Origin of the sequence: Nocardioides sp. dk884 (genome assembly GCF_009557055.1) — a bacterium.
Taxonomy (GTDB): domain Bacteria; phylum Actinomycetota; class Actinomycetes; order Propionibacteriales; family Nocardioidaceae; genus Nocardioides.
On sequence record NZ_CP045649.1, the window covers coordinates 1702684 to 2608884 of the forward strand.

864 protein-coding genes, 6 tRNA genes, 3 rRNA genes, 7 pseudogenes, 7 riboswitches and 2 other annotated features (2 of these 889 cut by a window edge) are annotated in these 906201 nt (G+C 72.1%); of the genes and pseudogenes, 397 read left to right on the plus strand and 483 right to left on the minus strand.

Annotated features, from left to right (window positions below):
- The 8 genes from GFH29_RS08230 to GFH29_RS08265 form a co-directional block, all read left to right on the plus strand.
- Positions 1–349, plus strand: partial view of a TadE/TadG family type IV pilus assembly protein gene (locus tag GFH29_RS08230; protein ID WP_228387838.1) — the 3' portion only. 11 nt of this gene lie to the left of the window's left edge; the window shows 349 of its 360 coding nt (coding positions 12–360); its start codon lies beyond the left edge, outside the window; it ends in the stop codon at positions 347–349.
- Positions 346–1725 (plus strand): CpaF family protein, encoded by a 1380-nt coding sequence (locus tag GFH29_RS08235; protein ID WP_228387839.1) that lies wholly within the window; start codon positions 346–348, stop codon positions 1723–1725. Before GFH29_RS08230 ends, GFH29_RS08235 begins: the two co-directional genes overlap by 4 nt.
- Complete coding sequence (locus GFH29_RS08240) at positions 1716–2636, plus strand: type II secretion system F family protein (RefSeq protein ID WP_153322885.1); 921 nt, start codon at positions 1716–1718, stop codon at positions 2634–2636. Before GFH29_RS08235 ends, GFH29_RS08240 begins: the two co-directional genes overlap by 10 nt.
- A complete protein-coding gene (locus GFH29_RS08245) occupies positions 2633–3544 on the plus strand; it encodes a type II secretion system F family protein (protein WP_153322886.1) in 912 nt (303 codons plus the stop codon). The genes GFH29_RS08240 and GFH29_RS08245 overlap by 4 nt, the downstream gene beginning before the upstream one ends.
- Positions 3541–4722, plus strand: coding sequence for a sensor histidine kinase (locus GFH29_RS08250; protein WP_153322887.1), 1182 nt, complete (start codon positions 3541–3543; stop codon positions 4720–4722). Before GFH29_RS08245 ends, GFH29_RS08250 begins: the two co-directional genes overlap by 4 nt.
- Positions 4715–5404 carry a response regulator gene (locus GFH29_RS08255; protein ID WP_153322888.1) on the plus strand — a complete coding sequence of 230 codons (690 nt, stop codon included), beginning with the start codon at positions 4715–4717 and terminating at the stop codon, positions 5402–5404. Before GFH29_RS08250 ends, GFH29_RS08255 begins: the two co-directional genes overlap by 8 nt.
- Before the next feature lie 213 nt (positions 5405–5617).
- Positions 5618–5833 carry a hypothetical protein gene (locus GFH29_RS08260; RefSeq protein WP_153322889.1) on the plus strand — a complete coding sequence of 72 codons (216 nt, stop codon included), beginning with the start codon at positions 5618–5620 and terminating at the stop codon, positions 5831–5833.
- An 89-nt stretch (positions 5834–5922) separates the two neighbouring features.
- Positions 5923–6618, plus strand: coding sequence for a pilus assembly protein TadG-related protein (locus tag GFH29_RS08265; RefSeq protein ID WP_194288996.1), 696 nt, complete (start codon positions 5923–5925; stop codon positions 6616–6618).
- Positions 6619–6627: 9 nt separating this feature from the next.
- Here GFH29_RS08265 and GFH29_RS08270 read toward each other — a convergent pair whose 3' ends face one another.
- From GFH29_RS08270 to GFH29_RS20635, 4 genes are all read right to left on the minus strand, one after another.
- Positions 6628–7179, minus strand: coding sequence for a hypothetical protein (locus GFH29_RS08270; RefSeq protein ID WP_153322891.1), 552 nt, complete (start codon positions 7177–7179; stop codon positions 6628–6630).
- Positions 7176–7811 carry a hypothetical protein gene (locus tag GFH29_RS08275; RefSeq protein WP_153322892.1) on the minus strand — a complete coding sequence of 212 codons (636 nt, stop codon included), beginning with the start codon at positions 7809–7811 and terminating at the stop codon, positions 7176–7178. Before GFH29_RS08275 ends, GFH29_RS08270 begins: the two co-directional genes overlap by 4 nt.
- A complete protein-coding gene (locus tag GFH29_RS08280; protein ID WP_153322893.1) occupies positions 7808–9175 on the minus strand; it encodes a hypothetical protein in 1368 nt (455 codons plus the stop codon). The genes GFH29_RS08275 and GFH29_RS08280 overlap by 4 nt, the downstream gene beginning before the upstream one ends.
- A gap of 154 nt (positions 9176–9329) precedes the next feature.
- Positions 9330–9755, minus strand: coding sequence for a hypothetical protein (locus tag GFH29_RS20635; RefSeq protein WP_194288995.1), 426 nt, complete (start codon positions 9753–9755; stop codon positions 9330–9332).
- 63 nt (positions 9756–9818) lie between these two features.
- Between GFH29_RS20635 and GFH29_RS20640 the strand changes: the two genes are divergently transcribed.
- Together GFH29_RS20640 and GFH29_RS08290 are read left to right on the plus strand one after the other, a co-directional pair.
- Positions 9819–10193: a DUF192 domain-containing protein gene (locus tag GFH29_RS20640; protein ID WP_228387840.1), complete on the plus strand. Its 375-nt coding sequence runs from the start codon at positions 9819–9821 to the stop codon at positions 10191–10193.
- Positions 10190–10843, plus strand: coding sequence for a prepilin peptidase (locus GFH29_RS08290; protein WP_153322895.1), 654 nt, complete (start codon positions 10190–10192; stop codon positions 10841–10843). The genes GFH29_RS20640 and GFH29_RS08290 overlap by 4 nt, the downstream gene beginning before the upstream one ends.
- A 4-nt stretch (positions 10844–10847) precedes the next feature.
- Here GFH29_RS08290 and GFH29_RS08295 read toward each other — a convergent pair whose 3' ends face one another.
- The 5 genes from GFH29_RS08295 to GFH29_RS08315 all read right to left on the minus strand — a co-directional run bounded on the left by GFH29_RS08295 (position 10848) and on the right by GFH29_RS08315 (position 14571).
- On the minus strand, positions 10848–11126 hold the full coding sequence (locus GFH29_RS08295) for a hypothetical protein (protein WP_153322896.1): 279 nt from the start codon (positions 11124–11126) through the stop codon (positions 10848–10850).
- 58 nt (positions 11127–11184) lie between these two features.
- Positions 11185–12258 (minus strand): SGNH/GDSL hydrolase family protein, encoded by a 1074-nt coding sequence (locus GFH29_RS08300; RefSeq protein WP_153322897.1) that lies wholly within the window; start codon positions 12256–12258, stop codon positions 11185–11187.
- Between the two features lies 1 nt (position 12259).
- Positions 12260–12907 (minus strand): hypothetical protein, encoded by a 648-nt coding sequence (locus GFH29_RS08305; RefSeq protein ID WP_153322898.1) that lies wholly within the window; start codon positions 12905–12907, stop codon positions 12260–12262.
- A gap of 87 nt (positions 12908–12994) precedes the next feature.
- Entirely contained in the window at positions 12995–13969 is a 975-nt protein-coding gene (locus GFH29_RS08310; protein WP_228387841.1) for a serine/threonine-protein kinase, read from the minus strand.
- 92 nt (positions 13970–14061) lie between these two features.
- Positions 14062–14571, minus strand: coding sequence for a DNA-binding protein (locus GFH29_RS08315; protein ID WP_153322899.1), 510 nt, complete (start codon positions 14569–14571; stop codon positions 14062–14064).
- A gap of 118 nt (positions 14572–14689) precedes the next feature.
- Between GFH29_RS08315 and GFH29_RS08320 the strand changes: the two genes are divergently transcribed.
- Positions 14690–16597: a vWA domain-containing protein gene (locus GFH29_RS08320; protein ID WP_153322900.1), complete on the plus strand. Its 1908-nt coding sequence runs from the start codon at positions 14690–14692 to the stop codon at positions 16595–16597.
- Between the two features lie 63 nt (positions 16598–16660).
- Entirely contained in the window at positions 16661–18355 is a 1695-nt protein-coding gene (locus GFH29_RS08325) for a phytoene desaturase family protein (RefSeq protein ID WP_153322901.1), read from the plus strand.
- Between the two features lie 9 nt (positions 18356–18364).
- On the opposite strand, the gene GFH29_RS08330 is transcribed toward GFH29_RS08325, so the two are convergent.
- From GFH29_RS08330 to GFH29_RS08340, 3 genes are all read right to left on the minus strand, one after another.
- Positions 18365–18847, minus strand: a complete 483-nt coding sequence (locus GFH29_RS08330; RefSeq protein ID WP_153322902.1) for a hypothetical protein — start codon at positions 18845–18847, stop codon at positions 18365–18367.
- Positions 18848–18972: 125 nt separating this feature from the next.
- Positions 18973–20283, minus strand: coding sequence for an HNH endonuclease signature motif containing protein (locus tag GFH29_RS08335; protein ID WP_153322903.1), 1311 nt, complete (start codon positions 20281–20283; stop codon positions 18973–18975).
- Between the two features lie 124 nt (positions 20284–20407).
- On the minus strand, positions 20408–21070 hold the full coding sequence (locus GFH29_RS08340) for a thymidine kinase (protein ID WP_153322904.1): 663 nt from the start codon (positions 21068–21070) through the stop codon (positions 20408–20410).
- Between the two features lie 43 nt (positions 21071–21113).
- Here GFH29_RS08340 and GFH29_RS08345 point away from each other — a divergent pair, with 43 nt between their 5' ends.
- Complete coding sequence (locus GFH29_RS08345) at positions 21114–21932, plus strand: sulfurtransferase (RefSeq protein WP_153322905.1); 819 nt, start codon at positions 21114–21116, stop codon at positions 21930–21932.
- A 29-nt stretch (positions 21933–21961) separates the two neighbouring features.
- On the opposite strand, the gene sepH is transcribed toward GFH29_RS08345, so the two are convergent.
- A complete protein-coding gene (gene sepH, locus GFH29_RS08350) occupies positions 21962–22978 on the minus strand; it encodes a septation protein SepH (protein ID WP_153322906.1) in 1017 nt (338 codons plus the stop codon).
- Positions 22979–23069: 91 nt separating this feature from the next.
- Here sepH and GFH29_RS08355 point away from each other — a divergent pair, with 91 nt between their 5' ends.
- The 4 genes from GFH29_RS08355 to GFH29_RS08370 all read left to right on the plus strand — a co-directional run bounded on the left by GFH29_RS08355 (position 23070) and on the right by GFH29_RS08370 (position 26097).
- The gene (locus tag GFH29_RS08355; RefSeq protein WP_323368684.1) at positions 23070–23714 is read left to right on the plus strand and encodes a trimeric intracellular cation channel family protein; all 645 of its coding nucleotides are present in this window, start codon (positions 23070–23072) and stop codon (positions 23712–23714) included.
- 72 nt (positions 23715–23786) lie between these two features.
- Positions 23787–24167, plus strand: a complete 381-nt coding sequence (locus GFH29_RS08360) for a TfoX/Sxy family protein (protein WP_153322907.1) — start codon at positions 23787–23789, stop codon at positions 24165–24167.
- A 92-nt stretch (positions 24168–24259) separates the two neighbouring features.
- Positions 24260–25246 carry an ATP-binding cassette domain-containing protein gene (locus tag GFH29_RS08365; protein ID WP_153322908.1) on the plus strand — a complete coding sequence of 329 codons (987 nt, stop codon included), beginning with the start codon at positions 24260–24262 and terminating at the stop codon, positions 25244–25246.
- A complete protein-coding gene (locus GFH29_RS08370; protein WP_153322909.1) occupies positions 25243–26097 on the plus strand; it encodes an ABC transporter permease in 855 nt (284 codons plus the stop codon). Before GFH29_RS08365 ends, GFH29_RS08370 begins: the two co-directional genes overlap by 4 nt.
- A gap of 34 nt (positions 26098–26131) precedes the next feature.
- On the opposite strand, the gene GFH29_RS08375 is transcribed toward GFH29_RS08370, so the two are convergent.
- Positions 26132–27436 (minus strand): D-arabinono-1,4-lactone oxidase, encoded by a 1305-nt coding sequence (locus tag GFH29_RS08375; RefSeq protein ID WP_228387842.1) that lies wholly within the window; start codon positions 27434–27436, stop codon positions 26132–26134.
- Between the two features lie 11 nt (positions 27437–27447).
- Positions 27448–28671 (minus strand): MFS transporter, encoded by a 1224-nt coding sequence (locus GFH29_RS08380; protein WP_153322911.1) that lies wholly within the window; start codon positions 28669–28671, stop codon positions 27448–27450.
- A gap of 67 nt (positions 28672–28738) precedes the next feature.
- On the opposite strand from GFH29_RS08380, the gene GFH29_RS08385 reads away from it, so the two are divergent.
- The 3 genes from GFH29_RS08385 (at position 28739) to GFH29_RS08395 (ending at position 31205) form a co-directional block, all read left to right on the plus strand.
- Positions 28739–29854: a ferrochelatase gene (locus tag GFH29_RS08385; protein ID WP_153322912.1), complete on the plus strand. Its 1116-nt coding sequence runs from the start codon at positions 28739–28741 to the stop codon at positions 29852–29854.
- Positions 29847–30677 (plus strand): inositol monophosphatase family protein, encoded by an 831-nt coding sequence (locus GFH29_RS08390; RefSeq protein WP_153322913.1) that lies wholly within the window; start codon positions 29847–29849, stop codon positions 30675–30677. The genes GFH29_RS08385 and GFH29_RS08390 overlap by 8 nt, the downstream gene beginning before the upstream one ends.
- A gap of 237 nt (positions 30678–30914) precedes the next feature.
- Positions 30915–31205, plus strand: coding sequence for a DUF4193 domain-containing protein (locus GFH29_RS08395; protein WP_153322914.1), 291 nt, complete (start codon positions 30915–30917; stop codon positions 31203–31205).
- A gap of 90 nt (positions 31206–31295) precedes the next feature.
- Here GFH29_RS08395 and GFH29_RS08400 read toward each other — a convergent pair whose 3' ends face one another.
- Positions 31296–31586, minus strand: coding sequence for a DUF4235 domain-containing protein (locus GFH29_RS08400; protein ID WP_153322915.1), 291 nt, complete (start codon positions 31584–31586; stop codon positions 31296–31298).
- Between the two features lie 28 nt (positions 31587–31614).
- On the minus strand, positions 31615–32064 hold the full coding sequence (locus GFH29_RS08405) for a DUF3093 domain-containing protein (RefSeq protein ID WP_153322916.1): 450 nt from the start codon (positions 32062–32064) through the stop codon (positions 31615–31617).
- Between the two features lie 115 nt (positions 32065–32179).
- On the opposite strand from GFH29_RS08405, the gene dut reads away from it, so the two are divergent.
- From dut to GFH29_RS08425, 4 genes are all read left to right on the plus strand, one after another.
- Positions 32180–32659 carry a dUTP diphosphatase gene (dut, locus tag GFH29_RS08410; RefSeq protein WP_153325702.1) on the plus strand — a complete coding sequence of 160 codons (480 nt, stop codon included), beginning with the start codon at positions 32180–32182 and terminating at the stop codon, positions 32657–32659.
- Positions 32660–32752: 93 nt separating this feature from the next.
- Positions 32753–33424, plus strand: a complete 672-nt coding sequence (locus GFH29_RS08415; RefSeq protein WP_194288994.1) for a DUF3710 domain-containing protein — start codon at positions 32753–32755, stop codon at positions 33422–33424.
- A 12-nt stretch (positions 33425–33436) separates the two neighbouring features.
- Entirely contained in the window at positions 33437–33790 is a 354-nt protein-coding gene (locus tag GFH29_RS08420) for an OB-fold nucleic acid binding domain-containing protein (protein WP_153322918.1), read from the plus strand.
- The gene (locus GFH29_RS08425; protein ID WP_228387843.1) at positions 33787–34542 is read left to right on the plus strand and encodes a DUF3159 domain-containing protein; all 756 of its coding nucleotides are present in this window, start codon (positions 33787–33789) and stop codon (positions 34540–34542) included. The genes GFH29_RS08420 and GFH29_RS08425 overlap by 4 nt, the downstream gene beginning before the upstream one ends.
- A gap of 17 nt (positions 34543–34559) precedes the next feature.
- Here the strand turns inward: GFH29_RS08425 and GFH29_RS08430 are convergent, their stop codons facing one another.
- Both GFH29_RS08430 and GFH29_RS08435 read right to left on the minus strand, forming a co-directional pair.
- A complete protein-coding gene (locus GFH29_RS08430) occupies positions 34560–35231 on the minus strand; it encodes a potassium channel family protein (RefSeq protein ID WP_153322919.1) in 672 nt (223 codons plus the stop codon).
- A 3-nt stretch (positions 35232–35234) separates the two neighbouring features.
- Entirely contained in the window at positions 35235–35897 is a 663-nt protein-coding gene (locus GFH29_RS08435) for a potassium channel family protein (protein ID WP_153322920.1), read from the minus strand.
- Between the two features lie 54 nt (positions 35898–35951).
- Between GFH29_RS08435 and GFH29_RS08440 the strand changes: the two genes are divergently transcribed.
- Entirely contained in the window at positions 35952–37994 is a 2043-nt protein-coding gene (locus GFH29_RS08440) for an APC family permease (protein WP_153322921.1), read from the plus strand.
- Positions 37991–39151 (plus strand): class I SAM-dependent RNA methyltransferase, encoded by a 1161-nt coding sequence (locus GFH29_RS08445; protein WP_153322922.1) that lies wholly within the window; start codon positions 37991–37993, stop codon positions 39149–39151. The genes GFH29_RS08440 and GFH29_RS08445 overlap by 4 nt, the downstream gene beginning before the upstream one ends.
- 49 nt (positions 39152–39200) lie before the next feature.
- Here the strand turns inward: GFH29_RS08445 and GFH29_RS08450 are convergent, their stop codons facing one another.
- Complete coding sequence (locus GFH29_RS08450) at positions 39201–40472, minus strand: hypothetical protein (RefSeq protein WP_153322923.1); 1272 nt, start codon at positions 40470–40472, stop codon at positions 39201–39203.
- Positions 40469–41665 (minus strand): hypothetical protein, encoded by a 1197-nt coding sequence (locus GFH29_RS08455; RefSeq protein ID WP_153322924.1) that lies wholly within the window; start codon positions 41663–41665, stop codon positions 40469–40471. The genes GFH29_RS08450 and GFH29_RS08455 overlap by 4 nt, the downstream gene beginning before the upstream one ends.
- Before the next feature lie 321 nt (positions 41666–41986).
- On the opposite strand from GFH29_RS08455, the pseudogene GFH29_RS08460 reads away from it, so the two are divergent.
- A pseudogene (locus GFH29_RS08460) lies at positions 41987–42357 on the plus strand (transposase); the annotation flags it as partial.
- Between the two features lie 40 nt (positions 42358–42397).
- Here GFH29_RS08460 and GFH29_RS08465 read toward each other — a convergent pair.
- Entirely contained in the window at positions 42398–43444 is a 1047-nt protein-coding gene (locus tag GFH29_RS08465; protein WP_153322925.1) for an MsnO8 family LLM class oxidoreductase, read from the minus strand.
- Positions 43445–43567: 123 nt separating this feature from the next.
- Here GFH29_RS08465 and GFH29_RS08470 point away from each other — a divergent pair, with 123 nt between their 5' ends.
- The 7 genes from GFH29_RS08470 to GFH29_RS08500 all read left to right on the plus strand — a co-directional run bounded on the left by GFH29_RS08470 (position 43568) and on the right by GFH29_RS08500 (position 50519).
- Entirely contained in the window at positions 43568–44038 is a 471-nt protein-coding gene (locus tag GFH29_RS08470; RefSeq protein ID WP_153322926.1) for a MarR family winged helix-turn-helix transcriptional regulator, read from the plus strand.
- Between the two features lie 255 nt (positions 44039–44293).
- The gene (locus tag GFH29_RS08475) at positions 44294–47095 is read left to right on the plus strand and encodes an aconitate hydratase (protein WP_323368685.1); all 2802 of its coding nucleotides are present in this window, start codon (positions 44294–44296) and stop codon (positions 47093–47095) included.
- 161 nt (positions 47096–47256) lie between these two features.
- Positions 47257–48618 (plus strand): hypothetical protein, encoded by a 1362-nt coding sequence (locus tag GFH29_RS08480; RefSeq protein WP_153322928.1) that lies wholly within the window; start codon positions 47257–47259, stop codon positions 48616–48618.
- Entirely contained in the window at positions 48605–49111 is a 507-nt protein-coding gene (locus GFH29_RS08485; protein WP_153322929.1) for a SigE family RNA polymerase sigma factor, read from the plus strand. Before GFH29_RS08480 ends, GFH29_RS08485 begins: the two co-directional genes overlap by 14 nt.
- The gene (locus tag GFH29_RS08490) at positions 49108–49407 is read left to right on the plus strand and encodes a thiamine-binding protein (protein WP_153322930.1); all 300 of its coding nucleotides are present in this window, start codon (positions 49108–49110) and stop codon (positions 49405–49407) included. Before GFH29_RS08485 ends, GFH29_RS08490 begins: the two co-directional genes overlap by 4 nt.
- 113 nt (positions 49408–49520) lie before the next feature.
- A complete protein-coding gene (locus GFH29_RS08495; protein WP_194288993.1) occupies positions 49521–50081 on the plus strand; it encodes a DUF3105 domain-containing protein in 561 nt (186 codons plus the stop codon).
- Positions 50082–50114: 33 nt separating this feature from the next.
- Positions 50115–50519 (plus strand): secondary thiamine-phosphate synthase enzyme YjbQ, encoded by a 405-nt coding sequence (locus GFH29_RS08500; protein ID WP_153322932.1) that lies wholly within the window; start codon positions 50115–50117, stop codon positions 50517–50519.
- Here GFH29_RS08500 and GFH29_RS08505 read toward each other — a convergent pair.
- Positions 50500–51534 (minus strand): glycosyl hydrolase family 18 protein, encoded by a 1035-nt coding sequence (locus tag GFH29_RS08505; protein WP_194288992.1) that lies wholly within the window; start codon positions 51532–51534, stop codon positions 50500–50502. The two genes, GFH29_RS08500 and GFH29_RS08505, sit on opposite strands and share 20 nt — an antisense overlap.
- Positions 51535–51686: 152 nt before the next feature.
- Between GFH29_RS08505 and GFH29_RS08510 the strand changes: the two genes are divergently transcribed.
- Positions 51687–52025, plus strand: a complete 339-nt coding sequence (locus GFH29_RS08510) for a GNAT family N-acetyltransferase (protein ID WP_153322934.1) — start codon at positions 51687–51689, stop codon at positions 52023–52025.
- Between the two features lies 1 nt (position 52026).
- Complete coding sequence (locus tag GFH29_RS08515) at positions 52027–52884, plus strand: LLM class flavin-dependent oxidoreductase (RefSeq protein WP_153322935.1); 858 nt, start codon at positions 52027–52029, stop codon at positions 52882–52884.
- Between the two features lie 20 nt (positions 52885–52904).
- Here the strand turns inward: GFH29_RS08515 and GFH29_RS08520 are convergent, their stop codons facing one another.
- The 4 genes from GFH29_RS08520 to GFH29_RS08535 all read right to left on the minus strand — a co-directional run bounded on the left by GFH29_RS08520 (position 52905) and on the right by GFH29_RS08535 (position 56410).
- Positions 52905–53744, minus strand: coding sequence for an alpha/beta fold hydrolase (locus tag GFH29_RS08520; protein WP_153322936.1), 840 nt, complete (start codon positions 53742–53744; stop codon positions 52905–52907).
- 102 nt (positions 53745–53846) lie between these two features.
- Positions 53847–54779, minus strand: coding sequence for a protein kinase domain-containing protein (locus GFH29_RS08525; protein WP_153322937.1), 933 nt, complete (start codon positions 54777–54779; stop codon positions 53847–53849).
- The gene (locus GFH29_RS08530; RefSeq protein WP_153322938.1) at positions 54776–55495 is read right to left on the minus strand and encodes an ABC transporter permease; all 720 of its coding nucleotides are present in this window, start codon (positions 55493–55495) and stop codon (positions 54776–54778) included. The genes GFH29_RS08525 and GFH29_RS08530 overlap by 4 nt, the downstream gene beginning before the upstream one ends.
- 36 nt (positions 55496–55531) lie before the next feature.
- On the minus strand, positions 55532–56410 hold the full coding sequence (locus GFH29_RS08535; RefSeq protein WP_153322939.1) for an ABC transporter ATP-binding protein: 879 nt from the start codon (positions 56408–56410) through the stop codon (positions 55532–55534).
- A gap of 258 nt (positions 56411–56668) precedes the next feature.
- Here GFH29_RS08535 and GFH29_RS08540 point away from each other — a divergent pair, with 258 nt between their 5' ends.
- The gene (locus tag GFH29_RS08540; RefSeq protein ID WP_153322940.1) at positions 56669–59404 is read left to right on the plus strand and encodes an ATP-binding protein; all 2736 of its coding nucleotides are present in this window, start codon (positions 56669–56671) and stop codon (positions 59402–59404) included.
- Between the two features lie 28 nt (positions 59405–59432).
- Here GFH29_RS08540 and GFH29_RS08545 read toward each other — a convergent pair whose 3' ends face one another.
- From GFH29_RS08545 to GFH29_RS08555, 3 genes are read right to left on the minus strand one after another with little or no spacing between them, the layout of a single operon-like run.
- Positions 59433–60248, minus strand: coding sequence for an ABC transporter ATP-binding protein (locus GFH29_RS08545; RefSeq protein WP_153322941.1), 816 nt, complete (start codon positions 60246–60248; stop codon positions 59433–59435).
- Entirely contained in the window at positions 60248–61075 is an 828-nt protein-coding gene (locus GFH29_RS08550) for an ABC transporter permease (RefSeq protein ID WP_194289586.1), read from the minus strand. Before GFH29_RS08550 ends, GFH29_RS08545 begins: the two co-directional genes overlap by 1 nt.
- Complete coding sequence (locus tag GFH29_RS08555) at positions 61072–62013, minus strand: ABC transporter substrate-binding protein (RefSeq protein WP_194289587.1); 942 nt, start codon at positions 62011–62013, stop codon at positions 61072–61074. The genes GFH29_RS08550 and GFH29_RS08555 overlap by 4 nt, the downstream gene beginning before the upstream one ends.
- 162 nt (positions 62014–62175) lie before the next feature.
- On the opposite strand from GFH29_RS08555, the gene GFH29_RS08560 reads away from it, so the two are divergent.
- Positions 62176–62646, plus strand: coding sequence for an SRPBCC family protein (locus GFH29_RS08560; protein WP_153322943.1), 471 nt, complete (start codon positions 62176–62178; stop codon positions 62644–62646).
- A 78-nt stretch (positions 62647–62724) separates the two neighbouring features.
- Here GFH29_RS08560 and GFH29_RS08565 read toward each other — a convergent pair whose 3' ends face one another.
- The gene (locus GFH29_RS08565) at positions 62725–63123 is read right to left on the minus strand and encodes a VOC family protein (protein WP_153322944.1); all 399 of its coding nucleotides are present in this window, start codon (positions 63121–63123) and stop codon (positions 62725–62727) included.
- A 105-nt stretch (positions 63124–63228) separates the two neighbouring features.
- A complete protein-coding gene (locus GFH29_RS08570; protein ID WP_153322945.1) occupies positions 63229–64473 on the minus strand; it encodes an HNH endonuclease signature motif containing protein in 1245 nt (414 codons plus the stop codon).
- A 115-nt stretch (positions 64474–64588) separates the two neighbouring features.
- On the opposite strand from GFH29_RS08570, the gene GFH29_RS08575 reads away from it, so the two are divergent.
- The 8 genes from GFH29_RS08575 to GFH29_RS08610 all read left to right on the plus strand — a co-directional run bounded on the left by GFH29_RS08575 (position 64589) and on the right by GFH29_RS08610 (position 73250).
- A complete protein-coding gene (locus tag GFH29_RS08575) occupies positions 64589–65017 on the plus strand; it encodes an NUDIX domain-containing protein (RefSeq protein ID WP_153322946.1) in 429 nt (142 codons plus the stop codon).
- Positions 65018–65080: 63 nt separating this feature from the next.
- On the plus strand, positions 65081–67018 hold the full coding sequence (gene dxs / locus GFH29_RS08580) for a 1-deoxy-D-xylulose-5-phosphate synthase (protein ID WP_153322947.1): 1938 nt from the start codon (positions 65081–65083) through the stop codon (positions 67016–67018).
- Positions 66999–68252 (plus strand): hypothetical protein, encoded by a 1254-nt coding sequence (locus GFH29_RS08585; RefSeq protein WP_153322948.1) that lies wholly within the window; start codon positions 66999–67001, stop codon positions 68250–68252. Before dxs ends, GFH29_RS08585 begins: the two co-directional genes overlap by 20 nt.
- 56 nt (positions 68253–68308) lie before the next feature.
- Positions 68309–69817 carry an amino acid permease gene (locus GFH29_RS08590; protein ID WP_153322949.1) on the plus strand — a complete coding sequence of 503 codons (1509 nt, stop codon included), beginning with the start codon at positions 68309–68311 and terminating at the stop codon, positions 69815–69817.
- Between the two features lie 95 nt (positions 69818–69912).
- Positions 69913–70863, plus strand: a complete 951-nt coding sequence (locus GFH29_RS08595; protein ID WP_228387844.1) for a homocysteine S-methyltransferase family protein — start codon at positions 69913–69915, stop codon at positions 70861–70863.
- Positions 70864–70975: 112 nt separating this feature from the next.
- Positions 70976–71539 carry an elongation factor P gene (gene efp / locus GFH29_RS08600; protein ID WP_153322950.1) on the plus strand — a complete coding sequence of 188 codons (564 nt, stop codon included), beginning with the start codon at positions 70976–70978 and terminating at the stop codon, positions 71537–71539.
- Positions 71539–71943 carry a transcription antitermination factor NusB gene (nusB, locus tag GFH29_RS08605; RefSeq protein ID WP_153322951.1) on the plus strand — a complete coding sequence of 135 codons (405 nt, stop codon included), beginning with the start codon at positions 71539–71541 and terminating at the stop codon, positions 71941–71943. Before efp ends, nusB begins: the two co-directional genes overlap by 1 nt.
- 122 nt (positions 71944–72065) lie before the next feature.
- Positions 72066–73250 (plus strand): hypothetical protein, encoded by a 1185-nt coding sequence (locus GFH29_RS08610; RefSeq protein ID WP_153322952.1) that lies wholly within the window; start codon positions 72066–72068, stop codon positions 73248–73250.
- A 320-nt stretch (positions 73251–73570) separates the two neighbouring features.
- Here GFH29_RS08610 and GFH29_RS08615 read toward each other — a convergent pair whose 3' ends face one another.
- On the minus strand, positions 73571–74881 hold the full coding sequence (locus tag GFH29_RS08615) for an HNH endonuclease signature motif containing protein (RefSeq protein WP_153322953.1): 1311 nt from the start codon (positions 74879–74881) through the stop codon (positions 73571–73573).
- 106 nt (positions 74882–74987) lie between these two features.
- Complete coding sequence (locus GFH29_RS08620) at positions 74988–76712, minus strand: AMP-binding protein (protein WP_153322954.1); 1725 nt, start codon at positions 76710–76712, stop codon at positions 74988–74990.
- A 64-nt stretch (positions 76713–76776) separates the two neighbouring features.
- On the opposite strand from GFH29_RS08620, the gene GFH29_RS08625 reads away from it, so the two are divergent.
- The 23 genes from GFH29_RS08625 (at position 76777) to GFH29_RS08735 (ending at position 101322) form a co-directional block, all read left to right on the plus strand.
- Complete coding sequence (locus GFH29_RS08625) at positions 76777–77637, plus strand: DUF1206 domain-containing protein (protein WP_153322955.1); 861 nt, start codon at positions 76777–76779, stop codon at positions 77635–77637.
- Between the two features lie 31 nt (positions 77638–77668).
- Complete coding sequence (locus tag GFH29_RS08630; protein ID WP_153322956.1) at positions 77669–79045, plus strand: dihydrolipoyl dehydrogenase family protein; 1377 nt, start codon at positions 77669–77671, stop codon at positions 79043–79045.
- 54 nt (positions 79046–79099) lie between these two features.
- On the plus strand, positions 79100–80116 hold the full coding sequence (locus GFH29_RS08635; RefSeq protein ID WP_153322957.1) for an NADPH:quinone reductase: 1017 nt from the start codon (positions 79100–79102) through the stop codon (positions 80114–80116).
- A 186-nt stretch (positions 80117–80302) separates the two neighbouring features.
- Positions 80303–80914, plus strand: a complete 612-nt coding sequence (gene pyrR, locus GFH29_RS08640; RefSeq protein ID WP_153322958.1) for a bifunctional pyr operon transcriptional regulator/uracil phosphoribosyltransferase PyrR — start codon at positions 80303–80305, stop codon at positions 80912–80914.
- Positions 80911–81846 (plus strand): aspartate carbamoyltransferase catalytic subunit, encoded by a 936-nt coding sequence (locus GFH29_RS08645; protein WP_153322959.1) that lies wholly within the window; start codon positions 80911–80913, stop codon positions 81844–81846. Before pyrR ends, GFH29_RS08645 begins: the two co-directional genes overlap by 4 nt.
- Positions 81843–83144 carry a dihydroorotase gene (locus GFH29_RS08650; protein WP_153322960.1) on the plus strand — a complete coding sequence of 434 codons (1302 nt, stop codon included), beginning with the start codon at positions 81843–81845 and terminating at the stop codon, positions 83142–83144. The genes GFH29_RS08645 and GFH29_RS08650 overlap by 4 nt, the downstream gene beginning before the upstream one ends.
- The gene (gene carA / locus GFH29_RS08655) at positions 83141–84262 is read left to right on the plus strand and encodes a glutamine-hydrolyzing carbamoyl-phosphate synthase small subunit (RefSeq protein WP_153322961.1); all 1122 of its coding nucleotides are present in this window, start codon (positions 83141–83143) and stop codon (positions 84260–84262) included. The genes GFH29_RS08650 and carA overlap by 4 nt, the downstream gene beginning before the upstream one ends.
- Positions 84263–84267: 5 nt before the next feature.
- Entirely contained in the window at positions 84268–87597 is a 3330-nt protein-coding gene (carB, locus tag GFH29_RS08660) for a carbamoyl-phosphate synthase large subunit (RefSeq protein WP_153322962.1), read from the plus strand.
- Between the two features lie 7 nt (positions 87598–87604).
- Entirely contained in the window at positions 87605–88684 is a 1080-nt protein-coding gene (locus GFH29_RS08665; RefSeq protein ID WP_228387845.1) for a quinone-dependent dihydroorotate dehydrogenase, read from the plus strand.
- Positions 88685–88691: 7 nt separating this feature from the next.
- Positions 88692–89510 carry a dihydroorotate dehydrogenase electron transfer subunit gene (locus GFH29_RS08670; protein ID WP_153322963.1) on the plus strand — a complete coding sequence of 273 codons (819 nt, stop codon included), beginning with the start codon at positions 88692–88694 and terminating at the stop codon, positions 89508–89510.
- Positions 89507–90472 carry a nitronate monooxygenase gene (locus tag GFH29_RS08675; protein WP_153322964.1) on the plus strand — a complete coding sequence of 322 codons (966 nt, stop codon included), beginning with the start codon at positions 89507–89509 and terminating at the stop codon, positions 90470–90472. The genes GFH29_RS08670 and GFH29_RS08675 overlap by 4 nt, the downstream gene beginning before the upstream one ends.
- Positions 90469–91317: an orotidine-5'-phosphate decarboxylase gene (pyrF, locus tag GFH29_RS08680; protein ID WP_153322965.1), complete on the plus strand. Its 849-nt coding sequence runs from the start codon at positions 90469–90471 to the stop codon at positions 91315–91317. Before GFH29_RS08675 ends, pyrF begins: the two co-directional genes overlap by 4 nt.
- Positions 91317–91787 (plus strand): hypothetical protein, encoded by a 471-nt coding sequence (locus GFH29_RS08685; RefSeq protein ID WP_153322966.1) that lies wholly within the window; start codon positions 91317–91319, stop codon positions 91785–91787. Before pyrF ends, GFH29_RS08685 begins: the two co-directional genes overlap by 1 nt.
- 145 nt (positions 91788–91932) lie before the next feature.
- Positions 91933–92256 carry an integration host factor, actinobacterial type gene (gene mihF, locus GFH29_RS08690; RefSeq protein ID WP_153322967.1) on the plus strand — a complete coding sequence of 108 codons (324 nt, stop codon included), beginning with the start codon at positions 91933–91935 and terminating at the stop codon, positions 92254–92256.
- Positions 92253–92834 (plus strand): guanylate kinase, encoded by a 582-nt coding sequence (gene gmk, locus GFH29_RS08695; RefSeq protein WP_153322968.1) that lies wholly within the window; start codon positions 92253–92255, stop codon positions 92832–92834. The genes mihF and gmk overlap by 4 nt, the downstream gene beginning before the upstream one ends.
- 11 nt (positions 92835–92845) lie before the next feature.
- Positions 92846–93175, plus strand: coding sequence for a DNA-directed RNA polymerase subunit omega (rpoZ, locus tag GFH29_RS08700; RefSeq protein ID WP_153322969.1), 330 nt, complete (start codon positions 92846–92848; stop codon positions 93173–93175).
- A gap of 52 nt (positions 93176–93227) precedes the next feature.
- Positions 93228–94481, plus strand: coding sequence for a bifunctional phosphopantothenoylcysteine decarboxylase/phosphopantothenate--cysteine ligase CoaBC (gene coaBC / locus GFH29_RS08705; RefSeq protein WP_228387887.1), 1254 nt, complete (start codon positions 93228–93230; stop codon positions 94479–94481).
- A 147-nt stretch (positions 94482–94628) separates the two neighbouring features.
- Positions 94629–95825, plus strand: coding sequence for a methionine adenosyltransferase (gene metK, locus GFH29_RS08710; protein ID WP_153322971.1), 1197 nt, complete (start codon positions 94629–94631; stop codon positions 95823–95825).
- Positions 95826–95893: 68 nt separating this feature from the next.
- The gene (locus tag GFH29_RS08715; protein WP_153322972.1) at positions 95894–97942 is read left to right on the plus strand and encodes a primosomal protein N'; all 2049 of its coding nucleotides are present in this window, start codon (positions 95894–95896) and stop codon (positions 97940–97942) included.
- 67 nt (positions 97943–98009) lie between these two features.
- The gene (gene def, locus GFH29_RS08720) at positions 98010–98555 is read left to right on the plus strand and encodes a peptide deformylase (RefSeq protein WP_153322973.1); all 546 of its coding nucleotides are present in this window, start codon (positions 98010–98012) and stop codon (positions 98553–98555) included.
- 8 nt (positions 98556–98563) lie between these two features.
- Positions 98564–99505, plus strand: a complete 942-nt coding sequence (gene fmt / locus GFH29_RS08725) for a methionyl-tRNA formyltransferase (RefSeq protein WP_153322974.1) — start codon at positions 98564–98566, stop codon at positions 99503–99505.
- A complete protein-coding gene (locus GFH29_RS08730) occupies positions 99495–99914 on the plus strand; it encodes an MmcQ/YjbR family DNA-binding protein (protein ID WP_153322975.1) in 420 nt (139 codons plus the stop codon). Before fmt ends, GFH29_RS08730 begins: the two co-directional genes overlap by 11 nt.
- Entirely contained in the window at positions 99907–101322 is a 1416-nt protein-coding gene (locus tag GFH29_RS08735) for an RsmB/NOP family class I SAM-dependent RNA methyltransferase (protein ID WP_153322976.1), read from the plus strand. Before GFH29_RS08730 ends, GFH29_RS08735 begins: the two co-directional genes overlap by 8 nt.
- Before the next feature lie 23 nt (positions 101323–101345).
- Here the strand turns inward: GFH29_RS08735 and GFH29_RS08740 are convergent, their stop codons facing one another.
- Entirely contained in the window at positions 101346–102071 is a 726-nt protein-coding gene (locus GFH29_RS08740) for an AAA family ATPase (protein ID WP_228387846.1), read from the minus strand.
- Between the two features lie 40 nt (positions 102072–102111).
- Between GFH29_RS08740 and ligD the strand changes: the two genes are divergently transcribed.
- The 11 genes from ligD to ribH all read left to right on the plus strand — a co-directional run bounded on the left by ligD (position 102112) and on the right by ribH (position 111999).
- Entirely contained in the window at positions 102112–103071 is a 960-nt protein-coding gene (gene ligD, locus GFH29_RS08745) for a non-homologous end-joining DNA ligase (RefSeq protein ID WP_153322977.1), read from the plus strand.
- Between the two features lie 76 nt (positions 103072–103147).
- Entirely contained in the window at positions 103148–104767 is a 1620-nt protein-coding gene (locus GFH29_RS08750) for a RecQ family ATP-dependent DNA helicase (RefSeq protein WP_153322978.1), read from the plus strand.
- 116 nt (positions 104768–104883) lie between these two features.
- The gene (locus GFH29_RS08755) at positions 104884–105330 is read left to right on the plus strand and encodes a hypothetical protein (protein ID WP_153322979.1); all 447 of its coding nucleotides are present in this window, start codon (positions 104884–104886) and stop codon (positions 105328–105330) included.
- Positions 105327–106052, plus strand: a complete 726-nt coding sequence (locus GFH29_RS08760; RefSeq protein ID WP_153322980.1) for an HNH endonuclease signature motif containing protein — start codon at positions 105327–105329, stop codon at positions 106050–106052. The genes GFH29_RS08755 and GFH29_RS08760 overlap by 4 nt, the downstream gene beginning before the upstream one ends.
- Positions 106053–106254: 202 nt before the next feature.
- Complete coding sequence (locus tag GFH29_RS08765; protein WP_153322981.1) at positions 106255–106704, plus strand: hypothetical protein; 450 nt, start codon at positions 106255–106257, stop codon at positions 106702–106704.
- A gap of 135 nt (positions 106705–106839) precedes the next feature.
- The gene (rpe, locus tag GFH29_RS08770; protein WP_153322982.1) at positions 106840–107505 is read left to right on the plus strand and encodes a ribulose-phosphate 3-epimerase; all 666 of its coding nucleotides are present in this window, start codon (positions 106840–106842) and stop codon (positions 107503–107505) included.
- A gap of 108 nt (positions 107506–107613) precedes the next feature.
- Positions 107614–107744, plus strand: a riboswitch (FMN riboswitch).
- Between the two features lie 83 nt (positions 107745–107827).
- A complete protein-coding gene (ribD, locus tag GFH29_RS08775) occupies positions 107828–108880 on the plus strand; it encodes a bifunctional diaminohydroxyphosphoribosylaminopyrimidine deaminase/5-amino-6-(5-phosphoribosylamino)uracil reductase RibD (protein ID WP_228387847.1) in 1053 nt (350 codons plus the stop codon).
- The gene (locus tag GFH29_RS08780) at positions 108880–109485 is read left to right on the plus strand and encodes a riboflavin synthase (RefSeq protein WP_153322983.1); all 606 of its coding nucleotides are present in this window, start codon (positions 108880–108882) and stop codon (positions 109483–109485) included. The genes ribD and GFH29_RS08780 overlap by 1 nt, the downstream gene beginning before the upstream one ends.
- The gene (pnuC, locus tag GFH29_RS08785; RefSeq protein WP_153322984.1) at positions 109485–110174 is read left to right on the plus strand and encodes a nicotinamide riboside transporter PnuC; all 690 of its coding nucleotides are present in this window, start codon (positions 109485–109487) and stop codon (positions 110172–110174) included. Before GFH29_RS08780 ends, pnuC begins: the two co-directional genes overlap by 1 nt.
- Complete coding sequence (locus tag GFH29_RS08790; RefSeq protein ID WP_323368686.1) at positions 110174–111514, plus strand: bifunctional 3,4-dihydroxy-2-butanone-4-phosphate synthase/GTP cyclohydrolase II; 1341 nt, start codon at positions 110174–110176, stop codon at positions 111512–111514. The genes pnuC and GFH29_RS08790 overlap by 1 nt, the downstream gene beginning before the upstream one ends.
- Complete coding sequence (gene ribH, locus GFH29_RS08795) at positions 111511–111999, plus strand: 6,7-dimethyl-8-ribityllumazine synthase (RefSeq protein WP_153322985.1); 489 nt, start codon at positions 111511–111513, stop codon at positions 111997–111999. The genes GFH29_RS08790 and ribH overlap by 4 nt, the downstream gene beginning before the upstream one ends.
- Here the strand turns inward: ribH and GFH29_RS08800 are convergent.
- From GFH29_RS08800 to GFH29_RS08815, 4 genes are all read right to left on the minus strand, one after another.
- Complete coding sequence (locus GFH29_RS08800) at positions 111987–112394, minus strand: response regulator (protein WP_153322986.1); 408 nt, start codon at positions 112392–112394, stop codon at positions 111987–111989. The genes ribH and GFH29_RS08800 overlap by 13 nt on opposite strands.
- 82 nt (positions 112395–112476) lie before the next feature.
- Complete coding sequence (locus GFH29_RS08805; protein ID WP_153322987.1) at positions 112477–113061, minus strand: hypothetical protein; 585 nt, start codon at positions 113059–113061, stop codon at positions 112477–112479.
- On the minus strand, positions 113051–113590 hold the full coding sequence (locus tag GFH29_RS08810) for a pyruvoyl-dependent arginine decarboxylase (protein WP_228387848.1): 540 nt from the start codon (positions 113588–113590) through the stop codon (positions 113051–113053). The genes GFH29_RS08805 and GFH29_RS08810 overlap by 11 nt, the downstream gene beginning before the upstream one ends.
- Positions 113587–116100: a sensor histidine kinase gene (locus GFH29_RS08815; RefSeq protein WP_153322988.1), complete on the minus strand. Its 2514-nt coding sequence runs from the start codon at positions 116098–116100 to the stop codon at positions 113587–113589. The genes GFH29_RS08810 and GFH29_RS08815 overlap by 4 nt, the downstream gene beginning before the upstream one ends.
- Before the next feature lie 121 nt (positions 116101–116221).
- On the opposite strand from GFH29_RS08815, the gene GFH29_RS08820 reads away from it, so the two are divergent.
- From GFH29_RS08820 to GFH29_RS08830, 3 genes are read left to right on the plus strand one after another with little or no spacing between them, the layout of a single operon-like run.
- Complete coding sequence (locus GFH29_RS08820; protein ID WP_153322989.1) at positions 116222–116485, plus strand: phosphoribosyl-ATP diphosphatase; 264 nt, start codon at positions 116222–116224, stop codon at positions 116483–116485.
- Between the two features lie 37 nt (positions 116486–116522).
- Positions 116523–117365: an ATP phosphoribosyltransferase gene (gene hisG / locus GFH29_RS08825; protein WP_153325710.1), complete on the plus strand. Its 843-nt coding sequence runs from the start codon at positions 116523–116525 to the stop codon at positions 117363–117365.
- A complete protein-coding gene (locus GFH29_RS08830; protein WP_153322990.1) occupies positions 117349–117825 on the plus strand; it encodes a PH domain-containing protein in 477 nt (158 codons plus the stop codon). The genes hisG and GFH29_RS08830 overlap by 17 nt, the downstream gene beginning before the upstream one ends.
- A 34-nt stretch (positions 117826–117859) precedes the next feature.
- Here the strand turns inward: GFH29_RS08830 and GFH29_RS08835 are convergent, their stop codons facing one another.
- Genes GFH29_RS08835 through GFH29_RS08850 form a run of 4 tightly spaced genes read right to left on the minus strand, consistent with a single transcriptional unit; the run spans position 117860 to position 121145 of the window.
- Positions 117860–118783 (minus strand): aldose 1-epimerase family protein, encoded by a 924-nt coding sequence (locus tag GFH29_RS08835; protein ID WP_153322991.1) that lies wholly within the window; start codon positions 118781–118783, stop codon positions 117860–117862.
- A 34-nt stretch (positions 118784–118817) separates the two neighbouring features.
- Entirely contained in the window at positions 118818–119444 is a 627-nt protein-coding gene (locus GFH29_RS08840) for a 4-amino-4-deoxy-L-arabinose transferase (protein ID WP_228387849.1), read from the minus strand.
- Positions 119422–120693: an amino acid deaminase/aldolase gene (locus tag GFH29_RS08845; RefSeq protein WP_153322992.1), complete on the minus strand. Its 1272-nt coding sequence runs from the start codon at positions 120691–120693 to the stop codon at positions 119422–119424. Before GFH29_RS08845 ends, GFH29_RS08840 begins: the two co-directional genes overlap by 23 nt.
- Positions 120693–121145 carry a cellulose synthase gene (locus tag GFH29_RS08850; RefSeq protein ID WP_153322993.1) on the minus strand — a complete coding sequence of 151 codons (453 nt, stop codon included), beginning with the start codon at positions 121143–121145 and terminating at the stop codon, positions 120693–120695. The genes GFH29_RS08845 and GFH29_RS08850 overlap by 1 nt, the downstream gene beginning before the upstream one ends.
- Before the next feature lie 69 nt (positions 121146–121214).
- Between GFH29_RS08850 and GFH29_RS08855 the strand changes: the two genes are divergently transcribed.
- From GFH29_RS08855 to pheT, 8 genes are all read left to right on the plus strand, one after another.
- On the plus strand, positions 121215–121787 hold the full coding sequence (locus tag GFH29_RS08855) for an SseB family protein (RefSeq protein WP_153322994.1): 573 nt from the start codon (positions 121215–121217) through the stop codon (positions 121785–121787).
- 320 nt (positions 121788–122107) lie between these two features.
- Complete coding sequence (gene infC / locus GFH29_RS08860; RefSeq protein WP_153322995.1) at positions 122108–122842, plus strand: translation initiation factor IF-3; 735 nt, start codon at positions 122108–122110, stop codon at positions 122840–122842.
- Between the two features lie 82 nt (positions 122843–122924).
- Positions 122925–123119, plus strand: coding sequence for a 50S ribosomal protein L35 (gene rpmI, locus GFH29_RS08865; protein ID WP_028471567.1), 195 nt, complete (start codon positions 122925–122927; stop codon positions 123117–123119).
- Positions 123120–123192: 73 nt separating this feature from the next.
- Positions 123193–123585, plus strand: coding sequence for a 50S ribosomal protein L20 (gene rplT, locus GFH29_RS08870; protein WP_153322996.1), 393 nt, complete (start codon positions 123193–123195; stop codon positions 123583–123585).
- 8 nt (positions 123586–123593) lie between these two features.
- The gene (locus GFH29_RS08875) at positions 123594–124379 is read left to right on the plus strand and encodes a TrmH family RNA methyltransferase (protein ID WP_416224790.1); all 786 of its coding nucleotides are present in this window, start codon (positions 123594–123596) and stop codon (positions 124377–124379) included.
- Between the two features lie 42 nt (positions 124380–124421).
- Positions 124422–125471 carry an ATP-binding protein gene (locus GFH29_RS08880; protein ID WP_153322997.1) on the plus strand — a complete coding sequence of 350 codons (1050 nt, stop codon included), beginning with the start codon at positions 124422–124424 and terminating at the stop codon, positions 125469–125471.
- A 98-nt stretch (positions 125472–125569) separates the two neighbouring features.
- The gene (gene pheS, locus GFH29_RS08885) at positions 125570–126676 is read left to right on the plus strand and encodes a phenylalanine--tRNA ligase subunit alpha (RefSeq protein WP_153322998.1); all 1107 of its coding nucleotides are present in this window, start codon (positions 125570–125572) and stop codon (positions 126674–126676) included.
- On the plus strand, positions 126676–129171 hold the full coding sequence (gene pheT / locus GFH29_RS08890; protein WP_153322999.1) for a phenylalanine--tRNA ligase subunit beta: 2496 nt from the start codon (positions 126676–126678) through the stop codon (positions 129169–129171). The genes pheS and pheT overlap by 1 nt, the downstream gene beginning before the upstream one ends.
- 176 nt (positions 129172–129347) lie before the next feature.
- Here pheT and GFH29_RS08895 read toward each other — a convergent pair whose 3' ends face one another.
- Positions 129348–129575 carry a hypothetical protein gene (locus GFH29_RS08895; RefSeq protein ID WP_153323000.1) on the minus strand — a complete coding sequence of 76 codons (228 nt, stop codon included), beginning with the start codon at positions 129573–129575 and terminating at the stop codon, positions 129348–129350.
- Positions 129576–129765: 190 nt separating this feature from the next.
- Positions 129766–131070, minus strand: a complete 1305-nt coding sequence (locus GFH29_RS08900) for an HNH endonuclease signature motif containing protein (protein WP_153323001.1) — start codon at positions 131068–131070, stop codon at positions 129766–129768.
- Positions 131071–131141: 71 nt separating this feature from the next.
- Between GFH29_RS08900 and GFH29_RS08905 the strand changes: the two genes are divergently transcribed.
- Positions 131142–132035, plus strand: a complete 894-nt coding sequence (locus tag GFH29_RS08905; protein WP_228387850.1) for a PIG-L deacetylase family protein — start codon at positions 131142–131144, stop codon at positions 132033–132035.
- Positions 132036–132099: 64 nt separating this feature from the next.
- On the opposite strand, the gene GFH29_RS08910 is transcribed toward GFH29_RS08905, so the two are convergent.
- Complete coding sequence (locus GFH29_RS08910; protein WP_153323002.1) at positions 132100–132915, minus strand: maleylpyruvate isomerase family mycothiol-dependent enzyme; 816 nt, start codon at positions 132913–132915, stop codon at positions 132100–132102.
- Between the two features lie 89 nt (positions 132916–133004).
- Between GFH29_RS08910 and argC the strand changes: the two genes are divergently transcribed.
- From argC to GFH29_RS08985, 15 genes are all read left to right on the plus strand, one after another.
- Entirely contained in the window at positions 133005–134042 is a 1038-nt protein-coding gene (argC, locus tag GFH29_RS08915) for an N-acetyl-gamma-glutamyl-phosphate reductase (protein ID WP_153323003.1), read from the plus strand.
- Positions 134039–134584, plus strand: coding sequence for an ACT domain-containing protein (locus tag GFH29_RS08920; RefSeq protein ID WP_153337488.1), 546 nt, complete (start codon positions 134039–134041; stop codon positions 134582–134584). The genes argC and GFH29_RS08920 overlap by 4 nt, the downstream gene beginning before the upstream one ends.
- Positions 134581–135732, plus strand: a complete 1152-nt coding sequence (gene argJ / locus GFH29_RS08925) for a bifunctional glutamate N-acetyltransferase/amino-acid acetyltransferase ArgJ (RefSeq protein ID WP_153323005.1) — start codon at positions 134581–134583, stop codon at positions 135730–135732. The genes GFH29_RS08920 and argJ overlap by 4 nt, the downstream gene beginning before the upstream one ends.
- Positions 135729–136673 (plus strand): acetylglutamate kinase, encoded by a 945-nt coding sequence (gene argB, locus GFH29_RS08930; protein ID WP_153323006.1) that lies wholly within the window; start codon positions 135729–135731, stop codon positions 136671–136673. Before argJ ends, argB begins: the two co-directional genes overlap by 4 nt.
- Entirely contained in the window at positions 136673–137857 is a 1185-nt protein-coding gene (locus GFH29_RS08935) for an acetylornithine transaminase (RefSeq protein WP_153323007.1), read from the plus strand. The genes argB and GFH29_RS08935 overlap by 1 nt, the downstream gene beginning before the upstream one ends.
- Positions 137854–138786: an ornithine carbamoyltransferase gene (gene argF, locus GFH29_RS08940; RefSeq protein ID WP_153323008.1), complete on the plus strand. Its 933-nt coding sequence runs from the start codon at positions 137854–137856 to the stop codon at positions 138784–138786. Before GFH29_RS08935 ends, argF begins: the two co-directional genes overlap by 4 nt.
- Positions 138783–139328, plus strand: a complete 546-nt coding sequence (locus GFH29_RS08945; RefSeq protein WP_153323009.1) for an arginine repressor — start codon at positions 138783–138785, stop codon at positions 139326–139328. Before argF ends, GFH29_RS08945 begins: the two co-directional genes overlap by 4 nt.
- A 91-nt stretch (positions 139329–139419) precedes the next feature.
- Positions 139420–140850, plus strand: coding sequence for an argininosuccinate synthase (gene argG, locus GFH29_RS08950; protein WP_153323010.1), 1431 nt, complete (start codon positions 139420–139422; stop codon positions 140848–140850).
- A complete protein-coding gene (locus GFH29_RS08955; RefSeq protein WP_153323011.1) occupies positions 140850–141314 on the plus strand; it encodes an NUDIX hydrolase in 465 nt (154 codons plus the stop codon). The genes argG and GFH29_RS08955 overlap by 1 nt, the downstream gene beginning before the upstream one ends.
- Positions 141311–142738: an argininosuccinate lyase gene (argH, locus tag GFH29_RS08960; protein ID WP_153323012.1), complete on the plus strand. Its 1428-nt coding sequence runs from the start codon at positions 141311–141313 to the stop codon at positions 142736–142738. Before GFH29_RS08955 ends, argH begins: the two co-directional genes overlap by 4 nt.
- 14 nt (positions 142739–142752) lie before the next feature.
- Complete coding sequence (locus GFH29_RS08965; protein ID WP_153323013.1) at positions 142753–143355, plus strand: DNA-3-methyladenine glycosylase; 603 nt, start codon at positions 142753–142755, stop codon at positions 143353–143355.
- A 458-nt stretch (positions 143356–143813) separates the two neighbouring features.
- Positions 143814–145331, plus strand: a 16S ribosomal RNA gene (locus tag GFH29_RS08970).
- Positions 145332–145714: 383 nt separating this feature from the next.
- Positions 145715–148834 (plus strand): 23S ribosomal RNA (locus GFH29_RS08975).
- A gap of 156 nt (positions 148835–148990) precedes the next feature.
- Positions 148991–149107: ribosomal RNA gene (gene rrf / locus GFH29_RS08980) — 5S ribosomal RNA — on the plus strand.
- Together the 16S, 23S and 5S rRNA genes form the textbook arrangement of a ribosomal RNA operon.
- A 180-nt stretch (positions 149108–149287) precedes the next feature.
- Positions 149288–149662 carry a single-stranded DNA-binding protein gene (locus tag GFH29_RS08985; RefSeq protein WP_153323014.1) on the plus strand — a complete coding sequence of 125 codons (375 nt, stop codon included), beginning with the start codon at positions 149288–149290 and terminating at the stop codon, positions 149660–149662.
- Here the strand turns inward: GFH29_RS08985 and GFH29_RS08990 are convergent.
- Positions 149625–150761: a DUF1015 family protein gene (locus GFH29_RS08990; RefSeq protein ID WP_153323015.1), complete on the minus strand. Its 1137-nt coding sequence runs from the start codon at positions 150759–150761 to the stop codon at positions 149625–149627. The two genes, GFH29_RS08985 and GFH29_RS08990, sit on opposite strands and share 38 nt — an antisense overlap.
- Positions 150762–150812: 51 nt before the next feature.
- Here GFH29_RS08990 and GFH29_RS08995 point away from each other — a divergent pair, with 51 nt between their 5' ends.
- The 25 genes from GFH29_RS08995 to GFH29_RS09115 all read left to right on the plus strand — a co-directional run bounded on the left by GFH29_RS08995 (position 150813) and on the right by GFH29_RS09115 (position 175184).
- Positions 150813–151832, plus strand: coding sequence for an HAD-IIA family hydrolase (locus tag GFH29_RS08995; protein ID WP_153323016.1), 1020 nt, complete (start codon positions 150813–150815; stop codon positions 151830–151832).
- 9 nt (positions 151833–151841) lie between these two features.
- On the plus strand, positions 151842–152051 hold the full coding sequence (locus GFH29_RS09000) for a hypothetical protein (RefSeq protein ID WP_153323017.1): 210 nt from the start codon (positions 151842–151844) through the stop codon (positions 152049–152051).
- Between the two features lie 11 nt (positions 152052–152062).
- Complete coding sequence (locus GFH29_RS09005; RefSeq protein ID WP_153323018.1) at positions 152063–152938, plus strand: TlyA family RNA methyltransferase; 876 nt, start codon at positions 152063–152065, stop codon at positions 152936–152938.
- Positions 152935–153870 (plus strand): NAD kinase, encoded by a 936-nt coding sequence (locus tag GFH29_RS09010; protein ID WP_153323019.1) that lies wholly within the window; start codon positions 152935–152937, stop codon positions 153868–153870. Before GFH29_RS09005 ends, GFH29_RS09010 begins: the two co-directional genes overlap by 4 nt.
- Positions 153863–155617 carry a DNA repair protein RecN gene (gene recN / locus GFH29_RS09015; protein WP_153323020.1) on the plus strand — a complete coding sequence of 585 codons (1755 nt, stop codon included), beginning with the start codon at positions 153863–153865 and terminating at the stop codon, positions 155615–155617. The genes GFH29_RS09010 and recN overlap by 8 nt, the downstream gene beginning before the upstream one ends.
- A gap of 96 nt (positions 155618–155713) precedes the next feature.
- Positions 155714–156892, plus strand: a complete 1179-nt coding sequence (gene steA / locus GFH29_RS09020; protein ID WP_153323021.1) for a putative cytokinetic ring protein SteA — start codon at positions 155714–155716, stop codon at positions 156890–156892.
- Positions 156889–157761: a copper transporter gene (locus GFH29_RS09025; RefSeq protein WP_153337237.1), complete on the plus strand. Its 873-nt coding sequence runs from the start codon at positions 156889–156891 to the stop codon at positions 157759–157761. The genes steA and GFH29_RS09025 overlap by 4 nt, the downstream gene beginning before the upstream one ends.
- An 11-nt stretch (positions 157762–157772) precedes the next feature.
- The gene (locus tag GFH29_RS09030; RefSeq protein WP_153323023.1) at positions 157773–159458 is read left to right on the plus strand and encodes a CTP synthase; all 1686 of its coding nucleotides are present in this window, start codon (positions 157773–157775) and stop codon (positions 159456–159458) included.
- Positions 159459–159509: 51 nt separating this feature from the next.
- Positions 159510–160145 (plus strand): NUDIX domain-containing protein, encoded by a 636-nt coding sequence (locus GFH29_RS09035; RefSeq protein ID WP_153323024.1) that lies wholly within the window; start codon positions 159510–159512, stop codon positions 160143–160145.
- Entirely contained in the window at positions 160142–161266 is a 1125-nt protein-coding gene (ald, locus tag GFH29_RS09040; RefSeq protein ID WP_153323025.1) for an alanine dehydrogenase, read from the plus strand. Before GFH29_RS09035 ends, ald begins: the two co-directional genes overlap by 4 nt.
- Positions 161259–162218 (plus strand): site-specific tyrosine recombinase XerD, encoded by a 960-nt coding sequence (locus GFH29_RS09045; RefSeq protein WP_153323026.1) that lies wholly within the window; start codon positions 161259–161261, stop codon positions 162216–162218. The genes ald and GFH29_RS09045 overlap by 8 nt, the downstream gene beginning before the upstream one ends.
- Positions 162218–164863 carry a DEAD/DEAH box helicase gene (locus GFH29_RS09050; RefSeq protein WP_153323027.1) on the plus strand — a complete coding sequence of 882 codons (2646 nt, stop codon included), beginning with the start codon at positions 162218–162220 and terminating at the stop codon, positions 164861–164863. The genes GFH29_RS09045 and GFH29_RS09050 overlap by 1 nt, the downstream gene beginning before the upstream one ends.
- A 42-nt stretch (positions 164864–164905) precedes the next feature.
- A complete protein-coding gene (locus GFH29_RS09055) occupies positions 164906–165199 on the plus strand; it encodes a GNAT family N-acetyltransferase (protein WP_153323028.1) in 294 nt (97 codons plus the stop codon).
- Positions 165200–165651: 452 nt separating this feature from the next.
- Complete coding sequence (locus GFH29_RS09060; RefSeq protein WP_194288944.1) at positions 165652–166467, plus strand: ParA family protein; 816 nt, start codon at positions 165652–165654, stop codon at positions 166465–166467.
- A gap of 82 nt (positions 166468–166549) precedes the next feature.
- On the plus strand, positions 166550–166846 hold the full coding sequence (locus tag GFH29_RS20645; RefSeq protein ID WP_323368687.1) for a hypothetical protein: 297 nt from the start codon (positions 166550–166552) through the stop codon (positions 166844–166846).
- Positions 166843–167703: a segregation and condensation protein A gene (locus GFH29_RS09070; RefSeq protein ID WP_153323030.1), complete on the plus strand. Its 861-nt coding sequence runs from the start codon at positions 166843–166845 to the stop codon at positions 167701–167703. The genes GFH29_RS20645 and GFH29_RS09070 overlap by 4 nt, the downstream gene beginning before the upstream one ends.
- Positions 167700–168404: an SMC-Scp complex subunit ScpB gene (gene scpB / locus GFH29_RS09075; RefSeq protein WP_153323031.1), complete on the plus strand. Its 705-nt coding sequence runs from the start codon at positions 167700–167702 to the stop codon at positions 168402–168404. The genes GFH29_RS09070 and scpB overlap by 4 nt, the downstream gene beginning before the upstream one ends.
- Positions 168401–169162, plus strand: coding sequence for a pseudouridine synthase (locus GFH29_RS09080; protein WP_153323032.1), 762 nt, complete (start codon positions 168401–168403; stop codon positions 169160–169162). Before scpB ends, GFH29_RS09080 begins: the two co-directional genes overlap by 4 nt.
- Before the next feature lie 51 nt (positions 169163–169213).
- A complete protein-coding gene (locus tag GFH29_RS09085; protein ID WP_153323033.1) occupies positions 169214–170008 on the plus strand; it encodes a helix-turn-helix domain-containing protein in 795 nt (264 codons plus the stop codon).
- Between the two features lie 4 nt (positions 170009–170012).
- The gene (locus tag GFH29_RS09090) at positions 170013–170405 is read left to right on the plus strand and encodes a glyoxalase (RefSeq protein ID WP_153323034.1); all 393 of its coding nucleotides are present in this window, start codon (positions 170013–170015) and stop codon (positions 170403–170405) included.
- Positions 170406–170544: 139 nt separating this feature from the next.
- On the plus strand, positions 170545–171639 hold the full coding sequence (locus tag GFH29_RS09095; RefSeq protein WP_228387853.1) for a prephenate dehydrogenase: 1095 nt from the start codon (positions 170545–170547) through the stop codon (positions 171637–171639).
- Positions 171640–171650: 11 nt separating this feature from the next.
- Entirely contained in the window at positions 171651–172337 is a 687-nt protein-coding gene (gene cmk, locus GFH29_RS09100; RefSeq protein ID WP_228387854.1) for a (d)CMP kinase, read from the plus strand.
- Positions 172334–173119 (plus strand): lysophospholipid acyltransferase family protein, encoded by a 786-nt coding sequence (locus GFH29_RS09105; RefSeq protein WP_153323035.1) that lies wholly within the window; start codon positions 172334–172336, stop codon positions 173117–173119. The genes cmk and GFH29_RS09105 overlap by 4 nt, the downstream gene beginning before the upstream one ends.
- Positions 173116–174495: a ribosome biogenesis GTPase Der gene (gene der / locus GFH29_RS09110; RefSeq protein ID WP_153323036.1), complete on the plus strand. Its 1380-nt coding sequence runs from the start codon at positions 173116–173118 to the stop codon at positions 174493–174495. Before GFH29_RS09105 ends, der begins: the two co-directional genes overlap by 4 nt.
- A gap of 128 nt (positions 174496–174623) precedes the next feature.
- Positions 174624–175184 (plus strand): DinB family protein, encoded by a 561-nt coding sequence (locus tag GFH29_RS09115; RefSeq protein ID WP_228387855.1) that lies wholly within the window; start codon positions 174624–174626, stop codon positions 175182–175184.
- Positions 175185–175215: 31 nt separating this feature from the next.
- On the opposite strand, the gene GFH29_RS09120 is transcribed toward GFH29_RS09115, so the two are convergent.
- Positions 175216–175653 (minus strand): Hsp20/alpha crystallin family protein, encoded by a 438-nt coding sequence (locus GFH29_RS09120; protein ID WP_153323037.1) that lies wholly within the window; start codon positions 175651–175653, stop codon positions 175216–175218.
- Between the two features lie 83 nt (positions 175654–175736).
- Here GFH29_RS09120 and GFH29_RS09125 point away from each other — a divergent pair, with 83 nt between their 5' ends.
- A complete protein-coding gene (locus GFH29_RS09125) occupies positions 175737–176042 on the plus strand; it encodes a MerR family transcriptional regulator (protein ID WP_153323038.1) in 306 nt (101 codons plus the stop codon).
- A gap of 105 nt (positions 176043–176147) precedes the next feature.
- Positions 176148–177296: an alcohol dehydrogenase catalytic domain-containing protein gene (locus GFH29_RS09130; protein ID WP_153337234.1), complete on the plus strand. Its 1149-nt coding sequence runs from the start codon at positions 176148–176150 to the stop codon at positions 177294–177296.
- A 71-nt stretch (positions 177297–177367) separates the two neighbouring features.
- Here the strand turns inward: GFH29_RS09130 and GFH29_RS09135 are convergent, their stop codons facing one another.
- Complete coding sequence (locus tag GFH29_RS09135; RefSeq protein ID WP_153323040.1) at positions 177368–178039, minus strand: HAD family hydrolase; 672 nt, start codon at positions 178037–178039, stop codon at positions 177368–177370.
- 102 nt (positions 178040–178141) lie between these two features.
- On the opposite strand from GFH29_RS09135, the gene GFH29_RS09140 reads away from it, so the two are divergent.
- From GFH29_RS09140 to GFH29_RS09185, 10 genes are all read left to right on the plus strand, one after another.
- A complete protein-coding gene (locus GFH29_RS09140) occupies positions 178142–179104 on the plus strand; it encodes a TIGR03557 family F420-dependent LLM class oxidoreductase (RefSeq protein WP_153323041.1) in 963 nt (320 codons plus the stop codon).
- Complete coding sequence (locus tag GFH29_RS09145; RefSeq protein ID WP_153323042.1) at positions 179104–179553, plus strand: SRPBCC family protein; 450 nt, start codon at positions 179104–179106, stop codon at positions 179551–179553. Before GFH29_RS09140 ends, GFH29_RS09145 begins: the two co-directional genes overlap by 1 nt.
- Positions 179546–180595, plus strand: coding sequence for a phytoene desaturase family protein (locus GFH29_RS09150; RefSeq protein ID WP_228387856.1), 1050 nt, complete (start codon positions 179546–179548; stop codon positions 180593–180595). Before GFH29_RS09145 ends, GFH29_RS09150 begins: the two co-directional genes overlap by 8 nt.
- 592 nt (positions 180596–181187) lie before the next feature.
- On the plus strand, positions 181188–182246 hold the full coding sequence (locus GFH29_RS09155) for an NAD-dependent epimerase/dehydratase family protein (RefSeq protein ID WP_153323043.1): 1059 nt from the start codon (positions 181188–181190) through the stop codon (positions 182244–182246).
- 54 nt (positions 182247–182300) lie between these two features.
- Positions 182301–183095: an SDR family NAD(P)-dependent oxidoreductase gene (locus tag GFH29_RS09160; protein ID WP_153323044.1), complete on the plus strand. Its 795-nt coding sequence runs from the start codon at positions 182301–182303 to the stop codon at positions 183093–183095.
- Positions 183096–183229: 134 nt separating this feature from the next.
- Positions 183230–184285, plus strand: coding sequence for a glycosyltransferase (locus GFH29_RS09165; RefSeq protein ID WP_153323045.1), 1056 nt, complete (start codon positions 183230–183232; stop codon positions 184283–184285).
- Between the two features lie 4 nt (positions 184286–184289).
- Positions 184290–185354, plus strand: coding sequence for a glycosyltransferase (locus GFH29_RS09170; RefSeq protein WP_153323046.1), 1065 nt, complete (start codon positions 184290–184292; stop codon positions 185352–185354).
- 16 nt (positions 185355–185370) lie between these two features.
- Positions 185371–186087, plus strand: coding sequence for a hypothetical protein (locus GFH29_RS09175; protein ID WP_153323047.1), 717 nt, complete (start codon positions 185371–185373; stop codon positions 186085–186087).
- Positions 186081–186377 (plus strand): glycosyltransferase, encoded by a 297-nt coding sequence (locus GFH29_RS09180; protein WP_194289588.1) that lies wholly within the window; start codon positions 186081–186083, stop codon positions 186375–186377. The genes GFH29_RS09175 and GFH29_RS09180 overlap by 7 nt, the downstream gene beginning before the upstream one ends.
- Positions 186374–187195: a glycosyltransferase family 2 protein gene (locus GFH29_RS09185; protein ID WP_153323049.1), complete on the plus strand. Its 822-nt coding sequence runs from the start codon at positions 186374–186376 to the stop codon at positions 187193–187195. Before GFH29_RS09180 ends, GFH29_RS09185 begins: the two co-directional genes overlap by 4 nt.
- Positions 187196–187548: 353 nt before the next feature.
- On the opposite strand, the gene GFH29_RS09190 is transcribed toward GFH29_RS09185, so the two are convergent.
- Both GFH29_RS09190 and GFH29_RS09195 read right to left on the minus strand, forming a co-directional pair.
- The gene (locus GFH29_RS09190) at positions 187549–188064 is read right to left on the minus strand and encodes a DUF2243 domain-containing protein (RefSeq protein ID WP_153323050.1); all 516 of its coding nucleotides are present in this window, start codon (positions 188062–188064) and stop codon (positions 187549–187551) included.
- Between the two features lie 47 nt (positions 188065–188111).
- Positions 188112–188873 (minus strand): hypothetical protein, encoded by a 762-nt coding sequence (locus GFH29_RS09195; RefSeq protein ID WP_153323051.1) that lies wholly within the window; start codon positions 188871–188873, stop codon positions 188112–188114.
- Between the two features lie 102 nt (positions 188874–188975).
- Here GFH29_RS09195 and GFH29_RS09200 point away from each other — a divergent pair, with 102 nt between their 5' ends.
- On the plus strand, positions 188976–189995 hold the full coding sequence (locus GFH29_RS09200; protein WP_194288937.1) for a zinc-dependent alcohol dehydrogenase family protein: 1020 nt from the start codon (positions 188976–188978) through the stop codon (positions 189993–189995).
- Between the two features lie 12 nt (positions 189996–190007).
- Here GFH29_RS09200 and GFH29_RS09205 read toward each other — a convergent pair whose 3' ends face one another.
- Positions 190008–190676, minus strand: a complete 669-nt coding sequence (locus GFH29_RS09205; RefSeq protein ID WP_153323052.1) for a hypothetical protein — start codon at positions 190674–190676, stop codon at positions 190008–190010.
- Positions 190677–191093: 417 nt separating this feature from the next.
- On the opposite strand from GFH29_RS09205, the gene GFH29_RS09210 reads away from it, so the two are divergent.
- The 4 genes from GFH29_RS09210 to GFH29_RS09225 all read left to right on the plus strand — a co-directional run bounded on the left by GFH29_RS09210 (position 191094) and on the right by GFH29_RS09225 (position 194178).
- Positions 191094–192299, plus strand: coding sequence for an MFS transporter (locus tag GFH29_RS09210; protein WP_153323053.1), 1206 nt, complete (start codon positions 191094–191096; stop codon positions 192297–192299).
- 61 nt (positions 192300–192360) lie between these two features.
- Positions 192361–192978, plus strand: coding sequence for a class I SAM-dependent methyltransferase (locus GFH29_RS09215; protein WP_153323054.1), 618 nt, complete (start codon positions 192361–192363; stop codon positions 192976–192978).
- Between the two features lie 114 nt (positions 192979–193092).
- Positions 193093–193521 (plus strand): DUF309 domain-containing protein, encoded by a 429-nt coding sequence (locus GFH29_RS09220; RefSeq protein WP_153323055.1) that lies wholly within the window; start codon positions 193093–193095, stop codon positions 193519–193521.
- Between the two features lie 42 nt (positions 193522–193563).
- Positions 193564–194178 carry a histidine phosphatase family protein gene (locus GFH29_RS09225; protein WP_153323056.1) on the plus strand — a complete coding sequence of 205 codons (615 nt, stop codon included), beginning with the start codon at positions 193564–193566 and terminating at the stop codon, positions 194176–194178.
- 1 nt (position 194179) lies between these two features.
- Here GFH29_RS09225 and GFH29_RS09230 read toward each other — a convergent pair whose 3' ends face one another.
- Positions 194180–195439, minus strand: a complete 1260-nt coding sequence (locus GFH29_RS09230) for an HNH endonuclease signature motif containing protein (RefSeq protein WP_194288936.1) — start codon at positions 195437–195439, stop codon at positions 194180–194182.
- A 246-nt stretch (positions 195440–195685) separates the two neighbouring features.
- On the opposite strand from GFH29_RS09230, the gene GFH29_RS09235 reads away from it, so the two are divergent.
- From GFH29_RS09235 to GFH29_RS09245, 3 genes are all read left to right on the plus strand, one after another.
- Positions 195686–196363 carry a DUF2510 domain-containing protein gene (locus GFH29_RS09235; RefSeq protein ID WP_153323058.1) on the plus strand — a complete coding sequence of 226 codons (678 nt, stop codon included), beginning with the start codon at positions 195686–195688 and terminating at the stop codon, positions 196361–196363.
- A 136-nt stretch (positions 196364–196499) separates the two neighbouring features.
- On the plus strand, positions 196500–197213 hold the full coding sequence (locus GFH29_RS09240; protein ID WP_153323059.1) for a class I SAM-dependent methyltransferase: 714 nt from the start codon (positions 196500–196502) through the stop codon (positions 197211–197213).
- Positions 197214–197386: 173 nt separating this feature from the next.
- The gene (locus GFH29_RS09245; RefSeq protein WP_153323060.1) at positions 197387–198040 is read left to right on the plus strand and encodes a hypothetical protein; all 654 of its coding nucleotides are present in this window, start codon (positions 197387–197389) and stop codon (positions 198038–198040) included.
- Between the two features lie 12 nt (positions 198041–198052).
- On the opposite strand, the gene GFH29_RS09250 is transcribed toward GFH29_RS09245, so the two are convergent.
- The 3 genes from GFH29_RS09250 to GFH29_RS09260 all read right to left on the minus strand — a co-directional run bounded on the left by GFH29_RS09250 (position 198053) and on the right by GFH29_RS09260 (position 200466).
- Entirely contained in the window at positions 198053–198571 is a 519-nt protein-coding gene (locus GFH29_RS09250) for a TetR/AcrR family transcriptional regulator (protein WP_153323061.1), read from the minus strand.
- Positions 198568–198768, minus strand: coding sequence for a DUF5708 family protein (locus GFH29_RS09255; RefSeq protein WP_153323062.1), 201 nt, complete (start codon positions 198766–198768; stop codon positions 198568–198570). The genes GFH29_RS09250 and GFH29_RS09255 overlap by 4 nt, the downstream gene beginning before the upstream one ends.
- A gap of 255 nt (positions 198769–199023) precedes the next feature.
- On the minus strand, positions 199024–200466 hold the full coding sequence (locus GFH29_RS09260) for an MFS transporter (protein ID WP_153323063.1): 1443 nt from the start codon (positions 200464–200466) through the stop codon (positions 199024–199026).
- Between the two features lie 263 nt (positions 200467–200729).
- Between GFH29_RS09260 and GFH29_RS09265 the strand changes: the two genes are divergently transcribed.
- From GFH29_RS09265 to GFH29_RS09285, 5 genes are all read left to right on the plus strand, one after another.
- On the plus strand, positions 200730–201518 hold the full coding sequence (locus GFH29_RS09265) for a transporter substrate-binding domain-containing protein (RefSeq protein WP_153323064.1): 789 nt from the start codon (positions 200730–200732) through the stop codon (positions 201516–201518).
- Positions 201519–201565: 47 nt separating this feature from the next.
- Positions 201566–202357: an amino acid ABC transporter permease gene (locus tag GFH29_RS09270; protein ID WP_153323065.1), complete on the plus strand. Its 792-nt coding sequence runs from the start codon at positions 201566–201568 to the stop codon at positions 202355–202357.
- A complete protein-coding gene (locus GFH29_RS09275; RefSeq protein WP_153323066.1) occupies positions 202357–203118 on the plus strand; it encodes an amino acid ABC transporter ATP-binding protein in 762 nt (253 codons plus the stop codon). The genes GFH29_RS09270 and GFH29_RS09275 overlap by 1 nt, the downstream gene beginning before the upstream one ends.
- A gap of 200 nt (positions 203119–203318) precedes the next feature.
- Complete coding sequence (locus GFH29_RS09280; RefSeq protein WP_153323067.1) at positions 203319–203735, plus strand: hypothetical protein; 417 nt, start codon at positions 203319–203321, stop codon at positions 203733–203735.
- Positions 203736–203787: 52 nt separating this feature from the next.
- The gene (locus tag GFH29_RS09285) at positions 203788–205056 is read left to right on the plus strand and encodes an HNH endonuclease signature motif containing protein (protein WP_153323068.1); all 1269 of its coding nucleotides are present in this window, start codon (positions 203788–203790) and stop codon (positions 205054–205056) included.
- Between the two features lie 60 nt (positions 205057–205116).
- Here GFH29_RS09285 and GFH29_RS09290 read toward each other — a convergent pair whose 3' ends face one another.
- The 3 genes from GFH29_RS09290 to GFH29_RS09300 are packed head-to-tail and all read right to left on the minus strand — an operon-like array spanning position 205117 to position 206203.
- Complete coding sequence (locus GFH29_RS09290) at positions 205117–205554, minus strand: hypothetical protein (protein WP_153323069.1); 438 nt, start codon at positions 205552–205554, stop codon at positions 205117–205119.
- Positions 205551–205706, minus strand: coding sequence for a hypothetical protein (locus GFH29_RS09295; RefSeq protein ID WP_153323070.1), 156 nt, complete (start codon positions 205704–205706; stop codon positions 205551–205553). Before GFH29_RS09295 ends, GFH29_RS09290 begins: the two co-directional genes overlap by 4 nt.
- Positions 205703–206203, minus strand: a complete 501-nt coding sequence (locus tag GFH29_RS09300; RefSeq protein ID WP_153323071.1) for a SigE family RNA polymerase sigma factor — start codon at positions 206201–206203, stop codon at positions 205703–205705. Before GFH29_RS09300 ends, GFH29_RS09295 begins: the two co-directional genes overlap by 4 nt.
- Before the next feature lie 273 nt (positions 206204–206476).
- On the opposite strand from GFH29_RS09300, the gene GFH29_RS09305 reads away from it, so the two are divergent.
- Together GFH29_RS09305 and GFH29_RS09310 are read left to right on the plus strand one after the other, a co-directional pair.
- The gene (locus GFH29_RS09305) at positions 206477–207091 is read left to right on the plus strand and encodes a dihydrofolate reductase family protein (RefSeq protein ID WP_153323072.1); all 615 of its coding nucleotides are present in this window, start codon (positions 206477–206479) and stop codon (positions 207089–207091) included.
- A 132-nt stretch (positions 207092–207223) separates the two neighbouring features.
- The gene (locus GFH29_RS09310; protein ID WP_153323073.1) at positions 207224–207562 is read left to right on the plus strand and encodes an STAS domain-containing protein; all 339 of its coding nucleotides are present in this window, start codon (positions 207224–207226) and stop codon (positions 207560–207562) included.
- A gap of 86 nt (positions 207563–207648) precedes the next feature.
- On the opposite strand, the gene GFH29_RS09315 is transcribed toward GFH29_RS09310, so the two are convergent.
- The 5 genes from GFH29_RS09315 to GFH29_RS09330 form a co-directional block, all read right to left on the minus strand.
- Positions 207649–208476, minus strand: coding sequence for a hypothetical protein (locus tag GFH29_RS09315; RefSeq protein WP_153323074.1), 828 nt, complete (start codon positions 208474–208476; stop codon positions 207649–207651).
- A gap of 49 nt (positions 208477–208525) precedes the next feature.
- Positions 208526–209524 (minus strand): GNAT family N-acetyltransferase, encoded by a 999-nt coding sequence (locus GFH29_RS09320; protein ID WP_194288935.1) that lies wholly within the window; start codon positions 209522–209524, stop codon positions 208526–208528.
- Between the two features lie 66 nt (positions 209525–209590).
- Complete coding sequence (locus GFH29_RS09325; RefSeq protein WP_153323076.1) at positions 209591–209857, minus strand: hypothetical protein; 267 nt, start codon at positions 209855–209857, stop codon at positions 209591–209593.
- Positions 209850–209972 carry a hypothetical protein gene (locus GFH29_RS20810; protein ID WP_267128537.1) on the minus strand — a complete coding sequence of 41 codons (123 nt, stop codon included), beginning with the start codon at positions 209970–209972 and terminating at the stop codon, positions 209850–209852. The genes GFH29_RS09325 and GFH29_RS20810 overlap by 8 nt, the downstream gene beginning before the upstream one ends.
- Positions 209973–210105: 133 nt before the next feature.
- Positions 210106–210179 (minus strand) — tRNA-Pro (locus GFH29_RS09330).
- Between the two features lie 177 nt (positions 210180–210356).
- Here GFH29_RS09330 and GFH29_RS09335 point away from each other — a divergent pair.
- Genes GFH29_RS09335 through GFH29_RS09360 form a run of 6 tightly spaced genes read left to right on the plus strand, consistent with a single transcriptional unit; the run spans position 210357 to position 217990 of the window.
- The gene (locus tag GFH29_RS09335) at positions 210357–210446 is read left to right on the plus strand and encodes a potassium-transporting ATPase subunit F (protein ID WP_153323077.1); all 90 of its coding nucleotides are present in this window, start codon (positions 210357–210359) and stop codon (positions 210444–210446) included.
- Positions 210446–212104 carry a potassium-transporting ATPase subunit KdpA gene (gene kdpA / locus GFH29_RS09340; RefSeq protein WP_153323078.1) on the plus strand — a complete coding sequence of 553 codons (1659 nt, stop codon included), beginning with the start codon at positions 210446–210448 and terminating at the stop codon, positions 212102–212104. Before GFH29_RS09335 ends, kdpA begins: the two co-directional genes overlap by 1 nt.
- Positions 212101–214194 carry a potassium-transporting ATPase subunit KdpB gene (gene kdpB / locus GFH29_RS09345; protein WP_153323079.1) on the plus strand — a complete coding sequence of 698 codons (2094 nt, stop codon included), beginning with the start codon at positions 212101–212103 and terminating at the stop codon, positions 214192–214194. Before kdpA ends, kdpB begins: the two co-directional genes overlap by 4 nt.
- A gap of 4 nt (positions 214195–214198) precedes the next feature.
- Complete coding sequence (gene kdpC / locus GFH29_RS09350) at positions 214199–214813, plus strand: potassium-transporting ATPase subunit KdpC (RefSeq protein WP_153323080.1); 615 nt, start codon at positions 214199–214201, stop codon at positions 214811–214813.
- Positions 214814–214817: 4 nt separating this feature from the next.
- Positions 214818–217313 (plus strand): ATP-binding protein, encoded by a 2496-nt coding sequence (locus GFH29_RS09355; RefSeq protein ID WP_153323081.1) that lies wholly within the window; start codon positions 214818–214820, stop codon positions 217311–217313.
- Positions 217310–217990, plus strand: a complete 681-nt coding sequence (locus tag GFH29_RS09360; protein ID WP_153323082.1) for a response regulator — start codon at positions 217310–217312, stop codon at positions 217988–217990. Before GFH29_RS09355 ends, GFH29_RS09360 begins: the two co-directional genes overlap by 4 nt.
- 34 nt (positions 217991–218024) lie before the next feature.
- Here the strand turns inward: GFH29_RS09360 and GFH29_RS09365 are convergent, their stop codons facing one another.
- Positions 218025–218288 carry a hypothetical protein gene (locus tag GFH29_RS09365; RefSeq protein ID WP_153323083.1) on the minus strand — a complete coding sequence of 88 codons (264 nt, stop codon included), beginning with the start codon at positions 218286–218288 and terminating at the stop codon, positions 218025–218027.
- 408 nt (positions 218289–218696) lie between these two features.
- Between GFH29_RS09365 and GFH29_RS09370 the strand changes: the two genes are divergently transcribed.
- From GFH29_RS09370 to GFH29_RS09395, 6 genes are read left to right on the plus strand one after another with little or no spacing between them, the layout of a single operon-like run.
- On the plus strand, positions 218697–219473 hold the full coding sequence (locus GFH29_RS09370) for an SDR family oxidoreductase (protein ID WP_153323084.1): 777 nt from the start codon (positions 218697–218699) through the stop codon (positions 219471–219473).
- Positions 219470–220663: an isochorismate synthase gene (locus GFH29_RS09375; RefSeq protein ID WP_153323085.1), complete on the plus strand. Its 1194-nt coding sequence runs from the start codon at positions 219470–219472 to the stop codon at positions 220661–220663. The genes GFH29_RS09370 and GFH29_RS09375 overlap by 4 nt, the downstream gene beginning before the upstream one ends.
- A complete protein-coding gene (locus GFH29_RS09380; RefSeq protein WP_153323086.1) occupies positions 220660–222375 on the plus strand; it encodes a (2,3-dihydroxybenzoyl)adenylate synthase in 1716 nt (571 codons plus the stop codon). The genes GFH29_RS09375 and GFH29_RS09380 overlap by 4 nt, the downstream gene beginning before the upstream one ends.
- Complete coding sequence (locus GFH29_RS09385; RefSeq protein ID WP_153323087.1) at positions 222372–223307, plus strand: isochorismatase family protein; 936 nt, start codon at positions 222372–222374, stop codon at positions 223305–223307. Before GFH29_RS09380 ends, GFH29_RS09385 begins: the two co-directional genes overlap by 4 nt.
- Positions 223304–227302: a non-ribosomal peptide synthetase gene (locus GFH29_RS09390; protein ID WP_153323088.1), complete on the plus strand. Its 3999-nt coding sequence runs from the start codon at positions 223304–223306 to the stop codon at positions 227300–227302. The genes GFH29_RS09385 and GFH29_RS09390 overlap by 4 nt, the downstream gene beginning before the upstream one ends.
- Complete coding sequence (locus GFH29_RS09395; protein ID WP_153323089.1) at positions 227295–227960, plus strand: 4'-phosphopantetheinyl transferase family protein; 666 nt, start codon at positions 227295–227297, stop codon at positions 227958–227960. The genes GFH29_RS09390 and GFH29_RS09395 overlap by 8 nt, the downstream gene beginning before the upstream one ends.
- Here GFH29_RS09395 and GFH29_RS09400 read toward each other — a convergent pair.
- Both GFH29_RS09400 and GFH29_RS09405 read right to left on the minus strand, forming a co-directional pair.
- Positions 227947–229302, minus strand: a complete 1356-nt coding sequence (locus GFH29_RS09400) for a hypothetical protein (RefSeq protein ID WP_153323090.1) — start codon at positions 229300–229302, stop codon at positions 227947–227949. The genes GFH29_RS09395 and GFH29_RS09400 overlap by 14 nt on opposite strands.
- A 111-nt stretch (positions 229303–229413) precedes the next feature.
- A complete protein-coding gene (locus GFH29_RS09405) occupies positions 229414–231402 on the minus strand; it encodes a YncE family protein (protein ID WP_153323091.1) in 1989 nt (662 codons plus the stop codon).
- A 175-nt stretch (positions 231403–231577) separates the two neighbouring features.
- Between GFH29_RS09405 and GFH29_RS09410 the strand changes: the two genes are divergently transcribed.
- From GFH29_RS09410 to GFH29_RS09445, 8 genes are all read left to right on the plus strand, one after another.
- The gene (locus tag GFH29_RS09410) at positions 231578–232249 is read left to right on the plus strand and encodes a FadR/GntR family transcriptional regulator (protein ID WP_194288934.1); all 672 of its coding nucleotides are present in this window, start codon (positions 231578–231580) and stop codon (positions 232247–232249) included.
- Positions 232250–232319: 70 nt separating this feature from the next.
- On the plus strand, positions 232320–233333 hold the full coding sequence (locus GFH29_RS09415) for an iron-siderophore ABC transporter substrate-binding protein (RefSeq protein ID WP_153323093.1): 1014 nt from the start codon (positions 232320–232322) through the stop codon (positions 233331–233333).
- Complete coding sequence (locus tag GFH29_RS09420; protein ID WP_153323094.1) at positions 233330–235369, plus strand: hypothetical protein; 2040 nt, start codon at positions 233330–233332, stop codon at positions 235367–235369. Before GFH29_RS09415 ends, GFH29_RS09420 begins: the two co-directional genes overlap by 4 nt.
- Entirely contained in the window at positions 235366–236211 is an 846-nt protein-coding gene (locus GFH29_RS09425) for a hypothetical protein (protein ID WP_153323095.1), read from the plus strand. The genes GFH29_RS09420 and GFH29_RS09425 overlap by 4 nt, the downstream gene beginning before the upstream one ends.
- Positions 236204–237220 (plus strand): FecCD family ABC transporter permease, encoded by a 1017-nt coding sequence (locus GFH29_RS09430; protein ID WP_153323096.1) that lies wholly within the window; start codon positions 236204–236206, stop codon positions 237218–237220. The genes GFH29_RS09425 and GFH29_RS09430 overlap by 8 nt, the downstream gene beginning before the upstream one ends.
- Positions 237217–238251, plus strand: a complete 1035-nt coding sequence (locus GFH29_RS09435) for a FecCD family ABC transporter permease (protein ID WP_153323097.1) — start codon at positions 237217–237219, stop codon at positions 238249–238251. Before GFH29_RS09430 ends, GFH29_RS09435 begins: the two co-directional genes overlap by 4 nt.
- Positions 238248–239033 carry an ABC transporter ATP-binding protein gene (locus GFH29_RS09440; RefSeq protein WP_153323098.1) on the plus strand — a complete coding sequence of 262 codons (786 nt, stop codon included), beginning with the start codon at positions 238248–238250 and terminating at the stop codon, positions 239031–239033. The genes GFH29_RS09435 and GFH29_RS09440 overlap by 4 nt, the downstream gene beginning before the upstream one ends.
- Positions 239030–240265 carry an enterochelin esterase domain-containing protein gene (locus GFH29_RS09445; protein WP_153323099.1) on the plus strand — a complete coding sequence of 412 codons (1236 nt, stop codon included), beginning with the start codon at positions 239030–239032 and terminating at the stop codon, positions 240263–240265. The genes GFH29_RS09440 and GFH29_RS09445 overlap by 4 nt, the downstream gene beginning before the upstream one ends.
- A 74-nt stretch (positions 240266–240339) precedes the next feature.
- Here GFH29_RS09445 and GFH29_RS09450 read toward each other — a convergent pair whose 3' ends face one another.
- The 5 genes from GFH29_RS09450 to GFH29_RS09470 form a co-directional block, all read right to left on the minus strand.
- Positions 240340–242700 (minus strand): ATP-binding cassette domain-containing protein, encoded by a 2361-nt coding sequence (locus GFH29_RS09450; RefSeq protein WP_153323100.1) that lies wholly within the window; start codon positions 242698–242700, stop codon positions 240340–240342.
- A gap of 76 nt (positions 242701–242776) precedes the next feature.
- Entirely contained in the window at positions 242777–243604 is an 828-nt protein-coding gene (locus GFH29_RS09455) for an ABC transporter ATP-binding protein (protein WP_153323101.1), read from the minus strand.
- Positions 243601–244635 carry a FecCD family ABC transporter permease gene (locus GFH29_RS09460; RefSeq protein WP_153323102.1) on the minus strand — a complete coding sequence of 345 codons (1035 nt, stop codon included), beginning with the start codon at positions 244633–244635 and terminating at the stop codon, positions 243601–243603. The genes GFH29_RS09455 and GFH29_RS09460 overlap by 4 nt, the downstream gene beginning before the upstream one ends.
- Positions 244636–244655: 20 nt before the next feature.
- The gene (locus tag GFH29_RS09465; RefSeq protein WP_153323103.1) at positions 244656–245732 is read right to left on the minus strand and encodes a FecCD family ABC transporter permease; all 1077 of its coding nucleotides are present in this window, start codon (positions 245730–245732) and stop codon (positions 244656–244658) included.
- Positions 245729–246763 carry an iron-siderophore ABC transporter substrate-binding protein gene (locus GFH29_RS09470; RefSeq protein ID WP_228387857.1) on the minus strand — a complete coding sequence of 345 codons (1035 nt, stop codon included), beginning with the start codon at positions 246761–246763 and terminating at the stop codon, positions 245729–245731. Before GFH29_RS09470 ends, GFH29_RS09465 begins: the two co-directional genes overlap by 4 nt.
- 169 nt (positions 246764–246932) lie before the next feature.
- On the opposite strand from GFH29_RS09470, the gene GFH29_RS09475 reads away from it, so the two are divergent.
- The 3 genes from GFH29_RS09475 to GFH29_RS09485 are packed head-to-tail and all read left to right on the plus strand — an operon-like array spanning position 246933 to position 251313.
- Positions 246933–247733, plus strand: coding sequence for a siderophore-interacting protein (locus GFH29_RS09475; protein ID WP_153323105.1), 801 nt, complete (start codon positions 246933–246935; stop codon positions 247731–247733).
- Complete coding sequence (locus GFH29_RS09480; protein WP_153323106.1) at positions 247730–249580, plus strand: ABC transporter ATP-binding protein; 1851 nt, start codon at positions 247730–247732, stop codon at positions 249578–249580. Before GFH29_RS09475 ends, GFH29_RS09480 begins: the two co-directional genes overlap by 4 nt.
- Positions 249577–251313: an ABC transporter ATP-binding protein gene (locus GFH29_RS09485; RefSeq protein WP_153323107.1), complete on the plus strand. Its 1737-nt coding sequence runs from the start codon at positions 249577–249579 to the stop codon at positions 251311–251313. The genes GFH29_RS09480 and GFH29_RS09485 overlap by 4 nt, the downstream gene beginning before the upstream one ends.
- A 10-nt stretch (positions 251314–251323) precedes the next feature.
- On the opposite strand, the gene GFH29_RS09490 is transcribed toward GFH29_RS09485, so the two are convergent.
- From GFH29_RS09490 to GFH29_RS09505, 4 genes are all read right to left on the minus strand, one after another.
- Positions 251324–251992: a hypothetical protein gene (locus GFH29_RS09490; RefSeq protein ID WP_153323108.1), complete on the minus strand. Its 669-nt coding sequence runs from the start codon at positions 251990–251992 to the stop codon at positions 251324–251326.
- A 95-nt stretch (positions 251993–252087) separates the two neighbouring features.
- On the minus strand, positions 252088–254061 hold the full coding sequence (locus tag GFH29_RS09495; RefSeq protein WP_153323109.1) for a cytochrome c oxidase assembly protein: 1974 nt from the start codon (positions 254059–254061) through the stop codon (positions 252088–252090).
- Positions 254058–254651 (minus strand): copper resistance CopC family protein, encoded by a 594-nt coding sequence (locus tag GFH29_RS09500; protein ID WP_228387858.1) that lies wholly within the window; start codon positions 254649–254651, stop codon positions 254058–254060. Before GFH29_RS09500 ends, GFH29_RS09495 begins: the two co-directional genes overlap by 4 nt.
- 211 nt (positions 254652–254862) lie before the next feature.
- On the minus strand, positions 254863–255516 hold the full coding sequence (locus tag GFH29_RS09505; RefSeq protein ID WP_153323111.1) for a response regulator transcription factor: 654 nt from the start codon (positions 255514–255516) through the stop codon (positions 254863–254865).
- Between the two features lie 222 nt (positions 255517–255738).
- On the opposite strand from GFH29_RS09505, the gene GFH29_RS09510 reads away from it, so the two are divergent.
- From GFH29_RS09510 to GFH29_RS09540, 7 genes are all read left to right on the plus strand, one after another.
- The gene (locus tag GFH29_RS09510) at positions 255739–257262 is read left to right on the plus strand and encodes a DUF3375 domain-containing protein (protein ID WP_153323112.1); all 1524 of its coding nucleotides are present in this window, start codon (positions 255739–255741) and stop codon (positions 257260–257262) included.
- A complete protein-coding gene (locus GFH29_RS09515) occupies positions 257259–257990 on the plus strand; it encodes a DUF4194 domain-containing protein (protein WP_153323114.1) in 732 nt (243 codons plus the stop codon). Before GFH29_RS09510 ends, GFH29_RS09515 begins: the two co-directional genes overlap by 4 nt.
- Entirely contained in the window at positions 257987–261538 is a 3552-nt protein-coding gene (locus tag GFH29_RS09520; protein WP_153323116.1) for an ATP-binding protein, read from the plus strand. Before GFH29_RS09515 ends, GFH29_RS09520 begins: the two co-directional genes overlap by 4 nt.
- A 156-nt stretch (positions 261539–261694) precedes the next feature.
- Positions 261695–262462 (plus strand): hypothetical protein, encoded by a 768-nt coding sequence (locus GFH29_RS09525; RefSeq protein ID WP_153323117.1) that lies wholly within the window; start codon positions 261695–261697, stop codon positions 262460–262462.
- A 55-nt stretch (positions 262463–262517) separates the two neighbouring features.
- On the plus strand, positions 262518–262751 hold the full coding sequence (locus tag GFH29_RS09530) for a DUF3099 domain-containing protein (RefSeq protein ID WP_153323119.1): 234 nt from the start codon (positions 262518–262520) through the stop codon (positions 262749–262751).
- Positions 262752–262808: 57 nt separating this feature from the next.
- Positions 262809–265196, plus strand: a complete 2388-nt coding sequence (locus tag GFH29_RS09535) for a transglycosylase domain-containing protein (RefSeq protein WP_153323121.1) — start codon at positions 262809–262811, stop codon at positions 265194–265196.
- A complete protein-coding gene (locus GFH29_RS09540; protein ID WP_153323122.1) occupies positions 265193–266683 on the plus strand; it encodes a hypothetical protein in 1491 nt (496 codons plus the stop codon). The genes GFH29_RS09535 and GFH29_RS09540 overlap by 4 nt, the downstream gene beginning before the upstream one ends.
- Before the next feature lie 25 nt (positions 266684–266708).
- Here GFH29_RS09540 and GFH29_RS09545 read toward each other — a convergent pair whose 3' ends face one another.
- The 4 genes from GFH29_RS09545 to GFH29_RS09560 form a co-directional block, all read right to left on the minus strand.
- Complete coding sequence (locus GFH29_RS09545; RefSeq protein ID WP_153323124.1) at positions 266709–269228, minus strand: glycoside hydrolase family 65 protein; 2520 nt, start codon at positions 269226–269228, stop codon at positions 266709–266711.
- On the minus strand, positions 269225–269995 hold the full coding sequence (locus GFH29_RS09550; protein WP_153323126.1) for an HAD family hydrolase: 771 nt from the start codon (positions 269993–269995) through the stop codon (positions 269225–269227). The genes GFH29_RS09545 and GFH29_RS09550 overlap by 4 nt, the downstream gene beginning before the upstream one ends.
- A gap of 104 nt (positions 269996–270099) precedes the next feature.
- Positions 270100–271407 carry an HNH endonuclease signature motif containing protein gene (locus tag GFH29_RS09555; protein WP_153323128.1) on the minus strand — a complete coding sequence of 436 codons (1308 nt, stop codon included), beginning with the start codon at positions 271405–271407 and terminating at the stop codon, positions 270100–270102.
- Positions 271408–271688: 281 nt separating this feature from the next.
- Positions 271689–271835: a hypothetical protein gene (locus tag GFH29_RS09560; protein WP_153323129.1), complete on the minus strand. Its 147-nt coding sequence runs from the start codon at positions 271833–271835 to the stop codon at positions 271689–271691.
- A 117-nt stretch (positions 271836–271952) separates the two neighbouring features.
- Here GFH29_RS09560 and GFH29_RS09565 point away from each other — a divergent pair, with 117 nt between their 5' ends.
- From GFH29_RS09565 to gcvP, 13 genes are all read left to right on the plus strand, one after another.
- On the plus strand, positions 271953–272405 hold the full coding sequence (locus tag GFH29_RS09565; protein ID WP_153323131.1) for a hypothetical protein: 453 nt from the start codon (positions 271953–271955) through the stop codon (positions 272403–272405).
- Positions 272406–272562: 157 nt separating this feature from the next.
- Complete coding sequence (locus GFH29_RS09570; protein ID WP_153323133.1) at positions 272563–273966, plus strand: hemolysin family protein; 1404 nt, start codon at positions 272563–272565, stop codon at positions 273964–273966.
- Entirely contained in the window at positions 273963–275012 is a 1050-nt protein-coding gene (locus tag GFH29_RS09575) for a hemolysin family protein (protein ID WP_153323135.1), read from the plus strand. Before GFH29_RS09570 ends, GFH29_RS09575 begins: the two co-directional genes overlap by 4 nt.
- A gap of 161 nt (positions 275013–275173) precedes the next feature.
- Entirely contained in the window at positions 275174–275719 is a 546-nt protein-coding gene (locus GFH29_RS09580) for a CDP-alcohol phosphatidyltransferase family protein (RefSeq protein WP_153337298.1), read from the plus strand.
- Positions 275712–276599 carry a DUF881 domain-containing protein gene (locus tag GFH29_RS09585; protein WP_153323138.1) on the plus strand — a complete coding sequence of 296 codons (888 nt, stop codon included), beginning with the start codon at positions 275712–275714 and terminating at the stop codon, positions 276597–276599. The genes GFH29_RS09580 and GFH29_RS09585 overlap by 8 nt, the downstream gene beginning before the upstream one ends.
- Complete coding sequence (locus GFH29_RS09590; protein ID WP_153323140.1) at positions 276596–276928, plus strand: small basic family protein; 333 nt, start codon at positions 276596–276598, stop codon at positions 276926–276928. Before GFH29_RS09585 ends, GFH29_RS09590 begins: the two co-directional genes overlap by 4 nt.
- Entirely contained in the window at positions 276921–277721 is an 801-nt protein-coding gene (locus GFH29_RS09595) for a DUF881 domain-containing protein (RefSeq protein WP_153323142.1), read from the plus strand. Before GFH29_RS09590 ends, GFH29_RS09595 begins: the two co-directional genes overlap by 8 nt.
- Before the next feature lie 59 nt (positions 277722–277780).
- A complete protein-coding gene (gene gcvH / locus GFH29_RS09600; protein ID WP_153323144.1) occupies positions 277781–278167 on the plus strand; it encodes a glycine cleavage system protein GcvH in 387 nt (128 codons plus the stop codon).
- 130 nt (positions 278168–278297) lie between these two features.
- On the plus strand, positions 278298–278816 hold the full coding sequence (locus GFH29_RS09605; RefSeq protein WP_153323145.1) for an FHA domain-containing protein: 519 nt from the start codon (positions 278298–278300) through the stop codon (positions 278814–278816).
- Between the two features lie 52 nt (positions 278817–278868).
- On the plus strand, positions 278869–279567 hold the full coding sequence (locus tag GFH29_RS09610) for a MerR family transcriptional regulator (protein ID WP_153323147.1): 699 nt from the start codon (positions 278869–278871) through the stop codon (positions 279565–279567).
- Between the two features lie 77 nt (positions 279568–279644).
- The gene (locus GFH29_RS09615) at positions 279645–280118 is read left to right on the plus strand and encodes a bifunctional nuclease family protein (RefSeq protein WP_153323149.1); all 474 of its coding nucleotides are present in this window, start codon (positions 279645–279647) and stop codon (positions 280116–280118) included.
- A gap of 208 nt (positions 280119–280326) precedes the next feature.
- Complete coding sequence (locus tag GFH29_RS09620) at positions 280327–280893, plus strand: MerR family transcriptional regulator (protein WP_153323151.1); 567 nt, start codon at positions 280327–280329, stop codon at positions 280891–280893.
- Between the two features lie 112 nt (positions 280894–281005).
- Positions 281006–281115: riboswitch (glycine riboswitch) on the plus strand.
- 196 nt (positions 281116–281311) lie between these two features.
- A complete protein-coding gene (gene gcvP, locus GFH29_RS09625) occupies positions 281312–284083 on the plus strand; it encodes an aminomethyl-transferring glycine dehydrogenase (RefSeq protein WP_416224766.1) in 2772 nt (923 codons plus the stop codon).
- Positions 284084–284185: 102 nt separating this feature from the next.
- Here gcvP and GFH29_RS09630 read toward each other — a convergent pair whose 3' ends face one another.
- The 4 genes from GFH29_RS09630 to GFH29_RS09645 all read right to left on the minus strand — a co-directional run bounded on the left by GFH29_RS09630 (position 284186) and on the right by GFH29_RS09645 (position 289039).
- Positions 284186–284932, minus strand: coding sequence for an Ig-like domain-containing protein (locus GFH29_RS09630; RefSeq protein ID WP_153323154.1), 747 nt, complete (start codon positions 284930–284932; stop codon positions 284186–284188).
- A 178-nt stretch (positions 284933–285110) separates the two neighbouring features.
- Positions 285111–285818, minus strand: coding sequence for an Ig-like domain-containing protein (locus GFH29_RS09635; protein WP_153323156.1), 708 nt, complete (start codon positions 285816–285818; stop codon positions 285111–285113).
- A 291-nt stretch (positions 285819–286109) separates the two neighbouring features.
- Entirely contained in the window at positions 286110–287504 is a 1395-nt protein-coding gene (locus GFH29_RS09640; protein WP_153323158.1) for a metallopeptidase TldD-related protein, read from the minus strand.
- Positions 287501–289039: a TldD/PmbA family protein gene (locus tag GFH29_RS09645; RefSeq protein ID WP_153323160.1), complete on the minus strand. Its 1539-nt coding sequence runs from the start codon at positions 289037–289039 to the stop codon at positions 287501–287503. The genes GFH29_RS09640 and GFH29_RS09645 overlap by 4 nt, the downstream gene beginning before the upstream one ends.
- Before the next feature lie 103 nt (positions 289040–289142).
- Here GFH29_RS09645 and GFH29_RS09650 point away from each other — a divergent pair, with 103 nt between their 5' ends.
- Complete coding sequence (locus GFH29_RS09650) at positions 289143–289565, plus strand: VOC family protein (RefSeq protein ID WP_153323162.1); 423 nt, start codon at positions 289143–289145, stop codon at positions 289563–289565.
- Here GFH29_RS09650 and GFH29_RS09655 read toward each other — a convergent pair.
- Both GFH29_RS09655 and GFH29_RS09660 read right to left on the minus strand, forming a co-directional pair.
- Complete coding sequence (locus GFH29_RS09655; RefSeq protein ID WP_153323164.1) at positions 289540–292551, minus strand: AAA family ATPase; 3012 nt, start codon at positions 292549–292551, stop codon at positions 289540–289542. The genes GFH29_RS09650 and GFH29_RS09655 overlap by 26 nt on opposite strands.
- Positions 292551–293708, minus strand: coding sequence for an exonuclease SbcCD subunit D (locus GFH29_RS09660; RefSeq protein WP_153323166.1), 1158 nt, complete (start codon positions 293706–293708; stop codon positions 292551–292553). Before GFH29_RS09660 ends, GFH29_RS09655 begins: the two co-directional genes overlap by 1 nt.
- 189 nt (positions 293709–293897) lie before the next feature.
- Between GFH29_RS09660 and GFH29_RS09665 the strand changes: the two genes are divergently transcribed.
- From GFH29_RS09665 to GFH29_RS09680, 4 genes are all read left to right on the plus strand, one after another.
- A complete protein-coding gene (locus GFH29_RS09665; RefSeq protein ID WP_153323168.1) occupies positions 293898–295028 on the plus strand; it encodes an ABC transporter permease in 1131 nt (376 codons plus the stop codon).
- On the plus strand, positions 295025–295708 hold the full coding sequence (locus tag GFH29_RS09670) for an ABC transporter ATP-binding protein (protein WP_153323170.1): 684 nt from the start codon (positions 295025–295027) through the stop codon (positions 295706–295708). Before GFH29_RS09665 ends, GFH29_RS09670 begins: the two co-directional genes overlap by 4 nt.
- Positions 295709–295732: 24 nt before the next feature.
- Positions 295733–296338: a TetR/AcrR family transcriptional regulator gene (locus GFH29_RS09675; RefSeq protein WP_153323172.1), complete on the plus strand. Its 606-nt coding sequence runs from the start codon at positions 295733–295735 to the stop codon at positions 296336–296338.
- Between the two features lie 61 nt (positions 296339–296399).
- Positions 296400–296804, plus strand: coding sequence for a hypothetical protein (locus GFH29_RS09680; RefSeq protein ID WP_153323174.1), 405 nt, complete (start codon positions 296400–296402; stop codon positions 296802–296804).
- Positions 296805–296811: 7 nt separating this feature from the next.
- Here GFH29_RS09680 and GFH29_RS09685 read toward each other — a convergent pair whose 3' ends face one another.
- The gene (locus GFH29_RS09685) at positions 296812–297645 is read right to left on the minus strand and encodes a formate dehydrogenase accessory sulfurtransferase FdhD (protein WP_153323176.1); all 834 of its coding nucleotides are present in this window, start codon (positions 297643–297645) and stop codon (positions 296812–296814) included.
- A complete protein-coding gene (gene pepN / locus GFH29_RS09690) occupies positions 297642–300122 on the minus strand; it encodes an aminopeptidase N (RefSeq protein ID WP_153323178.1) in 2481 nt (826 codons plus the stop codon). The genes GFH29_RS09685 and pepN overlap by 4 nt, the downstream gene beginning before the upstream one ends.
- A 123-nt stretch (positions 300123–300245) precedes the next feature.
- On the opposite strand from pepN, the gene GFH29_RS09695 reads away from it, so the two are divergent.
- The 3 genes from GFH29_RS09695 (at position 300246) to GFH29_RS09705 (ending at position 304543) form a co-directional block, all read left to right on the plus strand.
- A complete protein-coding gene (locus GFH29_RS09695) occupies positions 300246–302081 on the plus strand; it encodes a hypothetical protein (protein ID WP_153323180.1) in 1836 nt (611 codons plus the stop codon).
- Positions 302082–302143: 62 nt separating this feature from the next.
- Positions 302144–303889 (plus strand): aminotransferase class V-fold PLP-dependent enzyme, encoded by a 1746-nt coding sequence (locus tag GFH29_RS09700; protein WP_153323182.1) that lies wholly within the window; start codon positions 302144–302146, stop codon positions 303887–303889.
- Between the two features lie 189 nt (positions 303890–304078).
- The gene (locus GFH29_RS09705; RefSeq protein ID WP_153323183.1) at positions 304079–304543 is read left to right on the plus strand and encodes a hypothetical protein; all 465 of its coding nucleotides are present in this window, start codon (positions 304079–304081) and stop codon (positions 304541–304543) included.
- A 356-nt stretch (positions 304544–304899) separates the two neighbouring features.
- Here the strand turns inward: GFH29_RS09705 and GFH29_RS09710 are convergent, their stop codons facing one another.
- The 4 genes from GFH29_RS09710 to GFH29_RS09730 form a co-directional block, all read right to left on the minus strand.
- Positions 304900–306168 (minus strand): HNH endonuclease signature motif containing protein, encoded by a 1269-nt coding sequence (locus tag GFH29_RS09710; protein WP_153323185.1) that lies wholly within the window; start codon positions 306166–306168, stop codon positions 304900–304902.
- Positions 306169–306793: 625 nt separating this feature from the next.
- The gene (locus GFH29_RS09720) at positions 306794–307447 is read right to left on the minus strand and encodes an HAD family hydrolase (RefSeq protein WP_194288933.1); all 654 of its coding nucleotides are present in this window, start codon (positions 307445–307447) and stop codon (positions 306794–306796) included.
- A gap of 51 nt (positions 307448–307498) precedes the next feature.
- Positions 307499–308497, minus strand: a complete 999-nt coding sequence (locus tag GFH29_RS09725; RefSeq protein ID WP_153323191.1) for an NADP-dependent oxidoreductase — start codon at positions 308495–308497, stop codon at positions 307499–307501.
- Positions 308498–308629: 132 nt separating this feature from the next.
- Positions 308630–308914 carry a Fe-S cluster assembly protein HesB gene (locus tag GFH29_RS09730; RefSeq protein ID WP_153323192.1) on the minus strand — a complete coding sequence of 95 codons (285 nt, stop codon included), beginning with the start codon at positions 308912–308914 and terminating at the stop codon, positions 308630–308632.
- 121 nt (positions 308915–309035) lie between these two features.
- Between GFH29_RS09730 and GFH29_RS09735 the strand changes: the two genes are divergently transcribed.
- On the plus strand, positions 309036–309518 hold the full coding sequence (locus GFH29_RS09735; RefSeq protein WP_153323194.1) for an OsmC family protein: 483 nt from the start codon (positions 309036–309038) through the stop codon (positions 309516–309518).
- 1 nt (position 309519) lies between these two features.
- Here GFH29_RS09735 and GFH29_RS09740 read toward each other — a convergent pair whose 3' ends face one another.
- The 3 genes from GFH29_RS09740 to GFH29_RS09750 are packed head-to-tail and all read right to left on the minus strand — an operon-like array spanning position 309520 to position 312156.
- Complete coding sequence (locus GFH29_RS09740; RefSeq protein ID WP_153323195.1) at positions 309520–310221, minus strand: peptidylprolyl isomerase; 702 nt, start codon at positions 310219–310221, stop codon at positions 309520–309522.
- Positions 310222–310243: 22 nt separating this feature from the next.
- A complete protein-coding gene (locus GFH29_RS09745; RefSeq protein ID WP_228387890.1) occupies positions 310244–311314 on the minus strand; it encodes an alanine racemase in 1071 nt (356 codons plus the stop codon).
- 5 nt (positions 311315–311319) lie between these two features.
- Complete coding sequence (locus GFH29_RS09750) at positions 311320–312156, minus strand: aldo/keto reductase (protein WP_153323197.1); 837 nt, start codon at positions 312154–312156, stop codon at positions 311320–311322.
- A 72-nt stretch (positions 312157–312228) separates the two neighbouring features.
- On the opposite strand from GFH29_RS09750, the gene GFH29_RS09755 reads away from it, so the two are divergent.
- Complete coding sequence (locus GFH29_RS09755; RefSeq protein ID WP_153323199.1) at positions 312229–313041, plus strand: pentapeptide repeat-containing protein; 813 nt, start codon at positions 312229–312231, stop codon at positions 313039–313041.
- A gap of 2 nt (positions 313042–313043) precedes the next feature.
- Here the strand turns inward: GFH29_RS09755 and GFH29_RS09760 are convergent, their stop codons facing one another.
- Both GFH29_RS09760 and GFH29_RS09765 read right to left on the minus strand, forming a co-directional pair.
- Entirely contained in the window at positions 313044–313505 is a 462-nt protein-coding gene (locus GFH29_RS09760; protein ID WP_153323201.1) for a hypothetical protein, read from the minus strand.
- A gap of 1 nt (position 313506) precedes the next feature.
- Entirely contained in the window at positions 313507–313728 is a 222-nt protein-coding gene (locus GFH29_RS09765) for a hypothetical protein (RefSeq protein WP_153323203.1), read from the minus strand.
- A 41-nt stretch (positions 313729–313769) separates the two neighbouring features.
- Here GFH29_RS09765 and GFH29_RS09770 point away from each other — a divergent pair, with 41 nt between their 5' ends.
- Together GFH29_RS09770 and GFH29_RS09775 are read left to right on the plus strand one after the other, a co-directional pair.
- The gene (locus GFH29_RS09770; protein WP_153323205.1) at positions 313770–314636 is read left to right on the plus strand and encodes an LLM class F420-dependent oxidoreductase; all 867 of its coding nucleotides are present in this window, start codon (positions 313770–313772) and stop codon (positions 314634–314636) included.
- A gap of 148 nt (positions 314637–314784) precedes the next feature.
- Positions 314785–315351, plus strand: coding sequence for a sortase domain-bontaining protein (locus GFH29_RS09775; RefSeq protein WP_228387859.1), 567 nt, complete (start codon positions 314785–314787; stop codon positions 315349–315351).
- A 72-nt stretch (positions 315352–315423) separates the two neighbouring features.
- On the opposite strand, the gene GFH29_RS09780 is transcribed toward GFH29_RS09775, so the two are convergent.
- A complete protein-coding gene (locus GFH29_RS09780) occupies positions 315424–316467 on the minus strand; it encodes a S66 family peptidase (RefSeq protein ID WP_153323206.1) in 1044 nt (347 codons plus the stop codon).
- A 178-nt stretch (positions 316468–316645) separates the two neighbouring features.
- Here GFH29_RS09780 and GFH29_RS09785 point away from each other — a divergent pair, with 178 nt between their 5' ends.
- The gene (locus GFH29_RS09785) at positions 316646–317539 is read left to right on the plus strand and encodes an aminoglycoside phosphotransferase family protein (RefSeq protein ID WP_228387860.1); all 894 of its coding nucleotides are present in this window, start codon (positions 316646–316648) and stop codon (positions 317537–317539) included.
- Between the two features lie 77 nt (positions 317540–317616).
- Here the strand turns inward: GFH29_RS09785 and GFH29_RS09790 are convergent, their stop codons facing one another.
- The gene (locus GFH29_RS09790; protein WP_153323208.1) at positions 317617–318489 is read right to left on the minus strand and encodes a metallophosphoesterase family protein; all 873 of its coding nucleotides are present in this window, start codon (positions 318487–318489) and stop codon (positions 317617–317619) included.
- Positions 318490–318639: 150 nt separating this feature from the next.
- Between GFH29_RS09790 and GFH29_RS09795 the strand changes: the two genes are divergently transcribed.
- The 3 genes from GFH29_RS09795 (at position 318640) to GFH29_RS09805 (ending at position 320923) form a co-directional block, all read left to right on the plus strand.
- Positions 318640–319620, plus strand: a complete 981-nt coding sequence (locus GFH29_RS09795) for an SPFH domain-containing protein (RefSeq protein WP_228387861.1) — start codon at positions 318640–318642, stop codon at positions 319618–319620.
- 22 nt (positions 319621–319642) lie between these two features.
- Positions 319643–319843 (plus strand): Arc family DNA-binding protein, encoded by a 201-nt coding sequence (locus GFH29_RS09800; protein ID WP_153323212.1) that lies wholly within the window; start codon positions 319643–319645, stop codon positions 319841–319843.
- Positions 319844–320056: 213 nt separating this feature from the next.
- Complete coding sequence (locus GFH29_RS09805; RefSeq protein WP_153323213.1) at positions 320057–320923, plus strand: hypothetical protein; 867 nt, start codon at positions 320057–320059, stop codon at positions 320921–320923.
- Positions 320924–321070: 147 nt separating this feature from the next.
- On the opposite strand, the gene GFH29_RS09810 is transcribed toward GFH29_RS09805, so the two are convergent.
- Positions 321071–321883 carry an alpha/beta fold hydrolase gene (locus tag GFH29_RS09810; protein WP_153323215.1) on the minus strand — a complete coding sequence of 271 codons (813 nt, stop codon included), beginning with the start codon at positions 321881–321883 and terminating at the stop codon, positions 321071–321073.
- A gap of 9 nt (positions 321884–321892) precedes the next feature.
- Positions 321893–322744 (minus strand): class I SAM-dependent methyltransferase, encoded by an 852-nt coding sequence (locus GFH29_RS09815; protein WP_153323217.1) that lies wholly within the window; start codon positions 322742–322744, stop codon positions 321893–321895.
- Positions 322745–322828: 84 nt separating this feature from the next.
- Here GFH29_RS09815 and GFH29_RS09820 point away from each other — a divergent pair, with 84 nt between their 5' ends.
- The 3 genes from GFH29_RS09820 to GFH29_RS09830 all read left to right on the plus strand — a co-directional run bounded on the left by GFH29_RS09820 (position 322829) and on the right by GFH29_RS09830 (position 324501).
- Positions 322829–323575, plus strand: coding sequence for an arylmalonate decarboxylase (locus GFH29_RS09820; RefSeq protein WP_153323218.1), 747 nt, complete (start codon positions 322829–322831; stop codon positions 323573–323575).
- Between the two features lie 63 nt (positions 323576–323638).
- Positions 323639–323959, plus strand: coding sequence for a Dabb family protein (locus GFH29_RS09825; protein ID WP_153337229.1), 321 nt, complete (start codon positions 323639–323641; stop codon positions 323957–323959).
- Between the two features lie 116 nt (positions 323960–324075).
- Entirely contained in the window at positions 324076–324501 is a 426-nt protein-coding gene (locus GFH29_RS09830; RefSeq protein ID WP_153323222.1) for a hypothetical protein, read from the plus strand.
- Between the two features lie 233 nt (positions 324502–324734).
- On the opposite strand, the gene GFH29_RS09835 is transcribed toward GFH29_RS09830, so the two are convergent.
- Positions 324735–325751, minus strand: coding sequence for a zinc-dependent alcohol dehydrogenase family protein (locus tag GFH29_RS09835; protein WP_153323224.1), 1017 nt, complete (start codon positions 325749–325751; stop codon positions 324735–324737).
- A 91-nt stretch (positions 325752–325842) separates the two neighbouring features.
- Here GFH29_RS09835 and GFH29_RS09840 point away from each other — a divergent pair, with 91 nt between their 5' ends.
- The 4 genes from GFH29_RS09840 (at position 325843) to GFH29_RS09855 (ending at position 330284) form a co-directional block, all read left to right on the plus strand.
- Complete coding sequence (locus GFH29_RS09840) at positions 325843–327369, plus strand: helix-turn-helix domain-containing protein (RefSeq protein ID WP_153323225.1); 1527 nt, start codon at positions 325843–325845, stop codon at positions 327367–327369.
- A gap of 148 nt (positions 327370–327517) precedes the next feature.
- Positions 327518–328342 (plus strand): glycerophosphodiester phosphodiesterase, encoded by an 825-nt coding sequence (locus tag GFH29_RS09845; RefSeq protein ID WP_228387862.1) that lies wholly within the window; start codon positions 327518–327520, stop codon positions 328340–328342.
- Complete coding sequence (locus tag GFH29_RS09850; protein ID WP_153323228.1) at positions 328339–329739, plus strand: MFS transporter; 1401 nt, start codon at positions 328339–328341, stop codon at positions 329737–329739. Before GFH29_RS09845 ends, GFH29_RS09850 begins: the two co-directional genes overlap by 4 nt.
- A gap of 158 nt (positions 329740–329897) precedes the next feature.
- A complete protein-coding gene (locus GFH29_RS09855; protein ID WP_153323230.1) occupies positions 329898–330284 on the plus strand; it encodes an RNA polymerase-binding protein RbpA in 387 nt (128 codons plus the stop codon).
- A gap of 20 nt (positions 330285–330304) precedes the next feature.
- Here the strand turns inward: GFH29_RS09855 and GFH29_RS09860 are convergent, their stop codons facing one another.
- From GFH29_RS09860 to GFH29_RS09890, 7 genes are all read right to left on the minus strand, one after another.
- Positions 330305–330775 (minus strand): FxsA family protein, encoded by a 471-nt coding sequence (locus GFH29_RS09860; protein WP_153323232.1) that lies wholly within the window; start codon positions 330773–330775, stop codon positions 330305–330307.
- 22 nt (positions 330776–330797) lie between these two features.
- Positions 330798–331517: a polyprenol monophosphomannose synthase gene (locus GFH29_RS09865; RefSeq protein ID WP_153325721.1), complete on the minus strand. Its 720-nt coding sequence runs from the start codon at positions 331515–331517 to the stop codon at positions 330798–330800.
- 59 nt (positions 331518–331576) lie between these two features.
- The gene (gene lnt, locus GFH29_RS09870) at positions 331577–333127 is read right to left on the minus strand and encodes an apolipoprotein N-acyltransferase (RefSeq protein ID WP_228387863.1); all 1551 of its coding nucleotides are present in this window, start codon (positions 333125–333127) and stop codon (positions 331577–331579) included.
- A gap of 390 nt (positions 333128–333517) precedes the next feature.
- Complete coding sequence (locus GFH29_RS09875; RefSeq protein ID WP_416224765.1) at positions 333518–333883, minus strand: hotdog domain-containing protein; 366 nt, start codon at positions 333881–333883, stop codon at positions 333518–333520.
- A gap of 47 nt (positions 333884–333930) precedes the next feature.
- Entirely contained in the window at positions 333931–334671 is a 741-nt protein-coding gene (locus GFH29_RS09880) for an OAM dimerization domain-containing protein (RefSeq protein WP_153323235.1), read from the minus strand.
- A complete protein-coding gene (locus GFH29_RS09885) occupies positions 334668–336227 on the minus strand; it encodes a lysine 5,6-aminomutase subunit alpha (protein WP_153323237.1) in 1560 nt (519 codons plus the stop codon). The genes GFH29_RS09880 and GFH29_RS09885 overlap by 4 nt, the downstream gene beginning before the upstream one ends.
- On the minus strand, positions 336224–337282 hold the full coding sequence (locus GFH29_RS09890) for an L-erythro-3,5-diaminohexanoate dehydrogenase (RefSeq protein ID WP_153323239.1): 1059 nt from the start codon (positions 337280–337282) through the stop codon (positions 336224–336226). Before GFH29_RS09890 ends, GFH29_RS09885 begins: the two co-directional genes overlap by 4 nt.
- A gap of 150 nt (positions 337283–337432) precedes the next feature.
- Between GFH29_RS09890 and GFH29_RS09895 the strand changes: the two genes are divergently transcribed.
- Positions 337433–338824 (plus strand): KamA family radical SAM protein, encoded by a 1392-nt coding sequence (locus GFH29_RS09895; protein WP_153323241.1) that lies wholly within the window; start codon positions 337433–337435, stop codon positions 338822–338824.
- Positions 338825–338941: 117 nt separating this feature from the next.
- Here GFH29_RS09895 and GFH29_RS09900 read toward each other — a convergent pair whose 3' ends face one another.
- Complete coding sequence (locus GFH29_RS09900) at positions 338942–339397, minus strand: Lrp/AsnC family transcriptional regulator (RefSeq protein WP_153323243.1); 456 nt, start codon at positions 339395–339397, stop codon at positions 338942–338944.
- Positions 339398–339466: 69 nt separating this feature from the next.
- Here GFH29_RS09900 and GFH29_RS09905 point away from each other — a divergent pair, with 69 nt between their 5' ends.
- Complete coding sequence (locus GFH29_RS09905) at positions 339467–340372, plus strand: 5'-3' exonuclease (protein WP_153325723.1); 906 nt, start codon at positions 339467–339469, stop codon at positions 340370–340372.
- Positions 340373–340478: 106 nt separating this feature from the next.
- Here GFH29_RS09905 and GFH29_RS09910 read toward each other — a convergent pair whose 3' ends face one another.
- Complete coding sequence (locus GFH29_RS09910; RefSeq protein ID WP_153323245.1) at positions 340479–340862, minus strand: VOC family protein; 384 nt, start codon at positions 340860–340862, stop codon at positions 340479–340481.
- Positions 340863–341110: 248 nt separating this feature from the next.
- On the opposite strand from GFH29_RS09910, the gene GFH29_RS09915 reads away from it, so the two are divergent.
- Entirely contained in the window at positions 341111–341770 is a 660-nt protein-coding gene (locus GFH29_RS09915) for an NAD(P)H-binding protein (RefSeq protein ID WP_153323247.1), read from the plus strand.
- Positions 341771–341850: 80 nt separating this feature from the next.
- Here the strand turns inward: GFH29_RS09915 and GFH29_RS09920 are convergent, their stop codons facing one another.
- The 18 genes from GFH29_RS09920 to GFH29_RS20465 form a co-directional block, all read right to left on the minus strand.
- Positions 341851–344655: a DEAD/DEAH box helicase gene (locus GFH29_RS09920; RefSeq protein ID WP_153323248.1), complete on the minus strand. Its 2805-nt coding sequence runs from the start codon at positions 344653–344655 to the stop codon at positions 341851–341853.
- A 20-nt stretch (positions 344656–344675) separates the two neighbouring features.
- Positions 344676–345554 carry a diacylglycerol kinase gene (locus tag GFH29_RS09925; RefSeq protein WP_153323249.1) on the minus strand — a complete coding sequence of 293 codons (879 nt, stop codon included), beginning with the start codon at positions 345552–345554 and terminating at the stop codon, positions 344676–344678.
- 32 nt (positions 345555–345586) lie between these two features.
- Complete coding sequence (locus tag GFH29_RS09930; RefSeq protein ID WP_153323250.1) at positions 345587–346024, minus strand: hypothetical protein; 438 nt, start codon at positions 346022–346024, stop codon at positions 345587–345589.
- A 31-nt stretch (positions 346025–346055) separates the two neighbouring features.
- Entirely contained in the window at positions 346056–346901 is an 846-nt protein-coding gene (gene tatC, locus GFH29_RS09935; protein ID WP_228387865.1) for a twin-arginine translocase subunit TatC, read from the minus strand.
- 4 nt (positions 346902–346905) lie between these two features.
- Positions 346906–347184, minus strand: coding sequence for a twin-arginine translocase TatA/TatE family subunit (tatA, locus tag GFH29_RS09940; RefSeq protein ID WP_153337228.1), 279 nt, complete (start codon positions 347182–347184; stop codon positions 346906–346908).
- Positions 347185–347230: 46 nt separating this feature from the next.
- The gene (locus GFH29_RS09945; protein WP_153323251.1) at positions 347231–348217 is read right to left on the minus strand and encodes a helix-turn-helix transcriptional regulator; all 987 of its coding nucleotides are present in this window, start codon (positions 348215–348217) and stop codon (positions 347231–347233) included.
- Complete coding sequence (locus GFH29_RS09950; RefSeq protein WP_153323252.1) at positions 348214–349221, minus strand: helix-turn-helix transcriptional regulator; 1008 nt, start codon at positions 349219–349221, stop codon at positions 348214–348216. The genes GFH29_RS09945 and GFH29_RS09950 overlap by 4 nt, the downstream gene beginning before the upstream one ends.
- Before the next feature lie 57 nt (positions 349222–349278).
- Positions 349279–350235: an FKBP-type peptidyl-prolyl cis-trans isomerase gene (locus GFH29_RS09955; RefSeq protein WP_153323253.1), complete on the minus strand. Its 957-nt coding sequence runs from the start codon at positions 350233–350235 to the stop codon at positions 349279–349281.
- Positions 350236–350372: 137 nt separating this feature from the next.
- Positions 350373–351734 carry a Pup--protein ligase gene (gene pafA, locus GFH29_RS09960; RefSeq protein ID WP_153323255.1) on the minus strand — a complete coding sequence of 454 codons (1362 nt, stop codon included), beginning with the start codon at positions 351732–351734 and terminating at the stop codon, positions 350373–350375.
- 101 nt (positions 351735–351835) lie between these two features.
- Positions 351836–352834, minus strand: a complete 999-nt coding sequence (locus tag GFH29_RS09965; RefSeq protein WP_153323257.1) for a hypothetical protein — start codon at positions 352832–352834, stop codon at positions 351836–351838.
- A gap of 152 nt (positions 352835–352986) precedes the next feature.
- Complete coding sequence (gene prcA / locus GFH29_RS09970) at positions 352987–353781, minus strand: proteasome subunit alpha (RefSeq protein WP_153323258.1); 795 nt, start codon at positions 353779–353781, stop codon at positions 352987–352989.
- Entirely contained in the window at positions 353778–354623 is an 846-nt protein-coding gene (gene prcB / locus GFH29_RS09975) for a proteasome subunit beta (protein ID WP_153323260.1), read from the minus strand. The genes prcA and prcB overlap by 4 nt, the downstream gene beginning before the upstream one ends.
- Before the next feature lie 4 nt (positions 354624–354627).
- Positions 354628–354825, minus strand: a complete 198-nt coding sequence (locus tag GFH29_RS09980; RefSeq protein ID WP_153323262.1) for a ubiquitin-like protein Pup — start codon at positions 354823–354825, stop codon at positions 354628–354630.
- A 170-nt stretch (positions 354826–354995) separates the two neighbouring features.
- Positions 354996–356507, minus strand: a complete 1512-nt coding sequence (dop, locus tag GFH29_RS09985; protein WP_153323264.1) for a depupylase/deamidase Dop — start codon at positions 356505–356507, stop codon at positions 354996–354998.
- 205 nt (positions 356508–356712) lie between these two features.
- Complete coding sequence (locus GFH29_RS09990) at positions 356713–358095, minus strand: glutamate decarboxylase (RefSeq protein ID WP_153323266.1); 1383 nt, start codon at positions 358093–358095, stop codon at positions 356713–356715.
- Positions 358096–358410: 315 nt separating this feature from the next.
- Positions 358411–360153, minus strand: coding sequence for a proteasome ATPase (arc, locus tag GFH29_RS09995; RefSeq protein ID WP_153325726.1), 1743 nt, complete (start codon positions 360151–360153; stop codon positions 358411–358413).
- 224 nt (positions 360154–360377) lie between these two features.
- A complete protein-coding gene (locus GFH29_RS10000; protein ID WP_153325727.1) occupies positions 360378–361277 on the minus strand; it encodes a tRNA (adenine-N1)-methyltransferase in 900 nt (299 codons plus the stop codon).
- Positions 361278–361426: 149 nt separating this feature from the next.
- On the minus strand, positions 361427–362593 hold the full coding sequence (locus GFH29_RS20465; RefSeq protein WP_194289589.1) for a site-2 protease family protein: 1167 nt from the start codon (positions 362591–362593) through the stop codon (positions 361427–361429).
- Positions 362594–362675: 82 nt separating this feature from the next.
- Here GFH29_RS20465 and GFH29_RS10005 point away from each other — a divergent pair, with 82 nt between their 5' ends.
- The gene (locus tag GFH29_RS10005) at positions 362676–363569 is read left to right on the plus strand and encodes a PD-(D/E)XK nuclease family protein (RefSeq protein WP_194289599.1); all 894 of its coding nucleotides are present in this window, start codon (positions 362676–362678) and stop codon (positions 363567–363569) included.
- On the opposite strand, the gene GFH29_RS10010 is transcribed toward GFH29_RS10005, so the two are convergent.
- Together GFH29_RS10010 and metH are read right to left on the minus strand one after the other, a co-directional pair.
- Positions 363551–364261 (minus strand): HAD family phosphatase, encoded by a 711-nt coding sequence (locus GFH29_RS10010; protein ID WP_323368691.1) that lies wholly within the window; start codon positions 364259–364261, stop codon positions 363551–363553. The genes GFH29_RS10005 and GFH29_RS10010 overlap by 19 nt on opposite strands.
- Before the next feature lie 188 nt (positions 364262–364449).
- A complete protein-coding gene (gene metH / locus GFH29_RS10015; protein WP_228387866.1) occupies positions 364450–368190 on the minus strand; it encodes a methionine synthase in 3741 nt (1246 codons plus the stop codon).
- Between the two features lie 142 nt (positions 368191–368332).
- Here metH and GFH29_RS10020 point away from each other — a divergent pair, with 142 nt between their 5' ends.
- Positions 368333–369184, plus strand: a complete 852-nt coding sequence (locus GFH29_RS10020) for a PAC2 family protein (RefSeq protein ID WP_153323272.1) — start codon at positions 368333–368335, stop codon at positions 369182–369184.
- 120 nt (positions 369185–369304) lie between these two features.
- On the opposite strand, the gene mshC is transcribed toward GFH29_RS10020, so the two are convergent.
- Genes mshC through GFH29_RS10040 form a run of 4 tightly spaced genes read right to left on the minus strand, consistent with a single transcriptional unit; the run spans position 369305 to position 372664 of the window.
- Positions 369305–370543 carry a cysteine--1-D-myo-inosityl 2-amino-2-deoxy-alpha-D-glucopyranoside ligase gene (gene mshC / locus GFH29_RS10025; protein ID WP_153323274.1) on the minus strand — a complete coding sequence of 413 codons (1239 nt, stop codon included), beginning with the start codon at positions 370541–370543 and terminating at the stop codon, positions 369305–369307.
- A gap of 23 nt (positions 370544–370566) precedes the next feature.
- A complete protein-coding gene (locus tag GFH29_RS10030) occupies positions 370567–371334 on the minus strand; it encodes an SCO1664 family protein (protein WP_153323276.1) in 768 nt (255 codons plus the stop codon).
- Between the two features lie 16 nt (positions 371335–371350).
- A complete protein-coding gene (locus GFH29_RS10035; protein ID WP_153323278.1) occupies positions 371351–371926 on the minus strand; it encodes a DUF3090 domain-containing protein in 576 nt (191 codons plus the stop codon).
- 9 nt (positions 371927–371935) lie between these two features.
- The gene (locus tag GFH29_RS10040; RefSeq protein WP_153323280.1) at positions 371936–372664 is read right to left on the minus strand and encodes a histidine phosphatase family protein; all 729 of its coding nucleotides are present in this window, start codon (positions 372662–372664) and stop codon (positions 371936–371938) included.
- A gap of 53 nt (positions 372665–372717) precedes the next feature.
- On the opposite strand from GFH29_RS10040, the gene corA reads away from it, so the two are divergent.
- Positions 372718–373701 carry a magnesium/cobalt transporter CorA gene (gene corA, locus GFH29_RS10045; RefSeq protein ID WP_153323282.1) on the plus strand — a complete coding sequence of 328 codons (984 nt, stop codon included), beginning with the start codon at positions 372718–372720 and terminating at the stop codon, positions 373699–373701.
- Between the two features lie 21 nt (positions 373702–373722).
- On the opposite strand, the gene GFH29_RS10050 is transcribed toward corA, so the two are convergent.
- A complete protein-coding gene (locus tag GFH29_RS10050; RefSeq protein ID WP_153323284.1) occupies positions 373723–374547 on the minus strand; it encodes an undecaprenyl-diphosphate phosphatase in 825 nt (274 codons plus the stop codon).
- 74 nt (positions 374548–374621) lie between these two features.
- Between GFH29_RS10050 and GFH29_RS10055 the strand changes: the two genes are divergently transcribed.
- Together GFH29_RS10055 and GFH29_RS10060 are read left to right on the plus strand one after the other, a co-directional pair.
- Positions 374622–375569, plus strand: a complete 948-nt coding sequence (locus GFH29_RS10055) for an aldo/keto reductase (RefSeq protein ID WP_153323285.1) — start codon at positions 374622–374624, stop codon at positions 375567–375569.
- Positions 375570–375573: 4 nt separating this feature from the next.
- Complete coding sequence (locus tag GFH29_RS10060; RefSeq protein WP_153337227.1) at positions 375574–375792, plus strand: DUF5703 family protein; 219 nt, start codon at positions 375574–375576, stop codon at positions 375790–375792.
- An 82-nt stretch (positions 375793–375874) separates the two neighbouring features.
- Here GFH29_RS10060 and GFH29_RS10065 read toward each other — a convergent pair whose 3' ends face one another.
- A complete protein-coding gene (locus GFH29_RS10065; RefSeq protein WP_153323288.1) occupies positions 375875–377209 on the minus strand; it encodes a M20/M25/M40 family metallo-hydrolase in 1335 nt (444 codons plus the stop codon).
- A gap of 80 nt (positions 377210–377289) precedes the next feature.
- Between GFH29_RS10065 and GFH29_RS10070 the strand changes: the two genes are divergently transcribed.
- From GFH29_RS10070 to GFH29_RS10085, 4 genes are all read left to right on the plus strand, one after another.
- A tRNA-Leu gene (locus GFH29_RS10070) sits at positions 377290–377378 on the plus strand.
- A 112-nt stretch (positions 377379–377490) separates the two neighbouring features.
- Positions 377491–378012 carry a hypothetical protein gene (locus GFH29_RS10075; protein WP_153323290.1) on the plus strand — a complete coding sequence of 174 codons (522 nt, stop codon included), beginning with the start codon at positions 377491–377493 and terminating at the stop codon, positions 378010–378012.
- A gap of 182 nt (positions 378013–378194) precedes the next feature.
- The gene (locus GFH29_RS10080) at positions 378195–378653 is read left to right on the plus strand and encodes a TA system antitoxin ParD family protein (protein WP_153323291.1); all 459 of its coding nucleotides are present in this window, start codon (positions 378195–378197) and stop codon (positions 378651–378653) included.
- Positions 378650–379222, plus strand: a complete 573-nt coding sequence (locus tag GFH29_RS10085) for an AAA family ATPase (protein ID WP_153323293.1) — start codon at positions 378650–378652, stop codon at positions 379220–379222. Before GFH29_RS10080 ends, GFH29_RS10085 begins: the two co-directional genes overlap by 4 nt.
- 47 nt (positions 379223–379269) lie before the next feature.
- Here GFH29_RS10085 and GFH29_RS10090 read toward each other — a convergent pair whose 3' ends face one another.
- Both GFH29_RS10090 and GFH29_RS10095 read right to left on the minus strand, forming a co-directional pair.
- Entirely contained in the window at positions 379270–380355 is a 1086-nt protein-coding gene (locus GFH29_RS10090) for a GmrSD restriction endonuclease domain-containing protein (protein ID WP_228387867.1), read from the minus strand.
- A gap of 118 nt (positions 380356–380473) precedes the next feature.
- Positions 380474–380923, minus strand: a complete 450-nt coding sequence (locus GFH29_RS10095; RefSeq protein WP_153323295.1) for a GAF domain-containing protein — start codon at positions 380921–380923, stop codon at positions 380474–380476.
- Positions 380924–381031: 108 nt separating this feature from the next.
- Between GFH29_RS10095 and GFH29_RS10100 the strand changes: the two genes are divergently transcribed.
- The 3 genes from GFH29_RS10100 to GFH29_RS10110 all read left to right on the plus strand — a co-directional run bounded on the left by GFH29_RS10100 (position 381032) and on the right by GFH29_RS10110 (position 384099).
- Positions 381032–381580 (plus strand): type 1 glutamine amidotransferase domain-containing protein, encoded by a 549-nt coding sequence (locus GFH29_RS10100; protein WP_153323297.1) that lies wholly within the window; start codon positions 381032–381034, stop codon positions 381578–381580.
- 45 nt (positions 381581–381625) lie between these two features.
- The gene (locus GFH29_RS10105) at positions 381626–382204 is read left to right on the plus strand and encodes a LysR family substrate-binding domain-containing protein (protein WP_153323299.1); all 579 of its coding nucleotides are present in this window, start codon (positions 381626–381628) and stop codon (positions 382202–382204) included.
- 158 nt (positions 382205–382362) lie between these two features.
- A complete protein-coding gene (locus tag GFH29_RS10110) occupies positions 382363–384099 on the plus strand; it encodes a BCCT family transporter (protein ID WP_228387868.1) in 1737 nt (578 codons plus the stop codon).
- On the opposite strand, the gene GFH29_RS10115 is transcribed toward GFH29_RS10110, so the two are convergent.
- The gene (locus tag GFH29_RS10115) at positions 384065–385501 is read right to left on the minus strand and encodes a GuaB1 family IMP dehydrogenase-related protein (RefSeq protein WP_153323301.1); all 1437 of its coding nucleotides are present in this window, start codon (positions 385499–385501) and stop codon (positions 384065–384067) included. The genes GFH29_RS10110 and GFH29_RS10115 overlap by 35 nt on opposite strands.
- Before the next feature lie 65 nt (positions 385502–385566).
- Here GFH29_RS10115 and galK point away from each other — a divergent pair, with 65 nt between their 5' ends.
- Positions 385567–386769 carry a galactokinase gene (galK, locus tag GFH29_RS10120; RefSeq protein ID WP_153323302.1) on the plus strand — a complete coding sequence of 401 codons (1203 nt, stop codon included), beginning with the start codon at positions 385567–385569 and terminating at the stop codon, positions 386767–386769.
- A 119-nt stretch (positions 386770–386888) separates the two neighbouring features.
- Positions 386889–388040 (plus strand): hypothetical protein, encoded by a 1152-nt coding sequence (locus GFH29_RS10125; protein ID WP_153323304.1) that lies wholly within the window; start codon positions 386889–386891, stop codon positions 388038–388040.
- 15 nt (positions 388041–388055) lie between these two features.
- Here the strand turns inward: GFH29_RS10125 and GFH29_RS10130 are convergent, their stop codons facing one another.
- From GFH29_RS10130 to GFH29_RS10155, 6 genes are all read right to left on the minus strand, one after another.
- Complete coding sequence (locus GFH29_RS10130) at positions 388056–389273, minus strand: acyl-CoA dehydrogenase family protein (protein ID WP_153323306.1); 1218 nt, start codon at positions 389271–389273, stop codon at positions 388056–388058.
- Positions 389273–390637: an acyl-CoA dehydrogenase family protein gene (locus GFH29_RS10135; protein WP_153323308.1), complete on the minus strand. Its 1365-nt coding sequence runs from the start codon at positions 390635–390637 to the stop codon at positions 389273–389275. Before GFH29_RS10135 ends, GFH29_RS10130 begins: the two co-directional genes overlap by 1 nt.
- A gap of 81 nt (positions 390638–390718) precedes the next feature.
- Positions 390719–391912 (minus strand): fumarylacetoacetase, encoded by a 1194-nt coding sequence (gene fahA / locus GFH29_RS10140; RefSeq protein WP_153323310.1) that lies wholly within the window; start codon positions 391910–391912, stop codon positions 390719–390721.
- Positions 391909–392811: a hypothetical protein gene (locus GFH29_RS10145; RefSeq protein WP_153323312.1), complete on the minus strand. Its 903-nt coding sequence runs from the start codon at positions 392809–392811 to the stop codon at positions 391909–391911. The genes fahA and GFH29_RS10145 overlap by 4 nt, the downstream gene beginning before the upstream one ends.
- Positions 392808–394019: a homogentisate 1,2-dioxygenase gene (locus tag GFH29_RS10150; protein WP_153323314.1), complete on the minus strand. Its 1212-nt coding sequence runs from the start codon at positions 394017–394019 to the stop codon at positions 392808–392810. Before GFH29_RS10150 ends, GFH29_RS10145 begins: the two co-directional genes overlap by 4 nt.
- 55 nt (positions 394020–394074) lie before the next feature.
- Positions 394075–394329 (minus strand): helix-turn-helix domain-containing protein, encoded by a 255-nt coding sequence (locus tag GFH29_RS10155; RefSeq protein ID WP_153323315.1) that lies wholly within the window; start codon positions 394327–394329, stop codon positions 394075–394077.
- Positions 394330–394392: 63 nt separating this feature from the next.
- Between GFH29_RS10155 and def (GFH29_RS10160) the strand changes: the two genes are divergently transcribed.
- Positions 394393–394989, plus strand: coding sequence for a peptide deformylase (def, locus tag GFH29_RS10160; protein WP_153323317.1), 597 nt, complete (start codon positions 394393–394395; stop codon positions 394987–394989).
- An 11-nt stretch (positions 394990–395000) separates the two neighbouring features.
- Here the strand turns inward: def (GFH29_RS10160) and GFH29_RS10165 are convergent, their stop codons facing one another.
- From GFH29_RS10165 to cobA, 3 genes are read right to left on the minus strand one after another with little or no spacing between them, the layout of a single operon-like run.
- On the minus strand, positions 395001–395624 hold the full coding sequence (locus tag GFH29_RS10165) for a hypothetical protein (RefSeq protein WP_153323319.1): 624 nt from the start codon (positions 395622–395624) through the stop codon (positions 395001–395003).
- A 33-nt stretch (positions 395625–395657) separates the two neighbouring features.
- A complete protein-coding gene (locus GFH29_RS10170; protein WP_153323321.1) occupies positions 395658–396461 on the minus strand; it encodes a TrmH family RNA methyltransferase in 804 nt (267 codons plus the stop codon).
- Positions 396461–397690: a uroporphyrinogen-III C-methyltransferase gene (cobA, locus tag GFH29_RS10175; RefSeq protein WP_153323323.1), complete on the minus strand. Its 1230-nt coding sequence runs from the start codon at positions 397688–397690 to the stop codon at positions 396461–396463. The genes GFH29_RS10170 and cobA overlap by 1 nt, the downstream gene beginning before the upstream one ends.
- A gap of 121 nt (positions 397691–397811) precedes the next feature.
- Here cobA and GFH29_RS10180 point away from each other — a divergent pair, with 121 nt between their 5' ends.
- A complete protein-coding gene (locus tag GFH29_RS10180) occupies positions 397812–398339 on the plus strand; it encodes a YbhB/YbcL family Raf kinase inhibitor-like protein (protein ID WP_153323325.1) in 528 nt (175 codons plus the stop codon).
- A gap of 172 nt (positions 398340–398511) precedes the next feature.
- Here the strand turns inward: GFH29_RS10180 and GFH29_RS10185 are convergent, their stop codons facing one another.
- The 5 genes from GFH29_RS10185 to GFH29_RS10205 are packed head-to-tail and all read right to left on the minus strand — an operon-like array spanning position 398512 to position 404510.
- Positions 398512–399129, minus strand: coding sequence for a CE1759 family FMN reductase (locus GFH29_RS10185; protein ID WP_153323327.1), 618 nt, complete (start codon positions 399127–399129; stop codon positions 398512–398514).
- On the minus strand, positions 399126–400277 hold the full coding sequence (locus tag GFH29_RS10190; RefSeq protein ID WP_153323328.1) for an LLM class flavin-dependent oxidoreductase: 1152 nt from the start codon (positions 400275–400277) through the stop codon (positions 399126–399128). Before GFH29_RS10190 ends, GFH29_RS10185 begins: the two co-directional genes overlap by 4 nt.
- Before the next feature lie 30 nt (positions 400278–400307).
- Positions 400308–401666, minus strand: coding sequence for a condensation domain-containing protein (locus GFH29_RS10195; protein ID WP_153323330.1), 1359 nt, complete (start codon positions 401664–401666; stop codon positions 400308–400310).
- Complete coding sequence (locus GFH29_RS10200; protein WP_153323332.1) at positions 401647–403119, minus strand: condensation domain-containing protein; 1473 nt, start codon at positions 403117–403119, stop codon at positions 401647–401649. Before GFH29_RS10200 ends, GFH29_RS10195 begins: the two co-directional genes overlap by 20 nt.
- Entirely contained in the window at positions 403116–404510 is a 1395-nt protein-coding gene (locus GFH29_RS10205; RefSeq protein WP_194288931.1) for a condensation domain-containing protein, read from the minus strand. Before GFH29_RS10205 ends, GFH29_RS10200 begins: the two co-directional genes overlap by 4 nt.
- 187 nt (positions 404511–404697) lie before the next feature.
- Here GFH29_RS10205 and GFH29_RS10210 point away from each other — a divergent pair, with 187 nt between their 5' ends.
- On the plus strand, positions 404698–406056 hold the full coding sequence (locus tag GFH29_RS10210) for a hypothetical protein (RefSeq protein ID WP_153323336.1): 1359 nt from the start codon (positions 404698–404700) through the stop codon (positions 406054–406056).
- A 14-nt stretch (positions 406057–406070) separates the two neighbouring features.
- On the opposite strand, the gene GFH29_RS10215 is transcribed toward GFH29_RS10210, so the two are convergent.
- A complete protein-coding gene (locus GFH29_RS10215; RefSeq protein WP_153323337.1) occupies positions 406071–407354 on the minus strand; it encodes a glycosyltransferase in 1284 nt (427 codons plus the stop codon).
- Between the two features lie 22 nt (positions 407355–407376).
- Between GFH29_RS10215 and GFH29_RS10220 the strand changes: the two genes are divergently transcribed.
- Genes GFH29_RS10220 through GFH29_RS10230 form a run of 3 tightly spaced genes read left to right on the plus strand, consistent with a single transcriptional unit; the run spans position 407377 to position 410512 of the window.
- Positions 407377–408318 (plus strand): ATP-binding cassette domain-containing protein, encoded by a 942-nt coding sequence (locus GFH29_RS10220; RefSeq protein ID WP_153323339.1) that lies wholly within the window; start codon positions 407377–407379, stop codon positions 408316–408318.
- Positions 408315–409109: an ABC transporter permease gene (locus GFH29_RS10225; protein ID WP_153323341.1), complete on the plus strand. Its 795-nt coding sequence runs from the start codon at positions 408315–408317 to the stop codon at positions 409107–409109. The genes GFH29_RS10220 and GFH29_RS10225 overlap by 4 nt, the downstream gene beginning before the upstream one ends.
- A gap of 32 nt (positions 409110–409141) precedes the next feature.
- On the plus strand, positions 409142–410512 hold the full coding sequence (locus tag GFH29_RS10230) for a hypothetical protein (RefSeq protein WP_153323343.1): 1371 nt from the start codon (positions 409142–409144) through the stop codon (positions 410510–410512).
- Between the two features lie 108 nt (positions 410513–410620).
- On the opposite strand, the gene katG is transcribed toward GFH29_RS10230, so the two are convergent.
- The 3 genes from katG to GFH29_RS10245 all read right to left on the minus strand — a co-directional run bounded on the left by katG (position 410621) and on the right by GFH29_RS10245 (position 414469).
- Positions 410621–412798 (minus strand): catalase/peroxidase HPI, encoded by a 2178-nt coding sequence (gene katG, locus GFH29_RS10235; RefSeq protein WP_194288929.1) that lies wholly within the window; start codon positions 412796–412798, stop codon positions 410621–410623.
- 65 nt (positions 412799–412863) lie between these two features.
- Complete coding sequence (locus GFH29_RS10240; RefSeq protein WP_153323347.1) at positions 412864–413289, minus strand: Fur family transcriptional regulator; 426 nt, start codon at positions 413287–413289, stop codon at positions 412864–412866.
- Between the two features lie 7 nt (positions 413290–413296).
- Positions 413297–414469, minus strand: a complete 1173-nt coding sequence (locus tag GFH29_RS10245) for a PP2C family protein-serine/threonine phosphatase (RefSeq protein WP_153323349.1) — start codon at positions 414467–414469, stop codon at positions 413297–413299.
- Between the two features lie 77 nt (positions 414470–414546).
- On the opposite strand from GFH29_RS10245, the gene GFH29_RS10250 reads away from it, so the two are divergent.
- From GFH29_RS10250 to GFH29_RS10260, 3 genes are read left to right on the plus strand one after another with little or no spacing between them, the layout of a single operon-like run.
- A complete protein-coding gene (locus tag GFH29_RS10250; protein WP_153323351.1) occupies positions 414547–415407 on the plus strand; it encodes a glycerophosphodiester phosphodiesterase in 861 nt (286 codons plus the stop codon).
- A complete protein-coding gene (locus GFH29_RS10255; RefSeq protein WP_153323353.1) occupies positions 415404–416408 on the plus strand; it encodes an alpha/beta hydrolase in 1005 nt (334 codons plus the stop codon). Before GFH29_RS10250 ends, GFH29_RS10255 begins: the two co-directional genes overlap by 4 nt.
- A 16-nt stretch (positions 416409–416424) precedes the next feature.
- Positions 416425–416787 (plus strand): hypothetical protein, encoded by a 363-nt coding sequence (locus tag GFH29_RS10260; RefSeq protein ID WP_153323355.1) that lies wholly within the window; start codon positions 416425–416427, stop codon positions 416785–416787.
- A gap of 29 nt (positions 416788–416816) precedes the next feature.
- Here GFH29_RS10260 and GFH29_RS10265 read toward each other — a convergent pair whose 3' ends face one another.
- From GFH29_RS10265 to GFH29_RS10280, 4 genes are read right to left on the minus strand one after another with little or no spacing between them, the layout of a single operon-like run.
- Positions 416817–417575 (minus strand): sulfite exporter TauE/SafE family protein, encoded by a 759-nt coding sequence (locus GFH29_RS10265; protein ID WP_153323357.1) that lies wholly within the window; start codon positions 417573–417575, stop codon positions 416817–416819.
- Positions 417576–417579: 4 nt separating this feature from the next.
- Positions 417580–418710: an SPFH domain-containing protein gene (locus GFH29_RS10270; protein ID WP_153323359.1), complete on the minus strand. Its 1131-nt coding sequence runs from the start codon at positions 418708–418710 to the stop codon at positions 417580–417582.
- A 55-nt stretch (positions 418711–418765) separates the two neighbouring features.
- Positions 418766–419224 carry an NfeD family protein gene (locus GFH29_RS10275; RefSeq protein WP_153323361.1) on the minus strand — a complete coding sequence of 153 codons (459 nt, stop codon included), beginning with the start codon at positions 419222–419224 and terminating at the stop codon, positions 418766–418768.
- A 9-nt stretch (positions 419225–419233) separates the two neighbouring features.
- Positions 419234–420028 carry an ABC transporter ATP-binding protein gene (locus GFH29_RS10280; protein ID WP_153323363.1) on the minus strand — a complete coding sequence of 265 codons (795 nt, stop codon included), beginning with the start codon at positions 420026–420028 and terminating at the stop codon, positions 419234–419236.
- A gap of 51 nt (positions 420029–420079) precedes the next feature.
- On the opposite strand from GFH29_RS10280, the gene GFH29_RS10285 reads away from it, so the two are divergent.
- Positions 420080–420826: a hypothetical protein gene (locus GFH29_RS10285; RefSeq protein WP_153323365.1), complete on the plus strand. Its 747-nt coding sequence runs from the start codon at positions 420080–420082 to the stop codon at positions 420824–420826.
- Between the two features lie 45 nt (positions 420827–420871).
- Entirely contained in the window at positions 420872–422095 is a 1224-nt protein-coding gene (gene serB, locus GFH29_RS10290; RefSeq protein WP_153323367.1) for a phosphoserine phosphatase SerB, read from the plus strand.
- 13 nt (positions 422096–422108) lie between these two features.
- Here the strand turns inward: serB and GFH29_RS10295 are convergent, their stop codons facing one another.
- The 3 genes from GFH29_RS10295 to fabG are packed head-to-tail and all read right to left on the minus strand — an operon-like array spanning position 422109 to position 424238.
- Positions 422109–422627: a SixA phosphatase family protein gene (locus GFH29_RS10295; RefSeq protein ID WP_228387869.1), complete on the minus strand. Its 519-nt coding sequence runs from the start codon at positions 422625–422627 to the stop codon at positions 422109–422111.
- 36 nt (positions 422628–422663) lie between these two features.
- Positions 422664–423434 carry an enoyl-ACP reductase FabI gene (fabI, locus tag GFH29_RS10300; RefSeq protein ID WP_153323369.1) on the minus strand — a complete coding sequence of 257 codons (771 nt, stop codon included), beginning with the start codon at positions 423432–423434 and terminating at the stop codon, positions 422664–422666.
- A gap of 54 nt (positions 423435–423488) precedes the next feature.
- Entirely contained in the window at positions 423489–424238 is a 750-nt protein-coding gene (fabG, locus tag GFH29_RS10305) for a 3-oxoacyl-ACP reductase FabG (protein ID WP_153323370.1), read from the minus strand.
- 289 nt (positions 424239–424527) lie between these two features.
- On the opposite strand from fabG, the pseudogene GFH29_RS20905 reads away from it, so the two are divergent.
- Positions 424528–424845 (plus strand): annotated as a pseudogene (locus GFH29_RS20905) (DUF6281 family protein); the annotation flags it as partial.
- Positions 424846–424914: 69 nt separating this feature from the next.
- Here GFH29_RS20905 and GFH29_RS10310 read toward each other — a convergent pair.
- Positions 424915–425127, minus strand: a complete 213-nt coding sequence (locus GFH29_RS10310) for a dodecin (protein WP_153323372.1) — start codon at positions 425125–425127, stop codon at positions 424915–424917.
- Between the two features lie 76 nt (positions 425128–425203).
- Between GFH29_RS10310 and GFH29_RS10315 the strand changes: the two genes are divergently transcribed.
- Positions 425204–425566, plus strand: coding sequence for a DUF3099 domain-containing protein (locus tag GFH29_RS10315; RefSeq protein WP_153323374.1), 363 nt, complete (start codon positions 425204–425206; stop codon positions 425564–425566).
- Positions 425566–425763 carry an acetone carboxylase gene (locus tag GFH29_RS10320; protein WP_153323376.1) on the plus strand — a complete coding sequence of 66 codons (198 nt, stop codon included), beginning with the start codon at positions 425566–425568 and terminating at the stop codon, positions 425761–425763. The genes GFH29_RS10315 and GFH29_RS10320 overlap by 1 nt, the downstream gene beginning before the upstream one ends.
- On the opposite strand, the gene moaA is transcribed toward GFH29_RS10320, so the two are convergent.
- Positions 425760–426752 (minus strand): GTP 3',8-cyclase MoaA, encoded by a 993-nt coding sequence (moaA, locus tag GFH29_RS10325; protein ID WP_153325733.1) that lies wholly within the window; start codon positions 426750–426752, stop codon positions 425760–425762. The two genes, GFH29_RS10320 and moaA, sit on opposite strands and share 4 nt — an antisense overlap.
- Before the next feature lie 47 nt (positions 426753–426799).
- On the opposite strand from moaA, the gene GFH29_RS10330 reads away from it, so the two are divergent.
- Entirely contained in the window at positions 426800–427684 is an 885-nt protein-coding gene (locus GFH29_RS10330) for an SURF1 family protein (RefSeq protein WP_153337225.1), read from the plus strand.
- 19 nt (positions 427685–427703) lie between these two features.
- Here GFH29_RS10330 and GFH29_RS10335 read toward each other — a convergent pair whose 3' ends face one another.
- The 3 genes from GFH29_RS10335 to GFH29_RS10345 form a co-directional block, all read right to left on the minus strand.
- Complete coding sequence (locus GFH29_RS10335; protein WP_153325734.1) at positions 427704–429578, minus strand: ABC transporter ATP-binding protein; 1875 nt, start codon at positions 429576–429578, stop codon at positions 427704–427706.
- 65 nt (positions 429579–429643) lie between these two features.
- On the minus strand, positions 429644–430447 hold the full coding sequence (locus tag GFH29_RS10340) for an enoyl-CoA hydratase/isomerase family protein (protein WP_153323380.1): 804 nt from the start codon (positions 430445–430447) through the stop codon (positions 429644–429646).
- 51 nt (positions 430448–430498) lie between these two features.
- Complete coding sequence (locus tag GFH29_RS10345) at positions 430499–432097, minus strand: ABC-F family ATP-binding cassette domain-containing protein (protein WP_153323382.1); 1599 nt, start codon at positions 432095–432097, stop codon at positions 430499–430501.
- Between the two features lie 124 nt (positions 432098–432221).
- On the opposite strand from GFH29_RS10345, the gene GFH29_RS10350 reads away from it, so the two are divergent.
- Positions 432222–432647: a response regulator gene (locus GFH29_RS10350; RefSeq protein ID WP_153323383.1), complete on the plus strand. Its 426-nt coding sequence runs from the start codon at positions 432222–432224 to the stop codon at positions 432645–432647.
- A 62-nt stretch (positions 432648–432709) separates the two neighbouring features.
- Here GFH29_RS10350 and GFH29_RS10355 read toward each other — a convergent pair whose 3' ends face one another.
- The 13 genes from GFH29_RS10355 to GFH29_RS10415 form a co-directional block, all read right to left on the minus strand.
- The gene (locus GFH29_RS10355) at positions 432710–433630 is read right to left on the minus strand and encodes a phosphotransferase (RefSeq protein WP_153323385.1); all 921 of its coding nucleotides are present in this window, start codon (positions 433628–433630) and stop codon (positions 432710–432712) included.
- A gap of 62 nt (positions 433631–433692) precedes the next feature.
- Positions 433693–434328, minus strand: a complete 636-nt coding sequence (locus GFH29_RS10360) for an acVLRF1 family peptidyl-tRNA hydrolase (protein ID WP_153323387.1) — start codon at positions 434326–434328, stop codon at positions 433693–433695.
- Positions 434325–434678 (minus strand): ASCH domain-containing protein, encoded by a 354-nt coding sequence (locus tag GFH29_RS10365; protein WP_153323389.1) that lies wholly within the window; start codon positions 434676–434678, stop codon positions 434325–434327. Before GFH29_RS10365 ends, GFH29_RS10360 begins: the two co-directional genes overlap by 4 nt.
- 11 nt (positions 434679–434689) lie before the next feature.
- A complete protein-coding gene (locus GFH29_RS10370; RefSeq protein ID WP_153323391.1) occupies positions 434690–435103 on the minus strand; it encodes a metal-sulfur cluster assembly factor in 414 nt (137 codons plus the stop codon).
- Positions 435096–435566: a Fe-S cluster assembly sulfur transfer protein SufU gene (gene sufU / locus GFH29_RS10375; RefSeq protein WP_153323393.1), complete on the minus strand. Its 471-nt coding sequence runs from the start codon at positions 435564–435566 to the stop codon at positions 435096–435098. The genes GFH29_RS10370 and sufU overlap by 8 nt, the downstream gene beginning before the upstream one ends.
- Before the next feature lie 7 nt (positions 435567–435573).
- On the minus strand, positions 435574–436839 hold the full coding sequence (locus GFH29_RS10380; protein ID WP_153323395.1) for a cysteine desulfurase: 1266 nt from the start codon (positions 436837–436839) through the stop codon (positions 435574–435576).
- Positions 436840–436841: 2 nt separating this feature from the next.
- Positions 436842–437600 (minus strand): Fe-S cluster assembly ATPase SufC, encoded by a 759-nt coding sequence (gene sufC, locus GFH29_RS10385; protein WP_153323397.1) that lies wholly within the window; start codon positions 437598–437600, stop codon positions 436842–436844.
- A 50-nt stretch (positions 437601–437650) separates the two neighbouring features.
- Positions 437651–437986: a non-heme iron oxygenase ferredoxin subunit gene (locus GFH29_RS10390; RefSeq protein ID WP_153323399.1), complete on the minus strand. Its 336-nt coding sequence runs from the start codon at positions 437984–437986 to the stop codon at positions 437651–437653.
- Between the two features lie 2 nt (positions 437987–437988).
- Positions 437989–439170 (minus strand): Fe-S cluster assembly protein SufD, encoded by a 1182-nt coding sequence (gene sufD / locus GFH29_RS10395; RefSeq protein ID WP_416224764.1) that lies wholly within the window; start codon positions 439168–439170, stop codon positions 437989–437991.
- Between the two features lie 55 nt (positions 439171–439225).
- Entirely contained in the window at positions 439226–440644 is a 1419-nt protein-coding gene (gene sufB / locus GFH29_RS10400) for a Fe-S cluster assembly protein SufB (RefSeq protein ID WP_153323403.1), read from the minus strand.
- Positions 440641–441345, minus strand: a complete 705-nt coding sequence (locus GFH29_RS10405) for a helix-turn-helix domain-containing protein (RefSeq protein WP_153337271.1) — start codon at positions 441343–441345, stop codon at positions 440641–440643. Before GFH29_RS10405 ends, sufB begins: the two co-directional genes overlap by 4 nt.
- A gap of 65 nt (positions 441346–441410) precedes the next feature.
- The gene (locus tag GFH29_RS10410; RefSeq protein ID WP_228387421.1) at positions 441411–441803 is read right to left on the minus strand and encodes a hypothetical protein; all 393 of its coding nucleotides are present in this window, start codon (positions 441801–441803) and stop codon (positions 441411–441413) included.
- On the minus strand, positions 441796–442152 hold the full coding sequence (locus GFH29_RS10415; protein ID WP_153323409.1) for a hypothetical protein: 357 nt from the start codon (positions 442150–442152) through the stop codon (positions 441796–441798). The genes GFH29_RS10410 and GFH29_RS10415 overlap by 8 nt, the downstream gene beginning before the upstream one ends.
- 73 nt (positions 442153–442225) lie before the next feature.
- On the opposite strand from GFH29_RS10415, the gene GFH29_RS10420 reads away from it, so the two are divergent.
- The 3 genes from GFH29_RS10420 to GFH29_RS10430 are packed head-to-tail and all read left to right on the plus strand — an operon-like array spanning position 442226 to position 444925.
- Positions 442226–443161, plus strand: a complete 936-nt coding sequence (locus tag GFH29_RS10420; RefSeq protein ID WP_153323411.1) for an ABC transporter ATP-binding protein — start codon at positions 442226–442228, stop codon at positions 443159–443161.
- A complete protein-coding gene (locus tag GFH29_RS10425) occupies positions 443158–443952 on the plus strand; it encodes an ABC transporter permease (protein ID WP_323368660.1) in 795 nt (264 codons plus the stop codon). Before GFH29_RS10420 ends, GFH29_RS10425 begins: the two co-directional genes overlap by 4 nt.
- Positions 443953–443959: 7 nt before the next feature.
- A complete protein-coding gene (locus GFH29_RS10430) occupies positions 443960–444925 on the plus strand; it encodes a COX15/CtaA family protein (protein WP_228387422.1) in 966 nt (321 codons plus the stop codon).
- A 157-nt stretch (positions 444926–445082) separates the two neighbouring features.
- Here GFH29_RS10430 and GFH29_RS10435 read toward each other — a convergent pair whose 3' ends face one another.
- On the minus strand, positions 445083–445646 hold the full coding sequence (locus GFH29_RS10435; protein WP_153323413.1) for a hypothetical protein: 564 nt from the start codon (positions 445644–445646) through the stop codon (positions 445083–445085).
- Between the two features lie 58 nt (positions 445647–445704).
- Complete coding sequence (locus GFH29_RS10440; RefSeq protein ID WP_153323415.1) at positions 445705–446661, minus strand: heme o synthase; 957 nt, start codon at positions 446659–446661, stop codon at positions 445705–445707.
- 99 nt (positions 446662–446760) lie between these two features.
- Here GFH29_RS10440 and tkt point away from each other — a divergent pair, with 99 nt between their 5' ends.
- The 7 genes from tkt (at position 446761) to GFH29_RS10475 (ending at position 455966) form a co-directional block, all read left to right on the plus strand.
- Positions 446761–448866 (plus strand): transketolase, encoded by a 2106-nt coding sequence (gene tkt, locus GFH29_RS10445; protein ID WP_153323417.1) that lies wholly within the window; start codon positions 446761–446763, stop codon positions 448864–448866.
- A 48-nt stretch (positions 448867–448914) separates the two neighbouring features.
- Entirely contained in the window at positions 448915–450021 is a 1107-nt protein-coding gene (gene tal / locus GFH29_RS10450; RefSeq protein ID WP_153323419.1) for a transaldolase, read from the plus strand.
- Entirely contained in the window at positions 450018–451658 is a 1641-nt protein-coding gene (locus GFH29_RS10455) for a glucose-6-phosphate isomerase (protein WP_228387423.1), read from the plus strand. Before tal ends, GFH29_RS10455 begins: the two co-directional genes overlap by 4 nt.
- Positions 451659–451671: 13 nt before the next feature.
- Entirely contained in the window at positions 451672–453195 is a 1524-nt protein-coding gene (gene zwf / locus GFH29_RS10460; protein ID WP_153323421.1) for a glucose-6-phosphate dehydrogenase, read from the plus strand.
- Between the two features lie 13 nt (positions 453196–453208).
- A complete protein-coding gene (locus tag GFH29_RS10465; RefSeq protein WP_153323423.1) occupies positions 453209–454123 on the plus strand; it encodes a glucose-6-phosphate dehydrogenase assembly protein OpcA in 915 nt (304 codons plus the stop codon).
- Complete coding sequence (gene pgl / locus GFH29_RS10470; RefSeq protein ID WP_153323425.1) at positions 454120–454854, plus strand: 6-phosphogluconolactonase; 735 nt, start codon at positions 454120–454122, stop codon at positions 454852–454854. The genes GFH29_RS10465 and pgl overlap by 4 nt, the downstream gene beginning before the upstream one ends.
- A gap of 143 nt (positions 454855–454997) precedes the next feature.
- Positions 454998–455966, plus strand: coding sequence for a hypothetical protein (locus GFH29_RS10475; protein WP_153323426.1), 969 nt, complete (start codon positions 454998–455000; stop codon positions 455964–455966).
- A gap of 146 nt (positions 455967–456112) precedes the next feature.
- Here the strand turns inward: GFH29_RS10475 and GFH29_RS10480 are convergent, their stop codons facing one another.
- The 11 genes from GFH29_RS10480 to uvrA form a co-directional block, all read right to left on the minus strand.
- A complete protein-coding gene (locus GFH29_RS10480; RefSeq protein WP_153323428.1) occupies positions 456113–456472 on the minus strand; it encodes an RNA polymerase-binding protein RbpA in 360 nt (119 codons plus the stop codon).
- 54 nt (positions 456473–456526) lie between these two features.
- Positions 456527–456760, minus strand: coding sequence for a preprotein translocase subunit SecG (gene secG / locus GFH29_RS10485; RefSeq protein WP_153323430.1), 234 nt, complete (start codon positions 456758–456760; stop codon positions 456527–456529).
- A 30-nt stretch (positions 456761–456790) separates the two neighbouring features.
- Positions 456791–457591 (minus strand): triose-phosphate isomerase, encoded by an 801-nt coding sequence (tpiA, locus tag GFH29_RS10490; RefSeq protein WP_153323431.1) that lies wholly within the window; start codon positions 457589–457591, stop codon positions 456791–456793.
- 5 nt (positions 457592–457596) lie between these two features.
- Positions 457597–458811, minus strand: a complete 1215-nt coding sequence (locus tag GFH29_RS10495; RefSeq protein ID WP_153323433.1) for a phosphoglycerate kinase — start codon at positions 458809–458811, stop codon at positions 457597–457599.
- Positions 458812–458814: 3 nt separating this feature from the next.
- Positions 458815–459810, minus strand: coding sequence for a type I glyceraldehyde-3-phosphate dehydrogenase (gap, locus tag GFH29_RS10500; protein ID WP_153323434.1), 996 nt, complete (start codon positions 459808–459810; stop codon positions 458815–458817).
- A gap of 123 nt (positions 459811–459933) precedes the next feature.
- Positions 459934–460920, minus strand: coding sequence for a DNA-binding protein WhiA (gene whiA / locus GFH29_RS10505; protein ID WP_153323436.1), 987 nt, complete (start codon positions 460918–460920; stop codon positions 459934–459936).
- A 137-nt stretch (positions 460921–461057) separates the two neighbouring features.
- Entirely contained in the window at positions 461058–462026 is a 969-nt protein-coding gene (locus GFH29_RS10510; RefSeq protein WP_153323438.1) for a gluconeogenesis factor YvcK family protein, read from the minus strand.
- A complete protein-coding gene (gene rapZ / locus GFH29_RS10515; RefSeq protein ID WP_416224763.1) occupies positions 462027–462914 on the minus strand; it encodes an RNase adapter RapZ in 888 nt (295 codons plus the stop codon).
- Positions 462915–462943: 29 nt separating this feature from the next.
- Entirely contained in the window at positions 462944–464977 is a 2034-nt protein-coding gene (gene uvrC / locus GFH29_RS10520) for an excinuclease ABC subunit UvrC (RefSeq protein ID WP_153323439.1), read from the minus strand.
- Between the two features lie 46 nt (positions 464978–465023).
- Complete coding sequence (locus GFH29_RS10525; RefSeq protein ID WP_153323442.1) at positions 465024–465446, minus strand: Rieske (2Fe-2S) protein; 423 nt, start codon at positions 465444–465446, stop codon at positions 465024–465026.
- Positions 465447–465490: 44 nt separating this feature from the next.
- Positions 465491–468460: an excinuclease ABC subunit UvrA gene (gene uvrA / locus GFH29_RS10530; RefSeq protein ID WP_153323444.1), complete on the minus strand. Its 2970-nt coding sequence runs from the start codon at positions 468458–468460 to the stop codon at positions 465491–465493.
- A 201-nt stretch (positions 468461–468661) separates the two neighbouring features.
- Between uvrA and GFH29_RS10535 the strand changes: the two genes are divergently transcribed.
- From GFH29_RS10535 to GFH29_RS10545, 3 genes are all read left to right on the plus strand, one after another.
- Positions 468662–469396 carry a maleylpyruvate isomerase family mycothiol-dependent enzyme gene (locus GFH29_RS10535; RefSeq protein WP_194288928.1) on the plus strand — a complete coding sequence of 245 codons (735 nt, stop codon included), beginning with the start codon at positions 468662–468664 and terminating at the stop codon, positions 469394–469396.
- Complete coding sequence (locus GFH29_RS10540) at positions 469390–470070, plus strand: MBL fold metallo-hydrolase (protein ID WP_153337224.1); 681 nt, start codon at positions 469390–469392, stop codon at positions 470068–470070. Before GFH29_RS10535 ends, GFH29_RS10540 begins: the two co-directional genes overlap by 7 nt.
- 218 nt (positions 470071–470288) lie before the next feature.
- Entirely contained in the window at positions 470289–470552 is a 264-nt protein-coding gene (locus GFH29_RS10545) for a hypothetical protein (RefSeq protein WP_153323449.1), read from the plus strand.
- Positions 470553–470658: 106 nt separating this feature from the next.
- On the opposite strand, the gene GFH29_RS10550 is transcribed toward GFH29_RS10545, so the two are convergent.
- The 4 genes from GFH29_RS10550 to GFH29_RS10565 form a co-directional block, all read right to left on the minus strand.
- Positions 470659–470940: an HU family DNA-binding protein gene (locus tag GFH29_RS10550; RefSeq protein WP_153323451.1), complete on the minus strand. Its 282-nt coding sequence runs from the start codon at positions 470938–470940 to the stop codon at positions 470659–470661.
- Between the two features lie 247 nt (positions 470941–471187).
- Positions 471188–472273 (minus strand): ferredoxin--NADP reductase, encoded by a 1086-nt coding sequence (locus tag GFH29_RS10555; RefSeq protein ID WP_153323452.1) that lies wholly within the window; start codon positions 472271–472273, stop codon positions 471188–471190.
- Between the two features lie 75 nt (positions 472274–472348).
- A complete protein-coding gene (locus tag GFH29_RS10560) occupies positions 472349–472651 on the minus strand; it encodes a hypothetical protein (protein ID WP_153323454.1) in 303 nt (100 codons plus the stop codon).
- Between the two features lie 5 nt (positions 472652–472656).
- Positions 472657–473790, minus strand: a complete 1134-nt coding sequence (locus GFH29_RS10565) for a Rieske 2Fe-2S domain-containing protein (RefSeq protein ID WP_153323456.1) — start codon at positions 473788–473790, stop codon at positions 472657–472659.
- Positions 473791–473912: 122 nt separating this feature from the next.
- On the opposite strand from GFH29_RS10565, the gene GFH29_RS10570 reads away from it, so the two are divergent.
- The 3 genes from GFH29_RS10570 (at position 473913) to fadD1 (ending at position 477975) form a co-directional block, all read left to right on the plus strand.
- Entirely contained in the window at positions 473913–475100 is a 1188-nt protein-coding gene (locus tag GFH29_RS10570; RefSeq protein ID WP_153323458.1) for an acyl-CoA dehydrogenase family protein, read from the plus strand.
- 38 nt (positions 475101–475138) lie between these two features.
- On the plus strand, positions 475139–476251 hold the full coding sequence (locus GFH29_RS10575) for an acyl-CoA dehydrogenase family protein (RefSeq protein WP_153323459.1): 1113 nt from the start codon (positions 475139–475141) through the stop codon (positions 476249–476251).
- A gap of 125 nt (positions 476252–476376) precedes the next feature.
- Positions 476377–477975, plus strand: a complete 1599-nt coding sequence (gene fadD1, locus GFH29_RS10580) for a fatty-acid--CoA ligase FadD1 (RefSeq protein WP_153323461.1) — start codon at positions 476377–476379, stop codon at positions 477973–477975.
- A 15-nt stretch (positions 477976–477990) separates the two neighbouring features.
- Here fadD1 and GFH29_RS10585 read toward each other — a convergent pair whose 3' ends face one another.
- Positions 477991–479088 carry an NAD(P)H-dependent flavin oxidoreductase gene (locus tag GFH29_RS10585; protein ID WP_153323463.1) on the minus strand — a complete coding sequence of 366 codons (1098 nt, stop codon included), beginning with the start codon at positions 479086–479088 and terminating at the stop codon, positions 477991–477993.
- Positions 479088–480755, minus strand: coding sequence for an acyl-CoA synthetase (locus GFH29_RS10590; protein WP_153323465.1), 1668 nt, complete (start codon positions 480753–480755; stop codon positions 479088–479090). Before GFH29_RS10590 ends, GFH29_RS10585 begins: the two co-directional genes overlap by 1 nt.
- Positions 480756–480800: 45 nt before the next feature.
- On the opposite strand from GFH29_RS10590, the gene GFH29_RS10595 reads away from it, so the two are divergent.
- Complete coding sequence (locus GFH29_RS10595; protein ID WP_153323467.1) at positions 480801–481616, plus strand: crotonase/enoyl-CoA hydratase family protein; 816 nt, start codon at positions 480801–480803, stop codon at positions 481614–481616.
- A 196-nt stretch (positions 481617–481812) separates the two neighbouring features.
- Here GFH29_RS10595 and GFH29_RS10600 read toward each other — a convergent pair whose 3' ends face one another.
- Entirely contained in the window at positions 481813–483051 is a 1239-nt protein-coding gene (locus GFH29_RS10600) for a hypothetical protein (RefSeq protein ID WP_153323469.1), read from the minus strand.
- 15 nt (positions 483052–483066) lie between these two features.
- Complete coding sequence (locus GFH29_RS10605) at positions 483067–483612, minus strand: TetR family transcriptional regulator (protein ID WP_153323470.1); 546 nt, start codon at positions 483610–483612, stop codon at positions 483067–483069.
- A gap of 197 nt (positions 483613–483809) precedes the next feature.
- On the opposite strand from GFH29_RS10605, the gene GFH29_RS10610 reads away from it, so the two are divergent.
- Positions 483810–484694, plus strand: coding sequence for an aldo/keto reductase (locus GFH29_RS10610; protein ID WP_153323472.1), 885 nt, complete (start codon positions 483810–483812; stop codon positions 484692–484694).
- 13 nt (positions 484695–484707) lie between these two features.
- Here GFH29_RS10610 and fadD8 read toward each other — a convergent pair whose 3' ends face one another.
- Positions 484708–486300 carry a fatty-acid--CoA ligase FadD8 gene (gene fadD8, locus GFH29_RS10615; RefSeq protein ID WP_153323474.1) on the minus strand — a complete coding sequence of 531 codons (1593 nt, stop codon included), beginning with the start codon at positions 486298–486300 and terminating at the stop codon, positions 484708–484710.
- Between the two features lie 55 nt (positions 486301–486355).
- Complete coding sequence (locus tag GFH29_RS10620) at positions 486356–487399, minus strand: LLM class F420-dependent oxidoreductase (RefSeq protein WP_153323476.1); 1044 nt, start codon at positions 487397–487399, stop codon at positions 486356–486358.
- Positions 487400–487458: 59 nt separating this feature from the next.
- Here GFH29_RS10620 and GFH29_RS10625 point away from each other — a divergent pair, with 59 nt between their 5' ends.
- From GFH29_RS10625 to map, 4 genes are all read left to right on the plus strand, one after another.
- Positions 487459–488418 carry a Zn-ribbon domain-containing OB-fold protein gene (locus GFH29_RS10625; protein ID WP_153323478.1) on the plus strand — a complete coding sequence of 320 codons (960 nt, stop codon included), beginning with the start codon at positions 487459–487461 and terminating at the stop codon, positions 488416–488418.
- A gap of 15 nt (positions 488419–488433) precedes the next feature.
- Complete coding sequence (locus GFH29_RS10630) at positions 488434–489486, plus strand: thiolase domain-containing protein (protein ID WP_153323480.1); 1053 nt, start codon at positions 488434–488436, stop codon at positions 489484–489486.
- Between the two features lies 1 nt (position 489487).
- On the plus strand, positions 489488–490651 hold the full coding sequence (locus GFH29_RS10635; RefSeq protein ID WP_153323481.1) for a thiolase domain-containing protein: 1164 nt from the start codon (positions 489488–489490) through the stop codon (positions 490649–490651).
- 77 nt (positions 490652–490728) lie between these two features.
- Positions 490729–491496 carry a type I methionyl aminopeptidase gene (map, locus tag GFH29_RS10640; RefSeq protein ID WP_153323483.1) on the plus strand — a complete coding sequence of 256 codons (768 nt, stop codon included), beginning with the start codon at positions 490729–490731 and terminating at the stop codon, positions 491494–491496.
- Positions 491497–491583: 87 nt separating this feature from the next.
- Here map and GFH29_RS10645 read toward each other — a convergent pair whose 3' ends face one another.
- Both GFH29_RS10645 and GFH29_RS10650 read right to left on the minus strand, forming a co-directional pair.
- A complete protein-coding gene (locus GFH29_RS10645) occupies positions 491584–492819 on the minus strand; it encodes a cytochrome P450 (protein WP_153323485.1) in 1236 nt (411 codons plus the stop codon).
- 51 nt (positions 492820–492870) lie between these two features.
- On the minus strand, positions 492871–494106 hold the full coding sequence (locus GFH29_RS10650; RefSeq protein ID WP_153323487.1) for a cytochrome P450: 1236 nt from the start codon (positions 494104–494106) through the stop codon (positions 492871–492873).
- A 144-nt stretch (positions 494107–494250) separates the two neighbouring features.
- Between GFH29_RS10650 and GFH29_RS10655 the strand changes: the two genes are divergently transcribed.
- Entirely contained in the window at positions 494251–495414 is a 1164-nt protein-coding gene (locus tag GFH29_RS10655; RefSeq protein WP_153323489.1) for a steroid 3-ketoacyl-CoA thiolase, read from the plus strand.
- Positions 495415–495467: 53 nt separating this feature from the next.
- Complete coding sequence (locus GFH29_RS10660) at positions 495468–495821, plus strand: hypothetical protein (RefSeq protein ID WP_153323491.1); 354 nt, start codon at positions 495468–495470, stop codon at positions 495819–495821.
- 12 nt (positions 495822–495833) lie between these two features.
- Here the strand turns inward: GFH29_RS10660 and GFH29_RS10665 are convergent, their stop codons facing one another.
- The 5 genes from GFH29_RS10665 to GFH29_RS10685 form a co-directional block, all read right to left on the minus strand.
- Positions 495834–496481, minus strand: coding sequence for a flavin reductase family protein (locus tag GFH29_RS10665; protein WP_228387425.1), 648 nt, complete (start codon positions 496479–496481; stop codon positions 495834–495836).
- A 44-nt stretch (positions 496482–496525) separates the two neighbouring features.
- Positions 496526–497422 carry an iron-dependent extradiol dioxygenase HsaC gene (hsaC, locus tag GFH29_RS10670; protein ID WP_153323495.1) on the minus strand — a complete coding sequence of 299 codons (897 nt, stop codon included), beginning with the start codon at positions 497420–497422 and terminating at the stop codon, positions 496526–496528.
- Positions 497423–497453: 31 nt separating this feature from the next.
- A complete protein-coding gene (gene hsaD, locus GFH29_RS10675) occupies positions 497454–498374 on the minus strand; it encodes a 4,5:9,10-diseco-3-hydroxy-5,9,17-trioxoandrosta-1(10),2-diene-4-oate hydrolase (protein ID WP_153323496.1) in 921 nt (306 codons plus the stop codon).
- Position 498375: 1 nt separating this feature from the next.
- Entirely contained in the window at positions 498376–499542 is a 1167-nt protein-coding gene (gene hsaA / locus GFH29_RS10680) for a 3-hydroxy-9,10-secoandrosta-1,3,5(10)-triene-9,17-dione monooxygenase oxygenase subunit (RefSeq protein ID WP_153323499.1), read from the minus strand.
- 71 nt (positions 499543–499613) lie between these two features.
- Complete coding sequence (locus GFH29_RS10685) at positions 499614–499991, minus strand: VOC family protein (protein WP_153323501.1); 378 nt, start codon at positions 499989–499991, stop codon at positions 499614–499616.
- A 60-nt stretch (positions 499992–500051) separates the two neighbouring features.
- On the opposite strand from GFH29_RS10685, the gene kstD reads away from it, so the two are divergent.
- The 3 genes from kstD (at position 500052) to GFH29_RS10700 (ending at position 504213) form a co-directional block, all read left to right on the plus strand.
- Entirely contained in the window at positions 500052–501755 is a 1704-nt protein-coding gene (gene kstD, locus GFH29_RS10690; RefSeq protein WP_153323502.1) for a 3-oxosteroid 1-dehydrogenase, read from the plus strand.
- 158 nt (positions 501756–501913) lie between these two features.
- On the plus strand, positions 501914–502933 hold the full coding sequence (locus GFH29_RS10695) for an LLM class flavin-dependent oxidoreductase (protein WP_153323504.1): 1020 nt from the start codon (positions 501914–501916) through the stop codon (positions 502931–502933).
- Positions 502934–502959: 26 nt separating this feature from the next.
- The gene (locus GFH29_RS10700; RefSeq protein ID WP_153323506.1) at positions 502960–504213 is read left to right on the plus strand and encodes an alpha/beta hydrolase; all 1254 of its coding nucleotides are present in this window, start codon (positions 502960–502962) and stop codon (positions 504211–504213) included.
- Positions 504214–504356: 143 nt separating this feature from the next.
- On the opposite strand, the gene GFH29_RS10705 is transcribed toward GFH29_RS10700, so the two are convergent.
- A complete protein-coding gene (locus GFH29_RS10705) occupies positions 504357–506435 on the minus strand; it encodes an acyl-CoA dehydrogenase (RefSeq protein ID WP_153323508.1) in 2079 nt (692 codons plus the stop codon).
- Positions 506436–506517: 82 nt separating this feature from the next.
- Between GFH29_RS10705 and GFH29_RS10710 the strand changes: the two genes are divergently transcribed.
- On the plus strand, positions 506518–507171 hold the full coding sequence (locus tag GFH29_RS10710; RefSeq protein WP_153325739.1) for a class I SAM-dependent methyltransferase: 654 nt from the start codon (positions 506518–506520) through the stop codon (positions 507169–507171).
- Here the strand turns inward: GFH29_RS10710 and GFH29_RS10715 are convergent.
- Genes GFH29_RS10715 through GFH29_RS10725 form a run of 3 tightly spaced genes read right to left on the minus strand, consistent with a single transcriptional unit; the run spans position 507139 to position 510236 of the window.
- Positions 507139–508266, minus strand: coding sequence for a prenyltransferase (locus tag GFH29_RS10715; protein WP_153323510.1), 1128 nt, complete (start codon positions 508264–508266; stop codon positions 507139–507141). The genes GFH29_RS10710 and GFH29_RS10715 overlap by 33 nt on opposite strands.
- Positions 508259–508984: a class I SAM-dependent methyltransferase gene (locus GFH29_RS10720; protein ID WP_153323512.1), complete on the minus strand. Its 726-nt coding sequence runs from the start codon at positions 508982–508984 to the stop codon at positions 508259–508261. Before GFH29_RS10720 ends, GFH29_RS10715 begins: the two co-directional genes overlap by 8 nt.
- On the minus strand, positions 508971–510236 hold the full coding sequence (locus GFH29_RS10725) for a glycosyltransferase family 4 protein (protein ID WP_153323514.1): 1266 nt from the start codon (positions 510234–510236) through the stop codon (positions 508971–508973). The genes GFH29_RS10720 and GFH29_RS10725 overlap by 14 nt, the downstream gene beginning before the upstream one ends.
- Positions 510237–510433: 197 nt before the next feature.
- On the opposite strand from GFH29_RS10725, the gene GFH29_RS10730 reads away from it, so the two are divergent.
- A complete protein-coding gene (locus GFH29_RS10730; protein WP_153323516.1) occupies positions 510434–511039 on the plus strand; it encodes a TetR family transcriptional regulator in 606 nt (201 codons plus the stop codon).
- Positions 511040–511064: 25 nt separating this feature from the next.
- Here GFH29_RS10730 and GFH29_RS10735 read toward each other — a convergent pair whose 3' ends face one another.
- The 5 genes from GFH29_RS10735 to GFH29_RS10755 are packed head-to-tail and all read right to left on the minus strand — an operon-like array spanning position 511065 to position 514450.
- Complete coding sequence (locus tag GFH29_RS10735) at positions 511065–511568, minus strand: pyridoxamine 5'-phosphate oxidase family protein (RefSeq protein WP_153323518.1); 504 nt, start codon at positions 511566–511568, stop codon at positions 511065–511067.
- A 37-nt stretch (positions 511569–511605) separates the two neighbouring features.
- Positions 511606–512364 (minus strand): glucose 1-dehydrogenase, encoded by a 759-nt coding sequence (locus tag GFH29_RS10740; RefSeq protein WP_153323520.1) that lies wholly within the window; start codon positions 512362–512364, stop codon positions 511606–511608.
- The gene (locus GFH29_RS10745; protein ID WP_228387426.1) at positions 512361–513275 is read right to left on the minus strand and encodes a 3-oxoacyl-ACP reductase; all 915 of its coding nucleotides are present in this window, start codon (positions 513273–513275) and stop codon (positions 512361–512363) included. Before GFH29_RS10745 ends, GFH29_RS10740 begins: the two co-directional genes overlap by 4 nt.
- Positions 513276–513279: 4 nt before the next feature.
- Complete coding sequence (locus GFH29_RS10750) at positions 513280–513471, minus strand: ferredoxin (RefSeq protein ID WP_153323522.1); 192 nt, start codon at positions 513469–513471, stop codon at positions 513280–513282.
- Positions 513472–513481: 10 nt separating this feature from the next.
- Entirely contained in the window at positions 513482–514450 is a 969-nt protein-coding gene (locus tag GFH29_RS10755; RefSeq protein WP_194289549.1) for an NAD(P)/FAD-dependent oxidoreductase, read from the minus strand.
- Between the two features lie 140 nt (positions 514451–514590).
- Here GFH29_RS10755 and GFH29_RS10760 point away from each other — a divergent pair, with 140 nt between their 5' ends.
- Positions 514591–515268 carry an ion channel gene (locus tag GFH29_RS10760; protein ID WP_153323524.1) on the plus strand — a complete coding sequence of 226 codons (678 nt, stop codon included), beginning with the start codon at positions 514591–514593 and terminating at the stop codon, positions 515266–515268.
- A 1-nt stretch (position 515269) separates the two neighbouring features.
- On the opposite strand, the gene GFH29_RS10765 is transcribed toward GFH29_RS10760, so the two are convergent.
- Positions 515270–515659, minus strand: coding sequence for an MmcQ/YjbR family DNA-binding protein (locus GFH29_RS10765; protein ID WP_153323526.1), 390 nt, complete (start codon positions 515657–515659; stop codon positions 515270–515272).
- An 18-nt stretch (positions 515660–515677) separates the two neighbouring features.
- A complete protein-coding gene (locus GFH29_RS10770) occupies positions 515678–516967 on the minus strand; it encodes an MFS transporter (protein ID WP_228387427.1) in 1290 nt (429 codons plus the stop codon).
- A 141-nt stretch (positions 516968–517108) separates the two neighbouring features.
- Between GFH29_RS10770 and GFH29_RS10775 the strand changes: the two genes are divergently transcribed.
- Positions 517109–517675: a DUF1707 SHOCT-like domain-containing protein gene (locus tag GFH29_RS10775; protein ID WP_194288927.1), complete on the plus strand. Its 567-nt coding sequence runs from the start codon at positions 517109–517111 to the stop codon at positions 517673–517675.
- Positions 517676–517711: 36 nt separating this feature from the next.
- Here GFH29_RS10775 and uvrB read toward each other — a convergent pair whose 3' ends face one another.
- Positions 517712–519835: an excinuclease ABC subunit UvrB gene (gene uvrB / locus GFH29_RS10780; RefSeq protein WP_153323530.1), complete on the minus strand. Its 2124-nt coding sequence runs from the start codon at positions 519833–519835 to the stop codon at positions 517712–517714.
- A gap of 73 nt (positions 519836–519908) precedes the next feature.
- On the opposite strand from uvrB, the gene GFH29_RS10785 reads away from it, so the two are divergent.
- Positions 519909–521168: a phospholipase D-like domain-containing protein gene (locus GFH29_RS10785; protein WP_228387428.1), complete on the plus strand. Its 1260-nt coding sequence runs from the start codon at positions 519909–519911 to the stop codon at positions 521166–521168.
- Between the two features lie 10 nt (positions 521169–521178).
- Here GFH29_RS10785 and GFH29_RS10790 read toward each other — a convergent pair whose 3' ends face one another.
- Together GFH29_RS10790 and GFH29_RS10795 are read right to left on the minus strand one after the other, a co-directional pair.
- A complete protein-coding gene (locus GFH29_RS10790; protein ID WP_153323532.1) occupies positions 521179–523329 on the minus strand; it encodes a hypothetical protein in 2151 nt (716 codons plus the stop codon).
- Between the two features lie 56 nt (positions 523330–523385).
- Positions 523386–524324, minus strand: a complete 939-nt coding sequence (locus tag GFH29_RS10795) for a DNA-3-methyladenine glycosylase family protein (RefSeq protein ID WP_228387429.1) — start codon at positions 524322–524324, stop codon at positions 523386–523388.
- Positions 524325–524504: 180 nt separating this feature from the next.
- Here GFH29_RS10795 and GFH29_RS10800 point away from each other — a divergent pair, with 180 nt between their 5' ends.
- A complete protein-coding gene (locus tag GFH29_RS10800; protein WP_153323534.1) occupies positions 524505–525290 on the plus strand; it encodes an enoyl-CoA hydratase/isomerase family protein in 786 nt (261 codons plus the stop codon).
- A 45-nt stretch (positions 525291–525335) separates the two neighbouring features.
- On the opposite strand, the gene GFH29_RS10805 is transcribed toward GFH29_RS10800, so the two are convergent.
- The 32 genes from GFH29_RS10805 to GFH29_RS10960 all read right to left on the minus strand — a co-directional run bounded on the left by GFH29_RS10805 (position 525336) and on the right by GFH29_RS10960 (position 563443).
- The gene (locus GFH29_RS10805; protein ID WP_153323536.1) at positions 525336–526346 is read right to left on the minus strand and encodes a hemolysin family protein; all 1011 of its coding nucleotides are present in this window, start codon (positions 526344–526346) and stop codon (positions 525336–525338) included.
- Positions 526346–527737, minus strand: a complete 1392-nt coding sequence (locus GFH29_RS10810; RefSeq protein WP_153323538.1) for a hemolysin family protein — start codon at positions 527735–527737, stop codon at positions 526346–526348. Before GFH29_RS10810 ends, GFH29_RS10805 begins: the two co-directional genes overlap by 1 nt.
- 164 nt (positions 527738–527901) lie before the next feature.
- On the minus strand, positions 527902–528498 hold the full coding sequence (locus GFH29_RS10815; protein WP_153323540.1) for a DUF664 domain-containing protein: 597 nt from the start codon (positions 528496–528498) through the stop codon (positions 527902–527904).
- Between the two features lie 73 nt (positions 528499–528571).
- Complete coding sequence (locus GFH29_RS10820) at positions 528572–529210, minus strand: DinB family protein (RefSeq protein WP_228387430.1); 639 nt, start codon at positions 529208–529210, stop codon at positions 528572–528574.
- 172 nt (positions 529211–529382) lie between these two features.
- A complete protein-coding gene (locus GFH29_RS10825; protein ID WP_228387431.1) occupies positions 529383–529781 on the minus strand; it encodes a carboxymuconolactone decarboxylase family protein in 399 nt (132 codons plus the stop codon).
- Complete coding sequence (locus GFH29_RS10830; RefSeq protein WP_228387432.1) at positions 529778–530644, minus strand: NAD(P)-dependent oxidoreductase; 867 nt, start codon at positions 530642–530644, stop codon at positions 529778–529780. Before GFH29_RS10830 ends, GFH29_RS10825 begins: the two co-directional genes overlap by 4 nt.
- On the minus strand, positions 530637–531383 hold the full coding sequence (locus GFH29_RS10835; RefSeq protein WP_153323542.1) for an SDR family oxidoreductase: 747 nt from the start codon (positions 531381–531383) through the stop codon (positions 530637–530639). Before GFH29_RS10835 ends, GFH29_RS10830 begins: the two co-directional genes overlap by 8 nt.
- Positions 531384–531423: 40 nt before the next feature.
- Complete coding sequence (locus GFH29_RS10840; protein WP_153323544.1) at positions 531424–532887, minus strand: aldehyde dehydrogenase; 1464 nt, start codon at positions 532885–532887, stop codon at positions 531424–531426.
- Positions 532884–533540, minus strand: a complete 657-nt coding sequence (locus GFH29_RS10845) for a nuclear transport factor 2 family protein (protein ID WP_194288926.1) — start codon at positions 533538–533540, stop codon at positions 532884–532886. The genes GFH29_RS10840 and GFH29_RS10845 overlap by 4 nt, the downstream gene beginning before the upstream one ends.
- A complete protein-coding gene (locus GFH29_RS10850; protein WP_228387433.1) occupies positions 533533–533748 on the minus strand; it encodes a ferredoxin in 216 nt (71 codons plus the stop codon). Before GFH29_RS10850 ends, GFH29_RS10845 begins: the two co-directional genes overlap by 8 nt.
- Positions 533745–535094, minus strand: a complete 1350-nt coding sequence (locus GFH29_RS10855; protein ID WP_153323546.1) for a cytochrome P450 — start codon at positions 535092–535094, stop codon at positions 533745–533747. The genes GFH29_RS10850 and GFH29_RS10855 overlap by 4 nt, the downstream gene beginning before the upstream one ends.
- Positions 535091–535885 carry an SDR family oxidoreductase gene (locus tag GFH29_RS10860; protein ID WP_153323548.1) on the minus strand — a complete coding sequence of 265 codons (795 nt, stop codon included), beginning with the start codon at positions 535883–535885 and terminating at the stop codon, positions 535091–535093. Before GFH29_RS10860 ends, GFH29_RS10855 begins: the two co-directional genes overlap by 4 nt.
- Complete coding sequence (locus GFH29_RS10865; protein ID WP_153323550.1) at positions 535882–537135, minus strand: cytochrome P450; 1254 nt, start codon at positions 537133–537135, stop codon at positions 535882–535884. Before GFH29_RS10865 ends, GFH29_RS10860 begins: the two co-directional genes overlap by 4 nt.
- On the minus strand, positions 537132–537731 hold the full coding sequence (locus tag GFH29_RS10870; protein ID WP_153323552.1) for a TetR/AcrR family transcriptional regulator: 600 nt from the start codon (positions 537729–537731) through the stop codon (positions 537132–537134). The genes GFH29_RS10865 and GFH29_RS10870 overlap by 4 nt, the downstream gene beginning before the upstream one ends.
- Before the next feature lie 87 nt (positions 537732–537818).
- Positions 537819–538412 carry a copper resistance CopC family protein gene (locus GFH29_RS10875; protein WP_153325748.1) on the minus strand — a complete coding sequence of 198 codons (594 nt, stop codon included), beginning with the start codon at positions 538410–538412 and terminating at the stop codon, positions 537819–537821.
- Entirely contained in the window at positions 538412–539794 is a 1383-nt protein-coding gene (locus tag GFH29_RS10880; RefSeq protein ID WP_153323554.1) for an alkaline phosphatase family protein, read from the minus strand. Before GFH29_RS10880 ends, GFH29_RS10875 begins: the two co-directional genes overlap by 1 nt.
- Positions 539795–539813: 19 nt before the next feature.
- Positions 539814–541010, minus strand: coding sequence for a metabolite traffic protein EboE (gene eboE, locus GFH29_RS10885; RefSeq protein ID WP_153323556.1), 1197 nt, complete (start codon positions 541008–541010; stop codon positions 539814–539816).
- Complete coding sequence (locus tag GFH29_RS10890; protein ID WP_153323558.1) at positions 541010–541891, minus strand: TatD family hydrolase; 882 nt, start codon at positions 541889–541891, stop codon at positions 541010–541012. The genes eboE and GFH29_RS10890 overlap by 1 nt, the downstream gene beginning before the upstream one ends.
- Position 541892: 1 nt before the next feature.
- A complete protein-coding gene (locus GFH29_RS10895) occupies positions 541893–542531 on the minus strand; it encodes an EboA domain-containing protein (protein WP_153323560.1) in 639 nt (212 codons plus the stop codon).
- Complete coding sequence (locus tag GFH29_RS10900) at positions 542528–543397, minus strand: sugar phosphate isomerase/epimerase family protein (RefSeq protein ID WP_153323561.1); 870 nt, start codon at positions 543395–543397, stop codon at positions 542528–542530. The genes GFH29_RS10895 and GFH29_RS10900 overlap by 4 nt, the downstream gene beginning before the upstream one ends.
- Positions 543394–544278: an SCO3242 family prenyltransferase gene (locus GFH29_RS10905; RefSeq protein ID WP_228387434.1), complete on the minus strand. Its 885-nt coding sequence runs from the start codon at positions 544276–544278 to the stop codon at positions 543394–543396. The genes GFH29_RS10900 and GFH29_RS10905 overlap by 4 nt, the downstream gene beginning before the upstream one ends.
- Entirely contained in the window at positions 544275–545423 is a 1149-nt protein-coding gene (locus GFH29_RS10910; protein WP_153323563.1) for an inositol-3-phosphate synthase, read from the minus strand. Before GFH29_RS10910 ends, GFH29_RS10905 begins: the two co-directional genes overlap by 4 nt.
- Before the next feature lie 40 nt (positions 545424–545463).
- Positions 545464–546855, minus strand: coding sequence for a xylulokinase (gene xylB / locus GFH29_RS10915; RefSeq protein WP_153323565.1), 1392 nt, complete (start codon positions 546853–546855; stop codon positions 545464–545466).
- Positions 546856–546867: 12 nt separating this feature from the next.
- Positions 546868–547872, minus strand: coding sequence for a sugar phosphate isomerase/epimerase family protein (locus GFH29_RS10920; protein WP_153323567.1), 1005 nt, complete (start codon positions 547870–547872; stop codon positions 546868–546870).
- Between the two features lie 289 nt (positions 547873–548161).
- Positions 548162–554440, minus strand: coding sequence for a ThuA domain-containing protein (locus GFH29_RS10925; RefSeq protein ID WP_153323569.1), 6279 nt, complete (start codon positions 554438–554440; stop codon positions 548162–548164).
- Positions 554441–554559: 119 nt separating this feature from the next.
- Complete coding sequence (gene xylA / locus GFH29_RS10930; protein WP_153323571.1) at positions 554560–555723, minus strand: xylose isomerase; 1164 nt, start codon at positions 555721–555723, stop codon at positions 554560–554562.
- Complete coding sequence (locus GFH29_RS10935) at positions 555720–556919, minus strand: Gfo/Idh/MocA family protein (RefSeq protein WP_153323573.1); 1200 nt, start codon at positions 556917–556919, stop codon at positions 555720–555722. Before GFH29_RS10935 ends, xylA begins: the two co-directional genes overlap by 4 nt.
- Before the next feature lie 44 nt (positions 556920–556963).
- Entirely contained in the window at positions 556964–558034 is a 1071-nt protein-coding gene (locus tag GFH29_RS10940) for a substrate-binding domain-containing protein (RefSeq protein WP_153323575.1), read from the minus strand.
- A gap of 81 nt (positions 558035–558115) precedes the next feature.
- Positions 558116–559225, minus strand: coding sequence for an ABC transporter permease (locus GFH29_RS10945; RefSeq protein ID WP_153323577.1), 1110 nt, complete (start codon positions 559223–559225; stop codon positions 558116–558118).
- A complete protein-coding gene (locus GFH29_RS10950; RefSeq protein WP_153323579.1) occupies positions 559222–560799 on the minus strand; it encodes a sugar ABC transporter ATP-binding protein in 1578 nt (525 codons plus the stop codon). Before GFH29_RS10950 ends, GFH29_RS10945 begins: the two co-directional genes overlap by 4 nt.
- A complete protein-coding gene (locus GFH29_RS10955; protein ID WP_153323581.1) occupies positions 560796–562064 on the minus strand; it encodes an ROK family transcriptional regulator in 1269 nt (422 codons plus the stop codon). The genes GFH29_RS10950 and GFH29_RS10955 overlap by 4 nt, the downstream gene beginning before the upstream one ends.
- A gap of 227 nt (positions 562065–562291) precedes the next feature.
- Entirely contained in the window at positions 562292–563443 is a 1152-nt protein-coding gene (locus GFH29_RS10960; RefSeq protein ID WP_153323582.1) for an ROK family transcriptional regulator, read from the minus strand.
- A 180-nt stretch (positions 563444–563623) separates the two neighbouring features.
- Between GFH29_RS10960 and GFH29_RS10965 the strand changes: the two genes are divergently transcribed.
- Positions 563624–565126 (plus strand): ATP-dependent DNA ligase, encoded by a 1503-nt coding sequence (locus tag GFH29_RS10965; RefSeq protein ID WP_153323584.1) that lies wholly within the window; start codon positions 563624–563626, stop codon positions 565124–565126.
- A 68-nt stretch (positions 565127–565194) separates the two neighbouring features.
- Here the strand turns inward: GFH29_RS10965 and GFH29_RS10970 are convergent, their stop codons facing one another.
- From GFH29_RS10970 to GFH29_RS10990, 5 genes are all read right to left on the minus strand, one after another.
- Positions 565195–566010, minus strand: coding sequence for an ABC transporter permease subunit (locus GFH29_RS10970; protein WP_153323585.1), 816 nt, complete (start codon positions 566008–566010; stop codon positions 565195–565197).
- Positions 566007–566906, minus strand: a complete 900-nt coding sequence (locus GFH29_RS10975; protein ID WP_153323587.1) for an ABC transporter ATP-binding protein — start codon at positions 566904–566906, stop codon at positions 566007–566009. Before GFH29_RS10975 ends, GFH29_RS10970 begins: the two co-directional genes overlap by 4 nt.
- A gap of 226 nt (positions 566907–567132) precedes the next feature.
- The gene (locus GFH29_RS10980; RefSeq protein ID WP_153323589.1) at positions 567133–567789 is read right to left on the minus strand and encodes a response regulator; all 657 of its coding nucleotides are present in this window, start codon (positions 567787–567789) and stop codon (positions 567133–567135) included.
- Entirely contained in the window at positions 567786–568931 is a 1146-nt protein-coding gene (locus GFH29_RS10985; protein ID WP_153323591.1) for a sensor histidine kinase, read from the minus strand. Before GFH29_RS10985 ends, GFH29_RS10980 begins: the two co-directional genes overlap by 4 nt.
- 87 nt (positions 568932–569018) lie before the next feature.
- Entirely contained in the window at positions 569019–569372 is a 354-nt protein-coding gene (locus GFH29_RS10990) for an ArsR/SmtB family transcription factor (protein ID WP_153337219.1), read from the minus strand.
- A gap of 94 nt (positions 569373–569466) precedes the next feature.
- Between GFH29_RS10990 and arsM the strand changes: the two genes are divergently transcribed.
- The 3 genes from arsM to GFH29_RS11005 are packed head-to-tail and all read left to right on the plus strand — an operon-like array spanning position 569467 to position 571822.
- A complete protein-coding gene (gene arsM / locus GFH29_RS10995) occupies positions 569467–570300 on the plus strand; it encodes an arsenite methyltransferase (protein ID WP_153323593.1) in 834 nt (277 codons plus the stop codon).
- Positions 570297–571385: an ACR3 family arsenite efflux transporter gene (gene arsB / locus GFH29_RS11000; protein WP_153323595.1), complete on the plus strand. Its 1089-nt coding sequence runs from the start codon at positions 570297–570299 to the stop codon at positions 571383–571385. Before arsM ends, arsB begins: the two co-directional genes overlap by 4 nt.
- The gene (locus tag GFH29_RS11005) at positions 571382–571822 is read left to right on the plus strand and encodes a low molecular weight phosphatase family protein (RefSeq protein ID WP_153323597.1); all 441 of its coding nucleotides are present in this window, start codon (positions 571382–571384) and stop codon (positions 571820–571822) included. Before arsB ends, GFH29_RS11005 begins: the two co-directional genes overlap by 4 nt.
- A gap of 16 nt (positions 571823–571838) precedes the next feature.
- Here the strand turns inward: GFH29_RS11005 and GFH29_RS11010 are convergent, their stop codons facing one another.
- The 5 genes from GFH29_RS11010 to GFH29_RS11030 form a co-directional block, all read right to left on the minus strand.
- Positions 571839–572402: a dihydrofolate reductase family protein gene (locus tag GFH29_RS11010; RefSeq protein WP_153323599.1), complete on the minus strand. Its 564-nt coding sequence runs from the start codon at positions 572400–572402 to the stop codon at positions 571839–571841.
- 75 nt (positions 572403–572477) lie between these two features.
- Positions 572478–572810, minus strand: coding sequence for a hypothetical protein (locus GFH29_RS11015; RefSeq protein WP_153323601.1), 333 nt, complete (start codon positions 572808–572810; stop codon positions 572478–572480).
- A gap of 130 nt (positions 572811–572940) precedes the next feature.
- A complete protein-coding gene (locus GFH29_RS11020) occupies positions 572941–573495 on the minus strand; it encodes a DUF6226 family protein (RefSeq protein ID WP_153323602.1) in 555 nt (184 codons plus the stop codon).
- Between the two features lie 50 nt (positions 573496–573545).
- Positions 573546–573827, minus strand: coding sequence for a hypothetical protein (locus GFH29_RS11025; protein ID WP_228387435.1), 282 nt, complete (start codon positions 573825–573827; stop codon positions 573546–573548).
- Positions 573828–573905: 78 nt separating this feature from the next.
- The gene (locus GFH29_RS11030; RefSeq protein WP_153323604.1) at positions 573906–575174 is read right to left on the minus strand and encodes an HNH endonuclease signature motif containing protein; all 1269 of its coding nucleotides are present in this window, start codon (positions 575172–575174) and stop codon (positions 573906–573908) included.
- Positions 575175–575478: 304 nt separating this feature from the next.
- On the opposite strand from GFH29_RS11030, the pseudogene GFH29_RS11035 reads away from it, so the two are divergent.
- Positions 575479–576114 (plus strand): annotated as a pseudogene (locus tag GFH29_RS11035) (MBL fold metallo-hydrolase); the annotation flags it as partial.
- Positions 576115–576155: 41 nt separating this feature from the next.
- Here the strand turns inward: GFH29_RS11035 and GFH29_RS11040 are convergent.
- Complete coding sequence (locus tag GFH29_RS11040; RefSeq protein ID WP_153323608.1) at positions 576156–577793, minus strand: ABC-F family ATP-binding cassette domain-containing protein; 1638 nt, start codon at positions 577791–577793, stop codon at positions 576156–576158.
- Between the two features lie 253 nt (positions 577794–578046).
- Between GFH29_RS11040 and GFH29_RS11045 the strand changes: the two genes are divergently transcribed.
- A complete protein-coding gene (locus GFH29_RS11045; RefSeq protein WP_153323610.1) occupies positions 578047–578736 on the plus strand; it encodes a TetR/AcrR family transcriptional regulator in 690 nt (229 codons plus the stop codon).
- Positions 578737–578763: 27 nt separating this feature from the next.
- On the opposite strand, the gene GFH29_RS11050 is transcribed toward GFH29_RS11045, so the two are convergent.
- Entirely contained in the window at positions 578764–580062 is a 1299-nt protein-coding gene (locus tag GFH29_RS11050) for an acetyl-CoA C-acetyltransferase (RefSeq protein WP_153323611.1), read from the minus strand.
- A gap of 100 nt (positions 580063–580162) precedes the next feature.
- Here GFH29_RS11050 and GFH29_RS11055 point away from each other — a divergent pair, with 100 nt between their 5' ends.
- Genes GFH29_RS11055 through GFH29_RS11065 form a run of 3 tightly spaced genes read left to right on the plus strand, consistent with a single transcriptional unit; the run spans position 580163 to position 582665 of the window.
- Positions 580163–581512 (plus strand): 3-oxoacyl-ACP reductase, encoded by a 1350-nt coding sequence (locus tag GFH29_RS11055; protein ID WP_153323613.1) that lies wholly within the window; start codon positions 580163–580165, stop codon positions 581510–581512.
- Between the two features lie 2 nt (positions 581513–581514).
- The gene (locus GFH29_RS11060; protein WP_153323615.1) at positions 581515–582414 is read left to right on the plus strand and encodes a MaoC/PaaZ C-terminal domain-containing protein; all 900 of its coding nucleotides are present in this window, start codon (positions 581515–581517) and stop codon (positions 582412–582414) included.
- Between the two features lie 29 nt (positions 582415–582443).
- Positions 582444–582665: a hypothetical protein gene (locus GFH29_RS11065; RefSeq protein ID WP_153323618.1), complete on the plus strand. Its 222-nt coding sequence runs from the start codon at positions 582444–582446 to the stop codon at positions 582663–582665.
- Between the two features lie 126 nt (positions 582666–582791).
- Here the strand turns inward: GFH29_RS11065 and GFH29_RS11070 are convergent, their stop codons facing one another.
- From GFH29_RS11070 to GFH29_RS11080, 3 genes are read right to left on the minus strand one after another with little or no spacing between them, the layout of a single operon-like run.
- Complete coding sequence (locus GFH29_RS11070) at positions 582792–583664, minus strand: acyl-CoA thioesterase (RefSeq protein WP_153323620.1); 873 nt, start codon at positions 583662–583664, stop codon at positions 582792–582794.
- Positions 583661–584515: an acyl-CoA thioesterase gene (locus GFH29_RS11075; RefSeq protein WP_153323622.1), complete on the minus strand. Its 855-nt coding sequence runs from the start codon at positions 584513–584515 to the stop codon at positions 583661–583663. The genes GFH29_RS11070 and GFH29_RS11075 overlap by 4 nt, the downstream gene beginning before the upstream one ends.
- Positions 584515–585459: a proteasome assembly chaperone family protein gene (locus GFH29_RS11080; protein WP_228387436.1), complete on the minus strand. Its 945-nt coding sequence runs from the start codon at positions 585457–585459 to the stop codon at positions 584515–584517. Before GFH29_RS11080 ends, GFH29_RS11075 begins: the two co-directional genes overlap by 1 nt.
- A gap of 148 nt (positions 585460–585607) precedes the next feature.
- Here GFH29_RS11080 and GFH29_RS11085 point away from each other — a divergent pair, with 148 nt between their 5' ends.
- Positions 585608–586807: a thiolase family protein gene (locus GFH29_RS11085; protein WP_153323624.1), complete on the plus strand. Its 1200-nt coding sequence runs from the start codon at positions 585608–585610 to the stop codon at positions 586805–586807.
- A 90-nt stretch (positions 586808–586897) separates the two neighbouring features.
- The gene (locus GFH29_RS11090; protein ID WP_228387437.1) at positions 586898–588895 is read left to right on the plus strand and encodes a 3-hydroxyacyl-CoA dehydrogenase NAD-binding domain-containing protein; all 1998 of its coding nucleotides are present in this window, start codon (positions 586898–586900) and stop codon (positions 588893–588895) included.
- A gap of 442 nt (positions 588896–589337) precedes the next feature.
- On the opposite strand, the gene GFH29_RS11095 is transcribed toward GFH29_RS11090, so the two are convergent.
- Entirely contained in the window at positions 589338–590654 is a 1317-nt protein-coding gene (locus GFH29_RS11095; RefSeq protein ID WP_153323628.1) for an HNH endonuclease signature motif containing protein, read from the minus strand.
- 205 nt (positions 590655–590859) lie between these two features.
- Between GFH29_RS11095 and GFH29_RS11100 the strand changes: the two genes are divergently transcribed.
- A complete protein-coding gene (locus GFH29_RS11100) occupies positions 590860–591339 on the plus strand; it encodes a hypothetical protein (protein WP_153323630.1) in 480 nt (159 codons plus the stop codon).
- A gap of 91 nt (positions 591340–591430) precedes the next feature.
- The gene (locus GFH29_RS11105) at positions 591431–591850 is read left to right on the plus strand and encodes a hypothetical protein (protein ID WP_153323632.1); all 420 of its coding nucleotides are present in this window, start codon (positions 591431–591433) and stop codon (positions 591848–591850) included.
- Between the two features lie 68 nt (positions 591851–591918).
- On the opposite strand, the gene GFH29_RS11110 is transcribed toward GFH29_RS11105, so the two are convergent.
- The 20 genes from GFH29_RS11110 to GFH29_RS11205 form a co-directional block, all read right to left on the minus strand.
- Positions 591919–592353: a type II 3-dehydroquinate dehydratase gene (locus tag GFH29_RS11110; RefSeq protein ID WP_153325752.1), complete on the minus strand. Its 435-nt coding sequence runs from the start codon at positions 592351–592353 to the stop codon at positions 591919–591921.
- A gap of 5 nt (positions 592354–592358) precedes the next feature.
- The gene (gene aroB, locus GFH29_RS11115; protein ID WP_153323633.1) at positions 592359–593477 is read right to left on the minus strand and encodes a 3-dehydroquinate synthase; all 1119 of its coding nucleotides are present in this window, start codon (positions 593475–593477) and stop codon (positions 592359–592361) included.
- Entirely contained in the window at positions 593474–593974 is a 501-nt protein-coding gene (locus GFH29_RS11120; RefSeq protein WP_228387438.1) for a shikimate kinase, read from the minus strand. Before GFH29_RS11120 ends, aroB begins: the two co-directional genes overlap by 4 nt.
- Positions 593971–595149, minus strand: coding sequence for a chorismate synthase (gene aroC / locus GFH29_RS11125; RefSeq protein WP_153323635.1), 1179 nt, complete (start codon positions 595147–595149; stop codon positions 593971–593973). Before aroC ends, GFH29_RS11120 begins: the two co-directional genes overlap by 4 nt.
- Positions 595150–595189: 40 nt before the next feature.
- The gene (locus GFH29_RS11130) at positions 595190–595903 is read right to left on the minus strand and encodes a prepilin peptidase (protein WP_153323637.1); all 714 of its coding nucleotides are present in this window, start codon (positions 595901–595903) and stop codon (positions 595190–595192) included.
- A 5-nt stretch (positions 595904–595908) separates the two neighbouring features.
- Positions 595909–596739, minus strand: a complete 831-nt coding sequence (locus GFH29_RS11135; RefSeq protein WP_153323639.1) for a shikimate dehydrogenase — start codon at positions 596737–596739, stop codon at positions 595909–595911.
- Positions 596739–597899 (minus strand): endolytic transglycosylase MltG, encoded by a 1161-nt coding sequence (gene mltG / locus GFH29_RS11140; RefSeq protein ID WP_228387439.1) that lies wholly within the window; start codon positions 597897–597899, stop codon positions 596739–596741. Before mltG ends, GFH29_RS11135 begins: the two co-directional genes overlap by 1 nt.
- A 50-nt stretch (positions 597900–597949) precedes the next feature.
- Positions 597950–598420 (minus strand): Holliday junction resolvase RuvX, encoded by a 471-nt coding sequence (gene ruvX, locus GFH29_RS11145; RefSeq protein WP_153323643.1) that lies wholly within the window; start codon positions 598418–598420, stop codon positions 597950–597952.
- Positions 598421–598423: 3 nt separating this feature from the next.
- A complete protein-coding gene (gene alaS, locus GFH29_RS11150) occupies positions 598424–601102 on the minus strand; it encodes an alanine--tRNA ligase (protein WP_153323645.1) in 2679 nt (892 codons plus the stop codon).
- Entirely contained in the window at positions 601102–601425 is a 324-nt protein-coding gene (locus tag GFH29_RS11155) for a DUF6167 family protein (protein WP_153323647.1), read from the minus strand. Before GFH29_RS11155 ends, alaS begins: the two co-directional genes overlap by 1 nt.
- Positions 601422–601973: a hypothetical protein gene (locus tag GFH29_RS11160; protein WP_153323649.1), complete on the minus strand. Its 552-nt coding sequence runs from the start codon at positions 601971–601973 to the stop codon at positions 601422–601424. The genes GFH29_RS11155 and GFH29_RS11160 overlap by 4 nt, the downstream gene beginning before the upstream one ends.
- Positions 601974–602008: 35 nt before the next feature.
- Positions 602009–603400 (minus strand): replication-associated recombination protein A, encoded by a 1392-nt coding sequence (locus tag GFH29_RS11165; protein ID WP_153323651.1) that lies wholly within the window; start codon positions 603398–603400, stop codon positions 602009–602011.
- A gap of 59 nt (positions 603401–603459) precedes the next feature.
- Positions 603460–604566, minus strand: coding sequence for an ABC transporter ATP-binding protein (locus GFH29_RS11170; RefSeq protein WP_416224762.1), 1107 nt, complete (start codon positions 604564–604566; stop codon positions 603460–603462).
- Between the two features lie 152 nt (positions 604567–604718).
- Positions 604719–605777 carry an ABC transporter ATP-binding protein gene (locus GFH29_RS11175; RefSeq protein WP_153323655.1) on the minus strand — a complete coding sequence of 353 codons (1059 nt, stop codon included), beginning with the start codon at positions 605775–605777 and terminating at the stop codon, positions 604719–604721.
- 44 nt (positions 605778–605821) lie between these two features.
- Positions 605822–606829, minus strand: a complete 1008-nt coding sequence (locus GFH29_RS11180; protein ID WP_153323656.1) for an ABC transporter permease — start codon at positions 606827–606829, stop codon at positions 605822–605824.
- Positions 606830–607054: 225 nt separating this feature from the next.
- Positions 607055–608827: an ABC transporter substrate-binding protein gene (locus GFH29_RS11185; protein WP_153323658.1), complete on the minus strand. Its 1773-nt coding sequence runs from the start codon at positions 608825–608827 to the stop codon at positions 607055–607057.
- 66 nt (positions 608828–608893) lie between these two features.
- Positions 608894–609922 (minus strand): ABC transporter permease, encoded by a 1029-nt coding sequence (locus GFH29_RS11190; RefSeq protein WP_153337215.1) that lies wholly within the window; start codon positions 609920–609922, stop codon positions 608894–608896.
- A gap of 145 nt (positions 609923–610067) precedes the next feature.
- Positions 610068–611861: an aspartate--tRNA ligase gene (aspS, locus tag GFH29_RS11195; protein WP_153323660.1), complete on the minus strand. Its 1794-nt coding sequence runs from the start codon at positions 611859–611861 to the stop codon at positions 610068–610070.
- The gene (gene hisS / locus GFH29_RS11200) at positions 611858–613138 is read right to left on the minus strand and encodes a histidine--tRNA ligase (protein ID WP_153323662.1); all 1281 of its coding nucleotides are present in this window, start codon (positions 613136–613138) and stop codon (positions 611858–611860) included. The genes aspS and hisS overlap by 4 nt, the downstream gene beginning before the upstream one ends.
- A gap of 4 nt (positions 613139–613142) precedes the next feature.
- On the minus strand, positions 613143–613856 hold the full coding sequence (locus tag GFH29_RS11205) for an MBL fold metallo-hydrolase (RefSeq protein WP_153323664.1): 714 nt from the start codon (positions 613854–613856) through the stop codon (positions 613143–613145).
- 130 nt (positions 613857–613986) lie between these two features.
- Here GFH29_RS11205 and GFH29_RS11210 point away from each other — a divergent pair, with 130 nt between their 5' ends.
- On the plus strand, positions 613987–615216 hold the full coding sequence (locus tag GFH29_RS11210; RefSeq protein ID WP_153323666.1) for a DUF349 domain-containing protein: 1230 nt from the start codon (positions 613987–613989) through the stop codon (positions 615214–615216).
- 186 nt (positions 615217–615402) lie between these two features.
- On the opposite strand, the gene GFH29_RS11215 is transcribed toward GFH29_RS11210, so the two are convergent.
- From GFH29_RS11215 to GFH29_RS11290, 16 genes are all read right to left on the minus strand, one after another.
- Positions 615403–617634 (minus strand): RelA/SpoT family protein, encoded by a 2232-nt coding sequence (locus tag GFH29_RS11215; RefSeq protein WP_153325755.1) that lies wholly within the window; start codon positions 617632–617634, stop codon positions 615403–615405.
- Between the two features lie 96 nt (positions 617635–617730).
- Positions 617731–618270: an adenine phosphoribosyltransferase gene (locus GFH29_RS11220; protein WP_153325756.1), complete on the minus strand. Its 540-nt coding sequence runs from the start codon at positions 618268–618270 to the stop codon at positions 617731–617733.
- Between the two features lie 20 nt (positions 618271–618290).
- Entirely contained in the window at positions 618291–619526 is a 1236-nt protein-coding gene (gene secF, locus GFH29_RS11225) for a protein translocase subunit SecF (protein WP_153323668.1), read from the minus strand.
- On the minus strand, positions 619526–621292 hold the full coding sequence (gene secD / locus GFH29_RS11230; protein WP_153323670.1) for a protein translocase subunit SecD: 1767 nt from the start codon (positions 621290–621292) through the stop codon (positions 619526–619528). Before secD ends, secF begins: the two co-directional genes overlap by 1 nt.
- Position 621293: 1 nt before the next feature.
- The gene (yajC, locus tag GFH29_RS11235; RefSeq protein WP_228392073.1) at positions 621294–621587 is read right to left on the minus strand and encodes a preprotein translocase subunit YajC; all 294 of its coding nucleotides are present in this window, start codon (positions 621585–621587) and stop codon (positions 621294–621296) included.
- 139 nt (positions 621588–621726) lie between these two features.
- Entirely contained in the window at positions 621727–622797 is a 1071-nt protein-coding gene (gene ruvB / locus GFH29_RS11240) for a Holliday junction branch migration DNA helicase RuvB (protein WP_153323674.1), read from the minus strand.
- Positions 622798–622801: 4 nt separating this feature from the next.
- Positions 622802–623410, minus strand: coding sequence for a Holliday junction branch migration protein RuvA (ruvA, locus tag GFH29_RS11245; RefSeq protein WP_153323676.1), 609 nt, complete (start codon positions 623408–623410; stop codon positions 622802–622804).
- On the minus strand, positions 623407–623967 hold the full coding sequence (ruvC, locus tag GFH29_RS11250; RefSeq protein WP_153323678.1) for a crossover junction endodeoxyribonuclease RuvC: 561 nt from the start codon (positions 623965–623967) through the stop codon (positions 623407–623409). The genes ruvA and ruvC overlap by 4 nt, the downstream gene beginning before the upstream one ends.
- A 102-nt stretch (positions 623968–624069) precedes the next feature.
- Positions 624070–624834, minus strand: a complete 765-nt coding sequence (locus GFH29_RS11255; protein ID WP_153323680.1) for a YebC/PmpR family DNA-binding transcriptional regulator — start codon at positions 624832–624834, stop codon at positions 624070–624072.
- Between the two features lie 108 nt (positions 624835–624942).
- Positions 624943–626088, minus strand: coding sequence for a metallophosphoesterase (locus tag GFH29_RS11260; protein ID WP_153323682.1), 1146 nt, complete (start codon positions 626086–626088; stop codon positions 624943–624945).
- 164 nt (positions 626089–626252) lie between these two features.
- Complete coding sequence (gene pgsA / locus GFH29_RS11265) at positions 626253–626873, minus strand: phosphatidylinositol phosphate synthase (protein ID WP_153323684.1); 621 nt, start codon at positions 626871–626873, stop codon at positions 626253–626255.
- Between the two features lie 12 nt (positions 626874–626885).
- Positions 626886–627674: an inositol monophosphatase family protein gene (locus GFH29_RS11270; RefSeq protein WP_153323686.1), complete on the minus strand. Its 789-nt coding sequence runs from the start codon at positions 627672–627674 to the stop codon at positions 626886–626888.
- The gene (locus GFH29_RS11275) at positions 627671–628219 is read right to left on the minus strand and encodes an HIT family protein (protein WP_153323687.1); all 549 of its coding nucleotides are present in this window, start codon (positions 628217–628219) and stop codon (positions 627671–627673) included. Before GFH29_RS11275 ends, GFH29_RS11270 begins: the two co-directional genes overlap by 4 nt.
- 58 nt (positions 628220–628277) lie before the next feature.
- Entirely contained in the window at positions 628278–629234 is a 957-nt protein-coding gene (locus tag GFH29_RS11280) for a hypothetical protein (protein WP_153323689.1), read from the minus strand.
- 431 nt (positions 629235–629665) lie between these two features.
- Positions 629666–631651, minus strand: coding sequence for a threonine--tRNA ligase (gene thrS, locus GFH29_RS11285; RefSeq protein WP_153323691.1), 1986 nt, complete (start codon positions 631649–631651; stop codon positions 629666–629668).
- Between the two features lie 269 nt (positions 631652–631920).
- Positions 631921–632340 (minus strand): hypothetical protein, encoded by a 420-nt coding sequence (locus GFH29_RS11290; RefSeq protein WP_153323693.1) that lies wholly within the window; start codon positions 632338–632340, stop codon positions 631921–631923.
- Positions 632341–632420: 80 nt separating this feature from the next.
- Here GFH29_RS11290 and GFH29_RS11295 point away from each other — a divergent pair, with 80 nt between their 5' ends.
- A complete protein-coding gene (locus GFH29_RS11295) occupies positions 632421–632960 on the plus strand; it encodes a hypothetical protein (protein WP_153323694.1) in 540 nt (179 codons plus the stop codon).
- A gap of 112 nt (positions 632961–633072) precedes the next feature.
- Positions 633073–634386 carry an HNH endonuclease signature motif containing protein gene (locus GFH29_RS11300; protein WP_153323696.1) on the plus strand — a complete coding sequence of 438 codons (1314 nt, stop codon included), beginning with the start codon at positions 633073–633075 and terminating at the stop codon, positions 634384–634386.
- 177 nt (positions 634387–634563) lie between these two features.
- Here GFH29_RS11300 and GFH29_RS11305 read toward each other — a convergent pair whose 3' ends face one another.
- The 7 genes from GFH29_RS11305 to GFH29_RS11335 all read right to left on the minus strand — a co-directional run bounded on the left by GFH29_RS11305 (position 634564) and on the right by GFH29_RS11335 (position 640701).
- Positions 634564–635061 carry an FBP domain-containing protein gene (locus tag GFH29_RS11305; RefSeq protein WP_153323698.1) on the minus strand — a complete coding sequence of 166 codons (498 nt, stop codon included), beginning with the start codon at positions 635059–635061 and terminating at the stop codon, positions 634564–634566.
- A 30-nt stretch (positions 635062–635091) separates the two neighbouring features.
- The gene (locus GFH29_RS11310; RefSeq protein WP_153323700.1) at positions 635092–637122 is read right to left on the minus strand and encodes an acyltransferase family protein; all 2031 of its coding nucleotides are present in this window, start codon (positions 637120–637122) and stop codon (positions 635092–635094) included.
- A 176-nt stretch (positions 637123–637298) separates the two neighbouring features.
- Positions 637299–637799 (minus strand): hemerythrin domain-containing protein, encoded by a 501-nt coding sequence (locus tag GFH29_RS11315; protein WP_153323701.1) that lies wholly within the window; start codon positions 637797–637799, stop codon positions 637299–637301.
- Positions 637789–638475, minus strand: a complete 687-nt coding sequence (locus GFH29_RS11320) for a hypothetical protein (RefSeq protein WP_153323703.1) — start codon at positions 638473–638475, stop codon at positions 637789–637791. The genes GFH29_RS11315 and GFH29_RS11320 overlap by 11 nt, the downstream gene beginning before the upstream one ends.
- A gap of 87 nt (positions 638476–638562) precedes the next feature.
- Entirely contained in the window at positions 638563–639207 is a 645-nt protein-coding gene (locus GFH29_RS11325) for a response regulator transcription factor (protein ID WP_153323705.1), read from the minus strand.
- Positions 639204–640106: a DUF6544 family protein gene (locus GFH29_RS11330; protein ID WP_153323707.1), complete on the minus strand. Its 903-nt coding sequence runs from the start codon at positions 640104–640106 to the stop codon at positions 639204–639206. The genes GFH29_RS11325 and GFH29_RS11330 overlap by 4 nt, the downstream gene beginning before the upstream one ends.
- On the minus strand, positions 640087–640701 hold the full coding sequence (locus GFH29_RS11335) for a hypothetical protein (protein WP_153323709.1): 615 nt from the start codon (positions 640699–640701) through the stop codon (positions 640087–640089). Before GFH29_RS11335 ends, GFH29_RS11330 begins: the two co-directional genes overlap by 20 nt.
- A gap of 167 nt (positions 640702–640868) precedes the next feature.
- Between GFH29_RS11335 and GFH29_RS11340 the strand changes: the two genes are divergently transcribed.
- Complete coding sequence (locus tag GFH29_RS11340; protein ID WP_153323711.1) at positions 640869–641606, plus strand: DUF4389 domain-containing protein; 738 nt, start codon at positions 640869–640871, stop codon at positions 641604–641606.
- A gap of 106 nt (positions 641607–641712) precedes the next feature.
- Positions 641713–641922, plus strand: coding sequence for a PspC domain-containing protein (locus GFH29_RS11345; protein WP_153323713.1), 210 nt, complete (start codon positions 641713–641715; stop codon positions 641920–641922).
- A 25-nt stretch (positions 641923–641947) separates the two neighbouring features.
- On the opposite strand, the gene GFH29_RS11350 is transcribed toward GFH29_RS11345, so the two are convergent.
- Complete coding sequence (locus tag GFH29_RS11350; protein WP_153323715.1) at positions 641948–642820, minus strand: universal stress protein; 873 nt, start codon at positions 642818–642820, stop codon at positions 641948–641950.
- A 188-nt stretch (positions 642821–643008) separates the two neighbouring features.
- Here GFH29_RS11350 and GFH29_RS11355 point away from each other — a divergent pair, with 188 nt between their 5' ends.
- The 4 genes from GFH29_RS11355 to GFH29_RS11370 all read left to right on the plus strand — a co-directional run bounded on the left by GFH29_RS11355 (position 643009) and on the right by GFH29_RS11370 (position 645365).
- Complete coding sequence (locus GFH29_RS11355; RefSeq protein WP_194288925.1) at positions 643009–643923, plus strand: universal stress protein; 915 nt, start codon at positions 643009–643011, stop codon at positions 643921–643923.
- A gap of 25 nt (positions 643924–643948) precedes the next feature.
- The gene (locus GFH29_RS11360; RefSeq protein WP_153323719.1) at positions 643949–644464 is read left to right on the plus strand and encodes a flavodoxin domain-containing protein; all 516 of its coding nucleotides are present in this window, start codon (positions 643949–643951) and stop codon (positions 644462–644464) included.
- A gap of 68 nt (positions 644465–644532) precedes the next feature.
- On the plus strand, positions 644533–645000 hold the full coding sequence (locus tag GFH29_RS11365) for a hypothetical protein (protein WP_153323721.1): 468 nt from the start codon (positions 644533–644535) through the stop codon (positions 644998–645000).
- A 2-nt stretch (positions 645001–645002) separates the two neighbouring features.
- Positions 645003–645365 carry a PadR family transcriptional regulator gene (locus GFH29_RS11370; protein ID WP_153323723.1) on the plus strand — a complete coding sequence of 121 codons (363 nt, stop codon included), beginning with the start codon at positions 645003–645005 and terminating at the stop codon, positions 645363–645365.
- Here the strand turns inward: GFH29_RS11370 and GFH29_RS11375 are convergent, their stop codons facing one another.
- From GFH29_RS11375 to GFH29_RS11400, 7 genes are all read right to left on the minus strand, one after another.
- Complete coding sequence (locus tag GFH29_RS11375; RefSeq protein WP_194288924.1) at positions 645366–647489, minus strand: acyltransferase family protein; 2124 nt, start codon at positions 647487–647489, stop codon at positions 645366–645368. It lies immediately after the preceding gene.
- Positions 647490–647601: 112 nt separating this feature from the next.
- The gene (locus tag GFH29_RS20470; RefSeq protein WP_194288923.1) at positions 647602–647772 is read right to left on the minus strand and encodes a hypothetical protein; all 171 of its coding nucleotides are present in this window, start codon (positions 647770–647772) and stop codon (positions 647602–647604) included.
- A 105-nt stretch (positions 647773–647877) separates the two neighbouring features.
- Positions 647878–648714, minus strand: a complete 837-nt coding sequence (locus GFH29_RS11380) for an NAD(P)H-binding protein (RefSeq protein ID WP_153323726.1) — start codon at positions 648712–648714, stop codon at positions 647878–647880.
- Positions 648711–649571, minus strand: coding sequence for a formate/nitrite transporter family protein (locus GFH29_RS11385; protein WP_153323728.1), 861 nt, complete (start codon positions 649569–649571; stop codon positions 648711–648713). Before GFH29_RS11385 ends, GFH29_RS11380 begins: the two co-directional genes overlap by 4 nt.
- Before the next feature lie 439 nt (positions 649572–650010).
- Positions 650011–650463, minus strand: a complete 453-nt coding sequence (locus GFH29_RS11390; RefSeq protein WP_153323730.1) for a hypothetical protein — start codon at positions 650461–650463, stop codon at positions 650011–650013.
- A gap of 459 nt (positions 650464–650922) precedes the next feature.
- Positions 650923–651240 (minus strand): type II toxin-antitoxin system RelE/ParE family toxin, encoded by a 318-nt coding sequence (locus tag GFH29_RS11395; protein ID WP_194288922.1) that lies wholly within the window; start codon positions 651238–651240, stop codon positions 650923–650925.
- On the minus strand, positions 651237–651461 hold the full coding sequence (locus GFH29_RS11400; protein ID WP_153323733.1) for an addiction module protein: 225 nt from the start codon (positions 651459–651461) through the stop codon (positions 651237–651239). Before GFH29_RS11400 ends, GFH29_RS11395 begins: the two co-directional genes overlap by 4 nt.
- Before the next feature lie 390 nt (positions 651462–651851).
- Between GFH29_RS11400 and GFH29_RS11405 the strand changes: the two genes are divergently transcribed.
- Together GFH29_RS11405 and GFH29_RS11410 are read left to right on the plus strand one after the other, a co-directional pair.
- Positions 651852–653003: a tyrosine-type recombinase/integrase gene (locus GFH29_RS11405; RefSeq protein WP_228387440.1), complete on the plus strand. Its 1152-nt coding sequence runs from the start codon at positions 651852–651854 to the stop codon at positions 653001–653003.
- 373 nt (positions 653004–653376) lie between these two features.
- Positions 653377–654954, plus strand: a complete 1578-nt coding sequence (locus GFH29_RS11410; RefSeq protein ID WP_153323736.1) for a hypothetical protein — start codon at positions 653377–653379, stop codon at positions 654952–654954.
- Here GFH29_RS11410 and GFH29_RS11415 read toward each other — a convergent pair.
- Positions 654934–656198, minus strand: a protein-coding gene (locus GFH29_RS11415) for an IS3 family transposase (protein ID WP_153323738.1) whose coding sequence is annotated in 2 segments (ribosomal slippage) — positions 654934–655907 and positions 655907–656198 — 1266 coding nt in all. Because the reading frame shifts where the segments join, the coding sequence is not laid out codon by codon here. The two genes, GFH29_RS11410 and GFH29_RS11415, sit on opposite strands and share 21 nt — an antisense overlap.
- Positions 655777–655920, minus strand: a sequence feature (AL1L pseudoknot). (Overlaps the previous gene by 144 nt.)
- 453 nt (positions 656199–656651) lie before the next feature.
- On the opposite strand from GFH29_RS11415, the gene GFH29_RS11420 reads away from it, so the two are divergent.
- Together GFH29_RS11420 and GFH29_RS11425 are read left to right on the plus strand one after the other, a co-directional pair.
- Positions 656652–657173 carry a hypothetical protein gene (locus GFH29_RS11420; protein ID WP_153323740.1) on the plus strand — a complete coding sequence of 174 codons (522 nt, stop codon included), beginning with the start codon at positions 656652–656654 and terminating at the stop codon, positions 657171–657173.
- A gap of 147 nt (positions 657174–657320) precedes the next feature.
- Complete coding sequence (locus GFH29_RS11425) at positions 657321–659198, plus strand: hypothetical protein (RefSeq protein ID WP_228387441.1); 1878 nt, start codon at positions 657321–657323, stop codon at positions 659196–659198.
- Positions 659199–659249: 51 nt separating this feature from the next.
- Here GFH29_RS11425 and GFH29_RS20910 read toward each other — a convergent pair whose 3' ends face one another.
- Positions 659250–659639, minus strand: coding sequence for a tyrosine-type recombinase/integrase (locus tag GFH29_RS20910; RefSeq protein WP_416224789.1), 390 nt, complete (start codon positions 659637–659639; stop codon positions 659250–659252).
- Positions 659640–659737: 98 nt separating this feature from the next.
- Here GFH29_RS20910 and GFH29_RS11435 point away from each other — a divergent pair, with 98 nt between their 5' ends.
- Positions 659738–660469, plus strand: a complete 732-nt coding sequence (locus tag GFH29_RS11435) for an AbiV family abortive infection protein (RefSeq protein ID WP_153323744.1) — start codon at positions 659738–659740, stop codon at positions 660467–660469.
- Positions 660470–660550: 81 nt separating this feature from the next.
- On the opposite strand, the gene GFH29_RS11440 is transcribed toward GFH29_RS11435, so the two are convergent.
- Positions 660551–660814, minus strand: coding sequence for a hypothetical protein (locus GFH29_RS11440; protein WP_153323745.1), 264 nt, complete (start codon positions 660812–660814; stop codon positions 660551–660553).
- Positions 660815–662098: 1284 nt separating this feature from the next.
- Between GFH29_RS11440 and GFH29_RS11445 the strand changes: the two genes are divergently transcribed.
- The 4 genes from GFH29_RS11445 to GFH29_RS11460 all read left to right on the plus strand — a co-directional run bounded on the left by GFH29_RS11445 (position 662099) and on the right by GFH29_RS11460 (position 666392).
- Entirely contained in the window at positions 662099–663916 is a 1818-nt protein-coding gene (locus GFH29_RS11445) for an ATP-dependent nuclease (RefSeq protein ID WP_153323748.1), read from the plus strand.
- 274 nt (positions 663917–664190) lie between these two features.
- Positions 664191–665390 (plus strand): IS110 family transposase, encoded by a 1200-nt coding sequence (locus GFH29_RS11450; RefSeq protein WP_228387442.1) that lies wholly within the window; start codon positions 664191–664193, stop codon positions 665388–665390.
- Between the two features lie 109 nt (positions 665391–665499).
- Positions 665500–666090 carry a nucleotidyltransferase domain-containing protein gene (locus tag GFH29_RS11455; RefSeq protein WP_153323750.1) on the plus strand — a complete coding sequence of 197 codons (591 nt, stop codon included), beginning with the start codon at positions 665500–665502 and terminating at the stop codon, positions 666088–666090.
- Entirely contained in the window at positions 666090–666392 is a 303-nt protein-coding gene (locus GFH29_RS11460) for a hypothetical protein (protein WP_194289051.1), read from the plus strand. Before GFH29_RS11455 ends, GFH29_RS11460 begins: the two co-directional genes overlap by 1 nt.
- A 226-nt stretch (positions 666393–666618) precedes the next feature.
- Here GFH29_RS11460 and GFH29_RS11465 read toward each other — a convergent pair whose 3' ends face one another.
- The 7 genes from GFH29_RS11465 to GFH29_RS11495 all read right to left on the minus strand — a co-directional run bounded on the left by GFH29_RS11465 (position 666619) and on the right by GFH29_RS11495 (position 677375).
- Positions 666619–666816, minus strand: coding sequence for a helix-turn-helix transcriptional regulator (locus tag GFH29_RS11465; protein ID WP_228387443.1), 198 nt, complete (start codon positions 666814–666816; stop codon positions 666619–666621).
- Positions 666809–667063: a hypothetical protein gene (locus GFH29_RS11470; RefSeq protein ID WP_153323752.1), complete on the minus strand. Its 255-nt coding sequence runs from the start codon at positions 667061–667063 to the stop codon at positions 666809–666811. Before GFH29_RS11470 ends, GFH29_RS11465 begins: the two co-directional genes overlap by 8 nt.
- Positions 667064–667287: 224 nt before the next feature.
- Positions 667288–670029 (minus strand): MobF family relaxase, encoded by a 2742-nt coding sequence (gene mobF, locus GFH29_RS11475; protein WP_228387444.1) that lies wholly within the window; start codon positions 670027–670029, stop codon positions 667288–667290.
- 268 nt (positions 670030–670297) lie between these two features.
- Positions 670298–671335: a hypothetical protein gene (locus GFH29_RS11480; protein ID WP_127480875.1), complete on the minus strand. Its 1038-nt coding sequence runs from the start codon at positions 671333–671335 to the stop codon at positions 670298–670300.
- Between the two features lies 1 nt (position 671336).
- Positions 671337–676157, minus strand: coding sequence for a DEAD/DEAH box helicase (locus tag GFH29_RS11485; RefSeq protein WP_127480874.1), 4821 nt, complete (start codon positions 676155–676157; stop codon positions 671337–671339).
- A 350-nt stretch (positions 676158–676507) separates the two neighbouring features.
- Positions 676508–676579, minus strand: a tRNA-Val gene (locus GFH29_RS11490).
- A gap of 43 nt (positions 676580–676622) precedes the next feature.
- Positions 676623–677375 carry an aminotransferase class IV gene (locus GFH29_RS11495; protein ID WP_194289052.1) on the minus strand — a complete coding sequence of 251 codons (753 nt, stop codon included), beginning with the start codon at positions 677373–677375 and terminating at the stop codon, positions 676623–676625.
- A gap of 143 nt (positions 677376–677518) precedes the next feature.
- Here GFH29_RS11495 and GFH29_RS11500 point away from each other — a divergent pair.
- The 5 genes from GFH29_RS11500 to GFH29_RS11520 all read left to right on the plus strand — a co-directional run bounded on the left by GFH29_RS11500 (position 677519) and on the right by GFH29_RS11520 (position 678539).
- Positions 677519–677591 (plus strand) — tRNA-Gly (locus GFH29_RS11500).
- A 44-nt stretch (positions 677592–677635) separates the two neighbouring features.
- A tRNA-Cys gene (locus GFH29_RS11505) sits at positions 677636–677706 on the plus strand.
- A 24-nt stretch (positions 677707–677730) separates the two neighbouring features.
- Positions 677731–677802, plus strand: a tRNA-Val gene (locus GFH29_RS11510).
- Positions 677803–678000: 198 nt separating this feature from the next.
- Positions 678001–678225, plus strand: coding sequence for an addiction module protein (locus tag GFH29_RS11515; protein ID WP_153323756.1), 225 nt, complete (start codon positions 678001–678003; stop codon positions 678223–678225).
- Complete coding sequence (locus tag GFH29_RS11520; RefSeq protein ID WP_194289053.1) at positions 678222–678539, plus strand: type II toxin-antitoxin system RelE/ParE family toxin; 318 nt, start codon at positions 678222–678224, stop codon at positions 678537–678539. Before GFH29_RS11515 ends, GFH29_RS11520 begins: the two co-directional genes overlap by 4 nt.
- A 212-nt stretch (positions 678540–678751) precedes the next feature.
- Here GFH29_RS11520 and GFH29_RS11525 read toward each other — a convergent pair whose 3' ends face one another.
- From GFH29_RS11525 to GFH29_RS11550, 6 genes are all read right to left on the minus strand, one after another.
- A complete protein-coding gene (locus tag GFH29_RS11525) occupies positions 678752–678946 on the minus strand; it encodes a helix-turn-helix domain-containing protein (RefSeq protein WP_153323760.1) in 195 nt (64 codons plus the stop codon).
- Positions 678939–679175 carry a hypothetical protein gene (locus GFH29_RS11530; protein ID WP_153323761.1) on the minus strand — a complete coding sequence of 79 codons (237 nt, stop codon included), beginning with the start codon at positions 679173–679175 and terminating at the stop codon, positions 678939–678941. The genes GFH29_RS11525 and GFH29_RS11530 overlap by 8 nt, the downstream gene beginning before the upstream one ends.
- A gap of 97 nt (positions 679176–679272) precedes the next feature.
- Entirely contained in the window at positions 679273–681915 is a 2643-nt protein-coding gene (gene mobF / locus GFH29_RS11535; protein ID WP_416224781.1) for a MobF family relaxase, read from the minus strand.
- Between the two features lie 1144 nt (positions 681916–683059).
- Entirely contained in the window at positions 683060–683563 is a 504-nt protein-coding gene (locus GFH29_RS11540; RefSeq protein ID WP_228387445.1) for an RNA polymerase sigma factor, read from the minus strand.
- Positions 683560–683808: a hypothetical protein gene (locus GFH29_RS11545; RefSeq protein ID WP_153323767.1), complete on the minus strand. Its 249-nt coding sequence runs from the start codon at positions 683806–683808 to the stop codon at positions 683560–683562. The genes GFH29_RS11540 and GFH29_RS11545 overlap by 4 nt, the downstream gene beginning before the upstream one ends.
- A gap of 25 nt (positions 683809–683833) precedes the next feature.
- A complete protein-coding gene (locus GFH29_RS11550; protein ID WP_153323769.1) occupies positions 683834–684190 on the minus strand; it encodes a hypothetical protein in 357 nt (118 codons plus the stop codon).
- Positions 684191–684441: 251 nt separating this feature from the next.
- On the opposite strand from GFH29_RS11550, the pseudogene istA reads away from it, so the two are divergent.
- A pseudogene (gene istA, locus GFH29_RS11555) lies at positions 684442–686151 on the plus strand (IS21 family transposase).
- The gene (istB, locus tag GFH29_RS11560) at positions 686151–686972 is read left to right on the plus strand and encodes an IS21-like element helper ATPase IstB (RefSeq protein ID WP_153323771.1); all 822 of its coding nucleotides are present in this window, start codon (positions 686151–686153) and stop codon (positions 686970–686972) included. The pseudogene istA and the gene istB overlap by 1 nt, the downstream one beginning before the upstream one ends.
- Before the next feature lie 92 nt (positions 686973–687064).
- Here the strand turns inward: istB and GFH29_RS11565 are convergent, their stop codons facing one another.
- The 5 genes from GFH29_RS11565 to GFH29_RS11585 all read right to left on the minus strand — a co-directional run bounded on the left by GFH29_RS11565 (position 687065) and on the right by GFH29_RS11585 (position 691364).
- Entirely contained in the window at positions 687065–687940 is an 876-nt protein-coding gene (locus tag GFH29_RS11565) for a hypothetical protein (RefSeq protein ID WP_153323773.1), read from the minus strand.
- Entirely contained in the window at positions 687937–688398 is a 462-nt protein-coding gene (locus GFH29_RS11570; protein ID WP_153323775.1) for a hypothetical protein, read from the minus strand. The genes GFH29_RS11565 and GFH29_RS11570 overlap by 4 nt, the downstream gene beginning before the upstream one ends.
- Before the next feature lie 134 nt (positions 688399–688532).
- Positions 688533–688787, minus strand: a complete 255-nt coding sequence (locus GFH29_RS11575; RefSeq protein WP_153323777.1) for a hypothetical protein — start codon at positions 688785–688787, stop codon at positions 688533–688535.
- Between the two features lie 220 nt (positions 688788–689007).
- The gene (locus GFH29_RS11580; RefSeq protein ID WP_166139845.1) at positions 689008–689568 is read right to left on the minus strand and encodes an RNA polymerase sigma factor; all 561 of its coding nucleotides are present in this window, start codon (positions 689566–689568) and stop codon (positions 689008–689010) included.
- Between the two features lie 470 nt (positions 689569–690038).
- Positions 690039–691364, minus strand: coding sequence for a tyrosine-type recombinase/integrase (locus GFH29_RS11585; protein ID WP_153323781.1), 1326 nt, complete (start codon positions 691362–691364; stop codon positions 690039–690041).
- Between the two features lie 429 nt (positions 691365–691793).
- Between GFH29_RS11585 and GFH29_RS11590 the strand changes: the two genes are divergently transcribed.
- Both GFH29_RS11590 and GFH29_RS11595 read left to right on the plus strand, forming a co-directional pair.
- A complete protein-coding gene (locus GFH29_RS11590) occupies positions 691794–692708 on the plus strand; it encodes a hypothetical protein (RefSeq protein WP_153323783.1) in 915 nt (304 codons plus the stop codon).
- 113 nt (positions 692709–692821) lie between these two features.
- Entirely contained in the window at positions 692822–693898 is a 1077-nt protein-coding gene (locus tag GFH29_RS11595; protein ID WP_153323785.1) for a hypothetical protein, read from the plus strand.
- A 127-nt stretch (positions 693899–694025) separates the two neighbouring features.
- On the opposite strand, the gene GFH29_RS11600 is transcribed toward GFH29_RS11595, so the two are convergent.
- Positions 694026–694661 carry a hypothetical protein gene (locus GFH29_RS11600; protein ID WP_153323787.1) on the minus strand — a complete coding sequence of 212 codons (636 nt, stop codon included), beginning with the start codon at positions 694659–694661 and terminating at the stop codon, positions 694026–694028.
- A gap of 268 nt (positions 694662–694929) precedes the next feature.
- Between GFH29_RS11600 and GFH29_RS11605 the strand changes: the two genes are divergently transcribed.
- The gene (locus tag GFH29_RS11605) at positions 694930–695577 is read left to right on the plus strand and encodes a hypothetical protein (RefSeq protein ID WP_153323789.1); all 648 of its coding nucleotides are present in this window, start codon (positions 694930–694932) and stop codon (positions 695575–695577) included.
- Positions 695578–695636: 59 nt separating this feature from the next.
- Here GFH29_RS11605 and GFH29_RS11610 read toward each other — a convergent pair whose 3' ends face one another.
- On the minus strand, positions 695637–695957 hold the full coding sequence (locus GFH29_RS11610) for a hypothetical protein (protein ID WP_153323790.1): 321 nt from the start codon (positions 695955–695957) through the stop codon (positions 695637–695639).
- 98 nt (positions 695958–696055) lie between these two features.
- Here GFH29_RS11610 and GFH29_RS11615 point away from each other — a divergent pair, with 98 nt between their 5' ends.
- Entirely contained in the window at positions 696056–696619 is a 564-nt protein-coding gene (locus GFH29_RS11615) for a hypothetical protein (RefSeq protein WP_153323792.1), read from the plus strand.
- A gap of 92 nt (positions 696620–696711) precedes the next feature.
- Here the strand turns inward: GFH29_RS11615 and GFH29_RS11620 are convergent, their stop codons facing one another.
- Genes GFH29_RS11620 through GFH29_RS11670 form a run of 11 tightly spaced genes read right to left on the minus strand, consistent with a single transcriptional unit; the run spans position 696712 to position 707522 of the window.
- A complete protein-coding gene (locus GFH29_RS11620) occupies positions 696712–697620 on the minus strand; it encodes a hypothetical protein (RefSeq protein WP_153323794.1) in 909 nt (302 codons plus the stop codon).
- Positions 697617–698567, minus strand: coding sequence for a vWA domain-containing protein (locus tag GFH29_RS11625; protein ID WP_153323796.1), 951 nt, complete (start codon positions 698565–698567; stop codon positions 697617–697619). The genes GFH29_RS11620 and GFH29_RS11625 overlap by 4 nt, the downstream gene beginning before the upstream one ends.
- Positions 698564–699523 (minus strand): VWA domain-containing protein, encoded by a 960-nt coding sequence (locus tag GFH29_RS11630; protein WP_153323798.1) that lies wholly within the window; start codon positions 699521–699523, stop codon positions 698564–698566. Before GFH29_RS11630 ends, GFH29_RS11625 begins: the two co-directional genes overlap by 4 nt.
- The gene (locus tag GFH29_RS11635) at positions 699514–699984 is read right to left on the minus strand and encodes a hypothetical protein (protein ID WP_153323800.1); all 471 of its coding nucleotides are present in this window, start codon (positions 699982–699984) and stop codon (positions 699514–699516) included. Before GFH29_RS11635 ends, GFH29_RS11630 begins: the two co-directional genes overlap by 10 nt.
- Positions 699974–700867: a DUF58 domain-containing protein gene (locus tag GFH29_RS11640; protein WP_153323802.1), complete on the minus strand. Its 894-nt coding sequence runs from the start codon at positions 700865–700867 to the stop codon at positions 699974–699976. The genes GFH29_RS11635 and GFH29_RS11640 overlap by 11 nt, the downstream gene beginning before the upstream one ends.
- A gap of 3 nt (positions 700868–700870) precedes the next feature.
- Positions 700871–701890 (minus strand): AAA family ATPase, encoded by a 1020-nt coding sequence (locus tag GFH29_RS11645; RefSeq protein WP_153323804.1) that lies wholly within the window; start codon positions 701888–701890, stop codon positions 700871–700873.
- Positions 701887–702816: a hypothetical protein gene (locus tag GFH29_RS11650; protein ID WP_153323805.1), complete on the minus strand. Its 930-nt coding sequence runs from the start codon at positions 702814–702816 to the stop codon at positions 701887–701889. Before GFH29_RS11650 ends, GFH29_RS11645 begins: the two co-directional genes overlap by 4 nt.
- Positions 702813–704207 (minus strand): hypothetical protein, encoded by a 1395-nt coding sequence (locus GFH29_RS11655; RefSeq protein ID WP_153323807.1) that lies wholly within the window; start codon positions 704205–704207, stop codon positions 702813–702815. Before GFH29_RS11655 ends, GFH29_RS11650 begins: the two co-directional genes overlap by 4 nt.
- Positions 704204–705133 carry a hypothetical protein gene (locus GFH29_RS11660; RefSeq protein ID WP_153323809.1) on the minus strand — a complete coding sequence of 310 codons (930 nt, stop codon included), beginning with the start codon at positions 705131–705133 and terminating at the stop codon, positions 704204–704206. The genes GFH29_RS11655 and GFH29_RS11660 overlap by 4 nt, the downstream gene beginning before the upstream one ends.
- Positions 705130–706137, minus strand: a complete 1008-nt coding sequence (locus GFH29_RS11665) for a hypothetical protein (RefSeq protein ID WP_153323811.1) — start codon at positions 706135–706137, stop codon at positions 705130–705132. The genes GFH29_RS11660 and GFH29_RS11665 overlap by 4 nt, the downstream gene beginning before the upstream one ends.
- The gene (locus GFH29_RS11670) at positions 706134–707522 is read right to left on the minus strand and encodes a hypothetical protein (RefSeq protein ID WP_153323813.1); all 1389 of its coding nucleotides are present in this window, start codon (positions 707520–707522) and stop codon (positions 706134–706136) included. Before GFH29_RS11670 ends, GFH29_RS11665 begins: the two co-directional genes overlap by 4 nt.
- 89 nt (positions 707523–707611) lie before the next feature.
- A riboswitch (cobalamin riboswitch) is annotated at positions 707612–707680 on the minus strand.
- A gap of 135 nt (positions 707681–707815) precedes the next feature.
- A riboswitch (cobalamin riboswitch) is annotated at positions 707816–707945 on the plus strand.
- Between the two features lie 71 nt (positions 707946–708016).
- On the opposite strand from GFH29_RS11670, the gene GFH29_RS11675 reads away from it, so the two are divergent.
- The gene (locus GFH29_RS11675; protein ID WP_153323815.1) at positions 708017–709072 is read left to right on the plus strand and encodes a hypothetical protein; all 1056 of its coding nucleotides are present in this window, start codon (positions 708017–708019) and stop codon (positions 709070–709072) included.
- A 24-nt stretch (positions 709073–709096) separates the two neighbouring features.
- The gene (locus GFH29_RS11680; RefSeq protein ID WP_323368692.1) at positions 709097–709306 is read left to right on the plus strand and encodes an HNH endonuclease signature motif containing protein; all 210 of its coding nucleotides are present in this window, start codon (positions 709097–709099) and stop codon (positions 709304–709306) included.
- 16 nt (positions 709307–709322) lie between these two features.
- Here the strand turns inward: GFH29_RS11680 and GFH29_RS11685 are convergent, their stop codons facing one another.
- The 10 genes from GFH29_RS11685 to GFH29_RS11730 all read right to left on the minus strand — a co-directional run bounded on the left by GFH29_RS11685 (position 709323) and on the right by GFH29_RS11730 (position 716862).
- Positions 709323–709703 (minus strand): hypothetical protein, encoded by a 381-nt coding sequence (locus tag GFH29_RS11685; protein ID WP_153323817.1) that lies wholly within the window; start codon positions 709701–709703, stop codon positions 709323–709325.
- 100 nt (positions 709704–709803) lie between these two features.
- Positions 709804–710301 carry a DUF1269 domain-containing protein gene (locus GFH29_RS11690; protein WP_153323818.1) on the minus strand — a complete coding sequence of 166 codons (498 nt, stop codon included), beginning with the start codon at positions 710299–710301 and terminating at the stop codon, positions 709804–709806.
- A gap of 117 nt (positions 710302–710418) precedes the next feature.
- Positions 710419–712203, minus strand: a complete 1785-nt coding sequence (locus tag GFH29_RS11695; protein WP_153323820.1) for a thiamine pyrophosphate-requiring protein — start codon at positions 712201–712203, stop codon at positions 710419–710421.
- A gap of 43 nt (positions 712204–712246) precedes the next feature.
- Entirely contained in the window at positions 712247–712765 is a 519-nt protein-coding gene (locus GFH29_RS11700) for a DUF1360 domain-containing protein (protein WP_153323822.1), read from the minus strand.
- Complete coding sequence (locus GFH29_RS20650) at positions 712762–713124, minus strand: hypothetical protein (RefSeq protein WP_228387446.1); 363 nt, start codon at positions 713122–713124, stop codon at positions 712762–712764. The genes GFH29_RS11700 and GFH29_RS20650 overlap by 4 nt, the downstream gene beginning before the upstream one ends.
- Positions 713125–713146: 22 nt before the next feature.
- Positions 713147–714550, minus strand: a complete 1404-nt coding sequence (locus GFH29_RS11710) for a zinc-dependent alcohol dehydrogenase (protein ID WP_228387447.1) — start codon at positions 714548–714550, stop codon at positions 713147–713149.
- Between the two features lie 97 nt (positions 714551–714647).
- Entirely contained in the window at positions 714648–714809 is a 162-nt protein-coding gene (locus GFH29_RS11715; protein ID WP_153323824.1) for a hypothetical protein, read from the minus strand.
- A gap of 12 nt (positions 714810–714821) precedes the next feature.
- Positions 714822–715472 carry a putative manganese transporter gene (locus tag GFH29_RS11720; RefSeq protein WP_194289551.1) on the minus strand — a complete coding sequence of 217 codons (651 nt, stop codon included), beginning with the start codon at positions 715470–715472 and terminating at the stop codon, positions 714822–714824.
- Positions 715427–715909 carry a putative manganese transporter gene (locus tag GFH29_RS11725; RefSeq protein ID WP_153323829.1) on the minus strand — a complete coding sequence of 161 codons (483 nt, stop codon included), beginning with the start codon at positions 715907–715909 and terminating at the stop codon, positions 715427–715429. Before GFH29_RS11725 ends, GFH29_RS11720 begins: the two co-directional genes overlap by 46 nt.
- A gap of 32 nt (positions 715910–715941) precedes the next feature.
- Positions 715942–716862, minus strand: coding sequence for a manganese catalase family protein (locus GFH29_RS11730; RefSeq protein WP_153323830.1), 921 nt, complete (start codon positions 716860–716862; stop codon positions 715942–715944).
- Positions 716863–717137: 275 nt separating this feature from the next.
- On the opposite strand from GFH29_RS11730, the gene GFH29_RS11735 reads away from it, so the two are divergent.
- A complete protein-coding gene (locus tag GFH29_RS11735; RefSeq protein ID WP_153323832.1) occupies positions 717138–717875 on the plus strand; it encodes an AfsR/SARP family transcriptional regulator in 738 nt (245 codons plus the stop codon).
- 55 nt (positions 717876–717930) lie between these two features.
- Here the strand turns inward: GFH29_RS11735 and ctaD are convergent, their stop codons facing one another.
- Positions 717931–719838 carry a cytochrome c oxidase subunit I gene (gene ctaD / locus GFH29_RS11740; RefSeq protein ID WP_153323834.1) on the minus strand — a complete coding sequence of 636 codons (1908 nt, stop codon included), beginning with the start codon at positions 719836–719838 and terminating at the stop codon, positions 717931–717933.
- Positions 719839–720122: 284 nt separating this feature from the next.
- Here ctaD and GFH29_RS11745 point away from each other — a divergent pair, with 284 nt between their 5' ends.
- From GFH29_RS11745 to GFH29_RS11760, 4 genes are read left to right on the plus strand one after another with little or no spacing between them, the layout of a single operon-like run.
- The gene (locus GFH29_RS11745; RefSeq protein WP_228387448.1) at positions 720123–720959 is read left to right on the plus strand and encodes a UbiA family prenyltransferase; all 837 of its coding nucleotides are present in this window, start codon (positions 720123–720125) and stop codon (positions 720957–720959) included.
- On the plus strand, positions 720947–722023 hold the full coding sequence (locus tag GFH29_RS11750; protein WP_153323836.1) for a type III polyketide synthase: 1077 nt from the start codon (positions 720947–720949) through the stop codon (positions 722021–722023). The genes GFH29_RS11745 and GFH29_RS11750 overlap by 13 nt, the downstream gene beginning before the upstream one ends.
- Positions 722020–722544, plus strand: a complete 525-nt coding sequence (locus tag GFH29_RS11755) for an isoprenylcysteine carboxyl methyltransferase family protein (protein ID WP_153323838.1) — start codon at positions 722020–722022, stop codon at positions 722542–722544. The genes GFH29_RS11750 and GFH29_RS11755 overlap by 4 nt, the downstream gene beginning before the upstream one ends.
- A complete protein-coding gene (locus GFH29_RS11760) occupies positions 722541–723569 on the plus strand; it encodes an NAD(P)/FAD-dependent oxidoreductase (RefSeq protein WP_153323840.1) in 1029 nt (342 codons plus the stop codon). The genes GFH29_RS11755 and GFH29_RS11760 overlap by 4 nt, the downstream gene beginning before the upstream one ends.
- A 12-nt stretch (positions 723570–723581) precedes the next feature.
- Here GFH29_RS11760 and GFH29_RS11765 read toward each other — a convergent pair whose 3' ends face one another.
- Entirely contained in the window at positions 723582–724403 is an 822-nt protein-coding gene (locus tag GFH29_RS11765; protein WP_153323842.1) for an MBL fold metallo-hydrolase, read from the minus strand.
- Between the two features lie 270 nt (positions 724404–724673).
- On the opposite strand from GFH29_RS11765, the gene GFH29_RS11770 reads away from it, so the two are divergent.
- Entirely contained in the window at positions 724674–724844 is a 171-nt protein-coding gene (locus GFH29_RS11770; RefSeq protein ID WP_153323844.1) for a hypothetical protein, read from the plus strand.
- Between the two features lie 20 nt (positions 724845–724864).
- Here the strand turns inward: GFH29_RS11770 and GFH29_RS11775 are convergent, their stop codons facing one another.
- From GFH29_RS11775 to GFH29_RS11785, 3 genes are read right to left on the minus strand one after another with little or no spacing between them, the layout of a single operon-like run.
- Positions 724865–725749, minus strand: coding sequence for an NAD(P)H-hydrate dehydratase (locus tag GFH29_RS11775; RefSeq protein ID WP_153323846.1), 885 nt, complete (start codon positions 725747–725749; stop codon positions 724865–724867).
- Complete coding sequence (locus GFH29_RS11780; RefSeq protein ID WP_153323848.1) at positions 725746–726474, minus strand: histidine phosphatase family protein; 729 nt, start codon at positions 726472–726474, stop codon at positions 725746–725748. The genes GFH29_RS11775 and GFH29_RS11780 overlap by 4 nt, the downstream gene beginning before the upstream one ends.
- Before the next feature lie 31 nt (positions 726475–726505).
- A complete protein-coding gene (locus GFH29_RS11785; RefSeq protein WP_228387449.1) occupies positions 726506–727015 on the minus strand; it encodes a DUF4383 domain-containing protein in 510 nt (169 codons plus the stop codon).
- Positions 727016–727370: 355 nt separating this feature from the next.
- Here GFH29_RS11785 and GFH29_RS11790 point away from each other — a divergent pair, with 355 nt between their 5' ends.
- Complete coding sequence (locus tag GFH29_RS11790) at positions 727371–727661, plus strand: DUF4193 family protein (RefSeq protein ID WP_153323850.1); 291 nt, start codon at positions 727371–727373, stop codon at positions 727659–727661.
- Positions 727662–727881: 220 nt separating this feature from the next.
- The gene (locus GFH29_RS11795; RefSeq protein WP_153323852.1) at positions 727882–728637 is read left to right on the plus strand and encodes a PIG-L deacetylase family protein; all 756 of its coding nucleotides are present in this window, start codon (positions 727882–727884) and stop codon (positions 728635–728637) included.
- A gap of 16 nt (positions 728638–728653) precedes the next feature.
- On the opposite strand, the gene GFH29_RS11800 is transcribed toward GFH29_RS11795, so the two are convergent.
- The 3 genes from GFH29_RS11800 to GFH29_RS11810 all read right to left on the minus strand — a co-directional run bounded on the left by GFH29_RS11800 (position 728654) and on the right by GFH29_RS11810 (position 731095).
- Positions 728654–728878, minus strand: coding sequence for a hypothetical protein (locus GFH29_RS11800; RefSeq protein WP_153323853.1), 225 nt, complete (start codon positions 728876–728878; stop codon positions 728654–728656).
- Positions 728879–728950: 72 nt separating this feature from the next.
- The gene (locus tag GFH29_RS11805; protein WP_228387450.1) at positions 728951–730048 is read right to left on the minus strand and encodes a potassium channel family protein; all 1098 of its coding nucleotides are present in this window, start codon (positions 730046–730048) and stop codon (positions 728951–728953) included.
- Between the two features lie 9 nt (positions 730049–730057).
- The gene (locus GFH29_RS11810; protein WP_153323855.1) at positions 730058–731095 is read right to left on the minus strand and encodes a YihY/virulence factor BrkB family protein; all 1038 of its coding nucleotides are present in this window, start codon (positions 731093–731095) and stop codon (positions 730058–730060) included.
- A gap of 18 nt (positions 731096–731113) precedes the next feature.
- Between GFH29_RS11810 and GFH29_RS11815 the strand changes: the two genes are divergently transcribed.
- From GFH29_RS11815 to GFH29_RS11825, 3 genes are all read left to right on the plus strand, one after another.
- Entirely contained in the window at positions 731114–732781 is a 1668-nt protein-coding gene (locus tag GFH29_RS11815) for an acyl-CoA dehydrogenase family protein (RefSeq protein ID WP_153323857.1), read from the plus strand.
- A 78-nt stretch (positions 732782–732859) separates the two neighbouring features.
- A complete protein-coding gene (locus GFH29_RS11820; protein WP_153323859.1) occupies positions 732860–734476 on the plus strand; it encodes an SLC13 family permease in 1617 nt (538 codons plus the stop codon).
- Position 734477: 1 nt separating this feature from the next.
- Complete coding sequence (locus tag GFH29_RS11825) at positions 734478–735533, plus strand: tartrate dehydrogenase (protein ID WP_153323861.1); 1056 nt, start codon at positions 734478–734480, stop codon at positions 735531–735533.
- A 4-nt stretch (positions 735534–735537) separates the two neighbouring features.
- Here the strand turns inward: GFH29_RS11825 and GFH29_RS11830 are convergent, their stop codons facing one another.
- On the minus strand, positions 735538–736980 hold the full coding sequence (locus GFH29_RS11830) for a glycine hydroxymethyltransferase (RefSeq protein ID WP_153323863.1): 1443 nt from the start codon (positions 736978–736980) through the stop codon (positions 735538–735540).
- 449 nt (positions 736981–737429) lie between these two features.
- On the opposite strand from GFH29_RS11830, the gene GFH29_RS11835 reads away from it, so the two are divergent.
- From GFH29_RS11835 to GFH29_RS11850, 4 genes are all read left to right on the plus strand, one after another.
- Positions 737430–739139, plus strand: coding sequence for a nitrite/sulfite reductase (locus tag GFH29_RS11835; protein ID WP_153323865.1), 1710 nt, complete (start codon positions 737430–737432; stop codon positions 739137–739139).
- Positions 739136–739354 (plus strand): hypothetical protein, encoded by a 219-nt coding sequence (locus GFH29_RS11840; protein WP_153323867.1) that lies wholly within the window; start codon positions 739136–739138, stop codon positions 739352–739354. Before GFH29_RS11835 ends, GFH29_RS11840 begins: the two co-directional genes overlap by 4 nt.
- The gene (locus tag GFH29_RS11845) at positions 739351–740097 is read left to right on the plus strand and encodes a phosphoadenylyl-sulfate reductase (RefSeq protein WP_153323869.1); all 747 of its coding nucleotides are present in this window, start codon (positions 739351–739353) and stop codon (positions 740095–740097) included. The genes GFH29_RS11840 and GFH29_RS11845 overlap by 4 nt, the downstream gene beginning before the upstream one ends.
- Positions 740098–740191: 94 nt before the next feature.
- Positions 740192–740935 (plus strand): sirohydrochlorin chelatase, encoded by a 744-nt coding sequence (locus GFH29_RS11850; RefSeq protein WP_153323871.1) that lies wholly within the window; start codon positions 740192–740194, stop codon positions 740933–740935.
- A gap of 73 nt (positions 740936–741008) precedes the next feature.
- Here the strand turns inward: GFH29_RS11850 and GFH29_RS11855 are convergent, their stop codons facing one another.
- Together GFH29_RS11855 and GFH29_RS11860 are read right to left on the minus strand one after the other, a co-directional pair.
- Positions 741009–741392, minus strand: a complete 384-nt coding sequence (locus tag GFH29_RS11855; RefSeq protein ID WP_153323873.1) for a DUF3037 domain-containing protein — start codon at positions 741390–741392, stop codon at positions 741009–741011.
- The gene (locus GFH29_RS11860) at positions 741389–742150 is read right to left on the minus strand and encodes a HipA family kinase (protein WP_153323875.1); all 762 of its coding nucleotides are present in this window, start codon (positions 742148–742150) and stop codon (positions 741389–741391) included. Before GFH29_RS11860 ends, GFH29_RS11855 begins: the two co-directional genes overlap by 4 nt.
- Before the next feature lie 170 nt (positions 742151–742320).
- On the opposite strand from GFH29_RS11860, the gene GFH29_RS11865 reads away from it, so the two are divergent.
- The gene (locus tag GFH29_RS11865) at positions 742321–742998 is read left to right on the plus strand and encodes a hypothetical protein (protein WP_153323877.1); all 678 of its coding nucleotides are present in this window, start codon (positions 742321–742323) and stop codon (positions 742996–742998) included.
- Between the two features lie 32 nt (positions 742999–743030).
- On the opposite strand, the gene GFH29_RS11870 is transcribed toward GFH29_RS11865, so the two are convergent.
- From GFH29_RS11870 to GFH29_RS11905, 8 genes are all read right to left on the minus strand, one after another.
- The gene (locus GFH29_RS11870; RefSeq protein WP_153323879.1) at positions 743031–743876 is read right to left on the minus strand and encodes a PPK2 family polyphosphate kinase; all 846 of its coding nucleotides are present in this window, start codon (positions 743874–743876) and stop codon (positions 743031–743033) included.
- Positions 743877–743942: 66 nt separating this feature from the next.
- Complete coding sequence (locus GFH29_RS11875) at positions 743943–744440, minus strand: phosphoribosyltransferase (RefSeq protein WP_153323881.1); 498 nt, start codon at positions 744438–744440, stop codon at positions 743943–743945.
- A 48-nt stretch (positions 744441–744488) separates the two neighbouring features.
- The gene (locus GFH29_RS11880) at positions 744489–745226 is read right to left on the minus strand and encodes a regulatory protein RecX (protein WP_153323883.1); all 738 of its coding nucleotides are present in this window, start codon (positions 745224–745226) and stop codon (positions 744489–744491) included.
- A gap of 11 nt (positions 745227–745237) precedes the next feature.
- A complete protein-coding gene (gene recA / locus GFH29_RS11885) occupies positions 745238–746299 on the minus strand; it encodes a recombinase RecA (protein WP_416224783.1) in 1062 nt (353 codons plus the stop codon).
- Between the two features lie 189 nt (positions 746300–746488).
- A complete protein-coding gene (locus GFH29_RS11890; RefSeq protein WP_153323887.1) occupies positions 746489–746683 on the minus strand; it encodes a DUF3046 domain-containing protein in 195 nt (64 codons plus the stop codon).
- Positions 746684–746737: 54 nt separating this feature from the next.
- Complete coding sequence (locus tag GFH29_RS11895) at positions 746738–747544, minus strand: ABC transporter permease (protein WP_228387451.1); 807 nt, start codon at positions 747542–747544, stop codon at positions 746738–746740.
- Positions 747541–748338, minus strand: coding sequence for an ABC transporter permease (locus tag GFH29_RS11900; RefSeq protein WP_153323889.1), 798 nt, complete (start codon positions 748336–748338; stop codon positions 747541–747543). The genes GFH29_RS11895 and GFH29_RS11900 overlap by 4 nt, the downstream gene beginning before the upstream one ends.
- The gene (locus tag GFH29_RS11905) at positions 748338–749264 is read right to left on the minus strand and encodes an ABC transporter ATP-binding protein (RefSeq protein WP_153325763.1); all 927 of its coding nucleotides are present in this window, start codon (positions 749262–749264) and stop codon (positions 748338–748340) included. The genes GFH29_RS11900 and GFH29_RS11905 overlap by 1 nt, the downstream gene beginning before the upstream one ends.
- 109 nt (positions 749265–749373) lie before the next feature.
- Between GFH29_RS11905 and GFH29_RS11910 the strand changes: the two genes are divergently transcribed.
- The 3 genes from GFH29_RS11910 to GFH29_RS11920 are packed head-to-tail and all read left to right on the plus strand — an operon-like array spanning position 749374 to position 755709.
- Positions 749374–750210 (plus strand): EamA family transporter, encoded by an 837-nt coding sequence (locus tag GFH29_RS11910; RefSeq protein WP_194289054.1) that lies wholly within the window; start codon positions 749374–749376, stop codon positions 750208–750210.
- Positions 750211–750251: 41 nt separating this feature from the next.
- On the plus strand, positions 750252–754898 hold the full coding sequence (locus GFH29_RS11915) for an ATP-dependent helicase (RefSeq protein WP_153323891.1): 4647 nt from the start codon (positions 750252–750254) through the stop codon (positions 754896–754898).
- Position 754899: 1 nt separating this feature from the next.
- Positions 754900–755709, plus strand: coding sequence for a DNA-formamidopyrimidine glycosylase family protein (locus tag GFH29_RS11920; RefSeq protein ID WP_153323892.1), 810 nt, complete (start codon positions 754900–754902; stop codon positions 755707–755709).
- A 19-nt stretch (positions 755710–755728) separates the two neighbouring features.
- Here GFH29_RS11920 and GFH29_RS11925 read toward each other — a convergent pair whose 3' ends face one another.
- The 8 genes from GFH29_RS11925 to GFH29_RS11960 form a co-directional block, all read right to left on the minus strand.
- Entirely contained in the window at positions 755729–756043 is a 315-nt protein-coding gene (locus GFH29_RS11925) for a helix-turn-helix domain-containing protein (protein WP_153323894.1), read from the minus strand.
- 35 nt (positions 756044–756078) lie between these two features.
- Positions 756079–756579: a CinA family protein gene (locus GFH29_RS11930; protein WP_153323896.1), complete on the minus strand. Its 501-nt coding sequence runs from the start codon at positions 756577–756579 to the stop codon at positions 756079–756081.
- A 92-nt stretch (positions 756580–756671) separates the two neighbouring features.
- The gene (locus GFH29_RS11935) at positions 756672–759536 is read right to left on the minus strand and encodes an ExeM/NucH family extracellular endonuclease (RefSeq protein WP_153323898.1); all 2865 of its coding nucleotides are present in this window, start codon (positions 759534–759536) and stop codon (positions 756672–756674) included.
- An 86-nt stretch (positions 759537–759622) separates the two neighbouring features.
- Complete coding sequence (locus GFH29_RS11940; protein ID WP_228387453.1) at positions 759623–761926, minus strand: bifunctional metallophosphatase/5'-nucleotidase; 2304 nt, start codon at positions 761924–761926, stop codon at positions 759623–759625.
- Between the two features lie 273 nt (positions 761927–762199).
- Positions 762200–762817 (minus strand): CDP-diacylglycerol--glycerol-3-phosphate 3-phosphatidyltransferase, encoded by a 618-nt coding sequence (gene pgsA, locus GFH29_RS11945; RefSeq protein ID WP_153323902.1) that lies wholly within the window; start codon positions 762815–762817, stop codon positions 762200–762202.
- Positions 762814–764250 carry a 30S ribosomal protein S12 methylthiotransferase RimO gene (gene rimO / locus GFH29_RS11950; RefSeq protein WP_228387896.1) on the minus strand — a complete coding sequence of 479 codons (1437 nt, stop codon included), beginning with the start codon at positions 764248–764250 and terminating at the stop codon, positions 762814–762816. The genes pgsA (GFH29_RS11945) and rimO overlap by 4 nt, the downstream gene beginning before the upstream one ends.
- 176 nt (positions 764251–764426) lie before the next feature.
- Positions 764427–766304: a helix-turn-helix domain-containing protein gene (locus GFH29_RS11955; protein ID WP_153323906.1), complete on the minus strand. Its 1878-nt coding sequence runs from the start codon at positions 766302–766304 to the stop codon at positions 764427–764429.
- Positions 766301–769018, minus strand: a complete 2718-nt coding sequence (locus GFH29_RS11960; protein WP_194289055.1) for a DNA translocase FtsK — start codon at positions 769016–769018, stop codon at positions 766301–766303. Before GFH29_RS11960 ends, GFH29_RS11955 begins: the two co-directional genes overlap by 4 nt.
- A 259-nt stretch (positions 769019–769277) precedes the next feature.
- Here GFH29_RS11960 and GFH29_RS20870 point away from each other — a divergent pair, with 259 nt between their 5' ends.
- The gene (locus GFH29_RS20870; protein ID WP_194289056.1) at positions 769278–772436 is read left to right on the plus strand and encodes a M4 family metallopeptidase; all 3159 of its coding nucleotides are present in this window, start codon (positions 769278–769280) and stop codon (positions 772434–772436) included.
- Positions 772437–772498: 62 nt separating this feature from the next.
- On the opposite strand, the gene GFH29_RS11970 is transcribed toward GFH29_RS20870, so the two are convergent.
- From GFH29_RS11970 to gcvT, 8 genes are read right to left on the minus strand one after another with little or no spacing between them, the layout of a single operon-like run.
- Positions 772499–774184, minus strand: a complete 1686-nt coding sequence (locus GFH29_RS11970; RefSeq protein WP_153323912.1) for a ribonuclease J — start codon at positions 774182–774184, stop codon at positions 772499–772501.
- Positions 774185–774196: 12 nt separating this feature from the next.
- Complete coding sequence (gene dapA, locus GFH29_RS11975; protein WP_153323914.1) at positions 774197–775090, minus strand: 4-hydroxy-tetrahydrodipicolinate synthase; 894 nt, start codon at positions 775088–775090, stop codon at positions 774197–774199.
- A 43-nt stretch (positions 775091–775133) separates the two neighbouring features.
- Complete coding sequence (locus GFH29_RS11980) at positions 775134–776072, minus strand: LLM class F420-dependent oxidoreductase (RefSeq protein ID WP_153323916.1); 939 nt, start codon at positions 776070–776072, stop codon at positions 775134–775136.
- A gap of 25 nt (positions 776073–776097) precedes the next feature.
- Positions 776098–776562, minus strand: coding sequence for a dihydrofolate reductase (locus GFH29_RS11985; RefSeq protein ID WP_267128517.1), 465 nt, complete (start codon positions 776560–776562; stop codon positions 776098–776100).
- A gap of 13 nt (positions 776563–776575) precedes the next feature.
- Complete coding sequence (locus GFH29_RS11990) at positions 776576–777385, minus strand: thymidylate synthase (protein WP_153323920.1); 810 nt, start codon at positions 777383–777385, stop codon at positions 776576–776578.
- Between the two features lie 9 nt (positions 777386–777394).
- A complete protein-coding gene (locus tag GFH29_RS11995; protein ID WP_153323922.1) occupies positions 777395–778237 on the minus strand; it encodes a PhzF family phenazine biosynthesis protein in 843 nt (280 codons plus the stop codon).
- 29 nt (positions 778238–778266) lie between these two features.
- Entirely contained in the window at positions 778267–778524 is a 258-nt protein-coding gene (locus tag GFH29_RS12000) for a hypothetical protein (protein WP_153323924.1), read from the minus strand.
- Between the two features lie 2 nt (positions 778525–778526).
- Complete coding sequence (gcvT, locus tag GFH29_RS12005; RefSeq protein ID WP_153323926.1) at positions 778527–779651, minus strand: glycine cleavage system aminomethyltransferase GcvT; 1125 nt, start codon at positions 779649–779651, stop codon at positions 778527–778529.
- Between the two features lie 42 nt (positions 779652–779693).
- Between gcvT and GFH29_RS12010 the strand changes: the two genes are divergently transcribed.
- Complete coding sequence (locus tag GFH29_RS12010; RefSeq protein ID WP_153323928.1) at positions 779694–781211, plus strand: leucyl aminopeptidase; 1518 nt, start codon at positions 779694–779696, stop codon at positions 781209–781211.
- 228 nt (positions 781212–781439) lie between these two features.
- Here the strand turns inward: GFH29_RS12010 and GFH29_RS12015 are convergent, their stop codons facing one another.
- Both GFH29_RS12015 and GFH29_RS12020 read right to left on the minus strand, forming a co-directional pair.
- Positions 781440–782750, minus strand: a complete 1311-nt coding sequence (locus GFH29_RS12015) for an HNH endonuclease signature motif containing protein (protein ID WP_153323930.1) — start codon at positions 782748–782750, stop codon at positions 781440–781442.
- A 90-nt stretch (positions 782751–782840) separates the two neighbouring features.
- Entirely contained in the window at positions 782841–783206 is a 366-nt protein-coding gene (locus GFH29_RS12020) for a hypothetical protein (protein ID WP_228387454.1), read from the minus strand.
- Positions 783207–783332: 126 nt separating this feature from the next.
- Between GFH29_RS12020 and lpdA the strand changes: the two genes are divergently transcribed.
- The 4 genes from lpdA (at position 783333) to GFH29_RS12040 (ending at position 788402) form a co-directional block, all read left to right on the plus strand.
- Positions 783333–784712, plus strand: a complete 1380-nt coding sequence (gene lpdA, locus GFH29_RS12025) for a dihydrolipoyl dehydrogenase (protein WP_228387455.1) — start codon at positions 783333–783335, stop codon at positions 784710–784712.
- A gap of 41 nt (positions 784713–784753) precedes the next feature.
- Positions 784754–786511 carry a 2-oxoglutarate dehydrogenase, E2 component, dihydrolipoamide succinyltransferase gene (sucB, locus tag GFH29_RS12030; protein ID WP_153323934.1) on the plus strand — a complete coding sequence of 586 codons (1758 nt, stop codon included), beginning with the start codon at positions 784754–784756 and terminating at the stop codon, positions 786509–786511.
- A gap of 123 nt (positions 786512–786634) precedes the next feature.
- Positions 786635–787540 carry a TIGR01777 family oxidoreductase gene (locus tag GFH29_RS12035; RefSeq protein ID WP_153323936.1) on the plus strand — a complete coding sequence of 302 codons (906 nt, stop codon included), beginning with the start codon at positions 786635–786637 and terminating at the stop codon, positions 787538–787540.
- Positions 787500–788402, plus strand: a complete 903-nt coding sequence (locus GFH29_RS12040) for an alpha/beta fold hydrolase (RefSeq protein WP_228387898.1) — start codon at positions 787500–787502, stop codon at positions 788400–788402. The genes GFH29_RS12035 and GFH29_RS12040 overlap by 41 nt, the downstream gene beginning before the upstream one ends.
- On the opposite strand, the gene GFH29_RS12045 is transcribed toward GFH29_RS12040, so the two are convergent.
- The gene (locus GFH29_RS12045) at positions 788365–788928 is read right to left on the minus strand and encodes a hypothetical protein (RefSeq protein ID WP_153323939.1); all 564 of its coding nucleotides are present in this window, start codon (positions 788926–788928) and stop codon (positions 788365–788367) included. The genes GFH29_RS12040 and GFH29_RS12045 overlap by 38 nt on opposite strands.
- A gap of 96 nt (positions 788929–789024) precedes the next feature.
- Between GFH29_RS12045 and lipB the strand changes: the two genes are divergently transcribed.
- The 5 genes from lipB to GFH29_RS12070 all read left to right on the plus strand — a co-directional run bounded on the left by lipB (position 789025) and on the right by GFH29_RS12070 (position 793648).
- Positions 789025–789759 (plus strand): lipoyl(octanoyl) transferase LipB, encoded by a 735-nt coding sequence (lipB, locus tag GFH29_RS12050; RefSeq protein WP_153323941.1) that lies wholly within the window; start codon positions 789025–789027, stop codon positions 789757–789759.
- Between the two features lie 102 nt (positions 789760–789861).
- Positions 789862–790830: an ABC transporter ATP-binding protein gene (locus GFH29_RS12055; protein WP_153323943.1), complete on the plus strand. Its 969-nt coding sequence runs from the start codon at positions 789862–789864 to the stop codon at positions 790828–790830.
- A complete protein-coding gene (locus tag GFH29_RS12060; RefSeq protein WP_153323945.1) occupies positions 790827–791816 on the plus strand; it encodes a hypothetical protein in 990 nt (329 codons plus the stop codon). Before GFH29_RS12055 ends, GFH29_RS12060 begins: the two co-directional genes overlap by 4 nt.
- A 62-nt stretch (positions 791817–791878) precedes the next feature.
- Entirely contained in the window at positions 791879–792820 is a 942-nt protein-coding gene (gene lipA, locus GFH29_RS12065) for a lipoyl synthase (protein WP_153323947.1), read from the plus strand.
- Between the two features lie 66 nt (positions 792821–792886).
- Positions 792887–793648, plus strand: coding sequence for a DUF4191 domain-containing protein (locus GFH29_RS12070; protein ID WP_153323949.1), 762 nt, complete (start codon positions 792887–792889; stop codon positions 793646–793648).
- A gap of 91 nt (positions 793649–793739) precedes the next feature.
- On the opposite strand, the gene GFH29_RS12075 is transcribed toward GFH29_RS12070, so the two are convergent.
- Positions 793740–794609 carry a hypothetical protein gene (locus GFH29_RS12075; RefSeq protein ID WP_153323951.1) on the minus strand — a complete coding sequence of 290 codons (870 nt, stop codon included), beginning with the start codon at positions 794607–794609 and terminating at the stop codon, positions 793740–793742.
- 64 nt (positions 794610–794673) lie between these two features.
- Positions 794674–795081 carry an RDD family protein gene (locus tag GFH29_RS12080; RefSeq protein WP_228387456.1) on the minus strand — a complete coding sequence of 136 codons (408 nt, stop codon included), beginning with the start codon at positions 795079–795081 and terminating at the stop codon, positions 794674–794676.
- A 210-nt stretch (positions 795082–795291) separates the two neighbouring features.
- On the opposite strand from GFH29_RS12080, the gene glnA reads away from it, so the two are divergent.
- From glnA to GFH29_RS12100, 4 genes are all read left to right on the plus strand, one after another.
- Positions 795292–796710: a type I glutamate--ammonia ligase gene (gene glnA / locus GFH29_RS12085; RefSeq protein ID WP_153323952.1), complete on the plus strand. Its 1419-nt coding sequence runs from the start codon at positions 795292–795294 to the stop codon at positions 796708–796710.
- 380 nt (positions 796711–797090) lie between these two features.
- On the plus strand, positions 797091–797366 hold the full coding sequence (locus GFH29_RS12090; protein ID WP_153323954.1) for a helix-turn-helix transcriptional regulator: 276 nt from the start codon (positions 797091–797093) through the stop codon (positions 797364–797366).
- A 156-nt stretch (positions 797367–797522) separates the two neighbouring features.
- The gene (locus GFH29_RS12095) at positions 797523–798686 is read left to right on the plus strand and encodes a site-specific integrase (protein ID WP_228387457.1); all 1164 of its coding nucleotides are present in this window, start codon (positions 797523–797525) and stop codon (positions 798684–798686) included.
- 254 nt (positions 798687–798940) lie between these two features.
- Entirely contained in the window at positions 798941–799252 is a 312-nt protein-coding gene (locus GFH29_RS12100; RefSeq protein WP_153323956.1) for a hypothetical protein, read from the plus strand.
- Between the two features lie 679 nt (positions 799253–799931).
- On the opposite strand, the gene GFH29_RS12105 is transcribed toward GFH29_RS12100, so the two are convergent.
- The 11 genes from GFH29_RS12105 to GFH29_RS20815 all read right to left on the minus strand — a co-directional run bounded on the left by GFH29_RS12105 (position 799932) and on the right by GFH29_RS20815 (position 810730).
- Positions 799932–800723, minus strand: a complete 792-nt coding sequence (locus GFH29_RS12105; protein WP_153323958.1) for a hypothetical protein — start codon at positions 800721–800723, stop codon at positions 799932–799934.
- Positions 800724–800824: 101 nt separating this feature from the next.
- Positions 800825–801775 carry a VWA domain-containing protein gene (locus tag GFH29_RS12110; protein ID WP_153323959.1) on the minus strand — a complete coding sequence of 317 codons (951 nt, stop codon included), beginning with the start codon at positions 801773–801775 and terminating at the stop codon, positions 800825–800827.
- The gene (locus GFH29_RS12115; RefSeq protein WP_153323961.1) at positions 801772–802737 is read right to left on the minus strand and encodes a vWA domain-containing protein; all 966 of its coding nucleotides are present in this window, start codon (positions 802735–802737) and stop codon (positions 801772–801774) included. Before GFH29_RS12115 ends, GFH29_RS12110 begins: the two co-directional genes overlap by 4 nt.
- On the minus strand, positions 802728–803198 hold the full coding sequence (locus GFH29_RS12120) for a hypothetical protein (RefSeq protein WP_153323963.1): 471 nt from the start codon (positions 803196–803198) through the stop codon (positions 802728–802730). The genes GFH29_RS12115 and GFH29_RS12120 overlap by 10 nt, the downstream gene beginning before the upstream one ends.
- Positions 803188–804081, minus strand: coding sequence for a DUF58 domain-containing protein (locus GFH29_RS12125; RefSeq protein ID WP_153323965.1), 894 nt, complete (start codon positions 804079–804081; stop codon positions 803188–803190). The genes GFH29_RS12120 and GFH29_RS12125 overlap by 11 nt, the downstream gene beginning before the upstream one ends.
- A gap of 3 nt (positions 804082–804084) precedes the next feature.
- Positions 804085–805071 carry an AAA family ATPase gene (locus tag GFH29_RS12130; RefSeq protein ID WP_153323966.1) on the minus strand — a complete coding sequence of 329 codons (987 nt, stop codon included), beginning with the start codon at positions 805069–805071 and terminating at the stop codon, positions 804085–804087.
- The gene (locus GFH29_RS12135) at positions 805068–805958 is read right to left on the minus strand and encodes a hypothetical protein (protein ID WP_153323968.1); all 891 of its coding nucleotides are present in this window, start codon (positions 805956–805958) and stop codon (positions 805068–805070) included. Before GFH29_RS12135 ends, GFH29_RS12130 begins: the two co-directional genes overlap by 4 nt.
- Positions 805955–807400, minus strand: coding sequence for a hypothetical protein (locus GFH29_RS12140; protein ID WP_153323970.1), 1446 nt, complete (start codon positions 807398–807400; stop codon positions 805955–805957). The genes GFH29_RS12135 and GFH29_RS12140 overlap by 4 nt, the downstream gene beginning before the upstream one ends.
- Positions 807397–808347: a hypothetical protein gene (locus GFH29_RS12145; RefSeq protein ID WP_153323972.1), complete on the minus strand. Its 951-nt coding sequence runs from the start codon at positions 808345–808347 to the stop codon at positions 807397–807399. The genes GFH29_RS12140 and GFH29_RS12145 overlap by 4 nt, the downstream gene beginning before the upstream one ends.
- Positions 808344–809396: a hypothetical protein gene (locus tag GFH29_RS12150; RefSeq protein WP_153323974.1), complete on the minus strand. Its 1053-nt coding sequence runs from the start codon at positions 809394–809396 to the stop codon at positions 808344–808346. Before GFH29_RS12150 ends, GFH29_RS12145 begins: the two co-directional genes overlap by 4 nt.
- A complete protein-coding gene (locus GFH29_RS20815) occupies positions 809390–810730 on the minus strand; it encodes a hypothetical protein (protein WP_153323975.1) in 1341 nt (446 codons plus the stop codon). Before GFH29_RS20815 ends, GFH29_RS12150 begins: the two co-directional genes overlap by 7 nt.
- A 171-nt stretch (positions 810731–810901) precedes the next feature.
- A riboswitch (cobalamin riboswitch) is annotated at positions 810902–810970 on the minus strand.
- Between the two features lie 119 nt (positions 810971–811089).
- Positions 811090–811230, plus strand: a riboswitch (cobalamin riboswitch).
- A gap of 70 nt (positions 811231–811300) precedes the next feature.
- Between GFH29_RS20815 and GFH29_RS12160 the strand changes: the two genes are divergently transcribed.
- Positions 811301–812371: a hypothetical protein gene (locus GFH29_RS12160; protein WP_153323977.1), complete on the plus strand. Its 1071-nt coding sequence runs from the start codon at positions 811301–811303 to the stop codon at positions 812369–812371.
- Positions 812372–812458: 87 nt separating this feature from the next.
- Here GFH29_RS12160 and GFH29_RS12165 read toward each other — a convergent pair whose 3' ends face one another.
- From GFH29_RS12165 to GFH29_RS12180, 5 genes are all read right to left on the minus strand, one after another.
- Positions 812459–814048: an Ig-like domain repeat protein gene (locus GFH29_RS12165; RefSeq protein ID WP_153323979.1), complete on the minus strand. Its 1590-nt coding sequence runs from the start codon at positions 814046–814048 to the stop codon at positions 812459–812461.
- 310 nt (positions 814049–814358) lie between these two features.
- Positions 814359–814484, minus strand: coding sequence for a hypothetical protein (locus tag GFH29_RS20820; RefSeq protein WP_267128518.1), 126 nt, complete (start codon positions 814482–814484; stop codon positions 814359–814361).
- Positions 814485–814526: 42 nt separating this feature from the next.
- Complete coding sequence (locus GFH29_RS12170) at positions 814527–816215, minus strand: ribonucleotide reductase N-terminal alpha domain-containing protein (protein WP_153323981.1); 1689 nt, start codon at positions 816213–816215, stop codon at positions 814527–814529.
- Positions 816215–817213 (minus strand): ribonucleotide-diphosphate reductase subunit beta, encoded by a 999-nt coding sequence (locus GFH29_RS12175; protein ID WP_153323983.1) that lies wholly within the window; start codon positions 817211–817213, stop codon positions 816215–816217. Before GFH29_RS12175 ends, GFH29_RS12170 begins: the two co-directional genes overlap by 1 nt.
- A gap of 168 nt (positions 817214–817381) precedes the next feature.
- A riboswitch (cobalamin riboswitch) is annotated at positions 817382–817614 on the minus strand.
- Between the two features lie 239 nt (positions 817615–817853).
- The gene (locus GFH29_RS12180) at positions 817854–818228 is read right to left on the minus strand and encodes a hypothetical protein (RefSeq protein ID WP_153323985.1); all 375 of its coding nucleotides are present in this window, start codon (positions 818226–818228) and stop codon (positions 817854–817856) included.
- A gap of 402 nt (positions 818229–818630) precedes the next feature.
- Between GFH29_RS12180 and GFH29_RS12185 the strand changes: the two genes are divergently transcribed.
- Complete coding sequence (locus GFH29_RS12185; protein WP_153323987.1) at positions 818631–818789, plus strand: hypothetical protein; 159 nt, start codon at positions 818631–818633, stop codon at positions 818787–818789.
- On the opposite strand, the gene GFH29_RS12190 is transcribed toward GFH29_RS12185, so the two are convergent.
- Together GFH29_RS12190 and GFH29_RS12195 are read right to left on the minus strand one after the other, a co-directional pair.
- On the minus strand, positions 818786–818974 hold the full coding sequence (locus GFH29_RS12190) for a hypothetical protein (RefSeq protein WP_153323989.1): 189 nt from the start codon (positions 818972–818974) through the stop codon (positions 818786–818788). The genes GFH29_RS12185 and GFH29_RS12190 overlap by 4 nt on opposite strands.
- A gap of 235 nt (positions 818975–819209) precedes the next feature.
- Complete coding sequence (locus GFH29_RS12195) at positions 819210–819557, minus strand: hypothetical protein (protein WP_153323991.1); 348 nt, start codon at positions 819555–819557, stop codon at positions 819210–819212.
- Between the two features lie 303 nt (positions 819558–819860).
- On the opposite strand from GFH29_RS12195, the gene mobF (GFH29_RS12200) reads away from it, so the two are divergent.
- The 3 genes from mobF (GFH29_RS12200) to GFH29_RS12210 all read left to right on the plus strand — a co-directional run bounded on the left by mobF (GFH29_RS12200) (position 819861) and on the right by GFH29_RS12210 (position 826660).
- On the plus strand, positions 819861–825782 hold the full coding sequence (mobF, locus tag GFH29_RS12200) for a MobF family relaxase (protein WP_153323993.1): 5922 nt from the start codon (positions 819861–819863) through the stop codon (positions 825780–825782).
- Positions 825783–826112: 330 nt separating this feature from the next.
- Positions 826113–826346: a hypothetical protein gene (locus GFH29_RS12205; RefSeq protein WP_153323995.1), complete on the plus strand. Its 234-nt coding sequence runs from the start codon at positions 826113–826115 to the stop codon at positions 826344–826346.
- Between the two features lie 110 nt (positions 826347–826456).
- Positions 826457–826660, plus strand: coding sequence for a hypothetical protein (locus GFH29_RS12210; RefSeq protein ID WP_153323997.1), 204 nt, complete (start codon positions 826457–826459; stop codon positions 826658–826660).
- Between the two features lie 31 nt (positions 826661–826691).
- Here GFH29_RS12210 and GFH29_RS12215 read toward each other — a convergent pair whose 3' ends face one another.
- Positions 826692–828023 (minus strand): DNA cytosine methyltransferase, encoded by a 1332-nt coding sequence (locus GFH29_RS12215; protein WP_194289057.1) that lies wholly within the window; start codon positions 828021–828023, stop codon positions 826692–826694.
- 95 nt (positions 828024–828118) lie between these two features.
- Between GFH29_RS12215 and GFH29_RS12220 the strand changes: the two genes are divergently transcribed.
- The 3 genes from GFH29_RS12220 to GFH29_RS20915 all read left to right on the plus strand — a co-directional run bounded on the left by GFH29_RS12220 (position 828119) and on the right by GFH29_RS20915 (position 831720).
- Entirely contained in the window at positions 828119–829597 is a 1479-nt protein-coding gene (locus GFH29_RS12220) for an ATP-binding protein (protein WP_194289058.1), read from the plus strand.
- A gap of 1 nt (position 829598) precedes the next feature.
- Positions 829599–830582, plus strand: coding sequence for an O-methyltransferase (locus tag GFH29_RS12225; protein ID WP_153324003.1), 984 nt, complete (start codon positions 829599–829601; stop codon positions 830580–830582).
- Between the two features lie 844 nt (positions 830583–831426).
- Positions 831427–831720, plus strand: a complete 294-nt coding sequence (locus GFH29_RS20915; RefSeq protein ID WP_416224785.1) for an HNH endonuclease — start codon at positions 831427–831429, stop codon at positions 831718–831720.
- A 63-nt stretch (positions 831721–831783) separates the two neighbouring features.
- Here GFH29_RS20915 and GFH29_RS12235 read toward each other — a convergent pair whose 3' ends face one another.
- From GFH29_RS12235 to GFH29_RS12365, 27 genes are all read right to left on the minus strand, one after another.
- Positions 831784–832482 carry a hypothetical protein gene (locus GFH29_RS12235; protein WP_228387459.1) on the minus strand — a complete coding sequence of 233 codons (699 nt, stop codon included), beginning with the start codon at positions 832480–832482 and terminating at the stop codon, positions 831784–831786.
- A complete protein-coding gene (locus tag GFH29_RS12240; RefSeq protein ID WP_153324007.1) occupies positions 832479–833957 on the minus strand; it encodes a type IV secretory system conjugative DNA transfer family protein in 1479 nt (492 codons plus the stop codon). Before GFH29_RS12240 ends, GFH29_RS12235 begins: the two co-directional genes overlap by 4 nt.
- On the minus strand, positions 833954–834592 hold the full coding sequence (locus GFH29_RS12245) for a hypothetical protein (RefSeq protein ID WP_194289552.1): 639 nt from the start codon (positions 834590–834592) through the stop codon (positions 833954–833956). Before GFH29_RS12245 ends, GFH29_RS12240 begins: the two co-directional genes overlap by 4 nt.
- A 27-nt stretch (positions 834593–834619) precedes the next feature.
- A complete protein-coding gene (locus GFH29_RS12250; RefSeq protein WP_153324010.1) occupies positions 834620–837115 on the minus strand; it encodes a M23 family metallopeptidase in 2496 nt (831 codons plus the stop codon).
- Positions 837116–837136: 21 nt separating this feature from the next.
- Complete coding sequence (locus tag GFH29_RS12255) at positions 837137–838633, minus strand: ATP-binding protein (RefSeq protein ID WP_228387460.1); 1497 nt, start codon at positions 838631–838633, stop codon at positions 837137–837139.
- A 47-nt stretch (positions 838634–838680) separates the two neighbouring features.
- A complete protein-coding gene (locus GFH29_RS12260) occupies positions 838681–840186 on the minus strand; it encodes an SCO6880 family protein (protein WP_153324014.1) in 1506 nt (501 codons plus the stop codon).
- A 64-nt stretch (positions 840187–840250) separates the two neighbouring features.
- Complete coding sequence (locus GFH29_RS12265; protein WP_153324015.1) at positions 840251–842242, minus strand: type IV secretion system protein; 1992 nt, start codon at positions 842240–842242, stop codon at positions 840251–840253.
- Entirely contained in the window at positions 842239–843033 is a 795-nt protein-coding gene (locus tag GFH29_RS12270; RefSeq protein WP_153324018.1) for a hypothetical protein, read from the minus strand. Before GFH29_RS12270 ends, GFH29_RS12265 begins: the two co-directional genes overlap by 4 nt.
- A 13-nt stretch (positions 843034–843046) precedes the next feature.
- On the minus strand, positions 843047–843931 hold the full coding sequence (locus GFH29_RS12275; RefSeq protein ID WP_153324020.1) for a hypothetical protein: 885 nt from the start codon (positions 843929–843931) through the stop codon (positions 843047–843049).
- The gene (locus GFH29_RS12280) at positions 843931–844224 is read right to left on the minus strand and encodes a hypothetical protein (protein ID WP_153324022.1); all 294 of its coding nucleotides are present in this window, start codon (positions 844222–844224) and stop codon (positions 843931–843933) included. The genes GFH29_RS12275 and GFH29_RS12280 overlap by 1 nt, the downstream gene beginning before the upstream one ends.
- A gap of 39 nt (positions 844225–844263) precedes the next feature.
- Complete coding sequence (locus GFH29_RS12285; protein WP_153324024.1) at positions 844264–845124, minus strand: hypothetical protein; 861 nt, start codon at positions 845122–845124, stop codon at positions 844264–844266.
- Positions 845121–845351 carry a hypothetical protein gene (locus tag GFH29_RS12290; protein WP_153324026.1) on the minus strand — a complete coding sequence of 77 codons (231 nt, stop codon included), beginning with the start codon at positions 845349–845351 and terminating at the stop codon, positions 845121–845123. The genes GFH29_RS12285 and GFH29_RS12290 overlap by 4 nt, the downstream gene beginning before the upstream one ends.
- A 49-nt stretch (positions 845352–845400) precedes the next feature.
- Complete coding sequence (locus GFH29_RS12295; RefSeq protein WP_153324027.1) at positions 845401–846354, minus strand: hypothetical protein; 954 nt, start codon at positions 846352–846354, stop codon at positions 845401–845403.
- A 789-nt stretch (positions 846355–847143) separates the two neighbouring features.
- A complete protein-coding gene (locus GFH29_RS12300; protein ID WP_153324029.1) occupies positions 847144–848046 on the minus strand; it encodes a hypothetical protein in 903 nt (300 codons plus the stop codon).
- A complete protein-coding gene (locus GFH29_RS12305) occupies positions 848040–848603 on the minus strand; it encodes a hypothetical protein (protein ID WP_153324031.1) in 564 nt (187 codons plus the stop codon). The genes GFH29_RS12300 and GFH29_RS12305 overlap by 7 nt, the downstream gene beginning before the upstream one ends.
- Before the next feature lie 41 nt (positions 848604–848644).
- Positions 848645–848842, minus strand: a complete 198-nt coding sequence (locus tag GFH29_RS12310; RefSeq protein WP_153324033.1) for a hypothetical protein — start codon at positions 848840–848842, stop codon at positions 848645–848647.
- A gap of 19 nt (positions 848843–848861) precedes the next feature.
- Entirely contained in the window at positions 848862–852104 is a 3243-nt protein-coding gene (locus tag GFH29_RS12315; protein WP_153324035.1) for a LysM peptidoglycan-binding domain-containing protein, read from the minus strand.
- Positions 852101–852538 (minus strand): TadE/TadG family type IV pilus assembly protein, encoded by a 438-nt coding sequence (locus GFH29_RS12320; protein ID WP_153324037.1) that lies wholly within the window; start codon positions 852536–852538, stop codon positions 852101–852103. The genes GFH29_RS12315 and GFH29_RS12320 overlap by 4 nt, the downstream gene beginning before the upstream one ends.
- The gene (locus GFH29_RS12325; protein WP_153324039.1) at positions 852535–852984 is read right to left on the minus strand and encodes a TadE/TadG family type IV pilus assembly protein; all 450 of its coding nucleotides are present in this window, start codon (positions 852982–852984) and stop codon (positions 852535–852537) included. The genes GFH29_RS12320 and GFH29_RS12325 overlap by 4 nt, the downstream gene beginning before the upstream one ends.
- Complete coding sequence (locus tag GFH29_RS12330) at positions 852981–853331, minus strand: TadE family protein (RefSeq protein ID WP_267128519.1); 351 nt, start codon at positions 853329–853331, stop codon at positions 852981–852983. The genes GFH29_RS12325 and GFH29_RS12330 overlap by 4 nt, the downstream gene beginning before the upstream one ends.
- Before the next feature lie 53 nt (positions 853332–853384).
- Entirely contained in the window at positions 853385–853591 is a 207-nt protein-coding gene (locus GFH29_RS12335) for a hypothetical protein (protein ID WP_153324043.1), read from the minus strand.
- Positions 853592–853645: 54 nt separating this feature from the next.
- Positions 853646–854560, minus strand: coding sequence for a type II secretion system F family protein (locus GFH29_RS12340; protein WP_153324045.1), 915 nt, complete (start codon positions 854558–854560; stop codon positions 853646–853648).
- Entirely contained in the window at positions 854557–855474 is a 918-nt protein-coding gene (locus GFH29_RS12345; protein ID WP_153324047.1) for a type II secretion system F family protein, read from the minus strand. Before GFH29_RS12345 ends, GFH29_RS12340 begins: the two co-directional genes overlap by 4 nt.
- Positions 855471–857171, minus strand: a complete 1701-nt coding sequence (locus tag GFH29_RS12350; RefSeq protein ID WP_153324049.1) for a CpaF family protein — start codon at positions 857169–857171, stop codon at positions 855471–855473. Before GFH29_RS12350 ends, GFH29_RS12345 begins: the two co-directional genes overlap by 4 nt.
- Positions 857168–858010 (minus strand): hypothetical protein, encoded by an 843-nt coding sequence (locus GFH29_RS12355; protein ID WP_153324051.1) that lies wholly within the window; start codon positions 858008–858010, stop codon positions 857168–857170. The genes GFH29_RS12350 and GFH29_RS12355 overlap by 4 nt, the downstream gene beginning before the upstream one ends.
- A 3-nt stretch (positions 858011–858013) precedes the next feature.
- Positions 858014–858694 (minus strand): SAF domain-containing protein, encoded by a 681-nt coding sequence (locus GFH29_RS12360; RefSeq protein WP_228387462.1) that lies wholly within the window; start codon positions 858692–858694, stop codon positions 858014–858016.
- 3445 nt (positions 858695–862139) lie between these two features.
- On the minus strand, positions 862140–862508 hold the full coding sequence (locus GFH29_RS12365; protein WP_153324053.1) for a hypothetical protein: 369 nt from the start codon (positions 862506–862508) through the stop codon (positions 862140–862142).
- A gap of 290 nt (positions 862509–862798) precedes the next feature.
- Here GFH29_RS12365 and GFH29_RS12370 point away from each other — a divergent pair, with 290 nt between their 5' ends.
- A complete protein-coding gene (locus GFH29_RS12370; RefSeq protein ID WP_153324055.1) occupies positions 862799–863320 on the plus strand; it encodes a hypothetical protein in 522 nt (173 codons plus the stop codon).
- 624 nt (positions 863321–863944) lie between these two features.
- Positions 863945–864424, plus strand: coding sequence for a hypothetical protein (locus GFH29_RS12375; protein ID WP_153324057.1), 480 nt, complete (start codon positions 863945–863947; stop codon positions 864422–864424).
- A 785-nt stretch (positions 864425–865209) separates the two neighbouring features.
- Here GFH29_RS12375 and GFH29_RS12380 read toward each other — a convergent pair.
- The 6 genes and pseudogenes from GFH29_RS12380 to GFH29_RS12410 form a co-directional block, all read right to left on the minus strand.
- Positions 865210–865524: pseudogene (locus tag GFH29_RS12380) on the minus strand (integrase core domain-containing protein); the annotation flags it as partial.
- Positions 865525–865568: 44 nt separating this feature from the next.
- Positions 865569–866833, minus strand: a protein-coding gene (locus GFH29_RS12385) for an IS3 family transposase (RefSeq protein WP_153323738.1) whose coding sequence is annotated in 2 segments (ribosomal slippage) — positions 865569–866542 and positions 866542–866833 — 1266 coding nt in all. Because the reading frame shifts where the segments join, the coding sequence is not laid out codon by codon here.
- Positions 866412–866555 (minus strand) — a sequence feature (AL1L pseudoknot). It overlaps the preceding gene by 144 nt.
- Before the next feature lie 33 nt (positions 866834–866866).
- Positions 866867–868302 (minus strand): annotated as a pseudogene (locus GFH29_RS12390) (IS30 family transposase).
- Between the two features lie 44 nt (positions 868303–868346).
- Positions 868347–869325, minus strand: a pseudogene (locus tag GFH29_RS20680) (IS3 family transposase); the annotation flags it as partial.
- A gap of 216 nt (positions 869326–869541) precedes the next feature.
- On the minus strand, positions 869542–870087 hold the full coding sequence (locus GFH29_RS12405; RefSeq protein WP_153324063.1) for a hypothetical protein: 546 nt from the start codon (positions 870085–870087) through the stop codon (positions 869542–869544).
- 107 nt (positions 870088–870194) lie between these two features.
- The gene (locus tag GFH29_RS12410; protein WP_153324064.1) at positions 870195–870827 is read right to left on the minus strand and encodes a hypothetical protein; all 633 of its coding nucleotides are present in this window, start codon (positions 870825–870827) and stop codon (positions 870195–870197) included.
- Positions 870828–871336: 509 nt separating this feature from the next.
- Here GFH29_RS12410 and GFH29_RS12415 point away from each other — a divergent pair.
- Positions 871337–871519, plus strand: a complete 183-nt coding sequence (locus tag GFH29_RS12415) for a hypothetical protein (protein ID WP_153324066.1) — start codon at positions 871337–871339, stop codon at positions 871517–871519.
- A gap of 242 nt (positions 871520–871761) precedes the next feature.
- On the opposite strand, the gene GFH29_RS12420 is transcribed toward GFH29_RS12415, so the two are convergent.
- Complete coding sequence (locus GFH29_RS12420; RefSeq protein ID WP_153324068.1) at positions 871762–872640, minus strand: hypothetical protein; 879 nt, start codon at positions 872638–872640, stop codon at positions 871762–871764.
- A gap of 449 nt (positions 872641–873089) precedes the next feature.
- Between GFH29_RS12420 and GFH29_RS12425 the strand changes: the two genes are divergently transcribed.
- The 3 genes from GFH29_RS12425 to GFH29_RS12435 all read left to right on the plus strand — a co-directional run bounded on the left by GFH29_RS12425 (position 873090) and on the right by GFH29_RS12435 (position 875981).
- Entirely contained in the window at positions 873090–874289 is a 1200-nt protein-coding gene (locus GFH29_RS12425) for an IS110 family transposase (protein ID WP_228387463.1), read from the plus strand.
- A 450-nt stretch (positions 874290–874739) separates the two neighbouring features.
- On the plus strand, positions 874740–875330 hold the full coding sequence (locus tag GFH29_RS20920) for a phosphotransferase (protein WP_153324070.1): 591 nt from the start codon (positions 874740–874742) through the stop codon (positions 875328–875330).
- A 243-nt stretch (positions 875331–875573) separates the two neighbouring features.
- On the plus strand, positions 875574–875981 hold the full coding sequence (locus tag GFH29_RS12435) for a hypothetical protein (RefSeq protein ID WP_153324072.1): 408 nt from the start codon (positions 875574–875576) through the stop codon (positions 875979–875981).
- A gap of 164 nt (positions 875982–876145) precedes the next feature.
- Here GFH29_RS12435 and GFH29_RS12440 read toward each other — a convergent pair whose 3' ends face one another.
- Positions 876146–877081 carry a hypothetical protein gene (locus tag GFH29_RS12440; RefSeq protein WP_153324074.1) on the minus strand — a complete coding sequence of 312 codons (936 nt, stop codon included), beginning with the start codon at positions 877079–877081 and terminating at the stop codon, positions 876146–876148.
- Between the two features lie 217 nt (positions 877082–877298).
- On the opposite strand from GFH29_RS12440, the gene GFH29_RS12445 reads away from it, so the two are divergent.
- Complete coding sequence (locus GFH29_RS12445; protein WP_153324076.1) at positions 877299–877664, plus strand: hypothetical protein; 366 nt, start codon at positions 877299–877301, stop codon at positions 877662–877664.
- The gene (locus GFH29_RS12450) at positions 877654–879231 is read left to right on the plus strand and encodes a hypothetical protein (RefSeq protein ID WP_153324078.1); all 1578 of its coding nucleotides are present in this window, start codon (positions 877654–877656) and stop codon (positions 879229–879231) included. Before GFH29_RS12445 ends, GFH29_RS12450 begins: the two co-directional genes overlap by 11 nt.
- 815 nt (positions 879232–880046) lie before the next feature.
- Here the strand turns inward: GFH29_RS12450 and GFH29_RS12455 are convergent.
- Positions 880047–880379 carry a hypothetical protein gene (locus tag GFH29_RS12455; protein ID WP_153324080.1) on the minus strand — a complete coding sequence of 111 codons (333 nt, stop codon included), beginning with the start codon at positions 880377–880379 and terminating at the stop codon, positions 880047–880049.
- A 142-nt stretch (positions 880380–880521) separates the two neighbouring features.
- On the minus strand, positions 880522–881127 hold the full coding sequence (locus tag GFH29_RS12460) for a DUF6518 family protein (protein ID WP_153324082.1): 606 nt from the start codon (positions 881125–881127) through the stop codon (positions 880522–880524).
- A 173-nt stretch (positions 881128–881300) separates the two neighbouring features.
- Between GFH29_RS12460 and GFH29_RS12465 the strand changes: the two genes are divergently transcribed.
- Positions 881301–882056, plus strand: coding sequence for a YqjF family protein (locus tag GFH29_RS12465; RefSeq protein WP_153324084.1), 756 nt, complete (start codon positions 881301–881303; stop codon positions 882054–882056).
- 43 nt (positions 882057–882099) lie between these two features.
- Here the strand turns inward: GFH29_RS12465 and GFH29_RS12470 are convergent, their stop codons facing one another.
- From GFH29_RS12470 to GFH29_RS12480, 3 genes are all read right to left on the minus strand, one after another.
- On the minus strand, positions 882100–882933 hold the full coding sequence (locus tag GFH29_RS12470) for an alpha/beta fold hydrolase (protein ID WP_153324086.1): 834 nt from the start codon (positions 882931–882933) through the stop codon (positions 882100–882102).
- The gene (locus tag GFH29_RS12475) at positions 882933–883403 is read right to left on the minus strand and encodes a MarR family winged helix-turn-helix transcriptional regulator (RefSeq protein WP_153324088.1); all 471 of its coding nucleotides are present in this window, start codon (positions 883401–883403) and stop codon (positions 882933–882935) included. The genes GFH29_RS12470 and GFH29_RS12475 overlap by 1 nt, the downstream gene beginning before the upstream one ends.
- 345 nt (positions 883404–883748) lie before the next feature.
- Positions 883749–884750: a helix-turn-helix transcriptional regulator gene (locus tag GFH29_RS12480; RefSeq protein WP_153324090.1), complete on the minus strand. Its 1002-nt coding sequence runs from the start codon at positions 884748–884750 to the stop codon at positions 883749–883751.
- An 89-nt stretch (positions 884751–884839) separates the two neighbouring features.
- On the opposite strand from GFH29_RS12480, the gene GFH29_RS12485 reads away from it, so the two are divergent.
- Entirely contained in the window at positions 884840–885580 is a 741-nt protein-coding gene (locus tag GFH29_RS12485; RefSeq protein WP_153324092.1) for an alpha/beta fold hydrolase, read from the plus strand.
- Positions 885581–885619: 39 nt separating this feature from the next.
- Positions 885620–886225: a GNAT family N-acetyltransferase gene (locus GFH29_RS12490; protein WP_153324094.1), complete on the plus strand. Its 606-nt coding sequence runs from the start codon at positions 885620–885622 to the stop codon at positions 886223–886225.
- Here the strand turns inward: GFH29_RS12490 and GFH29_RS12495 are convergent.
- Together GFH29_RS12495 and GFH29_RS12500 are read right to left on the minus strand one after the other, a co-directional pair.
- Positions 886222–886599: a hypothetical protein gene (locus GFH29_RS12495; RefSeq protein WP_153324096.1), complete on the minus strand. Its 378-nt coding sequence runs from the start codon at positions 886597–886599 to the stop codon at positions 886222–886224. The genes GFH29_RS12490 and GFH29_RS12495 overlap by 4 nt on opposite strands.
- Positions 886600–886641: 42 nt before the next feature.
- A complete protein-coding gene (locus tag GFH29_RS12500; protein ID WP_194289102.1) occupies positions 886642–887163 on the minus strand; it encodes a 2'-5' RNA ligase family protein in 522 nt (173 codons plus the stop codon).
- 74 nt (positions 887164–887237) lie between these two features.
- Between GFH29_RS12500 and GFH29_RS12505 the strand changes: the two genes are divergently transcribed.
- Together GFH29_RS12505 and GFH29_RS12510 are read left to right on the plus strand one after the other, a co-directional pair.
- Positions 887238–887492: a DUF898 family protein gene (locus GFH29_RS12505; protein WP_323368661.1), complete on the plus strand. Its 255-nt coding sequence runs from the start codon at positions 887238–887240 to the stop codon at positions 887490–887492.
- A 52-nt stretch (positions 887493–887544) separates the two neighbouring features.
- Positions 887545–888813 carry an HNH endonuclease signature motif containing protein gene (locus GFH29_RS12510; protein ID WP_153324100.1) on the plus strand — a complete coding sequence of 423 codons (1269 nt, stop codon included), beginning with the start codon at positions 887545–887547 and terminating at the stop codon, positions 888811–888813.
- Between the two features lie 243 nt (positions 888814–889056).
- On the opposite strand, the gene GFH29_RS12515 is transcribed toward GFH29_RS12510, so the two are convergent.
- Positions 889057–889449 (minus strand): DUF726 domain-containing protein, encoded by a 393-nt coding sequence (locus GFH29_RS12515; RefSeq protein WP_153324102.1) that lies wholly within the window; start codon positions 889447–889449, stop codon positions 889057–889059.
- 255 nt (positions 889450–889704) lie between these two features.
- Here GFH29_RS12515 and GFH29_RS12520 point away from each other — a divergent pair, with 255 nt between their 5' ends.
- Both GFH29_RS12520 and GFH29_RS12525 read left to right on the plus strand, forming a co-directional pair.
- Entirely contained in the window at positions 889705–890748 is a 1044-nt protein-coding gene (locus GFH29_RS12520; RefSeq protein ID WP_153324104.1) for an NAD(P)-dependent alcohol dehydrogenase, read from the plus strand.
- Positions 890749–891186: 438 nt separating this feature from the next.
- On the plus strand, positions 891187–891558 hold the full coding sequence (locus tag GFH29_RS12525; RefSeq protein ID WP_228387464.1) for a response regulator transcription factor: 372 nt from the start codon (positions 891187–891189) through the stop codon (positions 891556–891558).
- A gap of 16 nt (positions 891559–891574) precedes the next feature.
- Here the strand turns inward: GFH29_RS12525 and GFH29_RS12530 are convergent, their stop codons facing one another.
- Both GFH29_RS12530 and GFH29_RS12535 read right to left on the minus strand, forming a co-directional pair.
- Entirely contained in the window at positions 891575–892045 is a 471-nt protein-coding gene (locus tag GFH29_RS12530; protein ID WP_153324107.1) for a tRNA (cytidine(34)-2'-O)-methyltransferase, read from the minus strand.
- Between the two features lie 58 nt (positions 892046–892103).
- The gene (locus GFH29_RS12535) at positions 892104–894182 is read right to left on the minus strand and encodes an HAD-IIIC family phosphatase (RefSeq protein ID WP_153324109.1); all 2079 of its coding nucleotides are present in this window, start codon (positions 894180–894182) and stop codon (positions 892104–892106) included.
- A 110-nt stretch (positions 894183–894292) separates the two neighbouring features.
- Here GFH29_RS12535 and GFH29_RS12540 point away from each other — a divergent pair, with 110 nt between their 5' ends.
- Positions 894293–895117 carry a class II glutamine amidotransferase gene (locus tag GFH29_RS12540; protein ID WP_153324111.1) on the plus strand — a complete coding sequence of 275 codons (825 nt, stop codon included), beginning with the start codon at positions 894293–894295 and terminating at the stop codon, positions 895115–895117.
- Positions 895118–895126: 9 nt separating this feature from the next.
- Here the strand turns inward: GFH29_RS12540 and GFH29_RS12545 are convergent, their stop codons facing one another.
- Positions 895127–895483, minus strand: coding sequence for a hypothetical protein (locus tag GFH29_RS12545; RefSeq protein ID WP_153324113.1), 357 nt, complete (start codon positions 895481–895483; stop codon positions 895127–895129).
- A 292-nt stretch (positions 895484–895775) separates the two neighbouring features.
- Between GFH29_RS12545 and GFH29_RS12550 the strand changes: the two genes are divergently transcribed.
- Positions 895776–895979 (plus strand): cold-shock protein, encoded by a 204-nt coding sequence (locus tag GFH29_RS12550; protein WP_153324115.1) that lies wholly within the window; start codon positions 895776–895778, stop codon positions 895977–895979.
- A gap of 64 nt (positions 895980–896043) precedes the next feature.
- Here GFH29_RS12550 and gap (GFH29_RS12555) read toward each other — a convergent pair whose 3' ends face one another.
- Positions 896044–897057: a type I glyceraldehyde-3-phosphate dehydrogenase gene (gap, locus tag GFH29_RS12555; protein ID WP_153324117.1), complete on the minus strand. Its 1014-nt coding sequence runs from the start codon at positions 897055–897057 to the stop codon at positions 896044–896046.
- Positions 897058–897268: 211 nt separating this feature from the next.
- Between gap (GFH29_RS12555) and GFH29_RS12560 the strand changes: the two genes are divergently transcribed.
- Together GFH29_RS12560 and GFH29_RS12565 are read left to right on the plus strand one after the other, a co-directional pair.
- The gene (locus GFH29_RS12560; RefSeq protein ID WP_194289104.1) at positions 897269–897883 is read left to right on the plus strand and encodes a DedA family protein; all 615 of its coding nucleotides are present in this window, start codon (positions 897269–897271) and stop codon (positions 897881–897883) included.
- Between the two features lie 72 nt (positions 897884–897955).
- Positions 897956–898789: a hypothetical protein gene (locus tag GFH29_RS12565; RefSeq protein WP_153324121.1), complete on the plus strand. Its 834-nt coding sequence runs from the start codon at positions 897956–897958 to the stop codon at positions 898787–898789.
- Positions 898790–898805: 16 nt separating this feature from the next.
- Here GFH29_RS12565 and GFH29_RS12570 read toward each other — a convergent pair whose 3' ends face one another.
- The 4 genes from GFH29_RS12570 to GFH29_RS12585 form a co-directional block, all read right to left on the minus strand.
- The gene (locus GFH29_RS12570; protein ID WP_194289105.1) at positions 898806–900305 is read right to left on the minus strand and encodes a class I adenylate-forming enzyme family protein; all 1500 of its coding nucleotides are present in this window, start codon (positions 900303–900305) and stop codon (positions 898806–898808) included.
- Positions 900306–900368: 63 nt separating this feature from the next.
- On the minus strand, positions 900369–901094 hold the full coding sequence (locus GFH29_RS12575) for an SDR family NAD(P)-dependent oxidoreductase (protein WP_153324125.1): 726 nt from the start codon (positions 901092–901094) through the stop codon (positions 900369–900371).
- Positions 901091–902689: a flavin-containing monooxygenase gene (locus GFH29_RS12580; protein ID WP_153324127.1), complete on the minus strand. Its 1599-nt coding sequence runs from the start codon at positions 902687–902689 to the stop codon at positions 901091–901093. Before GFH29_RS12580 ends, GFH29_RS12575 begins: the two co-directional genes overlap by 4 nt.
- On the minus strand, positions 902670–903680 hold the full coding sequence (locus GFH29_RS12585; RefSeq protein WP_228387465.1) for an alpha/beta hydrolase: 1011 nt from the start codon (positions 903678–903680) through the stop codon (positions 902670–902672). The genes GFH29_RS12580 and GFH29_RS12585 overlap by 20 nt, the downstream gene beginning before the upstream one ends.
- A gap of 126 nt (positions 903681–903806) precedes the next feature.
- Here GFH29_RS12585 and GFH29_RS12590 point away from each other — a divergent pair, with 126 nt between their 5' ends.
- Positions 903807–904451 (plus strand): helix-turn-helix transcriptional regulator, encoded by a 645-nt coding sequence (locus tag GFH29_RS12590; RefSeq protein ID WP_153324128.1) that lies wholly within the window; start codon positions 903807–903809, stop codon positions 904449–904451.
- Between the two features lie 58 nt (positions 904452–904509).
- On the opposite strand, the gene GFH29_RS20685 is transcribed toward GFH29_RS12590, so the two are convergent.
- The 3 genes in view from GFH29_RS20685 to GFH29_RS12600 are tightly spaced (each overlapping or abutting the next) and all read right to left on the minus strand, a layout consistent with a single transcriptional unit that may run on beyond the window.
- Complete coding sequence (locus GFH29_RS20685) at positions 904510–905178, minus strand: zinc-binding dehydrogenase (protein ID WP_323368693.1); 669 nt, start codon at positions 905176–905178, stop codon at positions 904510–904512.
- Complete coding sequence (locus GFH29_RS20690; RefSeq protein WP_228387466.1) at positions 905097–905663, minus strand: alcohol dehydrogenase catalytic domain-containing protein; 567 nt, start codon at positions 905661–905663, stop codon at positions 905097–905099. Before GFH29_RS20690 ends, GFH29_RS20685 begins: the two co-directional genes overlap by 82 nt.
- Positions 905660–906201, minus strand: the final stretch of a protein-coding gene (locus tag GFH29_RS12600) for an aldehyde dehydrogenase family protein (protein ID WP_153324130.1). 874 nt of this gene lie beyond the right edge of the window; 542 of the gene's 1416 nt are visible here — the last part of the coding sequence; its start codon lies beyond the right edge, outside the window — the gene reads right to left on this strand; the stop codon is at positions 905660–905662. The genes GFH29_RS20690 and GFH29_RS12600 overlap by 4 nt, the downstream gene beginning before the upstream one ends.

Below are 906201 nucleotides of genomic sequence, written 5' to 3' on the forward strand. Positions count from 1 at the left end.
GCGCCTGCGCCGCCCGGGGCGGCGAGCGGCCCGCGAGCGTGGCAGCGTCTCCCTCGAGGTCGTGGGGCTGGTGCCGCTGCTCGTGCTGGTCGCCCTGCTGGTCCTCCAGCTCGGGGTGGCCGGCTGGTCCGCGTCGCAGACCCAGGAGGCCGCCCGGGCGGCGGCCCGGGCCCAGAGCCTCGGCCAGGACCCGGTGGCCGCTGCCGAGGGCGCCCTGCCGGGCAGCCTCGACGTCGACTCGATCGAGACCTCGGGCGACTCGGTGACGGTGCGGGTCAAGGTCCCGCGGGTCTCCCCGCTCCCGGTCTTCACCGTGACGCGGGATGTCTCGATGGCGGTGGACAGGTGAGCGGCTACCGCGGCTTCGCCGGGGTCGACCTCACGGGTGGGAACGACACAGGAGCGGGGGAGACCTCCGACGAGCTGCTGGTCCGCCGGCTCAAGAAGCTGCTCCTCGACGAGGTCGACCTCCACGAGCTGGGCCGGCTGGAGGAGTCGCAGCGGCGCACCCGTCTGGAGCGGGTCCTCAACCACCTGGTCTCGACCGAGGGCATCATCCTCAGCACCCGCGAGCGCACCAGCCTGGTACGCCGCGTCGTGGACGAGGCGGTCGGCCTCGGCGTGCTCGAGCCGATCCTGGCCGACCCCGCGGTCAGCGAGATCATGATCAACGGCCACGACACGGTCTACGTCGAGCGCTTCGGCGTGCTGGAGCGGATCCCCTCGGGGTTCACCAGCAACGAGCAGCTGCTGCAGACCATCGACCGGATCGTCTCGACGGTCAACCGCCGAGTCGACGAGTCCAGCCCGATGGTCGACGCGCGCCTGCCTCCCGACGCCCGGCTGCCGCGCGGCGCCCGCGTCAACGTCGTCCTGCCGCCGCTCGCGCTGCGCGGCCCGACGGTCACGATCCGGCTCTTCCCCCGTCGCTACGGGATGGAGGAGCTGATGCAGCGCGGCGCGATCGACGCGGCCACCGTCGAGCTGCTCGGCGCCGCCGTCCGGGCCCGGCTCAACATCGTGGTCTCCGGCGGCACCGCCTCGGGCAAGACGACGATGCTCAACGCGCTCTCGGCGTTCATCCCCGAGCAGGAGCGGATCGTCACCATCGAGGACGCCGCCGAGCTGTCGCTCGTCCAGGAGCACGTCGTGCAGATGGAGACCCGCCCGCCCAACGTGGAGGGCCGCGGCGCCGTCACGATCCGCGACCTGGTCCGCAACGCGCTGCGCATGCGGCCCGACCGCATCGTCGTCGGCGAGTGCCGCGGCGGCGAGGCGCTCGACATGCTCCAGGCGATGAACACCGGTCACGAGGGCTCCCTGACCACCGTGCACGCCAACACCACCGACGACGCCCTCGCACGCATGGAGACCATGGCGTCGATGTCGGAGGTGGAGGTCCCCTTCCACGCGCTGCGCGAGCAGGTCAACTCCTCCATCGACCTGGTCCTGCAGCTGGTCCGCACCCCCGACGGCACCCGCCGCGTCGTGGAGCTCAGCTATCTCTCCTCACGACGGCGCGAGGACTTCTCGCTGAACCGTCTGGTGCATTGGGACCCGCGGGCGACCGGTCCGTCCGGCACCCCGGGCTCCTTCGTCCGGCACCCGGTGCACCCGGCGCTGGCCGACCGCCTCGAGGACCGCGGCGAGAAGCTGCCCGACGGTTTCGAGCGCGCCTTCGAGGGCCAGCGCCTCGACGAGGGCGGGGGCGTGTCGTGGTCCTGATCGTCCTGCTGTGCTCGGTGGGGGCGTCGGTCTGCGCACTGGTCGGAATCGTGCATCTCACCTCGGTCGCCACCGAGCGCCGGCGGATCGCCGCCGCCGTGACCGGCGACGACCGCATCGACGACGCGCCGCTCATCGAGCGTGCGAACCGGCGCTTCCGCCGCACCCGGCTCGGCCAGCTCGTCGAGCGCGAGCTCGTGCTCGCCGGCATCGACCAGCGCCCGCTGGTCGTCGTCCTGGTCGCGGTCGCGGTCGGCGTCTCGACCGCCTACATCCTGTGGACCGCGCTCGCGCCGGTCTTCGGCATCCTGGGCCTCAGCGCCGGGGCGTTCGCGCTGCGCGCCTTCATCCGCCGGGCCAAGGCCCGTCGCCTCGAGGCGTTCATCGTCCAGATGCCCGAGCTGGCGCGGGTGCTCGCCAACGCCACCAGCGCCGGGCTCTCGATCACCAGCGCGCTCGCGATCGCCGGCGACGAGCTCGGCGCGCCCGCCGGCCCCGAGCTGCGCAGCGTCGCGAACTCGATCCGCTTCGGCACCGACCTGGTGAGCGCGCTCGACGCGATGGGGAAGCGACTGCCCTCCCGTGAGGTCGCCGTGCTCCTCTCGACGCTCGTCGTCTGCGCGCGCAGCGGTGGCTCGCTGGTCACCTCGCTGCGCGACATCGCCAACACCCTCGAGGCCCGCAAGGAGACCCGACGCGAGATCCGCACCACCCTCGCCCAGGCGCTGGCCACGGGTTATCTCGTGATCGTGCTCGGCGTCGGGATGCTCTTCTTCATCAACCTGATCCAGCCCGGCTCGGTGGAGAAGATGACCGGCCACATCGTCGGTCAGATCGCCCTGGTCGTCTCGGGGTCGCTCTTCGCGCTCGGCTTCTTCCTGATCCGCCGGATGACGAGGTTCGACATATGAGCCCCACGGTCCTGCTCCCCGGGCTGGCCCTGGCGACCGCCATGATGCTCGCCCTGCGCGGCTACCGGCTGCTGCGCGCCGACCCCACCGACGGGCTCGGTCTCGAGGAGCTCATGGTCCTGCGCCCCGAGCAGCGCCGGTCCGCGAAGGGCGAGGGACCGCTCGGCCGGCTGGCCACCCGGCTCGCGCCCTCGGTACGCCGCCGCCTGCCGGCCCCGGTCATGAAGTGGTTGCAGACCCAGGTCGACCTCGCCGGCCGTCCCGACGGGCTGAACGTCGACGGCGTCATCCGCCTGGTGCTGACCTGGGCGCTGATGCTCTCGCCCGTCTTCCTGATCAGCCTGACCTCGGGCAACCTCCTCGGGCTGATGCTCTCGCTCATCGCGCCGGTGATGATGCCGCTCGCCCGCCTCTCGCGGCTGCGCCGGTTGCGCACGGAGGCGCTGGACCGCGACCTCCCGGACTTCCTCGACGTCCTCGCGGTCACCGTGACGGCCGGGGTCGGGTTCCGGCCCGCGCTGATGCGGGTCTCGGAGCGCTTCGGCGGACCGCTGGCGGCCGAGATGCAGCTGGCGCTGAGCCAGGTGCAGCACGGCGCCTCCCTGCGCGGTGCCTTCGAGCAGCTGCAGGAACGCAGCGACTCCGAGGCGCTGGGGCAGTTCGTCACGGCGTTCATCCAGTCCGACGAGCTCGGCGCCCCGCTGGTCGAGGCGCTGAACCAGATCGCGGTCGACCAGCGCCGCGAGCACGCCCAGCGCCAGCGCCGCAAGGCCGCCCAGATCGCTCCCCGCGTCACGCTCGTGACCACGGTGGTGATGGTCCCGGCGGCGCTCATCCTGCTCCTGGTGGGCCTCATCCTCGGCGCGGACGTCAACTTCGGCGAGGTGTTCGGGGGGTTCTCCGGATGACCTTCGAGTCGATCGCCGCCGTCGAGGTCCGCGCCCTGGTGCGGCTCTCGTTCCTGCTGCGGATGATGACCCTGCTGGCCAGCCTGGCTGGTTATGTGGACCGGACCCTGACGCCGGTCGCCGTGGGCGGGATCTTCTTCCTGACCCTCACCAGCATGGCCGGGATCGCGATCGCGACCGTGCCCGCGCTGCTCCAGCGCCACCCGTCGCTCGTCATGCTCGACGCACTGGTGATGACCGGCCTGATGGTCGCGCTGGGGACTGACAACCCGTTGGTGCTGGTCGCCCTGAGCAGCTGCCTGGTGATCGGCCTCGTGCTGCCGACGCCCGCGGCGGCGTTGTCCACGGTGACGATGGTGAGCGGCTATCTGGTGGCGAGCCTCAGCGACAAGGGGGTCGCCCCGACCTTCCTGGCCGACTACGGATTCCCGCTCACGTTCGTGTTCGTGGTCGTGCTCGGCCAGGCGTTCCGGGTCCTCGCCGAGCGCAAGCGGCAGTCGGAGCGGGCGTTCGCCGAGCTGATCTCCAGCACGGTGACCGCCGAGGAGCGCGCGAGGCTGGCGCGCGAGCTGCACGACTCGACCGCCAAGACGCTGCAGGGGCTGTCCCTCTCCGCCCAGTCGCTCCCGCACTGGATCACCCACGATGCGGGGCGCGCCTGCGCGGAGGCGGAGGCGATCTCGACCTCGGCCTCCGAGGCCATCCTCCAGCTGCGCAGCCTGCTGTCCACCCTGCGTCAAGACGTGCTGGACCAGTCGTTCCACGAGTCCCTCGCCACCCTGGCGCGCGACTGCACCCAGGACGCGCCGCAGGTGCGCCTGCGCCTCGATCTCGAGCCTGTCGAGCTGACCGCGCCGTCGGTGCGCTACGAGCTGCTGGCCGCGACGCGGGAGGCGTTGCGCAACGCGGTCACGCACTCCGGATCCGATCGCGTGACGGTGCGGCTGCGCGCTGCCGACGACGAGGAGGTGCTCCTCGAGGTCGTCGACAGCGGGTGCGGATTCGCGATGGAGATCCTGGCCGAGCGCGAGCGGCACGGACACTTCGGCGTACGCGGCTACGCCGAGCGTCTCGAGCTGATCGGCGGGCGCGCGGAGGTCACCAGCGCCCCCGGCTCGGGCACCACGGTGCGGTTCATCGCACCCCGGATGGGCCTGCGGGAGGGCACACATGTCTGATGACCTGACGATCGTTCTACCGGCGACGCTGTCCGGCCCGACGCGGACGCTGATCGTCGACGACAACCCCGTCGTCCGCACCGGGCTTCGCAGCCTCCTGGAGAGCTCCCAGGACATCGACGTGGTGGGGGAGGCCGGGGACGGCATCCTCGCCGAGTCGATGGTGCGGAGCCTCAAGCCCGACGTGGTCCTCCTCGACGTGCGGATGCCCCGCCGCGACGGCGTCCAGACGGCCCGTGCGATCGCGGGCGAGACCACGGTGATCATGCTGACCTTCACCGACGAGCCTGCCCACATCCGGGCCGCCCTCGCCGCCGGGGCCAGCGGCTACCTCGTGCACGGCTCGTTCGACGCCTCGACGCTGGTGCACACCGTGCGTCAGGCCGCGCTGGGGGCCGGGGCGTTCTCGAGGCAGGCGCTGGACGCGATCCGCGACACCCAGGCCCCGCAGGACTCCGAGGAGGAGCGGCGCCGGCGTCAGCGCCGGTTCGAGCTCAGCGACCGGCAGGGCGAGCTGATGGAGCTGATCGCCCGCGGCATGACCAACGCCGAGATCGCGCGCGAGCTCTACCTCGCCGAGAAGACGGTGAAGAACCACGTCAACGCGATCTTCGCCAAGCTCGTGGTGACCAACCGCAGCGAGGCGATCGCGGTCTGGCTCGGCACCCGCGCCTGGGGGTGAGCGACCCGGGGCCGGTCATGGGCCCGGGAATGGGCCTCGGAATGGGCCTTGGAATGGGCCTGGACCTGGGTCCGGGGACCCCCGGTGCGGGGCGGCTGAGCACCTAGGTTTCCAGATGTCGGGAACAGCACCAGCCCGACGACCACCATCAGGCTTGCGGCCCGCTCAGGGGGGCGGGCCGCCGTTCCACTCAACAGGAAGAGGTCGATCAGGATGAACAAGGTTCTCGAGGCTGTGCTGATGTTCCAGGCCCACATGCTCACCGCTCGCAAGGACGACGAGCGCGGACAGGGCACCCTGGAGTACGTCGGCATGATCATCGTCGCCGCGGCGATCGTCGTGGCGGTCCTCCAGGCGTCCGAGGCGATCGACCTCGGCACGTTCTTCACCGAGGCGGTCAACTCCGTCACCGGTGGCGGCGGCTCCTGACCCACCATCGCTCCTCCACGCGGGCCCCGGATGATTCCGGGGCCCGCGTGGGCGTGTGTAGACCAATGAAATTGGGAAGGTCTCGACCCATGCTGCTCGCTCGCTCGCACCGCCCCCGTCGCGACGAGGCCGGCCAGATCACCACCGGCCTGGTCATCGTGGTGATCGTCGCCCTGGTCGCGGTGGCGATCTCGGGTGTCGCGCTGCTCTCGCGCGGTGTGGACGAGAAGTCCCAGGCGCAGAGTGCGGCCGATGCCGCGGCGCTCGCGGGTGCTGGCGCCCTGCGCGAGCTCCTGCCCCAGCTGCTGGCCATGATGACCTCGCGCGACGACCTCGGCGGCACGGCGGGGTGCGGCTTCGGCCAGGACCGGGCCAGCACCTACGCCCAGAAGAACGACGCGACGCTGACCGACTACTGCTTCGACCTCGCCCGCGGCGAGGTGCGGGCCTCGGTCCAGATGAACGAGGCCGTCAGCGACGAGGTGGACGCTGCCGTGGCGGACGCCGTGGCGAGCACGGGACTCGACCTCTCCGGGTGCTCCTGGAACGACGAGGACCCGCCCGAGCCGACCCCGACCCCGACCCCCACGCCGACCGCCGGGCCCACGGGCGGTCCCTCCGACGGCCCGACCGAGGACCCTGGCCCCCCGCCCCCGCCGCCGGACATCGGCACGACGTTCTCGTGCGGGCCGCTGACGGCACGCTTCGTCATCGACGGGGAGACCGGCCGGCTGTCCTTCGTCGACTTCGAGCTCGACGGGCTCGAGCCCCGGCTGATCGACTAGCGCCCGCGCTCAGCGCGCGGGGCGACGACGGAGCAGCACCAGCCCGCCGATCCCGACCGCGAGAAACGCCGGGGTCGCCAGCGCCGCCGTGATCCGGACCATCGTGGCGGCGCTGCCGAACGTCGAGGGCTGCGAGAGCGCCACCGGCGCCACCGCCTGGGCGTCGCTGCAGGCCAGCACCGAGCCGCGTGGGTAGGACCCGACGCTGAACAGCGCGTCGAGGCGCCGGTCCTCGACCGTGACCGCCGGGGTCGAGAGGACCCTGAGCTCCGACATCCGCGCCGTGCTCTGCTCCGCGCCGTCGCGCGTCAGCAGCCGGCAGCCCAGCTCGGAGGGCGCGACGCCGGTGTCGCCGGACGCGCCGTAGACGACGACCTGGGAGCCGAACAGCCCCGGGTCGGGCAGCGCGATCTCGCGCGGGTCATCGGCGATGCTGACCTCCGCGGAGCCCGGGGGCGCGGAGTCGACGGTGATCGCGACGAACGCCGTCACCACGGCGCCGAGCAGGCAGGCGATCGCGCCCAGGCGCAGGAACAGGACCTGGGTGGGTCCCAGCCTCATGCGGCCGACGAGGCGTCCACCGCGAAGGTGCGCAGGATCTTGCTGACCTCGGAGGTCTCGAACTCCGCCGACGGCGCGAGCGCGACGACGTTGAGGATGAGGCCGTCGTCGACCTGCTGGAGGAGCTGCCAGTAGGTGACCTCGACCCGGTCGCCGCCACTGGGGCGCGACTCCTTCCAGGTGACGAGGTACGCCGGCTCGAGGTCGTCGTCGGTGGACGGCACGGTGGAGCGCTCCACCTCGGCCTCGGGGCCCGCCGCGGCCTTGGAGGTCTCCAGGGCGAAGGACTGCTCGGAGGCCGGCGTCTTCGGGTCGACGTCGCGGATGACCGCGACCCGCTGGGGGAGCGACTCCACCTTCGAGGGCTTCTCCAGCACCAGCATCGGCTCGCCGTTGGAGCTTTTGGTGCGCTGCTGCTGGAACTCGCCGGGCACCCCGATGGAGAACCCGGCGCCCTCGACGGTGGAGTAGTCCGCGGGCAGGTCGATCATCGTGACGGCCATCGTGGGGCTCTCCGTGGGTTCGTAGACGGATCGGTCACCGTTACCGGACTCCTGGCTGTCCCCGCAGGCGGCGAGGCCCAGGGTCAGCACCCCGCCCAGCACCGATGCGGTCAGGCGCCGTCGTGTCATGCGCTGCAAGCCTCCCAGTTCGCCCATTGCGTGCCGTCCCAGTATTGCGCTCCGGTCGTGGTCATCGAGTCGGTCTTGACCTCGGCCGAGACCCCCAGCTCGATGCCGAGCTTGCCGCTGCCGTCGATGCCGAAGACGGTGTTGCTGTCGGTGTCGTAGTCCTGCTGGGTGACGGTCCCGTTGTCCATCGCGGCCTGGACGAACCCGATGTTCCCGACGGCGGTCAGGGCCGGGTTGGTCCAGGCACCCAGGCTGGAGACGCCTTGGGCCAACAGGAACTGCTGGGCGGCGGCCTGGTTGGCGGGGTTGTCGGTGTCCAGGCTGGCCTGGTAGATGCGCAGCCCGCTCTCCTGGTTGGCCAGGTCGGCGTCCAGGCTGCCGCCGAACAGTGCCGAGGCGACGCCCGAGGAGGAGCCGCCGGCCGTGGCGGTGGCCGAGACCTGGACCATGTTGCCCTCGGAGTCGAAGGTGACAGCGGTGACCAGCTCGGCGGAGCCCTCGAGCTCGGCGCCCTTGAACTTCGGGCCCGTGGTGTCCACACCCAGCGACTGCAGGCCGGCCTCGCCCGAGACCTCGGAACGCAGGTAGACGGTGGTGGTGCCGTCGCGGTTCTTCCGGGTCCCGAGGACCGTCGAGGCGCTCACGCCGGCTGCGGCGTGGTCGGTGAGCCCGGTGGCCTCTGCGCTGGCGTTCAGCGAGATCCCGCCCTCGGCGTAGATCTCGTCGGGGACGGGCAGGTCCTTGCCGATCCCGGCCAGGTTGGTGAGCCCGTCGGTGAGCCAGCGGAACGGCCCGCCCTCGCCGACCACGGCGTCCTTGACCTGGTCCTGCGTGAGCGCGTCCATCAGGTCGCCCATCTCGTCCTCGCTGGCGTGGTAGACGGCGCCGGCCCGGATGTCGACCGAGGCACCGGCGCCGGCGCTGGCGTTGCCGCCGACCGTCGTGTCGTTGACAGTGACCGTCAGCCCGCCGCCGACACCGACCGAGGCCCCTGCGCTGTTGCTGTCGGTCACGCTCACGCGGTACTCGCCGTTGCTGAGCTTCTGGATCTCGATGCGGCGCCCGTCCGCGGCCGTGACCACGAGGACGGAGATCTCCTGGTTGCGCTCGACGCCGTCCTGGGTGAGCACGCACGGCTCGGTCGGCTCCCGGGACTCCGGGGCAGACGACGGCGGCGCGCAGCCGCCCTGGCCGAAGGTCACGACCTGGCACACCCAGTAGGAGTAGGTCTCGGCGAGCCGCGTGCCCTGCGGCAGGGCCGCCAGCATCACCGCCAGGATCAGGGTCGCCGCGATGATCGCGACGCCGGTGGTCTCCAGCGTGGCCGCGCCGCGCTCGTGTCGCCGTTCGTCTGCGCCACCCATGGTCCTGCTCCTCCTGCTGTGGCGCCTCGGGGGCGCCGGTGTCCACGAGACCTCTGAGACAACCCGCTCGGCGGGTGCGGCGCGTAGGTCCCGGGACCTGTCGGCGGGCCCATCGCCCGGACCGGTCGTCATCGTCGTCCCCCGGATCCGGGGCTCAGCCGAGCTGGTACGGCGCCGGTGCGGCGGCGCTCGTGCGGACGTCGGCGGTGCGGGCGGCGATCACGACCAGCGCGACCCACACCACCAGGTCGATGGCGTACGACGCGGGGCCCGGGTCGACCAGCAGCTGGCCCAGCAGGGCCCGCCCGGCCCAGGCGGCGGGGGAGACGAGGTAGGCGACGAGCCCGGCGAGGGCTGCCCTCCCCAGCACGCCGGGAGCGTCGTACGCTCCGCGCATGACGAGCCGGGTGAGCAGGACCAGGATGACGGCGGTGAGCAGGGTCCGCAGCACCACCGTCGCGGTCGGGCTGCCGGCCGAGAGGGTGAGAAGGACAGCGGCGATCCCCGCCACCAGGGCCCCGAGGGCGAGTGCGACGGCGAGTCGCGCGATCCGGGCGAGGTCCATCGGTGGTCCCAGCATTCCTTCCGGTCGTCGTGTCCTGCGCGCGGAGCGTGCCACCGCGCCGACCTGCGTAAACCTCCGGTGACCCGCGCAGCACGCGTCTTCGGACCCGGGGACCGGGCGCTCCTGCTCGACGGCACCCCGGTGGCCCCCCTCGCGGTCGCGGAGACTGCCCGCGCCCGGCGCCGGGGGCTGCTCGGGACCGATCGGGTGGTGGGGGCGCTCTGGATCACCCGGTGCCCGTCGGTCCACATGGTCGGCATGCGCTACCCGATCGACGTGGCGGTGGTCGACCGCGAGGGCCGGGTGCTCCACGTGGCGACCCTGCGCCGCCTCACCGGGATGACCCGGTTCCGGCTCCGGGCCAGCGCGACCATCGAGGCCGCGGCCGGCTCGATGACCGCCTGGGGCGTGCGGCGCGGCTCGGTCCTGACGATCGGTGAGACAGCACCGTGACGATCGTGGTCGCGGCGGCGTGCGCGTTGCTCGCCGGGCTGGTGCTGCAGACCCGTCTCGCGCGGGCGGGCTACCGCTACGACGACGAGCGCCACCTGCCCCGGCGCGAGTGTCGCTGGGTGGCGCCGGTGCTGGCGGTGGCGGTCGGTCTGCTGGCCTGGCGGGCCGAGGGCGAGGTCGTCGTGCTCCTCGCGTACGCCGCCGTCCTCGCCTGGATGGTCGGCCTGGCGGTCATCGACCTCGACGTACGACGGCTGCCGGACCGCTGGACCCTGCCGAGCTATCCGGCCGTGGCGGTGCTCCTGGCCGGCTGCACCTGGGCGAGCGAGACGGGCTGGTCGGCGTGGGTGACCGCGCTGGTGTGCGGCGTCGTGAACGGCGCGGTGCACCTGCTCCTGGCCGTGCTGAACCCGGCCGGGCTGGGGCTGGGCGACGTGAAGCTGGCGGTCACGCTCGGCATGGTGACCGGCTGGTTCGGCTGGCCCGCGGCGTTCGCGGCGTTCCTCGGCGCGTTCTGCCTGGGGCTCGTGGTCGGGCTCGTCGCCGTGGTCCGCACCGGCGCCGGTCGCAAGGCGACCTTCCCGTTCGGTCCCGCGATGCTTGGCGCCGCTGCGCTGGTCGTGCTGGCGGCGGTCCCATCGGTCGCCTGAGGTTTCAGCCGGAGAGATCGAGCACGAGCGCGGTGGCACCCAGCACCAGCGCGAGGACGGCCGCCACGGTGGCGGCGCGGCGGTGCCGGGCGCCGAGCAGGGCGCCGACCGCGAGCACCGCGCCGAGCGCTGCCGGATAGCCCACCCGCTCGCCCCGGGCGGCGTCGTCGAGGGCCCGCGGGGTGCCCTCGACGTGCAGCCCGAGGACCAGCGCGTGCATGAGCAGCAGCAGGCAGCCGAGCAGGCTGACCAGGGCTGTCGCGCGGACCAGGCCGGGGCTCACCGCACCACTCTCCTCGCTCGGGGAGCGCACAGCCTAGGCCGTGGGTCGGCGGGGTCGGTCACGGGTAGCGCGGGTCCTCGAGCTGCTGCTGGACCAGGTCGGCGATCGCGGCGTGGCCGGCGGCGTTGGGGTGGAAGCTGCTCGGGTCGGCGATCGCGAACCCGGGTCCGCCCACGTCGAGGTCGTTGATCCACGGGTCGTCGCTGCCGATGCCGTGGCCCTCGAAGGCCTGGGTCGGGTCGACGAACTCGACGCCGGCCTCCTGAGCGGCCGCGGCGAGCATCGCGTTGAGGTCGGCGGCCACCTCGTTCATCCAGACCTGGTCCTCGGCGAAGAGCAGGTTGCCGTAGTTGTCGGAGGGGTCGGTCACGAACAGCGGCGGATAGCCGACGATGATCACCCGGGCGTTCGGGGCCTGCTCCTTGATCTCGCGGTAACGGTCGACCAGCTCGTCGTGGAGCCGGTCCAGCTCGTCCTCGATGCGCTTATCGTGCTTGGCCTGGCAGGTGTTCGACCCGACGCCACGCTGGCCGTTGATGATGCAGTCCTTCACGACGTCGGCGAAGCCGAGGTCGTTGCCGCCCATGGTCATGGTCACCAGGGAGGTCTCGTCGCTCAGCGCGTCGTACTGCGGGTCCTCACCGGTGTTGCCGTGGTTGGGGGTGTCGAGGTGGTCGGCCACGGCGCCCGAGCAGGCGACGAAGGACGATCCGCCGGCGAACTCGTTGGCGCCGGTGATCACCTGGGAGTAGGCGTGCGCGGAGCGGTGGCAGCGGTTGCGGTCCTCCTCGTGGTCGTTGTAGGGCCACAGGTCGACACGGTCGTCGTAGTCGGTGCCCTCCTCGTAGTCCCAGGCGCCCTCGCCGGAGGAGTAGCTGTCGCCGAGCGCGACGTACTCACCGCTGGTGGCCTGGTCCAGGGGCGTCTCGCCGTAGCCCGGGACGGTGCAGCCGTCGCGCTCGACGACGCTGCACACCGCCTCGGTGAAGGCGTCACGGGCGCTGCCGCCGGCGGGGGAGACCAGCAGGCCCAGCACCAGGAAGCTGGCGAGGATCGTGGCGCCGACGTACTCGAGGGTGCCGGCGCCCCGCTCGCCGGGACGGGTACGGCGCGCGCGGTGGGCGGTCGCCATCTCAGTCGACCTGCGGCAGGGCGGCCACCGCGCGGGCGAGCACGGCGGGGTCCGGGGTGTCGCGCAGCGCGTAGGACATCAAGGTGATGGCGGAGTCACCGGTTCGGGTCACCAGCACGTCGGCGGTGATGGGGAGGTCGCCCTGGCTGGTCTGGCGCCAGGCGGCGCTGTCGGCCGGGGCACCCTTGACCGTGAGGGGCTCGACGGAGAACCGCGCCGCCGGGCTGTCGGGCCGGGTGCCGCGAGCGGTGTAGCCGGTGCAGTCGGTGAGAGCGGTGCGCAGGTCGGTGAGCACATCGGCGATCACGTCGGTGCGGTAGACGCGCACGTGCTGTTCCAGGAACGGCCCGAACGGGCCCTCGGAGAAGCGCAGGCTGCTGGCGCGGGCTGGCGTCTCCGGCTCCAGATCGACGCCGCAGACGCTCAACCGGTAGTCGAGGCCCTGGGAGTTGCTGTCTCCCCAGCCGGCCGGGAGCGCCTCGGAGGTGATCAGGAAGTCGGTGCTGCGGGTGGCGGGGTCCTCCGCGGTGGTGTCCGCGGAGGAGCCGGCACCGCAGGAGGACAGCAGCCCGGCGAGGCAGAGGGTGGCGGCGACCCGGCGGAGGAGTCGCGGCGCGGGACGGAGGAGGTGAACGGGGGGCCTGGTCACGGCGACGACGCTAGGGCGGCGTCGCCGCAAGCCTCTGGGCCCTCGGTCCCAGCCGAGGGGCCCGGCGGGCGGTCGCCGAGCCGGTCCTCAGGTCAGGAGCAGCACGGCGGAGAGCACCAGGAGCGCCAGGCCGGTGACGGTCAGCACGCCCACCGCGAGGACGGGCCGCGCCGGTGCTGCCGGTGCTGCCCGGTCGTCGGTCGTCAGCTCGAGCACCGTGGTGGGCGCCGCGGCCGGTTCTGTGCCCCGGTGCCCGGGTCCGGAGAACTGGTCCAGGACCTCCACCTCGCCGGGGTCCCAGGCGGCGGGCAGGCCCGCACGCACCGAGCGCAGGTCCTCCAGCAGCGCCGCAGCGCTCGGGGGCCGGCGATCCGGGTCGGGGTCGGCGGCGGAGGCGAGCAGAGTGCCGAGCGCCGTCGCGGGCAGCTCGGCGGGCGCGAACGGCGGCGGGTGCCCGACCAGCATCTCCAGGCCGACCATCGCCACCGAGTAGAGGTCCTGGCGGGGGTCGGGGTCCGCGCCGGCGAGCTGTTCGGGCGCCATGTAGCCGGGAGTGCCGAGGGTGGTGGAGGACAGCGTCATCCGGGGCTGGTCGACCGGCACGGCGATGCCGAAGTCGGTCAGCCGCACGTGCGGGGGCCGGGAGCCGGTGGGCTCCAGGAGCAGGTTGGCCGGCTTGACGTCGCGATGGACCACGCGCGCCGCATGCACCGCCTCCAGCGCCGAGAGCGTCTGGTCGAGGATCGCGACGACCCAGGCCTGCGGCAGCGGACCCCAGTCGCCGATCAGCGTCGCGACCGAGCCGCCCCGCACCAACGGCATCGTGAAGAGGACCGAGTCGTCCTCGCCCGACCAGCTCAGCGGGGTGACCACGTGCGGGTGGTGGATGCGCGTCGACTGCTCGCGCATGAAGCGCAGCAGTGAACCGGCGTCGCTGTGCTTGAGCACCTTGGCCGCCTTGACCTGTCCGTCCTGCTGGTCGCGGACGACCCACACCGACCCCATCGCCCCGTCGGCGATCGGGTCGAGCAGCTCGTAGCGGCGAGCGAAGATCGGGTTCACCGCGCGGCCCGGGTGCGCGGCAGTGGACGCGCGGGCGGCAGCATGGCGGTCATCGTACGCAGGCCCCTCCCGGGGATCGAGCACCTGAGGACTCACATGAGGTGGCTGATCGAGGCCAGGTGCTGCGCGGACTCCGCCTCGGTCCCGGTGCCGTGGACGCGGACGAGCTCGGCCAGGCCGGGCGCGACGTCGACCAGCAGGTCCGCCGCGCGGGCGAGCTCCTGGCCGGAGGCGACCGCGTGGAGCGCCTTCCGCAGGACCACCGAGGACTCCGGAGCGTGGACGAACTGCCCGGTCGACAAGGTGCCGCGGTGCGTACGGATCTCCTCGAGGCGGCGCTGGACAGCGTCTCCGGACAGGCCAGGGGCTTCCTCGACCAGACCCAGCAGGCTCTGCAGGCGGGCGACGGCCAGCGGGTTGCCGATCTTCACGCGATGACCGCTCACGAGCTGGGAGAGCATCGGGGGACTGAGGCCGAGGATCTCCGCGACGCGTGCCTGGTTGAGGCCCAGGCCGGCGGTCACGCGGCGCACCAGCGTGCCGATCGACTCGCCGTACAGGCGGCGCTGCTCGGCGATCTTCTCCGACTTCTCCGGTCCCATGGCTGCCCCCTCCGTGTCGACCCTAGTCCCGGGGTGTTCGCGACAGCAACGTTGACGTTTGCTTTTGCAAACCGCAGGGTAGGTGTCGCCACATCGAGATGAGGGAAGGGCGAGTCGTATGAAGCTCCGTCGTCACCTGGCCGGCCTGGCCGCGATCCTGGTCGCCACGAGTGCCGGGGCGGTCGTCGCGACCGCACCCGCACCCAGCCACGCCGCACCTGCTGCCTCGTCCGCCGCTGAGCCGGACGGCTACGGCCGGATGATGCTGCTCCTCGACGCGTCGGGCTCCATGTCCGAGCCGGCCGGCGGGGGACAGACCAAGATCGCGGCGGCCCGCAAGGCGCTGACGACAGTGGTCGAGGGTCTCCCCGACGAGGCCCAGGTCGGGTTGCGCGTCTTCGGTGCGACGGTGTTCTCGCGCACCGACAAGGGGTCGTGCACCGACAGCCAGGTCGTGGTCGAGCCCGGCACCGACAACCGTGACGCGCTCCGCGCCGCGATCGGCGACTACGAGCCGTACGGCGAGACGCCGATCCCGCACGCCCTCGAGGAGGCGGCCAAGGACCTCGGCGACGAGGGCACCCGCTCGATCGTCCTGGTCTCCGACGGGGAGTCGACCTGCGACCCCGACCCGTGCACGGTGGCCGCGGAGCTGCAGAAGAACGGCATCGACCTGCAGATCGACGTGGTCGGCCTCTCGGTCTCGGGCGCGGCGCGCTCGCAGCTGCAGTGCATCGCGGAGAAGGGCAACGGCACCTACTACGACGCCGACAGCGCCGCCGACATCGAGAGCCGCCTGACCCGGGTGGCCAGCCGGGCGCTGCGGCCCTTCACCCTCAGCGGCGCCCCGATCGTGGGCGGCGCCGAGAGCTCGCCCACCCCGGTCGAGGTCGGCGAGTACGTCGACACCCTCGGTGCGGCGGGGGAGTCCACGAGCTACGTGTTCACCCGCGAGACGGCTGGGACCACGCTGCGCGTCGCCGCGCTGTCGCAGGGTGAGACGGGGTTCATGGACGGACTGATCGCCGAGGTCACCGGACCCGCCGGGCGCTGCGACTACGCCAGCGCCAACCGGACCGCCCTCGACCTGCGCGAGGTGATGGGCGTCCAGGTCACCGCCGGGGCCGGCCTCGGCTCGTCGGGCGTCGAGGGCTGTGAGGAGCCCGGTGACTACGTCGTCACCATCACCCGGGCGCGCGGCGCGAGCGAGGAAGTGCCGTTCGGCCTGGTCGTGACCGAGGAGCCCCCGGTCGAGGAGGTCGGGTTCAGCGACCCCGAGCTCGCCAGCCTCTCGGCCACCGCGCCCCAGGTCGGCGGACAGCCACAGCGGGTCGAGGGCGCGTCGTCGTTCGACGGCGCACCCGAGGTCGGCACCGGCAGCTGGTCGAGCACCGTCGTGCCCGGAGAGGTGCTGATCTACAAGGTGCCGCTCGAGTTCGGCCAGGCGGCGCAGGTGAGCGTGAACTTCCCCGAGGCGACCGGGCAGCTCTCCGAGCAGTTCGGTCGGTTCGCGCCGAGCGCCAACCTGACGCTGTTCAACCCGCTGGGCGCCCAGCTCGGCTACGTCGACGGCTCCACGTGGCTCGGCTCCCCCGACGGCGTCTCCCTGCAGGCGGCCGTCCCCGCCGTCAGCCGCGCGCCCTCCGAGGTCCGCAGCGCGAAGTTCAACGGCGGCGCCGACGTCACCGTCGCGGGTGACTACTACGTCAGCCTGAGCGTGCAGAAGAGGGACTACACGGTCGAGATCCCGTTCACCTTGGACGTGGAGGTCATCGGGGAGCCGGCCGACGGGCCGACGTACGCCGGCGGGGCGACGTGGAACGTGGTCGACGGCGCCACCGCGGCCACGGAGGACCCCTCCGCCGGCACCTCGGAGACCGAGTCGGCCGAGGCCGACGGCGACGGCGAGGCGGCCGCGGAGAGCGAGGGCGACACCGTGAGCATCGTCGCGGTGGCCGCGGGGGTGCTGGGCCTGGCGGCCCTGGTCGCCGCGCTGCTGCTGTGGCGCAGGCGCTCGGCGGGCTGAGAGCCGCTGCGCCACGCAGTTGACTGGAGTCTCACCCCGATCCCTCGTCGAAAGCGATCCACCATGGCGCAGACCACCTCCGAGCCGACGACGAGCCCCGGCGCGGGCGAGACCTGGGACGCGGTGGTCGTGGGCGCCGGCCCCGGCGGCCTCACCTGCGCGGCGTACCTCGCGGCCAACGGCAAGAAGGTGCTGGTGCTCGAGGCCAACCAGGTGGTCGGCGGCAGCACCCAGGTCTTCCGCCGCGCCGGCAACAAGTTCGAGTTCGACGTCGGCACCCACTACGTCGGCGAGTGCGGCCCGGGCGGGCGGATGCAGACCGCGCTGTCCGGGCTGGCCCTGACCGAGCGGATCCTGTGGCTGCGCCAGCGCCCGGAGGGCCACTGCCAGATCATGGTCCCCGGCACGACGTTCCAGACACCCACGGGCTGGGACACCTACCTCGAGCGGCTGATCGCGGCCTTCCCCGAGGAGGAGGCGGGCCTGCGGCGGTGCGTGGGGATCATGCGCACCATCGCCACCCGGGAGCGGCCGCGCCGGCGTCCGTTCGCGCTGTTGCGGTGGGGCGTGCGGCCGATCACGACGCTGATGGCCGCCTGCGGGCTCAGCGCCGACGCCCAGGCGGTGATCCTCGCCGAGAACGGCGACTACACCTGGCCCCCGCACCGCACTCCCACGGCCATGCACGCGGGCTTCCTGCACCACTACCTCCAAGCCGGCGCCTACTACCCGCGCGGTGGCGGGCAGGTGATCGGCGCCCACCTCACCGACGTCGTCTCGACCCACGGCGGCCGGGTCCGCACCAAGGCCCGGGTCGAGCAGATCCTCATCGAGGACGGGCGCGCGGTCGGCGTACGCCTCCGCGGGGGCGAGGAGATCCGCGCCGGGGCCGTCGTGTCCGCGGCCGACTTCAAGCGGACCTGGAAGGAGCTGGTGGGGGAGGAGCACCTGACCCGGCGGCTGCGGCGTCGGCTGGCGAACCTGGAGATGACCCTGCCGATGTTCGCGGTGTACGTCGCGCTCGACGTCGACCTGCGTGAGCGCGACACCCCGCCGCTGGCCTGGGTGTGGCCGACCAACGACGTCGACGGCTACTACCGCGAGGTCGCCGCGGGGCGTTGTCCCGAGCAGATGCCGGTGGGCATCAGCTGCCCCACGGCCAAGGACCCGGAGGGGACGCACTCGGCGCCGCCGGGCTACTCGACGCTGGAGCTGGTGAGCTGGGCGCCGAAGGAGCACACGTTCTGGCACGTCGACGCGGGCGCCGTGGACGGTGCCGGGTACGGCCGCGACGAGCGCTACCTCCAGGTCAAGGAGGAGCTCACCCAGCGGGTGCTCGACACCGCGGAGCTGATGATCCCGGACCTGCGCGAGCGGATGGTGTTCTGCGAGGCGTCCACCCCGATCACCCAGGAGCGGTTCACCCTCACCACCGACGGCTCCTGCTACGGCATCGCACCGCTGCTGAGGAACCTCGGCCCGTTCCGCCCGCGCGTCACCACCCACATCCCCGGGCTGTTTCTGGCGGGGGGCAGCACGGAGCACATGTTCGGCATCAACGCCACGATCCACGGCGGGATGGGCACGGCCGGCGCCGTGCTGGGGCGCGACCTGTTCCAGGAGGTGCGCGACGGTGCCGTGTTCGTCGACGAGGACCGGCTGACGCCGGTCACCGACGACTTCGACCCGCTGCTCGCCTCGAAGCCTGGCTCGGCGATCCGCCGACCGGCGCGTCGCCGGCCGCGGACCACCGCCTGAGCGCCGCGCTCAGCGCTTGCCGGGCGTGGCCCGGCGTACCGCCTTCTTCGAGGACTTCACACCCGACTTCACCCCGGACTTCGCGGCGCCCAGGAGACCCTGGGTCAGCAACGTCAGTCCGCCACCGACCAGCCACGCGTCCTTCGCCAGCGCGACGCCCTCCTGGCTCGGGCGGATGCCGTCGGCCAGGGTCATCGACGGGGTCCGGAAGTACATGCCCAGCAGGCTCGAGCCGAACCCGGTCAGCGCAGCCCCGGCGACGGTCGAGGGCACCATGGGGACGAGCAGCGCCGTGCCCACGGCGATCTCGCTGTAGGCGAGCACCTTGGCGAACTTCTGGGGCTCCATGTCCTTGAAGAGCGCCGGGTAGGTCGACGCCGCGGCGCCGTGCAGGTACTGGGCCGTGCCCTCGTCGGCTCCGAGCTTGCTGATGCCGGAGTTGAGGATGTAGGCGCCGGTGGCAAGACGCAGCGGGAGATGGGTCGGGTGCATGGCGGCTCCTCGGTCGGGACGGCAAGGTTTCCTCGACCATAGTCGCCGGACCGGTCGGCGCCAGGGGGCCAGCGCGGGTTCATGACCGCGCCGGTGGGGTGCTGGCGGGGTCCGGGGCGGTCGACCTACTCGTCGGGCGGGTGCGCGGTGACGAGGCGCGTGGTGCCCTGGTCCTTGATCAGGTGCAGGCCGTGGGGCGATCGCCAGAGGTACGTCGCGGCATCGGTCTTGTCGTAGGTCCACCCGGTGTGGGTCTTCGCGCGATGGTGTCGTCGACAGAGCGGGGCAAGGTTGCAGCTGCACGTCGGGCCGCCGGTCGGTCTCGCGCCGTGGGCGACGACTTGGTCGGTGTCGCAGCGTCGGGCGGGGCGTTCGCACCACGGGAAGGCGCACACCGGCGAGGCCAGCTTGGTCTGCTCGGCCAACCGGTCGGAGATCGCGTAGGCGTCGGTGTGGTGGTGAGTCTCGAGGTCGATGACCGGCTTGATCACGACTTGGGCGTCGCCGCTGCACCAGTCGCGGACCTGGTCGGTGGAGACGATGGACCGGGTCTCCTCGACGTGTGCGATGCCGGACTCGTCGCGACTGATCGCGGCGTCGGACAGGTGCACGTGGATGACGACCTGCCGGGGCTTGACCACCGAAGCAGCGCCATCACCCGCCTCCGCCCGGAGGTCGAAAGCGAGCTGGCGTCGGGCGAGCTCGCCGGCGGCCATCGAGCGGCGCACGTCGAGCGACTCGGCGGAGCCGAGTGCAGCGAGTTCGTCGGCGCCGTGGCGGATCGCGGTGTCGAGGTCGATCGCGTCGGCGAGGTCGAGGACCCCTTCGACGTGGACGGTGCCGTCGTGGCTGGCTTCGCGGGTGTGGACGTCGAAGCGTCGGCCGTCGGCGGCGGCGGGGCGTTCCTTCTCCGCACCTTCGGGGTCGAAGGCGACGCGGGCCTGGTCGACGAGGCGCTCGATCCCGGCCCAGCTGATGTTCCCGACGAAGGCGGCGAGCTGGCGGTCCACGAAGTCGGCGCCGTCCAGCGGCAGGGTGGTGGTCAGCTGCGCCAACCGCCGGGCCTTCCAGAGTGGGACCTTGTCGGCGCGGACCAGCTTCCAGGTCCGCTTCAGCCGGTGCGCGAGCTCGAGCGCGTCACCGACCAGCGCCCGGGAGGAGTCGGTGGACATGCCGAGGGCGGCACCGAACTCCATCGGCGCGAACTCCGCCACCAGCGGCGCCCCTTCACCGGCCAGCGGCACCGCGAGCTCGCCGAAGACCAGCCCGGCCGTCGGCGCCGCCTCGGCGACCGACTCTTCGGGGTGCATCGACGCCCACACCAGAGCGGCCTCCAGGACGTCGATCTCCGCCCGCTGGGCGGCAGCCCGGCGGCGCTGTGCGAAGGCCAGCACGGCGGCTGGGGTGTCGCACTCGGGGAGTTCGGGGGAGGCCATGCCTCATCTTACTCGAACGCACGTTCGACGAGAAGGGCTTGGGCGGAACCAGAAGGTAAAACTTCTGGGCGGCGGCGCCGCCGTCGGGAGCGGGCCTCGACGGGCCCGACCAACGCTGGGGCGCTCAGCCGAACGGCAGCGGCTCGGGGGCGAGGCTGACGGCCTTGGCGCGGGCGGCGGTGAGGTGGCGGCGGTGGTGCTGGCGGCAGAGCACCTCGTAGGCGACGTTCGCGTCGCCGGCGGGGCCGCGGTCCTGCTCATCGACGTCCCCGACGACGATGATCTCGCCCTCGGTGACCATCACGCCGTTCTCGGTGCGGGCGTTGTGGGTGGCGCGCTTGCCGCACCAGCACAGTGCCTCGACCTGGAGCACGTTCATCCGGTCCGCGAGCTCCACGAGGCGCTGGCTGCCCTCGAAGAGCGCGGTACGGAAGTCGGTGAGGATGCCGAAGGCGAACACGTCGATCTGGAGCTCGTCGACGAGCTTGGCGAGCTGGTCGATCTGGGCGCGGGTGTAGAACTGCGCCTCGTCGCACACGAGGTAGTCGATGCGCGCACCCTGGGTGAGCGAGTCGACGACGTAGCGCCAGAAGTCGAAGTCGGCCTCGACCTCGATCGCGTCGTGGGTCAGGCCGAGGCGGCTGGAGACCTGCGCCTGACCGGTGCGGTCATGGGTCGTGAAGATCCGCCCGGACCGACCACGCGCGGCGTGGTTGTGGTTGGTCTGGAGCGCGAGAGTGCTCTTGCCGGAGTCCATCGTCCCGGTGAAGAACTGCAGTTCGGCCACGCCCGGGATCCTTTCACGACACCGTCCCGGGCAGGATGGCGGCATGACCGGACCCCTGATCTCGCCGCGCGAGCTGCGTGACCTGCTCGCCGGCGACGACGCCGTGACCGTGCTCGACGTGCGCTACCGCCTCGGCGGCCCGCCGGGCGCGCAGGAGTACGCCGCGGGCCACGTGCCCGGCGCGTCGTACGTCGACCTCGACACCGAGCTCGCGGGCCCGCCCGGCGCGGGAGGTCGCCACCCGTTGCCGGCGCGCGCGGACTTCGAGGCTGCCATGCGGCGCCCGGGCGTCCGCGCCGACCGTCCCGTTGTCGTGTACGACGACTGGTCCGGGCACGCCGCGGCACGCTGCTGGTGGCTGCTGCGCCACCACGGCCACGACGACGTCCGGGTGCTCGACGGCGGCTGGTCGGCCTGGCTGGCCGAGGACGGTGCGGTCGCCGTCGACGTGGTGGACCCCGAGCCCGGGGACTTCTCCGCTCAGCCGGGACGGATGCCCGTGGTGGAGGCGGAGCAGGTCCTCGACGTGCCGGTCCTCATCGACGCGCGGGCGCCCGAGCGCTACCGCGGCGAGGTGGAGCCGGTCGACGCGGTGGCCGGCCACGTGCCGGGCGCGGTCAACGTGCCGACCACCACCAACCTGCGCGCCGACGGCCGGTTCCGCTCCGCCGCGGAGATCCGCGCGCTGTACGCCGCCGCAGGGGTGAGCGGCGAGGAGGAGGTGGCCGTCTACTGCGGCTCGGGGGTGACCGCAGCCCACGACGTGCTGGCCCTGGAGCTCGCCGGGATCCGGGCGGCGCTCTACCCGGGCAGCTGGAGCGGCTGGATCACCGACCCGAGCCGGCCCGTCGAGCGCGGCTGAGCCGCCGGGGGTGTGCCCCGGCGCCCGGCTCAGTCCTGCTTGCCGCCGCCGAACATGATCTCGTCCCAGCTCGGCACCGAGGCGCGGCCGCCCCGCTTGCGCGCCGTACGCCGCGGGGGCGGCTCGGGGGCCAGCTCGAGCTCGAGCTCCGGCTCCTCGTCGGGTGCCGGCTCTGGCTCGGGCTGCGCGTCCGCGGTCGTCTGCGCCGCAGCGGCCGGGGCCTCGGGCTCGGGGTCCGCGTCGAGCGCGGCGGCGTCCGCGGCCGCTTCCGCCTGCGGCTCCTCGTCGTCCGGGCGGGCGTCGAGGAAGGCCTCCATGGGGCGCTCGGCGGCCGGCTCGGGCTCGCTGACCAGCTCGATGGCGTCCTCGCCCAGCGGCAGCCCAGGGGGAGCCTCGTCGGGGCGCAGCGACGTCAGCCGGCGCTGGCGGGCGTCCTCGAGGTCGTTGCGGGCCGCGGCGGGAGCCTCGACGACGTCGCCGACCAGCCAGTGCGCGTCGTCGTCCTCGGGGACGACGTAGTTGCCGGGCATGTCGAAGGTGAAGTGCCCGGTGCCGCTGCGGCGGGCGGTCGCGTAGGCCGCGGTGAGCACCCACCGGCCGTCGTCGCGGCGCCAGGAGTCCCACTCCACGGAGTCGGCGTCCACGCTGATCCCGCGCAGGTGGCTCTCGACGGCGTTGCCGAGGGTGCGCGCGGTGCCGCTGCCCTCGCTGTTGCGGCGGCGTACCGAGGAGCGCTGGGCGCGCTGCGCGACATGCTCGCGCTCGGCGAGCACGGGTCCGGCGAAGGGCATGATCCGATCCACCGAGGTGTTGGCGGCCTCCGCCACCGACTCCGGGGTCTCCCCAGCGCGGATCCGGGCCTGGATGTCGCGGGGACGGAGGGCGCTGTCCATGTGTGTCTCCAACTGGCCGATGCGTGCGGTCTCGCCGCGCAGGGCGGCCCGGAGACGGGAGTCGATCTCGAGGGTGTGCTCGTCCCCCGTGTCGCTGACCAGCAGCAGCCGCTTGCCGTCCTCGCTCACCGCTGCGAGCGTGAGGTGCGCCATCGCCTGCCCTGCTCCTGCCACGTCGTCGTGCCGTCTCCGGTCTGGTCGAGCCTACGCCAGAGGAGTCGCCCGACGTCGGTAACCTCCAGGTGTGCCGACTGTGCAGGCTACTGAACCCATCGTCACCCTCGTGGTGCTCGACCTCGTCGGCATCTTCGTCTTCGCGGTGACGGGCGCGATAGTGGCGGTGCGCAAGCACCTCGACCTGTTCGGGTGCCTCATCCTGGCCGTGACCACCGGCCTCGGCGGCGGCTTCATGCGCGACGTGCTGATCGGTGCCTCCCCGCCCGCGGCGCTCACTGACTGGCGCTACCTCACGGTGCCGATGGCGGCCGGGCTGCTCACGTTCTTCTTCCATCCGGCGGTCGGGCGGATGGAGAACGCGATCAACGTCTTCGACGCCTTCGGGCTCTCCGTCTTCTGCGTCTCCGGCGCCCTGAAGGCGCTGGAGTACGGCCTCGGCCCGCTGCCCGCCGCCCTGATGGGGATGGTCACCTGCATCGGCGGGGGGATGCTGCGCGACCTGCTGGCCGGGCGGGTCCCAGTGGTCTTCCGAGCCGAGCTCTATGCGACACCTGCGCTGGCGGGTGCCTTCATCGCGGTGCTCGGCGTGCGCACCGACCTGCCCGGTGTGGCGGTCGCGATCACCGGGGCGCTGGTGTGCCTGGTGTGGCGCCTGCTGGCGATCTGGCGCCACTGGCACGCGCCGATGCCGCGCGGCAACGCCGCCGTCTGACCCGGCGCGCCCGGGTCGGACCGGGGCTAGCCTGACGACTGCGAACGGACGGCGATCGGGCGGAGGCCCACGATGGCGTACGACGAGGAGCTGGCCGGGCGGATCCGGGACGCGGTCGGTGCTGCCGCAGGCCCGAGCGGCTACCGCGAGATCCGCATGTTCGGCGGCCTGTGCTGGACGGTGAACACCCACATGGCCGTCGGCACCGGCGAGGACGACCTGATGGTCCACGTCGGCACCGACGGCGTCGAGGACGCCCTCGCGCTCGGCGCGCGCCGGGCGAGGATGGGGGAGCGCACGATGGGCGGCGTGGTCCTGGTCGCCTCGGCGGACCTCCCCGATCCGGCCAGCCTCGACGCCTGGGTCGCCCCGGCGGTGGCGCGCGCCCGCGCGCGGCCCCCGAAGACCCCGAGGACCCCGAAGAAGTCGGCCGGACGGAGAAGGTCCGGGTAGGGCGATGAGTTCCCGGCCCGGGCCGGGTCTTTCTGCGGCATGAGCAAAAACTGCGATGCGCACTGTCGGCACGGAGTGCCAGCATGACGAGCATGTCCACCTCACGCCCCGATCTGGCGATCGAGACCCACGACCTCGTGCGTGTCTTCGGCACCAACCGCGCCGTCGACGGTGTCGACCTCGCGATCCCCACCGGCGGCGTCTACGGCGTGCTCGGGCCCAACGGCGCGGGCAAGACCACCACGATCCGGATGCTGGCCACGCTCCTCGACCCGTCCGGTGGCACCGCGCTCGTGCTCGGCCACGACGTGGTCCGCGAGGCCGGCAAGGTCCGCGCCCGGGTGGCGCTGACCGGCCAGTTCGCCTCCCTCGACGAAGACCTCACCGGTCACGAGAACCTCACCCTGCTCGCGCGGATGTACGGCTTCGGCCGGGCGGCCGCCCGTCGCCGGGCCGACGAGCTGCTGGAGGCCTTCGACCTCGTCGACGCCGCGAAGCGGCAGGTCAAGGCCTACTCCGGCGGCATGCACCGTCGCCTCGACGTGGCCGGCTCGCTCGTGGTGCGCCCGGACCTGATGTTCCTCGACGAGCCGACCACGGGTCTGGACCCACGCAGCCGCAACCAGGTCTGGGGGATCGTGCGCGCGCTCGTGGGCGCCGGCACGACCGTCCTGCTGACCACCCAGTACCTCGAGGAGGCCGACCAGCTCGCCGACCGGATCGCGGTCATCGACCACGGCCGGGTGATCGCGGAGGGGACCAGCGGCGAGCTCAAGGCCTCGGTCGGCTCCGGGGCCCTGCACGTGCGGGTGGCCGACGTCGCCGAGCGTGAGGAGGTGGCCCGGCTGCTGGCGGAGTCCCTCGACGCGGTGCCGGTCCTGGAGTCCGACCCCTCGGCGATCAGCATGCGCGTGGCCACCCCCGAGCGGGTCGCGGCGGCGCTGCAGCGCGTGGGCGAGCACGGGCTCAGCATCACCGAGTACGCCCTGGGCCAGCCCAGCCTCGACGAGGTGTTCCTCGCGCTCACCGGACGCCCCGCCGAGGAGAGCGCCCCGACGGATGAGGAGGTCCCGGCATGACCACGCAGCGAGAGACCGGCGTCGGCACGCTCGCCGAGCGCACCCCCGACGAGCAGATCGCCGCAGCGCTCGGCTCCGGCGAGCGCCCCGCCCTGCCCGGGCCGGTGAGCTCCTCGCTGAGCTTCGCGTGGCGCGCGCTGCTGAAGATCAAGCACGTCCCCGAGCAGCTCTTCGACGTCACGATGTTCCCGATCATGTTCACGCTGATGTTCACGTTCGTGTTCGGCGGCGCGATCGCGGGCTCCCCGCAGGACTACCTGCAATACGCGCTCCCGGGGATCCTGACCCAGACGGTCGTCTTCATCACGATGTACACCGCGCTGACCATCAACACCGACATCGAGAAGGGGGTCTTCGACCGGTTCCGCTCGCTGCCGGTGTGGCGGCCCTCGATGCTGGTCGGCGCGCTGCTCGGCGACACGCTGCGCTATGCGATGGCCTCGTTCATGGTGCTGGTGGTCGGGGTCCTGATCGGCTACCGCGCCCCCGGCGGCCTGATCGGGGTGCTGCTCGCGGTGCTGCTGCTCCTGGCCTTCTGCTTCGCGCTGAGCTGGCTGTGGCTGATCGTCGGGTTCAAGGTCCGCACCCCCAACGCCGTGATGGGCGTCTCGATGATGGTGCTGTTCCCGCTGACGTTCATCAGCTCGGTGTTCGCCCCGCCGGAGACGATGCCGGGCTGGCTGCGCGCCTTCGTCGACGTCAACCCGGTGACGCTGCTCAACGAGGCGGCTCGCGGGCTGATGAACGACAACCCCGACGCCGGCGACATCCTGATCGTGCTGGTGATGTCGGTGGCGATCACGGCGGTCTTCGCCCCGCTGGCGCTGCGGCTCTACAACCGCCGCTCCTGAGCGCCCCCGGGCCTCGCTCGGGGGCGGCGTCGCCTCAGTCGCCCAGCACCCGGCGCAGGTAGGGGTTGGCGAAGACCCGGTCGGGGTCGAGGCGGTCCCGCATCGCGAGGAACTCCGCGAAACGCGGGTACGCCGGGGCCAGGTCCGCAGCCGTCCGGGTGTGCACCTTGCCCCAGTGCGGGCGCCCGTCGTGGGCGCGCATGACCTGCTCCATCAGGGCGAAGTACTCGCGGTGCTCGGCGTCACGGTGCACGTGGAAGGCCAGGTAGAGCGAGTCGCGCCCCGACGCGGTCGACAACGCGATGTCGTCGGCGGGGGCGGTGCGCACCTCCACGGGGAAGCCCACCCGGAGCCGGGAGGCGTCCAGCACCGCGCGGGCCTCGCGCAGCGCGGCCAGGCCCGCCGCGCGGGGCACGGCGTACTCCATCTCGCGGAAGACGACGCGGCGCTCGGTGGTGAAGACGCGGTGCGGCACGTCGCTGTAGGTGCGCGCCCCCAGGGCCCGGGAGCTGACCCGGTTGATCAGTGGAACCGCGGCCGGCACCGCGTTGCCCACGGCGCACAGCGCGCCGAAGAGGCGGTTGGACAGCAGGTCGTCGTCCAGGGCGACGCGCCAGCGGGGGAGCGGCTCGGCCTCGCCGAGGTCGACGTCGAGGCGGTCGTTGCGCTTGAGCAGCACCCGGTCGGTGTGCGGGAACCAGTACATGTCCACGTGGTGGCTCGCGTCGCACATCTGGTCGAAGCCGTCGAGGGCGGCGTCCCACGACATCGGCTGCTCGTGGGCCTCCAGCACGAACAGCGGCTCGACGCGGAAGGTCAGCGTGGTGAGGATCCCGAGCGCGCCGAGCCCGACGCGGGCGACGGCGAACACGTCGGCGTTCTCCTCCGCGCTGGCGTGCAGCACCTCCCCGGTCCCGGTCACGAGCTCCAGGCCGGCCAGCTGGGCGGCCAGCCCGGCGGCGTACCCGCCGCTGCCGTGGGTGCCGGTGGAGGTGGCGCCGGCGAGGGTCTGCTGGTCGATGTCGCCCATGTTGTGCAGGCTCAGCCCGAGCCGCTCCAGCTCGGCGTTGAGCACGGACAGCGGGGTGCCGGCGTGGGCGGTCACGGTCATCGCCTCGCGGTCCACCGCGACGATCCCGCGCCGGGCGCTCGGAGTCAGCATGGTGTGCTCCGGGGCCGAGATGGCGGTGAAGCTGTGCCCGGTGCCGACCATCTTCAGCGTGGTCCGCTCCGCGCGGGCGCGCTCGACCTCCGCGACGATCGCGGCGGTGTCCGCCAGCTCGACCACCCGCTGCGGGCGCGCCGTCTCCAGGCCCGACCAGTTCGTCCACTCCGTCACGGGGCAGGACACTAGTGGGCGGGCTGGGTCTCCGGAGCCGCTTCGCCGGGGGCCGCGACCTCGCGCGGGAGCAGCTGGGCGGCGGCGAGCGCCACCAGGCCCGCGGCCACGGTCACCAGGTAGGCGCTGGAGGAGCCGTGGTGGTCGACCACGATGCCGCTCAGGGTGGCGCCGGGAGCGACGCCCGCGGTGATGCCGGTCTGCACGATCGCCATGCCCTCGGTGAGTCGCGAGGAGGGCACCACCCGCTCGGTCAGCGACAGGGAGGCGATCATCGTCGGCGCGATGGCCACACCGCCGACCAGCAGCAGCGCGCCCATCGCCAGCACCGAGTCGACGAAGTAGAGCGGGGTCATCGCCAGCGCCATGCCGGCGGTGCCCCAGCGCAGCCGGACCTCCGGGCCGCGGCGCCACACGATCGCGCCGACCACGACGCCGGAGGCGAGGCTGCCCAGCGCCCACAGCGCCAGCAGGGCGCCGGACCAGGCCTTCAGACCGCGCTCGTCGGCGAAGGCGACGGTGGTCACCTCCGCGGCGCCGAACAGCACCCCGAGCGCGGTGGCGACGACGGTGAGCGGCACCAGGGTGCGCCACGGCAGCGGCGGGCGGGGGCCGGTGGTGCGGTCCCGCGGATGGGCCGGGGGCTCGGTGCCGCGCTGGGCGGCGAAGGCCAGGCTGCCGCCCACGCCCGCCACCACGGCGACGGCCAGGCCGGCGACCGGGTGGACGGCGGTCGCGAGCATCGTGACCAGGATCGGGCCGAGGACGAACACGACCTCGTCGAGGACGGCCTCGAGCGCGAACGCGGTCTGCAGGCGCTCGGGGGAGGCCAGCACGTGCGCCCAGCGGGCGCGCACGCACGAGCCGATCTGAGGCAGCGAGGCGCCGGCCAGCACCGCGGCGGCGTACGTCGCCCCGATCGGCCAGTCGGCCTGGACCGACTCGACGAGGAGCACCATGGCGACGCCGAACACGACGGCGGCGACCGAGAGGACGGTGCGCTGCCCGAGCCGGTCGAGCAGCCTGCCCTGGAGGATCGCGAGCACCGCGTTGGCGATCATGTACGCCGCCGAGACCGCGCCGGCGAGGCCGTAGGACCCGGAAGCGGACTCCACGAGGAGCACGATGCCGAGACCGGCCATCGAGATCGGGAGGCGTGCGACGAGGCCGGTGAGGCTGAAGGCGAGCCCGCCCGGTTCGGCGAGCACCCGTCGGTAGGACGTGAGCACTGACATGGTGGGAAAACGGTAGGTCCGACCGGGCGCGGCCGGTGAATTGGTGGCGCGTCCTTACGATGGCCTCATGTCCGCCGAGACCCCCGACGTCGCCTCCACCGTCGCGCCGTACGACGCGCTCCTCCTGGTCTCCTTCGGTGGCCCCGAGGGGCCCGAGGACGTGGTGCCCTTCCTCGAGAACGTCACCCGGGGACGCGGGATCCCGCGCGAGCGGCTGGCCGAGGTCGGCCAGCACTACTCCCTGTTCGGCGGCAAGTCGCCGATCAACGACCAGAACCGCGCGTTCCTCGCGGCGCTGCGCGCGGACCTGGCGGGTGCGGGCATCGACCTGCCGGTCTACTGGGGCAACCGCAACTGGGACCCCTACCTCACCGACACCCTCGCCCAGATGGCCGCGGACGGCGTCACCCGGGCCGCGTGCTTCGTGACCAGCGCGTACTCGTCGTGGTCGAGCTGCCGGCAGTACCGCGAGAACCTCTGGGACGCCGCGGAGGTCCTGCCCGGCGGGGTCGAGGCCGCGCCGCGCCTGGACAAGCTGCGCCACTACTTCAACCACCCGGGCTTCGTGGAGCCGGTCGTCGACGGCGTCCTCGCCGCGCTCGCGGACCTGCCCGAGGAGGTCCGCAACGGCGCGCACCTGGCCTTCGTCACCCACTCGATCCCCGACACGATGGCCGCGACCAGCGGACCGCAGGGCGGTGCCTACGTCGAGCAGCACCTCGACGTCGCCGCCACGGTGGTCGCCCGCCTGGCCGAGGAGACCGGGCGCGACCACCCCCACGCGCTGGTCTACTGTTCGCGCTCCGGCGCCCCGCACGTGCCGTGGCTGGAGCCCGACATCAACGACCACCTCGAGGCGCTGCACGCGGACGGCGTGCGGGCCGTGGTGATGGTCCCGGTCGGCTTCGTCTCCGACCACATGGAGGTCATCTACGACCTCGACACCGAGGCGATGGCGACCGCCGAGCGGCTCGGCCTCCCGGCGCGGCGCTCGGCCACCGCCGGCAACGACCCGCGCTTCGTCGCCGCCGTGCGCGACCTGCTGCTCGAGCGGGCCGCGGTCGAGCGCGGCGAGGACGTCGCGCGCGCCGCCACCGGCCGCCTCGGCCCGCTGTGGGACGCCTGTCCCGGCACCTGCTGCCCGAACGCCCGCGGCGAGCGCCCCGCCCTCTGCGGTGCCTGAGCGGGTGGCCGCCGACCTCGCCGGTCTCGCCCTCGAGGTCGCCCGCGCCGCCGCGGCGCTGGTGCGCGAACGACGTACCGAGGGCGTGAGCGTCGCCGCGACCAAGTCCAGCGAGGTCGACGTCGTCACCGAGACCGACCGGGCCAGCGAGGAGCTGATCCGCGCGCTGCTGCGCGAGCGGCGCCCCGACGACGCGATCCTGGGCGAGGAGGGGGAGGACGAGGCCGGCACCAGTGGGGTGCGCTGGATCGTCGACCCGATCGACGGCACCGTGAACTTCCTCTACGGCCTCCCGCAGTACGCCGTGTCGATCGCCGCCGAGGTCGAGGGCCGGGTCGCGGCCGGCGTGGTGCTCAACGTCGCCACCGGCACCGAGTACGTCGGGCACCTGACGGCCACGGACGGCGCCGGCTCCGGGGGAGTGGCCACCCGTGACGGCGTACCGCTGACGGTGCGGGGTCCGGCGCCGCTGGCCGAGCGCCTGCTCGCCACCGGCTTCTCCTACTCCGCGGAGCTGCGGCGCCTCCAGGCCGAGGCGCTGGTGCGGTTGCTGCCGCGGGTGCGCGACATCCGCCGGCTCGGCTCTTGCGCGCTCGACCTGTGCCACGTCGCCGAGGGCACGGTGGACGGGTACGTCGAGGAGGGCGTGCACCTGTGGGACCACGCCGCGGGCGCCCTCATCGCGCGGGCGGCCGGGGCCCGCACCGAGATCCTGCGCGGGGTGGGCGGTCACGAGCTGCTGCTCTGCGCTCCGGCGCACGGCTTCGCCGAGCTCCGCGAGGCGGTCCTGGAGGCCGGGTACGCCGCTGCCCAGACCGGTTGAGCGCGGGGGAATACCTTCGCCCCTCGCCCTGTTGTGGCGGCGGCTCTCGCAACACGCCCGCCCGGTAGCCGCCCGGCACCCGTCATGGTGCACAATCTGGCGCCGACGAGCCGTCGGCGCCCGATGTCCGGGCTTTGGACGCACGAGGCTGCGAGAGCCTCCGGGAGATCCCGGAGGCCGTGGAACACCCACGAGGCCCGTGAAGCCCGAGGAACCCAGGAAGGGAGTGAGCGGCGGATGGCAACCGACTACGACGCACCGCGCAAGACCGAGGAAGAGCAGTCCGAGAGCAGCATCGAGGAGCTCAAGGCGCGGCGCAACGACAAGTTCTCCGGCAAGGTGGACGAGGACGAGACGGAGGCGGCGGAGGCCTTCGAGCTCCCCGGCGCCGACCTGTCCCACGAGCAGCTCGCGGTCGAGGTGAAGCCGAAGCAGGAGGACGAGTTCACCTGCATGAGCTGCTTCTTGGTGCACCACCGCTCGCTGCTGGCGGACCCGGCGACGATGACCTGCCGCGACTGCGCCTGACCCGCACCGCCCGCCGCCCGCTCGGGCGGCACCGCAGAAGACAACAGGCCGCGGCCCCCGAGGGGACCGCGGCCTGGTTTCGTGTCGTGCTTACTTGCCGTCCTTGCGCAGGTCGGGCGGCAGGTGGCCGGTGGACTTGGCGTAGTAGTTCGCCGCCTTGCGCTGGGCGAGCATCCGGGCCAGCCCCACGGCGACACCGCTGACGACGGCCCAGCCGACGGCCTCCCAGATCTCGACGTCGGGGTCGGCGGGGTTCTCCGGCGGCTTCTTGCCGGTCGTGACCTTCCAGGTCGCGTCCGCGGCCTTCTTGGCCATCGCGGCCGCGCCGAGCGCAGCGACGAGAGAGAACACGGACCAGATCTTGGAGCCTCCAGATGCCATGGCCAGACTTTACCCAGCCGCGCGATCCTCAGCCAGCCTCGGCCAACGCGGTCAGCGCCTGCGCGAGCTGCTCGGGGTGGCGGGTGTTGAGCAGCCAGTACGGCGCCGGGTCGCGGGGGTCGGTGATCGCGACGCGCACCGAGCGCTTCAGGTAGGGGCGCAGCAGCAGGAACGCGCGGACGTCGGCGTCCCGGCCGGCCGTGTGGCGGGTCTGCTCGGCGTCGAGCGCGGTGGCGGTGCCCAGGTGGTGCGCGGAGATGCGGGCGCGGCCGGCGCGCAGCTCGCCGTTCGCGATGGTGATCCGCGCCGAGCCGTAGGCCAGGAAGCCGGCAGCGAGGACGAGCGCGACGACGGCGGTGATCAGCCACGCCAGCGCCCCGGGGAGCGCGACGACGACCGCCAGCCAGACGCTCGCCGTGAACATGAAGCCCTGGGCCCACCAGCGCAGCGGCACGCCGAGGCGCTCGGAGTAGGCCACGGTGGAGGGTGAGACATCAGCGGAAGGGTGCGGCACGCCTCCAGTTTTCCATCCCGCTCGATACAGTCCGCGGGTGGCTCCTACTCCGACCCCCTCCGCCGCGCCGACGCACGACCTGGCCGCCGGGCAGCCGAGCGATCCGAGCGGCGACCTCGAGGTCCTGCTGCGGCGCCTGGACACCGACCTCCCGCCGCCGGCGTACGCCCACCCCGGCGACGCCGGGGCCGACCTGCTGACCACCGTCGACCTGCGCCTGGAGCCGGGCGAGCGGGCGCTGGTGCCGACCGGCGTCGCCCTCGCGCTGCCGGAGGGGTACGTCGCGCTGGTGCACCCGCGCTCGGGTCTCGCGGCGCGCCACGGGCTGTCCATCGTCAACACGCCGGGGACGATCGACACCGGCTATCGCGGCGAGGTCAAGGTGCTGCTGATCAACCACGACCCGCGCGAGGCGATCGAGCTGCGCCGCGGCGACCGGGTCGCGCAGCTGATCATCCAGCGTTTCGAGCGGGCCCGGTTCGTCGAGGTCGACGAACTCCCCACCTCCGTCCGTGGTGAGGGCGGTTACGGTTCTACCGGAGGGTTCGCACGCGCCTGAGGCGCCCGCGGCTCCGGCTGACTGCTCGCGCAGCGGCGCCACACCTGCAGGTTCGAGCATCCACGCAGTTCTTCGTCACGAGAGGCACCACCAGTGAAGTTCCGCCGCAAGTCCACTCCGGATTCCGCCGGTACGTCGGCCGAGGGGGCCGCGACCCCTGAGACGGGGACCGACACGGGGGACACGGGCGCGGGCACCGCGCCGGCCGTCGGGCCGTTCGACGCCGACGAGCTGCCGGAGGGCGGGGAGCACCACGTCGACCTGGGCTCGTTGCTGGTGCCGCCGCTGCCGGGTCGCGACCTGCGCCTGCAGGTCAACGAGAAGAGCGGTGAGGTCCAGGCCGTGCTGCTCGCGGGCCCGGACGGCGCCCTGGAGATCCGCGCCTTCGCCGCCCCCCGCAACGGCGACCTGTGGGGCGAGGTGCGCCCCCAGATCGCCGCCGACATGACGCGGCGTGGCGGCAGCGCCACCGAGCGCGAGGGCCACTTCGGACCCGAGCTGGTCTGCCAGATGCCGGTGCGCGGCACCGACGGCGCCACCGGCACCCAGGCCTCGCGGATCGTGGGGATCAACGGCCCGCGCTGGCTGCTGCGCGCGACCTTCATGGGTCGCCCCGCCACCGCGACCGAGATCCCGCAGGACTGGATCGACACGATCACCGCGATCGCGGTGCGCCGGGGCAGCAGCCCGATGCCGGTCGGCGAGCCGCTGCCGGTGGTCATGCCCGAGTCGGCGCGGCGGGTCGACCCGCCGGCCGACTCCTGACCGGACTCGCACGTGAGCCGGCTGCGCCGCACCCTGAGCCGTTGGGCCGACACCAGCGACCAGGAGGCCCGCGACCTGCGTGAGACCCACACGGGTCGAGGGCTCGACACGATCGCCGAGGCACCCAACCGCGAGCCCGTCCGCCTGCGCGGCACCCTGCGCACCGTGACGCTGCGCCCGCGCGGCGGCGTACCGGCGCTGGAGGCCGAGCTCGTGGACGGCACCGGCTCGATCACCGTCGTGTGGCTCGGCCGGCGCCGGATCGCCGGCATCAAGCCGGGCACCACGATCCAGGTGCAGGCCCGCATCGGCGACCAGGAGGGCACCCGCATCATGTACAACCCGCGTTACGAGCTGCTGCCGTGACCGACTCCCCGCAGGACCACGACCGGTCGGAGGCGCCCTCGCGCGCGGTGCCCACCGTCGCCACCGTCGAGGCCCTCGTGCGCTCCCAGATGGCGACCGCGCTGGGTGGACGACGCGGGATGATCGAGGCCGGCATCCCCGGCATGCTGTTCACGATCCTGTGGCTGAGCACCAAGCAGCTCCAGCTCGCCCTGGTCGTCAGCCTGGTCGCGGTCGGCGCCGCCATCGTCGTGCGCCTGGCGCAGCGCGGCACGCTGCAGTACGCCCTCAACGCGCTGTTCGCGATCGGCATCGGGTGGCTCTTCGTGCAGATCGCGGCGAGCTCCGGCGGCTCGGAGTCCGACCAGGCGCTGGCGTTCTTCCTGCCCGGGATCCTGGTGAGCCTGGGCTACACGATCGTGATGGCCGGCTCCTGCCTCGCCGGCTGGCCCTTCATCGGATTCATGCTCGGCAGCGTCACCGGCGACCCGACCGCCTGGCACGACGACAAGCAGATCGTGCGGCTGTGCAACCGGCTCACCTGGGTGTTCCTGGCCCCGGGCGCGATCGGGGTGCTGCTCCAGGGCCCGGTGTGGCTGCTCGGCTGGGCCGACGTGATCGACGTCGACCTCGCGGTGCTGCTCGTCGGCACCCTGCGGCTGGGCCTGGGCTGGCCGCTGCGGATCGCCTCGTGGAGCGCGATGGTCTGGCTGCTGGCTCGCGACGCCACGCCGATCAACACCGACGCCGAGGCGCCCGCCCAGGAGGCCTGACGCGGGGTCGCTGGGCCTCAGCCGCCGTGGTGGCGGGGGGCGAGCAGCCGCTCGAGCTCGTCCTCACGCTCGTCGGGCACCACGAACAGCAGCTCGTCGCCGGACTCGATCGGCTGCTCCGCGTCCGGGGCGTAGACCTGCCCGTCGCGCAGGATCGTCACCAGCGCGCAGTTCTCCGGCAGCGGGATCAGCCCGGCCGGCTTGCCGACGTACGGCGAGTCCGCGGGCAGCGTCATCTCCACCAGGTTGGCGTTGCCCTGGCGGAACGTGAACAGCCGCACCAGGTCGCCGACGGTCACGGCCTCCTCGACCAGCGCCGACATGATGCGCGGGGTCGAGACGTTGACGTCGACGCCCCAGGCCTCGGTGAAGAGCCACTCGTTGTTGGGGTGGTTGACCCGCCCGACGGTGCGGGGGACCCCGAACTCGGTCTTGGCCAGCAGCGAGGTGACCAGGTTGGCCTTGTCGTCGCCGGTGGCGGCGATGACCACGTCGCAGCGGTCCAGGCGCGCCTCCTCCAGGGAGGAGAGCTCGCAGCAGTCGGCCAGCAGCCACTCGGCGTCCGGCACCCGCTCGGGCTTGATCGACTCGGCCTTCTTGTCGATGAGCAGGACCTGGTGTCCGTTGTGGATCAGCTCGCGGGCGATCGAACGCCCGACGGCGCCGGCTCCGGCGATGGCGACACGCATGGCTCAGCTCTCCTCGGGTCCGCGGTCGATGACCTTGAAGGCGTGCGGGGCGCCGTCCTCGCGCATCACGAGGTGGATCAGGTCGCCCTCCTGGATCACCGTCTCGCGGTTGGGGAGCATCCCCTCGCCGAGCCGGTCGATCCAGGCGATCCGGCTGCGGGTCTGGGTCTGGAAGTCGATGGTGCGCTGCCCGACCCACTTCTCGGGGACCGGGACCTGGTCGAGACGGATGGTGCCGGAGGGGTCGCGGAAGTTGGGCTCGGCGCCCGCGGGCAGCAGCCGGCGCAGCACCTGGTCGGCCGTCCACTTCACCGTGGCGACCGTGGTGATGCCGAGGCGCTGGTAGACCTCCGCGCGCCCGGGGTCGTAGATGCGGGCGACGACCTGCTGGATGCCGAACGTCTCGCGGGCGACGCGGGCCGCGATGATGTTGGAGTTGTCGCCGCTGGAGACCGCCGCGAAGGCGTCGGCGCGCCGGATGCCGGCCCGCTCCAGGACCTGCTGGTCGAAGCCGTAGCCGGTGACCTTGTCGCCGTTGAAGCCCGGGCCCAGCCGGCGGAAGGCGTCGGGTTCGCTGTCGATGACCGACACCGTGTGGTTGCGGTCCTCGAGGCTGCGCGCGAGCGTCGAACCGACGCGGCCGCAGCCCATGATCACGACATGCACAGCAGAACCGTAGCGCCCCTCGGATCGTGTGGCCCGGTGCCGTAGCCTCCGCTCGTGGGTGTCGGCGATGTCTCCAAGCGGATCCTCCTCGGCCGCAAGCTCCGCAGCTCGCAGATCGAGGGCACGTTGCTGCCCAAGAGGGTGGCGCTGCCGGTGTTCGCGAGCGACGCCCTGTCGTCGGTGGCCTACGCCCCCGACGAGGTGTTCATCATGCTGTCGCTGGCCGGCGCCTCGGCGTACGCGTGGTCGTGGAAGGTCGCGATCGCGGTCGCGCTCGTGATGGCCGCGGTCGTCGCGTCGTACCGCCAGACCGTGCACGCCTACCCCAGCGGCGGCGGCGACTACGAGGTCGCCAAGGTCAACCTGGGCCCCGCGGCCGGGGCTACGGTGGGCAGCGCGCTGCTGGTGGACTACGTCCTCACCGTCGCGGTGTCGATCTCGGCGGGGGCGCAGTACGCCGCCTCGGCGGTCCCGTTGCTCAGCGGGCACGAGGCGAGCTTCGCGGTCGCGCTGATCGTGGTGCTGATGGCGATCAACCTGCGCGGGGTGCGCGAGTCGGGGACGTTCTTCGCCGTACCCACCTATGTCTTCATGGTCGCGATCCTCGGCATGTGCCTGCTCGGGATGGTGCAGTGGGCCTCCGGCGACCTCTCGCCGGTGGAGAGCGCGGACCTCAGCATCACCCCCGAGCCGGGCTGGGAGGAGCCGCTCACCACCGTCGGCCTGGTGCTGCTGCTGGCGCGCGCCTTCTCCTCGGGCTGCGCGGCGCTGACCGGCGTCGAGGCGATCTCCAACGGCGTGCCGGCGTTCCGCCGCCCGAAGAGCCGCAACGCCGCGACCACGCTGGCGCTGCTGGCGCTGATCGCGATCACGATGATGGTCAGCGTCATCGTGCTGGCCCGGCAGATGGGCCTGCGCTTCGTGGACCCCCACGACCTCGACCGGCTCACGCGCGACGGCGAGCCGCTGCCGGCGGGCTACGACCAGCACGCGGTGATCGCGCAGATCGCCGAGGCGGTCTTCCGTGACTTCCCGCCCGGCTTCTATCTCGTGGTCGTGGTCACCGGCCTGATCCTGGTGCTGGCGGCCAACACCGCGTTCAACGGCTTCCCGGTGCTGGGCTCGATCCTGGCCCAGGACGGCTACGCGCCCCGGGCGCTGGGCTCGCGCGGCGACCGGCTGGCCTACAGCAACGGCATCGTGTTCCTCGCGGTGATGGCGATGGCGCTGGTCTGGGTCTTCGACGCCCAGACCACCCGACTGATCCAGCTCTACATCGTCGGCGTCTTCGTCTCCTTCAACCTCAGCCAGCTCGGCATGATCCGGCACTGGACCCGCCACCTGGCCACCGAGACCGACCCCGCCGCTCGCGCGAAGATGGTGCGCTCGCGGGTGATCAACACCATCGGTCTCGCCTTCACCGCCGTGGTCCTGGTGATCGTGGTGATCACCAAGTTCCTCGAGGGCGCCTGGCTCACGATCTTGGCGATGGGGATCTTCTTCGTGCTGATGCGCCGCATCCACGGCCACTACGAGAACGTCGCCGAGGAGCTGGCCGCCGACGAGGAGGACAAGGTGCTTCCCACCCGGGTGCACGCGATCGTCCTGGTCTCCAAGCTGCACAAGCCCACGTTGCGTGCGCTGGCCTATGCCAAGGCGGCGCGCCCCAACGTGCTGGAGGCCGTCTACGTCGGCACCGACGACCTCGCCACCAACCGGTTGCTGGAGGAGTGGGATGATCGACGCATCGACGTGCCGTTGAAGGTCCTGCACTCGCCGTACCGCGAGCTGGTCCGGCCGATCGTCGAGTACACCACTGCCATTCGTCGCGCGAGCCCGCGCGGCGTGGTCGCGGTGTACATCCCCGAGTACGTCGTCGGCCGCTGGTGGGAGCAGCTGCTGCACAACCAGACGGCGCTACGTCTCAAGACCCGACTCCTCTTCAGCCCCGGTGTGATGGTGACCTCTGTGCCCTACCAACTGCGTTCCTCCGAGATCGCGCGCGAGCGCGAGCTGCGCGGCGAGCTGCGCCCGCGCGCCGGCGACCTGCGCCGCGGCCGCGCCGTACGCTCCCGTGACCGGCAGGTGCCGCGATGAGCCGCGCCGTACGTGAGCGCCGCCCGCGCGGGCGCTCCCGCGTGGGGGAGCGGCACACCGTCGAGGTCGGCCCGGTCGCCCACGGCGGGCACTGCGTGGCCCGGGTGCCCGTGGAGCCCGGTGGGGCCGAGACCCGCGTGGTCTTCGTGCGCCACGCGATCCCCGGTGAGCGGGTCGTCCTGCAGGTCACCGAGGGCACCGACGGCGACCGGTTCTGGCGCGCCGACGCGATCGAGGTGCTCGAGCCCTCCCCGGACCGCGTCACGCCCCCGTGCCCGTACGCCGGCCCGGGCCGCTGCGGCGGCTGCGACTTCCAGCACGTGGCCCTGGAGCGCCAGCGTGCGCTCAAGGCCGACGTCGTACGCGAGCAGCTGAGCCGCCTGGCCGGGCTGGAGCGCGAGGTCGTGGTCGAGGCGGTGGCCGGCGACGTCCCCGAGAACCTCGCCGGGCTGCGCTGGCGCACCCGGGTGCAGTACGTCGACCTGCCGGGGCGGCGCCGCGGCATGCGCCAGCACCGCTCGCGCGCCACGGTCGCGATCGAGGACTGCCTGATCGCTCATCCGGATGCGCGTGAGCCGGCCCCCGGCGACCTGACCGAGACCGTCGGGACCCACGAGTTCACCGTCGCCGGCGACGGCTTCTGGCAGGTGCACCCCGGCGCGCCGGGCACCCTGGTCGAGGCGGTCCTGGAGGCTCTCGATCCCCGGCCCGGCGAGTCGGTGCTCGACCTGTACGCCGGGGTCGGGCTGTTCGCCCGGTTCCTTGCCGACCGGGTCGGTCCCGAGGGCACGGTCGCCGCGGTCGAGGGCGACCGCACGGCCGCCGAGCACGCCGTGGCCAACCTCGCCGACGTCCCGGGCGCGGAGGTGTCCTGCGGCAGCGTCGCCGACGTGCTGGGGGAGTCCTTCACCGCACCCGTGGACCTGGTCGTGCTGGACCCGCCACGCGAGGGCGCACGCCGCGCCGTGGTCGAGCAGATCGTCGCGCGCACCCCGCGCGCGGTGGCCTACGTCGCCTGCGACCCCGCCGCCCTCGCCCGCGACATCGGGATCTTCGCCGAGCACGGCTACCAGCTGGCCAGCCTGCGCGCGTTCGACCTGTTCCCGATGACGCACCACGTGGAGTGCGTCGCGCTGTTGGAACCGGTCGAGTCCTAGGACCCCGGCCGAGCCACCCACCTATGAGGTTCGGCCCTAGTTTCGCTGATCATTCTGCGCCCTCACCGGGACCGGGATCGGCGATCAGTTCTGCGAGGGCGACTGCCTCTGGCAGGGTCCAGGTCGCGGCTTCCTCCTCGAGGAGGTTCGCCCAGTCGGGGGCGGCGGCCCCGGCGCGAGCGGCGGCGTCGGAGCGTACTTTCAGCGCCAACATGCCGACCCGCATCAGCACGGGCACGTTGAGGTGGCGAGCGGCGACGACCGCCTCGCCGGCGATCGCGGACGCAGCGGTCTTCGACAGGCTGACGGCTCCTGCGGCGGCGTGGGCACCGAACAGCATCTCGGTGCGCTTGTGGGCGCTGGCCGAGCTGAGTCGGGGGCTGCCGGTCTCGCGGTAGGCGGCGATATGGGTGTGCGTTCGGATGATGACCTCGGTGGCGAACATGCCGAGTCCTGGTGTCAGGAGGCCTGAGCAGAGGTTGAGACCGCTGCCGCGGTAGTCGCCGGCGTACGCCTCTTGAGCGAATGTGCGCAGCTCTCGGTCGGGCATGTCGCGCAAGAGCGTCCAGCCCGGCAGCGGCAAGCTCATAGGCGTGACGAAGTCGGCCACCCAGTGCTTGAGCAGTTGTGCAACAGCGAGGGGCAAGTCGACCTGCGCGTAGGGGGTTCCGAACGGGGTCGTCGTCGACTCCCGGACGAACCGCTCGCCGTATTCCCAGTAGGTGCCCTCGAAGGTGCCTGTGCGAACTTGCTTGAGGGCGTTGAAGAACCGGCCGACGTCGTGACCGGGCGAGAGGCCGCGGTGGCCGGGACCGCCGAACTTGGAACCCATGTAATCGACGGGCATGCCCTTGGCGTCGTGTTCCCAGCGCGTGATGAGGTCGGTCTTCTTCAACCAGGCCAGGCCCTCGAGCACCGTGGCGTCGAGCTGGGTGTCGTAGAGGTTGGCGAGCGCGCCGAGGAACCCGGCGACCCCCACCGCTGCCAGGTCACTGCGCTCCCACGGCAGCCTTTGGGCGGAGCGCCACTCGTCGAGCTGATGGAGTGCGGCCGGGTCGAGGATGTCGGTCACCTCCGCCTCGCCCCATTCCTCGTCCTCGCGGCGCCGGCGGTTGTGCTCGGTGAGCACGTCATAGCTAAGTCCGGATGGTGCCTGCGAGATCCGGGTGGCCGCAGCGCGGTCGAGCGGCGTCCCATCGAGGGCCGCTGCTGCCAGGGCCTCGATGTCGTCGAGATCGCGGGTCAGGGCGTCGAGGTTCTCGATGTAGGTGTCGTCGACTGGGGACGGTCGGCTGCCGCGGTCGTCCTCGGGTGCGGTCATGCCGCGTCCTCTTCCAGGTCGTCGGCCAGGACGGTGACACCTTCGGCGAGGGTCTCGGTTGCCTTTTTCTCGTCCTTGAGCTCGTCCAGCTCGGCGTGCAGCTCCTGCAGGTCCTCGTCCTCGGGGCCAGCGACGCGCTCCTTGAGGCGGTCGGCGACGGCGCGGAGTCGGGCGACCCGGTCATCGGCCTCGAGCCGCTGGGCGCGCTCGGCGTCGACCTCGGCCTGCTTGGTCTCGAGCTGGGCGTGCAGTGTCTCGATGCGATCGGCGAGGGAGGCGATGGTCTGACCCAAGTTGGCGACGCGCTCGCGCAGGCTGACGATGACAGCCTTAGCGGCCTCTTCGTTGCCGTCGACGTCGCGGAGGACGAGCTGCGTCACGACGTGGAGCTTGATGGCGTCGGCTGCAACCTGGGCGACCGTGAAGCCCGTGGCGCGACCTCCGAGGGCCGCTGCGCCGGCACCGGCTGCACCAGTGACGCTGGTGATGAGCGCTGCGCCGCCGGCCATGCCAAGGCCGCCTGCGGCGATGGAGCCGCCACCTAGGGCGGCCATGCCGGCCGTCGTGGCGACGGCGCCCGAGTAGCCGAGGACGACGGTTCCGTAGGCGCCCGCGATCGCGGGCGCCGCGAGGCCGCCGGTCAGCACACCGAGGCCGAGACCGGCACCGGCAAGGAGGGCGTACTTGGTCCACGATCCCGCCGTGGACAGCTTCTTGATCGCTTCCTTGTAGGCGGTTTCGACGGCGACGAGGTCTTCGGGATGCAACTGGTCCAACGCCCGGTGCGCTTCCGCGAGGCACTCGGTTCGGGTCGTCTTGTCCCACTTGCCCTCGGTCCACGGCTCGAAGCCGTACAGGTCGATGAGGAGCAGCAGGGCGCGCGATCGCTTCGCGACGATGGGGGAAAGCTCGGGCGCTGCGTCCTCGAGCGCCTCCGGGTTGGGGCCCTCACCGTCGCCGGCGAGCGCGGTCACGGCGGAGGCGACGGCGGGGGACCAGGTGGCGCCCGTGCGCTGGAGCATGGACTCGACGGCCGCGGTCCGGAACGAGTCGCGGACCTCGCGCTTGGCCGGCAGGTACTTGCCCTTGGACGCGGCGATGTCGCGCTGCATCATCCGGTACTGCCACGCGGTGAGGATGAAGTCCTCGTCGGGCGTGAGCTCGAGCTTGGTCTGTACTTGCGCGGCGTCCATATCGCAGACGCTAACCGGAAGCCCCGACACTGTTCGGCGGAACGGTGAGCTGCTCAGTGCCTGCACGGAAGGGTGAACCGCTCCGTGCCTGATCTGGTGAAGGACTCTTCACGAGCCCTACTACCGCTGGCTCGCGAGCCCGGTCACCGACGCCGAGTTGACCGCGGCTTACCGCGCCAACGCATTGTTCGACGCCCACCGCGACGACCCCGAGTTCGGCTACCGGTTCCTGGCCGACGAAGCCCGCACCGCAGGTGAGTCGATGGCCGAGCGGACCGCGTGGCGGATCTGCTCCGAGCTCGGCTGGTGGTCAGCGTTCGGCTCGTCGAGGATGCCCTCAACGCCGCTGCTGCGACCCGCGGCACCCTGGCGGGCGCGATTTTTCACAGCGACCACGGGTCGGTCTACTGCTCGAAGGCATACGCCAAGCTCTGCGCCGACCTCGGCGTGACCCCATCGATGGGCGCCGTGGGCTCCTCGGCCGACAATGCGCTCGCGGAGTCGTTCAACGCCACGATGAGGCGCGAGGTCCTCCAAGACGCCGCCTGCTGGACCGACGAGCCGACCTGCCGCAGGGAGGTCTTCCGATGGCTCGTCCGCTACAACACCGCCGCCGCCACAGCTGGTGCGGCTACCTGTCCCCGTCCACCTACGAGGCCCGCCGGGCCGCTACGCTGCCGACCGCCGCGTAATCACCCACCGTGTCCAAGATCCGGGGGTAGGGCCCGAACGTCATCGGCGTGAGTCCATCACGGCAGCGTCCGCGGGCTTCAGGCCGACGATCTGCGCGAGCAGTTCGTGGGAGCGCATGCGGTCGGCGGGATCGGCGATGAGGTTCTGGATCGTCAGCTCGTCGGCGCCGCTCTCCTCGAGCATCTGCTCCAGCGTCGCACGCACCTCGTCCGGGCCGCCGGCGACGAACCGCGGCCACTGACCGTCGGTGATGCTGGTCGGCTCGGCCTGCTGGGCCGGGGTGAGCTCACTGGCGGCCTCATCGGCCGACGGGACCGTGGCCCCGCCGCCCATCCGGCCTAACCGGGCGTAGAAACCCTTCGCCGAGCCCACTAGGCGCTCACCGTCGCTCTCGGTCTCGCCTACGGAGACGTTCACCGCGAGGATCGCGCGCGGCGACTCGAGGCCGAAGCCCTGAGGGCGGAACGACTCGCGGTAATGGCGCAGGGAAGGAGCAGCCCCAGGCGGGTTGATGAATCCGGCGAGCGTGTAACCGATGCCGAGCCCAGCCGCCAGGTTGGATCCGTTCGGGCTCGATCCCAACAACCAGGTCTGTGGGACGTGGGGGACCGTCGGCATGAGGGGGTTCCCGGCGAACGCGTGGTCCTCGGGAAACGTCCCATACAGCCACGTCAGCGTCTCCAGTACTTGCTGATGATGGTTCGGTTGGAGCCGGCTGTGCCGGTCCTGCTGAAGCGCCAGGTCGATCACCGGGCCGGCTGTCGCGCGTCCCATGCCGAGGTCCACGCGACCCGGAGCCATCGCCTCGAGCTGCTGGAAGAGCTCAGCCACCTTGAACGGGCTGTAGTGGTTCATCAGGACCGCCCCCGAACCCAATCTGATGCGCGACGTCTGCGCAGCCGCTGCGGCGATCAGCAGTTCGGGGTGATGTGAGGCGCCGGAGCGACTCAGGTGGTGCTCGGCGAACCAGACCCGGTGGAATCCGAGCTGCTCCGCATGACGAGTGACCGCCAGCGAGTCGGCCAAGGCGTCGCTCTCGGAGGTGCCGGGTGCGACGGTCCCGAGGTCGACGATGGACAGCTTCATGGGGCAGTTCTCCTCGCAGTTGGTCGGCCACACAACCGCTCGGGGGTGGACCTCCTCGACCGTAACAGGTAGTTGGTTTGACCCAACTTGTTTCTCTCCCCCGCGGTCACTAGGGTCGCGGGCATGGTGGACGACGCGACGCTGGAGGGGCTGGAGCGTTCGCTGGCGGCTCTGATGCGTCTCTTGGCCGATCGCGGCACCGTCGGCGACGTCGCCCGTCGATCCGGGTACGACCTTCCGCCTGCGTCCTGGTCGTTGCTGGAGCATCTTGACGCTCGCGGAGCGCTGCGCGTCTCCGACATCGCGGCGTGCCACGGAGTCGATATCTCGTCGGTGACGCCCCGCCTCAAGCGTCTTGAGGCAGCCGGGCTGGTGGCCCGAGGTCGGGTGCCGACAGATGCCCGTGCCTTCCTGATCAGCATCACGGAGGAGGGGGTCCATGCGCTCGAGAGCGTGCACGCGGCGCGACGCGCCATCCTCGAGCAGGCCGTTGTCGGTATCGACGGCTCGCACCTCTCCATCACCGCCGACGTTCTCTCTGTGCTGACTCAACGCCTGGCGTCCGAGCCCGTCACGATCGGGCAGCGACCCTGAGGCCCAGGCGCGCTGGTGTAGTCACCTCCAGGCTCGCGCTCCGAGGTGAGTCCTGAGACTGCGGGCGGCTGTGCCCCCATTGCCCGCGCCCAGCGCGTTCGGGTTTCCCCTCGACGTCGTGTATCTTGATGTCAAGACATTCTGCTGGACGCCCGGGCAGGGACGGTCGGGTCGAGTAAGGCAAACCTTGCTTTTCGGCCAGTCCCGCTGCGCGGCAAGATGGCAACGCTTTATTTCGCAACGTTCGACGAGGAGATGTTGGCTGTGGCCAGTCAGGACAGCTTCGGTGCCAAGAGCACCTTGGACGTGGACGGGAAGTCCTACGAGATCTTCCGTCTCGACGCGGTGAAGGGTGACGGCCTCGACGTCGACTCCCTCCCGTTCAGCCTCAAGGTGCTGCTCGAGAACCTGCTGCGTACCGAGGACGGCGCGGACATCACCGCCGACGACATCCGGGCGCTCGCCGGCTGGGACGAGAGCGCCCAGCCCGACAAGGAGATCCAGTTCACGCCCGCGCGCGTGATCATGCAGGACTTCACCGGCGTCCCCTGCGTCGTCGACCTCGCCACCATGCGTGAGGCGATGGCCGACCTGGGCGGCGACCCGACCAAGATCAACCCGCTCGCGCCGGCCGAGATGGTCATCGACCACTCCGTCATCGCCGACGTCTTCGGCACCCCCGAGGCGTTCGAGCGCAACGTCGAGATCGAGTACGAGCGCAACCGCGAGCGCTACCAGTTCCTGCGCTGGGGCCAGGGCGCCTTCGACGACTTCAAGGTCGTCCCCCCGGGCACCGGCATCGTGCACCAGGTCAACATCGAGCACCTCGCCCGCGTGGTCATGGTCCGCGACGGCATCGCCTACCCCGACACCTGCGTCGGCACCGACTCCCACACCACGATGGTCAACGGCATCGGCGTGGTCGGCTGGGGCGTCGGCGGCATCGAGGCCGAGGCGGCCATGCTCGGCCAGCCGGTCTCCATGCTGATCCCGCGCGTCGTGGGCTTCAAGCTCTCCGGCGACCTGCCGGAGGGCTCGACCGCCACCGACCTGGTGCTCACGATCACCGAGATGCTGCGCAAGCACGGCGTCGTCGGCAAGTTCGTCGAGTTCTACGGCCCCGGCGTCTCCGCGCTGCCGCTGGCCAACCGCGCCACCATCGGCAACATGAGCCCGGAGTTCGGCTCCACGATCGCGGTCTTCCCGATCGATGAGGAGACCGTCAACTACCTGCGCCTCACCGGCCGCTCCGAGGAGCAGCTCGCGCTCGTCGAGTCCTACGCCAAGGCCCAGGGCCTGTGGCACGACCCGGCCGCCGAGCCCCGCTACTCCGAGAAGCTCGAGCTCGACCTGAGCACCGTCGTCCCCTCGATCGCCGGCCCGAAGCGTCCCCAGGACCGCATCCAGGTCACCGACGCCAAGCAGTCGTTCCGTGCCTCGCTGCGTGACTACGTCGAGGGCGAGGAGGAGAACGGCTACGACGAGTCCGTCGCCGAGACCTTCCCGGCCTCCGACCCGGCGACCAGCAACGGTCACGGCGAGTCCGCCCCGCCGAGCGACCACCTCTCGGCCGCGCCGAAGGACCGTGGTCGCCGCAGCGACCCCGTCGAGGTGACCCTCGAGGACGGCACGACGTTCACGCTCGACCACGGCGCGGTGACGATCGCCTCGATCACCTCCTGCACCAACACCTCGAACCCCTCGGTGATGATCGGTGCCGCCCTGCTGGCCAAGAAGGCCGTGGAGAAGGGCCTCGTGCGCAAGCCGTGGGTCAAGACCACGCTCGCCCCCGGCTCGAAGGTCGTCAGCGACTACTACGAGAAGGCCGGCCTCACGCCGTACCTCGACAAGCTCGGGTTCAACCTCGTCGGCTACGGCTGCGTGACCTGCATCGGCAACTCGGGCCCGCTGATCCCCGAGGTCTCCGCCGCGGTCAACGAGAAGGACCTCGCGGTCGTCTCGGTGCTCTCGGGCAACCGCAACTTCGAGGGCCGGATCAACCCGGACATCAAGATGAACTACCTGGCCTCCCCGCCGCTGGTCGTCGCCTACGCGCTGGCCGGCTCGATGGACGTCGACCTGTTCACCGACTCGCTCGGCAAGGACACCGAGGGCAACGACGTCTTCCTCAAGGACATCTGGCCCTCGCCGGCCGAGGTCGAGGAGACCATCCGGGGCGCGATCGACTCGGACATGTTCGACGCCTCCTACGCCGACGTCTTCGCCGGCGACGAGCGCTGGCGCTCGCTGCCCACCCCGGAGGGCAAGACCTTCGAGTGGGACCCGCAGTCGACCTACGTCCGCAAGCCCCCGTACTTCGACGGCATGCCCGACGAGCCGGCCCCGGTCACCGACATCACCGGTGCCCGCGTGCTGCTCAAGCTCGGCGACTCGGTCACCACCGACCACATCTCCCCGGCCGGTGCGATCAAGAAGGACTCCCCGGCGGGCCGCTACCTGGCCGAGAACGGTGTCGAGCAGCGTGACTTCAACTCCTACGGCTCGCGCCGTGGCAACCACGAGGTCATGATCCGCGGCACCTTCGCCAACATCCGCCTGCGCAACCAGCTGGCGCCGGGCACCGAGGGTGGCGTCACGCGTGACTTCACCGCCGGTGGCGAGGTCACCTCGGTCTACGAGGCCTCGGAGAACTACATCGCCGCGGGCATCCCGCTGGTCGTCCTCGCGGGCAAGGAGTACGGCTCCGGCTCCTCGCGCGACTGGGCCGCCAAGGGCACCTCGCTGCTGGGCGTCAAGGCCGTCATCGCCGAGTCCTACGAGCGCATCCACCGCTCGAACCTGATCGGCATGGGCGTCATCCCGCTGCAGTTCCCCGAGGGCCAGAGCGCCGAGTCGCTGGGTCTCACCGGCGAGGAGGAGTTCTCCTTCACCGGCATCGCCGAGCTCAACGAGGGCCGCACGCCCAAGACCGTCAAGGTCAAGGCCGGCGACGTCGAGTTCGACGCGGTCGTCCGCATCGACACCCCCGGTGAGGCGAACTACTACCGCAACGGCGGCATCATGCAGTACGTCCTGCGCAACCTGCGCAAGGCCTGACCTGCCGGCTCCCCGGAGCCCCCGCACCACCGACGACGGCCCGTCTCCCGCGAGGGAGGCGGGCCGTCTCGCATTTCCCCGCGAATCTCTCGGCACCCGGACCCCTCCTTCCGGGGCCCTCGCGGCGTGGGTGAGGGTGTGAGCGTCTCGAGGAGGACCCGATGAGCACGACCGAGCGGCAGCGCGACCAAGGGGGCGAGCAGTGGGGCGAGCGGTTGCGCGACCTGGCCGAGGAGGCCCCGGGCGCTTTGCCCGAGCCCGCGCTGTGGGACCGCGGTCGCCGCTATGCGCGGCTGCGCCGACGAGGTACGGCGGTCGTCGCGGCGCTGGGTGTGCTCGCGGTCGTGGCGGTGGGCGCGGTGAGCTGGCAGCGTGCGGCGCCGCCCGCCGAGCTCGCGCCAGCCTCCGCGCCCGCGGCGATGCCCGACGAGCTGTTCGTGCCGAGTCCCTGGCTGCCGGGCACCGAGGAGGCGGGGCCGTTGGGGCAGCTGGCCGCGATCATCCCGGCGGACCGGGGCGGCTGGACCGGCGCCGAGATGGAGATCGCCGGGGTCTCGGCGACCACGCGGGAGTACCGGTTCCTGGACCTGCCGGACCTCTACGCCCCGCCCGGTGCGGTGCTGTCCCCGGACGGGCGGCACGTGGCCTACTGGGCCACGGGTGAGCCGAGCGGCACCCCGAACGACAGTGACGCGCCGGTCACGGCGGTCGGGCTCTACGACGCCGCCTCGGGGGAGGTCGAGCGGTACGACATCGAGACCGAGCACGGGCTGGCCGTCGAGGATCTGGTGTGGACCGACCCGTCGACCCTGCTGGTGTCCTACGGGCAGTGGCAGGGCGGCGAGGACGACACGGACATGGACGTCTCGATGAGCCGGACGGCACCGTGGGAGGTGCTGCGTGTCGGGGACGAGCTGAGGGAGCTCGGCTCGCCGCTCGACCACGGTCACGTGTGGGGCGGCGGGGACGGGGTCGTGGTGATGAGCGGGTCGGGACGGAACGCTGGCCGCTGGTTGCTCGATCCCACCCGGCCCCGCCAACCGCAGCGGCTGCGGACCGACCGGGGTTCGTTCGTCCCTCCCCGCGTCAGCCCCGACCGCACCCGCATCGCCGGGGTCCCGGGCCACCGGGCCCCGAACCGGCTGGCGGTTGCGGACCTGAGCGGCGACACACGCGCCGAGTACGTGACGGTCCCCGGTGACAAGCGCACCTTCGAAGTACTGGACTGGAGCGACGACGATCACGTCGTGGTCCTCCGCCACGGGCGCGACGATGTCGGGGAGTTCCACGTGACCGTGATGGAGACCGACGTCGAGACCGGTGAGCAGCGCGAGCTGGTGGACGTGCCAGCTGCCCTCACGAACCAGCCACGCTTCGCCCTCGACCTGCTCGGCGGCCCGATCGTCGAGGCGGTGGAGCCGCCGGACCCGATGGATCCCCGAGCGGTGGTCGGCCTCAGCGGCGGTGCCGTGGCCGCGGCCGGTGCCGGCATCTTCCTGTGGCGGCGACGTGTCCAGCCCTGACCGCGCGGGGTTCGAGGAGTTCGTGGCGGCGCGGCGCGCGGCGCTGCTGCGCACGGCGTACCTGCTGACCGGCGCCCACGAGGACGCCGAGGACCTGGTGCAGGTGGTGCTGGTCAAGGTGGTGCCGCACTGGCACCGGATCAGCGAGCGTCCCGAGCCCTACGTGCGTCGGGCGCTGGCGCGCGAGAGCGTGTCGCGCTGGCGGCGCCGCCGGTGGCGCGAGGTCGGCGCCGCCGAGCCGCCCGAGGTCGCCGCCCCCGCGCACGACCTGGCCGAGCGGGAGATGCTGCGCCGGGCGCTGCTCTCGCTGGCCCCGCGGCAGCGCGCGGTCGTGGTGCTGCGCTACTACGAGGACCTCACCGAGCGCCAGACCGCCGAGACGCTGGGCATCTCCGTGGGCACCGTGAAGTCCCAGGCACGCGACGGCCTGGCGCGGCTGCGCACGCTGGTGCCGGACCACCGCGAGGAGCACGTCGATACGCTGCGCCCATGATCGTCGCGTTCAGCATCAGCCCGTCCGTCGCCGATGAGACCGGAGGGGTCTCCGAGGCGGTCGCCGCCGCGGTGCGGGTGGTCCGCGAGTCCGGGCTGCCGAACGAGACCAACGCGATGTTCACCAACATCGAGGGTGAGTGGGACGAGGTGATGGCCGTCGTCAAGCGCGCCGTCGACGTGGTCGCCGAGGTCTCCCCGCGGGTGGGTCTCGTGCTCAAGGCCGACATCCGCCCCGGCTACGACGGCCAGCTCACCGCCAAGGTCGAGCGCGTCGAGCGCGCGCTCGAGGACTGATGACGCACCAGCCGCCGTACCCGCCGCTCCCCACGCACCAGCCGCAGCCGCCGGGCGGGCCCGCCCCGGCCCCGTCCCCGGCTACGGGCCCGGCGCGGTCGCGGCGTCCGGAGGTGCTGGCGCTCCTCGTGGCGCTCGCGGTGGCGGTCGCCCTCGTGCTCGCCGCGGTGCTCGTCCCGCTCGTACTGGGGGAGGAGGACGAGCCGCCCTCGCTGGCGGCCGTGCTGGTCGTCGAGGAGCTGTCGACGGAGCACCGCACCGAGGACGTCGACTACGACCACGCCCCGACCCTCGGCGGGCCGCACGACCCCGCCTGGCTGGACTGCGGCGTCTACGACGTGCCGGTGCGCGAGGAGAACGTCGCCCACGACCTCGAGCACGGCACTGTGTGGATCACCCACGACCCCGACCTCGCCGCGGCGGACCTCGAGCGACTCGCCGACCGGTTGCCCGCCAACGGCATCATGTCGCCCTACCCCGGCCTGGACGCGCCGGCGGTGGTCACGGTCTGGGGCCGCCAGCTGCGCCTCGAGGGCGCCGACGACCCGCGGCTCGCGCTCTTCATCGCCCGCTACGGGGCCGGCGAGACCGCCCCGGAGCCTTTCGCCTCGTGCGCCGGCGGGCTCTCGGACCCCGACCCGGGACCGTACGGCGGCGCCGGCTCGCAGGTCTGAGGGGCTGTCGCCGACGGCCCCTAGCATCGGGGCATGGACTCGCAGACGACGACGTACCGCACCGGCGACCGCGAGCGCGTGCTCGACCTGACCGAGGACTGCGCGTCGTTCGTGGCGGGTCGCGGCGACGGGCTGCTGCACGTGTTCGTGCCGCACGCGACCGCGGGGATCGCGATCCTCGAGACCGGCGCCGGCAGCGACGACGACCTGCTCGCCGCGCTGCGCGACCTGCTGCCCGCCGACGACCGGTGGCGGCACCGCCACGGCAGCCCCGGGCACGGGCGCTCCCACGTGATGCCGGCGCTGGTCCCGCCGTACGCCACGGTGCCGGTGCTCGACGGGCGCCTGGCGCTCGGCACCTGGCAGAGCGTGTGCCTGGTCGATCTCAACGTCGACAACCCCGAGCGCGAGGTGCGGCTCAGCTTCCTGGCCGGATGAGGGGCCGGGTGAGCCGGTCGGCGGAGCCGAGGCGCCACACCGCGAGCCCGTGCAGGTCGTGCTCCTCGGCGAGGCGGACGCGCGCGGCGTAGGAGCGGCGGTCCGACCACCACAGCCGGGTGCCGTCGGAGAGCCGGGCGCTCCACTCGCCGACCGCGGGACGCCAGCGCGCGACCGCGCCGTCGCGGCGTACCAGCCGTCGGGCACCGGCGACCGTGATGCTGCGGCCGGTGCCGGCGCGCGGCCAGGTGTAGCCGTAGCCCGCGACCCCGAGGTCGAGCCGATCGGCCGGTACGACGCGGAGCGCGGCGCGCAGCGCGGCTCGCTGCCAGCCCAGGGCGCCGATCGGGCCCGGGCCTGACCAGGTCGGGCCGTGCTGGTCGTAGGCCATCAGCTGCACCAGGTCCACGACCTCGCCGAGCTCGCGCAGCCGGTAGCCGGCCTGGCGGTAGGCCCGCAGCGAGGTGCGCGCGGAGACGTCGACGGACACGGTGCGCTCGGCGGGCATCCGGCGTTGCAGCTGCGCGGCCAGGCGCACCAGCCCCGGGGCGTCCGCGCGGCGCAGCCGCTCGAGGTCGAGGTTGACCCCGTCCCAGCTCTGGGTGCGCACCGCGCGGGCCAGCTGCCCGGCGACCCGGCGGATCCGGCGCGGGGAGGACAGCAACCGGTGCGCGGCGCGGGCGTCGAAGTCCTGGATGTGATTGTTCCAGCCGCTGAGCAGCAGCTCGGCGCGCAGGCCGGAGCGGTGCGCGGCGGCCAGCAGTCGCCGCGGCCGGGCCCCCGGCGTACTGACCCGGCGACCGGAGGGGTGCAACAGGCTCGCGACCACGGTGACCGTGGTGAGCCCGTCGGCGTTGCGCTCGATCACCCGCGGGGGCGTGCTCTCCAGGGCGTACCCGGTGACCGCAGGTTCGGCGGCGCCCGGGGCGCTCTCCGCGTGCGCCGGCACGGTCGCCGCTCCGAGCGCCAGGGTGAGCAGCGGGGTGAGCAGCAGGGCGGCGAGGCGGGCGGTCACGGCGCCAGCGTGGCACGCGGGACCGACCCGGGCGATCAGGGATCTTCACCGATGCGAACGCACGCCCAACAGCGGGAGGCTCAAGGTGCTCGCCCTGGCTGAGCCGGGCGACGCGCTGATCCACAGGCACCCACCACCGAAAGGCCGACACCATGTCCACCGACGTCACCGTGACCAACAGTCCTGCGCACCAGCGCTACGAGGCCCTCGTCGAGGGGGAGACGCTCGCCGGGTTCCTCGCCTACCAGGAGACGAACGAGCTGGTGGTGCTGACCCACACCGAGGTCGAGCCGTTGTTCGAGGGTCGGGGGATCGGCGGCGCGCTGGCCCGCGCCGCGCTCGACGACATCCGCGAGCGCGGGCTCAAGGCGCTGGTGGTCTGCCCCTTCGTCCTCGGGTGGCTGCGCCGCCACCCGGAGTACCGCGACCTGCTCTTCAACGCCCCGCGCCGAGGCGACGCCCCGGCGGCCCCCGAGCACGAGCACAGCTGACATGCCCGACTACGGACACCCCGTGCGCTTCGGATCCTTCATCACGCCGACCGCCGCCTCGCCCCGGCGCGGGGTCGAGCTCGCCGTCCTCAGCGAGGAGCTCGGCTACGACCTCGCCACCTTCCAGGACCATCCCTACCAGCCGTCGTTCCTCGACACCTGGACGCTGATGTCGTACGCCGCCGCGCGGACCGAGCGGATCCAGCTCTCCGGCAACGTGGTCAACCTGCCGCTGCGCCCGCCGGCGGTGCTGGCGAAGTCGGTGGCCAGCCTCGACCTGCTCTCCGGTGGTCGCGTCGCGCTCGGCCTGGGCGCCGGCGGGTTCTGGGACGCGATCGAGGCGTACGGCGGGACCCGGCTGACCCCCGGCGAGGCGGTGGACGCCCTGGCGGAGGCGATCGCGATCATCCGCGGGATCTGGGACACCTCCGAGCGATCGGTCCTCGCCGTCGACGGCGCGCACCACCGGGTCCGCGGGGCCAAGCGAGGCCCCGCGCCGGCGCACGACGTACCGATCTGGCTCGGCGCCCTCAAGCCGCGGATGCTGCGCCTGATCGGCCGCGCCGCCGACGGCTGGCTGCCCTCGATGCCGTACCTGAGAGCCGGGGACCTCGAGCGCGGCATGCGGGTGATCGACGAGGCGGCCCGCGCCGCCGGCCGGGACCCCGCGGAGGTGGTGCGGCTGCTCAACATCAGTCCCGACACCGGCGCCGAGGAGCTGGTGCGCCTCGCCGCCGCGGACGGCGTGAGCACCTTCATCGTGATGGGCGACGACGAGGGCGGGCTGCGCCGCTTCGCCACGCTCGCCGAGGAGGTGCGCGACCGGGTGGCCGAGGCACGCGACTGCGCCGCGGCCTGACCCGTCCCCCCGTGGTCGGCTCACTCGAGGAAGGCGCGCAGCGCGCTGTTGACCTCCTCGGCGTGGGTCCAGAGCAGGCCGTGCGGGGCGTCCTCGACCTCCACGTAGTCGGCCTCGGGGAGGGCCTTGTGGAAGCGGCGGGCGGTGGCGTCGATGGGCAGGATGTTGTCGGCGGTGCCGTGCAGGATGAGGCTCGGCTTCCCGCTGGCGCGGACCGCCTCGACGTCGGCGCGGAAGTCCTCGATCCACGACGAGACGACGGCGTACGCCGCCACCGGAGCACTCGAGACGGCGACGTGCCAGCTGGCGTCGACGGCCTCCTGGCTGATCCGGGTGCCGAGGTTCGCCTCGAGGTTGTAGAAGTTCGAGAAGAACTGCGTGAACCACGCGTACCGATCGCCTCTGGCTGCGGCCTCGATCCCGTCGAAGACGTCCTGCGGCACACCGTCGGGGTTGTCCTCGCGGGCGACGAGGAACGGCTCCAGCGAGGCGAGGAAGGCGAGCTTCGCGACCCGCTCGTGGCCGTGTCGCGACACGTAGCGGGCGAGCTCGCCGGTGCCCATCGAGAAGCCGACCAGGACGACGTCACGCAGGTCGAGGGTCTCGAGCAGGGTGTGCAGATCGTCGGCGAAGGTGTCGTAGTCATAGCCGGAGCCGACCTTGGCGGACTGCCCGAAGCCACGACGGTCGTAGGTGACGACGCGGTACCCGGCGGCGAGCAGCTCCCGGGTCTGACGCTCCCAGCTGTGACCGTCCAGCGGATAGCCGTGGATGAGGACGACGGGCTGCCCCGCGCCCTGATCCTCGTAGTAGAGCTCGATCGGGGTGCTGTTCTCGTTGCCGACGGTGATGTGTCCCATGAGCTTGTTCCTCTCCTGTGGTGGGTGCGGACGCTCGTCCTCACCGGGTGGGGCTCCGTTGCCCCGCGCCGTCCGCCCATGCCGGGCCGGACGGCGACGTCTCTAGGCACAGCGTTCCCATGGACCGCTGTCGGCCAGCTGCGTGACTGCCCCGCGTCGACGCGTCGCCGACCGGAGCGCGTCGCTGAACGCGCGGGCGTGCTGGAACCGATCGGACGGGTCCTTGGCGAGGGCCTTCGCGAGCACGCGATCGAGCGCAGCGGGGAGGTCGGGGCGGTAGGTGCTCGCGCGTGCCGGTTCCTCGTGGACGTGCTGGTAGGCGACGGAGACCGGGTCGTCGCCGACGAAGGGCGGCCGCCCGGTCACCAGCTCGAAGAGCAGGCAGCCCGCGGAGTAGAGGTCGCTGCGCGCGTCCGCGGTCTCACCGCGCGCCTGTTCCGGCGAGAGATAGACAGGGGTCCCCAGGGACGGCCGGAACTGGGTGATGGTCGCGGTCGGATCGCGACCGTCCCTGGCGATCCCGAAGTCCACGACCTTGACCGAGCCCTCGGGGGTGATCATGACGTTGGCCGGCTTGATGTCGCGGTGGACGACGCCCGCTCGGTGGCTGGCGTCCAGCGCCGCGAGGAGACCCAGCTGGTGCCGGATCGAGACCGCGAGGGTGGGCCGACCCTCGCGCAGCAGCTCCTTCAGCGACCGGCCGCCGATGTGCTCCATCACGATGAACGGGACGCGGATCCCGTCCGTCGAGCCGTCGTCGATCCGGTGGTGCCCGGTGTCGTAGACCGACACGATCGCGGGATGGCTGAGGCCGGCCAGGGTCAGCGCCTCGCGGCGGAGCCGCTGATGGAGCTGAGCGTCCCGGGCCAGGTCCTTGCGCAGCATCTTGATCGCGACGGTGCGACCCGAGCGGAGGTCGTGGCCGCGACGTACCTCGGCCATGCCGCCTCGACCGATGACCTCGCCCACCTCGTAGCGCCCGTGCAGGATCCGCGGTGTGGGGCCCAGGAGTACGTCGCGCGACGGGAGGCTCATCGGCTCGGCTCCCAGCGGAACAGCCGCCGGGCCAGCGCCGTCGTCGCGACGACCCACCCGAGCGTGGGCGCGAGCAGTCGCAGGGAGTCGCCGAGCGGCTCGCTGCCGCTCCAGGCCTGGGCGATCAGCTCGGTGGCCGACCCCCCGGGCAGCGCTCGCTTGAGGACGGTGAGGTCCTCGGTGCCGGTGAGTCCCACCCAGCTCGCCACCGCGATCACCAGCAGGCTCACGGGCAGCGTGGTCACCTGGGCGTGCTCGGGGGAGTTGGTGAGCCCCGCGGTGGCCAGGGCCAGGCCGACCATCATGGCGGTGATCGCGAGGACCGCGACCGCGAGGATCGGCAGGCGCGCCGGACGGCTCGCGACCGCGCCGAGCACGGCCAGCATCGCCACCACCTGGAGCACGGCGATGGCGACCACCGGCGCGACCAGCCCGCTGAGGATGTCGCGGTCGGTCGCGGCGGTGGAGCGCAGCCGCTTGAGGAAGAGGTTCTGCCGGCGCGAGGCGAGGGTCGTCACGGCCGTGGTGTAGAGCCCGAAGGCCATCACCGTGAACACCACGATCGCCGCGATGTAGCCGGTCCCGGCACTCTCGGAGAAGTCGTCGTGCCGATAGAGGAACAGTGCGCCGACGGCGACCGGGATGATGAGGCCGGTGACCAGGACGAGGCGGTTGCGGAAGATCTGGGCGAGCTCGCTGCGTGCTATGACCAGCATGAGCGCGCCTCCTTTCGAGGTGACGGGTGGTCGGGATCAGGCTCGGCTGAGGGCACGGAAGACGTCGTCGAGGCGGGTGGGGCCGGCTTCCAGGCCGCGCAGCTCGACACCGCTGTCGTGGGCCCAGCCGAGCAGCCGGTGCAGGTCGGTCTGGAGGTTGAACGTCTCGACGTGGAAGGCACCGTTGAGCGCGCCCACGATCGGGGGCTCGGGCGCGCCGGGCGGCAGGGCGAAGGTGATCACCGAGGGCAGGGTCTGGGTCAGCTCGAGCACCGTGCCCTCGCGCCGCAGCGTTCCCTCGTGCATCAGCCCGATCCGGTCGGCGCGCTCCTGTGCCTCCTCCAGGTAGTGGGTGGTCAGCACGATCGTGGCCCCGTCCTCGCGGAGCCGGTCCACCGCGGACCACAGCGCGTCGCGGGACTGCACGTCCAGCCCTGTGGTGGGCTCGTCGAGGATGACCAGCTCGGGCCCGCCGTACACGACGGTGGCGAAGTCCAGGCGCCGCCTCTCCCCACCGGACAGGTGCGAGACCCGGGTGCCCGCCTTGTGGGTCAGGCCGGCGATGGCGAGCACCCGGTCGACGTCGTCGCGTCGTCCGCTCAGCGCCCCGATCAGGCCCAGGGACTCGCGCACCGTCAGGTCGGGGGAGAAGCCGCTCTCCTGCAGCATGATGCCCATCCGCGGCCGTACGACGCGCCGGTCCTGCGGGCTCGCGCCGAAGATCCGTACGGTGCCGGAGGCGGCCGGGCGGTGGCCCTCGACGACCTCCAGGGTGGAGGTCTTGCCGGCACCGTTCGTGCCGAGCAGCGCGTAGAGCTCGCCGCGCTCCACCCGGAACGACAGGTCGTGGACGGCGCGGAAATCGCCGTAGGTGACGGTCAGGTGATCGACGTCGATGACAGGACTGGCGGACATGGAGGTTCCCCTTGCGTCGGGAGCCCGGAGCGGGCGATGTCCTCAGACTGCGGTGGCGGCGGCGGGGTCGCATCGGTGAGAGCCCCGTAGGTGCCCGGCGGCCCTCACCGTGCTGCGTCTAGGTGGTCGCCCCGGCTGGACCCTGGTCACGGGCTGGACCGGGGCTGGCGGTTGTCGCTCGGATCGGGGAAAGTGACCTCCCCGGCCATCCGCCCGGTGCGGTCCGAAGGGGTGGGGGCCGGCGGAGGGGGGGCCGAGATGACCGACCTGGTGGGCCGGCGAGCGGAGAGCGCTGCCGTCGAGGACCTGCTCGCCCGGGCGCGCGAGGGGCGCAGCGGCGCCCTGGTCGTGCGCGGTGAGGCCGGCATCGGCAAGACCGCGGTGCTGGCGCACGCCCGGGACACCGGGGATCGGTGGGGGTTCCGGGTCGAGTCCCTGACCGGGGTGCAGTCGGAGGCGCAGTTCGCCTTCGCTGGCCTGCACCAGCTGTGCGGACTGCTGCTGGACCGCGTGGAGGTGCTGCCCGAGCCGCAGCAGGCGGCCCTGGAGGTCGCATTCGGTCTCCGGGGCGGCCCCGCGCCGGACCGGTTCCTGGTCGGGCTGGCCGTCCTCAACCTGCTGGCCGAGGTCGCCGAGGAGCGGGGTCTCCTGTGTCTGCTCGACGACGCGCAGTGGCTGGACCCGGCGTCCGCGCAGGTGCTGGCCTTCGTGTCCCGGCGGGTGGCAGCCGAACGGCTGGCGCTGGTGTTCGCCGTACGCGACTGCGAGGAGGGAGACCTCCTCCCGTTCTCCGGGATCCCCGACCTGCGCTTGGCTCCGCTCGGTGAGACCGACGCGCGGGCGCTGCTGACCGCCGCCGTGCGGACACCACTCGACGATGCCGTCCGGGACCGGATCGTGGCAGAGGCGCGCGGCAACCCGCTGGCGCTCCTGGAGCTGCCTCGCAGTGCGCAACCGGCGAGGCTCGCCGGCGGGTTCGAGCTGCCCGACGCGCTCGACGTCCCGCACCGCATCGAGGCGAGCTTCCAGCGACGTTCCAGCAGCCTCCCGGCGGAGACGCAGCTGTTCCTCCTGGTCGCAGCGGCCGAGCCGACCGGCGAGATGGCCCTGCTGAGCCGAGCGACGGAGTCGCTGGGCATCGCGAGCGACGCCCACGCTCCCGCCGAGGCGGCAGGCCTGCTGGAGCTCGGCACGCAGGTGCGGTTCCGGCACCCCCTGGTGCGCTCGGCGGTGTACCGGGCAGCCCACGCGGCCGACCGTCGCCGCGCCCACGGCGCGCTGGCCGGGGCGACCGATCCAGCGGTCGACCCCGATCGCCGGGCCTGGCACCGTGCGCAGGCGGTGCTCGGGGTCGACGAGGCGGCCGCTGCCGACCTGGAGCGCTCGGCCGCGCGAGCCCGGGCCCGTGGCGGACTGGCCGCTGCTGCGGCCTTCCTGCAGCGGGCGGTCGAGCTGACCTCCGACCCCGCCGACCGGGTCCGGAGGGCGTTGGAAGCCGCGCAGGCCAAGCACGAGGCGGGTGCCTCCGACGTCGCCCTGGACCTGCTGGCCGCCGCGGCGACCGGTCCGGTGGACGACCTTCAGGCAGCCCGGCTGGCGCTGTTGCGTGCCCAGATCGCCTTCCACACCACGCGCGGGGGCGACGTGCCGGGGATGCTGCTGGACGCCGCCGAGACCCTCGCCCCGCTGGACCCGGCGCTGTCCCGAGAGACCTACCTGCACGCGCTCGACGCGGCGATCCACGCCGGCCGCCTCGCCCGCGGACGAGGGCTGGCGGAGGCGGCCGCGGCCGCCCAGCAGGCTCCGCCGTCCACGGGGCCGCCGCAGCCCGCCGACCTGCTGCTGGACGGACTGGTCGCGAGATTCACCGACGGCTTCGAGGCCAGCGTCCCCACCCTGCAACGAGCCCTCGCGGCGCTGACCGACCGCGACTCGTGCGCCGACGACGCCCGCTGGTTCTGGCTGGCCTGCCACGTCGCGGCGATGCTGTGGGACGACGAGGCCCTCTACTCGACGGCCTGCCGCGCGGTCCGCCTCGCCCGCGAGGCCGGCGCCCTGGCCACCCTCCCCGCCGCGCTCAACGGGGTGACCTACGTGCTGGTGCTGCGCGGGGAGGTCGCCCGGGCCGGAGAGCTGGCCGCCGAGGAGGCGGCGATCACGGAGGCGACGGGCGCCCCGCCGCTGCTCAACGCCCGCCTGATGCTGGCCGCCTGGGGCGGTCGGGAGCGGGAGACCGTGGAGCTCTACGCGACCATGGTCGAGGAGGCGACGGAGCGCGGCGAGAGCACCATGATCGACCTCGCCCAGGCGATGCTTGCAGCGCTCCACAACGGCCGGGGCAACTACCCGGACGCCCTCGCCGCGGCGATGCCGCCGTGTGAGCACGACGTGGCGTTCAGCAGCCTGGCCCTCCCCGAGCTCGTCGAGGCCGCGTCGCGTGCCGGACAGCCGGAGCGGGCCGCCGCCGCAGCCGACCTGCTCGATCGGCGGGCGCGTGCCAGCGCGACGCCGTACGGGTTGGGGCTGGCGGCATACGCCCGCGCCCTGGTCAGCTCCGGGCCCGCTGCCGAAAAGCACTATCGCGAGGCGATCGAGCGGCTCCGGGGCTGCCGGATCGCCGCCTACCTCGCCCGGGCCCACCTCGTCTACGGCGAGTGGCTGCGCCGCGAGCGCCGACGCCACGAGGCCCGCGAGCAGCTCCGCACCGCCCACGAGATGCTGAAGGCGATGGGCGCGGACGCGTTCGCCGAGCGTGCCGCCCGCGAGCTGCGTGCCACCGGCGAGCACCCGCGCAGCCGGACCGCGCAGCCGACCGACGCGCTCACCGCTCAGGAGCTCCACATCGCGCGGTTCGTGGCCACCGGGGCGACCTCCCGGGAGATCGGCGCGCAGCTGTTTCTCAGCCCGCGCACGATCGAGGCCCATCTGCGCAACATCTTCCGCAAGCTCGGCATCACCTCCCGCCGCCAGCTCAAGGAGCTGCCGCTTCCCTGACCGGGGCCGGGCACCGCGTGCCACGGGGTCAGTGGACGCCCGCGTGCACCCGCTCGGCGATCCGCTTCTCCAGGGCGTTGAAGTCGGGGGCGTTCACGTCCCGCTCGGCCGGGAGATCGATCCGGACGACCTCCGCCACGTGCCCCGGTACGCCGTGGGAGGCGCCGCCGGCCATGATCACGACCCGGTCGGCAAGGTAGACCGCCTCCTCGATCGAGTGGGTCACGAAGACCACCGTCGTGCCGGTGTCGAGGTGGATGCGCCGCAGCTCGTGCTGCATCTGGGTGCGGGTGAGCGCGTCGAGCGCACCGAACGGCTCGTCCATCAGCAGCACCGCCGGGTCGGTGGCCAGCACACGTGCGATCGCGACCCGCTGCTGCATGCCGCCGGACAGCTCGCCGGGGAACCGGTTCGCGAACCGGGTCAGCCCGACCACCTCGATGAACTGCGCGGCCCGCTCCTTGCACACACCGCGCGGCAGCCGCTGCTGGCGCAGGCCGTAGCGGACGTTCTCGGCGACGGTGAGCCACGGGAAGAGCCCGTAGTCCTGGAAGACCACGCCGCGGTCGGGTCCGGGCCGGGTGACAGGGGTACCGCCGACCTCCACCCGGCCCCGGGTCTGGGACTCGAAGCCGGCGAGGATCCGCAGCAGCGTGCTCTTGCCGCACCCGCTCGCACCCACCACGGCGACGAACTCGCCCGCCCCGATCTCGAGCGAGACGCCGGCGACGGCGTCGACGCCGCCGGCGCCCGAGCCGCCGTACCGCTTGCCGACGTCGTCGATCAGCACGCGGCCGACGTCGGCGGAGCGGGTCAGGTGGGCGAGGTGGCTGGTCGTCGTCATCAGGACCTCACAAGGGGACGGCGACCGAAGAGGCCGCGGAAGCCGTACAGAAGGATGCGGTCGGAGAGGAAGCCGGCCATGCCGATCACGATCATCCCGACCACGACGCGGTCGGTGCGGACCTGCTCGCGGGCCAGCGTGATCATCGAGCCCAGGCCCCACTCGATGCCGTTGCTCTCGCCGAGCACGAGGATCACCCAGGCCAGGCCGAGGCCGAGGCGGAGCCCGGCGACGATGCCGGGCGTGGCGGCCGGGACGATGACCTTGAGCAGGACGCCGACGCGGCTGGTGCCGAGCATCTGGGCGGCCTCGACGAGCCGGTCGGGGACCTGCTGCACCGCGCCCAGCGTGTTGAGCAGGATCGGGAAGAACGCCGAGAGCGCGATCAGGAAGATCGTGGCCTGGCTGCCGAAGCCGATGATCAGCAGGATCAGCGGCACCCACGCGGTGGCCGGGATCGGGCGGAACAGGTTGATCGCCGGGTCGAGCGCGGCCAGCACCAGCCGGTAGCGGCCCATCAGCACCCCGAGCGGGATGGCGATGGCGGCCGCGACCGAGAACCCGGCCAGCACCCGCCCGGTGCTCGCCCAGAGGTGCTGCCAAAGCGTCGCGCTGAACGCGTCGTCGTGGACGCCGCCGAAGGCGAAGTCCCACATCAACGTGGCCACGTCGGCCGGTGGCGGCAGGAAGCCCATCTTGATGTCGAAGACGAGCACCCAGCCGCCGCGGACCCCGAGGTCCCACAAGGCGACGATCAGCGCCAGGACGCCCAGGCCGAGGAGTCCCCGCCCGGCCTTCGCCAGCCGCGCGGCGTTGACCTCGCTCACGAGCCAGCGCCCGACTCGGCGGGCTCCTCGCGCGAGGCGAAGGAGGAGTCGATGAGGTCCTCGACGGCCGGGGCGGCGTCGATCATGCCGAGCCGCGCCATCTGGGTGGCCAGGCTGGCGATCTGGGTCTCGTAGGTGGGGGAGAGATCGGCGCGCATCCAGAAGTTGTCGAGCGCGGTGGCGAAGACGTCCTCGTCGCCGCCGTACTGCTCGACCATCTCGGGCAGCCACTCGTCCTGGTGCTCGGCCATGTACGTCGTGGTCGCCGCGTGCGCGTCGACGACCTGCTGGACCAGCTCCGCGTCCTCCGCGATCGTCTCGCCGGTGGCGATGAGGGCGATGTTGAGGCGCCCGATCTCGGTGGAGTACGGGTCGGCGATCGGGGTGCCGCCGGCGCCGATGGCGAGGGAGACCCCGATCTCGGGGGCGGCGAACGCGTCGATCTGGCCGGTCTGGAAGGCGTTGAAGAACTCCGGCGGAGCCAGCGAGACGAGCGAGAGGTCGTCGACGTCCACGCGCTCGCGCTCCAGGACCAGTCGCAGCGCGACGAGCTGGGCGCTGGACTCCAGGTAGCCGACCTTCTTGCCGACCAGGTCCTGCACCGAGTCGATGCCGGAGCCGCCGATGATGCTGCCGCCGTCCGCAGCGGCGGCGAGGATCTTGACGTCGCGCCCCGCGGCGGCGCCGGCGATCGTCGTGGTGATGCTGCCGACAGCAAAGTCGATGGACCCGCTGGCCAGGGCGTCGTTGAGGGCCGGCGCGGTGTCGAGCGCCACGACCTCGATGTCGAGGTCGTCCTCGGTGTGGTCCTCGTAGAGGTACGGCGCGTAGAAGTGCGGCTGGCCGCGCAAGGTGCCGACCTTGATGGTCGTCGAGTCCTCGCCGTCCGGCTCCGCGCTGGTGCCGGTGGAGGTGCAGGCGGCGAGGGACAGGGACACAGAGATGGCTGCGACGAGTGCCGCATGCCGACGTGGTGAGCGCATGCCTCATCGTGCGCAGCGATTGTTGCGGGACCGTGTGGCAGTCGTTGCCGGCAGGAACGCATCTGCAGCACGTGTGTTTCAGACGCCGACAGCCCCGCGCTCGCGTAGGTTGCGCCTGTGCCGCTGCGACAGCTGGATGCCTCGACCGAGCTGACCCTCCGCTGGCGGGTCGACGTCGCGCCGGACCGGCTCTGGGACTGCCTCACCGACCCGGGACTGCTGGCCCAGTGGCTCGGCCGGCTGGTCGCCGGCGGCGTCGCGGCCGACTCCGACTTCGTGGTCGACCACGGCGACGGCTACTGCTGCCGCTCCCGCGTGCTCGTGCACGACGAGCCGCACCGGCTCGCCTTCACCTGGCACTTCCCCGACGAGCCGCCCTCCGAGGTCGCGCTCGAGCTGCGCGGTGCCGGCGAGGCCGCCACCGACCTGCGGCTCACCCACCGCGGCCTGGGCGACCTCACGGCGTCGTACCGCGACGGCTGGTGCGTGCACCTGACCTACCTGGAGGCTGCCGCGCTCGGTACGCCGCTGCCGGCCTCGATGTTCTGGCAGCTGCACGCCACCGTCGCGGCGTTGCACGGGGGCTGACTGCGGGCGCGCCTGTGGCGGGAGGACCGCGTTACCAGATCCGGGCGACGAGGGTGAGACCTGCGTTCCCCCTCCTCGTCAGCTCGAGGCGGCCAGCTCGGCGGCGGAGCGCAGGATGCAGAACTCGTTGCCCTCCGGGTCGCTCAGCACCACCCACCCGGAGCCGGGACCGTGCTTCCCACGCAGGTCCGCGACGACGGCGGCGCCGTGGGCGAGCAGCGTCTCGAGCTCCTGGTCGCGGGTGCCCGCACGCGGCCGCAGGTCGAGATGCAGCCGGTTCTTGCCCGCCTTCGGGTCGGGCACCTCGATGAAGAGCAGTTGGTGGCCGGTCGCCGGGTCGAGGATCATGCATTCCTCGTCCCCCTCCTGGTTCGGGTCGTCCTCGATGTCGACGTAGCCGAGCACCGGCTTCCACCACTCGGAGAGGGCATAGGCGTTCGCACAGTCAATGGTCGTGTGGGAGATGAAGGCGGTCATGGCGTCAGCGTCACCAGGCGACGCGCCGAGCCCAAATCGTCGGGGGCCCAGGCATGGGTGTGGCCCGCCGCCGGCTGGGTGCTGGCGGGGTCGGGGGCGGTCGATCTACTCGTCGGGTGGGTGTGCGGTGACGAGGCGGGTGGTGCCGTGGTCCTTGATGAGGTGGAGCCCGTGCGGTGATCGCCAGAGGTACGTCGCCGCATCTGTCTTGTCGTAGGTCCAGGCCGTGTGGGTCTTGGCGCGGTGATGTCGTCGGCAGTGCGGGGCGAGGTTGCAGCTGCACGTGGGCCCGCCGTCACCGTGGGCGGTGACGTGGTCGAGGTCGCAGCAGCGGGCGCGGCGTTCGCACCAGGGGAACGCGCACACCGGTTGGGTGAGACGGGTCTGCTCGGTGAGCCGGTCGGGGACGGCGTAGGCGTCGGTGTGGTGGTGGGCCTCGAGGTCGATCACCGGCTTGACCGTCACCTGGGCGTCGGGGTTGGCGCACCAGTCGCGGACCTGGTCGGTCGACACGATGGACCGGGTCTCCTCCACGGGTGCGATCCCGGCCTCGTCACGGCTGATCGCGGCGTGCGACAGGTGCACGTGGATGACCACCTGGCGGGGCTTGACCACCGAGGCGGCACCGTCACCGGCTTCGGCGCGCAGGTCGAAGGCGAGCTGGCGTCGCGCGAGCTCGCCGGCCGCCATCGAACGGCGTACGTCCAACGACTCGGTCGACCCGAGGGCGGAGAGCTCCTCTGCGCCGTGGCGGATCGCGGTGTCCAGACCGAGGGCGTCGGCGAGGTCGAGGACGCCTTCGACGTGGACGGTCCCGTCGGGGGTCGCCTGGTCGGTGTGAACGTCGAAGCGGCGCGCGTCGGCGGCCTCGCGGCGCTGCTTCTCCGCGCCCTCTGGGTCGAAGGTGACGCGGGCCTGGTCGACGAGCCGCTCGATCCCGGCCCAGCTGATCTTCCCGACGAAGGCCGCGAGGTGGCGGTCCACGAACTCGGCCCCGTCGAGGGGGAGTGTGGTGGTCAGCTGCGCGAGCCGCCGCGCCTTCCAGAGCGGGACCTTGCCGGCGCGGACCAGCCTCCAGGTGCGCTTGAGCCGGTGGGCCAGCTCGAGCGCGTCGCTGACCAGCGCCCGGGCGGAGTCGGTGGACATGCCGATCGCGGCGCCGAACTCCATCGGTGCGAACTCCGCCACCAGTGGCGCGTCGGCGACGAACTCTTCGGGGTGCATCGACGCCCACACGAGAGCGGCTTCCAGGACGTCGATCTCCGCCCGCTGGGCAGCGGCCCGGCGGCGCTGTGCGAACGTCAGCACGGCGGCTGGGGTGTCGCACTCGGGGAGCTCGGAGTCGGCCATGCCTCATTCTACTCGAACGCACGTTCGAGAACAAGAGGTTCTCCACCGCTGCTTTCCGGTTCCTCGGCCGTGGTTTCGACGAGCTCGACCGACGACCCCCACTACATTCGGCGCCATGCGCCGATTCGCCTGTGTCCTCCTGGTCGACCCCGCGGGTCGGCTGCTGATGCAGGAGCGTGACGAGCACGCGCTGATCGATCCCGAGCGGTGGGGGTTGCCCGGAGGGCACGTCGACGCGGGGGAGGAGGTCGAGGCGGCGGCGTACCGCGAGCTGGCGGAGGAGACCGGCATCGTCCTGGCACCCCCGGCGCTACGCGCCTGGCGCACGTTCGAGGTCTACCACCGCGCCTACGACTCCGTGGACGCCGTGCACGTCTACACCGGGGCGACACACCTGGGTGACGCCGACATCGTCCTCGGCGAGGGCCGCCAGATCGTCTTCGTGGAGCCGGCCCGGGCCCGCGCGCTGCCGCTCACCGCGTCGTCGAGCCGGATCGTGCCGGCGTTCCTGGACTCCGTGGAGTACGTCGCGCTGCGTGCGTGAGCCCCGCAACGGCCACGGCCAGCGATCACGGCTCGCTCGTGGGGACCATCTATTGTGACGGGCATGGGTCTCCTCGAGTCGATCACGGGTCCGCGCGATCTGCGCGGCCTCTCCGACGACCAGCTCTCGGCACTCGCCACGGAGGTCCGCGACCTCATGGTGCAGACGACCTCGCGCAGCGGCGGCCACCTCGGGCCGAACCTCGGCGTCGTCGAGCTGACCCTCGCGATCCACCGGGTCTTCGACTCCCCGCACGACCGCGTGGTCCTCGACACCGGCCACCAGTCCTACGTGCACAAGCTGCTCACCGGCCGCGCCGGTGACTTCGCGAGCCTGCGCACCGAGGGCGGGATGTCGGGCTACCCGAGCCAGGCGGAGTCCGAGCACGACCTGGTCGAGAACTCCCACGCCTCCACCGCCCTCAGCTACGCCGACGGCATCGCCAAGGCTTACGCGATCCGTGGCGAGGACCGCCACGTCGTCGCGGTCATCGGCGACGGCGCGCTCACCGGCGGCATGGCCTGGGAGGCGCTCAACAACATCGCGATCGCGCGCGACTCGCGCCTGGTGATCGTCGTCAACGACAACGGCCGCTCCTACACCCCGACCATCGGCGGGCTGGCCAACGCGCTGACCACGCTGCGCACGAACCCGCGCTACGAGCAGGTGCTCGACGCGGTCAAGAAGCGCCTCAACGCCGTGCCGGGCGTCGGGCCCGCGACGTACGACGCGCTGCACGCGATGAAGAAGGGCCTCAAGGACGCGATCGCGCCGCAGGGCCTCTTCGAGGACCTCGGGCTCAAGTACGTCGGCCCCGTCGACGGCCATGACCGCGCCGCGATGGAGCAGGCGCTGACCCAGGCCAAGCGCTTCGGCGGCCCGGTCATCGTGCACGCGATCACCCGCAAGGGCTTCGGCTACGACGCCGCCGAGCGCCACGAGGCCGACCAGTTCCACAGCCCCCAGCCCTTCGACATCGAGACCGGCGAGGAGCGTGCCCGCGGCCGCATCTGGACCGACGTCTTCGCCGACGAGATGGTCCACCTCGGCCAGCGCCGCAAGGACGTCGTCGCGATCACTGCGGCGATGATGCACCCGGTGGGGCTCGACAAGTTCCAGGCCCGCTTCCCCGAGCGCACCTTCGACGTCGGCATCGCCGAGCAGCACGCCGCGACCTCCGCCGCCGGCCTCGCGATGGGCGGGCTGCACCCGGTGGTCGCGGTCTACGCGACCTTCCTCAATCGCGCCTTCGACCAGGTGCTGATGGACGTCGCGCTGCACCGCTGCGGCGTCACCTTCGTGCTCGACCGTGCCGGTGTGACCGGCGACGACGGCGCGAGCCACAACGGCATGTGGGACATGTCGTTCCTCCAGCTCGTCCCCGGTCTGCGTCTGGCCGCGCCGCGCGACGCCCAGCGCCTGCGCGAGCTGCTCGACGAGGCCGTGCAGGTCGACGACGCGCCCACCGTCGTGCGCTTCCCCAAGGGCCCGCCGCCGGCGGACATCGAGGCGGTCGGCAAGGCCGGCGGCTGCGACGTGCTCGTCCGCTCCGGCACCAAGGACGTGCTGATCATCGCCGCCGGGGCGATGGCCGAGACCGCCGTCGACGTGGCCGAGCGCCTCATCGCCCAGGGCATCGGTGTCACGGTCGTGGACCCGCGCTGGGTCAAGCCGGTCGACCCCGCGATCATCGACCTCGCCCGCGAGCACCGCCTCGTGGTGAGCATCGAGGACAACGGCCGCGTCGGCGGAGTCGGCGCCACGATCCTGCAGACCCTCAACGACGCCGGCGTCAGCACGCCGTTCCGACTCCACGGCATCCCCCAGGAGTTCCTCGCCCACGCCAAGCGGGCGGCGATCCTCGAGCGGATCGGGCTCACCGCCCAGGCGATCGCCCGTGGCATCGTCGAGGACATGTCGACGCACACGGGTGCGTCCGGCGACCCCATGACCTCCGGGGTCGCGGATCGTTCACCGGTTGATGCCGACCGCCCCAGCTGAGCGACGCCGCACTCTCGCTCGACTCCTGCTGCTGGTCCTCCTGACCGGAGGGCTTCTGTCGGCGTGCTCGCTGGGCGGCGACGACGAGCCGCCCGCCCCCGGCGCGGTCCCGGAGGACGTGGTCGACGGGCTCTCCCGGGTCCTGGAGCGGCGGGCGGGCGCCGTACGACGTGGTGACCGGGCGGCGTTCCTGCGCCAGCTCGCGCCACGCCCGGAGCTGCGCGAGCAGCAGCTGACCCACTTCGAGAACCTGCGCCAGCTCCCGCTCGCTGACTATCGCTACACCTTCGACCGCGCCGACCTGGTGCGCGAGGACGACGCCTACTGGCTCACCGTCTCGCTGCACCTCCAGCTCGACGGGTACGACGCGGTGCCGGTCGTCACCCGTAACCGGTTCCGCTTCAGCCCGGCGCGGCGGGCGGGCGCCTTCCGGCTCGACTCGCTCTCCGACCCCGCGTGGGAGAAGCGGGCGGGGGTGCGCCCCGAGCCCTGGGACACCGGGCCGGTCGTGGTGCGCACGGGCCACGGGGTGCTGGGCATCTTCGACGCCGACAGCGTCGCGGCCGCGCCGGCGCTGATCGACTCGGTCGAGGACGGCATCGCCGACGTCTCCGCGAGCGTGCCCTACGGCTGGTCGCGCAGCGTCGTGGTCTACGCGCTCTCCGATGATGAGTTCCTGCGCGCGCTGCCGCCCCCCGCGGGCGGCGCGCTGAGCGACCTCGACGGCCTCGCGTTCCCGGTCGCCGCGGCGCCCGACGACCCGACGCTCGCCGGGACCCGCTTCGTGCTGCACCCGCGCATGCTCGACGCCGCCGGCGCGGAGCGGGACCGGCTGGTGCGTCACGAGATCACGCACGTCGCGGTGGGCGAGCGCGACGACCGCGCCCCGGTGTGGCTCAGCGAGGGGATCGCCGAGTACGTCTCGGTGCAGCCGATGGCCCCCGAGGAGCGCCGGCTGGTGACCTCCGCGGTCGGTGCCGCGGCCACGGGGTTCCGCGGCCTGCCGCGCGATGAGGACTTCAACGGGCCCGGCTCCTCGGTCAACTACGCGGTGTCGTGGTGGGCCGTGGAGTCGCTGGTGCGCCGGTTCGGTCCCGACGCGCCGTTCGCGCTGCTGGACGCCGCTGCGGCGGGCGACGCGGGCACCCCCCGGCTGCTGTCGCAGATGTTCGGGACCCGCCCGCGCGAGCTGGCCGCGGACGCGGCGAGGCTGATCCTCACGACGTACTCCTGAACGATCCTTCGGGGCCGGGTGTGGTGGCCGGCGCCCAAGCGCGGTATCAAAGACGGGTGAGCCTCTTCCGGACGAAGTCGATCGAGCAGTCGATCCAGGACACTGACGACCCCGACACCAAGCTGCGAAAAGACCTCGGCGCGCTCGATCTCGTCGTCTTCGGCGTCGGCGTGGTCGTCGGCGCAGGCATCTTCGTGCTGACCGGGCAGGTGGCCGCGACCAACTCGGGCCCGGCGCTCGCGCTGTCGTTCCTCATCGCCGCGGTCGCCTGCGGCCTGGCTGCGCTGTGCTACGCCGAGTTCGCCTCCACGGTCCCGGTGGCCGGCAGCGCCTACACGTTCAGCTATGCGACGTTCGGGGAGTTCATCGCCTGGATCATCGGCTGGGACCTGGCGCTGGAGTTCACCATCGGCGCCTCCGCGCTGTCGGTGAGCTTCTCGGGCTACCTCCAAGAGATCCTGGACGGCACACCGTTCGAGGTGCCGACCGAGCTGGGGTCGGCGGCCGACGGCTGGGTCGACGTGCCGGCGATCGTCGTCGCGCTGCTGGTGATGGGGCTGCTGATGCGCGGCACCAAGCTGTCCAGCCGCTTCAACCAGATCGTGGTGGCGATCAAGCTCGCCGTCGTCGCGACGGTCATCGTCGTCGGGATCTCGCTGGTCGACGTCGACAACTGGATCCCGTTCATCCCGCCGTCGGAGCCGACGCCGGGGACCGAGGGAGACTTCCTCAAGCTGCCGCTGATCACCAGCCTGCTCGGCATCGAGCCGGCGGTGTTCGGCATCGGCGGCGTGATCGCCGGCGCCTCGATCGTGTTCTTCGCCTTCATCGGCTTCGACGTGGTCGCGACCACGGCCGAGGAGGCGCGCAACCCCAAGCGCGACGTCCCGATCGGCATCCTTGGCTCGCTGGCGATCGTCGCGGTGCTGTACGCCGCGGTCGCGCTGGTCGTCACCGGTGTGCAGGACTACCGCGAGATCGATCCCAACGACACCGCGCCACTGGCCACGGCCTTCGACGCCGCCGGGGTCTCCTGGATGGGCGACCTGATCTCGGTGGGCGCCTGCATCGGCCTGGTCGTGGTCGCGATGATCCTGATGCTCGGCCAGAGCCGGATCGCCTTCGCCATGGCCCGCGACGGGCTGCTGCCGCGCAAGCTGGCCCAGGTGCACCCCAAGTACGGCACCCCGCACCGCATCACCCTGATCACCGGTCTCGCGGTCGCCGCCATCGCCGGGTTCGTCGACCTGCAGACCCTCGCCTCGCTGGTCAACATCGGCACCCTGTTCGCCTTCATCCTGGTCAGCATCGGCGTGGTGATCCTGCGTCGCACCCGCCCGGACCTGCCGCGCGCCTTCCGTACGCCGGTCGCGCCCCTGGTCGCCGCGGTGGCCACCCTGATGTGCCTCTACCTGATGCTCAACCTGCACGGTGAGACCTGGGTGCGCTTCCTGGTCTGGATGGCCCTCGGCGTGGTCATGTACTTCGTCTACGGCCGGCGCCACAGCCGGCTCGGCGAGCGCGAGGCCGCTGCCCGGGACGAGGCGGCCGCGGCGAAGGACTGAGCCGGGGCCGCAAACCGGTGGAGACCGGGCGCGGAGCGTGCTAGGCAGGAACGTCACCCAGGACTCGGGTCCGCGACGTTCTCCGGAGGTCCGCGATGTCCATCCCCAGCATGCCCGGCTCCACCGGCCCGGCGGGCCCCGCGCCCGGCGGCCTGCCGGCCGAGCGCTACGTCAGCGACGGCGGCCTGGAGACCGACCTGATCTTCCACCACGGGGTGGACCTGCCGGAGTTCGCCAGCTTCCCGCTGGTCGACACCAGTGACGGCCGCACCCTGCTGCGCGACTACTTCGCCGGCTACGCAGGCGTCGCGCGTCGGGCCGGCGTCGGGCTGACCCTGGAGACCCCCACCTGGCGGGCCAACCCCGACTGGGGAGCTCGGGTGGGGTACGACGCCGCGGGCCTGGACCGCGCCAACCGCGCCTGCGTGGCGCTGCTGCAGCAGGTGCGAGCCGAGCAGGCGGACCTGCCCGACGTGCGGATCATCGGGGTGGTCGGCCCCCGCGGTGACGGCTACGTCGCGGGCGAGGTGCCGGACCCCGGAGATGCCGCGGCGTACCACCGACCGCAGGTCGCGGCGCTGGCCGAGGCGGGCGCCGACGTCGTCGCGTCGTTCACGTTCACCACGGTCGAGGAGTCGCTCGGGGTCGTGCGCGCGGCCCGGGAGGTCGGCGTACCGGTGCTGGTCGGCTTCACCGTCGAGACCGACGGGCGCCTCCCCGACGGCACGCCGCTCGGCGAGGCGGTGGGCCGCACCGACGGCGAGGCCGCGCCGGACGGCTACCTGCTCAACTGCGCCCACCCGACCCATGTCGCGCCGGCGCTGGACGCAGGCGGCGACTGGCTCGCGCGGGTGGTCCAGCTCAACCCCAACGCCTCCACCCAGACCCACGCCGAGCTGGACGCGGCCGAGGAGCTGGACGCGGGCGACGTCGACCTGCTGGTCCGCAGCTGCGCGGAGCTGGTCCCGGCGCTGCCCGCGCTGCGGGTGCTCGGCGGGTGCTGCGGCACCGACACCCGCCACGTGGCCGCGCTGTGGGGCCTGTGAGGGGCCGCTGGCTCACACCCCCGCCCCGGTGCCCCGTAGAATGACGGGCTGTTGCCCGGCCACTGGCCGAGAGACATCCCGATCCGGCGAGACGAAGGCTGACAACGCGCGCATGGCTACGACCAACGACCTGAAGAACGGCATGGTTCTCAACATCGACGGGCAGCTCTGGGCCGTCGTGGAGTTCCAGCACGTCAAGCCCGGCAAGGGCCCGGCGTTCGTCCGCACCAAGCTCAAGAACGTGGAGTCCGGCAAGACCGTCGACAAGACGTTCAACGCGGGCACCAAGGTCGAGACCGCCAACGTCGACAAGCGGACCATGCAGTACCTCTACAACGACGGCACGTCGTACGTCTTCATGGACATCCAGAGCTACGACCAGCTCGAGATCGCCCCCGAGGTCGTCGGCAAGGCCAGCGACTTCCTCCTGGAGAACCAGGAGGCGATCGTCGCCACCAACGACGGCCGCGTGCTGTACGTCGAGCTCCCGGCCTCGGTCGAGCTCGAGGTCACCTACACCGAGCCCGGCATGCAGGGCGACCGCTCCACCGGCGGCACCAAGCCCGCGACGGTCGAGACCGGCGCGACCGTGCAGGTCCCGCTGTTCATCACCACCGGCGAGAAGATCAAGGTCGACACGCGCGACTCCTCCTACCTCGGGCGTGTCACCAGCTGATGGCTGCTCGGTCCAAGGCCCGCAAGCGGGCGCTCGACATCCTCTACGCCTCCGACATGCGAGGCGAGTCGCCCAACGACGCGCTCGACCGCGCGATCGCGGACGGCGAGGCGCCCACCAACCCCTACACCGTGACCCTGGTGCGGGGCGTGATCGAGCACCAGGAGCGCATCGACGCCCTCCTCTCGGAGTACTCCGAGGGCTGGACGCTCGCGCGGATGCCGGCCGTCGACCGCAACGTGCTGCGCCTGGGCCTCTTCGAGCTGCTCTACGCCGACGACGTCCCCGACGCCGTCGCGGTCTCCGAGGCGATGGCGCTGGTGCGCGATCTCTCCACCGATGAGTCGCCGCAGTTCGTCAACGGTGTGCTCGGCAACCTGATGCGCAAGAAGTCCGAGCTCTGAGACCTCGCCCTTCCTCACGACGCCCTCGGCTCCTCGGAGCCGGGGGCGTCGTCGCGTCAGGGGTCCAGACCATCGCGGAGCGGGTGCCGGCGGACACCGCGGCGACTGCCAGCATGTCGGCCGTGAGCGACGTCGAGGTTCCTGCCGCGGCTGACGCTGACGCGGCGCCGTCGTCTGCTCGCTCCCGCCGGTTGCTGGACCTGCTGGTCGCATGCCTGTGCCTGGCGGCCGTCGGGCTGGCGCTCACGGCAGGGGCGGTCGCCCTCGCGGCGTCCGACACCTCGGTCGAGGGGACGGTCGAGGGCGGTGGCTGGGGCGGTGGCGGTTGCTATCCCACGGTGTCCTATGCGGTCGACGGTCGCGACTACGTGCTGCACGCCGAGAAGGACACCCGCTGGTGCGCTCTGCACTGGCTGGGGCCGGCCCAGGTGTACTACGAGCCCGGCGACCCGGGACAGGCGCGCCTGAGCCACTACGGCGACCTGCCCGGTGACCTGCTCGCGGCGTCGCTGGGTGTGGTGGTCGTCGCGGCCTTCCTCAGCACCCTGCGACGACCTCGACCCGAGCCTCTCCCGACCGGGTCGACCGGGCCCGGCCGCGGCGGCGCGCTCCGCGGGCGGCACGGCCGGGTCCCGCGCGTCCTGGTCGCGCTGCTGATCGTCGGCTGGCTGGTCGCCGCGGCGGCGGTCGTGGTGACCGGGGAGCGGCGCGCGAGCCTCGAGGACCTCCAGGACGCGATCGACAGTGGCGAGGTGACCCAGGTCGGGGAACGCGGCGCGCTCCTCGCCGGGCAACGGGGTACCTCCGTGGTCCACCTGGCGTGGCGCGAGGGCGGCCTGCGCTACTTCGCCACCGTGACGCAGTACCGCGGCCCGGCGGCGGAACGACGCGCACCGCGCCACGCTGCCGACGCTCCCGACGTCGTGATCGGTGATCTGGATGCGCAGCTGGGGCAGGGCGGCACCGACCTGCAGATCCGACCCGACCTGCGGACCACGGCCCCGAGCTTCGTGACCTACGTCCCCTGGGGCTGGCACGTCTTCGGGTGGCCCCTGTACCTCTCGCTGGCGTTGTTGGTGATGACCGTGCGCGTGCTGATCGTCGCCGAGCGCCCGCGGTGGGCCAGTCGATGGGCGTGGTTCTGGCTCATCGTGGCCGCGCCCGTCCCCTTCGCCCTGGCCTACCTCGCGGGCGGTGGGCCCGCTGCTCGGGCTCGCCCGACAGGCCGAACCTCGCCGTGGCTCGGAGGAACGCTCGCGTTCCTCATCGCGGCAGCATTGACGGCGATGCAGCAGCCGGTGAGCTAGCGCGGGGCGTCCGGCGGGCCGGGCTGGGATCAGGGGCTGGTCGGCACGTGCCGACGTACGGGGCCGGACAGCAGCGGCAGCGCCTGCCCGAGGAAGGCACCCGCCAGCACAGCCGCGTGCAGGTGGCGAAGGCCGCGACCTGAGGGACCAGGGGAGCTCCTCGCAGCGAGACGAGCAGTCGGACCCGGCTGGCGTCAGCGACCGCCCTCACCGGTCGGGCCGCACCGTGGAGCCGGCCGAGATGTCGGTGCTCCGCACCGACGCCACACATGCCGGTGCCCCGCCGGCTGGATGCGCGGGCGGGGTCCGGGGCGGTGGATCTACTCGTCCGGTGGATGCGTGGTGACGAGGCGGGTCGTGCCGTGGTCCTTCATCAGGTGAAGACCGTGGGGCGACCGCCAGAGGTACGTCGCGGCGTCGGTCTTGTCGTAGGTCCAGGCCGTATGGGTCTTGGCCCGGTGATGTCGCCGGCAGAGCGGGGCGAGGTTGCAGCTGCAGGTCGGGCCGCCGCTTGGTCCGGTGCGGTGGGCGGTGACGTGGTCGGTGTCGCAGCGCCTCGCGGGACGTTCGCACCACGGGAACGCGCACACCGGCTGGGTGAGACGGGTCTGCTCGACGAGCCGGTCGGGGACGGCGTAGGCGTCGGTGTGGTGGTGGGCCTCGAGGTCGATGACCGGCTTGATGACGACCTGCGCGTCACCGCTGCACCAGTCACGGACCTGCTCGGTGAAGACGATCGAGCGCGTCTCCTCGACGTGCGCGATCCCGGCCTCGTCACGGCTGATCGCGGCATCGGAGAGGTGCACGTGGATGACCACCTGGCGCGGCTTCACCACTGACGCGGAGTCCCCGCCGGCCTCAGCGCGGAGGTCGAAGGCGAGCTGGCGTCGGGCGAGCTCGCCGGCGGCCATGGAGCGGCGTACGTTGAGGGACTCCGTCGAGCCGAGGGTCGCGAGTTCCTCGGCGCCCTGGCGGATCGCGGTGTCGAGGTCGAGTGCGTCGGCGAGGTCGAGGACACCCTCGACGTGGGCGATGCCGTCGTGGATGGTCTTGTCGGTGTGGACGTCGAAGCGACGCCCGTCAGCGGCCTCCCGGCGCTGCTTCTCCGCGCCCTCGGGGTCGAAGGCGACCCGGGCCTGGTCCACGAGCCGCTCGATCCCGGCCCAGCTGATCTTCCCGACGAAGGCGGCGAGCTGGCGGTCCACGAACTCGGCCCCGTCCAGCGGCAGCGTGGTCGTCAGCTGCGCGAGTCGGCGGGCCTTCCAGAGCGGCACCGTGCCGGCCCGGACCAGCTTCCAGGTGCGCTTGAGCCGGTGCGCCAGCTCGAGCGCGTCGCTGACCAGCGCCCGGGCGGAGTCGGTGGACATGCCGATCGCGGCACCGAACTCCATCGGCGCGAACTCCGCCACCAGCGGCGCACCCTCACCGGCGAGCGGGGCGGCGAGCTCCCCGAACACCAGCCCGCTCGTCGGCGCCGCCTCGGCGACCGACTCTTCGGGGTGCATCGACGCCCACACCAGAGCGGCCTCCAGGACGTCGATCTCCGCCCGCTGGGCAGCGGCCCGGCGGCGCTGTGCGAAGGCCAGCACGGCGGCTGGGGTGTCGCAGTCGGGGAGCTCGGGGTCGGCCATGCCTCATCTTACTCGAACGCGCGTTCGAGTAATAGGGGTTGGACGAGACTGGAAGGTAAAGACTTCCGACGCTGCGCTGGGCGCCCCGCGGTTCAGCGCCGCGAGGTCACGACTGGCGCTCGCCGAGGAGCTTGTCGCGGACCAGGCGGCGCATGACCTTGCCGATCTGGGAGCGCGGGAGCTCCTCGAGGACGTGCACGGAGTGGGGGAGCGCATAGCGGGGGAGACGCTCCTCGGCGTAGGCGCGCAGCTCCTCGATCGTGGGGGCGGTGGCGCCGGGCTCGAGCACCAGGGCGACCGCCACCCGCTCCTCCTCGCCGTCGCCGTGGGGCAGGCCGACGGTGGCGACGTCCAGGACGCCGCGCATCCCGCGCAGGTGCTCCTCGACCTGGGAGGGGTAGACCTTGAAGCCGCCGACGATGATCATCTCCTTGACCCGGTCCACCAGGCTCACCCAGCCGTCCGCGTCGACCCGGACGACGTCGCCGGTGCGCAGCCAGCCGTCGTCCATCAGCTGGCCGGCGGTCTCCTCGGGGCGGTTCCAGTAGCCGTCGAAGACCTGCGGGCCGCGCACGAGCAGCTCCCCGCGGCGGCTGCCGTCCTCCTCGACCTCGGCCTCGCGCAGCGGGTCGTCCTGGTCGACCACGCGCATCTCGGTGTTGGGGAACGGTACGCCGAGGGTGCCGGGGCGCCGCGCGTGCGAGACCGGGTTGCCCAGCGCGATCGGGGCGCACTCGGTCATGCCGTAGCCCTCGATCAGCAGGCCGCCGGTGGCCGCCTCCCAGCGGTCCACGGTGCGCTGGGGAATCGGCATCGCGCCGGCGAAGCCGAGCCGGAACGAGCGCAGGCCGTCGGCGGGCGGGCGCTTCGCGGACTCGAGCGCGTCGACGATCCGGTCGAACATCGGCGCGACGCCGGCGATGAAGGTGCCGGGCCTGCGGGTCTGCGCCTCGATGACGGCCTCGGGGTCGAAGTTCGGGAACGCCACGAGCGTCGCGCCGAGGTAGCCGGGCAGGGTGAGGCAGAAGGTCAGGCCGAAGGCGTGGAAGAACGGCAGCACGCCGTACACGGTCTCGGTGCCCTCACCGAACCGCGCCCAGGTCTGGCCGTGCACGATGTTGGCGACCAGGTTGCGATGGGTCAGCCGCGCGGCCTTGGGGGTGCCGGTGGTGCCGCCGGTGTACTGCAGCAGGGCGAGGGAGTCGCCGCGGGGGCGGTCGGTGCCGGTGTGCTCGGCGGCGCGCGTCATCAGGTCGTGCCAGTCCGGGACGCCGGCGGGCACCGGGCCGCCGAGGGCCCGCGCCTTCGCGCGCGCGGCGCGCACCGGCAGGCGCAGCAGGAACCGCGACAGCGCGGGCAGGTCGCGCGCGACGTCGACGCTCACCACCGTGCGCAACGGGGTGTCGGCGCGCGCGGTGGCGACATTGACCAGTGCGTGGCGGAAGACCAGCGCGACGCCGGCGCCGCTGTCGGCGAGCAGCCCCTGCAGCTCGGCCGCGGTGTAGGTCGGGTTGAGCTCCACGACCACCGCACCCAGGCGCAGCGCGGCATGGAAGGCGATGACGTGGGCGGTGCAGTTGGGCAGCACCAGCGCGACCCGCTCCCCGGGGCCGACCCCGAAGCCGGCCAGCACCGTCATCGCCCGGCGGATGGCGGCATCCAGCTCGGCGTACGTCGTGGTCGCCCCGAGGAAGTCGACGGCGATCCGGTCCGGCCAGCGCTGCGCGGCGCGCTCGAGGGCGGCGGTCACCGGGTCGTCGGGGATGTCCAGCACTGCCGGCACCCCTGCGGGGTAGTGGGTCAGCCAGGGTCGCGAATCGTGGATGTCCATCAGGGATAGTGTGCCTCTCCCCACGGACCCGGTGCATCACCAACGGATCGGGTAATGCCCGATCATGACGCGGATCACTGACAAGGCGGAGCGGCTCGGCGAGCAGGCTCACAGCAGCGACTGGCTCGACCACGCGGTGCGTGCGGGGCTGGTGGCCTACGGCGTCGTGCACCTGATGATCGGCTGGATGGCCCTCCAGCTGGCGTTCGGCGACCGCGAGGGCAAGACGTCCAGCACCGGCGCGCTGCAGGAGCTGGCCCAGCAGCCCTTCGGCAGCGTCCTGGTCTGGCTCGTCGCGATCGGCCTGGCTCTCCTGGTCGTCTGGCGCCTGCTCGAGGCTTTCGCCGGGCACGACGACGGCGACGACGACCGCTGGAAGAAGCAGGCGTCCTCGGTCGCCAAGGCCGTCATCTACGCCGCGCTGGCGATCACCGCCGTGCGCGTCGCCACCAGTGACGGCGGCTCCGGCGGCGGCCAGGGCGGCGGCCAGGGCGGCGGCAAAGGCTCCGGCAGCAGCACCACCTCCCTCACCGCCGAGGTGATGTCGTGGCCCGGCGGCCAGTTCCTGATCGGCGCGATCGGCCTCGGCATCATCGGCTACGGCGTGCACCACCTGTGGCGTGCCTGGACCGACGGCTACCGCGAGGAGCTCGACGCCGAGGGCCAGAGCGGCGAGACCGGCACGGCGTACCTCTGGTTCGGCAAGATCGGGTACGCCGCCAAGGGCCTGGCGGTCGGTCTGGTCGGCGCGCTGACCGTCTACGCAGCCGCGACCCACGACGCCTCGCGCACCGGCGGGCTCGACCAGGCGCTGCAGGAGGTGCTGGAGCAGCCGTTCGGGCCGTTCCTGCTCGGCGTGATCGGCGTCGGGATCGGCTGCTACGGCCTGTTCGCCTTCGCCCGCGCCCGGCACCTGTCCCGGTGACCTGAGCCCTCACCTCTGGCACCCTGGGCCGATGAGCGAGGAACACGTCGACGTCGTCGTCATCGGGCTCGGTCCCGGTGGGGAGTACACCGCGCAGAAGCTCGCGGAGGCCGGCCTCACGGTCGTCGGCGTCGAGCGGGACCTGGTCGGGGGCGAGTGTCCCTTTCACGGGTGCATCCCGTCGAAGATGATGATCCGCGCCGCCGACGCCCTCGCCGAGGCCCGGCGCGCCACGACGCTGGCCGGCGCGGTCGAGGTCACGCCCGACTGGAGCCTGGTGGCCGACCGGCTGGACCGCCAGGCCACCAACCACTGGGACGACTCCGCCCACGTCGAGCGCCTCGAGGCCGCCGGGGTGCGCGTGCTGCGCGGCCAGGGCCGCCTCGAGGGCCCCGGTCGCGTCGTCGTGGAGCACGACGGAGACACCCGCACGTACGTCGCGGCGCGCGGCGTCGTGCTCAACACCGGCACCGAGCCCGCCGTGCCCCCGGTCGAGGGGCTCGCGGACACGCCGTACTGGACCAACCGCGAGGTCATGCACCTCACCGAGCTGCCGCGTCGCCTCGCGGTCCTCGGAGGCGGGCCGATCGGCGCCGAGCTGGCCCAGGCGCTCGCGCGCTTCGGCGTCGAGGTCACGATCCTCGAGATGGGCCCGCGGATCCTAGGCCCGGCCGAGCCGGAGGCCAGCGCGGTGATCACCGAGGTCTTCGAGCGCGAGGGCATCACGGTGCGCACCGGGGTCGAGGTCACCCGGGTCAGCCATGCCGACGACGCGTTCCGCATCGAGACCGACGCCGGCACCCTCGAGGCCGACCGGCTGCTGGTTGCCGCCGGTCGCCGGCTGCAGCTGCACGGGCTCGGGCTGGAGAGCGTCGGCCTGGACCCCGACGTCCGCGCGGTCGCCACCGACGACCGACAGCGCGCCGGGGAGCGGCTCTGGGCGGTCGGCGACATCACCGGCAAGGGCCAGTTCACCCACGTCTCGATGTATCAGGGCGAGGTCGTCGTCGACGACGTGCTGGGACGCGACGGACGCCGCGCGGACTACCGGGCGCTGTCGTGGGTGACGTTCACCGACCCCGAGGTCGCCGCGGTCGGGATGACCGAGCAGCAGGCGCGCGACGCCGGCATCCCGGTGCGGGTGGGGCGCGCCGACATCCCCGAGTCCAGCCGCGGATGGATCCACCAGGCCGGCAACGACGGGATCGTCAAGGTCGTCGCCGACGCCGACCGCGGGATCCTGGTGGGCGCCACCGTGGTCTCCCCGGCGGGCGGCGAGGTCATCGGGCTGCTGGCCACCGCGATCCACGCCGAGGTGCCGGTCGCCACCCTGCGCGGCATGCACTTCGCCTATCCGACCTTCCACCGCACGATCGAGTCGGCGCTCGAGGACCTGGGCTCGCTGTGAGCGCGGACGTGGACCGCGCCGCTCCGGCTGGGGCGGATCGGTAGCGTCAGGCACATGCGTGCTGTGGTCTACCGGAAGCCGGGTCCCTCGTCAGTCCTCACCCTCGTGGAGCGCGAGCTCCCCGAGCCCGGCCCGGGGGAGGTCCGGATCCGCCTGGTGCGCGCCGGGGTCAACCCCACCGACTGGAAGTTCCGCACCACCACCCTCAACGGCCACGACGAGGTGACGCCGGGCCAGGACGGCGCCGGCGTCGTCGACGCGGTCGGACCCGACGTCGAGGGCTTCGGCGTCGGCGACCGGGTCTGGACGATCCTGGCCCAGCACGGCTGCGCCTACGGCACCGCGGCGGAGCACACCGTCCAGCCGGTCGAGCACGTCGTGCACCTGCCCGGCGACGCCTCCTACGACCTCGGCGCCAGCCTCGGCGTGCCCGCGGTCACGGCGCACCGGGCGCTGACCTGCGCCTGGAACGGTCCGCGCCGCCTGGGTCCGGGCGCCCTCGCCGGGCGCACGGTCCTCATCGCCGGGGGAGCGGGCGCGGTCGGCAACGCCGCCATCCAGCTGGCCAGCTGGTCGGGCGCGACCGTGATCACCACGGTCAGCAGCGAGGAGAAGGCCGCGCTGGCGCTCGCCGCCGGCGCCGACCACGCGATCGACTACACCGCCGGCGACACGGCCGCCCGGATCCTCGCGATCGCACCCGGCGGCGTCGACCAGGTCGTGGAGGTCGCGCCGGCGGTCAACATCGACCTCGACATCGAGGTGCTGAAGGTGCACGGCACCCTCGCGATCTACGCCAACAACGGCGGCGAGGACATGACCGTGCCGCTGCGTGCGGCGTTCTCGAAGAACCTGCGCTTCCAGTTCGCCATCCTCTACACCCTCGACCGGGGCCTGCTCGCCGCCGCCGCGGAGGACGTGTACGGCGCGGTGGAGGTCGGCGCGCTGCGGGTCGGCGCCGAGGCCGGTCTGCCGGTGCACCACTTCGCGCTGGCGGACACCGCCGCCGCCCACGACGCCGTGCAGGGCGGCCTCGTCGGCAAGGCGCTCCTCGACATCGCGGTGGACTGAACCGACCGGGCCGTCCCGGTGCCGGCGCCGCAGCGGCCGGGCGCCGGACGTGACGAGCACGACGTCCGAAAGGCGGACCGACAGGCGGCACGGTCACCGGGCGGCTGCGGAGACCGGTAAGGTGAGCGCCGTTCGACATCCTTTAACGAGCCGTCCCGTGAGGCGGAGAAGGAGGTCAGCACACTGATGTGTGCCCAGCCTGCGCCTGTCCCTGATTCATCCGACGGATCCACCGGCCGCGTGGTCCTCGACGCCCGTGACATCTCCCGGGCGCTGACCCGGATCAGCCACGAGATCCTCGAGCGCAACAAGGGCGCCGAGGGCCTGGTGCTGCTCGGGATCCCCACCCGCGGCGTCGGCCTCGCCCGCCGAATCGCCGAGCGCATCGCGGAGACCGAGGGCGTGGAGGTGCCGGTCGGCAGCCTCGACATCACCCTCTACCGCGATGACCTGCGCCGCCACCCGGCCCGCGGCCCGCAGCACACCGAGGTGCCGCCCGGCGGCATCGACGGCAGCACGGTCGTGCTGGTCGACGACGTGCTCTACTCCGGGCGCACCGTGCGTGCCGCGCTCGACGCGCTCGCCGATCTCGGCCGCCCCGACGCCGTACGCCTCGCCGTGCTCGTCGACCGCGGCCACCGCGAGCTCCCCGTGCGCGCCGACCACGTCGGCAAGAACCTCCCCAGCGCCCGCACCGAGCGGGTGATGGTGCGCCTGACCGAGACCGACGGCCACGACGAGGTGCGCATCGCGGACCGACCCGCGGAGGCCACCGCGCCGAAGGGGGAGGGCGCGTGAAGAAGCACCTGCTGAGCGTCGACGACCTGAGCGTCGACGACGTCAACACCCTGTTCACGACCGCCGCGGAGATGCACGACGTGCAGCGCCGCGAGGTCAAGAAGCTGCCCGCCCTGCGCGGGCGCACCGTGATCAACCTGTTCTTCGAGGACTCCACCCGCACCCGGTCGAGCTTCGAGCTCGCCGGCAAGTGGCTGTCCGCGGACACCATCAACCTCACCGGCAAGGGCTCCTCGGCGTCCAAGGGCGAGAGTCTGCGCGACACCGTGCTCACCATCGCCTCGATGGGCGTCGACGCCCTGGTGATCCGCCACTCCGCCTCCGGTGCCTGCCACCAGGTGGCCGAGTGGGTGGACTGCACGGTGGTCAACGCCGGCGACGGTACCCACGAGCACCCCACCCAGGCGCTGCTCGACGCCTACACGCTCGTACGCCGTCTCGGCACGCTCGAGGACAAGCACGTCGTGCTCGTCGGCGACCTGACCCACAGCCGGGTGTTCCGCAGCAACGTGGGCCTGCTGGGCCGCCTCGGGGCCCGGGTCACCGTGGTCGCGCCGCCCACGCTGATGCCGAGCGGTGTCGAGCAGTGGTCGGCTTCGGCCGGCTTCGACACCTCCTACGACCTCGACGAGGTCCTGCCCAAGGCCGACGCCGTGATGATGCTGCGCGTGCAGCGCGAGCGGATGAGCGGCGGGTTCTTCCCCACCGCGCGGGAGTACACCGTGGGCTACGGCCTCACCCGTGACCGGCTCGCGGTGCTGGGCGGGGACGTGCCGATCTGCCACCCCGGCCCGATGAACCGCGGCCTGGAGATCGCCGCCGACGCGGCCGACGCCGCGCAGTCGCTGATCTTGGAGCAGGTCTCCTCCGGCGTCGCGGTGCGCATGTCCGTCCTCTACCACCTGCTCGCCGGCGAAGGAGCAACCGCATGACCGACCCGATCCTGATCCAGGGTGGATCGCTGCTCGGGGGCGGTGTCGCCGACGTGCTCGTCGCGGACGGCGTCGTCGCCGCGGTGTCCACCACCCCCGGCGCGCTCGAGACCACGGGCGTCCGCGTCATCGACGCCGACGGCCTGGTGCTGCTGCCCGGCCTGGTGGACCTGCACACCCACCTGCGCGAGCCGGGCCGCGAGGACGCCGAGACCGTCCGCACCGGCTCCCACGCCGCCGCGCTCGGCGGCTACACCGCGGTGCTCGCGATGGCGAACACCAACCCGGTCACCGACACCGCGGAGGCCGCCGAGCGCGTCCACGAGCTCGGCCGCCAGGTCGGCGTCGTCGACGTGCAGCCGGTCGGCGCGGTCACCAAGGGCCTGGAGGGCGAGGAGCTCGCCGAGCTCGGCCTGATGGCCCGCTCGCGCGCCGGGGTCCGCGTCTTCTCCGACGACGGCCGCTGCGTCCAGGACGCCCGGGTGATGCGTCGCGCGCTGGAGTACGTCAAGGCCTTCGGCGGGGTGATCAGCCAGCACTCCCAGGACTCCTCGCTGGCCGGCCCCGGGGCCTGCTGCCACGAGGGCGAGGTCTCGGGCCGCCTCGGCCTGACCGGCTGGCCCGGGGTCGCCGAGGAGGTCATCGTCGCGCGCGACGTGATGCTCGCGCGCCACACCGGCAGCCGGGTGCACGTCGCCCACGCCTCGACCGCCGGCACCGTGGAGGTGCTGCGCTGGGCGCGCAGCCAGGGGATCGCCGTGACCGCCGAGGTCACCCCGCACCACCTGCTGCTCACCACCGAGGAGCTGCTCGGCTACGACCCGACGTACAAGGTCAACCCGCCGCTGCGCCCCGCCGAGGACGTCGAGGCGCTGCGCGACGCGCTCGCCGACGGCACCATCGACGCGGTCGCCACCGACCACGCCCCGCACGCCCGCCACGACAAGCAGCACGCCTTCGGCGACGCGGCGTTCGGGATGCTCGGCCTCGAGACCGCGCTCGGCGTGGTCGCGACCGTGATGGTCGAGTCCGGTCGCCTGGACTGGGCCGGCGTGGCCCGCGTCATGTCGCACAACCCCGCCCGGATCGCCGGGCTCGGCGGCCACGGCCGCCCGATCGAGGTCGGCGAGCCCGCCAACCTGACGCTGGTCGACCCGGCCGCCTCGATCACCGTGGACCGCGACGCCTCGGCGTCGCTGTCCCGCAACAACCCCTGGCACGGCCGCACCCTCTCCGCGGCCGTGCACACCACTCTGCTGCGCGGTGTCCCCACCGTGCTGGAAGGAAAGCTGGCATGAGCGAGGCACTGCTCGTCCTGGAGGACGGGCGCACCTTCCGCGGCGAGGCGTTCGGCGCCGAGGGCGAGACCTTCGGCGAGGCGGTCTTCAACACCGGCATGACCGGCTACCAGGAGACCCTCACCGACCCCTCCTACCACCGCCAGGTCGTCGTGATGACCGCCCCGCACGTCGGCAACACCGGCGTCAACGACGAGGACCCCGAGAGCCAGCGGATCTGGGTCGCCGGGTACGTCGTGCGCGACCCCGCCCGCGTCTCGTCGAACTGGCGCGCCCAGCGCACCCTCGACGACGAGCTGCGCGAGCAGGGCGTCGTCGGCATCTCCGGCGTCGACACCCGCGCGCTGACCCGCCACCTGCGTGAGCGCGGCGCGATGCGCGTCGGCATCTCCACCACCGAGACCGACCCCGAGGCGCTGCTCTCGCGGGTCCGCGGCTCCGCGGAGATGAGCGGGCTCGAGCTCGCCGACGAGGTCACCACCGCCGAGGCGTACGTCGTCCCGGCCCAGGGGGAGAAGCGGTTCACCGTGGTCGCCCTCGACCTCGGCATCAAGACCATGACGCCCACCCGGATGGCCGAGCGCGGCATCGAGGTGCACGTGCTGCCCGCGACCGCCTCGCTCGAGGACGTCCTCGCGGTCTCACCCGACGGGCTCTTCTACTCCAACGGACCCGGCGACCCGGCGGCCACGACCCAGCAGGTCGAGGTGCTCCAGGGCGCCCTCGAGCGCGGGCTGCCGTACTTCGGCATCTGCTTCGGCAACCAGCTCTTCGGCCGCGCGCTCGGCTTCGGCACCTACAAGCTCAAGTACGGCCACCGCGGCATCAACCAGCCGGTGATGGACCGCACCACCGGCAAGGTCGAGGTGACCGCGCACAACCACGGCTTCGCCGTCGACGCACCCCTGGACCGCGCGACCGAGACGCCGTACGGCGCCGCCAGCGTCAGCCACGTCTGCCTCAACGACGACGTGGTCGAGGGGCTCGAGCTGCGCTCCCCGGCGGGCGACCTGCTCGGCTTCTCGGTGCAGTACCACCCCGAGGCCGCGGCCGGCCCCCACGACGCCGCGTACCTCTTCGATCGTTTCGTCCAGCTCCTGACCGACCGGAAGGCCTGAACCCCGTGCCGAAGCGCGAAGACATCACGTCGATCATGGTGATCGGCTCGGGGCCGATCATCATCGGCCAGGCCGCCGAGTTCGACTACTCCGGCACCCAGGCGTGCCGGGTGCTGAAGGAGGAGGGCCTGCGGGTCATCCTCGTGAACTCCAACCCGGCCACGATCATGACCGACCCGGAGTTCGCCGACGCGACCTACGTCGAGCCGATCACCCCGGAGTTCGTCGAGAAGGTCATCGCCAAGGAGCGCCCCGACGCGCTGCTCGCGACCCTCGGCGGCCAGACGGCGCTCAACGCCGCCATGGCCCTGGCCGCGAACGGCGTGCTGGAGAAGTACGGCGTGGAGCTCATCGGCGCCAGCATCGAGGCGATCGACCGCGGCGAGAACCGCCAGGTGTTCAAGAAGATCGTCGAGGAGCTGGGCGGCGAGTCCGCCAAGTCGGTCATCTGCCACACCATGGAGGACTGCCTGGCCGCGGCCGGCGAGCTCGGCTACCCGATGGTGGTGCGGCCCTCGTTCACCATGGGCGGCACCGGCTCGGGCATGGCCTACGACGAGACCGACCTGCGCCGCATCGCCGGCGCCGGCCTGGCCGCCAGCCCCACCACCGAGGTGCTCCTCGAGGAGTCGATCCTCGGCTGGAAGGAGTACGAGCTGGAGGTGATGCGCGACAAGGCCGACAACGTCGTGATCATCTGCTCGATCGAGAACCTCGACCCGATGGGCACCCACACCGGCGACTCGATCACCGTCGCGCCGGCGATGACGCTCACCGACCGCGAGTACCAGAAGATGCGCGACCTGGCGATCGGCATCATCCGCGCCGTCGGCGTCGACACCGGCGGCTGCAACATCCAGTACGCCGTGAACCCGGTCGACGGTCGCCTGATCGTCATCGAGATGAACCCGCGGGTGTCGCGCTCCAGCGCGCTGGCCTCCAAGGCGACCGGCTTCCCGATCGCCAAGATCGCGGCGAAGGTGGCCATCGGCTACACCCTCGATGAGATCCCCAACGACATCACCACCCGCCCCGGCGGCCAGAGCACGCCGGCGAGCTTCGAGCCGGCGCTGGACTACGTCGTGGTCAAGGTCCCGCGCTTCGCCTTCGAGAAGTTCCCCGGTGCCGACCGCACGCTGACCACGCACATGAAGTCGGTCGGCGAGGCGATGGCGTTCGGCCGCAACTTCACCGAGGCGCTGCAGAAGGCGCTGCGCTCCCTGGAGAGCAAGGACGCGGTCTTCGACTGGCGCAAGGAGTACGTCGACCTCGACAAGGCCGCGCTGCTCGAGGAGATCAAGACCCCGACCGACGGCCGGCTCAAGCGGGTCATGGACGCGCTGCGCGCCGGCGCGACGGCGGAGGAGATCTTCGAGGCCACCGCGATCGACCCGTGGTTCGTCGACCAGCTCGTGCTGATCAACGAGATCGCGGTCGAGGTCACCGAGGCCCCCGAGCTCACCCCCGCGGTGCTGCGCAAGGCCAAGCGGCACGGCTTCTCCGATGAGCAGATCGGCCGGATCCGCGGCATGTCCGCCGACGTGGTGCGCGGGGTGCGCCACGCGCTGGGCATCCGCCCGGTCTACAAGACCGTCGACACCTGCGCGGCGGAGTTCGCCGCGCAGACGCCGTACCACTACTCCTCCTACGACGAGGAGACCGAGGTCGCGCCGCGCGAGCGGCCCGCGGTGATCATCCTGGGCTCCGGCCCGAACCGGATCGGGCAGGGCATCGAGTTCGACTACTCCTGCGTGCACGCCTCCCTCGCGCTCGCCGAGGCCGGCTACGAGACCGTGATGGTCAACTGCAACCCCGAGACGGTCTCCACCGACTACGACACCTCCGACCGGCTCTACTTCGAGCCGCTCACCCTCGAGGACGTCCTGGAGATCGTGCACGCCGAGCAGCAGGCCGGTCCGGTCGCGGGCGTCCTGGTGCAGCTGGGCGGGCAGACCCCGCTCGGCCTGGCCGCCGGGCTCAAGGCCAACGACGTCCCGATCGTCGGCACCTCGCCCGAGGCGATCCACCTCGCCGAGGACCGCGGCTCCTTCGGCCGGGTGCTCGCCCAGGCCGGGCTCACCGCGCCCAAGCACGGCACGGCCACCTCCTTCCCCGAGGCGCAGAAGATCGCCGCCGAGATCGGCTACCCGGTGCTGGTGCGCCCGTCGTACGTCCTGGGCGGGCGCGGCATGGAGATCGTGTACGGCGAGGACGCGCTGCGCGCCTACCTCGACAAGTACGTCGCGGCGGGCCTGATCTCCGTGGAGGCGCCGGTCCTGGTGGACCGGTTCCTCGACGACGCGGTCGAGATCGACGTGGACGCGCTCTTCGACGGCGAGGAGCTCTTCCTCGGCGGCGTGATGGAGCACATCGAGGAGGCCGGCATCCACTCCGGTGACTCCTCCTGCGCGCTGCCGCCGATCACCCTGGGCGCCCGCGAGATCGCCGACATCCGTCGGGCCACCGAGGGCATCGCCCGCGGGGTCGGGGTGCGCGGCCTGATCAACATCCAGTTCGCGCTGAGCGCCGACATCCTCTACGTCCTGGAGGCCAACCCGCGCGCCAGCCGCACGGTGCCGTTCGTCTCCAAGGCCACCGCGACGCCGCTGGCCAAGGCCGCGGCGCGGGTGATGCTCGGGGAGTCGATCGCCGACCTGCGCGCCGCCGGCGTGCTGCCCGCGCACGGCGACGGCGGCGACCTGCCCGCCGACCAGCCGATCGCGGTCAAGGAGGCGGTGATGCCCTTCAACCGGTTCAAGACCCCTGACGGGCAGAACGTCGACACGGTGCTCGGCCCGGAGATGAAGTCGACCGGCGAGGTGATGGGCTTCGACGCCGACTTCGGCACCGCGTTCGCCAAGAGCCAGGCGGCGGCGTACGGCCCGCTGCCCACGGCCGGCAAGGTGTTCGTCTCGATGGCGAACCGCGACAAGCGGCACATGATCTTCCCGATCAAGGTGCTCGCCGACCTCGGCTTCGAGATCCTGGCCACCCAGGGCACCGCGGAGGTGCTGCGCCGCAACGGCGTCACCGCCGGCATCGTGCGCAAGCACTTCGAGGGCGCGGGCGAGCACGGCGAGCCCACGTCGGTGCAGCTGATCGACAGCGGCGAGGTGCAGCTGATCATCAACACCCCCGACGGCTCCGACGGCACCGGCCACGCCCGCTACGACGGCTATGAGATCCGCACCGCGGCGGTCCGCGCCAACATCCCGTGCATCACCACGGTGCAGGGGCTCGGCGCGGCGGTGCAGGGCATCGAGGCCTCGCGTCGCGGCGACATCGGCGTGCGCAGCCTGCAGGACTGGGCATCGATCGTGCGACGGGCGAGGTGACCCGGGCGTGATCTACCGCAGCCTCTTCGACCACGTCCTGGTCCGCACGGACCCCGAGCAGGCCCACCACGTCGCGTTCCGTGCGCTGCGGGCGGGCGGGCCGGTCCTGGCCGGCCTCGCCCGGCTGGACCGCGCCGCCGGCCGGGCGCCCGGGCGCCCGGTGGAGGTCATGGGGCTGCGGTTCCCGCACGTGCTGGGGCTCGCGGCGGGGTTCGACAAGAACGCCGTGGGCATCGACGCGCTCGGCGCGCTGGGCTACGGCCACGTCGAGATCGGCACGGTCACGGGGGAGGCCCAGCCGGGCAACCCCCGCCCGCGGCTGTTCCGGCTGCCCGAGGACGGCGCGATCATCAACCGGATGGGCTTCAACAACGACGGCGCCGAGGCGGTCGCGGTGCGGCTCGCCGAGCGGCGCCGTCGCCGGACCCTGCGCGGCGGCGGTCCCGGCCCGGTGCTGGGCATCAACATCGGCAAGACCAAGGTCGTGCCCGAGGACGACGAGGCGGCGGTGCTCGCGGACTACCGCAAGAGCGCGGGCCTGCTCGCGCCGTACGCCGACTACCTGGTGGTCAACGTCAGCTCGCCGAACACCCCGGGCCTGCGCAACCTGCAGGCCGTGGAGCGGCTCGCGCCGCTGCTGGCGGCGGTGCGCGAGACCGCCGACGCCGCGGTCCCCGCGCGCCGGGTGCCGCTGCTGGTCAAGATCGCCCCCGACCTCGCCGACGAGGACGTGCGCGAGGTGGCCGACCTGGCCACCGCCACCGGGCTGGACGGCATCATCGCCACCAACACGACGATCTCGCGCGAGGGGCTGCGCTCCGCGCCCGAGAAGGTCGCGGCGATCGGCGCCGGCGGGCTCTCCGGTCGCCCCCTCACCGAGCGGTCCCTGGAGGTCCTGCGGCTGCTGCGGGCGCAGGTCGGTGACGACCTGGCCCTGGTCTCGGTCGGCGGCATCACCACCGTCGAGGACGCCCGCGCGCGCCTCGACGCCGGAGCCGACCTGCTGCAGGCCTACTCCGCGTTCATCTACGAGGGGCCGCTGTGGGCGCGCCGGATCGTCGCGGGCCTCGAGGGCCGTCAGGCATGATGCCGAGGTGAGTCCCGTGCACGCGACCGGCGAGCTGCTGGCCAGCCGCAAGGTCGGCGCGTACCACCACCTCAGCGTCGTCGCCCGCGGCGTCGCCGAGCAGTTCCGCCCCGGCACCTTCGTCGCGGCGAGCGTCGGCACCCCCGGGACCTCCGCGACCCTCGCGCCCCGGCCGCTGTGGATCCACCGGGTCCGCCCCGTCGGCGGCTACGGGCTCGCGCTCCAGCTGGTGCTCGAGGTCCGCGGGCCCGGCACCCGCTGGCTCGCCGAGCAGCCGGTCGGCGCCCGACTGGAGCTCACCGGGCCGCTCGGGCGCCCGTTCGCGCTGCCCAAGGAGCCCGTGGCGTGCGTGCTGGTGGGGGAGGGCTACTCCGCCGCCCCGCTGTTCCCGCTCGCCGAGCGGCTGCGCGAGCGCGGCTGCGCGGTGACCCTGCTCCTGGGCGCCCCCGACGAGGCGCACCTGCTCTCCGCCCTGGAGGCCCGGCGCTCCGCGCGCGCCGTCACCGTGGTGACCCGGGACGGCTCGGTCGGCCAGCGCGGCGAGATCGCGGGTGCGGTCGCGGAGGTGCTGCGCCGTGCCGAGGCCGCCGTCGTGTACGCCGCCGGGCCCGCGCCGATGCTGCACGCCGTGGCCGCCGCGGCCGAGACCCACGGCGCCTGGAGCCAGTGCGCGGTCGAGCGGCCGCTGGCCTGCGCGACCGGGCTGTGCCACGGCTGCCCGGTGCCGGTCGTCGGCGAGGACGGCGTGGCCCGCACCGTGCGCGCCTGCGTGGACGGCCCGGTCTTCCGGGGGGACCGGGTGCGCTGGGCCGAGGTGGTCCGATGAGCGGCCCGCGCAGCGCCCCGCAGATCCCCGGGCTGGCACTGCGCAACCCGGTCCTCACCGCCGCCGGGTGCGGCGGCACCGGCCGCGAGCTCGCGGCGTACACGCCCCTGGACGCGCTCGGCGCGTTCACCACCCGCACGATCACCCTCAACCCGCGCCCCGGCGGGCCCGTGCCGCGCGTGGTGGAGACGCCGTCCGGGCTGGTGCACTCCACCGGCTGCCCCAACCCCGGCCTCGAGGGCTTCTTGGCCACCGAGCTGCCGCCGCTGGTGCAGGCCGGCGCCCGCGTCGTGGTCTCGGTGGCCGCCGCCTCGGTGCAGGAGTACGCCGACCTGGTGGGCCGCCTCAGCCGCGCGCCGGGAATCGCCGCGGTCGAGGTCAACCTCTCCGCACCCGACGCCGCCGCGCACGGGCTGTTCGACGTGCGCGAGCCGTTCCACATCACCAGCGTGCTCACCGCCGTGCTGCGCGAGCTGCCGCCCGGCGTCCCGGTGCTGGCCAAGCTGCGGCCCGACGTGCTCCGCGTGGTGGAGGCGGCCCGCACCGCGGCCGAGTCCGGCGCCGTCGCCGTCGTCGTGGGCGGGCCGCAGCCCGCCGCGCTCCCGGACGGCCGCGCCGCCGGGCTCAGCGGCCCGGCCATCCGCCCGCTCGCGCTGCGCTGCGTCACCGAGGTGCGCGCGGCGCTGCCGTCGCTGCCCGTCATCGGCGCCGGCGGCATCGCCACGGCCGCCGACGCCCGGGAGTTCCTGCGCGCCGGGGCGACCGCTGTCCAGCTCGGCACGGCCCTGCTGCACGACCCGACCACCGCCGGCCGGCTGGTCGCCGCGCTCGCCTCCGACGGGCCGGACGGCGAGGACGGCGAGGAGAGCAGCGCCGAAGGCGCCGGCTCGGCCCCGGCGCCGCCCGCGCGACCGGCCCGCCCGGTCCAGATCAACACCGACCCCACCCAGGAGCACCGATGACCAGCACCGCCGTCCCGTTCGGCACCCGCCTGCACGCGGCCGTCGCCGAGCGCGGTCCGCTCTGCGTGGGGATCGACCCGCACGCCGCCCTGCTGCAGGCGTGGGGGCTCGGCGACGACGTCGCCGGCCTGGAGCGGTTCGCGCTGAGCACCGTCGAGGCGGTGGCGCCGCACGCCTCGGTCATCAAGCCCCAGTCGGCGTTCTACGAGCGCTTCGGCAGCCGCGGCGTCGCGGTGCTGGAGCGGGTGGTCGCCGAGTCGCGGGCCGCCGGCGCGCTGGTGCTGCTCGACGTCAAGCGCGGCGACATCGGCTCCACCTCCCAGGCCTACGCCGACGCCTACCTCGACCCGTCCTCACCGCTGGCCGTCGACGCGATCACCGCCAGCCCGTTCCTCGGGTTCGGCTCGCTGGACCCGATGGTGCACACCGCGCAGCGCCACGGCGCCGGCGTCTTCGTGCTCGCGCTGACCTCCAACCCGGAGGGCGCCGAGGTGCAGCACGCGGTGGCCGCCGACGGGCGCACGGTCGCCGGCACGGTGCTCGACTCGCTGCGCACGCTCAACGCCGCCGAGGTCGCGGCGGGCGCCCCGGCCGGCAGCTTCGGCGCGGTGGTCGGCGCCACGATCGGGGAGAGCGCCGAGGACCTCGACATCGCCGGCCCGCTGCTCGCCCCCGGGTACGGCGCCCAGGGCGGCACCCGCGAGGACCTGCGCCGCATCTTCGGCGCGGCCGCCCGCCACGTGCTGCCGAGCTCCTCGCGCGACGTCCTGCGGCTGGGCCCGGACGCCGCCGCGATGCGCGACGCGGTGCTGCGCGCGAACGACGAGCTCGCGGTCCTGCGCTGATGCGGGCGAGCGCCCGGGCCCGCCGGCGGGGCGCCGCGCTGGCCGGTGCGTGCGCGCTGACGCTCTCGGTCGCGCTCGCGGGCTGGGGGCAGGACGAGACCGAGTCCTACTGCGCGGAGGTCTCCGCGCGCCAGGACGAGCTCGCCGGGCACCTCGACGAGGGCGGCCCGGACGCGCTGCTGCGGGCGCTGCCGGTCCTCGAGGACCTCGGCGAGGAGGCCCCCGGCGACCTCGCCGACGAGTGGCACCAGGTGCTCGGGCGGCTGCGCGCGCTGGACTCCGCGCTGCGCGAGGCGGGCGTGGACCCCGCGTCGTACGACCGCGAGGAGCCGCCGGGCGACCTGAGCGGTGCGCAGCGCAGCGCGATCGACGGCGCCGCGGGCGAGCTGGTCTCCGAGCGCACCGCCGAGGCGATGGCGGGACTGGAGCAGCAGGCGCGCGACGTGTGCAAGACACCGCTGGTGCCGTAGCCGCGTGTGACCGGCGGCGCACCCGCGGGCCCACCGGCCCCGGCCGATTGCCGCCGCCTCCCGCTTCTGACTACATTGAGCAGCACCACGCCAGTGGGCGCCGCGGGTGACTGCGCGGCCCCGACACCGATGAAGAAGGACGCCCGTGGCTCTGCCCCCGCTCACCCCCGAACAGCGCCAGGCAGCACTCGAGAAGGCGGCCGCGTCCCGCCGCGAGCGGGCCGAGGTGAAGAACCGCCTGAAGAACTCCGGCGCCTCCATCATCGAGGTGATCCGCGAGGGACAGGTCAACGAGGTCGTCGGCAAGATGAAGGTCGTCGACCTGCTCCAGTCGATGCCCGGCCTGGGCAAGGTGCGGGCCCGCCAGACCATGGAGCGCCTGGGCATCGCCGAGAGCCGCCGCGTGCGCGGCCTCGGCGCCAAGCAGGTCGCGGCCCTCGAGGCCGAGTTCGCCTCGCGCGACGCGTGAGCACCCCCGAGCGCCGCTCCCGACTCGTCGTCCTGGCCGGCCCGACGGCCGTCGGCAAGGGCACGGTGGCCGCCGCTGTCCGCGAGGCGCACCCCGAGGTCTGGATCTCGGTCTCCGCGACCACCCGCCCGCCGCGTCCCGGCGAGGAGAACGGCGTCCACTACTGGTTCGTCTCCGACGCCGAGTTCGACCGGATGATCGCCGAGGAGGACCTGCTGGAGTGGGCGGTGGTGCACAAGGCCGCCCGCTACGGCACGCCGCGCCAGCCGGTCGAGCTCGCCCTGGCCAGCGGCCAGCCCGCGATGCTGGAGATCGACCTGCAGGGCGCGCGCCAGGTCCGCCGCACGATGCCCGACGCGTTGTTCGTCTTCTTGAGCCCCCCGTCGTGGGATGAGCTGGTGCGCCGACTCGTCGGTCGCGGCACCGAGACGGCCGAGCAGCGCGAGCGCCGACTGGAGACCGCACGTGTCGAGCTGGCGGCCGAGTCGGAGTTCGATATCACCATCGTCAACCATGAAGTTCACGAGGCAGCCGAGCAGTTGGTAGCCTTGCTGAAGCAACCACCGACAGATCTGTGAGGCGTTTTAGCGTGCCTGGACCCATCATCGACGCTCAGGGTGTCACCAACCCTCCGATCGACGACCTGCTCACCAAGACCGACAGCAAGTACAAGCTGGTGCTCTACAGCGCCAAGCGCGCACGTCAGATCAACGCCTACTACTCCCAGCTCGGCGAGGGCCTGCTGGAGTACGTCGGTCCGCTCGTGGACACCCACGTGCAGGAGAAGCCCCTCTCGATCGCGCTGCGCGAGATCAGCGAGGACCTGCTGACCTGCGAGGACATCGACCCGGCCGAGCTGGCTGCCGAGGCTGCGGCGCAGGCTGCCGCCGCGGACGCCGGCTTCAACGCCGAGGCGTGACCCACCCCGTGCTTCGCCGGTGAGCATCACCAGCGACCCCGGCTCCGAGGCCGTGTCCCCTGAGGGGGCACGGCCTGTTGCGCGTCCGCAGGTCGTCCTCGGGGTCTCCGGCGGCATCGCGGCGTACAAGGCCTGCGAGCTGCTGCGCCGCTTCACCGAGTCCGGCCACGACGTCACCGTCGTGCCGACCGAGTCCGCGCTGCGGTTCGTCGGCGCGCCCACCTGGGCCGCGCTCTCCGGCCGGCCGGTGGCCACCGAGGTCTGGGACGGCGTGCACGAGGTCCCGCACGTGCGCATCGGGCAGGCGGCCGACCTGGTCGTGATCGCCCCGGCGACCGCCGACCTGATGGCCAAGGCCGCCCACGGGCAGGCCGACGACCTGCTCACCAACACGCTGCTGACCGCGCGTTGCCCGGTGGTCTTCGCCCCCGCGATGCACACCGAGATGTGGGAGCACCCGGCCACCCGCGACAACGTCGCCACCCTGCGCCGCCGCGGCGCGATCGTGATCGAGCCCGCCGAGGGCCGCCTGACCGGCAAGGACACCGGCAAGGGGCGGCTGCCCGAGCCGGGCGAGATCTTCGAGCTCGCCCGCGACGTGCTGACCCGCGCCCGCAGCGGCGCCGCCGGCCCCGGTGACGACCTCGCCGGGCGCCAGGTCGTGGTCTCGGCCGGCGGCACCCGGGAGTACCTCGACCCCGTCCGCTTCCTGGGCAACCGCTCCTCGGGCCTGCAGGGCGTGGCCCTGGCCCGCGCCGCGGCGGCTCGTGGCGCCGAGGTGACGCTGGTGGCCGCCAACGTCGCGCTGCCCGACCCTGCCGGCATGAAGGTGGTGCGGGTCGAGACGACCGCCCAGCTGCGCGACGCCGTGGTCGGTGCCGCCGCCGGCGCCGACGCGGTCGTGATGGCCGCGGCACCCGCCGACTTCCGGCCCGCGAGCGTCAGCGAGGCCAAGATCAAGAAGGCCGCCGACGGCAGCGCCGCGCCGTTGGAGCTGGTGCAGAACCCCGACATCCTCCACGAGATCAGCACCCAGCGGGTGCGGGCCGACAGCGTCGTGGTCGGCTTCGCGGCCGAGACCGGCGACGCCACCGGCTCGGTGCTCGACCTCGCCCGGGCCAAGCTGGCCCGCAAGGGCTGCGACCTGCTCGTCGTCAACGACGTCAGCGGGGGAGCGGTGTTCGGTCAGCCCGACAACGAGGCAGTGATCCTCGCCGCCGACGGCGCCGCCGTCGAGGTGCCGCGCGGCTCGAAGGCCGCGCTCGCGCACGCGATCTGGGACCAGGTCGCCGCGCGGCTTACCTAAGTCGGCGTATGCCTGCGGACGCGCGAGCGTCCCGCATGGCGGACGTGCGGCTACGCTGAAGCAGCAATTCACGATTCTGAAAGTCGTTCCGGGGGCACCGGACGACGCACCATGACCGACCAGGACCGAATGGGAGCGAGCACGACTGTGGCTGGACGACTCTTCACCTCTGAGTCGGTGACCGAGGGTCACCCCGACAAGATCGCCGACCAGATCAGCGACTCCGTCCTCGACGCGATGCTCGCGCAGGACCCCACGAGCCGCGTGGCCGTGGAGACCCTGCTGACCACCGGCCTGGTCGTCGTCGCCGGCGAGGTCACCACCTCCGGCTACGTCGACATCAAGGAGAAGGTGCGCGAGCGCATCCTCGAGATCGGCTACGACTCCTCCGAGAAGGGCTTCGACGGCCACTCCTGCGGCGTCGTGGTCGCGATCGGCGGGCAGTCCGGCGACATCGCCCAGGGCGTCGACGAGGGCCACGAGAGCCGGGTCGACTCCTCCGAGGACGAGCTCGACCGCCAGGGTGCGGGCGACCAGGGGCTGATGTTCGGCTACGCCTGTGACGACACCCCCGAGCTGATGCCGCTGCCGATCAAGATCGCGCAGACGCTCTCCGAGCGGCTCTCCCAGGTCCGCAAGGACGGCACGCTGGACTACCTGCGTCCCGACGGCAAGACCCAGGTCACCATCGAGTACGACGAGGCCAACCGCCCGGTCCGCATCGACACCGTGGTGCTCTCGACCCAGCACGCCGAGGAGATCGACCTCGAGTCGACCCTCCAGCCCGACATCAAGAAGCACGTCATCGACCCGGTGCTGGCGACCTTCGACATCGACTCCGAGGGCTACCGCCTCCTGGTCAACCCGACCGGGCGCTTCGTGGTCGGCGGCCCCATGGGCGACGCCGGGCTGACCGGTCGCAAGATCATCGTCGACACCTACGGCGGCATGGCCCGCCACGGCGGCGGCGCGTTCTCCGGCAAGGACCCCTCGAAGGTGGACCGCTCCGCGGCGTACGCCATGCGCTGGGTGGCCAAGAACGTCGTCGCGGCCGGTCTGGCGACCCGCTGCGAGGCCCAGGTCGCCTACGCGATCGGCAAGGCCAAGCCGGTCGGCGTGTTCATCGAGACCTTCGGCACCGGCACGGTCTCCGATGAGCAGATCCAGCAGGCCGTGCTCGAGGTCTTCGACCTGCGCCCGGCCGCGATCATCCGCGACCTCGACCTGCTGCGCCCGATCTATGCCAAGACCGCTGCCTACGGCCACTTCGGCCGTGAGCTCCCCGAGTTCACCTGGGAGCGCACCGATCGCGCCGAGGCCCTCAAGGCCGCGCTGCGCGCCTGATCTGACCGGTCCCGCCCCCACCCCACCGCCACCCGGGGTGGGGGGTGGGCGCTGGTAGACATCTGTCCATGACCGCGCCGCTGGAGCACCCCGAGCTGCCGGGCATGGTGCGGGCCACTGTCAAGGAGTCCCAGGCCAAGGCCCGTGCGACGCGTGCGCGCAAGGCCGCGGAGGCCGAGATCACCGAGACCGAGCCGGTCGCCCGGGTGCTGGTCGACGTACCGCTGGCCCACCTGGACCGGCCCTTCGACTACGCCGTCCCGGTGGCGATGGCCGAGGCGGCGCAGCCCGGGGTGCGGGTCAAGGTCCGCTTCGCCGGCCAGGACGTCGACGGCTACGTCGTGGCCCGGGCCGCGAGCTCGGGGCACACCGGGCGCCTGGCCCCGTTGCGCCGGGTGGTGAGCGCCGAGCCGGTCCTCTCCCCGGCGGTGGCCGCGCTGTGCGGCGACGTCGCCGAGCGCTACGCCGGCACCCGCTCCGACGTGCTGCGGCTCGCGGTCCCGCCCCGCCACGCCACCGCGGAGAAGGCGCCGACCCCACCGGAGCCCGCGCTGGACGCGGTGGAGCAGGCGGTGCGCCGCGCGGTGCTCGTGCTGTCCCCGGGCGCGGCCCACGTCGAGCCCTTCCTGCGCGCGCTGCGCGAGGGCGCGGCGCCCCGCGTCGTCTGGGGCCCGGCGCCGGGGGAGGACTGGGCCCACGTGGTGGCGCTCGCCGCCGCGGTGACCCGCCTCGGCGGGCGAGGCAGCGTCGTGTGCGTGCCCGACGGTCGCGACGTCGACCGCCTCGACGCCGCGCTGCGCGACCTGCTCGGCGAGGGCCATCACGTCGTCCTGCGCGCCGATGCCGGGCCGGCGGCCCGCTACCGCGACTTCCTCGCGGTCGCCCGCGGCGAGCGGCGCATCGTGGTCGGCACCCGCTCCGCGGCCTTCGCCCCGGTGCACGACCTCGGCCTGGTGGTGATCTGGGACGACGGTGACGACCTGCACGCCGAGCCGCGCGCGCCGTACCCCCACACCCGCGAGACGCTCCTGCTGCGCGCCGAGCGCGAGGACACCGCCGCGCTGGTCGGCGGCTTCGCGCGCACCGTGGAGGCCTCCTACCTCGTGCGCACCGGTTGGGCCGAGGACCTGCTGCCACCGCGGACGCTGGTGCGCGAGCGGGTGCGGGTCGCGGTCGCCGGCGCCACCGACTTCGACCTGATCCGCGACCCGATGGCCCGCTCCGCGCGGATGCCGCGCCAGGTGCACGACGCCGTACGCATCGGGCTCGCGGAGGGGCCGGTGCTGGTGCAGACCCCGCGCTCGGGCTACGTCCCCTCGCTGGCCTGCGAGCGCTGCCGCACCCCGGCCCGCTGCGGGGCCTGCGCGGGCCCGCTGGCGCTGCGCGGGGCGACCCTGCCGCCGGCCTGCCGCTGGTGCGGCGTCGAGGCGCCACAGTGGGCGTGTCCCACCTGCGGCCACCACGGGCTGCGCGCGCCGGTGGTCGGCCAGGAGCGCACCGCCGAGGAGCTCGGGCGCGCGTTCCCCGGCGCCCGGGTGCTCACCTCCGCCGGCGACCGGGTGCTCGCCGAGGTCGACGAGCGGCCCGGCATCGTGGTCGCGACCCCGGGCGCGGAGCCGGTGGCCGCCGGCGGCTATGCGGTGGTGGTGCTGCTCGACGCGTGGCTGATGCTCGGGCGCACCGACCTGCGCACCGACGAGGAGGCGCTGCGCCGCTGGTCCAACGCGGTCGCGCTGGTGCGCCCCGGCGGCCGCGCGCTGATCGTGGGCGATCCCGGCCACCCCTCGGTCCAGGCGCTCGTGCGCTGGGACCACGCCGGCTTCGCCGAGCGCGAGACCACCGAGCGCCTGGAGGCGCACCTGCCCCCGGCCTCGCGGATGGCCACGATCACCGGCGAGCCCGGCCCGGTCGACGACGCCGTGACGCTGCTCGACCTGCCCCCGGCCACCGACGTGCTCGGCCCGGTGCCGGCGGGTGAGGAGGAGTGCCGGGTGGTGCTCCGCGCGCCCCGCGTGCACGGCGCGGCGCTGTCCCGCGCGCTCGGGGAACTGCAGCGGGTCCGCTCGGCGCGCAAGCTCGACGCCGTACGTATCCAGGTGGACCCGCCGACGCTCTGAGCCGCGGTCCTAGACTGTCCCGCGACCCTTCCACCACCCCGCACCAGCACGAGGAGCACATCCGCCTGTGGCGATCCAGCCCATCCGACTCTTCGGCGACCCGGTCCTGCGCCGTCCCGCGATCGAGGTCGTCGACTTCGACCGCGAGCTGCGCACGCTCGTGCAAGACCTCACCGACACCATGCGCAACGCGCCGGGTGCCGGCCTGGCCGCACCCCAGATCGGGGTCGGCCTGCGGGTCTTCACCTGGTGGGTCGACGGCGAGGTCGGCCACCTGGTCAACCCCGACCTGTCGCTGTCGGAGGAGACCCAGGACGGCCCCGAGGGCTGCCTGTCGCTGCCGGACCTGACCTACGACTGCCGGCGGGCCCGCTCGGTGGTGGCGCGTGGCTTCGACATGCACGGCGAGCCGGTGGTCATCGAGGGATCGGACCTGCTGGCGCGGGCGATCCAGCACGAGACCGACCACCTCGACGGGGTCCTGTTCATCGACCGCCTCGATCCCGAGGCACGCAAGGCCGCCATGCGCGAGATCCGCGAGGCGGAGTGGTTCGGCCTCGGCACGCCCACCGTCAAGGTCAGTCCACACCCCACCCACGGATTCGGAGTCTGAGAGCCCACATGCGCATCGTCTTCGCGGGGACCCCCGAGGTCGCCGTCCCCGCCCTGAACGCCCTGGCCGAGTCGCGCCACGAGCTCGTCGGCGTCGTCACCCGGCCCGACGCCCCGGCCGGTCGCGGCCGCAAGCTCCTCGCCAGCCCGGTCGCCCAGCGCGCCGAGGAGCTCGGCGTACCCGTGCTCAAGCCCGAGCACCCCCGCGACCCCGAGTTCCAAGAGCAGCTCAAGGCGCTCGAGCCGGACTGCTGCCCGGTGGTCGCGTACGGTGCGCTGCTGCCGCAGTCCGCGCTCGACATCCCCGAGCACGGCTGGGTCAACCTGCACTTCTCCTGCCTGCCCGCCTGGCGCGGTGCCGCGCCGGTACAGCACTCGATCTGGGCCGGCGACGAGGTCACCGGCGCGACCACGTTCCGCATCGTCAAGGCGCTCGACGCGGGCCCGACGTTCGGCGTGATGACCGAGCGGATCCGCCCCACCGACACCGCCGGCGACCTGCTCGGCCGGCTCGCCGAGGGCGGCGCCGGGCTGCTGGTCGCCACCCTCGACGGCATCGAGGACGGCTCGCTGGTCGCCCGCGAGCAGCCCGAGGACGGCGTCAGCTTCGCCCCGAAGATCCTGGTCGAGGACGCCCGCATCGACTGGACCCAGCCGGCCGCGCTGATCGACCGGCAGGTGCGCGCCTGCACCCCGGGCCCCGGCGCCTGGTCGACCTTCGAGGGCGAGCGGTTCAAGATCGGCCCGGTGAGCATCGAGGCTGTCGAGGGCGAGGGCGACGCCCTGGCGCCGGGCACCCTGGAGGTGCGCAAGAACGCCGTCCTGGTCGGCACCGGCACCGTCCCGGTGCGCCTGGGCGAGGTCAAGGCGTTCGGCAAGAAGCAGATGCAGGCCGCGGACTGGGCGCGCGGCACGCGGGTGCAGACCGGTGCCGTCCTCGGTGCCGAGTGACGACCGGCCGGCGCGTCCGGCGGACGTCGACGAGATCTGCCTGGGCCTGCCGCAGGTGGAGCTCGGCACGTCCTGGGGCGACGTGCCGACGTATCTCGTCGGCGGACGCGGCTTCGTGCTCTTCCGCAAGCCACACTCCTCGGCGCTGGACCCGGCGACCGGTGAGCCCTACGACGATCTGCTGGTGGTCGTGACTCCCGGCCCCGGCGAGAAGGCCGCGCTCGTCGACGACCCGCGGCTGCCGTTCTTCACCGTCGACCACCTCGCTCGCACCAACGCTGTGCTCGTGCAGCAGTCGCGTCTGGGGGAGGTCACGCGCGGTGAGCTGGCCGAGGTGATCACCGACGCGTGGGCCGCGCGGGCACCGAAGCGGCTCGTGCGCGAGCACCTGGGGGCCGACGATGGCTGAGCCGCGCCGCCGCGGACGCGGCCAGCGACCGGGCCAGGGGCAGGGCCAGCGGCCCGCGGGCAAGGCCAAGATCCCGACCGACCCGGCACGCACCGCCGCGCTGGCGGTGCTCCAGGCGGTGCGCGTCGACAACGCCTACGCCAACCTGGCGCTGCTGGCCGCCCTGCGCGAGCACGGCCTGAGCGGTCGCGACGCCGCGTTCGCCACCGAGCTGGTCTCCGGCACCCTGCGGATGCGCGGCACGTACGACGCGGTGCTGGGCGCCTGCGTGGACCGCTCGCTGGGCAAGGTCGAGGCCAAGGTGCTCGACGCGCTGCGCCTGGGCGCCCACCAGCTGCTCTCGATGCGGGTGCCCCCGCACGCCGCGATCAGCACCACCGTCGACCTGGCCCGCGCGCGGGTCGGGGCGGGTGCCGCGGCGTTCACCAATGCGGTGCTGCGCCGGGTCTCCGAGCACGACCTGGACACCTGGATCGAACGGGTCGCCCCGGACCCGGCCAAGGACCCCTCCGGTCACGCCGCGGTGGCCCACTCGCACCCGCGCTGGGTGGTCGACGAGCTGCGCAAGGCCGTCGGCGCCGACCAGCTCGACGCCCTGCTCGCGGCGGACAACCAGGCCCCGCGGGTGACGCTGGTGGCCCGCCCCGGGCGGGCCACGCCCGCGGAGCTGCCCGGCGAGCCCACGGCGTACTCGCCCTACGGGGTGGTGCTCGACGGCGGCGACCCCGGCGCGGTGAGCGCGGTCGCCGAGGGTCGGGCAGGGGTGCAGGACGAGGGCTCGCAGCTGGTCGCGGTCGCGCTGGCCGCCGCGCCGCTCGAGGGCTCCGACCGCACCTGGCTCGACCTGTGCGCCGGACCCGGCGGCAAGGCCTCGCTGCTCGCCGCGATCGCCGCCGAGCGCGGCGCCGGCCTGGTCGCCTCCGAGCGCCAGCCGCACCGCGCCCGCCTGGTCGCCCGGGCGCTGCAGGGCTCCGACGGGGTGCTCGGGGTGGTCGCCGCCGACGGCGTGCGCCCGCCGTACCGGCCGGGGTCCTTCGACCGGGTGCTGGTCGACGCGCCGTGCACCGGCCTGGGTGCCCTGCGGCGCCGTCCCGAGGCCCGCTGGCGGCGCAAGCCCGACGACCTGCTCGAGCTGGTGCTGCTCCAGCGGGCGCTGGTGGGTGCCGCGCTCGAGCTGGTCCGTCCCGGGGGCGTGGTGCTCTACGCGACCTGCTCGCCGGTGCTCGCCGAGACCGAGGGTGTCGTGCGCTCGGTGCTGACCGGACGGGACGACGTGACGCTGGAGGATGCCGCGCCGCTGCTGCCGCAGGTCCCGGACGCCGCCGGGCCGATGCCCGGGACGCTGCAGCTGTGGCCGCACCGCCACGGCACCGACGCGATGTTCCTGGCGCTGCTGCGGCGCGGCTGACCCGGTCGCTGGGCCGGTCGGGGTCAGTCGTCCAGCACGTGGCGCAGGTAGCGCTGCGGGGTGTCGAGGTAGGCGCGCCAGTGCTGGACCAGCTCGAGGTCCTCCCAGCGGACCTGCTGGTAGCCCCACTCGCCGACCTCGAGGACCGTCGCGCCGGGCAGGGCGGCGAGCACCGGCGAGTGGGTCGCGCACAGCACCTGCCCGCCCTCCTGGGCCACGCGGTGCAGGGTGTCGATCAGGCCCAGGGTCGAGGAGAAGGACAGCGCGGCCTCCGGCTCGTCGAGGCAGTAGAACCCGGGGGAGTCGAAGCGGGTGCGCAGCACCTCGAGGAAGGACTCGCCGTGGCTCATCTCGTGCAGGGCGGCCTCGCCGCTGGCGGCGTTGTCCTCGAGATAGGAGTAGAGGCCGTGCATGGTCTCGGCGCGCAGGAAGTAGCCCCAGCGTCCCGCGCCGATCCCGCGCTGCAGCCGCAGGTGGTGGCCGAGCGGTGACTCGCTGGGCCGGGTGCGGTGCCGGGCGCCGGTGGAGCCGCCCTCCGGGTTGAGGCCGTACGCCGCGGCGACCGCCTCGACCAGCGTCGACTTGCCGGACCCGTTCTCCCCGACCAGGAAGGTGACCCCGCGGGGCAGGTCGAGGCCCTCGCGGGCCAGCTGGGCCACCGCGGGGATCGTCATCGGCCAGCGCTCCTCGTCGAGGCCCGCGCCGGGCACGACGTCGATGCGTACGACGGGCGGCTGGTCGAAGTCCACGTCGTACACCGTAGGGGCGAGTGCCCGCTAGGTTGGCGGCATGCCAGCGTCGAAGCCGCCCGCGGTCGAGATCGAGGTCGAGGACCGCGTCGTACGGGTCAGCAACCCCGACCGGGTGTACTTCCCCGAGAGCGGCGCGACCAAGCTGGACCTGGTCGAGTACTACCTCGCGGTCGGGCCGGGCATCGTCAACGCGCTGTGGGAGCGCCCGTGCATGCTGCACCGCTTCCCGAAGGGGCTGGCGGGGGAGAAGGTCCACCAGAAGCGGCTGCCCGCCGGCGCGCCGCCGTGGGTGGAGACCGTGCAGCTGCACTTCCCGCGCTGGAACCGCACCGCCGACGAGCTGTGCGTCACCGAGCTGGCCAGCGTGATCTGGGCGGTGCAGATGTCGACGGTGGAGTTCCACCCGTGGAACAGCCGGCGCGAGGACACCGAGAAGCCCGACGAGTGGCGCATCGACCTCGACCCCGGGCCGGCCTGCGACTTCGCGACGGTACGCCGGGTGGCCGGTGTGGTGCACGAGGTCCTCGGCGAGCTCGGGGCGGTCGGCTACCCCAAGACCAGCGGCAGCAAGGGCATGCACGTCTATGTGCGGATCCCGCCCGAGCGCGGCTTCGGCGACGTCCGGCGCGCGGCCCGGGCGTTCGCCCGCGAGGTGGAGCGCCGCGCGCCCGAGGACGTCACCACCGCCTGGTGGACCAAGGACCGCGACCCCGCCCAGCTCTTCGTCGACTACAACCAGAACACGCGCGACCACACCATCGCCGCGGCGTACTCGGTGCGGGGCCTGCCCGACGCCCGGGTCTCCACCCCGCTGCGCTGGGACGAGGTCCCTGACGTCGACCCCCGTGACCTCACGATCTTCACGGTGCCGCAGCGCTTCGCCGAGCTCGGCGACCTGCACGCCGACATCGACGACCACGTCTTCGACCCCGCGCCGCTGCTGGAGTGGGCCGATCGCGACGAGCGCGACGGGGTGGACCCCGACCCCGAGGCCTGAGCACGCCGGCCCCGCCGTGCCGGGGATCACCCGGGGCGTCCGCGTTCGGCCCGCGAGCGCCGGGTAACGAGCCCCGGTGACCGCCTCCCCTCGCGATCGGGTCGACGAGACCGCCCGCACCGCCTTCGGGCACCACACGCTGCTGCCCGGCCAGGCCGAGGCGGCGGTTGCGCTGGTCGAGGAGCGCGACGTGCTGCTCATCGCGCCGACCGGGGCGGGCAAGTCGCTGGTCTACCAGCTCGCGGGCGCGCTGTCGGGAGGCTGGACGCTCGTGGTCTCTCCGCTGCTCGCGCTCCAGCAGGACCAGGTCGAGGCGCTGCTCGCCGCGCCCGGCGGGTTCCGCGCGGCCCGCCTGAGCTCGGCGGAGGGCGCCGCGCGGCGCGAGGAGGTCCTCGCCGACGTCACGCAGGGCGCCGTCGACTTCCTGTTCTGCTCCCCGGAGCAGCTTGCGAACGACGAGGTGCGCGCCCGCCTGGCCGCCTCCGGCCCGGCCCTGGTCGCGGTCGACGAGGCGCACTGCGTTTCCGCGTGGGGCCACGACTTCCGCCCCGACTACTTCCGCCTCGGTGAGCTGCTCGCCGATCTCGGACCCGGTGCGGCGCCCCGCCTGGTCGCGATGACCGCCACCGCCGCGCCGCCGGTGCGCGAGGACATCGCCGCACGCCTCGGCATGCGGGACCCGCGCACGATCGTGACCGGCTTCGCCCGCGACAACCTGGCCCTCGACGTCGTCCGCACCGAGAGCGCCGCCGACCAGCGGGCCAGCGTGCTGGAGCTGGCCACCCGGACCCCCGGGTCGGGCATCGTCTACTGCCGCACCCGTCCCGCCGCGCAGGAGTACGCCGACGCGCTCGTCGCCGCGGGGCGGCGGGCGGCGGTCTACCATGCGGGCCTCTCCCACCGGCGTCGCGCGCAGACCCACGAGGCGTTCATGGCCGACGAGGTCGACGTCGTGGTGGCCACCTCGGCGTTCGGGATGGGCATCGACAAGCCCGACATCCGGTTCGTGGTGCACGCCCAGGTCCCGGAGTCCCCGGACACCTACTACCAGGAGGTCGGCCGCGCCGGCCGCGACGGCGAGCCGGCCACGGTCACCCTGGTCTACCGGCCCGAGGACCTCGCGCTCGGCCGGTTCTTCTCCGGCGGGGTGCCGAAGCGCCGCGACGTCGAGGCGGTCCTGGTAGCGGTGGCCGCGGTGGGGGACGACCCCCGGGCGGTGCAGGAGTACACCGGTCTCGGACGACGCCGGGCCGGGCGGATCCTCAACCTGCTCGCGCTGGTCGCCGAGACCGGGGGCGCCGAGACCGGGGGTTCTGGTGACCGGCGCGCGAGGGTCGAGGCCGCGATCGAGCTGGCCGAGTCGCACCGCCGGTTGGAACGCTCCCGGGTGGACATGATGCGCGCCTACGCCGAGACCGATCGCTGCCGCGCGGAGTTCCTCGTCGGCTACTTCGGCGAACGGCTGGGGGAGCGTTGCGGGCGCTGCGACAGCTGCCGTGCGGGCACCGCACCGGAGCCGACCGACGAGGCCGGCGCGGCGTACCGGGTGCAGGACGAGGTGGTGCACGCGGACTTCGGCCGCGGCACCGTCACCGACCTCGAGGAGGACCGGCTCACCGTGCTCTTCGAGGCGGTCGGCTACCGCACGCTGTCGCTCGCCGTGCTCGAGGAGCACCGGCTGCTCACCCCCGCCTGAGGGTGTCCGGACCGGCTGCCAGTGGCGGTCGAGACGCGGCGGCCCCGTCGGTCGAGCTTGTCGAGACGATGCGGAAAAGCTCTTGTCGTCGAACGTGCGTTCGAGTAGAATGAGGCATGGCCGACTTCGAACTCCCGGACCGGGACACCCCAGCAGCCGTGCTGGCGTTCGCTCAAGCCCGCCGGGCCGCAGCCCAGCGGGCGGAGATCGACGTCCTGGAGGCCGCCCTGCTGTGGGCGGCGATGCACCCGGAGGAGTCGGTGTCCGACGCGGCGCCGACCACCGGGCTGGTGTTCGGGGAGCTCGCGGTGCCGCTGGCGGGTGAGGGCGCCCCGCTGGTCGCGGAGTTCGCGCCGATGGAGTTCGGTGCCGCGCTGGGCATGTCGACCGACGCCTCCCGTTCGCTGGTGGGTGACGCCCTGGAGCTGGCGCACCGGCTCAAGCGGACCTGGAAGCTCGTCCGCGCCGGCAAGGTCCCGCTGTGGAAGGCCCGCCGGCTCGCGCAGCTGACCCCCGCCCTGCCGCTGACGGGCGTCGCTTCGACGTCCACACCCGCGAGGTGACCCACGACGGCACCGTCCATGTGGAGGGGGTCCTCGACCTCGCCGACGCCCTTGACCTCGACACCGCGGTTCGCCAGGGCGCCGAGGAGCTCGCGACTCTCGGGTCGACGGAGTCCCTCGACGTGCGCCGCTCGATGGCGGCCGGTGAGCTCGCCCGACGGCAGCTCGCGTTCGACCTCCGCACCGAAGCCGGCAGCGCTGAGGGCGCCGCTTCGGTGGTGAAGCCGCGGCAGGTGGTCATCCACGTCCACCTCTCCGACGCCGCGATCAGCCGCGGCGAGGCCGGCCTCGCGCACGTCGAGGAGACCCGGTCGATCGTGTCGACCGACCAGGTCCGCGACTGGTGCAGTGGTGATGCCCAGGTGGTCATCAAGCCGGTGATCGACCTCGAGGCCCACCACCACGCCGACGCCTACGCGATCCCCGATCGGCTCGCCGAGCAGACCAAGCTCGCCGCGCCGGTCTGTGCCTTCCCGTGGTGTGAGCGCCCGGCTCGGCGTTGCGACACCGACCACGTCACCGCCCATGGGGACGGTGGCCCGACGTGCGGTTGCAACCTGGCGCCGTTGTGCCGGCGACATCACCGCGCCAAGACCCACACGGGTTGGACCTATGACAAGACCGACGCCGCGACGTACCTCTGGCGATCGCCCCACGGGCTCCACCTCGTGAAGGACCGGGGCACCACCCGGCTCGTCACCGCGCACCCGCCCGACGAGTAGATCGACCGCCCCGGACCCCGCCGGCACCACGTCGGTGGGGCCATACAGCTGCCTGGGTCTCGCCGGGCGCGACCAGCGGAGCACCCGACCCAGCGAGGCGTCGCGGGCTCTCGAGCACGCTCGTGCGGACCGCACTCCTCGCGGCAGATCCGGACGTCTGATAACACATGCACCCGTCCTCATCGGCGGCCATACTCACGACATGCACACCAAGGGGCGAGTCCCTGTCCTCCTCATGGCGATTGCTTCGGGCATGCTCGCCCTCACTGGCTGCCAGCAGACCGAACCAGCCGCCGCCTCCGGACCGAAGCCCGCTGCATCGTCGGCGGCCACACCGTCCGAGTCGACCGGTGCCGACGCAGTCGCCGCCAACCTCCTGCACGTCTGCGATCACGTGCAAGACGCCTTCCGCTCAGGCGGCCTCGACGATGCCGCGCAGAACCGCGCACTCGCTTCAGAGCTGCAGGGAATGATCGACGTTTCCGAAGCGGACGCAGCCCAGATGCTCCGCCCGATGGCCGAAGCCGCCGCGGCCATCGGCGCTGACGGCCGGTCCCCCGCGGAGCCGAGCCTGCAGAGAGCGCAAAGCCGCGCCTATGACGCGTTGCGCAGCACGTGCATCAGCGCGGGCTCGCAAGCCTGGAACTGGTAGAAGGGTCCTGAGTGGCTACCCACGCACATCGGCAGATCCGGTAACCGACGTCGCCCATAGGGACACCCAGTGAGACCCGCGCCGGGGCGAGCCCGCGCCCGGGGAGGCCGGGTCCGGTCACTAGACTTCGGCCCCGTGGGCCACATCCAGATCACGCCGAGCATCCTCAACGCCGACTTCGCACAGCTCGGGGCGGAGGTGGGACGGATCGGCAGCGCCGACTGGGTGCACGTCGACGTGATGGACAACCACTTCGTCCCCAACCTGACCTTCGGGCCCACGATGGTCGAGGCGCTCGCGCGCAGCACCGACATCCCGCTCGACGCGCACCTGATGATCGAGGACCCCGATCGCAACGCCGTCACCTACGTGGAGGCCGGCTGCTCCTCGGTGACCTTCCACGTCGAGGCCGCCAAGGCGCCGGTGCGCCTGGCCCGGGAGATCCGCAAGGCCGGGGGCCGCGCCAGCATGGCGCTCAAGCCCGCCACGCCGATCGAGCCCTACGAGGACCTGCTGCCCGAGGTGGACATGCTGCTGATCATGACCGTCGAGCCCGGCTTCGGCGGTCAGAAGTTCCTCGACCTGTGCCTGCCCAAGATCCGCCGGGCCCGCGCGCTGATGGACAAGCACGGCGTGGAGACCTGGCTGCAGGTCGACGGCGGGGTGTCCTTGGAGACCATCGAGCGCTGCGCCGAGGCCGGGGCCGACGTGTTCGTGGCCGGCTCGGCCGTCTACTCCGCCTCCGACCCCGACCGGATGGTCGCCGACCTGCGCGCCGCCGCGGAGGCGGTCCGCGCCTGATCGCCTCCCGCCCGGGCGCCCGGGCGGGCACGCGAAATTCCGCGTGTCGGAACCGACGTAGCGCCTCGGCGGGGCTGTGGCAGACTTCTGCCCAGACGAGTTCACAACTCGCGTGCTCTGGGGTCGGTGCAATTCCGAGCCGGCGGTGAAAGTCCGCGACCCGGTCACATCCAGTGACCGGCTGACCAGGTGTAACTCCTGGACCGACGGTTAAAGTCCGGATGGGAAGACGCACGCAGGTGACCCCGCTCGCCCCCTCGTGGGCGGGCCCGGGGCACCCTGTCCGGCCCCGGAGTCCGCGACCGGACGACAGGGCCCACCGATGACGTTCTCCGCCGCCGAGCGCGACGCGATGCTGCGCGCCCTCGTGCTGGCCGCCACGCCGGGGGTCCCGCTGGGGCCCAACCCGCGCGTCGGCTGCGTCCTGCTCGCCGAGGACGGCTCGGTCGTGGCCGAGGGCCATCACCGCGGCGCCGGCACGGCGCACGCCGAGGCGGACGCGCTCACCCGCGCCGGTGCTGCGGCCCGCGGCACCACCGCGGTCGTCACCCTGGAGCCGTGCAACCACACCGGACGCACCGGGCCGTGCGCCCAGGCGCTGCTGGCGGCCGGCGTACGCCGCGTGGTCTTCGCCCAGCGCGACCCCAACGCCGTCGCGGCGGGTGGCGCGGACACGCTGCGAGCGGGCGGCGTCGAGGTCGAGGGCGGCCTGCTGGCCGACCGGGCCGCCGAGCTGAACCGGGTCTGGAGCTTCGCGATGGAGCACGCCCGCCCGTTCGTGACCTGGAAGTTCGCCACGACCCTCGACGGGCGCAGCGCCGCCGCCGACGGCACCAGTCGCTGGGTCAGCTCGCTCGCCGCGCGGCGCGACACCCACCGGCTGCGGGCGCTGTGCGACACGATGCTCGTCGGCACCGGCACCGTCGAGGTCGATGACCCGCTGCTGACGGTGCGCGACGACGACGGGGTCGCGCTGCCGCACCAGCCGCTGCGGGCGGTGATGGGCGAGCGCGAGCTCGACCCGGGGCGGCGGGTGTTCAACGACGACGCCGAGACCGTCCACCTGCGCACCCGCGACCCGCACGCCGCCCTCGCCGAGCTCGCGGCGCGCGATCGCCAGCACGTCTTCCTCGAGGGCGGGCCCACCCTCGCCGCCGCGTTCCTGCGCGCGGGCCTGGTCGACGAGATCGTCGTCTACGTCGCCCCGCTGCTCCTCGGGGCCGGGACCAGTGCGGTCGCCGACCTGGGCATCACCACCATCTCCGCCGCCCTGCGGCCCACCGTCACCGACGTGACGGTGCTGCCCGCCGAGGGCGGCGACCCGCCGAACGTGCGCCTCACCTTGAGCTGCGCGCCCACCGAATTGGAGTCCTGATGTTCACCGGAATCGTCGAAGAGCTCGGCACCGTCGAGGCGGTGGAGGACCTGGGCGACGCGATCAGGCTCACGATCCGCGCCACCACCGTGCTGGAGGACACCGGCCTCGGTGACTCGATCGCGGTCAACGGCTGCTGCCTCACCGTCGCCGAGCGCACCGCGGACACCTGGGTCGCCGACGTCATGCAGGAGACCCTCGACAAGACCTCGCTGCAGGGGGTCGGGCCCGGCGACCGGGTCAACCTCGAGCGCGCGGTCACCGTCGAGAAGCGCCTCGGCGGGCACATCGTCCAGGGCCACGTCGACGGGGTGGGCACGATCCTCGCCCGCACCCCCAGCGAGCACTGGGAGCTGGTCGAGGTCTCGGTGCCGGCCGGGCTCACCCGCTACGTCGTGGAGAAGGGGTCGATCACCATCGACGGCGTCAGCCTCACGGTCGTCGACGTCGGTGAGGACCGGCTGACGGTCAGCCTGATCCCCGAGACGCTGGCGCGCACGGTGCTCGGCGCCAAGCCGGTCGGCGCCCCGGTCAACCTCGAGGCCGACGTCATCGCCAAGCACGTCGAGAAGCTCCTCGCCGCCCACCTGCCCGAGGAGTCCTGATGCTCGACTGGCTGCTCACCGGCGAGATCGCCGTCGGCGGTGGCTACCTCTCCGTCCCGGAGGTGGTCGGCAACGTCTTCGGCCTGGCCAGCGCGCTGCTCGGCATGCGCCGGCTGGTCTGGGCCTGGCCGGTCGGCCTGCTCGGCAACATCTTGTTGTTCACGGTCTTCGTGAGCGGCTCGCTCAGCAACGCCGTCGCCGAGCCGCTGTGGGGCCAGGCCGGTCGCCAGGTCGTGTTCGCCGCCATGTCGCTCTACGGCTGGTGGTGCTGGCGCCGCACCCGCGGGGTGGACCCCGCCGGCGTCGCTGTCGTACCCCGCTGGGCTCGCCGCGCCGAGCGCCTCCAGCTGCTCCTCGTCGCCGTCGTCGGGTACGCCGTCGCGTTCCTCGTGCTGCGCGAGCTCGGGTCGTGGGGCCCGGCCACCGAGGCCTGGATCCTCACCGGGTCGCTGCTCGCGACCTGGGGGATGGCCCGCGGGTGGGTGGAGTTCTGGCTGATCTGGGTGGCCGTCGACGTCGTCGGGGTCACCTCGCTGATCCGGGCCGGCTACTACCCGACCGCCGCCATGTACCTGTTCTACGGCGCCTTCTGCGTCGCCGGCTTCTTCAGCTGGTGGCGCATCGAGCGCAGCTCTCGTCCCGTCCCGGTCGCGCCCCTCGCCGACCGCGCCCCCGAAGGAGTCATCTGATGAGCATGCCGTCCGACCGCCCGCAGCATGGCGGTGTCCGACTCGACCCGGTCGAGCGGGCCGTCGCCGACATCGCCGCCGGCAAGGCAGTGGTGGTCGTCGACGACGAGGGCCGCGAGAACGAGGGCGACATCATCTTCGCGGCCAGCAAGGCCACTCCGGAGCTGATGGCGTTCACGATCCGCCACTCCAGCGGCGTGATCTGCGTGCCGATGCCGGGGGAGATGCTGGACCGTCTCGAGATCCCGCTGATGACGCCGCACAACAAGGACAAGCTGCGCACGGCGTACACGATCTCGGTGGACGCCCGCGACGGGGTCAGCACCGGCATCTCCGCGGCCGACCGTGCGCACACCGCGCGGGTGCTGGCCGACTCCGCCACCGAGCCGTGGGAGCTCACCCGCCCCGGCCACGTGTTCCCGCTGCGCTACCGCGAGGGCGGCGTGCTGGTGCGCCGCGGCCACACCGAGGCCGCGGTCGACCTGGCGGTGCTCGCCGGGCTGACCCCCGCCGGGGTGCTGGTCGAGGTCGTCAACGACGACGGCACCATGAAGCGCGCCCCCGAGCTGCGTGCGTTCGCCGACGAGCACGGGCTGGCGATGATCTCCATCGACGACCTGGTGAAGTACCGCCGCCGCCACGAGAACCACGTCGAGCGGGTCGCCGAGACCCGGCTGCCCACCCGCCACGGCGACTTCACGGCGTACGGCTACCGGATCACCGTGGACGGCTCCGAGCACGTCGCGCTGGTGCACGGCGACGTCTCCGGGGACGAGTCGGTGCTGACCCGAGTGCACTCGGAGTGCCTCACCGGCGACGTCTTCGGCAGCCGCCGCTGCGACTGCGGCCCGCAGCTCGACGAGGCGATGGAGCGCGTCGTCGCGGAGGGCCGCGGGATCATCATCTACCTGCGCGGGCACGAGGGTCGGGGGATCGGGCTGGTCGGCAAGCTGCAGGCCTACCAGCTCCAGGACGGTGGCCGCGACACGGTGGATGCCAACCTCGATCTCGGCCTGCCCGCCGACGCGCGGCACTACGGCACCGCGACGCAGGTGCTCAAGGACCTCGGGGTCTCCTCGGTGCGCCTGCTGACCAACAACCCCGGCAAGGTCGGCGATCTGGAGGACTACGGGATCGCGGTGGCCGAGCGGGTACCGCTCACCCCGCACCCCAACGACCACAACCTGGCCTACCTGCTGGCCAAGCGCGACCGGATGGGCCACGTCCTGCCCGACCTGGCACGGCATGATGTGGCAGGCCGCCCCGAGGTCGCTGACGTCCCGGGGGCACCCGTCCTGACCCACGAAGAACCGTCCGACCTGAACGGAGGACCGCGATGAGCGGCGCCGGAGCACCCACCCAGCACCCCGTCGACTGCCACGACCTGCGGGTCGCGGTCGTCGCCGCCACCTGGCACGAGCAGGTCATGGACGGCCTGCTGGCCGGCGCGGAGCGGGCGTTCGCCGACTACAAGGTGGAGGCCCCGGTGGTGGTCCGGGTCCCCGGCACCTTCGAGCTGCCGGTCGTGGCCTCCGCGCTCGCGGCGCAGGGCCACGACGCGGTGATCGCCCTCGGCGTCGTCATCCGCGGCGGCACGCCGCACTTCGACTACGTCTGCAGCGCGGCCACCGACGGGCTGACCCGGGTCGCGCTGGACCACACGGTCGCGATCGGCTTCGGGGTGCTCACCTGCGACGACGACCTCCAGGCGCTCGACCGCGCCGGCCTGCCCGGTTCGCGGGAGGACAAGGGCTACGAGGCCACCGCCGCGGCGCTGCTCACCGCCCAGACCATCAAGCGGGTCAAGCGGGGCTACGACGCCTGAGCGCTCCAGCCCAGGAGCGCCGCGACGTCGCCGGCGAGGGTCATCGGGTCGAAGGGCTTGGAGATCACGCCGGCGACGTCCATGCCGTCCCACACCTGGCGGTCGCCGGTCTGCACCTTCGCGGTCAGCAGCACGACCGGCAGGTCGCGCGCCCCGGGAAGCTCGCGCAGGTACCGGAACGTCGTGGGGCCGTCCATCTCCGGCATCATCACGTCCAGCAGCACCGCGTCGATCGGGTGCTCCTCGAGGATGCTGAGCGCCTCGCGGCCGCCGGCGGCGATGCGCACCTGCCAGCCGCCGACCACCTCCAGTGCGATCCGGGTGATCTCCCGGATCGAGTCGTCGTCGTCGACGACGAGCACGCAGGGGACCCCCTGCGGCGCACCACGCGTCATGTCGGGCGTGTCCTCCTCATGGCGCCGGAGCGTCCGGCCCCGCCAGTCTAGCCAGCGCGCCGGGCCACGAGTTCCCCGCGTGTCACTGCAGGAGGTTCTGCCCTGCGCTCCCGCCTCCCGCGCAGACCGCGGCGAAGTAGGTCTGGCGATCGATCGGGTGGACGTCGAGCTCGGTGCGGCTGGCGAGCATCTGCGAGATCGCCGGGCCGAGGCCGAGGACCTCGTCGTTGTAGTGGCACATGTCCCACGCGCAGACGGCCCGCTCGGAGATGATCAGCTCGGTCATCACCGAGATCATCGAGGCGAAGACGTGCTGCTGGCGGCGCGCGTGGCGCACCAGCGTGAAGCCCAGGTAGTAGACCGCGTTGCGCTCGGTCTGCTCGGGGTAGTGGTGGGCGAAGTACGCCGGGCTGATCCACGGCACCGTCGCGAGGTCACGGGTGAGGGTGGTCATCCCGATCACCTCGTCGTCGGCGTCGAGGGCCAGGTACTTCATCACCCGCGGGTCGTGCATCTCCTCGAGGAACTCCTCCTCGTGCAGGACCTGGCGGGCCGCGGCGCGGGTCTCCAGCTCACCGAAGGTCTCGCGGTAGAGCTGGTAGTAGCGCGCCGAGGTCTCCTCGTCGACGTCGGTGGCGATGCTCACCCGCAGGGAATCAGCGGACATCGGTGCTCCAGGGGATCGTGGTGTACGCCGCCACGGTCAGGGCGGCGGTGGGACGGTCGACGAACCTCGCCGAGGTGGTGAGGGACTGCACGGGCCCGTAGCCGCCGCCGCGGTTGACGACCATGTCGCCGAGGGTCGCGTGGATCAGGTGCTCCAGCTCGGCCTCGGTGGTCGCGACGTGCTCGACGAACAGCCCGGCGCCGGTCGCCTCGTCGACGACCCAGCCGATCCCCGCCCAGGCCTCCTGGCCCGGCGCCTCGGCGTACGCCGCCGCGAGCACGCAGAACAGGCGGTCGCCGTGGCCACCACCGATCGGCTCGGCCTCGACGTCCTCGACCATGCGGATCTGGCTGCCGGGCGGGATGACGGAGGACAAGACGATCAGGTTGCGGTCGGCGATGCCGGTGCCGAGCAGGGCGTGGTCGAACGCCGCGAGGCGGGTGCGGCCGATGCCGACCGCCCTGCGCAGCGTGATGTCCACCCCGCCGGTGCTGTCGAGGTAGGCCGCCGGTTGTGGGGACGTGCTCAAGGGGACTCTCCGTTCGTGTGTCGGGTAGCGGCCGCGAGGGCCTGGATGGTTCCGAGAAGCTCAGGGACCGACGGCGTGGTGCCGGTGCGTCGGTAGGCGACGAGGGGACCGACGCGGTCGACGTGGGCACCGGGGGCGTCGTCGAGGGCGACCAGACCGGCCGCGCCGGGGTGGGTGCCGCCGGCGCGCGAGACCGCGGCCCCCACGGCCTGGGTCAGCTGGGAGGGGTCGGAGTCGTCGACGGGGTCGAGCAGCACCGTCAGCGACGCGGGGCGGCCCGCTGCGGCGCCGTCGACGACCGCGGCCTGCACGCAGTTCTCGAGGCCGGCGCGCAGCTCGGCCACGGTGGCCGGGTCGCCGCCGAGGAGGGAGATCGTGGTCGCGGTCTGCGGCGCGGAGCGGGTCACGTGCGGGGTGGGCAGGGTGAAGGACACCGTGGTGCCGGCGCCCACCGTGCTCTCGGCCCAGATGCGCCCGCCGTGACGCTCGATGATGCCGCGGCTGATGGTGAGCCCGAGGCCGGTGCCGCCCTTCTCCCGGGCGTCGCTCGAGTCGACCTGCTGGAAGCGCTCGAAGATCGCCTCGAGGCGGTCCTGAGGGATCCCGCGTCCGGTGTCGACCACCCGGAAGGTGACCTCGTCGGCGGCCGGCTCCGCGCACAGCGTGACCCGGCCGCCGGGCTCGGAGAACTTCACGGCGTTGCCGATCAGGTTGGTCAGCGCCTGCGCGACCCGGTCGCGATCGGCGACCACCCGGCCGGCGGCCGCCCCGACCTCGATGGTCACGTCGACGTCCTGGGCCATCGCGGCCAGCTCGACCGCCGACGCCCGGAGCAGGTCGACCGCGTCGTGGGTGGACAGGTCGAGGGGCACGTTCTCGGACTCGATGCGCTCGAGGTCGAGGATGTCGTTGATCAGCCGGGTCAGGCGCTCGGTGCTCTCCAGCGCGACGTCGGCCATCGACTGCGCGGCGGGCGCCAGCGGCCCGAGGGCGCCGGCCGCGAGCAGTCCCAGGGAGCCGCGGATCGAGGTCAGCGGCGTCCGCAGCTCGTGACTGACGACCGAGACGAACTCGTTCTTCATCCGGTCGATCTCGCGGCGCTGGGTCATGTCGCGGAAGACGACCACCGCGCCGCGGACCACCTCGTCGCCCTCGCGGTCGTCGTCGCGGTCCACCAGCGGGCTGGCGGTGATCTCGACGGGGAAGGTGTGGCCGTCGGCGCGCACGTAGGTGTCGCTCTCGGCGACGGCCACCTTGCGCTCGCGGATCGCCTCGGCGATGTAGCAGCCGTGCCAGGGGTACGCCGTGCCATCGGAGCCCGGGGCGTGGAAGAGCTGGTGGGCGTCGCGGCCGAGCAGATCGTCGGGGCGGTAGCCCAGGGCGCGGGCGCCGGAGGGGTTGAGGAAGGTGAGCGCGCCGTGCTCGTCGACGCCGTAGATCCCGTCGCCGACCGAGGAGACCAGCACCTGGTTCTGCCGGGCCATCCGGCGCAGGTCGGCGGTCTGCTCACGCACCCGGCGCTCGAGGCCGCGGCGCAGGCGGGTGTTGTCTGCGGTGAGCAGCACCTGGCGGGCGCCGACGGCGAGGAGCAGTCCGCACCACAGCGCCCCCTGGGTCTTGCCGAAGCCGTGCTCGGCGGGCAGCGCGACCTGGACGACACCGGCCAGCAGCAGTACGGCGTACACGATCATGACGTCACGGGCGTCGGAGGTCTCCCGGTGCCCGGCGGGGCGTGCGGCGCTCTCGTGGCGCGGGTACCAGGCCGCGAGCCCGATCAGCAGGTAGCCGGCGATCCAGCCGAGGTCGAGCAGGCTGCCGAACTCGAAGGACTGCTCCACCGTGAGCACCGCGTAGGCCAGGTCCGACATCGTGTACATCACGAACCCGGCAGCGACCAGGCCGAACTGGCGCCGGTCGGCCGGGCTGCAGCGCAAGAACAGCAACAGCGCGACGGTGGCCAGCAGCAGGTCGAGGGCCGGGATGGCCAGCGTCGTCCAGCCGATCGAGGTGGGCTGGTCGGTGGCGAGGATGCGCTCGTAGACGGTGGTCGACGCCACCACCAGCACGCCGCCGGTGATCACGATCCCGTCCAGCGCGAGGAGCGACTTGTCGATGCCTCGGCGCCGCGGCGTCGGGAAGTTCAGCAGGGCAGTGGTCGACAGCACCAACGCCGTCGCGATCGTCACGTCACTGACCGTGTGCGCGGACACGAACGAGGTCGAGCCCACGAACGCGCTCCACACGTTGCCGAACGCCGCGGTCAGCCCGGCCGCCGCGATCAGCACCCAGGAGCGCTGGCGCCGGCCGCTGGTGGCGCGGATGCGGGGGATGAAGCCGACCGTGCCGAGCAGGGCCGAGGCGATCAGCCCGGTCGAGCTCGCGCTGCTGCGCACCGGCTCCGGCATCGCCGGGAGAAGCAGGATCCCGAAGGTGAGCGCGAGCAGCGCCGCGATGGCGACGGCGGCGGCGAAACGGCGCTGTTCATCGGCGAGCGCCGCCCCGTTGCTCATGGGCGTGAAGGTATCAGTCGATTCCTCCGCGCCTGTGATTCGCGCCATCGCGGCCGGCAGTGTGTCCAGTCCGGCATCCCGCTGGTGCTCGTGTCGGGGACACCGCCTAGTCTGGTTGCCCGTGAAGACGTTCGACGAGCTCTGGTCCGAGCTGTCCGAGAAGGCCCGGACCCGCCCCGCAGGTTCCGGCACCGTGGCCCAGCTCGATGCCGGGGTCCATGCGATCGGCAAGAAGCTGGTCGAGGAGGCGGCCGAGTCCTGGATGGCCGCCGAGCACGAGGGCAAGGAGCGGGCGGCCGAGGAGATCAGCCAGCTGCTCTACCACGCCCAGGTGCTCATGCTGGCCAGCGGCCTCGAGCTCGACGACGTCTACACCCACCTGTAGAGGACAACCCGTGTCACAGCCCGTCTCGTCCCCACCCCTGCTCCGCGTCGCGGTGCCCAACAAGGGCTCGCTCTCGCAGTCCGCGCAGGAGATCCTGCGCGAGGCCGGCTACCGCCAGCGCGTCGACTCCAAGCAGCTCGCTCTCACCGACGTCGAGAACGGCGTCGAGTTCTTCTACCTGCGTCCGCGCGACATCGCGCTCTACGTCGGCAAGGGCACCCTCGACGTCGGCATCACCGGCCGTGACCTGCTCCAGGACTCCGGCGCCGAGGCCGACGAGGTGCTCCCGCTCGGGTTCGGGCGCAGCCGGTTCCGCTTCGCCGGCCCGCAGGGCGCCTTCGGCTCCGTGGCCGACCTCGAGGGCAAGCGCATCGCCACGTCGTACGACGGGGTGGTGCGGGCGTTCCTCGACGAGCGCGGCATCAAGGCCGACGTGGTGCGCCTCGACGGCGCCGTCGAGACCAGCATCCAGCTCGGCGTCGCCGACGCGATCGCCGACGTCGTGGAGACCGGCAGCACGCTGCGCCAGGCCGGGCTCGAGGTCTTCGGCGACACGATCTTGGAGTCCGAGGCAGTGGTCATCACCCGCGGGGCGGACGTCCCGGCGGGCTATGAGACCTTCAAGCGCCGCATCGACGGTGTCCTGGTCGCGCGCAGCTACGTGATGATGGACTACGACATCGACCGCGAGCGGGTCCAGGCCGCGGTGGCGCTCACCCCCGGCATCGAGAGCCCGACGGTCTCCCCGCTGCACCGCGAGGGCTGGGTGGCGGTCCGGGCGATGGTGCCCCGTGCCGGCTCGCAGCGGCTCATGGACCAGCTCTGGGAGCTCGGCGCCCGCGGGATCCTGCTGACGGAGATCAATGCCTGCCGCCTCTGAGGCCCCGGGCCTCCCCGAGCTCCCGCGGACCTGGCGCCCGTTGGGCCCCCGCCTCGCGGGCATCCTGTTCGGCTCCGCGCTGGCCATCGTCTGCGTGGTCACCTGGTTCACCTTCGACGCGGAGACCCGCGCGAAGTTCACGGTCTTCCAGATCTCCACGATCCTGTTCCTGGCCGCCCTGGCGGCCGCGGCGATGAACGCGCTGGTCCGGTCCCGGGTCGTCGGCACGCGCGAGGGGCTGGTCGTGATCAACGGCTACAAGCGCCGCGAGCTGGAGTGGGCCGAGGTGGTCGCGGTGCGACTGCCCGCCGGCGCACCGTGGGCCACCCTCGACCTCAGCGACGGCAGCACCGTGTCGGCGATGGGCATCCAGGGCTCCGACGGCGCCCGCGCGCACCAGGCCGTGCGCGAGCTGCGCGCCCTGGCCGATCACTACGCCGGGCCCGCCGGCCGGTCCTGACCGGTTGGTCCTGATCGGCTCGAACTGATCGGGCTCAGTCCAGCGCGCGGATGCCCCAGGCGACGCTGAGCTCGTCGGTGGCGCTGCCCGCCGGACCGAGCTCGACGAGGTCCACGCCGCTGTTGAAGGCGTCCGCGGGCGCCGTCATCGGCTCGACCGCGACCGAGCGCCGAGCGGTCGCGGGGACGTCGTCGGCGGTGTAGAGCTGCAGCCAGGGATGGCCGGCGTCGACCCACAGTGCGACCCCCAGCCCGCTGGCGGGGTCGCGCAGCACGGTGGTCGCGATCCCCTCCGCGTCGCGCTGGAGGTCGGTGAAGGCGTGGTTGAGCGCCAGGTCGCGCAGCGGCCGGGTCACCCGGAAGTCGAACTCGGTGCCCTCCACGGCCACGGTGCCCGCGGGCAGCAGCCGCTCGTCGACGAGCGCGCGCGTGGCCGCCGGGAGAGTCAGCTCGAGGCGATCCACGGCCCCGTTGCCGACCCTGAGGTACGGGTGCGCCCCGCTGGCGTACGGCGCGGGGTCGGGGGAGTGGTTGGTCGCGGTCTGGGTGACCGTGAGCCCGTCGGCGGAGAGGTCGTAGACGATGCGCAGGTCGACGGTCCAGGGGTACCCGCTCTGGGCCATCAGCCGGTGGGTCAGCGCGACCGAGCGCGAGGTGTGCTCCTCGAGGGTCCAGGCGACCCAGCGGGCCAGGCCGTGGGAGGCGTTGTGCCGGCTCGGCTCGGTGAGCGCCAGCTGGTGCTCGCGGCCGCCGAAGCGGTAGCGCCCGTCGCGGATCCGGTTCGGCCAGGGCATCAGCACCTGCCCGCGCCCGCCGCTGGCCATCTCGTGCTCGCCGAAGCCGTCGACGAGGTCGCGCCCGCCGTGGGTGAGCGTGCGCAGCGCCGCGCCGCCCTCGGTCACCACGGCCTGGTAGCCGCCGGCCGAGATCTCGAACTGGTCACCGCTGGGAGGAAGCACCTCCCCACCCTAGGTCCCGGGGGCGCCGCTGCGCTCAGATGCCCGTACGCCGGGAGCCGTCGAGCACCAGGTCGGCGCGGGCGCGGGTCTGCTCGGCGGCGAAGAGGCGCTCCTCGACCGGCACCCAGCGCCGCCGGTGCGGCTCGGAGGCCGCGCCGTCGCGCGCCAGCCACCGCTCACGGCGCAGCGCGGCGGGTGCGTCGACCCAGACCAGCACGCTGCGCAGGTGGTCCAGCCGCCGGGTGCCGGACCCGACGCCCTCGATGACCAGCAGCGGGCCGGGCGCGAGGTCGACCGGCTCCCCGAAGCGCCCGGCGTGCCAGTCGTAGCGGCGGTAGGAGGCGTGCTCGCCGCGGGCCAGCGGGGCGAGGAGCGCGGCCAGCGTCGCGGGCAGGCCGGGCAGCCCGTCCCAGCCGTCGAGCAGGTCGTCGGTGTGCACCAGCGTCGCCTCCGGCGCCCGGGCGAGCAGCGCGGCGCCGAGCGTGCTCTTGCCCGAGCCCGCCGGGCCGTCGAGGCACACCAGGCGCCCGGTGCCGAGCCGGGCCGGCCGGGATCGCGCCAGCCGGAGCACCTCGCGGGCCTGCGCGTCGCGGTCGCAGCGGTCGTCGCGGAGCGCCGGTTGCCCGCGGCGTACCGGCTCAGAAGGCGAGGCCGTGCCCACGGTAGGTCGTGGCCTGCTCGACGATCCGGTCGCCGTGCAGCAGGTGGGCGGTGGTGGTGTGCTCGAACAGCTCGCCGGACTTGGCGTGGCGGAACCACACCAGGTCGCCGATCGCGAGGTGGTCGGCGCCGGGACCGGCCAGCGGCGTCTGCACCTCGCCGGCGCCCTCGAGGGGGAGCAGGTGCAGGCCGGCCGGGGCCCAGGGCAACGGCAGGCGGTCGGCGCCCGCCGGGCCCGACGCGACCAGCCCACCGCCGTGCACGGTGACCATCCCGCGGCCCGGCCGCCGGGTGACCGGGAGGCCGTAGAACGCCGCGGGGCGCGGGGAGAACGAGCGGTAGTGGTCGAAGAGGGTCGGCACCATCAGACCGGAGCCGGCACTGACCTCGGTGACGACGGGGTCCTGGGCGGAGTCCTCGATCGAGCCGGAGCCGCCGGCGTTCCACAGCTCGAGGCCGCCGAGCTCCGCCAGCGCATCGGCGATCGCCCGGCGCCGGGCGGTGATCTGCGAGGACGAGGCGGACTTCAGCCCGCGCACCACCAACGAGCGGGCGCGCCGGGTGGGCACGGCGTCGGGGAGCCCGGCCACCTGGCCCTCATAGGTCATCACGCCGACGAGGCGGAAGCCGTCGCGCGCCTGCACGGCGCGGGCCAGGTCGAGGACCTGGTCGGGGCTGTGCAGCGGCGAGCGCTTCGGCCCCACATGGGCGGGGCCGAGCCGCAGGCCCGCGTCGACGTCGATCGCGACCCGCACCGGCACGGCGTGGGAGCTGCGGACCGAGTCGATGACGGCGAGATGCTCGAAGGAGTCGACCATCACCGTGATCCGGTCGGCGGCGCGGGGAGAGGCGACCAGGCGGGCGAAGGCGTCGCGGTCGACGCTGGGGTAGGCGACCAGGAGGTCGTCGCTGACCCCGTGCTCCTCCAGCCAGAGCGCCTCGGCGAGGGTGAAGGCGAGCACGCCGTGGAACCCCGGTCGGGCCAGCACCCGCTCCAGCAGCGCCGGGACGCGCACGGACTTCGAGGCCACCCGGATCGGCACGCCCGCCGCGCGACGCACCAGGTCGTCGGCGTTGGCGTCGAACGCATCGAGGTCGACGACGACCAGCGGGGTGGCGAGCGGGGCGTCGTACGCCGCGACGGCGCGGTCCAGACGGCTCCAGAGCCGGTTGCGGGCGACCGGGCGGTACGCCGACCCCTCCTCGGGGCCGGTCCCGTCGTCGTCGGAGGCGGCGACGCCGTAGGACATCAGGAGATCCCGCGCTTGCGCAGCATCGCCTCGATCTCGTCGAGCTCCTTGTCGCCGGTGCCGCCGGGAGCGGCCTTCGTGCCCTTCTTCGCGCCCTTCGTCGTGCCGGGCAGCGCCTCGGAACGCCGGCTCGCGCGGGTCGCCGGGCGGGCGTCGGTGCGGGCGTCGAGGAGCCCGGCCACCACGATCAACGCGACGCCGACCCCGGCCAGGACGACGCCGGCCCACACGGTCGGGCTGAACGCCAGGCGCACCGCCCAGTCCGAGACCGCATCGACGATGCGCGTGAACATCCGCAGCGTGTCGGTGAGATAGGCGGCCAGCGGAAGCAGCGTGATGCCGGCGCCGCGCAGGCCGGCGGCCAGCCCGCGGCGTCGGAACGCGAACCAGGTCCAGATGCCGGCGAGCAGCGTCAGTGTGAGCGTGAGTGCTGTCCAGGTGACGTCGTCCACACCACCAGCCTCCCACACGGGGTGATGCCCGGCGGGCCGCTGCTGGACCGGGTGCGCGAGACTGGGCACATGTCCGACCACGGCACCCACGGGGGTCACGCGCCCCACGGCCCGCGCCAGCTGCTCGGCCCGGCGTTCCCCGACGACACCGGCGCACAGGACCCGCGGCTCGCCGCCGCGCTGTCGGCGTACGCCGCGGGCACCGGCGAGCGGGTCGCGGTCCTGGCGGCGCTCGTGGGCACCCGGCTGCTGGTGCCGGTGGTCGCGGTGCTGGGCGAGGTCGAGGTCGGCGAGGACGGTCTCGCGCGCGAGAAGAGCAGCGACATGGCCGCGGTGCTGATGACCACCCCGGACGGTCGGCGCGGACTGCTCGCGTTCACCGGTACCGAGCCGCTGCGCACCTGGAACCCCGAGGCCCGCCCGGTGCCGGTCACCGCCCAGGCCGCAGCGCAGTCGGCGATCCAGGAGGAGGCCTCCGCGCTGGTCATCGACCTCGCCGGACCGGTCCGCCTGGTGGTGGAGGGCAACGACCTGCGCGCGGTGGCCCACGGATGGCGTCCCGCGGTCGTCGACGGGGAGCCGGTCTGGCTGGCGCCCGCGCCCGAGACCGACGCCGGTTCCGACTCGCCCCAGCCGGACTAGCCAGTCGGACTAGCGAGCCGGATTGGCCCTCGCGGGGAATCCTCGGCTAAGGTCTGGTGTTGACCGATCAGTTCCTCGTGCCCGCACGGTGGAACCGATCCGACAAGCGGAGTCGGCTCGTTCGTCTCCCACCCGCATCGACCGCCCTCTCCGGAGGACAAGCACCACAGGTCGTCGGGTCCGGTCCTGAGATGTGGCCCCACGCGTGACGTGTCGGTCCCGTCCCGGTGGTACGAACCCCTCCTGGGGGACGTGTCGAGACTGGCTTCCGCTTGTGACAGCGGAAGCCTTTTGTCGTTGTGGCCCTCCATGCCAGATGGGTGGCCAGCAGGCGGCGAGGACGTCCGGCCACAGCCCCATCAGGAGGACACATCAGCACCGAGCTTCGTATCAACGACCGGATCCGGGTTTCCGAGGTCCGCCTCGTTGGACCCAATGGCGAGACCGTCGGCATCGTCCCGACGGCTGACGCGCTGCGCCTCGCGCAGGAGGCCGACCTCGACCTGGTCGAGGTCGCTCCCACTGCGCGCCCCCCGGTCTGCAAGCTCATGGACTACGGGAAGTTCAAGTACGAGAACGCCCAGAAGGCTCGTGAGGCGCGCCGCAACCAGACGAACGTGATCATCAAGGAGATGAAGCTTCGTCCCAAGATCGATGCGCACGACTACGAGACGAAGAAGGGCCACGTGGTCCGCTTCCTCAAGGCCGGCGACAAGGTCAAGATCACGATCATGTTCCGTGGTCGCGAGCAGCACCGCCCCGAGCTGGGCTTCCGCCTGCTCCAGCGTCTGGCGGAGGACGTCGCCGACCTCGGCTTCGTCGAGTCCTCGCCGAAGCAGGACGGGCGCAACATGATCATGGTCCTGGGCCCGCACAAGAAGAAGGCCGACGCCAAGGTCGACATGCTGGCGGCCAAGGAGGCCAAGGCCTCCGAGCGTGCCGACGTCGAGGCCGCCGAGCGTGCCGAGCGCGACGCCGCCCACCTGGCCGGCCCGGTGGCGCAGAAGAAGGAGCGTGGCCGCTCCGAGAACCTCGATCCTGAGATCGAGGCCTGACCCGCAGATCGCACCCAGGCCCGGTCGAGCCCATCGGGACCTCGACCGGGGCGGTCCTGCAGCAACGAGAGAGAGACAACTGATGCCGAAGAACAAGAGCCACTCCGGTGCCGGCAAGCGCTTCCGCGTGACCGGCTCGGGCAAGATCCTTCGCGAGAAGGCCGGCAAGCGCCACAACCTCGAGAAGAAGGCCTCCAAGGTCACGCGTCGCCTCACCGGCACCGTCGAGGTTGCCAAGGCCGACGTGCCCCGCGCGAAGAAGCTGCTCGGTCGCTGACCCGACCGCATCACCCCTGGTCGACGTACCGACCTGAGCACCCCGAGACACTTGAGCACCAAGGAGTAAGACAGTGGCACGCGTCAAGCGGGCGGTAAACGCCCAGAAGAAGCGCCGTACGACCCTCGAGCGCGCCAGCGGCTACCGCGGCCAGCGCTCGCGCCTGTACCGCAAGGCCAAGGAGCAGGTCACCCACTCGCTGGTCTACAGCTACAACGACCGGCGCAAGAACAAGGGCAACTTCCGTCGCCTGTGGATCCAGCGCATCAACGCGGCCGCTCGCGCGCAGGGCATGACCTACAACCGCTTCATCCAGGGCCTCGGCCTGGCCGGTGTCGAGGTCGACCGCAAGGTCCTCGCCGACCTCGCCGTCAACGACATCGCGGCGTTCAACGCGCTCGTCGAGGTCGCCAAGGCGGCCCTGCCCGAGGACGTCAACGCCCCCAAGGCGGAGGCCTCGGCCTGAACACCCCGCTGAGCGCGGGCAACGCCCGCGTCAAGCTCGCACGCAAGCTCAGCCGCCGCTCGGAGCGATCCGAGCGGCGGCTGTTCCTTGCCGACGGCCCGAAGGCCGTCGAGGGCGCGCTCGGCGTCACCGGCTGCGTCACCGAGGTCTTCGCGACCCTCGCCGCCACGGAGCAGCACGCCGATCTGCTGGCCCTGGCCGAGACGGCCGGCGTCGCCTGGACGCTGGTGGAGGACCGCGCGCTCGCCTCGCTGAGCGACTCGGTGAGCCCGGCCGGTGTGGTGGCGGTCTGCCACCACCTGGACCGCCCGCTCGCCCACCTGCTGGACCGCCGGCCCGCCCTCGTGTCGATCTGCGCCGACGTGCGCGACCCCGGCAACGCGGGCAACGTCGTGCGCACCACCGACGCGGCGGGCGGTGACGCCGTCGTCCTGGCCGGCAGCTCGGTCGACCCGTACAACGCCAAGGCGGTGCGGGCGAGCGTCGGCAGCCTGTTCCACCTGCCGCTGGCCATCGAGCCCGACCCCGCCGCCGCGGTGCGTGCCGCGCAGGGTGCGGGCCTGGTCGTGCTCGCCGCCGACGGGGCGGGCGAGATCGACCTCTTCGACGCCGACGAGCTCCTGGCCGGGCCCACCGCGTGGCTCTTCGGCAACGAGGCCTGGGGCCTGCCCGCCGAGCTCGCCGACCTCGCCGACCACCGGGTGCGGATCCCCCTGCTCGGCGGCGCCGAGAGTCTCAACCTCGCGACCGCCGCCGCGGTCTGCCTCTACGCCTCGGCGCGCGCCCGGCGCTGACGCACGGCGCCGCGGCGCGGCGCCGTGCGTAGGGTGGCGGGCGTGAGCGCTCCCCTCTCGGCCCAGCAGCTGGCCGACCAGCTGCCGGACGCCGTGCTGGTCGCCGACGCCGACGGGGTGCTGACCCTCGTCTCCGCCCCCGCGGCGCGGATGCTCGGGACCGACCCGGCCAGTGCCTGCGGCCGCCCGCTGGTCGACGTACTGGCTCTGCGCGACCGCGACGGCCAGCGCTGGTACGACGTGAACCGGCCCTACGACGGGCTCGCGACCCGCACCGGGGTGCCCGAGCAGTCCTGGCTGCTGCCGGACGGCACCGAGGTGCTGGTGACCGCCCGGATCCACCGGCGGGCGCTCGACGAGCCGGTGTCCGGGGTCGTGGTGGGCATGCGGTCGGGGCGCGGGCGCGCCCGGCTGGACCGCGGGCGCTCGGACCTGGTGGCGACCGTCGCCCACGAGCTGCGATCCCCGCTGACCGGCGTCAAGGGGTTCGTGCAGGCGCTGCTGAACCGCTGGGACAAGCTGAACGATGAGCAGAAGAAGCTGATGCTGACCACCGTCAGCGCCGACGCGGACCGGCTGAGCCGGCTGATCGCGGAGCTGCTCGACGTCGCCCGCATCGACACCGGTCGCCTGCAGCTGCACCGCCGCCCGGCCGACGCCGGGCTGCTCGCGCGGCGCGTGGTCGACTCGGTCACGGCCGGCACCTCCCGCTCGGTCGATCTCGCGGTCGCCGCCGACCTGCCGCAGATCGGCGCCGACCCCGACAAGTTCGTGCAGGTGCTCACCAACCTGGTCGAGAACGCCGTCCACCACGGCGCCGGGCAGGTGCGCGTCGCCCTGGCCACCCAGCCCGGGGACGCCGGCGGGGTGCTGATCACCGTGCAGGACGAGGGCGAGGGGATCCCCGCCGAGCTGCGCAGCCGGGCGTTCACGAAGTTCTGGCGCAACGGCGCCAGCGGGGGCTCGGGGCTCGGGCTCTACATCGTGCACGGCCTGGTGCGCGCCCACGGCGGCACCGTGAGGATCGAGGACGCCGAGGGCGGGGGAGCGCGGATCGTCGTCGCCTGGCCGGGCCCCGTGGACCCGGGCTGAGCGAACAGGAGGTGAACCGGTTCGCGTGCGCGCCGCCGGGGTTCCTAGACTTGCTCAGGTTGCACGCGCCGCGTGCGCGCCGAGCTGGAAAGGCAGTCATGTCGGGACCGAACACCGATTACGACCCCGTCGAGGTCACCCCGCTGAAGCCGGAGGAGGTCGAGGCCTCCCGGGACGCGGCGCTCGCCGCCATCGAGGCGGCCGGCGACCTCGAGCAGCTCAAGCAGGTGCGCATCGACCACACCGGCGACCGCTCGCCGCTGGCGCTGGCCAACCGCGAGATCGGCGCGCTGCCGCCGCAGGCCCGCAAGGAGGCCGGTCAGCGCATCGGCCAGGCCCGCGGCGCCGTCAACAAGGCGCTCGCGGCGCGCCAGGTCGTGCTGGAGGCCGAGCACGAGGCGCGGATGCTGGTCGAGGAGACCGTCGACGTCACGCTGCCCACCGACCGCCAGCCGGCCGGCGCCCGGCACCCGCTGACGACCGGCGCCGAGCTGATCGCCGACATCTTCGTCGCGATGGGCTGGGAGGTCGCCGAGGGCCCGGTCATCGAGGCCGAGTGGCTCAACTTCGACGCCTTGAACCTGGGCCCGGACCACCCGGCGCGCACCATGCAGGACACCTTCTGGACCGAGCCGGCCGACAACGGCATCGTGCTGCGCACCCAGACCTCGCCGGTCCAGGCGCGCACCATGCTCACCCGCAAGCCGCCGATCTACGTCGTGTGCCCGGGCCGGGTCTTCCGCACCGACGAGTACGACGCCACGCACAGCCCGATGTTCCACCAGGTCGAGGGGCTCGCCATCGACGAGGGCATCACCATGGCCCACCTGCGCGGCACCCTCGACCACTTCGCCGCGGCGATGTTCGGCGAGGGCATCCGCACCCGCTTCCGCCCGTCGTACTTCCCCTTCACCGAGCCGTCGGCCGAGGTCGACCTCGTCTGCTTCGTGTGCCGCGGCACCGGTGAGCTGGACGGCGCCACCTGCCGCACCTGTCGCGGCGAGGCGTGGATCGAGTGGGGCGGCTGCGGCGTGGTCAACCCTCGGGTGCTCCAGGCCTGCGGCGTCGACCCGGAGCGCTACACCGGCTTCGCCTTCGGCATGGGCATCGACCGCACCCTGATGGTGCGACACGGCATCGCGGACCTGCGCGCGCTCTTCGAGGGCGACGTCCGCTTCACCTCGGCTTTCGGTACGGAGATCTGATGAAGGCGGCAGCGTCCTGGATCAAGGAGTACGTCGAGCTTCCGGCCGACGTCACCACTGAGCGGCTCACCGAGCGCCTCACCGACCTCGGGCTCAAGCTCGAGGCCATCGAGTGCGCCGCTGACCAGATCACCGGCCCGCTGGTGGTCGGACGGGTGCTCACCCAGGAGAAGGAGCCCCAGAAGAACGGCAAGGTCATCAACTGGTGCACCGTCGACGTCGGCGACGCCAACGGCACCGGCGAGCCCCAGGGGATCGTCTGCGGCGCCCACAACTTCGGCCCCGGTGACCTGGTCGTGACGGTGCTCCCCGGTGCGGTCCTGCCGGGCGGTTTCGCGATCTCGGCGCGCAAGACCTACGGCCACCTGTCGGCCGGGATGATCTGCTCGGCCTCCGAGCTGGGCCTCGGTGAGGACCCGTTCGGCTCCGGGGGCGACGGGATCATCGTGCTGCCCGAGGGCCTGGCCGAGCCGGGCACCAGCGCGTTCGGCCTGCTGGGGCTCGACGAGGAGATCATCGAGTTCGAGATCAACCCCGACCGCGCCTACGCGCTGTCGCTGCGCGGCATCGCCCGCGAGGCCGCGCTCGCCTTCGACGCGCCGTACCGCGACCCCGCGCTGCGCGACCTGCCCTCGAAGGCACCGGCGGGCTACCCCGTCGAGGTCGACGACCCCGAGGGCTGCCCGGTCTTCGTGGCCCGCACGGTCACCGGCTTCGACCCGACCGCGCCCACCCCGGGCTGGATGGCGCAGCGCCTGGTGCAGTCCGGCATGCGCCCGATCTCGCTGGCCGTCGACGTCACCAACTACGTGATGCTCGAGCTCGGCCGGCCGATCCACGGCTACGACCTCGACAAGCTCCAGGGCACGGTGCGGGTGCGCCGGGCCGAGGAGGGCGAGAAGCTGCGCACCCTCGACGGCACCGACCGGGTGCTGAGCAGCGAGGACCTCGTGGTCACCGACGACTCCGGGATCATCGGCCTCGGCGGCGTCATGGGCGGCGAGACCACCGAGATGTCCGCGACCACCACGCGGGTGCTCATCGAGTCGGCGCACTGGGACGCGCGCTCCATGTTCCGCACCGGCAAGCGCCACAAGATCTCCTCCGAGGCCGGCAAGCGCAACGAGCGCGGCGTGGACCCGACGATCTGCGAGGCCGCCGCCGACCGGGTCGTCGAGCTGCTCACGACGTACGGCGGGGCGACGGCGGAGCCGGGCGTCACCGTCGTCGGCTCCGCGCCCGCGCGTGCCGCGATCACGATGTCCTACGACCTGCCCGCGAAGGTCATGGGCGCCGACGTGCCCGCCGACGTGACGCTGGCCCACCTCGAGGCGGTGGGCTGCGACCTGGTCAAGGAGGACACGGTCGTGCTGGCCACCCCGGCGCCGTGGCGACCCGACCTCAACGACCCGTTCGACCTGGTCGAGGAGGTCGCGCGGATCGTGGGCTACAACGAGGTGCCCTCGGTGCTGCCGACCCCGCCCGCCGGTCGCGGCCTGACCCGCGCCCAGCGGCTGCGCCGCCGGGTCGGACGCACGCTCGCGGGTGCCGGCTGCGTCGAGGTCGTGAGCTTCCCGTTCATCGGCGAGGCGACGTTCGACGCGCTCGGTCTCGACGCCGAGGATCCGCTGCGACGCGCGGTGCGCCTGGCCAACCCGATGTCGGCCGAGGAGCCCTGCTTCACCACCACGCTGCTCCCGGGCCTGATCAAGGCGGCGGCACGCAACCTGGGACGCGGCGCGTCCGGGGTCGCGCTGTTCGAGACCGGTCCGGTGGCCTTCCCCTCCGAGCAGGGCGCCGCGCCGATCTACGGGGTCGCGGAGCGGCCGAGCGACGCCGAGCTCGAGACGCTGTTCGCGGCGCTGCCGCACCAGCCGAACCACGTCGGTGCGGTGCTCGCCGGCGAGCGCGAGCGCTCCGGCTGGTGGGGCGCCGGTCGCGGCGCCGCCTGGGCCGACGCGGTGGAGCTGGTGCGCCGCCTGGCCGCCGAGCTCGCGGTCGAGGTCGAGCTCGCCAACACCGAGCGGGCGCCGTGGCACCCCGGCCGGTGCGCCCAGGTCAGCGTCGCCGGTGCGGTGATCGGACACGCCGGTGAGCTGCACCCCAAGGTCTGCCAGGCCTTCGGGCTGCCGGCCCGCTCGGCCGCCGTCGAGATCGACCTCGACGCGCTGATCGCCTCCGTCCCCGCCACCGTGCGCGGCCCGGAGCTCTCGAGCTTCCCGGTCGCCAAGGAGGACGTCGCCCTCGTCGTCGACGCCGACGTCCCCGCCGCGCAGGTGGAGAGCGTGCTGCGCGAGGGGGCGGGCGAGCTGCTGGAGTCGATCCGGCTCTTCGACGTCTACACCGGCGAGCAGGTCGGCGAGGGTCGCAAATCCCTCGCCTTCGCGCTCCGCTTCCGCGCCACGGACCGCACGCTCACCGAGGAGGACACCTCCGCCGCCCGCGACGCCGCGGTCGCCGCGGCCACCGAGCGCCTCGGGGCGGTCCAGCGCTGAGCACGCAGTAGCTCTCTTTCCGTCGCGCCTGTCGGGGCCCACGTTCGTGGGTCCCGGCGGGCGCGACTGCCGTTTCTCGAGCGCATGGCAGGACGCGGACCGGCATGGCCTGGCCGGCGAGCGCGTCTACTCCCTGCGGGTGTCGCCGTCCACTTCAACCGCGCGAACGGTGTGGCCTACCGGCACTTGACCCAGAGGGGCACGGGCCACGCAGCACCGTCGGGCCCCGGGATCCACAGGAAGCCGACCGCGACGTCGGATTTCTTGCCGGGTGTCTGGAGGCACGGCGGATCGCCTTCCCCTCCTGCGCTGTCGGTCTCCCACCACATGTTGTCGGCGCAGAGCGTGAGCTGGGTGCCGTCCTCACCGTCGAACATCACGAGATCGTTCTCGCTGTCGCGCATGGCGATGCCTTCGTTCAACGTAGGTCACGCGCTGACAGGACGCCGTTGGCACGCGCAGGCTCAACGGCATGACAGTGCGGCTGAGGCGCACGCCCCAACATGCTGGCCGCTCGCTTTCACACCTCCCCGCGAAGGGGCCCCGCCAGTGGGTGCTGGCGTGGATCTCGCTTCGACGGACTCGACCGATGCCTCAGTCGTCGGGTGGGTGGGCGGAGACGAGGCGGGTGGTCCCGCCTTCCTTCACGAGATGGAGCCCGTGGGGCGATCGCCAGAAGCACGTCGCGGCGTCGGTCTTGTCGTAGGTCCACCCAGTGTGGGTCTTGGCCCGATGATGTCGGCGACACAGTGGCGCCAGGTTGCACGAACAGGTCGAGCCGCCAGCGCCGTGGGCGACGACGTGGTCGGTGTCGCAACGGCGGGCGGGACGTTCGCACCACGGGAACGCACAGACCGGTTGGGTGAGACGGGTCTGGTCGACGAGCCGGTCGGGGACGGCGTAGGCGTCGGTGTGGTGGTGGGCCTCGAGGTCGATGACCGGCTTGATGGTCACGTGGGCATCGGGGCTGCTGCACCAGTCGCGGACCTGCTCGGTGGAGACGATGGACCGGGTTTCCTCGACCTGCGCGATCCCGGCCTCGGCGTGGCTGATCGCTGCCTGGGACAGGTGGACGTGGATGACGACCTGGCGAGGCTTCACCACAGACGCGGCGTCCTCACCGGCCTCGGCTCGGAGGTCGAAGGCGAGCTGCCGCCGGGCGAGCTCACCGGCCGCCATCGAGCGGCGCACGTCCAATGACTCGGTGGATCCGAGGGCGGCGAGCACGTCGGCGCCCTGGCGGATCGCGGTGTCGAGGTCGAGGGCGTCGGCCAGGTCGAGCACCCCCTCGACGTGCACGGTGCCGTCGTGGGTCGCCTCGCGGGTGTGCACGTCGAAGCGACGCCCGTCAGCGGCCTCCCTGCGCTGCTTCTCCGCGCCCTCGGGGTCGAAGGCGACGCGGGCCTGGTCGACGAGCCGCTCGATCCCGGCCCAGCTGATCTTCCCCACGAAGCCGGCGAGGTGGCGATCGACGAAGTCGGCGCCCTCCAGCGGCAGCGTCATGGTCAGCTGCGCGAGCCGCCGTGCCTTCCAGAGCGGGACCTTGCCGGCGCGGACCAGCTTCCAGGTGCGCTTCAACCGGTGCGCCAGCTCCAGCGCGTCACCGACGAGCGCTCGGGCGGAGTCGGTCGACAGACCCAGGGCGGCGCCGAACTCCATCGGCGCGAACTCCGCCACCAGCGGCGCACCCTCACCGGCGAGCGGCACGGCGAGCTCACCGAAGACCAGCCCGGTCTTCGCCGGCGCGTCGGCGACCGACTCTTCCGGGTGCATCGCCGCCCACACCAGCGCGGCCTCCAGGACGTCGATCTCTGCCCGCTGGGCGGCAGCCCGGCGGGCTTCAGCGAACGCCAGCACGGCGGCTGGGGTGTCGCAGTCGGGGAGTTCGTGGTCAGCCATGCTTCATTCTCATCGAACACGAGTTCGATCGGAAGGGGTCGGCGAGCCCTGTGAAGTAAAGAGTTCGGGGGATGTACGTCCTCGACGCCCCGACCGGTGATCCGCGACGTCGCGATGCGTCGGGCGGGTTGACCAGCAATCACGAACGCGACGCGACCCCGTGCTCGTCGCGCGGCCATGTGGGCGGACGTGAGCCCATACTGGGGCCGATCCGGGGTCCTGTCAGGAAGGTCGTTCTCGTGAGATTGTCGAGCCTGATGGCCGTGTTTGCGCATCCCGATGACGAGTCGCTGGTGGCGGGCGGCATCCTCGCTCAACATGCTGCAGCGGGCGCACGGACCGCGGTCGTCACTGCCACGTGGGCTCCGAGCACGCAGCGAGCAGCGGAGTTGGCTGATGCGCTGCGGGTCCTGGGTGCAGGTGAGCTGAGGCTGCTCGGGTACGCCGACGCGAAGGTCCCGGAGTCGGCTCCGGGCCGGCCGCGCTGGTGCGACGCACCGCTCGACGAAGTGGTGCGCCGGCTCGTGAGGCAGATCCGTGAGTTCCGTCCGGAAGCCGTGGTGACCTTCGATGCGCTGGGCGGTCTGACTGGTCATCTCGATCACGTGCACACCCATCGGGTGACCGTGCTGGCCGCCGAGGCGGCCGGCACGGACGTGTACCCCGAGGCAGGGCGTCCGTGGGCGCCGGGCATCGTGTACCTGGCGACTCATCCGCGTTCGTCGGTGAAGGCCATCGAGGAGATCCTCGGTACTCGAGGAGCCGTGCACGCCACGCCCGACGAGCAGGTCACGGACCGGGTGGACGTCTCGCCGTGGTTGGAACAGAAGGTGGCCGCGATCCTGGCCCACCGCTCTGAAGTCGACCGGGGCGCCCTTCCCGGGCTTGTCGCCAGCCTGTCGCTGAAGGCCCGCGAGGAGCTCCTCTCGACCGAGTGGTTCATTCGTCGCCCTCTGGCGCACTGATCCACGCGCCCCCGCTGCAGAGCCGGGGCACGCAGCCCGGCCAGCCACCCCAGACCCGAGGACCTCAGTCCAGCGGCTGGTCGATCACCGCGCGCAGCGAGCGATAGGCGGCCGGGTCGCCGACGACCGTGACGACGGAGTCGTCGAGGCGGCGCCACAGCCAGGCGTCGAGGTCGGCGGCGGTGCCGGCGACGACGGCCGACGGCGCGGTGCCGGGGTCGGCGACGACCTGCACGTGCGGGCCGTCATAGCTGCGCCCGGACTCGGGCTCGGTGCCGAAGAACATGCCGGGCCGGGTCCAGATCGACCGGTCGAGGTCGGTGAGGTCGACGCGCACGTGGTGCGCCCCGGGCTCGATGCGTCCCCAGTCGGGGGCGTCGCCGCCGTACATCACGTCGAGCGCCTCGAGGACCCCGTCGGCGGCGAGGTCGGGGTCCAGCGGCGTCACTGCGCCCGCTGCCTGCTCGGCGTCGAGGCGGTGGATCAGCGCCTCGTGGGCCTGGCGGCGATAGGACGTGCCGACGGTCTGCGTCGGTGCCCAGTGCCACGCCGCCTCCGCGGGGTCCGCCTGGGCGAGCGCGTCGAGCAAGGCAGCGGAGTGATCCGCGAACGCCGCCAGCATCGCGTCGTACGTCGCGGGCCGGGGGAGGTCGGGCAGGTCCTCGGCCGGCGGGGCGGGCCGCGAGGTGACGATCCCGGCCCAGAAGCGCTGCACGTTGGTGAGGTGCCAGAGCAGGTCGGCGGCGTCCCAGTCGGGGCACGCCGGCACCCGCGTGGCGGGGTCGCACGTGGCGAGGACCTCACCGAAGCGCGCCGACTCGCGGCGGATGGCGGCCAGGTACGTCGGGTACCCGATGCATGGCGTGGACGGCGTCGGCATGTCTCGACGGTAGGACGTCACGCCTACAGTCCGCACCGGGTTTGACCCCGGTTACACATGAACATGCAAGGGGATGTATGGTCATGCACATGACGCACACCGTCGCCGTTGCCGGAGCCAGCGGGTACGCCGGGGGAGAGATCCTACGACTCCTCCTCGCGCACCCGCAGGTCGAGATCGGAGCCCTCACGGCCGGCTCCAACGCCGGGGAGCTGCTGGGATCGCTCCAGCCGCACCTCGTGCCGCTGGCCGACCGGGTGCTCCAGCCGACCGAGGTCGACGTGCTCGCCGGGCACGACGTGGTCTTCCTCGGACTGCCCCACGGGCAGTCCGGTGCGATCGCCGCCGCGCTGGCCGAGCGCAGCCCCGCCACCGTCGTCATCGACTGCGGCGCCGACTTCCGCCTCCGCGACGCGGGGGAGTGGGAGCGCTTCTACGGCGGCGAGCACGCCGGCACCTGGCCCTACGGCCTCCCGGAGCTCCCGGGCCAGCGCGAGCAGCTGGCCGCGGCGACCCGGATCGCGGTGCCCGGCTGCTACCCCACGATCTCCACGCTGACCCTCGCGCCCGCCGTGGCCGCCGGGCTGGTCGTCCCCGACGTCGTGGTCGTCGCGGCGTCCGGCACGAGCGGCGCGGGCAAGGCCGCCAAGACCCACCTCCTCGGCAGCGAGGTGATGGGCAACGCCAGCGCGTACGGCGTGGGCGGCACCCACCGCCACACACCCGAGATCACCCAGAACCTCTCCCAGCTCACCGACGCCTCCGTGCGCGTCAGCTTCACCCCGATGCTGGTCCCGATGTCGCGCGGCATCCTGGCCACCTGCTCGGCGCCGCTGGCCGCAGGTGTCAGCGCCGTCGACGTACGCGAGGCCTACGACAAGGCGTACGCCGGCGAGGCGTTCGTGCACCTGCTGCCCGAGGGCCAGTGGCCCCAGACCCAGTCCGTGCTGGGCTCGAACGCGGTCCACCTCCAGGTGGCCGTCGACGAGACCGCCGGCCGGGTGGTCGCGGTCGGCGCGATCGACAACCTCGCGAAGGGCACCGGCGGCGCCGCCGTCCAGTGCATGAACCTCGCGCTCGGCCTCGACGAGGGCCTGGGCCTGACCAGTGTGGGAGTAGCCCCGTGAGTCCTGAAGACGCAGTCCAGCCCAACGACGCAGTCCAGCCCGAGAACCCCGTGACCGAGCAGCCGGAGAGCGGCGCGCAGGCCTCGCGGACCTTCTCCCTGGAGCAGTTCCCCGAGAAGCTCGCCGTCGTGCGGCTGCCTCCCGGCGCGGAGATCCCGGAGTGGACCGAGTCCTCCTCGATCCTCTCCATCACCGCGACCGCGCGCGAGACCTCGCTGGTGTGCGCCGGGCGCAACGTCCCGACCAAGACGGTCGCGGTGCGCGGGCTGACCGCGTTCGCCGTGCAGGGCACCCTCGACCCGACCCTCGTCGGCGTCCTGGTCGAGCTGCTGACCCCGCTGGCCGAGGCGGAGATCCCGGTCTTCACGCTCTCGACCTACGAGACCGACTGGATCCTGATCCCTGCGACGGAGGCGGAGCGCGCCGCCGAGGCGTGGCGACGACGAGGGCACACCGTCGTCCTCGCCGTCCCCGTCAAGCCGAGCCGGACGAGCAAGCCCAAGCAGGCCTCGCCGTCCAGGAAGCAGAAGAAGAACAAGTGAGCATCACCAGTCCCCGGGGCTTCCGGGCCGCCGGCGTGAGCGCCGGCCTCAAGACCAGCGGCGGCAAGGACCTGGCCCTCGTGGTCAACGACGGTCCCCGCCACGACTCCGCGACCGTGTTCACCACCAACCGCTGCCTGGCCAACCCGGTGCTGTGGAGCCAGGAGGTCGTCAAGGACGGCGTCGTCCAGGCGGTCGTCCTCAACTCCGGCGGCGCCAACTGCTACACCGGGCCCGAGGGCTTCCAGACGACTCACGCGGTCGCCGAGCAGGTGGCCGAGCGCCTCGGCATCGGCGCGATCGACGTCGTGGTCTGCTCGACCGGCCTGATCGGCCTGGCCAACCCTCGCCAGTCGCTGCTCGACGGCGTCGACGCGGCGTACGACGCGCTCTCGACCGAGGGCGGCGCGGACGCCGCCGAGGCGATCATGACCACCGACTCGGTGAGCAAGCAGGTCCTCGTCGAGGGCGCGGGCTGGTCGATCGGCGGCATGGCCAAGGGCGCGGGCATGCTCGCTCCGGCGCTCGCCACGATGCTCGTCGTGATCACCACCGACGCCGTGGTCCCCGCGGCCGACCTGGACACCGCGCTGCGCGCGGCGACCCGGGTCAGCTTCGACCGCCTCGACTCCGACGGCTGCATGTCGACCAACGACACGGTGACCGTGATGGCCAGCGGCGCCAGCGGCATCACCCCGCCGCTGGAGGACTTCACCGCCGCGCTGACCCAGGCCTGCACCGACCTGGCGATGCAGCTGCTCAAGGACGCCGAGGGCGCCGACCACGAGATCGCGATCACCACGATCAACGCCGCCACCGAGGACGAGGCCGTCGAGGTCGGGCGCAGCGTGGCGCGCAGCAACCTGTTCAAGGCCGCGGTGTTCGGCAACGACCCCAACTGGGGCCGGGTGCTCGCCAGCGTCGGCACCACCAGCGCCGCCTTCGACCCCGCCGACCTCGACGTCGCGATGAACGGCGTGTGGGTGTGCCGCAACTCCACCCCGCACACCGACCCCAGCGAGGTCGACCTCACCGGGCGCGACGTCACGGTGACCATCGACTTGAAGTCCGGCTCCGAGCGGGCGACGGTCTGGACCAACGACCTGACCCACGCCTACGTCCACGAGAACAGCGCGTACTCCTCATGACCAATGACTCCAGCGCCACGATGACGTCCTTCGACACCAGCAAGCCCGACCAGGCCAAGGCCCGCACGCTCGCCGGCGCCCTGCCCTGGCTGAAGCGCTACCACGGCAAGATCGTGGTGGTGAAGTACGGCGGCAACGCCATGACCGACGACCGGCTCAAGCGCGCGTTCGCCGAGGACATCGCGTTCCTGCGCTTCGCCGGGTTCAAGCCCGTCGTCGTCCACGGCGGCGGCCCGCAGATCTCGGCGATGCTCGACAAGCTCGACATCGAGTCGGAGTTCCGCGGCGGGCTGCGGGTGACCACCCCCGAGGCCATGGACGTCGTCCGGATGGTGCTCGTCGGCCAGGTCCAGCGCGAGCTGGTCGGGCTGATCAACGAGCACGGCCCGCTCGCCGTCGGCTGCTCCGGTGAGGACGCCGGCCTGTTCACCGCCGTACCGGCCAGCACGGTCGTCGACGGCGAGGAGGTCGACCTCGGCCTGGTCGGCGAGGTCACCAAGGTCCGCCCCGAGAGCGTGCTCGACCTGATCGAGGCCGGCCGGATCCCGGTGGTCTCCAGCGTCGCGCCCGACGACCACGGCACCGTCTACAACGTCAACGCCGACACCGCGGCGGCCGCGCTCGCGGTCGCGCTCAAGGCCGAGAAGCTGCTCGTGCTCACCGACGTCGAGGGCCTCTACCTCGACTGGCCGAACCCGACCGACGTGATCGGCGAGATCAGCCCGGAGGCCCTGGAGGAGATCATGCCCTCGCTCGCGAGCGGCATGGTGCCCAAGATGGGCGCCTGCCTGCTCGCCGTGAAGAACGGCGTCCCCCGCGCCACCGTCGTCGACGGCCGCGAGGAGCACGCGGTGATCCTGGAGATCTTCACCAGCGAGGGTGTCGGCACCCAGGTGCTGCCCGGCGTGGAGACCAAGACCCGGAAGGTGAGGGACTCCTGATGTCGGAGACCCAGAAGTGGACCGAGCGGTACGCCGGAGCCCTGATGAACACCTTCGGCCCGCCGAAGCTGGTCCTCGAGCGCGGCGAGGGCTGCCGGGTGTGGGACGTCGACGGCAACGCCTACGTCGACTTCCTCGGCGGCATCGCCGTGAACACCCTCGGCCACGCCCACCCGGCGCTGGTCACCGCGGTGACCAGCCAGCTGGAGACCCTCGGCCACGTGTCGAACTTCTTCGCCACCGTGCCGCAGATCGAGCTGGCCGAGCGGCTGCTCGAGCTCGCCGCGCCGGGCGTCGAGGGCCGGGTGTTCTTCTGCAGCTCCGGCGCCGAGGCCAACGAGGCCGCGTTCAAGCTCAGCCGGCTCACCGGACGCACCCACGTCGTGGCGATGGAGGGCGCCTTCCACGGCCGCACCATGGGCAGCCTGGCGCTGACCTCCAAGGCCGCCTACCGCGAGCCGTTCGAGCCGCTGCCCGGCGACGTCACCTGGGTGCCGTACGGCGACGCCGAGGCGCTCGCCGCCGCGGTCACCGAGCGCACCGCCGCCGTGGTCATCGAGCCGGTGCAGGGCGAGGCCGGCGTCAACGTCGCCTCCACGGAGTTCCTCACCACCGCGCGGGAGATCACCGCCCGGCACGGCGCGCTGCTGTGGTTCGACGAGGTGCAGTCCGGCATGGGCCGCACCGGCACCTGGCTGGCCTCGCACGCCTCCGGGGTCACCCCTGACGTCGTCACTCTGGCCAAGGGCCTGGGCGGCGGCCTGCCGATCGGCGCCTGCCTGGCCTTCGGCGACGCCGCCGGCCTGTTCGCGCCCGGCAACCACGGCACCACCTTCGGCGGCAACCCGCTGGTCACCGCCGCCGCGCTGGCGGTGATCGACACGATCGAGGCCGAGGGCCTGCTGGCCCGCGCCGTCGAGATGGGCGACCGGCTGCGCGCCGGCGTCGCCGCCGACCCCCGGGTCACCGACGTCCGCGGTGTCGGCGTCCTGGTCGGCGTCACCGTCAGCGGTGTCGACGCGCCGGCGGCCGTCGCGGCCGCCCAGGCGGCCGGCTGGATCATCAACGCCACCGGCCCGGACCGGATCCGCTTCGCCCCGCCGCTGGTGGTGGGCGCCGAGGAGATCGACGCGTTCGTCGCCGCGTGGCCCGGCATCCTCGACGCCGCGGGGGTGGCCTCATGAGGCACTTCCTGCGCGACGACGACCTGAGCCCCGCCGAGCAGGCGGAGGTCCTCGAGGCGGCCGCGGCGATGAAGCGCGCGCCGTACGACGCCAAGCCGCTGGCGGGTCCGCAGAGCGTGGCGATGATCTTCGACAAGCCGACGCTGCGCACCCAGGCGTCCTTCGGCGCCGGCATCGCCGAGCTCGGCGGCAACCCGATGCTCATCGACGGCGCCCTGGCGGGCATCGGCGTGCGCGAGTCGGTCGAGGACGTCGCCCGCATCCTGGGCCGCCAGGTCTCGGCGATCGTGTGGCGCACCTATGCCCAGTCCAACCTGGAGACGATGGCCGCGCACGCCGGCGTACCGGTGGTCAACGCGCTCACCGACGAGTTCCACCCCTGCCAGCTGCTGGCCGACCTGATGACGGTGCGCGAGCACAAGCCGGAGCTGGCCGGGCTCACCGCGACGTTCTTCGGCGACGGCGCCAGCAACATGGGCAACTCCTGGCTGCTCGCGGGCGTCACCGCCGGCATGCATGTGCGCATCTGTGCCCCGGAGGGCTACACGCCCTCGGAGGAGATGTTCGCGCGGGCCCGCGAGATCGGTGAGCAGACCGGCGGCACCGCCACCTGGGAGCCCGAGCCCCGCACGGCTGCCCAGGGCACCGACGTCGTCGTCACCGACACCTGGGTCTCGATGGGCAAGGAGGGCGAGTCTGACGCGCGCACCGCGGTGTTCGTGCCCTACTCCGTCACCCAGGAGCTCTTCGAGCTCGCCGAGCCCGACGCGATCGCGATGCACTGCCTGCCGGCCTACCGCGGCAAGGAGATCGACGCCGAGGTGCTCGACGGCATCCAGAGCGTCGTGTGGGACGAGGCGGAGAACCGCCGCCACGCGCAGAAGGCGGTGCTCGACTTCGTGCTGCGCCACGCCCGGGAGCGGGCGTGAGCGAGGGCCCCGGCTCGGTCCAGCGACCGGCCACCAAGACCGCGCGGCACCAGCTGATCATCGAGCTGGTGGGCAGCCACGAGGTCCGCTCGCAGTCCGAGCTGGCCGACCTGCTGGCCCGTCACGGCGTGCACGTCACCCAGGCCACGCTCTCGCGGGACCTGGTCGAGCTCGACGCGGTCAAGGTGCGCGCCTCCTCCGGCACGCTGGTGTACGCCGTACCCGGCGAGGGCGGCGACCGCCGGCCCCGCCCGCCGCGGGAGACCGCGGCCGGCAGCCAGCGCCTGGCCCGCCTGTGCGGCGAGCTCCTGGTGAGCGCGGAGTCCAGCGACAACCTGGTGGTGCTGCGCACCCCGCCGGGCGCCGCGCAGTTCCTCGCCTCCGCCTTCGACAAGGCCGAGACCGCCGACGTCCTGGGCACGATCGCCGGTGACGACACCGTGCTGGTCATCGGCCGCGAGCCGCACGGCGGCGCGGCCCTGGCCCGTCGGTTCCTCGCGATGGCCGAGGCCCACGCCGAGGACCGCGACCCCGACGCCTGAGTCCTCCGGCACCCCGGCGATCCTGGCCCGACGCAGTCGGCCCGCCACCCACAGCATCAGCACCACCCACCCGAACAGGAAGAGAACCTCTGTGAGCAAGGTCCTGACGTCCCTCCCCGCCGGCGAGCGGGTCGGCATCGCGTTCTCCGGCGGCCTGGACACCTCGGTGGCCGTCGCCTGGATGCGCGACAAGGGCGCGATCCCGTGCACCTACACCGCGGACCTGGGCCAGCCCGACGAGCCGGACATCGCGGGTGTCCCGGTGCGCGCCAAGCAGTACGGCGCCGAGATCGCCCGGTCCGTGGACTGCCGCCCGGCGCTGGTCGAGGAGGGCCTGGCCGCGCTGGCGTGCGGCGCCTTCCACATCCGTTCGGGTGCCCGCACCTACTTCAACACCACGCCGCTGGGCCGCGCGGTCACCGGCACGATGCTGGTGCGCGCCATGCACGAGGACGGCGTGGACATCTGGGGCGACGGCTCGACGTTCAAGGGCAACGACATCGAGCGGTTCTACCGCTACGGCCTGCTGGCCAACCCCTCGCTGCGCATCTACAAGCCCTGGCTGGACGCCGACTTCGTCCACGAGCTCGGCGGGCGCGCGGAGATGAGCCAGTGGCTGGTCGAGCACGACCTGCCCTACCGCGACAGCCAGGAGAAGGCCTACTCCACCGACGCCAACATCTGGGGCGCCACCCACGAGGCCAAGATCCTCGAGCACCTCGACACCTCCCTGGAGGTCGTCGAGCCGATCATGGGCGTGAAGTTCTGGGACCCCAGCGTCGAGATCGAGACCGAGGACGTCACGATCGGCTTCGAGCAGGGCCGCCCGGTGTCGATCAACGGGCGCCGCTACGACGACGCGGTGGCGCTGGTCCTGGAGGCCAACGCGATCGGCGGGCGCCACGGGCTCGGCATGTCCGACCAGATCGAGAACCGGATCATCGAGGCCAAGTCGCGCGGCATCTACGAGGCGCCCGGCATGGCGCTGCTGTGGACGGCGTACGAGCGCCTGCTCAACGCGATCCACAACGAGGACACCGTCGCCAACTACCACCAGAGCGGCCGCCGCCTGGGCCGGCTGCTCTACGAGGGCCGCTGGCTGGACCCGCAGTCGCTGATGCTGCGTGAGGCCACGATGCGCTGGGTCGCCTCCGTGGTCTCCGGCGAGGTCACCCTGCGCCTGCGCCGCGGCGAGGACTACACGATCGTGCGCACCGACGGCGACTCGTTCTCCTACCACCCCGAGAAGCTGTCGATGGAGCGCACCGAGAACGCCGCGTTCGGCCCGCTGGACCGCATCGGCCAGCTGACGATGCGCAACCTCGACATCGCCGACTCCCGCTCCAAGCTCGAGATGTACGCCGCGCAGCCGCTGGACCAGGGCCAGGTGCTCGTCGAGCACGGCACCCTGTTCGGCGAGCTGCCCCCGGGCGGCGCTGAGACGATCACGGAGAACCCCGAGGTCGCGGGCGACGAGGAGATCGCGCTCGAGGCCGCCGCCATGGAGTTCGGCACGGACTGATGCCGGTCCTGCGCACGGCCGCCCGGGTGCTGCCCGTCAGCCCCGACGGCGAGGTCCTGCTCCTGCAGGCCCGCGACCCCGCCCGCCCCGACGACCTGCACTGGGTCTCGATCGGCGGCGCGGCGGACCCGGGGGAGAGCCTCGTCGAGGCGGCCGTGCGCGAGCTGCGCGAGGAGACCGGCCTGGTGGTGCCCGCCGAGGCGCTCTCCGCTCCGCTGCACCGGGTGGCGCACCCGTTCTCCTGGAACGGCACCGACTTCCTGAGCGACAACACCTTCTTCGCCCTGCCGCTGGACCGCGACGTCGAGGTCAGCCTGGCCGGGCTGGAGCCCGCCGAGGTCGGTAACGTCCTCGGCGCGGCCTGGTGGCGACCCGAGGCGCTGGCCGCGGACGGCACCGCGGCCTCGGCCGACCTTCCCGACATCATGAACACCGCGATCGCCGTGGTGAGAGGAGAGACGTGAGCACCACCAACGAGGGCAAGCTCTGGGGTGGCCGGTTCGCCGGCGGTCCCTCTCCCGAGCTGGACGCGCTGTCGCGCTCCACCCACTTCGACTGGCGCCTCACGCCGTACGACCTGGCCGGCTCCCGCGCCCACGCCAACGCGCTGCACCGCGCCGGCCTGCTCACCGACGCCGACCACGCCGAGCTGCTGCGCGGCCTCGACGTGCTGGGGGAGCGCTACGCCGCGGGCGAGCTGCACCCGGGACCCGGGGACGAGGACGTGCACGGCGCGCTGGAGCGGCTGCTGCTCGACGAGGTCGGCCCCGACGTCGGCGGCCGGCTGCGGGCCGGGCGCAGCCGCAACGACCAGATCGCGACCCTGTTCAAGGTCTTCCTGCGCGAGCACGCCGCGGTCGTGGCCGGGCAGGTGCTCGACCTGGTCGACGTGCTCGCCACCCAGGCGGGCGAGCACCTCGGCGAGACGCCGACCGTGATGCCCGGCCGCACCCACCTGCAGCACGCCCAGCCGGTGCTGCTGGCCCACCACCTGATGGCCCACGCCTGGCCGCTGCTGCGCGACGTGGCCCGCCTCGCCGACTGGGACTCCCGCGTCGCCGCGGACTCGCCGTACGGCTCCGGCGCGCTCGCGGGCCAGAGCCTCGGGCTCGACCCGACGCAGGTCGCCGCCGAGCTCGGCTTCTCCGGGTCCAGCGCCAACTCCCTGGACGGCACCGCATCGCGCGACTTCGTCGCCGAGTTCGCCTTCGTCGCCGCGCAGATCGGCGTGGACATCAGCCGGCTGGCCGAGGAGGTCATCCTCTGGTCGACCCGGGAGTTCGGCTTCGTGACGCTGCACGACTCCTGGTCGACCGGGTCGAGCATCATGCCGCAGAAGAAGAACCCCGACATCGCCGAGCTCGCGCGCGGCAAGGCGGGGCGGCTGATCGGCAACCTCTCCGGCCTGCTCGCGACGTTGAAGGCCCTGCCGCTCGCCTACAACCGCGACCTGCAGGAGGACAAGGAGCCGGTCTTCGACTCCGTCGACACCCTCGAGGTGCTCCTCCCCGCGTTCACGGGGATGGTCGCGACCTTGGTCTTCGACCGCGACCGGCTCGCCGAGCTGGCGCCGCAGGGGTTCTCCCTGGCCACCGACATCGCGGAGTGGCTGGTGCGCGAGAACGTCCCGTTCCGCATCGCCCACGAGGTCGCCGGCGCCTGCGTGCGTCGCTGCGAGGAGCTGGGCTGCGAGCTGCACGAGCTCACCGACGAGCAGTTCGCGGAGATCTCCCCGCACCTGACGCCGGGGGTGCGTGAGGTGCTCACCGTCGAGGGGTCGGTCGCCTCGCGCTCGGGTCGCGGTGGCACCGCACCGGTGCGGGTGCGTGAGCAGCTCGACGAGCTCCGCGCCGCCGTCGCCGCGCACCGCGAGCGGCTCGTCTCCTGAGCCGACCCGCACCGATGACCAGCCGCGCCGACCTGCTCGCCGCCCTTCAGGGGCCGGTGGAGCAGGTCGCGCCGCGTCTGCTCGGTGCCGAGCTGCGCCACGGACCCGTGGCGATCCGGCTCACCGAGGTCGAGGCGTACGCCGGCCCGGCGGACCCCGGGTCCCACGCCTTCCGCGGGCCCACGAAGCGCAACGCGACGATGTTCGGCCCGCCCGGTCGCCTGTACTGCTACTTCACCTACGGCATGCACGTGTGCTGCAACGTGGTCACCGGTCCCGAGGGGGACCCGAGCGCGGTGCTGCTGCGTGCCGGCGAGGTGGTGGACGGCATCGAGGTGGTGCGGGAGCGTCGCCCGCGCAGCAGCGACCGCGACCTGGTCCGCGGCCCCGCACGCCTGTGCCAGGCGCTCGGCATCTCGCTGGAGCACGACGGCACCGACCTGGTCGACGGGCCGATACGGCTCGTCCTCCCGGCGCCCGGCGACGGCGAGGCCCGGGAGGACGACGTGATGAGCGGGCCGCGGGTCGGCCTGCGCGGCGCCCCGGAGCGGCCCTGGCGGTTCTGGCTCGCGGGGGAGCGCAGCGTCTCTGCCTACCGCCCGGCGAAGCCGCGCTGACCGCGCCGTACGGCGCCGGACGAGGTCACAGCCCCCCGGTTTGGCACCTCCGCAGCCCGGGTGTAATGTTTCTTCTCGCCGCAGCACGCGGCTCCGAGAACCGGGCCTCTGGCCGCGGCGAAGACGGAGCAGCAGTCTCGGCAGCAGGATCATCAGCTCGGCCAGGCCGAGTTGACCGGCTCGCCAAGATCCGGTAAGTTTCTGCAGGTTGCCCCGACAGAGAAGCCGCAAGGCCGATCACCGGGTGTGTCTGATCCTTGAGAACTCAACAGTGTGTCATATAGTCGACGAATTAGTTTGTTATGCCCCGTCGACACTCATCCATGGCTTCGGTCTTGGTGGTGTTGATGGTTTCTTTGACAATGATTCTGGTTAGACAATTTTTGTCAGCTAGTTTCTCCTGTCAGGGGCATCTCTTTTTCCATGACTGCTCGTGAGGGTGGTTGTGGGTGTTGTTTTCAACGGAGAGTTTGATCCTGGCTCAGGACGAACGCTGGCGGCGTGCTTAACACATGCAAGTCGAGCGGTAAGGCCCTTTCGGGGGTACACGAGCGGCGAACGGGTGAGTAACACGTGAGTAATCTGCCCTGCGCTTCGGGATAACCATCGGAAACGGTGGCTAATACCGGATATGACAACCTACCGCATGGTGGGTTGTGGAAAGTTTTTTCGGCGCAGGATGTGCTCGCGGCCTATCAGCTTGTTGGTGAGGTAATGGCTCACCAAGGCTTCGACGGGTAGCCGGCCTGAGAGGGTGACCGGCCACACTGGGACTGAGACACGGCCCAGACTCCTACGGGAGGCAGCAGTGGGGAATATTGGACAATGGGCGGAAGCCTGATCCAGCAACGCCGCGTGAGGGATGACTGCCTTCGGGTTGTAAACCTCTTTCAGTACCGACGAAGCGCAAGTGACGGTAGGTACAGAAGAAGCACCGGCCAACTACGTGCCAGCAGCCGCGGTAATACGTAGGGTGCGAGCGTTGTCCGGAATTATTGGGCGTAAAGGGCTCGTAGGCGGTTTGTCACGTCGGGAGTGAAAACTCAGGGCTTAACTCTGAGCTGGCTTCCGATACGGGCAGACTAGAGGTATGCAGGGGAGAACGGAATTCCTGGTGTAGCGGTGAAATGCGCAGATATCAGGAGGAACACCGGTGGCGAAGGCGGTTCTCTGGGCATTACCTGACGCTGAGGAGCGAAAGTGTGGGGAGCGAACAGGATTAGATACCCTGGTAGTCCACACCGTAAACGTTGGGCGCTAGGTGTGGGGCCTATTCCATGGGTTCCGTGCCGCAGCTAACGCATTAAGCGCCCGCCTGGGGAGTACGGCCGCAAGGCTAAAACTCAAAGGAATTGACGGGGGCCCGCACAAGCGGCGGAGCATGCGGATTAATTCGATGCAACGCGAAGAACCTTACCTGGGTTTGACATATGCCGGAAAGCTCTAGAGATAGAGCCCCTTTTAGTCGGTATACAGGTGGTGCATGGCTGTCGTCAGCTCGTGTCGTGAGATGTTGGGTTAAGTCCCGCAACGAGCGCAACCCTCGTCCTATGTTGCCAGCACGTTATGGTGGGGACTCATAGGAGACTGCCGGGGTCAACTCGGAGGAAGGTGGGGATGACGTCAAGTCATCATGCCCCTTATGTCCAGGGCTTCACGCATGCTACAATGGCCGGTACAAAGGGCTGCGATCCCGTGAGGGGGAGCGAATCCCAAAAAGCCGGTCTCAGTTCGGATTGGGGTCTGCAACTCGACCCCATGAAGTCGGAGTCGCTAGTAATCGCAGATCAGCAACGCTGCGGTGAATACGTTCCCGGGCCTTGTACACACCGCCCGTCACGTCACGAAAGTCGGCAACACCCGAAGCCGGTGGCCTAACCCCTTGTGGGAGGGAGCCGTCGAAGGTGGGGCTGGCGATTGGGACGAAGTCGTAACAAGGTAGCCGTACCGGAAGGTGCGGCTGGATCACCTCCTTTCTAAGGAGCACACGCCCCGACAACCGGCGCCTGTTCGGTTGCGCATGGTGGTGTTCACTAGTGGAATCGTCGATGAAGGCTGTGCCTCGTGCCTGTCTTTCGCTTTAGTACTGCCTCATGCTTTTGGGTGTGGGGTGTGGAACGTGGTGGGGATGGGTGTGGGGGATGGTCGTGTGACACACTGTTGAGCTTTGAGGGATCAGCCCGAGTTTTGGGTTGTGAGCTCGATGCCTCCTTCGGTTGCTGCCCTGTAGTTGGGGTGGTGGTGGTTGGTGGGTTGGTTGTTTGTGAACTGGATAGTGGACGCGAGCATCTTGTGTGACACACGTTGTGTGTTGCGCATATTGCAATTAAGTCTTTGTAGTTTTTGTTGAGTGTTTGTGAGACAAGCTATGAAGGGCACATGGTGGATGCCTTGGCATCAAGAGCCGATGAAGGACGTAGGAGCCTGCGATAAGCCCCGGGGAGTTGGCAACCAAGCTGTGATCCGGGGGTGTCCGAATGGGGAAACCCAGCTGGAGTCATGTCCAGTTACCTGCACCTGAATATATAGGGTGTGTGGAGGGAACGCCGGGAAGTGAAACATCTCAGTACCGGTAGGAAGAGAAAACAATAGTGATTCCGAGAGTAGTGGCGAGCGAAATCGGATCAGGCTAAACCTCATGCGTGTGATACCCGGCAGGGGTTGCGTATGGGGGGTTGTGGGACCATTCAGGGTCGTCTGCCGGCGATCCAGACAGTAAGAAACCACAGTTGAAGTCGAATTCCATTGGAAAGTGGAGCCGTAGAGGGTGATAGCCCCGTAGGTGTAAGGCTGTGGCTGTCGAGTGGGATCCCAAGTAACACGGAACCCCTGAAATTCCGTGTGAATCTGGCAGGACCACCTGTTAAGCCTAAATACTCCTTGATGACCGATAGCGGACAAGTACCGTGAGGGAAAGGTGAAAAGTACCCCTGGCGGGGAGTGAAATAGTACCTGAAACCATGTGCCTACAATCCGTCGGAGCGAGGTCTTGTGCCTTGTGACGGCGTGCCTTTTGAAGAATGAGCCTGCGAGTTTGCGGTGTGTTGCGAGGTTAACCCGTGTGGGGAAGCCGTAGCGAAAGCGAGTCCGAATAGGGCGTTTCAGTAGCGCGCTCAAGACCCGAAGCGAAGTGATCTATCCATGGGCAGGTTGAAGCGCGGGTAAGACCGCGTGGAGGACCGAACCCACTTAGGTTGAAAACTGAGGGGATGACCTGTGGATAGGGGTGAAAGGCCAATCAAACTTCGTGATAGCTGGTTCTCCCCGAAATGCATTTAGGTGCAGCGTCGCGTGTTTCTTGCCGGAGGTAGAGCACTGGATAGCTAATGGGCCCTACAAGGTTACTGACGTTAGCCAAACTCCGAATGCCGGTAAGTGAGAGCGCGGCAGTGAGACTGCGGGGGATAAGCTCCGTAGTCGAGAGGGAAACAGCCCAGACCATCAGCTAAGGCCCCTAAGCGGTGACTAAGTGGAAAAGGATGTGGAGTCGCAGTGACAACCAGGAGGTTGGCTTGGAAGCAGCCACCCTTGAAAGAGTGCGTAATAGCTCACTGGTCAAGTGATTCCGCGCCGACAATGTAGCGGGGCTCAAGTCATCCGCCGAAGCTATGGCATTCGCACCCACCTTGTGTGGAGAGCCCGAAAGGGTGTGTGGATGGGTAGGGGAGCGTCGTGTCGCGGGTGAAGCCGCAGAGTGATCTAGTGGTGGATGCGACACGAGTGAGAATGCAGGCATGAGTAGCGAATCAGGAGTGAGAAACTCCTGCGCCGAATGATCAAGGGTTCCAGGGTCAAGCTAATCTGCCCTGGGTAAGTCGGGACCTAAGGCGAGGCCGACAGGCGTAGTCGATGGACAACGGGTTGATATTCCCGTACCGGCAAAGTAGCGCCCATGACGAACCTGGTGATGCTAACCATCTGAAACCGCAGTTATCGACTCCTTCGGGAGAAGAGGCTGCGGCGTAGCGTGGGACCCGAACTGGTAGTAGTCAAGCGATGGGGTGACGCAGGAAGGTAGTCGAACCGTACCGATGGTTGTGTACGGCCAAGCATGTAGGGAGCCGCCTAGGCAAATCCGGGTGGCTGACTTTGATGTCGATCCTGAGGTGTGATGGGGACCCAATTGGGGAAGTCGGTGATCCTATGCTGTCGAGAAAAACCTCTAGCGAGCTATGCGCCGCCCGTACCCCAAACCGACTCAGGTGATCAGGTAGAGAATACCAAGGCGATCGAGCGAACCACGGTTAAGGAACTCGGCAAAATGCCCCCGTAACTTCGGGAGAAGGGGGGCCCGGATCGTGTACCCACTTGCTGGGGAAGCGTGAAGGGCCGCAGAGACCAGGCCCAAGCGACTGTTTACTAAAAACACAGGTCCGTGCTAAGTCGTAAGACGATGTATACGGACTGACTCCTGCCCGGTGCTGGAAGGTTAAGGGGACCGGTTAGAACGCAAGTTCGAAGCTGAGAACTTAAGCCCCAGTAAACGGCGGTGGTAACTATAACCATCCTAAGGTAGCGAAATTCCTTGTCGGGTAAGTTCCGACCTGCACGAATGGAGTAACGACTTGGGCGCTGTCTCAACCGTGGACTCGGCGAAATTGCACTACGAGTAAAGATGCTCGTTACGCGCGGCAGGACGGAAAGACCCCGGGACCTTTACTATAGTTTGGTATTGGTGTTTGGTTCGGCTTGTGTAGGATAGGTGGGAGACTGTGAAGTGGCCACGCCAGTGGTTGTGGAGTCATCGTTGAAATACCACTCTGGTCGTACTAGATGTCTAACCTAGGTCCGTAATCCGGATCAGGGACAGTGCCTGATGGGTAGTTTAACTGGGGTGGTTGCCTCCTAAAATGTAACGGAGGCGCTCAAAGGTTCCCTCAGCCTGGTTGGCAATCAGGTGTTGAGTGTAAGTGCACAAGGGAGCTTGACTGTGAGACAGACATGTCGAGCAGGGACGAAAGTCGGAACTAGTGATCCGGCGTCGGCATGTGGAAGCGGCGTCGCTCAACGGATAAAAGGTACCCCGGGGATAACAGGCTGATCTTCCCCAAGAGTCCATATCGACGGGATGGTTTGGCACCTCGATGTCGGCTCGTCGCATCCTGGGGCTGGAGCAGGTCCCAAGGGTTGGGCTGTTCGCCCATTAAAGCGGCACGCGAGCTGGGTTTAGAACGTCGTGAGACAGTTCGGTCCCTATCCGCCGCGCGCGCAGGAAACTTGAGAAAGGCTGTCCCTAGTACGAGAGGACCGGGATGGACGAACCTCTGGTGTGCCAGTTGTCCCGCCAGGGGCACGGCTGGTTGGCTACGTTCGGAAGTGATAACCGCTGAATGCATCTAAGCGGGAAGCACGTTTCAAGATGAGGTTTCCCACCCGGTTAACGGGGTAAGGCCCCCAGCAGAACACTGGGTTGATAGGCCGGAGGTGTACAGCAGCAATGCCTAGCCGACCGGTACTAATAGGCCGAGGGCTTGTCTTACACTCACTTTACTGAAACTATCAAGACAACCGCGCAATTGATCGCGTCCACGATCCAACACAACACCACATGCACAACATGTGAATAGTGGCTTGGCTCCCCAGATACACACCCCAACTTTTTGCGGCGGGTGTTGATGGGTGGAGTCGATAGAGTTACGGCGGCCATAGCGAAAGGGAAACACCCGGTCCCATCCCGAACCCGGAAGTTAAGCCTTTCAGCGCCGATGGTACTGCAACCGAGAGGTTGTGGGAGAGTAGGACGCCGCCGGACAATAATTCACAGAACGGGTCGCACCCCACGGGGTGCGACCCGTTCTGCTATTTGCGCGCCCGCACACAGGCCAGTTGCCGTGCACAGGGCGTGCTGGTGCGCAGGTCGTACCCAGGGCGCGGGCGGCGCGCCGAGGTTGTCGGTGCGCGGTCGCAGGGTGGGTCGCGGAGGTGAGGTCCGATGGACTCAGAGACGACGAGGGCCCGCGCGGACGGGGACGTCGAGGAGGGGCGCAACGAGGTGCGGCTGGTCGGCCGGGTCTCGCAGGCACCCGAGGAGCGCGAGCTGCCGAGCGGGGACAGCGTGCTGCTGTTTCGTCTGGTGGTGGCCCGCACCGGCGACCTGCGCGGGTCGCGCCAGCGCGTCGACGTGCTCGACTGCGCGGTGTGGGGCGGGCGGGTGCGCGCGGCAGCGCGGGCCTGGTGCGCCGGTGACGTGGTGGAGCTGAGCGGTGCGGTGCGTCGCCGGTTCTTCCGGGCTGGTGCCGGCCCGGCGTCGCGCTATGAGATCGAGGTGCTCAGCGGGCGACGGGTCCGTCGCGCAGCGCGCGGATGAGCAGCCCCGGTGTCGGCTTCGGCTGGAACGACGTCGCCTTCTCGGGCAGCAGCCGGCCGGTGGTCGCGATCCGGGTGACCAGGTCGAGGTCGACCGCGGGCATCAGCACCGCCACGGTCCGGCCCGGGCGCGCCTCGGTGAGGGCGGACTCGACCGTGTGCCGGTACTCCGCAGGCGGGGGACTGCCCAGGCGGGCCGGCAGCAGGTCCTGGTGCAGGATCTCCACGGCCGCACGGTCGGCGGTGGAGGCCACGGCCAGGATCGCCCACTGGCGCCCGTCGGTGGCCACGACGGATGTCGGGCCGAGCGCGGTCAGTGCCTCGCGGCGGGTGACGTAGGTGAAGCCGATGCCGGCGGTGCGGGCCGCGCTGGTCAGCGACTCCAGGCTGGTGCCGGGAAGCACCCGGTGGATCGGCCCGAGGAACAGGGGTGTGTCGTCCTGGTCGACCAGCATCGCCAGGCCGGTGTCGCGGTCACCTCCACGGGTCCTGTCCTGCAGCGCCAGGTAGGCGGCGTAGCGGTGGTGGCCGTCGGCGATCAGCACCCGGGTGGTGGCGAGCGCCTCTGCGATGAGGTCCAGGTGCGCGGGGTCGCGCACCGCCCAGAGCCGGTGGTGCTGGTCGTGGTGGTCGGCGAAGGTCGCCAGCGGGTCGGACTCGCGCACGGTGGCCAGCAGTTCGCGCAGCCGGGCGGACCCGCGGTGCACGAGCAGGATGGGGGCCGGGTCGACCTCCATGTGCTCCATGCGCTCGGCGAGCTGCTCGACCTGGTCGCAGTGGACGCCCTCGTGCGGCAGCACCGCCTGCTCGCCGGGGTCCTCGGCGCGACGCGAGACGTCCAGAGCACCGACGAGACCGCGGACGGTGATGCCGGCGGTGGTGTACTCGTGCAGGTAGAGCCCGGGGGTCGCGTCGTGCGTCAGGCGCCCCTGCGCGGCCCAGCGGCTCAGCAGCTCCTCGACCCGGGCGCCCGGGCGGGCCAGGGCGCGTTCCACAGTGCCGCGGGGCCCGCGGGCCGGGGGCAGCATGAGGGCGCGGAAGGGCAGCAGGCGCAGTGGGCGGGCGACGTGCGGTGGCACGACCACGGCGCGGGAGCTCATCGGAGCATCGTAGGGTGCTGCGGCAACCAGCTCGCGGCAGGAAGGCAGGAGATGCTCGAGTCATCGCACGAGCCGCTCGACCAGCGCTACGACCTGGTCATGCTCGACCTCGACGGCGTGGTCTACATCGGTGGCGCCGCGGTGCCCGGAGCAGCGACGCACCTGGCGCACACCCGGGCGAGCGGACCCCGGCTGGCGTTCATCACCAACAACGCCTCTCGCACCCCCGAGACGGTCGCGGCGCAGCTCCGCTCGCTCGGTGTGGAGGCGCTCGCGGACGACGTGGTGACCTCCGCCCAGGCGGCCTCTCGCCTGCTGCTGGAGCGCTTCGGCGCCGGGGCACGGGTCGTGCTGCTCGGCGCGGAGGGACTGCGCGCCGCGCTGGAGAGCGACGGCCTGGTGCCGGTTGGCGTGGAGGACGACGCGGTCGCGCTGGCCACGGGCTACGGCCCCGACGTGCTGTGGCGCGACGTGATGCGCGCGGCGGTCCGGGTGCGCGACGGGCTGCCCTGGGTCGCCAGCAACACCGACATGAGCATCCCCACGGCGTACGGCGTGGCGCCGGGCCACGGGGTGCTGGTCGAGACCATCCGGCGCTTCGCCGACGTCGGGCCGCTCGTCGCGGGCAAGCCCGAGCGGCCGCTGCTCGATGAGACCGTGCGCCGCGTCGGCGGCGCTCGTCCCCTGATGGTGGGCGACCGTCTCGACACCGACATCGAGGGCGCCCGGCGCCTCGGCATCGACAGCCTGCTGGTGCTCACCGGCGTCACCGGGCTGGCCGAGCTGGTCAGCGCGCCGGTGCCGATGCGCCCGACCTTCATCGGCACCGACCTGGGGGCGCTCGGGACGCCGCACGAGGCGCCGCAGTCGGTGGACGGGCGCGCGGTGCTCGGCGGCTGGACCGCCGGCGTCGAGGACGGCCGTCTGGTGGTGCATGGCGAGGGCGATGCCGAGGCCTGGTGGCGGGTGGTGGCGACCGTGGCCTGGGCCCACCTGGACGCCACCGGCGTGGTGATCGACACGGCCGGCCTGACCGCGCCCGCTCCGGGTCCTGCCGGTCCGCAGCGGTAGCCTCGGGGCATGACTGAGACCGGCGCCGAGCAGCCCGAAGGACCGGCGCAGACCGGGGTCGCCAGCGTCGACGAGGTCCTCGCGAGCGTCGAGGCCCTGGCCGGACGCCCGCTCGAGGAGCACGTCGCCGTGTTCGAGCACGCCCACGAGCGGCTGCGCAGCGCCCTCGACGTCCAGCCCCCGCAGCCGGGCGCCCCGCGCCCCGGCGCGGACGCCTGAGGGGGACGCAGGTGCCTCCGCGTCGTCTCCGTCTCGACGCCGAGCTGGTCCGTCGTGGCCTGGCCCGGTCCCGTGAGCACGCCAGCGAGCTGATCGCCGCCGGGCGGGTCAAGGTGCAGGGCGCTGTGGCGTCCAAGCCGGCGACCGGGGTGACCACCGACGTCGCCCTCGTGGTGGCCGATGATCCGGACCGCCCCGACTACGTCTCGCGCGGCGGGCACAAGCTGGCCGGCGCGCTGGCCGCCTTCGAGCCGCTCGGCCTGCGGGTGGAGGGGCGTCGCTGCCTCGACGCCGGGGCGTCCACCGGCGGCTTCACCGACGTGCTGCTGCGCCACGGCGCCGCCCAGGTGGTGGCCGTCGACGTCGGCTACGGCCAGCTCGCCTGGCGCATCCAGCAAGACGACAGGGTCGTGGTCCACGACCGCACCAACGTCCGCGAGCTCAGCGTCGAGCTGATCGGTGGCAGCGTCGACCTGGTCGTCGGCGACCTGTCCTTCATCTCCCTCGAGATCGTCCTGGACGCGCTGCTCGGCGTGACCGCCGAGGACGGCGACCTCGCCCTGATGGTCAAGCCCCAGTTCGAGGTCGGCAAGGACCGGGTCGGCAAGGGCGGCGTCGTGCGCGACCTGGGCCTGCGCCACGAGGCGGTGCTCGGCGTCGCCGAGGCGGCCGGTCGCCGCGGCTGGGGCGCCCGCGCGGTCGTGACCAGCCCGCTGCCGGGTCCCTCGGGCAACGTGGAGTTCTTCCTCTGGCTGCGCCGGGGCCCGGCCACCATCGGCAGCGAGGAGATCCGCGCGGAGGTCGAGCGCGGCCCGGGCGAGGACGTCCCCAGCACCCCGAGCCGTGGCGCGACGTCGTCGGTGCCTGGTGAGAGGGTGGAGCCATGACCCGCCGCGTCCTGCTGCTCACGCATACCGGTCGCGACGAGGCCCGCGATGTCGCCCGTGCCTGTGCCAAGGCGCTCACCGGTCACGGCATCGTCGTGCGGCTGCCGGCGGCGGAGGCGCACGACCTCGATCTCGACCCCGAGGCCTTCGACCCGCCGCTGGAGCTCACCACCGCCGAGCAGAGCGCCGGCGACGACTGCGAGCTCGCGCTGGTCATCGGCGGTGACGGCACGATCCTGCGCGCCGTCGAGATCACCCACGACAGCGGCACCCCGGTGCTCGGGGTCAACCTCGGCCACGTCGGCTTCCTGGCCGAGGCCGAGCACGACGACGTGGAGTCCACGATCGAGGCGATCGTCCAGCGCCGCTACAGCGCCGAGGACCGCCTGGCACTCGACGTCCGGGTCTACCAGGACGGGGAGCTGGTGACCTCCACCTTCGCGCTCAACGAGGCGAGCGTGGAGAAGGCGGCCCGTGAGCGGATGATCGAGGTCGTGGTGGAGGTCGACGGTCGGCCGCTCTCTCGCTGGGGCTGCGACGGCGTCGTCTGCGCGACGCCGACCGGCTCCACGGCGTACAACTTCAGCGCCGGCGGGCCCGTGGTGTGGCCCGGCGTCGAGGCCCTGCTGATGGTGCCGATCAGCGCCCACGCGCTGTTCGCGCGTCCGATGGTGGTGGCACCCACGTCGGTGCTGGCCGTCGAGCTGATCGCGCGCACCGACGGGCGCGGCGTGCTGTGGTGCGACGGGCGCCGCGCGGTCGACCTGCCGCCCGGGGCCCGGATCGAGGTACGCCGCGGGGACACCCCGGTGCGCCTGGTGCGCCTGCACGAGGCGCCGTTCACCGATCGGCTGGTGGCCAAGTTCGGCCTCTCGGTCGAGGGCTGGCGCGGATCCGCGGAACGACGTCGACGACAGGTGCCCGATGCTTGAGGAGATCCGGATCCAGTCGCTGGGAGTCATCGACTTCTCCACCCTCGAGCTGGGCCCCGGCCTGACCGTGATCACCGGTGAGACCGGAGCGGGCAAGACCATGATCGTCACCGCCCTGGGGCTGCTGCTCGGCGGTCGCGCCGACAGCGGCGCCGTGCGCACAGGCGCCCGGTCCGCGCGGGTCGAGGGCGTCGTGGCCACCTGTGCGCTGCCGCACTTCGCGGCCGCGGTCGAGGAGGCCGGCGGCGAGGTCGAGGACGGCCGGGTCGTGCTCGCCCGCAACGTGTCCGCCGAGGGCCGCTCGCGCGCCTACGTCGGCGGGGCCGGGGTGCCGGTGGCGACCCTGGGCCGGCTCACCGAGCCGCTGGTGGCGGTGCACGGGCAGTCCGACCAGCACCGGCTGCTGCAGCCGCGCGCCCAGCGCGATGCTCTCGACCGCTTCGGCGGCGCGGACACCGCCGGGCTGGTCGCGGCCTACGCCGACCTGTTCACCCGCCTCGCCGCGACCGAGCGCGAGCTCGCCGACGTCGTCGCGCACGCCCGCGACCGTGCCCGCGAGGCCGACCTGCTGCGCTTCGGCCTCGACGAGGTCGAGCAGGTCTCGCCGGAGCCGGGGGAGGACGACGCACTGGCGGCCGAGGAGACCCGCCTCGGGTTCGCCGACACCCTGCGCCTGGCCGCCGAGCAGGCCCGCGAGGCGCTCTCCAGCGAGGACGGCTCCCCGGACGCCCTCGCCACCGTGACCGCCGCCCGCACCGCGCTGGAGGGCGTGCGTGAGCACGACACCGAGGCGGGCGAGCTCGCCGACCGGCTCGCGGAGATCTCCTACCTGCTCTCCGACGCCGCTGCCGACGTGGCGTCCTACGCCTCGCGCATCGACACCGACCCCGCCCGCCTCGCGGCGGTGTCCGAGCGCCGGGCCGCGCTGACCGCCCTGACCCGCAAGTACGGCGAGAGCATCGATGAGGTGCTCGCCTGGGCCGAGACCTCCGCGCGGCGGCTGCTCGAGCTCGACGGCACCGACGAGCGGATCGAGCAGCTGCGCGCCGCGCAGGAGCAGCTGCGCGTCGAGCTGGCGGCTGCCGCCGCCGCGCTGTCCGAGGCCCGCCAGGCCTCGGCGGCCCAGCTCGCCGAGGCCGTCACCGGCGAGCTACGGCTGCTCGCCATGCCGCACGCCCGGGTGAGCATCGAGGTGCGCCAGCACGAGGTCGACGCGCCGGCCGCCCCCGCACCGGGCGGTCCGCTGCGCGTCGGCAAGCGCTGGCTGCGCTACGCGCCGTCCGGCATCGACGAGGTGGAGTTCCTGCTCGCCGCCAACGTCGGCTCCGAGCCGCGCCCGCTCGGCAAGGGCGCGTCCGGTGGTGAGCTCTCGCGGGTGATGCTCGCCCTCGAGGTCGCCCTCGCCGGCACCAGCCCGGTGCCGACCTTCGTCTTCGACGAGGTCGACGCCGGCGTCGGCGGCACCTCCGCGGTCGAGATCGGACGCCGCCTCGCGCGGCTGGCCCAGAGCGCCCAGGTCCTCGTGGTCACCCACCTCCCGCAGGTGGCGGCGTACGCCGACCGCCACGTGGTGGTGCAGAAGTCCCAGGACGGGTCGGTGACCAGCTCCGGGCTCACCGTGCTGGACCACGAGCAACGGGTCAGCGAGCTGTCCCGGATGCTGGCCGGCATGACGGAGTCCGACACCGCGCTCGCCCACGCCCGCGAGCTGCTCGAGGTCGCCGCACCCGTCCGCGCCCTCGGCTGAGCCCGGGGGCGGGCGGCGTGAGGACGACCACATCGACGCGCCCACGCCGCGCACGTCCGGAGGACGGCCCTCCCGGTTTGTGACACTGGCAGAGCCATGAAGTCCCTTGCTCGCACCCGGTCCGCAACCGCCCCTCCCGGTGTCGTCGGAACCGCCCGCGTCGCCCGTCGCGCGGGCGCTCTGCTGCCGCGTCTTCGCCCCGGCGACATCGCGGTCATCGATCACCTCGACCTCGACCGCGACACCGCTCGCGCTCTCCTCGACGCCCGTGTCGGCGCCGTCCTCAACGCCGCCCCGATGCTGTCGGGGCGCTACCCCAGCCAGGGCGCCGCGCTGCTCGCCGAGGCGGGGGTGCTGCTCGTCGAGGACGCCGGACCCGGTGTGCTCGCCGACGTGCGCGACGGCGGCGTCGTCCGTCTCCACGAGGGCGCCGTGCACCTCGGCGACGACGCGGACGCGCCGGCGCTCGCCACCGGGCAGGTGGTCGATGCCGAGACCCTGCGCGCCCGCATGGAGCAGGCACGCGGCGGTCTGAGCGCCCAGCTGGACAGCTTCACCCGCAACGCCGCGGAGTTCCTGCGCCAGGAGGAGGACCTCCTGCTCCACGGCCGCGGCCTGCCGCGGCCGGCGACCCGGATGTCCGGGCGCTCGGTGGTCGTCGTGGTGCCGGGCCACGACCACCTCGCCGAGCTGCGCGCCGCCCGCGTCTGGCTGCGCGAGCAGGCGCCGGTCGTCATCGCCGTCGGGCGCGCCGGGGACGACCTGGGCGAGCGCCGCCAGCGTGTCGACGTCCTGGTCGTCGACGCCTCCGACGAGGCCGCGATGCCGTCCGCGCAGACCCTCAAGGCCGCCCGCGAGGTGGTGCTGCGCGTCGAGCGTGGCCGCCCGGCCCCGGTCGACCCGCTGATGCGGATGGGGATCAGCCCCTCCGTCGTGACCACGGGGGCCACCGCCGAGGACGTCGCGCTGCTGCTGGCCGACGCCGCGGACGCCGCGCTCGTCGTCGGGGTGGGCATGAACGCCACACTGACCGACTTCCTCGACCGGCAGCGCTCCGGCCTGCCCAGCACCTTCCTGACCCGCCTCAAGCTCGGCCCGCGCCTGGTCGACGCCGCCGCGGTGCCGCGGCTGTACTCCGGCCGCGTCCGCCCCCACCACCTGCTGCTGGTCATGCTCGCCGGCCTCGTCGCCCTCGCGGCGGCGGTCGGCGTCACGCCGGTCGGCCAGGAGTGGTTCGACCAGCTCTCCGAACTCTTCGAAGGATTCCTCGGTTGATCTCCTACCGCCAGCACGTCGTCTCGCTCGTCGCCGTATTCCTCGCCCTGGCCGTGGGGGTGGTGCTGGGCGGGGGCCCGCTCAGCGAGCTCGGCCGCGACGACTCCGCCACCGCCGCCGACGGCCTCGGGCCGGGTGAGGAGCGCACCCTCACCTTCGCCGAGGACTTCGCCGCCACCGCCGCCCCGCAGCTGTACGACGGGGGCCTGCGCGGGCGCTCGGTCGCCCTGCTGACCGCCCCCGGCGTGGACGAGGAGGCGGTCAGCGGGCTGACCGCCCAGATCGAGGCGGCGGGCAGCAGCCTGGCCGGTCGTTACGACCTCGGCACCGAGCTGGTCTCCGGCTCCTCCAAGACGCTCGTGGACACCCTCGGCACCCAGCTGGTCGAGCAGGTCGACAGCGGCCTGGTCGACGCCGAGGCCACGACGTACGTGCGTATCGGCCAGTTCCTGGGCCGCGCGGTGGCGACCACCGGCGCCCCGCAGCGCCCGAGCACCGACGCGGAGACGGTCCGTCAGAGCCTGGTCGCCGGCGAGCTGCTCACCGCGACCGACGAGGACGCCCGCCTGGCCCCGCTCGTGCTGCTGGTCCTCGGTGACGACGCCGAGCCCACCGTGCTGGCCGGCCTGGTGTCCGGTCTGGCCACGACCGCGACCGGCGTCGTGGTCGCCGGCGACAGCGGCGCGGCCACCAGCGGGGACCTCGCCGACCTGCGCGAGGACCCGGCTGCCACGCAGGTCACCACCGTCGACGGCATCGAGACGGTGCTCGGTCAGGTGACGGCGGTGCTGGCCCTCGTGCGTGAGATCGACGGCACAGGCGGGTCTTTCGGTGCGGCGGGTGAGGCGGGACCGGTCCCTCTGGGATAGCATGGAATCCCGTGAAGCCCGGGACCCAGACCAAGCACATCTTCGTCACTGGAGGCGTCGCCTCCTCGCTCGGCAAGGGACTCACGGCCTCGAGCCTGGGCCGCTTGCTGCGCTCGCGCGGACTGCGCGTGACCATGCAGAAGCTCGACCCCTATCTCAACGTGGACCCGGGGACGATGAACCCCTTCCAGCACGGTGAGGTCTTCGTCACCAACGACGGAGCCGAGACCGACCTGGACATCGGCCACTACGAGCGATTCCTCGACACCGACCTCAACCAGATCGCCAACGTCACGACCGGCCAGGTCTACTCGAGCGTGATCGCCAAGGAGCGCCGTGGCGACTACCTCGGCGACACCGTGCAGGTGATCCCGCACATCACCAACGAGATCAAGGACCGCATCCGCGCCATGGCCGGCGAGGGCGGCGACAGCGTCGACGTGGTGATCACCGAGGTCGGCGGCACGGTCGGCGACATCGAGTCGCTGCCGTTCCTCGAGGCGGCGCGCCAGGTGCGCCACGACGTCGGGCGCGACAACTGCTTCTTCATCCACGTCTCGCTGGTGCCCTACATCGGGCCCTCGCGCGAGCTCAAGACCAAGCCCACCCAGCACTCGGTCGCCGCGCTGCGCCAGGTCGGCATCCAGCCCGACGCGATCGTGTGCCGCGCCGACCGCGAGCTGCCCGAGGGCATCAAGGCCAAGATCGCGCTGATGTGCGACGTCGACACCGAGGCCGTCATCACCTGCGCGGACGCGCCCTCGATCTACGACATCCCCAAGGTGCTGCACCGCGAGGGCCTCGACGCCTACGTCGTACGCCGCCTGGACCTGCCGTTCCGCGACGTCGACTGGAGCCTGTGGGACGACCTGCTGCGCCGGGTGCACCACCCGAAGGAGGAGGTCACGGTCGCGCTGGTCGGCAAGTACATCGACCTGCCCGACGCCTACCTCTCGGTGGTCGAGGCGCTGCGCGCCGGCGGCTTCGCCAACGAGGCCAAGGTGAACATCCGCTGGATCGCCTCCGACGACTGCGCCACCCACGACGGCGCCGCGCGCCACCTGCACGACGTCGACGCGATCTGCGTGCCCGGCGGCTTCGGCATCCGCGGTCTCGAGGGCAAGCTCGGCGCCCTCACCTACGCGCGCACCAACAAGATCCCGACGCTCGGGCTGTGCCTGGGCCTGCAGTCGATGGTCATCGAGTACGCCCGCACCGAGCTCGGCCTGAGCCAGGCCGGCTCCACCGAGTTCGACCCGCAGACCCCCGAGCCGGTCATCGCCACGATGGCCGAGCAGGTCGACATCGTCGAGGGTGGCGGCGACCTCGGCGGCACGATGCGCCTGGGCCTCTACCCGGCGGTGCTCAAGGAGGGCTCGGTCGTGCGCGCGACGTACGGCGCGGCGCGCATCGAGGAACGGCACCGCCACCGCTACGAGGTCAACAACGCCTACCGCGAGCGCCTCGAGAAGGCCGGGCTGGTGTTCTCCGGCACCAGCCCCGACAACACCCTGGTGGAGTTCGTCGAGCTGCCGCGCGAGGTGCACCCGTACTACGTCTCCACCCAGGCGCACCCCGAGCTGCGCTCGCGCCCGACCCGCCCGCACCCGCTCTTCGCCGGCCTGGTGAAGGCGGCGCTGGCGCGCAAGGACGAGCTGCGCTTCCCGATCGAGGAGTCCGTCACCACGGAGGCCTGACACGGCACCGCGACGCATCGCGGCATGGGGGCCGGCTTGTACCGTGCCCCCATGACCGCGATCCCCACCCCGATCTCCGACGTCGACGAGCAGTGGCCGGTCGTGCGCAGCGCCGACCTGCACCGCGACGACTGGATCATGGCGCTGCGCGCCGACTGGGTGGACCGTCCCGACAGCCCCGACGAGGAGCCGTTCCGGCGCGTCGTGCTGGAGCACCCGGGCGCGGTGATCGTGCTCGCGGTCGACCAGGACGACGCGGGCGACCGGGTGCTGTGCCTGTGGCAGTACCGCCACGCGGTGGGGCGCCGCTTCCTCGAGCTGCCCGCCGGTCTGTGCGACGTCGAGGGCGAGGACCCGCTGGTCGGCGCCCAGCGCGAGCTGCGCGAGGAGACCGGCTACGAGGCCGAGGAGTGGGAGCACCTCACCTCGGCGTACACCTCACCCGGGATCCTCTCCGAGGTCGTGCACATCTATCTGGCCCGCGGGCTGCGCGAGGTGGGCCGCGGGGACTTCGTGCCGCACCACGAGGAGGCGGACATGCAGGTGCTGTGGGTGCCTGCCGAGGAGCTCATCGACGGTGTCCTGGCCGGTCGCGTCACCGACGCACCGGTGATCATGGCCACCCTGATCGCCCGCGGGCGCGGGCTGCTGGGTGGCGTGTCGAGCGAGAGGAGCGTGGCACGGTGAAGATCGGCGTCCCCACCGAGGTCAAGGTGCACGAGTACCGCGTCGCCATCACGCCGGTCGGCGTGCACGAGCTGGTGGCCGCCGGCCACGAGGTCTGGATCCAGTCCGGCGCCGGCGCCGGCTCGCTGATCCCCGACCAGGAGTACGCCGCCGCCGGGGCCCGGCTGTGCGCGGACCCCGACGAGCTGTGGGGCAGCGTCGACCTGGTGCTCAAGGTCAAGGAGCCGATCGCCGAGGAGTACCACCGGCTGCGCCCCGGGCTGGTGCTGTTCACCTACCTCCACCTCGCCGCCGACCAGCGGCTCACCGAGGAGCTGGTGGCCCGGGAGGTCACCGCGATCGCCTACGAGACCGTGCAGCTGGCCTCCGGTGCGCTGCCGCTGCTCTACCCGATGTCGGAGGTCGCCGGCTGTCTGGCGCCGCAGGTGGGCGCACACGCGCTGCTGCGCGCCGAGGGCGGCCGCGGCGTGCTGCTCGGCGGGGTCGGCGGGGTCGCCAATGCCAAGGTCGTGGTGATCGGGGGCGGGGTGGCCGGCCAGAACGCCGCCAACATCGCCCTCGGCATGGGCGCGGACGTGACGATCCTCGACAACGACCTGGACAAGCTGCGGATGTCGTTCTGGCGCTACCAGAACCGGGTGCACGGCCTGGCCTCCTCGCGCCTGGCCATCGAGCAGCAGGTCACCGAGGCCGACCTGGTGATCGGTGCGGTGCTGATCCCCGGCGCTCGCGCGCCCAAGCTGGTCAGCAACGAGCTGGTGGCCGCGATGAAGCCCGGCTCGGTGCTGGTCGACATCGCGGTGGACCAGGGCGGCTGCTTCGAGGACACCCGGCCCACCACCCACGCGGACCCGACGTACACCGTGCACGGCTCGACGTTCTACTGCGTGGCCAACATGCCCGGTGCGGTGCCGAACACCTCGACGTACGCGCTCACCAACGCCACGCTGCCCTACGTCGTCGCGCTGGCCGCCAAGGGCTGGCACCGCGCGTGCACCGAGGACGGCGCCCTGGCGCGCGGCCTGAGCACCCACGCGGGGCGGCTGACCAACGCCGCCGTCGGTGAGGCGACCGGGATCGACGCGATCGCGGTGACCGAGGCGCTCGCTGCCGGTGGCTGAGGTCTCCCGGGCGGTCCGCACCTATCTCGACCACCTCTCCGTCGAGCGCGGGCTCGCCGCCAACACGTTGCAGTCCTACCGGCGCGACCTGCGCCGCTACAGCGCCCACCTGGCCGCGGTCGGCATCACCGACCTCGACGAGGTCAGCGAGGCCACGGTCGCGGAGTTCCTGGCCCGGCTGCGCGAGGGCGACGAGGAGCACCCGCCGCTGAGCGCGACGTCCGCGGCCCGCACGGTGGTCGCGGTGCGCGGCTTCCACCGCTTCGCGGTCGCCGACGGGCTGGCCCAGGCCGACCCGGCCGCCGCGGTGAAGCCGCCGACGCCGGCCAAGCGGCTGCCCAAGGCGCTGCCGCTCTCCGACGTCGAGGCGATCCTCGAGGCCGCGGGCGCTCCCGGCACCGTGCTGGCGCTGCGCGACCGGGCCCTGCTCGAGGTGCTCTACGGCACCGGCGCCCGCATCTCCGAGGCGGTCGGGCTCGACGTCGACGACCTGGACTGGGGCCCAGGTGGCCTGGATGGTGGCCCGGCGGCGTCGGGGGAGGGGACGGTGCTGCTGCGCGGCAAGGGCGGCAAGGAGCGCCTGGTCCCCGTGGGCTCCTACGCCCGCGAGGCGGTTGCGGCCTACCTGGTGCGCGGGCGCCCCGCGCTGCTCGCCGAGGGCCGGGGGACCCCCGCGCTCTTCCTCAACGCGCGCGGCGGCCGGCTCTCGCGTCAGTCCGCCTGGGCGGTGCTCACCAAGGCCGCCGACCGGGCCGGCGTGACACGTGACGTCAGCCCGCACACGCTGCGCCACTCCTTCGCCACACACCTGCTCGACGGCGGCGCCGACGTACGCGTCGTGCAGGAACTCCTGGGGCACGCGTCGGTGACCACGACCCAGGTCTACACACTGGTCACCGTGGACAACCTGCGCGAGGTCTTCGCGACCGCACATCCGAGAGCACGGGACTGATGACTGAGACGAAGACCGACGGTGCCGCCTGGGTCCCCCGGGTCGACGACCCGGACCGGGTCTATGAGGCGATCACCGGCTGGGCCGCAGGCCAGGGCCTCGCGCTCTACCCGCACCAGGACGAGGCGGTCATCGAGCTGCTGGGCGGCAACAACGTGGTGCTGGCGACCCCCACCGGCTCCGGCAAGTCGCTGGTGGCGATCGGCGCGCACGCCGCCGCGCTGGCCGGGGACCGGGTCAGCTTCTACACCGCGCCCATCAAGGCGCTGGTGAGCGAGAAGTTCTTCGCCCTGTGCGAGGTGTTCGGCGCCGAGAACGTCGGCATGCTCACCGGCGACGCCTCGGTGAACGCCGACGCCCCGATCATCTGCTGCACCGCGGAGGTGCTGGCCAACCTCGCGCTGCGCGAGGGCGCGAGCGCCGACGTCGGGCTCGTGGTGATGGATGAGTTCCACTTCTACACCGAGCCCGACCGCGGCTGGGCCTGGCAGGTGCCGCTGCTGGAGCTGCCGCACGCCCAGTTCCTGCTCATGTCGGCGACGTTGGGCGACGTCAGCGAGCTGGCGCGCGACCTGACCACGCGCAACGGGCGCGAGACCGCGGTGATCGACGACGCCGAGCGTCCGGTGCCGCTGACCTTCAGCTATGCCCTCACCCCGCTCTCCGAGACCCTCGAGGAGCTGGTCACCACCGGTCAGTCCCCGGTCTACGTCGTGCACTTCACCCAGGCCGCCGCCGTCGAGCACGCCACTTCGCTGCTCTCGCCGTCCTCGGGCATCGGCCAGCCCAGCAAGGAGGTGCGCGAGGAGATCGCCGAGCGGATCGGCGCGTTCCGCTTCGGCGCCGGCTTCGGCAAGACGCTGTCCAAGCTGCTGCGCCGCGGCATCGGGGTGCACCACGCGGGGATGCTGCCGCGCTATCGACGCCTGGTCGAGCAGCTGGCGCAGAGCGGCGTCCTGCGGGTGATCTGCGGCACCGACACCCTGGGCGTGGGCATCAACGTCCCGATCCGCACGGTGCTGTTCACCGGGCTCGCCAAGTTCGACGGCAACCGGCAGCGGATCCTGCGCAGCCGCGAGTTCCTGCAGATCGCCGGGCGCGCGGGTCGGGCCGGCTACGACACCGCCGGGTACGTCGTGGTCCAGGCGCCCGAGCACGTCATCGAGAACGAGCGCGCCAAGGCCAAGTCGGCCGCCAAGAACGCCGCGAACCCGAAGAAGAAGTCCAAGGCGCAGCTCAAGAAGGCACCCGAGGGTGCCGTGGTGTGGAGCGAGCAGACCTTCGACAAGCTCGTCTCCGGCCAGCCCGAGCAGCTGGTCTCGCGGATGAAGGTCGACAACTCGATGCTGATCAACGTCCTCGCCCGCGACGAGGACGCGTTCGCGGTGATGCGGCGGCTGCTGACCGACAACCACGAGGACGAGCGCCAGCAGCGGCGCCTGGCCCGGCGGGCGCTGCGTCTGGCCCGCTCGCTGCTGCACTCCGGGGTGATCACCCGCCTCGACGAGCTCGACGAGCACGGGCGCCGCTACGTGCTGACCGTCGACCTGCCCGCCGACTTCGCGCTCAACCAGCCGCTGGCGCACTTCGCGCTCGCGGCGCTCGACGTGCTCGACCCCGACTCCCCGGACCATGCCCTCGACGTGGTCTCCGTCATCGAGAGCGTGCTCGACGCGCCGCGCCAGATCCTGTTCGCCCAGCAGCACGCCGCCCGCGGCGAGGCGATCGCGGAGATGAAGGCCGACGGGCTGGAGTACGACGAGCGGATGGCGCTGCTGGAGGAGATCACCTGGCCCCAGCCGCTGGCCGAGCTCCTCGGCGCGACGTATGAGATCTATCGCCAGCGCCACCCGTGGCTGCCCGAGGACGCGCTCGGGCCGAAGTCGGTGGTGCGGGAGATGTATGAGCAGGGGATGAGCTTCACCGACTTCGTGCGCCGCTACCAGCTGGCCCGCTCGGAGGGCCTGGTGCTGCGCTACCTCACCGACGCCTACCGCACCCTGCGCCAGACCGTGCCGGAGGCGCACCGCACCCCCGAGCTGGAGGACCTCCAGGAGTGGCTGGGGGAGACGGTGCGGCAGACCGACTCCTCGCTGCTCGACGAGTGGGAGGCGCTCACCGACCCCGCCGCCGTGGCGCTGCGCGCTGCCGAACTCGCGCACGCGGGGCCGCCGACCTCGGCGCGGCCGATCTCGCGGCAGGAGCGTGCCTTCGCGGTCATGGTGCGCAACGCCATGTGGCGACGCGTCGAGCTGGTCGCCCGCGACGACCTCGGCGGCCTGATGGCCCTCGAGCGCGCCGCCGCGGACCGCACCGAGCCGCCGCGCGAGGTGGTGATGACCCGCTCGCGCTGGGACGAGGCGATCGAGGCCTACTACGCCGAGCACGACCGGGTGGAGACGGCGGGCGACGCCCGCGGCCCGCAGCACCTGGTGGTCGAGCACGCGACCGGGGTCCCGCTGGGCGTCGATCCCGACGAGCACGACGAGGCCCGGCCCGGTGGGTCGCGGCTGTGGCGGGTGCGCCAGACGATCGCCGACCCCGAGGGCCACCACGACTGGCTCATCGAGGCCGTGGCGGACCTGGACGCCTCCGACGAGGCCGGCGAGCTGGTGCTGGCCACGGAGGCGATGCGGCGGCTGTGAGGGGCCCATCGGGCGGAACCGGGTGCCACGTAGGGTCGGGGCATGAGTGAGATCGACGTCGCTGAGGTCCCCGAGAACAGCCGCTACGAGGCCCGGATCGGCGGTGAGCTGGCCGGCTTCGCCGACTACGTGCTGCGCGAGGGCCGCATCGTGTTCACCCACACCGAGGTCGACGACGCCTTCGAGGGCCAGGGCGTGGGCTCCGCGCTCGCCCGCGGCGCGCTCGACGACGTACGCCGCTCGGGGGAGCGCGAGGTGGTGCCGATGTGCTCGTTCATCAAGGGCTGGATCGACAAGCACCCCGACTACGTGGACCTGGTCGCGGACCCGGTCTGAGCGCGCCGTACCGCCGCCATTGGCGCCGACTCGCGCAACCATTGGCGCCGACTCGGGGGGAATTCCTCCACAGGTCTGTGCACAGGGGCGGGGTGGCCTGTGCATGCCCCGCGGGGGCTCTGCACAGATGTCCGCACGGGCGCGCCCGTGTTGATGACATCGCTTGTTCGGTGTCGTCGGGCGGACCTAGGCTCCCCCGCAAGTCGGTCACACGTCGTCGTGTCGACATAATGGGACGGGAGCAGCAGATGAGCGATGGCGGTTTCCGTTCCGGGACAGGCGCCCCGGACATGCCCCCGCTGGTGCGCACCCCGCGCCCCACCCCGCCGCCACCACCGACCCCTTCCGGAGATGACCACGTGTCCGACCCCCTGCCGTTCGAGCAGCCCCTCGTGCCCGAGCGTCCCGCCGCCCCGACATCCGAGGTCGTGCTGGGCCCGACCGGGCGCCCGATGCCGGTGATCCCCGAGCCGAAGCCGCTCACCGAGCACGGCAACGCCCGGGTGATCGCGATGTGCAACCAGAAGGGCGGCGTCGGCAAGACGACCACCACGATCAACCTCGGCGCCGCGCTGGCCGAGTACGGCCGCAAGGTCCTGCTCGTCGACTTCGACCCGCAGGGCTCGCTCTCGGTCGGTCTGGGCCTGAACCCGCACGAGATCGAGCTCACCGTCTACAACCTGCTGATGGAGCGCGACGTCGATGTCGACGACGTCATCGTGCCCACCAACGTGCCGGGCATGGACCTGCTGCCCTCCAACATCGACCTGTCCGCCGCCGAGGTGCAGTTGGTCCACGAGGTCGCCCGCGAGCAGACCCTGCAGCGGGTGCTGCGCCCGGTCATCAAGGACTACGACGTCGTCCTGATCGACTGCCAGCCCTCGCTCGGCCTGCTGACCGTCAACGCGCTCACCGCCGCCGACGGCGTGATCGTGCCGCTGGAGTGCGAGTACTTCGCGCTGCGCGGCGTGGCGCTGCTGAAGACGACCATCGACAAGGTCCAGGAGCGGCTCAACCCGCGCCTGGAGGTCGACGGCGTGCTGGGCACCATGTTCGACGGGCGCACCCTGCACGGCCGCGAGGTCATGGACCGTCTCGTGCAGGCCTGGGGCGACAAGGTGTTCCACACCGTCATCCGACGCACCGTGAAGTTCTCCGACTCCACCGTCGCCGGGGAGCCGATCACGTCCTACGCCTCGAGCTCGCCGGGCGCGGAGGCCTACCGTCAGCTCGCCCGGGAGGTGCTCGCACGGTGTCTCGACGGGTGAGCATGCCGTCGGCCGACGACCTGTTCCGGCCGACGGTCCCGCAGCCCGAGGCGCCGCGCCCCGGTCCGCGACGGTGCGCGCGGTGCCCGACCAGCCGGCGGCCGCCGAGGTGGAGCCCGAGGCGGCGGCCGAGCCCGCGGCGGCGCCGAAGACGCCGCGCAAGCCCAGCGGCCGGGTGCGACACGACGAGAAGATGACCGTCTACGTCACCTCCGAGGAGCTGCTGGAGATCGAGCACGCCCGCCTCTCCCTGCGCCGCAACCACGGCCTGGCCGTGGACCGCGGGCGACTGGTGCGTGAGGCGGTGTCGCTGGTGCTGGCCGACCTCGAGGCCAACGGCGAGGACAGCATCCTCGTGCGCCGGCTGACGGAGGGATGACCACGTCCGCCGACGCCTCCGAGGCGACCGGCGCCGCGGCGGCGACCGGGTTCGAGGTGCGGCTGGACAACTTCGAGGGCCCCTTCGACCTGCTGCTCAGCCTGATCGCCAAGCACAAGCTCGACGTCACCGAGGTCGCGCTGTCGCGGGTGACCGACGAGTTCATCGCCCACGTCAAGGCTGGGGGCCCGGTGTGGGACCTGGAGCAGACGACGTCGTTCCTGCTGGTCGCCTCCACCCTGCTCGACCTCAAGGCCGCGCGCCTGCTGCCCCAGGGCGACGTCGAGGACGAGGAGGACCTGGCGCTGCTCGAGGCACGGGACCTGCTCTTCGCGCGGCTGTTGCAGTACAAGGCGTTCAAGAGCGTCGCCGCGGTGCTGGCCGAGCGGCTCTCGGGGGAGGCCAGGCGCCACCCGCGTGCGGTCGGGCTGGAGGAGCGCTACGCCGGGCTGCTGCCGGAGGTGCTCATCGGCATCGGCCTGGAGCAGTTCGCCGCGCTCGCGGCGCGCGCCCTGGCGCCCAAGCCGGTCCCGCAGGTGCGCCTGGACCACATCCACGCGCCCCAGGTGAGCGTGCGCGAGCAGGCCGCGATCGTGGTCGAGCGGTTGCGCCGCCACGGGGCGATGACGTTCCGGGCGCTGTGCGGGGACTCCCCGGACCGGCTCACGACCGTGGCCCGGTTCCTGGCGCTGCTCGAGCTCTTCCGGGAGAGCGCGGTCGGCTTCGAGCAGCTGACGCCGCTCGGCGAGCTCACGGTGCGATGGACGGGCGACGAGGAGACCGACGTCGATGAGCTGATCAACGACGAGTTCGACGGCGCCCCGCCCGGGGCGCCGCCCGAGGGGGAGCAGCCATGACCCAGCACACCGACGACGTCCCCGCCGCCGAGGCCTCCGAGGCCCCCGAGGTGCCCGCGGCCGCGCTGCGTCCTTCGCTCGAGGCGGTGCTGATGGTCGCCGACCAGCCGCTGGACGCCCCGACCCTGGCGACGGCCGTGGGCCACCCGGTCGAGGACGTCGTGGCCGCGCTGCAGCTGCTCGCCGAGGAGTACGCCGAGCAGGGGCGCGGCTTCGAGCTGCGCCACGTGGCCGGTGGCTGGCGCTACTACACCCGCCCCGAGCACGCAGCGGTCGTGGAGCGCTTCGTGCTGGAGGGCCAGCAGGCCCGGCTGACCCAGGCGGCGCTGGAGACCCTCGCCGTGGTCGCCTATCAGCAGCCGGTCTCGCGGGCCCGGGTCTCCGCGATCCGCGGGGTCAGCGTCGACGGCGTGATGCGCACCCTGATCACCCGCGGTCTGGTCGAGGAGGCCGGCCAGGACCGGGAGACCGGTGCGAACCTCTACTGCACCACGGGATACTTCCTGGAGCGGATCGGCGTCACCGCGCTGGAGGACCTCCCCGAGATCGCGCCGTACCTGCCCGACATGGACGACATGGAGGAGGAGCTGGCCGCGATGGCCGCGCCCTTCGCCGCCCCCGAGCCTGCCGCCCCCGCGCCTGCCGCCCCCGAACCCGCCCCCGCACCTGACAGCACCCACCCGAAGGACGAGACGACGTGAGCCCCCAGATCGAGACCGACGACGACGGCCTGATCCGCCTGCAGAAGCTGCTGGCGCAGTCCGACGTGGCCTCCCGGCGCAAGTGCGAGCAGCTGATGCTCGACGGCCTGGTAGTGGTCGACGGCGAGGTGGTCACCCGCTTGGGCACCAAGGTGGACCCGCGCACCGCCGTCATCCACGTCGACGGCAAGCGGCTGCCGCCGATCTCGGAGAAGGTCTACCTGGTGCTGAACAAGCCCCGCGGCGTGGTCTCCACGATGTCGGACCCCGAGGGCCGGCGCACGATCGCCGACCTCGTCGCCGACCGCCCCGAGCGGCTGTTCCACGTCGGGCGCCTCGACACCGACACCTCCGGGCTGCTGCTGCTCACCAACGACGGCGACTTCGCCAACCGGATGGCGCACCCCTCCTACGAGGTCGACAAGACCTACGTCGCGGAGGTGGAGGGCACGATCAGCAGGGCCACGGTCAAGCGCCTGCTCGACGGCGTCGCGCTGGAGGACGGCCCGGTCACGGTGAAGCGGGCCCGCCTGGTCGGCGGCAACCAGAAGGCGTCCGGCGCCTCGATCATCGAGCTGGTGATCCACGAGGGCCGCAACCGGATCGTGCGCCGGCTCCTCGACGAGGTCGGCCACCCGGTGCGCCGCCTCACGCGCACCGCCTTCGGCCCGGTGCTGCTGATGGGGATGAAGCCCGGCGACATCCGCGAGCTGAGCCGCGAGGAGCTCGGGCTGCTGCTCGACAGCGCCAGCCTCTGAGGCTGGTCTCGGGCGCTGACGGGGCCGCGCCCGGCGTCGTACCGTGGGGCGATGGGCAGGCCGGTCCATCCCGCGCTCACGCCGTACGTCGCCTCGCTGACGGCCTACGACGTCGACCTGGGCGCGCCGGGCGTGCACCGGGGGCTGCCCGGCACCACCCTCACGCTCGTGCTGCCCGTGGGCGAGCCGCTCGACGTGGGCTGGGCGGGGAGCACCGCGAGCCGGGCGCGGCGCTGGTCGACGGTGTCGGGGCTGCACGCGCAGCCGGCGCAGATCCACCACGACGGGCACCAGGCGGGGGTGCAGCTGGCGCTGACCACCGCCGGCGCCCGGGCGCTGCTCGGGGTCCCCGCGGCCGCGCTGGCCGGCACCCTGGCCGAGCTCGAGGACGTCGTCCCCGAGCTGCGGCACCTGCCCGAGCGGCTCGCGGCGGCCCGGCCCGCGGAGCGCGCCGCCGTGGTGGAGGGGGCGCTGCTGGCCCGCCTGTACCGCCCGGTGGACCCGCCGCGCCCGGAGGTCGGCCGTGCCCTCGCGGCGCTCACCCGTGGCCTGCGCGTCGAGGAGGCCGCCGCCGAGGTCGGCTACTCCCGGCGGCACCTGGCCACCCTGGTGCGCGCCGAGTGCGGTCTCACGCCGCGCGACGTACGGCGCCTGGCCCGCTTCGAGCGGGCCCGCGCCGGGCTCGGTCGGGCGCCGCTCGCCGAGGTCGCGCACCGCTGCGGGTACGCCGACCAGGCCCACCTGACCCGGGAGTGGGTCGCGCTGGCCGGGTGCCCGCCCACGACCTGGCTGCGCGAGGAGTTCCCGTTCCTCCAAGACCAGGGGGCCGGCGACGGCACAGGCTGAGGTCATGACCCACGCATCCGACATCCGTCTGTGGCACTCCATGAGCTTCGCCCACGCCGACGCAGCGATCGCCTGGCTCGGCGCGATCGGCTTCGTCGAGCACGCGACCTACCGCGACGAGGCCGACCCGAGCCTCGTCATGCACGCCGAGTGGCTGTGGCCCGAGGGCGGCGGCATCATGTTCGGCAGCTTGCGCCCCGGCGCCGCCGTCGACAACGTGGGCGGCTCCGCCGCCTACCTCATCACCGCCGACCCCGACGCCGTCTTCGACAAGGCCGTCGCCGCCGGCGCGAGCGTGCTGCGCGCGATGGTCGAGCAGGACTACGGCGGCCGCGGCGGCAGCGTGATCGACCCGGAGGGCAACCACTGGTCCTTCGGCGACTACCAGCCCGGCTGATCCCACGGGTGGATCCCACCGGCTGATCCCACCGGCTGATCCGATCGGGGCCGCGTGTCCGGCCAGCGCACCCCGCCGAGCGGTGGGGGAGAGCGCCAGTAGCCTTGCCCGGTCAGGAGAGGCGAAGGCAGGGAGCGACGTGGGGCACGCAGGCACGGACGCGCAGGACGCGCCCATCGGTCCGGTGGAGATCGTGGGCGCCGGGCTGCTCGGCACCTCGGTCGGGCTGGCCTGTCGCCGCTCCGGCGTCGAGGTCCTACTCACCGACATCTCCTCCGAGCACGTGCGCACCGCCTCGGGTCTCGGCGCCGGTCGCCCGCGACGCGACGAGGACCGGCCCGCCCTGGTCGTCGTCGCGGTCCCCCCGGACCACCTCGGTACGGCGATCCGCGAGGCGCTGGACCGCACCGCCGGCACCGACGCGGTGGTCACCGACGTCGGCTCGGTCAAGAGCGGCCCGCTGGCCGCGGTGGCCGACCACCCCGACGTGGCCCGCTACGTCGGCAGCCACCCGATGGCCGGCAGCGAGCGCTCCGGGCCGCTCGCGGGCAGCGCGTCGCTGTTCGACGGCCGGCCCTGGGCGATCACGCCCCACCTGGACTCCGCCGTCGAGGCCGTCGAGCTCGTCGAGGTCCTGGTGCGCCTGTGCGGCGCGACCCCGGTGTGGCTCACCCCCGAGGAGCACGACCGGGCGGTCGCGCGCACCTCCCACGTGCCGCACCTGGTGGCCGCGACGGTCGCCTCCCGGCTGGCCACCGCCCCGGAGAACCACCTCGCGCTGTCCGGGCAGGGCGTCCGCGACGTCACCCGGGTGGCAGGGGGAGACCCCGCGCTGTACGGCCAGATCGTCACCGGCAACGCCGAGGCGGTGCTCGCGCTGCTCGGCGAGGTGCGCGAGCAGCTGGACCGGGTCATCGCCGCGGTCGGCGCGGGCGACCGCGACGCGCTGGAGTCGCTGCTGGCCGAGGGCGTCGCCGGCACGCGCGCCATCCCGGGCAAGCACGGCGGGCCCCCGCGCCCGATGGGCTCGGTGTGGGTCTCGGTCCCCGACGTCGCCGGCGAGCTCGCCCGGCTGCTCGCCGACGCGGTCGCCAGCGAGGTCAACATCGAGGACATCCGCATCGACCACGACCCGGCCCGACCGGTCGGACTGGTGGAGCTGCTGGTCGAGGAGCCGCGTGTCGAGCATCTCCTCGGCTCCCTGGAGTCTCGCGGCTGGGTCACTCACCGGTAGGCTCACCCCCCGTGAGCAACGGGATCGTCAACGGAATCGTCGTGGCCGTGGACGGCCCCTCCGGCTCGGGCAAGTCCAGCACCTCCCGGGGGGTCGCCGCCCGGCTGGGTCTGCGCTACCTCGACACCGGCGCGATGTTCCGCGCGATGACCTGGGCGATGCTGCGCGACGGCGTCGACATCCACGACCCGCTCGCGGTGTCCGCGCACGCGCTGGAGCCCCGCATCGAGTCCGGCACGGACCCGCTCGCCCCCACGATCCTCGTCGACGGCACCGACGTCGCCGCCGCGATCCGCACCGAGGAGGTCACGCGCGCCGTCAGCCCGGTGAGCGCGGTGCCCGACGTGCGCGCCCGCCTGCTGGAGCTCCAGCGCGCCGCGATCGCGGAGGCCACGAGCACCGGCCCCGGCATCGTCGTCGAGGGCCGCGACATCGGCTCCGTCGTCGCGCCCGACGCCCCGGTGAAGGTCTACCTGACCGCCGACCCCGCCGCCCGCGCCGCGCGCCGCGCCGCCGAGGAGGGCGGCTCCGACCTCGCCGCCACCGAGCAGCTGCTGCTGAGCCGCGACAAGATCGACTCCTCGCGGGCCACGGCCCCGCTGGTGCGCGCCGACGGCGCGGTCCACATCGACACCACGCCGTACACGCTCGACGAGGTGGTCGACCAGGTCGTCGCGCTGGTGAGAGCGGTCGAGTGAGCGGCCCCCGCCAGGCGCGACCGTGCACGGCGCACGGGGCTCCGCCACGCAGTACCGGGGTCCGCCACCCGTTCCGCGGCGCACTGCACGGACCGCTGCGTCCGATCGCACGGTTCCTGATCCGGCGCCGCTACGACGTGCACGTGCACGGCGGCGAGCTGATCCCGCGCACCGGTCCGGTGATCTTCGCGGCCAACCACATCGGCATCGCCGACGGCCCGTTCCTGGCGATCCTCACGCCGCGGCGCCCGGTGCACGCGCTGACCAAGATCGAGATGTTCCACGGACCGCTGGGCGCCTTCCTGCGCTTCGCCGGGCAGATCCCGCTGGACCGCTTCCACAGCGACCCGCGTGCGGTGAAGACCTGCCTGCGGGTGCTGCGCGACGGCCATCCGGTCGGCATCTTCCCCGAGGGGCAGCGCAACGCCGGCGACCTGTCGCGCTTCCACCGCGGCGCGGGCTACCTCGCGCTGGTCTCCGGCGCCCCCGTCGTTCCGGTGATCATGCTGGGCACCCGCCCGCCTGGCGGGCACCGCTCGTCGCTGCCGCCGAAGGGCGGTCGCGTCGACCTGGTGTTCGGCCCGCCCTACCACTGTGATCCTGTCCCGTGGCCCCGAACCCGGGAACAGGTGGAGCGCACGTCGTTGTTGCTCCGTGAGCACATGCTGGTCCACCTGGACCATGCCCTGGCCCTGACCGGGCAGTCGCTGCCCGGCCCGTTGCCGGGCGATGAGAAGGACCCCGACCCCGACACGGGGGTCACCGACCGAGGAGCACCATGACCGAGGGCTACGACCTGCCCGAGCACGACACCGACCCGACGACCGACGGGGGCGCGTCCGGACCGGTGCCCGTCCTTGCCGTCGTGGGACGTCCGAACGTCGGCAAGTCGACGCTCGTCAACCGCATCATCGGCCGCCGCGAGGCGGTCGTGGAGGACATCCCCGGCGTCACCCGCGACCGGGTCTCCTACGACGCCAACTGGAACGGCCGCGCCTTCACCGTCGTCGACACCGGTGGCTGGGACCCCGACGCGCAGGGCCTCGCCCTGTCGATCTCGGCGCAGGCCGAGGTGGCGGTCAGCCTGGCCGACGCGGTGCTGTTCGTCGTCGATGCGACCGTCGGCATCACCGACTCCGACGAGGCGGTCGTCAAGATCCTGCGCAAGTCCGGCAAGCCGGTCGTGCTGGCGGCCAACAAGGTCGACGACCAGCGCACCGAGGCCGAGGCCTACGGGCTGTGGAACCTCGGGCTCGGCGAGCCGTACCCCGTCTCCGCGCTGCACGGCCGCGGCTCCGGCGACATGCTGGACGCCGTGCTCGCCGCGCTTCCCGAGCCGCCCCCGCAGCCCGAGGCGGAGGTCGGTGGGCCGCGCCGGATCGCGATCGTCGGCAAGCCGAACGTCGGCAAGTCCTCGCTGCTCAACAAGCTGGCGGGGGAGAACCGCGTCGTCGTGGACAACGCCGCCGGCACCACCGTCGACCCGGTCGACGAGCTGATCGACCTCGGGGGCACGACCTGGCGCTTCATCGACACCGCCGGCATCCGCAAGCGCGTGAAGTCCGCGTCGGGTCATGAGTACTACGCCTCGCTGCGCACCACGACCGCGATCGACCGCGCCGAGGTGGCCGTGCTGGTCGTCGACGGCGGGCAGTCGATCTCCGAGCAGGACATCCGGATCATCCAGACCATCCGCGACGCCGGCCGCGCCCTCGTGATCGCCTTCAACAAGTGGGACCTGGTCGACGAGGAGCGCCGCTACTACCTCGAGCGCGAGATCGAACGCGAGCTCGTGCAGGTGCAGTGGGCGCCGCGGATCAACATCACCGCGCGTACCGGCTGGCACGTCGACCGGCTGGTGCCGGCGCTGGAGAAGGCGCTCGCCGGCTGGGAGACCCGGGTGGGCACCGGCGCGCTCAACACCTTCCTGGGGCGTCTGGTCGCCGAGCACCCGCACCCGGTGCGCAGCGGCAAGCAGCCCAAGATCATGTTCGGCACCCAGCCGACCACGGCGCCGCCGACGTTCGTGCTGTTCACCTCCGGCAAGCTCGACGCCTCCTACGAGCGCTTCATCGAGCGTCGCCTGCGTGAGGAGTTCGGGTTCGCCGGTACGCCGATCGTGATCCAGCAGCGGGTGCGGGAGAAGCGCAAGCGCTGATCCGACGCGTCGTCGGGCGGGCGGGTCGAGGGCCGATGTGGCCTCGACCCGCCCGCCCGCTGCATTTCTGGCAACGGGGAGTCGACTGAGGTCAGAAGCTGACCGCTTCGGCTCCTAGCGTGGTCGACATGACACACGACACAGTGAACCCCGATCAGACCACCCCCCAGATGAGCGCCGAGCGCCGCGACCTGCTGGACCTGCTGGGCAAGCACCGCGGCTTCCTGCGCTACGCCGTGGCCGGCGTGAGCGACGCGCAGGCCGCGACCCGGCCGACCGCGAGCGAGCTGTGCCTCGGCGGCGTGCTCAAGCACGTCACGGCCACCGAGCGGAGCTGGGCCGACTTCGTCGTCAACGGTGCGGGGGACGCCGTCGACTGGGAGTCGGTCGACTGGGCCGACCCGCCGCCGGAGATCCTCGCCCACCAGGCGGAGTTCCAGATGACCGGTGAGGACACCGTCGCCGGCCTGCTCGCGGCGTACGACGAGGTCGCCGCGGCCACCGATGAGCTGGTGGCCAGCGTCGACCTCGACCGCGCGCAGCCGCTGCCGCAGGCACCGTGGTTCGAGGCGGGCGCGTCGTGGACGGCGCGGCGCGCCTTCTTGCACGTCGTGGCGGAGACCGCCCAGCACGCCGGGCACGCCGACATCATCCGCGAGACGATCGACGGTCAGAAGACGATGGGCTGAGGGCTGGGCCGGTGCGGGCGGCCACCGAGGCTCAGGCGTTGATCGCGGCGCGGCCCTCGCCGTCGTCCTCGGCCCCGCCGGCGATCTGGATCTTGCGCGGCTTGGCCTTCTCCGCGACCGGGACCACCAGGCGCAGCATGCCGTCGGCATAGGTCGCCTCGATCCGCTGCAGGTCGAGGTTGTCGCCGAGCACCAGCTGACGGCTGAACACGCCGGTGGGGCGCTCGGAGGCGAGCATCTCGGCGTCGCCGGCACGCGTGGTGCGCTCGGCGCGGATCGTGAGCACGTTGCGCTCGACGTCGAGGTCGATGCTCTCGCGCGAGACGCCGGGCAGGTCGAACTCGATGACGAACCGGTCGCCCTCGCGCCAGGCGTCCATCGGCATGACCGCAGGGCGGTTCGTGGTGCCGAGGACCTGCTGGGCGAAGCGGTCGAGGTCACGGAACGGGTCGGTCGTGCGAAGCAACATCACATGCCCTCCTGACGGGTGCGGTCCGCGACCCCGTGGCCGCGGATCTTTAACGGCTGTTGCAGATTTCTTATACTCACAACATGACGACGACGCAAGCGGGAGATCGCCGCCGCGGGGTGTTCGCGATCTCGGTAGCCGCGGACATGGTGTCCATGCGGATCCAGAACCTGCGCGTCTACGAGCGCCGGGGCCTGGTGGCGCCCGACCGCACCCCGGGTGGCTCGCGCCTCTACAGCCCCGACGACATCGAGCGGCTGCACCGCATCCGCGAGCTCCTCGGCGAGGGGCTGAACCTGGCCGGCGTGGCGCGGGTGCTGGCCCTCGAGGAGCGGGTGCGGGTGCTCGAGGAGCGGGTGCGCCAGCGCGACGCCGCGCACCGGGACTGAGCGCGGGCATCCGCACGGGCTGCTCGGGTACCGGCCGGGAACCCCAACCAGCCCCGACACCGGAGGTACGCAGTGCGAGCAGTCACGTGGCAAGGCCGGCAGGACATGCGCGTCGAGGAGGTCCCCGACCCCACGATCCAGGAGCCGACCGACGCGATCGTGCGCATCACGAGCACCGCGCTATGCGGATCCGACCTGCACCTCTACGACCCGCTGACGCCGTTCATGACCCCCGGCGACATCGTCGGGCACGAGCCGATGGGCGTCGTCGTGGAGGTCGGTCCGGGCGTCCGCGAGCTCAAGGCCGGCGACCGGGTGGTCGTGCCGTTCAACGTCAGCTGCGGCTCGTGCTGGATGTGCTCGCACCAGCTGCACAGCCAGTGCGAGACCACCCAGAACCGTGACCAGGGCACCGGCGCGAGCCTGTTCGGCTACAGCAAGCTCTACGGCCAGGTGCCCGGCGGACAGGCGGAGTACCTGCGGGTCCCGTTCGCCGACTTCTTGCCGGTGAAGGTGCCCGAGGGCCCCGACGACGAGCGGTTCCTCTACCTCTCCGACGTGCTGCCCACCGCCTGGCAGGGCGTGGAGTACGCCGCGGTGCCCGACGGCGGCACGCTGTTGGTGCTCGGCGCCGGGCCGATCGGTGACATGGCCGCCCGGATCGCGCTCGACCGCGGCCACCGGGTCGTGGTCGCCGACCGGATCCCCGAGCGGCTGCACCGCGTCGCGGCACGAGGCGCCGAGGCGGTCGACATCTCCAAGGTCGACGACGTGCCGGGCCTGATCCGCGAGCTCACCGACGGGCGCGGCGCCGACTCGGTCATCGACGCGGTCGGCATGGAGGCGCACGGCTCGCCGATCGCGGAGACCGCGCAGAAGGCGCTCGGCCTGCTGCCCAAGAAGGTCCAGGGTGCCGTGATGACCAAGGCAGGCATCGACCGCCTCAGCGCGCTCTACCTCGCGATCGAGAGCGTGCGGCGCGGCGGCACCATCTCGATCTCCGGGGTCTACGGCGGCGCCGCGGACCCGATGCCCCTGATGCAGATGTTCGACAAGCAGATCCAGCTGCGGATGGGCCAGGCCAACGTGCGCGCCTGGACCGACGACATCCTCGAGGTCCTGGGCCAGGACGAGGACAGGCTCGGTGTCGAGACGTTCGCCACCCACCGGCTGCCGCTGGCCCAGGCGCCGGAGGCCTACGCGAAGTTCCGTGACAAGGCCGACGGCATGGTGAAGGTCGTCTTCAAGCCCTGATCCCGCGTGGGTCGAGCCTGTCGAGATCGGTCTCGACAGGCTCGACCCACGATGGGCCTCGACGAACGGGGTCAGCGCGGTCGGCCCAGGTGCGCGTGCCAGTCGAGGTCCAGCAGGTCGCCGGGACCCTCGGCGACGACGACCGCCCCCGCCGCGAGCAGCTCCTCGCGGCCGAAGCCGCCGGTGAGCACCCCGAGGCAGGGGAGTCCCGCGCGGGCCGCGGCCTCCACGTCGTACGGCGTGTCGCCGACGAACACCGCCCGCTCGACGCCACCGAGGCGGGCGAGGGTCTCACCGATCAGGTCCGGCTCGGGCTTGGAGGCCTCGACGTCCTCGGAGCTCGTGAGCACCTCGATGTCCGCGCCGATCCCGACCAGCTCGACGGCCTCCCGGGAGAACTGCGGGTCCCCGGACGAGGCCAGGGCGACACGGTGGCCGCGCTCGCGCAGGCCGCGGACCAGCTCGGCGGCGCCGGGCAGCGGGCGGACCTCGTCGCGCAGCGCGGCGTACTCCTGCTTCCAGGCCTCGCGCAGCGTGTCGCCCGAGCGCTTCTCGACCTCCTCGCCGGCGACGTGGGCGACGAGCTTGTCCCCGCCCATGCCGATCGTGCGGTGGATGCGCCAGAGCGGCGGGGCGGTCTCGTGGCGCGCGAAGGCGCGGTGCCACGCGAGGGCGTGGTGGTAGGTCGAGTCGACGAGGGTCCCGTCGATGTCCAGCAGCACGGCGGTGGTGGAGTCGCTCATCGCGGGCCGGTACCCCGTCGCGGCGCCGCATGCCCCGGGTCTGGTCGGGTTACCGCGCGGGCACGACCACGAGCGGGCACGACCACCAACCGAGGAGAGCGGATGCGCATCGGGTTCTTCCTGTCCACCGAGGAGTACACCCCCGCTGAGCTCGTCGCCCAGGCCCGCGCGGCCGAGGAGGCCGGCTTCGCGGCGCTGTGGATCAGCGACCACTTCCACCCGTGGAACAACGAGCAGGGCAACAGCCCGCACGTGTGGAGCGTGATCGGCGCGGTCAGCCAGGTGTGCGACCTCCACGTGACCACCGCCGTCACCTGCCCGACGGTGCGCCTGCACCCCGCGATCGTCGCCCAGGCGGCCGGCACCTGCGCGGAGCTGCTCGAGGGCCGCTTCACCCTCGGTGTCGGCACCGGCGAGGCGCTCAACGAGAACATCCTCGGCGGCGCGTGGCCCAGCGCCGACGTACGCCTGGAGATGCTCGAGGAGGCGGTGGAGGTGATCCGGCGGCTGTGGACCGGCGAGGTGGTCAACCACCGCGGCCGGCACTACACCGTCGAGCACGCGCGGATCTACAACGTGCCCGAGACCCCGCCCGAGATCTTCGTGTCGGCCTTCGGGCCCAAGGCGGTCGAGGTCGCGGCACGCATCGGCGACGGCTACGTCGGCACCTCACCGGACGCCGAGCTGGTCGGGGCGTTCAAGAAGGCCTCCGGGGGCCGGCCGGCGCAGGGCGGGGCGAAGGTGGCCTTCGCCCCGACGAAGGAGGAGGGCTGGGAGCACGCCCACCGGCTGTGGCCGAACGCGGGCCTGCCGGGGGAGATGGCGCAGATCCTGCCCACGCCGGAGCACTTCGAGCAGGCGACCCAGCTGGTCACGATGGAGTCCACCCGCGAGTCGGCGGTCGCCGGCAACGACCCGGCCGACCACCTCGGGCTGGTGCGCCAGTACGCCGACGCGGGCTACGACGAGCTCTACGTGGCCAACATGGGGCCCCACACCCTGGACATGATCGAGTTCTACGGGAAGCACGTCCTGCCCATCGTGCACGAGGAAGGGACCGGCTGATGTCGACCAACGAGACAGTGATCAAGGCGAGCCCCGAGCGGGTCTGGGAGGTGCTCGCCGACGGCTGGACCTACCCGCTGTGGGTGGTCGGCGCCTCCCGGATGCGCGCGGTGGAGGAGAGCTGGCCCGAGGTGGGCGCTCGGCTGCACCACTCGGTGGGCACCTGGCCGGTGCTCATCGACGACTACACCGAGGTCACCGCTGCCGACCCGGGGGTCTCCCTGACGCTGCGAGCCCGGGCCCAGCCCAGCGGCATCGCCTCGGTGCGGTTGAGCCTGGAGCCGCACGGCTCCGACACCCGTGTGGTGATGGAGGAGGACGTGGTCTCCGGCCCGGGGGCGTTGATGCCGAAGCCGGCGCGCGATGCCGCGCTGTCGTGGCGCAACAGCGAGAGCCTGCGGCGCCTCGCCTACGTCGCCGAGCGCCCGGTCGCGACCGACAGTGACTGACTGGGACGCGGTCGTCGTCGGCTCCGGCCCCAACGGCCTGGTGGCGGCGAACCTGCTCACCGACGCGGGCTGGTCGGTGCTCGTGCTCGAGGCCCAGGACACCCCCGGGGGCGCCGTGCGCAGCGACCGCGACGTGCACCCCGACTTCGTGCACGACACGATGAGCTCGTTCTACCCGCTCGCGGCCGCCTCCCCGGTGGTGCGCGGGCTCGGGCTGGAGGCCCACGGGCTGGCCTGGAGCCACGCGCCGGCGGTGCTGGGGCACTTCGACCCCGCGTCGCAGCGCTGGGCGACGCTGCACCGCGACCGGGAGCTGACCGCCGCCGGCCTGGAGGACCTGCACCCCGGCGACGGGGAGGCGTGGCTGGAGCTGTGCCGCACCTGGGACGTCGTGGGGGACTCCCTCGTCGGCGCGTTGCTCTCGCCGTTCCCGCCGGTGCGCAACGGGATCTCCGCCGCGCTCGCCGTACGCCGTGCCGGGGGCCTCGACCTGGTCCGCACGCTGCTGACGCCTGCCTCGTCGCTGGCCCGCGAGCGGTTCGGGAGCGAGGCGGCGCGCCTGCTCATCGCCGGCAACGCCAGCCACGCCGACATCCCGCTGGACGCGCCCGGCTCCGGGCTGATGGCCGTCCTGCTGGCGATGCTCGGCCAGACCGTGGGCTGGCCGGTGCCGCAGGGCGGGGCCGGTCGCCTCGCCGAGGCGCTCGTACGCCGCCTTCAGTCCCGGGGCGGGACGCTGCGCTGCTCCGCGGAGGTGGTCGGGGTCGAGGTCGACCGCGGCCGGCACGAGGCGTGCGGCTCGCGGACGGCGAGCGGATCCGGGCCCGGGCCGTGCTCGCCGACGTGGCGGCGCCGCGGCTCTACGGCGGCCTGGTGCGCCCCGAGGACCTGCCGGCCCGCACGCTGCGCCGGATGCAGGACTTCCAGCTGGACCCCTCGACGATCAAGGTCGACTGGGCCCTCTCCGGGCCGGTGCCGTGGGCGGTCGCCCCGCCGCAGGCCCCGGGCACGGTGCACGTCGCCGACTCCGTGGCGGAGCTGACCGAGACCTACGCACAGATCGACGCCGGCGCGGTGCCGGACAAGCCGTTCCTGCTGCTCGGGCAGATGACCACCACCGACCCGCACCGATCGCCGCCGGGCACCGAGTCGGTGTGGGCCTACACCCACATGCCCCAAGACGTGCGACGGGACGCCGGCGAGGACGGGATCACCGGCCGCTGGGACCACGACGACCTCGAACGCCTGGCCGACCGGATGCAGGCACGCGTGGAGCGCCTCGCGCCCGGCTTCGGCGACCGGGTCACCGCCCGGCGCATCCTCGGCCCGCGCGAGCTCGAGGCGCGCAACGCCAACCTGATCGGCGGCGCCCTGGGCGGCGGCACCGCCCAGCTACACCAGCAGCTGGTCTTCCGCCCGGTCCCGGGCCTGGGTCGCGCGGAGACCCCGGTGCGGGGGCTGTTCCTCGCCTCCGCCTCGGCGCACCCCGGCGGCGGCGTGCACGGCGCGGCCGGCAGCAACGCCGCTCGCGCGGCCCTGCTCGCCCGGCGGCTGCGCCGGGTGTAGCCGAGGCGTCACATGCCCGCGGGGCCGGCGGGTACCGAGCCGGCCCCGGCCCTGATCGAGGAGGATCCATGCGCGTGGTCGTCACCGGTGCGTCCGGCAACGTCGGTACGGCGCTCGCGCGGCGGCTGCGCGCGGGCGGTCACGAGGTCGTCGGCATCGCCCGCCGCCCGCCAGCCCCGGGTGCCGACGACGGCCCGCAGGAGTGGGTGCGCGCCGACCTGTCGCGCGAGTGCCACGACGAGCTGGTCGCCGCCTTCCGCGGCGCGGACGCCGTCGTGCACCTGGTCTGGGGCTTCCAGCCCACCCACCGCATCGACTACCTCGAGGAGGTCGGGGTCGGCGGGACCCGGCGGGTGCTCGACGCGGTCGCCGCCGCCGGGGTGGGACAGCTGCTGCACCAGTCCTCGATCGGGGCGTACTCGCCGCGCCTGGACGACCGGCCGGTCACCGAGGACTGGCCCACGGGTGGGATCCAGGCCTCGCCGTACAGCCGGCACAAGGCCGCCGCCGAGCGGCTGCTCGACGACTTCGAGGCCGGGCACGGTGTGGTGCTCACCCGCACCAGGCCCGGGATCATCGGCCAGCGCAGCGCCAGCAGCGCTCAGCTGCGCTACTTCCTGCCCACGGTGGTGCCCGCGCGGGTGCTGCGCCACGTGCCGGTGCTGCCGCTGGACCGGCGGGTGACCCTGCAGGTGGTCCACGCCGACGACGTCGCCGACGCCATGGCCCTGATGCTCGAGGCCCGGGCGCCGGGGGCGTTCAACCTGGTCACCGAGCCGGTGCTCACCCATGCCGACATCGCCGCCGTGCTCGGGGCCCGCCCGGTGCACGTGCCGTTCTCGGTGCTGCGTGCGGCCGCGGACCTCTCCTGGCGCGCCCACCTCCAGCCGTTGGACCCCGGATGGGTCGACCTGGCCCTCGGCGTCCCGGTCCTCGATGCCACGCGTGCCCGCACCGAGCTCGGGTGGCGACCGCGCCGTGTCGCGCACGACGTGCTGGCCGAGGCGGTCGCGGGCATGGCGGACGCGGCTCATGGCGACGCCGAGGTGCTGCGCGAGCGCACCATCGCCGACGGGCTGCGCCGGGCCGTGCGCCAGGGCACGGTGAGCCGGCGCCGGATGCCCTGAGGCCTCCCCGGGCCCGGGGGGGCATGAGCGCCGCCGCGGTGGAGACCGGGCGGCATGGACTCCCACACCGACGCCCCGCTCGCCCTGGTCACCGGTGCCTCGACCGGCATCGGACGGGCCCTGGCCCGCCAGTTCGTCGATCACGGCTTCGACGTCGTGGTGGTCGCGGAGGAGGACCGCATCCACGACGTCGCCCGCGAGCTCGAGTCGTCGGGGCGCCGGGTGGTGCCGGTGCTCGCCGACCTGCGCACCTCCGGCGGCGTCAACAGCACCTGGGCGGCGGTGGACGCCGTCGGTGCCCGGTTGGAGGCGGTCGCGCTCAACGCCGGGGTCGGCGTGAGCGGCCGCTTCGACCAGATCCCGTTGCAGGACGACCTCGGCCTGATCGACCTCAACGTCCGCTCGACCGTGCACCTGGCCAAGCTCGCGACCCGCGTGATGGTCCCCGCGGGGCGCGGCCGGGTCCTCATCACCTCCTCGATCGCCGCCGTCGCGCCCGGGCCGTTCCAGGCGACGTACGCCGCCTCGAAGGCGTTCGTGCACTCCTTCGCCGAGGGGCTGCGCCGGGACCTGCGCGACACCGGGGTGACGGTGACCTCGATGATGCCCGGCCCGACCGACACCGAGTTCTTCGCGCGCGCCGACATGGAGGACACCAGGCTGGGTCAGATGAAGGACAAGGACGACCCGGAGACCGTCGCGAAGGAGGGCTTCGAGGCGATGATGGCTGGGCGCTCGAGCGTGGTGCCGGGGTCGTTCAAGAACCGGCTCCAGGCCGAGATCGGCACCCATCTGCCCGATGCGCTCGCCACGCCCCTCCTGGCCCGGCTGACGAAGCCGCGCGACTGAGCGGAGGCGGCGGGAGCGAGGTCACCCATTTGGGGGTCGTGCCGCGGGATGCGCTCGGGTACTTCGAGCCAGTGACCACCAGCAGCGCCCCCGGGACGCACCGAAGCGCGACCCCCACGGACCGACAGGTCCGCGTGGCCTCGGTGCCCTCCGGGCACGTCTACGTCCGCCATCTCGCCGCCGAGCACGGCCCCACGCCGTACCGCCTTCCCGACCCGGACCCCGCCCGGCCGGACCGGCCGGCGGGCGCGACCTGGTGGCCGCCGGTGATGCTCGACCCGGAGTGGGCCGCACGCGCCGACTTCGACCTGTTCCACCTGCACTTCGGCTTCGACGCCTGCGAGCCGGCCCGGCTGCGCGAGCTCCTCGAGGTGCTGCGCGCCCGGCGGGCCCCCTTCGTCTACACCGTCCACGACCTGCGCAACCCCCACCACCTCGACCGCGCCGCGCACGACGCGCACCTGGACGTGCTGGTCCCGGGTGCCGACGCGCTGATCACCCTGACCCCCGGCGCCGCGGAGGAGATCGCACGACGCTGGGGCCGCGAGGCGCTGGTCGTGCCGCACCCGCACGTGGTCGACCTGCCCACGATGGCGCGGCTGCAGCGCGAGCGCGCGGCGCGCCCGGGCGCGCCGTTCCGGGTCGGGGTGCACGTGAAGAGCCTGCGGGCCAGCATGGACCCGCTGGCGATCCTGCCGACCCTGGTCCAGACCGTGGCCGCGCTGCCCGACGCCGTACTGCAGGTCAACGCGCACCGCGACGTCCTCGACGACGATGGCGCACGCCGTGACGCGGCCCTGGCGACGTACCTGCGCCAGGAGGCCGCCCGCGGTCGCGTCGAGCTGCACGTGCACGACTACCTCTCCGACGACGACCTGTGGGCCTACCTCGCCTCGCTCGACGTCTCGGTGCTGCCCTACCGCTTCGGCACCCACTCCGGCTGGCTGGAGGCCTGCCGCGACCTCGGGACCACGGTCGTGGCGCCGACCTGCGGCTACTTCGCCGACCAGGGGCCGGTGCTCAGCTACGGCCACGACGAGCACGGCGCCGACACCGCCTCGTTGGCGGCCGCGATCCGCGAGGCCCACCAGAGCCGTCCTCAGCTGGGCGCCAGCGTGGAGTCGCGCCGCGCTCAGCGCGCCGAGGTCGCCCGGGCCCACGACACCCTCTACCGCACGTTGCTGGGGTGAGTGCATGCGCGTGTGCCTGATCGCCTCGAGCCGCTACCCGGTGCGGGAGCCGTTCGCCGGCGGCCTGGAGGCCCTGACCCACCAGCTCGCCCGGCAGCTCGCCGCCCGGGGGCACGAGGTGTCGCTCTTCGCGGCCTCCGGCAGCGACCCCGACCTCCCGGTCACCCTCATCGACGCCGGCCGCTTCGAGGCGAGCCCCGCCGCCCAGCGCGACGTCAACGCCCCGTCGGCGAGCTGGATGGCCGAGCACCACGCCTACCTGACGCTGATGCTGGATCTCGCCCGGGACGGCGCCGGCCGCTTCGACCTGGTCCACAACCACAGCCTCCACCACCTGCCGGTGGCGATGGCGCCGATGCTCGAGGTGCCCCTTCTCACCACGCTGCACACCCCGCCGGTGCCGTGGTTGGAGTCGGCGATCGCGACCGCCCCGGGTGCGTCGGCGTTCACCGCCGTCAGCCGGCGCACCGCGCAGGCGTGGTCGCACGTGGTGGCCAGCGACACCGTGCTCAACGGCGTGGACGTGAACACCTGGCGGCTCGGTCCGGGCGGTGGGCCGGCGGTCTGGTCGGGCCGGCTGGTGCGCGAGAAGGCGCCGCACGTCGCGATCGACGCGGCGCGCGCCGCCGGGCTGCCGATCGTCCTGGTGGGTCCGGCCCCGGACCCGGACTACTTCGCGGAGTGCGTCGCGCCGCGGCTCGGACCCGACGCCGTGTACGCCGGGCACCTCGACCACCGCGCGATCGCCGGGCTGCTGGGCCGCGCCGCGGTCGCGGTGGTGACCCCGGAGTGGGACGAGCCCTACGGGCTGGTCGCCGCCGAGGCGATGGCGTGCGGGACCCCGGTCGCGGCCTACGCCCGGGGCGCGCTGCCCGAGCTGGTCGATGCGAGCGCCGGTGCGCTCGCCCGGCCCGGCGATCCTGCCGACCTCGCGGCCGCGATCGACATCGCGCGCCGGTGCGACCGCCGCGCGGTGCGCCGCCACGCCGTCGAGCGGCTCTCGGCGGAGCGGATGGTGAGCGAGTACGAGCAGCGCTACGCCCGGCTGGTCGGGGTCGAGGCCGCGTGAGCGCTCGGGTGATGACGTGATCGGCTACTACGTGCACCACCAGGGTCGTGGGCACCTGCACCGCGCGCTCGCGGTGCAGCAGGCGCTCGACGAACCGGTCACGGTGCTCTCCTCGCTGGCCCCGCCCACCGGTCACCCGGGGGACTGGGTCCACCTGGACCGCGACGACCTCGGGATCGAGCCGCGCGAGCCCACGGCCGGGGGACGGCTGCACTGGGTGCCGGTCGGCGACGACGGGCTGGCCGCGCGGATGCAGCAGCTGTCGGCGTGGCTGGCCACCGCCCGCCCGCGCCTGCTGGTGAGCGACGTGTCGGTCGAGGTCGCGCTGCTCGCCCGGCTCCACGGCGTACCGGTGGTGGGGGTGGTGCTGCCCGGGCGCCGCGACGACGCCGCGCACCTGCTCGGCTTCGACGTCGCTGACCGACTGGTCGCGATGTGGCCGCCCACGGCGACGCCGGCGATGCTGCCCGGCCTGCCGGCGCGCGTCGTACGACGGGTGGAGCGGTGGGTGCGCTGTCGCGGCAGCCGGTGTGCGAGCCGGCCGGTGCCGGCGGGCGTCGGCCGGGGCCGCCGCGGGTGGTGGTGCTCGGCGGCGCCGGTGGCTCGGCGATCTCCGCGGAGGCGCTCGCGGCCGCGATGCGTTCCGCGCCCGGGTGGGAGTGGCAGGTCTGCGGACCGCCCGGCCCGTGGGTCGCGGACCCGCACGCGCTGGTATGCGACGCCGACGTGGTGATCACCCACGCCGGGCAGAACGCCGTCGCCGAGGTCGCCGCGGCCCGGCGACCGGCGGTGCTGGTGCCGCAGGACCGCCCGCACGAGGAGCAGCGGGTCTCCGCGGCCGCCATCGGGGCGGGCGGCTGGCCGGTGCTGGTCGAGGAGACGTTTCCGAGCGACGGCTGGGCCGCGCGCCTCGAACGGGCGGCCGCGCTCGACGGGCGGCGGTGGGCGAGCTGGTGTGACGGTGCCGCGGCGCAGCGGTTCGCCGCGGTGCTGGCCGGCGATCCGGTGGGGGCGCCGGCATGAGCGGCGTGGCGGTGGTGACAGTCGTGCACGGGCGCCACGAGCACCTGCGCGCACAGCAGGCCACGCTGGCGCGCGGGGAGGTGGTGCCGGACCTCTACGTCGTGGTGGCCATGGGTGACCCCGCGATCGAGGGGGTGCTGGCGGGCGGCGGCGTACGCCCGCAGTGCGTGCCGCTGGCCGCCGACCCCCGACGGCTGCCGCTCGCCGCCGCCCGCAACACGGGGTTCGAGACCGCGCGCGCCGCGGGGTGCGACGTGGTGATCGGCCTGGACGTGGACTGCCTGGCCGGGCCGGGGCTGGTCGGGGGCTACGCGCGCGTCGTGCGGGAGGACCCCGAGCGGGTCTGGTCGGGCCCGGTGACCTACCTGCCGCCGGCGGGCCCCGGTGGCTACCCGCTGGACCGGCTGGGTGAGCTCGACGCCCCGCACCCGGCGCGCCCGGCGCCGGCGCCCGGCGAGGTCGCGACCGGGGGAGACCCCGACCTGTTCTGGTCGCTGTCCTTTGCGATGTCGGCCCAGTCCTGGGAGCGCACCGGCGGCTTCGACGAGGCCTACGTCGGCTACGGCGCCGAGGACACCGACTTCGGGCGACGGGTGGTGCGCGCCGGCCTCGACCTGGCCTGGGTCGGCGCCGCGCGGGCCTACCACCAGCACCACCCGGTCAGCAGCCCGCCGGTGGAGCACCTCGACGACATCCTGCGCAACGGTCGCCTCTATCGCACCCGTTGGGGCAGCTGGCCGATGCGCGGCTGGCTGGAGGAGTTCGAGCGCCGCGGCCTGGTCGCCCGCCGCGGCGAGGACTACGTGCGCCTCGCCTGACCCCCCACCCATCCCGCGAGTCGGCGCCAATGGCGCGGTGAGTCGGCGCCAATGGTCCCGCGAGTCGGCGCCAATGGCGTGGCGAGTCGGCGCTTGTGGCGCGGCGAGGTGGGTGGGTACCGGCTGGACGTGTATGAGGACGAGAAGCCATGTGAGGTCTGCGGGTCAGCGGTGCGGCTGCGGGCGCGGAAGGACGTCGGGGCGGCGGAGGCCGCGAGCGACGGACCGGTGGGACCGCCGGACGGGGTGGTCGGCGCGGGGGACGACCCGGTGGACCAGCGGGTGTGTCAGAACCCCGACTGCCCGACCAACACCGGGCGCGGTGGCCCCCGCCCCTGACCCGGACGCCCGGCTCAGCGCGCCACCGTCTCCGCCTCGGTACGACGGGCGGTGGCGGCGCCACGGCGCTGGAGCAGCTGACCGACCACGACGAGCGCGGCGCCGAAGGCCAGGAAGCCGAGGTCCCACGACAGCGGCCCGCCCAGGTCGTCGCGCACGTGGTGCACCCCCAGGATCTGGTGGTCGACGAGGCCCTCGACCAGGTTGAACAGCCCCCAGCCGCTCAGCAGACCGCCGGCGTGGAAGGTCCACGACGGCGCGAGCCGGCCCTGCCGCCACAGTGCGATCGTCACGATCGAAGCCGCGACGACCACGAACCAGGCGAAGAGGTGGAAGAACCCGTCGGCCATCGTGTTGACCTCCAGCCCGGCGAGGGTCTTGGGGTCCTCGGAGGTGGCGCTGGCCATGTGGTGCCACTGCAGGATCTGGTGCAGGACGATGCCGTCGATGAACCCGCCCAGCCCGATGCCGAACATCAGGCCCGGGGCGGGCGAGGGGCGCTCAAGGGGTCGCACGCTCATGTCGCTCATGGCCTACCGGTGCCCGCGGCCCCCGCCGGCCACGCGTGTCGCACGCCTCAGCGGGTGACGATCCGCTTCCAGGGCCCGCGCGGGACGTCACGGGCATCCACGAAGCGCCAGTCCACCCGGTCGCGCTTGCCGTTGAGCGAGCGGAACCGCAGGCAGCCGTTGAGGGCGGGGGAGACGTCCATGCCGGCGTTGTTGTAGCGCTTCGAGGCGGGCCGGGCGTCGCGGTGGCCGAAGACGTAGCGGGCGTCGTGGTACTTGCCGGGGCCGGCGTCCTGGATCTGGCCGTAGCAGGTGCGCCCGCGCGAGCGGATCTGCACCCAGCGGTTCTTCATCAGGCTCACGTCGCGGTCCCCGACCAGGCCGGCGTAGCGGGGCCGGCTCGCCCACGGGATGACCTCGCCGCGCCGGCGGAAGCCGATCTTGTCGTTGAGGTCGTCGTAGGGCAGGTCGAGGTAGAAGGGGTTCTGCTTCGGCGTCATGTGCCGCGGGAACCAGCCGTCGCGCTTGAAGCGCCGCTCGGTGCGGCAGACCCCGCGCCGGATCTGCCCGTCGCAGCCGCCGTAGTTGGCGTACCAGTTGTCGTCATAGGTGGAGATCATCTGGCTGCCGTCGGGGGCGTCGGGGTCGAAGATCTCGCCCACCCAGAACGTGGTCGCCACGATCCGCGTGTGCCAGGGGTACGTCGTGTCCGAGGCGCGGCTGTCCGAGACCGGCGCCGCCCCGGCCGGAGCCGCGGCCACGACCAGCGAGGCGACGAGCCCGGCGACGAGGACCGCGAGCAGTCGGAGGGACGCGGGTGATCGGGGCATGCGGACCTCCGGGGGACGGGTGCGAGGCAGGTCACGCTAGCGCCAACCAGTGCGGGGGTTCACTGGGGTCGTGGGCGGGCCACCGAGACGAGGGAGCAGGCCATGCGCGGAGTGGTGATGTACGCGCCCGGCGACGTACGCGTGGAGGAGCGCGAGGACCCGCGGATCCAGGAGCCGACCGACGCGGTCATCCGGGTCGAGGCGAGCTGCATCTGCGGCAGCGACCTGTGGCCCTACCGCGGTGCCGAGCCGGTCGAGCACCAGGTGATGGGGCACGAGTACGTCGGGGTGGTGGAGGAGATCGGCGCCGACGTGCGCAGCGTCGAGGCGGGCGACTTCGTCGTCGGCTCGTTCTGGGCCTCCGACAACACCTGCGAGATCTGCCGGTCCGGCTACCAGGCCTACTGCGTGCACCGCGTCCTGATGGGGACGATCGGCACCCAGGCGGAGCGGGCCCGGATCCCGCTCGCCGACGGCACCCTGGTCGCCACGCCCGGACCGCCGGACGAGGCGATGCTGCCGTCGCTGCTGGCGGCCTCCGACGTGCTCGGCACCGGCTGGTTCGCCGCGAGCGCCGCGGAGGCGGGGCCGGGCCGGACCGTGGCGGTCGTCGGGGACGGCGCGGTCGGCCTGCTCGCGGTGCTGGCGGCGAGGCAGCTCGGCGCCGAACGGGTGATCGCGTGCAGCCGCCAGGCGGACCGGCAGGCGCTCGCCCGCGAGTTCGGCGCCACCGACATCGTCGAGGAGCGCGGTCGTGACGGGGCGGCGCGCGTCAGCGAGCTCACCGGCGGGCTCGGTGCGCACTCGGTCGTCGAGGCGGTCGGCACCCAGGAGTCGATGCTCCAGGCGATCCACTCCACCCGGCCCGGCGGGCACCTGGGCTTCGTCGGCGTCTCGCACGGCGTGGCGCTGCCGGGCGAGGACCTGTTCATGGCCGGCATCCACCTCCACGGAGGCCCGGCCCCGGTCCGGCGGTTCCTGCCCGACCTCATCCGCCGGATCTGGGAGCGCGAGATCGATCCGGGCCGGGTCTTCGACCGCACCCTGCCGCTGGCGCGCGCCGCCGAGGGCTACCAGGCGATGGACGACCGGACGGCGATCAAGGTGCTGCTCACGCCCTGAGCCGCCGCGCGATCATCCGTTCAGCGTCCCCGCGACGCTGCCCAGCGCGAGCGCGAGGATGAACGCCCAGCCACCGCCCGTGCGCGGCCGCATCGGCGGCGCCACCGGTGTGCGCGACAGCACCCCCGACATCACCAGGAAGGCGATCGAGCCGATCGGCCCGGTCAGCAGGATCAGCCAGAACCATCCCCACGGCGTCACCCGCCGAGGCTCCGGCCCCAGCGCGAGGAGCAGCAGGGTGGCGAGCGTGGCGGTGAGGTAGCCCAGGGCGACCGGTGCCGGCGCCGTCCAGCCCAGGAGCTCGGCGCTGACGCCGAAGCCGCCGCCGTCGCGGCGCAGCGTGGTGATCTCGAGATCGGGGTCGCGGGCGCGCAGGGCATCCGGCACGGGCCTGCGGAGGACCGCCGTGGTGGCGTCGGACCGATGGCCGGTCTGTCGCCCGCGGACCTCCACGACCGAGGTCGTGCGGCGCAGCAGCCCGTCGCGCCAGCGGATCTCGACGGTGGCATGCCCGCTCGCCCGGGCCGGGAGTCCGGGCGAGACCTGGACCTCCGTGGCGTCGCCGGACCGGACCGCGGAGACGAGGTCGGAGTACGACGACGTGCGGTGGCCCTGGAGCACGGTCCCTGCCAGGACCGCCACCCAGCAGGCGAGCACGACCACGCCGACCAGCTGGGTCACCCGCAGCAGTCGCGCATCGAGGCGCCTGACCACGGGTGGCGGGGCAGGCTGCGTGGTGACGGGCGGGCGTGGTGCTGGGGTGTCCAGGGCGGGTCCTCTCGGGGCTCACGGGGGAGCGTCCCGCGGAGCCTAGTGGCGCACCGCTCCCCGTGACCCGGGAACGGTCTGCCTCGGCCGCTCCCGGGTGCACCCCTTCCGGGGCCCTCTCCCCGGGCCCCTTCCCTGGACTCCTGTGTGGCGCCGTGCCTCGGCGCGCCGGCCCGACAGTGTCGACGAGGGGATGGTCCCTCCATGGTCCGCCCGCGGAGCCCGGCACGGCAAGGGGTGCGGACGTGCCACTGGTGGTGCACGAGGGGACGTAGCGCCGGGCGAGCGACGCCACGGGAGGGCGGCGGGATGTAGTGAGAAGGTGGCGGGGTGAGCGCGCCGGCACAGGCCCCCGATGGACTGGGCTCCGCGCGCACCGGCCTGCTCGTCCTCGCCGTCGCAGTCTTCGCCGCCGTGACCACCGAGCTGCTGCCGGTCGGACTGCTTCCCCAGATCAGCACGGCGTTCGGGGTGAGCGACGCGGCCGCCGGGCTGCTGGTGAGTGCGTACGCCGGCATGGTCGCGGTGCTGTCGGTCCCGCTCGCGCTCGCGACCCGGCGGCTGCCGCGCAAGCCGGTCCTGCTCGCGACCATCGGTGGCTACCTGGTGAGCAACGCGATCGCGGCGGCGGCGCCCAGCTTCGCCGTTCTCGCCGCCGGCCGGGTCCTGGGCGGCGTCACCCACGCCCTGTTCTTCTCGGTCTGTATCGGCTATGCGGCCCGGCTCGTGCCGGCGACCCGGACCGGCCGGGCGTTGGCGCTGGCGTCCGCTGGGATCTCCGGGGGTCTGGTGCTGGGGGTGCCCCTCTCCACGGCGCTCGGCGACGCCTTCGGCTGGCGGCTTGCTTTCGGCGTCCTCGCCGCGGTGGTCGCGCTCGTCCTGGTGATGGCCGCGGTGGTGCTGCCGCCCGTCGACGGACCGCGAGGCGATGACGCGCCGTACCCCGGGCGGCGGCGTGACCTCGCGACGGTGGTCGTAGCCAACGGCGTGAGCTACCTGGGCACCTACGTCCTCTACACCTACATCAGCGTCCTGCTGCGCGACTCCGGAGCGCCCGGGGGCTGGGTCGGCCCGACCCTGCTGCTCTTCGGCGTGTGCGGGCTGGTCGGTCTGCGCCTCGCCGCGACCCAGCTCGACCACCGCCCGCACGGCAGCGCCGTCGTGATCCCCGCGCTGATGGCCGCCGGCACCGCCGCCGTGGCGTTGGCCTTTCCCCGGCTGGCCCTCGTGGTCGTCGCCGGCGCGGTGTGGCTGGCCGCCTTCGGACCCGCCGCGTCGCTCTACCAGACCGCGTCGGTCCGCTCGTCGGCGAGCGCGCCGGAGACCGCCGGTGCGTGGATCAACGCCAGCAGCAACGCGGGTATCGGCGGCGGCGCCGCGCTCGGTGGCGCCGTGATGGCGGTCTCGGGGCTCACCTGGGTCGCCTGGACCGCGGCGGCGGTCGTCGCCGTCTCCGCGGTCCTCGCCCTGGTGGCCCGCTCGGCCTTCCGGCCCGGGGAGCCGGTCCCCGGCGGGTCGCCGCACTCGTCGACGTGAGGCGCACGGTCGACAGCCGCGCGGTCGGGGTGGAGGGTGGAGGCCCAGGAAGGAGCCGGACATGGGCTGGTATCGCGAACAGGTCGTCCCCCGCCTCATCAACGTGGCCTGTGCGTCGGGACCGATGAACCACGAGCTCCGCGCGCGGGTGTGCTCCGGCCTGGCCGGGGAGGTGGTCGAGATCGGCTTCGGCTCGGGCCTCAACGTGCCGCACTATCCGACCACCGTGTCGCGGGTCGCGGCGGTCGAACCCTCGGACGTGGCCTGGCGGCTGGCAGCGGACCGGCGGGCGGCCGGGTCGGTCCCGGTCGAGCGCGCCGGGCTGGACGGCCAGTCGCTGCCGTTCGATGACGACACGTTCGACTGCGCGCTTTCCACCTGGACGATGTGCACGATCCCCGACCTCGACGCGGCGCTGGCGCAGCTGCGCCGGGTGCTGCGCCCGGGCGGGACCCTGCACTTCCTCGAGCACGGGCTCGCCCCTGACGAGTCGGTCGCACGGTGGCAGCACCGCTTGGACCCGCTGCAGCAGCGAGTGGCCGGCGGGTGCCACCTGGACCGCCGGATCGTGGAGGCGATCGAGCGCGCCGGCTTCACACCCGGGCACGTCGAGGAGTTCTACGAGAAGGGCGCACCGAAGGTGTTCGCGGCCGCCCGACTGGGCGTTGCCGCTGCCTGAGCAGCGCCCTGCTCCCGGGGGCCGTGCCCGCGGGCACGGGCTACCGTGCGCCGTGGACGGCGACGGAAGGGAAGCGATGCACCAGGAGCTCATGGCCCACGAGGCGGGGTCAACGTGACCGGCGACCGTGACCGCAACGCCGCGGGCCGAGCCGAGCAGGCCCGGCCGCGTGACGAGCTCGGCCGACCGCTGGCGTACGGCGCGGTGGGCGTGGAGCCGATCTCCGAGGAGCCCCGCCCGCCGGCGGAGACCCTCGCCTATGCGCGCCAGCTGCTGGACGAGGGCCGCCCCTTCGCCGCCCACGAGGCTCTCGAGGTGCGGTGGAAGTCCTGCCCGGCCGAGGAGCGAGAGCTGTGGCAGGGCCTGGCCCAGCTCTGCGTGGGCCTCACCCACCACGCGCGTGGCAACGCCGTGGGCGCTTCCCGGCTGGTGGAGCGTGCCGCGGGCCGGCTGACGGCGTACGAGCAGGGCGGTGGTCCGACGTACGGGCTCGACCTCGCCGCGCTCATAGGGTGTGCCCGGGGACGGGTCGAGAACGGGTGACGTTCCGCCGCCTTCCGTCGGCCCGGAAGGGGGCCTGATCGCATGCCGGTGCGACACCTCTACCTCGCGCGGCACGCCGAGCCGGGCGACCAGGGCAGGCTGACCGAGCGCGGTGTCCAGCAGGCGCAGTTGCTGGGGCGTCGCCTGTCGGCCGTGCCCCTCGGCTCGGTCCAACACGGCCCACTGCCCCGGGCGAGGGAAACCGCGCAGGTCGTGGCAGCACAGCTCGGCACTCAGGTTCCGGTCGTCGAGCTCGGCGCTGCCGGGGACTACGTGCCCCACGTGCCGTCCCCGGACGAGGTCGACCCTGAGCACCGCGCTGGTGTCATGGCGTTCTTGGCCGGCGTTTCGGCTGAAGAAGCGGCGCAGGGCGCGGCGCTCGCCGCGGAGGCTGTCCGGCTCCTCACCGGACCAGGCCACGACGACGGCGAGAGCCACCATCTCGTCATGACTCACGCCTTCACCATCGGCTGGCTCGTGCGCCATGCGTGCGCGGCCCCGCCGTGGCGGTGGGTGGGCCTCGACAGCGGCCACGCCGCTCTGACCGTGCTCCGCTACTTCACGGACCGGCCGCCCGCCGTGGCGGTGTTCAACGACATGTCGCACCTTCCCCCGGAGCTGCGGTGGACCGGCTTTCCCGACCACATGAGGCTCTGACTCACGTCCGCCGGGCGAACCTGATGTCGCCGTTGGGCATGCGTTGGTGCAGGTAGCGGTCGTCGTGGATGAGGTGATGGTGGTGGGAGCAGAGGAGGAGCCCGTCCGCGAGGTCGGTCTTCCCTCCGGCCGACCACGGCTTCACGTGGTGGGCCTCGCACCAGGTGGCGGGGATCGTGCAGCCGTCGGCGCGGCACTCGCGGTCGCGGATCGCGAGGGCCTTGCGTTGTCCGGGGCTGAACAGCCGGGTGGTGCGGCCGAGGTCGAGGGGCACCGAGCGGGTGCCGAGGACCGCAGGCACCAAGGAGGCCGAGCAGGCGAGTCGTCTGGCCTCACCGGCGGTGATCCGCGAACCGTCGGCCAGGGCCGCGGACCCGAGCCCCTCCAGGAGGGACTTCAAGTCGATGGTGATGACCAGGGTGGTCGCGTCGCCGCCGTGCAGCGGGAGCCGTGTCGGGTCGAGGGATTCGAGCAGGGAGCAGAACGCCTCCCCGAGTCGCCGTTCGTAGGGCACCCGTCGCCCGTCCGCCTCCGCGACCACGACCTCGCCGGTCGCCTTGCGGGGGTTGGTGAACGCCTCCAGCGCGGTGGTGAGGCGCAGCGCGGTGGCTTCGGGGACGCGGGCCTTGATCAGCGCGGTCCCGTCGCCCAGGCGTTGGGTCTTCAGCCAGGTACGCCGCCGGGCGTGGCGCTCGGCCTCGCGCAGCCGGCGTTCCTCGAGCTGCTCGGCCCACGCGGGTGCGACGACCTCGAGGATCCGCTCACCCAGTCGCTGCAACGCGCGGGGACCGAAGTCCGCGGCCTGCTCGACCAAGTGCACCTCTGCCCGGCCCAGCACCTCGGACCACTCGGTGGCGGTGGCGTCGACCAGGGTGCCGGCGCCGGCGAGGTCGTCGAGGGCGGCGGCGATCACGTGGCCCTGGTCGAGGCTGAGGTGTCCGGCCAGCAGCGCCTCGCCGAGGTGGTGGAAGTGCTGCTCGCAGGCGATCCCGAGCCGCTGCGCGCGCCGCGTCGTCCCGGACGATTCGTGGGTGCGGTGGGTCAGCCAGGAGGCGACGTCGCGGTGCCCGTCGGCGTCGGCGACGTCCTCGGCACACGCGATCACCCGCGCCCGCAGCGCCTGCGCGCGAGAGCAGACCTGCGCCATCATCAACAACGCCTGACGCTTCTCCGCCAGTGACAAGAACACCGGGTCCCGCGCCGCGAGCTTGTCGAGGAACTCGCTCACGCAGCCCACATCGGCGAGGTAGGGATGAGCCATTTCGGCCATCGGAGCCTCCCGAGATGGAGTGACGGGAACGGTGCCGCCAATGCCCTAATCGTACACCTGTTCGACGACATTCCGGGACGGCTGAGGGGCATCTGTGGAGTAGGCAACCGCCGCTCATGCAGGAAACGGAGCCGGGCCCGGGCCCGCCGCATAAAGACCCCGCTGACCAGGTGCCACAGGTCACGAAACCCTCGATCACCGGACATGTGTCTCAGCAGCCACCTAGCCTGACAGGCGATGAATGAGCAGCCCTCGAACCGCAGCCACGACCACGATCAGACGGGGGCACACGACATTCCGGCGCCCCCGCTTGCACCACCGACAAAGGTATGTCCCAAGTGCAGCGTCCAAACGCACACGAGTGGCGACTTCTGCCCGCACTGCGGCGCCAGGTACGTCAGGCGACGCCGCCCCGAGCTCGGCCGGAAGGCAATCATCGGCATCGTCGCCGCCGCGGTCGTCCTCCTCGGAATCGGAGGCGGCATCGTGTGGAAGGTGCAGCACGACCGAGAACAGGAACGCAACGCTGAGGCCGCCGCCCTTGAAGCCGAGCGCGAGACTGCAGCGCGCGAGAGGGAGGAGAAGGCCGAGGCGGAGCGCGAAGCAGCCGAGGAGGCCGCGGCGCTCGAAACGGCCGAGCGGGCCGTTCGGACCAGCATCATCAAGCAGATGCAGCAGTCGATCACGAAGGACGCCAAGGAGAAGGTCTCCGAGGGCGTTCTCGAGGGCCCGATCTACTACACCAACTGCGACCCTCTTGGCGGCGGCAGCGTCGACGACCTGACGGCATTGACAACCACCTTTGAGTGCCTCGCCGTGAACGAGAAGCTCGACGGCGGCCAGGTGCGCGGATGGGTGTTCAGCTCGACGGTGAACTGGGACGAGGGCAGCTGGAGCTGGCACCTGGGCCGCTAACGTGCGCAGGCGTCGCGGGTGCCGCAGGCGGTGGACGACCTCGGCGGTCGGGTCACCGAGCACTACCTGACGCCTTTGCTGGTGCTCGACCGCGTGGCGGCGCGGCGTACACCTGGGATGCGAGTAGACACCTCCCATGGCTGATCCGGTGGACACGTCCCGCGTCGCTGACTACGACGACTTCGGCGCCGAGTACTCGGCTCGCAACGCGAACAGCCTCTTCAACGCCTACTACGAGCGCCCGGAGATGCTCCGTCTCGCCGGTGACGTCGCGGGCCTGCGGGTGCTCGACGCCGGGTGCGGGTCGGGGCCGCTGACGGAGGCGCTGCGGGACAAGGGCGCGGTGGTGTCCGGCTTCGACCTGAGCCCCGTCATGGTCGACCTGGCCCGCGAGCGGCTGGGCGAGGACGCGGACGTGCGGGTCGCCGACCTGGGCGCGCCGCTGCCCTATCCGGACGACGCCTTCGACCTCGTCGTCTCCTCGCTGGCGCTGCACTACGTCGAGGACTGGGACGCGGCACTCGCCGAGGTACGCCGGGTGCTCAGGCCAGGCGGTCGGCTCACCGTCTCGATCATCCATCCCACGGTCTATGTGGTCGGCTATCCGGACGCCGACTACTTCGCGCTCACCCAGTACTCCGAGGACTACGACTACGGCGACCGGACCGTGTGGATGACCTACTGGCACCGGCCCCTGCAGGACGTCCTCAACGCCTTCATCGGCGCCGGCTTCACCATCAAGGCGGTCACCGAGCCGCCGCCCGCGGCCGACACCCCACCTGAGCTGGTGGCCGACCTGGACGGTCGCTCATTCATCTGCTTCCTGTTCGTCGACCTCGAGGCGGCCTGAGGGCACATTCGAGCGTCGCCGCTGACACCCGAATCTGCCGCGATCCGCGCTCGTCGGGTCGTTGAGCAATTGACGCGCATTCAGATGTTCAAGGTGCGAGGCTCACCCACGTGACCAGAGCAAGTAGGCGGGATGAGGGGCGGCGTCGATCAGAGCGACCCGACCAAGGCGACTTGTCCATCGTGGAGCGGCAGTTAGAAGCCGTGCGCCGGGCTTCCGCAGTGGTCGACGTCCCCGGTACCCCCCTGAGCCTGCGCCTCGACCGCGCGGAAGTCGTCGCCGACCGGGTGCGGCTGCGGTGGTCATTCGTCGACCCTGAGGTGCTACCAGGCGATCGTGAGTCTCATAACCGCCGGATCCGCGGCGAGCTCGAGGTTCCGCTGAGCCAAGCCCATGACGAGACCGCTTCAGGGTGGTGGGCGGACGTTCAGCTCGCGGCGGCGCGTCGCTACAAGCAGCAGATCGACGCCGATTGGAGTCCCGGCGAGCCTTACGTCCGCCGGATATGGTCCGTCGACGAGGCCTGGCAAGCACTGCTAGACCACCTCGGAAGACACGCCGACGTCCACGACGACAAGGGCGGAATCCGTGTGGTGAGGGGAACCGAGCAGACCACTTACCGAATCGACCCCGCCGACTGGGCCGCGTACCTCACCGGCCCAGAAGCCGCTGAGTCGACGGGCGACGGCGATATCGTGCCCGTCGGCACCCCGCTGTCCGAGGGGATTCCCGTGTGGGTGGCCGACGAACTCCTCGAGGTCACCGGCTCATGGGAGCCCGCTGTCGTCGAACTGGTGAACGGCGAGCTGGTCGGCCGCGATGACTGATCGGCGACGTGACTAGCCGTCGGCCTCGAGTCGGGCGACGAACGGCACCACCGTGCGCTCGACAAGGGACCGACGCTCCGAGTGCGGCAGCATCAGGCACTGGAGGGTGACGCCGTCGATCAGCGCGAAGAGCTGGGCGGCCGCGTGGTCCGACAGGCCCTGGTCGGTGAACCACTGCCGCAGCTCCTCGTCGAGCCGAGCCGAGGTCGCCGCCAGATCCGCGTCGACTGCCGCGATGGCCGCGTAGGCGAGCCAGACGCGGGCCCGGCGCTCGCGTGGACCGTCCAGCGGCAGCCACTGCTCCACGACACCCATCAGCGTGGTGGGGTTCGCGGCCGCGATGTCGGCGAGGAGCTGTTCGCCTGCGTGGTCGAAGGCGGCACGCACCAGCTCGCTCTTCGTGCGGTAGTAGTACTGCACCTGCGCCGGAGACACGTCCGCGGCCGCGGCAACGCTGCGGACGCTGAGCGCGCCGACGCCCTGCTCGGCGAGCACCGCCAGCACGCCGTCGAGCACGCGGGAGGCGCTCATCGGTCCTGTGGCCGCCGCGACCGGAGGATCGACCACCCGGTCACGACGAGCTCGATCAGGCCGAGCACCGCGATCACGAGACCGGCCTGACGCAGGCCGATCACCGGGGTCTCGACGTCGTGGAACGCGAAGAACATCACCAGACCGCCGAGGGTCATGACCGCGCCGATGCACAGGTCCCGTGAATGTCTGCTCATGCCGCGCTCCTTGTCCTATACGAATGTATAGGACGAACGTACGACATCGGCCGTTCGCGCACAAGCGCCCGGTCGACCCGCACGGGGCCGCGCGTCAGGGTGCAGCCATCGAAGGCCACCTCGAGGTGATCCGGTATCGGCGGCATGAGGGGCATCCTGCATCGGCCACTGGCAGGCCACCGCCGTTCCTCCAATGCAACAGCTCCGCACCGGATCCGATCCGGTGCGGAGCTGAGCGGTACGACGAAGCGGACCTCAGTGCGCGGCGACCACCGCATCGGTCGGCGGCGTGAGCGCGGCCTTGGGGCCACGGATCAGCGCGAACGAGGTGACGGCACCCAGCACCATCACCCAGGCCGCGGCGAACAGGACGTCGCCGTACGCGCCGGCGAGCGCGGGCATCCGCGCCGTGCCCGAGGCCAGGGCGTCGGTCACCGAGGAGGTGTAGAGCGCGGTGAACACCGCGACCGCGATGGACCCGCCGACGTGCATCGAGGCGTTGGCGAGCGCGGAGGCGACACCGGCGTCGTGCGGGTCGACGCCGGCCAGGGCGAGGTTCTGCAGCGGCACGAAGATCAGCGAGAAGCCGAGGCCCATCACGACCATGCCGGGGAGCACCTCGGACCAGTAGCTGCCTTCGGCGGTGATGCCGCTGAGGAAGAACAGCCCGGCCGCCACGAGGAGCGGGCCGACGGTGAGCACCACCCGCGGGCCGAAGGTGGTGAAGAGCTTCGTCGAGATCGGCGCGGTCGCCATGATGACGACCGTCATCGCGACGTTGCCGAAGCCGGCAGCGACGGGGCTCAAGCCCAGCACGATCTGGAAGTGGAAGGTCAGGTAGAGCATCGCGCCGACCATGACCACGCCGACGAAGGCCTGCAGGAGGAACGCGCCGCCGCGCACCCGGTCGCGGACCACGCGCAGGGGCAGCAGCGGGTGGGAGGTGCGGCCCTGCCACCACACGAAGACGGCCAGCAGCACGCCGCCGACGGCCAGGAAGCCGATCGTGTCGCTCTCGCCCCAGCCGTGCTCGGCGCGCGCGAAGCCGTAGATCAGCGCGCCGAGGCCCAGCGCGACGGTGACGGTGCCGAGCACGTCGTAGCGGGTGTCGCCCTCGGCCTTGCTCTCGACGAGCAGCAGCTTGCCGCCGATCAGGCCGGCGACGACGAAGAAGATGTTCACCAGCAGGCACCAGCGCCAGTCGGCGTACTGGGTCAGCACCCCGCCGAGCAGGAAGCCGAACGCCGCGCCGGTGCCGGCGATGATGCCGAACACCGCGAAGGCAACGTTGCGGTCGCGACCGCTGGGGAACAGGACGGCGACCATCGCCAGGGCGGCGGGTGCGAGCAGCGCCGCGAACACGCCCTGCAGGCCGCGGGCGGCGATGAGCTCACCGCCCGACTGCGCCAGGCCGCCCCACACCGAGGCCGCGCCGAACCCGACCATGCCGACCATGAAGGTGCGCTTGCGGCCCCAGTAGTCAGCGATTCGCCCGCCGAGCAGCAGCAGCGCGGAGAACGTGACGGCGTACGCCGTGACGACCCACTGGCGTTGGCCGTCGTCGATGCCGAGGTCGGCCTGGGCGGCGGGCAGCGCGATCGCGACGATCGTGCCGTCGAGGACGACCATCAGCTGGGTCAGGCCGAGTACGACGAGGGCCCACCAGCGGGTGCTGGGGGAGGGTGGGGATGAGGACATGCAGGAAGCTCCAGAGGATCCAAGGGGGCTCTGGAGGTTTCCAGCCTCGGACCGCCGGCGCGGAAAGCGCACGTTCGCCTCACCCGGTCCGTCCCGGGTCAGAAGCCTGAACTCTACGCAGCGCGCGCCCCCGGGCCCGTGCCAGCGCGAGGGTGACCTGTGCAACAGACTCCCGGGTTTAGGGAAGGGAACAGGGCCATCGCGTCTCGAAAACCGGGCTTCAGCGGGGTCTAATCAGGTCGCGATCTGTATACGGTGCTGACATGAGCACCCGAAAGATCGCCATCGCCTTGGGCGCGGCCGCCGTCGTCCTCGGCGCCGCAGGCTGCGCCAAGGACGACACCACCACCACGACCGAGTCCGGCGCCAAGCTCGTCTCCGACGGCACGCTGACGATCTGCACCCACCTGCCCTACAAGCCCTTCGAGTTCCAGGAGGGGGGCAAGGTCGTCGGCTTCGACCCCGACGTGCTCCAGATCGCCGCCGAAGCGGAGGGCTGGGACACCGAGATCGTCGACATCGGCTGGGAGACCATCGTCTCCGGCGAGGCGCTCAACACCGGCAAGTGCGACGTCGCCGCGGGGGCCATGACGATCACGCCCGAGCGGGAGGCGGTCATGGACTTCACCGACCCCTACTTCGAGGCCACCCAGGCGTTGATCACCCAGACCGACTCCGGCATCTCCTCCCTCGACGACCTGGCCGGCAAGACCATCGCGGTGCAGGACGGCACGACCGGCGCGGACTACATGCGCGACAACGCACCGGACGACGCGGAGATCATCTCCTTCGAGGACTCCCAGCTGATGCAGCAGGCGGTCAAGACCGGCAAGGCCGATGCGGGAGTCAACGACAACGGCCTGCTCAACTACTTCGCCAGCCAGAACCCGGACGTCGAGGTGGTCGACGAGTTCACCACCGACGAGGCCTACGGCTTCTCGGTGAAGAAGGACGACAACGACGAGCTGCTCACGATCATCAACGACGCGATCGCCAGCGACGACTACGACAAGGTCTACGAGAAGTGGTTCGGCAAGGCGCCGACCCAGTGAGCGCGCCACAGCGTCTCCCCGTTTCGCTCGCCGTGAGGGACTGAACCGTGGCGAGTCCCCGACAGCGCGCCGCGAGGTGGCGCGCCGTCCAGTACGCCGTACTCGTGCTCATCCTCGTCGCGATCGGCTTCCTCGCCGACTGGGGTGAGCTGCGTCGCGCGTTCTTCGACTGGGAACTGGTGAAGGAGCAGTTCCCCGACGTCATCACGATCGCGCTGAAGAACACGATCATCTACACCGCCTGCGGCTTCGCGTTCGGTCTCGTGCTCGGCCTGATCCTGGCGCTGATGCGGCTGTCCAGCATCGGGCCGTACCGCTGGATCTCCACCGGGATCATCGAGCTGTTCCGCGGGCTCCCGGCGCTGGTCGTCTTCATCTCGCTCAGCACCGGCTTCAGCCTGGCGTTCCCCGATCGGGAGATCCCGTTCGGCAACCTCGGGATCGTGACCCTGGCGCTCGGCCTGGTTGGCGGCGCCTACATGGCCGAGACCATCCGGGCCGGCATCCAGGCGGTGCCCCGCGGGCAGATGGAGGCGGCGCGGTCGCTGGGCATGTCCCACTCGCGCGCGATGGTCAGCGTGGTGATCCCGCAGGCGTTCCGGATCATTCTGCCGCCGCTGACCAACGAGCTGATCCTGCTCACCAAGGACTCCTCGCTGATCTACCTCCTCGGGCTCGCGCTGAGCGGCTACGAGCTCACCAAGTTCGGCCGTGAGGCGATGAACGCCAACGCCAACATGACCCCGATCATCGTGGTCGGCCTGTGCTACCTGCTGATCACGGTGCCGCTGTCGATCGTCGTACGTCGCATGGAGAGCCGTGCGGAGAGGGCCCGCTGATGAGCATCGGACACAACGGCGCCGGGCGCAGCGACGCTGCGATCGACGTGCAGGACCTGCACAAGTACTTCGGCGACAACCAGGTGCTGAAGGGCATCGACTTCCACGTCGGCAACGGTCAGGTGGTGTGCGTCATCGGTCCCTCGGGGTCGGGCAAGTCGACGCTGCTGCGCTGCGTGAACCTGCTGGAGGTCCCCACCAAGGGCAAGATCCTGATCGAGGGGGAGGAGATCACCGACCCCGACGCCGACGTGGACAAGCTCCGCTCGCGCATCGGGATGGTCTTCCAGCAGTTCAACCTGTTCCCGCACATGACGGTGCTGCGCAACCTCACCATCGCCCAGCAGAAGGTCGCGCACCGTCACAAGGACGAGGCGGTCGAGATCGCCCGGGCCAACCTCGCGAAGGTCGGGCTGGCCGAGAAGGAGTCGGCGTACCCCGCGCACCTCTCGGGCGGGCAGATGCAGCGCGTGGCGATCGCGCGGGCGCTGTCGATGCAGCCGGACATGATGCTCTTCGACGAGCCCACCTCCGCGCTCGACCCCGAGCTGGTCGGCGACGTCCTGGCGGTCATGAAGGACCTCGCGGCCGAGGGCATGACGATGATGGTCGTCACCCACGAGATGGGCTTCGCCCGTGAGGTCGGCGACAAGCTGGTCTTCATGGACGACGGTGTGATCCTCGAGGAGGGCGACCCCGCCGAGGTGCTGGCCGCCCCGCAGCACGAGCGGACCCGGTCGTTCCTGTCGAAGGTGCTGTGAGGCAGCGCGCAGGAGGGCGTCGGTCTCGGCCTGGCCGTCGCCCTCCTCGCCACGCTCGCCACGCTCGCCGGTGACGGGCGCGAGGCGGGCCCGGGTGGCCTCGCTCATCGCGTCAGTCCCGTCTGCGCCGTGGTTGCCGGCCGGCAGCATGGCGGAGGTGTGGGCTGGTCGGGCGTGCGCCGTTCCGGACCCGCATCATCGTGCGGCTGCTGCTGGTGCGGCATACGGCCGGCGGCGCGGAGTTCTTCTGCGTGCCGACCTCTCGGGGTCTCGACCTGCCGAGCCTGGCCCTTGCACGGGGCACCACGTCGCTGACAGCCGCCGAGGGGCTCGCCTTGCTCGCGACCACGACGCACGGTAGGGCCGACATCGAGCACCTCTGCGTCGGCTACGTCCGCAATGTGGTGCCGCATCCCGATCCGTCCTACCCGCACCCCACACCGTGGGCCCATGTGCCGGTGTTCGAGCCCGCGGGGACGGTCGAGCCCACCTGCGACGGCACGTGGGTGAGCCTGGACACCGCTCGTTCCGAGCTGTCGGTGCGTCACTGGTGGCCGATCGTCGAGCACCGTCTCGATCCGTCGGCGTCGACCGGCGGTTGTCCACAGGTGTTCTGACCTGGGAGAACGTCGGCCCGGGACTGTCGGTGGTCGGTGGTTGAGTAGGTCCATGGAAGCACCTCGCCCGCCCCGATCCGGCCACCCGGTGGCCGTGGCGGTGGCGTGCGTGCACGAGGCCCTCGACGCGGTTGCGGATGCGCCGGTGTGGTCGTTGAGCGAGGCCGAGGCGGGGGCGACGCTGCTGGATCTGAGCGCTGAGATCGATCGGTTGCAGGAGCTGCGGTTGCGGGTCGCGGCGCACGCTCACAGCGTCGAGGTGGGCGATGCGGTCGGTGCGACCAGCACTGCGAACTGGTGGGCGCACCAGTCGCGCCTGACCCGCCCGGAGACCCATCGGTTGATGCGGCTGGCCCGGGCCCTGGACACCGGGCAGCACGACGGCGTGCGGGGCGCTTTGGCTGCGGGGCGGATCCACCTGGACCAGGCGCAGGTGATCGTCGACGCGGTCGATGACCTGCCTGCCGATCTGGTTGACGAGGAGATCCGCGCCCGGGCGGAGGAGTTCCTCCTCGAGCAGGCAGGTGAGCACGATGCGATCACCCTGCGCCGCCTCTCCAAGCGACTCATCGAGGTCGCCGCCCCCGAGCAGGCCGACGCCGCCGAGGCCGCACGGCTGGAGCGTGAGGAGGCCGCTGCGCGTGCCGCTGCCCGGCTGACGATGTCGGATGATGGGCACGGCAAGACCCACGGCCGGTTCACGATCCCCACCCACCACGCCGCGATGTTGCGCGCCGCGTTGTTGGCGATCGCCGCACCGAAGCACCAGCACGCCGTGAACGGCGCCGGCGCTGTGGCAGGTGAGCGGCGGCCGGGTCCTGAGCGGATGGGGCAGGCCTTCTGTGAGTTCTTGGAGCGTTACCCCGCAGACCGTCTCCCCGACGCCGGCGGCGTGGCCGCCACCGTCGTGATCACGATGACCCTCGACTCGCTCCTCGGCGGGCTGCGCGCGGCCCACCTCCACACCGGCGAGACCATCTCCGCCACCGAGGCCCGACGGCTGGCGTGTGAGGCCGGGATCGTGCCGGCCGTCCTCGACGGCCAGGGCCGGCCCCTCGATGTCGGCCGCAAGCGCAGGTTCCACACGAAGGCCCACCGCGTCGCCCTCGCGCTGCGCGACGGCGGCTGCACTGCCGAGGGGTGCGACTGGCCGCCCGGCCTGTGCCACGCCCACCACGACGTTCCGTGGTCGCGCGGCGGTGCGACCAGCGTGGCCAGCGGCCGGCTCCTCTGTCCCCGCCACCACGCCAGAGCCCACGACCCCGCGTACGAGACCAGGACCCTCTCCGGCGGCAAGCTCACCTTCCACCGACGCTGCTAGGCCGACCGGCCGCGTCTGGCACCTCCTGCGGTGGTCTTCTGCCGTCTTGCTGTCCGGGGACTAGGGCTTGTCCGGCCTGATCCGGGCATAGGTCGCGCTGAGCTCCCACTCGACGTCCTCGCGTGCGCGGATCCGGATGCTCTCCTGCCCGGGCTCCAGCCTGATCAGGACGTCGGTGGTCGCGGAGGTCCCCGCCGAGCAGGAGATCGCGCCGATCCCGGCGTACCGCACGGTGCCCGCCGTCAGGCAGGTCACCGAGACGATCACGGCGGACGCCTCCGGCGGCCGCGGCCCCAGCTGCACGGTGCGGGAGCCGCGGTCGCCGACTCCTGTCCCGCTGCCGAGGGCGACGACCCGAGGGTCGTCCGGCGACGCGACCGGGCCCCTGGTGGACGGTGGGTCGCGGGTGACGCCGGTGTTCGGGTCGATGGCGACCAGGTCGTCGGCCTGCGTGCCTCCTCCGCCCAGGGGCAGCGCCAGGGCGGCGACCAGGCTCACGAGGCCGCGGCGCCGATGACCGCCGCCGCGGCGCGGCGTCGACGCCGGCGGGCGCGCGCCACCCGGCGCAGGGACACCAGGTCGAGGCGCAGCGGTGGCTCGGTGGCGTCGAGCTCTCGTCGCAGACGGGTCTGCAGGTCTACGTCGGTCATCGTTCCTCCTCGGAGGTGAGCACGAGCTCGGGCATCAGCCGTCGCAGGGTGGTGAAGGCTCTGCTGGTGTGCGTCTTGACGGTGCTCTCGGAGACGCCGAGGATCGCCGCCACCTCGGCGACCGGCAGGTCCTCGAGGAACCGCAGCGCCACCACCGCCCGTTGCGCGGGCGAGAGGTCGTGGAGGGCAGCGACCACGGTGGGGGACAGATCGGGGCTCTCGGACTGCACGGTGTCCGGGACGACCTCGGTGGGCGCTTCGCGCCCGTGGCGACGGAGGTGGGAGATGCTGGCGTTGACCACCGCCCGCCGCGCGTAGGCGTCGACGGTGTCCCTCCGGATCCGCGGCCACGCGAGGAACAGCTTGACCAGCACGGCCTGGACCACGTCCTCGGCGGCGTGCCAGTCGCGGACCACGACGTACGACGTGCGCCGCAGCTGCGCGGCACGCGCGATGACGAACTGGTCGAACTCCGCGTCCAGCTGGTGTCGGTCCATGCTCGTTCCTCTCGGGCGTCTCACCTCCTCTACGCGCGGGAGGGGGCCGGAGGTCTACACAGCGGTGTCGGCTGCTGCGGGGGTGCCCGAGGCTATCCCGGTGGCTCACGGACGCGGACGTGATCGGTGGCGAAGGGCGCCAGGTCGTGTTCGTCGAGCGGAGCGCGATCCCCACGCTCGCCCTGACGGTGACGCGGTGCCGCCGGTGCGGTGAGCCTCGGCCGATGAGGTCCGGGCCGATGAGTTCCGGACGCGGATCCTGCCTGTCCTCCTATGACGCGGATCATCGCCGACATCTCGGTCTCCCTCGACGGCTTCGTCACCGGGCCCGATCCCGGCCCGGCCAACGGGTTGGGCGACGGCGGGGAGGGGCTGCACACCTGGGCGTTCTCCGAGGACCCGGAGGACGGTCGGATCCTGCGCGAGGCGGCGGCCCGGTCCGGCGCCGTGGTGATGGGGCGCCGGCTCTTCGACGTGGTCGACGGGCCGTGGGGCTGGGACGACGAGACCGGGTACGGCGCGGGGGAGGCTGCACGGCCCGGGTTCTTCGTGCTCACCGGCTCGGCGCCCGCCGCGGTGAGGCTCACCGACCTCGACTGGACCTTCGTGACCACCGGACTCGCCGATGCGGTCGCTGCGGCTCGCCAGCACGCCGAGGCGGAGTCGGCGCGCGCCGGCACGGACCTCGATGTCGTGGTGATGGGCGGCGGTGCCACGGTCGCCTCCGCGGTCGACGCCGGCCTTGTCGACGAGCTGACCCTGCACCTGGCGCCCGTGATGCTCGGCTCCGGCACCCCGCTCTTTACTGCCGGGGCGCCGCGCACGCTGGTGCAGCGCCGCGTCGTACCGACGTCGACGGCGACGCACCTGACGTACGACGTGCGCTGAGCTGCGGGAGGTGGTGTCGGGAGGTGGGGGCGGCCCCACTACACCCCATGAGGGGAGCCGGGATGCGGCGCAGTTTGGATACATTCAAGTTTCATCTACCCCCACCGGCTGCCCCCAGCCACCCGGAGAGCCATGCACTTCCATCAGTTCACCGCCGTTCAGCACGGAGACGCCGTGACCCTCGGCGGGGTCATCGACGAGCTCTCCCTCCACGAGCTGCGCACGGTCTTGGAGCACAAGGTCGGCAAGGGCGCCCTGGTCGTCGACCTCTCCCACGTCGAGTACCTCGCCAGCATCGGGGTCAACGAGCTCGTCGCCGCGCTCCGTCGCGCACCGAGCGACAGCCCGGTCACCCTGCGAGCGGTCCGCGGATCGATCGCGCAGGTCGTGATGGAGATGAACGGGCTCCCGCACGCGACCGAGCTCACGCTGCCCGTCGAGGAGCGCTCCCGCGAGGTCGAGGCGCACTAGCCCGCTCCGGCACAGCGGCCGGCTCTCGACCGAACCACCTATACCGGGACGAGTGCTCGCGGCCCGGGAGTGAGCGGGTGGGCGATCTACGAGGCGGATGGCGCAGCTCGGCCACCCGTGATCTCGACCACCACCTCATCCGGGCTCTGCCCGGACCGGATCACGAGGCAGAGCGGGTGTCCCGCGATGCTCTTGCGCCACCCGCAGAACACCGGATCCTCGGCGACGGCCCATTCGTGCCTCTCGGCCAGCGCCTCGAGCTCGGCGATCTTGGCCGCCGTGGTCGACCCGTCGGTGATGGTCCAGGACCTCGAGACCTGCGCGGGCGAGCGCATGCCGAAGGGGGTGGTGTTGTCCTGGCTCCAGTCGAAGCGGAGCGCCAGCCCCGGCAGCCGCTCCGCGGCCAGGGGATCGGAGCGCATGGCGGCGTACTCAGGCGTGGACCGCGAGGCGAGGACCACGTGGCCGACTGCGGCTCCGACGACGGTCAAGGCCATCACGGTGACGAGCACCCCCGTGAGCACGGCATAGCGCGGGGTACGCCGTTCGGCGTGGCGCCCGGCGCGGGCGTGCCACACGATCGAGACCGCCAGGGGCACCACGAGCGGTGCGGCGGGGGTGTCGAAGTGGGCAGTGAGGAGGGGGGCTGCACACACTCCGGCGAGCACGAGCGCCGCCGTCCAGGGCAGGTAGCGGCGGTCGTAGCGTCCAGCCAGGAGCGCAGTGGCCAATCCGCCCAGTGCCCCGATCGCCCACGGTCGCAGCCACTCCGCGGCCGCCACCTCGCTGTGGTCGGTGCCGAGGGCGAGGACCAGGAAGACGAACACGGCTCCGTACCCGACCACCACGAGCGCCAGCGCCGCGTTGAGCGCGCCCCACAGCCGGCGCGCATATTCTCTCGCGTCTGTCGGCATGGCGGGGACGCTACGGTCCCGGACGGCTCGAGGACATGAGTACGGGCACTCAAGCCCCGGAGGGATCCCGGCGGACCTTCTGCACCAGCACCTCGGACTCGACGGGGGAGAACCCGAGCTCGTCGTTGATCGCGCGCATCCAGACGTTCGCGTCGTCGCTGCTGGTCCGCACGCGTACCGCCCCGGCGTGGTCTCGTACGGCGAGGAGCGAGGCGACCTTGACCGCCCGGCCGAGGCCCGCGCCGCGGTGGGCGGTGAGGACGAGGGTCCCCTCGACGTGCGCCGGGCGCGCCGGGTCCGGCCCGACGACCACGCACGTCCAGGCCGCGACCACACCGTCCGCGGTGACGGCGATCGACTCGACCGGGGTGCGGCCCTGCTGGTGCCACAGGGCCAGCTCGCGCTCGTAGTCCTCGACCGAGACCGGGGTGGGCTCCCAGCCGAGCTCGCCGTGGGGCGCCTCGGCGTCGACCAGGCCCTTGATCACGCCGACCTGGGCGCGCAGGTCGGCCGGGACGCCGTCGAGATGGGTGGAGACGGTGGTCCCGGCGGCCACCTCGGCGGGCGCCAGCTCCGCGGTGGCCAGGTCGAGCTCGACCACCGTCTCCGTGGTGGCGCGCGCATAGCCGAGGGGACCGGCGAACCTCCCGACGAGCGCGTCGATCTCCGTGGCCGTCGGCAGGTAGGCGCTGGCGACGTACCGCTCCGCCCCCGCGGGGCCGGCCTGCTCCGCGGCCCGGGCGAGCCGCGCGCCGATGCCGCGGCGCTGGTGCGTGGGCAGCACGCAGACGTCGAGCCAGGAGGTGTCCGGGGTGTCGTCGGCGGTCGAGGAGCTGGCGAACCCGATCAGGTCATCGCCCTCGAACGCGCCGACGAGCTGGTGGGACCAGCCGTTGTCGGCCTGCCACGCCGCCACTCTGGCGGGCTCGTCGAGCGGCACCCAGCCCGGCCGGGCGTGCGCGGTCGCCGCGCACTCGACGCGGTAGATATCGGCCACGGCCGATCGGTCGTCCACGGAGAGGGCCCGCAGGTCCAGCGGCACGATCATCGAACACCCCATGTCTCGAGCGGAGGCCCTCGAGGCAGGTCCCCGAGCGACGGGCCCGATCCTGCCTCACGCGGTGATCTGGATCTCCACGGCGTACGCGTCATGGTCGGAGAGCCGGTCTCCGTCGTGGAACGCCGGGTGGCGTTGGACGTCGGCGACGGCCCACGCGGCGGGGACCGCGAGGTGATCGATGCTCAGGAGGTCGTCGATCTGGTGCGGCTGCGTGGCGCTCGTCTTCTCGGCGCTGGTGGTGCCCGTCCACGGCGCCCGGCTGCCGCACGCGTGCCAGGGCAGGACCGAGGAGCAGACCCGTAGCCCCTCCACCTCAGCCAAGCCGCACGCGTTCGGACACCTCGGTGAGCAGCAGGACGTCGCAGTCCATGGCCTCGAGAAGGGCGAGGTGGCGGGCGTCCCACCGGCCGGCGAGGTTCCAGGTGCCGATGCGCATGGACGCAGTGTGGCGGCTCGGGGGCCGAGGCCAGCGGCTTCGTGCAGATCGCTCCGAGCGGCGTGCGCCACCGCCCCGCAGAACCACGAAGGCCGGTCCTCCGCGTCTCCGCGGTGGACCGGCCTCTCGTGTGTCGGGCTGACAGGATTTGAACCTGCGACCCCCTGACCCCCAGTCAGGTGCGCTACCAAGCTGCGCTACAGCCCGAACATCCATGACCCGGCGAGGCCGCGTCACGAACCGGGTGAACCTTACCCCACCCCGCGCCGTACGCCGGAATCGGGCCGGGGCGGTGATGGGCGGCCGTGCCAAGAGTGCGTCAACGCGCGTCAAGACCGCGTCAAGATCGGCGTTCGGCGCCTCGCGGAGGTCTTGGCTGAGCGCATGAGTCTTGAGAACGGCCTCCTGATAATCGCGGTCGTCGCTGTGGCGGCGTACCTGCTCGCGGCCCTGATCCGCCCGGAGCGCTTCTGATGTCCGACACCGTCGCAGGAGCACTGCAGCTCGCGTCCCTGGTCGCGTTGCTGGCACTGGTCTATGTGCCGCTGGGTGACTACATGGCGCGCGTCTACACCGGCTCGACCCACCTGCGGGTGGAGCGAGCCCTCTACCGCCTCAGCGGGGTCGATCCCCGCGCCGAGCAGAGCCCGAAGGCCTACGCGCTGAGCGTCGTCGCCTTCTCCCTGGTCGGCGTCGTCGTGCTGATGGCGATCCTGATGGGCCAGGCCCACCTGCCGATGAGCCGCGAGCTCGACGGCATGGGCTGGGCGATGGCGTTCAACACCGCGGCGTCGTTCGTGGCCAACACCAACTGGCAGTCGTACGGCGGGGAGTCGACGCTCGGCTTCGCGGCCCAGATGGGCGGCCTCGCGGTGCAGAACTTCCTCTCCGCAGCCGTCGGCATGGCGGTCGCGGTGGCGCTGATCCGCGGCTTCGTGCGGGTGCGGACCGCGACGCTCGGCAACTTCTGGGTCGACCTGACCCGGGGCACCGTGCGGATCCTGCTCCCGCTGGCGTTCCTCGGCGCCGTGCTGCTGATGCTCGGCGGCGTGGTGCAGAGCTTCTCCGACACCTCGATGAACACCCTCGCCGGCCACGGCCAGGTCCTCACCGGCGGACCGGTGGCCAGCCAGGAGGCGATCAAGGAGCTCGGCACCAACGGCGGCGGGTTCTTCAACGCCAACTCCGCGCACCCCTTCGAGAACCCCACCGGCGTCACCAACCTGCTCGAGATCTTCTTGATGCTCCTCATCCCGATCGCGCTGACCCGCACCCTCGGCACGATGCTGGGCAACCGGCGTCAGGGCCTCGCCGTCCTCGGGGCGATGGGCGTGCTGATGGCGGTCTCGCTGGCCGTGATGACCGCCGGCGAGGCGGGCGCCCGCTCCCAGGCCGCGCAGGCCGCCGGCGCCGCGATGGAGGGCAAGGAGACCCGCTTCGGTGAGTGGGCCAGCGCCCTGTTCGGCATGGTCTCCACCGGCACCTCGACCGGCGCGGTCAACGCCGCCCACGACTCCTTCACGCCGGTCGGCGGCGGGGGAGCGCTGGTCAACATGATGCTCGGCGAGATCAGCCCCGGCGGCGTCGGCACCGGCATCTACGGGATCCTGGTGATGGCCATCGTGGCCGTCTTCATCGCCGGGCTCATGGTGGGGCGCACCCCCGAGCTGTTGGGCAAGAAGATCAGCGCGCGGCAGATGACCTACGTCGCCCTCTACACCCTCACCACCCCGGTGCTGGTGCTGGTCGGCACCGGAGTGGCGATCTCCCGCGACGACACCCCCGACGCGATGGGCAACGCCGGCGGGCACGGCTTCAGCGAGGTGCTCTACGCCTACACCTCGGCGGCCAACAACAACGGCAGTGCCTTCGGCGGCCTCACGGTGACCTCGGACTTCTTCCAGATCACCCTCGGCCTGGCCATGCTCCTGGGCCGGCTGGTGCCGATCGTGTTCGTGCTGCTCCTCGCCGGCTCCCTGGCCGAGCAGGGCAAGGTGCCCGCCACCGCCGGGACGCTGCCCACCCACCGTCCCCTGTTCGTCACCCTCCTGGTCGGCGTGATCGTGATCCTCACCGGCCTGACCTACTTCCCCGCCCTGTCCCTGGGGCCGATCGCAGAGGCACTCGCATGAGCACCACCACCACCGCTCCCACCGACAGCAGCACCACCAGCAGCACCGGCACCGTGGTGTCCCAGGCCCGCGCCGGCCTCAGCCTGCGGACCCTGGCCGCCCAGGGCGTCGAGCAGCTGCCTGAGGCGCTGCGCAAGCTCGACCCTCGTCACCTGTGGCACTCGCCGGTGATGTTCCTGGTCTGGCTCGGCTCGGTCGCGACCACTGTCGCCGCCGTCCTCGACCCCAGCGTGTTCACGGTCTCCATCGCCGTCTGGCTCTGGCTCACGGTCGTGTTCGCCAACCTCGCCGAGGCGGTGGCCGAGGGCCGCGGCAAGGCCCAGGCCGCGTCGCTGCGCGCCGCCCGCAGCGACACCGTCGCCCGCCGGCTGGCCGGCGACGGGACCGAGACCCGGGTGCCCGGCACCCAGCTCGAGGTCGGCGACCTGGTCGTCGTCGAGGCCGGTGAGGTGGTCCCCGGAGACGGCGACATCGTCGAGGGGATCGCCTCGGTCGACGAGTCCGCGATCACCGGCGAGTCCGCCCCGGTCATCCGCGAGGCGGGCGGCGACCGCAGCGCGGTCACCGGCGGCACCCGGGTCCTCTCCGACCGGATCGTCGTCCGCATCACCGCGGCCGCCGGGCAGACGTTCCTGGACAAGATGATCGCGCTGGTCGAGGGCACCTCGCGGCGTCGTACGCCCAACGAGATCGCGCTGTCGATCCTGCTGCTCAGCCTCACCCTCGTCTTCCTCGCCTCGGTCGCCACCCTCGCCCCGATGGCGTCGTACGCCGGGGCGCCGCAGGACCTGGTCGTGCTGATCGCGCTGCTGGTCTGCCTGATCCCCACCACCATCGGCGCGCTGCTCTCCGCGATCGGCATCGCCGGCATGGACCGGCTGGTGCGGGTCAACGTGCTGGCGATGTCGGGGCGTGCCGTGGAGGCCGCCGGTGACGTGAGCACGCTGCTGCTCGACAAGACCGGCACCATCACCTACGGCAACCGGCGCGCGGTGCGGTTCGTGCCCGCCGCCGGGGTCGACCCCGAGCAGCTGCGCGACGCGGCCCGCAACGCCAGCCTCGCGGACCAGACCCCGGAGGGACGCTCGATCGTCGAGCTCGCGCTGGCCGAGGGCGCCGACGACGGGGACCTGCCCAGCGGCGCGACGTTCGTGGAGTTCACCGCCCAGACCCGGATGTCCGGCGTCGACCTCGCCGACGGCAGCTGCCTGCGCAAGGGCGCCGCCTCGGCGGTGGCCGCCTGGATCGGGCAGAACCCGCCGGCGGAGGTGTGCGACGTGATCGAGGAGATCGCGCGCCGCGGCGGGACCCCGCTGGTGATCGCCTGCCGCGACGAGAGCAGCGGCGCCCGGGTGCTGGGTGTCGTGGAGCTGAAGGACGTGGTCAAGGAGGGCATGGCCGAGCGGTTCGCGGAGCTCCGCTCGATGGGCATCCGCACGGTGATGATCACCGGTGACAACGCGCTCACCGCCCAGGCGATCGCGGCCGAGGCGGGGGTCGACGACTTCCTGGCCGAGGCCACGCCCGAGGACAAGATGGACTACATCCGCAAGGAGCAGGCCGGCGGCCGGCTGGTCGCGATGACCGGTGACGGCACGAACGACGCGCCCGCGCTCGCTGCCGCCGATGTCGGGGTGGCGATGAACAGCGGCACGGCCGCCGCCAAGGAGGCCGGCAACATGGTCGACCTCGACTCCGACCCCACCAAGCTCATCGACATCGTGGAGATCGGCAAGCAGCTGCTGATCACCCGTGGGGCGCTGACGACGTTCTCGATCGCCAACGACGTGGCGAAGTACTTCGCGATCATCCCCGCGATGTTCGTCGCCGCCTACCCCTCGCTGGACGCGCTGAACGTGATGGGGCTGGCCACGCCGCAGTCGGCGATCCTCTCCGCGGTCATCTTCAATGCCCTGGTCATCGTCGGGCTGATCCCGCTCGCGCTGCGCGGCGTGCGGTTCCGCGCGGCCTCGGCCACCTCCGTCCTGCGCCGCAACATGCTCGTGTTCGGCCTCGGCGGCGTCGTGGTGCCGTTCGTCGGCATCAAGCTCATCGACCTTCTCGTCTCGACCATCCCCGGAATCGGCTGATCACATGTTCACTGACCTCTCTCGCCAGGCCCTGACCGGGCTGCGCGCACTCCTCGTCCTCACCGTGGTCCTCGGTGTCGCCTATCCGCTCGTCGTGTGGGGGGCTGGGCAGGCCCTCGGCGACCGGGCCCAGGGCCAGCCGGTCCGCCTCGACGGCGAGGTCGTCGGCTCGCGGCTGCTGGGCCAGCAGTTCGAGGGCGAGGAGTGGTTCCACTCCCGTCCCTCGGCCAACGACCACGACTCGCTCGCCTCGGCGCCCAGCAACCTCGGCCCCTCCAGCCCGGACCTGCTGGAGCTGATCGCGCAGCGGCGTACCGAGGTGGCCGCCGTCGAGGGCGTCGACGCCGCGGACGTGCCCGCGGACGCCCTGGCCGCGTCCGGCTCCGGGCTGGACCCGCACATCTCCCCGGCGTACGCCGCCCTGCAGGTGCCGCGGGTCGCGCGCGCCCGCGGGCTGGGCGAGGAGCAGGTCCGCGACCTGATCGCGGATGCCACCGACGGACGCGGGCTCGGGTTCCTCGGCGAGCCCGGCGTCAACGTGCTCGAGCTCAACGTCGCGCTCGAGCAGGCCGCTCCTCGGAGCGCCGCGCCCGGCGCGGCCGGCGGGCGTGGACACTGAGCGCATGGAACGCGGCACGCTGAGGGTCTACCTGGGAGCCGCGCCCGGCGTCGGCAAGACCTTCGCGATGCTCCAGGAGGGACACCGCCGCGCGGCGCGGGGCACGGACGTGGTCGTGGGGTACGTCGAGACCCACGGCCGCGCCCGGACCGCCGAGGCCCTCACCGGGCTGGAGGTGGTGCCCCGGCGCCGGGTGGCCTACAAGGCCACGGTGCAGGAGGAGCTCGACCTCGAGGCGGTGCTCGCGCGCAAGCCCGAGGTGGTGCTGGTCGACGAGCTGGCGCACACCAACGTCCCGGGCAGCGGCTGCGAGAAGCGCTGGCAGGACATCGAGCGGCTGCTCGACGCCGGCATCGAGGTGATCACCACCGTCAACATCCAGCACCTGGAGTCGCTCAACGACGTCACCGAGGCGATCACCGGGGTGCGTCAGCGCGAGACGGTGCCCGACGAGGTGGTGCGGGCGGCCGACCAGATCGAGCTGGTCGACATGAGCCCGCAGGCGCTGCGGCGCCGGATGGCGCACGGCAACGTCTATGCCCCGGACCGTGTCGACGCCGCGCTCTCGCAGTACTTCCGCGAGGGCAATCTCACCGCGCTGCGCGAGCTCGCGCTGCTCTGGCTGGCCGACCGGGTCGAGGAGGGCCTGGAGCGCTACCGCCACGAGCACCGCATCGAGTCCACCTGGCCCACCCGCGAGCGGGTCGTGGTGCCGGTCAGCGCCGGGCCGGAGTCGACCACGCTGATGCGCCGCGCGGCCCGGATCGCCTCGCGCGGGTCGGGCGGGGAGTGGCTGGCGCTCTACGTCACCCGCCCGGACGGGCTGACCGCGGTCTCCCCGGACCAGCTGACCGCGCTGCGCGCCAAGGCCGAGGAGCTCGGCGGGACCCTGCACACGGTGGTCGGCGACGACCCGGCCGAGGCGATCCTCGACGTCGCACGCGCCGAGAATGCCACCCAGCTGATCATCGGCGCCAGCCGCCGGGGTCGGGTCGGCACGCTGCTGCGCCCCGGCGTCGGCGAGCGGGTGATCGCCGCGGCGGGCGACATCGACATCCACATCGTCACCCACGACTACGCCCGCTCCGGCACCCGGTGGCGCCCGCCGGAGAGCCTCAGTCGCCGCCGGCGGCTGCTGGGCTTCGCCTTCGCGATCCTCGCGCCGGTGCTGGTCAGCCTGCTGCTGGTCGGCGTCGCCGACATGCAGGGCCTGCCGACCGAGGCGATGACGCTGATGGTGGTGGTCGTCGCGACCGCGCTCATCGGCGGCCTGGTGCCGGCCGTGGTCGCCGCGCTGTCCAGCGGGCTGCTGCTCAACGTGCTGTTCACCCCGCCGGTGCACACGATCACGATCGCGGAGCCGGCGAACGCCGCGGCCATCGCGATCTTCATGCTCGTCGGCATCGCGGTGGCGACGGTCGTGGACACCGCGGCCCGGCGTACGGCGCAGGCGACGCGGGCCCGGGCCGAGGCCGACGCGCTGGTGGTGCTCTCCCACAGCCTGCTGCACGCCGGGGACGACCTGGGCGGGCTGCTGGCCTCGGCGTGCGAGCTGTTCAACGCCCGCGGCGCCGCGATCCTGCGCCGCGACGACCTCGACGTCGAGCAGGTGGTCGCCGCCCACGGCAGCGCACCGGTGTCCGCGGAGGCCGCCGACGTCGCGACCGCGATCGACGAGCGGACCACGCTGGTGCTCGACGGTGCGCGGCTGCCGGCCTCGGACCGCGGGCTGCTCAACGCCTACGCGGCGTACGCGAAGGTGATGGAGGAGCGCCGCGCCGCCACCGCGGCCGACGTGGAGCGGCTGCGGCTCGCGGAGACCGACCGCACCCGCACGGCGTTGCTGGCGGCGGTCTCGCACGACCTGCGCTCGCCGCTGGCCGCGGTCAAGGTCGCGGTGTCCAGCCTGCGCGCACCCGACATCAGGTGGTCGGCCCAGGACGAGGCGGACCTGCTGGAGACCATCGAGGAGTCCACCGACCGGCTCGCCGCGCTGGTCGCGAACCTGCTCGACATGAGCCGGATCAACACCGGCTCGGTGCAGGTCGCGCTCACCGAGGTGCCGCTGGCGAGCACGGTGCACCGCGCGATCGCCGCGCTGGAGGGCGGCGGGCGCATCGAGGTGGACCTCGACCCGGACCTCGTGGTGCTGGCCGACGCGGGGCTGCTGGACCGGGTGGTGGCGAACCTGTGCGACAACGCGGTGAAGTACACCCCGCTCGAGGCGCGCATCCGCATCGACGCCGCGTGCGCGAACGGCGGGGTCGTGCTGCGGGTCGCCGACAGCGGGCCCGGCGTACGCGACCGCGACCAGCGCCGGCTGTTCGCGCCGTTCCAGCGCCTCGGCGACGTGCCGCAGGGCGACGGCGTGGGTCTCGGCCTGGCCGTGGCGCGCGGCTTCACCGAGGCGATGGGTGGCACGATCAGCACCGAGGAGACACCGGGCGGGGGACTCACCTTCGTCGTCGAGCTCCAGAAGCCTGGCAAGGAAACCCGATGACCTTCGTCCTCGTCGTCGACGACGACCCCGCCATCTGCCGCACGCTCGCTATCAACCTGCGGGCCCGTGACTACGACGTGGAGACCGCCGGCGACGGCCGCTCGGCGCTGCAGGTGGTCGACGAGCGGATGCCCGACGTGGTGCTGCTCGACCTCGGCCTGCCCGACCTGGACGGGATCGCGGTGCTGACCCGGCTGCGGGCGTTCACCTCGGTGCCGGTGATCGTGGTGTCGGCGCGCACCGGGTCCGACGACAAGGTCGAGGCGCTCGACCTGGGCGCCGACGACTTCATCACCAAGCCGTTCTCGATCGAGGAGCTGCTCGCCCGGGTACGTGCGGCCACCCGCCGGGCAGGCGCGGTCGAGCCGGCGCCGTGCGTGCGGGTCGGCGACCTCGAGCTGGACCTCGGCGACTCGCGGGCGCGTCGCGGTGTCGAGGAGGTGCACCTGACCCCGATCGAGTGGCGGATCGTGGAGCACCTGGTGCGCCGTCGCGGCCGGCTGGTGCGTCAGACCGAGCTGCTGCAGTCGGTGTGGGGCCCGAGCTATGAGCGCCAGACCAACTACCTGCGGGTCCACATGGCCAGCATCCGGCGCAAGCTCGAGGCCGACCCGTCGCGACCGGTCCTGTTCGTCACCGAGCCGGGGATGGGCTACCGGTTCGCGCCGCAGGGGTGAGGGAGCGCCCGGGTGCCCGGGGGCACGACAGCGCTCACGGCGCGGCGTCGGGCAGCAGCTTCGGCAGGTGGAAGACGCTCGGCGCCGTGCAGCCGGGGCAGGTCCACTCCAGGACCCAGGAGCGGGCGTCCTCGGTGACCCGCAGCGGGTACGGCGTACGGTCCCGGCCGTGGCGCAGGGTCTCCGCCGCGGCGTCGACGCGTACCGCGGTCCGGCAGGCGCCGCAGCTGAGCAGCGCGGTCAGCAGCCCGACGGTGCCGGCGCTCGCGCGGATCCGCTCGGGCTCGGGCGGTGGCACAGGACTGGATCGCGCACGTCGCAGCCATCCCGAGAGGGTCATGCGAAGGCCTTTCGCGGGGTCGTGTGGCCGTCACCGGGGTGACGTCGGACGGACCGGAGCCGGGGAACGACCGCGGAGGGGGCGCCCCTCGGACCAGACCGGGTGCACCTTGGCGCATCTCGGCGGCGGTGGGGTGTTGTTTCGCCGGTTGATGGGACTGCAAACGACCGGGCCGGAACCGTCGTCGTTTGGTCCCCAACGACAACAGATCCGGGCTCTCGGCTGTCGTCTGTGACCGATCCGTGGGGGTTCCGGCGGCGGGTGCTCTCGCTCGCGCAACCATTCGCGCCGACTCGCGCAACCATTCGCGCCGACTCGGCGGGACCTGGGATGCCCTTTAGGTAAGGCTGGCCTTAGTATCATCCTATGAATCGGGAAGCAGGAGGCCCGGGCACGTTCGTGACCGGTGCAGGTTCGGGAATCGGGGCGGCCACGGCGCTCGCGATCGCGACGGGCGGGGGGCGCGTGGCGCTGCTCGACCGGGACGCGGCGGGGCTCGCGGAGGTCGCGGAGACCATCACGGCGCGCACCGGTGCGGAGCCGCTGCGCTTCGCCGTGGACGTGCGGGACGCGGACGGCGTCGAGGCCTCGGTCGCCGAGGCCGCCGCGCACTTCGCGGGACTGCGGGCGATGGCCTGCGCGGCCGGGATCCTGCGCCCGGGCGGCCTCGACGACGTGACCGCCGAGGACTGGGAGGCCCACCTCGGCGTCAACACCACCGGGGTCCTGCACTGCCTGCGCGCGGCCTCGCGCCACCTCGCCGACGACGGTGCGATCGTCGTGGTCAGCTCCAACGCCGCTCGCGTGCCGCGCACCGGCATGCTCGCCTACGCCGCGTCCAAGGCGGCCACCTCGGCCCTGGCCCGCTGCGCCGGGCTCGAGCTCGCCGCGCGCGGGATCCGCTGCAACGTCGTCGAGCCCGGCTCGACCGCGACCGCCATGCAGCGCGACCTGTGGCCCGACCCCGAGGCCGGCCGTCGCGCGGCGGTGCAGGGCGACCCCGCGGCGTACCGCGTGGGCATCCCGCTGGGGCGCATCGCCGAGCCCGAGGACGTCGCCGCCGTGGTCGCGTTCCTGCTCTCCGACGCCGCCCACCACGTCACCCTCCAGCAGCTCTACGTCGACGGGGGCGCCTCGCTGTGACCACCACCCACGAGCCGCTCCGGCTGCCCGCCGAGGCCACCGAGTCCGCCCGGCTGGCGGCCCCCGCCCCCGGCTCCCTCGTGTTCAGCACCAGCGCCCGCACCCTGCTCGGCCGCCCCGGCGAGCGCTGGACCACCGCATGCTCCGGCTCGCCCGGGTGGGCCGACACCGTCGTCGGTGCGCTCGCGCCGGGGGAGCGCGCGGTCGGCGTCATCGGCTTCGACCCCGCCTCGCCCGGCGTCATGCACCGCCTGCTCGACGCACGCGAGGTCCCCACCACGATCCCTCCGGAGACGTCCGCCCCGACCGCGACGAGCGACCGCGCGCAGACGCTCGTCGAGGTCCCCGTCCCGCGCCTGTACGCCGACCAGGTGCGCGCCGCCCTGCGCGCGATCGCCGACGGCGCGGTCGACAAGGTGGTGCTCGGCCGCTTCCTCGACGTGCACAGCGACCCGCCGCTGGCCGTGGACGAGGTGGTGGACCGGCTGCTGCGCACCCGCCCCGGCCGCTACGTGTTCTCGGTGCCGGTTCCCGCTCCTGGGCCCGCCCCCGGGGACGGCCAGCGCGACGCCACGGTGCTGGGCGCCAGCCCGGAGCTGCTGGTGCGCCGCGAGGGCACGCTGGTGGAGGCGATGCCGCTCGCCGGCTCGGTGCCCCGCAGCCCCGACCCGGCCGAGGACGAGCGCCGCCGCGCCGCCCTCGCCTCCTCGGCGAAGGACCTGCACGAGCACGCGTTCGTCGTCCGCGACCTCGTCGCCCGGCTCGCGAGCGCCTGCGACGAGGTCGAGCACGACGTGACTCCCCAGGTGGTCGGCACCGATTCCCTGTGGCACCTCGGCACCCGGGTCACCGCCCGGGTGCGCACCGGCGCGACCGGCGGCCCGAGCGCCCTGCACCTCGCCCAGCTGCTCCACCCCACCCCGGCGGTCGGCGGCAGCCCCCGCGAGGCGGCGCTCGCGCTGATCGAGCGCCTGGAGACCGGCGAGCGCGGCTACCTCGCCGGCGCGGCGGGCTGGGTGGACGGCAACGGCGACGGCGAGTTCGCGCTGGTGCTGCGCTCCGGGGTCCTCGACGGCCCCCGGCTGCGGCTGTTCGCGGGCGCCGGCATCGTCGCCGGCTCCGACCCGGACGCCGAGGTCCGCGAAACCGCCGCCAAGCTGCGCACGATGCTCGAGGCGGTCGGCCTGTGAGCGCCCGCTCGCCGCTGGCGCAGTCACCGACCTGGCCCGAGGAGGCCCGCGCGGTCTACCGCGCCGCCGGACTGTGGACCACCGAGACGTTCGCCGACTTCGTCGCCGACCGCACCACCCGCTACGCCGACCGGCTCGCGGTCGTCGGCCGCGACGTCCACGGCGCCGATCACCGGTGGAGCTACGCCCGGCTGGGCCGCGAGGCCGACCACGCCGCGGCACGCTTCGCCGCGCTCGGCGTCGCCCAGGGCGACCGGGTGGTGGTCGCGCTGCCCAACGTCGTGGAATACGTCGCGGTGGTGCTCGGGCTGTTCCGCCTCGGCGCGCTCCCGGTGTTCGCGCTGCCCTCGCACCGCGAGCTGGAGCTCTCCCAGTTCTGCGCGCTCGCCGACGCCAGCGCCCTGGTGCTGAGCGGCAACGCCGCCGACGTGGACCACCGCGACCTGCACGCCGCCGTGGCCGCGCGGGTCGCGCAGCGCGGCGTCGTACCTCCGCTGCTGGTCGCGGTCCGCGACTGGGACGCCGCCGTGTCCGACGATGATGCCCCGCCGGCCGGCTACCCGGCCCCACGGCTGGACGCCGAGCAGGTGGCGTTCCTCCAGCTCTCCGGCGGCACGACCGGGGTCTCCAAGCTGATCCCGCGCACCCACGCCGACTACCTCTACTCCGTGCGCGCCTCGGCGGAGATCTGCGCGCTCGACGCGACCACCCGGATGCTGGTGGTGCTGCCGGCCGCCCACAACTTCGCGATGAGCTCCCCGGGCATCCTGGGCGTGCTGCACGCGGGTGGCACCGTCGTGCTCGCCGGCGACCCCAGTCCGCGCACCGCGTTCGGGCTGGTGGCGCGCGAGCGGGTCACGCTGGTGTCGCTGGTGCCGCCGCTGGCCCAGGCGTGGATCTCCGCGGCCCGGCGCCGCACGCCCGACCTGTCCTCCCTGCGGCTGGTGCAGGTCGGCGGCGCCAAGCTCGCGCCCGGCGTCGCCGCCGAGATCGAGCCGGTGCTCGGCGCGCGCCTGCAGCAGGTCTTCGGGATGGCCGAGGGCCTGGTCAACTACACCCGCCCCGAGGACCCCGAGGAGCTGGTGCTCACCACCCAGGGCCGCCCGATCAGCGCGTACGACGAGATCCGGGTCGTGGACGCCGACGGCGTGGACGTGCCGGACGGCGAGGAGGGCCAGCTGCTGACCCGGGGGCCGTACACGATCCGCGGCTACTACCGCGCCGACGGGCCCAACCGCGACTCCTTCACCGACGACGGCTTCTACCGCACCGGCGACCTGGTCCGGCGCCTGCCCAGCGGCCACCTCGTGGTCACCGGCCGGGAGAAGGACCAGATCAACCGCGGCGGCGAGAAGATCGCCAGCGACGAGATCGAGGACCTGCTGCTCACCCACCCGGGCGTCCTCGACGCGGTCGCGGTCGGGGTGCCCGACCCCTACCTCGGCGAGCGGATCGCGGTCGTCGTCGTCCCCGAGCCGGACCACCCGCTCCCGGAGCCGGTGGCCGCGCACCTGGGCGCGTACCTGCGCGACGCCGGCCTCGCGACCTACAAGCTCCCCGACCAGGTCGTGGTCCTCGACGCCTTCCCGACCACGCCGGTCGGCAAGAACAGCCGCCGCGACCTGCGGCACCTGCTCGCCGCACGCCTCACCGACGTCGTTCCCCCCGCCACCCCGGCCGCCGCCGGGACCTCCCCCCTGGAGCCAGCATGAGCCTGCCCACCCTCATCGAGTACGCCGCGCCGCTCGCGGACCTGCCCACCAGTCGCGCGCCCTGGCAGCTGGAGAGCGCCCGCGCCGCCGTGCTCGTCCACGACATGCAGCGCTACTTCCTGCGGCCGTACGCCCCGACCTGCCCGGCGCTGGTGGGCGCCGTGGAGTCCACCGCCCGCATCCTCGCCGCCGCACGCGCCGCCGGCGTCCCGGTGTTCTACACCGCCCAGACCGGCAGCCAGACCGGCAGCCAGACCGGCAGCCAGACCCCGGTCCGCGGGCTGCAGGGCGACCTGTGGGGCCCCGGGATGAGCGCCGTGCCCGAGCACACCGAGATCATCGAGCCGCTGACGCCCGCGCCGGGGGAGACGGTGCTGGTCAAGCACCGCTACAGCGCCTTCGCCCACTCCGACCTCGCCGAGCGGCTGGCCGCGGCCGGGCGCGACCAGCTGGTGATCACCGGGGTCTACGCCCACATCGGGATCACCGCGACCGCGATGGACGGGTTCATGCGGGAGGTGCACCCGTTCGTGGTGGCCGACGCGGTCGCCGACTTCGGCGCCGAGCAGCACCGCCTCGCCCTCGCCCAGGTCGCCAGCTGCGCGGGCGTGGTGACCACGACCGACCAGGTCGTCGGCGCCCTCGCCGCGCCGTTCCGTGCCGACGACCTGCCCGCCGGCGCGCCGGCCGACTGGGCGGGCTGCGTGCGCGCCGCGCTGGCCGCGGTGCTCGACGCCGGGTTCGCGGACGCCGCGTTCGCCGACCCCGAGGCCGACCTGTTCACCCTGGGCCTGAACTCGCTGCGCGCCTTCGACGTGCTCGACCGGCTCGCCGACGACGGGGTGGACATCGACTTCGCCGAGCTCACCCGCGAGCCCACGCTGGCGTTCGTGCTGCGCCAGGGCACCGTGCGCGCCGAGCTCGTGTCGTGACCCAGGGGCCGGACCCGCGCCCCTGGCTGCCGCTCACGGCCGCCCAGCGTGGGCTCTACTTCGCCCACGAGCTCGACCCGGCGAACCCCTGCTACACGACCGCCGAGGTGGTCGAGGTCGCCGGCGAGCTCGACCCGGACCTGCTCGAGGAGGCGCTGCGCGGGGCCTACGCGGAGTTCGAACAGCTGCGCACCCGCTACCGCACCACGCCCGAGGGCCCGCAGCAGCAGGTCGTCGACCGCACCGGTCGGGTCAACCTCGTCGTCGACCTGCGCGCCGAGGCCGACCCCGAGGCTGCTGCCGCCGCGTGGATGCGCGCCGACCTCGCGCGCCCGATGGACCTGGCCGGTGGTGACGTCGTCCGCAGCGCCGTCCTGCGGCTCGGGCCGGCCCGCTCGTGGTGGTACCACGCCGCGCACCACGTCGTGCTCGACGGCTTCGGCGTCGTGCAGCTGCTGCGCCGGGTCGCCGAGCGCTACACCGCCCTCGCGGACGGGGTGCCGCTCGCCGCGCTCGAGGAGGTGCCGCTGGCCGCGCTCGTCGCTGGTGACCCCGAGGACGACGCGGGTGCGGCGGCGTTCTGGGACCAGCGCCTGGGCGACATGGACGGCGTCGTCGCCCTCGCCGGGCGCACCGCCGCCCCGGCGCCGGCCGCGCTCAAGGCCTCGCTCGTCCTCGACGCGGAGCAGCAGACCGCGCTGGCGCGCGGCGCCCGGCGCCTCGGCACCACCTGGGCCGACCTGGTGCTCGCCGGCGTCGGCGGCTACCTGGCCCGCCTCACCGGTGCCGCCCGCACCCGGATCGGGCTGCCGCTGATGAACCGCGCGCGCCCCGGGCACGGCTCGCTGCCCAGCGCCCGCACCGTGTGCACCGCGATGAACGTGCTGCCGGCCACGGTCCCCGCCGACGGCACGGTCGCCGAGGCGCTGGCCGCGGTGGCCACCGAGCAGGAGGAGGTGCGCCTGCACCCGTTCGTGCGCCAGGAGGAGCTGACCCGCCGCCTCGCCCGCGGGCCCGGCGCCGCGGGCGCCCAGCTCTTCGGGGCCCAGGTCAACCTGATCCCCTTCGACCTCGAGCTGCGCCTGGGCGGGGCCGCCGGCACCGTCCGCAACCTCACCGCCGGGCCGGTCGAGGACATGACGGTGTGCCTGCGCGGCAACCCCGGCCGGGGCCGCGTCGTCCGCCTCGAGATCGACGCCAACCCGCACCTGTACGACGCCGAGGACATGCGCCTGCACCTCGCGCGGCTCGCGCACTGGCTGACCCGGTTCGCGGCCGCGGCCCCCGACGACCGGGTCGCCGACCTGGCGCTGCTGACCGAGGCCGAGCGGGCCCAGGTCGTGCACGGGTTCAACGACACCGACGTGCCGCTCGAGCACCGCACCCTGGCCCGGCGCTTCCGCGACCAGGCCGCCCGGACCCCGGACGACCCCGCCCTGCTGTGCGCCGGGCGCACCACGTCGTACGCCGAGCTGGCGGAGCGCGCCGACCGGCTGGCCCGCGCCCTGCACGCGCGGGGCGTGCGCGCCGGCGACGTCGTCGGGGTGCTGCTGCCGCGCGGCGAGGAGCTGTTCACCGCCCTGTACGCCGTGCAGCGCCTCGGTGCGGTGCACCTGCCGCTGGGCACCGACCAGCCGCCGGCGCGCCTGGCCGGCATGCTCGCCGACGCCGGCTGCCGGCTGGTCCTCAGCGACGCCGCGCACCGCGGCGCGCTCGACCGGCCGGTCCGCGAGGGCGGGCCGGAGGCGCCGGTGGTCGTCGACGTCGGCGAGGCCGGCCCGGTCGCCGAGGTGCTGCCCGCGGTGCCCGACGACCCCGACGCGCCGGCGTACCTGCTGTTCACCTCCGGCTCCACCGGGCGCCCCAAGGGCGTGCTCGTGGGCCAGCGCGCGATCGACAACCGGCTGCGCTGGATGCAGCACCGGCTGCCGCTCGCTCTCGGCGAACGGGTGCTGCACAAGACGCCCGTCACCTTCGACGTCTCGGTGTGGGAGCTGTTCTGGCCGCTGCAGGTCGGCGCCTGCGTGGTCGTCGCCGAGCCCGATGCCCACCGCGACCCCCGCCGCATCGCCGACCTCCTCGTCGAGCACGACGTGCGGGTCGTGCACTTCGTGCCCTCGATGCTGCGCGCGTTCCTCGCCGACCGCGCCAGCCGCGAGCGGGCCCACGACGCGGCGGTGCGCCACGTGGTGTGCAGCGGGGAGGCGCTCACCGCGGAGCTGGTCGACGGCTGCCACGAGGTCCTCGGCGTCGCGCCGGTCAACCTCTACGGCCCCACCGAGGCGGCCGTCGACGTGACCTGCTTCCAGACCGTCCCCGGCACGCCGGGACCGGTGCCGATCGGGCGCCCGATCTGGAACACCGCCACCTACGTGCTGGGTGCCGACGGCGAGCCGCGGCCCGTCGGCGTGCCCGGGGAGCTGTTCCTCGGCGGCGTCCAGCTCGCCGAGGGCTACGTCGGGCGTCCCGACCTGACCACCGAGCGCTTCCTCGGCGACCCGTTCCGTCCCGGCGGGCGGATGTACCGCACCGGCGACCTGGCCCGCTGGCGCCCCGACGGCACCCTGGAGTACCTCGGGCGCACCGACGACCAGGTCAAGGTGCGCGGCCAGCGCGTCGAGCTCGGCGAGGTCGAGGCCGCCCTCGACGGGGTCGACGGGGTGACGGCGGTGGCCGCGGGCACGGCGGGCGGCGGCGACGGGGGAGTGACCTCGCTCGTGCTCTGGTTCGTCCCCGCGGACGGCGTGCCCGCGGACCTGGCCGAGCAGCGGCTGCGGGCCGCCGCCCAGGACCGGCTGCCCGAGGCGATCCGCCCGGGCCTGCACCTGGCGGTGCCGGCGATGCCGCTGGGCAGCAGCGGCAAGACCGACCGGCGCCGGCTCGCCGAGCTCGCACCACCGGTGCCCGGGCGCAGCGCCGACGCGCCCCGCGACCTGGCCGAGCAGCGCCTGTGCGCGCTGTTCGCCGAGGTGCTCGGGCTCGTCACCGACGATCCGGCCGCCGACGATCTGGCCACCGTCGGTCCCGACGACGACTTCTTCGCCCTCGGCGGGGACTCGCTGCGGGTGCTGCGCCTGCTGGGCGCCGTCGAGGACGCCTTCGCGACCACCCTCGAGCTGCGCACCGTCTTCGCCGCGCCCACGCCCGCCGGGCTCGCCGCGGCGCTGGCACGCGACGCGGCGGTGCCGGGCGGCTTCGAGGAGGTGCTGAGCCTGCGAGCGGACCGAGGCACCCGCCCGCCGCTGTTCCTGCTGCCCCCGGCGGGCGGCCTGGGCTGGTGCTACACCGGGCTGCTGCGCGCGCTCCCCGTCGACCAGGGCGTCCACGTCGTCCAGGCGCCCGGCCTCGAGAGCGGGCGCCCGGAGCCGGTCGCGGACCTCGAGGCCCTGGCCCGCCGCCAGCTCGCGGCGATCCGCCGCGTCGTCGGCGACGGGCCCTTCCACCTCGCCGGCTGGTCGCTCGGCGGGATGGCGGCCCACGAGGTCGCCGCACTGGCCCGGGACGAGGGCCAACAGGTCGCCAGCGTGCTGCTGCTCGACGCCTACCCGGCCGATCAGTGGCGCCAGCTCGGCGAGCCGACGGAGGAGGAGGCGCTCGTCGGCGTGCTCCGCCTCGGCGGTGTCGAGGGGCTGCGTCCCGCCGGCGTACCCGTCGACCGGGCGCTGGTGGCCGAGCTGCTGCGCCGCGGCGGCAGCGCGCTCGCCGAGCTGCCCGCGCCGGTGCTCGACGGCTGCCTGGCCTCCGTGGTCGAGGCGGCCCGGCTGGTGCGCACGTCCCGGCACCGGGTGCTGCCCGGCGACCTGACACTGGTCGTCGCCACCGCGCCCCGCCCCGAGCAGCACCTCGACCCCGCCGGCTGGGCGGCGTACGTCGAGGGGCGGGTGCAGGTGGTGCCGGTCGACTCGACCCACGGCGACCTGGTGCGGGCCCCCGCCGTCGACGAGGTCGGGCGGGTGCTGGCCGGGCTCCTCGAGGCCGAGCCGGTCGGTGTCTGAGGGGGTCGTCCGCTTCGCCCGGGTCACCGACGTCGACGTCGCCGGCCCGGGCGGGACGGAGCTCCTGGGCCCGGCGGAGCTGGCGCGCCTGGCGCGGCTGCGCCACCCGGAGGACCGGGCCGCCTACCGCGCCGCCCACGTGCTGGTGCGCCGGTGCGCCGCGGCGCTGCTGGACGTCGACGTCGCGGACCTGGTGCTGCACCAGGAGTGCCCCGGGTGCGGCGGCACCGGCCACGGCCGACCGGTGCTCGCCGGGCTGCCCGGGGTCGGCCTCGCGCTGAGCCACTCCCGTGCCCACGTGGCCGCCGCCGCGGCGCACGGGCGCTGTGGCGTCGACGTCGAGGACCTGCCCGGCGAGCGGGTCCCCGACCGGGTGCTCGCCCCCGCCGAGCGGGACTGGCTCGACCGCGGGGCCGGCGCTGAGGATCCGGGCGCCGGCCTGCGGCTGTGGGTACGCAAGGAGGCCCTGGTCAAGGCCGGGGCCGCCGAGCTCGCCGACGCGGTCACCCTCGACCTGATGGACACCGCCGTGGATGCAGCGGACGCCGGGGGCCGGTTGCGCGAGCACGCGCACGGACTCGCGCTGGGGGAGTGGCGCACCGCGGACGCCGTCGGGGCCTGGGCGGTGCCGCCCGGCACCCGGGTCAGCCGCGGGTGACCCGCACCCCGGCCGAGCGGGCCGTGGCGGTGACGTAGCCGGTGCGCGACGCCGTCACCCGCACCCGCAGCATGTGCCCGCGGTCGGCCGCGACCACGCGGTGGGTGAGACGGGTGGCGCCCCTGATCGGCCGGCCGTCGCGCAGCCACTGCACCCGGGTGGTGGCGGCCGGGCTCCAGGACCCGCGCGTGGCCCGCAGGGTCCGCCCGACGCGGGCCACACCGCGCACCTGCGGGCGCGCGCTGCGCACCAGGGTGCCGCGGACGACCGTGACCTCGCTCGAGGTGAGCGTGGTGGGCGCGTGGCCCGCGGCCTCGCCGGTGACCGCGACGCTCAGCCGGGCCCCGACGTCGCGCGGCACCGGGCGGTACGCCGCCGCGGTGGCGCCCGCGATCGGCGTACCGCCGCGCAGCCACTGGTGGCTCAGCTGCTGCGCGACGGGGGCGAACGAGGCGCTCGCGCGCAGCTCGCCGCCCGGGCTGGGCCGGCCGGTGACGCGGGGCGCGTCCCCGGTCAGGGTCGGTGCCGGGGCGACCTCGACGCTGGTGAGCGCGAGGTTGCGGGTCAGGTCGCGCGCGTGGCCGGTGAGCTCACGGCCGCTGTAGACCCGCACCTCGAGGCGGCCCGCCGCGGCCGGCACGCTGCCGCGGGCGCCGAGGCGGCCGCCGTCGGGCAGCGACGCGGTGAGGGTGAAGGCGCCGTTCGCGTCGGCCTGCCCGGTGGCCCAGAACTTGGGGTCGGCGTGCGGTGCGTGCGGGGCCGGACGGGTCAGCACCTCGCCCCCGGACCACAGCAGCACCGCGACCTGCGAGCCGCCCGTCCCGGCACGGTCGCGGAACCCGGTGCCGCTGATCCGCAGCTCCTCGCCCTCGACGACGGCGGTGGCGTCGTGCTCGGCGCGCACCGTGAACGTCGCGCGCACGCTGGTCACCGGGTCGTTGTCGAGCAGGTGCAGCGTGTGCGGGCCGGCGGTCGTCGCGACGCCGTTCGCGGGCTGGAAGCGCGGCACCACGACCGGCTCGGCGCGGAAGGTCCCATCGTCGTGGACCTGCACCCGCGACCGGGTGCGGTACGGCGCGTCCTCGCCGTCGTCGGCGCCGATCTGGCCGTAGGAATCGGCGTCCATCTTGATCGCCAGGCGCTGCCCGGGCGCGAAGCAGGTGCCGCTGAGGTGGAGGGTCTCACCGGGGACCAGCGGGCCGGTCTCGTCCACGGAGAACGACGGGGTGCAGGCCGCGGTGGCGCTCGCAGCGCCCGCGGGGCCGAGCGCGGCCAGCGTCAGCGCGGCGGCGAGGGCGAAGGGGGTGGCGCGGCGCAGCGCGCGGGCGGGCGGGACGGTCATGGCGGGTCCTCGGAGGCTGGAGGGGTGGGACGGGGGCGGGACGGAGCGGGACGGGGCGGCCCCCGCCGCGCGGGTGCGCGGCGGGGGCCGGTCCTGCGGGGTGCTGGTGGACTACTTCGTGCGGTTCTTCCTCGCGACCTGGGCGACCTTCACGGCCTTCGAGGTGGCGGTGGCGTTCGCGTAGCCCGGACGGGAGGCGACCACGCGGACGGTGAGCTTCTTCCCCGCGTCGGCCTTCGCGACCCGGTAGGTCGCCTGGGTCGCGCCCTTGATCACCTTGCCGTTGCGCCGCCACTGCAGCTTCGTGCTCGCCGGGGCACTCCAGGTGCCGGTGGTGGCCTTCAGCTTCTTGCCGACCTTCGCCTTGCCGGTGATCCGCGGCGCGGCCGTGGCGCGGAGCTTGCCGGCCTTGACCTCGACCTCCACCGCGGTGCTGCGCGCGGTGTCGCCGGGCTTCAGCGAGCCGCTGAGCAGGCGCAGGGTCCAGGTGCCGGGGGTCGCGGCGGGCACGGAGCCCCGGGCACCCGTCGTACCGCCGTCGGGCAGCGGGATCCTCGCGGTGAAGCGGCCCTTCGCGTCGGCCTCCACGACCGCCCACACGGTGTCGTTGCTGTGCGGTCCCTCGCCGGCGGCGTGCGCGATCGCGCCGTCGTTGATCTTGACCGCGATCGTGGAGCCGGCGGTGCCGGCCTGGTCGAGCCAGCCCTGGCCCTCCAGGGTCAGCGTGCCGCCGATGGCGGCCGCGGAGGCGACGGTGGCGTCGACGGGGGTGATCTTGGCGATCGAGTCGACGCTCGTCTCGGCGGTGGTGCGCTCGCCGGTGACCGGGTCGACGGCGTAGTCGATGGTCTGCGTGGTGGCGCCGGCCTTGTCGACCATGTACGCCGAGCCGCCGGCGACGATCAGGTGGTTGGCCGACTTGGGCGTGCCGGGCAGGGAGATGGTCTCGATGACCGCCTGGGCACGGGCGTCCACGACCGCGACCTCGCCGGTGGTGAAGTCGGCGACGTAGACCAGGCCGCGGTCGGTGTCGACGTCGACGCCGAGGGCCCGGGAGCCGGTGACGATCCGGGCCTTGTGGGCGCCGGTGTCGAGGTCGAAGATGTCCAGGCTGCCCTCGGCCTGGGCGAACTGGCCCTGGTTGGCCGAGTAGACCTCGCGGGCCTCGACGTCGATCGCGATGCTCGAGGGCTGCAGCAGGCCCACGCCCTCGGTGGCCGCGAGCGGGTTGGGGATGTCGACGCGCTCGACGGCGTAGTCGTCCGGGTCGGCGGCGTAGTCCAGCACGTAGTACTGGTCGGTGCGGAAGTCGTTGGCGTAGACGGTGCCGGTGGCCTCGTCGATGTCCAGGCCCATCGGCACGGCGTACGCCGACTCGTTGTCGCCGGTGGTCGGGTAGCTCGCGCGGGCGGGGATCGCGATGTCGCGCAGCCGCTCGAAGCTCACCGTGTCGTAGACGGTGATCGAGGAGTCCGTGGCGCCGCCGCGGTTGGCCGCGGTGACGTAGGCGCGGTGGTTGACCTCGTCGATGATCACCTCGCGGGGGTGGGAGATCTCGACCTGGGCGCGCTGGGCGGGGTCGGCCTTGGCGGCGTCGAAGTCGTAGGAGGTCCACACCAGGTCGAGGGACTCGCGGTCGTAGACGGTGACCTGGTTGTCGCGGGTGTTGGTGACCCAGACGTTGTCGTGCGCGTCGTCGACGTAGACGCCGTGGGTGGACAGCTGCTTGTAGGTGGGGGTCGCCTCGGTGCCGTGCTCGAGCACCGGCAGCTCGGCGCGGTCCTTGATCGCCAGCGTGTCGGGGTCGACCTTGGCCAGCGTCGCGTTGAGGACCGGCGGGCGACCCTGGGCCGAGGTCACGAACAGCTCGCCGGTGTCGTCGGAGGCGGCGACCTGGTACTGGCCGGCGAGCAGCGGACGCTGCGTGGTCGCGAACGAGAACGAGCGCGGCGCGGGGGCGCTGGCGTCGGTGGCGGCGTCGGTGGCGCCGGCGGGGGCCGTCGCCCCCAGGACGAGGCCGCTACCGACCAGGCCGAGCACGGCGGTGCCGGCGAGGGTGTGGCGCAGTCGGCGCACGCGCCGGGCGGGGAGAGCAGTCATGCGGGGTTCCTTCGATCAGGGGGAGCCGCGGATCGACTCCGAGTTAGGCAAGGCGACCCTAACTTAGATCGGATGAATGGTGCGGCAGGGGTCTCGGTGCCGAACAATGGGCCGTGCCAGAACGGCGAGCAGGACGCGAGCGGTGTCGACAGACGCCGGACCAGGGGGGTCAGTGATGCGCGGAATCGGAACCGACCGGGCGCGAGACACGGTGCGAGCGCTGCAGGACCGCATCGTCTCGGGCCGGTGGCCGGTGAACAGCAAGATCCCGAACGAGGCGGAGCTCGCTGAGGAGCTGGGGGTCGGGCGCTCGACGATCCGCGAGGCCGTGCGTGCGCTCGCGCACCTCGGGATGCTCGAGCCGGCCCCCGGGCGAGGCACGTTCGTGCGCTCGCGCAACCCCGTGCACCAGGTGCTCTCCGACTTCGCCTCCGAGCACTCCTGGGCCGACATCCTCCAGGTGCGACGCGCCCTGGAGACCCTCGCCGCGGAGCTCGTCGCCCGCGACGGCAGCGCGGAGGACCTCGAGCGGCTGCGGGCGGTGCACGAGGCGGACCTGGCCGGTGCGGGCGCCGAGGTCACCGAGCGCGGGCGCACGCCGGGGGAGTTCCACTCGCTGCTGGTCGAGGCGAGCGGCAACCGGCTGCTCGCGGAGCTCTACTCCGGGCTGGTCGCCGCGCTGCGCGAAGGCCGCCGCCGCGGTGACGTCGTGAGCGGCCAGGGGGCCGAGGGGCGCCACGACGACCACGCGGCGCTCTTGGCCACGATCGCGGCGCGCAACCCGGAGGCGGCCGCGGCGCTCGCCGCCCGGCATGCCGCCACCGACCTGGTGCTTGCTCGGGAGTAGCGAGACCCCGACGTCACAAACATCTGATGAGGGTTAGGGTTGCCTCACCTATCTTCGTCAGGAGTTCTCGATGTCCCCCTCCTCTCGCCTCTCGGGCCTCGCGCGCCGCGTGCTGGCCCCGGTCCTGGTCGTGCTGCTCGTCTGGGCGCTGGCTGCCTGCGGTGGCGCCGACGCGACCTCGACGCCGGCGGGGGAGACCCGCACGGTCACCGACGCCGAGGGCACCTCGATGGAGGTCCCGGCGGACCCGTCGCGGGTGGTCGCGCTCTCGGAGCCGACGCTGGACGGCCTGCTGGCCCTCGGGGTGGAGCCGGTCGGCACGGTCGCGGGCCGCGGCCAGTCGACGGTGCCGGGCTACCTGGCCGACCTGGCGGACGACGTCGCGCTGCTCGGCGGCGTGGCCCAGCCGTCGTACGAGGCGATCGGGAAGGCCGACCCGGACCTGATCCTCGTCGACGGCACCAGCATCAACAACAACGCCGAGGCGATCGAGATCCTGCGCCGCATCGCCCCGACCTACGTCACCGGCTTCGCGGGCGGTGACTGGCGCGCCAACTTCGGCCACGTCGCCGCCGCCGTCGGGCGGGAGGCCGAGGCCGAGGAGGTGCTGGCCGAGTACGACGCGGAGGTCGAGGCCGCCCGCGAGCGCCTCGCCGGGTACGCCGACGACACGTTCTCGGTGGTGCGCTGGCAGGGCGGCTCGGCCGCGCTCATCCTCCAGGAGCTGCCCGCCGGCATGGCGCTGAGCGACCTCGGGCTGTCGCGGCCGGCCGGCCAGGACCGGCGCGGCCGCGGCCACAGCGAGCCGGTCTCGCTGGAGAACCTCGCCGACATCGACGCCGACTACCTCTTCTTCGGCACTCTCGGCGGGTCCTCGGTGGGCAACGCCGACGCCGGCGGCCGCACCGACACCGAGGGCGCCCGGCAGGCGCTCGCCGAGGCGGAGAAGGTGCCCGGCTTCCGCCAGCTCGACGCCTATCAGCAGGGCCACGTGATCCTCGTCGACGGCTCGCTGTGGACCTCCACCGGCGGCCCGCTGCTCATGCGTCGCCTGGTCGCCTCGGTGCTGGAGAGCCTCGGATGACGCCCCGGATCAGCACGGCGTCACGGACCCGGCGCCTCGCCGTGTGGACCGCGACCGTGGCGCTGGTCGCGGTCAGCGGCCTCGCCGGCGCGGGCCTCGCGGCTGCCGCGGGACCCGACGGGCAGACCGGGACCGAGACCGCCACCGTCACGACCACCGACCCGAGCGGTCGCAGCGTCACGCTGACCCACCCCAGGAGCCTCGAGCCCGGGGCCGACCTGGTGATCTCCGGGACCGGGTGGCAGCTGGGCGACGCCAGCGCCGGCTCGCTGGTCAACGTGCTGCTCGACGCCCGCTTCTCCGGCGATCCCACGACCGTCCACACCCGGCGTACCGTCCTCAACCCGGTCACCGGCAAGGCCACCGGCGACACCCGCAGCCAGGCCCTGGTGCGCGCCGGGGCGGACGGCAGCTGGACCGCGCGGATCCCCTACCCGACCGCGGCCAACGCCCGGCTCGCGGGCGGCGGCTGGGCCGACTGGGCGCCCGGCTCCGAGCACGAGGTGCGGGTGCTGACCGGCTCGCTGCTCGCCGGCGACGTCACCCGCAGCGTGGCGGGCACCTTCACGATCGGCACCGTCGCGGGCGGGGACGGCTCCGACGACACCGACGACACTGACACCGACGACGACACGGGCGGGGGCACCGACGGCGGTACTGACGTCGGGACCGGACCCGACGACACGACGACCTGCCGACCGACCTCCGCGCGGCCCACGGTCCGCATCGAGACGCCGGTCGTGTCCCTCGGCGGTGAGCTGGAGGTCAGCGGCGCGGGCTGGTGCCACCCCGAGGGCGGCGGGTCGCGGATCGGGGTGAAGATCGACGAGGGCGCCCTCGCCCGCACCGACGACACCGTGCACGCCAACCGCACCATCTGGGCGATCGTGCAGGCCGACGCCCGCACCGGCACCTTCCGGACCCGGCTGCGCCTGCCCGACGGCACCGCCGCCACCTCGACCCCGGCGCTGACGACGGGCGCGCACACGCTGCGGCTGCTCTCGGGCACCCTGCGCAGCGGCGACACCCTGCGCAGCGTGCTCAGCGAGCCCTTCAGCATCGGGCGCTACCGCCCCGCCGGGACGCCCGCGCCGCTGGAGGCGGGCGCCGAGCTGCGCCCGGCCACCCGCGGGGCCGTCGCTGTCCGCGTCCGCGACGGCGAGCTGCGCCTGCGGGTGCCCCGTGCCCGGGCGCGCGAGTGGGTCTTCGTCACGGCGTACGCCGCCGACGGCTCGCCGCGCTACCCCTGGGCGCGGTGGTTCCGCCTCGACGACGCGCGGCGGGTGGCGCTCCCGGGCGCCGGCCGGCTGCCGGCCGGGCGGCTGAGGCTCAGCGTGCAGAGCGGCGACCAGGACCGGCTCGGCCGGCTGCTCGGCTGGGCCCCGCTCACCGGGCCGTCGGACCCGCCGACCTCGGCGCCGGGTCCCGGCGCGGTGTCCGGCCCGGTGTCCGGCGCGGCAGCGCCCACGGGCACCGGCGGGAATCCCGGCGTCGACCCGCTCTCCCCGGTCCCGGCCGGGCCGCGGGCGACCCCGGCCGCACCGGCGCGCGATGCCGCCGGCCTGCGCGAGCTGCCCCGTGGCGGCGTGCGCGCCGAGGTCGACCGCTCGGCGCTGCGGGTGCTGGTCCCCGGCGCCCGGCCCGGCGAGGCCGTCCACGTGCGCGTCTACCCGGTCGGTGCTGATCCGGTGCGGGTGCTGAGCGGCGGCTGGGTGGTCCTCGACGCGGACTCCGCGCTGCGGGTGCGGGTGCGCGGGCTGGCCGGGACCGAGGTCCTGGTGGCGGTGCAGGCCGCCGACGGCAGCCTGCTCGGCTGGGCACCGGCCACTCCTGACGGCGCGGGCGGCGCGGCGTACGTCGAGCAGACGATCCCGGCCGCGATCCTCGACGAGGACGCCGCGAGCCCGATCGCGGCCGAGGTCACCGACGAGGACCGCTCCTGGTTCACCGCCGTGGACGCCGGCCTGCTCGCGCTCGGCGCGCTCGCGCTGGCCGGCGCGGTCCTCCGCACGCGCCGGCGGACGGTGGCGGCATGAGGCGCCTGCTGGCGGCGGGGCTGCTGGCCGCCCTCCTCGGCGGCGCGGGCGCCGTGACCCCGAGCGGGGTCGCCGTCGCGATCCCGGGCGGTGGCGCGGGCGCCGACACCCCCGGCACGTCCGCCTCGGTCTCCCCGCGCCAGGTCGGCGCCGGTGGCGTGCTGTCGTTCCGGGTGAGCGGCTTCCCGGGCGGGGAGACCCTCTACGTCAAGATCGACGACGGCCAGAGCTGCAGCGCCGCGTCGGTGCACGGCGCCTGCGTGGTCCATCAGCAGGCGATCCCGGCCTCCGGCAGCGTCTCGGGCTCCTTCACCGTGCCGCGTGACCTCGCCCCCGGCGAGCACTGGCTGCGCTTCCTCGCCAGCGAGGAGGTCACCGACGCCACGGGCGGGTACGCCGGCACGAAGGGCTACACCAGCCGCGGCGCCTCGGACTTCACCGTCGTCGCGACCACCTCCGGCGCGCCGACCTCCGCGCCCGGCGGGACCGGTACGCCGGCAGACGTCGCCGGCGACGCGGTTGTCCCGCACGCCCCCGCGTCGAGTGCCGGCACCGACGGCACCACGCAGGGGGACGCGCCCGTCGCCGCCGGCGACACGCTGGTCATCCGGCTGCCGCGCGGCGCCACCGGCCCGGGCAGCGGTGCTGCGCGGCCCGGGGCTGCGGGTCCCGCCGACGTGGCTCCCGACGACGTGGCGCCCGCGGCCGACCCGGCCCCGGCGGCGGCCCCCACGGCGGACGACGACCCGCTCCTGCCCGTCACCGGGCTGCTCGGCCTCGCGGTGCTGCTCGGCGCGGCCGGCGTACTGCTGCTGCGCGGGCGCCGGAGGTCCGGTGCCTGACACGCGCGCGCCGCGGCGTTCCCGGCGCGCCTCGGCGGTGCTGCTCGGCGCGGTGGTGCTGGTGGCCGCGGTCGCGGTGAGCCTGTCGGTGGGGTCCAACCGGATCGACCTGGCCACCGTGTGGCGGCTGCTGCTCGCGCCGGACGGCTCGACGGAGTCGCTGGTGCTGCACGACCTGCGGGTGCCGCGCACCGTGCTGGCCGCGGTGGTCGGCGCGGTGCTCGCGCTGGCCGGCGCGGTCATGCAGTCGCTGACCCGCAACCCGCTGGCCGACCCCGGGATCCTCGGCATCAACGCCGGCGCCACCCTGGTGGTGGTGCTCGGCGTGGCGCTGCTCGGGACCAGCGGCGTCCACGTCTACCTCTGGTACGCCTGCGCCGGAGCGGGCGTCGCGGCGGTGCTGGTCTTCGTGCTCGGCGGCACCGGGGCCGCCGCCCGGACCCCGGTGCGCCTGGCCCTGGCCGGCGTCGCGGTCTCCGCCGCGCTGACCGCGATCACCCAGACGGTGATCCTGGCCGACCAGGAGGCGTTCAACGAGTTCCGCTTCTGGGTCGCCGGGTCCCTGGAGGGTCGCACCTGGGAGGTGCTGGGCGCCGTCGCGCCGCTGCTCCTCGCCGGCGCCGCCCTGGCGGTGCTGGTCGCGCCGTCGCTCGACGTGCTGGCCCTGGGCGAGGAGTCCGGCCGGGCCCTCGGCGTCGCCGTGGTCCGCACCCGGGTGCTGTCCCTGGTCGCGGTCACGCTGTTGTGCGGAGCGGCCACCGCCGCGGTCGGCCCGGTCGGGTTCGTCGGGCTCGCCGTACCGCTCGTGGCGCGCCGGGTGGTCGGGCACGACCAGCGCTGGGTCACCGCGCTGTGCCTGGTCCTCGGCCCCGCCTGGGTGCTGCTGGCCGACAGCGCCGCCCGCGTGGTGCTGGCGCCCTCCGAGGTGCCGGTGGGCGCGGTCGCCGCCCTGATCGGCGCGCCGGTGTTCATCGCGGTGTGCTGTCGGCGAACGGTGCCGACGCTGTGAGCGCGCTGCTGCTGCGCCGCGGGTCGGTGTCCGTGCGGCTGCGCCGCCGCACCCTGGTGACGACCGTCCTGAGCGCGCTCGCGCTTCTGGTGCTCGCGGTCCTCGGCCTCGGCCTGGGGGAGTACGCCGTGGCGCCGGGCCAGGTGCTGGCCGCCCTGGTCGGTCGCGGGGAGGACCCGCTGGCGGCGTACTTCGTCACCGAGGTGCGCGCTCCGCGGGTGCTGACCGCGCTCGTCGTGGGTGCGGCGCTGGGCGTGGCGGGGGCGATCTTCCAGAACGTCACCGGCAACCCGCTGGGCAGCCCCGACATCATCGGCTTCACCACCGGCGCTGCCACCGGGGCGCTGGTGCAGATCATCGTGGTCGGCGCCGACACCCGCGGGGTCGCGCTCGGCGCGCTCCTCGGCGGGCTGGCCACCGCCGGGCTGGTGCACCTGCTCACCCGCCGCCACGGGCTCAACGGCCAGCGCCTGGTGCTCGTCGGCCTCGGCGTGGGCGCCACCCTGGCCGCGCTCAACACGCTGCTGGTCGTGCGGGCCTCGCTGGTCGCCGCCCAGACCGCCGCGCAGTGGCTGGCCGGCTCGCTCAACGCGGTGCTGTGGCCGCGGGCCACGCTCACCCTGGTCGCGGTCGCGGTGCTGCTCGCGCTCACCGTGCCGCTGGCCCGCCCGCTGTCGATGCTGGTGCTCGGCGACGACGTCTGCCGGGCCGCCGGGATTCCGGTGCAACGGGTGCGCGGCGCCGCCGTGCTGGTCGCGGTCTGCCTGGTCTCGGTCGCCACCGCGGCCACCGGCCCGATCGCCTTCGTGGCGCTCGCCGCGCCCCAGATCGCCCGCCGGCTGGCCGGCAGCGCCGTCCCCGGGCTCCTCGGACCCGCGCTGACCGGCGCGGTGATGGTGCTCGGCAGCGACCTCGCCGCCCAGCGGCTGCTGGCGCCCACCGAGCTCGCGGTCGGCGTCGTGACCGGCGCCGTCGGCGGGCTGTACCTGATCGTCCTGCTCACCACGGAATGGCGGAAGGGCCACCGATGACACGACTGCTCACCCGCGACCTCACCACGGGGTACGCGGGGCGGGAGATCCTGCACGGGGTCGACCTGGAGATCCCCGACGGGCTGATGACGGTGATCGTCGGTCCCAACGCGTGCGGCAAGTCCACGCTGCTGCGCAGCCTGGCCCGGATGCTCGCGCCCACCGGCGGGGAGGTGCTGCTCGACGGCACCGCGATCGACCGGCTGCCGCCCAAGGAGGTCGCCCGGCGCCTGGGCCTGCTGCCGCAGTCGGCGACCGCGCCCAGCGGCATGAGCGTCGCAGACCTGGTGGCCCGCGGCCGCTACCCGCACCAGGGGCTGTGGCGGCAGTGGTCGAGCGAGGACGAGCGGGCGGTCGAGGACGCGATGCGCGCCGCCGACGTGAGCGACCTGCGTGACCGCGCGGTCGACGAGCTCTCGGGCGGCCAGCGCCAGCGGGTCTGGCTCGCGCTGGCTCTCGCCCAGGAGACGCCCCTGCTGCTGCTCGACGAGCCCACGACGTACCTCGACATCGCCCACCAGGTCGAGGTGCTCGAGCTCGCGCGGCGGCTTCGCCGCGAGGGCCGCACCGTGGTCGCGGTGCTGCACGAGCTGCACCTCGCCTTCCGCTACGCCGAGCACCTGGTGGTGATGCGCGACGGCGCGGTGGTGGCCACCGGCGACCCGCGCGAGGTGGTCACCGCCGCGCTGGTCGAGGAGGTCTACGACCTGCCCTGCCGGATCATCACCGACCCGGTCAGCGGCACCCCGATCGTGATCCCGCTCGCGGGAGCGGCGCGATGAGGCGCCAGCCGCCCAAGGTGCCGCGTCCGGAGCCGGTGGCCCGCGCGGAGAGCCCGACCCTGGCCGCGCTCGCCGCCGACGCCGACCCCACCGCGGTGCGCGCCTTCTGGGCCGGGCCGGCCGCGCGCCTGCCGCTGGTCGAGGACGTGCCGGGCGGCAGCGGGGAGGAGGTGCTGGTGAGCTTCTGCTGGCGCGACGCGGACGCCGAGCAGGTGCTCCTGTTCGCCAACCGGCTCACCGACGAGACCCGCCTCGCGGACTCGCTGCTGGCCCGGATCCCCGGCACTGACGTGTGGCACGTGACCTACCGGCTGCGCGCCGACTGGCGCGCGTCGTACTGCTTCCTGCCGCAGCTGCCCGGGCAACGACCGGCCTGGCTCGGCGAGGACGACCAGGTCGCGATCCGCGCCGCGCTCGACCGCGGCCTCGCCGACCCGCGCAACCCCGATGTGTGCCGCAACCGGCTGGGCGCCGCGCAGTCGGTGGCCTCGTTGCCGGCGGCCCCGCCCCAGCCCTGGCTGGTACGCCGCGGCGACGTGGCGCCCGGCCCGCTCGAGGAGACCCGGCTCCCGGACGGCCGCCGGGCCTGGCTGCACGACCCGGCGAGCACCGACGCCGACGAGGCGCTGCCCGCGCTGGTGGTGCTCGACGGCGAGGTGTGGACCGGCAGCCAGGACCTGCCCGCGAGCCTGGACAACCTGCACGCCGAGGGCTGGGTGCACGGCTGGCGCACTGTGTTCGTGGAGTCCGGCGGGCGCGAGCAGCGCTGGGCGGAGCTGGCCGCGGACGGCAATGGCGTCGAGCTCGTCGTCGAGACAGTGCTGCCCTGGCTGCGGTCGCGGCGCGCGGTGCTGCCCGGCCCGCGGCACGTCACGGTGGCCGGGCAGAGCCTGGGCGGCCTGACCGCGCTGCGCGCGGGCCTGCTGGCCCCCGAGGCGGTCGGCAACGTGGTGAGCCACTCAGCGTCGCTGTGGCAGGACGACCTGCTCGATGCCGTCGCGCGGCACCGGCCGGTGGCGGACCCGCTGCGCGTCCACCTCGCCCACGGGGCGCAGGAGTGGGTGCTCGGCCCGCACCACCGCACCCTCGCCGAGGCGATGGCGGCGCGGGGGATCACCCTGGACGTCGCTGTCCACAACGGCGGCCACGACTACGCCTGGTGGCGCGGCGGGATCGCCGACGGGCTGCTCGCGGTGCGGGGGATCGGCACCGCACACCGCCGGCCGGCGTGAGGTCTCGACTCGAGCAGCGGGAGCTCTCCACTCGACGGGGAAAAGTCTCGACTCGACCGGCAGAAAGTCTCGACTCAACCCGCGACGTAGGCGGCGAGGTGCTCCCCGGTGAGGGTGGTGGGGTCGGCGACGAGGGCGGCGGGGGTGCCCTCGAAGACGATCCGGCCGCCGTCGTGACCGGCGCCGGGGCCGAGGTCGATGAGCCAGTCGGCGTGCGCCATCACCGCTTGGTGGTGCTCGATGACGATCACCGAGCGGCCGGAGTCGACGAGGCGGTCGAGCAGCCCGAGCAGCTGCTCCACGTCGGCGAGGTGGAGGCCGGTCGTCGGCTCGTCGAGCACGTAGACCTCGCCCTCCTCGCCCATCCGGATCGCCAGCTTGAGGCGCTGCCGCTCACCGCCGGAGAGCGTGGTGAGCGGCTGGCCCAGGGTGAGGTAGCCGAGCCCGACCCCGGCGAGGCGCTCGAGGATGCGGTGCGCGGCGGGGATCCGGGCCTCGCCCGCGGCGAAGAACTCCTCCGCCTCGGTGACCGACATCGCCAGCACCTCGCTGATGTCGCGCCCGGCCAGCCGGTGCTCGAGCACCTCGGCGGAGAAGCGCCGGCCCTCGCACTCCTCGCAGGTGGTCGCGACCCCGGCCATCGTGGCCAGGTCGGTGTAGATCACCCCCGCGCCGTTGCAGGTGGGGCAGGCGCCGGCGGAGTTGGCGCTGAACAGCGCGGGCTTGACGCCGTTGGCCTTGGCGAAGGCCTTGCGGACCGGCTCGAGCAGGCCGGTGTAGGTGGCGGGGTTGCTGCGTCGCGAGCCCTTGATCGCGCCCTGGTCGATCACCACGACGCCGTCGCGTCCGGCGATCGAGCCGTGCACCAGCGAGCTCTTGCCCGACCCCGCCACCCCGGTCACGGCGACCAGCACGCCGAGCGGGATGTCCACGTCGACGTCGCGCAGGTTGTGGGTGTCGGCGCCGCGGACCCGCAGCGTGCCGGTCGGCGTGCGGACCTCGGCCTTGAGCGAGGCCCGGTCGTCGAGGTGGCGCCCGGTGAGCGTGCCGCTGGAGCGCAGCCCGGCCACCGAGCCCTCGAAGACGACCTCGCCGCCCGCCGTGCCGGCCAGCGGGCCGAGGTCGACCACGTGGTCGGCGATCGCGATGGTCTCCGGCTTGTGCTCGACGACGAGCACGGTGTTGCCCTTGTCGCGCAGCTGCAGGAGCAGCTCGTTCATGCGCTGGATGTCGTGGGGGTGCAGCCCGATCGTCGGCTCGTCGAAGACGTAGGTGACGTCGGTGAGCGAGGAGCCGAGGTGGCGCACCATCTTGGTGCGCTGCGCCTCGCCGCCGGACAGGGTGCCGGAGGGCCGGTCCAGGGAGAGGTAGCCCAGCCCGATGCCGGTGAAGGACTCCAGGGTCGCCGACAGCGAGCCCAGCAACGGCGCGACCGACGGGGCGTCGAGCCCGGCCACCCACGCGGCGAGGTCGCTGATCTGCATCGCGCAGGCGTCGGCGATGCTCGTGCCGTCGATCGTGGAGGAGCGGGCGGCGTCGTTGAGCCGGGTCCCGTCGCAGTCGGGACAGGCGGTGAAGGTGACCGCGCGCTCCACGAAGGCCCGCACGTGGGGCTGCATGGCATCGACGTCCTTGGTCAGGAACGACCTGCGGATCTGCGGGATCAGCCCGGCGTAGGTGAGGTTGATGCCGTCGACCTTGATCTTGGTCGGCTCCTTGTGGAGCAGGTCGTCGAGCTCGCGGGCGGTGAAGTCGCGCACCGGCTTGTCGGGGTCGAAGTAGCCGCAGCCGCGGAAGATCCGGCCCTGCCACCCCGACATGCTGTAGCCGGGCACGGTGACCGCGCCCTCGTTGAGCGACAGCGTCTCGTCGTAGAGCGCGGTCAGGTCGAAATCGGTGACCGCGCCGCGGCCCTCGCAGCGCGCGCACATGCCGCCGAGGCGGTGGAAGCTCGCCTTCTCGGTCGTGGTGCGCCCGCCGCGCTCGACGGTGAGCGCACCGCTGCCGCGCGAGGAGGGGACGTTGAAGGAGAAGGCGGTGGGCGGGCCCAGGTGGGGGTGGCCGAGCCGGCTGAACAGGATGCGCAGCATCGCGTGGGCATCGGTCACCGTGCCGACGGTGGAGCGCGGGTTGGAGCCCATCGCCTCCTGGTCGACGATGATCGCCGTGGTCAGCCCCTCCAGCACGTCGACGTCGGGGCGCGCCAGCGTCGGCATGAACCCCTGCACGAACGCGCTGTAGGTCTCGTTGATCAGCCGCTGGGACTCCGCGGCGATGGTGCCGAAGACCAGCGAGCTCTTGCCCGACCCGGAGACCCCGGTGAAGACGGTCAGGCGCCGCTTGGGGATCTCCACGGCGACGTCGCGCAGGTTGTTGACCCGTGCGCCGTGCACGCGGATCAGGTCGTGGCGGTCCGCCGCCCGGGTCGCGCCCATCGGCTCTCCCTCGCTCGGAGTGAGTGCAGAGTCAACCAGCCGGCGCCGACAGCGGCGAGGCGCTCTGGACCGCGGCTCAGTCCCGCGACGTGGTCGCGGCGTCGGCCAGCACGTGGTGGCGCCCGATCGGCAGCATCAGGGGACGCCCCGAGACCGGGTCGGTCACCACGCTGCTCTCCAGCCCGAACACCGCACGGACGGTGTCCTCGGTGAGCACCTCTTGCGGCGTCCCGCACGCGTGCAGCCGGCCGCCGGCCAGCGCGACCAGCTGGTCGGCGTACCGCGCGGCGAGGTTGAGGTCGTGCAGCACCATCACGATCGTGGTGCCGCGCTCGCGGTTGAGGTCGGTGAGCAGGTCCAGGACCTCGATCTGGTGGCTGACGTCGAGGTACGTCGTGGGCTCGTCGAGCAGCAGCACGTCGGTCTCCTGGGCCAGCGCCATCGCGATCCAGACCCGCTGGCGCTGGCCGCCGGAGAGCTCGTCGACCGGCCGCTCGGCCAGCTCGACGGTCTGGGTCGCCTCCAGTGCTGCGGCGACCGCGGCGTCGTCCTCACGGGTCCAGCGGGTCAAGAACCCGTGGTGCGGGTTGCGACCGCGCCCGACCAGGTCGCTGACGGTGATCCCCTCGGGGGCGGTCGGCGCCTGGGGGAGCAGCCCGAGGGTGCGGGCCAGCTCCTTGGCCGGCATCCGGTGCACCTGCTTGCCGTCGAGCAGCACCCGCCCCGCGCGCGGGGCGAGCAGCCGCGACATCGAGCGCAGCAGGGTGGACTTGCCGCACGCGTTGGCGCCCACGATCGCGGTCACCCGGCCGGTCGCGACCGTGAGGTCGAGCGACTCGATCACGGTGCGCTCGCGGTAGCCGAGGGCCAGCTCTTCGACGGTGAGGGTGTGGCGGTCGGTCACAGCGAGCCTCCGGCGCGGTGGGTGCGGACGATGAGGTAGACGAGGTACGGCGCCCCGAGCACGCCGGTCACGACCCCGACGGGGTAGCGGTGCTCGAAGAGGTACTGGCCGCAGAAGTCGGCGAGCAGCACCAGGAGCGCGCCGACCAGCGCCGACGGCACGAGCAGCGAGGCGCCCGGGCCGACGAGGCGCGCGGCGATCGGGCCGGCGAGGAAGGCCACGAACGCGATCGGCCCGGTGGCGGCGGTGGCGAAGGCGACCAGCCCGACGGCGGTGAGGATCACCACGATGCGGGTGGCCTCGACCCGGACACCGAGCGCCGAGGCGGCGTCGTCGCCGAGGCGCAGCATGTCCAGGTCGCCGGCGCGCGAGAGCAGCACCGGGCCGAGCACGACCAGCGCGAGCAGGGTCGGCACGACGTCGCCCCACGAGGCGCCGTTGAGGCTGCCGGTGAGCCAGCGGGTGGCCTCCTGCAGGTCCCACTCCGCGGCCTGGCTGAGCACGTAGGAGGTGACGCTCTCCAGCATCGCGGCGATGCCGATGCCGATGAGGATGAGCCGGGTGCCGACCACGCCGTCACGGAAGGAGAGCAGGTAGATCAGCAGCGCGACACCGAGCCCGACCGCGATCGCGAACGCCGAGACCGCGGCGCCGCTCAGCGACAGCATCACGATCGCGACCGCCGCCGCCGCGCTCGCGCCGGCGCTGATGCCGATGATGTCGGGGCTGGCCAGCGGGTTGCGCAGCATGGTCTGGAAGGCCACGCCCGCGAGGCCGAAGCACAGCCCGCTCAGCAGGGCCAGGACCGTGCGCGGCAGCCGGAGGCGCCCCACGGTGAACGAGGCGCCCGGCACGTCCTGCCCGGCGATCACGGCGAGCACGTCGCCGGGGCCGTAGAAGGTGCGCCCGACCATCAGGTTGACCGCGATCATCACGAGGACCAGCACCGCGAGCACGAGCGTCACCGTGCGACGCCGCGCCGCGCGGTGGCGGCGGGCGTGGGTCACGCGCCCGAGGGTCGTGGCGCTCACCGGGCTGCTCACCGGGCCGCTCACAGGGCACGCACCTTCTGGCGGCGTACGACGTGGATGAAGACCGGCGCCCCGACGAGCGCGGTGATGATGCCGACGTCGACCTCGCTGGGGCGCGCGACGATGCGACCGACCACGTCGGCGGCGGTCAGCAGCGCGGCGCCCACCACGGCGGAGAACGGCAGCAGCCAGCGGTGGTCGACCCCGACGAGCAGTCGGCACAGGTGCGGCACGACCAGCCCGACGAAGCCGATCGGGCCGGCCACGGCGGTGGCGGCGCCGCACAGCAGCACCGCACCGAACGCGGCGGCGCCGCGGGTCAGCGCGACCCGCTCGCCCAGCCCGGCGGCGACGTCGTCGCCCAGGGCGAGGGAGTTGAGGCCGCGGGAGGTCGCCACGCAGACCAGCAGGCCGACGAGCAGGAACGGCGCGACCAGGCGGATCGTGTCGTACGACGCGCCGCCGACGCCGCCGATCTGCCAGGACCGCACGCCACCGGCGATGTCGTTGCGGGGCAGCACCACCGCGGTGATGACCGAGGCGAAGGCGGCGGAGGTGGCGGTGCCGGCCAGCGCGAGCTTGAGCGGCGTCGCCCCGCCGCGACCCAGCGACCCGACGGCGTAGACGAACACCGCGGAGGCGGCCGCGCCGACGATGCCGACCCAGATGTAGGTCGAGGGCGCAGTCAGCCCGAACCAGGCGATGCCGGTGATCACCGCCAGCGAGGCGCCCATGTTGACGCCGAGGATGCCCGGGTCGGCCAGGGGGTTGCGGGTGACGCCCTGCATCACCGCGCCGGCAACTGCCAGCGCGGCGCCGACCAGCACGGCCAGCAGCGTGCGGGGGATGCGCTTGGCGACCGCCGCCTCGCCCATGGTCTCGGTGGACCCGCCCAGCCCGGCGAGGATCTCCTCCAGGGTGACCTCGCGGGAGCCGACGGCCACCGACCAGACCGTCAGCAGCGCGAGCAGCACGACGGCCAGGGCGAGCCAGGCGGCGCGCACCCGCCGCGGACGTCGGACGACGCCCGCGGCGGGTGCGGGTGCGACGGCGGCCGTCGCGGTGCTCTGCTGGGAGCCGGTTGCTGGACCTGTCACTGGGTGTCGGCGCTGGCCTCGGCGAGCATGGTGACGTAGTCGTCGAGCACGTAGGAGATCGACAGCGGCGTCGGGTTCGCGGCGGTGCCGAGCGGGTTGTTCGGCAGCAGCACGATCGCGCCGTTCGCCACGGCCGGCATCTTCGACAGCAGCGGGTCGCCCTCGAGCGCCTCGACGAGGGTCTCGTCGCCGTAGGTCACGATCAGCTCGACGTCGTCGAGGCCGTCGATCTGCTCGGCGCTGCGGGTCAGGCTGAACTGGTCGGTCTTCGCCGAGGCGGTGGCGATGCTCTCCGGCGTGGCCAGTCCGAGGTCCTCGAAGAAGCGCGCGCGGGTGTCGTGGGTCGTGTAGAAGCTGACCTCGCTGAGGTCGGTGGTGTCGACGTGGGTCAGGAACATCGCGCCCTTGCCCTCGAGGCCGGGGTGGTCGGCCACGGTGTCGGCGATCTCGCCCTCGAGGTCCTCGACGAGCTCCTCGCCCTCCTCGGCCATGCCCATCGCCTGGCTGCTGAGCGTGATCATCTCGCGCCAGTCGGTCGACCAGGGGGCCTCGGGGTAGGCGACGACCGGGGCGATCTCGCTGAGGGTGTCGTAGTCCTCCTGGGTCAGCCCGGAGTACGCCGCGAGGATCACGTCGGGCGCGGTGTCCGCGACGGCCTCGAAGTCGATGCCGTCGGTCTCGTCGAAGAGCACGGGGGTCTCCGCGTCGAGCTCCTCGAGCTTGTCGCTGACCCAGGGCAGCACGCCGTCGCCGTCGTCGTCGCCGAAGTTGGCCGCCGCCATGCCGACCGGCACCACACCGAGCGCGAGCGGGACCTCGTGGTTGGCCCAGTTCACGGTGGCGACCCGCTCGGGCTTCTCCTCGATCGTCGTGGTGCCGAGCGCGTGCTCGATCGTGATCGGGTACGCCGCGCCGCCGTCCGCAGCGCCGCCGTCGGTCGCGGTGTCGTCGCTGTCCGCGGAGGACGAGCAGCCGGTGAGCAGCAGGGCGGCGGCGCCGACAGAGCCGGCGAGGATTCGCAGAGAACGCACGGGAGTTCCTTCGAGATCGGGGAAAGAGAGCGGAGGAGCGGGAGGAGCCGGGAGGAGCGCCGGCACACGGCACATCCACGCTCGCCGACCCGAACGGCATGCGGGCGGTGCGGCCACCAGCTGTTGGTGAGGCTAACCTAAGTGCTCTACGTCTCCGGAAAGAGGTGCCATGTACGGCGCAGTCGTGTCCACCGAGCGGGTCACGCCCTCGATCGTGCGGGTGGTGCTCGGAGGGGAGGGCCTCGCCGACTTCGCGATGCCCGCCGCCACCGACGCCTACGTCAACCTCGCGATCGCCCCGCCCGGCGCGCCGTACGACGCGGTCTTCGACCCCCGGCAGGTGCGCGAGGAGCAGCCGCGCGAGTGGTGGCCCGCGCGCCGGCGCTACACCGTGCGCGCCTGGGACCCGGCGAGCCGGCTGCTCACGATCGACTTCGTGGTGCACGGCGACGAGGGCGTCGCCGGCCCCTGGGCGGCCCGCGCCGTGCCCGGCGACGTGCTGGTCTTCGAGGGCCCCGGCAGCGGCTACACCCCCGACCCGGACGCCGACTGGTACCTCTTCGTGGGCGACGAGTCCGCGCTGCCCGCGATCGCGGCGTCCCTGGAGGCGGTCCCGGCCGACCGCCCGGTCGTGGTGCGCCTGGTCTGCGACGACGCCGGGCACGAGATCCCGCTGAGCACCCCGGGGCGCCTGGACCTGCGCTGGCTGCACCGCCGCGGCGCCGCGGACCCCGCGCGCCTGCTGCTCGACGCCCTCGAGGCGCTGGAGCTCCCCGCCGGCCGCCCGGACGCCTTCGTCCACGGCGAGGCCGACGAGATCCGCGGCCTGCGCCGCCACCTGCTCCTCGAGCGTGGCCTGGAGCGCTCGGCGATGTCGTGCTCGCCGTACTGGCGGCGCACGATGACCGACGAGGCCTGGCGCCAGGTGAAGGCCGACTTCGTCGCCGCCATGGACGCCGATCTCGCTTGAGCACCCGCACCCCCACCGCGCCCGAGCCGCGCGGGACGACCGAGCCTGCCGGGCCACCCCTCGACCCGGCCGCCGCACCCCCGGTCCTCCCCTCCGGTCCGGCGCCCACGACACCGGGCGCGCTGCTGCGCCGTACCGTGTGCCGTCACGCCCGGACCCTCGCCGGCGCCTCCGCGCTGGTGACCGTCTGGCAGGTCGCCGAGCTGATGGTGCCGGTGCTGATCGGCGTGGTCATCGACCGCGCGGTGGTCACCGGCGACGGCTGGCAGATGCTGCTGTGGGCGGGGGTCTTCGCGCTGCACTTCGTGGTGCTGAGCCTCAGCTACCGCTTCGGCGCGCGGATGGGCAACCGGGCCCTGCACACCGAGTCCCACGCGCTGCGCACCGAGGTCTCGGCGCACGTGCTGTCGGGGCGCGGCGCCCGCGCCGACCGGCTGCCCGGGGACGTCGTGAGCATCGCGACCGCCGATGCCGAGATGGTCGCCTTCGTGGTGCGCCAGCTGATGTTCACCGTCGCCGGCGCGGTCGGATTGGTGGTCAGCGCGGTCGTGCTGGCCGCGATCGACCCGGTGCTCGCGCTGGTCGTGCTGGTCGGGGTGCCCTGCGTGCTGGGCGTGACCCAGCTGCTCTCCCCGCGCCTGGCCGCGCGCAGCGCGGTGCGTCAGGAGGCCCTCGGCGAGGCCGCCGGCATCGCCAGCGACCTGGTCCGCGGGATCCGGCCGCTCAAGGGCGTCGCCGGCGAGGACGCCGCGCGCGAGCGCTACCGCCGCCGCAGCCAGCAGGCCGCCACCGCAAGCGTCGGTGCCGCCCGCTGGGAGGGCGTGATGCAGGGCATGACCGAGGGACTGAGCGGGCTGTTCCTCGCCGTCGTCGCGCTGGTCGCCGGCCTCCGCGCGGTGAACGGCGAGATCGGCGTCGGTGAGTTCGTCGCCGTGGTCGGCATCAGCCAGTTCCTCGGGGAGCCGCTGCGGATGCTGACCTTCCTCATCGCCCAGCTCGCCCAGTCGCGTGCCTCCGCCGCGCGCATCGTGGACTTCCTCGCGACCCCGCCCCTGGTGCTGGCCACCCGCGAGGCGTCCGCGGCCGGGTCGGACCTGCCCGCGACGTCCACGACGTCCACGACCTCCACCACGTCCGCGACGCCGTCGCTGGCGCTGCGCGCGGTGTCGTACGGCCCGCTCCGCGACCTCACCCTCCTCGCCGAGCCCGGCAGCTCGGTCGCCGTGGTGGCCGAGGACCCCGCCGACGCCGCCGCGCTGCTCACCCTGCTGCGCGGCGAGGCGGTGCCCGAGGCGGGCACCGTGGTCGTCGGCGGGCGGGCCGTGGGCGAGCTGAGCGTGGCGCAGCTGCACGCGGCGCTCCTGGTCGCCGACCACCACGTGGAGCTCTTCGACGCCACCATGCGCGGCAACGTCGACCCGCATGCCGCCCTCGACGACGAGCGGCTGGCCCGGGTGCTGCGCGCCTCCGCCGCCGACGAGGTCGTGGCCCAGGCGCCCGCGGGGCTCGAGGAGCACGTCCGGGTCGGCGGCACGACGCTGTCCGGGGGGCAGCGCCAGCGTCTCGGTCTCGCCCGCGCGCTCGCCGCCGACCCCGGTGTCCTGGTGCTGCACGACCCCACCACCGCCGTCGACGCGGTCACCGAGGCGCGGATCGCCGACGGTCTGCGCGCGCTGCGGCACGCGCCCGGCGCCCCGGTCCGCACCACCCTCGTCCTCACCAGCAGCCCCGCGCTGCTCGCCCACGCCGACGTCGTCGTCCACCTCCGCGGTGGCCGGGTCGTCGCCCGGGGCACTCACCGTGACCTCGGCGCCGACGAGCGCTACCGAGCGGCGGTGCTGCGATGACGACGCGCCTGCCCGTCTCCAGCGCCCGCGAGGCCTTCACGCTGGCGCGCGCCCTGCTGGCCCGGCGCCGGTGGACCTTCGCGCTCAGCGTGTCGATGTTCGCGCTGGCCGGCGCCGCTGGGCTGGTCGCGCCGTGGCAGCTGGGCCGCATCGCCGACCTGGTGAGCACCGGTGGCACGACCGGCCAGGTGCTCAGCGCCGCCGGCTGGATCGGCGCCGCCGCGCTCGTCGTCGCACTCGCCACCGCCGTGTCGGTCGCCGCCCTGGCCCGCGCCGCCGAGCCCGCGCTCGCCGAGCTGCGCGAGGACGTGCTCGACCGTGCCCTGCACCTGGACACCGAGGAGCTCGAGGCCACCGGCAGCGGCGACCTGCTCGCCCGGGTCAGCGACGACGTGCGCGTGGTCGCCGGCTCGCTCACCGAGGCCGTGCCGCTGGTCGTGAACTCCCTGATGGCCATCGTGTTCACCCTCGGCGGCCTGGTCGCCCTGGACTGGCGCCTGGGCCTGGCCGGGCTGGCCGCCGCGCCGGCGTTCGTGCTGGCGCTGCGCTGGTACCTGCCGCGCTCCGGGCCCTACTACCGCCGCGAGCGGGAGGCCAACGGCGAGCGGGCCGAGGCGCTGCTGGCCGGCGTCCACGGCAGCCGGCCGCTGCGCGCGCTGGGCACCGCCGGGCACCAGCAGCAGCGGATCGCGCAGGCGTCCTGGCGCTCGGCGACGATCTCCATCGACGTGTTCGACCTGATGATGCGCTTCGGCGGTCGCACCAACCGCGCCGAGGCCATCGGCCTGCTCCTGGTGCTCGGCACCGGCTTCTGGCTGGTGCGCGCCGACGCCGCGACGGTCGGCGCGGTGACGACCGCCGCGCTCTACTTCCACCGGCTGTTCAACCCGATCGGCGCGGTGCTGTTCCTCTTCGACGAGGTGCAGTCCGCGGGTGCCTCGCTCACCCGGCTCGCCGGCGTGGCGTTGCTGGCTCCCCGCGTGCGCGGCGCCGCGATCGCCCCGGCGCACGCCGGCGTCTCGCTGTCCGGCGTCGCCCACGCGTACGACGGGGGGCACCACGCCCTGCGCGGTGTCGACCTGGAGATCGCCCCCGGCGAGCGGCTCGCGGTCGTCGGCAGCAGCGGCGCCGGCAAGAGCACCCTCGGCTCGATCATCGCCGGCCGCCTGGTCCCCAGCGCCGGCAGCGTGCGGGTCGGCGGCGTCGCCGTCGCGGACGCCGCGCTCCCGCACCGCCCGGTCGTGGCCACCGTGACCCAGGAGGTCCACGTCTTCGCCGGCAGCGTGCGCGACAACCTGCTGCTCGCGCGCCCCGACGCGGGTCCCGCCGAGGTGGACGCGGCCCTCGAGGCCGTCGGCGCCGGGGGCTGGGTCGCGGCTCTGTCCGAGGGCGCGGACACCGAGATCGGCGGCGGCGCCGTACCGATCACCCCCGCGCAAGCCCAGCAGGTCGCGCTGGCCCGGGTGCTGCTGGCCGACCCGTGGGTGGTGGTGCTCGACGAGGCGACCGCCGAGGCGGGCTCGGCCGGCGCCCGGGCCCTGGAGGCGGCCGCCCGGGCGGTGACCGACGGGCGCACCACGATCACGATCGCGCACCGCCTGGTGCAGGCGCGCGACGCCGACCGGGTGCTGGTGCTCGAGGACGGCGTCGCCGTCGAGCTGGGCAGCCACGAGGAGCTGGTGGCCGCCGGCGGTCGCTACGCGCAGCTGTGGTCGGCCTGGTCCACGCGCTGAGCGCGCGGCGTCAGGAGCCGGCGCGGACCTTCTCGGCGAGGCGGACCGCGGCGTGCAGCACCAGCGGGGCCTCGTCGGGGTCGGTGACCGCCTGCTCGGGGACCTGACCGCCGAGCAGGGCGGCGGGCCGGGTCAGCCAGCCCCACGCGGTCCAGGGGTCCATCCGCGCCGCCAGCAGCGGCTCGAGCACCGCCAGCAGCTCGGGTCGCACCTGTCCGGCGGCATCGAGCTGGAACCCGGGGACCAGCACCCGCTCACCCTCGGTGAGGATGAGCAGCTGGTTGCGGGAGGCGGCCTTGTGGATGCTGAAGCGGGTCGCGTCGACCGACGCGCCACGCCGCGCGGCGAGCGTCTCGTAGGTGAACCACTCGCTGGCCAGCAGCTGCTGGCGCACCCGGGCGCGCTGGGCGAGCTGCAGCAGCGGGATCGGTACGGCGTGCTGGGGCTCGCTGCCCTCGCTGTGCAGCTGGCGGTCGAGGTCGGCCAGCTGCTCGGCGCTGAGCCGGGCGCCCGAGCGCGGGTCGGTCCACACCGCGCGACCGTGGCAGTCGCGCGTCATGGTCGGCAGGCCGGCCTCGCGCAGCGCCGCCACCAGGCCGAGCTCCTCCAGCCAGGCCGCCAGCCGCTCGCCGGTCTCGAGTGCCGCTGCGTCGTCTGCCGGGGACGGTGCCGAAGTCATGGTTCAAGCCTGCCGCACCGGGCGCGACGCCTCGGCACCGGCCCGGGGCGGTGCGACCCCCGTCACGGCCGCGTGTCACAGGCTGCCCGGCTCACCTACTGCGAGCTGCGGTCGTGGTCGGCCAGCCCGGCCAGCATCCGGTTGTAGGCCTCCAGCTCGGCGTCGGAGTCGCGCGAGGACTGCCGGTCGTGGCGGTCCGCGTCGCGGGTGTCGCTGCGGAACCACTGGAACAGCAGCACCACCATCACGATGAGCAGCGGGACCTCGCCCATCGCCCAGGTCAGCGACCCCCCGACGTACTGGTCCTGGGAGAGGTCGGTGGCGAAGCCGCGGTCCAGCATCGTGTAGTAGTCGCCGGCGACGACCGAGTCGGCGCTCATCAGCGCGATCGCGAAGAACGCGTGGAACGGCGTGACCAGCAGCATCAGCCCGAGGCGGGCCAGGTAGGAGGGCCGGTGCGGCAGCGGGGCGTCGCCGACCAGCACCTCGAAGTAGAGGTAGCCAGCGATCAGGAAGTGCAGCTCCATGAACGCGTGGCCGAGGTGGTTCTGCATCAGCGCCTCGAAGACGCCGGTCATGTAGACGGCGTAGAGGCTGCCGACGAAGATCACGGCCGCGACCAGCGGGTGGCTGAGGAAGCGTGCCGGGCGCGAGCGGAGCACCGAGGACAGCCACTGGCGCGGGCCGTGGCCGCCGGGCATGTCGGCGCCGGGCAGCGCGCGCAGCGCGAGGGTGATCGGGGCGCCGACGACCAGGAAGATCGGGGCGACCATCGAGAGCACCATGTGCGCGGCCATGTGGGCGCTGAACATGACCTCGGAGTAGACGGCGAGGCCGCCGAGCGTGGTGTAGGCGACGAGCAGCAGGCCCACGAACCACGACACCGTGCGGCCCGCCGACCAACGGCCGCCGCGACGGCGCACGGCCACGATGCCGGCGAGGTAGCCCGCGGTGCCGAGCAGCACGACGGCGAGGCCGATGCCGGACGGGGTGAAGGAGAGCAGCAGGTTGGCGACGCTCGGCGGGTCCGGGAGCGGGCCGCCGAGCAGGCTCTCGGCGCCGTTGCGGAACGGCTCGCCGACCGGCGGGGAGGTGCGCCCCAGCGCCACGCCCAGACCGGCGGCCACCGACATGAGCACGAGCTCGAGGCCGACGACCGGGGCGAGGTCGCGGACCCCGCTCGCCGACGGCGGGCGCTCGACGAGGGCGCGCCGGGCCTGGAGCGCGACCCAGCACAGCAGCGCCAGGACGACGGTCTTGGCCAGCACGCCCGCGCCGTACGCCGTGGTGACGAGCTCGGTAGGGGTGCCGAGGTTGACCAGGGCGCTCACGACGCCGGAGGCGAGGGTGAGCCCGAGGCACCAGGCGGCCAGGCCGGAGAACCGGCGGGCGGCGCGCGCCCGGGCCTCGGACGGCTCGCGCAGGAACCAGGCGAGCGCGACCAGGCCGCCGGCCCACACCGTCACCGGCCCCACGTGCAGCGCGAGCGCGATGACGGCGGTGTCGTGGCTGCCCGAGGACGCGGAGTGCCCGGTCAGGACGCCGGGGAGGTTGGCGAGGATCGCCAGCACCAGGAGGAACGCCGACTCGCGGACCGCGAGTACCCAGCGACTGGCCACGGCGAGCACGAGCGCAGCGACGGCCTGGAACAGCAGCACCTGGCCCTGGTCGGACTGCAGGGCGAAGTCCCACACCGTGCCGGGCCGCACGGAGCCCAGCGGCACCGCGAACAGGTCGGAGTAGGTGAGCACGAGCTCGGCGAGGCAGGCCAGCACCCAGGCGGCGGCCAGCCAGCGCACGGAGGCCACCGCCCGGAAGGCGCGCCCGCCGAGCTCGCTGCGCGGCCCGGCGCCGGTGAGCACCGGCACCAGCAGCGCGCCGACGATCGCGACGCCGAGGGCGATCGAGGCGTACCCGAGGACCGGCACGCCCCAGCCGGTGAGCGCGCCGGGGTCGGGCAGCCCGGCCGGCGGTGCCTCGGGGGCGCCGCCGCCGAGGAGCAGGAACGCGACCAGTGCGACCAGGCCGCCCGCGACGGCGAGCGAGGCCATCCGCACCCGGGGGCTCATGCGGTGCCCCCGCGCCGGGCCCGCAGGAGCAGGGCGCCGGCGAGCACGACCAGCGCGACGACGCCGGCGACCACCAGGCCGGTGGCGGTGGCACCCCAGTCGTCGTCGGCGGCGGCACCGCCCTCGGTCGCCCCCTCGTCCGTCCGGTCGGTCTCGGTGGCCGGGTCGGCCGCGGTGGCGGTCTCGACCTCGAAGGTCTGCTCGCCGCTGATCGGGTGCCCGTCGGCCGACACGACCCGGTAGGCCAGCGTGTAGCTCCCGGCCGGGAGTGCGAGGCCCTGGGCGTCGAGGGCCTGGGTGACCCGGGGGCCCCGCACCGTGGCGTCCCCGCTGTTGACGCGCACGCCGTCGGGTGCGGTGACCACGACGTACGCGGGGTCGGAGATCTCCTCGTTGAACTCCAGCGTCACCTCGTCGGGCAGCGACGCGACGCGGCTGCCGTCGGCGGGGTCGGAGGACACGAGCGCGGCGTGCGCCGAGGCGGGCGCGGCGGCGGCGAGCAGGGTGCCGGGGATCAGCGCGAGCAGCAGCGCCGCGAGCGTGGCGAGGCGGCGGCGCGGAGCCGGTGACGTGGTGGGGCGGGCGTTCACAGCAGGCTGCTCCAGTGGTCCCAGAGACGGATCGAGATGGTGCCCCTCGGCGTACCCCCGGGTGCACGCGCGCCGGCGCGCACCCACGTGTCGTGCCTGGGCCTCCATGGTGGGACCAGTGTCGCAACCGTGCGGTCACGGACCCAACCGGCGCGGGCTGCGGGCGCCCGGAGGGAGGCGCAGGTCACGCCCGGGGCCGGACGCGGCGGCCTCAGCGATCGCCGAGGCCGTGGGAGACGCCCCACAGCACGGCCTGGGAGCGGCGCTCGACGCCGATCTTGCGGTACGCCGAGCGGATGTGGGTCTTGACGGTGTTGATGCTGAGGAAGGACTGCTCGGCGATCTCCTGGTTGCTCATCCCGCGCGAGATGCACGCGAGGATCTCGGACTCGCGCGGCGAGAGGCCGTCCTGCTGGCCGGGCCAGGTGGTGCGCCGCGGGAAGCGGCTGGCGTGGGTGGAGGTCGCCGGGCCGAGGACGGAGTGGCCCTCGTGGATGGCGACGACGGCCTTGACCAGCTCGTCGGCCGAGCAGCTCTTGTGCAGGTAGCCCGCGGCGCCGTGGGCGAGCGCGACGTCGGGGGGATAGGTGCGCCAGCTGAAGACCAGCACCGGCGCCCGGTGCTCGCGCACGAGCTTGGCGAGGGTGGGGTCGCGCCCCGGCAGCCGCCCGAAGGTGTCGTAGAGGATCACCGCGGGGGAGAGGTTCAGCTCTGCGGTGATGGTGAGCTCGGTGATCTCGACGTCGTCGTACGGCTCCAGCATCGCCTGCAGCCCGCGCACCACGACCTCGTAGTCGTTGGCGATCGCCAGGCGCACCGGAGCAGGCGGCGGTGTCTGCTGCTGCGTCCCGGCGGCCGAGGTCATGCTCGTGCTGTACCCGGTCCGCATCCCCGCCAACCTCCCCCCGAGTCGGCGCCAATGGTGTGCCGAGTCGGCGCCAATGGCGTGCCGAGTCGCGGTGGGGTGGGGGCGATTCGTGGGGGACCCGGGGCCGGATGGGATGCTTGCGCGTCGCCATGCGCCGGAGCCCCCCGCGCGCCAGGCGCGGAACCAGCGGAACGGCGAGACGAGCAGGGTGGAGTGGCGATGAGCGAGGTGGCCGGTGAGCTGGCCCGCGTGCGCAGCGCGTTCGAGCAGCCCACGCTGACGCTGCTGCACCAGCGCCAGGCGCCGGTGGTGATCACGGTGTTCCGCGCGGCGTTCGGGCGCGACAACCGCCCGGTGTCGACCGGGCGCCTGCACGCCCAGGTCGAGGAGCACCTCACCGAGCTGCGCCTCGCCGGCGAGCGCGACCTGCCCCAGGGCACCGGACGCGACCTGTGCCAGCGCTGGATGAAGGGGCAGTGGCTGGTCCGCTCCCTCGACGAGACCGGCAACGAGGTCTACACGCTGACCTCCCACGCCCAGCAGGCGCTGGAGCAGGTCAAGGCGCTCTCCCGCGACCGGGCCACGCTCAGCGAGCACCGGATCGGGACGCTGCTCTCGACCGTGCGCCGCTTCAACAGCGAGGCCAACCCCGACCCCGGCGCCCGCGTCGGCATCCTCAACGCCGAGATCGGCCGGCTGCAGGCCGAGCGCGACCGGCTGCTCGAGGGCGGCGACGTGGACGCCGCCGACGAGGACTACATGGCCCAGGGCTTCACCGAGCTGCAGCTGCTGGTCTCCGCGCTGCCCAGCGACTTCGCCCGCGTCGAGGAGCGCTTCGCCGAGATCCGCGCCGAGATCCTGGCGGCGTTCCGCGCCGAGCAGCGCCCGGCCGGCGAGGTGGTCGATGAGTACCTCGCCCGCGCCGACACCCTGATGACCGCCACCCCCGAGGGCCGCGCCTTCGAGGGCGCCTTCGCGCTGCTGCGCGACGACGAGCTCGTGGCCCAGCTGCGCGACGACCTCTCCGCGCTGCTCGAGCACCCGCTGTCCGGCGCGATCCTCGCCGACGTGGACCGCGCCGAGCTCCGCGGCACGGTGCGCCTGATCCGCGAGGGCCTGGAGCGCGTGCTCGCCCAGCGCGCGCGGGTCACCGCCACGCTCAAGGAGTACATCGTTGCCCACGACGCGGCCCGCGACCGCGAGCTGGAGCAGACCCTGCGCCAGGTCGAGTCCGAGCTGATGACCTGGATGGACAACACCGGCCCGCGCACCGTGCTGGACATGCCGCTGCTGCCGGACCGGGTCGGCGTGGAGCACCTGCGCGAGCGCTTCTACGACCCCGCCGACCACGTGCGACCGGTCCGGCTCCCGGCCCCGCCACCGCCGCCCGCGACGCGCCCGACGTACGAGCAGCTGCGCGCGCAGGGCGGGCCGTCGGTGCCCGAGCTGCGGACCCGCTTCGTGGCCGCCCTCGCCGCCGCGGACGCCGCCTCGCTCGGCGCGTTCTTCGACGCCCTCGAGCCCGAGCTGCGCCGCCCGGTCGAGATCTTCGGCCTGCTGCACCTGGCCGCCGAGCGCGAGCTGGCCGTCGGCGGCGACCCCGAGACCTACCGCGCGGTGCGTCCCGACGGCACCCAGCGCGCGTTCGCGGTGCCCCGCGTCGAGCTGCGCCAGCCCGACGACCCGGCCGCACCGCCGGCCGACCCCACCCACGACCGATCCCGCACGGAGGCCCCCCGATGAGCACCACCGCCGAGCCGGCTGCGCCGGAGGAGTACGACGGTGAGCAGCCGGCCGAGCCCAGCGAGCTGCTGGCCTCGGTGTCGCTCTTCGAGGGCGACGAGGGCACCCTCGAGCAGTCCGAGCGGCAGGCGCTCGTCGCGCTGCTCAAGCAGCGCTTCATCAGCGCGCGCACCCACCCCCGCGACTGGCAGGTGCTCGTGGAGAACGAGCAGCTGCTGCGCTCCCGGCTCAACGACCTGTTCCTGGAGCTCCAGGTGGACCGGATCCGCGAGGTCGCCTGGAAGCGTCAGGCCTTCTCCGAGACCGGCCAGCGCTTCCCGACGCTGCTGCACGACACCGCCTGGAGCCGCGAGGAGACGATCGTGCTGGTGCACCTGCGCGACCGGTTCCGCTCGGCGACCGCGGCGGGGGAGGACCGGGTCTTCGTCGACCGCGAGGACCTTGTCGAGCACGTCTCCGGCTTCCGTCCCGTGCACAGCACCGACCTGTCCGGCGATGAGAAGCGGGCCCGCAACGCCGTCGCCAGCGTGCAGAAGGCCGGTCTGCTGATCGGCTCGCCGACCGACGACCGCTTCGAGATCAGCGAGGCCGTCGAGTCGCTGCTCCCCCTCGAGGTGCTCCAGGAGCTGCTGGTCACGCTGCGCCGCGCCAACGAGGCGCCGCCCGAGCCGGCCGACGACGTGCTGTTCGGCGACGACCGCCCCGACCGTGAGGAGGCTCAGGCATGAGCACCACCCAGCAGCCCGAGCCCGGGACCCAGCCCCAGCCCCCGATCAAGCCGGAGCCGCAGGTCCCCGCCGCGGTGCTCCCCGAGCGCCTCCAGGACGACCCCGCCCGGGTGGAGACCGAGGTCGGCAGCGTCGGGCTCTTCGACGAGGACGTCGTGCTGACGCCGTCCGACGACACGCTGCAGTGGCGCGCCGAGGTGCTCCAGATGGTCAACTGGGGCGGCTTCTCCGGCCGGGTCGCGATCGACCTGCACGCCGACGCCACGATGATCTCCGGCGCCTCCGGCGTCGGCAAGAGCACGCTGCTCGACGCCTACACGGCGCTGATGATGCCCTCCGACACCCGCTTCAACGGCGCCTCCAACGACGCCGTCACCGGGCGCGCCCGCGGCGCCGGGCAGCGCAACCTGCTGTCCTACCTGCGCGGCGCGGTCGACGTGGTCGACGACCCGCGCACCGGCCGCCCGGTCGAGCGGCTGCTGCGCGGACGCGACGGGGACACCTGGGGCGCGGTCGCGATGACGTTCGTCAACGACGAGGAACGCCGCTTCACCGCGCTGCGCACCTACTACGTGCCCCGTCGCGCGACCCGCTCGGGCGAGGTCCAGATGCAGCTGGTCACCCTCGACGCCGCGATCGACCTGGCCACCCTCGAGGCGGCCGTCCCGGACCGCTTCCACGCCAACACGCTCAAGAAGCTCAGCCCCGGGCTGCGGGTGCACCGCACCTACACCGAGTTCTCCGCCGTGCTGCACGCCCGCCTCGGCATCGGCGCGAACGGCGACGGGGCCAAGGCGCTCGGGCTGCTGGCCCGCATCCAGGCCGGCAACCAGGTCCGCAGCGTCGATGAGCTCTACAAGGAGATGGTCCTCGAGCGGCCCGCGACGTTCGGGGCCGCCGACCGCGCCGTCGAGCACTTCGACGCCCTGGAGTCGGCGTACTCCGCGATGCGCACCGAGGAGGAGAAGCAGGACCTGCTCGCCCCGATCACCGAGCTGCACGCGCGCAAGGTGGCGGCCCGCGAGCGCGCCGCCGAGCTCGACGCGTACGGCGTGACCGCGACCGGTGACACGCCGGTGCGGTACTGGCTGCTGCGCACCCACGCGCGGCTGCTGGCCGCCGGGGTCGAGGCGAACCGTCTGGGCCGCGCGTCGGTGCGCGATCAGCTGCGTGCCGCCGATCGCCAGGTGGCGGCGCTCAGCGCCGACCTCGACGCCGCCCGCGACGAGCACCGCGACGCCGGTGGCGCGAGCGTGGCCCGGCTGGACGGTGAGCTCGAGCGCGAGCGGCTGCTGCGCGAGGAGCGCCGCGCCCGCCGCGAGACGCTGCTCGAGCGCCTCGCGCCGCTCGCGGTGCTCGACGACGACGGAGGCGAGCGGGTCGATGCGGCGGGCGCCCTGGCCAGCCGCGAGGCGTTCGCCGCGCTCGCCGACCACGCCGAGCAGTGGCTGGCCGCGCACCTCGACGCGGGCGAGCGGCTGGTCGCCCAGCGCGACGAGCTGCTCGCCGAGCGCTACCCGCTGCTGGCCCGCCGTACCGAGCTCCAGGGCGAGCGCGCCTCGCTCGAGGGCCGCTCCGGTCGGGTGCCGGAGCACCTGCACGCGATGCGCCGCGAGGTCGCCCGCGCCAGCGGGATGGCCGTGAGCGACCTGCCGTTCGTCGCCGAGCTGCTCGACGTGGCGCCGGAGGAGTCGCGCTGGCGCCTGGCCATCGAGACGGTGCTCGGCGCGACCGCCCGCACGATGCTGGTGCCGCTGCCGCGCCTCGAGGAGTTCTCGGCCGCCATCGACTCGCTGCGCCTGCGTGGCCGGCTGACCTTCGAGGGCGCCCAGCTCGACCTCGACGGCCCCGACCTGCTCGACCCCGAGCAGGTCGCCGGCAAGCTGGTCTTCGCCGACTCGCCGTTCCGCGGCTGGGTGCAGCGCCACGTCGCCGAGCCCTCGCGCAACGCCCTGTGCGTGGAGAGCGCCGACGACCTGCGCGGCGGCGGCTTCCGGGTCACCCTCGCCGGCCAGACCCGCTCCGGGCGTCGCGGCTCCCACGGGCGCGGCGACCAGCGCAGCATCATCGGGTTCAGCAACGCCGACGCGCTCGCCGAGATCGACGCCGACATCGCCGCCCTCGAGGCCGACCTGCGCGCCGTCGACGAGCGCATCGCCCGCGTCGAGAGCGCCACCCGGGTGCAGGAGCGCCGTCGGGTGGCGTACGACGCCCTGGGCACGCAGTCCTACGACGACCTCGACGTGGCCGCGTGCGAGGCCCGCATCGCCGACCTCGAGCGCCGGCGTGAGCAGATCCTCACCGCCGACGACCGCCTCGGCACCAGCGAGCAGCAGATGAGCGAGCTCGCCGCGCGGCTCGAGGAGGCCCGCCTCGAGCGGTACCGCCTCGACGAGCGCCGGCGCCGCCTCGAGCTCGAGCACGCCGAGCTGGTCGACAGCGAGGACCTGGTCAACGACGAGCTGGAGCGGATCGGTCGCGACGGCCGCGTCGTGTGCACCGAGGAGCAGGCCCGCCGTCTCGACGAGGAGTTCCGCGCCGCCGCCGACCCCGACGACCCCGAGGACCTCGACCGCTTCCACGAGAGCTCCGGGCGCCTCCAGGCGCGGCTCTCCGCCGCCGTCCAGGAGGCCCAGGTGGAGGTCGAGCACGTCGACCGCGAGCTGGCCGCGATCTTCCGGGCCTACCAGCTGCACTGGGCCGACCCCAACCTCGGCACCACCGCGGAGTCCTACCCCGACTTCGCGCGCATCCTCGCCGACATCGAGGCCACCGGCCTGCCGCAGCGCCGCGCGGAGTGGCGCCGGCGGCTCACCGAGTGGAGCGGGCAGGACCTGGTGCCGCTCGCGGGCGCGATGTCGTCCTCGGTCGAGGAGATCGAGGACCGCCTCGAGCCGATCAACGCGATCCTGCGGCGCCTGGAGTTCGGCGCCGAGAAGGACCGGCTCCGGATCCGGCTGCGTCGCCTGGCGCCCGCGCACGTGCAGGTGTTCCTGCGCGAGCTGCGCGAGCTCTCGCGGGGCACGGTGCGCGACCTCGACGAGGCCGCGCTGGAGGAGCGCTTCACCCGGCTGCGCCGGTTCATGGGCCAGCTGCGCGGTCCGGCCCAGGGCGCGGACCCCGAGCGGACAGGGGAGCGCGAGCGGCTGCTCGACGTACGCCGCCACGTCGAGGTCAGCGCGGAGCGCTACGACCGGCTCACCGGTGAGCTCAAGTCGACCTACCGCACGCTGGGGGAGAAGTCCGGTGGCGAGAGCCAGGAGCTCGTCGCGTTCATCGTCGGCTCCGCGCTGCGCTTCCGCCTGGGCGACGAGATGCGCTCGCGGCCCCGCTTCGCTCCCGTGTTCCTCGACGAGGGCTTCGTCAAGGCCGACTCGGAGTTCGCCGGGCGCGCGGTGCGCGCGTGGAAGGGGCTGGGCTTCCAGCTGGTCATCGCCGTACCGCTGGACAAGGTCACCGGGCTGGAACCGCACATGGACGCGCTGCTGGTGATCACCAAGCACACCGACACCCAGCTCTCGTCGGTGTTCCGGGTGAGCGACGCATAGGTTGAGTGCTCCGATATCCCTCCGAAAGGATGATTTTCGCGGGAGGCGTGCGGTGATGCGCCGGGAAGCCGCCGCGGCGCGCCGCTCGGCGTACCGTGGAGGTCCAGACATGACCTCCCGTGCGTGGCCGGCGGGGACGACGGCAGGAGCACTCGGGTGAAGCCGGAGCACGCGCGTCCGTTGGCGGCCTTCGCGGCCGTCACGGTCGCTGCGGTCGTCGTCCTGGCCGTGCCCCGTCACGCCGGCACCCCGCGGGACCCCCTGGCCGGCTCCGCCGCGGTCCAGGCCTCCGCCTCCGCGCAGGCCCGCGCCGGCCAGGCGGTCGAGGGCGGCAGCACCAGCCCCGGCGACGCCCACCGCCCGGCGGCGCACCTGCACATCGGCCCCGACGGACTCCCGCTCTGGCCCGGCACCGGCCTCGGCGGGTTGCTCGACGGCGCCCCGTCGGTGGCCCTGGCCTACGCCGCGCGCCTCGCGAGCGCGATCCAGGCGGTCGCCGCGGCCGCCGGCGACAGCGCGTCGGGCACCGCATCCGGGCCGAGCGAGGGCGCGAGCGACCCGGACGGCGCCACCGGCACCGGCACCACGCCGGGGACCGGCACCACGCCGGGGACCGGCACCACGCCGGGGGCCGGCACCCCCACCCCGCCGACGCCGCCCGGCTTCCCGCCCGTGATCCCGGGCGACCCCCCGGCGCCCAGCGACCCGCCGACGACGCCGAGCGACCCGCCGGTGATCCCCGCGGACCCCCCGGCGACCCCGAGCGACCCGCCGACGACCCCCGCGGACCCGGCGACGCCGTCGACCCCGCCCGGGTCGCCGGGCGACAACTCGGGCACCGTGCCCTCGGAGACGCCGCCGGCGAGCGACGGCACCTCGTCCGACGGCGCGTCGCCGGCCGCGCCGACCCAGCCGGCGGGCTGAGCGGCCCCGGCACGTCGCTGCTGCGCGATCGGGCCGGTTGCGTCAGGCTGGTCGCATGAAGCGACGTCCGGTCCCGCGCGTCACCGACGCGCCGGAGCCGCAGAGCGCGCGCCAGCGGCGCCGCCAGCGGTGGTACTTCGCCCTGATGGGGATCTGCCTGGTGCTCATCGTGTTGGCCTGGAACGTCGTACGGCTGTGGTCGGTGCCCGCAGCCGTCGCGATGTCCGCCGTGGCGGCGGTGCTGCCGCCGATCGCCGCGCTCGTGGCGAACTGGGGTGAGGGCAGATGACCCGCATGCCGGAACGGGCTCCCGCGGGGGCGCCCCGGGCCGCAGGATAGGCCCATCGTGAACAGACGCCGGTTCCGCGCGCGCCCCCGGGAGGCGCCCGCGCAGCGACCCGCCACGCAGCCGCCCGCGGCCGGGCTCGACGACCTGCTGGTCGTGGTCGACCGGCATCCCGCCCGGCCGGGGGCCGGTCCGCTGGCTCGGTCCGCGGGCCTCGTGGTGGGCGTGCTGACCCTGGTCACCTGCCTGGCCCTGCTGCCGTTCACGCTGGTCCTCGGCGGCGTCGCCCAGCACGCGATCCGCGCCTGGGACGGGATCGGCACGGAGCTGCCGCCGATCCAGGCCAAGCAGCGCACCGTCCTGCTCGACCGTGACGGGCGCCAGTGGGGGCAGCTGTTCACCGAGAACCGGGTGGCGACCGAGCTCTCCGACATCAGTCCCCACGTCGTGGCGGCGCTGCTCGCCACCGAGGACAGCCGGTTCTACGAGCACGGCGCCGTCGACCTGCGCGGCGTGGCCCGGGCGTTGGTCAACAACGTGGTGGGCGCGGACCTGCAGGGCGCCTCGACGCTGTCGCAGCAGCTGGTGGAGAACCTGCGGATCCTCAACGCGACCACCGACGACGAGCGGCGCGTCGCCAAGGCCTCGACCCTCGGCGGCAAGATCGCCGAGCTCAAGCTCGCCGGGGAGCTCGAGCGGCGCTACTCCAAGGACGAGATCCTGGAGGCCTACCTCAACGTCGTCTACCTCGGCAACGGCGCGTACGGCGTCGAGGCGGCCGCCCGCCGGTACTTCTCCACCTCGGCCGCCGACCTGAGCATCAAGCAGGCCGCCACGCTGGTCGCGATGCTCAAGTCGCCCTCGGCGTACGACCCGATCACCCACCCCGGCCGCTCCCGCCAGCGCCGCGACGTGGTGATGGCCCGGATGGTGGCCGAGGGCGCCTTGACCCGTGAGCGCTTCGAGAAGCTGCGGCGCCACCCCACCCCGATCCAGGAGTCCCGGCCGCGGTCGGGCTGCGCGGCCTCGGAGTTCCCCTACTACTGCGCGATGCTCATCGAGCACGTGCTGCGCTCCCCGGAGTTCGGCGAGACGCGCGAGGACCGGCAGAACCGGCTCAACGCCGGTGGCCTGGAGATCCGTACGGCGCTGGACGCCGAGGCCATGCGTGCCGCCGAGGAGGCCGTCGACGCCGGCTTCGGGCGCACCAACCGGGTCGGGACCGGCATCGCGGTCATGGAGCCCGGCACCGGCCAGGTCGTGGCGATCGCGCAGAACCGCACGTTCGGCACGCCCGAGGGCAAGGACGACCCCTCCCGCACCCAGGTGGTCTATGCGACCAGCGAGTTCCAGACCGGCTCGACCTTCAAGCCGGTCACCCTCGCCGCGGCGCTGGAGTCGGGGATGAGCGTGCGCACCACCTACGACACCCCCAGCGGGCTCTACGTGGACGGCCTCGACGCGCCGGAGGGCGGCTACAAGAACGACGACCGCCAGGGGCACGGCGTGCTGGACGCGTACGGCGCGATGCGCGGCTCGGTCAACACCTACTTCGTGCAGATGGTGGCCGACGCCGGTGTCCGTGAGACCGCCGCGGTGGCCCAGCGCCTCGGCCTGACCTCGATCCCCGAGGACCTCAGCGGCCGGGAGGGCTCGCTGACTCTCGGCGCCTTCGAGAGCTCCCCGCTGCAGCTGGCCACGGCGTACGCCACCCTCGCCGCGCGAGGCGTGCGCTGCGACCCGGTGCTGATCCTCTCCGCGCGCGACGTCACCACCGGCGAGGACGTCGACGTGCCGGACGGCGACTGCCACCAGGCGATCAGCCCGGCCGTCGCGGTGCAGGTCTCCGACGTGCTGCGCGCGCCGTTCGACGCCGGCGGGACCGCGTCGTCGGTGCGGCTCGGCGACGGGCGCCCGGCCGGCGGCAAGACCGGCACCACCGACGACGCCGCGGCGGTGTGGTTCGCCGGCTACACCCCCCAGTACGCCGCGGCGGTGTGGGTCGGCGACCCGCGCGGCGGTCAGGCGCACCCGCTCACCGGGGTCTATGCGCACGGCTACTACCACTCGGTGCTCTACGGCGGCACCGGCGCGGGGCCGGTGTGGCGGCGCACCATGGAGGCGATCCACGAGGGGCTGGCGGTCGAGGAGTTCCCGCCGATCCAGGGCGCCGGCGCGGTGCTGGTCAACACCGCCGTGCCGTCGGTGGTCGGGATGGGCATCGATGAGGCGGTGACGCTGCTCGCGGCGTCCGGGTTCGAGGTCCGCGTGCGCCAGCGGGCGAGCGAGACCGCGGGCGGGGAGGCCGATCACGTGGCCGAGCAGGAGCCGGCGGCCGGGACGGCCGTGGGCCGCGGCGCCGAGGTGCTGCTCACGCTCACCGCGGGCTCGGAGACCTCTCTGGACCTGCGTGCGCTCACCGCTGAGGGCCCGGGCGGTGGGCGATGAGGTTCGACCGCGACAACCCCTTCCACCTGCTGCCGGCCGCGGCCGCGGCGGCGGCGCTGGTGTGCACCCTCGGCCTGCTGCTGCTCGGGCTGCCGGTGCTCGGTCTCACCGGCGCGGACGACGACGCCGAGGAGCTGCCCGAGGAGGTCGCGGTCGCCTACGCGCGCGTGGTGGAGGACAGCCCGCTGCCCGCCTGGCGCGCGGTGACCCGCACCTTCGCCGGGCTGCCCTCGGACTGGGAGCGGCAGGGGCAGCTGCTCACCGCGGCGAGCGTGCCGCACCCCCTCTCGTGCGTCGAGCCCGCGCCGGCCGTGGCGATGTCGCAGACGGTCCTGGTCGGGGGCAGCAACGTCCAGGCGACGATCGCGGCCTGGCCCGCCGGCGTCGGCGCCGCCGCGCTCGCCCGGATGGTGCAGGACGCGCCGGGATGCGCCCCCTCGGCGCTGGCGGTCGAGGTGGTGGCGCAGCTGCCGCTCGGGGTCGAGGGCAGCTCCTTCGCGGTGTCCGGCACCGACACCTCCTATGAGGTGCTCGCCTGGCGACGCGGCGACGTGGTGGGCTTCGTCGCGGGTACCGATCGCGAGGCACTCGACACCGCCGCGGGCGAGGTCGACGCCGTGCTGGCGCGCGAGGTCGCCGAGCGCTGCCTGGCGCAGGACTCCGTGCCCGAGGACGCGCTGCGCAACCAGGTCCACGCCGGGGCCGACTTCACCGGCCGCACCCGAGGCAAGCAGGTGCGCACCACCCCGGTCGACTGGCCCGAGCTGCCCGCCGACCTGCGCGCCAGCGGCGTGCGCGCGATCCAGGTGCCGGGCCCCGCGGCATCGGTGGTCCCGGCCGTCGTGCCGGCCCAGCCGGCGTACCCGGTCTGGCCACCGCTGCCCGAGCCGGTCGCGCTGCCCGAGCCGCCCGCCGACGTCGAGCCGCAGCGCACCGAGGCGCTCGCCCCGCAGCGGATCCCCGACCCCGACGGCCCGGGCTGCGGCTGGGACTTCGCCGCGACGATGGCCCCGGAGTACGACGAGGCGGAGGTCCGCGCCGTCAACGCCGAGGCGCTGCGGCGCACCCGCGCCGAGCTCGTCGAGGACGGCCGGCGTTGGCAGGGCGACGTCGTGGACTACTGGGTGGACTACGCGGCGTACGTCGACGCGGTCGAGGCCTACCGCGGCTACGCCGGCGAGGTCGCCCGGGTCGCCGGCGCCTGGGACGCGATCGCGGCCGACTGGGCCGACTACGAGCGGGCGATGGAGGACTGGCGGAGCGTCGAGCAGGCCCGCACGGACCTGATCGAGGCGCAGACCCGTGCGCGCAAGCGCTACGCCGAGGACAGCGCGAGCTGCGAGGAGTGGCTCGCCGAGGACCCGCTCAGCCCGCAGTACGTGCTCTACTGCCCGCCGACCTTCCCGGCGGTGCTCGACGAGGAGGTCCCGCCCTCGCAGCCCGAGCCGGAGCCGCCGGCCGACCCGCGCCCGGCGGACCAGCGCTGACCGGCGGCCCCCGCCCCGGGCCGCGTCAGGCCGGGGAGGGCGGGTCCTCGTCGAAGACCATCGGCTCGGGCACGCCGGCGGTGATCCGGGTGCCGTCGGCGCGGATGCCGCCGGTCTGCGGACGGTTGCCGAGCAGGCCGCGCACCCGAGGACCCTGGTGCTCGAGCGGGACGCGCAGCGGCTCGGTGGCGGTGATCGTGTAGTACTCCCCGCGCACGTTCACCGAGACCTCCGGGTCCTTGCCGCGCTCGAGCATCGTGAACGTGATCGCGTCCTGGGTCAGCTCGACGAGCAGTCGGGTGCCGTGCCAGCGGATCCGGAACCGCATCGCGGGCCAGTCGCGGGGCAGACGCGGGTCGAAGCGCAGGCGGCGGCGGCGATCGCCCATCCCGGCGAAGCCGAAGACGAGCGCGCTCCACACGCCGCCTGCCGAGGCGATGTGCATGCCGTCGACGGTGTTGTGGTGCAGGTCGCCGAGGTCGACGTACAGCGCCTGGCGGAAGTAGTCCATGGCGACGTCCTCGTAGCCGACCTCGGCCGCGATGATCGCCTGCACCACCGCCGACAGCGTGGAGTCGCCGGTCGTGATCGGGTCGTAGTACTCGAAGTTGGCGCGCTTCTCCTCGGGGCTGAACCGGTCGCCCTGGAGGAACATCGCCAGCACCACGTCGGCCTGCTTGAGCACCTGGAAGCGGTAGATCACCAGCGGGTGGTAGTTCAGCATCAGCGGCCGCAGCTCGTCCGGGGTGCGGGAGAGGTCCCAGACCTCGCGGTCGAGGAAGAAGTCGTCCTGCGGGTGGATGCCGAGGCCCTCGTCGAAGGGGATCGTCATGCCGGCGGCGCAGCGGCGCCACTCCGCGACCTCGTCGTCCTTGACGCCGAGGCGGTGCACGAGGCGCTCGAAGTCGACCGGACGGCGCTCCTTCAGCGTCTCCACCACCCGGGCCGCGGCCTCGAGGTTGAAGCGGGCCATCACGTTGGTGAACAGGTTGTTGTTGACCACCGTCGTGTACTCGTCGGGGCCGGTCACGCCGTGGATGTGGAACGTCGGGTCGCCGCCGTTGGTGCGCCAGAAGCCCAGCTCGGTCCACATGCGGGCGGTCTCCACGAGCAGGTCCATCCCGTCGCGGATGAGGAACCCCAAGTCGTCGGTCGCGGTGACGTACTGCAGCAGCGCGTAGGCGATGTCGGCGTTGATGTGCATCTGGGCGCTGCCGGCCGCGTAGTACGCCGAGGCCTCCTCGCCGTTGATCGTGCGCCAGGGGAAGAGCGCGCCGCTCTGCGCCATCTCCCGCGCGCGTGCCCGCGCCGCGGGGAGCATCCGGGTGCGGAAGTGCATGAGGTTCCGCGCCAGGTGCGGCTGGGTGTAGGTGAGGAACGGCGCGACGTAGATCTCGGAGTCCCAGAAGTAGTGACCCTCATAGCCCGAGCCCGTCACGCCCTTCGCGGGCACGCCCTGCCGGTCGGCGCGCGCCGAGGCCTGGGCGAGGGTGAGCAGGTTGAACCGGATCGCCTGCTGGGTGGCGTCGTCGGTGGCGACCTCGACGTCGGCGGCGTCCCAGAACTCGTCGTACCAGCGCTGCTGCTCGGCCAGGTGCTCGGCCACGGTGTGGCCGACCGCGCGGTCGAGGGTCCGCTCGCAGCGGTCGCTGAGCTCGCGCACCGGCACGCCGCGCGAGGTGTGGTAGGTCACCAGCTTCTCCAGGCGCAGCGTGCTGCCCTGGCGCGCCTCGACCCGGATGACCATCTTGGCCAGGTCGTCCTCGGCGCGCACGATCAGCTCGTGGTCGTCGGGGGTCTCGATGCGGTGGTCGGCGGCGACCGCGATGGTCATCCCCGAGCGGGCGCACTGGTAGCCCAGCAGCATCCGGCGCTCGTCGGCGTGCGCGGCACGCGGCAGCAGCACCCGCTGGTCGAAGCCGCCCGCCTTGCGCGGGTCGGCGGCCTCGCCCATGGCGGCCGAGGGGACGTGGTACTCGTCCTCGCCGTCCTGGCGGTTCTGCAGCTGCGAGGAGATCACCAGCGGCGCGTCGCCGTCGAGCATGGTGACCTCGAAGGTCAGCAGGGCGAGGTGGCGCTGGGTCATCGAGACCATCCGGCTGGACTCGACCTGCACGCGCTTGCCCGAGGGGGTGCGCCAGATCAGGCTGCGGCGCAGGACGCCGTCGCGGAAGTCCAGGCTGCGCTCGTACTGCTCGAGGTCGGCGGTGCCGAGGATCAGCGGCTCGTCGTCGACGTAGAGCTTCATCAGCTTGGCGTCGGGAGCGTTGACGATCGTCTGACCGGTGCGCGCGAAGCCGAAGGCGGCCTCGGCGTGCCGGATCGGCCAGGTCTCGTGGAAGCCGTTGATGAAGGTGCCGTGGGCGTAGGCGTCACGGCCTTCCTCGGGGTTGCCGCGCATGCCGAGGTAGCCGTTGCCGACGCTGAAGAGGGTCTCGGTGGTGCCGAGGTCGTCGGCGCGGTACTGGGTCTCGACCAGGCGCCACGGGTCGGCAGGGAACCGGCCGCGGTCCATCGGCTGCCTGGACTGCTCGCGGGGGTTCATCGGGCACCGTCCTCGACCGCTGCGACGAGCTCGGCGAGGTCGGTGACGACCAGGTCGGCACCGGCCTGGGTGAGGGTCTCGGGCCCGGCGCCGCGGTCGACGCCGATCACCAGGCCGAACCCGCCCGCCGCACCGGCGCGCACACCCGACACGGCGTCCTCGAGGACGACGGAGGCGGCGACGGGGGCGCCCAGGACCTCCGCGGCGTGGACGAACGTGTCGGGAGCGGGCTTGCCGGGCAGCCCCAGCTCCGTGGCGACACGGCCGTCGACGACGGTGCGGAACCGGTCGGCGAGGCCGGCGGCGGCCAGCACCGCGGGCGCGTTCGCGGAGGAGGAGACCACCGCCAGCGGGATGCCCAGATCACGCAGGTGGTCCAGCAGTGCCACCGAGCCGGGGTAGGCGGTCACCCCGTCGCGCTCGAGCACGGCGTTGAACGCGTCGTTCTTGCGGTTGCCCAGTCCGCGCACGGTGAGCTCGGTGCCCGGGTCCTCGCTGGTGCCCTCGGGCAGGGTGATCCCGCGCGAGACCAGGAAGTCGCGGACCCCGTCGTAGCGCGGCTTGCCGTCGACGTGCGCGAAGTAGTCGGCGTCGGTGTAGACCGACAGGTCCGCGACCGCGGCGTCGGGGAGCGCCGGCGCGTCGTCGGTCAAGAAGGCGTTGAACATCTCGCTCCACGCGCGCATGTGCACCTCGGCGGTCGGTGTCACCACCCCGTCGAGGTCGAAGAGCACAGCACGCCAGGAGGTCCAGTCGACTCGATCCACACTGTCGAGGCTAGAGGCTCCCGCCCCGCCACCGGTGCTCCTGGGTGGTGAGTCCCGTCGCACTTGGGCCGGATGCCCCCGCCGGCGGGGTGCGGGCGGGGTGCCTAGTCGTCGGGCGGATGCGCGGTGACGAGCCGGGTCTCGCCGCGGTGTTTGACGAGGTGGAGACCGTGGGGTGATCGCCAGAGGTACGTCGCCGCGTCGGTCTTGTCGTAGGTCCAGGCGGTGTGGGTCTTCGCGCGGTGATGGCGTCGGCAGAGCGGGGCGAGGTTGCAGCTGCAGGTCGGGCCGCCGGTCGATCCCGTGCCGTGGGCGACGACGTGGTCGGTGTCGCAGCGCCGGGCGGTTCGCTCACACCACGGGAAGGCGCAGACCTGTTGGATGAGACGGGTCTGCTCGGCCAGCTTGTCCGGGACGGCGTAGGCGTCGGTGTGGTGATGGTCGTCCAGATCGATGACCGGCTTGATGACCACCTGGGCGTCACCGCTGCACCACTCGCGGACCTGTTCGGTCGACACGACGGATCGGGTCTCCTCGACGTGTGCGATCCCGGCCTCGTCACGGGAGATCGCAGCGTGGGAGAGGTGCACGTGGATCACGACCCGGCGAGGCTTCACCACGGATGCGGCGCCGTCGCCGGCCTCTGCTCGGAGGTCCAGCGTCAGTTGCCGTCGGGCGAGCTCACCGGCGGCCATCGAGCGGCGCACGTCCAATGACTCGGTGGAGCCAAGGGCGGAGAGTTCCTCCGCGCCCTGGCGGATCGCAGTGTCGAGGTCGAGCGCGTCGGCGAGGTCGAGGACACCCTCCACGTGCACGGTGCCGTCGTGGGTCGCCTCGCGGGTGTGCACGTCGAAGCGGCGACTATCGGCGGCCTCGCGGCGCTGCTTCTCCGCACCCTCGGGGTCGAACATGACGCGGGCCTGGTCGACGAGTCGCTCGATACCGGCCCAGCTGATCTGGCCGACGACGGCGGCGAGCTGGCGGTCCACGAACTCCGCCCCGTCGAGGGGCAGGGTGGTGGTCAGCTGAGCGAGCCGCCGGGCCTTCCACAGCGGGACCTTGCCGGCGCGGACCAGCTTCCAGGTGCGCTTGAGGCGGTGCGCGAGCTCCAGCGCGTCACCGACCAGGGAACGGGCGGAGTCGGTGGACATGCCGATCGCGGCGCCGAACTCCATCGGCGCGAACTCCGCCACCAGCGGCGCCCCCTCCCCGGCGAGCGGGACGGCGAGCTCGCCGAAGACCAGCCCGGTGGTCGGCGCCTCGGCGACCGACTCCTCGGGATGCATCGCCGCCCACACCAGAGCGGCCTCCAGGACGTCGATCTCCGCCCGCTGGGCCGCAGCCCGACGACGCTGCGCGAACGCCAGCACGGCGGCTGGGGTGTCGCACTCGGGGAGCTCGGGGTCGGCCATGCCTCATTCTACTCGAACGCACGTTCGATCAAAAGGGTTGCAAGGAGAACAAAGGTAAAGAGTTCGAGCGCCCGGTCTCGACAAGCTCGACAGGGCGCCGGCTCGACCATTGGCGTCAGGTCGACCGCCGGCACCCCGCCTCCGTGGCGGCGCGATTCGCCGGTGACGGGGTCAGTCGGGTCGGTCGGAGTCGGTGCGGAGTCGGTGCCAGGGGAGCGTGGCCACGCCCCTGGGCGCCCAGTCGCACCACGCGGCTGGGCGCCACGACTAGACCAGAGGACTCAGCGCGCCGGGCGCCGTCGCTTGGCGACCTGCTCCTGCACCTTGGAGGTGGCGCTGCGCAGGCGCGCCTGGTTCTGCGGCTTGCGCGCTTCGTCGTAGACCCTCTTGGCAACTGCGAGGCTGGCGACCTTCTTGAAGATTCCCATGGGGGAGCGGTACCCACTTGTGGTGACGTTTCGGCGCGCTCGCGCGGTGGGATGGTGAGGGCCGTCGCCCGACCCGCAACCGCGGCTCCTCGGCAGCGACGACCTAGAGGAGTGAATGTGAAGCGATTCGGGATCCTGGCCGCCGCGGCCGTGCTCGGCACGAGCCTGCTGAGCGGGTGCGGGGGCGGGGGCGACGACTACTGCGACACCCTGAGCAGCATGCGCGACGACGTGACGTCGCTCGACCCTAGCGGGGCAGGGGGCTTCGAGGACCTCCGTGAGGTCACGGACGACCTCGCCGACGCCGCTCCCGACGAGGTGGCCGACGACTGGGAGGCCATCGGCAAGGCCTTCGAGGACCTCGAGTCCACGATGGACGACGCCGGGGTGAGCATGGAGGACTTCGAGGAGGCGGGCGAGAACGGCGAGTCGCCCGAGGGCGTCTCGGAGGAGGACCTGATGGCCATCAGCGACGGGTTCACCGACGTCGGCGACACGTTCAGCGAGTCCGGCGACGCGATCACCGAGCACGCCAAGGAGAGCTGCGACATCGACCTCAACGAGTCCTGAGGCAGGTCCTAGGACGATGAGGTGTGCGGCCGGGCCGCTCGGGCGGTGCCGGCCGTACACTGAACGCTCGCATTCGGCCCTGGATCTGCAAAGGACCCCAAGCACCACCCATGGACGGCTCTCAAAGTAGCTGGCTCTCCCACCGCGGAGAGCCCACATGACGACCTCACTCATCCTGCTGGTGGGCGCGCTGCTGCTCATCGCTGCCTGCGGCGTGTTCGTGGCCGCCGAGTTCGCCCTCGTCGCGGTCGACCGCAACAAGGTCGACCAGGCCGTGGCCGACGGCGACGCCCGTGCGGGCGGCGTCCAGGTGGCCCTGCGCCAGCTCTCGACCCAGCTCTCCGGGGCCCAGGTGGGCATCACCGTCACCAACCTCGGCATCGGCTTCCTCGCCGAGCCGGCGATCGCGGACCTGATCCGCGAGCCGCTGGCCGACCTCGGTACGCCGGCCGGCGCGGTGACCCCTCTCGCGCTGACCATCGGCCTCGTGCTCAGCACGATCCTGACGATGATCTTCGGCGAGCTGGTGCCCAAGAATCTCGCGATCGCCCGCCCGCTGGAGACCGCACGGGCCACCCAGGCCCCGATGCGCATGTTCACCGCGCTCAACAAGCTCCCGATCCGGGTGCTCAACAACTCCGCCAACGCGCTCGTGCGCCGTCTCGGTGTCGAGCCGCAGGAGGAGCTGCGCTCGGCGCGGTCCTCCTCCGAGCTGGCCTCGCTCATCCAGCGCTCGGCCGACGAGGGCACCCTCGACGCCGACACCGCCGAGCTGATGGAGCGCTCGGTGGAGTTCGGCACCCGCACCGCGGGGGAGATCATGACCCCGCGGGTGCGCACCCACAGCCTCGAGGTCAACGACCGCGCGAGCGCCGTCATCGAGCTGGCCCGCCAGACCGGGCACTCCCGCTTCCCGGTGCTCGACGCCGAGGACGCCGTGGTCGGCACGGTCCACGTCAAGCACGCGGTCGCCGTACCCCTGCACGAGCGGCCCACGACCCGGGTCAAGCACCTGATGGTGCGCCCGGTCGTGGTGCCCGACTCGCTGCGCCTCGACCCGCTGCTCGCGCTGCTGCGCCAGGACGGGTTCCAGATGGCCGTCGTCCTCGACGAGTACGGCGGGCACGCGGGCATCGTCACCCTCGAGGACGTCATCGAGGAGATCGTCGGGGACATCTCCGACGAGCACGACCGGCTCGGCGCGCGAGCCCGTCAGCGGCACGACGGCAGCTGGATCGTCTCCGGCCTGCTGCGCCCCGACGAGGTGGAGGACATCACCGGGATCGTGCTCCCGCAGGCGGAGGACTACGACACGGTGGCCGGCCTGGTGCTCAAGGTGCTCGGCCGGGTGCCCTCCCGCGGGGACGTGGCCGAGGTGCCCGTCCCGGTCCGCACCGATGACGAGGAGACCCGCGAGCAGCTCGCGCTGCTCACCGTGGAACACATGGACGGGCTGCGCATCGACCGGCTGACCATGCGGCTGCTCGACGGCGAGCCCACCGCGCAGCCGACCGGCCGGCACGCCGACCGCACCGGCTCGAGCAAGGAGGGCCAGCGATGAGCGACTGGGCAGCCGTCGTCCTGACAGTGGTCCTGCTGGGCCTCAACGCCTTCTTCGTCGGCGCGGAGTTCGCGCTGGTCTCCGCGCGCCGCAGCCAGATCGAGCCCCGCGCCCGCGAGGGCTCCCGCGTCGCGCGGACCACCCTGCGCGCGATGGAGAACGTCTCGCTGATGATGGCCGGCGCCCAGCTCGGCATCACCGTGTGCTCGGTGCTGCTCGGCGCCGTCGGCGAGCCCGCCGTCGCGCACCTGCTCGAGCCCGGCTTCGACGCGCTCGGCGTCCCCCACGACCTGGTGCACCCGATCGCCTTCGTGATCGCGCTGGGCATCGTGGTCGCCCTGCACGTGGTGCTCGGCGAGATGGTGCCGAAGAACATCGCGATCGCGGGCCCGGACCGGGCCGCGCTGGTGCTCGGCCCGCCGCTGCTCGGCATCGTCACCGTCCTCAAGCCGGTCATCGTCGTGCTCAATGCCATGGCCAACGCCGTGCTGCGGCTGATGCGGGTGGAGCCCAAGGACGAGATCAGCTCCAGCTTCACCCGCGAGGAGGTCGCCGCGCTGGTCGAGGAGTCACACGGCGAGGGCATGATCGAGGCCGACGAGTACGACCGGCTCGCCGGCGCCCTCGGCTTCACGGAGAAGACCGTGCGGGCCGTGCTGATGCCGGCCGACACGCTGAGCACCGTGCGCCGCGGGTCCACGGCCGCCGACGTGGAGGCGCTCTGCGCGGCGACCGGCTTCAGCCGCTTCCCCGTGGAGTCCGACACCGGCGAGCTGATGGGCTACCTGCACATCAAGGACGTGCTGGAGCCCGACGAGGAGCGGCGGCTGCGCCCGGTCGAGGACAAGTGGATCCGCCCGTTCGCCCCGGTCACCCCCGACGACCTGCTCCACGACGCCCTCGAGCAGCTCCAGCGCCGCGGCGCCCACATGGCGCGCGTCGTCGACGCGACCGGGCAGACCGTCGGCCTGGCGACCCTCGAGGACGTCATCGAGGAGCTGATCGGCGAGATCCGCGACGCGGTGCACTCCGACGAGACGGTCTGAGGCCGCGGGCGCCCGCCTTCCGCGCGGGCGTCCGCGGGCCCTCGCAGCCCTGCCGATAGGGTGAGGGGGTACCCCCGGCAGCAGCGACGAGGATCAGGTCTTACGTGGCGGAAGAGACGACGCGGGTCCACCAGGTGTGGACGCTGCCCAACGTGCTCAGCATGCTCCGCCTGGCCGGCGTCCCCGTGTTCTTGTGGCTCGTGCTCGGGCCCGAGGCCGACGGCTGGGCGCTCGCGCTGCTGATGGTCTCGGGCGTCACCGACTTCGCCGACGGCTGGCTCGCGCGCCGGCTGAACCAGACCACGGTGCTCGGCCAGCTGCTCGACCCGATCGCCGACCGCCTCTACATCCTCGCCGTGGTCGTCGGCCTGGCGATGCGCGACATCATCCCGTGGTGGGTGGCGGTCCTGCTCCCGCTGCGCGACCTCCTGCTATGGGGGCTGGTGCCGCTGCTGCGCACCCGCGGCTACAGCGCGCTGCCGGTGCACTTCCTCGGCAAGGCGGCGACCTTCAACCTCCTCTACGCCTTCCCGCTGCTCCTGCTCGGCGACGGCGACGGCGTGGTCGCGGAGCTCGCGCAGGTGTTCGGCTGGGCGTTCGCCTTCTGGGGCATCGGGCTGTACTGGTGGGCCGGGCTCCTCTACGCCTGGCAGGTGCGGACCCTGTTGCGCACCACCGAGCGTCGTACGGCGGTGGGCGATGGCTGAGGAGCCGCGGCGCGACCCCGAGCCGCGGTCGGCCCCCCGACCGCCGGCGCGGGTCACGCTGCCCCTCCTCACGCTGATCACCCAGCAGTCCCTCGACGAGGACTACGTGCTGGCCGCCGAGCGCCGCGTGCTCAGCGGCAACCCGCCGCCCCGGCGCCGCCCGCAGCTGATCGCGGTCGCGGTCATCACCGTCTTCGGCATCCTGGTGACCACCGCGGCGGTGCAGACCTCGCGCAACGCCGACATCGACGACGCCAGCCACAACACCCTGGTCGCCCGCATCGAGAACCAGCGCGACCAGCTCTCCTCGCTGCAGGAGCAGGCCGCCTCCGTGCGTGCGGAGAACAACGAGCTCGAGGAGGAGCTGACCGCAGTCAGCGCCGACCTGCAGTCGAGCACCGCGGCGCTGCGCCGCCTGCAGGCGCGCACCGGGTTCGTGCAGGTCGTCGGTCCGGGGGTGCGTCTGGTCGCGAACGACTCGCAGAGCGCCGTCGAGCGCATCCGCAAGGACGACCTGTTCCTTCTCATCAACGCGCTGTGGGCCGCGGGAGCCGAGGCGATCACCCTCAACGGACGTCGGCTGAGCGTCCTGACCTCGATCAACAACTCCGGCGGCGCGATCAACGTCGACCTCAGCCCGATCCGCGCGCCCTACACCCTGCAGGCCATCGGGGACCCGCGTACGCTCCAGGCGAACGTGGTCGAGAGCTCGACGTTCGACCAGTTCACCGTCTTGATGTCGCAGTACGGATTCACCCTCGAGATGGAGGACGTCGAGTCGATGACCCTCCCGGCGGCACCCGCCAAACGACTGGTCGCGGCCGACGGGGCCGGGTCCACTGAACGTCCGAACCGCAAGGACGAGGAGAACTCATCGTGATTGCCGCCCTCGGCCTCTTCGTCGGCATCGTCTTGGGCCTCGCCCTGGAACCGGACGTCCCGCTGGCGCTGGAGCCCTACCTGCCGATCGCGGTCGTGGCCGCGCTCGACGCCGTCTTCGGCGGACTGCGCGCCTATCTTGACGGGATCTTCGACGACAAGGTCTTCGTCGTGTCGTTCCTGAGCAACGTGGTGATCGCCGCCGGCATCGTCTACCTCGGCGACAAGCTCGGCGTCGGCGGACAGCTGTCCACCGGCGTCATCGTCGTGCTCGGCATCCGCATCTTCTCCAACGTCGCGGCGATCCGCCGCCACCTGTTCCATGCCTGAGCGCCCGCAGCCCGCCGAGCCGGCCGGGGCCCCGTCGCGTCCGGCGCCGCCGCCGGCGCAGGAGGAGGGGCCCCCGAGCGGGCGCCAGCGGCTGCGCAGTGCGCTGGTGCGCCCCTCCCGGGCGCAGACGGTGGTCGCCATCCTGCTGGCGCTGCTCGCGTTCGCGACCGTCACCCAGGTGCGGCAGAACGAGGTCGAGGACTCCTTCGCGGGCTATCGCGAGCAGGACCTCATCGACGTCCTCAACGGCCTCTCGAGCACCAGCCAGCGCGCCGAGGCGGAGATCGAGCGCCTCGAGGAGACCCGCGCCGAGCTGCTGTCGGACACCACCAGCCGGACCACCGCCCTGGAGCAGGCCCAGCAGGAGTCCGAGACCCTCGCGATCCTCGCCGGGCTCGTGCCGGTCACCGGGCCCGGCCTGCGGATCACGATCAGCGAGGACGACGGCTCCGTGCGCGCCAGCGACCTGGTCGACATGGTCCAGGAGCTGCGCACCGCGGGTGCCGAGGCGATGCAGGTCAACGGCCAGGTGCGCCTGGTCGCGCAGAGCTACTTCGCCGACGCCCCGGGCGGCATGAGCATCGACAACGAGGTGGTCACCGCGCCGTACGTCTTCGACGTGATCGGCGATCCCGACAACCTCACCAACGCGCTCACCTTCTACGACGGCCCGCGCGACAACGTCGAGCGCTCCGGGGGCTCGATGACCATCGAGGAGCGTTCCTCGCTCGACATCGAGGCCGTTCGCCGACCCGTGGAACCGGAGTACGCGCAGCCGGCGCCCGAGCAGTAGCCTCACAGCACCGCAGCCCCATCGTCTTCCGACTTCGTCATCCGACGCGAGGAGCCCTTGTGTATCCCGACGACCTGACCTACACCAGCGAGCACGAGTGGGTGCGCCGCCCCGGCGAGCACGACGGCTCGGTCCGTGTCGGCGTCACCCACTTCGCCCAGGACGCGCTCGGCGACATCGTCTATGCCTCCCTTCCCGCGATCGGCGAGATCGTGACCGCGGGGACGCCGTGCGGGGAGCTGGAGTCGACCAAGTCGGTCAGCGACATCTACGCGCCCGTCAGCGGCGAGGTGGTGGCCCGCAACGAGGCGCTCGACGCCACCCCCGAGCTGGTCAACAGCGACCCGTACGCCGGTGGCTGGCTCTTCGAGGTGGTGCCCTCGGACCCGGCCCAGCTCGACGAGCTGATGGACGCCACGTCGTACGCCGACTCCCTCGAGAGCTGACCGGCGGGGCCGGGTGCCCGCGGCCGGACGTTCCGGCTTGAACCGCCCGACCCGACTGGTAGGTTCTGACAACCGTCAACCTCGACCCGTCCTTGAGGGTTGAGGGACCACGACCCCGGAGGATGACCGAATGCCGTTCTGCACCGCGTGTGGCAGGCAGAATCCCGACGACGCCCGCTTCTGCGCCCAGTGCGGAACCCGCCTGGTGAGTGTCGAGGCGCCGAGCCCCGAGTCCGCCGGCGAGTCGACGGCGACGATCCAGCTCGGGGTGCCGGCGGAGAAGTCCGAGACGTCCGATCGCCAGCTGGACCCGGTGGACGCGGCCGCCGTCGACGCGCTGCCCGCCGGTCACGCCCTGCTCGTCGTGCAGCGGGGCCCCGGCTCCGGGAGCCGGTTCCTGCTCGACACCGACGTGGTGAAGGCCGGGCGGCACCCCGACAGCGAGATCTTCCTCGACGACGTCACCGTCTCGCGCCGGCACGCGGAGTTCACCCGCGACGGCGACACCTTCACCGTCGCCGACGTCGGCAGCCTCAACGGCACCTACGTCAACCGCGACCGCATCGACCACGTCCGGCTGAGCGACGGCGACGAGGTCCAGATCGGCAAGTACCGGCTGGTCTTCTTCTCCGGGCACGAGAGCGCCTGACGCCTTGGCGGCCACGGCTCCCGGAGGTGCCGCGGGCGCAGCGCCGGCCCGGATGAACATCGGGCAGGTGCTCGACCTGCTGCGCCCCGACTTCCCCGGCGTCACGATCCCGAAGATCCGCTTCCTCGAGGACAAGGGGCTGATCAAGCCCGAGCGGACGCCGGCCGGCTACCGCAAGTTCTCCCACGAGGACGTCGAGCGGCTGCGCTACGTGCTGCGGATGCAGCGCGACCACTACCTGCCGCTCAAGGTGATCGGTGAGCACCTCGACGCCCTGGACCGCGGCCTCGAGCCGCCGCCGATCGACCCGGTCGTCCCCACGGTGCCCGACGTCGCCCTGGCCCCCGACGGCCTGCCGAGCCCGGAGTCCTTCGCCCGCCGCGACGACGTACGCCTCTCGCGCCTGGAGCTCATCAAGATCGCCGGGATCACCGAGGAGCTGCTCGAGGAGCTGGAGCAGTACGGCCTGGTCGGCCGGCGCCCCGGCTCGCGGCACTACGACACCGACTGCCTGGTGGTGGCCCGCACCGCCCGCGAGCTGGCCGACTTCGGCCTGGAGCCGCGGCACCTGCGTGCCTTCAAGAACGCCGCGGACCGCGAGGTCGGGCTGGTCGAGCAGGTCGTGGCCCCGCACCGCCGCGCCCACGACGCGGCCGCGCGGGCCCGCGCCGACGAGGCCGCCTCGGAGATCGCGGCGCTGGCGGTGCGCCTGCACGCCACGCTCGTCAAGCGCGCCCTGCGCTCGCGCTAGTCCCGGCACCTCGAGACCAGACGTCCGCGCCCAGCGGGTGGCACGCGTACCCATCACCTGCGGAGTAGGCTGAAGTCGTGCGCGAAGTCGATGTCATGGGTGTCCGGGTCGAGATGCCGTCGAACCAGCCGATCGTGCTGCTGCGCGAGGTGTCGGGGGAGCGGTACCTGCCCATCTGGATCGGTGCGGTCGAGGCGACAGCGATCGCCTTCGCCCAGCAGGGCGTCGTCCCGCCGCGTCCGCTGACCCACGACCTGCTCAAGGACGTGCTGGACGCGACCGGCAACGAGCTGAGCGAGGTGCGCATCACCGAGGTGCGCGACGGGGTCTTCTTCGCGACCCTGGTCTTCAGCTCCGGGGTCGAGGTGAGCGCGCGACCGTCCGACTCGATCGCGCTCGCGCTGCGCACCGGCACCCGGATCCTGTGCTCCGAGGGCGTCCTCGACGAGGCCGGTCTCGCGGTCCCGGCGGAGCAGGAGGACGAGGTCGAGAAGTTCCGCGAGTTCCTCGACCACGTCACGCCCGAGGACTTCGACGCCCACGAGGGCTGATGAGAATGCTCACCCTCAAGCGAAGGTTGAGGGTGAGCGACACGCCGCCGACCTCGTTGACCGGCCCTGCCCGTGGCCGTACCTTGAACTGTCTCTGTTGTAACTCCACCGTTGTCGTCGTGCCCGCAGGACGACAGCACCTTCCCCTGGCAGTTACGCACAACGGAGTAGACCCACGGAGGACCGTGTGAACGAGCATGAACAGGAGATGAGCCCCGATGTCGCGCGGGCGGCCGAAGCCGCCGGCGAGCAGGGGCTCCTCTTCAACGACGACGTCTCGACCCTGCCCAGTGACACCGGCTACCGCGGCCCCACTGCATGCAGCGCCGCCGGGATCACCTACCGGCAGCTTGACTACTGGGCCCGCACGGGCCTGGTCGAGCCGACCGTCCGAGGCGCCAGCGGCTCCGGCACGCAGCGGCTCTACTCCTTTCGCGACATCCTGCTGCTGAAGGTCATCAAGCGCCTTCTCGACGCAGGCATCTCGCTGCAGCAGATCCGCAGCGCGGTGCACCACCTGCGCGAGCGCGGCACCGACGACCTCACCCGCGTCACGCTGATGAGCGACGGTGCCTCGGTCTATGAGTGCACGAGCAACGACGAGGTCATCGACCTGCTCCAGGGCGGTCAGGGTGTGTTCGGCATCGCGATCGGCGGTGTCTGGCGTGAGATCGAGGGCACCCTCGCCGAGCTGCCGAGCGAGCGGACCTCCGACGACTCGGCTCCCTCGGCCGGCGACGAGCTCGCCGCCCGTCGGGCCAAGCGGATCGTCTGACCCGACCTGCACGCTCCTCCGAGACGCCCCCGCAACCATCCGGTTGCGGGGGCGTTCCGCTGTCCGGACACACCGGGCGTGGCCGCAGGGGCTGCTAGATTGGCCGCGCTGACGAACCCGCACGGGAGAGTCTTCGCGGCGGGTCCTCACCGATCCGCTGGCGAGCGCCGAAGGGGCAATTCCTCCCCGGAACCTCTCAGGCACCCGGACCGTGCGAACCAGGCGACTCTGGAGCGGCGACCCCCGGCGACGAGGCCGGACGGACGCGGTGACAGAGGGGGAGGCGACCCGATCATCTCGATCCGAGGAGCCCTTCGTGAGCGCCGCCGTCCCGTCCCACCCCGACCTGCCCGAGCTCGACGGGGCGCTGCCCTTCGTCGACCGTCACGTGGGGCTCTCGACCGACGCGGTCGCGACCATGCTGGCCCGCGTCGGGCACTCCTCGCTGGAGGAGCTGATGGACGCCGCCGTGCCCGGCGCGATCCGCAGCGGCGCCGCGCTGGACCTGCCGCCGGCGCTCTCCGAGCACGAGGTCGCGCGCGAGCTGCGCGAGCTCGCCGCGGCCAACGCCCCCGGCGAGGCGATGATCGGGCTGGGCTACCACGCCACGATCACCCCGCCGGTGATCCGGCGCAACGTGCTGGAGGACCCCAGCTGGTACACCGCCTACACGCCGTACCAGCCGGAGATCTCCCAGGGCCGGCTCGAGGCGCTGCTGAACTTCCAGACCATGGTCGGCGACCTCACCGGCCTGCCGACCGCCAACGCCTCGCTGCTCGACGAGGGCACCGCGGCCGCCGAGGCGATGACCCTGGTACGCCGCGCGAACCGCACGGCGTCCGGTCCGTTCGTCGTCGATGCCGACGCGCTCCCGCAGACCATCGAGGTGGTGCGCACCCGCGCGGAGGCGATGGGCATCGAGGTGGTCCTTGCCGACCTGACCGATGGTCTGCCGGGCGACCTGGAGCAGGTGTGCGGCGTGCTCGTGCAGTACCCGGGTGCCTCCGGCCGGGTCCTCGACCCGCGTCCGGCGATCGAGGCCGCCCACGAGCGCGGCGGGCTGGCCGTGGTCGCCGCCGACCTGCTCGCGCTGACCCTGCTGGAGTCGCCCGGCGCGCTGGGCGCCGACGTCGCGGTCGGCACCACCCAGCGCTTCGGCGTCCCGCTCTTCCACGGCGGACCGCACGCCGGCTATATGGCCGTGCGCGCCGGGCTGGAGCGGCACCTGCCCGGCCGCCTGGTCGGGGTGTCCATCGATGCCGAGGGGCGCCCGGCGTACCGGCTGGCGTTGCAGACCCGTGAGCAGCACATCCGCCGTGACAAGGCCACCTCCAACATCTGCACCGCGCAGGTGCTGCTGGCCGTCGTCGCCTCGATGTACGCCGTCTACCACGGCCCCGAGGGGCTGCGCGGGATCGCGCGGCACACCCACACGATGGCGACGCGCGCCGCGGCCTCGCTGGCCGCCGCGGGGCTGGCGATCACCGCCGAGACGTTCTTCGACACCTTCGGAGTGGTGGTGCCCGGGCGCGCGGCGGAGGTCGTGGCCGCCGCACGGGCCGAGGGCCTCCAGCTGCGGCTGGTCGACGCCGACACCGTCGGGCTGTCCTTCTCCGAGGTGAGCGGGGAGGAGACGCTGCGGGCGCTGCACGCGGCGTTCGGCGTCGCGCCGCAGGAGGTCGAGCCGGAGGCGGCCCTGCCCGCCGGCCTGGCCCGCACCACGGCGTACCTCACCCACGAGGTGTTCTCCGCGCACCGCAGCGAGACCCAGATGCTGCGTTACCTGCGCCGGCTCTCCGCGCGCGACTACGCGCTGGACCGGGGGATGATCCCGCTCGGCTCGTGCACGATGAAGCTCAACGCGACCACCGAGATGGAGCCGGTCTCGCTGCCCGGCTTCGCCGACCTGCACCCGTTCGTGCCGGTCGAGGACGCCGCGGGCTACCACCGCCTGGTCGCCGACCTGGAGGGCTGGCTGGCCGAGGTGACCGGTTATGACCGGGTGTCGGTGCAGCCCAACGCGGGGTCCCAGGGCGAGCTCGCCGGGCTGCTGGCGATCCGCGGCTACCACCGGGCCAACGGCCAGGAGGCGCGTGACGTGTGCCTGATCCCGTCCTCGGCGCACGGCACCAACGCCGCGTCGGCGGTGATGGCGGGGATGCGTGTGGTCGTGGTCAAGGCCGGCGAGGACGGCGCGGTCGACCTCGACGACCTGCGCGCGCAGTGCGAGAAGCACGCCGACGACCTCGCCGCGATCATGGTCACCTACCCCTCGACGCACGGCGCCTACGAGGACACCGTCACCGAGCTGTGCGAGATCGTGCACGCGCACGGCGGGCAGGTCTACATCGACGGCGCCAACTTCAACGCGTTGCTCGGCTATGCCAAGCCCGGGGAGTTCGGCGGCGACGTCTCCCACCTCAACCTGCACAAGACCTTCTGCATCCCGCACGGCGGCGGCGGTCCCGGGGTCGGGCCGGTGGCGCTGCGCGCCCACCTGGCGCCGTACCTGCCCTCGCACGGCATGCACCCCGACCCCGAGCGCCGTGACGGCATCGGCGCGATCAGCGCGGCGCCGTACGGATCGGCAGGGATCCTGCCGATCTCGTGGGCCTACGTGCGCCTGATGGGCGCCGAGGGGCTCACCCGGGCGACGGCGTCGGCGGTGCTGGCGGCGAACTACGTGGCGGCCCGGCTCGACGAGCACTTCCCGGTGCTCTACCGCGGCCACAACGGGCTGGTGGCCCACGAGTGCATCCTCGACCTGCGGCCGCTGACCAAGGCGACCGGCGTGACCGTCGACGACGTCGCGAAGCGGCTCGTCGACTACGGCTTCCACGCCCCGACGATGTCGTTCCCGGTGGCGGGCACGCTGATGGTCGAGCCGACCGAGTCCGAGGACCTGGCCGAGATCGACCGGTTCTGCGAGGCGATGATCGCGATCCGCGCCGAGATCGAGCGGGTCGCGGCGGGGGAGTGGAAGGTCGCCGACTCCCCGCTGCGCCACGCGCCGCACACCGCGGCGGCGGTCCTGGGCGAGTGGGACCGCTCCTACCCGCGCGAGCTCGGCGCCTTCCCGACCGGCCCGGACCCGGACAAGTACTGGCCCCCGGTCGCCCGCATCGACCAGGCGTACGGCGACCGCAACCTGGTCTGCTCCTGCCCGCCGCCGGAGGCGTTCGCGGACTGAGGGTGAGGTTTTCGCGGTAGTTCGTGACGTTAGGGACTGTGGACAAGCTTCTGCACAGTCCCGAACGTCACGAACTACGCCGACCCGGGGTCGGGCGGGTCGTCAGCGAGTGCGGATGCCGCGAACCCGGCCCTCGAGGGAGAACGCGTCGTTGCGGCCGGACGCGTCCCAGTGCACGACCGGGCCCTTGACCCGGACGGTCCTGCTGGCACCCGCCGGCACCCGGACGTTGCCGTAGGCGCGGCCGGCCGAGTCCCGCAGCGGGACCACGGGCAGGGTGATGCGAGATCCGCGGGGTTCCCAGCTGAACCGCATCGGCAGGGCGCTGGGGTTGGTGACCCGCAGGCGTCCGGGCTTGCCCGCCACCTTGCGGACGGTGACCTTCGGGGCCGGTAGCACGGTGACGGTGACGGTCGCGGGGGTGAGTGCCGTGCGGTCGCAGGCGTAGTAGGTGAAGCGGTGTGTGCCGCTCGCCTTCGGCGCGGCGAGCACGACGGCGGCGCCGGGCTTGACGAGCGGACCGAGCGGGCCCAGGTCCTCCTCGTCGAAGCCGAGGAGGTCGGCCAGGCTGATCGAGCTCACCGAACCCATCGCGCCGAGCAGGACCCGGCGGGCCTTGGAGAGCTCGACGCGGCACACGGCCAGGTCGTCGCCGTCGGCGTCGGTGTCGTTGGCGAGGAGATCGAGGTGCTTGAGCCCGGTGGCGTAGACGGTGACCGCGTCGTCGCCGGCGACCGGGGCCGAGCTGGGCTCCGCGTGGGCGGGCGAGGACATGTTGGGCAGCATCGTGGCGGCCGCGAGGACGCCCACCGCCGCTCGGCTGACGCTGCGGACGGACTGGTGGCGCATGGGACTCCTGAGATGGGTGTTGCCGCTGTGAACCACGCCACGCTAGAGGGACCGCGCCGGCCGCGTCCTGCGTTCGACGCGGACGCGTAGGTGGACCGCGTCACAGTCGAGCGCGGCTCCTCGTCCCGGGGTCCCGGGTACCTGTTGGTGCCAAGGTCCCCGGGACGAGGTGTGGGTGTCAGCGGGTCCGGATGCCGACGACCTTGCCCCGGACGCTGAACGCGTCACGCTGGCCGGTCGCCCACCAGGACACGTGCGAGCCGGTGGCGCGCACCAGCTTGGAGGCGCCGGGGAGCACGCGGGTCTTCCGCCCGATGTCGTTGCCGCCGCGGGTGGGGGTCTCCCAGATGAAGCGCATCGGGACGGTGCTGGGGTTGGTGACCCGCAGGCGGCCGGGCTTGCCCGCCACCTTGCGGACGGTGACCTTGGGGGCCGGCAGCACGGTGACGGTGACGGTCGCCGGGGTGAGTGCCGTGCGGTCGCAGGCGTAGTAGGTGAAGCGGTGCGTGCCGCGAGCCTTCGGGCCGGCCAGCACCGCGGCGAGACCGGGCTCGCCGAAGATGCCGAGGTCCTCGTCCTCGTCGAAGCGCAACGTGTCGGCGAGGCTGATCGAACTGACCGAACCGACGGCGGCGAACAGCACCGCCCGGGCGGGGGAGAGCTCGACGCGGCACACGGCGAGGTCATCGCCGTCGGCGTCGGTGTCGTTGGCGAGCAGGTCGAGGAGCTTCGTGCCGGTCGCGTAGACGGCGACGGTGTCGTCGCTGGTGACGGGCGCGGTGTTGGGCTCCGCGTGGGCGGGCGAGGACATGTTGGGCAGCATCGTGGCGGCCGCGAGGACGCCCACCGCCGCTCGGCTGACGCTGCGGACGGACTGGTGGCGCATGGGACTCCTGAGATGGGTGTTGCCGCTGTGAACCACGCCACGCTACGGCGGTCCAGCGGCGGCGTCCGGGGATCGGGGGAGGTCCTCGGGTGCCCCGCGTCACAGGCCCGGCTGCTTCTGGCCGGTAACACCTCACGTTTGGTCCCCAACGACAACGTCAGCAGCTGATGCCCCTCACGTTTGGTCCCCAACGACCATGTTTCGGGCGTTTCCGGTGTCGTTCGTGACCAATCGTCGGGCCGCGCCAGGACAGCCGGCGAGCCGGCCGGAGACCTCGGGGGACCTGCGTCCTCAGAGGGCCTGGGAGACGCTCGACATGTTGAAGTCCGGCACCCGCAGGGCGGGGGTGGCGGTGCGCGAGAAGTAGTCCTCGCCCCATTCCCGGCTGAAGCTCGGCACCGTGGCCGAGGCGTGGGTGAAGCGGTCCAGGATGCTGATCGGGCTCTCGTTGAACCGGAAGTTGTTGACCGCGCCGGTGACCTTGCCGTCCTCGACGAGGTAGACGCCGTCGCGGGTCAGCCCGGTCAGCAGCAGGGTCTGGGTGTCGACCTCGCGGATGTACCACAGGCAGGTCAGCAGCAGGCCGCGCTCGGTGCCGGCCACCAGGTCCTCGAGGCTGCCGGTGGCCCCGTCGACGGAGAGCACCAGGTTGTCGACGGCCGGGGTGAGCGGCTGCCCGGTCATCGCCGCGGAGTGCCGGGTCTGCAGCAGCGCGGCGAGCTCGCCGTCACGGATCCACTCGGTGCGGTGCAGCGGCAGCCCGTTGTCGAAGACCGAGGACTCGTTGCCCGAGCTCGTCGCGATCACGAACGGCGCCGCCTGCAGCCCGTCGTACGCCGGGTCGGAGAGCAGGTGCACGCCGGGACGGGCGATCCGCTCGCCGATGCGGGTGCCGCCGCCGCGCCGGCTGTAGACCGACTGGCCCTCGTGCGCGACGCGGGCGCCGGCCGACCAGTAGGCGTCGATCATCAGGTCGGCGACCGCGCTCGGCGGCAGGATCGTGTCGTAGCGCCCGGCCGGGAGCTCCACGCGGCGCGAGGCCCAGTCGAGGCGCTGGGCGAGCTCGTCGTCCAGGGCGAGGGCATCCACCCCCGCGAAGTCGCGGGTGGCGCCGCCGACCCAGGCGCTGCGTGCGAGGTCCGCGCTCTTGCCGGTGACGCCGTAGTGCCCGGTCGGCTGCACATGACGCAGCCGCAGGCCGGTGCTGGAGCCGAGATAGGTGGTGGTGACCTCGTGGCTGACGAAGCCGTAGAGCACCCGCTGCGCGCCGGCCGCGCGCCCGAACGCCGTGCCGAGGGCGGGCGCGAAGGAGCCGAAGACCCCGATGTCGGTAGCGGCGGGCGCATCGTCCCAGTCGGCCGAGACCGCGTCGCCGGCCAGCGGCGCGACGTCCTCGGCAGGCGACGCCGCCCGTGCGACGGCGTCGGCGGCCCGGGCGAGGTCGGCGACCTGGGCCAACAGGGTCGCGGTGCCGGTGACCGACCCGGTCGCGGTGCCCTCCGCGGTGCGCACGAAGGAGATCACCGTGACCTCGCAGCCGCGGGTGACGCCGTTGGTGGTGAGGGTGTTGTTGGCCCAGCGCAGGTTGGCCGAGGCGGTGGTGCGCACCAGCACGACGCACTCGTCGGCGTCGGAGGTCGTCAGGGCGTGCTCGACGAAGGACTGGGGCGAGAAGGAGCTGCTCATCGGGTGCCTGCCTCGTCGGTGGTGTTGAGGATGCGGACGCCACGGAACAGGGCGCTCGGGCAGCCGTGGCTCACCGAGGCGACCTGGCCGGGCTGGGCCTTGCCGCAGTTGAACGCGCCGCCCAGGACCCAGGTCTGCGGCCCGCCGACCGCCTCCATCGACCCCCAGAAGTCGGTGGTCGTCGCCTGGTAGGCCACGTCGCGGACCTGCCCGCGCAGCTCGCCGTCGCGGATCTCGTGGAAGCGCTGGCCGGTGAACTGGAAGTTGAAGCGCTGCATGTCGATCGACCAGCTCTTGTCGCCCACGACGTAGAGCCCGCGCTCGACCCGGCTGATCAGCTCCTCCGTGCTGGGTCCGTCGGGCGCCGGCTGGAGGGAGACGTTGGCCATCCGCTGGATCGGCACGTGGCCGGGGGAGTCGGCGTAGGCGCAGCCGTTGGAGCGCCCGTCGTTGAGCTCGGGCATCGCGTGCGCCATGGCGCGGTCGAGCTGGTAGCCGACCAGCACACCGTCGCGGATCAGGTCCCACGACTGGGCCTCGACGCCCTCGTCGTCGTAGCCGATGCTGGCCAGCCCGTGCTCCACGGTGCGGTCGCCGGTCACGTTCATGACCGGGGAGCCGTACTGCAGGGTGCCGAGCAGGTCGGGGGTCGCGAACGAGGTGCCGGCATAGCTGGCCTCGTAGCCCAGCGCCCGGTCCAGCTCGGTGGCGTGGCCGATCGACTCGTGGATGGTCAGCCACAGGTTGGAGGGGTGGATGACCAGGTCGTGCTCGCCGGCGACGACCCCTGGCGCCCGCAGCTTCTCCGCGAGCAGGTCGGGCACCTCGGCGAGCTCGGCGTCCCAGTCCCAGGCGCCGGTGTCGGATCCGGGCCCGCCCGCGACGTACTCCCAGCCGCGGGCGACCGGCGGGGCGATGCTCGCCATCGAGTCGTAGGTGTCGCCGACGGTGCCCATCGCCTCGAAGCCGGGCTGCACCCGGACCCGCTGCTGGGTGGTACGGGTGCCGGCGGTGTCGGCGTAGTACTTGTTCTCGTGCACCTGCAGCAGGTACGCCGTGGCGTGGTCGACGTCGGCGCCGCCTCGCAGCCGCTCGGTCCAGTCGATCAGGACCGCCGCCTTGTCGGCGAGCGGGATGGCGAACGGGTCGATCTCGCACGGCCCGACCCAGGTGACGTCGCGATGGGTCGGCTCGGAGGCGAGCTCGACGGGGACCGGCGTCATGGTCGCGGACAGCTCGGCGACCGCGATCGCCTCGCTCGCCACGCGTACGGCCTCCTCGGGGGTCAGCACGACGCCGGAGGCGAAGCCCCAGGCGCCCCGGTGCACCACGCGCACCGCGAAGCCGAGGTCCTCGCGATCGCTGGCGCCCTGGAGCACGCCGTCGCGCACCGAGAGCACCTGGGAGCGCACCCGCTCGAAGCGGAAGTCGGCGTGGGTGGCGCCGAGGTCCCGGGCCCGCGAGAGGGCGGCCTCGCCCAGGCCGCGGTAGGGCAGGGCGGTGAAGGTCGGGTCCAGCGAGCTCTGGCCGGTCATGGCGGTGAACCTACCCGAGCCCTCACGCACGGCCCTCGGGCGATGAGTCCGGCCGGGTCGCCGGGTCACAGTGGAGGAGACCCGAGCAGCACGGAGGAGAGCGATGGATCTGCGACTGAACCCCTACCTGAGCTTCGAGGGCACGGCGGGGGAGGCGATGGAGTTCTACCGCAGCGTCTTCGGGGGCCACCTCGCACGCACGTCGTACGCCGAGGCGGGCCAGAGCGACGAGCCGGGCGAGCGCGACAAGGTGATGCACGCGATGCTCGTGACCGCGGACGGGTTCGTGCTGATGGGCGGCGACAACCCCGCGGGCCTGGAACGGATCCCCGGCAACGCCTTCGCAGTGTCGTTGAGCGGCGCCGACGAGAGCAAGCTGCGCGGCTGGTGGGAGCGCCTGAGCGGGGACGGGGCAGTGGTCATGCCGCTGACGCAGGCGCCGTGGGGCGACGCCTTCGGCATGTGCACCGACCGCTACGGCACCAGCTGGATGGTCGACATCAGCGCGCCGACGCCGGACGGCTGAGGGACAGCGAGGAGCCGCGCCGGGTCTTGCGCACCACCAGCTGCGCCGGGATCCGGTCGCGCATCTCCGAGACGTGGCTGACCACGCCGACGACGCGACCGCCGTCGCGCAGGGAGTCCAGCACGTCGAGGACGTCGTCGAGGGTGTCGGCGTCGAGGGAGCCGAAGCCCTCATCGACGAAGAGCGTGTCGAGGTCGGCGCCGCCCGCCTCCTGGGTGATCACGTCGGCCAGCCCGAGCGCGAGGGCGAGGGAGACCACGAAGGTCTCCCCGCCCGAGAGGGTCACCGGGTCGCGGGACTCACCCGACCAGTCGTCACGGACCAGCAGGCTCAGCCCGCCCCGGGTCTCGCCGGCGCCGCGGCGGGCGGTGTGCTCAAGGGTGTAGCGCTGGTCGCTCATCACGGCGAGCCGCTCGTTGGCGGCTGCGACCACCTGGCTGAGCCGGTAGGCCAGCACGTAGGCGGACAGGCGCATCTGCAGGTGGTTGTCCGGCGAGCGGCCATCGACGAAGGAGCAGAGGCGGGAGGTGAGGTCGAGGTCCTCGCGCAGCGGCGCCCAGGCGTCGAGCGCCCGACCGAGGCTCGTGGTCAGCTCGGCGAGCCGGCGCGCGCGTCCGCTCCACAGCGCCGCGTGCGACCGGGCCGTCCCGAGCGCGCCCAGCGCGGCGGCGTGGGCGGCCTCCACGACCGGCAGGTCGGGCAGTGGCGCGGCGGCCAGCGCCTCGCTGCCGGGCTCGGCGAGCACCTCCCGCACGGCGGTGCGGCGCTGGTCGTGGTGGGCCACGCGCTGCGCGAGCTCCTGGATCGCCTCGTCGCCGAGCACCGCGGCCAGCGCGTCCTCGATGCCGGAGAAGCCGGCGTCGTCCACCGCCGCGGCGAGCGCCGCGTCGGCGTCGTCGGCGGCGGCGCGCGCGGCGTCGTGCTCCTCGGCGGCGCGCAGCGCGGCGGCCAGCACCCGGACGCGGCGCTCGTGCTCGGCAGCGAGCGTGGTGAGGTCGGTGTGCTCGGTGCCGACCAGGAGCTGCTCGACGCACTGGCGGACACGCGCGGCCTCGGCGCGGCAGCCGGCGAGCTCGGCGCTGAGCGCGCTCTGCTCGGCGGCCAGGCGCGCCTGCTGCTCGGTGAGCTCGTGCAGCCGGGACTCGGCGCGCTCCAGGCGGGTGGCCAGGTCGTGGGCGCGCTCGGCGGCGCGCTGCGCGGCGGCGAGGCGGCTGCGGGTCTCGTCCAGCTCGGTGGCCAGCACGGCCTCGTCGCCCTCACCGGCACGCTCGCGGGCGAGCTCGCGGAGCGTGGTCAGCTCGCGCACCTTCTCGGCGCGCAGGTGCTCCTCGGACTTGGCGTCGTCGACCACCCGCTGCGCCTCGCGCTCGACGGCCGCGTCGATCGCGTCGGCGCCGCGCGCGGCCTTGCGGGGGTGGTCCTCGGACCCGCACACCGGGCAGCAGTCGCCCACGGCCAGCGCGGCGGCGATCTCCCCGGCCATCCCCTCCAGCCGGGCCTCGCGCAGGTCGAGCCACTCCTCGCGGCGGCTGGCGAGCGTGGCGCGGGCGGTCTCGAGCTCGGCGCGGGCGCTCTCGAGCTGCGGGGCGAGCTCCCCGAGCTGGCGGTGTGCGGTCCATCGCTGCTCGAGGGTGGCGACGGCAGCACCCAGGGTGCCGACCTCGGCGGCGCTGGCGCGGGCCGTGTCGAGGTCGGTACGCAGCGTGGTCACGACGTCCGGGAGCGCGCCCGCCTCCTCGCGCAGGGCAGCGGCGCGGGCGGCGAGCGTGCGGTCGCGCCCGGCCAGCTCCTCGACGCGAGCCGTGAGCGTGCTCAGGCGGCGCTCGTCGGGCATCGCCGCGCGCACCTGCGCGGCGGCGTCGAGCGCGCTGGCGTGGGCCGCGGCGATGTCGTCGCGACCCGCCACCAGCAGCCCGAGCGCGGCCGCGGCGTCGTCGAGGGCGGCGTCCGCAGCCAGTGCGGTGCGTGCGCGGGCAGCCGCGGCGCTGCGGGCGACGCGGTGCACCGGCGCCACCGTGGCCGCCCGTCGGGCCCGGCCGAGGCGGTCGACGTCGGCGGCGTGGTCGGCGGCCGCCGCGTCCAAGGTGCGCAGCTCGGCCGCGGCCGCGTCGAGACGGCGCCGGCGCTCGAGCAGCGAGCGGGCGTCGTCGAGCGCGCGGCGCGCCGCCTGCTCGGCACCGGCAGCTGCCTCGGCGGCCACGTCGGCCTGCGTGCGGGCGAGCACGGCGTCGTCGGTGAGCCGCTGGGCCCAGGCCCGCACCGACCCGTCGCCGGCGGGGACGGTGAGGTCGCGCGGGTCCCAGTCGGCCGGCGGGTGCGCGTCGGTGGCCTCGCTGACCCGGCTGACCAGGTCGGCGACGTCCTGGTGGGCGGCCTCGCAGGACCGCGACAGGGAGCGGCGGCGCTCGCGCAGCCACCCCTCGACCTGTTCGAAGCGGCCGGTGCGGAAGAGTCGCTGGAGCAGCTGGTGACGCTCCTCCGAGCGCGCCCGCAGGAAGGACTGGAACCGACCCTGCGGCAGCATCGCCACCTGGGTGAACTGGGTGAGGTTCATGCCGAGCAGACCGGACACCAGGTGCCCGGTCTCGTCGAGGCGGGTGGAGAGGGTGACCCACTCGCCGTCGACCCGCTCGGCGATCACGACCGAGGCCTGCTCGGTGGTGGTGCCGGTGCCCCGCTTCTTGGGCCGCTCCCAGGCGGGGGAGCGGCTGAGCCGGAAGCGGCGGCCGGCGAGGCTGGTCTCGAGCACGACGCGCGGCGCCACACCGGGGGCGGCGTGGTCGGAGCGCAGCCGGCGCGCGGAGCCGCGGTCGCCGGGCACGTCGCCGTACAGCGCGAAGCAGACGGCGTCGAGGACGCTGGTCTTGCCCGCGCCGGTGGGGCCGGAGAGCAGGAACAGCCCGGCCTCGGAGAGCTCGTCGAAGTCGACGGTCACGGTGTCGGCGAACGGCCCGAAGGCGGTGACCTCGAGGGTGTGCAGCCGCATCAGTCTGCCGCCACCGGGTCGAGGTCGGTGTCCTCGCAGCAGGAGTCGACGGCCTCGCGCAGCAGCGCCGCCTCGGCCTCCGACGGCGGCGTGCCGCGCAGCTGGGTGACGAACTCGCGGGCGATCGCGTGGTCCGAGCGGCTGCTCGGGCGCTGGGTGGGCAGCATGCCGATGCCGGTCGGGGTGGCCTCGAAGCCCAGCACGAGGGTGTGCGGGAAGCGCTGGCGCAACCGCTCCATCGCCCGGACCGGGCGCACCTCGTCGCTCAGCGTGACCTGGAGCCAGGAGCCCTCGTGCCGTGCCAGCGACGGGTCGAGCAGCAGCTGCTCGAGCTCGCCGCGGAGCCTGGCCAGCGGGCGCGGGACGGGCGCGTCGATGAACTCCGCGCGGACCGTGCCGTCCCGATCGAGGTCGACCAGCCAGCTGCCCTTGTGGTGGGTGGCCTCGGAGAAGGAGTAGGCGAGCGGCGACCCGCTGTAGCGGACCCGGTCGTGGAGGGTGTGCCGGCCGTGCAGGTGACCGAGGGCGACGTAGTCGATGCCGTCGAAGACCGAGGTCGGCACGAGCGAGACGCCGCCGACGCTGATGTCGCGCTCGGAGTCGCTGGGCTCGGCGCCGGCGACGAAGGCGTGGGCGAGGACCACCGACCGGGTGCCCGGGCGGTCGCCGAGGTCGACGCGCACCCGGCGCATCGCCTCGGTGAGCGCGGCCTCGTGGGAGCGGCCCGGCAGCCCCCAGGGCTCGCGGACGGCGTCGGGGTCGAGATAGGGCAGGCCATAGACCGCCACGGGCCCGTGCTCGTCCTCGAGCAGGACCGGCGTGCCCACGCCCGCGGGGTCGGTGCGGATGAAGACGCCTGCGGCGTCGATGAGCCGCGAGCTGAACCCGAGGCGCTGCGCGGAGTCGTGGTTGCCGCTGGTCAGCACCACCCGGGCGCGGGAGGCGGCCAGGCGCGCGAGCGTCTCGTCGGCCAGGCGAACGGCGTCGACGGCCGGCAGCGCGCGGTCGTAGATGTCGCCGGCCACCACCACCAGGTCGACCCGCTCGGCGGCGACCACCTCGAGCAGGTGGTCGACGAACAGGGCCTGGTGATCCAGCATCCCCTCACGGTGGAACGACCGGCCGAGGTGCCAGTCCGAGGTGTGGAGGATCCGCATGTCCGGCACGGTAGTCGGGGGCGCCGACAGTCCGGCGTCAGCCACGCCGAGCGCTCCCGGTGGCGCTCGCTACCCTCGAGGAGAGCCTCGTGAAGTCGTTCACAAAGGGCCCGCCCAGGTTGAGTAGCCGACGCGGCGTCGATATGTTGTCGACATGGTGTCGAATCAATGTCAGGGGCGGCGGTAGCCGTGTTCCTCGCCCTTCGTGAGCTTGTCTTCGCACGCGGCCGCTTCGCCCTGATGGGCGTGGTCGTCGCCTTGATCGCGATCCTGATGGTGCTGCTCAGCGGCCTGACGGTCGGCCTGGTCAACGACGGGGTCTCGGGGCTCCAACGCCTCCCGGTGACCTCGCTGGCCTTCCAGGACGGGGTCTCCAAGGACGCCGCCTTCTCCCGCAGCGTGGTCTCCACCGACGCGGTCGAGACCTGGCGCGAGCAGCCCGGGGTCGCCGAGGCCGAGCCGTTCGGCAACACGCTCGTCAACGCCCGCAACCAGGACGGCGTGGAGATCGACCTGGCGCTGTTCGGCGTCGAGCAGGGCTCCTTCCTCGACCCCGAGGTGGCCGAGGGCTCCCCGATCGCGGGGGAGGGCGAGGTCGTCGTCAGCGCGACCGCGGCCGAGGAGGGTGTCGCCGTGGGCGACACGATCACGCTCGAGCCCTCCGGCTACGAGCTGCGGGTCGTGGGGGTGCTCGCCGACCAGCACACCTACGGCCACGTCGACATCGGCTACCTGCCGCTGCGCACCTGGCAGGAGGTCAAGGCCGGCGTGCGCGACGGCGACGTCGTCCCCGACCGGGTGTACGACGAGATCACCGCCGTCGCGGTCCGCGGTGAGGACGGCGCCGAGGTCGACCTGGCCGCCGGGGACGACGCGGCGGGCACCGAGTCGATGACGCGCGAGGAGTCCTACGGCGCCTCGCCCGGCTACACCGCCGAGACCTCCACCCTCCAGCTGGTGCAGGGCTTCCTCTACGCGATCTCCGCGCTCGTGGTGGGCGCCTTCTTCACGGTGCTGACCGTGCAGCGCAAGCAGGAGATCTCGGTGCTGCGGGCCATGGGCGCCAGCACGGCGTACCTCTTGCGCGACAGCCTGGTGCAGTCCTTCGTCCTGCTCACCGTGTCCGCCGGCGTCGGGGTCGCGCTCGGCGTCGCGGCCGGCGCCGGACTCGCCTCCACGCCGATGCCCTTCGCCCTCGAGGCCGCACCGATCGCCGGCGCCACCGCGCTGCTGGTCGGGCTCGGCGTCGTCGGTGCCGCGGTGGCCGTCGTGCGCATCACCCGAGTCGACCCGCTGAGTGCCCTGGGAGGCAGCCGATGACCGCCGTACTGTCCCTGTCCGATGTCACGCTGCTGCACGGAGACGGCGAGGAGACCGTGACGGCCCTCGACCACGTGGACCTCGAGGTCGCCGCGGGCGAGCTGGTCGCCGTCGTGGGTCCCTCCGGGGCCGGCAAGTCCAGTCTGCTCGCCGTCGCGGGGGCGCTCACCCGCCCCACCTCGGGCGCGGTGCGGCTCGGCGACGTCGATCTCACGACCGCGAGCGCGCGCGACCTGACCCGCACCCGGCGCGAGCGGATCGGCTTCGTGTTCCAGAGCGGCAACCTGATCCCCGCCCTGACCAGCGTGGACCAGCTGCGGCTGCCGCTGACCTTCGGTCCGGTGCGCGACCCGCGGGACCCGCACGAGCTGCTGGCCGCGGTCGGGATGGAGCACAAGGCGAACCGCCGCCCGCACCAGCTCTCCGGCGGCGAGCGCCAGCGGGTGGGGATCGCACGGGCGCTCGTCACCCGTCCGCAGGTGCTGCTGGTCGACGAGCCGACCGCGGCCCTCGACCGGCAGCGCAGCCAGGAGGTGCTCGGCCTGCTGGCCAGCGAGACCCACGAGCACGGGGTGGCCACGATCGTGGTGACCCACGATCACGACGTCCTGCACCACTGCGACCGGGTCCTGGAGATGATCGACGGGCGCCTCGGGCAGGTTAGTCTCACGGCGCCCTGACGACCGCCCGACCGAGGAACCACCGTGCCGCGCATCGAGGCCCCCACCGTGGCCGAGCACCACGCCCGGCAGCGCCGTGCCCTGCTGGACGCCGCCCGCGACCTGCTCGCGGAGGCGCCGGAGGTGCCGTCGATGGCGGCGGTCGGGCGTCGCGCCGGGCTCGCCCGCTCCAGCGTCTACCAGTACTTCGGCTCCGCCCAGGACCTGCTCGCCGCCCTCGTCGCCGACCTCTTCCCCGAGTGGGGCGCCCGGATCGCGGACCGGGTGACCGCGGCCTCGAGCCCCGCCGAGCGGGTGTGGGCGTACGTCGAGGCGAACCTCGAGCTGTTCGCCAGCTCCGACCAGGCGGTGGCCCGGGCGCTGACCCGCGTGGTCGAGCCGCACGTGCTGGCCGGGCCGATGAAGGAGTTCCACGCCCGGCTGCAGGTGCCCCTGCGCGAGGCGCTGACCGAGTTCGGGGAGCCGGAGCCGGAGGCGATGGCCGAGCACATCGACTCCCTCATCGTGCAGGCCTCGCGTGCGGCGGACCGCCCCGCGGCGGATGGCGACGCGGCGCAGGAGGCCGCCCGGGCGCGGCTGCGCCGCCTCCTGGGCCCCTACCTCGAGCTGCCGCTGCCGCCGTCGTCGTGAGACCGGGCCCCCTCCCGACATCCCATCCCGATATCCCACCCCCACCACCACCGGAGAAGACATGGACACCGTCCGTCTCGTGCTGCTGACCATCCACCTGCTGGGCTTCGCCGTGCTGTTCGGCGGCCTGATCGTGCAGGCCAAGGAGCCCACCAAGCGGATCACCTCGTGGGTGCGTGACGGCGCGGGCACGGCGTTCGTCGCCGGCCTGCTGCTCGTCGGCGTGCTCGAGGGCCTCGACGCCGACGTCAACCACACCAAGATCGCCGTCAAGCTCGGCCTCGGCCTGGTGATCCTGGTCCTGGCGCTGGTGAACATGCGCAAGGCCGCCATCAGCACCGGCCTGTGGGCCGCGCTGCTCGTGCTCACCATCGTGACCACCGTGGTGGCGGTCTTCTGGTCCACCCCGCACAAGGTCGCCGACGAGGAGACCGTCGCGGCGCCGGTGGTGCTGGTCCAGCGCTGAGCGCACCTCAGCAGTAGCGCACCGTACGGCGGGCGCCGGTGAACCCGTAGAGGGCCAGACCGGCGTCCGCCGCCAGCTGTACGGCGAGGCTCGTGGGCGCCCCGACGGCGACGAGTGCCCCGGCGCCCGCGGCCACCGCCTTCTGCACCAGCTCGAACCCGGCCCGCCCGCTGACCACCAGGCAGGCCTGCGTCGGCGACTCGCCGGCCAGCACCCGCGCCCCGGTGACCTTGTCCAGCGCGTTGTGGCGCCCGACGTCCTCGCGCACGACGAGCACCTGGCCGTCCGCGTCGACCAGCGCCGCGGCGTGCACGCCGCCGGTGCGCGAGAACAGCGACTGGTGCTCGCGCAGCCGGTCCGGCAGCGCGCGCACGGTCTGCGGGCTCGGCAGCGGGCCGGACCAGCGCGCGGCCGCGGACGGGTGCTCCAGCACGTCGCCGATGCTGTCCTTGCCGCACACCCCGCAGGCCGAGGAGCCCGACGAGGACGCGTCGTGGCGGTGGCCGACCTCGCGCAGCGGCGGCCCGGCGAGGGTGACGGTGACGACGTTGAACTCCTGCTCGGGCGCCAGCGTGACGTCCGTGCAGTAGGCGACGGTCGCGATCCCGTCCACGCCCGTCAGCCCCTCGTGGACCAGCCACCCGGCGGCGAGCTCGAAGTCGTGGCCCGGGGTGCGCATGGTCACCCAGGCGCGCCGCGCCTCCGCCCCCGGCCAGGCCAGCCGGATCTCCAGCGGCTCCTCGGTGGCCAGCCGGTCCTCGCGGCGACGCTCGCCGTCCTCTGCGAACTCGTGGACACGGGTGCGGACCGAGGGCCCGGGCCGGCGTGCGCGCCCGCTCATGCGCCGTACCTCGCGCGGACCGTGAGGCGGCGCGCCAGCAGGTCGGTGACGTCGGCCAGGCGGCGGCGCACCGTGGGGTCCAGCGCCTCGTCGGCCAGCCGTTCGCGGGCCCGGTCCAGCGTCTCCTGGCTCAGCGCGGTCGCGGGGAAGAACGCCTCGACGGCGGTGCCGCGCACCCAGCCCTGGTGGACCTCCGCGACGGTGTCCAGGGCGGCGAAGTAGCGCTCGACGTACGGCGCGGTGAGGTCCTCCTGGCCGGGCTGCCACAGGCCGGTCCCGGCCGCCTCGAGGTCGTAGTTGGGCACGCTGACCTCGCCGGTGAACCGCGCCCAGGCCCACGCCTTGGCCTCCGGCTCCGGGAGCGAGGCACGCGCCCGGGAGTGCTCGACCCGGGCCTGCGCGGTCGGGTCGTCGGCCAGCGCGGCGTCGAGCTCGGCGGCGTCGCACGCGCCGAGCACGGCCAGGCGGACCAGCACCCGCCAGCGCAGGTCCTGGTCGATCTCGATGCCCTCCGGCGGAGAGGCGAGCCAGCCGCGCAGCGCGTCTGGGTCGGTGGCGGTGGCGATCGCGAGCCGGAAGGCGGAGTGCTGGTGCTCGGCGCCGGCGGGCTCCGCGGCGACCCGCGCGAGCGCGGCGCGGTGCACCCGCTCACGGGACCCGTCGGGGGCCAGGGGGAGCAGCGTCTGCAGCAGCCAGGGCATGGTGCGGCGAGGCACCGCGCGGACCGGGGTGTCCTCGAGGTCCTCGACCGGTGGCGCGGCGACCGCGACGTCCACGACCCGTGCGGGGTCGAGCACGCCGTGGTCGTGGGCCATCCGCAGCTGGTTCCAGGTCGCGGCGCGCTGCAGGTCGTCGCGCAGCGCGGGCAGGTCCTCGACCAGCGCCTCGACGGTGGCGGCGTCGGGGAGCACCAGCGCCCAGGTCTGCTCGTGGGGGTCGAGCACGACCGGGGCGGTGCCCACCTCGACGGGCGTCTCGGCCACGTCCAGCACGAGCGGGCGGGTGCGCCAGCCGGCCTCCTCGCGCACCGCGATGCCGAGCGTGTGGGTGCGCTCGACCTGCTGGCCGGCCGGGGGCGTGCGGCGTACGACGCCCGCCGCGCGGTCCAGGGTGATCGTGTCGGCGCCCGAGGTGCGCAGCCAGGCGCCGGTGAACGCCGACAGGTCGCCAGCGCCCGCCCGCTCCCAGGCGGCGAACAGGTCGTGCATGGTGGCGTTGGCGAACTCGTGGCGGCGCATGTGCTCGACCACCCCGCCGAGGAAGACCTCGTCGCCGAGGCGGGTGTTGAGCTGGCGCAGGATGCTGGCTCCCTTGGCGTAGGAGATCCCGTCGAAGTCCTGCAGCGCGGCCAGCGCGTCGACGGCACCGTTCCCGGCGACCGGGTGGGTGTTCGGCCCGAGGTCGGCGCCCAGCCCCCAGCAGCGGCGCAGGTAGGAGTTGTCCACCCAGGCGTCGGCGTACTCGGTGGCGTCGGCGACGACCCGGGTGCCGGCGTACTCGGCGAAGGACTCGTTGAGCCACAGGTCGTCCCACCAGCGGGGGGTGACCAGGTTGCCGAACCACTGGTGGGCGAGCTCGTGGGCGATGGTCGTGGCCCGCACGATCCGCGCGCCGCGGCTGAGCCGGGTCGAGGAGAGCATCTGGTCGCGCAGCGTCACGCAGCCCGGGTTCTCCATCGCACCGGCGTTGAACTCCGGCACGAACGCCTGGTGGTAGTCGCCGAAGGCGTAGCGGATCCCGAACAGCCGGTGCAGCTCATCGAGGCTGGCCCGGGTGACCGCGAGCAGGTCCTCGGCGTCGGCTTCCAGCGCCCCGGCCAGGCTGGCGCGCGAGCTGAGCCCCAGCGCGATGCCGTCGTGCTCGTCGCGGATCACGTGGTAGGGCCCGGCCACGACCGTCACGAAGTACGTCGACAGCGGCGGCGTCGGCCCGATGCGCCACAGCCCGGGCTCCGGCTGGGTGGCCGGGGCGTTGCCGACGACCACCCAGTCGCGCGGCGCGCGCACCGTGAACGTGTACGGCGCCTTGAGGTCGGGCTGGTCGAAGCAGGCGAAGATGCTGGGCGCGGCGTCCATGAACGACATGCCGTAGACGTAGTGGCGCCCGTCGGCGGGGTCGACGCTGCGGTGCAGGCCCTCGCCGTCGTTGCGGAAGGCCATCACCGCGTCGACGACCAGCTCGTTGGCCCCCGGCACCGTGTCGAGGGGCAGCCGTCCGCCGACCAGGTCGTCGGCGTCCAGCGGCGTGCCGTTGAGGAGCAGCGAGCGCACCCGGCGCGGCTTGAGGTCGACGAACGTCGCGCCGCCCGCGCTGGTGAAGCGCAGGGTGGTGCGCGAGGCGAAGGTCTCCACGTCGGAGGCGAGGTCGAGCTCCACGTCGCAGGAGTCGACCCGGAGCAGCGCGGCGCGGGCCTCGGCCTCGGTGCGCTGGAGGCTGCGCGGCGCGGTGTGCTGAAGATCGGGGAACGGTGAGGTCACTTCGCCAGACTAGGCAACCCTGCCGAGTCCGGGGACCTAGCATCGCGCCGGCAACCTCTTCGTGGTCCAGCGCGTCTGAGGGGGCATGGACGAACACACGTCCCCATCACTCGGAGGAACCTCATGACACGTTCGACCTTCCGCCCTCGCAGGGGGCTCGTGGCAGGCGTCGCCGCCTCGGGCCTGCTGCTCGGCGCCGCCGCGGTCGGCGTGGGCCCCTCGCCCGCAGCCGCCGCGCCTCCCGGGTGCGACCAGCCGTTCCCGACCGCTGAGCTCACCCGCGGGCAGGTCCTCTCCGGCCTGACCGTGGTCCAGGGCACCGAGCCGGTCGCCTTCGAGGGCACCGTGATCGGGGTGCTCGACGACGGCATCTCCGCCGGTCTCGACATGATCATGGTCGACGTCGAGGTGCCCGACATCGAGCTGCCCGGCGGTGGCCAGGCCAACGGCATCTGGCAGGGCATGTCCGGCTCGCCGCTGTACGCCGCCGACGGGCGCGTCGTCGGCGCGATCTCCTACGGCATGGCGTGGGGGTCCAGCCCGGTGGCCGGGGTGACGCCGTTCGCGGAGATGGAGGAGTTCTTGGAGGCCGACCCGGCCCCGCGGCTCCCCGTGCCGCCGGCGATGGCACGCGCGATCGCCGCCAGCACCGACCTCACCGTCGCGCAGGCCGGTCGCGGGATGCGTGAGCTCACCGTGCCGATGGGCGTGTCCGGGGTCTCCCAGCGCACCCTCGACATGCTGGCGGCCAAGGCCGAGGCGCTCGCCAAGCGCGGCATCAAGCGGCCCTACCTGAAGTCCGCCAGCTATCGGCTCGCTCGCTCGACGGCCGCGCCCGCCGACGCCAGCGCGATCAAGCCCGGCGGCAACCTCGCCACCACCGCGTCGTACGGCGACGTGATCATGGGCGGCGTCGGCACCGTGACCTCGGTGTGCGGCGACCGGGTGGTCGGGTTCGGGCACCCGGCGTACTCCCTGGGCGCCACGTCGCTCGGCCTGCACCCCGCGGACGCGGTCTACGTGCAGCCCGACCCGGCCGGGGTGCCGTTCAAGCTCGCCAACATCTCCGCCCCCGTCGGCACCATCAACGACGACCGCCGCACCGCGATCGCCGGTCGCCTCGGCGCACTGCCGGACGCGATCGCGCTCACCAGCGCGCTGGCGCTGGACGGGGAGACGCTGACCGGGCGGACCGAGGTCTACGTCGACGACGCCGCCGCCGACGCGGTGTACTACCAGTTCTCCGCCGCCCACGAGCGCCTGCTCGACAACGACCCGATGGGCTCGGAGCTGCTGACCTGGACGATCACCGGCACCGACGCGGCCGGGGCGCCGTTCACGCTGCGCCTCACCGACCGCTTCGCGGGCCCGGATGCCCTGTGGGAGGCGACGTACGGCGTGGCCGACTTCGCCTGGGGCCTGAGCCGGCTCGAGGGCGTGGAGATGCGCAGCATCGACCTGCGGGCCGACCTCAGCCGTGACGCGCGCACCCTCGACATCGCCCGCGTCGAGCAGCACCGCAACGGCTCCTGGACGACCGTCAACAACAAGACCCCGATCCAGGCGCGCGCCGGGCGCACCATCAAGCTCCGCCTCGTGATGACCGCTCCGGGCGGTACCAAGCGCTACCACCGGGTCAGCTTCGCCGCCCCGGCCGCCAAGTACCGCTCCGCCACCCGCGTCTCGGTGACCTCGGGCAGCAACCAGTGGAACAGCACGTCGTTCAAGAACCTCGCCGGGGCGAAGAAGCTCATCGCCACGACGCTGCGCAACGACCAGGTCCGCGTGCAGTACGGCACCTCCGACAAGGTGCAGTACGCCGGGGACTACTACGGCGAGGAGATGTACTACCGCGCCGAGGCCAAGCGGCCGAAGTCCTTCCTGCGCACCCGGGTCTCCGCGCCGTACGACCGGGTGGTCACCGGCGCCGCCAACATCAAGGTGAAGATCCTCAAGTAGCACCCACTCACACCACGACGGCGGGCGGGAGCGCGGCTCCCGCCCGCCGTACCCTGCTAGGCATGGGTGCGCAGGACGTGACAGAGCCGAGCGAGATCGCCGCACGCGCCGAGAAGGACCGGCTGCTCGCCCTCGTGCGGGACTCGGTGATCGGCGAGGACCTCTTGATGAGCACGCCCTACGGGCGTCGGCGGGTGACCTACGCCGACTACACCGCCTCGGGCCGGGCGCTGTCGTTCATCGAGGACTTCGTACGCCGCGAGGTGCTGCCCGGCTATGCCAACACCCACACCGAGTCCAGCGGCACCGGCCTGCAGACCTCGCGGCTGCGTGAGGAGGCGCGCGCGATCATCCGCGAGGCGGTCGGCGGCGACGAGGACACCGTCGTGCTGTTCACCGGCTCCGGCGCCACCGGCGCGATCGCCAAGCTCGTCGGGGTCCTGGGGCTGCGGCTGCCCTCGGTGCTCGAGGACCGCCACCACCTGCAGCGCCACATCCCGCCCGAGGAGCGCCCGGTCGTCTTCGTCGGGCCCTACGAGCACCACTCCAACGAGCTGCCGTGGCGCGAGTCGGTCGCCGACGTCGTGGTGATCCGCGAGGACGCCGACGGTCAGGTCGACCTCGACGACCTGCGCGCCCGCCTGGTCGAGCACGCCGACCGCCCGCTGCGCATCGGCTCCTTCTCCGCGGCCTCCAACGTCACCGGGATCATGTCCGACGTGGCCGGCATCGCGACCGTGCTGCACGAGCACGGCGCGCTCAGCCTGTGGGACTACGCCGCCGCGGCGCCGTACGTCGAGATCGCGATGGGCCCCAGCGACCCGGCGCGCCCGCTGTCCTACAAGGACGCGGTGTTCATCTCCCCGCACAAGTTCGTCGGCGGACCGCAGACGCCGGGCGTGCTGGTCGCGCGCCGCGAGCTCTTCGCCAACCGGGTGCCGGACGTCCCGGGCGGCGGCACCGTCGCCTACGTCAACACCGACGACCACCGCTTCCTCGACGACCCCACCCACCGCGAGGAGGGCGGCACCCCGGCGATCGTCGAGGCGATCCGCGCCGGGCTGGTCTTCCAGCTCAAGCAGGCGGTCGGGGTGGACACGATCCGCGCCCAGGAGGAGCGCCACCTGGCCCGTGCCGTCGAGGCGTGGCGGGCCGAGCCGGGGCTGGAGCTGCTCGGAAACCTCGAGGCCGAGCGGCTCTCGATCGTGTCGTTCGTGGTGCGCTCGCCCACCGGGCGCTACCTGCACCACAACTACGTGGTCGCGCTGCTCAACGACCTGTTCGGCATCCAGGCCCGCGGCGGCTGCTCGTGCGCGGGCCCCTACGGCCACCGGCTGCTCGGCATCGACATCGAGCGCTCCCACGAGTTCGAGCGCGAGATCACCGGCGGCTGCGAGGGCATCAAGCCCGGCTGGGTGCGCGTGAACTTCAACTACTTCGTGCCCGACGCCGTCGCGCAGTACGTCGTCGACGCGGTGCGGATGATCGCCCGCGACGGTTGGCGGCTGTTCGGCGACTACTCCTTCGAGCCCGCCACCGGTCTGTGGCGCCACCGCGCCGGCGTCGTCGACCCGCCGCTGTCGCTCCACGACGTGTCGTACGCCGGCGGCCGGGTGCACCTGCCCGAGCACACCGCCACCGGGGGAGTGGAGCTGCTCGAGGAGCACCTGCGCGACGCCGCCCGGATCCTCGGCGAGCGCCCCGGCCCCGACCTCACCACCCACCCCGGCAACGTGAGCACCGACTTCGAGCACCTGCGCTGGTTCGACCTCCCGGCGGAGTGCGTGGCGGTCGACGCGGCTGAGTGAGTCAGGCCGCGTGCGGGTCGCGCACATCGACTAACGGCCGTTGGGCCAGCGAACTTTAGGTAGGGACGAAGAACATTCCGCCTGACGGGGGTCAGAAGGTGCACAGTGCCGTCACTACGCAACGTTGAGCGCGCCCTGGGCCAAGGCCTGGGTCCTGACCAAGGAGCAGCTGTGATGAGGGGCGCGCGAGTGAAGGTCGGGCTGGCAATCGTGGCGATCGTTGCCGTTCCGGCCGTCGCCCCCGGGGCAGACCCAGGCGAGTCGGAGACCCCCGAGCCGACCGAACAGTCGGCTGCCGACACAGCAGCGGCGGAGGAGATCTTGCCCGCCATTCCCGACGAGGCGCGCGTGAGGGTTGAGCCCACCCTCGGTGCCGGCAACTCCGAGGTCTACGAGTTCACCCCCAGGGGGGTGACCTACACGATCGCGATGACCTGTACGTCGTCCGTCGCCGGAGCTGAAGCTCAGCTCGTCAACTTCGACTACCCCGATGCCGCGTCCGTCATCGGCTGCGACGGGGTCACGACCAGCACGATCGTGAGCGCGCCCCCGGGCGCCAAGCGGATCCAGGTTCGAGCGGGAGATGGCAGCGACTGGGCCCTGAGCATCTACGACGGCACACCAGAAGGCGTGTCCGTCACGCCGGTCACGTAGGAATGGCGGAAGCGATGGCTGCGTAAGTGCTCACCGAGGATCCGAGAGCATCCGCCTGAGCGGCGCCGCAGTCATCCCAACGCTGGCTCTCCTGCTCCCCATGCTCCACTGTCCACCGTCGACTCCCACGCAACAGCGCCCGCGGCGGCCACCTCAGCCGGAGGTAAGGCCAAGGCGACCGACCGGACCCGGATGACGTGCCCGGGCAAGGGGAAGCTGTGGCTCATCGTCAACCACCCCAACGCCCGCACTGACCGTGCGCGCATCGCTGCACGCAAGCCCCGCAGCCGAGACGAGCTGATATCGGGCCGGAAACTGTCGCTTTATCCTCGTCAACCCCGGCTGCGGTCATGCACTTACGTCCGACGGCTGAATCGGATATCGCCATTCGGCATCCGTTGGTGCAGATAACGGTCGTCGTGGATCAGGTGATGGTGATGGCCGCACAGAAGAATACCCTTGTCGAGATCGGTCTTTCCGCCGGCCGACCACGGGTCCACATGGTGCGCCTCGCACCAGGTGGACGGAATCGTGCAGCCGTCCGCTCGACATTCCTTGTCGCGAATTGCGAGGGCTTTTCTCTGGCCCGGGCTGAAGAGTCGACTGGCGCGGCCGAGGTCGAGCGGCACCGAGCGGGTGCCGAGGACCGCCGGGACGAGACCTGCGGTGCAGGCCAGGCGCCGGGCCTCGCCCGCGGTGATGCGGGAGCCGTCCGCCAGCGTCGCGGACCCGAGGCCGTCGACGAGCGCCTGGAGGTCCATCGTGATCACGAGAGTGGTCGCGTCGCCGCCGTGCAGGGGGAGTCTCGAGGGGTCGATGGCCTCGAGCAGCGAGCAGAAGGCCTCGCCGAGCCGACGCTCGTAGGGCACCCGCCGCCCGTCCGTGGCAGGCGAAGCGGACTCGTCTGCTGCGCGCCGCGGGTTGGTGAAGGACTCCAGCATCGTGGTCAGCCGCAGCGCGATGCTCTCCGGCACCCGGGCCCGGATCGCCGCACTCCCGTCGCCGAGGTGCTTCACACCCAAGGTCGTACGCCGCCGGGCGCGGCGCTCCGCGGCGCGCAGCTGCTCCTCCTCGACCTTCTCCGCCCACTCCGGCGCGACGACCTGGAGCAGCCGCTCGGCCAGGCGGGCCAGCTCACGTGGCCCGAAGTCGGCGGCCTGCTCCACGAGGTAGGTCTCGGCGCGGGCGAGCATGTCGGCCCACTCCTCGGCGCTGGCCTCGATGAGGTCGAAGGCGTCGGTGAGGTCGTCGAGCGCGGCGACGATGACGTGGCCCTGGTCGAGGCTGACGTGCCCGCCCGCGAGGGCGGTGCCGACGCGGTGCCAGCGCCGCTCGCACGCGACCCCGAGACGCCGCAGCCGCCGGGCGGTCGGGGCGGCGGTGTGGGTGCGGTGTGCCACCCAGGCGGCGACGTCGCGACACCCGTCGGCGTCGGCCACCTCGTCGGCGCACGCGATCACCCGCGCGTGCACCGCCTGGGCCCGTGAGGCCAGGTGGGCCGTCATCCTCAGCGCCTGGCGCTTCTCCGGCACCGAGAGGAAGACCGGATCGCGACCAGCGATCGTGTCGAGGGCGTCCTCGGCGCACCCGAGATCGGTGAGGTAGGAAGAGACCTGATCGGCCATCGTCGACTCCCGAGATCAAGGGGTGCGGGGTGGATTCCCGTATATCCCGATCCTACCCGTGTTCGAAACATTTCGAACGCGCACGGAAGGTAAAGGATGAATCTGTGGATAAAGTCGCCGAGACGGGCGGGCCACTGGCAGTGGATCGGCCCCCATGCGCCATGCGCTGTGCACCAGCGTTTCGTGCGCGACCAGACGGACCGTCGCTCTCCGATTGCGGTGTGGCCACCACGCGCGCCCGCCTGCCGGAACCGCGTCGCCGGGGCCGGCGAAGTGCCGGACCTCGCCGTCGAGGACGATCTCGCCCTCGTCGGCCTGGCAGAGGCCGTAGAGGACATCTCCGAGCGCTTCGGGTTCCACGTCGACCCCGACGCGGTCGTTGAGGACCTGCCGGTCGGCGTGAAGCGCCGTGCAACCCGGGCACGTACCGACAGTAACGATGAATCAACCGCGGCAGTCGCGGCTCCGGTACTCCGGCTGACGTCCTACTGGACTGTATTGCCAGTCGAAGAACATCACCCTGAGGTCTGCCGGGAACCAGCTCGGCGTCTGGCCGACCACGGTCAGCGAGCTCGAACGCGGTATTCGGCGCAACGACGACCTGGCACAGACCTACCGGCCTGCCTCAGCGCGGGGTAGGGCTCGGCTGGCCATCCAAGATGGCTCGAGCGGCTGCCGCTACCGAGCCGACCACCAGATCCGGCCGGTAGCCCGTCGGGTCCGATCCGTCGTCGAGCCACGCCGTGCTCAGCCCGACGGCAGCCCCACCCGCGACGTCGAGCTCGAGACTGTCGCCGATCATCCAGCCCTCGAGCGTGCAACCGAGCCTGCTGGCGAGCGCGTGGAAGATGGCAGGAGCTGGTTTGCGGGCACCGACAGCGTCGGACACGACCCATCCGTCGACGAGGGCGTCCAGGCCGGTGCGGCGAATCTTGCCCTCCTGGTTGTCGAGCATGCCGTTCGTGATGACGCCGAGAGTCCACCCGGCTGCCCGAAGGTCGGCGAGAGCGCTCCGGTCCGCGTCGGTGACCGTCACGAGCGACGGCATCCGCGAGCGGTAGTCGGCCCAGACGCTGTCAGCCGATGTTGGCAGGTCCAGCCGATCGATGAGCTCGCTGAAGACCTCGCCCTTCGGTCGGCGAGCGGTCAGCGCCGCTGCGATGACGTCGACCTCGCCGGCCGGAAGCCGCCAGTGGTCGACGAACCCTGCCGACCAGGCTCGTGCAGCGGCGGCCTGGTCGACCAGGGTCCCGTCCAGGTCCAGAGCGATGAGGGGCACGGGACGAAACCCTAGAGCGAGGGGCAGCGGTTCAGCGCAGCCCCAGGACCCTCACAACCGCACCAGCATCTTGCCCAGGTTCTCCCCGCGGTGCAGCCCCAGGAACGCGTCCACCGCGTGGTCGAGCCCGTCGACGACCGTCTCGCGGCTGACCAGCTTGCCGTCGGCGACCCACTGGCGCGCCAGCCGCTGGTACTCCCGGGCCAGGTCGCCGTGGTCGGTGACGATGAAGCCCTGCATCCGCAGCCGCTTGGTGACCACCTGGAACATGTTGCGCGGGCCGGGGGTGGGCAACTCGTCGTTGTAGCTCGCGATCGAGCCGCACGCGGCGATCCGACCGTGGTCGGAGAGCAGCGCGATGGCGGCCTCGAGGTGCTCGCCACCGACGTTGTCGAAGTAGACGTCGAACGGGCCGTGCGGCTCCAGCAGCTTCAGCGGGGACCCGTCGCGGTAGTTCACCGCCGCGTCGAACCCGAGGTCGTCGGTCAGCCAGGCCACCTTCTCGGCGGACCCGGCCGATCCGACCACCGCGCTCGCGCCGAGCAGCCGCGCCACCTGCCCCGCGATAGACCCGACGGCGCCGGCGGCACCGGAGATCAGCACCCGGTCGCCCTCGCGCAGCCCGGCGATCGCCGTCAGCCCGACGTACGCCGTGAGGCCCGGCATGCCGAGCACGCCGAGGTAGGCGGACTCCTCCACCCCGGTGGTGTCGACGCGGCGGAAGGAGGCGGCGGGGGCCAGCGCGTGCTCGCGCCAGCCGAGCTGGTGCAGGACCGTGTCGCCGACGGCGAGGGAGTCGTCGTTGGAGGCGACGACCGTGCCGACGGCGCCGCCGTCGAGCACCTCGCCGAGCCGGTACGGCGGCACGTAGGACTTCATGTCATTCATCCGGCCCCGCATGTAGGGATCCACCGACATCACCGTGTTGCGCACCAGGACCTCGCCGGGTCCCGGGTCGGGCAGCTCGGTCTCGACCAGGCGGAAGTCGTCGGGGGTGGGCCAGCCGGTGGGACGCGCGGCCAGGTGGATCTCACGGGTGGAGGTCGGCATGCCGCGATCCTGACAGGGCAGCGGTGAGCGGGCCGGGATCCCGGCCCCGGCATGGGCCGTCATCCGCCCACAGGCGGCCACCTCGGGAGCCCGAGGATGCTCCCCCGAGCACGCAGCCCGGGGGAGCGGGGGTCAGGCCTGGAGGCCGAGTGCGAACTCGACCTTCCCGGATGCGTCGACGGCTGCGTCGAGCACCTTGTCGGCGAGCATCAGTGCGGCCGCCTCGTCGAGGAAGATGGTCGCGCCACCCTGCTCGACGATCTGGTCGCCCTCCTGGGCCTGGTCAGCGGCGCTGACCGCGAAGGACGGCTCCGTGGTCCCTTCGGAGGTGATGCGCAGCCCGGCGGTCTCGGGGAGGCCGGGCTGGGTGGCGATCTGTCGGACGATCGTGCTGGCGTTCTCGGTGAGGGTGAGCATGACTCGCCTTCCGATGGTCGTTCAGGACCCCTCCACCGTGTCCCACCCGTGGCACCCGTTCAAGTCGGCGCGGGTGGCCCGGGCGTGTCGCGGGGTACGTCGCGGGTGCCAGGCTGGAGCCATGGCACCCGACAGCCCCCAGACCGCCGCGCGCGACGAGCGCAGCGACTCCACCCACCGCAGCATCGAGCTCGCCCGCGACGGCGACCTGCACTTCGTGGCCACCAACCGCCGCGGCGGCACGCTGGCCATCGGCTCGGGGGAGGACGACGACTTCACCCCGGTCGAGCTGCTGCTCGCGGCGCTGGCCGCCTGCGGGGCGATCGACCTGGAGTCGGTCACCGGCAAGCGGGCGCCGTTCAGCGCGTTCGCGGCGCGCGGGGAGGGGCACAAGATCCGCGACGAGCAGGGCAGCCGGATGGTCGACCTCGCGGTCACCTTCGACGTGGCGTTCCCCGAGGGCGAGGATGGCGACCGCGCCCGCGCGGTGCTCCAGCGCACCGTGCGTCAGGTGCAGGACCGGCTGTGCACCGTCGGGCGCACCGTCAGTGTCGGCGACCCGGTGGACTACCGGACCGGCGACCTCGGCCCGCAAGCGGGCTGAGTCACTCCACGGTGACGGAGGTGATCTCGACCGGGGTCGCGGGCGGGCCGTCGGTGCCGCCGCCCTCGACGCCGTCCTTCGCGACCGCGCGCACCTCGGCGAGCGACTTCTTCGAGATCGTGCCGAACTCGGTGTAGCTGGGTGCCAGCCCGCCGTTGGCGTCCTGGTAGACGATGAAGAACTGCGAGCCGCCGCTGTTCGGTGCGCCGGTGTTGGCCATCGCCAGCGTCCCGGCCGGGTACGTCTCCTCGCCGGTCACCTCGTCGGGGATCGTGTAGCCCGGGCCGCCCATGCCGCTCCCGGTCGGGTCGCCGCACTGCAGCACGTAGATGCCGGCGGTGGTGAGCCGGTGGCACGGGGTCTCGTCGAAGTAGCCCTGCTCGGCGAGGGAGACGAAGGAGCTCACGGTGCACGGCGCGGCGTCGGCGTCCAGCGTCGCGCTCAGGTCGCCGGCGCTGGTGGCGATCGAGACCTTCACCTGGCCGCTGACCTCGGGCTCGGCGGCCGGGAGGTCCGGGCCGTCCTCGGTGCCGTCCGGGACGTACTCGCAGGCACCGGCAGCCGCGGAGACCGACTCCGACGGCGAGGCGGAGGTCTCGGCCGACTCCGGCGACTCCTCGTCGTCGCCGCACGCGGCGAGCGTGCCGAGCACGGCGAGGGCGGCAAGGGCGGCGAGAGGGCGCTTCAGCGCGGCAGCGGGCATGGTCTCGATCGTAGCCAGCGCCTCAGCCGTTGCGGCCCCGGGCGGTGATCGACCACGGCTGCGGACCGGCGGCGTCCTCCGACCAGATCACGTCGTGCAGGTTGACAGCCGCGCACACGTGGTTGGGCGCGATCTCGACCTTGCTGCCCAGAGGGGGCAGCACCGCGTCGGCGAAGTCGACGACCGCATGGTGCTCGGCGAGCTGCACGATGCGGGCGAACGGTGCCCGGGGCAGCCGGCCCCACCCCGAGGCGTACGGCGCGCGGTCGGCGCCGAGCGCCTTGCTGCCGGCGTCGAGGATCAGGCGGCCGCCGGCGTGGCTGACCACGGTGGCCACGCAGGTGAGCGCGATGTCGTCGGGGCTGGCGACCCCGAGCTCCCACTGCTGGGCGTCGTTGAAGACGTAGACGCCGGGGCGCAGCTCGCTGACCACCCCGAGGTCGGTGTGCGCCAGGGTCGGGGTGGAGCCCCCCGAGACCACCCGCGCCTCGATGCCCACGGCCGCGAGCGACGCGACCGCGCCGCTCAGTGCCGCGGCCTCCTCGCGGGCGACGGTGGCGGGGTCCTCGCCGTACCCGTGGCCGGGGAAGGTGAACACCCCGCGCACCGGCAGCCCGGCGTGGGTGGCTGCCTCGGCGACCGCGCCGGCCTCGTCGGGCTCGGCGCCGCTGCGGTGCTGACCGCTGTCGATCTCGACCAGGACCTCGATGTCGTGACCGCCGAGGTGGCGTCCGGCGTTGGCGGCGCCCGCCACGGAGTCCACCCCGACCGCGAGCCGGGTGGTCTCGGAGAGGTCGACCAGGCGCCGGGCGGAGGGCTCGTCGAGCCACAGGGGGTAGGCGATGAACAGGTCGGTGCACCCGTACGCCGCGAACGCCTCCGCCTCGCCGATCGTGGCGACGGTGAGCCCCACCGCGCCCGCGCCCAGCTGGAGCTCGGCGACCTCGCGGGACTTGTGGGTCTTGGCGTGCGGGCGCAGGCTCACCCCCGCGGCAGCGGCGAGGTCGGCGGCGCGCTGGAGGTTGCGGCTGACTCGGGCGAGGTCGGCGCGCAGGTACGGCGTCCGGGGCTCCTCGGGCATCGCGTGGAACATCGCGCTCACTGCTCCTCGTGGACGTCCGGGTCGCCGCCGAACAGGCGCCCGTCCGGCCGGCCCAGGGCGGTGATGGCGGACATCTCGGCCTCGCTCAGCTCGAAGCCGTCGAGGTCGAGGTTGGCCCGCTGCCGCTCCGGCGTCGCGGACTTGGGGATCGGCAGGTTGCCGAGCTGGACCTGCCAGCGCAGCACCACCTGCCCGGGGGTGACCCCGTGGGCGCGGGCGGCGTCGGCGACCGCCGGCTGGTCGAAGGGGGCCTTGCGCTTGCCCAGCGGGCTCCAGGACTCGGTGAGGATCCCGAGCCGCTCGTGCACCGCGCGCAGCGGGGCCTGCGGGAACCACGGATGCAGCTCGACCTGGTTGACCACCGGGGTCACGCCGGTCTCGGCGATGATCCGCTCCAGGTGGGCCGCGGTGAAGTTGGAGACGCCGATGGAGGTCACCAGCCCCTGCGCCTGGAGCTCCACCAGCGCGCGCCAGGCCTCGACGTACTGGTCCTGGCTGGGGTTGGGCCAGTGGATGAGGTGCAGGTCGAGGCGGTCCAGGCCCAGCCGCTCGAGCGACTCGTGGGTGCTGCGGATCGCGTCGTCGTACGCGTGGTGGCGGCCCGGGAGCTTGCTGGTCACCCGCAGCTCCTCGCGCGGCAGGCCGGATCGACGGATCGCCTCGCCGACCTCGCGCTCGTTGTCGTAGTTCACCGCGGTGTCGAGCAGCCGGTAGCCGGTCTCCAGGGCGCTGGTGATCGCGCGGACGCCGTCCTCGCCGGTCAGCGTGTAGGTGCCGAACCCGATCGCGGGCAGGGTGCGGCCGTCGTGCAGCGTGTGGTCGGGGAGCGCCATGTCCACGACGCTAGCGCCGCCGCCCCGGACGGGGGAGAGGCGCTCGGGCAGGGACCCGGGAAGAATGTCGTCATGAGCACCGTCGACCCGAGCCTGCGTCCGGACTGCGGTGCGTGCGTGGGGCTGTGCTGCGTGGCGCTGCCGTTCGGGCGCTCGCGCGACTTCGCCTTCGACAAGGCGGCCGGCGAGGCGTGTCGCCACCTGACCCCGGCCGACGCGTGCGGCATCCACGCCGACCTGCGCGAGCGCGGGATGGTCGGGTGCACCGTGTTCGGCTGCCACGGCGCCGGCCAGCAGGTCAGCCAGGTGGTGTACGCCGGCCGCTCGTGGCGCGACGGTGACGTCGTGGTGGGGGAGATGTTCGCGGTCTTCGCGGTGGTCCGCGGCCTGCACGAGATGCTGGTCCTGCTCACCGACGCCGCCCGCTGGGCGCCGACCGGACACCAGGAGCTGGCCACCCTCCGGGACCGGCTGCGGGCCGCGAGCAACGGCACGCCGGCGCAGGTGCTCGACGTCGACGTGGACCGGTTGCGGGCCGCGACCGGCGACCTGCTGCGCCGGCTCAGTGCCGAGGTCCGTGGGGGCGGGGGCGCCTCGCTCGCCGGCGCCGACCTGGTGGGCCGCGACCTGCGCGGCACCGACCTGCGTGGAGCGGACCTGCGCGGCGCGCTGCTCCTCGCCGCGCGGCTCGACGGCAGCGACCTGAGCCGCGCCGACCTGCTGGGCGCCGACCTGCGCGACGCGCGCCTCGACGGCGCCGACCTCTCCGGAGCGCTCCTGCTCACCCAGCCGCAGCTCGACGCCGCCGCCGGCGACGAGCGGACCCGGCTGCCGGACGGGCTCGTGCGCCCGGGGCACTGGACGTCCGGGCCCGGCGCGCACTGAGCTCACTGGAGGACATCGGAGCCCGCGTCCGGTGGCGCCCCCGGTGTCGCGGTGTGGTCCGGGTGCCCCGGCGTACGTCGGTCCTCCTTCATCTGCGCCTCGTAGAGGTGGCGGCGACCGTCGACCAGGGCGTCGCGCGCCTCCTGCTCGAGTGCCTTGAACGCGGCGTAGTAGGTGTCGTCGTAGCCCTCGACGACCTGGAAGGTCCAGCGGCCCTCGATGACGTTGCGCCCGACGAGCTCGCGCTCGACGCGGTCGGCGAGCTCGTCGTGGCCGGCGTCGCGCAACAGCGCGACCGCGTCGTCCAGCGTCAGGTCGGCGGTGCCGCTGAGCCGGTGGAAGGCGTAGAGGTGGCCGCGGGCGACCTCGACGCACTCGAGGGCCTCGGACAGCTTGCCCAGCGCCGCCACGGTGTCCTCGCCGACACCGGGCGGACGCTGGTGGGCGCGGTCCGGCCCGGACACGTCAGCCCAGCACTGCCTGGGCGTCGACGGCACCGTGACGCGACTCGATCGCGTCGGCCAGCCGGGCGGTGTCCTCCTCGCTGACCGTGACGCCAGCGGCGAGGAAGCCGCGTTGCAGCTCCTCGTGGACGGTGCCCTCGGTCGCGCCGTCCTGCCAGGAGGTGACCCGGTCCACGACGTTCTGCACGGCCTCGAACTCTTCGCTGCTTCGCTGCTCAGTCATGTCCGGTAGTACCCACCGTCTCCGGGCGTACGCTCGCGGGCATGGACCTCGGCATCCACTACGCCCGCTTCGACCACCCCGGCTGGGACGCCCGGCTCGCCGAGCGCCTGGGCGAGACCGCGCGGGTCGCCGACGAGGGCGGCGTGGCGATGATGAGCGTGATGGACCACTGGTTCCAGATGGAGGACCTCGGCGGGCCGCCGGCGCCGATGCTGGAGGGCTACACGACGCTGGGCTACCTGGCCGCGGTCACCCGCCGGCTCCGGCTGGGGCTGCTGGTCACCGGGGTCACCTACCGGGCCCCGGGGCTGCTGGCCAAGACCGTCACCACCCTCGACGTGCTCTCCGGCGGCCGGGCGGTGCTCGGCATCGGCGCCGCGTGGTACGAGCGGGAGCATCGCGGCCTCGGCGTGGCCTTCCCGCCCACCGCCGAGCGCTTCGAGCGGCTCGAGGAGACGCTGCAGATCTGCCGGCAGATGTGGAGCGAGGACGACGGCCCCTATCGCGGTGCGCACTACGAGCTCGCCGAGACCGTCTGCGTGCCGCCTCCGGTGCGCGGTCGGGTGCCGGTGCTGATCGGCGGCAGCGGCGAGCGCAAGACCCTGCGCCTGGTCGCGGCGTACGCCGACGCATGCAACCTGTTCGGCTTCGAGCCCGAGGAGATGAAGCACAAGCTCGACGTGCTGCGCCGCCACTGCGACGACGTCGGGCGCGACTACGACGACATCGAGAAGACCGTGCTGGTCTCGCTCGACCCTGTCGGCGAGCGGGAGCGGTTCCTGGCGCTGGTGGAGCAGTACGCCGCGCTCGGGATCGACCTGGTCACCACGATGCCGACCGGTGACGACCCGGTCGCCTGGACCACCGCACTGGTGGACGATGTGGTGCCGCGGCTGCGCGCGCTCTGAGCGGCGCTGGCCGGCCGCGGTGGTCGGTCTGCTGCTGGTGAGCGCGTGCTCCGCGGGTGGCAGTGGCGGTGGTGGTGGGAGTGGTGCCGCCCCGCGGGGCGCCCCGGAGCAGCCGGCCCCGGCTGCCTGGCCCGCCGCGGCGGCGCCGGTGCTCGAGCTGGCGGTGAGCGACGGGCGCCCCGCGCGGGCGCTGCTCTCGGTGCCCGCGCTCGGCATCACCGACCTCGCCGTGGTGCCCTACCGCGGGGTCACCGACGACGCGCCGGGCACCGCGATCCAGGACGGCGGCGTGGCCGCGAGCCCGCACGGGCCCGGCGGTGGCACCGGCCCCGGCGGGGTGGGCAACTACCAGGTCACCGCGCACCGGGTCTCCTCGACGCGGGCCTTCGAGCACCTCCCGTCGCTGAGCCACGGGTCGCGGGTGCTCATCGACGTGGGGAAGACCCGCTACGTCTACGAGGTGCGCGCCACCCGGCGTACGTCGTTCCGCTCGGCGCAGTCGCTGCGCGAGCAGCGCGCCGCGGTCCCGGGACGCCCGGGCGCGCGCCCGCGGCAGGCGATGCTCACGCTGTCGACCTGCGCGACCCCCGAGGACCACGCCGCGGGCAACTGGTGGGCCGACGAGCACGGCAACCCCGAGCACCGCATCGACAAGGTCGCGGTGCTGGTCGAGGTCGTGGTCGGCGTGGGGGAACGCGCCGAGAACCCGCTGTAACGCGGGGTTATCGTCGCTTCACATGCGGCGTACGACGGGGGAAGCGTCCACAGGCCTGCGGAAGTCGGCGCCTCAGGAGTAGTCAGCGAACAGCCGCCGGGCCGTGCCGTCGACGCTCATCACCCCGCCGTACGGCACGATCCACTGGGGCCGAGTGTGGCCGAAGGGCGGGCCGACCACGACCACCGCGTCGCGGTGGTAGCGCCCGACCAGCTCGATCGCGACGTCGCGCTGCTCCTCGCGCTTGGCCAGGCGCTCCGCGGACGACGGGCGCCGGGTGAAGTCGGAGGTCGGCGGGCGGGCGACGACCACCGCGTCGACGGCCTCCAGGATCCCGCGCTCACCGAGGCTGCGCAGGATCCAGCCGAACTCGGTGGCCGGCATCAGCTCCTCGGAGGTCTCCAGGAGCAGTACGCCGCCGGCGACCACGGCCGGGTCCGCCGCGAAGCGCCCCGCGGTCAGGATCCACTGCAGGACGTCGATGCATCCGCCCCAGGTGCGCCCGGTGACCGCGCGGGCGGGGCCGGCCCAGGTCCACGGCTCGGTGGGCTCGCGGTCGCCGTACTCGTGCAGCGCGCGGGGGTCGGCCCAGTCCCGGCCGAAGTCCTCCGACTCGCCGGGCTCGGTGATCTCGAGGCGCTCGCCGGTGAGGAGGGCGGCGCGCAGGGACTGCTCGTGGACGGCGTCGATGCCGGGCCCGGCCCCGAGGTGGACCTGCGTGGAGCCGCCGTAGAAGCCGGGGACGCCGTGGCCCCACAGCCAGTTCAAGATGTTGGTGTTGTCGCTGTAGCCGAGGAACGGCTTGGGGTCGCGGGTCACCAGCCCGGCGTCCAGGTGCGGGACCACCGTGATCTGGTCCTCGCCGCCCACCGTGGCCAGCACCGCGCGGATCTCGGGGTCGGCGAACGCGGCGTTCAGGTCGGCGGCGCGCGCCTGCGCCGACGCCCCGAGCTGCCGGGTGGTCGGGTACTCGACCGGCACCAGCCCGGTGACGGCCGTCAGTCGGGCCAGCGCCTGGTCGTGCACGGCGGGTGCCACGGCCGGCGCCGCGAACGAGGGGGAGAGGACGGCGACCTTGTCGCCGGGCCGGGCCTTGGGTACTGCGACGAGCTCCATGGGAGGTGACCCTAGGGGAGGCGCGCACCGGACGACTGGGCCCGGTGCGGATAACAGACGCGACCGGGCGTGGACCCCGGCCCCGAGGAATCTCGAGGCTCACCGTCCAGACGGCCAGCGAAGACGGCGGGTGCCGGGGGAGGGGCTTGCGGGCCGGGGTCCGCACTAGCCTGCTGCGGTGGAGCAGAGCGAGACGCCGGCCGGTCGCTTGAGCGGGCAGCAGGCCGATCTCCTCGCCGAGTGGCTGCCCGGGTGGCGCCTGGTGCGCGACCTCGGCTGGGGACTGGTCGGCACCACCGTCCTGCAGGTCGAGCACGACGGCGGGCCGTACGTCGTCAAGGCCGGCGACGCGGCCGACCACCACCTGGCCCGCGAGCTGCGCGCGCACCGCGAGTGGCTCACGCCCTGGACCTCCCGCGGTCGGGCGCCGGTGCTGGTGCACGGGGACGAGGCGGCGAAGCTGCTCGTGACCCGGTATCTGCCCGGGGAGCTGGTGCAGGGCAACCCCGCCGAGAGCGACCCGGACACCTACGAGCAGGCCGGCTGGCTGCTGCGGCTTCTCCACGACCAGCTGAGCGTCGTGGACGAGGGCTTCGAGGCCCGCGAGCGCGACAAGGCGCTGGCCTGGCTGGCCCGCTCGCACCGCATCGAGCCCGCCGCCGCGGCCGCGCTGCACGAGATGGTGAGCGGCTGGCCGACGCCGCCGACGCGGCTGGTGCCGACCCACGGCGACTGGCAGCCGCGCAACTGGCTGATCGACGGCGCCACCGTGCGCGCGATCGACCTCGGCCGCGCGGACCTGCGCCCGGCGATGAGCGACCTGACCCGCCTGGCCGCCCAGCAGTTCCGCGTCGTACCGGGGGCGGAGTCGGCGTTCCTCACCGGCTACGGCACCGACCCCCGCGACGCCGACGCCTGGTTCCGCACCCGGGTCCGCGAGGCCATCGGCACCGCGGTGTGGGCCCACCAGGTCGGCGACGAGCCCTTCGAGGCCCAGGGCCACCGGATGGTCGCGGAGGTGCTGGCCGAAGCGGGAAACCACCCGCCGGATAACAGACGCTACCGGACGTAGCTCACCGGACTCCGGGACCCGCGAGGCCCACCGCCCCAACACGCAGCAACGACGACGGGGCGGCCGGGGGAGTGCGCTCACCGCTCGTCGGCGACGTCCTCGCCGCTCGCCGCGTCGTACAGGTAGACCGGCTCGCCGGCGCGCGGGTCCCGGGCGTGCAGCAGGTGGTACGTCGTCGCGTCCGCCGGGCCGAGGTCGAGCAGTCCCGCTCCGGCGCCGAGCACGCCGCGGACCAGGTGGGCCGGTGCGGTGGTGTCGATGCGGGTGACGACACCGGGAGCCACCCAGACCGGCGTACCGGCCAGGAATCCGGTGACCGGGTGGTGCAGGTGGCCGGCGAGCACGGCGCGCACGTCGGTGCCGCGCACGACGTCGCGGAGGGCGGCGATGTCGCGGAGCACGACCTCGGCCAGCAGTGGCATGGAGGCGATGTGGAGCGGCGGGTGGTGCAGCACCAGCACGGTTCCGTCGGGTGCCGGGGTCGCGAGCAGCTCCGCCAGGGCGTCGAGCTGATCGCTGTCGAGCGCGCCGTGGGTGTGGCCGGGGACGAGGGTGTCGAGGGTCAGGACCCGGAGCCCGCCGACGAGGCTGTGCGCCGCGCGCAGCGGCGAGCCCGGGACGAGCGGCGTCCCGCGGTCCTCGCCGTCGGGGCCGAGATGGCCGCTGCCGAGGGCGGCGCCGAACGCGGAGCGGTCGTCGTGGTTGCCGGTGCAGTAGACGTGGGGGATCCCGCGTGCCCGGGCGAAGGTGCCGACCGGCTCGCGTACCGCGCGGCAGCCGGCCTGGGAGCCGTCGTCGGCCACGTCCCCGCTGACCACGACGAGCTGGATCCCGGGCACGTGGCGCACGTCGTGCAGCATCCGCTCCAGCGCTGCGACGGCGTCGACGCCGTCCATGTCGATGCCCGCAGCGGCGGCGTGGGTGTCGGACAGGTGCAGGATCCGGGTCACGGGGCCCTCCGGTCGTCGTACGCGGGTGGGCCCAGCATGGCCCCGGGTCCTCGTGCGGTCGAGCGCCACTCGCGACCGCGAGCGGTCACTGATATCGTCGTGATATCACTTCTCGGGCGAGTCGCCCGACAACTTGAAGGAGAACCGCCCGTGAGCGCTGTGCCGCCCGCTGCCGTCCCGACCCCCTCGGTCCGTGTCGACATCCAGGAGAAGCGCGGCTTCGCGGTCGGCGGCTGGCCGGTGCTCGGCGCGGTGCTCGTGGGCCTCCTGGCCTCGGCGGCGCTCGTCGTGCTGGGGATCGGTGCGGGGGAGAGCGACAGCGTCGGCGTCGCGGTGACGCTGTTCGCGCTCGGGGTCGTGCTCGCCGCCGCCGGGCTCGTGGCTCTCACCGGCTTCAGCGTGATCGCGCCGGGGGAGACCCGGGTGGTGACGTTCTTCGGCGCCTACATCGGCACGGTCCGGCGCACGGGGCTGTCCTGGACGGTGCCGCTCACCGGGCGTCGCCAGGTGCCGGTGCGGGTGCAGAACTTCGAGACCCAGACCCTGAAGGTCAACGAGAAGACCGGCTCGCCGGTCGAGGTGTCGGCGATCGTCGTGTGGCAGGTCGCGGACACGGCGAAGGCGGCGTTCGCGGTGGACCAGTACAACGCCTTCATCACTACGCAGGCCGAGGCCGCGCTGCGCCACGTCGTCGCGACGCACCCCTACGACGCGCAGGCGCAGGCGGCCGCGACCGACCAGACCGAGGAGGAGGTCGAGCGGTCTCCGCACGTGATCACGCTGCGCGAGAACGGCGCCGAGGTCGCCGACGAGCTGGTCGTGGAGCTCAACGAGCGCATCCACATCGCCGGCCTCGAGGTGCTCGAGGTGCGGCTCTCCAACCTCTCCTACGCCGCTGAGATCGCCGGCGCGATGCTCCAGCGCCAGCAGGCCCAGGCGGTCCTCGACGCCCGTCAGGTGATGGTGACCGGCGCCGTAGGACTGGTGACCGAGGCGCTGGCCGCGCTGGAGAAGAGCGGTGACATCGAGCTGGACCCCGAGCGCCGAGCGGCGATGACCTCCAACCTCATGACCGTGCTGGTCGGCGGGGGATCGGCGACGCCGGTCCTCAACGTCGGCTCGCTGTACTGAGCGCGACGGCCGAGGACGCGACGTGCCCCGCGGAGTGCCCGGCCGGCCGGAACGCAAGCAGATCCCGCTCCGGCTGAACCCGCAGGTCGCGGACGCCGTACGCCGCTGGGCCGACGACGAGCTGCGCTCCGTCAACGCCCAGATCGAGAAGATCCTGCACGACGCGCTGGTGCGCGCCGGTCGGCTGCCGGGTGAGGAGCCCGACGAGCGCGCGGGGGAGTGAGCATGCCTGGGGTCGGGCGACCCCTCACGTTTGGTCCCCAACGACAACAATTCGGGGGTCCTGGGTGTCGTTCGTGACCAATCGTGCCCGATCCGTGTGGAGATAACAGACGCAACCGCCAATCACCCACCGACCCCACCGAGCCGAGTCCGCTCCCTCGCCGCCCCGCAGCAACGAGGGGGCTTGGGGGTGGGCGCGGCTACGGTACGGCGAGTGACCTGCACCGAACGGCGATGTGCTCTGTGGGCTGCCGCGCGGACCGCGTCGCAGTACGCCGGCGCGGGCCGCGCCCGACAGCTCAGCTGGGTCGTGGGGGAGATCCACCGCGCCCGCGATCTGAGCGGGGACGAGGCGCCGGAGTGCGAGGCGTGGCTGGCCGGTGAGCAGGCGCGGACCTACCTGACCCTGGCGGCCGCCGGCGCGCTGCGCAGCAGGGGCAGCGGCGAGCATCCGTCGACGGCAGCCTCCATGCGGGTGCGGTCCTCCGTGCTGCGCGAGCTGAGCGCCGTCGTGGGCCTGGAGGGGCCGGTCCCGGTTGTCGGGACGGCACCCGATCGTGGCTGGACCGACGGCGTCGCGCGTCGTGCGTTCCTGACCTGGCTCCGCCACGACACCAGTGAGTCCGGCGCCCGCACCTGGGCGGCAGCGGCGCTGGCCTCTGCGGGCCTGTGGGTCGGCGAGATCGCCTCGCTCACCGACCGCAGCGTGGCGCCCGACGGTCATGTCGCGGGCCTGATGCGGAACCCGCCCGGCCCCGGCGCGCCGTACCTCCTTCCGCTCACGCTGCCCGGCCACGTCCTCGAGGCGGTGCGGGCGTGGCTCGCCGTCCGCGAGCAGGTCGTGGCCTCGGAGCGGGTCCGGGCGCTGTTCGTGACGCTGCGCCCCGGCACCCGCAACGGCAGCGTCTATGCGCGCGGCCTGCCACTGAGCTCGCGCAGCCTGAACCGGTCCCATGCCGCCGCAGCACAGACCTGGCTGCGCACCGGGGCGTCGTCGGCCCACGGCCTGCGGGCGGCGGATCTGTCGCTGGGGCGGCTCGCGTTCTCGCCGGAGACGGCTGAGGTATCAAGCGGTGGGTGAGTGCGCGCTGAGCAGGCGCTTGGCGGTCGAGAGGGGGTCGTCGCGGACGTAACCTGACATAATGTCAGTTATCGGCGATATGCGGTGAGGTCTCGGAAGGGGCTGCCGGGCGCCGCGATGACGGCCAAACGTGAGGTTACGTCGCCCTCAGCCCGCCGCAGCGCCGAGGAACACCCGCAACGCGGAGACGAACGACTCGGGCTGCTCGGAGTGCACCCAGTGCCCGGCGCCCTTGATCGTTGCCAGCCGGGTGCGCGGGAACAGCGCGCGCATCGCGTCCTCGTGCTCCGGCCGGACGTACGGCGACTTCTCGCCGGCCAGCCACAGCACCGGGTGGTCGAAGCTGGCGTCCACCTCGGGCCAGCCGCCGATCTCGGGCAGGTCGCGACGCAGCAGCTCGAGGTTGGCCTGCCAGCGGAACCCGCCGTCGGCGGCACGCAGGTTCTGCAGCAGGAAGCCGCGCACCCGCTCGTCGGAGATCGGTTCGGTGAGCCGCTCGTCGGCGTCGGCGCGCCGCTCCAGCGTGGCCAGGTCGAGGCCGGCCAGGCTGTCGAGCAGGTGCTCGAACTCCCCCGTGCTCCCGTTCGCGACCGGCGAGATGTCCACGACCACGAGGCGGTCCACCAGGTCCGGGTGGCGCAGCGCCAGCTGCATCGCGGTCTTGCCGCCCATCGAGTGCCCGACCAGGTGCACCGGCCCGTCGGCGGCGAACCCGGCGCGCAGGTGTTCGGCGACCAGGTCGGCGGTCTCGGCGTACCCGAAGCGCTCGGTCCACGCCGAGCGCCCGTGGTTCGGCAGGTCGACCAGCAACGAGCGCAGCTCCGGGCGCAACGCCTTGGCGACCTGGGTGAAGTTGCGCCCCTGGCCGAACAGGCCGTGCAGGAAGACGACCCGGCTGCCGCTGTCGCCGACCTCGGTGCTGTGGATCGCGGTGCTGGTGGACCTTGCGGCAGTGCTCACCGGGCCAGCCTAGGGGTGTCGTCCCGCAGCGACGACCGCCACCTCGTCCAGCACCAGCTCGTCGCCGGAGCCGCCCTCGCGGACCTGCTCGGCCAACTGCTCACCGACCACCGCGTCGTACGCCGCGCGCACCCGCGCCCGGCCATCCGCCGACTGCGCCAAGTAGGTCCGCCCGACCACGCCGACTCCCCCGGCGACCCCTGTCCACAGTGCTGCCGGGGTGATCCGCCAGGGAAAGCGCAGCTCGCGCGCGGCGACGTCGACCAGCCCGGCCTCCACCAGCAGGCCCCCGAGTCCGTCGACCGAGCGATCGAAGTCCAGCTCCGCCGGCAGCCGCTCCCCCGGCGCCGCCTGTGCCCCGCCGCGGCGCAGCACCTCATCGAGCAGCAGGGCGCTCGGACGTGGGCCGGAGGGCCAGATGGTCGCCGCGACCACCCGCGAGGCCACCCGCGCCAGCTCCCGTACGCCGGCCCGCGGGTCGCCCACCTGGTTGATCACGAACCCCGCCACCACTACGTCGTACGACGCGTCCGCGAACGGAAGTCGCGGCAGCCCGCCGAGCACCACCGGGCCGTCGAACGCCGCGGCGCTGAGCGCGAGCAGGTCGGGGTCCGGGTCGACGGCGGTGACCAGCGCACCGCGCCGGGCCACCTCGGCGGCCACCGCGCCGGTGCCCGAGCCGACGTCGAGCACGCTGCGGCCGGCCAGCTCGCCCAGCTGGGCCGCCGCCGCGTCCAGCAGGCCAGGCACCCCGCCGTGGCACAGCGTCGCGAACGACGCGGCGTACGCGTCGGCGACGCCAGACCACCTACCCGCGCCGGTCTCGGTCGTGGTGCCGGTCTCCCCCGTCGTCTCCTGCATCGCGACATCGAAGCATCCGCACGGCCCCGACACGGGTCGAAGGTCCCGAGACACGCGGATCGTATATCCGATATCTTCCTCCTCATGAGTGCAGCCACCGTCGCCAAGGGCCCGAAGTTCGCGCTGGTCGTCCCCTCCACCAACACCTCGGTGGAGCGCGAGTACCACCACATCCGGCCCCGGGACCTGTCCTGGCACACCGGTCGGATCATGATCAAGGCACCCGCCCTGGACTCCGCCGATGCGTTCGGCAAGTTCCGCGAGTGCCTCAACGAGGCCCTGCCCGACGCCCTCGAGGTCGTGATGACCTGCCAGCCCGACTACATCGTGATGGGGATGTCGGCCGAGACGTTCTGGGGCGGGGTGAAGGGCAATGCTGCGTTCGAGCAGCACGTCCGCGACCTCACCGGGCTCGAGGTCAGCACCGGCGCCACCGCCGCCGGCGAGGCGCTTGCCGCGTTCGGCGCCAAGCGGATCGGTGTGGTCACGCCGTACCAGCCGGTCGGCGACGAGCAGGTCGTGGCCTACTTCAGCGAGCTCGGGTTCGAGGTCGCCGCGATCACGGGCCTGTGCTCGGCCTCGGCCACCTCGATCGCCGATGAGACCCCGGAGACCATCCGGGAGGCGTTCCTCGCCGTGGACGGGCCCGACGTCGACGCGCTGATCCAGTGCGGCACCAACCTGGAGGCGATCGTGGTCGCGGCCGAGCTCGAGAAGGAGCTGGGCAAGCCGGTCATCGCGATCAACGTCGCCACCATCTGGCACGCGCTGCGGGCCAACGGCATCGACGACAAGATCGCCGGCCACGGCTCGCTGCTCGAGCTGCACTGAGCGCTCCGGCCCCTCTGTCCTGACCCGACCCGCCCAGACCCCCACGACCCAGGAGACATCCCCGTGTTCCAGCACATCGGCGTCCTGACGCTCACCGACGAGGCCACCGAGGCCGACCGCACCGCGATCGCCGACGGGCTGGGCTCGTTGCTCGGCCGCATCGACGGCCTGCGCTCGGCACGGGTGGTCTTCGACGCCGGCATCAAGGAGGGCAACTCCGACGTCCTGTTCGTGATGGGCTTCGACTCCCGCGCGGACTGGGAGGCCTACAGCGTCCACCCCGCGCACGTGGAGGTCGTCAAGACCGTCATCGGCCCGGTCCTCGCGAGCAAGACCTTCCTCCAGGTCGACGGCGCCGAGCCGGCCGCCGACGCCCTGGTCTGAGGTCCCGCCGGACGCCCGAGGCCGAGTCCGGGACGACACGGGAGCCGACCCGCCCGAGCGCGGGGGCAGCCGGTCACTAGACTCAGCCCGTTCCGACATCTGCCAAGGAGATCCTTGTGAGCACGCCCGTCCGCCGCACCGACGCCCCGACGACACCCGCCACGGTGGAGCCGACGACCTACGTCCCGGTCGAGCCGCTGCCGCCCGTCGTGGCCCCGCTCGGCTGGATCATCGCGCTCTCGGGCTCGATCGCCCTGATGCTCTGCGCCTGGCTGATCTTCCCCAACGACCACGACGGGATGTACGACGGCTACCGCGCCAGCATCCTGGCCACGATCGCCCTGATGGCGATCCTGGCGCTGAAGGTCGACATCGCGCGGGTCCCGCTGCTCGCCGTCATCGGCCTGTGCGGCCTCGCCTCACTGCTGGCCGGCATCTTCCAGGACTCCGCCACCGGCACGATGATCAGCGAGATCGGCGGCGGTATCACGATCCTCGTGGGCGTGGCGATGATGGCCTCCTCGCCGAAGGACATCCGCTGAGCCTCGGCTGACGCTCGCGCGAACGGCCCCGCCCCTCACTCGAGGGGCGGGGCCGTTCGTCTGTGCGGCGCGGGGCCCGGGCGGCGTGGGGGCGGTGTCTTTCGGCGCAATTGCTGGGAAAAACACCGCCCGCCGCCCGATGGCGGTGCTTTGCCCAGCAATTGCGCAGTTACGCGCGCCCACCGGCCGCAACCCAGGGCCCGCCTCCAGGCCGACCCGGCCCCGGGAGCCGCTCAGGGCTCGACGAGCACCTTGATCGCGCGCCGCTCGTCCATCGCGCGGTAGCCCTCGGCGACCTCGTCCAGCCCCACGCGGGCGTCGAAGACGCGGCCGGGCTCGATGCGCCCGGCCAGCACCAGGTCGAGCAGCTCGGGCAGGTAGCGGCGCACCGGCGCCATCCCGCCGCGCAGCCCCACGTTCTTGGAGAACATCGTGCGCACCGGCAGCTCGACGCCGTGCGGGACGCCCACGAAACCGACCATCGAGCCGGGGCGGGCGACGCCGAACGCCGTCCGCATCGCCTCGTCGGTGCCGACGCACTCCAGCACCGCGTCGGCGCCGATGCCGTCGGTGAGCTCTTTGACGATCGCGCCGCCCTCCTTGCCGCGCTCGGCCACCACGTCGGTGGCCCCGAAGGCGCGCGCGATCTCCTGGCGCGGCGCGTGGCGCGACATCGCGATCACCCGCTCGGCCCCCATCGTCGAGGCGGCGAGCACCCCGCACAGCCCGACGGCGCCATCGCCCACGACGACCACCGTCGAGCCGGGTCGTACGCCGGCGCTCACCGCGGCGTGCCAGCCGGTGGGCATCACGTCGCTCAGCGCCAGCAGCGAGGGCACCAGCGCGGGGTCGGGGGTGTCGCCGACCTTGACCAGGCTGCCGTCGGCCTGGGTGACCCGGGCCAGCTCCGCCTGGCCCGACACGGTCATGCCGAGGTGGGTGCACACGGACTGGGCGCCGGCGCGGCAGTGCGCGCAGGTGTTGTCGCAGTGGCAGAACGGCACGATCACGTAGTCACCGACGCGGACGTCGCGCACCTCGGCGCCGATCGCCTCGACGACCCCGATGCACTCGTGGCCGATCGTGGCGCCCGGGGTGATCGGGTTCTCGCCGCGGTAGGGCCACAGGTCAGAGCCGCAGATGCAGCCGGCGGTGACTCGCACGATGGCGTCGGTGGGCAGCTCGAGGGTGGGGTCCGGGACCTCGCTGACGCGGATGTCGCGGGTTCCGTGGATCGTCGTGGCACGCATGGGTGCATCTTTGCACCCGCTCCACGCGGGCCCTGGAGACCACGGCGCGGCGCGAATTGCCATATCTCACATGTGAGTTACCGTGGTTGACATGAGTGAGGACTACAAGGGCCGCATCGGCAACCTGATCCGTGACGCCCGCAAGCACCGTGGCCTGACCCAGACCCAGCTCGCCGAGCTCCTGGCCACCAGCCAGAGCGCGATCAACCGCATCGAGAAGGGCCACCAGAACCTCTCCCTGGAGATGCTGGCCCGCATCGGTGCCGCCCTCGATTCCGAGATCGTCGCCGTGGGCGCCGGCCCGGTGCACCTGCGCGTGACCGGTCCGACCACCCTCTCGGGCACGATCGACGTCAAGACCTCCAAGAACGCCGGCGTCGCCCTGCTGTGCGCCTCGCTGCTCAACCGCGGCCGCACCGTGCTGCGCAAGGTCGCGCGCATCGAGGAGGTCAACCGGCTGCTGGAGGTGCTCAGCAGCCTCGGCGTGGCCACCCGCTGGCTCAACGACGACAACGACCTCGAGATCATCCCGCCGCGCGACCTGGACCTGAGCCGCATCGACGAGGCCGCGGCCCGGCGTACCCGCTCGGTGATCATGTTCCTCGGCCCGCTGCTGCACCGCGCCGCGGACTTCGAGCTGCCGTACGCCGGCGGCTGCAACCTCGGCACCCGCACCGTCGAGCCGCACATGTCCGCGCTGCGCCCCTTCGGCCTCGAGGTCAAGGCCAGCGACGGCATGTACCACGCCCAGGTCAACCGCAACGTGGTCCCGACGCGGCCGATCGTGCTCACCGAGCGCGGCGACACCGTCACCGAGAACGCGCTGATGGCCGCCGCCCTGCACCCCGGCACCACGGTCATCCGCAACGCCTCGTCGAACTACATGGTCCAGGACCTGTGCTTCTACCTCCAGCGCCTCGGCGTCACGGTCGAGGGCATCGGCACCACCACGCTGACCGTCACCGGCCGCGAGGTCATCGACGTCGACGTGGACTACGCGCCGTCGGAGGACCCGATCGAGGCGATGTCGCTGCTGGCCGCCGCGATCGTGACCCAGTCGGAGATCACCATCCAGCGGGTGCCGATCGAGTTCCTCGAGATCGAGCTGGCGCTGCTGGAGGAGATGGGGCTGCGCTACGAGAGCTCCCCGGAGTACGTCGCGCGCAACGGCCACACGCGGCTCATCGACATCACCACCAAGCCCTCGACCCTGCACGCGCCCCTGGACAAGATCCACCCGATGCCGTTCCCGGGCCTCAACATCGACAACCTGCCGTTCTTCGCGGTCATCGCCGCGGTCGCCGAGGGCCAGACGCTGCTGCACGACTGGGTCTATGAGAACCGTGCCATCTACCTCACCGACCTCAACAAGCTCGGCGGCAACGTCAAGCTCCTCGACCCGCACCGCGTGATGATCGAGGGCCCCACGTCCTTCACCGGCACCGAGCTGGTCTGCCCGCCGGCCCTGCGCCCGGCCGTGGTCATCCTGCTGGCGATGCTGGCCTCCAAGGGCACCTCGGTGCTGCGCAGCACCTACGTGATCCACCGGGGCTACGAGGACCTCGCCCAGCGGCTCAACCTGCTGGGCGCGCAGATCGAGTCGTTCCGCGACATCTGAGGATCTTTGAGGGGTCGCTGACCCCCACGTTTGGTCCCCAATGACAACTTTCCGGCCTCCGGAGATGTCGTTGGGGACCAAACGACGACACTCCCCCACCCGCGGCCCGCACACCGCGCCCGCCAGCGGCGGGGTGTTTACTGCTCCGGTGAGCACACGGCCGCACACCGGGCACGCCTACCTCGACACGGTCGCGGGAGGGCATGAGGTGCTGGCGCTCGCGCACCGCGGCGGGGCCTACCATCCCGAGATCGAGGGCCTGGAGAACACCCTGGCCGCCTTCAAGCACGCCGTGGCGCTTGGCTACCGCTACCTCGAGACCGACGTGCACGTGACCCGGGACGGGGTGCTGCTCGCCTTCCACGACCGGGTGCTCGATCGGGTGACCGACCGGCGCGGCGAGATCGCGTCGCTGAGCTACGCCGAGGTCCGCAGGGCGCTCGTCGCCGGCCGCGAGGAGGTGCCGACGCTGGCCCGTCTCTTCGAGGAGTTCGGCGACGCCCGGTTCAACATCGACCTCAAGGCCGACGGCGCCGTGAGCGCGCTCGCCGAGTTCATCGACACCCACGACGCCTGGGACCGGGTCCTCGTCGGGTCCTTCTCCCCCCGTCGGCTGCGCCGCTTCCGCGAGCTCACCGACCACCGGGTGCCGACCTCCGCGCACCCGCTGGAGGTGGTGGCCTTCCGGTTCCTGCCCAGCGGGCGTCTCGCCGACCTCCTCACCCGCGGGCGGGTCGCGGCGCTGCAGGTGCCGCACCGGCGCGGTCCCTGGCCGCTGACCACCCCGGGCCTGGTACACCGTGCGCACGCTGCCGGCAAGCACGTCCACGTGTGGACGATCGACGACCCGGACCAGATGCGCGAGCTCCTCGACCTCGGGGTCGACGGGCTGTTCACCGACCGCACCGACACCTTGAGGGACGTGCTCGTCGAGCGCGGCCAATGGACCGACACGTGGAGGCACCAGGCATGACGACGACCCAGCCGTCCGGCAACACCGGCGGCGGCCTCGCCGACCCCGGCCGGCCCGGCACCCCGCGGGACCGCTACGGCTGGCCGGTGTACGCCTGGGGGCTGTGGGACTGGGGCTCCGCGGCTTTCAACGCGGTGATCACGACCTTCGTGTTCAGCGTCTACATCACCTCCAAGGACTTCGGCCCCGGCGCTTCCTCCAAGCTGGGCTGGGCGCTCGCCGGCGCGGGCGTGCTGATCGCGCTGTTCGCCCCGATCAGCGGCCAGCGCGCCGACCGCTCCGGACGGCGTACCTTCTGGCTCGCGGTCAACACCGGCCTGGTGATCCTGGCGACCCTCGGGCTGTTCTTCGTCAAGCCGTCCCCGGACTACCTGTGGCTCGGGCTGCTGCTCCTCGCGGCTGGCAACGTGTTCTTCGAGCTCGCCTCGGTGAACTACAACGCGATGCTCAACGAGATCTCCACCCCCGCCACCGTCGGGCGGATCTCCGGGCTCGGCTGGGGGCTGGGCTACCTCGGCGGGATCGTGCTGCTGCTGATCGTCTACTTCGGCCTGATCAGCCCGAAGAAGGGCCTCTTCGGCGTCACCTCCGCCGACGGGCTCGACGTACGCGTCACGATGCTGTTCTGCGCCGTCTGGACACTCGTCTTCTCCGTGCCGCTCATCCTGACGCTGCGCGACGACCGCGCCCAGCGCGGCACTCGCGGCCCCCGGATGGGCGTGCTCGCCTCCTACCGCGCCCTGTTCGCCACCATCGCCGACCTGTGGCGCACCGACCGCAACACGGTGTACTTCCTGGGTGCCTCCGCGGTCTTCCGCGACGGTCTGGCCGGAGTGTTCACCTTCGGCGCGGTGATCGCGGCGAAGGTCTTCGGCTTCAGCGCCAGCGGGGTGATCGTGTTCGGCATCGCCGCCAACGTGGTGGCCGGCATCGCCACGATCGCCTTCGGCCACCTCGACGACCGGATCGGCCCCAAGCGCGTGATCGTGCTGTCGCTGAGCGTGATGCTCCTCGCCGGCACGCTGATCTTCTTCCTCCACGACACCGGTACGACGACCTTCTGGGTCTGCGGGCTGGCGCTGTGCATCTTCGTCGGCCCGGCGCAGTCGGCCTCGCGCACCTTCCTGGCCCGCCTGATCCCGGCTGGCCGCGAGGGGCAGGTCTTCGGCCTCTACGCCACCACCGGGCGCGCGGTCAGCTTCCTGGCCCCGGCGGCCTTCGCGAGCTCCATCTGGATCGGCGCCAAGCTCACCGGTGTCAGCGACCTCGACGACGCCCAGCACTGGGGCATCCTCGGCATCGTCACGGTGCTCCTGCTCGGCCTGCTCCTGCTGCTGCCGGTGCGCAGCGGCGTCCGCAGCGACTCCGCGCTGGTCACCACGCCTCCTCCTGGCTGAGAGAGACGTCCGGTACGGACGTGGCAGGGGTTACGTCGGACCGGACGGGTTACCTCTCGATTGTCGGAATCCCAGACCCCTCAGTAACGTTGAAGACTTCTGGAGCCGGATCCCGACTCCAGTCACCGCTACACGGGGAACAGAACGGAGGCGCCTCTATGGCAGAGCGCACATTGCGTGGAGCCCGACTCGGCGGCCAGAGCTTCGAGGACGAGCGCGGCATCGAGTTCGCGGCGCGTCAGCAGGTCGGCTACCGCTGCGCGCAGAACCACGAGTTCGAGATCACCATGTCGGTCGAGGCCGACATCCCCGCTGTGTGGGAGTGCCCGCGGTGTGGCGCCGAGGCGCTGAGCACCGCCGGCATCGTGCGCGAGGAGAAGGTCGAGAAGCCGGCCCGCACGCACTGGGACATGCTCCTGGAGCGCCGCTCGGAGAAGGAGCTCGAGGACATCCTCAAGGAGCGTCTCGAGCTGCTGCGCGGCGGTGAGATCGGCCCGGCGCACCTGCACCGCGCCAACGCGAAGAAGCGCAAGGCCACGGCCTGAGCCGAGCCCGGTACGGCGGCTCAGTCGTCGTCCACGACCTCGCCCCGGACCACGGATCCCTCGGATCCGGGTCCGGGGCGTCGCTGTGTGGCGGTGCTGATCACGACGAGCTGGGAGCCCACGAGCCCGCTCACCAGGCGGCGGAACAGCGGCCGGGTGAACGGCAGCACCAGCAGCACGCCGAGGGCGTCGGTGAGGAAGCCCGGGAACACGATCAGCGCCCCGCCGATGAGCACCAGCGCCTGGTCGGACACCTCGCGGCCCGGCACCTGGCCGGTCGCGACCGCGGTGCGCAGCGCGCCCCACGCCCGGGCGCCGGCGTGCCGGATCAGCGAGGACCCGACGACGCTGCCCAGGACGAGCAGTGCGATCGTCCACCAGGCACCGATCTCCTGGCCGACCTGGATGACCACGAAGAGCTCGGCCAGGGGCAGCAGGACGAAGAGGAACAGCAGCACCCAGCGGGTGCGGGGGCGGCGGGTGGTGCTCATGGGCTCCATCGTGCCAGCACCGTCATCGACCCAGTGCCTGGCGCACCTGCGCGGCCCGCTCGCGCAGTCCCCAGACGGTGATCCGGCGCAACGACTCCACGGCGACCGCGCCGCTCATCTTGGAGTCGCCGCGCTCGCGCTCCACGAACTCGATGGGGACCTCGCGCACCCGCAGCCCGGCCTGCAGGGTGCGGGCGACCAGCTCGGTCTGGAAGACGTACCCGGTCGAGCGCACCGACCCGAGGTCGATCGCCTCCAGGGTCGCGCGCCGATAGAGCCGGTAGCCGGCGGTGGCGTCGCGTACCGCGATTCCGAGCAGCAGGCGCGCGTAGAGGTTGCCTCCGCGCGAGAGCAGCTCGCGACGCCGCGGCCAGTTCACCACGGTGCCGCCGGGCACCCAGCGCGAGCCGATCACCAGGTCGGCGTCGGCGAGCGCGGCGCGCAGCAGGTGCAGCTGCTCGGGCTGGTGCGAGCCGTCGGCGTCCATCTCGCCGATGACGTCGTAGCCGGACTCGAGCGCGTGGGCGAAGCCGTGCAGGTACGCCGCGCCGAGCCCCTCCTTGCCGGTGCGGTGCAGCACGTGCACGCGGGGGTCGGTGCCGGCGAGCTCATCGGCGATGTCGCCGGTCCCGTCCGGTGAGGCGTCGTCCACGACGAGGACGTCCACGTCGGGCTGGGCGGCGTGCAGCCGGCCCACGATCCAGGCCAGGTTGTCGGCCTCGTTGTAGGTCGGGAGCACCATGACCACGCGCTGCGGCCCGACCTTCCGGGTCGCGCCGGCGTCGGGGGTGGGGGTGCTGCTCACGGGCGGGTTGCTCCTCGGGGACTGCCGGCGGTGACGAGCTCGCGCGAGTCGTCGTCGACCGGTGCCGGTCGCACCCGGCGACGATACGGGATCAGTCCGGCGAGCAGCGCGAGGCCGGTGGCCACCAGGCAGGCGGCGCCGATCCACGGTGCCAGCCGGACGCCGGGGGTGACCGCGTCGTTGAGCTCGAGGCGCTCGAGGAGCACCTCCTGGGTGCGCGGATCCGCGCTGGCCACGACGGTGCCGTCGGGGGCGATGACGCCGGAGACGCCGTTGGTCGCCGCGACCACCGCCCACTTGCCGGTCTCCATGGCGCGCACCCGGGTGATCGCGAACTGCTGGTCGATCTGGTCGGTGTGGATGAAGGTCGCGTTGCTGGTCTGCACGACCAGCATCTCCGCGCCGTTCTCGACCTGGGCGTAGATGCCGTCGTCGTAGGCGACGTCGAAGCAGATCGCGTCGGCGACCGGCACGCCGGCGATGTCGAGCGGGGAGGTGCGGGTGCCGCTCAGCATGTCGCGCGGGACCATCGCGAGACGCCCGAACTGGGCGGTGAAGAAGTCGCGGAACGGGATCCACTCGCCGTACGGCACGGGATGCCACTTGGTGTAGCGCTCCCCCGGCCCGGTCTCGGGGTCCCACACGATGCCCTGGTTGAGCACGTGGCCCGGGCCACCGTCGACCAGCCCGCCGACCAGCACCGGGACGCCGATCGCGTCCACCGCGGTGTCGATGCCGTCGCGGATCTCCCCGGCGCGGAACGGGTCGGAGGCGGTGGAGTTCTCCGGCCAGACCACGAAGTCCGGCCGCGGCGCCTCGCCCTCCTCCACCTGGCGGGCCAGCTCGACGGTCGCCTCGACATGGTTGCGGGTGACGCCGGGGGCGTCGTAGAGGATGTTGTTGCCGGGCCCGGGCACGTCGCCCTGCACCGCGGCCACCGTCGCCTCCCCGGTCGGGGTGGGCGACCACGGCGCCACCACCGGTACGGCGAGCAGCACGACGCCTGCGACGAGCGCGCCGGCGACCACGCGTCGCGCCCGACCGCGTTCCACGACCAGCGCGGCGAGCAGGGTGCCGCCGAGCGCGAGCACGAACGAGACGCCGATCGCCCCGACGTACGGCAGCGCGTCCGCCACAGGGGTGTCGACCACGCCGAAGGAGAGCCGACCCCAGGGCATGCCGCTGAACGGCCAGCCGCTGCGCCAGACCTCCATCGAGACCCACGCGGTGGCCAGCCACAGCGGCCACCACCGGCGGCGGTGCAGCACTGCGGCGACGGAGCCGAGCAGGCCGTAGAAGAGCGCCTCGATGCCGGCGAGGGCCAGCCAGGCGTCGGTGCCGACCGAGCGCATCCACCAGATGTGGGTGTAGTAGAACGCGGCGCCGAAGACCAGGCCGGGGATCCACCCGCTGCGCGCGCGCAGCCCGCGGGTGGCCAGGGCGAAGCCGGCGACGCCCACCGGCAACAGCACCGGCAGCGCGACGGGTTCGAAGGCCAGCGCGAGCGCCAAGCCGGCGACGAGGGCCAGGGCGGTCCGCTTCAGCACGACATCCACGGTACCGGGCGCTGGCAGAGCGACGGGAGGAGCCCGAAACCCTTCGGTCCAACCCGTTGCCCGGCTGGCTGCCGACCACGAGGTTGTTGTCTAGGGGGTCCGGGTTCCTCCCGTGCCAGCCCCGTGGGGCGAACCGACCTCCGCGAACAATGTCGAACAGGTGCCTGGCACCCACACCCTTCGACACAGCCACTCGGACGCCGGTCCGCCAACCACGATCTGCATGGGCGGACGCTTCACGGTGACCGCTCCTGGTTCGCCTGTCAACACCGCGCTGACCTGCGCGAAGAGATGTCCTCGCAGGTCAGCGGCATGATCGGACCTACCCAAAATTTGCACCGAATCCAGACCACTTCGGCGGGTCGCCAATTGTGCGGCGCGTCAGTCGACCGGCTGTGCTAGCGGGCCGGGGACGACCACCGTGCCGCGGGCCGTGGTGGCCAGCAGCGGCGGGTCCAGGAGCCCCGCGGCCCCCGGCTGCACGGGGCTCGTGCGGCCCCGTGCCACGACGTGGAGGGCGAGCTCCAGGGTCCGCGAGCGGGTCCCGACCGCGACCAGCTCGGCCGTGGCCTCCACCACGTCGCCGGCGCGCACCGGGGCGAGGAAGCGGACCTCGGCGTACCCGGCGAAGAGCCCCTCGTCGCCGTCGGTGCGGATGCACATCTCGGTGGCGACGTCCCCGAACAGGCCCAGCCCGTAGGCGCCGTCGACGAGGCTGCCGGCGTAGTGGGCATGGCTGTAGGGCACGTAGCGCCGGTGCACCACCCGGGTGCCCAGCACCGGCCGGTCGCCGCTCACGCCTCGACCTCCGCGCGCGCCGCGACCCGGTGGGCCAAGAACGACGCGACCTCGCCGGGCGTCGTACCGCGCCCGAAGACGCGGTCGACGCCGAGCTCGGCGGCCGCGGACTCCTCGAACCGGGGCCCGCCGACGACCAGCAGCGGGCGGTCGCCGTCGGGGTACGCCGCGGCGAACCCGGCGGCCACCTCGCGGGCGTGCAGCAGGTGCGCGTCGCGCTGGGTGACCACCTGGGAGACGAGCACCGCGTCGGCGCGGTCCTCCACCGCGCGGGCGACGAGGTCGTCGACGGCGACCTGGGCGCCGAGGTTCACCACCTTGACCTCGCGGTAGTACTCCAGGCCCTTCTCCCCCGCGAACCCCTTGATGTTGAGGATCGCGTCGATGCCCACGGTGTGCGCGTCGGTGCCGACACAGGCGCCGACCACCACCAGACGGCGGCGCAGCGCGCGCCGGATGGCGGCGTTGACCTCCGCCGGGGTGAGCAGCGGGTAGTCGCGCTCGACCACCTGCACCGTGTCGGTGTCGACGAGGTGGGAGACCCGTCCGTAGACCACGAAGAACGTGAAGCCCGGGCCCATCGCCTGGGCGTGCACCACCATCGCCGGGTCCATGCCCATGGACGCCGCGAGCTGCGCGGCGGCGCCCTCCGCGACCTTCGAGTGCGGCAGCGGGAGGGTGAAGCTGAGCTGCACCATCCCGTCCCCGGTGGTGTCGCCGTAGGGGCGCACGATCATGACTCCTCCAGCAGGTCGGTGGCGGGGTTGTGGTAGCCGTCGGCCTTCTCGGCGACGCCGTCCAGTCCGCGCCCGCCGTCGGCGGGGCGGCGCATCAGCCCGAACGTGCCGTCGGCGATCGCGTCGAGCAGGCCGTGCTCGTGCGCGGTGATCCGGGTGAGCAGGTCGACCGACTCCCCCAGCACCTGCCGGGCACGGGTGGCGATCAGGCCGTCGGGGGCGGGGTGGAAGTCCTCGCGCAGCCCACCCGCCGCCTCCAGCACGTAGCGCACGTTGCGCAGCGCCAGGTCGCGATCGGAGAGCCACGGGGTCACCACCGCCTCGGTCATCATCCCGACCAGCAGGATGCCCTGGCCGGTGAGCGCGCCGGCGAGGTTGAAGAACCCGTCCAGCAGGTAGCCGCGGAACACGTTCCCGGTCATGTGCCGGGTCGGCGGCATCCACTTCAGCGGCGCGTCCGGGAACAGCTCGCGGGCCAGCAGCGCGTGGGCGAGCTCCAGGCGGAAGGAGTCGGGCAGGTCCGGGTCGATCTCGAAGGCGTGCCCGAGCCCGAGCTGCCAGTCCTCCAGCCCGGCCTCCTTGGCGAAGTACTCGTTGAGCAGCTGGCTGGTGGTCACTGTGTGCGCGGCCTCCACCGCGTCGGCGGTGGTGAGGTAGTTGTCCTCGCCGGTGTTGATGATGATCCCCGCGCGGGCGTGGACCTGGCGGCTGAAGCGCTGGTCGACGAAGGTGCGCACCGGGTTGATGTCGCGGAACAAGATCCCGTACATCGAGTCGTTGAGCATCATGTCGAGCCGCTCGAGCCCGGCCAGGACGGCGATCTCGGGCATGCACAGCCCGCTGGCGTAGTTGGTCAGCCGCACGTAGCGGCCGAGCTCGCGGCTGGACTCATCGAGCGCGGCGCGCATCAGCCGGAAGTTCTCCTGGGTGGCGTAGGTGCCGGCGAAGCCCTCGTGGGTCTCCCCCTCCGGCACGTAGTCCAGCAGGCTCTGGCCGGTGGAGCGGATCACCGCGATCACGTCCGCGCCCTCGCGGGCGGCCTGCTGGGCCTGCGGGATGTCCTCGCGGATGTCGCCGGTGGCCACGATCAGGTAGATCCACGGCTTGCTGGGGGCGTCGCCGTGGGTGTCGATCATCGTCCGGCGCTCGACGCGGCGCTGGTCGATGCGCGCCAGCCCCTGGCCGACCAGGTCGCGGGAGGCCGTGCGCGCCCGCTCGGCGTCCGCGCCGGACGGCAGCCGGAACGAGACCGAACCGGCAGCTGCCTTCTGGGCGAGCGTGGCCAGGTCGTCGGCCTCGCCGCGCAGGAGCGCGTCCCAGACCGGGAGCGCGACGCCGTGCTCGAGGCCGACCTCGTCGCGCACCGCGTCGGCGAGACGGTTGACCCACGGGGTCCCCTCGGCGTCGGCGCCGCCCAGCCCGGCCAGGCGCAGCGTGGCGCGCTCGACGGCGACGGTGGTGTGCTCCCGCGCCATCCGCACGATCGGCTCCCCGGCGCGCCGGGCGAGCTCGCGGGCCTGGCGGATGGTGGTGGGGTCGAGGTCCAGGGTGCTCATCGCTCCACCCGCTCGCTCAGCAGCTCGCGGACGCCGGGATGGCGCCGCACCAGGTCGAGGGCGTACGCCGCGTGCCCGGGCACGTAGCCGTTGCCGAGGAGCATCGTGACGTCGGCGGCCAGGCCCTCGGCGCCGAGCGCGGCCGCGGAGAAGGAGGTGGCCATCGAGAAGAACACGACGGTGCCGCGCTCGGCGGTGGCCAGCACCGCCCCGCCCTCGCAGCCCGGCACGTCCACGCACACCACGCTCACGTCGGCGGGTCCGCCGGCCTCGAGGACCGCGTCGCGCAGCGCGATCGGATCGCGGGCGTCGGCGATGACCACCACGTCAGCCAGCCCGGTGGCCGCGAGGCGCCGGGCCTCCGCCTCGCTCGGGACCACCCCGACCGTGCGCCCGGCACCGGCCTCGCGGGCCGCGGCCAGGCTCAACGACCCGGACTTGCCCCCGCCGCCCAGCACCGCGACCGTCGGCGGGTGGGCGCCGGGGCGCGCGGCGTACTGCTCCACGACGCGGCGGGTCAGCGCGGGTGCGCCGCAGACGTCCATCACCGCCAGGCTGAGTGCGGTCGGCAGGTCCTCGGGCAGCACCGCGGCCACGGAGCGGCCGAAGAGCACCGCGTAGCCGGTGCACGGCACCTGCTCGCCGAGGCCGTCCCAGCGGGCCAGGTCGTCCTCGATCACCAGCGGGGTCAGGGTCAGCGAGACCAGGGTCGCGACCCGCTCCCCCACCCGCAGCCCGAGCGGGGACTCGGGCCCGACCTCCTCGACCGTGCCGACGAGCATGCCGCCGGAGCCGGTGACGGGGTTCTGCATCTTGCCGCGCGCCGCGACGATGTCGAGCGCCGTGCGGCGTACGGCCGCACCGTCGCCGGCGTGGGCGTGCGCGAGCTGGCGGTACGACGCCGCGTCCAGGTTGAGCCGCTCCACGCGCACCCGGACCTCGTCGGGCCACAGCTCGCGGCGGGTGTCGAGGCGCTCGGCGGCCTGCGGGAGGACCCGCTCCGCGTCGAGCACGCGGTGCAGGCCGGTCGGGTCGCTGGTGAGCAACGCGCGCATTCATATCTCCATATCTAGCGCCGTCGGACAGGAAATCTTCCGGCTGATAGGTGGACGGGCGGGACGATCGGCTCCTACTGTGGCAGACATGACGCAGGTCACACAACGACCGCGCGCCCTCCGCGTCCGCCGCCACCCGGGAGACCGCCCATGACCGTCCACGTCACCACCCCACGTCCGGACGCCCCCCGTGGCGAGCAGCCCTACGCCTACCGCCGCGCCGAGCTGGTGGAGCCCGACTGGACCCGATTCCCCGGGTGGCGCGGCGTCACGGTGGAGCAGTGGGAGTCGGTGCAGTGGCAGCGCGCGCACTGCGTGAAGAACCTGCGCCAGCTGCGCGAGCTGCTCGGTGACCTGGTCGACGACGTGTTCTACGACGACCTGGCCCGCGACCAGGCGGAGCGGGCCACGATGTCGATGCTGGTGCCGCCGCAGATGCTGAACACGATGGCGCCGGACGCGCTCCCCGCCGGGCCGGGGTCGCTGACCGCGGCGTTCTACGCCGACCCGGTGCGCCGCTACATGGTCCCGGTCTTCTCTGACCGGCGTACCGACTGGCCCTCGCACCCGCACGCCAGCCGCGACTCCCTGCACGAGCACGCGATGTGGGCCAGCGAGGGGCTCACCCACCGTTACCCGACCAAGGTGCTCGCCGAGCTGCTGCCCACCTGCCCGCAGTACTGCGGGCACTGCACCCGCATGGACCTGGTCGGCACCTCGACCCCGGTGGTCGACAAGCTGCGCTTCGAGCTCAAGCCGGTCAATCGCCTCGATGCGATGCTGGACTACCTGCGGCGCACGCCGCAGGTGCGCGACGTCGTGGTCTCCGGCGGCGACGTCGCGAACATGTCGTGGCCGCGCTTGGAGGACTTCCTCACCCGGTTGCTGGAGATCGAGAACATCCGCGACATCCGGCTCGCGACCAAGGCGCTGATCGGGCTGCCCCAGCACTGGCTGCAGCCCGACGTGGTGGCCGGTGTCGCGCGGGTCGCCGAGCTGGCCCGCTCCCGCGGGGTGTCGCTGGCCATCCACACCCACGCCAACCACGCCCAGTCGATCACCCCGCTGGTCGCCCGGGCCAGCGGCGCGATGCTCGACGCGGGTCTGCGCGACGTACGCAACCAGGGGGTGCTGCTCGACGGGGTGAACGCCGACCCGCACAGCCTGCTCGACCTGTGCTTCCGGCTGCTCGACGACGCCCGGGTGATGCCCTACTACTTCTACATGTGCGACATGATCCCGTTCAGCGAGCACTGGCGGGTCTCGGTCGCCCACGCCCAGCGCCTGCAGCACCAGATCATGGGCTACCTCCCCGGCTTCGCCACCCCGCGCATCGTCTGCGACGTCCCCTTCGTGGGCAAGCGGTGGGTGCACCAGCTCGCCGACTACGACACCGAGCGCGGCATCTCGTACTGGACCAAGAACTACCGCACCTCCCTCGAGAGCGCCGACCCCGACGCCCTGGAGCGCCGCTTCGAGTACTACGACCCGATCCACACGCTCCCGCCCGCCGGGCAGGCGTGGTGGGCCCGGCACGGGTGAGGGTGCGACGTTTGGTCCCCAACGACATCTTTCGGGCCCCGTTTGTTGTCGTTGGGGACCAAACGTGAGGGTTTTCGACGCCCGCCGACGCCGGCGACCACCCGCCGGGAGCGATCCTCAGCCGGTGACCGGGCGGCTCTCGTAGTACGTCGAGAGCACGATCGTGGTGCGGGTGGAGACGTTGGCGGCGGCGCGGATGCGGGCCAGCAGGTCCTCGAGGGCCGCGGGGGTGGCGGTGCGGACCTTCAACATGTACGACTCGTCGCCGGCCACCGACCAGCACGACTCGATCTCGGGGACGTCGCGCAGCCGCTCGGGGCAGTCGTCGGGCTGGGAGGGGTCGATCGGGCGGATCGAGATGAACGCGGTGAGCGGCAGACCGAGCTGGCCGTGGTTGACCGTGGCGCCGTAGCCGAGGATCAGGCCGCGCTGCTCCAGGCGCTTGACCCGCTGGTGCACCGCCGAGGTGGACAGCCCCGTCGCGCGGCCGAGGTCGGTGTAGGACATCCGTCCGTCGGCAGCCAGCAGCTGCAGGATCTTGCGGTCGGTTGCCTCGACCTCGGCGGCGGTCACGTCGCTCAGAGTGCCACAGCCTCGTGGGAGGATCCGAGGGTGACCGCACCGCAGACACCTGGCCACCTGATGCTCCTGGACACCGCGTCGATGTACTTCCGCGCGTTCTTCGGCGTACCCGAGATCCTCGCTCCCGACGGCACCACCCCGGTGAATGCGGTGCGCGGGCTGATGGACTTCATCTCCCGTCTGGTCGAGGAGTACCGCCCCACCGAGCTGGTGTGCTGTTGGGACAACGACTGGCGCCCGCAGTGGCGCGTCGACCTGGTGCCGACCTACAAGACCCACCGCGTCGAGGCCGAGGTCGAGCAGGCGCCCGACGTCGAGGTCGTGCCGGACCCGCTGCAGGTGCAGGTGCCGATCATCCGCGACGTGCTGGCGGCCTTCGGGATCGCGGTCGTCGGGGCTGACGGCTACGAGGCCGACGACGTGATCGGAACCCTCGCCACCGGCGCAGGGCGCCCGGTCGACGTGGTGACCGGGGACCGCGACCTGTTCCAGCTCGTCGACGACGCCGCCGAGGTGCGGGTGCTCTACATCGCGCGCGGCATCAGCAAGCACGAGCGGGTCACCAACGACTGGGTGCGGGCCAAGTACGCGGTGGACGCGGCGCAGTACGCCGACTTCGCCACGATGCGCGGCGACGCCTCCGACGGCCTGCCGGGCGTCAAGGGCGTCGGGGAGAAGACCGCGGCAACCCTGCTGGAGCGCTACGGCGACATGCCCGGCATCCTCGCCGCCGCCGCGGACCCGGACTCCGGCATGGGACCCGGGCCGCGCGCGAAGATCAAGGCCGCGGCCGACTACCTCGCCGTCGCCCCGCAGGTGGTCGCGGTCGCCCGCGATCTCGACCTGCCGCGCACCGGCCACGAGATCCCCCGCTCCCCCGCCGACCCCGACCGGGTACGCGCCCTCGCCGCCCAGTGGGGGCTCGAGTCGCCCACCGAGCGGCTGCTGAAGGCGCTCGCCGGCTGAGGTCTGCGGCCCTCGGGGATGCGACGTTTGGTCCCCAACGACATTCCCGTGGCCCGAAGATGTGTCGTTTGGGACCAAACGACAACGTTCCTGGCCTCGGCCCCGGTCAGGCCACGCAGAACTCATTGCCCTCGGGGTCGCGCATCACGACGTGGCCGAGCACGTCGCCGTAGTGCTGCTCGCGGATCACGGAGCCGCCGAGGCGAGTGAGGTCGCGAACCTTGTCGCGGATCAGCTGTGCCCGCGCGGCGATGTCCGTGCTCTCCTCGCCGGCCACCCGGATGTCGATGTGGAACCGGTTCTTCGCTTCCTTGGCCTCGGGGACGCGCAGCCACGCGATCGCGGGGCCCTTGCCGGACGGGTCGACGATGGAGGCGCCGTCCGGTTCCTCGTATCCCGGCTCGAGGACGTACCCGAGCGCGCTCGCCCAGAACGCCGCCAGCGCGTGCGGGTCGTTCGCGTCACCGCCCAACGTCCAGTGCATCGCCATGGGAGGAGCGTAGGTCGGGTTGCAGGTCCTCGGGGTCCGCAACGGCGACGACAGCCGCCCGGGCGGACCGCTCACCTGGGTGGCCTGGGGGGTGGGTGCTCGGGGTCGGGCGATGCGACGTTTGGTCCCAAACGACATCCCGGGGGCCCGAAATGTTGTCGTTGGGGACCAAACGACGACGTCGCGGCCCCCGGTCGGCCTCCTGTCGGCGCCGCAGGCGCTCACCAACCCCCTCGTAGCGTGAGCCCATGGATCGCATCGCAATCGTCGGGGGCCACGGTCAGGTGGCCCAGCAGCTCATCCACGTCCTGCGCCGCAGCGAGCACACCCCGGTGGCGCTGGTGCGCCGCGAGGAGTACCGCGAGGAGCTGGAGTCCCAGGGCGCCGAGGTGCGCCTGCTCGACATCGAGGCCCAGGACGCCGCGGGGTTCGCGGAGGCGTTCGCCGGCTGTGCCGCGGTGGTCTTCGCCGCCGGCGGCGGCCCGGACGGCAACATCGAGCGCAAGCGCACGGTGGATCTGGAGGGGTCGCTGAAGTCGATCGACGGCGCTCGCCGGGCCGGGATCGTCCGGTTCGTGCAGGTCTCCGCGATCGGAGTCGACAACCCGCTGCCCGAGGACACCGCGCCGGTCTGGAAGGCGTACGTCGAGGCCAAGCGTGACGCCGACGCGGCGCTGCGCGACAGCGGGCTGGACTGGACGATCCTGCGCCCCGGCATGCTCACCGACGACCCGGCCACCGGTGAGGTCGAGCTGGGCGGCGAGGTCGAGCGTGACGCGGTGACCCGCGCCGACGTGGCGGCGGTGATCGCGGCCGTCCTCGACACCCCGGGCAGCATCCGGCACCAGTGGAACCTGGTCAACGGCACCACCCCGGTCGCGGAAGCGGTCGCAGCGGCGTCCAGCTGATCGCGCCAACACCTGCCCAGTCAGGACGACTCAGTCAACACGACTCAGCCCGGGGCCACCGGCCCCGGGCTGGTCGCTGCTCAGTCCTCCGCGAGCCCGCCGGAGGCGACCACGCCGCGGCGTACTTGGTCGACGACCTGGCGCGCGGTGTGGCGCACCGGCGAGTCGCCGGCGGCGTTGGCGACCTGCCCGGCGAGGTCGAGCAGCTGCTTCATCCAGCGCACGAAGTCGCCGGCCGCCAGCTCGCTGGCGCGCAGCACGTCGTCGAGGTCGTCGCCCTCGCTCCAGCGGTACGCCGTCCAGGCCAGCCCCAGGTCGGGCTGGCGCAGGAAGTCGAGGCGGTGGTCCTTCTCGAGGCGGTCCAGCTCGCCCCAGACCCGCACCATCTCCCCGATCACGTCGCGGGCCCGGCCGCCGGGCAGCCGCGGCACGGAGGCGTCGTCGGGGCGCCGGGCCTCGAAGACCAGCACGGACAGCGCCGCGGCAAGCTCGGAAGGTGACAGGTCGTCCCACAGCCCGTGACGCAGGCACTCCGCCGCGACCAGGTCGAGCTCGGAGTACAACCGCATCAGGTGCCGCCCGCGCGGGGTCACCTCGTCGCCGTCGAGGTAGTCCAGCGCGGTGAGCACGTCGCAGACGCGGTCGAACTGGCGCGCGACGGTGTTGGTGCGCTGCTCGACGCGGCGCTGGAGGGTGTCGGCGTCGCGGCGCAGCTTGTGCCAGCGCTCCGCCCAGCGGGCGTGGTCCTCGCGCTCGGGGCACTCGTGGCAGGGGTGCGCGCGCAGCTGCTCGCGCAGCCGGGCCACCTCCTCGTCGGCTCCCGACTGCGCCATCGCGGTGCGGGCTCCCCCGGACCGGCTCCCCGGCGGCGGCGCGAGGTCGTGGGTGCGCGAGCGCAGCGCCGAGGCCAGGTCGCGGCGCATCTGCGGGTTGCGACCGTTGAAGTTCTTCGGCACCCGCACCTTGCCCAGCGCCTCGACCGGGGTCGGGAAGTCGATCATCGCCAGGCGCCGTGCCTGCCGGTCGGCGGTCACGACATAGGGCCGCGGGCCGTCCGGCGACCAGCCCGGGTCGATCACCACGGCGTACCCGGCGAACTTGCCGGTGGGCACCCGGATCACGTCGCCGGGACGCAGCGCCCGCAGCGACTCGATGGCCTCGACCCGCCGGTCCGCCTTGCGGGCGCGGCTGGCGTCCTTCTCGACGTCGGAGATGCGCCGGCGCAGCGCGGCGTACTCCATGAAGTCGCCGAGGTGGCAGGTCGCAGCCTCGCGGTAGCCGTCGAGGGCGTCCTCGGCCTTGCGCAGCTGCCGGGCCAGCCCGACGACGGCCTTGTCGGCCTGGAACTGGGCGAAGGACTGCTCCAGCAGCTCCCGCGAGCGCGCCCGGCCGAACTGGTGGACCAGGTTGACCGCCATGTTGTACGACGGGCGGAACGACGAGCGCAGCGGATAGGTGCGCGTCGAGGCCAAGCCGGCCAGCTCCTTGGGGTTCATCCCCTGCTGCCACAGCACGACACCGTGGCCCTCGGTGTCCAGGCCACGGCGGCCCGCGCGCCCGGTCAGCTGGGTGTACTCCCCCGGGGTGATCGAGGCGTGAGTCTCGCCGTTCCACTTGGTCAGCTTCTCGATGACCACGGTCCGGGCCGGCATGTTGATGCCCAGCGCGAGGGTCTCGGTGGCGAACACGACCTTGCACAGACCGCGGGTGAACAGCTCCTCCACGCACTGCTTGAACGCCGGCAGCATGCCCGCGTGGTGGGCGGCCACGCCGCGGGTCAGGCCGTCGAGGAAGTCGTGGTAGCCCAGGACGTGGCGGTCCTCGTCGGGCAGGTGGCGACAGCTCTCCTCGACGTACTCATAGATCTCGTCGCGCTCCTCCGGCGAGGTGAGGCGTACGCCGCCGGCCAGGCACTGCTGCACCGCCGCGTCGCAGCCGATCCGGCTGAAGATGAACACGATCGCCGGCAGCAGCCCGTCGCGCTCGAGGCGCTCGATCACCTCCGGACGGCTCGGCACCCAGACCCGGCGGCCGTTGCCGACCTGGCGCCCGCCGCCCTTGGGGCCCTTGCCGCCCTGACCGCGCGGGGAGCGGCGGTCGCGCACGTGGGTGGCTGCCCAGTCGTCGCGGGCCACCTTCATCAGCTCGCCGTTGACCGCGGCGCCCTCCTTGACGAAGCCGGCGGCGGCATCGACGTCGGAGCCCGCGAACAGGTTCAGCAGCCGGCGCCCGACCATCACGTGCTGATAGAGCGGCACCGGGCGGCGCTCCTCGAGCACCGTGGCGGTCTCGCCGCGCACGGTGGCCAGCCACTCGCCGAACTCCTCGGCGTTGGACACGGTGGCGGAGAGCGAGACCAGCGCCACCGACTCCGGCAGGTGGATGATCACCTCCTCCCACACCGCGCCGCGGGAGCGGTCGGCGAGGTAGTGCACCTCGTCCATCACCACGAAGCCGAGGCCGAGCAGGGTCCGGGAGCCGGCGTAGAGCATGTTGCGCAGCACCTCGGTGGTCATCACGACCACCGGCGCCTCGCCGTTGATGGTGTTGTCACCGGTCAGCAGCCCGACCTGGTCGGGGCCGTAGCGGGCCACCAGGTCGTGATACTTCTGGTTCGACAGCGCCTTGATCGGGGTCGTGTAGAAGGCCTTGCGGCCGGTCTCGAGGGCGAGATGGATCGCGAACTCCCCCACGATCGTCTTGCCGGACCCGGTGGGCGCAGCGACCAGGACCCCGCGCCCCTCCTCGATCTCGCGGCAGGCTCGCAGCTGGAAGTCGTCGAGCGGGAAGTCGTGCAGCGACTGGAACTCCCGCAGGACCGGGTGGTTCTTGTGCTGTCGGTACGACGCGTACCGCTCCGACGGGGACAGCTCGTCGGCGCTCATGCGCCCAACCTACGTGAGGCTCAGGAGAGCACGGTGAGGGCTCCCGGTGCGCACTCCACGGTGAGCGGCAACGGACCGAAGCGTTCCCCGTCGGCGTAGGTGACGATGCCGGGCGCGGCGATGGTCACCCGGCGCACCAGGTGGCGCTCGTACTGCGGGTGGGTGACGTGGGTGCCGCGGAACAGCTTGGGGTAGGTCCGCACCAGCGCGACCTTGCTGAGCGGCTTGATCACCACCACGTCGAGCAGCCCGTCGTCGAGCGAGGCGCCCTCGGTGATCCGCAGCCCGCCGCCGAAGGACGGGCCGTTGCCGACGGCCACCAGCATCGCGTCGGTGCGCAGCACCTCGCCGTCCAGGTCGAGCACATAGGACAGCGGGCGGAAGGTGCGCAGCTCGGCGATGGTGGCGAGGTTGTAGCGCATCTGCCCCCGCGGCCAGGTCATCGTGTTGGCGCGCTCGTTGACGATCGCGTCGAAGCCCGCGCACAGCACCGTGGAGTAGTACGTCGCGCCGCTGCGCGCCAGGTCGACGACACGGGTGCGCCCGGCCAGCACCCGGTCCACGGCCGCCGCCGGGTCTCCGGGGTCGATGGCGAGCGCGCGGGCGGCGTCGTTGCCGGTGCCGGCGGGCACGATCCCCAGCGGCACCCCGGTGCCGGCCAGCGCCTGCACCGCGACGTGGACCAGCCCGTCGCCGCCGACGGCCACCACGGCGTCGACGCCGTCGGCGACCGCGGCACGGGCCAGGGCGCCGCTCTCCGCGGCGTCCGCGCCGGCCAGGTCCCGCACGTGCACGCCCGCCTGGTGCAGCCGCTGGATGGTCAGCGCCCGGGCGCGCGCGCCGCGGCCCTTGCCCGAGGTGGGGTTGGAGAGCACTGCGATGTCGCGCGGGCCGGTCACGGCCGCACCCTAGGCCATCGGCTCCGTGGCCGTCAGGGAGTCCGCCGCGGACCGCCGCCGATGCGCAGGCACGCGCTGTAGCGCTCGGGGGAGGCGCCGACCGCGCGGGCCAGCCGGCCGAGCGCGTCCAGGACCAGATCGGCGTCGAAGCCGGTGCCGGGGATCGCGAGGGTGAGCCGCGCCTCGTGCTCGACGAGGTGGACCTCCCCGCGGTGCCAGGCCTGGTGGGTGCGGGTGCGGTCGGGCTCCCCCACCACCGGCACCGGGTACGCCGCGTCGACGGCGAGCAGGTCGCAGGCCACGGCGTACGCGTCGGCGTCGACTGCGGCCTCCCCGGGGTGCAGGACCCCGGCGACCAGGTGGCCGGCGCGCAGCCCGGAGCGTGAGGTCCAGGTGACCTCGCCGGTGCCCAACCAGTCGGGGAGGTCGAACGGGTCGACGTCGCTGAGCGGGGCCGGGCCGGCGCTCATGGCTGGCTCCCGGCGTCGGCGACCGGGCCGCTCACAGGGTGGAGACCTCGTCGTCGGCCCACTGGTCGGTGCCGTGGGCCCCGCGGCCGCGGCGGCGGTCGATGAGCCGGGAGACCGCCTCCGCCACCAGGAACAGCACCAGCATCGGGACGGCCAGCATCAGCATCGAGAAGGGGTCGGTGGAGGGCGTGGCGACCGCGGCGAAGACGAACGTGCCGACGATGATCCAGGCCCGGTAACGCCCGAGCACCTTGCCGCTGAGCACGCCGGCGAGGTTGAGCATGATCACGAACAGCGGGATCTCCATCGCGATCCCGAAGACCAGCATCATCCGGGTGAAGAAGCTGAAGTACTCCCCGAACTCGACGAGGTTCTCCAGGCCGTCGGGGGTGAACCCGATGAGGACCTCCAGGCCCTTGGGGAGCACGTAGTAGCCCAGTGCGACGCCGCCGATGAACAGCGGCCCGGCGACCCCGGCGAAGACCCGGGTCCAGCGCTTCTCCCCCGGGTGCAGGCCCGGGACGATGAACGCCCAGATCTGGTAGAGCCAGTACGGGCTGGAGACCACGATCGCGGCCACCCCGCACAGCTTCAGCTGCAGCAGCAGCGGGCCACCGGCGCTGGCGATGTAGGCCTTGGTCTCGATCGTGTCGGGCAGCGCGGCGCGCGCCTCGTTGTAGGGATCGAGCACCAGGTCGAGCAGCTGGTCGTAGAAGAACAGCGCCACGACGAAGGCCACGACCAGCACGGTCGCGGAGCGCAGCAGTCGGGCGCGGACCTCGCGCAGGTGGTCCGACAACGCCATCCGGCCCCCCGGCCCGACCGGGTGCTGGGGACGACCGGAGTAGAGCTTGGCGAACCCGGAGAGCGCGGACAAGCCCTCAGGCCGTGTCGCCGCGGCGCTGGCGCTCGGCCTGACGCTCCGCCTCGACACGCTCCTGGTCGAGCAGGGCCTGGCGGGCCTCGATCTCGCGCTGCTCGGGGGTCTTGACCTCGTCGTCGTCCATCAGACCCTTGGTCTCGGCCTTGAAGATCCGCAGCGCGCGGCCGCTGCCGCGGGCGAGCTCGGGGAGCTTGCTGGCACCGAAGAGCAGCACCAGGACGGCGAGGATGATGAGCAGCTCGGTGGTGCCGAGGCCTGCGATGAGCGGGGTGATCATGGTGTCCTCACGGTGCTGGGAGACGGCGTACCCAGTCTACGCCGGGTCAACGGTAGAGGTGCAGTGTGTCTTGCGCGACGCCGCGGAACTCCTCGGCGATCCCGTCGGGCCGCACGACCTGGGCGTGCGGGGCCAGGCGCAGCAGCAGCCGGGTCAGCCAGCGGTGGTCGGCGACCAGCAGGTCGACCTCCGCCGCCCCGTCGGCCAGCGCCCGGACCTCCTCGACCGGGTAGTACTCCACGATCCAGCGGGCGGCCGGCTCGAGGTGCAGGGTCACCGGCAGGGCGTCGCTGGACGGCGGGAAGAAGCCGGCGGAGAGGTCGCGCGGGGCGACCGGCTCGGAGACCACCGCGACGTCGAGCACGTCGGCGGAGCTGATCCGGTCGAGGCGGAACAGCCGCGGCGCCTCGGCGGAGTGGCACCAGGCGTCGAGGTAGTCCACGCCGCGGGTGCTCACGACGCCGCGCGGGTCCACCACCCGGTCGGACTCCTCATCGCGCGAGGGCACGAAGTAGGTCAGCCGCACCTGCCGGCCGCGGTCGGCGGCGTCCTGCAGCCGGCGGGCCAGCAGCGCCTGGTCGGCGTCCACGGCGTCGGTGCCCGGGTCGATCCGGGGTGCGGCGCTGCCCTCGGCGGCGGCCGCCTCGAGCTTGGCCAGCGCCCGGTCGACGACCTCGCGGGTCTCGGCGCCGGCGCCGTTGCGCAGCGCACGGAGCGCGACGATGACCGCGGTGGCCTCGGTCGGGGTGAGCCGCAGCGGGCGGGCCAGGTAGTCGGCGTTGGACACCCGGATCACGCCGTCGCCCTCGGGGTCCTCCAGGGCGTCGAGGTCGACGTCGATGAGGTCGTCGGGATAGCCGCCGGGCAGCCCGCACATCAGCAGGACCTTGAGGTCCTTCAGCAGCTGCTTGGGAGGTACGCCGAGGGCGCGCGCGGCGTCCTCGAGGCGCACCCCGTCGCGGGCGTGCAGGTAGGGCACGAGGGTCAGCAGGCGGGCCACCTGCTCCTTGGCGCCGAGCGGTGCCTGGGTCATGCGCTCTCCTCCGCTGCGTCCGCGGCGGGGGTGTGGCCGCCCGATGGTGCGAGGGCGGCCTCGAGGCGATCGATCACCGAGCGCCGCAGCGCGTCGGGGGCCTCGACCACGACATCGGGGCCGTGGCCGAGCACCTCATCGACCAGGCCCAGGCTGCGGGTCAGCGAGACCCGGTCCCAGCGGGTGCGGGTGTCGGGTCCGGGCACGTCGTTCTCCACCGCGTCCGCGCCGCGGCGCAGCGCGTGCCCCGCGCCCGCGCGCACCAGCAGCACCGCGTGCTCGGCGGACGGCGCCGGCGCCAGGCGGCGGGCCACCTCGCGCACGTCGGTGCCCGCCGGCACGTCGTACGCGCCCGGCTTGCCGGTGCGCCGGGCCTGGCCGCGCACCCGGGAGAGCCGGAAGACCCGCTCCGCGCCGCGGTCGATGTCAAAGCCCACGACGTACCAGCGCCCGGAGTAGCGCACCACTCCCCACGGCTGCAGGCGGCGCCGGGTGGCGCTCTCCTCGCCCGCGCGGGCGTAGTCGAAGACCACCTCGCTGCGCTCCTGGGTGGCCTCCCAGAACACGTCGAAGGACGGCTCGTCGGCGCTCAGCCGCGGCTCGACGATGTCGAGGGCGGTGGTGTCGACGTCGATGCCGGCGGCGCTGAGCTTGCGTACGGCGTCGCTGGTCGCCGCGGCCAGCCGGGCGTGCTGCCAGACCCGGGTGGCCAGGCCGATGACCGCCGCCTCGTCGGGGCGCAGGTCGATCTCGGGCAGCGCGAAGTCGTCGGGTGAGATCCGGTAGCCCGGCTCGTCGTCGAAGAGCGGGTCGATCTGGTCGACCTCGACCGGGACGCCGAGGCTGCGCAGCTCCTCCTTGTCACGCTCGAACATCTTCTCGAACGCCTCGGGGGTGGAGTCGGCGTAGAGGATCGAGCGGATCCGCTGCTTGGGCACCGGGCGGCGCTGGACGAGCAGCATGATCAGCAGGTTGAGCAGCCGCTCACTCTTGGCCACCGTCACGCCGGTCCCCCTCCTTGTGTCCTCACAGCGTCAGTCTCGCGCACCGCGGCGCTGTGCTCAGGACGCGGCGAGGATGTCCACGACGAAGTAGAGGGTGTCGGTGCCCTTGATACCCGCGGCGGGCTGGCCCTTCTCGCCGTATCCCCAGGCCGGCGGGATCGCGAGCAGCACCCGGCTGCCGATGGTCTTGCCGACCAGGGCCTTGTCCCAGCCCTTGATGACCTGACCGGTGCCGATGCCGAACGAGGCGGGGCTCTTGGAGAACGACTCGTCGAACGGCGCGTCGCCGCCGTACACCTGACCGAGGTAGTTGACGGTGATCGTCTGGCCCTTCTCGACCTTCGCGCCGTCGCCGACGACGAGGTCGGCGCCGAGCAGACGGTCGTTGGGCTTCGGGGCGTCGGTGAAGTCGAGGCCGGTGACCGCGTCGTCGGCGTCGGTGAGCACCTCGGGCGCCCAGGCGGGGGCCTTCTGCTCCGCGCCCTGCGGCCTCTCGAGGACCTCCGCGGTGTCGAGGATGTCCATGATCACCACGATGGTGTCCTTGTTGGCGATCTGCAGGCTCGGGTTGCCGCCCTGGCCGAAGAACTCATCCGCCACCGCGACGGTCGCGACGCGGGAGCCGACCTGCTGGCCCTCCAGGCTGTCGCGGAAACCCTCGGCGAGGCTGTCGTTGAGGGTGAGGGTCTGCGGGGTCTTGGCGTCGTAGGTGCTGAACGACTCGGACTCGGTGTAGCCGTTGCCGATCCAGATGTGCGCGGTGACCTCGTTGCCGGCGTCGACCTTGTCGCCGTCGCCCTCGGACAGCACGGTGGTGTCGCTGCCCTCCTCCATCTCGATGCGGCCGTCCCAGCCGACCTTGATCGCCTTGCCGTGCTCGCCCTTGATGCTCAGCGACTCGAGCAGGTCGTCGGCGGAGGCGGAGGCGCTGTCCTCCTCGCCGCACGCGGAGAGCGCGGGCAGGACCAGCAGCGGGACGAGGAGTGCGGGCAGGCGGCGCAGGCGTCGCGACACGGAGATCACCAATCGGCTCGGGAGTCGGGCTCGGGAAACCAAGCCCGGGAATCGGGCGAGGCGAACACTAGACCGCGATGCTGAGAGGACCCGGCACCGGTGTCGCCCGCGTGGTCGCCGGGCGGGTCGCGGGGGGCTCACATGCCGTCGATGAGGCGCTGCACGCGGTCGTCGTACGCGCGAAACGGGTCCTTGCACAGCACGGTGCGCTGGGCCTGGTCGTTGAGCTTGAGGTGCACCCAGTCGACGGTGAAGTCGCGGCGCCGCTCCTGGGCGCGGCGGATGAACTCGCCGCGCAGCCGGGCGCGGGTGGTCTGCGGCGGCACTGTCTTGGCCTCGAAGATGCGCAGGTCGCTGGTCACCCGGGCGACCTGGCCGCGCTTCTCGAGCAGGTAGTACAGCCCGCGGTTGCGGCGGATGTCGTGGTAGGTCAGGTCGATCTGGGCGATGCGGGGGTGGCCCAGGGGGAGCCCGTGCTTGGCCCGGTAGGCATCGATCAGCTTCAGCTTGATCACCCAGTCGATCTCGGTGTCGACCAGGCCGAGGTCGTCGGACTCCACCGCCTTGAGCCCGCGCTCCCACAGATCGAGTGCCCGCTCGATGACCGGGGTGCCCAGCTCGCGGCGGTCCACGAAGTCGCGGGCCTTGGCGAGGTACTCCCCCTGGATCTCCAGCGCGCTCGCCTCCCGGCCGTTGGCGAGGCGGATCTTGCGTCGCCCGGTGACGTCCTGGGAGATCTCGCGGATGGCGCGGATCGGGTTCTCCATCGTGAGGTCGCGCATCACCACGCCCTCCTCGATCATCCGCAGCACCAGGTCGCAGGAGGCGACCTTCAGCATCGTGGTGGTCTCGCTCATGTTGGAGTCACCGACGATCACGTGCAGGCGCCGGTACTTCTCGGCGTCGGCGTGCGGCTCGTCGCGGGTGTTGATGATCGGACGGCTGCGCGTGGTCGCGCTGCTCACGCCCTCCCAGATGTGCTCGGCGCGCTGGCTGACGCTGTACGACGCCCCGCGCGGGGTCTGGGTGACCTTCCCGGCGCCCACGATGATCTGGCGGGTCACCAGGAACGGGATCAGCACGTCGGCGAGGCGGTTGAACTCCCCCGCCCGGCTGACCAGGTAGTTCTCGTGACAGCCGTAGGAGTTGCCGGCCGAGTCGGTGTTGTTCTTGAACAGGTAGATCTCCCCGGCGATCCCCTCGTCGTGCAGGCGCTGCTCGGCGTCGAGCAGCAGCCCCTCCAGCACCCGCTCCCCCGCCTTGTCGTGGGCCACCAGCTCCCCGATGTCGTCACACTCGGGGGTGGCGTACTCCGGGTGGCTGCCGACGTCGAGGTAGAGACGCGCCCCGTTGCGCAGGAAGACGTTGCTGCTGCGCCCCCAGCTGACCACCTTGCGGAACAAGTAGCGCGCCACCTCATCCGGGCTCAGCCGCCGCTGCCCGTGGAACGTGCACGTCACGCCGTACTCGTTCTCGATCCCGAAGATCCGCCGGTCCATGCGCCCACACTACGGCGGTGGTGGGCGGTGGGTGTGAGATGCGACACGGCACGCCGGGGTGGTCGTGGTTTGGTCCCCAACGACATCAAAAACCGCCGAGCTCATGCTGTTCGTGCCCAATCGTTGAAGCCCATGGCCCGCCGCCAGCGGTTCAGGGTGCGGGAGCGTCCCTGTTCGTCGTACAGGGAGTTGGCCACGAGGCGGCGCCACCGCTCGACCCGGCGTACGTCGTGGGGGCGATCGAGCGCACGGTCCAGCTCGTGCATCACCACCAGGGGATGGTTCAGCAGGTCGTCGAGCACGAAGCCGCGGCGCTGGTAGCCGGTGCCGCTCCAGCCGCGTTCGCGCCGCAGGTCGCTGCGGTGCTGCGAGGGCTCGCGGTGCACAGCGCCGTCGTACTCGTGCACGGCCCCGATGGCTGGCACCAGGAGGTCCGCGCGGCCGATGAACGTCCCGGCGGCGTCGTACAGGTCGACCTGTGGTTCAACCATGACATCCATCTGCTGGTGGAAGAGCCGCAGCACCGTCTCACCGGCCGAGTCACAGAGCGCGGTCGCCAGCTCGTACGCCCGGCGCGCCATGCGGACCCCGGGACGTCCGCTCGCCAGGATGCCCAGCATGCGCTCGGGGTCGAGGTCGCCCGCAGCGAGCGCGGAGTCGATCATGATCACGAGGTCGAGTACGCCGAGGTCGCGGGCCGCGCGCAGCAGGATCTCTTCCGCGGCGTCGACGGGAAGGCCGTGCCTGATCTCGACCGGGGCCGCGGCCGTGGCCGGTTCGACGAGCCGGGAGCAGATCAGCCCCGGCCGGCGGGGCCGGCGTTCAGCGCCGTGCACGGCCGCGAAGACCGGTACTTGCGCCGGCACGGCCGGGAGTTGCCAGCCCCGCAGGCGTGCGGCGGTCAGATGGGTGTACACCGCACCGGGAGGCAGGACCTGGCACCACGCCCGCAGCTCGCGGAGGAACTCCGCTTCGTCGTCGAGGCCGTCGGTCTTGCGCAGGTAGAGCCCGTGGCTCACCCGCCGGAAGGAGGTGAGGCGCATCTGCCCGCGCACGACCTCGTCGGGCGGAGAAGGGCGGTCGGTCGGTGGCGGCGGCATTCCCAGATGCTGCAACCCGAGCGGGGTGTCGAAACCGAGTGCTGGCGTAGCTGTGGATGGGGCCTGGCGTCGAGGAGGTGCACGTTTGGTCCCCAACGACATCGAACAGAGTCGAAAAACTGTCGTTGGGGACCAAACGTGGCCCGACGTGGCTAGCTGAGCGGCGGGGCGACCGGCGGGTCGGGGTGGCCGGGCGGGGTGGCGGTGCCCTGAGGGCCGGGGGCGGCGGTGGCGGAGCCCTCGGAGGGCACCCGGTCGCCGAGCATCGTCTCCAGGCGCGACGGGGTGAGCCGGCGGAACTTGCGGGTCTGCGACCGGGTCCGGTCCAGCAGCGCGACCTCGAGGTCGTCGACGGGGATGACCCGGTCCTCGGTGTCGTTGTGGCCCAGGGCGGAGACCGCGAGGTGCAGCGCGTCGTCGAGGGAGGCCCCGCTGGCGTAGCGCTCCTTGAGATAGCTCGCCACCGATTCCGCGGCCCCGCCCATCACGGCGTACCCGTGCTCGTCGGCGACCTGGCCGTCGTAGGTCAGTCGGTAGAGCTGGTCCTCGGCCGGGGTCTCGCCGATCTCGGCGACGAACAGCTCGACCTCGTAGGGCTTCTCACCGCCGCTGGAGAAGATCGTGCCGAGCGTCTGGGCGTAGGCGTTGGCCAGGCCGCGCCCGGTGACGTCACGGCGGTCGTAGGCGTAACCGCGCATGTCGGCCAGGCGCACCCCGGCGATGCGCAGGTTCTCGAACTCGTTGTAGCGCCCCACCGCCGCGAACGCGATCCGGTCGTAGATCTCGGAGACCTTGTGCAGCGCCTGGGAGGGGTTCTCCGAGACGAACAGGATCCCGTCGGCGTACTGCACCGCGACCACCGAACGGCCCCGGGCGATGCCCTTGCGCGCGAAGTCCGCCCGGTCCTTCATCTGCTGCTCGGGGGAGACGTAGAAAGGCATGCTCATGCGGTGGGACCTCCGGGAAGGCCCGCGAGCGGGCCGTCGGGACGGGACATGCGGGCGGCGATCATCCGGTCGGCGACCTCGGCGACGGTGGCCTCGGGCAGGCGGCGCCCGCCCTCGCTGGTGATCACGTGCACCATCGGGAAGATCCGCCGGGTCACGTCGGGCCCGCCGGTGGCGGAGTCGTCGTCGGCCGCGTCGTACAGCGCCTGTACGGCGGTCATCACGGCCTCCCCCTCGTCCATGTCGGCGCGGTAGAGCTTCTTCAGCGCGCCGCGGGCGAACAGTGAGCCCGAGCCGACGGAGTGGAACCCGGTCTCCTCATAGCGGCCCCCGGTCACGTCGTAGCTGAAGATCCGCCCGGCCGCGGCAGGTATGTCGTATCCGACCAGGAGGGGGACGACGGCGAGGCCCTGCATGGCCAGCCCGAGGTTGCCGCGGATCAGCGCGGAGAGCCGGTTGGCCTTGCCGTCCATCGAGAGCGTGGTGCCCTCGATCTTCTCGTAGTGCTCGAGCTCGACACCGAAGAGCCGCACCAGCTCGACGGCGATGCCGGCGGTGCCGGCGATCCCGACCGCGGTGAACTCATCGGTGGCGAACACCTTCTCGATGTCGCGTTGGGCGATGATGTTGCCCATCGTGGCGCGCCGGTCGCCGGCCAGTACGACGCCGCCGGGGAAGGTCAGCGCGACGATGGTGGTGCCGTGCGGGGCGAGGTCGCCGCCCTGGCCAGTGGGCAGCGCGCGGTTGCCCGGCAGCAGGTCCGGGGACTGACCGGCGAGGAAGTCGGCGAACGACGACACGCCAGGTCGCAGGTAGGCGGGGGGAAGACGCGGATCGCTCACGCGGTCACTCGCCGCCCTTCTGGATGAAGGACTTCACGAAGTCCTCGGCGTTGGACTCGAGCACGTCGTCGATCTCGTCCAGGATGTCGTCGACGTCGTCGTCGATGGCTTCCTTGCGGTCGGCGACGTCGGTTTCCGGGGTGACCTCGACCGCGTCGTCAGTCTCCGCGGACTTCCGCGGCTGCTTCTGCTCCTGTGCCATGGGGCGACCCTATCCACACCCTGGGTGTCGTGGGTCACCGTGACCGGGGGGATGGGGCCGGCGCAGGCCTAGGGGTCGACGTTTGGTCCCCAACGACAACAGATCGGCCCCGGACGATGTCGTTGGGGACCAAACGTGCGCCTGGCCCCCGCAGCGACCCCGGCGCACCCTCAGGATCCGGTGAGCACCGCGAACAGGTCGGTGGCGGTGTCACAGCGGTCGAGCAGCTCACCCACGTGGGCCCGGCTGCCGCGCAGCGGGTCGGTGGTGGGGACGCGCTGGAGCGAGTCGCGGCCGGGGAGGTCGAAGATCACCGAGTCCCACGAGGCGGCGGCGACGTGCTCGGCGTACTTCTCCAGGCAGCGGCCGCGGAAGTAGGCGCGGGTGTCGGTGGGCGGCTCGTGCATGGCGGCCTCGATCTCGGCGTCGTGGAGCAGCCGCTCGATGCGCCCGCCGGCGACCAGGCGGTGGTAGAGGCCCTTCTCGGGGCGGATGTCGGAGTACTGCACGTCGATGAGCTGCAGCTTCGCCGCGTCCCAGGCGAGGCCGTCGCGCTGGCGGTACTGCTCGAGCAGCTTCAGCTTCGCCACCCAGTCCAGCTCCGTCGCGCAGAGCATCGGGTCCTGCTCGAGGCGGTCCAGCACGGACTCCCAGCGCGCCAGGACGTCGAGGGTCTGACGGTCGGCGTCGGCGCCGAAGCGGTCCTCGACGTACTTCTTGGCCAGGTCGAGGTACTCCATCTGCAGCTGGACGCCGGTGAGCGAGCGCCCGTCCTTGAGCCGCAGCGTCTGGCGCAGCGTGGGGTCGTGGGAGATCGCGCGCAGCGCCCGCACCGGCCCGTCGACGGAGAGGTCGCGGGTGATGAAGCCGTCCTCGATCATCGCCAGCACCAGCGAGGTGGTGCCGACCTTGAGGTACGTCGAGATCTCGGAGAGGTTGGCGTCGCCGATGATCACGTGCAGGCGCCGGTACTTGTCGGGGTCCGCGTGCGGCTCGTCGCGGGTGTTGATGATCGGGCGCTTCAGCGTGGTCTCCAGGCCGACCTCGACCTCGAAGAAGTCCGCGCGCTGGCTGACCTGGAAGCCGTGCCCGCGCCCGTCCTGGCCGATCCCGACCCGACCGGCCCCGCACACGACCTGACGGCTGACGAAGAACGGCGTCAGGTGGCGCACGATGTCGCCGAACGGCGTGGCGCGGCGCATCAGGAAGTTCTCGTGCGCGCCGTACGACGCGCCCTTGTTGTCGGTGTTGTTCTTGTACAGCGCGATCGACGCACCCCCGGGCAGCTGGCTGGCGCGGCGCTGGGCGTCGAGCATGATCTGCTCGCCCGCCTTCTCCCAGCGCACCACGTCCAGCGGGGTGGTCACCTCCGGTGCGGCGTACTCCGGGTGGGCGTGGTCGACGTAGAGCCGGGCGCCGTTGGTGAGGATGACGTTGGCCAGCCCCAGGTCCTCGTCGGTGAGCTGGGTGGAGTCCGCCACCTGCCGCGACATGTCGAAGCCACGGGCGTCGCGCAGCGGGGACTCCTCCTCGAAGTCCCACCGGGCGCGCCGGGCCCGCAGGGTCGAGGAGGCGTAGGCGTTGACCACCTGCGTGGAGGCCAGCATCGGGTTGGCCAACGGCTGCCCGAGCACGGAGATGCCGTACTCGATCTCGGTCCCCATCACCCGGCGCACGCTCATGCACCTCAGCGTACGTCCCGACCGAGACCGCCGTGCGCCGTCTGCACCGCCCGCCGGGCCGTCTCACCCGCCGGGCCCGCTTGCAGCAGGCACTCGGCAAGGCGCGGCTGGCAGGCGGCAGGGATGGGCCCCGGAGGCGATACCCCCGGGGCCCGTTGGATGAGCCACCCCCGGTGGGGTGGCTCATCCGGCGGCCTTCTCGACCTCAGTGGTGGAACATGTGAGCCTCCTGCTCACGCGGCAGCGGGCCAGGAAGGGTGTCCAGGAACTCCACGCTCGAGCGGAGGCTGTCGAGCAGGCGGCTGGCCAGGTCACGGGACAGACCGTTGCGGACCACGATCCGCTGCACCGTCCGCTTCTCGAGGTTCTCGGGCAACGGGTACGCGGGCACCAGCCAGCCCCGCTGACGCAGCTGGTCGGAGAGGTCGTAGAGGTTCCAGGTGGTCGTGTAGTCCGCCTTGAGCTCCCAGGCGAACACCGGGATGTCGGAGGCGTCGTTCCAGAGCGTGAACGGGCCCATCGCCTCGATCTCCCGCGCGAGGTACTGAGCGACGTCGAGGCTCTCCTGCTGCACGGCCGTGTAGCCCTTCCGTCCGAGCCGGATGAAGTTGTAGTACTGCAGCAGGACCTGCGCGCCGGGCCGGGAGAAGTTCAGGGCGAAGGTCGGCATCTTCCCGCCCAGGTAGGAGACGTAGAAGATGAGCTCCTCGGGCAGGAAGTCCTTGTCCTTCCACACCACCCAGCCGATGCCCGGGTAGACCAGGCCGTACTTGTGTCCGCTGACACTGATGGAGTGCACGCGGTCGAGCCGGAAGTCCCACAGCTTGTCCGGCTGCAGGAACGGCGTGATGAACCCACCGGAGGCGGCATCGACATGGATCGGGATGTCGAGGCCGGTGTCCTGCTGGATCCGGTCGAGGGCGTCGCAGATCTTGCTGATCTCCTCGTACATCCCGGTGTAGGTCACGCCCATGATCGGTACGACGCCGATGGTGTTCTCGTCGACGTACTTCTCGAGCTCGAACCCGTCCATGGTGCGGTGCTCGTCGCTGATCGGAATGGTCCGGGTCTCGACGTCGAAGTAGTTGCAGAACTTCAACCAGCACACCTGGACTGCGGAGCTCATCACCAGGTTGGGGCGCTCGGTCGACTTGCCGGCCGCGCGGCGCGCCTGCTGCCACCTGCGCTTGAGGGCCAGGCCGCCCAGCATGCAGGCCTCGGAGGACCCGATGGTGGAGGTGCCGATCGAGTTCGACGGGTCCGGCGCGTTCCAGAGTTCGGCCAGGATGCGCCAGCAGCGCTCCTCGATCGCGGCGGTCTGGGGGTACTCGTCCTTGTCGATCATGTTCTTGTCGAAGGTCTCGGCGTAGAGCTTCGAGGCCATCGGGTCCATCCAGGTCCCGACGAAGGTGGCGAGGTTCAGCCGCGCGTTGCCGTCGAGCATCGCCTCGTCGTGGACGAACTGGTACGCCGTCTCCGGCATCATCGGGTCATCGAGCAACGTGAACTGCGGGATGTCCTGGGACTCTCCCGGACGCGCGAACAGCGGGTTGACGGCCAGCCGCTTCTCCATGTCCTTCTCGCTCATGTCGGCGGTCCTTTCGGTGCAGCCGGCCGGCGCCCTGAAGTGCTCGGGTCGGTGAGGGGCGCGGCACGACCACGGTGGTCAGCTGGAGCACTCGACTCGACGCTTGCACGGCGGCGGCGGGCCGAGTAGGGCCATGTGGCCCTGCCGCGGAGATCGCGAGTCACGCGCCCCGGGAGCGCCCGTGCAGGTCGACAGTCACCCCGCAGCGGGGGCACAGTGCCCGGGACCAGCTGGCGCGGCGGACGGCGAGCGCTCCCTGAGCGCTCGCCGTCCGGGGGTCGTTGCCGGACCGGGGGTGCTGGCCCAGAGGGGTGCCTAGAGGTACTGGCCGGTGTTGGAGACGGTGTCGATGGACCGGCCCGGCTCGGTGCCCTGCTTGCCGGTGATCAGGGTGCGGATGAACACGATCCGCTCGCCCTTCTTGCCCGAGATCCGCGCCCAGTCGTCGGGGTTGGTGGTGTTGGGCAGGTCCTCGTTCTCCTTGAACTCATCCACGCAGGCCTGGAGCAGCTGGGAGACCCGCAGCCCGTGCTGGCCGTGGTCGATGAAGTCCTTGATCGCCATCTTCTTCGCCCGGTCGACGATGTTCTGCAGCATCGCGCCAGAGTTGAAGTCCTTGAAGTACAGGACCTCCTTGTCGCCGTTGGCGTAGGTGACCTCGAGGAAGCGGTTCTCCTCGGTCTCGGTGTACATCCGCTCCACCGTGGCCCGGATCATCGCGTCCACGCAGGCCTGCCGGTCCCCGCCGAACTCGGCGAGGTCCTCGGCGTGCAGGGGCAGGTCGGGCACGAGGTACTTGCTGAAGATGTCGCGGGCCGCCTCGGCGTCGGGGCGCTCGATCTTGATCTTCACGTCCAGGCGCCCCGGTCGCAGGATCGCGGGGTCGATCATGTCCTCGCGGTTGGAGGCGCCGATGACCAGCACGTTCTCCAGCAGCTCCACGCCGTCGATCTCGCTGAGCAGCTGCGGGACGATGGTGTTCTCCACGTCCGAGGACACCCCGGTGCCGCGGGTGCGGAACAGCGAGTCCATCTCGTCGAAGAACACGATCACCGGGGTGCCGGTGCTGGCCTTCTCCCGGGCCCGCTGGAAGACCAGCCGGATGTGGCGCTCGGTCTCCCCGACGTACTTGTTGAGCAGCTCGGGGCCCTTGATGTTGAGGAAGTAGGACTTGCCCTCCTGGCCGGTGCGCGCGGCGACCTTCTTGGCCAGCGAGTTCGCGACCGCCTTGGCGATCAGGGTCTTGCCGCAGCCGGGCGGGCCGTAGAGCAGCACGCCCTTCGGCGGCTTGAGCCGGTGCTCGGCGAAGAGCTCGGGGTAGAGGTACGGGAGCTCGACGGCGTCCTGGATCATCTCGATCTGGTTGCCGAGGCCGCCGATCGCGGCGTAGTCGATGTCCGGGACCTCTTCGAGGACCAGCTCCTCGACCTCGGACTTGGGGACCTTCTCGTAGACGTAGCCGGCGCGGGCGTCGAGCAGCAGGCTGTCGCCGGCGCGGATCGTCTCGCGTAGCAGCGGCTCGGCGAGTCGTACGACGCGCTCCTCGTCGGCGTTGGCGATGACCAGGACCCGCTCGCCGTCGGCGAGCAGCTCCTTGAACATCACGACCTCGCCGACCTTCTCGTAGGCGAGCGCCTCCACGACGTTGAGCGCCTCGTTGAGCAGCAGCTCCTGGCCGGGGACGAGCTCGTCGACCTCGATGCTCGGGCTCACCGTGACGCGCAGCTTGCGCCCGCCGCTCAGGATGTCGACGGTGTCGTCGTCGTTGCGCTCGAGGAAGGTGCCGAACGTGGCCGGCGGCAGCGCCAGCCGGTCGACCTCCTCCTTGAGCTTGAGGATCTGGTCGCGGGCATCGCGCAGCGTCTGCGCCAGCCGCTCGTTCTGACCGTTGAGCGCCGCGAGGGAGCGCTCGGTCTCAGCGAGTTTGAGCTCGAGGCTGCGCGTACCGCCCGGCGACTCGCTGAGTCGCCGGCGGAGGTCGCTCACCTCCGACTCCAGGTAACGGACCTGGCGGGCGAGATCGTCCGCGCTCGGTCCGCCGGTGTAGCCCTGGTCCATGCCGAACGGGTTGTCAGATGTCATCTGCGCCACCTCCTAGGTGCTGGCGACCATACCCGCGTGACAGCGCCACGGAAGGGGCCGAATGGCCGGGAAGGTCACGATTCGGTCCCGGGTGGGGCAGGACGTCCGGGGCGCGCCAGGTTGACGTTTGGTCCCCAACGACATTCCGGGGGCCCGGATTGTTGTCGTTGGGGACCAAACGTCGCCCTTCGGAGGTCTGACTACTCCCCGTCAGCGGCCTCGACCGGCACGCCGGGCGGCCGGGGGCCGGTGTAGTCCGGGCCGTACGCGCCGGGCGCGGGACGGCGCTTCTTCAGCGGCGGGCGCTGGCCGGGGGCCATGCGGCGGGCGGTGACCAGGAAGGCGGTGTGGCCGATCATCTTGTGCCCCGGGCGCACCGCGAGGCCCTCGACGTGCCAGTCACGGACCAGCGACTCCCACGGCTGCGGCTCGGTGAACCCGCCGTGCAGGCGGACGGTCTCGACGAAGCGGGAGAGCTGGGTGGTGGTCGCCACGTAGGCGCACACGATGCCGCCCGGGCGCAGCGCGTCGGCGGCGGCGTCCAGGCACTCCCACGGCGCGAGCATGTCGAGGATGATCCGGTCGCAGCGCTCGCCGGAGGCGGGCAGCGCCTCGGCCAGGTCGCCGAGCCGCAGGTCCCAGGCGGGGTGGTCGCCGCCGAAGAACTGGGTGACGTTGCGGCGCGCGACGTCGGCGAACTCCTCGCGTCGCTCGTAGGAGGTGACCTTGCCCTGCGGTCCGACCGCGCGCAGCAGTGAGCAGGTCAGCGCCCCGGAGCCGACGCCGGCCTCGACCACGTGGGCGCCGGGGAAGATGTCGGCCATCGCGACGATCTGGGCGGCGTCCTTGGGGTAGACCACCGCGGCGCCGCGCGGCATCGAGACCACGAACTCCGAGAGCAGCGGGCGGAACACGAGGTACTCCCCGCCGGCCGAGGAGGTGACGGTGAAGCCCTCCTCGCGCCCGATCAGGTCGTCGTGCTCGAGGTGGCCGCGGTTGGAGAAGAACCGCTTGCCCGGCACCAGTTCGAAGTTGTGGCGCCGTCCCTTCTGGTCGACCAGGCGCACCCACTCCCCGACCCGCAGCGGGCCGCGGTGCACCCCGGACCAGGCCTCGGGGGCGACGTCGGGCGCGACCTCGGAGCTCGCCGTGGAACCGGCCGGTGAGCCTTGGGGGTCTGCGCCGCTCGGGGCGTCGTCGGAAGGGCTTGCGGCGGCGTCGAGCTCGGCGTCAGGCACGGGCAGCCACTTTAGTGCGCGGCCCGCCGGAACGCCGCCTCGACGTCGGCGGTCACCAGCACGCCGTACGTCGAACCATCGGCGTCGAGCAGCAGGTACTCGGTGGCCGGGGTCCGGTTGATCGCGCCCAGCAGCTCCTCGCCGTCGATGTCGGCGGAGAGCCGCAGCCCGGGCTCCAGCGTGCGCGCCACCGAGGAGGCCGGCACCCACGGGCGCCGCTCCTGCGGTACGGCGAGGAGCGCGGCCTCGTTGACCAGCCCGGCCGGCTCGCCGTTCGGGGCCAGCGTGATCACGCCACCGGCCTGCGCGTCCTGGGCGCGGCGTACCGCCTCGGCGAGCGGAAGGTCCTCGGGCACCAGCACCGCACGCCGGGCCAGGATCCGCGGGCGCAGCTGGGGCAGCCGGGCGCGGACCTTGCTGGTCGCGATCGAGGCGGAGGCGCCGGTCCACAGGAAGAGGCCGATGATGAAGGCGAGGATGAAGTCCACGACCTGCGGCTCGATGCCGAGGAAGACCTCCATGCCCACCGGCCACAGCAGCACCAGGGCCGCGGTGACCCGACCGCCCCAGCCGGCCGCGATGCTGCCGGTGTGCCGGTTGCCGGTGACCTGCCACACGCCGGCCTTCAGCACCCGGCCGCCGTCCAGGGGCAGTCCCGGGATCAGGTTGAGGACGCCGACCAGCAGGTTGGCCGAGGCCAGGCCGCCGACGGCCATGCCGATCAGCCCGCCCGGTACGACGAACCACAGACCGGCCGCCGCCACACCCACCGCGATCGAGGTGAGCGGTCCGACGACGGCGATCCAGAACTCCTGGCGCGGGGTGCGGGCCTCGCCCTCGATGGCGGTCATCCCGCCGAGGAAGTGCAGCGTGATCGAGGTGACCTGGAAGCCGTAGTGCTTGGCCATCACCGCGTGCGAGGCCTCGTGCAGCAGCACCGAGCCGTACAGGACGACGGCGAACGCGACGCCCGCGACGTACTTGAGCGCACCCAGGCCGGGCTGGACCTCCTCGACCGCGGGGGCCAGCACGAGCGCGATCAGCCCGGCGATGATGAACCAGGTGGAGGAGACGAGGACGTCGCTGCCGGCGATCGTGCCGACCTTGAACGTGCCGGCGGGGCGCGACGCGGAGCGGGTCGGGGCGCTGCCGGGCGTAGGGTCGGGGTGTTCGGCCACGCCTCGACGCTATCCGACGGCGGGCGGGCGGGTACCCGCCGGGCACGCCGGACTGTCGGCGGGGTCGCCTAGTGTTCCCGGCGTGGATGAGCAGCACGTGTCGCCGGCCGACCGGCACTCGACCCCCGTCGACGGGGTCGAGGTCCTGGGCGCGCTGTCCCCGAGCCGGGCGGGCGACTTCCTGAGCTGCCCGTTGCTCTACCGCTTCCGCACCGTGGACCGGCTGCCCGAGCCGCCGTCGGTGGACGCCGTGCGCGGCACGCTGGTGCACAAGGTGCTCGAGGACCTCTTCGACCTGCCGGCCGCCGAGCGCACCCCGCAGCGTGCCGACGACCTGCTGACGCCGACCTGGGAGGAGCTCTGCGAGGCCGAGCCGGAGCTGCGCGCCCTGTTCGGCGCCGAGGGCGCCGAACTCGCGCCGTGGCTGGCGTCGTGTCGGGCCGTGCTGGAGCGCTACTTTACCCTCGAGGACCCCCGCCGGCTGGAGCCGGCCGACCGGGAGCTCTACGTCGAGGCCCTGCTGGACTCACGGCTGCTGCTGCGCGGGTTCATCGACCGCGTCGACGTGGCGCCGGACGGCGCGATCCGCCTGGTCGACTACAAGACCGGGCGGGCGCCGGGGCCGGGCTATGAGGCCAAGGCCCTGTTCCAGATGAAGTTCTACGCCCTGGTCATCTGGCGCACCCGCGGGGTGGTCCCGGCGATGCTGCGCCTGATCTACCTCGGCAGCGGCGAGATCATCAGCTACGCCCCCGACGAGGAGGACCTGCGCGCCACCGAGCGCAAGGTCGAGGCGGTGTGGCGCGCGATCCGCGAGGCCGCCGAGACCGGGGACTGGCGCCCGCACCGCAGCCGGCTGTGCGACTGGTGCCACCACCAGGCGATCTGCCCGGCGTTCGGCGGCACTCCCCCGCCGTTGCCGGACACGGACCCGGTCCTGCTGCCGCTGGAGCCGGTTCAGCTCAGCTCGGAGTGAAGCCCGGCGAGGTCGGCGCTCGTGAGCTCGGCCAACGAGTCGCGGAACACCCGGCGCGGCCCGGGCGGCACGGCGACGTGGTTCTGCACCACCAGCACGGTGCACCCCGCGGTCTCGGCCGAGGTGGCGCCGGTGGCGGAGTCCTCGATGGCCACGCAGTCCGCGGCGTCGCGGCCCAGCGCGGCGGCGGCGGTGAGGTAGGGCTCGGGGTGCGGCTTGCCGTGGGTCACCCGGTCACCGGTGATCACCACGTCGAAGGTGCCCTCGGGCAGATGCGCCAGGATCGGTGCGACCAGCCGCTCGTACGACATCGTGACGAGCGCGCACGGTACGCCGCGCTCGTGCAGCTCCTCCAACAGCTCCCGCGCTCCGGGGCGCCACGGCACCGAGTCGGCCACGCTGGCCACCACCCCGTCGAGCAGCTCCTCGACGATCTCGTCGGGGCTGAGGTCGAGCCCCATCCGCTCGCGGATGTAGCGCGCAGAGGTGAGCAGGCTGTTGCCGACCAGGCTCAGCCCGTCGGCCTCTGTCCACTCCGCCCCGTGGCGGTGCGCGAGCGCCGTCTCCGCCGCCACCCAGGCCGGTTCGGTGTCGACGATCGTGCCGTCCATGTCCCACAGGACGGCTCGGGGAAGCCGGTCTCCCCCGCCGGTGCGTCGGTCTGTTCCTCGCGAGTACGCGGTACTCAGAATGCCCTCCCAGGAGCGCGGTGCGGCGTCGGGTGCACACACGATTCTAGGGCGCTCGCGGACCTGATCGGCGCGCGCCCCGGGGCGGGGTCGAGGGCGCGGAGGGTCGACGTTTGGTCCCCAACGACAGATTCCGGGGCCGAAATGTTGTCGTTGGGGACCAGACGTGGGGGTCTTGCCCCCGCCGCGGCTCAGTCGTCGGGGTCGTAGCCGAGGTTCGGCGAGAGCCACTTCTCGGCCTCGGCGACGCTCCAGCCCTTGCGCTCGGCGTACGCCTCGATCTGGTCGCGGCCGAGGCGGCCGACGACGAAGTACTGCGCCTGGGGGTGGCTGTAGTACACGCCGGAGACCGAGGCGCCGGGCCACATGGCCATCGACTCGGTGAGCTGGATGCCGGCGTTGTCCTCGACGTCGAGCAGGTCCCAGAGGGTGGCCTTCTCGGTGTGGTCGGGGCAGGCGGGGTAGCCGGGGGCCGGGCGGATGCCGGTGTACTTCTCCGCGATCAGGTCCTCGTTGGACAGCTGCTCGCTCTCCACGTGGCCCCAGAACTCGGTGCGCACCCGCTGGTGCAGCCGCTCGGCGAAGGCCTCGGCGAGGCGGTCGGCGAGCGCCTCGACCATGATCGCGTTGTAGTCGTCGAGGGCGTCCTTGAACTCCTGGACCTTCTCCTCCAGCCCGATACCGGCGGTGACCGCGAACCCGCCGACGTGGTCAGCGAGGCCGGTCTCGGCGGGCGCGACGTAGTCGGCCAGGGAGCGGTTCGGGACGCCGTCGCGGTGCTTGCCCTGCTGGCGCAGCTGGTGCAGGACGGCGCGGACCTCCGAGCGGTCCTCGTCGGCGTACACCTCGACGTCGTCGCCGCGCGAGGCCGCCGGGAACAGCCCGTAGACGCCGTGGGCGGTGAGCCAGCCCTCCTCGATGATGCGGTCCAGCATCTCGTTGGCGTCGGCGAACAGCTTGCGCGCGGTCTCCCCGGTGGTGGGGTTGTTGAGGATGTCGGGGAACTTGCCCTTCATCTCCCAGGCGTTGAAGAACGGCTGCCAGTCGATGTACTCGCGCAGCTCGGCGATCGGGTAGTCGCGCAGCACGTGTACGCCGGGGGTGCGCGGCACCGGCGGCTGGTAGCCGGTCCAGTCGACCGGGGTCGCATTGGCGACCGCGTCGGCGTACGTCAGCTGCGGGCGGTCGCTCTTGGCGGCGTGCCGGGTGCGCAGCGAGTCGTAGTCGGCCTGCACGTCGGCCATCAGCTTCACCCGGCGCTCCGGGTGCAGCAGCGAGGCGGCGGTCGGCACGGAGCGCGAGGCGTCCTTCACCCACACCACCGGGCCGTCGTACTTGTGGTCGATCTTCACCGCGGTGTGGGCGCGCGAGGTGGTCGCGCCGCCGATCATCAGTGGGATCTCCATCCCGAGGCGCTGCATCTCTGCGGCGACGGTGACCATCTCGTCGAGCGAGGGGGTGATCAGCCCGGACAGGCCGATGATGTCGGCCCCGACCTCGCGGGCGGTGTCCAGGATCTTCTGCGCGGGCACCATCACGCCGAGGTCGATGACCTCGAAGTTGTTGCACTGCAGCACCACACCGACGATGTTCTTGCCGATGTCGTGGACGTCGCCCTTCACCGTCGCCATCACGATGGTGCCGTTGGTCTCCTTGGCGGTGGCCAGGGCCGGGTTGTCGATCTTCTCCTGCTCGATGAACGGGATCAGGTAGGCCACGGCCTTCTTCATCACCCGCGCGGACTTCACCACCTGGGGCAGGAACATCTTGCCGGCCCCGAAGAGGTCGCCGACCACGTCCATGCCCTGCATGAGCGGGCCCTCGATGACCTCGATCGGGCGGCCGCCGCGCTCGGCGATCAGCGCCCGCAGCTCCTCGGTGTCCGCCTCGACGTGGGCGTCGATGCCCTTCACCAGGGCGTGGGTGATCCGCTCCCCGACCGGCAGCGAGCGCCACTCCTCCGCGGTGGCCTCGTCCTGCACCGCCGCCTTGTTGTGCACCTCGGCGACCTCCAGGAGCCGCTCGGCGGCGTCCGGGCGCCGGTTGAGCACGACGTCCTCGATGCGCTCGCGCAGCTCGGGGTCGACCTGGTCGTAGACCACCAGCGCGCCGGCGTTCACGATGCCCATGTCCAGGCCCGCGGCGATCGCGTGGAAGAGGAAGACCGCGTGGATCGCCTCGCGCACCGGGTTGTTGCCCCGGAAGCTGAAGCTGACGTTGGAGATGCCGCCGGAGACCTTCGCCCCGGGCAGGTTCTGCTTGATCCAGCGGGTGGCCTCGATGAAGTCCAGGCCGTACGACGCGTGCTCCTCGATGCCGGTCGCGACCGCGAAGACGTTGGGGTCGAAGATGATGTCCTCGGCCGGGAAGCCGACCTGGTCGACGAGGATCCGGTAGGCACGCTCGCAGATGGCGAGCCGGCGCTCCAGGTTGTCGGCCTGGCCGTCCTCGTCGAAGGCCATGACGACCGCGGCGGCGCCGTACTTGCGGCACAGCCGGGCGTGGGCGATGAACGGCTCCTCGCCCTCCTTCAGCGAGATGGAGTTGACCACGGCCTTGCCCTGGATGTTCTTCAGGCCGGCCTCGATCACCTCCCACTTGGAGGAGTCGACCATGACCGGGACCCGGCTGATGTCGGGCTCGCTGGCGATCAGGCGGGTGAAGCGGTTCATGGCCGCGACGCCGTCGATCATGCCCTCGTCCATGTTGATGTCGATGACCTGCGCGCCGTTCTCGACCTGCTGGGCGGCCACCGTCAGCGCGGTGTCGTAGTCGCCGGCCTTGATCAGGTTGCGGAAGCGGGCCGAGCCGGTGATGTTGGTGCGCTCGCCGACGTTGACGAACAGGCTGTCGTCGCGGACGGTGAACGGCTCCAGCCCGGACAGCCGCAGCGCCGGCTCGATCGCGGCGGGGACCCGCGGCGCCTTGTCGGCGACGGCGTCCGCGATCGCGGCGATGTGCTCCGGGGTGGTGCCGCAGCAGCCGCCGACCAGGTTCACGAACCCGGCGTCGGCGAACTCCGCGACCACCGCGGCGGTCTCGGCGGCCGCCTCGTCGTACTCGCCGAACGCGTTGGGGAGCCCGGCGTTGGGGTAGCAGGACACGAACGAGTCGGTGATTCGGGAGAGCTCGGTGATGTAGGGGCGCATCTCGGTCGCGCCCAGGGCGCAGTTGAGGCCCACCGCGAGCGGGCGGGCATGCCGGATCGAGGCCCAGAACGCCTCGGTGGTCTGCCCGGTCAGGGTGCGCCCGGAGGCGTCGGTGATGGTGCCGGAGATGACGACGGGCCAGCGGCGGCCGTACTCCTCGAAGAGCGTCTCGAGGGCGAAGATCGCGGCCTTGGCGTTGAGGGTGTCGAAGATCGTCTCGACGAAGAGCAGGTCCGAGCCGCCGTCGAGCAGGCCGCGCCCGGCGACCAGGTAGGCCTCGACGAGCTGGTCGAAGGTGACGTTGCGGGCGCCCGGGTCGTTGACGTCCGGGGAGATCGAGGCGGTCCGGGTGGTGGGGCCCAGTGCGCCGGCGACGTAGCGGGGGCGCTCGGGGGTCGCGCAGGCGTCGGCGGCCTCGCGGGCCAGCCGGGCCGCGCAGTAGTTGAGCTCGTAGGCCAGCTCCTCCATGCCGTAGTCGCCGAGGGAGACGGCGTTGGCGTTGAAGGTGTTGGTCTCGATGATGTCGGCGCCGGCGGCGAGGTACTCCTCGTGGATGGCGCGGATGATCGCCGGCTGGGTGAGCGTCAGCAGGTCGTTGTTGCCCTGCAGGTCGCTGGGCCAGTCCGCGAACCGCTCGCCGCGGTAGCCGGACTCATCAGGACGGTCACGCTGGATCGCCGTACCCATCGCGCCGTCCAGGACCAGGATCCGCTCGCGCAGCATCGTGGTCAGCGCCTCCGTCGCATCGGGGCGCAGGAACGGCTCGAAGGCCCGATCGGTCAAGGTGACTCCTCTCGAGAGGCCGGGCGGTTCCGGCCTTGTCCACCAGCGTAAGAAGGCGTGTCCACCTGCTGGACGAACAGACCAGATCGTGACACCGGGCCGGTGCGGCGGCGAAATCGCCGCTCCTGACTAGGCTGGGCGGGTGATCGACAGCGATGACCTCCCCGACCTCGTCGCCCCGGTGGTGATCGCCGCCTTCGAGGGCTGGAACGACGCCGCCGACGCGGCCTCCTCCGTCGTCGACCACCTCATCGAGGTCTGGGACGCGCGCGTCATCGGCGCGATCGACCCCGAGGAGTTCTACGACTTCCAGGTCAACCGCCCGGTCATCGGCGTCGACGCCAGCGGCCACCGGCGGGTCAGCTGGCCGACCACCCGCATCGCGGTCGCCTCTCCCCCGGACCTGGATCGCGACGTGATCCTGATCCGCGGCATCGAGCCGAACATGCGCTGGCGGCAGTTCTGCGCCGAGCTGCTCGCCGCCTGCGACGACCTGGGCGGCGAGCTCGTGATCACCCTGGGCGCGCTGCTCGCCGACGCCCCGCACACCCGCTCCATCCACGTCACCGGTACGGCGACCGAGCCCGAGCTGGTCGACCGGCTGCGCCTGGAGCAGTCGACCTACGAGGGCCCGACCGGGATCGTCGGGGTCTTCCAGGACGCCTGCGTGCTGCTCGACATCCCCGCGGTGTCGTACTGGGCGGCGGTGCCGCACTACGTCGCGCAGCCGCCGTGCCCCAAGGCGACCCTGGCGCTGGTGCGCCAGCTGGAGGACCTGCTCGAGGTCAGCATCCCCCTCGGGGACCTCCCCGAGGACGCGCGCGCCTGGGAGCGCGGCGTCGACGAGCTCGCCGAGGAGGACGAGGACATCGCCGACTACGTCCGCTCGCTGGAGGAGACCCGCGACACCACCGACCTGCCCGAGGCGACCGGCGAGGCGATCGCGCGGGAGTTCGAGCGGTACCTCAAGCGTCGCCAGGGTGGCGACGACTGAGGTCCGGGGTCGACGTTTGGTCCCCAACGACAGTTTTCGGCGCCATTTCGTTGTCGTTTGGTCCCCAACGACAACGATGAGCCGCCCCCACCCCCACCCCGGCACCCCGCCGGGGCGGCGTCAGAGCGCCAGACCGAGGGCGGCGTCGAGGGCGTTGTAGACCGCGCGAGCGGCGTCGGGGTCGCTGGTGTCGGCGAGGCCGTCGGTGCCGAGGGTGGCGCGCACCCAGGCGTCGACGGCACGCAGCGCACGCGGGGCGTCGAGGTCGGCGGCGCAGGCGGCGAGGACCTCGCGCACCACCGGCTCGGCCGGGGCGCCGGCGCCGAGGGCGAGGGCGCGGCGCCAGTCGGCGAGGGTGTCCACGGCGTCCCACAGCTCGGCGTCGGTCCACTCCCAGTCGCTGCGGTAGTGGTGGCGCAGCAGCGCGAGGCGGATCGCCATCGGGTCCACGTCGCTGTTGCGCAGCGCGGAGACGAAGACCAGGTTGCCGCGCGACTTCGACATCTTCTCGCCGTCGTAGGCGACCATGCCGGCGTGGGTGTAGACCTTCGCGAAGCGGTGCTCGGGGTCGGCGACCTGGGCGTGGCCCGCGCACATCTCGTGGTGGGGGAAGACCAGGTCGCTGCCGCCGCCCTGCACGTCGAAGTCGGCACCGAGGTGCTCCAGCGCGATCGCCGTGCACTCGATGTGCCAGCCGGGGCGGCCCGGGCCGAACGGGCTGGGCCAGGACGGCTCACCGGGTCGCTCGCCGCGCCACACGACGCAGTCGAGCGGGTCCTTCTTGCCGGGTCGGTCCGGGTCGCCGCCGCGCTCGGGGAAGATCCGCAGCATCTCCTCGCGGGAGAGGCCGGACTCCTGGCCGAACGACGGGTCGGCGGTCACCGACATGTAGAGGTCGTCCTCGACGCGGTAGACCGCACCGGCCGCCTGGAGCCGCTCGATGAGCCGGATCACCAGCGGGATCGACTCCACCGCGCCGATGTAGTGCGCGGGTGCGAGCACCCGCAGCGCGGTCATGTCCTGGCGGAACAGCTCGGTCTCGCGCTCGGCGAGCTCGACCCAGTCGACGCTGACCTTGGCGGCGCGCTCGAGCAGCGGGTCGTCGACGTCGGTGACGTTCTGCACGTAGCTCACCTCGTGCCCGGCGTTGCGCCAGGCACGGTTCAGCAGGTCGAAGCCCAGGTACGTCGCGGCGTGGCCCAGGTGGGTGGCGTCGTACGGCGTGATGCCGCAGACGTACATCCGGGCCGCGCCGTCGGGCCGCGTGGTCACCAGACCGCCCGTGGCGGTGTCGTGGAGGGTGACCGGCGGGCCCTCGACGGGCAGGGTCGGGATCTCCGGGGAGGGCCAGGCGCGCATGCGGTGAACTCTAGTGGTCGGCCTCAGAACGGCGGCCACGGGATGGCCGGGGACTCCCCGCGCGGTGCGGGCATCACCCCTGCCGACACCAGCCGGCGGCAGCGCTGGGCGAGCACCTCGATCTCCGCCTCGCTCAGCAGCGCGGCCAGCGCGTCGCCGAGCTGGCCGTCCACCGCGGCGCCCAGCCGGCGTACGGCGTCGAGCTCCTCGTCGGCCAGCGGCTCCCCGATCCAGCCCCACAGCACGGTGCGCAGCTTGGGCTCGTGGTGGAAGGCGATGCCGTGGTCGACGCCGTAGCGGTGCCCGTCGGGCATCGCCAGCACGTGCCCGCCCTTGCGGTCGGCGTTGTTGATCACCACGTCGAAGATCGCCATCCGGCGCAGCGGACCGGAGTCCTCGTGGACCAGGGCGACCGGCTGATCGAGGCCGTCGATGCCGTCGAACACGTGGCGGTACCCCGGGGGCACCGAGCCGCCGGGCACCAGCGTGACCGGCTCCTGGTCCTCGTCCGGCTCCTCCCACGACTGCACCATCCCGGGGCCGTGCGGGCCGTCGCGCAGCCAGGTGCGCGGCACGACGTTCCAGCCCAGCTCCTCGGAGACCAGGTACGCCGCGAGCTCGCGGTGCGCCAGCACGGCGCCGGGGAAGTCCCACAGCGGCCGCTCCCCCGAGATCGGCTTGTAGACCACGCGGTGCTCGCCCACCGCGCCCAGGAACGTCGCGTTGGAGGCCGGCATGATGCGGCCGTGCAGCACCAGCTCCCCCGTGAGCAGGTCCGGGAGCGCGGTCATCGGCCGGGGCTGCCGGTCACGGGTCGCGTCGCTTGAAGCCGTTGGCGCGCACGCACAGGTGGCCGTCGGCGTCGATAGGGTTGCCGCAGAACGGGCAGCTGGGCCGACCGGCCTCGAGGACCTGGCCGCTGCGCTGCACGAAGGCGCGGGCGTAGCCCGGCGTGAGACGCACCAGGAGCACCTCCTCCGGCTCGGGCTCCACGACGCTCTCCTCGAGCTGGTCGGGAGCCACGATGGCGGCCTCGCTGAACGGGAACACCTCGATCACGATCCGCTCGTCGCGCGGATCCCACGACAGCGTCATGGTGCCGGCGCGGAACTCCTCCTCGATCGGCTGGTCCAGCGGGTCGCTGTCGACCAGGTCGAACGGGGCGACGGCGGGCACCACGGTGCTGCTGGGCTCGCTGGCCATCACCTCGTCGAGGAGCTCGTCGACGCGTTCCGCGAGCGCGGCCACCTGCTGCTTCTCGACGGCGACCGAGACGATCCGGTTGCCGCTGCGTGCCTGGAGGTAGAAGGTGCGGGAGCCGGGCGCGCCGACGGTGCCGGTGACGAAGCGCTCCGGCGGGTCGAAGGAGTGGACGAGAGGCATGGGGCCAGCCTAGGACCCGGCCGGACCGGCCACCGCGGGGCCCGCTCCCCCGCCGATCACGGCGTCAGAGCCGGCCTCGGACGCCTGGGCGGCGTCCGCCGGCGGGCGCAGCCAGGACAGGTCGCCCTCGTGGGAGTTGGTGGCCAGCACGTAGGGCCGCGACTCGGTGTAGCGCACGATCGAGATCGAGGCCGGGTCCACGTGCAGGCGCTGGAACAGGTCCAGGTGCATCCCCAGGGCGTCGGCGAGCACCGCCTTGATGATGTCGCCGTGGCTCACCGCGACCCACACGGCGTGCGGGCCGTGCTCGGCCTCCACCTCGGCGTCGCGGCGTCGTACGGCGGCGACCGCGCGCGCCTGCATGGTGGTCATGCTCTCCCCGCCGGGGAACGCGGCGGCGGACGGCTGGGACTGCACGACCTTCCACAGCTTCTCCTGGGCCAGGTCCTTGATCGCCCGGCCCTGCCACTCGCCGTAGTCGCACTCGGTGATCCCGCGCTCGGTGACCACCGGCGGTGCGGGGTCGCGTCCGGCCAGCAGTGCCCGGGTCGTCTGGCGGCAGCGCTCCAGCGGGCTGGTGACGACCAGGGAGAGCGGTACGTCGCGGAGCCGCGCGCCGGCGCGCGCCGCCTGCTGCTGCCCGGTGCTGTCGAGCCGGACCCCCGGCGTACGGCCGGCGAGCGTGCCGGAGGCGTTGGCGGTGGTGCGCCCGTGCCGCACGAGGATGAGGGTGGCCATGGCGCGGACTGTAGCCGGGTGTCGAGCGGCGTCCGCGCGGATAACGTATCGGGATGATCGTCGACTGCGCCTACTACCGCCACGGCGTCCGCGCTCCGGAGAACCTCGACGTCACCGACCTGTCCCGGGTCCTGGCCGCACGCGACCGTGAGCAGGGCGACTTCTTGTGGATCGGCGTCCACGAGCCCACGCCGACGGAGCTGCACGCGGTCGCCGGCCAGCTGGGTTTCCACCCGCTGGCGACCGAGGACGCGCTCAAGGCCCACCAGCGGCCCAAGCTGGAGCGCTACGACGAGATGTTGTTCCTGGTGCTCAAGACGCTGACCTACATCGACGCCGAGGACGCCGTCGAGACCGGCGAGATCAGCCTCTTCGTCGGTGAGGGGTACGTCGTGACGGTGCGGCACGGCGCCGGCAGCGAGCTCAGCGTGACCCGCTCCCACCTCGAGTCGGTCGCCGACGTCCTGGGGCGCGGGCCGGCGGCGGTCGTGTACGCCGTGTGCGACAAGGTCGTCGACGACTACACCCAGGTGGCCCGGTTCCTGGAGGAGGACGTCGACGAGGTGGAGCAGTCGGTGTTCTCCCCCGAGCGGACCCGCGACTCCGAGCGCATCTACACCCTCAAACGCGAGATCGCCGAGGCCCGCCGCGCGGTTCAGCCGTTGAAGGCGCCGATGCAGGCCTGCGCGGAGGGTCGGGTCGCGGGGATCAACGGCGACGTGGCGCCGTACTTCCGCGACATCACCGACCACCTCAACCGGGTCTCGGAGAGCGTGGACAACCTCGAGCAACTGCTCTCGGCGGCGTTCGACGCCCACGTCGCGCAGATCTCGGTGCAGCAGAACGACGACATGCGCACCATCTCCGCCGGCGCCGCGCTGGTGGTGGTGCCGACGCTGATCGCCGGCATCTACGGGATGAACTTCAAGTACATGCCGGAGCTGGAGTGGCACTACGGCTACCCGTTCGCGCTGATGCTGATGGTGGGCGCCGCGGCGGTGCTGTGGGTGTGGTTCAAGCGCTCCGGGTGGCTGTGAGCCCCGGGCGGCCGGCCCCGCTCAGGCGCTGAGCACCCCGGCGCCGAGCAGCACCAGCACCAGCGCGCCCAGCGCCACCCGGTAGATCACGAACGGGGTGTAGGAGCGCGTCGAGACGTAGCGCAGCAGCCAGGCGATCGCGGCGTACCCGACGATGAACGACACGACCGTCGCCACGATGGTCGGGGTCCAGCCGTACGGGTTGTCACCCCCGGGGATCTCCTTGAGCTGGAACACGCCGGCACCGACGACAGCCGGGATGGCGAGCAGGAACGCATAGCGGGTGGCGGCCTCGCGCTCGTAGCCGAGGATGCGGCCCATCGAGATCGTGGCGCCGGAGCGGGAGACCCCGGGGATCAGGGCGCAGGCCTGGGCGACGCCCATCAGGACGGCGTCGCGGACGTTGATCTGCTTGATCTGCTTGGAGTTGCTGCTGAACTTGTCGGCCAGGCCCAGCACGATGCCGAGCACGATGAGCGTGGCGCCGATGATCCACAGGCTGCGGAACTCGTTCTCGATGACGTCCTTCAGCGCGATGCCGAGCACCACGATCGGCAGCGACCCGATGATGATGAACCAGCCCATCCGGGCGTCCAAGGTGCCGCGGTACTCCGGCTTCACCAGGGACTTCAACCAGGCGGTGGCGATGCGCCAGATGTCCTTGCGGAAGTAGATGAGCACGGCGAGCTCGGTGCCGATCTGGACCACCGCGGTGAACGCGGCCCCGGGGTCGCCCCATCCGAACATCTCGGGGTAGATGCGCAGGTGCGCACTGCTCGAGATCGGAAGGAACTCCGTAAGTCCCTGGATGGTGCCGAGCACGATGGCTTGGAAGAGTTCCCACACGGGCGCGCAGCCTACGCGGAGCCCAACCGCGTGCCGCCGACGGCGTCCGTGAGTGGGACCACTACCTTTCTGCCATGCAGCTCAGGTCCCTCGGCCAGACCGGTCTCCGCGTGTCCCGTCTCGGCCTCGGCACGATGACGTGGGGACGAGACACCGACGAGCATGAGGCGCGCGATCAGCTGATCGCGTTCGCCGAGGCCGGCGGCACGCTCCTCGACACCGCGGCCAGCTATGGCGACGGCGCCGCCGAGGAGCTGATCGGCTCCCTGATCGGCGACGTGGTGGCGCGCGACGAGATCGTGCTGGCCACCAAGGCCGGGCTGGTACGCCGCGGTGACGCCCGGCGCATCGACACCTCCCGCGGCCACCTGCTGCCCGCGCTGGACCGCTCGCTCAAGCGCCTGGGCGTGGACCACGTGGACCTGTGGCAGGTGCACGTGTGGAGCGACCGGACGCCGCTGGAGGAGACCCTGCAGGCGCTCGACCTCGCGGTGACGTCGGGGCGCGCGTCGTACGTCGGCATCTCCAACTACACCGGCTGGCAGACCGCGCAGGCCGCGACCTGGCAGCGCGCCGTGCCCGGCCGGGTGCCGCTGGCCTCCACTCAGGTGCAGTACAACCTGCTCAACCGCGGCGTCGAGCACGAGGTGCTCCCGGCCGCCGCCGCGCTCGGGCTCGGGGTGCTGGCCTGGTCGCCCCTGGCCGGCGGCGTGCTGACCGGCAAGTACCGCAGCGGCACCCCCGCCGACTCCCGCGCCGCGGACCCGTGGTTCGCCTCGCGGGTCGAGAACTACCTCGACAGCTTCGGCCGCGGCGTGGTCGAGGCCGTGGCGCGCGCCGCCGACGGCCTGGGCTGGACGCCGCTGGAGGTCGCCCTGGTGTGGCTGCGCGATCGTCCCGGGGTCACCGCCCCGATCCTCGGCGCCCGCACCGCCGCCCAGCTGCGCGCCGCCCTCGCGATCGAGGAGCTGTCCCTGCCCCCCGAGATCGTCCTGGCCCTGGACGACGTCAGCGAGGAGTGAGCCGATGTCCCGTGTGCTGCGTCAGCCGCTGCGCCCCGGGGTGGAGTGGGAGCTCGACAGCGTCACGTTCTCGCCGGAGTACCCCCGCGGTGTGGTGACCAAGCTGCTCACCGAACGCGCCGAGCAGGGCGGCTGGGAGCTCGACCGGGTCCGCATCGGCGCCGACGGCGTACGCCGGGTGCTGCTCCGCCGGCGGGTGATCAAGGCGGTCCGGACGGCCTGAGAACCCCACGTTTGGTCCCCAACGACAGTTTTCGGGGCCGTTCGGTTGTCGTTGGGGACCAAACGTGGGGGTGTTCGGGCCCTCAGACCTCGTCGAGGAACCGGTCGAAGACCCGGGCGCCGAACTCCAGGGCGTCGACGGGAACCCGCTCGTCGACGCCGTGGAACAGTGCGGTGAAGTCCAGGTCGGCGGGCAGGCGCAGCGGCGCGAAGCCGTAGGAGCGCATCCCGAGCTTGCGGAAGTGCTTGGCGTCGGTGCCGGCACCCATGAGGTACGGCGCGACGAGGGCATCCTGGTCCTCGGCGAGGATCGAGCGGGTCATGGCACGCACCAGGTCGCCCTCGTACGGCGACTCCCAGGGCTGCTGGTGGCTGACCATGTCGATGTCCACGCCGTCGCCGACGAGATCGCGCAGGGTCGCGAAGAACTCGTCCTCGTAGCCGGGCAGGAAGCGGCCGTCGACGTGAGCGGTGGCCTCGGTCGGGATGACGTTCACCTTGTAGCCGGCCTGGAGCATCGTCGGGTTGGTGGAGTTGCGGAGGACGCCGCCGAGCATCCGGGTCGCCGGACCGAACTCCTCGACGAGCTCCTCCACGTTGTCCGGGGTGACCTGGGTGCCGGCAATGTCGGCGACGGTGGCCAGCAGCACCTCCATCGCCGGGGTGAGGCGCACCGGCCACTCGTGGGTGCCCAGCCGGGCGACGGCCTGCGCCAGCCGGGTCACGGCGTTCTCGGGGTTGACCATCGAGCCGTGCCCGGCCCGTCCGCGGGCGGTCAGCCGCATCCAGGCCATGCCGCGCTCGGCGGACTCGATCAGGTAGAGGCGCCGGCCGCGCACGGTGGTGCTGAAGCCGCCGACCTCGCCGACGGCGTCGGTGACGCCCTCGAACTCGTCGGGGTGGTCGCGGACCAGCACCTCGGCGCCCCGGTGGCCGCCGGCCTCCTCGTCGGCGGTGAAGCAGAGCACGATCGGCCGAGTCGGCACCGCGCCGGCGAGCTGGCGGGCGCGGACCACCGAGAGCAGCATCGCGTCGAAGTCCTTCATGTCGACCGCGCCCCGCCCCCACAGGTAGCCGTCGCGGATCTCCCCGGAGAACGGGTCCACCTGCCAGTCCTCGGCCGCTGCCGGGACCACGTCGAGGTGCCCGTGCAGCAGCAGCCCGTCGCCCTCGGTGCCGCCCCAGCGCGCCATCACCGACGTACGACCGGGGCTGGACTCATAGATCCGCGGCTCGATGCCGACGTCGGAGAGCAGGGTGGCCACCATCTCCGCGGCCGGCCGCTCCCCCGGCCCCGAGTCATCGCCGTAGTTGGAGGTGTCGATGCGCAGCAGATCGCGGCACACGTCCACGACCTCGCCCGCCGGGTCGTACGCCGGTGCCGTGACAGTGGTCAGGTCCTGGGGGTCAGCAGCCATGGGGTCAGCATGACATCCGCTCAACCACCCCCCGATTCAGTGTTTGCGGGGACCCAGTGTTAAGTTTTTCCAGCACTCGGGTCCGGGTGGCGGAATTGGCAGACGCGCTAGCTTGAGGTGCTAGTGCCCTTTATCGGGCGTGGGGGTTCAAGTCCCCCCTCGGACACCAGCGGAACGGCCAGGCTCTCGACAGAGAACCTGGCCGTTCTTCGTTTCTCCCCCCGATGTGCGGTGGGTCCCGGGCCGACCCCGTCTGCACCACCCTCGACGAGGGCCTTCGCGTGCGCGGTGTGCGGATCCTGTCGATCTTCGCGGTCATCTGGTCTGCGGTCGCCGCCTCCGGCCTGTCCGAGACCGGCGCCTCGGCCGCCGCCCTTCCGAGCGCCGTGGCGGCCGTGGTCGTGTCGCTGGTCCTTGTCGTGGTCGTGCGGCGCTCGGCTCACGAGCCGGCCCTTGCCCGGGCCCGCAGGCTCCCGCCCTGGTGGTCGCGCGGGGTGGCTGCGGTCACCATCGCTCAGCTGCTGGTCATCGCGGCCGTGGCGATCGGCCTGACGAGGCTGGACCAGGCCGCCTACATCCCGGCTGCGGTCGCCGTCGTCGTCGGCCTGCACTTCCTGCCCCTGGCGACCGCCTTCGACCAGCGCCAGTACCGCGGCACCGCTGTCCTGCTGGTCGTGGTGGGACTTGGCGGTGCGGTCCTGGTCCTGGCCGGCGCCCAGAACGTCACCGTTCAGGCTGCCGTGGGCTACGCAAGCGCCGTCGTCCTGTGGTGCTGGGCTGCGCACGTCGCCACGCGCAACTGAGCCGACCCAGCCACGCCAGCACGGCGCCGTACGTCCCTGCTGCCGCGGCGACGGGGACGGGCCTGAGCCGCCGGCAGACCTCGCCCAGGATCCTGAACGACGGCGTGCGCGACGACACCCTCGGTAGCAAAGTGCTACGTTGGCGTAGACAAGTGCTACACCCCGGAGGTGCCTGGAGGTGCATGGTGGGAACCAAGGCTGAACGCGTCACCCGCTTCGACGAGGCCCTGTTCGAGACCGCCGCGGCCGAAGGGTCACGGCAGTCCCGGTCGGCTCGCCAGCAACTCGAGCACTGGGCGCGACTCGGTGCCGCGCTCTCTGCCCAGGTCGAGGCGCCCCTGAACCGGGTCCGCCTCGCGCTCGAGGGCACCATCGCCCAGCGGGACCTGACCCTCGATGAGGCGCGCCAGTTCGACGCCGCGATCGCGGTCCGCATCGACGACGCCGTCGCACAAGCCGACTTCGCCTCCGCCTCGCTGCCGAACTTCGCCGAGGTCTCGCCCGACCCCCACCGCGTCCTGGCCGACCTGGCCTCCCGCGCGGAGGTCAGTGAGCGCGCGCGCGAGCAACTTCGTGAAGCACTGGCCACACTGGACCAGGCCCTCGAAGCCGAGCCGCAGTCGGCAGAGGCCGGGCGGTGACGCGACTGGACCTTGTCGTTGGTCCCAACGGAGCCGGGAAGTCGACCTTCGTCGACCTGATCCTTCTCCCCACGCTCCCGCACCAAGCTTTCGTCAACGCCGACGAGATCGCCAAGACCTACTGGCCAGGCGACGAAGTCGTGAAGTCGCGGATCGCTGCCCGCCTTGCCGAGGTCCTGCGCGTGGCCTTCGTTGCGATGGGTGAGCCTTTCATCGCCGAGACCGTCTTCTCCCACCCCTCGAAGATCAGCCTCATCGAGGACGCAGTCGCCGCCGGCTACAGAGTTCACCTGCACGTGCTGATGCTTCCCGAGGACGAGGCCGTCGCACGCGTAGCGAAACGCGTCACCCAAGGCGGGCACCAGGTGCCCGAGGAGAAGGTCCGCAGCCGCTACCAGCGCCTGTGGGAGAACGTCGTCCGCGCAGCTCTTCTGTGCGACACCGCTGACTTCTACGACAACACCGGACGCAGCCCGGTGCTGGTGGCCCGGCTGAGTGCTGGCATCGCCTACGGCGCGGTCGCCTGGCCGGAGTGGACACCGAAGGACCTGACCGACTGCTGGCACTGAAGCCCGAGGCCCTCACCGCGACGGCTTCGCGGCCCGCCGGGTCGCGCTCAGGACTCGCAGACCGTGCCGTCTCCGTCACCGTCGCGGTACCAGGCGTACTCGGGATCGCGGCCGCGCACGTAGGGCCCGTGGCCCGCGGCGACCGCGGAGGTGCAGTAGTCGAAGCGCGGGTCCAGGCCGGCTCCCCCGCCGCTCGTGCCCGCCGCCGGCGGGGACGGCGTGGCCGGCGTGGCGGGCGTGGCGGGCGCCAGCTGGCCCGCGTCGGAGGACCGGGCGTCGGCGACGGCGCTGCCGCGCAGCTTCGCGAGGCGCACGGTGAGCGGGCGCTTGCCGCAGCTGGCGGCGTACCGGGCGAGGACCTGCTGCTCGGCAGGGTCGACGCTCAGGCGCCACCGCACCTTCACCGCGACCCACGAAGAGACGTAGACGCAGGCCTTGTAGGCCGGCATCCACTGGGCCGGGTCGGCGTCGGATTTGGTGCGGTTCGACGACGCGCTGACCGCGATCAGCGCGCGCCGGTCCCCCAGGTCGTTGGCGAAGGCCTCGCGCCGCGGCGCGGACCAGGCGTGCGCGCCGGAGTCCCAGGCCTCGGCGAGCGGGACCAGGTGGTCGATGTCGAAAGACGACGCGCTGGTCGTGGTCAGCTGGTCGTAGTAGGAGAACCACTCGCCCGCGACCACCGTGCAGCCCGCCGCCAGGCGCGCCCCTGGGGCGCGGTTCTGGGTGATCAGCACCTCGTCGCGGGTGTCGCAGCCGTTGCGGTCGGCGTCGGACCAGTGCGCGAACAGGTCGCGGTCATAGCCGGTACGGCGTTCGGGGGCGACCGGCAGCGCGGCGACCGCGGCGACCAGCGTGGTCTTCACCCGTGCGCCGGGACGACCCGCGAGCGGGTCGGGTGCCTGGTCCGGGCGGACGCTGGCACTCGGGCCGGCTGTCTCCACCGGCGCCCCCGACTTCTGTGACTTCCGTGGCTTCTCCGGCCCGGACGAGGTCACCGTCTCGGCGGTTTCGGTCGGCCCGCTGCTGTCGGACGCCGTGCCGCAGCCGCCGAGAAGCAGCAGTGCGAGCCCGGCGGCGACGGCGGAGGCGAGACGGGAGGTCGGAGTGGAGGACGGGTCACGGAGCACGGGCACGACGCGATCCTGTCGTGCCGCACCGACACTCGCGCGACCGCACCCCGCTCTACGGTGAGGCATGCGCGTCGCCCGCCGCATGCGGTCCCTCGTGGGCTGACCCACCGACCCGACGTGCTCAGCGGTCGAGGGCGCGGATCCGCTGGAAGTTGCGCCCGCCCCGCTCGAACGACGCCACGACGGCTGCGGGCACCTCGACCTCGTCCAGCGGGTCCTCCCACGCACACGGGCGCACGTGCACGAGGTCCGCGGCGTAGGCCTGCCGGGTGGCGTCGTAGCGCCACGGTCCGGTGAGCGCGCCACGGCGGTAGCGCCCATCGGTGTCGCGGGTCCAGACCAACGCCCCCGCGGGCACCGCGGCGAACCTCTCGACTCGCCGCGCGGTGCGCTCGCCGTGCTCGACCACGGTGCGGGACAGGACCTCTTCGACTCCGGCGTCCGGGCCGGGCGAAGGGTCGAGTCGACCGCCCATCCCGACCAGCCCCAGCGCGACGGCACGGGCCTGGGCCAGCCCGGCGTCGATGTCGTCGAGGCGGCTGCGCATCGGGGCGCGGTAGGTCTCGGGCATCGCTCGATCCTAGGCGTCGCGGTGGGCACGTGGGCCGGGCCACAGGCCGTTTGACGCGCGGATGACCGGCTACCGCTACGGCGTACCCCCGACGAGAGGAACCACGACATGGCAGAGAGCCAGTTCACGTCCGAGACCAAGGTCGCCTTCCTCGTGGCCCCCGAGGGCATCGAGCAGATCGAGCTCACCGCACCCTGGGCGGCAGTGCGCGACGCCGGCGCCGAGCCGGTGCTGATCAGCACCGAGCCGGGCAAGGTGCAGGCCTTCCACCACCTCGACGCGGCCGACACCTTCGGCGTCGACGCCGTGGTCGGCGACGTCCGGGTGGAGGACTACGCCGCCCTGGTGCTCCCGGGCGGGGTGGCCAACCCCGACGCGCTGCGGACCGACGAGACCGCCGTCGCCTTCGTGCGCGACTTCGTGGCCTCCGGGCGACCGGTCGCGGCGATCTGTCACGCGATCTGGATGCTGGTCGAGGCCGATGTGCTCCGCGGACGCGAGGTCACGTCGTGGCCGAGCCTGCAGACCGACGTACGCAACGCCGGCGGGCGCTGGACCGACAGCGAGGTCGTCCTCGACGCCAACCTGATCACCAGCCGCAACCCCGACGACCTGCCCGCCTTCAACCGCGAGCTGCTCAGCCGGCTCAGCAGCTGAGGCCCCGCACCCGACGTCACGCCCCCGCGCCCTAGGCTCGGGGGCGTGAGTGCTTTCCGCGTGGGGTTCGTGACCGGTGCGACCCCGGACAAGTGGGCGCGCGCCTGGCGCGAGCGCAGCCGGGTGCCGCTGGAGCTGGTCCCCGTCGAGGAGGACCAGCAGGAGGCAGGGCTGCGTGACGGCTCGCTGGACATGTGCCTGGTGCGCCTGCCCATCGACCGCGAGGGCCTGCACTGCATCCCGCTCTACGAGGAGCTCCCGGTGGTGGTCGCCGGCCACGAGCACTTCGTCGCCGCCGCCGACGAGGTGTCGCTGGCCGACCTCGAGGATGAGCAGCTGGTGCTCCCCCACCGCTCGGGCTGGACGCCGACCGCCGAGCAGCTGGCCTGGCCCCCGATGAGCGTGCGGGACGCCGTGGAGGTGGTCGCCTCGGGGACGGGCATCGTGCTCGTGCCGATGTCGGTGGCCCGTCTGCACCACCGCAAGGACGTCGTCAGCCGTCCGGTCAGCGACCTGCCCACGACCACCGTGGGCCTGGCCTGGCTGGTGGACAACGAGGACCCGCGCGTGCAGACCTTCATCGGCATCGTGCGGGGCCGGACCGCACGCAGCTCGCGCGGCTGAGCGAGCACCCGAGCCACCGGGGGTGCCTCACCTGATCGGGTGGGGTGAGTCGGCTCACGATCCCGTGTGTCGAGCCGATGGCGGGGGTATGTAACCCTCTTGTGAGCAGACAAGGTGAGACCTCCCGACCCCCGAGCGCCGCGGACCGCTTGCGCCGCGTGGCCGCCAGTCCCGTCGACGACGTGGTGCCCCACCCGGTCCTCGACGTGGCCCCCAGCGCCAACGACCAGGGCCGTCCCGGCCTCGACCGCGTCGTCTTCGGCGTCACGGCCGTCCTCGCGCTCGCGTTCCTGGTCTGGGGGTTCGTCAGCACCGACTCGCTGGCGTCGGTCTCCGGCGACTCGCTCGGTTGGACGATGGACAACGCCGGTTGGCTGTTCGTGATCACCGCCAGCGGCTTCGTGGTCTTCGTCCTCTGGCTCGCGCTGAGCCGGTTCGGCGCGATCACCCTGGGCCGCGACGACGAGGAACCGGAGTTCCGCACCACCTCGTGGGTCGCGATGATGTTCAGCGCGGGCATGGGCATCGGCCTGATGTTCTGGGGGGTCAGCGAGCCCATCGCGCACCTCACCACGCCGCCGCCGGGCACCGAGGGCGGCACCGAGGCCGAGGCGATGAAGACCGCCATGTCCACCACCCTGTTCCACTGGACGCTGCACCCCTGGGCGATCTATGCCGTCGTCGGCCTCGCGATCGCGTACGGCGTGTACCGCAAGGGTCGCGTGCAGCTGATCTCCGCGGCGTTCGAGCCGCTCCTGGGGCGCCACGCCCGGGGCCCGGCCGGCAAGGTCATCGACATGCTCGCGATCTTCGCGACCCTGTTCGGCTCCGCGGCCTCGCTCGGTCTCGGTGCGCTGCAGATCGGCAGCGGCCTGGAGATCGTCGCCGGCCTCGACGAGGTCGGCAACGGCCTGCTGGTGATGGTCATCGCGGTGCTCACGGTCGGCTTCGTGGCCTCCGCGGTCTCCGGCGTGGCCCGCGGCATCCAGTGGCTCTCCAACATCAACATGGTGCTGGCACTGGTGCTGGCGCTCTTCGTGTTCCTGGTCGGTCCGACGATCTTCGTGCTCAACCTGCTGCCGACGGCGATCGGCGGCTACATTGCCGACCTGCCGACGATGGCGGCGCGCACCGGCGCGGAGGGTGGCGACACCAGCGACTGGCTGCAGGGCTGGACGGTCTTCTACTGGGCCTGGTGGCTGTCGTGGACGCCGTTCGTCGGCATGTTCATCGCCCGCATCTCGCGCGGGCGCACCATCCGTCAGTTCGTCTCCGGCGTGCTGCTGGTGCCGAGCCTGGTCAGCCTCGTCTGGTTCTGCATCTTCGGCGGCGCCGCGCTCGACCTGCAGTCCTCGGGCGCGGCCGACATCGCCGGCGAGCTGTCCACGGAGTCCCAGCTGTTCACGATGCTGGAGGCCTACCCCGCCGCGACGGCAACCAGCATCCTGGTGATGGTGCTCGTCGGCATCTTCTTCATCTCCGGCGCCGACGCCGCCTCGATCGTGATGGGCTCCCTCTCCGAGCGCGGGACGATCACCCCGCGGCGCGGCACCGTGGTGTTCTGGGGTGTGGCCACCGGCGCGGTCGCCGCGGTGATGCTCCTCGTCGGCGGCGCGGACGCCCTCAACGGCCTGCAGTCGATCACGATCGTCGCCGCCCTGCCGTTCGTGCTCGTGATGATCGGCCTCGCGGTGGCACTGGTCAAGGACCTGCGCTCCGACCCCGTCGTGCTGCGCCGCGCCTACGCCCGCGAGGCGGTCGAGCAGGCGGTGATCGCCGGTGTGACCGAGCACGGCGACGACTTCGTGCTCTCCATCGAGTCCACGGGCGACGGCGACGGCGACGGCGAGGTCGGCGGGGTCACCACGACGTCGACAGGGGCCGGCCCTCGCTGAAGCCCGCGGCCGACTGCACGCCCACGATCGCGCGGGCGTGCAGCTCGGCCAGGTTGCGGGCGCCGGCGTAGGTGCACGCCGAGCGCACGCCCGCGCAGATCTCGTCGATCAGGTCCTCGACCCCGGGGCGGGCGCGGTCGAGGTACATCCGCGAGGAGGAGATGCCCTCCTCGTAGAGCGCCTTGCGGGCCCGGTCGTAGGCCGACTCCCCCGCCGTACGGCTCGCGACGGCGCGGCTGGAGGCCATGCCGAACGACGTCTTGTAGGCACGACCGTCGGCGTCCAGCATCAGGTCGCCGGGTGACTCGTGGGTCCCGGCGAACCAGGACCCGACCATCACGCTCGCCGCGCCGGCGGCGAGCGCCAGCGCGACGTCGCGGGGATGGCGTACGCCGCCGTCCGCCCACACGTGGCGGCCGAGCTCGCGGGCCACGGCCGCGCACTCGAGCACCGCGGAGAACTGCGGCCGCCCGACGCCGGTCATCATCCGGGTGGTGCACATGGCGCCCGGTCCGACGCCGACCTTGACGATGTCCGCCCCCGCCTCGATCAGGCGCGCGGTCCCCGCGGCCGACACGACGTTGCCCGCCGCGACCGGCACCGGCGGCTCCAGGGAGCGTACGGCGGCGAGCGCGTCGAGCATCCGCTCCTGGTCCCCGTGGGCGGTGTCGACCACGAGGCAGTCGACGCCCGCGTCGAGCAGCCGCGCGGCCTTGTCCCCCACGTCGCCGTTGACGCCCACCGCGGCCGCGACCCGCAGCCCGCCGTCGAGGTCGGTGGCCGGGGTGTAGAGCGTGGCGCGCAGGGCGCCGGTGCGGGTCAGCACGCCCACCAGGCAGCCGTCGTCGTCCACCGCGACCGCGAGGGCGGCCCGGGTCCCGTCGAGCGCCTCGAACGCCGTGCGCGGGTCGCTGTCCTCGGCGATGGTGACCGCAGGCGGTGTCATCACCTCCCGCACCTGGGCGAACCGGTCGACATCGACGCAGTCGGCCTCGGCGACCACTCCCACGGCCCGGCCCTCGCTCACCACGACCGCGGCGCGGTGGGCGCGCTTGGGGATCAGCGACAGCGCCTCGGCCACGGTCTGGTCGGGTCGCAGCACGATCGGGGTGTCGAAGACCAGGTGGCGCCGCTTCACCCAGGCCACCACCTCGGCCACGACCGGGATCGGGATGTCCTGGGGCAGCACCACCAGCCCGCCCCGGCGGGCCACGGTCTCGGCCATCCGGCGCCCGGCGATCGCTGTCATGTTGGCGACGACGAGCGGCACCGTCGCGCCGGTGCCGTCGGCCACCGAGAGGTCCACGTCGTAGCGGCTGGTCACCGTGGAGTGCTCGGGGACCATGAAGACGTCGTTGTAGGTCAGCTCGTGCTGGGGGACCGCGTCAGTGAGGAAGCGCACGCTCCGTCACGATACTCGCGATGGCGGCGCCCGCCACCCGAACGCGCGTTACCTAGGGTGATGTCATGCCCCTGCTCGAGCCCGGCAGCCCCAGCGACGCCGCCCGCACCACCGCCGACGGCTTCACCGAGCGCTTCGGCCGCCCGCCGACGGTCCTCGGGCGGGCCCCGGGCAGGGTGAACCTGATCGGCGAGCACACCGACTACAACCGGGGCCTGGTGCTGCCGGTCGCGCTGCCGCACGCCACCTGGGTGGCCGTCGCGCCGCGCGAGGACCGCCGGCTGCGTCTCTCCAGCGCCCAGCAGGACGCCGCCTGGACCGGCACGCTCGACGAGCTCGAGCCCGCCGCCATCACCGGGTGGGCCGCCTATGCGGCCGGCGTGCTCTGGGCGTTGCGCGAGGCCGGCCTGGAGGTCCCGGGGTTGGACATGCACGTGCACAGCACGGTCCCGCTCGGCGCCGGCCTCTCCAGCTCCGCCGCCCTCGAGTGCGGGGTCGGCGCCTCGCTCGTCGGCCTGCTCGGCCGCTCGATGGCCGACAGCGTCGACGGCGTACCGCTGCGCGACCTGCTGGTGGCCGCCGGGATCCGCGCCGAGACCGACGTCGCCGGCGCCCCGACCGGCGGGATGGACCAGACCGTCGCGGTCCACGCGCACGCCGGCAGCGCCCTGCTCATCGACTTCGACTCCGACACGCGCCGCCACCTCGACCTGGACCTGGAGGGGCGGGTCCTGCTCGTCACCGACACCCGGGTGAGCCACGAGCTCACCGACGGCGGGTACGCCGCCAGGCGCGCGGACTGCGAGGCCGCGGCAGCCGCCCTGGGCATCGACTCGTTGCGCCGCGCCCGCCTCGAGGACGTCGATGGCCTGAGCGACGAGCGGGTACGACGCCGCGCGCGGCACGTGGTCACGGAGATCGAGCGGGTCCGACGGACCGTGGACGCCCTGGCCGAGCGGGACTGGGCGCAGGTCGCCCGGTGCTTCTTGGACTCCCACGTCTCGATGCGCGACGACTTCGAGATCAGCACCGAGGAGCTCGACACCGCTGTCAGCGTCGCGGTCGAGGCCGGGGCGCTGGCCGCCCGGATGACCGGCGGCGGCTTCGGCGGCTCCACCGTCGCGATCGTGCCCGAGGAGCGGCTCTCCGCGGTGGTGCGCGCGATCGATACGGCGTTCGCCCTGCGCTCCTACGCCGCGCCGACCCACCTGGTGGTCGACCCGGCCGCGGGCGCGTCGGTCGAGGCCTGGGACACCGCGAACTCCTGAGTCCTCACCGGGCGGGCGACCGCGGGGCGGACACCGCGGTGTGGGTCGGCATACTCGGGGTACGGAGAGGCTGCGGCCCCGCCGCGCCCTGACCCAGTCGGAACCCGGAAGGATCGCCCATGGCCCGCAAGAGCCCGATCAGCTTGATCAAGGACGCTGCCCTCGACACTCTGAAGGACCCACTCGCCGCGGGCCAGAAGGCGATCGGCCAGGCGAAGGCGACGGTCGGGCTCGGCCGCGCGGTCGCAGACCAGGTCGCCGCCGGGCTGCTCACCCGCGCCGGTGAGGCCCTGGAGACGGTCGCCACGCTCGCGGGCCGCACCGCCGACGACCTCGACGCGCCGCCGGTGACCCCGGACGAGGACCCGACCCGGTCCGCGCCGGTCGTGCCCACGCTCGCCGCGGACCCGCTGATGCAGGACAAGGACACGCGGGCCGTGAAGAAGGCCCCGGCCAAGAAGGCGCCGGCGAAGAAGGCACCGGCGGCGAAGGCGGTCGCCACGAAGGTGCCGCCCGCCGCTCAGGGCCCGGTCACCAAGGACCCGGGAGCCACCAAGGACCCCGGGGCACCGACCCCGGCCCCGAAGGCCGCCGCCACGAAGGCCCCGGCCGCCAAGGCACCGGCTCCGAAGCCCGCCGCCACGGCCCCGGCTCCGAAGCCCGCCACCAAGGCCCCGCCCGCCAAGACGGCGGCGAAGGCCTCCCCCGCGCCGCAGACCTCGATCGACGCGGGCGCGGACCCCTCGGCGGTCGAGGCCACGCCGAACGACCTGGCCGCGAAGACTGCCTCCCCCACGGCGAAGAAGGCCACCACGAAGGCGGCGTCGAGCACCAAGAAGGCGCCCACGAAGAAGACGGCCACCAAGAAGACCGCCGCCAAGAAGACCGCCGCCAAGAAGACCACCGGCACCAGCAAGAGCGCCGCGAAGAAGACCGCGGGCACGGCCCAGGCCGCGCAGCCGGCCCCGGCGCAGACGCCGGCGCCGCAGACCTCGATCGACGCCGCCGCGGACCCCGCCAAGGTGGCGGCCACCCCGGCGGACGTCGCGAAGACTACCGCCCATCCCCTGGCCGCCGAGACCGCAGCCAACAGCACGGCTGCCCCGGACACGACGGAGAGCCCGACCGCCAAGAAGGCGCCCGCGAAGAAGGCCTCCGTGCCCGGCGGGCGGCTGCCCGCGAAGAAGGCACCTGCCCAGGAGCCGACGGACACCGGGAGCACCACCGGCGTTGAGGACTCCGCCGCGGAGGCCGGGCCGACCGAGGCCTGAGCGCCCGGCCCGGGGCTACCTGAGCTCGGCGCTCGAGAGCCCCAGCACCCGGCGCGCGACGATGAGCTGCTGGATCTGCTGGGTGCCCTCGAAGATGTCGAGGATCTTGGAGTCCCGGGCCCACTTCTCCAGCAGCTCGGTCTCGCTGTAGCCCAGCGATCCGCACAGCTCCACGCAGCCCAGCGTGATGGCCGACCCCGCCCGGCCTGCCTTGGCCTTGGCCATCGAGGCCTCCAGGGAGTTGGGCTGGCGGTTGTCGGCCTTCCACGCCGCCTGGAGCATCAGCAGGTAGGCACCCTCCCAGTCCGCCTCCAGCGCCAGCAGCTGCGCAGCCGCGGCGGACTGCACCTGTCCGGGTCGGTCGTGGTCGACGGTGACGCCGGCCTGGGCGAGCAGGTCACGGGTGAGGTCGAGGGCGGCACGCGCGCAGCCGACGGCCATCGCCGCGACCAGCGGCCGGGTGTTGTCGAAGGTCGCCATCGCCCCGGCGAACCCGCCGGCGTCGATCTCGGGTGAGCCGAGCATGTTCTCGATCGGGACCCGGCAGTCCTCCAGCAGGATGGTGGCGGTGTCGGAGGCGCGGATCCCGAGCTTGTGCTCGAGGCGGTCCACCCGCATCCCCGGCGTACCGTGCGGGACGACGAAGGAGCGGATCGCCGCCCGGCCGCGCTCGCGGTCCAGCGTCGCCCAGACCACGACGTGGTCGGCGCGGCTGCCGGAGGTCACGAAGATCTTCTCGCCGTTGAGCACGTAGTGCTCGCCGTCGCGGGTGGCGGTGGTGCGGATGCTCGCGGAGTCCGAGCCGGTACCGGGCTCGGTGATCGCCATCGCCGCCCAGACGCCCGCGAAGCGCGCGAGCTGCTCCTCGTCGGCCACCGAGGCGATCGCCGAGTTGCCGAGGCCCTGGCGCGGCATCGCCAGCAGCAGGCCGACGTCGCCCCAGCACATCTCGGTGATCGACAGGACCGAGGCCAGGTGCGAGCCGTTGCGGACCCCGCTCGCGGAGGCGGCTGCACCGTCGTGGGCGCGTACGCCGGCGGCGCCGGCACCCTCACTGGCGCCCGACTCGGCGAGGCCGTCGATCATCGCGGCCAGCATGTCGAGCTCGTGGGGATAGGCGTGCTCGGCACGGTCGTAGCGCCGCGAGATCGGCCGCAGCATGTTCATCGCGACCTGGTGGGCCTGGCCCACCAACGGCCGGAACCTCTTCGGGGTCTCCAGGTTGATCGCCATCAGATCAGCACCGCACCTTCCATCACGCCGATCGCTCGCAGGTCGCGGTACCACCGCTCCACCGGGTGCTCCTTGACGAATCCGTGGCCACCGAGCAGCTGGACGCCGTCGAGGCCGATGCGCATGCCGTGCCGGGCACACAGCTGGCGGGCGAGGGCGACCTCTCGGGCACAGTCCTTCCCGGCGGCGGCCCGCGAGGCCGCCTTCCAGGTGACCAGGCGCATCGCCTGCAGCTCGATGGCCATGTCGGCCACCATGAACGCCACCGACTGGCGGTGCGCGATCGGCTCGCCGAACGCCTCGCGCTGCTTGACGTACGGCGTGACGTGGTCGAGCACGGCCTGGCCGACGCCGACCGCGAGGGCACACCAGGCGAGGCGGGAGAGCCGCACGCATTCGCGGTACGCCGCCCCGTCGGTGTCGCCCAGCACCGCGGTCTCCGGCACCGAGACGCCGGTGAGCTCGAGCCGGGTCAGCCCGGCGGCGCGGACACCCATCGAGGGGTCGGCCCCGACGACGAGCCCGGGCGTGCCGGCCTCGACCAGGACCAGCACCGGGCTGCCCTCGAGCAGGGCGCCCACCACGAACAGCTCGGCCTCGGCGCCGCGCGGCACCGCCGACTTCACGCCGTCCAGCACGATCCGCCCGTTGCGGCGCTCGGCGCGCGTGGTCGGCTCGAGCACGTCGAAGAGCACCCGGGGCTCGGTGAGTGCCAGCGCCGCCGCCGCGACGTCGTCCCCGGTGAACGCGGGGAGGTAGGTCTGCTGCTGCTCCTCGCTCCCCCACAGCCCGAGCGCGGTGGCGACCGCGCCGGGGGCGAGCGTGGCGACGGCGAGCCCGAGGTCCCCGTGGCCCAGCGCCTCGGCGACCAGGGCGCCGGCCATCGTCGAACGGTCCGCGAAGACGCCCCCGAGGGCGTCGGGAAGGCCCAGGAGCGGCAGGCCGAGCTCCTGGGCGGCGCGCAGCACCTCCACCGGCGCAGCGCAGGCGGCATCGGCCTCGGCGGCGGCGGGGCGCAGCACCTCGGCGGCCAGCTCGCGGGCGACGTCGAGCAGCAGCTGCTCGTCCTCGGTCGGGGTCAGGTCGAAGACCCCGCTCGCGGCGGTCGCCGGTGGGCGCAGGCCCGCGGTGCGGGGCGAGCCGACGCGCCGGAACGTGCGTCCCGCGGCGGTGGCGACGCGGAAGCCGCCCCGGGTGGCGGTGAAGACCGCGCGTTCGGTCGGGCGGCGCAGCCGGGTCCGGTCGAGCAGGTCGCTATGGGCGAGGCGGTGCAGCGCGGCGACGGCGTACCCGATCGGGTCGCGCGTCTCCTGGCTGGCCAGGCCGTGCCGACCGCCTGCCCGCAGGCTCTGGAGGAGGGACATGGGCACAACGTAACTGCTAGTTACACCCGGCGCTACACCTTCTCGCGAAACAGACGGCGCGAGACGGCGGCCCGGACAGGCTCAGGCCTGTCGGGCGGGGAGGATGCGTGCGCGGGCCTCGCCGAACCCGAGGCGGGTGCCGTCGGGGCCGGGGGCGGAGGCGGTGAGGACCACCTCGTCGCCGTCGAGGAGGAAGGTGCGCTCCTCGCCGGCCACCTGGACCGGCTCGGCGCCGCCCCAGGTGAGCTCGATGAACGCGCCGCGCTGGTCCTTCTCCGGCCCGGAGATGGTGCCCGACGCGAACAGGTCACCGGTACGGGTCGGGGCGCCGTTGACGGTCAGGTGCGCCAGCATCTGCGCGGGCGACCAGTACATCTCCTTGTACGGCGGGCGGGTGACCACCTCGCCGTTCCACTCCACCGCGAGGTCCACGTCGAGGCCCCAGGGCTGCTCCATCGCCAGGTACGGCAGCGGCGTCGGGTCCTGGGTCGGGGTGGCCACCTTGGCCTGCGCCAGTGCGAGCATCGGCACCACCCACGGCGAGATCGTCGAGGCGAACGACTTGCCCAGGTGGGGGCCGAGCGGGACGTACTCCCAGGCCTGGATGTCGCGCGCGGACCAGTCGTTGAACAGCACCACGCCGAAGAGGTGGCGCTCGGCGTCGGCGACGTCGATGGGCTCCCCCATCGCGTTGCCGGTGCCCACGACGAACCCGAGCTCGGCCTCGATGTCGAGACGAACCGACGGGCCGAAGACCGGCTCGGGGTCCTGGGGGCCCTTGCGCTGGCCGCAGGGGCGCACGATGTCGGTGCCGGAGACGACCACGGAGGCCGAGCGGCCGTGGTAGCCGACCGGGAGGTGCTTCCAGTTCGGCATCAGCGGGTCGGGGTTCTGCGGGCGGAAGAGCCGGCCCAGGTTGGAGGCGTGGTGCTCGGAGGCGTAGAAGTCGACGTAGTCGGCGACCTCGAACGGCAGGTGCAGCGTCACCTCGGAGAGCGGGTGCAGCGCCTCGGCGGCGACGTCGCCGCGCAGCCGCTCGGCGATCGCGGCGCGCACGGCGACCCAGCGCTCGTGACCGGCGGCCATGAACGGGTTGAGTGTCGGGGCGCTGAGCGCCTCGGCCTCGGGCAGGTCGGCGAGCAGGATCCCGAGGTCCACGACGGTGTCGGCCAGTCGGGTGGCGACCCGTCGTGGGCCGGAGTCGACGGAGTAGACGCCGTAGGGCAGGTTCTGCAGGCCGAACTCCGACCCCTCGGAGGCGGTGACGGTGGTCATCGGGTGGATCCTTCCGGGGTGGTGGTGTCGGTGGCGAGCGCGGGGTCGAGCAGGCCGAGGTCGGCGAGCTCGGCCACCGGCTCGGCGATGCTGCAGGTGCCGAAGGATCGGAACTGCGCGCGCAGCCTGGTCGCGGTGCTCTCGTCCAGGGCGTCGCGCAGGAACGCCGCGAGGACCGTGCCGTCGCGCTCGGCGAGCAGCCGCTCGACCTCTGCGACGTCTGCGCCGTCCAGCGCGGCGTCGACGGCCGCGATCAGGTTGACGAAGCCGTGCTGCTCGAAGCCGGTGGCCGGGTCGGTGTTGCGCACCGCGTGGTGCAGCCCGGCGGTCGCCTTGAACGGTACGCCGGCGCGCGCGGCCGCCACGACCGCCTCGGCCAGCTCGGTCTCGTCGGGGTAGAGGTCGGCGCGGACCCCTCCGGTGCGGAACTTGGCCAGGTACGGCGTACCGGCCAGGGCCGCGACCAGGTCGGGACGGCGCGCGTCGCGCGGGACCTCCACGAACACCGCGACGTCCGGGTGCGCGGCCAGGGCCTCGTCGAGCAGCGGCACGACCGCCTCGGCTGAGGTGTCGGCGTCGAGTGCGACCTCGACGCCCTCCACGCGGACCGCAGGGATCGCGTCGGCGGCGGCCAGCGCCGGGGCGAGCGCCTCCAGCATGGGCACCGTCAGCGCGACCCCGAAGGAGCCGGCGGGCTGGCCCTCGAGCAGGCCGCCGAGCTCCGGGAGGCGACCCGCGGCGACGATGAACGGCCCCACGAGCGCGGCGTGCGGCGCGCGCAGGTGCTCCAGGTGCGCGGGCACCGCGAGCTCCAGCGCGAGGTTGCCGGGCGGGAAGATCGCGGCGTCGTCGCACAGCCCGCGCAGCAGCGCGTCCGGAAGCTGACCGGCTGCCGTCATGCGGTGCCGCCGTCGTCGCCCAGGCGCCGCCCGCCGCTCCAGGAGTAGGCGTAGCGGCCGTCGTCGGTCGCCATGCCGGCCTCGCCGAGCTCCAGCGGGCGGAAGGTGTCGACCATGACCGCGAGCTCGTCGAAGAACTCCGCGCCGATCGAGCGCTCATAGGCGCCCGGCTGCGGGCCGTGGGCGTGGCCGCCCGGGTGCAGGCTGATCGAGCCCTGCCCGATGCCCGAGCCCTTGCGCGCCTCGTAGTCGCCGCCGCAGTAGAACATCACCTCGTCGGAGTCGACGTTGGAGTGGTAGTACGGCACCGGGATCGCCAGCGGGTGGTAGTCGACCTTGCGCGGCACGAAGTTGCAGATCACGAAGCTCTGCCCCTCGAAGACCTGGTGCGCCGGCGGCGGCTGGTGCACCCGGCCGGTGATCGGCTCGTAGTCGGAGATGTTGAAGGCGTAGGGGTAGAGGCAGCCGTCCCAGCCGACCACGTCGAAGGGGTGCTCGGGCAGCACGTGCACGCTGCCCACGATCCCGGCCGACGTGCGGTGCTTGACGTAGACCTCGACCTCGCTGCCCTCGACCACGCGCGGCCCGCTGGGACCGCGCAGGTCGCGCTCGCAGTACGGCGCGTGCTCGAGCAGCTGGCCGAACTTCGAGAGGAACCGCTTCGGCGGCCCGATGTGAGAGTTGGCCTCGATGGCGTAGATGCGCACCGGGCCCTCCGGCACCACGCGGTACGTCGTGGCGCGGGGCACGATCACGTAGTCGCCGGTGGCGGCGTCGATGTCGCCGAAGACGGTCTCGACCCGGGCGCGGCCGTCCTCGACGTAGAGGCACTCATCGCCGATCGCGTTGCGGTAGTACGGGCTGGGCTCGGTCGCCACGACGTACGCCAGGCGCACGTCGGCGTTGCCGAGCAGCAGCCGGCGGCCGGTGACGGCGTCCACGCCGCGCGTCGACTCCTCGGGGAACAGCGCGTGGGTGTCGAGGTGGATCGGGCGCAGCGGGTGGTTCGGCGTCAGGGACTGGTCGCCGAGCGCCCACACCCGCACGTCGACGACGGCCGAGGGGATGTTGAGGTGGTAGAGCAGCGAGGAGTCGGAGGAGAAGCCCTCCTCGCCCATCAGCTCCTCGTAGTACAGCCCGCCCTCGGGGGTGCGGTGCTGGGTGTGGCGCTTCGGGGGGACCGAGCCGGCGGAGCGGTAGTACGGCATGGTTGCCTGCCTTGTCTCGTGTCGCAGGGACGGGGGTTCGGGTGGGCGTTCGGTATCAGCGTGCCGCGCCGGCGGCCCGGACCGCATCACGCAGCGCCGCCGGACCGACCTGGTCGCTGAGGACCAGGGCCAGGCGGGTGGGCAGGTCGGGGCGCGCGTCGGCCTCGAGCTCGGTGAGGTTGGCCGAGAGCGCCGAGGCGGAGATGTGCAGCTGCTGAGCGGCACCGCTGATGGTGCCGGCGTCGGTCACGGCGACGAACGCCGCGAGCTGGTTGATCGTGACCGTCGGGACGCCTTCGGCCCTGGCCACGTCGCGACGGTACCTCGGTGCCGATCCCGCCCGACCGCGTGGCCCCCGCTAGCATTCGTGGTCATGTCCGCCCCCTCCTCCCCGCCCGAGCACGCGCCGTACGGTCCCCTCCCCGAGGGCGGCCGGGTCCGGCCGATGACCCGCTGGGGGACGCCGGTCATGCACCGCCCCCAGGCGCGCGTGGAGCGCTTCGACGAGGAGCTGCGCCAGCTCGTCGCCGACATGGTCGCCACGATGTACGCCGCCGACGGCGTCGGGCTCGCCGCCTGCCAGATCGGTGAGGACCTCGCGGTCTTCGTCTTCGACTGCCCCGACGCGAGCGGCGAGCGCACGGTCGGCGTGGTGTGCAACCCCGAGGTCGTGCTCCCCGAGGGCAAGGACCGCCACCTCGACGTCGACGACGAGGGCTGCCTGTCCTTCCCGGGGGCGTTCGTGGACTGCGCGCGCCCCGACTTCGCCACCGTGCACGGCGTCGGTCTCGACGGCTCGCCGGTGACGTTCTCCGGCGACGGGCTGCTGGCGCGCTGCCTGCAGCACGAGACCGACCACACCCTCGGCACGGTCTTCGGCGACCGGCTGCCGACCAAGGCCCGCAAGAAGCTGCAGAAGGCCCACGACAAGGCGGTCGCGGACTACCCCGAGGGCTGGCCGGCCTCCTGAGCGAGCCCGGGTCAGCGGGCGAGTGCCTCTCCCCCGCCGCGCGCGAGGTGCTCGGCGACGATGCGCCGGTGCTCGGCGGCGACCTCGTCGGGCACCTCGGGTAGCACGTCGTCCCAGAACGCGAGCATCGCGCCGCGACCCTGCATCATCCCGGCCGGACGGGCGAGCGCCCACAGGTGGAAGTGCTCCGAGCCGTCGCCCCAGCGTGAGAAGTGGCAGCGGGCGACCCCCGGGACCGCCTTGACCGCGGCGCTCACCCGCTGCATCAGCGGGCCGAGGCCGGCGAGCAGCTCCACCGGCGCGCTCTCCAGCAGCACGTGCTCCACCGGCGCGATGCCGCCGACGAAGGGCAGGCCGCTCGGGGTGAAGCCGGAGCGGACCTGCCAGGTGCCGTCGGTCCAGATCGTGTGCGCGCTGGGGCGGCAGTGCGCGCACTCCGCGCGGTCCGCCGTACCGCTCCGTGGTGCCTCGGGCACGAGCATCGGGGCGAGCGGGCGCAGTCGCACCTCCTCGAACGACGACAGCGGGTCGTCGACCAGCGGCTGAGCCGACAGCCGCTCCCCGATCGGCAGCGTGCGGTGGTACGCCGAGTCGGCGGGCTGCTGGGTTCCGAGGTGTGCGAGGTCGTCTGCCATCCCGCGAACCTATCGCCGAGGGTGGGGTGGGGGTCAGCGGCGCGCGGTGACGTAGCAGGCCACCGCGCTGGCGGCGGCGACGTTGAGGGAGTCGATGCCCTCGCGCATCGGGATGATCGCGCGGCGGTCGGCGCTCTCCTCCCAGCGGGCGGAGAGCCCGTGGCCCTCGGAGCCGAGCACCAGCGCGACCCGGTCCAGGCCCGCGACCGCATCCTCGATGGCGGTCGCGTCGGGGGTGAGGGTCAGCGCCACGGTGGTGAAGCCGCGGGCGCTGAGGTGCGGCAGGGCGTCGTACCACTGCGGGAGGCGGGTCCACGGCATCGTGAACACGGCGCCCATGCCGACCTTGATCGCGCGGCGATACAGCGGGTCGGCGCACCGCGGCGCCAGCAGCACGGCGTCGAAGCCGAGGGCGGCGCCGCTGCGGAAGATCGCGCCCACGTTGGTGTGGTCGACGATCTCCTCGAGCACCAGCACCGAGCGAGCGCCCTCGAGCACCTCATCCACGGACGGCAGCGGTCGGCGCTCCAGCGACGCCAGCGCGCCGCGGTGCACGTGGAAGCCGGTGACCTCCTCGGCGAGCGCCTCGGAGAGCACGTAGCAGGGCGCGTCGGTGCTGCCCAGCACGTCGGCGAGGCCCTCGAGCCACCGCGGCGCCATCAGGAACGAGCGCGGGGTGAAGCCGCCCTCGACCGCGCGGCGTACGACCTTCTCGCCCTCGGCGAGGAAGAGCCCGTTCTCGGTCTCCAGGCTCTTGCGCAGCTGGACGTCGCGCAGGTCGCGGTAGTCCGCGAGCCGCGGGTCGGCGGGGTCGGTGATCTCGATGATCGTGGCCATCAGACCCGCCCGAAGCGCTCGGGATGGGCGACCGCGACGACGTCGCCGACCACGATGATCGCCGGGGGCCGTACGTCGTGCGCCTGCAGCTCGCGGGCCAGCGTGCCGAGCGTCGCGAGCACGGTGCGCTCGCCGGGCATGGTGCCGTCGCAGATGACCGCGACGGGGGTGTCGGCGTCCCGGCCGCCGGTGACGAGCGCGTCGGCGATCGCCGGGGCGTTCTGCACCGCCATCATGAGCACGAGTGTCCCGGTGAGCCCGGCGACCGCCTTCCAGCTGGTCAAGGACTCCGGGTGCCCGGGCGGCAGGTGCCCGGAGATCACCGTGAACTCGTGCGCGACGCCGCGGTGGGTGACCGGGATGCCGGCGACGGCGGGAACGGCGACCGGGCTGGTGAGGCCCGGGATCACCGTGACCGGTACGCCGGCGGCGCGGCAGGCGAGGACCTCCTCGTAGCCACGGCCGAAGACGAAGTTGTCGCCGCCCTTGAACCGCACCACCCGCTTGCCGGCCAGCGCCCGCTCGACGATGACCCGGTTGATCTCCTCCTGCTGCGCCGAGCGGCCGCGGGGCAGCTTGGCCACGTCGACCAGCTCCACGTCGGCCGGCAGCTCGCCGAGCAGCTCGCGGGGCGCGAGCCGGTCGGCCACCACCACGTCGGCCTCCATCAGCGCCTTGCGGCCCGCGACCGACATCAGGTCCGGGTCGCCCGGCCCGCCGCCGACGAGCACGACGCCCGGGGTGCGGTCGCGCTGGTGGCGGGCCGCGATGGTGCCCTCGCGCAGCCCCTCGAGCACCTCGTCGCGTACGGCGGCGGAGCGCCGCGGGTCGCGGTTGCCCAGCACCGCGACGGTCACGCCGGCGTGCCGGCCGACGGCCGGCGTCCACGCCGTACCGCCGCGGGCGTCGTCGGCGCGGACGCAGAAGATCCGCTGCGCCTCGGCCGCGGCGCAGACCTGGGCGTTGACGGCCGGGTCGTCGGTGGTGGCCAGGGCGTACCAGGCGCCGTCGATGTCGGGGTCCTCGAAGCGGCGGTGGTGCCAGGTCACCTCGCCGGAGCCGACCAGCCCCTCGATCGCCGGGGTGATCGCCGGAGAGACGACGTGCACGTCGGCGCCGGCCGCGATCAGGGCGGGGATGCGTCGCTGGGCGACGTGCCCGCCGCCGACGACCAGGACCCGGCGACCGGTGAGGATGAGCCCCGAGGGGTACGGCGTGTAGTCGTCCACCCCGTCATTCTCGCGGTGTGCGCGCGATCACCGATGGATCGGGTTCAGGAAGCGGACTACGGTCGGGCACCCACGTGGTGGCCGCGAGAATGCCACGGCCCCCTACCTGCCCAGGAGCGAGATGAACCTCGACCGACCCGTCACCCCGAACCCCTACGACCTGCTGCCCCGCGTCGCCTCCTTCGAGGTCACCAGCGCCGACGTCACCGACGGCCAGCCCCTCAAGGACGACCAGGTGAAGACCGGCGGCGACCGCTCGCCCCAGCTGTCCTGGTCGGGCGCGCCGGCCGGCACCAAGAGCTTCACCGTCACCTGCTTCGACCCCGACGCCCCGACCCCGAGCGGTTTCTGGCACTGGGTGCTCGTCGACCTCCCCGCCGACGTCACCTCGCTGGACGCCGGCGCCGGCGCGGCGGGGGCGACGCTGCCGGGCAAGGCGTTCATGTGCCGCAACGACCTCGGCACCCCGGGCTTCAACGGCGCCGCGCCGCCGCAGGGTGACCAGGTGCACCGCTACTTCTTCGTCGTGCACGCGGTCACCGAGGAGTCGCTCGGCGTGGACGCCGACGCCTCTCCCGCCGTGGTGTCGTTCAACCTGGCGTTCAAGACCGCCGGCCGCGCGATCCTGCACGGGACCTACCAGCACTGAGACGGGCTCGGCCGGCCCCGGCGTGGGCGGTGCCTGCCGGCGGCGGCGAGTGGTCGCCGCTGGCAGGTGCTTATCTGCGCAATTGCTGGGCAACGCACCTGATTTCGGCCCGGGTCGGTGCTTTTCCCAGCAATTGCGCCAACAAACACCACCCCCGGACCCCGCAGCACCCTCAGCCCTCGCTGGCGCGGCGCAGCAGCTCCTCGAAGGGCGTGGGGGCGGCCAGCTCCGCCTCGACCGTACGACGAGGGGCGCGGACGGCATCGGCCGGCGCGACCTTCCCCGCAAGCAGCGCCAGCTCCCCTGCCGCGCGGCGCACCCGGGCGTCGAGGTCGGGGCCGGCGAAGTCGTCGGTGGCCGCGAACACCCCGGTGGGCACGACGACCGCGCGCAGGTAGGAGAACAGCGGGCGCAGGGCGTGCTCGAGCACCAGGGAGTGACGGGCGGTGCCCGCGGTGGCGGCGATGAGCACCGGCGTGCCGTCCAGCAGGCCGGGCTCGAGGACGTCGACGAACGTCTTGAACAGTCCGGAGTAGCTCGCCGAGAACACCGGCGTCACCGCGATCACGCCGTCGGCGTCGCGCACCGCCTCGACCGCCGCGGCCAGAGCCGGCCCGGGGAATCCGGTGAGCAGGCGGTCGGTGAGCTCGTGGGCGAGCTCGCGCAGCTCGACGTGGACGACCTCGACCTCCTCCAGCGCCTCGGCGGTCGCGGCCGCGAGCCGGTCGGCCAGCAGCCGGGTGGAGGAGGGCGTGGACAGCCCGGCCGAGACGACGACGATCCGGGTCACGAGCGCACCCCCTCGGCGTCCTCGGCCCGGTGCCCCGTGGCCGCGTCGGCGGGCGCGTAGACAGTGGAGTCGCTCGCGCCGCCTGCCTTCGCGACCAGCGTCGCGTGGGTCGGGGCGTCCGGGACGTGCGCGGGACGACCCTCGGCGAAGCCGCGGCGCATCTCCGGCAGGATCTCGCCGAGCAGGTCCAGCTGCTCCAGCACCGTCTTCAGGGGCAGCCCGGCGTGGTCGAGCAGGAACAGCTGACGCTGGTAGTGCCCGGCGTACTCCCGGAACGACAGGGTGCGCTCGAGCACCTGCTGCGGGGAGCCGACGGTCAGCGGCGTGGCCTCGGTGAAGTCCTCCAGCGACGGCCCGTGGCCATAGACCGGGGCGTTGTCGAAGTACGGACGGAACTCCGCGACCGCGTCCTGGCTGTTGCGCCGCATGAAGAACTGCCCGCCGAGGCCGACGATCGCGGTGTCCGCCGGGCCGTGGCCGTAGTGCTCCCAGCGGCGGCGGTACAGGTCGACCATCTGCTGGGTGTGCCCGGCCGGCCAGAAGATGTGGTTGTGGAAGAACCCGTCTCCGTAGTAGGCCGCCTGCTCGGCGATCTCCGGGCTGCGGATCGAGCCGTGCCACACGAACGGCGCGACCCCGCCCAACGGGCGCGGCGTGGAGGTGTAGCCCTGCAGCGGCGTGCGGAAGCGGCCCTCCCAGCTGACCACGTCCTCGCCCCACAGCCGCCGCAGCAGCGCGTAGTTCTCGATCGCGAGGTTGATCCCCTGGCGGATGTCCTTGCCGAACCACGGATACACCGGCCCGGTGTTGCCGCGCCCCATCATCAGGTCGACACGACCGTCGGTGAGGTGCTGGATCTTGGCGTAGTCCTCCGCGATCAGCACCGGGTCCGTGGTGGTGATCAGCGTGGTCGCCGTCGAGAGGATGATCCGCTCGGTCAGCGCGCCGATGTAGGCCAGCGTGGCGGTGGGGTTCGAGGCGATGAACGGCGGGTTGTGGTGCTCACCGGTGGCGAAGACGTCCAGGCCGATCTCCTCGGCCTTGCGGGCGATGGCGACGGTGGCCTTGATCCGCTCGTGCTCGGTCGGCGTCCGGCCGGTCGTGGGGTCCATCGTGACGTCGCCGACGGTGAAGATGCCGATCTGCATGCTGGCCTCGCTCGGTAGTTGAAAGTGCGATTACACCTCAGAACCACCGGCGGCGTACAGGTATTCCGGCGTCCGAGCCAGGGCGACCAGCCGATGCCGCCACGCCTCGACCACCCCGTCCAGGGTGGCGCGGGCGGCGGCGGTCGCCGGGATCCGGGCGCGCAGGGCGAGACCGGCGTCCGTGCGGGAGAGCCAGAGCTGGAGGTCGTCGGCCCGGGTCGTCGCCGACACGTGGTGGGCCACCCGCGCACGCGCCCGACCGTGCCCCGGCAGGCGCCGGTAGTCCAGCCAGGACACCATGAACACGTCGCCGCGGGCGCGCACCAGCGGGGCCGGCAGCGTCGCGAGCACCTGGTCCAGCGGTACGCCGGCGAGCTCCCGCGCGGCCCGCAGGTCTCGCGCGGTCTCACCCGGCGCGGCGTCGGCGCGCAGCACGAGCGGCACGGTCGCGGTGAACCAGCCGACGGCGCGCTGCTCCGCCGGCGTACGACGGGTGCTGACCGGCAGCAGCACCGGCAGGTCGGAGGGACCACCGCGGCCGGCGACGGCGCCCGCGAACGCGCCGAGCGTGGCCGCACAGGTCGAGGCCCCCGCCGCGCGCGCCGCCCGGTCCAGGGCATCGGCGGCCGCGCCGTCGAGCAGGGGCACGAGCACGCCCGCCTGGGGCGCCCGCTCGCCGGGCGCGATCCCGAGGTCGAGCGGGAACGTCGGCAGCCGGTGGTCCAGACCGTCGAGCACCGCGTGCCAGGCGGCGAGGCGCGGGTCCGTCGGCGCCACGGGCGCCGCCGCCGCGCACGCCGCCACGAAGCACCCGGCGACGGGCAGCACTGCCGCTGCGCCGCCCCGGCGCCGGGCCTCGTAGAGGGCGTGCAGGTCCTCGACGACCACCGCGACCGAGGTGGCATCGGTGTGCAGGTGGTCCAGGCCCAGGACGACGGTGGAGCGGTCCGGGCGGGAGACGGCCGCGGGCAGCAGCGCAGGGCCGTTCAGCGGGTCGCAGCCGGCGTCGAGTAGGTCACGCACCAGGGCCTGGGTCTCGGCGGTCGTCGTGGTGCTCGCGACCACCCGGCGGCGCCAGTCCAGCGTCGCGGGGTCGTGACGGCGGGCGCTCGCGACCCCGTCGCTCACCGACGCGGTGCACTGCAGCGTGCCGTGGCGCGCCACGAGGTCGCGGAAGGCTGCCTCGAGCGCCCCCGGATCGATCGGTCCGTCCACGTCGAACGCGGCGGTGATCCACACCGCGGGCTCCCCTGCTGCCGCCGCCTCGAGGTGGTTGCGCTGGTCGGGTGAGAGGTCGACCGGCGTGCCCGCGCCGAGCGGTGCCGCGACCCGCCAGGCGAGCACGGTGCCGGGTCGCAGCTCCCACGCGTCAGCGGTCGTGACCCGCATGTGCCTCCTCCAGGACCGGGTGGCCGACCCGCTCGCCCCGCGCCGCCGCGCGCAGCACCGCCCGCAGCAGCCCGTGGTAGGTCGTCACGGCCGCCTGGGCGCGGGGGGTGTCGGGGGTCTGGGCGACGACGTAGAGCCGCTCGTGGTCCCGGTTGACCCACATCGAGGCGTTGGCGGTGCGCCCGAGCCCGGTGAAGTGGACGCCGTTGTCGTGCGCCGGCGTGCCCGCGTCGGGGAACCAGCGCAGGTCGATGTAGGAGACCAGCTGCGGGCTGCCGAGCTGGTCGGGGGCCAGGGTCCCCGAGCGCACCAGGGTCTCCAGCACCAGCGGCACCGGTACGGCGCCGAGCCGCTTGGCGCGCTCGAACGCCGCCTGCGCGGTCGCGGCCAGGGCGGCGAAGCCCGGGTGGGCGCCGGTGCTGACCTCCACCGGCGCGAACGTGCAGAACCATCCCTGGGACGAGGTCCACGGACCACGCCGGGTGCTCAGCACGGTCACCGCCAGGTGGTCCTCGCGACCGGTCAGGAGCCGGCCGGTCTCCGCGAGCGCCGCGAACACGGCCCCGGTCATCCGGGCGCCTGCCTCCCGGCACACCCGGTCGAGCGCCGCGACCTCCTCGGCATCGAGCAGGTCGGTGCTGCGGATGCGCACCGGGGCGGTCTCGCCCGGCTCCAGGCCGAGGTCCAGCGGGAACTCGGGCAGCCGGCCGCCGTGGCGCGCGACGGACTCCACCCACTCCACCACCTCGGGCGATCGCGAGTCGAGTCCCTTCGCCGCCGCCCGCTCGGCGCGGACATGCTCGACGAAGCCCGCGGGCCGCTCCCCGGGCGTCGGGTCGGCGCGGTCGACGGCGCCGCGCTCCTCGTCGTACAGCCGGCCGAGCTCGCCGGCGAGCAGCACCTGGGAGACGCCGTCGGTGAACGCGTGGTCGCAGCCCCAGGCGAGCCCGAAGGAGCCTGGACCCTCGACCGTGACGAGGGACCAGCCGGGCCAGGCGTCCGGGCGGCAGCGCTCGGTGAACAGGTCGGTGAGCATCGTGTGGAGGGCGGCATGCCAGTCCTCCCCCGCCGGAGCGCGGCCGGTGCGCTCGGCGACCTCGACGTCCAGCTCGACGTCGCCGGGCTCGAGCAGGTGGCGCACCGGCTCGGTGCCGCTGAGGTCGAACCAGGTCCGCAGCCCCTCGTGGCGCGCCACGAACCGCTCCAGCGCCCGCCCGAGCGCGTCGCGGTCGAGGGCGCCGTCGAGCACTGTCGCGACGCCGGTCCACGCCCGGTGCTGACCGCCGCGCGCGGCCAGGCCGGCGTACGCCGCGAGGTGGTCGACCTGCAGGTACGACGGCGGCCCGGGGCTCACGGGTGCCGCAGCCGCGGCGGCCGTGCTGGCCGGGGTCGGGCCCCACACCAGGACCCGGCCCGGCTCGGGGCGCCATTCCTCGACGCCGGCGAGGATCATGCGCTGACCTCCTGTGCGTCCTCGGCGAGCAGCTCGCGCAGCACTCCGCGCATGTCGGCGTGCAGGGTGCGCAGCGTGGCGTCGGCCTCCTCGGTGCGGGGGTAGCGCGCGGAGACGCTCAGCCCGTGGTGGCTGCGCACCAGCCACAGGTAGACCTCGTCGTCGGCGTACGCCGGGCTGCGCAGCGTCCGGGCGCGCAGTCGGTCCCAGTCCGCGGCGCCGGGGATGTGCCGGGTGTCGACGTAGGAGACCACGATGTGGGGGTGGTCGTGGAGCTCCAGGACCTCGGCGATGCGGGGCAGCGGTATGCCGACCAGGTGCTTGCTGGCCGCGACGCCGGCATGGATGCGCGCGAGCACCTCGGCGGTGTCCTCGGCGCCGGCCAGGTCGACCTGCACCGGGGCGCACCCGACGTACCAGCCGACGGCCGGGAGGTGGGCGGGGTCGTGGCGGGTGTGCATGGGCATGACGAAGCGGAACGCCTCGGTGCCGCGCGCGGCGCGCAGCGCGAGCAGCAGCATCGCCAGCGCCCCGGACTGCGCCGAGGTGCCGGCCTCGCGGCACCGCGCGCCGAGGCGGTCCAGCTCGGCGGGACCGGCGACCCAGGTCGAGGTGCTGTGCTGGGGCCGGGAGCCGTCGGTGACCGGCCCCATCCGCACGGCCGGGTCCGGGTGGTCGGGAAAGCGCAGGCCGGCACCGGGGGCGCCGTCATGGGCCAGGAAGTCGTGCCAAGCCATCACGGCTGGGTGCTGGGCGTCGACGCTCGCACCGAACGCGCGGTCCGCGGCGGCGTGGTCGACGTGGCTGGCGATGGCGGGGTCGACCAGCGAGGCCGGCTCGGCGCCCGCGCGGACCTGGTCGTAGAGGGTCGTGAACTCCGCGAACCACACGAGCTGGGAGTAGGCGTCCATCACGCTGTGGTCGGCGCCGAAGGCGACGTCGAAGCCCGGAGCGCCCTCGCGGTGCACGGTCGCGAGGCGCACGTGGGGCCAGCTGCCGCGGGTCAGCGCGGCGAAGGAGTCGGAGATCCGAGCCGCCGCGTCCTGCGGACTGACCTCGCCGGCCTCGACCGGGCGCACCTCCAGCCCGTCGCCGCCGGTCGTCGCACGCCGCCACCCGCCGCCGGGAGCCGGCGCGATGGTGGTGCGCAGCCCCTCGTGGCGCAGCATCCAGGCGGTGGCCGCTGCGGCCACGTGCCCCGGGTCGTACGCCGCGGGCACGTGCATCACCGACCCGATCCACGAGCCGTCCTCGCCGCCGGCGAGATGGTGCTCGTGGTCCCACGACAGCGCCCGGTCGTCCGGGCGCCAGGCATGGTCGGGAACCACCGGCTCCCAGGTCGTCAGCCGTCCCCCCGACAGGGGGTATTGGTCCAGCTCCGTGTACTCCACCTCGACAACGATGGCGCACCCCACGGCCCGTGACGAGGGTGACATGAATCACATTGCAACTCAGAGTTTGGTAACCGGTGGCACTTCCGGTTGTCACATGCGTCCGGTTTCATGGGGCGCTCGTGCCGACCGCACCCTCCCCACCGGCCTCCCCCAACGGACCGGCCCCGGCACGAGGAAAGGCCACATGCTCTCGTCCGGCGCGCTTCCGGCCCCGCTCCGCTCGTCCTTCGGTGACGACCTGTTCCTGCGCCGTCATCGCGGTGTCGGCAGCCCGATCGCCAACCAGCTCACCTGGCGCTTCCCCGTGCCGCCGCCCCGCGCGGGTGTCGAGGCGCTCGCCGACCGGCTCAGCGAGGGTGCCCTGGCCCGCCGGGCCGACCCCCCGCTGGTCCCCGCCGCGCGGGGCCGCTGGTCGAGGGCCGAGCACCGCCCGCGGGTCGAGCACGACGCGATGATCGCCGAGGCCGAGGCGCTGGCCTGGCTGCGCCGACGCGCCGCGGTCTCGCTGGACCCGACGACGGGTCGCGGCTGGGAGCTGGCCCAGGTCGACCTCGCCGAGGGAGGGGCGCTGCTCTCCCTGGTCGTCTCCCACGCGGTGGCCGACGGCGGCGCGATGGTGGACGCGGTGGCGCGTGCCGGCGCCGGCGCGCCCCCGCTCGTCGCCCCGCCCCGCCCCCGCGGCCTGCGAGCCCTCGCCCTCGACGCCCGCGACGCCGCCGGTCAGGTCACCGAGGTCGGCGCGTGGCTCGCGCGCCAGGCGCGGACGGTCAGCCACCGACGGCCCGCCCCACCCGCGCCACCATCCCCGCCGCCATCCCCGCAGGCGGCCGCACCCGAGCCGCCGCTCGACCCCGCCTGGACCACCCCGCTGGTGGTGCTCGAGCTGTCCGCGAACGACGTCGACCGGGTGGCGGCTGCCCACGGCGGCAGCGTCAACGCCTGGTTCGCCACGCTGGTCGCAGGCGTGGTGGGCCGGGCGCTCGGTCAGCCCGACGCGCCGGTCCCGGTCGCGCTGCCGGTGAGCACCCGGGCCGCGGACGACCCGCGGGCCAACGCCACCCGCATCGCCCGGGTGGAGGTGCTTCCCACGGAGGTGGAGCAGCGCGACCTCGCCGCCGTGCGGGACCGGTGCCGCACCGCCTACGCCGCCCTCGACGCCGACGCCGACGCGGGCGTCGAGCCGCTGCCGCTCGCGCTGGTGCAGATGCTCCCCGACGCCGTCGTACGCCGCCTGCCCGCGCCCCCGGGCGCCCGCGCGCTCGCCTCCCGCGTCGGCGTGCTGCCGGCGGCGTTCGTGTCGGCGGCGGGGGCGCCCGCGACGTCGGTGGCCGCGATCGCCCACCACGTGGGGGCGCCGCCCGAGGAGGTCCGCGCGATCGGCGGCGGGATCGCGGCCTGGTCGTGCACCGTGGGCGACCGGATCACCGTCAGCCTGGCCGGCATGGCGCCGCACCTGCTCGCCGACGACGACGCGCTGGCGGTCCCGCTCGAGGCCGAGCTCGCCCGCTGGGGCCTCACCGGATCACGCTGGGGCGCGCCGTGAGCCTCGACCGGACCTCAGTCGGCCCGCTCGAGCAGGTCGGCGGCCCCGGCGACCGCGGTCCCGGGGTCGACGAGGCGTGCGGCGAGGTGCCGTGCCCGCGCGGCGCAGCCCGAGTCGAGGACCTGCGCCAGCGCCGCGGCCAGCGTGGTGGCGTCCAGGTCGCGGAACCGCACGCCCACCCCGACGCCGAGGTCGCGCAGCAGCCGGGCCCAGATCGGCTGGTCGGCGCTGAACCAGCCGACGACGGCGGGCAGCCCGGCCCGGAGCGCGGCGGCGGTGGTGCCGGCGCCGCCGTGGTGCACCGCCGCCCGACAGCGCGGCAGCAGGGTGGCGTGGTCGGCGGGGCCGACGATGCGCACGTGCGGGTGGGCGGCGTCGAGGCCGGGCGGGAAGTCGTTCCAGCCGGTGCTCAGCACCACCCGCACGCCCAGCGCCGCGGAGGCCCGCCCGACCGTGGCGACCAGCCGCCGCGGGTCGCCGACCGCCATGCTGCCGAAGCCGACGTACACCGGCGGGGGTCCAGCGGCGAGCCAGTCCTCGAGCGCGGGATCCTCTGCGACGTCGGTGTCGGCGAGCCGACGCCGCTCCTCGGCGCCGAGGTCCAAGAAGCCGACCACCGGTCGACGCGCCGGCCAGGCGTCCGCGAGCCCGGGCACCAGCGCCGGGTCGTAGGCCTGCACCTCCAGCGCGCCGCGGTCGCGCAACCGCTCGGGCAGCCCCACCCGCGCCTCGGCGAGCCCGAGCCGCGCCCGCTGCTCGTTCTCGGCGCGTCGGGTCAGGTGCCAGCGCGCGGCCTCGCCCGCCCGCCACGCGCCGGCCTGCACCGGCCGGGCCAGGCGGTCCGGCCAGACCGCCGGGAGGTCGACGATCGGGACCACGGGGTTGGCCCGCACCGGACAGAAGTGCAGCGCCGCGAACCGCACGTCGTGCGCCTCGGCGACCGCCGAGCCCACCTCCTGGCCCAGCAGCCCGGTCACCACCACGTCGGCGCGCGCGGCGAGCGGCACCAGGCCGACCCTCAGGTCGTCCCACCCGACGCTGGCCACCGCCCGCAGGGCGCGCAGCCGGCGGGCCGGCACCCGCGAGCGCATGTCCTCGCGCACCAGCCCGGAGCCGAGCAGGTCGCGGGAGTCACCGCCCACGGGCACCGCCGTGATGCCCAGCCGGGCCACGAACTCCACCAGGTTGGGCGCGACGGCGACCTCCACCTCATGGCCGCGCCCGCGCAGCTCCAGCGCGACCGCGAGCGCAGGCTGCACGTCGCCCCGACTGCCCAACAGGGCGAACGCGAACCGCACGCCCCTACCGTAGGAGACGTCAGTGGCTGAGCCGTACGCCGTCCGGACCACCGGACTGAGCAAGACCCTGGGCACCCACCGCGCGCTGGCCGGGGTGGACCTGACCGTGCCCGCCGGCAGCGTGCTCGCCCTGCTCGGTCCCAACGGCGCCGGCAAGACCACGACCGTGCGGATCCTGGCCACCCTGCTGCGCCCCGACGGCGGCTCGGCGAGCGTGCTCGGCCACGACGTGGTCCGCGACGCCCACCGGGTGCGCTCGCTGATCGGTCTCACCGGCCAGTACGCCGCGCTCGACGAGAGCCTCACCGCCACCGAGAACCTCGTGGTGCTGGCCAGGCTCCTCGGCCGACGCCGTCCGAAGCGACGCGCCGGCGACCTGCTCGAGGAGTTCGGGCTGGCCGAGGCCGCCGACCGGCCGGTCTCGACGTTCTCCGGCGGGATGCGGCGACGCCTCGACATCGCCGCCAGCCTGGTGGGCGACCCGCCGGTGCTCTTCCTCGACGAGCCGACCACCGGGCTGGACCTGCGCACCCGCGTGCAGATGTGGGAGACCGTGCGCCGCCTGGTGGCCCGTGGCAGCACGGTGCTGCTGACCACGCAGTACCTCGAGGAGGCCGACCAGCTCGCCGACCGGGTGGCGGTCATCGACCGCGGCCGGCTGGTCGCCGACGACACCCCCGCCTCGCTCAAGGCCTCCGTCGGCACCACCCGCCTTCACCTCACCGTCGCCGACGTACGCCGCGCGGAGGCCGCGGAGGTCCTCGCCGCGGTCACCGGGCGCGAGCCGACCACACACCGCGACGGCAGCCTCGGGGTGCCGATCGACTCCGGGGCGCTCAGTGCCGAGCTCGTGCTGGCGCTCCAGGCGCGCGGCATCGAGGTCGCCGAGCTCGGGGTGCGCCGGCCCTCCCTCGACGAGGTCTTCTTCGCGCTCACCGGCGCCCGCGGGACGGAGGCGGCATGAGCGGCAGCCACGCGCGCCTCGCCGCGTCGCCGTCCCTGCCGGCCACCGTCTCGCAGTCGCTGACGATGGCCCGCCGCGGGCTGCTGCGGATCCGCCACGACCCGCAACGCCTCTTCGACGTGGTCGCGCTGCCGGTCGTGGCCACCGTCATGTTCGCCAACGTGTTCGGCGGCGCGGTCGCCGGCGGCATCGACGCCTACCTGCCCCGCCTGGTGCCGGGCGTGATGGTGCAGATCGCGGTCACCGCCTCCGTGGTGACCGGGGTGCAGCTGCGCGACGACATGGAGCGCGGCGTCTTCGACAGGTTCCGCTCGCTGCCCATCGCGCGCACCGCCCCGCTGGCCGGCTCGCTGCTGGCCGACGTGGTGCGCTACGTCCTCGCCGTCACGATCACCGTGGGCGTCGGGGTCGCCATGGGCTACCGCCCGGACAGCTGGACCGGGCTGGCCGCGGGTGCGCTGCTGGTCATCGGCTGCGCGTTCGCGATCAGCTGGATCTTCGCGCTGATGGGCGTGGTGATGCGCAGCGCCTCGGCCGTGCAGGGCGCCTCGATGCTGGTGCTGATGCCGCTGTCGTTCATGTCCAACGCGCTCGTGCCCGTCGAGACGATGCCCGGCTGGATGCGCGCGATCGCCGAGGTCAACCCGATCACCCACCTGGTCTCCGCCGTGCGCGCCCTCGCCGCGGGCGACCCGTCGGGCCAGCCCGTCGCGCTGGCCCTCGGCGGCGCGGCGGTGATCCTGCTCGTCGTGTCGCCGCTGACCGTCCGCGCCTACGTGCGCGCCGCCTGATCCCCCTGATCCCCCCAGATCCCGGAGAACCCGTGCCGCTGCTCCCTCCGCCCCACGCCCGCGCCAACCGGCTCACCTACGACGACGACCTGTTCCTGCGCTCGCGACGGGTGCTGGGGGTGCCGCTGGTCAACCAGACCGTCTGGCGCTTCCCCGAGCCGCTCGACGTCGCCCGCCTGGAGGCCCTGCACCGCCGGCTGGCCACCGGGCGCCTGGCCCGGGTGGCGGTCGCACCCCAGGTGCCGGGGGCCCGGCCGCACTGGGTGCGCAGCGCGGTGAGCGCGCCGCTGGTCGTGGACACCGCACCGGTGGCCCTCGACGGGGTGCTGGCCTGGGCCGACGATGCCGCGCGACTCCCGCTGGACCCGGTCGCCGGACCGACCTGGGCACTGCGGGCGGCCCCCAGCGCCGACCGCGGCAGCGTGCTGTCCTACCTCACCTCGCACGTCGTCGCCGACGGCGGCGCCCACCTGGCCGCGCTGAGCGCCGCGGTGCGCGGCACCGAGGAACCGTGCCTGCCCGTGGACGACGTCGACCGATTCGCGGTACGGCGCCGCGACGACGCTCGCGACGCCGCCCACCAACTGCGCCGGACCGCGCGCGGCGCGGCGATCGCCTGGCGACGCGCCCGCACCCCGCGACCGCCGGTCGAGGGCCAGGTGTCCGCCGACACCCCGCCGCGCCACCCGGCTGCCGGCGACGACACGGCGTACGACGTGGCGACTGCGGTGGTCGACTGCTCGGCGCAGGACTGGGAGCGGGCCGCGGCGGCCGCGGGCGGCACCAGCAACTCGCTGCTGGTCGCCGTCGGGGTCGAGGTGCTGCTCGGGCTGGGGCGCGCCGAGGCCGGCCGCCCGGTGCGCGTGGCGGTGCCGGTCAACCTGCGCACCGGCGACGCCGACCTGCGCGCCAACGCCACGGCCGGCGTCTCGATCGCGGTGGCCACGCAGCTGGTCGGCGGGGTGGGCCGGGTGGCCGGGCTCGAGCAGGTCCGCGCCGCCACCCGCCGCGAGCTCCGCGCGCGCAGCGAGGGCACCCGCCACGACCCCCTCGAGCCCTGGCAGCCGCTGCTGCAGATGGTCCCGGACCGGGCGGTGGCCCGGCTGGCCCGTGACCAGAGCGCGCCGTTGTGCCTGTGCTCCAACCTCGGCGAGCTGGAGGGTGACTACCGTGCCCCGCTGGGGGTGGAGCCCACCTCGGTCGCGATGCGCTCGGTCACCCCCGGCGCGACCCGCGGGCGGATGCGCCGCACCCGTGGCGGGGTGAGCGCCTGGTGGTCGCGCCACGGCGCGCGCGCCACCCTGTCGCTGGTGTGCCTGGACCCCGAGCTGCCCGCCGAGCGCCTCACCCCGCTGCTGGTGGCCGCCTGCGAGCGCTGGGGCGTGCCCGCCACCGCCTGGTGATTCGCGAGTCGGCGCCAATGGCGCGCCGAGTCGGCGCCAATGGCGACGCGCGGACGCGAACGGGGCCCGGCCGCAGATGCGGCCGGGCCCCGTCAGGTGCGCAGTGGATCAGCGCAGGTCGAAGCGGTCCAGCTCCATGACCTTGACCCAGGCGGCGACGAAGTCCTCGACGAACTTGGTCTTGGCGTCGTCCGAGGCGTAGACCTCGGCGAGCGCGCGCAGCTCGGAGTTCGAGCCGAAGATCAGGTCCACGCGCGAACCGGTCCAGCCGGCGGTCGAGGAGAACAGCTCCCCGGCCTCGTCGACGGGGGTCCACTCCTGGCCCAGCTCGAGCAGGTTGACGAAGAAGTCGTTCGTCAGCTGACCCGGCGTCGTGGTGAGGACACCGGTCTTCGAGCCGTCCCAGTTGGTGTCGAGGACCCGCAGGCCACCGACGAGGACGGTGGTCTCGGGAGCGCTCAGCGTGAGCAGGTTCGCCCGGTCGAGCAGGAGGTACTCGGTGGGGACCTTCGAGGTGCGCGACAGGTAGTTGCGGAACCCGTCGTGGCGCGGCTCGAGGGCCTTGAAGGAGTCGACGTCGGTCTGCTCGATCGTGGCGTCGGTGCGACCCGGGGTGAACGGGACCACGATCTCGGTGCCGGCGGCCTTGGCGGCCTGCTCGATGCCCACGCCACCGGCGAGGACGATCAGGTCGGCCAGGGAGACCTTCTTCGACTCGGTGTCGAAGTCGGCCTTGACGCCCTCGAGCGCCTCCAGGACCTTGGCCAGGCGGACCGGGTTGTTGACGGTCCAGTCCTTCTGGGGCTCCAGGCGGATGCGGGCACCGTTGGCGCCGCCGCGCTTGTCGCCACCGCGGAAGGTGGCGGCGGAGGCCCAGGCGACCGAGACGAGCTCGGAGACGCTGAGGCCGGTCGCGACGATCTTCTCCTTGAGCACGACGATGTCGCTGTCGTTGACGAGCTCACCCTCGTGGGCCGGCAGCGGGTCCTGCCAGATGAGGACCTCCTCGGGCACCTCGGGGCCGAGGTAGCGGTCGCGCGGACCCATGTCGCGGTGGGTCAGCTTGAACCAGGCGCGGGCGAACGCGTCGGCGAAGGCCTCCGGGTCCTCCTTGAAGCGGCGCGAGATCTTGTCGTACTCCGGGTCGACGCGCAGCGCGAGGTCGGAGGTCAGCATGCGCGGCTCGCGCTTGCCGTCGCCGAACGCCTCGGGCACCAGGCCGTCGCCGCCGTTGTTGACCGGACGCCACTGCAGCGCACCGGCGGGCGACTTGAACTGCTCCCACTCGTAGCTGTAGAGGATGTGGAAGAACTCGTTGTCCCAGCGGGTCGGGTGGTAGGTCCAGGTGACCTCCAGGCCCGAGGTGATCGCGTCGATGCCCTTGCCGGACTCGTACGACGACTTCCAGCCCAGGCCCTGCTCCTCGATCGGGGCGGCCTCCGGCTCCGGGCCGACCAGGCCGGCGTCGCCGGCACCGTGGGTCTTGCCGAAGGTGTGGCCGCCGGCGATCAGCGCGACGGTCTCCTCGTCGTTCATCGCCATGCGGGCGAAGGTCTCGCGGATGTCCTTGGCGGAGGCGAGCGGGTCGCCGTTGCCGTTGGGGCCCTCCGGGTTGACGTAGATGAGGCCCATCTGCACCGCGGCGAGCGGGTCCTCGAGGTCGCGCTCACCGGTGTAGCGCTCGTCGCCGAGCCACTCGGTCTCGGGACCCCAGTAGACGTCGGCGTCGGCCTCCCAGACGTCCTCGCGGCCGCCGGCGAAGCCGAAGGTCTTGAAGCCCATGTCCTCGAGCGCGACGTTGCCCGCGAGGATCATCAGGTCGGCCCAGGAGATCTTCTGGCCGTACTTCTTCTTGACCGGCCACAGCAGACGCCGGGCCTTGTCGAGGTTGGCGTTGTCGGGCCAGCTGTTCAGCGGCGCGAAGCGCTGCTGGCCGGCGCCGGCGCCGCCGCGGCCGTCGCTGATGCGGTAGGTGCCGGCGCTGTGCCAGGCCATCCGGATGAGGAAGGGGCCGTAGTGCCCGAAGTCGGCCGGCCACCAGTCCTGGGAGTCGGTGAGGGCCTGCGCGATGTCGCGCTTGACCTCAGCGAGGTCGAGGGAGCTGAACGCGTCGGCGTAGTCGAAGTCCTCGCCCAGCGGGTTGGCGACCGCGGGGTTCTTGGCGAGGATCTTGAGGTTGAGCTGGTTGGGCCACCAGGTCTTGTTGGCGTCACCCTGGGCGGGCAGCGGCTGCTGGGAGCCGTGCATCACGGGGCAACCCCCGCGGGCGTCGCTCTCATCGTTCATCTCGCCAACGACTGCGTCGGGGCTGTCAGCCACAGTGTTTCCTTCCGGTTCTTCGGGCATGGGGTTCACGAACTGGTCGTGGAGCAAGAGGGGCACTGGCCCCAATAGACGACCTCGGCCTCATCGATGCTGAAGCCGTGACCGTCCGAGGGAGTGAGGCAGGGGGCAACCCCGACCGCACAGTCGACGTCGACGATCACGCCGCAGGAGCGGCACACCAGGTGGTGGTGGTTGTCGGCGACGCGGGACTCATAGCGGGCCACCGAGCCCTGGGGCTGGATCCGGCGGATCAGCCCCGACTCGGTGAGGACCCGCAGCACGTCGTACACCGCCTGCTGGGAGACTTCTCCCAGGCGTCCACGGACGGTGCCGTAGATGGTCTCGGTGTCGGCGTGCGGAAGGTCATGGACCGCGTCGAGCACGGCGACCCGAGGCTTCGTGACCCGCAGGCGGGCCCCGCGCAGCAGGTCTTCGTGATCGGTGGTCGGCACGCGCTGATCATGGCACAGTTGTTTGGAATGGTTCAATTTTGTTTCGCTCAGTGGGCTCCGGGTCGACCCGGGCACGGGCGAGGATCAGCACCGCGCGGTCGTCCTCGCCGCGTGGCACCTGCGCGATGATCCGCCTCGCGGCGCCCGGCAGTCCCTCGCGCATGGCGACCGCGCCGACCGTGCGCAGCCAGTCGATCCCCTCGTCGAGCGAGGCCGACCGGGACTCCACGACACCGTCGGTGTAGAACATCAGCGCCTCGCCGGGCCCCAGCCGTCCGGTGGTGGCCTCCAGGTCGGGGTCCGCGACGATCCCCAGGGCGGTGCCGCGCGCGGCGTCGACCGCCCAGGACTCCCCGTCCCAGCGCAGCGCCGGCGGGTGCCCTGCGCTGTGGATGGCGTAGTCGCCGCTCTCCAGGTCGACCAGCACGTGGACCGCCGTCGCCATCGCCTCGTCGGAGGGCTGGCGCAGCAAGAAGGTGTTCGCCGCGCGCATCAGCGGCTCCGGCGGCAGCGCACCGATCAGACCACCCAGCGCGCCCGCGAACTGCAGTGCGTCCGGGCCCGCGTCGACGCCCTTGCCGCAGACGTCGACCAGCACCATCTCCAGATCCCGACCACCCTCGCAGCGGGTGCGCAGATCGGCGACGAGGAAGTCGCCGGCGTACCCGGCCTCGTGGGCGGCGAGCATGGCCGACTGCGAGTGCCAGCCGGCGGGCAGCGGCGGCACCGTGGCCTGCGCCTGGAGCCGGTCGCGCAGCTCGGCGAGGACGGCCTCGCCGAGTGCCGCGGGCAGGCCGGAGCGCTGCCGGCTGGACTGCACGAGGATCACCGCGACCCCCGCGACCATGCCGAGCACCGCGCTCACGCGCAACGTGCCGGACGGGCCGTCCAGCACCACCGCGACCACGCCGAACACGAGCGCGACGGCGCACAGCGCGGCGAGCGGGCGAAAGCGCAGCAGCACCATGCCGAGCAGCAGCCAGACGAAGTACGCCGTGAGCGGCATCCAGGTGTACTCCACCAGGGAGACCGCGAACGACGCGGTGAGGCCGGCCAGCAGGAGCACCAGCGAGAGCTGTTGGCTGCGACGCGAGCCCGTGCTCCACTGCAGCACCCGCCCGCGGCCCGTGCCGTGGGAGCGCTGCCAGGTGCGCCGCAGCGCCCGGGTGCCGACGATCACGCGCGCAGCGTAGCGGCCGCAGACCCCGACGTGGGGCGTTCCGGCAGGTCTCTCCCCCGCACTGGCACAGTGATCCCATGGAGCACCCGCCTGCCGCGTACGCCGTGTCGGCGCTGCTGAGCGCCCATCGCTGCGGTGCCGGCGGCGACCCCGATCTGGAGAACACCCGGCCCGCACTGGAGCGCGCGATCACGCTCGGGGTGGAGTACGTCGAGTTCGACGTGCACCGCTGCGGCGACGGCGCGCTCGTGCTGTTCCACGACGACTGGCTGTGGATCGGCGGTCAGCGGCACTGGATCCGCGAGGTGACAGTGGACATGCTGTCCGCGCAGTCGGAGCACTTCCTGCGTTATGAGGAGGCGCTGGAGATCCTGGCCGGGCGGGCCCGCGCCCACCTCGACCTCAAGTTCTCCTCCCCCGGCGGGGTCGCGGAGGTCGCGGCCGTGCGCCGCGCGGTGGAGCTGCTCGGTGCGGAGAACCTCGTGGTGACCACCCTGGACGACCGCTCGGTGCGCGCGGTGCGCAACTGGGCCGACGAGGAGGGGCTGCCGCTGCTGGTCGGGCTCTCGCTGGGCCGCGGCGTCCGGGGGCTGCCCTGGCGGGTGCAGGCACGGATCCGCATCTCCGAGCTGCGCCCGCGACTGCGCTACCGCGCCTCGCGGGCAAACGTCATGGTCGCCAACCACGCCCTCGCGCGGTTGGGCGTCGGTGCCCTCGCGCGCCGTTGGGGGCTGCCGCTCCTGGTGTGGACCATCGACACCGAGCGATCCTTGGCGTACTGGCTGCGACCCGGCCGGGCCTGGTTGGTCACCACCAACCGACCCGAGCTGGCCCTGGCGATCCGGGAACGCCAGACCCGCAGGGCCCGGGGGCGGCTGCCCGGACCGGGGCGCCGGCGACGCGCCGCTCGACCCGGGTCTGGGAGCATGCGGGCATGACGCACGAGCAGGAGACCGAGACCGTCGTGGACGTGCTCGGCGAGCCGTTCCACGCCGAGACGCTCACGCTCGCCGACGACGACGAGGGCGCCGTCGTCGCGACCCTCGTCACCCGACGTGCCGAGCAGCCGACCGGCCGCGCCGTCCTGCACGTGCACGGCTTCGCCGACTACTTCTTCCAGACCGAGTACGCCGCGTGGTGGTGCGCCCGCGGCTACGACTTCTACGCCCTGGACCTGCGCAAGTACGGCCGCTCGCTGCTCGCGCACCAGACCCCCAACTACGTCACCGACCTCGACGACTACCGCGAGGAGATCGACGAGGCCTGGCGCCGCATCACCGTGCGCGACGGCCACCGCCAGGTCGTCGTCTCGGCGCACTCGACCGGCGGCCTCACGCTGCCGCTGTGGGCCGACGCGCGTCGTCCTCCCGAGCTCGTCGGGATGGTGCTCAACTCCCCCTGGCTCGACCTGCAGGGCAGCGCCTTCCTGCGCACCATCGGCACCGTCGCGCTCAAGCAGCTGGGCCAGCGTCAGCCGCGCCGGGCGATCCCGCGCAGCGTGAACGGCCTCTACGGCGCCAGCCTGCACCGCGAGCACCACGGCGAGTGGGACTTCGACCTGACCTGGAAGCCGCTGGAGTCCTTCACGGTGTACGCCGGGTGGTTGCGCGCGGTGCGCAACGGCCACGCCCGGCTCCAGTCCGGGCTCGACGTGCCGGGTCCCGTGCTGGTGCTGTCCTCGGGTGCCAGCAGCTGGCCCACCGTGATGGGCGAGGACGTCCACGGCCACGACATCGTCCTCGACGTCGCCCACATCCGCCGCTGGGCGACCGCGATCGGCACCCACGTGACCTATGTGGCGGTCCCCGGCGCGCGCCACGACGTGGTGCTCTCCCGCCCCGAGCCGCGCCGGCGTGTCTACGCCGAGCTCGAGCGATGGCACGCGGCGTACCTCGCCGATCGCGATTCGGCAGATCCGGTGCCCGCCGAGCGGCAGTGACGCTAGGGTCCGCCGCATGGATCCTGTGACCGGCCTCTCACTCGGCCGCATCGTGCTCGGTGCCGCCTCCCTCGCCCGTCCCGACGTGGCGGCGAACGCCTTCCGTCTCGACGCCGCCGCGAACCCGCAGCTGCCCTTCGTGCTGCGCCTGTTCGGCGCCCGGGAGATCGCGCTCGGCGCGCTCACGCTGGTCGCGCCGCCCGCGGGTCGGCGCGCGCTGCTCGCCACCGGCGTCGCCGTCGACGCCGCGGACATCGCGACCGCCGTGCAGGGCCATCGCGCCGAGGGGATCAGCCGGCAGGCCGCCCTCGGGCTGCTGGTGCCGGCGGCCGGCGCCGTCCTGGTCGGGCTGACGGCGCTGCGCCGTCCCCGCGGCTGACCCACGGGCGCCTCGCGGCGAGGAAGCCGTCAGACGGCGAACGAGACCAGGGCCACGACTCCGACGGTGACGATGACCGCGCGCAGCGCGGTCGGCGGGAGCCGGCGTCCGTACGACGCGCCGATCTGGCCGCCGATGACCGCGCCGACGGCGATCAGCAGCACCACCAGCCAGTCCACGTCGGCGACGACGGCGAAGATCAGCCCGGCCACCGCGTTGACCAGGCCGGCGGCGACATTCTTCACCGCGTTGAGGCGCTGGATGGAGTCATCGACGCCGATCCCGAGGATGCCCATCAGGATCACCCCCTGCGCGGCGCCGAAGTAGCCGCCGTAGACGCCGCTGGCGGCGGCGGCCGGGACGACCCAGCCCGCGTCGGGGCGCTGGCCGTTGGTCTCGCCGTGGCGCCTGGCGACCCACCGGGACAGGCGCGGCCCGACGAGGACCAGCAGCACGCCGAGCGCGATGAGGACCGGCACCACCCGCTCGAAGGCGTCGGCGGGCAGCACCAGCAGCAGCACCGCGCCCACGGTGCCGCCGACCAGCGAGGCGAGGCCGAGGCGAACCACCCGGGCGCGCTGGCCGCGCAGCTCGCGGCGATAGCCCCAGGCCCCGGAGATCGAGCCGGGGACCAGGCCGATGGTGTTGGAGGCGTTGGCGGTCACCGGCGGCACCCCGAACGCGAGCAGCGTGGGGAACGTGATCAGGGTGCCGGATCCGACGATGGTGTTGATCGTGCCCGCGGCGACGCCAGCCGCCGTGATCGCGAGCGCTTCGAGGATCCCCAATCCCTCAGCCGGCCGTGGGTGCGTCGGCCGGGGGCTCCGGGTCCGCGGGGGCCGGCGGGAGAACGGGGTCGGGCGAGCCGGGGTTGGCCGCGGAGGCAGCCTCGGCGATCGCCGCCTGGACGGCCTCGTTGGCCGAGCGCGCGGTCGCGCTGTCCTCGCGGGTCTCGACCGCTCCCGGACCCATGTCGACGCGGGTGCGGGGACCGTCGACCTCCTGGGGGATGCCGCGCAGGTCGTTCATCGTGGAGCCGAGGCCCTCGAGCGCCTTGCCGATCTCGCTGGGCACGATCCACACCTTGTTGGCGTCGCCCTCGGCGATCTTCGGCATCATCTGGAGGTACTGATAGGCCAGCAGCGACTGGTCCGGGCGCCCGTCGTGGATCGCCTGGAAGACGGTCTGGATGGCCTGGCCCTCACCCTGGGCCCGCAGGATCTGCGACTCCCGCTCGGCCTGGGCGCGCAGGATCTGCGACTCCCGCTCACCTTCGGCGTTGAGGATCGCGGACTGCTTGTTGCCCTCAGCGGTGAGGATCGCCGACTGGCGCTGGCCCTCCGCGGTGAGGATCAGGGCGCGCTTGTCGCGGTCGGCGCGCATCTGCTTCTCCATCGCGTCCTTGATCGAGGGCGGCGGGTCGATGCCCTTGATCTCGACGCGGTTGACGCGGATGCCCCACTTGCCGGTCGCCTCGTCGAGGACGCCGCGCAGCCCGGAGTTGATCTCCTCGCGGCTGGTCAGCGTCTGCTCGAGGTCCATGCCGCCGACGATGTTGCGCAGCGTCGTCATCGTGAGCTGCTCGACGGCCTGGATGTAGTTGGCGATCTCGTAGGTCGCGGCGACCGGGTCGGTGACCTGGAAGTAGATGACGGTGTCGATGGACACCACGAGGTTGTCCTCGGTGATCACCGGCTGCGGCGGGAAGCTGACGACCTGCTCGCGCAGGTCGATCACGTAGCGGACCTTGTCGATGAACGGCACGACGATGTTGAGGCCCGCCGGCAGCGTCTGCTTGTACTTGCCGAACCGCTCGACCACGCCGGCGCGTGCCTGGGGCACGATCCGCACGGTCTTGGCCAGGATCGTGACGACGAGCACGAACAGCAGGCCCAGCAGGATCAGGACGATCGTGCCCCCCATGGCTTCTCCTCCGGTAGATGAATCGGTGGTGCGTGACGTGCGGTGTGGTGCCGGCTCACTCGAGCCGCGCCACCGGGTGGACATAGGCGGTGGCTCCGCGGATCTCGAAGACCTCGACGGTCTCCCCCGGCTCGATGGTGAGGGTGGAGTCGTACGGCGCCGCCGACCAGATCTCCCCGCCGAGGCGGACCCGGCCGATCTCCAGGCCGCTGAGGCGCTGGGTCACCGTGCCCTGCTGCCCGACCAGCTTGCCGTGGCCGAGGGTGAGCTCGGGGCCGCCGTGCATGCGGCGCACCAGGGTGGGCCGCAGCACCGCCAGGGTGGCGGCCGAGACGCCGGCGGCGACGAGCGCCGACACGACGACGGGGGCCCCGACCAGGGCGGCGCCCATGCCCGCGAGGGCGCCGAACGCGAGCATCGCGAAGATCAGCTCGAGGCTGAAGATCTCGACCACGCCGAGCGTCATCGCGAGCGCCAGCCAGGCAGCCCACTGGTTGTCGCTCAGCCACTCCATGCCCAGACCCTACCCGTGAGCCACGGCACGTCGGGCGGTCCAGCGGCCATCCGCGTGGCCCAGCGTCAGCGGCATCCCGAAGGTCGCGGACAGGTGCTCCTCGGTGAGCGTCTCCTCGATCGGGCCGGCCGCCACCACGGCGCCCTTGCGCAGCAGCAGCGCGTGGGTGAACCCGGGCGGGATCTCCTCCACGTGGTGGGAGACCAGCACCATCGCGGGCGAGGTGGGGTCGGCGGCCAGCGCGGACAGCGTGGCGACCAGGTCCTCGCGCCCGCCGAGGTCGAGTCCGGCGGCCGGCTCGTCGAGCAGCATCAGCTCGGGGTCGACCATCAGCGCCCGCGCGATCTGGACCCGCTTGCGCTCGCCCTCGCTCAGGGTGCCGAAGGTGCGGTCGGACAGGTCGCGAACGCCGAGCTCGCCCAGCAGGCTCTCGGCGCGGTCGTGGTCGAGGTCGTCGTACTGCTCCACCCAGCGGCCCACCACGCCGTACGACGCGGAGACGACCACGTCGTGCACGCGCTCGGAGCGCGGGATCCGGTCGGCCACGGCGGCGCTGGTCACGCCGATGCGGGGGCGGAGGTCGAAGACGTCGACCAGCCCGAGCACCTCCTCGAGCACCGCGGCGACGCCGGTGGTGGGGTGGATCTGGGCGGAGGCCAGCTGCAGCAGCGTGGTCTTGCCGGCGCCGTTGGGGCCGAGGACGACCCAGCGCTCGTCGGCCTCCACGGTCCAGTTCACGGTGTCGAGCAAGGTGGCCTGACCCCGACGGATGGTGACATCGGCGAAGTCGAGGACGGCAGTCATGCGGGCCACCCTAACGGGGCGGCTTCGGCGGTCGGCGTACAGTCTCGGGCCGTGTCCACGAACCTGCCCGCCTCCGGTCGCCTCGCGTGGTGGGCGACCGCCTGGCTGCGCGGTCACGTGGTCACCGACCTGGTCGTCGACGCGGTCCTCGGCGACGACGTCACCCACGCCGTGGCGGGCCTGCACGCCCTCGGCCTGGGCGGCCCGGAAGGCACCGACACCCTGGTCGGCGGCCTGGCGCGGCTGCGCGCGGAGGGGGCACGGAGCGTCGGCGCGGCGTTCCCCGTCGAGGGCGACCCGGTCGGTCTGGGCGGGCCCGCGGACTTCAACGCAGCCGCGCTCGAGGCCGGCGAGGCGGTGGTCACCGACGTCGGGGTGGGCCTGGTCCCGGTCAGCGTCGGACCCGCGACCACCTGGGTCGCGCACCGTGCCCAGCGCCGACAGCTGCCCGACGTCGGCGAGGCGGACCGGGCGCTACGACGCGAGCTGTTGGAGGCGGCGTCGGCCCTGGCCGCGCTCGACGTGGCCCGTTGGCGTCCCGAGGTCGCGGACCTGCTGATGAACCTGCGCCACCGCGCTCCGCTGAGCGCCCCGCCCGGGGTGCCGCCGCGCTGCGTCGACCTCGCCGAGCGCGCGACGCAGGCGGTGGCGATCGTCGAGGCTGCCCTGGTCGACGACGGCGCCGCGATCAGCGCCCACGAGGCGGATGCTCGCCGGGCCGCGCTCGTCGGGCTCGACCGTGCCGGTCGGCGCGCCCTGGTCGCGGCGTGCTCGCCCGAGGCGTGGCCACCAGGCTGAGCCGATCCCCGTGGCGGGGCCGCGGAACGGTAGCCTCGTCCCGCGATGACACAGACCCCAGGCGCCCGGCCCGAGACCCTCCTGATCACGCTCACCGGCAAGGACCGGCCCGGCGTGACCTCCGCCGTCTTCACGACCCTCGCGCAGACCCACGTGCAGGTGCTCGACGTCGAGCAGATCGTGCTGCGCCGCCGGCTGGTGCTCGGCGTGCTGGTCACCGCACCGCGCGACTGGCGCCGCCTCAGCGACGCCGTGCACCGCACCGGTGAGGAGCTCGGCATGAGCGTCGAGATCGAGCCCGGCACCGGTGACAACCGCCCGCGCCCGCAGGGCCGCTCCCACGTCACGCTGCTGGGCACCCCGCTGCGCCCGGCCGCGATGGCCGCGATCGCCGGGCGGATCGCCGACGCCGGCGCCAACATCGACCGCATCGAGCGGATGGCGCGCTACCCCGTCACCGCGATCGAGCTGCACGTCTCCGGCGCCGACCCGGCCCGGCTGCGCGCGCTGCTGGCCACCGAGGCCGCCGCCCAGGGCATCGACGTCGCGGTCCAGCCGGCCAGCCTGGTACGCCGCGGACAGCGCCTGATCGTGATGGACGTCGACTCCACGCTGATCCAGGGCGAGGTGATCGAGATGATCGCCGCCCACGCCGGCTGCGAGGAGAAGGTCGCCGAGGTGACCGAGGCCGCGATGCGCGGCGAGCTCGACTTCGAGCAGTCCCTGCGCGAGCGGGTGCGGCTGCTCGAGGGGGTGCCGGCCAGTGCGCTGGACGAGGTCTACGACTCCATCGTGCTGGCTCCCGGCGCGCGCACCCTGGTGCGCACCCTGAGCCGGCTGGGCTACCGCTTCGCGATCGTGTCCGGCGGGTTCAGCCAGATCACCGACCGGCTCGCCGCCGACCTCGGCATCCACTACGCCCGCGCCAACGAGCTCGAGATCGTCGACGGCCGGCTCACCGGCCGCGTGGTCGGCGAGGTCGTGGACCGCGCCGGCAAGGCCCGCGCGCTGCGCGAGTTCGCCGCGGAGGTCGGGGTGTCGCAGGACGCGGTCATCGCCATCGGCGACGGCGCCAACGACCTCGACATGCTCGGCTCGGCCGGGCTCGGCATCGCCTACAACGCCAAGCCGATGGTGCGTGACGCCGCGGACACCTCGGTCAACGTGCCCTACCTCGACACGATCATGTACCTCCTCGGGATCTCCCGCGAGGAGGTCGAGGCCGCGGACGCCGCGGTCGGGATCGTGACGCCCGCCCCGCCGGTGTGATCCGCCCCGCGGCTCAGTCGCGGGGCACGTGGAAGGCGACCACCCGGGCGCCCTCGGCGCCGAGCTCGGCCCACGCGCCGCCGACCTCGAAGACGGTCGTCGCCGCGGTCGGGTAGCCGCCGAGCATCGCGGCGGACGCCTCGGGGTCGCCCTGCCCGCTGTCGAGCTGCTGGGCGAGCACCCCCACCGTGGGGTTGTGGCCGATCACCACCAGGGTGCGCACCGACTCCTCGGTCTCGCGCACCAGGTCCAGGGCGCTGTCCGGCCCCGCGGCGTACAGCCCCTCGTCGTACGACGCGGCGTCGAGGTCCCACCCGGCGCCGGTCGCCACGGACTCCCAGGTCTCCCGGGTGCGCAGCGCACCGGAGACCAGTGCGGCGTCCGCGGTGATGCCCCGCGCGGCGAGCCACTCGCCGCCCGCCCGGGCATCACGGCGCCCACGCGCGGCGAGCTCGCGCTCGTGGTCGCTCGGGCCGTGGGACTCGGCCTGGGCGTGACGCATCAGGACCAGGAGGCGGGGCTGCTCGCTCACGCCTCCCAGCGTGGCACACGAGGGGCTCGCCGGCGCTCAGGCGCCCATCGCGTGGAACCCGCCGTCGACGTGCACGATCTCGCCGGTGGTGGCGGGGAAGAAGTCCGAGAGCAGCGCGCACACGGCCTTGGCGGTCGGGGTGTGGTCGGCGTTGTCCCACCCGAGCGGGGCGCGGGTCTCCCACATCGCCTCGAGGTCGGAGAACCCGGGGATCGCCTTCGCGGCGAGGGTCTTGAGCGGCCCGGCGGACACCAGGTTGCAGCGGATGCCGTCGGCGCCGAGGTCGCGCGCCAGGTAGCGCGAGGTCGACTCCAGGCCGGCCTTGGCCACGCCCATCCAGTCGTACGCCGGCCAGGCGACGGTCGCGTCGAAGGTGAGGCCGACGACCGAGGAGCCGGGGCCCATCAGCGGCTTGACCGCGCGGGCGAGCGAGGCCAGGGAGTACGCCGAGACGTGCACCGCCTGGGCGACGTCCTCCCACGGCCCGGTCATGAACTTGCCGCCGAGCAGCGTCTCGGGGTTGCCGTAGGCGATCGAGTGCACGACGCCGTCGAGGCCGTCGACGTGCTCGCGGACCAGCTGGGGCAGACGCTCGAGGTGCTCGGGGTCGGTCACGTCCAGCTCGAGGACCGGGGGCTCGACCGGCAGCCGCTTGGCGATGCGCCGGGTGATCCCGAGGGCGCGCCCGAAGTTGGAGATCAGCACCGTGGCGCCCTGCTCCTGGGCGACCTTCGCGGTGGCGAAGCCGATGGAGGAGTCCATCGTCACTCCGGCCACCAGGATCCGCTTGCCGTCGAGAATTCCCATGTCGTCCTCTGCTCTCGCGCTCGTGCTCGGTGTGTGCGTGTCTGGTGGGGCGGGTCAGTGACCCATGCCGAGGCCGCCGTCGACCGGGATCACGGCCCCGGTGACGTAGGCGGCGCCGGGCCCGGCCAGCCAGGTGACGGCGCTGGCCACCTCCTCGGGCTGGGCGTAGCGGCCCAGCGGCACCTGGGCCTTGATCGCGGCCTTCTGCTCGTCGCTGAGCACCCCGGTCATGTCGGTCTCGACGAAACCGGGGGCGACGACGTTGGCGGTGATGGAGCGGGACCCGAGCTCGCGGGCGATCGAGCGCGCCATGCCGACCAGGCCGGCCTTGGAGGCGGCGTAGTTGACCTGCCCGGCCGAGCCCAGCATGCCGACCACCGAGGAGATCAGGATGATCCGGCCGCGCTTGAGGCGCAGCATCCCCTTGCTGGCCCGCTTGGCCAGGCGGAAGGTGCCGGTGAGGTTGGTGTCGATGACCGAGGACCAGTCGTCCTCCGACATGCGCAGCAGCAGGGTGTCGGCGGTGATGCCGGCGTTGGCGACCAGCACCTCGACCGGGCCGTGGGCCGCCTCGACCACGGCGAACGCCGCGTCCACGGCCGCCGGGTCGGTGATGTCGCAGCGCACGTCGAGCGCGCCCATCGGCGCGCCGCCGGAACGGGTGGTGACCGCGACCTTGTCGCCCTGGGCCAGGAACGCCTCGGCGATGGCGCGACCGATGCCGCGGTTGCCGCCGGTGACGAGCACCGAACGCGGGCTCGTCGAACTGGTCTCGGACGTCTGGGCAGGCGTTGCGTCACTCACGTCGCCTGACGCTAGTGATTACCGAGGGGTAGACGAAAACACCTCTCCGCCGCCGGCCGGATCATCGGTCGAGTCGAGACTTCTGAGGCGTTGAGTCGAGACTTCTCACGGTCGAGTCGAGACCTCGGCGCGCCATTCGCGCCGACTCGCCGCGCCATTCGCGCCGACTCGGCATGCCGTCACCGGGTGTGCCCGCACCGGCGGATGACAGGGGCGTCTACCGAAGCAGCCGGTGAGCGGCCGGCGTGGGTGTCGGGAGCCACCGGCGGGGCCGGCGCGTCGGACGAGCATGACGGCGTTCCTGCGGACCACTCTGCTGACCTGCACCCTCGCACTGGCGAGCGCGTGCTCGACGCAGCCAGGACCGTACGGCTCCGAAGCGGGCGGCGACTGCCACACGCCCATCGAGTTCTCCTCGCGCACCTACGCCATGTTGACCGGCACAGAGGTGGGGACCGTGGCCCCCGGTCGCTCGCTGGGCACCGGCCACTTCGCGCCGTGCGACGACGGCGGTGGCCCGGACGGAGACTCCCGGGAGGTGTATTCCCTGCCGAGCGTCCCCACGGAGCAAGCAGTCGTCCTGCTGGGCGCTCGGGACCGGGGAACCGTCTTTCTCAGCACCGAACCACCGGCCACCGGGTGGGATGCCGACCTGCTCGCGCTGATGGACGGGTGGTCAGTCGTCCTCGAGGCGGAAGCCGACCTTCATGCCCACCTGGAAGTGCTCGACCTCGCCGTCCTTGACCTGGCCGCGGATCTGGGTGACCTCGAACCAGTCGAGGTGGCGCAGGGTCTTGCCGGCGCGGGAGACGCCGTTGCGGATGGCGGCGTCGATGCCCTCGGGCGAGGTGCCGACGATCTCGGAGACGCGGTAGGTGCGGTTGGTCATGGCAGGAGCCTCTCGGACGGGTGCGGGCGGGCGGGCTTGCGATCGTAGGTCACAGCGCCCGACGTACGATGGCAGCATGGCCAAGGACCGGTCCCGCCCGTCCGAGGCGGTCCGCATCACCACCGCCGCGACGACCCGCGGCAGCGACATCGCGGCACGTCAGAAGCGTTACATCGTGGCGATGACGATCCGCACCCTGTGCGTGATCGGTGCCGCCATCTCCGGCGCGGCCGGCATCGACTGGCTGTGGCCGGTGCTGATCGCCGCCGGCGTGTTCCTGCCGTACGTCGCGGTGGTCGAGGCCAACGCGGCGGAGACCCGCTCGGACGCCTTCGAGCTGCCCGACAGCAACTACCGCCACGAGCTCGGGAACGGTCCGACCCCGCCTCCCGCACCCCACGACCCCGGCCACCGGGGCCCGACGAAGGACGACGCCTGATGGACCCCGACCTGTGCTCGGCGAAGGGCTGCCAGGCCCCGGCGGCGTGGCAGCTGCTGTGGAACAACCCCAAGATCCACACCCCGGACCGGCGCAAGACCTGGCTGGCGTGCGCCGAGCACCGTGAGTCGCTGTCGTCGTTCCTCGGGTCGCGCGGCTTCCTCAAGGAGGTCGTCCCGCACGAGCCGGTCGGCTAGCCGCCGATCGCCGACATCGGACGGTCCGGCTGCAGGAACGTCGGGTCGTCGATGCCGTGCCCGGGTCGCTTGCCCCGCATGGCGATCAGCCACCGCTCGGCGAGCTCGTCGTCGCTGGCGCCGGCGCGCAAGGCGCCCCGCAGGTCGGACTCCTCGCGGGCGAACAGGCAGTTGCGGATCTGCCCGTCGGCGGTGAGCCGCACCCGGTCGCAGTCGCCGCAGAACGGGCGGGTGACCGAGGCGATCACCCCGACGGTGCCCGGGCCGCCGTCGACGCGGAACAGCTCGGCGGGCGCGCTCCCCCGCGGCTCGACGGCCGGCGAGAGGGAGAACCGGGTCTCGAGGCGGGCGAGGATCTCATCGGCCGTCACCATCGCGTCCCGGTCCCAGCCGTGCTGGGCGTCGAGCGGCATCTGCTCGATGAAGCGCAGGTGGTAGTCGTGCTCCAGCGCCCAGGCCAGCAGCTCGGACGCCTGGTCGTCGTTGACGCCGCGGAGCAGGACCGCGTTGATCTTCACCGGGCCCAGGCCCGCGGACTGGGCAGCGGCCAGGCCGGCGACCACGTCGTTGAGACGGTCGCGGCGGGTGATCTCGTGGAAGGTCTCGCGGCGCACCGTGTCGAGGCTGACGTTGACCCGGTCGAGCCCGGCCGCGGCCAGGGCCGGCGCGGTCCGCGACAGGCCCAGCGCGTTGGTGGTCAGCGACAGGTCGGGCCGGGGCGCGAGCTCGGCGCAACGCCGGACGATGTCCACCAGGCCGCGGCGTACCAGCGGCTCGCCGCCGGTGAAGCGCACCTCGCGCACCCCCAGCCGGCTGACCGCGATGTCGACGAGCCGGACCACCTCGTCGTCGGTGAGCAGCCGCTCGTTGGCGAGCCAGTCCAGGCCCTCCTCGGGCATGCAGTAGGAGCACCTCAGGTTGCACCTGTCGGTGAGGGAGACGCGTAGATCCGTGGCCACTCGGCCGTAGCGGTCCTCCAGCGCTCTCATCACACCCGCAGTCTAGGCAGGTGGGCCTTGCTGGCTACCCTTGCGAGGTGCGGTCGCTGTCCTTTCTGTTCACTCGCCGCTGGATCCTCTTCCTGCTGGCGATCATCGTCCTCGGCGCTGGGACCTGGTGGCTCGGCGAATGGCAGTTCAACCAGCTGGAGAAGCGCAGGGCCGCCAACGAGGTGGTGCGCACCAACGAGATGCTGACCCCGACCCCGGTCGAGGAGGTCCTCTCCCCCGGCGAGGAGATCGACTCGGGCGACGAGTGGCGGCTGGTCGAGGCGACCGGTCGCTACCTGCCGGAGGACACGGTGCTGGTGCGCTACGCCAGCAGCCCGTCGGGCGCGGAGGGCAGCGGCGTGGACGTGGTGGTGCCCTTCCGCACCGACGACGGCACCGTGCTGCTGGTCAACCGCGGTTGGCAGATGCGCGCCGACGTCAGCGGCACGATCGGTGAGATCCCCGAGCCGCCCAGCGGCGAGCTGACCGTCACCGGCTGGGTGCGTCCCGACGGCGACGGCTCCAGCACCGAGGTGGTCGACGGCTCGGCGCGTGCGATCAGCTCCGAGGCGATCAGCGAGGCCGAGGACCTCGGGACGACGTACGGCGGCTGGATCGAGCTGCGCGACGAGGACGGTCGCACCGCCGAGCCCCTCGAGGCCGCCCAGCTGCCGACGCTGGACGACGGCCCGCACTTCTTCTACGGCCTGCAGTGGTGGTTCTTCGGCGTGCTCGGCGCGGGCGGCTTCCTCTACCTCGCGTACGACGAGTGGCGCGGCGGACCCGCGCGCCGCCAGGAGCGCCAAGGCGACAAGCCCCCGTCGAAGGCCGACATCCGCAGGGCGCGCCGCGCCGCCGCCAAGCAGGCCGAGCGCGAGGCACGGCAGGGCGGCTCCCGGACGCAGCGCGAGTCCGCCGACAGCCGCCGCTGACCGTCCGCGGCGAGCGGGTCTAGGCCCCGGGCACCGCGACGTCGTCGAGGAACTGGGTGCGGTACAGGTCGGCGTACAGCCCACCCTGAGCCAGCAGCTCGGCGTGGGTGCCGGACTGCACGATCCGGCCGTCCTCGAGCACGAGGATCTGGTCGGCCTGGCGCACCGTGGAGAGCCGGTGCGCGATCACCAGCGAGGTGCGGCCCTCGAGCGCGGCGTCCAGCGCGCGCTGCACCGCCACCTCGGACTCGCTGTCCAGGTGGGCGGTGGCCTCGTCGAGCACGACGACCGAGGGCGCCTTGAGCAGCAGCCGGGCGATGGCCAGGCGCTGGCGCTCGCCGCCGGAGAGGCGGTAGCCGCGGTCGCCGACGACGGTGTCCAGCCCGTCGGGCAGGGAGCGGACGAGACCGGCCACCTGGGCGGACTCCAGCGCCTGCCAGATCGCCTGCTCGTCGGCGTCGGGGCGGGCGTAGAGCAGGTTGCTGCGAATCGTGTCGTGGAACATGTGCGCGTCCTGGGTGACGTACCCGACGGCGTCCTCCAGCGACTGCAGGGTCACGTCGCGCACGTCGTGGCCGTCGAGGCGCACGGCGCCGGTATCGACGTCGTAGAGCCGCGCCACGAGGTGGGTCGCGGTGGTCTTGCCGGCGCCCGAGGGACCCACCAGGGCGACCATCTGGCCGGGCTCGGCGGTGAACGTGACGTCGTGGAGCACCTGGGCCGCCTGCCGCGACTCGGTGCGGGCGACGACCTCGAGCGAGGCCAGCGAGATGTCGTCGGCGTGCGGGTAGGTGAAGCCGACGTGGTCGAACTCCAGGCGCGCGGCGTGCGGGGAGAGCTCGGTCGCGCCCGGCCGCTCCTGCACCAGCGAGGGCAGGTCGAGGACCTCGAAGACCCGCTCGAAGCTGACCAGGGCGGTCATCACGTCGATGCGCACGTTGGACAGGCCCTGCAGTGGGCCGAGCAGGCGCAGCAGGAGCGTCGCCAGCGCCAGCAGGGTGCCGATGGTGAGGGTGTCGCTGAGGACGAGGTGGCCGCCCACGCCATACACCAGGGCGACGGCCAGCGCCGGCACCAGCGCCATCGCGGCCATGAACACCCGGGTGAGCAGCGAGATCCGCACGCCGAGGTCGCGCACCCGGGCGGCCTTGGTGGCGTAGAGCGCGTCCTCGTCGCCGCGGCGGCCGAAGAGCTTGAGCAGCATCGCGCCGCCGACGTTGAACCGCTCGGTCATCACGTTGCCGAGGTCGGCGTTGCCGTCCATCTGCTGGCGGGTCAGTCCGGCGAGCCGGGCGCCGACGAACCGGCTGGCCAGGAACAGCACCGGGAAGAGCGCGAGGCACAGCAGTGTGACCTGCCAGCTCAGCGCGAGCATCGCGATGCCGACGACCACCACCGCGATCGAGTTGGACACGGTGCTGGACAGGGTCGTGGTGAACGCGCGCTGCGCGCCGATCACGTCGTTGTTGAGCCGGGACACGAGCGCGCCGGTCTGGGTGCGGGTGAAGAACGCCAGGCTCTGGCGCTGCACGTGGGCGAACACGCTGGTGCGCAGGTCGAAGATCAGGCCCTCGCCGATGCGCGAGGAGAGCCAGCCGTTGAGCACCGTCAGCACGGCGCTGATCACCGCGAAGCCGGCCATCGCCAGGGCCAGCTCGGTCACCAGTGCGCCGTCGCCGCCGAGGATGCCGTCGTCGACGACCTTCTTCACCAGCAGCGGGGTGACCACGACGGTGGCCGCGTCGATGACGGTGAGCACCAAGAAGACGGAGATCAGCGCACGGTGCGGGCGCGCGAAGGTCAGGATGCGGCGCAGCGTCCCTCGTTCGAGACGGTTGTCCACCGCGCTGCGGTCGGTGCGCAAGTGGCGCATCGCCGGTCCCATGCCCTGCATCCCGGACACCTGTCCTCCTGCTCGTTGGTGCTCCTGCCTGCTGTCGCCGCCCGATCGGCCCGGGCTCAGCCCCCGAGGAGGGCCGCGACCTCGCGGAACCGCCGGCCCTGCGCCTCGCGCTCGAGGCGCCGCTGCTCCTCCAGGCTCCGGTCCGCCGCGCCCTGCAGGAGGGTCTTGGTCTCACGCACCGCACCGGCCATCGGGGCGGTGAGAGCCGCTGCGAGCTCGGCCACCGCGGCGTCGAGCTCGGCGGCCGGTACGACGCGCTGGGCCAGGCCGATGGCTGCGGCCTCGCGCGCGTCGACCATCCGGGCCGTGGCGCAGATCTCGAGTGCTCGTGCATATCCAACGGCCTCGACGAGGGGCTTTGTTCCCGTCAGGTCCGGGACCAGGCCGAGAGCGGACTCCTTCATGCACAGCTGGGCGTCCTCGGTGAGGACCCGCAGGTCGCAGGAGAGGGCCAGCTGGAAGCCCGCGCCGATCGCGTAGCCCTGCACCGCGGCGATCGAGACGAACCGCGGGTCGCGCAGGAAGGTGAAGCCGCGCTGGTACTCCTCGATCGTGGCCGAGAGACCGGCGTCGTCGAGGCGGAGCAGGTCCGCGACGCTCTCCTCCCCCGGGACGCTCGCGCTCGGGTCCAGCATCGAGCGGTCCAGGCCGGCGGAGAAGCTCTGGCCGGCTCCGCGCACCACCACCACCCGGACGTCCTCGCCGATGCCCGCGCCGATCTCGGCCAGCGTCCGCCACATCCGCGGGGTCTGGGCGTTGCGGACCGCCGGCCGGTCGAGCGTGATCGTGAGGACCGCGCCGTCCTGGGCGAGCTGCAGGCCGCTGGCAGCGAGGGCTTCGGGGCTCACGAGAGACGTCATGGGCGCAGTCTAGGAACGGCGCGCGCCGCGGCCCGCACCCGTACCCTCCGGTCAGGCCAGCGACACCAGGTCCGCGTAGTCGTCGGTCCACAGGTCCTCGTCACCGTCGGGCAGCAGCAGCACCCGGTCCGGCTCGAGGGCTCGTACGGCGCCCTCGTCGTGGGTGACCAGCACGATCGCGCCCTCATAGCTGCGGATCGCGTTGAGCACCTCTTCTCGCGACGCGGGGTCGAGGTTGTTGGTGGGCTCGTCCAGCAGCAGCACGTTGGCGCTGGAGACGACCAGGCTGGCGAGCGCCAGGCGGGTCTTCTCACCGCCGGAGAGCACCTTGGCCGGCTTGTGCGCGTCGTCGCCGGAGAAGAGGAAGGAGCCCAGCACCGAGCGCGCCTCGGTGTCGGTGAGCTGCGGGGCGGCGCTCTGCATGTTCTCCAGCACGGTGCGCTCGGTGTCGAGCGTCTCGTGCTCCTGGGCGTAGTAGCCGGCCTTGAGCCCGTGGCCCGGGATCACCCGGCCGCTGTCCGGCTCGTCGACGCCCGCGAGCATCCGCAGCAGTGTGGTCTTGCCGGCGCCGTTGAGGCCCAGGATGACCACCCGCGAGCCGCGGTCGATGGCCAGGCTGACGTCGGTGAAGACCTCCAGCGACCCGTAGGTGCGCGACAGGCCCTCCGCGGTGATCGGCGTCTTGCCGCAGGGCGCGGGCTTCGGGAAGGCGATGCGGGCCACCTTGTCGGAGGCGCGCTCGCCCTCGACGCCGGCGAGCATCTTCTCCGCGCGCTTGAGCATCGACTGCGCGGCCGTGGCCTTCGAGGCCTTGGCGCGCATCTTGTTGGCCTGGTCGGTGAGTGTCTTGGCCTTGCTCTCGGCGTTGACCCGCTCGCGCTTGCGGCGCTTCTCGTCGGTCTCGCGCTGGGTGAGGTAGTGACGCCAGCCCATGTTGTAGACGTCCATCGCCGCACGGTTGGCGTCGAGGTGCATGACCTTGTTGACGGTCTCCTCGAGCAGTGCGTTGTCGTGGCTGATCACGATGAACCCGCCCTTGTAGGACTTCAAGAAGTCGCGCAGCCACACGATCGAGTCGGCGTCGAGGTGGTTGGTCGGCTCGTCGAGGATCAGGATCTCGGCGTCGGAGAACAAGATCCGCGCCAGCTCCACGCGACGGCGCTGGCCGCCCGAGAGCGTCTTGAGCGGCTGGTCGAGGATCCGGGCCTCGATGCCGAGGCTCGAGGCGATGGTGGCCGCCTCGGACTCCGCGGCGTACCCGCCGCCGGCGTGCATCTCGTCGTCGGCGCGGGAGTAGCGGCGCATCGCCTTCTCGCGGACGGCCGGGTCCTCGCTGGCCATCTGCTCCTCGGACTGGCGCAGGCGGCGTACGACGTCGTCGAGGCCGCGCGCGGACAGGATCCGGTCGCGCGCCAGCACCTCGGGGTCGCCGGTACGCGGGTCCTGCGGCAGGTAGCCGAGCTCGCCGGAGCGGGTGACGGTGCCGGCAGCAGGTTGCGCGTCGCCGGCCAGGATCTTCGTCAGCGTGGTCTTGCCGGCGCCGTTGCGACCGACCAGACCGACCTTGTCGCCGGCGGCGACGCGGAACGAGACGTTCTCCATGAGCAGGCGTGCGCCCACCCGGACTTCCAGCTGGGAGGCAGTGATCATGAGGGGCACGAGTCTAGAGCCGTCGCGAAGCATCCCCACTTCCTGGCCGCTCCCCCGCGGATTCCGGGCCACGCCGGGCGCGGCGACGGGTGCCGGGGCCACCCGAAAGCGCTAACCTGCGGGCGTGAGTGATGCCAGCGGGGAGCAGCGGTCGGTGGTGCCGCACGCGGCCACGGGTACCCCTCTGCGGGTGCTGGTCGCCGACGACTTCGAGCCGGTGCGCACCCTCGCGGTCCGCATGCTCGAGAAGCTCGGCCACCACGACGTTACGGAGGCCGCCGACGGTCAGGAGGCGATCGAGGCGCTCGAGGCCGCGACGCACCACCTGCTGCTGCTCGACCTGTCGATGCCGCGGCTGTCGGGACTGGACGTCGTGCGCTGGGTCAACGACCGTCCCGAGATCGGCGCCGCGCTCACGATCGTGGTGATCAGCGCCTCCGCCCACGACGAGCGGCCGGCGCTCGCCGAGCTCGGCGTCACCCGGGTGCTGCCCAAGCCGTTCCGCCTCCAGCAGATCGCCGACGTCATCGCCCACCTCCCCCTCCGCTGACCCACCCCCGAGTCGGCGCCCATGGTTGCGCGAGTCGGCGCCCATGGCGCCCCGAGTCGGCGCTAGTGGTGGCGCCCTGAGCCCAGCAGCTCCTCGATCAGCGGGAACTGGCGCTGCAGGGCCTGCAGGTGCGGCGCCACCGCCGGGTGCCGGTACTTCCCCGCGAGCGCGCCCTCGCCCCCGGCCACCCGCGCCAGCGCCCACTCGGCCCGGTTCAGCGCGGTCAGTACGGCGGTGACCCGGGCGCCGTGCGCGGCCGCACTCCGCCCGACCTCGCTCGTCCCCGGTCCCAGCCCCTCACAGTAGGCGTCGAGCAGCGGCTCGAGGCTCTCCCTCGCTGAGAGCAGGTAGTAGCCGAGGTCCCCGCCCACCGGTCCGGTGCCGAGCGTGCCCCAGTCCAGCGCGAGGACGTCGGCCTCCCGCCGACCCAGGAGGTTGCCGGGCACCGGGTCGCCGTGCTGGAGCACCTGCGGCAGCGCGTCGAGGGAGTCCAGCAGGCTCCCGCGGCGGGTCCACAGGTGCTCCGCCACGTCGGCGACCGGCGTCCGCGCCAGGGTGCGCCACCCGCCGTACCGCTCGACGCGCAGCACCCGGTCGCGCAGCTGGTCGCTCGCCAGCCACGGCGCGCGTACGTCGCTGGCCGCGAACCGGCCCAGGGCGCGGGCCAGGAACAGCCCGGTGTTGCGGGCGTCGGCGACGCTCTCCTGCACCAGCGTGATGCCCTCGGCGTCCTCCTCGACCGCGGTCGGCGCCATCCGCAGCCCGGGGGTGCCCTCGACCAGCCCGCTCAACGCGGCGTCCGCCTCCCGCCGCCAGTACGCCGCGTGCCGCGGCTGGCTCAGGGCCGCCGGGTCGTCCGCTGCCGGGGCGAGCAGCCGCTTCACCACCACCTGCTGCCCGCCGAGCCGGGCGCGCCAGACGCCCAGGGTGGAGGTGCCGGTGCCGCCGGGGAGGGGCTGCCAGCCGGGCTCGGGCTGCCACATGCCGGTCATCCTGACAGAGCGAGGCGCCCGGGGCGGGGACCTCGCAGCGGACCGGACGGGCCTCAGCCCTCAGGGGCCTCGGCGTTGTGCACCTCGACGGCGAGCTTGCTCGCGTCGCTGACGGCGTCCTCGAGCACCGCGCGGCGCGGGTCCGGGACCGCCAGCCACAGGTCGGTGGGCGCCAGCCCGCGCAGCCGCGGGTCGGTGAGGACCTCCTCGACGGCGGTGTGGTCACCGCCGGTGACCACCGGACCGGTGAGGTCCCCGAGGATGCGGGCGGCGTGCTCGGCCGCGGCCTCGAAGGCCTGCCGGGCCTGGTTGTCGCGTCGCCGCGCGAAGCGCTGCTGGCTCTGCCCGCCGGCCTTGGTGCGCCCCTGCACGTGGCGCTGGCCGACCTTGGAGGCGAGGGTGCGCGCGCCGCTCAGCCGGGCGACCGCGAAGCCGCCCTTGCGCACCAGCAGCACGCCCCAGTCCTGCGGCAGGGTCGCGGCCGCCGCGAAGGAGGCGGCCTCCGCCGGCCCGTCGTACGACGCGGCGAACGGCAGCCGCGCGACGAAGGTGGACCCGTCCTCGGCGACCCCCGACAGCTCGCCGTCGGCGACGCTCAGCGCGGTCGCCCCGTGGCGGGCGCGGAAGTTCTCCGCCCAGCGCTCCCAGCGCTGCGGCGCGACCAGCACCCGCGTCGGCGGGGGCGTCACTGGCTGTGCAGCACGCGCAGGTGCTCGACGACCTCGACCGGGCCGACCTCGACCTGCTCGGTCACGACCAGGGCCCGCGGGTTCCCGGCGCCGTCGAGCACGATGCCCAGGGTGCCGACCTCGGGCACCCCGACGCCGGCGGACTCCAGCTCCGCCCGCGGGACCGGCAGCGTCGTCACGGACCCGTCGAGGAGCGCGCGCAGGCCGGCGTCGGCCTGCGCGGGCTCCTCGCCGAAGGACCAGGTAGGCGGCGGGACCGCCCCGACCGGGGTGGCCGGGAAGTAGCCGGGAAGCGGCTGCAGCCGGGCGTGCGAGCGCGCTACCTGCCAGAAGGTCTCCACCGCATCCATGCCGGTGCGGGTCAGACGTTGAAGCCGAGGGCGCGCAGCTGCTCGCGGCCGTCGTCGGTGATCTTGTCCGGGCCCCACGGCGGCATCCACACCCAGTTGATGGCGACGTCGCTGACGATGCCCTCGAGGGCACCGTGGGTCTGGTCCTCGATGACGTCGGTCAGCGGGCAGGCCGCCGAGGTCAGCGTCATGTCGAGCACGGCGTTGGCGTTCTCGTCGATGTGCACGCCGTAGACCAGGCCGAGGTCGACGACGTTGATCCCGAGCTCGGGGTCCACGACGTCCTTCATCGCCTCGACGACGTCGTCGACGCTCACGGACGAGGTGGCCGAGCTGCTGCCCGAGCCGCTCGCCGCGGGCACCTCCGGCAGGTCGCCGTGGTCCACGGCGCCGGTGTCACCGGCGGTGGTCTCGGTCTCAGGCATGGTTCTCCTCGGTGACTCGGGCGGTGGCGTCCTTGAACGCCATCCAGGACAGGAGCGCGCACTTCACGCGCGCCGGGAACTTGGCGACACCGGCGAAGGCGATGCCGTCCTCGAGGACGTCCTCGTCGGGCTCGACGGTGCCCTTGCCCTGCATCAGGGTCAGGAAGCTCTCGTGCACCGTCATCGCCTCGGCGACCGGGCGTCCGATCACCAGGTCGGTCAGGACGGAGGCCGAGGCCTGCGAGATCGAGCAGCCCACGGAGTCGTAGGAGACGTCCTGGACCACGGCGCCCTCGGCGCCGTCGGCCAGGTGGACGCGCAGGGTGATCTCGTCGCCGCAGGTGGGGTTGACGTGGTGCACCTCGGCGCCGAACGGCTCGCGAAGCCCCTTGTGGTGGGGGTTCTTGTAGTGGTCCAGGATGATCTCCTGGTACAGCGAGTCGAGGTTCGGGTCAGCAGTCATCGACGGATCAGCCCACCTTGAAGTAGGAGCGGGTGTATTCGAGGCCCTCGACCAGCGTGTCGATCTCCCCCGGCGTGGTGTAGAGGTACGACGACATCCGCGTCGAGCTCTGCACCCCGAACCGGGCGTGCGCCGGGCGGGCGCAGTGGTGGCCGGCGCGCACGGCGATGCCGCGCGAGTCGAGCACCTGGGCGATGTCGTGGGGGTGCACCCCGTCGAGCTCGAAGGAGATCGCACCGCCGCGGCGGGTCGGGTCGAGCGGGCCCAGGACCCGCATGCCCGGCACGCTCCGCAGGCCATCCAGGGCGTACCCGGTGAGCGCCTGCTCGTGGGCGTGGATCGCCTCCAGCCCGATCGAGGAGAGGTACTGCAACGCGGCGCCGAGGCCGACGGCCTCGACGATCGGCGGCGTACCGGCCTCGAACTTGTGCGGGAGCCCGGCGTACGTCGAACCCTCCATCCGCACGGTCTCGATCATCTCGCCGCCGCCGAGGAACGGCGGCAGCTTCTCGAGGATCTCGCGGCGTCCCCAGAGCACGCCGATGCCGGTGGGCCCGACGACCTTGTGGCCGGTGAAGGCCAGCAGGTCGGCGCCCGAGGCGACGACGTCGACCGGCAGCTGCGGTGCGGCCTGGGAGGCGTCGAGGACCACGATCGCGCCGACCTCGTGGGCACGGCGCGCGATGTCGGCGACCGGGTTGATGGTGCCGAGCATGTTCGACACCCAGGTCAGCGAGACCACCTTGGTGCGCTCGTTGATCAGCTCGTCGATGTTCGACAGGTCCAGCTCACCCTCGTCGGTGAGCCCGAACCAGCGCAGCGTCGCGCCCTTGCGCTCGGTGAGCAGCTGCCACGGCACGATGTTGGAGTGGTGCTCCATCTCGGTGATCAGCACCTCGTCGCCGGGGCCGATCTCGAGCTCACCGGTCGCCCACATGAGGGTGTTCGCCACCAGGTTGAGCGCCTCGGAGGCGTTCTTGGTGAAGATCACCTCATCGCGGCTCGGGGCGTTGAGGAAGCCCGCGACGATGTCGCGGGCCGCCTCGAAGGCCTCCGAGGACTCCGCGCCGAGCTGGTGCATCGCACGCGCGACGTTCGCGTTGTGCCGCTCCAGGTGGTCGACCATGGCGTCGATGACGCACTGCGGCTTCTGCGAGGTGTTCGCGCTGTCGAGGTAGACCAAGGGCATCCCGTCCGCGAGCTCACGCTCGAGGATCGGGAAGTCCTTGCGGATGACCTCCAGCTCGGGGAGGAGACCGGTCAGCTCAGGCATGCTCAGACCGCAGCCTTGAGGTACTTGTCGTAGCCCTCGGCCTCGAGCTGCTCGGCGAGCTCGGGGCCACCCTGCTCGGCGACGCGGCCGTTGACGAAGACGTGGACCTTGTCGGGCTGGATGTAGCGCAGGATGCGGGTGTAGTGGGTGATCAGCAGGACGCCCTTGCCCTCCTGCTCACGGAAGCGGTTGACGCCGTCCGAGACGACCTTGAGCGCGTCGATGTCGAGACCGGAGTCGGTCTCGTCGAGGATCGCGACCTTCGGGTCGAGCAGCTCGAGCTGGGCGATCTCGTGGCGCTTCTTCTCACCACCGGAGAAGCCCTCGTTGACCGAGCGCTGGGAGAACGTCGTGTCGAGGTTCATCCGCTCCAGGGCGCCGTTGACGTCCTTGACCCAGGTGCGGAGCTTGGGGGCCTCGCCGTCGACAGCGGTCTTGGCGGTGCGCAGGAAGTTCGACACCGAGACGCCGGGCACCTCGACGGGGTACTGCATGGCCAGGAACAGGCCGGCGCGGGCGCGCTCGTCGACCGACATGGCCAGCACGTCCTCGCCGTCGAGGAGCACCGTGCCGCCGGTGACGGTGTACTTCGGGTGACCCGCGATCGAGTAGGCCAGCGTGGACTTGCCGGACCCGTTGGGGCCCATGATCGCGTGGGTCTCGCCGTCGCCGATGGTCAGCGTGACGCCCTTGAGGATCTCCTTGGGGCCGTCCTCGGTGTCGACCGTGACGTGCAGGTCCTTGATCTCCAGCGTGCTCATTGTTGTCTCTTCCTTGTGTTCGAAAGTCGTGGTGGCGTGGCGGCGGCTGCTCAGCCGGGCCGTACGCCGTTGAGGGTGGTGCTGGCGTCGAGGTAGACCTCGCCGTCGCGGACCTCCACGGGGAAGGTCGCGACCGGGTCGATCGCGGGCGGGCCGACCGGCTTGCCGGTGCGCAGGTCGAAGCGCGAGCCGTGCAGCCAGCACTCGATCTGGCAGTCGGCGACCTCGCCCTCGCTCAGCGCGACCGCGGCGTGGCTGCACAGGTCCTGCACCGCGAAGACCTCCTCGCCGTCACGGGCCACCGCGACGGCGAGGCCGCCGACGGTGACCGCGAGGCCCTCGTCGGCCGGCACCTCGGCCAGGCTGCAGACGCGCTCGAAGCCCATGCTCAGGCTCCCCGCAGGACGTTCTTGGCCAGCTCGTCCTCGACCGTGCTCATCAGCTTTTCCTCCAGGGAGGGGATGCCGATCTTGCGGATCAGGTCGTTGAAGAACCCGTGCACCACCAGGCGGCGGGCCTCGGGCTCGGAGATGCCGCGCGAGCGCAGGTAGAACAGCTGCTCGTCGTCGAAGCGACCGACGGCGGAGGCGTGACCGGCGCCCTCGATCTCGCCGGTCTCGATCTCGAGGTTCGGCACCGAGTCGGCCTGGCAGCCGTCGGTGAGCACGAGGTTGCGGTTCTCCTCGTAGGTCTCGATGCCCTCGGCGATCTTGCGGATCAGCACGTTGCCCACCCACACGGTGTGGGCGCCCTCGCCCTGCAGCGCGCCCTTGTAGACGACGTTGCTCTTGGTGCGCGGGGCGGTGTGGTCGGCGAAGAGGCGGTGCTCGAGGTGCTGGCCCTCGTCGGCGAAGTACAGGCCGTACATCTCCGCGGAGCCGCCCGGACCGGCGTAGGTGACGTTGGCGTCCATGCGGACCACGTCACCGCCGAAGGAGATCGCCACGTGCTTGTACGACGCGTCGCGCCCGACGCTCGCCTCGTGGTGGGCGAGGTGCACGGCGTCGTCGGCCCAGTCCTGCACCGAGATCACGGAGACCTGGGCGCCGTCGCCGACGACGACCTCGACGACCTGGGCCAGCGAGGCGTGACCCTGGTGCTGGAGCACCACGACCGCCTTGGCGAAGCGGCCGAAGCGCAGCACCACGTGGCCGGACTCGGTGGCCTCGGCGTTGGTGCCGTCGAGGGTGACGACCACCGGCTCGGCGACCTCGAGCTCCGCGGGGACGTCGATGAGCAGCGTCGCGGCGGTGTCGGCCAGCACCCGGGCGCTGAAGCGGTCGTTGGGGACCCAGCCGCTCACGCCGCGCAGGGCGCGGGCCTCCTCCCCCTCGACCGACTCGACGCGGACGCCCTCGGGGGTGGTCCAGGTGAGCTGGGTGGCGCCGGCGCCGTACACGGCCTCGCCGTGCAGGTCACGCAGCCGCTTGAGGGGGGTGAAGCGCCAGATCTCCTCGCGACCGGTGGGGACCGGGTGGTCGGAGACGTCGAAGGAGCCCTCGGGGTGCAGGTGGGAGTCCACCGGCGTCAGCTCGAGGGCAGACTCCACGCTGTCGCGCGCAGTGTCGATTGCAGTCACGGATCTTCTTTCTACGAACGGGGTGGACGAAGCGACGAGGTCGGCGTCAGCCGACCGCGCCCTCCATCTGCAGCTCGATGAGACGGTTGAGCTCGAGGGCGTACTCCATCGGCAGCTCCTTGGCGATGGGCTCGACGAAGCCGCGCACGATCATCGCCATCGCCTCGTCCTGCTCCATGCCCCGGCTCATCAGGTAGAAGAGCTGGTCGTCGGAGACCTTCGAGACGCTGGCCTCGTGACCCATCGAGACGTCGTCCTCGCGGATGTCGACGTAGGGGTAGGTGTCGGAGCGGCTGATCTGGTCGACCAGCAGCGCGTCGCACAGCACGTTGGACTTCGAGCCGTAGGCGCCCTCGTTGACCTGGATCAGGCCGCGGTACGACGTCCGCCCGCCGCCGCGCGCCACCGACTTGCTCAGGATCGAGCTGGAGGTGTGCGGGGCCGCGTGGACCATCTTGGCGCCGGCGTCCTGGTGCTGGCCCTCGCCGGCGAACGCGATCGACAGCGTCTCGCCCTTGGCGTGCTCGCCCATGAGGTAGACGGCCGGGTACTTCATCGTCACCTTGGAGCCGATGTTGCCGTCGACCCACTCCATCGTGGCGCCGGCCTCGCAGACCGCGCGCTTGGTGACGAGGTTGTAGACGTTGTTCGACCAGTTCTGGATGGTCGTGTAGCGGCAGCGGCCGCCCTTCTTCACGATGATCTCCACGACCGCGGAGTGCAGCGAGTCCGAGGAGTAGATCGGCGCGGTGCAGCCCTCGACGTAGTGCACGTAGGCGTCCTCGTCGACGATGATCAGCGTGCGCTCGAACTGGCCCATGTTCTCGGTGTTGATCCGGAAGTAGGCCTGCAGCGGGATGTCCACGTGGACGCCCTTGGGCACGTAGATGAACGAGCCGCCGGACCACACCGAGGTGTTGAGCGCGGCGAACTTGTTGTCACCGACGGGGATGACGGTGCCGAAGTACTCCTGGAAGAGCTCCGGCTGCTCCTTCAGTGCGGTGTCGGTGTCCAGGAACAGGACGCCCTGCTCCTCGAGGTCCTCGCGGATCGAGTGGTAGACGACCTCGGACTCGTACTGCGCCGCGACACCGGCGACGAGGCGCTGCTTCTCCGCCTCGGGGATGCCGAGCTTGTCGTAGGTGTTCTTGATGTCCTCGGGCAGCTCCTCCCAGGAGGTCGCCTGCTTCTCCGAGGACCGCACGAAGTACTTGATGTTGTCGAAGTCGATGCCGCCGAGGTCGGAGCCCCAGGTCGGCATGGGCTTGCGCCCGAAGAGCTTCAGACCCTTGAGCCGCAGGTCGAGCATCCACTGGGGCTCGTCCTTCTTGGCGGAGATGTCGCGAACGACGTGCTCGTTGAGGCCGCGCTGCGCCTCAGCGCCCGCGACGTCGGGGTCGGCCCAGCCGAAGTCGTACCGACCGATGCCCTTGAGCTCGGGGTTCAGCTCCTCGATGGAGGTCATGGAGTGACCTGCTCCTTCTCATTGGTGGTGCTTGAAACGTTCGGGATGCTCGTGGTGCAGACGCCGTCGCCGTGGGCGATCGTCGCCAGCCGCTGCACGTGGCGGCCGAGGACCCGGCTGATCGCCTCGGTCTCTGCCTCGCACAGCTGGGGGAACTCGTGGGCGACGTGGGCGACCGGGCAGTGCTGCTGGCACAGCTGCTCCCCCATCACCTGCCCGTTGATCGGACCGAGGTCGCGCACCGCCGCGGCGTACCCCTCGTCGGTGAAGACGCGGGCGAGCACCTCGGCGGGGCCCAGGGTCGGGTCGGTTGCGCTGACCCGGTGGAACCTCTCCTCGATGAACGCCACCCGGCGTCGAGAGAATTCCCGGACCGCGTCCTCGCCCCCGGTCTCGGCCAGGTAGCGCAGCGCCTGGGCGGCCAGGTCGTCGTAGGCCTGGTCGAAGTGGTCGCGCCCGATCTCGGTGAGCGCGAACACCTTGGCCGGTCGTCCGCGGCCGCGCTGGCCGTGGGCGCGTGGCTCGCGCGCCTCCACCTGGCCGTCCTCGACCAGCAGGTCGAGATGGCGGCGTACGGCGGCCGGCGTGAGGTCGAGGCGCTCGGCGAGGTCGGCGGCGGTCGAGGGGCCGTTGTCGAGGATCGAGCGGGCGACGCGCTGCCGGGTCGGCAGGTCGTCCCCTCGCAGGCGTCCCTCGATCAATTCCACAACACCAGTGTGCCGTTAATGCCGCGAGGCCTTCAAGGAAGGCAACCCTTACCCGTTTCTCAGGCGGGGGGGCCGGTGCGGTGCAGCCACCAGAGGCCGGCGAACGGCAGCACCAGCGGCAAGAAGGCGTAGCCCTGGCCGTAGTGCGACCACACGGTCTTGTCGGGGAACAGGTCCGGCGCCACCAGCGACAGCGTGCCGACCGCCAGCACTCCGACCGCCTCGATCCCACAGGCCGCGACCGCCGCCCGTCGGGCGCGCGGTCCGCCGATGACCAGGCACGCGGTGGCGACGATGTAGATCACCGCGGCGACCAGGGACAGCGAGTACGCCAGGGGCGCGCGGTCGGCCTGCAGCAGCAGCTGGGTCAACGAGCGACCGGTGGCCGCGATCGCGAAGACCGAGTAGACCGCGACCAGGATCCGGCCCGGGCCCGCGGCCAGCTCACGCACCGCCACCCCAGAGGGTGTCGATGCGCAGCTCGAGGGCCGCGACCGTGACCAGTGCCACGAGCAGCACGGCGGTCCCGGCGCGGGTGCGCTCGGCCAGCGACCAGAACGCGCCCAGTGGCAGGATCAGCGGCACTGCGATCAGGTAGCCCACGAACGTCGCGCGGTCCATGGAGTCGCCCGACATCGTCGCCAGGCCCCACACCACCTGCACGAGCAGGAGGACCTCGATCACCGCCAGCAGGGCGAAGGTCGGGTCGCCGGCGGTCTCGTCCTTGGCCAGGAGCACGATCGTGGCCACCACGCCGAGAGCGACCAGGATCAGGACGATGCCGAAGAGCCAGACGTTCACGTCGCAAACCCTAGGCCGCGTCCGCCGTGGGCCCCTCGCCAGCCCGCCTCGGAGGGATCCCTAGACTGGTGGGGTGCCCGACGCCCCTGCAGTGGCTGTCGACGGGCTGGTGATGAGGTACGGCGACAAGGTCGCAGTCGACGACCTGTCCCTGACCGTCGATCGCCACACCATCACCGCTGTCCTCGGCCCCAACGGGGCCGGCAAGACCACCACCCTCGAGACCTGCGAGGGCTACCGGCGTCCCCACGGCGGCACCGTGCGCGTGCTGGGCCTGGACCCGGTCCGGCAGCGCCGTGAGCTGCTCCCCCGCATCGGGGTGATGCTGCAGTCCGGCGGCGCGTGGAGCGGGGTGCGCGCGAGCGAGATGCTGCGCCACGTCGCGAAACTGCACGCCCACCCGCTCGACCTCGACCTGCTCACCGAGCGCCTCGGGCTGGAGGAGTGCGGGCGCACGCCGTACCGGCGGCTCTCCGGCGGCCAGCAGCAGCGCCTGGGCCTGGCGATGGCGCTGGTGGGGCGCCCCGAGGTCGTGTTCGTCGACGAGCCGACCGCGGGCGTCGACCCGCAGATGCGCCGCACGATCTGGGAGCTGCTCGACGAGCTGCGCCGCGACGGCGTCACGGTGGTGCTCACCACGCACTACATGGAGGAGGCCGAGCGCCTCGCCGACCACGTCCACATCGTCGACCACGGCCGGCTCGTCGCCTCGGGCACCCCGCTGGAGCTGACGCGCGGCGGCTCGGTCGCGACCATCCGGCTCGTGGTCACCCGGCCGTTCCCGCCCGGTGCCCCCGACTCGCTGCGGCGGGTGCTCGGCGACGGCACCTCGGTGAGCCAGGTCGACGACCTCAGCATGCTGGTGAGCGGCCCGGCCGACGGCACCACGCTGGCGAAGATCTCCGCGTGGTGCGCCGAGCACGACGTGCTGCCCGAGTCGCTCAACCTCGGGGCCCGCAACCTCGAGGACGTCTTCCTCCAGCTCACCGGACGGGAGCTCGCCCCGTGACCTCTTCCCAGACCCGGTCCGCCGGGACGTTCTCGCCCCGGCCCGGTGCGGCGCCGTTCGGGCGCATGGTGCTGGCGCAGGCCGGCATGGAGGCCCGGCTGATGCTGCGCAACGGCGAGCAGCTGCTGCTCGCCGTCGTCGTACCGGTCGTGGTGCTGGTCGCCGCGGTGACCGGCTCGGATCGCGTCGACCTCGACCTGGACCACCCGGCGGTCGACGTCTTCACCCCGGGCGTCCTGGCGCTGGCGGTGATGTCCACCTCGTTCACCGCGCTGGCGATCGCGACCGGCTTCGAACGGCGCTACGGCGTGATCAAGCGCCTCGGCACCTCCCCGCTGCCGCGGTCCGGCCTGTTGGCCGGCAAGGTGCTGGCGCTGCTGCTCGTGCAGCTGCTGCAGCTCGTGGTGATCTCGGCGGTGGCCCTCGGCCTCGGCTGGTCGCCGGACCCCGGCGTGGCCGGCGTGGTGGGCGTGCTGCTGACCATCGCCGCCGGCACCGCCGCCTTCGCCTCGCTCGGGCTGCTGGTCGCCGGAGCGCTGCGCGCCGAGGCCACCCTGGCCGCGGCCAACCTGATCTACCTGCTGCTGATGGCCTGCGGCGCCGTTGTGCTCCCCGCCACGGCGTACGGCGGCTTCGAGGGGTTCGTGCAGTGGCTACCATCGGGAGCGCTCGGAGAGGGCATGCGCGATGCCCTGATCGACGGCACGATCGCCTGGTCTGCGATCGCCGTCCTCCTGGCCTGGACCGTCCTCGGCGCCGCGCTCAGCGCGCGCACCTTCAAGTGGGAGTGAACTGCTCGTGACCGCCACCTCGACCGACCGGCCCGACGTGGAGCCGGTTGCCCGCCCCGCCGGCCACCGGTGGGTGCTCGGCCTCGGCTGGAGCAGCCTGGTCGCCAACATGCTGCTCGTCGTGACCGGCGCCGTCGTCCGGCTGACCGGCTCCGGCCTGGGCTGCCCGACCTGGCCGCGCTGCACCGATGAGTCCTACACGCCGCATGCGGAGTACGGCATCCACGGCGTGATCGAGTTCGGCAACCGGCTGCTCACCTTCGTCCTCGCCGCGATCGCGATCGCCACCTTCGTCGCCGCGGTGCGCACCGGTCGCCGCTCGCTGATCTGGCTCGCGCTCTGGATGGGGATCGGCATCCCCGCGCAGGCCGTGATCGGCGGCATCACGGTGCTGACCGACCTCAACCCGTGGATCGTGTCGCTGCACCTGATCTGCTCGTTCCTGATCATCTGCCTGGCCGTGCGCTTCATCCAGCTGGTGCTGCGCGGTGACGACCTGCCGCGCGCCCGCGGACCCGTCGTGGGGCTGGCCTGGGTGGTCTTCGCCGCCGGCTGGGTCGTGCTCTACGTCGGCACGATGGTCACCGGCGCCGGCCCGCACGCCGGCGACGCCGACTCCCCGCGCAACGGCCTGGACCCGGCCCAGATGAGCCAGCTGCACGCCGACGCGGTGTTCTTCTTCATCGGCGCCACCGTCGGTCTGCTCTTCGCCGTCTACGCCTGGCGCCACGGCGCCTCCGCCCGCCGCGCGCTGTGGACGCTGTTCGCGGTGCAGATCGGCCAGGGCGCGATCGGCTTCGTGCAGTACTTCACCGACCTGCCGATCGTCCTGGTCGGCTTCCACATGCTTGGCGCCTCCCTCACCGCCGCCGCGATCGCCTGGGTGCTCGTCGCCGTACGCCACCCGCGGGAGCTCGAGGCTGCTGAGGTCTCGGCGGCGCCCGCCGAGACCGGCGGCGCCGCGCTCCTCTGACGCGTCCCCTCCTGCCGGTCGTCGTGCCCCGGGTGCGCGCACAGCTGCGCAATTGTTGGGAAAAGCACCGGGAACCAGCCGCCGTCGGTGCTTATCCGCGCAATTGCGCGGATAAGCACTGATCCCGGCGCCGAAGAACGCGCGAGCCCGATCGCACTCACCCGAGGTCGACCACCAGGCGCGACGGGGCGCGGAGCGTGAATGCCCGGAACGGGGCCCGGCCGCCCCGGAGCCCGACGAAGACCTGGGTCATGCCCTCGAAGGCACCGACCGTGTGCAGATCCACGACGGCGCCACCCAGTGCGCGGCGAACCGGAGGGTCGTGGTCCTCCGGCATCCGGGTGGGTGTCCCCGAGATGTCGAGGCGGAGGATCGTGTCACCGCGGAGCCCCACCGTCGCTCCGCTCCCCTCCAGCACCGCCTCGTCGACGAACCGCGCGGCCCGGCCCGGCCTGCCGGTGCCGGCGAACCTCAGCACCAGCCGGTCATGACCAGCACGCCGGACGGCGGAGACGTCCTCGAGGACGAGGTCGTACGCACCCCTCGGCCGGTGCACCTGCACCTCGTCACCGGGCCGCGAGAGTGCCGACCGGGCGGGGCCGGGCTCCGCAGCCGGCGCCGGCGCAGAGTCGCGCGCGACCGGCTCGTACGTGCAGCCGGCGTACGACGTCGACAGCACGAGCGCGACGACGGCGCTGGACAGGATCGCGGAGGGTCTCATACCCCCTGGGACGCGCCGCAGCCCCGAGCGGTTGTCGCAGGCGCGGCGGGCGCGACGCTCAGAGACCCAGGATCGGGTCGAGCGCGACCGCGACGAACAGCAGGGTGAGGTAGAGGTTCGAGGAGTGGAACAGCTGCATCGGCTGGATCACCGCCAGGTCGTCGGTGGTCTTGGTGCGCGCCCACATCCGGTGCGCCTGCACCAGGAACACGGCGCCCAGCAGCGCGGCGATCACGGGGTAGACCAGGCTGGTGCCGGCGACCGGCCACAGCAGCAGCGACGTCGCGACCATCACCCAGCTGTAGATCACGATCTGGCGACCCACGACCTGGGCCGGGGCCACCACCGGGAGCATCGGCACGTCGACGTTGGCGTAGTCCTCGCGGTAGCGCAGCGCCAGCGCCCAGGTGTGCGGCGGGGTCCAGAAGAAGACCACCATGAAGAGCACGACAGGCACCCAGGACAGCTCGTTGGTGACGGCCGTCCAGCCGATCAGCGCCGGGAAGCAGCCGGCGAGGCCGCCCCAGACGATGTTCTGGGTGGTGCGGCGCTTGAGCAGCATCGTGTAGACGAAGACGTAGAACGCGTTCGCGCCCAGCGACAGGCCGGCAGAGAGCCAGTTCACCCAGGTGGCGAGGACCAGTGTCGACAAGATCGCCAGCACGAAGCCGAAGATCAGTGCGGCGCGCGCCGACACGATGTGGCGCGGCAGCGCACGACGCCGGGTGCGGCGCATCTGCTCGTCGATGTCGCGGTCGTAGACGCAGTTGAAGACCGAGGCCGACCCGGCCGAGAACCAGCCGCCGACCGCGGTCGCGGCGACCAGCCCGAGCGGCGGGATGCCGCGCTCGGCGAAGAACATCACCGGCACGGTGGTCAGGAGCAACAGCTCGATGACCCGGGGCTTGGTCAGCCCGATGTACGCCGCGACGACGTCCTTGAAGGTGGCCCGACCGGACCCGTCGCCGGTCGACTGCGACGGTGCAGCGGAGGCCGGTTGGCCGACGTACGTCACTGGTGTCCTCGATGATGTTCGGAAGCGTGGAGCGATGCTGAGTCTATCGCGCGGGGTGAGTAGGCTCGGTATCGCCCGAAGCCCCGCGAGAGGAACCCTGTGAGCACTGCTGCTGCCCTGGACTGGAACGACATCGACGACAAGGCCGTGAACACGGCCCGCACCCTCGCGATGGACGCGGTGCAGCGGGTCGGCAACGGTCACCCGGGCACCGCGATGAGCCTCGCTCCCGCGGCGTACCTTCTGTTCCAGAAGGCGATGCGTCACAACCCGGCGGACCCGAACTGGGCCGGCCGCGACCGCTTCGTCCTCTCCGCCGGCCACTCCTCGATCACGCTCTACAACCAGCTCTTCCTCGGTGGCTGGGGCCTGGAGATCGAGGACATCAAGTCGCTGCGCACGTGGGGCAGCAAGACCCCGGGCCACCCCGAGTTCGGCCACACCGCCGGCGTCGAGACCACCACCGGACCGCTGGGCCAGGGCATCGGCAACGCCATCGGCATGGCCATGGCCGCCCGCCGCGAGCGCGGCCTGCTCGACCCCGACGCCGCCCCCGGCGAGTCGCCGTTCGACCACCAGATCTACGCGATCTGCAGCGACGGCGACGTGCAGGAGGGCGTGAGCGCCGAGGCGTCCTCGCTCGCCGGCACCCAGCAGCTCGGCAACCTCACCGTGATCTACGACGCGAACCGGATCTCGATCGAGGGCGACACCGACGTCGCGTTCACCGAGGACGTCGCGAAGCGCTACGAGGCCTACGGCTGGCACGTGCAGACCGTCGACTGGACCCAGGACGGCACGACGTACGTCGAGGACATCCCGCAGCTGTGGGAGGCCGTGCAGGCCGCCCACGCGGTGACCGACCGACCCAGCTTCATCGTGCTGCGCACGGTGATCGCCTGGCCCGCGCCGAACGCCCAGGGCACCGGCGCCTCGCACGGCTCCGCCCTCGGCGCCGACGAGGTCGCGGCCACCAAGAAGATCCTCGGCTTCGACCCCGAGCAGGACTTCGAGGTCCCCACCGACGTCATCGAGCACACCCGCACCCTGGTCGCCCGTGGCAAGCAGGCCCAGGCCGACTGGCAGGCCGGCTTCGCCGCCTGGCGCGAGCGGGCCTCGAAGGAGGCGCTGGCCGCCTGGGAGCGCATGCAGACCCGCGCGCTGCCCGAGGGCCTCGCCGCCGCGCTGCCCACGTTCGAGGCCGACCCCAAGGGGATGGCCACGCGCAAGGCCTCCGGCGCCGTCATCAACGCCGTCGCCCCGCTGATGCCCGAGCTCTGGGGCGGCTCGGCCGACCTGGCCGAGTCCAACAACACCACGATCAAGGGTGTCCCCTCGTTCATCCCGGCGGACCGCACCACCGACCAGTGGCAGGGCGACCCCGCCGCCGGCCGGGTGCTGCACTTCGGCATCCGCGAGCACGGCATGGGCGCGATCATGAACGGCATCACCCTGCACGGCGGCACTCGCGTGTTCGGCGGCACCTTCCTCACGTTCTCCGACTACATGCGTGGCTCGGTGCGCCTGGCCGCGCTGATGGGCCTGCCGGTCACCTACGTGTGGACCCACGACTCCATCGGCCTCGGCGAGGACGGCCCCACGCACCAGCCGATCGAGCACCTCGCCGCACTGCGCGCGATCCCGGGCCTCGACGTCGTCCGCCCGGCCGACGCCAACGAGACCGCGGCCGCCTGGGCCGCGATCCTGTCCCACACCGACCGCCCGGCCGGCCTGGCGCTCACCCGCCAGAACGTCCCGGTCTTCCCCCGCGGCACCGACGGCTTCAGCGACACCTCCAACGTCCACCGCGGCGGCTACGTGCTGCTCGACGCCGACGGCGGGCTGCCCGACGTCGTCCTGATCGGCACCGGCTCGGAGGTCCAGGTCGCGGTCGCGGCCCGCGAGCTCCTCGCCGCCGACGGCATCCGCGCCCGCGTGGTCTCGATGCCGTGCCGCGAGTGGTTCGACGCCCAGGAGGAGGCCTACCGCGAGACCGTGATCCCGCCCACCGTCAAGGCCCGGGTCTCGGTCGAGGCCGGCGTCGCCATGGGCTGGCGCGAGATCGTCGGCGACCACGGCCGGATCGTGTCGATCGACACCTTCGGCGCCTCGGCCGACTACCAGCGCATGTACGCCGAGTACGGCATCACCGGTGAGGCCGTGGCCGACGCCGCCCGCGACAGCGTCCGGGTCTCGTCGGTCTGAGCACGCCCCGCTCGGGTACTTCACCACCACGACTTCAGGAGGCAGTACATGAGTGACCGTCTGCAGGCACTGGCCGACGCCGGCGTCTCGATCTGGCTCGACGACCTCTCCCGCGAGCGGATCGAGACCGGCAACCTCGCCGACCTCACCCGCGAGCGCTCGGTCGTCGGCGTCACCACGAACCCCACCATCTTCGCGAGCGCGATCGCCAACGGCGAGCGCTACGACGAGCAGGTGCGGCGCCTGGTGGCCGAGGGCCGCAGCGTCGACGAGGTGATCTTCGAGCTCACCACCGAGGACGTCCGCAACGCCTGCGACGTGCTCGAGCCCCTCGCCGGCACCTCCGCCGGCGACGGCCGGGTCTCGATCGAGGTCGAGCCCGACCTCGCCCAGGACACCGAGGGCACCATCGCCTCGGCACGTGCCCTCTTCAAGGCCGTCGACCGCTCGAACGTCCTCATCAAGATCCCGGCCACGCAGGCCGGGCTCAGCGCGATCACCACGGTGATCGGCGAGGGGATCAGCGTGAACGTGACGCTGATCTTCTCCGAGGAGCGCTACCGCGCCGTCATGGACGCCTACCTCGCCGGCCTGGAGCGGGCGAAGGAGGCGGGCCTCGACCTGTCGAGCATCCAGTCCGTCGCGTCGTTCTTCGTCTCCCGCGTCGACACCGAGGTCGACGCCCGGCTGGAGAAGATCGGCACCCCCGAGGCGCTCGAGCTCCGCGGCAAGGCGGCGATCGCCAACGCCCAGATCGCGTACGGCGCGTACGCCGAGGTCGTCGGCTCCGAGCGCTGGCGCGCGCTGGCCGAGGCCGGCGCCAACGTGCAGCGCCCGCTGTGGGCCTCCACCGGGGTGAAGAACCCCGACTACCCGGACACCCTCTACGTCACCGACCTGGTGGTCGGCGGCACGGTCAACACGATGCCGGAGAAGACCCTCGAGGCCTTCGCCGACCACGGCGAGGTCCGCGGCGACCTCGTCACCGGCCGCGAGGACGAGGGCCGCGCGGTCCTCGCCCGCCTCGAGGAGGTCGGTGTCGACTTCGCCGACGTGCTCGTGGCCCTCGAGACCGAGGGCGTCGAGAAGTTCGTGAAGTCCTGGGATGAGCTCGTCGCGACCGTCCGCGGCCAGATGGAGCAGGCGAACGCGTGACCCGGGCGATGGCGTGGGACGAGACAGGGGCGATCGCCGTCAGCACGCCCGCCGGGTCGCCGCACGGGGAGGTCCTCGACCGCCTCGTCACCGACCGGGTCGCCAGCCGGATGGCCGACCGCGACCCCACCCTGTGGGGCGAGGCGGCCGTTGACGAGGCCGCCAAGCGGCTGCACTGGGTCGGCCTGAGCCAGACCTCGCGTGACCTGGTCACCGAGATCTCGCTGCTCGGGGTCGAGCTGCGCCAACGCGGGCTCGCCCGCCTGGTGCTGTGCGGCATGGGCGGCTCCTCCCTCGCCCCCGAGGTGATCTGCGCGGCCGCCGGCGTGGAGATCGACGTGCTCGACTCCTCCGCGCCCGACGTCGTACGACGCGCGATCGAGGACCGCCTCGGCGAGACCGTCGTGGTCGTCTCCTCCAAGTCCGGCGGCACGGTGGAGACCGACAGCCAGCGCCGCGCCTACGAGCAGGCCTTCCGCGACGCGGGCATCGACCCCGCTGAGCGGATCGTCGTCGTCACCGACCCCGGCTCGCCGCTGGAGCAGTCGGCCCGCGAGGCCGGCTACCGGGTCTTCCTCGCCGATCCGGAGGTGGGCGGGCGCTACTCCGCGCTCACCGCCTTCGGGCTGGTGCCCAGCGGTCTTGCCGGCGCGGACATCGCCGGTCTGCTCGACCAGGCCGAGTCGGTGCGCCCCGCCCTCGAGAAGGACAGCGCCGACAACCCCGGGCTCGTGCTCGGCTCCCTGCTGGGGGCGGCCAACCTGTCCGGGGTCGACAAGCTCGCGCTGGCCGGTGCCGGGGGCAGCTACCCCGGCCTCGGCGACTGGGTCGAGCAGCTGGTGGCCGAGTCCACCGGCAAGGACGGCCACGGCATCCTCCCGGTCGTCGTCGGCTCGCTCGAGGCCGCCGCCGAGACCACCCGGCACGCCGACGTCCTGCTCGCGACGTACGGCGCGGACAGCGACGCCGCTGCTGCGGTGGAGGTGGTCTCCGGCTGGAGCGCCCACCTCGACCTGCCGCTCGGCGCGCAGATGCTGGTCTGGGAGTACGCCACCGCCGTCGCCGGCCGGGTGATGGGCATCAACCCCTTCGACCAGCCCGACGTGGAGAGCGCGAAGGCCGCCGCACGCAGCATGCTCGACGGTGCCGCATCCTCCCCCGCCCCGGTCTTCACCGACGGGCCGGTCACCGTCTACGCCTCCGACGGCTGGCTGCCCGACGGCACCGAGACCGTCGCCGACGCGGTGGCCGCCCTGCTGGCCACCCTCGACCCCACCCACGGCTATCTCGCCGTCCAGGCCTACCTCGACCGGCACCTCGACGCCGCGCTGGCCGAGACCCGCGACCGGCTGGCGGTGCGCACCGGTCGTCCGGTGACGTTCGGCTGGGGCCCGCGTTTCCTGCACTCGACGGGGCAGTACCACAAGGGCGGACCGGCGACCGGGGTGTTCCTCCAGGTCACCTCCGCCCCCGCCGCCGACCTCGCCGTGCCGGGTCGCTCCTTCACCTTCCAGGAGTTCATCACCGCCCAGGCGGTCGGTGACGGCCAGGTGCTGGCCGGCCACGGTCGCCCGGTGCTGCGGCTGCACGTGGAGTCACCCGCCGGGCTCGACGTCGTACGCGCGGCGCTCGGCTGAGGGCGGGCGCGCGATGACCTGGCAGAACCCGCTGCGGGATCCCCGGGACCGGCGCCTGCCCCGCATCGCGGGCCCGTGCGGCCTGGTGCTGTTCGGCGTCACCGGCGATCTGTCGCGCAAGAAGCTGATGCCGGCGATCTACGACCTCGCCAACCGAGGTCTGCTGCCGCCCGGCTTCAGCCTGGTGGGCTTCGCCCGCCGCGACTGGGCCGACCAGGACTTCGCCCAGATCGTGCACGACTCGGTCAAGGAGCACGCACGCACCGAGTTCCGCGAGGAGGTCTGGGAGCAGCTCTCCGAGGGCGTGCGCTTCGTGCCCGGCTCCTTCGACGACCCCGAGGCGTTCGAGCGGCTGCGTAGGACCGTCGACGAGCTCGACGCGGCCCGCGGCACCGACGGCAACCACGCCTTCTACCTCGCGATCCCGCCGGGCTCCTTCGGCACCGTCGCGCAGCGCCTCCAGCAGCACGGGCTCGCCGACGCACCCGACGGCTCCTGGCGCCGGGTGGTGGTCGAGAAGCCCTTCGGACACGACCTGGAGTCCGCGCGCGAGCTGGACCGCGCTCTGAGCGAGGTCTTCCCCGAGGACTCGATCTTCCGCATCGACCACTACCTCGGCAAGGAGACGGTGCAGAACATCCTCGCGATCCGCTTCGCGAACAGCATCTTCGAGCCGGTCTGGAACGCCAACTACGTCGACCACGTGCAGATCACCATGGCCGAGGACGGCGGGATCGGCGGACGCGCCGGCTACTACGACGGCATCGGTGCCGCTCGCGACGTGATCCAGAACCACCTGCTCCAGCTGATGGCGCTGGTCGCGATGGAGGAGCCGCCCGCCTTCGACGCCGACACCCTGCGCCTGGAGAAGGAGAAGCTGCTCTCCTCGATCGAGCTCCCCCGCCGTCTGGACCTCACCACCGCCCGCGGCCAGTACGTCGGCGGCTGGGCCGGCGGGCGGAAGGTGTCGGGCTTCCTGGAGGAGGAGGGGATGCCGGCCGGCTCCACCACCGAGTCGTACGCCGCGGTCACCCTGCACGTCGAGAACCGCCGCTGGGCCGGGGTCCCGTTCTACCTGCGCACCGGCAAGCGCCTGGGGCGCCGCGTCACCGAGGTGGCGGTGGTCTTCAAGCGCGCGCCGCACCTGCCGTTCAGCGAGAGCTCGACCGAGGAGCTCACCCAGAACGCGATCGTGATTCGGGTCCAGCCCGACGAGGGCATGACCGTGCGGTTCGGCTCCAAGGTGCCCGGCACCACGCTGGAGATCCGCGACGTGTCGATGGACTTCGCCTACGGCGGCTCCTTCACCGAGGCCTCCCCGGAGGCCTACGAGCGGCTGATCCTCGACGTCCTGCTCGGCGACCCGCCGCTGTTCCCCCGTCACCGGGAGGTCGAGCTGTCCTGGCAGATCCTCGACCCCGTGCTGGAGGCCTGGGCGAGGAAGGGCGAGCCGGACCCCTACCCGGCCGGCAGCTGGGGACCGGAGTCCGCCGACGCGATGCTGGCGCGCGACGGTCGCGTCTGGCGCCGGCCGTGAGGAAGGGGCGAGCATGATCGAGCTGACCGACACCACCTCCTCGGCGATCGCCGCGGAGTTCGTGCGTGCCCGCACCCGGGCCGGCAGCCCGGCGATGGGCATGGTGATGACACTGGTGGTCCTGGTCGACGAGGACGACGCCGAGGACGCCATGCGGGTCGCCCGCCAGGCCTCCCACGAGCACCCCGCCCGGGTGCTCGGCGTGATCATCGGCGACGGCCGGGGCCGCGGCAGCGTGGACGCCCAGGTCGGCATCGGCTCCGGCTGGAGCGGGGAGACCGCGCTCATCCGGCTCGGCGGCGAGGTCACCCGACACCCCGAGTCCGTGGTCCTGCCGCTGCTGCTGCCCGACTCCCCCGTCGTCGCGTGGTGGCCGACCGACGCCCCCGAGGACCCCGCGGCCGATCCGCTGGGAGCCCTCGCCACACGACGGATCACCGACAGCGCGAGCGCCACGAAGGCGCGCACGGTCGCCCTGCAGCGCCAGTGCGCGTCGTACACGCGCGGCAACACCGACCTGGCCTGGACCCGGCTCACGCCGTGGCGGGCGCTGCTCGCCGGCGCCCTGGACCAGCAGCACCTCACCGTCACCGGCGCGCTGGTCGGGGCCGAGCGGCACAACCCGAGCGCCGACCTGCTCGCCGCCTGGCTGGGCAGCCGGCTGAAGGTGGACGTCGAGCGGCGGGCCACCGACGGCCCCGGGATCACCGAGGTCGAGCTCGAGACCCGGCAGGGGCCGATCCGGCTGGACCGTCCCGACGGGCGGCTGGCGACGTTCACCTCCCCGGGGCGCCCGGACCGTCCGACCGCGCTGCGTCGCCGCGACCTGCCCGCGCTGCTCGCCGAGGAGCTGCGGCGCCTCGACGAGGACGAGGTGTACGCCGAGACCGCCGAGCACGTGCTCCAGAGCGGGCGGGAGCGGGCATGACCGAGGCCCGGCTGGTCCGCCACGAGGACGCCGCCACGCTGGCCACCGCCGTCGCCCGGGCGCTGCTGGAGCGGCTGGCCGCCGTACAGGCCGAGGGGCGTGAGCCCCAGGTGGTGCTGACCGGCGGCACCATCGCCCGCGAGGTGCACCGCGAGGTCGCCCGGCTCACCCCCGGCTCGGGCGTCGACTGGTCACGGGTCGTCGTCTGGTGGGGCGACGAGCGGTTCGTCCCCGCCGAGGACCCCGAGCGCAACGCCGGCCAGGCACACGCCGACCTGCTCGACCACGTCCCGGTCGACGCGGCGAAGGTGTTCGCGATGGCCTCCACCGACACCGCCGTCACCGCCGAGGAGGGCGCGGACGTCTATGCCGCCCAGCTCGCCGCTCACTGCCCCGACGGCTTCGACGTGGTGATGCTCGGCCTGGGCCCCGACGCCCACGTCGCCTCGCTCTTCCCTGGCCAGCCCGCGCTGGACGTGACCGGCCGGGCGGCCGTCGCCGTCCACGACTCCCCCAAGCCGCCGCCGACCCGGATCAGCCTCACCTTCGACGCGCTCGCCCGCGCCCGGGCGGTGTGGCTGCTGGTCAGCGGCGAGGGCAAGGCCGACGCCGTGGCGCAGGCGCTGGCCACCCCGCGCCCCGCGCGCCACGACGTACCCGCTGCCTGGGTCGGCGGCACCGACGAGACGGTGTTCCACCTCGATCTCCCCGCCGCCTCCCGCCTCCCCTGACCCCACCCCCCTCCGCCGAGTCGGCGCCAATGGTGGCGCGAGTCGGGCCGTGTGGTCTGCCCAGTCGGCGCCAATGGCGGAGCTCTCCACAGGACGGGCCGAACCGAGTACGAAGGCGCCTTCATCCGTCGCAGCGTGTCCCCATGGACCTCGAAACCACGCTCGCCCAGGGCACGCTCGACGGGAGCTTCCCGCTCCCGCCCGACACGCCGTTCACCTACGCCACCGCGATCGCGGCGGGCCTCAGCAGACACACCTTGCGGGTGCTCGTCGAGGCACGCGTGCTGCGACGCCCCGTCAAGGGCGTGTACGTCGCGGCGGCACTGCCGGACTCGCTCTCCTTGCGGGCAGCCTGCCTCGCCCTCGTCGTACCGCCCGACGCCGTCGTGGTCGACCGGCACGCCGGCTGGTTGCTGGGCGCCGAGATGGTCCTCGCCCCCGGCGAGCACCTCGACCTGCGCCCGCTGTCACTCTTCCGGCCGGCCGGGCACGGCCGCTGCCGCAACGACCTCTCGCGCAGCGGCGAGCGCAACCTCCGCCCGGACGACATCTGCGAGCTGAACGGACTCCGGGTGACCACCCCTCTGCGAACGGCATGGGACCTCGGCCGGGTGCGCTGGACCGACGAGGCGATCACCGGGCTGGACGCGATGTTCCGCCTCCGGGTCTTCGAGCGCGACGAGTTCCTCGCCGGCATCCGACGGTTCCGCGGGATGCGCTGGGTCCGTACCCTGCGCGCGATCGGCCCCCTCGCCGACCCGCGTGCTGAGTCACCGCCGGAGTCGGTGCTGCGTCTGCGCTGCATCGAGCTCGGTCTCACCAAAGTCGAGCCACAGGTCGAGGTGTGGGACGACGACCGCTTCCTTGCGCGCCTCGACCTCGCCGAACGCCGCCGCCGCTTCGCTTTCGAGTACGACGGCGCACTGTGGCACTACGGCCCGGAGGCGCAGGAGCGCGATGCCCGCAGACGCAAGCGCGTCGCCGAGGACGGCTGGCTGGTGGAGGTCTTCCGCGCGGAGGACGTGTTCGGAAGAAGTGCCGACTGCGAGCGGCGCATGCAGGAGCTCGTCCGGGCCGCTGAGACCCGCTCTCGCAGCACCCGGAGCGCCTGATCGCGCCATTGGCGCCGACTCGCACCGCCATACGCGCCGACTGGGACAACCACACGCGCCGACTCGCGCAACCACAAACGCCGAGTCGGCGCGCCAGTGGCGCCGACTCGGCGTTCGAGTGGGTGATGCGGTGCTGCGGGGGCGACCTAGAAGATCAGGTCGCCGGACTTGCGGCGGGTGCGAAGCAGCTTGAGCGCCTCGTCGAGGATGTCGGCCGCCTCCTTGTCGGAGCGCCGTTCCTTCACATACGCGAGGTGCGTCTTGTAGGGCTCGTTCTTCGGAGCCGGGGGCGGGTTCGCCGCATCCTGGCTCGCGGGCAGCCCGCACTTGGGGCAGTCCCACGCCTCGGGGACCACTGCCTCGATCGCGAAGGCCACGACGGAGTGGTGGGCGTTCGAGCAGTGGTACGTCACCGTCTGGCGAGCGGCTGCCTCACCCCGCTCCGCCTCGCCCATCGGGCCGGCACCCACCCGGCTGCCACGGATTGCGCTTCCTCCACCTGCCACGGACGACGTCTCCTCAAGCTCTAGTCACGATGGTGCCGAGTGGTTGTTGCGGACTCAGGGGTAGGCGAGCAGCAGGCCGAGTGCGATCACGCACGCGAACCAGATGACGCCGACGCCGACCGTGAACCGGTCGAGGTTGCGCTCAGCGACCGACGAGCCGCCCAGCGAGCTGGACACGCCGCCGCCGAACATGTCGGAGAGGCCGCCGCCGCGACCCTTGTGCAGGAGCACGAGGAGGATCATCAGCGCGCTCGCGATCACGAGCAGGACGGAGAGGACGGTAGTCACAGTGTGAAATCCTACGTCACCGACCGCCGGTCACAGGACCGGCATGTCGTAGAAGCGGCAGATTCCGCCGAACTCCTCCGCCTGGAGGCTCGCGCCCCCGACGAGAGCGCCGTCGACGTCCTCCTTGACCATGATCCCCGCGACGTTGGCGGCCTTGACCGACCCGCCGTACAGCACGCGTACGCCGTCGGCCGCGGCGTCGCCGTGGACCTCGCGGATCCGGGCGCGGATCGCGCCGCACACCTCCTGCGCGTCGTCGGGCGTGGCGACCTCGCCGGTGCCGATCGCCCAGACCGGCTCGTAGGCGATGACCAGGCCGGCGACCTGCTCGGCGGTGAAGCCGTCCAGGGAGCCGTCGACCTGCGCGAGGGTGTAGGCGACCTGGTCGCCGGCGCGGCGGACCTCGAGGCCCTCGCCGACGCACACGATCGGCGTCATGCCCGCCGCGTGGGCGGCGTGCGCCTTCGCCGCGACGACGGCGTCGGTCTCGGCGTGGTACTCACGCCGCTCCGAGTGGCCGACGACGACGTAGGAGCAGCCGAGCTTGGCCAGCATGCCGGCCGAGATCTCGCCGGTGTAGGCGCCCGACTCGTGGACCGAGACGTCCTGGGCGCCGTACTTCACCTTGAGCCGGTCACCGTCGACCAGCGTCTGCACGGAGCGCAGATCGGTGAACGGGGGAACCACGACGACCTCGGCCTTGTCGAAGTCGTGACGCTTGTCGGTGAGGGTCCAGGCCAGCTTCTGCACCAGGACCACCGCCTCCTGGTGGTTCAGGTTCATCTTCCAGTTGCCCGCCATCAGCGGGACACGGGCAGCAGACTTCGCCATGGGTGTCAGTCCTCCAGGACCTTGATGCCGGGCAGTTCCTTGCCCTCGAGGTACTCGAGGCTGGCGCCGCCGCCGGTGGAGATGTGGCCGAACGCGGACTCCTCGAAGCCGAGCGTGCGCACGGCTGCCGCGGAGTCGCCGCCGCCGACGACCGAGAGGCCCTCGACCTTGGTCAGCGCCTCGGCGACCGCACGGGTGCCGGAGGCGAACTCCTCGACCTCGAAGACGCCCATCGGGCCGTTCCAGAACACGGTGCGTGCGTCGGCGAGCGCCGCGGCGAAGGCCGCGCCCGACTCCGGGCCGATGTCCAGGCCGAGGGCATCGGCCGGGATGTCGGTGGCGGCGACCACCCGGGGCTGCGGCGCGGCCGCACCCGTCGGGAACGTCGTGTCCACCACGATGTCGGTCGGGAGCACCAGCTCGACACCGGTCTGCTCGGCGCGCTCGAGGTAGGAGCGGCACACGTCGAGCTGGTCGGCCTCGAGCAGGCTCTTGCCGACCTCGTGGCCCTGGGCCTTGAGGAAGGTGAAGACCATGCCGCCGCCGATGAGCAGCTTGTCGGCCTTGCCGAGCAGGTTGTCGATCACGCCGAGCTTGTCGGAGACCTTCGAGCCGCCGAGGACGACCACGTAGGGCCGCTCCGGGGTCTCGGTCAGGCGACGCAGCACGTCGACCTCCGCCTGCACCAGCCCGCCCATGGCGTGCGGGAGGCGCTGGGCGACGTCGTACACCGAGGCCTGCTTGCGGTGTACGACGCCGAAGCCGTCGGAGACGAACGCGTCGGCGAGGCCGGCGAGCTGGTCCGCGAACGCGGCACGCTCGGCCTCGTCCTTGCTGGTCTCGCCCGGGTTGAACCGGACGTTCTCCAGCACGGCGACCTGGCCGTCGGCGAGGCCGGCGACCGTGGACCGGGCGGACTCCCCGACCGTGTCGGTCGCGAAGGCGACGTCCTGGCCGAGCAGCTCGCCGAGGCGGGCCGCGACCGGGCGCAGGGAGTAGCGGTCGTCGGGGGCACCCTTCGGACGGCCGAGGTGCGCCGTCACGACCACCCGGGCGCCGGCCTCGGCGAGCGCACGGATGGTCGGGACGCTGGCGCGGATCCGGCCGTCGTCGGTGATGGTGGTGCCGTCGAGCGGGACGTTGAGGTCGGAGCGGACCAGGACGCGCTTGCCCTGGACACCCTGCTCGATCAACGAGGCGAGCGTGCCGTTGTCAGTCATGCCTCAGAGGGTCTTGCCGACGTAGTCGATCAGGTCGGCGAGGCGGTTGGAGTAGCCCCACTCGTTGTCGTACCAGCCGACGACCTTGACCTGGTTGCCGATGACCTTGGTCAGCGGGGCGTCGAAGATGCACGACGCCGGGTCGGTGACGATGTCGGAGGAGACGATCGGCGCGTCGGAGTAGCGCAGGAAGCGACCGTCCGCGGCCTTCTTGATCACGGCGTTGACCTCCTCGACGGTGGTCTCGCGGCCGGCCTCGAAGGTGAGGTCGGTGGCGGAGCCGGTCGGGGTCGGGACGCGCAGCGCGTAGCCGTCCAGCTTGCCCTTGAGCTCGGGCAGGACCAGGCCGATGGCCTTGGCCGCACCGGTCGAGGTCGGGACGATGTTGATCGCGGCGGCGCGGGCGCGGCGCAGGTCCTTGTGGATGTTGTCCTGCAGGTTCTGGTCCGCGGTGTAGGCGTGGATCGTGGTCATCAGACCCTTCACGATCCCGAACTCCTCGTGGAGCGCCTTGGCCATCGGGCCGAGGCAGTTCGTGGTGCACGAGGCGTTGGAGATGACGTGGTGGTTCGCCGGGTCGTAGTCCTCGTGGTTCACACCCATCACCACGGTGATGTCCTCGTTGGAGGCGGGCGCGGAGATGATGACCTTCTTGGCGCCGGCGTCGATGTGCGCCTTGGCCTTGGTGGCGTCGGTGAAGAAGCCGGTGGACTCGACGACGACGTCGACGCCCAGCTCGCCCCACTTGAGGTTGGCCGGGTCGCGCTCGGCGGAGACCTTGATCTCCTGGTCGCCGACCTTGATGGCGTCCTCGGTCGAGGAGACCTCGGCGTCCAGACGGCCCAGGATCGAGTCGTACTTCAGCAGGTGGGCCAGGCTGGCGGTGTCGGTGAGGTCGTTGACGCCCACGATCTCGATGTCGAGACCCGACGCGCGCACGGCGCGGAAGAAGTTGCGGCCGATGCGGCCGAATCCGTTGATGCCTACTCGAACGGTCACTGCGAAGACTCCTCGGAACGCTGGTGTCACGCGCGGGGCGCGATGGTCGGGCCGCGACGCGGTGTTCGCCGTCACGGTCGCCCCGAGCCTATCGCTATCCCGCGACGCTGCGGACCGGGGTGCTCACCCCTCGTCGGCGAGCATGTCCGCGGTCAGGGAGGCCTCGGTGTCGGGGATGCCGAGCTCCTCCGCACGCTTGTCCGCCATCGCCAGCAGCCGACGGATCCGGCCGGCGATGGCGTCCTTGGTGAGCACGGGGTCGTGCAGCTGCCCGAGCTCCTCCAACGAGGCCTGCTTGTGCTCGAGGCGCAGGGCGCCGGCCAGCTTGAGGTGGTCGGGGATCTCCTCGCCGAGGATCTCCATCGCGCGCTCCACCCGGGCTCCGGCGGCGACCGCCGCGCGGGCCGAGCGGCGCAGGTTGGCGTCGTCGAAGTTCGCCAGCCGGTTGGCGGTCGCCCGCACCTCGCGGCGCATCCGGCGCTCCTCCCAGGCCATCAGCGACTCGTGCGCGCCGACCCGGGTCAGGAGCTGGCCGATCGCGTCACCGTCGCGGATCACCACCCGGTCGACACCGCGGACCTCGCGGGCCTTGGCCTGGATGCCCACCCGGCGGGCGACACCGACGAGCGCGAGGGCCGCCTCGGGCCCCGGGCAGGTCACCTCGAGGGAGGACGAACGGCCCGGTTCGGTCAGCGAGCCGTGGGCGAGGAACGCCCCGCGCCACGCGGCGACGGCGTCGCAGGCTCCTCCGGACACGACGGCCGGTGGCAGGCCCCGGACGGGCCGGCCGCGCTGGTCCAGCAGCCCGGTCTGGCGGGCGAGAGCCTCGCCGTCCTTGACGATGCGCACCAGGTAGCGGCTGCCCTTGCGCAGCCCGCTGCCCTGCACCATCACCACGTCGGCCTGGTGGCCGTAGACCTCGAGGACGTCGGTACGCAGCCGGCGCGCGGCCGCCCCGGTGTCGAGCTCGGCCTCGAGCACGACACGACCGCTCACGATGTGCAGACCACCCGCGAAACGCAGCAGCGAGGCGACCTCCGCCTTGCGGCAACAGGTCTTCGTGATCTGGGTGTTGGCCAGTTCTGCCTTGACCTGTCCCGTCATCGCCATGGGCCAGATCCTCCCACGCGAGTCAATCGATCGGGACACTGACATGGGGGATGTCCAGCCCTGCCCGCACGCCGCGAGCGTGGCGCGTGACCGGGCCCACGCGGCGTGCGGCCGGCGCGGGCGCAGGGGGCGAGTGCTCAGCGACCCTCGATGATCCGGGCGAACGCGGCGGCGAGCTTGGCGGGGTCGTGACGCGGCGAGCCGTCGTCCGCCGCGACGTCGGCGAGGACCAGGTCGGCGCCGAACGCGTCGGCGCACTCCTGGAGCTCGTCCAGGCCGTCCCCGACGCCCGCCCGGTCGGCGAGGACCGTGTGGATCGTGAGGTCGGGGGCGTGCTGGGCGAGCACCGCGAGGTGGTCGGCCGGCCCGAACCCGCCGGTCTCCCCCGCCTGCTCGGCGAGGTTGAGCACGACGACGACGCGGGCGTCGGTGGCGACCAGGGCCTCCCGCATCGCCGGGACCATGAGGTGCGGGATCACCGAGGTGAACCACGAGCCCGGGCCGAGCACCACCCAGTCCGCCTCCGCGACGGCGGCCACCGCCTCCGGGCAGGCGGCCGGGTCGGGTGGGTCCAGGGCGATGGAGGTGATCACGCCGCCGGTGGTCGCGACCTCGACCTGACCGCGGACGGCGACGTGGGCGTCGGGGTCCTCGGGCACGAGGCCACGCACCTCGGCGGTGATGTCCATCGGGGTGAGCGCCATGGGCAGCACCCGACCCTTGGCGCCGAGCAGCCGGCCGACGTGGTCCAGGGCGTCGACGTGGTCGCCGAGCAGCTCCCACAGCCCGACGATGAGGAGGTTGCCGACGACATGTCCGCGCATGTCGCCGTCTCCGGCGAAGCGGTGCTGCAGGACGTCGGCCCAGGTGGTGCCCCAGTCGTCGTCGCCGCACAGCGCCGCCAGCGCCATCCGCAGGTCCCCGGGCGGGAGCACCCCGAACTCGCCGCGCAGCCGTCCCGACGAGCCGCCGTTGTCGGCGACCGTGACGACGGCGGTGAGCTCGTCGACGGTGAGGTCGTCGACGAGGCGGCGCAGCGCCCGCAGGGACGCGTAGAGGCCATGGCCGCCGCCGAAGGCGACGACCGACTGGGCGCGCAGGCTCATCTACTCGCGCCCCAGGTCACGATGGACGGTGTGCACGAGGTGTCCGGAGTCGGCGATGCGACGCGCGATCTCCTCGGCCATCGCCACGCTGCGGTGCTTGCCGCCGGTGCAGCCGATGGCGACGCGCATGAACCGCTTGCCCTCGCGCAGGTAGCCCTCCGCGACCCCCTCCAGGACCGGGACGTAGCCGTCGAGGAACTCCTCGGCGCCGGACCGGGAGCGCACGTATTGGGCGACGTCGGGGTCGCGACCGGTGCCCGGGCGCAGCTCGGGGACCCAGTGCGGGTTGGGCAGGAAGCGCATGTCGGCGATGAAGTCGGCGTCGACGGGGATGCCGTACTTGAACCCGAAGCTGAGCACGGTGACCCGGAGCTTGGTGGTGTCGGCGGTGCCGAACGCCTCCGCGATCCGGTCGGTCAGCTGGTGCACGTTGAGCCCGGAGGTGTCGACCACCAGGTCGGCGGAGCCGCGCAGGTCGGCCAGTACGGCGCGTTCGCGCTGGAGCCCGTCGAGCAGCCGGCCCCCGCCCTGGAGCGGGTGGGGTCGCCGGGCCGCCTCCTGGCGGCGTACGAGGACCTCGTCGGTGGCGTCGAGGAACACCAGCGTGGCCCGCCGCCCGGTCGCCCGCTGGGCGAGGTTGGCCTGCAGGGAGCCGAAGAAGGACCCGGAGCGGACGTCCACGACCACGGCGATCGGCTGGCTGGTGCCCCGGTTCTCATCGACCAGGCGTACGACGTCGCGCAGCAGGCTGGGCGGCAGGTTGTCCACGACGTAGTAGCCGAGGTCCTCCAGCTCCTTGGCCGCGGTGCTGCGCCCGGCGCCGGTCATGCCGGTGATCACCACCAGCGGGCCGGGTGCGGGGGTGTCGGGGTCGGACGTCACGGGCACCCCGGACGCCACTGCCTCGTCGCGCTGGGTCACGGGGTCTCCTCGATGATCTCGCCGGTCGCGGTGTTGACGCTCATCATGGTGGGTGCGGCCTCGCCCGTCTGATCCGGGGAGGACACGGCGGTCTTGATCGCCTCGGCGGTGCGTGGGCCGATGCCCGGCACCTGCGCGATCTCCTCGAGGGAGGCCGCGCGCAGCTTCTTCAGGGAGCCGAAGTACTTCATCAACGTCTTGCGGCGCACCTCGCCGAGGCCCGGCACGTCGTCGAGCGCGCTCTCGACCATCGAGCGCGAGCGCCGGTTGCGGTGGTGGGTGATCGCGAACCGGTGCGCCTCGTCACGGATGCGCTGGAGCAGGTAGAGCCCCTCGGAGGAGCGGGGCAGGATCACCGGGTCCTCCTGGCCGACCACCCACACCTCCTCGAGCCGCTTGGCCAGCCCGCACACCGGGATGTCGTCGATGCCCAGCTCGTCGAGGGCGCGCTGGGCGGCCGCGACCTGCGGCGGTCCGCCGTCCACGACGACCAGGCCGGGTGCGTAGGCGAACTTGCGGGGTCGCCCCGTCTCGGGGTCCACGAGCATCGGCCCGCTCTCCTCGTCGCCGCCGGGGCGGACCTCGCTGCGCGCCTGCTCGTCGAGAAGACGGCGGAACCGGCGGGTGATCACCTCGTGCATCGAGGCGACGTCGTTCTGGCCGTCGACGCCCTTGATCACGAAACGGCGGTACTCGCTCTTGCGCGACAGCCCGTCCTCGAAGACCACCATCGAGGCGACGACCTCGGTGCCCTGGAGGTTGGAGACGTCGTAGCACTCGATGCGCAACGGCACCTCGTCGAGCTCGAGGGCCTCCTGGATCTCCTCGAGCGCACGGTTGCGAGTGGTGAGGTCGCTGGCCCGCTTGGTCTTGTGCAGCACCAGCGCCTGGGCGGCGTTGCGGGCGACGGTCTCCTGCAGGGTCTTCTTGTCCCCACGCTGCGGCACCCGGATCGCGACCTTGGCCCCGCGCAGCTCGCTGAGCAGCTCCTCGAGGGTCTCGGGGTCCGGCGGCAGCGCAGGCACCAGGATCTCCCGCGGGATCGAGTCCGCGGCCTGGTCGCGGTCGATGCCGGCGTACTGCTGGAGCAGGAACAGCTCGACCAGCTCGGGGACGTCGCCCTCCTCGACCCGGTCGGCCACCCAGCCACGCTGGCCGCGGATCCGGCCGCCGCGGACGTAGAAGATCTGCACCGCGACCTCGAGCGGGTCCTCGGCCACGGCGATCACGTCGACGTCGGCACCGTCTCCGAGCACCACGGCCTGCTTCTCCAGCGCCCGCTGCATCGCAGCGAGGTCGTCGCGCAGCCGCGCGGCCTTCTCGAAGTCCATCGCGTCGGAGGCGGCGTACATCTCCTTCTCGATGCGGCGCAGGAAGGTGCGGGTCTGGCCGCCCATGAAGTCGCAGAAGTCATCGACGATGCGGCGGTGCTCCTCCGCGGTGACGTTGCCGACGCAGGGCGCCGCGCACTTGTCGATGTAGCCCAGCAGACAGGGACGACCGATCTGCGCGGACCGCTTGAACACGCCGTTGCTGCACGAGCGCATCGGGAAGACGCGCAGCAGCACGTCGACGGTCTCGCGGATCGCCCAGGCGTGGCTGTAGGGGCCGAAGTAGCGGGTGCCCTTCTTCTTCGCCCCGCGTCCGACCATCACCCGCGGGAACTCCTCGCCCACGGTGACCGCCAGCCAGGGGTAGGACTTGTCGTCGCGGTACTTGACGTTGAACCGCGGGTCGTACTCCTTGATCCAGGAGTACTCCAGCTGGAGCGCCTCGACCTCGGTGTTGACGACCGTCCACTCCACGCTGGCCGCCGTGGTGACCATCGTGGCGGTGCGCGGGTGGAGCTGGCCGACGTCTTGGAAGTAGGAGGAGAGGCGGGCGCGCAGGTTCTTCGCCTTGCCGACGTAGATCACCCGGCCGCGGGGGTCGCGGAAGCGGTAGACGCCGGGCTGGGTCGGGATGGAACCCGGGGCGGGACGGTAGGACTGCGGCCCCCGGGAGGAGCGGGCGGGACGAGCGGGAGGCACGCCCCAACCCTACGGTCCGGCGCCGACACTCCCGGTGCCCGGCGAGTCAGGCGAGCCGGATGTCCTTGCCGGCGACCTTGATCCGGACCTCGTCGAGCGGCTGCGTGGCCGGGCCGGCGGTCGGCGCGCCGTCCTCGAGGGCGAAGTGGCTGGCATGGCAGTGACAGATGACCTCGCTGTCCTTGACCTCCGAGACCTGGCAGCCCTGGTGGGGGCAGACCGAGGAGAAGGCCTTGAACTCGCCCGCCTGGGGCTGGACGACGACGATCTTCTCCTCCTCCAGGATCACCCCACCGCCGACCGGGACGGCCTCGGTGCTGGTCAGGACCGTGCCGGAGGGCCTGGTGCTGGGCTCCGAGGCGGAGTCGTCACCGCAGGCGGCGAGGAACGGGATCCCGACGCCGGCGACGGCGGCCGCGGTGAGGGCGCTGCGGCGGTCCAGGCAGGGGCCCGTGCACTCGTGGGTCATCAAGCTGTCCTCTCGGTGGGGAAGAGATGGGTGGGGATCGGGAGTCAGGACTTCGCCGAGGCGCGCGCCGCCTGCACCCGCTCACCGCGCTTCTTGGCCGATGCGGCGGTGCGGCCACGGGGCTCGGGTGCGGAGCTCGCGGGGAGGCGGCGCTTCGGCTGTGCGGCCTCCTTGCCCTTCAGGATCGGCCCGAGGTAGCGACCGGTGTGGCTCTCCGCGATGGTGACGACCTGCTCGGGGGTGCCCTCGGCGACCACCATGCCGCCGCCGGAACCGCCCTCCGGACCCATGTCGATGATCCAGTCAGCGGTCTTGATCACGTCGAGGTTGTGCTCGATGACCAGCACCGTGTTGCCGGCGTCGACCAGCCGGCTGAGCACGCCGAGGAGCTTGCGGATGTCCTCGAAGTGCAGGCCCGTGGTCGGCTCGTCGAGGACGTAGAGGGTGCGCCCGGTCGAGCGCCGCTGCAGCTCGGTGGCGAGCTTGACCCGTTGCGCCTCGCCGCCGGACAGGGTGGTGGCCGGCTGCCCGAGGCGGACGTAGCCCAGACCGACCTCGACGAGCGTCTGAAGGTAGCGCGAGATCGCCGGGACGGCCGCGAAGAAGTCGACGGCCTCCTCGATCGGCATGTCGAGGACCTCGGCGATGGTCTTGCCCTTGTAGTGCACCTCGAGGGTCTCGCGGTTGTAGCGCGCCCCGTGGCAGACCTCGCACGGCACGTAGACGTCGGGCAGGAAGTTCATCTCGATCTTGATGGTGCCGTCGCCCATGCAGGCCTCGCAGCGCCCGCCCTTGACGTTGAAGGAGAAGCGGCCCTGCAGGTAGCCGCGCATCTTGGCCTCCGGGGTCTCCGCGAAGAGCTTGCGGACCCGGTCGAACACACCGGTGTAGGTCGCGGGGTTGGAGCGCGGCGTGCGCCCGATCGGCGACTGGTCGACGTGGATGACCTTGTCGACGTGCTCGAGGCCGGTGATCCGGGTGTGACGCCCGGGGATCGCGCGGGCGTTGTAGAGCTGCTTGGCCAGGGCGGTGTAGAGGATGTCGTTGACCAGCGTCGACTTGCCGGACCCGGAGACGCCGGTCACCGCCACGAACACGCCGAGCGGGAACGAGACGTCGATGGTGCGCAGGTTGTTCTCGCGGGCGCCGACCACGGTGAGCTCGCGCCCCGTGGTCCGGGGACGGCGGGCAGCGGGGACCGGGATCTCTCGGCGTCCGGAGAGGTACTGGCCGGTGATCGAGTCGGGGTGGGTGTAGAGGTCGGCGACCGACCCGCTGTGGATCACCTGACCGCCGTGCTCGCCGGCCCCGGGGCCGATGTCGACCACCCAGTCGGCGACCTTGATCGTGTCCTCGTCGTGCTCGACGACGATCAGGGTGTTGCCGAGCTCCTTGAGCCGGACGAGGGTCTCGATGAGCTTGGCGTTGTCGCGCTGGTGCAGGCCGATCGACGGCTCGTCGAGGACGTAGAGGACGCCCACCAGGCCGGCGCCGATCTGGGTGGCGAGCCGGATCCGCTGGGCCTCGCCGCCGGACAGGGACCCCGAGGCACGGTCCAGGGAGAGGTACTCCAGTCCGACGTCGAGCAGGAAGCGCAGGCGCTGCTCGATCTCCTTCAGCACGACGTCGGCGATCTGGCGCTCACGGTCGCTCAGCTCGACGCTGGCGAGGAACTCCGCGGTCTTGTCGAGGGACAGCGCGCAGACCTCGGCGATGCTGAGCCCGCCCACGGTCACGGCCATCGTGACCGGCTTGAGCCGGCTGCCGCCGCAGGCCGGGCACGGGACCTCGCGCATGAAGCCCTCGTAGCGGTCGCGGCTGGTGTCGGACTCGGCCTCGCGGTGACGGCGCTCGACGTAGGGGCGCACGCCCTCGAACTCGGCGTAGTAGGCGCGCTGGCGTCCGTAGCGGTTGCGGGTGACCACGTGGACCTTGGTGGGGTGACCCTCCAGGATCGCCTTGCGGGCCTTGGGGGTGAGCTCCGCCCACGGGGTGTTGAGGTCGAAGCCGAGCTCGTCCCCGAGCGCACCCATCAGGCGCAGGAAGTAGTCGGCGACGTGCGCGCCGCTCCAGGGCTGGATCGCCCCCTCGCCCAGGGTGGCGCGCGGGTCGGGGACGACCAGGTCGGGGTCGACCTCCATGCGGGTGCCGATGCCGTGGCACGCCGGGCAGGCGCCGAACGGGGAGTTGAACGAGAACGAGCGCGGCTCGAGCTCGTCGGTGTCGATGGGGTGGTCGTTGGGGCACGACATCTTCTCGCTGAACTTCAGCTCACGGCCCGGGTCCTTCGCGTCGAGGTCGACGAAGTCGAAGACCACCAGGCCGCCGGCGAGGTTGAGCGCGGTCTCGACCGAGTCGGTCAGGCGCCGCTTGGAGGACTCCTTGACCGCGAGCCGGTCGACCACGACCTCGATCGTGTGCTTCTTCTGCTTCTCCAGCGTCGGGGGCGCGTCGAGGGTGTAGGTCTCCCCGTCGACCCTCGCGCGCGAGAAGCCCTGGGTCTGCAGCTGGCTGAAGAGATCGACGTACTCGCCCTTGCGCCCGCGGATCACGGGGGCGAGCACCTGGAAGCGCCGCCCCTCCTCGAGGGCGAGGACGCGGTCGACGATCTGCTGGGGGGTCTGCCGCTCGATCGGGGCGCCGCAGGTCGGGCAGTGCGGTCGGCCGACGCGGGCATAGAGCAGGCGGAGGTAGTCGTAGACCTCGGTGATGGTGCCCACCGTCGAGCGCGGGTTCTTCGAGGTCGACTTCTGGTCGATCGAGACGGCCGGCGAGAGCCCCTCGATCAGGTCGACGTCGGGCTTGTCCATCTGACCGAGGAACTGGCGGGCATAGGCCGAGAGCGACTCGACGTAGCGGCGCTGACCCTCGGCGAAGATCGTGTCGAACGCCAGCGAGGACTTGCCCGACCCGGACAACCCGGTGAAGACGACGAGCGAGTCCCGCGGGAGGTCGATCGAGACGTCCTTCAGGTTGTGCTCCCGGGCGCCCCGGATGATCAGCTGGTCGGCCACGAATGCGATCCTCGATGAGAGTGCGGACGGAGTGCGCTCCCCACCGGCCCGGAGGCCGACGAGGGGGTTCGAACAAACGTTCGTGATTGTAGCGGGGTGGCCAAAGGCACCGTGTTCGAGCCTGTCACACGGCACCGACAGTCCGATCGCCGCCGCCGGACGCTGCTCGCCATCTGCGGCGACGCACGGCACGATGGCGTGGTGAGCCCCACAGAACTCGGGGCAAGGCCCCCGTCGCCCGCCGTGCTCGAGCACCTCGCGTCCGCATCCCGGAGCCTGGTGCGCACGGTGGACTCCCTCGCCGAGGAGGAGCTGCGCGCTCCGAGCCTGCTGCCACGCTGGAGCCGGGCGCACCTGGTCGCCCACCTCGCGCTGAACGCCGAGGGGCTCACCAGCGTGCTGCGCGGGGCCGCGCTCGGCGCCGCCGTCCCCATGTACCGCTCCCCCGAGGCACGCGACAGCGACATCGAGGAGCTCGCGACCCGTGACGCCTCGGTGCTGCGCGACCGGCTTCTGGGCTCGGTCACCGAGCTCTCCGAGGCCGTCGCGACCGTGCCCGCGGACCGCTGGTCTGCGCGCGCCCAGCGCACGCCCGGCAACCGGGCCACGTTCGCCGCCGCGGACGTACCCCTGATGCGGCTGCGTGAGGTCGCCCTCCACCACGCCGACCTCGACATGCCGTTCACCCGCGCCGACTGGACCCCCGGCGTCGCCGAGCTGCTGGCCGAGTCCCTGAGCCACCGGGTGCACACACCGTGCACCCTGCACGCCCACGACCTCGGGCGGACCTGGGCGGCCGGCGAGGGCGATAGCGTCTCCCCCGGCCCCACCGTCAGCGGCACCGCCGCCGACCTCGCGTGGTGGCTCTCGGGCCGCGGAGGCGGCGACGGGCTCGACACCGACAGCGGCGAGCTGCCGCGGACAGGAGCATGGTGAGCTACACCGGAGAGGTCCGACCCGGAGGTCCCACGGACGTGCGCGAGCTGGGCGGCGTACGGATCACGAAGGTCGCGGTCGACGAGAAGATGTCGAACAACTGCTACCTGCTGCGCTGCCTCAGCACCGGCGAGCAGGCGCTCATCGACGCCGCGGCCGAGCCCGACGTGCTGCTTCCCCTGATCGGCGCCGACGGCCTGCGCACCGTGATCACCACGCACCGCCACTGGGACCACCACCGCGCGCTGCGCGCCGTCGTCGACGCCACCGGCGCCGAGGTCGTCGCCGGCGCACCGGACGCGGATGCGATCACCGAGCAGACCGAGGTCGCCGTGCAGCGTCGCCTCGAGCACGGCGACACGGTCCGGGTCGGGGCGAGCACGCTCGAGGTGATCGCGATCCCCGGGCACACCCCCGGCTCGATCGCCCTGCTCCTCGACGACCGCTCCCCGGGCGGTCACCCGCACCTGTTCACCGGCGACTCGCTGTTCCCCGGCGGCGTCGGCAACACCTTCGGCGACGCGGAGGCGTTCGCCCAGCTGATCACCAACGTCGAGGAGCGGGTCTTCGACCGGCTGCCCGACGAGACCTGGTTCTACCCGGGCCACGGCAACGACTCGACCCTCGGCGCCGAGCGCCCGCACCTGGCGGAGTGGCGCGCACGCGGCTGGTGATCGCGTAGCCCCCGGGAGCACCCCGAGGAGCCACTCGTCGTGGTCGCCGTACTGCGGTTGCCGGCAGTTCGGCCGAAACCGGCGCGGGGGCACGCGCGATGGGTCAGGATGTCTGCGTCTAGAACGGGCAGAGGGTCCGACGGGGACTGGACACCCCCGTGGGCCACGGGTTCGCCGTACTGGGCAGAACCGCCCCCTCCCCCCCCGAAGGACCCGACGTGAAGCCGCTGTTCCAGCTGACCCTCGCCGCTGCGCTGCTCGCCGCCACCTCGGCGCTCGCTCCGTCCGGGGTGACCGCCACCGGGTCGCCCACGCCGGCCGCCGCGGCCCGCGCCGCGACCGACCCCCTGGTGCGTACGGCGTCGGTACGCCGCGACTGCGCCAAGGAGACGGGCCGGAAGGCACGCCGGGAGGCCGCAGCCGCCAGTCGCGCCGGCGGCACGTCCGGCACGGCGCGGACCCGCGCCACTGCCTGCCGCTGAGGCCACACCCCCACACACGCGTCGAGGTCGGCACCCTCGCATGAGGGCGCCGACCTCGCCGACTCCGGACGAGCGCCTACCGCGCTCGCCGAGGACCGCTGTGCGGTCAGGCCTTCTTGGAGACCGCAGCCTTGAGCTGGGCGCCGGCCTTGAACGCGGGGTTGGTGCTCGCGGCGATCTCCATCGACTCGCCGGTCTGCGGGTTGCGGCCCTGGCGGGCGGCGCGGTCGCGGGTCTCGAACGTGCCGAAGCCGGGCAGGGTCACCTTGTCGCCGGAGGCCAGCGCCGAGGTGATGGAGTCCAGCACCGCGTTGAGGGCCTTGTCGGCCTGGGCGCCGGAGAGGTCAGCAGCGGCAGCAACCGCGTCGCGCAGCTCAGTCTTGTTCATGGGTGATGATCACCTTTCGAAAGTGAGGCCCCTGGAAGGCCTCTTCGCAGCGAAACGTACCCGCATCGGCGCGTCTCACCGCGTTGGCGGGGCCTGCGACACGCGCTGGTACGGCGCACGAGGCGCCGCAGCGGCGCCCCCAGACGCCTCCGAGGGCACCCCCAGCGGCCCTCGGGACCACCGTCCTGGCGGCGCCTCGCGGATTCGAACGGGCATACGATTCACGTCCTGCTGGGCCCGCAGACGCTCAGGAGTACGACGCGCGCACGACCTCGGTGACGGGGTCGGCCTGGCAGGCGAGCCGGATGCCGTCGGCGAGGTCCTCGGCGTCGAGGACGTCGTTGTGGCGCATCGTCACGTCGCCCTCGAGCAGCCGGACCGCGCACGCGGAGCACTCCCCCTCGCGGCACGAGTACGGCGCCTTCACACCCTTCGACTCCAGGTGCTCGAGCATCGTGGTGCCGGGGGCCCAGTCGTCGAAGGCGTAGGTCTCGCCGTCGAGCTCCACCTCCAGGCGCACCGGGGCCGCCGGCTCCGCGGCGGCAGCGTCTGCGGGGTCGGCCTCGGCGGCCTCGATCTCCTGCTCGGCGACCTCGACGTCGTGCAGGTCCCCGAACGGGTTGCCGCCCAGGGAGATGAACTTCTCCTGGTGACGCCGGGCCCGCGGGAAGCCCAGCTCCTTGAGCGCGGCGACGGTCATCGCCATGAACGGGCCAGGACCGCACACGAACGCGTCGGCCTCGAGGTGGTCGGCGGCGAACGCGCGCATCTGTTCCTGGGTGGGCAGACCCTGCACCGACTCCAGCCAGTGCACGACCCGCAGCCGCTCGGGGTGCTCGGCGGCAAGGCGCCGCAGCTCGGCGGCGAAGATCACCGAGCGCTCGTCGCGGTTGGCGTAGAAGACGGTGATCCGTCCCGTGCCGCCGGCCAGCGCGGTGCGGATGATCGACATCACCGGTGTGACCCCCGAGCCGGCCGCGAAGAGCAGCAGGTCGGCGTCCAGCGATGCGGGGCTGAAGATGCCGCTCGGCGGGAGCACCCGCAGCGTGTCGCCGACCCGCACGTGGTCGCACAGCCAGTTCGAGGCGTAGCCGTCGGCGGTGCGCTTGACGGTGATCGTCAGCGGGCCGTCGCCCACCGGGCTGCTGGACAGCGAGTAGCACCGCGCCGCCACCCCGGTGCGCTCGCTCGGCACCGCCACCGTGAGGAACTGTCCGGGCCGGTAGGCGAAGTGCTCCTCGGCGCCCTCGGGCACCTCGACGGTGATCGAGTGCGCGTCGGCGGTCTCCTCGACGACGTCGATGACCTTGAGCTCGAAGGAGTCGGTGTCCACGGATCTCTTCCTCGTTGGGGACGTACGGCGCGGCGGGGGGGTGCAGCGGTGCGGCGCCGACCGGGACAGGATGCCTCAGTAGCCGTCCTCGGCCCCGATCTGGATCCGCCCATCGAGAGCGGCGCCGTCGATGGCGGCGAGCAGGCGCGGACAGCCGCGGTGCAGCGACCGGGCCCGCTCCGGTTCAGGCACCCGGCGCAGCTCGGGGCACTGGTCGCGCGCGTCGCCGTACCACTGGATCGAGGTGTGGTGCTCGCTGTTCTTCTTGACCGCGACAGTGGTCAGGCAGTCCAGGCAGGACACCTCGACCAGGCGCGCGCCGGTGTAGCGGCGCTGGTCCTCGAGGGTCTCGGGGTCGCGCGGGACGAAGGAGGGCACCGGGCTCAGGACCCCGCCGCGGCCTGGCGGGCGAGGTTCTCGGCCACCTCGACCTGCCAGTACTCGTTGGCCTTGGTGGTGTCGACCTCGAACTCGAAGCGCTCGACCATCTCCGGTGCGACGTCGGCCCGGTCGACGTAGAACTGCTCATACCAGCGGCGCAGCTGGTAGACCGGGCCGTCCTCCTCGCACAGGAGCGGGTTCTGCACCGGCACCTTGTTCTTCCAGATGTGGACGTCCTGGAGGAACCCGTCGCCGAACATCTCGGCGTACTTGCGGCCGATGTAGGCCACCGACGCCTCGTCGAGGCCCTCCGGCTTCTTCACCGTGATGCCGTACTGCAGCGTGAAGGAGTCCGGGCCGGTCGGGATGTGGCAGTTGATGAGGATGACCTCGGTGAGGAAGCCCTTGTAGTCGACCTCGAGCCAGTTGATCATGTACGACGGCCCGAAGTAGGTGGCCTCGGACTTCAAGAACAGCTCCGGGGCGCCGTAGCCGCCGCTCACGTCGGGGCGGCCCTTGGAGGCCATGTACTGGGTCGCCACCGTGCCCTCGAAGACGTTGCGGAAGCTCGTCGGGAACGACAGGTGCACGTAGTAGAAGTGCGCCATGTCGACCACGTTGTCGATGAGCTCGCGGCAGTTCGACCCCTCGATCGGCACCACCTTCCAGAACCAGTCGGTGTAGGCCTCCGTGCCGACGCCGGGCAGCACCGGCGGGAGGATCGACTCATCGGGTGCCGATCCCTCGACGTCGTGCCAGATCAGCACCTGCCCGTTGCGCACCACGACCGGGTAGTGCTGGGTGCGGGCGCGCAGCGGCACCCGGCGGGCGTACGGGATCGACTTGCACTTGCCGTCACCACCCCAACGCCAGTCGTGGAACGGGCAGGCGACCTCGTCGCCCTTCACGCTGCCCTGGGTGAGGTCGCCGCCCATGTGGCGGCAGTAGCCGTCGAGGACCTTGATCTCGCCGGCGCTGTCGCGCCAGACGACGAGCTTGGTGCCGAACGCCTCGATCCCGTGGGGCTTGCCGTCGGCGAACGTCGAGGCGAGCCCGAGGCAGTGCCAGCCGCGGGCGAACCGCTCCGGTGGCGTGCCCAGGTCGAGCGTCCGGGCGGTGGTGGCGGTCTCGCTCATGACGTCCTCCGGGTGGGATCTGGACCCAAACAAGAACAGGTTATAGTTTTTCCGGTGGTGAGGCCACACCCCCGACGACGTCGTGGCGGCCTCCGACACCCGTCTGCCCCCTGGGAGCCCCGATGCATCTCGCCCTGGACCCCGAGCACGTCGCGCTGCGCGCCGAGCTCGCGGACTACTTCTCCGCCCTCGTGACCCCGCAGGTGCGCGCCGGCCTGGCCACCGCCTCCGGCGAGTTCGGCGACACCGAGGTCTACAAGTCCGTGATCCGCCAGCTCGGGGCCGACGGCTGGCTCGGCATCGGCTGGCCCGAGGAGTACGGCGGCCAGGCGCGCTCGATGGTCGAGCAGCTGATCTTCACCGACGTCGCCGCCGACCACGGCGTACCGGTGCCGTACCTGACGCTGAACACCGTCGGGCCGACGATCATGCGCTACGGCACGCCGGAGCAGAAGGAGTACTTCCTGCCGCGGATCCTCGCCGGCGACCTGCACTTCTCCATCGGCTACTCCGAGCCGGAGTCCGGGACCGACCTCGCCTCGCTGCGCACCCGTGCGACCCGCGAGGGCGAGGAGTGGGTGATCAACGGACAGAAGATGTGGACCTCGCTGATCCAGTACGCCGACTGGATCTGGCTGGCCTGCCGCACCGACCCCGACCAGCCGCGCCACCGCGGGCTCTCGATAATCCTGGTCCCGACCGACGCGCCCGGGTTCTCCTACACGCCGGTGCACACGGTCGCGGGGGTGAGCACCAGCGCGACGTACTACCAGGACGTGCGGGTGCCGGTCGGCAACCTGGTCGGCGAGCTCAACGGCGGCTGGTCGTTGATGACCAACCAGCTCAACCACGAGCGGGTCGCGCTGACCTCCTCCGCCCCGCTGGTGCAGTCGCTGCGCCTGGTGCGGCAGTGGGCGCAGGAGACCAAGAACCCCGACGGCCAGCGGGTCATCGACACCGAGTGGGTGCAGGTCGCGCTCGGGCGCGCCCACGCCCGTGTCGACATGTTGACCCAGCTGAACTTCAAGCTCGCCTCCGACGCCGACCGGGGCGTGGACCTCTCCCCCGCCGAGGCGTCGGCGACCAAGATCTACGGATCCGAGCTCGCGACCGAGGTCTACCGGGCGCTGATGGAGATCGTCGGCCCGAACGCCGCGGTCCGCGCCGACTCCGAGGGCGCGGTCCTCGCCGGGCGCCTCGAGCGCTATCACCGCTCCTCGCTGGTGATGACGTTCGGTGGCGGCACCAACGAGATCCAGCGCGACATCATCGGCTACGTGGGCCTGGGCCTGCCGGCCGCCAAGCGCTGACCGCGCGCCGACGAGCCCCCCACCGAACGGACGACGACATGGACTACTCCTTCACCGCCGAGCAGGACGACGCCGCGCACCTGGCCGCCCGGATCCTCGGCGACCACGCCACCCCGGCGCGCCTGCAGGCCGTCGAGCGCTCCGGTGAGCGCTTCGACGCCGAGTTGTGGCGAGCCCTCGGCGACGCGGGTCTGATCGGGCTCGCGCTGCCCGAGGAGCACGACGGGGCGGGGCTCGGCCTCGTCGAGCTGTGCCGCGTGCTCGTGGAGGCCGGGCGCCTGGTGGCCCCGGTGCCGCTCGCCGCGCACGGCGCCGCCAGCCTGCTCCTGGCGGAGCTCGGCACGCCCGCGCAGCGCACCGAGTGGCTCGCCGGCGCGGCCAGCGGTGAGCGGGTGCTTGCCGCCGCCACCGCCGAGGACCGCAGCAGCCTGCCGCAGCACCCCACGACCGCCGCCCGCGCCGACGGCGACGGCTATCGCGTCACCGGCACCAAGACCGTCGTGGGCGCCGGCACCCTGGCCCACGGCCTGCTCGTCACCGCCTCGAGCCCGTCCGGGCCGGCGGTGTTCCTGGTGCGCCCCGACGACGCCGGGGTCACCCTGGTGGTCCAGACGGTCTCCGACGGCGACCCGGTCGCCCGCATCGAGCTCGCCGACGTGGTGCTCGGCCCGGAGCGGCTGCTCGGCGCCCCGGACGGCAGCGCCACCGCGCGGCTGCACGACCTCGTCACGATCACCGTCTGCGCCGAGCAGCTCGGCGTGACCGAGGGGGCGCTGCGCCTCACCGCGGCGTACGCCGGGACGCGCGAGCAGTTCGGCCGCCCGATCGGCACCTTCCAGGCGGTCAGCCAACGCCTCGCGGACGGCTACATCGACGTGCTCGGGCAGCGCCTGATGCTGTGGCAGGCCGCCTGGCGCCTGGCCGAGGGGCTCCCGGTCACCACCGAGGTCGCCGCCGCGAAGCTCTGGGCGGCCGACGCGGGCCATCGGCTCGCACACACCGCCGTGCACGTGCACGGCGGCGTCGGGATCGACCTGGACGGCGAGACCCACCGCTACTTCACCCACGCCAAGCGCCTGGAGCTGGTGCACGGCGGGGCCACCGAGCAGGCGCTGTGCATCGGGCGGACGCTGGCCGCCGAGCCGGTCTAGGCGCCTCGACGCGCTCGGCCGACGCAGGGCGCGTCCCGCAGGTGCTTGGCAAGCGCGCCCAGGCATGGTGTGATCCGCACCACAACCTGACGCGTGTCAGGTGCCGACCCGCGGGAGGACCCACCATGGCCGAGACAGTCCAGCAGCGGCTGCGCGAGCTCCTCGAGGTCGACACGGTCGGCGTGCGGCACGAGGAGCGCACCTGGACCTGGCGCGAGCACCTCGCCGAGGCAGCCGCGGAGGCGGCGGCGATGATCGACCTGCTCGACGACGCCCGGCCGCCGCACGTCGGCACCCTGCTCGGCAACGGCCCGGAGATGCTCCGTGCGATGGCCGCAGCCGGACTCGGTGGCTACGTGCTCGCCGGCATCAACGACACCCGCCGCGGCGAGGGCCTCGCCGCCGACGTGCGCCGGGCCGACTGCCAGGTGCTGCTCACCGACGCCGAGCACCTGCCGCTGCTCGACGGCCTCGACCTCGGGGCGGTGCGGGTGATCGACGTCGACACCCCGGCGTACGCCGACCTGGCCGGGGCGGCGGGCCCGCTCACCGCTCTGCGCGAGGTCACGGCGAGCGACACCTTCATGCTGATCTTCACCTCCGGCACCTCCGGGGACCCCAAGGCCGTGCAGGTCGGCCACATCACGGTGCTCTTCGCGGGGCTGATGCTGGCCCAGAAGTACGAGATCACCGACGCCGACACCTGCTACCTCTCGATGCCGCTGTTCCACTCCAACGCGGTGCTCGCCGGCTGGTCGGTGGCGCTGTGCGGCGGCGCGGCGATGGCGCCCGCGCGGTTCAGCGCCTCGCAGTTCCTCGCCGACGTGCGTCGCTACGGCGCGACGTACATGAACTACGTCGGCAAGCCGCTGGCCTACGTGCTCGCGACCACCGAGCAGCCCGACGACGCCGACAACCCGCTGCGGGTCGCGTTCGGCAACGAGGGCAGCGACCGCGACATCGCGGAGTTCGCGCGCCGCTTCGACTGCGTGGTGTGGGACGGCTTCGGCTCCACCGAGCTGGCGGTCACCATCACCCGGGAGCCCGGCACCCCGCCGGGCTCGATCGGGATGCCGGCGGACGGCGTGGCGATCTACAGCTCCCGTACCCGCCAGGAGTGCCCGCGGGCGGTCTTCGACGAGCACGGCGCGCTGCTCAACCCCGAGGAGGCGATCGGCGAGATCGTCAACACCACGGGCGGCGGCTACTTCCAGGGCTACTACAACGACCCGGCCGCGAACGCCGACCGGTTGCGCGAGGGCATGTACTGGTCCGGGGACCTCGGCTACCGCGACGCCGACGGCTGGATCTACCACGCCGGGCGGACCGGCGACTGGATGCGCGTGGACGGGGAGAATCTCGCTGCGGCGCCGATCGAGCGGGTGCTGATGCGCCTGGAGGTGCTCAGCCGGGTCGCGGTGTACGCCGTGCCGGACGCCCAGGTCGGCGACCAGGTGATGGCGGCCGTCGTCCTGCGCGACGAGGCCACGCTCACCCCGGCGGACCTCGAGGGGTTCCTCGCCGCCCAGGCCGACCTGTCCCCCAAGGCCTGGCCGCGCTACGTGCGGATCGCCTCGGACCTGCCGTCGACGGCGACCAACAAGGTGCTCAAGCGCGAGCTCGCGGCCCAGGGCGCGATCGCCGGGGACGGCGTGCTGTGGGTGCGCGAGGAGCGCAGCCGGCGCTACCGGCCCGCCGACGACCCGGTGTCGGCCGTCGGCTGAGCCGGCAGCGGCGGCTCAGAGGCTGGCGAGCCGGGCGACCGTCGCGTCGTACTCGGCGACCAGGTCGGCCATCACCTCGGCGACCGGTCGGACCTCGTTCATCCGGCCGACGATCTGCCCGATCGGCATCGAGATGACGTCCGGGTCGCCGGAGGCGGTGATCCGGTTGTGCGCCTCGGCCACCAGCAGGTTCTGCAGCGGCATCGGCAGCGGGTCGGGAGCACCCTCCTCGGCCCAGGCCTCGGTCCACTTCGTCTTCAGCAGGCGCGCGGGCTTGCCGGTGTAGATGCGGGTGCGGACCGTGTCGGCCGAGGTCGCGCGGGTGAACGCCTCGGTCCAGCCGGGGCTGCCCTGGAGGTTCTGGTACTCGGTCGTGCCGAGCCAGATCGACCCGGTCCACACGCCCTGCGCGCCGAGGGCGAGGGACGCCGCCACCTGCCGTCCGGAGCCGATGCCGCCGGCCCCGAGCACGGGCACGTCCGGACCGACCGCGTCGACGATGTCGGGGGTCAGCACCATGGAGGCGATCTCGCCGGTGTGGCCGCCCGCCTCGTGGCCCTGGGCGACGATGAGGTCGACGCCGTTCGCGACGTGGCTCAGCGCGTGCTTGGCCGCGCCGGCCAGCGCGGCGACCTTGACGCCGTGCTCGTGGCACTTGTCGATGACGTCCTTGGGCGGCGAGCCGAGCGCGTTGGCGATCAGCACCGGCCGGTGGTTCAACGCGACGTCGAGGTGCGAGCGCGCCACCGAGTGCAGCCAGCCGAGCACGCCCTCGCGCCCCTCGCCCTCGGCGAGCGGGGGTACGCCGAGCTTGCGCAAGGTGTCATCCACGAAGCGCTTGTGCGCCTCGGGGATCATCGCGCCGAGGTCGACCGAGGTGCCCTCGGTGGGCACCTTCATCGGCATCACGATGTCGACGCCGTAGGGCTTGCCGTCGGTGTTGTCGTCCAGCCACGAGAGCGTCTTCTCGAGCTCCTCGGTGCCGTTGAACCGCACGCAGCCCAGCACGCCGAGCCCGCCGGCGCGCGAGACCGCGGCGGCGACGTGCTCGGAGGGGGTGAAGGCGAAGATCGGGTAGTCGATCCCGAACTGCTCGCACAGTGCCGTACGCATCAGGCGCTCGCTTCCGTGGTCGTGGGGGCGGCGGCCGCCGCCCGGTCGGCAAGGGCCATCTCCTTGGCGCGCGGGTACTGCGCCTTGCCCGTCGCGTTGCGCGGGATCTCGGGCACGACCACCATCGCCCGCGGCAGCTTGTAGCCGGAGAGGTGCTCGCGCAGGAACCCGCGCAGGTCCTCGAGCTCGAGGCTCGTGCCCTCGCGCAGCTCCACGACCGCGGCGACCGCCTGCCCGTAGGTCTCGTCGGGCACCCCGACCACCAGGACGTCGTACACCGCCGGATGGCGCTTGATCGCCATCTCGACCTCCTCGGGATAGACCTTCTCCCCGCCGGTGTTCACGCAGTTCGAGCCCCGCCCGAGCATGGTCACCCGGTTGCCGGTCTCGATCCGGGCGAAGTCGCCGGGCACCGAGTAGCGCTCGCCGTCCACCTCGAGGAAGGTGGCCGCGGACTTGACCGGGTCCTTGTAGTAGCCGACCGGCACCGAGCCGCCGCGGCCCAGGCGTCCGACCTTGCCGACGTTGGTGGCCAGGTCGAGCACCCGGTTCTGGTCGTCGAGCACGACGCTGTTCGGGCCGAGGGCCACGACCGGACCGTCGGGACTGATGTTGTCCTTGTCCTGCATGCCCATGCCCTGGAAGCCGGTCTCCGAGGCGCCGACCGAGTCGGTGTAGATCGCGTCCGGCAGCGCGGCGATCCAGCGCTCCTTGACCGGCGGGCTGAAGATCGCGGCGCTGCTGCTGATCGCGAACAGCCCCGAGGCGTCGTACGGCGCGCCGGTGGCGGCCTGCCGCTCGTACTCCTCGATCAGCGGCCGGGCCATCGCGTCGCCGGTCATGAAGATCAGCTGGACCTTCTCGCGGTCGATGATCTGCCAGGTCCGCGCCGGGTCGAAGCGGGGCTCCAGGATCGTCAGGTGCCCGGCGAACAGGTGCATCAGCAGGCCGGCCTGGGCGCCGCCGTGCATCAGCGGGCTGAGCGGGAAGGTGACCATCCGACCCGGCGACTTCGCCTGCTCGGACTGGTCGAACTCGCCGAGGACCTGGCCGGTGTAGAAGTCGATGCCGCCGCCGAGCACCCGCCAGAAGTCCTCGTGGCGCCACATGACGCCCTTGGGGAACCCGGTGGTGCCGCCGGTGTAGATGATGTGCAGGTCGTCGGCGCTGCGCTCCTCGAAGTCGCGCTCGGTGCTCTGCCCGGCGAGCGCGTCGTCCCACAGCACCCCGCCGAACGCGGAGACGTCGCTGTCGTCGTCGGGCTCGAGCACGTCGGGCATCACCACGACGTGGCGCAGCTGGTCGTGGCGCGGGAAGGTCGCCGCCACCAGCGGGGCGTAGCTGCGCTCCACGATCAGCGCGACGACGTCGGCGTTGTCGAAGAGGTAGTCCAGCTCGGCCTCGACGTAGCGGTAGTTCACGTTGATGCACACGGCGCGCAGCTTGACGACCGCGAGCACCGCCACCACGTGCTCGATGCTGTTCTTGGCATAGATCCCGACATGGTCGCCCACGCCGATGCCGTGGTCGCGGAGGTGGTGCGCGAGGCGATTGGCCTCCACCTCCAGCTCCGCGAAGGTGACCATGCGGTCCCCCACCAGCACGGCGCGGTTGTCGGGCGCGGCGTCGACCGCGTGTTCGAAGAGGTCAGCGATGTTCAGGGCCACGCCCGGAGACTAGAACACGTTCTTGTTCTTGGCTAGCATCCCGCCATGACAGCCACCCAGAACTCGTCCGCGACCGGCGCCCCGCACTGCCTGGTCGAGCAGGACGGCCACAAGCTGATCGTCACGATGAACCGTCCCGAGCGGCGCAACGCGCTCTCGGGCGAGATGCTCGCGACCATGGAGCAGGCCTGGGACCGGGTGAACACCGACGAGGACATCCGGGTCTGCATCCTCACCGGCGCGGGCGGCTACTTCTGCGCGGGCGCGGACCTGACGTCGATGTCGGCCAAGCCGCCGTCGGAGAGCTTCGAGTCCGGGGAGTACGACCCCACGGTGATCAAGGGCCTGCTCAAGGGCTTCCGGCTGACCAAGCCGCTGATCGCCGCGGTCGAGGGGCCGGCGATCGCCGGCGGCACCGAGATCCTCCAGGGCACCGACATCCGGGTGGCCGGTGAGTCCGCGAAGTTCGGCATCTCCGAGGCGCGCTGGAGCCTGTACCCGATGGGCGGCTCGGCGGTGCGCCTGGTGCGCCAGATCCCCTACACCGTCGCCGCCGACCTGCTGCTGACCGGGCGCCACATCCTCGCCCCCGAGGCCAAGGAGCTCGGCCTGATCGGGCACGTGGTCCCGGACGGGCAGGCGCTCGCGAAGGCGCACGAGCTCGCCGACCAGATCTGTGCCAACGGCCCGCTCGCAGTGCAGGCGATCCTGCGCACGATGCGCGACTCCGAGGGGCGCCACGAGGACGAGTGCTGGGCCGACGACGCCCGCGTGGGCGCCGCGGTGTTTGCCTCCGACGACGCCAAGGAGGGCCCGCGCGCGTTCACCGAGAAGCGCTCGCCGCGGTTCACCGGCCGCTGAGCCGGTCGGGGGGTTTCTCGGTGTCGGTGTTTTTCCGCGCAATTGCTGGGATTGATACCGGTTTTGCGCCGTGGCAGGTGCTTTTCCCAGCAATTGCGCGGAAAAGGCCGTAACCCCCGGCGATCCGCGCCCTCAGGCCATGGGCCGCCGACGGGGTAAGTGGACCGCCCAGTCCCAGGCAGCTCGGTGGGCCGGGTCAGACCGGGGTGATCGGCAGCGAGCGCCGGGGCTCGAAGGCGAAGTCCGCGCCGGTGCTGAACCGGGTCACGGCGACCTCGTCGGCCACCGGAGCCGGCTGCTCACGCACGAGGAGCCGGGCGACCCAGTCCTCGTCGGTGCCGGCGACCTCCACGTCGAGGTGCGGGTCCACCGCCTGCACGATCGCCTGCAGCGGCGCGGTCGACCCCGGCCCGCAGCGGGTGATCCAGGCGCCGTCCCGGGTGGCGGCGGACGGCCGCACGCGCAGCTCGTCGGCGGCGAACGAGGCGTCGACGTACGCCGCGGGGTTGAGCAGCGGGTGCAGCTCGAGCACCCGCAGCGCGCCGGCCGCCCCGTCGGGCAGGTCGAGGGCGCGGTGGAGCCGGGTGGCGGCGACGCCGGCGATGCCGGTCAGCTGCCGGGTGGTGATGGTGCGCAGGAGGTCGGCGTCCTCGCCGGCCCGGGCGCGGACGGCCAGGGTGAAGGCGAGGTTGAGCAGGTGCATCTGCACGCACACCTCGTCGGCGATCCGCACGAGGGCCGAGCGGGAGAACCGGGTGAAGTCCAGGTCCGCGAGCAGCGGGCCGGCGTAGTCGGCGAGCCCCTCGTCGGCGGGGTCGATCGGGTCCAGCACCAGTCGCGCGGCGTGGCTGCGGCCGATCACCGCGCACTGCGCGATCGCGGTCACCGGCGGATGCGCCGGGTCGATGCGCACCGTCCACGCGCAGTGCGGGCGCCGGTCCGCGGGGACGCGCGGCGGGCGGTGCAGCGGGCGCACCTGGGCGTGCGGGTTGGTCGCTACGGCGGTGGCGTCGAAGGTGGGGTCCTCGATGTCGTGGCACATCGCCCGCACGTAGTCGGGGCCCATCGGCTCGACGTCCATGAGCGCGCCGCAGTGGTCCAGGTGGAACTCGCCGTGCCACCGGTCGTGGACGGTGTAGCGGAAGTCCATGAACTGCGGCGGCGCGCCGATGTCGAGCTGGAGGCCCTTGAAGATCGTCACCACGTCGCCCTCGCCGGGCTCGGGGGCGTAGCCGAGCGCGTGCTGCATGCGCTGGGTGTAGATCGGCGAGGAGGCGGCCCACTCCTCGATGGCGATCTGTGCCATCGCCTCGCGTCCGAAGGCGCTGATGCACCAGGCCATCCCGGAGCGGTCGATCAGCTGTCCGATCAACAGCAGCTCGGGCACGAGCACGGCGAGCTCGTCGCGGGACAGGTCGGCGTACCGGCTGGGCATGCGGCTGATCGTGGGTTAGCCGGGCTCCGGTGTCAACAGTGTTGACAGGGCGGCGCCGTAGTGGCGGGCGACGAGCACCGGGTCCGCGTCGGTCACCGCGGGGTCCTCCAGGATGACCAGGGCCTCGAGCAGCCCGCCGACCTGGGCGGCGACGAGGTGGGCCCGCAGCGTGGCGTCCGGGCCGGCCAGCCGTGCCGCAAGGGGCCCGGCCAGGGTCGCCCTCATCGCGGCGAGCAGGCGCTCGCGCACGGCCGCGCTGTCACTGGCCCGGATCATCGCGCGGTACGGCGTGCGCAGGACGCCCGAGAGCCGCTCGTCGAGCACCAGGGCGACCAAGCGCTCGCCCAGCTCCTCGAGCGGTCCGTCGAGCACCGGCGAGAACGGGCCGTCGAGCGCCACGGTCTCCAGGAACAGCTGCTCCTTGGACCCGAAGTGCCGGATCACCAGTGCCGGGTCGACGCCGGCCGCGGCGGCGACCGCGCGCACCGACGTCGCGGCGTAGCCCTGCGCCATGAACTGGCGTCGCGCCTCGGTGGCGATGGCGTCCCTGGTGCGGCTCACGGGGCGAGGCTAGCGAGACGCTCGCCGGTGCCGGCCCCGCCGGCGGGTCGCGGTGGGTGCCGGTGGGTTGCGCGTAACTCCGCAATTGCGCGGATTGGCACCTGCCGCGGCCCGAAACAGGTGCTTTTCCGCGCAATTGCGCGGTTGTGTGCGCAACACCGGCCAACCGGCTTTGCACCCGGTGGAACGATGCCCCCATGCACACACGGACCCTGGGCAACGACACCGTCGGCCGGAACGAGGTCGGCGCCATCGGTCTCGGTCTGATGACGTTCGACCAGTCCGGCGCCCAGCCCCGCGAGCAGCTGCTCGCCACCGTCCGGGCCGCGCTGGATGCCGGCGTCACGCTGTTCGACACCGCGGACGCCTACGGCTGGGGCGAGGAGCTCGGCGCCGACGCGCAGGGGGCCAACGAGCTGCTGATCGCCTCGCTGCTCGACGAGCTCGGCGTGCGCGACCAGGTCCTGCTGGCCACCAAGGCCGGGCACGTCCGCGCCGGTGGCGGCGCGTGGGCGCTGGACTCCTCCCCCGAGCACCTGCACTACGCGGTGGACGCGAGCCTGGAGCGCCTGGGCGTCGAGCAGATCGCGCTGTGGCAGCACCACCGCCCGGACCCGAAGGTGCCCTACGAAGAGGTGCTCGGCACCCTCAAGCAGGTCGCGGACACCGGCAAGGTCGCGATGGTCGGGCTGTCCAACGCCGACCCGGCGCAGATCCGGCTGGCGCACGCCGTGCTCGGCGACTCGCTGGTCAGCGTGCAGAACCAGTTCTCCCCCGCGTTCCGCTCCAGCGCGCCCGAGATCGACGTGTGCGACGAGCTGGGCCTGGCGTTCCTGCCGTGGAGCCCCCTGGGCGGGCTCGGGGACGCGAAGGCGATGGCCGAGAAGCACCCCGCCTTCGCCGAGGTCGCCGCCGCCCGCGGGGTGAGCGCCCAGCAGGTCGCGCTGGCCTGGGAGCTCGCCCAGTCCCCGCGGGTGATCCCGATCCCCGGCGCCAAGCGACCGGAGTCGATCCGCGACTCCGCGGCCGCCGCCGACCTCGAGCTCAGCCCCGACGAGGTGGCGCGCCTCGACGCCTCTTGAGCCGTCGTACGCATCAGCCGATCGCGCGATCGCCGGTCCAGTACGACGCGCGCAGCGCCTTCTTGTCCGGCTTGCCGAGGCCGGTGAGCGGGAGCGCGTCGGTGGCGATCACCTGCTTGGGCGCCTGCACGGAGCCCTTGCGGTCCTTGACCAGCTGCTGGATCTCCGCGACCACCTCGTCGCTCAGCTCGTGGCCCTCGCGCAGCACGACCACGGCGGTGACGGCCTCGCCGAACTTCTCGTGCGGGGTGCCGATGACGCTGACCTGGGCGATCGCGGGGTGCTCGGCGACGACGTCCTCGACCTCGCGCGGGAACACGTTGAAACCACCGGTGACGATCATGTCCTTGGTGCGGTCCACGATGTACCAGAAGCCGTCCTCGTCCTCGCGGGCGACGTCGCCGGTGTGCATCCAGCCGTCACGGAAGGTCTCCGCGGTGGCCTCGGGAAGGTTCCAGTAGCCGTCGGCCAGCAACGGCCCGGCGACGCAGATCTCGCCGGGCTCCCCGGTCGGGACCGGCTTCCCGTCCTCGCCGAGCAGCGCGGTCCGCAGGAACGCAGAGGGCCGCCCGCACGACGCGAGGCGTCGCTCGTCACCGCTGACGTGGTCGGCCTTGGCCAGGTAGGTGATCACCATCGGGGCCTCGGACTGGCCGTAGTACTGCGCGAAGATCGGCCCGAAGCGGTCGATCGCCTCCTGCAGCCGCACCGGGTTGATGGCGGAGGCGCCGTAGTAGACGATCTCCAGCGAGGACAGGTCGCGGGTGCGCGAGTCAGGGTGGTCCAGCAGCGCGTAGAGCATCGAGGGCACCAGCATGGTGGCCGTGATCCGCTGCTCCTCGATCGTGCGCAGCACCTCGGCGGGGTCGAACTTCGCCAGCACGTGGAGGCAGCCGCCCTGGAGCACGGTCGGCACGAAGAACGCCGCGCCGGCGTGTGACAGCGGGGTGCACATGAGGAAGCGCGGCGCCTCCGGCCACTCCCACTCCGACATCTGCACCTGGGTCATCGCGTGCATCCCGCGCGCGGTCCCGACCACGCCCTTGGGCTTGCCGGTGGTGCCACCGGTGTAGGTGATCGAGACGATGTGGTCGTGCGCGAGCGTCGCGGCCTCCAGCGGCCGCGGTTCGTACGCCGCCGCAGCCGCGCTCAGGTCGTGCCCGACGTGGGCCAGCGCGTCCGGCACGGGCCCGATCGTCAGCACCTTCTCCAGCTTCGGACAGCGCTCGAGCAGCCCCAGGGCGCGCTCGACGAACATCGGCACCGGGTCGATCGTGAGCGTGGTGATCTCCGCGTCGTTGATGACGTAGGCGTGGTCCTCCAGGGAGCCGAGCGGGTGCAGCGAGGTGCGCCGGTAGCCCTGGGTCTGCCCCGCGCCCAGGATGAACAGCACCTCGGGCCGGTTCAGCGCGAGCAGCGCCCCGGAGGTGCCCCGGCCGGCGCCCAGCGCCTCGTAGGCCTGGACGTACTGGCTGATCCGCTCCGCGACCTCGCCGCCGGTGAGCGTCGAGTCGCCGAGGTGCATCACGGCGCTGCGCCGGTGTCGCCGCAGGGCCGCCACCATCAGGTGGCCGTTGTGGGTGCCGGTCCGGATCTCGTCGCTCATGGCGCCGAGACTAGAACGCGTTCCAGTACGGCGCCAGCGCGACCTGCCGCCACGCTCAGGCGAGCAGCTCGGCCACGGCCCGCACCTCCTCGGGCGAGCGACAGCTGAGCAGCAGGGTGGTCACGCCGGTCTCCTCCCACTGGGCGACCTTCTCGCGCACCTCCGCCGCCGTGCCGATGATGTGCATGTCGTCCACGAGCTCGTCGGGGACCAGCGCGGTCGCCCGGTCCTTCTCCCCCGCCAGATAGAGGCGCTGGACCTCGTCGGCGAGCTCGGCGTAGCCCATCCGCACGAAGACCTCCTTGTGGAAGTTCGCCTCCTTCGCGCCCATCCCGCCCATGTAGAGCGAGACGAACGGGCGCATCGCGTCGAGCGCGGCGGCCTTCTCCGCGGCCGAGGAGACCACCTGGAGGTGGCAGGTCGCCGCGATCTCGAAGTCCGCGCGGGTGCGCCGGGCGCCGGGGCGGGAGAAGCCCTCCTCGAGCCAGGGCTGGTACATCCCGGCCGACTTCGGGGTGTAGAAGATCGGGATCCACCCGTCCGCGATCTCCGCGGTCAGCGCGACGTTCTTGGGCCCCTCGGCGCCGAGCCAGATCGGCAGGTCCGCGCGCAGCGGGTGCACGATCGGCTTGAGCGCCCTGCCCAGGCCGACCGCGCCCGGCCCGTCGTAGGGCAGCGGGTGGTGCGGGCCCGCGCTCGTCACCGGCGCCTCCCGGGCCAGCACCTGGCGGATGATGTCGACGACCTCGCGGGTGCGCGCGAGCGGCTTGGCGAACGGCGCGCCGTACCAGCCCTCGACGACCTGCGGCCCGCTCACGCCCATACCCAGCACGACCCGGCCGCCGCTGAGGTGGTCGAGGGTGAGCGCGTGCATCGCGATCGAGGTCGGCGTGCGACCGGACATCTGCACGATGGAGGTCCCGAGCCGGACGCGGGAGGTCTCGCGACCCCACCACGCCAACGGGGTGAACGCATCCGACCCCCACGCCTCGGCGGTGAAGATCGCGTCGAAGCCGCTCTCCTCGGCGGCGGCCACGAGCTCACCGACGCCCTGCGGGGGCTGCGCGCCCCAATAACCCAGCTGCAGTCCAAGTTTCATGGCGCACACCATGGCAGACCCCTTGTCAGCGCGATAGAACCTGTTCTAGTTTCAGCGCCATGGCTCGCACCCTGTCAGCCCCCGTCACCGTCGCCTTCGACTACACCCGCTCCACCGGTCCCGTGCTCGGCCGCTTCCTCACCGGGCTGCGCGACGCCCAGGTGATCGGCGGCCGCACCAGCGCCGGGGTGGTCGTCCCGCCCCCGGAGTACGACCCGGTGACCCACGACCCGGTCACCGAGTTCGTCGAGGTCGCCCCCACCGGCACGGTGACGTCGTGGACCTGGGTCCCGGAGCCGGTCGCCGGCCAGCCGCTCCAGCGCCCCTTCGCCTTCGTGCTGGTCCGCTTCGACGGCGCCGACGCGCCGTTCCTGCACGCCCTCGACGTCGAGTCCCCCGACCAGGTCAGCACCGGCATGCGCGTGCGGGTCCGCTGGGCCGACGACCGCGTCGGCGCGGTCACCGACATCGCGTGCTTCGAACCCGCCGCCGACGCCGCCAGCGGCACCGCGCAGCCCGCCCCGGCCGCCGAGATGGACCCGGTGACCGGCGTGATCACGCCCGTCGCCCTGGACTACATGTATGCCGCCTCGCCGGAGGAGTCCGCGTTCTACCGCGGCCTCGCCGAGGGGCGGATCGTGGCCCAGCGCTGCCCGACCTGCTCGAAGGTCTACGTGCCGCCGCGGCCGGCCTGCCCCGCCGACGGCACCCCGACCACCGACGAGGTCGAGCTCGCGCACACCGGCACGGTCACGACGTACTGCGTGGTCAACGTGCCGTTCCTGGGCCAGCGCATCAAGCCGCCGTACGTCTCGGCGTACGTGCTGCTCGACGGCGCCGACATCGCGTTCTTGCACCTGATCCTCGACATCCCGGCCGAGGAGGTCCGGATGGGCATGCGGGTCAAGGCGGTCTGGAAGCCCCGCGAGGAGTGGGGCACGACCATCGAGAACATCAGCCACTTCGCGCCGACCGGTGAGCCGGACGCGGCCTACGAGACCTACCAGCACCACCTCTGAGAGGGCGAGCAACTGATGAGAGACGTCGCCGTCGTCGGGTTCGCCCAGCGGCAGATGAAGGAGTTCGACGGGTCGCCGAACTGCGTGGAGCTGCTGGTCCCGCTGTTCGCGGAGTGCTACGCCCAGACCGGGTGGACGCGCCGCGACATCGGGTTCTGGTGCTCGGGGTCCTCCGACTACCTCGCCGGGCGGTCCTTCTCGTTCGTCTCGGCCGTCGACGCGATCGGCGTGATGCCGCCGGTCAACGAGTCCCACGTCGAGATGGACGCCGCCTGGGCGCTCTACGAGGCCTGGCTGAAGATCCAGACCGGGGAGGTCGACACCGCCCTGGTCTACGGGTTCGGCAAGAGTTCCGCCGGCCTGCTGCGCCGCACCCTGGCGCTGCAGCTCGACCCCTACACGATGACCCCGCTGTGGCCCGACACCGTGTCGCTGGCCGGCCTCCAGGCCCGCGCCGGCATCGACGCCGGGCTGTGGGACGAGCGGGCGATGGCCGAGGTCGCCCACCGCTCGCTGACGGATGCGGAGAAGAACGAGCACGCGATCCGCAGCGGCGGCTCCAGCGTCGAGGACCTGCTCGCCCGCCCGGTGTACGCCGACCCGCTGCGCAAGCACGACTGCGCCCCGGTGACCGACGGTGCGGCCGCGATCGTGCTGGCCGCCGACGACCGGGCCCGCGAGGTCTCCGAGCGGCCGGCGTGGATCTCCGGCATCGCGACGTACGTCGACGCGCTCAGCATGGGCACCCGCGACCTGACCCGGGCGCCGTCGGCAGCCGCCTCCGCGGCCCGCTGCGACCTCGGCGGGGTCGAGGTGGCGGAGCTGCACGCGCCGTTCAGCCACCAGGAGCTGGTGCTGCGCCGCGAGCTCGCGCTCGGCGACGACGTGGCGATCAACCCCTCCGGCGGCCCCCTGGCCGGGAACCCGATGTTCACCGGTGGCCTGATCCGCATCGGCGAGGCCGCTCGTCGGGTCTGGGACGGCAGCGCCGACAAGGTGCTCGGCCACGCCACCAGCGGCCCGGCCCTGCAACAGAACCTCGTGTGCGTGATGGAAGGACGGGCCTGAGATGGGCAAGCTGCCAGCAGCCGTGGTCGGCGTCGGACAGACCCACCACCGCGCCAAGCGCCTGGACGTCTCGATGGCCGGCCTGTGCCGCGAGGCGATGGACCGCGCCCTGCTCGACGCCGGGATCGGGCTCGACGACATCGACGCGATCGTGGTCGGCAAGGCACCCGACCTGTTCGAGGGCGTGATGATGCCCGAGCTCTTCCTCGCCGAGGCGCTCGGCGCGGCCGGCAAGCCGCTGCTGCGGGTGCACACCGCGGGCTCGGTCGGCGGCTCGACCGCGATCGTCGCCGCTTCCCTCGTGCAGGCCGGGGTGCACCGGCGAGTGCTGACGGTCTCCTTCGAGAAGCAGTCGGAGTCCAACGCGATGTGGGCGCTCTCGGTGCCGGTGCCGTTCAACATGCCGGTGCACGCCGGCGCGGGCGGCTACTTCGCCCCGCACGTGCGCTCCTACATCCGGCGTTCCGGCGCGCCCACGCACATCGGCGCGGTCGTGGCGGCCAAGGACCGGCAGAACGCGCTCAAGAACCCCTACGCCCACCTGCGCAACCCCGACACCACCGTGGAGTCGGTGCTGGCCTCGCAGATGCTGTGGGACCCGATCCGCTACGACGAGACCTGCCCGTCCTCCGACGGCGCGTGCGCGCTGGTGATCGTCGATGAGGACACCGCGCAGGCCTCGCCGAACCCGGCCTGGATCCACGGCACCGTGATGCGCTCGGAGGCGACCAGCGCCGCCGAGCGCGACCAGGTCAACCCGCAGGCCTCCCGCGACGCCGCGGCGCACCTGTGGAAGCAGGCCGGCATCACCGACCCGTTCACCGAGATCGACGCCGCCGAGATCTACGTGCCGTTCTCGTGGTTCGAGCCGATGTGGCTGGAGAGCCTCGGGTTCGCCGAGGTCGGCAGCGGCTGGAAGCTCACCGAGTCCGGCGAGACCGCGATGACGGGGTCGCTGCCGGTCAACTGCTCGGGCGGCGTGCTGTCGTCGAACCCGATCGGCGCCTCCGGCATGCTCCGCTTCGGCGAGGCCGCGCTCCAGGCGCGCGGGGCGGCCGGGGAGCACCAGGTCGACGGCGTACGCCGTGCGCTGGGCCACGCCTACGGCGGCGGCTCGCAGTTCTTCTCGATGTGGGTGGTCGGCAGCGAGAAGCCGACCTCCTGAGCCGCGGTCCCCGGGACGCGGGGTCCCGGGGCCGAGGGCGTTGTGCGCGACGCGGCCCCGGGACCTAGGCTCGTAGGGTGATCGAGCTCCGCACCCCCGCCCAGATCGAGCAGATGAAGCCCGCCGGCCGCTTCGTCGCCGACGTCATCACCCGCCTCGCCGAGGTCGCCGACGTGGGCGTGAACCTCCTCGACCTCGACCGGGTCGCCCACGAGATGATCAAGGAGCGCGGCGCGGAGTCCTGCTACCTCGACTACCACCCCTCGTTCGGTGCCTCGCCGTTCGGCAAGGTGCTGTGCACCTCGGTCAACGACGCCGTCCTGCACGGCCTCCCCCACGACTACGCGCTGCGCGACGGCGACCTGCTCTCCGTCGACTTCGCCGCCGCGGTCGACGGCTGGGTCTCCGACTCCGCGCTCAGCGTGGTCGTCGGCACCCCGCGCGAGGAGGACCTGCGCCTGATCGACACCACCCAGCGCGCCCTGGCCGCCGGCATCGACGCCGCGCGCGTGGGCAACCGGCTCGGCGACATCTCCGCCGCGATCGCCGAGGTGGCCCGCGGCGAGGGGCTGTCGATCAACACCCAGTTCGGCGGCCACGGCGTCGGCCGCACCATGCACGGCGACCCGCACGTGCCCAACGACGGGCGCGCCGGGCGCGGCCTGAAGCTCCAGGCCGGCCTGGTCATCGCGATCGAGCCGTGGTTCCTGCACACCACCGACGAGATCTACACCGACCCCGACGGCTGGACCCTCCGCTCCGCCGACGGCTCCCGCGGCGCCCACTCCGAGCACACCATCGCGATCACCGACGACGGCCCGCTCGTCCTCACCGCGCGCGACTGACCGCTCGCCCGCCGACTCGCCTGCCTCGCTCCCCCGGGATGGCGGTGGATCGCAGCCGCCCGGTGGCTGCGGAGCACCGCTGTCCGCTCAGGCGTAGCGGACCGGCAGGTCCTTGAGCCCGTTGACCCAGGCGTGGCGCAGCCGGCGCTCGGGTCCGGCGCGGGTGATGTCGGGGACCTGCTCGGCGAGTGCCTCGAAGACCAGTCGGATCTCCTGGCGCGCGAGGTTGGCGCCCAGGCAGTAGTGCGCGCCGTGCCCGCCGAAGGCGAGGTGCGGGTTGACCTCGCGGGTGATGTCGAAGCGGTACGGGACGTCGAAGACGTCCTCGTCGTAGTTGGCGCTGGCGTAGAACAGCGCGACCCGCTGCCCCGTCGTGATCGGTACGCCGCGCACCTCGAGGTCGCGGCGCGCGGTGCGCTGGAAGACCGTGACCGGCGTCGCCCAGCGGATCACCTCATCGACCATGGTCGCGGGGCGCTCCTCGCACCACAGCCGCCACTGCTCGGGGTGGTCGAGGAACGCGGCCATCCCGTGGGCGATCGCGTTGCGGGTGGTCTCGTTGCCGGCGACCGCGAGCAGGATGACGAAGAAGCCGAACTCGTCGTCGTTGAGGCCCCGCTCCCCCTTGTGCGCGTTGACCATCTTGGTGATCAGGTCCTCGCGCGGGTGCGCGGTCCGGTCGGCGGCCAGCAGCATCGCGTAGCCGAGGATCTCCGCCGCGGCCACCTCCGAGCTCCCGGCGTACTCCGGGTCGTCGCCGGCGAGCATCTGGTTGGACCACTCGAACAGCTTGCGGCGATCCTCCTGCGGCACGCCGATCAGGTCGGCGATCGCCTGCAGCGGCAGCTCGGCCGCGACCTGCTCCACGAAGTTGCCGCCGCCGGCGGTGCGCGCGGCGGCCACGATGTCGTGCGCCCGGCGGGTCATGACGTCCTCGAGCTCGCCGATGGAGCGCGGGGTGAAGGCCCGCGACACAATCTGCCGGGTGGTGGTGTGCTCGGGCGGGTCCTGGTTGATCATGATCACCCGCTGCAGCTCGACCTGCTCGCGCTGCATCCCGGCGGTGTTGCGCACGATCGCGCCGTTCTCGGCGTTCGACCAGTCCTTGCTGTTCTTCGACACCGCCGCCACGTCGGCGTGCCGCGTCAGCGCCCAGTAGCCGGTGCCGGACTCCGCCGACATCCCGTCGTACGCGCCGGGCGACTGCTCGATCCAGGCGACCGGCGCCTCCTGCCTGAGGAGCCGCAGCTGCTCGTGCGGCACCCCCCGCTCGAGGACGAACGGGTCGGTGGGGTCGAACCCCTCAGGCAGGACGGCGCTCATGGCTCAGGATCTTCCTCCGCTCGGGCGCCCGGTGCGAGCGCTGCGCTCAGGTCACCGGTAGGCGACCTGGTAGTCCTTCACCCCGTTGAGCCACCCGCTGCGCAGCCGGTCCGGCTCACCGACCTGGCGGATGTCGGGGGCGAGGTCGGCGAGGGCGTTGAAGATCAGGTCGACCTGCAGGCGCGCCAGGTTGGCGCCGATGCAGTAGTGCGCCCCGTGCCCGCCGAAGGCCTGGTGCGGGTTGGGGTCGCGGGTGATGTCGAAGGTGAAGGGGTCGGTGAAGACGTCCTCGTCGAAGTTGGCGCTGGCGTAGAGCAGCCCGACCCGGTCGCCCTGCTTGATGTCGGCCTCGCCGATGCGGATGTCGTTGATCGCGGTGCGCTGGAAGACCGTCACCGGCGTGGCCCAGCGGATGATCTCGTCGACGGCGGTGCGGGGGCGCTCGCGCTTGTAGAGCTCCCACTGCTCGGGGTGGTTGAGGAAGGCGTGCATGCCCCACGTGGTCGCGTTGCGGGTGGTCTCGTTGCCGGCCACCGCGAGCAGGATCATGAAGAACCCGAACTCGTCGTCGCCGAGGCCCTGGCCGTCGACGTCGGCGGTGACGAGCTTGGTGATGATGTCGTCCTGCGGGTGCTGGCGGCGCTGGTCGGCCAGCGCCATCGAATAGGCGAGGATCTCCATGAAGGCGGTCATCTGGTCGCCGGGCACGTCCGGGTCGTCGTAGGCCATCATCTGGTTCGACCACTCGAAGAGCTTGCCGCGGTCCTCCTGCGGCACCCCGAGCAGGTCGGCGATCGCCTGCAGCGGCAGCTCGGCCGCGACGTCCTCGACGAAGTCGCCGGAGCCCTTGGCCACGGCGTCCTCGACGATCTTCGCGGCCCGGACCCGGAGGTCGTCGGCGAGCGCGTTGATCGCGCGCGGGGTGAAGGCGCGCGAGACGATCTGACGCAGCTTGGTGTGGTCCGGGGCGTCGTGGTTGATCAGCAGGAAGCCGGTCTGCTCCACCTCCTCCCGCGTCATCTCGGGGTTGAAGCGGATGATCACGCCGTTCTCACGCGTGGAGAAGTTCGCCTGGTCCTTGGAGACGGCCGCGACGTCGGCGTGCTTGCTCAGCGCCCAGAAGCCCTCGGTGTGCTGGAAGCCGCCGAGGCCGGCCGCTGACTGCGCAACCCAGGAGACCGGAGCGGTACGCCGCAGCGCCAGCAGCTCCTCGTGCGGGACCCGCTCACGCATCACGTCGGGGTCGGTGGGGTCGAAGTTCACGGGGATCTCGAGCGAGGTGCTCACGTCGCATGCCTTTCGCAGGGTGGTGCAACACGTTCTAGTGGTGCAGGTTACATACCAACGGTACGGAAGAACAGGGGTTACGCCCCCGCCGCTCACCGAGACCGCGCCTTGCTGGCCCCCAGAACCTGTTCTACGTTGCGGAGCATGGGTACTCCCGTCATCGTCGAAGCAGTCCGCACCCCTCTCGGCAAGCGCAAGGGGTGGCTCGCCGGCGTGCACCCTGCGACGCTGCTCGGCTTCGCCCAGACCGAGGTGCTGCGCCGGGCCGGCGTCGACTCCGACGTCATCGACCAGGTGATCGGCGGCTGCGTCACCCAGGCCGGTGAGCAGTCCAACGACATGGTCCGCCGCGCCTGGCTGCACGCCGGGCTCGCCCAGCGCACCGCCGGCACCGCGATCGACGCCCAGTGCGGGTCCGGCCAGCAGGCCGCGCACCTGATCAACGACATGGTCGCCGCCGGATCGATCGACGCCGGCATCGCCTGCGGCGTGGAGCTGATGTCGCGCGTGCCGCTCGGCGGCAACGTGCCGCCCGGTCTCGGCGACCCGCGCCCCGACGACTGGTCCATCGACATGCCCAACCAGTTCGAGGGCGCCGACCGGATCGCGCGTCACCACCAGATCAGCCGCGAGGAGCTCGACGCCTTCGGCCTGGAGTCCCAGCGAAAGGCCCGCGTCGCGGTCGACGAGGGACGCTTCACCCGCGAGATCGCGGCGTACGACGCCCCGGTGCTCGACGAGGACGGCAAGCCGACCGGCGAGACCCGGCTGGTGACCACCGACCAGGGCCTGCGCGACACCACGGCCGAGGGCCTGGCCGGGCTACGCACCGTGCTGCCCGAGGGCATGCACACGGCCGGCACCTCCTCGCAGATCTCCGACGGCGCCTCGGCCGTGCTGATCATGGACGAGCAGCGCGCCCGCGACCTCGGTCTCACCCCGCGGGCCCGGATCGTGCGCCACACGCTGGTCGGCTCCGACCCGTACTTCCACCTCGACGGCCCGATCGAGGCCACCCGCTCGATCCTGGCCCGGACCGGCATGTCGATCGGCGACTTCGACCTGTTCGAGGTCAACGAGGCGTTCGCCTCCGTCGTGCTGTCCTGGGCCAAGGTCCACGACGTGGACATGGACAAGGTCAACGTCAACGGTGGCGCGATCGCCCTGGGCCACCCGGTCGGCTCGACCGGCACCCGCCTGATCACCACCGCACTCCACGAGCTGGAGCGCCGCGACGCCTCGACCGCGCTCATCTCGATGTGCGCGGGCGGCGCGATGGCCACCGCGACGATCATCGAGCGGATCTGAGAACCCCCCACCCGGTTGATTCCGGCCGCGCGGGGGCGAGTACTTTCAAAGGCGTGAACGAGACTCAGCCCCGCCGGGCGCGTCACCTGATGGACATGTCGAACCCGCGTCCGCAGCCCGCACGGAAGTCGGGGCCGGGCATGGGCATCGAGGGTGTCCAGAAGTGGGTGCTCTCCGTCTTGGCCGTCACCACCATCTGGCACATGGCCGCCGCGCTCGTGCTGTTCGCGACCTACATCGACGACGACAAGCGAGCCTCGCAGATCGGGCTCTGCGTGATCGCCGGCGTCTTCGGGGTCCTCGGCATGGCCTCGGGCCTGGCGATCCACCGCCGCTCCCCCGCCACCCCGTGGCTGCTCCTGGGCATCCTGCCGGGCGTGCTCGGCGTCTGGCTCGTCCTGCGCTGAGCCCCGGGCGCGTCAGTCAGTGGTGCGGTAGCCGCCGCGGTAGAACAGCAGCGGATCCTCGGCGCCCGACGCCTGCAGGTCCTGCACCCGGCCGATGACCACGACGTGGTCGCCGGCCTCGTGGACGGCGTGCACCGTGCAGTCGAGGTGGGCGAGCGCCCCCGCGAGCACCGGTGACCCCGTGTGCGGCGACGGCGCCCAGGCGACCCCGCTGAACTTGTCGGTGCCCCGGCTGGCCATCCGGTTGGACAGCTCGGCCTGGTCCGCGGCCAGGACGTTGACGCAGAACCGCCCGGCGCGCCGGATCAGCGGCCAGGCCCGGGACGTCTTCGCCGGGACGAAGAGCACCAGCGGCGGGTCCAGCGACACGCTCGAGAACGACTGGCAGGTCATGCCCACCGGCTCGCCCCCGCTCATCGCGGTCACCACCGTCACCCCCGAGGCGAAGTGGCCCAGCACGTCGCGGAACCGCCGCGCCTGAGCCAGCGCCTCGGCGTCGTCGGGAACCGGGACCGCCTCGCCCGGCGTGAGCTCGAAGTCCGGCTCGGCGTCGCCGAGCCAGGAGCTGATCAGCTCCTGGCTGGGCCAGGTCTGACGGGCATCGGAACGGATGCCGGCGAGGATCTCCTCGTCGTCACCGTCGGTCGGTCGCGAGCTCACCTCCTCGACCCTAGCCGCCGACCCTGCGTCGGCGGGGTCGTCCATCAGCGCCCGCCGCCGAAGTCGTGGCCCCAGTAGGACACCGCCGTCGACTCGCGCGCGACCCAGGAACCGTCCTCGACCTGGAGGCCCTCGCAGCCGAACTCGACGTCGAAGCCGCCCGGGGAGCGGACGTAGAAGGAGACCATCTCGTCGTTCATGTGCCGGCCGAGGGTCGCCGACAGCGGCGCCCCGTGCTTCTGGACGCGCTCCAGAGCGCGGCCGACGTGGTCGAGGGAGTCGACCTCGAGCATGATGTGCACGCACCGGGCGGGGTTCGGCATCGGCAGGAACGCCAGCGAGTGGTGGCGCGGGTTGACCCCGAGGAAGCGCAGCCAGACCTTCGAGCCGGGCTCCTTGCCGACGAACTCGCCGGGCATCGACATGGAGTCGCGCAGCCGGAACCCCAGCACGTCACGGTAGAACCGCAGCGCCTCGACGTCGTCGCCCACCGGGACCACGATGTGGCCCATCCCCTGGCTGCCGGTCACGAAGCGGGCGGCGTACGGCGTGACGATCGGGCGGGCCTCGTAGGTGATCCCGTGGAAGAGCTCGAAGACGTTGTCCCACGGGTCGCTGAACCGGATCAGCTCCTGCACCCGGCGCTCGTCGAGCTCCTCGCGGGTGCCTTCCTCGACCGCGACGCCGGCCTTCTCCAGGTGCTCGCGGGCCGCCCGGAGCGCGGCGTGGTCGGCCAGCTCCCAGCCGGTGGCGTCGAGCTGGTCGACGTCGGAGGGGAAGACGACGAGTCGTGCCGAGACCTCGTCGATGCGCCAGTACTGGTGCTCGGGGTTCGGTCCGCGCCCCTCGGCGAGGCCGAGGACCTTGCCGGCGAACTGCGACCACTGGGCGAGGTCGGTGGAGGCGACGCGCACGTAGCCCATGGACTTGATGTCGATCATGAGGGTCTCTGCTTTCGGGAGGGCGGTGCGATCAGGGAGCGGGCGGTGGGGTCTGCTCGACGTGACGGGCGAGGAAGGCGGTGGCGACCTCGGCGAACTCCTCGGCCGCCTCGATCTGCGCCCAGTGCCCGCAGTTGCCGAAGACGTGGAGGCGCGCCTGGGGGATGAGCTTGAGGGCGACCAGCGCACCGTCGAGCGGGTTGACCCGGTCCTCGCGCCCCCAGGTCAGCAGCGTGTGCGCGCGCAGGCGGTGCGCCTCGCGCCAGAGCATGCCGTCCTCGGCGGTCGCGGGGTTCCAGGACGACATGCCCATCGCGCGCATCGCCTCCCGGGCGCCCGGGGCGGTCGCGTCGGCGAAGCGCTCCTCCACCAGCTCGTCGGTGACCAGTGACTGGTCCACGACCATCGTGGAGATGAACGCCCGCAGCGCCTCGCGGGTCGGCGCGGCGCCGAACTCCATCAGCCGCTGCACGCCCTCGGTCGGGTCGGCGTGGAAGAGATTGAGCGAGAGGCCGCCGGGACCCATCAGCACCAGCCGCCCGACCCGGTCGGGGTGGCTCAGCGCCAGGCGCATCGCCGTACCGCCGCCGAGGCTGTTGCCGAGCAGGTGCACCCGGTCGATGCCCAGCTCGTCGAGGAGGCGGACCACGTGGTCGGCGGCGAAGCGGTAGTAGTTGCCCTCCACCGGCGGCTTGTCGGACCCGCCGAAGCCGGGCTGATCCACCAGCAGGGTGCGGAACGAGGTGGCGAAGTGCGGCAGCGCGCGGCCGAAGTTCGACCACGCCGAGGCGCCCGGCCCGCCGCCGTGCAGCATCACCAGGGGCAGCCCGCCACCGACCGGGGTGCCGGCGTCGGGGCCGTCCGAGCCGGCCTCGTAGTAGTTGAGGGTGAGTCCCCCGGCCTTCGCCGAGCGGCGCACCGCCTCCTGCTCGTACGCCGTGGGCGCGCCCATCTCAGTACATCCCCGGGTCGACCTGGTGGCCGAACTCGTGGGCGCCGTACATCTGCAGCGCCCGCTCGGGGTCGTTCGCGGCGTGCACCCGGCCGGCATGGGCGTCGCGCCAGGCGCGTTGGAGGTAGCTGCCCTCCGCCAGCGCCCGCCCGCCGGAGGCCTCGAACAGCGCGTCGATCGCGTCGATGCAGCGCTGGGTGCCGATCACCTGGTCGCGGCGCACCCGCAGCCGCAGCCCGAGCGGGATCGTCTCCCCCCGGGCGACGAGCGCCATCTCCTCGCGCAGGTTGCCCATCAGCAGCGCCCAGGTCGCGTCGATGTCGGAGGAGGCCCGCGCCACGCGGACCGCCGCGAACGGGTCGAGGGACGCCTGTTCCCCGATGTACGACGCCCGCACGCGCTTCTTCTGCATCGCGACGTGCTCGTCGTAGGCGCCGCGCGCCATGCCGACGATCGGGGTGGTGATCGTGGAGGTGAAGACGGAGTGGAAGGGGAGCTTGTAGAGGTCGGCGGTGTTGTGCTCCTGACCCGGCCCGTGGCAGCGGCCGGTCTCCCCCATCGACAGCGTGAACGCCTCGGGCACGAACACGTCGTCGACGGCGATGTCGTTGGAGCCGGTGCCGCGCAGCCCGACGGTGTGCCAGACGTCGTGGATCGTGTAGCTCTCACGCGGCACCAGGAAGGTCTTGAAGTCCACGACGTTGCCCTCGCCGTCGAAGACGAGCGCGCCCAGCAGCACCCAGCTGCAGTGGTCGCAGCCCGAGGAGAAGCTCCACCGGCCCGAGAGCCGGTAGCCGCCGTCGACCTGGGTGGCCTTGCCGGTGGGCGCGTAGGAGCTGCTGAGCCGGGTGGAGGTGTCGGATCCCCAGACCGCCTGCTGGGCCTCGTCGGCGAAGAGCGCGACCTGCCAGGGGTGCACGCCGACGACGCTGGAGACCCACCCCGTCGACCCGCAGGCCGAGGCGATGTCGCGCACCGTGGTGTAGAAGGTCACCGGGTCGGCCTCGAAGCCGTCGAAGCGCTGCGGCTGCAGGAGCCGGAAGAAGCCGGTGTCGGCGAGCTCCTTGATCGAGGCCTCGGGTACGACGCGCAGCCGCTCGGTCTCGTCGGCGCGCTCGCGGAAGGTGGGGAGCAGGTCGCGGACCGCGTCGAGCACTGCCTGGGACATGGCGTTCTCCTGTCGTGGTGGACGACAGCAAGACTAGAACACGTTCTCGTTTTGCGCGAGGACGTGCGTCCTCAGACGGCGATCACTCGACTGAGGACGCAGAACTCGTTGCCCTCCGGGTCGCCCAGCACCGCCCAGCCCCGATCGCCGCCGCGCCGGTCGGCGACCAGGGTGGCGCCGAGTCCGAGGACCCGCTCCACCTCCTCGTCGCGACTGCGGTCCGCGGGCCGCAGGCACATGTGCATGCGGTTCTTGACCTGCTTGGCCTCCGGCACCTTGAGGAACAGCAGCCAGCGTCCGTCCGGGCCGCGCAGCCCGCACTCCTCGTCGCCGGGTCCCTGCTCGTCGTCGGGCTGGAGAGTGAAGTCCTCGAGGACCTGCGCCCACCACACGGTCTGGGCGTAGGGGTCGGCGGCATCGAGGCACAGGTTGGCGACCAGGGAGCTCATGGCGCGAGCGTGTCACAGCGTGCCCGAGCGGGCCGGTAGAACCTGTTACGGTTTTGGCCCATGAGCACCCCGTTGCCCCCTGAGGTGGACGTCGTCGTCGTCGGTGCCGGTGGCGCCGGCATGAGCGCCGCCCTCGCGGCCGCCGCCCGCGGCCTGGACACCGTCGTCCTCGAGAAGAGCCAGTGGTTCGGCGGGTCCACCGCCCGCAGCGGCGGCGGGGTGTGGATCCCGGGCAACTACGCGCTCGCGGCGGCCGGGCAGGCCGACGACCCGGCGCTCGCCAAGCAGTACCTCGACGCGATCGTCGGCGACGTGGTCCCGAAGGTGCGCCGCGACACCTACATCGACCGTGGACCGGAGGTGCTGGAGTTCATCCGCGACCACACGCCGCTGCGCTTCCGCTGGGTCCCGCAGTACTCCGACTACCTGCCCGAGGCGCCGGGGGGTCGCGCCGCGGGCCGCAGCTGCGAGCCGGTGCCGCTGGACGCCCGCTTCCTCGGCGAGGAGCTCGAGCGGCTGCACCCGCAGTACACCAAGGCGCCGGCCAACATGATCGTCACCCAGGCCGACTTCCGGAAGCTCAGCCTGGGCATGCGGACGATCCGGGGACCGATCACCGGACTCAAGGTCGCGCTCAAGCGGATCCTCAGTGGCTTGCGCGGACAGCGGATGTACGCCATGGGCAACGCGATCGCGATCGGGCTGCGCAAGGGGCTGCTGGACGCCGGCGTACCGGTGCACTACGAGAGCGAGCTGAGGAGTCTTCTGGTCGAGGACGGCCGGGTGGTCGGCGTACGCGTGGAGCGCGACGGGGCGACGTACGAGGTGCGGGCGCGGCGCGGGGTGGTGCTGGGCAGCGGCGGGTTCGAACGCAACCTGGAGCTGCGCGAGCGCTACCAGCCGCACCCGACGTCGGTGGAGTGGACCACGGGCTCGCAGAACAACACCGGCGGCGGCATCCTGGCCGGCCTCGAGGCCGGCGCCGCGGTCGACCTGATGGACGACTCCTGGTGGGGTCCGACGATCCCGCTGCCGGGCCGGCCGTGGTTCTGCCTCGCCGAGCGCAACCTGCCGGGCTCGATCATCGTCAACGGTGCGGGTCAGCGGTACATGAACGAGGCGCTGCCCTACGTCGAGGCGACCCACGAGATCTACCGCGGCGAGGCGACGGGGGTGTCCCACGTGCCGAGCTGGCTGGTCATCGACCAGCGCTACCGCAACCGCTACCTGTTCGCGGGCCTCGGGCCGCGCCAGCCGTTCCCCGGCCGCTGGTACAAGCACGATGTGGTCAGGCGCGCCGACACGATCGAGGGCCTGGCCGCGGAGATCGAGGTGCCGGCCGAGGCGCTGCGTGCCACCGTCGAGCGGTTCAACGGCTTCGCCCGCAGCGGCGTGGACGCCGACTTCCACCGCGGCGAGAGCGCCTACGACCGCTACTACTCCGACCCGACCGTGAAGCCGAACCCGTCGCTGCACACCATCGACCAGGGGCCCTTCTACGCTGTGAAGATCGTCCCCGGTGACCTGGGCACCAAGGGCGGCCTGGTCACCGACGAGCGGGCCCGGGTGCTGCGCGCGGACGGCTCGGTGATCCCCGGCCTGTACGCCGCCGGCAACACCTCCGCCGCCGTCATGGGCCGCACCTACGCCGGTCCCGGCGCGACCATCGGCCCGGCCCTGACGTTCGGCTACCTCGCGGCCGAGGACATCGCGGCTTCCGCCTCCGCGTCCGCGGGGTCCGACGCCGGTGAGCGGAGCGCCTGAGCTGGTGCGCCGGTGGTCGGTGTCTTTCGGCGCAATTGCTGGGAAAAGCACCGCCGCCCGCGCGGATCCGGTGCTTTTCCCAGCAATTGCGCAGTTACGCGCAACCCCGGACAGCCCCCACCGGGAAGACCCAGGGCACGCGCGGGGTTGACCCCGGCGTGAAGAAGATCGGCTTCCTGTCCTTCGGCCACTGGACCCCCTCGCCTCAGTCGCAGGCGCGCACCGCCGCGGACGTCCTGCACCAGTCCATCGACCTCGCGGTGGCGGCCGAGGAGCTCGGCGCCGACGGCGCGTACTTCCGGGTGCACCACTTCGCCCGCCAGCTCGCCTCGCCGTTCCCGCTGCTCGCGGCGATCGGCGCGCGGACCAGTCGGATCGAGATCGGCACCGGCGTGATCGACATGCGCTACGAGAGCCCCCTGCACATGGCCGAGGACGCGGGCGCCGCCGACCTGATCTCCGGGTCCCGGCTCCAGCTCGGCATCAGCCGGGGATCACCCGAGCAGGTCGTCGACGGCTACCGCTACTTCGGGTTCCAGCCCGGCGAGGGGCGCACCGACGCCGACATGGCGCGTGAGCACACCGAGGTGCTGCTCGAGGTGCTCACCGGCAAGGGGTTCGCCGAGCCCAACCCGCGGCCGATGTTCCCCAACCCGCCGGGGCTGCTGCGCCTCGAGCCGCACTCCCCCGGCCTGCGCGAGCGGATCTGGTGGGGCGCCGGCTCCCGCGCGACCGCCGAGTGGGCCGGGCAGCAGGGCATGCACCTGATGAGCTCGACGCTGCTCACCGAGGACACCGGCGTACCGTTCCACCAGCTCCAGGCCGAGCAGATCCAGCGCTTCCGTGACGCCTGGCGCGCCGCCGGGCACGAGCACGAGCCTCGGGTGTCGGTCAGCCGCAGCATCTTCCCCATCGTCAACGACACCGACCGCGCGTACTTCGGCGGCGAGGCCGGCAGCCAGGACCAGGTCGGGATGCTGGAGGGCGGCCGCGCCCGCTTCGGGAAGACGTACGCCGGGGAACCCGACCGGCTGGTCGCCGAGCTCGCCGCCGACGAGGCCGTCGCGGCCGCCGACACGCTGCTGCTCACCGTCCCCAACCAGCTGGGCGTCGACTACAACGCCCACGTGCTGGAGTCGGTGCTGCGCGACGTCGCCCCGGCGCTCGGCTGGCGCTGAGCAGCTCCGCTCCTAGGATGTCCGCCATGTCGTTCCTGCGCCGACGGATCCTGACCGCAGCACTGGTGGCCAACGCCCTGCGCCCGATCCCGGGATTCCGCGGCGGGATTGCCTCGTTCGTGCCCGGCTGGATGACCACCGAGCTCGCGCCGCACTTGTTCGCGGTCACGGCAGCCGACACCGCCGCCCACGCCGTGTGGGGCGGGTCGCGGGGCCGCCGCAGCCGGGCCGGGCTGGTACTCGGCGGGGCGAGCCTCGTCGGCCTGGCGGCGCTCCTCCAGCAGGCGCGCCACGCCCGGGAGGACACCGAGGCGGCGCTGGCGACCGGCCTGGGCGCCGACTATGTCGACCAGCTCGACCCGCAGCCCTCGCCCGCCGACCTCGCCGTGCCGTGGCGCCGGCTGGTCTACCCCTTCCGGATGCGTAACCTCGCGGTGCGCGTCGAGCGCGACATCGCCTACGCCCCGGAGCACGGCAAGCGCGGGCTGCTCGACGTCTACCGCCCCGCCGAGGGCGACCACACCGGAGCGCCGGTGCTGGTGCAGGTGCACGGCGGCGGCTGGACGATCGGCTCCAAGGACCAGCAGGGCCTGCCGCTCATGAACCACCTCGCCGCCAAGGGCTGGGTCTGCGTGGCGCTGAACTACCGCCTCGCCCCGCGCGACCCGTTCCCCGCCCAGATCATCGACGTCAAGCGCGCGCTGGCGTGGGTCAAGGAGCACATCGCCGAGTACGGCGGGGACCCCGACTACGTCGCGATCACCGGCGGCTCCGCGGGCGGGCACCTCGCCGCGCTGGCCGCGGTCACCCCGAACGACCCGGCGTACCAACCGGGGTTCGAGGACGCCGACACCAGCGTGCAGGTCGCAGTCCCCCACTACGGGGTCTACGACTTCGCCGCGTCCACCGGCATGCGCCGCGCGGAGCTGATGCGCGACCGGTTCCTGGCGCCCCGCGTGGTGGGGCGCACGTACGCCGAGGCACCCGAGGTCTTCGAGGCGGGCTCGCCACTGCTGCGGATCACCCCCGACGCCCCGGACTTCTTCGTCATCCACGGCACCCACGACGGCCTGGTGCCGGTCGAGCAGGCGCGCCTGTTCGTCGAGCGGCTGCGCGAGGTCGGCAAGGCGACGGTCTCCTACGCCGAGCTGCCCGGCGCCCAGCACGCCTTCGACATGTTCCCCTCGATCCGCAGCACCTACGTCGTCCGCGCGATCGACCGCTACCTGCACTGGCACTGGAACCGCTGGCGCCGCTCCCGCCCCGACACCGCCGCCTGACCTCTCGCCGAGTCGGCGCCAATGGCGCGCCCAGTCGGCCCGTATGGCGAACCCGTCCACAGCCGATGTGGAGAACGCCGCCATGAGCGCCGACTCGCGCCGCCATGAGCGCCGACTCGCGCCGCCACGGGGGCCGAATCGGGTCAGCGGGGCAGGCCGAGGATCCGCTCGCCCGCGACGTTGCGCAGGATCTGGGTGGTGCCGCCGGCGATCGAGAGGCAGCGGGTGCTGAGCATCTCCCACAGGTCCGCGCGCAGCTGGTCGTCGGGGACCACGAGCCGGTCTGCCTGCAGCGCGACGACGAGCTCGGAGCCCTCCTGACGGCTGCGGACGCCGAGCAGCTTGGCCACCGACGACTCCGGGCCCGGACCACGACCGGCGAGCGAGCGCATCACGGTGCGTACGCCGAGCAGCGAGCACACGGTCGCCAGGGCGACGGCGCGGCCCACCTTCACCAGCTCGGCCTCGCCCACGCCCGCCGCCGCGAGCTCCACGGCGCGCTCGGTGCTCTTGCCCAGCCGGCTGGAGGCCATCGCGACCCGCTCGTTGGCGAGCGTGGTGCGGGCCAGGCGCCAGCCGTCGCCCGGCTCGGCGACCACGCAGTCGTCGGGCACGAAGACGTCGTCGAGGAACACCTCGTTGAACAGCGCGTCGCCGGTCATCTCCCGCAGCGGGCGGATCTCGATGCCCGGCGAGCGCCGCATGTCGACCAGGAAGTAGGTGATGCCGCGGTGCTGCGGGGCGTCGGGGTCGGTGCGCGCCAAGCAGATGCCCCAGTCGGCCTTCTGCGCCCCGGAGGTCCACACCTTCTGCCCGGTCAGCCGCCAGCCGCCGTCCACCCGCTCCGCGCGGGTGCGCAGCGAGGCCAGGTCGGAGCCGGCACCGGGCTCGGAGAACAGCTGGCACCACACCAGCTCGCCGAGCAGCGAGGGCGGCACGAACCGCTCCCGCTGGGCGTCGGTGCCGTGCTCGAGGATCGTGGGGACCGCCCATCCGGCGATCACCAGGTCCGGGCGCTCGACGCCGGCGCGGGTCAGCTCCTGGTCGATGACCAGCTGCTGCACCGCGTCCGCTCCCAGGCCGTACGGCGCGGGCCAGTGCGGCGTGAGGTAGCCGCTGTCGACCAGCGCGGCCCGGCGCTCGGGCCCGCTCAGCGCGGCGATCCGCTCGGCGGTCTCGCGGGCCTGCGGACGCAGCGGCTCGTCGCGGCCGTCGAGGTCGACCTCGACCACGCGGCGCTCGCCGGCGACCGCGCGGGACGCGAGCCGCACCGCCGCCGCGTCGCCGGAGCCGAGCAGCCCGCGCAGCGCGCTCGCGCGGCGGTAGTAGAAGTGCGCGTCGTGCTCGAAGGTGAAGCCGATGCCGCCGAGCACCTGGATGCAGGACTTCGCCACCTCCAACGCTGCGTCGAAGGCGACGGTGGCCGCCACGTCGCTGGCGTAGCTCCACTGCGCGTCGTCGCCGGACTGCGCGGCGTTCGCGACGTCCCAGGCCACGCTGGTGAGCGCCTCGGCGTGCTCGAGCATCTCCGCGCACAGATGCTTGACGGCCTGGAAGCTGCCGATCTTGCGGCCGAACTGCTCACGGACCTTCGCGTAGTCGACAGCGGTCGCTAGGCACCAGCGGGCCAGGCCGGCGGCCTCCGCGGCGCCCAGCGTCACCGCGGCGCGCCGGACCCGCTCGCGGCTGAGCCCGGGCACCGGGACCGCCCGCGTCTCGTCGACCAGCCGCGCGGTGCCGAAGCGCCGGGTCAGGTCGATGCCGGGGGCCCCGAGGATGATCTCGACGGCGTCGCGCGGCGCGAGCACCCAGGCGTCCGACGACGTCGCGAGCAGCACGTGGGTGGCCTGCGGCGCGTCCCAGACGATGTCACCGAGCGCCAGGCCGACGACCGCGCCCTCGGCCAGGGTCGCGGCATGCTCGGTCGGGCCGAGGAGCAGCGCCGCGACCGCCGGCCCGAGCAGCGCGCCCGGCACCAGCTCGTGGGCGCACGCCTCGATCGCCACCGCCACGTCGAGCACGGTGCCGCCTCCGCCGCCCGCGGCCTCGGGCAGCCCGATCGTGGTGATGCCCATCTCCTGGGCAGCCGACCAGACCCCGGCGAAGGCCGCGTCCTCGGCTCCCTCAGCGGCGCGCGCGAGGTCGCACCCGCCCAGGGACGAGGCCCACTTGCGCAGCGTGGCCGCGAGCTCGACGTGGTCCTCGGAGATCCCGATCGACATGCTTCGACCTTCCCGTGCGACGGACCCACGGCCCGCCAAAGTAGAACGTGTTCTGACTCTATAGTCTGCCGGCGTGACCTCGATGCCCGCCGACCTGCTCGACCACGCCCGCGCAGCCAAGGGCTTCATGCCCGAGGACGAGGGCCTGTTGCTTCACCGTGCCGCGTGCGAGCGTCTCGTGCACGGTCCGGTCCTGGAGGTCGGGACGTACTGCGGGAAGTCGGCGATCTACCTCGGCGCCGCGGCCCGCGAGGTGGGCGGTCCGCAGGCGGTCGTGTTCACCGTCGACCACCACCGCGGGTCCGAGGAGAACCAGGCGGGCTGGGAGCACCACGACCCGACGCTGGTCGAGGCCGAGACCGGCCTGATGGACACCCTCCCGGTGTTTCGCCGCACGATCGCGCGCGCCGGGCTGGAGGAGCAGGTGGTCGCCGTCGTCGGGCGCAGCACCACCGTCAGCGCCCACTGGCGCACCCCGCTGTCGCTGCTGTTCATCGACGGCGGGCACGCCGAGGAGCACGCGCAGAACGACTACTCCGGCTGGGCGCACTGGCTGATGCCGGGCGGGCTGCTGGTCATCCACGACGTGTTCCCCGACCCCGCCGACGGCGGCCAGCCGCCGTACCACGTGTTCCTGCGCGCGCTGGCCAGCGGCGCCTTCACCGAGGTCGAGGCGGTCGGCTCGATGCGGGTGCTGCGCCGCTCAGCCGGCGTGGCCGGGGATCCCGTCGGCTGAGACCTCCGGCGAGGGGCAACCGCATTCCAGAGCCAGCTCGCCGAAGTGCGGGGCCAGCGAGGAGCCGCGCATGATCCCCGATCCCGGCGTGCTGTGGCCGTAGGTCTCCCCCAGCGCGTCGGCGGCGAGCACCACCGCGGCGGCGGTGTAGGTCGTCCACTCCGGCGGCCAGTTGACGTCGTCGCCGTAGACCCAGCCGGTCCAGTACTTGCCGTCCTCGGCGCGCAGGTGCTGCATGTCGGCGAACAGCTGCTTGGCCCGCGCGTGGTCGCCGAGGTTGTCCAGGGCCATCACCAGCTCGCAGGTCTCCGCACCGGTGACCCAGGGGTTGGTGTCGACGCAGAGGATGCCGAGGCCGGGGCGCACGAAGTGCTCCCACTTGGCGTCGATCATCGCCAGGCCGTCGGCGCCGCCGACCGCCCCGCCGAGGACCGGGTAGTACCAGTCCATCGAGTGCTTGGCCTTGTCGAGGAACAGGTCGCGGTGCTCGCGCAGCGCGTGGCCGAGCCGGCCGCCGGCGAGCTCCCACTCCGGCTGCGGGTCGCCGAGCAGGTCCGCGAGCGCCACCCCGGCGCGCAGCGACTGGTAGATGCTGGAGGACCCGGCCAGCAGTGCGCCTTCCTCCTCCGGCGTCCAGTTGATCCCGCCGAACGCCAGCTGCTGGGAGACCACCCAGTCCAGCCCGGCGCGCACCGAGTCCCAGTGCCGGCGTACGAAGGCGATGTCGGAGCGGACCAGCCAGTGGTGCCACAGCCCCACCGCGAAGTACGCCGACATGTTGACCTCGCCGCGCGGGTCCTCGACCTCGCCGCCGACGATCTTCATCGGCCACGAGCCGTCGGCGCGCTGCATGGTGGGCACCCAGTCGTAGGCCCGCTCGGCGGCCTCGACCTGGCCGCCCACGAGCATCGCCATCGCGGCCTCGACGTGGTTCCAGATGTCGGTGTGCTCGCCGGTCGTCCACGGCACCGATCCGCAGGGCTCCTGCATCCGCGCGATCGACGCCGCGGTCTCGGCCACGTCGGCGGCGGTCAGGACGCCCTGCACCCACGGCACCCGGGCGAGGTCGACGGGCGAGGTGGGCCCCTCAGGCATCGGCGGCGTCGGGCTTGCGGAAGTACAGCACCATGCTCTTGCCGATCAGCGGGTCGAGGACCTTGCCGGCCAGCCGCAGCGCCTTGGGCTGCTTCATGATCTCCCACACCAGGAGCTTGTGGTAGGCGCGGGCGAGCGGGTGCTCGTCGTTCTCGACACCGACCGCGCACTTGATCCACCAGTACGGCGAGTGCAGGCCGTGGGCGTAGTCGCGGCTCTCGAACTCCAGACCGGCCTTGGTGACCTTGTCGGTCAGCTCCTTGTCGGTGTAGATGCGGATGTGGCCGCCCTCGACGTTGTGGTAGTCGTCGGAGAGCTTCCAGTTGACGATCTCGGGGAACCAGCGCGGCACGGAGACCGCGAGGGTGCCGCCCGGGCGCAGCACGCGCACCAGCTCCTGGATCGCCTGGATGTCGGCCGGGATGTGCTCGAGCACCTCCGCGGCGACGATGCGGTCGAACTCGCCGTCGGCGAACGGCAGCGCCAGCGCGTCACCCTCCTTGACGTCGGCCTCGGCGCCGGCCGGCACCTCGCCGGCCTCCTTCATCGCCACGAACAGCTCGCGCACCTTGGCCAGCTCATCGGCGTCCATGTCGAAGGCGATCACGTCGCCGCCGCGGCGGTACATCTCGAAGGCGTGGCGCCCGGCGCCGCAGCCCATGTCGAGGACACGGTCGCCGGGGCGCAGCCCGAGGCGTTCGAAATCAACTGTCAGCATCGGTGTGCTCCTCCTGCTCGCGCCGGTACTCGGCGATGACGTCCTCGTAGGCGGCGGCGACCTTGACGGCCACCGCGCGCCAGCTGAACAGCTCCTCGACGCGCTTGCGACCGGCGCGTCCCATCCGCTCGCGGCGCTCGGGGTCGTCGAGCAGCGCGGCGATCGCCGCGCCGAGCTCGCCCACGTCGCCGGGCGTGACCAGGTCGGCGCACTCGCCGTCCGGGCCGACGACCTCGGGGATCGCGCCGGCGCGGGAGACCACCAGCGGGGTCGCGCACGCCATCAGCTCGGCGGTGGGCAGCGAGAAGCCCTCGTAGAGCGAGGGCACGCAGGCAAGCTCCGCCGAGCCCATCAGCTCGACCAGCTCGGCGTCGCTGACACCGGAGACGAACCGGACCGAGTCGGTGATGGCGAGCTTGTCGATGAGCTTCTCGGTGCGACCGCCCGGACGCGGCTTGGTGACCAGCACCAGCTCCAGGTCGCGCTCGGTGCGCAGCTTGGCGAACGCCTCGAGCAGCGTGGAGATGCCCTTCATCGGGGCGTCGGCGCTGGCCATCGCCAGGATCCGCCCCGGCACCCGCGGCTTCGTCGGCGGCACGAACCCGTCGTCGACGCCGAGCAGGATGACCTGCATCCGGGCCGGGTCGACGCCGAAGTCCTTCGCGATGTCGCGCTTGGACGCCTCCGAGGGCGTCATGATCCGGCGGGCGGCGCGCGCGACCTTGGCCTGCATCCGCAGGAAGCCGTACCAGCGCCACAGCGTGAACTTGCGCCACGGGTTGCGGGTCTGGGCGATGTCGATGCGCCGGTCGAAGGTGATCGGGTGGTGCAGCGTGGTGATCAGCGGCAGGCCGAGCTTCTCGATCTCGAGCATGCCGTAGCCCAGGACCTGGTTGTCGTGGACGATGTCGAAGTCCTCGACGCGGTCCTCGAGCAGCCGGGCGGCGCGCAGGCTGAAGGTCTTGGGCTCGGGGAACCCCGCGATGCACATCGTGGCAAACTCCTCCACGTCGATGCGGTCGCGGAACTCGCGCAGCTTCGGCACCCGGAACGGGTCCGGCTGGCGGTAGAGGTCGAGGCTCGGCACCTTGGTCAGCGTGACGCCGGGGTGGTCGAGCTCGGGGTAGGGCTGGCCGGAGATGACCTCGACCTGGTGGCCGAGGTTGGCCAGCTCCCGACTCAGGTGGCGCAGGTAGATGCCCTGACCTCCGGTGTGGGGATGGCTGCGGTAGGACAGCATCGCGATCCGCACACTGTGGCCTTTCTCGAGGTGATCACCGGGACTCGCCGCGACCAGCAGCGCAGGTGCGCCTCGAGCCCAGCAAAGTAGAACGTGTTCCTATCATGGTCTACGCATTGGTAGCCTAGGGGACGCCACGGCGGCGCCGAGCCCGGCCCCGCGACGTACGCCACATCCCGATCCACCACAACCCAGCAAGGGGTAGTCCCGTGAGCAGCGCCAACTCGCTGAGTGTCGAGGAGCTCGGATCCGCAGCCCAGCGCGACCGGCGCAAGCGGATCCTCGACGCGACGATCGAGCTCGCCTCCCAGGGCGGTTTCGACGCCGTGCAGATGCGAGCGGTCGCCGAGCGCGCCGACGTCGCCCTCGGCACGCTGTATCGCTACTTCCCCTCCAAGATCCACCTGCTGGTATGCGCGCTGAGCCGCGAGCTCGAGCGCGCCGAGCTGGTGCTCCGCGACCGTCCGGCCGTCGGCGACACCCCGGCGGAGCGGGTCATCAACATCTTGAAGCGGACCAGCCGCGGCATGCAGGGCGACTCCCACCTGACCGAGGCGCTGACCCGGGCGTTCATGTTCGCCGATGCCTCGGTGGCCCAGGAGATCCACGGGGTCGGCATGATCCTGACCCGCATGATGACCCGGGCGATGCACCCGGGCCGCGAGGAGTTCACCGAGGACGACGTCGCGATCGCCCGGGTGCTCGGCGACGTGTGGCTCTCCGCGCTCGTCGCCTGGGTGACCGGGCGCACCAGCGCCGAGCAGACCGCCCGCCACATCGAGGTCGCGGTCAACCTGCTGCTGCGCGAGCACTGAGCACCCGGCCCCACCGGCCCATGCCTCAGACGGTGACCGAGGCCGCCGTCGTACCGCCGAGCTCCATGGCCGGCAGCCCGAGCTTGCGGTGGTCCCAGCTGCGCACCCGGTCGACGTCGAGGCGTACGACGACCCGGTTGTGGGTCATCGTCTCCACGAACGGGCGCAGCTCCTCGGAGTAGGGGCCGTTGTAGCGCTCGAAGACGTTGACGCACACCTTCCACAACAGCTCGGGGTCGTCCTCGACGACCACGCCGGTGCCCTCGAGCGCGACGCCGCGCAGCTGGTCGTAGGTCTGCCCGGCCTCCACCAGGAAGCTCATCCGCCCGTCGCGACGCAGGTTGAGCGCCTTCTGCGACTTGCCCTTGGTCTCGAGATAGATCGTGCCGTCGAGGTGGGCGTACCACATCGCGACCAGGTGGACGGCGCCCTGAGCGCCGACGGTCGCGACGGTGGCGTTGCGCTGCTCGGTGAGGAAGTCCTCGATCTCCTGGTCGGTCATGACGATCTGGCTGCGCTGCTTGGCCATCGGGCAGGGGGCTCCTGTCGGGGGTGGGGGGTGGGGCTCAGCCGCCGAAGGCGTGCGTCGCGGTGACGCCGCCGTCCACGGAGATCTCGGCGCCGTTGATGTAGGCGCTCTCCTCGCTGGCGAGGAAGACGTAGAGGGGTGCGACGTCGCCGGGCTGGCCCACCCGGCGCAGGGGGACACGGGAGGCGCCGTACTCCATCGCGGCGTCGCCGCCGTGCACCCGCGTCATCGGGGTGTCGATCATGCCGGGGTGCACCGAGTTGACCCGGATGCCCTGGGGCCCGAGCTCCATCGCCGCGCACTTCGTCATCCCGCGGATCGCCCACTTGGTCGCGGCGTACGCCGTGCAGCCGGCCATGCCGGCCAGCCCCTCGACGGAGGAGGCGTTGACGATGGCGCCGCCGCCCTGCTCGCGCATGGTCGGCACCACCGCCTGCATCCCGAGGAAGCAGCCGAGCTGGTTGACCCGGAACAGCGTCTCCACCTCGGTGACCGGCATCGAGTCGATCTGCCCGAAGCGCAGGATGCCGGCGTTGTTGGCCAGCACCGAGACCGCGCCGAAGCGGCGCGCGGTCTCCTCGACCACGCTCACCCAGGAGGCGGCGTCGCCGACGTCGTGGTGGACGAAGTGGGCGGACTCCCCCAGCGAGGCAGCCAGCTCCTGCCCGGCGTCCTTGGCCACGTCGGCGAGCACGACCCGGGCGCCCTCCTCGACGTAGGCGCGCGCGATCGCGGCGCCCTGGCCCATGGCCGCGCCGGTGACGATCGCGACCTTGCCGGCCAGCCGGCCGGTCACGGCTCGAGCGCCATGATCGAGTCCGCGGAGAACCCGCGGGCCGGGTCGCGGCCCACGAAGTGGGAGCCGACCTGCTTGTCGAGGTCGGCGAGGTCCCACACGGCCCCGCTCTTGTCGAAGCGCTGCTCGACGACGGGCGGTGCGACCAGGGCGACCATCCCGCCGTAGACGACGAAGACCTGCCCGGTGATCGTGTCGGCCGCCGGCGAGGCGAGGTAGGCCACGACCGGGGCGACGTGGGCGGGCGAGTACGGGTCGACCTCGGCGCCGGACTCGTCGGCACCGAAGACCTCCGCGGTCATCGCGGTGCGGGCGCGCGGGCAGATCGCGTTGGCTCGCACCCCGATCCGCTCCAAGCCGCGAGCGGTGGACATGGTCAGCGCGACGATGCCGGCCTTGGCGGCGGCGTAGTTGGGCTGTCCGGGCGGTCCGGCGAGGAACGCCTCCGAGGCGGTGTTGACGACCCGCCCGTAGACCGGCGCGCCGGTCTGCTTGGCCACCCCGCGCCAGTACGCCGCGGCGTTGCGCGAGAGCAGGAAGTGCCCGCGCAGGTGGACGCGGATGATCGCGTCCCACTCCTCGTCGCTCATGTTGAACAGCATCCGGTCGCGGGTCATGCCGGCGTTGTTGACGACCACGTCGAGGGAGCCGAAGCCGTCGACCGCCGCGGCGAGCATCGCGTCGGCGGTGCTGCGCTCGGCGACGTCGCCCTCGACCACGCGCACCTGCCCGCCGCGCGCGCGGACCTCCGCGGCCACCTCGTCGGCGGCACCGGGGAGGTCGTTGAGCACCAGCTGTGCGCCGGCGTCGGCGAGGGCCAACGCCTCGGCGCGGCCGAGCCCGGCACCGGCGCCGGTCACGACGGCGACCCGGCCGTCGAGGGAGAGTCGGGGATCCAGTGGAGCAGGCACGCGCTCAGCCCTCCAGGGTGATCGCCGCGCGCGGGCAGGCCGCGGCGGCGCGCTTGACGTGGTCGACGTTGTCCGACGTCGTCTCCTCTGCCTTGAGCTGGAGGAAGTCGTCGTCGTCGAGCTCGAACACCTCGGGGGCCATCGCCTCGCAGAGTCCGTTGGACTCGCACAGGTCGAAGTCGACCTTGATCCTCATCGTGGGTCTCCTAGCTTGCTTCACTCGAGTGACCGGGGAACACCTTGGCGCTCGGGTCGATCGCCACGGCAGCGTTGTTGACAGCTGTCGCCGCCTCGCCGAACCCGACGGCGATCAGTCGCACCTTGCCGGGGTAGTCGGTGACGTCGCCGGCCGCGAACACCCGCGGCAGGCTGGTGCGCATCGAGGGGTCGACGACCACGTGCCGCTTGGAGACCTCCAGGCCCCACTCCTGGATGGGCCCGAGGTCGGCGATGAAGCCGAGCGCGGCGACCACTGCCTGGGCGGGATGCGTGGTCGTCTCGCCGCCGATGACGACGTCGATCTCCTCGACCGTGCTCTCGCCGCGCAGGGCGCTGACCTCGGCGTTGGTCAGGATGCGCACCGAGGACGCCCGGACCTGCTCCACGGTGCGCGCGTGGGCGCGGAAGGCGTCACGGCGGTGCACCAGGGTCACCGAGGCCGCGATCGGCTCCAGGTGCAGCGCCCAGTCGAACGCGCTGTCGCCCCCGCCGACGATCACGACGTCGCGGCCGGCGTACGGCGCGAAGCTGGGGACGAAGAACTCCAGTCCACGACCGAGCCACCCCTCGCCGGCCGGCAGCGGCCGCGGGGAGAACCGACCGATGCCGGCGGTGATCAGCACCGCGCCGGCGCGCACCTGCGTGCCGTCGTCGAGCCCGACGCTGACGCCGTCGTCGTCGTGCTCGAGGGTCTGCGCGGTGCGCTCGAGGAGGTACTCGGGCTTGGCGGTGTTGGCCTGCTCGACCAGGCCTGCGACCAGGTCGCGCCCCTTGACCGAGGGGAAGCCGGCGATGTCGAGGATCTGCTTCTCGGGGTACATCGCGGTGACCTGGCCGCCGAGCTCGGGCAGCGAGTCGACCACCGCCGTCCGCAGCCCGCGGAAGCCCGCGTAGTAGGCGGCGAAGAGGCCGGTCGGGCCCGCGCCGATGATCAGGAGGTCTGTGTCCACGGTCACAACCGCGATCCTTCCCCTCCCCCGGTGAGGCCTCAAGACCCCACGCTGCGGTCCAGACGACCCATTTCTGCAACAGGTTCTAATTTAGCAGAGCGTGTCGCCGCCGTCACGCTTCGGCCGACTGCGCCTACCATCGCCGGGTGAGCGCCCCTTCCACGCCGAGCGTCCGCACCGTGCTGGGCACCCACCCCTCCGCCGTCCTGCTCGGCGCCCAACTGGTCGCCGTCCTCGCCTACCCCTTCCTCGACGACGCCGCCGCGGGCCGTGCCGTGCTGGGGGTCGTGCAGATGGCCGTCGTCCTCATCGCCGGCTGGGCCGTACGCCGCACGCCGGTGCTGAGCTGGGTGGCGGCGTGCTTCGGCGTGCCGGCGATGGCGTTCACGGTGGCCGAGGCGATCGCCCCGACCAGCGACTGGGTGATCCTGGTCTCCGCGCTGCTGCACGCGCCGTTCTACTTCTACGTCTCCTACGCGATGATCCGCTACCTCTTCCACGACGACCGGGTCACCCGTGACGAGCTCTACGCGACGGGTGCGGCGTTCACGGTGGTGGCCTGGGCCTTCGCCTACCTCTACGCCGCGGCGCAGGTCGTGTGGCCGGGTTCCTTCATCGGCGCCGAGGGCGGCGACGCGCGCGACTGGTTCGAGCTGCTCTACCTGTCCTTCTCGGTGCTCACCAGCGTCGGACTCTCCGACGTCGCGCCGGTCGCCGCGCACGCCCGCTCGATCGTGATGGTGGAGATGGTGACCGGCGTGCTCTACGTGGCGCTGGTGGTCTCACGCCTGGTCGGACTGACCGTCAGCCGTCGGACGTCGTGACCTACGCCGGACCGTGCGGTGCGCCCAGGTCGTCCCATCCGGCCGGGCGCAGGCGCGCGGGCAGGCCGACGACCACGAGCCGGTAGGACTCCTCGAGCGCCGCGACCAGCTCCTCGTCGGGGATCGCCCCGTCCAGGCGCAGGTCGTTCCAGCCGTTCCGACCGAGGTAGGGCATCACCGCGGCGTCCTCGGGATAGCGGTGCAGCCACTCGTCGGCCTCCTCGCGCGTCCGGGCGGACTTCACCCCGACCGCGTCGGCCTTCAGGAAGGCGAAGATCTTGCCGCGCTCCCCCGGCCCGACCTTGATCACCGGGTGCTCGTGGTCCCACGGGTTGTCGGCCCAGGCGCCGGGCATCGCCAGCGAGCGCGCGGTCAGCTCCTCGACGTCCATGCCCCGATCATCGCCGACTCAGAACGTCGCAGGCGCCTGCGTGCGCGCCGCGCCCAGTGCGGTGCGCGCCCTGCGGCGGTAGCGCCAGGTCTGGAGCAGACCCAGCGCCCAGAACGGGAACTGCACGCTCATCGCCCAGGTGAAGGCCTCGGGCGGGTAGTCGGTGCCACCGCCGGGGGTGCGCCAGTCGAGGACGACGCCGACCAGGATGACCAGCAGCAGGGTCGCGTAGAAGCCCGCCTGGTTGATGATCCCGGTGGCGCTGGCCAGCCGTTCGGCGGGGTTGGACGTGCGGCCGATGTCGAAGCCGATCACCGACGCGGGTCCGCCGACGGCCACCACCACCACGAGGACGACCAGCAGCCACATCGGGGCGTCCCCCGGCCAGGCGAGGACGACGGCCCAGGTCAGCGCCATCGTGGCGACCACTGTCAGCACGATCGTGGAGCGGTGCCAGGGGTTGTTGCCGATGTACCAGCCGATGACCGGTCCGGCGACGATGAAGGTGAGCACCATCAGCGACAGCAGCAGGCCGGCCTCGCCGGGCGTGCGACCCTCGCCCTTCACGAAGAACGGGTAGCCCCACAGCATGGACAGCAGGTTGGCGCTGAACGGCGTGCAGAAGTGCACCCAGAACCCCAGACGCGTCCCCGGCAGCCGCCAGGCCTCGACGAGCCCGCCGACCAGGGCGCGCGCCGACGTGCTGGGTCCACGGACGTGGCGTGCCTCGGGGCTGTCGCGCACGACGAGCAGCACCGCCACGCCGATCAGCAGACCGAGTGCCGCGGCGACCAGGTAGGCACGGGTCCAGCCCACGGTGCCCAGCGCCCAGGTCATCGGGGCCGCGGCGGCCAGGGCACCGAGCTGGCCGAACGTGCCGGTGAGCTGGGTGAACACCGGGATCCGGCGCACCGGGAACCAGCTGCTCACCACGCGCAGCACGCAGATGAACACCATGGCGTCGCCCGCCCCGACGACCACCCGCGCGAGGAGCGCGAGCGCATAGGAGTCGGCGAGCGCGAAGATCGTCTGGGCGGCGGTCATCAGGGCCAGGCCGGTGAGCAGCACGGTACGCGGACCGAAGCGGTCCACCAGGAGACCGACCGGCATCTGCATCAGCGCATAGACCAGCAGCTGGAGCATCGTGAACGTCGCCAGCTGCGCCGCGGAGATGTCGAAGCGCTCGCTGGCGGCCAGGCCGGCGACGGCCAGCGACGAGCGGTGGAAGACCGCCAGCACGTAGACGCTGAGAGCGACCGCCCAGACCGCGATGGATACCGCGAACCGCGGCGCTGGCTGGCCTGTCACCGCCTCATCGTAGGAGTCCTCGGTCGAGGCATTACTCGTTGCCCTCGGGATCGGACATCACCAGGTGTCCGGCGCCTATCGGCGGCGCGGCCATCCCGGCGATGGCGGGGGCAGCTGGTATCCGGTCCTACGATGGCTCGGGTGAGCACCGATGACCCCTGGGCGGGATTCAGCCTGGACCCGCGCCTCCCGCAGCACGCCGCCCTGCGGGCCTCGGACGCCGACCGCGCCGTCGTCCACCAGCTGCTCGGCCAGGCCTACGCCGACGGCCGCCTCGATCACGACGAGCTCGAGGAGCGCAGCACCGCCGCCGACGCGCTCAAGACCTACGGCGAGATTCCGGCCCTGGTCGTCGACCTGGTGCCGATGACCCTCACCGCCGGGTCCGGGCTCCCGGTCCCGATGCGCGCCGAGGACGTACGCCGCGAGGCGGTCCGGCGCTACGCGGCCGAGCGCCGCTCGGCGATCCTCGCCTTCATCGGCCCCACCCTCATCTGCTGGGCGGTCTGGGTGGCGACGTCCTTCGGCGGCGGCTCCTTCGAGCCGTACTTCCCGTGGCCGCTGATCGTCATGGCGGTCACGCTCGTCAACCTGCTGCGCGCCACCGTGGGTCGCCACGAGCGGATCGAGGAGCACGTGCGTCGCATCGAGCGGCAGCGGGCGAAGGCGTTGAAGCGGCAGCGCCGCGGCCTGCCGCCGGCGTACTGAGTCGGGTCCCGGCCGGCTCGCCCGCCGGGTCGAGAGCTACTTCGTCGCCTCGATCATCTGGCGCAGCTCCTTCTTGAGCTCGGAGATCTCATCGCGCAGCCGGGCGGCCACCTCGAACTGCAGCTCCGCGGCGGCGTTGCGCATCTGGTCGGTGAGGTCCTGGACCAGCTGGGCCAGGTCGGCGCTCGGCATGCCGGCGAGGTCGGCGGCGTGCTTGCCGGCGTCGGCCCCCAGCGCGGGGACCGGCTGCTTGGCCTTCACCCCGCCGGCGCGACCCTTGGCCTCGGTGCCGGCCCAGGTCTGCAGCAGCGCCTGGGTGTTCTCGTCCTCGCGGGCGAGCATGTCGGTGATGTCGGCGATCTTCTTGCGCAGCGGCGTCGGGTCGATGCCGTGGGCGGTGTTGTAGGCGACCTGCTTCTCGCGACGCCGGTTGGTCTCCTCGATCGCCTTCTCCATCGAGGGGGTGATCTTGTCGGCGTACATGTGCACCTGACCGGAGACGTTGCGCGCCGCGCGCCCGATCGTCTGGATCAGCGACTTGTCCGAGCGCAGGAACCCCTCCTTGTCGGCGTCGAGGATCGCGACCAACGACACCTCGGGCAGGTCGAGGCCCTCGCGGAGCAGGTTGATGCCGACCAGGACGTCGTACTCGCCGAGGCGCAGGTCGCGCAGCAGCTCGATGCGCTTGAGGGTGTCGACCTCGGAGTGCAGGTAGCGGGTGCGGATGCCGGCGTCGAGGAGGTAGTCGGTGAGGTCCTCGGACATCTTCTTGGTGAGCGTGGTGACCAGGACCCGCTCGTGACGCTCGGTGCGCAGCCGGATCTCGTGGATCAGGTCGTCGATCTGTCCCTTGGTCGGCTTGACCACGACCTCGGGGTCGATCAGGCCGGTCGGGCGGATGATCTGCTCGACGGTGTCGCCGCCGACCTTGTCGAGCTCGTAGTCGCCGGGGGTCGCGGAGAGGTAGATCGTCTGCCCGATGCGCTCGAGGAACTCCTCCCAGCGCAGCGGCCGGTTGTCCATCGCGCTGGGCAGGCGGAACCCGTGGTCGACCAGGTTGCGCTTGCGCGACATGTCGCCCTCGTACATCCCGCCGATCTGCGGGACCGCGACGTGGGACTCGTCCACGACGAGCACGAAGTCCTCGGGGAAGTAGTCGAGCAGGGTGTTGGGGGCGCTGCCGGGGGCGCGGCCGTCCATGTGCATCGAGTAGTTCTCGATGCCCGAGCAGGAGCCGACCTGGCGCATCATCTCGATGTCGTAGGTGGTGCGCATCCGCAGCCGCTGGGCCTCCAGCAGCTTGCCCTCGCGCTCGAACTTCGCGAGCTGCTGCTCGAGCTCGGCCTCGATGCCGGCGATCGCGCGCTCCATGCGCTCGGGGCCGGCGATGTAGTGCGAGGCCGGGAAGACGTGGAGCTCCTCGTCCTCGGTCAGCACCTCGCCGGTGACGGCGTGCAGCGTCATCAGCCGCTCGATCTCGTCGCCGAAGAACTCGATGCGCACGGCGTGCTCCTCATAGACCGGGAAGATCTCGAGGGTGTCGCCGCGGACCCGGAAGGTGCCGCGGGTGAAGGACATGTCGTTGCGGGTGTACTGGATCTCGACGAGGCGGCGCAGGATCGAGTCGCGGTCGTGCTCCTCGCCGACGCGCAGGCGCAGCATCCGGTCGACGTACTCCTGCGGGGTGCCGAGGCCGTAGATGCAGGAGACCGTCGAGACCACGATCACGTCGCGGCGGGTCAGCAGCGAGTTGGTCGCGCTGTGCCGCAGCCGCTCGACCTCCTCGTTGATCGAGGAGTCCTTCTCGATGTAGGTGTCGGTCTGCGGGACGTAGGCCTCGGGCTGGTAGTAGTCGTAGTAGCTGACGAAGTACTCGATGGCGTTGTCGGGGAACAGCTGGCGCAGCTCGTTGGCGAACTGTGCGGCGAGGGTCTTGTTGGGCTGGAGCACCAGCACCGGGCGCTGCACCTGCTCGGCCACCCACGCCACCGTGGCGGTCTTGCCGGTGCCGGTGGCGCCGAGCAGGACGATGTCTTGGACCCCGGCGTTGACCCGCTTGGTGATCTCCGCGATCGCCGACGGCTGGTCGCCGGAGGGTGAGTAGTCGGAGACGACCTTGAAGGGCGCCACGCGGCGTTCGAGATCGGTGACCGGTCGCATGACACCGAGCCTAGACGCGACCCCCCGACAACCTGGACGGGCGCTTCGTGGCGGCGTTGACTAGGTTGGCTCCGTGACGAGTCCCGCCGCGCGCACCGACCGCCTGTTGCTGATCCTGCGCAGGACGCTCGGCTCGTTGGTCGCCGCGCCGTTCGCGGTCGCGATCGCGATGTCGCTGGTCGACTCCTACCGCCGCCGCGGCAAGAAGCCGAAGCCGTTCCCGGTCACGCCGCCGCGCAGCGTGGACGTCGGCGACGGCACGATCACGACCTACACCTACGGCGCCGACCTCTACGCCGACATGCTCGCCGCCATCGAGGGCGCGAAGCGCCAGGTGCTGTTCGAGACCTACCTGTGGAAGGGCGACGAGGTCGGCGAGCGGTTCAAGCGCGCGCTGGCCGACGCCGCCCGGCGCGGCGTGGAGGTGTACTGCATCTACGACGGCTTCGGGAACCTCGTCGTCTCCCCGCGGTTCAAGCGCTTCCCGCGCCCCATGAAGGTCCTGCGCTTCCCGTCGTACGCCGCCGGCTGGCGCTTCTTCGACGTCACCCGCTACGGCCGCGACCACCGCAAGATCCTGGTGGTGGACGACTCCGAGGCGTTCGTGGGCGGCTACAACATCGGCTCGGCGTACGAGACCGAGTGGCGCGACACCCACATCCGGGTCACCGGCCCGGCGGTGTGGGACCTCAAGCGGGCCTTCGCCGACTTCTGGAACCTCAACCGCCGCCGGCGGCTGCGCGCCAGCGAGCCGCCGCTGCTGCTGGACACCGCCTCCACCTGGGAGCCGCAGATCCGGGTGCACCGCAACGTGCCCCGGCTGTGGATGTTCCCGATCCGCAACCTCTACCTCGAGGCGATCGCCCGCTCCTACCGGCGGGTCTGGCTGACCACCGCCTACTTCCTGCCCGACCAGGACTTCGTCGACACGCTCCGGACGGCGGCGCTGCGCGGGGTCGACGTGCGGCTCCTCGTGCCCCTGAAGTCCAACCACGTCGTGGCCGACTGGATCTCGCGCGGCTACTACAGCCAGCTGCTCGACGCCGGGGTGCGGATCTTCCGCTACCGCGACGCGATGGTCCACGCGAAGACCATGACCATCGACGGCAGCTGGAGCACGGTCGGCACCGCGAACATCGACCGGCTCAGCCTCCAGGGCAACTACGAGATCAACATCGAGATCTTCGACGAGGGCCTGGCGCAGAACCTGGAGGAGATCTTCTCCGTCGACCAGTCCCACTCCCTCGAGCTCACCGCGGGCGAGTGGGCCGCGCGCGACCTGCACCGCAAGTTCACCGAGTACGTGCTCGCCCCGCTGCGTCCGCTGCTCTGAGGCATCGCGCTCAGCCGACCCCGTTGATCTGGTCGACCGCCCCCTGGGCGTCCCCGACGTCGTAGTGGTCGATCGCCACGAAGTTGGGGATCTGGCCGCGCTCGCGCCAGCACTGCTCCAGGCGCGACAGCACCGCCTCCTCGGAGTTCACCCGCCGGGCGCTGGCGACCTTGGTGGCGAACCCGCTGAGCCAGTGGTTGACCAGGAACAGCGGCGCGGTCGCGCGGCCGCGGAACAGCTCGCAGCTGAAGTCGCTGGGACGCTCGAAGGAGTACGGCGTGTCCTGGGACCAGATCGTGGCGTCGATGATCCAGGGGTACTCCTCCCCGCCGCCGACGTTCTCGTGCAGCACGACCACCCGGTGGCCGGACTCGCCCATCTCCGCCAGCGTCGGCCACGGCTCGCCGGGCACCGGGGTGTGGACGTAGGGCAGCAGGCCCGCGTCGTCGAAGACCTTCGCGGTGTCCTCCGGGCTGACCTCGTCCTGGATGAAGAAGGTCACCACCTCGCGGGGGTTGGCCTCCAGCCACGCCTCGACCTCGGTCATCAGCGGCGTCCACGGGGTCGAGCCCAGCTCGCACAGCGCATGGCACAGGTACGGCTCCGGCTCCCCCGTCGGCTCCAGCGACAGCGCCGAGCGCACCCGCAGCGCCGACTCGACCACTGCCTCGCCATACAGCTCACGGGCCTCGGCCAGGGCCTGGTCGCGCCCGTCCTCGGCGGTGGCAGTGACGCCCTCGCGGTCGGTGGGCTGGCCGTACCAGGAGTCGATGAGGAACACCCGGACGCCGTCCTCGAGCTGCCCCATCACGCCGGTCGGCTGCTCGCCGAGGAACCAGCCTGACTCGTCGACGGCCGACATCGAGTTGTGCGTGGCGACCTGGGCGATCTCGTCGTAGCGCCGGTCGCAGAGCTCGACGTACCCGTTGCAACCGGGCTCGGGTGCGCTCGCCGCGGGGTAGGTCGTACCGGCCGGCCAGCCACCGAGGACCAGCGTCCCGGCGATCAACAGCGCCGCGAGGCCACCGGCGAGGGCCCGCAGCACCGGCCCGTGGGCACGTCCGGGGCGTGCCGACACGCGGTCGACATAGGTGATGAGCGAGCGCGCCAGCTCCAGCAGCCCGAAGAGCGTGAGGGCCACGCCCAGGGCGGCGAGCACCGCGGCGAGCATCTGGAGCGGGCGTGCGACCAGCAGCACGCCGAGCAGGACGAGCGCCGCGCCGCGCACGGCAGTGGCCCGTGGGGTCCCGGTGCCCAGCGCGAGCTCGCGGCCGCGTGCGGCGAGCGCGGCCGGCGACTGCCGCGCCTCCGGCGTGGAGACCAGGACCGTGAGGAGGGCGACCGCCCCGACGACGGCGGTGGTGCGCCACAGCGCGTCGTCGAGCTCGTCCCAGATCGCCAGCACAAGCGCCCCGGACAGGTCGTCGTCGAGCTGCGCACCGAGGACGGCGCCGGTGACGACGTTGCCGACGACCAGGAGCGCGACCACGACGAGCGCGCCCTCGCCGACCGTGCGCAGCGCGGTGTCCCAGGTGCGGCGTCGTACCAGCCCCGCGCCGGCCAGGAGCAGCACCCCGAGCAGCGGCAGCAGCCAGGACAGCAGCGAGATGGCCTGGGCGGTCTCGATCAGCTCGGCGGTGAGCTCCTGTCCGCCGAACGCCGACAGCGTGACCTCGAGGTCGTCGGGGATCTTCGCGCCCGCGTCGGGCGCGACCTCGCGCAGCGCGGTGACGAGCACGGCGGCGACGTCGGCGATGCGCAGCACCACCTGGTCCTGGTCGGTGGAGACCAGGGCGCCGTGCAGCGGCTCGAGCACCGAGCGCACCACCGGCCCGAGCGCGTCGCTCGCGATCAGCGCGCTCGCCGTGGACTCGACCAGGGGACGCAGGGCGCCCAGCTCCGGCTCGACCTCGAGGACCTGGTCGGTCAGGGCGACGCCGAGGTGCCGGGCGACCGCCGGGTCCGCGCGCACCGCGTCGGCGTGCTCGGCGAAGGCGCCGCCGTCGACGACCTCACGGTTCACGACGCCGGCGAGGACCCCGACGAAGAGGCACAGCACCCCGAGGACCGTCAGCAGCCGCACGAGCCAGCGGGCAGGCGGGCTCAGGACCGGCCGCTCGACGGGCTGCTCGAGCGGCGGCGGGTCCTCGTGTGCGGCCACGTGCGGAGCCTAGTGCGTCTCGACCGCACGGTGCGCTGCTCGACCGGCCCAGCGCCTCAGCGCCGCCGGACCTGGGCGGGCAGGTGGGTGCGGGGTGCCATCCGGGGTCCGTGGCGGGGCCGACGCAGCCCGGCGACGACCAGCAGCAGCGGCACCCGTCCGCGCTGGGGGCGCCAGGGCTCGAGGAACACCTCGAGCTCGGCGTCGTCGAACGGGGTGCCGGTCAGCGCCCAGCCGACGTCCTTGGCCACGTGGTAGTCGCCGAAGGACACCGCATCGGGGTCGCCGTGCGCACGCTGGCGCACCTCCGCACTGGTCCAGACGCCGATGCCCGGGAGGGATCGCAGCCGGCGATCCACCTCCTCGCCCGGCAGGCCGACCGTGCGCTCGAGGGCCTCCGCGACCCGGGCGGCCGTCACGATCGCACGCGAGCGGGCGCCGTCGACGTGCATCTGCAGCCAGGCCCACGACGGGACGCGGCGCAGCGCTTCGGCACCCGGCTGGACGCGCAGCCGGCGGTCGGCGCCGGGGCCAGGCGCCGGCTCGCCGTAGCGCTGGACCAGCATCCGGAAGCCGGCGAACGCCTCCTGGCCGGTCACCTTCTGCTCGAGCACCGCCGGCACCAGGGCCTCGAGCACCAGTCCGGTGCGCCCGAGGCGCAGGTGCGGGTGGCGCCGCCACGCCTCCTCCAGCACCGGGTGCCGGGGCTCGAAGCCGCGCCAGTCGTCGCTGTCCCCGAGCAGGTCCGGGACCGAGGCCAGGGCCCAGTCGGCCCCCGGGCCCCAGGCCCGCGCGTGGATCTCGCCGAGGTCGCGGCGCGCGTGCAGGACCAGGGTCGCCGGGCCCTCCGGCGTACCGATCCCGCGCCAGTGGCGGCCCGCCTCGTCCACCTGGTAGGTCGGGTCCCCCGGCCCGCGGCGCAGCGCGCGCATCGTCTGCGGGGTGGCCGGCCACGACGGGCGCCACACCCGCTCGCGGGCGGTGGAGGTGCTCACCCCTCGACGCTAACCCGCCCCGCCGACAGGTGGTCGTCGGGGCCGATCACGGCGACGCGATGACCCGGTCCCGGGCTGGTCGGCTGACGGCGGTGTTCTGCGGTCACCGGCTGGCAGCTGCGCACCGCTGTCTCGCCCGTCGAGCCCCGGATACCTGCAACACGTTCTAGTCTGCGACACATGACGCTGCAGATCTCCGACCACCGGCGGGTGCGCACCCTCGTGCTCGACCGTCCCGAGGCCCTCAACGCCTTCGACGAGGCCTTGTACGACGCGACCGCGGAGGCACTGCTGGATGCGGCGGCGGATCCGGGGGTCGCCGTGGTGCTGCTGACGGGGGCGGGCCGCGGGTTCAGCGCGGGCACCGACCTGCGCGAGATGCACGCGCGGGCGACCGACCCGGGGTTCGTGCCGGGCAAGCACGGGTTCGTGGGGCTGCTGGACGCCCTCGTGGAGTTCCCCAAGCCGCTGGTGTGCGCGGTCAACGGGATCGGGATCGGCATCGGGGCGACGATCCTCGGCTTCGCCGATCTCGCGTTCATGGCGAGCACCGCGCGGCTGAAGTGCCCGTTCACCTCGCTGGGCGTGGCGCCCGAGGCGGCGTCGTCCTACCTCTTCCCGCGGCTCGTCGGGCGCCAGGACGCCGCCTGGATGCTGATGTCCTCGGAGTGGATCGGCGCGGCCCAGGCGCGCGAGATGGGCCTGGTGTGGCGGGTCTGCGAGCCCGACGACCTGCTCGGCGAGGCGACCCGGCACGCCGAGGTGCTCGCCGCTCGCCCGATCTCGAGCCTCGTCGCGGTCAAGCGCACGATGACCGCGCCCCTGCGCGCCCACGTCGACGCGGCCCGCGAGCGGGAGAACGCCGCGTTCGCCGAGCTCATGGGCGGCCCTGCCAACCTCGAGGCGCTGACCGCCTTCGCCGAGGGCCGCGAGGCCGACTTCACCGCCCTGCCGCCCGGCTGGTGACCACGAAGGCGGTCACCAGCCGGGCGGCGAGAGCAGCAGGCACATTCAGGCGGCCGGCACGTGCGGGAACAGCTGGCGCAGCAGGTCGGTGATCGTCACGACGCCGACCACGTCGCCCGCGTCCTCGACCAGCACCAGGTGGCTGCTGTCGCGACGCATCCGCGCGAGGGCGTCGTACACAGTCATCGTCGCGGCGAACCGCGCCGTGGGACGCACGAGCTCCTCGAACGAGTCGTGCTCAGCCAGCGCCAGCGTGTCGCGCACGTGCACCGCGCTCTCGACGCGGCCGTTGGGCTCGGCGACCAGGATCCGCAGGTGCCCGGAGGCGCGGGAGGCCTCCTGCACCTGGGCGACGGTGCCCGAGCGGGGCACCGAGACCACCGGCGCCGGGCGCACGATGTCGGCCAGGGTCATGGTCTGCAGCTCCAGCGCGCCCGAGAGCTGCGCGGAGTAGCTCGCGTCCAGCGCACCCACGTTGGCGGAGTGCTCGACCAGCTGTCGCAGCGCCGCCGGGTCCTGGCCGGTGGAGACCGTGTCGGAGGCGTCCACGCCGACCCGGCGCAGACACCAGTTCGCGGCCTCGTTGAGCCCGCGCAGCAGCGGACGGGTCGTCCACATGAACGCCCGCATCGGGATCGCGAGCATGATCGCGGAGCGCTCGGGGTGGGCGATCGCCCACGACTTCGGGGCCATCTCGCCCACGACCAGGTGCAGGAAGGTCACGATGATCAGCGCCAGCACGAAGCCGGCCACGTCGGCGACCCAGGAGGCCATCCCCCAGTCCGCGAACAGCGGGGTCAGCCAGTGGTGCACGGCCGGCTTGGTGATCGCACCCAGGGCCAGGGTGCAGACAGTGATGCCGAGCTGGGAGCCGGCCAGGAGCAGCGTGAGCTCCGAGGAGCTGCGCAGCGCGGCGCGGGCCGAGCGGCTGGTCGTGGCGGCGTCCTCGAGACGGTGCCGGCGGGCCGCGATCAGGGCGAACTCGACCGCGACGAAGAAGGCGCTCAGCGCGATGATGGCGACGGTGGCGAGGGCCACCACCCAGGGGCTCTCCATCAGGAACGGCCCTCCTCGACCAGGTGTGCGAAGCCGGTCGCGAGCGTGAGCCGCACCGACGCCGGGATGTGGTCCTCGACCTCGAGGACCTCGAAACGAGCAAGGACCGGCTCGGGGTCCTCGCTCTCGGCGTAGCCGCCGGGGTCGAGCGGCAGCTCGACGGTGATCACCTCGCCGACCTCGGGGAACCGGCCGTGGTGCTCGATGAGCAGGCCGGCGACCGTCTCGTAGTCGCCCTCGGGCAGGTCGTGGCCGACCGCCCGCTCCACCTCGTCGACGTGCTGGCTGCCGGCCAGCGTCCAGCCGGAGGAGGCGTCGGAGGCGAGGTCGGCGGCCAGCGCGAGCTCGGCGTGCTCGTCGTGCTCGTCGGTGATCTCGCCGACCAGCTCCTCGGCCAGGTCCTCGACGGTGAGGATGCCGTCGAAGCTGCCGTGCTCGTCGAGCACGCAGGCGAGCTGGTTGCGGGTGCGCGAGAGCTCGCGTACGGCGTCGGGCAGGCGCATCGCGGTCGGGAGCATGAGCGGGGTCCGGGCCAGGTCGCCCACGCTGCTGCCCGCGGCGTCGCCCTCGAACTCGAGCACGTCGATGAGGTGGACGACGCCGACGACCCGGTCGTCGTCGAGCACGGGGTAGCGCGAGTGGCCGCCGGCCATCTCGGCCCGCAGGTCCGCCACGCTCATGTCGGTCTCGACGGTGTCCACGCGCACGCGCGGGACCATCGCGTGCGCGACGTTCTGGTCGGGGAAGTCCAGCACCCGGTCCAGCAGCATCGACAGCTCCTCGGGCAGGTCACCGGCCGCCCGGGACTCCGCGACGATGTGCTCGAGGTCGCGCGCGGTCGCGGAGTGCTCGACGTCGTGGACCGGCTCGATGCGCAGCGCGCGCAGCAGCAGGTTGGAGGACTGGTCGAAGACCCAGATCACCCAGCCGGCCACCTTGAGGTAGAGCAGCGTCGAGGTGGCCAGGCTGCGCGCCACCGGCTCGGGGCGAGCGATCGCGAGGTTCTTGGGGAACAGCTCGCCGAAGACCATCTGGATGCCGGTCGACAACAGCAGCGCCAGCACGGTGCCGACGCCGACGCCGACGGCGGTCGGTACGCCGACCCCGCCGAGCATCTCGCCGAGCGCGGAGCCCACGAGCGGCTCGGCGACGTAGCCGACGAGCAGTCCGGTGACGGTGATGCCGAGCTGGGCGCCGGACAGCATGAAGGAGGTGCGCCCGGTGACCTGCAGGGCCCGCCGGGCGACCGGGTCACCGGTGGCGGCGTGCGCCTTCAGCCGCGAGCGGTCGACCGCCATGTAGGCGAACTCCTGGGCGACGAAGTAGCCGGTGACGGCGGTGATCAGCGTGATCACGAGGATGCCGAGCAGCAGGGACAACAGCGGTGTCATCGCCGGGCCCCCTCATGCGTCGTGCGAGGGGCAAGGACCGCGGGGCCGGGCGGGACCGGATGTTGAACGTCCATGGCTCTTTCAGTCGAGGGACCTGTCTCCGGTGCCAACGTGCGGCCCGGTCGCCGGGTTCCCGGCGCCCAGGCCCGCTGCTGCGGTCGTCCTCACACGAGCCAGGCACCCCCGGTCCCGGAGGGCCGCCAGTGGTGGGGCGGGTCCTCACCGGTGCGGCCGTCGACCGCCTCCCGGAGCAGGTCGGCGTGGCCGGTGTGGCGGCCGTACTCCTCGATCAGGTCGCACACCAGCCGGCGCAGGTTGACCGTCTCGCCCCACTGCTCACCGATCGCGGCGGGCCTGTCGAGGCCGCCGTCGGCCAGGGCGGCGCTCAACAACTCGCGGGAGCGGGCGACGGCGGCGTCGTACTGGGCGTAGAGCGCGGCGGCGCTGTCGTCGGCGGCGCTGCGGAAGTCCCAGTCGGGGTCGGCGTCCCAGTCATGGGACTCCCACGGCTCCCCCGGCGCCATGCCGAGCATCTTCCACGGCACGTGGGTCGCCTCGACCGCGGCGAGGTGCTTGAGCAGCCCGCCCAGGGTGAGCGCCGAGCTGCCGATCCCGGCGTTCAGGCCCGCCGAGTCGAGCCCGTCGGTCTTCCAGCGGAACGTCGCGCGGAGCCGGTCGAGCGCCGCCAGCAGCTGTTCGGCCTCGGCGCCGGCGTACGGCGGCTCCCACGGCGGGGTGGACTCCGGGTGGTCGGTGGTCATGGCTGCTCCTGACGTGGGATGAGTGCGGCGAGGTCGCGCTCGGCGAACTGGCGGTGCCACCACTCCTCGTTGATCACGATGTCGAGGGCGTGCGCGACCGGGACCTGCTCCCCCGCCGGCGGCCACCCGGGTCCCTCGGGGACCGTGCGGACCTCGGCGAGGGCGTCGTCGGCGAGCCCGTCGAGCGCCTGGTGGATCCAGGACTGTCGCGAGGACCGCAGCGCCACCACCTCGTCGAGACCGGGCCGCGCGTCGCGGTCGGCGGGGACGCCGGGGTCGGCGGCATCTGCTCCCACGGCAGCGACAGCGGGTGCCACGGGGAGGGGACGCCCTGCACCACCCGCCCGATCCAGCTCTCGGTGGCGAACACGAGGTGGCGCAGCGTGTCGGTGAAGGACCACTCGTCGTCGACCCGCTCGTGCAGCAGCGCCGCGTCGAGCCCGCGGGCTCGATCGACGGTGTCGGACCACAGCTGCTCCAGCAGCGTGAACGCCTCCTGGTAGCCCGCGACAGTGGTCGGTCGCAGCCGGGCGCGCTCGGGGTGGCGCCGGTCGAGCTCGGCGGTGACCAGCGGCACCACGTCGACGCCGTTGACCTCGAGGCGGTCGAACTCGCCGGTGATCTCCAGGTGCTCGGCGACCACGCCGACGAAGCGCGTGCCGCTCAGGTCGACGTCGCGGATCGTCGCTCCGCGCAGCTGCTCCTCGTCCATCCGTCGACGGTAGACCCGGGCGCCGACATCCGACTCGCCTGGACGGGGGAGGTATGGGGGTGGGCTCGGGGTGCGCGTATCTCAGCAATTGCGCCGAAAACCACCTGTCCCCGGCCGAATCCGGTGCTTTTCCCAGCAATTGCGCGGAAAAGCACCGACCCCCGACCCCGACCTACACCTCGCGGGCCCGGGCCTTCTTCTCGGCCTTCGCGATCGTGTCCTCGACGATCGCGTTGACCCGCGAGCCCATCGGCCAGCCGGCGTAGTGGCACAGCAGGATGACGATCTCGCGCAGCTCGGTCGCGTCGAGCTCGCCGGCGGCGTACGCCGCGGGGATCTGGATGGTCAGCACGTCCTGGCCGCCGGAGCCGGCGAGCAGGCCGATCAGCAGCAGCCGCCGGTCCCGGTCGGAGAGCCCGGGGCGGTTCCAGATGTCGGCGAAGAGATGGTCGGCGGTGTAGCGGAAGAAGTCGCCGTCCCCGTCGCTCATGTCGAAGCCGTAGACCTGCTCCATCCGCTCCAGCCCGCGCCGGCGGGTCTCGGGGAGGTCGTCGAACTTGCCGGTGCTCACAGCCCAAGTCCCTTCGCGAGGTCGGCGCGCGCCCGGCGCGCGAGCGGTACGTCGACCCCGAGCTCGTCGGCGAGGTCGAGGGCGAAGCCGAGGTCCTTCTCCCCCAGCGCGACCACGTGGGACATCACGCCGTGCCAGAAGTCGCCGGGCTCGATCGGGGCCGTCGTGTCGCGGTGCATGATCGCGCCGGGGCCCCCGGTGATCGCGTCGGTGTGGCGCACCACCTCGCCGAGGTCCCTCAGCGACAGCCCGGCGGCCTCCGCCAGCCGCTGCGCCTCCGTGGCCGCGGTGAACGCCACGAAGTGCATCAGGTTGCGCGCCAGCTTGAAGCGGGTCCCGGCTCCGACCGGTCCCGCGTGCACGACCTTCGAGCCCATCACCTCCAGCGCTGGACGCGCCGCCTCGAACGCCTCGTCGGTCCCGCCGAGGAGGATCGCCAAGGTGCCGTCGGCGGCCCCCATCGCCCCGCCGCTCACCGGCGCGTCCAGCAGTCGTACGCCGTGGGGCGCGGCGAGGTCCGCGAGCGCCGCGGGCGTCTGCGGGGCCACGGTCGAGTGCACCACCACCGTCCGGGGCCCGGGCGCGGCGGCCAGCACCTGGTCGAGCACGTCGCGGACCTGCGCGTCGTCGCGGACCATCACGCACACCACGTCGGCGGCACGGGCGAGCCCGGCCACGTCGTCGGCCACCTTCGCGCCGGCCGCGGCCAGCTCGGCGAGCGGCTCCGGCGCGACGTCGTACACCACCAGCGCGAGGTCGGAGGCGGCCAGCCGCAGCGCCATCGGCTTGCCGATGTTGCCCAGCCCGACGAAGCCGACGACCGGCGCGCGCCCCATCATCTGCTCAGCCGTCACCTCAGCCACGGAAGGTCTGCCCGCCGTCGACGGCCAGGATCTGGCCGGTCACCCACGACGACTCCTCCGACAACAGGAAGACGCACGCGCCGACCATGTCGGCCGGCTGGCCCATCCGCTTGATCGCCATCGCCTTGACCAGCTCCTCGGCGGCCCCGCCCGCCTGGGTGCGCGTCGCCGCGGTGTCGGTGGGGCCCGGGGCGATCGCGTTGACCCGGATGCCCATCCCGCCGAGCTCGTGGGCGAGCTGCTGGGTGAGCCCGTTGATCCCGACCTTCGCCAGCCCGTAGAAGCCGGAGTAGAGGTAGGCGGCCGTCGAGCTCTGGTTGACGATCGCGCCGCCGCCGCGGCGGCGCAGGTGCGGGTAAAGCGCGCGGGTCATCACGAGCGCGCCGTCCATGTTCACCGACATGAACTTCCGGTAGTAGTCCCAGTCCACGCTGATCAGCAGGTCGAACTGCATGTCGCCGTAGATCGCGGCGTTGTTGACCAGCCCGTCGATCCCGCCGAGCTCGGCGACGGTGCGCTCGCCGAGCGCGGCCGCGGACTCGTGGGAGGAGACGTCGGTGCGCACGAAGATCGCCCGCCCGCCGTTCTCCTCGATCCCGGCGGCGACCTTCTCCCCCGCCTCCTCGTGGAGGTCGGCGACCACGACGGCGGCGCCCTCGGCGGCGATCGCGCGGGCGTAGGCCTCGCCGATCCCCTGCGCGGCCCCGGTGACGACGACGACCTTGTCCTGCAGACGCATGGTGTTCCTCTCGAAGCGGTGGTGAGCGGTGGGCGCGGCGTCAGGCCGGGAAGGCGAGGGTCTTGGTCTCGAGGTACTCCTCGAAGCCGGCGACCCCCATCTCCCGGCCGATGCCGGACTGCTTGTAGCCGCCGAACGGCGCGTCCGGGCTGAACCAGACCCCGCCGTTGACCGCCAGGGTGCCGGTGCGGATGCGGTTCGCGACGGCTGTCGCGCGCTCCAGCGACGCGGAGTCGACGGAGCCGGACAGGCCGTAGACGGAGTCGTTGGCGATGCGCACCGCGTCGTCGTCGCCGTCGTGGGCGAGCACGACCAGCACCGGCCCGAAGATCTCCTCCTGCGCGACCCGCGCGGAGCTGTCCAGCCCGGCGACGACCGTGGGCTGCACCCAGTGGCCGGGCTGGTCGATCACCGCGCCCCCGGTCGCGAACACCCCGCCCTCCTGCTCGGCGAGGCGCAGGTAGGCCTCGACCCGGTCGCGCTGGGCCGCGGAGATCACCGGCCCGCAGATGGCGCCGGGGTCGGCGGGATCCTTGGCCCCGATCGACTCCATCGTCGCCGCGGCCACCTGCACGGCCTCGTCATACCGGTCCCGCGGGACGAGGAGCCGGGTCGTGATCGCGCAGCCCTGGCCCGCGTGGATGCAGGTGGTGAACGCCGCGGCGCCGGCGACTGCGGCGACGTCGGCGTCGTCCAGGGCGATCGCCGCGGACTTGCCGCCGAGCTCGAGGAAGACCCTCTTCAGCGTCGGCGCCGCCGCGGCCATGATCGCGCGCCCGGTCGCGGTGGATCCGGTGAACGACACCATGTCGACGCGGGGGTCGGTGCTCAGCACCGCGGCCACGTCGTTGGAGCGCGGCGTGACGACGTTGAAGACGCCCGGCGGGATGTCGGTGTGCTCGGCGACCAGGCGGCCCAGCTCCGCGGCGACCCAGGGGGTGTCCGGGGCGGGCTTGAGCACCACTGTGCACCCGGCGGCGAGGGCGGGGCCCACCTTGGCCAGGTTGATCTGGGTGGGCACGTTCCACGGCGTGATGGCCGCGACCACGCCGACCGGCTCGCGGCGTACGGTGCGCCGCGAGGCGATGCCCATCGGCTTCGCGACCCCCAGGTCGGTCTCGAAGTCGTAGCTCTCCAGCAGGTCGGTGACCCACGCCAGCCCGGCCACCGGTACGTCGAACCCGGCCGCGCCCATCATGAAGCCGGGCATGCCGACCTCGGCGGTGGTGAGCGCCGTGAACGCCTCGGCGTGGTCGAGCAGCGCGGCGTGCAGCTGGCGCAGGCAGCGCACCCGCAGCGCCACGTCGTGGGGCCACGCGCTCTCGTCGAAGGCCCGACGGGCCGCGGCGATCGCGGCGTCCACGTCGGCGATGGTGGAGTCCGGCGCCACCCCGATCTCCGCGCCGTTCGCCGGGTTGTGGATCGGGTACGTCGCGCCGTCGGAGGCCCCCGACAGCTTGCCGTCGACGAGCTGCTGGGCCGGCGGCGTGCTCAGCCCGCTCACGCGGACGGCTCCGCGGCGGCAGATCCGGCGGGCGACGGTGCCGGCGGCTGGGCCAGGTAGCGCCCCTCCTCGACCGGCGGCGGCCACACGGTGGAGGGCAGGTCGGCGTGCCGGTAGTGGCCGGGCACCTCCAGGCCGGTGACCTTCATCCGCTCCGTCAGCGTCTCGGGCGCCTTGCCGGACTTGAGGATCTCGATGAACGTGTGCGCGGTCGAGGGCATGTCGAACCAGTCGCGCTGCCAGGCGATCTTGACCAGGCCGTCGTCGGGTCCGCCCACCTGGCGCTCGACGCCGAACCAGCTGCCGCCGAGGCCGCGGATCTCGAACTCCTGCCCGGTGCGGTCGTCGACGATGCCCGAGCGCTGCTTCCAGAAGCCGACGATCATGCCCTTGCGCTCGTCGATGACCGCGCACTGGTAGTCGTAGCGCCAGCCGTCGAAGCCGTCCATCTCGATGCCGATCGCCCAGTCGCGGATCTGCTCACGCCCGACGGCCATGAAGTGCTCGTCGACGGAGTACATCCAGCCGTACGTCGCGTCCAGGGCGAACGACTCCGCGAGCACCCGCCAGTCCCCGGTGCGCTCGGCCTCGCGGTTCACCTCCAGCCAGGACTCCCAGAACTCCTCGATCTCGGCACGGGTCAGCTCACTCATGGTTCTCCTCCTCGATGGCCAGCGCCATCGCTGGGCAGTAGGTGACCGCGGCCGCGACCTGCGGGCGCAGCGGCTCAGGCGGGTGCTCGTCGAGCACGGTGACCAGGTCGGCGTCCGCGTCGAAGCCGAACACGTCCGGCGCCTCGCCCTGGCACATCTGGTGGCCCTGGCACAGGTCCAGGTCCGCGACGACCCGCACCGTGCTCACCCGTCCCCGGTGGGGCGAGACCGGCGGCGGTAGCGCACCCGGCACGGCTGCTCGAGCTGGATCACCATCTTGGAGACGTCGTCGCGGTAGTCCTCGCTGGGCTGGGCCATCTCGAACTCGTAGTCGCGCAGGATCACCGAGAAGATCGCCTTCATCTGCATCATCGCGAAGGCCGAGCCCACGCAGCGGTGCTTGCCGGCGCCGAACGGGATCCAGGTCCAGCGGTTGACCAGGTCCTCCTGGCGCGGGTCGAGGTAGCGGCCCGGGTCGAAGCGCTGCGGATCCGGGAAGTCGGTGCCGATCCGGTTGGAGACCTTGGGCGAGGCCGCGACGGTGACGCCCGCCGGGATCGTGTGCCCGGCCAGCTCGATCTCCTCGCGGGCCACCCGCATCAAGATGATCAGCGGCGGGTGCAGGCGCAGCGTCTCCTTCAGCGCCGCCTCGAGGCGCGGGATCGAGCGCAGCGCCTGGAAGGAGACCTCCGCGCCGTCGGCGTACAGCTCGTCGAGCTCGGCGACCACGCCGCTCATCACGTCGGGGTGGCGCAGCAGCTCGATGAGCGCCCACGCCGCGGTGCCGGAGCTGGTGTGGTGGCCGGCGAACATCATCGAGATGAAGATCCCGGTGATGTAGTCGGCGTCCATCCCGACCGCGATGAGCACGTCGAGGAGGTCGCGCTCCTCCTTGGCCACGGTGCCGCGCTCCACCCGCTTGTCGATGATGCCCTGCACCAGCTCGACCAGCTGCTCGCGGGCAGCGTCGCGGACCCGGAAGGACTCGATGTCGGCGTAGGCGTCGACGTAGGCCAGCGCGTCGGTGCCGCGCTCGAGGTCGTGGTAGTGGTGGGCGAAGCGGGCGTCGAGCTCCTCGCGGAACGGCTTGCCGATCAAGCAGGCCGAGGTGGTGTAGATCGTCAGCTCGGCGAACCAGTCGAGCAGGTCGATCTCGCCCTCCTCGCCCCACTCGGCGACCATCCGGGTGATCTCGGCCTCGATGGTGGCGGCGTGCCCGCGCATCATGTCCCCGCGCAGGGCCTGGTTCTTCAGCATCTGCTGGCGCTCCTCCGGGGAGGCGTCGAAGACGACGCCCTTGCCGAAGATCGGCGTCATGAAGGGGTACGCCGCGGCCTGGTCGAGGGTCTGGTCGGGTGCGCGGAAGAACTGCTCGTTGGCCTGCGCGCCGCTGACCAGCACCACGTCGCGGTCGGCGAGGCGGAACCGGCCGATGTCGCCGCACTCGGCGCGGACCCTGTCGAAGAGCGCGATCGGGTCGACGCGCATCTCGGCGAGGTGCCCGTGCCCGTCGTCGGGAACGACGTAGGAGACCTCGGGAATCTGCTGGGTCATGACTTCTCCGGCTTCGCGATCGGGGCCTCGGGCGAGACCTCGATGAGGTTGAGGTGGACGCCGCGCGGGGCGCTGACGACCGTGGTGATCGCGTCGGCGATCGCCGAGGGCTTCATGAAGTGCGGGTGCCGAGCCAGCCCGAAGCGGACCCACTGGTTGAGCACGAACGCCGCCTGGTCGACGTCCCAGTCGGTGCCCATCTCGCTCCAGGTCGGGCCGGGGCGCACGATGCTGGCCCGCACGCCGGTGCCCTCGAGCTCCATCTGCAAGGCATGGGCCATCCCCTCCAGCCCCCACTTGCCGGCGGCGTAGGAGGACATGAAGGGGCGGGCCTTGACGGCGACGTCGGAGGAGACGAAGACGAAGTCGCCGCGCTGGCGCTCGACCATGCCGGGCACGTACGCGCGCACCAGCCGCTGGGCGCCGGTGAGGTTGAGGTCGATCTCCCCCCCGAACCGCTCCGGGTCGACCTCCCAGATCGTGCCGGGCGCGACCGCGCCGGCGTTGCTGATCACCACCTCGACGTCGCCGAGGTCGGCAGCGACCGCCTTGGCGAACGCCTCGACGGACTCGCCGTCGGTGAGGTCGAGGGGGTGCGCGACCGCCTCACCCCCGGCGTCGCGGATCGCGGTGGCCACCTCCTCGCACTTCTCCCGACGCCGCGCGCCGAGCGCGACCGGGTGTCCGGCCGCGGCGAGGGCGAGCGCGGTGGCCGCGCCGATCCCGGAGGAGGCACCAGTGACGACGGCGGGCCGACGGGCGGGCTGGGCGTACCTGTCGCGCCCGCTCATCGGGACTCCAGCCGCACCGGCACCGAGGCGAAGCCGCGGACGTTGACCGAGTGCACCCGCGTGCTCGCGGCGTGGTCGACCTCGACGCGGCGTACGGCGCGGACCAGCTCGCGCAGCGCGATCTGGGCCTCCAGGCGGGCCAGGTTGGCGCCGAGGCAGAAGTGCCGGCCGCCGCCGAAGCTGAGCAGCTGGGCGACCTCGGCCTTGTCGCGGAACAGGTCGAAGCGGTCCGGGTCGGCGAAGACCCGGTCGTCGCGGTTGGCCGAGCCGAGCACGAGCAGCAGCTTGGCGCCGGCGGGTGCGGTGCGCCCGTGCAGCGTCACGTCGGCGAGCAGGTGGCGCGCGACCATCTGGCTGGAGGTGTCGTAGCGCAGCGTCTCCTCGATCCACGGCGAGACCAGCTGCTCGCCGGCCGCGGCGTCGGCGAAGACCGCCGCCTCCTGCTCGGGGTGGCGGGTCAGGTGGAACACCGCGTGCCCGAGCAGCTTGGTGGTGGTCTCGTTGCCGGCCACGACCATCAAGAAGAGGAAGGCGATGATCTCCTCCTCGCTGAGCCGGTCGCCGTCGATCTCCGCGGCGATCAACGCGCTGGTGAGGTCCTCGGTGGGACGGCGGCGGCGCTGGTCGACCATCTCGGCGTAGTAGGCGACCAGGTGGAGGCTGGCCTCCATGCCCGCCTGGGGGACGTCGTTGATCCCCGGCTCGCGGTGCACCACGAGGTCGGCGAGGCGGCGCAGCTCGGCGCGGTCGGCCTCGGGCACGCCCATCATCTCGGAGATGACGTCCATCGGGAGGCGGCCGGCGAAGTCGTGGATCCAGTCCACGCCCTCCCCGTCACGCGCCCGCTCCAGGCACGCGCCGAGGTAGAGCGCGGTGAGCCGCTCGATCTGTGGCGTCAGCTCGGTGACCCGGCGCGGGGTGAACCCCTTGGAGACCAGCGAGCGCAGCCGGGTCTGGCGCGGCGGGTCCATGCCGAGGAACGACATCACCCGGTGTGCGTCCGGTCCCCAGGCCGACTTGTCGATGGAGACGCCCATCGCGTTGGAGTAGACCCCCTCGCTGCGTACGGCGTGCTGGACGTCGGCGTGCCGGGTCAGCACCCACAGGTCGAGGTCGGGGTTGTGGTGCAGCGGGTCCTCGTCGCGACAGCGGCGGTAGACCGGATAGGGATCGGCCTGGAAGGCGTAGTCGTAGGGGTCGAAGACGATCGGCCCGGAGACCGTCGCGGCGTCCGTGGTGAGCGTGCTCATCGGGTGTGGCCCTTCATGATCACGGCGACCACCGCATCGAGGCGGTCGGCGAGCTCGGCGTAGGTCAGCAGCCCCATGCCGGTCTGCAGCAGGGCGCCGGAGAACGACAGGGTGAGGGTGTCCAGCACCGCCTCGTCGACGGGTACGGCGTCCGCCGGCGCCAGGGCGGCGCGGAAGCGGCGCACGAACTCACCGCCGATGCGCAGCCGCAGCCGGTCCACGTCGGGGTCGGTGCCGAGCAGCGCCGGGGTGACGGCCGCGGCAAGCTCGGGGGCGGCGGCCAGCCGCTCGGAGAGTCCGCGGGTGACCGCGCGGAGCCGGGCGACGACGTCGGTCTCCCCGGGCAGCCACGGGTCCGCCGGGTCCTCGACCAGGTAGCGCCAGAACAGCTCGGCGAACAGGTGGTGCTTGGAGGCCAGGTAGGTGTACGCCGTGGCCGGCGAGACTCCCGCCCGGGCCGCCACGGTGCGGATCGTGAGCGCCTCGGCGCCGACCGCGCGCAGCTCCTCGGAGCCCGCGGCCAGGAGCCGCTCGACGGTCTCGGACTGGCGGGGGTTCACGCCGCGCCGCGTGATGTTGGACACCTGACTGGACACGTGTCCAACCTAGAACGCGTTCTCGTCGGCGCGCAAGGGTTTGCGCGCACCGGTGCAGTCGGGGCTGTCCCGCGCGCGGCAGCAGGCTCAGGGCCCGCTCGCCCGCCGCCTGCGCACGAGCACCGACCCACCCACGCCCAGGACGACCAGGCCGGCGGCGAGCAGGAGTGGGCTCGGCTGCTCCCAGAGCCGGGGCCCGGTGGCGTCGCTACCGTCCGGCCCGCTTGCCGCGGGCGCCTGCGCCGCGAGCGGGCCCACCTCGAAGCGCACCTCGCCGCTGATCTCGTGGCCGTCGGCGGCCACCACGTCGTAGACCATCACGTAGTCCCCGTCAGGGCCCGCCCAGAGGTTCTGGCGTACGTCGGCCTCGGCCAGGGTCGCCTCGCCGTTGACCACGTCGCCGTCCGGCCCGGTCACGGTGAGCTCGTGGACCTCGAGGATCGGGCTGGTGAAACTCAGCACCGCCCGCGACGGGAGCGTCTCGACCAGGCTCGCCTCCGCCGGGTCGGAGGAGACGAGCGAGGCGTGGGCCGCGGCCGGCGGCGCGGGCGCCCCGCCCAACCAGACCACCAGCCAGACCAGCAACCAGACCGCCAGCACCAGGGGTGGCAGCACAAGCGCCCGGAACAGCGGGGACAGGGCGGCGCCGTCGTGGTCGGTGGCGGAGATGACGAGGCCCATCACGCCACCGGTGCCGTGGAGCCCACGCCGACCAGGTCGAGGAGGAGGTCGCGCACCCCGGTGGCCGCGAGGCGCTCGCCCAACACCCCGGGCCGGTCGCACAGCACCATCGGCCCCTCCTCGTCGCGCAAGGGCAGACGCCCGTGCGTCCCGCGGACCGGTGCCGGGTCGAGGGGCACCACCTTCATCGCGTAGCGCAGCCCCACCGTCTTGCGCGCGAGCGTGAGCGCTGCTCGGGCCTTGACCAGGCGGTCAGCGGGGTCGAAGAACAGCTCGGCGGGGTCGTAGCCGGGCTTGCGGTGGATCTCCACGCCGCGGGCGAAGTCCGGGGCCCGGTCGTCGTCGTCCCAGTAGTAGTAGGTGAACCACGCCGTCGGCTCCGCGACCAGCACCAGCTCACCGGCCCGCTCGTGGTCGAGGCCCACCTGGGCCTGACCGCCGCGGTCCAGCACCTCGGCGACGCCCGGCAGGCCAGCGCACACCGCCCGCACCCGCTCGAGGTCGGCGGGGTCGGCGACGTACACGTGGGCGACCTGGTGGTCAGCGACCGCGAAGGCACGCGAGGCCCACGGGTCGAGGTACTCCATCTCGTCCTGCGTGTAGACCTCCAGCAGGCCCTCCGCACGCAGCACCCGGTTGACGTCGACCGGGGTGTCGGCCCGGGTGATGCCGTACTCCGACAGCACCACCACCCGCGCCCCGCACCGCTCGGCGTCGTCGAGCAGCGGCGCGAGCGCCCTGTCGACGTCGGCGGCCGCCCGGGTCGCCTCGGGTGTGCCGGGACCGTAGCGCTGGAGGTCGTAGTCCAGGTGCGGGAGGTAGGCGAGCGTCAGGTCGGCCCGCGGCATGAGGCGCCGCGCCGCCCCCACGATCCACTCCGTCGAGCGCAGGGACGCCGTGGGTCCCCAGTACTGGAAGAGCGGGAACTCGCCGAGCTCCTCGCGCAGCTCGTGGTGCAGCTGCGGCGGCCGGGCGTAGAAGTCGGGCGCCTTCTTGCCGTCGGCGTAGTAGATGGGACGGGGCGTGACCGTCCAGTCCGTCGAGGCGCCCATGGCGTACCACCAGCAGACGTTGGCGACCGTGTAGCCCGGGACGTGGCGGCGGATCGTCTCCCAGACCTTCTCCCCCTGCACCAGCCGGTTGTGCTGGCGCCACAGGAAGACCTCGCCGAGGTCGCGGAAGAACCAGCCGTTGCCGACGATGCCGTGCCCGGCCGGCGGGAGTCCGGTGAGGAAGGTCGACTGCATGCTGCAGGTGACGGCCGGGAGCAGCGGGTCGAGCGCCGCCGACGAGCCGGTGTCCGCCAGCCTCCGCAGCCGGGGCATGTGCTGGAGCAGGTCGGGCGTGAGGCCGACGACGTCGGCGACGAGCAGCTTGTCCATGAGGTCCTCCGCGGGGTGGTCAGATCGGGGTCAGGCCGAGGCCCACCAGCTCGGCGTGCACCCAGGCGAGCTCGGCCGCGAGACCCGCGGCCAGCGCGTCGTCGTCGGCGGGCGGGCCGCCGGGCAGCACCGACCAGGTGTAGGTCTCGACCTCGAGGTGCGCGACCCGGGCGGTGGGGCCGCCGAGGAGCGCGGCCAGGGAGGCCCGCAGCTCCGCGCGTCCGGTGCGCAGCGGTGGTCGTGGGTCGGCGTGCACCGGCACGTGGAAGTGCACGCGCCACGGCGCGTCCACGGCCAGCGGGTCAGGGCCGTCGAGCGCCTCGGGCAGGTCGTCCCGCGCGGCAAGGGGGCGCCCGTCGGGGCGGGCCTGGCGCACCTGGTGCAGGAACCGGTCCTCGGCGTACGACGCGAGGGCGGTGCGCGCCGCCCGGTCGGCGGGGTCGTCGACCACGAGCGCGGACGCCGGCTGGGCCTTGACCACCCGCAGGCCTGCCTCGTCCAGCAGCTTGAGCGCCCGATCCGCGTCGTCGAAACCGACGGCGAGGTGGCACAGGTCGAGGCAGACGCCGATCCGGTCGCGGTCGACCTCGGCCAACCGGTCGACGGCCTCCTCCACTGTCTCGACCACACACCCGGGCTCGGGCTCCAGGCCGACCACGACGCGGCGACCGGTCGCGTCCTCGATCTCGGCGAGCCCTCGGGCGAGCCCGGCGAGCTGGGCCTCGGCCCGGTGCTGGTCCTCGCCGCTCCACGGCGTACGCCACGCGAACGGCAGCGAGGAGATCGAGCCGTGGTCGGCGTCGTCAGGCAGCAGGCCGGCCAGCACCCGGGCCGCCCCCAGGGTGTAGTCGAGACGCTCCGTGGAGGCCCAGGTCGGCAGGTAGACCGAGTGCTTGACCACCGCGCCCTGGAAGGCTGCGAACGGGAAGGCGTTCACGGTGACGACCTCGACCCCGTGCTCGGCCAGCCGGTCGCGGATCCGTCGTACGCCGGCGGGGTCGGCGGCGAGGCGGTGTGCCGCCGCCGCGGGCAGCCAGAGCCCGAGCCCCACGCACGCGGACGCGCCGGGGACCTCCGGCCGCTGCGCGAGGGCCCGGCGGATGCGCCCGCCCATCCCCACCGCCTGCGCGACAAGGCCGTCGACGTCCTCGGCGGGCAGCACGTTGGTGCCGTACCCGAGGTGGACGACCGTGCCGTCCGGGTGCCGCAACCGCATCAGCCGACCCGCTCGCCGCGCAGCACCGAGTTCCCCTCGAACGTCGATGCGGCGTCCGCGGCGGGGGCGCGGGTATCGGCATCGTCGTCGGGCAGCAGCAGCCGCCCGCTCTGCGCGAAGAACTCCACGGGGTTGCGCCACAGCACCCGGTCGACGTCGTCGTCGCTGAACCCGGCGGCGAGCATGGCCTCGCCGGTGGCGCGCGTCAGCAGCGGGTCGCTGCGACCCCAGTCGGCGGCCGAGTTCACCAGCACCCGCTCGGTCCCACGCTCCTGGAGGATGCGGACCATGCGGTCCGGGTCCATCTTGGTCTCCGGGTAGATGGAGAACCCCATCCAGCAGCCCCGCTCGTCCACCGGCGCGACGGTGCGTTCGTTGAGGTGGTCGACCACGACCATGCCGGGGTCGACGCCGGCCTCCTCCACCAGGTCGAGGGTGCGCCGGGTGCCGCCCTCCTTGTCCCGGTGCGGGGTGTGCACCATGGCCGGCAGCCCGAACTCGACGGCCAGGCCGAGCTGGTGGCGGAAGGAGTCCTCCTCCGCGGCCGTCATCGAGTCGAAGCCGATCTCGCCGACGGCGACCACGCCGTCCTTGTCGAGGTAGCGGGGCAGCACGTCGAGGACCGCTGTGCAGCGGGGGTCGTTGGCCTCCTTCGGGTTGAGCGCGATCGTGCAGTGGTGGGTGATCCCGAACTGGGCGGCCCGGAACCGCTCCCAGCCCACCAACGCGTCGAAGTAGTCGGTGAACGAGCCGACGCTCGTGCGCGGCTGCCCCAGCCAGAACGACGGCTCGACCAGGGCCCGGACACCGGCCGCGTGCATCCGTTCGTAGTCGTCGGTCGTGCGCGAGCTCATGTGGATGTGGGGATCGAAGATACGCATGTCAGCCCTCCGGGTCGGTGGTCGAGGCGGTCGCGGCGAGCAGTCGGACGGCGTCGTCGGGCACCGGGCGGCCGGCGGCCTCCCGCTCGTCGGCGTAGCGGCGGACCATGGCCGCCAGCTCGGCGTCGGTGCGGTCGGCGAGCCGGTCCACGGCGCTCAGCGGGACCCCGACGAAGAGGCACTTCAAGACGCCGTGGCGCCAGTCGTGCGGAGCGAGGCGGTCGGCGTGCGGTCCCATCGCGGCGGCCACCAGACGCACGTCGTTGGTGCGCAGCGCGTCGAGCAACAGGCTCGACGCGTCGATGCGCGGCTCGGCGAGGACGCCGAGTGCGAGGACGACCGCCCGCTTCTCGTCGGCGTCGCCGTGGCGGTAGAGGTCACCCAGCTCCGCCAGGAGGGTCTCGGGATCGAGACGGGCGGCAGCCGCGCCGACCAGCTCGACGCGGACGGCGTCCTCGACGCGGTGGTGGTCGTCGAGGACTCCCCGCGCGGTACGCCGGGCGGCGCCGGGGAACAGCCGGCCGAGCCTCAGGGGGTCGTCGGCCAGGGTGGCGAGCATGTCCTCGAGGCCGCAGACGGCGTCGGCGCCGAGGGCGGCGCGCAGCCGCTCCGGCGCGACGAGCGGGTGGACGAGGGTCATCGGGCACCTCCGGGGACGTGGGCGTCGGCGCCGATGCGCGCCAGGGACTCCTGCAGCGCCGCCATCGACGACCGGGCGACCGCGGGCGCGGCGTGGGAGTGGCGGGGCAGCTCGACGCAGGCGAGCCCGGCGTACCCCGTGTCGAGGAGCGCCGCGAGGACCGCGTCGAGGTCGAGCTCGCCGGTGCCGAGCTCCAGGTGCTCGTGCACGTCGCGGACCATGTCGTCGACCTGCACGTTCGCCACCAGCGGTCCCGCGTGGCGCACCGTGGCGGCGGGCGGGCGCGGCTCGTTGCACACCAGGTGCCCGAGGTCGAGGGTGACCCGCAGGTGCTCGGGGTGCCCGAGCCGGGCGCGCAGCTCGAGCACGTCGTCGAGGGTCGCGAGGAACATCCCTGGCTCCGGTTCCACGCACACCGTGACCCCGAGGGCGGCGGCGTCGTCGAGCACCGGCCCGAGACCGTCGAGCACCCGGGCCCACAGCTGGGCGGTCCCGACGTCCGAGGGAGCGGTGCCCGACCAGCACGACATCGCCTCGGAGCCGAGCTCGAAGGCGATCCGCACCGCCCGGCGCAGCAGGTCGACCCGCCGTTCGCGACCGGCGCTGCTGACCAGGGTGGGCTCGTGCTTGTGCCACGGGTCCAGCACGTAGCGCGAGCCGGTCTCGACGACCGAGGCGAGCCCGTGGGTCTCGAGACAGCGGCGGGCGTGGCTGACCTGCCCGGTGAGGTCGCCGAAGGGGTCGAAGTGCGGCTGGTCGAGGGTGAGGCCGACGCCGGTGTAGCCGAGGCCGGCGACCACGGCGCACGCATCGGCGAGGCGGTGGCCCGCGAAGCCGTTCAGCCCGTAGCCGAGACGAAGCGTCATGTCGGGCTCACCGTCCGGGCGGCCCGGCGCAGCAGCGGGCCCGCGCAGGCGACCATCAGGGCGCCCGCGATGCGTCCCCGCGCGGTGAGCCACGCCGCCTGGAGGAGGGTCAGCCCGCCGATGCCGGCGGCAGTGGCGGCCCGCACCCGGGCGGCGTCGTCGGGGTCCGCGACGGCGCGCGCCTGGGCCCCGCCGACGACGGCGGCGTACACGCTCGCGAGCCCCGCGGCCGCGCAGCGATCTGCCGCGCTCGCCGCCGGGTCGCGCCACGTCGTCGTCAGCAGCACGCCGGCCGCGGCCCCGGTGCCCATCAGCGCCGCGAGCGCCGCTCCCGGCTCGGCGCCGTGGACCTCGCCGCGGCTGAGAAGCGTGATCCCGGCCGTGTGCACCGCGACCGACGCCGCGGGCGCGACCGCGGCGCCCGGAGCGGCGGCCGCCCCCAGGAGCACGTCGAGACCGCGGGTCGCGGCCATCACCAGCGGGCCGGCGGGCGAGTCCTTGGCGAGCACGTCGTAGGTCACGACGAGGAGGGCGAGCGGCACGCTGATCCGCAGCGCGCGGCGCCCGCCCACGACGGCGGTCACGGCGAGTCCCGCCGCGCCGAGCGCCCCCGCCAGGGCGAGAGCGGTCCGCGCCGGCACCCGGCCCGACGGGATCACCCGCTCGGGACGCTCGACGGCGTCGACCTCCCGGTCGGCCCAGTCGTTGAGGGCCATCCCGGACCAGTAGAGGAGGGTGGACCCCAGCGGCATCAGCGCGCCGCTGCTCGCCGGCGGTGCCGCAGACCAGGCCGCCCCGGACCAGGCGTCGCCGGGCACGGTCAGCGCCGCGGGCAGCCGCACGAGCGCCGCGAGGTCGCGGGCGGCGGGCAGCCCGCTCACCGGTCCAGCCCCTGGCGCCAGGCCACGAGGTCGCGCCACTGCTCGGCGAGCCGGTGCTCGGTGCCGCCCACCGGGTCCTTGAAGAAGAACGCGAGCTCGGGCAGCGCCCCGGACCGTCCGGCCGCGTGCGCCGCGGAGACCAGGCGCGCCAGGTCCAGCACGAGCGGCGCCGCCAGGGCCGAGTCGCAGCCCTGCCAGGTGAACTGCAGGGTCATCCGGGTGCCGAGGAAGCCGTCGAACCGCACGTGGTCCCACGCGGTCTTCCACTCCCCGAGGTCCTCGATCTGGTCGATGTGCATCGGGCCGGGGACCGGGTGGCCGACCATGGCGTCCAGGCCACTGCGTTTGGCCGACGTCTTGCTACGTGCGGTCTCGGGGTCGGCCAGCGTCGCCCCGTCGCCGCCGCCGAGGAGGTTGACCGAGGCCCAGGAGCGCAGCTCCAGCGCCCGGGCGGCGAACATCGGGGCGAGCGCCGACTTCACCAGCGTCTCCCCGGTCTTGCCGTCGCACCCGGCGTACGGCAGCCCGCTGCGCGCGGCCGCCTCGACCACGACCGGCAGCCGCAGGCAGGGACTCGGGGTGAACGCGACGTACGACACGCCGGCCTCGAAGGCCGCGAGGGCGTAGACCGCCGCGCCCGGCAGCGGGTCCTCGAGGCTGCGCAGGCTCTCGGGGTCGGCGACCGGTGGCTGCGTGCTGGCCACGTCGACGACCACCACCCGGGCCAGGTCGTGGTGCTCGCGGAACGCCACGAGGTCCGCGGCGAGCCTCCGGACCGCCACGGCGACGGGCTCCTCCCCTGCCACGTAGCCGGGTCGCACGTCGGCGTCGATCGCGGCGAGCTCGGCGGCCACGGCCCCGACGAGCGCGGCCGGCAGCACGCCGCCGCTGGCCAGCGCCTCGGCCTTCTTGGCCAGGGACGGCGAGACGACGTCGTGGCCGCCGAAGACCAGGCTGTCCAGGGCCGGGAGGCCCTCGGAGCCGAGCTCGGGCAGCTCGGTGACCATGCCGGTGGTGGGTGCGAGCCCGTGGCGCATCCCCAGTGCACCGACGACCGCCGTGGTCGCGACCGAGCCGTGGGCGCCCACGAACCACACCCCCGTGCGTGCCGGTCGGTCGTGCGTGCTGCTCTGGTCGCTCGTCATCTGCTGTACCTCGCGTCCTGGTGGGGGGTGGGGGGCTAACTCAGGTCCGCTCGCGCAGGCACGCGTACGCCGCCCGCACGGCGGCACCGCGCTCGCGCTCCTCCTCAGCCGGGGGCGGTCGCTCCTCGAGCCCGCTGCGCGGCCACGTCGGCGGGGCGCCGGTGCCGGCCAGCGCCCAGGCGGCCTGTCGGGCGGCGCCCAGCGCGACGTACTCCCCAGGCGCGGGGAAGGCCACCGCCCGGCCCAGCACCGCGGGTGCCAGGGCACGGAGGGCGGCGCTGCGGGTGGCCCCGCCGACCAGGAGCACACGGGAGGGCTCGACCCCGGACGCGGCGACCAGCCGGTCGACGGCGTCCGCCAGCCCGCAGAGCAGCGCTTCGAAGGCCGCGCGTGCCAGGTCGGACCGGGTCGTCGCGGGCGTGAGGCCGTGCCAGACGCCGACCGCGTCGGGACGGTCGGGCGTGCGCTCGCCGCCGTAGTAGGGCAGCACGGTGAGCCCGCCCGAGCCCCAGTCAGCCGAGAGCGCGAGGCGGGCGAGCTCGCCGTGGTCGACGCCGAGCCAGCGCGCCTGCAGGTCCAGGATCCCGGCGGCGTTCATGGTGGTGACCATCGGCAGGAAGCCGGTGCCGGCGTCCGCGAAGCCCGTCACCGTGCCGGTGCCGTCGGCCACCGGGTCTCGGCTCAGCGCCGAGGCGACGCCGCTGGTGCCGATCGAGACCAGGACGTCGCCGGGCGCGAGCGCCATGCCGAGCGCCCCGCCCATGTTGTCCCCCGTGCCGGCCGCCAGCACCGCCCCGGCGCGCGTGTGGGCGGCGACGGCGCCGCCCGGCACCACCTCGGGCACGGCCGCCTCGTGGCCCAGGGCCGCCTTCAGCAGGTCGGGACGCCACCGGCCGTGGGCGGTGTCGAAGTAGCCGGTCCCCGAGGCGTCGCCGCGGTCGGTGAACGACCGGGTGCCCGGGGCGGCGAGGTGACGGGACACGTAGTCGTGCGGGAGCAGCACCTCCGCGACCCGCCCGGCGGCCGCGGGCTCGTGGTCGCGGAGCCAGCGCAGCTTGGTGGAGGTGAACGAGGCGACGAGCACGCTGCCCACCGCCTCGGCGCAGGCCTGTCCCCCACCCATCTCGGCGACCAGGTCGCGGGCGGCGGCGGCCGAGCGCACGTCGTTCCACAGCAGGGCGTCGCGCACCGGCTCGCCGTCGAGGTCGAGGGCGACCATGCCGTGCTGCTGGCCCGCCACCGACACCGCGGCCGCCCGCTCCAGCAGCGGCCTCACGGCTGCGTCGCACGCCGCGAGCCACGCGCGGGGGTCGACCTCGGTCCCGGGCGGGTGGGCGGCCGCCCGGGACTCCACCACGGTGCCGTCGTCGGCGTCGACGAGCACCACCTTGGTGGACTGGGTCGAGGAGTCGATGCCCAGCACGAGGGTCACGTCACGACCACCTCACGACGCCGAGAAGGCGGCGTCGAAAGCGGCCGACGGCGGGTCGAAGGCGAGGCGTCGGACGAACTCCAGCGCCTCCGGAGCGCCGACGAGGCGGTCCATGCCGGCGTCCTCCCACTCCACCGAGATCGGGCCGTCGTAGCCGATCGTGTTGAGCATCCGGAACGACGCCTCCCAGGGCACGTCGCCGTGCCCGGTGGACACGAAGTCCCAGCCCCGGCGGGGGTCGGCCCAGGGCAGGTGCGAGCCCAGCCGGCCGTTGCGGCCGTTGCCGACCTGGCGCTTCGCGTCCTTGCAGTCGACGTGGTAGATCCGGTCCCTGAAGTCCCACATGAACCCGACCGGGTCGAGGTCCTGCCACACGAAGTGGGAGGGGTCCCAGTTGAGGCCGAACGCCTCGCGGTGCCCGATCGCGTCCAGCGTGGCGACGGTCGTCCAGTAGTCGTAGGCGATCTCGGAGGGGTGCACCTCGTGGGCGAAGCGGACCCCGCACTCGTCGAAGACGTCGAGGATGGGGTTCCACCGGTCGGCGAAGTCGCGGTACCCCGCGGCGACCATGTCCTCGGTGGCCGGCGGGAACATCGCGACGTACTTCCAGATCGACGAACCGGTGAAGCCGATGACCGTGTCGACGCCGAGCCGCTGCGCCGTCCGGGCGGTCAGCTTCATCTCCTCGGCCGCGCGCTGCCGCACGCCCTCGGGGTCGCCGTCGCCCCAGACCTGGGCCGGGAGGATCGCCTGGTGGCGGCCGTCGATGGGGTCGTCGCAGACGGCCTGGCCCTTGAGGTGGTTGGAGATGGCCCAGGTCTTGAGGCCGTACTTCTCCAGCAGGTCGAGCTTGCCCTGCACGTAGGCGTCGTCCTCGGCAGCCTGCCAGGGGTCGAGGTGGTCGCCCCAGCACGCGATCTCGAGGCCGTCGTAGCCCCACTCGGAGGCGAGGCGACAGACCTCCTCGAACGGCAGGTCGGCCCACTGGCCGGTGAACAGGGTGATGGGGCGTGGCATGGGTGGCTCCTCTATCTCACGGGCGGGGCATCGGTCGGTTGCGGAAAGCTGACGGACGTGGTGCGGGCGGCGCCTCCAGGGGTGCGAGCCGGTGCCGGGACACAGCGCGCTGTCCCGGCACCGGTCGCGGGGAGCGACGTCCCGAGGACGCCGCTCCCCCGCCCTGACGGGGGCCCGGCCACCGGCCGGGTCGCAGGGCCGAACCTGCGATCCGTCGGTTGCGGCACCTCACGACACCGCCTGGCCGGGACCCCATCTGCGGACGTTCTCCTCTCTCCTCGTCGTGCGCCTACAGCTGCTTCTTCAGCTGGCGCGCGACATCGGTGAGCGCAGCCTTGGCCGGGGCGTTGCGCACGCCCGTGGCGAGCGACTGGAACCTGGTCAGGGCCTGGCGCGCTTGACGCTCCTGGCCGCGACGATCGGCGCGCTGGGCGGCGTTCATCGCGGTGGTGAGCGACGTGGCGAGCCGGGCGCTGATCGTGTTCTCCCGGTCGAGGCGTTTGACCAGCTGCTTCGCGCCGGCGTACGTCGCGACCACCCGGAAGGTGACCGTGCGCGTCTGCCGGTTGCCGGCCTTGTCGGTGACCGTGACCGCGAGCCGGTGGGTGCCGGTGCGCAGCCGCATCGCGTCGAGGCGGACCGGGGAGCCCACCACCTTGCCGTTGAGCCGGATCACCCGGGAGGCGATCCCGGAGGTGGCGTCGGTGGCCGTGACCCGTGCGGTGCGCGTCGCCGCGACGCTCATCTTCGTGCCCGCGGTGACGCCGGTGACCTTGATCGTCGGTGCGGTGGCGTCGATGCGGACAGTCGTGGTCGCGATCTCCGAGACCGTGCCGTCCTCGTCGGTCGCCCGGGCCTCGACCCGGGTGACGCCGTCCTTGGTCACCCGCACCGGCGCCGTGTAGGCAACCCAGGCGCCCGTACCGAGGCGGTACTCGATGTCCAGCTCGCCCTTGCCACCGGCACCCGTGAGGGCGACGGTCACCGGGGAGGTGAACCAGCCCGCGGACCCGTTCGGGGCCGCCGGTGTCGTGGTGATGCTCACCGTCGGGGCCGGGGCCTCGTCGGTCTCCGGGACGACGACCTCGAACTCGCCGGTCGTCTCGTTGCCCGCCGCGTCGGTGGCCGTGTAGGCCACCACGTGGGTGCCGGGCTCGGTGATCCGGAACGGCTCGTCGTACTCGGTCTCGGCGCCGCCGTCCACCGTGTAGGTGAAGGAGGTCACCCCGACCTCGTCCGACGCGTCCAGCACGACCGTGCCGGCACCGGTCAGGGCGAGGTCGGCGCAGCCGACGATCGCTCCCTCGCGGTGGACGACCAGCGAGCGGCCCTCGATCCGCGGCGCCCACGGGACGGTGGCCGTCGCGAAGGACGTGCCATCGGCCGCCGGCTTGATGCGCGGGTCGTCCGAGCCGGGCTGCCAGCCCGGGTTGGTCGGCCAGAGCTCGTTGGGCGGGGTGCCCGCTCCGTCCGGGTCGTCGCGGTAGTGGCCCTCGAAGCCGCCACAGGTGCCGACGTGCAGGTGCGACTCGTAGCGCTGGCCCGGGTCGAGCCCGGTCAGCTCGAGCGTCGCGGTGGTCGTGTAGCCCGTGCCGTCGGCTGCGGAGACCAGGGTGGCCTCCCCGCCGATGCTGCCCCCGGAGAGGTCGGTGACCTCACCGGCGTACGAGCCGAGGACCGTGGCGTCGACCTGCGGTGCGGTCTCGTCCTCGCCCGGCTCCTCGCCCGGCTCGCAGGGCGTCTCCGCCCCGAGGTTGAACCAGTCAAAGGAGGCCGTGATGCCGGCGCCGGCGGTGGTGTTGGCCGCCGCCAGCAGCCCGACCCGCGGGTCGGTGATGCCGCTCAGGTCGTAGCCCGCCGACATCTCCGTCCAGGTCTCGCCGTCGGCGCTGTAGGAGCCGATGACGTCGGTCCCGTCCTCGCTGGTCAGGCGCAACCACACGGTGTCCGGGAACTCCTCGCCGAGGCCGGAGGTGTTGGTCTCGGCGGCGGTGCCGTCGAGCTCCTTGGCGGTCTGGATGATGTTCGACGCGGCGTCCGGCTGGTCGCTGCGGCCCTGGAAGACGTGCTTGATGTAGTTGTCGTCGTCTCCGTAGATCAGCAGGCCGGCCGACTGGTAGGACCGGTCGATCGGGGCGCTGACCTTGGTCGTGACCACGAACGGGCCCTCGGGCAGGTCGGTGAGGACCAGGTCCCGAGCGGTGTTCGTGCCCTGGTAGAGGTCGGTCGCCTCGAGCGGGATGTTCACCGTGCCGTCCGAGACCTCCAGGTTGCCGCTGGGCCGCACGACGTCCCAGGCGGAGCCCAGGGCGCTGCCGTCGAACTCCTCGACCAGGCACCCGGTGCCGCCGCACGGCTCGGCCGTGTCGTCGGGGGTGAGGGTGAAGTGGTCGAAGCTGGCGGAGATGCCCGTCGAGGCGGTCTGGCTGCCCAGGGCGAGGAGCCCGACCTTGGGCGCGGTGATGCCGGTGAGGTCGCGCGTCGAGGCGACGTCGGTCCAGGTCTCACCGTCGCTGCTGTAGGAGCCGGACACGACGTTGCCGTCGGTGCTGCTCAGCCGCAGCCACACGGTGTCGGGGAAGTCGGCGCCGAGGTTGGCGGAGTTGGTCTCCGTCGCGGACGCGTTGACCTCCTTGGCCATCTGGATGACGTTGTTCGCCTTGTTCGGCTCGTTCGAGCGGCCGGAGTAGACGAGCTTGAGGTAGTTGTCGTCGTTGCCGTAGACGACCAGACCGGCCTGCTGGTAGGCGCGGGTGGCCGGCAGCGTGACCTTGGTCGTGACCTCGAAGGCGCCGGACGGCAGGTCCTGCAGGACGATGTTCGGCGTCGTGTTGGTGGTCTGGTAGATGTCGGTCGCGGTGATCGGGATGTTGAGCACCCCGCCGGCGACGGTCAGGGACTGGTCGACCCGGACGCTGCGGTTCCAACGCTCGGTGTCGAGGGAGTCGCCCACGAAGTCGTCAGAGCGCCCGCTGAAGCAGGTGTCAGAAGGCCGGGTGACGACGATCTCGAGCGTGCGGGAGGTCTTCGCCCCGCGCGCATCGGTGGCGGTCAGCTCCACGACGTAGCGTCCCGGCGTGGTGTAGGTGTGGCTGGGTGAGGACTCCGTGGAGGTCGCACCGTCGCCGAAGTCCCACGCGTAGGTGATCGGGGTGTCCTCGTCGGGGTCGCTCACCGTGCTGGTGAACTCGACCGGCAGAGGTGCCTCACCGGTGGTCGTGCTGGCGGTGATCGAGACGGTCGGCGGCCGGTTGTCGGTGACGCCGCGGCCGTTGAACTGCAGCCAGTTGACGTTGGCCCCTCCGGTGGTGGCGACGAAGTAGAGCTCGCCGCTGGTGTCGGTGGCGCCGGTGAACGTCGTGGAGACGTCCTGGTAGGTCTGGGCCCCGCCGGTGTTCGGCACCGACAAGGTGCCGATGGTGGTGCCGGTCGGCGAGCCCTGGCGGACCTCGAACGTCGCGCCTGCGGTCGCCGAGGCGGCGCGCATCGTGACGCCGGTGATGCCGGTGAGGTTCATGACGTCCCAGCGGAACCAGTCGCCGGTCTCGACGCCGGTGACGTGCTGACCGCCGCCGGTGTCGGTGGTCGTCTGGACCTCGACGCCGGGGGTGCCGCCGGTCCCGTTGCCGGTACGTCCGGTGGCGTCGAAGTACTCGGCCTCCTTGTGCTTGGTGTGCAAGATGATGCCGTCCACGCCGGTCAGGGCGCCGGCGTCGCCGGCCCCGTTGTCGGTGTAGGTGGCCTTGATGGTGCCGAAGATGTTGGCACCGACGTGACCGGAGTCGCCGGGCAGCGCGAGCGTGCCGCTGCAGCCGTCGTACTGCTCGTAGTCGTGGGAGTGCTCGTCATGCCCCAGACCGGGCTGGACGGTCACCCGGTCACAGTCGATCGTGCCGTCCTCGGGATCGGTGACCTCGACCTCGTAGCGCAGGTAGTCGCCGAACTCGAAGAACCCGCCGTCCACCGGCAGCGTCAGCTCCACCGTCGGAGCGGTGTTGCCGGCGACGATGTCGATGTTGGTCGTGCCCGAGCGGCCGCCCTCGTCGGTCACCGTGAGCCGGGCCGTGTAGTTGCCGGCCTCGGCGTAGGTGAAGCTGGCGGTGGGGGTCGTGGCGTCGGTGGTGCCGTCACCGTCGAAGTCCCAGGCGTAGGTCAGGCCTGTCGCATCACCGGTGTCGGCGTCGAAGGACCCGCTGCCGTCGAACTGGACGGTCAGCGGCGCCGGGCCCGAGGTCGGGTCCGCGGTGGCCCTGGCGATCGGGGCGCGGTTGCCCTCGACGTAGTCGATCCGGTACACGCCGGAGTCGGTGTTGTTGCCGTTGAAGCCGCTGCCCCACTCGATCATGTAGAGCGCACCGTCCGGCCCGAACTGCAGGGCGTGCGGGCGGATCATCGGCAGGTTCGGCAGGAACCGGTTGATGTCGGTGTAGTTGGTGCCGTTCTGGTTCATCTGCACGGTGAAGAGGCGGCTGTTGTTCCAGTCCGCCCAGATGGCCTTGCGGTCGAAGTACTCCGGCCACTTGCGGTCCGAGACCAGGTCGGGGTCGTAGGAGTAGGTGCCCGAGGTCATCGGGGCGCCGCTGGCGCCGATCTCCGGGGTGCCGGTGATGGCGGCGTTGTTGCTCTGCCAGATGACCGCCGGCTTGGCGGGCGGCAGGTTGGTCAGGCCCGTGTTGTGGGGCGAGTCGTTGACCAGGTTGGCGCAGTCGAAGGCCGCGCCGGCGGTGCTGTTGGCGAAGTTGTAGTCGTGGTACGGCGTGTTGTCACCGACGCAGTACGGCCAGCCGTAGTTGCCCGGCTCGTCGAGGATGTTCCACTCGACGCGGCCGTTGGGCCCACGGGTGGCGCTCACCGCGCCCGCGTCCGGGCCGTAGTCCGCGACCAGGATGTTGTTGTTCTGCTCGTCCAGGCCGATGCGGAACGGGTTGCGGAAGCCCATGGCGTAGATCTCGGGACGGGTCTTCTCGGTGGTGTCCTGGTCCTCGTCGAACAGGTTGCCCGCGGGGATCGAGTAGCCGCCGTCGGGCAGAGGCGTGATGCGCAGGATCTTGCCGTTGAGGCTGTTGGTGTTGCCCGAGGTCCGCTGTGCGTCCCAGGCGCTGCGGTTGGGACGCTCGTCGATCGGGGTGTAACCGCCGGAGTCGAAGGGGTTCGTGTTGTCACCGGTGGCGAGGTACAGGTTGCCGTCGTTGTCGAACTCCAGCGACCCGCCCGCGTGGCAGCACTGCTCGCGCTGCGTGGGTACGTCGAGGATCGTCGTCGCCGAGTCCAGCTGCAGGGTGTTGCCCGACATCGTGTACCGCGCGACCCGGTCGAGAGCCTCGGTGCCCGGCGGCGAGTAGTAGAAGTAGACCCAGTTGTTGGTGGCGAAGTCGGGGTCGAGTGCGATCCCGAGCAGGCCGAACTCCTGACCGGTGTAGACGGGGATCGTGCCGGCGGTCACCACGGTGCCGTTGGGCTGGATGATGCGCACGGCGCCGTTGCGGTCGATGTAGAAGACCCGGCCGTCCTCGGCGATGTCGAGCTCCATCGGGTTGGAGGTGTTCTCGTCGAGCGCGACCTTCTCGAAGCTGTCCTCGAGCGTGGCGCTGCAGTCCGAGGGCAGGACACCCGCGGCGGTCTTGATCCCGCCGAGGACGTGGCCCAGGAACTTCGGGTCGGTGAACGAGGCCTCGGTGTGGCCCATGCCGGTGTACCAGCTGCGGCCACCGTCGTAGTCCTGGCACCAGGCGATCGGGTGCTCGACGCCCATCGCGCCGGCGCCCGGGGCGTAGGTGCTCTCATCCAGCGAGGCCAGGACGTGCACGTCGCCGCGCGGGTTGGTGCGGTAGTTGTACCACTCGTCGGTGCGCTCCCAGCGCGGCTCGATGCCCGCGGTGGAGGGGTGCGCGGGGTCCTCGACCTTGACGGTCGCGGTCGGCGTACCCGGCGGGTGGTTGGCGAAGTAGGAGCCGACCAGCTCGCCGTACCAGGGCCAGGAGTACTCGGTGTCGGAGGCCGCGTGGATGCCGGCGAAGCCGCCGCCGCCCTGGATGTAGCGCTCGAACGCGCCCTGCTGGGTCTCGTTGAGGACGTCACCGGTCGTGGAGAGGAAGATGACGACCTCGTACTGCGCGAGGTTCGCGTCGGTGAAGGCGGCACCGTCCTCGGTGGTGGTCACCGTGAAGTCGTTCTCGGTCGCGAGCTGCTGGATGGCGGCGGTCGCCTCGTCGATGTTGCTGTGGCGGAACGCAGCGGTCTTGGAGAAGACCAGCGCGTCGAACTGCTCGTCGGCCTCGGCCTCGGCTGCGGCGTCCGCGGTCCACGGGACGGCGGCGCCGAGCGGCACCGACTCGCGCAGCGCCTTGCGGCCCTGCTTCCCCTTCTCGCCCTTCGCAGCCTTCGGGGTCGGTCGCTCCGAGGCCTTGGCCGACGCGGACGACGTCTTCTCCGGCGCTGTGGCCTGGGCCGCCGAGGCGCTGAGCCCCAGGCCGACCGTGGCACCCAGTGGCAGCGCCACGATCGTGGCCAGGGTCGAGCCCAGCGCGGTGCGCGAGCCCTTCCGTAGCCGCGTGATGAGCTGATGCATCACGTTCTCCTTCGTTCATGAGGGAAGTGCGCTGCGGCGGTTCCGGGGCGGGTCCCCGGGCGTTCGGCCCCTGGCGGTGCTGGTCGTGCAGTAGTCGTGCGGTGGTCGTGCGGTGGGCGTCAGCGGACGCCGAGGAGGTGTTCCATCGCGAGCTGGTCGAGGGCTTCCATCGCGGTGCTGCGCTCGCCGAGCGCGGCGACGTCGTACGTCGCGCCGCGCAGGTCGGACAGCTGCTCGCCCGCGTCCAGGGTGGGCCGGTCCAGCTCGGCGACCGCGGCGGCGGCGAGTGCCTCGCCGACCGCGGGGTCGGCGCGGAAGGCCAGCGCGCGCTCGCGCAGGATGAGGTAGTTGCGCATGCAGGCCCGGGCGGCCTCCCAGACGCCGTCGACGGCCTCGGCGCGCGGTGTCTTGAAGTCGAAGTGCACGTAGCCCTCGTAGGCGTGGCCGGTGCCGGCGCCCAGCAAGGTGTCGACGGTCCAGAAGGCGCCGCGCAGGTTGCCGGCGCCGAAGCGCAGGTCCTGGTCGTACCGCGGGCCGTGCTGACCGTTGAGGTCGACGTGGAAGAGCTTGCCGTGCCACATCGCCTGCGCGATGCCGTGGGCGTAGTTCAGCCCGGCCATCTCCTCGTGCCCGACCTCGGGGTTTACCCCGACCATCTGGGGGTCCTCGAGCTCGTTGATCAGCGCGATCGCGTGGCCGATGGTCGGGAGCAGGATGTCGCCGCGCGGCTCGTTGGGCTTGGGCTCGAGAGCGAAACGGAGGTCGTAGCCCTGCTCCTTCACATAGGCGCAGAAGGTGTTGAGCGACTCGACCATCCGGTCGAGCGAGGCGCGGATGTTCTTCCCTGCGCCGTGCTCCGCACCCTCGCGGCCGCCCCAGAGCACGAAGGTGTCGGCGCCGAGGCTCGCGGCGAGGTCGATGTTGCGCAGCACCTTCTGGGTGGCGTAGCGGCGTACCTCGCGGTTGTTGGCGGTGAGCGCGCCCTCCTTGAACACCGGCGGGCCGAAGAGGTTGGTGGTGACCATCTCGACGCGCAGACCGGTGTCGGCCAGCGCCTTGCGGAACCGCTCGAGGTCGCGGTCGCGGGTGTCGTCGTCGGGCAGCAGGTCGTCGTCGTGGAAGGTCACGGCGGCCGCCCCGAGCTCGGCGAGCTTGTAGGTGGACTCGACGGGGTCCAGCGGCGGGCGGCTGGCCGGTCCGAAGACGTCGACGCCCTGCCAGCCCACTGTCCACAGGCCGAAGGAGAACTTGTCCTCGGGTTGGGGGGTGTAGTCGCTGCTCATGCGGTGGTCTCCTGCCACTGTCGGGTGTGGGAGCTCGTCTCGACCGCAGCCAGCACACGCTGGACCTGCAGGCCGTCGGCGAACGACGGGGTGGGCTGCTCGCCCGCGGCCAACGCCCGGACCAGGTCCACGACCTGGTGGGTGAAGGCGTGCTCGTATCCGAGTCCGTGGCCCGCGGGCCACCAGGCCTCGACGTAGGGGTGGTCGGGCTCGGTGACGAGGATTCGCCGGAAGCCTGCGGTCTCGGCCGGCTCGGTGGCGTCGAAGAGCTGCAGGACGTTCATGTCCTCGAAGTCGAAGGCCAACGACCCGAGGGCTCCGTTGATCTCCAGTCGGATGGCGTTCTTGCGCCCGTAGGCGAAGCGGGTCGCCTCGAAGACTCCGAGCGCGCCGCCGGTGAAGGAGGCCAGGAAGACCGCGGCGTCGTCGACCGACACCGGCCCGGTCTCGCCGCTCGCACCGCCGCCGCCGAGGGTTCCCGCGGTCGCCTCGGCGGCGATCGGCCGCTCGTGGACGAAGGTCTGCAGGTGGCCCGAGACCGACGCGATCGAGTCACCGGTGATGAACTGGGCGAGGTCGACGATGTGGGCGCCGATGTCGCCGAGCGCCCCCGAACCGGCCTGCTTCTTGTCCAGGCGCCAGGACAATGGCGCTGTGGGGTCGGCGATCCAGTCCTGCAGGTACTGCGCGCGCACCTGACGGATCTCTCCCAACCGGCCGTCCGCGACCAGCTTGCGCGCCAGCGCGACCGCGGGCACCCGACGGTAGGTGAAGCCGACCATCGCCATGACCCCGGACGCAGCGGCCCGCTCCGCCGCGTCCGTCATGGCCTCGGCCTCCGTCACGCTGTTGGCCAGCGGCTTCTCGCACAGCACGTGCTTGCCCGCCTCGAGTGCCGCGACGGCGATCTCGGCGTGCGTGTCACCGGGGGTGCAGATGTCGACCAGGTCGATGTCGTCGCGCTGGACGAGCCGACGCCAGTCGGTCTCGGCGTCCGACCACCCGAGGCGGTCGGCAGCGGCGCGGACCCGGGTGGCGTCCCGCCCGCAGGCGACCTGCATGACGGGCTGCAGGGGCAGGTCGAAGAAGCGGGGGGCGGTACGCCAGGCATGGGAGTGCGCGGCACCCATGAACGCGTGCCCGACCATGCCGACGCGGAGCGTCGAGGGGTCCGCTGAGGAAGGAGAGTGGGTCATCGGCTTTCCTGCTCGATTCGTCGGAATGCGGGCGCGGGCGTCGCTCAGGACTCGAAGGCGGTCTCCAGGTACTGGTCGACGTTGTCGGCCGTCACGACCGGCGCGTAGAGCTGGACCATCCGAGGCACCTCGATCTCGACGAGGTCGGAGACCGAGCGCTCCTGGGCCAGCAGGCGGGCCAGCTTGAGACCGTCGGCGCCCTGGGTCGAGGGGTAGATGACGGTCGCCTTCAGCACGCTGTCGCCGTCCTTGATGGCGCGCATCGCGTTGGCGGAGCCGGCGCCGCCGACCATGATGAACTCGTCGCGGTTGGCGTTCTCGATCGCGGCGAGGACCCCGACGCCCTGGTCGTCGTCGTGGTTCCACATCGCGTCGATCTTCGGCTCGGCCTGCAGCAGGTTGGACGCCGCCTCCTCGCCGCCCTCGACGGTGAAGTCGGCGGCCACACGGTTGTCGACGTCGAGACCGCACTCGGCGAGCGCGTCCTTGAAGCCGCGGCTGCGGTCCTGGGTCAGCGGCAGCGAGTCGATGCCGGCGATCTCGGCGACCACCGCGCCCGGCTTGTCCCCGACCTGCTCGCAGATGTAGGTGCCCGCCGAGACGCCCATGCCGTAGTTGTCGCCCAGGACGGTGACCCGGGCGGCGTTGGGGTCGCTGAACTCGCGGTCGACGTTGATGACCGGGATGCCGGCATCCATGGCCTTGAGGGCGACCTTGGTCATCGCCGCGCCGTCGAAGGGCAGCAGCACGATCGCGTCCACGCCCTCGTTGATGAAGGTCTCGACCTGCTGGATCTGCACGTTGACGTCATTGGTGCCGGTGGCGACCTTGAGCTCGACGTCGTCGTACTGGTCGGCGGTCTGCTCGGTCGACTCGGTGATGGAGGCCATCCAGCCGTGGTCGGCCGCCGGCGCGGAGAACCCGATCACGACCTTGTCGCCGGACTCGTCGTTGGAGCCCGCCGCGGCCTGCGCCGAGCCGCCGCCGCGCTCGTCGCCGTCGTCCTGGGCCTCGTTGCTGGTGCACGCGGACATGGCGAGGACGGCTAGGACCGCGACGCCGCTGCCGACGATCTTGGTCGGGGTGGTCCTCTTCTTCAGTGACTTCACGGTCATGGCGGGTGCTCCTTGGATCAGGTGTGGGTGTGCCGGGGTGAGGTGCTGCGGTGTGGCGCCCGCCCGAGAAACGGGGGTCGGTCAGGTGGTGCTCTTGCGAGACGCCAACCACTGCTGGAGCAGGACGGCGGCGACGATCACGGCACCCTTGAGCACTGACTGCTCGGAGGAGTCGCGCTGGTTCTGGATGAACACGTTGGTGAGGGTCGTGAAGATCAGGACCCCCAGCACGGTGCCGGTGATGGTGCCGCGGCCACCGGCGAGCAGGGTGCCCCCGATGACCACTGCGGCGATGACGTCGAGCTCGATCAGGGTGCCGTGCGTGGAGGTGCCGGTCGTGGTGCGCGCCACGAGCATCAGCGCGGCGATGCCGCAGCAGACGCCGACCAGCACGTAGAGCAGGACGGTGTGGCGGCGCACGTTGATGCCGGCCAGGCGGGCGGCCTCGGGGTTGCCGCCGACGGCGAAGGTGCGCCGACCGAACGTGGTGCGGTTGAGGAGCACCCAGCCGACGAGCGCCACGATCGCGAAGAGGTAGATGGAGAAGTCGATGCCGAAGACGTCGGAGGCGAAGACGTCGGTGAACCCGTCGACGTCGACGATCTGCGTCTTCTTGTCCGAGAGGATCTCGGCGAGCCCACGCGCCGCGATGAGCATCGCGAGCGTCGCGACGAACGGCACGATCCGGCCGTAGGACACCAGGATCCCGTTGACGAGGCCGCACCCCGCGCCGACCGCCACCGCGACGAACACCATGACCAGCCAGTGGTTGTCGCGCGCCATGGTCTGGGTGGCCAGCGTCGTGCACCAGACCGAGGAGAGCGCGAGGATCGCGCCGACGGACAGGTCGATGCCGCCACCGGTGATCACGAACGTCATGCCGACGCTCAGCACGCCGACGACCGCGGCTCCCCGCAGGATGGTGAGCGCGTTGTCGGTGTTGGCGAAGTTGCTGCCGGCCGTGACCGCGCCGACGACGCAGATCACGATGAGGGCGACGACCAGGCCGACGATGCGGAAGAACCCGACGGCCGAGAGCCACTGGACGGTGCGCTGGCCGCCGGTCCTGGCGCTGTCGGCGTCGACCACCATGGTCTGGTGCGAGGCGGTGCCCGACGCCGCCCCGGTCCCGACCACGTCGGGGGTGGACGGCCGGTCCTGGGAGGAGGAGTCCTTCAAGCGGTCGGTCATGCGGGTGCTCCTTCCATCACCAGGTCGAGGACCTGGGACTCGTCGATGTCCTCGGCGGCGGCCTCGTGGACCACGCGTCCCTCGCGGACGACCAGCACCCGGTCCGCCAGGCCGAGCACCTCCTCGACCTCGCTGGAGACCACCACCACGCCGACCCCGGAGTCGGCGAGGCCGGCGATCAGCCGGTAGATCTCGGAGCGGGCGCCGACGTCGACGCCACGGGTCGGCTCGTCGAGCAGCAGCACCCGGCACTCGCGCAGCAGCCAGCGGGCGAGGACGACCTTCTGCTGGTTGCCGCCTGACATGGTGCGGACCAGGCGGTCGACGTCGGCGGGCCGCACGTCGAGGGACCTGGTCAGCACGGCGGCGCGGCGGCGCTCGTCGCGGCTGGCGAGGAAGCCGAGCCGGGAGAAGTCGCGCAGCGAGGAGACGGTGATGTTGCGGTAGACCGCCTCGTCGAGCAGCAGCCCCTGGCTCTTGCGCTCCTCCGGGGCCAGGCCCACTCCCGCCTTCACCGCGTGGGCGACCGAGCCGCGGCGCAGCTGGCGGCCGACGACGTGGACGGTGCCGGCGCTCGCCCGGCGCGCGCCGTACAGCGTCTCGAGGATCTCGGTGCGCCCGGAGCCGACCAGGCCGGCCAGGCCGACGACCTCGCCGGCGTGCACGGTCAGGTCGACGTCGGAGAAGACTCCGGCCAGGGCGAGGTCGCGCACCTGCAGCACCACGGGGCGCTCGGTCTCGGCCGGCGGCTTGCGCGGTGGGAAGACGTACTCGATGGAGCGGCCGGTCATCAGCCGGATCAGCTCGGAGGTGGGGGTGTCGATGGCCGGCAGGCCGGTCGCGACCGTGCTGCCGTCCTTGAGGACCGTGATCCGGTCGCCGATGCGGCGGATCTCCTCGAGGCGGTGGGAGATGTAGACGACCGCCACGCCCTCGGCGGTCAGCCCGCGGATGACGCGAAACAGGTTGTCGACCTCTCCGTGGTCGAGCACCGCGGAGGGCTCGTCGAGGATCAGCAGCCGGGTGGCGTGGCTGAGCGCGCGGGCCATGCTGACGATCTGCTGGCCGGCCGGTGAGAGGTCGGCGACCAGGCGCGACGGCGGGATCTCGCCGTGCCCGAGCCGCTCGAGCAGCTGCTGGGCGCGGCGGTGGGCCCGGGTGTGTCGGATGAACCCGCCGGTGGAGACCTCGTGGCCGAGGAAGATGTTCTCGGCGACCGACAGGCCCGGGACCAGGTCGAGCTCCTGGTAGATCGTGCTGATGCCGGCGTCGATGGCGGCCTGCGGGTGGCTGAGGCGGACTTCCCGCCCGTCCCACCAGATCGTGCCCTCGTCGGGCTGGTACGCCGCGGAGAGGACCTTCATCAGCGTGGACTTGCCGGCGCCGTTCTGGCCGAGCAGGCAGTGCACCTCGCCGGCGCGCACGTCGAGGTCCACGCCGTCGAGGGCGCGGACCGACGAGAACTGCTTGACGACGCCGGTCATGCGGAGCAGGACCTCGCCGGGCTGGCTCGCCGACGGGTCGGTGCCGCCGGCGGCCTGGCCTGATGGGGGCGACGGGGTCGGCGCGGTCATGCGACCACCTCTCCTACGGGGGCTGCGGGGTGCGGTCGGCGCGGGATGACCGAGGGGGCGGCGAAGACCGGGTCGAGCGCGGCCATCGCTCCCCCGCGCACCGCGGCGGCGAAGCCCATGGTCGAGATCTCCACGCGGGTGCCGCCCGCGTCGACGGCGAGCACCCCGGCGCCGATCTCGCGCTCCACCGCGGCCCGCATGTGGTGGCCGACGGCGGAGTAGTAGCCGCTGAGCACGATCGCCGCGGGGTTGAGCGCGTTGGCCAAGATGGCGGCCCCGACTCCCACCCAGGTGCCGACCTGCTCGAGCGCATCGAGCGTGCGGGCGTCGTCGAGGCCGGCGCGACGGTTGATCTCCGCGAGGCGCTCGTCGAGGCCCAGCGTCGGGTTCCGGATCGGGTCGTGGGGCTCCGCGACCAGCTCGAGGAGGGCACGCAGGCCGCTCACGGTCTCCCAGCAGCCGGTGCGGCCGCAGCCGCAGGTGCGGCCGCGGGGCTGGACGATGATGTGGCCGAACTCCCCGGCGTACCCGTGTCGGCCGCGAAGCAGACGTCCGTCGGCGACGATCCCGCCCCCGACCCCGACCTCGCCGAAGATGACCAGGATGTCCTGGCGGTCCGCGACACCCGGCGTCGCCTCCGCCATGGCCGCGAGGTTGCCCTCGTTGTCGATGCGCACCGGGAACGACCCGTCCAGGCGGCGGCGGATGAGCTCGCCGACCGGCACGTCGAACCAGCCGAGGTTGGGGCCGTGGGTCAGCAGGTCGCGGCGCCGGTCGACCAGGCCTGCGACGCCGACCGTGAGACCGGCGGTGTGCCGGTCACCGCCGCCGAGCTCCTCGACGGTCTCGGTCACCAGGCGCACGAGGTGATCGACGACGACCTCGGCGTCCAGGGCCCGCGCGTCGAGGGCGAGCCGCCTCTCCCCGATGGTCCGACCGGCGAGGTCGAGCGCGAGCACGGAGACGTGGTTGACGTTCAGCTCGGCGCCCAGGCCGTAGACGCGGGACCCGTCGAGCTCGACCGCCGTGCTGGGCCGGCCCACGCTGGCGCGCTGCACCTTGCCCTCGCGCACCAGGCCGCGCTCGGCCAGCTCCGCGACCAGCGTCGAGACCGTCGAGCGGGTCATCCCCAGCTCGGAGGCGAGGGTGGCGCGTGACCGCGGACCGTGGTCACGCAGCCAACGCAGGACGAGGCCCAGATTGGCGCGCCTCAGATCGAGGTGGTCGACACTCTGCGCCGAAGCGGGGGCATCGAGCGAGGTCATCGTCGCCCTCCTGCCTGGCCGACTTTGGCCGTGTGATCGCCGTCACATGTTTGTTGAGGCGACGCTCAAACTAAAGGCGTGAAGAGCGCTCCCACAACCGCCTTCCCGATGAAATGGCCGACCTAGATTTCGCTTATGTCGTCCGCCGACAGAAGTCCGTATCCAACCGGAAGAAGTCGGCCCGAAAGTGGCGAATACCGGCCCAGACCGGCTTTTCCGGCGGGCAATTAGCGACTCGTCACCGACCTGGCGGCAAGGGCGATCTCGGCGGCGAGCAATCCCACGCCGAGGAGGGCGGCACGGTCCCCGGGGGCCCCGAGCTCGACCTGGGTGCCCGCCACGACGTGGGCGGGTGCGCGGCGATACATCGCTCCCCGCATCTCGTTGAGCAGGTGCGGTCCGAGCGCGGCGCCGGGCCCACCGACGAGGACGATCGAGGGGTTGGCGAACGCCACCAGACCGGCGATCGCCTCGCCCGCCCTCCGGCCCATGTCGCGGGCGATCTGCACGGCCACCGGGTCGCCGCCGACCACCGCCGCCACGACCTCGGCCCAGGGGACCACCTCGCCGTCGGTCAGTGCGCGAGCCAGGGCAGCCGAGCGTCCGGAGCGTGCGGCGGCCGCCGCCTGCTCGGTCACCGCGAACACCGAGACGAAGGAGTCCAGGCAGCCGCTGCTGCCGCAGCCCGCGCACGCGGGACCGAACTCGTCGACCCGGGTGTGCCCGATCGCCCCAGCCAGGTCGGCGCTGCCCCGTCCGAGATGACCGTCCATGAACGTCGCCGTGCTCACGGTCGCACCGAGACGGAGGACGACCAGGTCGTCGATCCCGCGCGCCCGTCCGCCGTGCCGTTCGCCGGTGGCCATGGCGCGGGCGGCCTGCTCGACCACGACCGGAGCGCCGCCCGTCACCTCCTCGATCCCGGCGACCAGGTCCTCGCGGTGCACGGGCAGGCCGGGTGCGATCGCGAGGCCGGTCGCCAGCACGCCGTGTGACCCGGGGGCCTCCTTGACCGCCTGCGCCACCGTCTCCACGACCAGCCGGCACAGGTCCTCGGGCGACTCCTCGCGGGCCCGGTCCCGGGTCACCGGGCGGGAGATCGCGAAGGTCGCGTCGACGACGGTGGCGCGCACCCGCGACTCGGCCAGCGACACGGCGGCCATCCGGACCGCGGGCCCGAGGCCGACCGTGCTGGAACGCCGGCCGCCCGAGCTCGGCGCCACCGGCCCCGGTGCGACCAGGCCCGTACCCTCGAGCAGGGCGATCTCCGCGCTCACCGTCGTGCGCGAGACCCCTAGAGCCCGGGCGAGCTCGGATCGGGTGCGGGGGCCCTCGTCGCGCAGCAGGCGCAACAGCCGTCGGTCGAGCGAGGGCTGCACGTCAGCCTCGCCTGCCGCTCGCGGACGGGCACCCGACGCTCACGTAGGTCATGGCTCTCCGTCCCGAGGCTCCCGCTGATGGGGTACGGATCTTGGCACGTCGTCGGGGAAGTGGACAGGGGCTCGCGCTACCACCCGCCGTCCGGCTCGGTGTCGGACCCGGCAGGCAGGATGGAGCGCATGCTCCTCGCCGACGTCGTCGCCACGTCCACCGCGGTCGGGAGCACCCGCTCGCGCAAGGCCAAGGTCGCCGCCATCGCCGAACTGCTGGCGGCTGCCGATCCCGGCGAGCTCGAGATCGTCACCGCCTACCTCGGTGGCACCCTGCGCCAACGCCGCACCGGCCTGGGCTGGCGTGGGCTCGGTGAGCTGCCCGACCCGGCGGGCGAGGCCACGCTCGAGGTGGCCGACGTCGACGCCGCCTTCGCGCGGATCGGCTCGCTCGCGGGGCCCGGCTCGCAGGCCGCCCGCGCGGCGGCGGTCGAGGCGCTGTTCGGGCTGGCCACGCCCGACGAGCAGCGCTGGCTGCGCGGCGCCGTGACCGGCGAGGTGCGCCAGGGCGCGTTGGACACGTTGGTGCAGGAGGCCGTCGCGGTCGCCGCGGGCGTCCCGCTCCCCGTCGTACGACGTGCGGCGATGCTGGCCGGGTCGACCCGAGCGGTGGTCGCGGCGGCGTTCGCGGGCGGTGCGGACGCGCTCGCCGCGATCGGCCTCGAGGTGGGCCGTCCGGTGCTGCCGATGCTCGCCTCGTCGGCCAAGACCCTTCCCGAGGCGATGCAGCGCGCGGGCGGCGGCACGGTCGCGGTGGACACCAAGCTCGACGGCATCCGGATCCAGGTGCACCGCGACGGCGACGACGTGCGGGTCGCGACCCGCACGCTGGAGGACATCACCGCCCGGCTGCCGGAGGTGGTGGCCGTGGTGCGCGACCTGCCCGGGCGCCGGTTCGTGCTCGACGGCGAGGCGATCGCGCTGGACGCGACCGGGCGCCCGCGGCCGTTCCAGGAGACCGCCTCGCGCACCGCCCAGCGCGCGGCGAGCGACGTCGCGGTGACGCCGTACTTCTTCGACCTGCTGCACCTCGACGATGAGGACCTGCTCGACTCCCCCGGCGCCGAGCGCCTCGCCGCGCTGGAGACGCTCGTGCCCGAGCCGTGGCGGGTGCCGCGCCTGCTCACCGACGACGTCGCCGCAGCCGAGGCGTTCGCCGCGGAGGCGCTCGCGAGCGGTCACGAGGGCGTGGTGGTGAAGAACCTCGCGGCGCCGTACGACGCGGGACGCCGGGGCGCGTCGTGGGTGAAGGTGAAGCCGGTGCACACCCTCGACCTGGTCGTGCTCGCCGTCGAGTGGGGCTCGGGGCGGCGCTCCGGCTGGCTGTCCAACATCCACCTCGGCGCCCGCGACGGCGACGGGTTCGTGATGCTGGGCAAGACCTTCAAGGGGATGACCGACGAGATGCTCGCCTGGCAGACCGAGCGGTTCCTCGCCCTGGAGACGCACCGCGCCGGCCACGTCGTCCACGTGCGCCCCGAGCAGGTCGTGGAGATCGCCTTCGACGGCCTCCAGCGATCCACGCGCTACCCCGGCGGGCTGGCGCTGCGCTTCGCCCGGGTGCTGCGCTACCGCGACGACAAGACCGCAGCCGAGGCCGACACGATCGAGACCGTGCGGGGACTTGCCTGAGGCGATCCACCACGAAACGGCGGTATCCGAACGCACACGTTCCGGATACCGCCGGTCCACGTATCTGGCTACTTGACCTCGGAGCGGCGCAGCGACAGCAGCCCGACGACGAGGGGAATGACGATCCAGATCATCGTGGTCGAGGCGAGCATCGCCCACTCCTCACCGGTGTTCGTGGCGCCCTCGAAGAGCTGCACCTGCGTGTAGTTCCAGTCGATCCACGGCTGCACGTCCAAGAACCACTCCCGCACCAACGCGAGCAGCTCGAGGATGCCGGGCAGGACGAGGGAGACCACGAAGTACCCGACGATCGCCGCGGCCGAGGCCCTCAGCACCACGCCGAGCGTGAAACCGATCGCCATGCCGACCAGGTTGCCGAGCACGATCTGGGGTGCGGTGGACAGCGAGACGTTCCAGACGGTGTCGACGCCGGCGAGCGCGGAGCCGACCAGGTTGCCGACGGCCCCCACCGCGAAGGCGACGGCCATCGAGCCGAGGCCCACCAAGGCGGTCGCGATCGCCTTGGCGCCGATCACGCGTCCGCGGCTCGGCATCAGGGTGAACGTGGCGAGTCCGCTGCGCTGGCTCCACTCGCTCGTGACGGAAAGGATCGCGATCATCGGCAGGATCACCGACATGGGGAAACCGATCGCAGTCGCGAAGCTCTCGTAGGTGACGGCGCTGTCGGGAGCGAAGATGATGACCGCCCCGGTCGCGATGACCGACAGGAGGCCGATGCTGATGAGCATCCAGAATCCCGATCGGGTGTTGAACATCTTGCGCAGCTCGACCTTGACGAGCCGAGTGGTCGGGATCGGACGGGCGGTCAGGCGGACCGGTGCGGCCTGTGTGGTGGAGGCCGGCGGGACGATCGTGGCGGTCATGCCGCAACTCCTTCGCGTTGGGTGTCGGCAGTGAGCGACAAGAACATGTCTTCGAGCCCGGCGCCCTCGGCGGACCGGAGCTCGGCGAGGGCGATGCCGGCGGTCTGGGCCACGGCCCCGACCCGAGCGGGATCGGCATCCGTGCGGACCGAGCCGTCCCTGGCGAGCGTGCTGGGGATCCCGGCCTGCTCGAGCGCGTGGACCAGGTCGCGCGGTGACGTCGAACGGGCCAGCGTCCCGGCGTCCGCGAGGAGCTCTTCCTTGGTGCCGGACGCGACGATCTTGCCGTTGCCGATCACGACCAGGTCATCGGCGATGACCTCGATCTCGTGCAGCAGGTGCGAGGACAGCAGCACCGTGCCGCCCTGGCTGGCGAAGCCCGTCAGGAGGTCGCGCATCCACCGGATCCCCGCGGGGTCGAGCCCGTTGGCGGGTTCGTCGAGGATCAGCACCCTCGGGTCGCCGAGCAGCGCGGTGGCGATGCCGAGGCGTTGACGCATCCCGAGCGAGTAGTTGCGCACGCGGCGCTTGGCCTCAGTGGGGGTCAGGCTCACCAGCTCGATCATCTCGTCGACCCGGGTGCGGGGCAGGCCCATGGTGTCGGAGGCGATGGTGAGGATCTCGCGGCCCGTGCGGCCGGCGTGCTGGGCCGAGGCGTCGAGGAGGACGCCGACCTCGAGGCCGGGGTTGGGGAGGTCGGCGAACCGGACGCCGTCGATGGTGGCCGAGCCGGACGTCGGGGCGGTCAGACCCACCATGACGCGCAACGTGGTGGACTTGCCGGCACCGTTCGGACCGAGGAAGCCGGTCACGCGGCCGGGCTTGGCAGTGAAGGAGACGTTGTCGACGGCCGTGAAGCCGGCGTACCTCCGGGTCAGGAGCTCAACAGTGATCATGGGCTCAACCCTCGCGGCGTCGGGTCGTGCGCGCCTCGGCTCAAAGGCCGGTCTTGTCCTCACCGAAAGCACGGGGCCGAGATCGTGCTTTCGGTCGATCTCAGGAACCTGACGCATCCCTGCACGTGCCCACGAGCCGCAGGTCACGACCGGTGAACGTGTCCCCGCCGGGCACGGTGGGGCGTTCGCCGCCTCTGGACCTCGTGCCGGCGGAGCGGGCCGGCCTCTACTCCCGGACCCGGCCGGTCTCGTAGCCCCACATCGCGACCTCCACCCGGTTACGGGCGCCGAGCTTGGCCATGAGGCTGCCGATGTGGGTCTTCACCGTGCTGAGGCTGATGTGCAGCTCGGCGGCGATCTCTGCGTTGGTACGACCCCGCGCGACGGTGAGCAGCACCTGCTCCTCACGTTCGGTGAGCGGGTCGAGGGGCTGGGCGGGAGGCGCTGCCCGACCCGTGCCCGCGAACGTCGACAGCAGCCGGCGGGTGATGCTGGGCGAGATCAGCGAGTCACCTCGGGTGGCCGCCCGGATCGCCTCGCCGAGCAGCTCGGGTCCGGCGTCCTTCAGGAGGAAGCCGGTGGCGCCGGCCGACAGCGCACCGTGCACGTACTCGTCGAGGTCGAAGGTGGTGATCACGACGACCGCGACCGGGTCCTCGACGCCCGGCCCAGCCAGCAGCCGGGTCGCTTCGACCCCGTCGAGGACGGGCATCCGGATGTCCATCAGGCACACGTCGGGACGGAGCTCGCGGCCCAGCCGCACCGCCTCCTGCCCGTCGCGCGCCTCCCCCACGACCTCGATGCCGTCCAGGGTGCCCAGGATCAGCCGCAGTCCGGTCCGCACGAGGTCCTGGTCGTCGGCGACCAGCACCCGGATGCTCACGCCGGCACCTGCCGCGGCAGTGTCGCGCTGACGGCCCAGCCGTGACCGGGGCAGGGACCTGCCTGGCACACGCCACCCAGGAGCAGTGCGCGTTCCACCATCCCGGTGATCCCGAAGCCCGATTCGTGGGCGGGGTCGGCCGCGCCCGGGTCACCGTCGTCGCGGACGACGAGGCTGACCGTCGACTGGTCGCCGGCGACGCGCACGTCGATCAGGGTGGCGTTCCGGGCATGCCGCATGGCATTGGTGACCGCCTCCTGAGCGATCCGGAAGACAGCGGCGTCGATCGCCGCCGGGAGGGCGGCCAGGTCTCCCGAGACCGTCACCTCCACCCGCGGCCCGGCAGGCGAGGCCCCGGACAGCCGCTCGAGGTCGGCCACACCGGGCTGCGGGGCGTAGTCGACGGGTGCCTCGTTGCGCAGCACGCGGACCATCGCCCGCATCTCGGCCAGCGTGCGCGTTGCCTCCACCTCGATCACCTCCAGCGCCTCGAGCGGCGACGACGGGCTGGTCGCAGCAAGGGCGCGCCCGGCCTGCGCCTGGACGGCGATGGCCGAGACGTGGTGGGCGACCGTGTCGTGCAGCTCGCGTGCCAGCAGGACCCGCTCCTCCGACTTCACCTGCTCCAGGCTTCGCTCCCGGGCGCCGTGCTGGGAGCGCACGGCCCAACCCAGGGCAAAAGCGGACATCAGCACAGCGACCCCGCCGATGGCGTCCGCGAGCCCGGTCCAGCTGACGACGAACGACATGGTGGCCGCGAAGAGGATGATCGCCAGACCCGCGACCGCCTCTCGCCCGGAACCCCACCGGAAGAGTGCGTAGGGCAGCAGCAGGAAGTAGAGCATCGTGTACACGTCGAGCGCCGGTGCGTCGGATGCGATCAGGGCGATGTCCACGACCACGACCACGCCGAAGGCGGTCGCGACCACGGCGAGCGGGTGGGTACGTCGCCACAGCAACAGCGGCGCCAGCCCGACCGTCAACACCACCGACAGCCCCGGTAGCGGCATGTCCTCACGCAAGACGCCCTCCAGCACCCCCGAGACCGTCACGAGCGCCAGCAGCGCCCAGTCCCGCCACACCCGAACTGGCGGGGCCGAGGGCCGGGGCTCCTCCAGCAGGGACCGCAGCGGATTGCTCACCCCCTCAGCGTAGGGATGGAGCGCCGCCAGGGGACCGGCCGAAAGTCTGACCCGGCCACCGGCCGAAGGCACGAACGGCTCGGAGCCTCAGGGCCTCAGCGCACCACTCAGCGCGCTCAGCGTGTCCTCGACGAGGCGGTAGAACGCCCAACGGCCGCGCTGCTCGCGGATGACGAGTCCCGCGTCCACCAGCTGCTTCATGTGGTGCGAGACCGTCGGCTGCGAGAGCCCCACCGGCTCGGTCAGGTCGCAGATGCAGGCCTCGCGCTCGGGCTGCGCGGCGATCAGGGACAGCAGCCGGACGCGCGTGGGGTCGCCGAGCGCCTTGAACGTCCGCGCCAGTCGCTGTGCCTCCTCCGCGTCCAGCACGCCGCCGGTGACGGTCGAGCAGCAGACCGAGGTCGGGGCGTCGACGACGGGGAGGGAGGTGCTGGTGGTCATGGCTCGAGTGTGCCAGACACATTGACAACCGTCGATAGATAGAAGATCCTCGATGCATCGACACACGCCGATACGACGCGAAAGGCAGGCGGTCATGACCACCACGACCCCCACCCCCGACGAGACCAACACCGCGGCCTCGGACCAGCTGCGCGAGGAGGTCCGGAGCCGCTACGCCCAGGCTGCGACCGCCGTCGTCGGCGGCACCGGCAACGCCGAGCTCAACGAGGCGCTCCAGGTGGTCGAGGACGACTGCGGGACCTCGTGCTGCAGCGGTGAGGTCGCGGTCGACGAGTCGTTCGGCGCGACGCTCTACAGCAGCGACGACCAGCAGGACCTTCCCGCCGAGGCGGTCGCGGCCAGCCTGGGCTGTGGCAACCCGACCGCGGTCGCCGACCTGCGTGCCGGCGAGAAGGTGCTCGACCTCGGCTCGGGCGGCGGCATCGACGTGCTCCTCTCCGCTCGGCGGGTCGGCGAGACCGGGTTCGCCTACGGCGTCGACATGACCGACGAGATGCTCGACCTGGCGCGCACCAACGCTGCCAAGGCCGGCGCGACCAACGTCGAGTTCCTCAAGGGCACCATCGAGGACATCCCGCTCCCCGACGCCGCCGTGGACGTCGTCATCTCCAACTGCGTCATCAACCTCTCCGTCGACAAGCCCCGGGTCATCGCCGAGATGCACCGGGTGCTCGTTCCGGGCGGACGGATCGGGATCTCCGACGTCGTCGCCGAGGACCACCTCACGCCCGAGGACCGCGCCGAGCGGGGCTCGTACGTCGGCTGCATCGCCGGCGCCCTGTCGCGCAGCGAGTACCTCGACGGGCTCCGGGCCGCCGGGTTCGTCGACGCGGACGTCGAGTTCACCCACGAGGCGGCCCCCGGCATGCACGGCGCCATCGTCCGCGCCACCAAGCCGACCGCATGAGCAGCACCATCACCTCGCCCACCGACGCGGCAGCCGGTCCGCGGCTGTCCACCCTCGACCGCTACCTCCCGGTGTGGATCGGGGTCGCGATGGTCGCCGGGCTGCTCGCCGGCCGCTGGGTGCCCGGGATCGCCGACGCCCTGGACGCCGTCACCGTCGGGTCGATCTCGTTGCCGATCGCGCTCGGCCTGCTGGTGATGATGTACCCGGTGCTGGCCAAGGTCCGCTATCACGAGGTCGGCCACGTCGTTCGCGACCGGCGGATGATGGCGCTCTCCCTGGTCCTGAACTGGGTCCTCGGCCCGGCGCTGATGTTCGCCCTGGCCTGGCTGTTCCTGCCCGACCTGCCCGAGTACCGCACCGGCCTCATCATCGTCGGCCTGGCCCGCTGCATCGCGATGGTCATCATCTGGAACGACCTGGCCTGCGGCGACCGCGAGGCCGCCGCCGTACTCGTCGCGGTGAACTCCGTCTTCCAGGTCCTCGCCTTCGCCCTGCTCGGCTGGTTCTACCTCGACCTGCTGCCCGGCTGGCTGGGCCTGTCCACCACCGGCCTCGACGTCTCCCCCTGGGAGATCGCCTGGAGCGTCCTCGTCTTCCTCGGGATCCCGCTGGCCGCCGGCTACCTCACCCGACGCATCGGGGAGGCGCGACGCGGCCGCGAGTGGTACGAGGAGCGCTTCCTGCCGCGCCTGGGCCCGTGGGCGCTGTACGGGCTGCTGTTCACGATCGTCGTGCTGTTCGCCCTCCAGGGCGAGTCGATCACCGACCAGCCCCTCGACGTGGCGCGCATCGCCGTACCGCTGGTCATCTACTTCGCGCTCATGTGGGCAGGCTCGCTGCTGCTCGCCCGCCGTGCCGGCCTGGGGTACGCCCGCGCCACCACCGTCGCCTTCACCGCCGCGGGCAACAACTTCGAGCTCGCGATCGCGGTCGCCATCGCGGTGTTCGGCGTCACCAGCGGCCAGGCGCTCGCCGGGGTCGTCGGTCCGCTCATCGAGGTCCCGGTCCTGGTGGGCCTGGTGTACGTCAGCCTCTGGGCGCGCCGCTTCTTCCCCGACCAGGCCCAGGGAGTCGCACGATGACGGCCGAGCGGATCCCGCAGGTGGTCTTCGCCTGTGTTCGCAACGGCGGGCGCTCGGTGATCGCCCGGGTGCTCACCGAGCAGTACGCCGCGGGCCGCGTCGTCGCGGTGTCGGCCGGCACCCAGCCCGGGGAGCACATCCACCCCGAGGTCGCCCGCGCGCTCGAGCTGCTCGGCCTCGACACCTCCCGCGAGCGCCCCCAGCGCCTCACCACGGAGATGGTGGCCGCCAGCGACCTCGCCATCACGCTGGGCTGTGGCGAGGAATGCCCCTACGTCCCCGGCGTGACCTACCGCGACTGGCCGGTCGACGACCCGGGCGGCCAGGACGACGCCACGGTGCGCCGCATCGTCGCCGACCTGGACACCCGCGTGCGCGACCTGCTCCGCGAGCTCGTCCCCGACCTCACCCTCGCGACGAGCGTCCTCGACGGCTGAGGACCGGGTCGGCCGGTCAGCGCCGGACCTCGTAGTGGGCCACCGTCACGCCGTCCGGGAGGTCCTGCGTCCCCACGTGCCGTAGGTCCACCCAGCTGTCCAGGGCGCTGAAGAACGGCGTACCGCCGCCGACCAGGACCGGGTGCGTGACCACCTGGTACTCGTCGATCAGGCCGGCGCGCATCGCCGTACCGGCGAGGCCGGCGCCACCGATCTCCATCGGGGCGCCGTCCTCGGCCTTCAGGCGGCTGATCTCGGTCACGGCGTCACCGGTGACGAGGCGCGCGTTGCCGTCGACCTCGTCGAGGGTCGTGGAGAACACCACCTTCGGCGTCCGCTGCCAGAGATGGGCGAACTCGACCTCCACGGGCGTCGCGTCCGGCTGCTGGTCGGCGGTCGGCCAGTGCGCGCTCATCAGCTCCCACAGCCTGCGGCCGTACAGCGAGAGTCCGATCTCCCGGGCGCGGTCGTTGAACCACTGGTGCAGCTCGGGGCTCGGCACGCTCCACCCGATGTCGTCGCCGGGCGCGGCGATGTAGCCGTCCAGGCTCGCGTTCATCATGTAGCTCAGCTTGCGCACGTGGTCAGCCTCCATCGGGTCGGTCCGTCTGCCGACTACCGACCGCGTCGACGGAGGGAACTCATCGCCGCGCCCTCAGGGGCCGACGACATCGACGCGCCCGTCGAGCCCGTCGTCGGCCGGTGCGACCAGACCGCCCAGCACGCCGACGAGCACGGCGATCGTGAGCAGTTTGCCGATCGGGATGCCGGCGCCCGCCGACGGGTTCGCCCGCTGCCAGGCGAACCACTGAGACCCGTGGAACCGCGCCAGCGCGACCAGCGCCAGGACCGAGGTCGTCAGGCCGAGCACGTGCAGCGTCGCCTGACCCAGGTCGTCGAGATCGACGATGCCGACGAGCTCCACGAAGAAGCTCAGCACGAGCACGATCCACGCGACCACCAGCCGCACGGTCCGCGCGCGGATCACGCCGGCGCCTGGCCCGCCAGCGAGGCCCAGGCGACCACCCAGATCGACATCGGCAGCGGCGGTGCCGCCACTGGCTGGGTGGTCTTCCCGTCGAGGCTCACCGGCGCATCCTGGCACCTCCCGCTCGCGGTCAGGGCGAAATGACGGGATCGCCATGGGCGAGCGCGACGAAGCACCGGTCCAGCTCCTCGAGCAGCATCTCGGAGCCGTCGTCGCAGGCGTCGCACCCGCAGTACGGGATGGAGGTGACGGGCGCGGCTGACGCGGGCGAGGCGTCGGCGGCACGGACGCCGACGTCGAGGCCGAACTCATCGCCGTCGATCGTCACGACCCCGCAGAGCAGTTCGGAACCGCCGGGGACGCGCGGCGCGATCCGGTAGACGCGCACGATCTGGTCCGTCGACCGCCGTCCGCCGAGCCAGGTAGCGCCGGTCGGCGGCCCGACGCTCGTGGTGGCGAGGCCGCGGTCCGCCAGGACCTCGACCCACGCCTCGACCCGCCGGACGAGGATGCGGTACTTGCCCGGATCGGTGTAGCGGGAGTACTCCGCCTCGTCTGGCTCGCGATCCCCATGTGGGTCCGGCCAACCGGGCGTGTCGGCACCGATGACGGCGAAGGCCCGGTCTACGGCGGCGAGGAGGTCCGAGGCCCAGGTCGGCGTCGTCGGGAGCGAGGAGCGATCCATCGGCGCAGCCTGACCGGCCCCTCGGCGGCACGGCAACCGAGTTGCCGGCCTCAGACGGCGGCGAGACCGAGTCGACGCCCCGAACGCTGGGACACCCGACCCACGGTGAACGCCGCGAGTGCCGCGCCGAGGGTGAACAGCGCAGCCGGCAGACCGGCGACGCTCTCGCCCCCGACCAGGTCCTGGGCGAGCAGGCCGCCGACCGTGACGCCGGCGGCCAGGCCGGCGCCGCCGAACACCTGGGAGATGACGACGACGGTGAGGGTGCGCCGGTAGAGGCGCCGCTGCTCCTCGGCTCCGATCGGGTCGGTCGCCAGCGAGGCAGGCGTCATGGGTTCTCCGTCGTGCTCGGGCCCCGCGTCGTTCCCAGGCCGGATCGGGGTTGCAGGACCCACCATGCCGGGGTTGGTCTAGCAGCGTCGGTGGAAGGTCAGCTTCCCTCCGGGTAGGGGCTTGGCCTCGTAGCCGGGGTCGTGCGCGCGGGCGTGGTGGCGGGGGCAGAGGAGCCGGCCGGTGGCGACGCTGGTGGTCCCGCCGCGCGACCACGGAACGTCGTGGTGCGCGTGGCACAGCCCGGGTGGCCAGTCACACCCTTCGGCGGTGCAGCCGCCGTCGCGCAGCGCCAGGGCAACGCGGTGGGTCTTGGTGTGGAACCGGCGCTTGCGGCCGACGTCGAGGGGCCGGCCCTGGCCGTCGAGGACGGCCGGCACGATCCCCGCCTCACACGCCAGCCGCCGGGCCTCGGTGGCGGAGATCGTCTCGCCGGTGTGCAGGTGTGCGGCGCGAAGCCCACCGAGCAGCGACTCGAGGGTCATCGTGACCACGATGGTCGCGGCCACCCCGCCGGCGTCGGGGAGGCGGTCGGCGGGGTAGCGCTCGAGGTAGTCACAGAACGCCTGCCCCATCCGCTCCGGCCCCGGCCGCCGCTCAGCCCCCGCAGCTCCGGCGCCGTTGACGGCGTGCTGGTGCTTCGGGGCCGCAATCGCGAGCAGCGCGGCGCGCAGCATCGCCGCGTGGTGGGTGGGGATGGTGAACCGACCGTGGGACTTGCCGTGCCCGTCGTCGGACATGGTCAGCCGGGCGGCGGCGCGGGCGGCGGCTTCCTCCCGCTCCAGGCGGGCGGCCTCGGCGGCGTCGGCCTGCTCGGGGGCGGCGACCTCGATGAGTCTCTTGGCGAGGCGGCGCAGGGTGATCGCGTCGTGCTCGCCGGCCTGCTCGAGGAGGAACTCCTCGGCCCGGGCCCGGGTGTCCTCGTCGACCAGGTCGGCGGGCAGGTCGTCGACGGCGTCGGTGATGACCTGCGCCTGGTCGAGGTGGATCCGCCCAGCCCCCAGGGCCTCGCGGACGCCGTCGTGGTGCCCGGTGTCGAGGGCGCGGGCCAGGCGCATCAACCGGTGCGCCTCGGGGCGGGTCAGACGGGACTGGTGGGCCCACCAGTTCGCGGTGCTCGTCGCACCCACCGCGTCGCCCACCTCGACACTGTGGGCATGGGCCGCGACCCGCAGCCGCAGCTCCTGCAACCGGGCGATCTCGGACGTCAGCTCCAGCAGCGTCGCCCCGGCCTCGGCCTCGCTCAGCGACCACACCGGCGCATCCGCGACCGCGTCCAGCGCCTCGTGCACGCACGCCACCGCCACGGCCACCGAGTGGCCGGATCGGGGTGCGAACGAGGGTTCCATGGACCTACTCAACCATCGACCACCGACAGTCCTGGGCGACCGTCATCCCAGGTCAGGGACGCGTACTCCCCCGGGTGCCCATCGTCGTTGCTGCCTGTCTGGGACGGCGAGTGGCGTGGCTCCTTGTGTCCGGTGAACCGCTCCCGGTTGCGTCTGTTATCCGAACGTCGGGGGCGCTGCTCATGCAGTCGACCAACGCCGGTCGGGCCCGGTTGGTGCTGACACGGAGCGCTCCCGTGCGCATCGGCGACATCGACCTTCTGGCGCTCACCGACGGCACGTTCCGCGCCGGGCCGGGACCCGCACGATCCTCGTCGACGCCGGCATGGGTCCGGCGATGCGCGACGACGGCGACCGACGGCTCCTCATCGGTGGGCAGCTCCCCCTCGGGCTTCGTGCCCTCGGTGTGTGGCCCACCGACATCGACACCGTCATCTGCACCCACCTGCACGCCGATCACTGCGGCTGGCTGTTCGACTTCACGGGGGCGCCCACGTTCCCCCACGCCGACATCTGGTTCGGGGAGCACGACTGGCACCACTTCGTCGCGGACCCCGACGTCTGGATGTTCGACCACATCCGCCACGGGTTCCACGAGGCCGACGGCGCACGACTCCACTTGGTCAGCGAGGACACCCCCGTAGCTCCCGGGGCCGACCTCGTTATGACGCCCGGGCACACACCCGGCCACCTGTCCGTCGTGGTGTCCTCCGGCGTCCAGCGCGCGCTGCTCCTCGGGGACGCCATCGTGTGCCCGATCCAGCTGGACGAGCCCACCTGGCAATCCATCGGAGATGTCGACCCTGCCCTCGCCGCACAGGTACGTGAACGGCTGTTCCGCGAGCTCGAGGCCGAGCACGTCATCGGCGCCGGATCGCACTTCCCCGAGCTGCAGTTCGGCCGCGTTCTCGCCGGCGAGCTGCGCCGCTGGATCGCCTGAGCCGCGCCACCAACCGGCAACGTGCTTCAGCCAGGCGGGCCTCAGCCGACCTGGACCCGGCCGTCCTCCACCCGCCAGCGCTGGTCAAGCGCGACATTCGCGAGCAGCCGGCGGTCGTGGGAGACCAGCAGCAGCGCGCCGTCGTACGACGCGAGCGCCTCCTCGAGCTGCTCGATCGCGGGCAGGTCGAGGTGGTTGGTGGGCTCGTCGAGCACCAGCAGGTTGACGCCGCGGGCCTGCAGCAGCGCCATCGCGGCGCGGGTCCGCTCACCGGGCGAGAGCCGGCCGACGAGGCTGGAGACCTGGTCGGCCTTGAGGCCGAACTTCGCGAGCAGGGTGCGGACCTCGGCCGGCGTCCACTCGGGGACCGCGAGCTCGACGGCGGTGCCGAGCGGCTGGTCCTCGGCCAGCCCGGTGCGGGCCTGGTCGATCACGCCGACCGCCACCGAGGCACCCAGCGACGCCGAGCCGGAGTCCGGCGCGACCTCGCCCAGGAGCAGCCGCAGCAGCGTGGTCTTGCCCGCGCCGTTGGGCCCGGTGATGCCGATCCGGTCGCGCGCGTTGACCTGCAGCGAGGCGGGCCCGAAGGTGAAGTCGCCCTGGGTCAGTGTGGCTTCGTTGAGCGTGGCGACCACCGCCGAGGAGCGCGGCGCGGCGGCGATGCTGAACTGCAGCACCCACTCCTTCCGCGGCTCCTCGACCTCGTCGAGCCGCGCGATCCGCGACTCCATCTGGCGCACCTTCTGCGCCTGCTTCTCCGAGGACTCGGTCTGCGCACGGCGCCGGATCTTGTCGTTGTCGGGCGACTTCTTCATCGCGTTGCGCACGCCCTGGGAGCTCCACTCGCGCTGCACCTTCGCGCGCGAGACCAGGTCGGCCTTCTTGTCCGCGAACTCCTCGTAGGCCTCGCGGGCGTGGCGCTTCGCCACGGCGCGGTCGGCGAGGAACGCGTCGTACCCGCCGTCGTAGACCGCCACCTGGTGCTGGGCCAGGTCGAGCTCGACCACCCGCGTCACGCAGCGGGCCAGGAACTCGCGGTCGTGCGAGACCAGCACGACTCCCCCGCGCAGCCCGCGCACGAACGCCTCCAGCCGCTCCAGGCCGTCGAGGTCGAGGTCGTTGGTCGGCTCGTCGAGCAGTACGACGTCGAAGCGGCTCACCAGCAACGCGGCCAGCGCGGCCCGCGCCGCCTGCCCGCCGGACAGCGAGGTCATCAGCGCGTCCGGGCCGACGTCCAGCCCGAGGTCGGCGAGCACCGGCGGCAGCCGGTCCTCGAGGTCGGAGGCGCCCGAGGCCATCCAGTGGTCGAAGGCGACGGCGTACGCGTCGTCGGCGCCAGGCATGTCCGTACCGAGCGCGGCCGCGGTCCACTCCATCGCCTCGGTCGCGGCCGTGGCACCGGTACGACGGGCGACGTAGCCGGCCACCGTCTCCCCCGGCAACCGGTCGTGCTCCTGCGGCAGCCAGCCGACGAACGCGTCCGCGGGCGCCAGCGACACGCTGCCGGCCAGCGGGGCGTCGACGCCGGCCAGCAGGCGCAGCAGCGTCGACTTACCGGCACCGTTGGCGCCCACGACGCCGACCACGTCACCGGGGGCGACCGTCAGGTCGAGGGACTCAAAAAGCACGCGATGGCCGTGGCCGCCGGCCAGGCCCTTCGCGACGAGGGTGGCAGTCACGCTGTGGATCGTAGTCGTCGCCGCGCCACCTCCCGCGACCGAGGCCGCCCGCCCCCCGCTGACAGGTCGAGTCGAGACCTCTGACGGTCGAGTCGAGACTTTCAACCACTCGAATCGAGAGACAGCGCGCCATCGGCGCCGACTCGCGCAACCATTGACGCCGACTCGGCGGGGCCCGGCCGTCCCCGGCGACCGAGGCAGCGCTGCGCCCGAACGTGCAGATCACCGCGCCGGGGTGGTTAGCATCAGCCGCATGCCCACCAGTGCCTCCGAGACCGACGGCCGTCGGTCAGCCGCAGCCGTCCGGCGCCGCAAGCGCGAGGCCGAGATCATCGCCGCCACCCGCGCACTGTTCGACCAGCGCGGCGTGCGTGACGCCCAGATCGACGACATCGCCAAGGCGGTCGGCATCAACCGGGCGATCGTCTACCGCCACTTCACCGGCAAGGAGGAGCTCTTCGCGCTCACCCTGGTCGGCTACCTCGAGGAGCTGCGCGACGCCCTCGAGGCCGCGGGCGCCTCCGACGCGGCCCCCGCCGTACGCCTCGAGGCGATCGTCACCGCCTTCGTGGAGTACGGCGTGGCGCACCCGGCCTTCGTCGACTGCGCGCAGGCGCTGATGCGCCGCTCCGGCCCCGAGCTGCTCGACGAGATCTCCGAGGGCGCGCTGTTCCGGCTCGGCCGAGCGATCTCCTCGTGCCTGGTCATCCTCACCGGCGTGCTGGAGGACGGCGTCGCGGCCGGCGACTTCCACGTGCAGGACCCGCACCTGCTCGCCAACACCCTCTACGCCAGCGGCCTCGGCGCGCTCCAGCTCGCCCGGGTCGGCATCCTGGTCAAGGAGGCCGCCCCCGGCATCCCGACGCTCGGCGAGATCTCCGCCGACCAGGTGCGGGTCTACCTGGTCACCTCGGCGCTCGCGCTGGCCACGCACCGCTCCTGAGCGGACGGCGCACGGCCGGCGCCACCGTCAGGGACGCTCGAGGATCGCGGTGATCCCCTGACCGCCGGCCGCGCACACCGAGACCACGCCCCGCCCGGAGCCGTTCTCGGCGAGCAGCTTGGCGAGCACGGTGAGGATCCGCCCGCCGGTGGCCGCGAACGGGTGACCCGCGGCCAGCGAGGAGCCGGTGACGTTGAGCCGGGTCCGGTCGATCGACCCGAGCGGGGCGTCGAGGCCGAGCCGCTCGGCGCAGAACACCGGGTCCTCCCAGGCCTTGAGCGTCGCCAGCACCTGGGAGGCGAACGCCTCGTGGATCTCATAGAAGTCGAAGTCCTGCAGCGTCAGCCCCTGGCGCGCCAGCATCCGCGGCATCGCATAGGCCGGCGCCATCAGCAGCCCCTCGTGGCCGTGCACGTAGTCGACCGCCGCGGTCTCGTAGTCGGTGAGATAGGCCAGCACCGGCAGCCCGCGCGCGGCGGCCCACTCCTCGGAGGCCAGCAGCACCACCGAGGCGCCGTCGGTCAGCGGCGTGGAGTTGCCGGCCGTCATCGTCGCCGCCGCGCCTCGGCCGAACACCGGCTTGAGCCGGGCGAGCTTCTCGGGCGTGGAGTCGGGGCGCAGGTTCTGGTCGCGCTCCAGCCCCCGGAACGGCGTGACCTGGTCGTCGAGGAAGCCCCGGTCGTACGCCGCGGCGAGGTGCTGGTGGGAGGCGGCGGCCAGCTCGTCCTGCTCCTCGCGCCCGATCTGCCACTCCAGCGCGGTGAGCGCGGCGTGCTCGCCCATCGAGAGCCGCGTCCGCGGCTCGCCGTTCTGCGGGATCGAGGGGACCACGTCGCCGGGACGGACCTTGGCGAGCGCGGCGAGACGACCCTTGAGGTCCTTGGCGCGATTGAGCTCGAGCAGGATCTTGCGCAGCCGCTCGCCGACCGCGATCGGGGCGTCGGAGGTGGTGTCGGTGCCGCCGGCGATGCCGACCTCGATCTGGCCGAGCGCGATCTTGTTGGCGACCTGGATCGCCGCCTGCAGACCGGTGCCGCACGCCTGCTGGATGTCGGTCGCGGGCGTCTCGGGCGCCAGGCGCGAGCCGAGCACGGACTCCCGGGTGAGGTTGAAGTCGCGCGAGTGCTTGAGCACCGCCCCGGCCACCACCTCCCCGACGCGCTCGCCCTCGAGGCCGAAGCGCTTCACCAGTCCGTCGATCGCGGCGGTGAGCATCTCCTGGTTGGAGACCTCGGCGTACGCGGTGTTGGAGCGCGCGAACGGGATGCGGTTGCCGCCGACGATGGCGACGCGGCGGACGGTGGTGGCGGGATCGAGGCCGGTCATGGGACACAGTCTTGCCGCCCGAGTGGGTACGGCTAAACCCAGTGAGGGCCACATCACGAAATCTGGACATCGAGTTACACCACTAGTTGCATGGAGTCTCATGAGCGACCGCTACCAGGAGTTCGCCTCCTCCCCCGTCGGCCGGATCCTCGTCAAGAACCTCGGCCTGCCCCGCCCGACCCCGCTGACCCGCCACGTCGAGGGCGCGCCGCTGGTCACCGGCACCGTGCTCGTCGGCGGCCGCGGGCGACTGGTCGACTCCCTGCCCGGGCTCCTCGGCGACCTCGACATCGAGACCACCACCGAGCCGCCCGCCGACGGCGCGCGCCTGCGCGGCCTGGTCTTCGACGCCACCGGTTTGACCTCCAGCGACCAGCTCGGCGCCCTGCGCGACTTCTTCACCCCGCGGCTGCGCAGCCTGGACACCAACCCCCGCGTCGTGGTCATCGGTACGCCGCCGGACCAGGTCTCCGGTCCCGAGCGGGTCGCCCAGCGCGCGCTCGAGGGCTTCACCCGCAGCCTCGGCAAGGAGATCGGCCAGGGCGGCACCGTCCAGCTCGTGCAGGTCGCCCCCGGGGCCGAGGACGAGCTCACCTCGACGCTGGCGTTCCTGCTCTCCCCCAAGTCGGCGTACGTCTCCGGGCAGGTCGTGCGGATCGGCACGCACGGCGGCGTCGGCGTGGCCGGCGAGGTCACCGACCGGGACCGCCCGCTCGCCGGCAAGGTCGCCCTGGTGACCGGCGCCAGCCGGGGCATCGGCGAGGCGATCGCACGGGTGCTGCACCGCGACGGCGCGCGCGTCGTGGGGCTGGACGTACCGCAGGCCGCGAGCGAGCTGCAGACGGTGATGGGCGAGCTCGACGGGGACTGGCTGGTCCTCGACATCACCGCCCCGGACGCCCCGCAGCGCATCGCCCACCACCTGCGGGAGAAGCACGGCGGGGTCGACGTGGTGGTGCACAACGCCGGCATCACCCGCGACAAGCGGCTGGCCAACATGTCCGAGGACCGCTGGGACTCCGTGATCGCGGTCAACCTCACCGCGCCGGAGCGGATCACCCGCGAGCTGCTCGACCAGGGTGTCGTGAACGCCGGCGGGTCGATCATCGGCGTCGCCTCGATCGCCGGCATCGCGGGCAACGTCGGGCAGACCAACTACGCCGCCTCCAAGGCTGGCGTGATCGGCCTGGTCGACTCCCTTGCCGACGAGCTGGCGGAGCGTCCCGACGGCGTCACGATCAACGCGGTCGCCCCGGGCTTCATCATCACCCAGATGACGGCCGCGGTGCCGTTCGCGACCCGGGAGGTCGGCCAGCGGCTCAACGCGATGGCGCAGGGTGGCCTGCCGGTCGACGTCGCGGAGACCATCGCCTGGTACGCCCACCCGGGCTCACGCGCCGTCAGCGGCAACGTGGTCCGGGTCTGCGGCCAGATGATGCTGGGCGCCTGAGCATGGGCGGCTCGGGGGTCGGGACGCTGCTGCGCGCCGCGCTGCCGACGATGCCCGGGATCGGCGCCCTGCCGGGCGTGCGCAAGGCGCCGTTGGAGGGGTTCACCGGGATGCGCCGCTCCCGCGAGGGCGTCGTCGTCGAGCGGGCGCACGTGGACGCGTACGCCGGGGTGTGCGGGTTCCCGCGCAAGGACACGGTGCCGCTGCCCTACCCGCACCTGCTCGGCTTCGACCTGCAGCTGGCGATCCTGGCCGACCGGGCGTTCCCGGCGCCGGCGATCGGCACCGTGCACATCGACAACTCGGTGCGCGCCCACCGCGAGATGCGGGTGGGCGAGCGTCTGGACGTCGAGGTCTCGGTAGGCTCGCCGCTGCCGCACCGCAAGGGCGTCGCGTTCGCCTTCGCCACCACCGTGCGCGACGCGGACGGCGAGGTGGCGTGGGAGGAGGTCTCGACCTACCTCTCCCGCGGCCGGTCGGTGCCGGGCGTGCCCGCGCCCGACGCGGCGTACCCGGAGGTGGGCGTCGGGTCGCTGACCTGGCCGCTGCCCGGCGACCTGGGGCGTCGGTACGCCGCGGTCTCCGGGGACCGCAACCCGATCCACCTCCACCCGCTGAGCGCCCGTGCCCTCGGCTTCCCGCGCCACATCGCCCACGGCATGTGGACGCTGGCCCGCTGCGTGGCCAGCCTGGAGAACCGCATCCCCGGCGCCGCCCGCGTCGACGTCTCCTTCCGCCGCCCGGTGCTCCTGCCCGGCACGGTCGCGCTCGGCACCCGGCGTACCGACGACGGCTGGGCGTTCGCGCTCACCTCCCCCGACGGGACGTCGACGCACCTGGTCGGAGCCGCGCACGGCTGCGCACGCGCGAGCTCGGGTGAGAAGGACAACACCGACGCATGACCCGGTCGCTTCCTGGGCAGGCACATCTGGTGAGCACCTCAACCGCCGCGGCGCAGGACGCCCTGCGCCAGCGCCGCTACCCCCGCAGCCAGTTCCTCGCCTACCAGGAGAAGATCGTGAACGCCTCCGCCGACGCCCTCCAGCGCCGGTCGTCCTCGCCCAAGCCCGGCTCCCGCCGGGACCCCAACGAGGAGCTGACCTTCGCCGCCTGGTGGCGCGAGACCGGACAGGTCCCCGCCAGCAGCAGCTGAGCACCACCTCGCCGACGCCCCCGATGCTCCGATGAGCACGGGGGCGTCGCCATGGGCGCCCACTCGCCGCACCATTGGCGCCGACTCGCCGCACCATTGGCGCCGACTCGGCGGAGAAGGGGCAGGTCAGTCCCGGGGGCGCACCGGGCGGATCAGGCCCTCCTGGGCGCAGGTGGCGACCAGGCGGCCGTCCTCGGTGAAGATCCGGCCCAGCGAGAGGCCGCGGGCGCCCTGGGCGGCCGGCGAGACCTGGTCGTAGAGCCACCACTCGTCGGCGTGGAAGGGCCGGTGGAACCAGATCGTGTGGTCCAGCGAGGCCATCTGCACGTCGGCCGGCGTGACCGGGTGCGCGGCGAGGCTCGCGCCGAGCAACGTGATGTCGCTGGCGTAGGTGAACGCCGCGAGGTGCACGACCGGGTCGTCGGGGAGCCCGGCGTGCACGCGGGCCCACATCTGCGCCCGCGACGGGTGGTCCGGGTCCGGGGCCAGCCCGGCAGAGGAGTTGCCGAGGTAGCGCGCGTCGATCGAGGCCCACTCGCGCGCGAGCGCGTCAGCCTCCGGGTTGCCGCCGCGCCTCATCACCGCGCCGAGGTCGAACCCGGCGTCCGGCCCGGCGACCTCTGGCATCACGTCGTGGTGGTCGAAGCCGTCCTCGACGACCTGGAAGTCGAGCGTCTGGTAGTAGATCGGGCGCCCGTGCTGACGCGCCACCACCCGGCGGGTCTGGAAGGACCGCCCCTCGCGGATGCGCTCCACGTCATAGACGATCGGCACCGCGTAGTCGCCGCCGCGCAGGAAGTAGGAGTGCAGCGAGTGCACGGCGTACGACGGGTCGACGGTGCGGGTGGCCGCGATCAGCGCCTGGGCGGCGACCTGGCCGCCGTACACCCGGGCGCGCCCGGAGTCGGGCTGGCGGCCACGGAACAGGTCGGGGTCGAGCTGCTCGAGGTCGAGCAGGCGCACCAGCTCGGCCACCGCGTCGGCGGTCGGGATGCTCATGACTCCTCCTTCGCCCGGACCGGGCGCATCAAGAACTCCTGCGCCACCGTGGCGGCCAGCTGGCCGTCGTGGGTGAACACGTTGGCGGTGACCAGTCCGCGCCCCCCGGACGCCGACGGCGAGACCTGGTCGTAGAGCCACCACTCGTCGGCGCGGAACGGGCGGTGGAACCAGATCGCGTGGTCCAGCGAGGCCAGCTGCACGCGGGGATCGCCCAGCCGCAGCCCGTGCGGGGCCAGCGCGGCGCCCATGACGGTCATGTCGGTGAGGTAGGTGAAGGCCGCGAGGTGCAGGAACGGGTCCTCGGGCAGCCGCTCGGCGATCCGCAGCCAGGACCGCTGCCGCCCGGGGCGGGTGGGGTCGGCGGGCAGCCCGGCGGCAGAGGTGCCGATCAGGCGGATGTCGGCGACGGCCCACTCGGCGTCGGCGTCGGCGTGCGCCGGACCGCGGTCGCGCGCGGGGACCTCGTCCGGTGCCGGCACCTGCGGCATCCGGTCCTGATGGGTGAGCCCGTCCTCGGGACGCTGGAAGCTCGCGGTCAGCGCGAAGATCGGCCGCCCGTGCTGGCGCGCCAGCACCCGGCGGGTGTGGAAGGAGCGTCCGTCGCGCAAGGTGTCGACGTCGTAGAGGATCGGCGCGCGCGGGTCGCCGGGCTGGAGGAAGTAGGAGTGCAGCGAGTGCACGACGAACTCCGGGTCGACGGTGCGGGTGCCGGCGACCAGCGCCTGCGCCGCGACCTGCCCGCCGAAGACCCGGTGCAGCGACATGTCGGCCACCGCGCCGCGGAACAGGTTGTCATCGATCGTCTCGAGGTCGAGCAGCCCGAGCAGCTCGTGGAGGTCCTTGGCCATCAGCCCTGCTTGTCGTCGCGGTGGTCGTCGTCGCCGTCGAGGCCGGCCAGGAACTGCTCGAACTGTCGCCCGATCTCCTCGCCGGTCGGCAGCGGCTGGTCCTCGGCCAGCAGGCTGTTGCCGGACTCCTCGGCGCGGGCGAAGGAGTCGTACTGCCGCTCCAGCGCCGCGACCACGTCGGCGACCTCGGCGTTGGCGGCGAGGTAGGTCTCGATCTCGGCCTCGCGGTCCTCGGCCTCGGCGCGCAGCCCGGACAGGTCGATCGTGAGCCGGCCGGCCCGCTCGACCTGCTCGAGCAGGACCGTGGCGGCCTGGGGGTACTCGAGCTGGCCGAGGTAGTGCGGGATGTGCGCGACGAAGCCCACCGCGGGGTGGCCCCACTCGCCGAGCCGGATCTCGAGCAGCGCCTGGGCGCTGCTGGGCACCCGCAGCTCCCCGGTCCACGGGCTGCGCCCGCCGACCAGCGACGGGTCGTTGGCGTGCGGGGTCAGCGCGATCGGCCGGGTGTGCGGGACCGCCATCGGCACCGAGGCGATCTGCACGGTGCGGGTCACCCCGAACCGCTCGATCACCGTGCGCACCGCGCGTGCGAAACCCTCCCAGCGGGTGTCGGGCTCCGAGCCGTGCAGCAGCAGGTACGGCGTACCGCCGGCGTCACGCAGCAGGCGCACCACCAGCCGCGGGGCGTCGTAGGCCTCGTAGTGGTCCTGGGCGAAGGTCACGGCGGGGCGGCGGGCGCGGTAGTCGTGGAGCTGGTCGACGTCGAAGGTCGCCACCACCGAGCCGCCGTCGCAGAGATCGGCGAGGTGCTGGGCGGCGCGGCCGGAGGCCTTGCCGGCGTCGAGGAAGCCGTCGAGCACGACGACCATGGTCAGGTCGCTCTCCGCACGCCCGTCGAGCTCGGGTACGTCGTCCACGATGTGCACGAGCCTGGTTTCGGTCACGGCCCCACGATAGGCCCCAGGTCCCTCGAAGACCGGGACCATCGGCCTGCCGGACACGCGTGAGGACGCCCACACCCACCCGGGGTCACCGCGATTGTTACCCGCGGGTAATCTGAACCTCCCAGCCGCCAGCAGACCAGGAGAACAGGTGCCCCGACAGCTGCGAGAGGTCGTCTTCGTCGACGGCGTGCGCACTCCCTTCGGCAAGGCCAAGGGCCAGTACGCCGAGACCCGTGCCGACGATCTCGTCATCAAGTGCATCCGCGAGCTCATGCGCCGCAACCCCTCGCTGCCCCCGGAGCGGGTCGACGAGGTCGCCGTGGCAGCCACCACCCAGATCGGCGACCAGGGCCTGACCATCGGCCGCACCGCCGCGCTGCTCGCCGGGCTGCCGCAGAGCGTGCCCGGCTACGCGATCGACCGGATGTGTGCCGGCGCGATGACCGCCGTGACCACCACCGCCTCCGGCATCGCGTTCGGCTCCTACGACGTGGCCATCGCCGGCGGCGTCGAGCACATGGGCCGCCACCCGATGGGCGAGGGCGTGGACCCCAACCCGCGCATCGTCTCCGAGAAGCTGGTCGACCCCGACGCCCTGGTGATGGGCAAGACCGCGGAGAACCTGCACGACCGGTTCCCCACCATCACCAAGGAGCGCGTGGACGCCTACGCCGTGCGCTCGCAGCAGAAGACCGCCGCGGCGTACGAGGCCGGCAAGATCCAGCCCGACCTGGTCCCGGTCGCCACCCGCTCCGCCGAGCAGGGCTGGGGCCTGGCCACGACCGACGAGCCGATGCGCCCCGGCACCACCGTGGAGTCGCTCGCGGCCCTCAAGACGCCGTTCCGTGCCCACGGCCGTGTGACGGCGGGCAACGCCGCCGGCATCAACGACGGCGCCACCGCCGCGCTGCTCGCCGAGGAGGAGACCGCGCGCGAGCTCGGCCTGCCGATCCGGATGCGCCTGGTGTCGTACTCCTTCGTCGGCGTCGAGCCCGAGGTCATGGGCGCCGGCCCGATCCCGTCGACCGAGAAGGCGCTCAAGCAGGCCGGTCTCACCATCGACGACATCGGCGCCTTCGAGGTCAACGAGGCGTTCGCCGTGCAGGTGCTCGCGTTCCTCGAGCACTTCGGCATCGCCGACGACGACGCCCGTGTCAACCCGTACGGCGGCGCGATCGCGATGGGCCACCCGCTCGCGTCCTCGGGTGTGCGCCTGATGACCCAGCTGGCGCGCCAGTTCGAGGAGCGCCCCGAGGTCCGCTACGGCCTGACCACCATGTGCATCGGCATCGGCATGGGCGGCACCGTGATCTGGGAGAACCCGCACTACACCGGAGAGGTTGCCTGACGTGTCGACACTGACATCTCGTCCCTGCTGGCCCGCGCCCAGGAGATCTCCTCCGACGCCGAGCGGGTCACCCGCGCCCACCTGCGCAAGGTGACGCTGCCGGCCGCGCCCGGCACCGATGCCCCGGTGCTGGGCCTGATCACGCTGGACAACGGCGAGGACCACACCAAGCCCAACACCTTCGGCCCGCGCTCGCTGCTCGAGCTCAACACCGCGATCGACGCCGCGCTGGCCGACCCGGAGATCACCGCGCTCGGTGTCACCGGCAAGCCGTTCATCCTCGCGGCCGGCGCCGACCTCACCTCGATCGCCGGCGGCGGCCCCGACGCCGTACGGGTCGTGGCCGAGCTCGGCCACGCGGTGTTCCGCAAGCTCGGCGACGGCGGCAAGCCGTCGTTCGGCTTCATCAACGGCCTCGCGCTCGGCGGCGGCCTCGAGGTCGCCCTGCACTGCGACTACCGCACGGTCATGGACAGCGCCCCGGCGCTGGGCCTGCCCGAGGTCATGCTCGGCCTGGTGCCCGGCTGGGGCGGTGCCTACCTGGTGCCGAACCTCGTCGGCGCCGAGAACGCCGTGAAGCTGATCGTCGAGAACCCGCTCAACAACGGCCGCACCGTCTCCGGCAAGGCCGCCTTCAAGCTCGGTCTCGCCGACGCCTGCTTCTCCGGCGCCGACTTCCTCGAGCAGTCGCTGCTGTGGGCGGCCTCCGTGCTCCGCGGCGAGGTCACCGTCGAGCGGCCCGAGGTCGACCGCGGTGCCGCCTGGGACGACGCGGTCGCCCGCGGCCGTGCAATCGCCGAGGCCCGCACCGGCGGCGCCTCCCCCGCGGCCGCCCTGGCCGTGGACCTGATCGCGGCGGCGAAGGACCGCACCCGCGACGAGGGCTTCGCGGCCGAGGACGACGCGCTCGAGGCGATGGCGCGCACCCCCGAGCTGCTCGCCTCGCTCTACGCCTTCGACCTGGTGCAGAAGCGCGCCAAGCGCCCCGCCGGCGCCCCGGACCGCAAGCTCGCCCGCCCGGTCACCAAGGTGGGCATCGTCGGTGCCGGCCTGATGGCCAGCCAGCTGGCGCTGCTCTTCGTACGCCGCCTCGAGGTCCCGGTCGTGCTCAACGACCTCGACCAGGAGCGCGTCGACAAGGGCGTCGCCTACGTGCACGCCGAGATCGACAAGCTGCTCGCCAAGGGCCGCATCGGCCAGGACAAGGCGAACCGCCACAAGGCGCTGGTCTCCGGCACCGTGGACAAGGCGGCCGAGTTCGCCGACGCCGACTTCGTCATCGAGGCGGTCTTCGAGGACATGGGCGTGAAGAAGTCGGTCTTCGCCGAGGTCGAGAAGGTCGTCTCCCCCGAGTGCATCCTGGCGACGAACACCTCGTCGCTGTCGATCACCGAGATGGCCTCCGAGCTGGCCCACCCCGAGCGGGTCGTCGGCTTCCACTTCTTCAACCCGGTCGCGGTGATGCCGCTGCTGGAGATCGTGCGCGGGGAGCAGACCTCCGACACCGCGCTGGCCACCGCGTTCGCGACCGGCAAGGCGCTGAAGAAGACCACGATCCTGGTGCAGGACAGCCCGTCGTTCATCGTGAACCGCCTGCTGGGCCGGTTCATGAGCGACGTCAGCCGGATCGTCGACGAGGGCACGCCGGTGCAGGTCGTGGACGGCGCGTTCGCCGGGGTCACCCCGATGTCGCCGTTCACGCTCATCGCCCTGGTCGGGCCCGCGATCGCGCTGCACAACACCGAGACGCTGGCCGGGGCCTTCCCCGACCGCTTCTACGTCTCCCCCGCCCTCGAGCGGGTCGTGGCGGCGCGCAAGCCGGCGTACTTCGCCCCCGACGGCACCCTGGACCCCGAGGTCGAGGCGCTGCTCGAGAAGCCCGCCGAGCCGGTCGTGCTCGTGTCCGCCGAGGTCCGCACCCGGGTGCTCAAGGGCCTGGCCGACGAGGCCCGGATCATGCTCGACGAGGGCGTCGTCGCCGCGGCCGAGGACCTCGACCTGGCCATGATCACCGGCGCCGGGTTCTCGTTCTGGAACGGCGGCCTGACCATGCTGCTGGAGCGCGAGGACCTGGGGAAGTTCCACTGATCCCCCGCTGACGCATCACCTGCAGGGCGCCGGACCGCGAGGTCCGGCGCCCTGCAGCGTCTGGGGGGTGAGGTTCTCGGGGTAGTTCGTGACGTTGGGGACTGCTGACGCCGCCGCGGGACGGGCGACCCTCCTCCCCGATGGCGGTGCGCCTCTGACTATCCGCATCGTCGCGGAGTGACTCGGACGCGTCAGCTCCCTGGTCGCACGCGACGCAGCATCCCCCTCGTGCGCTACCGAAGGCGGCGGCTGCGGCTCGGGGCCGGCCAGCCTTGGACGCGGATGGTGCGTGGCTCGGCGGCACCCACGCAGCGCCAGCGCTGACGTCCCCGCCACCGGGCGTCGCCGAGCTGATCGCGTCGGTCAGCACCGGTGTCGCCAAGGCGCTCGTCGAGGTCACCGCGCCAGCCGACAACCTCGATCGACCTCCAGGGCTCGCGACCTACGGGTCGTCAGGCGGATCGCCGGCGAGGAGGCTGGTGGTGCCGTGGTCCTTCACCAGGTGAAGGCCGTGTGGTGATCGCCAGAGGTACGTCGCCGCGTCGGTCTTGTCATAGGTCCAGCCAGTGTGGGTCTTCGCCCGATGGTGACGCCGGCAGAGCGGAGCCAGATTGCACGAACAGGTCGGGCCGCCGCTCGGGCCCGCGCCATGGGCGGTGACGTGGTCGGTGTCGCAGCGACGGGCGGGACGTTCACACCACGGGAAGGCGCAGACCGGCTGCGTGAGACGGGCCTGGTCGACGAGGCGGTCGGGAATGGCGTAGGCGTCGGTGTGGTGATGGGCTTCGAGGTCGATGACCGGCTTGATGACGACCTGCGTCTGCGGGTTGGAGCACCAGTCGCGGACCTGGTCGGTCGACACGATCGACCGAGTCTCCTCGACGTGTGCGATGCCGGACTCGTCGCGACTGATCGCGGCGTGCGAGAGGTGCACGTGGATGACGACCTGGCGGGGCTTGACCACCGCTGCGGCGCCCTCACCCGCCTCCGCCCGGAGGTCGAAAGCGAGCTGGCGTCGGGCGAGCTCACCGGCCGCCATCGAGCGGCGTACGTCCAACGACTCGGTGGACCCGAGCGCGGCGAGATCCTCGGCGCCCTGGGAGATCGCGGTATTGAGGTCGATGGCGTCGGCGAGGTCGAGGACCCCTTCGACGTGGACGCTGCCGTGGCGGTTCGCCTCGTCAGTGCGGACATCGAACCGCCGGCCGTCAGCTGCGGCGAGGCGGTCCTTCTCCGCGCCCTCAGGGTCGAACGCGACTCGCGCCTCGTCGACGAGCCGCTCTATCCCCGCCCAGCTGGTCTTCCCCACGAAGTCGGCGAGCTGGCGGTCCACGAAGTCCGCGCCGTCCAGCGGCAGGGTGGCGGTCAGCTGCGCGAGCCGGCGGGCTTTCCAGAGCGGAACCTTGCCGGCGCGGACCAGCTTCCAGGTGCGCTTCAACCGGTGCGCGAGCTCCAGTGCGTCGCCGACCAGCGCTCGGGCGGAGTCGGTCGACATGCCGATCGCCGCGCCGAACTCCATGGGTGCGAACTCCGCCACCAGCGGCGTCCCCTCGCCAGCGAGCGGCACCGCGAGCTCGCCGAAGACCAGACCGGTGGCCGGCGCCGCGTCGGCGACCGACTCTTCGGGGTGCATCGCCGCCCACACCAGAGCGGCCTCCAAGACGTCGATCTCCGCCCGCTGGGCTGCCGCCCGGCGGCGTTGCGCGAACGCCAGCACGGCGGCTGGGGTGTCGCAGTCGGGGAGTTCGGGAGAGGCCATGCCTCATCCTACTCGAACGCACGTTCGAGGCAAAGGGTGCGAAGGTAAAACTGTGGAGCGCGACTCGTCGCCTGTCCACGCTGCTCGCCCAGCGGCATCGCCCAGACCGGCTGCCAATGGCGCTACCTCCCCGTCCTTCGGACCATGGACTCGGGTCTGGTCGCAGTTTCGCCGCTGGTCGCGCAACGGCACCTGGTTGCGGGCATTGACCGTGCTGCACGCGGCCGCGCGCCAACACGACGGGCGGACCGAGGAGACGCCCTCGATGGTCGTCATCGACACCCACCTGGCCCGTGGCGCGCCGAACAGTGGGTTCACCTTCCACGACAAGGGCGGCCCCTACGGCCGCACCGAGGGCACCAAGCGCGTCGTCGCAGTCGACGTGACCGGCCTGCCGGTCGGCGCGTTGGTGGTGCCCGCCTCGACCCACGAGGACCGGGCTAGCGAGCTGATGCTGGAGCACGTGGAGCACCAGGGCGTCACCGACCGGCTGGACCTGGTCCTGTGGGCGTGGCGAGTCGAGGTCGCCCACGGCCGGCTTGGGCGCTCCCGTCGCCTGGCGAGATCGTTCGAGAACACCACCACCTCAGCGACCGGTTGGCTACAGGTCGCCTGCATCGCCACCACGTTGCGCCACCTGTCGCGTGCGCGAGCTCACCGGCGCACACCTCAGCTCGCCGCGTGAGCGGGCTGGGAGGCGCCGGTCGATTCCCCCTTCAGAACCCCCGGCGACTCCGACGCGTCATAGTGATGACCGACAGATCGGAGGCGGTTCTATGTCGACGATGGCGCAGCGCGGAGCAGTGACATGGCGGCTCATCCTTGCCACTGCCTCCGCGATCGGGGTCGTCAGCGTGACTGCCTGGTACTTCTTCGGTCAGTCCGAGCCGACGCCTTGGAACAAGCCGGCGAGGGTAGACGGTGCAGTCGTGCAGCTGACCTACACCGGCAGCGAGTGCAGGGATGGCGCGCGGGCGGACGTTGACGAGGACCCGAAACGGGTCACCATCACCGTCAGGGAGACCGTCCGCGCGATGTCTTGCAGCGACGTGGGCGTCTCCTACGACATCCACGTACGACTGGACGCGCCGCTGGGGGACAGAGAGCTGGTTGATGGTGCGTGCCAGATGCCCAAGTACGCGCACTACATCGTCTGCGGGCAGAACAAGACGACCGTCGAGCCCATCTCCCGCTGAGCGACTCGCGCACCGAACGCACTTCCCAACGGCCCATTCACGCCGCCGCCGAATAGGGACACGCTCTCTCAGAGACGCGCCAGCACCTCGAGCGCCATCCGGTAGCCCTCGATGCCGTGCCCGGCGATCACCTCGACGGCGTGCGGGGTGACCACGGAGTGGTGGCGGAACTCCTCGGGCCGCGTCCGGGGGTCGGAGATGTGCACCTCGACCAGCGGGGCGGTGAGCTGGGCGCAGGCGTCGAAGACCGCCCAGGAGTAGTGCGTCCAGGCCGCGGCGTTGAGCACCACCGGCGTGGCCTCGTCGGCGGCGTCGTTGAGCCAGTCGAGCAGCAGGCCCTCGTGGTTGGTCTGGCGCACCTCGACCTCGAGGCCGAGGTCCGCGCCCCAGGCCACGCACCGCTCGACGAGCTCGGCGTGGGTGGTGGTGCCGTAGATCTCCGGCTGGCGCCGGCCGAGCCGACCCAGGTTGGGACCGTTGAGCACCAGCACCCGGCGGGTCACCCCGGTCATGCAGCGCCGCCGATCGCGGCGTACGCCGTGCGCAGGTCGGCCTCCGAGGGCCCGGCGAGGATCGTCGGGCGGGCGAGCTCGTCGAGCACGACGAAGCGCAGCTGCGAGCCACGCGACTTCTTGTCGACCTTCATCGTCGCGTGCAGGTCCTCGAACGGCGCGCCGTCGTACGTCGTGGGCAGCCCGACGCGCCCGAAGGCGGCACGGTGCCGGTCGGCGAGCGCGTCGTCGATGCGACCCGCGGCGCGGGCGAGCTCGGCGACGTACACGCAGCCGATCGCGACGGCCTCGCCGTGCCGGATCGCGTAGTCCGAGGCCCGCTCGATCGCGTGGGCCAGGGTGTGGCCGTAGTTGAGCGCCTCGCGGCCGGGGTGGCCGTCACGGCCGCCGGTCTCCTTGAGGTCCTCGACGACCACGCCGATCTTGACTCGGATGGCGCGCTCGACGAGCTCGCGCAGCACCGGGGAGTCAGCGGTGAGCTCGGCGGGGTCGGTGCTCTCGACCAGGTCGAGGATCACCGGGTCGGCGATGAAGCCGCACTTGATGACCTCGCCCAGCCCGGCGACGAGCTCCTCACGCGGCAGGCTGCGCAGCGTCGAGAGGTCGCACAGCACGCCGGCGGGCTCGTGGAAGGCGCCGACGAGGTTCTTGCCGGCACCGGTGTTGACGCCGGTCTTGCCGCCGACCGCGGCGTCGACCATGCCCAGCAGGGTGGTCGGCACGTGCACGACGCGGACGCCGCGCAGCCAGCAGGCCGCGACGAAGCCGCCGAGGTCGGTCGTCGCGCCACCGCCGACGGTCACCACCACGTCGGAGCGGGTGAAGCCCTTCTCCCCCAGCGCCTCCCAGCAGTCGTTCGCGACCGCGGCGCTCTTGGCGTCCTCGCCGTCGGGCAGGCCGAGCGCGAGCACGTCGTAGTGCTCCACCAGCGCGTCCGCGATCGGCTCGGCGAGGTGGCCGAGCTGGCCGGCGTACAGCAGCGCGACGCGCTGCACACCCTCGCCGAGGATGCCGGGCAACCGACCGGCGAGGTCGTGGCCGACCACCACGTCGTACGGCGAGGCGCCGCCGACGTGCAGGACGGTCTCGGAGGTGGGGTCGGGGGTGGTGCTCATGCGAGGGCCTCTCGGATCTCGGCCGCGACGTCCTCGGGGGTGCGGCCGTCGGTGTCGACGGTGATGGTGGCGACCGATTCATAGATCGGGGTGCGCTCGTCGAGCAGCGCCTTCACGCGGGCGCGCACGTTGCCGAGCAGCAGCGGGCGCCCGACGCCGAGTCCGACCCGCTTGACCGCGTCGGCGAGCCCGACGCGCAGGAAGACCACCCGGTGCCCGGCGAGCAGCTCGCGGGTCGCGGGGTCCAGCACCGCGCCGCCGCCGAGCGCCAGCACGCCGTCGTGGGTGGCCAGCGCGGTGGCGACGGCCTCGCGCTCCAGGGCACGGAAGTGTGCCTCCCCGGAGTCGACGAAGATGTCGCTGACCGAGCGGCCCTCAGTGGCCTCGACGTCGGCATCGGTGTCGCGCGCGGCGACCGCCCACTGCTCGGCGAGCAGCGCGGCGACGGTGCTCTTGCCGGCCCCCATGGGCCCGACGAGCACGACGCGCGGGCTCATCGGTAGCGCAGGTTCTCGAGGTAGGACTGCGCGTTGCGGCGGGTCTCGCCCACCGAGTCGCCACCGAACTTCTCCAGCACGGCGTCGGCGAGCACCAGCGCGACCATCGCCTCGGCGACGATGCCGGCAGCCGGGACCGCGCAGACGTCGGAGCGCTGGTGGTGGGCGGCGGTGGCCTCGCCGGTGGCGACGTCGACGGTACGCAGCGCGCGGGGCACGGTCGCGATCGGCTTCATCGCGGCGCGCACGCGCATCACCTCACCGGTGGTCATGCCGCCCTCGATGCCGCCGGAGCGACCGCTGACGCGGCGCAGGCCCTCGTCGGTCGAGACGATCTCGTCGTGGGCCAGCGAGCCGGGGGTCGCGGCGAGCTCGAAGCCGTCGCCGACCTCGACGCCCTTGATCGCCTGGATGCCCATCAGCGCACCGGCGAGGCGCGAGTCGAGGCGGCGGTCCCAGTGCACGTGGGATCCGAGGCCCGGCGGCAGGTCGTGGACGACGACCTCGACGACGCCGCCGAGGGTGTCGCCGTCCTTGTGGGCCTGGTCGATGCGCGCGACCATCGCGGCGCTGGTCTCGAGGTCGAGGCAGCGCACCGGGTCGGCGTCGAGGCGCTCGACGTCGCCGGGCTCGGGGAGCACACCGGCCGGGGCGCGCACACCGCCGAGCTCGATCACGTGGGACACCACGCGGACCCCGAGCGCCTGCTCGAGGAAGTTGGTGGCCACCCGGCCGAGGGCGACGCGGGCGGCGGTCTCGCGCGCCGAGGCGCGCTCGAGCACGGGCCGGGCGTCGTCGAAGTCGTACTTCTGCATGCCCGCCAGGTCGGCGTGGCCGGGCCGCGGCCGGGTCAGCGGCGCGTTGCGCGCGGAGCCCTCCAGCAGCGCCGGGTCGACCGGGTCGGCCGACATGACCGTCTCCCACTTGGGCCACTCGGTGTTGCCGACGTTGATCGCGACCGGACCGCCCTGGGTCCGGCCGTGACGCACGCCGCCGATGAAGGTGACCTCGTCTTGTTCGAACTTCATCCGGGCGCCGCGGCCGTAGCCGAGGCGACGCCGGGCCAGGGAGTCGCGCACGTCCTCGCTGGTGATCTCGACGTGGGCCGGGAGGCCTTCGAGGACAGCGACCAGGGAGGGGCCGTGGGACTCGCCCGCGGTGAGCCAACGCAGCATGGGCGCAGTCTTTCATGCCGGGTGCGCCGCCCCGGCACCGTCACCCGCTCGCGAGACCGGGCAGCACCAGCGGCCCGACCAGCACGCCCGCCAGCGCACCCGCGACCAGGAACGGACCGTACGGCGCGGCGCGACGCAGCACCCGCCGGTCGCGGCGGACGAGGGCCACGAGCAGACCCGGCACGGCGAACAGCACGAACCCGGCGTACATCCCGACGACGAGCTCGGCCCAGCCCAGCCAGCCCAGCGCGAGCCCGACCAGGGCGGCCAGGCGTACGTCGCCGAAGCCCATCCCGGCGGAGTGCACGCGCCACAGCACCCAGAAGAACGACCGCGCCGCGACCAGGCCGGCCAGGGGGCGGACCAGATCGGACGGCTCACCGAGCACCAGCGCGTCGAGGACGACCAGCACCAGCAGCGCGCCCGTCGCGGGGAGCACCACCAGGCGCGGCAGCAGCCGGGTGCGCCAGTCGATCACCGCGAGCGCCACGCAGACCGGGACCAGCGGCACCAGGCCCACCAGCGGCACCCTCCAGCCGACCCAGGCACCGACGAGTCCACCCGCGAGCGCCGACACGACGGCGGCGCGGGCACCGAGACCGGGGGTCGCCGCGATCGCTGCGTAGGTCTCCTTCGCCGGGTCCCCCGGCTCCGGCGCGCCCGCGGGCTCCGGGACCCGGGCGATCAGCGCCGGCACCAGCAGACCCCCGAGACCGGCGAGGACCGCCGCGAGCAGCCCCGCCAGCCCGGCCATCACGATCAGGCCCCGGCGCGCGCTACCAGCGCCTGCTCCCCCGCCGCGCGCATCTGCGCCAGCGGGGCGGGCCGGCCGGTGAACATCTCGAACTGCAGGACCGCCTGGTGCACGAGCAGGTCGAGCCCGCCGACCAGCGCCCGTCCGGACTCGAGGGCAGCGGCCGCGAGCGGGGTCGGCCAGGGCTCGTAGAGCGCCTCGAACACCGCGTCGGGCGCGGTGCAGCGAGCGAGCAGCTCCGGTGTCTGGGCGTCGGCCGGCACCGTCGAGACCAGCACCTCGCCGCTCGCGACGCCGTCGGCGAGCGAGCCGACGACGACCTCGGGGTCGGCGGGGTGGCGACGGATCGCGGCCACGGTCTCGGCCGCGCGCTCCGGTGAGCGGGCCAGCAGCGTCACCCGGGTCGCGCCGAGCTCGCACAGCGCCAGGCCGGTGGAGGCCGCGGTCGCCCCGGCGCCGAGGATCGTGGCGCTGTGCACCGGCCCGTCGTAGCGCTCGCGGACCGCCGCGACCGCACCCGGCAGGTCGGTGTTGTCGACAAGCGTGCGCTCGCCGCGCACCCAGGTGTTGGCCGCGCCGGCCAGCCGCGCGCGGTCGGTGACCTCGTCGGCCAGGTCGAGGACCTCGCGCTTGAGCGGCATCGTCAGCGACAGCCCACGCCAGGTCTCGTCGAGCCCGGCGAGGAACCCCGCCAGGCCGCCGGCCGGGACCCGGACCGCGTCGTAGGACCAGTCCAGGCCCAGCGCGGCGTACCCGGCGCGGTGCAGCGTCGGGGACAGCGAGTGCGCGACCGGATCGCCGAGCACCGCGCAGCGCATCCCCCTCCCGGCAGCCATCAGCACGCGTCGGAGGTCTTGCAGTACTCCTGGAACTCCGACTTGAAGGTCAGGAACTCGTCGTAGTCCTCGGTGAACTTGGTCTCGCCGGTGCGCAGGTCGACGGTGACGTAGAAGAACCACGGCCCCTCGGCCGGGGCCGCCGCGGCGGAGATGGCCTCGTCACCGGGCGCCTCGATCGGCCCGGGCGGCAGGCCCGGGTAGCGCCGGGTGTTGTACGGCGAGTCGACGGCGAGGTCCTCCGAGGAGATCGCCACGCCCAGGTTGCGACCCAGGGCGTAGTTCACCGTGGCGTCGATCTCGAGCTTGCCGTTGGTCGGGTAGCCCTCGGTCTCCAGGCGGTTGTAGATCACCCGGGCGATCTTCGGCATGTCCTCGCCACGGCCCTCCGCCTCGACCAGCGAGGCGATCGTCATCAGCTCGTGGGGGGTGTAGCCGAGCCGCTTGGCGGCGTCCACGAGGCCGGCGCTCTCGGCGGCCTGCTCCCAGCGGCGCACCATCGTGCGGATCATGTCGACCGGCTTGTCCTTCGGCCCGAAGGCGTACGTCGCCGGGAACAGGTAGCCCTCGGGGTTGCCGCCGGCATAGTCGGGCAGGCCGATCTTGCCGGGCTGGTCGAGGACCTTCTCGAAGGCGTCGGCGGAGAAGTCGGTCTTGTCGGCCAGGATCTTCACGATGTCGACGACCCGTAGGCCCTCGGGGATGGTGACCGCGGCCGAGACGATGTTGGAGGGGTCGACCAGCACGTCGACGACGTCGCTGGCCCGCATCTCCCGCTTCAGCTCGAAGTAGCCGACCTGGATGCCGGTGGAGTCGGGGTTGGCGTCCGCGGCGTCGGTGAAGGCGTCCACCGAGGCCACCACCCCGGAGTCCTTGAGGTTGCGGCCCATCTGCGACAGCGAGTCGCCCTGGGCGACCTCGAAGAGGACCTGACCGCTGCCGGGCCCCGGGTAGTCCTCGGGATCGGCGAAGAGGTCCTGGATCTTGCTCACGCCGGCGGAGACGCCCCAGTAGAGGCCTCCGACCACGACGACGAGCGCCACCAGTGCGGCGACGCAGCCGGGCACCCGGCTGCGCTCGCGGCGCCGGCGGCCGCCGGGGGCGTGGACCCGCGCTCCGGGCGTCTGGGCAGGCTCGTCAGAGGCCAGGTCGAGCGACAACAGGGAATCCCTGTCCTCGGGCGCAGCGTCTCGCGAGTCGTACGGCTCGGTCATCTCGTCTCCTCGACGATCTCGCCGGGCGCGTTCCCCGTCGCGCGCTCGGTGTCCAGTGCATGCTGCAGGATCAGGACAGCGGCGGCCTGGTCGACCACCGCACGGCGCTTGCTCCCGCTTCGCCCTCGGTCGCGCAGCATAGCCTCCGCGGACACCGTGGTGAGCCGTTCGTCGACCAGACGCACCGGTGTCGGCGCGATCCGGGCGGCGAGCGTGGCCGCGAACTCGCGGGTCTTCACCGCCGCCGGGCCCTCGCCGCCACCGAGCGAGCGGGGCAGGCCGACCACGACCTCGACGACCTCGGAGTCCTCGGCGATCTCCGCGAGGAGGCGCCGGATCCGGGCGAGGTCGCCCTTGCCGCGCCGTACCGTCTCGACGGGGGTCGCCAGGAACCCCGACGGGTCGCTGCGGGCGACCCCGATGCGCGCGTCACCGGGGTCGATGCCGAGGCGTACGCCGTGCCGCACGCCTCAGGCCCCGCTCACCGTCCGGGCGACGTCGGCGGCCACGACCCCCAGCGCCTCGTCGACGCGGCTGGTGTCGGTGCCACCGCCCTGGGCGACGTCGTCCTTGCCGCCGCCCTTGCCGCCGAGCAGCGGGCCGACCGCGCGGACCAGGCCGTTGGCGCTGAGCCCGCGCTCGCGGGCGGCCTCGTTGGTGGCCGCGACCACGGAGACCTTGCCGTCGGCCACGCCGATCACCACGACCACGGCCGGGCGTCCGGCGCCGAGCCGGCTGCGGATGTCCATGGCCAGGGTGCGGACGTCGCCGCCCCCGGCGCCGTCGACGCGGTGCGCGACGACCGCGACACCGTCGACGTCCTGCGCACCGGCGGCGAGCTCGCCCGCCGCGGCGAGGATCTGGGACAGGCGGGCCTTCTCGACCTCCTTCTCGGCGCTCTTGAGGCGCTCGACGAGCTCGGAGACGCGGCCGACGAGGTCGTCGGGCTGGGCCTTGAGCAGGCCGGTGAGCTGGCCGACGACGTCGCGCTCGCGGGCGAGGTAGGCGAAGCCCTCCAGGCCGGTGAAGGCCTCGATGCGGCGGTTGCCCGAGCCGACCGAGGACTCACCGGTCACCACGAGGGTGCCGATCTGGGAGGAGTGGTCGACGTGGGTGCCGCCGCAGAGCTCGCGCGACCAGGGGCCGCCGATCTCGACGACGCGAACCTTGGTGTCGTCGTAGGTCTCGCCGAAGAGCGCGATCGCGCCCCACTCCTTGGCCTCGGCCAGGGTCATGTACTGCCAGCCGACCGGGAGGTCCGCACGCAGCGCCTCGTTGGAGACCTGCTCGATGTCGCGCACCTGGGCCGGGGTGAGGCCCTGGGTCCAGCCGAAGTCGAGGCGCAGGTAGCCCGGGCGGTTGTAGGAGCCGGACTGCAGGGCGCTGGGGCCGAGCACCTGGCGCAGCGCGGCGTGCACGACGTGGGTGCCGGAGTGGGCCTGGCGCGCGCCGGTGCGCCACTCGGGGTCGACCTTGGCATGCAGGGCGCGCTCGGGGTCGAGCTCGCCCTCGAGCACGCGCACCTGGTGGACCACCAGACCGCGCACCGGGCGCTGCACGTCGAGCACCTCGAGCTTGCCGCCGTCGAACTCGATGACGCCGGCGTCGGCGGCCTGGCCGCCGGACTCGGCGTAGAACGGGGTGCGGTCGAGCACCAGCTCGCCGACCTCGCCCTCGGTGAGCGCGCCGGCGCGCTCACCGCCGCGCAGCACCGCGAGCGCGCGCGACTCGGTCTCGAGGGTCTCGTAGGCGAGCCACTCGGTCGGGCCGTGCGCGTCGAGGATGCCGCGGTAGACACCGGTGTCGGCGTGCTGGCCCTTCTTCGCGCGGGCGTCGGCCTTGGCCCGCTCGCGCTGCTCGGCCATCAGGGCGCGGAAGCCGGACTCGTCGACCTGGAGACCGGCCTCGGAGGCCATCTCCAGGGTCAGGTCGATCGGGAAGCCGTAGGTGTCGTGCAGGGCGAACGCCTTCGCGCCGGCCAGCGTGGTCGACCCGCTGCTGCGGACCTCCTGCGCGGCCTGGTCGAAGATCTGGGTGCCGGCCGCGAGCGTCTTGCGGAACGCGTCCTCCTCGGCGTACGCGACCCGCGAGATCCGCTCGAAGCCGCTCTCCAGCTCGGGGTAGGACACCTTCATCTTGCTCATGCTCACCGGCAGCAGCTCGGGAAGCGCCCGGTCCTCGAAGCCGAGCAGGCGCATCGAGCGGACCGCGCGACGCAGCAGGCGACGCAGCACGTAGCCGCGGCCCTCGTTGCCAGGGGTGACGCCGTCGCCGATCAGCATCAGCGCGCTGCGCACGTGGTCGGCGACCACGCGGAAGCGGACGTCGTCCTGCTCGTCGGCGCCGTACGCGCGCCCGGTGAGCTCGCTGGCGCGCTGGATGACGGGGAAGACCTCGTCGATCTCGTACATGTTCTGCTTGCCCTGCAGCAGGTAGGCCACCCGCTCCAGGCCCATGCCGGTGTCGATGTTCTGCGCGGGCAGCGGGCCCTCGACGTCGAAGTCGTCCTTCGCGCGCACCGCGCTGAGCGACTCCTGCATGAAGACCAGGTTCCAGATCTCCAGGAACCGGTCCTCGTCGGCGTTCGGGCCGCCGTCGGGGCCGTACTCCGGGCCGCGGTCGACGTAGATCTCCGAGCACGGGCCACCGGGACCGGGCACCCCCATGTTCCAGTAGTTGTCCTTGAGGCCGCGCTCCTGGATCCGCTCGTCGGGCAGACCCGCGACCTCGCGCCACAGCTGCTTGGCCTCGGTGTCGGAGGGCAGCACGGTGACCCAGATCTTCTCCGGGTCGAAGCCGAGGCCGCCGTCGGCGACGGAGCCGGTGATCAGCTCCCAGGCGAAGCGGATCGCGCCTTCCTTGAAGTAGTCGCCGAAGGAGAAGTTGCCGCACATCTGGAAGAACGTGCCGTGGCGGGTGGTCTTGCCGACCTCCTCGATGTCGAGGGTCCGCACGCACTTCTGCACGCTCACCGCGCGGTCGTACGGCGCGGTCTCCTGGCCGAGGAAGTACGGCTTGAACGGCACCATGCCGGCGTTGACGAACAGCAGGTTGGGGTCGTCGAGCAGCAGCGAGGCGGACGGGACCACGGTGTGGGCGTGCCGCTCGAAGTGGGCGACGAACCGCCGTCGGATCTCCGCGGTCTCCATCAGGGGGTGCCTCTCTCTAGCTCTGCTGTCTCGGGACGGGTGTCCAGGGATTGGGGTGTCGGTGCGGCCGGCTGGGCGCTCGGACGGGGAGGGGCCAGCGCGCGCGGGCCGGTGTCGGTCAGGCCGAGCCGCTCCCGGACGACGGGCTCGGCCTCGGCGGCGCCCTGCGCGACCTCCTGGCGCAGCAGGCGCGCCCCGGCCACCAGACCGTTGACGCGGTCGCGCATGCCGTCGGGGCTCAGCGCCTCGGCGGCGCGGCGCCCGCGCACCGCGGCGTACAGACCCGCGCCGGCGCCGGCGACGAACCACAGGCCGCGACTCACGAGGCTACCTCGACGTCGTCGGCCTGGTCGGCGAGCGCGGCGCGTTGGTGGGCGCGATAGAACGCGATCGCCTCGCGGGCCTCGACGCGGCGCTGCTTGCGCGAGCGCTTGACCTCGCGCTTGTACTCGAAGCGGATCCGGTTGCGTGTCTCGGGCGCCAGTGCGCGGCGTACGCCGGCGGCCAGCGTCGCGCCGCGTACGACGCTCTCGCGCAGCACCAGGTCGGCGAACATCCGGGCGGGCACCGTCGGCGCGGGCTGGATCCGCTCGACCGCCGTCCCGTCACCCGCGTCCCCGGCCGGCTCGTCACCGAGCCGGGTGATCACGAACTCGTGGTCGTCGCGGGTGACGTGCTGCGGCGCGGCCGCGCGGGCCAGGGCCTCGACCTCGGCGCGCAGCGCCTCGGTCTCGGCGCGCGCCGCTGCCAGGTCTGCCGCCGTGCGCCGGCGCCCCCGCACGAGGGTGAGGAGCAGACCGACGAGCAGCACCACGACCACGACGACCATGGCCACGACGGCCCCGGCCGGGGCGTTCCACTGCTCAGTCACAGTGGAGGACCCTATCGCGCACGGACTCGCGTGCTTCAGCCACGGTGCCTGCCCCGGATCATCCGCCGCACCCGCTCCCAGCGCTCCTTGATCGGCCCCTCGGCACCCAGCGCGGTCGGGCGGTAGTACGCCGCGTCCGCGACCACGTCGGGGGCGTACTGCTGCTCGGCAATGCCGTACGGCTCGTCGTGGCTGTACTTGTAGCCCTTGCCGTGCCCGAGGTCCTTGGCGCCGCCGTAGTGGGCGTCGCGCAGGTGCGCGGGCACCGGTCCGACCTTGCCGGCCTTGACGTCGGCGATCGCCTCGAAGACCGCGGTCGTGACCGCGTTGGACTTCGGCGCCACCGCCAGCGCGATGGTGGCGTGCGCGAGGGTGAGCTGGGCCTCGGGCATCCCGATCAGCTGCACGGTCTGGGCCGCCGCGACCGCCGTCTGCAGGGCCTGGGGATCGGCGAGACCGATGTCCTCCGAGGCCAGGATCAGCAACCGTCGGGCGATGAACCGCGGGTCCTCCCCCGCCACGATCATCCGGGCGAGGTAGTGCAGCGCGGCGTCGGCGTCCGAGCCGCGCACCGACTTGATGAACGCGCTGGTGACGTCGTAGTGCTGGTCGCCCTGCCGGTCGTAGCGCACCGCCGCCTGGTCCACCGCCAGCTCCGCGGTGGCGAGATCGACCACGATCGGCTCGCCGGAGCCGTTGGAGCCGTTGGTCGAGCGAGTCGAGACCGCTGCCCGGGTCGCCGCCTCGAGGTAGGTCAGCGACCGGCGCGCGTCACCGCCGGCGAGACGCACCAGGTGCTCGAGCGCGTCGTCCTCGAGGACGAAGCGGCCGGCGAGCCCTCGCTCGTCGGCGAGCGCCTGGCGCATGACCGCGCGGATGTCGTCGTCGGTCAGCGACTCCAGGCGCAGCAGCAGGCTGCGCGAGAGCAACGGCGAGATCACCGAGAAGAACGGGTTCTCCGTCGTCGCGGCCACCAGGGTGACCCACCGGTTCTCCACGCCCGGCAGCAGCGCGTCCTGCTGGGCCTTGCTGAACCGGTGCACCTCGTCGACGAACAGCACCGTCTCCCGGCCGGTCGCGACCAGCTCGGCGCGCGCCGAGTCGATGGCCGCGCGGACCTCCTTGACCCCGGCCGAGACCGCGGAGACCTCCACGAACCGGCGGTCGGTCTGCTGGCTGACGATCGACGCAATCGTGGTCTTGCCGGTGCCGGGCGGGCCCCACAGCAGCAGCGCCATCGACTGCTCGTTCTCGATCAGCTGCCGCAGCGGCGCCCCGGGGGCACGCAGCTGCTCCTGGCCGACCAGCTCGTCGAGGGTGCGCGGGCGCATCCGCACCGCGAGCGGAGCGGAGGCGTGGGTGTTCGCCGTCAGCGATCCCCCACCGGTGGGCCCGCCGGAGCGGGGCACGTCGAAGAGGCCGTCCACGTCACGAGCCTACGCACCGAGGCGGGGGCGTACGTCGTACGCCCCCGCGTCGCGGTGGGTCAGGCGCCCACCATCGTGCGGCGCTCGACGTCGAACCAGTGCTGGTTGAAGCCCGGGCCGGTACCCAGGTCCGCCACGGGGGTGGCCCCGGGCTCCGGGTTGCCCTGGTTGTCGACGCCCAGCAGGCCGGCCGTCGACGGGGTCGTCGGCGCCTGCCCGAGCGGAGCCGGGAAGTGGCAGGCGACCTTGTGGCGCGGACCGATCTGCAGCAGCGGCGGCTCGACCTTGGCGCAGATCTCCTGCGCCAGGTGGCAGCGGGTCCGGAACCGGCAGCCCGAGGGCGGGTTGATCGGCGAGGGGACGTCGCCCTGCAGGCGGATCCGCTCGCGACGACCGCCGATCGCGGCCTGCTTCACGTCCGGCACCGCGGAGAGCAGCGCCTGGGTGTAGGGGTGGTGCGGGCGGGAGTAGAGCGTCTCGCGATCCGCGATCTCGACGATCTTGCCGAGGTACATCACCGCGACCTCGGGGCAGAAGTGCCGGACCACCGCCAGGTCGTGGGCGATGAAGAGGAACGCGATGTTGAACTCGCGCTGCAGGTCCTGGAGCAGGTTGACGACCTGCGCCTGGATCGACACGTCGAGGGCCGACACCGGCTCGTCCGCGACGAGCACCTTGGGGTTCAGGGTCAGCGCACGGGCGATGCCGATGCGCTGGCGCTGGCCGCCGGAGAACTCGTTGGGGTAGCGGTTGTAGTGCTCGGGGTTGAGGCCGACGACCTCGAGCAGCTCCTTGACCCGGTCCTTGATCTGGTTCTTCGGCACGATGTTGTGCACCGCGAGCGGCGCACCGACGATCGCGCCGACCGTGTGGCGCGGGTTCAGCGAGGTGTAGGGGTCCTGGAAGATCATCTGCACGTTGCGGCGCAGCGGCTTCAACGAGCGGTTGGACAGCTGGGCGATGTCCTGGCCCTCGAAGTTGATCGCGCCGCCGGTCGGCTTGTAGAGCCGCGTGATGAGTCGTCCGGTGGTGGACTTGCCGCACCCGGACTCCCCCACCAGGCCGAGCGCGCCGCCCTCGGGCACCTGGAAGGAGATGCCGTCGACGGCCTGCACGTGGCCGACGGTGCGGCGCACCAGGCCCGAGGACTTCACCGGGAACCACATGCGCAGGTCGTCGACCTCGAGCACCGGACGCGCCGTGGCGTCCAGGGGCGTGGCGCTGTGACCGTGGGCGGCCGCCTCGGCGAAGGTCTCGGACCGGGGACGCTCGGCCTCGAGGATCGGGTCGGACACCGCAGGGGTCTTGTCGTCGGACATCAGTTCTCCTCGACCAGTTCAGGGGCGATCTCCGGCAGGACCTCCTGCTGGTAGATCGCTTCGGGGTCGGCCAGGTGGCAGCGCTTGAGGTGGCCTACGCCGATGGTCGCGGGCAGCAGGGCGGGCATCTCGGTGCGGCACAGGTCGCCGGGCACCTTGTCGCGGTGGGTGCACCGCGGGTGGAAGGCACAGCCCGAGGGCGGGTTCACCAGGCTCGGCGGGTTCCCCGGGATCGGGATCAGCCGCGCGTCGGTGTCGGCCGTGACGTCGGGGACGCTGGAGAGCAGGCCCCACGTGTAGGGCATCTCCGGGTGGGTGAGCAGCTGCTTGGTCGTGCCGTGCTCGACCGCGCGACCGGCGTACATCACCAGCACCTCGTCAGCCATCTCGGCGATCACGCCGAGGTCGTGGGTGATGATGATGACCGCGGAGTTGAACTCGGCCTGCAGCTCCTGGAGCAGGTCCAGGATCTGTGCCTGCACCGTCACGTCGAGCGCGGTGGTCGGCTCGTCGGCGATCAGCAGCGACGGGTCGTTGATCAGGCCCATCGCGATCATCGCGCGCTGCCGCATGCCGCCGGAGAACTGGTGGGGGTAGTCGTCGACGCGGCTGTCGGGCTGCGGGATGCCGACCCGGTCGAGCATCTCGATCGCCTTGCGGCGTGCGTCGCGCTTGGAGGCCGACGGGTGGTGGGCGCGGTAGGCCTCCGCCAGCTGGGCGCCGACCTTGTAGAAGGGGTGCAGCGCGGCGAGGGCGTCCTGGAAGATCATCGAGACCTGGTTGCCGCGCAGCGAGCGCATGGTCGACTCGGACGCGCCGACGATCTCCTGCCCGCCCACCTTGATCGAGCCGGTGATCTCGGAGCGCTTGGCGTCGTGCAGGCCCAGGACCGCGAGGCTGGACACGGACTTGCCGGAGCCGGACTCACCGACGATGCCGAGGGTCTGGCCGCGCCGGACGCTGTAGCTGAGGCCGCTGACCGCGGTGATCTGCCCTTCCTCGGTCGGGAACTTGACCGTCAGGTCGTCGACGACCAGGAACGGATCGGACGTGCTCACGCGGGACTCCGTCTCGGAGGTGGACTGGGGGGTCGGGATGTGGCTCACGACAGCCTCACCCGCGGGTCGAGGGCGCTGTAGACGAGGTCGACGAGCAGGTTGCACACGACCATCACCACGGCGCCGAACAGCGCGGTCGCCTGGACGACCGGGAGGTCCTTGTCACCGACGGCCCTCAGGGCCCAGAAGCCGATGCCCTGGATGTCGAAGATCTGCTCGGTGAAGATCGTGCCCACAAGCAGCGTGCCCAGGTCGATGCCGAAGATCGTCACGATCGGCACCAGCGCGGCGCGCAGGCCGTGGCGGTACACCACGGCGCGGGTGGGCAGGCCCTTCGCCCGCGCGGTACGGATGTAGTCCTCGCTCAGCGCCTCGATCATCGAGCCCCGCGCGAATCGGGTGTACTGCGTCGAGCCGAAGATGCCCAGCGCCAGCCACGGCAGCAACAGCCCGCCGGCCCACTTGGCGGGGTTCTCGCTCAGCGGCACGTAGCCGGTGTCGCTCAGTCCGGGGACCTGCCAGATGAGCGTGACGTAGAGCCACAGCATCAGCGCGAACAGGTAGTACGGCACCGAGCTGATGACGAGGAAGGTCGAGACGAGCACCTTGTCGGTCAGGGAGCCTCGCCGTCGCGCTGCGGCGATGCCGATGGGCACGCCGAAGATGACGTAGAGGGCGGCGCCGCCGAACGCGACCGACACGGTCGCGGGCAGCCGGTCCTTCATCTCGCCCCAGACCGGGCGGTCGGTGGCGTAGGAGAAGCCGAAGCAGGGGGCGGGGCACTCCTGGGTGCGCCCGGCGATCGTGATGTCACGGCCGGCCACGATCCCCTTCATGAACTTGAGGTACTCGGTGTGGATGGGATTGTTGTAGCCCATCGACTCGGTGTAGGCCTCCAGCCGCTCGGGCGTGCAGCGCTGGCTGGTCTCGAGGTTGCACAGCGGTCGTGCCGGCTCCTCGGGCCCGTACCAGAACAGGGCGAAGATCGACATCGAGACGAGGATGACGACGAAGAACCCTGCGATCAGACGCTTCACCACATAGGCGAACATCGCAGCACCATCTCCTGATTCTGGTGGTTCGTCGCACGGGGAGGTCCGGGTCTCGGACCCCGCTCGGCAGCACGACGGTTGTGAGGCGGGCACGGGTGTCGGGTGGGGGCTCCGGCCTTGCGGCCCAGAGTCCCCCACCCGACGGGGTCTTGCAATCTTGCTCGGTGTGCTCAGGACGTCACATGGACGTGACGCTCTGCACTCAGCACCTCATGAGGCGAAGCCTCACTCGGAGATGACGTACAGGTCCTTGTAGTTCGGGGCACCGATGGAACCGTCACCGTAGAAGTTCCCGATCCGGGAGCCGTGGGTGAACAGGTCGTTGCGGTACGCCGTGGGGATGATCGGGAAGTCCGTGGTCTGGATCAACTCGTCGAGCGCGCCCCAGGCCTCGGCCTGCTCCTCAGCCGGCAGCAGGGAGATCTTGTCCATCTCCTTGTCCATCTCCGGGTTGGAGTAGCCACCGGTGTTGTAGGCCGCACCGGTGCGCAGGAGCGACGGGAGCATGGTGAGACCCGAGGGCCAGTCCGAGCACCAGTTGACGCCACGCAGGGTGAGCTTCTTGTTGGTGGCGTTGTCCGGGTCGAGCCAGATGTCGTACGGGTCGACCTGCACCGGGATCGCCTGGACCTCGAAGCCGGCCTCCTCGAAGCCGCGGACCAGCTGGTCGTTGGTCTTGACCGCCAGCGGGTCGGGTTCGTAGTAGATCATCACGATCTTGAACGGGTTCGACTCGTCGTAGCCCTCTTCAGCGAGGAGCTCCTTGGCCTTCTCCGGGTTGAACTCGGTGGGCTCGCCCAGCGCGTTGTAGTCGGGCTTGCCGGCCATGCCGGGGGGCATGATCGAGTTCGCGGGCACGCGGGTCACACCGGGGACCTGACCACCGGCGAGCCAGGTGGCTTCGTAGTCGATGGCCAGCGCCATCGCCTGGCGCACGCCCTTCGTGGTCTTGTCGTAGACCGGGTACTGGAAGCTCGTGCACTGCGAGGACTGCTGGACCATGCGGTCACCGAGCTCCTCGGTGGCCTTCTTGTAGTTCACCGAGTCCAGGTCCGTCGAGATGACGGTCTCCGAGGCGGCGTTGCCGCTCAGCAGGATCTGGTCGGTCTGCGCCGGGTCGGCGTTGAACTTGAAGGTGTAGCTGTCCGGGTACTGGTGGCGGCCCGGGTCGGTCGCGGGGTCCCACTGCTCGTTCTTCACCAGGACCAGCTCGTCGGTCGGGGTGAAGGACTCGATCTTGTAGGGACCGGTCGCGAGCGGGTCGCGGCCATACTTCGGCGGCGCAGCGGCGTCGCCCAGCGGGGCCGGGCCGATCGCCATGAAGGCGCCCCACCAGTCCATGTCCGGGAACGGCTCGGACATCTTGATGGTCACGTCGCGGCCGTTGACCTCGACGCCCTTGTACTCCTGGCCGGAGGTGTAGGGACCCTTGTAGGTCTCACCGTCGAGGAAGTAGTGGCGGGAGTACTCGGTGCCGGGGCCGCTCGGGAACGCCTCGGCGTCGAGCGTGCGGGAGATGCCGAAGGCGAGCTCCTCCGGGGTGATGTCCTTGCCGTTCTCCCACTTCACACCGTCACGCAGCGTGAAGGTCCACTCGGTGAAGTCCTCGTTCGGACGGCCGAGGTCGGTGGCGAGGTCGGGGATGAGCTCCATCCCGCCGGTCTCGGGATTGCGCGCGTACTGGGTCAGCGAGCGGTTGGTCAGCGCCTGCTGGATCGAGTTGCCGGTCACCGACCAGCCCTCGGCGGGCTCGAGGGTGCTCGGGCCGGGGTCACCGGGGAGGTAGACGGTGATGTCCCCGCCCTCGGTGGCGTCCTTGATCTCGTACGCCGGGCCTTCGGCACGGTCGGGGTTCTTGACGACCTCGTCGGCCGCCGCGTACTCGCGGTCGTCCTGGGCAGCGCCACCGTTGTTGTCCCCACCGTCGCCGCCACCACAGGCAGCGAGAGTGAGCATGGAGGCCCCGACGAGCAGCGCAAGGGGCTTGCTTCGCCTCATTGATTCAGCCTTTCTTCCTTGATCGCGTCACCGAGGGATCACGGTCGACGACGTTGCGGGAGCCGGTCAGCGCCGGGTCTTCGGATCGAGCGCGTCACGGATCGCGTCACCGAGAAGGTTCAGGGCGACCACGAGCAGCACGATGCCCAGCAGAGGCTCGTAGAGGTAGAGCGGGTAGGTCTGGAAGTAGTCGGTGGCCGCGGAGATGATCTGGCCCCACGACTTGCCGTCCGTCACACCGATGCCGAGATAGGACAGACCGGCCTCGGCGGCGACGAAGGTGGGGAGCATCAGCGAGACCGACACGACGATCGGGGCGACCAGGTTGGGCAGCAGCTCGCGCACCAGGATCCGGTGCGTCGGCATACCCAGCACCCGCGCGGCCTGGATGAAGTCGCGCTCACGCAGCGAGAGCACCTCGCCGCGGATCAGCCGGGCGATCGACATCCAGCCGAACATCGCCAGCACGGCGATCAGCGTCCAGCGCTGGATCGTGGCGTAGTTCGGATCGTCACCGAAGCGCTCGTTGATGATCGGCGCGATCGTCAACGCGGCCAGCAGGAACGGGACGGTCAGGAAGAAGTCGATGAAGAAGGAGATGACCCGGTCCACCATGCCGCCGGCGTAGCCCGCCAGCAGGCCCAGGGTCACGCCGACGACCGCGGAGAACACCGTCGCGAGAGCCGCGATCATCATCGAGGTCTGCGCACCCGCGAGCCAGTAGGCCAGGTTGTCGGTCGCCGTGCTCGGCGCGATGCCGAAGGGGTGCTCGGGGTCGAAGCCGTTGTTCGGCGGGCCCACGAGTGGCAGACCGCCGCCGAACGGGTCGATCAGGCCGATGGGGCGGACCGTGTCGGTGGTGACGCCGAAGAGCTTCATCAGCGCGTCCGCGAAGATCGCGATCAGCGCGAAGATGATCACCACGATCAGGCACAGGACGGCGACCTTGTCGTGCAGCAGCCGGCTGAAGGCGATCTGTAGCGGCGACTTGCCGACGATCGAGCTCTTAGCCTTACCGCCACCCGCCGGGCCACCGTCCACCGGCTCGTCGCTGAGATGACCCAGCGTCTCGGTGGAAACCGGAGGCAGCGACATTCTCTCCCCATCTGGGTGCTGGAAAAACGAACACGGACGGCGCGTCAGAAGACGCGCCGCCCGTGACTCTATGTGACTTGCTCTGCCACGATGATCACCCGCGAGTAACGATCTGGTCTCGACCAGCGGGCGAGTCTGCGGCGGATCAGCCCCCGGCCGGGACTTCCTTCGCCGGGGCGGCGTCCACCCCGGCCTCCTTGCGCTGCTGCGGCGTGATCGGGGCCGGGGCCGCGGTCAACGGGTCGAATCCCGCTCCGGACTTCGGGAACGCGATCACGTCGCGGATCGAGTCCGCACCCGACAGGATCGCCACGATCCGGTCCATGCCGACCGCGATGCCGCCGTGCGGCGGCGCGCCGAACTTGAAGGCGTCGAGGAGGAAGCCGAACTTCTCCTGGGCCTCCTCCGGGCCGATGCCCATCACCTCGAAGACGCGCTTCTGCACGTCCTCGCGGTGGATACGGATGGAGCCGCCGCCCAGCTCGGACCCGTTGCAGACGATGTCGTAGGCGAAGGCCAGCGCCGCACCCGGGTCGGCCTCGAGGTTGTCGAGGAACTCCGGCTTCGGGCTGGTGAACGCATGGTGCACAGCCGTCCAGGCGCCCGCGCCGACGGCCACGTCACCGCTGGCGACCGCGTCGTCGGCGGGCTCGAACAGCGGCGCGTCGACGACCCAGGTGAAGGCGAACTGGCTCTCGTCGATGAGCCCGCAGCGCTGGCCGATCTCCAGGCGCGCGGCGCCCAGGAGCGCCCGGCTGGACTTGGGGGTGCCGGCGGCGAAGAAGATGCAGTCGCCCGGCTGGGCGCCGGTGTGGGCGGCCAGGCCGGCCTTCTCCTCCTCGGAGAGGTTCTTGGCCACCGGCCCGCCGAGCTCGCCCTCGGCGGAGATCGTGACGTAGGCGAGGCCCTTGGCACCGCGCTGCTTGGCCCACTCCTGCCAGGCGTCGAACTGCCGGCGCGGCTGGCTGGCGCCGCCGGGCATGACCACGGCCCCGACGTACGGCGCCTGGAAGACGCGGAACGTCGTGTCGGCGAAGTACGCCGTGCAATCGACGAGCTCCTGGCCCATCCGCAGGTCCGGCTTGTCGGAACCGAAGCGAGCCATCGCGTCGGCGTAGGTGATCCGCGGGATCGGTCGCGGGATCTCGTGGCCCTCCAGGGCCCAGATCGCCGCGAGGACCTCCTCCATCAGCGCGATGACGTCGTCCTGGTCCACGAAGCTCATCTCGATGTCGAGCTGGGTGAACTCCGGCTGGCGGTCGGCGCGGAAGTCCTCGTCGCGGTAGCAGCGCGCGATCTGGTAGTAGCGCTCCATGCCGCCGACCATCAGCAGCTGCTTGAACAGCTGCGGGCTCTGCGGCAGGGCGTACCAGCTGCCCGGGTGCAGGCGAGCCGGCACCAGGAAGTCGCGGGCGCCCTCGGGGGTGGAGCGGGTCAGCGTCGGGGTCTCGATCTCGACGAAGTCGTGGCGGTCGAGCACGTCGCGGGCGGCCTTGTTGATCTTGCTGCGCAGGCGCAGGATCCGGTTCGGCTCGCTGCGGCGCAGGTCGAGGTAGCGGTACTTGAGGCGGGTCTCCTCCCCCACCTCGCCGCCCTTGGAGCTCGCCGCGTCGTCGATCGGGAACGGCAGCGGCGCGGCGGTGCTGAGCACCTCGACGTCGGTGGCGACGACCTCGATCTCGCCGGTCGCGAGGTTGGGGTTCTCGTTGCCGGCCAGGCGGGCGGTCACCTCGCCGGTGATCTTGAGGCAGTACTCGTTGCGCAGGCTGTGGGCGACCGCCTCGTCGCGGACGACCACCTGGACGACGCCGCTGGCCTCACGCAGGTCGAGGAACGCCACGCCCCCGTGATCGCGACGGCGCGCCACCCACCCGGCGAGGGTGACGGTCTGGCCGACGTGCTCGGCGCGCAGGGCGCCGGCGTCATGGGTGCGGATCACGAGAGGGACTCCTTGGTGTGGTGCTGCTGGGTGAGGTGGGTGACGAGCTCGGCGAGCGGTACGGCGACCTGCTCCCCGCTCGCCATGGTCTTGACCTGCGCGACCCCGGCCTCGAGGTCGCGCTCGCCGAGGACCACCACGGCGGGGGCGCCGGAGCGGTCAGCGGACTTCATCGCGCCCTTGAGGCCGCGCTCGCCGAACACCTGGTCGGTGCGCAGCCCGGCGCGGCGCAGCTGGGCAACCAGCGCCGGGGCCGCGGTGCGTCCCGCGGCGCCGAGCGGGACGACGTACACGTCGAGCGCGGAGGGCGGGCCGACCTGGAGGCCCTCGGCCTGGCAGGCGAGGTAGGTGCGGTCCAGGCCCAGGCCGAAGCCGATGCCGGAGAGCTCCTGGCCGCCGAGGTCGGCCATCAGGCCGTCGTAGCGCCCGCCGCCGCCGATGCCCGACTGGGCGCCGAGGCCGTCGTGGACGAACTCGAAGGTGGTGCGCGTGTAGTAGTCCAGCCCGCGCACCATGCGCGGGTTCACGACGTAGCGGGTGCCGTGCCCGTCGAGCAGGCGGCGTACGGCGGCGAAGTGCTCGGCGCAGGCCTCGCACAGGTGGTCGAGCATGAGCGGGGCATCGGCGAGCTGGGCGATCACCTCGGGGCGCTTGTCGTCGAGCACGCGCAGCGGGTTGATCCGGGCGCGCTCGCGGGTCGCCTCGTCGAGGTCGAGGCCCTCGAGGAAGGCCACCAGCGTCTCGCGGTACGGCGGGCGGCACTCCCGACAGCCCAGCGACGTGAGCTCCAGCCGGTAGCCGGTCAGGCCGAGCGAGCGGTAGCCCTCGTCGGCGATGGAGACGACCTCGGCGTCGAGCGCGGGGTCGTCGGAGCCGATCGCCTCCACGCCGAACTGCTGCAGCTGGCGGTAGCGGCCGTGCTGGGGACGCTCGGCGCGGAAGAACGGGCCGGTGTACCAGAGCTTCACCGGCAGCTGGCCGCGGTCGAGGCGGTGCTCGATGACGCTGCGCATCACGCCGGCGGTGCCCTCGGGACGCAGCGTCAGGGAGCGGTCACCGCGATCGGTGAAGGTGTACATCTCCTTGGAGACCACGTCGGTGGACTCGCCCACGCCGCGCACGTAGAGCGCGGTGTCCTCGAAGATCGGCAGCTCGATGTAGCCGTAGCCGGCCAGGACGGCGGGTCGGGTGAGCGCCTCGCGCACGGCGAGCCAGGCGCCGGACTCGGGCGGGAGGTACTCCGGGACGCCCTTGGGCGCCGAGAGGGTGTCGGACATCTGTTCACAGACCTCGGGTGACTCGTCCCGCGTCGCCACTCTCGAGGAGGTCGCGCAGGTAGGGGTTGGTCGCACGCTCGCGACCGATGGACGTCTGCTCGCCATGACCCGGCAGCACGACGATGTCGTCGGGCAGGGTCAGCACCTTGTCGGCGAGGCTGCGCAGGATGGTGGGGTGATCGCCGCCGGGCAGGTCGGTGCGCCCGATGGAGCCCGCGAAGAGCAGGTCCCCGGAGAACATCACCTCGGAGATCTCCGGCTGCGCGTCGTACGGCGTGCGGAAGGTGACCGAGCCCTGGGTGTGTCCCGGGGTGTGGTCGACCACGAAGCGCAGTCCGGCCAGCTCGAGCTCCTGGCCGTCGCCGAGCTCGCGCACGTCGTCGGGCTCGGCCCACTCGTGCTTGGCACCCAGCAGCATCTGGGTGGTCTCGCGCGACATGCCCGCCATCGGGTCGGTGAGCAGGTGGCGGTCCGAGGGATGGATCCACGCGGTGGCGTCGTAGGTGCCCGCGACCGGGGCGACGCACCACATGTGGTCGACGTGGCCGTGGGTGACCAGCACCGCGACGGGCTTGAGGCGGTGCTCGCGCACGACCTCCGCCACGCCGTCGGCGGCGTCCTTGCCCGGGTCGATGACCACGCACTCGGTGCCGGGACCGGTCGCGGCGACATAGCAGTTCGTGCCCCACGGACCCGCGGGGAAGCCGGCGATCAACACCCCGCCACACTATCGAGGCAGGCGCATCCGCGCCTCATCGGCTGTTCGGCCACGACCGAGGGGCCCCGCAAGGTGGCTGTGACGACTAGCATGGCGCCTGCGTGTCCGACACCAGCGAAGAGGAACACCAGTGACGAGCCATGAGTGGGGCCGCGTCGACGACGACGGCACCGTCTACGTCAGGACCGCCGACGGCGAGCGGTCGGTCGGTCAGTACCCCGAGGGCACCCCGGAGGAGGCCCTGGCGTTCTTCACCGAGCGCTACGCCGCGCTCGCCTTCGAGGTCGAGCTCCTCGAGAAGCGCGTGCAGTCCGGCGTGCTCTCCCCCGAGGAGGCGGTCGAGTCGGTGAAGACCGTCCGTGCCCAGGTCACCGACGCCAACGCCGTCGGCGACCTCGCCACGCTCGGCGCGCGCCTGGACGCCCTCGGGCCGGTGATCGCCGCGCAGCGCGAGGTCCGCCGCAAGGAGAAGGCGCAGAAGGCGGCCGAGACCCGCGCGGCCAAGGAGAAGGTCGTCGTCGAGGCCGAGCGTCTCGCCGAGAGCAGCGACTGGCGCAATGGTGCGAACCGGCTGCGCGACCTGCTCGAGGAGTGGAAGGCGCTGCCGCGCATCGACCGCAGCTCCGATGACGCCCTGTGGCGACGGTTCTCGACCGCGCGCACGGCGTACACCCGGCGGCGCAAGGCGCACTTCGCCGAGCAGAACGAGAAGCGCGAGAGCGCCCGGGCGATCAAGGAGCGCCTGGTCGTGGAGGCCGAGGCGGTGCAGGACTCCACCGACTGGGGTCTCACCGCGGGCCGCTACCGCGACCTGATGCGCGACTGGAAGGCCGCCGGCCCCGCGCCCAAGGACGTCGACGACGCCCTGTGGAAGCGGTTCCGCGCCGCGCAGGACCACTTCTTCGGCGCTCGTGACGCCGCGAACGCCGCGCTCGACGAGGAGTTCGCCGCCAACGCCGTCGTCAAGGAGGAGCTGCTGGTCGAGGCCGAGCAGCTGCTCCCGATCCAGGACCTCGACGCCGCCAAGCGGGCCTTCCGCGACCTCGCCGACCGCTGGGACGCTGCCGGCAAGGTGCCGCGCGACCGGATGAAGGACCTCGAGGGTCGCTTCCGCAAGGTCGAGCAGGCCCTGCGCGCCGTCGAGGACGAGCAGTGGCGCCGTTCGGACCCGGAGAAGTCCGCGCGTGCCGAGGACCTCGTCTCCAAGCTCGAGGCCGCCATCGCCCAGGTCGAGGCCGACCTGGAGAAGGCACGCAGCGCCGGGCAGGACAAGAAGGTCCGCGACCTCGAGGAGAACCTCGCCTCGCGCCAGTCCTTCCTGGAGATGGCCCGCCGCGCCAGCGCCGACTACTCCGGCTGACCCCCTCGACGAAAGAACCCCCGGCCCTGAGGGTCGGGGGTTCCGTCGTTGAATCGAGAGTTGTGACGGTCGAATCGAGAGTTCTGACCACTCGAGTCGAGACGTACGCCGCCACCAGCGCCGACTCGGCGCACCACTGGCGCCGACTCGCGCAACCATTGGCGCCGACTCGCGGGAAGGGCGGGGCTACTGGGTGACGCGGTAGGCGTCGAAGACGCCGGGTACGCCGCGGACCGCCTTGATCACGTCGTCGAGGTGCTTGGCCTCGGCCATCTCGAAGCTGAACCGGCTCTTCGCGACCCGGTCGTGGGTGGTGGAGAGGCTGGCGCTGAGGATGTTCACGTGGGCGTCCGAGAGCGCCATGGTGATGTCGGACAGTAGCCGGGCCCGGTCCAGCGCCTCGACCTGGATGTTGACCAGGAACGTCGAGTCCGAGGTGGGTGCCCACTCGACCTCGACGAGCTTCTCCGGCTGCGCCTGGAGCGCCGAGGCGTTGGTGCAGTCGGTGCGGTGCACCGAGACGCCCCCGCCCTTGGTGACGAAGCCGAGGATCTCGTCGGGCGGCACCGGGGTGCAGCACTTGGCGAGCTTGACCCACACCTCCGAGGTGCCCTTGACGATGACGCCCGCGTGGCTGCCGCCGGCGACCTGCGGACGACTGCGCCGCCCGGTGATCGTGACGGCCTCGGCGAGGTCCTCCTGGGCCCCGTCGTTGCCGCCGTGCTCCTCGATGACGCGCTTGACGACCGCCTGGGCCGACAGGTTGCCCTCGCCGACCGCGGCGTACAGCGCGGAGACGTCGGCGATGTTGAAGTGCGCGGCGGCCAGGGTCAGCGACTCGTGCGACATCAGCCGCTTGAGGGGCAGCCCCTCCTTGCGCATGAGCTTGGCGATCTGCTCCTTGCCGCGCTCGATCGCCTCCTCGCGGCGCTCCTTGGTGAACCACTGGCGGATCTTCGAGCGCGCCCGCGGCGACTTCACGAAGGTCAGCCAGTCACGCGAGGGGCCGGCGTTGGCCGACTTGGAGGTGAAGACCTCCACCACGTCGCCGTTGTCGAGGGTCGACTCCAGCGGCACCAGGCGCCCGTTGACCCGTGCGCCGATCGTGTGGTGCCCGACCTCGGTGTGCACGGCGTAGGCGAAGTCCACCGGCGTCGCGCCGGCCGGCAGCGCCATCACGTCGCCGCGCGGGGTGAAGACGTAGACCTCCGCGCGGTTCATCTCGAAGCGCAGCGACTCCAGGAACTCCCCCGGGTCCTCGACCTCGCTCTGCCAGTCGAGCAGGGTGCGCACCCAGGTCATGTCGTCCATGTCGCCGGCACGGTCGGTGTCGACGCCGGCGCGGTTGTTCTCCTTGTACTTCCAGTGCGCCGCCACGCCGTACTCCGCACGCCGGTGCATCGCATAGGTGCGGATCTGCAGCTCCACCGGCTTGCCCTGCGGGCCGATCACGGTGGTGTGCAGCGACTGGTACATGTTGAACTTCGGCATCGCGACGTAGTCCTTGAACCGGCCCAGGACCGGGTTCCAGCGCGAGTGCAGTACGCCGAGGACGCTGTAGCAGTCACGGTCGTCCTCGACGAGGATCCGGATGCCGACCAGGTCGTAGATGTCGGAGAAGTCGCGGCCCCCGACGATCATCTTCTGATAGATCGAGTAGTAGTGCTTCGGGCGCCCGGTGACGGTCGCCTTGATCTTCGCCTCGCGCAGGTCGTGCTCGACCTGCTTGATCACCTCGGCCAGGAACTGATCGCGCGAGGGCGCCCGCTCGGCGACCAGACGCACGATCTCGTCGTAGATCTTGGGGTGCAGGGTCGCAAACGCGAGGTCCTCCAGCTCCCACTTGATCGTGTTCATGCCGAGGCGGTGGGCCAGCGGCGCGTAGATGTCGAGGGTCTCGCGGGCCTTGCGCTCCTGGGTCTCCTGCTTGACGTAGCGCAGGGTCCGCATGTTGTGCAGGCGGTCCGCGAGCTTGATGACCAGCACCCGGATGTCGCGCGACATCGCGACGATCATCTTGCGGATCGTCTCGGCCTCGGCGGTCTCGCCGTACTGGACCTTGTCGAGCTTGGTCACGCCGTCGACCAGGCGCGCCACCTCCTCGCCGAAGTCCGCGCGCAGCTGGTCGAGGGTGTACGGCGTGTCCTCGACCGTGTCGTGCAGCAGCGAGGCGACCAGGGTCGGCTCGGTCATGCCGATGCCGGCCAGGATCGTGGTGACCGCGAGCGGGTGGGTGATGTAGGGGTCACCGCTCTTGCGCATCTGCGCGCCGTGCTGGGCCTCGGCGGTCTTGTAGGCCCGCTCGATCAGCGCCAGGTCGGCCTTCGGATGATTCGCGCGTACGGCGCGGAACAGCGGCTCCAGGACCGGGTTGGCCGTCTGGTTGCGGGTGCCCATCCGCGCCAGGCGGGCGCGCATGCTGCGGGCCGTCGGAGCACCCTCGGAGCGCTCCGGGGCCCGCTCTCGGCGCGGCGGGGTCGTGCGGTCCTCGGTCACGTGGTCAGTCTAGGTCCGTCACACCACGGCCAGGCTGTCGACCGGCAGGCCGTCCAGCTGGGCGCGGCCGGAGAGGAAGCCGAGCTCCATCAGCACCGCGACACCGACGACGGTGCCGCCGCAGCGGCGCACCAGGTCGGCCGTCGCGCGGGCGGTGCCGCCGGTGGCCAGCACGTCGTCCACGAGCAGCACCCGGTCGCCCGGCGTGATGGCGTCCTGGTGCATCTCCAAGGTGGCCGTGCCGTACTCGAGGTCGTAGGTCACCGCGTGGGTCGGGCCGGGCAGCTTGCCGGCCTTGCGCACCGGCGCGAACCCGGCGCCCAGGGCGAGCGCCACCGGGGCACCGACCAGGAAGCCGCGGGCCTCCATGCCGATCACCTTGTCGACGACGACCTCGCCGTTCTCGTCGCGTCCGCTCTCGGCGAGCGCGGTGACGACCGCGTGGAACCCGTCGTGGTCGGCGAGCAGCGGCATGATGTCCTTGAAGACGATGCCCGGCTCGGGGAAGTCGTGGATGTCGCGCACCAGGCGCGTCATCGCCTCCCTGGCCGCCGCCATCCGCTCCTCGGTGGTGCTGCTCACTTGCGCCCCCGCTTGGATCGCGGCTGCCGGGCCGGCTGGGCCCGACCCGAGGCGCCGGTCGAGCGGGTCTCGCTCTTCGGCTTCGGGACCACGCGGCCACGCCCGGTGGCACCCATCGCGGGACGCGGCGCCTGGGCCGCGGGGCGGGGCGCGTCGTCCTCGTCGTCCGGGTCGCCGAGCGCCATCCCGGGCTCGTCGTGGACGGGCATGTCCTCGACGAAGGCCGGGACCGAGGCGTACGGGTCGACGTTGCGCTTCGCGGCCGCGCGGGCGCGGCGGTCGGCCGTCTGCACCTCGGACTCACGCGACTTCAGCTGCACCAGCAGGCGCGGCGCCAGCACCACGGAGGAGTAGACGCCGACGGCGGTGCCGACGAACTGCGCGAGGGCGAGGTCCTGCAGCGAGCTCGCACCCAGCTGGACCGCGCTGACCCACAAGATCGCGCCGATCGGGATCAGCGCCACGATGCTGGTGTTGATCGAGCGGACCAGGGTCTGGTTGACCGCGAGGTTGGTGGCGTCGGCGTAGGTCTGGCCGGTACGCCGCAGCCCGTGGGTGTTCTCGCGGACCTTGTCGAAGACGACGACGGTGTCGTAGAGGGAGAAGCCGAGGATCGCGAGCAGACCCGTGACCGCGGACGGCGTCACCTGGAAGCCCGACAGGGCGTAGACGCCGACGGTCAGGATGATGTCGTGGACCAGCGCGACCAGCGCGGCGACCGACATCTTCCACTCGCGGAAGTAGCCCCAGATGAAGAGCATGACCAGGACCAGGAACACCCCGACGCCCAGGAGGGCGCGCTCGGCGACCTCCTGACCCCAGCTGGCGCCGATCTCCTCGATGGAGATGGCCGAGGACAGATCGACGGTGTCACCAACGATGTCCGCGATCTGCTCGGTGGCCTCCGGGTCGAGCTCGCTGACCTTGATCGTGAGCGAGTCGGACCCGGCGGTGACGACGGAGGGCGACTCCGCGCCCTCGATCTCGGCATCGGCGATCGCGTCGCGTACGGCGTCGGCGTCGTCCTGGGACACGCTCTGGGTGAGCGAGGCCTTGTACTGGGTGCCGCCGGTGAACTCGACACCGAAGTTGAGCCCCTTGACGAGCACCGCGGCGATCGCCAGGGCGACCAGCAGGATCGACACGCCGTACCAGAGGGGACGGCGCCCGACGAAGTCGAGCGAGCGACGACCTGTGTAGAGGTCGTTGCCGAGCCGTGAGAACTTGCCCATCAGGCCTTGCCTCCTACCGGGACGCGGTCGACCCCGAGAGTCTCGGGGCTGAGCCCGGACCAGCGGCCGCCGCCGTTGAAGAACCTGTACCGCGAGAGCAGGACCACCATCGGGCGGGTGAACCAGAACAGCACGGCGAGGTCGATGAGCGTGGACAGGCCGAGCGCGAAGCCGAAGCCCTTCACCGCGCCCGTCGCGAAGATGTAGAGCACCAGGGCCGAGAGCAGCGAGACCGTGTTGGCCGCGAGCCGCGTGACCCGGGCCCGGCGCCAGCCGCTCTCCACCGCGACCCGCATCGACTTGCCCTCGCGCATCTCATCGCGGATGCGCTCGAAGAGCAGGATGAAGGAGTCCGCGGTGACACCGACGGCGATGATCAGCCCGGCGATGCCAGGGAGGGTGAGCGTGAACCCGGCCGTCTTGGCCAGGAGCAGCACCAGGGCGTAGGTGATCGCAGCCGCCACCACCAGCGAGGCCAGCACGACGATGCCCAGGCCGCGGTAGTAGAAGAGGCAGTAGAGCATCACCAGGAGCAGGCCGATGGCGCCCGCCCAGATGCCGGCGGTGAGCTGGTTGCCGGCGAGCGAGGGGCCGATGGTCTCGACGGTCGCGTCGTCCTCGAAGGAGATCGGCAGCGCGCCGAACTTCAGGCTGGTCGCGAGGTCGTTGGCCTCGGTCTCGCTGAAGTCACCGGTGATCTGGGCCTGACCGTTGGTGATCGGGCTGGTGAAGCCGGGAAACGAGATGACCTGACCGTCCAGGACGATGGCGAACTGCCGGTCGCTCTGCACGAGGGCGCGGGAGATCTGCTCGAAGGCGTCCTCGCCCTGGCCGCCGATCTCGAGCTGCACGGCCCAGCCCACGCTGTCCGGCGGGATCCCGGCCGAGGCGGACTTGAGCTCGGTGCCCTCGACGACGGTGGCGCTGAGCAGGAACTTGACCCACGAGCCCTCGCCCTCGTTCTCGCCCTCGACCCAGCCGCAGGTGACCAGCGGCTTGTCGGCCACGTCATCGACGGGGATCAGTGCGTCCGGGTCGTTGCCGGGCGGGCAGGTGAAGGCGTTGTAGGCCTGTACGTCGGCGGCCGGCGGGTTGTTCTGCCAGTTCAGCAGCTGCTGGACCCGCTCGGTCTCGTCCTTCGGCTCCGGCGTCTCGCTCGCGGGCGCACTGGCGCCGCCACCGGGGGCCTCGCTGGCCTCCTCGCTGGGCGCTGCGGGCTCCGGCTTCGGGGTCGCGGAGTCATCGGTCGCGAAGCCGGTGGCGGGACGGTTCTTGGGCGCCTGGTTCTGCTGGTTGCCCTTGTTCTGCTGCTTGTTACCGGGCTGCTGGTTGCCCTGCTGGTCACCGGCGGTCGGGTCCTGCGGGGTCTGCTGGATGACCGGGTCCTGGGTGCCGCAGAGGCCGTCGAGCTCGCTGCAGCCGACCAGGCGGAAGCGCAGCTGCGCCTGGCGCTGGACGACCTCGACGAGGTCGCGGCGGGTGTCACCGGGGATCTCGACCTGGACGTACTGACCGCTCTGGGTGGTCACGTCGGCCTCGGCGACACCGGAGCCGTTGACGCGGCGGTCGATGATGCCGCGGGCCTCCTCGAGGCTGCCCTCCTCGGGATCACCCTCGGCGGTCAGCGTGATGCGGGTGCCGCCCTGCAGGTCGAGGCCGAGCGCGGGCTTCCAGTCGCCGCCGATGGCCACCAACCCGAAGAGGATCGCGATCGTCGCGAAGAACGTCACCAGCACGCGGCCGGGACGGTTCATGGGCCGAGCCATGTCAGTTCTCCTCCGGCCCGTCCTCGACGGGCCCTTCCTCGCGGGCGGCGGGCTGCATGATCGAGCCGATCGCGCCGCGGACGACCTTGACGCACACGCCGTCGGCGACCTGGACCAGGATGTGATCGTCGGCGAGCTCCTCGACGGTGCCGAGGATGCCGGACGTCAGCATCACCTCGTCACCCACCGTGAGAGATCCCTGCATGCGCGAGAGCTCCTTCTGGCGCCGGCTGGCCGGGCGGATGATCAGGAGCCAGAAGATCAGCGCGACCGCGACGATGGGCAGAAACTCCAAGACGAAACCTCTCGAACGAGTGTGGGAGGGGGCCCGCGGTCGCGGAGGGGCGCGCGGGGCCGACGGCAAAGTGTAACGGTGGCGTCGCCGGCCCGGGGGCATCCCTGCGGAAGCGGGACACACCAGTTCGGCGCGTGCCTCACTCCTCCGGCAACGGTACGTCGCCCAGGTGGGCGGGTGCGGCGAGACCCAGGTGCCGCCAAGCACCCGCCGTGGCGACCCGGCCGCGGGGCGTGCGGGCCAGGAAACCCATGCGCACCAGGAAGGGCTCGGCGACCTCCTCGACGGTCTCGCGCTCCTCCCCCACGGCCACCGCCAGCGTCGAGACGCCGACCGGCCCGCCGCCGAAACGCCGGCACAGGACGTCGAGGACCGCGCGGTCGAGCCGGTCCAGGCCCAGCGCGTCGACCTCGTAGAGGTCGAGCGCGGCGCGGGCGACCTCGAGGGTCACCAGCCCGTCGGCGCGCACCTCGGCATAGTCGCGCACCCGGCGCAGCAGCCGGTTGGCGATGCGGGGCGTGCCGCGCGAGCGCGAGGCGATCTCCGCGGCCCCCTCCGCCTCCAGTCGTACGTCGAGGAGCCCGGCGGAGCGGTGCACGATCCGGTCCAGCTCGTGGGGCTCGTAGAACTCCAGGTGGGCGGTGAAGCCGAACCGGTCGCGCAGCGGACCGGGCAGCAGGCCGGCGCGGGTGGTCGCGCCGACCAGGGTGAACGGGGGGATCTCCAGCGGGATCGCCGTCGCGCCCGGGCCCTTGCCGATGACGACGTCGACGCGGAAGTCCTCCATCGCCATGTAGAGCATCTCCTCGGCCGGCCGGGACATGCGGTGGATCTCGTCGACGAACAGCACGTCGCCCTCGTTCATCCCGGACAGGATCGCGGCGAGGTCGCCGGCGTGGGTGATCGCCGGGCCGCTGGTCAGGCGCAGCGGCGCGGACATCTCCGCGGCCACGATCATCGCCAGCGTGGTCTTGCCGAGCCCGGGCGGACCGGAGAGCAGCACGTGGTCGGGGGCGCGCCCGCGCTGGCGGGCGGCCTCGAGCACCAGGCCGAGCTGGTCGCGGACCCGGGTCTGGCCGACGACCTCGTCGAGGGTGCGCGGGCGCAGCGCGGCCTCGATCGCCCGCTCGTCACCATCGGCCTCGGCGGTGGTCAGCGAGCGCAGGTGGCTGTGCTCGGCCTCCTCGAGCTCGTCCTCGTGGAACGGCACGGCCTCAGGCCTTGCTCAGGGCGCGCAGGGCCGAGCGCAGCAGGGTCGCCACGTCGGGGCTGGGACCGGCCTCGGGGGCGACCGCCTCGACCGCCTGGTCGGCGTCCTTGGCCGACCAGCCGAGCCCGACCAGGCCCTGGAGCACCTGCTCGCGCCAGGGGTCGACGGCCGGCACGGCACCCGCCGCGCGGCCGCCGACGGGGGCGCCGATGCGGTCCTTGAGCTCCAGGATGATCCGCTGGGCGCCCTTCTGGCCGATGCCGGGCACCCGGGTGAGGGTCTTGACGTCGTCGGAACCGATCGCGCGGCGCAGGTCGTCGGGGGTCAGCACCGCGAGGATCGCCTGGGCCAGCTTGGGGCCGACGCCCGAGGCGGTCTGCACGAGCTCGAAGACGGCCTTCTCGTCGTCGTCGAGGAAGCCGAAGAGCGTGAGGGAGTCCTCGCGCACGACCATGCTGGCCGACAGCGTGGCCCGCTCCCGCGAGCCCACCCGCGGCGACAGGGTGGCGAGGGTGCCGGGGGTGCAGATCAGCTCCACACCGATGCCGCCCACCTCCAGCACCGCACTGGTGGGGGTCACCGCGGCGACCTCGCCACTGACGAACGCGATCATGCTCTGCTCCTCGCAGGTCGGACAGGGGCCTGGCGCTGGGTCTGGCGCTGGGCCGTGGCGAGCGCGGCGTCGATGCGCGCCTGCGCCCCGCCGCGCCAGATGTGGGTGATGGCCAGCGCCAGCGCGTCGGCGGCGTCGGCAGGCTTGGGCAGCGCGTCGAGGCGCAGGATGCGGGTGACCATCGCGCCGACCTGGGCCTTGTCGGCGCGACCGTTGCCCGAGACCGCGGCCTTGACCTCGCTGGGGGTGTGCAGCGCGACCGGCAGGCCGCGGCGAGCCGCGCACACCATCGCGATGCCGCTGGCCTGGGCGGTGCCCATGACGGTGCTGACGTCGGAGCGGGCGAAGACCCGCTCGATCGCCACCGCGTCGGGGCGGTGCTCATCGAGCCAGGCGTCGATGCCCTTCTCGATGCTCACCAGCCGCTCCGGGACCGCGAGGTGCGCGGAGGTGCGCACGACATTGACGTCGATCAGCGTGAGCGGTCGCCCGACCTCACCCTCGACCACGCCGACACCGCAGCGGGTCAGACCGGGATCGATCCCGAGCACGCGCATGGACGACCAACCTCTCCTCGAACGTCTGTTCGGGGACCACGCTATCCGGCCGCCCCGGGCGCGCCGACACCGACACGCCCGCAGGGCCTCACGCGTGCGGGCTCACTCCTCCAGCTGGGCCATCACGTCGTCGGGGACGTCGACGTTGGTGAAGACGTCCTGCACGTCGTCGAGGTCCTCGAGGGCGTCGACGAGGCGGAAGACCTTGCCGGCTGCCTCGGCGTCCACCGGGATCTCCAGGCTGGCGACGAACTGCACGTCGGCGGAGTCGTACTCGATGCCGGCGGCCTGCAGCGCCGTGCGGACCGCGACCACGTCGGTGGCCTCGGACTGCACCTGGAAGGACTCCCCCAGGTCGATGACGTCCTCGGCGCCGGCGTCGAGGGTCGCCTCGAGGATGTCGTCCTCGCTGACCTCGCTGTCCTCGTGGTGCTTGGGCACCATCACGACGCCCTTGCGGTTGAACAGGCGCGAGACCGAGCCGGGGTCGGCGAGCGTGCCGCCGTTGCGGGTGACGGCGGTGCGCACCTCCATCGCGGCGCGGTTCTTGTTGTCGGTGAGGCACTCCACCAGGAAGGCCACGCCCTGCGGGCCGTAGACCTCGTACATGATCGTGGAGTAGTCGGCGCCGCCGGCCTCGGCGCCGGAGCCGCGCTTGACCGCCCGGTCGATGTTGTCGTTGGGGACCGACGACTTCTTCGCCTTCTGGATCGCGTCGAACAGCGTCGGGTTGCCGGTGGGGTCACCGCCGCCCATGCGGGCCGCGACCTCGATGTTCTTGATCAGCTTGGCGAACATCTTGCCGCGCTTGGCGTCGATGGCCGCCTTCTTGTGCTTGGTGGTGGCCCACTTGGAGTGCCCAGACATGCGTCCCTCTTCTGCTCGCCGAATCGGTTGTCGATCCTACTCGCGTCTGTGACCGACGTCGTAGGACGTGCCCCGAAACGCACGTGGGCGCCCCGGCCGTACGACGTCTCAACCCGCGTGGAGCGTGACCACGGTGATCTCCGGTGCGGCGCCGGTGCGCACCGGCGGCCCCGAGGTGCCGAAGCCCCGCGAGGTCACGACCGTGACCCCGTCGACCTCGTCGACGCCGGCCAGCGTCGGCTGCTGCAGCGTCACCAGCCAGCCGAACGGCCACAGCTGGCCCCCGTGGGTGTGCCCGGACAGCTGGAGGTCCACCCCTGCGTCGGCGACCAGCTGGCGCGGCTCGTGCGCGACCAGCACCGTGAAGTCGCCCGGGTCGGTCCCGGCCAGCGCGGCGCGCGGGTCCGGTGCCAGGTCGCCGGTGCCCACCTCGTCGTGGATGCCCGCGACGCTGATCTCGTCGCCGTCCCGGGTGAGCACCACCCGCTCGTTGCGCAGCACGGTGATGCCCAGGTCCTCCCAGCGCTCGAGGTAGGCCGCGGCGTCGCCGGTCTCCATCTCGTGGTTGCCCGAGACCGCGAGCACCCCGAGCGGCGCGTCGAGGTCGGCCAGCGGCGCCAGGTCCGGGCCGGTGTACCGCTCGCGACCGTCGACGAGGTCGCCGCCGAGCACGACCAGGTCGGGGTCCTCGGCGTTCACCATCTCGACCGCTCGCTCCACCCAGGCCCGTCCGCGCACCGCCCCGACGTGCAGGTCGGTGAGCAGCACGACCCGGGTGCCGTCCCAGCCCGGCGGCAGCGCCGGGTCCACCACCTCATACGAGGTGACGTGGGGGCGCTGGGCCACCACGGCGCCCACGGCGACCACCGCCACCGTGGCCAGCACCACCGCCGGTGTCCCCCACCGGAGCATCCACTGCCCGGCCGCGGGGCCCCGCACCAGGCTCGTCACCAGCACGAGGACGGCGAGCAGCACACAGCCGAGGGTGAGGTACCAGGCGAGCGCGAACCAGGCCAGGCCCAGCCACACCAGCGGGCGCCACGGCGCCGGGTCGATGGTGCGGTAGGCGAGGTTGGCGGCCGCGCACAGCAGAGCTCCCCCGCCGAGCACCACCAACGAGGCGCGGCGCGCCCACACCGGCCAGCCGGTGACCACCGCGAGCCGGCGGTGTAGCCAGCGCAACCACCCCGCCGCCAGGGCCAGCAGGACCAGCACGCCCAGGACCCGGGCGACGTCGACCGCCAGGTCGGACACGGCCCGTCAGTCCGCTCAGGCGCCGATGGCCGGCTGCGCTCGGCGAGCCGGCGCGACCGCGGGGGCGCAGGCGCGAGCGGTGCCGGTGCCGGTCGTGGGCGCGGACTGCTCGGGGTGCGACATGCAGCGATCGTAGGACCACGGCACACCCCGCGTCGTGGGTCTCAGCCGGCGGCGGCCTCGGCCAGGGCCTGCTTGCGGACCACCCAGATCCGCTGGCCGACGGTGATCGTGCTGGCCACCGCGAGGAACCACAGGGCGGCGTACATCATCCAGGGCTGGTCGAAGATCGCGCCGAGGCCGGTCATCACCAGGATCGCGACCAGGCGGTCGGCGCGCTCGGCGATGCCGACCTTGACGTCGTAGCCGAGGGTCTCACCGCGCGAGCGGGCGTAGGAGGTCACCGCGCCCATCAGCAGGCAGACCAGCGAGAGCACGAGGTAGAGCCGGCTGGGCTCCTCCCAGGCGAAGTACAGCGCCAGGCCGATGAAGATCGCGCCGTCGGCGATCCGGTCCAGGGTGGAGTCCCAGAACGCGCCGAACTTGCTGACCCGGCCGGTCGAGCGGGCCATGGTGCCGTCGATGAGGTCGCTGAACACGAAGGCAGTGATCACCAGGACGCCGGTGAGCAGCTTGCCCTGCGGGAAGAACACCAGCGCACCGGCGCAGACGCCGAGGGTGCCGACCAGCGTGACCGCGTCGGGGCTCACCCCCATCCGGACGAGGAGGGCGGCGATCGGCGCGGCGACGATCTTGGTCCAGAAAGCGCGGAAATGGTCCATCATGGCCCGAGCAGGCTACCCCTCGGTGAGCGCGGCGCAGACCTCGGCGACGGCGGTGGGCACGCCCGCGACGTACCAGCGCTTGCCGGCGGCCTCGACGTGCCGGGTCTCCCCACCGAGCGCACGGATGATCGCGGCGCCCGGGAGCTCGTCCCACGGCGGTACGGAGTGCTGGCACACGACGTGCAGCATCCCGCTCGCGACGGCCATCGCGTCCATCGAGCCCGAGCCGAGCATCCGCAGGGTGGCGGCCCTGCGGGCGGCGCGGGCGAAGGCGTCCTCGACGGGGGTGCCCAGGAACGGCGGGTGCAGGTAGGTCGCCAGGCACGACTGCGCCAGCGGGCGGTCGACCAGCGGCGCCAGCGGCACGCCGTCGGCCGTCGCCGGGAGGCCCGGTCCGCCGACGTACGTCGTCCCGCTCGCGGGGTGGTGGACCGCTCCGAGCAGCAGGTCCTCGCCGTCGCGCAGCGCGAGCGCGGAGCACCACCAGTCCAGGCCGGCCACGAAGTTGTAGGTGCCGTCGACGGGGTCGATCACCCAGGTGCGTCCGCTGGTGCCGTCGTGGACGGAGCCCTCCTCGCCAAGGACGCCGTCGGCGGGTCGCTCGGCGGCGAGGGCGTCCACGATCGCCCGCTCGGCCGCACGGTCGGCGGCGGTGACCAGGTCGGAGACCGAGGTCTTCTGCTCGGCGTCCAGGCCCTCGGCGCGCATCCGCTGGGCCAGCTGGCCTCCCGCGGTCACCAGGCGTACGGCGAGCTCGGCGTCGCTGGGCCGGTCGCTGGGCCGGTCGTCGGCCCCGCTCACGCGTCCCAGGCCTCGGCGAGCAGGGCGCGGGTGTCGGCGAGCAGCTGCGGCACGGTCTTGGTGCGCCCGATGACGGGCATGAAGTTCTGGTCGCCGGCCCAGCGCGGGACGACGTGCTGGTGCAGGTGCGCGGCGATGCCGGCGCCGGCGATGTGGCCCTGGTTCATGCCGATGTTGAACCCCTCGGCGCCCGAGCGGGAGCGGAGCACGGTCATCGCGCGCTTGGTCAGCTCGCCGATCTCCACCATCTCCTCGGGGGTGGTCTGGGTGTAGTCGGCGATGTGGCGGTAGGGGCAGACCATCAGGTGGCCCGGGGCGTAGGGGTAGAGGTTGAGCACCACGAAGGAGTGCTCACCGCGGTGCACGATGAGCCCGTCGGCGTCCTCCCCGCGCGGGATCCGGCAGAACGGGCACTCGCCGACGGAGGCGTCGCTCGGCTTGTTCTCGCCGCGGATGTAGGCCATCCGGTGCGGCGTCCAGAGCCGCTCCAGGTCGTCGGGGCGGCCGATCCCGTCCTGGGTCAGGGTCTCCTCGGACTGGCTCATGACACCCGATCCTAGGGCGAGGCGCCGACACCGGGGCGGCCGGTACGGGGCGCCGGGATCAGGGCTTGCCGAACCACGGCAGCGCGTTGACCCCGGGGCAGGTGACGTTCTGGTCGCGGTCGAGTGCGACCCACTGGCTGAGCACCGCCGGGCCGCCCTGGATGGAGTGCGACTTGCCGCAGCGGTTCAGCGCCTCGGCCCGCGAGGTCTCCCCCGCCGCGCGCCACTCGGGCACCCCGAGGCTGAAGCCGCCGACGATGAGCTCCCACAGGTGGGCGGTCGAGTAGACGCCGATCTTGTAGCCCGCCTCGCGGTAGGCACGGGCGGCGCCCTGGACGACCGCGGCGTTCGCCCGGCGGTCCGGGCTCCACTCCCAGATCGTCACCGGCTCCACGTCGAGCCACACCGCGGGGACCTTGAGCTTGGCGCGCTTCATCGTGGTGAGGTTGGCACGGCTCTGCTGGTAGCCGACGTTGCGCAGCCCGCCGATCCGGGTGCCCCCGGCGTACGGCCCTGCGTCGCGGTGCTTGGCCAGCTGGGCCCTCGAGGGATAGCTGACCACGGCGTAGGCCCCGAGGAGCATCCCGCGCTGACGCACCCAGCGGACCTGCCAGGGCAGGCAGGGGTTGCGGGTGAATCCCGGGCCGTTGGTCAGCCCGAGGATCACGTACCGGGCCTGCGGCAGCGGCATCGGCTGGCCCTGGGTGGGACGCGAGGGGATGCCCAGCCCCTTGCGGCACTGCGGCCAGGAGGCGTCCGCGCCCAGCAGCGGGCGGCGCGCCTTGGACTCCCTGACCGCCTGCTGCTCGGCGTGCTTGGCGAGGGATTCCAGCTCCTCCGGATCCGGGCGGTTCGCGTCACCCGGGGCGCCCCGGCCGCGGTCCGCGCCGGAGTCCTGCGACGGCGCCTTGGACGCCGCCGCGTCGCGCTCCGCCGGCTCGTCGCCGTCCCTCCCACAGCTGAGGAGGAGCACCATCGCCATGACGAGCGCGAGCATCGTGCGGAGCACCGACATGGCGTCCAGCGTAGGTCGCTCACCCGAGGGTCGGCGGGAGTCAGGAGGTCTCCCGGGGGTGCGCGGGGGCGGGGTGTCCGGGGCGTGCCGGGGGGTTGCGCGTAACTGCGCAATTGCTGGGAAAAGCACCGGGAATCCGCCGATCGCGGTGCTTTTCCGCGCAATTGCGGGGAGAAGCACCACCCGAGGCCGAGGCGAGGCCCGAGGCCGAGCTTGTCGCCAGCCGGCCAACGATTGGTCACGAACGGCACCCCAACGGCCCGGATCGTTGTCGTTGGGGACCAAACGTCGCCGCGATGTGGCGGTTGGGGTTGGTGTGATCGCACCGCCGGGTCGCGCACCGAGAAACCGCCTCGGGTGGTGCCTTTCCGCGCAATTGCGCCGAAAAGCACCACCCGAGGATGAGCCAGAGCCCAGAGGCAGAGGCCGACTCAGACCTGCTCGCGCGCCTCGACGGCCGCCGCGATCCGCGCGATCGCCTCGGCGACCGGGACGCCGTTGTCCTGCCGACCGTCGCGGTAGCGGAACGACACGGCGCCCGCCTCCACGTCGTCGTCGCCGGCGATCAGCATGAACGGCACCTTCTGCAGCTGGGCGTTGCGGATCTTCTTCTGCATCCGGTCGTCGCTCAGGTCGACCTCGGCGCGCAGCCCGGCGGCCTTGAGCTGGGCCACGATGTCCTTGAGGTAGTCGTCGTGACGCTCGGCGATCGGGATCGCCACGGCCTGGACCGGCGCGAGCCAGGGCGGGAAGGCGCCGGCGTAGTGCTCCACCAGTACGCCGATGAACCGTTCGATCGAGCCGAACTTCGCCGAGTGGATCATCACCGGCTCCTGGCGCGAGCCGTCGGCGGCCTGGTAGGCGAGCTCGAAGCGGTGCGGCTGGTTGAAGTCGTACTGCACTGTGCCCATCTGCCAGGTGCGCCCGATCGCGTCCTTGGCCTGCACCGAGATCTTGGGGCCGTAGAACGCGGCACCGCCCGGGTCGGGGACCAGGTCGAGGCCGGTCTCGCTGGCGACGTCCTCGAGCACCTTGGTCGCGACCGCCCACTGCTCCTCGGTGCCGATGAACTTGTCGCTCTCGGGGTCGCGGGTGGACAGCTCGAGGTAGAAGTCGTCGAGACCGAAGTCGCGCAGCACGCTCAGCATGAAGCTGAGCAGGTGCTTGACCTCCTCGGGCGCCTGCTCAGGGGTGCAGTAGGAGTGCGAGTCGTCCTGGGCGAAGCCGCGCACGCGAGTCAGGCCGTGGATCACGCCGGACTTCTCGTAGCGGTAGACCGAGCCGAACTCGAAGAGCCGCAGCGGCAGCTCGCGGTAGGAGCGCCCGCGGCTCTTGTAGATCAGGTTGTGCATCGGGCAGTTCATCGCCTTGAGCTGGTAGTTCGACCCCTCGAACTCCATCGGCGGGAACATCGTGTCGGCGTAGTGCGGCAGGTGCCCCGAGGTGTGGAACAGCCCGTCCTTGGAGATGTGCGGGGTGCCGACGTACTCGAAGCCCTCCTCGATGTGGCGGGCCCGGACATAGTCCTCCATGACCCGCTTGAGCACGCCGCCCTTGGGGTGGAAGACCGGCAGGCCCGAGCCGAGCTCGTCGGGGAAGCTGAACAGGTCGAGCTCGCGACCCAGCTTGCGGTGGTCGCGGCGCTCGGCCTCCTCGATGCGGTGCAGGTGCTCCTCGAGGGCCTCCTTGGACTCCCACGCGGTGCCGTAGATGCGCTGGAGCATCTTGTTCTTCTCGTCGCCGCGCCAGTACGCCGCGGCGCTGCGCATCAGCTTGAAGGCCGGGATCCGCTTGGTGGTGGGCAGGTGCGGACCGCGGCAGAGGTCGGACCAGGCCACCTCGCCCTTGCGGTTGATGTTGTCGTAGATCGTCAGCTCGCCCGCGCCGACCTCGGCCGAGGCACCCTCGGCGGCGTTCTCCGCGTTGCCCGAGCCCTTGAGGCCGATCAGCTCGACCTTGTAGGGCTCGTCGGCGAGCTCGACGAGCGCATCGGCGTCGGTGGTGACCCGGCGCTCGAAGCGCTGGTTCTCCTTGATGATCTTGCGCATCGCGGACTCGATCTTGACCAGGTCCTCGGGCACGAACGGGGTCTCGACGTCGAAGTCGTAGTAGAACCCGTCGGTCACCGGCGGACCGATGCCGAGCTTGGCCTCCGGGTAGAGCTGCTGCACGGCCTGGGCCAGTACGTGCGCGGTGGAGTGGCGCAGGATGTCGCGGCCGTCCTTGGAGGACATCTCGACACCCTCGACCTCGTCGCCGTCGGCGAGCTCGTAGGAGAGGTCCTTCAGCTCGCCGTTGACCCGGGCGGCGATGACCTCGGGGGTCTCGGTGAACAGCTGCCAGGCCTTGGTGCCCGCCGTGACCGTCTGGTCCTCACGCGCGTCGGCGCGGACGAGGACGATCTTCTTGTCGGACACGTGGGTGCTCCCTTGGATCGGCATGGGTTCGGGTCGGCCTCGCGGCTCAGGACGATGCGGGCGCCCCCCGGGCGTCCACGCCGATCGTATCGAGCAGCGCGCCCGCGGGTCGCATCGGTTTCGCTCCCGCCGGTCCCCACTTGCGGCGATGCGCTCCTCGCGCGGCCCCCGCATACTCGCGCCATGTACGCCGCGCCTCGCCAGGTCGCGTGCGCGGCGCTCACCCTGGTGCTGGCGCTCGCCCTCTCCGCACTGCTCCCCCGGCCCGCTCACGCCGCACCCGACCCGTCCGCCCCCGAGGCGAGCTGGGGCGTCGACGGGCCGGTCCTCGCCACCGCCGTCGCGGGCGACGTCGTCATCGTCGGCGGCACCTTCTCCGCGGCGGTGAGCCCGTCGGGGGCCCGGGTGCCCCGCGCCAACCTCGCGGCGTTCTCGCTGCGCACCGGGGCGCTGCTGACCGGCTGGCGCGCCGACGCGAACGGCGCCGTCCGCGCCCTGGCCACCGACGGCCGGTCGCTGTGGGTCGGCGGCAGCTTCACCCGCATCAGCGGCGTCGCGCGTCCGAGGCTGGCGAAGATGTGGGCGCAGTGGGGCGTCGTGGACCGCTCCTTCCGTGCCGGCGTGGCCGGCGGGCCGGTCCTCGCCGTCGAGCCGGCGGGCGGGGCGCTCTTCGTCGGCGGCTGGTTCACCTCGGTCGGTGGCGCCGAGAGACCCCGGCTGGCACGGGTGCGCGGCGCCACCGGCCGCCTCGCCACGGTTCCGCCCCGCCGTGGACGGCCCGGTCCACTCCCTGGCGGCCGCGGGGCGACTGCTCTACCTCGCCGGCGACTTCGCCCGCGTCGGCGGGACGACCCGCCGCGGCGTCGGCGCCGTCGCGAAGACCACCGGCGCGCTCCGCGGCCCGTCGTACGACGGGTCGGTCTCGCCGTCGTACGGCGTCGACGTCTCGGAGGACCGCAGCCGGGTGCTGGTCGCGGCCGGGGAGTACGCCAACGCACTGGTCGCCTGGGACGCGAGGGCCGGCGCGCAACTGTTCCGGCACACCGCGATGGGCGACGTCCAGGCGCTCGACGTGCAGGGCGACCGGGTCTACTTCGGATTCCACGAGGGGTTCGGCGGGAACACCGACCTCAAGGTGCTCGCCGCCCGGGTCAGCACCGGCGACCTCGACCCCGACTTCCGTCCCACCGTGGACTCCTTCTGGGGCGTCCGCGCCATCACCGCCACACCCGACGCGGTCATCGTCGGCGGGGAGTTCTCGAGGGTCGGCGGGGTCACTGCCCAGGGGTGGGCGAGGTTCGGCCGCTGACGGACTGGGTCAGCGGACCTGCGCGGGTCGAATCGTCCGCTACCCCGAGCACCCCGGATCATCCGTGTGGCAAACTTCTTGTCATCGAACGCACGTTCGACTAGAATGACGCATGGCCTCCCCCGAACTCCCCGACAGCGGCTCTCCCGCCGCCGTGCTGGCGTTCGTGCAGGAGCAGCGGGCGGCGGCCCAGCGAGCCGAGGCGCTGGTCCTGGAGGGCGCTCTGCTGTGGGCGGCGATGCATCCGGAGGAGTCGGTCTCGACAGGCTCGAGCGGCGGGTGGCTCTTCGCCGAGGTCGCGGTGCCGCTCGGGGGCGAGGGGACGCCGCTGGTCGCAGAGTTCGCACCCCTGGAGCTGGGAGCCGCGCTGGGCATGTCCACTGACGCGGCCCGGGGCCTGATGGGGGCTTCGCTCGAGCTGGCGCATCGACTGCCGCGCACCTGGAAGCAGCTCAAGGCGGGCGCGGTGCCGGTCTGGAAGGCCCGCCGGCTCGCCGAGCTCACGACGAAGCTCCCGCCCGAGGGAGCCGACTTCGTGGACCGCCAGCTGGCCGGGACGGTCGGCAAGGTCGGCTGGGCGATGACCGAGCGGCTCGTCGACCAGGCCCGGGTGCTGTTCGACCCCGAGGCCGCGGAGAAGCAGCGGCGCGAGGCCGCGGACCGGCGGCGCTTCGACGTCCACACCCGCGAGGCCACCCACGACGGCACCGTCCGGGTGGAGGGCGAGCTCGACCTGGCCGATGCCATGGACCTCGACACAGCGATCGGCCACGGCGCGGAGGAACTGGCTGCGCTGGGCTGCGCGGAGTCCCTCGACGTACGCCGCTCGCTGGCGGCCGGTGAGCTTGCCCGACGCCAGCTGGCCTTGGACCTGCGCGCCGAAGCCGGCAGCGCTGGTGAGGGCGTCGCGTCGGCGGTGAAGCCCCGCCGGGTCGTCATCCACGTGCACCTCTCCGACGCGGCGATCTCGCGGGACGAGGCTGGGGTCGCACAGGTCGAGGAGACCCGGTCGATAGTGTCGACCGAGCAGGTCCGCGACTGGTGCGCCAACCCGCAGACGCAGGTCGTCATCAAGCCGGTCATCGACCTCGACGCCCACCACCACACCGAGGCCTACGCGATCCCTGACCGCATGGTCGAGCAGACCCGTCTCACCCAGCCGACGTGCGCGTTTCCGTGGTGCGAGCGCCGCGCCACCCGCTGCGACTGCGACCACGTCGTCGCCCACGCCGCCGGCGGGCCGACGTGCTCGTGCAACCTGGCTCCGCTGTGCCGGCGACACCATCGGGCAAAGACCCACACCGGCTGGCGCTACGACAAGATCGACGCCGCCACCTACCTCTGGCGATCACCGCACGGGTTGCACCTGATCAAGGACCGTGGCACCACCGCGCTCCTCAGCGCACACCCGCCCGGCGCGCCCTGACAAAGTCCGCTCACCGAGTGGGTCCCTCTGTGCCGCCAGGGGGGCGGCGCTCTCCGGACCGGCTCCTTGTCACGGCACGTCACTGACACGACCGGTTGTGCCGCATTCCGCGGCCCGGTCAGACGGTCGATCGCGGGCCCGCGCGCTCGGCGCTACGCGCCCCCGCGGCGACCACCGTCAGCGCGGCGTGAGCACCCGACGTACGAACGTGTCCACGTTGGCGCACAGCCGCTCGACGCGCTGCTCGGGGGTGAGCGTCTCGTGCGGCTGGGCGCGGTCGGGGCGCTTGATGCCGCGTGCGTAGAGCGAGCAGGCCAGGTCGGCGCACAGGTAGGTGCCGACGGTGTTGCCGGCGCGTCCGGCGGCGCCGGCGCGGGGCGCAACCATCAGCGCCATGTCGGTGCTGGAGTGGGTGGTGAGGCAGAACGCGCACATGTTCTTGCGCCCGCCGCGCCCGGCGCCGTTGCTGATCCGCAGCACCAGCCCGACCGGGCCGCTGTCGCCCGGGACGACCAGGTAGGCACTGTCCGGGGCGCCGGCGTCGCGCCAGCCGAGGAAGTCCAGCTGCTCCCAGCGCGACGGGGCGATCGCCTTGGGCAGCGGCAGCCGGGTGGCCTCGCCCTTGGTGCAGTTGACGAACGAGCCGCGGATCTCCTGCGCGCTGAGCGGTTGCATGAGCCCAGCCTCGCACCCCCCGCCGCGCGCTCAGTCCTGGCGGTCGGTGGCCCGCCCCGCCAGCACCTCGCGGAACCGCGGCGCCAGCGTGAGCGCGTAGGTGCGGGTGATGTGGTTGGTGTCGCGGTACACCAGCGTCCCGCCCTGCACCGGCGTGCAGACGCGCTGGCGGCACACGCCGTCACGCAGGTCGAAGAGCTCGACGCCGGAGAGGCCGGCGAGCGCCGCCTGCTCCACGCGTACGCCGCGGCGGGCGGTGACCAGGCACTCCTCGACCCGGCCGGTCTCCACCAGGCAGGACGGCGGGCTCACCTTGGCGGTCGGCAGGTCGGCGACCACCACCACCCGGATCCCGGCGTCGGTGAGCCGATCCACCGTGCGCCGCAGCCCCTCGACCAGCACCGGTCGCGAGTCGCGGGCGTCGAGCAGGTCGCCGCTGTCGCGGTCGATGACCCGGACGCCGTCGCTGGCCATCCCCAGCACGACGAGCTCGGGATCGACGGCGATCACCTCGTCGATGATCGCGGCGCGGAACGTGTCGCACTCCTCGAAGGCGCGGTCGAGGGCCCCGTCGAACTTGGTGACGTCGGCGATCGGGCAGGCGCTCTTCGACCACGCCCACAGCCGCCACCCCTCGGCCTTCGCCGCGACGTCCAGGCCGGGGAACACCTGGACCGCGTGGCTGTCACCGAGCAGCACGACGTCGCGCCGGCCCTCCGGGTCGCCGAAGCCGCACCCGTCGAGGTCGTCGAGCGCGCTCTCCTCATAACCCAGGTCGCAACCGCGCTGACGCATCGAGAACACGTCGCTCGCCGCGACCGCGGGGTTCGGGGTGAGGGCGACCGTCCGGCCGTCGCGCAGCTCGACGACGCCGTCGGTGCGCGCCGTGCCCGCCAGCACCGTCACCGGTACGGCGACCAGCGCGACGAGTGCCCCGCCGAACGCGATCGAGCGCCAGGGACGGACAGCGAGGAAGCGTGCCCGGCGCACCGGCTGCTCCACCAGCACATAGGACCCCCACGCGGCGAGCAGCGACAGCCCGACGGCGAGCACCCGCCACGGCCAGGAGTCGCTGCCGACGGCGTACGGCAGGATCACCAGGACCGGCCAGTGCCACAGGTACCACGAGTAGGACAGGTCGCCGAGCCACTGCAGCGGGCGCACCGAGAGCGCGCGGCTCAGCAGGGTCGCCTGGCCCGCAGTGCCGGTGCCGGCGGCGATCAGCGCGACCGCGGCCAGCGACGGGAGCATCGCCAGGAAGCCGGGATAGGCGAAGCCGCCGGCGCCGCTCTCCTGGAGCACGACCAGCGCCACGGCGTACCCGGCCAGGCCGAGCAGGCCGAGGGCCGCGCAGGTGCGTCGACCCAGGCGAAGCAGCGGGACCGCGGCGGCCAGCAGGGCGCCGAGGCCCAGCTGCCAGGCGCGCGCGGGGGTGCCGAAGAAGGCGTAGGGCTGGCTGACGCCGGTCTGGTGCAGGCACCAGGCGAAGGACACCACGACCACGAGAGCGAATATCAGGAGGTACGCCGTGCGCAGGTGACGGCGCAGCCCGGCGCGCGCCACGAGCAGGCCGAGTCCCACCACCAGCAGCGGCCACACGACGTAGAACTGCTCCTCCACGCCGAGGGACCAGAAGTGCAGCACCGGGCTCGCGGTGCGGTCCTGGGCGAGGTAGTCGGTCTCCTGCTGGGCGAAGCGCCAGTTGGCCGAGAAGAGCGCGGACCAGCCGATGTCGTGGGCGACCGTGCGCCGGTCGAGGACCGGCATCCACACCGCGGCCGCCAGGCCGGTGGCCACCAGCACGAGGGTCGAGGCCGGCAGCAGGCGGCGGGCGCGCCGCGCCCAGAACCCGCGCAGCGAGACCGTCCCGGTGCGGCCGTGCTCGGCCAGCAGCAGCCCGGTGATGAGGAACCCGGAGAGCACGAAGAACAGGTCGACGCCCACGAAGCCGCCACTGATGCCGGGCATCCCGGCGTGGTAGGCGACCACCGCGAGCACGGCCAGCGCGCGCAGGCCCTGGATGTCGCCGCGGTGGGTGGAGGGCGTGGGGGCCTGGCTCACGTCGTTGTCCGTTCGTCCCGATGGCGATCAGCATGACCAGCGGAACTGGACCACCGGATTCAACCAGACTGCGACTCCCCCGCCCGGCACCCGGGTCCGCCACGCCGGGCCGTGACGGATCCCTCCCCGCGCCCCGCGCCCGCCGAGCTCATCGGCCGCGGCGCCGGGCGAACGCCTCAGGCGATGACGGCGTCGACCGCCTTCTTCAGCGCGCTCGGCTGGGACGGGCGTCGCGGCGCGCGCTCCCGGGCCTCGGCCATCTCGGCGCCGATCTCCTGCAGGACCTTGCGCCCGAGCGCCTCACGCACCTCGGGGAACCACTCCTGCTCCTCCTCCTCGATGTGGTGGCGCACGTTCTCGATGAGGACGGTGGTCTTGGCGCTGAACCGCTCGTCGGTCGGCTGCATGCCCGCGAGCTCCATCACCAGCACGTCGGCCACGTGGTGCTCCTCGTAGGACTCCAGCACGTCGTCCTCGAGCTCCGGGACGAGCTCGCGGACCCGGGGGTACATCACCTCGTTCTCGATGTAGGTGTGCACGGTGAGCAGCTCGATGATCCGGTCCACCACCTTGCCCTTGGTCTTGTGGGCGTCCTCGCCGGCGGCCTCGAAGTCGCGGAAGGCCTTCAGGATCAGCTTGTGGTCGTCCTTGAGCATCACGATGGCGTCAGTGGACACGGGGAGACTCCTCGGTGGTGGGTGACGGGTCGTCCGCGCGCGAGGCTCGCGCACGGCGATAGGCGGGCTCGCGCAGACGTCGTACGACGTCGTACTGGCGCAGGCCCGGGATCTGGTGGCGCACCGGGTCGAAGGAGACAGGCCCGTCGTCGCTGGAGTCGGGGAGCAGGTGCAGCACCGCGAACGGGTGCCACGGCCCGGCCGCGCGTGCCCAGCGCAGCTCGTAGGTCTCAGCCGCACCGGCCTGGAGCCCCAGCAGCACCGGACCGGCGGGGGCGTCGTAGGGCAGCAGCGTGGTCATCGGGCGGCTGCGCAGCCGGCGCCCGCCGCTCAGCAGGAACCGGGTGAGCCGTCCCCAACCGGTGCTCGCGAAGAGCAGGTCGCCGGGACCGTCGGGGGTCGGCACCCGCAGCGCCAGGCCGTGGATGTCGGGCAGTCGCGGGGGCAGGCCGATCGCACGCGAGAGGCGTACGACGACCTCGTCCTCGCCGGGCTCGTCGATCCAGGCGACCCCGCTGCGCACCGCGGATCCGGTGCGGCGCAGGCGCCCGGTGCGCAGGTCGCCTTCGGGATGCAGGGGCTTGCGGGCGGGGCGCACCGCCGAGAGCGCGCTCGTCGCCGCAGCGAGCAGAGCGCCGCCGGCGCCAGCGGCGCGGGTGAGCGGGTGCGCGTCCATGGGCCTCCTGTCCGCGCGCCTTGTACCCCGCGCCTGGCGCGGCGACACCACTCCGACGGGTGAGGCGCGAGCACGGCACCGGCCGGGCTACGGCTCGATCGAGCCCTCGCCCCGCAGCCCGTGGTCGATGCCCCACAAGATCGCCTGCGGGCGGCTCGTAGCGCCGATCTTGCGATAGGCCGTGCGGATGTAGGTCTTGATCGTGTTGATGCTGAGGAAGGACCGCGCGGCGATCTCCTCGTTGGTGAGGCCGCGGCAGATCATGCCGAGGATCTCCCCCTCGCGGGGGCTGAGCCCATGGGCCCGTCCCGGCCAGTCGGCCATCGTCGACTCCTCACCCTTGCCCTCGGTGTCGGCGTTCACCGTGAACCCGCCGCCGCCCTCGGCCTGGTGGACCTCGACCAGGCGCTCGGCCAGCTCCTGTCCTGACACCCCCTTGCCGATCCAGCCGACCGCGCCGTGCTCGTGCGCCACCTCGGGCGGGTAGGTATCCCAGCTGTAGACGACGATCTTCGCCTTGGGGTTCGCCGTGACCACCGTGCGCAGCTTCTCGTCCTTGCCGGGCAGGCGTCCGAAGGTGTCGAAGAGGATGACGTCGGCCTCGGGCTCGAAGTCGGTGCCGGTGGACGCCTCGATCACCTCGATCAGATCGGCGTGCGGGGCGAGCATGGCGGCCAACCCGCGCAGCACCAGCTCGTAGTCGTTCGACAGCACCACCTTGACAGGCTTCATGTGGAGGCTCTTCTCTGCGGGCTTGTCGCTCGGCGCCTCTCGCCGGTTCGTCCGCGCCGCTCGCTGATGTCGCCTCCCACCGTTTCACACCCGTGGCCGTGACGGGGCGCGGCCGGGCCCTCAGGGGACGCCGGGGACGGCACCCGCAGGGACCCGACGTCGAAGCGGAAGAACTCACCCTCGGCCCAGCGGTCGGTCCCGTGGTGCCAGCCGACCGTGCCGCGGGCCGGGATCGTGAGACCGCCGAACGTGCGGTGCTCGGTGATCTCGCCGCCGAAGGGGTGCCACCCCCAGCTGCCGGTGTCGTCGGGGTCGCCCCAGCGCTCGAGCACGAAGGAGCGGAGCAGACCGTCGTCGCCGAGGGTGCAGCGGACGTCGACCGGGTTGTCCCCGAGGCGGTGGTGGACGGTGACGTGGGTGTCGTCCTCGGCCGACCACCGCACGCCGTAGCGCGGCAGCAGTGCGGTCGGGACCCACACCCCCTCCGCACCGCCGCGCCCCGCAGCGCTGCGGGAGACGTCGGGGCCCTCGGCCTGCGCCACGGTGAGCAGCCCCGCGAGCCGCCAGCGCATCGCCCCCGCGCCGTCGACGTACTGATCGGAGCCGGCGATCAGGCCGCCCACCCGCGCGCCCCACACGAAGCCGACGTGTGGGTCGAGCACCTCCACGGCGCGGAACGGCAGCCACCGCGGGCCCAGCCGCAGGCTGCCGCGCATGGTCAGCGTGGCACCGCGCGCGAGCGGTGTCCCGGGCGCGATCGCGGCGCTCAGGTGGCGGCGTACCGGCTCGGGCAGGCCGTCGAGCTCCTCGGCCCCGAACACCGCCGGCGGCGGGGGCGTGAGGAGCCGTGCCTGCCACGCGGCGAGATTGCCGCCCGTCTCAGTCCTGCGGGTCCGCACGTCCCTGCTCCTCCCTCGCTGCCACCGCCAACCCTGCCGCCCAACCCGGTGCACGTCCGTGCCGCGGGGGCGTGAGCGCCTCTGGATGGTGCCCGCTGCGCGCCAGCAGCCAGGCGACCAGCGAGTTGGAGTTCCACATCTCCCCCGCGCCCAGCTCGTCGCGACCCCACGTGGCGGCAGGGAAGTCCGACACCACAGCGAGCAGCCGCTCCGCCCGGAGCGGGTCCGTGCTCAGGCGCTGCGCACCGCCCACCGCCTCCTCGAGGTCGGGGATCGCGCCGCCGCGCCAGCAGCGCACCTCGTAGCGGAACAGCCGGGAGCGGCCGAGGCAGGCCAGCCCCACCGGTCCCTCGCACACCACGCCGTGCCCGGCGGCCGATCCGGTCCACACCGGCGCCATCTCCAGGGCGTAGGTCTCCCCGGCGTACTGCACCTCGAGGGCGGAGTGGAACAGCGGCACCGGTGCGCGGTGCTCGCGCCGAGCCGCGAGGGACTCATAGAGCCGGCCGCTCACCCGCACGCACCCGGTGTTGTCGCCGGCGCCGAGGGGCAGCCAGTACAGGTCGACGCCCGCGACACTCCGGTCGGTCTCCACTGCCCATCACCCTCCCGCCGCCATTCGACCGCCCAGTCCGCGCGCGCGGACAGGCGCGAACGTCCCGTTGCCGAGGGCAACGGTCCCGGCCGGGTGGGTCCCTTCGGCCCTACCCGGTCACTGCGGCGCCCGACCACCATGAGCCGACGACTGACGAGGAGCGCGCCATGACCAGCTACCGCTACCCGGTGCACGTGACGGGCGAGCTCGACGAGCCGCTGAGCCGCTGGCTGTGGCTGGTGAAGTGGCTGCTGGCCATCCCGCATCTGGTCGTGCTGTTCTTCTTGTACCTCGCCTTCCTGGTGCTGAGCATCGTCGCGTTCTTCGCGATCCTGATCACCGCGCGCTACCCGCGCGGCATCTTCACCTTCAACGTCGGGGTGATGCGCTGGAGCTGGCGGGTCAGCTTCTACACCTACTCGGCGCTGGGCACCGACCGCTACCCGCCGTTCACGCTGCGCGACGTGCCGGACTACCCCGCCCACCTCGAGATCGACTACCCCGAGCGCCTCTCGCGCGGACTGGTGCTCGTGAAGTGGTGGCTGCTGGCGATCCCGCACTACATCGTGGTCGGGCTGATCGTCACCGGGACGTCGTACGTCACGAGCACCGCCACCGGTGAGGTGACCGCCTCGACGCCCGGGCTGTCGAGCGTCCTGGTCTTCTTCGCCGGGGTCATCTTGTTGTTCACCGGCCGCTACCCCCAGCCGCTGTTCGACCTCGTCGTCGGCCTGAACCGATGGTCCCTGCGGGTCGCGGGGTACGCCGCGCTGATGACCGACGTCTACCCGCCGTTCCGCCTGGACCAGGGTGGCCGGGAGGACGAGCCCGCGCCGCCCGCCGGGCCCGGCGCCGACGGCTGGGCCGACCCGGGCGGGACGACGTCGTTCCCGCCGCACACCTGAGCATCCGGCCGCGCGCGTCAGGGTGGGACCAGGGCTGTTCCCGATGCGAGCCGGCGCCGCGGTGCGGCAGGCTGGTCGCACCAGCCCACGAACCAAGGAACCAGCCATGAGCGACATCCGTGCCAGCCTCGCCCGCCAGGGCCTCCTCCGCCCCCGCCAGGACCGGGTCGTCGCCGGCGTCTGCTCCGGGCTCGGACGCCGCTTCGGGCTGAGCCCGTGGGTCACCCGCCTGCTGTTCGTGCTGGTGCTGATGGTCGTCCCGGGCAGCCAGTTCCTGATCTACCCCGTGCTGTGGATCCTGATGCCGAGCGAGTGACCGACCCGCCCGCGCGGGACCGGCCTCACGGCTCGGGGTCGGGCACCACCGCGACGTACCGCGGCGCATGCACGAGTACGCCGTGGGGGACGTCGAGGTCGAGCAGCCCGAAGATCGAGCGCCGCACGTGGCTGCCGAGCACCACCATCTCCACCGTCTCGGCCGCCTGGGTGAGCGCCTCGTCGGCGAGCCCGCGGCGCAGCCGCAGGTGCACCTCGACGTCGGGGAAGCGCGGGCCGAACCGGTCGGCGACCTCGCGCAGCTGCGCCCACAGCTCGTCGTACCCGCCCTCGGACTCGGCGACCTCGCCCTCCGGACCGGCCTCGAAGAACGTGCGGACGACCGTCAGCGCGGTACGCCGCAGCGCCGCCTGACCGAACGCCCACTCCACGGCCGGGTCGGAGTGCGGGGTCGCGTCGGTGCCGACCACGATCCCCTCCCCGGCGGACTCCGGCGGGTGCGGTCGCCGCACGACCACGGGACAGCGGGCGTGCTGGGACAGCGCCACCCCGACGGAGCCCAGCAACAGGCTGCTGACCGGGCCCCGGCCGCGGGACCCGACCACGATCAGGTGCGCGGCCTCCGCGGCCTCGAGCAGGGCCACCCGCGCGTCGGTGAGCACCAGCTCGGAACGCACCTCGAGGTCCGGTTCCCGCTCGGCGACGCGGGCGGCACTTCCCTGCACCAGCGCGCGCCCCTCGGCCCGCATCGCGGCCATCAGCGTCGCGGGGTCGACGTCGTCGCCGGTCAGCGTGGCCAGGCTCGCCGCGTGCACGATCGTCAGTGGACGCTTCTCCAGCGCCGCCTGGGTGGTGGCCCAGTCCAGCGCCTGCTCGGCGGTGTCCGAGCCGTCGATGCCGACCACCACCGCCTCGGCGCACGTGTCGAGCAACGACATCTCAGGACTCCTTCGAGCGACGGGCCGACCACCCCGGTCCGGCCGGGTCCGCCCAGGGTGCACCGCGGCTCGCGCCCATGTCAGGGGCGAATGGCCCGTTCCCTGCCGTCCGGGCCAGGACGCCGGGCCATAGGGCCCTGTTCGGTCTCACCGGTCCACGCCAGATTGGCCCACGGAGAGGAGCCGCCATGAGCCAGTCCCCCCAGATCCTCCTTCCGGTCGACGGCATCGACGACCACGGGCCCGGCGTCGCGTTCGCCACCCAGGAGGCGCGGCGCCGCGAGGCCGGCATCCACGTCGTACACGTCGTCCCCCCGGCCTTCCCCGGCCTGCCGGTCACCTCCGACGTCGGGCTGGACGGTGAGGAGATGCGCCTCCTCGGCAGCGCTGCGGTCGAGCACGCCACCGAGGCCGTCCGCGAGGCGCTCGACGGCGCCGATCTCCCGGTGACCGGCGAGGTGCTGCACGGCCGGGTGGTCCCCACGCTGGTCGAGGCCAGCCGCGACGTGGCGCTGATCGTGCTGGTGCGCCGGCACCCACGGCCGACGCCGGTCCTCAGCGCGATGTCGGTCGTCCACGGCGTGGCCGCCCGCGGGCACTGCGCGGTGGCAGTGGTCCCGCGGGAGTGGGGAGCCGACCGCGCGTCGGCTCCCGTCGTCGTCGGCGTCGAGGGTGCCGAGGAGTCCGGAGAGATCGTGCGCGCCGTGCTCGACCGGACGCGAGAGCCCGACAACGTGGTGGAGCTGGTGCACGCGTGGTGGTACTCCGACGCCTTCGACAACCTGGCCTTCGCGGGCGAGGCCGGCGAGGAGGAGACCCGGCGCCAGCGCGAGCGCCTCGAGAGCGAGCTCGGACCGCTCCTGGCTGACTTCCCCCACATCGACACCCCGCTCGTCATCGTCCACGCGCGGCCGGCCGAGGCGCTCATCGCGGCCTCCGAGGACGCCCGTGCGCTGGTCGTCGGGCGCCACCACCCGCGCCTTCCGCTCGGCTCCCACCTCGGCCCGGTGACCCGGGTCGTGCTGCGCGAGTCCGCGTGCCCGGTCATCATCGAGGCCGACGTCAACCTCCCCGCGCCGGGTCGCCACGTGGCGACCGGGTGAGCACCTCGCCGCGGAGGTGGCGACGATGCCGCGCGTCCTCCTCACCTACGCGAGCCCGCACGGCGCCACCCGCAGCATCGCCGAGCGGATCGCCTCGCGCCTGCGCGAGCGCGGGCTGCGCGTCGACTGCGTACCGATCGAGCGGTTCCCCGCGATCGCGTCGTACGACGCTGTGGTCATGGGCAGCGCGCTTCACGACCGGGCCTGGACCCCCGAGGCGGCGGGCTTCGTGAACCTCCACGCCGCCGACCTCGCCGCCCGTCCGGTGTGGCTGTTCAGCGTCGGGATGGCCGATGCGCTGCCCCGGCCGGCGCGGCGCCTGGCGGTCAAGGAGGGCCCGCTCTCGGTGGCGCCCTTCCTCGACACGGTGCGACCGCGCGACACCCGACTGTTCTCCGGGGTGGTGCGCAAGGAGCAGTTCCCCCGGATGAGCCGGCTGGTGATGCGTCTGACCGGCGCGCGGTACGGCGACTTCCGCGACTGGCGGGCCATCGACGCGTGGGCGGCGACGATCGCCGACGAGCTGCTCGCGCGGGGCTGAGCCCGCGGGTCGCTGCCGTGCTCGCCAGCACCCCTTGACTGGCTGTGAACCATTGGTACGGTACCTGCATGACAACCCACGGTGAGGCGCTCGAAGCGCCGGTGACGAGCACAGTCAACGCCCGGACGCTGCTGCTGCCCTACACACTGGCGCTCGTCGCGGGCACGGCGGTCATCCAGGTCCTGATCGCGCTGACCGGCGGCGCGATCACCGTCCTGGCGGGCGCGCTGACCGCAGTCGTGGGAGCCGGTGTGGTGGCGTGGCTCTGGCGGCACTACCGGCAGCTCACGCACGTGCGGTTCGGCCTCGCGATCGCCCATGCGATCGCCTTCGCGGTGGTGACGACCTCGTTCAACGTCCATGCCGTGCTCCGCGTCAGCATTCTCGGCGCCGGGGCCGACGGCTTCGAGGCGGCGGCCCACGACCTTCTGTCGACCCCGTGGTTCGGGGCGACCCTGCTCATGAGCGCGGCGTGGGGCCTCGGCCTCCTCATCCATCTCACCGGCTCGGTCCTCGGCCGGGGCTGGGAGCACTGACGATGCCCGCATCTCGCCCGAGCGAGAGCGAGGAGTGGGTCGCCGACCGGGTCGAGTCGTGGGTGGAGACCTACAAGAAGTCGATGCTCACGCCGGTCGTCCTCGCGCTCGTGGCGCGCCACCAGCCGGCGAGCATCGCCCAGGTGGCCACCGGCATCACGGCGGCGACCGGCTGGCAGGTCACCGAGCGGGGGCTGTACCGCACCCTGAAGAGGCTGGCGGACTCCGGGCTCCTCGCGAGCGACGACGTGGACGCCCCGCGCACGGGCGCGAAGCGCAAGCACCTCTCGCTCACCCCTCTCGGCGCCGCCTTCCTCGCCGGCATCTCGGACCACCTGGTCGAGCTGCCCGACGTGGATCGTTGATCAGCCGTCGGCAGGCGTCGTCCCCTTCGCCGGCCGGATGGCCGGGCGCAGGGCGAAGCGCAGGACGTCCGCGAGCGAGGCGGCGTACTGGCGGGTGAGGTGGACGATGTCCCAGCGCACCACCGTGTCGCCGGCGAAGATCGGGCACTGGTCGTCGAGGCAGAACCAGCGCAGCGTGTCGACGTACGTCGCCCCGGTCTCGCGGGCCGCAGCCCGCTCGGCGGCGGACTGCGCCTGCCACGCGTCGCTGGGCGAGCCCTGGCAGTCCTGGGGCACCGAGAAGCGGCTCACGCACCCTTCGACCGCGTGCCCGGCCGGCGGCGGGGCCAGGATCACCACCCGGGTGCCGGCGGCCGCCATCTCGCGGATCGCACGGACCGCCGCGTCCTGCCAGGCCTGCTGGGCGCGCGGCAGCGGCGACTCCCCCAGCCAGAGCACGCCGACCTCGAAGGTCGAGAGCACCAGCAGGTCCGGGCGCTCGCGACGTACCTGCTCGTGCATCGTCGCGCGGGACTCGTTGCAGCGCGCCGCGCCCTCGGGGTCGTAGTCGATCTCGATGGTGGCGGCGACGTAGGGGCAGTTCGACAGCGCGTATCCGCGCACCGACCACCGGGTGCCCAGCGCCTCCCGGAGCGCCGGCATCCAGGAGATGGCCACGGAGTCCCCGACGAGCATGGCCCGGCGCGGCCCCGTGCCGTGCCAGCACAGGTCCGGGTCGGTCAGGCTGCTCGGGTTGAGGCACTCCGCACCCGGCTCCATCTCGGGGTTGATGCCCTGCTCGACCACGTCGTCGAGCGGCGGCGACAGCACCGGGAACTCCGTCGCGGTCAGGCCGCCCACCAGCGCCCCGGCCACCTCGTCCTCGGCGACCCGCTTCGGCGACGCGCCCGGGGTCGTCTGCACGGGCGCGGGCTCCGACGCCCGGTCTGCTGGCGCGGTGGGTGTCATGCCGCGCGGGACGGCGACGGCCACGACGAGAAGCACGGCGCTCACCGCCAGGGCGCCGAGGGCGACGTGGCGGCTCGTGCCCCAGTCGATCCGGTGACCGGGGCGCAGGAAATCGGAGTCGAGGACCGGGCGCTCGACGAGGTGGTACGACGCGGCCGCGAGGGCGAGCGTCAGCGCCAGCACCGCCAGCTGGAAGACCAGGTTCCGCTCGGTGACGAGGACGTCGCCGAGGACCAGCACCGGCCAGTGCCACAGGTAGATCGAGAACGACAGGGCGCCCAGGTAGACCAGCGGCGCGGCGCGCAGCACCCGGGTGGCGCCGACCTGGGGCGCGTCGATCCCGGCGGCCAGGACCAGCACCGTGGCGAGGACCGGCAGCACCCCCGACGGGGCCGGGAACGTGCTCGCGCCGCTCAGCAGGAGGGAGCTGGCGGCGATGCCGGCCAGGCCGAGGGCGCCGAGCACGTTGCGCAGCGGCGCCGAGAGGGCGGCGAGCCGCGGGGCGAGCGCGGCGAGCAGCGCCCCCGCCGCGACCTCCCAGGCCCGGGTGAACGAGGAGTAGTAGGCGAGGGTCGGCTCCTGGACCGCCTGCACCCATCCCCACGCGAACGACCCCACGACCACGGCACCGGCGAGGCCGGCGACCGTGGCACGCAGGTCGGGCAGGGGTGCGCGCCGCCCGCTCCGCCGGAGGAGGGCGACCACCGCCAGCACGAGCAGCGGCCAGACGACGTAGAACTGCTCCTCCACCCCCAGCGACCAGTAGTGCTGGAGCGGCGAGGGTGGCAGCGCCGAGCCGAAGTAGTCGGCGTCCGCGGCGGCGAAGCGCCAGTTCGCGAGGAACCCGGCAGCCCAGCCGGCGTCCGTGGCCGTGCGGGTGAACCGGTCCTCGAGCAGCACGACGTACGACGCCGTGACGGTGACGGCCAGCGCGAGCAGCGCCACGGGCAGGATCCGCCGGGCGCGACGACGGTAGAAGCCGGTGAGCGAGATCCGTCCGTCCCGCTCGGCCTCGCGCAGCAGCAGGCCGGTGATGAGGAAGCCGGAGATGACGAAGAAGACGTCGACGCCGACGAACCCGCCGGCCGGCTGGCCGAACACGTGCCCGGCGACCACCAGGCCCACCGCGACGGCCCGCAGGCCCTGGATGTCGAGCCGCTTGCGCGTGTCCGTCATGAGCGTGAGAGTCCCGTTCCCCGAGGTGGACACGACGCGGGCGATCCTAGGGACGCGCCCCATACCGCCTGCGGGCGGGTGGTGCGTTCAACCGGTGGGCGGCAGCGCGGCCTCAGCGCCCCAGGAGCTTGCGGAAGAACCCTCCACCGGCCGCGGGCGTGGCATCGACGTGACCCTCGCACCACTGGCCGGCCGGGACCTGGGCCTTCACCTGGGCGATGTGCTGGCCGCAGCCGCGCCAGGTGGTCTTGCCGCACTGGCGGCAGGTCTTGGGTGAGCACATGGTCTTCTCCTTCGCTGGACGAACAGCTCGACCCTAACCCCCCGGGGGGTTAGGGTCGTGATCGTGCTGCCCGTGTTCTCGGCCACGTCGCCCGCGCGGGGCCTGTCAGTCGGCACCGAGGGTCGTCCCGGCGTCGGCGAGGAACGCCGCCAGGCTCCGCGGAGGGACCCCGAGCACCCGCTCGACGTCGTCGGTCACCTCGGCGAACCGTCCGTCGCGGACGCGTTCGAAGGTCACCACCGAGAGGTCGCGCTCGAAGCCCGTCGTTCCCGCCACCGCCTCCTCGATGCTGCTGTCGCGGTGCGTGACCGTATGCCCGACCGCATGCGAGAGCAGGTCGGCCGTGTGCGGCAGCGAGACGGCGTCCGGGCCGGTCAGCTCATAGGTCTTCCCCTTGTGCCCGTCCTCCAGCAGGGCCCGCTCGGCCACAGCGGCGATGTCGCGGGCGTCGATCCAGGCGACCCCCGCCCCGCCGCTGGGGAACGGCAGCTCTCCCCCGTCGAGGATCGGTCCGCGGTAGAAGCGGGGGTCGGTGAGGACCTGCATGAACCAGCTCGGTCGCAGGATCGTCCACGCCCGCGGCCCGCCGCGCACGACCCGTTCGACGCGCATGGCCCACGCGTCGGGCCCGAGGTGCTCGGTGTCCCTCTCCGACAGCAGGACGACGCGGGCCGTGGGCGCAACCGCGGCCACCAGCGCGCCGACCAGCTCGGGGGCGTCGGGGCGATCGGGGCGTACGACGTACACCGCGTCGACGCCCGCCAGTGCCTGCGGCCATCCCGCGGGAGCGTCCCAGGAGAACGCGATCGGATCGACACCCGGCGCGGTCACCGTGTCCGGGTCGCTGCTGCCACCCCGCACCTCGACGCCGCGAGCGACCAGCAGGCGCGCTAGCGGGGCGCCGGTCTTGCCCCGGACGCCGGTGACCAGCACGCGGGTCACGGCTGCCTCCGACCCCGTCGGTCCGCCTGTTCGCTGGCGCGGCGCTCGTCGACGAGACGGTCCTTGCTCCGCACCAGCCGCAGCACCGTGACGAGCCCCAGGCCGCCTGCCATGTTGCCCAGTACGGCGAGGAGCAGGAACCTGCCCCATTCCGGGTAACCGAACGATGCGTCACCGGTGTGGATCGCGCCGAAGATCAGCAGCGAGTCGAGGATCGAGTGGAACATCTGGGTGCCCGCCAGGAGGAACGCCACGGCGACGGCCGCGATGATCTTCGCCGTCATGTCGTCGGTGCCGTGCTGCATCCGGGTCAGCAGCGTCATGGTCGCTCCGGCGAGCACCGCGAGAGCGATGGTCTCGCTGTTGACCGGTGCGGTGGCGAAGTGGGTGCCCGATTCCACGAGGACCGCGTGCAACGACGGAAAGGCCAGCACGGCCAGCCACATGATCAGCCAGCCGCCGACCAGGTTGGCGACCAGCGTCCCCGACCAGAGCTTGCCGAGCTGCCAGACGGTGGCCCGCTTCGCCGCCACGGTGACCACGGGCACCAAGAAGCCCTCGGTGAACAGCTCCGAACGGCCCAGGAGCAGGGCGATGAATCCGACGGAGAACGCGATGCCGGCGAGCAGATGGCTCCCGGTCTCGTGCAGGACCGCCAGGAAGGCGAGGACCCCGATCGCCACCTCCGTGCCGCCGACGAAACCCGTGACGAGCACCTCCCGCCACGAACGGCTCAGCCGCTGGGTGCCTTCGAGCACCTGGCGGGTGAAGGACTCCTCCAGCGCGTCCTCCATCGGGCCCTCGGTCTCACCGAGAGTGCGGCGGTCGTCACTGGCGTGGTCGGGTGGCTCGGTCATCGGGCGCCCTTCGGTGGCTGCGGGACTCTCCTGCTCCCGATCACCCGGCGCCTCGCGCCGCGGGCGGGCGGGCGGGGGCAGTGCGATCCGGGAACGCGCACCCGAGGTACCCGCGAGACGACCCGCCACGCGTACGGGCGATCGCTGCTGAGGGGCGTGCCGACGTGACTGGAAACGGCGGCGGGTTCTGGAACGGCGTCCCTCATAGACACACAGGCGACCGGACCCCGACTGTCACCAGTTCGTGCAGCAGACCCCTCCGCTCGGTCGCTGACATGACGAGCCCCGAGTCGCTGGCCCGGGTGCGCGAGAAGCGCGCCGCGAGGGCCGTCGCCAAGGCCTGAAGCCCACCAACGGGCACCGAGGGCGACATGCCGCTCCTCGCATTCGCCTGGCTCGAGCGAGCAGCTGCCCGCCAGTCCGGCTCGGGACTGCTTCGCTACTCGTCGCCCTTGATGAAGCTGCAGTCGACTGATCCGGCGCGCTCTTCGGCGGCCACGACGATGCCCTCGCGGCGGATCTCGCACGAGATCACCGTGGTGGCGGAGGTCGACGTCTGCGTCTGCGCTCCGATCCCGATGACCGTCTCGTTCGAGTCGAGAGTGATGGTTCTTCCCGAGTACCACGCCTCGTACGTGTGCTCGGCGCCGTCCCTCATGATCACGTTGACGGGATCCGGTGAGTCGACCGTGAGCGTGTAGACCGAGGACGGGGCCAGGACTCCCGTCGCGAGGATCACCGCGACGATGGTGACGGCGGGAGCGATCGTCGCCAGCGCGGACATCACGAACGCGATGACGCGGCCGGGGCGGCCGGCTGCGAATCTTCGCGACCTGATCGCGAGAACGAGCGCGACCACACCGAGTACCACGGGCACGATCAGCACGGCCATGCGCGACCAGGACAGGAGCATTCCCATCGCGAAGAATGCGAGAGCGGCAACCGAGAGCCCCACACTCGCCACACGCAGCCGCGACACCGCGACCATTGGATTTTCGCGCATCGGCTTCCCCCGTTCGAGACGCGAGGAGCATAGGCGAGTTATGCACATCGCCCCGCGGGGGTTCGGATCACACTCGCCCACGCCTTCGGCGCGAGCTCACCGACGTACTGTCGTGCCGAGATCCGGAAACATCGTCGCTTCAAGTACCGGGCAGGTGATCAGGAACCGGTCCCTGTCCCCGTCCGGGCGCGTCTTCCAGTCGTGACAGGAGAGTCCCCTGGAGTGGTGGGGTTGAGGACCGGCGACCGCCAACCGCCGCCGGCGGAACCGGACCTGGCGTCCCGCGATGGTGCCCCGCCCCTGGTGCCCTGCGCCCCGCCTCCCGAGGTCGAACATGGACGGCCTGATTCAGGGGCTCAGGCAGTCGCGCCAGTAGTAGGGACGGCGGCGACTGTGAGCAACGGCGAGCACCCACAGCGTGTCCTCAATGACGACATAGACCAGCCCGAACGGGAAGCGCCGCAATGGAGCCCGCCGAACCGGCCGCGACCGCTCGGGAACGAGTAGGCGGGGCGCGAGCTCGGGCCAACGCACGATGCGCTCGATCGTTGTCTCGACCTCGACAATCAGATCTTCCCCGAGGCCCGGTTGCGCGTCTTCGTACCAGTCTCGCGCCGCACGCAGCTCGTCCCTGGCCTCCGGCTCGAAGAGAACCTGGAGCCTCACGACCTGAGCTGCTCGCGTACCTCGGCCCAGGGGATGCCGGCCGTGGTGCCGGCTTCGATACCGGCCAGGCGGCGCCCAACTTCGCCGGCCCACTCCTCGGCGACCACCGCCGGATCGTCGGACGGCTCGTCAAGGCTCACGATCAAGCGGTGGGCCAGCTCGGCGCGCTCACTCTCAGGCAACGTCAGCGCTGCTTCGAAGAGATCGCCCGGCGAAGTCATGCCCCTCAGTCTAGATGAGCCCTGACTCATGAGCACCTGACTGCGCCGCTCCCAGACCCGGCCGCCTCCGGGGCCGGTGCCACAACGCGACGCCAGGACCCATTCCTGGCCGTCAGATCCGACACGTATCCGACACGCTTGGCCAAAAGAACGGCCCCTGATCAGCGTTTCCGCAGATCAGGGGCCATATTTCATGGTGGGCGATACTGGGTTCGAAGTTTTGAGAGCAGGCCCCGCCCAACTCGTACTGCTGCGCCGATTTCCTGTATCTTCGCAGGTCAGAGGCCATACATGTCAGCGACAGGTGCAGACACGTCCGGACAGATTCGGACCCCGTTGTTCCTCGTTGTTCCTCGTATGTTCCTCGAAATCGACTCCGAAGGGACCGGCGTGACCAGGAAGAGCGCGACCAGGAGGCGGGGGTTCGGTCGCGTCGAGCGGCTTACGTCCGGCCGCTACCGAGCCGCCTACACCGGGCCCGACGGCAGGCTCTACCGCGCACCGGAGACGTTCGCGGCGAAGGACGATGCCATCGCGTGGCTGACCGCGCGACGCGCCGAGATCAACCTTGAGCTCTGGGCACCGGAAGCCGCCGCGCGTGCGGCCCGGCACAGGGAGATCCCAACCCTGCGTGTGTACGCCGATGAGTGGCTCGAGACGAGGAAGACGCAAGGCCGCGTGCTGCGGCCCACGACGAGGCAGCAGTACCGGATGCTCCTGGACACGTTCATCTACCCGACGTTCGGGGACGAGCGCATGGACCGGATCTCGGCCGAGGACGTGAACGCCTGGTACGACACTCTCGCGCCCGGACGAGAGACCGCCCGCGCCCAGTCCTACAGCCTGCTCCGCACGGTCTTCACCAGCGCCGCCTCGGAGCGCCCGCATCCTCTCGTGCCCTACAACCCGGCTCAGATCCGCGGAGCCGGCAGCGCGAAGCGCGCCCACCACGTCCAGCCGGCCAGCCTGGAGGAGCTCAAGACGATCGTCGAGGAACTGCCCGAGCGGTACAAGCTCATGGCGCTCCTCGCCGCGTGGTGCGCCATGCGCTTCGGCGAGCTGACCGAGCTCCGCCGCGGCGACATCGACCTGCGCACCGGGCGGGTGAAGGTCCGCCGCGGCGTCGTCCGGGTCGACGGCGAGTTCATCATCGGCCCACCTAAGACCGACGCGGGCGTCCGCGACATCGCCATCCCTCCCCACCTGCTGCCGCTCGTGAAGGACCACCTCTCCGACCACACCGCACCCGGCCGTGACTCATTGCTCTTCCCGGCCGCGGGCGACAGCAATCGCCACATGGCCCCGGCGACGCTGTACAAGGTCTACTACCCGGCTCGAGCCGCGGCCGGTCGCGCGGACCTCCGTTGGCACGACCTCCGCCACACCGGCGCTGTGCTGGCCGCCCAGACCGGTGCCACGCTGGCGGAACTCATGGGTCGCCTCGGCCACTCGACCCCAGGGGCAGCGATGCGCTACCAGCATGCGGCTGCCGATCGCGACGCCGAGATCGCCCGGCGGCTGTCGGAGCTGGCTGGCTCATAGGCGGCTACTAGACGATTCCCGGAAAGACGCACCTCAGATCGTCGGTTATCGCGACAGACGAGCGCAGGAGCCACGTCAATCTCGCAATTCCTGACACCGGAGCTGGCCGAGTCGAAAAATCGTATGCCCGGAGCGCGCCCTGCGATCCCATGAGATCATCAGCCTGAGGCACCAAGGGGTCCGACTGCATCGACAGGGTGCCAGCTGTCCGTTCGTCTGCTGCTGCGCTTGCTCGGTGTGTAGGGCAGACTGCCCACCCTCCTGTCATCCAGCGCACGTCTCCCCGGTTCGTGGGTGGCAGGGATCCCCGCCCGCCGCCATGGCGACATCTTCATCAATTCCGCGTGTGTCCTAGCAACGACGGTTGCGATCTGTGGAAGCCTACGGCGATGTGACGACAGATGGCGACCTTTCGATTCTCGCGGACCTCCGCAGACAGTGGGGCGCCACAGCGCACGCATCGCTGACAGATCTCGCTGGCGCGCCAGCAATCGAGGTTGAGTACGACGGCGCAACCGTTTTGGATGCGCGCGACGCAGCCTCAGAGGTCACGGTTCTCCTAAGGCCGACCCAGCCAGGCGCTATTGTGAGGTTCACGAACTTGGCCGCGACTGCGGGCCTCACTGTATATAGCTCTGCTCGCCATGGGATGCCGTCGACAACGAAGATTGAATTAGACTCATCCGTTCAGGGTCTTGTAGAGATCTGGGACGATCCGGAGGCGACTCCTAAAACAACGCTGCTTGTGGCCGAGGGCAGTCACGCCAAGGTTGTCCACCGCCAAGGTCATCTGCTGATCGCAGCCGATTCCTTTCCAAAGAGTGCGACACTAAGCGTGGGTGGGGGTGTTCTTGAAATATCAGGTCACCTTCCGTTGGTAACACTGATGGGCGACTGCATGCTCACGGCCACGAGTGGTCGCGACGCGGCAATCGCGAAAGTCGTCGTTGGTTCAGATTCGCAGTTGACGTTCGGTAACGAGAAGGCACTGAACATCCACAAGCTTAGCGCCACGGGTGGCGCCCGACTTACGCTTGCGCAATTCTCGTCCTCCGAATGCCGTTTGCGAATCCGCGAAGTGGAGCCCGGCGTGACACTGGTCGCGAGAAGCAACACGCCAATCGTATGGGGAATCCGAAGCGCCAGCGGAGTTCTTCTGATTGGAGGCGTCAATCTTGAGGTCGAACGGCACGGCATATGCAGCGGCCTTACCGGTGAAGCTCTCGGTGACTGGAAGCCCGCGATCGCGGCTGCTGAGAACGCTGTCATCACCGAGCTTGAGGGCACGTTCATTCTTGGATCTGTGCGCGGAGCAACAATTGCGGGCGGGTCGCGTGGCTACCTGATTGCCGGAATCGCTGAACGAAGGTTCGGTCGCGACGGCATAACTCAGGACCCTCTCGCCCAGTCAATCCTGCGGGAATTCAGTATTCCTTCGGGCTTGACGGGGAGGAAACTCCTGACCAAATTTTCGTCGGTTTTTCAGTTGGAACCTTCGAGGCAGCATCTGCCAGGGTCGCAGATGACCGCATGGCGCGAATTCAACCTGCGAAGGCCGTGGCGATCTGTTCAATCCCTTTTCCTGGGCGCAGGTCCGAGCGATCGCGATAGGGTCAACTTGTTTCTTGACTCCGAACTTATGCGCGAACTGCATCGACTGGTTAAGGAGCACGGAGCGCCGGGGGCGTCACGCACGAAGGTTGGATGGTGCGCCTACAGGCTCAGGCACGCGACCACGGAGGGCCGGGTCGAGCGCCTTGCACTCACCGGCTACCGCACGCTCGGCTACGGGGAAAGGCCGTTGCCCTCACTAGTCACTTGGTTGGCGCTCTCGATGCTGATGGCTGGCGTAATCCTTGGCTTTGACCCGGCCCTCTCCAAGATGGGTTTCCAGACATTCCTTTCGGAGACGCTTTGTCGCGTGCCGGGTTCAGTGGAGGCTCTGAACTGACGCGCTGAGGGTAGTCGGCGCCGGGTTGTGCCGGTAGTGCTCGTCCTCGAACTCAACGGGTGGAACGAGTCCGATCTCGCCGTGCAGGCGTCGGTGGTTGAACCAGTCGATGTACTCAGCGACCGCGATCTCGAGGTCGTCGATGTTCTTCCAGGGGCCCTTGTTGCGGACCAGCTCGGCCTTGAACAGCGAGTTGAACGCCTCGGCCAGGGCGTTGTCATAGCTGTCGCCCGTCGATCCGACGGACGCGACGGCGCCGGCCTCGGCGAGTCGCTGGGTGTAGCGCACCGCGAGGTACTGAACGCCCTTGTCGCTATGTGCGATGACGCCCGTGGTCTCCTGGCCGGCGTGCTCGCGGGTCCACAACCCCATCTCGAGGGCGTCCAGCGCGAGGTCGGTGCGCAGGCTCTTCGACAGCTGCCAGCCCACGACGCGGCGGGAGTAGACGTCGATGACGAACGCCGCGTAGACCCAGCCGGCGAAGGTGCGGCAGTAGGTGATGTCCGCGACCCAGACCCGGTTCGGGGCTGGCGCCTTGAAGTTGCGGTCCAGCAGGTCCGGGCGACTGTCGGGACCGCTCCCCGGGACGGTCGTGCGCGGACCCTTCGCACGGCTGATCCCACGTAGCCCGTCGGTGCGCATCAGGCGGTGCACCGTGCACCGGGCGATCCGGTGACCGCGCCGGTTGAGTTCGGCGTGCATCTTGCGTACCCCATAGACGCCGTAGTTGGCGGCATGGACCTTGCGGATGACCTCCAGCCGCTGCTCATCGGCGACCGCCCGTGCGGACGGTGGCCGGGACTTGGCGGCGTAGTAGGTGCTCGGGGCGATCTGCATCCCGGCCCTGCACAGGACCCGGCAGATCGGCTCGACCCCGAACCGATCGCGGTGCTGGTCGATGTAGTCGACCAGCACCGCGGTGCTTACTTCAGCTTGCGGTCGAGCTCCGCCGCGGCGAAAAACGCCGACGCCGTCCGCAAGATCTCGTTGGCCCGACGCAGCTCCTTGACCTCGCGCTCCAGCTCGGCGATGCGCTGCGCCTCGGCGGTGGTGACGCCGGGCCGGTGGCCCTCGTCGATCTCGGCCTGGTTGACCCAGTTGCGCAGCGTCTCGGGGTTGATCCCGAGCTGCTCACCAACGCGCTTCAGCGCACCCGACCGGGTCGCTGGGTCACGCCGCAGATCGACCGCCATCCGGATCGCTCGCTCCCGAAGCTCGTCCGGGTACTTCCTCGGTGCTGCCATGGCTCTCATCCTTCCGTGGAATGAGAGCCTCCATCAGACCCGGCACGCGACACTTGTCCAAGCCGGGGGACCCGTTGCGGCGGTGATGCGCTCCGGAACAGCCCCGTTGCAGGACGACTGGCACTACGTGCTGAGGGCGCTCGTCGCTGTGCCTCTCATCACTGCCGCCTTGTCCGTGCGGAACTACGTCAAGGGATCGGAGTAGCCGGCAGCAGCGCGGGCTGGCCTGATGGCAGTGCCACAACTCATCCCGGGGCGCTCAGCCTTCGCGGGAGGCCATGTCAGATCCGCGCCCTTAGGTTCCCGGGCGGGACAGACTCGTTCGCACGCCCCCTCGCGGTGGTTTGACGTACTCATCGCGGCATATCGGGAACGCCGGGCCGACATACTGCCGGCGCCACGTCGCGGGACGGCTAATGGCGCTTGGGTACCGAACTCGCAAAGATTGGGCGCGTGACCGCACTGACGCGCCAGCCCGAGGTCCATCGACACATCGGCGACGTGACGACGACGCGGGGCGTTGGGAGCGTCCTGCTCGCTGACAACCCGACTCTTCTCCAGCCGCCGTTCTTCTACACCTATGTCGCGCTCGCTGACTGGTTGCCTACCGATCGGCCTGTCGTCATGTTCGTCACCTTCATGGCCACGAGTGAGCGCCAGGAGGTCAACCTGGTGTATGCCCCGAGCGCCGTGCGATTCGACGAGCGGCTCGACGGGCAAGACAGTGTCCCGGTCCAGATCGGCAAGTGGCTGTTCGCAGAGGGCCACCTGACTCACCACTCCGTCGACCGCACGCCGGAAGGCGACAGGTGGGCGAACTCCGTCGGCGGCGTTGTGCCGCCGCTTGCTCCTGACGACGACCCGCATCGAGGTAACCCCGAAGCGACAACCCGAAGTGCTGAGCGGGCATATGCGGCGCTGTGCGCCACAGACTGGTCTCGTGCCTGGCCCGCCGACTCGCCGATGCCGGGTTGACGGCGGCATGACTTGAGTCAGTCGTCGGCAGATCTGCCCGGTACGAGCCGAGGTGGCGGTCGGAAACCCTCGTTTCGTCTGAGCCATGAGTAGCCGAGACGATGGAGGCCAACACCCACGGCGCCCCGCGAAGGACCCTAGCCCTTGATGACCGACTTCAACGTCAGTGACCACTGGTCCAACAACGAGCCTGCCTGGCTCAAGTCGCTCGCCTCCTCCTTGGACCGCCGTCACGGAGCAAGCTCTGTACTGCCACTGACTCTCATCGTCGACGAGGTCGTCAACTGGGTGCACCTCGCCAGCGGAGAGGACGCCTGGCGCAAGGCCCAGAACCGCGACTCCCTGACCGATGACCTCGACCAGTCCATCGCTGCACTTGGTGCCAACGTCGCCACGTCCATCGACGTCCCGCTCAAGAAGTTCATGAAGGCGTTCAACCAGCTCACCGGAAGCCCCAAGGCCGTTCAGCTGCAGCCGCCAGGAAGTCGCACCGACCCCGCCTGGGTCGATGTCATCAACACGGCCGCTGACCTCCTCCAGCATCTCGGCTCCGACGCGGCGGTCGGTGCCAGCTGGGATGACCTCGTCGCGACCGCCCAAGACGCTACGCTCACGGAGCGGGAGTACCGCCCCATAGCCGAACTGCTCTACGCCCAGCTCACCGGACGAGGCCTGAACGCGGACATGGTGTTCCGAGACCTCGTTCAGATGGTCGCGTACGGCAGCGGTCCGGACGACCTGCCCAACGAACGGTCCGGCGTACCCGTAGCCGAACGCTTGTCCGGCGCGCGCGACATCGCTATCGGACCGGCCGAGACCCACGCGATCGTTGTCTGGCTCGGCTACCTCGGCCGCGTTGATGCCCGGCTCAATGCCGGCCGCGTCACTTTCTACAACGCCCACTGGGCTGTCCCGAACGCCCACGCGGGCGGCCAGCATTTCGAGCACAAAGACGAGCTCACCCACCTCGTCAGCTCAGGCAGCCTCTTCAAGGTCGCCAAGTTCGTTCACGAGGAGTCCGACGTCGACATGCTCGTGCGCGTAGACCTGGGCCAGACCCACCATGCTGGCGCAAGCGACCGCGCATCCCAGATCGTCGAGGCCATCATCAACGCGTCCCTGCACTTCGGCGGCGGCACCCGACCGTTCCTCGTCCAGTACGGAGTCATGTGGGACGGAGAGTTCCGGTCCTCGAGCTCCATGACCTCGCGCCGCGACACCGGGTTCAGCCATGACCACTACGGCGCCGACATGACCGCTGTCTCCGTCGAGCAGCACGGCGCACAGATTGCAGAGGCCCTCGCACGCGCGGATCTCCCCCGGTTCCTCGCAGCCGCACTTGAGGTACAGACGACCGCAGACCACCCGTTCAGCCGCGACTTCGCCCTCCGGGAGCCCTCGCAGGCCGACATCACTAGCGTTGTCCCGCTCGCCGACAGGGTCGTTCAACACGTCGCGGCGCACGCAGCCATGGCGCCAGCAGACGCGTTCGACACAGTGGGAAGTCAGTGGCCGCACGCCAACTGGCTCGGGTCCGTTCGGCACGCAACCAGCCTGTGCTTGACCGGCAGCGGCTCTAGGAACGAGCTTCGCGACGAACTGTCCGCCGAATGGCACAACCCGAAGGGTCCGTGGATTCTGTTCGCCGAGGACCGGAAGGCCGACCTTCTCTCCGTGTGCCGTGTCGAGTCCGAGCGAGCCTGGATTTCTCGGATGCTCGACAGCATTAGCGATCACTCCATCTACTCCGATCTCATCGAGGCGTACACCGAGGAGGGCCGCATCCTCGAAGCGCGGCGCAAGCGCGTGCGGAACGCACTCGTCCACGGCAATCCGGCGCACTTCGACGTTGTCGCCTCGGTGCGTAGCTACTCCGAGTTCCTCAGCAGCAGCGCGCTCCACGCCGGCATCGAGTCGTACGTCACCTCGACCGACGCAGCCACGGCACTCGGGACCCGCACGGCCGAGTACATCGCAATGAGCGCAGGTATGGACGCCGCGACCTACTGGCGTTCCCAGGTCTAGGCGCTGGTCCTCGGTCTCGCGCTCGGCGGCTGTAGGACGGACGCATGACGTTCAGACGCCCGCGACGTAGGCGTTAGGAAGTGGACGCCGTGACCGTCGAGGTTCCCACGGGCACGGTCGTAGTGCTCGGTGGTGCGGGGATCCGCGTGGCGGGCCAAGATCTGTGCATCGCGGAGGGACCCCCGCATCGAGGGCGTTGGTGATGGCGGCGTGGCGCAATGAGTGCGGCCTGATGTGCCGCGAGATGCCGGCAACCCTCGCGATCCTGGCAACCATCCGGTATGCGTCGCGGCGGTCGATCGGGTTGTCCGTGGTGGGGTCGCAGAACGAGTGGCCCAGCGGTGCGCTGACCTCGGCATGCCTCGAGGACGCGGAGGACTGGGACGGTGATCGGTATGGGGGGCGGATGGGCGACGTCGCCTGCCACCAGTTCTGGCGCAAGGTTTCCGCGCCCCGCTGTCGTGGTGGCCAGACTCGTTCGGTGGCTGGTCGATGGCGCCTCCCTGCGGGGTGTCGGTGCTGGTCGCCACAATGGCGACATGACAGGACGCGAGAGGCTCGTTGAACCCGAGGAGGTCAGCGCCGATTTCGCCCGCACTTGGTGGAAGTCGCTGATGGCGAACACGACCGCACTCGTCGAAGACGCCGCCGTCTTGGCCGAAAACAGCAGCCCTGGTCGCGCCCAAGCCCTTCTCGTACTCGCTATGGAGGAGCTCGCGAAGGCGCGATGGATCTACGACGCCGCGCAGTGGGAATGGAGTGCGCCCCTGGGGTTGTACGGCCAACCTCCGCGCGAGCCGCTCCCGATCGTGGTCCCTGACCAGCTGACCGCCCGCAGGTTGCCCCATTTAGACAAGCTCGCGGCCGCGGAACAGTTCGCTTCCGGGCTCGGCGGTTTCTGGCACGCTGACCGACGCGTTGAGTACTACTTCCCGAACGACCTTGACACGTTTGAGGAGGCCGCCCGCCGCCGCAATCTCGACAAGCAGGCCGGGTTCTACGTCGACCGGGTCGACGACACCGTCCTCACGCCATTGGCGATCACCGCCAATGGCGTTGTCGACTTCCTCGTGCACGCTGCGCAATGCGTCGAGATGCACCTGATCGAGGACCAAACTCGGCAGCAGGACGCCCCCGATTACAGCCTGGTCGATACGGTTCAAGACCTCCATTGGGGCGTGCTGCCCTACGCGCACCCCGACGACTTCGCGGCCTTCGTTGCCCGAATCAGCGGTCATCGGGATCGTTCTGAGCCTGACAGCGATGGCTGAACGCCAAGCCGCCTTCCTCGGCGACCTACGCCATGAGCGGCGGTAAGACGCACTCATCGCGGCAGGTGCGGTCGTTTTGGGTCAGGATTCCAGTTGTATCAACAGCGGGCCGAGAATGCGTCTGCCAGCCGACAGATGCTCTTCTCGCTCGTTGGCGTGACGCGCGTACTCCAGGTCTGCGGCGGCTTCACGGAGTTCTTGAGGCAATGGAGCGCTTGCGTTGTCCAATGCCTCCGACGCTTGCTCTGCTAACCGAGACAGGTCCAACAGGGTCGCCCGTCCCTGCTCTAAGTCGTCCCATGCGTCAAGAAGCGGCGCGCAGACCCGCCTGGCGTGCTCGTCCATGCCGCGAGAGTAAGTGGGATCAGGCGCGCATCGGCAGATCGGATGTTCCCGACAGGCGGCGGGATGACGTAGCTTCCGGCGCGGTCGTAGGAGGTTCCGGTCAACGAGAGATCCACGGCCATGGGCACGTGGTCCGACCGCTGGTCGCCACCCACGCCTCGTATGCTCCGACGGCCCGTTCGACCTCTGTGCTCTGCGCCTCGGCCGGTCCAACCGGGACTCCGATTCAGACCGACCTGTCGAAGCCCTCAGGTGGTCCGCTCGACTCGGCCGACCAACTGACCCCGATACACCTGCAATTCGCCGCGACGCGGGTGCGGTTCCCGGTGGCGAGGACGACTTTTCTGTCTCGTTCCCCAACCGACTCAGCGCGGACGGGTGAGGTCGAAAGGTGAGAGCTCGGCGAACCCTCGGACGGCGGTCCGCCGACACGCGACGTTCCCCGCGCATCGCGTCGGGATCACGCTCGACCGTACGCGCAATCGATACTCTTCTTCGGCACTGGCTTTGCGGGTGGCGCTCACGGATGCTCGCCCGACCCAGAAGAGAGCGCAGCTATGAAGTGGCGGAACGCCGTATTGCCGGCCCTTACGCTCGTACTCGGTTATGTCGGCACGTTGGTGACGGAAGCCGCAGAGGGAAGCCGCGCCCGCCGCATCGCTAAGGAGGAGCGCGAGGACGCGCTGGGCGTGAGGCGCGCCGCGGAGCGTCGCGCCTTTGAACTGCAAACATTGACGGACCTAAATCCGCAGTGTCCGACCTGGGCCGAGCGGCCAGCAGGGCACATCATTTCGACATCATTGCAGCACGAGAAAACGGAGCCGCAACCACGCCGACTACGCAGCTCCCAGCGGAGATTGATGCGGCACTCTTTGATGCAGTGGTCGAGCACAGTCGCTCGTTGGGCTGATAATGGCCGAGGCCGCCCGGGCCAAGGCAGGGGAGTTCGCCTCGACCGTTGCCCGGCTTGGGGTGACACAACGACCAGAGGCTCAAGCCGACCGAGAGTTTCTTGCCGCGGTCGAGCTGCTCAAGGAGGCCCAGCGGCTACTCGCGGCGCGCATCCGCGCCATCTATGAAGGCTCAGTGAGTAGTTCATGACCATGCGCTCGTGAGGGTGAGACCGCTCTCCAGCCGGCGCAATGACCTGCGCAAAGTCCGTCGGCGGGGGCGGGTGGCCCGTATGGTGCGACCGCGCCCAGCCGCCGCGCCGACGAGCTCGGAGTCGGCACGCGGAGGCCCTGAGGTGACCTAGTCTGCTGACGTGCCTAGGAACTTGCCGTCGTGATCCGCCGTGTCAGACTTCGTCGCTTCAAGCAGTTCAAGGACGAAGCCGTAGAACTGATTCCAGCCGGAGTTACGCTCATCGCTGGCGGCAACAATTCCGGGAAGTCGAGTCTCTTGCACGCGCTGGCGGTGTGGGAGTTCTGCCGAACGGCAATCGAGATGGAGCGAGGTGACGAGACGTTCCTTGCCTCAAGTCATCGGCAGGGATTGGGCGTGGGTGGCGACGAGTTCAGCCCGGTCGCGGTCCCGTCACTAAAGCATCTATGGACGAATCTCAAGACGCAGAAGGAACCGCAGGACCCCGATGGATACACCCTTCGCATTCGCTGCGAATGGGAAGCGAACGGCCCCGACCAGTACTTGGAATTCGGCCTGGCGCTGGCGAACGATCGACTGTTCGTCAAGGTCACTGCGTCCAATTTGGTCGCTGGTTTCCGGCTGCCCGTCATCGCATACCTTCCGCCTTTTGCGGGAATCACAGACCGGGAAACGAAGGTCTCGCAGGCGATTCGCCGGCGGCGCACCGGAGAGGGTCTCGCCGGCGCGGTACTGCGCAACTTGCTTCTGGACATAGAGCAACACAACTCAGATCGCAGGGTCGAACTACGGCAGGGAAAGTCGAAGATCAGCGAGTCGGACCTCCGAGTCCTCCGCGCCACCGACCCTTGGGAACTTTTGCAGCAGGCGCTTCGGACCACATTCGGCGCGGAACTCGTGATTGACCCCTTCCGAGACGAGTACCACTCGTATATCCGCATCGACGTCGTTAAGGGATCACTAGTGGGGCACAAGCTGTCTCGGTACCCCGGCTACAACAAGCGCGACCTCATGGTCGAGGGAAGCGGCTTCCTGCAGTGGTTGAGCGTGTACACACTAGCGACGTCGCCCGATGTCGACGTCCTACTGCTAGACGAGCCTGACGCGCATCTCCACCCCACACTCCAAGTCCAGATGATGACGTCACTCGCTACGCTGGCGACGGCTGGCGAAAAGCAGGTGCTGGTCGCTACGCACTCGTCCGAACTCCTCCGTCGTTGGTCTGTGGACAGAATCCTCCAGGTGAAGGCGAAGGGTCGAGGCAAGTTCAAGTATCTGTCGGAGGACCACCAAAAGGTGGGGCTGCTCGCTGGGCTTGGTTCGGCTTATGCCCCGCGCATCGATCCAATACGGAGAGCCGGGCGGGTTCTATTTCTTGAAGGTGGCACCGACGAACGGATGCTCTCTGCGCTTGCGACGCGGCTCGGGAGGGACGAGCTCGACGGCTGGCCTGTGTGGTGTACTAGCGCTCATCACAAGGAACGGTTTCAGTTGTTTCGCGCGCTCGCAGAAGAAATTCCAGGTCTCGTGGCAGTCAGTCTCAGGGACCGGGATGACGAGCCCATTAACACGGTCGGCGTTCAGCTCAACGACCAGAACTATCCGAGCCGGGACAATTTCTTCGCACTCAAGTGGCGCCGACGACATCTGGAGAGTTACCTGGTGCACCCAGACGCTATCGCCAGGTGCACTGGCAAGGACCCCGACGCAGTGAAGCAAGAGTTGGCCGACAACTTCTCCCTCGCTGTAGGGACGAACTTTACGGTTAGCGATTGTCCTGATCTACTTATGCAAGCGAACGGCAAGGACATCCTCAAAGAGTCGACCGTCGCTTTGCTGACTGGTTCCGGTCAAGAGCCGGAGGACGTCGCCATGATCCTTGAGACCGGCGAAGTGTGCGACGACCTACGCACCTTCTTCGATCGGCTCGCTGATCTGAACCCCTCCCCTCCTGAAGGCGACACCGAGGAGCAGGACGCGGAACCTGCGGCATCGTAGGCACCAACGGGGCATAGTCTCCCCGAACCAGGTACGCACATTCTGGGCTACTAGAGGATTCCCGTAGGACCGGCGTCCGGCCAGACTCGGTCCAGGTGCCCGGAGGGCTTGCTCTCTTTTGGGCTGCCCACCCGTCCGCGGGTGTGGCTCGATTCCGGTTTGCAGCCCACCGGGCACCGCTGACGAGGCGTGGCTCAAGAGGGGACTGCCCAGCTCGTAGTAGCAATGCCCACCTCGCCGTCCACATCGGTACGAGCACAGGCGGGAGCAACGCATGGACCATGTCGTCATCGGGGTCGATCCCCACAAGCTGTCCGCGACGATCGAGGTCGTCGACCAGCACGAGCATCTCCTCGGATCCGGTCGCTTCAGCACCGACCAGGCTGGCTACGCCGCCATGCGTGCCTACGCCAAGACGTGGCCGAAGCGCCTGTGGGCGGTCGAAGGCGCCAACGGCGCGGGTCGTCCACTTGCCCAGCGTCTCCTCGAAGCCGGCGAACATGTCGTCGACGTGCCCGCGAAGCTTGCTGTCCGTGTCCGGCTCTTCGACACCGGCCACAACCGCAAGACCGACGCCCACGACGCACACGCGGTCGCGGTCGTAGCCGTGCGCACGACGAACCTGCGGGTGCTCAAGGTCGACGGCGAGCTCGAGGCGATGCGGATGCTGGCCGATCGCCGCGAAGCCCTCACCCGGCGTCGTGTTCAGACCGTGTGCCGACTCCAGGCGCTACTCGCAGAACTCCTGCCTGGCCAGGCCAAACGCGACATCACCACTGGTCAGGCCAAGGCGATGCTGGCCACCGTTCGCCCGCGCGACATCGCCGGGAAGACCCGTCGCCGCATCGCTGCCGAAGAGCTGGCCGAGTTGATCGCGGTCGAGGCGAAGATCAAGAAGGCCACTGCCGAGTTGAAGGCGATGGTCCTGGCGCGGGAATCACGGCTGATGGACATCCACGGTGTCGGTGCTGTGGTGGCCGCCAGGATCCTCGCCGATGTCGGAGACGTCGCCAGGTTCGCTGACCGCAATCGGTTCGCGTCCTGGACCGGTACCGCGCCGCTGGACGCCTCGTCTGGTGAGCAGAACCGGCACCGTCTCTCCCGCGCCGGGAACCGCCGGGTCAACCACATGATCCACATCGCCGCGGTCACCCAACTCCGGCTCGACACCGAAGGCCGCGCCTACTACCGGCGCAAACGCGCCGACGGCAAGAAGCCCCAAGAAGCACTCCGCTGCCTCAAGCGACGCATCTCAGATGCCATCTACAAGCAGCTCGTCACCGACGCTGTCCGAGCCGAAGGCGCGGACCCGGGAGGGCACTGCGGGGCGTCTCAAGAATCCAGCGCGGTCGACCTACCCCCGCACATCGACACTTCGGATCAGCCACTCCCGGACCCGCAGACCCGACGCTACGCCGCACCACCCGGCACGCGGAAGAGCCAACCGCTCGGAACCCTCGCCAGCACCGGTTGACAACAGAGGGGAGCCGGATCGGGCTACATGGCGTCTCCGCCCCTTGGCCAGCAAGACTGTCCTGACAGTCATATGACTGTTATACCGATCATCTCGTAGTCTGAGACGCATGTACTTCAACCAGCCCTTCGGCGGCGTGATGCCTGGTGCTCGCGGAGCAGTGCTCGCAGTCCTGCTCCGCACCGGTGAGCCACTGACCGGCCGGCAGATCCATGGCATCCTCAGCGACGAGCACAGCCTGTGGTCGGTTCAGGAAGCGTTGAAGGCACTCACCGGCCTCGGGCTGGTCGCGTCCCGCACGGCGGGTCGGGCCGGCATTCACGAGATCAACGAGGCACACGCGTCGGTGGCGCCATTACGGGCCCTCCTTGATCCAATGGCGTCGCTACGTGCGGCCGTCTCCGACGCGGTTGGCTCGGACGTGGAGGCAGTGCTGCTCTTCGGTTCCATCGCCCGCGGGGAAGCCACGGAGGCGAGCGACGTCGACCTCGCGGTGATCGCCGCTGCCGGTTGGAGCGGGCGCGTCGAGCTCGAGGACATCGTGCGTGCGCGACTGGGCAATGAGTGCGACGTCCTTGTGTTCACCCCGGCCGAGTTCGCAGAGAGGGCGCAGGAGGCCGAGCCAGTGGTGGCCGACATCGTCCGCGACGGCGTTGCCTTGGTGGGTCGGAAGCCGGTCCTCAGCCCAGGCGCCGCCTGATGGCGACCGCTGAGCAACGCAACCACGCCAGGAACTACCTGAAGAAGGCTGAGGAGTACGCCGCGTCCGGGGCGGCCAATCTCGCCGCCGGGCGGTACACGCCGGCTGCCGGCGACTCGATCCACGCTGGCATCTGCGCGAAGTACGCCATCGTCACGGTGCTGACCGGCTCCACTCGCAGGGGCATCGACCGCACCACAGCAGCCAAGGAGCTACGGCGAGCGCTGGGTGCCCGATCCGCCGCAGCGACTGCTGAGCGCGCCTTACGCGAGCTGCTCGCGGTCAAGGGTGACGTCGAGTAACCGCCGAGCCGGACGATCTCGGTCGCCAGCTCGACCAACGAGTCGGCTCTCCGTACCAGCGGCTCGGCCTTCGCACCGGTGATGAGGTTGGTGCCGTAGAAGAACCACGTCATGGCAGGCTCGCGGACGATGAGTTCTCCGTTCATCCGGACTCTGGGGCAGCGCGAGTAGTTCTGGCGAGTCGGCCGGCCCCGCGTGCAGTCGCGGATTGCCGTCGTCCTCACGGTCACCGCCGAGCTGAGGGGATGCGGCGGAGTGCGGACTCGAGTTCGTCGAGTCGTAGCCGGATGGAGCGGCGCCCGCACTGGTAGGCGGGGATGGTGCCGTCGCTGATGCGGCGGCGGATCGTCCGGGTGGACAGGGACATGATTTCGGCGGCTTCGTCGAGGCTGACGTAGACGGGGAGTTCTCGCTTTCTAGTCACGGGGCGTCTCCTGGCTGGGCGTGTGGATCGAGCGGCTGCTCGTGGTGGCGGAGCTGAGGAATCGGCGGGCTTCGGCGACCGTGATGTAGAGGCGGCCGCAGCCGTTGAAGCGGGCCCAGCGGGGGCCGACGCCGCGTTGGCGCCAGTTGCGGACGGTGCGTTGGGGGGTGCGAATGAGGTCGCAGAACTCTTCGAAGGTGATGAGTCCTCGGTCGTCCCAGTCGTCGGGGATCTGGATGGGTTGCATGAGCGTCCTTCCGGGAGAAGGGGGTGTCGTCCGGACGAGTGGGGGCGGTGTGCGACGCGCTCGCTCAGGGGTGGATAGGAAGGTGCTCAGGGTGCCTCGAGGGCCTCACCACTTCCGTACCCCCTGGTGTGGTGAGCGGGCGGGGGACGCAGTGTTTGTGCAGGTCAGAGGGCGTCCCCCTGAAAGTTCTGAACGTCGCTTATGGAGCCCCGGTGCGGGGGTTATCAGAAGCCGATCCCGGGCCCGCGCTCAGTTCGTTCGGGGTGGTGAGGGGGGTGGTGAGCAGGCTTCCGGCGCCGTGGCGGGCGGTCGTCGGGCTCGGCGTGGTGTCGGAGAGCAGCAGCCTGGACTGCTGCCTGGGTGATCTGTGGTCCGAAGCGGTCGATGTCGTCGGCGGCGCGGGTGGCCGCGTGGGCGGGTCCGAGGTCGGCGCGGTCGCGGTTGAAGACGTTGATCCATTGGGCGCGTGCGTCGGCGACGGAGTCGGCGACGAGGTGGGCGGTGTTGCGGTGACGGCCGCGGGTCATGCCGACGTACGCCGACGCGGCGCCGGTCGTCTCGCCGATGAGCAGGTGCGCGTGGTCGACGGTGTCGCCCTGGGCGGCGTGCACGGTGGTGGCGAAGGCGAGCTCGACGTGGCGTCGGGCGTACTCGGCGGGCAGCCTCCGCTCGCCGCTCCGGCCGCGGACGAGGAGGGAGCCATCGTCGCCTACGGCCGCGACGGTCCAGGTGTCGCGGTTGGCGACGCCCAGGTCGCGGTCGTTGCGGCGGGTTGCGACGCGGTCGCCTTCACTGAGCTGTTCGCCGGCGGACGTTGTCAGGGTCGCCGCTTCGGACGACTCGACCGCGCCCTTGTCGGCGAGCCGTAGGTCGCGGATCGCGGCGTTGAGCAGACCCACCTGCTCGCGGGTGTCGGCGATGAGCAAGGGAGCCGCGCGCAGGTCGCCGGCGGCTGCCTGTGTGACGGCCGCGAGGCGCTCGACCTCGGTCGGGTGGATGACGATCTCGCCGCGGTCGACGAGCGTGTCAAAGACGCCGCCGCTGCATTCTCCGGTGCGCATCTGGAGGGTGAGGTCGGCGTAGGTGTCGTCGACGAAGCGGTGGACGGTGTCGAGCTCGACGCGTGCCTCATCCGGCGCCCAGCGGATGGCGACGTCGAAGGCGCCGCCGCGGCCGACGGCGGGCAGCTGATGTCGGTCGCCGACGAGCGCGACGCGGGCGCCGGAGTCGTCGGCGACGGTGAGCAGTGCGCGCATGACGTCCTGGTCGAGCATGCCGGCTTCGTCGACGAGCAGGAGGTCTCCCGGGAGGAGCCGCGCGAGTGCCTTCGGGCTCGGGTGGTCGTCAGCATCGACGCGGTGCCAGCGTCCGTCGTCGTCCCAACGGAAGCCGTGCTGGTGCACGAGCCAGGCGGCCGAGAAGGCGTCGCAGCCGACCTGCTCCCCCGCGACCTGCGCGGCCCTGAGGGTCGGGGTGACCACGACCAGTCGGTGCCCGTCGCTGTCGAGACCATCGCTGGCGGCCGCGAGGGTGGTGGTCTTGCCGGTGCCGGCCGCGCCCTCGACGACGACCAGTCGGCCCGTGCCGAGGAGTGCGCCGACGACGTCTCGTTGGCCCTGGTCGAGCTGCCGTCGGGCGACGACGGAGCCGATCTGGGCTGGCGTCCCGTGGTGCTCGGCTCGCGCGACCAGGCGGGCGACGATGTCGGACTCCACGGCGAGGACCTCGGGGGACGTGAGCGCGCGGACGTGGTCGGGTACGTCGTCGCGCCGCAGGAGCGGACTCGACGCCGCGATCGCGCGAGCGGTCAGGTCCTCACCCAGCTCGCGTCGTACGACACCGTCGACGATCACCCCGACATCGGCGACGATCCGTTCGCACTCCCCGCGGAGGTCGGCGGCGTTCCAGCTGGAGCGTCGGGCTCCGAGCCGCACCAGCGCGAGCTCGGCCACGGCGTCGCGGTTGATGCGCGCGATCGGCGTCGCGACCGGGATTGACGCGCTCGGGTCGGTGGGTGGCGTCGGAGGATCGAAGCCGAGGCCGCGCAGCTCGTCGATCCACCGCTGCGCGAGGTCGGCGCCGGATGCCGGCACGACCTTGTCGGGACGCGCCTCCGCCCAGGCTCGGCGATCCCATGCTTGTCGCTGGCTCGGTCCGGGCTCCTGGTCGGGGTGAGCCGCGCGCCACGCCGCTTCGTACTTGTCGACGTTGCGGTTGATCTGCGCGGCCCGGGCGCTGAACCTGCCGGCGTACGGCGCGAGCTCGGTGATCTCGCCGGAGCTGGCGTCGAGGGTGTAGCCGTGCGCGGCGAGAGAGCGCCGGAACTCAGGGTCACAGGCGACGGCGGCGTGCCCGATCCCGTTGATCGCCTCGATGCTGTCGACGACGCCGACGGAGTGCAGTCCGCGCCACGCTCCGCGGGCGAACACACGCGCGTTGATCTGCAGGTGGAGGTGGCGGTGCGGGTCGCCGGCGCGGGAGGTCTGGTGTCGTACGACGACTGCCTCGATCCGCTCGACCGGCACCTGGACCTGTCGACCGCGTGGCCCGACGCGAGTCGTGGCGTGGTCGGCAACCCAGCCGATGATCTCGGCGGCGGCGCGTTCCTGGGCGGCGTCGTACGCGTCGGCGATCGCGGGGTGGATCGCGGCCGCGAGTGACCAGGTCTTCGGCCCGTTGACCACGACCTCGACGAACCGGAGTCCGTGCTCGTCGCTGCGGAGCCGACCCTTCGCTGCACCGGTCTTGACGTCGTAGCCGGCGACCCAGCGTTCGTAGCTGTCGCCGTCGAGCACTCCTGCTACTTGGGCACCAGCGGTCGGTGTCGCGACGTAGTGGGTGGCGAGTCCGGTGCCCTCGGTCAGGTAGTAGTCGTCGACGCGTGATCGGTCGGCCTCGACGTAGCAGCGTGCGGCGGCAGCGGCGCCGCGGTAGAACTTCACCCCGCCGTGCACTCCCCCACTCACCGCCCGTCACTGCTCGTCACTTAACCTCGAAATGGCGCTCGGCCCGCCCCAGGGGGACGGGCCGAGCTGGTCGATCTACGGACCTTCGTAGCATGCGTGCCGCTGCTTAGTGAGTGCTGAGAGCGCTCAGGTGAGGACCTGTTTCGAGGTCCGGTGGACCTCGTCACTTCTCGTCAGGAAGCTCGCCAAGTTGAGGGGACCGTTCGCTGATCCAATGATGCCGAGGCCGGGCGCGAGGCGATGGGAACTGCCCGAGTAGACGATCGTCTCAAGGCTTCGATGCGAGGTGGCCTGCACGATGACGAGCGAACTGTGCCCTCTGCTCAGGTGTCACCGACGTCAAAGAGCGGCCCAACAGCCCGCTCACCAGAGCCGCCACGTCGCCGGACGTCTGCCGTCCAGGCGCGACCACACCACTGGAGCCGACGGTGAGGTAACCGTGCTCAAAGAGGGCGTCGCACCCGGCGGCACACGCAAGGAAGGCTGCGGCGGAGAATTTCAGACGCTGGTCATGGGTCAGCTCGCGCCTGGGAACGATGTGGGCCGCGATGAGGAGAGCCTTCGGGAAGACCCGGCCGCAGAGAAGGCACGGTGCCTCCTCCTGCCCCGTTAGCAGCGACGCCCGTAGGGCACTTTGCTCCCTCCGCAGCGTCACCGAACCTTGCCGGTCAGTGTCCGCATACACCGGGCGCTTCGCAGAACCATCACTCTGTACGTCCTGGTCCGGGACCGGGACCCGGGGCCCGCTGCGCGGAAATCCCGCCTTGTCGGAACTCTCGACGCAGGCGTTGCACGCGGGCAGTTCCATCTCGTCGTCCGTGGCGAGCCTGAGTGGTTCACCGAGGAGGCGCGCAGAGTCGCCTGGGTCGGTGTAGAAGTGCGTGCACCCGTCCGGAAGGTGACGCATCCGGATCGGTTTCCCTGTCGGTTGACCAGTCGTTCTGTCCACCGGTCGCTTGACCCACTCGACTGCAGGATGGTCATGCAGAGAGCGCGTAAGCTCTTGATAAGCGTCGAGGATCCCGTTCAGGTGCCGTGTCAGTGCGGGAGACGTCGACTTGGATGTCAGCCAGGCCCCCGCCTTATGGGCCGCCTTCAACGCCCTGCTCTGGCGCTTGGGCAGGGGGTCTCCGCGCAGTACGCCAATCTGCATGCTGACGTTGTGGACCAGGCCCATGCCGATCCCCAGGCGCTGCGCAATCTCCTTTGCCGAATGGCCCTGCCGGTGGAACTTCCACACCTGTCCCAGACGCGTGTCATCGCCGTCGAGGATGCGATCGACCTCGGCCAGCAGTGACGCATCCATCTCAGGCTCCCTCGATGATGTCCAGGGCCGGGAGGTTGTCGACGATCTTCATCGTCTCGACGCTCACGGTGACGATGCGGGCGAGAAGATCGAGGATGTACCGCGGGTTGCCGACCTCGCGGGACCAGTCGTTGGGGTCGTTGACGATCCCCGATTTCTTGTCGGTCTTCACGTAGTAGCGGTCGATAATCCACTCGATCGCCGAACGACTGCCCAGCATGTAGCGGTGTGCCTCGTCCGGGATTCCTGACAGGGTGATCCGGTCGTTGTAGTGGATGACCGAACGGTTCGCCTTCTCCCCGGCGGCCTTCTGCTCCGGGGTCGGCTTGCCCCACTTCATCTTCTTGTCGCCGAGTGCGAAGAAGGCGTACTCATCGCCCGCCGGGGTCATGTCGAGTCCTTCGAGCGGGTACGGCTCGACGCTCTCGTAGCCCAGGTGCAGCTCGGAGAGCTTGCGGCCGGCCTCTGCGAATCCAGTGAAGTCTTGGACCATGGGGATGCGCGGGACCATCTTCTTCAGGTCAGCGGCGTAGGTCTCACGGTACTCGGACGAATGCAAGAGCCCGTAGACGTAGAAGAAGATGTCGTCCTTGGTGGTGGTCAGGTCAGGGTAGGCCTTGGAGAACCTGGTCAGCGCCTCGTCAGTGATGTTGTCGATGCGGCGGTAACCGGCAACCGTCTCGCCATCAGACTCGAAGGTCAGACAGTCCGTGTCGTTCGTAGCCTCGTAGAGGTAGCGAGCCGCGTAGTACACCGCGCCAATACCCGCGGCCCCGGAATCCACCGGGACGTCCGTCATCAACGCCACAAACGGAGGCGACATCGACCCAACGGCCGGAACGAAAAAACCGTACTGAGGCGGTTCGTCATCCGGGTAGGCGTCCCAGATACCTCCGGGGCGATGCAACCATCTGTGGTCACCCCAAAGGAGGGTCTTCTCAAACGGCCGGTACATAGCCACCCGAGGCTGTACTCCCGTCATGGGGATCTTCTCCCCACGCTGAAGCCGAGTCGTCAGAGCCGAAGACCACTTGATGCGCACCGGATCAGCAGTGAACGCCCCGGTCCGTGACTCCTCGTAAGCGTGGGAGCACGTGTGCATAGCGGACCGAAGAGCCTCAGCGCCCTTGTTGTAGACCCAGGCATCTCGGTTGCTCTGAGGCCCCGTGCGCCAAGCGCTCAGGACACCGCCCTCACCCAGAAGCGGCTGAAACTCTTGGAAGTCGTCGCGGCGCTGGTTGGTCCAGTCGCCATGCTCGTTGGGTGTGATGACAGTCGCTGGGAGCGCGGTGATGTCGTCGGTCTGTGCGACCTGCTCGAGTTTCTCCTCGCGAGTGAGGTAGTCGCCGACATCGGTGTAGTGAATCTTCGCCGAGCCGCTCGCCGTCGGATCCTTGACCAGGACGGTGATAGCGACGGTTGCACGACTGCCTGCGCCGAAGACCTTGCCGCCTTCCTTCCGGGACTGCTCGCCGGCGGCGCGCTGGTTGCCGCGCAGGTTGTAGACGTGGATGGCGCTGAACTCGTCGGCGAGGGTCTTGCGCATGCCGTCTGCGGTGTTGGAATCGATGAAGCCGCCGTTGGTGACGAAGGCGATGACGCCGCGGTCCTTGATCCGCAGGGTGGCCCACTTGATGGCGCGAATGTAGGAGTCGTAGAGCGAGTTCCTGTTCGTCGCGCTCGAGAGTTTGGCGTAGGTGTCGCGGATCTCGGCATCCAGCGCCGGGTAGGACTCGTTGGCGTTGTCGTCGTTGGCGGAGTCCTGGCCCGAGGAGTAGGGCGGGTTGCCGACGATGACGGTGATGTCGAGGTCCTTGAGCCGCTGCAGTCGCTCGTTGTTCTCGACGAAGAGTGAGTTGTCGATGGTGTCGTGGGGCTCCCACGACTGGAACGTGTCGGTGAGGATCAGGCCGTTGAACGGCTCCGGGCCACGACTGGGGTCGACTGCTGCGATCTGTTCGGCGTAGGTCTGCTCGATGTTGACGCACGCGATGTAGTACGCGAGCAGCAGGATCTCGTTCGCGTAGATCTCACTCGTGTACTTGCGGGCCAGGTCTTCGGGCTTGATCAGCCCGGACTGCAACAGCCGCACCAGAAAGGTGCCAGTGCCGGTGAACGGGTCGAGGACGGTCACCCCTTCGTCGCTGATCGACTGCCCGAACTCCTGACGAAGCACCGCGTCGGCGGAGCGGAGAATGAAGTCGACGATCTCAATGGGGGTGTAGACGATGCCGAGCTTGTCGACGGTCTTCTTGAACGCGACCGAGAAGAACTTGTCGTAGAGCTCGACCAGGATGCGCTGCTTCCCCTCCGCGTTGTCGACACCGGAGACGCGGCTGCGCACCGAGTCGTAGAACTTGTCCAGCGCCGCGTTCTCCGCTGCGACGGAGTCCTGCGGGAGACTGGCCAGCATCAGTTCCATGATTTTCGCGACGGGGTTGGTGGCCACGAAGTCGTAGGTGGAGCCTGTGGTCGAGAACAGCGCCTCGAAGATCGGGCGCGTCACCAGGTGCTGGGCGAGCATGTCGACGGCCTCAGCGCGGCTGATGCCGTCGTTGAGGTTGGCACGCAGGCCGGCGAGGAAGACCTCGAACTCCTTCGCCGGGGCGGATTCTTCGTCCTTGAGCGCACCATTGATGCGGACCTTGTGACGCTCGGCGATCTCAGCGACGTCCTTGGCCCAGGTCGCCCAGTAGCGGCGCTCACCCACCTTGGCGACGATCTTTGCGTACATCGCGTCGCGGAACTGATCCGTCGGGAACTCGAGCAGATCCTGGACGCTGCCGTCACCAGTCTTCGGCTTCGAGGAACCGTCACGGTCCCCCGCCCCGTCGCCGGTGACGGAGAAGATCTCGATCTTGTCGGTCGGCTTCTTCTTGTTCAGCTCGATCTTATTGACCAAGGCGTCGAACCGGTCGTCGTGGGCGCGCAGAGCCTGCAGCACCTGCCAGACCACCTTGAACCGATCGTTCTTCGCCAGAGCTTCTTCCGGCGTCGTTCCGGTGGGGACGACGACGGGCAGGATGATGTAGCCCAGTTCCTTGCCGGGGGCCTTGCGCATCACGCGGCCCACCGACTGCACCACGTCGACCTGTGAGGAGCGCGGAGTTAGGAAGAGCACGGCGTCCAGGGCGGGGACGTCGACGCCCTCGGATAGGCAGCGGGCGTTGGTCAGGATGCGACAGGTGCCGTCCGGGGTGGCCTCCTTGAGCCACGCCAGGTGGGTGTTGCGTTCACCGATGCCCATCGTGCCGTCCACGTGCCGCGACTGGACCTGCAGACGCGGGCGCCCCTCGGGGAGGTCAATGATGGCGCGGTCCACCAGCGCCGGGAACGCGGCCGTGGCGGCCTTGGACGCCTTGATGTTCTGGGCGAACGCCACGGCGGTCCGCATCGGTGTCCGCGCCGATGCCGACGGCTCGGGCTCGCCGGTCGCCCACTCAGGTGCCTGCTTGCCGAAGTTCTTCGCTAGACCGTTCCAGCAGCCGATCAGCCGCGCAGCGTCGTCGAGGGCGATCTCACCGCCGACGCTCATGGCCTGCTGGAAGTTGTCGGCCACGTACTGCTCGTCCACGGCGAGCACGAGGACCTTGTAGTCGGTGAGCAGGTCTGCCTCGACGGCATCACCGAAGCCCAGGCGGTGCAACTCGGGGCCGTAGGTGGACTCGTCGCCCATGTCGGCCAGGACCACGTCGTTGTCGGCGGCCTTGGACTTCACGTCGTCACCGAAGACGCGCGGGGTCGCGGTCATGTAAAGACGCTTGGCTGCCTTCACGATCGAGTTGTCGTGGACCTTCACGAACGCCGACTCATCCTCGCCCGCGATCGTAGCGCCGGTGGTGCGGTGCGCTTCGTCGCAGATGATGAGGTCGAACTCGCCCAGCCCGCGTTCCTGGGCCTTCGAGATCACGTCGATCGACTGGTACGTGGAGAAGACGACCGTCATGCGGGGCTTGGCGTGCACACCCACAGCTATCCGGTCGACGAGTTTCTGCGGGTCGGTGGTGGCAGGCTCGGTGAGGTCGATGGTGGAGATCTCGGACTCGTCCTCGATCGTCTTGCGCCCCACGCGCACGTCGGAGCAGACCGCGAACGGGCGGATGTCGACCTCGGTGTTGGCCATCCACTCACGCAACGACTGGCTCAGCAGCTGGATCGACGGCACCAGGAAGAGGACACTCCTGCCCTCGCCGGCGAGCTCTTCGGCGATCTTCAGCGACGTGAACGTCTTGCCGGTGCCGCACGCCATGATCAGCTTGCCGCGGTCGTGGGTCTGCAGACCCTTGAAGACGTCCTCCAGGGCATTGCGCTGGTGTGGCCTCAAGGTCTTCGGACCGGTGGGAACAACGACCTCGGGGGTGTCCCAGGTGAACTGGTCCCAGTCGATCGGAGCGTCGTCGAGGTACGCCAGGTCGATGCGCTGCACCGCGCCTTGGACCTGCTTCTCGACGTTGCTCGTCCACCCCGCGGAGGTGTCGAAGACGTAGCGAGTCGAGAAGTTCCAGTCCGGACGCAGCGTGGCTGCCATGAAGGAGTCGATGTGAGCCTTCGACACCTTCTTGCCCGCGTCGTAGAACTTGCACTGGATCGCCGCGTACGAGTCGGAGTCACGCAGCTTCGCCACCAGGTCCACGCCGACGTCACCGACGTTGCCGCGACCGTCCCACTCCGTCCACGACCAGACGTCCTCGAAGCGAGCCGTCCACTCCGGGTCGTTCTTCAGGTACGCCTTGACCAGCCGCTCGAACTTGTCGCCCTTGTCCCGCTCATCCAGAGAGAGCGAACGGAGATCGGCCAGGACTTCATGAATGGTGACGCTCACGACCGAAGTCTGCCGCAGGCCTGCGGCGGCCCGTCACCTTTCCCCTGTTCGGACACCAGGATGTCGGGCTAGTCACCACGCCTTCCCCCACCAGTCCCCCAAGAGGTCGATCTCGAAGTCGACTGGAAACCTTCAGAAAGGACAAAACCCCAGGATGACCTGGGGTTGGTGGTTGAGCCTAGGGGACGGGAACCCCTAAAGACCTGCTTGCAAAGGACCCGGGCTGTGTCGGGCTGCGTTCGGCTCCGACCCGTGACAGAAGCAGCCAGAACTGGGCACTCACTGTTCCTCGTATGTTCCTCATCCGCTGATGCGGAAGCGAAACGGGCCTCTGACCTGCAGAAACGGGGTGGGCGATACTGGGTTCGAACCAGTGACCTCTTCGGTGTGAACGAAGCGCGCTACCACTGCGCCAATCGCCCCTTGTGCTTCGGTCGGAAACACTAACGCATACCTGCCGCGAGCTCACATCCCGGGGGTCCACCACAGGTCCCGAGCCGCCAGCGACCAGTGCTGGCGCACCTCGCGCAGCACCGGACCCGCCGTCGGAAGGTCCCGACCGTCCCAGGCGCTGACCGGCTGCACCCCGCGGGTGGTGGATGTCAGGAAGACCTCCTCGGCGCGCGCCGCAGCCTCCTCCAGAGGCACGTCGACCTCGCGTGCGCCGCAGGCCTCGACCACCAGGGCACGTGTCACGCCGGGCAGGCAGCCACTGCCCAACGTCGGGGTCACCAGCTCGCCGTTCAGGACGAGGAAGACGTTGGCCGCAGTCGCCTCACAGAGATCGCCGTCGGCGTTGGCCAACATCCCCTCCCCCGCACCCGCCGCCCGCGCCGCGGCCAGTGCCACGACGTTGTCGGCGTACGCGGTGGTCTTGTGCCCGGCGAGCACGCCGCGGTGGTCCACGACATACGGCAGCGTCACCACCTCAACGGCGTCCGCGGCGGGCGGGACCGGGTCGAGCTCAACCAGCAGCTCGCCACCTTCGGGCCCGGCCACCCAGACGATCCGGAGCCGGCCGCGCGCCACGGGGTGCGTGCGCACGGCGTCGGCCACCGCCCGGCGTACGTCGTCGCGCGGGAGACGCGGCAGGCCGAGAGCGGTGACGCTGGCCAGCAGCCGGTCGAGGTGTCGATCCAGGGCGAATACCCGACCGCGCTCCACCAGCACCGAGGTGAAGACCCCCTCGCCCACAGCGAGGCCTCGCGACGTGTCCACGGGCGCCACTCTAGGCCTCTGACCTCGACAAACACTCGGACGCAGGGGGCCCGGCGACACCCCGCGGACCCCCCGGTTTTGCGCCCCGGACCCCAGGGGGCTAATGTTCTGTCCGCACCGAGAGCCCCGGCTCAAGGCAGCAAGCGGACGTAGCTCAGTTGGTAGAGCGCAACCTTGCCAAGGTTGAGGTCGCGAGTTCGAGCCTCGTCGTCCGCTCGGAAGGGTCTTTCCACCGGGTCCTCCCATGGGAGGACCACCGCGGTGGGTTGGCCGAGAGGCGAGGCAACGGACTGCAAATCCGTCTACACGGGTTCAAATCCCGTACCCACCTCGATTTACCACAACTGAATAACATGGGCGATTGGCGCAGCGGTAGCGCGCTTCCTTGACACGGAAGAGGTCACTGGTTCAAACCCAGTATCGCCCACAACGAAATGTGGCCCCTGATCTGCGGAAACGCTGATCAGGGGCCGTTCTTTTGGCCAAGCGTGTCGGATACGTGTCGGATCTGACGGCCAGGAATGAGCGGTGGCGTCACGTTGTGGCCCCGACCCCGGAGGCCGGCCGCGTCTGGGAGCGGCGCGGTCAGGTGCTCATGAGTCAGGGCTCATCTAGACTGAGGGGCATGACTTCGCCGGGCGATCTCTTCGAAGCAGCGCTGACGTTGCCTGAGAGCGAGCGCGCCGAGCTGGCCCACCGCTTGATCGTCAGCCTTGACGAGCCGTCCGACGATCCGGCGGTGGTCGCCGAGGAGTGGACCGGCGAGGTTGGGCGCCGCCTGGCCGGTATCGAAGCCGGCACCACGACCGGCATCCCCTGGGCCGAGGTACGCGAGCAGCTCAGGTCGTGAGGCTCCAGGTTGTCTTCGAGCCGGAGGCCAGGGACGAGCTGCGTGCGGCGCGAGACTGGTACGAAGACGCGCAACCGGGCCTCGGGGAAGATCTGATTGTCGAGGTCGAGACAACGATCGAGCGCATCGTGCGTTGGCCCGAGCTCGCGCCCCGCCTACTCGTTCCCGAGCGGTCGCGGCCGGTTCGGCGGGCTCCATTGCGGCGCTTCCCGTTCGGGCTGGTCTATGTCGTCATTGAGGACACGCTGTGGGTGATCGCCGTTGCTCACAGTCGCCGCCGTCCCTACTACTGGCGCGACCGCCTGAGCCCCTGAACCAGGCCGTCCATGTACGACCTCGGGAGCGGGGGCGCAGGGCACCAGGGACGGGGCCCGCATCATCGCGGGACGCCGGTCCGGCTTCGCCGCCGTCGGCGGCGGTCGGCGGTCCCCCGAGGGGTGGACGCGCGGTGCGACGTCCCACCCGGCCGCTTCCCTAGTGCCCCCCTCGCGGTTGAACCTGGCGATGTGGTCTTCGGTCATCGCTGTCAGCACCGGGCCGAGGGGATGCGCCGGAGTGCGGCTTCGAGGTCGTCGAGGCGGATGCGGATGGGGCGCCGGCCGCATTGGTAGGCCGGGATCGTGCCGTCGGCGATGCGGCGACGGATGGTCTTGACCGACAGGGACATCACGGCTGCGGCTTCCTCGAGGCTGAGGTAGACCGGAAGCGTCTTCTCAGCCATCGGACCGGTCCCCGAATTGTGTCGGGGTCGCGGAGGCGAGGAAGCGGCGGGCGTCGGCGACGGTGATGTAGAGGCGGCCGCAGCCGTCGAACCGTGCCCACCTTGGGCCGATGCCGCGTCTGCGCCAGTCGCGCACGGTGCGTTGGGGGGTGCGGATGAGGTCGCAGAACTCCTCGAAGGTGATGAGGCCTCGGTCGTCCCAGTCGTCGGGGATCTGGATCGGGTTCATCGCAGGGGTCCTGTCTGGTCGGGATGTGTGCTCTCGTAGTCACCAATGGCGGACAGGGGTCCTGGGCGATCACGTCACCAGGTCTCGCCCCTGCACGTCATCGACTGATGCCGCGCGGACGGTCGGACCGGGGCGTGGTCCGGACGGGTCGGGGTGCATGGCGCCGGCCCTCGTGTGGTGTGGGCACGCCGCCCTCGGGGGCACGGGGACGTGCTGGGGGCCCGTAGCGGTCGATGTCGTCGGCGGCGGTCTGGGCGGCGTGGCCGGGGCCGAGGTCGGCGCGGTCGCGGCTGAAGACGTCGATCCATTGGGCTCGTGCGTCGTCGGTGGTCTCGGCGACGAGGTGGGCGGTGTTGTGGTGGCGGCCGCGGGTCATGCCGACGTACGCCGCGGCCGCGCCGGTGGCCTCGCTGATGAGGAGGTGGGCGTGGTCGACGGTCTCGCCCTGGGCGCCGTAGACGGTGGTGGCGTAGGCGAGCTGGACGTGCTGGCGCACGTAGGGGGCGGGCAGTGTGCGCTCACCGCCGCGCCCCTGCACAAGGAGGCCGCCGCTGTCGTCGGTACCGGTCACTGTCCAGGTGTCGCGGTTGGCGACGCCGAGGTCGCGGTTGTTGTGGCGGGTGGTGATGCGGTCGCCGGGAGTGATGTGTTCGCCGGCCGCGGTGGTCACCGCCCCGAGGGCGGTGGTCTCGCCGCTGGCCAAGCGTTGGTCGCGGATCGCGGCGCTGAGGTCGCGGACGTGGTCGCGGGTATCGGCGATGACCAGGGCGCCGTCATCGGTCCCGGCGAGGGCAGCTAGTCGTTCCACTTCGGTGGGGTGGACCTGGATCAGACCGCGTTGGTGCAGGGCGTCGAAGACCTCTCCTGGGGTGCTGCCGGTCCGCATGAGCAGAGTGAGGTCGGCGTAGGTGGGGTCGCTGAAGCGGTGCACGGTGTCCAGCTCGAGGCGTGCCTCGGGGCGTGCCCAGCGGGCGGCGTGGTCCAGGACACCGCCGCGGCCCACGGCGGGGAGCTGGTGGCGGTCGCCGACGAACGCGACCCGCGCGCCTGCCTCGTCGGCAACATTGAGGAGTGCGCGGGCGGTGTTCTGGTCGAGCATCCCGGCTTCGTCGACGAGCAGGACGTCGCCGGGCAGAAGGCGCGCAGTCGCGCCGGGTTGCGTCTCGATGCGGGTCCAGTGGCCGTCGTTGTCCCAGCGGTAGCCGTGCTGGTGGATCAGCCAGGCCGCGGAGTAGGCGTGGGTGCCGAGCTGGTCCTGGGCGACGCGGGCTGCCTTCAGGGTCGGGGTGACGACGACCAGTCGATGCTCGCTCATCTCGAGCAGCTCGCGTGCGGCCGCCAGGGTGGTGGTCTTCCCGGCGCCGGCGGCTCCCTCGATGACCAACAGCGTGCTGGTGCCGGCCAGGGCGGCGACGACCTGTTGTTGGGCGTCGTCGAGACGGTGCCCGGCGACCGTGCCGCCGACCCGGGCAGCGGCTACCGGCTGCGCGGCGCGTCCCGCGAGACGGGTGACCAGATCGGCCTCGACACCAAGAACGTCGCGGGAGGTGAGCGCCCGGACGTGCTCGGGCACGTCGTCGCGGGCCAGCAGCGGCACGCACCGAACGAATGCCCGCCCGGTGAGGTACTCGGCGAGCTCACGTCGCACGGGTGCGGAGGCGACGACGCCGACCGCGGCGACGATCCGCTCCACCTCGCCGCGGATATCGGCGGTGTTCCAGTTCGACCGGCGCGCTCCTAGCCGCGTCAGCACCAGGTCGACGACCCGGTCACGGTTGACCCGGCCGATCGGCGTACCCAGCGCTGCACCGTCGACGGCCAGGGCTTTTGGCGGGTGTGCGGGAGTGAACCCCAGCTCGCGGAGCTCCTCGACCCACCGGTGTCCGAGGTCGGCGCCATCGGTGGGCACAACCTTGTCGGGCCGGGCCTGGGACCAGGCGCGACGGTCCCAGATGCGCCGCAGCGACGGACCGGGCTCCTGGCCGGGATGCTCGCTTCGCCACTGGGCCTCGTACCGGTCGATGTTGCGGGTGATCTGCGCGGCACGGGCACTGAACGCACCCGCATACGGGGCGAGCTCGACGATCTCGCCGGACTCGGGGGCGAGGGAGTAGCCGTGCGCCGCCAGTGCCTGCCGGAACTCGGGGTCGCACATCACGGCGGCGTGTCCGATCCCGTTGATGGTCTCGATGCTGTCGACCACACCCACCGAGTGAAGCCCTCGCCACCCGCCGGCCGCGAAGACGCGGGCGTTGATCTGCAGGTGGAGGTGACGGTGCGGGTCACCGGCCCGGGAGGTGTAGTGCCGCACGACGGCGGCCTCGAGTTTCTCCACCGGGACCTGCACCTGCCGGCTCCTTGGCCCGACGCGGGTGGTGGCGTGCTCGGCGAGCCAGCCGATGATCTCGGTCGCGGCCTTCTCCTGCCCGGCGTCGTACGCGGCGGCGATCTCGGGGTGCAGCGCCGCAGCGAGCGACCAGGTCTTCGGACCATTCACGACGACCTCGACGAACCGCAGCCCGCGCTGATCCGTGCGGAGCCGACCCTTCGCAATGCCGGTCTCGACGTCGTAGCCCGCGACCCACCGCTCATAGGCGTCGCCGTCCAGCGTCCCCCCATCCTGAACTGCGACAACACCACGTCCCCCCACCACCGGGGGAGCCGTGGCGACGTACCTGGTCGCGACCCCGGTGCCCTCGGCGAGGTAATAGTCATCGACCCGGGAGCGGTCCGCCTCCACGTACGACCTCGCTGCGGAAGCGGACCCGCGGTAGAACTTCACCCCACCGTGCACTCGCCGTCACCGCCCGTCAGCCGTCGTCACATAGCCTTGAAATGACTCACGGCCCACCCCGAGGGGCGGACCGATCTACGGATCTTCGTAGCATGCGTGCCGCTCGGATTGAAGGCTCGAGACGGGTGCTCGGAGCGGCACGTTCAGGACTCGTCCGTCCTCATCAAGGGATGTCACTGGCGTTCGAGTTGATGGTGTCGTGGGTCGGTGATCGAAGCTGTTGGCGAAGAGAGGCACGAGGACCTGACGGTGTCCGCAGGGCGCTCGACTGGGCGCCCGGCCATGTGCACGGATCCGCCGATGATCGGGGCCTGGACCGAGTGGCTCGATCACAGCCGCTGGATCCAGGGGGCCTTGGCAGGGTCCTTTGAAGTGCGTCTCTGAGCCAACTGCGACGACGGTCCTTCAGGTGGGGCGTTGTCGAAGTCGATCTGGTCCTTCGGGCGCAAGCCCTTCGACTTGTGGAGCAACTGGATCTCGGGCTGTAAGTACGAAATGCCGTCCTGCACCCAGAGCGCCCGGTTCATGGGCATGGGAAGCGACCCGTGGCGTTTATTGACCCACTCCTCGGGCGACCCCGGCGCTAGCAGGATGTCGAACTCCCACGCCGCTATCGCTGCGCGGCGGGTCCACACCTGGCCACAGCCGATGGGAAGGACCGCCTCTGGCTCCGCTTCGGGCTTATCGTCAGGCAGTGGCGGACGAAGTGCGCCGTCCGCAGCAGTCCAGACGTCGAGACTGCCGGCGAGGTGTGCGCGCAGCTTTAGGAGGTACGTCCTCAGAACACTGGCGTCGGTGTCCTCGTGGGCTCGTCTGAAGCCGGTGACTGTTCCAGCGCCACCCTCCAGCCACCCACCAGACCCCCGGGGTCCTGCGCGAAGAGGTCAGCCACCTCGCGCGGAGTGTGTGCTGCCCATGGGCCGTACTACCGCTCGTTCGCTGATTCCCACCTCGGGACCGCACTGAAAGAGGTGGCACCAGGATCGCCGAAGCGCACTCTTCTGCCGCCCGTCGCTGGACCGCACATGCCGATGTGAATGGCCGTCCGCCGCGCGCGCATTCCGCTCGCGCGCGTGCGGTAAAAGGGTGGTCAACCCCCGCCAACGGCGCCCGCGGTCTCGACCAGAGCGGCGCGCAGGGCTTCGCGGGCAGCGGAGTAGCGACCGCGCGCGGTCGAGGGGTTGAGGCCGAGGAGCTCGGCGGCCTCGGCCAGGCTAAGCCCATCCCAGTGCACCAGCATGATGAGCTCCCGATGCGCCACCCCGAGGTCGCGCACAGCGGCCTGGACGGACAGCGCCTCCGCGTGATCCGGCTCGTGACCGTCCGTCAAGTGGTGCCGGATGCGATCTGCCAGCGCCGCTCGTCGCCGCGACGACCTGCACTGGTTCGCCAACACGTGAGCGGCAATCGTGAACAACCACATACGGCGTCGCTCGGGCACTTGCGGCAGCGAGTCGACACGCCGCCATGCCTGAAGCATCACCTCGGCCAGCAGGTCCGCAGCATCCTCGCGCACCAGCACGCGTCGCTCGAAGTAGGCCAGCAGGTCAGCCGAGGTCGCCTCCAGCGCCGCGCTCAGCGAGTCGGCGCTCACTCGGCGCACCCGCTCGAGCTGCCGACGCCGGCGAGGATCACATGGGGATCCATCCCGAGACCCTCCAGGTGGACCGTGAGGTCGCGGACGACCTTGCGGGAGATCGCGTGCATCTCGAGGTCGTCTCCGACCAAGAGCGGCTGGGCCTCCTCGGGAGCAGCGTCAGCGATGATGCGACGCTGCACAGCGTCGAACTCCTCGACCGTGGCTTCCCGATCGATGGCGTCGAAGTCGTAGTCAGCCAAGTACTGGCGCGCTCCCTCAGCAACCTCATCCTGCTCGGAGGCGCTGGGCCAAGCCGTCCGGGCCATCCATGATCATCGCGGGCTCGCCGCTGGCAGCGTCCTCCGGACCCACAGGCTGGACCGCGAACTCCATCTCGCATGAGTCACCTGAGGACGTACTGGTGAACCACAGCACGCCGTTGTTGATCACTGCGGCCGCGCCCACCGTGCCTAGGCCGAGTACGCCGGCAGCGATACCCGCGGCGACCGTCAGGCGCATGGGCCGACGCATGCGAGACCGAGGTCCGCTGGCGCGAGTCATCGCGCGCAAGTCTTCGTCGAGTTCGGGGCTTCGCGGCGTCACCATCGGCGCCGAACGAGCAAGCAGGTCATCAAGGTTCATCGGGGTGTGCTCCTTCGTCTGAGTTACAACCCCTACATGTCCGGACCACCATGATGTGTCCACCACCTCCGCCGACCATCGCGGGGACCGGCATGGAAACCCTCGTCCGAGCGTGACAGGCTGATCTGGCCCCACTGTGACGGCCTGATCTGGCCCCACCTGCGACACGCCGGGGCGGTTGTGACGGCTTGATTTGGCCCCACCCCTCGACGGTGATCCCGGAAGGGTTCATCTCGTGGAAGGGGCAAGGGGTGGTGTCAAGGGTGGAAGTGTTCGCGGCGATCCGCAGGGACGCGCGCGTGGAGGGGGCTGTCGATCCGACAGCTCGCTGTGAAGCATCGTGTTCATCGGCGTACCGTTCGGCAGGCGCTCGCGTCGGCGGTCCCGCCTCCGCGGAAGACGCAGGTCCGCACCTCGACGGTCCTGGAGCCATTCAAGCCGGCGATCGATGAGATGCTCCGCTCGGACGTGACCGCACCCAGGAAGCAGCGGCACACCGTCCGCCGGATCCTGGCCCGGCTGGTCGACGAGCACGGCGCTCAGGTGTCGTATTCGACCGTGCGGGACTACGTCGCACGTCGCCGACCGGAGATCTGGGCCGAAGCCGGAAAGGCAGTCGACCAGGCGTACGTGCCGCAGACCCACGAACCCGGAGCGGAAGGCGAGGTCGACTTCGCCGACCTATGGATCATTCTGGCCGGGGTGAAGACCAAGGTCTTCTTGTTCACCCTGCGGCTCTCCTACTCGGGTAGGGCGGTCCATCGGGCGTTCGCCACCCAGGGCCAGGAGGCATTCCTTGAAGGCCACGTCTACGCGTTCGAACAGCTCGGCGGGATCCCGCGACTCCACATTCGCTACGACAACCTCAAGGCCGCCGTCTCCCGAGTGCTCACCGGCAGGGCACGGGAGGAATCGGACCGTTGGATCGCGTTCCGGTCCCACTACGGTTTCGACCCGTTCTACTGCCAGCCCGGCGCCGAAGGCGCGCACGAGAAGGGCGGCGTGGAAGGTGAAGGTGGCCGGTTCCGCCGCAACCACTGCGTCCCGATGCCCCAGGTCGACTCGATCGCCGAACTCAACGAGCTCCTCGCGAAGGCCGACGCGAAGGACGACCACCGCCGGATCGCGAACCGGACCGCACCGTGGGACAGGACTACGCGTTCGAGAAGACCGCGCTCCAACCGCTGCCGGCCGAGCCGTTCCCGACCTGGCTGACCCTGACGCCGCGGGTGGACCGGCACGCCCGGATCACCGTCCGCAACGTGCAGTACTCCGTCCCCGCGCGGTTGATCGGCCGCCCGGTCCGCGTGCGCCTGTCGGCGAGCGACCTGGTCGTCGTGGACGGCAAGACGGTCGTCGCGCAGCATGAGCGCTCCACGGTCAAGGGCGGCCAGGTGTTCGTGCTGGACCACTACCTCGAGGTCCTGGTCCGCAAGCCCGGCGCCCTGCCCGGTGCCACGGCGCTTGCCCAAGCCAGGGCCCGCGGACTGTTCACGCCGGCGCACGAGGCGTTCTGGGCGGCCGCGCGGAAGAAGCTCGGGGACCGCGACGGCACCCGGGAGCTGATCGAGGTCCTCCTCCTGCACCGCCACCTTGCCCACGACCAGGTCGTCGCCGGTCTGACCGCCGCGGTGTCAGTTGGTGCGATCAACGCCGACGTCGTCGCCGTCGAAGCCCGCCGTCACGCCACCGAACTCGACGCCCAGGGTGGGGCGACTTCAAGCCGTCATCACGTACACCAAGACGACTTCGTCGACGCACACCACGGACAGAACGACACCGATGCCACTCCTCGGGTGGTGAGCCTGACCGAACGGCGCCTCACCGACCCGGCCGCGGGGCTGCCGGCTGACAGCCGGCCGCTGCCCACTGTGACCCAGTACGACCAACTACTGCGCAGGGCGACCGGCACCGACGCCACAGCACAGGCAGCGACGACGACTCCTGAGGAGGACCGCTGATGTCCGCTGCGACCAACGTGACCACCACCCTGCGCCGGCGGCGCGGGATGACCGAACAGGCCGCGACCGCGGCCGTCGACCAGGCCTGCCGCCGACTCCGGCTGCCGACGATCCGAGCCCTGGTCGAGGAAGCGCTCATGGTGGCTGAGAAGGAGCAGCTGACCTACGCCGGGTTCCTCGCCGAACTCCTGCTCGCCGAGGTCGACGACCGCGACCGGCGCTCCACCATCCGCCGGGTCAACGCCGCGGGATTCCCGCGGCCGAAGCTCCTCGCAGACTTCGAGTTCGACGCGAACACGAACATCAACCCCGCCACCGTCCACACCCTCGGCACCGGCGAGTGGGTCCGCAAAGGCCAACCGCTGTGCCTGATCGGCGACTCCGGAACCGGAAAGAGCCATCTACTGATCGCGCTCGGCACCGCCGCCGCCGCCGCCGAGAAAGGGTTCCGGGTCAAGTACACCCTGGCCACCCGGCTCGTGAACGAACTCGTCGAAGCAGCCGACGAGAAGCAACTCGCCCGCACCATCGCCCGCTACGGTCGGGTCGACCTGCTGTGCATCGACGAGCTCGGCTACATGGAACTCGACCGCCGCGGCGCCGAGATGTTGTTCCAGGTCCTCACCGAGCGCGAAGAACGCAACAGCGTCGCGATCGCCTCCAACGAGTCCTTCTCCGGCTGGACAAAGACCTTCACCGACCCACGGCTCTGCGCCGCGATAGTCGACAGGCTCACCTTCAACGGCACCATCATCGAAACCGGCACCAACTCCTACCGACTTGCGCAGGCGGCACAGCGTATCCCCGCCGCGCCTCACTAGATCTGGGCCGCCTGACTGCACCCGCAGCGATCGTGCAGACCAGAGCGGCATAGCCATCGTGCCCGGGTGCGGATCCACCGCGGAAGGAACTGTCAGGGTGTGGTTTCGATGTCGACGTCCCATTGGTTGAGGATGCGAACGATGTCGACGAAGGTTGACTTGTTTGAGCAGTTGGAGACCGCGAAGCGCACGGGGCTGCAGGTCGGGTTTCCAGTCCCACCGTAGTGAATGCCTCGCGCTCCGACCCTTCCGTCGCCGCGGGGGTGGTATACGGGTCCTCCACTGTCGCCGCCGGCGCTGGTCATTGTTGACGAGTTTCGGTCGTCCGCGGTCCATCCGTGGCACTGACCGGGGCCGCAGTTCCATTGCCGGAGCGTTGCTTCTTCGATTTGGAGACCGCAGTGCTCGCCTGAGTTGGCGCCGCTTTCGCAGACCCATTCGTTCTGGAACGCTCGGTCAGAGCCTGCGACCTTGAGGTGGTAGCGGGAGTGGCTGCTTGTAGCGTTCCAGGGGCCGCCGTGGACCCACCCGTCGGTCCCTCCTATTGGATCGATCAGCATCGTGTCGTTGTTGACTCGGCAGTCAACGCTGGCATCGCCCACGGTCAGGTTGTCGTGGGCGCCGTCCTTCCATGCGCGGTTGCAGATGTTGTTGGCCAGGTCGTCGTCGCAGTGTCGTGCGGAAAGGAGGCGCCCGTAGTTGCCGGTGGCGAGAACTGCGAAACCGGTGGAGCAGAACAGGTACGGGTTGAGGTCGTTGGGCGGGTTGAACCCTGGCGCCTCCAACATCCCGCCGCCGTACCAGGGGTCCGAGTCGTTCTGGCGGGTCTCCTCGACAATCGACTCACCTGGTACGACCTTCACGGGCATGTTCGCGGCCGTGGCATAGACCGCCTCGAGGTTGGCTCGCCCTTGCTTGCTGATGACGGCTTGGGGAACCTCGATCTGGATTCCGGGTTCGCCAGTCAAGCCGGTGATCGAGGAGACCTCGGGGATGGTTCCTGCGCGGGAGAGCTGAAGAACGGCGCTGCCTGCCTCGAGGACATCGTCTTGAGAGAACTAGTCGGCACGACGTCCACTGTGAACCCATTAATCGTGGTGCTGTCGAGTGCTGAGATCTTCGTAGGGACAGGCCTCTTCCACGCGACGGTCAGGACCTTCGTGGCGGGGTCCGGGGAGACGTAGTAGAGGTCGTCACCGATGGCGCGGATCTCGCCTACAGCTGCCGCCATTTGATCGTTCAGTTGCAACTGTTCGGCGGTCATTCCCTCCGGCACGCCCGAGTCATACGGCGCCGACTGTTCCTTTTCCTTCGCGGTGGGGTCGGCGTCGTCGGACGCCGAAGCAGATTGAACGCTGGCGAGTGAGGCAGCCGCTGTTGCGAGTGCGATACCAGCGATTGCGGACCTGACAGTGAGTTGATTCACAGCCGCGCTCCCCCAGGCTCGTGTCGACAGGCGACGGTTTCCGCCAGCCTCGCGTTTGCGACAGCCTAAGCAGCGACCACCAAGCCTCCAATGGTCAATTCGGGCTATCGACTCTGCAGAGAAGCGCGAGGGGTTCACTCCGGCACGATCGGTTCCTGCTCGAGGATCTCGATGGGAACGTCGACGACCTCTTGAAAGATGCGCTCCAGTTCGTCCGACCCATGCTGGTCCAGCGTTGCTGGGCTTACACCGACCTGCAACCCAGAGTCGTCAGGCTGTGCGATCACCGAGACGATCTCGGGGATCTCGTTGCGGCGGCTAGCGTCGAGCAACTCGGATCCTTTGGCCCTCAACTCCGAGGGGTTGTAGGTAGCCGGGGTGGGGATCACCGTCGATGAGGAAGATGCAGCTGACGGTCCGGCTCCTGGGTCTGGTGATCGCATCGCCTGCCATGCAACGGGCAGTGCCACGACAGCGGCCGCAGCGGCTCCCGCGACGACGGGCATCCATCGGTGGTGACGTCGACGGAACTCTGGCGGACGGTCGCTCCCGGGCGCGGGCAGCGACTCGGGTACGTCCCGCGCGCGGGCATGGAGCATCTCTTGGATCTCAGATTCGAGGTTCACGGTTGGTGTCCTTCTTCCCCATAGTTTGCGTGGAGGGTGCATGGCTGTCGAAGTCCCAGTGCGTTCTCATCTCCGCAAGGCCTCTGGCGAGGTGGCTGCGCGCGGTGGAGGGTGAGCAGACCAGCACGTCGGCGATCGCAGCATCGGTCCAGTCCAGGTAGTACCGCAGCACCAGCGCGCACCTTTGGTTCGGCTTCAAACGCCGCAACGCCCGCCACAACTGGTCTCTGCTTGCTATCGCTTCCTGGTTGTCCTGCTGCTGAGCCTCACGGTCCGGATGTTGGAGCCTGGGGACTAGCCGTCTCATCATCTCGGCCCGGCGATACTGGGTGACGTAGTGGTTGTGAATCGCGCGCATCGCGTATCGGTCGAGGTGCTCGACCGCGCTCAACGAGCTGCCTCGCTTGGCGAGCGAAAGGAACGCCTCCTGAACGAGGTCTTGGGCATCGTCGATGTTGCCGCACAACAGGTACGCATAACGCAGCAGGCCGGGCTCGGATGCAGAGCGCAACTCATCCAGGGCGCGGCAGACGTCGTCCTCCATGCGGATCCTCATACCCTTCCGACGATCGAGCAGCCATCGCCGTTGCAGTGCTCGGGTTCAACGTCGACCTTGCGAAGCTGTTCGATCGTCGCCGGCGGTCACGTGGGGCCAATCTCGCTTGACATACCCATCTCCTCGAAGTCGATCTCCGACGGGTCGTCCACCGCTGTCGGGCTATCCGGAACTGCCTCGTGGTGGGCGGCTCGGTGGGAGTCGTCGTCGCTCCCTAGAGCCCGCTCGTGCCCATGAGTGGGGGTTCAGAGCAGGTGGACGCATCTGCGCTCAACCCGACGAAGAACCGTTGGGGACTAGAAGAAGACTCGGGCTTCGCGTCGGTCCGACCCCCGAGGTGGCCCTGCGTTCGAGTGAAGCACAACGCACGGGCATCGGCATGTGAGTGCGCTCTTGGAGTGGCGCGTTTGAGATCAGATGGGCCAAGCCACCGCGGTTGAGTTGGGTGCCGAGGAGAATCACCAGTTTCCAGAGGTCGCGAGCTCGCTCATCCGCTCGGCGTGCGCTTTCATGCGGCTCTGCGCGGCCCGAACGTATCGCTGAGCAGCCTGAGGGGTGGAGTCGCCGAGGAAGGCCTGGATCTCGGCTTCGGTAGCACCCTGCTGCGCCATGAGCGTGGCGCCGGTGGCGCGGAGGTCGTGGAAGTGCAGTGTCGGATGACCGGCCGCGGTGCGCGCGGCGTACCAGCCGGTCTCTCGCGGCGCGAAAGTGTGCGTCGCGGCGCCCTTCCGGTTGGTGCCGCTATCGCGAGCGTTCTTCTGTTCGTGGGCGCAGCGGGCCGGGGGGCGTCTGCAGGTCGCGCAGGTCAGCTTGCCGTAGAAGGTCGACGGCGCGAGGTGCCGGACTTCCACGAGACTGCCGGTGGCGTCGATCTCGGTGTGGCCGGGAAACAACAGGCCGTCACGGCCGGTGACGTAGGTCTGGAGGTGTTTGCGAAGTGTCGGCATGACCGCGGAAGGGATGTGCATGTCGCGGTTGCCAGCCTCGGATTTCGGTCCCTTGATGTGGACCCCGTTGACCCTCGACCTGGAGACCGAACGGCGCACGCGGAGCGTGCTTGCGCGCAGGTTGATGTCGCTGCGGCGTAGCTCGGCGATCTCGGAGTACCGCAGCCCGGTCCACAGTCCGAGGAGGATGAGGAGCCGCCACTGGGGCCGAATAGTCGCCAGGATGATCTCGAGCTCGTTGCTGTTGACCAGCTCGACGCGCTTCTTACTCGGCAGGGATCCACCGCCCCGGACGGCGAAGGGGTTCACCTTCCCGACCAAGGGGCCGTGGGCGCCGGTGGCGGTGTTCATGATCGCTCGACCGAGCGCATAGGCGTGCGCCCGAGTCGTCTCCCCGGTGTCACTCTTGCGACGGCGCTTGGGCCGCAGCTCGTCGTACCAGACGTTAACCATGCCGGGAGCGATCTCGTCGAGGGGCAGTTGCCCGAACGTTGGGTCGAGGTAGTCGCGCAGAAGATCGTGGTAGTGGTCCTGGGTGCGGCTCGCCAGCGGCCTTCCCTTGACCTTCCTTTCGGCGATCCATCGCGCCGCGTACTCGCTGAACGCGGGCAGCTTCGTGGCCTCGGCGGCGATGGTGGCGGCGCGGCGCGCTGCCGGTGTGGCCCAGGTGCCGCTGCTGATCAGCCGGCGCTCGTCGGTCAGCCAGGCTTCCGCGTCCTCGCGGGTATCGAAGGTCGTCGGCGCGTTGTGCAGGGCTGCGTCGGGGCCGGTATAGCGCGCGCGAACACGACCGCTCGGCAGCTTCGTGAGTTGCCCGAAACCGCGCCGTCTGGCCACCCCGAGCTCCCCATTTCGTGTCGGATACGTGTCGGATCGTGTCGGATCGTGTCGGATACGTGTCGGATCAGAGTCGATTTCTGTCCCTTCGCGTCCGCCTCTGTCCGCCCTATAACCGCAGGTCAGAGCCCCATTTCAACATCGCGAGTGCTGGTTGTCCACCACCTTGGCGTAGTGGTTCAAACCCAGTATCGCCCACCAGCACGAAAGGCCCCGGCTGCGAAGACGCAGCCGGGGCCTTTCGCATGCGGCGGAGTATCCCCCCGGTGGCGTCAGGTCCTCGCGACCGTGGTCAGCCAACTCCGGCACCAGATGCTTGCAGCCGCGCTACGCTGCGGTGGACGCACCGTTGGATAGCCAGCGTGTCGCCCCTCCTGGCCAGGAGTCCAACAAGACGCCTGAGCGTTGCTTCGGACCTGGGAGTTGGCCGTGGGACTGCAGCTGAACGAGCGCATGAAGACCGGCAGGTGGCGGACAGTAGGGGCTGCTTGTGTCAGCCTCCTCTTTGCTGCGGGGTGTGGGGCGCAGGCGGGCGTCGAAGCACCCTCGTCGGCGGAGGTGGTTGCGGACGTGCGCTCGGACTTGGCGGCCTGGAGCGGAACGCTCGAGGATCGGCAAGCTGCCGAGGTCGTCACGAGCGCCATGTTGAACAAAGCTCTCGACGACTGCCTCGCGGATCGCGGCTTCGATCGTTTCGACTGGAAAGACTCGATCTTCCCGGTCACTACGCCGAACCTTCTCAACTCGCCGTGGCTCATCGGCCCCGAGGAGAAGCTGTTCTCCGCCGAGATCGAGCTGGCGGCTCGGGCGACGAGGGTGGAGGAGCAACTGAACAATCCCCCTGAGCGACCGGCGGAAGAGGTCCGCGCTGAGGATGAGTGCCTGGCGCCCGGCGTGAGAGACAGCGCCAGCGACAGCGAAGTCGCAGCCGTCACGACACCGGCGGGTCTCGTCGAGCTCGAGGCGACGTGGGGAGAGCACCTGGCCGAGGGCCTCGCTGACCTGGGCGACGTTCGGGAGTTCACCCGTTGCGTGGAGGACCAGAAGTCCCCGGCGTTGAACGGACGTCGCTTGGAGGACCTTGACCTGTTGGCTAACGAGCGCGCCACCAGCTTGGGCCTCGACGATGGCGATCTTCGTGGCCTTCAGGAGTTCCGTGCGTGGGAGCTATCTGTTGTCGAGGCGTTGAGGGCCTGTGTTGAACCGCAGTACGACGATGCGGTGACGCTGCTGGCGGAGCTCTCGACGTCCTTCCATGAACGCCACCGCGCCGAGGTGGAGAACCTCGAGCAACACTGGTCGAAGGTTCGCAAGGACGCGGACGTGCTGGCTGTCGGGCAATAGCCGCGACGCCGTTCACGGCGTCGAGTCCGCACGGGGCGTTGAAGGGTACGACTACCGAAACGGACTACGGTTGCTCGACCTGTGTGGCGTCGACGTGGTGGTGACGGGACCTGATGAACGAAGAGACTGCGGTCATCCGTCTGATCGACAACCTCGAACGACTGGCGGCGCTTGGCCTGCCTGTGTGGAGTGAAGAGCTCACCGACCAGGTCGACCCATTCCTCCACGAGCTCGATGAGCACCTGCGCCGGGACCCGATCGCTTTGGCGGCTGTCCTCGACTACCTCGAGAACCCACGGTCCGAGGTGGTCGCCGACTGGCTGAGGCTCCAGCTCCAGCCCGACCTCAGCCTCGACGAGGACCCGCCGAGGGAGCTTCGCTACGCCGAGGCGACCATACCCACCCAGCCGGCCCTGTTCCTCGCGATCGACGAGGTGACCGTGCAGCCCAAGAGCCTGCGCAAGCTGAAGAAGCCATGGGAGCACGCTGCCGGCTGGTTCTTCGGCCGCCCGCAGAAGTCGCAGGGTCACGACGCATGGCCGGTGGGCAGGGACGGCGGCGCCCTCGACTTCCTCGTGCAGATGGACCTTGGCGCAGCTGCCTCCAGTCTCGCGGGCTTCGGGGCGGTCGGGCTGCCCGCAGACCTCATCATCCAGATCTTCGCCGACCTCGACGTGACCGTCGGGCCGTTGGACCACCGAGTGGTCGCGTTCCCCAGCGGCGCGGGTGGCGACGAACCGCTGAAGCCACCCAGGCGCAGCGACGTCAACGACGCGGACCCCGTACTCATCAACCCCGTCGGGGCACTCACCCTGCCGCCGGTGGACGAACTGAGCGCGGAAAGGGTCGGCGATGATCGGCTGCCCTCCCTCTTGCGCGTCCACGCCGACCGGAGGCCGTACGACCTGAACCTGTTCAGGAACACCAGCCGGGACGACGAGCAGCACCTGGGGTACGTGCCCATGGCCCGCATGGGAGGGTTCCCCGTCCCCGACCTGCGCGTCTGGAAGGCCGAGGCCGAGTCAGCACTGGGCTGCACGGTCAGGGACATCGTCGTGCTGTACGACGGCCCCACGGACCCTGAGCCTGGTCCCGTGCCCGACCCCGACAGAGTGCGCCTCATGGTCCTCATCGACCGAGCACGCTTGCAGGCCCTGAACTTCGACGCGACCTTCGCGCTGGCCCACTAGGCCAGCTGTACTTGATGTTCTGCCCGCGGGGGCGGCTGCACGATCGGATGCCGAACTCCCAGTCGGCCCCGGAGCCCATGCGCAAAGCCAGTGCCCGAATGCAGGGTGCTCCCTGTGTGGGGAGCTGTCAGCCGACGCTGACGCCGACCGATTCGAGTTGATCAGCCGTCGTACCGCCCAACGGGCCCGCGCCCGGCTCAGCTCGGGCAGCAGCAATCACCTTCGCTGCCTCTTCCACGGTCTTCCCGTCGAGCTGCGTGGTCAACAGGGATTCCTGCTGCGGTGCCGCGGTCACCACGCCGTCGACGACTTCCAGGTAGTTGCCGTCGAAGCCCCACGAGTCGATGAAGATGACGGCGGCGAGGTAGGTCTTGCCGACCTCTAGCCGCACACCGTCCTCCGCCCTCATCGGGATCATCTGATCATCGTCGTCGTGATACCAGCCCGGGGCCTGGGCCTCGAAAGACATCGGCGGCTGACCGGCCCCTGCCCGCTTCCAGAGCACGTCGTCGATCCGCACGCTCACCCGACGCCCGGTCATCACCTTCTCCTCCCCCGGGGCGTCGGAAAGAGCACGCTCAGACTCCACGGTGAAGACGACCAAGGTGTCCGACCACGTCACCGCGGCAGACGCTGAGTCGAGCTCGACGAGACTCCCGGCCTCGTACAGGTACACGTCCGACGACGAATCCTCCGACGCCGTACACCCGCTCGTGGCCGCGACAACGAACAGCAACGCGCCAGCAATGATGCGTGACCTCATAGCCGAACAGCCTCTCAACAGATGTACGTGATCCACTTCGTGCGGTGACCGCCCCAGAAGGGGTAGCCGGCACGCTGCGTGTGGGGGTCCTGCATGCAAGCCAGGAGATCCTCGCCGTCCCCACGCAAAGTAGGCGTCTTTGCAGATGAGCGAACGGTCCGGGTCACCGATCCGTGCAGCAGGCCCAGTTTGGCGGGGGGGTTGTCGCTGTATCAGCCGGAGCCGTCCTGGGTAGGAGAGGCTCCGATCGGCTCTACTCGGAGGATCCATGCATCGATCTGGCGGTCTGCAGGAGGATCTCACGCGCGAGTCCGCGGCGGGCCGGCGCGCCGGCGCCCGCCCCACAGGCAGGCGGATCACCGTGCTCGCGCTCGGCGTCGTCGTCGCTCTCGCGGTCGCCCTGTTCCTGGTGCTGCGCGACGACGCCGGCCGCCCGCTCGAGCCCGAGGACGACGCCCGCCTCGTGCTGCGCCTCAACGGCGACCACGGTCTCGTCGACGACGTGGACCCGAACATCCCCCTGGAGAACCCGACCGAGCACCCGATCACGATCACCGATGTCGACCTGGTCGCCGCCCCCGACAGCCCCGGCCAGGTCACCGTCCGAAACTTCCGCCTCGCCGGGCCCGACCGCACCACGCCGTCGCTCTCGGGCGGCCGGCTCGGGGCGAAGGACTACGGGGCGCCGCTGCTCTCCGGCGACGAGGCGGTGATCCCGGCCGGTGCCGCGAACCGGGACTACATCCTGCTGGTCCGGGTGGTCGGTGACCGCAGGACCGACTGGTCAGCCGCGGACGCCGTGCGGATCACGTACGAGTGGAACGGCGAGGAGCACCACGTCGTCTGGGACCGGGTGGTCGTCTACTGCAGCCCCGCCCGGATGGGACGGACCTCCTGCGAGGAGCTGCAGGTCTGAGGGCCGCACGTCGCGCCTCACCAGGGGCGCACCCGCCTCCGGTATGCCGAAGCACCCGATCAGCCCTTCCGGTCGCCAGGTGGGCGCAGGTCCAGGCGCCCGAAGTACGCCGTCAGGCCCGCGGCCGTGGCGATGCCCGACACCAGCAGCGCCGCACGCTCTCGGGCCGACCCCTCGTGCCCGCGGAGCAGGACGACGCCAGCTGCCGCGTTGAGTGCGCTCCAGGTCAGGTTGGGCACGCGCCCCGACAGCCCGATGCCGGGCGGGTCCGCGAACGGCGTGGGGAACGGTCGCCCGAGCGCCCCGGCGACCCCGTGCGGCACCGCGTTGACGAGCAGCGCGCCTGCGGCGGCGCGGGCGAGGGTGCTGCGGACGGTCATCGGGCGCTCCTCGTGGGTAGTTCGGGACCGGATACCCGTCCCGCGTACCCAGCGGCGACCCCGGGTACTGGCCAGGGACCCTACGAGAGGTCAATGGCATGAACAACGACGACGTCGTGTGGATCGTCATCGCAGTGGTGGTCGTCGCGCTGCTCGCGGCGCTCGCCTACGTGCTCCTGAAGCGCAAGAAGGAGCGCGACCGCGCCCTGGCACACGCCCAGGCGGAGCAGCTGCGCAGCGACGCCACCCAGCACCAGCCCGCGGTCCAGCAGTCCGAGCTGGAGGCCCGCAAGGCCGAGGCGGAGGCCGAGCTGCGCCGAGCCGAGGCCGAGCACGCCGAGGTGCAGGCCGCCGAGGCGCGCCAGGCAGCTGCCGCCACCTCCGCCCGACAGGAGGACGTGGTCCGCGAGGCGGACCGCATGGACCCCGCGGTCGACCACCGCTCCAGCGACTACCGCCCCGAGGTCCCCGACGCGCGGCACCGCGAGAACGGCACCACCGCGCCCACCGCCGGCACCGCCCCCACCGAGTCCGCTCCCCCGGCGCCGACCGGCGGAGCCGACGACTACACCGAGGGCTACCGGGACGGCCAGGCCGACACCGACGGTCCCGCCGACGGCGGCTCCGGCGGCAGCCACCGCAGCCCCGGCCCGGCGAGCTGACACTGGTTCACCCAGCGCCGCAAGCCCCCTCGTCGATCACATTCGGCGAGGGGGCTTCCGCATGCGCGGGCCCTCGCCCCGCGGAGCCCAGCTCACCAGGTCCGCCCGGCGCCGCCGCCGCGGCCCTGCGGCACCGCGGCCTCGTCCTGAGCCTCCTGCTGCCGACGGGCGCCTTCCATGGTGCGCTCGGCGAGCCGGTCGGCCTGCGACTCGGTGGGCTCCGCGTCCGGGGGCTTCGACGATCCCTGGCCGTCTCCCAGCTTCTGCTGCAGGCGACCCGTCGCGGCGTCGAGCTGCTCCTGCTCAGACTGTGAGCCCGAATCTCCCTGCTCTGCAGGCTCCCCCGACTCCGCAGGCTCCCCGGAGTCACCGTGGTCCTCATCGGACTGCTGACCGTGCTGGTCCTCCGGACCGTCCTGATCCTGCGGCTCGTCCTCGCCCTCGTTCTCGCCCTCGTCCTCGTCCTCTGCCTGCCCCTGGCTCCCGGCGTCCTGGGCGTCGTCCGCCTCGTGCTCGCCCTCTCCCTCCCCGCCGTCCGGCGACTCGGTCGAGCAGCCAGTGGCGCCGCTCAGGAGGTGCTGCGCCGCGCGGTAGCGCTGGTCCGCGCCGGCGTTGTCACCGGCGCTCGTGAGCTCGTCGCCGAACGACTCGAGCGCGAGCGCGTGGTTGAGGACCACCCGACACACCGCGTGGTCCGGGGCGAGGCTGCCGGCGAGCTCGAACCAGTCCGCCGCGCTCTGCCACTCGTGGCGCCCGTAGGCCGCCACGCCGCTGTTGTACGGCGCGACCCACCGCTCCAGGAGATCGACCCGCTCGGTGAGGGCGAACCACCGACCCGCCGCCACGTGATCCCCCGAGCGCCAGGCCCGCTCGCCCAGGTGCTGCGCGCCGAGCTTCACCATCACCTGGAGCGCCACCGCCCCCAGCACCACGACACCCACGATCGCCCCCGCGATCGCCCGGCGCCGTCGCCGGCTGCGTACCGGGTCGGTCCACGTCATCGCTGTTCCGCCTTCGCTGCTCGAGATCCCCACACGGCCACCGCCAACAGATGGAGGAGGAAAGGCACCGCCGCCAGAGCCAGCACCCAGTAGTGCTCCTCGCCCGGCTGCAGCTCGACCCGGGCGCTGGTGGTGCCGCGGGTCAGGGTCGGCAGCGACGCCGGACCGGTGCGGTGCAGGTACTGCCCGCCCAGCTCCTCGGCGATCCGCGACAGCGCGGCGCCATCGATGCGCGACACCTGCTCCTCGCCCTCGATCTCGACCAGCTGCTGCTCCCCGGGGGCCACCGGCATCGCGCCGCCCTCGGCGGTTCCGTAGCCGAGCACCAGCGAGCCGGTCAGGCCCTCGCGCAGCGACCCGAAGGATCCGGGTGCGCCGTCCTGGGTCTGCTCGCCGTCCCCGGCGTACACCAGGTAGCGCTGGTGCTCCGGGTGCTCCGCGCTGGCGGACCTCAGCACCTGCTCGGCCAGCTCGACGGCGACCGAGATGTCCGATCCCGTGGCCTTCGCCGACGGGCGCCAGCCCACGGTCCGCAGGTACGTCGAGACCGCCGTCGCATCGGTCGTGAACGGCACCGCCACCCGCGCCACGTCGTCGAAGACGATCACCGTCGTGTTGGCCCCGGCTGTCTGCTGCACGAGCTCGGCGAGGTCCTCCCCCGCCGCCTCGATCCGCGCGCGCCCCGCAGGGCCGTCCAGCGCCCCCATCGACGCCGTCCGGTCCACGAGCAGGACCAGGTCGGTCGTGCTCGGCACCGGCACCTCGACCTCGTGCAGGCCGGTCGGTCGCAGACCGATGCCCACCGCCAGCAGCGCGAGGACCACCCGGGCGGCGAGCGCGCCGCGCTGCATGCCCGAGGAGGAGCGCCAGCCCCGTAGCGACCAGCAGGACAGCACCAGCGCCACCGCCGCCAGCACGAGCACCGGCCACACCGGCTGCACGCTCATCCCCGCCTCCTGCTCGTCCAGGCACCCAGCAGGCCGACGACGAGCATCAGGCCGCCCGGCTCCACCCGGTCGAAGCTGTGGTCGCGGGCTGCGGCCAGGATCGCCTTCTTCTCCTGGCGCTCCACGGCGCGCGCGATCACCACCGTGTTGGCGTCGTCGCCGGCGTCCACGGCCAGCACGTCCCCATGCGTGCGCCGGGTCTGGCTGCGCAGCTCGGCGGTGGCCTCGGCCCGGTTGTGGTCCGGTACGACGCCGAACACCATCGCCTCGCTCTGCACCGCCAGCTCCGTGGCCTGGGCCAGGGTGTAGATCGCGTCGCCCGAGACGAGGTTGTCGGTGGCGAGCACGACCGTGCGGGCCCGCTGGTCCTCGGGGCGGTCGAAGTGCTGCACGCAGCTCGCCAGCCCGTCGCCCACCAGCGAGGATCCCGAGCGTGGTGCCTCGGTCCCCGGGACCGGCCCCGCCTCGACTGCGACCCGCGCGTCACGCAGGCCGCGGACCACGAAGTCGTAGTCGTCGGTGAGCGGGAACCCGGTGACCGCGTTGCCGTCGAACATCACGAACCCGATGCGCTCCTCGCTCAGCTCGGCCACCAGCGACAGGTAGGTGTCCAGCACGTCCGTGACCACCGGGGCCATCGAGCCGGAGACATCCATGCACAAGACGACGTCGCGGGTGCGCATCTGCTCGGACTCATCGGAGACCCCGACCAGCCGGGCCGCCATCAGCGCGGCGCCGGCGAGCGCGAGCACCAGGCTCAGCACCTCGAGGCGCCGTGCCCGCACCTCGCGGCGTACCAGCGCGCGGAAGGCCGGCAGCGCCCGCACCCGCTCCAGACCCGCGACCGCGACGCCGTCACCGCGACGGCGCAGCCGGTGCCACCACCACGCCGCGAGCCCCACGGCCATGCCGAGCATCAAGACCAGCGCGCCCACCCACCACTGGATCAGTGCCACGAGGTCACCACCTCGCGGGCGCGGTGGTACGCCGCGGCGAGGTCGACGTCAGCGGTCGGGTCGAAGAGCGCAGGCGCGGTCCAGGCCACGAAGTCGACGGTCGGGGCCAGCCGCGGGTCCTTGACGGCCTGCCGGCGCAGGTCGGGCAGCGTGGCGTAGTCAGCGTCGCCCTCGCCCGCGACACCGACGAAGCGGCGCACCTCGGCGCTGAGCCCGCTCACCGCGGCGCGCGCGGTCACGTCACCGGCCTCGGCCGCAGCCCGCCAGTCGTCGATGCGGGCGAGCGCCTCGGCGCGCACCGCCTCCAGTGGGTCCCCGCCGGCGGGTGCCGCGGTCTCGCGCAGCACCCGCCGGGTGCGCCACACCAGCACGACGATGAGCACCACGCAGACCGCTGCGAGCGCCCACCACCACGAGGAGTAGTCGGCCGGCGGGTTGATCGGGCTGCGTTCAGCGCGCACGACGGGTCCTGTCCATCAGGGTCAGCAGCTCGGTCACGGCTCGGTCCTCGCGCTCCACATGCACGTGCGGCACCCCGAGGCGCGTCAGCACCGCTGCCCGCTGCTCGGCGCGCGCCCGGTCCGCCACCGCCACCTCGGCGGCCAGCGCGGCGCTGCGTGCGGCGAAGTCCGGGAAGCCGCGCCCGGTGCCGACGTCCCGCACCCGCCGGCCGCTGCGTCCCGGCCGAGTCGGGTCGACGTCCGCGAGGGTCACGACCAGCAGCTCGTGCTGGGCCAGCAGCCGGGCGAGACGGGCCTCGAGCTCGTGGTCGCAGGCCACGTCGCCGAGGACGAGCACCATGATCGTGCGCCGGCGTACGACGCCCGCGGCGTAGTCGAGCAGGTCGAGGGTGCGTTGAGGCGGGGAGTCGGTGGCGCTGCTGCGCACCACGAGCTCCAGCATCCGCTCCAGCGGGAGCTCCCGCGTCGTGGGGCGCTGCACAGCGGGCCCGTCCTCGGTCGAGCAGACCAGCCCGACGTAGTCGCCGTGGCTGATCGCGACCCAGCCGACCAGGCCGGCGACGGTGACGGCCACGTCGCGCTTGAGGTCCCCGTCACCGTCCTCCCACGAGGCCAGCGCGGACAGCTCGCGCCCGGTGTCCACGACCAGCAGCACCGTGTGTCTGCGCTCGGCGACGTAGCGCCGGACGAGCAGGTCCCCGTGCCGCGCGGTGGCCAACCAGTCGATGTCCGCGACATCGTCGCCGGGCACATAGGCACGCAGGTCCGCGAAGTCGAGGCTGCGGCCCGACTGCGTCGCGGCGTACTGCCCGTCCAGCAGCCCCGCGACCTTGCGGCGCGCGTGGAGGGTGACCCGCGTCTTGACCTTGGTCAGCAGCGCCATGGCTCAGGGAGTGGGTACGGCGGCGAACACCGCGTCCACGACGTCGTCGGGGCGGACCCGGGCCGCGGCGGCCTCGAAGGTCAGCAGGATGCGGTGGCGCAGCACCGAGTGGCGCAGCGCCACGACGTCCTCGGGCAGCACGTGGCCGCGCCCGGCCAGGACCGCCAGGGCGCGGGCCGCCTGCAGGAACGCGATCGCGCCGCGGGGGCTGGCGCCGTGCTCGAGGTAGCGGGCGGTGTCGGTGGGCAGGAACTGGTCGGGATGGCGCGTCACGTTGACGATCTCGACGATGTAGCGGCGCACCGACTCCGCGACGTGCACCCGGTCGGCGACCCCTTGCAGGAACTCCACGTCCGCCAGCGTGGCCACGGGGGCGGACGCGGGGGCCTGCAAGGTGCCGTCCGCGATCCGGCTCAGCACGAGCGACTCCTCCTCCGGCGAGGGGTAGTCGAGGACCTCCTTGAGCAGGAAGCGGTCCATCTGCGCCTGCGGCAGGACGTAGGTGCCCTCCTCGTCGATGGGGTTCTGGGTGGCGAGCACCAGGAACGGGCGGGGCAGCCGATGGGTGCGCCCGCCGATCGTGGTCTGGCGCTCCTGCATCGCCTCGAGCATCGCCGACTGCGTCTTCGCCGAGGACCGGTTGATCTCGTCGAGGAGCACGAAGTTGGCGTGCACCGGGCCCAGCTGGGTGCTGAACGTGGTCGTCGCGGGGTCGTAGACCTGGGTGCCGATGATGTCGGCCGGCAGCAGGTCCGGGGTGCACTGGATGCGGGAGAACCGCGCGTCCACCGAGGAGGCGAGCACCTGGGCCGACAGCGTCTTCGCGAGCCCGGGCACCGACTCCATCAGCAGGTGGCCGCGCGCCATCATCGTCACCAGCAGGCTGCGCAGCAGCCCGCGCTGGCCGACCACGGTCGCCGTGAACGCCCGCTCGATGTCGCCGGTCACGCGGGCGGCCTCGTCGAGCTCCCCCCTCGTCAGCGTCGGCAGCGAGCCCAGGGTCGGTGTCGTCAGGGGGGTCATCTGGTTCCTTCGTTCCACAGTCGGTCAAGGCGGGCACGGTCCCCGCGGCGCTCGAGCGCCGCGGGCCGCACCTGGTCGGTCTGCTGGGTGGTGGTGACCCGCAGGTCACCCGGGATCGGACGCAACGCCACGATCAGCGGGCGGCCCACGAGGAGCAGCACCACCGCCGTGGTGACGCCACGGGTCAGGTCGAGGGCGATCGAGGTGTCGAGGGTGTAGGCCCACAGCCGCTCGAGCACCTGGGACGGCGGCAGCCCGGGATGGAAGTGACTGGTGCTCGACCCGGTCTCCTGCGCCCACCCCATGAGGTTGAGCAGCACCCCGCTGCCGACCCCCGCGGCCAGGGCGACGGGGAGCGCGGCGAGCCAGGCCGCGGTCGGGCGCAGCCGCACCAGCAGTCCCCCGCTCAGGCCGACCAGCCCCCACACCACCGCCTGGCTGGGCAGCGTCTCGGCGGGTACGGCGACCAGCACGGTCGAGGCGAGCGCCGACGCGGCACCGGTGAGGAACCCCGCCGGGGCGCCCAGCGCGACCCCCGCCAGCAACGGGAGCACGTGGACCAGCTCCACCCCGGAGGACGACGGGCTCAGCACCGCGCGGAGCACGCAGTTCGCGAGCACCACGCCCGCGATCGGCGCCAGCACGTCGTGACGTCCCCCCGCGTCGCGCCAGATCGTGGCGGCCAGCAGCGCCAGCCCGCACACCAACGCCCCGAGCACCCACGGCGCCTCGGCGCGCAGCTGCTCGCGGGAGGGGTGGGTGAGGGAGTCCCACACCGGCCACCCGATCCAGGCCAGGCCGAGCAGCGCCAGGACAGCGATCGTCAACGTCGAGCGCCACCCGGCGCCGGCTCCGACGGTGCGCCACCTGCTCCTGGCCCGGCGGCTCGCCCGGGGCTGCGTCGCGGGGCTCGTGGCGGAGCTCATCGCGGGGCTCCCAGCACGTCGCGCACCCGCAGCGCACGGGCTCCGGCGCGCCGCAGCACCGGCGCCACGGGCAGCCGGTCCGCGACCACGACCGGGGTCCCGTCGGCGACCTGCCCGCCAGGGCCGAGCACCAGGAGCCGGTGGCAGGCGCGGACCAGCAGCTCGGGGTCCCGGCTGAGCAGCACGGAGGTGCCGCGCGGCTCGTCGGCGAGCAGGCCCGCCAGCCGGCGGCGCGCTCCGGCGTCCAGCCCGGCGTCGGGGTGCACGAGCAGGTTCGGGCCGCTGGCCAGCGTGGACAGCGCCCAGCGCAACGCGGCACGCTCGCCGTCGGAGTGCTGCGTGGTCGTGCGCGCGGGGTCGAGGGACACCAGCCGGCCCGCGAGCGCGAGGACCCCCTCGGCGGTGGTCGCGTGCCGTTTCGCCCACAGGCGGGCTATCCGGCCCACCGGTACGCCGCGAGGCAGCACGAGCGGGTGCGGCAGGCGGGTGCCGTGGCCGGCGAGGGCGGCAAGGCGCCGGGCCACGTCCAGGGCACGCGGCTCCTGGCCCGCCGCGGCCACCACGCCCAGGGTCTCGAGGTGGTGCACCCGGACCTCGTGCGGGAGCCCGGTCCGGTCGGTGGGTGCCGCGACGAGCAGCTCGCCGACCGGGCTCCGGCGGGCCGCCGTACGCGGACTGGCCGAGGCCACCTCGCGCCGAGTGCCCAGCCGGGCCAGGTCTGCCCACTCCTCCCGCGGCAGGCCCAGCGCCCGTGCCAGCGCCAGCTGCGGTGGGGCCGGCAGCGTGCGCGGCATCCAGCTCTGCGCCGCGCTGGCGATCGCGCCGCCGGGGACCAGCTCGACGACGCGGTCGGCCAGGGCGACGGCGTCCTCGAGCACGTGCTCGGCCCACAGCACGTGGGTTCCCCGGTCGGCGAGGCGCCGCAACGCCGCTGACACGGCCGCGCGGTGGGTGGCGTGCAGCCGGCTCAGCGGCTGGTCCACGAGCGCGACCTCGGCCCGCGGGTGGCCGGTGACCCAGGCGACGCCGAGCGCCGCACGGCGCGAGGCGTCGAGCGAGCGCGCCGGCGTCTCCAGCAGGTCCTCGAGGCCGAGCTCGGCGACCAGCTCCTGGTCGGGACGGGAGCCGAGCAGCTCGTGCACCGCGCGGTCCGGCAGCTCGGTGCCGGGCAGCGCCTCGACGAGCGCGCCCGGCTCCCGGCGACCGGGGAGGTCGCCGCGGACCAGTGCGCCCGCCGGCAGGCGACCGGCGATCGCGCGCAGGACGGTCGTCGTGCCGCAGCCGCTCACCCCGGTCAGGAGCGTGAGGCCCTCGACCTCGAGGCTCACCTCGGACACCGCGAGACCTCGCCCGGGCAGCCACACCGAGAGACCGCCGACCTGCACGCTCATGCGGACCTCCGGGTCGGCAGCGCCACGGCGGGCAGGACGAGGACCGCCGCAGCGACCACGACGGGGTCGCGGCCGGGTACGGCGTACACGGCGAGGAGCAGCCCGAGCGCTGCCACAGCGGGGGCGAGCGCCGGGCCGGACAGGCGCGGCAGGCCGGTGCGCGCCAGCACGGCACCGCCGAGGAGCGCGACGATCAGGGCGAGGGCGCCGAGCTCGGCGCCGGTCCGGTCGCCGGGGACGACGGCCGCGGCGAGCACTGCGCAGGCCAGCAGGGCCGCGCCGACCACCCGGACTCCGGCGTGCCAGGCCGGCTCCACCCGGGTGCCGGAGGTGCTGGTCCACGCCCGGGCGGCGTCGCGGGCCCGGTCGCACAGGTCCGCGACGCCGGCGGCCGGGAGGTCGAGCCCGTGGGCGCGCAGCGCGATCCGGTCCGCACGCCGGGCCGCGCAGGCCTCCCCCAGGAAGACCACCGGGGCGAGCACCGCGGCGCCGCGACCGGCCACCAGGTCCAGGAGCCGCTGCCACTCCGCCGCGGGCACGGCGCGCTGCAGCAGGCCCAGCACGGCGAGCAGGGCGGCGCCGATCAGGGCCTCACGCAGCGCCGCAACGAGCCGGCCGGTCGTGACCGCACCCCCGAAGGAGCCCCCGGTCTCGGGAGTCCAGCTCGGCAGCACCCAGAGCACGTCCCCTCCGGGGACGCCGCGGTCCAGGAGCACGCCGAGGACGAACCACAGCGCCACCAGCACCAGGCAGGCGCCGACGACGAGGGCACCGGTGCCCCGGCGTTCCGCCCCGACCAGCCACCAGGTGGCGGCCACGCAGGCCAGCAGCGATGCCGGCACCCACCAGCCGGCGTACGACTGCACGGCGAGGTAGGTCGCGACCGCCCAGCACAGCCAGGCGACCGCGGTGGTCGGGAACCTCATCCCCGCCTCCGACGCAGTACGCCGAGGGTCGCGACCAGGGCGGCGACGCCGAGCAGCGCCGACGCGTCGCGGACGGTGTCGACCCGGTGCCCGACCGGGCCACCCGCGCCGACGACGTCGGCCGCCGCGTCGGGGACGTCGAGGTTGCGCGACCGGGGGCGCGGCGCGGGGGTGCCGCTGGCGCCTGCGCCGTGGGTGAGCGCGCCTCGCACCCGGGAGCCGACCGGTGGGAAGGCCTCGACGGGCGCGGGAGCCTCGGGCGTCCCGGACGCGGCGGGGACGACGCGCCAGTGGGCCACGGGCGTGCCGGTGCGCAGGTTGACCAGACGGAAGCGGTGCGTGGTGGGAGTGAGTCCGCGCGGCACCTCGTACCCGACGCGGCACGGCACCCCGGTGCCGCACGGCTGCGTCGTGGTCGTGCCGGTCGAGTGCCAGGCGCTGCCGTCGGCGTGCTCGACGTCGAAGGTGGTCCCGGGCACCGTCGCCTCCAGCAGCAGGGTCAGCTCCTGTCCGACCGGCTTGCGCCGCGCGAACCCGTCGCCGCGGACGATCGGGGTGCGGGCGGCCAGCCGGGTCCAGGTGCCGAGCACCTGGGCGAGGTCGCTCTGGGTGGTGTCGGCCAGGGTGAGCAGGACCGGCCCACCGGCCCGGCCGTCCGCGAGCAGCGGGAGCGTGAGGTCGGCGGCGCCGAACCCGTGGTCGTCGGTGCGGATCTCCACGGTCGGGCCGAGCGGGCGCAGCCGGGCGCGGCCGGTGGCGGCGTCCAGGGTGACGCGCTGGGCCTGGACCCGAACCCGAACCCGTGGGTTGCCGGTCACGGCCACCTCGTGGGTGGCGCCCTCGATCCACGACACCGGTGCCTGGACCGAGCAGGGCACCGACGAGGAGGCGCAGAGGGCACGGGTCTCGGAGCTCGCGGCGGCGTGGGCCGGCGGCGCACCCAGGGTCGCGAGGGCGAGTGCCGCGGCGGTGGTCGCCAGCAGGTGTCGTCCGGTCGGGCTCACAGGGTCTCTCCCTCGGCGAGCCGGGTGGTGCGCCGCCGCTGCGCCCACCACCACCCGAGCGGGGCGAGCAGGAGCAGCGCACCGAGCAGGGCCATGGCGCCGGACACGCCCTGGCTGGCCGCGCCGGTGGCGGCGCTCGGCTCCCCGATCTCCTCCTCGCCCCACACCGCGTCGGCCGGGCCGGAGGCACCCGCAGCCGGCGGAGCGCTGGGACGGGCGGACGCCTGGGCGCCGGGCCGGGCGGACCCTTGGGCGCCGGGCTGGGCTGACTGTGGCGCAGTCGGCTGACCAGTCGGACTGGCGGCGGGTGCTGCGGGCGCCGGGGTGCCCGGCGCGACCGGGGGCACCGGAGCGGTGCTCGGCGCGGGCGTCGCCGGCCCGGCGGGGCCTGCGGGCTGATCGGTGGACGGCGTGGACGGCGTGGCCGGTGCCTCGGGGCCACCGGAGCCACCGGGTGCCCCGGGGGCGTCGGGCACGCCGGGCGCGAGGCCGGGGTCGAACTGGGCGCCGCGGTCCTCCGCCTCGCCGTGCTCGGAGGGGACCACCGTCCACTGCGCGTAGGCCGGGTCGCTGATCGGGCGGTCCTGGCCGCCGCCGAAGTTCAGGTGGTGGTTGACCCGGAACTGGTAGCGCCGGCCGGGGGTCAGGGTGCCGGGCACCGTGTAGTGCAGGTGCGCGATCTCCCCGGAGGTGTTGCTCAGCCGGGTGGCCCGGTCGAACCCGTGCCCGGGGACCGCCACCCACTCGCCCGCGTCGTCGAGGTACTCGACCCAGTAGCCGACCCCCATGACGTGGCCGACGACGTGCAGGTCGAGCTCGACGCCGGCCGGCTTGTGCTCGGCGTACCCGTCCCCGAGCAGCTTGGGGGTGCGTCCGCCGAACTGCACCACCTGCCCCAGACGGGAGCGCAGGTCGATCGAGGTGTCGTCGGCGAGACCGACGAAGCCCCACCCACCGGGCACGTCCGAGGTGGTGCGCGGCACCAGCTTCACGTGGTCGAGGCGGCCGTACCCGGGGCGCGACTCCCGGGTCCGCCCGCCCAGCCGCGCGCCGCTGGGGACCAGGCCCGTGATGGCGCCGTCGGAGTTGAACTCGATCACATAGAACTGCAGCGCCACGTCGACGCCAGGATTGCCGACCACGTCGGTGGCGAGGATCTGGTCGTACGCCGCCAGGGTGCTCTGGGTGGTGATCCGGCACGGCTCGGCGAACCCGTCGCACAGCCGGTGCTGGGTGGGCCCCTCGGCCTGGGCCACCCCGACGGTGGCCGTGACCGAGGTGACGGCGACCGCGGCGAGCAGCAGGCTCGCGAGCGGCGCGCCGAGCGGACGGCGGCGCGTCGGCGTACGCCCGGAGGACGCCGGGCAGGCGGGACGGCGAGGCATCGGGCCCTTCCTGGGTACGGCAAGGCAGGGTGGCCCGATCGACCTCCGTGCCCGCGCTTGTGCGACGACGGGTGACGGTCATGGCCCAGGAGTTCCCGACTTGCTGGTCTCGCCAGCTCACGGTTGCGCAACAGCGCCGGATTCACACCGGCTTCCTCGCTCAGGGCCACGTTCAACTCAGTGACGACCGGATCGTGGCACACCCGTCCGAGGATCCCCGACAGCACCCCCACCCCGCCGGTCCGCGGTGACGCAGCCCACGCGACGGCGATTTCCGCGGCGGCGGCAGGCGTGCGCTAGCGTCCGGTCCCGGTACGTCGAAGGGGAAGCCGGTGCGAATCCGGCGCTGACCCGCAACCGTGACAGGCCCCGGTGAGACCCGGTCCTGAAGTCGGAGCACCTTCCGCGTCACCGTGACCAATCCACGCTGTCGAGGACTGCAGCAGGTCGCCGGCATCGCTGTCGGCTCCCCCTGCGCCGGGACCGGAGAAACCATGAAGACCCGAGGCGCGGTGCTGGCGAGTGCCGGCACTCTCCTGATCACCGCACTGACCACTGGGGCGGCCCCCGCCCACGCCGCCGACTGGCGCACCGGATGGTGCGTCGAGGACGAGGGCCTGAGCGTCGTCGTCGACTTCGGCGCCTCGACCGCCGCCACGGTCCCCACCGAGGGCTGGCTCGTGCGCTGCCTCGTCGGCGGCGAGATCCAGGCGGACGGCCAGGGCACCCGCGTGGCCGCCCTGCGGGCCGTCGGCCTCGGCGTCGACGCGGACCGCGGCGGGTACGTCACCGCCATCGACGGGGTGGAGGAGTTCGACCCCGACGGCTGGTGGTTCTTCTCGGGCGCCACCGTCGGCGGGCCGTGGGACACCGCCTACCACGACATCGTCAGCGACGGCCCGAACCTCAACAAGGCCCTCGGCGCCCGGCTCGTCGGTGACAACTGGGTCAGCGTCCCCCGCCCCGCCCCGCAGTTCGGCCAGCCCGAGCCCGACCCCGAGCCGCAGCCGGACCCGGCGGTCGCTGGCTCCACGCCGCTGGTCACCGGCCGCGCCCAGGTCGGCGTACGGCTCACCGCGGACGCGGGGTCCTGGAGCGCCGGCGCCTCGCTGGGCTACCAGTGGCTGCGCGGCAACCAACCCATCGTGGGCGCCACCCGCGCCAGCCACGTCGTCACCGCCGCCGACCGCGGGAGGCGCCTGCGCGTGCGCGTCACCGGCACACTCGCCGGCTACACCACGACCGTGCTCGTCTCAGCACCGACGGCGAACGTCGCCGCGGGAAGCCTCACGAGCGCCAAGCCGAAGATCACCGGACGGGCCAAGGTCGGCCAGCGGCTCCAGGCCAAGCCCGGTGCCTGGGGCCCCGGCACGGTGCGGTTCACCTATCGCTGGCTGCGCAACGGCAAGCCCCTCGCCGCCACCTCCCGGAACTACCGGCTACGTCCGGCGGACCGCGGCACGAGGATCACGGTGCGCGTGACCGGCAGGAAGGCGGGGTACGTCGCGGTCACCCGGGCGTCGGCGAAGTCGGTGCGCGTCAAGGGGTAGCGCACACCTGGTCGCCGCATCCGCATCCGGGACCGGGAGTGCCGCGCGGACGGTTGCACGATCCCTGCCACGTGGTGCGAAGCGCATCATCGACAACCGTGGTCAGCGGGCGGCAAGACCGATCTCGACAACGGAATGCTGCTCTGCTCGCATCATCACCATCTGATCCACGACGACCGCTACCTCCACCAACGGATGCCGAACGGCGACCTCCGCTTCGTACGGCGGACGTAGGCCGACCCACACCCCGCTAGCGCCGGAGGTCCGGGTCGAGCGGGCGCGCGAGGGGCTCGGGGTGGGCGCGACACCACCTGGCGACCGCGTGTTCCAGGCGGTCCCAGACCTGCTCGTCGAGCACCGGGCTCGTGGCGTGCCCGACCGCCTCCAGGTCCTCGGCGAGCAGCCGGAGCTCCTGTGCGGTGAACAGGGTCGGGTCGAGCAGCAGAGAGCGCAGGTGGTCACGCAGTCGCAGGTGCTGCTCGTCGAAGTTGATGTTGCCGTTGCGGGTCGCCTCGTCCTCGAGCTTGGCCAGGCAACGCAGCAGCTCGCCCTGCTCCACGCTGGACTGCCCGGACGCGGGCACGTGCGCACGCCATATCCCCCGCAACAGCTCACGGTCGTCGTCGCTCATGGCGTCACCCTAGGGGCCCTCGACGCAGCGGTGAGGACACCACAGCCGGCTGGTCAGCCGACCGGCGGGCCTGCCCGACGGGGAGCCGACGGCCTCGCCGTCACTCCTCGGTGAACACCTTGCGCAGCGCGGACTCCTGCTCAGACGAGAGGTTGGTGAACAGCAGCTGGGCGGGCTTGTGCCCGGCGAAGGCCCCGTGCACCTTGTCCACGACGGCGTCGGAGGTCATGACGAAGAGCGCGGAGGTGCCGGGCGTGACCTGGTCGCGCACCTGGGCGATGAAGTCGTCGTCGATCCCCACGTCGGTCAGCGAGCCGGCGAGCGCCCCGGTGGCCGCGCCGACCGCGGCGCCGAGCAGCGGGACGAAGAAGATCAGCCCGAAAAGCATCCCCCAGAAGGCCCCACCGAGTGCCCCGATGCCGGTCATGTCGTTGCTCTGGTGGGTCTTGGGCCGCTTCTTCCCCTCCTCCCACGACACGGTGGCGGAGTCCAGGACGTTCACGACGTTCGCCCGCGCCAGCTCCGACAGGGTCGCGGCGGCCTCGTCGGCGCCTCGGGGGTCATCGAACTTCCACACGGTCAAGGTGGGCTGGGCCATCGGTGCGCTCCTTGCTTGAGCGGACTCGACGACCGGCAGGCCGACGAGACGTGCTCTTCCACCGTGCGGCCCGGCCAGCCGAGGGTCCTCACCCGTCCGAGTGAATCGAGGCGTCGCTCAGCGCTCCTCCTGCGCGACCTGCTCCTCGAGCAGCGCCCGCGCGTGCCCGCTGTCCTCCTCCTGGTCCAGCCCGCGGCGGAAGCTGTCGAGCTTCTCCCGACCACCGGGGAACGGCGGCAGCAGCGGTACGTCGCGGTCGACGAGCGCCTCGAGGACCACCGGGCGATCCGCCGCGAGCGCCCGCTCCCAGGCGGCGTCCACGTCCTCGGGCCGGTCGATCAGAATGCCGGTGAGCCCGAGCAGCTCGGCGTACCGCGCATAGGGGAACGCCGGCAGCGACTGGCTGGCGTCGTACCGCGGGTCGCCCTCGGTCTCCCGCTGCTCCCAGGTGACCTCGGCGAGGTCGCCGTTGTGCAGGACCAGGACCACGAACCGCGGGTCCGCCCAGTCGCGCCACCGGTGCGCGACGGTGATGAGCTCGGCGATGCCGTTCATCTGCATCGCGCCATCCCCGACCAGCGCGACGAGCGGCCGGTCGGGCGCGGCCAGCTTGGCCGCCAGCCCGTAGGGCAGCCCGGAGCCCATCGAGGCGAGCGTCGAGGACAGGTGCGCAGGTACGCCGGGCGGGAGCCGGAGGTGCCGGGCATACCAGTAGACCACCGAGCCGACGTCCACGCTGACCAGCGCGTCACCGGGCAGGTGGGCGGACAGGGCACGCACGACGAGCTCGGGGCTGAGCGGGTCCGCGGCCTGCTCGGACCGCTCCTGGGCCAGCGTGTGCCAGCGCTCGACCTGCGCCTCGACCTGCGTGCGCCACGTCGTGTCGCGACGCTCCTCGAGCAGCGGGAGCAGCGCACGCAACGTCTCCGCTGTGTCGCCCACCAGCCCGACCTCGACCGGGTAGCGGTTGCCGAGGTGGCGTCCGTCGATGTCGATCTGCACGGCGCGCGCCTGTCCGGGGGCGGGATAGAACTCGGTCCACGGGTCGTTGCTGCCGACGATCAGCAGCGTGTCGCACTGGTCGTAGAGCCACCCCGAGGCGGTGGTGCCGAGGTGGCCCATCACCCCGCAGCTGTACGGCAGGGACTCATCCCAGTGCGGCTTGCCCAGCAGGCTGGTGCTCACCCCGGCGCCGAGCCGCTCGGCGACCTCCGCGACGAGGTCGCCGGCGTCGCGCGCCCCCTGGCCGACCAGCAGCGCCACCCGGTCCCCCGCGTTGAGCACCGTTGCGGCCTCGGCGAGGTCGTCGTCGGTGGGCAGCACCCGCGGCGGGCGCCACTGCGGGGCGGTCGGCACGACGCCGTGCTCGTGCGGCGGCACCGCCGGAGCGGGCGCCACCTGCACGTCGTGCGGCAGCACCACGACGCACGGCGACCGGGTCGCCAGCGCCGTGCGGAACGCCCGGTCGATGACCATCGCGGCCTGCTCGGGCGCCAGGACCGCCTGGACGTACTGCGCGGCGACGTCCTTGAAGAGCCCGGTGAGGTCGATCTCCTGCTGGTACTCCGCCCCCAGCGCAGTCGTCGGTTGCTGACCCACGATCGCGACGAGCGGCTGGTGGTCGAGCTTGGCGTCGTACAGCCCGTTGAGCAGGTGCACCGCGCCCGGGCCCTGGGTGCTCACCACGACCCCGACCTCGCCGGTGTACTTCACGTGCCCGACCGCCATCAGCGCGGCGTTCTCCTCGTGCCGCGCCTGCACGAACGCGGGGTCGCCCCCGGCGCGGCGCAGCGCCCCCATCAGCCCGTTGATGCCGTCGCCGGAGTAGCCGAAGACGCGGTGCACGCCCCATGCCAGCAGGCGCTCGACCACCAGATCGGCGACCAGCCGCTCCTCACCCATGTCTTCTCCCTCGTCGGTACGTCGCTACGTCGGTCCGTCTGTCTCAGTCGTCGCGCAGGCGCGCGTAGGCGTGCTGGAGGAAGTCCGAGGCCCCGACGATCGAGAACGTCGCCGCCCAGGCCCGCGCGGCGCGCGGCGCGAGCGCGAGGCCCGCGACGTAGGCGCCGCCGATCCAGGGACCCAGGCAGAACGGGCACAGCAGCAGCTCGCCGACCGTGTGGCGGTGCCCCTCCCGGGGGCGTTCGTCGACCTCGGCGGACCCTGCCTCGCCCTCGAAGACGGTGAACGGCGCGCGCAGCGGCGTGGCCACCCCCTCCTTGGCGATGATCCGGGCGAACTTGTGGGTGGCGATCGCCCCGAGCACGAGATCACCGACCGCGTAGTGGTCCGGCGCCCGCCCGGTACGCCGTGCCACCAGCGCGGCGAGCGTCGCCGCCCCGGCGTACGTCGTCATCGCGGCGGCGTACCCGGCCTGGCGCTGCGGCTCGTGCGGGCTCTGCGACGGCTCCGGCTCGTTCTCCCCCGAGGCCGGCCGGCCCTCGAGCGCGGTCTCGATCCTCATCGGCGCGCCCCCCGGACCCTGCGGACCAGGCGATACCCGGCCACCCCGGCGAGCACCCACGGCCCCGCCACCACGACCGGGTCGAGCGCGTGGTGCACGACGTCGGCGCGCCCGTGGCCCAGACGCGAGGAGAGGCCGTGGCGGCGCCGCTCGGAGAGCACCCCCGTCTCGGCGAGCAGGTTGTCGGGCCGGGCCCGCAGCGCCGAGGAGACGAAGCTCTCGGCGACGTCGAGCCGGTCGGCCGCGAGGAGCAGCAGCCAGTGCGCGGCGCGTGCCTCGCTGTAGCGCCGGTAGGCGACGCGCCGCAGCAGCCCCGAGGCTCCCCGCAGCGGCTGCGCGGTGCCGAAGACCGGTGTCACGAAGGCGTGCTCGATGGACCGCTCACGACCCTCGCCCCCGGGCTGGCGCTCGGGGAACGTCCAGTGGGCCCCGGTCGCGGCCGGGTCGTAGACCTCCTGCGGGACCGAGGGCCGGTCCGCGAGGTCGAGGTCGGCGCCCCAGCCCGGGATCCGCGCCCGCAACTCCTCGGCGGACTCCGCGAGCGGCGGCTTGTGCCGGGCGTAGGTGTACTGCGTCATCAGCTCGGCCACGGTCTGCTCCGAGCCGTCGTCGGTCTGCTGGGACATGGAGAGCCTCTCTCAGGCCGCCGGCACGACGACGGGCTTGATGATCCCGTCGAGCTTGGCGGAGAACGTGTGGTAGCCCGGCGATGTGCTCGAGGGGGAAACGGTGGGTGATGAGCTCGCTGGGGCGCAGGTGGCCGTTGCGGATGTGCTCGAAGAGCCGCGGCCACTGCCGCTTGACCGGGCGGCACTGGTTCATCCGCAGGGTGAGCCCCTTGTTGAGCGCGTCGCCGAACTTCACCGCGCTGAAGATCGGGCCGTAGGCGCCCATCACCGAGATGGTGCCGCCCTTGCGGACGCCGTCGATGGCCCAGTTCAGCGCCACCGGCGAGCCGCCCTGGAGCTTGAGCTTGGCCGAGGTGATGTGCATGAGCAGGTTGCCGTCGGCCTCGGCGCCGACCGCGTCGATGGCGACGTCGGCGCCCAGGAAGCCGGTGATCCGCTTGAGATGCACCACGACGTCACGGTGCTCGGCGAAGTTGATGGTCTCGGCGTGGGCGAAGGTGCGGGCCTTCTCCAGGCGGTAGTCGAGGTGGTCGACGACGAGGACCCGCCCGGCCCCCATCAGCCAGGCCGACTGCGCGGCGTACAGCCCCACGGGGCCGGCGCCGAACACGACCACGGTGTCGCCCTCGCGGATGCCGCCGAGCTGGGCGCCGAAGTAGCCGGTGGCCAGCGCGTCGGTGCACATCAAGGCGTCCTCATCCGACATCCACGCCGGGATCAGCGCCGGTCCGACGTCGGCGAACGGCACCCGGACGTACTCGGCCTGGCCGCCGTCGTAGCCACCGCAGGTGTGGGAGTAGCCGTAGATGCCGCCCACCGCTGTCGCGTTGGCGTTGACGTTGTGGCAGTTGGAGTAGAGCCCGCGCGCGCAGAAGAAGCAGGACCCGCAGTAGATGTTGAACGGCACCATCACCCGGTCGCCGACCTTGAGGTTCTGCACGTCCGGACCGACCTCGTCGACGACCCCGATGAACTCGTGGCCGAAGGTGTGACCGACCCGGGTGTCCGGCATCATCCCGTGGAACAGGTGCAGGTCGGAGCCGCAGATCGCGGCGAGCGTCACCTTGATGATCGCGTCGCCGGGGTGCTCGATCCGAGGCCTGTCCTTCTCCTCGACCCGGACCCGGTAGGGCCCCCGGTAGACCATGGCGCGCATCCGTCCTCCTTCGCTCGGCATTCGCGAGCACGCCCCGGTCGGCCTCGCGACCGGTCGGCGTGCCCCGCACCCCACGTGCCCAGTACGCGGCGCGGGGTCACTCCCCCGGACGGGTGGGAACCACCGGTCGCCGGGCGTGCAGCGTGTGCCGGCCGAGCAGGACGAGCAGGATCAGCACGCCCGCGGTCATGCCCAGCGGCGTCCCGGTGAGGGCACAGACGAGCGCGGGCAGCAGGTGCAGACGGGTGGTGAGGGACATGACGGCTCCTTGTCAGAGCAGCAGGAACAGGGCGCTGCCGACCACGAGCGCCGGGATCGTGGTCAGCACGGTGGCCAGCAGCGCGGCGCGGTGCTCGAGGGCCATCAGCGGCAGCAGGGCGTCGCCGTCCTGGCTGACCATGTTGGCCACGAGGGTGGGCAGCGGCATGCCCCCGGCGAGGAAGAGCCCGGTGAAGACGATCTGGATCGCGCAGCCCGGCACCAGGCCGACGAGCGCGCCGACGACCACCCCGGCCAGCCCGAGCACGGGCAGCTGGCTGCCGTCGAAGCCGGTGGTGTGGGAGAGCAGCGACCAGGCGAGGTACGCCGCGGCGACCCACACGGTCACGAACGCGACCTCGTGACCTCCGTGACGCAGCACGTGGGCCATCGACGCCGGACGTGCCTCGCGCAGGTCGTCGTCGGCCAGCCGGCACCCGCCGCGAACGAACGCGAGCACGGCGATTCCGGTGCCGGCCAGACCGAGCACCAGGTAGAGGTTGCTGGGGTGCAGCAGCTGGAAGGTGACCGGCACGCTGACCGTCGCGCCGGCGCCCAACGCCAACCACAGCAGCACCGGAACCACCCCGATCGCGTGCAGGGCGGGCTCGCGGGCGATCAGTCGTGAACCGACGGGCAGGCCCGCCGCCGCGACCCCCGGCACCCCGGCGCCAGCGGCGCTGGGACCGCCCGGGGCCGCTCGCGGCGTGGCGGCGCGATCCCGAGGGCGTCGATCGCGTAGCCGCTCAGCGCGCCGGTGATCAGCAGCAGGACCTTGAGCTGGAGCGTGAGCAGCGGCTCCGCGGCGAGGAGCACCCAGGTCGCATCGCCCATCGTGGCGACCAGCGCCGCGACGACCGCGCCGTACGACACGGCGCCGCGGGCGTAGGCCGCCACCACCAGGATCGCCCCGCCGCAGCCCGGCGGCATCGTGAGCAGCGCGGCGACCAGCGGCGCGAGGCGCCGATAGCGGACCACGAGCTCGTCGAGGCGGCCGCCCCAGCGGTAGTGCGCCCAGCCGAACGGCGCGACCAGCAGTGCGACGAACACGCCGACCTGCATGAACGCGTCGGCCAGCGGCCGCAGGACGATGTCGACCATGAGGGTGCTCCTCGCGCTACCAGCTCAGCGGCTCAGTCGTCCGGGGTGAGCGCGTCCTTGGCCTTGGAGAACAGGTTCCCTGCTCCCTGCGCGTAGGCGCCGCCTGCGTTGCCGGGCTTCCCGGGCCCCTTCGAGCCGTCGTACGTCGCGAACAGGAGCGGGTCGGGCGCCGGGATCTCCTGGATGTCGTCGGCCAGCGGGCGGCCCTGCTCGAAGGAGATCTGCTGCTCACCGACCAGCGTGGCGCCCTGGGCCCAGCGGCCCTCGTGCGCCGTCGAGTCGTCGTGGAAGCTGTAGAACGTCCGCGCCGGCTCGGTCTTCTCCTCGTCCTTGAGGGAGTCCTCGATCCCGTCGGTGAACCCGTCCTCGATGAGCTGCTCGATGCCGAGCAGCCACTGCTGCTGGTGGAAGGTGTCGCGGGCCAGGTTGAACTGGAGCATGTCCTTCACCCCGGGGTCGTCGGTCATCTGGTAGACCCGCGCGGTCTGCAGGCGGCTCTGCGCCTCCGCGGCGACGTTGTGGCGGAAGTCCGCGAGCAGGTTGCCACTGGCCACGATGTAGCCGCCGTTCCACGGCACGCCCTGGCTGTTGGTGGGCATCGCCGCCCCGCCGGTCACGATCGCCTGCTGCGGGTTCTGCCCGCCGAGCACGGCGGCCAGTGCCGGGTTCGCGGCGGCGGCCTCGGCCTGGGTCTCCGAGGGGGCCCCCTCGAGCAGTCGGGCCATCATCGTCACGAGCATCTCCACGTGGCCGATCTCCTCGGTCCCGATGTCCATGATCATGTCCTTGTACTTGCCGGGCATCCGGCAGTTCCAGCCCTGCCACAGGTACTGCATCATCACCGTCATCTCGCCGAACTGGCCGCCGACCAACTCCTGGAGCTTCGCCGCGAAGAACGCGTCCGGGCGTTCGGGCTTGGCGTGGTACTGCAGGGCGCTGCTGTGTCGGTACATGGGTGCTCCTCCTTGTTCGGGTCCCGGGCGGGACCGTCGGTCCGAAGAAGCGTGTCGAGACGACGTGACGACGCCGTGGACGCCGGCGCGGGTCGCTGCGTGCCCTGGTCCGTGCCCTGTTTCGTGCCCTGGTCCGTGTCCGGCAGCGTGTCCGGAAGCGTGTGCGGGAGCGTCACCGTCGCGGGCGCGGACCACCCCCCCCGCGACCGGCATGCTTCGCCGCCCAGCGGTCACCGGCTCCTCGATGACCGGAAGCGAGTCAGAGAGGTGGAAGCGTGGACCACGCCCGTCCCCCCCTGGCACGGATGGTCCTGCTCGGCGGATTCGAGCTGAGCTTCGAGGGTCAGCCGGTGCGGGTGAGTCCCGCCGCGCAGCGGGTGCTCGCGGTGCTGGGCACCCGGCACCGCCGCGTCCCGGCGAGCCGTGCCTCGCTCGCGGAGCGCTTGTGGCCAGACACCCCGGTCGAGAAGGCGACCTCCAACCTGCGCTCGATCCTGTGGCGGATGCCGCGACCCCGGGCCCGCAACCTGGTCACGGCCACGGCCACCCAGGTGCGCCTCTCCGATGAGGTGGCGGTCGACCTCTGGGAGGTCGAGGACCTCGCGCGCTCGCTGGACGCCGAGGTCGCCGGCTCCCCCGACGCGCTGAGCGACCTGTACCTGTTCGAGGACGACCTGCTCCCGCACTGGCAGGAGGACTGGATCCTGGTGGACCAAGAGAGCCACCGCCAGCGCCGCCTGCACGCCCTCGAGCACTCCTCGCGGGTGTTGCGAGAGCACCAGCGCTTCACCGAGGCGCTCGCCGCCGCCCTCGCGGCGGTGCGCTGCGAACCACTGCGCGAGAGCGCGCACCGGCGAGTGATCGAGGTGCACCTGGCCGAGGCCAACCATGCCGCCGCCCTGCGTCAGTACGAGATCTACCGTCACCGGCTCGCCGACGACCTCGGGCTGCCGCCGTCGCCAGAGATCCGCCGGCTGGTCGGACCGTTGCTCGGGCGCCCGGTGGACCGCTGACCGACGCGCCCCGGGATGCCGGTTCTCCACGGCCGCGCGCGGCTCCGTGACGTCGTCACCCGAGCAGCAGGATGCCGACGACGAGCATGGCGATCAGCGCGACCACGACACCACCCAGGACGAACATCGCGGTGAGGAACCGCTTGGTCTGGGTGCGCCCCGAGTCCTCGCCCTCGTGCTGACGCTTCAGCGCCGCGTCACGCAACGCGCCCGGAGGGATCTCGCCCAGCTCCTCGCGGAGATGCTCCTCCCGACCGGCCTGGTCGGGTGCGTCCACCATCGCGCCTTCCTCGGGGTCCCCCTCGCGCGGGTTCTGGCGCAGCTCGGTGATCGCCGTCTCGGGGTGGTGCAGGTCGAACGCCGGGGACTCCGAGCGGATCCGCGGCAGCTGCTCGAAGTTGTGCCGCGGCGGCGGGGAGCTGGTCGCCCACTCCAGCGAGCGCCCCCAGCCCCAGGGGTCGTCCGAGCGGACCTGCGGGTTCCGGCTGGTGATGTAGACGTTGTAGAGGAACGGCAGGGTCGAGAGGCTCAGCAGGAACGCGCCCACCGTCGAGACCTGGTTGAGGGCGGTGAAGCCGTCCTCGGGCAGGTAGTCGGCGTAGCGGCGCGGCATGCCCTCGACGCCGAGCCAGTGCTGCACGAGGAACGTCATGTGGAAGCCGACGAAGAGCAGCCAGAAGTGCACCTTGCCAAGGCGCTCGTCGAGCATCCGCCCGGTGAGCTTGGGCCACCACAGATAGAAGCCGGCGAACATCGCGAACACCACGGTGCCGAACACGACGTAGTGGAAGTGCGCGACCACGAAGTAGGAGTCCGAGACGTGGAAGTCCAGCGGCGGGCTCGCCAGGATGACACCGGTCAGACCGCCGAACAGGAACGTGACCAGGAAGCCGATCGTCCACAGCATCGGGGTGTCGAACGACAGCGACCCGCCCCACATGGTGGCGATCCAGTTGAAGAACTTCACCCCGGTCGGCACCGCGATCACGAAGGTCATGCCCGAGAAGAACGGGAGGTTCACCGCGCCGGTGACGAACATGTGGTGCGCCCACACCGCCACCGAGTACAGCGCGATCGCGATGGTGGCGCCGACCAGACCGACGTAGCCGAAGATCGGCTTGCGGGCGAAGATCGGGATGATCTCCGAGACGATGCCGAAGAACGGCAGCGCGATGATGTACACCTCTGGGTGACCGAAGAACCAGAACAGGTGTTGCCACAGCAACGGCCCCCCGTTGCTGGGGTCGTAGATCTGGGCGTCCAGCAGCCGGTCGGCCTCGAGCATCAAGAGCGCGCCACCGAGGATCGGGAACGCGAGCAGCACCAGCAGGCTGGTGATCAGCGTGTTCCACGTGAAGATCGGCATCCGGAACATCGTCATCCCGGGGGCGCGCATGCTGATGATGGTGGTGATGAAGTTGACCGCACCGAGGATCGTGCCGAGACCGGCGATGTAGAGGCCCATGATCCACAGGTCGCCGCCGATGCCGGGGGTCCGCGCGTCGTCCGAGAGCGGCGTGTAGGCGGTCCAGCCGAAGGAGGCCGCGCCCTCGGGGGTGAGGAAGCCGGAGGCGGCGATCAGCCCGCCGAAGAGGTAGAGCCAGTAGCTCAGCATGTTCAGCCGCGGGAAGGCCACGTCGGGAGCGCCGATCTGGATCGGCATCAGCACGTTGGCGAAGCCGAAGAACAGCGGCGTCGCGAACAACAGCAGCATGATCGTGCCGTGCATGGTGAACAGCTGGTTGTAGAGCTCGTCGTTCACGACCTGTTGGCCCGGGTAGGTGAGCTCGGAGCGGATCAGCAGTGCCATGAGGCCGCCGACCAGGAACCACACGAACGACGTGATCAGGTAGAGCTTGCCGATCAGCTTGTGGTCGGTGGTCGTCAGGACCCGCACCAGCTCGCGGCCCAGCGCTCGCCGAGGCGGCGCGGTCGAGCGGAGAAGGATCGGATCAGCAACCATCGCGGGCTCCTCGGGCTGGACTGACACGCGGCGGGCATTCGCCGGCCGATGGGTGCGGGTAACCCCCGTCCGGCGTACCAAACCGGTCGGGGCCGAACCTGTGTGAGCACGGCCGGCGCGGGCACCGGCTCGGGTATCCGCCCGAGGAGGCAGCGACGATGGACCGTGCGCGCGCCGCGAACCCGCACCCCGTGACGACCGCGGTGCCCCGGAGCACCACGTCCAGGCGGCCCCGCGGGCCCGGTGCGCTGCTGCGCGCGACGCACCCGGGTCCGGTGGTGGCGGTGACGACCATCGCCACCCTGCTCGCGATCGCGGCGGGCAAGCCGCCGGGCACCGTGGTCCTCGTCGGCGCCGCCGTGCTGTGCGGGCAGCTGGGCATCGGCTGGGGCAACGACCTCGTCGATCTCCCTCGCGACCGGGCGACCGCACGGCCGGACAAGCCGCTCGCCACCGGTGAGGTGAGCGTGCGCGTCGCGCGGGCCGCGCTGAGCGGCTCCCTGGTGGCGTGCCTGGTGCTGTCCGCGCTGCTCGGCTGGCGCGCGGCGCTGGCGCACCTGGTCTGCGTGGGGCTGGCACACGCCTACAACCTCGGCCTCAAGGCGACGCCCTGGTCCTGGCTGCCGTACGCCGGGGCGTTCGGGCTGCTCCCGGCGGTGGCGACCCTGGCCGGGAGCGTCCCCGCGCGGCCGGCCTGGTGGGCGGTGCTCGCCGGCGCGGTCCTGGGCGTCGCCGCCCATCTGCTCAACGCGGTCCCCGACCTCGCCGACGACGCGAGCACCGGCGTGCACGGGCTCCCGCACCGCCTGGGCGCGCGGCGCTGCCGCGTGGCTGCGACGTCCTGCTCGCCGCCGCGTCGGTGCTGGCGGTGCTCGGGCCGCGAGCTCCGCGGCGCCGTGGTCGGTGGCGGTGCTCGCGGGCGTGGCCGTGCTCGCCGTCGTGGCACTCGTCGGCGCCGGGCGCTGGCCGTTCCGCGCCGCGATGGGCATCGCCCTGCTCGACGTCGTCCTGCTCGTCGGGGCCACCGCGTGACCCCGACCCGGGGGGCGCCCCCTCCCCTGGCCCTGCCTGCCCCCGCCCCTGTCCCCACCCGGAAGTCGAGTCGACCATGCGCGTTCTGAGCGTCCGCGGCGCCCTGCCCGAGCACCGCCACCCCCAGGCGGCCATCACCGCCTCCTTCATCGACAGCATGCAGAGCGGCCGCCTGGATCGCGGCGTCGTGGAGCGCTTCCACCGCAACGCCGGAGTCGCCACCCGCCACACCGCGCTGCCGTTGAGCGACTACGCCGCACTGGACGGGTTCGGCGCGGCCAACGACGCGTTCATCGCGCACGGCGTCGAGCTCGGCGCCCAGGCGGTCGTCGACGCGCTCAAGGCGGTCGGGCTGCACCCCGGCGACGTCGACCTGCTGATCTCCGCGACCGTCACCGGGCTCGCGGTGCCCTCGCTGGACGCGCGCGTGGCCGGGCTGATCGGCATGCGGGAGGACGTCGTACGCATGCCGCTCGTGGGCCTGGGCTGCGTGGCCGGCGCTGCCGGCATCGCGCGGCTGCACGACTACCTGCTCGGCCACCCGGACGCGGTGGCGGTGCTGATGAGCGTCGAGCTGTGCTCGCTCACCCTCCAGCGCGACGACCCCTCGGTGGCCAACCTGGTCGCGAGCGGGCTGTTCGGCGACGGCGCCGCGGCGGTGGTCGCCGCCGGCCGCGACCGGGGCACGGAGCTGGTGTCGGCCGACCACGTCCAGCCCGAGGTGCTCGCCAGCCGCAGTCGGCTCTACCCCGGCTCCGAGCGGGTGATGGGCTGGGACGTCGGCTCCGGCGGGCTCAAGATCGTGCTCGACGGCGCGGTCCCCGACGTCGTGCGCCGCTACGTCGGAGACGACACGACCCGGTTCCTCGCCGACCACGGTCTCACCCGCGCCGACCTGGAGTGGTACGTCGCGCACCCGGGCGGACCCAAGGTGCTGGAGGCGCTCGAGGAGGCCCTCGGCGTCGAGCGCGAGGCTCTGCAGGTCACCTGGGACTCGCTGCGCGACATCGGCAACCTCTCCTCGGCCTCGGTGCTCCACGTGCTGGCCGACACGCTGCGCGAACACCCACCCCGGCCGGGGTCCTACGGCCTGCTGCTGGCGATGGGCCCGGGGTTCTGCTCCGAGCTCGTGCTGATGCGGATGCCGGCATGAGCAGCGAGCTGCTCTACACCGCGATCGTGCTCGCGGTGGTGCTCGAGCGCGGCGCGGAGGTCGTGGTCTCCCAGCGCAACGCCGCCTGGGCGCTCGCCCAGGGCGGCGTGGAGTCCGGGCGCGGCCACTACCCGGTGATGGTGGTGCTGCACGCCGGGCTGCTGGTCGGCTGCCTGGTCGAGGTGCACGCGGCCGACCGGAGCTTCTACCCGGTGCTGGGCTGGTCGATGCTCGCGCTGGTGGTGGTGTGCCAGGCCGTGCGCTGGTGGTGCATCACGGTGCTCGGGCGCCAGTGGAACACCCGGGTGATCGTGGTCCCGCACCTCCCGCTGGTCCACGCCGGGCCCTACCGGTTCCTGCCGCACCCCAACTACCTGGTCGTGGTCCTCGAGGGCCTCGCGCTGCCGCTGATCCACGGCGCCTGGATCACCGCTGTCGTGTTCACCCTCGCCAACGCGGCGCTGCTGAGCGTCCGGATCCGCGTGGAGGACCGGGCGCTGCAGATGGCGACCGTGTCGTGAGCCGCACGGTCGACCTGCTCGTGGCCGGCGGTGGCCCAGCCGGCCTGGCCACCGCGCTGCACGCTGCCCGCGCCGGCTGGCAGGTCGAGGTCTGGGACCCGCGCCGCGGCGCGATCGACAAGGCCTGCGGCGAGGGGCTGATGCCCGGCGCCCTGTCGGCCCTGCACGCGCTCGGCGTCGACCCGCCCGGCTGCGAGCTGCACGGGGTGCGGTACGCCGCGCGCGGCCGAGTCGCCACCGCCGACTTCCGCCACGGGCCCGGCCGCGGGATCCGGCGCACCGCCCTGCACGCCGAGCTGACCCGCGCGGCGCTGGCGGCCGGCGTACGCCTCGAGCACCGCGCGGTCGGCGCGGTGCACCAGGACGAGGCCGAGGTCCGCGTCGAGGAGGTGCGGGCGCGCCACCTCGTCGCCGCAGACGGCCTGCACTCCCCGCTGCGCCGCCGGCTGGGCCTGACGCTCCCCGCCTCCCGCCACGCCCGTTTCGGCCTGCGCCGCCACTTCGCCGTCGCGCCCTGGTCGCCGTACGTCGAGGTGCACTGGGCGCGGCACGTCGAGGCCTACGTGACGCCGGTGGGACACCACCTGGTGTCCGTCGCGGTGCTGGGCGCGTCCAAGGCCGCCTACGACACCCATCTCGAGGCGTTCCCCGGGCTGCGGCGCCGCCTCGAGCGCGCGGAGCCCGCCAGCCAGATCCGCGGGGCGGGACCGCTGCGCCAGGGCGCGCGGCGCCGGGTCGCCGGGCGGGTGCTGCTCGTCGGGGACGCCGCGGGGTACGTCGACGCCCTCACCGGCGAGGGCCTCGCACTCGGGTTCGCCCAGGCCGAGGCCGCCGTCGCGGCGATGCTGGCCGGGGACCCGCAGCGCTACGAGCAGGACTGGGTGCGCGTGACCCGCCGCTACCGCTGGCTCACCGCGGGACTGCTGGCCGGCACCCGGCTTCGTCCGCTGCGCCGCGCCATCGTGCCCGCCGCACTCGCCCTGCCCCGGCTCTTCGACGGCGCGGTCAACGAGCTGGCCCGCTGAGGTCGGGCTCGGTCACGCGCGCTCGTCGTCGACCAGCGAGCCCGCGTCCAGCGCCACCACGTCGCCTCGACCGACCGTGCGGACGCGGGTGGGCAGCCGGCGCCGCGCGCACTCGTCGGTGAAGTCCGAGAGCGGCGAGCGGAAGACCGTGTAGTCGTCGTAGTGGATCGGCACCGTCACCCCGGGCTCGAGCAGCTCGACCAGGTCGGCGCCCTGGCGCCCGTCCATGGTCACCAGGAGCCCGAGCACCCGGGTGCCGCCGAGGTGGACGGCGGCGGCGTCCAGAGGCCCGGTCCGCTCGGTGATCTCGCGCAGCCAGGGCCGGTAGAGGGTGTCCCCGCTCAGGTAGAGCCGGAACCCCTCCCCTGACGGGTCGACGAGATGCAGCACGCTGCCCATCACCGGCGGCAGCAGCGGGCGCGCGAGGGTCGGGGCGTGGGTGCCGGGGACCGCCGTCACCGTGAGCGACCAGCCGTCGCGCTCGTGGCGTGAGCTGGTCCAGGTGTCGAGCTGCTGGGCCTGGCGAAAGCCCCATCGGCTCAGCCGGCGGGCCGCCGACGCGGTGGTGAGGATCGGGAGGTGGCGGTCCAGCTCGGCGCGCGCGACCCGGTCGAAGTGGTCTCCGTGCAGGTGGGAGAGCACGACGAGGTCGATCGGCGGCAGGTCGGCGGGCTGCAACGACGGCTCGGTGCGGCGCTTGGAGAACAGGCCCTTGCCCAGGTAGGCGCGCTGGCCGCGGTGCAGGAAGTTCGGGTCGGTGAGCACCGTGAACGGGCCCAGCCTCAGGATCGTCGTCGCGGTGCCGACGAACTCCAGGCTCGCCGCGGTGCTCATCGCGCGTCCCTGGGCCGGACGATGGTTCCCGCCGCGCGGCAGCACGGCGGCGGGGCAGGGTGTCGGTGCGCCATGCACCCCGGTGTCCCGAATGCCGCCCGCCCATGACCCTGCGGCTCCCGAGGCCCGGCGCGCTGCCCGGGCCCGCAGTAGGTTGGCCGGGAGGACCCCTCCGGGTGGACATCACCGCACGCATCGCGGGCACCGGGACCACGTCCTCGGCAGCGGGGGCCCGGCCCCCGCCGCTTCGGTCGAACCTGGGAGTCCACCGTGCTCACGCTGATCCTGATTCTCACCGCGTTGGCGGGTGCCAGCGTGGTCATGAACCTTCTGCTGCCGATGCTCGACGACGCACGAAGCCGGCGCCGCTCGGTGCGCGCCCGGGTCGCCCGGCTGATCACCCGCGGCGCGTTCGGGAACGAGCGCAGGGACGTGCGGTAGCCCGGCTCAGCCAGCGCGGCTCAGCGCAGCTCGTCGAGCACCGCCGGCACCGCGCCCGGAAGCGCCCGTGCCAGGTAGCCGACCTGGCCCACCTCGCTCGCGAGCCGCTCCCCCGCGCGGGCGTGGAGGTAGGCACCCCAGACCGCCGACTTCGCAGGGTCCTCGCCCCGGGCGAGCAGCCCGGCCACGATGCCGGCCTGCACGTCGCCGGATCCGGAGACGCCGAGCCCGGGGCCGCCGCCCGCGACCGTCCAGGCGCGGCCGTCCGGAGCCGCCACGTGCTTGGTGGCCGCGCCGGCCAGCACGACCACGCCGCTGCTTCGCGCCAGTCCGCGCGCGGCCTCGAGGATCTCCTCGTCGCCCTCGAGCTGCTCGTGGCCGGTCATCCGGGCCAGCTCGACCGGGTTGGCTGTGACCACGGCGCGGCCCTCCAGGTGACGCAGCCCCTCCGGGTGCTCGGTGAGGTACGCCGTACCCAGCGCGTCGAGGACCACCGGGCAGTGCACGCGCGGGAGCACCCGGGCCAGCAGCCTCGCGGCGTGGGCGGGATCGCTGAGGCCCGGTCCGGCCAGCAGCACGTCGATGGAGTCCGCGCGCTCGACCACCGGATCCGCCGCGTCCGCTCCCAGGCAGCCGTCGCCGTCCTCGGGCAGGTCCAGGACCTGTGCCTCCGGGACCGCGACGCCGAGCGCCGGGGCCACGCTCGCGACGGTGGCGATCGCGAGCTTGCCGCCCCCGGCCGCCAGCGCCGCCTCGCCGGCCAGCCGCACCGCGCCGGGGGTGGACCGGCTGCCGCCCAGGACGAGCAGCTGACCGCGGGCGCCCTTGGAGCTTCCCGGCTCGGCCAGCGGCCAGTCGCGGAGCACGGCCGGCGTCACGATCTCGGGCTCGGGGTTGGCGCTCATCGCGACTCCTCCTCGGTCACGGCCGCGTCGGTGCGCTCCACGGCGCCGGTGTCGGCGAACGTCTCCAGCGCGAAGTCGTGTCCCTGGCGGCGGTAGCGGGTCATCGAGGCGTTCGGGATCTGCACCTGACGGTCGATCTCGAGCAGGTCGGGCTCGCGGATCCCCTCGAGCACGTAGCGGAAGGTCATGATCACGGCCTGGTGGCTGAACATCCAGATCCGTTCGCCGTCGTACCCGTGGCGCAGGTCGCCCAGCAGGCTGCGCACCCGCAGGGCGACGTCGGCCCAGCTCTCCCCGCTCGGCGGCTGGTAGTAGAACTTCCCGAGCCGGGTGCGTCGCGCGGCCTCCTCGGGATGCCGCGCCCGGATCCCGCGTCCGGTGAGACCGTCGAAGACGCCGAGGTCGCGCTCGCGCAGCCGCTCGTCGAACCAGACCTCCAGACCCGCCCGGGCGGCCGCCACCTCCGCGGTCTGCGCCGCGCGACGGTACGGCGAGCTGAGCACCAGGGTCGGCCGGAGCTCCTCGGGCGCGTCGGCCATCCAGTGCCCGAGGGCCTCGGCCTGCTGGCGGCCGGTCTCGGAGAGCTCGACATCGGCGTCGCGCACCGAGAGCTCGAGCTCCTCGGCGCCCGCCGCCCGCGCCGCCTGGTCCGCCTGGTTGCCGACGCTCTCACCGTGGCGGACGAGGGTGAGCGCGTGAGGTCCGCTGGGCCATCGAGGGTGCACGAGCGCCCCGTACCCCGCGCGACGCGATCCCTCACATGGCGGTCTGGCTGCCGATGCCACCGCGGACCGCGCGCAGGGCCACCAGGCCCATCACGAGCATCGCCACGCCGAGCACCAGGTGCAGCCAGTTGTCGGCGGAGTTCAGCGGCACGAAGTTGGCGTCGCTGTGGTGGTCGTTGACCAGGCCGTAGACCCACAGCCCCAGGTAGGCGACACCGCCGACGAGGAGGTAGGCGGCTGCATGGATGCCGCGGCGCGACAGCGCGATGCCGGCGACGCCGAACAGCAGGTGCAGCAGGTTGTGCAGCACCGACACCTGGAAGATCCCCAGCAGCTCGGCGTCGCTGTGGTGGCCGGCGAACTCCAGGTCGCCGACGTTCGTCGTGACGCCGGGGATGAAGCCCGCCACGCCCACGACCAGGAACAGCGCCCCGGTGGCGAGCGCCATCGTTCGGGCGAGCCGGTCGCCGGTCGAGGGTCCTGCGATGCCGCGCGCGGGGCTGGGGTCGCTCGCGCCGGACGGGGTAGTCCGTTCAGTCATTCTCTCCTCCTCGGGTCGATGCCAGCGCCGGTATCCAGATCCGTGCCCAGGACTCGCCTCGACCCGCGCGACCAGCAGCACCGCCACCCGCGAGACCCGGACCGGCTGCGACGTGCGCCGCGGTGCCGTGAGCTGGTTCCGTGTGCAGATCAAGCCCGGAGACGGGTTCGCGACGACCCGCAGCACCCGCCTGCGCGTCACGCGCTGACCCGCGCCGGGTCCCCGGAGCGCCACTTCTCGGGGCCCGGCGTGAGGTACGCCATGTGTGGGGGCGTCAGGCACCATGGGCTGTCCAGGTGGATGTAGGTCCTGCCGTATCGTGCGGCGCTCCGCTGCTCACGAGGAGGTGGTCGCTGTGGCGACCGATTACGACGCACCACGCAACCGGCCCGAGGACGAGCCGGAGGCCGATTCCATCGAGGCCCTCCGGGGCAATCCGACCGAGAAGCAGTCGCCCAAGGTCGATGTCGACGAGGACACCGAGGGCGACTCCTTCGAGCTGCCCGGCGCCGACCTGTCCCACGAGGAACTCCACATCGTGGTGACTCCCCGTCAGGACGACGAGTTCATGTGCTCGCGCTGCTTCCTGCTCCACGGCCCCTCGATGCGGGTGCCGGGCACCGACCACTGCCGCGACTGCGACTGAGTCGAGCCCCCCGGGCCCGCTCCCTGCCACAGGGGTAGGAGCGAGCCTCTGAGTCCCGGGAGGTAGTCCGTGACGTAGGAGCCTGTGCAGGAGTCCTCCACAGGCCCGTACGACACGGACTACCCCGGGCTCCCCCTCCATCGGGCCGGCGGGCCCACCCGAGCAACGGATCCACGCCCTCGGGGGTGGGCACGGCCGCGCCGCCCTGTGACAGTGGGGCATGTCCAGCGACGACCCCCGTCCCGCTCCTCTCGCGCCCGTCACCGACGACTGGGATCGGGCGCTGTGCGTCGTGGCGCACCCCGACGACCTCGAGTTCGGCGCGGCAGCCGCCGTCGCGCGGTGGACCGGCCAGGGCAAGCAGGTCACCTACTGCATGGTGACCAGCGGCGAGGCCGGCATCGACGGGCTGCACCCCGACGAGTGCCGCGGGCTGCGGGAGGCCGAGCAGGTCGAGTCCGCCCGCCTCGTCGGCGTCGAGGTCGTGGACTTCCTCGGCCTGCCCGACGGCATCCTTGAGTACGGCGTACCGCTTCGCCGCGCCATCGCCGGCGCCGTGCGGCGTCACCGCCCGGAGATCGTCGTCACCAACAACTTCCGCGACACCTGGGGCGGGCGCAATCTCAACCAGGCCGACCACATCGCGGTGGGCCGCGCCACCCTGGACGCCGTGCGCGACGCCGGCAACCGCTGGGTGTTCCCCGAGCAGCTCACCGACGGGGTGGAGCCGTGGGGCGGCGTCCGCGAGGTCTGGGCCGCCGGGTCCCCGCAGGCGACCCACGCCGTCGACACCACCGCGACCTTCGACGCGGGCGTGGCCTCGCTCGAGGCGCACGCGGCGTACATCGACGGCCTGGGCTGGGAGGACTGGGACGCCCGCGAGTTCCTCGAGGGAGCCTCCCGCGGCGCCGGCCAGCGCCTCGGCACCAGGTTCGCGAGCGCCTTCGAGGTCTTCCCGATGGGTTGGGGCGACTGAGCGAGCTCGACCGAGCTCACTCCCGCGGTCGCACGTGCTCCGCGCGCACCCAGCCGTGGGCCAGCTCCCAGGCGCGCACGCCGCCCCCGGAGGCCCACACGACCAGTGCCTCCCAGTGGCCCTGGACGCGGCGCCACTCCAGGATCAGCCCGGGGCTGCGCTCCTGCCAGCGTCCGGTGCGGCAGACCCAGACGTGCCGCGGCACGTCGTGTCCCTGGAGCCCCGTGACCTGATCTCGCACCCCATCAGACTAGAACATCTGTTCGAAGTTGCGCCAGGGGGTGCCCCCGAACGACCGCGAGCTCCGCGCGCCTCAGTCCTCGTGGTCGGCGGCGAGATCCTCGTCGTGGGTGCCCGGGCGCGGCGCCCACGGCCGCTCCCGGGAGGCCCGGACGACGACCAGTCGGTCCCCGCGTGCGAGCAGCGAGACCACCGGGTCGAAGTAGCGGTAGACCTTCTCGTCGCGCACCACCGCGATCACCTGGTCGGGCAGCGACTGGGGCGGGCGGCCGACCTCGGTCACCAGCAGCTCGCGCTCGGCGACCTCCAGCCCGTGGCCGTAGGTGAGCAGGTCCTCCATCACCGACCCGAGCGTCGGCGACAGCGAGGAGAGGCCCAGCAGGCGGCCCACGGCGTCGGAGGAGGTGATCACCGAGTTGGCACCGGACTGCTTCATCAGCGGGGCGTTCTCCTGCTCGCGCACCGAGGCGACGATCCAGGCGTCCGGGTTCAGCTGGCGCACGGTCAGGGTGGCCAGCACGTTGGAGGCGTCGGAGTCGGTGGTGATGATGATCTGGTCGGCCTCCCCCACCCCGGCGCGGCGCAGCACGTTGCGGCGCGTGGCATCGCCGGTGACGACCGCCAGCCCGTCGGCGTGCGCGTCCTGCAGCGCGGTGCCGCTGGGGTCGACGACGACCACGGCCTCGCGGTTCAGTCCGTTGCGGACCAGGGTGTCGACGGCGCTGCGGCCCTTGGTGCCGTATCCGACGACCACGACGTGGTGACCCATGTGCTTCCTCCAACGAGCCACCCGGAACATCTCCCGGCCCTGCGAGGCGAGCACCTCGAGGGTGGTCCCGATGAGGAGGACCAGGAAGGCGATACGGGCGGGGGTGATGACGAACGCGTTGATCGTGCGGGCGGCGGGGCTCACGGGAGCGATGTCGCCGTAGCCGGTCGTGCTCAGCGTGACGGTCGTGTAGTAGATCGCGTCCAGCAGGTCGATCTTGCCGGTCGGGTCGTTGCCGTCGACGTAGCCGCCGCGGTCGAAGTACACCAGCATGACCGTGCCGACCAGGATGGCGAGCGCCGCGAGCAGCCGCCGGCCGAGCTCCCACCACGGCGAGCGCACCCGCTCGGGCAGGGACACGTCACCGCGGCCCTCCTGGGCAGGGTCGGGAGGGGCAGGCACGCCCCGAATCTAGTCGACTCCCGGCCCGACCGGGGGCCGGTCCCGTCCGGAACCGCTCACCGACCCGCTCACGACCTGCTCACGACCCGGGGCGCGCCCGCCCAGCTGACGCAGGCGCTGCACCAGCTCGCGGCGGGCCCGGGAGGTGGAGGACTGGGCGAAGACCTCGTCGAACGCCGCGTTGACGGCCGCACCGATCAGCACCGCGATCGCCACGACGTAGAGCCACAGCAGCACCGCGATCGGTGCGGCCAAGGGCCCGTAGATCGAGCGCGAGTCGGCGGCGGTCGCGGTGAGCACCCAGCGCAGCACGTAGGAGCCGACCACCCAGGCGAACAGGGAGAACGTCGCGCCCGGGAGGTTGAAGCGCCAGCTGGTCCGCACCGGCACCGACACGTGGTAGAGCGTGGCCAGGAAGCAGATGCAGACCAGCACGACCACCGGCCAGTAGAAGCCGAGCACGAAGTCGAAGCCCTCGGGCAGCCAGTCGCGCAGCAGCGCGGGGCCCAGGACCATCAGCGGCACCGCGATGACGCCGGTGATCAGCGCCATCACGTAGAGCACGAACGACAGCGCCCGGGTGCGGACGATCCCGCGGGAGCCACCCAGCCCGTGCATGATCGTGATGGTGTCGACGAAGACGTTGAGCGCCCGCGATCCCGACCACAGTGCGAGCACGAAGCCCAGCGAGATCACGTCGAAGCGCCCGCCCTCGAGCACGTCGTCCATCGTCTTCGTGATCACCTCGTCCACCGCCCTCTCGGTCAGGAACCGCGAGGACAGCTCGATCACCGCCTCCTGCACGTCCTCCACCTGGGCTCGGGAGAACCGGCCGGTGACGTAGCCGATCGCGCCGGTCAGCGCGAAGATCAGCGGCGGCACCGACAGCACCGCGAAGAACGCGCCCTCCGCCGCCAGCCCGGTGACCCGGTGCCGCAGGCACGAGCCGACGGTGGTGACGACCAGGCGCCACAGGGTGTGGCGCGCCTGCCTCAGCCAGGCAGCCGTCGCGGCCCCGGCCGCAGCGTGCCAGGTGTGCGAGGCCATGGGACTTACCGTAACCACATGGAGACCTCCCACTCGCGATCTGCGATCCGCGTCGTCACCAACCAGGCGCCCCCGCTCGTGGGCCACAACGTGGTGACAACCGACCTCGCGCTCAGCGAGGCCGTCGTGCGCCACGCCGGCGCCGAGGTGCTGGAGGACCTGGTGCCGCTCGGGGCCGACGCCGGTAGCGCGGAGGCGCGCGAGCACGGCCAGCTGGCCAACGAGCACCCGCCACGGCTCACGGCGTACGACCGCTACGGCCACCGGGTCGACGAGGTGGCCTTCCACCCCTCCTGGCACTGGCTGATGGAGCGTGCGGTCGGTCACGGCCTCGGCGCCACCGCCTGGGAGCAGCAGGAGGACGGCGACGCGCACGCCCACGTGCGCCGGGCGGCCGGGTTCATGGCCTGGTCGCACACCGAGCCGGGCCACGGCTGCCCGGTCTCGATGACGTACGCCGCGGTGCCGGCGCTGCGCACCGACCCGGCGCTGGCCGCGGAGTGGACACCGCTGCTGGCCTCGCGGATCTACGACCCCGGGGTGCGCCGGCCCGAGGACAAGCTCGGCGCGCTCGCCGGGATGGGGATGACCGAGAAGCAGGGCGGCTCCGACGTCCGCAGCAATCGCACCGAGGCCCGCCCGACCGGCGGCGCGGGCACCTACACGCTGCACGGGCACAAGTGGTTCACCTCGGCGCCGATGAACGACGTCTTCCTCATGCTCGCCCAGGCGCCGGGCGGGCTCAGCTGCTTCGTCGTGCCGCGAGTGCTCCCCGACGGCGCCCGCAACCAGCTCGACGTGGTGCGGTTGAAGGACAAGCTCGGCAACCGCTCCAACGCCTCCGCCGAGCTCGAGCTCGACGGCACCGTCGCGGTCCGGCTCGGAGAGGAGGGCCGCGGCGTCCGCACGATCATCGAGATGGTCGCCGCCACCCGCCTGGACTGCGTGCTCGGCTCCACCTCCCTCATGCGCCGCGCGGTCTCCGAGGCCGCCTGGCACGCCGCGCACCGCTCGGCCTTCGGCACGCGACTGCTCGACCAGCCGCTGATGCGCAACGTCGTCGCCGACCTCGCCGTCGAGACCGAGGCGGCCACGGCGCTCGCCATCCGGCTCGCGGCGGCCGTCGACGACCTCGCCGACCCGCACGAGGCCGCGCTGCGCCGCATCGCGCTCCCGCTGGCGAAGTTCTGGGTCTGCAAGCGCACCCCCGCCGTGGTGGCCGAGGCGCTGGAGTGCCTGGGCGGCAACGGCTACGTCGAGGAGTCGGTGCTGCCGCTGCTGTTCCGCGAGTCCCCGCTCAACTCGGTGTGGGAGGGCTCGGGCAACGTCAACGCCCTCGACGTGCTGCGCGCCATCACCCGGGAGCCGGAGGCGCTGAACGCCTGGATCACCGAGGTCGGCCGCGCCCGCGGCGGCGACGCCCGCCTCGACCGGGCCGTCGACGACACCCTCGCGCTGCTGGGGGCGCTGATGGCCGACGCCGCGCAGCTGGAGGTCGGGGCCCGCCGCCTCGCCGGCCGGATGGCCGCGGTGCTCCAGGGCTCGCTGCTGGTCCGCTTCGCCCCGCCGGAGGTCGCCGACGCGTTCTGCGCCTCCCGCCTCGGCACGTCGTACGACGGGACGTTCGGCACGCTCGAGGGCGGCGACCTGCGCGCCCTGGTCGCGCGCGCGACGCCGCGCGTCTGAGGCGGCCACCCGCCGTTTCCGGGCGGCGCGCGCGGGTAAGGGACTGTGACGCAGCCCACACATGCCCGGAGGTGCCCCGTGACCACCGCCCATGAGCGAGAGCAGGGAGAGGGTCGGCGCACCGACGTCGACAAGGCCTTCCTCGACAACGCGACGTACCGCAGCCTCGGCGAGCAGCACCTGTCCCCGCGCGAGGAGCGCTTCGAGAAGACCCGCCGCACCGTCGGCCTGGTGCTGGCGCCGCTGGTCACGATCGTCTTCCTGCTCGTCCCGACCGGGCTGGAGGACGAGCAGCACACGCTCGCGGCGGTGCTGCTCGGCGTCATCGTCCTCTGGGTCACCGAGCCGGTGCCGATCCCCGTCGGCGGCTTCATCGGCATCTGCGCGATCGTGCTGCTCGGCGTGGTCACCGCCGACGAGGCCCTCGAGCCGTTCGGCTCCTCGACCGTGTTCACCTTCATCGGCGCCTTCATCCTCGCCCAGGCCATGCTCAAGCACGGCGTCGCGCGGCGCTTCGCGATGTTCGTGCTGAGCCTGCCCGGCATCGGTACCTCGACGATCCGGATCGTGATCGCCTTCGGCGCGATCACCGCGCTGCTCTCGGCCTTCGTCTCCAACACCGCGACCGTCGCGATGCTCCTACCGACGGCGATCGGCATCCTCACCGTGGTCGCCAAGCTGCTCCAGGCGCGCGGCGAGGTCGCCGAGAACTTCGACCCGCTGCGGCTGCGGGTGGGCGCGGCGCTGATGCTGATGCTCGCCTACGGCGCCAGCGTCGGCGGGCTGCTGACCCCGGTCGGCTCCCCGCCCAACCTGATCGGGCGCGGCCTGATCGAGGAGGCCACCGGCGAGCGGATCTCGTTCCTCGACTGGGTGCTGATGGCGCTGCCGATCTGCGCCCTGATGTTCGTCGCGCTCGCGGTGCTGGTGCTGCTGCTCAACCGACCCGAGACCCGCCACCTCGAGGGCGTCGAGGAGTACGTCCGCGAGGAGAAGGCCCGCCTGGGCGCCTTCTCGGTCGCCGAGCGCAACACGCTGATCGCCTTCACCGTCACCGTGACCCTGTGGATCCTGCCCGGCGTCGTGGCCCTCGTCGCCGGCACCGACTCCAGCACCTACGAGACGGTCACCAACCGCCTCGACGAGGGGATCGTGGCGATCCTCGGTGCCTCGCTGCTCTTCCTGCTCCCGACCAAGTGGGAGGAGCGCGAGTTCACGCTGCGCTGGAGCGACGCGGCCCGCATCGACTGGGGCACGGTGATGCTCTTCGGCACCGGCATCATCTTCGGCAGCCTGCTGGAGTCCAGCGGCCTGGCCGAGACGCTCGGCAACGGCGCGTCCGACACGCTGGGCCTCTCCAGCGTCTTCTGGATCACCGTCTTCGCGGTCGCGCTCGCCATCCTCGTCTCCGAGACAACCAGCAACACCGCCTCCGCGGCAGTCGTCGTACCGATCATCATCCCGATCGCCGTCGCGGCGGGGGTGAACCCGTTCGTGCCCGCGCTCGCCGCGACGTTCGCGGCGTCGTTCGGGTTCATGCTCCCGGTCTCGACCCCGCAGAACGCCATCGTCTACGGCTCGGGCGCGGTGCCGATCACCACGATGATCCGCACCGGGGCGTCCTTCGACGTGATCGGCGCGATCCTGATCGTGATCTTCCTGCCGGTGATGGCCTCGATGATCGGCCTGGTCTGAGGTGGCCCACGAGATCGGCGTCATCCCCGGCGACGGGATCGGCCCGGAGGTCGTGGGCGCGACCCGCACCGTGCTCGACTCGGTCGCCGACGTGCACGGCCTGGAGCTGTCGTGGGTGGAGCACGACTGGTCGTGCCGGCGCTACGCCCAGACCGGGACGATGATGCCCGAGGACGGCCTGGCGACGCTGGCCCGGCACGACGCGATCCTGCTCGGGGCCGTGGGCTGGCCCGGCGTACCCGACCATGTGTCGCTGTGGGGGCTGTTGATCCCGATCCGCCGCCACTTCCGCCAGTACGTCAACGAGCGCCCGATCGCCCTGTTCGAGGGGATGACCAGCCCGCTGCGCGCGGTCGAGCCCGGCGGCCTCGACCTCGTCGTCGTGCGCGAGAACGTCGAGGGTGAGTACAGCGAGATCGGTGGCCGGCTGAACCGCGGCTTCGCCGACGAGATGGCCGTGCAGGAGGCAGTCTTCACCCGGGCCGGGGTCAGCCGGATCGCCGACCATGCCTTCGACCTCGCGCGCCGCCGACGCGGCTACCTGACCTCGGCGACGAAGAGCAACGGGATCGTGCACACGATGCCGTTCTGGGACGAGGTGGTCCGTGAGCGCGCGGCCGCGCACCCCGACGTGCGCTGGGACAGCGAGCTCATCGACGCGCTCGCCGCGAAGATCGTGCTGGAGCCCGGACGCTTCGACGTGATCGTGGCCTCCAACCTGTTCGGCGACATCCTCAGCGACCTCACCGCGGCGGTCGCCGGCAGCATCGGGATCGCGCCGTCGGCCAACCTGGACCCGACCCGGGAGCACCCCTCGATGTTCGAGCCGGTGCACGGCTCGGCACCCGACATCGCCGGGAAGGGTGTCGCGAACCCGATCGGCACGGTGTGGTCCGCGGTGCTGATGCTCGACCACCTCGGCCACGGCGAGGCGGCCGCGCACCTGATGGGCGCCGTACGCCGCAGCCTGCGCGGCCCGTCCACCCGCACCCGCGACCTCGGCGGCACCGCAGGCACCGCCGAGGTCGTGGACGCGTTGGTCGCGGCCGTGCGCTAACCGATCAGGAGAGCTCGAGGCCCGGGTAGAGCGGGTGCTTGTCGAGCATCTCGGCGGAGGCCGAGCGGACCCGGTCGGCCACGCCGTCGGCGAGGGTGTAGCTCGCCTTGGAGGGCCCGCCGGCCTTGGTGGTGCCCGGGGTGGTGTTCGAGAGGACCTCGACGATGAGCTCGGCGGTGCGGTCGAACTCGTCGTGGCCGAAGCCGCGCGTGGTCAGCGCCGGGGTGCCGAGGCGGATGCCGGAGGTGTACCAGGCGCCGTTCGGGTCGTTCGGGACCGAGTTGCGGTTGGTGACGACGCCGGCGTCGAGCAGCGCCGACTCCGCCTGGCGGCCGGTGAGGCCGAAGGAGGTGACGTCGAGCAGCACCAGGTGGTTGTCGGTGCCGCCGGTGACCAGGTTGGCGCCGCGGCTCAAGAAGCCCTCGGCGAGCGACTTGGCGTTGTCGGCGACATCCTGGGCGTAGCCGCGGAACGACTCCTGGCGGGCCTCGGCCAGCGCGACGGCCTTGGCCGCCATCACGTGGCTGAGCGGGCCGCCGAGGACCATCGGGCAGCCGCGGTCGACCGAGGGGGCGTACTCCTTGGTGGCCAGCACCATGCCGCCGCGCGGGCCGCGCAGCGACTTGTGAGTGGTCGTGGTGACGACGTGGGCGTGCGGGATCGGGTCCTCGTCGCCGGTGAACACCTTGCCCGCGACCAGGCCGGCGAAGTGCGCCATGTCGACCATCAGCGTCGCGCCGACCGAGTCGGCGATCTCGCGCATCTTGGCGAAGTTCACCCGGCGGGGGTACGCCGAGTAGCCGGCGACCAGGATGAGCGGCTTGAACTCGCGGGCCTTGGCGGCGAGCGCGTCGTAGTCGATGAGGCCGGTGACCGGGTCGGTGCCGTACTGCTGCTGGTGGAACATCTTGCCCGAGATGTTCGGGCGGAAGCCGTGGGTGAGGTGGCCGCCGGTGTCCAGGCTCATGCCGAGCAGGCGCTGGTTGCCCAGCTCGCGGCGCAGCGTCTCCCACTCCTCGTCGGTGAGGTCGTTGACGTTCTTCCTCTCGGCGCGCTCCAGCCAGGGGCCCTCGACGCGGTGGGCGAGGATCGCCCAGAAGGCGGTGAGGTTGGCGTCGATGCCCGAGTGCGGCTGCACGTAGGCGTACTCGGCGCCGAAGAGCTCGCGGGCGTGCTCGGCGGCGAGCGCCTCGACGGTGTCGACGTTCTGGCAGCCGGCGTAGAAGCGGTGCCCGACCGTGCCCTCGGCGTACTTGTCGCTGAACCAGGTGCCCATCGTGAGCAGGACCGCCGGCGAGGCGTAGTTCTCGCTCGCGATCAGCTTCAGGGAGCCGCGCTGGTCGGCCAGCTCCTGGCGCGTCGCCTCCGCGATGCGGGGCTCGACCGAGGCGATGACCTCGAGAGCTTGGGAGTAGGCACTACTGGTGAGGGCATCGAGGTCGCTCATGGTGCCCAGCCTAGAACGGCCGACGCCACGACCACCCACCGTGCCCATTCCCGGGGCCCCCGGCACCCGAGGCGGGTGCGACCTGCGCCACACCCGGCCACCGATCCCCGCGTCACGGTGGATCGCGCGTCTCACTTGATGGACAGGCGTCTCACCACATGAGATAGACGGTTGTGGGCGGGAGTTCCGAGGACTGAGACTCCTTGACATGGTCACTGCTGCTACCCACACCCACCTCGTGGTTCGACGCCACGTGGACTTCGGGCGTACCCGCAGCATGATGTGTTGGCCTCGCTGAGCCGCACGCACGTCCACGACGTACTGCGGCAAACCGCCGCCCCGAGACAGTCCCGGGCGCACGGTTGCGGAAGGCCGACCCGACCCCGATGACGTGGTCAGGGCCCTGACGAAGTCGCGCGCACTCCCACGCCAAGGAAGCCCTCACGTCCATGTCTGAGCAGACCGCCGCACGCACCCCCCGCCCCCGCCCCAAGCGCGGTGAGGGCCAGTGGGCTCTCGGCCACCGTGAGCCGCTGAACAAGAACGAGCAGTCCAAGAAGGACGACAACCCGCTCAACGTCCGCGCCCGGATCATCAACATCTACTCCAAGCGCGGCTTCGACTCCATCGACCCGGCCGACCTGCGCGGCCGCTTCCGCTGGATGGGCCTCTACACCCAGCGCGCCCCCGGCTTCGACGGCGGCAAGACCGCGACGGTGCCGGAGGAGGAGCTCGACGACCGCTACTTCATGCTGCGCGTGCGCTCCGACGGCCGCCTGCTCGCGCCGGCCGCGGTCCGCGCCCTCGGCACCATCGGCCAGGACTTCGCCCGCGACACCGCCGACGTCACCGACCGCGCCAACATCCAGTACCACTGGATCCGCGTCGAGGACGTCCCGGCGATCTGGGACCGCCTCGACGAGGCGGGCCTGAGCTCGCTGGAGGCGTGCGGCGACTCTCCGCGCCCGTTCCTCGGCTCGCCGGTCGCCGGCGTCGCGGCCGACGAGATCATCGACGGCAGCTCGGCGCTGGAGGAGATCTTCCGCCGCTACATCGGCGACCCGGCCTTCTCCAACCTGCCGCGCAAGTTCAAGACCGCCCTGACCGGCCACCCCAGCCACGACGTCTCCCCGGAGACCAACGACGTCTCCTTCGTCGGCACCGTGCACCCCGAGCACGGCCCCGGCTTCGATGTGTGGGTCGGCGGCGGCCTCTCCACCAACCCGATGCTCGCCGCCAAGCTCGGCGTCTGGGTGCCGCTGGAGGACGTGCCGGACGTGTGGGAGGGCGTGGCCTCGGTCTTCCGCGACTACGGCTACCGCCGGCTGCGCTCGCGCGCCCGCCTGAAGTTCCTGGTCAGCGACTGGGGCGTGGAGAAGTTCCGCGAGGTGCTCGAGACCGAGTACCTCGAGAAGCCCCTGGTCTCCAACCCCTCGCCGGTCTCCCCCGTCGGGCACCGCGACCACATCGGCGTGCACGAGCAGAAGGACGGCAAGCGCTACGTCGGGGTCGCCCCGACCGCCGGCCGGATCTCCGGCACCACGCTGGTGCAGCTCGCCGACCTGCTCGAGGAGTTCGGCGTCGCCGGCGTCCGCCTCACGCCGTACCAGAAGATCGTGCTGATCGGCGTCGAGCCGGAGGCCGTCGAGGACCTGCTCCCCCGCCTCGACGAGATCGGCCTCTCCGCGCGCCCCTCGAACTGGCGACGCAACACGATGGCCTGCACCGGCATCGAGTTCTGCAAGCTCGCGATCGTCGACACCAAGGAGCGCGCCCGCCGCCTCGTCACCGAGCTCGAGCAGCGCTTCCCCGAGCTGGACACCCCGATCAGCATCAACGTCAACGGCTGCCCCAACGCCTGCGCCCGCACCCAGGTCGCCGACATCGGGCTCAAGGGCCAGCTGGTGATGGCCGACGGCGAGCAGGTCGAAGGCTTCCAGGTGCACCTCGGCGGCGCGACCGGGCTGAAGGCCAACTTCGGTCGCAAGCTCCGCGCCCACAAGGTGACCAGCGCCGGGCTCGACGACTACGTGACGGCCGTGGTCAACGCCTACCTGGAGGACCGCCACGACGGGGAGTCCTTCGCCGACTGGGTCGTGCGCGCCGACGAGCAGCTGCTGCGCGGCGAGCCCCGCCTGCAGGAGGTCGGGGCACCATGAGCGAGCGCGCCGCCCCCTTCCACTGCCCCTACTGCGGCGAGGAGGACCTGCGTCCCCACGAGGTCGTCGCCGAGGACGGCGAGGTCAGCTCGCCGCACGGCACCTGGGAGTGCCGGGGCTGCATGCGCGCCTTCTCCCTGAAGTACCTCGGTCTGCTCAGGCGGGACCGCGACCGCCACACCGCCCCCGAGACCGGCAAGGAGGGACCCGCATGAGCTCCGCCTCCTCCGTCGCCGCCCGCAACGCGCGCGGCGTGCAGACCGACGGCCGCAGCCCCGAGGAGCTGCGCGAGATCGTCTCCCACTGGGGCGCCGAGCTCGAGCTCGCACCCGCCGAGGTGATCATCGAGTGGGCCGCCGCCACCTTCGGCGAGCGGTTCTGCGTGACCTCCTCGATGGGCGACGGGCTGCTGGCCCATCTCGTCTCGAAGGTGGTGCCCGGCGTCGACGTGCTGTTCCTCGACACCGGCTACCACTTCGTCGAGACCATCGGCACCCGCGACGCGGTCGCCGCCACCCTCGACGTCAACCTGCTCTCGATCACGCCCGTGCAGAGCGTGGCCGAGCAGGACGCGGCGTACGGCAAGGACCTGTATCGCACCGACCCCGACCTGTGCTGCAAGCTACGCAAGGTCGAGCCGCTGAGCCGGATGCTCGCCGGGTACGACGCCTGGGCCACCGGCCTGCGTCGCGCCGAGACCCGCAACCGGGTCATCGCGCCGGTGATCGGCTGGGACGCCAAGAAGAGCAAGGTCAAGGTGTCCCCGCTCGCCCGCTGGAGCGACGAGCAGGTCGAGCGCTACACCGCCGAGAACGGGATCCTGGTCAACCCCCTGGTCTACGACGGCTACCCCTCGATCGGCTGCGAGCCGTGCACCCGCCGGGTCGCCCCCGGCGAGGACCCGCGCTCGGGCCGCTGGGCAGGCCTGAACAAGACCGAGTGCGGGATCCACACATGAGCCGCTCCCCCAGCCCCACCCGCACGTCCCACACCCGGGGCGACAACGCCGTCGCCCCGCACACCGAAGCACCGCACCCGAGGAGGCCGCACTGATGGCTGCTCCCGCCCTGGTGGCGCTGGCTCACGGAAGCCGTGACCCCCGCTCCGCCGAGACGATCACCGCCCTGGTCAACGAGGTCCGCGCCATGCGCCCGGATCTGCGCATCGAGCAGGCGTTCCTCGAGCTGTCCCGGCCGTCGTTCCAGACCGTCGTGGACCGGCTGGTCAAGGCCGGGCACGAGGAGATCGTCGTCGTCCCGCTGCTCCTGACCGACGCCTACCACGCGAAGGTCGACGTGCCGTCCGCGATCGAGACCGCCACCCAACGCCACCCCGGGCTGAAGATCCGGGCGACCTCGATCCTGGGCCTGGAGACACGCTTCCTGGAGGTGCTCGACGAGCGCCTGCGCGCCGCGCTGTCGCAGGCCCGGGTGCGGGAGCTCGACGCGCTCGTGCTGGCCGCCGCCGGGTCCAGCGACCCGCTCGCCAACCAGGCCGTCGCCCGGCTGGCGCGGGTCTGGGGCAGCCACCACAAGCTGCCCGTCACCGCTGCGTTCGCCTCGGCCGCCCCGCCGGCCGCCGGTGAGGCGGTGCGCGCGTTCCGCGGCGAGGGCCGCCGTCACATCGCGGTCGCCTCGCTGTTCCTCGCTCCCGGGTTCCTTCCCGACCGGGCCGCCGAGCTGGCCCTCGAGGCCGGGGCGGTCGCCGTGTCCGATCCGCTGGGTGCCCACCCGGAGGTGGCGCGCACGATCCTGGCGCGCTACGCCGTGGGTGCCGTGGAGCTCGTCCCGGTCTGAGCGCCGCCGCTCACCGCACCACCGACCAGCGGCGGCGGGTCGTCCTCGAGACGAGCCGCCGCCGCTGTCGTCGTCAGCCCACCAGGTGCGCGACGAGCCGGACCAGCTCGGCGGCCGGGTCGGCGGCCAGCCCGCCGTGCACCGGTCCCGGCTGGATCACCGTGCTCTTAGGGGCCTTGAGGAACCCGAAGCGCTGCCCGATCGGGTGCGCGGACGCCGCGCCGCCGCGCTCGTCGCCGGCGCACACGCCCTCGGCGAAGGCCAGCGCGTCGCAGACCTGGTCCACGTCGAGGCCGGGGAACAGCGCGCCCAGCCGCTCGGCGTCGGCGTCCCAGCGGGCGGCGAGGAAGTCCGCGGCCTGGCAGTAGAGCACGACCCCGACGTTGACGAACTCCTCGCGGTCCACGCGTGGGACGCAGCGCAGGACGACGTACTGGTAGGGCAGGCGGGCGCTCATGCGTCCACCCCCGGCAGCCAGGCACGCGTGGCGAAGCGGGCGGTGAGGAACTCGACGTACGCCGCGCGCACCGCCGCGGGGGTCTCGGCGCCGGGCACCGGATCCAGCCACGCGTCGGGGACGAGCGCCAGCGTCTCGACGAAGTCGTCGCGGCCCAGCACCGCGCTGATCCGCGCGTCGGCCTCGGCCAGCCCGCCGGCGTACGCCGCCAGCACGTGGTCGTCCATCGACCACGGCTGCGCCGCGAAGCGGGCCGGGTCGGTGACCCCGCCGCGCCAGCCGTGGTGGAAGTACAGAGAGGCGCCGTGGTCGATGACCCACAGGTCGCCGTGCCACAGCAGCAGGTTGGGGTTGCGCCAGCTGCGGTCGACGTTGGCGCAGAACGCGTCGAGCCACAGCACCGTCGCGGCGACGTCCGGGTCGGCGACCTCGCCGTCGAAGCCGAACGAGCCGGGCAGGAAGTCCACGCCGAGGTTGAGCCCCACGCTCGCCACCAGCAGGTCCTGGACCTCCTCGTCCGCCTCGTAGCGGGCCAGGCTCGCGTCCAGATCGAGCCCGACGAGCCGCGGCGTGCGCAGGCCGATGCGGCGGGCGAGCTCGGCGACGACCACCTCGGCCACCAGCACCCGCACGCCCTGGCCGGCGCCGCGGAACTTGCAGACGTAGGTGCCGAGATCCTCGGCCTCGACCACGCCCGGGAGGGAGCCGCCCTCCCGCAACGGCGTGACATAACGGGTCACGGCCACGACAGGGATCACGGCGTCACCCTACTGATCGGATCGCGGGCGGCGACCCGGCGTACGACACGCGCCGGGGTCAGTGAGACTCATCGCACAGGCAGTCGGTGTGAGCAGCGCATCAGTGGGGAAGGTAATGCCAGCGGGCCTCGGGGCCCCTCCCTCACCTCCACGAAGAACAGGACGATCCCGTGCGCATTCGCCCATTCCTCGCCGCGTTGCTGACCACCGCGCTCGTCGGCCCCACCGCCGCCGTGATCAGCACCGCCGCCCCCGCCTCCGCGGCTGAGTCGACCCGCATCGTCGGCGCCAGCTCGACCGGCCAGTGGCTGTACCCCGTCACCCGCAGCCAGGGCAAGATCCCCGCCCGCGGCGACTCTCTCGGCGTCTCGATCGAGGTCGTCACCAGCTCCGGCAGCCAGGTCTACGACGGCTCCCTGCAGGTCCAGTTCAAGGCCGCCGGCAGCTCCAAGTGGAAGACCGTCGCGAGCGCCTCCAGCGCCTACCTCTACGACACCATCAAGTACCGCCAGAACGGCACCTACCGTGCCGTCTACGGCGGCACCGGGAGCTACTCCTCGTCGAGCATCTCGAAAAAGCAGAAGGTTCAGCGCAAGGTGACCGTCCAGGGCATCAGCGGCAAGCGCGCCGGCTTCAAGGGCAAGGTCAGCCCCAAGGGCAAGGTCAAGATCGCGATCCAGAAGAAGTCCGGCAAGAAGTGGAAGGGCTTCCGCACCCAGAAGACCGACAAGAAGGGCCGCTACACGATCTACCTGCCGGCCCCGCGCAGCGGCCGGTTCAACTGGAAGATCACCTTCAGTGGCAGCAAGAAGTTCGCCAAGACGATCGTGCGTGGCTACACCTACTGATCCACAGCAGCGACCGTAGGACCTCGAACGGGTCAGGCGCTCGGCTCCGTGCCGAGCAGCCTGGCCCGTTCGGCGTCCACGTCGAAGTCGGCCGGTGGCCAGGCGAGGTCCATCTCGCGCAGCGCCGCCAGCAGGATCTGCGCCACCGCCAGGTTCCGATACCACTTGCGATCGGCCGGCACCACGAACCACGGCGCGGCCTCGGTGTTCGTGCGGCTCAGCGCGGCCTCGTAGGCGAGGCGGTACTCACCCCACCGGGCTCGGTCGTCGATGTCGTCGGGGCTGAACTTCCAGTGCTTGGCGGGGTCGTCGAGCCGCGCCAGCAGCCGGGTCAGCTGCTCGTGCGGACTGATGTGCAGCAGACACTTCACGATCGTGACGCCGCCGTCGGCGAGCTCGGCCTCGAAGGCGTTGATCGCCTCGAGGCGACGCTCGATCTCCGCCGGCTCCGCCAGGCGGCGCACCCGCGCGACGAGCACATCCTCGTAGTGGGAGCGGTCGAAGACCCCGAGGTCACCGGCCGGGGGCAGCACCTGGCGCACCCGCCACAGGAAGTCGTGCTCGAGCTCCTCCGCGGTGGGCGCCCGGAAGGACACGGTGCGCACCCCCTGGGGGTCCACCAGGCCGACGGTCTTGCGGACCGTGCCGCCCTTGCCGGAGGTGTCCATGCCCTGGAGCACCAACAGCAGCCGCCGTCGTCCGCCCACCCGGCCGTGGGCGAAGAGCCGCTCCTGCAGATCGGTGAGCTCGCGTCCGAGGTGCTCGAGCGCGGCCTGCCCGGCGGCCTTGTCCCCGTCGAAGCCCGGCGTCGTGCCGGGGTCGAAGGCCTTCAGGTCCACGGGACCGGGCGCCAGCCGGGTCGGGTGCGCGATCGCCATGGCTCGATCCTCGCGGGCGGTGTCAACCCCCGCCGCCCTGGCCGAGGTCGGGCCGCGGGCCTGCTGTCAGTGGGCGAGGCCGCCGCGGCGGTCGACGAGCGGCGGCTCGCTCGACCAGGGGAAGTTGATCCACTTCTCGGTGCGGCGCCAGGCGTAGTCGGGCTTCACGACCGACCACGGCTTCTCGTAGATGACCGCGGTGCGGGCCTCGGCGACGTGGTCGCCGCAGAACTCGCGCACCACCTGGAGGGTGCGTCCGCTGTCGGCGACGTCGTCGGCGACCAGGACCCGCAGCCCGGACAGGTCGACCGCCGCCGGGGTCGGCGGCAGCATCATCGGCACCTCGAGGCGCTGGTCGACGCCGGTGTAGAACTCCACGTTGACCGCTGACAGGTTCTTCACGTCCAGCGCGTAGCCCAGACCCATGCCGAGGCCGAGTCCCCCGCGGGCGATGGCGAGCACCAGGTCGGGCTGGTAGCCGGAGTCGACGACCTGCTGGGCCAGGTCGCGAACGGCCACGCCGAACAGCTCGTAGGTCAGGATCTCGCGCTCTTCATCGGCCACCGCAGCATTCTGCCCCCGCCCGGCGCACCGATGTCGAGAGACCCTGGCTCAGTCGAGCTCGATGTCGGGCTCGTCACGGCCCGCCTGGGCCAGCTCGTCGCGGACCACGGAGAACGCCAGGCCGGAGGAGTAGCCCTTGCGGGCCAGCATCCCGACCAGGCGCCGGGTCGCGGTCTGGTCGTCGACGCGCGACAGCGAGCGGAGCTTCTTGCGGACCAGGCGGCGGGCCGCCTCCTCCTCGTCGGCGGGGTCGATCTCGTCGAGCGCGTCGCGGGCGACCTCGTCGTCGATGCCCTTGCGGCGCAGCTCCTGGGCCAGTGCCCGGCGGGCCAGGCCCTTGCCGGGCTGCCGGCTGGCGATCCAAGCGCGCGCGAACGCCTCGTCGTCGACCAGCCCGACCTCCTCGAAGCGGTCGAGCAGCTGGGTGGCGATCTCGGGCGGTACGTCCTTGCCGGCGAGCTTGTCGGCGAGCTCCTTGCGGCTGCGCGCCTGACCGGTCAGCTGGTCGAGCAGGATCTTGCGCGCGACGGCCTCCGGGTCGGCGGGCGGTCCGAGGGCGGCGACGTCATCGGGGGGCGGCGCCTGGCGCGTACGCCGGCCCCGGCCTCCCGTCGTACGACGGGTGCCGCGCGCGCCACCCCGGCGACCGGCAGGGCGCTCCTCTGCGCCGGTGTCGCCAGGGTCGCCGGCCGGTGCCGACGGCGGAGCGGACGCACGCTGGGTCCATGCGTCCACACCCGCCGAGACGTCACCGAGCCACGACGGCGGTGGCCGGTCCTCCCTCACGTGGGGCTCCCTCAGAAGTCGTCGACGCCGACCGGCTCGGCCGCCACGGGCGCCTCGGCCTCGACGCTCGGGATGACGCCGAGCTTCTCGAGGATGCGCTTCTCGAGCTCGTTGGCCAGGTCGGGGTTGTCCTGGAGGAACTTGCGGGAGTTCTCCTTGCCCTGGCCGAGCTGGTCGCCGTCGTAGGTGTACCAGGCGCCGGCCTTGCGGACCAGGCCCGCCTCGACACCGACGTCGATCAGGCCGCCCTCGCGGCTGATGCCCTTGCCGTACATGATGTCGAACTCGGCCTGCTTGAACGGCGGGGCGACCTTGTTCTTGACCACCTTGACGCGGGTGCGGTTGCCGACCATGTCGGTGCCGTTCTTCAGCGTCTCGATGCGGCGCACGTCGAGGCGCACCGAGGAGTAGAACTTCAGCGCGCGACCACCGGTGGTGGTCTCGGGCGAGCCGAACATCACGCCGATCTTCTCGCGCAGCTGGTTGATGAAGATCGCGGTGGTGCCGGAGTTGTTGAGCGCACCGGTCATCTTGCGCAGCGCCTGCGACATCAGGCGGGCCTGCAGACCGACGTGACTGTCGCCCATCTCGCCCTCGATCTCGGCGCGCGGCACGAGCGCGGCCACCGAGTCGATGACGATGAGCGAGAGCGCACCGGAGCGGACCAGCATGTCGGCGATCTCCAGGGCCTGCTCACCGGAGTCCGGCTGGGAGACCAGCAGGGCGTCGGTGTCGACGCCGAGGGCCTTGGCGTAGTCGGGGTCGAGCGCGTGCTCGGCGTCGATGAAGGCGACGATGCCGCCCGCGGCCTGCGCACTGGCCACGGCGTGCAGGGCGACGGTGGTCTTACCTGACGACTCCGGGCCGTAGATCTCGACCACGCGCCCGCGGGGCAGGCCGCCGAGGCCGAGGGCGACGTCGAGGGCGATCGACCCGGTGGGGATCACCTCGAGCGGCGCACGCGTCTCATCGCCCAGGCGCATGACCGAGCCCTTGCCGAAGGACTTCTCGATATTGGCGAGCGCGGCATCCAGGGCCTTCTCGCGGTCTCCACCAGCCATGTCAATCCCCATCTAATTCGTCGGTGTGTCAGGTACGTCTTCGACGCTAGAGCGAGCCACCGACAAAGCCTGATCAGCTCGTCGCGACTGTGGACGACCTCGCCCGGCGTCGTACCTGTGCACACACCCTAGCCCGAACGTCTGTTCGAGATCGACAGGGTGGTGCGGCGTGTCGCGATCGGCCGCGGGCCGGGGTGCCTCTCAGCGCTCGCGGGCGGGCAGCTCGAGCGCCTGCCACACCGCGGCCCAGACCTGCTTGGGCGACTCGCCGGCGGCGAGCGCCTCGCTGGCCGTGCGTCCGCCGAGCTCGGCCATCACGAACTGATCGGCCCACACCCGGCAGTAGCCGGCCCCGAGGGCCTGCTCCATGCGCGCCCAGAACTCCGTGTGCCTCATGGGTTCACCGTAGAACAGCCCCCGTGCGCTCCCCCAGACCCGGGTGCGTCGGGCTCACGGCAGCAGCAGCCGGTCCAGGCGGCGGCGTACGACGAGGAGGCCGGCCAGGCCCATCACCAGCAGGTAGACGACCGAGACCACGGAGGCGGAGGTCACCGAGCCGGTGACCAGCTCGCGGCACAGCACGACCCCGCGGTAGAGCGGGGTCGCCTCGACGAGCCAGCGCGCCCACGGGTCGAGCGCGGTGATCGGGAAGAAGGTCGCGGAGAACAAGAACAGCGGCAGCTGCACCAGGGTGATCTTCTCGAAGTCCTGCCAGGAGGTGAGGTAGGTCGTGAACGCCATGCACACCGCGCTGAAGGCGAAGCCGATCAGCAGCGTGGCCGGCAGCGCCAGCAGGGCCCACCAGGAGTGCACCAGCCCCATCCCCGTCATCACGAGGAGGAACGCCGCGGAGTAGCTGGCGCCGCGCAGCTGGCCCCAGGTGATCTCACCGCGCGCGATGTCGGCGCTGGTCAGCGGCGTGGCCAGCATCTGGTCGTAGAGCTTCTGGTAGCGCAGCTTGAAGAACACGTTGAACGTCGAGTCCATCAGCGCGCCGTTCATCGCCGAGACGGCGAGCATCGCCGGCGCGACGAACTCGGCGTACGGGATCGGCTCGCCGTTGAACTCGAAGGTGTCGATCAGCTGGCCCACGCCGATGCCGATCGAGAGCAGGTAGAGGAACGGCTCGAGGAAGCCGGTGAGGTAGAGCTTCCAGGCCTTCTTGTAGGTCAGGTAGTTGCGCAGGACGAGCACCCCGACCGCCTGCACCGGCCCGAGCGGGGCGGGCTCGGGGCGCGCCCCGCCGAGCGTGCTCACGAGACCATCCGTCGTCGCAGCCCGGACACCGACCAGAACCAGCCCAGGACGCAGAGCGCCACGAGCACCAGCACGTTGACCCCCGCCAGCCACCAGGTGACGTGGTCGAGGGCGAACATCCGCGACAGGCTCACGCCCTGCCACAGCGGGGTGAGCCGGGCGACCCAGGCGCCGACGTCGCCGAGGTTGGCGACCGGGAAGAACGCGCCGGAGAACAGGAACAGCGGGAAGACGCCGAGACGGAACATCACCCCGAAGCCCTCCTCGCTGCGCAGCCGCGCGCTCACGCCGTAGACGAGGGTCGCGAAGCACATGCCGACCAGCACCTGGGCGAGGAACGCCAGGACCGCGCCCCACCAGGTGGCGAACACCCCGAACGGCGCCATCACGAGGTTGTAGACCGCGCACGTGACGGCCAGGCGCACCGCGACGAAGCCGAGATGGGCGGCCACCACGTGGTGGACCTGCAGCGGGGTGGCGAGCATCGAGTCGTAGACCTTCTGCCACTTGATCATGCCCATCACCGGGTAGGTGGTCTCGCTGACCGCCGTCTGCATGGCGTGGGCGGCGATCAGGCCGGGGACCACGAAGGCGAGGTAGGAGTCCGCGCCCTCGAGGGTGTCGGGGTCGCCCTCGATGAAGCCGCCGAGCACGACGCCCATCGCCACGACGTAGAGGAGCGGGGAGAGGAAGGAGGAGACCACCGAGCCCTTCCAGGTGCGCCGGACCACGACCAGCCAGTAGTCCACCTGCCGACGGACGCCCTCGCCGAGGGTGAGGTCACCGCCGCTCATCAGTCCACCAGGGTGCGGCCGGTGAGGCGCAGGAACACGTCCTCGAGGCTGGAGCGACGGACCAGGGTGGCCACCGGGCGCAGGCCGCGCTCGTGGACCTTGGCGACGACCTCCTCGCCGTCGTCGCTGTAGACCAGCAGCCGGTCGGGAAGCACCTCGACCCGCTCGCCCAGGTCGGCGACCTTCTCGGCCAGCGCGTCGTGGGTCTGGCCCGCGTCGGCGACGCCGAAGCGCAGCTCGGCGACCTCGCGGCTGGAGTAGGTGCGGATCAGCGCCAGCGGGGAGTCCTGGGCCACGATCACCCCCTTGTCCATCACCACCAGCCGGTCGCAGAGCTGCTCGGCCTCGTCCATGTAGTGCGTGGTGATCACCAGCGTCACCCCCGCCTGCTTGAGCCGGAACAGCCGGTCCCACAGCACGTGGCGTGCCTGCGGGTCCAGGCCGGTGGTCGGCTCGTCGAGCAGCAGCAGGTCGGGGCTGTTCACCAGTGAGCGGGCGATCGTCAGGCGCCGCTTCATGCCGCCGGACAGGTCGTCGACCAGGGCATCGGCCTTGTCGGTGAGCTGCACGAACTCGAGCAGCTCCTCGACCCGCTCGCGCACCTCGGCCTTGGGCAGCCCGAAGTAGCGGCCGTAGATGTAGAGGTTCTCGCGCACGTTGAGCTCGGTGTCGAGCGTGTCCTCCTGGGGGCAGACCCCGAGCCGCGCGCGGATCGCCGGGCCATGGGTGGCGGGGTCGAGGCCGAGGATGCGCAGCTCTCCCCCGCTCACCGGGGACACCGCGGCGATCATCCGCATCGTGGAGGACTTCCCGGCGCCGTTCGGCCCGAGGAAGCCGAACGCCTCGCCCCGGCGCACGTCGACGTCCACGCCGCGCACCGCCTCGAAGTCGCCGAAGGACTTGCGCAGGCCCCGGGCACGGATCATCACGTCGGTCTCGGACACGGGGAGCACTGTAGGCGTGACCTCCCCCACATGTGGCTCCGCCCGACCCGACCCGGCCCCGCTGCGGGCCGGGACCGCCACAATGCGAGCGATGACTCCGACCGCGCTCGCCCTCGCGCTCACTGCCGCGCTCGTGCACGCGGTCTGGAACCAGGTGCTGGCCGGGTCCGCCAACCCCGCCGCCCGCTCGGCCGTCGGGATGATCGTGGCGTGCCTCGTGGCGGCTCCGCTCGCGCTGGTCGGGCTGCGCTGGGAGGCCGAGGTGTGGCCGCTGGCCGCTGCATCGGTGGTGTGCGAGCTGGCCTACTTCGTCGCGCTGTCCGCGGCGTACCGGGTGGCGCCGCTGGGGGTCGTCTACCCGGTCGCCCGGGGCAGCGCGCCGGTGCTGGTGCTGCTCATCGGCTGGGTGGTGCTCGGCCAGGCCGTCGCATGGTACGCCGCCGCGGGGGTCGCCCTCGTGGTCGTCGGCGTGCTGCTGGTGGGCGGCCCGCGCCACGGCGTGCGCGTGCGCCATCTGCTGCTGGCCGTGGCCGTGGGCGCGTGCATCGCGGCGTACACCCTGATCGACAGCCTGGCCCTGGAGCACGCCTCGCCGGTGGCGCTGCTCGTGGTGGTGCTGGGGACGACCGCGCTGGTGCAGGCGGGCGCGATCGCGACCCGCACCGGCGTCGGCCCGCTCGTGGGCGCCACGCTGCGCGGCCCCGACGCGTGGCGCACGCTGGTCGCGGGCTTCGGCATCCTCGGCGCCTACGGGCTGGTGCTGGTGGCGCTCCTGCACGCACCCGCTGCCCCGGTCGCGGCGGTGCGCGAGACCAGCGTCGTGATGGTCGTGCTGCTGCTCGCGCTCACCGGTCGCGAGCGGCTGACCACCGTCCGCCTCGGCGGCGCGATCGCGGTGGCCACCGGTGTCGCGCTCGTCGTGCTCTGAGCCCGGGCACCGCTGTCGGTGCCGTGGGAGAGGATGGCGCCATGGCAGCGACACCGACGCCCGACGGCGCCGCCTCCGAGCCCACCGGGGTGGCCGCGCTGGGGCGGTTCCGCCCGGCCACGCGCACCTGGTTCGAGGCAGCGTTCGCCGAGCCCACCCCGGTCCAGGTCGCCGCCTGGGAGGCGATCGCCGCCGGCCGCCACGCCCTGGTCGTCGCGCCCACCGGCAGCGGCAAGACCTTGAGCGCGTTCCTGTGGTCGCTGGACCGACTGCTGCACACCGAGCCGCCGGCGGAGAAGCAGCACCGCTGCCGGGTCCTCTACATCTCCCCGCTCAAGGCGCTCGCGGTCGACGTCGAGCGCAACCTGCGCGCGCCGCTCGCCGGCATCCACCACACCGCCGAGCGCCTCGGCACCCCGGTCACGCCGGTGCGGGTCGGGGTCCGCTCGGGCGACACCCCGGCCGCGGAGCGCCGCAAGCTCGTCAGCGCCCCGCCGGACATCATGATCACCACCCCGGAGTCGCTGTTCTTGATGCTGACCTCCCAGGCGCGCGAGGCGCTGCGCGGGGTGGAGACGGTGATCCTCGACGAGGTGCACGCCGTGGCCGGCACCAAGCGCGGCGCGCACCTGGCGATCAGCCTGGAGCGCCTCGACGCCCTGCTCGCCCGCCCGGCCCAACGCATCGGCCTGTCCGCGACCGTGCGCCCGCTCGAGGAGGTCGCCCGGTTCCTCGGTGGCACCGCGCCGGTGGAGATCGTCGCCCCGCCCGCGGAGAAGCAGTGGGACCTGCGCGTGGTCGTGCCGGTCGAGGACATGACCGCGCCCGAGGAGATCGACCCCGACGGCGACGGTGACCCGCAGCGCGCCCAGTCGATCTGGCCGCACGTGGAGGAACGCGTCGCCGACCTGATCGCCGAGCACCGCTCCACGATCGTCTTCGCCAACTCCCGCCGCCTCGCCGAGCGCCTCACGGCACGGCTCAACGAGATCGCCACCGCTCGGGCCACCGGGCTGTCCCCCGCCCGGGTCCCGGCCGAGGTGATGGCGCAGGCAGGTTCGTCGGTGACCGCGCTCGCGGCGCCGGCGGAGCCCGAGACGAGCAGCGTCGTGATCGCCAAGGCCCACCACGGCTCGGTGTCGAAGGAGCAGCGCGCGCTGATCGAGGACGACCTCAAGCGCGGCCGGCTACCGGCCGTCGTCGCGACCAGCAGCCTCGAGCTCGGCATCGACATGGGTGCCGTCGACCTCGTCATCCAGATCGAGTCGCCGCCCTCGGTGGCCAGCGCGCTGCAGCGGGTGGGCCGTGCCGGCCACCAGGTCGGCGAGGTCTCCCGCGGGGTGCTGTTCCCCAAGCACCGCGGCGACCTGGCCCAGACCGCTGTCGCCGTGGAGCGCATGCGCACCGGTGCCATCGAGTCCCTGCGGGTGCCCGCCAACCCTCTCGACGTGCTGGCCCAGCAGGTCGTGGCCGCCACCGCGCTCGAGCCCTGGTCCGCCGACGACCTCTACGACCTGGTGCGGCGCAGCGCGCCGTTCACCCGGCTGCCGCGCTCGGCGTACGACGCGGTGCTCGACCTGCTCGCGGGGCGCTACCCCTCCGACGAGTTCGCCGAGCTGCGCCCGCGCATCGTCTGGGACCGGGTCACCGGCGCCCTCACCGGGCGCCCGGGCGCCCAGCGGCTCGCGGTCACCAGCGGCGGCACGATCCCCGACCGCGGCCTGTTCGGCGTGTTCCTGCTCGGCGGCGAGGGCCCGGGCCGGCGCGTCGGCGAGCTCGACGAGGAGATGGTCTATGAGTCCCGGGTCGGCGACGTCTTCGCCCTCGGCGCCACCAGCTGGCGCATCGAGGACATCACCCACGACCGGGTGCTGGTCACCCCGGCGCCGGGGATCCCCGGCCGGCTGCCGTTCTGGAAGGGCGACACGCTCGGCCGCCCCGCCGAGCTCGGCGCCGCCATCGGCGCGTTCACCCGCGAGCTGGGCTCCGAGCTCCCCGAGACCGCCCGGGCACGCGCCCGGGCCCAGGGCATGGACGAGTGGGCCGCCGACAACCTGGTGACCTACCTGCACGAACAGCTCGAGGCCACCGACGCCCTGCCCAGCGACCGCACCCTGCTGGTGGAGCGCTTCCGCGACGAGCTCGGCGACTGGCGCCTGGTCATCCACTCCCCGTACGGCACCCCGGTGCACGCGCCGTGGGCGCTGGCGATCAACGCCCGGCTGCGCGAGCGCTACGGCACCGACGGGCAGGCGGTCGCCTCCGACGACGGCATCGTGATCCGCATCCCCGACACCGACGCGGAGCCGCCCGGTGGCGAGATCGTCGTCTTCGACCCCGGCGAGATCGAGGACCTGGTCACCACCGAGGTCGGCGGCTCCGCGCTGTTCGCCGCGCGGTTCCGCGAGTGCGCGGCCCGGGCCCTGCTGCTGCCCCGGCGCGATCCCGGCCGGCGCTCGCCGCTGTGGCAGCAGCGCCAGCGCGCCGCGTCCCTGCTCGAGGTCGCGGTCAAGTACCCCTCGTTCCCCATCGTCCTCGAGGCCGTGCGCGAGTGCCTCCAAGACGTCTACGACCTGCCCTCGCTGGTGGGCCTGATGCGCAGCGTCGAGCGCCGCGAGACCCAGGTCGTCGACGTGGCGACCCACGCCCCCTCGCCGTTCGCCCGCACGCTGCTGTTCGGCTACGTCGCGCAGTTCATGTACGAGGGCGACTCCCCCATCGCCGAGCGCCGCGCGGCCGCGCTCTCCCTCGACCAGGGCCTGCTCGCCGAGCTGCTCGGCCGCGCCGAGCTGCGCGAGCTGCTCGACCCCGACGTCCTCGCCGAGGTCGAGGCCGAGCTCCAGCGCCTCGCGCCCGACCGCCGCGCCCGCGACGCCGAGGGCCTCGTGGACCTGCTGCGCGGCCTGGGCCCGCTCACCAGCGCCGAGGCTGCCGCCCGCTGCGTCGAGGGCGCCGATGTCGAGGCGTGGCTGGCGGCTCTGGCGTCGGCACGCCGGGTCGTGGCGGTCCGGGTGGCGGGCGAGGAGCGCTGGAGCGTCATCGAGGACGTCGCGCGCCTGCGCGACGGCCTCGGGGTCCCGGTGCCTCCGGGCACCCCCGACGCGTTCACCGACCCCGTCGACGACCCGCTCGCCGACCTGGTCTCACGCCACGCCCGCACCCACGGCCCGTTCACCACCGAGCAGGTCGCGGCCCGGCTCGGCCTGGGCCCGGCGGTCGTGCGCCACACCCTCCAACGCCTCGCCGCCCAGGGCCGGGTGCTCGACGGGGAGTTCCGGCCCGCAGGCTCCGGGCAGGAGTGGTGCGACGCCGAGGTGCTGCGCCGCCTGCGCCGGCGCTCGCTGGCCCGGCTGCGCCAGGAGGTGGAGCCGGTCGAGCCGGCCGCGCTCGCCCGGTTCCTGCCCGCCTGGCAGCACGTCAGCGCCGCCGGCACCGGTCGCGGCGGCCTGCGCGGCGTGGACGGGGTGCTGGCGGTGCTCGACCAGCTCGCCGGGTGCGCGGTTCCGGCCAGCGCCCTGGAGCCGCTCGTGCTCGCCTCCCGGGTGCGTGACTACGAGCCCGCCTTCCTCGACGAGCTCACCGCCTCCGGCGAGGTGGTGTGGGCCGGGCACGGCGCGCTGCCCGGCTCCGACGGCTGGGTCTCCCTCCACCTCGCCGACCGGGCCCACCTCACGCTGCCCGACCCCACGCCGTTCGAGCACGCCGAGCTGCACCAGGCGGTGCTGGACGCGCTCGCTCCCGGTGGCGCCTGGTTCTTCCGCCAGCTCGCCGATGCCGTCGGCTCCACCGACGACACCGCGCTCAGCGCGGCCCTGTGGGACCTGGTCTGGGCCGGACGGATCAGCAACGACACGCTGACCCCGCTGCGCGCGCTGGTCCGCGGCGGCACCCCCGCCCACCGCACCCGCCGCCCGCCGCCGCGGCTGCGGATGTCCAGCACCACCGGCGGCCGCGCCCGGATGCCCAGCCGCACCGGTCCCCCGCAGACCGCCGGGCGGTGGGCGCTGCTGCCCGAGCTCGACGACGACCCGACCCGCCGCGCCCACGCCGCCGCCGAGGGGCTGCTCGAGCGGCACGGCGTGGTGATCCGCGGCGCCGTGGTCGCCGAGCGGCTGCCAGGCGGGTTCGCGGCGGTCTACAAGGTGCTCTCGGCGTTCGAGGACTCCGGGCGCTGTCGTCGCGGCTACTTCGTCGAGGGCCTGGGGGCTGCCCAGTTCGGCACCGCCGGTGCCGTCGACCGGCTGCGCACGTTCGCCGCGCCCGAGGAGGGCACCGCACCGGCGGCCCGCACCGCTCTCGCGCTGGCGGCCACCGACCCCGCCAACCCGTACGGCGCGGCGCTGGGCTGGCCCGACGCCCCGGAGTCCGCGACCGAGCGCGGCCACCGGCCGGGGCGCAAGGCCGGTGCACTCGTGGTCAGCGTCGAGGGGCGCCTGGTGCTCTACGTCGAGCGCGGCGGCCGCACCCTGCTGACCTGGAGCGACGACCCCGACGACCTCGGCCCGGCAGCGCAGGCGCTGGCCGCAGCTGCCCAGCGCGGCGCGCTCGGGCGTCTCACGGTCGAGAAGGCCGACGGCGCCCAGCTGCTCGGCTCGGGGCCCACCCCGCTGCGCGAGGCGCTCCAGGCTGCCGGGTTCGTCGCCACCCCGCGCGGGCTGCGGCTGGACCAGCGAGTCGGAGGTCGCTGAGGTGCCCGAGGGCGACACCGTGTACCGCGCCGCACGACTGCTGGACCGCTCGCTGAGCGGGCAGCTGCTGACCGCGAGCGACCTGCGGGTGCCGCGGCACGCGACCGCTGACCTGGCCGGCGCCGAGGTGCTCGGCACCGTCTCCCGGGGCAAGCACCTGCTCACCCGGGTCAGCGGCCCGGGGCCCGGCGAGCGGTGGACCCTGCACACCCACCTGAAGATGGAAGGCACCTGGCGGGTCTACTCCCCCGGTCAGCCGTGGCGCCGCCCCGCCCACCAGGCGCGGGTGGTGCTGCGCACCGCGCGCACCGTGGCGGTGGGGTTCTCCCTGGGTGTGGTCGACCTGCTGGAGACCGCTCGCGAGCACGAGGTCGTCGGGCACCTCGGGCCCGATCTGCTCGGCCCGGACTGGGACGAGGACGAGGCGCTGCGCCGGCTCACCGCAGACCCTGACCAGCCGCTGGTGACCGCGCTGCTCGACCAGCGCAACCTCGCCGGCATCGGCAACATGTACGCCGCCGAGCTCTGCTTCGTCTCCGGGGTGCACCCGAGCACGCCGGTGGGCGAGGTCGGGCCGCTGCCGCGCCTGGTGCGCCGGGCGCGCCAGATGCTCGACCTCAACAAGGAGCGGGCTGTGCAGTCGACCACCGGCCGCCTCGCCGAGCGCGAGCGGATGTGGGTCTATCGCCGCGACCGCTCACCGTGTCGCCGGTGCTCGACCCCGATCCGGGTGGCCATGACCGGGCCGCCGGGGCGCGAGCGCGCGACGTACTGGTGCCCGCGGTGCCAGCCGGAGCCCGGGCTCGGCTGAGACCAGCGCCCCGCCAGCCTCAGGCGGCGGAGGCGACGACGTCGCCGTGGGGGGCGACGCGGGTGGGTGCGACAGGGATGCGGGTCGCGGCCACCGCGGCCTCCTCGAGCGCCACGGCGTCGGAGACCTCGCGCAGCACCGCGGAGAGCGGCACCTCCAGCGCCGTGCACAGGGAGGCCAGCAGCTCAGAAGACGCCTCCTTCTGGCCGCGCTCGATCTCGGAGATGTAGCCGAGACTCACCCGGGCCTCGGCCGAGACCTCGCGCAGGGTCATCCCACGCTGCATCCGCTGGTCGCGGAGCACGTCGCCGAGGAGCCGTCGAAACAGCACCATGTGGGATCCCCTTTCCGTTGCTGTGTGGCCCAACGCTACCCGAGCCCCTCTTCTTCCCTGGCGAGGATGTCAGCCAGCGCCGACAGTGCCTCGTCACAGGTGCGGGAGGTGACCTCGCCCCGGTCGCCGGGAAGCTCGAGCGCGATGGCCTCCACGACCCCGGGACCGGCGACGCCGACGAAGACCGTGCCCGGCGCCTTGCCCTCCTGCTCGCTCGGGCCCGCGACGCCCGTCGTCGACACGCCGTACGACGCGCCGGTGAGCGCCTTGATGCCCGACGCCATGGCGCGGGCGCACTCGGCCGAGACCACGCCGTGCTCCTGCACGATCTGGTCGTCGACGTCGAGCAGCGACTGCTTGAGCGCGGTGGCGTAGGTGACCACGCCTCCCAGGAAGGTCTCCGAGGCCCCGGGGGTCTCGGTGAACCGGACGGCGAGCTGGCCACCGGTCAGGGACTCGGCGGTGGCGACGGTCTGCCCGCCCGCGCGCAGCGACAGGTGGACCTTCTGCGAGAGAGTGATCTGATCCCGAGCCATGCCCCGCATCGTAGGCAGGCGACCCCACCCGCCCGGGGGCCGGCCCACGGGATGCTCCCGTGAGCCGGCCCCCGGCACTGGTCTGGTCCGGCTCAGCCGCGCGCGCCCGGCGAGCGCGGCGCGGGGCGGACCTTCACCGTGTGCACGGCCCAGGCGGCGCGGACCCGCTCGTTGCCGGAGTAGCGGACGACGACCCGCACGTTGCCGCGCACGAGGCGGCCGAGCCGGGCGGTGGCGACGCCGTCGCGGTTCACCTTCGCCGAGACCGTGCGGCCCAGGACGCGCACCGCGATCCGGCCCTGCGGCGACACCTGGCCGGCGCGCACCCGCACCTGCAGCCGCACCACCGAGCGTCCGGCGACCGGCGTGCGCGGGGTGTGGGCGAGGCTCAGCCGCGGCGTCACCTTCGGCGCCCGGTTGGCCACCAGGTCCAGACCCACGACCACCGGGTCGTGGTCGGAGGAGCGGTACGGCGTGGGCTCGTGGAAGTCGGTCCCGTGGATGTTGAACCGGCTGTACTCGAACGCGATCGACTCCGGCGCGTTGATGTTCCACACGTCGACGCCGGTGTGCCTCGCCAGCGCCGCGTCGTTGGCGAGCACGTGGTCCAGCGAGCCGACCTGGCCGGAGAAGGAGTAGGAGTACTCCTCGTTGCCCGACGCGGTCTCGAGGTTGGTCCAGCCCGCGTCGTACAGCACCTGGAGCGGGTCCTCCTGGGCGTAGGAGTTGAAGTCGCCGAGCAGCAGCGTGGCCTCGACGCCCTCGTCGGCCTGCACAGTCGGCACCCAGGCGGCCAGCGCCTCGGCCTGGGCGATGCGGTCCGGGTTGGCCGCGCCCTGCCCGGTGCCGTCGTCGACCCCCGAGCCCTTGGACTTGAAGTGGTTCACGACGACCAGCACCGGCGTGCCGCCGGCACGCGGGCGGAAGGCCTGGGCCAGCGGCTCCCGGGCGTTGCCGAACGCCTCGTCCTCACCGCTGAGCTCGCCGAGCGCCCGCGAGGCGCCGACCCGGCGCACGGTGTCGGTGCGGTAGATGACGGCGTTGGTGATCACGTCCTGCTCCGCGGGCGCGGGCAGGTCGACCGACGAGGGGTTCGCCGCCCAGACGTCCTCGCCGAGCGCGCCGTTGAGCGCCGCCACCAGGGTGCGGGTCGCCTCGTCGGGCTCCTCCCCCAGCACCGCGGAGTTCTCGATCTCCATCAGCCCGACGACGTCGGCGTCGAGGGCGTTGATCGCCGCGACGATCTTCTCCTGCTGACGGGCCAGGTCGGCGGGGTCCCAGGCGCCGCGCTGCGCACAGCCGCCGCTGACGTTGTTGCCGTCGCCGTCACGGTCCAGGTAGGCCTGGCACGGCGGGGTGCCGTCGCCGACGTTGTCGTCGTCGGCGTCCCCGAGCGTGGTGAAGTAGTTCAGCACGTTGAACGCCGCGACCTTGATGTCCGGCCTGCCGTCCGCGGCGAGCAGGCGCTCGTCCGGGGCTGGGGTGCGGGTGTTCTCGAAGGTCGCCGGCGACCCGGTGACCCCCGGTCCGACCGGGGCGGTCGGCTGGAAGCGGTACGTCGGGGCGGACGGCGAGCCGCCCTCGGTCAGGATCACCGGGGCGACGAAGGCCGTCGCCGCGCCGACCCGCACCGGCTCCTGCTTCGAGACGTACGCCGGGCTGAGCGCCGGCGAACTCGTGTAGTCCACCGACGAGGCGTCGTCGAGGACGATCGCGCGGGCCGCGTTGTCTGCGACCACCGCCGCGATCGCCGCGGTGTCCTGGGCGTCCGCGACCTGGGTCGGCTGGATCAGCGGGGTGGTGCCGCGGGCCAGGCCGACCTCGCCGTAGCGGTTGGTGGAGTAGGTGTCGGAGACGGTGAAGCGGCCCTCGGGCAGCACGAGCATCCCCTCGAGCGCCTCCTTGGCCGCCGCCGACGCCGGCCACTCGCCGGTGACCGGGGCGAGCTCCGCGCCCCGGCCGGTGACGGTCACGTCGGTGGCCGCGTCGGCGATGCGGACCTGGGTCGCCCCGGCGTACTCCTCCACGGTGCCGGTGACCTCGACGCGGTCACCCGGTCGCACCTCGACCGTGCGCGCGCCGCGGGGGTAGTAGACGAAGACGCCCTGCGAGGCCGTGCGCGGCGCGCTCTGGGCGCCCCCGCTGCCCGTCTCCTGGACGAAGAACCCGAACAGCCCCGAGGGGTACGCCGCGGTGACCACGCCGCTGGTGATGACCCGGCGCCCGGCGACCGGGGAGGTCGCGCCCGCGCCCTGGATCGCCGAGATCGCCAGCGCCTCGGGCTCCGGCTCCGGCTCGGGGTCCGGCGTGCCGCCGCTGCCCTCCGGAGTGGGGGCGGCGGGCGCGAAGTCGGCGGCGTTGTCGTCGGTGTCGGCGCCGGTGCGGGTCGCCGACGTGGTGTTGGAGACCACCGGCGCCGCGGCGGTCTCGAAGGTCGTGCTGTCCACGCCCAGCAGGTCGATCACCCCGGGCGTGCCGGCGGCGTCGCCGACGGGCGGGGTGAGCGCCGTGGTGCCCTCGGCCAGCCAGACCGTGAAGCGGGTGCCGCTCATCGCGACCGATCCGGTGGCGTCCGGGGTGGGCAGCGGTTGGGTGCCGGCGCTGCCGGCGGCCTGCTGCACCAGGTAGCGCCCGCCGGGAGCGACGGTGCCGCTCAGGGCGGTGACCCCGGTGGCGGCGGCGGTCGAGGAGCTGCTGCGGTACTGCACCGAGAGCCCGTCGACGGAGATCGGCCCGTCGGTGGGGTTGTGCAGCTCGACGAAGTCGTGGGTGTAGGTGGCGCCGGCGTTGCCGCCGCCGCCGTACGCCTCGCTGATCACGAGACCGGTGGAGGGAGCGGCGTGTGCGGGGCTGACGGCGTAGGTCGCGAGGCCGGAGACGGCGACCGCGAGGGCGGCGCCCACGGCGACCACGCGGCGGGGGCCGCGTCGTGCCCGGGGCGGACGAGCTGGGGTCATGACAGACCTTCCAAGGGGGGTGGGGGGAGATGTGCGCCGTCGAGGAGCCCGCCACACCGGCAGGCTCCTCGACGACGCGGGGGGGATCAGCGGCGGCGCGCGACCTGGACCTTGATGGCCCGGACGGCCCGCTTGGTCAGCTCGTCGCCGGTGTAGATCGCCTTGACCTGGCGGGCGCCGGCGTGCTGGAACGGCGCGATGCGGACCCGGCCCTGGCCGCGGGCGTTGAGGCGCACGGAGTAGGCCTGGCCGCCGGCGAGGACCTTGACGGCCCCGGTGACCGCGTCGTCGGCCGAGACCTTCACGGTGACCAGCACGCGGGTGCGGGTCGCGAGGGCCTTGCGAGGCGTCGCGGCGACGGTGAGCCGGGCGACCGACTTGGGTGCCCGCACGATCGGGATCTCGATCGTCGTGCCGCTGGGCTGGGCGAGGAGGGTCAGCGTGCCTCCGGCGGCACGCGCCGGGAGGTCCAGCGGGACCCGTGCGGCGCCGGCGACGACCGGGACCTCACCGACCTCGACCGTCTCGGTCCCGTCGGTCCAGCTCACGCGGAGCGTGGTGTTGGCCGGGCTGCCGAGCGAGGTGAGGTCGAGCATCGAGACCTCCAGGGCGCCCGGTCGGCCGGCGGCCGCGGTGCCGTTGCCCGTCACGACGACCTGCTGGCGGGCGAAGTCGGGCGCGATCGGCGACTGCTCGGCGAGGTAGTCGCGCCACAGCTCGGCGTCGAGGAGCCCGGTGTCGGTCATCCGGCCCTCGGCGAAGGCCCGGAAGTTGTCGCCCCCGGCGGCGAGGAACGACAGCGTCGAGACGGTGTACGTCGCGGCCGGGTCGACGAGCTCGCCGTCGATGCGGATCGAGGTGACCCGGTCGCCCTCCGCACGGGTCGGGTCGGTGGTCACCCGGACGTTCTCGGAGAGCCCGAGCTGGAGGTAGGGACGCGAGGGGACCTCGCCCTTGTCGTCGCGCTGCCACTGCTGCTCGAGCACCTCGTCGAGCTGCGCGCCGGTCAGGTCGACGGTGGCGACGGTGTTGCTGAACGGCAGCACCGCGTTGGCCTCCGCGAAGGTCACCACGCCGTCGGTGTTGGCCGGGTTGCCGGCGGTGCTGCCGGCGAAGAGCAGGTCGGCACGCAGGCCGCCGGGGTTGGTGATGCCCAGGTCGACCTCGGTGACCTCCGACATCCCCTCCCACAGGGCGTTGGCGACCAGGCCGCCGAGGGTGGATTCCGCCGCCCGGTCGTCGCGACCGGTGGTCGGTTCGGGGCCGGGACCGACGTAGCGGCCTTCGATGTATGAGCCACCCGAGAACGCCGTGGTGATGTCACCGGTGATCGTGGCGACCGGCTCGTTGCCGATCGCGGCCGCCGCCGCCAGCGCAGCGTCGACGATCCGCTTCACCTCGGCCACGCGCGGCAGGGTCAGGTCCTCCGCCTCCACCCGGTCGACGTTCGCGACCGTGGCCGCGCTCACCTCGCCGGTCTCGGGGTCCACGGTCAGCTCGATGTGCCCGACGTGCTCGCCGTAGGAGCCGGTCTGCACGACCGGCCGGGTGCGCTCGGTGCCCGGGACGGGTGCCTCCCAGGCGTACTCCTTGTGAGTGTGCCCGGTGAAGATCGCGTCGACCTCCGGGCTGGTGTCCTCCACGATCGCGGCGAAGACGCCGCCCGCAGCGACCTCCTCCTCCAGCGTGGCGCCGTCGGGGGTGCCCGCTCCGGCGCCCTCGTGGTACTCCGCCACGATCACGTCGGCCTCGCCGTTGGCCTCGTCGCCGTCGCTCAGCTCCCCCGCCACCCGGTTGACCGCCTCCACCGGGTCGCCGAAGTCGAGCCCGGCGGTGCCGGTCGGCGTGACCAGGCTCGGGGTCTCCTCGGTCACGACGCCGATCACGCCGACGCTGACGCCGGCGACCTCGAACTCGTCGTACTCCTGCAGGGCGGGGGTCTGCGTGCCCTTCTCATAGACGTTGGCCCCGAGATAGCTGAACTCTGCCGCCTCGGCGACCCGGCCGGTGAGGTCGGCGAAGCCACGGTCGAACTCGTGGTTGCCGACCGCGGAGGTCGCCAGCCCGAGGGCGTTCAGCACCTCGATCGTGGGCTGGTCCTGGGCCAGGCTGGAGGCGAACAGCGAGGCGCCGATGTTGTCGCCGGCGGAGAGCAGGAGCGTGTTGTCCTCCCCCGCCTCGGCGCGCAGCTGCTCCACGGTGGTCGCGAACTTGGTGGTGTTGGCGTCGATGCGGCCGTGGAAGTCGTTGATGTTGAGCAGGGTGATCTCGACCGGGTCCGCGGCGTGGGCCGCGGGGACCACGAGGGCGAGGGACGAGGCCGAGACGGCGAGTACGGAGAGCGTCCCGAGGCAGCGGCGTGCGCTCCGGAACCGTGCGGATGAGGCCACGATGAACCTTTCTGGGGCAGGGAGACAGCAACCTAACCCGGTCCATACACCCGCGTGCGTCGTTGCGATGAACGCCGGATGACGCCCGGTGACCCCCGACGGGCCCGCAGGGGCCCGATCGCGTCCACGCCACGCGCCGGCCTGCGGGATCCGGAGCGGGCACCCAAAGAGAGCGCCGGATCTCGTCAGGTCTCGCTCTTGCCGCACACCGGCGACGTCGTTCTAGCGGCCCGGAGTTTTTACCGAGCCGCAGTTCTCACCGCGGTGCAGTTCTTACCGAGTTGCCGGGCGCAGCTCGTGGCGCTGGCGCCACACGCCGCGGAAGAACTCATAGCCCGACCACAGCGTCAGGGCCACCGCGACCACCAGGCAGGCCTGGGAGACGTAGAAGAGCACCTCGCCGGGCACCTCGGCCCACGACGGCAGGTCGGGGTCGCGCAGCGGCAGCACCAGACCGCCGAGCGCCAGCGCCTGGACGGTGGTCTTCAGCTTGCCGAGGTCGGCGGCCGCGATCACGACCTTCTTCAGCACCGAGAGGCGCAGCAGCGTGACGCTCCACTCGCGCAGCAGCACCACGATGGTGACCCACCACCAGATGTCGCCGACGATCGAGAGACCGATGAAGGCCATGCCGGTGATCGCCTTGTCCGCGATCGGGTCGGCGACCTTGCCGAAGTCCGTGACCAGGTTGTGCTTGCGGGCCAGGTCCCCGTCGATCTTGTCGGTGATCATCGCGACCACGAACAGCACCCAGGCGACGAGCCGCCAGGTGATCGAGTCCCCGCCGTCCATCAGCAGCGCCCAACCGAAGAACGGCACCATGACGATGCGCAGCGTGGTCAGCACGTTGGGCACGTTGAGGTTGCTGGGGCGTGCCCCCGCGTCGGTCATCGGCCGGCTCCGGCCGCCGGGACGGCGACCAGGTCGACGCCGTCGGTGGAGACCACGCGGGCGCGCACCAGGTCGCCGACACGGGCGACGAACGGGAGGTCCTCGAGGTACGTCGTACCGTCCACCTCGGGGCCCTGGTGGGCCGCGCGACCGGCGATCTCGCCGTCCTCGACGGACTCCACGAGGACCTCGACCTCCTCGCCGAGCCGCTCCTCCGCGCGCTGCGCGTTGAGCTCCTCGACCAGCGCGGTGACGTGCTCGGTGCGGGCGCGGACCTCGTCCTCGTCGAGCTTGCCGTCGTAGCCGGCGGCCTCCGTGCCGTCCTCGTCGGAGTAGCCGAAGACGCCGGTGACGTCCATGCGGGCGGCGACCAGGAAGTCGCAGAGGGTCTCGAGGTCCTCCTCGGTCTCGCCGGGGAAGCCGACGATCACGTTGGAGCGCACCCCGGCGGTCGGCGCGAGCGAGCGCACCCGGTCGAGCAGCCCGAGGAAGCTCTCCGGGTCGCCGAAGCGCCGCATCCGGCGCAGCACCGTGGCGCTGGCGTGCTGGAAGGACAGGTCGAAGTAGGGCACCACGCCCGGGGTGTTCGCGATCGCCTCGACCAGGCCCGGACGGGTCTCGGCCGGCTGGAGGTAGGAGACCCGGACCCGGTCGACGCCGTCGATGGCGGCGAGCTCGGGGAGCATCGTCTCCAGCAGACGCAGGTCGCCGAGGTCCTTGCCGTACGACGTGGAGTTCTCGCTGACGAGGAACAGCTCGCGCACGCCCTGCTCGGCGAGCCAGCGCGCCTCGGACAGCACGTCGGCCGGACGGCGGCTGACGAAGGAGCCGCGGAAGGCCGGGATCGCGCAGAACGAGCAGCGCCGGTCGCAGCCGCTGGCCAGCTTCAGCGGGGCCATCGGCCCGCCGTCGAGACGGCGGCGCAGGCCGCGGGGGCCGCTGGCCGGGCCGCCGACGCCGAGGTCGCCGGTGGTCGCGACGGCGTGCCCGGGCACGCTGACGGCGTCCGTGGAGCGCTCGGTGGGCGAGATCGGGAGCAGCCGGCGACGGTCCTGCGGGGTGTGCGGGTGGTGGGTCTCCCCCGCCACGATCGAGCGCAGGCGGGCGGCGATGTCGGGGTAGTCGTCGAAGCCGAGGACCGCGTCGGCCTCCGGGAGCGACTCCGCGAGGTCCTTGCCGTAGCGCTCGGCCATGCAGCCCACGGCCACGACGGCCTGGGTGCGACCGGTCTCCTTGAGGTCCGCGGCCTGCAGCAGCGTGTCGACGGAGTCCTTCTTGGCGGCCTCGACGAACCCGCAGGTGTTGACCACCACGGTGTCGGCGTCCTCGGGGTCGTCGACGAGCAGGAATCCGCCGGCCTCGAGGCGGCCGGCGAGCTCCTCGGAGTCGACCTCGTTGCGGGCGCAGCCGAGCGTCACCAGGGCGACCGACAGGGGCGTGGGCGCCGCGTCGGGGCGCGCTGTGTCAGGGAGGGTCATGGCGTTACCGAGTATGACGCCTCGACGGCGTTGCACCGTAATGCGACACCGGGCGGGTGACCGTGCTCACGCACGGCGCACCCGCCCGGGGACGTCGACCGGCAGATCGCCGGCGCTCGGTACGGCGCTGCTCAGCGGCTCCCGAAGGTCCGCGTCGAGCGCGTGCCGGTGTCGCCGACCGGCTGCGCCTCGACCCCGTCGACGGAGACCTCCAGGGACCCGTCGGAGGTGATGACCTGCACCGGCTGGACCACCTTGGCGAGGCTCTTGGTCTGGCCGAAGGCGAGGTCGCCGTCGAACACCGTCTTGCCGTTGCCGTCCACGACCTTGACCGTGGCGCCGCCGCCCGCGGCGTCGAGGAGGACCGGCACCGGCTCACCGGGAGCGGCCAGGCCGCCGGAGCCGTTGAGCGTCGGAGCCTCGTTGAGGGTGGAGGGGCTGTCCATCACCAGCCGGGCCACCGACCACGCGAGGACCAGCACCATCACGGTGGCGACGAGCACCGACCAGTTCGGGCCGCCGCGGGTGCCGCGGATGCCGCCGTGGACGCCCGTGGCCAGCTCGGCCTCGAAGACGCGCCGCGGGCTGATCGGCGCGTCGGCGTACTTGGCGTCGTACTCGGCGAGCAGCGGAGCGGCGTCGGTGCCCAGCACGCGGGCCAGCGTGCGCAGGTGCCCGCGGGCGTAGAAGTCACCGCCGCACGGCGTGAAGTCGTCGACCTCGATGGACTCGATGACGTGCGGGCGGATCCGGGTGCGCTCGGCCAGCTGGTCGACGCTGAGACCCAGCCGGGTGCGAGCCGCCGCCAGCTCCGGGCCGATCACCGGATCGGCGGCCGGGACCGCGGAGAAGTCCTCGATGACGATCGGCTCGACCGGCTCGCCGGCCTTCGCGATCGGCGAGACCCGGTCGCCCCACAGCAGGGTGTCCTCGACCAGGCTCACGCTGCCGGGACGGCGCAGCTCGCGGGCCTCCGGGAGCCGGCCGGCGCTGCCGTCGTCGTGCTCGGAGGGGTCCAGGCGCAGCGCGTTCGCACCCTGGGTGATGTCCAGGGTGAGGTCGCTGCGCACCTCGATGCGGGTCGCGCTCAGCGGCTCGCGCAGCGGGCTCGGCGTCGCGCTGGCCACCAGCGGCAGCCCGGCCGGCGGGCCGCTCGGAGCGCTCGAGCCGGTGAACGGGGCGTCGACGGAGACGTCGGCCGACGAGCCGCCGGTACCACGGCGCAGCCGCGAGGCCACCGCCCCGATCCCGCGCGCGAGCGTGGGCCGCGGGTCCGGCAGCCGGGGGCCGTCGGACGGGGCGTCCGGGGTCGCGTCGCCGTGGGTCGTCGCGACCGGCTCGGTGAAGCCGGTGGTCTCCCCCGGCTCGGTGGTCTCGACGTGCTCGACCGGCGCGGTCGGCTCGACCGGGTCGGAGTCTTCGGCGAGGTCCTCGGGGGCCTCGATCTCGTCGATGGCCTCGGCGTCCTCCGTCGCGAACCGGTCCAGCTCGACGATCTCGCTGGCACCGCGGGTGAGCCGGGCGAGGGCGTCGGTCAGGTCGCCGCCGTCGCCGACGACCGAGGTCGAGATCGCCAGCGGGACGGCGACCGCGGCGCCGTCGTGGGTGAAGACCTCCAGGCGGCCGTCGCGCAGCAGTCCGTGGCGCGGCAGGTGCTCGACGGCGTCGATGTCGTTCCACGGCATGCCGTGCCAGGCGCGGCCCTGGCGCACCCGGATGCCGTGCTGGTCGGCGACCAGCAGCGGGGTGCGCGCGTCCACGAAGCCCTGGAGCCAGGCGGCGGCGAGCAGGCCCATCACGGCCGTCAGCGTCCAGTCGATCCACGCGCCGGTGCCGCTGGCGCGCGAGAGGTAGAGGATCGCGACGACCGCGGCCACGCCGCCGATCGCGGCGGCCAGGCCACCGTTGCGGCGCACCTCCACGACACCGTCGGGCAGGAGTGAGGAGTCGTACGCCTCCGGCTGCTCGTCGTGCACGGTCGGGTCGTCGTACGTGGGCTGGCTGCTCACATCTCCCCCTGCAAGGTAGCGATCACACCGTCGATCTCGTCGGGCTTGACGAGCACGTCACGGGCCTTGGATCCCTCGCTGGGACCCACCACGCCACGGCTCTCCATGATGTCCATCAGGCGCCCGGCCTTGGCGAAGCCCACGCGCAGCTTGCGCTGGAGCATCGAGGTCGAGCCGAACTGCGTGGAGACGACGAGCTCCACGGCCTGGATGACCAGGTCGAGGTCGTCGCCGATGTCGTCGTCGAGGTCCTTCTTCGACGCGGCCGGTGCCGTCACGTCCTCGCGGTACTCCGGCTCCAGCTGGGTCTTGCAGAAGGTCACGACCTGGGCGATCTCGGCCTCGCTGACCCAGGAGCCCTGCACACGCACGGGCTTGGAGGCACCCATCGGCAAGAAGAGCCCGTCGCCCTGGCCGACCAGCTTCTCCGCGCCCGGCTGGTCCAGGATGACCCGGCTGTCGGCGAGCGAGGAGGTGGCGAAGGCCAGGCGCGAGGGCACGTTGGCCTTGATCAGGCCGGTGACCACGTCGACCGAGGGCCGCTGGGTGGCGAGCACCAGGTGGATGCCGGCGGCACGCGCCAGCTGGGTGATGCGGACGACCGAGTCCTCGACGTCGCGCGGGGAGACCATCATCAGGTCCGCGAGCTCATCGACGATCACCAGCAGGTAGGGGTAGGGCGAGAGCGTGCGCTCCGAGCCCAGCGGCACCTCGACCTTGCCCGCCCGGACGGCCTTGTTGAAGTCGTCGATGTGGCGGAAGCCGAAGTTGGCCAGGTCGTCGTAGCGCTGGTCCATCTCGCGCACGACCCACTGCAGCGCCTCGGCGGCCTTCTTGGGGTTGGTGATGATCGGGGTGATCAGGTGCGGGACGCCCTCGTAGGCGTTCAGCTCGACCCGCTTGGGGTCGACCATGATCATCCGGACCTCGTCGGGCGTGGCCCGCATCAGCACCGAGGTGATCATCGAGTTGATGAACGAGGACTTGCCCGAGCCGGTGGCGCCGGCCACCAGCAGGTGCGGCATCTTGGCCAGGTTGGCGACCACGAAGCCGCCCTCGACGTCCTTGCCGAGCCCGGCGATCATCGGGTGGTGCGCGGCGCGGGCGGCGTTCGAGCGGAGCACGTCGCCGAGGGAGACGATCTCCTTGTCCAGGTTGGGGATCTCCACGCCGACCGCGGACTTGCCGGGGATGGGCGAGAGGATCCGGACATCGGCGGAGGCGACCGCGTAGGCGATGTTCTTCTGGATGTTGGTGATCTTCTCGACCTTCACCCCGGGGCCGAGCTCGACCTCGTAGCGGGTGACCGTCGGGCCACGGGTGTAGCCGGTGACGTGCGCGTCGATGCTGAACTCGTCGAGCACGCTCTGCAGGCGCAGCACGACGTCGTCGCTGGCCTTGGAGCGCAGCTTGTGCGGCGAGCCCGGCTTGAGCAGGTCGTCGGCGGGCAGCGAGTAGACCACGTCGCCGGACAGCGCGAGCTGCTCGACGCGGGCGGGGATCGGCGAGTGCGGCGGCGGCTCGAGGTCGCCCTTCCGGCCCGAGGCGGACGCACCGTGGTCGGGGTCGGGCACGACCGGGGAGACCACCGGGGTGAGCTGGGTGGGCGCCTCGGCGAACAGGTCGATCCCGACGTCCCCGTCGGTCTCGTCGGCGTCGTCGGCTGCGTCGGCGGCCTTCTTGCGGGCCTCCTTGCGCGCGTCCTGCTCCAGCGCGACGTCGATGGCGTCCCGCTTGCGCTGGCGCTGGCGCTTGGCGACCTCGCGGTCCTCCAGCACCGGGGTGTCGTACGCCGGGTCGCCCATGTCGGGGTCGATCTCGTCGTCGTGGTGGCGGCGCGAGCGTCCCCGCGCGGGGGCCTCGTCGTCCTCGTCGGCCAGCGCGCGGCCGGTCAGGCGGTCGCTGAGGTCGCGCAGCCGGTCGGGCACCTGGTACAGCGGCGTCGCGGTGATGACCAGCACGCCGAAGAAGGAGAGCAGCCCGAGCAGCGGCACCACGACGTACGCCGAGCGCAGCAGGTCGAGCAGCAGCGAGGAGACCACGAAGCCGACCGCGCCCCCGGCGTCCTGCAGCGGGCTGGCGTCGCCCTGCACCGGCTCGGGGCTGCCGTTGGCGATGTGCACGATGCCGAGCACGCCGAAGGCGAGCGCGGCCCAGCCGACCACCTGACGCCCGACCGGGCCGTTGCCGACCGGGTCGCGCATGGTGCGCCAGCCCATCCACACCAGGCCGAGCGGGACCAGCCAGGCGACCTTGCCGACCGTGCCGGCGACCATCGTGCGCGCCAGGTCCATGGCCGAGCCGCCGACCTGGAACCAGACAGCCGCGGCGACCACGACCGCGAGACCGATGAGCAGCAGGCCGGCACCGTCGCGACGGTGCTCGGGCTCGAGGTCACGCGCGCTGCGCCCCACGCTGCGGGCGGTGGCGCCGATGGCGTGGGCCAGGCCCAGCCAGAGCGCGGTCAGGCCGCGACCGAGCGCCATGAAGATCCGGGCGACCGGTCCTGGGCCGCTGCGCACGGCGCGCGGCGCCGGCCGTGAGGCCGCGGAGCGCGACCGACTGGCCGGCTTGCGCTGGGCCGTGCCGGAGCGGGTCGAGGAGCTGGTACTCCGGGGTCGGGTGCTTGAACCAGTCTTGGCGGATCCACGGGATCCGCTCGAGGACGTGCTCTTGCTCCGCGACCCCGGCGGGGAAGACGTACGGGTCGCCATGGTGACGACACTAGGCCAACGCCCCACCCGTCACAGGGACCACAGCCGTTCGGCCGGGGGTGTGTCGCGGCCGCGGCACTACGACCTGCCAGCGCGTAGGCGGGCCGCGCCGGGGGCCGCAAGCCTTCCCGCCCGAAGGAGTCGTCTGCGGACGATTTCCGGCGTGCCTCTGGACCGCTGTCCCCGGCGGTCCCTACTGTGCCTGCACGGCCACCTGCAGGAGGTCGCCTGTGTCACCCGACTCGGAGGGGAAGCATTCGTGAAGTTCTCCATGCAGGGCCTGAGCCTTGCACTCATCGCTGCCGGCCTCGCGGCCGCACCGGGGCTCCAGGCCTCGGCCGCGGGGCCCGCACCCCGGACCGCCGCTCCCGACGACGCCCTCGTCGCCAAGATGCGCAACGCCGCCGAGGGCAAGGTCACCCTCACCCGTGAGGACGCGACCGGCGCCGTCGGCTTCGTCCGCGCAGACGACCTGCTCCCCTCGGTGGAGGGCGGCTCGCGCAAGGGCTCGGTCGACAAGGCTTCGGCCTACCTCGACCGCTACGCCCACGCGTTCGGCGCGCCGCGCGCCCAGCTCGTGCAGAGCGGCGTCGTCGCCGACGAGCACGGCTGGACAGTCGACTACGTCCAGCGCTACCGCGGCGTGGAGGTGTTCGGCTCCCGGCTGCGCGCCCACCTCGACCGCCAGGGCGACCTGACCGCCGTCAACGGCTACGTCGCCCCCGACCTCGAGCTCTCCACCTCCCCGCGCCTCAACGCCGTCGAGGCCGGCGAGCGCGCCATCGCCACGGTCCAGGCCGACCCGCCCGAGGGGGCCCGCCCCGGTGGCCTCGAGGCCGCCGCCAGCGACCTGGTGATCTACCGCCTCGGCGCCATCAAGGGCGAGGCCGGCGACGCCGTCCTGGCCTACGAGGTCGAGGTGACCAACGGCCGCGACGTGCGCGAGACGGTGATCGTCGACGCCGCCAGCGGCAAGCCGGTCAACCGCTGGTCGATGATCCACAGCGTCGAGCGCGAGCTCTACGAGGCGTCGGTCAACAACGAAGGCACGCCCGACGACGACACCGACGACACCGTCAAGCTCGACCGGGTCTGGCGCGAGGGCAACCCCCGCGACGGCCTCAACGAGTCCCAGGCAGACCTGATCGACGGCACGGGCGACGCGTACTGGTTCTTCTACAACGCCTTCGGCCGCGACTCCTACGACGACCGCGGCGCGATCATGCGTACCGTCAACAACGACCCCCGCATCAGCTGCCCCAACGCCAACTGGAACGGCGTGACGACCAACTACTGCAACGGCGTCACCAGCGACGACACCGTCGCCCACGAGTGGGGCCACGCCTACACCGAGTACACCTCGGGGCTGATCTACCAGTGGCAGGCCGGCGCGATGAACGAGTCGTTCTCCGACATCTGGGGCGAGACCGTCGACCAGATCAATGAGCGGTTCAACGAGGTGCCCAACACCCGCCGCACCGACGCTCAGTGCTCGGACTACACGCGGGGCCCGATCAAGATGACGATCAACTCCCCCGCGTCGATCGCCGGTCCCTGTGACGCGGCGCCGGCCTCGTTCGGCCCGGTCTTCTCCGAGCCGGTGACCACCGACGTCGTGGTCGCCACCGACGACGCCGCCGACGGCACCACCGCCACCGACGGCTGCACGGCGTTCACCAACGCCGGTGAGGTCGCCGGCAAGTTCGCCTACGTCGACCGCGGCACCTGCTCGTTCGCGATCAAGGCGGCCAACGCGGAGGCGGCCGGCGCCACCGGCATCGTGGTCGGCAACAACGACCCGGAGGGCGCGCCGATCTCGATGTCCGGCAGCGCCGACATCTACGGCCTGATGATCCGCGCGGCCGACGGCGCGAAGATCAAGTCCGCGACCGAGACGGTCAACATCACCGTCGGCCCGGCCGGTGAGGACAAGACCGACGACTCCTACCGCTGGCTCTCCGGCGAGGGCGACCCCGCCTTCGGCGGCGCGATCCGCGACATGTGGAACCCGAACTGCTACGGCGACCCGGGCAAGGTCTCCGACGCCGAGTACCACTGCAGCACCGACGACTCCGGCGGCGTGCACAGCAACTCCGGGGTCCCGAACCACGCCTTCGCCCTGCTGGTCGACGGCGGCACCTTCAACGGCGTCACCGTGGACGGCATCGGGCTGACCAAGGCCGCGCACGTCTTCTGGCGCACCCAGGCCAACTACCTGACGCCGACGTCGGACTTCACCGACCTCGCCGACGGGCTGGCGGCCTCGTGCACCGACCTCACCGCTCGCGGGATCAACGCGCTCTCGACCCAGGCCCGCGACCAGCAGGCCTCGGACGAGGTCATCGACGCCGCCGACTGCGCCTCGGTCACCGCCGTCGCCGCGGCGGTCGAGCTCGACCAGGAGCCCACGCAGTGCGACTTCAAGCCGCTGCTCGACCCCGACGCCCCCGAGCTCGAGTGCGGGGACGGTCTGCAGACCGAGGTCGTGTGGTCCGAGGACTTCGAGGACGGCCTGGCCGGCTGGACCCAGGACGAGGAGCTCACCTTCGAGGCCGGCCACGGCTACGAGTGGACCACCGTGGCCGACGCGCCCGGCGGGCACACCTCGCAGGTCGCCTTCGCACCCGACCCGGCCGACGAGGGGAGCTGTGCCGGCGACGCCGACGACGTCTCCAGCCGCAACGGGCTGATCAGCCCGGTCCTCACGCTGCCCGCGGGCACCTCGCCGCGGATGACGTTCGACCACTACGTCGCCACCGAGGCGTCGTGGGACGGCGGCAACGTGAAGGTCAGCGTCAACGGCGGCGACTTCGAGCTGCTGCCCGAGAAGGCCTTCCTCTTCAACGGCCCGAACGCCCCCCTGGCCACCGAGGCCGAGGACAACACCAACCCGATGGCCGGCGAGCCCGCCTGGACCGGCACCGACGGCGGCGAGATCCGCGGCAGCTGGGGCCAGACCCAGGTGGACCTGAGCACCATCGGCAAGGCCGGCGACTCGCTGCAGTTCCGCTTCGACATGGGTCGCGACGGCTGCAACGGCATCGACGGCTGGTACGTCGACGACATCGAGGTCGTCGTCTGCTCCGAGGGCACCGTCGAGCCGCCGGTGGCTGCGGTGCGCTCCACCACCACCGCGACGACGAAGCCGGCGAAGGTCACCCGCGGCGGCACCTTCCAGGCCCTCGTCACGGTCAAGGCCGCGGGCACGACGCCGGCCGGCAGCGTGCAGTTGCTGACCAAGGGCAAGAAGGTCGCCCGCGGCACGCTCGGCGCCAACGGCAAGGTGCGGCTCACGGTGAAGGCGACCGGGCAGCGGTTCAAGCCCGGCACGCACACCCTGGTCGCGAAGTACCTCGGCAGCGACACGGTCAAGGCCAGCCGGACCACCTTCAAGGTCCGGGTGATCGCCGCGAGGTGAGCACGACGAACGGGCCCCGCCGGACAGTGTCCGGCGGGGCCCGTTCTCGTTCTCGGTGTGGCTCAGGCCTCGATGACCACCGGGATGATCATCGGACGACGACGGTGGGCGTTGCTGACCCAGCGCCCGATCGTGCGGCGCACGGTCTGCTGGAGCTGGTAGGTGTCGGTGTTGCCCTCGGTGATCGCACGGTTCAGCGCGTCGATGATCGGCTGCTTGATGTCCTCGAAGTCCGCGTCGGAGAAGGTGTTGCCCCGCGCGTGGATCTCCGGGCCGGACGCGACCTTGCCGCTGACCGAGTCGACCACGACGATGACCGAGACGAACCCCTCCTCGCCGAGGATCCGACGGTCCTTCAGGTCGGACTCGGTGATGTCGCCGACCGAGGAGCCGTCGACGAAGACGTAGCCGCAGTCGACCTTGCCGGTGACCTTGGCGACCCCGTCGACGAGGTCGACCACGACGCCGTCCTCGGCGATGACGACGTTCTCCACGCCGGTGGCCTTGGCGAGCTCGCCGTTGGCCAGCAGGTGCCGGATCTCGCCGTGCACCGGCATCACGTTGCGCGGCTGGACGATGTTGTAGCAGTACAGGAGTTCGCCGGCGCTGGCGTGCCCGGAGACGTGCACCATCGCGTTGCCCTTGTGCACCACCCGCGCGCCCCAGCGGGCCAGGCCGTTGATGACGCGGTAGACGGCGTTCTCGTTGCCCGGGATCAGGCTCGAGGCGAGCAGGACGGTGTCGCCCTCCTCGATGTGCACGAAGTTGTGGTTGCGCTGGGCGATCCGGCTCAGCGCGCTCATCGGCTCGCCCTGCGAGCCGGTGGAGATCAGGACCTGGCGCTCGGGCGCGAGGTGCGCGAGCTCCTTGGCCTCGACCAGCACGCCCTCGGGGACGGTGAGGTAGCCCAGGTCGCGCGCGATCGCCATGTTGCGCACCATCGAGCGACCGACGTAGGCGACCTTGCGGTTGTGCGCCACGGCGGCGTCGAGGACCTGCTGCACACGGTGCACGTGGGAGGCGAAGCAGGCCACGATGATGCGCTGGGTGGACTCGCGGAACACCTGGTCGATGACCGGGGTGATGTTCTTCTCCGCCGGGGTGAACCCGGGCGTCTCCGCGTTGGTGGAGTCGGTGAGGAACAGGTCCACGCCCGCCTCGCCGAGGCGGGCGAAGGCGCGCAGGTCGGTGATCCGGCCGTCCAGCGGCAGCTGGTCCATCTTGAAGTCGCCGGTGTGCAGCACGACCCCGGCACCGGTGCGGATCGCGACCGCGAGCGCGTCGGGGATGGAGTGGTTGACCGCGACGAACTCGAGCTCGAAGGGCCCGAAGGTCATCGTGTCGCCCTCGCGCACCTGGTGGTGCACGGTCTGGCGCAGCCGGTGCTCGCGCAGCTTGGAGTCCAGCAGCGCGAGGGTCAGCTCGGAGCCGACCAGCGGGATGTCCTGGCGCTCGCGCAGGAGGTACGGCGTGGCGCCGATGTGGTCCTCGTGCCCGTGGGTCAGCACCAGCGCCTCGATGTCCTCGAGGCGGTCGCGGATCGAGGAGAAGTCCGGGAGGATCAGGTCGACGCCGGGCTGGTGGTCCTCGGGGAACAGCACGCCGCAGTCGACGATCAGCAGGCGCCCGTCGTACTCGAAGACGGTCATGTTGCGCCCGACGTCGCCCAGGCCGCCGAGCGGGGTCACCCGAAGGCCTCCCTTGGCCAGTGCGGGCGGTGCGGACAGCTCGGGGTGGGAGTGGCTCAAGATGTGGGTTCCTTACTGCAGTAGATCGGCCGCGACCAGGGCCGCGCGCAGCGCGGCGACCTCGTCGTCGTCCAGCTCCACCAGAGGGGAGCGGACGCGCCGGTTGTCGAGTACGCCGAGGAGCTGGAGCGCTGCCTTGGCGGTGGTGGCTCCGTAGTTGGCGACGCCCATCACGGCGTCGATCGCGGGGAGCATCCGCGTGAAGATCTCGAGGGCCTTGACGGCGTCGCCGGCCCGGTAGGCGTCGTGCATGGCACGCAGCTCGTTGCCCATCACGTGTCCGCACACGGACACGAAGCCGGCGGCACCGTGCGCCAGCCAGCCGAGGTTGGCGATGTCGTCGCCGGAGTAGACGGCGTAGCCCATCTGCATGATGCGCACGCCGCGGGGCAGGTCGCCGACGGCGTCCTTGACCGCCACGACGCTCTCCCAGTCGGCCATCGCGGCGTAGGTCTCCAGGGAGATCTGGCTGCCGGTGCGACCGGGGATGTCGTAGAGCATGACGGGGAGCTCGGCGGCGTCGACGACCTGGCGGAAGTGCTGCAGGATGCCGCGCTGTCCGGGCTTGTTGTAGTACGGCGTCACCAGCAGCACGCCGTCGGCGCCGTTGCGCCGGGCCTGCTGGGCCAGCGCGATCGAGGTGCGGGTGTCGTTGGTGCCGACGCCGGCGACCAGGGTGGCGCGGTCGCCGACCGCGTCCTTCACGGCGGCGAGGATCTCGCCGTCCTCCGTGGGCGTCGTCGTGGGCGACTCGCCGGTGGTGCCGGAGACGACGAGGCCGTCGTGGCCGTTGTCGACGAGGTGGCGCGCGATGCGGGCGGTGCCGTCGAGGTCGAGTGAGCCGTCGGCGTGGAACGCAGTGGCCATCGCGGTGAGGACGGTGCCGAAGGGTGCAGCCGAGGTCATGCGGGCAAGGCTATCCCCCCACGACCCGCAGGAGCGCCACCGGTCACAGATGCGGCGCCACCTCGGCGGCCACCAGGCGCAGGTGGTCGAGGTCGGTGAGGTCGAGCACCTGCAGGTAGATCCGCTGGGCGCCGGCCTGCGCGTAGGCGCCGATCTTGTCCACGACCTCCTGCGGCGTGCCGGCCAGGCCGTTCTCGCGCAGCTCGGCCACCTCGCGCCCGATCGCGGCGGCGCGCCGGGCGATCTCGGCCTCGTCCTGACCCACGCACAGCACCAGGGCGTTGGACCAGGTCATCGTGGCGGGGTCGCGGTCGAGGTCCTCACAGGCGCGGGTGACCCGCGCGATCTGCGCCCGGGTCTCCTCGAGGTCGACGAACGGGAGGTTGAACTCGTCGGCGTAGCGGGCCGCCAGCGCCGGGGTGCGCCGCTTGCCGCGCCCGCCGATGAGCACCGGCGGGCCAAGGGTCTGCGTCGGCTTGGGCAGAGCGGGCGACCCGGTGACCGGGTAGTGGGTGCCGGCGTGCTCGAAGAGCTTGCCGACCGGGGTGCGCCACAGCCCGGTGATCACCGCGAGCTGCTCCTCGAAGCGGTCGAAGCGCTCGCGGGTGTCGGGGAACGGGATCGCGTACGCCGCGTGCTCGGCGGCGAACCAGCCGGCGCCCAGGCCGAGCTCGACGCGGCCGCCGCTCATCTGGTCGACCTGCGCGACCTGGATCGCCAGCGGACCGGGGTGCCGGAAGGTCGCCGAGGTCATCAGCGTGCCGAGCCGGATGGTGCTGGTCTCGCGCGCCAGCCCGGCCAGCGTGGTCCACGCGTCGGTGGGCCCGGGCAGGCCGTCGCCGCCCATCGTCAGGTAGTGATCGGAGCGGAAGAACGCGCCGTACCCCAGCCGTTCGGCCTCCTGGGCGACCCGCAGCAGGTCGTCGTAGGTCGCGCCCTGCTGGGGCTCGGTGAACACACGCAGCTCGACACCGTTGCTCATGGCCCCACTCTGGCAGGCCGGTGGCTCAGCCGTGCACGCGCACCAGGTGGACCACGTCGAACCCGTCGTGGGCCTCGCGGGCGCTCTCGCGCCACTGCGCGCGGTCGAAGTCGGGGTAGCGGGTGTCGCCCTCGGGGCGCAGGTGCACCTCGCTGAGCACCTGCTCGTCGGCGACGGGGAGCGCGAGCGCGTAGACCGCCGCTCCCCCGGCGACGTAGGCGGTCAGCCCGCGCTCGCCCGCGAGCGCCAGCGCCTCGTCGAGGCCGTGGGCCACGAGCACGCCCTCGGCCGACCAGGACCGGTCGCGGGTGAGCACGATCGTGGTGCGCCCGGGCAGCGGGCGCCCGATCGAGTCGTACGTCGCGCGCCCCATGATCAGCGCGTGGCCCAGCGTCGTACGGCGGAAGTGGGCGAAGTCCTCCGGCAGGTGCCACGGGATCGTGCCGTCCGCGCCGATCACGCCGTTGTCGGCGACGGCCGCGATCAGCACGACCCGGGGCCGCTCAGACGGCAACGGGGGCCTTGATCGCCGGGTGCGGGTCGTAGCCCTCGAGGGTGATGTGCTCGAGGTCGAAGGCGTCGAGCTCGGTCACCGCGGGGTCGAGGCGCAGTGTCGGCAGCGGCCGCGGCTCGCGGGTGAGCTGGAGGCGGGCCTGCTCGAGGTGGTTGCTGTAGAGGTGGGCGTCGCCGAAGGTGTGCACGAAGTCGCCGACCTCGAGGCCGGTCACCTGGGCGACCATGTGGGTCAGCAGCGCGTAGGAGGCGATGTTGAACGGCACGCCGAGGAACACGTCGGCGCTGCGCTGGTAGAGCTGGCACGACAGCCGGCCGGGGCCGTCGGCCTGCGGGGCGACGTAGAACTGGAACATCGTGTGGCACGGCGCCAGCGCCATGGACGGGATGTCGGCGACGTTCCAGGCCGACACGACGTGGCGGCGCGAGTCGGGGTCGGCGCGCAGCTGGGCGACGACCTGGGCGATCTGGTCGACGTGGCCGCCGTCCGGGGTCGGCCAGGAGCGCCACTGCCGCCCGTAGACCGGGCCGAGGTCGCCGTTCTCGTCGGCCCACTCGTCCCAGATCGAGATGCCGCGCTCGTGCAGCCACGCGACGTTGGTGTCGCCGCGCAGGAACCACAGCAGCTCGCCGAAGATCGAGCGGGTGTGCACCTTCTTGGTGGTCACCAGCGGGAAGCCGGCGGTCAGGTCGAAGCGGATCTGGTGTCCGAAGACCGACCGGGTGCCGGTGCCGGTGCGGTCGGACTTCTCCACACCCTCGTCGAGGATGCGCTGGACGAGGTCGAGGTAGGCGCGCACCGCGCGAGCCTAGCCGTCGGCGCCGGGCAGGAGCACGGTGCCGTCCACCGTGGTCGCCGTGTCGCCGCCCACCCAGATGGTGCCGTCCTCGGCGGTCTCGATGTGCACCCGGCCGCGCCGGCCCAGCGCGGTGCCCTGCGAGGCGACGTACGACGCGGGCAGGCGGGAGCCGGCCAGCCACTGGGCGAGCCCGGCGTTGAGGCTGCCGGTGACCGGGTCCTCAGGCATCCCGTAGCCGGGGCAGAACGCGCGCACCTCGATCTCCGCGTCGCTCGCGCCGGGCGGGTAGAGGCCGACGACGCCGATCTTGAGGTCGCCGAACGCCGCGAAGTCGGGCTGCAGGCCGATCACCGCCGTCGCGTCGCCGAGCTGGATCCCGACCCAGCCGGGGCCGTTGTCGATCCAGGCGCTGCCGACGATCTCGGCGACGTCGATGCGCAGCGCGCCGGCGATCCGCGCCAGGTCGGCGTCGGAGACCGGGCCGGAGCGCATCAGCGGCGGGGCCGCGAAGGCCAGCCGGTCGGTGCGCCGGATCCGCACCAGACCCGCGCCGCACTCCTGCACCAGGTCCTCGCCCGCTGGTACGCCGCCGGCCTCGAGCCAGGCGTGCGCGCTGCCGAGCGTGGGGTGCCCGGCGAACGGCAGCTCGCCCCCCGGCGTCCAGATCCGCAGCCGGTAGTCGGCGCCCGGCTCGGTCGGGCGCAACAGGAACGTGGTCTCGGACAGGTTGGTCCAGCGCGCGAACGCCGCCATGTCGGCGTCACTGACGTCGTCGGCGTCGTGGACGACGGCGACCGGGTTCCCGAGCAGCGGGGCGGAGGAGAAGACGTCGACCTGGCGGAAGCGGTGCATGCCCGGCACCGTACCCAGCCGCCGCTCGCTCAGGGGTGCAACGACATCGGGCCGTAGACCGCACGGTCGTGCTCGAAGAGCGTGACCGCGTCGACGCCGGCGGCGGCCAGGTCGGCCCAGATCTCACCGACCCAGGACTCGGCGTCGGCCTGGCTCTCGAAGCGCTGACCGGCGAGCTCGCCCTCGAGGCTCACCTCGGCGCCGCTGGAGTCCTCGGGGCGCCACCACCACGGCTGCTCGGCCGGGACGGGGGCGCGGAACGTCGGGGGCTGGTCGGGAAGGGACACGGCTACACCTCTCGCACGGACGGCTGGACGAACGGGGGCTTGGTCACCACGAAGGCCTCGCGGCGACCGCGGACGTCGACGCCGACCTCGGTGTCGACCTTGACCTGCGGCGGGAGGTAGGCCAGGCCCACCCCCTTGCGCAGCGACGGGGAGAACGTGCCGGAGGTGACCGCACCGATCGAGGCGCCGGAGGCGTCGGACTCCTCCGAGACAGCCATCCCGGGACGCGGGATGCCGCGCCCGGAGGACACGATCCCGCGCAGCACACGGCTCGGGCCGGCGGCGCGCTCGGCGAGCAGCGCCTCGCGACCCCAGAACGACGGCTTGTCCCAGCCGACCGCCCAGCCCAGGCGGGCCTGGACCGGGGTGGTGTCGAGGGTGATGTCCTGGCCGTGGAGCGGGTAGCCCATCTCGGTGCGCAGCGTGTCGCGCGCGCCCAGCCCGCAGGGCACGATGCCGCGCCGGTGCCCGGCGTCCAGGAGCGCGTCCCACAGCGGCACCGCCACGGCATACGGCGCGATGAGCTCATAGCCGCGTTCGCCGGTGTAGCCGCTGCGGCACACCACGACCCGCTCACCGCGGAACGGCGCGATCGCGAAGGACATGTAGTCGTGGCCGACGGGCATGCCGAGCTCGGTCAGCACCTCGTCGGACTCCGGGCCCTGCACGGCGAGCACGACGTGGTCGCGGTGCTCGTCGAGGACGCTCACCCCGGGAGGCGCGTGCTCGGCCAGGCGGCGCGCGACCTCGGCGGAGTTCGACGCGTTGGGGACCAGGAGCACCTCGTCCTCGCCACGGAGGTAGACGATGAGGTCGTCGACGATCCCGCCGGTGGCGTCCTCGCAGCACAGCGTGTACTGCGCCTGACCGGGACGGATCCGGTCGAGGTCGTTGGTGAGCACGGAGTTGACGTACGCCGCGGCGCCGGGGCCGCGCACGACGAGCTTGCCCAGGTGGCTCACGTCGAAGAGGCCGACCCCGGTGCGGACCGCCTGGTGCTCCTTGACCACGCCGGTGGGGTACTCCAGCGGCATCAACCAACCGCCGAACTCGGCGAACTTCGCCCCGAGCTCGGTGTGGCGTTCGTGCAGCGGGGACCTGAGCAGCGGCGCAGTGGTTCCGACCATGGCGTCAACCTACCGTCGACGGCCACCGGTTAGCCTGCAACCGTGACGTCGTACACGCTGCGTAAGGCCAGTCCCGCCAAGACCCGCTGCGACGCTGTCGTCGTCGGTGTCGTGCAGACGCCGAAGGGGGTGCAGCTCGCCCCCGGCGGCGAGGACGTCGCGTCGGCATGGGGCCGCAAGCTCTCGCCGCTGCTCGCCAGCCTGGCGGTGAAGGGCGGCGCCGGGGAGATCACCCGGATCCCGACCGGCGGCACCATCACCGCGCCGCTTCTCGTGCTGGTGGGCCTGGGCAAGGAGCCGACGCCGGTCCAGGTGCGCCGCGCCGCCGGCGCCGCCGCCCGCGCGGTGCCCAACTCCGCCTCCGTCGCGGTGGCGCTGCCCGCGGACTCCCCCGCGCTGGTGCGCGCCGTCACCGAGGGCTGGATGCTCGGCGGCTACACGTTCACGGCGTACAAGTCCGACTCCGCGAAGGAGACCGCGAGCGAGCACCCCGGCGAGGTCGTCGTGCTCACCCCGGACGCACGCGATGCCGAGGTGAAGGCGGCCTTCGAGGAGGCCCAGGTGGTCGCCGAGTCCGTGGCCACCTGCCGCGACTGGGTCAACACCCCGCCCGGCGACCTGCGCCCGCCGGCGTTCGCCGACGCCGTCGAGACCGCGTTCAACGAGATCGGCAGCGGCCGCGGTGCGCCGAAGCTGTCGGTGACGGTGCTCGACGAGAAGCGGCTGGCCGAGCTCGGCTGCGGCGGCATCCTCGGCGTGGGCGCCGGCTCCGACGCGCCCCCGCGACTGGTGGAGATCAGCTACACCCCCAAGGGCGCCACCACCCACCTGGCGCTGGTCGGCAAGGGCATCACCTTCGACTCCGGCGGCCTCAGCATCAAGCCGGCCGCCAACATGCACGAGATGAAGTCCGACATGGGCGGCGCCGCCGCCGTCGTGCAGGCGACCGTCGCGATCGCCCGCCTCGGCCTGCCGGTGCGCGTCAGCACGTTCGTGCCGATGGCCGAGAACATGCTCTCCGGCTCCGCCACCCGCCCCGGCGACGTGCTGCGGATGTACGGCGGCACCACCGTCGAGATCCTCAACACCGACGCCGAGGGCCGCCTGGTGCTGGCCGACGCGCTCGTCCGGGCCACCGAGCAGAAGCCCGACGTCGTGGTCGACGTCGCCACCCTCACCGGCCACATGGTCGTCGCCCTCGGCGACAAGGTCGCCGGCGTGATGGGCTCCCCCGAGATCGTCGAGCAGGTGCGCGCCGCCGCCGCCAGCGCCGGCGAGGACGTCTGGCCGATGCCGATCCCCGAGATCATGGACGAGCGCATCCACTCCTCCAAGATCGCCGATCTCGCCCAGCACGACTGGATCCGCTGGGGCGGCGGGCTGTACGCCGCGGCCTTCCTGCGCGAGTTCACCGCCGGGCTCCCCTGGGCCCACCTCGACATCGCCGGCCCCGCCTACACCTCCGGCGGCCCCTCGGGCCACGTCACCTCCGGCGGCACCGGCTTCGCCGTGGCCACCCTGGTCGACTACGCCCGCGCCCTGGCCACCCGGAAGCACTGACCCCAGCCCGCCGGGTCTCCGCCGGTCGGACGCGGGCGTGTCCGCTGGTCGAGCTTGTCGAGACGCGCCGTTGGACGCGCCACGGAACCGACCTCGCGGTCGAGCGCGGTCTTCGGTTGGTCGAGGCCGTCGACACCCGGCGAGCCGGCCGAGATACCCCTCCCAAGCGACGCCTGGCATGACCGTGACCCCGCCAGGAGGAAGCTGGCGGGGTCCGGGGCGGTGGACCTACTCGTCGGGCGGGTGCGCGGTGACGAGCCGGGTCTCGCCGCGGTCCTTCACGAGGTGGAGCCCGTGGGGCGAGCGCCAGAGGTACGTCGCGGCGTCGGTCTTGTCGTAGGTCCAACTCGTGTGGGTCTTTGCCCGGTGATGTCGGCGACAGAGCGGGGCGAGGTTGCACGAGCACGTCGGGCCGCGTGTCGGGTCGGTGCCGTGAGCGACGACGTGGTCGGTGTCGCAGCGTCGGGCGAGGCGTTCGCACCACGGGAAGGCGCACACCGGCTGGGTGAGACGGGTCTGCTCGGTGAGGCGGTCGGGGACGGCGTAGGCGTCGGTGTGGTGATGGGCGTCCAGGTCGATGACCGGCTTGATGGTCACCTGGGCGTCACCGCTGCACCAGTCGCGGACCTGCTCGGTGGAGACGATGGAGCGGGTCTCCTCGACCGTCGCGATGCCGGCCTCGTCGCGGGAGATCGCGGCGTGCGACAGGTGCACGTGGATGACGACCTGCCGGGGCTTCACCACCGACGCGGCGCCCACACCCGCCTCGGCCGTCAGGTCCAGGGCGAGCTGACGCCGGGCCAGCTCACCGGCCGCCATCGACCGTCGGACGTCCAACGACTCCGTCGCGCCCAGAGCAGCCAGCTCCTCCGCGCCCTGGCGGATCGCGGTGTCCAGATCGAGCGCATCGGCGAGGTCGAGCTCGCCCTCGACCCGCACGGTCCCGTCATGTGTCGCCTCACGGGTGTGCACGTCGAAGCGGCGTCCATCAGCGGCTTCACGGCGCTGCTTCTCGGCACCCTCGGGGTCGAACGTCACGCGGGCCTGGTCCACGAGCCGCTCGATGGTGGCCCAGCCGACCTTCCCGAGCCCGCCCGCGAGCTGGCGGTCCACGAAGTCGGCACCGTCGGGCGGGAGCGAGAGGGTCAGCTGCGCGAGCCGGCGGCCCTTCCAGACCGGGACCATGCCTGCCTTCATCTGCTTCCAGGTCCGCGGCAACCGGTGCGCGAGCTCGAGCGCGGACCCGACCAGCGCCCGGGCCGAGTCCGTCGACATGCCCAGCGCGGCGCCCAGCTCCATCGGCGCGAACTCCGCGACCAGCGGCGTCCCCTCACCCCCGAGCGGGACCGCCACCTCGCCGAAGATCCACCCGACGGTCGGTGTCTGCGTCGAGACCGACTCGGCTGGGTGCATCGCCGCCCACGCCAGCGCCGCCTCTAGGACCAGGAACTCCGCCCGCTGCACCGCAGCCCGCTGCGACTGTGCGAACGCCAGCACGGCAGCTGGGGTGTCGCAGTCGGGGAGCTCGTGGTCGGCCATGCCTCATTCTACTCGAACGCGCGTTCGATCGAAAGGCCGTGCGCGCCCTCGGAAGGTAAAGAAACCGACGCGCCCCGCCGGGACCAGCGGCTACAGACCCTGCTGCTTCCGGCGCCGGTTGTAGTCGCGCATGCGCTGCGGGATGCCGACGACGGCGGCGTCGTACGACGGGACCTGGAAGGTGTTGCAGAAGCGGTGCGCCCAGTCGACGGAGGGGACGCGGCGGCGCGTCCACTCGCCGTCGTGGGCGACGAGGAGCAGCGTCACGTCACTGACGGCGGTCCGTGGCTCGACGAACCCCTCGACGCCGCGGCGCGCGGTGACCCACGTGCGCAGGTGCTCCTCGTCGACCTTGCTCGCTGCCCGGACACTCGTCGAGCCGGTGCGGAACCCGTCCGCTGCCGGCTTGCTCATCCGGCCACCGGAGCGGCGGCGGAAGCGATCCATCAGACCCATGAGGCACAGTCTGCCTGCTCGCACCGCACTTGCGGAGCAGTTCGCCCCGCGCGACCCGGTGTGGACAGCGTGGCGGAAGGTGCGAAGATGGGGCCCCGCTCGCGCGGCACTCACGGAAGGAACACGGTGGCCGACACCGACTACGACGTACTCATCCTCGGCGGAGGCTCGGGTGGCTATGCGTGCGCCCTGCGGGCCGCGCAGCTGGACCTGAGCGTCGCCGTGGTCGAGGAGTCGAAGGTCGGCGGCACCTGTCTCCACCAGGGCTGCATCCCCACCAAGGCCCTCCTGCACGCCGCCGAGGTCGCCGACTCCGCGCGCCACGCCGAGCAGTTCGGCGTGCGCGCCTCGCTCGACGGCATCGACATGGCCGGGGTCCAGGCCTACAAGGACGGCGTCGTCAAGCGCCTGTTCAGCGGCCTGACCGGTCTCGTGCGCAGCCGCGGCATCACGGTGATCGAGGGCCACGGCCGGCTGACCGGCCCGCGCCAGGTCACGGTCGGCGACACCACCTACGCAGCGCGACACGTCGTGCTCGCCTCCGGCTCCTACCCGCGCACGCTGCCCGGCCTCGAGGTCGACGGCGAGCGGGTCCTGACCTCCGACCACGCGCTCTCCCTCGACCGTGTGCCGTCGTCGGTGGCCGTGCTCGCCGGCGGCGTGATCGGCTGCGAGTTCGCGAGCGTGTGGCGCAGCTTCGGCGCCGAGGTCACGATCATCGAGGCGCTCCCCCGGCTCGTCGCCGGCGAGGACGAGGCCTCCTCCAAGGCCCTCCAGCGCGCCTTCACCAAGCGCGGCATCGCCGTGCGCACCGACACCGCCTTCGAGAGCGTCAAGCACACCGACACCGGGGTCGCGGTCACCGTGGCCGGCGGCGAGGTGATCGAGGCCGAGCTGCTGCTCGTCGCCGTCGGGCGCGGCCCGCGCACCGACGGACTCGGGTACGACGAGCAGGGCGTCGCCATGGAGCGCGGCTTCGTGCTCACCGACGAGCGCTGCCGCACCAACCTCGACGGCGTCCGCGCCGTCGGCGACATCGTCCCCGGCCTCCAGCTCGCGCACCGCGGGTTCGCGCAGGGCATCTTCGTGGCCGAGGACATCGCGGGGCTCGACCCTCGCCCGATCGACGAGGCGGGCATCCCCCGGGTCACCTACACCTCACCCGAGGTGGCCTCGGTCGGCCTCGACGAGAACGCCGCCCGCGCGGCGTACGGCGAGGACGGGATCGAGACCCTCACCTACGACCTCGGGGGCAACGGCAAGAGCCAGATCCTCAAGACCCAGGGGTTCGTGAAGCTGATCCGGCGCGCCGACGGTCCCGTCGTCGGCATCCACCTGGTCGGCGACCGGGTGGGCGAGCTCGTGGGCGAGGCCCAGCTGATCCACGGCTGGGAGGGGTACCCCGAAGACGTGGCGCCTCTCGTCCACGCCCACCCCACGCAGCACGAGGCGCTGGGCGAGGCACACCTCGCCCTGGCCGGCAAGCCGCTCCACACGCATTCCTGACACCACCCACATCGAAGAGAACGCGAGCGAAGGAACCTCCATTGGCCACCGAAGTCAACCTCCCGGCACTCGGGGAGTCCGTCACCGAAGGCACCGTCACCCGTTGGCTCAAGCAGGTCGGTGACACCGTTGCGGTGGACGAGCCGCTGCTCGAGGTCTCCACCGACAAGGTCGACACCGAGATCCCCTCCCCGATCGCCGGCACCCTGCTGGAGATCAAGGCCCAGGAGGACGACACCGTCGAGGTGGGCGCCGTGCTGGCGCTCATCGGCGACGAGGGCGAGTCCGCCGGCAGCTCCGAGTCCGAGGAGGCTCCCGCCGAGGAGCCCGAGCCGGAGGAGGAGAAGGCCGAGGAGCCCGCCGCCGCCGAGGAGCCCGCCCCGGCCGCCGAGGAGGCCGAGAAGCCGGCCGCCGAGACCAAGTCCACCGGTGGCTCCGGCACCCCGGTGACCCTCCCCGCCCTGGGCGAGTCCGTCACCGAGGGCACCGTCACCCGCTGGCTCAAGCAGGTCGGTGACGAGGTCGCCGTCGACGAGCCGCTGCTCGAGGTCTCCACCGACAAGGTCGACACCGAGATCCCCTCCCCGATCGCCGGCACCCTGCTGGAGATCAAGGCCGAGGAGGACGAGACGGTCGAGGTCGGCGCCGAGCTCGCGATCATCGGCGACGCCGGTGCCGCTCCCGCGGAGGAGAAGGCGCCCGAGCCCGAGCCCGCCGCGGAGCCGGAGCCCGAGCCCGAGCCGGAGCCGGAGCCGGAGCCCGCCCAGGAGAAGGCCCCCGAGCCGGAGCAGAAGCCCGCCCCGGCCGAGAAGAAGCCCGAGCCCGAGCAGAAGCCCGCCGCTCCCGCCGCCGCCCCCGCCGCCTCGGGCGACGGCCACGGCTACGTCACCCCGCTGGTGCGCAAGCTCGCCCAGCAGCACGGCGTGGACCTGGGCAGCATCACCGGCACCGGTGTCGGTGGGCGCGTGCGCAAGCAGGACGTGCTCGACGCCGCGGCCGCCGCCAAGCAGGCGTCCGCCCCGGCCGCTGCCGCCCCGCAGCAGTCGGGCGCCCAGCAGCCTGCCGCTGCCTCGGCGACCCCGTCGCCGCTGCGCGGCACCACGGAGAAGATCAGCCGCCTGCGCAAGATCATCTCCGAGCGCATGCTGGACTCGCTGCACACCTCCGCGCAGCTGACCCAGGTGGTCGAGGTCGACGTCACCAACGTCGCCCGTCTCCGCGACGCCGCGAAGGCCGACTTCCTGGCCCGCGAGGGCGTCAAGCTGACCTACCTGCCGTTCTTCGCCAAGGCCGCGGTCGACGCGCTCAAGCAGCACCCCAAGCTCAACGCGACGATCGACGCCGAGGCCGGTGAGGTGACCTACTACGACCGCGAGAACGTCGCGTTCGCGGTGGACACCGACAAGGGCCTGCTGACCCCGGTCGTCAAGGACGCCGGCGACCTCTCGATCGCCGGTCTGGCCAAGAAGATCGCCGACGTCGCGGAGCGCACCCGCACCAACAAGATCGGCCCGGACGAGCTCGGTGGCGGCACCTTCACCATCACCAACCTCGGCAGCGTCGGCGCCCTGTGGGACACCCCGATCATCAACCAGCCGCAGGTCGCCATCCTCGGCCCGGGCGCGGTCGTCAAGCGCCCGGTCGTGATCGACGACCCCAACCTGGGTGAGACCATCGCGGTGCGCCACATGGTCTACCTCGCGCTGACCTACGACCACCGCCTGGTCGACGGTGCGGACGCCGGCCGCTTCCTCAGCGACGTGAAGAAGCGTCTCGAGGCGGGCGTCTTCGACATCTGATCCTCACCGGTCGCGCCGAGTCGGCGCGGACGACGGGTGCTCTCCACGGCTTCGGCACGTGGGCAGTCCCGACGTCCGCGCCGACTCGCGCATTTCGGGGGGCCCGGATGGCACGCTGAGCCCATGCACGTCGTGATCGCCGGCTCCTCCGGCTTCCTGGGCACCCACCTGCGCGCCGAGCTGGATCGCCGCGGACACCGCACCACCGCGCTCGTACGCCGTCCCGCGACCGGCCCCGGTGAGTCCACCTGGGACCCCGGCGCGGGCACCCTCGACCGCGACGTCGTCGCGTCCGCGGACGTGGTGGTCAACCTGGCCGGCTCCCCCACCCTCGGCAACCCGCACTCCCGGCGCTGGGCGCGCGAGCTGGAGCAGAGCCGGGTGCGCTCCACCGACGTGCTGGCCCGCGCGGTGGCCGACTGCGCCGGCGCCGGGCGGGGACCCGCGTTCCTGGCCGGCAACGGGATCTCCTACTACGGCGACCACGGCGAGCACGAGCTGACCGAAGCCTCCGACAGCCGCGGCCAGGCGCTGCTGACCCGGGTCACCCGCGTCTGGCAGGCTGCCGCCCAGCCGGCGGTCGACGCCGGCGCCCGGGTGGTGGTGCTGCGGACGGCGCCGGTGATGGACCGCCGCGCCGCGCCGTTGCGCCCGCTGGTACCGCTCTTCCGCGCCGGTCTCGGCGCCTTCCTCGGCAACGGGCGTCAGCACATGGCGATGTGCTCGCTGCGCGACTGGGTCGGCGGGGTGGTGCACACCGCGGAGCACCCGGACCTCGACGGGCCGGTCAACCTCACCTGTCCCGAGCCGCCCACCAACGCCGAGTTCACCCGCGAGCTCGCCGCCCAGCTGCACCGCCCGGCGCTCGCCCTCGTCCCGGGCCCGCTGCTGCGCCTCGGCGCGGGCGGCATGGCCCCCGAGCTGCTCGGGTCGCTCAACGTGCGGCCCGCGAAGCTGCTCGACAGCGGCTATGAGTTCCACGACCCCGATGTGGCATCGGTGCTGGCGACCGGGCTGGCGGCCTCGTGAGCACCACGAGGGCTCCCGAGCGGCTGCGCGTGGAGCGTCCCGACGGCACCTGCTTCCACCTGACCCTGCGCCCCGCCGCCGAGGGCGCGCCCGCGGTGCTGGTCGTGCCGGCGATGGGGCTCGGCTCGCGCTACTACCTGCGGCTGCTGGCCGCGCTGGAGGCCGCCGGCGTCACCGCCGCCGCGACCGAGCTGCGCGGGCGAGGGGCCACGAGGAGGGCGGCGAGCCGGCCGGACGACGCCGCGACTTCGGCTACGCCGACCTCGTCGACGACCTGGACCGCGCGGTCACCACGCTGGCCGCGCGACTGCCCGGCGCCCCGATCCACCTGCTCGGCCACAGCCTGGGCGGCCAGCTGGCCGCGGTGGAGGCCGCCGCCCGCCCCGAGCGGCTGGCCGGCCTGATCCACGTCGCGTCCGGGACGCCGTACTGGCGGGTGTTCTCACCGCGGATGCTCGCGATGACCCAGCTGGTGCCGCTGATCGCGCGGTTGCTGGGCCACTTCCCCGGTGACCGGTTCGGCTTCGCCGGCCGCGAGGCGCGCACCCAGATGACCGACTGGGCGCGCCTCGCGCGCACCGGCCGCTTCGTCTTCGGCCGGCCGCGCCGCGACCACGGCCGGGCGATGGCGAGCACCGCGCTGCCGGTGCTGTCGGTGTCGCTGGAGGGCGACGAGCTCGCGCCCCCGGCCTCGGTCGACGACCTGGCCGGGCGGTTCCCGAGCGCCCACGTCGAGCGGGTCCACCTCGATCCGGTGGCGATGGGCTTCGCGGAGGTCGACCACCTGCGCTGGGCCCGCCACCCGGGCGTCATCGTGCCGACCCTCACGGACTGGCTGGCGCGGGTGCACCCGCGCCCCTGACCGCGGCCACCTGCCAGCGCTCGCCGGCGCGACGCAGCACGATCACCCGCTGCGAGGCCCGGTCCCCCGGCAGCGCCTGCCGCACCCCGGGCCCCACGGCCACGCCGCCGGCGAGCCGGTCGGTCACGTCGAGCACCAGCCGCTCCGGCCCCGCGCGGCGTACGTCGAGGCGCAGCAGCTGGGTGCGCAGGTCACGGACCACCAGCCCGCGCCGGGTCCAGGCCACCAGCATCTCGACGTCGCGCTGCCCGGCGACGCTGCTCGGGACGTAGAGCCCCGACAGCGCCACCGCGTCGCCGGCGGCCCACGCCTCGGCACGGCGAGCGTCCCAGTCGGCGAGCACCTCACGGGCCATGGTGCGCGGGAGCACGACGTCTTCCGAGGGCACCGTCCCCTCCCCGAGGGCGGCCGTATCGCCGCTCTCGCCGCGGGTGCGCGACTCGGCCACGACGACCACGGCGGTGCCGACGAGCAGCGGCAGCACGACGACCACGAGCAGGATCGGGAGCCAGCGCGCAGACCTCATCCGTGGTTCCTACCGGCTCGCGGCCTCCGCGCGCAACGCTCGTCCACAGGCACGGCCAGGCCCGGGCCGCACCGCGCCACGGCGTAGGCTCGGCGCGTGACTGAGCTGCACTTCGAGGAGGCCGGCCTGGGGGCCGACGCGATCGACTACCTGGCGGCCTGGGAGCTCCAGCGCGAGGTCCACGCCCGCGTCGTCGACGGCGAGCAGCCCGGCACCGTGCTGCTCCTCGAGCACCCGCCGGTCTTCACCGCCGGCAAGCGCACCCTTCCCGAGGAGCGGCCGCTCGACCCCGGCGGCGCCGCCGTCATCGACGTCGACCGCGGCGGCAAGATCACCTTCCACGGTCCCGGCCAGCTGGTCGGCTACCCGATCGTCGAGCTGCCCGACCACGTCAAGGTCGTCGACTACGTACGCCGCGTCGAGGAGGCGCTGATCCGGGTCTGCCGCGACCTCGGCGTCACCACCGCGCGGGTCCCGGGACGCAGCGGCGTCTGGCTGCGCGCCGACGACCGAGGCCCGGAGCGCAAGATCGCCGCGATCGGCATCCGGGTCAGCCGCGGCGTGACCATGCACGGCTTCTCCCTCAACTGCGACGTCGACCTCGACTGGTACGCCCGCTTCGTGCCCTGCGGCATCGCCGACGCCGGCGTCACCTCCCTGAGCGCCGAGCTCGGCCGCGACGTCCCAGTCGCCGAGGTGCTGCCGCTGGTGCGCCGCCACGTCGCCGACCTCCTCGCCTGGGGCCCGTACGACGCCACGCCGGACTACGAGCCCCGCCCGGACCCGGCCAAGGCGCCCCGCATCCAGCTGCTCACCCCCGGCGGCAGCTGACCGGCTCGCGGTCCAGACCTCCGGCGTGGGTGCCGCAGCCCGTCGGTGCGCGCTGCTTTGATCACCACGGGCCGACCGGGCCCGGTGACGAAGGGCAGGCCCGTGAGCGAGCTGGTGATCGAGACCTCCGGGCTCCGCAAGGAGTTCCGCGGGCGCGGCGGCGTGCGCGTCGCCGTGCACGACCTGGACCTGGCGGTGCCCGCCGGCGGGGTGCACGGCTTTCTCGGCCCCAACGGGTCGGGCAAGACCACCACGATCCGGATGCTGCTCGGGCTGGCGCGCGCCAGCCGCGGGGAGATGCGGCTGTTCGGCGAACCGGTCCCCCGGCGCCTGCCGGCGGTGATCGACCGGATCGGCGCGGTCGTGGAGTCCCCGAAGTTCTCCCCCAACCTCTCCGCACGGCGCAACCTGCTGCTGCTGTCGCGCTCGATCGGCGTGCCGGACAGCCACGTGGACGACGCCGTGGAGACCGTCGGGCTCAGCGGTCGTGAGAAGGACCGGTTCAAGTCCTACTCCCTCGGCATGAAGCAGCGCCTCGCGATCGCCGCAACCCTGCTGAAGAAGCCCGACCTGCTGATCCTCGACGAGCCCACCAACGGCCTCGACCCGGCCGGCATCCGCGAGATCCGGGAGACCATCCGCACCCTCGCCGACGCCGGCGTGACCGTGCTGCTGAGCTCCCACATCCTCGCCGAGGTCCAGCAGGTCTGCACCTCGGCCACGATCATCGGCCAGGGTCGGCTGCTCGCCTCCGGCACCGTGGACGACCTGCTCGGCAGCGGTACGGCGTACCGCGTCGCCGCCGCGGACCCCACCGCCGCCGCCCGCGCGCTGGGCAGCGCCGGGGTGAGCGTGACTCCGGAGGCCACCGGCTCGCTCCGGGTGGAGTCCGACGACCCCGCCGCCCTCACCCGCACTCTCGCCGAGGCGGGCATCTGGCTCACCGAGCTGACCCCGTTGCGTCCCGACCTGGAGTCCTTCTTCCTCGACCTGACCGCGAGCGCCTCGCTCGACGGCCCGGACACCTCGACGACCGGCTACGTCACGCCCGCACAGGAGGCGGTCCGATGATGCGCCTGATCCGCGTGGAGCTCACCCGGCTGCGCTGGCGGCGCGCCGTGGTGGCCCTGGTCGCGCTCGCCTTCGTCATCCCCGCGGCGATCGGCCTGGCCCGGGTCTGGGACACCCGGCCCCCGTCGGCGCAGGAGCAGGCGCGCATCGACCAGATGATCGCGGAGCAGACCGACCGCAAGTCCACCCAGCGCCAGCTCGCGAAGTGCGTGGCCGACCCCGACGAGTGGGGCGTCGAGCCCGGCGACGACCCGGTCGCGAGCTGCGAGGAGTGGATCCTCCCCCAGCCCCAGTGGTTCGGCCCGCCCGTGCTCGACCTCGACCAGGACCGTGAGGAGAACGGCCTGGTCGTGATCCTGGTGCTCGGCGGGATCGCGTTGCTCGCGGGGGCGACGTTCGCGGGCCATGACTGGGCGAGCGGATCGATGAGCAACCAGCTGCTCTTCGAGCCCCGGCGTACCCGCGTCTGGCTGGCCAAGGCGGCGGCGGTCACCGGCACCATGTTCGCGCTCGCCGCGGTGGTCGCCACCGGCTGGTGGCTCTCGCTGTACGCCGTGGCCCGCAGCCGGGACCTCGCCATCCCCGACGGACTGCTGCGCGAGGGCCTCGAGCAGGGGTTGCGCGGGGCCGCGCTCGCGGCGGCTGCGGCGCTGCTCGGGTTCGCCCTGACCATGCTGTTCCGCAGCACCGTCGCCACGATCGGCATCCTGTTCGCCGTGGTCCTGGCCGGCGGCCTGCTCATGGCGGCGCTGGGCCTCGGCGGTCGATGGACGCCGGACAACAACCTGGCTGCGGTGGTCCAGAACGGCACGACCTACTACGTCGACGTACCGCCTGCGTGCGACCAGGCCCAGGTGCCCGCCGGCGTGGACTGCAGCGGCGAGCGCGACCTCAGCCTCGCCCAGGGCGCCGGCTACCTCGGCGTCCTGACGCTCGGGATCGGCGCCGCCTCCCTCGGCTCGCACCGGCGCCGCGACGTCCCGTGAGCCGCCCGCCCGGCGTCCGCGCCGATCGCGGGCGGGTGAGGCGCGCGGCGTACAGTAAGGGGGTGACTCAGGCGCCCGCACCCGAAGGCAGGAAGCTCCTCCGACTCGAGGTCCGCAACGCGGAGACCCCGATCGAACGCAAGCCGGAGTGGATCAAGACCCGGGCCAAGATGGGCCCGGAGTACACCGAGCTGATGGGCCTGGTGAAGTCCGAGGGCCTGCACACCGTGTGCCAGGAAGCCGGCTGCCCCAACATCTTCGAGTGCTGGGAGGACCGCGAGGCGACCTTCCTCATCGGCGGCGACCAGTGCACCCGGCGCTGCGACTTCTGCCAGATCGACACCGGCAAGCCCCAGGCCCTCGACCGCGACGAGCCCCGCCGGGTCGCTGAGTCGGTGCAGAAGATGGAGCTGCGCTACGCCACCATCACCGGCGTCGCCCGCGACGACCTCCCCGACGGTGGCGCCTGGCTCTACGCCGAGACCGTGCGCGCCATCCACGAGCTCAACCCCGGCACCGGGGTGGAGAACCTCATCCCCGACTTCAACGGCAAGCCCGACCTGCTGCGCGAGGTCTTCGAGTCGCGCCCCGAGGTGCTGGCCCACAACGTCGAGACCGTGCCGCGGATCTTCAAGCGGATCCGCCCCGCGTTCCGCTACGAGCGCTCCCTCGACGTCATCACCCAGGCCCGCGACTTCGGCCTGGTCACCAAGTCCAACCTGATCCTCGGCATGGGTGAGACCCGTGAGGAGATCAGCCAGGCCCTGCAGGACCTCCACGACGCCGGGTGCGAGCTGATCACGATCACCCAGTACCTGCGACCCTCGCTGCGCCACCACCCCGTGGAGCGCTGGGTCAAGCCGCAGGAGTTCGTGGAGCTGCGCGAGGAGGCCGAGGACATCGGCTTCTCCGGCGTGCTGTCCGGCCCGCTGGTGCGTTCGTCGTACCGCGCCGGACGCCTGTACCGTCAGGCGATGGACGCCCGCCAGGGCGCCTCGGCCTGACCCCGAGCGGCACCCGTCCGTCGGCCAGGGCCGAACCGCACGACCAGACAAGGCACACCCAGCGCAATGGCGAAGGAACCGAAGGCCGCGAAGGCTCCCAAGGCCTCGAAGGCGACGAAGGGGCAGGCTCCGGCCGACCCCGGCAAGATGAGCCGTCGACAGCAGATGGCCGAGACCTACCGGATGACCAAGAAGAGCGATCCCCGGATCGGTCTGTGGATCCTCGGCTCGTTCCTGATCTTCGGCGCCATCGGCTTCACGATCTTCAAGATCCTGCCCGGCGACGGCGTCATCGAGTGGATCCTCTCCGTCGTCGGCGGCCTGCTGTTCGGTCTGCTCGCCGCGATGATCATCTTCGGCCGGCGCGCGCAGAACGCGGCGTACACCCAGATGGAGGGCCAGCCCGGCGCCGCCGCGGCGGCGCTCGGCATGCTGCGCCGCGGCTGGGTGACCGAGCCGGCGATCGCGTTCAACCGCCAGCAGGACGTCGTGCACCGCGTGGTCGGCCCGCCCGGCATCGTGCTGATCGGTGAGGGCAACCCGACCCGGGTGCGTCAGCTGCTCGCCTCCGAGCGTCGCAAGCACGAGCGGGTCGCCTCCGAGGCCCCGATCCACGAGATCGTGTGCGGCCGCGGTGAGGACGAGGTCCCGCTGCCCAAGCTGGTGCGCAAGGTGCAGAAGCTCGGCCGCAAGGTCAAGGGCCCCGAGCTGACCGACATCATCCACCGCCTCAAGGCGATGGACGCCAACCGCTCCAACATCCCGATCCCCAAGGGTCCGGTGCCGACCAGCATGAAGGGCATGCGCGGCAACCTGCGCGGCCGCTGAGCACCGCTCCCCCACTGGGCTCCCCCAGATACGCCGACGGGCGCCGACCATCACGGTCGGCGCCCGTCGTACGTCGTGGGGCGGGGTTCGCTCAGGAGCGGCCGCCGCCCGTGCCCGCGCCGCCGCCGATCGAGCCCATCAGCTCCTCCATCGAGGTGGTCTCGTCGGCCGGGGGCGCCTCGATGTCGACGTCGGTGCCCCAGTTGTCGTAGTCCATGGTCATCGCCATGTCCTTGCCCATGTCCATGGACAGGCGACGGAACTGCTCGTCGTCGTTGAAGAAGACGTCGAAGGTGATGGTCTTCGGCATCTGGGACTGGGCCTGGGCACCGAGCTCGCCGAGGTCGAGGTCGCCGGTCATCGTCTTGGTGTCGACGGTGAGGCGGTACTGGTCGGTCTCGTCGCCGCTGACGTCGGCCTCGCCGACGTAGGTGACCTCGGTGATGCCGGACTCGAAGGTCTCCATCATCGCGCGCATGTCCATCTGGGCGCCGAGGTCGACGCCCAGGCCCTCGGCGGCCTCGCTCATGTCGAAGGTGACCCACTTCTCGCCCATGTCCGGCGACTTCATGTACATGACGTTGTCGACCATGAGCATCTCCATCTTCTGCCCGGCCATGTCGTAGGCCAGCTCCATGGAGGCAGGCTCGCTGCTGTAGTCCACGGCGCCCTCGGCCTTCATCGCCGTGCCGCTGCTCTTGACGTCCATGGTGACGTCGGCGGTGGTGAAGTCCTCGATCGAGCTGCGGTAGAGCTCCATGAAGTCGGCCTTCTCCACGCTGTCGCCCGGGGAGACGTCGGGAGCCGCGTCGGAGTCGTCAGCCGGGGCGGCGGACTCGCTGCTCTCGTCCGCGGCCTTCGTGGGCTCGGCTTCGTCCTCGCCGCAGGCGCTCAGGGTCGCGAGGGCGAGCGGGAGGACCGCGGCGGCGGCGAGACGGCGGACGGGGAGGCGTCGAGACATCAGTCAGGGCCTTTCTGAAGACATCGGGGTGTTGTTTCCACGGTAGGCCTACCCCGAAGCGAGGTCAGTGACCCCTCATCCCCCGCCATGTCTGCAAAGTCACGGTCGCCGAGCCGACCGCCAGGTCGTGCAGACCGCGGCCGTCGGGGCGGAACACCAGCGGCGGGATGACCAGGGCGATGAGGATTTGTCGCACGAAGGCCTGGATCAGCCCGATGGGGCGCGGGTCGCCGTTCACCCGTACGACGCGCAGCCGCGTCGCGATCTGCCCGAAGGAGCCGCCCAGCAGCGCGGTGAACAGCGCGGACTCCACGACGAAGACGAGGAGCACCCAGAAGCTGGCTGCGGTGTCCTCGGCGTACCGCTCGGGGCCGACGACGAGCACGACGGCCAGGGTGGAGGCGGCCCAGTCGACGATCAGCGCCAGCATGCGTCGGGCCCAGCTGGTCGTCTCCACGGTCGTCTCGCTCACCCCTCTAGGCTAGTTGGGTCTCCCCCGGCCCCGTGACCGCCTCAGGGGTTCTGAACCGGGAGCACCTGTTACACGCCGGAAACACACCGGGTACCGTCTGGAAACTGGCCCACGACACATTGTGGGCACTAGGCCGGAGCAACGGGGCCCCGCGCCGCCCGGCTTTTTCCCACATGCCGGCTGCGTACTCGGTGCAGCCAAGGAGGATGAATGTTCCAGAACAGCGACGAGCTGCTCAAGTACATCAAGGACGAGGGCGTCGAGATGATCGACGTCCGCTTCTGCGACCTGCCCGGCATCATGCAGCACTTCACGGTGCCGGCGTCGTCCTTCGACCAGTCGGTCTTCGACGACGGTCTGGGCTTCGACGGCTCCTCGATCCGCGGCTTCCAGGCCATCAACGAGTCGGACATGTCGCTGTTCCCCGACGTGACCACGGCGTACCTGGACCCGTTCCGCGCCGCGAAGACGCTGGTCGTGAACTTCTTCATCCACGACCCGATCACCGGTGAGGCCTACTCCCGCGACCCGCGCAACATCGCCCGCAAGGCGCTGGCCTACCTGGACACCACGGGTATCGCGGACACCGCGTACTTCGCCCCCGAGGCGGAGTTCTACATCTTCGACAGCGTGCGCTACTCCACGGGTGTCAACGAGAGCTACTACCACATCGACTCTGTCGAGGGCTGGTGGAACTCGGGCAAGGAGGGCGACAACCTGGGCTACAAGACGCGCCTCAAGGGCGGGTACTTCCCGGTTGCGCCGTACGACCACTACACCGACCTGCGCGACGTGATGGTCAAGAACCTCGAGGCGTCGGGCCTGCTGGTCGAGCGTGCCCACCACGAGGTCGGCACCGCGGGTCAGGCGGAGATCAACTACCGCTTCGACACGCTGCTCAAGGCCGCGGACGACGTGATGAAGTTCAAGTACATCATCAAGAACACCGCCTGGGAGGCCGGCAAGTCGGTCACCTTCATGCCGAAGCCGATCTTCGGTGACAACGGCTCGGGCATGCACGTGCACCAGTCGCTGTGGAAGGGCGGCGAGCCGCTGTTCTACGACGAGACCGGGTACGGCGGCCTCTCCGACATGGCGCGCTGGTACATCGGCGGCATCCTCAAGCACGCCCCGTCGCTGCTGGCCTTCACCAACCCGACGGTGAACTCCTTCCACCGCCTGGTGCCGGGCTTCGAGGCGCCGATCTCGCTGGTGTACTCCTCGCGGAACCGCTCGGCCTCGATCCGCATCCCGCTCACGGGCTCCAACCCGAAGGCCAAGCGCGTCGAGACCCGCTTCCCCGACCCGTCGGCGAACCCCTACCTCGCGTTCTCCGCGCTGATGCTCGCCGGCATCGACGGTGTCAAGAACAAGATCGAGCCGGCCTCGCCGATCGACAAGGACATCTACGAGCTCCCGCCGGAGGAGATGGCCGAGATCGACCAGGTCCCGACCTCGCTCGGTGCCGTGCTCGACGCGCTCGAGGACGACCACGACTACCTGACCGTCGGCAACGTCTTCACGCCCGACCTGATCGAGACGTGGATCGACTACAAGCGCACCCAGGAGATCGCGCCGGTGCAGCTGCGTCCGCACCCGCACGAGTTCGAGCTGTACTACGACATCTAACCGGGCCTCCGGCCGCGGTCGCTCAGCAACGCCGAGCAACCGCAAGAAACAGCCGCTGACCTGCACAAACGCCGCCGAGCGACCCTGTGGTCGCTCGGCGGCGTTTGCCGTTGCTAGCCGCTCGCCTGTTACAAATCCGGTACAAATCTGGGTGGCGCCATCCCGTGCCACACGGTGCTCAGGAGCGTCCTCGCGTAGGTCGCGGCCCGGGTCGGTTGCCTCCGCCATCAGCCCGGCCTCGCACGGTGCGGTGACCACCGCCGCGATGCCCGAGTCATCGTGCTGCCACATCGTTTGCTCAGACGTGATCGCTCCCATGCCGCCGTCGGACATAGGTGCCCGTAGACCGACTGTCCGTCAACGCCGCGAGGAGGGGCTTGATGATGGCAACGAACTCGCACGTGCCGGCCATGGAACCGGAGATCTTTGGCCCGCAGCGGCGCGGAGTCCGCGGCAGCCGGGCACCCCGGCTGGTCGACGCCCAGGAGCTATGGGACATCGACGACGTCGCGACCTACCTTGGCGTGACCAAGCAGACCATCTACTCCTGGCGGACAACGGGCTACGGCCCTACCGGCTTCCGCGTCGGGAAGCACCTGCGCTGGCGGGCAGCAACCGTGATCAATTGGACGGTTCGGCTCGAGGAGAACCGTTGATGCCGAGAGGCCGTCAGCCTCAGACGGAACCGGTTTCGGCGCCCCCAGGCGGCAGACGTTCGAGCGCATTGCTGATCACCCGGTCAAACCACGCCGGGGACAACCATGGCCAGCATTAGTCCCGGTCGGCCAGCGGATGACGGGCGCCCTCGATACGTGGTGAACTATCGAGATCCCGAGGGGCGGCAGCGCCGCAAGACCTTCAAACGCAAGGCCGAGGCGGTCGCGTTCCGCAACACGGTCGAGGCGGACAAACTCCGTGGAACCTACCTCGATGTCGACGCCGGCAGGATCTCGTTTCGGGCCTATGCCGAGGAGTGGCTCGACAGCCGGACCTTCAGCCCGCTGACCTTTGAGGCGACTGAGCTGCGCCTCCGGCTCCACGTGTTCCCGACACTGGGACACCTCGAACTGCGACAGATTAGGCCGTCGACGATTCAGAAGCTCCTGCGCTCGATGGAGATGGCTGAGACCTACCGGCGCGTCATCTTCTCCAACGTGTCGGCCATCCTCTCGGCTGCGGTCGACGACGATATGATCGCCAAGAATCCATGCAAGGCCAGTTCAGTGGCAAAGCCCGCAACGTCGCGTCGCAAGGTGGTGCCCTGGCCGTCCGAATGGGTCTCCTCCATGCACGACGCGCTTCCGCCCCAGTACCGGATCGCCGTCACCTTGGGTTCGGGTCTGGGACTACGCCAAGGCGAGGTGTTCGGGCTCGCGGTCGAGGACATCGACTTCCTCCGCGGGGTCGTCGAGGTCAGGCGACAAGTCAAGGTGTTCGGAGGTAACCGCCTCGCCTTTGGCCTGCCGAAGGGCGACAAGACCCGCACCGTCCCCTTGCCCAAGAGCGTCGCAACCGAGCTCAGCAGCCACCTCGCCACCTACCCACGACGAAACGTCACGCTCCCGTGGGGAACGCCGCAAGCGGACAAGAAGGCGGGTGCGCGGGTCATCCTCACCACACGCGAGCGTTCTGCTCTCAACCGCAACTACTTCAACACCCGTCTCTGGAAGCCCAGCCAAACCCGTGTGGGCATCGAGCAATCGCGTGACAACGGCATGCACGCCCTACGCCACTGGTACGCCTCGGTACTCCTGGACGCCGGCGAATCGATTCGCGCCGTGTCCGAGTACCTCGGCCACAGCGACCCCGGCTTCACGTTACGCACCTATACCCACCTCATGCCCGGCAGCACGGAGCGAACCCGGGCAGCAGTGGATGCTGCCTTCGCAGCCGACACAGTCCCGCTGGGTGGTGGGCTTCAAGGAGGTCCTCGGCGCCCTAGTCGCCGCTCTCCATCGCGGCGTGATCTCCAGTAACGATGGCGGTTTCAGCAGCGCCATGGACTCTTCTGAGGAGTAGCGACCGCTGGCAATCCGCTCGCGGTGCTATCGACCAGGACTGGGCCGAGGAGCCGGATCACGGCGGCGGCGTAGGAAAAGACGCCCAAGGCGCCCTGGCGCACGATCTGGCACAGTGACTTGGCGGTGGTCGGGATCGCCGGGTGCCTCGGCGCGATCGCCAACCTCTACGACACCCATCTCGACGCCTAGGTGCTCGAAGGTCTGTCCTGGTGAAGAACACCGACCTCATCACGCGTTGGGAACACGACGCCAAGGGCATGCCCGTCGATTACATGGGTTCCGAGTTCGGCGCTCCCGCCCACCGCGCCCCCTCGCCCGGCGACGACATCGGCCGGTTCTTCAGCGCCCTCCACCAAGTCCGCGTAGGCACCTTCGAGGGCTTCTACTGGGAGTACGGCGAGCGGTTCGTCCAGACGGCGACGACGACCCCGTTTGGAACCCCCTACACATCGGTCGAATGGCCCCTCGCCGTTGCACAACTGCTCAAAGCACTGGGTGGCCGGCTGCGTCGCCCTCGATGAGCTTGCCGCTGCCGGGCTGGCCGCTCCTGCGCGACATGCCCGATCGAGAGCTACACACATGCGCTTAAGAGGCGTGCACAGGCGACTACCGCGGCAGCGGTCTCAACCTCCACTCAGGCCTCCTGACGCCAGGTCTCGGCATGGTCGCCACCGCGGTCATCATCCGCACGCACCCCATCTCGCCGACTCCCGCAAGACAGGCAGCCCCGACTCAACTCGGCCAGCTCCGACAAGCGCACCGAGATGCTGTTCGCTGCCCACGCCGCCGCAGGAGCCGTCAGCCTGTCGAAGGCCGCCGCGTCCGCGATCGCTGGCTAGACGCTGGTCGCCGCTCGCCCGCTCAACGTGCCCGTGCTGATTCGCGTCGGCGTGTTGGCGTGTTGGCGTGTTGGCGTGTTGGCGTGTTGGCGCTGAAGTATGCTCCGACATCGCCGCTCGCTCCGACGCCGCCCCGACTGGGTGGACCTCCTCAAGGACGTAGCCGCGACCTGGACCCTGCTATAGGCAGTCGCCCTCGCAGAACTGATCGCCCATCCCGGTCACGATCAGGGGGCCAACTGCTCAGCGGGACCAGGGCAGAACCTCATAGGTGGGTGGCGCGGGGCCGGAATCCTAGGGTCCTCCGGGTTCCAAGCGGATCGCTGATCACTCCGCAGCGCGCCTCCCGTCGTCGTCTTCGTCACCATGTCGGCCGGTCGGACGTCTGGCCCTCCGCGGGTGCCGAGTGATCCTGGTCGGCAGCCCGGCGCCTGGCGGCCCCGGCCACCCGCTCCTCGAGCTGGGCGGCCTTGTCCTCGGGCGAGGTCTCCGGTTGCGGCTCTCCTTCCTTGCGCGGTGCGCCTGACAGCTTCTCCTGCAGCCGCCGCGTGGCCTCCTGCAGCTGGTCGGCCTCCGAGGGCTTCCCCTCGCCCCAGGAGGCTCCGTCACCCTCGTCCGTCTGGTCGCCCTCGGAGTCGCCGTCACCCTCGTCCGTCTGGTCGCCCTCTGAGTCGCCGTCCTCCGTGTCCGACGGAGACGGCTCCTCCGCGGAGCTCGACTCCTCCTCAGCACTCGAGTCCTCGGCTTCAGCGGCGTCCGCCGAGCACCCTTCGACCTCGGCCAGCACCTGCTGGGCCTGGGCCCAGCGCGCCTTCGCCCCCACGGGGTCGTCGACTTTCTCCAGGTGGTCGCCGAGGACCTCCAGGGCGAGCGCCTCGTTGAGAGCCACCCGGCACAGCGAGTGCTGCGGCACGTCTGCGCGCGCCCGCGCGAAGAGCTCGGCCGCCTCCAGCCACCTGCCCTGGGAGTAGACGGCGACGCCGACGTCGTACGGCGCCTTCCACCGCTCAACCACGTCGATCCGGTCCCCCACCCGGAACCACCGCTCCGCCGTGGCGTGGTCACCCTGCCGCCACGCCCGGTCACCGGCCACGGCGCTCGTGACCAGGACGGCCAGGTACGTCGCGGCCGCGATCACCAACGCGATGCACACGCCGCCGACCCAGCGCACCCGTCGTCGTGTCCTGGCCCGCACCGGATCGGCAAGACCATCGTGCGTGTCGACCTCCTGTGCGGAGGACCGCCCTGCCACCCTCACTGCTCCTCCTTCACGGCGCGCCAGCGCCGCACCGCCACCACCAGATAGCCCAGCAGCATCGGGACCAGCCCCACGGCCACCAGCCAGTAGTACTCCGCCCCGGGCACGACCTCGCGCACCGCGGATCCCGCCGGGCGGGCGACGTCGGGGAGAGTCGCTCCCCCAGTGCGGTGGACGTAGGACCCCTGCAGCTCAACGGCCATCGCACGCAGGGTGTCCTCGTCCAGCACGGAGCGCTGGTCCACTCCGTCCCGTGACACGAGGTCGGAGGCGCCTGGCGCGACCGGCATCACCCCGCCCGCCCGGGTGCCGTAGCCGAGCACCCATGCCTCGTCGACCAGGTCGGCCAACGGGGCGAGCGACTCCCTCGCCGCGGTCTGGGTCTGCTCGCCGTCACCGGCATAGATCAGCACCCGGGCGTTGTCGGGCCGCTGGCCGGCCAGCTTCGTCAACGTCTCGCGGGCCAGCGCCACCCCGACCGAGACGTCCGAGCCGGTCGCCTTCGCCGAGGGTCGCCAGCCGACGGTGCCCAGGGTCGTGACCACGCTCCTCACGTCCGTGGTGGACGGCACGAGGAGGCGGGCGGTGTCGTCGAAGACGATCACCGAGACATGAGCGCCGGCGGCACCAGCGACGACCTCGATCAGGTCCTCACCGGCACCCTCCATGCGGGAGCGCCCACCCGTGTGGTCCATGGCGCCCATCGAGGCGGTCCGGTCCAGCATCACCACCACGTCGACGGCGTTCTCCACCGGCACGTCGCGCTCGTGCTGCCCCAAGGGGCGCAACGCCACGAGCACCAGCCCCAGGGCCACCACGATCCGCAGCAGATCGCTCGCCCTCGTGCCTCGCGAGGAGCCCCGCCACCTGGCGGTCGCGAGGACACCGAGGACCATCACGGCCGCCCCTGTCGGGAACACCAGCCACCAGTGCGGTTGCCAGGTCATGGCCTTCTCCTGTCGGCGGCCGTGGCCATCCCGAGTCCCAGCAGCGTGACCAGCACCCCGGGGGCGATGACGTCGAAGCTGTGTTCCTGGGCCGTGGCCAGGAGCGCCGTTCGTTCCTGCTTGGCGACGGCCAGCGAGATGACGGCGGTGTTGGTCGGCTCCCCGGCGCTCAGCAACAAGACGTCGCCGTGGGTGCGCGAGGTCTGCCCCCTCAACTCGGCCACCGCGTTCGCCTGGGTCCCCCGCGGCGTGACGGCGAAGACCATCACGTCGCGCTCGACGGCGAGGTCGGTGGCCTCCTGGAGGGTGTAGAGCGAGTCACCGGAGACCAGGTTGTCGGTGGCCAGCACGAGGGTGCGCGCCCTCTCCTCCTCGGGCCGGTCGAAGTGCTGCACGCAGCTCGCGAGCCCGTCCCCGACCAGGGAGGATCCCGAAGCCGGGGCTGTGGTCCCGGCGACCGGCTCCTCGCCCCGCAGCTCCTCTCGCGCCGCGGCGAGGCGCGTGGCCACTTCCTCGTGGTGGTCGGTCAGGGCGAAGCCGGTCACGGCGTTCGCGTCGAACATCACGAAGCCGATCCGTTCCTCGGTGAGATCACCGACCAGCGCGAGGTAGGTGTCCACGATGTCCTCCACCACGGGCACCATCGAGCCGGAGACGTCCATGCACAGCACGACATCGCGCTGGCGCATCGCCTCGGACTCCTCGCTCACCATGACGAACCGCGAGCCGAGGAGCGCCAGCCCCGCGATCGCCACCGCCACCCCGGCGACGAGGAGGCGCCGCCTGCGTGACTCCCGGCGGACGGCCTCCTCCCAGGACGGGAGGCGGCGCAGGCGCTCGGATGCGGCCACGAGGACGCCGGGCTCGCTCGGCGCATGCGGAGGACGCAGCCACGCGAGGAGGCCCGCCACGACGCCCAGCGCCAGGACGATGGCCCCCACCCACCACTGAATCATCGCCATGCGATCACCACGTCGATGGCGCGCGCACCCAGGGCGACGACGTCCATGTCCAGCTGCGGGCGGAAGACGGTGTCTCCGAGGTCGACCAGCAGATCGACCGCGGGCGCCAGCCGGGGGTCGCGATCGGCGGCGACCACCCACTCGGCACGGGTGGTGTAGTCCAGGTCGGTCCCGGTCACGGTGCCGAGGAACTTGCGTACCTCGGCACCCACACGGGTGACCACGTCACGGCGGGCGTCGGCGTCCCCGTCCGCCGAGGTCGCCAGCAGCTCGCGGACGCGGGCCAGCGTGACGTCGCGCAGAGCCTCGACGTCGATGCCCTCGGCCCGCTCACGCCCTCGCAGGGCGCGGCGCATCAGCAGCACGACGACCACGGCGGTCACGACGCAGCCGGCGAGGACGACCCACCACACGGTCGCGTAGAGGACCGGCGGGTTGATGCGGTCCAGCTCATCGGACACGACGTCTCCGCTCCATCAGCGTCAGCAGTGCGGGCACCGCCTCGTCGAGGCGGGCCAGATGGACGTGTGCGACGCCCAGTCGCCGCAGGGCGGTGTCGCGTCGCTCCCGCCGTACGGCGTCGGCGCTCGCCAGTTCCGCGACCAGACCTGGGTGGGTGGCGACGAAGTCCGGGACGGTACGACGCGTGCCGACGTCCACGGTCGCGACGCCGTGGCGCAGGGGCGCGGTGGGGTCGGCGTCGGCGACCGTCAGGACCACCAGCTCGTGCTGGGCCGCGAGGCGCACCAGGCGGTGCTCCACCTCCGGCCCCCACTCCAGGTCGTCCAGGACCACGACCATCAGGGTGCGACGACGCAGTGCCACCGCCGCGTGGTCCAAGAGATCCAGGGTGCGCCGACCGGCGGCATCCGGCGCGCAGGCGCCGACCACCTCCTCCAGCATGCGCTCGAGGTCGACCTCGCGCGTGCTGGGGCGCGTGGCCCGTGGCCCGTCAGGCCCGCTGTGCACCAGGCCGACGTGGTCGCCGGCCCGTATGGCGATCCAGCCCACCAACCCGGCAGCCGTCACCGCCACATCGCGCTTCAGGTCGGTGGTCGTCGGATCCCAGTGGGCCGCTGCCGCGAACTCCCGTCCGGTGTCAACGACCAGCATCACGACGGCGCGGCGCTCGGCGACGTGTCGCTTGACGAGCAGGTCGCCGTGGCGGGCGGAGGCCAACCAGTCGATGTCGGCGACGTCATCGCCCGGGACGTAGGCCCTCAGGTCGGAGAAGTCGAGGCTGCGGGCGTGCGAGGTCGACGCGTGCCGCCCGTCGAGCAACGTGCGGACCCGACGATGGGCGACGAGCTCGGCTCGGGTCCGGATGCGGTGGAGCAGGGCCATGGCTCAGGGGGTCGGTACGGCGGCGAAGACCGCGTCGATGACGTCGTCGGCCCGGACCCGGGTGGCCACGGCCTCGAAGGTGAGGATGAGGCGGTGGCGCAGCACCTGGTGGCGCAACCCCACAACGTCGTCGGGGAGCACGTGGTCGCGGCCGGCCAGCACGGCCATGGCGCGGGCGGCCTGGAGGAACGCGATGGCTCCGCGCGGGCTGGCGCCGTGCTCGATGGAGCGCGCGACATCGGCGGCCAGGTAGGCATGCGGGTTCCGAGTGACGTTGACGATCTCCACGATGTAGCGCAGGACGGCCTCGTCGACGTGGACCCGGTCCGCGACCGACTGCAGGAAGACGACGTCGTCCAGGGAGGCGACCGGCTGGACACGCGTGTCGCGGAGGCCGCCGTCCGCCATCCGCCGGAGCATCTGGGCCTCCTCGAGCGGGCTCGGGTGCTCGAGCACCTCCTTGAGCAGGAAGCGGTCCATCTGGGCCTGCGGGAGGACGTAGGTCCCCTCTTCGTCGATGGGGTTCTGGGTGGCCAGCACCAGGAACGGGTCGGGCAGCCGGTGCGTCTCGCCACCGATCGTCGTCTGCCGCTCCTGCATCGCCTCGAGCATCGCCGACTGGGTCTTCGCCGAGGACCGGTTGATCTCGTCGAGCAGCACGAAGTGCGCGTGGACGGGCCCCAGCTGGGTGGAGAACGTCGAGGTCCGCGGGTCGTACACCTGGGTCCCGATGATGTCCGCGGGCAGCAGGTCCGGAGTGCACTGGACCCGGGAGAAGCTCGCCGCCACCGCCGAAGAGAGCACGGAGGCCGACAGCGTCTTGGCCAGCCCCGGCACCGACTCCATCAGCACATGTCCCCGCGCCACCAGCGTGACCAGCAGGCTGCGAAGCAGGGTCTGCTGCCCCACCACCTTGCTGGCGAAGGCCTCCTCGATGGCGGCGACGATCCGCGTGGCGCGCTCGGTCTCATGGTCGATCAACTGCGTCATTGCTTCTCCTGCTCGGAGGGCACGGAGGCCCAGAGGCGTGCGATTGCGGAACTGTCCTCGCGTCGGCGAACCGCGGCGGCGAGGTCGTCATCGGTCATCGACCGTCGGGTCGTGGACCCGTGGAGTGCCGGCCCACGCAACAGGCGCAGCACGGGCAGACCGAGGGTGGCGACGAGGAGGGCAGTGGTGAGGCCCCGGATGGTGTCGTAGGCGAGCGAGGTCTCCACCGTGTAGGCCCACAGGCGGGCGAGCACCTCACCCGGCGGCAGACCGGGGGCGAAGTGGTCGGTGGTGGTGCCCGCGTCCTGGGCCCACCCGATGAGGTTGAGCAGGACACCGGAGGTGATGCCCACCCCGACCGCCAGTGGGATCGCCGCGAGCCACGCGGCCAGTGTGGGCACCCAGCGCAGCGCCGAGCCCAGCGCGGCGACCACCGCCCACACGAGGCATTGGGCCGGCAGGGTCTCGGCGGGAGTGGCGAGGAGCATGGTCGAGACGAGGGCCGCCGAGGCGCCGGTGAGCACACCTCCGGCCAGGCCGAGACCGGCACCGGCGAGGAGAGGCAACGCATGGACCACCTCGACTCCGCCCGTCCCAGGGGTCAGCAGCGCGCGCAGGACGCAGTCGGCGACCACCAAGCACACCACGGATGCGAGCGGCTTCGTCTGGCGGCCCCCCTCGCGCCACATCGTGACCGCGAGCAGCACCAGCCCCGCCGTCTGGGCAGCGAGCACCCACGGCGCCTCGAGGCGGACCTGCTCACGGCTCGGGACACCCACCGAGTCCCACACCGGCCACCCCAGCCAGGCCAGGCCACCGGCCAGCCAGGCGAGGGCGACCAGGGCGGACCAGCGACGGGGGGCGCCGAGGGCCGACCATCCCTTCATCGAGCGTCCTTCCACACGTCGCGCACGCGCAGCGCCCTCGACCCGGCCCGGCGGAGCGCAGGCGGGTGCGGCAGGTGCTCGGCCACCAGCGCCGGTGGCCCGAGCACGGCCCGCGCGTCGGGGCCGTCAGCCGCAGGAGGAAGGACGAGGAGTCGGTGACAGGCACGCACGAGGAACTCCGGGTCGTGGGAGACCACCACGGTCGCCGTACCCCACTCCTCGGAGCGCAGCGCGGTCGCCATCAGCCGGCGCCCTTCCGCGTCCAACCCGGCCTCGGGCCGGTCGAGCACCTCCGTCCGCGTGGACGCGGCGCTGAGGGCCCACGCCACCGCACGTCGTTCGCCGGCACTGTGCTGGGCGAGGGGCCGGGTGTGGTCCACCGGCGCCAACCGCGCGGCACGCTCCAGCGCGGCCGCGGCGTCACCACCCCGTGCGCCGCACCAGGTCCTCGCGAGGCGTCCCAGGGGGACGTGGGCGGGCCAGGTCAGCGGGGGGCGCGGGTGTCGTTCCGCGTCGAGGGTCGCGGCGAGGCGTCGCGCCACGGACAGTGCCCGGGCGCGGTCGCCGTCCGCCGGCACGATGCCCAGGGTCTCCCCCACGACGACGTCGAGCTCGACCCCGACGCCGGCTCGTTCCGCGGGCACGCGCACCGTCGTCATGCTCGACTGAGCGCGACCGGGCGCGGCGTCGACCGTCGGCACCGCGGAGGTCACCACGGGGTGTCGTCGGAGGGCCCCGAGGTCCCACCATCCGGCGCGGGGGCGCCCCAGGGCCCGGGACAGCGCCGCTTCCGGAGGAAGAGGGAGCGTCCGCGGACTCCACCGGTCGACCGGGTGCACGACCGCGTCGCCCCCGCCGAGGAGCTCCACGACGTGGTCGGCCTGCGGCACGGCGACCGCGAGGTCGTGCTCCACCCAACAGATGTCGACCCCGCCGTCGGCGCACCGGCGCAGCGCCCGGGCCAGACCCACGCGCAGGTCGGGGAGCAGATCGGTCATCGGCTGGTCGAGGACCAGGAGGGTCTCCTCTCCCCGGTCACGGGCCGCAGACGATCCCAGGACGCCGCGCAACGCGGGCAGGACGGCGCAGGTGACCGGGTCGAGGTCCCGCAGCGACGCACCGAGGTCCTCGAGACCTGTCACGCTCGTCCAGAGCTGCTCGGCCTCGCGGCCCGCGTCCCCGAGGGCCTCCGCGACGCTCATGTCCAGGAGCGGCTCGAGCCGGGACACCCCGACGTGCCGGATCGTCACTCCCTGACTCCAGGACCCGCGCACCAACGCCCCCGCAGGAAGGACACCGCCCAGGGCGCCCGCGACGGCAGAGGCCCCCGCGCCGCTGCGCCCGGTGAGAAGGGTCAGCCCGCGGATGTCGAAGGAGACCGGTCCGACGGCGATCCCGCGTCCCGGGAGCCGCACCGCCACACCATCGATCGAGACGGTCATCGCCCGACCTCCCGACGGGGGTTCTCCGGCACCGCGGTCGTGAAGACAGGGAGCACCAGCAGACTGAGGGCACCGAACGTCGGGTCGACCTCGAGGACCACAAGGACCAGCGTCAGGGCGGCGCAGGCCAGCGGCGCGAGGTCCGCAGCGTGCCGGGTCACGACGCGGGCGCGGCTGAGGACCATGCCGGCAACGGTGGGGACCAGTACGCCGAGCAGCGACGCCTCGACACCCGTCAGGATCCGCCCCACCGCCGCGGCCAGCGCCGCGACGGAGACGGCGAGGACGAGGAGCACCCGGACCCGCGTCTTCGCGGCCCCCTCCTCGACGATGCCGACCGACTGCCACTGGACAGCGCGCTCGTGGGCGGAGGCCACGACGCCGGGCAACGGGGTCGCGAGACGTCCGAGGCCATGCGCGGCCAGGGCCGGGCGGGCGCGCTCGATGCGGGCGAGCTCCTCCGCCGCGAAGCACAGCGGGTGCGTGAAGCGGGCGGCGTGCCCGAGCACCACGTCGTGCAGCCGGGCCAGTCGCTCGCCGCTGACGCAGCGGACCACGAGAGCGAGCAGGGCCAGGTGGGCCAGGGCCGATGCGGCAAGGGCGAGCCCGGTGCGCAGCCGCCCGGTCGTGAGCGGGCCGCCGACCGGCGTACCCGAGGCCACCGACCATTCCGGCAGCACCCACAGCACGTCCCCGCCGGATCCCGGCCCCACGGCCACGGTGAGGACCACCCATGCCGCGGCGACGACGCTGGCGACCGCGAGGACGGGAGATCCCAACCCCGCGCGCGCTGCTCCCCGGGTCCACCACACGGCCACCGACGCCACGAGCACGCAGGCCGGGGTCCACGGCGACGCGCTGGTGTGAAGGGACCAGAAGGCCACGGCGATCCAGGCCAACCAGCCGAGGTCGGCGACGTGAAGGCGCGGCGCGAGGTGGGCGTTCATCGACGCCTCCGGATGCGCGCGGGTCCCAGCGCGAGCGCGAGCGCGAGCACGCCGATCCCGGCGGTCACGTACTGGACCGTGCGCACGGAATGGGTGCCGAGATCCGTCGGCGTCGATCCAGGCGACTCCGGCAGGGGCACGTCGAGGTTGCGGCTGCGGGGCCGGACGACCGCGGCGCCGTCCGCCCCGACTCCGGCGGCCAGGGCCCCCTCGACCGCCAGGCCGAGCACCGGGAAGACCTCGGGTCGAGGGATCGGCCGCGTCTGGCCCTCGGCGTGCGGTCGCACCTTCCAGGTGGTGACCGGGGTGCCGCTGCGCAGGTCGATCAGCCGGAACCGGGTGGCCTCAGCGGGGAGCCCGCGGGGCACGACATACGGCACCGAGCACCGCGCGTCGTCGCAGGTGGCCTGGGCGTCCGCGGCGCCGGGACTGTCCTGACCGGGCACGGCGACCCACGTGGAGCCGTCCAGGCGCTCGACCGCATAGGTGCTCCCCTGGACGACATGGTCCAGCGTCACACCCAGGGGCACACCGACCGGCTTGCTCTCGGCGTACCCGTCGCCGAGCACCTCGGGCGTCGGCGTCAGCAGCTCGCTCCACCCGCCGAGGACGGTGGTCAGGTCCTTCCCCTCGGCCTCGGCGAGCGCCACGACCAGGGGGCCGCCGTGGGCACCGCCGGGCGAAGGCGGGAGCGCGAGGTCCGCGCTACCCCACCCGTGCTCGTCGGTCGTGATCTCGACCTCGGGCCCGATGGCCTCCCAGCCGACGGTGCCGCTGCTGTCGGCGGTGACACGGAAGGCCCGGACCGTCACTGTCGTGTCGGCACGTCCGGTGACTCCCACCCGGTGCGTCGCTCCGTCGATCCATCGAGGCGGCACCTGCACCGAGCAGCGCACGTCGTCGTCGCTGCACAGGCGCTCGGTCCCGGTGGTCGCGGCCGTGGCGGGCTCGGCGGTGAGGAGAACGAGCCCAGGTGCGCTGAGGACCGCCCCCGCCAGGGCGCTCAGCAGCAGTCCTCGTCGTGCACCCGGCGAGCGGCGCGTCACCACGCCTCGTCCTGTCCCGACGACGCGGTACGACGCCGCAGCCAGACCCACAGGACCGGGGAGGCGAGCAGCGCCACCAGGGCGCCGGCGAGCATCCACTTGGTGGAGTCGGGTGCCTCTGCGACGCGCGGAGCCACGAGCGGCCTGGCCTCGTCTCCCCACACGGGGTCGCTGGTCGGCGCAGGCGCCTTCCCACCGGTCGCGGGCGAGGAGGCACCGGGTGCCGTCGTCCCGGGCGCCCGAGGAGAAGGGGAGTCCTGGCGGCCCTGCCCCGTGGTCGCGGTCGCGGACGCGGACGCGCTGGGTGTGGGCGGTGAGCTGGTGGGGGCCACACCGGGTGCGGACGGAGCGCCCGGGGCGGCGGACGGCTCGGGCGCAGATGGCCCCGAGGGGGCCGAGGGTCCCGAGGGGGCCGAGGGGGCCGAGGGGGCCGAGGGTCCCGTCGGAGCGCCCGGGCCGGGGCCGGGGCTAGGAGTCTCACCGGCGCCGCCGTCATTCCCCGCCGGGACGTCGGGGTCGGGCACACCGGGCCCCTTGGTCGGGTCGAGCTGCTCGTCCCGCGGGCCCGCCACGCCGTGCTCGGAGGGCACGACGGTCCACTCGGCATGCTCGGGCGAGGCGATCGGCCGGTCCTCGGCTCCGCCGTAGTTCAGGTGGTGGTTGACCCGGAAGCGGTAGGCCTGTCCCGGCACCAGCTCCGGCGGTACGACGTAGCTGAGGTGCGAGATCTCCCCCGGGCTGCTGAGCAGGCGCTGAGCGGCGCCGTACCCCTGGCCGGGCACCGGAGTCCAGGTACCGTCGGCGGCCAGGTACTCGACCCAGTAGCCGACGCCCGCGACATTGCCGATGGCGTGCATCTCCAGCGGGACCCCGACGGGCTTCTGGTCCGCGTAGCCGTCGCCGAGCAGCCTCAAGGTGGCGCCCCCGAACTCCACGACCTGACCGATCCGGGTCGACAGGTCCAGGGACGGGTCATCGGCGAGACCCACGAAACCCCACCCGCTGGGGACGTCGGGCACGGCGCGAGGCACCAGCTTCACCTCGTCGAGCGTCCCGCGCCCACCGCCGAGCGCACGCGTGGTCCCCTCCACGGATTCCCCGCTGGGGACCAGGCCCGTCACCTGGCCGCGGGAGTTGAACTGCACGATGTAGAACTGGAGCACCAGGCGCGTGCCCGGGTTGCCCGCCCCGGTCACCCGGATCAGCTGGCCCGGGGCGGCCGCGCCGGCGTCAATGGTCACCGAGAGCGAGCAGGGGCCGACCGTGTAGCCGTCGCACAGGGCGCTCTGCGACGCACCGGCCGCCTGCGCTGGAGCCGACCACGCGACAGGGGCCATCGCCAGCAACCCGGCCGCCACTGCCCCGGCAGTGCGACACGACCCCGAACGGGTGCGCGGCGGCGCGGAACGCTGCATCGTGGGACCTCCAGAGGGCACACGCAGGCAGGGCAACCCCAGGAGGCTTCCGAGCCCGCGTTGGTGCGACGACGGGTGACGGCTGCATCCCCGGAGTTCCCGACTTGCTGGAGGACCAGCTCACGGTTGCGCAACAGCGCCGGATTCGCACCGGCTTCCTCTGGTGGGGATGCGTCACGGGTAGTGACGAGGGGATGCTGTCACACCCCCGCAGCGCACGCCGACCCGGCCTGCCGCCCACACGGACACGCGCGCACCGAACCCCACGGCATGCCCAGCTCGTCGCCCGGCGACACCCGCGTCGTAACCTCCAGATCAGCGTCGAGGGGGAAGCCGGTGGAAGTCCGGCGCTGACCCGCAACCGTGACGACCGGGCACGCCCCGTCGAAGTCGGAATGCCTTCGCGCTGTCGCGACCATCCCACCACTGTCGAGGAATGCAGTAGGTCGCCGGCGTGCTGTCGGCCTCCCCTGCTCCGGAACCGGAGTTCATGTGAAGTTCCAGAAGTCCGCGCTGGCAGCCGCCGGCGCACTCGTCATCAGCACCCTCCCAGGGATGCTCTCCCCCGCGCACGCCGCCGACTGGCGCACCGGATGGTGCCAGCAGGACGAGGGCCTCAGCGTCGTGGTCGACTTCGGCAACGAGGTCGCCGACGCCATTCCGGCGGAGGGGTTCCTGGTGCGGTGCCTGGTCGGCGGCGTCGTGGAGGGCTCCCCCGAGCTCAGCAGGGTCGCCGCCCTGGAAGCGGTCGGCCTCTCGGTCGAGGCCGACCGGTCCGGGTACGTCACCGCCGTCGAGGGCATCGAGGAGTACTCCGGCGACGCCATGTGGTGGTTCTTCTCGGGCGCCGCGGTGCCCGCGCCGTGGGACACCGCGAACCACGGCATCGTCGTGAACGGCCCCAACGTCAACAAGGCACTCGGGGCCCGGCTCGTCGGCCAGGACTGGGTGTCGACCCCGCGGCCCACCCCCCAGTTCGCGGACCCGACCCCGGAACCGGAGCCGGACCCCGAGCCGGAGACGCCGGAAGTGACGGGCACCGTCCCGGTGGTCACGGGCACTGCTCAGGTCGGTCGTCAGCTGACCGCGACCCTCGGGAGCTGGAGCAACGGGGTCACGTTCGCCCGCCAGTGGAAGCGCGACGGGGCGCCGATCCGGGGGGCACGAGGGGCCTCCTACCGGCTGACGGCCGCGGACCGAGGAGCGCGCATCTCCCTCGAGGTGACCGGGTCCAAGCCCGGCCACACCTCGACCCGTCTCGAGTCCAGGCCCACCGCCAAGATTCGGGCCGGACAGCTCACCCCCGCCACCCCTCGCATCGCCGGCAAGGCCAAGGTCGGCACGTCGCTCACGGCCGTCAGCGCCGTGTGGAAGCCGGGTCAGGTGAAGCTCACCTACCGGTGGCTGCGTGACGGCAAGGTCATCGCTGGGTCCCAGCAGAAGACCTACGTCGTGAAGCGCGCCGATGTGGGCCATCGCATCTCCGTCCGCGTGATCGGCACGCGGCCCGGATACGCCAAGGCGACCCGCACCTCGGCGAAGACGGTCCGCGTCTCCCGCTGAGCGACACGGACCATGGCACCGCAAACGGGGCCCCGACGCGCACGCGTCGGGGCCCCGTCCCGGTCGAGCGGCACTTGGCCGCCAGGCTCAGATCCGGAAGGTCCCGGAGCTGCTCGATCGCTTCACCTCGGTGCTGCCGAGGTAGCGCACGACCACGCGGTACGTCCCTCGGAGCTTCGCGCCCTGGAGCGCCCTGCGCAGGACGGGCTTCTTGATCGTGACGGTCGCGAAGCCACGCGCGTCCACCCGGGCGCTCCTCGTCACGAGCTTCTCGCCGCCCTTGCGGACGACGAAGCGCACCTGGCCCTTCGAGACGGCCACACCAGCGCGCACGCCGGCCTTCAGGACGACCGCCCGGGGCTTGACCTGGACCTGGGGGCCGGTGGTCTGGGAGGGGACCGGCTGTGCCGCGACCTGCGACACGACGACGCTCCCCGTGCCGGAGGAGCCCTTGAAGGCCGAGCTCAGCGGGAGGAAGGTCGCCGTGTAGGTGTGCTCGCCCGCCGCCACGCCGGTCAGCTGGAGGGTTGCCCGGCCGCCGACCAGGACCGCGTCACCGACCTTGCTTCCTGCTTCGGAGAACTCGACCGTGCCCGTGGCGCCCGCACCGGTGACCTGGGCCGCGAGCGAGACCACGCCGGGCCGCGGCGACGACGCCGCGAGCGTCGTGACGGTCACCTCGGGGTCGACGACGTCCATGACGTAGAGGCCCGGCTTGCCGTCGACGAAGCGGAGGTAGTCGGTGAGCCCGTAGAACCCCTGCGCGGTGGACATCCCGCTCGCGGCGCCCGGCTTGGAGTACCAGAAGCCCCCGCCCTCGACGTAGTACGACGTGAGTGCGCTGACCGGGTTGCCCCCGTCCTTCGCGAACCGCGGATCGGTGAGGGGGTCGATCCGCAGGGCGGTGAGGGCCACGATCACCTGGGTGGTGCTCTCGGCGGATTCCTTGCCGTAGCTGGCGAAGCCCCCGCTGGGGCGCTGGATGTCGGACAGCCTCGAGACACCGCGCTCCACGGCGGCCGCGACGGCGGGCTGGTCGGCGTACCGCGCCAGCGCCTGGAGGGCCATACCCGTCATGTCCGGGTCGGGCGTCGACCCGGAGAAGGCCCAGCCACCACCGTTGATCTCGAGTGCGAGCACTCGCTCGACCAGCTTCTGCCGCGTCGTGGGGTCCGTGGCTCCGGCGACCTCGGGGATCTGGTGGCCGAGGGTGTCGAGGGCGAGCAGGCCGTAGACGGCCGAGTTGAGGGCGCCCATCGTGGACATGTCGGCCAGGCCCGTGAGCAGGTTGTGGCCGCCGACGTCCGTGACGTCCTTGCCCATCGCGCTCAGCGCGATGATCACGCGCTCGTACGTCGTGGCCGGCCCCAGCTTGCCGTCCTTCTCGACGACGTCCTCCACCAGGTTGGCGTAGTACGCATCGAGCCACTCCTCGGCGTCGACGTCGCTGCGTGCGAGACCGAGCGCCTCCCACTCCCGGCCGAGCCCCGTGGGCTCGACGCGCTGGAGGATGTAGGCGCCGGTATTCGCGTGCTGGACCCGGGCGAGGTCCACCAGCGTGGAGTCTGCCCGGGCGGCAGCACCGGAGAGCCCGGGGGCGAGCGCGAGAAGCAGTCCGAGGACCGCGATCAGGGCGACATGTGAGGTGCGGTGCCTCGCACCGAGGTGGGTGTACATGGTGTTCCTTCCGGCTGTAGCGCACGGAGGAAGACACGCGGCAGCACGGGGCGGCCGAGAGCCCTACCGTGCGATCGCGACAGCGTGTAGTGCGGATACTCCACACGACCTGGTGTCCCGACTCTTCGCTCCGCTGGGCGGAGTCGAACTACGGTTGCGCGTCAGCGCCGGGCTTCGACCGGCTTCCCCAGGACGGGTGAGGTGTTCAGTTGTCGGGCGGACTCTAGCCCGCTCCTGCTCGGGCCTTCCTTTCCTTCTCAGGCGTGGACGGCGCCACCCCGTCGCACCAGCGCTCGGTGGGGGCTGCGGGTCAGCCTTCGCACGCGGCGCAGTCGTCTCCGTTCTCGATCGCGCAGACCTCGGCCGGCGTCCAGTCGTCCCAGGTGAGCTCGTCGATGGCGCTCGAGTCGGTCTCGGTGCGGATGGCCTCGTTCATGGTCGTCTCTTTCCGTGCGGTGATGGTGATGGTGGAGGGGTGCTACTTCTGCTTGCTGGCCTGGATCCCGGCACGGGAGCGCAGGTAGTAGAGGCTCTTGATGCCCGGGTCGAGAAGAGCCTTCTTGTGGACCTTGCTGATGTAGTGCGGAGACGCGTCGGCGGGGAAGAACAGGTTCAGGGACTGCGCCTGGTCGATGTGCGCCTGTCGGTCGGCGGCGCGATCGAGCAGGATCTCCTGGTCGATCTCGTAGCCGGTCTTGAAGACGTCCTTCTCGTGCTCGTCGAGCCAGCCGACGTGCTGCACCGAACCGCCGTGATCGATGATGTCGGTGATGCTGGCCTGGTCGTAGACGCCGCGGTCCTTCATGAGCCGGACCAGGTTGCCGTTCGCGCGGGGCATCTCGCCGGCCGAGGTGGTCTGGTTCCAGACGTTGGCGACGTAGGGCTCGATGCCCTGGCTGGTGCCGCCGACGATCACCGCGGTGCTCATCGTCGGCGCGACGGCCATCAGGTGCGAGTTGCGGCGGCCGACGCACCACGCGGGGACGCCGGCCTTCTCGCCCATCCAGCGCGAGGCGGCGTCGGCGCGGGCGTGGATGTGCTCGAAGATCTCGATGTTGAGCGCCGCCGCCTTCTCGGACTCGAACGGGACGGAGTGCCGCTGCAGGTAGTCGTGGTAGCCCATGACGCCCAGCCCGAGGCTGCGGGCCTTCTCGGTGTAGCGCACCGCGCGCTCCAAGCCGCGGATCTGGCGCGCCCGTCGCAGGAACGCCTCGGCCACCGCGTCGAGGAAGACGGTCGCGACGTACGCCGTGTCGCGGTCTCGCCACTCGTCGTACGTCGCCAGGTTCAGCGAGGAGAGCACACAGGTGTAGGAATGCTCCTCGTCGCTGAACAGGGTGATCTCCGAGCACAGGTTGGAGGCCTTGTTCTCCAGGCCGTGGGCTCGGTAGGACTCGGTCTGGTGGGCGTTGACGGTGTCGACCTTCCAGATGTAGCCCTTGCCCAGCACGACGCGGATCTTCAAGACCCGCTGGTAGCGCTCGAGGGCGTCCTTGTCGCCGGCGAGCATCCGATCGATGAAGGCCTGGGTGAAGATCCACCCGACGTTCTTGTTGGCCGGCTCGCGGTAGATGAGGTCGGCGAGCTCGTGGAAGTCGGGGTGGTCGACCGGGAGGTACCCGGCCCAGGAGCCGCGGCGGGTGGCGCCCTGACTGATCTGGTTGGTCATCTCGGCGAAGTTGCAGAACACCGGGACCACGCCGTTGGCCTTGCCGTTGTCGCCGAAGCTGGCGCCGCGCGGGCGGATGTCGCCCAGGTAGGCGGAGGTGCCGAACCCGTTCTGGGAAAGGATCGCGGCTTCCTTGAGGGTCTCGTAGAAGCCCCACACCGAGTCCTCGATGTAGGACCCCTCGCACGAGACCGGGAGACCTCGGGTGGTGCCCAGGTTGGCCAGCACGGGCGTGGAGGGCGAGAGCCAGCCGTTCCAGATCGCCTCGAAGAACAGCTCGGTCCAGGGGCGCCCGTCCTCGCGGGGGTACATCTCGTCGGCGAGGACGCCGGCCGTGCGCGCGATCGTCTCGTAGCGCTCCCGCACGCTCTGCCCGGCCACGGTGTACTTGGCCTTGACCATGGCGTAGCCGGCGGTGGTCATGAAGGCGGGGACGGTCTCGGCTGCCTGCAGCGCCTTGCGCTCGGCGGAGAGGGTCTCCCAGTTCTTGTTGGTCATCAGAACACGAACTCCATCTCACCGATCGTGCGGTTGTACTCGTTGCCGGTCACCTGGAAGAAGTCGTGGAACTGGGTGCCGTTGATGCCGCTGTAGAACCACTCGGCGACCGGGTTGTCCGCGATCTCGAACAGCGGCTCCATCCCCATGCTGTCCAGCGTGAGGTTCACCCGGGACTTCACGAACGTCTCCAGGTCGGCCTGCTCGATGCCCGGGATGGGGCCGTGAGCGAAGAGCATCTCGACGATGCGCTGCTCGTGGGCGTAGACGTAGTCCGCCACCGCGCGGACGCGGTCGAACAACGCATCGCGCTCGGCCTGGAACGTCGCCGGCGAGACGGAGCGCTCGTACTCCTCCAGGGTGGTGCGGAACAGCCACGCCCCGCCGGTCGCGTGCAGGTTCTCGTCGCGGGCGGAGAAGTTGATGCCGCTCACGACGTTCTGCAGCAGGTTCTTGCCCCCGGACTGGAAGTGCTTGAGGAAGGCGAAGTTCGAGTACAGGACGCAGTTCTCCATCAGCGTGAAGACGCTGAGCGCGTAGAGGAGGTCGTCGTCGGCGATCGCGTCCCAGACGAACTGGATGCGCTCGGCCAGCACCGGGTCGTTCTTGTAGGAGCTGTAGAACTCCTCGGTGTCGATCATCAGCACCTGGTTGAGCTTCGCGTAGAACGGCGCGTGCATGTTGAGCTCGGCGAACGAGAACGCGTTGCTCATCATCTGGATCTCCGGACGCGGGAACGCGTGGAAGATCCGGTCCCCCCACACCTCGCCGCCGAGAATCAGCTCATAGATCGTGAACAGCTTGAGGGTGGTCTTGACGGCCGCCTGCTCGGCCTCGGTCATCGTGACCAGGAAGTCCTGCTTGTCGTTGGCGACCGGGATCTCCTCAGCGGTCCAGAAGATGCTCCGCTGCTTCTTCGCCAGGTCCTCGGCTTGGGGGTAGTCGAATACGTAGGCCGACTTCTCGGTCCGGATCGGTAGACCAGTGGTGTCGATCATGTCGTGGTTCTCCGTTCGCGAGCCGGTCGAACCGGCCCGCTCGTCGTGAGCTGGAAGCGGTGCTTCCACGAACGAGGAACGGAGAGGACGTCGACGCCAGCACAGACCTAGACCTGGACACAGCGACTCATCGATCCCCTGACCTTCCCTCGAGGTCGCGGAACCCACCCGTGACGGGCGAGCGCTGGCAGGTCTTCGGACTCGTGGGCGAGGAGCCAGGCTCCGGTCCTACTGTCCATCGCTTCCCAGGACCGTGATCGTCGGTCCCAGTGCTTCCTGTCGATCCAGGAGACGGAGGTCGTTCCCACTCACCGCTGCGGGGCAGTCCCGGAATCTCACCGGGTTCCCTCTTGCGACGACGACCCTGGATGGGCCGTCGAACCAGCTGCAGGATCCACCATATACGGGAACTACAGATCTGTAATCCCCCAGATGTTGTGTCCGCCGGCGCACGTGGTCGAGGTAACACCCGGCTCCGAGGACGCAGGCCCGACGCCCTTGCGGTCGGCGACGAGGCCGCGCCGGTCTCGGCGTCTCGCCCACTCCCGGGGTCACCCCGGCCACGATCGTGGCGGTCGCTCCGCCGATCACGGAGCCGATGGTCGCGGCGGCCACGGCCAGGACAGCGCAGCGCGCTGCTCTACAGCGCGGCGATCAGGGGCTCGAGAACGGCGACGGCTTCGACCATGAGGGTGACCAGCGACTCCCGACCATCGCCGTCGGACCATCGGGTGGTTGCCTCGAGCATCGCCGCGGTCAACGCTGCTGCCGTCAACGCGCTGTCCTCGAGCTTCGAGTGGTACGCCGTACTCAGCACCGTGCCCAGGATGGCGACCCCGACGGTCCCGCCAATCTGGCGAAGCGCTTGAAGGAGTCCGGACCCCGAGCCAGTGCGGTCCACGGACAAGGCGCCCATAGCGATAGCCATGGACGCGGGCAGGACCAGGCCGATACCGGCGCCCAGCGCCGTGATCCAGGTCGCCGTGAAGACATAGCTGGTTCCGATGTCGGTCATCGCGGCCAGGCCGAGGGCGAGCGCCGAGAGTCCGAGGCCGCCGATAACGACGAGGCGTGCACATCGAGGCGCCGCTACGGACTCCCCTCAAGAAGGCTCGGTAGGCGGTGTGCAGGGGCGCAGCTGGGATCGAAGGTCCGCTGGACGTGTGAGGTCATGTCCTCGTCGCGGGTGATGGCCAGCAGGCGGGTGGGCCCGGTCAGTTGCGGGGGCTCGGTTCCGTCGCAGTGCCAGTCGGGACCGTTATGGCGAAGGCTGAGGGGCCGGTATGGTCCACCTCGGCCGCGGTGGCGCCCCCACCCCGTGACGCCATCGCGGCCACCCATGCCTTGCTGAGACGGCGGCCACGCACCGCGCGCACCGCGCGCAAGCGCGTCGGCGTGGGCGCCTAGCCTCGACAGGGTGAAGATGATCGCGACGTACCGCGCCGCCGGCGAGACCCTCACCGAGGGCCGCGAGCTGGAGATCGAGCGCGACGACTACGACGGCTGCTGGGCAGTTGCCCGGGCTGAGGTCCGTGACGGCGAGCAGCTGATCTACATCCGCGTCGAGCAGGATTAGCCGACCTTGCGGACCCTGTCCGCCGACAGCCACTGCGCGTGCCCGGCGCTCGCGACGTTGCCGCCGCGGGATCCCCACATCACCAGGGCCTCCCAGCTCTCACCGACCTTGCGCCAGTCGAGCAGTACGCCGGGGAGTGCAGCCTCCCAACGGCCGTCCGGCGCCACCCAAACGTGGCGGGGCACAGTGTGCCCCTGCTGTCCGGTTCCGTCCGTCGCACGCATGGCCAGATCGTAGAAGCGGTCGCCGACCGCGCATTGAGCAGGCGGCAAGCGAGCACCCGCCCGCGCCGCGAGCCCCGTGGCCTCGCCTGTTGGCTAGGCGGCATGAGCACCCGCGGACCCACAAGAACTTCAACAAGAAGCACGAACTGCCCGCCGTCGACCATCGAGGCGGTCGAAGACGCGCTCGTGCCGACCCTCAGGAGCTCGCGCCGTCACGCTCGCCGCCCTGCTCGCTGCCGTCGTCGGTCTGACGCTCCCTGGCGAGCCGCCGCAGCCGCGTCGCCTCGCGCACCGTCATCGCCTCGCCACACCACGCCACAGCCTCACCCAAGGACAGGCCTTCGTGCTCCGTCAACTTCCGCAGCGCCTCGCCGGCTCGCTTCTCGGTCTCGGCCACCGCCGCGTCGCGCTCACCGATCGCGATCATGACTCGCTCGGCCAGGTCGATCACCCGGCGCTCCCGTTCCTCGCTCTCCTTGCGCCGCTTCTCGGCCATCTCCCGTGCTGTGTGCCGTGCCCGCTGCCTGATCGTCTGCTGGCTCATCCAGGTCCTCACTCGTGTCGACATGGACTTTGACAGTCCACCTACGCCATTTTCCGGACCCCGAGCGATCACATAACCCTAGAGACCTTCAAGACCCGCTCCCTCGATCCATCCAGTCCACCCGATCCGACCCCGACGCCCCAGCCCTCCCCCACGCCCCTCAGCGTCCCCCCAGATTTCCGCGAGCTCCCATGTGCCACACACCTCTTGCATTCTCGGTTCGCCGAACAGAAGGAACAGGGGTAGGTATCCGCCCAGGAGTGATCGCCTGGCGCGCACAAGCGCGGGTAGGTGACCGTGACGATGAGCCTCCACAAGCTGACGGCGGGGTCGGGGTACGACTACTTGACCCGCCAGGTCGCAGCGATGGACGCCACCGACAAGGGCCACACCGGCCTGGCGAGCTACTACACCGAGAAGGGCGAGTCCCCCGGCGCGTGGGTCGGCTCGGGCCTGGCGAGCATCGAGGGACTCTCTGCCGGCGACGTCGTCACCGCCGATCACATGCAGAGCCTGTTCGGCTCCGGCCACCACCCGCTGGCCACCCAGCGGACCAAGGAGCTGGACCAGCGGACCGGCAGCGATGAGGCCCGGCGGCCGACCAGTTCGGACTACAAGACCGCGGTCCGGCTCGGCACCCCGTACAAGGTCTACGCCGGCGACATCAGCCCGTTCCGGGTCGAGGTCGCCAAACGCATAGCGGCCCTCAACCAGTCCTCCGGCCTGTCTGGGGACTGGTCGGTTCCCGCGGCCGAACGGGCCAAGATCCGCACCGAGGTGGCTGCGGAGTTCTTCCGTGCCGAGCACGGCCGCGACCCCGGCGATGCCCGCGAGCTCGCCGCGACGATCGCGAAGCACTCCCGGCCCAAGACCAACGCGGTTGCCGGCTACGACCTGACCTTCTCACCGGTCAAGAGCGTCTCGGTGCTGTGGGCGATCTCCGACCCGCGGACCGCCGCGGTGATCGAGCGGGCACACCAGGCAGCGCTCAAGGACGCGCTGGACTTCATCGAATCCAGCGCACTGTTCACTCGCCGGGGCACCAACGGCGTTCGCCAGGTCGACGTCCGTGGCCTGGTCGCCACCGCGTTCACCCACCGGGACTCCCGGGCCGGCGACCCCGACCTGCACACGCACGTTGCCGTGGCCAACAAGGTCCAGACCCTCGATGGCACGTGGCTGGCCATCGACGGTCGGCCGCTGCACAAGGCGGTCGTCTCGGCCTCGGAGACCTACAACACCGCGCTCGAGCGGCACCTGGTCGACGCCCTCGGCGTCCGGTTCGAGGAGCGCCCGAACGAGGACGCCCGCAAGCGGTCGGTGCGTGAGATCGTCGGCGTCGACCCTGCGCTGAATCGCCGCTTCTCCAAGCGCCGCCTCGACGTCGAGGACCGCCGCAAGGTCCTCGCGGCCACGTTCCAGTCTGCCCACGGCCGCCCGCCGACCCCGGTCGAGACCATCCAGCTGTCCCAGCAGGCGACGCTGGAGACCCGCGAGGCCAAGCACGAGCCCCGCTCGCTGGCCGAGCAGCGCGAGGCCTGGCACCGCGAGGCGGTCGAGGTGCTCGGCACCCCGCATCGGGTCAAGCAGATGGTGCACGGCGCCCTCAACCCGACGGGTGCGGCCCGCTCCGCCGCCGACGCGGCTTGGTTCGCCAAGACCACCGACCGCATCGTGGCGACGATGGAGGGCGGCCGGAGCACGTGGCAGTACTGGCACGTCTACGCAGAGGCCCAGCGGCAGATCCGGGCCGCCGACGTGCCCACCAACCAGGTCTCCGGGGTGGTCGACCTGCTGGTCAGCGAGGTCCTTGAGGGCCGCTCGGTGAGCATGGCCCGCCCCTGGGACACCATCAGCGAGCCGGTCGAGCTGCGCCGCGCGGACGGGTCCTCGGTCTACACCCAGGCCGGGGCCGACCTGTTCACCTCACGCAGGGTGCTGGCGGCCGAGCAGCGCCTGGTCCACGCCGCCGGCCGCCATGACGGGTACGCCGTCGAGGCGTCCTCGGTCGACCTGGCGCTGCTGGAGTCGACCGCCAACGGCATCACCCTCAACGCCGGACAGGCCACGCTGGTGCGCGAGATGGCCACCTCGGGCGCCAGGCTCCAGTTGGCGATCGCCCCCGCCGGATCGGGCAAGACCACGGCGATGCGCGCCCTGGCCAGCGCGTGGAGCGACGGCGGCGGCACCATCATCGGCCTGGCTCCCTCGGCGGCGGCCGCGGACGCCCTCCGCATCTCCATGGGCTCCCAGAGCGGCACCCTGACCGACACCCTGGCCAAGCTCACGCACTCCCTTGAACAGGCCAGGCAGACCGGCACGGCGATGCCGGACTGGGTGGCCGGCATCGACTCCTCGACGCTCGTGGTGATCGACGAGGCCGGCATGGCCGACACCCTTTCCCTGGACGCCGCGGTCTCCTACATCCTCGAGCGCGGTGGCAGCGTTCGCCTGATCGGTGATGACCAGCAGCTCTCCGCGATCGGCGCCGGCGGCGTGCTGCGCGACATCCGAGCCACCCGCGGCGCGCTGCAGCTGGGCGAGCTCGTCCGGTTCACCGACCCCGCCGAGGGCGCAGCGTCGCTGGCCCTGCGCGCGGGCAAGAGCGAGGCGCTCGGCTTCTACCTCGACCGCGACCGAGTTCACGTCGGCGACCTAACGACCATGACCGAGGAGGTCTTCGCCGCCTGGCAGGCCGACCGCGCCGCCGGCCGGGACTCGATCATGCTCGCCCCGACCCGCGACCTGGTCAGCGACCTGAACCGGCGGGCCCGCGCTCACCGCCTGGACGGGATCGGTCCGGCCGAGGCCGCCAGCAGCGGACCGGTGCGGCGGCTCGCCGACGGCAACGAGGCGTCGCTCGGCGAGCTGATCATCACCCGCGAGAACGACCGCCGGCTGCGCACCTCGGCCACCGACTGGGTGAAGAACGGTGACCGCTGGATCGTCCTGGTGATCCACGACGGCGGCGACCTGAGCGTCCAGCACACCCAGCACGGCCGCACCGTGCGACTGCGAAGTGACTATGTCGCCAAGGCCACCGAGCTCGGCTACGCGTGCACCGTGCACACCGCCCAGGGCGTCACCACCGACACGATGCACGCCCTGGCCACCGGCACCGAGTCGCGCCAGCAGCTCTACACGATGATGACCCGGGGAGCGCACGCCAACCACGTGTACCTCGAGGTTGTCGGTGACGGCGACCCGCACTCGGTGATCCACCCGACCTTGGTCCAGCCGCTCACCCCCACCGACATCCTCGAGTCGATGCTGGCCCGCGACGACGCGCAGCGGTCCGCAACCAGCCTGATCCGCGAGCACGCCGACCCGGCCACCCGGCTCGGTGAGGCCTCCCAGCGCTACCTCGACGGCCTCTACGTCGCGGCCGAGGACCTGTTACGCCACCAGTCCACGACCGGCGTCGACGGCACCACGGTCAACGTGGTGGACGCGCTGGACATCGCCGTCGAGTCACTGGCCCCTGGGTTGTCGGATGAGGCCGCCTGGCCGACCCTGCGCGCCCATCTGCTGCTCCTCGGCGCGGCTGGCGAGAACCCCGTCGAAGCGCTCCGCGCCGCCGCCAGTGATCGGGAGCTGGAGAGCGCACGCGACCGGGCCGCGGTCCTGGACTGGCGCCTCGACGCCTCGGGGATGCGCAACGCGGGCGCCGGCCCGCTGCCGTGGATGCCCGGGATCCCGGTGCGTCTGGCCGAGGACCCGCACTGGGGTGCCTACCTCTCCCAGCGCGCGCACCTGGTCGAGCAGCTCGCCGAGCAGGTCCACACCCGCGCCGGCGAGCAGTCCGCGCTGCCGGTGTGGGCGCAGAACGGGCTCCGCCCCGAGGCCGCCACGGTGGCCGACGTCGAGGTCTGGCGCGCAGCCATGCAGGTCCCCGTCGACGACCGGCGACCGACCGGCGCACCGCAGCTGCAGAAGGCGTCAGCGACGTGGCAGCGGCGCCTCAACCGGGCCGTGAGCGGTGACCACACGCCGGCGCTCGCGGAATGGGGCCGGCTGCTCTACTCGATCGCTCCTCAGGTCCGCGGCGACGAGTTCACCCCGCTCCTGGCCGAGCGACTGGCCGCGATGTCGCGTGCCGGCGTCACGGCCCACGAGCTGCTGCGCACCGCCGCCGCACCCGACCATCCGTCGGGCCCGCTGCCCGACGAGCACGCCTCAGCCGCGCTGTGGTGGCGCATGGCCCGGCACCTCACACCCGCGGCCGCCGCCCAGATCGGCGACGGCCCCCACGGCGAGAACGTCACCACCGACTGGGCTCCGGGGCTCGCGGACCTCTTCGGTCCCGAGCGGGCCGCGAACATTCAGGCCAGTACCTGGTGGCCCGCACTGGTCACCAACGTCGACCACGCCCTGCAGCGCGGCTGGCAGGTCGAGGCCCTGCTCGGCGCCAGCCGGGCGCTGCCTAGCGACGGCGGGGATGACATCGACGAGTGCCAGACGCTGGTCTGTCGGACCTCGATCTCCCTGAAAACCACTCCCGACGAGCAGACGCACGAGTACCACTTCGAGGACCCGCCCGCAGACATGTGGGAGGGCATCGAGCCGAAGGAGTCGGTGTTCGTCGACCAGCCCGACGGCGCCCTCTGGCCGCCTCCCGAGGACCCCAGCACCGACCTCGAGCCTCCCATCGACACGGTCGACGAGCAGCAGATCGACGTGCTCGAGGAGGACCAGGTCGACGCGGACGAGGACCAGTACGCCGAGAGCGACCTGACGCTGGCCGCCTACCTCCGCGACCTCGGAGGCACCCGACTGGGGCCCACCGAGGCCGACATCCGGCTCATGTGCCAGCGGGCCGAGGAGTGGCGCTCCTCCCCCGTTACGCGTGGGCGCATGGTCGAGATCAACGAACTCACCCAGGCCTTCTTCGAGGCCCGGTTCACCGACTCCTGGGGTCGCGACTACCTCACCGGCCGGTTCGGCGTCGACCTCGCCGGCGACGAGCGGTTCCGCCCCGGTCAGGCTCCGGCCGGGTGGACCAACCTGGTCGACCACCTGCGCGGCCGCGGCGTCAGCGACACCGAGATGCTCGCCACCGGCGTCGCTGTGGAGGCCAGCACCGGCCGCCTCATCGACCGATTCCGCGACCGCGTGATGTTCCCGGTGACCCACCACGGCGAGGTGCTCGGCTTCGTCGGCCGCCGACGCCCAGACATCACCGACGACGACAAGGCCGGACCCAAGTACCTCAACACCGCCGACACCCCCCTGTTCCACAAGGGCGCGCAACTGTTCGGCGTCGTCGACGAACTACTCGCCGAGGGCGCCGTCCCGGTGATCGTCGAGGGCCCGACGGACACGGTCGCCGTCACGATCGCCAGCGCCGGCCTCTACCTCGGCGTTGCCCCGCTCGGCACGTCCCTGACCAAGGAGCAGGCCGCCCAACTGGCCGCCGTGGGCCGCGACCCGATCGTGGCCACCGACCCCGATCTCGCGGGCCAGGTCGCCGCCGAGCGCGACTTCTGGATGCTCACCCCGCACGGCATGGACCCCGGCTACGCCCGGTTCCCCGACGGACTCGACCCCGCCGACCTGCTCGCTCAGCGCGGCCCGGCCGCGCTCAGCGCCGCGGTGGCCAGCGGCCAACCCGCCTTCCGGTCCTTGGGCGACCAGCTCCTCACCGAACGGCTCGACAACCTCGGCGCCGAGCAGGCAAGGGTGGCCGCCATGCGGGTCATCTCGGCACGTCCTAGCCGGGCCTGGGAGCTGGGCGTCTCCCAGGCGCGGGCACGGCTGCAACTTCCCCACCTGGAGGCCCGCCGGGACCTGCGGGACGCGGTCAAGACGTGGGACGCCGACCCCCGGAAGGCGGCCCTGGCCGAGCTGCACACGAGTAGCCAGGTGCGCGCCCGGCTCGCGGCCGCGGCCGACAAGACGCCCGCCGAGCGGTGGGCACCGCTGGCCCGCGAGCTCGACCCGCGCCTGCTCGACCAGGGCGACTGGCCGGCCACCGCAGCGATGCTGCAGCGGGCCCACGAGCACGGTCACGACGTCGTCGCCTCCACCCGCGCGATCGTCACCGAGACACCCCTGGGCGACAGCCCCGCACGCGACCTCCGCTACCGGATCGTCTCCCGTCTAGGGATGCCAATCGACGCAACCCCGCCGCTCGATAATCCCGCGACCCGCCAGCCCGAAGGAGAGCGCTATCCCTGGCCGAGTCCGCCCACGGATCGCCGCATGCCACCGACCAGTCGGCGATGAGCCGGGCGACGAACCGGGGCGCACCGCCCACTATGACGCAAGTGAAGTGGAACGAGGGGGGTGGAACCGCCCCAAAAAAGCCGGATCAGCAATCCGCCTACCATTTCGGACGGGAGCGAATAGACCGCGTGATGTCGGCACCGGAAGTGACCGTGCTGTGTCGTGAGTCTGGCAGGCAGTTTTCGTTTCCTACGTGCGCGAGAGAACGCCGAAGTGGCCTGAGCACGAGCAAACGGGCGGACCGTGCCCGCTCCCATGCTCGCGCAGCGCCGAACGGCGCGAACGCGAACTGATCCTCTTCTACAAGTCACTGCTACGAAGGATGGACCGATGGACGTCTACCTCGACAGCGCCCCCGAGAACATCACGCCCGAACTCGCACCCAGGCCAGAGCGCGTCCTCGACGACCGCTGGAACGGCTGGCTTCGGCCGCTGGCTACCGCCGAGGCCTTCGGCGCCTTCCTCGACGCCTGGCGCTGCAACGACCCGAACGGGACCTGGGGCTACCACCGAGGTCGGCGACCGACTCGTCTGCTCGGTCATCGACTCCGAGGAGCCTGCTGACGACTTCCCCCGGGCAGGTGAGACGGCCGACGGAACCCCGCTCTACGACCTCAGCGGCTGGGCTTGGATCAGCGCGGACCACTGCGGGGACGCTCTGGGATGATTGGGGCATGACCAAGCCCGATACGCGCAAGGGCGACCAGTCCGCGACGAAGGTGCGCGCCGTCCGGGTGTCTGACGACATCATCTGGGAGGCCGCGCTCGCGAAGGCTGCCGAGAACGGAGGGACGGCCGCGGACGTAGTCCGCTCGGCCCTCATCGACTATGCCGGGCTTGAAGATACGACCGGCGTAGTCGGACGGCGGCACCGGTAGGCGAACCGCGTTTCCGGTCCCGCCGGACCGGCTATGAAGCCGATTGTTCGGCGTCCTCCGATGAAACCGGTCGCCGTCGCTTCTTGGGCAGTTGCTCGACGACGACGTCCATCAGTCGGAGCTCGGAGCCCCGAGGCGACAGCGACAGGAGCGAAGAGTCTGACGCCTCGACGGCCCCCGGCCGAGCAGGCTCGACGTGGAGCGCGTCGATGAGGGCTTGTGCCGCCGCGCGCGCCAGAGGCGGTGGAACGCTGTTACCGATCTGCCGGTGCGCGTGCCAGTTCGTCGTGTGGAACCGGAACCAGTCGGGGTACCCGTGGAGCCTCGCCGCCTCCCGGGCGGTGATAACCCTCGGCTCCGTTGGGTGGATGGGGCGCGGCGAAGTGTGCGAACCCCGCTCTGAGCCAGTTCCCGCTCTGAGCGTCCGGGACGGCCCGTCGAGAGGGAGGCGGTAGAACCGACTGATCGGCTCGACCGTGCCGGGGAGTGTCTCGCCGAACCTCTTCACGACCTCCGCCTGGTGAATGGTGCGGCGAGACGACGTAAGCAGGCCCGGGTCCCAAGCTCGCTCGTACGACAGGTCCAGCACATCAGAATCGAGACCTGCCAACCTGCGCGCGTAGGCCGACTGGGACGCTGATCGCGCCAGGAGATCCACGTCCGACAATGTGGCTTCGTCGGACTGCAGAAGAACGTCGTACGTCGATGGGTCAGGCAGACCGCTCAGAGCCTGCTCGACAGTAATAGACCCGGAAACCTGAGCGGGACGCCCGGGCGGGCGGTCACCGAGGGTCCCCAGGACGAGGACGCGCTTGCGTCCTTGTGGGACCCCGAAGTTGACTGCGTCGACAGCGGAGTCGGTCCCAGAGAGCGCGTAACCGGCGGCACGGAGCCTCTTGAAGGCGCCTTCGCGCACCACATCGAACTTGCTCTCGAGTAGGCCGTTCACGTTCTCGAGACAGAACGTCGCTGGACGCAACTCCTCGACCAGCCGAACGAAGTGGCCCAGGAGCTCGTTGCGCGCGTCACCGTCCTCGCGCTTGCCGCCCGACGAAAACCCCTGGCACGGTGGCCCACCGATCAGCGCGTCGAGGCGACCGTCCCACTTCTCATCGGGGCGCACTCGTGCGAAGCCCTTCCGAGCCGCTGCCCGCACCTGATCAGCGGTCACTAGCCCAATGTCCCGGCACAGGATCTCAGTCTGGGGGAAGTTGAACAGGTGGGTGGTCGCGTGTACCGGGTCGTACTCCACAGCCGCGACTACGTCGAACCCCGCCTGCTCGAAGCCCAGGGCCAAGCCACCGACGCCCGAGAACAGATCCACAGCCAGCGGGCGGCGCAGCGGGGCGGGGTCGTACGTCACGGGTTGACGATCGCACACTTCCTCCCGGATCGCACGTCGAGGCCAGACAACGGATTTCGCCCCGGCCAAACCGTCACTCAGGCATGATTCCCGCCATGACTGAGGACAACGTCTCCGGGACCGAAGACCAGGGATCTAGGGTCGAAGCGAAGGCAGAGAAGCGCTTCTTCATCGAGATGCTCATCAAGGACATCGAACTTCTCCCCGCGATCGTTGATCTCGCCGACAACAGCATCGACGCAGCACGTCGCCTACACCCAGACGGCAACCTGGCCGGTCAGTGGGTGAACGTGAATGTCAGTCCCACGGAGTTCCGTATCCAGGACAACTCCGGCGGCATCGACATCGACGTCGCGCGCCAGTACGCGTTCCGCTTCGGCAGGGCGCGTGAGTTTCAAGGCGTGCCGAAGTCCGTCGGTCAGTTCGGTGTAGGCATGAAGCGCGCCATCTTCAAGATCGGCGACGAGTTCGAGGTCACGTCGGCGTACAAGAAGATCAAGACGGACACCCTGGCGCGCGGAGACAGTCGTTTCACCATGAAGGTGGACGTGCGGGAGTGGGAGAAAAAGGACGACTGGTCGTTCACCCTCGGCCCACACGAGGAGGCGACCACTCTCGGCGCCGATGTCGAGGCAGGATCCACGATTGTTGTCAGGAAGCTCCACTTGAGTGTCGCCGATGACTTCAAAGATGGGTCGATCATCGACGACCTAAAGCGCGAGTTACGCCTTCGCCACCAAGAGTCACTTGATCGTGGCCTGACGCTCACTGTAAACGGACGGGCGCAGACAGGAACGCGCCCCACGTTGCAGCAGTCGGAACTCATCTCGCCCATTCGACGCACTTTCGATGTCGCAGTTCCCGAGAAGGACGGCAAGGTCCGAGTAGAGATCTTTGCCGGAACCATCCAGGGCGAGACCAAGCGCGACGGCGACGAGGTCGACCTCGGCGACGCGGAGAGTTTCCAAGACCCGAGCGACGCGGGCTGGTACCTGTTCTGCAACGACCGGCTTCTGATGGTCGCCGACACTAGCTCGGTCACCGGTTGGGGAAACCCGGCCGCCGCATTTCACCCGCAGTATCGCCTCTTCCGGGGGTACGTCTATCTCAGCGCGGACGACGCGTCACTGCTTCCATGGAATACGACGAAGACAGCCGTTGACCGCGATTCAACCGTGTTCCGCAGCGTGGCTAGCGCCATGAAATCAACCCTCGTAGAGGTTCAGGCTGCCATCAACAAGCAGGTCAAGGCGCGGCGCAACTACCTCGCAGACGTCCGTGAAGTGGAAGCGCGTGGAGTGGAGGCACCTCCCGCGAAGCCCCAACTCCTCGCTGCATTCGACGAAACCGACAACGTGCCGCTTCGTGACCTCCCGGACTCTCCCAAAATGGTGACCCCGCCCGAGCCACTCAAGAAGCGTGCCGCCCCGCCTCCTCCCCCTGACTTCAAGCGGATCCAGTACGAGGTCGACCTTGAAGACTTCGAGCGCGTCTCGGTCGTCCTAGGCACCTCGAGCGGATCCGAGGTGGGGCGTCAGACGTTCGCCTACTTCCTCGATGCTGAGGTCCACTGACGTGACCGTCCGTTCCTATGACTTCCGCCCAGCCAAGGCGGCCCAGCGGAGGATGGTCGTCGACGCGTGCCGCCGCCTGCCAGCGATTGAGCGGCTGGACCAGTACCAGTACGTCGGCTTCGGCGGCCTGGAGTTCATCGACTTCATCGAGTTTCACATCGCCCTCGGCGTCCAACCAATGACAAGCATCGAGCGGAACAAGCCCAAGGAGTCGCGCTTCCGATTCAACATGCCCTATGAGTCGATTCGACTACTCATGGGTGAGTCTCGCGACAGGCTCCCCGACGTCGACTGGGACAGTCGACGGGCCATCGTCTGGCTGGACTACACAGATCAGCTAACGACCAACATTCTGCGAGACGTCGACTACGTCGTTCGAACGGCTCGCCCGGGAAGCATGTTGCTAGTCACCATCAACGGTGGGATCAGCTCGGTTCTCGCTGACCGTCTGCCCAATCTCAGGGAGAAGCTCGGCGACCTAGTCGACCAGGAGCTCACTCCGAAGGACATGAAGCGCTCCGGGGCGGCGAGAGAGCAGAAGAGGATCCTCTCTCAGCACGCCTCAACCGCTTGCCGCGAAGCTCACGGACGGCCCTTTCTTCAGTTGTTCGACATTCAGTACGCGGACGGCTCGCTCATGCACACCTGGGGAGGCTTGATTGTCGACGATGAGATGACGCGCCAGGTCGAGCACTGTCACTTCGAGCACCTTGAGTTCATCCGCTTTGATGGGGAGGACCCACTTGAGATCGAGGTGCCCTTCCTGACTGAGCGTGAGATGGAATACCTGCTCAGGAGTCTTGCTGGAGGCGAGGCCGAGGAGGCAACCGAGTTGCCCGACCTCGACCCGGAGCCTGGTGGCGTAGATGAGGACCCAGAGGCGCCGGCGGACGTGAAGCCTCAACCTCCCACGGTCTCGGGCGTGAGTAAGCAGGACATCGAGAACTTCCGTTCGATCTACCGTTACAGGGCTGGTGCTCGGTAGGGCTCAGGCAATCTGCTGGGCATCGGGCTGGCCCTGACTCCAAACAACCTGTTACGAACTGGGTTGTTCGGATAGAGAATCCGCATTTGGACGCGACCATCGACGCGTCGCGTAGTCGAATAATCATCCGCCATGCGCTAGGTGAAGCGAGATCGTAACGCGGCGGCCACAGTGAGGACTGCATATCTGGTCCAGAACCGCGTCACACGGCTTCGGCCCGATGTGCGGGCGTGAAATTCAGCCGGCCTAGACACGACCGTGAGCCCCGACCGCACGGACCGAAGGACCTGCTCCTGCGTGTAAGTGAACTTCTCCCGGAGTATGACCTCCCGCGCCGCCGCGGATATCTGTCGCGTACCTACACGCTCCCGCATGGAGCCGCCTCACGCCGCAGCGAGCGCCGCTCGCAGTAGGCCAGCCAGGGTGGCTTGTGTGCCGAGCCTCGCTCGTCAGTGCACTCGAACCATGCCACGATTCGATGGTGGCGACCGGACTCGGGGGGCAAGATGACGCTCGGGTGTGTGCCTGGTGCGGCGGCAGCATGGAAGGCAAAAAGTCTAGTGCTCTCGCTTGCTCCGTCGCCTGCAACAACGCACGCCTCAACGCTCGCCGCGTGGCGGCGAAGTGGGACAGTGTCGATGCCGAGCGACCATGTGAGAACTGCGGCGTGGCGATGGTCGGCAAGCGTCCCCATGCGAAGTACTGCTCACGCAAGTGTAAGACCGCAGCATCCGACATACGACGCCGAGAGTCTGGTGCGGCGCGAGACCGAGCGCGCTACGCGAACGAGGCGGAGAGCCGGCGCGCGTACGCCAAGCAGTACCAGCAGGACAATCCAGAGCGGATGCGAGCTATCCGACTCAAGCGGAGAGCTCGGATCCGCGCCGCGAGTTTTGTTTTCTCCGAGAGAGACTGGAGACGTCTTCTCAACTACTACCGGCGCTCATGCGCCTACTGCGGCGATGACACGAGGGAACTCCAGCGTGAGCACGTGATCCCTCTGGTTCGGGGTGGCACTCACGGCGTTGGGAACATCGTCCCAGCCTGTGCGCCATGCAACTACGCGAAGAAGGACAAGCTCGTAGTCGAGTGGCGCCGTCCTTCGTTCTCGCCTGTCCGCAAGGGATGGCTGCCCTGAAGCAGGGTGGATCGAACGCGCAGATCGCCCGCCTAAGTGTCCCATTCCGCCGCGATTGCCGCATCAGATACGGGGACCCCTCTCGGTTCGGGTGCGCGGCTGCGAGCCGAGCGGGTCGTCCTTAATCTCGCCGGTGTCTAGGTCGACCTCGACCAGGCGCGGTCGACCGACCGGTCCGGGCTGCTCGTAGGCCCCTCTGTTGACGGGCAGCGCGTCGACGTCGTGGGCAAAAGCGTTCTCACGCCGCTGGGTGCTGGCATCGCCCAGGTGCTCGTTGTGTCGGGGCTTGGCGGGCCAGCTCGTGTGCTCATCGTCGCAATGCGCCCGTAGCCGGTGGCGCACGCGGTCAGTGAATGCCGGCAGGCAGTAGCGGTGCCACTCCTCGAGCGCGTCGCTGGTCATCGCGAGCCCGGCACGACGACGCTGATCGGCCAGCACCGCGAGCTCGTGGACAAGGTGCGGGTGCAGCGGCCAGCAGCTGGGGATGAGTCCGGCGACGTCCCAGGTGTATTCGCGGTTGAGCCAGATCACGACGCCCTCGAACCATTCCCACAGCTGATGTCGAAGCTCGTGGCCGGAGCACGTCGTCGGCTCCCAGGGGCGGGGCAGCAGGGCCTGGTTGCCCAAGGCCTTCTTCTGCTCCTCAGTGCCGTTGATGGCGATGTGGAGCTCGCGGTAGGCCAGCCGGACCTGCTCTCCGGGCACGGGGAACGGGAACACCATCGGGCTGGGCGCGGCTCGTCGGGCCTGTTCGGTCGTCACAGCTCGCTCCTTGTCGGTTCGGTCTGGTCTTCGACGAAGCCGAGGCGGCGTGCCTCAACTAGGGCGGCGGTCGCCCGGGCCTCGGGGGTGATGACCATGCGGCGGTCGTTGGTGAGGCGTGCGCGCAGGGCGCGCTGGTCGGCCAGGAGCCGTTCGCCGGCCTTGGCCTCCACGCAGCGGTGCAGCTTGGCGATGATCGGCTTGCCGTTCTCAGCGATCACCAAGGCCCGCCGCTCGGCGAGTTGACGGACCTCCTCGGGCCGCATGATGGGGATGTCGTCACCGGAGAAGTTGCGGCTCCCCCCGTTGAAGCCACCGGTGGAGTGCGTGACCCGGCCAATGCGGACAGTTCCGAGCAGGTCGGAGATCTCCTGGTTGAACGCGACGTCCTTGGAGCCGCCGAACATCACCAGGGTGTTGGTGAGGCCGAGCAACGCCCGGGACTCGTGCTCGCCGAAGATGCTGGTCAGCTGGGGCCGGGTCTGGGCGGCCCAGATGAACGACAGGCCCAGGGCACGCTCGTTGGCCATCCGGGTGCGCAGGGTCGGCAACGGCGCGGTAGAGGGCAGCTCGTCGAGCACCGAGACCAGGGGCGGGCACAGTCGGCCTCCCCACGGTGAGTCGTTGGCCAGCATCAGCCCGGTATCCAAGACATGTTCGGCCACCGCAGTCATCAGCGGGCTGGCCGATGCGTAGGGGTCCTCGCGGCCTAGGAGGTAGATGGTGCCGCGTCGACGGATCACGTCGGCCAGGTCTGTGACCGGGTGCCCGTGGCTGGGCACGCAGCGGCGGCGAATGTCGGCCTGGAAGAACAGGGACACCGCCTGCTGCACCGTGGTGATCGTGTTGCCGGCGGTGCGGTCGTCGCCGTTAAGCGCACCGTGCAGCAGGCCGTGCCAGAACGGCTCGGCGTGCGGGTGCCGGCGCAGGATCTCCATCGGCTGGGTGGCCGCGGTCGGGTTCGCGACCCACTGCAGGACGTTCTCGAGGTTCTTTCCGGTCAGGGCCGCGGCGTGGAAGTAGCCCTGCAGCACCTTCGCCGACTCCGCTGCGTAGAACCGGGCGGCGTCGTCCCCGGTGCCGCCGGTGATCGCACCCTTAACGGTGCCGGCCGTGAAGGCCTTGGCTCGCCGCTCGGCGATCTTGGGGTCCACGCACCCGGCGATCGGGTCCCAGATGAGCTCGTCGACGACGCCCTCGGCCAGCCCGAACGGGTCGAGCACCACGCACGGCCGGTCGTCTCGGGAGCGTTCGGTGAGGCTGAGCAGCAGGTCCTCGACCTTCGTCAGCGTCACCAGAGCAGCGCCCGGGGCACCGAGCAACGCCGGGGTGAGCAAGTCAAGGGTCTTGCCGGAGCCCTGCGGACCGATCACCCCGGCGGTGCGGTCCCACGGCACCCACAGCTCACCGCCACGCGGCTCGTGCGCGTCCCCGATCCGCCAGCCCACGTCCCACGAATTGAACCGCAGTTTCATCGCTCCCCCTTCCTCCGGCGACCGTTCAGGAGCCACGGGCTGAGCCCGCGGCCGAGCTGCGGCCCGGTCTGTTCGGCAAGGTCGCCGGCGGTGCGCTGAACGGGTGCCGCGGTAGCGGAGGCGTGCTTGCCGTATAGGTCGGGCCGCACGATCCCGGCGACCTTGCGCAGCCGAGTGACGCCCAGGATCTTCTCGGCATCTGCGGCGGTGGCCATGCCGCGCATGCGTCCCGGGCCCCAGCGCTGGTAGGCCCGGGCGCCAGCCCAGATGGTGATGGTCAGCAGCGCAGCCTCGGTCATCGCGAGGCTCACCCACACCAGGCCTCGGCCAGCCAGGCCGTCCGGTGTCGGTGTAGGCAGGCCGGCGTCAGCGTGCCCGCCGAGCACGCCGGGAAGGCTGGTCCAGAAGGCGGTCCCGATCGGCGAGGGGAACGCGCCGGCGTTGGCGTCGGGCCAGGTCCAGCCGGCGCCGGCAACCAGGTTCGCGACGGAGCGGCCCAACTGGAAGCCGATGACGATGACGAACAGGGCCGCCAGGGCCACGGCTACGGGGATCTCCCAGGTCCAGGGGTAGGGGTCGCGGCGTCGCTCTCGCTGCATTGGATCCGCCTCGTGGTCGTAGTGCTGGCTGGTCACCTATCTCTCGGGAGGGCCCGGCAGCGATCACGCAGACCGATGCGGCTTCGAGGCGTTTTCCGCTAGCCAGCTCGAGGGGTCGACGTTGTCGGGTCCGTAGATGGAGCCGTTCTCGAGGTGGACCTCGAAGTGGAGGTGGCACCCCGAGGAGTTGCCCTGCTTGCCGACCTGGCCGATCGGCTCGCCGGCGGCGACTGTCTGGCCGCGGCTGGCGGTGACGTTCTGCATGTGGGCGTACCAGGTGGTCAGGGACCCGGCGCCGCTCGTGACCTTGACCAGCTGTGGGCCGGCCCAGCCCTGGCGGGTGTCGATCTCGATGGTGCCGGTGTGGGCGGCGTAGACGGTCGTGCCGCACGGGGCGGAGAAGTCGGTTCCGGTGTGCCACTTGGTCCAGTAGCGGCCGGTGTCGTGCCAGTTGTGGCTATCGGTGCCGATGTATTGCGCCGGAACCGGGTAGACCACTTCGTCGCAGGATGCGCCCTCGAGGCCGACCAGGGAGACCTGGGCGTTGGGGAGCACATTGATGTGCGGGTGATCCATGTGGTTCTGGGTGGCCGAGCCCCGGTCCTCCATCCGTCGCCAGCCCTCGTCGGTTCGCGCGACCGACCAGATGCGCTGGTGCCAGATGATGTAGTCAATCCCGAGCTCGCGGGCGTGGGTCTGGGCGTACCCCACGAGCGCGTCCCCTTGGGCTTTGCCGGCGGGCGTCAGGGGGACCATGAAGTCGGCCGCCAGGCCGGCCGGGTGACCGTGGGGGTCGGTGGCGCTCTCGCGGTAACCGCCGACGGTCTTGATGTCGAACATCGGGCCGAGGATGTTGACCAGTTGCGTGAGCTGCGGCTTGACCGGGCCGAGGTTGTAGTTGGTCTCCGTCGCGACCGCGCAGCCCGCGCTGCTGCCGGCGGTGGTGGCGAGCACGAGTGGGTGGTCGGCGATCTTGTTGGCTTGGGTGCTGTTGTCGACTTCGGCGTTGGCCCAGGTGAGGTTGGCGCCGTAGATGTGGTCGATGGGCGCGTGGTTCTTGGGCTTCTTGCAGGGCTCCGCTGATCCCCCGAAGGCGTTGCTCAGTTCGGGGGTGAGGACGCAGTGCGAGGAGCTCTGGCCGTCCTTGCCGTCGTTGAAGTCGCCCAGGATCACCGCCGGGGTGCCGGCGCCGGCCAGGTCGGTCATGGTGGCCAGCTGGCGGCGCAGCGCCTCCTTGCGGTGCCCGGCGGCGTTCCCGTGCGTGTTGGCCGGGTTGTGGATGCTCCAGACCCAGATGACCTGTCCGGCGTTGACGCTGTCGGCAGCACCCGTCAGCTGAACGAGTGGCATCGCGACGTCCTTGCCGTGGAAGTACGGGATCTGGACGAGGCGCGAGTCGGTCATCTCCCAGCTGCCGCGGTCCCAGATCACCTTGTTCTGGGTGGTGCCGACGGCCGGGTACATGCCCCACATGGCCGAATAGCGGTCAGCCAGGGCCTTGGCCTGGGGGCCGTGGACCTCCTGGAGGCCGGCGATGGTGACGCCGGCGGTCTCGATCGCGCTGAGTGCCCCGGGCAGCCGTTTGTCCCAGGTCGCGTACCCGGCCTTCTCGTTTCCGCCGCCCGGCTGGTTGTCGGTGTGACCGGCGCCGAGGATGTTCAAAGTTCCGACGGTGATCGCACCGACGGTGTCCTGGCAGTTGCTCGCGTTCGGGCCCGCGCCCTCGACGTCTGGCAGGTCGGGCAGGTCACGGCCGAGCAGGTCGGTGATGTCGCCCGCGACGTCCTCCCAGCGGGCGTAGGCGTCGGGGAAGGCGGAGCGCTGCACAGCCTGCGCGGCCTGGCTCAGCGGCATGGCCTGCCACCCGGGGATGTCGAGCAGTCCGGGGTTGCCGGTGTGCTGGGCTTCGCCGAAGAAGGCGCGAGCGGCGAGGACGGGGTTGGTGACCTCGGCACGGCTTCCCCAGCCGGTCGAGGGACGTTGCTGGAACAGGCCGCCGGAGTCTCGGTCGCCGCCGATGAGGTTGACCAGCTTGGACTCCTGGACCGCGGTAGCGATCGCGATCTGTAGCCCGTAGCGGGGAACCTGGAGGTCGCGGGCAACCTGGGCGATGGTGATCGCGTTGCGGGCCTGCTCGGTGGTCAGGGTCGGGTAGCTGGAGGCGAAGCGCAGTCGCATCAACTGGGCGAGCACGTCGCCGGTCGGCGGTTTTCCGGCCGAGGTCGTTGTGTTTTGGGCGGCGTTCACCACCCCGTCACTGGTGGCCGCGGTCGTGGGGGCACGCTCGGCACCGCTCCTGGCGACGCGGGCGGCGGTCCAGTGGTGGTCGGAGCGGCGCGGGATATTGGCCTGCGCCAGGGTGGTCTTGGCCCTGAATGGGCCGCCCACTGGGTCGCCGATAACGCCGGGGTCGCCGTGCTTGGTGGGTGCGGTCTCGCTGGTCTGGGTGCGGCACTCGGCGGCCGCGGTCGTGGTCATGACCACCATCAGGGTCACGACGAACGGCATGGTCATGGAGGCGAGTAGGACCGGCAGTCCGGCGAGCAGCAGCTTCTTCACGACAGGTCAGTCCCGAGCGCTTCAGCCGGCGGCCGCGATGGCGTCGTTGGTGTAGTAGAGCTCCTTCTCCAGCGGGTGGAGCACTGTCTGGACCTTGTAGGTCGCGTCTCCGACGCACCACAGCGCCCGGCCTTTGTCCTGCATCGCCCACCCCGAAACGAGCTCTTGGGCGATCGGACCGAACCCGAGCATCGAGTCGAGCTCACGGGCGACGCGTGGCTTCTGGCCGCCGAGGATCTTGATGTCGGCCAGCTCGAGGAGGTCCTTGGCGATCATCGCGGCCTGGGAGTCGGCGTCGCCGACCGAGAGCAGATCGGAGGGCTTGTGGAGGTTCGCGAATTGGATGTCGCCGACCTTGCCGGCCATGCCGCGGGAGAGCCGCAGGTCGGCGTCGAAGCTCATCACCGCGGAGACGCCGAGGCGCATCTGCTTCCAGACCTCGTCGCGCACGACGATGCGCAGGTCGCCTGGCTCGGCGATCTCGCGCAGTCCGCGGCCCCAGGAGTTCATGCACAGCAGCGCGATGCCAACCGCCTCGTCCCCGAGGCCGTCGAGCCGGGAGAGGCTGAACGACTGGATCGGGGCGCGCCAGTCGACCTCGACGTTGGTGAAGTCGTCGAAGAGGCCGGCCAGGGTGCCGGTGACCAGGACGCCGAGGGCATTGCGCAGGAGACGGGTCTCGTCGAGGAACTGGCGGGTGTTTCCGTATTCACACGCCCGGACGAGCTCTTCGGTGGGGCTGCGCAGCAGGTGCCACAGCCGCGGGATGGTGGTCTCCTCGAGGATCGAGTTGCCGGCGGCGTAGCCGGTGAGTATCGCCAAGGCGTTGCGGACGACGTCGCTCTCGTCGGGCCCGAACGGCACGCGGCGCTCGTCGTCGATCTTCATGCTGCCGACCAGGCCGCGGACTAGGATCAGCCACCGCTTGAAGATGATCGTCGTGCGCCGACGGGCCTCCTCGGCCGAGAGCTTCTCCCAGTCGTAACCGAGGGGACCCATAGCGAGGGGGTTGATTCGGGCCGGCAGGCCTGGTCCGATCACGAACGGCTCGACGCCGAGCGCGCGGCACAGCGACTCGTACTCGTCCTTGGGGTCGCCCAGGACCAGGGTGCGGTAGCCGAAGGACATCATCCGGGTGCAGAACGCCTTGGTGGTGCCGGACTTGCCGGTGCCGGGCTTGGCGAACTGGAAGATGTTCGGGTTGGTCGCCGGTACGTCGTCGCGCAGCACCCAGCCGAAGGGGTCGCAGTAGAACGATCCGCCGGAGAGCTGGTCGACGCCCATCTGTGCCCCGGTCGGGGGCAGGGACGGCGCGGACACGAACGGCCAGAACACCGGTGCCTGGTCGCTGGTCATCCGCCAGGCCTGCGCCGGGGCCGTGGCGGGGGCCCAGCCGCGGCCGCGACGCGCTGTGCCGCGGCGCGGTGCGTACTTGAAGATCCGGGACTCCTTGGCCTGCGGGGCGAGGGTGGGGATCGTGGGCAGGTCGTGGCCGAAATCGGAAAGCAGGGCGGCCATGTCCCTGCCTTGCTCGGCACCGCCGCGGTTCGGGCGGGTGGTGGGCATCAGGCGTCTCCGCTTCGGGTCAGGCTCGTCCCAACAGGGATGGTCGAGGCCGCGAAACCGACGTCCTGGGCCAGGTCGAGCCGCAGCGGCGCGAACCCGGCGCGTCGGATCGAGGCGTCCAGGCGGCGGCCGAACTCGGTGATCCGCAGCGTCTTGGGAACCGTGACCGTGCAGACCGCGTACGGCCGGACCAGCGCGTTGCCGTGGGCCAGTTTGGCGTCCAGGCCGCGGGCCTTGTGGGCCTCGTCGCGCTGCTTGGCGCGGGTCTTGCGGCCGAGCTTCTCGTTCATTCCCTCGGCCAGGTCTGCGGCCCACTCGGCGTTGCCGGACTGTCGGTCGGCCCTGGACTGGGGCACGATCGGGAAGGCGACGACGAACGAGCGTCGCTCATCGGACTCACTCGGGGTGAGGATCGGCGCCAGGGCGCCCATCGCCACGCCGCGGGTCGGGAGCTTGATGGTGGCGCTGATCGAGTTCCACGCGTCGTGGCTGTAGTGCCGCACCGTCGCGTCGGCGCCCGAGGGCCCGGCCAGCGCCCACGGGACGTCGGCGTTCATGCTCGGGTCCTTCTCCCGCATGGCGAGGGCCTCGACGATGCCGGCGCGGTCGCCTGGGGCGAACCCGGTCCGGGACGCCAGGGCGAGTTCCGGCGAGGTGAGCCAGCGAACCGATGTCATCCCCATCGGGCCCCGCAGCTGGGCCTCGATCTCGGCCATGAGCAGGTAGAGCTCGCGGCAGCGGCCCTCGAAGCCACCTCCGGACTCCTTGGCGGATCGGACGATGCGTGTCTCCGGCACGACGATTGTCACGAACTGCTCGGTGCGAACCGACGCCTGGGTGAGGCCCACCGCGAGGTCGCTGTTGACGACCGCGGACAGCTGGGGGGCATGGGCGCGGCGGTGCTTGTTGACCCACAGATCACGCTCGGCGCCGTCCTCGGGGACGGTGCGAACCATGAACAGGATCTCGTCAATCTTCTCGGTGCGGCCGGCCACGTCGAGCAGCCCGGCCAGCGCCTCGCCGTAGCGGCCCCGCTCCTCGGTGTCCTTCATGCCGATGCCGGGGTGGACGAGCGAGGCAGTGACTGCCCAGCTCCTCGTGGCGTCATCGTGGATCACTCCGACCCGCTGCAACTGGGAGCCGTGCGGCGGGCCGTCGTGGATCTTGATGCCCTGCAGCACCCCGGGAAGGTCCGGGGTGTCAAGGTCCTCGGCGCGCCCCACGCTGGCCCTGGCACGGAACGAGGTCCAGCCGAGCAGCCCGCCGCCGGCGTACATCGTCGAGGCGAACACCCAGCCGGTGGCCGAGCGGCCCCGGACCGGGATCACGGTGATGGCCAGCAGGAACAGCCAGACCAGGGCGAACAGGAACGCGGAGAACCACGCTGCGCGGCTGATCGCCCAGAACGCCGGCAGGCTAGCCAGCGCCAGGAAGATCAACTGGCCTCCGGAGAGCCCGAAGAACCAGCCGATGCGGTCTCGCTGGTAGTCGGCATAGATGGTCATCGTCGGTTTCCTTTCGACTCACCAGATGTCGATCGGGGGTGGGGCAGGTCCTGCGGCGTAACGGCTACACCGCCACCGGGGGGATCGCGCCGCCGGCTGCGCCGGCACCGCCGGCACCTCCAGCCGCTCCCCCGCCGCCAGCGGCCGGGGTCTTGGGAGCCGCTCCGGCGCCACCGCTGCCTGGCCCGCCGGAGCCGCCGCCGGGTCCGCCGCCGGTGGGCAACGTCGGCGGGATGGGCGGAGCAGGCGGGGCCGGCCGCGGCGAGTCGTCGTCACCGTCGCCCGGCGAGCCCGGTTGCGTGCCGCCGCTCTGGTCGCCCGACTGGCCTCCGGATTGGCGGCCACCCAGCCCGCTGAAATCGGGGCCGTAGGTGCTCTGCCCGACACCGGCCTGGTTGGTCTCGTCCGACATCAAGGACGTGGCCTTCGCACCGGCGCCGCTGACCATCCCGAGCCCGACAGCGAACGCCTGTCCGACCGGACCGAAGCTGCCGAGAACGCCCTGAGTGGACTTGTTGAATCGGTCGCCGGTCGAGGCCTCGGCGCTCTGCTCACCCGACGAGCGTCCGTTGCCGTCGGTGGTCGACGCGGCCGACGATCCGCCGCCGGCACCGCCGCCGAGCAGACCCTGGAGGCCGCCCTGGGCGGCCATGCCCTGCCGGAACGACGCGCCGCTGGGGGTGCCGGGGTCGACGAAGGCGAGGAGCTTGAACAGCGCCAGCGGCGCGACGACGCTGATCAGGATCGTCATCACCGCCGGCAGGGCCGTGCCGAACGCCTTGGCCGTGCCGTCGGCGAGGTGGGCAGCGACGCCATTGGCGAACTGCACACCGATGCCCAGCACGATCACCATCAACGCCGGGGTGAACGCTGCGGCGTGGAACCAGCGCAGCGACTTCCAGAACCAGGATCGAGCGAAGTCGGAGACGAGCCCGGCCGCCGAGAGCGGGCCGGTGGCGGTGAGCACCAGCAGTGAGGCCGCGCGGGCGAGGTAGACCAGCACGTGTCCGATCGCGGCCAGCCACAAGAAGATGCCGAGGAAGGCGAGCGCGGTAGCCACGCTGGCGTCGGTGATGTCGTCGATGCCGAGGCCGCCCAGGGGGTCCCAGTCGGGCCAGGTCTGCACCTTGAGCAGCGACTTCATCAGCGCCTTGGTGATGGCGCCGCACGCGGCGACGATCATCACGCAGTAGCCGAACCAGCAGGCGCACACCAGGACGAACTGGCCGGCGCCGATGAGCGCCCGGGCGAGGCCCTTGCCTTCGCGTTTGAAGGCCGCGGCGCCGAGCTGGATCATCGCGAGGATGACCACCAGGGCGAGCGCGAGCCAGAGGGTGAAGGCGTAGACGTCCTTGCCGGGTCCGTCGGCGCTCAGGTCGGGGGTCAAGAACAGCTCGGAGAACGTGAGCACGATGCGCAGCACGAACAGGCCGGAGTTCCAGACCGCGAGCATGGCCGCGGTCCAGGCGTCGGCCGCCGCCTTGGCGATGACGTCGCCGATGGCCTCGAACGGGTTGGGGATGTCACCGAGGCCGGGGATGGCGGCGCCGAAGAGGTCAGCGGGGCTGGCGAGACCGGGGATGCCGGGCGCGCCCGGAAGATCGCCGCGGAGCCCGTCGCAGACCGCGTCGAGCAGCCCGCACCCACTAACTCCCGCCGCCACTCCCCCGACTCCTCTAGCGCACCCAGTGAGGCTGGGGTCGTCGAGGCACTCCTGGACGCCCTCGATCTGGCCCGCGATCTCGTCCTTGACGGCCCCGGCCGCATCCTTGCCGCACTTCAGCGGGTCCTCCGCGCACTCCAGAGCGTCGCCGCCGAGGTCGCACAGCTCGTCGGGGCCAAGGCAGCCCATCGTGTGGGGGCGGGCCGGCAGCTGGCTGGTGGTCTCGACCGTGGAGACCTGCGCTTTGCTGGCTGCCGTGCTGGTCACCGGCTCGGCTGCGACGGCTGGCGGTTGGATGGTCGTGGCGGCTCCGGGAAGCGTGGTGAGGACCAGGACCGCCAGGGCGCCGATGCCCAGCCGGCTCACCCGGTGAAAGAGGTCGGCGGTGCTCACTGGGGTGCTCCGCTGATCGGGATCCAGCCGGCCTGCTTGTACTCCCCGGTGCCCGGCGCGACCGCCTTGGGCTGTCCGGTGGAAACCAGGTGCTCCACGTCTGCGGTGCTGCCCTGGACCAGGCGCCAGTCACCTACGCCGTCGACCTCGAGCCACCGCATGAGTTGGGTGCCGGCGTAGAGGCCGTCGCTGACCTTGCCGTTGGTGGTCGTGAGGGTGACGTAGCTGAGCAGGTTCACCGCGTAGTAGCCGGTGTCGAGCTCCTCGAGGGTGTAGGCCAGCGGCGTCACGGCGTACGTCGCGGGAGGGGGGGCCTCCCCCTCCTTCGGAACGTCGGCCTGCTGGCGGCGCAGCGCGACAGCATCGCGGGCGCGCTGCTCGAAGACGGCTTTGTCCTCGGGTTTGGCGTACAGGCCGGCGATGGCGGCGGCTCGGTCGTAGTCGAACCCGACCTGTGCCCTGGCGACCTCGACCTGCAGCGCGACCGCGCCCAGGTCGGTCTGGGGGAACCGGGTCGGATAGCCGTCGACATGGTCAGCGCCGGTCGGGATCACGACGCCGTCTGCGGGTGCGATCTCCGGAGCGAGCCGATCGACCACGTCGTTCCGCCCCTGCTGGCCGGTCTGCGATGAGTCCTCGGTGGTCTTGTCGGTGCCGCCGTTGTCATCAGTCCGGCCGCGCGCGCCGAGCCAAACGGCGGTCGCCACGAGAGCGGCGATCGCCACCAGGACTCCCACGCGCAGCAGGGTGGTGCGGGCGTCGCCCATCGAGTCGTCGATCCGGTTCCTCATCGCGTTGCGCATCTCAGTGCTCCCCTTCCGTGTCGCCGGAGTGGGCGGGTTCGGTGGTGTGGTCGGTGGACCAGGTGCACCAGCCGGCCGCCTGTGCCAGCGGGGTACCTGGCCAGGTCGCGGGTGCGGGGGCCGGCGGGGTGCCGGGGGCGACCATCCAGCGGCCCCCGACCCACTGCATGCGCTCGCAATGCGCGAAGGCGATCTGGCCTTCGGACTCGTAGGCGGCGCTGACCTTCATCAGCACGCAGACCGTTGCCCAGTCGGGGCCGTCAGTTCCCTTCACCAGCGCGGCGGCCGGCTGCAGGGACACCGAGGCGCGGGGGTCCTTGACTTCGCCCATCCCGGTGCTGGAAAGGAACGCGCGGACGCTGGCGGCGATCCACCAGTCCTCCGCACGGACCCCACCGGGCAGCGCCCAAGTGTCGTAGACCTCCTCGGCGGTGCTCATGCTCATCGACTGCAGCACCGCGAGATCGATCTGGGCCAGCTGGCCGATCGCACCCTCCGGGGTGTGCGGAAACCCCGTCATCACGAACGCGGGTCCGTTGACTCCGGTCCCGCTCGGGATCTTGATCTCCGGTGCCTCGGTGCTGGTAGTCCCAGTGCGTTGTGTGGGGAAAGCGGCGCTCTCGGGCACGGTCAGCATCGGCTCGGCCGCGATCTCATCGCGATGCGCGGCACCGCGGGCCACCGTCGAGCGCTCGGTCTCGCCGGTGGCAACACCGGTGTTCGCGCGGGCCTCCTCACCGACACCGGCGATCGCCAGGTAGACCGCGTATCCAAGGCCGCCGAGCAGGAGCACCGCCACGGCGACGGCGGCGGCCAGAATGCCGAGCAGCCGGCGCCGGCTCCACTCGCTAGTACCTGGTGCCTTCGCCGTGGCTGCGCGCCGCATCAGATGCAGCCCTTGCCGAGGATCCCGTTGAGCATCCCGGGAAGCACCAGGTAGGCGATCGCGCAGGCGAACACAACCACCACCGAGATCACCCCGACCTTGGACGCGTGCGGCAGGGAGAAGACTCGGCCGGCGATGATCGCGCCGATGGCGATGATGATGCCCAGACCGAACAGGACGATGACGCCCCACAACACGTAGCCGGTGATCTCGTTAGTGGGGCCGACAGCACCCGGAGGCGCCTGCGGGCAGACAGCCATCACGGTGGTTGCGGTTGCGGTCATGACGTCCATGGGTGGACTTCCTTTCCGGGTCCTGCTGACCCCGGGCGGTCAGGCGCCTTCGCTGGTGTCGGAGGGCAGGCATGCAGGCTCGAGCAGCTGACGTGCTGCCGAGATCAGGGACGCCGGGACGGGTCGGGAGTCCAGGCCGTTGACCGCGAGCTCGCGGTCCTCGGGGATCGCCACGCACCGGTCCGTGTCCAGGACGCGGCGGACGGTGAGGCCGCCTGCGTGCTCGAGGCCGCGGGGCCACTTCTTGCGGTGAGCCCCGCGGGCGGCCAGGGCGATCTTCTCGGGCTGCCAGTGACTGGCCAGAAGATCCATGGCCACGCCGGCGCGACGCATCCCGGGGGTGGTGGCGGTGGTGACCAGCACGATCTGGCCCGCGGTGCGGACAGCTTCGGCCAGCCAACAGTCCGTGGCCAGCAACTGGCCGGTCTCCCAGCCGATGTCGAGAATGGTCAGCTGGGTCTCGTTCGGTGCCTCGGTGGGCAGCGGGACGGCGTCGACGCCGGCGAGGACCTCGCTGACCCGCTCAAGCAGGACATGGTCACGCTTGCCCTGACGCCAGTTGTTCGGGCGCAGGCCGAGCTCGGCGGTGCTCGCCGCGGCGAGTCCGGAGGCAGTGACCGAGCAGCACTCGATGACTCGGACCGGGGCGGCTGCAGCGAGGCCGATGGCCAAGGCGACGGTGCTTGCGCCGACCGAACCCGCGGCCCCGATCACGGCGACGGTGTGCTCGCCGTCGGCCGGTGACCAGTTGTCCTCCGCGGCGCTGCCGCGGCCGCGGTCGCGACCGCGGGGGCCCTTGCCAGCGCCGGGCCCGGCGCGGAACTCGCCGGCGTTCAGTGCGTGCCAGGCGCGCTTGAGCTCGTCGACTCCCACCGGGCGGCTCGGGGCCTGGGTGCTCACAGGGCCTCCCCGACGGCGCCGCGGCGGAACTCGAGCGCGGCGCGGACCTCGGCCGGGGTCAGGGTCGCCAACTGCGCCTTCGCGGCCTGGACTTCGTGCAACTGGACGACGCAGCCGGTCAGCTGCTCGATCGCCTCGATCTCGCAGGCCGCGATCGTGAACAGCTCGGCGATCTGCTCCGGCGTACGGGGCTCGCCTTCGTGGGAGTTTGTCATGGGCTTCAGCACCTCCAGTCGCCTATGCGTCGCCGGGTGGCGCGAGCGATCGCTTCCGGGCCTATACGTCATCGCCGAACCTCCTCGGGGCGGCCGCGGCGAGGGCGCGCATGGCGCTAGATCCGTGGCGACGGACGGTTGCCTCAGAGACCCCGATACGGGGCGCGACGCGACCGGACACCTCGTTGCTGAGCAGGCCGCCGTACCCGCGCGCCAGCCTGCGCGTCTCGACTCGGTAGGCCTCCTCAACCAGGCAGAGCAGCAGGTACCGGTCCGTGGGGCTGATGACCTTGCGGTCGCAGGCCCACGCGAGCAACTCCAGAAGTTCCTCGGTCGCCGACTGTTCCTCCTGTTCGGGTCCAGCGTCAGTAAGGATCTCCGGGTGGTGACACAGAGCCCCCGCGATCCCACCAACCGACGATCGCCTCGAGTACCCGGCACCGCCGTGGGCGCTCGTAACGTCCCCCGAAGCGAAGGACTCCACGAGGGTGGTGTTGGCCCAGGTGCGGTCGGCGCGGGAAACGTAGAAGAAGTCGCCGACCTCCCGAAGGACACCGACGCGGGTGTTGATCAAGACGTTGGCCGCGACTTTGCGGAGCCGACGCCACTTAAAGGTACGGACCTCGATCCAGAGCTGGGAGGCCACGAGCTCGTCGATCCGCTCGACTGCTGACCAGGTTCCGGCCATCACGGGTTGGCTGTCGCGCAAGACCTCGCGCAGCGGGAGGGTGCTCAGCCAGCCAGCCAGACGGGAAGCGCCCGGCAGCAGGCACTTGGCAAGAGCAGCCGCAGCCACGATGTCGTCCCCACCATCAGGGGCCGCCAACATGGCCAGCGCCAAGAGGACCTCGTCGGAGGCTGCGTAGTCCACCGCCGGCAGCCACGCGCGGAGGTCGTCAAAGTTGTCGACCACCCCAAGTCCCGGATGGGCCGCCACCCAAGCCGGCCACTTCTGGCGGGCCCGGTCGAGCAGTTCGCTGTTGTCATCGAGGCCGAGCTGGTCGCCCACACTCATCGCGCTCACTCCTTTCGTCCGTGACTAAGCACGGCAGAAAGGTCGCGAACGGACGTCCCCTCATCCGTCCTCCCAAGCCCCTGATTCGAGGGGGGGACGCCTGCACGACGGAGATACGACGTCGCGTTTACCCAGGTCAGGGCAGGGGGACGCCCTCGTCCCCCCCGAAAAATGGAGAAGTTCCCGGTCGACCGATGAACAGCCTTCTTCTTACCGATATGCAGGCGACAGCTCCCACGCGTCCAACTGACCGCTGAGAGAGCAATGACGCCCGGCGATGTGAGTGAATCCGACAGGGGCTTCGCGGCGGGGACCGGCGGGTCGCTCCAGCGGACCTCGGAGATCGTCACCGCCTCGGCGACGTGTACTCCGCCGCCGAGATTGGCCAGCCGAGTGCCTCGGCCAGAGCTTTGCCCATCGACCCGACGCTCGCTGTATCGGTGCTCCTGCTCTTAGTCGGGTGGTACATCAACGAGGCCAACCGCACCGAGCAGATCTGGCGGAGGAGAACCGAGCGAGCCTCGTGCTTGAGGCGGCGCGCCTCCTGAGTTTGGGGAATAGCGGCCTACTCCGCGAGCAGACAGACGGCGCCGACGGTGAGCCCGTCGCCGACCAATCTTCGTATATCCTCCGACGCACGGGGACCCGCTTCGCCAGAGGTGGCCCCGTGCCGGCCGGATGCTCGCGCCGGCGGGCGTGAACCCGAGACCCTTAGAACGAGAACAGGTCCCCGCCCTGCTACGAGGACGGGGACCTGTTCCCTGTGGTCGTTGACTGACTACCCGCCCATCACTGGGTCAGCACCTGGGCCTCACCGATGCGGATCGACAGCGCGGCGGTGGTCAGGTCGAACTCGATGGTTCCGGACTGACCACCACCAGTCCACTCGACAACCCAGTGGCTCGTGGCGGTGACTTGATAGACCCCGTCGGGCTGGCCCGACGACATCTTCTCGTAACGGTGCCCACACGTCGGCGAGTCCTGCTTGCCATAGTGCTCTGCGTACGGGGTCCCCTTGCCCGTGCAGGTCACTATGGCCCCGTCGCCCATGTCCCAGACGATGTTGGAGACGCTGGCGGTGGCACTCACCGACACCGATCCCTCGCTGGCTGAGGCAGTGATAGGACCGAACGTGTCGTCGGTCGGGCTGTCAACCCACATCCACACCGGCAACCCCACAAGCCCGACTCTGTCTGGGCCGGACTCCGGAACGATGCCGATCTGGATGGGATCCAGGTCCATCGACGCAATCGCGCGCTGAGCGAGCACCACCGGATCGATTCTGACTTCTTCGCCGGCCTGTACCCAGGTGTACTCCCAGGACGATCCGGGCGGTGGGAAATAGCAGACGTGCCAGGCGCCGTCTTCTTTCGTCTGGCTCGCGGGCGGCTCGAGATCTTCGCCTAGCTCACCAGCAGAAGGCCCGATCCAACACTCGTGAAGGCTGCTCCACACCGACCCTCCGGGGCCGGTGCACGGGATTCCTCTCCCGTTGTAGTTACACGTGGCGGAGCCGCCGCCGGTGTCGTCTCCGCCACCGCCCTCGCCGCTACCATCCTCGTCCTCGCAGACGACCTCACCCGTCTCCTCGTCAACGTCACAACCATCGGCGCTGGCCGAGGGTGCTACTCCAACCACGACCACGAATGATGCCCCGAGGATCACCAGGAGAGCGCAGATGCGCCTCAGCATGACTCGTCCCAAAGGAGGTCAGATTCGGTCACCTTCCAGGGTCCCTTGCCCTCGACAAGGGTGTACTTGACGGGCGCCGGATTGCGGAGAGGGTTGCCATCAGGAGTGGTGTAATCGGGCGTCCGCACCTTGCCTTTCACCTTCACGGTTACTCCTGAACGGTCCTCACAGTCCGTGATCTCGATCGAGTTGCCCCGGCTTCGCGGCTCCCCGAGCGTATGGACGTAACTGCCGGTCTTCGTGACGTCGGCAGCCTTCATATCGACGACCGCTTCCTGAAGCTCAAGAAACTCTTCACCCGTCGCGACCGGGTTGAGGGTCTTGAAATCGATCGTCCGCTTGCGATGGGCCAGGTCCCTCACCGCGAGGTACTTCGTCAGCTGGGCTGCCGCCTCCTCCTCCGGTGTCTTCGTAGTCGGCGTGCTGGTAGGTGTCGGCGAGGGGGGCTGGCTCCGGGTGTCTGGCACCTCGGGCTCGGTGTCATCGCCGCCGCAGCCAGTGAGAGTCAGGGCGAGGGCGAGGGCCACTCCCCCGAGTGCGGAGTGGTGCTTCCTCATTCGATATCTCCTCCGGTGTTGGGCGGGGTTGTCGTTGGCGCTCAGTTCGAGGTGCCGTCGGCGAGCTCTGCCAGCGAGCCTTTGCCGGGGATCCCCCTAAATCGCTTGTCCGCGTCGTACATGGTGCGGATGGTGTCGCGGACGAGGACGACCCGGTCGACGCGGCAGGCGTCGTGATCGGGCGCGTAGCCGCCGGCCACGACGCGGCGGCCGGTGAGTTCCTGGGTGAACGTCGTCATCGCCGGCGCTCCTTCGTAGTCAGCTCGCCAGCCAGCCGTGTGCACGGATGATGGTCTTAGTGCGCTCCGACAGTTCCATGGGTGCGTCGCCGTCATCGGAGCGGTTGCAGATCTCCGCGCGCAGGATCCGGTCGGCCTCGAGCTGGTTCCCCTCGGCCCTCATGACGTGCGCCAGGCACAGGCGGGTGCTCTCGCCGTCGGGGTCGGCCCGGTTGGCGATGTGGGCGGCGGAGCGGGCCTTGGCCAGGTCGCCGGCCGTGAGTGCCTCGGTGACAACGACGAGAGCGACATCGGCGACCCACCCGCTCGCCATGAGATCGACGCGGTCAGGCTCGTTGGCGAGCCACGCCCATCCCTCTTCGCGCAGCTGACTAAATGGCCGGGTCTCCCCGACCAGCTCGAGGGCGGTGCAGAGATCCGCGACGCCATCGGGGCCGCCTCGGCTCTGCCCGCGTTTGCGGAGGCGGATGAACAGGTCCAGGTCCACGAGCAGGCCGTCGCCGACCTGATAGACGTTGACGCCCCGGAGCTTGGTGGCCGGCGCCTTGTCCGCGTAGGGCAGGTGGTCCTCGCCGGTGCGGGGGTTAGGACCGAGCCAGTCGCGGACGATGTTGGTGTAGTCGCGCACCTTGCCAGAGGTGATGCCGAAGGCCTCGCTGATCTCCTCGCGGGTGGCACCATGCTTGCGGTGCAGGGCGAGGAACGCCAGGAGCTCGGTGAAGTAGGGCTTGCGCTTGGCGAGTGCCTTGCCGTGCGTACGTGCGGTGACCGGGCCGAGCAGCGTGAGGCGTGGGCGATCGCAGTGGGGCGAGAACCAGTCGGCGATGTCTTGGTCGAGGGCGGGGTCCTTCTCCTCAACCTTGGCGCGGACGCGCTCTGGGACCTTCGGCGCCAGGGCTTCGAGGTCTTCCTGCACGATGGCGCTCTGGCGGATGTAGTCCTCGTCGTCGCCTTCGAGGAGGGAGGACGACGGGTCGTCGACGGCGTCCTCGGGAGTGCTGCGGGGCAGGGTGTACTCGCGGCGCAGTGCTCCGGAGGAGTCGGTGTAGGCCTGCCAGCCGTCGGTGGCGGTCTCGTCCACAGGCGTGTCGACGTACTCCGGGGTCTCGCTCTGGGCGTAGACGAGTGCGCAGCCGCGGGCCTCGTCGGGGGTGAGGCCGACGGCGACGAGGTTGAGACCGGCGTGTTCAAGGACGACGCGTCCGGTGCTGGTCATGTGCAGTATCGCGCCGGGTGTGTTCGGGCGTTCGCCCGTAACGACGATGGAGGTCGCGGACTGTCCGACGTGGTCGTTGACCACTTGCAGCAGCTGCTCGAGGTCGTCGGGCTCCCCGGCGGCGGCATCGAGGAGCAGCATCCTGGCGGGCCAGGCATCGTCGTCGACGCTGCCGGTGCGGGCGGTGGACACGTCGGTGTCGTATCGCTTCGCCCGGTCGACGGTGGTCACCGCGGCGGCCAGGATCTCCGCGGTCGCGGGGGTTGCGGCGGCACCGGTCGGGTAGTAAGTGACCCGCTCGTCCATCACCACGGCTTCCTCGGCCACGCCGATGCAATCGACCTGCACGCGGCGCGACCAGGGGTTGACGGCCACCTGCGCGGCGAGGTGGCGGGCGAAGTCGCGGGCGTAGGTGGGGTCGCCGCTGATGGTCAGCGTGGAGAGCTCCTCGCAGTTCAGCAGCCAGGTCTCGCCAGTGTCGCTCAGGCCGATGGTGGCCAGCATCGGGTACGGCGGCTCGACGTGGTCGGTGTCGGGGCCGAGGTCCTCCATCGCGGTGTCCGTGTCTAGGTGCCAGTGGGTCTGGTCGGGGCTGCCCACCCACGGCGCAGGAACGGTGGTCGGGGCGCTCAGGTGCAGCGCCAGCGTGTCCTTCGCGAGCTCGACGGCGGCCAGCGGCGGCATCGTGACGCCCTGGGCTCCGACCGCGGCCGCGAGGCGCCGCAGGGCCTCGTCGGCGAACTCCACGGTGGCCGCCGCAGCGGCGCCGGTCGCCTTCAGCGTCATCTCCACCGGTGCCAACTCGGGCGGCGGGGCGGCGATCGCTCGCCCCGGTGGCCGGTTCCGGTGGGCGGCGCGCCGGCGTGACCGCAGTGCCATCAGCAGCGCTCCGGACAGGAGCACGCCTCCTCCGGTAAGACCGGCGAGGACCCAGGGCGCCTCGAGGATCGAGTCATCAGGGTCGTCTGCCTGGTCGACGTCGGCGGCCGGCGCGGTCGGTGCCTTGGCCTGCGGGACCTCGGGCGCAGCGGTCTCCGGGGGCCCGGTCTCGGGGGCCGGCGGTGTCTCCTCGGCCGACGGGTCGGCCTGCTGCTGCTCGCGTCTAGGCGTGGCAGGGGTCTCGGGCTTGTCTTCGCGAGGCTGCGGTTGGGGCTGCCGGTCACCATGACCCGCAGGTGGCACGGCTCCGGGGATATTGAGCTTCCAGCCGACGTCGATCACGTCCGGGTCGGCGAGGCGCGCGCCGCCGGGCTGAGCGATGCCGGTGGAGGCCTTGTATATCTCCGCCCATCGGTCGGCATCGCCGAGCTCGTCGTGCGCGATGTCGCTGAGTGTGTCCCGGGGTTGCACGATGTAGGCCTGCGCCGCCGCCCCGCCGCCGTCTGTGGCAGGCAGTTTCAACACCCAGCCGGGCTCGAGGAAACTGAGCCGGGAGCCGAGGACTTCGCGGTTGAGCTCGGCGATCTCCGTGTAGCGCGCGCCGTCACCGAAGTGGTCCTCAGCGATTGACCACAGGCTCTCCCCCGGCCTGACCAAGTGATCCACCGTCGCACGCTTCTGCTTCGCCGCGAGGTTCACGCCGTGCTGAGCTGACGTCTGGCCGACGGTCCCGGCTTGGACATGGCCCATCGTCGCCGGCGCCGCCGCGGCGGCCGGGGCGGCGTTGGCGGCTTGCCCGGCGATCGGCGCTGCGATGAACAGCAGCGCAGCGAGTTCGACCAGTCCGTGCGCCGCAGACTGCGGGCGGCCAAGACCCGGCAGCTGCGGCGCCTGGATCCTGCGGACCCGGGCGATGGCCTCCACCACCAGGCTGAGGGTCATGAAGGCCCACGCAGTCCAGCCGATCACCTTGAGCAGGCCCAGGATCAGGGTGCCGTCGTCGGGTGCGAGGAGTGCGTCCTTGACGCTCCCCCAGCTCAGCTCCCGATCGGGGATCGGGCTGACGCCGATCGTGAGGAAGAGGGCCGGCAGACCGATGATGATGCCGAGGACGGCGACCGTAGCGAGGAACCCGGTCAGCCGTTGGCCCAGGGTGGGGGTAGTCATCGCTCGATGCCTCCTTGGGCGCGGATGAGCCGTGCAGACGCCTCCCCGGTGACGCTCATCGAGTTCAGCCCGATGACCCCGAGGAACTTGCTGTCGTAGGTGTCGGTGGTGCGCACGATCAGCGTGTCGCCGTCGACGACGGTGACACTGCCCTCCACACCGGCGGCGTCGAGGTAGTTCTGCGCGGCGGACTTGGCCGCGTCGACGTCGACGCGCAGCTCCTCACCGCGGATGGCGGTTGCGCCCTCGATCTGTTGCGCGCCAGTGCGGGCGGCCTGGGCCGCGGCGCTGCGGGTCTGCTGCTGGGCGTGCACCTTGCCGCCGAGATCGACGGTCATTCCGACCAGGATGACCATCACCACTGACGCGGTGGCGAACCAGACGCTAATGGCGCCCCGCTCATCGCACGGTCGCCGCACCGAGTACCTCATCATCGGCGCTCCCGGTGGGCGTCGACAGGGCTGCTCGCGGTTGCGGTGATCGTGCGGGCGCCGGGTGCGCCGGGGATGCTCAGGTCTGACAAGTTGAGCGTGCAGGTCACCGTGACGTTCACCTGGGCGGTGTCCCCGATCGGCGCGTTGAACGCCCCCGCGTTGACGGTGATGTTCGTACTGGTGCAGTGCACGTCCTGGTCGTGCAGGCTACTTGCGGCCGAGGACCTGCCCGCGGCAATCGCCTGGCTCTGGGTTCGCTCGATCGAGGCTGCCCGTGCTGCCTCGTATGCGGCTGCGTCCACGGCCTGCTGGGCGATCTCGACGCGGCCGCCGAGGATGATCATCGCCACGAACAGCCCGAAGGCCGGGACGCCGATCGCCGCCTCGATGGCCACCGAGCCGCGCTCGTCGTGGCTTCGGTCGATGGCACGTGTCCGAATGTTCATTCGGTGAGCCTTTCGACCGGGACGCTGGCGCTCTGGCGGACAGTCACATGCCACCCGGGAATCACGCTCATGGAATGCCCGGTGACGGTGATCGTGGCCGTCGTCGTGGTGCGTGACCCGGAGACGCTGATCGCCGTGATCACGTCGGATCCGCCGGCGTCCCGGAGGAAGCCGTGCGCGGTCGCCACTCCGGACTCGCGCGTGCCGTTCTCGCTGCCTCCCTCGCGTGCGCCCTCCTGCGCGGCCGCGAGCGCTACCTCCCGAGCGTGGTAGTACAGCGCACCCTGGACACCGAGGAACATCACCAGGAAGAGCGCGGGCATCAGGAAGACCATCTGGATGGTCACGGAGCCGCGCTCGTCCCGCCGTCGGCGGCGAGAGCTGGAGAACATGGACGGACCTACCGGATCTTTCCGGCCTCGCTGGTCACGAAGGCCCTGATCGCGGCGACGACGATGCCGACGATGAGGATGACCGCGCCGGCCCAGATGACCTGCTCGATCGTGACCGAGCCACGCTCGTCTCCTCGGTGCTTGACGATGCGGTCCTCCGTGCTGGCGATCATGGCGAGCGCCGTCACCTGGAGGGTGATGAGAAGTTTCAACATCGCTGTTCCTTTCTGAGTGGTGGAGCTCGGATGGCCCAGAGGTTGACGTCGCTGTTAGGCCGCGAATCGGAGCATCGATGGGGTGACGAGGATGGCCATGAAGACGATGCCGAGCAGGCTGGCAGGGATGTACATGCGCTCTGAGACGGCGTTGGCCTTCCCGAGTTCGGCGCTGAGCATCGCCGAGCGGATTGCGGCGGCGCGGGCGCGGAGGTTGTTGTAGATCTGGGCGCCGTCCTGGCCGGACTGCTGCATGATGTCGGCGAGGTCGTCGAGCTCGGGGACGCCGAGGTCATCGGCGAGCCCGTGGAGGGCGTCCCAAGGGGCGCGGGTCATATAGCGGGCACGGCGCAGCTCGCTCTCGATCCGCTTGAACACCCAGGTGTCGCCGACCTCGGCAGCCGAGCGCAGCGCCTGCTGGCCGCTGGAGCCGTCACGAACCCCGGTGGCGACCATGTCGATGTAGGCGCCCAGGGCCCGGCTGAATTCGATCCGGGCCTTCTTGGCATCGTCGGTGGCGTTGTAGTTGGGCATGAACCAAAACAGCGCGGCGAGCCCGAGCGATCCGAAGGTCGGAACCACGAACGGGAGCGGGAGTCCGATCAACGCGAAGAAGGCCGCAAAGAGAGGCGGCGTAGCCAGGCCGAGGAGCGCCCAGGCGACCTTCTCACCGTAGAACCTGGTCTCGCTGATCTGGAGGATGGCCAGGTCCTTGCGGGGCGTGTGTGCCCACGCTCCCCCGGGCAGATTCCTGATCGCCCACACCCCGATCCGGTCGACGAGCGACCCGGAATCGGTGCTCTCCTCGATCTCGAGCGGCCCGGCGTGGCGGGGCACCACGTAGCCGGGCGAGAGCCGCTCTAGGGCGTCGGCGAGGTCAGGGTCGGACGGGGCCAGGCGCCACACAAGCAGGGCAGCGGCAAGCCCGAGGAGGGCGCCGCTGGCGAGCGCGAGCTGGAGGCCGGTCATGCGAGTGCTCCGTCCTTCCCCCCGCGCACCGCTCGGTGCGTGTTGCGGGCCTGGAGGTCGAGGAAGCGTGGGAGCGGCTTCGCGACCGCCATTCGGCGCATCCACAGCAGCGTGGCCACGTAGGCGGTCAGCAAGACCGTGAGGATGACCTGACCGAGTGGGCTGCCGTACGGCTCGATGTAATCGCCGGTCAGGACGAGTACACCCAGAACGCCGAGGGTGATCACGGTGACCGTGCGGGCGGTGGTGCGTGGTTTGGCCTGGTCCGCGGCGATCTGGCGGCGGGCGCGCACGTCGGCGGCGACGGTCTCGGCGAGGGCGTCCAGCGCCTTGGCTAGGCCGGCCTGCCCGCGCCCGCTGGCGGCGAGGATCAGCTGGCTGGCCACCACGTCGCCGGTGGAGTCGTTGAGGTCCTCGGCGAAAGCGCGCAGCACGTCCTCGGTGGTGGCGGTGTTGTTCCAAAGCCGGGAGACCATCAGCCCGACCTCGTGCTCGATAGGCGCCGGCACCGACTGCAGTGACTTGATGAGAGCCGAGCGCAGCGACTGACCCGCGGTCAGTTTTCCCGACAGCGACCGGGTCCACTCCTCGAGCGCCTCGAGCTTCTCGACGCTCGCGGCTGCCGGCGGAGGCGTGAGCAGCAGCGGGATACCGACGACTGCGGCCGGGACGAGCACGATCGCGATCACCCAGCCGGTCAGCAGCGCGACCAGGAGGCCGGCAGCAGCGCCGCCGGTGGCCAGCATCCGGGTGCGCGAGTTGAGCCGGGCCAGCCAGCCGCCCGCCCGGCCGAAGGGGGTGAGGGTCCGGGTGGGCCGCGGCGGCTTCGGGGATTCGGGGATCAGCGCGTAGACCATGCCGATCAGCCCGATGACGATGAGGGCCCCCAGGGCTGCGGGCAGGAAGGTGGTCATGAGGTCGCCATCCCCGGGTTTGCCTGGGACTCGGCCTTGTACGTCTCGAGGTCGAAGCCGTGGCGGGCGAGCTCCTGGGCGAGGAAGTTGTCGAGCTTCCCGGTAGCGACGGCCTGGCCGAGCTGGTTGGGGGCGAAGATCGCAGTGGTCGCATACCCGCGGGCCGCGTCGATGCTGGGCTGGACGGCCAGGACCTCCTCGACGTGGCGCTGCTTGCGGAAGGTGCCGTCGCCGTGGGGGACGACCTCGGAGCGCAGGTACATGACGATGTCGATGGCAGCGGCGAGCTTGCTGATCGCGAGTTCGCGGGTGACATGTGGGCCCTTCTCCATGGCGCAGGAGACGAGTTTCTCGATGGTGTGCTCGGCGCTGCGTGCGTGGGTGGTGCTGATCGAGCCCGGGCCGGACTCCATGGCCTTGAGCATGTTCCAGACCTCCGGGCCCCGGACCTCGCCGACGATTTGGCGGGCGAGGTTGAACCGGAAGGAGTGGTGGATGGCCTCCTCGAGGCTGAACTCGCCAGCTTGGCGGCCGTCGACGCCGACCTCGCCGGAACCCGGCCGGTGCTCCCAGGCATGAACGATCTTGTGCCGGTCCACCAGCTCGTGCAGGTGCAACTCGAACTCGGTCTCAAAGGTGCCGATCATCTCCCAGGGCGGGATGCACGAGCACAGGGCGCGGACCCACGTCGTCTTGCCCGAGCCCTGGACTCCGGAGACGACGATGCTCTTGCCGGCGCGGACGCAGGCGGCGAGGAAGTCGGCCAGGACCGCGCCGCACGCCTTGCGGTCGTACACCATCTCGTTCATCGACACCTCCCGCATTCCGTGCCGTCGGATCACCACCGAGGTGTAGGCCATCACCCAGGAGCCGGCCGCGAGCCGAGCACCGCCGGGCAGGCGCAGGTCCAGGTGCGGACGCGCTTCGGTGAAAGGCCGGTTCTGCCGGGAACCGAGATCGGCGAGGAACTCGCGCAGCTCGTCCTCGGAGTCGGCGATCGGGGCGGCCTCGACCAGGGTGCCGTCGACGAGCTCCAGCCACACGGCGCACTCCGGGCCACGGGCGATGACGATGATGTTCTCCACATCCTCGCGCTCGACCAGCGGCTGCAGCCGTCCGAGACCGAACAGTGCGGCGTTGATCGCGGCCTTGAGGGCGTTCTCGTGCTGGCGGCTCCACGGCGGACGGCCAGTCGAGACGAGGGTCTCGGCCTCGGACTTGATGAACTCCTCGATGACGTCGAGGCCCATCTGCTCGCGCTCCTCGTCGGTGACACGGCCGCCTTCCTTGTCCAGCCGGGCAGTCAGCCGGGAGGAGATCTCGGCGCGATACTGGGCGATGAGCTCCCAGTCCAGCTCGACCCTCCCCGCGTCGGCACCGTCGTCGTCGGTGGCGGCGATCGCGTGAGGCTGGCCCTCGGGGTGGGCGAGGAGCGGGCGGAGAGTGAAGTCCGAGCGGGTGCGGCCTGGACGCTGGTCCTCGCTGGTCCGGGCGCCCGCGAAGATCGGCAGCGACGTCGGGTCGTGGTCCTCGCTGGTCGACGCCAGCAGGGGTGGTTGTGTGATCGGCTGGTTGCCATTGGTGCCGCGGGCGAACGGGGAGCGCGGCCCGCGGTCGACGCGACGCGCCGCGAGCCACGCGTCGGCACCGGCCGACTCGCGGTCCTGAGCTCCGGGCTCGTGTCCGTTGGTGGTCATCCGCGGCCTCCGACCGGGTGGGCGAAGGTGGCCTGGTTAGAGGTCAGGACGGAGTGGATCAAGGAGGCTGCGGTGCGGTAGCTGCGCACCAGGTCGGAGGACTCGAACCTGCGGGGCTTGCGGGCGCCGTGGGAGTAGACCTCGGCGGCCTCGGGCTCCCATCCCACCGATGCCGTGATGGCGATCTGGAGCGCCTTGGCGATATGGCGCGGCGTGTAGGGACGCACCCGCGGGACGCCCGCGGGCAGTGCCGGCCAGCGCCGGTCCTCGTCGACGAGAAGGAGCCCCAGTCGCGAAAGACCGCCGACTGCGGCGAACTGCTCGCGCAGCATCGTGGCCCACGAGTGCGCACCGGCCAGCGCCGGCAGCGAGCTGCGGGTGACCAGCAAGGTCAGGTCGGAGGCAGCGACGAGCGGCTGCGGCCAGCCCGCGAGACCGAGGCGCCCGGCGTCGACGATGACGTCCTGGCCGTTGCGGTCCAGCGCGCGCAACTGCTCGGCGAGCGGCTCCCACAGCGCCACCAGGCTCGGGGCCTGCTCGTGGGCCCGGATGCCGGGTAGGAACCACGGCGCCCGCTCGGCCGGGCCCTCCGGGTCCAGCAACAACGTCTCGCGAGGAAGAGCGGCAGCCAGTGCGCCCTCGCGCAGCGCGAGGGCGAGGTTGATCAGCCCGCCCGTGGGCTCCTGGGTACCGCGGAAGTAGCCGGCGAAGACCGCGGAAGACCCGGTCGGGTCGGCGTCGACGAGGAGCATGGGACGGTGCCAGTTGAGGGTGAGTCCCAGCGCCGTGGTGGAGACGCCCGGCGAACCGTTGGCGGACGCGAGGACGATCAAGGCCATGCCTCAGCGCTCCCGGGCGTCCAGGACGAGCGCAACCCGCCTGGTGGCCGCACGGGCAGCCAGGTCGGCCGCCTCGGCTTCGGGGACAGAGACGTCGACGACGGTCTCGCCGGTCTCCTGCACGCGGCTGACACCAACAACCACTGCCTCAATCGTGACCGGGTCCTCGTTGGCGACCTCGCCCTGATCGCCGGGCGTGGCGACGATCCGGACGGCATCACCGGAGTAGAGCGGCTCGGCGGGCATCTGCGCGGCGGTGAGGCTAATGCCCACCAGGGACTCCCCCTCGCCCGGCACCAGGCTGTCGGTGACGGCCTCCTCGCTGAGCAGGGTGCCGGCCCACAGGTCAACGGCGGCGCGGCTGCCCTCAAGGTCGGCCTTCCGGCTCCCCGCCGCCGGGGTCAGTACCGGGTCGACGCTCAGCCGCGCGACCGAGAGATCGCCGGCCTCGATGGTCTCGCCGCGCTTGATGTCGCGGCTGACGACGAGGACCTCTTGAGTGTCGTTGATCGAGGTGAAGGCGAACGCGGTTCCGAGCGCTCCGGCGGCAACCAGGACGGCCATCAAGGCGAACACCCACGGCTTGCGGCGGCGCTTCAGACGTCGACTGTTGTCGAGATTGGATGCGGCTCGGCCATCTGGGGGCGCCTCGCCCCCGGCGCCTTGAGCGGTGTTCAGCGACATGGATCCCGAGTCCTCTCGTGTCTCCGTCACCTATGGGTCAACACGGGCCTGCGGCGATCAAGATGAACCAGGTCGACCGACGCACTAGTGCGTTTCTGTCGAGCGTCGCGCTCTCAACTGTGGACCAATTCCGAGATGCCATCGCCCAGTCCTGACCGCAAGGGGACGCGCGGCCCAATCCCCCCGATGGGACTGAACATCAACGCTTCCGAATCTCCGGCACCCATGGGACCACACCCTTGTGCGAAGCTCCCGGACGAATTTCGCACCTGTGGATGACGGTCAAACCCGTGTGCACTACGAACGGGTTCACGCCGAGAGTGTTCCGCTGGCGGGCGCGGGCGTCCTGATGAGGGCACCTAGCGACGCGGAAACACTCGTCGGGGCACGGCGAATGCCCGTGGCCGCGAGATCACGTCCAGCTTCCAGATCGTGTCGGCGGCCTGGCCCGCTGCCAGTCCCCCACCTGGCCACAAATGTCGCCGGCTGGCATCCGCCGATCTTCCCCTGTATTGGGTATCCGCTTACCGATCTTCTTCACCCCTCGGTGACCAGAAAGCGAGGCGGACTGTTGGCACGCCCCAACTAGAACCCTGATCCCCGGCGTCGTCGGCTTCACCGCACGCGACAACGCCGCTCGCCCAATTCGCCCCGCCCGGGTGCCAGCGCGACGACTCAGGCCGGCGCCGACTTCGTGGATCAGGGGTCAGCAGCCGGGTTCAAGGACCTCGTCGACTCCCGTGAGCCAGAGCGCTCGGTGGCGCCAGCCCGTGAGCCTCGCCGGTCCGACCCGGTCGCCCTCACTCCCACGAACCCCGGGGTGCGCCCGGTCCGGGCATACCGCAGTGACGGCGAGGTCTAACTGAGTTTGCCCCTACTGGCTGGACAAGTTGTCGCGTGCCGGCGTTGTTTCCGGGAAGCAGTCCAAGGTGCGTCGCAGAACGGCTCGCCTCGAACGACCTCACCGGCAGAATCGAGCAAGCAGACAACGATGAGTGGTGCTCGCCGATGCCCGGCGACGCCTCAAGAGCGCTGCTCCGTAGCGTCCCAGCCTGCCATCTAGCGAATACGGATGGTTCGGTCTTGTTGCTGTTCGCGTCGACTTCTGTCGACTCGTTCTGAAAGGGTCATCGCATGGATGGAAGTCGCGACGGGCGAGCACTGGTTGTCCTGCCTACGACCGCCGAGGCTGTGTCAGCCTCGGTCGCCTGTGCGCGGATGTTGGGACTCCCTGCCGACGAGCCCGAGGTCATCGCTGAGGGGTACAGCGTCCGCGTGCGGCTACACCCGGCCCCTGTAGTCACCCGAGTCGTGACCGCCGGTCGAGAACTGCGCCCGAAGCCGTTGGACTGGCTGCAGCGTGAAGTTGCCGTCGCTCGATACCTCGCCGTGTCGGGCGTGCCCATCGTTACCCCTTGGGCCGACCCTGGACCCCATCTTGCTGAAGGACTCGAAGTTTCCATGTGGCACTGGGCTGAACACGACGACCGGCAAGTGTCTGCCGCCGAGTTCGGCTCGATGCTCGGCCCCCTTCACGAAGGGGGGGTAGGAAATACAGTTCTGACCTGGCCTTTCAAGGCCTGACCTGCGCGAACGACCGACTCGCCGGGAACGCAACTTCTAATTTCGTGGAACGCCTGCCTGCGAAGCCGACCTTCTAATCGGCCTAGGACTGGACCAGTCGTCAACCTCCGTGAACCGCGGGCTCAGGTGAGTGTCCCGGGGTCTGCTGCACGGATAGGTGACATCTTGACCTGACCTGTCACACGTTCTTGCAGCAGACCCCTCCGCGTCCGCTTCATTTGCGCGGTCCACTTGCGCGCTACTTGCGATCACGGTTCGCAACTGGTGCGTTGCAATTAAGACCGCAAGGACAGTGCCGAGGCCACCGACCCACGTGCCGACTGCGTCGAACAGTTGAACATCGAAAGTGCAGTCGGACCCACGACATGTAGTCCATGAGCCGGCGAGCCATCCAAGTGCGAATAGCGCTCCGGCTCCGATGACAGCCAGCCAGATGTTCATTCGTAAGAGCTTGACCACGTGCAGAGCCTCGCACGCGACTCGCCGAGACGTGCGAAGGTCGGCGGAGGGGTCTGCCCCGTCTTCGGTTTGACGTGCCCTACGGGCTGGTTACCCGCTTGCATCACCCCGGAAGGCTGCGTGGCCGGTGACGCGCAGACCGGCCGCTCACCGGGATGAGGTACCCGAGGCGCGATCTGGGGACTCGATGTCTCTCGGCACCTTCAGATAGCGGCGCTCTCCAAGTCGGAGCGCCCGCCCGAAGGAGCATGGGACATTGACCACTCGACCCGAGTACGACGCACAACAGGTGGTGGCAGCAACCAGCAACATAAACAACTTGATGAAGGAGCGACTGAGGATAATCAAAGATCTCGAGGCAACCTCGAAGCGGAATCGATGGGGAGAAACCCCAGACGCGCGCCAGGCGCGCCTGGAGCAACTGCACACAGACGCAGTCGCGTCGCTGGCAGTACTGCACTTACGAATCGAACGAGAGCGAGCGCTAGAACGGGATGCGCGCGGTAAGTTGGCCACCGCGAACCGCAGACTGGACGAGGAGCTGGCGAAAAAGGAAGCCAGTGCTTACCGCCAGCGGATGCCGCCCGCCGGCCAAGGACCGCCATTACTTACGGAAGCCGATTTTCAGCGCGCTCAGAACAGCGTTCCCCGTGGGCGTTCATACTGACTATCTCGGCCATGACGGCCGTAGCCGTACTTGCGGTGACAGCCGGGGAAGTCTCTAACACCGTCACGGTCATCCTCGGGATAAGCAGCCTGATAGTTCCAACCGCCATGGGACTGCGATCCAACCACCTAGCAAAGCATGGAAATAAACTGGCCGCACAATCTTTGGCCTACCAGAAGTCAAGCGCGGGACACGAAACCTCTGCAACTCCAACGAAAGGAACAAAAGGCTCGAGCGAAGCTGGATCATCCTCCGCTCCCCACCCCCCTCCTCCCTCGACCAAGTCCCAGCCATCACCATGAGAATCAAGACCACGGCTGAGCAGGGACCTACGCCACCTACCCGCCGTGCTGGCACCCGCTTCGGCGTGGACCAACAGGAAGATGCCAATGGTTACCAGGCCGGTGAGTCCGAGGTCACCGCTCTACGGCCAGACGTCAAGGAACAACACCCAAAACCGCCTGACCCTAAACAACAAACAGTCAAGGACTCGGCGGACCGCCCCACTACGTCGGCAGAGCAGACTCCGGCGACCGGCCAAGTGGCTAGCACGCAGGACGAGGAGGCTGAGCACCTCACCGAGGAACGTCCGGGGCCTCGGGGCGGCTAAGGAACTGAGCCCGGACCAGCCTCGCGAGATTGCACACCCGGAACGTCGCCGACCTTGCACCGCACGTCCGAGTGACGGTGCGGCGCTTCGCTCACTTGGTCACTCGGCGCGGCTCCAGTCGGACGCTAGGAGGCAACCTCGAAACGAGTGTGCTCGGGAGAGAGGTAAAGGTAGAAGACTGCGCTTGAGACATCGTTGCCACCTGCCTCCCCAACACTGGTGCTGACCTGCACCTCCGCACGCAGTTCGCCCCGCTGGCCGGTGAAGTCCCAGTCCTCGATCGTTACCCCGCTCACCTCGGCAGCACTTGAAAGCAGCCCTTCAACCTGGGCTCTCACCCCGTGGGGGTTGGTCCCGGCATCGAGCCGAACGAGGTCCTGCTGCACATCTGCCTGGAACGTCTCGAGCGCCTGCTTCTCTGCGTCCGAACCTTCGCCCGTGCACGCGGCAAGCCCGACAACGAGAAGCGTCGCCGAGAGCACAGCCTGCTTCACGCGCCGACCAGTTGAGCAAAGTGCTGTCATGTCACGTAATTCTGCCCTATGGTCTCAGCACTCAGCAGACTCATCTCGGGGGAACAATGAGACGGAGCAGAAGATTTGGTCGCGCATTGGCGGCCGTAGTCATGTCAGGGGTCACGGTCGGGACTGTGGCCGCGCCAGCGGAAGCGGCCGGCGCCTCCTACAACGCGGCGGTAGTGGAACGCCCCCGCGCACAACTGACCGACAGACTTGATCAGTCGCAGGCGTGGCGGACCTACGCCACCTGGGCTGGAGGTAAGGGCATGTCCGACGCAGCCATCGCTGCGACCCGACTCACGGGTGCTTGGAAGGCCGCCCCAGTCGCGACGCGCGCATTGTCGACGCCCCGAGGAATGCCGCCGCGGCGACTAAGTGCCGCTCTGGCCGACCGTACTTACTGCCTCTCTCGAGCAGAGGCCCAGCGCTCGTACGTAGCAATCAACGCGTTCGGCAATGAGGTATTTCGGGTCACTGGCTCCCTTCCGTTCTGCGTGGATCCGCTTCGGATGCGGATTTCTAGTTATGAGAATTACTCTGGCAAGGTCGTCGTTAAGAACTGGGCCGAGAGCTTCGTGTTGACCCAGGAGCGAACGAAGATCGTTCCTGCGCACTATGTCAAGTGGAACGGGGATGCCAAAGGGTCGGTCGCGGGACGTTCCGAGCACCTTGTTGCCTTCGTGGCTCCATTTGTCAACATTGTCGGACTGAATTGTCCCAAGATTAAAATCCGCGCACTTGGGGACGTCTCGATCAAGTCGCCCGGAAATGCAACAGGAGGCTGCTGACGTGAGCGTCAGAAACGCCCTGCCAGCTCCCATTGCCATCGCAGTACTCCTTGCAATGTGCGTCGGATTTGGCCCTTCGGCTGCCGCAGCGGATCCCTTCGACGAGTGCTCCAAGGTCATTTTCAGTTCCCCCCATTGGTCAAAAGAAGGGGGTGGAGTGGTTGCGAAGGGGAGGGCGTATTGCCCGAAGAAGTACACAATCCACACAAGCTTGAAGCTATTTCGGTGCGCGGAAGACCCGAAGTTGAATCGAGCGTGGCTCGAGAGTAACTGTACGAGCAAAGAGCCAGCCTGGAACAATTGGTGCGAACGGCCCGGGTCTGACAAGGAACACGATAAGCCGTGCTATGTGCCCGACGAATCCTACGATCCTCCATCGGCCAAGGGTTTCTACTGGGCGGTGCACATTGTCATCGCGCTCGAGAATCAGTCGAAGGTCTACAGCAAGTCGAAGATTCGTAAATCGAACGGCAAACTCAATCCACGATGACGCAGTCATGGATAGGCGAGTTGATCCTGCTCTGGGACACCCCACCCGCGCCGAACTGGCTGCCGGACGGAGTATCCGATCTAGCAACGGAAGCACCTGCTGGGGTCTGGACCCTTACTTGGGACGGCTCTGACGTGCCTCAGATGATCGCGCGCGCAGCGGCCGCCTGCCAAGCGGCATCCCAACAGAAGGCGAAGTTCGCGGTAGTCACCTTCGATGTGGAGGGTCAGGACCAGGAAACCGCTTGGGAGATGCCAGTATCGGAACTGTCTACGGTGCCTTTGAGGGACGTTTCCTCTCCCGGCGCCTCGGTGGCGAGGCGTTGGCTCCTGAACGTTCGGCTGCGGGTGTCCCGTCGGGGAGCTGAGCCTCTGGCGCCCGCTTCGAGCGGTGGGCTCGAGGTGCAAGCTGATTCAGGATGGGTGGTTGCGGCTGAGGAGACGGAGGATGCTGCGGTCTGGGCCCAACTACTCGTGCTCCTTGGCAGGGTCGTGGCGGCCACATCCCCCGTGTCAGGCGGCACCTTCGTCGATGTCTCGTTGCGGATCGAGGACACGGACCTCGACGAGCGGAAGGTGTTCGACGGGGCGAACCTGTCGCCGTTCGGCAGTTGATGGCGCGTCTGATCAAGGATGGAGTTATGTCGCCAGGACCCCAACGGGGACCCATCCAAGGGCAGGCTTGTGCCCGCCCTACGGGCGCCCCGACGACCAACTGACGCACCAACCCGCCGGAGGAAGCGGCCCGTCGTAGCCCACGCGGGTGCGGGTGAGCCACCTGGTAAGGCAAAGCCCCCGTGGGCTGCTCGTCTTCGTCGCTTCCGCGATCTTAGGATCAGTCCCTGTCGCCATAGACCGTCCGAGCTCCAACAGCGCGACGCGCGATGCCCGCCTGATCGAGTGCACGGCGCACGGCAGATTGCGACCGGTCGGTGAGCTCGCCGAGCTCACGTAAAGACAGTCCGGCTAGGTATCCCGCGGCCACAAACGCCAGTAGCTCTCGGCACGTTGCTGCGGGGTGGGCCGAACGCACGCCGACCCCACGAACTGGGGCAGCGGATCCCTACGGGGCCGCGACGGGTACGGCACGACACGTGGATACCCCACTGCGGCGAAACGCCCCGGATCGGGCGCACGGACCTGCGACACCTTCGATGAGCGGCCCCTGTTCGTCATCAACCCGCTTGTGACGTCCCGATCGGTACGGGCCAGCTAGCTCCGTGCTTCGACGCGTCGCCACCCTTCTACGACCGGAGCAGGGAGCCCGTTCATCCACAACAGATGTCAGCGACCGGTGTGGCCCCAAGTCGAAGGCGCGTTGGCGTTTGACCCCTTGTTGTTCTGAGAATCTCAGACCAACAAGGGGTCAAACGTGAACCGCCCCAGGTTCTCTGCCGCTGCTATGCGGGTTGTGACTCTCGGTTGAGAGCCTCGTAGTAGGCGGTCTCGTGCTCGACCGGCGTGATCATCCCGAGCGTGCCGTGGAGCCTGCGGTTGTTGTACCAGTCGACCCAGCCGGCTGTCGCGTACTCGACGTCGGCGAGGGTCTTGAACGCGCCGGGGTGGAAGACCGTAGTGCGGATGCACTCGGCCTTGTAGAGCCCGTTGATGGTCTCCATGAGTGCGTTGTCGTAGGCGTCGCCGACCGATCCGATCGAGGGCTGTATGCCCTCGATCTCGAGGTGCTCGGTGAACCGGATGCTCGTGTATTGGGCGAGTTCAACCGGTGGTTGCAACACCGGGTTGTCGCGTGCCGGGTTCAGTGGAGGCTCTGAACTGACGCGCTGAGGGTAGTCGGCGCCGGGTTGTGCCGGTAGTGCTCGTCCTCGAACTCAACGGGTGGAACGAGTCCGATCTCGCCGTGCAGGCGTCGGTGGTTGAACCAGTCGATGTACTCAGCGACCGCGATCTCGAGGTCGTCGATGTTCTTCCAGGGGCCCTTGTTGCGGACCAGCTCGGCCTTGAACAGCGAGTTGAACGCCTCGGCCAGGGCGTTGTCATAGCTGTCGCCCGTCGATCCGACGGACGCGACGGCGCCGGCCTCGGCGAGTCGCTGGGTGTAGCGCACCGCGAGGTACTGAACGCCCTTGTCGCTATGTGCGATGACGCCCGTGGTCTCCTGGCCGGCGTGCTCGCGGGTCCACAACCCCATCTCGAGGGCGTCCAGCGCGAGGTCGGTGCGCAGGCTCTTCGACAGCTGCCAGCCCACGACGCGGCGGGAGTAGACGTCGATGACGAACGCCGCGTAGACCCAGCCGGCGAAGGTGCGGCAGTAGGTGATGTCCGCGACCCAGACCCGGTTCGGGGCTGGCGCCTTGAAGTTGCGGTCCAGCAGGTCCGGGCGACTGTCGGGACCGCTCCCCGGGACGGTCGTGCGCGGACCCTTCGCACGGCTGATCCCACGTAGCCCGTCGGTGCGCATCAGGCGGTGCACCGTGCACCGGGCGATCCGGTGACCGCGCCGGTTGAGTTCGGCGTGCATCTTGCGTACCCCATAGACGCCGTAGTTGGCGGCATGGACCTTGCGGATGACCTCCAGCCGCTGCTCATCGGCGACCGCCCGTGCGGACGGTGGCCGGGACTTGGCGGCGTAGTAGGTGCTCGGGGCGATCTGCATCCCGGCCCTGCACAGGACCCGGCAGATCGGCTCGACCCCGAACCGATCGCGGTGCTGGTCGATGTAGTCGACCAGCACCGCGGTGCTTACTTCAGCTTGCGGTCGAGCTCCGCCGCGGCGAAAAACGCCGACGCCGTCCGCAAGATCTCGTTGGCCCGACGCAGCTCCTTGACCTCGCGCTCCAGCTCGGCGATGCGCTGCGCCTCGGCGGTGGTGACGCCGGGCCGGTGGCCCTCGTCGATCTCGGCCTGGTTGACCCAGTTGCGCAGCGTCTCGGGGTTGATCCCGAGCTGCTCACCAACGCGCTTCAGCGCACCCGACCGGGTCGCTGGGTCACGCCGCAGATCGACCGCCATCCGGATCGCTCGCTCCCGAAGCTCGTCCGGGTACTTCCTCGGTGCTGCCATGGCTCTCATCCTTCCGTGGAATGAGAGCCTCCATCAGACCCGGCACGCGACAGGTTGTTGAAGGCAGCGTAGTTGCTCCTCGAAGACCTCGGCGGGGGTCTTCCAACCAAGGGTCTTGCGGGGCCTGTTGTTGAGCGCGTGAGCGACGGCCTCGAGGTCCTCGGCGGACCAGCGGGACAGGTCGGTGCCCTTGGGGAAATACTGCCGCAGGAGGCCGTTGGTGTTCTCGTTGCTCGGCCGCTGCCACGGCGAGTGCGGGTCGGCAAAGAACACCTTCGTGCCGGTCTCCAAAGCGAAGAGCGCGTGCCCGGAAAGCTCCTTGCCGCGATCCCACGTCAGCGTCTTGCGCAGCTGCTCGGGCAGCTTGGTCATCGACGCGGTCAGCGCGGCGTTCATCGCGACGGCCCCGTAGCCGCCGAGGGATGGCCCGTTCTTCACGTACGGCTTCTCGCCCCAGCCCTCCAGTCGCGGCAGGTGGACCAGGAGCGTCGAGCGACTTCTGCGCTCGACGAGGGTGCCGATCGCGGACCGACCCGTGCCGATGATCAGATCGCCCTCCCAGTGGCCCGGGACGGCCCGGTCGTCGGCCTCAGCGGGGCGCTCGGACAAGACGACATCGGCACTCACGTGCCCCTGCGCCTTGTTCTGTGATCGCGCCCGCGGTTCCCGCAGCGCACGGCCCGTGCGCAGACACGTGACCAGCTCGCGCTTGAGCGCGCCACGGCCCTCGATGAACAGCGACTGGTAGATCGCCTCGTGGCTGATGCGCATGGACTCATCATCGGGGAACTCGACCTTCAGCCGCTGCGCGATCTGCTCCGGGCTCCAGGCCGTCGCCCACCGTCGGTCCTGGCGGTGCGGCTTGTTCAGCCCCTTCCACGGTGGTGGTGTCGGACCCGGCACGGCCGTGCCGTCGGGCCGGCGCACGTTTCCCGCGAGCCGGTCTTGGACGTACTCACGCAACCGCTCGTTGGTCACGAGCTTCGCGGTCTTCGGTCGCTTTGCCGCCTGCTGTGCCTTCCACTGCGCCACGCCAGCGCGGTACTCCTGCTTGCCGCTACGAGTCGCGGCATTGCGGCGCAGTTCGCGTGAAACGGTCCCAGGATCACGCCCGATCGCGCGGGCGATCTCGCGCACGCCCTTGGTCTTGGCGCGCAGGATCGCGATCTCCTCGCGTTCCTCGAGCTCAAGTAGCGGCCGGTAGGCTCGGTCAATGAGATCGGCGGCATGCCGCCAGCGTGGCGAAACCAGCGGGTCCCGACCGGCACAGACACGCCCACCTTCAGCGCCGCCTCGGCTGAGGTGATGCCCGTGGCGATCTGTCGCCAGAACCCCCGCTGCACCACCCGCGAGGGATCCGGTCGACCGGGCGAGCGCATCGCCGGCCTCAGCGCCCGATCAGCACGCCACTGCCGACGAAGCCCCTCCGGCGCATCGCTGGTCTTCTTGCTCCAGTCGCTCGTCGCCATCCGCGAACACCTCCGAAGTCAAGGTGTTGCGACGACCGGTTGAATCCGCCTTGGCTGCCGGCGTCGGAGTGGTGAATCAGCTCGGACGCCTCGACGGGGCGGCCCTCGTGGTCGCGCTGCCAGATCGCCATCCGCAACGGCGTCATGACCAGGTCGGTGACCTTCGAGGTCGAGGCGTGCCAGGCCACGATCCGTTGGGCATAGACGTCGAGGATGAACGCGACGTACACGAACCCGGCCCAGGTGCGGACGTAGGCGAAGTCGGTGACCCACACGCGGTTCGGGGCGGGCGCGGTGAAGTTGCGGTCGAGCAAGTCACCGGCCCGCCGACCGTCCTCGCGGGGATCGTCGTGCGGACCGTCTTCGCCCGCCGCACACCTTCCAGCCCCAGCGTCCGCATCGCCCGATCGATCGCTCCAGCTGAGGCTCCAGGCACCGACGTGCGGCGCACGTAGGCGGTCATCTTGCGGCGCCCGTAGAGACCTTCGGGGGCTAGGACCCGCTCGTCGTGGACGTTGCGGGTCCACGCGACCTCACGCACCGCGTCGACGACGATGGCGTCGGTGACGGTGCGCGCCGCGACAAGCCGGTTGGCCTGCTTCCAGGCACGGTAGGAGCGTGCGGCGACCGCCACGCCCTGCTCACGCAGGACCCGGCAGATCGACTCGACCGCACGACCCAGTGCGCGTTGGTCGTCGATGAACGCGACGATCAACGGTTGCGGGGGTCGAGCTCCCCGGCGAAGAAAATCGAGGCCGCCTTCAAGATCTCGTTGTCCTCACGCAGCCGCCGGTTCTCGGCCTTGAGCCGTTTGATCTCGGCCGAATCCTCGCTCGTGACACCCGGACGCCCGCCGGCGTCAACATCGGCCTGGTTCACCCAGCGCCGCAAGCTCTCCTTGCCCACGCCGACCTGCTTGGCCACCGCGTGCACCGCGGCCGTCGTCGTGGGGTACTCCGCGCGGTGCTCCAGCACCAGCCGCACGGCCCGCTCCTTCAGAGCAGGATCAATCATCTTCGGCATGCTGTTCATCCTTCCGGACTCAAACAGCAGCGGCATCAAACCTGGGGCGGTTCACGCTGAACACGGTCCGCGTCGTGGCTGACATCGCAACCGTCCCGCCACGACAAGAGGAAGGCCCCGAAAGGCAAGTGCGGGCACGCACTACTCGAGGGTCGTCTATCACACCTCAATCGCAGAGGCGGCGCCGGCCGCGTGCGGGCCGTCCCGCGGGAAGCGTCAACCGCCGATGTCGACACCCGTCGCTTCGAGCTGTTCGGCCGTGGTGGCAGCCAACGGGCCCGCGCCCTGCTCAGCTCGGGCTGCGGCGATCACCTTCGCTGCTTCCTCGACGGTCTTCCCGTCGAGCTGCACGGCCAATGGGGAGTCCTGGTATGGGGCCGCGGAGACCACGCCGTCGACGACTTCCAGGTAGTTGCCGCCGAACCCCCATGCGTAGATGCGGATGATGGGGGCCAGGTAGGTCTTTCCGACCTCGAGCCGCACATCGTCCTCGGCCCTCATCGGGATCATCTGGTCATCGTCGCCGTAGACCCAGCCATCGGCCTGGGCCTCGAACGATGCGGGGGGCTGCTCGGCCCCTGCGCGCTTCCACACCACGTCATCTACCCGTACCGTCACACGACGCCCGGCCAGCACCTTCTCCTCCCCCGAGGGGGCAGGAAGGGCACGTTCAGACTCCACGGTGAAGACGGCCAAGGTGTCCGACCAGGTCACCGCCGCTGACGCTGAGTCGATGTCGATGAGGTTAGACGCCTCGTACACGTACACCTCCGACGTCGGATCATCCGACGTCGCACACCCACTCACGACCGCGGCAGCGGACAGCAGTGGGAGAACGATGATCCCTGACCTCATAGCCGAACTGCCTCTCAGTAGATGTACGCGATCCACTTCTTGTTGTGGCCGCCCCAGAACGGGTAACCCGCCGCCTCCGACTGGGGATCCTGCATGCAGGCCAGGAGATCCTCGCCGTTACTGATGGTGTCGTAGGAGTCTTCCCCATGCGTCAGACCCACCCCGTGCCCGGATTCGTGGCAGATGAGCGGACGGGACGGGTCGGCGTCCCGAAAGTACAGGTACGTCTGGTCGCACCGCACTGTGTTCTCGATGGGGTCGTCACAAAGGGCCAACCCGACCGTGCTCTCCTTGGGCATCCTCGCTGCGTCCCTTTTGAAGATGAAGTCCGTCTCGCTGGACCCCGTAGTGACAGCCGGCGATTCCATTCTCACGGAAAAGATGGTGTCAGAGTGGACCTTGTTCATCATGTTGTCCACTCTCGTTCGTGCCGCGCTGCTGAGCGAAGTGCCACGGAAGTACGTGAGGGTCGTGTTGTCCGTCCTGCACAACGTCTTCTCTTTCTTGCAGAAACTTGAGGTGTTCGGATTGGGGTAGATGGTTTTCGGCTCCCCCGGGGAATCCGCCGCTAGCGAGCTGGAGACACCCATCCCGGCCAGTGCCACAACCGGGAGCAGGAAACGGGTGACAATTCGACGTCTCGTCATGCGCTGGTTCTACGTCCTCCGCACCCGCGTGAAAAGGCATCGCTCCTCGCCGTCTAGCCCGCGAACTAAAATTGGTGATGTGGAGCGCTGATCTGCCGAAGTTGTCTCCGAAAACTGGGAAGGAGGGACCCAAAGCCAGTACTCGGCACAGCCCGCCGTCAACGCACAAGGCGGTGAGGGCGGGGCGCGGTGGCGGTGGGTCATGCACCTTCGACGCGAGGACGCTACCGGGGGTTCCGCTCCCAAGGCAACCAAAGTGACCTGCCGCAGCTGGCGTGCGCTGCGGCCTTCCGGACCTGCCGTGATTCGCGCGGATGGGGCACGCCAGCCAAACCGGAGGGTGCGCCCCCTCTGCGATTGGGGTGTGATAGGTGACCCTCGAGTAGTGGGCGTCCGCACTTGCCTTTCGGGTCCTCCCTCTCGTCGTCGTGGCGGAACGTTGCGAGGTCAGTCACGTCGCGCACCGTGTTCAGCGCTCACTCGTCGGCATCTCGCGAAAGGCTCCGGGCGTGAACATCCTCCTGCTCGCACCGCTACTGGTCATCGCGTTCCTGGGGCTGCTCCTAGTCGGCCGGGCTCAGGTAGCGAAGGGAGCGAACACAGCGACGGCCAACGGCGCGACACTGCTCGCCCTGGCCGTGGTGGTTGGAGTTCTTGACCTCGCCTTGGTGGTGTCGCTCGACGTCTGGTGAGCGACCGCTCGCACCGCGATGGGTGCGCTTTGCCGTCTCACGCGGGCAGGTCGCGAGCCGGCCCGCCGGGCAAACGAGGCATCGGTGACTCCTCACGCAGGGGACATTCCCTACGGTGGCTCCGGGCGGCTTTCTGTCACACCTCAATCGCAGAGGGGGGCCCAGGGTCACTCTTGCTTATGTCGTGCCTGCATTCACCGAACTTGGTCGGGTGTGATTTGGAGTCGGGTGGCGACCGGAGACTATTCGTGCTCACGGAGTATCGCCAGGGTCCGGGGAAGAAGGTACGACAGCCCCGCGTCCTGGCTGATCCCTACCGAGCGCGGATCGGCCGACTCACTCTCCAAGATCGAAAGCGCTCGTGCTCGTTGCTCAGAGTCCAATGCGGGTGCAATTTCTTGTACCGCTCGGAGCGCGTGGAACATCTCAAACGCGGTCGAGGATTCAGTGACGAGGCGGAGGACATCATCCGCCGCCTCCCTGTCGCCGGTCTCTTGCGTCAATGCGAGGCCAACGATCCGATCGCCTTCCGCAGGTGAACGTAGGAGTCGCAACGCTTTGGGCCGCGCGTCCGTAACCGCTGTCGAAGCCCGGAAGCTTGCCTCGTTGACGATTCGGGTCATCGCCGATGTTCGGGCCGCTCCAGACGGCATTTCTCGGCGCAAGTGCTCATAACTGCGAGCCAGTTGGGAAAGGACTGAATCAGGCAGTGCCTCACCGGACGAGAGAACCGGCAGAGTCAATCTGGCGATCGAGTCTTCCAACTCCACGGCTGCAGCCGCTCGATCGGCCTCGTCCCTGGCACCCGTCACTTGACGGGTCCTCACGCCCAACTCGATTGCGTCTGCCTCACTCAGGACGCCCGGGACGATCGCTTCTACGCCGGCAGCCTTGAATGAACCCCCGACGAGGGCGAAGACCTTGAGCAACATGGGAAGCCAGATGAGTCCCAGTGCGATGAGCGTTGGACTTCCCACGCCGAACGATGCAGTGACGTCTCCGTTGGGGGCGCGTTCGACATGAACTGCAGTCAGCACGGCCGTCATAAGCAGGGCGACCACCCATGGGAGAGGTACGTGAGCAACCTTCCTGATCAGATCTTGGATTTCATCGGGTGTCATACCTCTCCGGAGGGAGGCAGACTGATCCGCGCTCGCGGGCAGTGCTTCCGTGGCCACGGGGACATCTTCGCGCTTGCCAGCCCAAACGTCCTGCCTATGGCAAAGTGCATCGCTGGCCGATTTGGGCTTGGTGCCGACGGACCAGTTGAGCTTGGGACTCTCCCGTTGCGACTAGGCAGCGGAGAACTCTCGGTTGCCTGATGCACCTACGTCAATCTGGGCTACTAGAGGATTCCCGTAGGACCGGCGTCCGGCCAGACTCGGTCCAGGTGCCCGGAGGGCTTGCTCTCTTTTGGGCTGCCCACCCCGTCCGCGGGTGTGGCTCGATTCCGGTTTGCGGCCCGCCGGGCACCGCTGACGAGGCGTGGCTCAAGAGGGGACTGCCCAGCTCGTAGTAGCAATGCCCACCTCGCCGTCCATATCGGTACGAGCACAGGCGGGAGCAACGCATGGACCATGTCGTTATCGGGGTCGATCCCCACAAGCTGTCCGCGACGATCGAGGTCGTCGACCAGCACGAGCATCTCCTCGGATCCGGTCGCTTCAGCACCGACCAGGCTGGCTACGCCGCCATGTGTGCCTACGCCAAGACGTGGCCGAAGCGCCTGTGGGCGGTCGAAGGTGCCAACGGCGCGGGTCGTACGCTTGCCCAGCGTCTCCTCGAAGCCGGCGAGCATGTCGTCGACGTGCCCGCGAAGCTTGCTGCCCGTGTCCGGCTCTTCGACACCGGCCACAACCGCAAGACCGACGCCCACGACGCACACGCGGTCGCGGTCGTGGCCGTGCGCCCGACGAACCTGCGGGTGCTCAAGGTCGACGGCGAGCTCGAGGCGATGCGGATGCTGGCCGATCGCCGCGAAGCCCTTACCCGGCGTCGTGTTCAGACCGTGTGCCGACTGCAGGCGCTGCTCGCAGAACTCCTGCCTGGCCAGGCCAAACGCGACATCACCACTGGTCAGGCCAAGGCGATGCTGGCCACCGTTCGCCCGCGCGACATCGCCGGGAAGACCCGTCGACGCATCGCTGCCGAAGAGCTGGCCGAGTTGATCGCGGTGGAGGCGAAGATCAAGAAGGCCACTGCCGAGTTGAAGGCGATGGTCCTGGCGCGGGAGTCACGGCTGATGGACATCCACGGTGTCGGTGCTGTGGTCGCGGCCAGGATCCTCGCCGATGTCGGCGACGTCGCCAGGTTCGCCGACCGCAATCGGTTCGCGTCCTGGACCGGTACCGCGCCGCTGGACGCCTCGTCTGGTGAGCAGAACCGGCACCGTCTCTCCCGCGCCGGGAATCGTCGGGTCAACCACATGATTCACATCGCCGCGGTCACCCAACTCCGGCTCGACACCGAAGGACGCGCCTACTACCGGCGCAAACGCGCCGACGGCAAGAAGCCTCAGGAAGCACTCCGCTGCCTCAAGCGACGCATCTCAGATGCCATCTACCGGCAACTCGTCACCGACGCTGTTCGAGCCGAAGGTGCGGACCCGGGAGGGCACTGCGGGGCGTCTCAAGAATCCAGCGCGGTCGACCTACCCCCGCACATCGACACTTCGGATCAGCCACTCCCGGACCCGCAGACCCGACGCTACGCCGCACTACCCGGCACGCGGAAGAGCCAACCGGTCGGAACCCTCGCCAGCACCGGTTGACAACAGAGGGGAGCCGGAATGGCCGTGGGCGTCGATCGCCACAGTCGACCACAGGCTTCTCAGCACGCCTGAGGGAACGGCCGAAGCATGTCGCGTGCCGCCCGCCCAGGCAACGCCGTCGACAGTCTGTCTTCAGTGGATGGTCTTGCCTCGCCGCCCGGTGGATCGGCGCGCTCCCAGGAGGCGGCACCTGCTGCGCCGACTCGACTGCCGATTGGTCCCACCGCCCATTAGAACGCGTCGCCGCGTCCGGGGCTGTTCGAACTGACCGAAGCAACCCACTCGTGTGAGTAGGTAACTCTCCGGCGCTCCTTTCATCTCGCGCCGCGGGAGCGATGCAGGGAGGGAGCCTCGGGACGTCGACTCTGCGATTCCGCTGATCGCGGAGCGCATGAGCGTCAGCGCTGCGAAGGTCTAGCTCGCCCGTGAGGGGGTGTGCGCGTTGTGTCGATGCCACGCAGTGAGCGACGCGGGCAAGCACGGCCGGAACTCAAAGCCCGACCTGCAGTTGAGGCATACTGTCCACGGGCCGGCGACAGAGCGCTGAATCACAGGGATGTTGTCCCGAGGTTAATCCCGACTGTAGTTCCGACCCCCCTTCACGAAGCCCTCGCGTCCCACTCCGGCGACCTGCCCCCACTTGTCGGACCCATCACCGATATCTCCACGGCACTGACCGTCTCCTCAGACCCGACGCTTCATCGCGCGGCAGCGGAACTAATCCCGCTGGCCCTGACGTGGCCACGCCGCCCTCTGCACGGAGACGCCCACATCAAAGACGTGCTCATGACCGCTACCGGACCGCTCTGGACCGACTTCGAGGACGTGTCCGTTGGACCAGTCGAATGGGACCTCGCCTCACTGACCCTCACCGACGACGCCCTCAACACGTACTCGGGACCCGTCGACTCCGCCCGACTTGCGGACTGTCGCGACCTAAGGCGTCTGCAGGTACTTGCCAGCCTTGTGGTTGGCGATTACGACGAGCCTGCGCTCTACAAAACGCTGGTCACGCATCTCAGCCACCGCCATCCTGTCTGACAGGCACGGAGCGCGGGAAACCGGCCACGCAGTGCGGGGAAAGCGGAAACGGAGACCCCTCGCGTCGGAGGCGAACATCACCAATGCAATTTCGGCTGTAGCCCGATCATCGACAACCACCGAGCGCCCGCCGCGGGACCCGTTAGGCGTTATCCACAGCAGGCTAGTCGCGGCCTGGCAGATGCCAGCAGGATCTACGACGCTGTCAGAACAGCAGCAGTCCCCGACAGAGAGGGCGACCTGGTGGACGACAACGATCAGCTTGACGCAAGCGGGCACGCGGCCGCAGCCCGCAAGCACGTCGATGGCTTCAACCGCACCGCAAGGGGGCAGCCGGAACAGACCCCCGCCGAGACCTCCAGCCAGCTCGCGGAGTTCGCCGTTCTCACGGCCGCGCTCCCCCAGGCGGTCTCCCAACTGTCCAGCACACTTGAGCAGGCCCTAGCCAGCCAGGCGCTAATCATGGACTCGATGACCGACGAATCTGATCCGGCCATAACTATCGGGGTGGCCCGTCTCCACCTTGAGGAGGCCCGCGGACTCGCAGTCGACCTCCACAAGCACCTGAACGCCGCTCACGACGCCACCGCACACGTCGTCAGCCCTGGCGTCGATAATGGGCATGAGTCGATGCCCTGGCTCCACCCCTGACCTAGCCGCCGCGCCCAGGCCCTCCGCAAGCTGCGCGACATTTCTCTCAGGCGGCTCAGGTGCTCCCGGCCACGCCGAGGTTGAGTCACCGCGGCCGCTGAGGCGGGCCCGGTCCACGGAGCCGATCGTGGTCTGCAGCTCGTCGACGACCCGGCGGGCACGCCTCACGGCTTGCTCAGTCCACGAAGGCAGCGTCTGCCTGCCGCCGAACGCACCCCCGCCAGAGAACAGCCTCGACCGTGCACCAGATGAAGCCGGGGCCGCAGCGGCTGCTCGACGGCCGCCTCCAGGCGGTGTATCCGCTCGAGCGTCATCGGGTGCCCGTAGCGACCCAGTAGCCGCGCCAGCACCGGGCCGAGGCCGCGCGAGCGCACGAACTGGTCGGCCTCGGCCTCCACGCGGAGCTCGATCCGCTGCCCAGCCGCCGGCACCAGGTAGGTCAACGCGATGACCGCACCCCCCAGCACGCCGACCCAGGCCCGATCCTCGACGACCGACTGCACCACACAGACGAACCCTACGACGCCGCGCACCCTCCAGGCCAGCCGCATGAACGGAAGCCAGACGAAGGCCCGTCCGACGCCCCGGAACGACGCCATCATCAGCCGCCACGGTGTCGTCGCGGCGAACACGGCAAGCTCCAGCCGCGGCCCGAGCGCCTCGCGACGGCCGACCGCATGCGCCAGCGCAGCTGCCGCCTCCGCGCCGGTCACACCGCCGCGGTACGTCGCCGCGACCAGCCCAGGGCTGAGCACCACCGTGTGACGTCCGATCGCCACGGCCACCGGGGTGCTTGGCCGCTGCACACGCCGTACGAACAGCGCGGCGACGTCGACGCCGCGGCCGCCCAGCTCGGCCAGCACCGGCGCCATCACCCGGAACTCGTCCTCCGTCGCCAGCCGCGACCCGGTCAGTACCGCAATCGCCGGCGCCTGCAGCCACCCCAGCGCGAGCACGACCGGGAGGCCGCCGGCAGCCATGAACACCACCAGGCCCAACGCCGGCGGGAGCAGGGCACACCCCACCACGATCAGGACGAAGCTCACCAGCAACGTCGGCGTCAGCGTGACCACCCTCAGCACGGTCGTCGGGACCCTCATCTCGACCCTCCTCCGTCGTTTCAGCACTCGCCGGATCGTCGACTTTGCTCGCGCTGATCGTCCGACGACCGCCGCACGACATAGGCGAACGGGACCAGTGTGTGCCCCGGCGCCGACAGCGCCCCGAGTTACCCACAGCCCGCCGAATCGGTGCAGCCGCCCAGTCGCCAGACGTGGGTTCATGGGCCGGACTGACCTCCGAATGAAAGGAGCACCCATGGACAACCGCAACGCTGACGCGACCTGGGACCGCCTCGGTTCGATCACCCAGCTGTTGCACCAGGCCGCTGTTCAGGTATGGAGCGACGCCGACGACGCCGCGCCCATCTCCCCCCTCCACGACCTCGGGCTGGGTGTCTATCTCGCGCACTCCCAGGCCAGCGCCCTCCTGCCCGACGGCTACAAGCTGCCCGACGTCGAGCCGCTCCCCGACCCCGAGGAGCGCACGCCGCTGCAGCTGCTCGTCGCGGCCGAGGACCTGACCCGCCCGCTACCGCTGCACCAACTCGACCTGGTCCGCAGCTCGCAGCTGGTCGTCGACCTGTGCGACCTCATCAGGGAAGCCCGCTGCCTTGGCTACTGACCGGCGCCCGGCCTACGCCGACCTCGACGAGGAGCTCTTCGAGGTCGACCAGATCCCCATGACCTCACGCGACGTACGCAGCGTCGGCGAGATGCTGTTCGACATCGACTATCTGGCCCGTCAGCTGCTCATGGACGTCGACGGTGACGATGCGGGCACGCTGCTGCGCAGCTGGCCCACGATGGTCGAAGCCGCGGAGGATCTGTGGGCCTCACTGCCCGGGCGTCGACCGGGCGGCGACGAGCGCGATCGCCCCATCACCAGCCTCGCCGCGCAGACCGCCACCATCGAGGCCAGCCTCTCCGGGCGCACCGCCTGGCCAGGTCAGGGCCCCACCAGCCCCCGCATCGACCAGATGACCCAGACCCTGCTCAACGCCGCGGCTCTGGTCCGCCGCTACGGCGCCGAGATCGCCCACGAGCAGACCGATGCCCACCGCGACCTCGAGGCAGCACGCACCCGAATCATGCACGGGCTCTACCTCACCGCCCACGCCGTCAACGTCGCACTCCACGAGCACGGACGCGACCGCGTCAACGACGCACGCCGGTCAGGCCACCGCGTCCAACTGGCCCAGCACCACTCCCCCTATGCAGTCGCCCCCACCGGCGTCTGGATCGACCGGATGTCCGCCTGCGAGAACACCGCCCGCAGTTACCTGAGCGACCGCTTCGCCCAAATCCTCGCCGGCGAGGCAGCCCGGCCCTTCGACGACCCCGGCCGACTGGCCCAAGCGCTGGCCACCTGGGACATCCAGACCCACCGCGCGCTGGCTCACGACCTCGAACCGTCCAACGTCGTGTTGATCACCCGCACCCAGGGACTCATCGCCGGGGCCACCCTGGTCCTTGTCGACGCGGCCGCCACCGCGGGCATCCTCGACCCCTCGGACCGCCTGATCCCCGCCATCGCCGAAGCCGGCCGCTCATGGGGCAACCTGGCCAGCCGCTGGGGCGACCTCGCTCCCCCGGGCGCCCGGCTCGAGGAGCCCTTGGCGCGCGCGGCGGCCGAGGTTCGCGCGGCGTATCGCCAACTCATCCACGACACCACCACCCTCGCTGCCCCTGACGTGATCGGCACGCGACCAGGACTCCCCGAGGGCATCACGGCCAGCCTTCGCGCCATCGAGTCCAGCTCCGAGGTCGCGCACGTCGTCGCTGAGAAGGCAGCCGCGCCAAACCTCGTCGGCCCAGCCCGCGCTCTCTCGATCCGCGCCCACAACGACGTCGAAAACGGCCTCGTCGCAACGCCAACAGACGACGACGTCGTCTGGGTCAGCCCGGCCGCCATCTACGCCCGCCGCTACGTCCCGCTACCGCCGCCCGTGCAAGAGTCCCTCCGCAGAGTTGGCGCCGCCACCGAATCCAGCTGCGGCACGGCAGCAGCCACCGCTGGCCTCGCCATCGGCAACGCCGTCGGCGGGCCGACCCCGGGCACGGCAGGATCCACGACCGACGAGCCAACGTCCAGGCGCGGAGCGTCGCTCGTTGACCCGGCCGCTCCGGCCTACAACGCTTCGACGGCGGGCCGTCGCGACACACAACACCCATCGCCCCGGGTTTCGTAGAGGCTCTGGTGTGTCCCGGGACCATAGCGATCAGTGATGTGAGCCTTACGTCGAACGAAGAACGTCCCGGCAGTTGATGGCAGTTACCGGGCCGACGATAGGGCCTGCCTCAGGAGCTCGGGGTCGTCGACACCGCCCACACGACGCACCAGGACGGCGTCGCACGACAGGACACCGCAGAGCCACTCTGCGCCGCGGCCGGCCAGCACTGGCGTCAGCCCTGATGGTGTCGAACGCTCCGCCTAGGAGCTACGAGGACGACGTATCCTGTTACAAATCCGGTACAAATAGCCGGCGATCCTCGACGTTTGCGCAGGTCAGCATGGGTCAGTCAGTCAGTACTACGACATCTGATCGGGCCTCCGGCTGTGGTCGCTCAGCAACGCTGAGCGACCACGAGAAACAGCCGCTGACCTGCACAAACGCCGCCGAGCGACCCTGTGGTCGCTCGGCGGCGTTTGCCGTTGCTAGCCGCTCGTCTGTTACAAATCCGGTACGAATCTGGGTGGCGCCATACCCGTCAACCATGTGGACTCCGCGTGGAGCTGCTGCACGCCTTGCCTACTCGGTGGGCCATCGATTCGTCGGGGTCGTGGGCTGGGACCGGTTCTGCCGCCTCGTCCGGGCGGTCCGTTCCGTCACCCACTCCCGGAAACCGGTCGATCTCGATCTGATACGCAAGGCTCGGGTAGTCGCTCCACTGCGGGTTGCCGGGCCACAGCAGCTCGACCTGCACGTCGTTGTCGCGAACCGTGATCGAGTAGAGCTCCCGAGTGTCGCGCCGAGAGCCGACGACCATGCCTGTCACGACGTGGTCACGTGATCCCCCTGATGCCCTCGGCGACCGCACCCGGCACGAGGAAGGTGGCCATCAGGAACTTGAGCCACGGCACCATGTGGTTCGCCTTGTCGCCCCCGTCGTAGCTCAGACAGCATCCCTGGGGGCACACCGCCCAGTTGGACCAGCCGCGCGGGGCCTTCGCCAGGAGCTCTCGAAGTACGGCGTCGTCCTCTTCCGCCACGCGGAGAGCACCTCCGGACTCGTGCAGGAACGGCGAGCCGGAGATCCGGTTGATGAAGGAGATCTCGCGCGGCCCGAGCGCGGGCTCGAGCTGGAGGTATCCGATGAAGTCGGTCTGGTAGCCCATCGGACAAGGCTGCGGGCACCCGACCGGCCGCGCAATGCCCGTCGTCGAGGCTGTGGAGAGCGCGGCCAGGTCGTACGCCGTCAACAGATCGGTGGCCGGGTCCAGGACGAGGGGCGACGGGTCCTGCTGCTCGGTGGACGATTCAGGACACCCCGTTGAGCACGCCGTACCCCAGGCTCAGCACCCCGGTGGCCGCCACCGCGCTGGCGAGCACGCCGGCCGCGGCGCGAGGGGTGCGCAGGCGTGCGGCGGTGGCTGCCACCAGCGCGGCACCGGCCGCCAGGCACAGGGTCCAGTAGATCGGGCTGGTCTCGGAGCTGACGACGGTCAGGCCATAGATGCCGTCGGCGATCAACACCCCCGCGAGCGAGCCCGCGCCGAGCGCAGCCTGGACGACGCGGCGCCCCACGATCGCGGCGGCCGCCGCACCGACGAACGGGCCGGCGATGACGCCGACCACGCTCCACAACACCGGGTCGTAGGAGAGCCCGCGCAGCTGTGACGCGACGGTGTAGCCCAGCACCAGGGTGACGAACGAGACGGCCCCGAGCGCTGCGCCCCAGGTCAGCGACGGCCGCGCGGCGGCGACGAGCAGCGCGGTCAGCACGGTCCAGCCGGACGGCGAGTTCGCGAACGACGCCAGCGCGTCCGGCAGCACGCCCTGGGCCCAGGAGGTGAGGCCGCCGAGCAGCAGGCTTGCGGCGACGACGGCCGGGGCGGACAAGTTGGTGCGGAGAGAGGCGTTCACGGCTCCATCGTCGACGCCGGAGGTGGGTGAGCGGCGCGGTTCGGGTACACGCGGTACCTGGGTCCAGGAGGTCGGTACCAGCGGAGGAGATGACCATCCGGCACACCGCGACTTCTGCATCCCGGTCGGCGACCACGGGGCGCTGACGTTCGTCGAAAAGGGAGCATCGCCTCATGGTCAGTGTCACTGCCGAACAACACGTCTCCGCCCCGATGTTGCGGGCGTCGTGGGACTCGCTGACGTTCGTCCACTGGCGCGTCGCCCCGGAGCGAGTCCAGGCGCTGCTTCCCTCCGGACTGGAGGTCGACGTGTACGACGGATCGGCGTGGGTGGGCCTGACCCCGTTCGTGATGGGCAACATGCGCCCCCTGGGCCTTCCCGATCTCTCGGGTGACCTCCGCGTCCCGGGATCGAAGAGGCTCCCCCGCCTGGCCGACGTGTCGAGCACTCCGGAGACCAACCTCAGGACCTACGTGAGGGGACCCGACGGACGTGACGGCTTGTGGTTCCTGACCATCGACGTCGGCAGTGCTGCGCTCGCGGCCGCCATCAGGGCGGCGGTCGGGGCGCCGTACCACGGCGCGAAGATGTCGGTCGAGCACGACGGGCGCGCGGTCACCTATGGCAGCTCCAGGAGAGGCTCACACGAGACCTACCGGCTCCAGATCGAACCGGGAGAGGCGATCGTGCCCTCGGACCTCGACATCTGGGTGACCAGTCGTTGGCGTGCCTACACCCGTCACCTCGGTCGCCTCCTGGTCACGCCCGTCGAGCACGAGCCGTGGCCACTGCGACGGGCGACCGTGCGGTCCCTGGAGCAGAACCTCACCGACTCCGTCGGTCTGCCCGGTCTCGACGAGCCGGCGCTCGTGCACTACTCCGACGGGGTCAAGAAGGTGCGGTTGGGCCGGCCTGCGGTCGTGGCCTGACCCCAGCCATGCTCGATCGGGGCGATGACGATCGTCCAGGGTGCTACGCCGATTCATCGGCGGGCCTGGGGATGCCCAGGTCGGCCAGGAAGGCGTCGACGATCTGCGCCCACTGTTCGGGACGCTCGAGGTTGGGGTAGTGCCCAGCGCCAGCGATCGTGGCGACCCCGCGGCCATCCCGGACTGCGGTGACGGCGCGGCGAGTCATCCGGTGATGGTCAGCGGAGTCCTCCTCACCCACGATGCCCAGCACCGGGACGGTCACCATGCCGAGCCGGGACCAGGACTCGGCTACTGGAGTTGGCGGGGTGACGCCAGGGACGACCACATGGGTCGATGCGAAGTGCTCGTGCATCACGCGCAGCCGGGCCACGATGCCCGGGTCCATGGCGGCGAGGTTTCGCCGTGGTCCCGCCGCGAACTCCAGCTCCGCCTCGATCCAGGCCGGAGGGTCCATCTCGGCGATGGCCCGCTCGAGGCGGCCGAGGAGCTTCAGTGACCAGGGATCCTCGAAGGATGGTTCGCCGGTCCCAGCGCCGCTGATCACGACGCCGCGTACGCAGTCGGGGTGCTCGATGGCGGTCTCCAGCGCCGCGCTGGCGCCCATGCTGATACCGACCAAGATGGCCGGTCCCGCGTCAAGGTGGCGTACCAGCGCGGCCACGTCGTCGCAGTGCCGGAACGGGGCGGTGGCCGTCGAAGAGCAGCCGTGCGTGCGCGCATCCGGGGCGACGACCTTGCAGCGTCTCGCGAGGTGCGTGATCTCACGCTCCCACATGGTGTGGTCGACGTAGCCGGCGTGCAGCAGCACCACCAGTTCTCCGGAGCCGGCCTCTGTGTACGCAAGGTGCCCTCCGGGCAGGTCGATCCGCTTCATCACTGGCCCTCATTCGTCGCGGTGAGCAGGGCGTCCAGCGCCCCGAGCTCGTGCACCAGGTGCGCCAGCACCCGCACACAGGCATCGATGTCGCCGGGGTCCAGGCCGGCCGCGATCCGGTCCAGCCGGGTCAGCTCTTCGTCGTGCAGCGACTCGTAGACCGCCCGGCCGGCCTCGCTGGCAGCGATCAGGTGCGAGCGCTTGTGCTCCGGATTCGGCCGGGCCTCGAGGTAGCCCCGCTCCTTGCCCTCGTCGACCAGCCTTTGCACGCCCTGGCGGGTGATCCACAGCGCGCGGGCGATCTGTGGGACCGTCCGCGGCCCGGCGTCATGGACGTGCTCGATGACGGCCCTCACCGGCACGGACACGTCGTGATGCGCCAACCCCGCGGCGACCACCCGAGCCGAGAGCTGATGCAGCGGCCGAATGTGGCGAAACACTTCGTAGAGCTCTGCACCCGGATCAGACATGACAACTAATCTGTCAAGTTAGCAATCATGCTGTCAAGCGTCTTCCCAGTGTGCAAAGTGTTCGACATGTCGCATTCCACGAACTGATCACGAGCCGCGGCACCCAGCGGGCGCGCCCTTTCGGCTGCAGCGTTAGCGCGCGCCGCCTGGCCGACGTGTCGAGCACTCCGGAGACCAACCCAGGACCTACGTGCCCGTCACCTCGGTCGCCTCCTGGTCACGCCCGTCGAGCACGAGCCGTGGCCGCTGAGCCACGCAACCCTGCGGTCCCTGGACCGAAGCCCACCGACTCCGTCGGTCTGCCCGGCCTCGGCGAGCCGGCGCTCGTGCACTACTCCGACGGGGTCAAGAAGGTGAGGTTGGGCCGACCTGCGGTCGTGGGCTGACGGCACTGCGTGCGGCGCTGGCTCGGAGGCGGTCCGCCAGAGCGAGGACCTCCTCGCGCAGGGCCGCCGGGGTGATCACCTCGAAGTCCCAGCCGAGCCCCGCGAGCATGCGGGCCATGCCGTCCAGGCGCTCGGCGCGCGTCTCGAGGAGCACCCCGTCGGCGTGCTCGCTGAGCCGTCCCGTGCTCCGCGGGAGCCGCTTGGCTGCCTCCGCGAGGGTGGTCCGCAGGACGACGGAGACCTCGTGCGACCACTTGACCGCGGCGATGCCGGACACGACCTGCGTCGTGGCGTCGAAGTCAGCAGGTACGACGTAGGAGCCGGCTCCCTGCTCGAGCGAGGCGATGCGGTCCAGGCGGAAGGTCCGCACGTCGTCGCGGGAGTGGTCGTGTCCGCTGACGTACCACCGGCCGGAGTGGAAGACCAGGCCGTACACGTCGAGCTCACGCCGCGACTCCCGCCCGGCCCAGTCGGTGTAGGTGATCACGACGGTGCGCCGCGCCTGTGCGGCCGAGGCCAGACCGAGGAGCGTGTCGGCACCAGCGGGGGCGGTGGGGCTCACCGGGGTCGTGAACTGGGCGGTCGACAGCAGACTCTCGAGCCGCTCCCCCAGGCCCCGCGGCAGGACCCGCGAGACCTTGGCCAGCGCGCTCGCGGTGGCTGCGTCGCCGGTCGTGGCGAGCCCCGTGCGCTCCGCGGCCGTCAGCCCCAGGACGACGGCGATGGCTTCGTCATCGGTGAGCATCAGCGGCGGCAGCTTGTAGCCCGGCGAGAGCCGGTAACCGCCGTACCTGCCCCGCTGCGCCTGGATGGGGATGCCGAGGTCGGTGAGGTGCTCGGCATAACGCCGGACCGTGCGCTCGTCGACCCCGAGCCGAGAGGCGAGCTCGCCGACCGTGCGCTGGCCACCCGCCTGGAGCAGCTCCAGCATGGCGAGCACGCGAGCGGTGGGGCGAGTCATGGCCCTCCTCGGCGCTCGGACGGTCGCGGAGCAAGATCGATCGGCATACCGGGCGGAACCTGCCCGCAATCCAGCCTAGCGTCGTCATCGTGAACACCACCACCTACGTCCTGATCCCCGGCTTCTGGCTCGGCGCCGAGGTCTGGCGCCCTGTCGCCGACGCGCTGCGGGGGCGCGGCCACCTCGTGCACGCCGTCGACCTCGCAGGCATGGGCGAGCGCGCCCACCTCGCCACGCCCGAGACCGATCTGACCACCCACGTCGACGACGTCGTGGACCTGATCGAGCAGCAGGACCTGCACGACGTCGTGCTCGTCGGCCACAGCTACGGCGCCCTCGTCGCGACCGGTGCCGCCGACCGGATGCCCGACCGGGTGGCGCACCTGGTCTACATCGACTCAGGGCCCCTGCCCAACGGCATCGCCCAGGCCGACTTCGAGGGTCCCGAGGCGCGCGCGGCCCACCACGACCTGGTCATGGCGCAGGGCCAGGGCTGGCAGCTCCCCCCGCCGGACTGGGCCGCACTGGCCGCCGAGGTGCCCGAGGTCGACGAGGCCGCGGTCGCGGCGCTGGTCGACGGCTCGCGCCCACAGCCCTGGCTGACCGCGACCCAACCGGTCGCGCTCACCGGCGCCTGGGAACGGCTGCCGCGCACCGGAGTTCTGTGCAGCTTCGGTCTCGAGCAGCTGCAGCAGATGGCACCGCACGCACCGGTGTTCGCGCACATGGTCGACGGCGACTGGACCTACCTCGAGCTCCCGACCTGGCACTGGCCGATGGTGAGCCGGCCGGCGGAGCTCGCCGAGGTGCTGGACTCGGTCGGCCGCTAGTACCGCGCGCGAAGCCCCGGCCGGTCGTAGGGTCGGGCCATGCCCGAGTTCACCTGGCTCCCGGCCAACCGGGCGACCGTGGACGACGTCGAGGCCGTCTTCGGCAGCGGTAGCGCGCGCAAGTGCCGCTGCCAGGCCCTGAAGGTGCCGGGGTGGATCTGGCGCGACACCACCCAGGAGCAGCGGGACGCCGCGCTGCTCGAGCAGACCGCCTGCGGCACGGCCGGCCCGACGTCCGGCCTGATCGGATACGTCGACGGCGAGCCGGCAGGCTGGGTGGCGGTCGAGAGGCGTGAGGACTATCCCCGGCTGTGGAGCCGGAAGCAGCCGTGGATGCGGATGGACCCCGAGCTGGCGGGCGTCTGGTCGGTGACCTGCTTCGTCGTACGCAAGGGATGGCGCAGGTCAGGGCTGACCTACGAGCTCGCCGCCGCCACCGTCGAGTACGGCCGGCAGGTCGGCGCCCACGTCCTGGAGGGCTACCCGATGGAGCAGCCGCCCGGGCGCCGCGTGATCTGGGACGAGGCCTCCGTCGGGCTGGTGCAGGTCTTCCTCGACGCCGGCTACGAGGTCGTCGCCGCGCCCACGCTGCGGCGGCGCGTCGTACGACGGCGACCGGAGGACCCCTCCACCTCGCCGCCCTAGGAGGCGACGGCCACCACGAAGACCACGTCGTCCGGCTCGGACAGGTCGGTGCCGAGCACGGTGACCCGATGCGTGCCCGCTTCGACGCCCATGGCGTCGTACTCACGGCCGTGGACGTCGCGCACGCTCAGGTGCCCCTCGGACTCCACCTCGAAGTCGCCGAGGTGGTCGAGGTCGGGGCGGTCCACGACGGAGGCCTCGGTCGAGGGGACGATCTGCACCTGGACGGGGCCGACGCTGGTGGCGCGCAGGCCGACCGCGAGACAGTCGTGCGTCGCCGCGACGTTGGCGTCGCCGAACGAGCTGGGCGGGGTGAAGTCCTCCCGTCCGACGAGCAGAACGACCGGATAGCTGGGACGGATCTGGGGACTCACAACGGCAGCATCGCAGGGAGCACCGACAGTCCGTGGAGTGGCTCAGCCGCGCCCGGCCACCACGACGTCCTCGATGAGGTCGAGCTCCGGGTCCCACCACCGGAGGCGGTCACAGATCAGCTCGCGGGGACCTTCGGTGGCCTGCAGGACCGTCAGCACCTCCGCGAGGAAGCGCCTCGGGACCCGGCGCGCCACGGTCACGTGCGGGGTCCAGACCGGGTGGCGCAGGGTGGGGACCAGCGCCCGGATCCCCGCCACGGCAGCAGCCAGCGCCCGGCCGGGCTCCACCAGGTGGGCAACGCTCACCCGGGCTCCCTGGCCGAACAGGACAAGCCCCCGCAGGCCGATCCGCGCGGGCAGCAAGGGCCCGACCGTCTCGCGCGCCACGCGTACGACCGCCTCGTCGATGCCGACGGCTGCCGCGAGCGTCACGTGCGGCGCATTGGTCATCGACCGGTGGTCGGCCTGCGACGGAAGCCCGGCGGCCTTGAGCGCCTCCCACTGCGCCACCACCGCGGCCGCGGAGACGGGCGCGAAGCTGAGCTCCAGAGCGTGGTCGGGCACGGTTGGAGGATAGGTCAGGCACGGAGCCGAGCGGCGCCGGCTCGACGCCGCCGTCCGGGCGTAGGCGTCCGCGCGTGATGGAGCGCTGGCGCGCGAAGCACTCCTACGTCGACGGTCAGCGCTTGGCGTTCACCGGCTCTGCGACGGGGCTGTTCGGCCGCTGGATCCTCTGGTTCCTGCTCATCGTGATCCCCCTCGACATCTACCTGCCCTGGGTCGGTCCGCGGATCGCGCAGTGGAAGTGGGAGCACACCGACGGCCAGGGCGGATCGAGCGCCGCACCCGGGCTGGTCGGAGGGCTCCGGGGTGGTTGTCCACAGGCGCTCTGACCTGGGAGAACGCCTGCCCGGGACTGTCGGTGGTCGATGGTTGAGTAGGTCCATGGAACCCTCGTTCGCACCCCGATCCGGCCACTCGGTGGCCGCGGCGGTGGCGTGCGTGCACGAGGCCCTGGACGCGGTCGCTGATGCGCCGGTGTGGGCGCTGAGCGAGGCGGAGGCGGGCGCGACACTGCTGGAGCTGACGTCCGAGATCGACCGGTTGCAGGAGCTGCGGCTGCGGGTCGCGGCGCACGCTCATGCCGTCGAGGTCGGCGACGCGGTGGGGGCGACCAGCACGGCTAACTGGTGGGCGCATCAGTCCCGCCTGACCCGTCCCGAGGCGCACCGGTTGATGCGCCTGGCCCGCGCTTTGGACACCGGCCATCACGACGGCGTCCGGGGCGCGTTGGCGGCTGGCCGGATCCATCTCGATCAGGCGCAGGTGATCGTCGACGCGGTCGATGACCTGCCCGCCGACGTGGTCGACGAGGAGATCCGGGCCAAGGCCGAGGAGTTCCTCCTGGAGCAGGCGGGCGAGCACGACGCGATCGCCCTGCGCCGCCTGGCGAAGCGGCTGGTGGAGGTGGCTGCTCCCGAGCAGGCCGACGCCGCCGAGGCCGCACGGCTCGAGCGTGAGGAGGCCGCCGCGCGTGCCGCGGCCCGGCTGACCATGTCCGATGACGGGCACGGCAAGACCCACGGCCGGTTCACCATCCCGACCCACCACGCAGCGATGCTGCGCGCCGCACTCCTCGCGATCGCGGCGCCCAAGCACCAGCACGCGGTGAACGGCGCCGGAGCTGCGGGGGCCGAGCGGCGGCCGGGCCCGGAGCGGATGGGGCAGGCCTTCTGTGACTACCTCGAGCGCTATCCGACCGACCGGCTCCCCGACGCCGGCGGCGTCGCCGCGACCATCGTGGTCACGATGCCGCTGGAGTCGCTGCTCGGCGGGTTGCGCGCGGCGCACCTGCACACCGGCGAGACCATCTCCGCCACCGAGGCTCGTCGGCTGGCGTGTGAGGCAGGGATCGTGCCCGCCGTCCTCGACGGTCAGGGACGGCCGCTGGACGTTGGCCGCAAGCGCCGGTTCCACACCAAGTCCCACCGGGTCGCCCTCGCCCTGCGCGACGGCGGCTGCACCGCCGAAGGTTGCGACTGGCCACCGGGCCTGTGCCACGCCCACCACGACGTCCCGTGGTCCCGCGGCGGCACCACCAGCGTGGTCAACGGCCGGCTCCTCTGCCCCCGCCACCACGCCCGCGCCCACGACCCCGGCTACGAGACCACACCGCTCCCGAACGGGAAGATCACCTTCCACCGACGGTGTTAGGCCGATCGGGCGACAGTGGCACGGCTCAGGTGGACAGGTCGTCGCCGCCCGGTGCGCGCGTCCCGGACTGCCCGCGGACGACCGCGTTGAACGAGCCGTGCCGCGGTCCTCGCGGCGTCGGTATATCCAGAACCTCCGGGGCCAAATGGTCATGCCGAGTGCCTCAAAGCCCCCATGACCGGCGTGCGGAAGCACGGCCGGTCTGAGCGGCCCAAGCGAGCTTGGTCGAGGCGGGCCGAAACCCTATGCAACCGGATACCCGTAGACGCCTTCATCAACTGCCGCGGTCAAGGCGTCCCAGTTGCTGCTCGCCCCGATAGCGGTGCCGAGCAGGTGAGCAGCTTGGATCCGCGGCCCTCCTGGCTTGGTCCCCAGAACCTCGGCGGCAACCACCATGAGCCGGGCGCCAAGGCTGTGCCCGATCAGCACATAGGACTCACTGTCGGTGCGGGCGATCAGGTCGCCGAGGATGACGCCAGTCTTGTCCGCGCGATTCTTCGCCACATGCCAGGGGTTCCTCGCCAGGTCGCCCGCCACGAGGGCTGGGGCGATGGCTTGGCCGAGGAACCTGGCGCCGGCTTTCGTCGCGATCGCCGCTGCTCCCTGAGTCGTGAGGGCACCGCCGGCCCTTGCCACGAGCCCGCCGCCGAACGCTCCGAGGTCCCTGAGCTCCTTCGCCCCCCCACCTCACGCGGTAGACCGGGGAGTCCGGGTACCGCGCGTCGACGATCGTTCGCCAGCCGCCCCACCGGTCGCTGTCGCCCTCCGTGAGGAAGCCGTTGGCGACTAGGACGGGCACCCCTCCCTTGCCGGGGCGCAGGAGCGCGATCCGGCCTAGCCTCTTTCCTGCGCGGACAGACGAGCACCCCGACGACGAAGGTAGGAGGAGACATGAGGGCCCTTCAGCACATCGCACCCGGTCAGCCGCCTGAGGTACGCGAGGTACCCACGCCCAGCCCGACGGGCGGGCAGGTGCTGATCAAGGTGGTGGCCGCGGGCGCGTGCCACTCCGACGAGTTCGTGATGAGCCTGCCGACGGAGGGGCCGGGCGCCCTGGGCATCGAGCTGCCGCTCACGCTCGGGCACGAAGGGGTCGGCGTCGTCGCCGAACTGGGCCCTGCCGCGTCCGGCGTCGAGGTCGGCGAGGCGGTCGCGGTGTACGGCCCGTGGGGTTGCGGGCGCTGCCGCACCTGTACGACGGGGGCCGAGCAGTACTGCGAGCGCGCCGGCGAGCTGGGCATCCGGCCGCCCGGCCTCGGCGCCCCCGGCGCGATGGCGGAGTACCTCCTCGTCGACGATGCCCGGCACCTGGTCCCGCTGCAGGGGCTCGACCCGGTGGCAGCCGCGCCGCTGACCGACGCGGGCCTCACGCCGTACCACGCGATCAAGCCGGTGCTGCCCGCACTGACCCCGGGCACTACCGCAGTCGTGATCGGAGCGGGCGGGCTCGGGCACCTCGCGATCCAGATGCTCAAGGCGCTCAGCGCCTGCCGCATCATCGCCCTCGACCTCGGCGAGGACAAGCTCGCCTTCGCGCAGGAGGTCGGCGCCGACCACGCCTTCACCTCCGACGACACCGCGATCGAGGCGGTCCGTGAGGTCACGGGCGGCCGGATGGCAGACGCCGTCTTCGACTTCGTCGGGATGCAGGCGAGCACCTCACTCGCGGCACAGATGGTGCACGCCCAGAGCGAGATCGTGGTCGTCGGTGTCGGCGACGGCGCCGTCCCGGTCGGGTTCCTCACCCTGCCCTACAACGTGCGGGTTCGGTCTCCGTACTGGGGCACGATCCCGGAGCTGCACGAGGTCCTCGCCCTGGCGCGCTCCGGGGCGATCCGAGTCGAGACCGAGGTCTTCAGCCTCGACGACGCGTCCACGATCTATGAGCGCATGCACGCGCGGCAGCTGCGTGGCCGGGCGGTCGTCGTCCTCTGAGTGTCCGGCCCCGGGCCTTGGAGGGCGCCGCGTTGTAGAGCAGGTCCCGGTACTCGCTGTGGTGGCGCAGCCACCCGGTGCCAGTGCGCTGCCGACTCCCCTGCCCGCGAAGGCGGCTCGACCTCGGTGTGGTGGAGCGCGACCAGGTCGCTGCTCTCCTGGTAGTCGATGAACCCGGCGACCCTCCGCTCACTATCGAGGGCCACGTAGCGCAGCCGGTCCGGGCCGCCGGCTTTAGGTGACGTACACAACACGCGTTACGGTCAATTGATGTACCGGACTGCGAATCAACGCATCCGTTCGGGCTAACCATCATCGGAGTCCGCAATGGACACCAAGATCGCTTCAGCAGCCCAGACGTCTCGCGCAGCGCTCGTGCTGTCAGGAGACCTGCGTGCCCTACGTGCCGCAATCGACGCACACCGCGAGGGACCGCTCGTGCTCGACCTCTCCCACGGGAGGTACCAGGCCCGAATCGTCTCCCACGACACCTCGCCGCGCCACGCCGACGGCCAGGAGACCGTGCGGACACGCGCCATCAGGAGCCATCGCCTGAGTGAGCGGGAGACAGAGATCCTGGGCCTCGTCGCCCAGGGACTCTCGAACACCGAGATCGGCGATCTGCTGTACCTCAGCGTCAACACCGTGAAGACCTATCTGCGCACCGCCTACCGCAAGATCGGGCTCAGGACCCGAGCCCAAGCCGTGACCTGGGCGGTGCTCCACGGCTTCGGCGCGGCCCACGAGTCCGGGTCCCCCACCGGCGGTGGGGCGCTCGGCGCCCGTGACCTCACCGGTCGCCTTCAGTGAAGGCACCGGGTGCCTCCTACTGCGCGCCGGCGTACCCGTGCTGGCGCCAGGCCTCGTAGGTCACCACGGCGGCTGAGTTCGACAGGTTGAGCGACCTGCGGCCCGGGATCATCGGGATGCGGACCCGGTCGGTGACGCGGGGGTGTGCCAGGACCTCCTCGGGGAGGCCGGTGGGCTCGGGACCGAACAGCAGTACGTCGCCCGGCTCGAACGCGACGTCGGAGTGCCAGCGGCTCGCGTGGGCGGTGAAGGCGAAGACCCGCGAGGCCGCGAGCGCGTCGCTGGACAGGGCCGTCTCGAGGTCCGGGTGGACCACCACCGACGCGAGGTCGTGGTAGTCGAGCCCGGCGCGCTTGAGCTTCGGCTCGGAGAGGTCGAAGCCGAGCGGCTCGACGAGATGCAGCGTGGCGCCGGTCGCGGCGACCATCCGGATCGCGTTACCCGTGTTGGGAGGGATACGGGGCTCGAGGAACATCACGTGGAACACGCGGCACGGTATCCCGGCCGCTGGCGCCAGCCGCCCGCGGCCGACCCTCCGCGAGTCGTCACCGTCCTCCGACGCCGCTGGGTCGACCGAACCACTCCGGCACGACGGGGCGATCTGCGTCGACGGAGAGCTCCCACCGATGGGCGCCGACCTCGCGGAACCCGGCGCGCGCGAAGAGGTCCGCTGCGGGAGCGTTGCGCTCGGTCGGCACGAACGTCGCCGTCACCGGCCCCGGCCCCTCGGCGGCCAGCACACGGCTCACCAGTGCGATCTCCAGCCCGAATCCCATCGCCCGGCACGACATGATCACCGCGTCGAGCTCGCGACGCTCCCGCGCGAAGACCGCCAGCGCGACGACGCCGAGGTCCCCGAAGCGATCGCCCAGCGTGGCGACGTGCACGCCGTACCGCTCGTCGGCGAGGAGGTCGTCCACCTCGGCGGCGCTGCGACGCTGGGTGGTGGTGTTGAACTGGTTGGTCCGCTGCACCAGCTCGAGCACCCGGTCCCGGTCCTGCGGGCCGGCGGGGCGGACGTCGTAGCGCAACCGCAGGCTGCGCATCATGGTGGCGTAGTCGTGGGTCTGCGACAGCGCCGAGCGTCGCTCCGCGGCCTCGCGATACATCTCGGTACGACGGCGCGCCTCGGCCGTCTGCGTGGTCGACGGGAGCTCGAACCAGCGTTCCAGTGCGCGTCGGGTCACCGGCGCTGCCGGGTCCATGGCCCGCACCCCGGGGACCTGCTCCGTCACCAACGCGCGCTCCACGGGGTTGTCGTCGAGAAGCACGAAAGCGGACGCCGCGAGGTCGAGCGCCGCGACCGCCTGGGAGACGTTGTCCGGCTTGGGCACCCAGTTGATCTGGTGCAGGACGAAGTCCTCCGGTGCGAGCTCCAGCTCGTCCCAGCGGATGGTCTGCGGATCGTTCTTGCTCAGCGCGACGAGGAGCACGCCCGCCTGCTTGAGGCGGAGCAGCAGCCGTTGCAGCTCCCGGTCGTGCACGACTGCCCCCTCCCCCATGACGCCCGCCCACAGGGTGTTGTCGAGGTCGACCAGGAGCACCTTCGCGCGGGCCAGCAACCGGTGGTCGTCCAGCACGCCGGCGTACTCCTCGGCGATGCGGGCACCGAGACGGGTGGTGTGGAAGTAACCGGCCGGCACGTCGGCCGGGTCGAAGAGCGGTCCGCCGATCCGGCGCGCGCCTCCCGCCGCCGCCACGACCGGTCCCTCGTCGAGCAGGATCGTGTTGGTGGTGTGTGCGACGACGTCCCGCACGCCCGCCCGCAGTGCCCGCAACAGCCGTCGCTGCCCCCACGAGTGCTCGGGCAGTGCGCCGAGCCGGCGACGCCAGCGTCCGACGGGGACGCCACCGGGTGCGTGGACGACGATCGTCGCGTCGGAGACCGACCGGATGTTCTCGATCGTCTCGCGCACGAGCTCCACCAGTCCCGCCACCGAGCGGGTCGCGCCGGGGGCACCCCAAGGGGCCGCGGCCGCGCGCCACGCCGCGGTGAACGGCGGGACGCCCTCGAAGGTGAACAGCGAGAGCCCCACGACGTCGGGCCGGTAGGCGACGACCTCGTTGACGATCGCGGAGTTGACCTCCGCGAGCTGCTGGCGGGTGCTGAAGAAGATGTGCCGGACATCCACCGGTGTCGCGGGCTCGCGCGCCACGAGCAGCGCCCGGGTCTCCACGAACAGGCAGTCGCCGATGAACAGGACGCGCGCGGACGGGTCCCGGTGCTCGGTCAGTCCGCGGTGCAGCTGCTCGAGCGGCTCGAGGGCGAGGTCGACCGGGAGCCGGTCCGCCACGAGCCCCGCGAGGCGGCCGAGCTCGCCGGGAAGTCGGCGCCCGAACTCCGCGGCACACCCCGACGCGTCGAGCTCCGCGGAGGCGTAGCGGCGACGCTCGTCGAGGTAGATCGCCGCATGGTCGGCTGAGCCGGAGAGCGCCCCGACCAGGACCCTGGCGAGCGGACGGAGGTAGCGCTCCCGACGCTCCTCGGCGCGGCCGGCGACCGGAGAGCCGAAGGTCGGGCCGGCCTCCCCCAGCTCCTCCCAGAGATCGATGACGTCCTCGATCCGCTCCGCCAGCAGCGCTGCCAGCCGCGCGCTGACGTCGCGACTCTCCGTCAAGGTCATGGCCTCGACGTTAGGAATCCCGGTGGCCACCGGCGACCACCCTTTTCGGTATCCCGCCGACCCTGTTCATCTGCCCCCGCGCAGTGTTGGGTGGAGGCATGTGCCGATGGATGGCGTACTCAGGTGAGCCGATCCTGGCCGCGGACCTGCTGTTCCGCCCTCAGCACTCGCTGATCGACCAGAGCCTGCACTCCCGGATGGGCGCGACCACGACGAACGGCGACGGCTTCGGGATCGGGTGGTACGGCGAGGGGCCGACGCCGGCGGTGTTCAAGAGCGTCGAGCCGGCGTGGAACGACGCGAACCTGCACGAGATCGCCGGGCAGATCCGCACGCCGCTGCTGTTCGCGCACGTGCGCGCGGCCACCGGCACGCCGGTCCAGCGCAGCAACTCCCACCCGTTCCGCCACGAGCAGTGGCTGTGGATGCACAACGGCTCGCTGCGCGGCTTCCACGACATCAAGCGCGAGCTGGTGATGGCGGTCGACCCCTCACTCTACGGTGACATCGAGGGCTCGACCGACTCCGAGACGCTCTTCTTCCTCGCCCTCACGTTCGGGTTGTACGACGACCCGATCGCCGCCGTCGAGCGCGCGGTCGGGTTCGTGGAGTCGGTGGGCCGCGCCCACGGGATCCAGGACCCGGTGCAGATGACAGTCGCGGCCGCCGACGGCGAGACCACGTGGGTGTTCCGCTACTCCAGCGAGCGGGCGAGCCGGACGCTGTACTACTCCACCGAGATCGACGCGTTGCGCCGGCTGCACCCCGAGGTCGAGGTGCTGCACGAGCTCGGCGACGAGACCCGGCTGGTCGTCTCCGAACCGCTGCGCGACCTCGAGGGCGCGTGGACCGAGATGCCCGAGTCGTCGGCCGCCGTGGTGCGCCACGGGCACGACGACCTCCGGCCGTTCCACCCGGTCGCGCCGGCCGCGTAGGACGCTGGGCTAGAACGAGAGCGGCGCCTCCACCGCGCGCACCACTCCGACGACCCGGGCCGACTCCCCCAGCCAGGTCGACCCGGCGTCGGTGAAGAGGGCCGGGCGTCCGATCTCCAGACCCCAGAACCCCACCAGCAGGTCCTCGCCGTCGCGTACGACGGCCAGCTCCCCGCGCACGGCCCGCGTCGCCGGCTGGTGGTGCAGCACGGTGCCGGGACCCCAGCCGCGGCTGGCGAACTCGGGCCCGGTCACCACGACCGTGCGGTCACCGACATCGCCGGCGTGCTCTCGCCGCGCCTGTCGAGCGGGCGCAGCCCCGCTGTCCCACAGGGACAGCTGACCCTCATCCGGACTCGAACGCATGTTCGCCACCCTACGGGACGGCGGCCGCTCCTGACAGTGGTGGCGACCTCGCGGTCACCTGCCGCACACCCCCGAAAATGGCCGACATCGTCGTCGATTATGCGAATCCGCCGCCCGGGGTCTAATGTCTTCCTTGTTGAAGGGATCGCCGAACAGGCTTTCCTGGCCACGCAAGTAGTCGTGGCTCGTATCTCGTACTCCTGGTTTTCGGTTCGCTGGATATCAGCTCAGTTGGATGTCTTCAGCACCTCGAGGGCACGTCGCCCTCTGCACCGAACAAAGGAACATCATCATGGCTCAGGGCACCGTCAAGTGGTTCAACGCTGACAAGGGCTTCGGCTTCATCGCTCAGGATGGCGGCGGCGAGGACGTGTTCGTCCACTACTCCGCGATCCAGACGCAGGGCTACAAGTCGCTCGACGAGAACCAGAAGGTCGAGTTCGACCTCGCCGCCGGTCCCAAGGGCCCGCAGGCTGAGAACGTTCGCGCGATCTGATCTCGCGATGAAAGGCCCGACCGCTCTGCGGTCGGGCCTTTCGTGCATTTCCCGGGTCTGACGCTCAGCCACCCGAGTCGTCGCCCGCGACCAGCCGAGTGAGGTCGGCCAGCTGGCAGGCGTAGCCCCACTCGTTGTCGTACCAGCCGAAGACCTTGGCAAACGGTCCCGCCGCCTGGGTCAGCGCCGAGTCGAACACGCACGCGGCACTGTCGCCGATCACGTCACTGGAGACGAACGGCTCGTCCTCGTAGCGCAGCCTGCCGGCCAGCGTGCCCGTCGCCGCCGCAGCGGCGAAGGCCTCGTTGATGTCGCTCGAGGTGACGTCCCGGTCCAGGACGACGGCCAGATCGACGAGGGAGCCGTCGACGACCGGCACCCGCAGCGCCACCCCGTCGAGGCGACCGGCCAGCTCGGGGAGCACCTCGCCGACCGCCTTGGCGGCGCCCGTGGTGGTCGGAATGATGTTGATCGCTGCCGCACGGGCCCGCCGGGGGTCCTTGTGGGGTCCGTCGACCAGGTTCTGCCCGCCCGTGTAGGCGTGCACCGTCGACATCAGCCCCTGCCGCAGGCCGAAGGCGTCGTGCAGCACCTTCACCATCGGCGCCACGCAGTTCGTCGTGCACGAGGCGTTGGAGACGACCTGGTGCGCGGACGGGTCGTACACGTGCTCATTGACCCCCATCACGATGCTCGCATCGACCCCCTTGCCTGGCGCCGAGATCACCACCCGGCTGGCTCCGGCACGCAGATGCTCGGCGGCCGTGTCGCGGCTGCGGAACTTGCCCGTGCACTCCACGACGACCTCGACCTCATGAGTGCCCCACGGCAGGTCGCCGGGTTCGCGGCCGGCACTGACCGGCACCCGCCGCCCGTCGATCACCAGGGCGTCGCCGTCGAGCTCGACGGTTCCCGCGAAGCGGCCGTAGGTGCTGTCGCGGCGCAGCAGCCGTCGCAGGCTGGCGACGTCCGCGAGGTCGTTGACCGCCACCACCTCCAGGTCGTCGCTCTGCGCAGCTCGGCGCAGGACCGCGCGGCCGATCCGGCCCAGCCCGTTGATACCCACTCGGATGCTCATCTCGTTCCCTTCGCGCGTGCCGACGTCACTCATCGCCCTCCAGGCTCGGCGTCGCGACCGGGGCGCGTCAGGGCCAAAGGCCGGGTTCGACCGGACCCTCCGCCTCCCCCGGCGCTGGCCACGGACCGTTTGCCTGACAGGGACAGCAGGCAGATACAGCAGGGCCGAGACAGCAGGGCACACCAGACCGGAGCCACCGAAGGAGGTCACCATGCTCGGCACGCTCCTGGATCTGCTCGCCGGGCTGCCGCCGTGGCTGGTGCTGGTCGTCGTCTTCACCGTCCCCGCGGCCGAGGCCTCCTTGTTTTTCGGCGTCTTCATCCCCGGCGAGACCGCCGTGCTGCTGGGTGGCGTGATCGCCCACGAGGGCGGGGTCCCCGTATGGGCGGTCGTCGTCGCTGCCGCAGCCGGTGCCGCCACCGGCGACCAGGCCGGGTTCCTGCTCGGGCGCCGGTACGGCGACCGCCTCGTGGCCCGCATGCCCGCGTTCGTACGCCGGTCCGGCGACCTCGACCGCGCCCTCGACCTGGTCCGCAGACGCGGCGCCACGGCGGTGGCGATCGGTCGCTGGGTGGCATTCCTCCGTGCGATCCTGCCGGGCGTCGCCGGCACCAGTGGCATGCGCTGGGCACCCTTCACGGTCGCGAACGTGCTCGGCGGCACCCTGTGGGCCACGGCCATCGCCCTGGCCGGCTACGTCGTCGGCGCGTCGTACCGCGCCCTGGCCCAAGACCTCGGCGCCGTCGGCGACGTGGCGGTGGGGGTCCTGGTGGTCGTGCTGGTCGCGGTGTGGCTGCGTGGCCGGCGGGCGCGGGGGGCGCGCTAGGTGGGGCGAAGCACTGCACCGGACATTCTCTGTTCCACTGCCGATGTCGGCGGCACTTGCGAGGATCGCCGGATGAAGATGAGAGTCGAGGCCGGCGACGAAGTGGAGCTGGCTGATCGCGACATCACTGTCAGCGAGTTGGCTGCGCAGTGCCTTCCTCTCGCGCGCGCCTACCTCATCGGGGTAGCCCGGGCGGGCGGTCAGGTTACCTACGGGGAGATGGTGCGCGACCTCGAGCTGACCTACGCACCCAACGGCATGGGTCATCTGCTCGACGTCCTCTCTGTGGACTGCCTCGAACGCGACGAGCCGTCACTGGCAGCCCTCGTGGTCTCGGCGGACACGCTCGAAGTGGGCTACGGCTACGGATCGGACCCGGAGACCGAGCGGCCGCTCCTCTACCGCCGTTGGCTCTCACGCACGATCGAGGGCGGCGGGGTCGAACAGCTCGGACCGATCCGCGGCACCTGCCCGGAGTGCGGCTCCGCCGATGTGACACGTATCCAATGGGGGATGCCCGGCCCGGAGGGGCCCGCAGGTTCCCTGCGCCCTCCATGGCTTCACTCCGGCGGCTGCGTCGTCGGTCAGTACGACGCGATCTGCGAGGAGTGCGACCAACGGTGGTGGGCGACCGAAGACGGGACCACCGCCGACCTTCACTCCCCTGATGCTCTCTATTTCTACGCCGACGCGCGCGGGGTCGACGACCTCGCGGACTGGATTTCGGATGCCACGCAGCTCGACGCCTCCGTCCGCCGCGGCCCCGATGTCCCCGATGTCCTCACCGTCCACTTCGCGCGGAGCGGCGTCGACATCCGGTTTCCCACCACCCTCGCCGAGTTCTGGCAGACCGTTCACGGGGCCCATGCCCAGGCCCTTGAGGAGCTGGAGCCAGGAGACCGCTGACCCCGGCCAACCGTACTCAGCCGCGAACGACCCCCGCCGGACCGTCCTCCGCCATCCCGCGCAGGGCGGCGCGGGAGAGCTTGCCGGTGGCGGTGCGGGGCAGCTGCTCGAGCACGACGTACTCCCCCGGCACCTTGTACGGCGAGAGCCGGGCGCGGGCGTGGGCGGTCAGCTCGGCACTGGTGGGCGCCTGGCCCGCCGGGATCACGCACGCCAGCAGTCGCTGGCCCGCGCGCGCGTCGCGCACCCCGACCACGGCCACATCGGCGATCTGTGGGTGCTCACGCAGCACCGCCTCGACCTCACGGGGGTCGACGTTGAAGCCGGAGACGATGATCGTGTCCCCCGCCCGACCCGTGATCGCGAGGCGCCCGGCGGCGTCGAGCTCGCCCAGGTCACCGGTGTCGAACCAGGCGTCGGGGTCGACGTCCGGAGCGGCGAGGTCCGGGCGGCACACGTGGTAGCCGCGCACCTGCACCCGGCCACGCAGGCCGGCCGAGACGGCGGCTCCGGCGTCGTCGCTGATCCGCACCTCGCAGTCCGGCAGCGGCACCATCCACGGCACCGGGCCGTCCGGCCGAGCCGGCAGCTCACCCAGCGCGACGGTGCCGCTGGTCTCCGTCATCCCGTAGCCGGCCACCACGCGCGGGATCGCGAGGTGCTCCGCGAGCCGCGCCATGTCGGGGGCCGAGACCTCGGTGCTGCCCACGATGGCGAGGCGGGTGTGGCGTCTCGCGGCGTCCGCGTCCAGCGCGGCGAGGTCGTGGTAGATCGTGGGCGGTCCGGCAAGCACGGTGATCCGCTCCTCGTGCAGCAGTCGCGTCAGCCGGGACGGGTCGTAGCCGGGCAGCAGCCGGACCGTTGCCCCGGCCATCATCGCGACCAGCAGGATCCCGTTGAAGCCGAACGAGTGGGCCAGCGGCACCGTCGCCAGCCAGACGTCGTCGTCCACGGCCCCCAGGACCCGCGCGACGTGGTCGTAGACCCGGAGCAGCTGGGCGTGGGTCATCGGCACCGCCTTGACCGCCCCCGAGGTGCCGGAGCTGCAGAGCACCAGCGCCGCATCGTCGGCCCGCGCCAGCCTCAGACCCGCACTGATCAACGGCTCCGGCTCCGGCACCGGAGCCAGCGCCTCGAGCTCGGCGAACCTCACCGCACCGGCCACGGCCGGCACCGTGTCGTCCTGGAGCACCAGGCGCGGGGCGAGCCGGTCCAGCAGCCGCTCGCGCTCGGCCTCGGGGACCCGGTGTCCCAGGGGTGCCACGGTCGCGCCGGCCAGCAGCACGCCGTACGCCGCGACGACCCACGCGACCCGGTTGGGGCCCTGCACGACCACCCGGTCACCCGCGACCACCCCCCGCTCGCGGAGCAACCGGGCCACTGCCCGCGCCCGCGACGCGAGCTCGGCATAGCTGAGCCTGACCTCGTCGTCCTGCACGGCTGACCGGTCCGGGTGGGTGCCGGCGCGGAGCTCGCACAGCTCACCGAGCGTGCGAGCACCACCGATGTCGGCCATGCCCGCATCCAAGCAAAGCCCGCGCGCGCGTGTCCTCCTCTTCCCACCCATCGAACCTGGGACTCAGGCGGTGGCGCCCCCGTCGACCACGAAGTCCGCGCCGGTCGTGTAGGCGCTGGCGTCGCTGGCCAGAAACGCGACCATCGCCGCCACCTCCTCCGCGGTGCCGCGCCGCGGGATCGGCAGGTGCGAGAGGTCCATCGTGCTGCTGGCGATCATCGGGGTGTCCACCGAGCCGGGGCACACGCAGTTGACCCGGATGCCTCGCGGCCCCAGCTCCCGCGCGGCCGATCGGCTGGCGCCGCGGAGCCCCCACTTGGAGGCGGCGTACGGCAGAGCGCCGTCGTGCCCGCGCAGCCCCGAGATCGAGGCGACGTTGACGATCGAGGACCCCCTCGGCATGAGCGGTACGGCGACCTGCATGCCGAGCACCGGTCCCAGCAGGTTGACGTCCAGCAGCGCCCGCAGGTCCTGCTCGGGCCACTCGGTCAGGTCCCCGGTGCGGTAGACCCCTGCGTTGTTGACCAGCACGTCGAGGCGGCCGTGCTCGGCGCGGACCGCCTCCAGCACGCGCGCCCAGTCCGCTGAGGAGGACGTGTCGTGCCGGTGGTGGCTGGCGCGGTCCCCGAGCCGTTTCGCGAGCGCGCCGACCTCCTCGGCGAGGACGTCGGTGAGCACCACCGTGGCGCCCAGGTCGACGAACAGCTCGGCCTCGGCGGCGCCCTGCCCCCGGGCGGCACCCGTCACCAGCGCGACCTTGCCGGTGAGGTCGATCAGCGGGGCGCTCACGAGCCCAGCACGAATCCGGCGTACCCGGCGTCGCGTGCCTCGTCGCAGAGCCGCCCGTACGCCGCGAAGCCGCCGAGATAGGGCATGAACCCGCGGGGCTTGCCCTCGACGTTCGCCCCCATGTACCAGGAGCTGGCCTGCACGAAGAGCGTGCGGGAGGCGACGGCGTCGACGTGCGCGGTCCACGCACGGGCCGCGTCGGCGCGGGCCTCGACCTGGGTGTGGCCCTCCTGCGCGCAGTGCTCGAACAGGTCGACGAGCCAGTTCACCTGCTGCTCCCCTGCGAGCACCATGTTGGCCAGCACCGAGGGGCTGCCGACGCCGGCGAGGTTGAACAGGTTCGGGAAGCCCGGCACGCACAGCCCGAGGTAGGTCACCGCACCGTCGGCCCAGGCATCGCCGATCCGGTCCCCGCGCGGCCCGACGAGGTCGATGCGGGTCATCGCGCCGGTCATCGCGTCGAATCCGGTGGCCAGCACCAGCACGTCGAGCTCGTGGAGGCCCGACGCGGTACGCACCCCGGTGGGCTCGACGGTCTCGATCGGGTCTCGACGCAGGTTGACCAGCGTGACGTCGTCGCGGTTGAAGGTCTCGTAGTAGTCGGTGTCGGTGCAGATCCGCTTGGTGCCGATCGGGTGGTCGGTCGGCACCAGGTCGTCGGCCACCTGCGGGTCCCGGACGATCTCGCGGATCCGCTCCTCGGCGTAGGCCCGAGCGAGGTCGTTGATCCGCGGATCGATCGACTGGTTCGGGAAGGCCTTGCCGAACAGCACGCCACCGCGCGTCCAGAAGTCCGCGAGCACCTCGCGCCGCGCCTCCTCCGACATCGTGAACGGGTCCTCCGGGTGGCTCGTGTGCGGCGAGCCCGCCGCGCCCGCCCAGGACAGCCGGCGCCGCTCGGCGTAGTCGCGCTGGACCTGCTCCCACTCCTCGTCGCACAGCTGGCGGTTGAACGCCGGGACCGAGAAGTTGGGGCTGCGCTGGAACACCGTGAGGTGCGCGGCCTGCTCGGCGAGCTCGGGGATGACCTGGATGCCGGACGAGCCGGTGCCGACGACCCCGACCCGCATTCCGCTCACGTCCACCGGCTCCTGCGGCCAGCTCGAGGTGCGCAGCATCCGGCCGGCGAAGCCGCCCAGGCCGGGGATGGCGGGGTCGAGCGGGGCCGAGAGGCTGCCGGTGGCCAGGACGAGATAGCGCGCCCGCAGCTCCTCACCGGCATCGGTCGTCACGACCCAGCGCGAGGAGTCCTCGTCGAACCGGCCACCCTCGACGCGGGTGCCGAAGCGGTAGTGGCGGCGTAGGTCGAAGCGGTCGGCGACGTGCTGGAGGTAGCGCAGGATCTCCGGCTGGGTGGCGTAGCGCTCGCTCCACCTCCACTCGCGCTGGAGCTCCTCGTCGAAGGAGTAGGAGTAGTCGAGGCTCTCGACGTCACACCGGGCCCCCGGGTAGCGGTTCCACCACCAGGTGCCGCCGACCTCGGGCGCGGCCTCCACCCCGGCGACGCTCCAGCCCCGCTGCTGCGCGCTGTGCACGGCGTACAGGCCGGAGAAGCCGGCGCCCACCACGAGGACGTCAACGGATGAGCTGGTCATGGTTCTCCTTCGTGGGGCCGCCGACCTCGGCGTGTGCCGGGCCGAGCAGTCGTCGTACGTCGTGCCACAGCAGCTCGCGGGCGGCGGCCGCCGCCGGGAACGGGCCGATCGTGGCGAAGCCGTGGAACAGGTCGGGATAGTGCCGGTGCCGCACGGGTACGCCGGCGTCGCGCAGCAGCCCGGCGTAGCGGCGGCCCTCGCTGGCCAGCGGGTCGCGCCCCGCCGTGACCACCACCGCCGGGGCGAGGCCGGACAGGCTCGGCGCCCGGGACGGGACGACGTGCTCCGGCGGCTCGGGCAGCGGGGTGGTGGCGGGCTGCCCGCCGAGGTACTGGGTCCAGTACCACTCCATCGCGGCACGGGTGTTGAAGTGGCCGGTCGCGTAGCGCTGGTAGCTCTCGGACTCGAAGTCCGGCTCGACCACCGGGTAGAGCAGCACCTGACCGGCCAGCGCCGGGCGCCGGTCGCGGGCTCGCAGGGCGGTGACCGCGGCCAGGTTGCCGCCCGCGCTGTCGCCGGCGACGACCACTCGCGCCGGGTCGACACCGAGGGCGGCCGCGTTGTCCTGGGTCCAGCTCAGCGCCGCGACCGCGTCGTCGGCGGCCGCGGGGGCCGGGTGCTCGGGAGCCAGCCGGTAGTCCACCGAGACGACCACCGCCTCGAGGGCACGCGAGAGCGAGCGGCAGAAGCCGTCGTGGCTCTCCACGCTGCAGAACACGAAGCCGCCACCATGCAGGAACAGCACCGCCGGCCGGTCCTCGCCGGTCCCGTGCGGGTGGTAGACCCGCACGCGCAGCGGTCCCGCGTCGGTGGCCACGTGGTGGTCCTCAGCCGCCCGGACGTCGTCCAGGTTGCTCACCGGCACCGCTCGGGCGGCCACGGCGGCGCGCGCCTCCGGTCCGCTCATCAGGTGCACCGGCGGGAAGCCCTCCTCGAGGACGGCGAGCAGTCCCGCCACCTCGCCGCCCAGTGCGTCGTCCAAGGCAGTCACACTTTTCTCCTTCGGTCAGAACTATTACTAACCGAAATAGTCGCTCACGACAAGAGGGACCGAGATCACTCTCGGCATGTGCCGATGTGGAACATGCCGGGCAGATGCACCGGGTTAGGCTGAGGCATGGCGAACGACGACGAGTCCCCGCTCCCCGACCTGCGCGCGACGAGCTGGGCGGTGCTGGGCATGCTCTCGTTCGGCGAGGAGCTCTCCGGCTACGACCTGAAGAAGTGGGCCGACTGGAGCCTGCGGTTCTTCTACTGGGCCCCGTCGTACAGCCAGATCTACGGCGAGCTGCGCAAGCTGGAGAAGCTCGGCTTCGCCACGTCCCACGTGGTCAACAAGGACGACGTGCGGGGCAAGCGGCTCTACCGGATCACCCCGGAGGGCGAGCGCGCGGTGGCCCGCTGGGCCGCAGAGGCACCGGTCGAGCCGGTGGTCCTCAAGCACGGCGTGATGCTGCGCATGTGGCTGGGCCACGCCAGCGACCCGGACCTGCTGCGCTCGATGCTCGAGGAGCACCGCACGCAGAGCGAGAAGATGCGGGTGCGCGCGGAGGTGGACGCCGAGGGCGCACGCCAAGAGCCCGGGTGGGCGTTCCCCGAGATGGTGCTGCGCTGGTCGGAGCGCTACTACGCCGACGAGCGGGACCGCGCCGACCAGATGCTGGCCGAGCTCGACGAGGCGGTCGCCAAGAGCACGCGCGCGTCGGCACGCCAGGAGACCGGCCGCCGCTCCTCCGAGGAGCTGCGCTCGCACAAGGCCTGACCACGGGCCGTTCCCCGGACGCCGGGCCGGCGTCCGGGGAGACGGGTCAGGCGCCGGGTCAGTCGAAGGTGACGACCACGCGCGTGGCCTGGCCGCGGCGCATCTGGGCGAAGCCCTCGTCCGCCTCGTCCAGCGGGATCCGCGCGGACACCAGCGCGTCCAACTCCAGGCGCCCCTGGAGGTAGAGGTCGGCGAGGACCGGGATGTCGCGCGGGAAGTGGTTGGCCCCCATGAGCAGGCCGCGCACGCCCTTGGCGGACGTCACGAGCGGGAGCCCGGGCAGCACGAGCTGCTCGCCGACCGGCGGGATGCCGACGACGTACGCCGTCCGGCCGACGCGCACCATGCCGACCGCCTGGGTGACGGTGGCCTGGCGACCGACCACGTCGAAGGCGTGGTCGACTCCGCCGGTGAGCTCCACGACGGCCGCGACCGGATCGGTCGAGCCGGCGTCGACGGTGTCGGTGGCCCCGAACCGGCGGGCCAGCTCGAGCTTGTCGGCGCCGAGGTCGATCGCCACGATCCGGGTGGCCCCGGCCAGCCGGGCGCCCTGGACCACGTTGAGACCGACGCCGCCGCAGCCGATCACCGCGACGCTGTCGCCCGGCCGCACCCCGGCACCGTGGAGCGCAGACCCCACGCCTGTCAGGACCGCACAGCCCAGCAGCGCCGCGCGGTCGACCGGCACGTCGGGGGTGACCCGCACGACCGAGTTGCGGTGCAGCACGGTGCGCTCGGCCAGACCCCCGAGGCCGGCGACCTGGCCGACCGGCTCGCCGTCGCGCAGCAGCCGGGGCACCGGCCGCTCGGCGCGGCCGAGGTCGTTGCGCCGGGTCGCACAGGAATCGTGCGCCCGGCGCGGCACTCGGCGCAGGTGCCGCAGAACATCGACAGGCAGGCGACCACCCGGTCCCCCGGGGCGAGGTCGGTGACGGCGGGGCCGACCGCCTCGACGGTGCCGGCGATCTCGTGGCCGGGCACCGTCGGCATCACCACCGGCAGCTCGCCGTCGATCATGTGCAGGTCGGAGTGGCACAGCCCGCAGGCCTCCACCCGCACCCGCACCTCCTCGGGGGCCAGCCAGTCGTCGAGCTCCAGCTCGTGAACCTCGAGGTGGCCGGGAGCGGCGCTGAGCACCGCGCCCCGGATCCGGGTGCGGGTGGCGCCCGGGGTGGTGGCGGGCACGAAGTCGGTGGTCGGGAAGGTCGTCACAGCTGTACCGCCTTGGTCTCGAAGTACTCCTCCAGGCCGAACCGGCCGCCCTCGCGCCCGTAACCGGAGCGCTTGTAGCCGCCGAACGGCGCGGAGATGTTGAAGGCGCCGCCGTTGACGGCGACCTGGCCGGTCCGCATCCGGCGGGCCACGGCCAGCGCCCGGTCCGGGTCGCCGGCCCAGACCGCACCGGAGAGTCCGTAGTCGGTGTCGTTGGCCACCGCGACGGCCTCGTCCTCGGAGTCCACGGCGATCACGCAGAGGACCGGGCCGAAGACCTCCTCCCGGGCGATCCGCAGGTGCGGCTCCACGCGCAGCACCGTGGGGCGCACGTAGTGACCGCCGCGCGGCGCCCCCGGCACCGGCTCGGGACCGCCGGCCACGAGCACCGCCCCCTCGGCGAGCGCGCCGCGAAGATGCGTCAGGACCCGCTCGTGCTGCGTCGCCGAGGCGACCGGGCCGACGTCGGTGGACGGGTCACGCGGGTCGCCGGTCACCAGCGCCTCGACGCCGGCGAGGAGCAGCTGCTCGACCTCCG

Coding starts and splice junctions, on each gene's coding strand:
- serB (WP_153323367.1), top strand. CDS start 420,872: ATGACACAGACCCCAGGCGCCCGGCCCGAGACCCTCCTGATCACGCTC.
- GFH29_RS09445 (WP_153323099.1), top strand. CDS start 239,030: ATGAGGCGCCAGCCGCCCAAGGTGCCGCGTCCGGAGCCGGTGGCCCGC.
- GFH29_RS12570 (WP_194289105.1), bottom strand. CDS start 900,305: ATGGCCGACATCGGTGGTGCTCGCACGCTCGGTGAGCTGTGCGAGCTC.
- GFH29_RS11660 (WP_153323809.1), bottom strand. CDS start 705,133: ATGAGGTTCCCGACCACCGCGGTCGCCTGGCTGTGCTGGGCGGTCGCG.
- GFH29_RS10845 (WP_194288926.1), bottom strand. CDS start 533,540: ATGAGTGAGCTGACCCGTGCCGAGATCGAGGAGTTCTGGGAGTCCTGG.
- GFH29_RS11400 (WP_153323733.1), bottom strand. CDS start 651,461: ATGACTTCGCCGGGCGATCTCTTCGAAGCAGCGCTGACGTTGCCTGAG.
- GFH29_RS09310 (WP_153323073.1), top strand. CDS start 207,224: ATGCACTTCCATCAGTTCACCGCCGTTCAGCACGGAGACGCCGTGACC.
- GFH29_RS09055 (WP_153323028.1), top strand. CDS start 164,906: ATGAGTGAGATCGACGTCGCTGAGGTCCCCGAGAACAGCCGCTACGAG.
- GFH29_RS09155 (WP_153323043.1), top strand. CDS start 181,188: ATGCGCGTGGTCGTCACCGGTGCGTCCGGCAACGTCGGTACGGCGCTC.
- GFH29_RS10625 (WP_153323478.1), top strand. CDS start 487,459: ATGGCTCGCACCCTGTCAGCCCCCGTCACCGTCGCCTTCGACTACACC.
- GFH29_RS08855 (WP_153322994.1), top strand. CDS start 121,215: ATGTCCGACCACGGCACCCACGGGGGTCACGCGCCCCACGGCCCGCGC.
- GFH29_RS08965 (WP_153323013.1), top strand. CDS start 142,753: ATGACCAGCCGCGCCGACCTGCTCGCCGCCCTTCAGGGGCCGGTGGAG.
- GFH29_RS09010 (WP_153323019.1), top strand. CDS start 152,935: ATGACCCGCCGCGTCCTGCTGCTCACGCATACCGGTCGCGACGAGGCC.
- GFH29_RS09630 (WP_153323154.1), bottom strand. CDS start 284,932: ATGCGCCACCAGTCCGTCCGCAGCGTCAGCCGAGCGGCGGTGGGCGTC.
- scpB (WP_153323031.1), top strand. CDS start 167,700: ATGACCCAGCACACCGACGACGTCCCCGCCGCCGAGGCCTCCGAGGCC.
- tpiA (WP_153323431.1), bottom strand. CDS start 457,591: ATGGCGAAGTCTGCTGCCCGTGTCCCGCTGATGGCGGGCAACTGGAAG.
- GFH29_RS11170 (WP_416224762.1), bottom strand. CDS start 604,566: ATGTGGTTCCCGGTGAAGTCCTCGGGCCTGGTGCGCCGCACCGTCGGC.
- istB (WP_153323771.1), top strand. CDS start 686,151: ATGTCCGCTGCGACCAACGTGACCACCACCCTGCGCCGGCGGCGCGGG.
- GFH29_RS10390 (WP_153323399.1), bottom strand. CDS start 437,986: ATGGGCTTCGAGCGCGTCTGCAGCCTGGCCGAGGTGCCGGCCGACGAG.
- GFH29_RS10620 (WP_153323476.1), bottom strand. CDS start 487,399: ATGAAACTTGGACTGCAGCTGGGTTATTGGGGCGCGCAGCCCCCGCAG.
- GFH29_RS10895 (WP_153323560.1), bottom strand. CDS start 542,531: ATGACCCTCGTCCACCCGCTCGTCGCGCCGGAGCGGCTGCGCGCCGCC.
- GFH29_RS12270 (WP_153324018.1), bottom strand. CDS start 843,033: ATGAGGAACCGGATCGACGACTCGATGGGCGACGCCCGCACCACCCTG.
- GFH29_RS12440 (WP_153324074.1), bottom strand. CDS start 877,081: ATGAGGGTCCCGACGACCGTGCTGAGGGTGGTCACGCTGACGCCGACG.
- GFH29_RS08800 (WP_153322986.1), bottom strand. CDS start 112,394: ATGACGCGTGGTGCGCCGCAGGGGGTCCCCTGCGTGCTCGTCGTCGAC.
- GFH29_RS12125 (WP_153323965.1), bottom strand. CDS start 804,081: ATGGCCCTGCTCCACCGCATCCGGACCCGAGCCGAGCTCGTCGCCCAT.
- GFH29_RS10655 (WP_153323489.1), top strand. CDS start 494,251: ATGGGTACTCCCGTCATCGTCGAAGCAGTCCGCACCCCTCTCGGCAAG.
- GFH29_RS11870 (WP_153323879.1), bottom strand. CDS start 743,876: ATGGCGATCGCGCACCCGACCCGGCTGGCGCCCGGTCCCGTGGACCTG.
- GFH29_RS12420 (WP_153324068.1), bottom strand. CDS start 872,640: ATGACACCCGATGAAATCCAAGATCTGATCAGGAAGGTTGCTCACGTA.
- GFH29_RS08575 (WP_153322946.1), top strand. CDS start 64,589: ATGCGCCGATTCGCCTGTGTCCTCCTGGTCGACCCCGCGGGTCGGCTG.
- mshC (WP_153323274.1), bottom strand. CDS start 370,543: ATGCGCGCCTGGCCCTCCCCGGAGATCCCGACCCTGCCCGTCGAGGGC.
- GFH29_RS08280 (WP_153322893.1), bottom strand. CDS start 9,175: ATGGGTGGCGCAGACGAACGGCGACACGAGCGCGGCGCGGCCACGCTG.
- GFH29_RS09640 (WP_153323158.1), bottom strand. CDS start 287,504: ATGAGCAGCTCCTTCTCGCCCCAGTCCTTCGTCGAGCACGCCCTGACG.
- GFH29_RS20915 (WP_416224785.1), top strand. CDS start 831,427: ATGCGAGCTATCCGACTCAAGCGGAGAGCTCGGATCCGCGCCGCGAGT.
- mobF (WP_153323993.1), top strand. CDS start 819,861: ATGAGCCTCCACAAGCTGACGGCGGGGTCGGGGTACGACTACTTGACC.
- GFH29_RS12195 (WP_153323991.1), bottom strand. CDS start 819,557: ATGAGCCAGCAGACGATCAGGCAGCGGGCACGGCACACAGCACGGGAG.
- GFH29_RS10565 (WP_153323456.1), bottom strand. CDS start 473,790: ATGAGCGAGACCGCCACCACCGCCCGGACGCTCGACCTGGGCACGCCA.
- pafA (WP_153323255.1), bottom strand. CDS start 351,734: ATGGACCGGCGGATCTTCGGGATCGAGAACGAGTACGGCGTGACGTGC.
- GFH29_RS08530 (WP_153322938.1), bottom strand. CDS start 55,495: ATGCTGGTCATAGCACGCAGCGAGCTCGCCCAGATCTTCCGCAACCGC.
- GFH29_RS12175 (WP_153323983.1), bottom strand. CDS start 817,213: ATGATCGACACCACTGGTCTACCGATCCGGACCGAGAAGTCGGCCTAC.
- GFH29_RS11645 (WP_153323804.1), bottom strand. CDS start 701,890: ATGACCCCCCTGACGACACCGACCCTGGGCTCGCTGCCGACGCTGACG.
- GFH29_RS12480 (WP_153324090.1), bottom strand. CDS start 884,750: ATGACTCGCCCCACCGCTCGCGTGCTCGCCATGCTGGAGCTGCTCCAG.
- GFH29_RS10800 (WP_153323534.1), top strand. CDS start 524,505: ATGACGCTGCAGATCTCCGACCACCGGCGGGTGCGCACCCTCGTGCTC.
- GFH29_RS08790 (WP_323368686.1), top strand. CDS start 110,174: ATGAGCATGCCGTCCGACCGCCCGCAGCATGGCGGTGTCCGACTCGAC.
- GFH29_RS12445 (WP_153324076.1), top strand. CDS start 877,299: ATGGACAACCGCAACGCTGACGCGACCTGGGACCGCCTCGGTTCGATC.
- GFH29_RS12040 (WP_228387898.1), top strand. CDS start 787,500: ATGTGGCATCGGTGCTGGCGACCGGGCTGGCGGCCTCGTGAGCACCAC.
- GFH29_RS11900 (WP_153323889.1), bottom strand. CDS start 748,338: ATGAGCGGCGGTGACCTCACCCTCGGCGAGGGCGTCCGTCGGCAGGTG.
- GFH29_RS12180 (WP_153323985.1), bottom strand. CDS start 818,228: ATGACCGACATCGGAACCAGCTATGTCTTCACGGCGACCTGGATCACG.
- gcvP (WP_416224766.1), top strand. CDS start 281,312: ATGCTGGCCCGCGTCGGGCACTCCTCGCTGGAGGAGCTGATGGACGCC.
- GFH29_RS12540 (WP_153324111.1), top strand. CDS start 894,293: ATGGCGTACTCAGGTGAGCCGATCCTGGCCGCGGACCTGCTGTTCCGC.
- def (WP_153323317.1), top strand. CDS start 394,393: ATGTCCGCCCCCTCCTCCCCGCCCGAGCACGCGCCGTACGGTCCCCTC.
- argB (WP_153323006.1), top strand. CDS start 135,729: ATGACCAATGACTCCAGCGCCACGATGACGTCCTTCGACACCAGCAAG.
- GFH29_RS10600 (WP_153323469.1), bottom strand. CDS start 483,051: ATGCCCAGCCGGTACGCCGACCTGTCCCGCGACGAGCTCGCCGTGCTC.
- GFH29_RS09115 (WP_228387855.1), top strand. CDS start 174,624: ATGACACACGACACAGTGAACCCCGATCAGACCACCCCCCAGATGAGC.
- GFH29_RS08985 (WP_153323014.1), top strand. CDS start 149,288: ATGGACTCAGAGACGACGAGGGCCCGCGCGGACGGGGACGTCGAGGAG.
- GFH29_RS08585 (WP_153322948.1), top strand. CDS start 66,999: ATGCCGACCGCCCCAGCTGAGCGACGCCGCACTCTCGCTCGACTCCTG.
- GFH29_RS08635 (WP_153322957.1), top strand. CDS start 79,100: ATGCGTGCTGTGGTCTACCGGAAGCCGGGTCCCTCGTCAGTCCTCACC.
- GFH29_RS08545 (WP_153322941.1), bottom strand. CDS start 60,248: ATGACGACGACCAGCCACCTCGCCCACCTGACCCGCTCCGCCGACGTC.
- fadD1 (WP_153323461.1), top strand. CDS start 476,377: ATGGCCGAGACAGTCCAGCAGCGGCTGCGCGAGCTCCTCGAGGTCGAC.
- dop (WP_153323264.1), bottom strand. CDS start 356,507: ATGAGCGTGCGCCGGGTGATGGGGACCGAGATCGAGTACGGCATCTCC.
- GFH29_RS08255 (WP_153322888.1), top strand. CDS start 4,715: ATGTCTGATGACCTGACGATCGTTCTACCGGCGACGCTGTCCGGCCCG.
- GFH29_RS09820 (WP_153323218.1), top strand. CDS start 322,829: ATGAGTGCAGCCACCGTCGCCAAGGGCCCGAAGTTCGCGCTGGTCGTC.
- GFH29_RS09450 (WP_153323100.1), bottom strand. CDS start 242,700: ATGGGCGCGACCCGGGCGGCGGACCGCCACGACCTGATCCGCGTGCAC.
- GFH29_RS10195 (WP_153323330.1), bottom strand. CDS start 401,666: ATGCGGGTCACGACCGCTGACGCGTGGGAGCTGCGACCCGGCACCGTG.
- GFH29_RS12335 (WP_153324043.1), bottom strand. CDS start 853,591: ATGTTGAAACTTCTCATCACCCTCCAGGTGACGGCGCTCGCCATGATC.
- GFH29_RS11325 (WP_153323705.1), bottom strand. CDS start 639,207: ATGAAGCCTGTCAAGGTGGTGCTGTCGAACGACTACGAGCTGGTGCTG.
- dxs (WP_153322947.1), top strand. CDS start 65,081: ATGGGTCTCCTCGAGTCGATCACGGGTCCGCGCGATCTGCGCGGCCTC.
- GFH29_RS10575 (WP_153323459.1), top strand. CDS start 475,139: ATGGACTACTCCTTCACCGCCGAGCAGGACGACGCCGCGCACCTGGCC.
- GFH29_RS11370 (WP_153323723.1), top strand. CDS start 645,003: ATGCCCGCATCTCGCCCGAGCGAGAGCGAGGAGTGGGTCGCCGACCGG.
- GFH29_RS08430 (WP_153322919.1), bottom strand. CDS start 35,231: ATGCGTGTCGCCATCGCCGGAGCCGGCGCCGTCGGGCGTTCGATCGCC.
- GFH29_RS10190 (WP_153323328.1), bottom strand. CDS start 400,277: ATGCAGATCGGCATCTTCACCGTCGGCGACGTCACGATGGACCCCACG.
- GFH29_RS09355 (WP_153323081.1), top strand. CDS start 214,818: ATGGAACGCGGCACGCTGAGGGTCTACCTGGGAGCCGCGCCCGGCGTC.
- GFH29_RS11345 (WP_153323713.1), top strand. CDS start 641,713: ATGAGCGACATCCGTGCCAGCCTCGCCCGCCAGGGCCTCCTCCGCCCC.
- GFH29_RS09595 (WP_153323142.1), top strand. CDS start 276,921: ATGCCTGAGCGCCCGCAGCCCGCCGAGCCGGCCGGGGCCCCGTCGCGT.
- GFH29_RS11130 (WP_153323637.1), bottom strand. CDS start 595,903: ATGGCCGGGCTGGCGGGGCTGCTCGCGGCGGTCCTCGCCGGTCTCGGG.
- GFH29_RS11055 (WP_153323613.1), top strand. CDS start 580,163: ATGAGCGACCGCTACCAGGAGTTCGCCTCCTCCCCCGTCGGCCGGATC.
- GFH29_RS08300 (WP_153322897.1), bottom strand. CDS start 12,258: ATGGCGACCGCCCACCGCGCGCGCCGTACCCGTCCCGGCGAGCGGGGC.
- GFH29_RS08345 (WP_153322905.1), top strand. CDS start 21,114: ATGACCGGACCCCTGATCTCGCCGCGCGAGCTGCGTGACCTGCTCGCC.
- GFH29_RS09745 (WP_228387890.1), bottom strand. CDS start 311,314: ATGTTCCACGCGATGCCCGAGGAGCCCCGGACGCCGTACCTGCGCGCC.
- GFH29_RS11690 (WP_153323818.1), bottom strand. CDS start 710,301: ATGGCCCAGCCCACCTTGACCGTGTGGAAGTTCGATGACCCCCGAGGC.
- GFH29_RS09235 (WP_153323058.1), top strand. CDS start 195,686: ATGAATGAGCAGCCCTCGAACCGCAGCCACGACCACGATCAGACGGGG.
- GFH29_RS11855 (WP_153323873.1), bottom strand. CDS start 741,392: ATGAGCGCCCGCCTGCCCTACCAGTACGTCGTCCTGCGCTGCGTCCCA.
- GFH29_RS11255 (WP_153323680.1), bottom strand. CDS start 624,834: ATGTCTGGGCACTCCAAGTGGGCCACCACCAAGCACAAGAAGGCGGCC.
- pyrF (WP_153322965.1), top strand. CDS start 90,469: ATGACCAGCACCGCCGTCCCGTTCGGCACCCGCCTGCACGCGGCCGTC.
- GFH29_RS10735 (WP_153323518.1), bottom strand. CDS start 511,568: ATGGCCAAGCAGCGCAGCCAGATCGTCATGACCGACCAGGAGATCGAG.
- GFH29_RS08625 (WP_153322955.1), top strand. CDS start 76,777: ATGACGCGGATCACTGACAAGGCGGAGCGGCTCGGCGAGCAGGCTCAC.
- GFH29_RS09135 (WP_153323040.1), bottom strand. CDS start 178,039: ATGAGCGACTCCACCACCGCCGTGCTGCTGGACATCGACGGGACCCTC.
- GFH29_RS09910 (WP_153323245.1), bottom strand. CDS start 340,862: ATGGCGATGCACTGGACGTTGGGCGGTGACGCGAACGACCCGCACGCG.
- GFH29_RS10335 (WP_153325734.1), bottom strand. CDS start 429,578: ATGCAGGGCATGGGACCGGCGATGCGCCACTTGCGCACCGACCGCAGC.
- GFH29_RS10380 (WP_153323395.1), bottom strand. CDS start 436,839: ATGCCTGAGCTGACCGGTCTCCTCCCCGAGCTGGAGGTCATCCGCAAG.
- GFH29_RS09880 (WP_153323235.1), bottom strand. CDS start 334,671: ATGATCGTGCGCCCCTACGGCGACACCACCGGGGACGGGATGGTGCAG.
- GFH29_RS11580 (WP_166139845.1), bottom strand. CDS start 689,568: ATGGAGGACGACGTCTGCCGCGCCCTGGATGAGTTGCGCTCTGCATCC.
- GFH29_RS11700 (WP_153323822.1), bottom strand. CDS start 712,765: ATGAGGATCGAGACCGCGCTCGAGGGCCGGCCGGCCTCGGGGGAGAAC.
- prcA (WP_153323258.1), bottom strand. CDS start 353,781: ATGAGCATGCCTTTCTACGTCTCCCCCGAGCAGCAGATGAAGGACCGG.
- GFH29_RS10150 (WP_153323314.1), bottom strand. CDS start 394,019: ATGCCGTACTACCGCTCCGCCGGCTCGGTCCCCCCGAAGCGCCACACC.
- GFH29_RS11025 (WP_228387435.1), bottom strand. CDS start 573,827: ATGACGCCTGCCTCGCTGGCGACCGACCCGATCGGAGCCGAGGAGCAG.
- GFH29_RS10280 (WP_153323363.1), bottom strand. CDS start 420,028: ATGACTGCCGTCCTCGACTTCGCCGATGTCACCATCCGTCGGGGTCAG.
- GFH29_RS11905 (WP_153325763.1), bottom strand. CDS start 749,264: ATGATCCGTGCCCGGGGCCTGCGCAAGTCCTTCGGCGACTTCGAGGCG.
- fmt (WP_153322974.1), top strand. CDS start 98,564: ATGCGCATCGTCTTCGCGGGGACCCCCGAGGTCGCCGTCCCCGCCCTG.
- GFH29_RS11725 (WP_153323829.1), bottom strand. CDS start 715,909: ATGGTCGACATCGTCCTGCGGCCGCTGGCCGACGCGTTCATGCAGGTC.
- GFH29_RS08845 (WP_153322992.1), bottom strand. CDS start 120,693: ATGTCCTACGGCGTCGCCGCCTCCGACGACGACGGGACCGGCCCCGAG.
- GFH29_RS09920 (WP_153323248.1), bottom strand. CDS start 344,655: ATGAGCGCCGACGAGCTGTCCCCGTCGGAGCGGTACGCGTCGTACCGA.
- GFH29_RS10880 (WP_153323554.1), bottom strand. CDS start 539,794: ATGGACAAGCTGCTCGTCGCCGACGTCGTCGGCCTCACGCCCGACCTG.
- GFH29_RS10765 (WP_153323526.1), bottom strand. CDS start 515,659: ATGGACGTCGAGGAGCTGACCGCGCGCTCGCTGGCGATGCCCGGCGCC.
- GFH29_RS10970 (WP_153323585.1), bottom strand. CDS start 566,010: ATGACCGCCACGATCGTCCCGCCGGCCTCCACCACACAGGCCGCACCG.
- GFH29_RS11190 (WP_153337215.1), bottom strand. CDS start 609,922: ATGTCGCTGCCTCCGGTTTCCACCGAGACGCTGGGTCATCTCAGCGAC.
- GFH29_RS08755 (WP_153322979.1), top strand. CDS start 104,884: ATGGCCGACTTCGAACTCCCGGACCGGGACACCCCAGCAGCCGTGCTG.
- GFH29_RS10365 (WP_153323389.1), bottom strand. CDS start 434,678: ATGGATGCGGTGGAGACCTTCTGGCAGGTAGCGCGCTCGCACGCCCGG.
- GFH29_RS08570 (WP_153322945.1), bottom strand. CDS start 64,473: ATGGCCGACTCCGAGCTCCCCGAGTGCGACACCCCAGCCGCCGTGCTG.
- GFH29_RS11730 (WP_153323830.1), bottom strand. CDS start 716,862: ATGTACCGACACAGCAGCGCCCTGCAGTACCACGCCAAGCCCGAACGC.
- GFH29_RS08250 (WP_153322887.1), top strand. CDS start 3,541: ATGACCTTCGAGTCGATCGCCGCCGTCGAGGTCCGCGCCCTGGTGCGG.
- ruvA (WP_153323676.1), bottom strand. CDS start 623,410: ATGATCGCGTTCGTCAGTGGCGAGGTCGCCGCGGTGACCCCCACCAGT.
- GFH29_RS09125 (WP_153323038.1), top strand. CDS start 175,737: ATGACGACGACGCAAGCGGGAGATCGCCGCCGCGGGGTGTTCGCGATC.
- GFH29_RS11120 (WP_228387438.1), bottom strand. CDS start 593,974: ATGAGCCCGCGCGTCGTGCTCGTCGGGCCCATGGGGGCCGGCAAGAGC.
- GFH29_RS20920 (WP_153324070.1), top strand. CDS start 874,740: ATGCCACGCAGTGAGCGACGCGGGCAAGCACGGCCGGAACTCAAAGCC.
- GFH29_RS11830 (WP_153323863.1), bottom strand. CDS start 736,980: ATGAGCGACCTCGATGCCCTCACCAGTAGTGCCTACTCCCAAGCTCTC.
- GFH29_RS11625 (WP_153323796.1), bottom strand. CDS start 698,567: ATGAGCGTGCAGCCGGTGTGGCCGGTGCTCGTGCTGGCGGCGGTGGCG.
- GFH29_RS10065 (WP_153323288.1), bottom strand. CDS start 377,209: ATGGCTGCTGACCCCCAGGACCTGACCACTGTCACGGCACCGGCGTAC.
- steA (WP_153323021.1), top strand. CDS start 155,714: ATGAAGTCCCTTGCTCGCACCCGGTCCGCAACCGCCCCTCCCGGTGTC.
- GFH29_RS08520 (WP_153322936.1), bottom strand. CDS start 53,744: ATGGGACACATCACCGTCGGCAACGAGAACAGCACCCCGATCGAGCTC.
- GFH29_RS08475 (WP_323368685.1), top strand. CDS start 44,294: ATGTTGGCTGTGGCCAGTCAGGACAGCTTCGGTGCCAAGAGCACCTTG.
- GFH29_RS10100 (WP_153323297.1), top strand. CDS start 381,032: ATGGCAGAGAGCCAGTTCACGTCCGAGACCAAGGTCGCCTTCCTCGTG.
- GFH29_RS09610 (WP_153323147.1), top strand. CDS start 278,869: ATGAACATCGGGCAGGTGCTCGACCTGCTGCGCCCCGACTTCCCCGGC.
- ctaD (WP_153323834.1), bottom strand. CDS start 719,838: ATGGTTGCTGATCCGATCCTTCTCCGCTCGACCGCGCCGCCTCGGCGA.
- GFH29_RS12360 (WP_228387462.1), bottom strand. CDS start 858,694: ATGTCGCTGAACACCGCTCAAGGCGCCGGGGGCGAGGCGCCCCCAGAT.
- GFH29_RS10585 (WP_153323463.1), bottom strand. CDS start 479,088: ATGCGTACGGCACTGTGCGAGCAGTTCGGGATCGACTACCCGATCTTC.
- GFH29_RS10540 (WP_153337224.1), top strand. CDS start 469,390: ATGGTGAGCTACACCGGAGAGGTCCGACCCGGAGGTCCCACGGACGTG.
- sufB (WP_153323403.1), bottom strand. CDS start 440,644: ATGACCTCCATCGAGGAGCTGAACCCCGAGCTCAAGGGCATCGGTCGG.
- GFH29_RS11845 (WP_153323869.1), top strand. CDS start 739,351: ATGAGCTCCGCCTCCTCCGTCGCCGCCCGCAACGCGCGCGGCGTGCAG.
- GFH29_RS09965 (WP_153323257.1), bottom strand. CDS start 352,834: ATGCCGCCGCCACCGACCGACCGCCCTTCTCCGCCCGACGAGGTCGTG.
- GFH29_RS11915 (WP_153323891.1), top strand. CDS start 750,252: ATGGCAGCGACACCGACGCCCGACGGCGCCGCCTCCGAGCCCACCGGG.
- corA (WP_153323282.1), top strand. CDS start 372,718: ATGATCGTCGACTGCGCCTACTACCGCCACGGCGTCCGCGCTCCGGAG.
- GFH29_RS08245 (WP_153322886.1), top strand. CDS start 2,633: ATGAGCCCCACGGTCCTGCTCCCCGGGCTGGCCCTGGCGACCGCCATG.
- GFH29_RS12060 (WP_153323945.1), top strand. CDS start 790,827: ATGATGCGCCTGATCCGCGTGGAGCTCACCCGGCTGCGCTGGCGGCGC.
- GFH29_RS10210 (WP_153323336.1), top strand. CDS start 404,698: ATGCTCTCGTCCGGCGCGCTTCCGGCCCCGCTCCGCTCGTCCTTCGGT.
- GFH29_RS20815 (WP_153323975.1), bottom strand. CDS start 810,730: ATGGCCCCTGTCGCGTGGTCGGCTCCAGCGCAGGCGGCCGGTGCGTCG.
- GFH29_RS11440 (WP_153323745.1), bottom strand. CDS start 660,814: ATGGACGAGCACGCCAGGCGGGTCTGCGCGCCGCTTCTTGACGCATGG.
- GFH29_RS09740 (WP_153323195.1), bottom strand. CDS start 310,221: ATGCCCGCTGCCGCGCTGAAGCGCCCTCTCGCCGCCCTTGCCGCCCTC.
- GFH29_RS12260 (WP_153324014.1), bottom strand. CDS start 840,186: ATGACCATCTATGCCGACTACCAGCGAGACCGCATCGGCTGGTTCTTC.
- pgl (WP_153323425.1), top strand. CDS start 454,120: ATGACCGAGGCCCGGCTGGTCCGCCACGAGGACGCCGCCACGCTGGCC.
- GFH29_RS10275 (WP_153323361.1), bottom strand. CDS start 419,224: ATGGAGTGGCTGAGCGACAACCAGTGGGCTGCCTGGCTGGCGCTCGCG.
- GFH29_RS08470 (WP_153322926.1), top strand. CDS start 43,568: ATGGTGGACGACGCGACGCTGGAGGGGCTGGAGCGTTCGCTGGCGGCT.
- pnuC (WP_153322984.1), top strand. CDS start 109,485: ATGCTCGACTGGCTGCTCACCGGCGAGATCGCCGTCGGCGGTGGCTAC.
- GFH29_RS09700 (WP_153323182.1), top strand. CDS start 302,144: ATGGGTGCGCAGGACGTGACAGAGCCGAGCGAGATCGCCGCACGCGCC.
- GFH29_RS11695 (WP_153323820.1), bottom strand. CDS start 712,203: ATGGGTGAGGAGCGGCTGGTCGCCGATCTGGTGGTCGAGCGCCTGCTG.
- GFH29_RS09415 (WP_153323093.1), top strand. CDS start 232,320: ATGTCCCCCTCCTCTCGCCTCTCGGGCCTCGCGCGCCGCGTGCTGGCC.
- GFH29_RS10320 (WP_153323376.1), top strand. CDS start 425,566: ATGGACCCCGACCTGTGCTCGGCGAAGGGCTGCCAGGCCCCGGCGGCG.
- GFH29_RS08525 (WP_153322937.1), bottom strand. CDS start 54,779: ATGAGCCTCCCGTCGCGCGACGTACTCCTGGGCCCCACACCGCGGATC.
- pgsA (WP_153323684.1), bottom strand. CDS start 626,873: ATGATGGACCATTTCCGCGCTTTCTGGACCAAGATCGTCGCCGCGCCG.
- GFH29_RS09420 (WP_153323094.1), top strand. CDS start 233,330: ATGACGCCCCGGATCAGCACGGCGTCACGGACCCGGCGCCTCGCCGTG.
- GFH29_RS10750 (WP_153323522.1), bottom strand. CDS start 513,471: ATGAGGATCAAGGTCGACTTCGACCTGTGCGAGTCCAACGGACTCTGC.
- GFH29_RS10180 (WP_153323325.1), top strand. CDS start 397,812: ATGAACCTCGACCGACCCGTCACCCCGAACCCCTACGACCTGCTGCCC.
- GFH29_RS09495 (WP_153323109.1), bottom strand. CDS start 254,061: ATGAGCCCCCGGGTGCGGATGGCCTCGCTCGCCGTCGCGGGCGGCCTG.
- GFH29_RS11060 (WP_153323615.1), top strand. CDS start 581,515: ATGGGCGGCTCGGGGGTCGGGACGCTGCTGCGCGCCGCGCTGCCGACG.
- gap (WP_153324117.1), bottom strand. CDS start 897,057: ATGAGCATCCGAGTGGGTATCAACGGGCTGGGCCGGATCGGCCGCGCG.
- GFH29_RS09895 (WP_153323241.1), top strand. CDS start 337,433: ATGACCGTCCACGTCACCACCCCACGTCCGGACGCCCCCCGTGGCGAG.
- GFH29_RS10370 (WP_153323391.1), bottom strand. CDS start 435,103: ATGCCTGAGACCGAGACCACCGCCGGTGACACCGGCGCCGTGGACCAC.
- der (WP_153323036.1), top strand. CDS start 173,116: ATGACCGAGGGCTACGACCTGCCCGAGCACGACACCGACCCGACGACC.
- GFH29_RS12510 (WP_153324100.1), top strand. CDS start 887,545: ATGGAACCCTCGTTCGCACCCCGATCCGGCCACTCGGTGGCCGCGGCG.
- GFH29_RS20470 (WP_194288923.1), bottom strand. CDS start 647,772: ATGTGCTCACCCAAGACCTGCCGCCAGTGCGGCAAGACCACCTGGCGC.
- hisS (WP_153323662.1), bottom strand. CDS start 613,138: ATGTCCGACACCCTCTCGGCGCCCAAGGGCGTCCCGGAGTACCTCCCG.
- GFH29_RS09860 (WP_153323232.1), bottom strand. CDS start 330,775: ATGAGCACCACCCGCCGCCCCCGCACCCGCTGGGTGCTGCTGTTCCTC.
- GFH29_RS09000 (WP_153323017.1), top strand. CDS start 151,842: ATGACTGAGACCGGCGCCGAGCAGCCCGAAGGACCGGCGCAGACCGGG.
- GFH29_RS11385 (WP_153323728.1), bottom strand. CDS start 649,571: ATGACCGAGCCACCCGACCACGCCAGTGACGACCGCCGCACTCTCGGT.
- GFH29_RS11600 (WP_153323787.1), bottom strand. CDS start 694,661: ATGAGGTCACGCATCATTGCTGGCGCGTTGCTGTTCGTTGTCGCGGCC.
- GFH29_RS11480 (WP_127480875.1), bottom strand. CDS start 671,335: ATGGATGCGTCACTGCTGGCCGAGGTCGATCGCATCCTCGACGGCGAT.
- GFH29_RS09405 (WP_153323091.1), bottom strand. CDS start 231,402: ATGACTGCTCTCCCCGCCCGGCGCGTGCGCCGACTGCGCCACACCCTC.
- GFH29_RS10955 (WP_153323581.1), bottom strand. CDS start 562,064: ATGACCTCGCTCGATGCCCCCGCTTCGGCGCAGAGTGTCGACCACCTC.
- GFH29_RS09835 (WP_153323224.1), bottom strand. CDS start 325,751: ATGCGTGCCACGACGATCCACGGAACCCGCGACATCCGCGTCAGCGAG.
- GFH29_RS12355 (WP_153324051.1), bottom strand. CDS start 858,010: ATGGCCTTGATCGTCCTCGCGTCCGCCAACGGTTCGCCGGGCGTCTCC.
- GFH29_RS08615 (WP_153322953.1), bottom strand. CDS start 74,881: ATGGCCGACCCCGAGCTCCCCGACTGCGACACCCCAGCCGCCGTGCTG.
- GFH29_RS12205 (WP_153323995.1), top strand. CDS start 826,113: ATGGACGTCTACCTCGACAGCGCCCCCGAGAACATCACGCCCGAACTC.
- GFH29_RS09645 (WP_153323160.1), bottom strand. CDS start 289,039: ATGACCGGCCAGAGCTCGCTGGACCCGACCTTCACCGCCCTGCCCTAC.
- GFH29_RS09490 (WP_153323108.1), bottom strand. CDS start 251,992: ATGACTTCGGCACCGTCCCCGGCAGACGACGCAGCGGCACTCGAGACC.
- pheT (WP_153322999.1), top strand. CDS start 126,676: ATGAAGGCGGCAGCGTCCTGGATCAAGGAGTACGTCGAGCTTCCGGCC.
- GFH29_RS09385 (WP_153323087.1), top strand. CDS start 222,372: ATGAGCCTGCCCACCCTCATCGAGTACGCCGCGCCGCTCGCGGACCTG.
- fahA (WP_153323310.1), bottom strand. CDS start 391,912: ATGACCACCGTCACCGCCTCCGAGGGGTCGGAGTTCGGCCTGCAGAAC.
- ruvC (WP_153323678.1), bottom strand. CDS start 623,967: ATGCGCGTGCTCGGGATCGATCCCGGTCTGACCCGCTGCGGTGTCGGC.
- GFH29_RS10595 (WP_153323467.1), top strand. CDS start 480,801: ATGACAGCCACCCAGAACTCGTCCGCGACCGGCGCCCCGCACTGCCTG.
- GFH29_RS08830 (WP_153322990.1), top strand. CDS start 117,349: ATGCCTGCCGCCTCTGAGGCCCCGGGCCTCCCCGAGCTCCCGCGGACC.
- GFH29_RS11910 (WP_194289054.1), top strand. CDS start 749,374: ATGACTCCGACCGCGCTCGCCCTCGCGCTCACTGCCGCGCTCGTGCAC.
- GFH29_RS10435 (WP_153323413.1), bottom strand. CDS start 445,646: ATGAGACCCTCCGCGATCCTGTCCAGCGCCGTCGTCGCGCTCGTGCTG.
- GFH29_RS11685 (WP_153323817.1), bottom strand. CDS start 709,703: ATGAGCGACGACGACCGTGAGCTGTTGCGGGGGATATGGCGTGCGCAC.
- GFH29_RS11185 (WP_153323658.1), bottom strand. CDS start 608,827: ATGAGGCGAAGCAAGCCCCTTGCGCTGCTCGTCGGGGCCTCCATGCTC.
- arc (WP_153325726.1), bottom strand. CDS start 360,153: ATGGACCAGGGCTACACCGGCGGACCGAGCGCGGACGATCTCGCCCGC.
- kdpB (WP_153323079.1), top strand. CDS start 212,101: ATGAGCACCACCACCACCGCTCCCACCGACAGCAGCACCACCAGCAGC.
- GFH29_RS12295 (WP_153324027.1), bottom strand. CDS start 846,354: ATGAGTGTGGGCGACCAGCTCGGCCTCGATGACAACAGCGAACTGCTC.
- GFH29_RS11340 (WP_153323711.1), top strand. CDS start 640,869: ATGACCAGCTACCGCTACCCGGTGCACGTGACGGGCGAGCTCGACGAG.
- GFH29_RS10495 (WP_153323433.1), bottom strand. CDS start 458,811: ATGACTGACAACGGCACGCTCGCCTCGTTGATCGAGCAGGGTGTCCAG.
- kstD (WP_153323502.1), top strand. CDS start 500,052: ATGAGCACCCCGTTGCCCCCTGAGGTGGACGTCGTCGTCGTCGGTGCC.
- hsaC (WP_153323495.1), bottom strand. CDS start 497,422: ATGATCGACATCAAGTCCATGGGCTACGTGCGCGTCGCCTCCACCGAC.
- uvrB (WP_153323530.1), bottom strand. CDS start 519,835: ATGCGACCGGTCACCGATCTCGAACGCCGCGTGGCGCCCTTCAAGGTC.
- GFH29_RS11835 (WP_153323865.1), top strand. CDS start 737,430: ATGTCTGAGCAGACCGCCGCACGCACCCCCCGCCCCCGCCCCAAGCGC.
- GFH29_RS09510 (WP_153323112.1), top strand. CDS start 255,739: ATGAGCGAGGTGGCCGGTGAGCTGGCCCGCGTGCGCAGCGCGTTCGAG.
- GFH29_RS09555 (WP_153323128.1), bottom strand. CDS start 271,407: ATGGCCGACCCCGAGCTCCCCGAGTGCGACACCCCAGCCGCCGTGCTG.
- GFH29_RS10645 (WP_153323485.1), bottom strand. CDS start 492,819: ATGAGCGCCGTCCTGCCTGAGGGGTTCGACCCCACCGACCCGTTCGTC.
- GFH29_RS09050 (WP_153323027.1), top strand. CDS start 162,218: ATGACTGAGACGAAGACCGACGGTGCCGCCTGGGTCCCCCGGGTCGAC.
- GFH29_RS09370 (WP_153323084.1), top strand. CDS start 218,697: ATGAATCGGGAAGCAGGAGGCCCGGGCACGTTCGTGACCGGTGCAGGT.
- arsM (WP_153323593.1), top strand. CDS start 569,467: ATGACCACCACGACCCCCACCCCCGACGAGACCAACACCGCGGCCTCG.
- GFH29_RS10710 (WP_153325739.1), top strand. CDS start 506,518: ATGCCCGCCGACCTGCTCGACCACGCCCGCGCAGCCAAGGGCTTCATG.
- GFH29_RS12075 (WP_153323951.1), bottom strand. CDS start 794,609: ATGTCTCGACGCCTCCCCGTCCGCCGTCTCGCCGCCGCCGCGGTCCTC.
- GFH29_RS09620 (WP_153323151.1), top strand. CDS start 280,327: ATGAGCCCCGATGTCGCGCGGGCGGCCGAAGCCGCCGGCGAGCAGGGG.
- arsB (WP_153323595.1), top strand. CDS start 570,297: ATGAGCAGCACCATCACCTCGCCCACCGACGCGGCAGCCGGTCCGCGG.
- GFH29_RS12520 (WP_153324104.1), top strand. CDS start 889,705: ATGAGGGCCCTTCAGCACATCGCACCCGGTCAGCCGCCTGAGGTACGC.
- GFH29_RS09295 (WP_153323070.1), bottom strand. CDS start 205,706: ATGACCGACGTAGACCTGCAGACCCGTCTGCGACGAGAGCTCGACGCC.
- GFH29_RS09730 (WP_153323192.1), bottom strand. CDS start 308,914: ATGCTCACCCTCACCGAGAACGCCAGCACGATCGTCCGACAGATCGCC.
- GFH29_RS11610 (WP_153323790.1), bottom strand. CDS start 695,957: ATGACCGTCCGCAGCACCCTCGCCCGCGCCGCCGCAGGCGCGCTGCTC.
- GFH29_RS08380 (WP_153322911.1), bottom strand. CDS start 28,671: ATGTCAGTGCTCACGTCCTACCGACGGGTGCTCGCCGAACCGGGCGGG.
- GFH29_RS09570 (WP_153323133.1), top strand. CDS start 272,563: ATGACGACCTCACTCATCCTGCTGGTGGGCGCGCTGCTGCTCATCGCT.
- sufU (WP_153323393.1), bottom strand. CDS start 435,566: ATGACTGCTGACCCGAACCTCGACTCGCTGTACCAGGAGATCATCCTG.
- GFH29_RS09770 (WP_153323205.1), top strand. CDS start 313,770: ATGGACCTCGGCATCCACTACGCCCGCTTCGACCACCCCGGCTGGGAC.
- hsaA (WP_153323499.1), bottom strand. CDS start 499,542: ATGTCCCAGGCAGTGCTCGACGCGGTCCGCGACCTGCTCCCCACCTTC.
- GFH29_RS08490 (WP_153322930.1), top strand. CDS start 49,108: ATGATCGTCGCGTTCAGCATCAGCCCGTCCGTCGCCGATGAGACCGGA.
- GFH29_RS10165 (WP_153323319.1), bottom strand. CDS start 395,624: ATGGCAGACGACCTCGCACACCTCGGAACCCAGCAGCCCGCCGACTCG.
- pyrR (WP_153322958.1), top strand. CDS start 80,303: ATGTGTGCCCAGCCTGCGCCTGTCCCTGATTCATCCGACGGATCCACC.
- kdpC (WP_153323080.1), top strand. CDS start 214,199: ATGTTCACTGACCTCTCTCGCCAGGCCCTGACCGGGCTGCGCGCACTC.
- alaS (WP_153323645.1), bottom strand. CDS start 601,102: ATGGAGACCGCGGAGATCCGACGGCGGTTCGTCGCCCACTTCGAGCGG.
- GFH29_RS09885 (WP_153323237.1), bottom strand. CDS start 336,227: ATGAGCACCCTGGACCTCGACCCCACCACCATCCGCCAGGCCCGCGAG.
- GFH29_RS11300 (WP_153323696.1), top strand. CDS start 633,073: ATGGCCTCCCCCGAACTCCCCGACAGCGGCTCTCCCGCCGCCGTGCTG.
- GFH29_RS09990 (WP_153323266.1), bottom strand. CDS start 358,095: ATGAGCGAGAAGGACATGGAGAAGCGGCTGGCCGTCAACCCGCTGTTC.
- GFH29_RS09850 (WP_153323228.1), top strand. CDS start 328,339: ATGACGACGACCCAGCCGTCCGGCAACACCGGCGGCGGCCTCGCCGAC.
- GFH29_RS20820 (WP_267128518.1), bottom strand. CDS start 814,484: ATGAACGAGGCCATCCGCACCGAGACCGACTCGAGCGCCATCGACGAG.
- GFH29_RS11275 (WP_153323687.1), bottom strand. CDS start 628,219: ATGAGCCAGTCCGAGGAGACCCTGACCCAGGACGGGATCGGCCGCCCC.
- GFH29_RS10130 (WP_153323306.1), bottom strand. CDS start 389,273: ATGGCGATCAACCTGGAGACCCCGAAGAGGTTCCGGCCGTTGGTGGGC.
- GFH29_RS08260 (WP_153322889.1), top strand. CDS start 5,618: ATGAACAAGGTTCTCGAGGCTGTGCTGATGTTCCAGGCCCACATGCTC.
- GFH29_RS12210 (WP_153323997.1), top strand. CDS start 826,457: ATGACCAAGCCCGATACGCGCAAGGGCGACCAGTCCGCGACGAAGGTG.
- GFH29_RS08500 (WP_153322932.1), top strand. CDS start 50,115: ATGGACTCGCAGACGACGACGTACCGCACCGGCGACCGCGAGCGCGTG.
- GFH29_RS11220 (WP_153325756.1), bottom strand. CDS start 618,270: ATGGCGGCGGCCAGGGAGGCGATGACGCGCCTGGTGCGCGACATCCAC.
- GFH29_RS11960 (WP_194289055.1), bottom strand. CDS start 769,018: ATGGCGACCCGTACGTCTTCCCCGCCGGGGTCGCGGAGCAAGAGCACG.
- GFH29_RS10260 (WP_153323355.1), top strand. CDS start 416,425: ATGGATCCTGTGACCGGCCTCTCACTCGGCCGCATCGTGCTCGGTGCC.
- GFH29_RS11005 (WP_153323597.1), top strand. CDS start 571,382: ATGACGGCCGAGCGGATCCCGCAGGTGGTCTTCGCCTGTGTTCGCAAC.
- GFH29_RS10990 (WP_153337219.1), bottom strand. CDS start 569,372: ATGACCACCAGCACCTCCCTCCCCGTCGTCGACGCCCCGACCTCGGTC.
- GFH29_RS09655 (WP_153323164.1), bottom strand. CDS start 292,551: ATGCGGCTGCACACCCTCGAGGTCACCGCCTTCGGGCCGTTCGCCGAC.
- GFH29_RS10030 (WP_153323276.1), bottom strand. CDS start 371,334: ATGACCGCGCTCCCGGACCTGCTCACGGGGGAGCTGGTGCTGCACGGC.
- GFH29_RS09225 (WP_153323056.1), top strand. CDS start 193,564: ATGCCGGTGCGACACCTCTACCTCGCGCGGCACGCCGAGCCGGGCGAC.
- GFH29_RS12590 (WP_153324128.1), top strand. CDS start 903,807: ATGGCGAACGACGACGAGTCCCCGCTCCCCGACCTGCGCGCGACGAGC.
- GFH29_RS12020 (WP_228387454.1), bottom strand. CDS start 783,206: ATGGGTCTGATGGATCGCTTCCGCCGCCGCTCCGGTGGCCGGATGAGC.
- GFH29_RS11710 (WP_228387447.1), bottom strand. CDS start 714,550: ATGCGCGCCATGGTCTACCGGGGGCCCTACCGGGTCCGGGTCGAGGAG.
- GFH29_RS09635 (WP_153323156.1), bottom strand. CDS start 285,818: ATGCGCCACCAGTCCGTCCGCAGCGTCAGCCGAGCGGCGGTGGGCGTC.
- GFH29_RS12140 (WP_153323970.1), bottom strand. CDS start 807,400: ATGACCGTCTCGATCGATGGTGTGGCGGTGCGGCTCCCGGGACGCGGG.
- GFH29_RS09815 (WP_153323217.1), bottom strand. CDS start 322,744: ATGCAGGAGACGACGGGGGAGACCGGCACCACGACCGAGACCGGCGCG.
- GFH29_RS09695 (WP_153323180.1), top strand. CDS start 300,246: ATGACACGTTCGACCTTCCGCCCTCGCAGGGGGCTCGTGGCAGGCGTC.
- moaA (WP_153325733.1), bottom strand. CDS start 426,752: ATGAGAGCGCTGGAGGACCGCTACGGCCGAGTGGCCACGGATCTACGC.
- GFH29_RS08455 (WP_153322924.1), bottom strand. CDS start 41,665: ATGGACGCCGCGCAAGTACAGACCAAGCTCGAGCTCACGCCCGACGAG.
- GFH29_RS10950 (WP_153323579.1), bottom strand. CDS start 560,799: ATGACCGCGCCGACCCCGTCGCCCCCATCAGGCCAGGCCGCCGGCGGC.
- GFH29_RS09735 (WP_153323194.1), top strand. CDS start 309,036: ATGGCACCCGACAGCCCCCAGACCGCCGCGCGCGACGAGCGCAGCGAC.
- GFH29_RS09670 (WP_153323170.1), top strand. CDS start 295,025: ATGACCGCCGTACTGTCCCTGTCCGATGTCACGCTGCTGCACGGAGAC.
- GFH29_RS09190 (WP_153323050.1), bottom strand. CDS start 188,064: ATGAGCGACATGAGCGTGCGACCCCTTGAGCGCCCCTCGCCCGCCCCG.
- GFH29_RS09120 (WP_153323037.1), bottom strand. CDS start 175,653: ATGTTGCTTCGCACGACCGACCCGTTCCGTGACCTCGACCGCTTCGCC.
- GFH29_RS12310 (WP_153324033.1), bottom strand. CDS start 848,842: ATGACGACGTTCACCCAGGAACTCACCGGCCGCCGCGTCGTGGCCGGC.
- GFH29_RS09085 (WP_153323033.1), top strand. CDS start 169,214: ATGGGCAGGCCGGTCCATCCCGCGCTCACGCCGTACGTCGCCTCGCTG.
- GFH29_RS09130 (WP_153337234.1), top strand. CDS start 176,148: ATGCGCGTCGAGGAGGTCCCCGACCCCACGATCCAGGAGCCGACCGAC.
- GFH29_RS08385 (WP_153322912.1), top strand. CDS start 28,739: ATGTCCGCCGAGACCCCCGACGTCGCCTCCACCGTCGCGCCGTACGAC.
- GFH29_RS11470 (WP_153323752.1), bottom strand. CDS start 667,063: ATGCAACCCATCCAGATCCCCGACGACTGGGACGACCGAGGACTCATC.
- GFH29_RS11620 (WP_153323794.1), bottom strand. CDS start 697,620: ATGACGTGGACCGACCCGGTACGCAGCCGGCGACGGCGCCGGGCGATC.
- GFH29_RS08780 (WP_153322983.1), top strand. CDS start 108,880: ATGTTCACCGGAATCGTCGAAGAGCTCGGCACCGTCGAGGCGGTGGAG.
- GFH29_RS09840 (WP_153323225.1), top strand. CDS start 325,843: ATGAGTGAGGACTACAAGGGCCGCATCGGCAACCTGATCCGTGACGCC.
- GFH29_RS08450 (WP_153322923.1), bottom strand. CDS start 40,472: ATGACCGCACCCGAGGACGACCGCGGCAGCCGACCGTCCCCAGTCGAC.
- GFH29_RS11980 (WP_153323916.1), bottom strand. CDS start 776,072: ATGAGCAACGGTGTCGAGCTGCGTGTGTTCACCGAGCCCCAGCAGGGC.
- GFH29_RS09585 (WP_153323138.1), top strand. CDS start 275,712: ATGGCTGAGGAGCCGCGGCGCGACCCCGAGCCGCGGTCGGCCCCCCGA.
- GFH29_RS10355 (WP_153323385.1), bottom strand. CDS start 433,630: ATGTGGCAGCCCGAGCCCGGCTGGCAGCCCCTCCCCGGCGGCACCGGC.
- GFH29_RS08990 (WP_153323015.1), bottom strand. CDS start 150,761: ATGAGCTCCCGCGCCGTGGTCGTGCCACCGCACGTCGCCCGCCCACTG.
- GFH29_RS08515 (WP_153322935.1), top strand. CDS start 52,027: ATGCCCGACTACGGACACCCCGTGCGCTTCGGATCCTTCATCACGCCG.
- GFH29_RS12135 (WP_153323968.1), bottom strand. CDS start 805,958: ATGAAGGGATGGTCGGCCCTCGGCGCCCCCCGTCGCTGGTCCGCCCTG.
- GFH29_RS09560 (WP_153323129.1), bottom strand. CDS start 271,835: ATGGGAATCTTCAAGAAGGTCGCCAGCCTCGCAGTTGCCAAGAGGGTC.
- GFH29_RS08395 (WP_153322914.1), top strand. CDS start 30,915: ATGGCAACCGACTACGACGCACCGCGCAAGACCGAGGAAGAGCAGTCC.
- GFH29_RS08815 (WP_153322988.1), bottom strand. CDS start 116,100: ATGAGCAACGGGGCGGCGCTCGCCGATGAACAGCGCCGTTTCGCCGCC.
- GFH29_RS10715 (WP_153323510.1), bottom strand. CDS start 508,266: ATGCCTGAGGGGCCCACCTCGCCCGTCGACCTCGCCCGGGTGCCGTGG.
- GFH29_RS11850 (WP_153323871.1), top strand. CDS start 740,192: ATGGCTGCTCCCGCCCTGGTGGCGCTGGCTCACGGAAGCCGTGACCCC.
- GFH29_RS12300 (WP_153324029.1), bottom strand. CDS start 848,046: ATGCTGAGGCGCATCTGCGCTCTCCTGGTGATCCTCGGGGCATCATTC.
- GFH29_RS09945 (WP_153323251.1), bottom strand. CDS start 348,217: ATGACCCAGGCACCGCTCGGCGCCAAGGAGCAGGTGGCCCGCCTGCTG.
- GFH29_RS11350 (WP_153323715.1), bottom strand. CDS start 642,820: ATGTCGTTGCTCGACACGTGCGCCGAGGCGGTGGTGGTCGGCATCGAC.
- GFH29_RS08650 (WP_153322960.1), top strand. CDS start 81,843: ATGACCGACCCGATCCTGATCCAGGGTGGATCGCTGCTCGGGGGCGGT.
- GFH29_RS12280 (WP_153324022.1), bottom strand. CDS start 844,224: ATGGACGTCATGACCGCAACCGCAACCACCGTGATGGCTGTCTGCCCG.
- pgsA (WP_153323902.1), bottom strand. CDS start 762,817: ATGACCGACGCGGGGGCACGCCCCAGCAACCTCAACGTGCCCAACGTG.
- GFH29_RS11030 (WP_153323604.1), bottom strand. CDS start 575,174: ATGGAACCCTCGTTCGCACCCCGATCCGGCCACTCGGTGGCCGTGGCG.
- GFH29_RS11320 (WP_153323703.1), bottom strand. CDS start 638,475: ATGGACGCGCACCCGCTCACCCGCGCCGCTGGCGCCGGCGGCGCTCTG.
- GFH29_RS12465 (WP_153324084.1), top strand. CDS start 881,301: ATGGTCAGTGTCACTGCCGAACAACACGTCTCCGCCCCGATGTTGCGG.
- GFH29_RS11435 (WP_153323744.1), top strand. CDS start 659,738: ATGACAGGACGCGAGAGGCTCGTTGAACCCGAGGAGGTCAGCGCCGAT.
- GFH29_RS09160 (WP_153323044.1), top strand. CDS start 182,301: ATGGACTCCCACACCGACGCCCCGCTCGCCCTGGTCACCGGTGCCTCG.
- GFH29_RS08330 (WP_153322902.1), bottom strand. CDS start 18,847: ATGCACCCGACCCATCTCCCGCTGCGTCTTGCCACCGGCGCCTACATC.
- GFH29_RS11670 (WP_153323813.1), bottom strand. CDS start 707,522: ATGCCTCGCCGTCCCGCCTGCCCGGCGTCCTCCGGGCGTACGCCGACG.
- GFH29_RS12370 (WP_153324055.1), top strand. CDS start 862,799: ATGTCCGACGCAGCCATCGCTGCGACCCGACTCACGGGTGCTTGGAAG.
- GFH29_RS09605 (WP_153323145.1), top strand. CDS start 278,298: ATGCCGTTCTGCACCGCGTGTGGCAGGCAGAATCCCGACGACGCCCGC.
- GFH29_RS09765 (WP_153323203.1), bottom strand. CDS start 313,728: ATGACTGAGCAGCGAAGCAGCGAAGAGTTCGAGGCCGTGCAGAACGTC.
- GFH29_RS08765 (WP_153322981.1), top strand. CDS start 106,255: ATGCACACCAAGGGGCGAGTCCCTGTCCTCCTCATGGCGATTGCTTCG.
- GFH29_RS11455 (WP_153323750.1), top strand. CDS start 665,500: ATGTACTTCAACCAGCCCTTCGGCGGCGTGATGCCTGGTGCTCGCGGA.
- GFH29_RS12220 (WP_194289058.1), top strand. CDS start 828,119: ATGACTGAGGACAACGTCTCCGGGACCGAAGACCAGGGATCTAGGGTC.
- GFH29_RS09750 (WP_153323197.1), bottom strand. CDS start 312,156: ATGGCGCTCCCCGACCACACGCTGCACGACGGCCGCACCCTGCCCGCG.
- GFH29_RS09250 (WP_153323061.1), bottom strand. CDS start 198,571: ATGAGCGCCTCCCGCGTGCTCGACGGCGTGCTGGCGGTGCTCGCCGAG.
- GFH29_RS10095 (WP_153323295.1), bottom strand. CDS start 380,923: ATGCCCGAGACCTACCGCGCCCCGATGCGCAGCCGCCTCGACGACATC.
- GFH29_RS11215 (WP_153325755.1), bottom strand. CDS start 617,634: ATGCGCGCCCGCCTGGCGCGGATGGGCACCCGCAACCAGACGGCCAAC.
- GFH29_RS10910 (WP_153323563.1), bottom strand. CDS start 545,423: ATGACGAGCGACCAGAGCAGCACGCACGACCGACCGGCACGCACGGGG.
- GFH29_RS10040 (WP_153323280.1), bottom strand. CDS start 372,664: ATGGCCACCCTCATCCTCGTGCGGCACGGGCGCACCACCGCCAACGCC.
- GFH29_RS10465 (WP_153323423.1), top strand. CDS start 453,209: ATGATCGAGCTGACCGACACCACCTCCTCGGCGATCGCCGCGGAGTTC.
- GFH29_RS09060 (WP_194288944.1), top strand. CDS start 165,652: ATGCCGGTGATCCCCGAGCCGAAGCCGCTCACCGAGCACGGCAACGCC.
- GFH29_RS10035 (WP_153323278.1), bottom strand. CDS start 371,926: ATGCCTCTCGTCCACTCCTTCGACCCGCCGGAGCGCTTCGTCACCGGC.
- GFH29_RS11360 (WP_153323719.1), top strand. CDS start 643,949: ATGCCGCGCGTCCTCCTCACCTACGCGAGCCCGCACGGCGCCACCCGC.
- GFH29_RS12115 (WP_153323961.1), bottom strand. CDS start 802,737: ATGGCGATGATTCAGTGGTGGGTGGGGGCCATCGTCCTGGCGCTGGGC.
- GFH29_RS10975 (WP_153323587.1), bottom strand. CDS start 566,906: ATGATCACTGTTGAGCTCCTGACCCGGAGGTACGCCGGCTTCACGGCC.
- GFH29_RS10170 (WP_153323321.1), bottom strand. CDS start 396,461: ATGGCCACGATCATCGAGATCACCGACCCCGCCGACCCGCGGCTCGCG.
- GFH29_RS11655 (WP_153323807.1), bottom strand. CDS start 704,207: ATGAGCGTGCAGGTCGGCGGTCTCTCGGTGTGGCTGCCCGGGCGAGGT.
- GFH29_RS12110 (WP_153323959.1), bottom strand. CDS start 801,775: ATGACCTGGCAACCGCACTGGTGGCTGGTGTTCCCGACAGGGGCGGCC.
- GFH29_RS12490 (WP_153324094.1), top strand. CDS start 885,620: ATGCCCGAGTTCACCTGGCTCCCGGCCAACCGGGCGACCGTGGACGAC.
- GFH29_RS11530 (WP_153323761.1), bottom strand. CDS start 679,175: ATGAACCCGATCCAGATCCCCGACGACTGGGACGACCGAGGCCTCATC.
- GFH29_RS08335 (WP_153322903.1), bottom strand. CDS start 20,283: ATGGCCTCCCCCGAACTCCCCGAGTGCGACACCCCAGCCGCCGTGCTG.
- GFH29_RS12550 (WP_153324115.1), top strand. CDS start 895,776: ATGGCTCAGGGCACCGTCAAGTGGTTCAACGCTGACAAGGGCTTCGGC.
- GFH29_RS10835 (WP_153323542.1), bottom strand. CDS start 531,383: ATGCGTCTGCAGGACAAGGTCGTCGTCGTCACCGGGGCCGCGCAGGGG.
- GFH29_RS11045 (WP_153323610.1), top strand. CDS start 578,047: ATGCCCACCAGTGCCTCCGAGACCGACGGCCGTCGGTCAGCCGCAGCC.
- GFH29_RS12475 (WP_153324088.1), bottom strand. CDS start 883,403: ATGTCTGATCCGGGTGCAGAGCTCTACGAAGTGTTTCGCCACATTCGG.
- GFH29_RS10815 (WP_153323540.1), bottom strand. CDS start 528,498: ATGACCACCGACCACCCGGAGTCCACCCCGCCGTGGGAGCCGCCGTAC.
- GFH29_RS11550 (WP_153323769.1), bottom strand. CDS start 684,190: ATGAACCTTGATGACCTGCTTGCTCGTTCGGCGCCGATGGTGACGCCG.
- GFH29_RS11280 (WP_153323689.1), bottom strand. CDS start 629,234: ATGTCGGTGCTCCGCACGATGCTCGCGCTCGTCATGGCGATGGTGCTC.
- GFH29_RS09275 (WP_153323066.1), top strand. CDS start 202,357: ATGAGCATCGGACACAACGGCGCCGGGCGCAGCGACGCTGCGATCGAC.
- GFH29_RS11815 (WP_153323857.1), top strand. CDS start 731,114: ATGGAGACCTCCCACTCGCGATCTGCGATCCGCGTCGTCACCAACCAG.
- GFH29_RS10255 (WP_153323353.1), top strand. CDS start 415,404: ATGACGCACGAGCAGGAGACCGAGACCGTCGTGGACGTGCTCGGCGAG.
- GFH29_RS10720 (WP_153323512.1), bottom strand. CDS start 508,984: ATGCTGACAGTTGATTTCGAACGCCTCGGGCTGCGCCCCGGCGACCGT.
- GFH29_RS10635 (WP_153323481.1), top strand. CDS start 489,488: ATGGGCAAGCTGCCAGCAGCCGTGGTCGGCGTCGGACAGACCCACCAC.
- GFH29_RS09090 (WP_153323034.1), top strand. CDS start 170,013: ATGACCCACGCATCCGACATCCGTCTGTGGCACTCCATGAGCTTCGCC.
- dapA (WP_153323914.1), bottom strand. CDS start 775,090: ATGACCTCGGCTGCACCCTTCGGCACCGTCCTCACCGCGATGGCCACT.
- GFH29_RS08540 (WP_153322940.1), top strand. CDS start 56,669: ATGACCGACCTGGTGGGCCGGCGAGCGGAGAGCGCTGCCGTCGAGGAC.
- kdpA (WP_153323078.1), top strand. CDS start 210,446: ATGTCCGACACCGTCGCAGGAGCACTGCAGCTCGCGTCCCTGGTCGCG.
- GFH29_RS12275 (WP_153324020.1), bottom strand. CDS start 843,931: ATGCGGCGCGCAGCCACGGCGAAGGCACCAGGTACTAGCGAGTGGAGC.
- GFH29_RS11935 (WP_153323898.1), bottom strand. CDS start 759,536: ATGACCCCAGCTCGTCCGCCCCGGGCACGACGCGGCCCCCGCCGCGTG.
- GFH29_RS09530 (WP_153323119.1), top strand. CDS start 262,518: ATGAAGCGACGTCCGGTCCCGCGCGTCACCGACGCGCCGGAGCCGCAG.
- GFH29_RS12560 (WP_194289104.1), top strand. CDS start 897,269: ATGCTCGGCACGCTCCTGGATCTGCTCGCCGGGCTGCCGCCGTGGCTG.
- GFH29_RS12240 (WP_153324007.1), bottom strand. CDS start 833,957: ATGAAACTGCGGTTCAATTCGTGGGACGTGGGCTGGCGGATCGGGGAC.
- GFH29_RS08325 (WP_153322901.1), top strand. CDS start 16,661: ATGGCGCAGACCACCTCCGAGCCGACGACGAGCCCCGGCGCGGGCGAG.
- GFH29_RS09520 (WP_153323116.1), top strand. CDS start 257,987: ATGAGCACCACCCAGCAGCCCGAGCCCGGGACCCAGCCCCAGCCCCCG.
- gcvT (WP_153323926.1), bottom strand. CDS start 779,651: ATGGTCGGAACCACTGCGCCGCTGCTCAGGTCCCCGCTGCACGAACGC.
- GFH29_RS12145 (WP_153323972.1), bottom strand. CDS start 808,347: ATGAACGCCCACCTCGCGCCGCGCCTTCACGTCGCCGACCTCGGCTGG.
- GFH29_RS11775 (WP_153323846.1), bottom strand. CDS start 725,749: ATGAGCGCCAACCCCGAGCCCGAGATCGTGACGCCGGCCGTGCTCCGC.
- katG (WP_194288929.1), bottom strand. CDS start 412,798: ATGAACGATGAGAGCGACGCCCGCGGGGGTTGCCCCGTGATGCACGGC.
- GFH29_RS09905 (WP_153325723.1), top strand. CDS start 339,467: ATGCTCCTGGACACCGCGTCGATGTACTTCCGCGCGTTCTTCGGCGTA.
- GFH29_RS08315 (WP_153322899.1), bottom strand. CDS start 14,571: ATGGGACCGGAGAAGTCGGAGAAGATCGCCGAGCAGCGCCGCCTGTAC.
- argC (WP_153323003.1), top strand. CDS start 133,005: ATGACGCACACCGTCGCCGTTGCCGGAGCCAGCGGGTACGCCGGGGGA.
- GFH29_RS09260 (WP_153323063.1), bottom strand. CDS start 200,466: ATGTCCTCATCCCCACCCTCCCCCAGCACCCGCTGGTGGGCCCTCGTC.
- GFH29_RS11020 (WP_153323602.1), bottom strand. CDS start 573,495: ATGGATCGCTCCTCGCTCCCGACGACGCCGACCTGGGCCTCGGACCTC.
- GFH29_RS08595 (WP_228387844.1), top strand. CDS start 69,913: ATGTCCATCCCCAGCATGCCCGGCTCCACCGGCCCGGCGGGCCCCGCG.
- GFH29_RS11650 (WP_153323805.1), bottom strand. CDS start 702,816: ATGAGCTCCGCCACGAGCCCCGCGACGCAGCCCCGGGCGAGCCGCCGG.
- GFH29_RS11365 (WP_153323721.1), top strand. CDS start 644,533: ATGACAACCCACGGTGAGGCGCTCGAAGCGCCGGTGACGAGCACAGTC.
- GFH29_RS08910 (WP_153323002.1), bottom strand. CDS start 132,915: ATGCCGACGCCGTCCACGCCATGCATCGGGTACCCGACGTACCTGGCC.
- GFH29_RS20635 (WP_194288995.1), bottom strand. CDS start 9,755: ATGCTGGGACCACCGATGGACCTCGCCCGGATCGCGCGACTCGCCGTC.
- GFH29_RS10135 (WP_153323308.1), bottom strand. CDS start 390,637: ATGTCCCTCCTCCAGAGCCTGCGGGCAGGCGGTCGGCACGGCCTGGCC.
- GFH29_RS09215 (WP_153323054.1), top strand. CDS start 192,361: ATGGGCTGGTATCGCGAACAGGTCGTCCCCCGCCTCATCAACGTGGCC.
- GFH29_RS09315 (WP_153323074.1), bottom strand. CDS start 208,476: ATGCCGACAGACGCGAGAGAATATGCGCGCCGGCTGTGGGGCGCGCTC.
- GFH29_RS08935 (WP_153323007.1), top strand. CDS start 136,673: ATGTCGGAGACCCAGAAGTGGACCGAGCGGTACGCCGGAGCCCTGATG.
- GFH29_RS11390 (WP_153323730.1), bottom strand. CDS start 650,463: ATGGCCGTGCTGATCGTGCCCGTGGTACTCGGTGTGGTCGCGCTCGTT.
- GFH29_RS10145 (WP_153323312.1), bottom strand. CDS start 392,811: ATGACGGCAGCCGGTCAGCTTCCGGACGCGCTGCTGCGCGGGCTGTGC.
- GFH29_RS11305 (WP_153323698.1), bottom strand. CDS start 635,061: ATGCAACCGCTCAGCGCGCAGGAGATCCGCGGCTCGTTCGTCAACTGC.
- aroB (WP_153323633.1), bottom strand. CDS start 593,477: ATGAGCACCACCCCCGACCCCACCTCCGAGACCGTCCTGCACGTCGGC.
- GFH29_RS08675 (WP_153322964.1), top strand. CDS start 89,507: ATGAGCGGCCCGCGCAGCGCCCCGCAGATCCCCGGGCTGGCACTGCGC.
- GFH29_RS11180 (WP_153323656.1), bottom strand. CDS start 606,829: ATGTTCGCCTATGTGGTGAAGCGTCTGATCGCAGGGTTCTTCGTCGTC.
- secD (WP_153323670.1), bottom strand. CDS start 621,292: ATGGCTCGGCCCATGAACCGTCCCGGCCGCGTGCTGGTGACGTTCTTC.
- pheS (WP_153322998.1), top strand. CDS start 125,570: ATGTCGGGACCGAACACCGATTACGACCCCGTCGAGGTCACCCCGCTG.
- GFH29_RS08995 (WP_153323016.1), top strand. CDS start 150,813: ATGCTCGAGTCATCGCACGAGCCGCTCGACCAGCGCTACGACCTGGTC.
- GFH29_RS09545 (WP_153323124.1), bottom strand. CDS start 269,228: ATGAACCCCCGCGAGCAGTCCAGGCAGCCGATGGACCGCGGCCGGTTC.
- GFH29_RS11050 (WP_153323611.1), bottom strand. CDS start 580,062: ATGACCGGCCTCGATCCCGCCACCACCGTCCGCCGCGTCGCCATCGTC.
- GFH29_RS09890 (WP_153323239.1), bottom strand. CDS start 337,282: ATGCGCGCGTTGCTCACCAGCGACCCGACCGGCCTGCACCGCGTGCTC.
- GFH29_RS08360 (WP_153322907.1), top strand. CDS start 23,787: ATGGCGTACGACGAGGAGCTGGCCGGGCGGATCCGGGACGCGGTCGGT.
- galK (WP_153323302.1), top strand. CDS start 385,567: ATGCCCCTGCTCGAGCCCGGCAGCCCCAGCGACGCCGCCCGCACCACC.
- GFH29_RS09725 (WP_153323191.1), bottom strand. CDS start 308,497: ATGCCGACCTCCACCCGTGAGATCCACCTGGCCGCGCGTCCCACCGGC.
- hsaD (WP_153323496.1), bottom strand. CDS start 498,374: ATGGGCGCGCCCACGGCGTACGAGCAGGAGGCGGTGCGCCGCTCGGCG.
- GFH29_RS08320 (WP_153322900.1), top strand. CDS start 14,690: ATGAAGCTCCGTCGTCACCTGGCCGGCCTGGCCGCGATCCTGGTCGCC.
- GFH29_RS10900 (WP_153323561.1), bottom strand. CDS start 543,397: ATGACGCTTCGTCTCGGCTACGGGCTGAACGGCTTCGCGGGCCACCGC.
- GFH29_RS10080 (WP_153323291.1), top strand. CDS start 378,195: ATGGTGGGAACCAAGGCTGAACGCGTCACCCGCTTCGACGAGGCCCTG.
- GFH29_RS10610 (WP_153323472.1), top strand. CDS start 483,810: ATGCACACACGGACCCTGGGCAACGACACCGTCGGCCGGAACGAGGTC.
- GFH29_RS09505 (WP_153323111.1), bottom strand. CDS start 255,516: ATGACCTCGGCCGCCGGGACGCAGCAGCAGACACCGCCGCCTGCTCCG.
- GFH29_RS12350 (WP_153324049.1), bottom strand. CDS start 857,171: ATGACCACCAACGGACACGAGCCCGGAGCTCAGGACCGCGAGTCGGCC.
- GFH29_RS09230 (WP_194288936.1), bottom strand. CDS start 195,439: ATGGCTCATCCCTACCTCGCCGATGTGGGCTGCGTGAGCGAGTTCCTC.
- GFH29_RS10890 (WP_153323558.1), bottom strand. CDS start 541,891: ATGCGTATCTTCGATCCCCACATCCACATGAGCTCGCGCACGACCGAC.
- GFH29_RS09185 (WP_153323049.1), top strand. CDS start 186,374: ATGAGCGGCGTGGCGGTGGTGACAGTCGTGCACGGGCGCCACGAGCAC.
- GFH29_RS11890 (WP_153323887.1), bottom strand. CDS start 746,683: ATGAGGCACACGGAGTTCTGGGCGCGCATGGAGCAGGCCCTCGGGGCC.
- GFH29_RS11375 (WP_194288924.1), bottom strand. CDS start 647,489: ATGACGGACACGCGCAAGCGGCTCGACATCCAGGGCCTGCGGGCCGTC.
- zwf (WP_153323421.1), top strand. CDS start 451,672: ATGACCTGGCAGAACCCGCTGCGGGATCCCCGGGACCGGCGCCTGCCC.
- GFH29_RS12345 (WP_153324047.1), bottom strand. CDS start 855,474: ATGACCACCTTCCTGCCCGCAGCCCTGGGGGCCCTCATCGTCATCGGG.
- GFH29_RS09335 (WP_153323077.1), top strand. CDS start 210,357: ATGAGTCTTGAGAACGGCCTCCTGATAATCGCGGTCGTCGCTGTGGCG.
- GFH29_RS09650 (WP_153323162.1), top strand. CDS start 289,143: ATGGATCTGCGACTGAACCCCTACCTGAGCTTCGAGGGCACGGCGGGG.
- GFH29_RS12130 (WP_153323966.1), bottom strand. CDS start 805,071: ATGACGCAGTTGATCGACCATGAGACCGAGCGCGCCACGCGGATCGTC.
- GFH29_RS09710 (WP_153323185.1), bottom strand. CDS start 306,168: ATGGCCGATCAGGTCTCTTCCTACCTCACCGATCTCGGGTGCGCCGAG.
- GFH29_RS11105 (WP_153323632.1), top strand. CDS start 591,431: ATGTCGACGATGGCGCAGCGCGGAGCAGTGACATGGCGGCTCATCCTT.
- GFH29_RS10820 (WP_228387430.1), bottom strand. CDS start 529,210: ATGGACGAGGAGCAGCTGCGCGGAGCGACGATCCGCGACGTCGACCTG.
- GFH29_RS08630 (WP_153322956.1), top strand. CDS start 77,669: ATGAGCGAGGAACACGTCGACGTCGTCGTCATCGGGCTCGGTCCCGGT.
- eboE (WP_153323556.1), bottom strand. CDS start 541,010: ATGCGGTTGCGGCACCCGGACGGCACGGTCGTCCACCTCGGGTACGGC.
- GFH29_RS11675 (WP_153323815.1), top strand. CDS start 708,017: ATGAAGACCCGAGGCGCGGTGCTGGCGAGTGCCGGCACTCTCCTGATC.
- glnA (WP_153323952.1), top strand. CDS start 795,292: ATGTTCCAGAACAGCGACGAGCTGCTCAAGTACATCAAGGACGAGGGC.
- GFH29_RS20810 (WP_267128537.1), bottom strand. CDS start 209,972: ATGCGCATCGGCACCTGGAACCTCGCCGGCCGGTGGGACGCCCGCCAC.
- GFH29_RS11995 (WP_153323922.1), bottom strand. CDS start 778,237: ATGCACCGCTTCCGCCAGGTCGACGTCTTCTCCTCCGCCCCGCTGCTC.
- GFH29_RS09580 (WP_153337298.1), top strand. CDS start 275,174: ATGCTCCGCCTGGCCGGCGTCCCCGTGTTCTTGTGGCTCGTGCTCGGG.
- GFH29_RS08400 (WP_153322915.1), bottom strand. CDS start 31,586: ATGGCATCTGGAGGCTCCAAGATCTGGTCCGTGTTCTCTCTCGTCGCT.
- GFH29_RS10525 (WP_153323442.1), bottom strand. CDS start 465,446: ATGACCCACGAGTGCACGGGCCCCTGCCTGGACCGCCGCAGCGCCCTC.
- rpmI (WP_028471567.1), top strand. CDS start 122,925: ATGCCGAAGAACAAGAGCCACTCCGGTGCCGGCAAGCGCTTCCGCGTG.
- GFH29_RS08715 (WP_153322972.1), top strand. CDS start 95,894: ATGACCGCGCCGCTGGAGCACCCCGAGCTGCCGGGCATGGTGCGGGCC.
- GFH29_RS10855 (WP_153323546.1), bottom strand. CDS start 535,094: ATGACCCAGCAGATTCCCGAGGTCTCCTACGTCGTTCCCGACGACGGG.
- GFH29_RS09170 (WP_153323046.1), top strand. CDS start 184,290: ATGCGCGTGTGCCTGATCGCCTCGAGCCGCTACCCGGTGCGGGAGCCG.
- GFH29_RS09145 (WP_153323042.1), top strand. CDS start 179,104: ATGTCGACCAACGAGACAGTGATCAAGGCGAGCCCCGAGCGGGTCTGG.
- GFH29_RS10475 (WP_153323426.1), top strand. CDS start 454,998: ATGGACCTCGAAACCACGCTCGCCCAGGGCACGCTCGACGGGAGCTTC.
- carA (WP_153322961.1), top strand. CDS start 83,141: ATGAGCGAGGCACTGCTCGTCCTGGAGGACGGGCGCACCTTCCGCGGC.
- GFH29_RS10315 (WP_153323374.1), top strand. CDS start 425,204: ATGGCCAAGGACCGGTCCCGCCCGTCCGAGGCGGTCCGCATCACCACC.
- GFH29_RS09300 (WP_153323071.1), bottom strand. CDS start 206,203: ATGGACCGACACCAGCTGGACGCGGAGTTCGACCAGTTCGTCATCGCG.
- GFH29_RS08735 (WP_153322976.1), top strand. CDS start 99,907: ATGGCTGAGCCGCGCCGCCGCGGACGCGGCCAGCGACCGGGCCAGGGG.
- GFH29_RS10310 (WP_153323372.1), bottom strand. CDS start 425,127: ATGACCAACCGCACCTACCGCGTCTCCGAGATCGTCGGCACCTCGCCC.
- GFH29_RS09485 (WP_153323107.1), top strand. CDS start 249,577: ATGACGACGCGCCTGCCCGTCTCCAGCGCCCGCGAGGCCTTCACGCTG.
- GFH29_RS11135 (WP_153323639.1), bottom strand. CDS start 596,739: ATGGCTGCCGGGAGGGGGATGCGCTGCGCGGTGCTCGGCGATCCGGTC.
- GFH29_RS09195 (WP_153323051.1), bottom strand. CDS start 188,873: ATGCCCCGATCACCCGCGTCCCTCCGACTGCTCGCGGTCCTCGTCGCC.
- GFH29_RS11795 (WP_153323852.1), top strand. CDS start 727,882: ATGTCCAGCGACGACCCCCGTCCCGCTCCTCTCGCGCCCGTCACCGAC.
- GFH29_RS09140 (WP_153323041.1), top strand. CDS start 178,142: ATGCGCATCGGGTTCTTCCTGTCCACCGAGGAGTACACCCCCGCTGAG.
- GFH29_RS08510 (WP_153322934.1), top strand. CDS start 51,687: ATGTCCACCGACGTCACCGTGACCAACAGTCCTGCGCACCAGCGCTAC.
- GFH29_RS11515 (WP_153323756.1), top strand. CDS start 678,001: ATGACTTCGCCGGGCGATCTCTTCGAAGCAGCGCTGACGTTGCCTGAG.
- GFH29_RS09930 (WP_153323250.1), bottom strand. CDS start 346,024: ATGAGCGCCGGCCCGGCCCCGCTCAGCGACGTCGACCCGTTCGACCTC.
- GFH29_RS08265 (WP_194288996.1), top strand. CDS start 5,923: ATGCTGCTCGCTCGCTCGCACCGCCCCCGTCGCGACGAGGCCGGCCAG.
- GFH29_RS09070 (WP_153323030.1), top strand. CDS start 166,843: ATGACCACGTCCGCCGACGCCTCCGAGGCGACCGGCGCCGCGGCGGCG.
- GFH29_RS10875 (WP_153325748.1), bottom strand. CDS start 538,412: ATGGGCCTCGTCATCTCCGCCACCGACCACGACGGCGCCGCCCTGTCC.
- GFH29_RS11075 (WP_153323622.1), bottom strand. CDS start 584,515: ATGGCCAAGGACCTCCACGAGCTGCTCGGGCTGCTCGACCTCGAGACG.
- GFH29_RS08365 (WP_153322908.1), top strand. CDS start 24,260: ATGTCCACCTCACGCCCCGATCTGGCGATCGAGACCCACGACCTCGTG.
- GFH29_RS12035 (WP_153323936.1), top strand. CDS start 786,635: ATGCACGTCGTGATCGCCGGCTCCTCCGGCTTCCTGGGCACCCACCTG.
- GFH29_RS09980 (WP_153323262.1), bottom strand. CDS start 354,825: ATGGCACAGGAGCAGAAGCAGCCGCGGAAGTCCGCGGAGACTGACGAC.
- GFH29_RS12545 (WP_153324113.1), bottom strand. CDS start 895,483: ATGCGTTCGAGTCCGGATGAGGGTCAGCTGTCCCTGTGGGACAGCGGG.
- GFH29_RS12170 (WP_153323981.1), bottom strand. CDS start 816,215: ATGACCAACAAGAACTGGGAGACCCTCTCCGCCGAGCGCAAGGCGCTG.
- GFH29_RS11355 (WP_194288925.1), top strand. CDS start 643,009: ATGAGCCAGTCCCCCCAGATCCTCCTTCCGGTCGACGGCATCGACGAC.
- GFH29_RS10570 (WP_153323458.1), top strand. CDS start 473,913: ATGCATCTCGCCCTGGACCCCGAGCACGTCGCGCTGCGCGCCGAGCTC.
- nusB (WP_153322951.1), top strand. CDS start 71,539: ATGGCTGCTCGGTCCAAGGCCCGCAAGCGGGCGCTCGACATCCTCTAC.
- GFH29_RS09865 (WP_153325721.1), bottom strand. CDS start 331,517: ATGGTGCTCCCGACCTACAACGAGGCCGACAACCTGGCCTGGATCGTG.
- GFH29_RS11605 (WP_153323789.1), top strand. CDS start 694,930: ATGCATCGATCTGGCGGTCTGCAGGAGGATCTCACGCGCGAGTCCGCG.
- GFH29_RS12410 (WP_153324064.1), bottom strand. CDS start 870,827: ATGACGAGACGTCGAATTGTCACCCGTTTCCTGCTCCCGGTTGTGGCA.
- GFH29_RS11715 (WP_153323824.1), bottom strand. CDS start 714,809: ATGTCCCTCACCACCCGTCTGCACCTGCTGCCCGCGCTCGTCTGTGCC.
- GFH29_RS09660 (WP_153323166.1), bottom strand. CDS start 293,708: ATGCGGATCCTCCACACCTCGGACTGGCACCTCGGCCGGTCGTTCCAC.
- GFH29_RS10550 (WP_153323451.1), bottom strand. CDS start 470,940: ATGAACAAGACTGAGCTGCGCGACGCGGTTGCTGCCGCTGCTGACCTC.
- GFH29_RS10925 (WP_153323569.1), bottom strand. CDS start 554,440: ATGCATCAGCTCATCACGCGGCTACGGAAGGGCTCGCGCACCGCGCTG.
- GFH29_RS09425 (WP_153323095.1), top strand. CDS start 235,366: ATGAGGCGCCTGCTGGCGGCGGGGCTGCTGGCCGCCCTCCTCGGCGGC.
- GFH29_RS09755 (WP_153323199.1), top strand. CDS start 312,229: ATGAGCACCGTCGACCCGAGCCTGCGTCCGGACTGCGGTGCGTGCGTG.
- GFH29_RS08955 (WP_153323011.1), top strand. CDS start 140,850: ATGCCGGTCCTGCGCACGGCCGCCCGGGTGCTGCCCGTCAGCCCCGAC.
- GFH29_RS10270 (WP_153323359.1), bottom strand. CDS start 418,710: ATGGGGGGCACGATCGTCCTGATCCTGCTGGGCCTGCTGTTCGTGCTC.
- GFH29_RS08685 (WP_153322966.1), top strand. CDS start 91,317: ATGCGGGCGAGCGCCCGGGCCCGCCGGCGGGGCGCCGCGCTGGCCGGT.
- GFH29_RS10805 (WP_153323536.1), bottom strand. CDS start 526,346: ATGGAGAGCCCCTGGGTGGTGGCCCTCGCCACCGTCGCCATCATCGCG.
- GFH29_RS12580 (WP_153324127.1), bottom strand. CDS start 902,689: ATGACCAGCTCATCCGTTGACGTCCTCGTGGTGGGCGCCGGCTTCTCC.
- GFH29_RS09575 (WP_153323135.1), top strand. CDS start 273,963: ATGAGCGACTGGGCAGCCGTCGTCCTGACAGTGGTCCTGCTGGGCCTC.
- GFH29_RS12470 (WP_153324086.1), bottom strand. CDS start 882,933: ATGAAGCGGATCGACCTGCCCGGAGGGCACCTTGCGTACACAGAGGCC.
- GFH29_RS08270 (WP_153322891.1), bottom strand. CDS start 7,179: ATGAGGCTGGGACCCACCCAGGTCCTGTTCCTGCGCCTGGGCGCGATC.
- GFH29_RS11755 (WP_153323838.1), top strand. CDS start 722,020: ATGAGCAGCGAGCTGCTCTACACCGCGATCGTGCTCGCGGTGGTGCTC.
- fadD8 (WP_153323474.1), bottom strand. CDS start 486,300: ATGAGCGACGAGATCCGGACCGGCACCCACAACGGCCACCTGATGGTG.
- GFH29_RS09240 (WP_153323059.1), top strand. CDS start 196,500: ATGGCTGATCCGGTGGACACGTCCCGCGTCGCTGACTACGACGACTTC.
- GFH29_RS12165 (WP_153323979.1), bottom strand. CDS start 814,048: ATGTACACCCACCTCGGTGCGAGGCACCGCACCTCACATGTCGCCCTG.
- GFH29_RS09265 (WP_153323064.1), top strand. CDS start 200,730: ATGAGCACCCGAAAGATCGCCATCGCCTTGGGCGCGGCCGCCGTCGTC.
- GFH29_RS11425 (WP_228387441.1), top strand. CDS start 657,321: ATGACCGACTTCAACGTCAGTGACCACTGGTCCAACAACGAGCCTGCC.
- GFH29_RS11925 (WP_153323894.1), bottom strand. CDS start 756,043: ATGGTGCTGTTTCGACGGCTCCTCGGCGACGTGCTCCGCGACCAGCGG.
- GFH29_RS08370 (WP_153322909.1), top strand. CDS start 25,243: ATGACCACGCAGCGAGAGACCGGCGTCGGCACGCTCGCCGAGCGCACC.
- GFH29_RS12325 (WP_153324039.1), bottom strand. CDS start 852,984: ATGAACATTCGGACACGTGCCATCGACCGAAGCCACGACGAGCGCGGC.
- efp (WP_153322950.1), top strand. CDS start 70,976: ATGGCTACGACCAACGACCTGAAGAACGGCATGGTTCTCAACATCGAC.
- GFH29_RS10865 (WP_153323550.1), bottom strand. CDS start 537,135: ATGAGCACGCTCACCACGGACGCCGCGACGGTCTCCGGGCCGATCGTC.
- GFH29_RS12425 (WP_228387463.1), top strand. CDS start 873,090: ATGGACCATGTCGTTATCGGGGTCGATCCCCACAAGCTGTCCGCGACG.
- GFH29_RS10700 (WP_153323506.1), top strand. CDS start 502,960: ATGTCGTTCCTGCGCCGACGGATCCTGACCGCAGCACTGGTGGCCAAC.
- GFH29_RS11525 (WP_153323760.1), bottom strand. CDS start 678,946: ATGGCTGAGAAGACGCTTCCGGTCTACCTCAGCCTCGAGGAAGCCGCA.
- ligD (WP_153322977.1), top strand. CDS start 102,112: ATGCCAGCGTCGAAGCCGCCCGCGGTCGAGATCGAGGTCGAGGACCGC.
- GFH29_RS11840 (WP_153323867.1), top strand. CDS start 739,136: ATGAGCGAGCGCGCCGCCCCCTTCCACTGCCCCTACTGCGGCGAGGAG.
- GFH29_RS09515 (WP_153323114.1), top strand. CDS start 257,259: ATGAGCACCACCGCCGAGCCGGCTGCGCCGGAGGAGTACGACGGTGAG.
- GFH29_RS11640 (WP_153323802.1), bottom strand. CDS start 700,867: ATGGCGCTGCTGACCAAGGTCAAGACGCGGGTCACCCTCCACGCGCGC.
- GFH29_RS11070 (WP_153323620.1), bottom strand. CDS start 583,664: ATGAGCATCCCGACCGCCGACGCGGTGGCCGAGCTGGTGCGCCTGCTC.
- GFH29_RS09400 (WP_153323090.1), bottom strand. CDS start 229,302: ATGACCGTCCCGCCCGCCCGCGCGCTGCGCCGCGCCACCCCCTTCGCC.
- GFH29_RS08480 (WP_153322928.1), top strand. CDS start 47,257: ATGAGCACGACCGAGCGGCAGCGCGACCAAGGGGGCGAGCAGTGGGGC.
- GFH29_RS09360 (WP_153323082.1), top strand. CDS start 217,310: ATGACCTTCGTCCTCGTCGTCGACGACGACCCCGCCATCTGCCGCACG.
- GFH29_RS08465 (WP_153322925.1), bottom strand. CDS start 43,444: ATGAAGCTGTCCATCGTCGACCTCGGGACCGTCGCACCCGGCACCTCC.
- GFH29_RS09035 (WP_153323024.1), top strand. CDS start 159,510: ATGACCGCGATCCCCACCCCGATCTCCGACGTCGACGAGCAGTGGCCG.
- GFH29_RS09305 (WP_153323072.1), top strand. CDS start 206,477: ATGACGCGGATCATCGCCGACATCTCGGTCTCCCTCGACGGCTTCGTC.
- tal (WP_153323419.1), top strand. CDS start 448,915: ATGAGTGACCGTCTGCAGGCACTGGCCGACGCCGGCGTCTCGATCTGG.
- GFH29_RS09685 (WP_153323176.1), bottom strand. CDS start 297,645: ATGAGCGGGCGCGCACGCCGGCCCGGGCCCTCGGTCCGCACCCGTGTC.
- GFH29_RS12320 (WP_153324037.1), bottom strand. CDS start 852,538: ATGATGAGGTACTCGGTGCGGCGACCGTGCGATGAGCGGGGCGCCATT.
- aroC (WP_153323635.1), bottom strand. CDS start 595,149: ATGCTGCGTTGGCTCACCGCGGGCGAGTCCCACGGCCCCTCCCTGGTC.
- GFH29_RS09680 (WP_153323174.1), top strand. CDS start 296,400: ATGGACACCGTCCGTCTCGTGCTGCTGACCATCCACCTGCTGGGCTTC.
- GFH29_RS11750 (WP_153323836.1), top strand. CDS start 720,947: ATGCGCGTTCTGAGCGTCCGCGGCGCCCTGCCCGAGCACCGCCACCCC.
- GFH29_RS11930 (WP_153323896.1), bottom strand. CDS start 756,579: ATGGCTCGGGATCAGATCACTCTCTCGCAGAAGGTCCACCTGTCGCTG.
- GFH29_RS12015 (WP_153323930.1), bottom strand. CDS start 782,750: ATGGCCGACCACGAGCTCCCCGACTGCGACACCCCAGCTGCCGTGCTG.
- GFH29_RS10060 (WP_153337227.1), top strand. CDS start 375,574: ATGTCCCGTGTGCTGCGTCAGCCGCTGCGCCCCGGGGTGGAGTGGGAG.
- GFH29_RS08805 (WP_153322987.1), bottom strand. CDS start 113,061: ATGTCCGCTGATTCCCTGCGGGTGAGCATCGCCACCGACGTCGACGAG.
- GFH29_RS09410 (WP_194288934.1), top strand. CDS start 231,578: ATGCGCGGAATCGGAACCGACCGGGCGCGAGACACGGTGCGAGCGCTG.
- GFH29_RS10920 (WP_153323567.1), bottom strand. CDS start 547,872: ATGCCACGCCCCATCACCCTGTTCACCGGCCAGTGGGCCGACCTGCCG.
- GFH29_RS12455 (WP_153324080.1), bottom strand. CDS start 880,379: ATGGGCTACCAGACCGACTTCATCGGATACCTCCAGCTCGAGCCCGCG.
- GFH29_RS10860 (WP_153323548.1), bottom strand. CDS start 535,885: ATGAGCGGGCGCGACAGGTACGCCCAGCCCGCCCGTCGGCCCGCCGTC.
- GFH29_RS11450 (WP_228387442.1), top strand. CDS start 664,191: ATGGACCATGTCGTCATCGGGGTCGATCCCCACAAGCTGTCCGCGACG.
- secF (WP_153323668.1), bottom strand. CDS start 619,526: ATGGGCAAGTTCTCACGGCTCGGCAACGACCTCTACACAGGTCGTCGC.
- argF (WP_153323008.1), top strand. CDS start 137,854: ATGAGGCACTTCCTGCGCGACGACGACCTGAGCCCCGCCGAGCAGGCG.
- GFH29_RS10705 (WP_153323508.1), bottom strand. CDS start 506,435: ATGTCGATCGGGATCTCCGAGGACCACGTCGAGCTCGCGGCCACGCTG.
- GFH29_RS08275 (WP_153322892.1), bottom strand. CDS start 7,811: ATGACACGACGGCGCCTGACCGCATCGGTGCTGGGCGGGGTGCTGACC.
- GFH29_RS12565 (WP_153324121.1), top strand. CDS start 897,956: ATGAAGATGAGAGTCGAGGCCGGCGACGAAGTGGAGCTGGCTGATCGC.
- GFH29_RS11615 (WP_153323792.1), top strand. CDS start 696,056: ATGAACAACGACGACGTCGTGTGGATCGTCATCGCAGTGGTGGTCGTC.
- GFH29_RS12535 (WP_153324109.1), bottom strand. CDS start 894,182: ATGACCTTGACGGAGAGTCGCGACGTCAGCGCGCGGCTGGCAGCGCTG.
- tatA (WP_153337228.1), bottom strand. CDS start 347,184: ATGATCACCCCGCTCATCGCAGGCCTCGGCACCACCGAGCTGCTCATC.
- GFH29_RS10225 (WP_153323341.1), top strand. CDS start 408,315: ATGAGCGGCAGCCACGCGCGCCTCGCCGCGTCGCCGTCCCTGCCGGCC.
- GFH29_RS08900 (WP_153323001.1), bottom strand. CDS start 131,070: ATGGCTGACCACGAACTCCCCGACTGCGACACCCCAGCCGCCGTGCTG.
- fabI (WP_153323369.1), bottom strand. CDS start 423,434: ATGGGAATTCTCGACGGCAAGCGGATCCTGGTGGCCGGAGTGACGATG.
- GFH29_RS10200 (WP_153323332.1), bottom strand. CDS start 403,119: ATGATCCTCGCCGGCGTCGAGGAATGGCGCCCCGAGCCGGGCCGGGTC.
- GFH29_RS10810 (WP_153323538.1), bottom strand. CDS start 527,737: ATGACACCGCTGTTGTCCCTGCTGCTCGGCATCCTCGTGATCACGCTG.
- GFH29_RS12255 (WP_228387460.1), bottom strand. CDS start 838,633: ATGGCCGCCCTGCTTTCCGATTTCGGCCACGACCTGCCCACGATCCCC.
- GFH29_RS10340 (WP_153323380.1), bottom strand. CDS start 430,447: ATGACGTCTCTCGTGAGCCCCGAAGCCCTCGCTGCCAGCGGCCTGCAG.
- GFH29_RS09255 (WP_153323062.1), bottom strand. CDS start 198,768: ATGAGCAGACATTCACGGGACCTGTGCATCGGCGCGGTCATGACCCTC.
- GFH29_RS11595 (WP_153323785.1), top strand. CDS start 692,822: ATGAACGAAGAGACTGCGGTCATCCGTCTGATCGACAACCTCGAACGA.
- GFH29_RS11460 (WP_194289051.1), top strand. CDS start 666,090: ATGGCGACCGCTGAGCAACGCAACCACGCCAGGAACTACCTGAAGAAG.
- sufC (WP_153323397.1), bottom strand. CDS start 437,600: ATGAGCACGCTGGAGATCAAGGACCTGCACGTCACGGTCGACACCGAG.
- GFH29_RS09440 (WP_153323098.1), top strand. CDS start 238,248: ATGACACGACTGCTCACCCGCGACCTCACCACGGGGTACGCGGGGCGG.
- GFH29_RS09320 (WP_194288935.1), bottom strand. CDS start 209,524: ATGATCGTGCCGCTGGACCTGCGGGCCCTCTCCGTGGACGACCGATCG.
- GFH29_RS09200 (WP_194288937.1), top strand. CDS start 188,976: ATGCGCGGAGTGGTGATGTACGCGCCCGGCGACGTACGCGTGGAGGAG.
- GFH29_RS10345 (WP_153323382.1), bottom strand. CDS start 432,097: ATGATCACTGCCTCCCAGCTGGAAGTCCGGGTGGGCGCACGCCTGCTC.
- GFH29_RS11785 (WP_228387449.1), bottom strand. CDS start 727,015: ATGACTGAACGGACTACCCCGTCCGGCGCGAGCGACCCCAGCCCCGCG.
- GFH29_RS09475 (WP_153323105.1), top strand. CDS start 246,933: ATGTACGGCGCAGTCGTGTCCACCGAGCGGGTCACGCCCTCGATCGTG.
- sepH (WP_153322906.1), bottom strand. CDS start 22,978: ATGGCGCACCTCACGCTCGCAGCGGTGAGCGAGGACGGCAAGCGGCTG.
- recA (WP_416224783.1), bottom strand. CDS start 746,299: ATGGGGATTGACATGGCTGGTGGAGACCGCGAGAAGGCCCTGGATGCC.
- GFH29_RS10935 (WP_153323573.1), bottom strand. CDS start 556,919: ATGACCCACTCTCCTTCCTCAGCGGACCCCTCGACGCTCCGCGTCGGC.
- GFH29_RS11810 (WP_153323855.1), bottom strand. CDS start 731,095: ATGGCCTCGCACACCTGGCACGCTGCGGCCGGGGCCGCGACGGCTGCC.
- GFH29_RS10510 (WP_153323438.1), bottom strand. CDS start 462,026: ATGAGCCTGCGCGCCCAGTCGGTCGTCGCCTTCGGCGGCGGCCATGGC.
- GFH29_RS10630 (WP_153323480.1), top strand. CDS start 488,434: ATGAGAGACGTCGCCGTCGTCGGGTTCGCCCAGCGGCAGATGAAGGAG.
- GFH29_RS09285 (WP_153323068.1), top strand. CDS start 203,788: ATGGAAGCACCTCGCCCGCCCCGATCCGGCCACCCGGTGGCCGTGGCG.
- whiA (WP_153323436.1), bottom strand. CDS start 460,920: ATGGCGATGACGGGACAGGTCAAGGCAGAACTGGCCAACACCCAGATC.
- GFH29_RS11765 (WP_153323842.1), bottom strand. CDS start 724,403: ATGAGCACCGCGGCGAGCCTGGAGTTCGTCGGCACCGCGACGACGATC.
- GFH29_RS10945 (WP_153323577.1), bottom strand. CDS start 559,225: ATGACCGACCGCTTGAAGGACTCCTCCTCCCAGGACCGGCCGTCCACC.
- ribH (WP_153322985.1), top strand. CDS start 111,511: ATGAGCGGCGCCGGAGCACCCACCCAGCACCCCGTCGACTGCCACGAC.
- GFH29_RS12340 (WP_153324045.1), bottom strand. CDS start 854,560: ATGACCGGCCTCCAGCTCGCGCTCGCCAGCGGCGCCCTCCTCGGGCTT.
- GFH29_RS08895 (WP_153323000.1), bottom strand. CDS start 129,575: ATGCGCGACAGCGAGAACGATCTCGTGATGTTCGACGGTGAGGACGGC.
- GFH29_RS10055 (WP_153323285.1), top strand. CDS start 374,622: ATGCAGCTCAGGTCCCTCGGCCAGACCGGTCTCCGCGTGTCCCGTCTC.
- GFH29_RS08565 (WP_153322944.1), bottom strand. CDS start 63,123: ATGACCGCCTTCATCTCCCACACGACCATTGACTGTGCGAACGCCTAT.
- GFH29_RS10965 (WP_153323584.1), top strand. CDS start 563,624: ATGCTCCTCGCCGACGTCGTCGCCACGTCCACCGCGGTCGGGAGCACC.
- GFH29_RS09540 (WP_153323122.1), top strand. CDS start 265,193: ATGAGGTTCGACCGCGACAACCCCTTCCACCTGCTGCCGGCCGCGGCC.
- xylA (WP_153323571.1), bottom strand. CDS start 555,723: ATGAGCAGCGACTACACCCCCCAACCCGAGGACAAGTTCTCCTTCGGC.
- GFH29_RS08905 (WP_228387850.1), top strand. CDS start 131,142: ATGTACGTCCTCGACGCCCCGACCGGTGATCCGCGACGTCGCGATGCG.
- GFH29_RS12305 (WP_153324031.1), bottom strand. CDS start 848,603: ATGAGGAAGCACCACTCCGCACTCGGGGGAGTGGCCCTCGCCCTCGCC.
- GFH29_RS09855 (WP_153323230.1), top strand. CDS start 329,898: ATGGCAGAGCGCACATTGCGTGGAGCCCGACTCGGCGGCCAGAGCTTC.
- ribD (WP_228387847.1), top strand. CDS start 107,828: ATGACGTTCTCCGCCGCCGAGCGCGACGCGATGCTGCGCGCCCTCGTG.
- GFH29_RS08445 (WP_153322922.1), top strand. CDS start 37,991: ATGAGCCGCGCCGTACGTGAGCGCCGCCCGCGCGGGCGCTCCCGCGTG.
- GFH29_RS10250 (WP_153323351.1), top strand. CDS start 414,547: ATGGAGCACCCGCCTGCCGCGTACGCCGTGTCGGCGCTGCTGAGCGCC.
- GFH29_RS12070 (WP_153323949.1), top strand. CDS start 792,887: ATGGCGAAGGAACCGAAGGCCGCGAAGGCTCCCAAGGCCTCGAAGGCG.
- GFH29_RS09780 (WP_153323206.1), bottom strand. CDS start 316,467: ATGGAGCTCGTCGCAGTACCCAAGGCCCGGCCCGGCGACAAGGTCGCC.
- GFH29_RS11095 (WP_153323628.1), bottom strand. CDS start 590,654: ATGGCCTCTCCCGAACTCCCCGACTGCGACACCCCAGCCGCCGTGCTG.
- GFH29_RS12315 (WP_153324035.1), bottom strand. CDS start 852,104: ATGACTACCCCCACCCTGGGCCAACGGCTGACCGGGTTCCTCGCTACG.
- GFH29_RS09915 (WP_153323247.1), top strand. CDS start 341,111: ATGGATCGCATCGCAATCGTCGGGGGCCACGGTCAGGTGGCCCAGCAG.
- recN (WP_153323020.1), top strand. CDS start 153,863: ATGCTTGAGGAGATCCGGATCCAGTCGCTGGGAGTCATCGACTTCTCC.
- GFH29_RS12090 (WP_153323954.1), top strand. CDS start 797,091: ATGATGGCAACGAACTCGCACGTGCCGGCCATGGAACCGGAGATCTTT.
- GFH29_RS10125 (WP_153323304.1), top strand. CDS start 386,889: ATGGCCCGCAAGAGCCCGATCAGCTTGATCAAGGACGCTGCCCTCGAC.
- GFH29_RS10685 (WP_153323501.1), bottom strand. CDS start 499,991: ATGAGCTCCCTGGTCGCCAACCTGTGCCTCGATGCCGCCGACCCCTAC.
- GFH29_RS12045 (WP_153323939.1), bottom strand. CDS start 788,928: ATGAGGTCTGCGCGCTGGCTCCCGATCCTGCTCGTGGTCGTCGTGCTG.
- GFH29_RS08535 (WP_153322939.1), bottom strand. CDS start 56,410: ATGTCCGCCAGTCCTGTCATCGACGTCGATCACCTGACCGTCACCTAC.
- GFH29_RS08620 (WP_153322954.1), bottom strand. CDS start 76,712: ATGGACATCCACGATTCGCGACCCTGGCTGACCCACTACCCCGCAGGG.
- GFH29_RS10940 (WP_153323575.1), bottom strand. CDS start 558,034: ATGACCGTGAAGTCACTGAAGAAGAGGACCACCCCGACCAAGATCGTC.